This is a genomic window from Pantoea cypripedii, assembly GCF_002095535.1.
Lineage (GTDB): Bacteria > Pseudomonadota > Gammaproteobacteria > Enterobacterales > Enterobacteriaceae > Pantoea > Pantoea cypripedii.
Genome location: NZ_MLJI01000001.1, coordinates 2,936,189 through 3,858,934 on the forward strand (window position 1 = coordinate 2,936,189; position 922,746 = coordinate 3,858,934).

842 protein-coding genes, 15 tRNA genes, 2 rRNA genes, 2 other RNA genes, 15 pseudogenes, 1 riboswitch and 1 other annotated feature (2 of these 878 only partly in view) are annotated in these 922,746 nt (G+C 54.7%); of the genes and pseudogenes, 372 read left to right on the forward strand and 504 right to left on the reverse strand.

The window, feature by feature from the left end; genetic code table 11:
- The 12 genes from nuoL to lrhA all read right to left on the reverse strand — a co-directional run.
- A protein-coding gene (nuoL, locus tag HA50_RS13480) for an NADH-quinone oxidoreductase subunit L (protein WP_084876112.1) crosses the window boundary here: on the reverse strand, positions 1–993 show its 5' portion. The gene continues 843 nt to the left of window position 1, outside the view; only the first 993 of its 1,836 coding nucleotides appear in the window; it begins with the start codon at positions 991–993; its stop codon lies beyond the left edge, outside the window.
- Positions 990–1,292: an NADH-quinone oxidoreductase subunit NuoK gene (gene nuoK / locus HA50_RS13485; protein WP_013509877.1), complete on the reverse strand. Its 303-nt coding sequence runs from the start codon at positions 1,290–1,292 to the stop codon at positions 990–992. The genes nuoL and nuoK overlap by 4 nt, the downstream gene beginning before the upstream one ends.
- Positions 1,289–1,840: an NADH-quinone oxidoreductase subunit J gene (gene nuoJ, locus HA50_RS13490; protein WP_084876113.1), complete on the reverse strand. Its 552-nt coding sequence runs from the start codon at positions 1,838–1,840 to the stop codon at positions 1,289–1,291. Before nuoJ ends, nuoK begins: the two co-directional genes overlap by 4 nt.
- A gap of 10 nt (positions 1,841–1,850) precedes the next feature.
- A complete protein-coding gene (gene nuoI, locus HA50_RS13495) occupies positions 1,851–2,393 on the reverse strand; it encodes an NADH-quinone oxidoreductase subunit NuoI (protein WP_084876114.1) in 543 nt (180 codons plus the stop codon).
- An 11-nt stretch (positions 2,394–2,404) separates the two neighbouring features.
- Positions 2,405–3,379 carry an NADH-quinone oxidoreductase subunit NuoH gene (gene nuoH / locus HA50_RS13500; RefSeq protein ID WP_084876115.1) on the reverse strand — a complete coding sequence of 325 codons (975 nt, stop codon included), beginning with the start codon at positions 3,377–3,379 and terminating at the stop codon, positions 2,405–2,407.
- Positions 3,376–6,099: an NADH-quinone oxidoreductase subunit NuoG gene (nuoG, locus tag HA50_RS13505; RefSeq protein WP_084876116.1), complete on the reverse strand. Its 2,724-nt coding sequence runs from the start codon at positions 6,097–6,099 to the stop codon at positions 3,376–3,378. The genes nuoH and nuoG overlap by 4 nt, the downstream gene beginning before the upstream one ends.
- A 103-nt stretch (positions 6,100–6,202) precedes the next feature.
- On the reverse strand, positions 6,203–7,543 hold the full coding sequence (gene nuoF / locus HA50_RS13510; RefSeq protein ID WP_208617319.1) for an NADH-quinone oxidoreductase subunit NuoF: 1,341 nt from the start codon (positions 7,541–7,543) through the stop codon (positions 6,203–6,205).
- A 2-nt stretch (positions 7,544–7,545) separates the two neighbouring features.
- Positions 7,546–8,061 carry an NADH-quinone oxidoreductase subunit NuoE gene (gene nuoE / locus HA50_RS13515; protein WP_084876118.1) on the reverse strand — a complete coding sequence of 172 codons (516 nt, stop codon included), beginning with the start codon at positions 8,059–8,061 and terminating at the stop codon, positions 7,546–7,548.
- Positions 8,062–8,063: 2 nt separating this feature from the next.
- A complete protein-coding gene (gene nuoC, locus HA50_RS13520) occupies positions 8,064–9,863 on the reverse strand; it encodes an NADH-quinone oxidoreductase subunit C/D (protein WP_084876119.1) in 1,800 nt (599 codons plus the stop codon).
- A 116-nt stretch (positions 9,864–9,979) separates the two neighbouring features.
- Positions 9,980–10,657, reverse strand: coding sequence for a NuoB/complex I 20 kDa subunit family protein (locus tag HA50_RS13525; RefSeq protein ID WP_084876120.1), 678 nt, complete (start codon positions 10,655–10,657; stop codon positions 9,980–9,982).
- A 15-nt stretch (positions 10,658–10,672) separates the two neighbouring features.
- Positions 10,673–11,116 (reverse strand): NADH-quinone oxidoreductase subunit A, encoded by a 444-nt coding sequence (locus HA50_RS13530; protein WP_084876121.1) that lies wholly within the window; start codon positions 11,114–11,116, stop codon positions 10,673–10,675.
- Positions 11,117–11,777: 661 nt separating this feature from the next.
- Positions 11,778–12,701, reverse strand: coding sequence for a transcriptional regulator LrhA (lrhA, locus tag HA50_RS13535; protein WP_007889314.1), 924 nt, complete (start codon positions 12,699–12,701; stop codon positions 11,778–11,780).
- 113 nt (positions 12,702–12,814) lie between these two features.
- Here lrhA and HA50_RS13540 point away from each other — a divergent pair, with 113 nt between their 5' ends.
- The 3 genes from HA50_RS13540 (at position 12,815) to yfbR (ending at position 15,557) form a co-directional block, all read left to right on the forward strand.
- Positions 12,815–13,003 (forward strand): hypothetical protein, encoded by a 189-nt coding sequence (locus HA50_RS13540; protein ID WP_084876122.1) that lies wholly within the window; start codon positions 12,815–12,817, stop codon positions 13,001–13,003.
- Positions 13,004–13,669: 666 nt separating this feature from the next.
- The gene (locus tag HA50_RS13545) at positions 13,670–14,887 is read left to right on the forward strand and encodes a pyridoxal phosphate-dependent aminotransferase (protein WP_084876123.1); all 1,218 of its coding nucleotides are present in this window, start codon (positions 13,670–13,672) and stop codon (positions 14,885–14,887) included.
- Positions 14,888–14,957: 70 nt separating this feature from the next.
- Positions 14,958–15,557, forward strand: coding sequence for a 5'-deoxynucleotidase (yfbR, locus tag HA50_RS13550; RefSeq protein WP_084876124.1), 600 nt, complete (start codon positions 14,958–14,960; stop codon positions 15,555–15,557).
- Between the two features lie 28 nt (positions 15,558–15,585).
- On the opposite strand, the gene HA50_RS13555 is transcribed toward yfbR, so the two are convergent.
- From HA50_RS13555 to yfbV, 3 genes are all read right to left on the reverse strand, one after another.
- Positions 15,586–16,245: a sugar phosphatase gene (locus tag HA50_RS13555; protein WP_084876125.1), complete on the reverse strand. Its 660-nt coding sequence runs from the start codon at positions 16,243–16,245 to the stop codon at positions 15,586–15,588.
- Positions 16,246–16,259: 14 nt separating this feature from the next.
- Positions 16,260–16,754: a YfbU family protein gene (locus HA50_RS13560; RefSeq protein WP_084876126.1), complete on the reverse strand. Its 495-nt coding sequence runs from the start codon at positions 16,752–16,754 to the stop codon at positions 16,260–16,262.
- A 139-nt stretch (positions 16,755–16,893) separates the two neighbouring features.
- The gene (gene yfbV / locus HA50_RS13565; RefSeq protein ID WP_084876127.1) at positions 16,894–17,346 is read right to left on the reverse strand and encodes a terminus macrodomain insulation protein YfbV; all 453 of its coding nucleotides are present in this window, start codon (positions 17,344–17,346) and stop codon (positions 16,894–16,896) included.
- 339 nt (positions 17,347–17,685) lie between these two features.
- On the opposite strand from yfbV, the gene ackA reads away from it, so the two are divergent.
- On the forward strand, positions 17,686–18,888 hold the full coding sequence (ackA, locus tag HA50_RS13570; RefSeq protein ID WP_084876128.1) for an acetate kinase: 1,203 nt from the start codon (positions 17,686–17,688) through the stop codon (positions 18,886–18,888).
- A 70-nt stretch (positions 18,889–18,958) separates the two neighbouring features.
- Complete coding sequence (gene pta, locus HA50_RS13575) at positions 18,959–21,103, forward strand: phosphate acetyltransferase (RefSeq protein WP_208617288.1); 2,145 nt, start codon at positions 18,959–18,961, stop codon at positions 21,101–21,103.
- A gap of 166 nt (positions 21,104–21,269) precedes the next feature.
- Here the strand turns inward: pta and HA50_RS13580 are convergent, their stop codons facing one another.
- Positions 21,270–22,355, reverse strand: coding sequence for an ABC transporter ATP-binding protein (locus tag HA50_RS13580; protein WP_084876130.1), 1,086 nt, complete (start codon positions 22,353–22,355; stop codon positions 21,270–21,272).
- A gap of 275 nt (positions 22,356–22,630) precedes the next feature.
- Entirely contained in the window at positions 22,631–24,127 is a 1,497-nt protein-coding gene (gene pdxR, locus HA50_RS13585; protein ID WP_084876131.1) for a MocR-like pyridoxine biosynthesis transcription factor PdxR, read from the reverse strand.
- 122 nt (positions 24,128–24,249) lie between these two features.
- Between pdxR (HA50_RS13585) and HA50_RS13590 the strand changes: the two genes are divergently transcribed.
- The 4 genes from HA50_RS13590 to HA50_RS13605 all read left to right on the forward strand — a co-directional run bounded on the left by HA50_RS13590 (position 24,250) and on the right by HA50_RS13605 (position 28,889).
- Positions 24,250–25,509 carry a 4-aminobutyrate--2-oxoglutarate transaminase gene (locus HA50_RS13590; RefSeq protein WP_084876132.1) on the forward strand — a complete coding sequence of 420 codons (1,260 nt, stop codon included), beginning with the start codon at positions 24,250–24,252 and terminating at the stop codon, positions 25,507–25,509.
- A gap of 117 nt (positions 25,510–25,626) precedes the next feature.
- Positions 25,627–26,652, forward strand: a complete 1,026-nt coding sequence (locus tag HA50_RS13595) for an ABC transporter substrate-binding protein (RefSeq protein WP_084876133.1) — start codon at positions 25,627–25,629, stop codon at positions 26,650–26,652.
- Positions 26,653–26,781: 129 nt separating this feature from the next.
- Positions 26,782–28,050, forward strand: a complete 1,269-nt coding sequence (locus HA50_RS13600; RefSeq protein ID WP_084876134.1) for an ABC transporter permease — start codon at positions 26,782–26,784, stop codon at positions 28,048–28,050.
- Between the two features lie 11 nt (positions 28,051–28,061).
- Positions 28,062–28,889 (forward strand): ABC transporter permease, encoded by an 828-nt coding sequence (locus HA50_RS13605; RefSeq protein ID WP_084876135.1) that lies wholly within the window; start codon positions 28,062–28,064, stop codon positions 28,887–28,889.
- A gap of 32 nt (positions 28,890–28,921) precedes the next feature.
- Here HA50_RS13605 and yfcD read toward each other — a convergent pair whose 3' ends face one another.
- The gene (yfcD, locus tag HA50_RS13610) at positions 28,922–29,440 is read right to left on the reverse strand and encodes an NUDIX hydrolase YfcD (protein ID WP_084876136.1); all 519 of its coding nucleotides are present in this window, start codon (positions 29,438–29,440) and stop codon (positions 28,922–28,924) included.
- Positions 29,441–29,551: 111 nt separating this feature from the next.
- A complete protein-coding gene (gene yfcF / locus HA50_RS13615) occupies positions 29,552–30,193 on the reverse strand; it encodes a glutathione transferase (protein WP_084876137.1) in 642 nt (213 codons plus the stop codon).
- A gap of 192 nt (positions 30,194–30,385) precedes the next feature.
- Here yfcF and HA50_RS13620 point away from each other — a divergent pair, with 192 nt between their 5' ends.
- On the forward strand, positions 30,386–31,279 hold the full coding sequence (locus HA50_RS13620; RefSeq protein WP_084876138.1) for a TIGR01777 family oxidoreductase: 894 nt from the start codon (positions 30,386–30,388) through the stop codon (positions 31,277–31,279).
- 88 nt (positions 31,280–31,367) lie between these two features.
- Here HA50_RS13620 and hisP read toward each other — a convergent pair whose 3' ends face one another.
- The 16 genes from hisP to HA50_RS13700 all read right to left on the reverse strand — a co-directional run bounded on the left by hisP (position 31,368) and on the right by HA50_RS13700 (position 48,212).
- Positions 31,368–32,141 (reverse strand): histidine ABC transporter ATP-binding protein HisP, encoded by a 774-nt coding sequence (hisP, locus tag HA50_RS13625; protein ID WP_084876139.1) that lies wholly within the window; start codon positions 32,139–32,141, stop codon positions 31,368–31,370.
- A gap of 7 nt (positions 32,142–32,148) precedes the next feature.
- Positions 32,149–32,865, reverse strand: a complete 717-nt coding sequence (locus tag HA50_RS13630; protein ID WP_084876140.1) for an ABC transporter permease — start codon at positions 32,863–32,865, stop codon at positions 32,149–32,151.
- Positions 32,862–33,548, reverse strand: a complete 687-nt coding sequence (locus tag HA50_RS13635; protein WP_084876141.1) for a histidine ABC transporter permease HisQ — start codon at positions 33,546–33,548, stop codon at positions 32,862–32,864. The genes HA50_RS13630 and HA50_RS13635 overlap by 4 nt, the downstream gene beginning before the upstream one ends.
- A gap of 73 nt (positions 33,549–33,621) precedes the next feature.
- Positions 33,622–34,404: a lysine/arginine/ornithine ABC transporter substrate-binding protein ArgT gene (gene argT, locus HA50_RS13640; protein ID WP_084876142.1), complete on the reverse strand. Its 783-nt coding sequence runs from the start codon at positions 34,402–34,404 to the stop codon at positions 33,622–33,624.
- A gap of 275 nt (positions 34,405–34,679) precedes the next feature.
- Positions 34,680–35,249 carry a UbiX family flavin prenyltransferase gene (locus HA50_RS13645; RefSeq protein ID WP_084878532.1) on the reverse strand — a complete coding sequence of 190 codons (570 nt, stop codon included), beginning with the start codon at positions 35,247–35,249 and terminating at the stop codon, positions 34,680–34,682.
- A gap of 138 nt (positions 35,250–35,387) precedes the next feature.
- A complete protein-coding gene (locus tag HA50_RS13650; RefSeq protein ID WP_158087406.1) occupies positions 35,388–37,793 on the reverse strand; it encodes an inverse autotransporter beta domain-containing protein in 2,406 nt (801 codons plus the stop codon).
- Between the two features lie 469 nt (positions 37,794–38,262).
- Entirely contained in the window at positions 38,263–39,780 is a 1,518-nt protein-coding gene (gene purF, locus HA50_RS13655) for an amidophosphoribosyltransferase (RefSeq protein ID WP_084876144.1), read from the reverse strand.
- Between the two features lie 36 nt (positions 39,781–39,816).
- Positions 39,817–40,302, reverse strand: coding sequence for a colicin V production protein (cvpA, locus tag HA50_RS13660; protein ID WP_084876145.1), 486 nt, complete (start codon positions 40,300–40,302; stop codon positions 39,817–39,819).
- 252 nt (positions 40,303–40,554) lie between these two features.
- Positions 40,555–41,289, reverse strand: coding sequence for a cell division protein DedD (gene dedD / locus HA50_RS13665; RefSeq protein WP_084876146.1), 735 nt, complete (start codon positions 41,287–41,289; stop codon positions 40,555–40,557).
- On the reverse strand, positions 41,279–42,547 hold the full coding sequence (gene folC / locus HA50_RS13670) for a bifunctional tetrahydrofolate synthase/dihydrofolate synthase (RefSeq protein ID WP_084876147.1): 1,269 nt from the start codon (positions 42,545–42,547) through the stop codon (positions 41,279–41,281). Before folC ends, dedD begins: the two co-directional genes overlap by 11 nt.
- Positions 42,548–42,613: 66 nt before the next feature.
- Positions 42,614–43,522, reverse strand: a complete 909-nt coding sequence (accD, locus tag HA50_RS13675; RefSeq protein ID WP_084876148.1) for an acetyl-CoA carboxylase, carboxyltransferase subunit beta — start codon at positions 43,520–43,522, stop codon at positions 42,614–42,616.
- Between the two features lie 132 nt (positions 43,523–43,654).
- Complete coding sequence (locus tag HA50_RS13680) at positions 43,655–44,317, reverse strand: DedA family protein (RefSeq protein ID WP_084876149.1); 663 nt, start codon at positions 44,315–44,317, stop codon at positions 43,655–43,657.
- A 36-nt stretch (positions 44,318–44,353) separates the two neighbouring features.
- On the reverse strand, positions 44,354–45,160 hold the full coding sequence (gene truA, locus HA50_RS13685; RefSeq protein ID WP_084876150.1) for a tRNA pseudouridine(38-40) synthase TruA: 807 nt from the start codon (positions 45,158–45,160) through the stop codon (positions 44,354–44,356).
- Positions 45,160–46,170, reverse strand: coding sequence for an aspartate-semialdehyde dehydrogenase (locus tag HA50_RS13690; protein ID WP_084876151.1), 1,011 nt, complete (start codon positions 46,168–46,170; stop codon positions 45,160–45,162). The genes truA and HA50_RS13690 overlap by 1 nt, the downstream gene beginning before the upstream one ends.
- Before the next feature lie 70 nt (positions 46,171–46,240).
- Positions 46,241–47,380 (reverse strand): 4-phosphoerythronate dehydrogenase PdxB, encoded by a 1,140-nt coding sequence (gene pdxB / locus HA50_RS13695; protein ID WP_084876152.1) that lies wholly within the window; start codon positions 47,378–47,380, stop codon positions 46,241–46,243.
- A 52-nt stretch (positions 47,381–47,432) separates the two neighbouring features.
- A complete protein-coding gene (locus HA50_RS13700) occupies positions 47,433–48,212 on the reverse strand; it encodes an AraC family transcriptional regulator (protein WP_084876153.1) in 780 nt (259 codons plus the stop codon).
- Between the two features lie 95 nt (positions 48,213–48,307).
- Here HA50_RS13700 and HA50_RS13705 point away from each other — a divergent pair, with 95 nt between their 5' ends.
- Complete coding sequence (locus tag HA50_RS13705) at positions 48,308–49,213, forward strand: DMT family transporter (protein ID WP_084876154.1); 906 nt, start codon at positions 48,308–48,310, stop codon at positions 49,211–49,213.
- Here the strand turns inward: HA50_RS13705 and HA50_RS13710 are convergent.
- Together HA50_RS13710 and tctD are read right to left on the reverse strand one after the other, a co-directional pair.
- On the reverse strand, positions 49,200–50,579 hold the full coding sequence (locus HA50_RS13710; RefSeq protein ID WP_084876155.1) for a sensor histidine kinase: 1,380 nt from the start codon (positions 50,577–50,579) through the stop codon (positions 49,200–49,202). The two genes, HA50_RS13705 and HA50_RS13710, sit on opposite strands and share 14 nt — an antisense overlap.
- Positions 50,570–51,241, reverse strand: a complete 672-nt coding sequence (gene tctD / locus HA50_RS13715; protein WP_084876156.1) for a transcriptional regulator TctD — start codon at positions 51,239–51,241, stop codon at positions 50,570–50,572. Before tctD ends, HA50_RS13710 begins: the two co-directional genes overlap by 10 nt.
- Before the next feature lie 108 nt (positions 51,242–51,349).
- Here tctD and HA50_RS13720 point away from each other — a divergent pair, with 108 nt between their 5' ends.
- The 4 genes from HA50_RS13720 to flk all read left to right on the forward strand — a co-directional run bounded on the left by HA50_RS13720 (position 51,350) and on the right by flk (position 55,441).
- The gene (locus HA50_RS13720) at positions 51,350–52,339 is read left to right on the forward strand and encodes a Bug family tripartite tricarboxylate transporter substrate binding protein (RefSeq protein WP_084876157.1); all 990 of its coding nucleotides are present in this window, start codon (positions 51,350–51,352) and stop codon (positions 52,337–52,339) included.
- A gap of 11 nt (positions 52,340–52,350) precedes the next feature.
- The gene (locus HA50_RS13725; protein WP_084876158.1) at positions 52,351–52,782 is read left to right on the forward strand and encodes a tripartite tricarboxylate transporter TctB family protein; all 432 of its coding nucleotides are present in this window, start codon (positions 52,351–52,353) and stop codon (positions 52,780–52,782) included.
- Between the two features lie 12 nt (positions 52,783–52,794).
- Positions 52,795–54,303 (forward strand): tripartite tricarboxylate transporter permease, encoded by a 1,509-nt coding sequence (locus HA50_RS13730; protein ID WP_084876159.1) that lies wholly within the window; start codon positions 52,795–52,797, stop codon positions 54,301–54,303.
- A gap of 106 nt (positions 54,304–54,409) precedes the next feature.
- Positions 54,410–55,441 carry a flagella biosynthesis regulator Flk gene (gene flk / locus HA50_RS13735; protein ID WP_084876160.1) on the forward strand — a complete coding sequence of 344 codons (1,032 nt, stop codon included), beginning with the start codon at positions 54,410–54,412 and terminating at the stop codon, positions 55,439–55,441.
- 1 nt (position 55,442) lies between these two features.
- Here the strand turns inward: flk and HA50_RS13740 are convergent, their stop codons facing one another.
- The gene (locus HA50_RS13740) at positions 55,443–55,886 is read right to left on the reverse strand and encodes a rhodanese-like domain-containing protein (RefSeq protein WP_084876161.1); all 444 of its coding nucleotides are present in this window, start codon (positions 55,884–55,886) and stop codon (positions 55,443–55,445) included.
- 267 nt (positions 55,887–56,153) lie between these two features.
- Here HA50_RS13740 and pdxR (HA50_RS13745) point away from each other — a divergent pair, with 267 nt between their 5' ends.
- Entirely contained in the window at positions 56,154–57,593 is a 1,440-nt protein-coding gene (gene pdxR, locus HA50_RS13745) for a MocR-like pyridoxine biosynthesis transcription factor PdxR (RefSeq protein ID WP_084876162.1), read from the forward strand.
- Here pdxR (HA50_RS13745) and HA50_RS13750 read toward each other — a convergent pair.
- On the reverse strand, positions 57,556–58,737 hold the full coding sequence (locus HA50_RS13750) for an MFS transporter (RefSeq protein WP_084876163.1): 1,182 nt from the start codon (positions 58,735–58,737) through the stop codon (positions 57,556–57,558). The genes pdxR (HA50_RS13745) and HA50_RS13750 overlap by 38 nt on opposite strands.
- Positions 58,738–58,946: 209 nt before the next feature.
- The gene (gene fabB / locus HA50_RS13755; RefSeq protein ID WP_084876164.1) at positions 58,947–60,167 is read right to left on the reverse strand and encodes a beta-ketoacyl-ACP synthase I; all 1,221 of its coding nucleotides are present in this window, start codon (positions 60,165–60,167) and stop codon (positions 58,947–58,949) included.
- Between the two features lie 155 nt (positions 60,168–60,322).
- On the opposite strand from fabB, the gene mnmC reads away from it, so the two are divergent.
- Positions 60,323–62,335 (forward strand): bifunctional tRNA (5-methylaminomethyl-2-thiouridine)(34)-methyltransferase MnmC2/FAD-dependent 5-carboxymethylaminomethyl-2-thiouridine(34) oxidoreductase MnmC1, encoded by a 2,013-nt coding sequence (mnmC, locus tag HA50_RS13760; protein WP_084876165.1) that lies wholly within the window; start codon positions 60,323–60,325, stop codon positions 62,333–62,335.
- Positions 62,336–62,355: 20 nt separating this feature from the next.
- Here the strand turns inward: mnmC and HA50_RS13765 are convergent, their stop codons facing one another.
- From HA50_RS13765 to prmB, 6 genes are all read right to left on the reverse strand, one after another.
- A complete protein-coding gene (locus HA50_RS13765) occupies positions 62,356–62,637 on the reverse strand; it encodes a YfcL family protein (protein ID WP_084876166.1) in 282 nt (93 codons plus the stop codon).
- A 22-nt stretch (positions 62,638–62,659) separates the two neighbouring features.
- Positions 62,660–63,205 (reverse strand): elongation factor P hydroxylase, encoded by a 546-nt coding sequence (locus tag HA50_RS13770; protein ID WP_084876167.1) that lies wholly within the window; start codon positions 63,203–63,205, stop codon positions 62,660–62,662.
- Between the two features lie 67 nt (positions 63,206–63,272).
- Entirely contained in the window at positions 63,273–64,070 is a 798-nt protein-coding gene (locus HA50_RS13775) for a sulfite exporter TauE/SafE family protein (RefSeq protein ID WP_084876168.1), read from the reverse strand.
- A gap of 8 nt (positions 64,071–64,078) precedes the next feature.
- Entirely contained in the window at positions 64,079–64,903 is an 825-nt protein-coding gene (gene mepA, locus HA50_RS13780; protein WP_084876169.1) for a penicillin-insensitive murein endopeptidase, read from the reverse strand.
- A 4-nt stretch (positions 64,904–64,907) separates the two neighbouring features.
- Complete coding sequence (aroC, locus tag HA50_RS13785) at positions 64,908–65,993, reverse strand: chorismate synthase (RefSeq protein WP_084876170.1); 1,086 nt, start codon at positions 65,991–65,993, stop codon at positions 64,908–64,910.
- Positions 65,994–66,031: 38 nt separating this feature from the next.
- Positions 66,032–66,964, reverse strand: coding sequence for a 50S ribosomal protein L3 N(5)-glutamine methyltransferase (gene prmB, locus HA50_RS13790; protein WP_084876171.1), 933 nt, complete (start codon positions 66,962–66,964; stop codon positions 66,032–66,034).
- Positions 66,965–67,123: 159 nt separating this feature from the next.
- Here prmB and smrB point away from each other — a divergent pair, with 159 nt between their 5' ends.
- Positions 67,124–67,672, forward strand: a complete 549-nt coding sequence (smrB, locus tag HA50_RS13795) for an endonuclease SmrB (protein WP_084876172.1) — start codon at positions 67,124–67,126, stop codon at positions 67,670–67,672.
- 36 nt (positions 67,673–67,708) lie between these two features.
- Here the strand turns inward: smrB and sixA are convergent, their stop codons facing one another.
- From sixA to HA50_RS13815, 4 genes are all read right to left on the reverse strand, one after another.
- Complete coding sequence (gene sixA, locus HA50_RS13800) at positions 67,709–68,191, reverse strand: phosphohistidine phosphatase SixA (RefSeq protein WP_084876173.1); 483 nt, start codon at positions 68,189–68,191, stop codon at positions 67,709–67,711.
- Between the two features lie 195 nt (positions 68,192–68,386).
- The gene (gene fadJ / locus HA50_RS13805; RefSeq protein WP_084876174.1) at positions 68,387–70,522 is read right to left on the reverse strand and encodes a fatty acid oxidation complex subunit alpha FadJ; all 2,136 of its coding nucleotides are present in this window, start codon (positions 70,520–70,522) and stop codon (positions 68,387–68,389) included.
- On the reverse strand, positions 70,522–71,832 hold the full coding sequence (fadI, locus tag HA50_RS13810) for an acetyl-CoA C-acyltransferase FadI (protein ID WP_084876175.1): 1,311 nt from the start codon (positions 71,830–71,832) through the stop codon (positions 70,522–70,524). The genes fadJ and fadI overlap by 1 nt, the downstream gene beginning before the upstream one ends.
- Before the next feature lie 171 nt (positions 71,833–72,003).
- Positions 72,004–72,300: a YfcZ/YiiS family protein gene (locus HA50_RS13815; protein ID WP_084876176.1), complete on the reverse strand. Its 297-nt coding sequence runs from the start codon at positions 72,298–72,300 to the stop codon at positions 72,004–72,006.
- A 358-nt stretch (positions 72,301–72,658) separates the two neighbouring features.
- Here HA50_RS13815 and fadL point away from each other — a divergent pair, with 358 nt between their 5' ends.
- The gene (gene fadL / locus HA50_RS13820; RefSeq protein WP_084876177.1) at positions 72,659–73,939 is read left to right on the forward strand and encodes a long-chain fatty acid transporter FadL; all 1,281 of its coding nucleotides are present in this window, start codon (positions 72,659–72,661) and stop codon (positions 73,937–73,939) included.
- 81 nt (positions 73,940–74,020) lie between these two features.
- Here the strand turns inward: fadL and mlaA are convergent, their stop codons facing one another.
- The 10 genes from mlaA to ccmA are packed head-to-tail and all read right to left on the reverse strand — an operon-like array spanning position 74,021 to position 81,780.
- Positions 74,021–74,788: a phospholipid-binding lipoprotein MlaA gene (gene mlaA, locus HA50_RS13825; RefSeq protein WP_084876178.1), complete on the reverse strand. Its 768-nt coding sequence runs from the start codon at positions 74,786–74,788 to the stop codon at positions 74,021–74,023.
- 35 nt (positions 74,789–74,823) lie between these two features.
- Positions 74,824–76,038, reverse strand: a complete 1,215-nt coding sequence (gene ccmI / locus HA50_RS13830; protein WP_084876179.1) for a c-type cytochrome biogenesis protein CcmI — start codon at positions 76,036–76,038, stop codon at positions 74,824–74,826.
- Positions 76,038–76,493, reverse strand: coding sequence for a cytochrome c-type biogenesis protein (locus HA50_RS13835; protein WP_084876180.1), 456 nt, complete (start codon positions 76,491–76,493; stop codon positions 76,038–76,040). Before HA50_RS13835 ends, ccmI begins: the two co-directional genes overlap by 1 nt.
- Positions 76,490–77,047 (reverse strand): DsbE family thiol:disulfide interchange protein, encoded by a 558-nt coding sequence (locus HA50_RS13840; RefSeq protein ID WP_084876181.1) that lies wholly within the window; start codon positions 77,045–77,047, stop codon positions 76,490–76,492. Before HA50_RS13840 ends, HA50_RS13835 begins: the two co-directional genes overlap by 4 nt.
- Entirely contained in the window at positions 77,044–79,002 is a 1,959-nt protein-coding gene (locus tag HA50_RS13845; protein WP_084876182.1) for a heme lyase CcmF/NrfE family subunit, read from the reverse strand. Before HA50_RS13845 ends, HA50_RS13840 begins: the two co-directional genes overlap by 4 nt.
- Positions 78,999–79,484, reverse strand: coding sequence for a cytochrome c maturation protein CcmE (gene ccmE / locus HA50_RS13850; RefSeq protein ID WP_084876183.1), 486 nt, complete (start codon positions 79,482–79,484; stop codon positions 78,999–79,001). The genes HA50_RS13845 and ccmE overlap by 4 nt, the downstream gene beginning before the upstream one ends.
- Positions 79,481–79,714 (reverse strand): heme exporter protein CcmD, encoded by a 234-nt coding sequence (ccmD, locus tag HA50_RS13855; RefSeq protein ID WP_084876184.1) that lies wholly within the window; start codon positions 79,712–79,714, stop codon positions 79,481–79,483. Before ccmD ends, ccmE begins: the two co-directional genes overlap by 4 nt.
- Entirely contained in the window at positions 79,711–80,451 is a 741-nt protein-coding gene (locus HA50_RS13860; RefSeq protein ID WP_084878534.1) for a heme ABC transporter permease, read from the reverse strand. Before HA50_RS13860 ends, ccmD begins: the two co-directional genes overlap by 4 nt.
- Before the next feature lie 55 nt (positions 80,452–80,506).
- Positions 80,507–81,166: a heme exporter protein CcmB gene (ccmB, locus tag HA50_RS13865; protein WP_084878536.1), complete on the reverse strand. Its 660-nt coding sequence runs from the start codon at positions 81,164–81,166 to the stop codon at positions 80,507–80,509.
- The gene (gene ccmA / locus HA50_RS13870) at positions 81,166–81,780 is read right to left on the reverse strand and encodes a cytochrome c biogenesis heme-transporting ATPase CcmA (protein ID WP_084876185.1); all 615 of its coding nucleotides are present in this window, start codon (positions 81,778–81,780) and stop codon (positions 81,166–81,168) included. Before ccmA ends, ccmB begins: the two co-directional genes overlap by 1 nt.
- 244 nt (positions 81,781–82,024) lie before the next feature.
- Between ccmA and HA50_RS13875 the strand changes: the two genes are divergently transcribed.
- Positions 82,025–82,927, forward strand: coding sequence for a formate/nitrite transporter family protein (locus tag HA50_RS13875; protein WP_084876186.1), 903 nt, complete (start codon positions 82,025–82,027; stop codon positions 82,925–82,927).
- Between the two features lie 87 nt (positions 82,928–83,014).
- Positions 83,015–83,089 (forward strand) — tRNA-Arg (locus tag HA50_RS13880).
- A gap of 162 nt (positions 83,090–83,251) precedes the next feature.
- Here the strand turns inward: HA50_RS13880 and HA50_RS31705 are convergent.
- Positions 83,252–83,611 (reverse strand): hypothetical protein, encoded by a 360-nt coding sequence (locus HA50_RS31705; protein WP_244193583.1) that lies wholly within the window; start codon positions 83,609–83,611, stop codon positions 83,252–83,254.
- 30 nt (positions 83,612–83,641) lie between these two features.
- Positions 83,642–84,511: a helix-turn-helix domain-containing protein gene (locus HA50_RS13890; RefSeq protein WP_084876188.1), complete on the reverse strand. Its 870-nt coding sequence runs from the start codon at positions 84,509–84,511 to the stop codon at positions 83,642–83,644.
- 180 nt (positions 84,512–84,691) lie between these two features.
- On the opposite strand from HA50_RS13890, the gene HA50_RS13895 reads away from it, so the two are divergent.
- Complete coding sequence (locus HA50_RS13895) at positions 84,692–85,591, forward strand: DMT family transporter (RefSeq protein ID WP_084876189.1); 900 nt, start codon at positions 84,692–84,694, stop codon at positions 85,589–85,591.
- 38 nt (positions 85,592–85,629) lie between these two features.
- Here the strand turns inward: HA50_RS13895 and HA50_RS13900 are convergent, their stop codons facing one another.
- Positions 85,630–85,869 carry a hypothetical protein gene (locus HA50_RS13900; RefSeq protein WP_013509957.1) on the reverse strand — a complete coding sequence of 80 codons (240 nt, stop codon included), beginning with the start codon at positions 85,867–85,869 and terminating at the stop codon, positions 85,630–85,632.
- Between the two features lie 270 nt (positions 85,870–86,139).
- Between HA50_RS13900 and HA50_RS13905 the strand changes: the two genes are divergently transcribed.
- Entirely contained in the window at positions 86,140–87,357 is a 1,218-nt protein-coding gene (locus HA50_RS13905; RefSeq protein WP_084878538.1) for an L-lactate MFS transporter, read from the forward strand.
- Between the two features lie 47 nt (positions 87,358–87,404).
- On the opposite strand, the gene HA50_RS13910 is transcribed toward HA50_RS13905, so the two are convergent.
- Complete coding sequence (locus HA50_RS13910) at positions 87,405–88,283, reverse strand: SMP-30/gluconolactonase/LRE family protein (RefSeq protein WP_084876190.1); 879 nt, start codon at positions 88,281–88,283, stop codon at positions 87,405–87,407.
- 511 nt (positions 88,284–88,794) lie between these two features.
- Complete coding sequence (locus tag HA50_RS13915; RefSeq protein WP_084876191.1) at positions 88,795–89,076, reverse strand: lipoprotein; 282 nt, start codon at positions 89,074–89,076, stop codon at positions 88,795–88,797.
- A 70-nt stretch (positions 89,077–89,146) separates the two neighbouring features.
- Here HA50_RS13915 and HA50_RS32010 point away from each other — a divergent pair, with 70 nt between their 5' ends.
- On the forward strand, positions 89,147–89,281 hold the full coding sequence (locus tag HA50_RS32010; protein WP_276329371.1) for a hypothetical protein: 135 nt from the start codon (positions 89,147–89,149) through the stop codon (positions 89,279–89,281).
- A gap of 46 nt (positions 89,282–89,327) precedes the next feature.
- Here the strand turns inward: HA50_RS32010 and HA50_RS13920 are convergent, their stop codons facing one another.
- The 3 genes from HA50_RS13920 to HA50_RS13930 are packed head-to-tail and all read right to left on the reverse strand — an operon-like array spanning position 89,328 to position 91,386.
- Positions 89,328–90,131 carry a hypothetical protein gene (locus HA50_RS13920; RefSeq protein WP_084876192.1) on the reverse strand — a complete coding sequence of 268 codons (804 nt, stop codon included), beginning with the start codon at positions 90,129–90,131 and terminating at the stop codon, positions 89,328–89,330.
- Positions 90,132–90,141: 10 nt separating this feature from the next.
- On the reverse strand, positions 90,142–90,594 hold the full coding sequence (locus HA50_RS13925) for a universal stress protein (RefSeq protein ID WP_084876193.1): 453 nt from the start codon (positions 90,592–90,594) through the stop codon (positions 90,142–90,144).
- Between the two features lie 6 nt (positions 90,595–90,600).
- On the reverse strand, positions 90,601–91,386 hold the full coding sequence (locus tag HA50_RS13930; RefSeq protein ID WP_084876194.1) for an IclR family transcriptional regulator: 786 nt from the start codon (positions 91,384–91,386) through the stop codon (positions 90,601–90,603).
- 146 nt (positions 91,387–91,532) lie between these two features.
- On the opposite strand from HA50_RS13930, the gene HA50_RS13935 reads away from it, so the two are divergent.
- The 3 genes from HA50_RS13935 (at position 91,533) to ypdK (ending at position 94,441) form a co-directional block, all read left to right on the forward strand.
- The gene (locus HA50_RS13935; protein WP_084878540.1) at positions 91,533–93,134 is read left to right on the forward strand and encodes an MFS transporter; all 1,602 of its coding nucleotides are present in this window, start codon (positions 91,533–91,535) and stop codon (positions 93,132–93,134) included.
- 5 nt (positions 93,135–93,139) lie between these two features.
- Complete coding sequence (locus tag HA50_RS13940) at positions 93,140–94,168, forward strand: HlyD family secretion protein (protein WP_084876195.1); 1,029 nt, start codon at positions 93,140–93,142, stop codon at positions 94,166–94,168.
- A gap of 201 nt (positions 94,169–94,369) precedes the next feature.
- Positions 94,370–94,441 carry a membrane protein YpdK gene (ypdK, locus tag HA50_RS31095; protein WP_128178783.1) on the forward strand — a complete coding sequence of 24 codons (72 nt, stop codon included), beginning with the start codon at positions 94,370–94,372 and terminating at the stop codon, positions 94,439–94,441.
- Between the two features lie 54 nt (positions 94,442–94,495).
- Here the strand turns inward: ypdK and alaC are convergent, their stop codons facing one another.
- Both alaC and HA50_RS13950 read right to left on the reverse strand, forming a co-directional pair.
- The gene (gene alaC, locus HA50_RS13945) at positions 94,496–95,728 is read right to left on the reverse strand and encodes an alanine transaminase (protein ID WP_084876196.1); all 1,233 of its coding nucleotides are present in this window, start codon (positions 95,726–95,728) and stop codon (positions 94,496–94,498) included.
- A gap of 118 nt (positions 95,729–95,846) precedes the next feature.
- Positions 95,847–96,371 carry a GNAT family N-acetyltransferase gene (locus HA50_RS13950; RefSeq protein ID WP_084876197.1) on the reverse strand — a complete coding sequence of 175 codons (525 nt, stop codon included), beginning with the start codon at positions 96,369–96,371 and terminating at the stop codon, positions 95,847–95,849.
- Between the two features lie 256 nt (positions 96,372–96,627).
- Here HA50_RS13950 and HA50_RS13955 point away from each other — a divergent pair, with 256 nt between their 5' ends.
- Complete coding sequence (locus HA50_RS13955; RefSeq protein WP_084876198.1) at positions 96,628–98,316, forward strand: sensor histidine kinase; 1,689 nt, start codon at positions 96,628–96,630, stop codon at positions 98,314–98,316.
- Positions 98,313–99,041, forward strand: coding sequence for a LytR/AlgR family response regulator transcription factor (locus tag HA50_RS13960; RefSeq protein WP_084876199.1), 729 nt, complete (start codon positions 98,313–98,315; stop codon positions 99,039–99,041). The genes HA50_RS13955 and HA50_RS13960 overlap by 4 nt, the downstream gene beginning before the upstream one ends.
- 37 nt (positions 99,042–99,078) lie before the next feature.
- On the opposite strand, the gene glk is transcribed toward HA50_RS13960, so the two are convergent.
- Both glk and HA50_RS13970 read right to left on the reverse strand, forming a co-directional pair.
- Positions 99,079–100,044, reverse strand: coding sequence for a glucokinase (gene glk, locus HA50_RS13965; RefSeq protein WP_084876200.1), 966 nt, complete (start codon positions 100,042–100,044; stop codon positions 99,079–99,081).
- Between the two features lie 162 nt (positions 100,045–100,206).
- Positions 100,207–101,853, reverse strand: a complete 1,647-nt coding sequence (locus tag HA50_RS13970; protein ID WP_084876201.1) for an alpha-keto acid decarboxylase family protein — start codon at positions 101,851–101,853, stop codon at positions 100,207–100,209.
- Between the two features lie 217 nt (positions 101,854–102,070).
- Here HA50_RS13970 and mgrA point away from each other — a divergent pair, with 217 nt between their 5' ends.
- Both mgrA and HA50_RS13980 read left to right on the forward strand, forming a co-directional pair.
- Positions 102,071–103,060: an L-glyceraldehyde 3-phosphate reductase gene (mgrA, locus tag HA50_RS13975; RefSeq protein WP_084876202.1), complete on the forward strand. Its 990-nt coding sequence runs from the start codon at positions 102,071–102,073 to the stop codon at positions 103,058–103,060.
- A gap of 159 nt (positions 103,061–103,219) precedes the next feature.
- Positions 103,220–103,567 (forward strand): DUF2502 domain-containing protein, encoded by a 348-nt coding sequence (locus HA50_RS13980; protein WP_084876203.1) that lies wholly within the window; start codon positions 103,220–103,222, stop codon positions 103,565–103,567.
- Between the two features lie 32 nt (positions 103,568–103,599).
- Here HA50_RS13980 and HA50_RS13985 read toward each other — a convergent pair whose 3' ends face one another.
- Positions 103,600–104,841 (reverse strand): Nramp family divalent metal transporter, encoded by a 1,242-nt coding sequence (locus HA50_RS13985; protein WP_084876204.1) that lies wholly within the window; start codon positions 104,839–104,841, stop codon positions 103,600–103,602.
- A gap of 372 nt (positions 104,842–105,213) precedes the next feature.
- Between HA50_RS13985 and HA50_RS13990 the strand changes: the two genes are divergently transcribed.
- The 5 genes from HA50_RS13990 (at position 105,214) to HA50_RS14010 (ending at position 110,855) form a co-directional block, all read left to right on the forward strand.
- Positions 105,214–106,404, forward strand: coding sequence for a NupC/NupG family nucleoside CNT transporter (locus tag HA50_RS13990; RefSeq protein WP_013509976.1), 1,191 nt, complete (start codon positions 105,214–105,216; stop codon positions 106,402–106,404).
- A 192-nt stretch (positions 106,405–106,596) separates the two neighbouring features.
- A complete protein-coding gene (locus tag HA50_RS13995) occupies positions 106,597–107,685 on the forward strand; it encodes an LLM class flavin-dependent oxidoreductase (RefSeq protein WP_084876205.1) in 1,089 nt (362 codons plus the stop codon).
- Positions 107,685–108,665 (forward strand): ABC transporter substrate-binding protein, encoded by a 981-nt coding sequence (locus HA50_RS14000; protein ID WP_084876206.1) that lies wholly within the window; start codon positions 107,685–107,687, stop codon positions 108,663–108,665. Before HA50_RS13995 ends, HA50_RS14000 begins: the two co-directional genes overlap by 1 nt.
- On the forward strand, positions 108,662–109,252 hold the full coding sequence (locus HA50_RS14005) for a cysteine dioxygenase family protein (protein WP_084876207.1): 591 nt from the start codon (positions 108,662–108,664) through the stop codon (positions 109,250–109,252). The genes HA50_RS14000 and HA50_RS14005 overlap by 4 nt, the downstream gene beginning before the upstream one ends.
- The gene (locus HA50_RS14010) at positions 109,245–110,855 is read left to right on the forward strand and encodes a rhodanese homology domain-containing protein (RefSeq protein ID WP_084876208.1); all 1,611 of its coding nucleotides are present in this window, start codon (positions 109,245–109,247) and stop codon (positions 110,853–110,855) included. Before HA50_RS14005 ends, HA50_RS14010 begins: the two co-directional genes overlap by 8 nt.
- An 88-nt stretch (positions 110,856–110,943) precedes the next feature.
- On the opposite strand, the gene HA50_RS14015 is transcribed toward HA50_RS14010, so the two are convergent.
- The 4 genes from HA50_RS14015 to HA50_RS14030 form a co-directional block, all read right to left on the reverse strand.
- Positions 110,944–111,291: a DUF1493 family protein gene (locus tag HA50_RS14015; protein ID WP_084876209.1), complete on the reverse strand. Its 348-nt coding sequence runs from the start codon at positions 111,289–111,291 to the stop codon at positions 110,944–110,946.
- The gene (locus HA50_RS14020) at positions 111,285–111,728 is read right to left on the reverse strand and encodes an STM2901 family protein (RefSeq protein WP_084876210.1); all 444 of its coding nucleotides are present in this window, start codon (positions 111,726–111,728) and stop codon (positions 111,285–111,287) included. The genes HA50_RS14015 and HA50_RS14020 overlap by 7 nt, the downstream gene beginning before the upstream one ends.
- Before the next feature lie 250 nt (positions 111,729–111,978).
- Positions 111,979–112,054, reverse strand: a tRNA-Ala gene (locus tag HA50_RS14025).
- A gap of 45 nt (positions 112,055–112,099) precedes the next feature.
- Positions 112,100–112,175, reverse strand: a tRNA-Ala gene (locus HA50_RS14030).
- Positions 112,176–112,512: 337 nt separating this feature from the next.
- On the opposite strand from HA50_RS14030, the gene HA50_RS14035 reads away from it, so the two are divergent.
- Together HA50_RS14035 and HA50_RS14040 are read left to right on the forward strand one after the other, a co-directional pair.
- Positions 112,513–113,301: a formate/nitrite transporter family protein gene (locus HA50_RS14035; protein ID WP_084876211.1), complete on the forward strand. Its 789-nt coding sequence runs from the start codon at positions 112,513–112,515 to the stop codon at positions 113,299–113,301.
- Between the two features lie 111 nt (positions 113,302–113,412).
- Entirely contained in the window at positions 113,413–113,766 is a 354-nt protein-coding gene (locus tag HA50_RS14040) for a YfeC-like transcriptional regulator (RefSeq protein ID WP_084876212.1), read from the forward strand.
- 60 nt (positions 113,767–113,826) lie between these two features.
- On the opposite strand, the gene gltX is transcribed toward HA50_RS14040, so the two are convergent.
- Positions 113,827–115,248: a glutamate--tRNA ligase gene (gene gltX / locus HA50_RS14045; RefSeq protein WP_084876213.1), complete on the reverse strand. Its 1,422-nt coding sequence runs from the start codon at positions 115,246–115,248 to the stop codon at positions 113,827–113,829.
- 273 nt (positions 115,249–115,521) lie between these two features.
- Between gltX and HA50_RS14050 the strand changes: the two genes are divergently transcribed.
- The 4 genes from HA50_RS14050 to HA50_RS14065 all read left to right on the forward strand — a co-directional run bounded on the left by HA50_RS14050 (position 115,522) and on the right by HA50_RS14065 (position 116,283).
- A tRNA-Val gene (locus HA50_RS14050) sits at positions 115,522–115,597 on the forward strand.
- A 42-nt stretch (positions 115,598–115,639) separates the two neighbouring features.
- Positions 115,640–115,715: transfer RNA gene (locus tag HA50_RS14055), tRNA-Val, on the forward strand.
- 4 nt (positions 115,716–115,719) lie between these two features.
- Positions 115,720–115,795 (forward strand) — tRNA-Lys (locus HA50_RS14060).
- Positions 115,796–115,932: 137 nt separating this feature from the next.
- Complete coding sequence (locus HA50_RS14065; RefSeq protein ID WP_084876214.1) at positions 115,933–116,283, forward strand: FlxA-like family protein; 351 nt, start codon at positions 115,933–115,935, stop codon at positions 116,281–116,283.
- Here the strand turns inward: HA50_RS14065 and HA50_RS14070 are convergent.
- Positions 116,280–117,200: a LysR family transcriptional regulator gene (locus HA50_RS14070; RefSeq protein ID WP_084876215.1), complete on the reverse strand. Its 921-nt coding sequence runs from the start codon at positions 117,198–117,200 to the stop codon at positions 116,280–116,282. The genes HA50_RS14065 and HA50_RS14070 overlap by 4 nt on opposite strands.
- Before the next feature lie 99 nt (positions 117,201–117,299).
- On the opposite strand from HA50_RS14070, the gene HA50_RS14075 reads away from it, so the two are divergent.
- Entirely contained in the window at positions 117,300–118,304 is a 1,005-nt protein-coding gene (locus HA50_RS14075) for a bile acid:sodium symporter family protein (RefSeq protein ID WP_084876216.1), read from the forward strand.
- 30 nt (positions 118,305–118,334) lie between these two features.
- Here the strand turns inward: HA50_RS14075 and HA50_RS14080 are convergent, their stop codons facing one another.
- The 3 genes from HA50_RS14080 to zipA form a co-directional block, all read right to left on the reverse strand.
- Positions 118,335–118,553 carry a DUF3820 family protein gene (locus HA50_RS14080; RefSeq protein WP_084876217.1) on the reverse strand — a complete coding sequence of 73 codons (219 nt, stop codon included), beginning with the start codon at positions 118,551–118,553 and terminating at the stop codon, positions 118,335–118,337.
- Between the two features lies 1 nt (position 118,554).
- A complete protein-coding gene (gene ligA, locus HA50_RS14085; RefSeq protein WP_084876218.1) occupies positions 118,555–120,573 on the reverse strand; it encodes an NAD-dependent DNA ligase LigA in 2,019 nt (672 codons plus the stop codon).
- A gap of 74 nt (positions 120,574–120,647) precedes the next feature.
- On the reverse strand, positions 120,648–121,628 hold the full coding sequence (zipA, locus tag HA50_RS14090; RefSeq protein ID WP_084876219.1) for a cell division protein ZipA: 981 nt from the start codon (positions 121,626–121,628) through the stop codon (positions 120,648–120,650).
- 228 nt (positions 121,629–121,856) lie between these two features.
- Here zipA and cysZ point away from each other — a divergent pair, with 228 nt between their 5' ends.
- Both cysZ and cysK read left to right on the forward strand, forming a co-directional pair.
- Complete coding sequence (gene cysZ, locus HA50_RS14095) at positions 121,857–122,615, forward strand: sulfate transporter CysZ (protein ID WP_084876220.1); 759 nt, start codon at positions 121,857–121,859, stop codon at positions 122,613–122,615.
- Positions 122,616–122,755: 140 nt separating this feature from the next.
- Positions 122,756–123,727 (forward strand): cysteine synthase A, encoded by a 972-nt coding sequence (gene cysK, locus HA50_RS14100; RefSeq protein ID WP_084876221.1) that lies wholly within the window; start codon positions 122,756–122,758, stop codon positions 123,725–123,727.
- 3 nt (positions 123,728–123,730) lie between these two features.
- Here the strand turns inward: cysK and HA50_RS31400 are convergent, their stop codons facing one another.
- Positions 123,731–124,006 (reverse strand): hypothetical protein, encoded by a 276-nt coding sequence (locus tag HA50_RS31400; protein WP_158087407.1) that lies wholly within the window; start codon positions 124,004–124,006, stop codon positions 123,731–123,733.
- Positions 124,007–124,116: 110 nt separating this feature from the next.
- On the opposite strand from HA50_RS31400, the gene ptsH reads away from it, so the two are divergent.
- The 3 genes from ptsH (at position 124,117) to crr (ending at position 126,806) form a co-directional block, all read left to right on the forward strand.
- On the forward strand, positions 124,117–124,374 hold the full coding sequence (gene ptsH / locus HA50_RS14110; protein WP_007889063.1) for a phosphocarrier protein Hpr: 258 nt from the start codon (positions 124,117–124,119) through the stop codon (positions 124,372–124,374).
- A gap of 158 nt (positions 124,375–124,532) precedes the next feature.
- Complete coding sequence (gene ptsI, locus HA50_RS14115) at positions 124,533–126,260, forward strand: phosphoenolpyruvate-protein phosphotransferase PtsI (protein ID WP_084876223.1); 1,728 nt, start codon at positions 124,533–124,535, stop codon at positions 126,258–126,260.
- A gap of 42 nt (positions 126,261–126,302) precedes the next feature.
- Positions 126,303–126,806: a PTS glucose transporter subunit IIA gene (gene crr, locus HA50_RS14120; RefSeq protein ID WP_084876224.1), complete on the forward strand. Its 504-nt coding sequence runs from the start codon at positions 126,303–126,305 to the stop codon at positions 126,804–126,806.
- Between the two features lie 55 nt (positions 126,807–126,861).
- On the opposite strand, the gene HA50_RS14125 is transcribed toward crr, so the two are convergent.
- From HA50_RS14125 to HA50_RS14175, 11 genes are all read right to left on the reverse strand, one after another.
- On the reverse strand, positions 126,862–128,223 hold the full coding sequence (locus HA50_RS14125; RefSeq protein WP_084876225.1) for an ATP-binding protein: 1,362 nt from the start codon (positions 128,221–128,223) through the stop codon (positions 126,862–126,864).
- Positions 128,220–128,900 (reverse strand): response regulator transcription factor, encoded by a 681-nt coding sequence (locus HA50_RS14130; protein WP_084876226.1) that lies wholly within the window; start codon positions 128,898–128,900, stop codon positions 128,220–128,222. Before HA50_RS14130 ends, HA50_RS14125 begins: the two co-directional genes overlap by 4 nt.
- A gap of 123 nt (positions 128,901–129,023) precedes the next feature.
- On the reverse strand, positions 129,024–129,905 hold the full coding sequence (gene cysM, locus HA50_RS14135; RefSeq protein WP_084876227.1) for a cysteine synthase CysM: 882 nt from the start codon (positions 129,903–129,905) through the stop codon (positions 129,024–129,026).
- A gap of 72 nt (positions 129,906–129,977) precedes the next feature.
- Entirely contained in the window at positions 129,978–131,066 is a 1,089-nt protein-coding gene (gene cysA / locus HA50_RS14140) for a sulfate/thiosulfate ABC transporter ATP-binding protein CysA (protein ID WP_084876228.1), read from the reverse strand.
- Positions 131,056–131,928, reverse strand: coding sequence for a sulfate/thiosulfate ABC transporter permease CysW (cysW, locus tag HA50_RS14145; RefSeq protein WP_084876229.1), 873 nt, complete (start codon positions 131,926–131,928; stop codon positions 131,056–131,058). The genes cysA and cysW overlap by 11 nt, the downstream gene beginning before the upstream one ends.
- On the reverse strand, positions 131,928–132,761 hold the full coding sequence (cysT, locus tag HA50_RS14150) for a sulfate/thiosulfate ABC transporter permease CysT (RefSeq protein ID WP_084876230.1): 834 nt from the start codon (positions 132,759–132,761) through the stop codon (positions 131,928–131,930). The genes cysW and cysT overlap by 1 nt, the downstream gene beginning before the upstream one ends.
- Complete coding sequence (locus HA50_RS14155) at positions 132,761–133,777, reverse strand: sulfate ABC transporter substrate-binding protein (RefSeq protein WP_084876231.1); 1,017 nt, start codon at positions 133,775–133,777, stop codon at positions 132,761–132,763. The genes cysT and HA50_RS14155 overlap by 1 nt, the downstream gene beginning before the upstream one ends.
- 193 nt (positions 133,778–133,970) lie before the next feature.
- A complete protein-coding gene (locus tag HA50_RS14160) occupies positions 133,971–134,867 on the reverse strand; it encodes a Dyp-type peroxidase (protein ID WP_084876232.1) in 897 nt (298 codons plus the stop codon).
- Between the two features lie 101 nt (positions 134,868–134,968).
- Complete coding sequence (locus HA50_RS14165) at positions 134,969–135,583, reverse strand: RpoE-regulated lipoprotein (protein WP_084876233.1); 615 nt, start codon at positions 135,581–135,583, stop codon at positions 134,969–134,971.
- A 64-nt stretch (positions 135,584–135,647) separates the two neighbouring features.
- Positions 135,648–136,109, reverse strand: coding sequence for a DUF2919 domain-containing protein (locus tag HA50_RS14170; protein WP_084876234.1), 462 nt, complete (start codon positions 136,107–136,109; stop codon positions 135,648–135,650).
- Positions 136,110–136,535 carry a GNAT family acetyltransferase gene (locus HA50_RS14175; protein WP_084876235.1) on the reverse strand — a complete coding sequence of 142 codons (426 nt, stop codon included), beginning with the start codon at positions 136,533–136,535 and terminating at the stop codon, positions 136,110–136,112.
- A gap of 210 nt (positions 136,536–136,745) precedes the next feature.
- On the opposite strand from HA50_RS14175, the gene amiA reads away from it, so the two are divergent.
- A complete protein-coding gene (gene amiA / locus HA50_RS14180) occupies positions 136,746–137,606 on the forward strand; it encodes an N-acetylmuramoyl-L-alanine amidase AmiA (protein WP_084876236.1) in 861 nt (286 codons plus the stop codon).
- Positions 137,607–137,641: 35 nt separating this feature from the next.
- Positions 137,642–138,559 (forward strand): oxygen-dependent coproporphyrinogen oxidase, encoded by a 918-nt coding sequence (gene hemF / locus HA50_RS14185; RefSeq protein WP_084876237.1) that lies wholly within the window; start codon positions 137,642–137,644, stop codon positions 138,557–138,559.
- A 100-nt stretch (positions 138,560–138,659) separates the two neighbouring features.
- Here hemF and maeB read toward each other — a convergent pair whose 3' ends face one another.
- On the reverse strand, positions 138,660–140,939 hold the full coding sequence (gene maeB, locus HA50_RS14190) for an NADP-dependent oxaloacetate-decarboxylating malate dehydrogenase (protein WP_084876238.1): 2,280 nt from the start codon (positions 140,937–140,939) through the stop codon (positions 138,660–138,662).
- A 366-nt stretch (positions 140,940–141,305) separates the two neighbouring features.
- On the opposite strand from maeB, the gene tal reads away from it, so the two are divergent.
- From tal to ampH, 3 genes are all read left to right on the forward strand, one after another.
- Positions 141,306–142,256, forward strand: coding sequence for a transaldolase (tal, locus tag HA50_RS14195; protein WP_084876239.1), 951 nt, complete (start codon positions 141,306–141,308; stop codon positions 142,254–142,256).
- A gap of 72 nt (positions 142,257–142,328) precedes the next feature.
- Positions 142,329–144,329, forward strand: coding sequence for a transketolase (tkt, locus tag HA50_RS14200; protein WP_084876240.1), 2,001 nt, complete (start codon positions 142,329–142,331; stop codon positions 144,327–144,329).
- Positions 144,330–144,474: 145 nt separating this feature from the next.
- A complete protein-coding gene (gene ampH / locus HA50_RS14205; protein WP_084876241.1) occupies positions 144,475–145,644 on the forward strand; it encodes a D-alanyl-D-alanine-carboxypeptidase/endopeptidase AmpH in 1,170 nt (389 codons plus the stop codon).
- Here ampH and HA50_RS14210 read toward each other — a convergent pair.
- A pseudogene (locus tag HA50_RS14210) lies at positions 145,641–146,713 on the reverse strand (DUF1176 domain-containing protein). The gene ampH and the pseudogene HA50_RS14210 sit on opposite strands and share 4 nt — an antisense overlap.
- A 459-nt stretch (positions 146,714–147,172) precedes the next feature.
- Between HA50_RS14210 and HA50_RS14215 the strand changes: the two are divergent.
- Complete coding sequence (locus HA50_RS14215; protein ID WP_139810932.1) at positions 147,173–151,873, forward strand: hypothetical protein; 4,701 nt, start codon at positions 147,173–147,175, stop codon at positions 151,871–151,873.
- Positions 151,874–151,923: 50 nt separating this feature from the next.
- On the forward strand, positions 151,924–153,504 hold the full coding sequence (locus HA50_RS14220; RefSeq protein ID WP_084876243.1) for an OTU domain-containing protein: 1,581 nt from the start codon (positions 151,924–151,926) through the stop codon (positions 153,502–153,504).
- Positions 153,505–153,546: 42 nt separating this feature from the next.
- On the opposite strand, the gene nudK is transcribed toward HA50_RS14220, so the two are convergent.
- The 8 genes from nudK to HA50_RS14260 form a co-directional block, all read right to left on the reverse strand.
- Complete coding sequence (nudK, locus tag HA50_RS14225; protein ID WP_084876244.1) at positions 153,547–154,125, reverse strand: GDP-mannose pyrophosphatase NudK; 579 nt, start codon at positions 154,123–154,125, stop codon at positions 153,547–153,549.
- 159 nt (positions 154,126–154,284) lie between these two features.
- Positions 154,285–154,869, reverse strand: a complete 585-nt coding sequence (gene napC / locus HA50_RS14230; RefSeq protein WP_084876245.1) for a cytochrome c-type protein NapC — start codon at positions 154,867–154,869, stop codon at positions 154,285–154,287.
- Positions 154,870–154,877: 8 nt separating this feature from the next.
- Positions 154,878–155,309 (reverse strand): nitrate reductase cytochrome c-type subunit, encoded by a 432-nt coding sequence (gene napB / locus HA50_RS14235; RefSeq protein WP_084876246.1) that lies wholly within the window; start codon positions 155,307–155,309, stop codon positions 154,878–154,880.
- A gap of 11 nt (positions 155,310–155,320) precedes the next feature.
- Entirely contained in the window at positions 155,321–157,807 is a 2,487-nt protein-coding gene (gene napA / locus HA50_RS14240) for a nitrate reductase catalytic subunit NapA (RefSeq protein ID WP_084876247.1), read from the reverse strand.
- On the reverse strand, positions 157,798–158,082 hold the full coding sequence (locus HA50_RS14245; protein WP_084876248.1) for a chaperone NapD: 285 nt from the start codon (positions 158,080–158,082) through the stop codon (positions 157,798–157,800). Before HA50_RS14245 ends, napA begins: the two co-directional genes overlap by 10 nt.
- On the reverse strand, positions 158,069–158,542 hold the full coding sequence (gene napF / locus HA50_RS14250) for a ferredoxin-type protein NapF (RefSeq protein WP_084876249.1): 474 nt from the start codon (positions 158,540–158,542) through the stop codon (positions 158,069–158,071). The genes HA50_RS14245 and napF overlap by 14 nt, the downstream gene beginning before the upstream one ends.
- A gap of 190 nt (positions 158,543–158,732) precedes the next feature.
- Positions 158,733–160,235, reverse strand: coding sequence for an L-asparagine permease (gene ansP, locus HA50_RS14255; RefSeq protein WP_084876250.1), 1,503 nt, complete (start codon positions 160,233–160,235; stop codon positions 158,733–158,735).
- Positions 160,236–160,510: 275 nt separating this feature from the next.
- Entirely contained in the window at positions 160,511–160,783 is a 273-nt protein-coding gene (locus tag HA50_RS14260; protein ID WP_084876251.1) for a YdgH/BhsA/McbA-like domain containing protein, read from the reverse strand.
- A 239-nt stretch (positions 160,784–161,022) separates the two neighbouring features.
- Between HA50_RS14260 and narQ the strand changes: the two genes are divergently transcribed.
- The 3 genes from narQ (at position 161,023) to acrD (ending at position 166,685) form a co-directional block, all read left to right on the forward strand.
- The gene (gene narQ / locus HA50_RS14265; RefSeq protein WP_084876252.1) at positions 161,023–162,708 is read left to right on the forward strand and encodes a nitrate/nitrite two-component system sensor histidine kinase NarQ; all 1,686 of its coding nucleotides are present in this window, start codon (positions 161,023–161,025) and stop codon (positions 162,706–162,708) included.
- Between the two features lie 31 nt (positions 162,709–162,739).
- Positions 162,740–163,372: a response regulator gene (locus tag HA50_RS14270; RefSeq protein WP_084876253.1), complete on the forward strand. Its 633-nt coding sequence runs from the start codon at positions 162,740–162,742 to the stop codon at positions 163,370–163,372.
- Positions 163,373–163,568: 196 nt separating this feature from the next.
- Positions 163,569–166,685 carry a multidrug efflux RND transporter permease AcrD gene (gene acrD / locus HA50_RS14275; RefSeq protein ID WP_084876254.1) on the forward strand — a complete coding sequence of 1,039 codons (3,117 nt, stop codon included), beginning with the start codon at positions 163,569–163,571 and terminating at the stop codon, positions 166,683–166,685.
- 100 nt (positions 166,686–166,785) lie between these two features.
- Here the strand turns inward: acrD and ypfM are convergent, their stop codons facing one another.
- Positions 166,786–166,845: a protein YpfM gene (ypfM, locus tag HA50_RS32140; protein ID WP_139810981.1), complete on the reverse strand. Its 60-nt coding sequence runs from the start codon at positions 166,843–166,845 to the stop codon at positions 166,786–166,788.
- A 369-nt stretch (positions 166,846–167,214) separates the two neighbouring features.
- Positions 167,215–169,380, reverse strand: coding sequence for a catalase/peroxidase HPI (gene katG / locus HA50_RS14280; RefSeq protein WP_084876255.1), 2,166 nt, complete (start codon positions 169,378–169,380; stop codon positions 167,215–167,217).
- Between the two features lie 225 nt (positions 169,381–169,605).
- Here katG and HA50_RS14285 point away from each other — a divergent pair, with 225 nt between their 5' ends.
- From HA50_RS14285 to HA50_RS14295, 3 genes are read left to right on the forward strand one after another with little or no spacing between them, the layout of a single operon-like run.
- A complete protein-coding gene (locus HA50_RS14285) occupies positions 169,606–169,965 on the forward strand; it encodes an ArsC family reductase (RefSeq protein ID WP_084876256.1) in 360 nt (119 codons plus the stop codon).
- A 1-nt stretch (position 169,966) separates the two neighbouring features.
- Positions 169,967–171,094, forward strand: coding sequence for a succinyl-diaminopimelate desuccinylase (dapE, locus tag HA50_RS14290; protein ID WP_084876257.1), 1,128 nt, complete (start codon positions 169,967–169,969; stop codon positions 171,092–171,094).
- Positions 171,095–171,117: 23 nt separating this feature from the next.
- Positions 171,118–171,306, forward strand: a complete 189-nt coding sequence (locus HA50_RS14295) for a YpfN family protein (protein WP_084876258.1) — start codon at positions 171,118–171,120, stop codon at positions 171,304–171,306.
- Positions 171,307–171,423: 117 nt separating this feature from the next.
- Here HA50_RS14295 and ypfH read toward each other — a convergent pair whose 3' ends face one another.
- The 6 genes from ypfH to dapA all read right to left on the reverse strand — a co-directional run bounded on the left by ypfH (position 171,424) and on the right by dapA (position 178,021).
- Entirely contained in the window at positions 171,424–172,122 is a 699-nt protein-coding gene (gene ypfH, locus HA50_RS14300; RefSeq protein ID WP_084876259.1) for an esterase, read from the reverse strand.
- A gap of 73 nt (positions 172,123–172,195) precedes the next feature.
- Positions 172,196–174,175 carry a tRNA(Met) cytidine acetyltransferase TmcA gene (locus HA50_RS14305; RefSeq protein ID WP_084876260.1) on the reverse strand — a complete coding sequence of 660 codons (1,980 nt, stop codon included), beginning with the start codon at positions 174,173–174,175 and terminating at the stop codon, positions 172,196–172,198.
- On the reverse strand, positions 174,172–175,038 hold the full coding sequence (ypfJ, locus tag HA50_RS14310; RefSeq protein WP_084876261.1) for a KPN_02809 family neutral zinc metallopeptidase: 867 nt from the start codon (positions 175,036–175,038) through the stop codon (positions 174,172–174,174). Before ypfJ ends, HA50_RS14305 begins: the two co-directional genes overlap by 4 nt.
- 201 nt (positions 175,039–175,239) lie before the next feature.
- The gene (gene purC / locus HA50_RS14315; RefSeq protein ID WP_013510031.1) at positions 175,240–175,953 is read right to left on the reverse strand and encodes a phosphoribosylaminoimidazolesuccinocarboxamide synthase; all 714 of its coding nucleotides are present in this window, start codon (positions 175,951–175,953) and stop codon (positions 175,240–175,242) included.
- Positions 175,954–176,096: 143 nt separating this feature from the next.
- Positions 176,097–177,128, reverse strand: a complete 1,032-nt coding sequence (gene bamC / locus HA50_RS14320) for an outer membrane protein assembly factor BamC (protein ID WP_084876262.1) — start codon at positions 177,126–177,128, stop codon at positions 176,097–176,099.
- Positions 177,129–177,142: 14 nt separating this feature from the next.
- Positions 177,143–178,021, reverse strand: coding sequence for a 4-hydroxy-tetrahydrodipicolinate synthase (gene dapA / locus HA50_RS14325; protein ID WP_084876263.1), 879 nt, complete (start codon positions 178,019–178,021; stop codon positions 177,143–177,145).
- A 143-nt stretch (positions 178,022–178,164) separates the two neighbouring features.
- On the opposite strand from dapA, the gene HA50_RS14330 reads away from it, so the two are divergent.
- Positions 178,165–178,719 carry a glycine cleavage system transcriptional repressor gene (locus HA50_RS14330; RefSeq protein ID WP_084876264.1) on the forward strand — a complete coding sequence of 185 codons (555 nt, stop codon included), beginning with the start codon at positions 178,165–178,167 and terminating at the stop codon, positions 178,717–178,719.
- A gap of 145 nt (positions 178,720–178,864) precedes the next feature.
- Complete coding sequence (gene bcp, locus HA50_RS14335; RefSeq protein WP_084876265.1) at positions 178,865–179,332, forward strand: thioredoxin-dependent thiol peroxidase; 468 nt, start codon at positions 178,865–178,867, stop codon at positions 179,330–179,332.
- A 33-nt stretch (positions 179,333–179,365) separates the two neighbouring features.
- On the opposite strand, the gene HA50_RS14340 is transcribed toward bcp, so the two are convergent.
- From HA50_RS14340 to HA50_RS14385, 10 genes are all read right to left on the reverse strand, one after another.
- Positions 179,366–180,424, reverse strand: coding sequence for an AI-2E family transporter (locus HA50_RS14340; protein ID WP_084876266.1), 1,059 nt, complete (start codon positions 180,422–180,424; stop codon positions 179,366–179,368).
- Positions 180,425–180,494: 70 nt separating this feature from the next.
- Positions 180,495–182,087, reverse strand: a complete 1,593-nt coding sequence (locus HA50_RS14345; RefSeq protein WP_084876267.1) for a sensor domain-containing diguanylate cyclase — start codon at positions 182,085–182,087, stop codon at positions 180,495–180,497.
- Between the two features lie 168 nt (positions 182,088–182,255).
- Positions 182,256–183,074: a phosphodiesterase gene (locus tag HA50_RS14350; RefSeq protein ID WP_420851472.1), complete on the reverse strand. Its 819-nt coding sequence runs from the start codon at positions 183,072–183,074 to the stop codon at positions 182,256–182,258.
- A 22-nt stretch (positions 183,075–183,096) separates the two neighbouring features.
- A complete protein-coding gene (locus tag HA50_RS14355) occupies positions 183,097–184,086 on the reverse strand; it encodes an ABC transporter ATP-binding protein (RefSeq protein WP_084876269.1) in 990 nt (329 codons plus the stop codon).
- Positions 184,083–184,895 (reverse strand): ABC transporter permease, encoded by an 813-nt coding sequence (locus HA50_RS14360; protein ID WP_084876270.1) that lies wholly within the window; start codon positions 184,893–184,895, stop codon positions 184,083–184,085. Before HA50_RS14360 ends, HA50_RS14355 begins: the two co-directional genes overlap by 4 nt.
- Positions 184,892–185,758 (reverse strand): ABC transporter permease, encoded by an 867-nt coding sequence (locus tag HA50_RS14365; RefSeq protein ID WP_084876271.1) that lies wholly within the window; start codon positions 185,756–185,758, stop codon positions 184,892–184,894. Before HA50_RS14365 ends, HA50_RS14360 begins: the two co-directional genes overlap by 4 nt.
- The gene (locus tag HA50_RS14370) at positions 185,758–186,780 is read right to left on the reverse strand and encodes an ABC transporter substrate-binding protein (protein ID WP_084876272.1); all 1,023 of its coding nucleotides are present in this window, start codon (positions 186,778–186,780) and stop codon (positions 185,758–185,760) included. Before HA50_RS14370 ends, HA50_RS14365 begins: the two co-directional genes overlap by 1 nt.
- The gene (locus HA50_RS14375; protein ID WP_084876273.1) at positions 186,777–187,787 is read right to left on the reverse strand and encodes a LacI family DNA-binding transcriptional regulator; all 1,011 of its coding nucleotides are present in this window, start codon (positions 187,785–187,787) and stop codon (positions 186,777–186,779) included. Before HA50_RS14375 ends, HA50_RS14370 begins: the two co-directional genes overlap by 4 nt.
- 124 nt (positions 187,788–187,911) lie before the next feature.
- The gene (locus HA50_RS14380) at positions 187,912–188,520 is read right to left on the reverse strand and encodes a DsrE family protein (RefSeq protein WP_084876274.1); all 609 of its coding nucleotides are present in this window, start codon (positions 188,518–188,520) and stop codon (positions 187,912–187,914) included.
- Between the two features lie 33 nt (positions 188,521–188,553).
- On the reverse strand, positions 188,554–189,159 hold the full coding sequence (locus HA50_RS14385; protein WP_084876275.1) for a DsrE family protein: 606 nt from the start codon (positions 189,157–189,159) through the stop codon (positions 188,554–188,556).
- Between the two features lie 687 nt (positions 189,160–189,846).
- Between HA50_RS14385 and bepA the strand changes: the two genes are divergently transcribed.
- Both bepA and arsC read left to right on the forward strand, forming a co-directional pair.
- Positions 189,847–191,313, forward strand: coding sequence for a beta-barrel assembly-enhancing protease (gene bepA, locus HA50_RS14390; protein WP_084876276.1), 1,467 nt, complete (start codon positions 189,847–189,849; stop codon positions 191,311–191,313).
- Between the two features lie 2 nt (positions 191,314–191,315).
- Positions 191,316–191,663 carry an arsenate reductase (glutaredoxin) gene (arsC, locus tag HA50_RS14395; RefSeq protein WP_084876277.1) on the forward strand — a complete coding sequence of 116 codons (348 nt, stop codon included), beginning with the start codon at positions 191,316–191,318 and terminating at the stop codon, positions 191,661–191,663.
- Here arsC and hda read toward each other — a convergent pair.
- The 3 genes from hda to upp all read right to left on the reverse strand — a co-directional run bounded on the left by hda (position 191,660) and on the right by upp (position 194,436).
- Positions 191,660–192,367 carry a DnaA inactivator Hda gene (hda, locus tag HA50_RS14400; protein WP_084878542.1) on the reverse strand — a complete coding sequence of 236 codons (708 nt, stop codon included), beginning with the start codon at positions 192,365–192,367 and terminating at the stop codon, positions 191,660–191,662. The two genes, arsC and hda, sit on opposite strands and share 4 nt — an antisense overlap.
- Positions 192,368–192,454: 87 nt before the next feature.
- Positions 192,455–193,738, reverse strand: coding sequence for a uracil permease (gene uraA, locus HA50_RS14405; RefSeq protein ID WP_084876278.1), 1,284 nt, complete (start codon positions 193,736–193,738; stop codon positions 192,455–192,457).
- 71 nt (positions 193,739–193,809) lie between these two features.
- Complete coding sequence (gene upp / locus HA50_RS14410) at positions 193,810–194,436, reverse strand: uracil phosphoribosyltransferase (RefSeq protein ID WP_021184323.1); 627 nt, start codon at positions 194,434–194,436, stop codon at positions 193,810–193,812.
- Positions 194,437–194,677: 241 nt separating this feature from the next.
- Between upp and purM the strand changes: the two genes are divergently transcribed.
- Positions 194,678–195,718, forward strand: a complete 1,041-nt coding sequence (gene purM, locus HA50_RS14420) for a phosphoribosylformylglycinamidine cyclo-ligase (RefSeq protein ID WP_084878544.1) — start codon at positions 194,678–194,680, stop codon at positions 195,716–195,718.
- Positions 195,715–196,353, forward strand: a complete 639-nt coding sequence (purN, locus tag HA50_RS14425; RefSeq protein WP_084876279.1) for a phosphoribosylglycinamide formyltransferase — start codon at positions 195,715–195,717, stop codon at positions 196,351–196,353. Before purM ends, purN begins: the two co-directional genes overlap by 4 nt.
- A gap of 115 nt (positions 196,354–196,468) precedes the next feature.
- Here the strand turns inward: purN and pstB are convergent, their stop codons facing one another.
- Genes pstB through HA50_RS14440 form a run of 3 tightly spaced genes read right to left on the reverse strand, consistent with a single transcriptional unit; the run spans position 196,469 to position 200,925 of the window.
- Positions 196,469–197,236, reverse strand: coding sequence for a phosphate ABC transporter ATP-binding protein PstB (pstB, locus tag HA50_RS14430; protein ID WP_084876280.1), 768 nt, complete (start codon positions 197,234–197,236; stop codon positions 196,469–196,471).
- Between the two features lie 12 nt (positions 197,237–197,248).
- On the reverse strand, positions 197,249–198,847 hold the full coding sequence (gene pstA / locus HA50_RS14435; RefSeq protein ID WP_084876281.1) for a phosphate ABC transporter permease PstA: 1,599 nt from the start codon (positions 198,845–198,847) through the stop codon (positions 197,249–197,251).
- Positions 198,844–200,925: an ABC transporter permease subunit gene (locus HA50_RS14440; RefSeq protein WP_084876282.1), complete on the reverse strand. Its 2,082-nt coding sequence runs from the start codon at positions 200,923–200,925 to the stop codon at positions 198,844–198,846. The genes pstA and HA50_RS14440 overlap by 4 nt, the downstream gene beginning before the upstream one ends.
- 172 nt (positions 200,926–201,097) lie before the next feature.
- Between HA50_RS14440 and ppk1 the strand changes: the two genes are divergently transcribed.
- The 5 genes from ppk1 (at position 201,098) to mgtE (ending at position 207,170) form a co-directional block, all read left to right on the forward strand.
- Positions 201,098–203,158: a polyphosphate kinase 1 gene (ppk1, locus tag HA50_RS14445; protein ID WP_084876283.1), complete on the forward strand. Its 2,061-nt coding sequence runs from the start codon at positions 201,098–201,100 to the stop codon at positions 203,156–203,158.
- Between the two features lie 5 nt (positions 203,159–203,163).
- Entirely contained in the window at positions 203,164–204,687 is a 1,524-nt protein-coding gene (gene ppx, locus HA50_RS14450; protein ID WP_084876284.1) for an exopolyphosphatase, read from the forward strand.
- Between the two features lie 12 nt (positions 204,688–204,699).
- On the forward strand, positions 204,700–205,299 hold the full coding sequence (gene tehB, locus HA50_RS14455) for a tellurite resistance methyltransferase TehB (RefSeq protein WP_084876285.1): 600 nt from the start codon (positions 204,700–204,702) through the stop codon (positions 205,297–205,299).
- Between the two features lie 131 nt (positions 205,300–205,430).
- Positions 205,431–205,616, forward strand: a complete 186-nt coding sequence (locus HA50_RS14460) for a YfgG family protein (protein ID WP_084876286.1) — start codon at positions 205,431–205,433, stop codon at positions 205,614–205,616.
- Between the two features lie 120 nt (positions 205,617–205,736).
- A complete protein-coding gene (gene mgtE / locus HA50_RS14465; protein WP_084876287.1) occupies positions 205,737–207,170 on the forward strand; it encodes a magnesium transporter in 1,434 nt (477 codons plus the stop codon).
- Here mgtE and HA50_RS14470 read toward each other — a convergent pair.
- The 5 genes from HA50_RS14470 to gcvA form a co-directional block, all read right to left on the reverse strand.
- Positions 207,167–207,949 carry a DUF3750 domain-containing protein gene (locus HA50_RS14470; RefSeq protein WP_084876288.1) on the reverse strand — a complete coding sequence of 261 codons (783 nt, stop codon included), beginning with the start codon at positions 207,947–207,949 and terminating at the stop codon, positions 207,167–207,169. The genes mgtE and HA50_RS14470 overlap by 4 nt on opposite strands.
- A gap of 56 nt (positions 207,950–208,005) precedes the next feature.
- On the reverse strand, positions 208,006–208,851 hold the full coding sequence (locus tag HA50_RS14475) for a class I SAM-dependent methyltransferase (protein ID WP_084876289.1): 846 nt from the start codon (positions 208,849–208,851) through the stop codon (positions 208,006–208,008).
- Between the two features lie 21 nt (positions 208,852–208,872).
- Complete coding sequence (locus HA50_RS14480) at positions 208,873–209,799, reverse strand: fatty acid desaturase family protein (protein ID WP_084876290.1); 927 nt, start codon at positions 209,797–209,799, stop codon at positions 208,873–208,875.
- Between the two features lie 11 nt (positions 209,800–209,810).
- On the reverse strand, positions 209,811–210,515 hold the full coding sequence (locus HA50_RS14485) for a class I SAM-dependent methyltransferase (RefSeq protein WP_158087408.1): 705 nt from the start codon (positions 210,513–210,515) through the stop codon (positions 209,811–209,813).
- Positions 210,516–210,677: 162 nt separating this feature from the next.
- Positions 210,678–211,577 carry a transcriptional regulator GcvA gene (gene gcvA, locus HA50_RS14490; protein ID WP_084876292.1) on the reverse strand — a complete coding sequence of 300 codons (900 nt, stop codon included), beginning with the start codon at positions 211,575–211,577 and terminating at the stop codon, positions 210,678–210,680.
- Between the two features lie 124 nt (positions 211,578–211,701).
- Between gcvA and HA50_RS14495 the strand changes: the two genes are divergently transcribed.
- Positions 211,702–212,616 carry a DMT family transporter gene (locus HA50_RS14495; protein ID WP_084876293.1) on the forward strand — a complete coding sequence of 305 codons (915 nt, stop codon included), beginning with the start codon at positions 211,702–211,704 and terminating at the stop codon, positions 212,614–212,616.
- On the opposite strand, the gene HA50_RS14500 is transcribed toward HA50_RS14495, so the two are convergent.
- Positions 212,613–213,182: a TetR/AcrR family transcriptional regulator gene (locus tag HA50_RS14500; protein WP_208617291.1), complete on the reverse strand. Its 570-nt coding sequence runs from the start codon at positions 213,180–213,182 to the stop codon at positions 212,613–212,615. The two genes, HA50_RS14495 and HA50_RS14500, sit on opposite strands and share 4 nt — an antisense overlap.
- Before the next feature lie 113 nt (positions 213,183–213,295).
- Between HA50_RS14500 and HA50_RS14505 the strand changes: the two genes are divergently transcribed.
- Entirely contained in the window at positions 213,296–214,408 is a 1,113-nt protein-coding gene (locus tag HA50_RS14505; RefSeq protein ID WP_084876295.1) for an NADH:flavin oxidoreductase, read from the forward strand.
- A 52-nt stretch (positions 214,409–214,460) separates the two neighbouring features.
- On the opposite strand, the gene guaA is transcribed toward HA50_RS14505, so the two are convergent.
- Positions 214,461–216,041, reverse strand: a complete 1,581-nt coding sequence (guaA, locus tag HA50_RS14510) for a glutamine-hydrolyzing GMP synthase (protein WP_084876296.1) — start codon at positions 216,039–216,041, stop codon at positions 214,461–214,463.
- 71 nt (positions 216,042–216,112) lie between these two features.
- Positions 216,113–217,579, reverse strand: coding sequence for an IMP dehydrogenase (gene guaB / locus HA50_RS14515; RefSeq protein WP_084876297.1), 1,467 nt, complete (start codon positions 217,577–217,579; stop codon positions 216,113–216,115).
- A 170-nt stretch (positions 217,580–217,749) separates the two neighbouring features.
- Between guaB and xseA the strand changes: the two genes are divergently transcribed.
- From xseA to HA50_RS14530, 3 genes are read left to right on the forward strand one after another with little or no spacing between them, the layout of a single operon-like run.
- Entirely contained in the window at positions 217,750–219,123 is a 1,374-nt protein-coding gene (xseA, locus tag HA50_RS14520) for an exodeoxyribonuclease VII large subunit (RefSeq protein WP_084876298.1), read from the forward strand.
- Positions 219,124–219,182: 59 nt separating this feature from the next.
- On the forward strand, positions 219,183–220,196 hold the full coding sequence (locus HA50_RS14525) for a M4 family metallopeptidase (protein WP_084876299.1): 1,014 nt from the start codon (positions 219,183–219,185) through the stop codon (positions 220,194–220,196).
- Positions 220,193–220,528 (forward strand): protealysin inhibitor emfourin, encoded by a 336-nt coding sequence (locus HA50_RS14530; RefSeq protein ID WP_084876300.1) that lies wholly within the window; start codon positions 220,193–220,195, stop codon positions 220,526–220,528. The genes HA50_RS14525 and HA50_RS14530 overlap by 4 nt, the downstream gene beginning before the upstream one ends.
- Before the next feature lie 70 nt (positions 220,529–220,598).
- Here the strand turns inward: HA50_RS14530 and HA50_RS14535 are convergent, their stop codons facing one another.
- The 11 genes from HA50_RS14535 to ndk form a co-directional block, all read right to left on the reverse strand.
- The gene (locus HA50_RS14535; protein WP_084876301.1) at positions 220,599–223,028 is read right to left on the reverse strand and encodes a glucose/quinate/shikimate family membrane-bound PQQ-dependent dehydrogenase; all 2,430 of its coding nucleotides are present in this window, start codon (positions 223,026–223,028) and stop codon (positions 220,599–220,601) included.
- Between the two features lie 397 nt (positions 223,029–223,425).
- Positions 223,426–223,662, reverse strand: a complete 237-nt coding sequence (locus tag HA50_RS14540; RefSeq protein ID WP_084876302.1) for a zinc ribbon domain-containing protein — start codon at positions 223,660–223,662, stop codon at positions 223,426–223,428.
- Between the two features lie 52 nt (positions 223,663–223,714).
- Entirely contained in the window at positions 223,715–225,205 is a 1,491-nt protein-coding gene (gene der, locus HA50_RS14545) for a ribosome biogenesis GTPase Der (protein WP_084876303.1), read from the reverse strand.
- 154 nt (positions 225,206–225,359) lie between these two features.
- On the reverse strand, positions 225,360–226,541 hold the full coding sequence (bamB, locus tag HA50_RS14550) for an outer membrane protein assembly factor BamB (protein ID WP_084876304.1): 1,182 nt from the start codon (positions 226,539–226,541) through the stop codon (positions 225,360–225,362).
- A 19-nt stretch (positions 226,542–226,560) separates the two neighbouring features.
- Positions 226,561–227,178, reverse strand: a complete 618-nt coding sequence (locus HA50_RS14555; RefSeq protein WP_084876305.1) for a YfgM family protein — start codon at positions 227,176–227,178, stop codon at positions 226,561–226,563.
- Between the two features lie 39 nt (positions 227,179–227,217).
- Positions 227,218–228,492 carry a histidine--tRNA ligase gene (gene hisS, locus HA50_RS14560; RefSeq protein ID WP_084876306.1) on the reverse strand — a complete coding sequence of 425 codons (1,275 nt, stop codon included), beginning with the start codon at positions 228,490–228,492 and terminating at the stop codon, positions 227,218–227,220.
- Between the two features lie 106 nt (positions 228,493–228,598).
- Positions 228,599–229,720: a flavodoxin-dependent (E)-4-hydroxy-3-methylbut-2-enyl-diphosphate synthase gene (ispG, locus tag HA50_RS14565; RefSeq protein ID WP_084876307.1), complete on the reverse strand. Its 1,122-nt coding sequence runs from the start codon at positions 229,718–229,720 to the stop codon at positions 228,599–228,601.
- Between the two features lie 38 nt (positions 229,721–229,758).
- Positions 229,759–230,796: a cytoskeleton protein RodZ gene (gene rodZ / locus HA50_RS14570; RefSeq protein WP_084876308.1), complete on the reverse strand. Its 1,038-nt coding sequence runs from the start codon at positions 230,794–230,796 to the stop codon at positions 229,759–229,761.
- Positions 230,786–231,520: a type IV pilus biogenesis/stability protein PilW gene (pilW, locus tag HA50_RS14575; protein ID WP_084876309.1), complete on the reverse strand. Its 735-nt coding sequence runs from the start codon at positions 231,518–231,520 to the stop codon at positions 230,786–230,788. The genes rodZ and pilW overlap by 11 nt, the downstream gene beginning before the upstream one ends.
- 78 nt (positions 231,521–231,598) lie before the next feature.
- Positions 231,599–232,768, reverse strand: coding sequence for a dual-specificity RNA methyltransferase RlmN (rlmN, locus tag HA50_RS14580; RefSeq protein WP_084876310.1), 1,170 nt, complete (start codon positions 232,766–232,768; stop codon positions 231,599–231,601).
- Between the two features lie 169 nt (positions 232,769–232,937).
- Complete coding sequence (gene ndk, locus HA50_RS14585) at positions 232,938–233,369, reverse strand: nucleoside-diphosphate kinase (protein ID WP_007884899.1); 432 nt, start codon at positions 233,367–233,369, stop codon at positions 232,938–232,940.
- 267 nt (positions 233,370–233,636) lie between these two features.
- Here ndk and sseA point away from each other — a divergent pair, with 267 nt between their 5' ends.
- Entirely contained in the window at positions 233,637–234,479 is an 843-nt protein-coding gene (sseA, locus tag HA50_RS14590; RefSeq protein ID WP_084876311.1) for a 3-mercaptopyruvate sulfurtransferase, read from the forward strand.
- 87 nt (positions 234,480–234,566) lie between these two features.
- On the opposite strand, the gene sseB is transcribed toward sseA, so the two are convergent.
- The 5 genes from sseB to trmJ form a co-directional block, all read right to left on the reverse strand.
- Entirely contained in the window at positions 234,567–235,334 is a 768-nt protein-coding gene (sseB, locus tag HA50_RS14595) for an enhanced serine sensitivity protein SseB (RefSeq protein WP_084876312.1), read from the reverse strand.
- A 94-nt stretch (positions 235,335–235,428) separates the two neighbouring features.
- Positions 235,429–236,715: an aminopeptidase PepB gene (pepB, locus tag HA50_RS14600; protein WP_084876313.1), complete on the reverse strand. Its 1,287-nt coding sequence runs from the start codon at positions 236,713–236,715 to the stop codon at positions 235,429–235,431.
- 69 nt (positions 236,716–236,784) lie between these two features.
- Positions 236,785–237,957 carry an IscS subfamily cysteine desulfurase gene (locus HA50_RS14605; protein ID WP_084876314.1) on the reverse strand — a complete coding sequence of 391 codons (1,173 nt, stop codon included), beginning with the start codon at positions 237,955–237,957 and terminating at the stop codon, positions 236,785–236,787.
- An 89-nt stretch (positions 237,958–238,046) separates the two neighbouring features.
- Positions 238,047–238,544 (reverse strand): Fe-S cluster assembly transcriptional regulator IscR, encoded by a 498-nt coding sequence (gene iscR, locus HA50_RS14610; protein WP_084876315.1) that lies wholly within the window; start codon positions 238,542–238,544, stop codon positions 238,047–238,049.
- A gap of 133 nt (positions 238,545–238,677) precedes the next feature.
- Complete coding sequence (gene trmJ, locus HA50_RS14615) at positions 238,678–239,421, reverse strand: tRNA (cytosine(32)/uridine(32)-2'-O)-methyltransferase TrmJ (protein ID WP_084876316.1); 744 nt, start codon at positions 239,419–239,421, stop codon at positions 238,678–238,680.
- A gap of 119 nt (positions 239,422–239,540) precedes the next feature.
- Between trmJ and suhB the strand changes: the two genes are divergently transcribed.
- From suhB to HA50_RS14645, 7 genes and pseudogenes are all read left to right on the forward strand, one after another.
- Positions 239,541–240,344 (forward strand): inositol-1-monophosphatase, encoded by an 804-nt coding sequence (gene suhB / locus HA50_RS14620; protein ID WP_084876317.1) that lies wholly within the window; start codon positions 239,541–239,543, stop codon positions 240,342–240,344.
- A 317-nt stretch (positions 240,345–240,661) separates the two neighbouring features.
- Positions 240,662–244,750: an RHS repeat-associated core domain-containing protein gene (locus HA50_RS14625; protein WP_084876318.1), complete on the forward strand. Its 4,089-nt coding sequence runs from the start codon at positions 240,662–240,664 to the stop codon at positions 244,748–244,750.
- Complete coding sequence (locus tag HA50_RS14630; RefSeq protein WP_084876319.1) at positions 244,751–245,074, forward strand: hypothetical protein; 324 nt, start codon at positions 244,751–244,753, stop codon at positions 245,072–245,074.
- Positions 245,075–245,131: 57 nt separating this feature from the next.
- Positions 245,132–245,911: pseudogene (locus tag HA50_RS14635) on the forward strand (RHS repeat-associated core domain-containing protein); the annotation flags it as partial.
- A 10-nt stretch (positions 245,912–245,921) separates the two neighbouring features.
- Positions 245,922–246,311, forward strand: coding sequence for a hypothetical protein (locus HA50_RS31110; RefSeq protein WP_139810934.1), 390 nt, complete (start codon positions 245,922–245,924; stop codon positions 246,309–246,311).
- Positions 246,312–246,369: 58 nt separating this feature from the next.
- Positions 246,370–246,825 (forward strand): annotated as a pseudogene (locus HA50_RS32275) (RHS repeat-associated core domain-containing protein); the annotation flags it as partial.
- A 332-nt stretch (positions 246,826–247,157) separates the two neighbouring features.
- On the forward strand, positions 247,158–247,454 hold the full coding sequence (locus HA50_RS14645) for a hypothetical protein (protein WP_244193584.1): 297 nt from the start codon (positions 247,158–247,160) through the stop codon (positions 247,452–247,454).
- A 45-nt stretch (positions 247,455–247,499) separates the two neighbouring features.
- Here the strand turns inward: HA50_RS14645 and HA50_RS14650 are convergent, their stop codons facing one another.
- Both HA50_RS14650 and HA50_RS14655 read right to left on the reverse strand, forming a co-directional pair.
- Positions 247,500–248,480 (reverse strand): nickel/cobalt transporter, encoded by a 981-nt coding sequence (locus HA50_RS14650; RefSeq protein ID WP_084876321.1) that lies wholly within the window; start codon positions 248,478–248,480, stop codon positions 247,500–247,502.
- Complete coding sequence (locus HA50_RS14655; protein ID WP_084876322.1) at positions 248,471–249,097, reverse strand: DUF1007 family protein; 627 nt, start codon at positions 249,095–249,097, stop codon at positions 248,471–248,473. Before HA50_RS14655 ends, HA50_RS14650 begins: the two co-directional genes overlap by 10 nt.
- A 157-nt stretch (positions 249,098–249,254) precedes the next feature.
- Here HA50_RS14655 and csiE point away from each other — a divergent pair, with 157 nt between their 5' ends.
- Positions 249,255–250,523 (forward strand): stationary phase inducible protein CsiE, encoded by a 1,269-nt coding sequence (gene csiE / locus HA50_RS14660; RefSeq protein ID WP_084876323.1) that lies wholly within the window; start codon positions 249,255–249,257, stop codon positions 250,521–250,523.
- Here csiE and HA50_RS14665 read toward each other — a convergent pair.
- The 8 genes from HA50_RS14665 to HA50_RS14695 all read right to left on the reverse strand — a co-directional run bounded on the left by HA50_RS14665 (position 250,520) and on the right by HA50_RS14695 (position 257,391).
- Positions 250,520–251,656 (reverse strand): 3-phenylpropionate MFS transporter, encoded by a 1,137-nt coding sequence (locus tag HA50_RS14665; RefSeq protein ID WP_084876324.1) that lies wholly within the window; start codon positions 251,654–251,656, stop codon positions 250,520–250,522. The genes csiE and HA50_RS14665 overlap by 4 nt on opposite strands.
- Before the next feature lie 315 nt (positions 251,657–251,971).
- Positions 251,972–252,562 (reverse strand): hypothetical protein, encoded by a 591-nt coding sequence (locus HA50_RS14670; RefSeq protein ID WP_084876325.1) that lies wholly within the window; start codon positions 252,560–252,562, stop codon positions 251,972–251,974.
- Between the two features lie 317 nt (positions 252,563–252,879).
- Positions 252,880–253,257 carry a helix-turn-helix domain-containing protein gene (locus HA50_RS31715; protein ID WP_244193585.1) on the reverse strand — a complete coding sequence of 126 codons (378 nt, stop codon included), beginning with the start codon at positions 253,255–253,257 and terminating at the stop codon, positions 252,880–252,882.
- Entirely contained in the window at positions 253,196–253,516 is a 321-nt protein-coding gene (locus HA50_RS31720) for an autoinducer binding domain-containing protein (protein ID WP_244193586.1), read from the reverse strand. Before HA50_RS31720 ends, HA50_RS31715 begins: the two co-directional genes overlap by 62 nt.
- 345 nt (positions 253,517–253,861) lie before the next feature.
- Positions 253,862–254,626, reverse strand: a complete 765-nt coding sequence (locus HA50_RS14680; protein WP_084876326.1) for an SDR family NAD(P)-dependent oxidoreductase — start codon at positions 254,624–254,626, stop codon at positions 253,862–253,864.
- On the reverse strand, positions 254,626–255,678 hold the full coding sequence (locus HA50_RS14685; RefSeq protein WP_084876327.1) for a ketopantoate reductase family protein: 1,053 nt from the start codon (positions 255,676–255,678) through the stop codon (positions 254,626–254,628). The genes HA50_RS14680 and HA50_RS14685 overlap by 1 nt, the downstream gene beginning before the upstream one ends.
- Before the next feature lie 35 nt (positions 255,679–255,713).
- Positions 255,714–256,409 (reverse strand): creatininase family protein, encoded by a 696-nt coding sequence (locus tag HA50_RS14690; RefSeq protein WP_084876328.1) that lies wholly within the window; start codon positions 256,407–256,409, stop codon positions 255,714–255,716.
- Positions 256,396–257,391 (reverse strand): GntR family transcriptional regulator, encoded by a 996-nt coding sequence (locus tag HA50_RS14695; protein WP_084876329.1) that lies wholly within the window; start codon positions 257,389–257,391, stop codon positions 256,396–256,398. Before HA50_RS14695 ends, HA50_RS14690 begins: the two co-directional genes overlap by 14 nt.
- Before the next feature lie 298 nt (positions 257,392–257,689).
- Between HA50_RS14695 and HA50_RS14700 the strand changes: the two genes are divergently transcribed.
- From HA50_RS14700 to HA50_RS14720, 5 genes are all read left to right on the forward strand, one after another.
- Positions 257,690–259,282 (forward strand): ABC transporter substrate-binding protein, encoded by a 1,593-nt coding sequence (locus tag HA50_RS14700; RefSeq protein WP_084876330.1) that lies wholly within the window; start codon positions 257,690–257,692, stop codon positions 259,280–259,282.
- A gap of 85 nt (positions 259,283–259,367) precedes the next feature.
- Complete coding sequence (locus tag HA50_RS14705) at positions 259,368–260,306, forward strand: ABC transporter permease (protein WP_084876331.1); 939 nt, start codon at positions 259,368–259,370, stop codon at positions 260,304–260,306.
- Positions 260,303–261,154 carry an ABC transporter permease gene (locus HA50_RS14710; protein ID WP_084876332.1) on the forward strand — a complete coding sequence of 284 codons (852 nt, stop codon included), beginning with the start codon at positions 260,303–260,305 and terminating at the stop codon, positions 261,152–261,154. Before HA50_RS14705 ends, HA50_RS14710 begins: the two co-directional genes overlap by 4 nt.
- 18 nt (positions 261,155–261,172) lie before the next feature.
- Positions 261,173–262,168: an ABC transporter ATP-binding protein gene (locus HA50_RS14715; protein ID WP_084876333.1), complete on the forward strand. Its 996-nt coding sequence runs from the start codon at positions 261,173–261,175 to the stop codon at positions 262,166–262,168.
- Between the two features lies 1 nt (position 262,169).
- A complete protein-coding gene (locus HA50_RS14720; RefSeq protein ID WP_084876334.1) occupies positions 262,170–263,186 on the forward strand; it encodes an ABC transporter ATP-binding protein in 1,017 nt (338 codons plus the stop codon).
- A 50-nt stretch (positions 263,187–263,236) separates the two neighbouring features.
- On the opposite strand, the gene glyA is transcribed toward HA50_RS14720, so the two are convergent.
- The gene (gene glyA, locus HA50_RS14725; RefSeq protein WP_084876335.1) at positions 263,237–264,490 is read right to left on the reverse strand and encodes a serine hydroxymethyltransferase; all 1,254 of its coding nucleotides are present in this window, start codon (positions 264,488–264,490) and stop codon (positions 263,237–263,239) included.
- 338 nt (positions 264,491–264,828) lie between these two features.
- Between glyA and hmpA the strand changes: the two genes are divergently transcribed.
- Entirely contained in the window at positions 264,829–266,013 is a 1,185-nt protein-coding gene (gene hmpA / locus HA50_RS14730; RefSeq protein WP_084876336.1) for an NO-inducible flavohemoprotein, read from the forward strand.
- Positions 266,014–266,137: 124 nt separating this feature from the next.
- Here the strand turns inward: hmpA and glnB are convergent, their stop codons facing one another.
- The 5 genes from glnB to purL all read right to left on the reverse strand — a co-directional run bounded on the left by glnB (position 266,138) and on the right by purL (position 274,543).
- Positions 266,138–266,476, reverse strand: coding sequence for a nitrogen regulatory protein P-II (gene glnB, locus HA50_RS14735; protein WP_007886217.1), 339 nt, complete (start codon positions 266,474–266,476; stop codon positions 266,138–266,140).
- Between the two features lie 164 nt (positions 266,477–266,640).
- Positions 266,641–267,972 carry a two-component system response regulator GlrR gene (gene glrR / locus HA50_RS14740; protein WP_084876337.1) on the reverse strand — a complete coding sequence of 444 codons (1,332 nt, stop codon included), beginning with the start codon at positions 267,970–267,972 and terminating at the stop codon, positions 266,641–266,643.
- Positions 267,972–268,646, reverse strand: coding sequence for a two-component system QseEF-associated lipoprotein QseG (qseG, locus tag HA50_RS14745; RefSeq protein WP_084876338.1), 675 nt, complete (start codon positions 268,644–268,646; stop codon positions 267,972–267,974). Before qseG ends, glrR begins: the two co-directional genes overlap by 1 nt.
- A gap of 3 nt (positions 268,647–268,649) precedes the next feature.
- Complete coding sequence (locus HA50_RS14750) at positions 268,650–270,077, reverse strand: sensor histidine kinase (RefSeq protein ID WP_084876339.1); 1,428 nt, start codon at positions 270,075–270,077, stop codon at positions 268,650–268,652.
- 575 nt (positions 270,078–270,652) lie between these two features.
- On the reverse strand, positions 270,653–274,543 hold the full coding sequence (gene purL, locus HA50_RS14760; RefSeq protein ID WP_084876341.1) for a phosphoribosylformylglycinamidine synthase: 3,891 nt from the start codon (positions 274,541–274,543) through the stop codon (positions 270,653–270,655).
- A 269-nt stretch (positions 274,544–274,812) separates the two neighbouring features.
- Here purL and mltF point away from each other — a divergent pair, with 269 nt between their 5' ends.
- Positions 274,813–276,273, forward strand: coding sequence for a membrane-bound lytic murein transglycosylase MltF (mltF, locus tag HA50_RS14765; protein WP_084876342.1), 1,461 nt, complete (start codon positions 274,813–274,815; stop codon positions 276,271–276,273).
- Here the strand turns inward: mltF and tadA are convergent.
- Entirely contained in the window at positions 276,270–276,767 is a 498-nt protein-coding gene (tadA, locus tag HA50_RS14770) for a tRNA adenosine(34) deaminase TadA (RefSeq protein WP_084876343.1), read from the reverse strand. The two genes, mltF and tadA, sit on opposite strands and share 4 nt — an antisense overlap.
- Before the next feature lie 52 nt (positions 276,768–276,819).
- Complete coding sequence (gene yfhb, locus HA50_RS14775; protein ID WP_084876344.1) at positions 276,820–277,458, reverse strand: phosphatidylglycerophosphatase C; 639 nt, start codon at positions 277,456–277,458, stop codon at positions 276,820–276,822.
- Positions 277,459–277,649: 191 nt separating this feature from the next.
- On the opposite strand from yfhb, the gene HA50_RS14780 reads away from it, so the two are divergent.
- A complete protein-coding gene (locus HA50_RS14780) occupies positions 277,650–278,489 on the forward strand; it encodes a MurR/RpiR family transcriptional regulator (RefSeq protein WP_084876345.1) in 840 nt (279 codons plus the stop codon).
- Positions 278,490–278,620: 131 nt separating this feature from the next.
- Positions 278,621–278,869 (forward strand): YfhL family 4Fe-4S dicluster ferredoxin, encoded by a 249-nt coding sequence (locus HA50_RS14785; RefSeq protein ID WP_084876346.1) that lies wholly within the window; start codon positions 278,621–278,623, stop codon positions 278,867–278,869.
- On the opposite strand, the gene acpS is transcribed toward HA50_RS14785, so the two are convergent.
- From acpS to rpoE, 11 genes are all read right to left on the reverse strand, one after another.
- Complete coding sequence (gene acpS / locus HA50_RS14790; protein ID WP_084876347.1) at positions 278,866–279,246, reverse strand: holo-ACP synthase; 381 nt, start codon at positions 279,244–279,246, stop codon at positions 278,866–278,868. The genes HA50_RS14785 and acpS overlap by 4 nt on opposite strands.
- A complete protein-coding gene (pdxJ, locus tag HA50_RS14795) occupies positions 279,246–279,977 on the reverse strand; it encodes a pyridoxine 5'-phosphate synthase (protein WP_084876348.1) in 732 nt (243 codons plus the stop codon). Before pdxJ ends, acpS begins: the two co-directional genes overlap by 1 nt.
- A 59-nt stretch (positions 279,978–280,036) precedes the next feature.
- Positions 280,037–280,765, reverse strand: coding sequence for a DNA repair protein RecO (gene recO, locus HA50_RS14800; RefSeq protein ID WP_084876349.1), 729 nt, complete (start codon positions 280,763–280,765; stop codon positions 280,037–280,039).
- A gap of 3 nt (positions 280,766–280,768) precedes the next feature.
- The gene (gene era / locus HA50_RS14805) at positions 280,769–281,674 is read right to left on the reverse strand and encodes a GTPase Era (RefSeq protein ID WP_084876350.1); all 906 of its coding nucleotides are present in this window, start codon (positions 281,672–281,674) and stop codon (positions 280,769–280,771) included.
- Positions 281,675–281,719: 45 nt separating this feature from the next.
- Positions 281,720–282,400, reverse strand: coding sequence for a ribonuclease III (gene rnc / locus HA50_RS14810; RefSeq protein WP_084876351.1), 681 nt, complete (start codon positions 282,398–282,400; stop codon positions 281,720–281,722).
- A gap of 130 nt (positions 282,401–282,530) precedes the next feature.
- Positions 282,531–283,502 (reverse strand): signal peptidase I, encoded by a 972-nt coding sequence (lepB, locus tag HA50_RS14815; protein WP_084876352.1) that lies wholly within the window; start codon positions 283,500–283,502, stop codon positions 282,531–282,533.
- A 9-nt stretch (positions 283,503–283,511) separates the two neighbouring features.
- Positions 283,512–285,311, reverse strand: coding sequence for a translation elongation factor 4 (gene lepA, locus HA50_RS14820; protein ID WP_084876353.1), 1,800 nt, complete (start codon positions 285,309–285,311; stop codon positions 283,512–283,514).
- A 217-nt stretch (positions 285,312–285,528) separates the two neighbouring features.
- Entirely contained in the window at positions 285,529–285,993 is a 465-nt protein-coding gene (gene rseC / locus HA50_RS14825) for a SoxR-reducing system protein RseC (RefSeq protein WP_084876354.1), read from the reverse strand.
- Positions 285,990–286,946: a sigma-E factor regulatory protein RseB gene (gene rseB / locus HA50_RS14830; protein WP_084876355.1), complete on the reverse strand. Its 957-nt coding sequence runs from the start codon at positions 286,944–286,946 to the stop codon at positions 285,990–285,992. The genes rseC and rseB overlap by 4 nt, the downstream gene beginning before the upstream one ends.
- The gene (gene rseA, locus HA50_RS14835; RefSeq protein WP_084876356.1) at positions 286,946–287,602 is read right to left on the reverse strand and encodes an anti-sigma-E factor RseA; all 657 of its coding nucleotides are present in this window, start codon (positions 287,600–287,602) and stop codon (positions 286,946–286,948) included. The genes rseB and rseA overlap by 1 nt, the downstream gene beginning before the upstream one ends.
- 27 nt (positions 287,603–287,629) lie before the next feature.
- A complete protein-coding gene (gene rpoE, locus HA50_RS14840; protein WP_010617748.1) occupies positions 287,630–288,208 on the reverse strand; it encodes an RNA polymerase sigma factor RpoE in 579 nt (192 codons plus the stop codon).
- Positions 288,209–288,652: 444 nt separating this feature from the next.
- Between rpoE and nadB the strand changes: the two genes are divergently transcribed.
- The gene (gene nadB / locus HA50_RS14845; protein ID WP_084876357.1) at positions 288,653–290,272 is read left to right on the forward strand and encodes an L-aspartate oxidase; all 1,620 of its coding nucleotides are present in this window, start codon (positions 288,653–288,655) and stop codon (positions 290,270–290,272) included.
- Here the strand turns inward: nadB and trmN are convergent.
- A complete protein-coding gene (trmN, locus tag HA50_RS14850) occupies positions 290,257–291,006 on the reverse strand; it encodes a tRNA(1)(Val) (adenine(37)-N(6))-methyltransferase TrmN (RefSeq protein ID WP_084876358.1) in 750 nt (249 codons plus the stop codon). The genes nadB and trmN overlap by 16 nt on opposite strands.
- Positions 291,007–291,163: 157 nt before the next feature.
- Here trmN and srmB point away from each other — a divergent pair, with 157 nt between their 5' ends.
- The gene (gene srmB / locus HA50_RS14855) at positions 291,164–292,492 is read left to right on the forward strand and encodes an ATP-dependent RNA helicase SrmB (RefSeq protein ID WP_084876359.1); all 1,329 of its coding nucleotides are present in this window, start codon (positions 291,164–291,166) and stop codon (positions 292,490–292,492) included.
- A 195-nt stretch (positions 292,493–292,687) separates the two neighbouring features.
- Here srmB and grcA read toward each other — a convergent pair whose 3' ends face one another.
- Positions 292,688–293,071, reverse strand: coding sequence for an autonomous glycyl radical cofactor GrcA (grcA, locus tag HA50_RS14860; protein ID WP_084876360.1), 384 nt, complete (start codon positions 293,069–293,071; stop codon positions 292,688–292,690).
- A gap of 265 nt (positions 293,072–293,336) precedes the next feature.
- Here grcA and ung point away from each other — a divergent pair, with 265 nt between their 5' ends.
- Positions 293,337–294,014, forward strand: a complete 678-nt coding sequence (gene ung, locus HA50_RS14865) for a uracil-DNA glycosylase (RefSeq protein ID WP_084876361.1) — start codon at positions 293,337–293,339, stop codon at positions 294,012–294,014.
- Positions 294,015–294,060: 46 nt separating this feature from the next.
- Here the strand turns inward: ung and grpE are convergent, their stop codons facing one another.
- Positions 294,061–294,639 carry a nucleotide exchange factor GrpE gene (gene grpE, locus HA50_RS14870; RefSeq protein WP_084878548.1) on the reverse strand — a complete coding sequence of 193 codons (579 nt, stop codon included), beginning with the start codon at positions 294,637–294,639 and terminating at the stop codon, positions 294,061–294,063.
- A gap of 123 nt (positions 294,640–294,762) precedes the next feature.
- Here grpE and nadK point away from each other — a divergent pair, with 123 nt between their 5' ends.
- From nadK to bamE, 3 genes are all read left to right on the forward strand, one after another.
- Entirely contained in the window at positions 294,763–295,641 is an 879-nt protein-coding gene (gene nadK / locus HA50_RS14875) for an NAD(+) kinase (RefSeq protein ID WP_084876362.1), read from the forward strand.
- An 84-nt stretch (positions 295,642–295,725) separates the two neighbouring features.
- Complete coding sequence (gene recN / locus HA50_RS14880; RefSeq protein ID WP_084876363.1) at positions 295,726–297,387, forward strand: DNA repair protein RecN; 1,662 nt, start codon at positions 295,726–295,728, stop codon at positions 297,385–297,387.
- A gap of 188 nt (positions 297,388–297,575) precedes the next feature.
- Positions 297,576–297,923, forward strand: coding sequence for an outer membrane protein assembly factor BamE (gene bamE, locus HA50_RS14885; protein WP_084876364.1), 348 nt, complete (start codon positions 297,576–297,578; stop codon positions 297,921–297,923).
- Positions 297,924–297,977: 54 nt separating this feature from the next.
- On the opposite strand, the gene HA50_RS14890 is transcribed toward bamE, so the two are convergent.
- Both HA50_RS14890 and HA50_RS14895 read right to left on the reverse strand, forming a co-directional pair.
- A complete protein-coding gene (locus HA50_RS14890) occupies positions 297,978–298,268 on the reverse strand; it encodes an RnfH family protein (protein WP_084876365.1) in 291 nt (96 codons plus the stop codon).
- Positions 298,261–298,695: a type II toxin-antitoxin system RatA family toxin gene (locus HA50_RS14895; RefSeq protein ID WP_084876366.1), complete on the reverse strand. Its 435-nt coding sequence runs from the start codon at positions 298,693–298,695 to the stop codon at positions 298,261–298,263. Before HA50_RS14895 ends, HA50_RS14890 begins: the two co-directional genes overlap by 8 nt.
- Positions 298,696–298,854: 159 nt before the next feature.
- On the opposite strand from HA50_RS14895, the gene smpB reads away from it, so the two are divergent.
- The 12 genes from smpB (at position 298,855) to HA50_RS14955 (ending at position 311,353) form a co-directional block, all read left to right on the forward strand.
- Positions 298,855–299,337, forward strand: coding sequence for an SsrA-binding protein SmpB (smpB, locus tag HA50_RS14900; protein ID WP_084876367.1), 483 nt, complete (start codon positions 298,855–298,857; stop codon positions 299,335–299,337).
- A 43-nt stretch (positions 299,338–299,380) separates the two neighbouring features.
- Positions 299,381–299,779: a transfer-messenger RNA gene (gene ssrA / locus HA50_RS14905) on the forward strand.
- An 855-nt stretch (positions 299,780–300,634) separates the two neighbouring features.
- A complete protein-coding gene (locus HA50_RS14910) occupies positions 300,635–302,068 on the forward strand; it encodes a UbiA family prenyltransferase (RefSeq protein ID WP_084876368.1) in 1,434 nt (477 codons plus the stop codon).
- Positions 302,062–303,354 carry an FAD-binding oxidoreductase gene (locus HA50_RS14915; protein WP_084876369.1) on the forward strand — a complete coding sequence of 431 codons (1,293 nt, stop codon included), beginning with the start codon at positions 302,062–302,064 and terminating at the stop codon, positions 303,352–303,354. Before HA50_RS14910 ends, HA50_RS14915 begins: the two co-directional genes overlap by 7 nt.
- Positions 303,355–304,107 carry an SDR family NAD(P)-dependent oxidoreductase gene (locus HA50_RS14920; RefSeq protein ID WP_084876370.1) on the forward strand — a complete coding sequence of 251 codons (753 nt, stop codon included), beginning with the start codon at positions 303,355–303,357 and terminating at the stop codon, positions 304,105–304,107. It abuts the gene before it with no gap.
- Positions 304,107–306,485: a hypothetical protein gene (locus HA50_RS14925; protein ID WP_084876371.1), complete on the forward strand. Its 2,379-nt coding sequence runs from the start codon at positions 304,107–304,109 to the stop codon at positions 306,483–306,485. Before HA50_RS14920 ends, HA50_RS14925 begins: the two co-directional genes overlap by 1 nt.
- 3 nt (positions 306,486–306,488) lie before the next feature.
- Positions 306,489–307,427: an NAD-dependent epimerase/dehydratase family protein gene (locus HA50_RS14930; protein ID WP_084876372.1), complete on the forward strand. Its 939-nt coding sequence runs from the start codon at positions 306,489–306,491 to the stop codon at positions 307,425–307,427.
- 1 nt (position 307,428) lies between these two features.
- Entirely contained in the window at positions 307,429–308,736 is a 1,308-nt protein-coding gene (locus tag HA50_RS14935) for an NAD(P)/FAD-dependent oxidoreductase (RefSeq protein ID WP_084876373.1), read from the forward strand.
- A complete protein-coding gene (locus tag HA50_RS14940) occupies positions 308,736–309,125 on the forward strand; it encodes a GtrA family protein (protein ID WP_084876374.1) in 390 nt (129 codons plus the stop codon). The genes HA50_RS14935 and HA50_RS14940 overlap by 1 nt, the downstream gene beginning before the upstream one ends.
- On the forward strand, positions 309,122–310,126 hold the full coding sequence (locus HA50_RS14945; RefSeq protein WP_084876375.1) for a lysylphosphatidylglycerol synthase transmembrane domain-containing protein: 1,005 nt from the start codon (positions 309,122–309,124) through the stop codon (positions 310,124–310,126). The genes HA50_RS14940 and HA50_RS14945 overlap by 4 nt, the downstream gene beginning before the upstream one ends.
- Positions 310,127–310,219: 93 nt before the next feature.
- A complete protein-coding gene (locus HA50_RS14950; protein WP_084876376.1) occupies positions 310,220–310,576 on the forward strand; it encodes a hypothetical protein in 357 nt (118 codons plus the stop codon).
- Between the two features lie 117 nt (positions 310,577–310,693).
- Positions 310,694–311,353 carry an epoxyqueuosine reductase QueH gene (locus HA50_RS14955; protein ID WP_084876377.1) on the forward strand — a complete coding sequence of 220 codons (660 nt, stop codon included), beginning with the start codon at positions 310,694–310,696 and terminating at the stop codon, positions 311,351–311,353.
- On the opposite strand, the gene HA50_RS14960 is transcribed toward HA50_RS14955, so the two are convergent.
- From HA50_RS14960 to mgtA, 3 genes are all read right to left on the reverse strand, one after another.
- Positions 311,350–311,889 carry a TetR/AcrR family transcriptional regulator gene (locus tag HA50_RS14960; RefSeq protein ID WP_244193587.1) on the reverse strand — a complete coding sequence of 180 codons (540 nt, stop codon included), beginning with the start codon at positions 311,887–311,889 and terminating at the stop codon, positions 311,350–311,352. The two genes, HA50_RS14955 and HA50_RS14960, sit on opposite strands and share 4 nt — an antisense overlap.
- Positions 311,890–311,923: 34 nt before the next feature.
- A complete protein-coding gene (locus tag HA50_RS14965) occupies positions 311,924–312,181 on the reverse strand; it encodes a YdgH/BhsA/McbA family protein (RefSeq protein WP_084876379.1) in 258 nt (85 codons plus the stop codon).
- Positions 312,182–312,584: 403 nt separating this feature from the next.
- Complete coding sequence (gene mgtA / locus HA50_RS14970) at positions 312,585–315,308, reverse strand: magnesium-translocating P-type ATPase (protein WP_084876380.1); 2,724 nt, start codon at positions 315,306–315,308, stop codon at positions 312,585–312,587.
- Between the two features lie 742 nt (positions 315,309–316,050).
- On the opposite strand from mgtA, the gene HA50_RS14975 reads away from it, so the two are divergent.
- Genes HA50_RS14975 through HA50_RS14995 form a run of 5 tightly spaced genes read left to right on the forward strand, consistent with a single transcriptional unit; the run spans position 316,051 to position 321,018 of the window.
- Positions 316,051–317,619, forward strand: coding sequence for an ABC transporter substrate-binding protein (locus HA50_RS14975; protein ID WP_084876381.1), 1,569 nt, complete (start codon positions 316,051–316,053; stop codon positions 317,617–317,619).
- Entirely contained in the window at positions 317,619–318,671 is a 1,053-nt protein-coding gene (locus HA50_RS14980) for an ABC transporter permease (RefSeq protein ID WP_084876382.1), read from the forward strand. Before HA50_RS14975 ends, HA50_RS14980 begins: the two co-directional genes overlap by 1 nt.
- A complete protein-coding gene (locus HA50_RS14985; RefSeq protein WP_084876383.1) occupies positions 318,668–319,525 on the forward strand; it encodes an ABC transporter permease in 858 nt (285 codons plus the stop codon). Before HA50_RS14980 ends, HA50_RS14985 begins: the two co-directional genes overlap by 4 nt.
- Positions 319,515–320,348, forward strand: coding sequence for an ABC transporter ATP-binding protein (locus HA50_RS14990; protein WP_084876384.1), 834 nt, complete (start codon positions 319,515–319,517; stop codon positions 320,346–320,348). The genes HA50_RS14985 and HA50_RS14990 overlap by 11 nt, the downstream gene beginning before the upstream one ends.
- Entirely contained in the window at positions 320,341–321,018 is a 678-nt protein-coding gene (locus tag HA50_RS14995; protein WP_084876385.1) for an ABC transporter ATP-binding protein, read from the forward strand. The genes HA50_RS14990 and HA50_RS14995 overlap by 8 nt, the downstream gene beginning before the upstream one ends.
- Before the next feature lie 70 nt (positions 321,019–321,088).
- Here the strand turns inward: HA50_RS14995 and HA50_RS15000 are convergent, their stop codons facing one another.
- The 3 genes from HA50_RS15000 to HA50_RS15010 are packed head-to-tail and all read right to left on the reverse strand — an operon-like array spanning position 321,089 to position 323,700.
- Positions 321,089–321,874 carry an ABC transporter ATP-binding protein gene (locus tag HA50_RS15000; RefSeq protein WP_084876386.1) on the reverse strand — a complete coding sequence of 262 codons (786 nt, stop codon included), beginning with the start codon at positions 321,872–321,874 and terminating at the stop codon, positions 321,089–321,091.
- Positions 321,874–322,719 (reverse strand): ABC transporter permease, encoded by an 846-nt coding sequence (locus HA50_RS15005; RefSeq protein ID WP_084876387.1) that lies wholly within the window; start codon positions 322,717–322,719, stop codon positions 321,874–321,876. The genes HA50_RS15000 and HA50_RS15005 overlap by 1 nt, the downstream gene beginning before the upstream one ends.
- 21 nt (positions 322,720–322,740) lie before the next feature.
- Positions 322,741–323,700 carry an ABC transporter substrate-binding protein gene (locus HA50_RS15010; protein ID WP_084876388.1) on the reverse strand — a complete coding sequence of 320 codons (960 nt, stop codon included), beginning with the start codon at positions 323,698–323,700 and terminating at the stop codon, positions 322,741–322,743.
- A 216-nt stretch (positions 323,701–323,916) separates the two neighbouring features.
- On the opposite strand from HA50_RS15010, the gene speG reads away from it, so the two are divergent.
- A complete protein-coding gene (gene speG, locus HA50_RS15015) occupies positions 323,917–324,462 on the forward strand; it encodes a spermidine N1-acetyltransferase (RefSeq protein WP_084876389.1) in 546 nt (181 codons plus the stop codon).
- 36 nt (positions 324,463–324,498) lie between these two features.
- Here speG and HA50_RS15020 read toward each other — a convergent pair whose 3' ends face one another.
- The 4 genes from HA50_RS15020 to HA50_RS15035 form a co-directional block, all read right to left on the reverse strand.
- Entirely contained in the window at positions 324,499–324,918 is a 420-nt protein-coding gene (locus HA50_RS15020) for a hypothetical protein (RefSeq protein ID WP_084876390.1), read from the reverse strand.
- 96 nt (positions 324,919–325,014) lie between these two features.
- A complete protein-coding gene (mmuM, locus tag HA50_RS15025) occupies positions 325,015–325,950 on the reverse strand; it encodes a homocysteine S-methyltransferase (RefSeq protein WP_084876391.1) in 936 nt (311 codons plus the stop codon).
- A complete protein-coding gene (gene mmuP / locus HA50_RS15030; protein ID WP_084876392.1) occupies positions 325,940–327,355 on the reverse strand; it encodes an S-methylmethionine permease in 1,416 nt (471 codons plus the stop codon). The genes mmuM and mmuP overlap by 11 nt, the downstream gene beginning before the upstream one ends.
- A 133-nt stretch (positions 327,356–327,488) precedes the next feature.
- Entirely contained in the window at positions 327,489–327,827 is a 339-nt protein-coding gene (locus HA50_RS15035; RefSeq protein ID WP_084876393.1) for a DUF2002 family protein, read from the reverse strand.
- Positions 327,828–327,975: 148 nt separating this feature from the next.
- Here HA50_RS15035 and HA50_RS15040 point away from each other — a divergent pair, with 148 nt between their 5' ends.
- The 12 genes from HA50_RS15040 (at position 327,976) to emrB (ending at position 341,317) form a co-directional block, all read left to right on the forward strand.
- Complete coding sequence (locus tag HA50_RS15040) at positions 327,976–328,290, forward strand: DUF883 family protein (RefSeq protein ID WP_084876394.1); 315 nt, start codon at positions 327,976–327,978, stop codon at positions 328,288–328,290.
- 356 nt (positions 328,291–328,646) lie between these two features.
- The gene (locus tag HA50_RS15045; RefSeq protein WP_084876395.1) at positions 328,647–328,889 is read left to right on the forward strand and encodes a redoxin NrdH; all 243 of its coding nucleotides are present in this window, start codon (positions 328,647–328,649) and stop codon (positions 328,887–328,889) included.
- A 4-nt stretch (positions 328,890–328,893) separates the two neighbouring features.
- Positions 328,894–329,328: a class Ib ribonucleoside-diphosphate reductase assembly flavoprotein NrdI gene (gene nrdI, locus HA50_RS15050; protein WP_084876396.1), complete on the forward strand. Its 435-nt coding sequence runs from the start codon at positions 328,894–328,896 to the stop codon at positions 329,326–329,328.
- A gap of 5 nt (positions 329,329–329,333) precedes the next feature.
- Entirely contained in the window at positions 329,334–331,415 is a 2,082-nt protein-coding gene (gene nrdE / locus HA50_RS15055) for a class 1b ribonucleoside-diphosphate reductase subunit alpha (protein ID WP_244193617.1), read from the forward strand.
- Between the two features lie 8 nt (positions 331,416–331,423).
- On the forward strand, positions 331,424–332,383 hold the full coding sequence (gene nrdF / locus HA50_RS15060; protein ID WP_084878550.1) for a class 1b ribonucleoside-diphosphate reductase subunit beta: 960 nt from the start codon (positions 331,424–331,426) through the stop codon (positions 332,381–332,383).
- 393 nt (positions 332,384–332,776) lie between these two features.
- Positions 332,777–333,964 (forward strand): glycine betaine/L-proline ABC transporter ATP-binding protein ProV, encoded by a 1,188-nt coding sequence (gene proV, locus HA50_RS15065; RefSeq protein ID WP_084876398.1) that lies wholly within the window; start codon positions 332,777–332,779, stop codon positions 333,962–333,964.
- Positions 333,965–333,966: 2 nt separating this feature from the next.
- Complete coding sequence (proW, locus tag HA50_RS15070) at positions 333,967–335,109, forward strand: glycine betaine/L-proline ABC transporter permease ProW (protein ID WP_084876399.1); 1,143 nt, start codon at positions 333,967–333,969, stop codon at positions 335,107–335,109.
- 63 nt (positions 335,110–335,172) lie between these two features.
- Complete coding sequence (gene proX, locus HA50_RS15075) at positions 335,173–336,168, forward strand: glycine betaine/L-proline ABC transporter substrate-binding protein ProX (RefSeq protein ID WP_084876400.1); 996 nt, start codon at positions 335,173–335,175, stop codon at positions 336,166–336,168.
- A gap of 234 nt (positions 336,169–336,402) precedes the next feature.
- Complete coding sequence (locus tag HA50_RS15080) at positions 336,403–337,581, forward strand: MFS transporter (RefSeq protein ID WP_084876401.1); 1,179 nt, start codon at positions 336,403–336,405, stop codon at positions 337,579–337,581.
- Between the two features lie 329 nt (positions 337,582–337,910).
- Complete coding sequence (gene mprA, locus HA50_RS15085; protein ID WP_084876402.1) at positions 337,911–338,441, forward strand: transcriptional repressor MprA; 531 nt, start codon at positions 337,911–337,913, stop codon at positions 338,439–338,441.
- A 150-nt stretch (positions 338,442–338,591) separates the two neighbouring features.
- Positions 338,592–339,764: a multidrug efflux MFS transporter periplasmic adaptor subunit EmrA gene (emrA, locus tag HA50_RS15090; RefSeq protein ID WP_084876403.1), complete on the forward strand. Its 1,173-nt coding sequence runs from the start codon at positions 338,592–338,594 to the stop codon at positions 339,762–339,764.
- A gap of 17 nt (positions 339,765–339,781) precedes the next feature.
- Positions 339,782–341,317 (forward strand): multidrug efflux MFS transporter permease subunit EmrB, encoded by a 1,536-nt coding sequence (gene emrB, locus HA50_RS15095; protein ID WP_084876404.1) that lies wholly within the window; start codon positions 339,782–339,784, stop codon positions 341,315–341,317.
- Between the two features lie 299 nt (positions 341,318–341,616).
- On the opposite strand, the gene HA50_RS15105 is transcribed toward emrB, so the two are convergent.
- Both HA50_RS15105 and HA50_RS15110 read right to left on the reverse strand, forming a co-directional pair.
- Complete coding sequence (locus HA50_RS15105; RefSeq protein WP_084876406.1) at positions 341,617–342,267, reverse strand: hypothetical protein; 651 nt, start codon at positions 342,265–342,267, stop codon at positions 341,617–341,619.
- A 227-nt stretch (positions 342,268–342,494) separates the two neighbouring features.
- Entirely contained in the window at positions 342,495–343,604 is a 1,110-nt protein-coding gene (locus HA50_RS15110) for a tRNA/rRNA methyltransferase (protein ID WP_084878552.1), read from the reverse strand.
- Positions 343,605–343,759: 155 nt separating this feature from the next.
- Here HA50_RS15110 and trxC point away from each other — a divergent pair, with 155 nt between their 5' ends.
- The 4 genes from trxC (at position 343,760) to pssA (ending at position 349,168) form a co-directional block, all read left to right on the forward strand.
- Positions 343,760–344,179 carry a thioredoxin TrxC gene (gene trxC / locus HA50_RS15115; protein WP_084876407.1) on the forward strand — a complete coding sequence of 140 codons (420 nt, stop codon included), beginning with the start codon at positions 343,760–343,762 and terminating at the stop codon, positions 344,177–344,179.
- Between the two features lie 88 nt (positions 344,180–344,267).
- Positions 344,268–344,960, forward strand: a complete 693-nt coding sequence (locus HA50_RS15120) for a tRNA-uridine aminocarboxypropyltransferase (protein ID WP_084876408.1) — start codon at positions 344,268–344,270, stop codon at positions 344,958–344,960.
- 77 nt (positions 344,961–345,037) lie between these two features.
- A complete protein-coding gene (locus HA50_RS15125; protein WP_084876409.1) occupies positions 345,038–347,695 on the forward strand; it encodes a bifunctional acetate--CoA ligase family protein/GNAT family N-acetyltransferase in 2,658 nt (885 codons plus the stop codon).
- Positions 347,696–347,812: 117 nt separating this feature from the next.
- Positions 347,813–349,168, forward strand: coding sequence for a CDP-diacylglycerol--serine O-phosphatidyltransferase (gene pssA / locus HA50_RS15130; protein WP_084876410.1), 1,356 nt, complete (start codon positions 347,813–347,815; stop codon positions 349,166–349,168).
- 34 nt (positions 349,169–349,202) lie between these two features.
- Here pssA and HA50_RS15135 read toward each other — a convergent pair whose 3' ends face one another.
- The 5 genes from HA50_RS15135 to rluD all read right to left on the reverse strand — a co-directional run bounded on the left by HA50_RS15135 (position 349,203) and on the right by rluD (position 355,996).
- Positions 349,203–350,507, reverse strand: coding sequence for an MFS family transporter (locus HA50_RS15135; RefSeq protein ID WP_084876411.1), 1,305 nt, complete (start codon positions 350,505–350,507; stop codon positions 349,203–349,205).
- 181 nt (positions 350,508–350,688) lie between these two features.
- Positions 350,689–350,804: ribosomal RNA gene (gene rrf, locus HA50_RS15140) — 5S ribosomal RNA — on the reverse strand.
- A gap of 787 nt (positions 350,805–351,591) precedes the next feature.
- Complete coding sequence (gene clpB / locus HA50_RS15145; protein ID WP_084876412.1) at positions 351,592–354,165, reverse strand: ATP-dependent chaperone ClpB; 2,574 nt, start codon at positions 354,163–354,165, stop codon at positions 351,592–351,594.
- 125 nt (positions 354,166–354,290) lie between these two features.
- Positions 354,291–355,019, reverse strand: coding sequence for a purine nucleoside phosphorylase YfiH (gene yfiH / locus HA50_RS15150; protein ID WP_084876413.1), 729 nt, complete (start codon positions 355,017–355,019; stop codon positions 354,291–354,293).
- On the reverse strand, positions 355,016–355,996 hold the full coding sequence (rluD, locus tag HA50_RS15155; RefSeq protein WP_084876414.1) for a 23S rRNA pseudouridine(1911/1915/1917) synthase RluD: 981 nt from the start codon (positions 355,994–355,996) through the stop codon (positions 355,016–355,018). The genes yfiH and rluD overlap by 4 nt, the downstream gene beginning before the upstream one ends.
- A gap of 130 nt (positions 355,997–356,126) precedes the next feature.
- Between rluD and bamD the strand changes: the two genes are divergently transcribed.
- The 4 genes from bamD to pheA all read left to right on the forward strand — a co-directional run bounded on the left by bamD (position 356,127) and on the right by pheA (position 358,861).
- A complete protein-coding gene (gene bamD / locus HA50_RS15160) occupies positions 356,127–356,858 on the forward strand; it encodes an outer membrane protein assembly factor BamD (protein ID WP_084876415.1) in 732 nt (243 codons plus the stop codon).
- Between the two features lie 267 nt (positions 356,859–357,125).
- Entirely contained in the window at positions 357,126–357,452 is a 327-nt protein-coding gene (raiA, locus tag HA50_RS15165; protein ID WP_021507319.1) for a ribosome-associated translation inhibitor RaiA, read from the forward strand.
- 98 nt (positions 357,453–357,550) lie between these two features.
- Positions 357,551–357,675, forward strand: a sequence feature (Phe leader region).
- On the forward strand, positions 357,552–357,599 hold the full coding sequence (gene pheL, locus HA50_RS31115) for a pheA operon leader peptide PheL (RefSeq protein ID WP_100703679.1): 48 nt from the start codon (positions 357,552–357,554) through the stop codon (positions 357,597–357,599). It overlaps the preceding feature by 48 nt.
- A 22-nt stretch (positions 357,676–357,697) precedes the next feature.
- Positions 357,698–358,861 (forward strand): bifunctional chorismate mutase/prephenate dehydratase, encoded by a 1,164-nt coding sequence (gene pheA / locus HA50_RS15170; protein WP_084876416.1) that lies wholly within the window; start codon positions 357,698–357,700, stop codon positions 358,859–358,861.
- A 34-nt stretch (positions 358,862–358,895) separates the two neighbouring features.
- On the opposite strand, the gene tyrA is transcribed toward pheA, so the two are convergent.
- On the reverse strand, positions 358,896–360,017 hold the full coding sequence (gene tyrA, locus HA50_RS15175) for a bifunctional chorismate mutase/prephenate dehydrogenase (RefSeq protein ID WP_084876417.1): 1,122 nt from the start codon (positions 360,015–360,017) through the stop codon (positions 358,896–358,898).
- Positions 360,018–360,023: 6 nt separating this feature from the next.
- A complete protein-coding gene (locus HA50_RS15180; protein WP_084876418.1) occupies positions 360,024–361,103 on the reverse strand; it encodes a 3-deoxy-7-phosphoheptulonate synthase in 1,080 nt (359 codons plus the stop codon).
- A gap of 300 nt (positions 361,104–361,403) precedes the next feature.
- On the opposite strand from HA50_RS15180, the gene HA50_RS15185 reads away from it, so the two are divergent.
- Positions 361,404–361,925 (forward strand): GNAT family N-acetyltransferase, encoded by a 522-nt coding sequence (locus HA50_RS15185; RefSeq protein ID WP_084876419.1) that lies wholly within the window; start codon positions 361,404–361,406, stop codon positions 361,923–361,925.
- 162 nt (positions 361,926–362,087) lie between these two features.
- Here HA50_RS15185 and HA50_RS15190 read toward each other — a convergent pair.
- The 3 genes and pseudogenes from HA50_RS15190 to HA50_RS15200 form a co-directional block, all read right to left on the reverse strand.
- Positions 362,088–363,190, reverse strand: a pseudogene (locus tag HA50_RS15190) (phage integrase).
- Between the two features lie 25 nt (positions 363,191–363,215).
- The gene (locus HA50_RS15195) at positions 363,216–363,557 is read right to left on the reverse strand and encodes a DUF2511 domain-containing protein (protein WP_084876420.1); all 342 of its coding nucleotides are present in this window, start codon (positions 363,555–363,557) and stop codon (positions 363,216–363,218) included.
- An 8-nt stretch (positions 363,558–363,565) separates the two neighbouring features.
- Entirely contained in the window at positions 363,566–364,429 is an 864-nt protein-coding gene (locus HA50_RS15200) for a phage repressor protein CI (RefSeq protein ID WP_084876421.1), read from the reverse strand.
- A gap of 122 nt (positions 364,430–364,551) precedes the next feature.
- On the opposite strand from HA50_RS15200, the gene HA50_RS15205 reads away from it, so the two are divergent.
- The 9 genes from HA50_RS15205 to HA50_RS15245 all read left to right on the forward strand — a co-directional run bounded on the left by HA50_RS15205 (position 364,552) and on the right by HA50_RS15245 (position 370,074).
- On the forward strand, positions 364,552–364,929 hold the full coding sequence (locus HA50_RS15205) for a Cro/Cl family transcriptional regulator (RefSeq protein WP_084876422.1): 378 nt from the start codon (positions 364,552–364,554) through the stop codon (positions 364,927–364,929).
- Positions 364,930–364,962: 33 nt separating this feature from the next.
- A complete protein-coding gene (locus tag HA50_RS15210; protein ID WP_084876423.1) occupies positions 364,963–365,472 on the forward strand; it encodes a phage regulatory CII family protein in 510 nt (169 codons plus the stop codon).
- A gap of 11 nt (positions 365,473–365,483) precedes the next feature.
- The gene (locus tag HA50_RS15215) at positions 365,484–365,666 is read left to right on the forward strand and encodes a phage filamentation protein Fil family protein (RefSeq protein ID WP_084876424.1); all 183 of its coding nucleotides are present in this window, start codon (positions 365,484–365,486) and stop codon (positions 365,664–365,666) included.
- Positions 365,667–365,730: 64 nt separating this feature from the next.
- The gene (locus HA50_RS15220; protein ID WP_244193618.1) at positions 365,731–366,048 is read left to right on the forward strand and encodes a hypothetical protein; all 318 of its coding nucleotides are present in this window, start codon (positions 365,731–365,733) and stop codon (positions 366,046–366,048) included.
- Positions 366,049–366,118: 70 nt separating this feature from the next.
- On the forward strand, positions 366,119–366,346 hold the full coding sequence (locus tag HA50_RS15225; protein ID WP_084876426.1) for a DUF2732 domain-containing protein: 228 nt from the start codon (positions 366,119–366,121) through the stop codon (positions 366,344–366,346).
- Complete coding sequence (locus tag HA50_RS15230) at positions 366,346–366,573, forward strand: TraR/DksA family transcriptional regulator (RefSeq protein WP_084876427.1); 228 nt, start codon at positions 366,346–366,348, stop codon at positions 366,571–366,573. The genes HA50_RS15225 and HA50_RS15230 overlap by 1 nt, the downstream gene beginning before the upstream one ends.
- On the forward strand, positions 366,570–367,433 hold the full coding sequence (locus HA50_RS15235; protein ID WP_084876428.1) for a DNA adenine methylase: 864 nt from the start codon (positions 366,570–366,572) through the stop codon (positions 367,431–367,433). Before HA50_RS15230 ends, HA50_RS15235 begins: the two co-directional genes overlap by 4 nt.
- Positions 367,430–369,682: a replication endonuclease gene (locus HA50_RS15240; RefSeq protein WP_084876429.1), complete on the forward strand. Its 2,253-nt coding sequence runs from the start codon at positions 367,430–367,432 to the stop codon at positions 369,680–369,682. The genes HA50_RS15235 and HA50_RS15240 overlap by 4 nt, the downstream gene beginning before the upstream one ends.
- Before the next feature lie 200 nt (positions 369,683–369,882).
- A complete protein-coding gene (locus tag HA50_RS15245) occupies positions 369,883–370,074 on the forward strand; it encodes a hypothetical protein (RefSeq protein WP_084876430.1) in 192 nt (63 codons plus the stop codon).
- Positions 370,075–370,334: 260 nt separating this feature from the next.
- On the opposite strand, the gene HA50_RS15250 is transcribed toward HA50_RS15245, so the two are convergent.
- From HA50_RS15250 to HA50_RS15265, 4 genes are all read right to left on the reverse strand, one after another.
- The gene (locus HA50_RS15250) at positions 370,335–371,426 is read right to left on the reverse strand and encodes a hypothetical protein (RefSeq protein ID WP_084876431.1); all 1,092 of its coding nucleotides are present in this window, start codon (positions 371,424–371,426) and stop codon (positions 370,335–370,337) included.
- Between the two features lie 224 nt (positions 371,427–371,650).
- Positions 371,651–373,105 carry an RNA-binding domain-containing protein gene (locus HA50_RS15255; protein WP_084876432.1) on the reverse strand — a complete coding sequence of 485 codons (1,455 nt, stop codon included), beginning with the start codon at positions 373,103–373,105 and terminating at the stop codon, positions 371,651–371,653.
- A 537-nt stretch (positions 373,106–373,642) separates the two neighbouring features.
- Entirely contained in the window at positions 373,643–374,674 is a 1,032-nt protein-coding gene (locus HA50_RS15260) for a phage portal protein (RefSeq protein WP_084876433.1), read from the reverse strand.
- Entirely contained in the window at positions 374,674–376,437 is a 1,764-nt protein-coding gene (locus tag HA50_RS15265) for a terminase ATPase subunit family protein (RefSeq protein WP_084876434.1), read from the reverse strand. Before HA50_RS15265 ends, HA50_RS15260 begins: the two co-directional genes overlap by 1 nt.
- Positions 376,438–376,582: 145 nt before the next feature.
- Here HA50_RS15265 and HA50_RS15270 point away from each other — a divergent pair, with 145 nt between their 5' ends.
- The 6 genes and pseudogenes from HA50_RS15270 to HA50_RS15295 all read left to right on the forward strand — a co-directional run bounded on the left by HA50_RS15270 (position 376,583) and on the right by HA50_RS15295 (position 379,984).
- Positions 376,583–377,428, forward strand: coding sequence for a GPO family capsid scaffolding protein (locus tag HA50_RS15270; protein ID WP_084876435.1), 846 nt, complete (start codon positions 376,583–376,585; stop codon positions 377,426–377,428).
- A gap of 49 nt (positions 377,429–377,477) precedes the next feature.
- Positions 377,478–377,714 (forward strand): annotated as a pseudogene (locus HA50_RS15275) (P2 family phage major capsid protein); the annotation flags it as partial.
- A gap of 21 nt (positions 377,715–377,735) precedes the next feature.
- Positions 377,736–377,975, forward strand: coding sequence for a hypothetical protein (locus HA50_RS15280; protein WP_084876436.1), 240 nt, complete (start codon positions 377,736–377,738; stop codon positions 377,973–377,975).
- Between the two features lie 3 nt (positions 377,976–377,978).
- A complete protein-coding gene (locus tag HA50_RS15285; RefSeq protein WP_084876437.1) occupies positions 377,979–378,506 on the forward strand; it encodes a phage tail protein in 528 nt (175 codons plus the stop codon).
- Positions 378,503–379,681 (forward strand): phage late control D family protein, encoded by a 1,179-nt coding sequence (locus HA50_RS15290; protein ID WP_084876438.1) that lies wholly within the window; start codon positions 378,503–378,505, stop codon positions 379,679–379,681. The genes HA50_RS15285 and HA50_RS15290 overlap by 4 nt, the downstream gene beginning before the upstream one ends.
- An 84-nt stretch (positions 379,682–379,765) precedes the next feature.
- The gene (locus HA50_RS15295; protein ID WP_084876439.1) at positions 379,766–379,984 is read left to right on the forward strand and encodes an ogr/Delta-like zinc finger family protein; all 219 of its coding nucleotides are present in this window, start codon (positions 379,766–379,768) and stop codon (positions 379,982–379,984) included.
- A gap of 150 nt (positions 379,985–380,134) precedes the next feature.
- Here the strand turns inward: HA50_RS15295 and rplS are convergent, their stop codons facing one another.
- From rplS to ffh, 5 genes are all read right to left on the reverse strand, one after another.
- A complete protein-coding gene (rplS, locus tag HA50_RS15300; RefSeq protein ID WP_084876440.1) occupies positions 380,135–380,482 on the reverse strand; it encodes a 50S ribosomal protein L19 in 348 nt (115 codons plus the stop codon).
- A 42-nt stretch (positions 380,483–380,524) separates the two neighbouring features.
- Positions 380,525–381,289: a tRNA (guanosine(37)-N1)-methyltransferase TrmD gene (gene trmD, locus HA50_RS15305; protein WP_084876441.1), complete on the reverse strand. Its 765-nt coding sequence runs from the start codon at positions 381,287–381,289 to the stop codon at positions 380,525–380,527.
- 35 nt (positions 381,290–381,324) lie between these two features.
- Entirely contained in the window at positions 381,325–381,873 is a 549-nt protein-coding gene (rimM, locus tag HA50_RS15310; RefSeq protein ID WP_084876442.1) for a ribosome maturation factor RimM, read from the reverse strand.
- An 18-nt stretch (positions 381,874–381,891) separates the two neighbouring features.
- The gene (gene rpsP, locus HA50_RS15315) at positions 381,892–382,140 is read right to left on the reverse strand and encodes a 30S ribosomal protein S16 (protein WP_013510204.1); all 249 of its coding nucleotides are present in this window, start codon (positions 382,138–382,140) and stop codon (positions 381,892–381,894) included.
- Between the two features lie 142 nt (positions 382,141–382,282).
- The gene (gene ffh / locus HA50_RS15320) at positions 382,283–383,644 is read right to left on the reverse strand and encodes a signal recognition particle protein (RefSeq protein WP_084876444.1); all 1,362 of its coding nucleotides are present in this window, start codon (positions 383,642–383,644) and stop codon (positions 382,283–382,285) included.
- A 166-nt stretch (positions 383,645–383,810) separates the two neighbouring features.
- On the opposite strand from ffh, the pseudogene HA50_RS15325 reads away from it, so the two are divergent.
- Positions 383,811–384,609: pseudogene (locus HA50_RS15325) on the forward strand (cytochrome C assembly family protein).
- A 13-nt stretch (positions 384,610–384,622) separates the two neighbouring features.
- Positions 384,623–385,908: pseudogene (locus HA50_RS15330) on the forward strand (HlyC/CorC family transporter).
- Positions 385,909–385,968: 60 nt separating this feature from the next.
- Here the strand turns inward: HA50_RS15330 and luxS are convergent.
- From luxS to tam, 15 genes are all read right to left on the reverse strand, one after another.
- Positions 385,969–386,484 carry an S-ribosylhomocysteine lyase gene (gene luxS, locus HA50_RS15335; RefSeq protein WP_084876445.1) on the reverse strand — a complete coding sequence of 172 codons (516 nt, stop codon included), beginning with the start codon at positions 386,482–386,484 and terminating at the stop codon, positions 385,969–385,971.
- A 151-nt stretch (positions 386,485–386,635) separates the two neighbouring features.
- Complete coding sequence (gene gshA, locus HA50_RS15340; RefSeq protein ID WP_084876446.1) at positions 386,636–388,240, reverse strand: glutamate--cysteine ligase; 1,605 nt, start codon at positions 388,238–388,240, stop codon at positions 386,636–386,638.
- Between the two features lie 31 nt (positions 388,241–388,271).
- On the reverse strand, positions 388,272–388,700 hold the full coding sequence (locus HA50_RS15345) for a YqaA family protein (RefSeq protein ID WP_084876447.1): 429 nt from the start codon (positions 388,698–388,700) through the stop codon (positions 388,272–388,274).
- Positions 388,697–389,263: a fructose-1-phosphate/6-phosphogluconate phosphatase gene (gene yqaB, locus HA50_RS15350; protein ID WP_084876448.1), complete on the reverse strand. Its 567-nt coding sequence runs from the start codon at positions 389,261–389,263 to the stop codon at positions 388,697–388,699. Before yqaB ends, HA50_RS15345 begins: the two co-directional genes overlap by 4 nt.
- Before the next feature lie 197 nt (positions 389,264–389,460).
- Positions 389,461–389,537 (reverse strand) — tRNA-Arg (locus HA50_RS15355).
- Positions 389,538–389,595: 58 nt separating this feature from the next.
- A tRNA-Arg gene (locus HA50_RS15360) sits at positions 389,596–389,672 on the reverse strand.
- 58 nt (positions 389,673–389,730) lie between these two features.
- Positions 389,731–389,807 (reverse strand) — tRNA-Arg (locus tag HA50_RS15365).
- An 87-nt stretch (positions 389,808–389,894) separates the two neighbouring features.
- Positions 389,895–389,971: transfer RNA gene (locus HA50_RS15370), tRNA-Arg, on the reverse strand.
- Positions 389,972–389,980: 9 nt separating this feature from the next.
- Positions 389,981–390,073: transfer RNA gene (locus HA50_RS15375), tRNA-Ser, on the reverse strand.
- Between the two features lie 285 nt (positions 390,074–390,358).
- The gene (gene csrA, locus HA50_RS15380; RefSeq protein ID WP_013510212.1) at positions 390,359–390,544 is read right to left on the reverse strand and encodes a carbon storage regulator CsrA; all 186 of its coding nucleotides are present in this window, start codon (positions 390,542–390,544) and stop codon (positions 390,359–390,361) included.
- Between the two features lie 250 nt (positions 390,545–390,794).
- A complete protein-coding gene (gene alaS, locus HA50_RS15385) occupies positions 390,795–393,422 on the reverse strand; it encodes an alanine--tRNA ligase (RefSeq protein WP_084876449.1) in 2,628 nt (875 codons plus the stop codon).
- Between the two features lie 136 nt (positions 393,423–393,558).
- Entirely contained in the window at positions 393,559–394,071 is a 513-nt protein-coding gene (locus tag HA50_RS15390; protein ID WP_208617292.1) for a regulatory protein RecX, read from the reverse strand.
- Positions 394,072–394,177: 106 nt separating this feature from the next.
- Entirely contained in the window at positions 394,178–395,248 is a 1,071-nt protein-coding gene (gene recA, locus HA50_RS15395) for a recombinase RecA (protein WP_084876451.1), read from the reverse strand.
- Positions 395,249–395,344: 96 nt separating this feature from the next.
- The gene (gene pncC, locus HA50_RS15400; protein ID WP_084876452.1) at positions 395,345–395,839 is read right to left on the reverse strand and encodes a nicotinamide-nucleotide amidase; all 495 of its coding nucleotides are present in this window, start codon (positions 395,837–395,839) and stop codon (positions 395,345–395,347) included.
- A gap of 100 nt (positions 395,840–395,939) precedes the next feature.
- Positions 395,940–396,716, reverse strand: coding sequence for a trans-aconitate 2-methyltransferase (gene tam, locus HA50_RS15405; protein WP_084876453.1), 777 nt, complete (start codon positions 396,714–396,716; stop codon positions 395,940–395,942).
- Between the two features lie 165 nt (positions 396,717–396,881).
- On the opposite strand from tam, the gene HA50_RS15410 reads away from it, so the two are divergent.
- Positions 396,882–397,769: a dihydrodipicolinate synthase family protein gene (locus HA50_RS15410; protein WP_084876454.1), complete on the forward strand. Its 888-nt coding sequence runs from the start codon at positions 396,882–396,884 to the stop codon at positions 397,767–397,769.
- Positions 397,770–397,804: 35 nt separating this feature from the next.
- Here the strand turns inward: HA50_RS15410 and HA50_RS15415 are convergent, their stop codons facing one another.
- Together HA50_RS15415 and mltB are read right to left on the reverse strand one after the other, a co-directional pair.
- Positions 397,805–398,143, reverse strand: a complete 339-nt coding sequence (locus HA50_RS15415; RefSeq protein ID WP_084876455.1) for a zinc ribbon domain-containing protein YjdM — start codon at positions 398,141–398,143, stop codon at positions 397,805–397,807.
- 86 nt (positions 398,144–398,229) lie between these two features.
- The gene (gene mltB / locus HA50_RS15420; RefSeq protein ID WP_084876456.1) at positions 398,230–399,312 is read right to left on the reverse strand and encodes a lytic murein transglycosylase B; all 1,083 of its coding nucleotides are present in this window, start codon (positions 399,310–399,312) and stop codon (positions 398,230–398,232) included.
- A gap of 35 nt (positions 399,313–399,347) precedes the next feature.
- Between mltB and HA50_RS15425 the strand changes: the two genes are divergently transcribed.
- Together HA50_RS15425 and mutS are read left to right on the forward strand one after the other, a co-directional pair.
- Entirely contained in the window at positions 399,348–399,557 is a 210-nt protein-coding gene (locus tag HA50_RS15425) for a hypothetical protein (RefSeq protein ID WP_084876457.1), read from the forward strand.
- A 117-nt stretch (positions 399,558–399,674) separates the two neighbouring features.
- Complete coding sequence (gene mutS / locus HA50_RS15430) at positions 399,675–402,218, forward strand: DNA mismatch repair protein MutS (protein ID WP_084876458.1); 2,544 nt, start codon at positions 399,675–399,677, stop codon at positions 402,216–402,218.
- A gap of 95 nt (positions 402,219–402,313) precedes the next feature.
- On the opposite strand, the gene rpoS is transcribed toward mutS, so the two are convergent.
- From rpoS to cysG, 13 genes are all read right to left on the reverse strand, one after another.
- The gene (gene rpoS, locus HA50_RS15435) at positions 402,314–403,306 is read right to left on the reverse strand and encodes an RNA polymerase sigma factor RpoS (RefSeq protein WP_013510222.1); all 993 of its coding nucleotides are present in this window, start codon (positions 403,304–403,306) and stop codon (positions 402,314–402,316) included.
- A 50-nt stretch (positions 403,307–403,356) separates the two neighbouring features.
- Positions 403,357–404,445 (reverse strand): murein hydrolase activator NlpD, encoded by a 1,089-nt coding sequence (nlpD, locus tag HA50_RS15440; protein WP_084876459.1) that lies wholly within the window; start codon positions 404,443–404,445, stop codon positions 403,357–403,359.
- A gap of 161 nt (positions 404,446–404,606) precedes the next feature.
- Positions 404,607–405,233, reverse strand: coding sequence for a protein-L-isoaspartate(D-aspartate) O-methyltransferase (locus HA50_RS15445; protein WP_084876460.1), 627 nt, complete (start codon positions 405,231–405,233; stop codon positions 404,607–404,609).
- Entirely contained in the window at positions 405,227–405,988 is a 762-nt protein-coding gene (gene surE / locus HA50_RS15450) for a 5'/3'-nucleotidase SurE (protein ID WP_084876461.1), read from the reverse strand. Before surE ends, HA50_RS15445 begins: the two co-directional genes overlap by 7 nt.
- The gene (truD, locus tag HA50_RS15455) at positions 405,969–407,012 is read right to left on the reverse strand and encodes a tRNA pseudouridine(13) synthase TruD (RefSeq protein ID WP_084876462.1); all 1,044 of its coding nucleotides are present in this window, start codon (positions 407,010–407,012) and stop codon (positions 405,969–405,971) included. The genes surE and truD overlap by 20 nt, the downstream gene beginning before the upstream one ends.
- Positions 407,009–407,491 carry a 2-C-methyl-D-erythritol 2,4-cyclodiphosphate synthase gene (gene ispF, locus HA50_RS15460; RefSeq protein WP_084878554.1) on the reverse strand — a complete coding sequence of 161 codons (483 nt, stop codon included), beginning with the start codon at positions 407,489–407,491 and terminating at the stop codon, positions 407,009–407,011. Before ispF ends, truD begins: the two co-directional genes overlap by 4 nt.
- On the reverse strand, positions 407,491–408,207 hold the full coding sequence (ispD, locus tag HA50_RS15465; protein ID WP_084876463.1) for a 2-C-methyl-D-erythritol 4-phosphate cytidylyltransferase: 717 nt from the start codon (positions 408,205–408,207) through the stop codon (positions 407,491–407,493). The genes ispF and ispD overlap by 1 nt, the downstream gene beginning before the upstream one ends.
- A 3-nt stretch (positions 408,208–408,210) precedes the next feature.
- Positions 408,211–408,528, reverse strand: coding sequence for a cell division protein FtsB (gene ftsB / locus HA50_RS15470; protein ID WP_013510229.1), 318 nt, complete (start codon positions 408,526–408,528; stop codon positions 408,211–408,213).
- Between the two features lie 172 nt (positions 408,529–408,700).
- Positions 408,701–409,021 carry a DUF3561 family protein gene (locus HA50_RS15475; RefSeq protein WP_084876464.1) on the reverse strand — a complete coding sequence of 107 codons (321 nt, stop codon included), beginning with the start codon at positions 409,019–409,021 and terminating at the stop codon, positions 408,701–408,703.
- 54 nt (positions 409,022–409,075) lie between these two features.
- Positions 409,076–409,681 carry an adenylyl-sulfate kinase gene (cysC, locus tag HA50_RS15480; protein ID WP_084876465.1) on the reverse strand — a complete coding sequence of 202 codons (606 nt, stop codon included), beginning with the start codon at positions 409,679–409,681 and terminating at the stop codon, positions 409,076–409,078.
- Positions 409,681–411,108: a sulfate adenylyltransferase subunit CysN gene (gene cysN, locus HA50_RS15485; RefSeq protein ID WP_084876466.1), complete on the reverse strand. Its 1,428-nt coding sequence runs from the start codon at positions 411,106–411,108 to the stop codon at positions 409,681–409,683. Before cysN ends, cysC begins: the two co-directional genes overlap by 1 nt.
- A gap of 10 nt (positions 411,109–411,118) precedes the next feature.
- Positions 411,119–412,027: a sulfate adenylyltransferase subunit CysD gene (gene cysD, locus HA50_RS15490; protein ID WP_084876467.1), complete on the reverse strand. Its 909-nt coding sequence runs from the start codon at positions 412,025–412,027 to the stop codon at positions 411,119–411,121.
- 9 nt (positions 412,028–412,036) lie between these two features.
- Complete coding sequence (gene cysG, locus HA50_RS15495) at positions 412,037–413,452, reverse strand: siroheme synthase CysG (RefSeq protein ID WP_084876468.1); 1,416 nt, start codon at positions 413,450–413,452, stop codon at positions 412,037–412,039.
- A 246-nt stretch (positions 413,453–413,698) separates the two neighbouring features.
- On the opposite strand from cysG, the gene HA50_RS15500 reads away from it, so the two are divergent.
- Positions 413,699–414,718, forward strand: coding sequence for an aminopeptidase (locus tag HA50_RS15500; protein ID WP_084876469.1), 1,020 nt, complete (start codon positions 413,699–413,701; stop codon positions 414,716–414,718).
- Between the two features lie 9 nt (positions 414,719–414,727).
- Positions 414,728–415,012: a YciI family protein gene (locus HA50_RS15505; RefSeq protein ID WP_084876470.1), complete on the forward strand. Its 285-nt coding sequence runs from the start codon at positions 414,728–414,730 to the stop codon at positions 415,010–415,012.
- 45 nt (positions 415,013–415,057) lie between these two features.
- Here the strand turns inward: HA50_RS15505 and HA50_RS15510 are convergent, their stop codons facing one another.
- The 3 genes from HA50_RS15510 to cysJ are packed head-to-tail and all read right to left on the reverse strand — an operon-like array spanning position 415,058 to position 419,318.
- Positions 415,058–415,792 carry a phosphoadenylyl-sulfate reductase gene (locus tag HA50_RS15510; RefSeq protein WP_084876471.1) on the reverse strand — a complete coding sequence of 245 codons (735 nt, stop codon included), beginning with the start codon at positions 415,790–415,792 and terminating at the stop codon, positions 415,058–415,060.
- The gene (gene cysI / locus HA50_RS15515; protein ID WP_084876472.1) at positions 415,789–417,513 is read right to left on the reverse strand and encodes an assimilatory sulfite reductase (NADPH) hemoprotein subunit; all 1,725 of its coding nucleotides are present in this window, start codon (positions 417,511–417,513) and stop codon (positions 415,789–415,791) included. The genes HA50_RS15510 and cysI overlap by 4 nt, the downstream gene beginning before the upstream one ends.
- On the reverse strand, positions 417,513–419,318 hold the full coding sequence (cysJ, locus tag HA50_RS15520; RefSeq protein ID WP_084876473.1) for an NADPH-dependent assimilatory sulfite reductase flavoprotein subunit: 1,806 nt from the start codon (positions 419,316–419,318) through the stop codon (positions 417,513–417,515). The genes cysI and cysJ overlap by 1 nt, the downstream gene beginning before the upstream one ends.
- Before the next feature lie 295 nt (positions 419,319–419,613).
- Here cysJ and queD point away from each other — a divergent pair, with 295 nt between their 5' ends.
- Complete coding sequence (queD, locus tag HA50_RS15525) at positions 419,614–419,973, forward strand: 6-carboxytetrahydropterin synthase QueD (protein ID WP_084876474.1); 360 nt, start codon at positions 419,614–419,616, stop codon at positions 419,971–419,973.
- Between the two features lie 132 nt (positions 419,974–420,105).
- Positions 420,106–420,705, forward strand: coding sequence for an inorganic diphosphatase (locus HA50_RS15530; RefSeq protein WP_084876475.1), 600 nt, complete (start codon positions 420,106–420,108; stop codon positions 420,703–420,705).
- 91 nt (positions 420,706–420,796) lie between these two features.
- Here HA50_RS15530 and queE read toward each other — a convergent pair whose 3' ends face one another.
- The 6 genes and pseudogenes from queE to rlmD all read right to left on the reverse strand — a co-directional run bounded on the left by queE (position 420,797) and on the right by rlmD (position 429,345).
- Positions 420,797–421,468: a 7-carboxy-7-deazaguanine synthase QueE gene (gene queE / locus HA50_RS15535; protein ID WP_084876476.1), complete on the reverse strand. Its 672-nt coding sequence runs from the start codon at positions 421,466–421,468 to the stop codon at positions 420,797–420,799.
- A 148-nt stretch (positions 421,469–421,616) separates the two neighbouring features.
- Entirely contained in the window at positions 421,617–422,915 is a 1,299-nt protein-coding gene (gene eno / locus HA50_RS15540; protein ID WP_084876477.1) for a phosphopyruvate hydratase, read from the reverse strand.
- A gap of 74 nt (positions 422,916–422,989) precedes the next feature.
- Positions 422,990–424,628 (reverse strand): annotated as a pseudogene (pyrG, locus tag HA50_RS15545) (glutamine hydrolyzing CTP synthase).
- Between the two features lie 253 nt (positions 424,629–424,881).
- Positions 424,882–425,673, reverse strand: coding sequence for a nucleoside triphosphate pyrophosphohydrolase (mazG, locus tag HA50_RS15550; protein WP_084878556.1), 792 nt, complete (start codon positions 425,671–425,673; stop codon positions 424,882–424,884).
- Between the two features lie 88 nt (positions 425,674–425,761).
- On the reverse strand, positions 425,762–427,996 hold the full coding sequence (relA, locus tag HA50_RS15555; RefSeq protein ID WP_084876478.1) for a GTP diphosphokinase: 2,235 nt from the start codon (positions 427,994–427,996) through the stop codon (positions 425,762–425,764).
- Between the two features lie 32 nt (positions 427,997–428,028).
- Positions 428,029–429,345 (reverse strand): 23S rRNA (uracil(1939)-C(5))-methyltransferase RlmD, encoded by a 1,317-nt coding sequence (rlmD, locus tag HA50_RS15560; protein ID WP_084876479.1) that lies wholly within the window; start codon positions 429,343–429,345, stop codon positions 428,029–428,031.
- Positions 429,346–429,425: 80 nt separating this feature from the next.
- On the opposite strand from rlmD, the gene barA reads away from it, so the two are divergent.
- Positions 429,426–432,149, forward strand: a complete 2,724-nt coding sequence (barA, locus tag HA50_RS15565; RefSeq protein WP_084876480.1) for a two-component sensor histidine kinase BarA — start codon at positions 429,426–429,428, stop codon at positions 432,147–432,149.
- 96 nt (positions 432,150–432,245) lie between these two features.
- On the opposite strand, the gene HA50_RS15570 is transcribed toward barA, so the two are convergent.
- The 6 genes from HA50_RS15570 to HA50_RS15595 form a co-directional block, all read right to left on the reverse strand.
- Positions 432,246–433,385, reverse strand: coding sequence for a glycerate kinase (locus HA50_RS15570; RefSeq protein ID WP_084876481.1), 1,140 nt, complete (start codon positions 433,383–433,385; stop codon positions 432,246–432,248).
- Positions 433,386–433,471: 86 nt separating this feature from the next.
- Complete coding sequence (gene garR / locus HA50_RS15575; protein WP_084876482.1) at positions 433,472–434,356, reverse strand: 2-hydroxy-3-oxopropionate reductase; 885 nt, start codon at positions 434,354–434,356, stop codon at positions 433,472–433,474.
- Between the two features lie 20 nt (positions 434,357–434,376).
- Positions 434,377–435,147, reverse strand: coding sequence for a 2-dehydro-3-deoxyglucarate aldolase (gene garL / locus HA50_RS15580; protein WP_084876483.1), 771 nt, complete (start codon positions 435,145–435,147; stop codon positions 434,377–434,379).
- Positions 435,148–435,172: 25 nt separating this feature from the next.
- The gene (gudD, locus tag HA50_RS15585; protein WP_084876484.1) at positions 435,173–436,504 is read right to left on the reverse strand and encodes a glucarate dehydratase; all 1,332 of its coding nucleotides are present in this window, start codon (positions 436,502–436,504) and stop codon (positions 435,173–435,175) included.
- 10 nt (positions 436,505–436,514) lie between these two features.
- Entirely contained in the window at positions 436,515–437,861 is a 1,347-nt protein-coding gene (locus tag HA50_RS15590) for an enolase C-terminal domain-like protein (RefSeq protein WP_084876485.1), read from the reverse strand.
- A gap of 9 nt (positions 437,862–437,870) precedes the next feature.
- Positions 437,871–439,217, reverse strand: coding sequence for an MFS transporter (locus tag HA50_RS15595; protein ID WP_084876486.1), 1,347 nt, complete (start codon positions 439,215–439,217; stop codon positions 437,871–437,873).
- Positions 439,218–439,728: 511 nt separating this feature from the next.
- Between HA50_RS15595 and garD the strand changes: the two genes are divergently transcribed.
- Positions 439,729–441,288: a galactarate dehydratase gene (gene garD / locus HA50_RS15600; RefSeq protein WP_084876487.1), complete on the forward strand. Its 1,560-nt coding sequence runs from the start codon at positions 439,729–439,731 to the stop codon at positions 441,286–441,288.
- A gap of 43 nt (positions 441,289–441,331) precedes the next feature.
- Here the strand turns inward: garD and HA50_RS15605 are convergent, their stop codons facing one another.
- The 4 genes from HA50_RS15605 to syd all read right to left on the reverse strand — a co-directional run bounded on the left by HA50_RS15605 (position 441,332) and on the right by syd (position 444,037).
- Entirely contained in the window at positions 441,332–441,778 is a 447-nt protein-coding gene (locus HA50_RS15605) for a flavodoxin (RefSeq protein WP_084876488.1), read from the reverse strand.
- A gap of 12 nt (positions 441,779–441,790) precedes the next feature.
- Positions 441,791–442,570: a tRNA pseudouridine(65) synthase TruC gene (gene truC, locus HA50_RS15610; RefSeq protein WP_084876489.1), complete on the reverse strand. Its 780-nt coding sequence runs from the start codon at positions 442,568–442,570 to the stop codon at positions 441,791–441,793.
- The gene (locus tag HA50_RS15615) at positions 442,570–442,899 is read right to left on the reverse strand and encodes a YqcC family protein (RefSeq protein ID WP_084876490.1); all 330 of its coding nucleotides are present in this window, start codon (positions 442,897–442,899) and stop codon (positions 442,570–442,572) included. The genes truC and HA50_RS15615 overlap by 1 nt, the downstream gene beginning before the upstream one ends.
- 589 nt (positions 442,900–443,488) lie before the next feature.
- Positions 443,489–444,037 (reverse strand): SecY-interacting protein, encoded by a 549-nt coding sequence (gene syd, locus HA50_RS15620; RefSeq protein ID WP_084876491.1) that lies wholly within the window; start codon positions 444,035–444,037, stop codon positions 443,489–443,491.
- 62 nt (positions 444,038–444,099) lie between these two features.
- On the opposite strand from syd, the gene queF reads away from it, so the two are divergent.
- From queF to xni, 3 genes are all read left to right on the forward strand, one after another.
- On the forward strand, positions 444,100–444,945 hold the full coding sequence (queF, locus tag HA50_RS15625) for an NADPH-dependent 7-cyano-7-deazaguanine reductase QueF (RefSeq protein WP_084876492.1): 846 nt from the start codon (positions 444,100–444,102) through the stop codon (positions 444,943–444,945).
- A 186-nt stretch (positions 444,946–445,131) separates the two neighbouring features.
- Positions 445,132–446,496: a nucleotide 5'-monophosphate nucleosidase PpnN gene (gene ppnN, locus HA50_RS15630; protein ID WP_084876493.1), complete on the forward strand. Its 1,365-nt coding sequence runs from the start codon at positions 445,132–445,134 to the stop codon at positions 446,494–446,496.
- Between the two features lie 35 nt (positions 446,497–446,531).
- Positions 446,532–447,302 carry a flap endonuclease Xni gene (xni, locus tag HA50_RS15635; RefSeq protein ID WP_084876494.1) on the forward strand — a complete coding sequence of 257 codons (771 nt, stop codon included), beginning with the start codon at positions 446,532–446,534 and terminating at the stop codon, positions 447,300–447,302.
- 134 nt (positions 447,303–447,436) lie between these two features.
- Here xni and rlmM read toward each other — a convergent pair whose 3' ends face one another.
- The 4 genes from rlmM to HA50_RS15665 form a co-directional block, all read right to left on the reverse strand.
- On the reverse strand, positions 447,437–448,537 hold the full coding sequence (rlmM, locus tag HA50_RS15645; RefSeq protein WP_084876496.1) for a 23S rRNA (cytidine(2498)-2'-O)-methyltransferase RlmM: 1,101 nt from the start codon (positions 448,535–448,537) through the stop codon (positions 447,437–447,439).
- Positions 448,530–448,925 carry a DUF423 domain-containing protein gene (locus HA50_RS15650; protein WP_084876497.1) on the reverse strand — a complete coding sequence of 132 codons (396 nt, stop codon included), beginning with the start codon at positions 448,923–448,925 and terminating at the stop codon, positions 448,530–448,532. Before HA50_RS15650 ends, rlmM begins: the two co-directional genes overlap by 8 nt.
- 50 nt (positions 448,926–448,975) lie before the next feature.
- Positions 448,976–449,893, reverse strand: coding sequence for a transcriptional regulator GcvA (locus tag HA50_RS15655; RefSeq protein ID WP_084876498.1), 918 nt, complete (start codon positions 449,891–449,893; stop codon positions 448,976–448,978).
- A gap of 336 nt (positions 449,894–450,229) precedes the next feature.
- Positions 450,230–450,454, reverse strand: coding sequence for a YgdI/YgdR family lipoprotein (locus HA50_RS15665; RefSeq protein ID WP_013510266.1), 225 nt, complete (start codon positions 450,452–450,454; stop codon positions 450,230–450,232).
- A 211-nt stretch (positions 450,455–450,665) separates the two neighbouring features.
- Here HA50_RS15665 and csdA point away from each other — a divergent pair, with 211 nt between their 5' ends.
- Positions 450,666–451,871, forward strand: a complete 1,206-nt coding sequence (gene csdA, locus HA50_RS15670; protein WP_084876500.1) for a cysteine desulfurase CsdA — start codon at positions 450,666–450,668, stop codon at positions 451,869–451,871.
- Positions 451,872–451,875: 4 nt separating this feature from the next.
- Entirely contained in the window at positions 451,876–452,322 is a 447-nt protein-coding gene (csdE, locus tag HA50_RS15675) for a cysteine desulfurase sulfur acceptor subunit CsdE (protein ID WP_084878560.1), read from the forward strand.
- Here csdE and tcdA read toward each other — a convergent pair.
- Together tcdA and mltA are read right to left on the reverse strand one after the other, a co-directional pair.
- On the reverse strand, positions 452,319–453,125 hold the full coding sequence (gene tcdA, locus HA50_RS15680) for a tRNA cyclic N6-threonylcarbamoyladenosine(37) synthase TcdA (RefSeq protein ID WP_084878558.1): 807 nt from the start codon (positions 453,123–453,125) through the stop codon (positions 452,319–452,321). The two genes, csdE and tcdA, sit on opposite strands and share 4 nt — an antisense overlap.
- A 44-nt stretch (positions 453,126–453,169) precedes the next feature.
- Positions 453,170–454,318, reverse strand: coding sequence for a murein transglycosylase A (mltA, locus tag HA50_RS15685; RefSeq protein ID WP_084876501.1), 1,149 nt, complete (start codon positions 454,316–454,318; stop codon positions 453,170–453,172).
- A 204-nt stretch (positions 454,319–454,522) separates the two neighbouring features.
- Here mltA and HA50_RS15690 point away from each other — a divergent pair.
- Positions 454,523–454,599: transfer RNA gene (locus tag HA50_RS15690), tRNA-Met, on the forward strand.
- Between the two features lie 55 nt (positions 454,600–454,654).
- Positions 454,655–454,731: transfer RNA gene (locus tag HA50_RS15695), tRNA-Met, on the forward strand.
- Between the two features lie 75 nt (positions 454,732–454,806).
- Here HA50_RS15695 and amiC read toward each other — a convergent pair.
- Positions 454,807–456,051 carry an N-acetylmuramoyl-L-alanine amidase AmiC gene (gene amiC / locus HA50_RS15700; RefSeq protein ID WP_139810937.1) on the reverse strand — a complete coding sequence of 415 codons (1,245 nt, stop codon included), beginning with the start codon at positions 456,049–456,051 and terminating at the stop codon, positions 454,807–454,809.
- 232 nt (positions 456,052–456,283) lie between these two features.
- On the opposite strand from amiC, the gene argA reads away from it, so the two are divergent.
- Complete coding sequence (gene argA / locus HA50_RS15705; RefSeq protein ID WP_084876502.1) at positions 456,284–457,612, forward strand: amino-acid N-acetyltransferase; 1,329 nt, start codon at positions 456,284–456,286, stop codon at positions 457,610–457,612.
- Positions 457,613–457,789: 177 nt separating this feature from the next.
- On the opposite strand, the gene recD is transcribed toward argA, so the two are convergent.
- The 13 genes from recD to HA50_RS31405 form a co-directional block, all read right to left on the reverse strand.
- Positions 457,790–459,619, reverse strand: a complete 1,830-nt coding sequence (recD, locus tag HA50_RS15710) for an exodeoxyribonuclease V subunit alpha (RefSeq protein ID WP_084876503.1) — start codon at positions 459,617–459,619, stop codon at positions 457,790–457,792.
- On the reverse strand, positions 459,616–463,155 hold the full coding sequence (gene recB, locus HA50_RS15715) for an exodeoxyribonuclease V subunit beta (protein WP_084876504.1): 3,540 nt from the start codon (positions 463,153–463,155) through the stop codon (positions 459,616–459,618). Before recB ends, recD begins: the two co-directional genes overlap by 4 nt.
- Entirely contained in the window at positions 463,152–466,049 is a 2,898-nt protein-coding gene (gene ptrA, locus HA50_RS15720) for a pitrilysin (RefSeq protein ID WP_084876505.1), read from the reverse strand. The genes recB and ptrA overlap by 4 nt, the downstream gene beginning before the upstream one ends.
- A 106-nt stretch (positions 466,050–466,155) precedes the next feature.
- On the reverse strand, positions 466,156–469,536 hold the full coding sequence (gene recC, locus HA50_RS15725; RefSeq protein WP_084876506.1) for an exodeoxyribonuclease V subunit gamma: 3,381 nt from the start codon (positions 469,534–469,536) through the stop codon (positions 466,156–466,158).
- Positions 469,537–469,618: 82 nt separating this feature from the next.
- On the reverse strand, positions 469,619–469,882 hold the full coding sequence (locus HA50_RS15730; protein WP_244193588.1) for a prepilin-type N-terminal cleavage/methylation domain-containing protein: 264 nt from the start codon (positions 469,880–469,882) through the stop codon (positions 469,619–469,621).
- Positions 469,809–470,318, reverse strand: a complete 510-nt coding sequence (locus HA50_RS15735; RefSeq protein ID WP_338117365.1) for a DUF2509 family protein — start codon at positions 470,316–470,318, stop codon at positions 469,809–469,811. The genes HA50_RS15730 and HA50_RS15735 overlap by 74 nt, the downstream gene beginning before the upstream one ends.
- Positions 470,315–470,854 (reverse strand): prepilin peptidase-dependent protein, encoded by a 540-nt coding sequence (locus tag HA50_RS15740; protein ID WP_084876508.1) that lies wholly within the window; start codon positions 470,852–470,854, stop codon positions 470,315–470,317. Before HA50_RS15740 ends, HA50_RS15735 begins: the two co-directional genes overlap by 4 nt.
- Entirely contained in the window at positions 470,845–471,315 is a 471-nt protein-coding gene (locus HA50_RS15745) for a prepilin-type N-terminal cleavage/methylation domain-containing protein (protein WP_084876509.1), read from the reverse strand. The genes HA50_RS15740 and HA50_RS15745 overlap by 10 nt, the downstream gene beginning before the upstream one ends.
- 181 nt (positions 471,316–471,496) lie before the next feature.
- On the reverse strand, positions 471,497–472,291 hold the full coding sequence (gene thyA / locus HA50_RS15750) for a thymidylate synthase (RefSeq protein ID WP_084876510.1): 795 nt from the start codon (positions 472,289–472,291) through the stop codon (positions 471,497–471,499).
- Positions 472,288–473,169, reverse strand: coding sequence for a prolipoprotein diacylglyceryl transferase (gene lgt, locus HA50_RS15755; RefSeq protein WP_084876511.1), 882 nt, complete (start codon positions 473,167–473,169; stop codon positions 472,288–472,290). Before lgt ends, thyA begins: the two co-directional genes overlap by 4 nt.
- Positions 473,170–473,280: 111 nt before the next feature.
- The gene (gene ptsP, locus HA50_RS15760) at positions 473,281–475,527 is read right to left on the reverse strand and encodes a phosphoenolpyruvate--protein phosphotransferase (protein ID WP_084876512.1); all 2,247 of its coding nucleotides are present in this window, start codon (positions 475,525–475,527) and stop codon (positions 473,281–473,283) included.
- Positions 475,528–475,539: 12 nt separating this feature from the next.
- Positions 475,540–476,067, reverse strand: coding sequence for an RNA pyrophosphohydrolase (rppH, locus tag HA50_RS15765; RefSeq protein ID WP_084876513.1), 528 nt, complete (start codon positions 476,065–476,067; stop codon positions 475,540–475,542).
- Between the two features lie 512 nt (positions 476,068–476,579).
- Complete coding sequence (locus tag HA50_RS31405) at positions 476,580–476,753, reverse strand: hypothetical protein (RefSeq protein WP_158087409.1); 174 nt, start codon at positions 476,751–476,753, stop codon at positions 476,580–476,582.
- Here HA50_RS31405 and mutH point away from each other — a divergent pair.
- The 4 genes from mutH (at position 476,752) to HA50_RS15790 (ending at position 479,808) form a co-directional block, all read left to right on the forward strand.
- Positions 476,752–477,438 carry a DNA mismatch repair endonuclease MutH gene (gene mutH, locus HA50_RS15775; RefSeq protein ID WP_084878564.1) on the forward strand — a complete coding sequence of 229 codons (687 nt, stop codon included), beginning with the start codon at positions 476,752–476,754 and terminating at the stop codon, positions 477,436–477,438. The genes HA50_RS31405 and mutH overlap by 2 nt on opposite strands.
- A gap of 139 nt (positions 477,439–477,577) precedes the next feature.
- Positions 477,578–478,288: a TerC family protein gene (locus HA50_RS15780; RefSeq protein ID WP_084876515.1), complete on the forward strand. Its 711-nt coding sequence runs from the start codon at positions 477,578–477,580 to the stop codon at positions 478,286–478,288.
- 117 nt (positions 478,289–478,405) lie between these two features.
- On the forward strand, positions 478,406–478,624 hold the full coding sequence (locus HA50_RS15785) for a YgdI/YgdR family lipoprotein (protein ID WP_084876516.1): 219 nt from the start codon (positions 478,406–478,408) through the stop codon (positions 478,622–478,624).
- 143 nt (positions 478,625–478,767) lie between these two features.
- Positions 478,768–479,808, forward strand: coding sequence for an NADP(H)-dependent aldo-keto reductase (locus HA50_RS15790; protein WP_084876517.1), 1,041 nt, complete (start codon positions 478,768–478,770; stop codon positions 479,806–479,808).
- 58 nt (positions 479,809–479,866) lie between these two features.
- Here the strand turns inward: HA50_RS15790 and lplT are convergent, their stop codons facing one another.
- From lplT to HA50_RS15850, 12 genes are all read right to left on the reverse strand, one after another.
- Positions 479,867–481,057, reverse strand: a complete 1,191-nt coding sequence (gene lplT, locus HA50_RS15795; RefSeq protein WP_084876518.1) for a lysophospholipid transporter LplT — start codon at positions 481,055–481,057, stop codon at positions 479,867–479,869.
- The gene (gene aas, locus HA50_RS15800; RefSeq protein ID WP_084876519.1) at positions 481,054–483,204 is read right to left on the reverse strand and encodes a bifunctional acyl-ACP--phospholipid O-acyltransferase/long-chain-fatty-acid--ACP ligase; all 2,151 of its coding nucleotides are present in this window, start codon (positions 483,202–483,204) and stop codon (positions 481,054–481,056) included. The genes lplT and aas overlap by 4 nt, the downstream gene beginning before the upstream one ends.
- An 838-nt stretch (positions 483,205–484,042) precedes the next feature.
- Positions 484,043–485,449: an efflux transporter outer membrane subunit gene (locus HA50_RS15805; RefSeq protein WP_139810938.1), complete on the reverse strand. Its 1,407-nt coding sequence runs from the start codon at positions 485,447–485,449 to the stop codon at positions 484,043–484,045.
- A 3-nt stretch (positions 485,450–485,452) separates the two neighbouring features.
- A complete protein-coding gene (locus tag HA50_RS15810) occupies positions 485,453–488,554 on the reverse strand; it encodes an efflux RND transporter permease subunit (protein WP_084876520.1) in 3,102 nt (1,033 codons plus the stop codon).
- Positions 488,551–491,781, reverse strand: a complete 3,231-nt coding sequence (locus HA50_RS15815; RefSeq protein WP_084876521.1) for an efflux RND transporter permease subunit — start codon at positions 491,779–491,781, stop codon at positions 488,551–488,553. Before HA50_RS15815 ends, HA50_RS15810 begins: the two co-directional genes overlap by 4 nt.
- The gene (locus HA50_RS15820) at positions 491,778–493,031 is read right to left on the reverse strand and encodes an MdtA/MuxA family multidrug efflux RND transporter periplasmic adaptor subunit (protein WP_084876522.1); all 1,254 of its coding nucleotides are present in this window, start codon (positions 493,029–493,031) and stop codon (positions 491,778–491,780) included. Before HA50_RS15820 ends, HA50_RS15815 begins: the two co-directional genes overlap by 4 nt.
- 142 nt (positions 493,032–493,173) lie before the next feature.
- The gene (locus HA50_RS15825) at positions 493,174–494,580 is read right to left on the reverse strand and encodes an efflux transporter outer membrane subunit (protein ID WP_084876523.1); all 1,407 of its coding nucleotides are present in this window, start codon (positions 494,578–494,580) and stop codon (positions 493,174–493,176) included.
- A complete protein-coding gene (locus HA50_RS15830; protein WP_084876524.1) occupies positions 494,570–497,704 on the reverse strand; it encodes an efflux RND transporter permease subunit in 3,135 nt (1,044 codons plus the stop codon). Before HA50_RS15830 ends, HA50_RS15825 begins: the two co-directional genes overlap by 11 nt.
- 9 nt (positions 497,705–497,713) lie before the next feature.
- Positions 497,714–498,850 (reverse strand): efflux RND transporter periplasmic adaptor subunit, encoded by a 1,137-nt coding sequence (locus tag HA50_RS15835; protein WP_084876525.1) that lies wholly within the window; start codon positions 498,848–498,850, stop codon positions 497,714–497,716.
- A gap of 299 nt (positions 498,851–499,149) precedes the next feature.
- Positions 499,150–499,338, reverse strand: coding sequence for a YlcI/YnfO family protein (locus HA50_RS15840; protein ID WP_084876526.1), 189 nt, complete (start codon positions 499,336–499,338; stop codon positions 499,150–499,152).
- Between the two features lie 426 nt (positions 499,339–499,764).
- On the reverse strand, positions 499,765–501,495 hold the full coding sequence (locus tag HA50_RS15845) for a penicillin-binding transpeptidase domain-containing protein (RefSeq protein ID WP_084876527.1): 1,731 nt from the start codon (positions 501,493–501,495) through the stop codon (positions 499,765–499,767).
- Positions 501,496–501,769: 274 nt separating this feature from the next.
- Positions 501,770–504,043, reverse strand: a complete 2,274-nt coding sequence (locus tag HA50_RS15850; protein ID WP_084876528.1) for a molybdopterin-dependent oxidoreductase — start codon at positions 504,041–504,043, stop codon at positions 501,770–501,772.
- A gap of 195 nt (positions 504,044–504,238) precedes the next feature.
- On the opposite strand from HA50_RS15850, the gene galR reads away from it, so the two are divergent.
- Together galR and HA50_RS15860 are read left to right on the forward strand one after the other, a co-directional pair.
- On the forward strand, positions 504,239–505,240 hold the full coding sequence (gene galR, locus HA50_RS15855; RefSeq protein ID WP_084876529.1) for an HTH-type transcriptional regulator GalR: 1,002 nt from the start codon (positions 504,239–504,241) through the stop codon (positions 505,238–505,240).
- A 166-nt stretch (positions 505,241–505,406) separates the two neighbouring features.
- On the forward strand, positions 505,407–506,930 hold the full coding sequence (locus tag HA50_RS15860) for a methyl-accepting chemotaxis protein (protein WP_084876530.1): 1,524 nt from the start codon (positions 505,407–505,409) through the stop codon (positions 506,928–506,930).
- 107 nt (positions 506,931–507,037) lie between these two features.
- Here the strand turns inward: HA50_RS15860 and HA50_RS15865 are convergent, their stop codons facing one another.
- The 5 genes from HA50_RS15865 to HA50_RS15885 all read right to left on the reverse strand — a co-directional run bounded on the left by HA50_RS15865 (position 507,038) and on the right by HA50_RS15885 (position 511,439).
- The gene (locus HA50_RS15865) at positions 507,038–507,487 is read right to left on the reverse strand and encodes a GNAT family N-acetyltransferase (protein ID WP_084876531.1); all 450 of its coding nucleotides are present in this window, start codon (positions 507,485–507,487) and stop codon (positions 507,038–507,040) included.
- Positions 507,487–508,260, reverse strand: a complete 774-nt coding sequence (locus tag HA50_RS15870) for an FCD domain-containing protein (protein ID WP_084878568.1) — start codon at positions 508,258–508,260, stop codon at positions 507,487–507,489. Before HA50_RS15870 ends, HA50_RS15865 begins: the two co-directional genes overlap by 1 nt.
- Positions 508,261–508,339: 79 nt before the next feature.
- Positions 508,340–508,657, reverse strand: a complete 318-nt coding sequence (locus tag HA50_RS15875) for a PTS sugar transporter subunit IIB (RefSeq protein ID WP_084876532.1) — start codon at positions 508,655–508,657, stop codon at positions 508,340–508,342.
- A 10-nt stretch (positions 508,658–508,667) separates the two neighbouring features.
- Complete coding sequence (locus tag HA50_RS15880; RefSeq protein ID WP_084876533.1) at positions 508,668–510,095, reverse strand: glycoside hydrolase family 1 protein; 1,428 nt, start codon at positions 510,093–510,095, stop codon at positions 508,668–508,670.
- Positions 510,096–510,104: 9 nt separating this feature from the next.
- Positions 510,105–511,439 carry a PTS sugar transporter subunit IIC gene (locus HA50_RS15885; RefSeq protein WP_084876534.1) on the reverse strand — a complete coding sequence of 445 codons (1,335 nt, stop codon included), beginning with the start codon at positions 511,437–511,439 and terminating at the stop codon, positions 510,105–510,107.
- 179 nt (positions 511,440–511,618) lie between these two features.
- On the opposite strand from HA50_RS15885, the gene HA50_RS15890 reads away from it, so the two are divergent.
- Positions 511,619–511,924: a PTS lactose/cellobiose transporter subunit IIA gene (locus tag HA50_RS15890; protein WP_084876535.1), complete on the forward strand. Its 306-nt coding sequence runs from the start codon at positions 511,619–511,621 to the stop codon at positions 511,922–511,924.
- Between the two features lie 79 nt (positions 511,925–512,003).
- Here the strand turns inward: HA50_RS15890 and lysA are convergent, their stop codons facing one another.
- Positions 512,004–513,257, reverse strand: coding sequence for a diaminopimelate decarboxylase (gene lysA, locus HA50_RS15895; RefSeq protein ID WP_084876536.1), 1,254 nt, complete (start codon positions 513,255–513,257; stop codon positions 512,004–512,006).
- 110 nt (positions 513,258–513,367) lie between these two features.
- On the opposite strand from lysA, the gene HA50_RS15900 reads away from it, so the two are divergent.
- On the forward strand, positions 513,368–514,288 hold the full coding sequence (locus HA50_RS15900; protein ID WP_084876537.1) for a LysR family transcriptional regulator: 921 nt from the start codon (positions 513,368–513,370) through the stop codon (positions 514,286–514,288).
- On the opposite strand, the gene HA50_RS15905 is transcribed toward HA50_RS15900, so the two are convergent.
- Complete coding sequence (locus tag HA50_RS15905) at positions 514,285–515,448, reverse strand: MFS transporter (RefSeq protein WP_084876538.1); 1,164 nt, start codon at positions 515,446–515,448, stop codon at positions 514,285–514,287. The genes HA50_RS15900 and HA50_RS15905 overlap by 4 nt on opposite strands.
- 384 nt (positions 515,449–515,832) lie before the next feature.
- Here HA50_RS15905 and HA50_RS15910 point away from each other — a divergent pair, with 384 nt between their 5' ends.
- Entirely contained in the window at positions 515,833–516,459 is a 627-nt protein-coding gene (locus HA50_RS15910; protein ID WP_084876539.1) for a hypothetical protein, read from the forward strand.
- 31 nt (positions 516,460–516,490) lie between these two features.
- On the opposite strand, the gene HA50_RS15915 is transcribed toward HA50_RS15910, so the two are convergent.
- From HA50_RS15915 to xerD, 12 genes are all read right to left on the reverse strand, one after another.
- On the reverse strand, positions 516,491–517,162 hold the full coding sequence (locus HA50_RS15915; RefSeq protein WP_084876540.1) for a DUF1989 domain-containing protein: 672 nt from the start codon (positions 517,160–517,162) through the stop codon (positions 516,491–516,493).
- Between the two features lie 13 nt (positions 517,163–517,175).
- Positions 517,176–517,841, reverse strand: coding sequence for an amino acid ABC transporter permease (locus HA50_RS15920; RefSeq protein WP_084876541.1), 666 nt, complete (start codon positions 517,839–517,841; stop codon positions 517,176–517,178).
- Complete coding sequence (locus HA50_RS15925) at positions 517,841–518,491, reverse strand: amino acid ABC transporter permease (protein WP_084876542.1); 651 nt, start codon at positions 518,489–518,491, stop codon at positions 517,841–517,843. Before HA50_RS15925 ends, HA50_RS15920 begins: the two co-directional genes overlap by 1 nt.
- Before the next feature lie 3 nt (positions 518,492–518,494).
- Complete coding sequence (locus HA50_RS15930; RefSeq protein ID WP_084876543.1) at positions 518,495–519,142, reverse strand: urea carboxylase-associated family protein; 648 nt, start codon at positions 519,140–519,142, stop codon at positions 518,495–518,497.
- On the reverse strand, positions 519,126–519,758 hold the full coding sequence (locus HA50_RS15935) for a DUF1989 domain-containing protein (RefSeq protein ID WP_084876544.1): 633 nt from the start codon (positions 519,756–519,758) through the stop codon (positions 519,126–519,128). Before HA50_RS15935 ends, HA50_RS15930 begins: the two co-directional genes overlap by 17 nt.
- A 2-nt stretch (positions 519,759–519,760) precedes the next feature.
- The gene (locus HA50_RS15940; protein WP_084876545.1) at positions 519,761–520,597 is read right to left on the reverse strand and encodes a transporter substrate-binding domain-containing protein; all 837 of its coding nucleotides are present in this window, start codon (positions 520,595–520,597) and stop codon (positions 519,761–519,763) included.
- Positions 520,598–520,849: 252 nt separating this feature from the next.
- On the reverse strand, positions 520,850–521,701 hold the full coding sequence (locus tag HA50_RS15945) for a MurR/RpiR family transcriptional regulator (RefSeq protein WP_084876546.1): 852 nt from the start codon (positions 521,699–521,701) through the stop codon (positions 520,850–520,852).
- Positions 521,702–521,820: 119 nt separating this feature from the next.
- Positions 521,821–523,341 carry a lysine--tRNA ligase gene (gene lysS, locus HA50_RS15950; protein ID WP_084876547.1) on the reverse strand — a complete coding sequence of 507 codons (1,521 nt, stop codon included), beginning with the start codon at positions 523,339–523,341 and terminating at the stop codon, positions 521,821–521,823.
- 9 nt (positions 523,342–523,350) lie between these two features.
- Positions 523,351–524,449 (reverse strand): peptide chain release factor 2 gene (gene prfB / locus HA50_RS15955; RefSeq protein WP_139810939.1). Its coding sequence is split into 2 segments (ribosomal slippage): positions 523,351–524,373 and positions 524,375–524,449, totalling 1,098 coding nucleotides; the frame shifts between segments, so codons are not numbered across the junction.
- 152 nt (positions 524,450–524,601) lie between these two features.
- Positions 524,602–526,332, reverse strand: coding sequence for a single-stranded-DNA-specific exonuclease RecJ (gene recJ / locus HA50_RS15960; protein ID WP_084876548.1), 1,731 nt, complete (start codon positions 526,330–526,332; stop codon positions 524,602–524,604).
- Positions 526,333–526,338: 6 nt separating this feature from the next.
- Complete coding sequence (gene dsbC / locus HA50_RS15965) at positions 526,339–527,052, reverse strand: bifunctional protein-disulfide isomerase/oxidoreductase DsbC (protein WP_084876549.1); 714 nt, start codon at positions 527,050–527,052, stop codon at positions 526,339–526,341.
- Positions 527,053–527,074: 22 nt separating this feature from the next.
- A complete protein-coding gene (xerD, locus tag HA50_RS15970; RefSeq protein WP_084876550.1) occupies positions 527,075–527,968 on the reverse strand; it encodes a site-specific tyrosine recombinase XerD in 894 nt (297 codons plus the stop codon).
- Positions 527,969–528,070: 102 nt separating this feature from the next.
- Between xerD and fldB the strand changes: the two genes are divergently transcribed.
- Positions 528,071–528,589: a flavodoxin FldB gene (gene fldB, locus HA50_RS15975; RefSeq protein WP_084876551.1), complete on the forward strand. Its 519-nt coding sequence runs from the start codon at positions 528,071–528,073 to the stop codon at positions 528,587–528,589.
- Positions 528,590–528,645: 56 nt separating this feature from the next.
- Here the strand turns inward: fldB and HA50_RS15980 are convergent, their stop codons facing one another.
- Both HA50_RS15980 and sdhE read right to left on the reverse strand, forming a co-directional pair.
- Positions 528,646–529,062, reverse strand: a complete 417-nt coding sequence (locus tag HA50_RS15980; protein ID WP_084876552.1) for a protein YgfX — start codon at positions 529,060–529,062, stop codon at positions 528,646–528,648.
- Positions 529,037–529,303: an FAD assembly factor SdhE gene (gene sdhE / locus HA50_RS15985; RefSeq protein WP_084876553.1), complete on the reverse strand. Its 267-nt coding sequence runs from the start codon at positions 529,301–529,303 to the stop codon at positions 529,037–529,039. Before sdhE ends, HA50_RS15980 begins: the two co-directional genes overlap by 26 nt.
- Positions 529,304–529,529: 226 nt before the next feature.
- On the opposite strand from sdhE, the gene ygfZ reads away from it, so the two are divergent.
- Entirely contained in the window at positions 529,530–530,513 is a 984-nt protein-coding gene (ygfZ, locus tag HA50_RS15990) for a tRNA-modifying protein YgfZ (RefSeq protein WP_084876554.1), read from the forward strand.
- 74 nt (positions 530,514–530,587) lie between these two features.
- Here ygfZ and trhA read toward each other — a convergent pair whose 3' ends face one another.
- The 9 genes from trhA to HA50_RS16035 all read right to left on the reverse strand — a co-directional run bounded on the left by trhA (position 530,588) and on the right by HA50_RS16035 (position 541,537).
- Entirely contained in the window at positions 530,588–531,241 is a 654-nt protein-coding gene (gene trhA / locus HA50_RS15995) for a PAQR family membrane homeostasis protein TrhA (protein WP_084876555.1), read from the reverse strand.
- Between the two features lie 210 nt (positions 531,242–531,451).
- Positions 531,452–532,195 (reverse strand): SDR family oxidoreductase, encoded by a 744-nt coding sequence (locus HA50_RS16000; protein ID WP_084876556.1) that lies wholly within the window; start codon positions 532,193–532,195, stop codon positions 531,452–531,454.
- A 60-nt stretch (positions 532,196–532,255) separates the two neighbouring features.
- On the reverse strand, positions 532,256–535,129 hold the full coding sequence (gene gcvP, locus HA50_RS16005; RefSeq protein ID WP_084876557.1) for an aminomethyl-transferring glycine dehydrogenase: 2,874 nt from the start codon (positions 535,127–535,129) through the stop codon (positions 532,256–532,258).
- An 84-nt stretch (positions 535,130–535,213) separates the two neighbouring features.
- Positions 535,214–535,600: a glycine cleavage system protein GcvH gene (gcvH, locus tag HA50_RS16010; protein WP_084876558.1), complete on the reverse strand. Its 387-nt coding sequence runs from the start codon at positions 535,598–535,600 to the stop codon at positions 535,214–535,216.
- Between the two features lie 21 nt (positions 535,601–535,621).
- Positions 535,622–536,719: a glycine cleavage system aminomethyltransferase GcvT gene (gene gcvT / locus HA50_RS16015; protein WP_084876559.1), complete on the reverse strand. Its 1,098-nt coding sequence runs from the start codon at positions 536,717–536,719 to the stop codon at positions 535,622–535,624.
- 464 nt (positions 536,720–537,183) lie between these two features.
- Positions 537,184–538,386, reverse strand: coding sequence for an FAD-dependent 2-octaprenylphenol hydroxylase (ubiI, locus tag HA50_RS16020; RefSeq protein WP_084876560.1), 1,203 nt, complete (start codon positions 538,384–538,386; stop codon positions 537,184–537,186).
- Positions 538,387–538,406: 20 nt separating this feature from the next.
- Positions 538,407–539,585 carry a 2-octaprenyl-6-methoxyphenyl hydroxylase gene (gene ubiH, locus HA50_RS16025; RefSeq protein ID WP_084876561.1) on the reverse strand — a complete coding sequence of 393 codons (1,179 nt, stop codon included), beginning with the start codon at positions 539,583–539,585 and terminating at the stop codon, positions 538,407–538,409.
- Positions 539,582–540,904: a Xaa-Pro aminopeptidase gene (pepP, locus tag HA50_RS16030; protein WP_084876562.1), complete on the reverse strand. Its 1,323-nt coding sequence runs from the start codon at positions 540,902–540,904 to the stop codon at positions 539,582–539,584. The genes ubiH and pepP overlap by 4 nt, the downstream gene beginning before the upstream one ends.
- A 51-nt stretch (positions 540,905–540,955) precedes the next feature.
- Positions 540,956–541,537 carry a YecA/YgfB family protein gene (locus HA50_RS16035; RefSeq protein WP_084876563.1) on the reverse strand — a complete coding sequence of 194 codons (582 nt, stop codon included), beginning with the start codon at positions 541,535–541,537 and terminating at the stop codon, positions 540,956–540,958.
- A 170-nt stretch (positions 541,538–541,707) separates the two neighbouring features.
- Between HA50_RS16035 and zapA the strand changes: the two genes are divergently transcribed.
- The 3 genes from zapA to HA50_RS16050 all read left to right on the forward strand — a co-directional run bounded on the left by zapA (position 541,708) and on the right by HA50_RS16050 (position 542,927).
- Entirely contained in the window at positions 541,708–542,037 is a 330-nt protein-coding gene (zapA, locus tag HA50_RS16040; protein WP_084876564.1) for a cell division protein ZapA, read from the forward strand.
- A 39-nt stretch (positions 542,038–542,076) separates the two neighbouring features.
- A non-coding RNA gene (ssrS, locus tag HA50_RS16045) (6S RNA) lies at positions 542,077–542,260 on the forward strand.
- A gap of 76 nt (positions 542,261–542,336) precedes the next feature.
- Positions 542,337–542,927: a 5-formyltetrahydrofolate cyclo-ligase gene (locus HA50_RS16050; RefSeq protein WP_084876565.1), complete on the forward strand. Its 591-nt coding sequence runs from the start codon at positions 542,337–542,339 to the stop codon at positions 542,925–542,927.
- A gap of 52 nt (positions 542,928–542,979) precedes the next feature.
- Here the strand turns inward: HA50_RS16050 and serA are convergent, their stop codons facing one another.
- Together serA and rpiA are read right to left on the reverse strand one after the other, a co-directional pair.
- A complete protein-coding gene (serA, locus tag HA50_RS16055; RefSeq protein WP_084876566.1) occupies positions 542,980–544,218 on the reverse strand; it encodes a phosphoglycerate dehydrogenase in 1,239 nt (412 codons plus the stop codon).
- A gap of 279 nt (positions 544,219–544,497) precedes the next feature.
- The gene (gene rpiA / locus HA50_RS16060; protein WP_084876567.1) at positions 544,498–545,157 is read right to left on the reverse strand and encodes a ribose-5-phosphate isomerase RpiA; all 660 of its coding nucleotides are present in this window, start codon (positions 545,155–545,157) and stop codon (positions 544,498–544,500) included.
- Between the two features lie 159 nt (positions 545,158–545,316).
- Here rpiA and HA50_RS16065 point away from each other — a divergent pair, with 159 nt between their 5' ends.
- A complete protein-coding gene (locus HA50_RS16065; RefSeq protein ID WP_084876568.1) occupies positions 545,317–546,222 on the forward strand; it encodes a LysR family transcriptional regulator ArgP in 906 nt (301 codons plus the stop codon).
- A 31-nt stretch (positions 546,223–546,253) separates the two neighbouring features.
- On the opposite strand, the gene HA50_RS16070 is transcribed toward HA50_RS16065, so the two are convergent.
- Complete coding sequence (locus HA50_RS16070) at positions 546,254–546,982, reverse strand: oxidative stress defense protein (protein WP_084876569.1); 729 nt, start codon at positions 546,980–546,982, stop codon at positions 546,254–546,256.
- Positions 546,983–547,200: 218 nt separating this feature from the next.
- On the opposite strand from HA50_RS16070, the gene HA50_RS16075 reads away from it, so the two are divergent.
- Entirely contained in the window at positions 547,201–548,508 is a 1,308-nt protein-coding gene (locus tag HA50_RS16075; protein ID WP_084876570.1) for an MFS transporter, read from the forward strand.
- Here the strand turns inward: HA50_RS16075 and HA50_RS16080 are convergent.
- Complete coding sequence (locus HA50_RS16080) at positions 548,495–549,193, reverse strand: IclR family transcriptional regulator (RefSeq protein ID WP_084876571.1); 699 nt, start codon at positions 549,191–549,193, stop codon at positions 548,495–548,497. The genes HA50_RS16075 and HA50_RS16080 overlap by 14 nt on opposite strands.
- Before the next feature lie 59 nt (positions 549,194–549,252).
- Here HA50_RS16080 and HA50_RS16085 point away from each other — a divergent pair, with 59 nt between their 5' ends.
- A complete protein-coding gene (locus HA50_RS16085; RefSeq protein ID WP_084876572.1) occupies positions 549,253–551,529 on the forward strand; it encodes an FAD-dependent oxidoreductase in 2,277 nt (758 codons plus the stop codon).
- Here the strand turns inward: HA50_RS16085 and argO are convergent.
- The 13 genes and pseudogenes from argO to HA50_RS32145 form a co-directional block, all read right to left on the reverse strand.
- Positions 551,508–552,131 (reverse strand): arginine exporter ArgO, encoded by a 624-nt coding sequence (argO, locus tag HA50_RS16090; protein WP_084876573.1) that lies wholly within the window; start codon positions 552,129–552,131, stop codon positions 551,508–551,510. The genes HA50_RS16085 and argO overlap by 22 nt on opposite strands.
- A 116-nt stretch (positions 552,132–552,247) precedes the next feature.
- A complete protein-coding gene (gene mscS / locus HA50_RS16095) occupies positions 552,248–553,123 on the reverse strand; it encodes a small-conductance mechanosensitive channel MscS (RefSeq protein ID WP_084876574.1) in 876 nt (291 codons plus the stop codon).
- 188 nt (positions 553,124–553,311) lie between these two features.
- Positions 553,312–554,391, reverse strand: coding sequence for a class II fructose-bisphosphate aldolase (gene fbaA / locus HA50_RS16100; RefSeq protein ID WP_084876575.1), 1,080 nt, complete (start codon positions 554,389–554,391; stop codon positions 553,312–553,314).
- Between the two features lie 114 nt (positions 554,392–554,505).
- Positions 554,506–555,669, reverse strand: coding sequence for a phosphoglycerate kinase (gene pgk, locus HA50_RS16105; protein WP_084876576.1), 1,164 nt, complete (start codon positions 555,667–555,669; stop codon positions 554,506–554,508).
- 51 nt (positions 555,670–555,720) lie between these two features.
- The gene (epd, locus tag HA50_RS16110; protein WP_084876577.1) at positions 555,721–556,740 is read right to left on the reverse strand and encodes an erythrose-4-phosphate dehydrogenase; all 1,020 of its coding nucleotides are present in this window, start codon (positions 556,738–556,740) and stop codon (positions 555,721–555,723) included.
- 373 nt (positions 556,741–557,113) lie between these two features.
- Complete coding sequence (gene tkt, locus HA50_RS16115; protein ID WP_084876578.1) at positions 557,114–559,105, reverse strand: transketolase; 1,992 nt, start codon at positions 559,103–559,105, stop codon at positions 557,114–557,116.
- A 292-nt stretch (positions 559,106–559,397) separates the two neighbouring features.
- The gene (locus HA50_RS16120) at positions 559,398–559,811 is read right to left on the reverse strand and encodes a YidB family protein (protein ID WP_244193589.1); all 414 of its coding nucleotides are present in this window, start codon (positions 559,809–559,811) and stop codon (positions 559,398–559,400) included.
- A gap of 32 nt (positions 559,812–559,843) precedes the next feature.
- A complete protein-coding gene (gene speB, locus HA50_RS16125; RefSeq protein ID WP_084876580.1) occupies positions 559,844–560,764 on the reverse strand; it encodes an agmatinase in 921 nt (306 codons plus the stop codon).
- Between the two features lie 141 nt (positions 560,765–560,905).
- Entirely contained in the window at positions 560,906–562,126 is a 1,221-nt protein-coding gene (locus HA50_RS16130) for an HlyD family type I secretion periplasmic adaptor subunit (protein ID WP_084876581.1), read from the reverse strand.
- On the reverse strand, positions 562,123–564,303 hold the full coding sequence (locus HA50_RS16135) for a type I secretion system permease/ATPase (protein WP_084876582.1): 2,181 nt from the start codon (positions 564,301–564,303) through the stop codon (positions 562,123–562,125). The genes HA50_RS16130 and HA50_RS16135 overlap by 4 nt, the downstream gene beginning before the upstream one ends.
- Positions 564,300–565,751 (reverse strand): TolC family outer membrane protein, encoded by a 1,452-nt coding sequence (locus HA50_RS16140; RefSeq protein WP_084876583.1) that lies wholly within the window; start codon positions 565,749–565,751, stop codon positions 564,300–564,302. The genes HA50_RS16135 and HA50_RS16140 overlap by 4 nt, the downstream gene beginning before the upstream one ends.
- A 74-nt stretch (positions 565,752–565,825) precedes the next feature.
- Positions 565,826–566,614 carry a type I secretion C-terminal target domain-containing protein gene (locus tag HA50_RS31410; protein ID WP_420872885.1) on the reverse strand — a complete coding sequence of 263 codons (789 nt, stop codon included), beginning with the start codon at positions 566,612–566,614 and terminating at the stop codon, positions 565,826–565,828.
- A pseudogene (locus HA50_RS32145) lies at positions 566,600–566,728 on the reverse strand (Ig-like domain-containing protein); the annotation flags it as partial. The pseudogene HA50_RS32145 and the gene HA50_RS31410, both read right to left, overlap by 15 nt.
- A 1-nt stretch (position 566,729) precedes the next feature.
- Between HA50_RS32145 and rrf (HA50_RS16150) the strand changes: the two are divergent.
- Positions 566,730–566,845 (forward strand): 5S ribosomal RNA (rrf, locus tag HA50_RS16150).
- Positions 566,846–566,943: 98 nt separating this feature from the next.
- Here the strand turns inward: rrf (HA50_RS16150) and HA50_RS31725 are convergent.
- From HA50_RS31725 to HA50_RS31145, 7 genes are all read right to left on the reverse strand, one after another.
- Positions 566,944–569,490 carry an Ig-like domain-containing protein gene (locus HA50_RS31725; RefSeq protein WP_158087411.1) on the reverse strand — a complete coding sequence of 849 codons (2,547 nt, stop codon included), beginning with the start codon at positions 569,488–569,490 and terminating at the stop codon, positions 566,944–566,946.
- Positions 569,475–569,708, reverse strand: a complete 234-nt coding sequence (locus tag HA50_RS31730) for a hypothetical protein (protein ID WP_139810943.1) — start codon at positions 569,706–569,708, stop codon at positions 569,475–569,477. The genes HA50_RS31725 and HA50_RS31730 overlap by 16 nt, the downstream gene beginning before the upstream one ends.
- Before the next feature lie 8 nt (positions 569,709–569,716).
- Entirely contained in the window at positions 569,717–570,007 is a 291-nt protein-coding gene (locus HA50_RS31735) for a hypothetical protein (RefSeq protein WP_139810944.1), read from the reverse strand.
- 58 nt (positions 570,008–570,065) lie between these two features.
- Positions 570,066–581,201, reverse strand: a complete 11,136-nt coding sequence (locus HA50_RS16155; protein WP_139810945.1) for an Ig-like domain-containing protein — start codon at positions 581,199–581,201, stop codon at positions 570,066–570,068.
- 236 nt (positions 581,202–581,437) lie between these two features.
- On the reverse strand, positions 581,438–582,193 hold the full coding sequence (locus HA50_RS16165) for an EAL domain-containing protein (protein ID WP_084876585.1): 756 nt from the start codon (positions 582,191–582,193) through the stop codon (positions 581,438–581,440).
- 721 nt (positions 582,194–582,914) lie between these two features.
- Positions 582,915–584,891, reverse strand: a complete 1,977-nt coding sequence (speA, locus tag HA50_RS16170) for a biosynthetic arginine decarboxylase (protein ID WP_084876586.1) — start codon at positions 584,889–584,891, stop codon at positions 582,915–582,917.
- A gap of 217 nt (positions 584,892–585,108) precedes the next feature.
- Entirely contained in the window at positions 585,109–585,450 is a 342-nt protein-coding gene (locus HA50_RS31145) for a hypothetical protein (protein WP_158087412.1), read from the reverse strand.
- A 319-nt stretch (positions 585,451–585,769) separates the two neighbouring features.
- Here HA50_RS31145 and metK point away from each other — a divergent pair, with 319 nt between their 5' ends.
- The 8 genes from metK to ruvX all read left to right on the forward strand — a co-directional run bounded on the left by metK (position 585,770) and on the right by ruvX (position 593,115).
- A complete protein-coding gene (metK, locus tag HA50_RS16175; protein ID WP_084876587.1) occupies positions 585,770–586,921 on the forward strand; it encodes a methionine adenosyltransferase in 1,152 nt (383 codons plus the stop codon).
- A gap of 524 nt (positions 586,922–587,445) precedes the next feature.
- Positions 587,446–588,840 (forward strand): sugar porter family MFS transporter, encoded by a 1,395-nt coding sequence (locus HA50_RS16180; RefSeq protein ID WP_084878572.1) that lies wholly within the window; start codon positions 587,446–587,448, stop codon positions 588,838–588,840.
- 99 nt (positions 588,841–588,939) lie between these two features.
- Positions 588,940–589,452: a SprT family zinc-dependent metalloprotease gene (locus tag HA50_RS16185; protein ID WP_139810947.1), complete on the forward strand. Its 513-nt coding sequence runs from the start codon at positions 588,940–588,942 to the stop codon at positions 589,450–589,452.
- Positions 589,453–589,529: 77 nt separating this feature from the next.
- Complete coding sequence (endA, locus tag HA50_RS16190) at positions 589,530–590,237, forward strand: deoxyribonuclease I (protein ID WP_084876589.1); 708 nt, start codon at positions 589,530–589,532, stop codon at positions 590,235–590,237.
- A gap of 74 nt (positions 590,238–590,311) precedes the next feature.
- Positions 590,312–591,043 carry a 16S rRNA (uracil(1498)-N(3))-methyltransferase gene (rsmE, locus tag HA50_RS16195; RefSeq protein ID WP_084876590.1) on the forward strand — a complete coding sequence of 244 codons (732 nt, stop codon included), beginning with the start codon at positions 590,312–590,314 and terminating at the stop codon, positions 591,041–591,043.
- Positions 591,044–591,104: 61 nt separating this feature from the next.
- Positions 591,105–592,049, forward strand: coding sequence for a glutathione synthase (gene gshB / locus HA50_RS16200; RefSeq protein WP_084876591.1), 945 nt, complete (start codon positions 591,105–591,107; stop codon positions 592,047–592,049).
- 86 nt (positions 592,050–592,135) lie between these two features.
- On the forward strand, positions 592,136–592,699 hold the full coding sequence (locus HA50_RS16205) for a YqgE/AlgH family protein (protein ID WP_084878574.1): 564 nt from the start codon (positions 592,136–592,138) through the stop codon (positions 592,697–592,699).
- Positions 592,699–593,115 carry a Holliday junction resolvase RuvX gene (ruvX, locus tag HA50_RS16210; protein WP_084876592.1) on the forward strand — a complete coding sequence of 139 codons (417 nt, stop codon included), beginning with the start codon at positions 592,699–592,701 and terminating at the stop codon, positions 593,113–593,115. Before HA50_RS16205 ends, ruvX begins: the two co-directional genes overlap by 1 nt.
- Positions 593,116–593,119: 4 nt before the next feature.
- On the opposite strand, the gene HA50_RS16215 is transcribed toward ruvX, so the two are convergent.
- Positions 593,120–594,112 (reverse strand): type IV pilus twitching motility protein PilT, encoded by a 993-nt coding sequence (locus tag HA50_RS16215; protein WP_084876593.1) that lies wholly within the window; start codon positions 594,110–594,112, stop codon positions 593,120–593,122.
- A 16-nt stretch (positions 594,113–594,128) separates the two neighbouring features.
- Between HA50_RS16215 and HA50_RS16220 the strand changes: the two genes are divergently transcribed.
- The 4 genes from HA50_RS16220 to hemW are packed head-to-tail and all read left to right on the forward strand — an operon-like array spanning position 594,129 to position 597,149.
- On the forward strand, positions 594,129–594,836 hold the full coding sequence (locus HA50_RS16220; RefSeq protein ID WP_084876594.1) for a YggS family pyridoxal phosphate-dependent enzyme: 708 nt from the start codon (positions 594,129–594,131) through the stop codon (positions 594,834–594,836).
- A gap of 12 nt (positions 594,837–594,848) precedes the next feature.
- Positions 594,849–595,403 carry a YggT family protein gene (locus HA50_RS16225; protein WP_021186199.1) on the forward strand — a complete coding sequence of 185 codons (555 nt, stop codon included), beginning with the start codon at positions 594,849–594,851 and terminating at the stop codon, positions 595,401–595,403.
- Between the two features lie 20 nt (positions 595,404–595,423).
- Entirely contained in the window at positions 595,424–596,017 is a 594-nt protein-coding gene (locus tag HA50_RS16230; protein ID WP_084876595.1) for an XTP/dITP diphosphatase, read from the forward strand.
- A complete protein-coding gene (hemW, locus tag HA50_RS16235) occupies positions 596,010–597,149 on the forward strand; it encodes a radical SAM family heme chaperone HemW (protein WP_084876596.1) in 1,140 nt (379 codons plus the stop codon). The genes HA50_RS16230 and hemW overlap by 8 nt, the downstream gene beginning before the upstream one ends.
- A gap of 30 nt (positions 597,150–597,179) precedes the next feature.
- On the opposite strand, the gene HA50_RS16240 is transcribed toward hemW, so the two are convergent.
- Complete coding sequence (locus tag HA50_RS16240) at positions 597,180–597,914, reverse strand: GntR family transcriptional regulator (protein ID WP_084876597.1); 735 nt, start codon at positions 597,912–597,914, stop codon at positions 597,180–597,182.
- 474 nt (positions 597,915–598,388) lie between these two features.
- Here HA50_RS16240 and tkt (HA50_RS16245) point away from each other — a divergent pair, with 474 nt between their 5' ends.
- The 4 genes from tkt (HA50_RS16245) to HA50_RS16260 all read left to right on the forward strand — a co-directional run bounded on the left by tkt (HA50_RS16245) (position 598,389) and on the right by HA50_RS16260 (position 602,673).
- A complete protein-coding gene (gene tkt, locus HA50_RS16245) occupies positions 598,389–600,383 on the forward strand; it encodes a transketolase (RefSeq protein ID WP_084876598.1) in 1,995 nt (664 codons plus the stop codon).
- A 33-nt stretch (positions 600,384–600,416) separates the two neighbouring features.
- Positions 600,417–600,878 carry a PTS sugar transporter subunit IIA gene (locus HA50_RS16250; RefSeq protein WP_084876599.1) on the forward strand — a complete coding sequence of 154 codons (462 nt, stop codon included), beginning with the start codon at positions 600,417–600,419 and terminating at the stop codon, positions 600,876–600,878.
- A gap of 46 nt (positions 600,879–600,924) precedes the next feature.
- Entirely contained in the window at positions 600,925–601,197 is a 273-nt protein-coding gene (locus HA50_RS16255) for a PTS sugar transporter subunit IIB (protein ID WP_084876600.1), read from the forward strand.
- Between the two features lie 99 nt (positions 601,198–601,296).
- On the forward strand, positions 601,297–602,673 hold the full coding sequence (locus tag HA50_RS16260) for a PTS ascorbate transporter subunit IIC (protein ID WP_084876601.1): 1,377 nt from the start codon (positions 601,297–601,299) through the stop codon (positions 602,671–602,673).
- A gap of 34 nt (positions 602,674–602,707) precedes the next feature.
- On the opposite strand, the gene HA50_RS16265 is transcribed toward HA50_RS16260, so the two are convergent.
- The 3 genes from HA50_RS16265 to trmB all read right to left on the reverse strand — a co-directional run bounded on the left by HA50_RS16265 (position 602,708) and on the right by trmB (position 604,592).
- Positions 602,708–603,424 (reverse strand): YggN family protein, encoded by a 717-nt coding sequence (locus tag HA50_RS16265; RefSeq protein WP_084876602.1) that lies wholly within the window; start codon positions 603,422–603,424, stop codon positions 602,708–602,710.
- Positions 603,425–603,546: 122 nt separating this feature from the next.
- Positions 603,547–603,873, reverse strand: a complete 327-nt coding sequence (locus tag HA50_RS16270; RefSeq protein WP_084876603.1) for a YggL family protein — start codon at positions 603,871–603,873, stop codon at positions 603,547–603,549.
- Positions 603,873–604,592 (reverse strand): tRNA (guanosine(46)-N7)-methyltransferase TrmB, encoded by a 720-nt coding sequence (gene trmB / locus HA50_RS16275; RefSeq protein ID WP_084876604.1) that lies wholly within the window; start codon positions 604,590–604,592, stop codon positions 603,873–603,875. The genes HA50_RS16270 and trmB overlap by 1 nt, the downstream gene beginning before the upstream one ends.
- Positions 604,593–604,746: 154 nt before the next feature.
- Between trmB and mutY the strand changes: the two genes are divergently transcribed.
- From mutY to mltC, 3 genes are read left to right on the forward strand one after another with little or no spacing between them, the layout of a single operon-like run.
- Complete coding sequence (gene mutY / locus HA50_RS16280; protein WP_084876605.1) at positions 604,747–605,832, forward strand: A/G-specific adenine glycosylase; 1,086 nt, start codon at positions 604,747–604,749, stop codon at positions 605,830–605,832.
- Entirely contained in the window at positions 605,832–606,104 is a 273-nt protein-coding gene (locus tag HA50_RS16285; RefSeq protein ID WP_084876606.1) for an oxidative damage protection protein, read from the forward strand. The genes mutY and HA50_RS16285 overlap by 1 nt, the downstream gene beginning before the upstream one ends.
- A 51-nt stretch (positions 606,105–606,155) precedes the next feature.
- On the forward strand, positions 606,156–607,235 hold the full coding sequence (gene mltC / locus HA50_RS16290) for a membrane-bound lytic murein transglycosylase MltC (protein ID WP_084876607.1): 1,080 nt from the start codon (positions 606,156–606,158) through the stop codon (positions 607,233–607,235).
- A gap of 116 nt (positions 607,236–607,351) precedes the next feature.
- On the opposite strand, the gene HA50_RS16295 is transcribed toward mltC, so the two are convergent.
- From HA50_RS16295 to HA50_RS16310, 4 genes are all read right to left on the reverse strand, one after another.
- Positions 607,352–609,499, reverse strand: a complete 2,148-nt coding sequence (locus HA50_RS16295) for an ornithine decarboxylase (protein WP_084876608.1) — start codon at positions 609,497–609,499, stop codon at positions 607,352–607,354.
- A 498-nt stretch (positions 609,500–609,997) separates the two neighbouring features.
- Positions 609,998–611,326, reverse strand: coding sequence for an NAD(P)/FAD-dependent oxidoreductase (locus tag HA50_RS16300; RefSeq protein WP_084876609.1), 1,329 nt, complete (start codon positions 611,324–611,326; stop codon positions 609,998–610,000).
- Positions 611,327–611,355: 29 nt separating this feature from the next.
- Positions 611,356–612,060, reverse strand: a complete 705-nt coding sequence (locus tag HA50_RS16305) for an SDR family NAD(P)-dependent oxidoreductase (RefSeq protein WP_084876610.1) — start codon at positions 612,058–612,060, stop codon at positions 611,356–611,358.
- A gap of 54 nt (positions 612,061–612,114) precedes the next feature.
- Positions 612,115–612,915 (reverse strand): IclR family transcriptional regulator, encoded by an 801-nt coding sequence (locus HA50_RS16310; RefSeq protein ID WP_084878576.1) that lies wholly within the window; start codon positions 612,913–612,915, stop codon positions 612,115–612,117.
- A gap of 190 nt (positions 612,916–613,105) precedes the next feature.
- Between HA50_RS16310 and HA50_RS16315 the strand changes: the two genes are divergently transcribed.
- Genes HA50_RS16315 through HA50_RS16335 form a run of 5 tightly spaced genes read left to right on the forward strand, consistent with a single transcriptional unit; the run spans position 613,106 to position 617,545 of the window.
- Positions 613,106–613,930: a transporter substrate-binding domain-containing protein gene (locus HA50_RS16315; protein WP_084876611.1), complete on the forward strand. Its 825-nt coding sequence runs from the start codon at positions 613,106–613,108 to the stop codon at positions 613,928–613,930.
- Between the two features lie 17 nt (positions 613,931–613,947).
- Positions 613,948–614,658, forward strand: coding sequence for an amino acid ABC transporter permease (locus HA50_RS16320; RefSeq protein WP_084876612.1), 711 nt, complete (start codon positions 613,948–613,950; stop codon positions 614,656–614,658).
- Between the two features lie 3 nt (positions 614,659–614,661).
- Positions 614,662–615,471: an amino acid ABC transporter permease gene (locus HA50_RS16325; RefSeq protein WP_084876613.1), complete on the forward strand. Its 810-nt coding sequence runs from the start codon at positions 614,662–614,664 to the stop codon at positions 615,469–615,471.
- Positions 615,468–616,217: an amino acid ABC transporter ATP-binding protein gene (locus HA50_RS16330; RefSeq protein WP_244193590.1), complete on the forward strand. Its 750-nt coding sequence runs from the start codon at positions 615,468–615,470 to the stop codon at positions 616,215–616,217. Before HA50_RS16325 ends, HA50_RS16330 begins: the two co-directional genes overlap by 4 nt.
- A 17-nt stretch (positions 616,218–616,234) precedes the next feature.
- Entirely contained in the window at positions 616,235–617,545 is a 1,311-nt protein-coding gene (locus HA50_RS16335; RefSeq protein ID WP_084876614.1) for an NAD(P)/FAD-dependent oxidoreductase, read from the forward strand.
- Between the two features lie 54 nt (positions 617,546–617,599).
- Here HA50_RS16335 and HA50_RS16340 read toward each other — a convergent pair whose 3' ends face one another.
- Positions 617,600–618,505, reverse strand: a complete 906-nt coding sequence (locus tag HA50_RS16340; RefSeq protein ID WP_084876615.1) for an Rpn family recombination-promoting nuclease/putative transposase — start codon at positions 618,503–618,505, stop codon at positions 617,600–617,602.
- A 300-nt stretch (positions 618,506–618,805) separates the two neighbouring features.
- Here HA50_RS16340 and acuI point away from each other — a divergent pair, with 300 nt between their 5' ends.
- The gene (gene acuI, locus HA50_RS16345) at positions 618,806–619,789 is read left to right on the forward strand and encodes an acrylyl-CoA reductase (NADPH) (protein WP_084876616.1); all 984 of its coding nucleotides are present in this window, start codon (positions 618,806–618,808) and stop codon (positions 619,787–619,789) included.
- Positions 619,790–619,853: 64 nt separating this feature from the next.
- Here the strand turns inward: acuI and HA50_RS16350 are convergent, their stop codons facing one another.
- From HA50_RS16350 to HA50_RS16370, 5 genes are read right to left on the reverse strand one after another with little or no spacing between them, the layout of a single operon-like run.
- On the reverse strand, positions 619,854–620,633 hold the full coding sequence (locus tag HA50_RS16350; protein WP_084876617.1) for a heme ABC transporter ATP-binding protein: 780 nt from the start codon (positions 620,631–620,633) through the stop codon (positions 619,854–619,856).
- Positions 620,626–621,627: a FecCD family ABC transporter permease gene (locus HA50_RS16355; protein ID WP_084876618.1), complete on the reverse strand. Its 1,002-nt coding sequence runs from the start codon at positions 621,625–621,627 to the stop codon at positions 620,626–620,628. The genes HA50_RS16350 and HA50_RS16355 overlap by 8 nt, the downstream gene beginning before the upstream one ends.
- Positions 621,620–622,444, reverse strand: a complete 825-nt coding sequence (locus HA50_RS16360; RefSeq protein WP_084876619.1) for a heme/hemin ABC transporter substrate-binding protein — start codon at positions 622,442–622,444, stop codon at positions 621,620–621,622. Before HA50_RS16360 ends, HA50_RS16355 begins: the two co-directional genes overlap by 8 nt.
- Positions 622,441–623,469, reverse strand: coding sequence for a hemin-degrading factor (locus HA50_RS16365; protein ID WP_084876620.1), 1,029 nt, complete (start codon positions 623,467–623,469; stop codon positions 622,441–622,443). The genes HA50_RS16360 and HA50_RS16365 overlap by 4 nt, the downstream gene beginning before the upstream one ends.
- A gap of 52 nt (positions 623,470–623,521) precedes the next feature.
- Positions 623,522–625,918, reverse strand: coding sequence for a TonB-dependent receptor domain-containing protein (locus HA50_RS16370; RefSeq protein ID WP_084876621.1), 2,397 nt, complete (start codon positions 625,916–625,918; stop codon positions 623,522–623,524).
- Between the two features lie 243 nt (positions 625,919–626,161).
- On the opposite strand from HA50_RS16370, the gene HA50_RS16375 reads away from it, so the two are divergent.
- The gene (locus tag HA50_RS16375) at positions 626,162–626,458 is read left to right on the forward strand and encodes an Rdx family protein (protein WP_084878580.1); all 297 of its coding nucleotides are present in this window, start codon (positions 626,162–626,164) and stop codon (positions 626,456–626,458) included.
- A 2-nt stretch (positions 626,459–626,460) separates the two neighbouring features.
- On the opposite strand, the gene HA50_RS16380 is transcribed toward HA50_RS16375, so the two are convergent.
- The 8 genes from HA50_RS16380 to HA50_RS16415 form a co-directional block, all read right to left on the reverse strand.
- Positions 626,461–627,336, reverse strand: a complete 876-nt coding sequence (locus HA50_RS16380; RefSeq protein WP_084876622.1) for a LysR family transcriptional regulator — start codon at positions 627,334–627,336, stop codon at positions 626,461–626,463.
- Positions 627,337–627,408: 72 nt separating this feature from the next.
- Complete coding sequence (locus HA50_RS16385) at positions 627,409–628,131, reverse strand: DUF554 domain-containing protein (protein ID WP_084876623.1); 723 nt, start codon at positions 628,129–628,131, stop codon at positions 627,409–627,411.
- Positions 628,132–628,141: 10 nt separating this feature from the next.
- Positions 628,142–628,720: a UbiX family flavin prenyltransferase gene (locus HA50_RS16390; protein ID WP_084876624.1), complete on the reverse strand. Its 579-nt coding sequence runs from the start codon at positions 628,718–628,720 to the stop codon at positions 628,142–628,144.
- Between the two features lie 11 nt (positions 628,721–628,731).
- Positions 628,732–630,213 (reverse strand): UbiD family decarboxylase, encoded by a 1,482-nt coding sequence (locus tag HA50_RS16395; RefSeq protein WP_084876625.1) that lies wholly within the window; start codon positions 630,211–630,213, stop codon positions 628,732–628,734.
- Between the two features lie 196 nt (positions 630,214–630,409).
- Positions 630,410–630,949 (reverse strand): PadR family transcriptional regulator, encoded by a 540-nt coding sequence (locus HA50_RS16400; protein WP_084876626.1) that lies wholly within the window; start codon positions 630,947–630,949, stop codon positions 630,410–630,412.
- Positions 630,950–631,039: 90 nt separating this feature from the next.
- Positions 631,040–631,828, reverse strand: coding sequence for a siderophore-interacting protein (locus HA50_RS16405; protein WP_084876627.1), 789 nt, complete (start codon positions 631,826–631,828; stop codon positions 631,040–631,042).
- Positions 631,829–631,846: 18 nt separating this feature from the next.
- On the reverse strand, positions 631,847–632,572 hold the full coding sequence (locus HA50_RS16410; RefSeq protein WP_084876628.1) for an SDR family oxidoreductase: 726 nt from the start codon (positions 632,570–632,572) through the stop codon (positions 631,847–631,849).
- A 10-nt stretch (positions 632,573–632,582) separates the two neighbouring features.
- The gene (locus HA50_RS16415; RefSeq protein ID WP_084876629.1) at positions 632,583–633,026 is read right to left on the reverse strand and encodes a GlcG/HbpS family heme-binding protein; all 444 of its coding nucleotides are present in this window, start codon (positions 633,024–633,026) and stop codon (positions 632,583–632,585) included.
- A gap of 359 nt (positions 633,027–633,385) precedes the next feature.
- On the opposite strand from HA50_RS16415, the gene HA50_RS16420 reads away from it, so the two are divergent.
- The 4 genes from HA50_RS16420 to HA50_RS16435 are packed head-to-tail and all read left to right on the forward strand — an operon-like array spanning position 633,386 to position 636,813.
- Positions 633,386–634,288, forward strand: coding sequence for a metal ABC transporter substrate-binding protein (locus HA50_RS16420; RefSeq protein ID WP_084876630.1), 903 nt, complete (start codon positions 633,386–633,388; stop codon positions 634,286–634,288).
- A 4-nt stretch (positions 634,289–634,292) separates the two neighbouring features.
- The gene (locus tag HA50_RS16425; RefSeq protein ID WP_084876631.1) at positions 634,293–635,114 is read left to right on the forward strand and encodes a manganese/iron ABC transporter ATP-binding protein; all 822 of its coding nucleotides are present in this window, start codon (positions 634,293–634,295) and stop codon (positions 635,112–635,114) included.
- 2 nt (positions 635,115–635,116) lie between these two features.
- Positions 635,117–635,977: an iron/manganese ABC transporter permease subunit SitC gene (gene sitC / locus HA50_RS16430; protein WP_084876632.1), complete on the forward strand. Its 861-nt coding sequence runs from the start codon at positions 635,117–635,119 to the stop codon at positions 635,975–635,977.
- Positions 635,971–636,813 (forward strand): metal ABC transporter permease, encoded by an 843-nt coding sequence (locus tag HA50_RS16435; RefSeq protein ID WP_084876633.1) that lies wholly within the window; start codon positions 635,971–635,973, stop codon positions 636,811–636,813. The genes sitC and HA50_RS16435 overlap by 7 nt, the downstream gene beginning before the upstream one ends.
- Here HA50_RS16435 and HA50_RS16440 read toward each other — a convergent pair.
- From HA50_RS16440 to HA50_RS16460, 5 genes are all read right to left on the reverse strand, one after another.
- Positions 636,810–637,016: a hypothetical protein gene (locus tag HA50_RS16440; RefSeq protein ID WP_084876634.1), complete on the reverse strand. Its 207-nt coding sequence runs from the start codon at positions 637,014–637,016 to the stop codon at positions 636,810–636,812. The genes HA50_RS16435 and HA50_RS16440 overlap by 4 nt on opposite strands.
- A 179-nt stretch (positions 637,017–637,195) precedes the next feature.
- Positions 637,196–638,059, reverse strand: a complete 864-nt coding sequence (locus tag HA50_RS16445; protein WP_084876635.1) for a helix-turn-helix domain-containing protein — start codon at positions 638,057–638,059, stop codon at positions 637,196–637,198.
- 188 nt (positions 638,060–638,247) lie between these two features.
- Positions 638,248–638,394, reverse strand: coding sequence for a DUF2474 domain-containing protein (locus tag HA50_RS16450; protein WP_415860439.1), 147 nt, complete (start codon positions 638,392–638,394; stop codon positions 638,248–638,250).
- Between the two features lie 22 nt (positions 638,395–638,416).
- Positions 638,417–639,421, reverse strand: a complete 1,005-nt coding sequence (gene cydB / locus HA50_RS16455) for a cytochrome d ubiquinol oxidase subunit II (protein ID WP_084876637.1) — start codon at positions 639,419–639,421, stop codon at positions 638,417–638,419.
- Positions 639,418–640,833 carry a cytochrome ubiquinol oxidase subunit I gene (locus tag HA50_RS16460; protein WP_084876638.1) on the reverse strand — a complete coding sequence of 472 codons (1,416 nt, stop codon included), beginning with the start codon at positions 640,831–640,833 and terminating at the stop codon, positions 639,418–639,420. Before HA50_RS16460 ends, cydB begins: the two co-directional genes overlap by 4 nt.
- A gap of 483 nt (positions 640,834–641,316) precedes the next feature.
- Between HA50_RS16460 and yghX the strand changes: the two genes are divergently transcribed.
- Complete coding sequence (gene yghX / locus HA50_RS16465) at positions 641,317–642,207, forward strand: YghX family hydrolase (protein WP_084876639.1); 891 nt, start codon at positions 641,317–641,319, stop codon at positions 642,205–642,207.
- Between the two features lie 27 nt (positions 642,208–642,234).
- Here the strand turns inward: yghX and HA50_RS16470 are convergent, their stop codons facing one another.
- On the reverse strand, positions 642,235–642,606 hold the full coding sequence (locus HA50_RS16470; protein ID WP_084876640.1) for a winged helix-turn-helix transcriptional regulator: 372 nt from the start codon (positions 642,604–642,606) through the stop codon (positions 642,235–642,237).
- 101 nt (positions 642,607–642,707) lie between these two features.
- Here HA50_RS16470 and HA50_RS16475 point away from each other — a divergent pair, with 101 nt between their 5' ends.
- Positions 642,708–643,562, forward strand: a complete 855-nt coding sequence (locus HA50_RS16475) for an SDR family oxidoreductase (protein WP_084878582.1) — start codon at positions 642,708–642,710, stop codon at positions 643,560–643,562.
- A 78-nt stretch (positions 643,563–643,640) separates the two neighbouring features.
- Here HA50_RS16475 and HA50_RS16480 read toward each other — a convergent pair whose 3' ends face one another.
- Positions 643,641–644,507 carry a LysR family transcriptional regulator gene (locus HA50_RS16480; protein ID WP_084876641.1) on the reverse strand — a complete coding sequence of 289 codons (867 nt, stop codon included), beginning with the start codon at positions 644,505–644,507 and terminating at the stop codon, positions 643,641–643,643.
- A gap of 94 nt (positions 644,508–644,601) precedes the next feature.
- Here HA50_RS16480 and HA50_RS16485 point away from each other — a divergent pair, with 94 nt between their 5' ends.
- The 4 genes from HA50_RS16485 to treF all read left to right on the forward strand — a co-directional run bounded on the left by HA50_RS16485 (position 644,602) and on the right by treF (position 649,140).
- Positions 644,602–645,102, forward strand: a complete 501-nt coding sequence (locus HA50_RS16485; protein ID WP_084876642.1) for a lactoylglutathione lyase family protein — start codon at positions 644,602–644,604, stop codon at positions 645,100–645,102.
- Entirely contained in the window at positions 645,095–646,045 is a 951-nt protein-coding gene (locus tag HA50_RS16490) for a zinc-binding dehydrogenase (RefSeq protein WP_084876643.1), read from the forward strand. The genes HA50_RS16485 and HA50_RS16490 overlap by 8 nt, the downstream gene beginning before the upstream one ends.
- A gap of 18 nt (positions 646,046–646,063) precedes the next feature.
- A complete protein-coding gene (locus tag HA50_RS16495) occupies positions 646,064–647,167 on the forward strand; it encodes an NADH:flavin oxidoreductase/NADH oxidase (RefSeq protein WP_084876644.1) in 1,104 nt (367 codons plus the stop codon).
- A 314-nt stretch (positions 647,168–647,481) separates the two neighbouring features.
- Positions 647,482–649,140, forward strand: coding sequence for an alpha,alpha-trehalase TreF (gene treF, locus HA50_RS16505; RefSeq protein WP_084876646.1), 1,659 nt, complete (start codon positions 647,482–647,484; stop codon positions 649,138–649,140).
- A 78-nt stretch (positions 649,141–649,218) separates the two neighbouring features.
- Here treF and HA50_RS16510 read toward each other — a convergent pair whose 3' ends face one another.
- Entirely contained in the window at positions 649,219–650,040 is an 822-nt protein-coding gene (locus tag HA50_RS16510) for an alpha/beta fold hydrolase (protein ID WP_084876647.1), read from the reverse strand.
- Between the two features lie 217 nt (positions 650,041–650,257).
- On the opposite strand from HA50_RS16510, the gene HA50_RS16515 reads away from it, so the two are divergent.
- Positions 650,258–651,844, forward strand: a complete 1,587-nt coding sequence (locus tag HA50_RS16515; protein ID WP_084876648.1) for an MFS transporter — start codon at positions 650,258–650,260, stop codon at positions 651,842–651,844.
- Between the two features lie 2 nt (positions 651,845–651,846).
- On the opposite strand, the gene HA50_RS16520 is transcribed toward HA50_RS16515, so the two are convergent.
- Positions 651,847–652,755 carry a LysR family transcriptional regulator gene (locus HA50_RS16520; RefSeq protein ID WP_084876649.1) on the reverse strand — a complete coding sequence of 303 codons (909 nt, stop codon included), beginning with the start codon at positions 652,753–652,755 and terminating at the stop codon, positions 651,847–651,849.
- Positions 652,756–652,888: 133 nt separating this feature from the next.
- Between HA50_RS16520 and HA50_RS16525 the strand changes: the two genes are divergently transcribed.
- Both HA50_RS16525 and HA50_RS16530 read left to right on the forward strand, forming a co-directional pair.
- A complete protein-coding gene (locus HA50_RS16525; protein WP_084876650.1) occupies positions 652,889–653,449 on the forward strand; it encodes an antibiotic biosynthesis monooxygenase in 561 nt (186 codons plus the stop codon).
- 18 nt (positions 653,450–653,467) lie between these two features.
- Positions 653,468–655,336 (forward strand): amidohydrolase, encoded by a 1,869-nt coding sequence (locus HA50_RS16530; protein ID WP_084876651.1) that lies wholly within the window; start codon positions 653,468–653,470, stop codon positions 655,334–655,336.
- Positions 655,337–655,396: 60 nt separating this feature from the next.
- Here HA50_RS16530 and HA50_RS16535 read toward each other — a convergent pair whose 3' ends face one another.
- On the reverse strand, positions 655,397–657,130 hold the full coding sequence (locus HA50_RS16535; RefSeq protein ID WP_084876652.1) for a hypothetical protein: 1,734 nt from the start codon (positions 657,128–657,130) through the stop codon (positions 655,397–655,399).
- A gap of 217 nt (positions 657,131–657,347) precedes the next feature.
- Positions 657,348–658,295, reverse strand: coding sequence for a sensor domain-containing diguanylate cyclase (locus tag HA50_RS16540; protein ID WP_084876653.1), 948 nt, complete (start codon positions 658,293–658,295; stop codon positions 657,348–657,350).
- A gap of 367 nt (positions 658,296–658,662) precedes the next feature.
- Here HA50_RS16540 and uxuA point away from each other — a divergent pair, with 367 nt between their 5' ends.
- The 3 genes from uxuA (at position 658,663) to HA50_RS16555 (ending at position 662,290) form a co-directional block, all read left to right on the forward strand.
- The gene (gene uxuA, locus HA50_RS16545; protein ID WP_084878585.1) at positions 658,663–659,727 is read left to right on the forward strand and encodes a mannonate dehydratase; all 1,065 of its coding nucleotides are present in this window, start codon (positions 658,663–658,665) and stop codon (positions 659,725–659,727) included.
- A 251-nt stretch (positions 659,728–659,978) separates the two neighbouring features.
- Positions 659,979–661,037, forward strand: coding sequence for a sugar ABC transporter substrate-binding protein (locus HA50_RS16550; RefSeq protein WP_084876654.1), 1,059 nt, complete (start codon positions 659,979–659,981; stop codon positions 661,035–661,037).
- 8 nt (positions 661,038–661,045) lie between these two features.
- Positions 661,046–662,290 (forward strand): LVIVD repeat-containing protein, encoded by a 1,245-nt coding sequence (locus tag HA50_RS16555; RefSeq protein ID WP_084876655.1) that lies wholly within the window; start codon positions 661,046–661,048, stop codon positions 662,288–662,290.
- Between the two features lie 36 nt (positions 662,291–662,326).
- On the opposite strand, the gene HA50_RS16560 is transcribed toward HA50_RS16555, so the two are convergent.
- The 12 genes from HA50_RS16560 to HA50_RS31150 form a co-directional block, all read right to left on the reverse strand.
- Entirely contained in the window at positions 662,327–663,019 is a 693-nt protein-coding gene (locus tag HA50_RS16560; RefSeq protein WP_084876656.1) for an amino acid ABC transporter permease, read from the reverse strand.
- Positions 663,020–663,038: 19 nt separating this feature from the next.
- Complete coding sequence (locus HA50_RS16565) at positions 663,039–663,731, reverse strand: amino acid ABC transporter permease (RefSeq protein WP_208617322.1); 693 nt, start codon at positions 663,729–663,731, stop codon at positions 663,039–663,041.
- 71 nt (positions 663,732–663,802) lie between these two features.
- Positions 663,803–664,621, reverse strand: a complete 819-nt coding sequence (locus tag HA50_RS16570; RefSeq protein WP_084876658.1) for a transporter substrate-binding domain-containing protein — start codon at positions 664,619–664,621, stop codon at positions 663,803–663,805.
- A 20-nt stretch (positions 664,622–664,641) separates the two neighbouring features.
- Positions 664,642–665,379, reverse strand: a complete 738-nt coding sequence (locus HA50_RS16575; protein ID WP_084876659.1) for an amino acid ABC transporter ATP-binding protein — start codon at positions 665,377–665,379, stop codon at positions 664,642–664,644.
- Positions 665,380–665,410: 31 nt separating this feature from the next.
- Positions 665,411–665,977, reverse strand: a complete 567-nt coding sequence (locus HA50_RS16580; RefSeq protein ID WP_084876660.1) for a peroxidase-related enzyme — start codon at positions 665,975–665,977, stop codon at positions 665,411–665,413.
- Positions 665,974–666,456, reverse strand: coding sequence for a CMD domain-containing protein (locus HA50_RS16585; RefSeq protein ID WP_084876661.1), 483 nt, complete (start codon positions 666,454–666,456; stop codon positions 665,974–665,976). The genes HA50_RS16580 and HA50_RS16585 overlap by 4 nt, the downstream gene beginning before the upstream one ends.
- A complete protein-coding gene (locus HA50_RS16590; RefSeq protein WP_084876662.1) occupies positions 666,453–667,913 on the reverse strand; it encodes an NAD(P)-binding domain-containing protein in 1,461 nt (486 codons plus the stop codon). Before HA50_RS16590 ends, HA50_RS16585 begins: the two co-directional genes overlap by 4 nt.
- A 232-nt stretch (positions 667,914–668,145) precedes the next feature.
- Positions 668,146–669,099 carry a LysR family transcriptional regulator gene (locus HA50_RS16595; RefSeq protein ID WP_208617294.1) on the reverse strand — a complete coding sequence of 318 codons (954 nt, stop codon included), beginning with the start codon at positions 669,097–669,099 and terminating at the stop codon, positions 668,146–668,148.
- An 81-nt stretch (positions 669,100–669,180) separates the two neighbouring features.
- On the reverse strand, positions 669,181–669,654 hold the full coding sequence (gene yfiB, locus HA50_RS16600) for an outer membrane lipoprotein YfiB (protein WP_084876664.1): 474 nt from the start codon (positions 669,652–669,654) through the stop codon (positions 669,181–669,183).
- On the reverse strand, positions 669,651–670,859 hold the full coding sequence (gene dgcN, locus HA50_RS16605; protein ID WP_084876665.1) for a diguanylate cyclase DgcN/YfiN: 1,209 nt from the start codon (positions 670,857–670,859) through the stop codon (positions 669,651–669,653). Before dgcN ends, yfiB begins: the two co-directional genes overlap by 4 nt.
- A 6-nt stretch (positions 670,860–670,865) precedes the next feature.
- On the reverse strand, positions 670,866–671,441 hold the full coding sequence (gene yfiR, locus HA50_RS16610; RefSeq protein ID WP_084876666.1) for a regulatory sequestration protein YfiR: 576 nt from the start codon (positions 671,439–671,441) through the stop codon (positions 670,866–670,868).
- Between the two features lie 609 nt (positions 671,442–672,050).
- Positions 672,051–672,257, reverse strand: a complete 207-nt coding sequence (locus HA50_RS31150; RefSeq protein ID WP_139810949.1) for a hypothetical protein — start codon at positions 672,255–672,257, stop codon at positions 672,051–672,053.
- A 147-nt stretch (positions 672,258–672,404) separates the two neighbouring features.
- Here HA50_RS31150 and HA50_RS16615 point away from each other — a divergent pair, with 147 nt between their 5' ends.
- Positions 672,405–675,374: a protein kinase family protein gene (locus tag HA50_RS16615; RefSeq protein ID WP_139810950.1), complete on the forward strand. Its 2,970-nt coding sequence runs from the start codon at positions 672,405–672,407 to the stop codon at positions 675,372–675,374.
- Positions 675,375–675,421: 47 nt separating this feature from the next.
- On the opposite strand, the gene HA50_RS16620 is transcribed toward HA50_RS16615, so the two are convergent.
- From HA50_RS16620 to HA50_RS16640, 5 genes are all read right to left on the reverse strand, one after another.
- The gene (locus HA50_RS16620; RefSeq protein ID WP_084876668.1) at positions 675,422–676,249 is read right to left on the reverse strand and encodes a fumarylacetoacetate hydrolase family protein; all 828 of its coding nucleotides are present in this window, start codon (positions 676,247–676,249) and stop codon (positions 675,422–675,424) included.
- Between the two features lie 34 nt (positions 676,250–676,283).
- On the reverse strand, positions 676,284–676,892 hold the full coding sequence (gene ttdB, locus HA50_RS16625) for a L(+)-tartrate dehydratase subunit beta (protein WP_084876669.1): 609 nt from the start codon (positions 676,890–676,892) through the stop codon (positions 676,284–676,286).
- Entirely contained in the window at positions 676,889–677,788 is a 900-nt protein-coding gene (gene ttdA / locus HA50_RS16630; RefSeq protein ID WP_084876670.1) for a L(+)-tartrate dehydratase subunit alpha, read from the reverse strand. Before ttdA ends, ttdB begins: the two co-directional genes overlap by 4 nt.
- A gap of 18 nt (positions 677,789–677,806) precedes the next feature.
- Positions 677,807–679,102 (reverse strand): MFS transporter, encoded by a 1,296-nt coding sequence (locus HA50_RS16635; protein ID WP_084876671.1) that lies wholly within the window; start codon positions 679,100–679,102, stop codon positions 677,807–677,809.
- A 347-nt stretch (positions 679,103–679,449) separates the two neighbouring features.
- On the reverse strand, positions 679,450–680,358 hold the full coding sequence (locus tag HA50_RS16640; RefSeq protein ID WP_084876672.1) for a LysR family transcriptional regulator: 909 nt from the start codon (positions 680,356–680,358) through the stop codon (positions 679,450–679,452).
- Positions 680,359–680,488: 130 nt separating this feature from the next.
- Here HA50_RS16640 and HA50_RS16645 point away from each other — a divergent pair, with 130 nt between their 5' ends.
- The 6 genes from HA50_RS16645 (at position 680,489) to HA50_RS16670 (ending at position 688,359) form a co-directional block, all read left to right on the forward strand.
- Positions 680,489–681,799, forward strand: a complete 1,311-nt coding sequence (locus tag HA50_RS16645; RefSeq protein WP_084876673.1) for an MFS transporter — start codon at positions 680,489–680,491, stop codon at positions 681,797–681,799.
- Positions 681,800–681,816: 17 nt separating this feature from the next.
- Positions 681,817–682,905 (forward strand): tartrate dehydrogenase, encoded by a 1,089-nt coding sequence (locus HA50_RS16650; protein WP_084876674.1) that lies wholly within the window; start codon positions 681,817–681,819, stop codon positions 682,903–682,905.
- A gap of 2 nt (positions 682,906–682,907) precedes the next feature.
- Positions 682,908–684,167 carry a glycerate kinase type-2 family protein gene (locus HA50_RS16655; RefSeq protein WP_084876675.1) on the forward strand — a complete coding sequence of 420 codons (1,260 nt, stop codon included), beginning with the start codon at positions 682,908–682,910 and terminating at the stop codon, positions 684,165–684,167.
- Positions 684,168–684,570: 403 nt separating this feature from the next.
- Positions 684,571–685,299 (forward strand): gluconate 2-dehydrogenase subunit 3 family protein, encoded by a 729-nt coding sequence (locus HA50_RS16660; RefSeq protein ID WP_084876676.1) that lies wholly within the window; start codon positions 684,571–684,573, stop codon positions 685,297–685,299.
- A 17-nt stretch (positions 685,300–685,316) separates the two neighbouring features.
- Positions 685,317–687,086, forward strand: a complete 1,770-nt coding sequence (locus HA50_RS16665; protein WP_084876677.1) for a GMC family oxidoreductase — start codon at positions 685,317–685,319, stop codon at positions 687,084–687,086.
- Positions 687,087–687,096: 10 nt separating this feature from the next.
- On the forward strand, positions 687,097–688,359 hold the full coding sequence (locus tag HA50_RS16670) for a c-type cytochrome (RefSeq protein ID WP_084876678.1): 1,263 nt from the start codon (positions 687,097–687,099) through the stop codon (positions 688,357–688,359).
- Between the two features lie 44 nt (positions 688,360–688,403).
- Here the strand turns inward: HA50_RS16670 and ydfG are convergent, their stop codons facing one another.
- The 3 genes from ydfG to HA50_RS16685 form a co-directional block, all read right to left on the reverse strand.
- The gene (ydfG, locus tag HA50_RS16675) at positions 688,404–689,153 is read right to left on the reverse strand and encodes a bifunctional NADP-dependent 3-hydroxy acid dehydrogenase/3-hydroxypropionate dehydrogenase YdfG (protein WP_084876679.1); all 750 of its coding nucleotides are present in this window, start codon (positions 689,151–689,153) and stop codon (positions 688,404–688,406) included.
- An 85-nt stretch (positions 689,154–689,238) separates the two neighbouring features.
- Complete coding sequence (locus HA50_RS16680) at positions 689,239–689,787, reverse strand: YbhB/YbcL family Raf kinase inhibitor-like protein (protein WP_084876680.1); 549 nt, start codon at positions 689,785–689,787, stop codon at positions 689,239–689,241.
- A 49-nt stretch (positions 689,788–689,836) separates the two neighbouring features.
- Entirely contained in the window at positions 689,837–690,400 is a 564-nt protein-coding gene (locus HA50_RS16685; protein WP_084876681.1) for a cupin domain-containing protein, read from the reverse strand.
- A 156-nt stretch (positions 690,401–690,556) separates the two neighbouring features.
- Between HA50_RS16685 and HA50_RS16690 the strand changes: the two genes are divergently transcribed.
- Together HA50_RS16690 and HA50_RS16695 are read left to right on the forward strand one after the other, a co-directional pair.
- Positions 690,557–690,889 carry a PadR family transcriptional regulator gene (locus tag HA50_RS16690; protein ID WP_084876682.1) on the forward strand — a complete coding sequence of 111 codons (333 nt, stop codon included), beginning with the start codon at positions 690,557–690,559 and terminating at the stop codon, positions 690,887–690,889.
- Positions 690,890–691,522 (forward strand): DUF1700 domain-containing protein, encoded by a 633-nt coding sequence (locus HA50_RS16695; RefSeq protein ID WP_084876683.1) that lies wholly within the window; start codon positions 690,890–690,892, stop codon positions 691,520–691,522.
- Here the strand turns inward: HA50_RS16695 and HA50_RS16700 are convergent.
- On the reverse strand, positions 691,519–692,355 hold the full coding sequence (locus tag HA50_RS16700; protein ID WP_084876684.1) for an aldo/keto reductase: 837 nt from the start codon (positions 692,353–692,355) through the stop codon (positions 691,519–691,521). The genes HA50_RS16695 and HA50_RS16700 overlap by 4 nt on opposite strands.
- Entirely contained in the window at positions 692,336–693,682 is a 1,347-nt protein-coding gene (locus HA50_RS16705) for an NTP/NDP exchange transporter (RefSeq protein WP_084876685.1), read from the reverse strand. The genes HA50_RS16700 and HA50_RS16705 overlap by 20 nt, the downstream gene beginning before the upstream one ends.
- Positions 693,683–693,947: 265 nt before the next feature.
- Here HA50_RS16705 and HA50_RS16710 point away from each other — a divergent pair, with 265 nt between their 5' ends.
- The 40 genes from HA50_RS16710 (at position 693,948) to HA50_RS31160 (ending at position 731,457) form a co-directional block, all read left to right on the forward strand.
- On the forward strand, positions 693,948–695,234 hold the full coding sequence (locus tag HA50_RS16710; RefSeq protein WP_244193592.1) for a glycoside hydrolase family 28 protein: 1,287 nt from the start codon (positions 693,948–693,950) through the stop codon (positions 695,232–695,234).
- Between the two features lies 1 nt (position 695,235).
- Positions 695,236–696,138, forward strand: a complete 903-nt coding sequence (locus HA50_RS16715; protein WP_084876687.1) for a LysR family transcriptional regulator — start codon at positions 695,236–695,238, stop codon at positions 696,136–696,138.
- A 130-nt stretch (positions 696,139–696,268) separates the two neighbouring features.
- Entirely contained in the window at positions 696,269–697,261 is a 993-nt protein-coding gene (locus tag HA50_RS16720) for a zinc-dependent alcohol dehydrogenase family protein (protein WP_084876688.1), read from the forward strand.
- Positions 697,262–697,273: 12 nt separating this feature from the next.
- Positions 697,274–698,149, forward strand: a complete 876-nt coding sequence (locus HA50_RS16725) for an MBL fold metallo-hydrolase (RefSeq protein ID WP_084878587.1) — start codon at positions 697,274–697,276, stop codon at positions 698,147–698,149.
- 174 nt (positions 698,150–698,323) lie between these two features.
- Positions 698,324–699,208, forward strand: coding sequence for a ParA family protein (locus tag HA50_RS16730; protein WP_084876689.1), 885 nt, complete (start codon positions 698,324–698,326; stop codon positions 699,206–699,208).
- On the forward strand, positions 699,201–700,565 hold the full coding sequence (dnaB-PI, locus tag HA50_RS16735; protein ID WP_084876690.1) for an SPI-7-type island replicative DNA helicase: 1,365 nt from the start codon (positions 699,201–699,203) through the stop codon (positions 700,563–700,565). Before HA50_RS16730 ends, dnaB-PI begins: the two co-directional genes overlap by 8 nt.
- On the forward strand, positions 700,562–702,265 hold the full coding sequence (locus HA50_RS16740) for a ParB family protein (protein ID WP_084876691.1): 1,704 nt from the start codon (positions 700,562–700,564) through the stop codon (positions 702,263–702,265). Before dnaB-PI ends, HA50_RS16740 begins: the two co-directional genes overlap by 4 nt.
- Entirely contained in the window at positions 702,258–702,515 is a 258-nt protein-coding gene (locus HA50_RS16745) for a TraR/DksA C4-type zinc finger protein (protein ID WP_084876692.1), read from the forward strand. The genes HA50_RS16740 and HA50_RS16745 overlap by 8 nt, the downstream gene beginning before the upstream one ends.
- Positions 702,505–703,248 carry a DUF2786 domain-containing protein gene (locus HA50_RS16750; RefSeq protein WP_084876693.1) on the forward strand — a complete coding sequence of 248 codons (744 nt, stop codon included), beginning with the start codon at positions 702,505–702,507 and terminating at the stop codon, positions 703,246–703,248. Before HA50_RS16745 ends, HA50_RS16750 begins: the two co-directional genes overlap by 11 nt.
- 84 nt (positions 703,249–703,332) lie before the next feature.
- Complete coding sequence (locus tag HA50_RS16755; RefSeq protein ID WP_084876694.1) at positions 703,333–703,932, forward strand: DUF2857 domain-containing protein; 600 nt, start codon at positions 703,333–703,335, stop codon at positions 703,930–703,932.
- Positions 703,932–704,162 (forward strand): ParE family toxin-like protein, encoded by a 231-nt coding sequence (locus HA50_RS16760; RefSeq protein WP_084876695.1) that lies wholly within the window; start codon positions 703,932–703,934, stop codon positions 704,160–704,162. Before HA50_RS16755 ends, HA50_RS16760 begins: the two co-directional genes overlap by 1 nt.
- Before the next feature lie 78 nt (positions 704,163–704,240).
- Positions 704,241–705,470, forward strand: a complete 1,230-nt coding sequence (locus HA50_RS16765; protein ID WP_084876696.1) for an STY4528 family pathogenicity island replication protein — start codon at positions 704,241–704,243, stop codon at positions 705,468–705,470.
- 246 nt (positions 705,471–705,716) lie between these two features.
- Positions 705,717–706,436 (forward strand): PFL_4669 family integrating conjugative element protein, encoded by a 720-nt coding sequence (locus tag HA50_RS16770; protein ID WP_084876697.1) that lies wholly within the window; start codon positions 705,717–705,719, stop codon positions 706,434–706,436.
- A 17-nt stretch (positions 706,437–706,453) separates the two neighbouring features.
- The gene (locus HA50_RS16775; RefSeq protein WP_084876698.1) at positions 706,454–708,466 is read left to right on the forward strand and encodes a DNA topoisomerase III; all 2,013 of its coding nucleotides are present in this window, start codon (positions 706,454–706,456) and stop codon (positions 708,464–708,466) included.
- Between the two features lie 624 nt (positions 708,467–709,090).
- The gene (locus HA50_RS16780) at positions 709,091–709,591 is read left to right on the forward strand and encodes an STY4534 family ICE replication protein (protein ID WP_084876699.1); all 501 of its coding nucleotides are present in this window, start codon (positions 709,091–709,093) and stop codon (positions 709,589–709,591) included.
- 75 nt (positions 709,592–709,666) lie between these two features.
- Positions 709,667–710,215 (forward strand): single-stranded DNA-binding protein, encoded by a 549-nt coding sequence (locus HA50_RS16785; protein ID WP_084876700.1) that lies wholly within the window; start codon positions 709,667–709,669, stop codon positions 710,213–710,215.
- A 145-nt stretch (positions 710,216–710,360) separates the two neighbouring features.
- Entirely contained in the window at positions 710,361–710,645 is a 285-nt protein-coding gene (locus tag HA50_RS16790) for a type II toxin-antitoxin system TacA family antitoxin (RefSeq protein WP_084876701.1), read from the forward strand.
- Positions 710,636–711,118 carry a GNAT family N-acetyltransferase gene (locus HA50_RS16795; RefSeq protein WP_084876702.1) on the forward strand — a complete coding sequence of 161 codons (483 nt, stop codon included), beginning with the start codon at positions 710,636–710,638 and terminating at the stop codon, positions 711,116–711,118. Before HA50_RS16790 ends, HA50_RS16795 begins: the two co-directional genes overlap by 10 nt.
- 129 nt (positions 711,119–711,247) lie before the next feature.
- Entirely contained in the window at positions 711,248–711,679 is a 432-nt protein-coding gene (locus tag HA50_RS16800) for a DUF29 domain-containing protein (protein ID WP_084876703.1), read from the forward strand.
- Between the two features lie 231 nt (positions 711,680–711,910).
- Complete coding sequence (gene pilL2, locus HA50_RS16805) at positions 711,911–713,197, forward strand: PFGI-1 class ICE element type IV pilus protein PilL2 (protein WP_084876704.1); 1,287 nt, start codon at positions 711,911–711,913, stop codon at positions 713,195–713,197.
- A gap of 1 nt (position 713,198) precedes the next feature.
- A complete protein-coding gene (gene pilM, locus HA50_RS16810) occupies positions 713,199–713,642 on the forward strand; it encodes a type IV pilus biogenesis protein PilM (protein ID WP_084876705.1) in 444 nt (147 codons plus the stop codon).
- A 19-nt stretch (positions 713,643–713,661) separates the two neighbouring features.
- Positions 713,662–715,335, forward strand: coding sequence for a PilN family type IVB pilus formation outer membrane protein (gene pilN, locus HA50_RS16815; protein ID WP_084876706.1), 1,674 nt, complete (start codon positions 713,662–713,664; stop codon positions 715,333–715,335).
- 2 nt (positions 715,336–715,337) lie between these two features.
- Entirely contained in the window at positions 715,338–716,618 is a 1,281-nt protein-coding gene (gene pilO2 / locus HA50_RS16820) for a type 4b pilus protein PilO2 (RefSeq protein ID WP_084876707.1), read from the forward strand.
- Positions 716,605–717,102, forward strand: coding sequence for a type IV pilus biogenesis protein PilP (gene pilP / locus HA50_RS16825; RefSeq protein WP_084876708.1), 498 nt, complete (start codon positions 716,605–716,607; stop codon positions 717,100–717,102). The genes pilO2 and pilP overlap by 14 nt, the downstream gene beginning before the upstream one ends.
- A gap of 7 nt (positions 717,103–717,109) precedes the next feature.
- Entirely contained in the window at positions 717,110–718,684 is a 1,575-nt protein-coding gene (locus HA50_RS16830; RefSeq protein ID WP_084876709.1) for a GspE/PulE family protein, read from the forward strand.
- Complete coding sequence (locus tag HA50_RS16835; protein WP_084876710.1) at positions 718,674–719,789, forward strand: type II secretion system F family protein; 1,116 nt, start codon at positions 718,674–718,676, stop codon at positions 719,787–719,789. Before HA50_RS16830 ends, HA50_RS16835 begins: the two co-directional genes overlap by 11 nt.
- A gap of 9 nt (positions 719,790–719,798) precedes the next feature.
- Positions 719,799–720,395, forward strand: a complete 597-nt coding sequence (locus tag HA50_RS16840; RefSeq protein ID WP_084876711.1) for a type 4 pilus major pilin — start codon at positions 719,799–719,801, stop codon at positions 720,393–720,395.
- 4 nt (positions 720,396–720,399) lie between these two features.
- Positions 720,400–720,879 carry a lytic transglycosylase domain-containing protein gene (locus HA50_RS16845; protein ID WP_084876712.1) on the forward strand — a complete coding sequence of 160 codons (480 nt, stop codon included), beginning with the start codon at positions 720,400–720,402 and terminating at the stop codon, positions 720,877–720,879.
- Entirely contained in the window at positions 720,876–721,532 is a 657-nt protein-coding gene (locus HA50_RS16850; RefSeq protein ID WP_084876713.1) for a prepilin peptidase, read from the forward strand. The genes HA50_RS16845 and HA50_RS16850 overlap by 4 nt, the downstream gene beginning before the upstream one ends.
- A gap of 5 nt (positions 721,533–721,537) precedes the next feature.
- Positions 721,538–722,755: a shufflon system plasmid conjugative transfer pilus tip adhesin PilV gene (pilV, locus tag HA50_RS16855; RefSeq protein ID WP_244193593.1), complete on the forward strand. Its 1,218-nt coding sequence runs from the start codon at positions 721,538–721,540 to the stop codon at positions 722,753–722,755.
- Between the two features lie 322 nt (positions 722,756–723,077).
- Positions 723,078–724,238, forward strand: coding sequence for a tyrosine-type recombinase/integrase (locus tag HA50_RS16860; protein ID WP_084876714.1), 1,161 nt, complete (start codon positions 723,078–723,080; stop codon positions 724,236–724,238).
- Between the two features lie 243 nt (positions 724,239–724,481).
- Complete coding sequence (locus tag HA50_RS16865; RefSeq protein ID WP_084876715.1) at positions 724,482–725,333, forward strand: plasmid transfer protein; 852 nt, start codon at positions 724,482–724,484, stop codon at positions 725,331–725,333.
- 17 nt (positions 725,334–725,350) lie between these two features.
- Positions 725,351–726,070 (forward strand): TIGR03759 family integrating conjugative element protein, encoded by a 720-nt coding sequence (locus HA50_RS16870; RefSeq protein ID WP_084876716.1) that lies wholly within the window; start codon positions 725,351–725,353, stop codon positions 726,068–726,070.
- Entirely contained in the window at positions 726,049–726,663 is a 615-nt protein-coding gene (locus HA50_RS16875) for a lysozyme family protein (protein ID WP_084876717.1), read from the forward strand. Before HA50_RS16870 ends, HA50_RS16875 begins: the two co-directional genes overlap by 22 nt.
- Positions 726,660–727,187, forward strand: a complete 528-nt coding sequence (locus HA50_RS16880) for an integrating conjugative element protein (protein WP_084876718.1) — start codon at positions 726,660–726,662, stop codon at positions 727,185–727,187. The genes HA50_RS16875 and HA50_RS16880 overlap by 4 nt, the downstream gene beginning before the upstream one ends.
- On the forward strand, positions 727,187–727,840 hold the full coding sequence (locus HA50_RS16885) for a restriction endonuclease (RefSeq protein WP_084876719.1): 654 nt from the start codon (positions 727,187–727,189) through the stop codon (positions 727,838–727,840). The genes HA50_RS16880 and HA50_RS16885 overlap by 1 nt, the downstream gene beginning before the upstream one ends.
- Before the next feature lies 1 nt (position 727,841).
- A complete protein-coding gene (locus HA50_RS16890) occupies positions 727,842–728,216 on the forward strand; it encodes a hypothetical protein (RefSeq protein WP_084876720.1) in 375 nt (124 codons plus the stop codon).
- Between the two features lie 77 nt (positions 728,217–728,293).
- On the forward strand, positions 728,294–730,417 hold the full coding sequence (gene traD, locus HA50_RS16895; protein ID WP_084876721.1) for a type IV conjugative transfer system coupling protein TraD: 2,124 nt from the start codon (positions 728,294–728,296) through the stop codon (positions 730,415–730,417).
- Positions 730,398–731,159, forward strand: coding sequence for a TIGR03747 family integrating conjugative element membrane protein (locus HA50_RS16900; RefSeq protein WP_084876722.1), 762 nt, complete (start codon positions 730,398–730,400; stop codon positions 731,157–731,159). Before traD ends, HA50_RS16900 begins: the two co-directional genes overlap by 20 nt.
- Before the next feature lie 52 nt (positions 731,160–731,211).
- Positions 731,212–731,457 carry a hypothetical protein gene (locus HA50_RS31160; protein WP_139810952.1) on the forward strand — a complete coding sequence of 82 codons (246 nt, stop codon included), beginning with the start codon at positions 731,212–731,214 and terminating at the stop codon, positions 731,455–731,457.
- A gap of 183 nt (positions 731,458–731,640) precedes the next feature.
- On the opposite strand, the gene HA50_RS16905 is transcribed toward HA50_RS31160, so the two are convergent.
- Positions 731,641–731,892: a hypothetical protein gene (locus tag HA50_RS16905; protein ID WP_084876723.1), complete on the reverse strand. Its 252-nt coding sequence runs from the start codon at positions 731,890–731,892 to the stop codon at positions 731,641–731,643.
- A 176-nt stretch (positions 731,893–732,068) separates the two neighbouring features.
- On the opposite strand from HA50_RS16905, the gene HA50_RS16910 reads away from it, so the two are divergent.
- From HA50_RS16910 to HA50_RS16990, 17 genes are all read left to right on the forward strand, one after another.
- Positions 732,069–732,455, forward strand: coding sequence for a type II toxin-antitoxin system RelE/ParE family toxin (locus HA50_RS16910; RefSeq protein ID WP_084876724.1), 387 nt, complete (start codon positions 732,069–732,071; stop codon positions 732,453–732,455).
- A 32-nt stretch (positions 732,456–732,487) separates the two neighbouring features.
- Positions 732,488–732,784, forward strand: coding sequence for a helix-turn-helix domain-containing protein (locus HA50_RS16915; RefSeq protein ID WP_084876725.1), 297 nt, complete (start codon positions 732,488–732,490; stop codon positions 732,782–732,784).
- 238 nt (positions 732,785–733,022) lie between these two features.
- Complete coding sequence (locus HA50_RS16920; protein WP_084876726.1) at positions 733,023–733,340, forward strand: integrative conjugative element protein, RAQPRD family; 318 nt, start codon at positions 733,023–733,025, stop codon at positions 733,338–733,340.
- Entirely contained in the window at positions 733,331–733,576 is a 246-nt protein-coding gene (locus tag HA50_RS16925) for a TIGR03758 family integrating conjugative element protein (RefSeq protein WP_084876727.1), read from the forward strand. Before HA50_RS16920 ends, HA50_RS16925 begins: the two co-directional genes overlap by 10 nt.
- Before the next feature lie 12 nt (positions 733,577–733,588).
- A complete protein-coding gene (locus tag HA50_RS16930; protein WP_084876728.1) occupies positions 733,589–733,954 on the forward strand; it encodes a TIGR03745 family integrating conjugative element membrane protein in 366 nt (121 codons plus the stop codon).
- A gap of 9 nt (positions 733,955–733,963) precedes the next feature.
- The gene (locus HA50_RS16935) at positions 733,964–734,338 is read left to right on the forward strand and encodes a TIGR03750 family conjugal transfer protein (protein WP_084876729.1); all 375 of its coding nucleotides are present in this window, start codon (positions 733,964–733,966) and stop codon (positions 734,336–734,338) included.
- On the forward strand, positions 734,335–734,979 hold the full coding sequence (locus HA50_RS16940; protein WP_084876730.1) for a PFL_4703 family integrating conjugative element protein: 645 nt from the start codon (positions 734,335–734,337) through the stop codon (positions 734,977–734,979). Before HA50_RS16935 ends, HA50_RS16940 begins: the two co-directional genes overlap by 4 nt.
- Positions 734,979–735,887, forward strand: coding sequence for a TIGR03749 family integrating conjugative element protein (locus HA50_RS16945; RefSeq protein WP_084876731.1), 909 nt, complete (start codon positions 734,979–734,981; stop codon positions 735,885–735,887). Before HA50_RS16940 ends, HA50_RS16945 begins: the two co-directional genes overlap by 1 nt.
- Complete coding sequence (locus HA50_RS16950; protein ID WP_084876732.1) at positions 735,884–737,413, forward strand: TIGR03752 family integrating conjugative element protein; 1,530 nt, start codon at positions 735,884–735,886, stop codon at positions 737,411–737,413. Before HA50_RS16945 ends, HA50_RS16950 begins: the two co-directional genes overlap by 4 nt.
- A gap of 11 nt (positions 737,414–737,424) precedes the next feature.
- The gene (locus HA50_RS16955) at positions 737,425–737,685 is read left to right on the forward strand and encodes a DUF7446 family protein (protein WP_084876733.1); all 261 of its coding nucleotides are present in this window, start codon (positions 737,425–737,427) and stop codon (positions 737,683–737,685) included.
- Complete coding sequence (locus HA50_RS16960) at positions 737,672–738,088, forward strand: TIGR03751 family conjugal transfer lipoprotein (protein ID WP_084876734.1); 417 nt, start codon at positions 737,672–737,674, stop codon at positions 738,086–738,088. The genes HA50_RS16955 and HA50_RS16960 overlap by 14 nt, the downstream gene beginning before the upstream one ends.
- A complete protein-coding gene (locus HA50_RS16965) occupies positions 738,088–740,886 on the forward strand; it encodes a conjugative transfer ATPase (RefSeq protein ID WP_084876735.1) in 2,799 nt (932 codons plus the stop codon). The genes HA50_RS16960 and HA50_RS16965 overlap by 1 nt, the downstream gene beginning before the upstream one ends.
- A gap of 11 nt (positions 740,887–740,897) precedes the next feature.
- Positions 740,898–741,302 carry a hypothetical protein gene (locus HA50_RS16970; protein ID WP_084876736.1) on the forward strand — a complete coding sequence of 135 codons (405 nt, stop codon included), beginning with the start codon at positions 740,898–740,900 and terminating at the stop codon, positions 741,300–741,302.
- Positions 741,303–741,562: 260 nt separating this feature from the next.
- A complete protein-coding gene (locus tag HA50_RS16975) occupies positions 741,563–741,913 on the forward strand; it encodes a DUF1304 domain-containing protein (RefSeq protein WP_084876737.1) in 351 nt (116 codons plus the stop codon).
- A gap of 320 nt (positions 741,914–742,233) precedes the next feature.
- A complete protein-coding gene (locus tag HA50_RS16980; protein WP_084878589.1) occupies positions 742,234–743,910 on the forward strand; it encodes a methyl-accepting chemotaxis protein in 1,677 nt (558 codons plus the stop codon).
- A gap of 437 nt (positions 743,911–744,347) precedes the next feature.
- Positions 744,348–746,006, forward strand: coding sequence for a methyl-accepting chemotaxis protein (locus HA50_RS16985; protein WP_084876738.1), 1,659 nt, complete (start codon positions 744,348–744,350; stop codon positions 746,004–746,006).
- Positions 746,007–746,185: 179 nt separating this feature from the next.
- Positions 746,186–746,422, forward strand: a complete 237-nt coding sequence (locus HA50_RS16990) for a hypothetical protein (protein WP_084876739.1) — start codon at positions 746,186–746,188, stop codon at positions 746,420–746,422.
- Between the two features lie 61 nt (positions 746,423–746,483).
- Here the strand turns inward: HA50_RS16990 and HA50_RS16995 are convergent, their stop codons facing one another.
- Positions 746,484–746,717 carry a PerC family transcriptional regulator gene (locus HA50_RS16995; RefSeq protein ID WP_084876740.1) on the reverse strand — a complete coding sequence of 78 codons (234 nt, stop codon included), beginning with the start codon at positions 746,715–746,717 and terminating at the stop codon, positions 746,484–746,486.
- 128 nt (positions 746,718–746,845) lie between these two features.
- Between HA50_RS16995 and HA50_RS17000 the strand changes: the two genes are divergently transcribed.
- The 7 genes from HA50_RS17000 to HA50_RS17030 all read left to right on the forward strand — a co-directional run bounded on the left by HA50_RS17000 (position 746,846) and on the right by HA50_RS17030 (position 755,062).
- Positions 746,846–749,272 carry an ATP-binding protein gene (locus HA50_RS17000; protein ID WP_084876741.1) on the forward strand — a complete coding sequence of 809 codons (2,427 nt, stop codon included), beginning with the start codon at positions 746,846–746,848 and terminating at the stop codon, positions 749,270–749,272.
- A gap of 222 nt (positions 749,273–749,494) precedes the next feature.
- The gene (locus HA50_RS17005; RefSeq protein WP_158087413.1) at positions 749,495–750,265 is read left to right on the forward strand and encodes an alpha/beta hydrolase; all 771 of its coding nucleotides are present in this window, start codon (positions 749,495–749,497) and stop codon (positions 750,263–750,265) included.
- A 93-nt stretch (positions 750,266–750,358) separates the two neighbouring features.
- Positions 750,359–750,766, forward strand: coding sequence for a TIGR03757 family integrating conjugative element protein (locus HA50_RS17010; RefSeq protein ID WP_084876743.1), 408 nt, complete (start codon positions 750,359–750,361; stop codon positions 750,764–750,766).
- The gene (locus tag HA50_RS17015; protein WP_420872866.1) at positions 750,745–751,734 is read left to right on the forward strand and encodes a TIGR03756 family integrating conjugative element protein; all 990 of its coding nucleotides are present in this window, start codon (positions 750,745–750,747) and stop codon (positions 751,732–751,734) included. Before HA50_RS17010 ends, HA50_RS17015 begins: the two co-directional genes overlap by 22 nt.
- Before the next feature lie 11 nt (positions 751,735–751,745).
- Positions 751,746–753,170, forward strand: coding sequence for an integrating conjugative element protein (locus HA50_RS17020; RefSeq protein WP_084876745.1), 1,425 nt, complete (start codon positions 751,746–751,748; stop codon positions 753,168–753,170).
- A gap of 1 nt (position 753,171) precedes the next feature.
- Positions 753,172–753,510 carry a hypothetical protein gene (locus tag HA50_RS17025; protein ID WP_084876746.1) on the forward strand — a complete coding sequence of 113 codons (339 nt, stop codon included), beginning with the start codon at positions 753,172–753,174 and terminating at the stop codon, positions 753,508–753,510.
- A 10-nt stretch (positions 753,511–753,520) separates the two neighbouring features.
- Positions 753,521–755,062 carry a conjugal transfer protein TraG N-terminal domain-containing protein gene (locus HA50_RS17030; protein WP_084876747.1) on the forward strand — a complete coding sequence of 514 codons (1,542 nt, stop codon included), beginning with the start codon at positions 753,521–753,523 and terminating at the stop codon, positions 755,060–755,062.
- Positions 755,063–755,114: 52 nt separating this feature from the next.
- Here HA50_RS17030 and HA50_RS17035 read toward each other — a convergent pair whose 3' ends face one another.
- The 4 genes from HA50_RS17035 to HA50_RS17050 all read right to left on the reverse strand — a co-directional run bounded on the left by HA50_RS17035 (position 755,115) and on the right by HA50_RS17050 (position 756,982).
- Positions 755,115–755,396 (reverse strand): hypothetical protein, encoded by a 282-nt coding sequence (locus tag HA50_RS17035; RefSeq protein WP_084876748.1) that lies wholly within the window; start codon positions 755,394–755,396, stop codon positions 755,115–755,117.
- 31 nt (positions 755,397–755,427) lie between these two features.
- Complete coding sequence (locus tag HA50_RS17040; RefSeq protein ID WP_084876749.1) at positions 755,428–755,754, reverse strand: type II toxin-antitoxin system RelE family toxin; 327 nt, start codon at positions 755,752–755,754, stop codon at positions 755,428–755,430.
- Positions 755,755–756,003, reverse strand: a complete 249-nt coding sequence (locus HA50_RS17045) for a type II toxin-antitoxin system Phd/YefM family antitoxin (RefSeq protein WP_084876750.1) — start codon at positions 756,001–756,003, stop codon at positions 755,755–755,757.
- 187 nt (positions 756,004–756,190) lie between these two features.
- On the reverse strand, positions 756,191–756,982 hold the full coding sequence (locus HA50_RS17050) for a fused MFS/spermidine synthase (RefSeq protein ID WP_084876751.1): 792 nt from the start codon (positions 756,980–756,982) through the stop codon (positions 756,191–756,193).
- A 1,084-nt stretch (positions 756,983–758,066) separates the two neighbouring features.
- On the opposite strand from HA50_RS17050, the gene HA50_RS17060 reads away from it, so the two are divergent.
- From HA50_RS17060 to HA50_RS17135, 16 genes are all read left to right on the forward strand, one after another.
- Positions 758,067–758,966 (forward strand): integrase domain-containing protein, encoded by a 900-nt coding sequence (locus HA50_RS17060; RefSeq protein ID WP_084876753.1) that lies wholly within the window; start codon positions 758,067–758,069, stop codon positions 758,964–758,966.
- A gap of 21 nt (positions 758,967–758,987) precedes the next feature.
- Positions 758,988–759,395: a hypothetical protein gene (locus tag HA50_RS17065; protein WP_139810953.1), complete on the forward strand. Its 408-nt coding sequence runs from the start codon at positions 758,988–758,990 to the stop codon at positions 759,393–759,395.
- Between the two features lie 314 nt (positions 759,396–759,709).
- Positions 759,710–760,129 carry a hypothetical protein gene (locus tag HA50_RS17070; protein ID WP_084876755.1) on the forward strand — a complete coding sequence of 140 codons (420 nt, stop codon included), beginning with the start codon at positions 759,710–759,712 and terminating at the stop codon, positions 760,127–760,129.
- Between the two features lie 75 nt (positions 760,130–760,204).
- The gene (locus HA50_RS17075; RefSeq protein WP_084876756.1) at positions 760,205–760,570 is read left to right on the forward strand and encodes a hypothetical protein; all 366 of its coding nucleotides are present in this window, start codon (positions 760,205–760,207) and stop codon (positions 760,568–760,570) included.
- Between the two features lie 122 nt (positions 760,571–760,692).
- Complete coding sequence (locus tag HA50_RS17080; RefSeq protein WP_084876757.1) at positions 760,693–761,061, forward strand: hypothetical protein; 369 nt, start codon at positions 760,693–760,695, stop codon at positions 761,059–761,061.
- A 77-nt stretch (positions 761,062–761,138) separates the two neighbouring features.
- Complete coding sequence (locus tag HA50_RS17085) at positions 761,139–761,456, forward strand: hypothetical protein (protein ID WP_084876758.1); 318 nt, start codon at positions 761,139–761,141, stop codon at positions 761,454–761,456.
- A gap of 109 nt (positions 761,457–761,565) precedes the next feature.
- Positions 761,566–761,874: a hypothetical protein gene (locus HA50_RS17090; protein WP_084876759.1), complete on the forward strand. Its 309-nt coding sequence runs from the start codon at positions 761,566–761,568 to the stop codon at positions 761,872–761,874.
- Between the two features lie 80 nt (positions 761,875–761,954).
- The gene (locus HA50_RS17095) at positions 761,955–762,566 is read left to right on the forward strand and encodes a hypothetical protein (protein ID WP_084876760.1); all 612 of its coding nucleotides are present in this window, start codon (positions 761,955–761,957) and stop codon (positions 762,564–762,566) included.
- 72 nt (positions 762,567–762,638) lie between these two features.
- Entirely contained in the window at positions 762,639–763,622 is a 984-nt protein-coding gene (locus HA50_RS17100) for an ArdC family protein (RefSeq protein WP_084876761.1), read from the forward strand.
- Positions 763,623–763,717: 95 nt separating this feature from the next.
- A complete protein-coding gene (locus HA50_RS17105) occupies positions 763,718–764,668 on the forward strand; it encodes a DUF1281 domain-containing protein (RefSeq protein WP_084876762.1) in 951 nt (316 codons plus the stop codon).
- A 126-nt stretch (positions 764,669–764,794) separates the two neighbouring features.
- Complete coding sequence (locus HA50_RS17110) at positions 764,795–765,502, forward strand: DNA methyltransferase family protein (protein WP_084876763.1); 708 nt, start codon at positions 764,795–764,797, stop codon at positions 765,500–765,502.
- Between the two features lie 1,083 nt (positions 765,503–766,585).
- Entirely contained in the window at positions 766,586–767,119 is a 534-nt protein-coding gene (locus HA50_RS17115) for an Eco57I restriction-modification methylase domain-containing protein (protein WP_158087414.1), read from the forward strand.
- Positions 767,037–768,260, forward strand: a complete 1,224-nt coding sequence (locus tag HA50_RS17120) for an SAM-dependent methyltransferase (protein ID WP_139810954.1) — start codon at positions 767,037–767,039, stop codon at positions 768,258–768,260. Before HA50_RS17115 ends, HA50_RS17120 begins: the two co-directional genes overlap by 83 nt.
- Positions 768,253–770,562 (forward strand): sensor histidine kinase, encoded by a 2,310-nt coding sequence (locus HA50_RS17125; protein ID WP_084876766.1) that lies wholly within the window; start codon positions 768,253–768,255, stop codon positions 770,560–770,562. Before HA50_RS17120 ends, HA50_RS17125 begins: the two co-directional genes overlap by 8 nt.
- Positions 770,549–771,655 carry a hypothetical protein gene (locus HA50_RS17130; RefSeq protein WP_084876767.1) on the forward strand — a complete coding sequence of 369 codons (1,107 nt, stop codon included), beginning with the start codon at positions 770,549–770,551 and terminating at the stop codon, positions 771,653–771,655. Before HA50_RS17125 ends, HA50_RS17130 begins: the two co-directional genes overlap by 14 nt.
- Complete coding sequence (locus tag HA50_RS17135; RefSeq protein ID WP_084876768.1) at positions 771,652–772,395, forward strand: hypothetical protein; 744 nt, start codon at positions 771,652–771,654, stop codon at positions 772,393–772,395. The genes HA50_RS17130 and HA50_RS17135 overlap by 4 nt, the downstream gene beginning before the upstream one ends.
- A 354-nt stretch (positions 772,396–772,749) precedes the next feature.
- On the opposite strand, the gene HA50_RS17140 is transcribed toward HA50_RS17135, so the two are convergent.
- Genes HA50_RS17140 through HA50_RS17180 form a run of 9 tightly spaced genes read right to left on the reverse strand, consistent with a single transcriptional unit; the run spans position 772,750 to position 789,655 of the window.
- Entirely contained in the window at positions 772,750–773,493 is a 744-nt protein-coding gene (locus HA50_RS17140) for a thioesterase II family protein (protein WP_084876769.1), read from the reverse strand.
- Entirely contained in the window at positions 773,490–774,350 is an 861-nt protein-coding gene (locus tag HA50_RS17145; protein WP_208617295.1) for a carbon-nitrogen hydrolase family protein, read from the reverse strand. Before HA50_RS17145 ends, HA50_RS17140 begins: the two co-directional genes overlap by 4 nt.
- 33 nt (positions 774,351–774,383) lie before the next feature.
- The gene (locus HA50_RS17150) at positions 774,384–775,643 is read right to left on the reverse strand and encodes an MFS transporter (RefSeq protein ID WP_084876771.1); all 1,260 of its coding nucleotides are present in this window, start codon (positions 775,641–775,643) and stop codon (positions 774,384–774,386) included.
- A 27-nt stretch (positions 775,644–775,670) separates the two neighbouring features.
- Positions 775,671–780,809, reverse strand: a complete 5,139-nt coding sequence (locus tag HA50_RS17155) for a non-ribosomal peptide synthetase (RefSeq protein ID WP_158087415.1) — start codon at positions 780,807–780,809, stop codon at positions 775,671–775,673.
- A gap of 19 nt (positions 780,810–780,828) precedes the next feature.
- Complete coding sequence (locus tag HA50_RS17160) at positions 780,829–783,984, reverse strand: amino acid adenylation domain-containing protein (protein WP_084876773.1); 3,156 nt, start codon at positions 783,982–783,984, stop codon at positions 780,829–780,831.
- Between the two features lie 3 nt (positions 783,985–783,987).
- A complete protein-coding gene (locus HA50_RS17165) occupies positions 783,988–785,259 on the reverse strand; it encodes an ATP-grasp domain-containing protein (protein ID WP_084876774.1) in 1,272 nt (423 codons plus the stop codon).
- A gap of 1 nt (position 785,260) precedes the next feature.
- On the reverse strand, positions 785,261–788,083 hold the full coding sequence (locus HA50_RS17170; RefSeq protein WP_158087416.1) for a non-ribosomal peptide synthetase: 2,823 nt from the start codon (positions 788,081–788,083) through the stop codon (positions 785,261–785,263).
- 22 nt (positions 788,084–788,105) lie between these two features.
- On the reverse strand, positions 788,106–788,930 hold the full coding sequence (locus tag HA50_RS17175; protein WP_084876776.1) for an SDR family oxidoreductase: 825 nt from the start codon (positions 788,928–788,930) through the stop codon (positions 788,106–788,108).
- Entirely contained in the window at positions 788,930–789,655 is a 726-nt protein-coding gene (locus HA50_RS17180; RefSeq protein ID WP_158087417.1) for a thioesterase II family protein, read from the reverse strand. The genes HA50_RS17175 and HA50_RS17180 overlap by 1 nt, the downstream gene beginning before the upstream one ends.
- A 121-nt stretch (positions 789,656–789,776) precedes the next feature.
- Between HA50_RS17180 and HA50_RS17185 the strand changes: the two are divergent.
- Positions 789,777–790,037: pseudogene (locus tag HA50_RS17185) on the forward strand (IS1 family transposase).
- A 78-nt stretch (positions 790,038–790,115) separates the two neighbouring features.
- Here HA50_RS17185 and HA50_RS17190 read toward each other — a convergent pair.
- Both HA50_RS17190 and HA50_RS32150 read right to left on the reverse strand, forming a co-directional pair.
- Complete coding sequence (locus HA50_RS17190) at positions 790,116–790,724, reverse strand: TetR/AcrR family transcriptional regulator (RefSeq protein ID WP_084876778.1); 609 nt, start codon at positions 790,722–790,724, stop codon at positions 790,116–790,118.
- Positions 790,725–790,879: 155 nt separating this feature from the next.
- Positions 790,880–791,029: a GMC oxidoreductase gene (locus HA50_RS32150; protein WP_084876779.1), complete on the reverse strand. Its 150-nt coding sequence runs from the start codon at positions 791,027–791,029 to the stop codon at positions 790,880–790,882.
- A gap of 963 nt (positions 791,030–791,992) precedes the next feature.
- Here HA50_RS32150 and hppD point away from each other — a divergent pair.
- A complete protein-coding gene (gene hppD / locus HA50_RS17205) occupies positions 791,993–792,961 on the forward strand; it encodes a 4-hydroxyphenylpyruvate dioxygenase (protein WP_420872868.1) in 969 nt (322 codons plus the stop codon).
- Positions 792,962–793,250: 289 nt separating this feature from the next.
- Here hppD and HA50_RS17210 read toward each other — a convergent pair whose 3' ends face one another.
- Both HA50_RS17210 and HA50_RS31740 read right to left on the reverse strand, forming a co-directional pair.
- A complete protein-coding gene (locus HA50_RS17210; RefSeq protein WP_084876781.1) occupies positions 793,251–794,246 on the reverse strand; it encodes an acyltransferase family protein in 996 nt (331 codons plus the stop codon).
- 1,054 nt (positions 794,247–795,300) lie between these two features.
- Positions 795,301–795,475, reverse strand: a pseudogene (locus HA50_RS31740) (transposase); the annotation flags it as partial.
- Between the two features lie 275 nt (positions 795,476–795,750).
- Here HA50_RS31740 and HA50_RS17225 point away from each other — a divergent pair.
- A complete protein-coding gene (locus HA50_RS17225; protein WP_084876784.1) occupies positions 795,751–796,275 on the forward strand; it encodes a cupin domain-containing protein in 525 nt (174 codons plus the stop codon).
- 407 nt (positions 796,276–796,682) lie between these two features.
- Here the strand turns inward: HA50_RS17225 and HA50_RS31745 are convergent.
- From HA50_RS31745 to HA50_RS17245, 3 genes and pseudogenes are all read right to left on the reverse strand, one after another.
- A pseudogene (locus HA50_RS31745) lies at positions 796,683–796,893 on the reverse strand (IS1 family transposase); the annotation flags it as partial.
- Positions 796,894–796,999: 106 nt separating this feature from the next.
- Entirely contained in the window at positions 797,000–798,394 is a 1,395-nt protein-coding gene (locus HA50_RS17240) for an MFS transporter (protein ID WP_084876786.1), read from the reverse strand.
- Positions 798,387–799,019 carry a TetR/AcrR family transcriptional regulator gene (locus tag HA50_RS17245; protein ID WP_084876787.1) on the reverse strand — a complete coding sequence of 211 codons (633 nt, stop codon included), beginning with the start codon at positions 799,017–799,019 and terminating at the stop codon, positions 798,387–798,389. The genes HA50_RS17240 and HA50_RS17245 overlap by 8 nt, the downstream gene beginning before the upstream one ends.
- A 746-nt stretch (positions 799,020–799,765) precedes the next feature.
- Here HA50_RS17245 and HA50_RS17250 point away from each other — a divergent pair.
- On the forward strand, positions 799,766–800,539 hold the full coding sequence (locus HA50_RS17250) for a helix-turn-helix transcriptional regulator (protein WP_084876788.1): 774 nt from the start codon (positions 799,766–799,768) through the stop codon (positions 800,537–800,539).
- A gap of 341 nt (positions 800,540–800,880) precedes the next feature.
- On the opposite strand, the gene HA50_RS17255 is transcribed toward HA50_RS17250, so the two are convergent.
- Complete coding sequence (locus HA50_RS17255; RefSeq protein WP_084878593.1) at positions 800,881–801,633, reverse strand: SDR family NAD(P)-dependent oxidoreductase; 753 nt, start codon at positions 801,631–801,633, stop codon at positions 800,881–800,883.
- 188 nt (positions 801,634–801,821) lie between these two features.
- Between HA50_RS17255 and HA50_RS32155 the strand changes: the two genes are divergently transcribed.
- Both HA50_RS32155 and HA50_RS32160 read left to right on the forward strand, forming a co-directional pair.
- The gene (locus tag HA50_RS32155) at positions 801,822–802,094 is read left to right on the forward strand and encodes an IS1-like element transposase (protein WP_420851432.1); all 273 of its coding nucleotides are present in this window, start codon (positions 801,822–801,824) and stop codon (positions 802,092–802,094) included.
- Positions 802,095–802,159: 65 nt separating this feature from the next.
- A pseudogene (locus HA50_RS32160) lies at positions 802,160–802,470 on the forward strand (IS1 family transposase).
- Positions 802,471–802,710: 240 nt separating this feature from the next.
- Here HA50_RS32160 and HA50_RS17265 read toward each other — a convergent pair.
- Positions 802,711–803,833 (reverse strand): annotated as a pseudogene (locus tag HA50_RS17265) (IS3 family transposase); the annotation flags it as partial.
- Between the two features lie 124 nt (positions 803,834–803,957).
- A complete protein-coding gene (locus tag HA50_RS17270; RefSeq protein ID WP_084876789.1) occupies positions 803,958–804,518 on the reverse strand; it encodes a hypothetical protein in 561 nt (186 codons plus the stop codon).
- Positions 804,519–804,721: 203 nt separating this feature from the next.
- On the opposite strand from HA50_RS17270, the gene HA50_RS17275 reads away from it, so the two are divergent.
- Entirely contained in the window at positions 804,722–806,317 is a 1,596-nt protein-coding gene (locus HA50_RS17275; RefSeq protein ID WP_084876790.1) for a TraI domain-containing protein, read from the forward strand.
- Between the two features lie 34 nt (positions 806,318–806,351).
- Positions 806,352–807,317 carry a tyrosine-type recombinase/integrase gene (locus HA50_RS17280; RefSeq protein ID WP_084876791.1) on the forward strand — a complete coding sequence of 322 codons (966 nt, stop codon included), beginning with the start codon at positions 806,352–806,354 and terminating at the stop codon, positions 807,315–807,317.
- A 281-nt stretch (positions 807,318–807,598) separates the two neighbouring features.
- Here HA50_RS17280 and HA50_RS17285 read toward each other — a convergent pair.
- A tRNA-Phe gene (locus HA50_RS17285) sits at positions 807,599–807,674 on the reverse strand.
- Between the two features lie 223 nt (positions 807,675–807,897).
- Between HA50_RS17285 and HA50_RS17290 the strand changes: the two genes are divergently transcribed.
- From HA50_RS17290 to HA50_RS17305, 4 genes are read left to right on the forward strand one after another with little or no spacing between them, the layout of a single operon-like run.
- Positions 807,898–809,121 carry a SpoIIE family protein phosphatase gene (locus HA50_RS17290; RefSeq protein ID WP_084876792.1) on the forward strand — a complete coding sequence of 408 codons (1,224 nt, stop codon included), beginning with the start codon at positions 807,898–807,900 and terminating at the stop codon, positions 809,119–809,121.
- A gap of 16 nt (positions 809,122–809,137) precedes the next feature.
- The gene (locus HA50_RS17295; protein WP_084876793.1) at positions 809,138–809,689 is read left to right on the forward strand and encodes a SiaB family protein kinase; all 552 of its coding nucleotides are present in this window, start codon (positions 809,138–809,140) and stop codon (positions 809,687–809,689) included.
- A gap of 7 nt (positions 809,690–809,696) precedes the next feature.
- Positions 809,697–810,083, forward strand: a complete 387-nt coding sequence (locus HA50_RS17300) for a DUF1987 domain-containing protein (protein WP_084876794.1) — start codon at positions 809,697–809,699, stop codon at positions 810,081–810,083.
- Complete coding sequence (locus tag HA50_RS17305) at positions 810,080–810,790, forward strand: GGDEF domain-containing protein (RefSeq protein WP_084876795.1); 711 nt, start codon at positions 810,080–810,082, stop codon at positions 810,788–810,790. The genes HA50_RS17300 and HA50_RS17305 overlap by 4 nt, the downstream gene beginning before the upstream one ends.
- Here the strand turns inward: HA50_RS17305 and mrdA are convergent.
- The 10 genes from mrdA to prfC form a co-directional block, all read right to left on the reverse strand.
- A complete protein-coding gene (gene mrdA / locus HA50_RS17310) occupies positions 810,787–812,679 on the reverse strand; it encodes a penicillin-binding protein 2 (RefSeq protein ID WP_084876796.1) in 1,893 nt (630 codons plus the stop codon). The two genes, HA50_RS17305 and mrdA, sit on opposite strands and share 4 nt — an antisense overlap.
- 158 nt (positions 812,680–812,837) lie before the next feature.
- Positions 812,838–813,551 (reverse strand): purine-nucleoside phosphorylase, encoded by a 714-nt coding sequence (deoD, locus tag HA50_RS31165; RefSeq protein WP_139810955.1) that lies wholly within the window; start codon positions 813,549–813,551, stop codon positions 812,838–812,840.
- Positions 813,552–813,584: 33 nt separating this feature from the next.
- Positions 813,585–814,808, reverse strand: a complete 1,224-nt coding sequence (gene deoB, locus HA50_RS31170; RefSeq protein ID WP_139810956.1) for a phosphopentomutase — start codon at positions 814,806–814,808, stop codon at positions 813,585–813,587.
- Positions 814,809–814,903: 95 nt separating this feature from the next.
- Positions 814,904–816,226 (reverse strand): thymidine phosphorylase, encoded by a 1,323-nt coding sequence (gene deoA, locus HA50_RS17320; protein WP_084878595.1) that lies wholly within the window; start codon positions 816,224–816,226, stop codon positions 814,904–814,906.
- A gap of 64 nt (positions 816,227–816,290) precedes the next feature.
- Positions 816,291–817,070: a deoxyribose-phosphate aldolase gene (gene deoC / locus HA50_RS17325; protein WP_084876797.1), complete on the reverse strand. Its 780-nt coding sequence runs from the start codon at positions 817,068–817,070 to the stop codon at positions 816,291–816,293.
- Between the two features lie 268 nt (positions 817,071–817,338).
- Positions 817,339–818,115 (reverse strand): TatD family hydrolase, encoded by a 777-nt coding sequence (locus HA50_RS17330; protein ID WP_084876798.1) that lies wholly within the window; start codon positions 818,113–818,115, stop codon positions 817,339–817,341.
- Positions 818,112–819,164 (reverse strand): patatin-like phospholipase family protein, encoded by a 1,053-nt coding sequence (locus tag HA50_RS17335; protein WP_084876799.1) that lies wholly within the window; start codon positions 819,162–819,164, stop codon positions 818,112–818,114. Before HA50_RS17335 ends, HA50_RS17330 begins: the two co-directional genes overlap by 4 nt.
- A gap of 132 nt (positions 819,165–819,296) precedes the next feature.
- Positions 819,297–819,458 (reverse strand): DUF1328 domain-containing protein, encoded by a 162-nt coding sequence (locus tag HA50_RS17340; protein ID WP_013510475.1) that lies wholly within the window; start codon positions 819,456–819,458, stop codon positions 819,297–819,299.
- Positions 819,459–819,523: 65 nt separating this feature from the next.
- Positions 819,524–820,138: a molecular chaperone OsmY gene (osmY, locus tag HA50_RS17345; RefSeq protein WP_084876800.1), complete on the reverse strand. Its 615-nt coding sequence runs from the start codon at positions 820,136–820,138 to the stop codon at positions 819,524–819,526.
- Between the two features lie 260 nt (positions 820,139–820,398).
- A complete protein-coding gene (gene prfC, locus HA50_RS17350; RefSeq protein ID WP_084876801.1) occupies positions 820,399–821,988 on the reverse strand; it encodes a peptide chain release factor 3 in 1,590 nt (529 codons plus the stop codon).
- A 283-nt stretch (positions 821,989–822,271) separates the two neighbouring features.
- On the opposite strand from prfC, the gene HA50_RS17355 reads away from it, so the two are divergent.
- From HA50_RS17355 to HA50_RS17365, 3 genes are read left to right on the forward strand one after another with little or no spacing between them, the layout of a single operon-like run.
- Positions 822,272–823,849: a hypothetical protein gene (locus HA50_RS17355; RefSeq protein ID WP_084876802.1), complete on the forward strand. Its 1,578-nt coding sequence runs from the start codon at positions 822,272–822,274 to the stop codon at positions 823,847–823,849.
- Between the two features lie 34 nt (positions 823,850–823,883).
- On the forward strand, positions 823,884–825,467 hold the full coding sequence (locus tag HA50_RS17360; protein ID WP_139810957.1) for a hypothetical protein: 1,584 nt from the start codon (positions 823,884–823,886) through the stop codon (positions 825,465–825,467).
- Positions 825,467–826,969, forward strand: a complete 1,503-nt coding sequence (locus HA50_RS17365; protein WP_084876804.1) for a hypothetical protein — start codon at positions 825,467–825,469, stop codon at positions 826,967–826,969. Before HA50_RS17360 ends, HA50_RS17365 begins: the two co-directional genes overlap by 1 nt.
- A 20-nt stretch (positions 826,970–826,989) precedes the next feature.
- Here HA50_RS17365 and HA50_RS17370 read toward each other — a convergent pair whose 3' ends face one another.
- The 3 genes from HA50_RS17370 to HA50_RS17380 are packed head-to-tail and all read right to left on the reverse strand — an operon-like array spanning position 826,990 to position 829,235.
- The gene (locus HA50_RS17370; RefSeq protein WP_084876805.1) at positions 826,990–828,093 is read right to left on the reverse strand and encodes a M20 peptidase aminoacylase family protein; all 1,104 of its coding nucleotides are present in this window, start codon (positions 828,091–828,093) and stop codon (positions 826,990–826,992) included.
- Positions 828,094–828,103: 10 nt separating this feature from the next.
- Positions 828,104–828,577 (reverse strand): YjiG family protein, encoded by a 474-nt coding sequence (locus HA50_RS17375; protein ID WP_084876806.1) that lies wholly within the window; start codon positions 828,575–828,577, stop codon positions 828,104–828,106.
- Positions 828,567–829,235 carry a nucleoside recognition domain-containing protein gene (locus HA50_RS17380; RefSeq protein ID WP_084876807.1) on the reverse strand — a complete coding sequence of 223 codons (669 nt, stop codon included), beginning with the start codon at positions 829,233–829,235 and terminating at the stop codon, positions 828,567–828,569. Before HA50_RS17380 ends, HA50_RS17375 begins: the two co-directional genes overlap by 11 nt.
- Positions 829,236–829,701: 466 nt before the next feature.
- Between HA50_RS17380 and ftnA the strand changes: the two genes are divergently transcribed.
- The gene (gene ftnA / locus HA50_RS17385; RefSeq protein WP_084876808.1) at positions 829,702–830,208 is read left to right on the forward strand and encodes a non-heme ferritin; all 507 of its coding nucleotides are present in this window, start codon (positions 829,702–829,704) and stop codon (positions 830,206–830,208) included.
- Positions 830,209–830,330: 122 nt separating this feature from the next.
- Here the strand turns inward: ftnA and HA50_RS17390 are convergent, their stop codons facing one another.
- The 13 genes and pseudogenes from HA50_RS17390 to HA50_RS17450 all read right to left on the reverse strand — a co-directional run bounded on the left by HA50_RS17390 (position 830,331) and on the right by HA50_RS17450 (position 845,505).
- Positions 830,331–830,816, reverse strand: a complete 486-nt coding sequence (locus HA50_RS17390) for a type II toxin-antitoxin system YhaV family toxin (RefSeq protein ID WP_084876809.1) — start codon at positions 830,814–830,816, stop codon at positions 830,331–830,333.
- A gap of 11 nt (positions 830,817–830,827) precedes the next feature.
- Positions 830,828–831,166, reverse strand: a complete 339-nt coding sequence (locus HA50_RS17395; protein WP_084876810.1) for a type II toxin-antitoxin system PrlF family antitoxin — start codon at positions 831,164–831,166, stop codon at positions 830,828–830,830.
- A gap of 134 nt (positions 831,167–831,300) precedes the next feature.
- Positions 831,301–834,149, reverse strand: a pseudogene (locus tag HA50_RS17400) (EAL domain-containing protein).
- A gap of 248 nt (positions 834,150–834,397) precedes the next feature.
- Positions 834,398–836,140 (reverse strand): ABC transporter permease, encoded by a 1,743-nt coding sequence (locus HA50_RS17405; RefSeq protein ID WP_084876811.1) that lies wholly within the window; start codon positions 836,138–836,140, stop codon positions 834,398–834,400.
- Between the two features lie 2 nt (positions 836,141–836,142).
- Positions 836,143–837,144 (reverse strand): ABC transporter substrate-binding protein, encoded by a 1,002-nt coding sequence (locus tag HA50_RS17410; protein WP_208617296.1) that lies wholly within the window; start codon positions 837,142–837,144, stop codon positions 836,143–836,145.
- 6 nt (positions 837,145–837,150) lie between these two features.
- Entirely contained in the window at positions 837,151–838,218 is a 1,068-nt protein-coding gene (locus HA50_RS17415) for an ABC transporter ATP-binding protein (protein WP_084876813.1), read from the reverse strand.
- An 80-nt stretch (positions 838,219–838,298) separates the two neighbouring features.
- Entirely contained in the window at positions 838,299–838,721 is a 423-nt protein-coding gene (locus tag HA50_RS17420) for a hypothetical protein (protein WP_084876814.1), read from the reverse strand.
- Positions 838,722–839,049: 328 nt separating this feature from the next.
- Complete coding sequence (gene olsF, locus HA50_RS17425) at positions 839,050–840,771, reverse strand: bifunctional ornithine lipid synthase OlsF (protein ID WP_084876815.1); 1,722 nt, start codon at positions 840,769–840,771, stop codon at positions 839,050–839,052.
- Positions 840,772–840,880: 109 nt separating this feature from the next.
- Complete coding sequence (locus tag HA50_RS17430) at positions 840,881–841,585, reverse strand: proteasome-type protease (protein WP_084876816.1); 705 nt, start codon at positions 841,583–841,585, stop codon at positions 840,881–840,883.
- A 20-nt stretch (positions 841,586–841,605) separates the two neighbouring features.
- Positions 841,606–842,406: a transglutaminase family protein gene (locus HA50_RS17435; protein WP_084876817.1), complete on the reverse strand. Its 801-nt coding sequence runs from the start codon at positions 842,404–842,406 to the stop codon at positions 841,606–841,608.
- Positions 842,403–843,332 (reverse strand): alpha-E domain-containing protein, encoded by a 930-nt coding sequence (locus tag HA50_RS17440; protein ID WP_084876818.1) that lies wholly within the window; start codon positions 843,330–843,332, stop codon positions 842,403–842,405. The genes HA50_RS17435 and HA50_RS17440 overlap by 4 nt, the downstream gene beginning before the upstream one ends.
- On the reverse strand, positions 843,326–844,765 hold the full coding sequence (locus tag HA50_RS17445; protein ID WP_084876819.1) for a circularly permuted type 2 ATP-grasp protein: 1,440 nt from the start codon (positions 844,763–844,765) through the stop codon (positions 843,326–843,328). The genes HA50_RS17440 and HA50_RS17445 overlap by 7 nt, the downstream gene beginning before the upstream one ends.
- Before the next feature lie 125 nt (positions 844,766–844,890).
- Positions 844,891–845,505, reverse strand: a complete 615-nt coding sequence (locus HA50_RS17450; protein ID WP_084876820.1) for a cupin domain-containing protein — start codon at positions 845,503–845,505, stop codon at positions 844,891–844,893.
- 262 nt (positions 845,506–845,767) lie between these two features.
- Here HA50_RS17450 and HA50_RS17455 point away from each other — a divergent pair, with 262 nt between their 5' ends.
- The gene (locus tag HA50_RS17455; protein ID WP_084876821.1) at positions 845,768–846,250 is read left to right on the forward strand and encodes a YlaC family protein; all 483 of its coding nucleotides are present in this window, start codon (positions 845,768–845,770) and stop codon (positions 846,248–846,250) included.
- A 69-nt stretch (positions 846,251–846,319) separates the two neighbouring features.
- On the opposite strand, the gene HA50_RS17460 is transcribed toward HA50_RS17455, so the two are convergent.
- The 3 genes from HA50_RS17460 to HA50_RS17470 form a co-directional block, all read right to left on the reverse strand.
- A complete protein-coding gene (locus tag HA50_RS17460) occupies positions 846,320–847,732 on the reverse strand; it encodes an aminotransferase-like domain-containing protein (RefSeq protein ID WP_084876822.1) in 1,413 nt (470 codons plus the stop codon).
- A 33-nt stretch (positions 847,733–847,765) separates the two neighbouring features.
- On the reverse strand, positions 847,766–849,856 hold the full coding sequence (locus tag HA50_RS17465; protein WP_084876823.1) for a putative bifunctional diguanylate cyclase/phosphodiesterase: 2,091 nt from the start codon (positions 849,854–849,856) through the stop codon (positions 847,766–847,768).
- Positions 849,857–850,011: 155 nt separating this feature from the next.
- Positions 850,012–852,111 (reverse strand): putative bifunctional diguanylate cyclase/phosphodiesterase, encoded by a 2,100-nt coding sequence (locus tag HA50_RS17470; protein WP_084876824.1) that lies wholly within the window; start codon positions 852,109–852,111, stop codon positions 850,012–850,014.
- 533 nt (positions 852,112–852,644) lie between these two features.
- Here HA50_RS17470 and HA50_RS17475 point away from each other — a divergent pair.
- Genes HA50_RS17475 through HA50_RS17495 form a run of 5 tightly spaced genes read left to right on the forward strand, consistent with a single transcriptional unit; the run spans position 852,645 to position 857,874 of the window.
- Complete coding sequence (locus tag HA50_RS17475; RefSeq protein WP_084876825.1) at positions 852,645–853,214, forward strand: spore coat protein U domain-containing protein; 570 nt, start codon at positions 852,645–852,647, stop codon at positions 853,212–853,214.
- Between the two features lie 29 nt (positions 853,215–853,243).
- A complete protein-coding gene (locus HA50_RS17480) occupies positions 853,244–853,753 on the forward strand; it encodes a Csu type fimbrial protein (protein WP_084876826.1) in 510 nt (169 codons plus the stop codon).
- A 25-nt stretch (positions 853,754–853,778) separates the two neighbouring features.
- Positions 853,779–854,468 (forward strand): fimbrial biogenesis chaperone, encoded by a 690-nt coding sequence (locus HA50_RS17485; protein ID WP_084876827.1) that lies wholly within the window; start codon positions 853,779–853,781, stop codon positions 854,466–854,468.
- Positions 854,468–856,900 carry a fimbria/pilus outer membrane usher protein gene (locus HA50_RS17490; protein ID WP_084876828.1) on the forward strand — a complete coding sequence of 811 codons (2,433 nt, stop codon included), beginning with the start codon at positions 854,468–854,470 and terminating at the stop codon, positions 856,898–856,900. Before HA50_RS17485 ends, HA50_RS17490 begins: the two co-directional genes overlap by 1 nt.
- Positions 856,897–857,874: a Csu type fimbrial protein gene (locus HA50_RS17495; RefSeq protein WP_084876829.1), complete on the forward strand. Its 978-nt coding sequence runs from the start codon at positions 856,897–856,899 to the stop codon at positions 857,872–857,874. Before HA50_RS17490 ends, HA50_RS17495 begins: the two co-directional genes overlap by 4 nt.
- Before the next feature lie 80 nt (positions 857,875–857,954).
- Here the strand turns inward: HA50_RS17495 and tcuC are convergent, their stop codons facing one another.
- From tcuC to exbB, 3 genes are all read right to left on the reverse strand, one after another.
- On the reverse strand, positions 857,955–859,271 hold the full coding sequence (gene tcuC / locus HA50_RS17500; protein WP_084876830.1) for an MFS transporter: 1,317 nt from the start codon (positions 859,269–859,271) through the stop codon (positions 857,955–857,957).
- Between the two features lie 242 nt (positions 859,272–859,513).
- Positions 859,514–859,936, reverse strand: coding sequence for a TonB system transport protein ExbD (gene exbD / locus HA50_RS17505; protein WP_084876831.1), 423 nt, complete (start codon positions 859,934–859,936; stop codon positions 859,514–859,516).
- A gap of 5 nt (positions 859,937–859,941) precedes the next feature.
- Complete coding sequence (exbB, locus tag HA50_RS17510) at positions 859,942–860,664, reverse strand: tol-pal system-associated acyl-CoA thioesterase (protein WP_084876832.1); 723 nt, start codon at positions 860,662–860,664, stop codon at positions 859,942–859,944.
- 355 nt (positions 860,665–861,019) lie between these two features.
- Here exbB and HA50_RS17515 point away from each other — a divergent pair, with 355 nt between their 5' ends.
- From HA50_RS17515 to HA50_RS17535, 5 genes are all read left to right on the forward strand, one after another.
- Positions 861,020–861,997 (forward strand): TRAP transporter substrate-binding protein, encoded by a 978-nt coding sequence (locus tag HA50_RS17515; protein ID WP_084876833.1) that lies wholly within the window; start codon positions 861,020–861,022, stop codon positions 861,995–861,997.
- Between the two features lie 48 nt (positions 861,998–862,045).
- Positions 862,046–862,552, forward strand: a complete 507-nt coding sequence (locus HA50_RS17520) for a TRAP transporter small permease (protein ID WP_084876834.1) — start codon at positions 862,046–862,048, stop codon at positions 862,550–862,552.
- 15 nt (positions 862,553–862,567) lie between these two features.
- The gene (locus tag HA50_RS17525; protein ID WP_084876835.1) at positions 862,568–863,854 is read left to right on the forward strand and encodes a TRAP transporter large permease; all 1,287 of its coding nucleotides are present in this window, start codon (positions 862,568–862,570) and stop codon (positions 863,852–863,854) included.
- A gap of 134 nt (positions 863,855–863,988) precedes the next feature.
- Positions 863,989–865,179, forward strand: a complete 1,191-nt coding sequence (gene metC / locus HA50_RS17530) for a cystathionine beta-lyase (RefSeq protein ID WP_084878597.1) — start codon at positions 863,989–863,991, stop codon at positions 865,177–865,179.
- Between the two features lie 105 nt (positions 865,180–865,284).
- Complete coding sequence (locus tag HA50_RS17535) at positions 865,285–865,947, forward strand: DedA family protein (protein WP_084876836.1); 663 nt, start codon at positions 865,285–865,287, stop codon at positions 865,945–865,947.
- Here HA50_RS17535 and HA50_RS17540 read toward each other — a convergent pair.
- Entirely contained in the window at positions 865,942–866,868 is a 927-nt protein-coding gene (locus HA50_RS17540; RefSeq protein WP_084876837.1) for an AraC family transcriptional regulator, read from the reverse strand. The two genes, HA50_RS17535 and HA50_RS17540, sit on opposite strands and share 6 nt — an antisense overlap.
- Before the next feature lie 204 nt (positions 866,869–867,072).
- Between HA50_RS17540 and dkgA the strand changes: the two genes are divergently transcribed.
- The gene (gene dkgA, locus HA50_RS17545) at positions 867,073–867,897 is read left to right on the forward strand and encodes a 2,5-didehydrogluconate reductase DkgA (protein WP_084876838.1); all 825 of its coding nucleotides are present in this window, start codon (positions 867,073–867,075) and stop codon (positions 867,895–867,897) included.
- A 53-nt stretch (positions 867,898–867,950) separates the two neighbouring features.
- Here the strand turns inward: dkgA and ftsP are convergent, their stop codons facing one another.
- The 3 genes from ftsP to parC all read right to left on the reverse strand — a co-directional run bounded on the left by ftsP (position 867,951) and on the right by parC (position 872,559).
- The gene (gene ftsP / locus HA50_RS17550) at positions 867,951–869,378 is read right to left on the reverse strand and encodes a cell division protein FtsP (protein ID WP_084876839.1); all 1,428 of its coding nucleotides are present in this window, start codon (positions 869,376–869,378) and stop codon (positions 867,951–867,953) included.
- Positions 869,379–869,502: 124 nt separating this feature from the next.
- Positions 869,503–870,240 (reverse strand): 1-acylglycerol-3-phosphate O-acyltransferase, encoded by a 738-nt coding sequence (locus HA50_RS17555; RefSeq protein ID WP_084876840.1) that lies wholly within the window; start codon positions 870,238–870,240, stop codon positions 869,503–869,505.
- Positions 870,241–870,288: 48 nt separating this feature from the next.
- Complete coding sequence (gene parC, locus HA50_RS17560) at positions 870,289–872,559, reverse strand: DNA topoisomerase IV subunit A (protein ID WP_084876841.1); 2,271 nt, start codon at positions 872,557–872,559, stop codon at positions 870,289–870,291.
- A gap of 416 nt (positions 872,560–872,975) precedes the next feature.
- On the opposite strand from parC, the gene HA50_RS17565 reads away from it, so the two are divergent.
- From HA50_RS17565 to HA50_RS17590, 6 genes are all read left to right on the forward strand, one after another.
- The gene (locus HA50_RS17565) at positions 872,976–874,535 is read left to right on the forward strand and encodes a BglG family transcription antiterminator (protein WP_084876842.1); all 1,560 of its coding nucleotides are present in this window, start codon (positions 872,976–872,978) and stop codon (positions 874,533–874,535) included.
- 18 nt (positions 874,536–874,553) lie between these two features.
- Positions 874,554–875,024, forward strand: coding sequence for a PTS sugar transporter subunit IIA (locus tag HA50_RS17570; RefSeq protein ID WP_084876843.1), 471 nt, complete (start codon positions 874,554–874,556; stop codon positions 875,022–875,024).
- 22 nt (positions 875,025–875,046) lie between these two features.
- Positions 875,047–875,361, forward strand: a complete 315-nt coding sequence (locus tag HA50_RS17575) for a PTS fructose transporter subunit IIB (protein WP_084876844.1) — start codon at positions 875,047–875,049, stop codon at positions 875,359–875,361.
- Between the two features lie 11 nt (positions 875,362–875,372).
- Positions 875,373–876,464: a PTS fructose transporter subunit IIC gene (locus tag HA50_RS17580; protein WP_084876845.1), complete on the forward strand. Its 1,092-nt coding sequence runs from the start codon at positions 875,373–875,375 to the stop codon at positions 876,462–876,464.
- A gap of 9 nt (positions 876,465–876,473) precedes the next feature.
- Positions 876,474–877,325 (forward strand): class II fructose-bisphosphate aldolase, encoded by an 852-nt coding sequence (locus HA50_RS17585; protein WP_084876846.1) that lies wholly within the window; start codon positions 876,474–876,476, stop codon positions 877,323–877,325.
- Positions 877,326–877,423: 98 nt separating this feature from the next.
- Entirely contained in the window at positions 877,424–878,287 is an 864-nt protein-coding gene (locus tag HA50_RS17590; RefSeq protein WP_084876847.1) for a ketose-bisphosphate aldolase, read from the forward strand.
- Positions 878,288–878,382: 95 nt separating this feature from the next.
- On the opposite strand, the gene HA50_RS17595 is transcribed toward HA50_RS17590, so the two are convergent.
- Entirely contained in the window at positions 878,383–879,150 is a 768-nt protein-coding gene (locus tag HA50_RS17595) for a transporter substrate-binding domain-containing protein (RefSeq protein ID WP_084876848.1), read from the reverse strand.
- Between the two features lie 153 nt (positions 879,151–879,303).
- Here HA50_RS17595 and HA50_RS17600 point away from each other — a divergent pair, with 153 nt between their 5' ends.
- Both HA50_RS17600 and HA50_RS17605 read left to right on the forward strand, forming a co-directional pair.
- Positions 879,304–879,885 carry an NAD(P)H-dependent oxidoreductase gene (locus tag HA50_RS17600; RefSeq protein WP_084876849.1) on the forward strand — a complete coding sequence of 194 codons (582 nt, stop codon included), beginning with the start codon at positions 879,304–879,306 and terminating at the stop codon, positions 879,883–879,885.
- Between the two features lie 32 nt (positions 879,886–879,917).
- Positions 879,918–880,229: a putative quinol monooxygenase gene (locus HA50_RS17605; RefSeq protein ID WP_084876850.1), complete on the forward strand. Its 312-nt coding sequence runs from the start codon at positions 879,918–879,920 to the stop codon at positions 880,227–880,229.
- Between the two features lie 26 nt (positions 880,230–880,255).
- On the opposite strand, the gene HA50_RS17610 is transcribed toward HA50_RS17605, so the two are convergent.
- The 6 genes from HA50_RS17610 to nudF are packed head-to-tail and all read right to left on the reverse strand — an operon-like array spanning position 880,256 to position 885,667.
- On the reverse strand, positions 880,256–881,155 hold the full coding sequence (locus HA50_RS17610; protein WP_084876851.1) for a LysR substrate-binding domain-containing protein: 900 nt from the start codon (positions 881,153–881,155) through the stop codon (positions 880,256–880,258).
- A 55-nt stretch (positions 881,156–881,210) separates the two neighbouring features.
- On the reverse strand, positions 881,211–883,106 hold the full coding sequence (gene parE / locus HA50_RS17615) for a DNA topoisomerase IV subunit B (RefSeq protein ID WP_084876852.1): 1,896 nt from the start codon (positions 883,104–883,106) through the stop codon (positions 881,211–881,213).
- 47 nt (positions 883,107–883,153) lie between these two features.
- A complete protein-coding gene (gene yqiA / locus HA50_RS17620; RefSeq protein ID WP_084876853.1) occupies positions 883,154–883,735 on the reverse strand; it encodes an esterase YqiA in 582 nt (193 codons plus the stop codon).
- A gap of 3 nt (positions 883,736–883,738) precedes the next feature.
- On the reverse strand, positions 883,739–884,566 hold the full coding sequence (cpdA, locus tag HA50_RS17625) for a 3',5'-cyclic-AMP phosphodiesterase (RefSeq protein ID WP_084876854.1): 828 nt from the start codon (positions 884,564–884,566) through the stop codon (positions 883,739–883,741).
- Between the two features lie 43 nt (positions 884,567–884,609).
- Complete coding sequence (locus tag HA50_RS17630; RefSeq protein WP_084876855.1) at positions 884,610–885,035, reverse strand: DUF1249 family protein; 426 nt, start codon at positions 885,033–885,035, stop codon at positions 884,610–884,612.
- The gene (gene nudF, locus HA50_RS17635) at positions 885,032–885,667 is read right to left on the reverse strand and encodes an ADP-ribose diphosphatase (RefSeq protein ID WP_084876856.1); all 636 of its coding nucleotides are present in this window, start codon (positions 885,665–885,667) and stop codon (positions 885,032–885,034) included. The genes HA50_RS17630 and nudF overlap by 4 nt, the downstream gene beginning before the upstream one ends.
- 213 nt (positions 885,668–885,880) lie before the next feature.
- On the opposite strand from nudF, the gene tolC reads away from it, so the two are divergent.
- The 3 genes from tolC (at position 885,881) to HA50_RS17655 (ending at position 889,330) form a co-directional block, all read left to right on the forward strand.
- Positions 885,881–887,356, forward strand: a complete 1,476-nt coding sequence (gene tolC, locus HA50_RS17645) for an outer membrane channel protein TolC (RefSeq protein WP_084876857.1) — start codon at positions 885,881–885,883, stop codon at positions 887,354–887,356.
- A 142-nt stretch (positions 887,357–887,498) separates the two neighbouring features.
- A complete protein-coding gene (locus tag HA50_RS17650) occupies positions 887,499–888,158 on the forward strand; it encodes a DUF1190 family protein (protein ID WP_084876858.1) in 660 nt (219 codons plus the stop codon).
- Positions 888,159–888,166: 8 nt separating this feature from the next.
- Positions 888,167–889,330 (forward strand): glutathionylspermidine synthase family protein, encoded by a 1,164-nt coding sequence (locus HA50_RS17655; protein ID WP_084876859.1) that lies wholly within the window; start codon positions 888,167–888,169, stop codon positions 889,328–889,330.
- A gap of 39 nt (positions 889,331–889,369) precedes the next feature.
- Here HA50_RS17655 and ygiD read toward each other — a convergent pair whose 3' ends face one another.
- Together ygiD and ribB are read right to left on the reverse strand one after the other, a co-directional pair.
- Positions 889,370–890,155 carry a 4,5-DOPA-extradiol-dioxygenase gene (gene ygiD, locus HA50_RS17660; protein WP_084876860.1) on the reverse strand — a complete coding sequence of 262 codons (786 nt, stop codon included), beginning with the start codon at positions 890,153–890,155 and terminating at the stop codon, positions 889,370–889,372.
- Between the two features lie 177 nt (positions 890,156–890,332).
- Positions 890,333–890,989, reverse strand: a complete 657-nt coding sequence (gene ribB, locus HA50_RS17665) for a 3,4-dihydroxy-2-butanone-4-phosphate synthase (RefSeq protein ID WP_084876861.1) — start codon at positions 890,987–890,989, stop codon at positions 890,333–890,335.
- A 107-nt stretch (positions 890,990–891,096) separates the two neighbouring features.
- A riboswitch (FMN riboswitch) is annotated at positions 891,097–891,246 on the reverse strand.
- Between the two features lie 170 nt (positions 891,247–891,416).
- On the opposite strand from ribB, the gene ubiK reads away from it, so the two are divergent.
- Positions 891,417–891,701 (forward strand): ubiquinone biosynthesis accessory factor UbiK, encoded by a 285-nt coding sequence (gene ubiK, locus HA50_RS17670; RefSeq protein ID WP_084876862.1) that lies wholly within the window; start codon positions 891,417–891,419, stop codon positions 891,699–891,701.
- Positions 891,702–891,736: 35 nt separating this feature from the next.
- Here ubiK and hldE read toward each other — a convergent pair whose 3' ends face one another.
- From hldE to HA50_RS17685, 3 genes are read right to left on the reverse strand one after another with little or no spacing between them, the layout of a single operon-like run.
- Positions 891,737–893,161: a bifunctional D-glycero-beta-D-manno-heptose-7-phosphate kinase/D-glycero-beta-D-manno-heptose 1-phosphate adenylyltransferase HldE gene (hldE, locus tag HA50_RS17675; RefSeq protein ID WP_084876863.1), complete on the reverse strand. Its 1,425-nt coding sequence runs from the start codon at positions 893,159–893,161 to the stop codon at positions 891,737–891,739.
- A 54-nt stretch (positions 893,162–893,215) separates the two neighbouring features.
- On the reverse strand, positions 893,216–896,068 hold the full coding sequence (gene glnE, locus HA50_RS17680; protein ID WP_084876864.1) for a bifunctional [glutamate--ammonia ligase]-adenylyl-L-tyrosine phosphorylase/[glutamate--ammonia-ligase] adenylyltransferase: 2,853 nt from the start codon (positions 896,066–896,068) through the stop codon (positions 893,216–893,218).
- Between the two features lie 30 nt (positions 896,069–896,098).
- Entirely contained in the window at positions 896,099–897,409 is a 1,311-nt protein-coding gene (locus tag HA50_RS17685) for a CYTH domain-containing protein (RefSeq protein WP_084876865.1), read from the reverse strand.
- Positions 897,410–897,613: 204 nt separating this feature from the next.
- On the opposite strand from HA50_RS17685, the gene HA50_RS17690 reads away from it, so the two are divergent.
- Both HA50_RS17690 and HA50_RS17695 read left to right on the forward strand, forming a co-directional pair.
- On the forward strand, positions 897,614–898,234 hold the full coding sequence (locus HA50_RS17690; protein WP_084876866.1) for a TIGR04211 family SH3 domain-containing protein: 621 nt from the start codon (positions 897,614–897,616) through the stop codon (positions 898,232–898,234).
- 137 nt (positions 898,235–898,371) lie between these two features.
- Positions 898,372–899,604, forward strand: a complete 1,233-nt coding sequence (locus HA50_RS17695) for a multifunctional CCA addition/repair protein (RefSeq protein WP_084876867.1) — start codon at positions 898,372–898,374, stop codon at positions 899,602–899,604.
- Between the two features lie 16 nt (positions 899,605–899,620).
- Here HA50_RS17695 and bacA read toward each other — a convergent pair whose 3' ends face one another.
- Complete coding sequence (bacA, locus tag HA50_RS17700; RefSeq protein ID WP_084876868.1) at positions 899,621–900,439, reverse strand: undecaprenyl-diphosphate phosphatase; 819 nt, start codon at positions 900,437–900,439, stop codon at positions 899,621–899,623.
- Between the two features lie 189 nt (positions 900,440–900,628).
- The gene (gene folB / locus HA50_RS17705) at positions 900,629–900,988 is read right to left on the reverse strand and encodes a bifunctional dihydroneopterin aldolase/7,8-dihydroneopterin epimerase (protein WP_013510542.1); all 360 of its coding nucleotides are present in this window, start codon (positions 900,986–900,988) and stop codon (positions 900,629–900,631) included.
- Positions 900,989–901,094: 106 nt separating this feature from the next.
- Between folB and plsY the strand changes: the two genes are divergently transcribed.
- Positions 901,095–901,700 (forward strand): glycerol-3-phosphate 1-O-acyltransferase PlsY, encoded by a 606-nt coding sequence (gene plsY, locus HA50_RS17710; protein ID WP_084876869.1) that lies wholly within the window; start codon positions 901,095–901,097, stop codon positions 901,698–901,700.
- A gap of 31 nt (positions 901,701–901,731) precedes the next feature.
- Here plsY and tsaD read toward each other — a convergent pair whose 3' ends face one another.
- Positions 901,732–902,745 carry a tRNA (adenosine(37)-N6)-threonylcarbamoyltransferase complex transferase subunit TsaD gene (gene tsaD / locus HA50_RS17715; protein ID WP_084876870.1) on the reverse strand — a complete coding sequence of 338 codons (1,014 nt, stop codon included), beginning with the start codon at positions 902,743–902,745 and terminating at the stop codon, positions 901,732–901,734.
- A 281-nt stretch (positions 902,746–903,026) separates the two neighbouring features.
- On the opposite strand from tsaD, the gene rpsU reads away from it, so the two are divergent.
- The 3 genes from rpsU (at position 903,027) to rpoD (ending at position 907,196) form a co-directional block, all read left to right on the forward strand.
- Positions 903,027–903,242, forward strand: a complete 216-nt coding sequence (gene rpsU / locus HA50_RS17720) for a 30S ribosomal protein S21 (protein WP_001144069.1) — start codon at positions 903,027–903,029, stop codon at positions 903,240–903,242.
- A gap of 118 nt (positions 903,243–903,360) precedes the next feature.
- On the forward strand, positions 903,361–905,106 hold the full coding sequence (gene dnaG / locus HA50_RS17725; RefSeq protein WP_084876871.1) for a DNA primase: 1,746 nt from the start codon (positions 903,361–903,363) through the stop codon (positions 905,104–905,106).
- A gap of 245 nt (positions 905,107–905,351) precedes the next feature.
- A complete protein-coding gene (gene rpoD / locus HA50_RS17730; RefSeq protein ID WP_084876872.1) occupies positions 905,352–907,196 on the forward strand; it encodes an RNA polymerase sigma factor RpoD in 1,845 nt (614 codons plus the stop codon).
- A gap of 44 nt (positions 907,197–907,240) precedes the next feature.
- Here rpoD and mug read toward each other — a convergent pair whose 3' ends face one another.
- Positions 907,241–907,756, reverse strand: a complete 516-nt coding sequence (gene mug, locus HA50_RS17735) for a G/U mismatch-specific DNA glycosylase (protein WP_084876873.1) — start codon at positions 907,754–907,756, stop codon at positions 907,241–907,243.
- Positions 907,753–908,340, reverse strand: coding sequence for a TetR/AcrR family transcriptional regulator (locus HA50_RS17740; RefSeq protein ID WP_084876874.1), 588 nt, complete (start codon positions 908,338–908,340; stop codon positions 907,753–907,755). Before HA50_RS17740 ends, mug begins: the two co-directional genes overlap by 4 nt.
- Before the next feature lie 135 nt (positions 908,341–908,475).
- Between HA50_RS17740 and HA50_RS17745 the strand changes: the two genes are divergently transcribed.
- Together HA50_RS17745 and HA50_RS17750 are read left to right on the forward strand one after the other, a co-directional pair.
- Positions 908,476–909,261 (forward strand): SDR family NAD(P)-dependent oxidoreductase, encoded by a 786-nt coding sequence (locus HA50_RS17745; protein ID WP_084876875.1) that lies wholly within the window; start codon positions 908,476–908,478, stop codon positions 909,259–909,261.
- A 199-nt stretch (positions 909,262–909,460) separates the two neighbouring features.
- Positions 909,461–909,536, forward strand: a tRNA-Ile gene (locus HA50_RS17750).
- Between the two features lie 167 nt (positions 909,537–909,703).
- Here the strand turns inward: HA50_RS17750 and HA50_RS17755 are convergent.
- The 14 genes from HA50_RS17755 to HA50_RS17820 form a co-directional block, all read right to left on the reverse strand.
- Complete coding sequence (locus HA50_RS17755) at positions 909,704–909,922, reverse strand: ogr/Delta-like zinc finger family protein (RefSeq protein ID WP_084876876.1); 219 nt, start codon at positions 909,920–909,922, stop codon at positions 909,704–909,706.
- 62 nt (positions 909,923–909,984) lie between these two features.
- Positions 909,985–911,154 (reverse strand): phage late control D family protein, encoded by a 1,170-nt coding sequence (locus tag HA50_RS17760; protein WP_084876877.1) that lies wholly within the window; start codon positions 911,152–911,154, stop codon positions 909,985–909,987.
- Positions 911,151–911,678 (reverse strand): phage tail protein, encoded by a 528-nt coding sequence (locus HA50_RS17765; RefSeq protein WP_084876878.1) that lies wholly within the window; start codon positions 911,676–911,678, stop codon positions 911,151–911,153. The genes HA50_RS17760 and HA50_RS17765 overlap by 4 nt, the downstream gene beginning before the upstream one ends.
- A 3-nt stretch (positions 911,679–911,681) precedes the next feature.
- Positions 911,682–914,144: a phage tail tape measure protein gene (locus HA50_RS17770; protein WP_084876879.1), complete on the reverse strand. Its 2,463-nt coding sequence runs from the start codon at positions 914,142–914,144 to the stop codon at positions 911,682–911,684.
- Positions 914,134–914,259, reverse strand: coding sequence for a GpE family phage tail protein (locus tag HA50_RS17775; RefSeq protein WP_084876880.1), 126 nt, complete (start codon positions 914,257–914,259; stop codon positions 914,134–914,136). Before HA50_RS17775 ends, HA50_RS17770 begins: the two co-directional genes overlap by 11 nt.
- Positions 914,260–914,291: 32 nt before the next feature.
- A complete protein-coding gene (locus HA50_RS17780; RefSeq protein ID WP_084876881.1) occupies positions 914,292–914,570 on the reverse strand; it encodes a phage tail assembly protein in 279 nt (92 codons plus the stop codon).
- Positions 914,571–914,629: 59 nt separating this feature from the next.
- The gene (locus HA50_RS17785; RefSeq protein WP_084876882.1) at positions 914,630–915,139 is read right to left on the reverse strand and encodes a phage major tail tube protein; all 510 of its coding nucleotides are present in this window, start codon (positions 915,137–915,139) and stop codon (positions 914,630–914,632) included.
- A gap of 12 nt (positions 915,140–915,151) precedes the next feature.
- On the reverse strand, positions 915,152–916,321 hold the full coding sequence (locus HA50_RS17790) for a phage tail sheath protein (protein WP_084876883.1): 1,170 nt from the start codon (positions 916,319–916,321) through the stop codon (positions 915,152–915,154).
- A gap of 115 nt (positions 916,322–916,436) precedes the next feature.
- The gene (locus HA50_RS17795; RefSeq protein ID WP_084876884.1) at positions 916,437–917,030 is read right to left on the reverse strand and encodes a tail fiber assembly protein; all 594 of its coding nucleotides are present in this window, start codon (positions 917,028–917,030) and stop codon (positions 916,437–916,439) included.
- Positions 917,030–918,112 (reverse strand): phage tail-collar fiber domain-containing protein, encoded by a 1,083-nt coding sequence (locus HA50_RS17800; protein ID WP_084876885.1) that lies wholly within the window; start codon positions 918,110–918,112, stop codon positions 917,030–917,032. Before HA50_RS17800 ends, HA50_RS17795 begins: the two co-directional genes overlap by 1 nt.
- Positions 918,109–918,717 carry a phage tail protein I gene (locus tag HA50_RS17805; protein ID WP_084876886.1) on the reverse strand — a complete coding sequence of 203 codons (609 nt, stop codon included), beginning with the start codon at positions 918,715–918,717 and terminating at the stop codon, positions 918,109–918,111. The genes HA50_RS17800 and HA50_RS17805 overlap by 4 nt, the downstream gene beginning before the upstream one ends.
- Positions 918,710–919,618 carry a baseplate assembly protein gene (locus HA50_RS17810; RefSeq protein ID WP_084876887.1) on the reverse strand — a complete coding sequence of 303 codons (909 nt, stop codon included), beginning with the start codon at positions 919,616–919,618 and terminating at the stop codon, positions 918,710–918,712. The genes HA50_RS17805 and HA50_RS17810 overlap by 8 nt, the downstream gene beginning before the upstream one ends.
- A gap of 4 nt (positions 919,619–919,622) precedes the next feature.
- On the reverse strand, positions 919,623–919,973 hold the full coding sequence (locus HA50_RS17815; RefSeq protein WP_084876888.1) for a GPW/gp25 family protein: 351 nt from the start codon (positions 919,971–919,973) through the stop codon (positions 919,623–919,625).
- Positions 919,970–920,560: a phage baseplate assembly protein V gene (locus tag HA50_RS17820; protein WP_084876889.1), complete on the reverse strand. Its 591-nt coding sequence runs from the start codon at positions 920,558–920,560 to the stop codon at positions 919,970–919,972. Before HA50_RS17820 ends, HA50_RS17815 begins: the two co-directional genes overlap by 4 nt.
- A gap of 88 nt (positions 920,561–920,648) precedes the next feature.
- On the opposite strand from HA50_RS17820, the gene HA50_RS17825 reads away from it, so the two are divergent.
- Positions 920,649–921,713, forward strand: a complete 1,065-nt coding sequence (locus tag HA50_RS17825; RefSeq protein WP_084876890.1) for a hypothetical protein — start codon at positions 920,649–920,651, stop codon at positions 921,711–921,713.
- Here HA50_RS17825 and HA50_RS17830 read toward each other — a convergent pair whose 3' ends face one another.
- The 3 genes in view from HA50_RS17830 to lysC are tightly spaced (each overlapping or abutting the next) and all read right to left on the reverse strand, a layout consistent with a single transcriptional unit that may run on beyond the window.
- Entirely contained in the window at positions 921,714–922,160 is a 447-nt protein-coding gene (locus tag HA50_RS17830; RefSeq protein WP_084876891.1) for a phage virion morphogenesis protein, read from the reverse strand.
- Positions 922,157–922,624 carry a phage tail protein gene (locus HA50_RS17835; RefSeq protein ID WP_084876892.1) on the reverse strand — a complete coding sequence of 156 codons (468 nt, stop codon included), beginning with the start codon at positions 922,622–922,624 and terminating at the stop codon, positions 922,157–922,159. Before HA50_RS17835 ends, HA50_RS17830 begins: the two co-directional genes overlap by 4 nt.
- A protein-coding gene (gene lysC, locus HA50_RS31750; RefSeq protein WP_244193594.1) for an Rz1-like lysis system protein LysC crosses the window boundary here: on the reverse strand, positions 922,557–922,746 show its 3' portion. The gene runs 131 nt beyond the window's last position; only the last 190 of its 321 coding nucleotides appear in the window; its start codon lies beyond the right edge, outside the window; the stop codon is at positions 922,557–922,559. Before lysC ends, HA50_RS17835 begins: the two co-directional genes overlap by 68 nt.

Sequence of the window (922,746 nt, forward strand, 5' to 3'; positions counted from 1 at the left end):
CGCCGCATCCCACGCCTGTACGCCAAGCGCCAGGAACATGTAGCCAATCTGGCTCATGGTCGAGTAGGCCAGTACGCGTTTGATATCGGTCTGCACCAGCGCGGCAAAACCCGCCAGCACCAGGGTGATGGCACCCACGATGCCTACCAGATGCAGCACGTCCGGCGTCAGCAGGAACAGGCCGTGCGTACGGGCGATCAGATAGACACCCGCCGTCACCATGGTTGCGGCGTGGATCAGTGCAGAAACCGGCGTCGGACCGGCCATCGCATCCGCCAGCCACGTCTGCAACGGCAGCTGTGCTGATTTACCCACCGCACCACCCAGTAACAGCAGGGTCGCCCACTGCAACATATGGTTGTCTGCCGCAAAGTGTGCCGGAGCCAGTTCCATCAGTTCGCGGAAGTTCAGCGTACCCAGTTCGTTGTAGAGGATGAACAAGGCTAAAGCCAGGAACACATCACCCACGCGGGTAATGATGAAGGCTTTCATCGCGGCTTTGCCATTTTCCGGGTTGCTGTAGTAGAAACCGATCAGCAGATAGGAACACAGCCCCACCCCTTCCCAGCCGAGATACATCAGCATCAGGTTATCGGCCAGTACCAGAACTACCATGCTGGCGATAAACAGGTTGGTGTACGCGAAGAAGCGTGAGTATCCCTCTTCACCGCGCATGTACCAGGAAGCGAACATGTGGATGAAGAAGCCGACCCCGGTCACCACGGACAACATGGTCAGCGACAGGCCATCCAGCACCAGGTTGACTTTGATGTCGAAGTGCCCGACGTTCATCCAGGTCCAGAGCGCCTGCGTAAACGGCTGCTGCCCCTGGCTGAAGAAATCCATGCCGACAAAAATGGTGGTCAGGGCAGCCAGACCGACTGACCCCATCCCCACAGCGGCAGACAGGTTCTCCGACCAGCGACCACGGGAAAATGCCAACAGCACGAAGCCAATTAGCGGAAATAAAACGGTTAAGTAGAGAAGATTCATCCGCGCATCTCGCTCACAGTATCAATGTTCAGCGTCTGACGACGACGATAGAGCTGGAGCAGCAGCGCCAGACCAATACTGGCTTCCGCCGCTGCGAGGCTGATGGCCAGGATATACATCACCTGGCCGTCCGCTTGTCCCCAGTAGCTGCCTGCCACCACCAGCGCCAGTGCGGCGGCGTTGATCATGATTTCCAGACCAATCAGCATAAACAGCAGGTTACGGCGCAGCACCAGTGAGGTCAGGCCGAGAACAAACAGCACAGCAGCCAGAATCAGGCCGTGTTGTAACGGGATCATGCGTGCTCCTCTTTTTTCGCTTGCGCCTCTGCCGGACGGTTGCTTAACACTTCGCCCTGACGCTCTTCACGTCCGATATGGAAGGCCACAACCAGGCCAGCCAGCAGCAGCATTGACGCCAGCTCCACAGCCAGAACATAAGGACCAAACAGGCTGATACCCACCGCTTTGGCGTCAATAACGGTGCCATCAATACCCTGATCGTGTGCCGTGCTAATGGCATAAATCATCACCACCAGCAGCAGCAAGGAGACGATGCCCGGACCAATCCACAATGACGGCTTCAGCCACTCACGTTCCTGATCCTGCTGGGTTTTGCCAAGGTTCAGCATCATCACCACGAACACGAACAGCACCATAATGGCACCGGCGTAGACGATGATTTCCAGCGCACCGGCAAAGTAAGCGCCCATCGAGAAGAACACACCCGCAATCGACAGCAGCGAAACAATCAGGTACAGCAGCGCATGTACCGGGTTGGTGTGAGTGATGACGCGTAGCGTCGTCAGCACCGCCACCAGTCCACAAAGATAAAACGCAAATTCCATACCTGGCTCCTTAAGGTAACAAGCCTTTGACGTCGATTGGTTTGGCTTCGTTTTCCGCGTCGCCTTTGCCTTTCCCGTCAATCGCCATACCCGCCATGCGGTAGAAGTTGTACTCCGGATATTTACCCGGCCCGGAGATCAACAGATCCTGTTTTTCGTACACCAAATCCTGACGCTTAAACTCACCCAGTTCGAAATCCGGGGTCAGCTGGATAGCCGTAGTCGGACAGGCTTCTTCGCACAGGCCACAGAAGATGCAGCGTGAAAAGTTGATGCGGAAAAATTCCGGATACCAGCGGCCATCCTGCATTTCGGCTTTTTGCAGCGAAATACACCCTACCGGACAAGCTACCGCACACAGGTTACAGGCAACGCAACGCTCCTGGCCGTCCGGGTCGCGCGTCAGCACGATACGGCCACGGTAGCGCGGCGGCAGGTACACCGGCTCTTCCGGGTACATCTGGGTTTCGCGTTTGGCGAAGGCATGCATGCCTATCATCCAGATACTGCGCACTGTCGTGCCGAAGCCAACGACAATATCTTTTAAAGTCATCTCAAAACCCCTTACTGCGCAGACAGAATCACTGCGGCGGTCGCCAGCAGGTTCAACAGCGTCAACGGCAGACACACTTTCCAGCCGAACGACAGCACCTGGTCATAGCGTGGACGCGGAAGCGCAGCACGAATCAGGATAAACATCACCATGAAGAACGCGGTCTTAATGGCAAACCAGATGATCGGCGGCAGGAACGGTCCCTGCCAGCCACCGAAGAACAGCGTCACAATCAGCGCTGACACGGTGGTGATGGCCACGTATTCACCAACAAAGAACAGACCGAACTTCATCCCGGCATATTCGATGTGATAACCATCGGCCAGTTCCTGCTCGGCTTCCGGCTGGTCAAACGGATGACGGTGACACACCGCAACGCCTGCGATACAGAAAGTCAGGAAGCCAAAGAATTGCGGAATGATGTTCCACAGGTGCGCCTGGCTTTCCACGATGGCATTCAGATTGAACGACCCCGCCTGCGCTACCACGCCCATCAGCGACAGACCGAGGAACACTTCGTAGCTCAGGGTCTGCGCGGAAGCACGCATCGCCCCCAGCAGCGAGTATTTGTTGTTACTCGACCAACCCGCAAACAGCACCGCGTACACCGCCAGACCCGCCATCATCAGGAAGAACAGCAGACCGATGTTCAGGTCGGTCACCATCCAGGTCGGCGTGACCGGCACAATCGCGAAGGCCAGCAGCAGCGATACAAACGCAATCACCGGGGCAAGGGTAAAGATGAAGCGGTCGGTAAACGGCGGAACCCAGTCCTCTTTAAAGAACATTTTGATCATGTCCGCTGCCAATTGCAGCGAACCGCCCCAACCTACGCGGTTCGGTCCGTATCGGTTCTGCCATAAGCCGAGCAGACGACGCTCGGCAAAGCTCATAAAGGCACCACAGCCCACCACCACCAGCAGGATGACGATGGCTTTGCCGATGCTAATCAGGATGTCAATAACGTCCGGTGTCAGCCAGCTCATTGCGCGGCCTCCTGCAATTTGTCAATTTGCGCACCCGAGAGGAACGGCGGTACACCCGGCATACCAAGTGGCAGACCGACCTGCCCTGCCTGCAATGACGCGGAGAAACGCACCGGCAGACGCAGCGTTTCACCGGCACACACCAGCTCCACTGCCGCACCGTTGTTCACGCCGAGCTTCTCAGCGTCGGCTGGGTTGATCACCAGCGTGGCGGGAGACATACGTTTCTGGAACACCGGTGAACGCTGGGTCATCTCTTCACTACCGAACAGCTGATAGTAAGGGGCTACACGCCACTGGCTGCCACCGACAAAACTTTCCGGCACGGCACTGAACCACGGCAGTGAACCTTCCGCAGCCTCGAACAGACGCACACCCGGATCGCCATTGCGTAGCTTACCGCCCACTTCAGCCTGGAACTTGTTCCATGCCTGCGGGGAGTTCCAGCCTGGCGCCCAGGCAAACGGAATCTGCGAACGCGCTGCGCCCGGCTGGTTGTTCCCTTCCATTGAGAAGGCAAACATGGTGTCTTTATCCTGTGGCTGACGCGGTTCGTGCACGCTGATATTGGCGCGCGCCGCAGTACGGCCACTGTAACGATGCGGGGAACGCGCCAGTTTCTGACCACGAATACGGAAGCTGGCATCCGGTGCCGCCTCTTTGATGCCTTTCAACTGCGGCAGCGCCGCGACGGCGGCATCAATCACATGGTCGAGCAGCGTCCAGTCAATCTGGCGACTTTCCACGGTACTGTGCAGCGAATGCAGCCAGCGCCAGCTTTCCAGCATCACCACGCTGTTGTCGTAGTAAGCCGGATCGTAAACCTGGAAGAAGCGCTGAGCGCGACCTTCATGGTTGATCGAGGTACCGTCGCTTTCAGCAAAGCTGGCTGTGGAGAACACCAGATTGGCTTTTTCCAGCGTGGCGGTGCGCTGATGATCAACAACAATCACGTTGGCAGCCTGCGCCAGTGCCGCGTCCACCGTCGCCTTCGGCGCGTGGCGATACAGATCGTTTTCCAGCACCACCAGCGTATCGGCTTCGCCGTTGCTCAGTTGCGCCAGGGCGCTATCCAGCGATGCACCGCCCATCAAGCCAAGACCGATGCTGTTAGCCGCTGACGCCAGCAGGGTGATGCCGACATCCGCACCGCGCGCTTTCAGCGCTTTAGCCACGTTGGCGGCCGCTTCAATCATTGCGGTGCTGCCAGAGTGAGTACCGGAGATGATCAGCGGCTTTTTCGCCCCGGTCAGCGCCTGCACCACCACATCCAGCTTACCGTTCAGCGTCTTGTCAAAATCGCCGACCGCTGGCGCGCTTTCATCCAGCGCATGCGCGATGGCAAAACCGAGACGCGCCTGATCTTCCACCGGAGCGCGATAGCTCCACGCGGCGATATCATCCAGACGGGTTTCATCGACGTTGGTCACGAACAACGGGTGTTTAGCGTGTTGTCCGATGTTGAGGATCGCCGCGATTTGCCAGTCAGCCACTTTTTGCGCTGCGGCCATTTCGCGTGCTTTACCCTTCACCGCCTGACGCACGGACAGTGCCACGCGCGCGCCAACCTGAGTCAGATCTTCGCCCAGCACCAGCACCGCATCGTAGCTTTCAATCTCACGCAGTGACGGGGTATAGATACCGCCTTCGCGCAGCACTTTGAGCATCAGCTCAAGACGCGCCTGCTCACCTGCTGGCATACCGGTGGAGAAGTTTTCTGCTCCCACCAGCTCGCGCAGGGCAAAGTTACTTTCGATGCTGGCACGCGGAGAGCCAATCCCGATGACTTTTTTTGCCTGACGCAACACATCTGCCGCTGCGTTCACCGCCTGCTCGGCATTCAGAGTGACCCAGTCATTGCCACGCAGCTGTACCGGATGGCGCGGACGGTCTTTCAGGTTGACGTAACCGTAACCAAAGCGACCACGGTCACACAGGAAGTAATGGTTTACCGTGCCGTTATAACGGTTTTCGATACGACGTAATTCGCCGTAACGCTCACCGGGGCTGGTGTTACAACCGACGCTGCATTGCTGGCAGATGCTCGGAGCAAACTGCATATCCCACTTACGGTTATAACGCTCGGAGTGGGTTTTATCGGTGAAGACCCCGGTCGGACAGATTTCTACCAGGTTACCGGAGAATTCGCTTTCCAGCGTGCCATCTTCCGGACGACCAAAGTAGACGTTGTCATGCGCGCCATACACGCCGAGGTCGGTGCCATCGGCGTAATCTTTGTAGTAACGCACGCAGCGATAACAGGCGATGCAGCGGTTCATTTCATGAGAAATGAACGGGCCGAGGTCCTGATTCTGGTGAGTACGTTTGGTGAAACGATAGCGACGGAAGCTGTGGCCCGTCATTACCGTCATATCCTGCAGATGGCAGTTACCGCCCTCTTCGCACACCGGACAGTCATGCGGGTGGTTGGTCATCAGCCATTCCACCACGCTTTCACGAAACTCTTTCGCTTCGCCATCGTCGATGGAAATAAAGGTGCCGTCCGATGCGGGCGTCATGCATGACATGACAAGGCGACCGCGGGTATCTTCGGCATTCTGGAATTGCTTTACCGCGCACTGGCGACAGGCACCCACGCTTCCCAGCGCCGGATGCCAGCAAAAATAAGGAATATCAAGGCCCAGAGACAGACAAGCCTGTAGCAGGTTGTCCGACCCGTTCACTTCATACTCTTTACCGTCTACATGGATAGTAGCCATAGTGAATATGCTTCCGTAAGGCCCGTCCGGGGACGAGCGTTAAACATCTATTTCTTTCCCCGCACGATGTCATCGCGCCGGGTAATCCGTGTACGGCGGCTGATTACCAGCGCGCTTTCAGCAGGTTCGGCTGGATACCGCCGATGGCGCGGGTATTGCCAAACACCTGCGGCGCAATGCCGGCTTCAAACTCTTCACGGAAATATTTAATGGCACTCTGCAATGGCTCTACCGCGCCAGGCGCATGGGCACAGAAGGTTTTACCTGGGCCAAGCTGACGACAAAGCTGTTGCAGGGTTTCGATATCACCCGGCTGGCCTTGCTTCTGTTCCAGCGCACGCAGGATCTTCACGCTCCACGGCAGTCCATCACGGCATGGCGTACACCAGCCGCAGGATTCACGGGCAAAGAACTCTTCCAGATTACGCACCAGCGACACCATGTTGATCTCATGGTCAACCGCCATCGCCAGCGCGGTACCCAGACGGCTACCGGCTTTACCAATGCTGGCAAATTCCATCGGCAGGTCGAGGTGTTGATCGGTGAGGAAGTCAGTGCCTGCGCCGCCTGGTTGCCAGGCTTTGAACTTCAGACCATCGCGCATGCCACCGGCATAATCTTCCAGGATCTCGCGCGCGGTAATACCGAACGGCAGCTCCCAGACACCAGGGTTTTTCACGCGACCCGAGAAGCCCATCATTTTGGTGCCGGTATCGTCACTTTTAGAGATGTTCTTGTACCACTCCACCCCATTGAGGAAGATGGCCGGTACGTTCGACAGGGTCTCAACGTTGTTAACACAGGTCGGCTTGCCCCAGACACCGGCACTGGCCGGGAACGGTGGCTTGGAACGCGGGTTAGCGCGACGCCCTTCCAGTGAGTTAATTAACGCGGTTTCTTCACCACAAATGTAGCGACCCGCCCCGGTATGCACGATCAGCTCGAAATCAAAACCGGTGCCGAGAATGTTCTTGCCGAGAAAACCGGCTTCGGTGGCTTCGGCGATCGCTTTGCGCAGATGCACCGCTGCCTCGATATATTCACCGCGCAGGAAGATGTAGCCACGGTAGGCTTTCAGTGCAAAGGCGCTGATCAGCATCCCTTCCACCAGTTGGTGCGGCAGTTGCTCCATCAGCAGGCGGTCTTTATAGGTGCCCGGCTCCATCTCATCGGCGTTACACAGCAGGTAACGGATGTTCATGGATTCGTCTTTCGGCATCAGGCTCCATTTCAGGCCGGTGTTAAAGCCTGCACCACCACGACCTTTCAGACCGGAGTCTTTCACCGCCGCGACGATTTCGTCCTGGCTCATGCCTTTCAGCGCTTTTTCCGCGCCAACGTAACCGTTTTTGCTGCGATATTCGTCAATCCATACCGGCTGTTTGTCATCGCGCAGGCGCCAGGTCAGTGGATGCGTTTCCGCAGTACGAATGATCTGTTTAATGGTCATTGATACTGCTCCAGTAAATTGGCAATACCTTCCGGCGTCAGATGAACGTGGGTATCTTCATCCACCATCATGGTCGGGCCTTTGTCGCAGTTACCCAGGCAGCAGGTTGGCAGCAGCGTGAAGCGGCCATCCGGCGTCGTCTGGCCCGGTTTGATGTGCAGGTTTTGTTCTAACGCGGCCTGAATTCCCTGATAACCGGTGATATGGCACACCACGCTGTCGCAGTAGCGAATTACATGACGCCCGACCGGCTGGCGATAGATCTGGCTATAGAATGTCGCCACACCTTCGACGTCACTGGCCGGAATACCCAGCACCTCGGCAATGGCGTTGATCGCGCCGTCAGGCACCCAGCCACGCTGTTTCTGCACGATCTTCAGCGCTTCGATGGAAGCGGCACGCGCATCTTCGTAATGGTGTTTTTCGTGCTCAATCGCGTGGTGTTCTGCCTCGCTCAGCACAAAGACCTCATTAGGGTCGATCGTTTGGATGGCAATTTTTTGATCGTGCATAATTAGCGGTCCACGTCTGACATAACAAAATCGATACTACCGAGGTAAACGATCAGATCGGATACCAGGCTGCCACGGATCACCGAAGGGATCTGTTGCAGATGCGGGAAGCTTGGCGTACGCACGCGGGTGCGGTAGCTCATGGTGCTGCCATCGCTGGTCAGGTAGTAACTGTTGATCCCTTTGGTCGCCTCGATCATCTGGAAGGATTCGTTGGCCGGCATTACCGGACCCCAGGAAACCTGCAGGAAGTGAGTAATCAGGGTTTCGATGTGTTGCAGCGTGCGCTCTTTTGGCGGCGGCGTGGTCAGCGGGTGATCCGCTTTGAACGGCCCTTCCGGCATGTTTTTCAGGCACTGCTCCAGAATACGCAGCGACTGCCACATCTCTTCCATTTTCAGCATCACGCGGGTGTAGGCATCGCTGATCCCGGCACCGACTGGAATTTCGAAATCGAAATTCTCGTAACCTGAATACGGACGCCATTTACGCACGTCAAAATCAAGACCCGTGGCGCGCAGACCGGCACCGGTGGTGCCCCACGCCAGTGCTTCGTCCATGTTGTACGCGGCAACGCCCTGAGAACGGCCCATCAGCACGCGGTTGCGCAGCGCTGCTTTGTCGTACTCTTTCAGACGTTTTGGCATCCAGTCGAGGAATTCACGCAGCAGACGTTCCCAGCCTTTCGGCAGATCGTGCGCCACCCCACCAATACGGAACCATGCCGGGTGCATACGGAAACCGGTGATGGCTTCAACCACGTCATAGATTTTCTGGCGATCGGTAAAGGCGAAGAACACCGGCGTCATCGCACCGACGTCCTGAATAAAGGTAGAGATGTACAGCAGATGGCTGTTGATGCGGAACAATTCCGACAACATCACGCGAATCACATTGACGCGATCCGGTACGGTGATACCCGCCAGTTTTTCCACCGCCAGCACATAAGGCATTTCATTAACGCAACCACCGAGATACTCGATACGGTCGGTATACGGAATATAGCTGTGCCAGGACTGGCGCTCACCCATCTTCTCGGCACCACGGTGGTGATAACCGACATCCGGCACGCAGTCGACGATCTCTTCGCCATCCAGTTGCAGAATGATACGGAACGCACCGTGCGCAGACGGGTGGTTCGGACCGAGGTTCAGGAACATAAAGTCCTCGTTGGCGGTGCTGCGCTTCATACCCCAGTCTTCGGGTTTGAAGGTCAGCGACTCCATTTCGAGGTCTTCTTTTTGTTTGGTCAGCGTGAAGGGATCAAATTCGGTCGCACGCGCCGGATAATCCTTGCGCAGCGGATGCCCTTCCCATGTCTGCGGCATCATGATGCGCGTCAGATGCGGGTGACCATCAAAGGTCATGCCAAACATTTCCCAGGTTTCGCGCTCATACCAGTTGGCATTGGCAAAAATTTTGGTGATGGTCGGCAGACGCATATCGTTTTCAGACAACGCGACCTTGAGCATGATGTCGCGATTGCGTTCAATCGATAGCAGATGATAGAAAACGGAAAAATCCGCGGCAGGCAAGCCCGCGCGGTTGGTACGTAAACGCTCGTCCATACCATGCAAATCATACAGCATGACGTAAGGTTTCGGCAGTTTGCGCAGGAATTCGACAATTTCCAGCAATTGTTCACGCTTCACCCACACGACCGGAATACCGGTACGGGTGGCCTGAACGGTAAAGGCATCCGGCCCAAAACGGTTACGCAGCTCGCCGATCACCGGGTCGTCCAGGTGATCCCGGGTTTGCCATGCAGGCTGAGCGAGATCTTGCGTGGTTAAATCTGTCATACGTTACTCACCATTCCGGCCTGTTATCAGGCACTCAAAAGAAGGCGTCAGGATGGCGGCACACATTAAATTGTGGTGTTCTGCTGTGGCCGTGGCTCCATCCGTGTACGGGTAGCTTAAACTTCGTCGGGTGTTCTCAGGTTGGTGACGGCGATACGGTCACCGCGTTTTCTTTCGCGTTCTGATTGCATATTCGCGCGATAAACGCCCTGATCACCCACCACCCACGAGAGCGGACGACGCTCTTTGCCGATGGATTCGCGTAACAGCAGCAGCGCCTGCATATAAGCTTCCGGACGCGGCGGACAACCTGGGATATACACATCCACTGGCAGGAATTTATCCACACCCTGCACCACTGAATAGATGTCATACATGCCGCCGGAGTTGGCACAGGCACCCATCGAGATGACCCATTTGGGTTCGAGCATCTGGTCATACAGACGCTGAATCACCGGGGCCATTTTGGTAAACGGCGTCCCGGCAATCACCATGAAGTCAGCCTGACGCGGTGAGGCACGCATAACTTCCGCACCGAAACGCGCTACGTCATGCACCGCAGTGAATGACGTGGTCATCTCCACGTAGCAACAGGAAAGGCCGAAGTTGTACGGCCAGAGAGAGTTTTTACGACCCCAGTTCACCATGTCGTGCAGGGCATTTTCGAGTTTGCCCATATAGACGCTGCGGTGAACATGCTGCTCCAGTGGATCGGCGACGATCTCCTGTTTTTGCAGCGGATAGCGATCGTTATCGCCCCCATTCGGGTCTACGCGTGTCAGCGTGTAGTCCATCTTATTGCCTCGCTTTTACTGCTTTTGAGGATTGGTGTGGCTGTGACTGACCGGGCTTGACTTGACCACCACGCGACGACGCGCCGGTGCCCAATCCAGCGCACCGATGCGAACCAGGTAAACCAGGCCTGCCAGTAGCACCAAAATGAAAATTGCGGCTTCGACAAAGCCGACCCAGCCGCTTTCGCGGATGGAAGTCGACCATGCGTATAAAAAGAGGGCTTCGACGTCGAAAATTACGAAGAACATCGCAACCAGATAGAATTTTGCAGAGAGGCGAATATGGGTGTCACCGACCGAGTCGATACCCGATTCAAACGGGGTGTTCTTGTAACGCGCGCGGGCACGACCACCTAACAACCAGCCACCGGTCAACATAAAGGCGCAAAGACCGAACGCGAGAACAATGAAAACAATAAATGCCCAGTGATGAGCGATCACTTCTGTGGTTGTTGACATACTCTTTGCTTACTCATCAAAAGTGGCGATGGCATCCTGCACATTCGCAGCAAACGCACCACATCGATTCAAGGGAAGGATAAAAAACCTTATAAACTTTGCTGTCATTAGCAATTAAGCAGCAATTTTATGGGGTTTTTTACTCCTTTCTATAACCTTTTGTCAACTTTGACAAAAGTATCCAAACATTATTTTACATCCGCAGCATATTATTAACATACAAGGCCCGTTGCGCCAGCTAAATCGCTTCAGTTTGTGAGGTTACTTTCAGTGTAGCGGGTATTCACATGCATGGATCGTGCATTTAACAATCATATTTTGACAGGAATTAACCGGATTTCCTTGTCCTTTTCAGGGCTATTTTCTTGATCCAGGACACATAACAATGCTTTTTGCTGTAAAAAGAGACAATTCTCGCAGGCAGATGCCCAGGGAAAGATGGCACGAAAAAACAAAATCGTTCCACTTCAGATGAAAATGAAACGCATTTCATTTTTTCGGACAGGGGGAAATTTATTGCCAGCTTGTCAGCATCATAAAGGCAGAGATAAAGGACATAAAAAAAGCCTTAGCAGGGAAAAACCATGCTAAGGCTTATTTATCTAAGTTTTAACAATTGCCAGGCATTCTATTTGAGAAAGATTACCCGCGCAGATTGTGCTTACTCTTCGTCGTCCAGCAACAGTGTGCCGTCCGGATTTGCACTCAGATTGTACGGATCGTTAGTTGACTGCATAGCATTGAAGATGGCCAGCGCCAGTTCGTTATCGCTGTCCGGATTACGGCACAGCAGATATTGGGTATCCGGCAGAACAGGCAAGCCTTCAGCAGCACCCATCACACGCAGTTCCGGGCTCATCATTTCCACCGGACGCGCGGTAACGCCAAGACCGGCTTTTACTGCCGCACGGACTGCCGCCAGCGTCGAGGCCACATAGGAAATACGCCACGGAATACCCGCTTCGTTCAGATGGTCAATCGCCATGTCGCGGTACGGGCTTGGTTCATCCAGCAGCACCAGTGGAATCGCTTCACCGCGCTGGAAGATGTAATCAGCCGCGCAATACCACAGGGTCGGCGAGGTACGCAGAACCTGGTGGGTAAAGTTACCCGGACTGGAAGTGGTGACCACCAAATCCACTTCTCCCTGGTTCAGCATTTCCATCATAAATGGATTACGCTTCACGCGAACATCAATCGCCAGCTTCGGATAGACTGAAGTCACGCGGTTGAGCAGGAAAGGCAGAATGGTATCTGAGGTGTCATCAGAAGCGCCAATGGTCAGCACGCCCTGAATATTGCTATACATCAGAGAGGTACAAGCTTCGTCATTGAAACGAAGGATTTTTCTGGCGTAGCCCAGCAGTTGGATGCCATGCTCCGTCAGCAATTTATTACGTCCATGTCTGGCAAACAGCTCTTTACCTACCAATTGTTCCAGACGCTGCATCTGCTGGCTTACTGCTGATTGCGTTCTGCACACGGCCGCAGCCGCAGCCGCAAAGGTGTTCAGGTCAGCAACGGCGACGAAAGTTCTCAGCAGATCGAGGTCGAGATTCAGTATCGGACGATTTGCATTAGTCATGTTTTTTCTTCACTTATAAGATTTTTTACAAACTACTACCCTGGTGTATTACCTTACTTATCATTGGGATAAGAGGTAATGGTGCTTAATGACAGTCCTGTGTGGAGACTGTCATGAAAAAACTGGGTCAGGCGGATTCCAACGATTACGTCACTCTGAAAACAGAGCAGCGGCGTCACAAAGACAGAACAACTTCTCGGGCCGAAAGCGTAAATCGCGCAAATGCAGGAAGCTGTGTAGTTGCCTGGTTTCCCGCCAAAACCGTGCGCGGGTCAAAAAATGATAACTGTATGTTATGGTGATGCGAAGAGGTAAAGTGCATCAAATAATAAATTATACTTAATCATTTTTGCGCCAGAAATGGAAATGTTTTTGTTAGAAAGCTCATAATTTTTGACCTGTCCCCTTTTCCCGCACATCCTGCCACAAAGCTGTTCATTTTTTAAGCCCCCCTGGTTCCGAAACTTCATAGGGAAAGCTTAAGTTTCAGCGCAAATGCTATTTAATACAGACTTCGGACACCGCCCTGCTGCCGATAGTTCTCTGATTCTGTCTCTGAAACTGAATGAGAATTGGGGACAGTTTCTGACGCCAGCGGACAATAAACCGGCAATGACTAATTATTCGACTTCCTACAAGGATTCTTTAACTATTTCATTACGTCGCTAACGATTCGATGCGACAGTTGTGAATAAAAATATGCGCAATCCCCTTCTTTACGTCTGGATTAAGGAGTTTACAGCTCCCCGCCCCTCCATCAGCATTAAATATCACCCCTGGTAACTTTACTGGATAATTCAACCAGATTAATCAGTGTAAAATGCCTTTTCAGCCAGTATCAGCATAAAAAATTGCCAAACTCGCCAAAACCTTTCGTTACCCTTCTTTTGTTCCGGGGAGAGGAGTAAATTGGGCGGGTTTGTTTTTTGAGGCAGGTTAAATGGACTCTGCCCGTTAAGGCGGTAGCGATGAATTTTCAAATTGATAAATCCGGCAAGCTGGATAATGTCTGTTATGACATCCGTGGCCCGGTACTGAAAGAGGCGAAACGTCTCGAAGAAGAAGGCAACAAAGTTCTCAAACTCAACATTGGCAACCCTGCCCCGTTTGGTTTTGAAGCCCCCGATGAAATCCTGGTTGATGTGATCCGCAACCTGCCCAGTGCCCAGGGATATTGTGACTCCAAAGGTCTCTATTCAGCGCGCAAAGCAATCATGCAGCATTATCAGGCGCGCGATATGCGCGATATGACCGTTGAAGACATCTATATTGGTAACGGTGTTTCGGAGCTGATTGTGCAGGCCATGCAGGCGCTGCTGAACAGCGGTGATGAAATGCTGGTACCTGCACCGGATTACCCGTTGTGGACCGCTGCCGTCTCCCTTTCCAGTGGTAAAGCGGTACATTATCTGTGTGATGAATCCGCCGGCTGGTTCCCGGACCTGGATGATATCCGCAGCAAAATCACCCCGCGCACGCGCGGCATCGTGATTATCAACCCGAACAACCCCACCGGTGCGGTGTACAGCAAAGAATTGCTGATGGAAATCGTTGAGATTGCCCGCCAGCATAACCTGATCATCTTTGCCGATGAGATTTACGACAAGATCCTGTATGACGAAGCGCAGCACCATTCTATTGCCGCGCTGGCACCCGATCTGTTGACCGTCACCTTTAACGGCCTGTCAAAAACCTATCGCGTTGCCGGTTTCCGTCAGGGCTGGATGGTGCTGAACGGTCCGAAGAAACACGCCAAAGGCTACATTGAAGGTCTGGAAATGCTGGCCTCGATGCGTCTGTGCGCCAACGTACCCGCACAACACGCGATTCAAACCGCGCTGGGTGGCTATCAGAGCATCAGTGAATTTATCGTGCCGGGTGGCCGCCTTTATGAGCAACGCCAGCGCGCCTGGGAATTGATTAATGACATCCCTGGCGTCAGCTGCGTCAAGCCGCAGGGTGCGCTCTATATGTTCCCGCGCATTGATGCGAAGAAATTCAATCTGTTCGACGATCAGAAAATGGTGCTTGATTTCCTGCTCCAGGAAAAAGTGCTGCTGGTGCAGGGCACCGCGTTCAACTGGCCATGGCCGGACCACGTACGCATCGTTACCCTGCCCCGCGTTGACGATTTGGAAATGGCCATCACCAAGTTTGGTCGCTTCCTGCAAGGGTATCGTCAGTAACGTCACACGCGTATAGTGAGTGTATTTCGGGGAGAGGCCTCTCTCCCCGCCGTCCGATCAGGAACTGCTCATGACCCGTAGCCACTTTTTCGCCCATCTCTCCCGTCTTAAATTGATCAACCGCTGGCCGCTGATGCGTAACGTACGCACCGAGAATGTCTCTGAGCACAGCCTGCAGGTCGCCATGGTCGCCCATGTGCTGGCCGTGATTAAAAACAAAAAATTCAACGGTAATCTGAATGCCGATCGCATTGCCATGCTGGCGCTTTATCATGATGCCAGTGAAGTGCTGACCGGCGATTTACCGACCCCGGTGAAGTATTACAACGCGCAAATTGCCCATGAATACAAAAAGATCGAGAAGATTGCCCAACACAAACTGATTGAAATGCTCCCGGCAGAACTGCAGGAGGATTTTCGTCCGTTGCTGGATGAGCATCTGCATAGCGAAGCGGAACAGGCGGTGGTGAAGCAGGCCGATGCCCTGTGCGCGTATGTAAAATGCCTTGAGGAACTGTCTGCCGGTAACAATGAGTTTTTGCTGGCAAAAGCGCGACTGGAAAAGACGCTGGCGCAACGCCGCTCGCCGGAAATGGATTATTTTGTTGAGGTTTTCATCCCCAGCTTCAGCCTGTCGCTGGATGAAATTTCGCAGGATACGCCGCTGTAACGGCGCGATTTTATCGCGCCGTTACGGATTATGCTTGCAGCGACAGGGTAAAACCACCCTTCCCGTCAGCGGTCACCACCAGTGCTTCCAGCGTGCTCAGCGAAAACGTCACCTCGCCGAGACGCGGGGTGTCTTGCGGCGCATTAACCGCAATCACCGCGCTGCCCGCGTTCAATCCGGCCAGCACACCCGCAGGCGCATCTTCCACCACCACGCACTCGCCAGCCGCCAGACCCAGTTTCTCTGCTCCCAGCAAATAGGCATCCGGTTCCGGCTTGCCGCGTTTTACATTCTCGGCGGTGATAAACACGGCAGGCGCAGGCAGTCCGGCGGCTTTGTGACGCGCATGGGCAACCGGTACTGAACCTGACGTGACAATCGCCCACGGAATTTGCAGCTCGTTGAGTGTCGCCAGCAGTGCCTGTGCACCCGGCAAAGCACACACCCCGGCAGTATCTTCCGCTTCGATACGCTCCAGACGCAAAAATTCCGCCTGAATCGCCTCCTCGCTCTGGCCCGCCATAAAATGGCGCAGCGAGGTAATTGCCTGTTTACCATGAATGAAGCTCAGGATTTCTTCCGCCGCAAAACCATGACGTTCACCCCATTGGGTCCATGCGCGCTCTACAGCAGGCAGTGAATCCACCAGCGTGCCATCTAAATCAAACAGAAAACCCCTGTACTTCACTCGACGCTCCTTCTTCAGGCATTAAGGATTTGCGCGATCTCGTTCGCGCTCAAATGGTACTGACGTGGACAAGTGTGCCACACCGCCAGCATACGTTGGTATTTTTCCCACATCGGCGTTTGGGCATTAAACCCGTGGGTGCCGGAATCAAAGTGGGTGTAGCGCCCCTCGGTATTGACCATAAAACGCACATAGCCGAGGTAGCGTGCTTCGGTGGCGGCGTCAAAACCGAGAAAGGCCAGACGACGTTCCTCAATCAGCGCGGAATCTTTGAGATTGGACCAGGAAACATGCAGCGCGTGGTGCATCTCCATAATATCGATCAGGGTGCGACAGGTGTCTTCGCTCAGCTCGCCGAACTCTTTATCCAGTTCGCGTAACTGCAGGCCATAGCCACGTTCAATGATGGTCTGATAACGGCGGTAACGTTCAGCGTTGTCCGGCTCCAGCATCGCCATCATTTTGTACTGATTCGACAGGATGAGCCGCTGTGCGTGGGTCATTTCCATGGTTGTTCTCCCGGGGCATCAATTTAGGTATAGAGAAATGATTGCACAAGGGAACGGATGCGGGTATGTCCGCACCACTTTTCTTTGATTTGAACCGGGATCAGCGGCGAATTCTGTCCCGGTGGGATACGTTTATCGATCAAAGATCGTCAAGGAAGGTCCGATCCAGCTGTTTAAATGCCCGTTTCAGCACGTCGGCCAGAGCCTGGTAGGTGGGTTTACCTTCGACCGGCGCAATTGCCTGGCCGGCCTCTTCCAGTTTGGCCCGGACCTCATGGAACCATTGCAGTAAAGAAGGTGGCAACGGAGTCATGGAGCGTTTACCCAGCCACCATAAACCCTGCATCGGCAGGCTACAGGCAAATAGCGCGGTGGCTACCGCAGGCCCAAGCTGTCCGCCCATGGCGATCTGCCACGTCAGGGTAAAAATCGCCAGCGGCGGCATAAAGCGAATGGAAAAACGTGTCGCCGTCACCACACGATTTTCAGGGAACACCGGTGCCAGGCGTTTATCGGCTGGCCAGGTCTTCATGTAATGCTGGCCGCGCTGAAATAAGCCGAACCAGCCTGGATTACCTGTATCATTCGCCATGGTAGACCTCAACTATTACTGCAAGATTTAAAATAAACTGACAACCACACAACTTTACGTGACATCCTTCAAAAGTTTTTGTCTTTAAGGGTGACACTGGGTATTCTGACGCCGTTTCAGCAACATTACCGGAAGCTTCTGCTCAATTAAAGCGCAGTTTAGAGCCATGTTTCGCTAAGCTGATTTAAAAAAATCGCGTAAAATTACCAAAATTTTTTTGCGGATCGGTCTCTTTTTGACTACCGCATGATGTTAATCATTAATTTACCAGCTTTCATGAACTACGCTGTTAGTCTGATTGCGTTATTTCTCGCCACTATTTAACCAATAGGTACTTCCATGTCGACGAAGTTAGTTCTGGTTCTGAACTGCGGCAGCTCCTCACTTAAGTTTGCCATCCTCAACCCCGCCAACGGCGACGAATTCCTCTCCGGTTTGGCTGAATGCTTCCACCTGCCTGAAGCGCGTATCAAATGGAAACTTGAGGGTAGCAAACAGGAAGCTCCTCTGGGTGCAGGCGCGGCACACAGCGAAGCCCTCAACTTCATTGTTAAAACTATTCTGGCACAAAAACCAGAGCTTTCGGCACAAATCGCTGCAATCGGCCATCGCATCGTGCATGGCGGCGAACAGCTGACAAAATCTGTCGTGATTGATGAGTCCGTTATCCAGGGTATTAAAGATGCCTCTTCATTTGCTCCGCTGCACAATCCGGCACATCTGATCGGTATTGACGAAGCAATGAAAAATTTCCCGCACCTTTCAGATAAGAATGTGGCGGTTTTTGATACAGCATTCCATCAGACAATGCCTGAAGAATCGTATCTCTACGCTCTGCCGTACAAATTGTATAAAGAACACGGCGTACGTCGCTATGGTGCCCACGGTACCAGCCACTACTACGTGACCCAGGAAGCGGCAAAAATGCTGGGTAAACCGGTAGAAGAACTGAACGTCATCACCTGCCACCTGGGCAACGGCGGTTCTGTTTCCGCGATTCGTAACGGTGTTTGCGTCGATACCTCAATGGGTCTGACGCCACTGGAAGGTCTGGTGATGGGCACCCGCAGCGGTGACATCGATCCGGCCATCGTTTTCTTCCTGCATGACACCCTCGGCATGAGCGTTGATGCGATCAACAAACTGCTGACCAAAGAATCTGGCCTGCTGGGTCTGACCGAAGTGACCAGCGACTGCCGCTATGTGGAAGATAACTACACCACTAAAGAAGATGCCAAACGCGCCATGGACGTGTTCTGCCATCGTCTGGCGAAATACATCGGCGGCTACACCTCGCTGATGGAAGGCCGTCTGGATGCGGTGGTCTTCACCGGCGGTATCGGTGAAAATGCCGCGATGGTGCGTGAGCTGTCTCTGCAAAAACTCGGCCTGCTGGGCTTCGAAGTGGACCACGAACGCAACCTGGCGGCGCGTTTCGGTAAATCCGGCTTCATTAATAAAGAAGGCACCCGCCCGGCGGTGGTGATCCCCACCAACGAAGAGTTGGTCATCGCCCAGGACGCCGCGCGTCTCACCGCGTAAATGCTTCTCTCCGTCAGCTCAGGCTGACGGAGTTGTTTTTGACACCCTGCAACACCTGAGAGGTTATAAAGTGTCACGTACAATTATGCTCATTCCAACCGGCACCAGTGTCGGTCTGACCAGCGTCAGTCTTGGCGTGATCCGTGCGATGGAACGCAAAGGCGTTCGCCTGAGCGTATTCAAACCGATTGCGCAGCCACGCACTGGCGGCGACAAACCGGACCAGACCACCACCATCATCCGTAAGAACTCCTCGATTCCAGCCGCTGAACCGCTGCTGATGTCGCGTGTTGAGTCGCTGCTGGGTTCGAACCAGCAGGACGTGCTGATGGAAGAGATCATCGCCCGCTACCACGAAAACACCAAAGATGCCGAAGTGGTGCTGGTGGAAGGTCTGGTGCCGACGCGCAAACACCAGTTTGCCTCCGCGCTGAACTATGAAATCGCCAAAACCCTGAACGCTGAAATCGTCTTCGTTACCGCACTGGGCAACGATTCTCCGGCCCAGCTGAAAGAACGTATCGAACTGACGCAAAGCAGCTTTGGCGGCAGCAAGAACAAAAACATCACTGGCGTGATCATCAACAAACTGAATGCGCCGGTGGACGAACAGGGACGCACGCGTCCGGATTTGTCAGAGATTTTTGACGATTCTTCCAAAGCCAGCATCGCCAACATCGATCCGAAAACGCTGTTCACCAACAGCCCGCTGCCGGTGCTGGGTTGTGTGCCGTGGAGCTTTGATCTGATCGCCACCCGCGCGATTGATATGTGCCGCCACCTGAACGCCGACATCATCAACGAAGGTGAAATCCAGACGCGTCGGGTGAAATCCGTTACCTTCTGCGCACGTAGCATTCCGCACATGCTGGAGCACTTCCGCCCAGGTTCTCTGCTGGTGACCTCCGCAGACCGTCCTGACGTGTTGCTGGCAGCCTGTCTGGCCGCAATGAATGGCGTGGAAATCGGTGCCATTCTGCTGACCGGTGGCTACGAGATTGATGAGCGTATTGGTCGTCTGTGCGAGCGCGCCTTCCAGACCGGCCTGCCGGTATTTATGGTGAAAACCAACACCTGGCAAACCTCGCTCAGCCTGCAAAGCTTCAACCTCGAAGTCCCGGCTGATGATACCCAGCGTATTGAGAAAGTGCAGGAATACGTTGCCAGCTACATCAATGACGACTGGATCGAATCGCTGACTGCCACCTCCGAGCGCAGCCGTCGTCTGTCACCGCCAGCCTTCCGCTACCAGCTGACCGAGCTGGCACGCAAAGCAGGCAAGCGTATCGTTCTGCCGGAAGGCGACGAGCCGCGTACCGTGAAAGCTGCCGCCATCTGTGCCGAACGCGGAATCGCCACCTGTGTGCTGCTGGGTAACCCGGATGAGATCCAGCGTGTAGCCGCCGCGCAGGGTGTGGAACTAGGCAAAGGCATCGTCATTGTCGATCCGGAAGTGGTGCGCGAGAACTATGTGCCGCGTCTGGTTGAACTGCGTAAGAGCAAAGGCATGACCGAAGTGGTTGCGCAGGAGCAGCTGGAAGACAACGTGGTGCTGGGCACCATGATGCTGGAAAGTGGTGAAGTGGATGGCCTGGTTTCCGGTGCCGTACACACCACCGCCAACACCATTCGTCCGCCGTTGCAGCTGATCAAAACCGCGCCAAACAGCTCACTGGTTTCTTCGGTGTTCTTTATGCTGCTGCCGGAGCAGGTGCTGGTATATGGCGACTGCGCCATCAACCCGGACCCGAACCCGGAACAGCTGGCCGAAATCGCGATTCAGTCTGCCGATTCTGCCAAAGCTTTTGGTATCGATCCGCGCGTCGCGATGATCTCCTACTCAACCGGTAACTCCGGTGCCGGTAGCGACGTTGAGAAAGTCCGTGAAGCCACGCGTATCGCGCAGGAAAAACGCCCTGATCTGGTGATCGACGGTCCGTTGCAGTATGACGCCGCCATCATGGAAGACGTGGCGAAATCCAAAGCGCCGAACTCGCAGGTTGCAGGCCGTGCCACCGTGTTTATCTTCCCGGATCTGAACACCGGTAACACCACCTACAAAGCGGTACAGCGTTCAGCAGACCTGATCTCCATCGGACCGATGTTGCAGGGTATGCGCAAGCCGGTGAACGACCTGTCACGCGGTGCACTGGTGGACGATATCGTCTACACCATCGCCCTGACAGCGATTCAGTCTCAGCAGGCTGAAGGCTAATTCCGGTCGTTAAATGCGGATAAGGCGTCCCGCGGGACGCCTTTTTTACGCGATAAACGCGTGTAATTCCGTAGCGGCGCGATTTATCGCGCAGATTTTATCCCTGCGTTGCTGCCAGAGGCGCGCGATAAATCGCGCCGCTACAGGTCAGGCCCGCTTGTGGGCTTTACTGCAACATCACATCCAGCGCACGCAAATGCTGCGGCTGCCACGACAGGCTTACCTGCGCACCCGGCTGCCAGTTTTTATCCATCTTCGACGGCGACAGCTTCACCATAAAGTTCCCCTGCCCGGCCACACTGGTCAGCATACGCACATGGTCACCCAGGTAAATAAATTGCTGGATCTGCGCCTGCACGATCTGATCGCCCTGCTCCGGCGCATTGACGTTCACACGCTCCGGACGAATGCTGAGCTGGATCTTTTTACCTGGTGAACTGGGGCGCACTTTCAGCGCATCAAGCTGCGTACCATCATCCAGTTTCACCTGATAGAAATCACCGTTCTGCGCCACCTGAGTCGCCAGTAAGCTGTTGTTTTCGCCGATAAACTGCGCGACAAACGCATTCTCAGGCTGCTCGTAAAGTTTATCCGGGCTGTCCATCTGCTGGATCATGCCATCGTTGAATACCGCAACCCGATCGGACATGGTCATTGCTTCGCTCTGATCGTGCGTCACATAGACGATCGTCAGACCCAGCATATCGTGTAACTGTTTGATCTCCATTTGCATATGTTCGCGCAATTGCTTATCCAGCGCCCCGAGCGGCTCATCCATCAGCACCAGCTTTGGTTCAAACACCAACGCCCGCGCCAGGGCCACACGTTGCTGCTGCCCGCCGGACATTTGGGCCGGATAACGATCCGCCAGTGACGTCAGTTTGATCATGTCCAGAATGCGATCGACGCGAGCTTTGATGTCGGCTTTGTTCATGCGGCGAATCGACAGCGGAAAGGCGAGGTTTTCCGCCACCGTCATATGGGGAAACAGCGCATAGTTCTGGAACACCATGCCGATATCGCGCTGGTGCGGTGGCAAGGTATGCAGCGGTTTATCACGCAATAAAATCTCGCCATCGGTCGGCGTTTCAAAGCCCGCCAGCATCATCAGGCTGGTGGTTTTACCTGAACCGGATGGACCAAGCAGCGTGAGAAACTCCCCTTCCTCCACGTCAAGATTGAGGTTACGTACCACCAGCTTATCGCCGTCGTAACTCTTTTTTATGTTCCTGAAACTAACGAAATTTCTCATGACGTTCTCTCGTAAAGCGTGAAGGAAAAGTAATCCGGCACGATTCCTGCATCGACATGTCTGACATGCGCATGCTGGCGGCTCTTTTTTTAGCACTACCACAACGCATTTCAGGAACACAAGAGAAATTTGACAATTTGAATACAAAGTTAGCCTGAATCAAAAATCGCAGGCTATTGATTTCTATTGTCTTTTAAAATTAAACGTTACAGAAATGTTAATAATGCCGCTAATGCACTGATTACGTGCCCTGCACCGGGACAGGGCAGCGTCGGTCACATCGGCACCGGTGTAGTTTTGAGATGGTGTTGCAGGCGTTGCAGAATCGGCGCAAATGCGGCGGCCATCTGCGCTTCGTCAACGCAGGCGTAGCCTAGCAGCAGGCCGCGGCGTAGCGTCCCGCGCTGGTAGTACGAGGAGAGCGGACGCGTCAGCACGCCGTTCTGCTCCAGCTCAGCGCTGAAGGCCACATCGTCGATGCTTTCCGGCAGGCCGAGAATCAGGTGCAGCCCGGCGTTGCTGTGATGCACCACCCAGGATGCGCCGAGGGTGTCGGTAATCAGCGCCACCAGCGCCGCACGCCGACGACTGTAAATCTGCCGCATCCGCCGCACATGCGCCGCGTAATGCCCTTCACGAATAAACTCCGCCAGCGTCAGCTGCACCAGGCCATATCCGCCACGATACAGCTCCGAATGGGCCATTTTCATCCGCGTCGCCAGGGGTTTGGGCACCACCATGTAACTCAGGCGAATCCCCGGATAGAGCGTCTTGCTGAAGGTGCCGAGATAAATTACCGGCGCATCCGGCGACAGTCCCTGCAAAGCCGGAATCGGGCTACCGGCAAAGCGGAACTCACCATCGTAATCATCCTCAACCACCCAGCTACCGGTACTTTTGGCGCGGTTTAATAACTCATGACGGCGTTGCAGGCTCATCACCGCCCCCAGCGGATATTGGTGCGAAGGGGTGACGCAAATCAGGCGCGGCGCAGGACGGTCGCTCTGCTCCGCAGGCAGCACCAGCCCCTGCTCGTCCACTTCGGTGGGGATCAGGTCGATACCATTGACCGCCAGCACGTTGCGGATGCCCCAGTAACCCGGCTCCTCCACCAGCGCACTGTCGCCCGGATCGCACAGCATTTTCGCCAGCAAATCAAGCGACTGATGGGTGCCCGCTGTCACCAGCACCTGCTCCGCCGTGCAGTTGACCGAGCGGATCACCCGCAGATACTCAGCCAGCGCCTGTTGCAGCTCGACGCATCCGCCGTGGTTGGCATAGCTCAGTGATTCCACCGGCAGGCGACGGCTGATGCGCAGCTGGATTTTGCGCCAGATATCGTGCGGCATGTAACTCACATCCGGTACGCCCGGCATAAACGCGCCCCACTGAAACGCCCCGGCACCACTTTGTGACAGCAGACGCGCCCCGCGTCGTGACAGGCGGATAGTATTCATACCACGGGCACGCGGAGCAGGCGTCGGGGCCACTTCCGGGCTTTGTTCCGGTAGCACCAGGCAGACGAAGGTACCACTTCCGGTCCGGGTTTCCAGATAGCCTTCCGATTGCAGTTTTTCGTACGCCGCCAGTACGGTATTACGCGACACCGAAAGCTCGCGCGCCAGGTCACGGCTGGCGGGCAGCCGCACCCCGGTGGCGATGGCACCTTCCTGAATCGCCCCCTGCAAAACGTCGTACAGGCGCTTGGCCAGCGAGCCGCCGGAAAGCTGATTTAAACGCTGAAACAGCAGGTCACCCAGTAGGCTGCGCAAAATTGGTACCTCAAAATAAAAAAAACTGGCTCTGGATTATAAAACCCTGAAAACGCTAAAAAGCAAGCAGGGCAGTTTTCCGGCGTGAAGTCAGCCGGCGAATCACATGATGAGGTTGAGCTATGAGTAACAGCGAATTACAGGCACGTCGTTTAAACGCCACCCCACGCGGTGTCGGTGTGATGTGCGATTTCTATGCCGTGAAAGCGGAAAACGCCACGCTCTGGGATCATCAGGGCCGTGAATACACCGATTTTAGCGCCGGTATTGCGGTGCTGAACACCGGCCACCGTCACCCGAAAGTGATGGCTGCGGTGAAACAGCAGCTGGATTGCTTCACCCACACCGCGTTCCAGGTGATCCCTTACGAGAATTACATCAGCCTGGCCGAGCGCCTGAATGAGCGCGTACCGGTTACCGGTCCGGCCAAAACCACTTTCTTCTCCACCGGTGCCGAAGCGGTGGAAAACGCGGTGAAAATTGCCCGCGCGGCTACTGGTCGTCCCGGCATCATCGCTTTTACCGGCGCGTTTCATGGCCGCACCCATATGACCATGACGCTGACCGGCAAAGTGGTCCCCTACAAGACCGGCTTTGGTCCGTTCGCCAGCTCAGTATTCCATGCCCGCTATCCCAATGCACTGCATGGCCACAGCGTGGCAGCGGCACTGGAAAGTATCGAGTCAATTTTCCGCTGCGATATCAGCCCGCAGCAGGTCGCGGCAATTATTTTCGAGCCGATTCAGGGCGAAGGCGGTTTCAACGTGGCACCCGTGGAATTCGTCACTGCGCTGCGTAAGCTGTGCGACCAGCACGGCATTTTGCTGATTGCTGACGAGATTCAGAGCGGCTTTGCCCGCACCGGTAAGCTGTTTGCCAGCGAATATTATGACGTGAAGCCTGACCTGATCACCATGGCGAAAAGCCTGGCAGGCGGCATGCCGTTGTCAGCGGTGTCCGGACGCGCTGAGGTGATGGATGCACCGCAACCGGGCGGTCTCGGCGGCACTTATGCCGGTAGCCCGCCAGCGATTGCTGCGGCCCACGCCGTGCTCGACGTGATCGACGAAGAACAACTGTGTCAGCGCGCGAACCAGCTCGGCGCAAAATTGAGTGAAACCCTACAGGGTGCCGGGTGCCGTTCACTGGCTGAAGTACGCGGTCGCGGTTCAATGATTGCGGCGGAGTTTAATGACGCCGCAGGTAAACCTTCCGCCGATATCGCCCGCGCCATCCAGCAGCAGGCACTGGCACAGGGGCTGATTCTGCTGACCTGTGGCGTGCACGCTAACGTGATCCGCTTCCTTTACCCGCTCACCATTCCGGACGCGCAGTTCAACAGCGCATTGCAACTGCTGTCCGGCATTCTGGCGCAACACTAAGTCTCTCCCCTGATGCATAGCGCCGTTCCCGCTATGCATCGGTACCTGGCATAAAAGCTGCATTGCAAACACTACGCAGGTTCGCCTGCACATCAATAATAATTCAGGAGTTGTGGGATGGTTAAAAAGTTAGCTGTACTCATTTTCGCTACCATAGCACTGCAAGCACAGGCAGAAACCCTGACTGTGATCTCTTTTGGTGGCACCAACAAGGACGCCCAGGACAAAGCATTCTATAAACCCTTTACCGCCGCCGGGAAAGGCACCATCGATGCTGGCGAATACAACGGAGAGATGGCGCGTATCCGTGCCATGGTGGAGACCAAACAGGTCGGCTGGGATGTGGTTGAGCTGGAAACCCCGGAACTGCTGCGTGGTTGTGATGAAGGGCTGTTCGAGACGCTCGACTGGAGCAAGCTGGGCAACAAAAGTGATTTCATTCCTGGCAGCGTCAGCGAATGTGGTGCCGGGATTTTTGTCTGGTCTACCGTGCTGACCTACGACGCCGACAAACTGAAAGCCGCCCCCACCAGTTGGGCTGATTTCTGGGATGTGAAGAAATTCCCTGGCAAACGCGCGCTGCGTAAGAGCGCCAAATATACCCTCGAAATCGCGCTGATGGCGGATGGCGTCAAGCGTGAGGATGTCTACAAAGTGCTGGCGACGCCAGCCGGTGTCGACCGCGCCTTCAAAAAGCTGGATGAGCTGAAACCGAATATCCAGTGGTGGGAATCCGGCGCACAGCCGCTGCAATGGCTGGTATCGGGTGACGTGGTGATGGCATCGGCGTACAACGGCCGTGTCGGCACCGCGCAAGCGGAAGGTCATAACTTCAAAATCGTCTGGGACGGCGGCCTGTATGACCTGGATAACTGGGCCATCGTCAAGGGCTCGAAACATAAAGCCCTGGCAGAACAGTTTATCGCCTTCGCCAACCAGCCCGAAAACCAGAAAGTCTACGCCGAAAATATTCCTTACGGCCCGACCAATATCAAAGCCGGTTCCCTGCTGGCACCTGACCGCCTGAAGCAGCTGCCCACCTCGCCGGATAACCTGGCGAAATCGGTGCAGGTGGATGCCAATTTCTGGCTGGAACACGGCGAAGAACTGGAACAGCGCTTTAACAGCTGGGCCGCCAAATAATCGCAGGCAATGACGTAGCGGCGCGATTTATCGCGCGGATTTTTCCGGCACAACGCACGGGACTGCGCGATAAATCGCGCCGCTACGGTGTATTCCCCCGATGTTGAAACATCAGTAAGGAGTCCGGCCATGAGCCAAAATCCCGTTTTGGATCCCCCAGCACAATCAGTGCCCAACCCGCGCGTCCCGACGCTGCGTCAGCGTCTGCAACGCAGTGAGTTTGCGAAGACGCGCCGTTCGCTGCTGCTGATTGCACCTCTGCTGGTGTTCGTGGTGGTCTGCTTCCTGTTCCCGATTGGCTCGATCCTGAGCATGAGCGTTAACAACCCGGAGTTGCCGGAGGCATTGCCGCAAACCAGCAAAGCGTTGCAGCAGTGGTCTGGCGAGGCGCTACCGGATGAGCGCGTCTATGCGTTGCTGGCGAAAGAGTTGATCGCCGCCCGCGATCAGGGGCAAATCTCCAGCGTGGCGAAACGCCTCAGCTATGAAGATGCCAGCTACCGTCGCCTGATCCTCGCCGTCCCGCGCATCGCGCCTGCCGACGGTGTGGATGTGAAAAATACCATGATGGCTAAACAGCCGTTGTGGGGCGACCTCACCACCTGGCGCACACTGCAACGCGCCGCAAAACCCTTCACCAGCCTCTATCTGCTGTCGGTGTTTGACCGTAAAGTCGATGCCAAAACCGGTGATATCGTCAGCCAGCCTGCTGACCAGGCGCTGTACGTAAATGTACTGCTGCGCACCTTATGGATGGCGACAGTGGTGACCCTGCTGTGCGTCGGTATCGGTTATCCGTTGGCCTACTGGCTGGCGAAGCAACCTTCTGGCCGCGCCAATCTGCTGATGATTCTGGTGCTGCTGCCGTTCTGGACCTCACTGATTGTGCGCACCGCCAGCTGGATTGTGCTGCTGCAATCGGGTGGCCTGATTAACCGTGCGCTGATGGGAGTCGGTATCATCGACCATCCCCTGACGCTGGTGTTTAACCGCCTGGGCGTCTATATCTCGATGACCCACATTCTATTGCCGTTTATCGTGTTGCCGCTGTACGCCGTGATGAAAGGCATCTCTCCCAGCTATATGCGCGCGGCTATTTCACTCGGTGCGCATCCGTTCCTCGCCTTCTGGCGCGTCTACGTGCCGCAAACTTTCGCAGGCATCACCGCCGGTGCGCTGCTGGTGTTTATGATGGCGATTGGTTACTACGTCACCCCGGCGCTGCTCGGCGGTCCGGATGACCAGATGGTCAGTTACTTCGTCGCCTTCTTTACTAACAGCACCATGAACTGGGGCATGGCCGCCGCGCTGGGTAGCCAGCTGCTGATTATCGTGATGCTGCTGTACATCGTTTATATCCGTGTCACCCGTACCTCCGCAGAAGCGGCGGCGCGCTAAGGAGCGAAGAAATGAGACAACAAGGTTCTACCCTGCTGCGCCTGTGGGGCGCGTTCTTCAACTTCTATGGCGCGGCGGTGCTGCTGTTTTTGATTCTGCCGATTCTGGTGATCGTGCCGCTGTCGTTTAACTCCAGCTCGTTTCTCAGCTATCCGCTGAGTGGCTTTTCGCTGCGCTGGTATCAAACCTTCTTTCACTCACAGGAGTGGCTGGGGGCGCTGGGGAACAGTTTGCTGATTGCGCCGCTGGCGACCCTGCTCGCCACTATTCTTGGCGTTCTGGCATCCATGGGGCTGGTACGCGGCGAATTTCGCGGCAAAGGTATCGTAATGGCGATTATCATCTCGCCGATGGTGGCGCCGGTGGTGATTATTGCGGTAGGGATGTTCTTCTTCTTCGCCCGCTTATCGCTGCTGAATAGCTATCTCGGACTGGTACTGGCGCATACGCTGCTGGGCGTACCCTTTGTGGTGATTACCGTGGTGGCGGTGCTGAAAAGCTATGACACCAACCTGTCACGCGCGGCAGCCAGCCTGGGCGCATCCCCGCTGCTGACCTTTCGCAAAATCACCCTGCCGCTCATCGCTCCGGGCGTGTTTTCTGGTGCGTTGTTTGCCTTTGCCGCCTCGTTCGATGAAGTGGTGGTGACATTGTTCCTTGCCAGCCCAAGCCAGCGCACCCTGCCGATTCAGATGTTCGCCGGGATTCGCGAAAACCTCGATCCCACCATCGCAGCAGCGGCAACGCTGATGATTGCGGCGTCGCTGGTGCTGTTGATTGTGATGGAGATACTGCGGCGACGGGGTGAGCGCATGCGTCAGTCGCATCCTGCCCATTAAAGCAAAAGGCACCGCAAGCGGTGCCTTTACTTTTATGATTCGCTATTGCGACTCAGCCATAACGACAAGGCTTTCAGTGAATCATCAGTGAACTCATCACAGCGGGCGGTGATCTCTTCCGGTGTCATCCAGAAGACTTCATCCACCTCCTCTTCCTGCATCGCAAAAGGACCGTGCGACACGCAGCTGAACAAACCGCCCCAGACGCGGCAATGTTCATCTTCGAAGTAGAATTTTCCATGCTCAGCAAACGGCACCGCGGCGATACCCAGTTCTTCTTCCGCTTCACGACGCGCTGATTCCAGCATGTCTTCACCGCTCTGCACCACACCACCAGCGGTCGCATCGAGCATACCAGGCATGAAGTCTTTGATTTCGGTACGACGCTGCACCAGAATCTTGCCCATGCCGTCATGCACCACGATATAGGTGGCGCGATGACGCAGGCACTGCGCACGCATCTGCGCGCGACTGGCCTGCGCAATCACTTCATTCTCTTCGTTAACGATATCTACCCATTCGATACCGCTATCTGCAGGTTGATCCACCATCCGTAACCCTTTTCTGTTTAGGCGTGCCGGGCACGCGCCTGTTTACTGTTCTTTATTAGAGTGTGCGGTAAGGTAAAGGGTTCTTTTCCCCATCGCAAGACCTCTTCGTGCTCAGCGTTGTTTGCCCGATTCTGTCAGCCACAGCTGGACGGAAGCACGCTGCCACTGGAACTCAGCGTAATGCTGTAGCTTCACCGGTAGCGCATCGCCATGCAGCGCCAGACGATTAATCATCACCGCCAAATCGGTATCTGCAATTGACCATTCGCCAAACAGGTTCTGCTGTCCATCCGGCAGCAGACGCTGCACCGCCGTAATCAGCTTCTGTGCCGCCTGCTCTCCGGCAGCGCTTAGCGGTGCAAAACGTTCACCGGCAAACAACACTTCGGTTGGGCGCTCCTGACGTAGCGGCATCAGGTCGCTGCGCAGCCATGCCTGAATCTCACGGGCATGGGCGCGCTTTTCCCGGTCGCGCGGGTACAAACGTTCGTACTCCGGTGCCGGGAAGCGCTCCTCAAGATATTCGGCAATCGCTGAGGATTCATTAAGAATAAAATCATCAATTTGCAATGTCGGCACCCGGCAGGTGAGCGACAGCGCACGATAATCATCATCCCATTGCGCATCACGCGACAAATCAACACGTTTCAGGGTAAAGGGAATGCCCTTTTCGGTCAGTGCTACGTAGACCGACATGGCATAAGGGCTAAAGAAAGAAGCATCGGACCACAACGTCATGTTCGGGTAATTCATCGGCTGCCTCGGATGTGCATCTGGAGTGCTTCATGTTTACCGATTTTTATTTAGTAAGGCAATGTGGATCTGAACCGGTAAGACCAGCACAGACTACGGTTTTTTCATCGTAAGCGTCGGCGCGGTCACGCCAGCCGTACGCTTCTCTTCTATGCTGAAACTGAGCACATAACAAGCACAAGGAGGCTCAACATGCATCTGCTTATTACCGGCGGCACGGGTTTGATTGGCCGCCATCTGATCCCGCGCCTGTTGCAACTTGGTCAACAGGTGAGCGTGGTGACGCGTGATGTAGCAGCAGCACGCGAGAAGCTGGACCCACGCGTTGCCTGCTGGTCCGGCCTTGCACAGCAGCAGGATCTCAATGGTGTCGATGGGATCATTAATCTCGCCGGTGAACCCATCGCTGACAAACGCTGGACCGCAGAACAGAAACAACTGCTGTGCGAAAGCCGCTGGCAGATCACCGAACGCCTGGTGTCGCTGATCCATGCCAGCAGCCAGCCACCGAAATTTTTGATCTCCGGCTCAGCCACTGGCTTCTATGGTGATACCGGCGATCTGGTGCTGACCGAAGACGATCCCGGCCATGAAGAGTTTACCCATACGCTATGTGCCCGCTGGGAGCAGCTGGCGCTGGCGGCGCAGAGCGAGCGCACCCGGGTGTGCCTGCTACGTACCGGCGTGGTACTGGCGAAGGAAGGCGGTGCGCTGGCAAAAATGAAGTTGCCGTTCAGGCTCGGCGTCGGTGGTCCCATCGGCAGCGGCAAACAATATCTGCCGTGGATTCATATCGACGACCTGGTGAACGCCATCTGGTGGCTGATTGATAATCCGTTACAGGGGCCATTCAATCTGGTGTCACCCTATGCGGTGCGCAACGAACAATTTGCTGCCACACTCGGCCAGGTGATGCATCGCCCAGCCTTTATGCGCACCCCAGCCAGCGCCATCAGGCTGATGATGGGTGAGTCAGCCGTGCTGGTGCTCGGCGGCCAGCATGTGCTGCCAAAACGGCTGGAGGAGTCAGGATTTGGTTTTCGCTGGTATGACTTGCAGGAAGCATTGCAGGATACAGCGGCGTAACGGCGCAGATTTGCTAAAAAACGCGCGATAAATCGCGCCGCTACGGATTCGTGGAGATGTCAGCCAGGGGGAATCTGGCTGACATCGGTTATTTCAGCGAACCTTTCAGGAACTGCTGCAAGCGCGGGCTTTTCGGGTTGTTGAACACTTCATCGGGCGCACCCTGCTCTTCAATTTTCCCCTGATGCAGGAAAATCACATGGCTGGAAACATGGCGGGCAAACTCCATTTCGTGGGTGACCACCACCATGGTTTTCCCTTCTTCAGCCAGCTTCTGCATGATGCGCAGCACTTCACCGACCAGCTCCGGATCGAGCGCCGACGTCGGTTCATCAAATAACAACACTTCCGGCTCCATCGCCAGCGCACGGGCGATGGAAACACGCTGCTGCTGACCACCGGACAGATGCACCGGATATTTGGCACGGGCGCGTTCATCGATGCCGACTTTATCCAGATACTTAATCGCACGTTCGCGCGCTTCGGTTTTGCTCAGACCCAGCACCTGAATCGGGGCTTCCATCACGTTCTCCAGCACCGTCATGTGGCTCCACAGGTTGAAGTGCTGGAACACCATAGTGAGACGGGTACGCAGCGAACGCAGCTGCTCCTTATTCGAGACCTTCAGCTGACCATCGGTGTCGCGCACCAGGTTGATCTGCTCATTGTTGACTGCGATGGTGCCTTCACTCGGTTTTTCGAGGAAGTTAATGCAGCGCAGAAAGGTACTTTTCCCGGAACCGGACGAGCCAATGATACTAATAACGTCACCGGCATCCGCCTGTAATGACACGCCTTTCAGGACTTCATGTTCACCGTAACGCTTGTGCAGTTCGGTAACGCTTAATTTATTTTCAGCCATAGGTTACTCAATGCGATGAAGAAGGTTTCACGTGGGCCAGCCAGCGGCGCTCCGCCATGCGGAACAGGCTAATCAACACGTAAGAGATAATCAGGTACAGCACCGCAGCAATACCAAAAGCGACAAACGGCTGATAGGTAGCGGAGTTGATATCACGCGCCACTTTCAGCAGGTCTGGCACGGTGGCGGTAAACGCCAGTGCGGTGGAGTGCAGCATCAGGATCACTTCATTGCTATAGGCAGGCAGCGCGGTACGCAGCGCCGAAGGCAGAATGATGCAACGATACAATTTAAAGGTTGAGAAGCCGTAGGCGCGTGCCGCTTCAATTTCACCGTGTGGTACGGCGCGAATGGCCCCGGCAAACATTTCGGTGGTATAGGCGCAGGTGTTGAGGGTAAACGCCAGCAGGGTACAGTTAAGTCCGCTGCGGAAGAAGGCGTTCAGCAACTCGGACCCTTTCACCACTTCCAGCGTGTACATGCCGGAGTAGAACACCAGCAGCTGCACATATAACGGTGTACCGCGGAAGATGTAGGTGAACAACCATACCGGGGTGGAGATAAAGCGATTGGGTGACACGCGGGCAATCGACAGCAACACCGCCAGACAGCCGCCAATCGCCACAGAAATAATCAACAGCCACAGGGTGATAGCCACGCCGGTAAAACGGTAACCATCGGTCCAGAGCAGGGATTTCCAATACTCCTGAATTATATCGATCATAGCTCTGCCCTTTTCACACCCACTGAGTAGCGGCGTTCAAGCCACCACAGCACGCCATTCGACAGCGTGGTAAACACCAGATAAATCACCCCGGCAACAATCGCGAAGTAGAACGGCTGCCAGGTACTTTTCCCCGCCAGCTGCGTGGCTTTCACCACATCCTCAAGGCCGAGCAGTGAAACCAGCGCGGTGGCTTTGAGGATTACCTGCCAGTTGTTACCGATGCCCGGCAGCGCAAAGCGCATCATCGCCGGGAACAGAATGCGACGGAAAGTTTGCGAGCCGGTAAAGCCAAACGCGGTTGCCGCTTCAATCTGCCCCTTCGGCACAGCAAGAAACGCGCCACGGAAGGTTTCAGTAAAGTAAGCACCATAGATAAAGCCGAGGGTGATGATACCGGCCACCATCGGGTCGATATCAAACTGCGCTACGCCCAGCGCATCGGTCAGGGAGTTCAGGGCGATCTGCAGACCGTAGAAAATCAGCAGCATCAGCACCAGATCCGGTACGCCGCGAATCAGCGTGGTGTAGCCTTCAAACAGCATCGCCAGCGGGCGATTGCGGGAAAGTTTGGCGCCAGCGCCAATTAAACCAAGCACAACAGCCAGCAACACTGAACTGAGCGCCAGTTCCAGCGTAACCAGGGTGCCTTTTAGAATGACGTCAGAATAGCCATACAACATGAATTTGATCCTGTCGTGGGGAAATTAACGAAGCACTGCCCGCACGTAGCGGGCAGTCTGGTAGACAGGATAATCAGTCACCGTACACATTGAAATCAAAGTATTTCTTCGCAATCTTGTCGTAAGTACCGTCTTTGCGCATGGCATCGAAGGCTTTGTCGATGGCGACTTTCAGGTCCGCATCATCTTTACGCAGACCCATACCGGTGCCGACGCCAAAGATTTTATCATCTTTCACCGCCGGGCCAGCAAAGGCGTAGTTTTTACCTACCGGCTGCTTCAGGAAGCCTTCGCTCGCCTGCACTTCATCCTGGAAAGCGGCATCGATACGGCCAGCATTCAGGTCCTGATACACCAGGTCCTGGTTAGCATACGGCGTAACGGTGACACCCTGCGGACGCCAGTATTGATTGGCGTAGGTTTCCTGGGTAGTGCCCTGCAGCAGACCGATATTCTTGCCTTTCAGTGACTCAATGGTCGGCTGAATGGTGGAACCTTTTGGTGCAACCAGACGGGCGTTTGCTGCGTAGAGTTTTTCAGAGAAGCCAATCTCTTCCTGACGCTTTTCAGTAATGGAGAGTGAAGAAATGATGGCATCGATCTTCTTCGCTTTCAGCGACGGGATCAGCGCATCGAAATCGCTTTCCACATAAGTACATTTAGTCTTGATGCGTTTACAGATCTCGTTAGCCAGATCAATGTCAAAACCCACTAACTGTCCTTGCGCGTTTTTCGATTCAAACGGCGGGTAAGTCGGGTCAGTCCCGATGCGCAGCGTATGCGGTACCGCCGCGAACACGCTCGCGGCGCTGGACATTGCCAGCATCAGAGAAAGAGCCAGAACTCGCTTTTTCATAGGTAACCCTCAAGTGAAGTGCTTTTTGTTATGTGGTGCGTGATGTGTTTGCGCTGTTTAATTTGCATGTTTCATGCCAGTTGTGCAAATTGGCGAAACCCTGTACAGACGCACTAAATACTGCGTCCACCAGGGGCGCAAGCACTTAGTTTGTGAGGAAAATATAACAGTCGGGTGAGCAGGAAAAAGCGACATTGTTAACTTTTGGTGTATGAAATGCACGAAGAGTGATCCTGCGCGCCATTTCGCACCACAATAGTGCAAGCCTGCACCATTTATGCGCCTTGCCAGCGAGTGAACAGATCCTGCGGTAACTCAATATCGAACTGGTCCAGTACGCGATTGACCGTTTGATCCACCAGCTCGGCAATATTTTGCGGGCGATGATAAAACGCGGGCACCGGCGGCATAATCACGGCGCCCAGCTCGGCGGCGGTGGTCATCATGCGCAGATGGCCTACGTGCAGCGGGGTTTCGCGCACACACAGCACCAGTTTACGTTGCTCTTTCAGCACCACATCAGCCGCACGCGTCAGCAAGCTATCGCTGTAGCTGTGCACAATGCCGGACAGGGTTTTCATCGAACAGGGCAGGATCACCATGCCGAGCGTCTTAAATGAACCGGAGGAAATGCTGGCTGCAATATCGCGCACGTCATGCACCACATTGGCCAGTGCCTGCACCTCGCGCAGATTGAAATCGGTTTCCAGCGCCAGTGTCTGGCGCGCTGCCTGGCTCATCACCAGATGGGTTTCCACTTCAGCCAGCGGTTGTAATACCTGCAACAGCCGTACGCCGTAGATAGCGCCGCTGGCGCCGGAAATACCAATGATGAGTCGTTTCATAATTATTTTGCCATGCAGGTAAACCGCAATCATAACCCGCAGGAGAAGAGGAAGACAAACAAGGTATTCTGGCACAGCCATGGAAGGGGAAAAAGCAATCACCGCAGTGATTGCCTGAGAGGTTACGACTCGCCGGAATTACTTTTTAGGAGCAAAAGTGATACTCAGGCTGCGATCGCCAACACGCTGACCATTGATGACCGGGTAGATTTGGTAGGTTGATTTATTCCAGTGGGGGCTGATGATGTTCACCTCTCCACTGATCATGCCATCAGCGTTGGTCTGAGCGTTGTTGAGCGTAATTTTAATCCATTCATCTGAATTAAAACCGTCAACGTCTTCCGCTTTAAAAGTCACGGCCGTATTGACGAGAAGATTGCGGAATTTATCTACCAGTGGGACGCTAAATGTTGCCGGAACAGCGCCTGTCAGCGAACCGGCGGTAAACCATCCTTGATTGACAATTTCTCCTGCCATCCTTGCAGATGCGACATCCGCCACAACTGTGACAGATTGCGCGGGTGACGCCAGATCGCCCACATGACTGGTCACGCTGTAGAGGCCCGCTTTTTCTTTCATCAGCGAGGCGGTGACTTTGCCCTGTTCATCGGTCTTGCCTTCATTGTTGGCGGTGATGGCATTTCCATTGGCATCCTTAAAGCCGACGACGATATCTTTCAGAGGATGACCCTCACTATCGGTAACCGTCGCCGTGAAGGTGAGGGTATTGCCCGCACTTATCTCCGCCTGACCAGCTTGCAGATCGACTTTGGCTGGTGTAACAGATGGCGTCACGTCTTCCACTGCGGTCAACGTCAGTTGCTGCTGACCCAGCACATTTGCACCATGATATAGCACCAGCGTCACCACGCCGGATTCGGCACCCGCTGTCACATCTGCCAGATAACGGCCTGTCGTCCCCTCTTCTTTGATTTCCCCAACAACAACACCTGAACCACTACGCGCACTTTGCAAAGAGGCCTCCAGACGCAGATTGGCAGCCTGCCCACTGACTGGCTTACCCTCTGCATCTTTCAACTCAATGGCGGCCTGTGCATGTCCGCTGCCATCCGCGACCAGTTCATGAATATCAAGATTAAACACGGTCTTTGCGGCATCAGGTTGCTGTGGCTGATCGGGTTGTACCGGCTCTTCCGGCTGTACCGGTTGTTCCGGGTCTGTTGGTTCTTCGGGCAGGATTTGTTGTGCTTTTTCTACCGTGATGGCTACCTGTGCACGCTGCGAACCTTTCCCTTTGGTGTCATACGCCACCGCGCTCAGGATGTAGTGGTTATCGGTACCCTCCTGATACACTGGCAGCACCAGCACAGAATTCGCGCCCTGTCCGACAATTTTGCCCCCCGCTGCGACCAGTAAGGCATCATCCCAGACAATTTTTCCCAACCCATGCTTAGCCCAGATACTGATGCCCAGCGGCTGCGAACTGCCCTCCTCTCCCTGAATGGCGCTCGCCAGTGAGAAGGTAATCACCGTCTGCTCGCGATAATCCATCACGATTTGGTTATTACGCGAAACCAGCTCGTAGTGTGAACCGGCCAGGCTACGCTGTTCCGCCACGGCGGCTGATGACAGGTGCCAGTCAAGTGAGCGGCCAAAGTTCCAGTTCAGATTCAAGCCAACAGAGATATCTTTGCCGCTTTGCATGCTATTGCGCTGCGCGGCCTCCACTGAAACCAATGGAACCGGCGTCCAGTTCAGGCCAACAGTCACGGCAGAAGGATCTTTCTGCAGGGTATTGCGACTGATCAGCGCAACGTTATCACCATAATATTGTTCATATTTCACCTTGCCACCCAGTTGCGGGTAGATCGGCAGCCAACTGGACAATTCAATGTCCCAGCCATTCGCCGGGCGCTCATCATAGTCAGCCATCAGCTTCGACTCATGCCAGCCAGTCAAACCGTAGTAACCATTCGCCGCCAGGCGTAGCGCTTCGGTCCACAATTCAGCCCCGATACCCGCGCGACGGTTATTACCGCTAAAATCATTATCGAAAAAGACGTTATTACCCAGCATCCAGCCATCCGCAAAATAACGGATGCCGAGGCCGATATTGCCGGTGTTGCGATCGTCAACACGACGCGCGCCTATCTGGGTAAACAGCAGAACATTTTGGCGGCTGTCCCACAGGGGGACCAGCACATCGCCGGAATAGTTGTAGTCAGAAAAATTTTTGTCCGAACTGATAGAAATTCGTGAGCTACCACCGAAACCGTTTAACCACTCTTCCGCCTGCTGCCCCGCCAATGAAGAGAGTTGGTTCTGGCCAAACTGACGCGCATCCATATTGCGCGGATTCGATTGACTCCCGGCCTGGCGTACCTGCTCCGGTTGTTTCTGTTGTTGCGCCTGCGGTTGTACAGCTGATTTTTTTACCGGCAGCCAGACAGTCTGACCCGCAGTTGCGGCGAGGAACGTCGCTTTGTCGCTAAACGCGAAGGAATTAATCTCCCACAAGTGTTCGATCGAGACTTTATTTTCACGCGCAATATCCTGGATATTTTCACCCGTTTTTAATTTCACGGATTGAATGGTAGCTTCCTGATTATAAGCGCTCCCATTATATGCACTGGCAGGCAGACTGAGGAATGAAATAGAAAGTGGTGCAAGAATGGCGATCGTAATAGATGAAAGTTTAAATCTCTTCCCAGATGTCATTATAAATTACCCCAACCAATTGAAATGCGAACAAAGGATATAAACCGGGGTGAGTGGAAAATAATTTTCACCTCGATTTTCCTGCGGCATTTTCAAGCGCACTGTACAAAAATGGGTAATGAGATTGTCATGATTTCATTATTACGTAAGGAAGCATGCCAGACTGGAGTGATTCTCAGATCGACTCTGATAAAAATCTGCTACTGAATAAATGGGAAAGTGAGGATTTTATATGAAGGCTGCTGAAGAACAACACGGATTGTGGGCAGTTTTATTTCGGATGGAGGATAATAATAAAATTGCCCGCTTTTAATTAAAAAGCGGGCATTTCAACTTAACCTTCGTTATGTAATTCCAGACCTTCTACTTCAGTCTGACGCGCAATGGCTTTGGCATCGTCATTTCGCAGTGACTGGAGATAGTCAAGATAACGCTGATCAACGTCTTTCGTCACATAGATACCGTTAAATACCGAACACTCAAACTGCACGATATCCGGGTTCTCTTCGCGTACTGCTTCGATCAGATCGTCGAGGTCCTGGAAAATCAACGCATCGGCTTTAATCAGCTGACGAATCTCTTCCACTTCACGGCCATGGGCGATCAGCTCGGTCGCGCTCGGCATATCGATACCGTACACATTCGGGAAACGAATTTCCGGCGCGGCAGAAGCCAGATAGACGCGCTTCGCACCCGCTTCGCGTGCCATCTCGATAATCTGCTCCGAGGTGGTACCACGCACGATGGAGTCATCCACCAGCAGCACGTTCTTATCACGGAACTCAGCACGGTTGGCGTTCAGCTTGCGGCGTACCGCGCTGCGGCGCAGATGCTGGCCCGGCATGATAAAGGTACGGCCAACGTAGCGGTTTTTCACAAATCCCTGACGATAAGGCTTATCGAGGATACGCGCGATTTCCAGCGCCACATCGGTTGAGGTTTCCGGAATCGGGATCACCACATCGATATCAAGATCTTCCCACTCACGCGCAATTTTCGCACCCAGCTTGGTACCCATACGTACGCGCGCGCTGTAGACCGAAATTTTGTCGAGGAAGGAGTCCGGACGTGCGAAGTAGACATACTCGAACAGACATGGATTGCTTTTCGGGTTCTCAGCGCACTGACGCGTTGAGAGCTGGCCCTGCTCGGTGATGTAGACCGCTTCACCCGGTGCCACGTCACGAATGAATTCAAAGCCCAGCGTATCCAGCGCCACGCTTTCAGAGGCAACCATATACTCGATACGGCCATCAGCGATTTGACGTTTACCCAGCACCAGCGGACGGATGCCGTTAGGATCGCGGAAGGCAACCATGCCATGACCGATAATCATCGAAACCACCGCGTAAGCACCACGCACCTGCTGGTGCACGGCAGCCACCGCGGCAAAAATGTTGTCAGCTTCCAGCGGGTAATGCTGAAAACGGTCCAGCTCCTGCGCAAAGATATTGAGCAGGATTTCGGAGTCAGAGGTGGTGTTGACGTGACGGCGACCCACTTCGAACAGCTGCTTACGCAGTTCGTGCGCGTTGGTCAGGTTACCGTTGTGCGCCAGCGTAATGCCGTAAGGGGAGTTCACATAGAAAGGTTGCGCTTCAGAGGCGCTGGAGCTGCCTGCTGTCGGGTAACGTACGTGACCAATCCCGATGTTGCCTTGCAGACGCTGCATGTGGCGTGCTTCGAAGACATCGCTCACCAGCCCATTGGCTTTGCGCAAACGAAAGCAGTTAAGCGCATCGATGGTACAAATGCCGGCGGCATCCTGCCCGCGGTGCTGCAGCACCGTTAACGCGTCATAGATCGACTGGTTTACTGGCATAAAACCGGTGATACCAACAATACCGCACATGTTGTCATTTCCTCATTAGCCGCACTCCCGGTGGCGTCACCGGGGTAAAAAACTCGACGTGCTTTTCAGATAGTCAAAAAACCACCTGATGATGTAACTGAACTGGGGAATGAGTTGGGACTGCTGCCAGTCCGGGCTTTTCGAGAAGCCGGTGAATGTATCAAGGAAGAAGAGAATAGCGGCAACGATTAGCACGCCACGCAACGCCCCGAAACAGACCCCCAACACCCTGTCGGTTCCCGACAGGCCAGTCTTTTCAACCAGCGTGCCGATCACATAGTTCACGATGGCACCCACAATCAGGGTAGCCACGAACAGCACCGCGATAGCGATACCGTTACGAACCAGTTCGTCGTCAAAACCTGTAAACCAGACTGCAAGGTAGGCGTAGTAGTGACTGGCGACAAAAAACGCACATCCCCAGGTAACGAGAGATAAGGCTTCCCGGACAAACCCGCGAACCAGGCTGACCAGAGCCGAAAAACTTACTACCGCAATAATGACGTAATCAATCCAGATCATGAACTCTTCCAGCGCCAGCGCGATTGCACCCCTGCATCCAGTTCGGGGCGCATTCTAACAGAAAAAGAAAACGTTTGCGTAGGGTTTTCCGGTTCCGTATCCATAAAAAGGGCGAAGAAAAAAAATCACCTCGCCCCGACGTATCTCAGCAAGGTAACCAACTGAAATAAAATAATTTTTCTGTCATCAATTTGATGAACAACCTGTGCTATGCCGCGCCTTTTTCTGCTATCGGCGCGGCTTATCAACGGTTTAGCGCGTGCTGTACGGTTTGACGACTCCACCGAGCCCGGAAAGGTTTTTCAGCTCACCCAACGCCGCCTGCATCTTCGCTTTTGACGCATCCGGTCCGACATAAATACGCGTGATCTGGCCCTGCACCGGCGTTGACGGCACCGTAAAGGCACGATACCCCGAGAGACGCAACTGCGCGACAATCTCGTTGACCTTCGCCGCGTTTTTCAAAGCGCCGAGTTGTACCACATAAGCCTGACCCGCTGGTGCTGGCGCTTCTGCTTCACTCTGCTTCGGCGTTTCGACCGGTTTCGGCTGTTCCACCGGCTTAGGCTCAACCGGTTTCGGCCTGGGCTGCTCAATCGGTTTCGGTTTTGGCTGCTCGACAGGTTTGGGTTTCGGCGTCTGCACCGGCACACTCTGATGCACCGGTGGCGGTGTCACCACGCTCGGTTCGCTATTCTGCGCAGGCTGGGTATTGCCACTCTCCGCCGGATTGGTGGTTTTGCTGTTGGGGGCGCTCGGTTCCGTCGTTGTACCCGCGCCTTCCGGCGGCTGAGCAGGCAACGGCTGAGTTACCGGCGGCACCATCTCGCTGTCCTGCTGGTCATCCGGTTTCGGCACCAGCGGAATGGCAGCGAACTCCTCTTTGTAGTGCTTTTTCTTGCCATCCAGCAGGCCGGGCAACACGATGACGCCAACCGCCACCAGAATGACCGTGCCAACCAAACGGTTCTGAAACTTACTTGCCACTGCCGTTCTCCGCTGCCATCGATTCCATTACCTGTGCCACGGTGTGGAAAGAACCACACACCAGAATCACATCCTCGGGACGGGCCTGCAAACGTGCCGCCTGCCAGGCAGCATCCACGCTGGCAAATGCTGTGCCGCTCGCCAGATGGGCAATCAGCTGCTCAGCAGTCGCACCACGCGGCCCCTCAAGGGGTGCGCAGTACCAGCTATCCACCTGAGGTGCCAGCGCCGCCAGCGTTCCCGCGATATCTTTATCGTGCAGCATACCCACCACCGCATGAACCTTACCGGAACGCGGCAGTTCCGCCAGACGTGAAGCCAGATAATAAGCGGCATGGGGATTATGTGCCACATCCAGGATCACGCGCGGCGATTCACTTACCGTCTGGAAACGTCCCGGCAAAATGGCCAGCGGCAGATGCTGACGAATAATTTCTTCGCTGACAGGCAAACCGGAAGCGCGCAGCGCGACAAGCGCGGTGGCGGCATTCGGTAACGGCACCTGCGGAAGTGGCAGGTCGCGCAATTCACCCTGCGCATCCTGCAGCGTCCAGCTATCGCCATGCTGCTGCCATTGCCAGTCGCGGTTGCGCTGCATCAGCAATGCGCCCTTCTCTGCCGCAACGTCCGCGATGGTATGCGGCATATCGGGTTCACCCACCACCGCCGGTTTGCCTGCGCGAAACACGCCCGCTTTTTCGCGGCCAATGCTGTCGCGATCTGGCCCCAGCCAATCGGTGTGGTCCAGCGCGATGCTGGTGACCACTGCTACATCGGCATCAACGATGTTAGTCGCGTCGAGGCGTCCACCCAGACCGACTTCGAGGATCACCACATCCAGCCCCGCTTCACGGAACAGATTTAACGCAGATAAGGTACCGAACTCGAAATAGGTTAGCGAGATGTCGCCGCGCCCGGCTTCAATGGCGGCAAAACTGGCGCTGTGCAGCGCTTCATCCAGCTCCTCGCCCTGAATGCGCACCCGTTCGGTGTAACGTACCAGATGCGGTGAGCTGTAGACCCCGACACGGAAACCGGCGGCCATCAGTAACGTTTCCAGCGTGCGGCAGGTGGTGCCTTTGCCATTGGTTCCGGCAACAGTGAAGACGAAGGGAGCAGGTTTTAGCAGGTTGAGGCGTGCAGCGACGCGTTGAATACGATCCAGACCCAGTTCGATGGTCTGAGAATGCAGATGTTCAAGATAATGAAGCCACGTGGCCAAAGGCGACGTGGCTTGAGGAAGGTGAAGAGTGTCCATGTTTCCCGTTCAGCATGTGTCGCGGCATTAGTAAAAAGGCGCATTGCTGCGCCTTTCCGTTGCCTGTCAGGCCTCGTTGCTTTCCGGCTCAGCCGCAGTCGGCTGATCACCATCCTGCAGCGGCGCTGGCAGGTTCATCATTTTCGCCAGCAGGCTTGCCAGCTTAAAGCGCATTTCCGGACGACGGATGATCATATCGATCGCGCCTTTCTCAATCAGGAACTCACTGCGCTGGAAGCCCGGCGGCAGTTTTTCACGCACGGTTTGCTCGATAACACGCGGGCCGGCAAAGCCGATCAGCGCTTTCGGTTCCGCAACGTTGAGATCGCCCAGCATCGCAAAGCTGGCAGAAACGCCACCCATGGTTGGGTCAGTCAGTACCGAGATATACGGCAGACCGCGTTCCTGCATTTTCGCCAGCGCTGCACTGGTTTTCGCCATCTGCATCAGCGACATCAGCGCTTCCTGCATACGTGCACCGCCACTGGCGGAGAAGCAGATCAGCGGGCAGTTATCTTCCAGCGCCTGCTCAACTGCACGCACAAAGCGAGCACCAACCACCGAGCCCATTGAGCCACCCATAAAGGAGAACTCAAACGCCGCAGCCACTACCGGCATACCGTGCAGCTGGCCTTTCATGACGATCAGGGCATCTTTCTCGTCGGTTTCTTTCTGCGCCGCAGACAGACGATCTTTGTACTTTTTCGAGTCACGGAACTTCAGCAGATCCTTCGGTTCCAGCTCGCTACCTAATTCTACCAGTGTTCCTTCATCCAGCAGGCTATGCAGGCGCTCACGGCCATGCATGCGCATGTGATGGTCGCACTTCGGGCAGACCTCAAGATTACGCTCCAGCTCGGCGCGATACAGCACCTGGCCACAACTGTCGCACTTGGTCCACACCCCTTCCGGGATACTGGCACGGCGCGTCGGCGTAATATTGCTTTTGTTAAGTATGCGTTCAATCCAGCTCATTGATGACCTTTCTGTTTAAAACCGACCTGGTCCAGTCTTCTCATTGCTGCTGAAATCACCTTCAGCAGGCCGTAAATGTCGCTCATTAAACCACAACCGCTTCTCGCTGTGGATAAAAATCTGGTTTCGCGCTTACTGAGATTTCTGCTGACGTGCCTGACGGCGATGACGCCAGACTTCAATTACGCCCGGCAGAATCGACACCACGATAATCGCAACAATCAGCAGTTTCAGGTTCTCCTGCACCACCGGCAGATCCCCAAACAGGTAACCCGCGTAAGAGAACAGCAGCACCCACAGCAGCGCACCCGAGACATTAAAGAGCGCGAAGTGGCGATAAGACATATGTCCCATCCCTGCCACAAAGGGGGCAAAGGTTCGCACGATTGGTACAAAGCGCGCAAGTATAATGGTTTTGCCACCGTGACGCGCATAGAAGGCGTGGGTCTTGTCCAGGTAGCTGCGACGGAAAATCTTCGAATTGGGATTGCTGAAAAGCTTCTCACCAAACAGGCGGCCAATGGTGTAGTTAACCGCATCGCCCAGAATCGCCGCGATCACCATCAATGCCACCATCATATGCACATTGAGGTCGTTGCTGGGCAGCGCCGCCAGCGCACCGGCCACAAATAACAGCGAATCACCTGGCAGGAAAGGTGTCACCACCAGCCCGGTTTCGCAGAACAGAATCAGGAACAGAATAGCGTAAATCCAGATGCCGTACTGCGCCACCAGTTCGGCCAAATGCACATCAATATGCAGGATAAAATCGACGATAAAATGGATGAACTCCATAAAGCCAGGCTCCTTACATCATCCTTCGGGTAACAATTAATCTGCGAGGAACAACGGTCCCAGCGCAGGCTGAGGTAACGCAAAGTGGGATGGATAATCCACCGCCACCAAATACAAACCCTCGGCTCGGGCCGTTGCGGCCGCCAGTGTGCGATCTTTCGCTGCCAGTAACGTCGCCATCCAGTCTTCCGGCTGATTACCACAGCCAATTTCCATCAGGCTACCCACGATATTGCGCACCATATGATGCACAAACGCATTGGCCTTAATATCGACAATCACATATGGCCCCTGGCGCGTGACGTTCAGATGCATCACATTGCGCCATGGCGTACGTGATTGGCACTGCACCGCGCGAAACGACGTGAAATCATTTTCGCCCAGCAGACACTGACCAGCGCGCTGCATCTTTTCGGCATCCAGCGGATGGTAAAAATGCGTCACGCCATTGCCGAGAATCGCCGGACGCAGCCGCTGATTGTAAATCACGTAGCGATAACGGCGCGCCGTCGCGCTGAAGCGGGCATGAAACTCGTCCGGCACTGCTTTAACCCAGCGCACCGCGATATCCGGTGGCAGATTGGCGTTGACGCCCAGCGTCCAGGCACCGTCGGCACGCTGCGAAGTGGTCTCAAAATGCACCACCTGACCGGTACCGTGCACCCCGGCATCGGTGCGCCCGGCGCAGAACACGCTGACCGGATGGTTCGCCACTTGCGATAGCGCTTTTTCCAGCTTTTCCTGCACGCTACGGACTTCCTGCTGCCGCTGCCAGCCGTAGTAACGGCTGCCGTCATACTCAATGCCTAACGCCAGCTTATGCGTGTTACCTTCAGACAACATTAATACAGATACTCCTGCACCAACTTCTCGGCGGTCTTCACTGCCATCAGCGCACCACCGAAACGGATGTTGTCCGCCACCGACCAGAATTGCAGCAGTTCAGGAATACCATAATCATTGCGGACACAACCGATGCTCAGCTCACCGTTACCGGAAGCATCCTGCACCTGGGTTGGGTAGTCACCTTCGTCGCTGAGACGGATATCATCCGCCCGCGCCAGTTCATCCCGCGCTTCTTCGGCAGACAGCGGACGCAGATTTTCCAGGTGGACGATTTGCGCATTGCCGTAGAACACCGGCACCTGCACGCTGCTCACTGCAATCGGTAAGCCTTCGTCCTGCAACACCTTGCGTACCTGATCCACCAGGCGACGTTCGCTTTCCACGCTACCCTGGCTGTCCACCAGCTGTGGCAGCAGGTTGAATGCCAGCTGGCGACCATAATAATGTTCATCCGCCGGGACGCCGTTCAGCAAACGCGCGCTTTCTCCCGCCAGCGCATCCACCGCTTTTTTGCCGTCACTGGAGACGGAAATCAGGTTGGTCACCTGCAAACGTCCCAGACCGGCGGCATCCACCAGCGGTTTGATGGCACTCAGCAGCTGGCTGACCAGGCTATCCGCCACACAGATAATGTTGCGGTTGCGATAATCCGCCAGCACCTGCGGGTTCACATCCGGCACCACCAGCGGCACGTCCGGCTCCAGCGCGAAGACATCGCTGCTGTCAATCACCAGACAACCCTGGCTGGCCGCTTCTTCAGCATAACGCACCGCCGCGGCCGGGCCAGCGGCAAAGAACGCCAGCTGCGCCTGCGACCAGTCAAACTCTGCCGCATCCTGTACCCGCACCGAGCGGCCATCAAAACGCAGCGTTGTTCCGGCGCTGTTTTCGCTCGCCAGCAAATAAATTTCACCAACCGGGAACTGGCGTTCCGCCAGTAGTTCCAGTACAGCGTTCCCTACTGCGCCTGTCGCGCCCAGTAGCGCAATATTCCAGCCGTCAGACATGTTGGTTTACTCCAGACAATGACATAAAAACAGAAGGCGGTGATATTCACCGCCCATTAATTCGGACAAATCAGGCACCTGCCGATTGCAACGTGGCGCGGAACCCGAGTTGATTAAGCATGTCAGCCGCGGCAGCGTCATCGCAGATCACCTGCAACGACGACCATTCACGGCGTTCTTCATATTGCTTGCGCAGACGATCAAATTCGCCTGGCTGCGCCGCCACTTTACGCAGCGGGGCATCATCGCGGCGCACATCATACACCAGGTGCACCAGACGTTTCAGCACCGGCTGATCAAGCTTGCCGTGTAAGGTAATGGTGCCAAATTCCGGGGCGGGCAGCAGGCTTTCCAGCGGCACCTGCTGCGGCTGGCCGAGAAACTCACACCAGGCTTCAAACACCTGGGTAGTGCCGCGCGCCTTGCCTTCGAGGGTGTAACCGGCAATATGCGCAGTGGCAATGTCCACCTTATCCAGCAGCTCCAGCGACAGCTCCGGTTCCGGCTCCCACACATCCAGCACCACGCTGAGATCCTGGCGCATGTTCAGCACTTCCAGCAGCGCCGCGTTATCCACCACCGGCCCGCGACAGGCGTTGATCAGAATGGTATTCGGTCGCAGCGCCATCAGCAGCGCCGCATCCGCCAGATGCCAGCTTTTATACCGGCCATCTTTAAATAACGGCGTATGGAAGGTGAGAATATCGGCCTGCGCCACCAGCTCATCCAGCGAGTGGAAATCTTCCGCATCACCGCGATCGGCGCGAGGTGGATCGCACAGCAGGGTTTTCACGCCCCACGCCTGCAAGCGTTTTTGCAGACGACCACCGACATTGCCCACGCCGACAATCCCTACGGTACGATCGCGCAGGTTAAAACCATCGCGCTCCGCCAGCAGCAGCAGCGAGGAGAAGACATATTCCACCACCGCGATGGCGTTGCAGCCCGGCGCTGCGGAGAAGGCGATGCCCGCCTCAGCCAGCGAGGTCTCATCGATATGGTCGGTGCCCGCGGTGGCAGTGCCGACAAATTTCACCGGCGTACCGGCCAGCAGCGCCGCATTGACTTTGGTTACCGAGCGCACCATCAACCCGCTGGCATCAGCGAGTTCAGCTTCCGGTAAGGGACGTCCCGGCACCGCCAGCACCTCACCGGTGCGGCTAAAGAGTTCACGGGCATACGGCATGTTTTCATCGACGAGAATTTTCACCACGACAGTCCTGTAAATTCGAAAGGCCCATATTCTGGCACAAAGCCATTGATTAACCTAACCGGCTACGATAGCGATCCGGTGTGGTCCCGGCCTGGTGCTGAAACATCACAATCAGCGCCGAGGCAGAGCTGTAGCCCAGCTCAAAAGCAATCGCCTGTACACTCATCCCCTGCTCCAGCAAGGCAATCGCGCGCAAAAAACGCAGGCGTTGTCGCCACTCGCTAAAGGACATATTGAGTTGCTGCTGGCAACGCCGCGCCAGCGTACGCTCGGTGGTAAACACCCGTTTAGCCCATTGTGCCAGTGTGGTGTTATCGCCGGGATGCGCCTGGAGCGCGTACAGAATTGGCGACAGCAATTTGTCATCTGAGGTAGGCAGATAGCTTTTATGCAATGGTGCGAGGCGCAACCTGTCACACAGCACCTCGCACAGCCGCCAGTCTGCTTCAGTGCGCGGCTGCTCCAGGCCGCGCTGGGCAAACTCGTCCATAATGGCATGAACGATGGCATCCGCATTCAGCAGGCAGGCTTGCGGCGGCAAGCCCTGGCAAAGATCGGCGGCAATATTGAAGGTGCGAAACTGCGCCTGACGATGGTTATAGCTACTGTGGCGCTGGTTGGGTGGGATCCAGATCGGCATATCGGCGGGCGTCAGCAGGCGCTCCCCTTCCACCTCCATCTCCAGCACATGGCTTTTGACGAAAATCAGCTGCCCCCAGGCGTGGGCATGGGGCAGATATTCGGTTTTGGCATTGGCCTGTTCGAAGCGGATAAAGTAGCGCAGCTGCGAGGCATCGAGCGGTGGCTGATATTCGACCTGTAAACTCATTCTGTCCGGTCATTAATGATTTTTGTCCGATTTTAGTTATCTGTCTTAAACCGGTCAAATGTAAACTTTTCGCGTTTACTTTCTGGAGCCGTACGATGAATTTTCTCTTTCCGCTGGTGGCGGTGCTGATCTGGTCGATCAACACCATCGTCAGCAAACTCTCCGCCGGGAGCATCGATCCCGCCGCCATCTCCTTTTATCGCTGGATTCTGGCGCTGGTGGTGCTGACGCCGTTTGCCCTGCCGGGTGTCTGGCGTCATCGTCGGCAAATTATCGCCAGCAGCGGACGCCTGCTGATCCTCGGCCTGCTCGGTATGGTGCTGTATCAAAGCCTTGCCTATTACGCGGCACATAGCGTGTCGGCGGTGATGATGGGGATTCTCGGGGCTACCATTCCGCTGCTGACCATTCTGCTTAGCCTGGTGGTGTTACGTCTGGCGCCGACGCGCGGGATTTTAATTGGTGGGTTGCTGTCGTTTGCTGGTCTGGTGTGGCTGGTCAGCGCTGGCAACCCGGCACAGCTGCTGCATCAGCGCCTCGGTAATGGTGAATTGATGATGCTGGCCGCTTCAACCTCATACGCGTTGTACGGCGTGCTGACCAAACGCTGGGCCATCCCGCTGCCGACCTGGCAAAGTTTATATGTGCAGATTTTCTTTGGCGTGCTGTTGCTGCTGCCCGGCTTTCTGCGCACGCCGGATGTGTCGCTCAACGCGCACAATATCCCGCTGGTGCTGTTTGCCGGGCTGTTTGCCTCTATCATCGCCCCGTTCCTGTGGATCCTCGGCGTGCAGCGCCTCGGGGCCAGCACCACCAGCATCTTTATGAATTTTGTTCCGGCCTTTACCGCTGTGATTGCAATTCTGTTCCTGCATGAACAGCTGCATGGTTATCACTGGATTGGTGGCGGCATGACATTGCTGGGGGTGATTCTGGCACAGCGGCTGCGCACGCCATTACGTCGCGCACGCACCATCACACCTCCCATCAGTGGAAGCTGATCGTCACCCGTAGCCCGCCCAGTTGTGGGCTGCGGTCCAGCCTTAACTCTGCGCCATGCCAGGCGCAGATATCTTTTACCAGCGCCAGACCGATACCGGCACCGGGTTGTTGCAGGCCGTTATCCAGCCGCGAAAAAGGTTGCAGCGCCTGTTGCTGCTGGGCATCGTCAATCCCTGGCCCGCTATCCTCAATTTCCATCATCCCGGACGCAATTCGCGCCGTCACTGTGCCGTGCGCCGGGGTGTACTTGATGGCATTATCCAGCAGGTTGCTGCATAACTCCGCCAGCAGCAACGCATCGCCCTGCACCTGACATGGCCCCTCACCTTCATAACCCAGATCGATTTGTTTATGGCGCGCTGCGGCATAGCCGCTGAAACACGCCTGCTGCGCGATGGCCGCCAGATCGACGCGCTCCAGCGGTTTATCTTCACCGTGACGCGCTTTGATCTGTGCCAGCTGCAACAAACGATCGGTGAGATGTACGGTGTCATCCAGGGTATGACGCATCCCTTGCAGGCTCTCATGCCATTGCCGTGGATCGTCGCTGTTCAGCGCCACGCCAACCTGGGTTTTCAGAATGGTAAGCGGCGTGCGCAGTTGGTGGGACACATCGGCGCTAAAACGTTCCTGACGCGCCAGCAAACCACGCAACCGCTCCAGATGGCGGTTGAAGGCGATAATCAGCGGCTGTAGTTCGGACCAGGGCAGCAATGACGGCAAAGGCTGCAGCTCCCCCGGCGCACGGCGCAAAACAATGCGCGATAACCGCCGTAGTGGGCGTAGCACCTTGCGCAGCAGCCAGCCCGCCAGAATCAGGGTAATCAGCACCAGAATGCTTTGGCTAATCAGGGCGGTGCGTAATAATCCCTCGGCAAAGGCGTGGCGTGAATTCAGGGTTTCCGCCACCAGTACCAGCGCCATGCCCTCCACCCCCTCTTCGCTGACCGGTTGCCACAGGGCCACTACCCGAATCGGTTGCTGGCGATAACGGGCATCGTAGAAATGAACCAGCGCCGGAAACAGCGTGGAGAGCGGCGCATTACGCGGCAGCGGCGGTAAATCTTCGTAGCCTGACAACGTCTGTCCTTCCGGCGAGATCACCTGATAGAACAGTTGATCGTTCATATTGCGTTCAAAACTGTCAAGCACCACCCAGGGAACATCCACCTGCAATTGTCGTTTCCGCACCACCAGCCGCTCGGCCACGGTACGCGCTGAAGCCACCAGCGAACGATCATAAGCCTGATTTGCCGCCTGAAGCGCGCTGTAATAATGGGTGTACACCGATAATCCCCACAGCAGTAGCAGCGGTACACCCAGCCATGCCAGCAACTCGCCGCGTAGCGAACGAATCAGGCGCATGGCTGACACTCAAGGCTGTAGCCCAGCCCGCGCAACGTGACAATCGCCACATCACTACCCGCCAGTTTTTTGCGCACCCGATGGACATATAATTCGATGGTTTCAGGGCTGACCTCATCCCGCAGGGAGAAGGTCTGTTCATAAAGATGCTGGCGCGATACCGGATGACCAGGACGCCGCATTAAGGTGGTCAGCACGCTGGCTTCACGCGGAGTGAGATGTAATGGCTGGCAATTCAGCAGGAAACAACCTTCATTGTCCCGCTCCAGCTGGCCGATCACCTGCGATTGCGGCGTTTGCCCGTGGCTGCGGCGCAGCAAGGCACGCAACCGGGCTTCCAGCTCATCCAGCTCGAAGGGTTTGGTCAGATAATCATCCGCCCCGGCATTCAGCCCCTGCACCCGCTGTGCCAGTGCGTTACGCGCAGTCAGCAACAAGACAGGAACGTTCTGCCCACGGCGTCGGAGCCGTGCCAGCACCTCAAGGCCATTCATACGCGGCAGCGTCACGTCCAGCACCACCAACGCATACTCTTCGCTTTGCAGCACATGATCCGCCGCGACACCGTCAGCCACCCAATCCACCGTAAATCCTTTTTGTGTCAGTGCTTTTTGTAACCAGCTCGCCAGCTCAACCGTATCTTCCACCAGTAAGAGACGCATGTCACACCCCGCCATTTTCCCTGAAGAATGAAAGGTAAATGAAAGGTTGCCACATTAACAATTCATTAACCGCGAATGTTCGGCGGTAATCACAAACTGGAATCATCAATGGAGCGACAAATGAAAAACAACATTCGCACCCTCCTCGCCACCACCTTACTGGCTATGTCGGTTTCCACCGCGTTCGCAGCGGCACCAGAACGCACTGAATGTATCGCCCCGGCAAAACCGGGCGGCGGTTTTGACCTCACCTGTAAGTTGTTGCAGCTTTCGATGCAGGAAACCGGACAAATCACCACCCCGATGCGCGTTACCTATATGCCAGGCGGCGTCGGTGCGGTGGCGTACAACGCCATCATTGCGCAACGTCCGGCGGAAGCCGGGACGGTCGTTGCCTATTCCGGCGGGTCATTGCTCAATCTTTCCCAGGGCAAGTTTGGTCGCTATACCGTGGATGATGTGAAGTGGCTGGCTGCCATCGGTACGGATTACGGCATGGTCGCGGTGCGCAATGATGCACCGTGGCAAAACCTCGGCGAGCTGATGGAGGCGATGAAAAAAGATCCCACCAAAGTGGTGGTGGGTGCCGGTGCTTCAATCGGCAGCCAGGACTGGATGAAGACCGCGCTGCTGGCGCGAGAGGGCGGTATCGATCCACGCAAAATGCGTTACGTCGCCTTTGAGGGCGGTGGTGAACCCGTCACTGCCCTGCTCGGGAATCATATCCAGGTTGTCTCGGGAGATATGAGTGAAATGGTGCCTCATCTGCAAAGTGGCAAGTTACGCGTGCTGGCAGTGATGGCCGACCAGCGCCTGCCGGGTGAACTGGCTGCCATCCCCACCGCCAAAGAGCAGGGATTTAATGTTTCCTGGCCAATTATCCGCGGTTACTACCTCGGCCCGAAGGTCAGCGATGCCGATTATCAATGGTGGGAAGCGGCATTTAAAAAGCTGGTCACGACGAAAGAATTCCAGCAGCAGCGCGATATGCGCGGCCTGTTCGAATTCAACATGTTCGGCAGCGAGCTGGATAGCTATGTGAAGAAGCAAGTTGCTGACTACCGCGAGCAGGCGAAATCCTTCGGTCTGGCGAAATAACGGAGGCAATGATGAGCGATCGTATTTTCGCCGCCATCTGGCTGGCGCTCTGTATCGCCGGTTTATTTATCGCCTGGCAAATCCAAAGCGAATACAGCTATGAGCCGGTTGGACCCCGTCCTTTTCCGATGCTGCTGCTGGGGCTGATGGCGGTATGTGCGTTACTGATGTTGCTGCGTAAACCCGATAACGTGCAATGGCCGGTGCCTGCCACGCTGAAGAAGTTACTGATGCTTTGCGTGATGCTGATGCTTTACGGCTGGTTCTTTGAACGTCTTGGCTTTGCTCTGTGCACCACGCTGCTGACCTTCGGCATTGGCCTGCTGTTTGGCGCGCGCTGGTGGGCAGCGGTGATTTCCGGGGGCGTGATGGGGATTGCATTGTTTTACGCCTTTGATCATCTGCTGGATGTCACGCTGCCAGTCGGCAGCTGGTTCAGTTAACGGGAGATTATGATGGATACCTGGTCTTTTCTGATGCAGGGTTTCGCCGTCGCCATGACGCCGGAAAACCTGATGATCGCCCTGATCGGTTGCTTTATTGGCACCATTGTCGGGTTATTGCCCGGTCTTGGACCGATCAACGGCGTAGCGATTTTGATGCCGCTGGCGTTTGCGTTGCATTTACCGGCCGAGTCGGCGCTGATCCTGCTGGCTACCGTCTATATTGGCTGCGAATACGGCGGGCGCATCTCCTCGATTTTGCTCAATGTGCCGGGCGATGCCGGGGCGATTATGACCGCGCTCGACGGCTACCCGATGGCGCAGCAGGGCAAAGCAGGTGTGGCGCTCTCCATTTCCGCCGTCAGCTCCTTCGTCGGTTCCACCATCGCCATCATCGGCATTATTTTGTTCGCGCCGCTGCTGGCTAACTGGTCACTGGCGTTTGGTCCGGCGGAATACTTCGCGCTGATGGTGTTCGCCATCGCCTGTCTCGGCAGCATGATGAGCCACAACCCGCTGAAGTCATTTCTTGCGGCGCTGATAGGGTTGGGAATGGCGACGGTGGGCGTTGATGCCAATACCGGCGTGTATCGCTTTACCTTCGACAGCGTGCATCTCTCCGATGGCATCCAGTTCGTGGTGGTGGTGATTGGGCTGTTCTCGGTGAGCGAGATTCTGCTGATGCTCGAATCCACCAGCAGCGGCCAGAAAATGGTGCGCGCCAGTGGCCGGATGCTGTTCAATATGAAAGAGGCGACGATGTCTACCGGTGCGACGCTGCGCGCGTCCTTTATCGGCTTCTTTGTCGGCGTGCTACCCGGTGCCGGTGCAACCATTGCCAGTGCCATCGCCTATATGGCTGAGAAGAAGATCAGCGGCAGCGATCAGTTCGGTAAAGGGGATATTCGCGGCGTGGCGGCACCGGAAGCGGCGAATAACGCCTCGGCCTGTGGCTCCTTCATTCCAATGCTGACACTGGGGATCCCCGGTTCCGGCACCACGGCGGTGATGGTGGGTGCGCTGACGCTGTACAATATCACCCCCGGCCCGGCGATGTTTACCGAGCAGCCCGATATTGTCTGGGGATTGATTGCCGCGTTGTTGATCGGCAACGTGATGCTGCTGATCATGAACATCCCAATGATCAATATTTTCGCACGTATGCTGACCATCCCACTGTGGTTCCTGGTTCCGGCGATTGCGGCGATCTCTGCGGTGGGCGTTTACGCGGTGCACAGTACCACTTTCGATTTGCTGCTGATGGTGGGGCTGGGCATTTTCGGCTATATCCTGCGCAAGATGGATTTTCCGATGTCGCCGCTGATCCTCGGCTTTGTGCTGGGCGAGATGCTGGAGCAGAACCTGCGCCGTGCCTTGTCAATCAGCAACGGCAACCTGCCGATTCTGTGGGAAAGCCTGATTTGCAAGGTGCTGCTGGTGCTGGCGGTGTCGGTACTGGTGGTGCCACCGTTATGGAAACGCTGGCGACGTAAGCGCCTGAAGCTGGCCGAGGCAAAATAATTTCCTGCTCCCTGCTGCCCCCGTGGATTTCCCGGGGGCTTTTGCTATCATATGGCCTCGTTTTTCCGGCGCACCCGGATCTGACTCGGTTTTCAAGGATTCCGCCATGCAACCTCTCAGCGGTCCCGGTGTGCCCTCGGGCGATCGTTCCCCACTCACTCAGGCAACTGGCCCTGCGCGCCCTGGTGGCCCGGCAGGCGAACAGCCATTATCTCCCGCTCAGCGCACCACGCTGGAACGCCTGATCGTCCGTATTATGTCGCTCAGCACCCTGAAAGCACCGGAATTGTGGGCCGGTGTGCGTCATGAAGTCGGCGTGAAGAACGATGCTGAACTGCAATCGCGTCACTTTCCCGCTGCCGAACAGCATCTCAATAGCCGCTTAACCCAGGTGCAGGACAGCCACGCCACACGTCAGCTGTTGCAGCAACTGCTGGAGAAACTGCCGCTGGGCAATAACCGCCAGGCGGTGAGTGATTTTATCCGCCAGCAGTTTAACCAGACGGTACTGAGCGCGTTATCGCCAGACCAGCTGCGCCAGGTGCTGACCATGTTGCAGAACGGCCAGATGGCGATTCCGCAGCCGCAGCAGACGCGTATCAGCGATCGGTCACTGCTGCCTGCCGAACATCAGGCGCTGAATCAGCAGGTGACGCGCCTCGCCGCCAGCACCGGTGAATCGCCGGTGAAAGTGCTGGGGGATGTGCTGAAGCTGGTTAACCTGAAAAGTGGCGATCCGATTCCATCACGCCATTTCCCATTGTTAACCCAGTATTTGCAGGTGCGTCATACACTGAGCCAGCTGAGTTCGCCAACGTTGCACACGCTGGAAAGCTCGCTGAAGCAGCCGATGAGCGCCGATGAGCAGCGTCTGCTGGAAGATTACAGCCAGCAGCGTTTCCAGGCCACGCCGCAGATGGTGCTGACCCCGGCGCAAACCCAGGATCTGCTCAACCTGCTGTTCAGCCGCCGTGCCGAAAAAAACCTGGAGCAGCCGCTGTCCGCCAGCGAACTACGCCCACAACCGATCTGGGCACCGATCTTCAATCAGTTACCGGCACCTCTGGCGCAACGCCCGGCGCTGACCTTAAGCCTGGCGTTGGTGGTGTTTATTTTCCTGCTGTGGATATTCCTCTGATTCAGCAACCGCATTGTGCAGCCGGGGCAGCGGCGGGCCATTCGCCCACCGCGCTGCCCCACGCCATCGGATGACCGTCACGCTTCCAGAAATCCAGCCCGCCAATCAGTTCCTTGACCTGAAAACCTAATGCCGCCAGCTTCAGTGCCGCTTTAGTCGAACCATTGCAGCCGATGCCGTCACAATAGGTGATGTAAACTTTCTGCCGATCCAGCTGCGCGGTGGTGGCTTCGTTCATGGTGCGATGTGGAAACGAGATCGCACCGCAAATATGACCGGCCTGATATGCCTCCGTGGCGCGTGCATCAAACACCACAATCTGCGTGATGCCCGCCGCCAGATCTTCGGCTAAATCCCAGGCATCGGTGTAATACGCCAGCTTGTGTTGCAGATAAGCCAGACTTTCAGCCGCACTGGCCGGGGGGAAGGATAAAACCGATGACATCGCATTCTCCTGCTGTGAATTTACCCGTAGCGGCGCAATTTATTGCGCGCCCTTTGACCTGGGCACCGCTGTAAATTGCGCGATAAATCGCGCCGCTACGCGTCCGGACGATTAAGACGGTAGCGACAAAACGTCAGGCTGCTGTCGCACTGACCGGGGAGAAGGCTAAAACCGATGACATCGCATTCTCCTGCTGTGAATTTCCCTCAGTGTACGGCAAAGTGGTCTGTATTCTGATACCACTTTAACAGCCTGGATAAGACCACCATGACATCATCTCCCCTGCTGGCCCTGTTCAGTCATCAAAGCCAGGGCGGCCTGCGCGAACGGTTGTGCGGCACGCTGCGCCAGGCGATTGCCAGCGGTCATCTGCGTTACGGACAAAAGGTGCCCTCCAGCCGCCAGCTGGCGCTGGATCTTGACCTCTCCCGCGTCACGGTGGAGGCCGCCTATGCCCAGCTGGAAAGTGAAGGCTATCTGCAACGCCACAGCGGACGCGGCACCTTTGTTGCCATCGCCATGCCAACGCGCGCGCAGCCGGGTAAGCAGCAGAATATCCTGAATTTTTCCACGCGCGGCAGCCAGGTGCTGGCAACGGGAGGATGTCAGGATCCACCGTTCCCGCAGGCATTTGCTGCCGGTTCGCCGGAATTACGTGCGTTTCCACATACAACATGGCGACGCATCAGCGCCAGCGTACAACGTTCACTGGGCAGCAAAGTGATGGGTTATGGCGATCCCTGCGGTTATGCGCCATTACGTCAGGCGGTGGCGGATTATCTGGCATTGTCGCGTGGTCTGCGCTGTGAGGCGGAACAGGTACTGATTCTGACCAGCTCACAACAGGCGTTACAGTTGCTGGCACTGATGTTTCTCGATAGCGGCGACGACGTCTGGCTGGAGGAACCGGGATACCCTGGCGCGCGCAATGCCTTCCTCGCCGCCGGTGCGCACTGCCGGGCGATGCCACTGGATGCAGAGGGCGCAGTCCCGCTCAGCGGCCGCGCAAAATTGGTCTATCTCACCCCTTCACACCATTATCCCACCGGTACGCCAATGAGCCTGGCGCGGCGCTTGCAGTGGCTGGCGTGGGCGCGTCAGCAGGATAGCTGGCTGATTGAGGATGATTACGATAGCGAGTTTCACTATGGTGAACGTCCGCTGCCTGCGCTGCAGGGGCTGGAAGCGCAGAGCCGGGTCATTAGCCTCGGCACCTTTTCCAAAACGCTGTTCCCGTCACTCCGCCTGGCCTGGATGGTGGTGCCCCCGATGCTGGTTGATGCACTGGGCCGCGCACGCAGCGTGCTGGATGGGCACAGCGCGCTGTTGCCACAGGCGATCACCGCCGAATTTATTCAACAGGGACATTTTGCCAGCCATCTGCGTCTGATGCGCCAGCTGTACCACAGCCGTCGTGATGTGCTGCTGCAACAATTGCGCACGCGCTGCGGCGACTGGCTGACACCGCTGCCGGCAGCAGGCGGCCTGCAACTGACGGTGAATTTATCGCAGGGCGATGAAGCGAGGCTGACCGATGAGGCGCGCGCGATCGGTCTGCAACTGCCGCGTCTGTCGCCGCTGTACGCGGGAGAGACGCGGCAGTCTGGCTGGATACTGGGTTTCGCCGCGCTGACGCCCGGCGAAATTGTGGCTGCCTGCGATAAGCTGGTTATGCTGCTGTCGCGTGACGGGCAAAGCGCCAGGTAACCAGCATACCGAGCGCCGCACAGCAGGCGCCCGCGAGATACACTGAACCGTAACCGAACGCCGTCGCCAGCAAACCGGTCAGCGGACCGCTGGCCCCGTAAGCGATATCCTGAAACGCGGAGAAGCCACCCAGCGCGGTACCGCGAATCTGCGGCGAGACGCGTTTGATCACTTCCACACCGAGCGCCGGGAAGATCAGCGAACAACCACAGCCGGTTAGCGCGGCTCCCAGCAGCGCAATCCAGCCTTGTCCGGCCAGCCCCAGTAGCGTCAGACCGGCGGCTTCAACCAGCAACGAAACCATCGCCACCCGCACGCCACCGTGACGATCCGGCAAACCACCGAAGAACACGCGCACCAGTACAAACGCACAGCCAAAAGCGGTCAGCGCGAAACCCGCATTCCCCCACTGCTCAGCAGCAAAATACAACGAGGTAAAGGTACCGATGACGGCAAAGCCAGCCCCCTGTAGCGCCAGCGCCAGGCCGGGTTGAAAAATGGTTTTTATCACGCTGAACAGCGACGGACGTTCCCCACCCACCACCGGCACCGCGGAAATCCAGCTGTTTAACCCCAGCGACAGCAGCGGCAGCAGCAGAGCTACCCCGCCGAGTGCGGCAAATCCACCGTACTGATGGATCAATAAACCGAGGGGGGCACCGGCAGCCAGCGATCCATAAATCGCCATACCGTTCCACGACATCACCAGCCCGGAACGTTTACTGCCCACCAGGCCCATCCCCCAGGTGAGGTTGCCAGTCAGCAGCAGACTTTCCCCGAAACCGAGCAGCAGGCGACCTATCGCCAGCAGGCCGAACTTCGCCCACGGTGACACCGGCAACAGCGCCGCCGCCAGATAGGCTACGCCCACCAGCGCAATCGCCATCATGCCATGCTGAGCGGTGAGTTTAGCGCCGTGCTGATCGGCGCGACGACCGGCGAAACTGCGCGTCAGCAGGGTGGCAAAGAATTGAATCCCCACCGCCAGGCCAACCATGACGTTGTTCATGCCCAGCTCCTGGTGGACATACAACGGGATAACCGGCAGCGCCAGCCCGGCGGTGAGATAAGTCAGAAACACCGCAAATGAGGTGCAGGCTAAAGGGAATACAGATTGCGTCTGCGCGTTTGCAGCCATAGACATATGGACGTAACTCCTTGTTCTGAGACGTGCCATGCAGGCGAAAACCAGACACACGCACGTCTTCTGTGATTAACAGAAACGGGTGCGTTGGTTAACGTGAACGCTTACGTATTACGAGATGAGGGGATTGATTGTGGCAAGCGAAGCGCAGAATGTCAAAACAACGAGGGCCGGATTAACCGGCCCTCGTGGGAACAATAGTCCTGAAATCAGGCGTTATATTTACGCATGGTCAGGGTGGCGTTCGTCCCGCCGAAGCCGAAGCTGTTCGACATCACGGTAGTCAGCGCTTTTTCGGTCGGCTTAGTCACGATGTTCATGCCCTTCGCCGCGTCGTCCAGTTCTTCCACGTTGATGCTCGGGGCAATGAAGCTGTTTTCCAGCATCAACAGGGTATAAATCGCTTCCTGCACGCCCGCCGCCCCCAGTGAGTGGCCGGTCATCGCTTTGGTTGCAGAGATATACGGGGTGTTGTCACCGAATACTTCACGAATCGCACCCAGCTCTTTCACGTCACCAACCGGGGTAGAAGTCCCGTGGGTGTTGAGGTAGTCGATCGGTGCGTCCAGACCCTGCATCGCCATTCTCATGCAGCGTGCTGCGCCTTCACCTGACGGAGCGACCATGTCCGCGCCATCTGAGGTTGCGCCGTAGCCGACGATTTCAGCGTAGATGTGTGCGCCGCGAGCCAGTGCGTGCTCCAGTTCTTCCACCACAACCATACCGCCGCCGCCAGCAATGACGAAGCCGTCACGGTTAGCATCATAGGTACGTGACGCTTTTTCCGGGGTTTCATTGTATTTGGTGGAGAGCGCGCCCATGGCGTCGAACTCACAAGCCATTTCCCAGCTCAGTTCTTCACCGCCGCCAGCAAACACGATGTCCTGTTTGCCCAGCTGGATCTGCTCAACCGCGTTACCGATGCAGTGCGCAGAAGTCGCACAGGCGGAGCTGATGGAGTAGTTCACACCGTGGATTTTGAACGGGGTTGCCAGGCAGGCAGACACGCCAGAAGCCATCGCTTTGGTGACCACATACGGGCCAACCGCTTTCAGACCGCGCGGGCTACGCATAGCATCCGCACCGAACACCTGGAAACGCGGGGAACCGCCGCCGGAACCGGCAATCAGGCCCACACGCGGGTTGTTCTGGTATTGTTCTTCAGTCAGGCCGGAATCTTTAACCGCTTCCGCCATCGACAGGTATGCGTAAATAGAGGCATCGCTCATGAAACGCACGATTTTGCGATCGATAAGCCCGGTGGTATCCAGTTTTACGTTACCCCATACGTGGCTGCGCATCCCGGCTTCTTTCATCTCTTCGGAGAAAGTGATACCAGAACGCCCTTCACGCAGAGATGCCAGCACCTCCTGCTGGTTATTACCAATGCTGGAAACAATACCCAGGCCAGTAATCACTGCACGTTTCATTAAAATAGTCCTCTTCCACTTCTTTTGGATTGACGTGCACTCTAGCTTACACTTGTAAGCCGAACAAGTCCGATCAGCCATTTCCTTTTGTAAATTTGCGTCATGTGACGGCTCTCGCTAAAATCACGCCACTGCCTGAAATATGGACCTTTCCCTTGAAGTTATCCCCGGTCGAACACGCACAGCTAAACTGGAACGAACAGGGTACACCTGTTTCGCAAACCTTCGACGATGTCTACTTCTCCAACGACAATGGTCTGGAGGAGACGCGTTATGTCTTCCTTGATGGTAACCAGATTCCGCAGCGCTTCCCTGATCATGATCGTGATCTGTTTATTGTTGCGGAGAGCGGTTTTGGCACTGGCCTCAACTTTCTCACGCTGTGGCAGGCGTTCGACCGTTACCGTACTCAGCACCCCACAGCCCGCCTGCAGCGCCTGCACTTTATCAGCTGTGAAAAATTCCCACTGACCCACCCGGACCTGGTGGCAGCCCACGCCCACTGGCCGGAACTGCAACCCTGGGCCGAACAACTCCAGCAGCAATGGCCAGCGGCGTTGCCAGGCTGCCAGCGATTGCTGTTTGCTGGCGGTGAGGTCACGCTGGACCTGTGGCTAGGCGATATTAACGCGCTAATTGATACCTTTGATGACAGTCTGCATCGTCAGGTGGACGCCTGGTTTCTCGATGGTTTCGCGCCGGCGAAAAATCCGGAGATGTGGACGCCAGACCTGTTTGCCGCCATGGCACGAATGGCGCGCCCGAGCGGCACGCTGGCGACCTTCACTTCCGCCGGATTTGTTCGCCGTGGTTTGCAGGAAGCAGGTTTTAGCATCACCAAACGCAAAGGCTTCGGGCATAAACGCGAGATGCTGACCGGAGAGTTAACCTCTGCCCCTGCCCTGCCCCAACGTCAGCCGTGGTATGCGCGACCAAAAGCGGACAGCCAGGACGTGGCGCTGATTGGCGGCGGTGTTGCCAGTGCGGTGCTGGCACTGGCGCTATTGCGTCGCGGCTGGCGCGTGACTCTGTATTGCGCCGATACGGCGGCGGCGCTGGGTGCCTCCGGCAATCGCCAGGGCGCGCTCTATCCGCTGCTGAATCAGCACGACCCGGCGCTGGCCCGCTTTTTCCCGGCAGCATTCAGCTTCGCCCGCCGCGTGTACGATGCGCTGCCGGTGAACTTTGAGCACGACTGGAGCGGTGTGCTGCAACTGGGCTGGGACGAGAAAAGCGCCGACAAAATTGCCCAGATGCTGGATATGGGTCTGCCGCAGGCGATCGCCCAGGGTGTCAATAAAGAACAAGCTGAAACGCTGGCCGGTGTCGCGCTGGGTATGGGTGGCATTTACTATCCGCTCGGTGGCTGGTTGTCGCCTTCTGAATTGACCAGCAACCTGCTTGAATTTGCCCAAAGCCAGGGCCTGCGGGTGCACTGGTTACATCGCGTCAGCCAGCTGCAACGTCAGGAGGATGGCTGGACGCTGAGTTTTGTTGATAAGCCCGCGGTGCAGCATCAACAGGTGGTGCTGGCTAATGGCCATGCGCTGCTGGATATCGCTCAAAGTCAGTCGTTACCGGTGTATGCGGTGGCGGGCCAGGTCAGCCATGTGCCCACCAACCCAGCATTAGGGGCGCTGCGCAGCGTGCTGTGCTATGACGGTTATCTCACGCCAGTCAGCCCGAATTATGCCACCCACTGCATTGGGGCCAGCTACCATCGCGGCGCGACTGACACCGCGTATCGCGCCGATGACCAGCAGGAAAATCGCCAGCGCCTGATCAATTGCCTGCCAGATGCCGGGTGGCCAGCTCAGGTTGATGTCAGCGGCAGCGAAGCACGTAATGGCGTGCGCTGCGCCACACGCGACCATTTGCCCATGGCAGGCAGCGTCCCGGATTACGACGCGACCCTGACGCAATACGCCACGCTTGCCGAACAGCGCGCGCAAGGTGCAGCGGTGGCTGACGCCCCACTCTATGCGGGATTATTTGTGCTGGGAGCGCTTGGGTCGCGTGGATTATGCAGTGCGCCTTTGGCTGCTGAAGTGCTGGCCGCACAAATGAGTGGAGAGCCACAACCGCTGGATGCGGCCACGCTGGCGGCGATGAATCCCAATCGCTACTGGGTAAGAAAACTGCTGAAAGGGAAGAAGGCGGGACGGTAGGCTTCCTCCGTCCCGATTCATCAGGCTGACTTGCGCGCCTGGCTAAACAGATTATCCCACATGCCGACCACCAGCGCCTGGTCACGCGGCGACAGTTCACCCGCCGCAATGGCTTTTTGCAGGCTGTGAGTCACCTGAAGCTGCAACGCTTCCGGCGTGTGTTCACCGGTTTGCTCAATCTCCGCCACTGCCAGCGTCAGATGTCCGCGCAGATAACCGCCCGCAAAAAGCTCGTCGTCACTGGCGTGATCCACCATATCGTCAATCAGCGCCAGAATGCGTGACTCAAATTCTACGATCATCTCTCTTTTCCTTCATTAATGGTCACAGATCTTCCGGCCAGGGAAAGTGTGCTGCCGTCAGAGCAGGCGTGCCGTAATAATCGGTTAATGCCTGAATAAAACGCGCCGGACGCGCCGGGATGCCTTGCTCAAGGTAAGTCATCACCTGGGCATGCACCTTACGCTGAAACGCGATGCGATCTGGCTCACAATCTCCTTCGAGATTGTCACAACTTACGTTGAAGGGAAAGCCCGCCGCCACACAAAACAACCACTCCAGCGCCTGCGGCTTAATCTCTACCGATTCAAACTGGCTTTGCGTCTGCGCATCGCGCCCATCCGGGCAATACCAGTAACCAAAATCCACCAGCTTGCGCCGCTCGGCACCCGCGATGCACCAGTGAGAAATTTCATGCAACCCACTGGCGTAAAAGCCATGGGCAAACACCACACGGTGCCACGGCGACGTCTCATCAGCGGGAAGATAGATGGGTTCATCGTCGCCTTTAATTAGACGCGTCTGAAACTCGTCCTGAAAGCAGCTATCGAACACGCTAATCAGCTGCTCGTAATGATGTGTTGTACTCATGATGTCATTGTTCTGTTGAAAACCGGCGTCATTGTCGCATCGGTTGCTGCTATTGACGAGTGTTTGATCACAGGGTGGCCATCCATGCCAGCAGCGCACTACCGTGGCTATCCCATAACAGTTTGGCGCTCATCACCGCTGATACCGTCACCACCATCGGGCGGATCAGTTTCTGTCCACGGCTCAGCACCAGACGCGCGCCGAGTCTGGCACCGCAAAACGCGCCCAGCAGCATGATAAGCCCGGTGCCCCACACCACTTTGCCGCCAAACATAAAGAACAGCAGGCTGCCAAAGTTGGAGGTGAAGTTGAGGATTTTGGCGTGTGCGGTGGCTTTTGCCAGGTTGAAGCCGCATAAGGTGACGAAGGCCAGCGCATAGAACGAGCCAGCACCAGGACCAAAGAAGCCATCGTAAAAACCGACGCAACCACCGCCCACCAACGCATAGGCCAAACCGTGCAGACGCTGCGCGCGATCCTGCTCGCCGATGCGCGGCATCAGCAGGAACCACAGCCCGATACCGATCAGCAGCAGCGGCAGCATTTGGCGCAACACGTCGGCATGCATATGCTGAATCAGCAACGCGCCGCACACCGCGCCGACAAAGGTCATGGCGATATTCAGCCGCTGCGCATGCAGCTTCACTGCGCCACGGCGCACAAAATACAGGCTGGCGGAGAAAGATCCGCCAACCGATTGCAGTTTATTGGTGGCTAACGCCTGAGCGGGAGAAAGTCCTGCCGCCAGCAGCGACGGCAGAGTTAGCAGGCCACCGCCACCGGCGATGGAATCAATAAATGCGGCCAGAACCGACACACCAAACAACACCACCAGCACCAGAGGGCTGGCAACGAACCATTCCATGGATATTCCTACAGAAGATGTTTATAGAGCAACGCCTGGCAAGACGGTGGCAACGGCGGTGGTTCTTTTTTGACCGGTGGCGTGCTGCCCGGTTTTTTCGGCAGGAACCAGCTGTCCAGCTCAGCACCACAGCCATCGCCTGGCGGAGGAGGAGCCTGATCCTGACACTCCAGACTACCTGGCGGGCAACGCAGACGGACATGCATATGCGCGCGATGGGCAAACCACGGACGGACTTTATTCAGCCAGGCACGATCGCTGCCTGCGTCGGCACAAAGCTGCTTTTTAATTGCCGGATTGACGAAGATACGCGTCACTTCATCATCTTTCGCCGCCAGTTTGATCAGGCTGTCAATTTGAGGCTGCCAGTGGCGCGCCACCACCTGTTTGCCGTCGGCGGCCACCAGATCCAGCGGCTGTGGCTTCAGCAGCTGCTGCGCCGTCCAGCGGCTTTGCGGCAGTTGCAGCCAGATATCAACATCCAGTCCGGTTTGATGGCTGGCGTGACCGCTGCTAAAACGGCCACCGGCCGCCATCCCCATATCACCAATCAGCACCTGCCCCAGTTGCAGCTGGTGCACCTGGGTACTGAGACGCTGGATAAAAGCAACCAGGTCCGGATGGCCGTAATAACGACGCTGATCCTGACGCATCACCTGGTAGTTGGGTGAATTCAGCGGTAATTGCGCAGCACCGACGATACAGCCATTGGCAAAGCTGCCAATCGACTGCGGCGCACCGCTAATCGGTTGATAAATTTGCTGCCAGGGCGTGGCGGCCCCGGCAACCGCACTGCACAGCAGCGCGGCGAGAGTCAGCAGCAGGCGACGCATTGATTTACCAGCGCGGAACAGTGGAGTTAACGTCAGCGCACTGCGCACGCTGGCGCAGCAGATGATCCATCAGCACGATCGCCATCATCGCTTCAGCAATCGGCACCGCACGGATACCGACGCAGGGATCGTGACGCCCTTTGGTGATCATCTCCACTTCTTCGCCATCACGGGTGATGGTTTTACCCGGTACGGTGATGCTGGAGGTCGGCTTCATCGCCAGGTTGGCGCTGATGGTCTGACCGCTGCTGATGCCGCCAAGAATGCCGCCCGCATGGTTGCTCTGGAAGCCATTGGCGCGGATTTCATCACGATGCTGGCTGCCGCGCTGGTTAACTACCGCGAAGCCGTCACCGATTTCCACACCCTTCACCGCGTTGATGCTCATCAACGCATGCGCCAGGTCCGCATCCAGACGATCAAATACCGGTTCACCCAGGCCCGGCGGCACGTTTTCCGCCATCACTGTCACTTTGGCACCAATGGAGTCGCCCTCTTTTTTCAGCGCGCGCATCAGTTCATCCAGCGCTTCCAGCTTGTCCGCATCCGGGCAAAAGAACGGGTTTTCTTCGACGATGCTCCAGTCCTTCAGCTCGCAGGCCACGTCGCCAATCTGAGCCAGATAGCCACGCACCAGAATACCGTGCTTCATTTGCAGGTATTTTTTCGCGATGGCACCGGCTGCCACACGCATTGCCGTTTCGCGCGCCGAAGAACGGCCACCGCCACGGTAATCACGCAGGCCATATTTTTGTTCGTAGGTGTAATCCGCATGCCCGGGACGGAACAGGTCTTTAATGGCGCTGTAGTCCTGCGAACGCTGGTCGGTGTTCTCAATCAGCAGGCCGATTGAGGTTCCGGTGGTGACGCCTTCAAACACGCCAGACAAAATTTTCACCTGATCCGGCTCGCGACGCTGCGTGGTGTAGCGCGAGGTACCAGGACGGCGACGATCAAGATCGTGCTGAATATCGGCTTCGGTCAGCGGAATGCCGGGCGGCACGCCATCAACAATGCAGCCCAGCGCAATACCGTGCGACTCGCCAAACGTGGTTACTCGAAAAAATTGTCCGATGCTGTTTCCGGCCATGCTAATTCCTTGTTGCGGGCGTACACTCGCCCTCGTTTTTAGTCTTTGTAGAAAGAGAAGTGATGCTGTGCATCAACGATTTGCTGACGGGTCAGCATAAATACGCCGTCGCCACCGTTGTCGAACTCCAGCCAGGTAAAGGGCACATCGGGATACTGCTCGATCATATGCACCATGCTGTTACCCACTTCACAAATCAATACGCCCTGCTCGCTCAGATAATCCGGTGCACAGGCGAGGATGCGGCGCACCAGCGTCAGGCCATCACTGCCTGCCGCCAGACCCAGCTCCGGCTCGTGGCGATATTCACCCGGCAGATCGTCCATGTCTTCCGCATCCACATACGGCGGGTTGGTGACGATCAGATCGTATTTCACGCCCGGCAGAGCACGGAACAGGTCAGCACGGATCGGCGTTACATGGTTGAGCAAACCGTGTTCTTCAATATTCCGTTCCGCCACCGCCAGCGCGTCAGTGGAGATATCCACCGCGTCCACTTCCGCTTCCGGGAAGGCGTAAGCACAGGCAATGGCGATGCAACCGCTGCCGGTACACATGTCGAGAATATGTGCCGGATTATCGCCGATCAGCCCGGCGAAGCGGTTTTCAATCAATTCACCAATCGGCGAACGCGGCACCAGCACGCGCTCATCGACATAAAATTCGTGACCGCAGAACCAGGCTTTATTGGTGAGATAGGCCACCGGAATGCGCTCGTTCACGCGGCGAATCACGCGTTCCACGATGCGATGGCGCTCGCTGGCCGTCAGGCGCGCATGGCGCATATCTTCCGGGATATCAAGCGGCAGCCAGAGGGTGGGCAGGACCAGTTGCACCGCTTCGTCCCAGGGGTTGTCTGTGCCGTGGCCATACCAGATACCGGCCGCAGAAAAACGGCTGACAGCCCAGCGCAGCATATCCTGAATGGTGTGCAGTTCATTGACTGCCTCATCGACGAAAATTTTGTCCACGTAGCCCTCCAGCAGGCCATAAAATCAATCGGCCGATAGTTTGCCATGAAGCCGGGCAGAATTCAGCGCGGCAAGGTGAAAAAGCTGACATTAGTTAACACTTAAAGGTAAGGTATGGCATCGGGTTCCCCCGCCATTTCTGATGATATCTATTGAGACATGAGTAAGAAGACGCCGCTAAGCCAGGACGATCAGGCGCTGTTTCGCCAGTTAATGAGCGGAACGCGCAAAATGAAACAGGACACCATCGTGCATAAACCGGTGGTGAAAACGCGCGAAGTACCGTTGAAAAGGCTGCTTTCCGAACAGGCCGACAACAGCCATTACTTCTCCGACGAGTTTCAGCCGTTGCTGTCCAGCGACGGTCCGATGCGCTACGTACGCGCTGACGTCAGCCATTATGAGCTGAAAAAACTGCGCCGTGGCGACTATACCCCGGAAATTTTTCTCGATCTGCACGGCTTAACCCAGATGCAGGCCAAACAGGAACTCGGTGCGTTAATTGCCGCCTGTCGTCGTGAGCATTTGTTCTGCGCCAGCGTGATGACCGGCCACGGTAAACATATCCTCAAGCAGCAAACGCCGCTGTGGCTGGCACAACATCCGTGGGTGATGGCATTTCATCAGGCACCGAAAATGTTTGGCGGCGACGCCGCGTTGCTGGTGCTGATTGAAGTAGAAGAGTGGCAACCGCCAGTGCTGCCTTAAAAAATCAGGGCCGCTCAGGAGCGGCCCACGGCGGGATTACATCGCTTTAGCCAGTTTGGATGGACTGACCTGCCATTCCAGCTTGCCTTCGCAGGCTGCCGGGTCAAAATTGACGCAGGCAATCGCCGAGGTGGCAAACATCGGTGGCGTTTCCTGCGGGCAGAGTTCAGAAACCAGATATCCCACCAGCGGCAGGTGCGAAATCACCAGCACCGATTTCACGCCTTCGTTCGCCAGTGCCTGTAAATAACAGGCCACCAGCCCCGGATCGCCCCCTGGCGTCAGCTCTGGCAACACGTCCTGCTCTTCCGGCAGAGTCAGAGCTTCACGTACCGTTGCAAGGGTTTGCCCGGCACGCAGATAAGGGCTGACCAGCACCCGTTCGATATCCAGCGCCTGGCCGTTAAGCCAGCTCGCCATCTGGCGCGATTCATCGCATCCACAAATCGTGAGTGGTCTGACTGAATCACTTGCTGCTTCCAGAGCCGCATCGCCATGACGCATGATAAAAACTTGCATAAAGCACCGCTGTTGTTTGTCGATATCGTCCGGTACCACAGCACCAGACGCTTCATTCTGCGAATGAACGCTGTGTTTTACCGCAATGGCTTCAGTATAGTCAACCGGTTGTTTATTAAATAAGCATATCTCGGAATGCTACCGCGTAAGCCATTTCTTAGCAGGCTATCTAACCCGCTGAATCTGTAAGCCTATTCAGATTTGTGCAGAAATGTAAAATTTCGTTTGTTGTTGTAGCGCCGTCATCAGGGCGTCACAAGGGGCGAAACGATCGCCATGGCGCTGCATTAAAGCGTTTAATGTATTGACCATCTCCCCCGCCCCACGTTGATCCATATAATGGAAAGGCCCGCCGAGAAAGGGGGGAAAACCAATACCAAATACGGCGGCAATATCGCCATCGCGTGCGCTACGAATCACGCCTTCATCCAGACAACGTGCGGCCTCGTTCAGCATCATCATCACGCAACGCGTAGCAATTTGTAACTCACTCTGCTGCGCCTGCGGTTTAATCCCCAGCAGACTGTAAATCGAAGCATCGGCTTTGCCTTTGCGTTTCGTCGGCCAGCGGCTGCGCGCATATAAATAGAAGCCTTTGCCATTCTTCCGCCCTTTACGATCGTCGGCGAGGATCTTTCCGACCGCCTCCGGCGCGCTGAAGCGTTCACCATATGCCTGTTGCAGAATCGGGCTGATTTTACTGCCGACGTCGATACCGACCTCATCCAGCAGTTGCAACGGCCCGACCGGAAAACCAAACTTCACCAGCGCCCGATCGATATGTTCAATCGGTTCACCTTCCAGCAGGCAGCGCATCGCTTCATTTATATAGGGTGCGAGAATGCGATTGACGTAAAACCCCGGTCTGTCCGCCACCACCACTGCGGTTTTACCCAGCTCACGCGCCAGTTGCACCGTGGTCGCCAGCGTCTCCACCGAGGTACCACTGTGCGGAATCACCTCCACCAGCGGCATTTTATCCACCGGGCTGAAGAAATGCAGGCCGATAACGTTTTCCGGGCGCTGCGCGTGGGCCGCAATGTCGCCAATCGGCAGCGATGAGGTGTTGGAAGCAAAAATGGTATGTGGCTGACTATGAGACTCAATTTCTGCCACCATTTGCTGCTTCAGCGCCAAATCTTCAAATACCGCCTCAATCACCAGATCGCGCCGGGCGAAGCCCTGATAATCCTGGCTGCCGCTGATCAACGCCATCTGTTGCTGACGCTGCGCAGCATTGATCTGGCGGCGCTTCAGGCGTTGAGTCAGTCGATCCCAGCTGTACTGCAACGCATGGTTGATGCCGCTGAGATTGATATCGCGGATGCGTACTGGCAACCCCGCATTCAGCGCCGTTACGCTGGCAATGCCCCCGCCCATCAGACCGCCGCCTAATACGCCGATCTGCGTTAACGTACGCGGTGTAGCGTCAGCAAAAGCTTCTTTCTTCATCGCGGTGGAGGCAAAGAACAGGCTGCGTAGCGCGGCGGACTCGCGGGTCATCGCCAGCTGACCAAAAGCACGCGCTTCGGCTTCATGGCCGGCACTGCTGCCCTGCTCCAGCCCGGTACGCACCACCTGCAAAATACGATCGGCAGCCGGATAGTTGCCGTGGGTTTTGCTGTCGGTTTGACGTTTTGCCAGCGCGAACAACAAATGTCTGGCAATCGGCCCCTGCATCAGCCGGTCGCGGCACGGCAGCGTCCGCAGCGTCTTTTTACCCTGCAGTACCCGCGCAACGGCCGTTTCCAGCAGAATGGATTGCGGCACCACATCATCCACCATCCCCAGCTTCAATGCCTGTTTTGCCCGCAGCTGTTTGCCGGTCAGGATCAACGGCAGCGCGTGCTGCACGCCAATCAGCCGTGGCAGCCGTTGCGTGCCTCCGGAGCCTGGCAATAAGCCCAGCTGGACTTCAGGCAGACCAAGACGGGTTTTGTCATCCAGCGAACAGATACGCGCATCGCATGCCAGCGCCAGTTCGAGACCACCGCCGAGACAGGCACCGTGAATCGCCGCCACCACCGGAAAAGGCAACGCAGCGATGGTCGCCATCACCTCCTGCCCCTGGCGTGCCAGGGCTTCAGCTTCTTCGGCGGTAGTGCAGCGGTCAATCATGCTGATATCCGCCCCGGCGATAAAGTTATCGCGCTTGCCGGAAATCAACACCAGCCCGGCCAGCTGTGGATCGCGGCGAGCTTCAGCCAGCACCGCCATAATCTGCGGCACAAACTCCGCCTTCAGGGTGTTCATTTTTTCACCCGGCACATCAATGGTGATTACGCCGATATGGTCGAGGCGCATGTGCAGATGGAATGCGGAATCACTCATTATTCGGCCTCCAGTACCATAGCGGTCCCTAATCCACCCGCTGCGCAGGCGGTCACCAGACCCAGCCCGCCACCGCGCCGCCGCAGTTCCTGCAAGGTTTGGGTGATCATGCGCGCACCGGTAGCGGCAAAAGGATGTCCATAAGCAATCGATCCGCCCAGCACATTAAATCGTTCTTCATTCACTTCGCCGAGGGCATGTGGGCGGTTCAACACCTCGCGCGCAAAACGCTCATCATTGAACATTTTCAGATTTGCCAGTGTCTGTGCCGCAAAAGCTTCGTGCATATCAATTAAGGTCAGGTCATTCAGGCTCACGCCTGCACGCTCCAGCGCCAGCGGCGAGGCATAAGCCGGCCCCAGCAGCATATCCTGCCAGACATCAATAGCGCTGAAGGCATAGCTGCGCAGGTAGCCAAGCGGCGTAATGCCCAACTCGCGGGCGCGGCCTTCACGCATCAGGATCACCGCCGCCGCACCATCGGTTAATGGCGTGCTGTTGGCTGCGGTCACCGTACCGTGGCGACGATCGAAGGCCGGACGTAACCGGGCATAATCCGCCGCACTGGCGTTGAAACGCACGTTGTTGTCCTGCTCGACCGGTGCTTTCCACGGTGGCACAAAGGCGGGCATCACTTCCTGCGCCAGCACTCCCGATTCCCAGGCGCGCGCGGCACGCTGGTGTGAACGCAGCGCTAACGCATCCTGCTGTTCACGGGTGATGCCATGGGTTTTTGCCATCTGTTCTGCGGTATCCCCCATGCGCAGGCCTGTGGAATACTCCGCGACGGCGGGTGGCACCGGCAGCAGGTCACGCGGACGCAGACGGCGCAAAATCTGTAATTTCTGGCTGAAGCGGCGCGCTTTGTTGAGATCGACCAGCGCCCGCGCCAGGGTTTTGCTGACGCCAATCGGCAACACGGATGAGGAATCAGCCCCGCCCGCGATCCCGGCATCGATGCTGCCTGCCATCAGGCTTTCCGCCACATTCGCCACCGCCTGGAAGCTGGTAGCACAAGCACGGCTGACGCTGTAAGCATCGGTGCGCACGCTCAGGCCGCTGCTCAGCACGATTTCACGGGCAATGTTCGGTGCCTCTGGCATCTGCACCACCTGGCCAAACACCAGTTGATCGATAACGTCCACCGGCAGTTCGCTGCGCGCCATGAGTTCACTCACCACCATCCTTCCCAGTTCCAGCGCCGGAATGCCATGAAAATCACTCGCCTGGCGGGCAAAAGGAGTACGAAGTCCGTGGGTTATGGCGATGCGTTCGCCCTGACGCGTCAGCAGCGGCTGCGCTTTGCTCATCGACTGTCACCTGTGATATTTGACCGGGGCATCATTGCCTAAAGAGGTCTGACCTGATCATCAGTGTTAACCAGGAGCGCGTAAGTCGCCAATATGCAGAGAGAAAAAGTGCGAGGAGCAACACGAAATTGAAAAACGCTGCCGGAGCGGGGTCCGGCAGACGAGGGAGGATTATCGCAGGCCGAGCTGGAAGATCAGCGCTTCTGCCTGGCAGGCAAAAGTGAAATCGATATTCAGACGCACACCGGCGGCTTCTTCATCAAAGCGTGAGCGGATATCACAGGGTTCGGATTCAACCTGGCGCGCCCGGTCAGTTAAATGTTTGAGCATGGCTTCAGCCGCGTGGCGGTCAGCAAACAACCCAGACCAGCTGGCAGCGCAGTCGGTGTTATCCATGACGGTGCCAACATCCACACAGCAGCAGGCTGCTGTTTCGTTCGCACTACAGTTTTTAATGGCATCAGTCATCGTCTTCTCCTGATGATAAAACAGACAAAAAGGGATTATTTCTGCCTCAAAGTGTACGCCTGATACCCCACCATCGCCACGCACAGCCTGCTAAGTGACGAATATCACACTATAAATTGATCCAGAACAAATTTGACTCGCTATGCTGAAAGCTGATGGCAAAGATTTTGTTAAGCAGATCTGATTTTATCGATCAAACTGGAAATATTTTAAAAACATTATTGCAACAATGACACAGGTCCGACCTATACTCGTCGCACTGGTCTGATATGTGTCTCTGTCGTCAGTCCCTACAATCCGCCGTCCCTTGTTACGCGATGTAACAACGTTCAATAATAATTTATATGAGGTTGTGGTCATGAACCATAAGAACCTGTTTGCAAAGTCGGCTGTGGCAGCTGCAGTAGCGCTCGTCTCTTCTCATGTTTATGCAGCGGGCTTTCAACTTAACGAATTTTCAGCAATTGGTTTAGGTCGTGCATATTCTGGTGAAGGAGCAATGGGGGATACCGCCGCCTCCGCCAGCCGTAACCCGGCAACCATGGCATTGATGGATCGTCCTGAATTTTCCATCGGCGCGGTTTATATTGATCCTGACGTCAATATCAGCGGCACCAGTCCTACGGGTCGCAGCCTTGATGCTAAAAATATCGCGCCTAATCAGTGGATCCCTAATATCCACTACGTACACCCTATTAATGATCAATGGTGGGTGGGTGCTTCCGTTACTTCTAACTACGGACTGGCGACCGAATTTAATAACGGTTATACCGCAGGCGGTTACGGCGGTACGACCGATCTGACGACCGGCAACTTTAATATCAGTACGGCGTATCGCCTGAATGAACACTTCAGCTTCGGTGTCGGTTTTGATGCGGTCTATGCCAAAGCGAAAATCGAACGTTACGCCGGTGAATCGGGCGCTGCGCTCGGTATTCCTGCCGATACACAAATCGCCCGCCTGAAAGGCAACGAATGGGGCTATGGCTGGAATGCCGGTATTTTGTACGAAGTGGATAAAAATAACCGCTTTGGCTTTACCTATCGCTCAGAAGTGAAAATCGACTTCGACGGCGAATATAAAAGTAACCTGCCGACATACGTCAACCCGATCAACCAGGCAATGGGTTTAGGCCTGCCGTATGCCACCGGTGGTTCGACTATTCCGGGTTCTCTGACACTGAATCTGCCAGAAATGTGGGAAGTGTCTGGCTGGCATAAAGTGGCACCGCAATGGGCGGTTCACTATAGCCTGACCTACACCAGCTGGAGCCAGTTCCAGGAGCTGAAAGCCACCAACAATGGCCAGACCCTGTTCTACAAAGACGAAGGCTTCCACGATGCCTACCGCATCGCGCTGGGTACCACTTACTTCTACGATGATAACTGGACCTTCCGTGGCGGTATCGCCTTTGATGACAGCCCGGTGCCAGCAGATAAACGCTCTATCTCCATTCCCGACCAGGATCGCCTGTGGCTGAGCGCCGGTGCGTCTTACGCCTTCAATAAGGATGCGTCAGTGGATGTCGGTGTTTCCTATATGCATGGCCAGAATGTGACCATCAAAGAAGGCAATTACACCTTTAGATCTGAAGGTAAAGCGATGCTGTATGCGGCGGGCTTTAACTATAAGTTCTAATTGCGATATTTAAGGACAAAAGCGCGCGATAAATCGCGCCGCTACAAATAAAAAAGCGGCTATTGCAGCCGCTTTTCTTATTTATTGCGCATCGATCTCGTTGAGATCACCCTGAATCGCTTTCGCGTTCGGGTTTTCTTCCGGCTTCAGCTTACCGCCACTGGCGAGAAAATCGTGGCGCTGGAAGTAAGCGTTACGCACAAAGGCATAAGGGTCCTTCTGCTGGCGCAGGATGGCGTCGGAATCGAGCAACTGGGCACGGGTTTCCACCCCTTCCAGCGTCCATTTACCAATCGACATCGGCCAGGTAAGCCAGCTCAGCACCGGATAGAGCGTATCGGCAAAATCCCCCCCGTCTTCACGGATGGTAAAGCTACCATAAGCCGGCAATTCCACATACGGACCATAGCCCACACCATAACGACCCAGCGTACTACCAAAGCGGTGCGGTTCTTCACGCGCCAGCTCCGGGTTCGCTTTGCCTGCCACGTCGATAAAACCACCCAGACCTAACGTGGTGTTCAGGAAGAAACGCGTAAAGTGGATCATCGCCCGACGCGGCTCACCGGTCAGGAAGGCGTTGACCATACTTGCCGGTTCGTCGAGGTTGCCGAGGAAATTACTCAACCCGGTACGCGCAGGCACTGGCACGTAATCGCGCCAGGCCACCGCTACCGGACGCACCACATAAGGATCCAGCACGTTGTAGTTAAAGTTAAACATCGTGCGGTTAAAGCCTTCAAGCGGGTCACTGCGCTGCGCAGGTACGTCGTTGTCGGCCGGTTTGGAACTGGCACATCCCACCAGCAATACGCTGGCCAGCGCCAGACCGGTCAGGCGGTAATTCATTCTTATCTCCCTGTGCGTGAAAATGGTGTATCGCTTCAGGGCTGCTGCTGATTAATTTCCACAGCAAGTTGCTGATGACCATCCCAGGGGGTAACCGCGCTTAAACCAAACCAATCGCCAGACTGAGGATTGGCGCTACCATCGCGCGAAATACGAACCCGGATCTGCACCTGATGCTGCGCCGACAATAAACGGTCAGGCATCATAGCGTTACTGTCATCCAGCGTGAGCGATAACGGGAAATGGCTGAGCGGAAAACGCTTCACAGCCACAGGCACCGGTGATACACCGTCAGTAACAGAAATATACATCACTCCGCCCTGCGGCAACATTTTTTCTGCCTGCGGATTTAAACTCACCGTCAATGCCAGATGCGTATTTTGCTGTCCCGCGTCAGTTTTCGCTTGTTCAATACTGCGCTCGATCATCGCGATACGCTTATCCCCGGCCGGTAACAGTTTCAGCATCATCTGCCAGGCACCAATCGCCTCGTCATATTGCTGCTGTTCGAAGGCGTTAAATGCCAGCAAACTCAGGGTACGCACGTTGCTGTGATCGCGTTTCAGCAGGTCACGCAGCAACACGCTGGCCTGACGATTATCCTGCGGATCGCTGGAGCGCGTCAGCACCTCGGCGTAATCCTGCTGCAGTTCCAGATTATTCGGAGCCAGCTGCAACGCCCGTTCGAACGCCTGGCTGGCATCGCTGGCATTGTTCAGCACCATGCCGAGGCGGCCCAGCATGGTCCAGTCATTCAGGTTTTGCGGGTCGGATTGCAGTGAAGTACGTAGCCCCAGTTGCAGTCGCGCCAGTTCTTCCATGGTCAACGGCTTGGCCTGCGGGTCCATCACGCGCGCGCGCAGCGCCGGATATTCCTCCTGCACTGACGTCCAACCCGCCAGCTGCGCCAGCCCGCCGGTTTTCAGATACATTCCCAGCGACACCACCACCAGTAATCCGACGCCCGGCAACAGAATCCAGCGGCTGCTTTGCTGGTTGCGCGCGGCTTCACCCGGTTGCGGAACATCGGTCAGCAAGGTTTGTTGCAGCTCGCGTACCATTTCCGGACGCTCCGCTACCACACCTTCCTCTTCATCCCGCTCCAGTTCACGCAGGCGCTGCTGATAAAAGTCAGTATTCAGACGATCGCGATCGCCATTGCTGGCCACGCGCTGACGCCAGCCCGCGCTGAGAAACAACGCACAAGCCGCAGCCAGTAAAATAATCAGGGTAATCCAGAATCCACTCATTACGACTTCCCGTCACGCTTCAAAATCGCCGCAAGGCGCTGTTGTTCGTTTTCATCCAGTTCGCTGCGCGTTTTACGCTGGCGACTGCGCAGGATAATGATCAGGCCACCCAGCACCACAAACAGCGCCGGGCCAACCCACAAAATCAGGGTAGATGGCGTGACCGGAGGTTCATAGGTCACGAAGTTGCCATAGCGCGCCACCATGTAATTGATGATTTGCTGTCGGCTCTGCCCCTGCTTCATCAATTCATACACTTTCAGGCGCATATCCGCCGCAATCATGGCGTTGGAATCGGCAATGCTGTTGTTCTGGCATTTCGGGCAGCGCAGCGAACCGGTCAGGTCGCGGTACTGCTCCTCCTGCTGTACCGAATCGAACTGGTAAGTATCGATCGCTGCCCACAGGCTGGTGCTCAGCAGCACCCCCGCGAGCAAAAGAAGCAGCCGTTTCACGCGCCTGCCTCCTTGCTGTATTTATCCCACAGCGGTTTCACTTCCTGCTGCCAGACGCGCTCGTTCATGTCGCCCGCGTGGCGATAGCGAATAATGCCTTTACCATCAATCAGGAAGGTTTCTGGCGCGCCATAAACACCCAAATCGAGACCCAGCATGCCATCACCGTCATACAGGCTGAGTGCGTAAGGATTGCCCAGCGTATTCAACCAGGTCACGGCTTTGGTGCGGTCGTCTTTATAATTAAGACCGACCACGCGAATGCCTTTTTCCGCCAGCGTGTTGAGATATTCATGCTCGGCGCGACAAGTAGGACACCAGGTGGCCCAGACGTTAAGCAGAATCGGCTTGCCATCGGTCAGAACCTGCTGGCTGTAGATTTTGCCCGGTTTGTCGAGGGCTTCCAGCTTAAATACCGGCACCGGTTTACCGATCAACGCAGATTCCAGCAACGTCGGGTCGTCACCGTTGGCGTTGCGCGACAACTGCCACAGCAGCGCCGCCGCCAGCAGCAGAAACAATACCAGCGGAATAAAAAGGATCTTCTTGTTCATGCCTGCTCCTCCCGTGGCGTTTTTTTGCGCGAACGATAACGCGGATCGAGCAGACACAGCAGGCCACCCACCGCCATAAACACGCCGCCGAACCAAATCCAGCGCACGAACGGTTTGTAATAAATACGCACCGCCCAGGAGCCATCATCCAGCTCTTCTCCTAACGCGGCGTAGAGATCGCGGGTAAAGCCACCGCTGATCGCGGCTTCGGTCATCATGGTACGCGCCGCCGTATAGAAGCGTTTTTCCGCATGCAGCACCGCTTCCGGTTTGCCATCACGGGTCACGTCGATGATCGCCACGCCACCGCTGTAGTTCGGACCTTGCAGGTTGTGAACATCGCGGAAAATAAAGTGATAATTATGGATATCAACATTATCGCCAGACTTCATGCGCACATCGCGTTCCACGCTGTATTGCGTACTGAAGGCGATACCAATCACCGTCACCGCAACGCCGAGATGACCGAGCACCATGCCCCAGTGGCTGCGCGTCAGATGACGCAGACCGGAAAAGAAAGTGTGACGATGGGTGGCGCGTTCATGCAGCTCCATCAGCGTCAGGAGGATCACCCAAATCGACATCAGCAGCCCGATCACCGTCATCGCTTCAATGCGATCCTGCAACAACCACGGCAGAGCGATAGAGAGGATCAGCGTAACTAGCAGCGCGATCCCCAGACGCTTCCACAGCTTCTGCGGTTCGTCACGACGCCAGCGCACCAGCGGCCCAATGCCCAGCATCAGCGCGAACGGCGCCATCAGCCAGGTGAACATGGTATTAAAGAAGGGTTCACCGACGGAAATGCTGCCCAGGCCCAGCTGCTTATGCACCAGCGGCAACAGGGTTCCCAGCAGCACCACCAGCATGGCGGCAATCAACAGGACGTTATTGCCGAGCAGGAAAGATTCACGCGACCAGGCTTCATTTTGCACCCGGCTACGTACCTGGCCCCCTTTAATCGCGTACAGCAACAGCGAGCTGCCAATCACGATCACCAGGAAGGCGAGGATAAACATGCCGCGCGCCGGGTCGGACGCAAACGAGTGTACCGACACCAGCACGCCAGAACGTACGAGGAAAGTCCCCAGCAGACTGAGCGAGAACGCGGTGATCGCCAGCAGCACTGTCCAGGATTTGAAACTGCCGCGTTTTTCCGTCACCGCCAGCGAGTGCATCAGCGCCGTACCGGCCAGCCACGGCATAAAGGACGCGTTTTCTACCGGATCCCAGAACCACCAGCCACCCCAGCCCAGCTCGTAATAAGCCCAGGCCGAGCCAAGCACGATGCCGATAGTCAGGAATACCCAGGCGGCGGTGGTCCACGGACGTGACCAGCGCGCCCAGGCGGTATCCAGTCGGCCCGCCATCAGCGAAGCAATGGCAAAGGCAAACGCGACTGAGAAACCGACATAGCCCATATACAGCAACGGCGGATGGAAAATCAGGCCGATATCCTGCAACATCGGGTTAAGATCGCTGCCATCAATCGGGAAGTTCGGTAAGGTGCGGGTAAAGGGGTTCGATGTCAGGGTGATAAACAGCAGGAAGCCGAGGTTAATCATCCCCATCACCGACAGTACGCGCGCCAGCGCATCCTGCGGCATGCCGCGACTGAAAATCGCCACCGCCAGCGTCCAGGTGCTGAGCAGCAGCACCCATAACAGCAACGAACCTTCATGTGCACCCCAGGTCGCCGCTATGCGGTAATACACCGGCAGCAGCGTATTGGAGTTGGTCGCGACATAGGCCACGGTGAAGTCGTTGACGATAAATGCGTGCACCAGCACCAGAAACGCGCCTGCAATACAGGCAAACATTCCCCAGGTAAGCGGTCGTGCCAGCGCCATCAAACGCGCATCCTGGCGCACCGCGCCCCATAATGGATAAACACTTAACAGTAGCGCCAGTCCCAGCGCCAGGCAGAGCAGAAAGCTGCCAATTTCTGGCATCATGATTGGGCACCCGCCTGCTGGTATGTTGCCGCAGGTCCTTTGTGGTTTTTCTTCATCGCGTCCTGAATTTCCGGTGGCGTATATTTTTCATCGTGCTTCGCCAGCACTTCTTTGGCGTTCACCAGGTTGCCGTCTTCCAGCACGCCCTGCGCCACAATACCCTGCCCTTCACGGAACAGGTCCGGCAGGATACCTTCGTAGCTGACACTCACCACGCCGTTGGCGTCATACAGTTTGAACGACACAGCAAGGGTTTTCGGATCACGTTTAACGCTGCCCGGCATCACCATGCCACCCACGCGCAGACGCTGGCCTGGCTCAGGTTTCTGATGGTTCTCGCCCTTGCCGTACAAGATTTCACTCGGGGTGTAGAACAGGTCGATGTTGGAACGCAGCGCGTACATCACCAATGCGGTGGCCAGGCCTAAGCCCACCAATACCGCCACCACCACATACAGGCGGTTACGACGACGGATATTCACACGGATTCTCCTGCCGCTTCACTGGCGGCTTTCTTCGATTTGGCCGCACGGATGCGACGCTCCCTGGATTGACGCTGGCGAATTTCCGCCAGTAACCGGCGGCGAAACAGCACGGTGTGCAGCACCAGACCAATCAGCGGAATCAGCGTTAAGACGACGGCGAGCCAGACATAAAAGGCATAACCGCCCATGGCAAAGAAATCCTGCCAGGAAGAGAAAGCTGGCGTCATGATTTGCGCCCTCCCTGTGCTACCTCAATCGCCCAGGGGCGATGACGTTCGGTAAACAAAATCATGTTGCGCAGGCGCATCAACGTCAGCGAGATGAAGACCAGCAAATAACCGAGAATGGCCCAGCGCAGCGGAGTACGCATGCTTGGCGCAATATCCTGTTGCAGGATGCCAGACGAGCCCTGATGCAGGGTATTCCACCATTGCACCGAGAAGTGGATGATTGGCAGGTTAATCACACCGACCAGAATCAGAATCCCGGCGGCACGACCCGCAGTACGGCGGTCGTCAAAGGCGTGATACAGCGCAATCACTCCCATATAAAGGAACAGCAGTACCAGTTCGGAGGTCAGACGCGCATCCCAAATCCACCAGGTACCCCACATGGGTTTACCCCAGGCAGAACCGGTGATCAGCGCGATAAAGGTGAACACCGCCCCAACCGGTGCCATCGCCGCCGATACCAGGTCAGCCATCTTCATCTGCCACACCAGGCCGATAAACGCCGCAATCGCCATCGACGCATACACGCCCATTGACCACATCGCCGCAGGCACATGGATGTACATGATGCGGAAGCTGTCACCCTGCTGATAATCGGCGGGCGCAAAACCAAAACCCCACGCCCACCCCAGCAACAAGGTGGCAACCCCCAGTACCGCGAACCAGGGAATTAAGCGGCCACAAAGCTGATACAGCTTTTCAGGCTTTGCCCACTGGTTTAACCATTTCCACATTTGCATAGCTCACAATATAAGAAGAGAGATTACTGCATCTCTGTGGATGCACGATTTAATGCAGGCTGATACGCAGCGCCGCCGCCGTTGCAAACGGGGAGAGCGTAGCGCTGCCTGCCAGCATGGCGCCAAGAATCGCCAGATAGCCACCAATCGGCAGTCCCTGTCCGGCGGCATCAATCGCCGCACTGGCAAAAATTAAAACCGGTATCGCCAGCGGCAATACCAGCAAACTCAGTAACACGCCGCCGCGCCGCAGCCCGACGGTTAATCCGGTGCCAATCGCGCCAAGAAAACTCAGGGTTGGCGTACCCAGTAGCAGGGTCAACGCCATGGCACGCCAGCTGGCAAAATCCAGCGAGAGCAACAGAGCCGCCAGTGGCGACAATAAAATCAGCGGTAATCCGGTAATCAGCCAGTGAGCGATCACTTTGCCCAGAACCGTTACCGGTAGCGGAGTTGGCAACAGCAAAAGCTGTTCCAGCGAACCATCCAGAAAGTCATCGCGAAACAGGCGCTCCAGCGCCAGCAGTGACGCCAGTAAAGCAGCGACCCAGGCAATACCGGGCGCAATACGTGCTAACTGCTGTGGATCCGGACCAATACCCAGCGGAAACAGCGTGATGACAATCAGGAAAAACCACAGCGGGTTAATCACTTCTGCACCGCTGCGGAAAGCAATTTTCAGCTCGCGCTGAATAACACGCCCCAGCATCATGCCCACTCCGACGTCAGGCGGATTTTGCGCACGCGCTGCGCGCTATCCGGTAAATCCTGATGCGTGGTCAGCACCACTGCCCCACCGTTATCGGCATGCCAGGCAAAACGCGCCATGAGTTTTTCCACTCCGGCTTTATCGATTGCCGTTAACGGTTCATCCAGAATCCACAACGTTGCCGGACTGAGCCACAATCGAGCCAGCGCCACGCGCCGTTGTTGTCCGGCCGAAAGCTGCGCCACCGGCACCTCTTCATAACCCAGCAGATCCACCTGCTCCAGTGCTGCAAAAATCGCCTCACCGTGGCTGTCGCCATGCCAGAAATGCAGATTCTCCAGCGGGGAGAGTACCGATTTCACCCCCGGATGATGGCCGAGATAAAGCAGGTTTTGATGCCATGTTTCCCGTTGCTGCCGTATCGGCTGCCCCTGCCACTGCACCTCGCCCTCTTCCTCCCGGCTCAGTCCCGCCAGTAAACGTAACAGCGACGTTTTGCCTGCGCCATTCGGCCCTTCTATTTGCACAATGTCACCTGCTTCAACACGAAAACTCAGCCCATTGAACAGGGTACGCTCATCGCGAACGCAAGAGAGATTAATGACTTCGAGCATAGAAGGGAGAATCACAGCAATGAAATTAGGCCAGGATAATACCACAATGAATCTGTGGGCCGTAGTCTGTGAACTGGCTCACACCTCCCCCGAACGGGGTAAACGGGCGCACGAAATCAATAAACTGTTCAAAAAATCGCCCCAGTTAAAATCTTGTTACTCTTAAATTGATTTCACGTAACAAATTAGTGTCGCGTAAAACGGCTACGCTTATTGCTTACCGGCATTATCACCGGAGGAAAATATGAAATCGTCATCATCAGTTCCACAAGGTCCAAATGATGTAGAAAGCGACGAAAAAGATCAGGGTAAGGAAATTGAAGTCGATGAGGATGCTCTGCCCTCCCGTGCCGCAGCCATTCATGAAGAGATTCGCCAGGACGGGGAAAAAGAGCTGGAGCGCGATGGCATGGCCCTGTTGTGGTCGGCAATTGCTGCCGGTCTTTCTATGGGGGCATCCCTGATGGCCAAGGGGATTTTCCAGGTGCACCTTGCAGGCGTACCCGGCGCATTTTTGCTGGAAAATCTGGGCTATACCTTCGGATTTGTCATTGTGATCATGGCGCGCCAGCAGCTGTTCACCGAAAACACTGTTACCGCGGTATTACCCGTGATGCACAAACCCACCTCGGGTAATTTTCTGTTGCTGTTGCGCTTATGGGGCGTGGTACTGGCAGGTAACCTGATCGGTACGGCGCTGGGCGCGCTGGCGTTTAATCATATGCCAATTTTCGACGATGCCACTCGTCAGGCATTCACCGTCATTAGTGAAAAAGTGATGGAGAATACTCCGGGGGAGATGTTCGCCAATGCGGTGATTTCCGGCTGGATCATCGCCACCATGGTGTGGATGTTTCCCTATGCCGGGGCTGCGAAAATCGTGGTGATTGTGATGATGACCTGGCTGGTCGCGCTGGGCGATTTGGCGCATATCGTGGTGGGTTCGGTGGAAGTGCTGTATCTGGTGTTTGCCGGCAACATCGCGTGGCATGAATTTTTCTGGCCCTTTGCCCTGCCAACGCTGCTCGGTAACATTACGGGCGGCACACTGATTTTTGCCTTAATCAGCCACGCTCAGATTCGGAATGACATGAGTGAAGCGGCAAAAGCCAAAGCGCGCGCGGAGCAAAAACGGAAGGAAAGGTGAGAAATCCCTCTGATTTGTTGAGATATTGAGCAAACGGTGGCCACACGGTTAAATTCGTGTCGGTGGTACGCTATACTGCGCGCCGACGTTCCCTTAGTTAAATGGATATAACGAGCCCCTCCTAAGGGCTAGTTGCAGGTTCGATCCCTGCAGGGAACGCCATGAGTCGCCTTTCCTTCCTGTTAATCCCACCTGAATAACATCTATGTCACCAACGAAATGTGTTGCTAAAGTGAGTTGTGCCGATCGGCAGATTTAATGACATCAGGGATGGGGACTTACAGGTAAATTAAAGGGCTGGTTGCAGCCCTTTTAAAGCCAAATTCAAAATAACCAGCGCGCCAGTGCCAGAGAAAGCCCGGCTGTCGTCACCATACTCGCCATCAGCCATTTTGTTTGTTTGCCAATTTCTTCATGAAGATCGCTACGAGTCATGTAATTTGACTTGATTACCGCCAAATCAATTTTCATCGCGGCAAGATCCACGTCCTGCTTTGACGTCCGTATCTCCATATTTGATCTCCTCATGTTAGCTGTCATTGTAAATTCCGTGATAATTTCTGGAGTTATCGTTTGCCATGCTAACGACATCCGCAGAAAAATCACCAAAAAAACGCAGCAAAAACGTGAAATGCAAAGAGGCTCGCAGAACAAATCCCGCGTTTCATCACGTTGCAGAGTCAATTCCTTCCTGGAGGGTATCGCGAGACGATCTCACCCCTGCTGCCGCCGCCATAACGAAGGCGTCAGGCCATGCCGCTGACGGAAACGGTTACTGAAGTGGCTGGAGGAGTGAAAACCACAGCGCAACGCAATGTCCGTGAGGGGCAGCGCGGTATGCTTCAGCAGCGTCAGGGCTTCATCCATACGACGACGCATCACATATTGATGCGGGGCGATACCTGCGCTGGTACGGAACATGCGAGCGAAATGGAACTCGCTCAATGCCGCCTCACTCGCCAGCTGCGCCAGGGTTAATGGTTGATCCAGATGTTCATCGATATACGCCAGAATGCGCCGTAACACTACCGGGGCCAGCCCACCGCGTACCTGTGGCGCCTGCCACTGGACATCACTGTAGTGCTGTAACAGGTGCGTCATCAGTAAGGTTGATGCGCTGCTGAGCATCAGTTGGTTAGCGGGCTGTTGCCAGTCGGTGCTGAGCAGGAAATGACGATACAGCTGGGTGATACGATCGTCATCAGAGAACACTTTCTCATGCAGATTCAGGCGAGCCGCGTCGCGGTCCCAAATCTGTTCCGCCATCTGGCGCAGGTGCTGGTCGGTGCAATAAAGATGCACAAACGATAAGTCAGCGCGGATGTCCCAGACCGATTCGGTGCCGGACGGCATCAGGCAGAAACGATCCGGCCCGCCGCCATTGCGCCAGCCATGCTGCGTTTTATGCCAGGTATCGTAGCCATCTGCGGTGTACAGGCTAAGCGTATGGTGATCGCTGAGGTTAGTAACGCGATCGCCACTGTTAAACCAGGCCGCCAGCTTGATGCCACTATTCAGCTGCACGCTGTCACGCAGCTGTGCTTTATGTCGCTGTAGCATGTTAAAAGTCTGGTAGTCGGGCATAGTCAGGATCGCTCTTTATTTGATAACCCGCATTTTACGGATTCATCGGGACAGAGAACAGGCCACATTGGGACGCATGCGGAAAAAGCGCAAGATTTTGCAATTCGTTCGCAAGGGGATGCAAGCCAGCCGGGAATCAGCACGGCACACTCAACACAAATTTGTTGTGGAGTAGGCAAAATGAACCTGATGTTGTATCTGGCGGTGGTGATGATTTGGGGGACGACCTGGATCGCCATTTTTTTACAGCAGGAAGCGGCCAATACGCCGGTCTTTGTGGCGGTGTTCTGGCGTTTTTTACTGGCATCGCTGGTAATGCTGGTGATCCTGAAACTGGTTCGCCGCCTGAAAAAGCTGGATGCGCAGGATCATCTGTTCTGCCTGTTGCAGGGTTGCTGCGTGTTCGGCTTCAATTTTGTCTGTTTCTATCATGCTGCCGCCTGGATCAGCAGCGGGCTGGAATCGGTTATTTTCTCGATGGCGGTGCTGTATAACGCTTTAAACAGCTGGATTTTCTTCCGTCAGCGCCCCTCATTTCGCCTGTTGCCCGCCGCCATGCTGGGATTGGGTGGTATTGTTGCGCTGTTCTGGGGTGATATCCGCGCCGCGCATCCGGCACCGCAATTATTGTGGGGTGTCGGGCTGAGCGCCCTCGGCACGCTGGGTTTCTCCTTTGGCAACATGATTTCGACGCGCCACCAGCGCCGTCAGCGTGATGTACTCACCACCAACAGTTACGCCATGTTGTATGGTGCGCTGATCATGGCGGTCCTCGCGGTATTGAACGGTGATTCGCTGGCACCGGCGTTCAATCTGCAATGGCTGGGTGCGATGAGTTATCTGGCGATTTTTGGCTCGGTGCTGGGATTTGGCGCGTACTTCACCCTGGTGGGTCGCATTGGTGCCAGTCAGGCAGCCTACAGTACCTTGCTGTTCCCGCTGGTGGCACTGACCTTATCGACGCTATATGAAGGTTATCAATGGCATAGCAATGCGATTGTTGGTCTGGTGATGATTCTGGCGGGAAATATGGTGATGTTTGCACGCTGGCCCGCAGCCAAACGTCTGCGTCTGGCGTAATACACGAGAGCGGGCATTGCGCCCGCTCTCTCGTCCTCTTAGCGCCAGCCCTGCACGCCGATATTGAGCTGGTGAGGTTGATTGATCGCTTTTCTGGCGATCCAGTAAAGCAGTATGCGTTCATCGTCTCTGTCGCGGTCGGCCATTGCCAGTAGTTTCAACGACAGCGTGGATTTATTCACCGGTTGATGCTCATCGCTTAACTCGATCACCGCCTGACCGATGATGCAGCAAACTTCATCCTCACTGGACGCGGATTCATATGCTCGGTCTTTCATATTTCCTCCTGTTAAGTGAATTTTAATCCTGGCAAAACTTCACCATTTTGCAGCTAAAGCGCCGCCATGGACGTATCTGGTTACATTTTTTCACGCAGAGCAATAGCTTCACATGTGATGACAAGGCACGACTGTCCGCAATGTCATTCATACCCGTTTCGCTGCATTTCATTCCGCCCTCACAGCCTTTCACGCCCTTTCCCCACACGCGTACGCGAGGGGGGCTTATCATCGCCTCAGTTTCCGAATTCCCGGATGGGAGAGAAAAAAATGAAAAGCACAACACCGAGTTATCAACGTACCCGCTGGCTAACTCTTGCCGGCACCATTTTGACCCAATTTGCCCTGGGTTCGGTCTACACCTGGAGTCTGTTTAACGGTCAGCTGGCGCAGAAGCTCGATGCACCCGTCAGCCAGGTGGCTTTCTCTTTTGGTTTACTGAGCCTTGGCCTGGCCATTGCTTCCTCACTGGCGGGCAAATTGCAGGAACGCTTTGGCGTACGCAATGTCACCATCGGTGCTGGCGTACTGATGGCGCTGGGCTTCTGGTTAACCGCCCATGCCGATAACCTGATGATGCTGTACCTCAGCGCTGGCGTGCTGGTCGGCCTGGCTGATGGTGCGGGTTATCTGATGACCTTATCCAACTGCGTAAAATGGTTCCCGGAACGTAAAGGGGTGATTTCCGCCTGTGCGATTGGTGCCTACGGCCTGGGTAGTCTGGGTTTTAAATTTATCTGTGGCGCGTTACTCAGCACTCAGGGACTGGCAAACACCTTTATCATCTGGGGCGTTATGGCGATGGTGATGATTGTGATTGGTGCGTTGCTGATGCGTGATGCCCCGGTACAACAGAGCAACAATGCTTCCGTACAGCAGGCGAAAGATTACACCCTGGCGCAGTCCGTACGCTTACCGCAATACTGGATGCTGGCACTGATGTTCCTGACTGCCTGCATGAGTGGTTTGTATGTGATTGGCGTGGCGAAAGATATCGGCGAAGGTCTGGTACATCTCAGTACCGCCACCGCCGCCAACGCCGTAACCGTGATTGCCATCGCCAATCTGAGTGGTCGCCTGGTTCTGGGTGTGCTGTCCGATAAAATGGCACGCATTCGGGTGATTTCGCTGGCACAGGTGGTTTCACTGCTGGGCATGAGTATCCTGCTGTTCACCCATATGAATGAATCCACCTTCTTTATCTCTCTGGCCTGTGTGGCATTCAGCTTCGGCGGCACCATCACCGTGTTCCCGTCACTGGTGAGCGATTTCTTCGGCCTGAATAACCTGACCAAAAACTATGGCCTGATTTATCTTGGCTTTGGTATCGGTAGCGTGCTGGGTTCACTGGTAGCGTCGGTGTTTGGTGGCTTTACCATCACTTTCAGCCTGATTATGACCCTGCTGGTGATTTCACTGTTCCTCTCCATCAGCATCCGCCTGCCACAACGTCACGATGTGCAGGAACCGGTGTTACATCGCAGCTAAGCTAAGTCTCCTCTGATGCCGTGCCCCAAAGCACGGCATCCTGCTGTTTAGCCTTTGAATAACGGCTCAGCAACTCCCGCTACCGCAACGTCCACCGCAAAAATATCGCCCGATTGTGGATAACGTGCCAGCTCCTCAGCAGTGCGATGCTCACGCGATGAAGTGATGTACAGCGTCTTCAGATCTACGCCGCCAAATGCCACCATGGTTGGCCAGCGTACCGGCAAAGCAATCTCATCAACAATCTCTGCCGTCAGCGGATCAATGCGCACCACACGCCCCCCATCAAACAGGGCTGACCAGTAATATCCCGCGCTATCCACCGCGGCACCATCCGGTAATCCCCCTTTGGCGTCAAACTGCCGGAAACGCTGACGTGCACCCGGTTCCCCGCTCTGCGCATCAAGCGGGTAGCGATACAGCACCTCATTCGGCGTATCGCTGTGATACATCCATTGACGGTCCGGCGAGAATGCCAACCCGTTGGAGATTTTGACATCCTGCGCCATCACCCGCAGCGCGCCATCGGGGGTGACGCGACACAACAGGCCACCGTTTTTATCCTGCGGTTCCCATAAGCTGCCACACCAGAAATTCCCCCAGGGATCCACGCGGCCATCGTTAAAACGGCTTTTGGCCGCGATACCCGGATTGTCGGCCAGCTTGCGCTGTGGTTTGCCTTCATCATCCAGCAGCCAGACACCACTGCGCAAAGCCGCAATCAGGCCGCCCTGCTCGCGCAGTCCGATACATCCCACCTCTTCCTGTTGTGGGAAGGTACGTAACTCACCGCTGGCTGGATCGAAGCGGTGAATGGCGGGGGCCAGAATATCGACGCACCACAGCAGCTGTTCCCGGGTTGACCATAGCGGGCATTCCGCCAGTTCCGCCTGCAATGCCAGTACATTTCTTACTTCGCGCGCCATGATGTTCTCCTTATTTAAACTGCTCTGACTTTAGCGGGTATCCCACAATTCTGCACGATGTGCGTTAATTGAGAACGGATATTATTCAGGCTTGCTTTTCAGAGTAATCGCGTTATTATCATCCTGTATTCAGCTTATTCCGATTGGTTTATATTCCTCTCCGCAAACGCATCCATCGATTTGAAATATTCAGAAATAGATCCAGAAATAACTCTACATTGGCTGCATCTTCGCTCCACTTTTCCGTTGTAATCTGGCCTCATTGGAAAAGAGGAGGACTCTCCATGAAAAAATTAATAAAAGTCGCGTCTGTTGTCGCTGTTATGGTCATGCTGAGTGGTTGTATTATTGACCCAGGGCATGGGTATAGACATGACCGCGGGCCGGGCTGGGGACCGCCACACGGCGGCTGGCACCACGGCGGCCCAGGTTATGGCCGGTGGTAATTGGGCAAAGCACACACAGCAAATAATAAAAAAGAAAAGGGCGGGGAAATACCCCGCCCTGTTTTTTAGCTTTTCACCGCGTAATTACATTGATACCAGGCTTTCTTTAGTCCTGGTATATGACTATCTTCCGCCGGTAACGATTCCACTTTATCAAATCCACGCTTGCTGCAATATTCTGCCAAATCTATTTCCATGGCATCGCGATTAAATTTCTGCGGATCGTAGCGATACTGAACGGTATTTGAACTGGGATCTTCATCGACACGCTCAAATCCACCTGGCTGGCTGACACTACAACCGGTCAGCATTAAAAGCGCCATGGCGCCTAATAACCACTTTTTCATTATGATGTCCTCATTCGATGCCGCAGTGTAAATGGCGGCACAGCGCCTTTCCATAGGAATAAGGCGCGAAATGTCTGCACAAAACCAAGCTTTTACCAATCAAATTGATAAAACCAAACGGTTATTCATATCAGCACAGCAGTGCCATGATGTGTTCAGACAAAATGAAGTCGGCACCACACCAGGTGAAGAAATAAGAGACTGACTGATTGTGACCTTATGCCCGTGCTGAGCGGGCTTTTTTTTGCCCGCTATCCGGTAAGGCTGACCATTTTACGCAAGAGATTGGCGGCTTGTTTGGCAGGCAATGCCAGAATGCCGCTATACAGGTCAATCGACATCGCACACATCGCAGAACGATCCACCGTGGTATCCGCTGGCATATTCAGCTGTTGCAGGCGATCACCCCATTTGCCGTACAGGGTTCCCACCACTTTTTGCAAATCACGTTGTGCCGCCTGGTTATCCACCACCTGATCATCACCGGTGCTCTGCGCCAGCAACTCATCCAGCGCCTGAGCATCACGCTGATTCAGCGCGGGTGATAGCACGCGTTGCAAATTAATGCCGCCAATCACCTGCGGATAGAGGAAGCGGAAACAGGTTTGTGCATCCTGCTGTTGCAGCGCCTTCATCTCCTCAACCGACACGGAAATATAATTGATGATAGCGGCATCACTGGCGCGCATCAGGCGCTGGTTGACCAGGTCGAGCAGCCAGCCACGCATTTCGCCCAGCGCTTCATCCGGCGGCACCCCGGCCAGGCGTTTGTGCAACAGTTCATGGTTCAGCAGCTGCCACAACGCCGGTTCCTGCGTTTTCAGCAAGCGATACCCCTGTGCCTCGCTGAGCTGGCTGGCGACTTCGGCTGCCAGCGCCTGCCGCTGCTGGCGTGGATGCAGCCAGCTAAACCACAGCAGATTCGCCAGCAACACCGGTAACAGGAACAACACCACCCCCTGCCAGAGACGGAGCGAAGTGGTACGTATCAGCAAAATAATAATCACCGCCAGCAGCACAAAGGCGGCCAGCGTAATAGGGAAAAGCGAGAGCATGGAGCGGTTATTAATCCTTGCGAACGTCAATCAGAACCGGACAGCTGGCACGTTCAATCACGGCTGCACTGACCGAGCCTTTCAGCAGGCGGTTAAACGGCGAAAGATGACGGCGTCCCATGATGATCATGCTGGCCTGCACCGCCGCCGACTGCGCAACAATGGTTTCCGCCGCCTCACCGGCCAGAATCATCCCTTTGGCCACCACTCCTGCCCGCAGAATGGGGGCGAGCGCATGGCGTACCACCATTTCCGCGGTATTCTGCTCATCCTTTGCCACCAGAAAATCATCCGGATCTTCACCGGCATCGATCTCGATCGGTTGGTTGCAGGATGAATAAGCGGGATCGACGCAGCACAGCACCACGACCTGCGCCTGGTGCGCCAGGGCCTGATCAATGGTAAGGGCGATCACTTTTTCCGCCACCGGAGAGTTATCTATGGCCATCAGCAAGGTTTTCATTTGTGGTTATCCTTCAACAGCGGTCATTTTGCCAATTTCGCGGGTTAGCGCTTCTTTACACTTCAGGATTTCCTCACAATAACGCGTTTCATGTTTACGGAAACGCGCTGTCGGCACCAGTAGTGAGATAGAAAAACGTCCAAATAAAGTATCGATCGCCACCGCCATGGTGGAGATGCCTTCCAGCGTCTCGCCACGATCGTAGGAGAAGCCGGTTTTACGGACTTCGCCAATCAACTCCAGCAATTGCGGCAGCGTTTTTATCGTCATTTCGGTCAGCTCTTTATACGCTTCACCGACAATAACCCGTACATCATCATCGCTCTCCAGCGCCAGCAGAGCACGTCCACCCGAGGTGCTGTAAAGCGGCAGGTTCAGTCCCATGCGCGGCACCACGCGCAGTTCGCGCGAAGCCACCACATAATGGACGATCGCCAACTGCGTCCCGCTGGCACGCGCCAGCGAAACGGTTTCATTCGTCGCAGCAGAAAGTTGTTCAAGGAAGGGACGTACCACTTCAACCACGTCGCTGTGCACACTGGAGATCAGTTTCAGCAACGCTGGCCCCAGACGTAAGCCACCCGCGCCGCTGCTGCGCACCAGTTGGGCGTTATCCAGCGCGGCGATAATGCGTTGCACCGTTGAGCGCGGCAAATCCACCGCCTGAGCGATCTCCCCCAGGCTCATACCGCCGGGATGCTCACCCAAAGCATTTAAAATTTTTGCCGCGCGGGCAATGACCTGAATGCCGCCCGCTTTTTCATCCTCACGGCAGGAGGGGAGTTCAACCATATTTCGTTCCTTTGTGGCCTGGCCTACTGTAGCGCGATTACCGCACTTTTACACCCTGTATCACATTGCAATACAACATACCGGGATGTAATATGCGAGCTGTATCACATCGCAATACACTGCATCAACATAACGAGATTCCTGCTATGAACGCCCAACCTGCAGCGGCGCCGGCACCTCATCCTTTTACCCTGCGCCTTGCGCTCGGTCTGGTGGGGGTACTGATTGCCGCACTCACCTCCGGTTTAAACGATCGTGTCACCGATATTGCGCTGGCAGATATTCGTGCCGCCATCGGCATCAGTTACGATCAGGGTAGCTGGATTATTTCCGCCTATCAGGCCGCCGAAGTGGCCGCGATGATGATCGCCCCCTGGTTTGCCGTGACTTTCTCGTTACGTCGTTTTGCGCTGACGGTGTCAGCAGGCTTTATGCTTACCGGCCTTCTGTTACCACTGCTGCCCAATGCCACGCTGTTTATCACCCTGCGTGTCATTCAGGGATTATTCGGCGGCGCGCTGCCCCCGTTACTGATGACGGTAGCGCTGCGTTTTTTACCTCCGCCGATCAAACTTTACGGCCTCGGCGCTTATGCGCTGACCGCCACCTTCGGCCCCAATCTCGCTGCCACCCTTGCTGCCTTCTGGACCGATGATGTCAGCTGGATGTTTGTGTTCTGGCAGATTGTCCCCACCATGCTGATCGCCATGCTGCTGATCGGCTGGGGCCTGCCGCAGGATCCCCTGCGCTTCGAGCGTTTCCAGCAGATGGATCTGTTTGGCATGCTCACCGGTTGCAGCGGCATTGCCATGCTGGTACTGGCACTGACCCAGGGCGAACGGCTGGACTGGCTCAGTTCACCGTTAATCGTCGCGCTATTATTCAGCGCAGCGGCATTGCTGATTGTGTTCTTTATTAATGAATGGTTTCATCCGCTACCCATCTTTAAGTTGCAGATGCTCCAGCGCCGCAATCTGGCGCACGGTTTGCTGGCGCTGGTGGGGGTACTGATTCTGTCGCTGTCCGGTTCCGCCCTGCCCTCCGCTTACTTTGGCCAGATTGAAGGTTTCCGCACCCTGCAATTCGCACCGCTGGCGCTGACGGTGGGTTTACCGCAGTTACTGATCGCACCCTTGATTGCTGCCTTGCTGAATATCCGCTGGATTGACTGCCGCTGGATGTTGACGGCTGGCGTGGCGCTGCTGGTTATCTCCTGCCTGCTGGGCATGCAGATCACCACCGACTGGGGACGGCAGAATTTCTGGTTGATACAAATTTTGCAGGCGTTTGGTCAACCGATGGTGATTTTGCCGGTGCTGATGAGCGCCACCAGCGTGGTGGCACCGCCGGAAGGTCCGTTTGCCTCGGCAATGTTCAACACCGTACGTGGCTTCTCCAGTGTCGCTGCCAGTACGCTGGTGGAGTGGTTTATCAGCCATCGCGAACAGTTTCATTCCAATATCCTGGTGGGCAATGCCGCCAGCCGTTCCTGGCTGATGACCGCACCAACCAGCGCCCAGGCCAGCAGCAGTTTTCCACTCCTCCCCGATGGCAGCGCCAGCAGCAGTGAAAACCTGAGTGGTTTCGCCAGCCTGCTCAAGCATCAGGCGATGGTGCTGAGCCTGAGCGATAGCTATCTGATGCTGATCGGTTTCGCCGCACTGATGCTGCTGCTTACCGTCTGGCTGCCAAAACGCGTCTGGCCGCCACAAACCCTGATTCAACCTGTTACAAACACGTCGAGATAAATAATATGCGTGCTTTTGCTTTGAAGAGAACGGTGCTGCTGAGCGCCTTACTGCTGCTGTTACTGGTGATGGCCTTTTTTGTCTGGTCGGCCATGACCCGCAACGATCATCAAACCGATGATGCTTACGTCAATGCCGATTACACGCTGGTGGCACCGAAGGTCTCCGGTTATATCGCCAGCGTCAACGTGCAGGATAACCAGCGCGTCAAAGCCGGGGAATTACTGGCCACGCTGGACGATCGTGATTACCGCGTCGCACTGGAAACCGCCAAAGCCAATCTGGAGGTGAGCGAAGCCAAGCGTCTGAGCAGCCAGGCACAGCTTGATCAGCAGCAATCCACCATCGACCAGGCCAAAGCCACGCTGGCAGCCAGCCAGGCTTCTGCGCAGTATGCCGGGCAGAGTGCCGCACGTTACGACAGCCTGTATAAAAGCGGCACCATTGCGGCCGATGAGCAGCAAAAAGCGACGTCAACCCAGCGTTCAGCCGCTGCCACGGTACGCCAGAGCGAAGCGGCTCTCGCCGCAGCGGTAAAGGAAGTGGGCGTGTTGCAGGCGGCATTGCGTCAGGCTGAAGCGGATGTCAGCGCAGCGCAGGCCAGTGTCGATCAGGCGCAGTTAAACCTGTCTTACACGCGGATTGTCGCACCGGTTGATGGTATGGTCGGGCAGCGTTCGGTCCGTCTCGGGGCCTATGTTACGGCGGGTACCCGTTTGCTGGCGGTGGTACCCTTGCAGCAAACCTATATCACCGCCAATTTTCTGGAAACTCAGTTGACAGATGTTCGCCAGGGTCAGAAGGTGACAGTGCGGGTGGATGCCCTGCCAGGCAAAACGTTTTCTGGTCACGTTGACAGCATTGCCCCGGCCACAGGCGCGACCTTTTCTGCCATTTCGCCGGATAACGCGACAGGCAACTATACTAAGGTGATTCAGCGTCTGCCGGTAAAAATCGTGCTGGATCCGAACCAATCCGATCTGGCGCAATTACGGGTAGGTATGTCGGCGATCCCGCAAATTGAGGTGCAGTAAAAGCGTGATAAATATCTCAGATCCGATCACTTTCTTTTCGGAAAGATTACGCGTAAATTAGCGTTCGATCCTGTTCTGAGTTTGCTCTGGACGACCTGAGAGAAAAGCGTGCGGCGGTTATGAACTTCACCTTTCTCTTATTCTGTCGCGTTACGCTGGCCTGGGATCGCCATCGTCGTAACCGCTCAGAGGAGTTGTTGTGTGAAATACGCTTTGATGGGAATCTCTTTTTTCCTGTTAATCTGGGTCGGCACCTTCGTGCTGATGCTATAGAGCCACCAGAAAGTCAGAAAGGGCGACAACACTGTCGCCCTTTACTCAAAAATTCTACTCTTCTTCTGTTGCCTTCAGCGTTCCCGGCAAAATACCATCCGCACGAAACATCGCTTTAATGCCCCGCACCGCCTGACGAATACGGTCACTGTTTTCGATCAGCGCGAAACGTACGTGAGTATCGCCGTAATCGCCAAAGCCGACACCCGGTGATACGCACACTTTGGCTTCCTGTAGCAGCAGTTTGGCAAATTCCAGCGAACCGAGATGGGCATAATGATCGGGGATTTTCGCCCAGACATACATTGACGCTTTCGGCATCTCCACCATCCAGCCCGCTTCATGCAGCCCTTTCACCAGCACATCACGCCGACGTTTGTATTGTTCAGCGATATCGCGAACGCATTGCTGATCGCCTTCCAGCGCAGCAATCGCCGCCACCTGCAACGGCGTAAAGGTGCCGTAATCGTGGTAACTCTTGATACGCGCCAGCGCGGCGACCAGCTCTTTGTTGCCGACCATAAAGCCGATACGCCAGCCCGCCATGTTGTAGCTTTTTGACAGGGTGAAAAACTCCACCGCCACATCGCGTGCACCCGGCACCTGCATGATGGACGGCGCTTTCCAGCCATCGTAAACAATGTCGGCATAGGCCAGGTCGTGGATAACCAGCACGTTGTACTGTTTCGCCAGCGCAATCACCCGCTCGAAGAAATCCAGCTCGACGCACTGCGCGGTCGGATTCGACGGGAAGCCGAGGATCATCATCTTCGGTTTCGGGTAGCTTTCGCGGATCGCGCGTTCCAGCTCGTTAAAGAAATCGACGCCCGCCACCAGCGGCACAGAACGGACCTGTGCACCGGCAATCACCGCGCCGTAGATATGAATGGGATAACTGGGATTCGGTACCAGCACGGTGTCGCCGTGGTCGAGTGTTGCCAGCATCAGATGCGCCAGCCCCTCTTTCGAACCGATGGTGACAATGGCTTCGGACTCCGGATCGATATCCACCTGATAACGGTCCGCATACCAGCGCGAAATAGCGCGACGCAGACGCGGAATACCTTTCGAGGTGGAGTAACCATGGGTGTCGTCGCGCTGTGCCACCTGGCACAATTTTTCCACGATATGCGGTGGCGTAGGGCCATCCGGGTTCCCCATCGAAAAATCGATGATGTCTTCGCCGCGCCGACGCGCAGCCATCTTCAATTCAGCGGTGATGTTAAAAACGTAAGGGGGAAGGCGTTCAATACGGGAAAAACGACGGGGTGTGCTGTTATCAGCCATGATGTCCTCTGGAGTACGTTAGCGCCCGGACCGTCCGAGCGACGTGGGTCACTGCTGTGACCGAACCAAGAACATAACGCGGCGATAACCGCATTGTCGAGCGCCGAAGATAATTTTTTTATTTTTGCGGATTCAGGCGGCCAAGCACCCAATCGTTTACCCATTGGCCATTTAGCAGATAATTATCCCGCAAAATCCCCTCCAGGGCGAAATCATTCTTCTCCAGAATGCGTCGTGACGGCCAATTCCCCTCCACCACCAGCGCTTTGAGTTTATGAAATTCCGCCTGGAACAAAAACGTGCACAGCGCGCTCAACGCCTCACTGCCATAACCCTGTCCGGTGAAGCGATGCAGCATCATGTAACCCACTTCAGCCTGCCGATTTGGCTCCCATTCGGGGTTACAACCAAACAGGCCGATGGCCTCTCCGCTGTCACGCAGACGGGCCACCAGACACAGCATATGAAAACTGGTGACCAGCCAGGGCGCAAGGCGTTCGGTAAAACGCTGGCGGATATCCTCTTCATCAGGGATTTCACTCACCCAGGTCATGGTGGCTGTATCTTCGTGGACCGCTTTAAAAATTTGCCAGTCTTCCGGTTGTAACCGGCTGAGGGTCAAACGGGCAGTAACTAATTGCATGGCTGCACTCCGAAAAAGGCTTAGGCCAACATAGCAAATCGGACCAGTGACAGGAAGTCGCCACTAGCGGGAAAAGATAATCCTCTTTTTACCACTCAACTTTTCCCCTTTTTGGATTTTGGTAAGTAAAAATTGATCCTGGCCATAAGAAGTGCCCACAGCCTGCCAGGGCGCTGGCAGATCTCGATCACATTTTTTATCATAGCCCTAACCCTTTTTCGTTAGCGACGAGATGCCTGTGCCCTCTCACTTTGACATGCTGCTGGCGGTTTTTGACCGCGCCGCACTGATGCTGATTTGCCTGTTTTTCCTCACCCGCACCCGGGTGTTTCGCCAGTTGTTGCAGAAGGATGAGCACTCGCGCCAGGAAAAAGTGGTAGTAACGGCGATCTTCTCGCTGTTTGCGCTGTTCAGCACCTGGTCAGGTATTGATGTCGATGGTTCACTGCTTAACGTACGCGTGATTGCAGTGATGTCCGGTGGCATTTTGTTTGGCCCCTGGGTCGGTATCGCCACAGGCGTCATTGCCGGACTACACCGTTTTCTGATTGATATTCATGGCATTACCTCGATTCCCTGCCTGATCACCAGCATCATTGCCGGTATCGCTTCAGGCGTGATTAATCGCCGGGTCAGCAAGGAGCAGCGCTGGCGCGCCGGTATTCTCGGCGGCATGTTATGTGAAACCCTGACCATGCTACTGATTGTGCTGTGGGCCAGACCGATGTCGCTCGGCCTCGATATCGTCTCCGAGATTGCGTTGCCGATGATCCTGGGCGCATCCAGCATCGGGTTAATTGTGTTGCTGGTGCAGAGCGTTGAAGGGGAAAAAGAAGCGATTGCGGCGCGCCAGGCCAAGCTGGCGCTGGAGATTGCGAACAAAACGCTGCCACTGTTTCGCCAGGTCAACAGCGATTCATTGCACCAGATTTGCGACATCATTCGCAGCGAAATTCATGCGGATGCGGTGGCGATCACCAATACCAAACAGATTCTTGCCTACGTCGGCTACGGCGAAGAGAACTACCACGATGGTGATGATGGCCTCAGCCCCACCACCGCCCAGGCGATCACCAGCCGAAAAATTATCATTAAAAATAATGACGAGGCGCACCGTACCAAAGATATCCACTCGATGCTGGTTATTCCCCTTTGGGAAAAAGGGGAAGTTACCGGGACGCTAAAAATCTATTATCGCCGTGCGCATCGCATCACCGGTTCGCTGAAAGAGATGGCGGTTGGGCTGTCGCAAATCATCTCCACCCAGTTGGAAGTGTCGCGCGCCGAGCAGTTGCGTGAGATGGCAAACAAAGCGGAGCTGCGTGCGTTACAAAGCAAGATCAACCCGCATTTCCTGTTTAACGCGCTGAACGCGATCTCCGCCTCGATTCGCCTCAATCCCGATACCGCCCGCCAGCTGGTGATCAATTTGTCACGTTATCTGCGCTACAACCTGGAACTGAATGACGACGAACCTATCGATATCAAGAAAGAGCTGTGGCAGGTGAAGGATTATATTGCGATTGAGCAAGCGCGCTTCGGTGACAAACTGTCGATGATTTACGATGTTGATGAAGACCTGCATTTCACCCTGCCCAGCCTGCTGATCCAGCCACTGGTGGAGAATGCCATTGTGCATGGCATCCAGCCCTGCCGGGGTAAAGGCGTGGTCACGCTCAGCGTGAAAGATCTGGGCGACCAGGTGCGGGTGTCGGTGCGCGATACCGGTGCCGGTATTAGCGATGACGTGATGGCGCGCGTGGCGCGAGACGAAATGCCAGGGAATAAAATCGGCCTGCTTAATGTACATCATCGGGTGAAACTGCTTTCCGGCCAGGGATTAACCATTGTGCGTCATCAGCCCGGCACCGAAATTTCCTTTACCCTTAGCAAAAATGGCCACCGGTTGCCCACACCGCTTGTCAGCCAGGAAACCTCAGCGTGAAAGCCATCATTGTCGAAGATGAGTTCCTGGCACAGCAGGAACTGAGCTGGATGATTCAGCATCATAGCCAGATCAGTATCGAAGCCTGTTTTGATGACGGGCTGGAAGTGCTGAAATATCTGCAAAACCACCGTGTCGATGTGATTTTCCTCGACATCAATATCCCGTCCCTGGATGGCATGCTGCTGGCACAAAATATTAATCAGTTCGCGCACAAGCCGTTGATCGTGTTTATCACCGCGTGGAAAGAACATGCGGTGGAAGCCTTTGAGCTGGAAGCCTTTGACTACATCCTGAAGCCGTATCATGAGTCGCGCATTATCACCATGCTCAACAAACTGGAAGCCAGCTGGCAACAGCAGCAATCACCCGCCAGCAATCCGCAATCCACGGTGCCGCAGACCGTGAATCTGGTGAAAGATGAGCGCATCATCGTGACCGACATCAACGATATTTATTATGTCGAAGCGCACGAGAAGCTGACGTTCGTGTATACCCGGCGTGAAGCCTATGTGATGTCGATGACCATCAGTGAGTTTTGCAGCCGTCTGCCCGAATCGGCCTTCTTTCGTTGCCACCGTTCGTACTGCGTCAACCTGAGTAAAATTCGCGAAATCGAACCCTGGTTCAACAATACCTATCTGGTGAAATTACGTGATTTGGACGCGCAGGTCCCGGTGAGTCGCAGCAAAGTGAAAGCCTTCCGGCAATTGATGCGTTTGTAAGGCGAACGGCGTACAAAGACCGTTCGCCTGAGAGGGATTACAGCACGCGACCCAATGTCTGGCGCAGGTGAGCACCGGCACCGAGCAGACCCGGTTGATCGTGGGTGATCATATAGACTGGAATATCCACCAGGTAATCGCGGAAACGGCCTTTATCTTCAAACGCCGCACGGAAACCCGAGGCTTTAAAGAAGTCGAGGAAACGCGGCACGATGCCACCAGCAATATAAACACCGCCAAAAGTGCCCAGGTTGAGCGCCAGGTTGCCGCCGAAACGTCCCATAATGACGCAGAACAGCGACAGGGCACGACGGCAATCAATGCAGCTGTCTTTCAGTGCGCGTTCGGTAACATCTTTCGGCTTCAGGTTTTCGGGTTCACGCTGATCCGATTTAACGATGGCGCGGTACAGGTTGACCAACCCGGAACCAGACAGCACGCGCTCCGCCGAGACATGGCCCAGCTCCGCACGCAGCACTTCCAGAATCTCGGCTTCTTCTTCGCTGTTAGGCGCGAAATCAACGTGACCGCCCTCACCCGGCAGGCTCACCCAGCGCTTATCTACGTGCACCAGATGGCTAACGCCCAGCCCGGTGCCTGCACCGTAGATGGCGATCGGTTTGTCCTGCACCGGCGCTTTGCCGCCGAACTGAATCACATCGTTTTCTGCCAGCATCGGCACCGCCATCGAGATCGCGGTGAAATCATTGATGATTTCCAGGTGAGCAAAACCGAGGCTTTCTTTCATCTGCTTGGTGGAGAAAGCCCAGTCATGGTTGGTCATTTCGACCCAGTCGCCGGTAATCGGGCAGGCGATGGCGATGCAACCATCTTTGATATCCTGTTTTTGCTCATCCAGATAGTGACGGATGACCGCTTCAAGGTTGTCATAGTCTGATGTTGAGAATGTTTTGGCCTGGGAGATGGCACCGGTCTCCACCTCACACAGGGCGAGACGGGCATTGGTGCCGCCCACATCGCCGACCAGGGCGTATTTTGTCATTCTTCTGCTGCTCCGCTTGGGTCATAAATAATTGCAGGACACTATAAAAGCCTGCCAATAAAACAACAACGCCCATCAGTGCGTCGGATGGGCGTATTCACTCAGGTGCGGCCACATACTGGCACGCACCTGGCTAACTGCACAGAGGCAACTGTCCGAAACTCAGCCGCCATTGCGCTGATGGAGCGAGGCAGTCACCTTGCGTAGCAACGGCGGGAGGTCGTCTTTATCCAGCACCACTTCCACCAGCGACAAATGCTCGTTGCGCGCCAGTAACGCCATCACGCCTTCCAGCTGCACCGTTTCGCTCACGCGCCAGCTCTGCGCGGCACCCTCCAGACTGAGTGCCTGCGGCAACGCGGTCCAGTTCCACTGGGCGATATCGTTATAACGCTGATGCGCACCGTGTATCGCCCGCTCGACGGTATAGCCCTCATTATTCAGAAGAAAAATAATCGGTTGCTGACCGTCACGCTGCATCGATCCCAGTTCCTGAATGGTTAACTGCGCCGATCCATCGCCGATAATTAAAATCACGCGGCGATCCGGTTGCGCGGTTTGCGCGCCAAAGGCCGCCGGTAAAGTATAGCCAATCGATCCCCACAGGGGCTGTACCAGCAACTGTGCATCCTGCGGTAGCCGCAGCGCCACGGCACCAAAGGCGGCAGTGCCTTGATCGGCCAGGATAATATCACCGGGCTGCAAAAACTGCTGCATCGCCTGCCAGAAAGCATGTTGCGTGATGAGCGCGTCATTAACCGGTTGGCTTGTGCTGGCCGGAGTATGTCCCAGCGCCCACTGCGCGCCATATCGCTGGAAGATGGGTTCCAGCACGCTGAGCGCTTGTGCCATGGTCAGCGGAGCAAAGGTTTCCCCCGCCACCACCGCATGGAAAGGTTGCAGATCGATCAGCCTGGCAGCAGGCAGATGCTGAGTAAAACCGGCGGTTAAGGTGTCGGTAAAGCGCACCCCGACACAGATCGTGACATCCGTATCCTCAATCGCCGATTGCACCTGCGGCGTGCTGCCCTCAGCGGCATAGGTGCCGACAAAACCAGGCTGCTGTTCATCCAGCACCCCTTTGCCCATTAATAAGGTGGCGGCGGGAATGGCGCGTATCTGGCGTAGCGCCGCCAGCTGAGCCTGCAATTGCCAGCGTGATGCCAGGAAATCGGCCAGCAGCGCCACGCGCTGTGCGGAAGCCAGTAATCGTTCCGCAGCCCCTGCAAACGCCTCTGCCGCCGAAGCCGACGTGCTGACCGGGGATGACAGCTGCGGCAATTGCACCTCGGCCTGCTCCACATCCACCGCCATCAACAGGTAACCAGGCCGGTGTTGATGAAGCGCCTCACTGATCACACGGTCGATTTCCTGAACCGCATTCTCCGCCGTCAGCACCGCACTCGCCGCACTGACTTCCTCCGCCATCCGGCTGAAGTGGCGGAAATCCCCATCGCCGAGCGAATGATGGACGCAATCACCCTGTCGTTGTGCCTCGCTGGCTGGCGCGCCAACGATATGGATAACCGGAACATATTCCGCGTAACTCCCGGCGATACCGTTAATCGCGCTCAGCTCACCGACGCCAAAAGTGGTCAGCAACGCGGCCGCACCGTTGCAGCGGCCATAGCCATCCGCAGCATAAGCCGCATTCAGCTCATTGGCACAGCCCACCCAGGTCACCTCCGGATGGTCAATCACGCTATCCAGGAACTGTAAATTGTAATCGCCCGGCACCCCGAATAAGTGCCGGATGCCCGCCTGCTGTAAACGCAACAACAAGTATTCGCCAACTTTAAACGTTTTCATGCGCAGCTACTCCTTTGTGGGTTATATCAGGAGTATTACCGATGAGGCTGAATTGGTTGGATTTTAACCGAAGTTACTCAGAAAGATCTGGCAAGCGATCGTTACGAAAAGGGAAAAATCTGTAAGTTGCGATCCCCCGCGCGTTTGCCATTAGTGTAAACGCATACACTGCTATGCTAATGACACTTTCTCCTTCCCTTTGCGACAGGAACGCTGCATGACTGCTTTTCCCCATCCCGAACGCTATCAACAAATGCAATACCGCCGCAGTGGACGTAGCGGCCTGAAATTGCCCGCCATTTCTCTCGGCCTGTGGCACAACTTTGGTGATAGTACCAGGGTTGATAACAGCCGCACGCTGCTGCGTCATGCCTTCGACCGTGGCATCACGCATTTCGACCTTGCGAATAACTACGGGCCACCGCCGGGTTCCGCAGAAGAGAATTTTGGCCGTATTCTGCGGGAAGATTTTCGTGGCTATCGCGATGAACTGGTGATTTCCACCAAAGCCGGTTACACCATGTGGGACGGCCCTTACGGCGACTGGGGTTCACGCAAATATCTGATTTCCAGTCTCGATCAAAGCCTGAAACGGATGGGGCTGGAGTACGTCGATATCTTTTATCATCACCGTCCGGACCCCGAAACGCCGCTGGAGGAAACCATGCGCGCGCTGGATCAGGTGGTACGTCAGGGCAAAGCGCTGTATGCCGCGATATCAAACTATCCGGCAGAGAAAGCCGCCGAAGCGATTGCCATCCTGCGTGACCTGGGCACTCCCTGCCTGATTCATCAGCCACGTTATTCGATGTTTGAACGCGCGCCGGAACAGGGCTTGCTGGATGTGCTGGGTGAGAATGGTGTGGGTTGTATCGCGTTCTCACCGCTGGCTGGCGGCGTGCTGACTGACCGCTATTTGCAGGGCATTCCCGAAGATTCGCGTGTTGCCAGCGGCAGCAAGTTCCTGCGTGAAGATCAGCTGACGCAGGAAAAAATGGTGAAAGTTCACGCCTTGCACGCCATCGCCCAGCAACGTGGGCAGAAGCTGGCGCAGATGGCGCTGAGCTGGGTGCTGCGTGACGCGCGTATCACTTCGGTATTAATTGGTGCCAGCAAAACCGCGCAAATTGATGACGCCGTTGACATGCTGAGCCAGCCGGAGCTGAGCCAGGAAGAACTTCAGGCTATCACGGCAATTTTGATGTAACCGCTTTCCCGCCCGGCCAACGCCGGGCGCCTTCCGTAGCAGAAAACTCTTATTTCAGATTTTCCTCAGCGCTTTCGGACTGCTTCTTAAAGCTTTACTGGTCCGATATGGCAAACTAGCGCAACGGCAGCAACCGATAAGCTGCCGCAAAGGAGAATTATGAAACGTGGAATTTTGTTTGCCGCTTTGCTGGCAACGCTGTCACCCCTGGCCCTACACACAGCCCATGCCAGTGGCGCCACCATTAACCTGGCACCCGGCATCACCCTGCAATTAGGCGATCGCGATAATCGTGGTTATTACTGGGACGGTGGTCGCTGGCGCGAACCGCGCTGGTGGAACGATCGTTATCGCTACCAGGACCATCGCTGGTGGCGTCATGAAGAGTGGCGTCGTCATCAGGCGTGGGAGCGTGAACGTGAACGTCGTCGCCATGAACGCTGGCGTTATGAACATCGTCATGACCATCATGATCGCGGTCGTGGCCATGATCACGACCGTTGGTGATTCATAAAGGGTGCGCTTGATGCGCACCTTTTTTATAACCCCAGCGCCTGCCCGACCAGCAGATAGATATTCAGCGTCACCACCAGCACCACGATCACCCAGCCAATGGTTTGCATCACTCGTGAGTTGACCATTTCCTCACCCATCAGCTCACGATTGCCGGTGAAAAACAGCAGCGGTACCAGCGCCAGTGCGATACCAAAACTCAGTAACACCTGGCTGAGTATCAGAATCCGTGTCGGATCCCAGCCTGCCCAGATAACAATAAAGGAAGGCAACATGGTAATGGTGCGACGCAGCCACAGCGGGATATGAAAACGGATAAACCCCTGCATCACCACCTGCCCGGCCAGCGTACCGACCACGGTGGAAGAAAGACCGGCTGCCACCAGACTCAGACCAAATACCGTCGCCGCCGCGTGGCTTAACAGCGGTTGCAGCGTCAGATAGGCCTGATCAAGATCGGCAATCCCGCTATGGCCACTAAAGTGAAAGGCTGCCGCAGCGGTTGCCATCATCGCCAGGTTAACAAATCCGGCAATGGTCATGGCGATAGCCACATCCAGTTTGGTGGAGGAGTAACGCTGCCCTTTGGTGCCCTGATTACCATATTGGGTCAACGCCGAATGCAGATAAATCACATGCGGCATGATGGTTGCCCCCAGCACACCGGCCGCGAGGAACACCGCATCAGAAGTCGGCAACGATGGCAGCGCCATGCCGGTGATGAGTTCACTGACCTTCGGCTGTGAGAAGAACAACTCAACAATATAAGCCGCCGCGACAAACATCAGCAGGCCGCCAATCACCAGTTCCAGTGGCTTTTGCCCGCGATTTTGCAGCATCAGAATCAGGTAAGTGGCAATGCCTGTCAGCACCGCCCCCTGCAATAGGGAGATACCCAGTAACAACTTAAAGCCGAGTGCCGCCCCAATAAATTCCGCTAAATCGGTGGCCATGGCGATGATTTCGGCCTGAACCCAGTAAAACCACACTGCCGGACGCGGAAAGCGATCACGGATGTGTTCCGCGAGATTTTTGCCGGTGGCGATACCCAGCTTGGCCGACATGAGTTGGATCAGCGCAGCCATAATGTTTGCCCAGACCACCACCCACAGCAATTTGTAGCCGTAGGCAGCCCCCGCCTGGATATTGGTAGCAAAGTTACCAGGATCGATATAACCGATGGCCGCGATGAAGGCCGGTCCCAGCAACGCGAGTTTAACCTTTCTGGCTCCGCGAGCGGCGCGCTCTGCGGTGCGGCTTTCTGACATAGTTTTTGACCCTGTCTTAACGCTTGTTTACCCGCACAGGTTACGGGGCATTCAAGGCAAGTGAAATATGGTTATAGTTATCGCTTTAATAGATAGTGCTATAAAGTATAGCCTTTGCTATACCTTGCGGTAAAGCCAGGTTTTGCCAAAATTTACACAACAGGATTCAATCTACCCTCGGCTTATTTTATAGACAATCCCTTTGTGGTTATTTTTCTTGTAAAGGAGGTGTGAAGAACTTGTGATGGCTGAGACTTATCCGAGAAATATGTCGATACCGAATACTTATAATGTGGTTTAGATCTCGTTTTTAAGTAACGCGTTACATAGAATACGCAGCAAAATACAACCCTCCTCAAATTTGGAGCCGACATGTCCCATATTTTGCACTTTCTTTTAGCATTGGTGGTGGTAGCCGTGCTGGCCTTGCTGGTCAGTCACGATCGTAAAAGCATCCGTATTCGCTATATCGTTCAGCTTCTGGTGATTGAAGTTCTGCTTGCCTGGTTCTTCCTTAACTCTGAAGCGGGCCTCGGCTTCGTAAAAGGGTTTGCCGGTCTGTTTGACCATCTGCTGAAGTACGCGGCAGAAGGCACCAACTTCGTGTTCGGCAATATGAATGAAAAAGGCCTCGCCTTCTTCTTCCTTAATGTTCTGTGCCCGATCGTCTTTATCTCCGCCCTGATCGGTATTTTGCAACACTTCCGCATCCTGCCATGGGTGATTCGTGGCATCGGTACCGTGCTGTCAAAAATCAATGGCATGGGCAAGCTGGAATCCTTTAACGCCGTCAGCTCTCTGATTCTGGGACAGTCAGAAAACTTTATCGCTTATAAGGATATCCTCGGCAAAATGTCACAGCGCCGCATGTACACCATGGCCGCCACCGCGATGTCAACGGTGTCGATGTCAATCGTTGGTGCTTACATGACCATGCTGCAACCGAAATATGTGGTCGCCGCGCTGGTGCTGAATATGTTCAGTACCTTTATCGTGCTGTCGCTGATCAACCCGTACCGCGTTGATAGTGAAGAAGATCTGCAATTGCAGGACCTGCATAAAGGCCAGAGCTTCTTCGAAATGCTGGGTGAATACATCCTGGCTGGTTTCCGCGTTGCCATCATCGTCGCAGCAATGCTGATCGGCTTTATCGCCCTGATTTCCGGCCTGAATGCGTTGTTTGATGTGATCTTCGGCATCAGCTTCCAGGGCGTGCTGGGTTATGTCTTCTACCCGTTTGCCTGGGTGATGGGTGTACCATCTAACGAAGCGTTGCAGGTTGGCAGCATCATGGCAACCAAACTGGTTTCTAACGAATTCGTTGCGATGATGGATCTGCAGAAAATTGCCGGTCAGCTCTCTCCGCATGCGGAAGGCATCCTGTCAGTGTTCCTCGTTTCCTTCGCCAACTTCTCTTCTATCGGCATTGTTGCGGGTGCGATTAAAGGCCTGAATGAAGAACAAGGCAATGTGGTTTCCCGCTTTGGCCTGAAACTGCTGTACGGCTCTACCCTGGTGAGCGTGCTTTCTGCCGCGATTGCCGGTCTGGTGCTGGCATTCTGATGCACGGGGCGAGCTGCGGCTCGCCCTTCCCTTCTTAATTATACCTATCCGTTATATCTCATTTTTTCACGCCTCTCGCCGCGCCCGCTCCTGCTTCACCACTTCACGCAAAACCTTTGCACAATATTGAATTTCCGTTGCCACCGCCTGCGCCCGTAGCTTTTCTCCCTGACGTCACATCAGGAGAACAGCATGAGCATTCAATTCCTTGGCATGATTGGCCACCGTCTCGCCTCCGAGATTATCCCGGCCAGCGGCTCGTTATTTGATAAAGATTACATCGCCCGTTTTGCCCGCGCCCATGAAGACGCCGGGTTTGACCGTATTCTGGTCGGTTACTGGTCCGATCAACCCGATGGGTTCCTGGTGACCGCCCACGCGGCAGCCCATACCAGCAAACTGAAATTCCTTCTGGCGCATCGACCAGGCTTTGTCGCACCCACGCTGGCCGCACGTAAACTGGCTTCGCTCGATCATCTTACCGATGGCCGCCTGGCGGTGCATATCATCAGTGGTGGCAGCGATAGCGAACAACGTCGCGACGGCGATTTCCGCAATAAAACCGAACGCTATGCACGAACCGATGAGTTTTTGACGGTGCTGAAGCAGAGTCTGGAATCGACGCAGCCCTATGACCACCAGGGAACCTGGTATCAGGCCGAACAGGCCTTTTCCGCTATCAAACCGTTGCAGAAAAAGCTGCCGATCTACTTTGGTGGTTCGTCAGCGGAAGCCATTGACGTTGCCGCGCGTCATGCGGATGTGTTTGCGTTGTGGGGCGAGCCGCTTAACGGGGCGGAAGAAACGGTTCGCAACGTGCGTGCCGCTGCGGCGCAACAGGGAAGGAACATCGATTTTAATATTTCCTTCCGTCCGATTCTCGGCAAAACCGAAAAAGAAGCCTGGGAGCGCGCCGAGTATATCCGCGCCACCGCCGAAAAGCAGCTGGAGGAAACCGGTTATACCTTCGGTCTGCCAAAACCTCAGAGCGTCGGTGCGCAACGCCTGCTGGCTGCCGCTAACCAAGGCGATCGACTGGATAAAGTGCTGTGGACCGGCGTCGCCAAACTGGTGAAGGGGGGCTACAACTCGACAGCGTTGGTGGGAACCCCAGAACAGGTGTCGGATGCGCTACTCGATTACTATCGCCTCGGCATTCACAGCGTGTTGATTCGCGGCTTCGATCCGCTCAATGACGTGGTGGAATATGGCCGCGAGCTGCTGCCGCTGACGCGGGAAAAAGTGGCTGCCCTCGATAGCAAACAAAAAAGGAGTGCCTGATGCGCCTGGCTGCTTTATTTGTTGGTCTGACTCTGGCGTTATCCCTTAATCCGCTGTTTGCGGCGGAAAAAGTCACCCTGCGGCTGGGCGATGTCAAAGGTGATCGCTTTGCCGCGCTGAAAGCCTCGGGTGAACTCAACAACCTGCCATACGATCTTAAACTGACGGCGTTTGATTCGGGTGCGCCGGTGCAGGAGGCCCTGAACGCAGGCGCGCTGGATGTCGGTTTCACTGGCGATCTGCCGTTCCTGTTTGTCTATGCCGCAGGTGCGCCGGTTAAAGCCGTGGGGGCGTGGCAAAACAATCCCGATAGCATTGCCCTGCTCACCCGTCCCAATGCCGGGGTGCACAGCCTGCAGGATCTGAAAGGCAAACAAATTGCGGTGAATCGCGGTGGATGGGGCCATTACCTGATCCTTGGTCTGCTGGAACGTGCGGGCCTGAAACCTGATGACGTCACGCTGCGTTTTCTCGGCCCGGTTGATGGCCGTGCCGCGTTAACTTCCGGCGCGGTTGCCGCCTGGGCTCCGTGGGAACCGTACATTGCCACCTCCACTGCCGTGGATGGCACGGTACGTGTACCGCAGGGAGGCGGCAAGGGGATTATGTCTGGTTACTCTTACGCACTGGCGCGCGATGAAGCGCTGAGCAATCCGGAAAAACGCAAAGCCATTGCCGATTTGCTGGTGCGTTTAGCTAAAGCCCAGGTCTGGGCGCAGCATCATCCCGAAGAGTTCGCCCGTGTGCTGGGTAAAACCCTCAACATGCCAACGAACATCACTGCCAGCTGGATTGCGGATGCCCGTATCCGTCCTTTGGTGTTTGACGCCAGCCTGATTGGCACCCTGCAAAAATCAGCGGATTTCTTCCACCGCTACCAGGTGCTGCCAAAACAGGTCGATGTCAGCAAAGCCTTTGATTTCAGTCTGGCGGCGGGAGCCAACCAGGTGGCGAAAAGTGCCCAGGGGGATAAATCGTGAGTGAGCTTCAGCATCATCGTTTACGAACCTTTGTCGGTAATCTGGCGCAACTGCTCGATAGCCAGCCCGATGAACAAACCATTTTGCAACGTGGCAGTAACTGGCTGAGCGAGTTAATTCGTCATGATGACTGGCTGGATGATGCCTTTAGCCAGCCACATGCGCAGCATTATCAACAATATTTACTCTACGCCGATGCACAGCAACGCTTCTCGGTAGTGAGTTTTGTCTGGGGGCCGGGCCAGCAAACACCAATTCACGACCATCGCGTCTGGGGTTTGATTGGCATGTTACGCGGGGCGGAAATTTCGCAGTCCTGGCAAGCGGGACCGCAGGGATTGCAACCGGAAGGCCCGCCAGTACGGCTGGAGCCAGGCAGCGTTGAGGCGGTGTCACCCACCGTGGGTGATATTCATCGCGTCAGCAATGCCTTTGACGACCGCGTCTCCATCAGTATCCACGTTTATGGCGCGAATATTGGCGCGGTTAAGCGTGCGGTGTATCGCGAGGACGGCAGCGAAAAGGTGTTTATCTCCGGTTATAGCAACCGTTATTTACCCAACATCTGGGATCTTTCAAATGACTAAACCGATTTTCCCGTTGCGCCAGGTGGCCGACATTGTGGCAGCGCTGCGTCAGCAGCAGGAAGTGGCACTGGTGGATGTACGCGACGAAGCGCTGTATGCCACTGGTCATCCGTTGTTTGCCGTGAACATTCCCTTATCCAAACTGGAGCTGGAGTGGCTGGATCGTATTCCCCGGCGCGAGACGGTCATCACCTTGTACGATAATGGCGAAGGTCTGGCACAAACGGCGGCGGAACGTATATCCGCGCTGGGTTATCACAACGTCGCGCTGCTGGCTGGCGATTTGCAGGGCTGGCAGGATGCGGGTGGCGAGCTGTTTATTGATGTTAATTCCCCCAGCAAGGCCTTTGGTGAACTGGTGGAACATCATAATCAGACGCCATCGCTGGCGGCTGATGAGGTACATGCGTTGCTGGCAAGCGGCAACGATGTGGTGGTACTGGATGCGCGTCGTTTTGATGAATTCCAGACCATGAGTATTCCCGGTGCGACCAGCGTGCCGGGTGGTGAACTGGTGCTGCGGGTGCGCGACCTGGCCCCTTCACCGAATACTACGGTGATCGTGAACTGTGCGGGCCGTACCCGCAGCATTATCGGCACGCAATCGCTGGTGAATGCCGGTATCCGCAACCCGGTTTATGCGCTGCGCAACGGCACTATCGGCTGGACGCTGGCCGGGCATCCGCTCGAAACAGGACAGACGCGCCGTTACGAAACCACCAGCGAAACCGCCCAACGACAGGCAGCAGCTAAGGCGCGTCAGTTGGCTGACCAGGCAGGCGTGGCGCGTATTCACCTCTCTGCCCTGGCCGATCTTCAGCAGGAAAACCGCACCAGCTATCTATTCGATGTGCGTGATGCACAGGAGTATGCAGCAGGCCATCTGCCTGGCAGTCGCCATGTACCCGGCGGGCAACTGGTGCAGGAGACCGATCATTACGCCAGCGTTCGTGGTGCGAGGATTGTGCTGATCGATGATGACAACGTACGCGCCAATATGACGGCATCCTGGCTGGCGCAGCTTGGCTGGCAGGTATCAGTGCTGGATGGATTACAACCCAGTGACTTTAGCGCTAGCGGGCCATGGCAGGCACAGGTCCCCCCCGTCGCCCATCCCGAGTTTGTCTCACCAGAGCAACTCGCCAGCTGGCTGGATGAGGGGCAAACTCAGGTGCTGGATTTCACTACGCGCGCCAATCATCTCAATAGCCATATCCCCGGTGCCGCCTGGCTGCTGCGCTCAACTCTGCAACAACAGGGAAAAGCGTTGCTTCCCGAGGCGCGGCGTTATGTGCTGACCTGCGGCAGCAGCTTGCTGGCGGGTTATGCTGTGGAACAGGTCGCCGAACTGACCGGGAAGCCGGTCTATGTCCTGGCGGGAGGCAACGCCGCCTGGCGTGCCGCGGGTCTGCCGACTGAGCAGGGAGCACAACAATTGCTGTCACCATCGATAGATCGTTATCGCCGCCCGTATGAGGGCACCGATATCGCACCCGCGGTGATGCAGGCGTATCTCGACTGGGAATATGGCCTGGTGGCACAGCTGGATCGCGACGGGACGCATGGGTTCCGCGTACTGAAACCGCTAGCTCAGGGCCAGTAACTGCATGTACTGATAGCGGCGTGATTTTTCGGCATTGTGCACGGAATTGCGCGATAAATCGCGCCGCTACAGTTATGCAGGCTTTTGATTAATCAAACAGCCAGCGCCCGGCTTTGGCGGAATCGATCAGCATATGAATGGTGAGTGATTTAGGCTCAACCTGAGTGATTTTTTGCGACTTTGGGCGAAAAAAATTAGGCAGCATTCCTTTCTCATAAGGCCAGTATGCAAGGAAGTTGAAGTTACTACTGTCAACATTAAAACGTTGGAAGTAATCCTTCATGATTTCGTCGCCTGCCTCCCTCGCCCAAGGATATTTTCCCATATTCAGACTCGTTTCAGGCGTCAATACAGGTTTAGCTTTGGCAAAGAGAGGTTTACTGTTGTAGGTTGCTTCATACCATTCAGTAACCGCGTTTTCGATATCTTTCACCATATGCGATCACCCTCTCTGGCAATTTGATTATAGGTATTGAGAGTGTTAAACCCTATCCGCGCAACATCATTCATCACAAAGGCAATGCCCAAAATCGGTATCCAGCGACCGGCAAAAGCACCCAGGTTAGTGACATAGCTGAAACGTAGGTGCCGGATGCTTTCGTTTGTCAGGGTAGGCCATCGGTTAACACGAAACTTTAACCAGCGTCGAAGGTTTTCACTGAGAATCGATGTCCCTGGCGTTGCACCAGCAGGCTTTCCTCTGGTGCTTTGAGTTGGCTGCCCTAAGATGATAAGAGCCAGAGCTACCACATCCCCCGCACCAAGCTGCTTTTGAGCTTCCTCCAGAAAGACAAAAAAGAACAACTCGCCAGCGGTAAGATTGGTTAATCCCTTGTAGAAGCATGTCCCATTCAGCTGTTCCGTAGTATCCATATATGAAACTCCCTTTCATTAAGAATTTCTTATACTACAGACCATTTTTCGACCAGTCCAGTTTGACCAAAGGCAGGCGTTCGACAGGATCGATTGTTTACCTGAAGGAACGAGCCGTATTTTTATGACCAAAAAAGCGATGAAACCGGCTATAGCAGCGCAGGCCCGCCAACGAATATGCGTGCAAAAGTTTAGCAACTTAAAGGTATGGATGATTTTTAACAGATTGATTGCAATGAATCAGGATGAATGGTGGAGATAAGCGGGATCGAACCGCTGACCTCTTGCATGCCATGCAAGCGCTCTCCCAGCTGAGCTATACCCCCACATCTGGAATCGTTTTTTCAGTGCCAAACCCCTGGGAAGAAGTTTGGTGGAGCTAAGCGGGATCGAACCGCTGACCTCTTGCATGCCATGCAAGCGCTCTCCCAGCTGAGCTATAGCCCCGAACCGAAAAAACCGCCGAGTCACCTCGACGGACGGCATAATATGAAACCCATTCCTGGGTGTCAACGTCAAATTTCGGTTCTGTGTTCAATCGCTGAAAAAGGCGGCAAACCCGCGCCGCACTGGCTTTTTTTTCATCATCGCCAGGCTTTTGCCGGACATCCCCCTTCCCCGTTAATAACCCACAAGGTTAACCACGCGTTAATCATGTTAGGAGAAATCTTGTTTTCGTTAAAAGGGAGTGTAAACTTAGCACGCTAATTAACCGGTCACCGACCAGGGTTTAACCTTTTGCCGGTTAGCACCTTCCCTTTGCCAATAAAAGAAAAGTGAGTTTATGTCGCTGCATACACCAAAAGAGATCGCCCAGCTGGCGATTCAGTCTGGCGTGGTCAAAAGCCAGGCATCCGTTTCAACTTTATTGATTCTCGGCTTTATGGCCGGTGCATTCATTGCTACCGGCTTCCTGCTCGATCTCCATGTGATTAACCAACTCCCTGCCGACTGGGGTTCCTTTGGCGGATTTCTCGGTGCGGCAGTGTTCCCCGTCGGGCTGATTCTGACCGTGCTCGCCGGTGGTGAACTGCTGACCGGTAATATGATGACCATGCCAATTGCCTGGTTCGCGCGCCGCATCAGCGGCTTTAGCGTGCTGCGTAACTGGTTCTGGGTCACCATTGCTAACTTCCTCGGCAGTATCGCCGTGGCCTGGTTCTTCGGCCATATGCTCGGCATGACCGAAGGCGATTACCTGAAGAAAACCGTCGCTATTGCCACGGCCAAAGTGAATGCCGATTTCATGCATGCCTTTATCTCCGGCATCGGCTGTAACTGGCTGGTGTGTCTTGCCGTCTGGCTGGCCTTCGCCAGTAAAGATGTGGTGGGCAAAATTTTCGGCATGTGGTTCCCGGTGATGGCATTCGTCGCCATTGGCTTCCAGCACGTAGTGGCAAACATGTTCATCGTTCCTGCCGCGATTTTTGCCGGACAGCTCAGCTGGGCTGAGTACCTGCCGAATTTCGTTGCGGTGTTCCTGGGTAACGGTGTTGGTGGCGCAATTTTTGTCGCTCTGACCTACTTCGTCGCCTTCCGTCCGGCGCAGGCGGCAGCAACCGAAGCCTCTTAATCGATTTATGCCTTTTGCCGGATGGCAGGAGGCATTTTCCTTCGTGATTACTTTTTCCTGTAACGTTTTGTTGTAATATGTAGAGCTAATGTATTTAACAGGGAAAGCGTCGTGAAAAAGGAATGGCTAACACCCGAAGAACTCGCGCTGGAAACGGGCTACAGTCGGCAGACTGTTAACAAATGGATTAAACGCGAAAACTGGACAACCACGCCCAAGCCCGGTGTACAGGGCGGTAAGGCTCGATTGATCCATATCGATGAACGCGTGAAAAGCTTTATCCAATCCACCCGCCATGCGAACGAACCGGCAGCTCATTACGGTGCACAGCAAAATACGTTACCTGCGTTATTAATAAATTCTGTCCAGCAAATGACAGCAGCCGAACAGGAACAACTGGTGGCTCTTCTGCTACGGGAAGGGATCAGAGGCGTGTTACAACGGCTGGGAATTCAGGAAAAATAAAAAAGCCGGGAGCAGATGCTTCCGGCTTTTTTTATGCCTGTCAGAGGTCAGCGCAGAACATTATGCCTGGGCTTCACGCTCGGCAATAAAGGCCAGCGCTTTTTCGATACGTGCCACGCTACGGCTGCGGCCAATGGCCTGCACAGTCACATCCAGCGCCGGAGACTGACCCGCACCGGTCACGGCAACGCGCAACGGCATACCGACTTTGCCCATCCCCAGCTCCAGTTCGTCTGCTGCGCCCTGAATGGCGTGATGCACATTCTCTGCGGTCCAGTCGTTGTCACTGATGGCAGCCAATTTGTCACGTACCACTTCCAGCGGCTGACGCGCAACCGGACGCAGATGCTTCTTCGCAGCGTCAGCATCAAAGGCATCGAACTCTTCATAGAAGTAACGGCAGGATGCCGCAATCTCTACCAGCGTCTTACAACGCTCGCCCAGCAGGGTAACCAGCTTCGCCAGTTCCGGACCGGTACGGGTATCGATGTTCTGCTGTTCAATATGCCACTGCAGATGCGTCGCCACATATTCCGGCGGCAGGGTATTAATGTAGTGATGGTTCAGCCACTGCAATTTTTCAGTATTGAAGGCACTGGCCGATTTGCTCACCGCATCGAGGGTAAACAGTTCGGTCATTTCCGCCACGCTGAAGATTTCCTGATCGCCATGTGACCAACCCAGGCGCACCAGATAGTTGAGCAGCGCTTCCGGCAGGTAACCATCATCACGATACTGCATCACCCCCACCGCGCCATGACGTTTGGACAGCTTCTTCCCGTCATCACCGAGGATCATGGATACGTGCGCGTACACAGGGACTTCGGCACCAATCGCTTTCAGGATGTTGATCTGACGCGGCGTGTTGTTGATATGGTCTTCGCCACGGATAACGTGGGTGATACCCATATCCCAATCGTCCACCACCACACAGAAGTTATAGGTCGGCGAACCATCGGTACGACGAATGATCAGGTCATCCAGTTCCTGGTTGCTGAACTCAATCGGACCACGAATCTGATCATCAAAAATGACAGAGCCTTCCTGCGGATTGCGGAAACGCACCACACAAGGTTCGTCGGCAGCGTGATGTTCATGGCTGTCGCGGCAACGGCCGTCGTAACGCGGCTTTTCACCCTTCGCCATCTGTTCTTCACGCAACGCTTCCAGGCGCTCTTTGGAGCAGTAACATTTATAAGCAGTGCCAGCCACCAGCATCTCATCGATCACCGCGTTGTAGCGATCAAAGCGTTTGGTCTGGTAGTACGGACCTTCGTTCCAGTCGAGGCTCAGCCAGTTCATGCCATCCATAATGGCTTCGATGGCTTCCGGTGTGGATCGCTCCAGATCGGTATCTTCGATACGCAGAACAAATTCGCCCTTGTTATGACGAGCATAAAGCCAGGAGTAAAGAGCAGTACGAGCACCGCCCACATGCAGATAGCCAGTGGGGCTGGGTGCGAAGCGAGTTTTGATTTTCATTCAGCATTGCCTTAAATGCGCGGAGGTTCGTTGTCTGGATGACAAAAAACAGGTTAACGCGAAAAAACAGTGGGCATATTCTAGCAGCTGACCGTGATTCCTCAATGATTGTCGCCGCAGGCACCGTCAGAGAGAGTCAGTTTTCTGCTAATAAAACCAGCATATTGGCTAAATGGCCTGCAGGATGTTTAATTTTAAAGCGAACGCACATTTATGTTTTAAAAAGCGTTGACTCACTTCGAAGGATCCCTATAATGCGACTCCACACAGCGGGGGTGATTAGCTCAGTTGGTAGAGCATCTCCCTTACAAGGAGGGGGTCGGCGGTTCGAGCCCGTCATCACCCACCACATCTTAGTCAGATGACGCTCTTGTTAAGCAGTACCGAAGTGGGGTGATTAGCTCAGTTGGTAGAGCATCTCCCTTACAAGGAGGGGGTCGGCGGTTCGAGCCCGTCATCACCCACCACTTCGGGTCGTTAGCTCAGTTGGTAGAGCAGTTGACTTTTAATCAATTGGTCGCAGGTTCGAATCCTGCACGACCCACCAATGTAGAAAGGCGCCCTAAAGGCGCCTTTTTGCTATGTGCGCTTTCCCCACCCTTTTCACAACCTTAACACTTTGTGCCCTCATGTAATTTTATCCCCTTGCCGATAACGACTGTGAACTATTGCAAGGAGAAAACCATGAGTACCATTTCAAGTGTGTCCAGCAGTGTCAGTAGTAGTAGCAGTAGCGGCAATACCTCACAAATTGCCAGTCTGAATAAGCAAATCCAGAGTCTCACCAAAGAACTCAAAGATCTGTCCAGTGATGACACCCTGACTGATGAGCAAAAATCAGCGCAGGAGCAAATGATTCAGTCGCAGATTCAGATGATTGAGGCGCAGATCACGCAAATCGAGCAGCAGGCGACACAAAAAGCCCAGCAGCAGCAGGAACAGCAACAAAAGCAGGATACCTCCTCCTCCACCAGCACCAAGGCTGATGGCATTAACCGTCCTACCGATACCAATCAAATCAACGTTTACGTTTAAAACGCCGGTTTGAGGGAACGTTGTTGCGTCAGCAGCTCAGCCTGCTGACGCACTTCCTGCCAGATGGCCTCTGCCGCGGGTGTCAGCGAGCGGTTTCTGCGCTTAATCAACATCAGGCTGCGATTGATTTCAGGATACAGCCGCCGCACCGTCAGTTTTCGTCCGGAAGGCAAGGGTAACGCCAGCGCCGGTAAGATACTGATGCCAATTCCTGCCTCAACCATCGGATACAGCGTCGCCGGGTGACCAATCTCCTGTACCACATTCACCGCAATCGACTGCTGCTGCAACGCGGCATCAATCAGCGCACGGCTGCCGGAAGCATAATCCTGTAACACCATAGTACGACCGTCCAGCATCGCCCACTGCGGCTGAGCTTCCTGCGCCAGCACATCATCTTCCCGGCACAGCAATAAAAATGGCTCATTCATGATGGTTTGATAATCAAAATCGCTATCGCTGATCGGCCCAATAATCAGGCCGAAATCGACTTCCGCATTACGTACGCTTTGCAGCACCCACTGCTGGGCGCGATCATGCAAAATCACGCGAATATCCGGATAGTGTTGCTGACAGCTGGCGAGGCATTGTGGCATCAGATGGGCAGACGGCGTCTGGCTGGCAGCGACCCGCACCGTCCCACTGCGCTGTTCACCATAGCTGCGCACATCCTGCACCGTAGTGTTTAGCTCCTCCAGCAGCCGCTCAAGCCGCGTTGCCAGTTGCTGCCCGGCCTCGGTCAGTTGCACTTCACGGGTGGTACGATCCAGTAACCGTACTCCCATCTCCGCCTCCAGCTCTTTAATGCTGTGGCTGACCGCCGACTGGCTAAGGCCAATCACCTGCCCCGCCTGACTAAAGCTGCCGTACTTCGCAACGGCGACAAAGGTGCGCAACTGGCGTAACGTGTAATTCATCGATAGCGCTCATAGATTGATGCAATAAATCAATTTTATTTCTAAACCCAGCTAGCGCACAATCAGCAACATCATTTTTTGCTTAACCGGATTGTAACAATGGGATTTTTACGACTCGACCCGATGATGGTCAAACTCATCATCACCGTGCTGCTGGCCAGCTTCTTACCGGCCAAAGGCGGGTTTGTCGATTTCTTCGAATGGCTGACCACCGCCGCCATCGCCCTGCTGTTCTTTATGCATGGCGCTAAGCTGTCACGGGAAAAAATCATCGCCGGTAGCAGCCACTGGCGGCTGCATTTATGGATTATGTGCAGCACCTTTGTGCTGTTCCCGATCCTTGGTCTGCTGCTGGTGTGGTGGCATCCGGTTGATGTGGGTACCGATATCTATACCGGTTTTATTTATCTCTGCATTTTGCCTGCCACCGTGCAGTCGGCGATTGCCTTTACCTCGATGGCGGGCGGTAACGTCGCCGCAGCGGTATGCAGCGCTTCCGCTTCCAGTCTGCTCGGTGTTTTTGTTTCACCGTTGCTGGTTAACCTGGTAATGAATGTGCACAGCGATGCGCCGAGCAACGGCCTGGAGCAGATTGGTAAAATCATGCTGCAATTGCTGGTGCCTTTTGTGCTGGGTCACATCTCACGCCGCTGGATTGGTGGCTGGGTAGAAAAACATCGCAGCCTGATTGGCAAAACTGACCAGACTTCGATTCTGCTGGTGGTTTATTCCGCCTTTAGTGAAGCGGTGGTTAACGGCATCTGGAATCGTGTCGGCGTGGATACCCTGCTGTGGATCCTGGCGGGCAGCCTGCTGCTGCTGGTAGTGGTACTGCTGATTAACCTCGGGGCTTCACGTCTGTTCGGCTTCAAACGTGCTGATGAGATTACGGTATTGTTCTGCGGCTCGAAAAAGAGCCTGGCAAACGGCGTGCCGATGGCCAATATCCTGTTCCCGGCCAGCAGCGTGGGGATTATCGTGCTGCCGCTGATGATCTTCCACCAGGTACAGTTGATGGTCTGTTCATTCATCGCACAACGCTATAAAGCCAGCAACGAAAAACATCTGGCGCAACAGCAACAGGCTGAAGCACAAAAATCCTGATAACAAGGCCCGCATGCGGGCCTTGTTCTTTTATTCACTGCGCTTCAGCGGCTTCACCAGACCTTCCAGTCCTTCGATCTTGATCGCCAGCGTTATCTGCATCAGCTCACCGAGTTTACCGGCGGGAAATTCACCGCCACGGGCAAACCACAGCAGATAAGGCTCTGGCAGGTCAATCAGCATTCTGCCTTTGTATTTGCCAAATGGCATCGGCGTGTTGGCGATCTCAATCAGCTGCTGCTTTTCCATATCAGGCTCCGAGCAGGCGAATCATCTCTGCTTCGTCAATCACCGCAATGCCCAGTTCCTGGGCCTTCGCCAGCTTAGAACCTGCGGCTTCACCGGCAATCAACAAGTCGGTTTTCTTCGATACGCTACCGCTGACTTTAGCACCCAGCGCCGTCAAACGCGCTTTCGCATCATCACGGTTCATCTGCGACAGCGAACCGGTCAATACCACGGTTTTACCGGCGAACGGGCTATCAATCTCTTCAGCATTGACCACCTCAACCTGCGGCCAGTGCACGCCCATCTGTTCCGTCAGCTCGCGGATAACTTCCCGGTTACTCTCTTCATCCATAAAATTACGTACGTGGCTGGCCACCACTTTGCCGACATCCTGTACCGCAATCAGCGCATCCAGATCAGCATCCATCACCTTTTCCAGCTCGCCGAAATGGTTTGCCAGGTTAGCGGCGGTGGCTTCGCCGACTTCACGGATGCCGAGCGCGTAGAGGAAACGTGGCAGCGTAGTGAATTTGGCTTTCTCCAGCGCATCGACCACATTCTGCGCCGACTTCGGCCCCATACGGTCCAGCCCGGTGAGTTTACCCGCCGTCAGACGGAACAGGTCGGCAGGGGTTTTGACGTATTCTTTTTCCACCAGTTGGTCGATGATTTTGTCACCCATGCCATCAACATCCAGCGCACGGCGCGACACAAAGTGCTTCAACGCTTCTTTGCGCTGGGCACCGCAAATCAACCCGCCGGTACAGCGCGTTACGGCTTCGCCTTCCACACGCTCAACATCAGAACCACATACCGGACAGTGGCTGGGGAACACGATTTCACGCGTATCGTCCGGACGTTCGGATTCCACCACATTCACCACCTGCGGGATGACATCGCCTGCGCGACGAATGACGACTTTGTCGCCAATACGCAGCCCGAGTCGGGCGATTTCATCGGCGTTATGCAACGTCGCATTACTGACGATCACCCCAGCGACCTGCACCGGCTCCAGACGCGCCACCGGCGTGATGGCCCCGGTACGCCCTACCTGAAACTCAACATCGCGTACGAAGGTCAGCTGCTCCTGGGCGGGAAACTTGAACGCCACAGCCCAGCGCGGTGCCCGCGCAACAAAGCCCAGCTGTTCCTGCAATGCCAGCGAATCGACCTTGATAACCACACCATCAATATCGAAACCCAGCGTGGGGCGATCCTGTTCAATCTGACGATAAAATTCCAGCACCTCGTCCGCATTGTTTGCCAGACGGATGCGGTTGCTCACCGGTAATCCCCAGGCCTTAAATTGCTCCAGACGCCCAAGATGGCTGGCGGGCATTTCGCCTCCTTCCAGCAGGCCAAGGCCGTAGCAGAAAAAGGTCAGCGGACGCTTAGCGGTGATGCGCGGATCGAGCTGACGCAGTGAACCTGCGGCCGCATTACGCGGGTTAGCAAAAACCTTGCCTCCGGTGCGGCGCGCTTCCTCATTAAGTTTTTCGAAACCGCTTTCCGTCATAAAGACTTCACCACGGACTTCAACGCGTGCCGGAATGTTGTCACCACGCAGGCGTAGCGGAATCGCATGAATGGTGCGAACGTTAACGGTGATGTTTTCCCCGGTGGTGCCGTCACCACGGGTCGCAGCACGCACCAGTACGCCATCTTCGTAGAGCAGGCTTACCGCCAGGCCATCCAGCTTGAGTTCGCAGCAGTAGACCAGGTCATCGCTGCTTTTCAGACGATCCTGAACGCGTTTGTTAAAGGCAAGGAAGCCAGCCTCATCGAAAGTATTATCCAGCGACAGCATAGGCACTTCATGGCGTACCTGGTCGAAAGCCGCCAGTGGCTCAGCACCTACGCGTTGCGTCGGCGAATCCGGCGTGACCAGATCGGGATGCGCCCCCTCCAGCTCACGCAGCTGCGCCATTAATCGGTCATACTCTGCATCCGGGACTTCCGGCGTATCCATCACATGGTAGAGATATTCGTGGTGACGTAACGTGGTGCGCAGCGCGGTGATCTGCTCCTGAACCGATTTCATAGTGCCTCATCCGATAAAAAACCCCCGACAGGCGGGGGTTATAAGTAGAGATTTTTTGACGTCTGTGCAGGTTATCAGCCGATAACCTCACGAATACGCGCTTTGTAGGTTTCCAGCTTTTGCGGCGTCATCATACGACGCTCATCATCCAGCACCACGCCACCCACGTCATCCGCGATGCGTTGCGCGGATTGCAGCATCAGTTTGAAGTTCTGGTTCGCATCCCCGTAAGACGGCACCATCATAAAGATAGACACGCCAGGGGTGCTGAAATCGCCCATCTCATCCGGGTTGAACGAGCCAGGCTTCACCATATTGGCCAGGCTAAACAGCACCGGGCCGCTACCTGCCGGGCTGAGGTGGCGATGGAAAATATTCATTTCGCCGAACTGGAAGCCTGCCTGCAGAATCCCCTGCAACAACGCTTCACCATTCAGTACGCCACCCGCATGGGCAGCAACATGCAGTACCAGCACGGCTTCTTTCTTACTGCCAGCAGCAGCAGGCTGCGGCTGTTTTTCTTCATGGACAACCGGCGCAGCCACATGCGGCTCGGGTTGTTCTGCGGCCTGGAATTCAGGTGCTGGTTGTGTGGCGGCGAGCGGTTCCTGATCCAGCAACGGATCGGCCTGAATCGGCTGAGGCTGCGGTGCCGGTCTTGCCACTGGCGCTACCGGCGGCTCAGGTTGCTGGCGCACTTCAGGCTCCGCATCAAACAGCGGATCACGCGCGACTGGCGGTTCCTGGCGCGGTGCAGGCTGACGAACAGGTTCCGGCGCACGCGGCGCGCTGGCAGGCTTCTTCTCCGGATAACCGCCAAACTCTGGTTCATCGTGCGTGTCATGATCGCGACGAACACGAACTTCGCCGACGCCTTCATCATCGTCGCTCAGCAGATCATCATCCGCTTCTTCGCGTTGTTTCAGACGTTTGTGCGGGCGATCGCGAAACACAGAAGAGCGCTCTTTACGGCTGGACCACAGTCCGTGAAGTAGCAGCGCTATTATGGCGATCGCGCCAACAACGATTAATATCAGACGCAAATCCTGCATCATTGTATTCTCTGTTGTTCCAATACCTTGCCACCACGGCAAACTTTACCCTCTAACTGTATTTGCCCAGCTACACAAGTGCAAGTCTGTGCAGTATTTTCTGACAAATAAGATAGCTCCCCCACGCTTTTTTGCTGTTTTTTCGCGCAAAGCGACCCGGTTGCCGATAAAAAGACAGGAAAAGCCAGGTTATGATGTTTGCGCCCGCACACCTATGGAGAAAGGCCCGTTATGCCCGCTGAGAATTCGGTCTCATCATTTAATGGTATTCATTACTTCGCCGAAGGATGGAAACTGGTGCGTCTGCCCGGCATTCGCCGATACGTCATCATCCCCCTGCTGGTCAATATTTTGCTACTGGGCGGTGCCTTTATCTGGCTGTTTCAGCGCCTTGGGCAGTGGATCCCGCAATTAATGGCGCACATTCCCGACTGGCTGCAGTGGCTCAGCTATCTGCTGTGGCCGCTGACGGTGATTTCGATTGTGCTGATATTCAGCTATTTCTTCTCCACCATTGCCAACCTGATTGCTGCGCCCTTTTGCGGCCTGCTGGCGGAACAACTGGAAGGGCGTTTAACCGGAAATCCACTGCCGGATAGCGGCTGGGTCGCGATGCTGAAAGACGTCCCGCGCATCATGAAACGTGAAATGCAGAAGCTGGGTTACTATTTGCCACGCGCATTCGGCCTGCTGTTGCTCCATTTTATCCCCGGCTTTGGTCAAACCGTGGCACCGCTTTTATGGTTCCTGTTCAGCGCCTGGATGTTGTCAGTGCAATACTGCGATTATCCCTTTGATAACCACAAAGTGAGTTTTGCCCGCATGCGCAATGCGTTACGCCAGCATAAAACCGCCAATATGCAGTTTGGTGCGCTGGTGAGCCTGTTCACCATGATCCCAATAGTCAATCTGGCCATCATGCCGGTCGCGGTTTGTGGTGCCACGGCAATGTGGGTGGATCGTTATCGCCTGCAACATCAGCGTCATTAATCCATCAAAGAGCCTTATGCTTTTTTGCATGGGGCTTATGGTTGTGGGCTATATAGATATACGATTTCTTTCCTTCCGCACTCAGGCAGAAAAGGTATGCTCTGAGGGTTCCCAATATTTCATACAGTTAAGGACGAGCTATGAGTAAGATCTATGAAGACAACTCGCTGACAATTGGTCATACGCCGCTGGTTCGACTGAACCGCATCGGTAACGGCCGCATTCTGGCGAAGGTCGAGTCCCGTAACCCGAGCTTCAGCGTCAAATGCCGTATCGGTGCCAATATGATTTGGGACGCAGAAAAACGCGGCATCCTGAAACCTGGCGTAGAACTGGTTGAACCCACCAGCGGTAACACCGGTATTGCCCTGGCCTATGTGGCGGCGGCGCGTGGTTACAAGCTGACGCTGACCATGCCGGAAACCATGTCGATCGAACGTCGTAAGCTTTTGAAAGCGCTGGGTGCCAATCTGGTATTGACCGAAGGTGCGAAAGGCATGAAAGGTGCCATCGCTAAAGCGGAAGAGATTGTTGCCAGCGATCCGGACAAATTTGTCCTGCTGCAGCAGTTCAGCAACCCGGCTAACCCGGAAATTCATGAAAAAACCACTGGCCCGGAGATCTGGGAAGATACCGATGGTGCCGTGGACGTGTTTATCGCCGGTGTCGGTACGGGCGGCACGCTGACCGGTGTCAGCCGTTACATCAAAAACACCAAAGGGAAGAAAGATCTGATTTCAGTGGCGGTCGAACCTACTGATTCCCCGGTGATCGCTCAGGCGCTGGCTGGTGAAGAGATCAAACCCGGCCCGCACAAAATTCAGGGTATCGGTGCTGGCTTCATCCCAGGCAACCTTGACCTGAAACTGATTGACCGCGTCGTTGCCATCACCAATGACGAAGCGATCAGCACCGCACGTCGTCTGATGGAAGAAGAAGGCATCCTCGCCGGTATCTCCTCAGGGGCAGCCGTCGCCGCCGCGCTGAAGCTGCAGGAAGACGAAGCATTCGCCAACAAAAACATTGTGGTGATCCTGCCCTCCTCTGGCGAGCGTTACCTGAGCACTGCGCTTTTTGCTGATCTGTTCACCGAAAAAGAGCTGCAACAGTGACGGTCAAAGTCTGAAAATGGCGAAAAAAGCACCCGAATGGGTGCTTTTTTGTGGCTTAGATCTCACTTTTACCACCTGGCAGATTGCTTTCAGTGACGAGGGTCTGGTATTTAAGCAGCCAATTATTTCGATGCCTGAAATTAATCGGGCTTTGAAGTGGATCAAGCTGAATCGATTTACTGATTTGGCGATACGGCGAATCACGGCATAATGAGCAGATGGAGCGATCATCTCTGCTTTTGATCCTTCACCTGGAATGACGCTCTCATTCATGCGCATTTTTTGGTCATCCGTGATGCCTGACCCGCGCACCTACACAGGCTAAAGTTACGGCTCCAGGCTAGACTTTAGATCCATAACACCAAACCTGATAAAGTTGGGGAAATAGAATGTTCCAGCAAGAAGTTACCATTACCGCACCGAACGGCCTCCACACTCGTCCTGCAGCTCAGTTCGTTAAAGAAGCCAAGGCTTTCCAGTCAGAAATCACCGTGACTTCCAATGGCAAATCTGCCAGCGCGAAAAGCTTGTTCAAACTGCAGACACTGGGTCTGACTCAGGGTACGGTTGTTACGCTGTCTGCCGAAGGTGAAGATGAGCAGCAAGCGGTTGAACACCTGGTAAAACTGATGGCTGAGCTGGAGTAATCCGCTCAGTTTGTAACTAAACCGACTCCTTTGCCCCATTGAGTGCAAACATCTTGATCGCGGACAACCTGTCCGCGTTATTGCTTCCGTAGATTGACTTATCCGCGACAATGGCAATGCATCGGGTCAACGAGCCATCGTGATTAAAAGGTAGAGTTATGATTTCAGGTATTTTAGCGTCACCGGGTATCGCTTTCGGCAAAGCACTGCTGCTGAAGGAAGATGAGATCGTCATCAACCGTAAAAAAATTTCTGACGATCAGGTTGAGCAGGAAGTACAGCGCTTCCTTGATGGGCGCAGCAAAGCTGCTTCTCAGCTCGAAGCCATCAAAGTCAAAGCCGGTGAAACCTTCGGTGAAGAGAAAGCGGCGATCTTTGAAGGTCACATCATGCTGCTGGAAGACGAAGAGCTGGAGCAGGAAATCATCGACCTGATCAAGAAAGATCGCGCGACTGCTGATGCTGCTGCCCACTCCGTCATTGAAGGCCAGGCGAAAGCGCTGGAAGAACTGGATGACGAATATCTGAAAGAACGTGCGGCTGACGTGCGTGATATCGGTAAACGCCTGCTGCAAAACATCCTTGGCCTGCATATCGTTGACCTGAGCGCCATCGAAGAAGAATCCATTCTGGTGGCGAAAGATCTGACTCCATCAGAAACTGCGCAGCTGAACCTGAAAAAGGTGCTGGGCTTTATCACCGATCTCGGTGGCCGTACCTCACACACCTCCATCATGGCGCGCTCTCTCGAACTGCCAGCGATTGTCGGCACCGGTAACGTGACCGCCACGGTGAACAATGGTGATTTTCTGATTCTGGATGGCGTAAACAACAAAGTTTACATCAACCCGACTGCAGACGTACTGGAAGAGCTGAAAGCCATCCAGACGCAATATTTGTCTGAAAAACATGAACTGGCGAAACTGAAAGATCTGCCGGCGATCACGCTCGATGGTCATCAGGTTGAAGTGTGCGCCAACATCGGTACTGTACGTGATGTGGCGGGTGCCGAGCGTAACGGTGCCGAAGGCGTGGGCCTGTATCGTACCGAGTTCCTGTTTATGGACCGCGATTCACTGCCGACTGAAGAAGAACAGTTCCAGGCTTACAAAGCCGTGGCTGAAGCCATGGGCTCACAGGCCGTCATCGTCCGTACCATGGATATCGGTGGCGACAAAGACCTGCCCTATATGGACCTGCCGAAAGAAGAAAACCCGTTCCTCGGCTGGCGTGCGATTCGTATCGCCATGGACCGCAAAGAGATTCTGCACGCCCAGCTGCGCGCGATCCTGCGTGCCTCTTCGTTTGGCAAACTGCGCATCATGTTCCCGATGATCATTTCCGTGGAAGAAGTTCGCTTCCTGAAAGCCGAACTGGAGATGCTGAAAGCGCAGCTGCGTGAAGAAGGTAAAGCCTTTGATGAAACCATTGAGATGGGCATCATGGTCGAAACACCGGCTTCCGCAGTGATTGCCCGCCATCTGGCGAAAGAAGTCGATTTCTTCAGTATTGGGACAAACGACCTGACGCAGTATACTCTGGCGGTCGATCGTGGTAATGATTTGATTTCTCACCTCTATAACCCAATGTCGCCTTCCGTTCTGGGCCTCATCAAGCAAGTGATCGATGCATCACATGCCGAAGGGAAATGGACCGGCATGTGTGGTGAGCTGGCTGGTGATGAACGTGCTACACTACTGTTACTGGGAATGGGGCTGGACGAATTCAGCATGAGTGCCATTTCAATCCCGAGCATCAAGAAAATTATTCGTAATACCAATTTTGAAGATGCGAAGGCATTGGCGGAGCAGGCTCTGGCTCAACCCACAGCAGATGATTTGATGAACCTGGTGAACAAGTTCATCAAAGAAAAAACACTCTGCTGATCCGCGAGACGCTGGCCCCAAATTACTGCTTAGGAGAAGATCATGGGTTTGTTTTCTAAACTTTTTGGCGACAAAACAGAAAGCGCTTCCGGAACTATTGAAATCGTAGCGCCTCTGTCAGGCGAAATCGTGAATATTGAAGACGTACCAGATGTGGTATTCGCGGAGAAAATTGTCGGTGACGGTATCGCCATCAAACCTTCAGGCAACAAAATGGTTGCCCCGGTTGATGGGACTATCGGCAAAATTTTCGAAACCAACCACGCCTTTTCAATCGAGTCTGACAACGGCATCGAGCTGTTTGTCCACTTCGGTATCGACACGGTTGAACTGAAAGGTGAAGGCTTCAAACGTATCGCTGAAGAAGGCCAGAAAGTGAAAAAAGGCGACGTGGTGATCGAATTTGATCTGCCGCTGCTGGAAGAGAAAGCAAAGTCCACGCTGACGCCGGTTGTGATCTCTAACATGGATGAGATCAAAGACCTGATCAAACTCTCTGGTCCGGTTACCGTGGGTGAAACCCCGGTGATTCGTATCAAGAAATAATTCGCAGTCTGGATAGTAAAACGGCACCCAATGGGTGCCGTTTTTGTTTCAGTGTTTAATTCTGCTTCCAGCGCGGCAACTTCAGCGTCAGTTCCAGGCCCCCTTCCGGGCGATTAACCGCCTGCACTTCACCGTGATGCGCCAGGATCACCTTACGAACGATGGACAGCCCCAGGCCGTAACCTTTGCCCATCAGCGGTGAATTCACCCGCACGAAGGGGTCGAAAATACTGGAAAGCTTCTCATCATCGACACCCGGCCCCTGATCGCGTACGCGAATCGCCAGCCACTGGTTCTCCGCCTGCAAACGCACCTGAATATGCTGGCCACGATGGGAGAAACGCAGCGCGTTACGCAGCACATTCTCCACCCCACGGCGAATCAGCTCCGCATTGCCGTGCACGGTATAGTCGGCATTTTCATCAACCTGAAAATCGACTTTTACGCCCGGAATCTGCGCCTCATAACGGACATCGGTCACTACCGCATGCAGCAGGCCGGTGAGGTCAAAATACTGCTCCCCCGGCATGCTTTCGTGCTCGGCACGCGACAACGTCAGCAACTCGCCAATCATCTTATCGAGGCGACGCGCTTCCTCATCGATACGGTTCAGCGAAGTTTCCACGCTTTCCGGCGTCTGGCGCGCGAGACCGGTTGCCAGTTGCAGACGTGCCAGCGGCGAACGCAATTCGTGAGAGATGTCATGCAGCAACTCCTCACGCGCTTTCACCAGCGTATCCAGCCGCTCCACCATAGCGTCAAAGTCCTGCGCCACGCTGGACAACTCATCATGGCGCTTACGCATCACCGGGTAGAGACGCACGCTCAAATCACCGCTGCTGACACGGGCAAAACCTTCACGCAGCTGTCGCATCGGGCGCGTCAGGTTCCACGCCAGCAGCAGGCTAAACAGCAACCCCAGCGCGCCAGCGAAGGTAAACATCGGTTCAGGAATATTCAGAATACGCCGCGGGCCGCCCACGCCCATTGAACTATCCTCACGCAGGCCTTTCACGTCGTAGCGTAACTCGTACTCTTTGCCGTCAGCCCCTTTAACCCAGCGCACAATCACCTCCGGGAAAGGACCGTGGAAGGGTTCATTAAACCCTTCCGGTGGCGCGTTCTGGGTTGAGACCGGTTTGTTGTGCTGAATCACCGAAAAGAACTGTCGATCATTCGGTTCCCAGTCAGCCATCATATCGTCGAGTGAACTGGGCCCACCGCGTTCCAGCACCGACACCGCCGACGCCATCTGCAAATTAACAATACGCCGAATCGCCACGATCTCAGGGGGCTCATGGTGATTACCAGAGAGGGAAAAACCGAGCCACAGCAACTGACTGATAATCACAAACACGATCCAGAAGCCCAGCAGGATCTTCCAGAACATCCGGCCACGATAGCTGTGCTGCTTCATCGAATGCGATAACCAATACTGCGCACGGTTTCAATGTTGACGTTGTCAGCGGTTAACGCCGCCAGCTTTTGACGAATATTGCTGATATGCACATCGACGCTACGGTCGTAAGCTTCACGCGGACGGCCCAGCCCTTTCTCGGACAGCTCATCTTTCGATACCACACGATCCGGAGCACGCATCAGCAGGTCGAGCAGATTGAATTCTGAAGCGGTCAGGTCAAAGGCTTTGCCCTGCCATTCGGTGATACGGGTAGCGGGATTGAGGCTCAAATCGCCCCAGCGCAGCACTTCTTTTTTATCGGGCAACGGCGTCTGATCTTCAAAGCGACGCAGCACCGCACGCAGACGCGCCACCAGTTCACGCGGGTAGCAGGGTTTCGGTACATAATCGTCCGCACCCATCTCCAGACCAATGACGCGATCGATATTGTCGCCTTTGGCCGTCAGCATGATCACCGGCAGACGGCTGTTCTGACGCACCTGGCGCAGCACATCAATTCCACTCATATCCGGCAGCATAATATCGAGAATCATGGCGGTGTAATTGCCTGAAAGCGCACCTTCAACTCCGGCACTTCCGGTTAAAACCAGTTGTGCATCAAAGCCTTCCGCAATCAGGTATTGGCTCAGCATAGTACCAAGCTCTAAATCGTCATCAACAAGCAGAATTTTCATCTTTATCTCTCGTACAAAATTGCCGCTATTTTGTCCTGAGTTCGTCCCGAACGCAGCCGGTTTTACTCGATCCTTACGTAGCGGCGCGATTTATCGCGCAACGAATTTGTGCAAGGGAATAGTTTAGTGGAAAACACCGGTGGAGAGATAACGGTCGCCGCGATCGCAAATAATGGCGACTACCACGCTGCCCGGCTGAGCTGCCGCAATGCGCAATGCCCCGGCTACCGCACCGCCAGAACTGACACCACAGAAAATACCTTCACGCCGCGCCAGCGCACGCATGGTCTCTTCCGCTTCCTGTTGCGTCATATCCATCACTTCATCCACCAGTTCCGGGCGGAAAATACCGGGCAAATAGGCACTCGGCCAGCGACGAATACCGGGAATGCTGCTGCCTTCCTGCGGTTGCAAACCAATAATCTTCACTGCTGGCGCATGCTCGCGCAGATAGCGTCCCACGCCAGTGATGGTGCCGGTCGTCCCCATACTGGAGACGAAATGGGTCATGCGTTGCTGGCTCTGCTGCCAGATTTCCGGGCCGGTAGTGAGATAGTGGCCGAGGGGATTATCGGGGTTATTGAACTGATCCAGCACCCTGCCCTCTCCGCGCGCGGCCATCTCCTGCGCCAAATCACGCGCCCCTTCCATTCCCTGTTCGCGTGTGACCAGCACCAGCTCCGCACCGTAGGCACGCATCGCGTCCTGACGCTCCTGGCTCATGTTATCCGGCATCAACAGGCGCAGACGATAGCCTTTCATTGCCGCAATCATCGCCAGCGCGATACCGGTGTTACCACTGGTGGCTTCAATCAGCGTATCGCCCGGTTTGATCTCACCGCGCAGTTCCGCCTGATGAATCATCGACCAGGCTGCCCGATCCTTGACCGAACCCGCAGGATTATTACCTTCCAGTTTTAGCCAGATCTCGCTGCCGTTATCAGGCGTCAGGCGCTGCAACTTAATCAACGGCGTATTACCGATGGTATTTTCCAGTGTGGTCACGGTCAGATTCCCGGCAAAAGAGGGGCAAAGAAATCGGGCGGGAAAGTCCCGCCCGAAGGAGTGTCAAAAATATCAGGCGCTCTCGGCAAAGGCAACCGCGCGTAACGGTGTGGTGCCCTGGTAAAGCCGGGCTTGTTGCAGACCGACAAACAAACGCTCACCGCGAATCGGCGCGCTCAGTTCACCGTCAAATACCAGGGTAAAGGGTTCGCTCTGCCAGCCAGCCGGTTGTACCACCAACTGCCAGAAATGTCCGCGTGGGCTGACTTCCAGCACCTGCACTGGCAGCGGAGTTTCCAGGCTGCTCTGGCGCGATACGTCAATCTCCCACGGACGCAGGAACAACTCTACCGGGCCCTGGTGCGCCGGGGTATAGCCCAGCGGCCAGCGATGGGCAGCGACATGGAATTGCGAGCCATGCACTTCACCATCAAAACGGTTAACTTCGCCGAGGAACTCAAGCACGAAGCGGGTAGCCGGATCGCGCCACACTTCATCCGGTGTGCCGACCTGCTCAATATTGCCCTGGCTCATCACCACCACGCTGTTAGCGACTTCCATCGCTTCTTCCTGATCGTGGGTGACGAACACGCTGGTGAATTTCAGTTCTTCATGCAGCTGACGCAGCCAGCGACGCAGCTCTTTACGCACCTGAGCGTCGAGCGCACCGAAGGGTTCATCCAGCAATAAAATTTGCGGCTCCACAGCCAGCGCACGCGCCAGTGCGACGCGCTGTTTCTGGCCGCCCGACAGCTGTGCCGGGAAGCGGTTAGCGAGATGACTCAACTGCACCATCTCCAGCAGACGGGTTACGCGCTGTTTGATTTCGGCACTGGAGGGACGCTCGCGGCGTGGCAGCACCGTCAGACCAAACGCGATGTTGTCAAACACCGTCATATGGCGAAACAGCGCGTAATGCTGGAAGACAAACCCCACCTGGCGATCGCGCGCATGCAGGCGGCTGACGTCTTTACCGTGGAACTGGATTTGACCGCTGTTCTGATGCTCCAGACCGGCGATGATACGCAGCAGCGTGGTTTTACCCGAACCGGATGGACCCAGCAGCGCCACCATCTGGCCGGAAGGAATATCCAGAGAGATATCGTTCAACACCGGTGTACGGCCAAACGATTTGTTAATTTGTTTAATCTCAATGCTCATGATTTTCCTCCTGTTGGCGTTTCCGCTGATGCTCTAAACGCCACTGCACCACGCTTTTCAGAAACAGTGTCACTATCGCCATCAGGGTCAGCAGCGCGGCGGCGGTAAATGCGCCAACGGTGTTGTAGTCCTGATGGAGTAATTCAACCTGAAGCGGCAAGGTATAGGTTTCGCCGCGAATCGATCCCGATACCACCGAGACCGCACCAAATTCGCCGATGGTACGGGCATTGGTCAGCACCACGCCGTACAACAACGCCCAGCGGATATTCGGCAGCGTGACGCGGCGGAACATCTGCCAGCCGGATGCGCCAAGCAGCACCGCGGCTTCATCTTCGTTACTGCCCTGGCTGAGCATTACCGGCACCAGTTCCCGCACCACAAACGGACAGGTCACGAAAATGGTCGCCAGCACCATGCCCGGCCAGGCAAACATAATCTGGATATTGTGCGCATCCAGCCAGCCACCCGCCGGACCATTGATACCCCAGAACAGCAGGTACATCAGGCCAGCGACCACCGGGGAGACGGCAAAAGGAATATCGAACAGCGTCAGCAACAGCTGGCGGCCTGGGAAGTTAAAACGCGTCACCAGCCACGCCAGCAACGTACCGAACACCAGGTTAACCGGCACGGTGATCAACGCCACCATCACCGTCAGCCAGATGGCATGCAGCATATCGCCGTCTTTCAGGTTACCGATGGCGGCACCCAGCCCCTGATTGAGCGCTTCCCAGAAGATGGAGACCATCGGCACCACCAGCAACATGATGGAAACCAGTGCGCCAATGCCAATCAGCAGCCATTTGCCCCAGTTAATCGGTGAACGATCAACCCGATTGATTTGCGAAATCTCTGCCATCAGTGACCTCCTAAACGACGGCCAAAGCGGCTTTGCAGGGTGTTGATGGCGAACAGCAGCAGCAACGAGGCGGCAAGAATCACCGAGGCGATGGCGCTGGCGGCCGGATAATCAAACTCCTGCAAACGCACAAAAATCATCAGCGAAGTCACTTCGGTTTTCCACGCGATGTTACCGGCGATAAAGATCACCGCACCAAATTCACCGAGGCTGCGGGTAAATGACAGCGCGGTCCCGGCCAGCAACGCCGGAGCCACTTCCGGCAACACCACGCGGCGGAAGCTCTGCCACGGCGTCGCACCGAGGGTTTCGGCGGCTTCTTCGTATTCCGGTCCTAACTCTTCCAGCACCGGTTGCACGGTACGCACTACAAACGGAATGCTGGTGAAGGCCATCGCCACCGCGATGCCGAGCCAGGTGTAAGAAACTTTGATATCGAACTGGGCCAGCCACTGACCATACCAGCCATTAACCGAGAACAAACCCGCCAGCGTCAGGCCAGCCACTGCCGTGGGCAGGGCGAAGGGTAAATCCATCAAACCATCGAGCAGGGTACGGCCGGGGAAGCGATAGCGGGTCAGAATCCACGCCATCAACATGCCAAACACCGCATTGAAGATCGAGGCCACGCCGGCAGACAGCAGCGTCACTTTATACGCCGCTACCAGCTGTGGATTGGTGATCACTTCCCAATACTGCGCCAGCGTCATTTTCGACAGCTGCATCAGCAACGCGCTGATCGGCAGCAGCAGAATCAGACAGGTAAACAGCAGGCTGGTGCCAAGGCTGATACCAAATCCGGGCAGTACCCGTTTTTGCGTTGAGGCAAACATTAACCGCGCCCCGCTGCCAGCAATTTGTCCAGCTCAGCGCCACTGGCAAAATGGGTTTTCATCACGTTATCCCAGCCACCAAATGCCTCATCGACATTGAACAGGCGGGTCTGCGGGAAGCGATCCTGCTGGGCTGCCATCAGCTCAGGGTTGTTCACACGATAGTAAAAGCTGGTGATAATTTTCTGTGCTTCCGGTGTGTAGAGATAATTCAGGTAAGCTTTCGCCGCGTCCGTCGTGCCATTGTGCTCGACGTTTTTATCCACCCAGGCAACCGGGAATTCGGCGAGGATGTTGGTCTTCGGCACAATCACTTCGTAGCCATCTTTAGCGTACTGGTTACGGATGTTATTCACTTCGGACTCGAAGCTAATCAGCACGTCACCCAGGCCGCGCTCGGCGAAGGTGGTGGTAGCACCACGGCCACCGGTATCAAACACTTCGACGTTTTTCAGGAATTGCGTCATAAAGGCTTCGGTTTTGGCTTTGTCTTTGCCATCTGCCTGATCCGCAGCACCCCAGGCGGCCAGATAGGTGTAGCGGCCATTACCGGAGGTTTTAGGATTCGGGAAAATCAGTTTCACATCAGTCCGTGCCAGATCGGCCCAGTCATGAATATTCTTCGGGTTACCCTTACGCACCAGGAACGCCATGGTGGAGTAGAACGGCGAGCTGTTATTCGGCAGGCGGCTTTGCCAGTCGGCCGGGATCAGCTGGCCTTTATCGTGCAGCACCTGCACATCCGTCACCTGGTTATAGGTCACCACATCGGCACGCAAACCCTGCAGGATCGCCAGCGCCTGTTTTGATGACCCGGCATGCGATTGTTTAATCGTCAGCTTGTCACCCGGATGGCTGGCATCCCACTGCTGCTCAAAAGGTGCATTAAGGGCGACAAACAGCTCGCGCGAGACGTCATAGGAGCTGTTGAGCAGCTCTGTCGCCTGCACAGCACCCGCCATTGCCAGCGAAAGCGCGATACCGCCAACCAACTTTTTAAAAACGGGAAGTGTCATGCTGCACCTGGAAATGTGGAGTTACGGCTGATGCCATTAGATGTTGTCAGTGTATTTATAACTCGGGGCAAACCAGTAACGGTTTTATATATCGTTTGCTGATTTCAAAGTCTAAAAAGGCATAAGACGACGGGGAAGTTTATGCAGCTGGCGGGATAACGAACGGACGGCATCGCAGCCGTCCGGGAGGGCATTACAGCGCCTGCAACACGTCAAGCGACGGAGCAAAAAAGTAGCTGCCGGTGACCGGTTTGGTAAACCGCAGCATGGCGTCCATCTTGCCATCACGCTCGCCAAACATGCTCAACAGCTGCTGTTCAATATTATGCAGGCGATTGCAGTAGGCGATAAAGAACAGGCCATGGGTGCCGCTGGCGGTGCCGTAGGGCAGGCTCTGGCGCAAAATCTTCAGTCCTTTGCCCTCTTCTTTCAAATCGACGCGGCTGAGATGCGAGGTAGCCGGGCGCTCATCGCCGGGAATCTCTTCATTCTCCACCTTAGTGCGACCCATTACCGCCTCCTGCTTGTCTACCGCCATGCGGTTCCACAGCTTAAGGTTATGCTCCCAGCGCTGGGTGAAGACATAGCTGCCACCTGCATCCGGGCCAGCGGCGATAATCGCTACCTGCTCACGCTGTTCGCCTTGCGGATTCTCGGTGCCATCGACGAAACCGGAGAGATCGCGTTCTTCTACCCAGCGAAAACCGTGGGTTTCTTCTTCGATGTCGACAGCAGCAGCAAACGCCACCAGCGCGGCCTGCGCCAGGGAGAAGTTCACGTCATGGCGCAGCGACTGGATATGGATCAACAAATCACGCTGCGTAGCTGGCGCAATGCCTTTGCCCAGCGTGCTAAAGGCTTTCAGTTCTGGTGCAGAATCTGCGCCCTGCAAATCGCGCCATAATGTGTCACCGAAAGCGATCACCGCGCCCAGACCGGCATCAGCGAATTTTTGTTGCAGTGCATCGAGGTGTTGCAGGAAGGTTTTGCTGCCCAGGCGCAGCGCATCGAGATCGCCCGTGACGCGGGCTTCCAGCCAAATGGCGAAACGGCGGTGTTCCAGCAGAATCCCGCTCTGAAATTGAGACATCGACATGCTCTCCGGCAATGGGGGTTAAACGGCGTTTTTTTCGTCCGTATCATACCGGAAAGTGGCGGCGATAGCCCGTATCACCGCACTTTTTTGAGGGATTAGCGTTGCCAGACGATCTTGCTGATTTTCCAGTTCTTCAGCGTATCATCCGACGGCATCAACCCTTCTGGGCCGTGCCATTCGCCGCTGTAGACATAAGCGATATGCTGGCTATTCGGCGCACGGCACTCCACATCACGGCTGTCGAAACCCGGCACCATTTTGCAGTTATCAAATGCCTTAGTGAATTTGGCACTGAACGGGTCACCGATTTTGCTGCCGTCGGCACTTTTCGCGCTCGGGTCCAGTACCTCGATACGTTCAACGCTGCTTTGCCCGTTGATTACCAGTTTGACCTTGTCACCATCCAATGCCTGCCAGAACTCCACCACCTGGCCATTCTGGGTACGCATGCCCTGGCGCAGCTTGTAATCGCCGTTCAGCGCTTTATCGATGGCGGTTTGCGTCATGGCGGTGCTGCTGGATAGCCCGGCGACACCCTGCTCGCTTACCGTCAGCGAACCACCGAACCAGCTAAGCGGATTAAGCGCCGACCAATGGTAACTCAGGGGGTTATACCAGTGGCTTTCATCAGCCGAACCCGAAGACGCAGAACTGGCACAACCTGCCAGCACCAGAGCCGTCGCCAGCAGCGCGGGACGAACAACTTTCATGAAAACTCCTTGATCTTGTTTGCCGGTTTGGCGTGCCTGTTGGAGTCGCAAAGCGACAAAAAGTTTATTCGTGATGCTGATGTTCGGGCAAAAAGCAGTCACACAGGCGTCGATGGGTTTGCAGCCAGTACAGCGCCAGCAGGTCGAACAGCGTCAGCAGCAGCGGGAATGGCGAATCGGGCATCGCGCCCTGCAACAGGTTATCCCCCTGCCACAGCAGGTTAATCAGCAAGGACAGGCTCAGTACCACGCGCCAGCTTTGCCACAGGCGCGGCCAGCGCTGACGATAGCCGGTGAGCAACAGGCCGATGGCTGCCGGAATGCCGAGCGCCAGGCCCAGCCAGAAACTTTGTCGATCGGGATAGAACAGCGCCAGCAGATCATTCCCCTGCTGTCGGGAAGCTCCGGCCATCACCAGAATCAGCCAGGTGCGCGCCTGGAGCAGCAGGATCAGCCAGAAAAGAAACGGCAGCCGCAGCTGCCCTTTTGCATCGTATTCTTCTGGCGGGTATTTCAGCACAACCATTTAATACTCACGGTCTTCAATCAGGCGCTTGCCCAGCAGCAGTGAGTCCACTGGCTCGTAATCGAGTTTTTCATAGAAGGCCACCACCTGGTCGTTCTCTTCACGCACCATCAGATGGATTTTCGGGCAGCCGCGCGCTATCAGTTTCTTTTCCAGACGATTCATCAGCGCGTTGGCAAAACCACGCCCCTGATAATCAGGATGCACCGCCAGATAATAAGCCGCACCACGATGACCATCGTAGCCGCCCATCAGCGTACCCACCACCTCGCCACCGACTTCGGCCACCAGAAACAGCTCCGGGTCATGGTTCATTTTGCGTTCAATGTCCAGCTCAGGGTCATTCCACGGGCGTAACAGATCGCAACGCTCCCAGAGCGTGATCACTTCTTCAAAATCTTCCTGGCGGAATGAGCGGATTTCCATCGGCGTTACCCTGCAGTTAGGCACAATTCGCTGATTATCACGTATTCTTTAGCGGGCGCAACCCTCGCACCGTTCAGCGGCGGAAAAAAGCGACGAAATTCCTGTTCGCGACCTGAAATACAAAGTAAAGCCCTGAAATAGTTGCGAGGTCGCACCCGTCAGGATGTTACGATATAACACTTTTCAGGTTTACCTGTCAGGGATTCATTGATGAAAAAGATTTCACTGCTCAAACGCTTAACTAATCGCCGTCAGCTGCTGCTGTCCGGGCTGGCGCTGGCGGTGCTATCGCCGCGTCTGGTGCAGGCCAAAGAAGAGAGTGCCGATTTGCACCTGCTGCCGCGCCATAGCAAACCCACGCCGCCAGCTAAAAACGGCAAACGTATTGTGATGATCGACCCAGGCCACGGTGGGATTGATTCCGGTGCGGTTGGCGAACAAGGTTCCGAAGAAAAACACATCGTGCTGGATATCGCCAATAACGTGCGCCAGCTGTTGCAGGATCATCCCAAAGTAGAAGTGCGTCTGACGCGTGACACTGACTACTTTATCCCCCTGTATCAGCGGGTGGAGATTGCTCATCAGCACGGTGCCAATCTGTTTATGTCGATTCACGCCGATGGTTACACCAGCCCGGACGCCAATGGCGCTTCGGTGTTTGCCCTGTCGAATCGCGGAGCCAGCAGCGCCATGGCGCGCTATATGTCGCAGAAAGAGAACGATGCTGACAAAGTGGCCGGGGTAGAAGTGGCGCAGAAAGATCAGTATCTGAACCAAATCCTGTTCGATCTGGTGCAGACCGACACCATCCGCAACAGCCTCACGCTCGGCAAGCATGTGCTGGATCAGATCCGCCCGGTGCATCATTTGCACAGCCAGCATACTGAGCAGGCGGCATTTGCTGTGCTGAAATCGCCTTCGATTCCGTCGGTGCTGGTGGAAACCTCGTTTATTACCAACCCGCATGAGGAGCAACTGCTCGGCACCACGGCGTTTCGCCACAAAATTGCCAGCGCCATCGCGGATGGCATCGTCAATTATTTTGATGAGTACGATCGGCGTCAGGCTTAGGTATAATCGCGGCAAATTTCCGGAACGAGTGACTCATGAGCAATCCCGATATTTCCCGCGTCAAAGCCTTTCTGCTGGCGCTCCAGGATAACATCTGCGCCCAGCTGGCGGCGGAAGATGGTGCCGCCGATTTTGCCGAAGACAGCTGGCAGCGCCCCGGCGGCGGCGGCGGACGCAGCCGCGTATTACGCAACGGCGCGGTGTTTGAGCAGGCTGGCGTTAACTTCTCCCACGTCCATGGCGATCAAATGCCTGCTTCAGCCACCGCGCACCGTCCGGAGCTGGCAGGCCGCAGTTTTGAGGCGATGGGCGTCTCGCTGGTGATCCACCCGGAAAACCCGTATGTCCCGACCAGCCACGCCAATGTGCGTTTTTTTATCGCCGAAAAACCGGGTGCCGATCCGGTGTGGTGGTTCGGTGGCGGTTTCGATCTCACCCCTTTCTACGGCTTCGAAGAAGATGCGTTGCACTGGCATCAAACCGCGTTTGATCTGTGCCAGCCGTTCGGTGCGGATGTCTACCCGCGTTATAAAAAGTGGTGCGACGACTACTTCTGGCTGAAGCATCGTGACGAGCAGCGCGGCATTGGCGGCCTGTTCTTTGACGATCTCAACACCCCTGATTTTGACCATTGCTTTGCCTTTACCCAGGCGGTGGGCAATGGCTTCCTGCAAGCCTATCGTCCGATAGTGGCCAAGCGCAAAGCGCTGCCGTGGGGCGAGCGCGAGCGCCAGTTCCAGCTGTATCGTCGTGGGCGTTATGTGGAGTTTAATCTGGTGTGGGATCGCGGCACGCTGTTTGGCCTGCAAACCGGCGGACGCACCGAATCGATCCTGATGTCGATGCCACCGCTGGTGCGCTGGGAATATGATTACCAGCCGGAAGCAGATTCACCGGAAGCTGCGTTGTACCGCGATTTTCTGCCGGTGAAGGATTGGCTGAAGAAACCATAAAAACCCGCGTGATAAATCACGCCGCTACGGATCGCACAATGTTTGTAGCGGCGCGATTTATCGCGCAATTTTGTGCACGGTGCCAGTAAACCCCGCGCTGCTACAACGGCTCGGTCTGCGCCTCCACCACCGCCAGCGCCACCATATTGACGATGCGTCGCACTGACGCGATGCGCGTCAGTACATGCACCGGTTTGCTGATACCCATCAGCACCGGCCCGACTGTTACCCCTTCCGAACAGGAAACGCGCAGCAGGTTGTAGCTGATACGCGCCGCTTCGACATTGGGCATAATCAACAGATTAGCCGTGCCTTTGAGTGGGCTGTCCGGCATCAACTCGCGGCGGATGTTTTCCACCAGTGCCGCATCGCCGTGCATCTCGCCGTCAATCTCCAGATCCGGTGCGCGTTGCTGAATCAGCGCCAGCGCGTCACGCATCTTGCGCGCCCCCGGCGCATTGGAGGTGCCAAAGCTGGAGTGCGACAGCAACGCCACGCGCGGTTCGATACCAAAACGCCGCACCGTTTCCGCCGCCATCAGGGTGATATCCGCCAGCTGTTCCGGTGTCGGGTCTTCATTGACGTAGGTATCGGTAATAAAGGTGTTGCCGCTCGGCAGCAACAGCGCATTCATCGCCCCGGCCACCCGCACATCGGGACGGAAGCCAAACACCTTCTCGATCACCTCATAATGTTCATGATAATCGCCCACCGTGCCGCAAATCATCGCATCGGCTTCACCACGATGGACCATGATGGCACCAATCAGCGTTGGATTGCCGATCACCGCGCGCTGCGCCATCTCTGGCGTCACGCCACGCCGTTTCATGATCTGATAATATTCACTCCAGTACGCTTTAAAACGCGGATCGGATTCGTTATTCACCACCTCAAAATCTTTGCCCGCCTCGATCTTCAGCCCCTGCTTTTGTAAACGCATGGCGATGACATTCGGGCGTCCAATCAGGATCGGTTTCGCCAGCCCGAGCGACACCAGCTCCTGGGTGGCATGCAGCACCCGCACCTCCTCCCCCTCTGCCATCACCACACGCTTCGGATCTTTACGCGCCTGCGAGAAAATAGGCTTCATAAACAGGTTAGTTTTGTAGACAAACTCGGTGAGTTTCTCGCGGTAGGCGTCAAAGTCCGCAATCGGGCGCGTCGCCACGCCGGAGTCCATCGCCGCTTTGGCGACGGCTGGCGCGATTTGCACAATCAGGCGCGGATCAAAGGGTTTGGGGATCAGATATTCCGGGCCAAAACTCAGATCCTGATCGTCATAGGCCGAAGCCACCACATCGCTCTGTTCCGCCTGCGCCAGCGCCGCAATGGCGTGCACCGCTGCCAGTTTCATCTCCTCATTGATGGCGGTGGCACCGACATCCAGTGCACCACGGAAGATAAAAGGAAAGCACAGCACATTATTCACCTGATTGGGGAAATCAGAACGCCCGGTACAGATAATCGCGTCTGGCCGTACCGCCTTCGCCAGCGGTGGCATGATTTCCGGTTCCGGGTTGGCCAGCGCCAGAATCAGCGGATCTTTCGCCATCTGCTGCACCATCTGCGGCGTCAGCACTTGCGGCCCAGAGCAGCCGAGGAAAATGTCCGCACCGGCAATCACCTCCTCCAGCGTGCGCTTGCCGTTATCTTCAACGGCATAGGCTGCTTTGGTTTCCGCCATCTCGCTGTCACGTCCGCGCCAGATCACCCCCTTCGAGTCGCACGCGATGATGTTATGACGTTGCATCCCCAGCGCCACCAGCAGATTCAGACAGGCAATCGCCGAAGCCCCCGCCCCTGACACCACCAGTCGCACATCGGAGATGGCTTTTTTGACGATTTGCAAACCATTGAGTACCGCTGCGGTACAGATAATCGCGGTGCCGTGCTGATCGTCATGGAACACCGGGATCTTCATCCGTTCGCGCAGTTTCTGCTCGATATAGAAACATTCCGGCGCTTTGATATCTTCCAGGTTGATGCCGCCAAAAGTCGGCTCCAGTGCGGCAATCACCTCAATCAACTTGTCCGGGTCCCGTTCGTCGATTTCGATATCAAACACATCAATACCGGCGAATTTCTTAAACAGCACCCCTTTACCCTCCATCACCGGCTTACCGGCCAGCGCGCCGATATTACCCAGCCCCAGCACCGCGGTGCCGTTGGAGATCACCGCCACCAGGTTGCCACGCGCGGTGTATTTGTGTGCCGCCAGTGGGTCTGCGGCAATTTCCAGACAGGGTGCGGCCACGCCGGGGGAATAGGCCAGTGCCAGATCGCGTTGCGTCGCCAGCGGTTTGGTGGGTGACACCTGAATTTTTCCGGGAGTGGGATACTGGTGAAAATCGAGAGCGCTTTGCTTCAGTTGTTCGTCCATTGGGCATCCTGTTGCGCGGAGAGATAAGCGTTCAGTATAGAAATCAACGGCACAAAAGAGGGTGAAGGCGCTCAAAGAATGCACGGCTGGCAAGGGCACAGATTGCCACAGCGGGATCAACGGGTCTGCCACAGGCTGCTATGCTTAAGAGTGGTAAAACGCGCAGCTGACACCTTTCAGGCAGGCCCTCAATCACAACCGCGCGCAGTGGGCATCCCGGCGTCACAATCAGAGAAAACGCATTTTCTTCACCTGGCGTCTGTAGCAATGTGTTGGACCGGTACCCACCTGGAAATGGCGCAACAAAGCCATGGCTGCCTGAGGTTTTTTATTTGACCTAATGATTGCTAATCAAGGAGTTAAGCGATGAACCAGCTAGATGCATTAAAACAGTTCACCACCGTGGTGGCGGACAGTGGCGATATTGAATCCATTCGTCACTACCACCCGGAAGATGCCACCACCAATCCCTCGTTAATCCTCAAAGCCGCCGGACTCGACGCCTACAAGCACCTGATTGATGATGCCATCGACTACGCGAAAAAACAGGGCGGCAGCAAAGAAACCCAAATCATCAACGCCAGCGATAAAGTGGCAATCAACCTTGGTATGGAAATTCTGAAAAGCGTACCAGGCCGTGTCTCGACCGAAGTGGATGCTCGCCTCTCCTTCGATCGTGGCATGTGTGTGACCAAAGCGGAAAAACTGATTCGCCTGTATGAAGAGAACGGTATCGATCGCTCACGCATTCTGATCAAACTGGCCTCGACCTGGGAAGGGATCCGCGCCGCTGAAGAACTGCAAAAGAACGGCATCAATTGTAACCTGACGCTGCTGTTCTCTTTCGCCCAGGCCCGTGCCTGTGCCGAAGCCGGAGTGTTCCTGATTTCGCCGTTCGTCGGTCGTATTTATGACTGGTACAACAGCCGTAAACCGCTCGATCCATATGTGGTCGATGAGGATCCGGGGGTGAAATCGGTACGCCGTATCTACGATTACTACAAAAAGCATCGCTACAACACCGTCATCATGGGTGCCAGCTTCCGTAAAGTGGAGCAAATCCTGGCACTGGCGGGCTGTGACCGTCTGACCATCTCCCCGAACCTGCTGGAGGAGCTGGCAAACAGCGATGCACCGCTGGAGCGTAAACTGGAGCCATCAACCGAAGGCTTCCATCAGCCTGCCCCGCTGTCTGAAGCGGAGTTCCGCTGGGAACATAATCAGGATCCGATGGCAGTAGAAAAACTGTCTGATGGTATCCGTCAGTTTGCTGTAGACCAGCAAAAACTGGAGGACGTGCTGGCCGCGCGCCTCTAGACCTCATCCTCATCTCATGCCGGACGGGCGTCTGCCCGTCCTTATTATTGCCAAATCACAAGGGAGAACCCTATGTCTTCACGCAGAGAGTTGGCTAACGCGATTCGTGCTCTGAGCATGGATGCAGTACAAAAAGCAAATTCAGGCCATCCCGGTGCCCCGATGGGCATGGCGGATATCGCCGAAGTCCTGTGGCGCGATTTCCTGAAACATAACCCGACCAATCCCGCCTGGGCGGACCGTGACCGCTTTATCCTCTCCAATGGTCATGCTTCGATGCTGCTCTACAGCCTGCTGCACCTTACCGGTTATGATCTGCCGATGGAAGAGTTGAAAAACTTCCGCCAGCTGCATTCGAAAACGCCGGGGCACCCGGAGCTGGGGTACACCCCTGGCGTCGAAACCACCACCGGGCCGCTCGGTCAGGGGCTGGCGAATGCGGTGGGGATGGCGATTTCCGAACGTACGCTGGCTGCGCAGTTTAATCAGCCGGGACACGACATCGTTGACCATTACACCTACGTATTTATGGGTGACGGTTGTCTGATGGAAGGGATTTCGCATGAAGTCAGCTCGCTGGCGGGCACCCTTGGGCTTGGCAAACTGATCGGCTTCTACGATCACAACGGCATTTCGATTGATGGTGAAACCGAAGGCTGGTTCACCGACGATACCCACAAACGCTTTGAAGCCTATAACTGGCATGTGATTGGCGATATTGACGGACACGATCCGGCCGCCGTCGCCAGTGCCATCAAAGAGGCGCAGAGCGTCACCGACAAACCCTCTCTGATCATCTGTCGCACCATCATCGGTTTTGGCTCGCCAAATAAAGCCGGCAAAGAAGAGTCGCACGGTGCTGCGCTCGGTGAAGCAGAAGTGGCGCTGGCGCGTAAACAACTCGGCTGGAATTACCCGCCGTTTGAAATCCCGAAAGAAATCTATCAGCAGTGGGATGCCAAAGAAGCCGGTGCCGCTCGCGAGAAAGCCTGGGATGACAAAATGGCGGCTTATCAGGCTGCCCATCCTGAGCTGGCAAAAGAATTTAAACGCCGCATGAGCGGTGCAATGCCCGACAACTGGGAAAACGATGTGCAGGCATTTGTTGAACAGTTGCAGGCCAATCCGCAGAAAATCGCCAGCCGTAAGGCCTCGCAAAATACCCTCGAAGTGTTTGGCAAACTGCTGCCAGAGTTCCTCGGTGGCTCCGCTGACCTTGCGCCGAGCAACCTGACAATCTGGTCCGGTTCGAAATCGATCAAGGAAGACATTGCCGGGAACTACATTCATTACGGGGTGCGTGAGTTCGGGATGACGGCGATTGGTAACGGCATCGCCCATCACGGTGGTTTTCTGCCCTACACCGCCACCTTCCTGATGTTTGTCGAATACGCCCGCAACGCCGCGCGTATGGCGGCGCTGATGAAGGCACGCCAGGTACTGGTCTATACCCATGATTCGATTGGTCTGGGGGAAGATGGCCCAACACACCAGCCAGTAGAACAGCTCGCCAGCCTGCGCCTGACGCCCAATATGAGCGTATGGCGTCCGTGTGACCAGGTGGAAACCACGGTGGCGTGGAAAGCCGCGGTGGAGCGTCATCACGGCCCGACCGCGTTGATCCTGTCGCGTCAGAATCTGCTGCAACCGGAACGCAGCCAACAACAGGTCGCCAATATCGCCCGTGGCGGTTATGTGTTGCAGGATTGCGCTGGCACGCCGGAAGCGATCATTATCGCCACTGGTTCGGAAATCGAGATTGCCCTGGGAGCAGCGGACAAACTCACCGCCAACGGGCATAAAATCCGCGTGGTTTCCCTGCCCTCCACCGACGTGTTTGATAAACAGGATGCGGCGTACCGAGAATCGGTGCTCCCCTCTGGCGTGAAAGCGCGCGTCGCCGTCGAGGCAGGGATTGCCGATTACTGGTTCAAATATGTCGGTCTGGATGGGGCAATCGTTGGTATGACGACCTTTGGTGAGTCTGCGCCTGCCGGAAAACTGTTCCCGGAATTTGGCTTCACGGTGGAAAATATCGTCAGCCATACCGAAGCCTTACTCAAGCCACACTAATCGATCCGGCCCTGCGTCTCACGGCGTCAGGGCCATTTTTGATCACAGCCTGATACAGAAAAAAACCTGCTCTGCCCCCTTCCCGCCTCGTCCAAACTGATTACTATAAGACTTTTCTCCGCTTCTTCTGCCGGACGTCTTACCGTTGAAAAAACATACACCCTGGTTTTTGACATTAATGGTTTCACTGCTTCCTTTAAAAAGCATGGCGCAGGTCGCCCCGGATCCGCTGCTGGCTTCGCAAATCGTTGATCGTTATGCCGAACACATCTTTTACGGCAGTGGTGCCGTGGGGATGGCGCTGGTGGCCATTGATGGCAATCAACGGGTTTTCGCCAGCTTTGGTGAAACCCGCCCGGGCAGCAACGTGCGGCCACAGCAGGATTCGCTGATCCGTATTGCCTCGCTGAGTAAGCTGATGACCAGCGAAGTGATGGTGAAAATGGCTGAACGCGGCCAGATTCGCCTCGACGATCCGTTAAGCAAATACGCTCCCGCAGGAATGCGTGTACCGAGCTACAACGGCCAACCAATTCGCCTGATTAACCTGTCCACCCATACCAGCGGCCTGCCACGCGAACAACCGGGCGGCAAACCACATCGTCCGGTGTTCAACTGGCCGACGCGTAGCGACCGCTGGCAGTGGTTATCACGCGCCTCGCTCAAAGTGGCCCCCGGAGTGGATGCGTCTTATTCGAACCTCGGCTATGACCTTCTGAGCGATGCCCTGGCGCAGGCGGCGGGTAAACCCTACCCGGCGTTGTTCCAGCAGTTGATCACGCGTCCGCTGGGGATGAAGGACACCACCTTTACCCCATCGCCGGATCAGTGCCAACGTCTGATGATTGCCGAAAAAGGCACCAGCCCGTGTAATAACACCCTGGCGGCGACGGGTAGCGGTGGCGTGTATTCGACCCCCGATGATATGGGACGCTGGATGCAGCAGTTCCTCAACTCCGCCGTGAATAAGCGCACCGCGCAGATCGACCGGCTGCAAACGCTGATTTATCGCCGTGACCAACTGAATAAAGTGGAAGGGATGGATGTACCCGGCCGGGCCGATGCGCTGGGCATGGGTTGGGTGTATATGGGACCGAAAAACGGCCATCCAGGCATCATTCAGAAAACCGGCGGCGGCGGCGGTTTCATCACCTATATGGCGATGGTGCCGCAACATAACATTGGGGTGTTCGTGGTGGTGACGCGTTCGCCGCTGACGCGCTTCACGCCGATGAGCGATGGCGTCAACGATATGCTGGCCGAACTGGTGGGTAACCAGAGCGGTTCACCGATGATGGTGCAGGCGATTCGTTAACGCGATTGTGGGCCATTTTGCGGCTGGCTGACCCACAGGGTTGGCCAGTCGTCACTGCTGTGCCAGGCATCGCAGGTTTTTTCTTCCGCATACTCCGCCAGCATAAATTCGCTGCCATCAAACTGCCAGCGTGTCGCCGTTCCGCAATCCCCCAGACCACGACCTTTACTGAAGGTGTACAGGAAGCCGCTGCTGGCATCGTACTCGGCATTGACCAAATCCAGCTGATTATCGCTACGCGATGGTGGAGTAAACGGCAGGGTTAACGTCAGGCCGCGCGCCACATACGGCTGGCTGCGCGTCACTTCAAACGCCAGGTCGATAACATTGTACGCGCCGGTTTCGCAGCTGATCAGCAGCAGCGCTTTGCTATCCGTCAACGGCGCGACGCTCACTTCTCGTCGCATTGGATCAAGTGAACAGCTGTCGGTGTTGATACGCCAGGTACCGTAATCAATCAACCCACTGGTTTCCTCGCGGGTCAATGCCACAGGCTGGGGTAAGGGGCGGGTAAACGGGGTAACGGCGGCTGCGGCGGCACATCCCATACGACGCGATCACCGCGCTTAACCCAGGCACTTAAACCATTCACCCTGCCCTGCACATCATCCATCAGCAGTAGCGCGGCTTTCATGCCGTGCAGCGAGATGGATGCTTTGGCTTGCCAGGTGAGCTGGAGAGTATCGGCATCCAGCGTTTGCGCCAGAAACTCGTCAATGGCGATGGCGTTGCTGGTGGAAAGATGGTGGGGTTCTACGCTCCAGTGTTTGAGATCGGGTTTCATCCGCTGCTGATCCAGCAACAAATTGTCCTGCAACGCCGCGCCCGGTAATTCGCCGCTGTAAGCGCTGCCATAGTCAATACGCAACAACGGGCGATCGTCCACGCCAGCATGCCGCGATATCGTCATGACCAATCCATTATCACCCGGAAAACTGCGAGCTACACAAAAAGCCGCATTGTTGCAGGTCAGCTGCCAGTCAGAAAATGACTTTTGCAGTGGATCCGCCTGCACTCCCGCAGCAAAAAGAAAAAGCAATAAAAGCAGCGATTTCATCCAATACGACATCTAAAAAACCGATCCCCAAATTCTTAGAAAGAAGATGATAACGCAATGACAACGCTGACACCGGACCTAATCTGTGAGCTGGCCCGAAAAGCGGTGCTAACTGCCGAAAAAGACGTCGCTTTGAGCGATCTGTGCGGATAAGACTGAGCTGTCATCATCCTTGCCGAATGAATTCCGCTCAATCGGATTTGTCGCACAATTACCCAGGGTGATGAAGAAGATCCCCGTTTTCGCCACGCTGATTATTTAGAATATCTGCCGTCGTCACAAAATCGTCATAAATTGATATGTTACGATAAACAGGTTTAGCTCAGATGCCGTATTAACTTCACTCCATTTCCCGCTGGCACGGGTACAATCGAATATTGTGATAAAGGGATGGCAGAATTCCTTCTTTTAATTATTTGGCAGGGAAGTCTCGCCAGAGTAACAATCTATCATCAGGGATCAGGATGAAATATGCTAAGCAGCAGCGCAATTAATGCCATGGTAAATAAACCACCTGTCACTCAACCAATATGCAGAAAGGAAATCACCAGGCATATACAAACAATTAATAATATATCTACTCCACGAAATCTGATTGACCGGCCTATGTCATCCTTAGGTGTGTCTTCAGCACAAGCCAACACCCTACGGCCTGCTCGTTTAGAATTATCAACCCGGCCAAAGAAAGCGATATATCATCCTCAATCCAGCAGATGCGCAGATGTTCCTGCCCGGCAGGTTGTTCAACAGTTTCGTGATAATGAGCGATTGATCGAGCAGTTACCCACAGTCACCGAGCAGCTGAGCGAGTCAAAATCTTATCACATCAGAAGATTTTCCAGCCAGTGTGACGATATTTTCAATAAGAAAGAAGGATTGAGAAAAAAGATACGACAGAAGGCGAAAAACGCCTGGGAAAGAAATAAAACAATCATCAATAAAAAGTTAGAAAAAACAGACAATGAAAAATTAAAAATACTCTTTAATACTGTCTCCGCAGTTTGCGCCGATCGACAAACCCATCACTTAGATGTGTTTTGGCATGATGTCTTATCGCTATCCACAACATGTCAGCAAAGGAAAAACTACCGCAGATTATGGGAGTTTATCGTGAATAATCCTCACCTGGAAACTTTCCTCACTCAGTTTGACCTGTGGACAGGCATTGAAGATGAAATCAGGGAGATGCTATCCAATAACAACAATAAATTCTTCATGGTCATCAATGATACACAAAAAGACTTACTGGATAAATTACAGCTGCTTTGCGCCCCCATTGAGACCCAATACTATCATCAATTATGCGAAATTGACTATAACGGTAAAACCACCAGTGAGGTAATCGAATCACTTATCAATAACACAGGTTTGCAGGAAGTATTGAGTGAAACCACCAGTGGCAGAGAATTATGGCGCGAATTAAACAGCTTGCCGACGGTGTTTAAGCTCGATGTATTAAAAAATGAAATCGACGATCTACTGACTGAATATAAAGAGAACAGTGCAGAACTGAAGAGGCTGAAACAGGGAACGCTTGTTAAGCGTATCAGTGAGAGCTTCAATATATTGTATCGAATACCCAGAGTTCTCGGTGATTTAAAAAAGCGCATTGAAAACAAAGTCGAATTTGGTGAAGTACATATCCTGTATCAGGATCTATTTTTCAATGCCCTGGATCGGTTACAAAATGCCGGTGTGGACGCAACCCTTAAATCATTGCTGACCCGAGATACTGATTTTCAGGATATGGTGGTTGATGACATCGATCTTGAAGAGATAGCGAAGCAGGTATCACCGAATTTGTTGTATGACCCGACAGAATGCTATGAGTTTATTTGTATGGCTTCGATGCTGGATGCCAGCCAGGTGATTGCCGAAAACATCGGAGATACAAGGCAATTATATCATTTGCTGAGGAGCTATTATCCTGCACCACGGGAAGTTGATGCATTTTTCGCCGCACACCAGGAAAACATGGGCAGTGGTTATGATCGGGGAATTATGCTGGCAATCAGTCACCTTCTGCCTCCCGCCCTGAACTGGAAGATGCGGGAAAGGCTATTACTGGCAGTAACCGGGACCAGCGCTTACGACATCCCTCCCCTCAATGAATTCCTGCTGAACATTGAAGAAAGCATCATCAGTGCGCTAAATCCCGCCAGATTAGAACAGCGTTATCAGCAAGGTTTGCATCTCGACCCGTACCTGGTCGATAAGCTGAAAATCTCAGGGGAGCAGCAAGCACACATTAAGGAAATCGTCATGGATTTCCTGCTGTCACGTAACAGGTATGCCGATGCAGACAGTAAACTGCCTCAATTCAAAGTCGATATCGCGACAATCCTTAAGTTGTTACCCGAAAAATTATCTTTTGACCTTGCAACTCACTCACTGCGCCCGTCCCATTTTTTTAAGTATCATGCGATAACAAGTAATACCCTGCTGACGGAAACACTGGTCAAAGAAATTGATCACTTATATATTCTGCATAAATTTCTCGATAAAATGCTGGATGAGACATTTGCAGCACACTCACAAATCACTCGATTGAATGAAATAGTCGCTAATACGAATATTAACTACGACATTGCGATCTATTCAAATATCGCCCTGGCATTGGTGGAAAACAATCCATTCTCTCCTGAGTCTGAGCTGGAGATTCACCGGGCCATCAAAGATCTGTTTTCCAGTGATGAAATGGTGGCACTTATCAGCGATGAAACCACACCATTAGCGCAGGAACTGGCAGAGATCCGGCAATCTCTGTCAATATATCCGACAATTGCGGCCAGTAATTTCTTCGCTAAAGCTGCGGGAATGGGTATCTGGGTGGATTCTGACGGCCAGAAAAACAGCATTAAACTGCTGGGTGATTCCATTACTGCTGATATCACCAATGAGGAGCGGAGCTGCCAGATTCTTTCTTATATCCTGAGAAGGTCCTTCGCAGCTGCCGATGTTCTGGAATTAGCCGCAGATACCGGCACCGGTCAGCCTCATCATTTTCTTAACACCCTGACCAACGGATTAATTACCCAGATAAATAGTTTAATCGCCACTGAACTGGACACGGCACTTGCCGCTTTCGATCCTGGCGCTAAAGAGGGTGACCGTTATACCAATACAGCCTGTAAGCTTATAGAAGGTGCATCTCCGCGTCTTGTTTTAAAAGATCTTTGTAAAACCGGCAACGACAAAGATGACAAAGCCATTGGTCAAACATTTACCGAAGATCAATTCGCGCATATCAGAAAAGAATTATTAACACTACTGGCTAAAGGCGGGGAGGATCATCGTAAAGATATCAGTCAAATATTCGGCGATCTGCGGAAAACCATAGCGAGCGATGAAAACAACCATATCAATTACTTACTCAAGTGCCTTAACCTGTTCAGAGAGCTACAAAGCCAGGAGAGCAGCTTATCATCTGGTGAAATTTATCAGAAAATCATTGATAGAGTTTATGAAAGAGGAATTCCTTCACGTATTGCCAAAACAGGACAAAAACTTACTGAAGCCGATTTACTGGAATATTTTATTCTGGAGAACGAAAGAGGGATCCATACTGAAAGCGCTAAAAAATTTATCCAGTCCATCAATCAAAAACACCGATTATCTGACTCCCTGCTCTATTCCATTACCTTGCTTGAACCTTTCCTGGCTGATGCATTAACCTGGCGACAGGATGAAATTGATGCTGAGAATAAAAAAATCATTGCCGAACAAGAGCTGGAACTGGCGCTTCTGGCTTATGCTACCGCCACTCAGGCGGAGTGTGATATGGCCGAATATCGGGCCGACCGTGAAGCCCGCGATGCGGAAAATGACTATGAAAAAGCCATCGATTCAGACAATAAGTATGAACACTATGAGAAACTTACTGAGGAATGGAAATGGCTTTTCTATCTCGGGACGCAGTTTTCCAATTACTGGATAGAAATGCACCGATCGGTTTTTGTTTATATCAATACTAACGTCACAGAAACCCGCACAACCAATATTTCCTATGCCACAGGCGAAGAGACTGAAACGCAAAACATTCAGTCATCGAATCCTGGCATGACGATGATCAGGTTTAAACTCTGCGATATCCTCGATAAGAATGGGCATATTGACTATAAAAAGATTAATGAAACCATTCAGGATAAATATAACTCCACATTTCAGATACAACATATTCAGTTCACTCCATTCCTTGATATACAACCACTCACCATACCCAATGAAGGTTCTGGAGATGCCAGGGTTGCGACAATCACCGAACGCTATGATGTTGAAGTTATTTCGGCGATGGATATCCAAAAAGGCAGCTATATGCATAATCTTCCGAGCAGACCACCTGAGTTTCCGTTCTGTAATGCCCCACCAGGGCCTGTTAGCCTGAGAAATTATTCTGAAGTGATTCGGGAACCTGCCAGAACGAAAGAAGTTAGCGCTAAGGTATCCTCCGCTATTCAGGCAATGAAAAAGATCCATCACCCGCGTGGGGGGTTCAACCCTGACGCACAAGCGCGGAGCTTAGCAACACCTCAGGGGGCACTGATACGGCAACGGGCGAATAATGCCTGGTGTACGCGGGTAGAGGATTCACTGCGCCTGCTCACACAGCATCGCCCGGAAAACTTGTATCATGCCAGGCCTGCGGTACAACCGTTGCAAAGCGCAATCCTGAGCGCAGCCTCCGCTTCAACGGGTAAAAAAATTATTGTTATAGATGACAAGGATCGTGGTCATTTATATAAGCCAGGCAAAGGGGCCGAACGTTCTGGTCAGCCACTGGTGCCTCAACCCGGTAATATGGCAAACCAGGGAAACATTGCACAAATAATACCCTCAGCAATGCTGAAAGATGCCTCCGCAGGGAAAACCTTAGTATTACAGCAGGATGGTGCAGGAAGATTTAATTCCGTACGGATTCAGCCACTGGATGCTTCCACATATAAATCTAGCGTCATGCCAATGGAAACCGACATTCGCACAGCCATAGATCATCCCGCCGTCAGACAATTACCCCCGGCGATATTAAGTGAGGCTGATAATGTGCTAAACGCTATCACCACTTCCTATTATATGACTGCGGAGGACCAATCTGAACCGTCGGCTCAACACTCTAACTTTCCAATTCGCACAAAAATCCTGTTGGATCTCAATCTGACTGATAATGAGGGTTAAGGTTTTATATTCTTAAAAAAACAAGCGAACTATTAAATAAGGAGATTGATATGTTAACGACCAGTATAGAATCTTACCGCAAAAGTGCAATATCTAAGCTGCACCAACACAATAAAGAAATAACGAAAAAACTCCCCACGCTCACCCATGTCTCCAACCGTGGCTTACACGCGGGTGATCGGCATATTACGACATTATTATCGAATCGTTCATCCGAGTTAGGTTCTAAACATCAACGCTCAAGAATTAAAGTGCCTGATTTCCAGTCGCTGCGTCATGAGCAAGGCTCATCATACAAGCCAGAAGATGCCAGTAAACGCCCCATGCCTAAGCTGTTTTTTGAAGTCTTCAATGAACCAGCCAAAAAAGTCAAAAACACCACTGAACATGCCGGAGATACAACGGTTAGTAGCATACTAAAAAATACCGCAAGAAAATCTATTGTAAAAAAATCAATAGCATCACATAGCAAAAATATTGGTTCCCCTTCTCAAGGTCTGACACCTGATCATATCAAGAAAATAACACTACAAAACATACGCACCGATGGTTACTGGAATAACAACGCCGCAGATTTAGCGGTTTATGGTGTTGCTGGTTCCCTGGATACCCGGCTGTATATTGAGGACCATACCTGTCGGGGTGGAGAAGTTCAATATTGCTCCATTAGTCAAACACCCAATCCGCAAAGTATGATTCACCTGCGCAGAGTCTGGCAGGATGGTCTCGAACATTACCAGTATATTGATAACAACAATCAAGCCCATAACGTTACCAATGATGGGAATTGTCTTTTCCGTGCGATTGCCCTTGCCAGAAACAATGATGAAAGTCATTATTCAGAATTCAGAGAAAGAGCAGCCAATTATATTGATGAAAACTGGGAAAATTACAAAGACACCGCTATTGTCGACGATAAAGACATCATGTCAGCCACCCAGAGTTCAGACTATTACGATAAAAACAAAAGATTCATTTCATTATGGGAATCAATAAAAACAGTTGCTGAAAAGAAAAACATGGACTGGAGCAAGCTACATAATAGTGAAAACAATTTAATCCGCATTCTCACTGGCGGCATTGCCGATCCTGAGAAAATCTTAACGAGTCTGAATAACAGAGACTTACAAAACCTGAGTTATGCCTCCAGTGGCCTGAACAAGGTGACTGAAAATTTCATCACCAGAAAACAGAAGCCTGAAGATAATGATTTAAGAACACTCAATCACATTCCCTGTCAGGCAAAAGATGGCTCCATAGTCAGGATGGATTTAGAGCTATTGAATAGATTTGATGAGAGAGTGTCCTTTATCGATAGCGAAGAGCTTGAAGGCCCCGGAGAACTTATCTATTTTAATAAACATGCAGATACCTGGTATGCCATGGTCCATGAAGCGCAGAAGATCATGATGGGGCAGGGAAATTACCTGCCACGACAATTAACCAGTAAACTTCATACTGACTATCCCATTAATCCACGAGACTTGTTTATTACTAACTTTCCGCTGGATAACTTATATGATCTGGCTGATGAGGAGTCAGGAGACGCTCATCGGGATTGGTATAATACTGTCCTGCAACAGAATTTAGCGTATTTTAAATTCTTAGATGAACATTATCCTGGACAGTGACCAACATAAAAGCAGGGAGTCATCCCTGCTTTTATTTTCCCATCAGGCTTTGAGCCAGCCCGCTATCTGCGCATGTTGCAGCAACATAATGGTTTTGCCGTCACAAATACGACCATTCTTCACCATCGCCATCGCCTCCGGAAAAGGCAGCTCCAGTACCGCGATCTCTTCGTCCTCTACGCCGCCGCCATTATTCGTGCGTTGCGCCTCGCTATATTCCGCCGCGAAAAAGTGCACAATTTCAGTGACGCCACCGGGTGACATGTAAGCCTGCCAAAGTTTTTCAACTTTGCCTACCTGATAACCGGTCTCCTCGATCGCCTCTTTGCGGATGCAATCCTCTGGGGTGTCGTCATCCAGCAACCCGGCACAGGCCTCGATCAGCTCACCGCTCTCGTTACCATTAAGGTAAGTGGCGATACGGAACTGACGTATCAGCACCACGCTGTTTTTTTCACGGTTATACAGCAGGATAGTGGCACCGTTGCCGCGATCGTAGACTTCACGTTTGTGACGCAGCACTTCGCCATTGTTGCGGGTGATTTCGTAGGTAAAGTTGCGCAGTACGAACCAATTTTCTGACAGCAACTTCTCTTTGATGATGTTGATCTTTAACGGCATGACCACTCCACAGCAAATTTCGAGGGAGCCTGGCATGATAGGCCGAAGCCAGTGGGAAAACTATCTTAATTGTATTAACCGTCAAAACGCGCAATAAATTGCGTCGCTACCGAACAGTAAAGCAACGCAAGTTATCAGCCGGTTAAAAAAGAACATGCATCAGAACCCGTTCTTTTCCTCTTTCATATCCGGTAAATGGTGGGCGATACCTTTGTGGCAATCGATACAGGTTTTTCCTTCCTCCACCGCTTTGGTATGCATCTTCGCCGCCACGGTCTTCTGCGCGGTAAAATCCATATATTCAAAGTTGTGGCAGTTGCGGCAGGCCTGCGAATTGTTGTTCTTCATCCTGCGCCATTCGTTTTGCGCCAGTTCGAGACGTTTTTCTTCAAACTTCTCGGGCGTATCCACAATGCCGAACACCTTGGCGTAAACCTCTTTACTGGCCTGGAGCTTACGCCACATCTTCGGTCCCCACTCGTGCGGCACATGGCAATCCGGACAGGTGGCACGCACCCCGCTACGGTTGTTGTAATGCACCGTCTGCATATATTCCTGGTAGACGTTATTGCGCATTTCATGGCAACCAATACAGAACTGCTCGCGGTTAGTCATCTCCAGCCCGGTATTAAAACCACCCCAGAAAATGATGCCACCGGCAAAACCAATCAGCAGCAGCGTGCCAATTGCCAGACGGCTGGGTCGACGCCACCAGCGCCAGATTCGGATAATCATCTGTTTCATCGCTGACCTCACTGCCCAAAGCCTTCAGCCGGGCGGAAGGTATTTTCTACCACCGGTTTGGCATCGGTTTGCGGTACATGGCATTGCAGACAAAAGTAGCGGCGCGGTGATACCGAACTGCTGACTAACCCGTCACGGTCAGTAAAGTGTGTCGGGCTAACGCGTGGCGCACCGGTGGTGAGATAGCTCTGCGTACCGTGACATTGCAGGCAGCGGTTGATGTTTTTTGTCACCTGATAGCCATCCACGCTGTGCGGGATCACCGGCGGCTGATTGACATAATTCAGCGGCTTGCGGCTCTGCTCTTTGGGCTGATGGATGGTGCCCTGCTGCGTCGCCGTCACCTCGGGTGACTGATTCAGGTCTACGCCATTCGCGGCCCAGACCGTGCCGCCCAGCATCAGGGCGGCCAATGAGAGAAATGTGATAAGAGGTTTCATTGCATCCTGCCTTAAATTTTCACCAGCTTAACGGCGCATTTTTTGTAATCGGTTTGCTTTGACAGTGGATCGGTGGCGTCCAGCGTGATGTTGTTCACCAGCACCCCGGCATCGAAGAAAGGCGTAAACACCAGCCCCTGCGGTGGCTGATTGCGCCCACGGGTTTCGACGGTGGCGAGGGCTTCACCACGACGTGATACCACGCGCACTTTCTCGCCACGACGCAAACCGCGCGCTTTGGCATCCAGCGGATGGAGATACAGCAGCGCCTGTGGCACGGCGCGGTGCAGCTCCGGCACACGACGCGTCATGGTGCCGGTGTGCCAGTGCTCCAGCACACGACCGGTACAGAACCACAGATCGTATTCGGCATCCGGCGATTCAGCAGGCGGCTCATACGGCAGGGCGAAAATGGTGGCTTTACCGTCCGGCTTACCGTAGAAACGGACGCCCTCCCCGGCTTTGACGTAACTGTCATGGCCTTCGCGATAACGCCAGCGTGTCTCTTTGCCATCGACCACCGGCCAGCGCAGACCACGCGCCTGGTGATAGGTATCGAACGGAGCCAGATCGTGGCCGTGACCCCGACCAAAACTGGCGTACTCTTCGAACAGCCCTTTTTGCAGATAGAAACCAAAAGTGCGTGCATCATCGTTCAGTTGATCGTCCGCCACTTCACTCAGCGGGAACTGATCAACCTGGCCGTTGGCGTACAACACGTCGTACAGGGTTTTGTCCCGCAGCTCCGGTTGCCGGGCGATCAATTCTTCCGGCCACACTTCCGCCACGCGGAAACGTTTAGAGAAATTGACGAGCTGCCACAGGTCGGATTTCGCCTCACCTGGCGCTTTAACCTGTTGATGCCAGAACTGCGTGCGGCGCTCGGCGTTACCATAGGCACCTTCCTTCTCTACCCACATGGCGGTCGGCAGAATCAGATCGGCGGAGAGTGCACTGACAGTCGGATAAGGATCGGATACCACAATGAAATTGCGTTCATCACGCCAGCCCGGCATACGTTCCTGAGTCAGGTTCGGCCCGGCCTGCATGTTGTTGTTGCACATGGACCAGTAGGCATTGATCTTGCCATCTTTCAGCGCTCGATCCTGCTCTACGGCGTGATAACCCACTTTCGCCGGAATGGTACCCGCTGGCAGCTTCCACAGTTTTTCTGCCAGTGCACGATGTTTGTCGTTGGTGACCACCATGTCGGCAGGCAGACGGTGGGAAAAGGTGCCGACTTCACGCGCAGTACCGCAGGCTGATGGCTGCCCGGTCAGCGAGAACGGTCCGGTGCCCGGACGTGAGATTTTGCCCGTCAGCAAGTGCAGGTTGTAGCACAGGTTATTCGCCCACACGCCGCGCGTATGCTGGTTGAAACCCATGGTCCAGTAAGACACCACCTTGACCTTAGGATCGGCATACAACTCAGCCAGCATCACCAGCTGATCTTTCTCCACCCCGCTCATTTCACTGGTTTTTTCCAGCGTGTATTCAGCGACGAATTTCGCGTATTCATCAAAACTGATCGGGGTTGAGTCACCGCTGTTTGGGTTTTTCGCCTTCGCCTGACGGGGATCGGTCGGACGCAGGCCATAACCGATGTCGGTCGCCCCCCGGTGCAAATTCACATGGTTTTGCAGGAAGGTTTTATCCACCTTGCCGTTCTGGATGATGTAGTTGGCAATAAAGTTGAGGATCACCAGATCGGTTTGCGGCGTGAATACCATGCCGTTGTCGGCCAGCTCAAAGCTGCGGTGACGATAGGTAGAAAGCACGGCAACTTTGACGTTTTCATTGCTCAGGCGACGCGCCGTCACACGCGACCAAAGGATCGGGTGCATCTCGGCCATGTTCGATCCCCACAGCACGAAGGCGTCGGCCTGCTCGATATCGTCGTAGCAGCCCATCGGTTCATCCATACCGAAAGTACGCATAAAGCCCACCACCGCCGACGCCATACAGTGGCGTGCGTTCGGATCGAGGTTATTGCTGCGGAAGCCAGCTTTCATTAATTTCGAGGCGGCATAACCTTCCCACAATGTCCACTGGCCGGATCCGAACATTCCGATCGATTCCGGCCCGTTCGCTTTCAGCGCTGCCTTGAATTTCTCTTCCATGATGTCGAACGCCTGATCCCAGCTGACCGGCGTGAATTCACCATTTTTATCGAAACGGCCATCGGTCATGCGCAGCAGTGGCTGGGTCAGACGATCTTTGCCGTACATGATTTTTGGCAGGAAGTAACCCTTGATACAGTTAAGTCCGCGGTTCACTTCCGCCTGCGGATCGCCCTGAGAGGCAACCACCCGGCCATCCTGGGTGCCCACCAGCACACCGCAGCCGGTGCCGCAAAAACGACAAGGCGCTTTTTCCCAGCGAATCGGGGCGGCGAGCGCAGTGGCCGCTTTGGTTACGGTGGGAATCACTAATCCAGCAGCAGTCGCGGCAGCCGCCGCCGCGTTGGCCTTCATAAAATCACGACGACTTAGTTGCATAATGCTTCCTTTGCGGGTTGTTCAAATTCATCCTGCTGGTGATACACCAGAGACACCGCCAGCACGCCGGGAATGTTGCGGGTGGCTTCAATATTGCGCAGCAGCGTCGCGCTGTCGGCGGCACCAAGGGTGACGGCTAATGTGCCGCGTGCCGCGTCTTGTGCGGCGATCTCGCTGTCGGCATACGTCAGCAGCGTCTGGCTGACCTCAGCAACCACCGTTGGGCGTGCCTGAATCACCAGGCCACAGACGTGCCAGCTGTTATTTGTGTTCATGATCTAATCCTGTGGCTGACACCGGGCAAGGTGCGATACATGCGCCGCAGCCAGTGCAATGCTGCGGCACGATTTCCGGTTGGGCGATGCCATTGGCGGTAAGACGAAAGCGGATCGCCTGCTGTTCACAACTTTCCTGGCAACTACGGCAGTTAACGCCCTGAAAGGTGATACAAGCGCGACTGATATGGATGCGCTGCTGCCACGGCTGATGGTCGCGTGGATGAAACAACGCTTGCGGGCAAGCATCTGCGCAAGCACCGCAGAAGGTGCATTCGCCATGCTGAAAATTGAGTTGCGGCAGCGCGCCAGTGGTCAATTGCACAATTTGCGTTGTACAGGCAGCCACACAGTGGCCACATCCATCACAGCCCACCTGATGACGCCACCACGGCAACGCGATCGCCCCCGTGACAGCTTTGCGCTGTCCGGTAAAGAATTCGCGTCGTGACAGCACCATCGGAACACCTATTTCGGAGTAAAAAGTAAGATGCGTAAAATAACCTGACACTAATGAGGGCTATATCACTCGAAAGGTGTAATTCCCGATGCGGGATCAAGTCACCGCACGATTGATGGCGCGGCGGAGAAATGAGCAAAAAAAAGGCCGTCCCACTGGACGGCCCTTCGCACTATCACATCAAAAAAACTTAGCGTGGAGAGTCTTCTGCTAAGGTACGCGAAACCTCTTCTTCACCCTCATGATGGTGATCATGCTCTTTCAGCGCTTCTTCATTGACGCGCTTACGCACGCCAAACCAGCCCAGAACCAGTATCACCGCGATCAACGGGATAGAGGCGATGGTGTAGGTACCGTTCGGATAGTCAAACGCCATCAACACCAGCACGCTGACCAGGAACAGCAGCGTCAGCCAGGAGGTGACCGGTGCCCACGGCAATTTGAAGCTGACATCTTCCGCTTTGCCTTCTTTGATGGCTTTGCGCAGACGCATCTGGCAAACCACAATGAAGCCCCACGAAGAGATGATGCCCAGCGATGCCACGTTCAGCACGATCTCAAACACCTGCGACGGAACATAGTAGTTCAGCACCACACCGACGACGTAAACGGCGATGGTGACCAGAATCCCCGCGAAGGGTACCTGCTGGTTGCTCATCTTCGACATAAACTTCGGTGCCGAGCCACCCATCGACATCGAGCGCAGAATACGGCCGGTGGAGTACAGACCTGAGTTCAGGCTGGAGAGCGCAGCACTCAGCACCACGATGTTCATCACGCTACCGATATAGGGCACGCCGAGTTTGGAGAAGAAGGTCACAAACGGGCTTTGCCCCGCCTGATATGCATTCCACGGCAGCAGCAGCACCAGCAGCACGACTGAACCGACGTAGAACAGACCGATACGCCAGATCACGCTGTTGATGGCTTTCGGCAGCATGGTTTTCGGGTCTTTACACTCACCGGCAGCGGTGCCGACCAGCTCGATCGAGGCGAAAGCAAACACCACCCCTTGCACCAGCACCAGCGCAGGCAGCAGGCCATGCGGGAACAGGCCGCCATTATCGGTGATCAGATGGAAGCCGGTCGTGTTGCCATCCAGCGGCTTACCGCTGCCAAGGAACACCACGCCAACGATCAGGAAGACCACAATCGCCAGTACCTTGATCAGCGCAAACCAGAACTCCATCTCGGCGAACCACTTCACGCCGATCATGTTCATGGTGCCGACAATCGCCAGCGCCCCCAAGGCGAACACCCACTGCGGGACGTCGCCAAACGCGCCCCAGTAATGCATATACAGTGCGACAGCCGTGATATCCACGATACCGGTCATCGCCCAGTTAACAAAGTACATCCAGCCCGCCACATAAGACGCTTTTTCACCAAGGAATTCACGCGCATAGGAGACGAAACTGCCGCTGGAAGGACGATGTAATACCAGTTCGCCCAACGCTCGGAGGATGAAGAAAGAGAAGATACCGCACACCAGGTACACCAGCGCCAGTGCCGGACCCGCCATTTGCAGGCGCGCACCTGCGCCCAAAAACAGACCGGTACCGATAGCGCCACCAATGGCGATCATTTGAACCTGACGATTACCCATCGCTTTGTGGTAACCGGTGTCGTGGGAATTAAGCCAGCGTCGTTTCGCAGCGCGCTGTTCGGCTGCGGTTTTTTTAGTAGGTTTCATAGCTTTCCTGTTTGTCCTGACCATCAATCACCGCTTACCAAACGTTTGCGTAGTGCGGTGCGAAATGGGGTAACCCCCGGAAGCCGGTGGCAGAACGATGCCACACAACCAGCCGGGAAATTACGGCGATGAATCCTACCCGTTCTGCATGAATGAAGCAAAATATACCGCTAGCCTGCACGGGATGATTTGCAATTATCCGTTGCCGTGCACAAAAAAACCGGCCAAAGGATCTGGCCGGTCAGGGTTGCTACAGGGCGAAAACCTGAGGGAAATTAACGGTAAATCTCGGCAGTACCACTCCACATGCTGGAGTCGCCAGGATTTTGCACGCCGATAACGCGGTAATGGCTGGCACCCATCTCTGCGGCTTTCTGCGACAGCTGACGGGTGGCATCGTCGAGCGAACCACTCACGCCACTGACGGAAACGCTGCCCATACTTTGCATATTTTGCGCCTGCTCCGCGTTCAATGCGGTGGCGGCCAGGCTACTGAAACTTAAGGTGGCTAGCAGTGCACCAGCCAGAACGGCATATCGTGTCTTCATGGGGATGCTCCTGGGTTTTTCTGGGAAAATGACTACCCCTAAAGTATTAACCCGCGAACGCAAACCAGATTGCGCCAGCGGTAAATTTGTTCAATATTTCGCCCGTCATCTCAGATTCATCCAGGGAAAGGTAAAGAATGGTTACTTTTTGTACGAATGGTAACCGGGTATGGCGAGATATCGTCGCCGATCTGACTGCGCTGTTTTATAATTCCGCGTTCTGACCAGGGTTTTTAATCGTGATAGTGAAACGTCCCGTAACACGTACCATTGCTCGCGCACTCAGCGCGATTGTACTGCTTTCGCTTCTCACCTCCGGGCTGGCGCTGATGACCCTTTCCAGCAGTCTGCGCGATGCCGAGACGGTCAATGCAGCGGGCTCACTGCGTATGCAGGTTTATCGCCTGGCCTGGGACAGCGCACGCGATCCACAGCAGCTGGCGCATCATATCCAGCTCTATCAACAGACGCTGGAATCACCGGCGTTAAGCGGCCTGGATCGCCCCTGGGTTCCCACTGAAGTCACCAATCGTTATCACTATCTGCGCGACAGCTGGCCGGAGTTGCAGCAGCGCTTACAGCCGCAACACTTGCAGGTTTATCAGCAACAGGTCGCGAGCTATGTAGATGAAATCAATCGTTTTGTGCTGGCGGTGCAACATTATGCCGAGCTGAAAATGAATCTGGTGGTCGCCAGCAGTTTGTTTGGTTTCCTGGCGATTGTCGGCCTGGCGCTGTGGACCATCCGTTTTATTCGCCGCAATGTGGTTGGTCCGCTGGATTCGCTGGTTACCGCCAGCCAGTATGTTGAGCAAACCCGGTTTAGCTTTCCGCCATTACCCCTGGATCAACCCAATGAGCTCGGTGTGCTGGCGCAGGCTTTTACGGCAATGGCATCGCGTTTGCAGTCACATTATCGTCTGCTGGAAGACGCAGTTCAGGAGAAAACCGAAGGCCTGACGCAGGCTAACCGGATGCTGTCGCTGCTGTATGAAAGTTCCCAGATCCTTACCAGTAGCGCGCTCGACCCGGATGTTTTTCACGGCTTGCTCCAGCAACTTAAATTACGCGAAGGTTTCCGCGTGGTGGTGCTGGAGAGTGAAAACCTGACCTTTCAGGCCGGGAGCAGTGATGAAGCGCTGGTATGGCAGCATCTGGCATTGCAGCAGGATGAGCAGTTACTCGGCGAGTTGCGCTGGCAATCCGCTAAGCCCGCGTCTGATGAATTAATGCAAAGTCTCGCCAACATGCTGGCGCGCGCCCTGTGGATCTGGCAAACGCAGAAGCAATATCAGCAAATGCTGCTGATTGAAGAACGTGCCACTATCGCGCGCGAACTTCACGATTCGCTGGCGCAGTCACTCTCCTTTCTGCGAATCCAGCTTACTCTGCTGCGACGCACGGTTGATGGCAGCCAGCCACAGGCGCAAAGTATCATCAGCGAATTTGATCGCGCGCTGGCGGATGCCTATCAGCAACTGCGCGAGCTGTTGACCACCTTCCGCCTGACCATCGAGCAGGCCGATCTGGTGGCCGCGATGCAGGCCATGATCGTGCCCCTGCAGGAGCAATCTCAGGCGGAAATCCAGTTTGATTATCAACCCGGATTGCAGAGCCTGGATGCACAGCAGCAGGTGCATGTGTTACAGATTGCCCGCGAAGCACTGCTCAATGCGATCCGCCATGCGGGGGCACAGCAGATTACCATTCGCTATCAGCGTGTTGCCGATGAGGATCATCTGTTAACCATTGAAGACGATGGCAAAGGGATACGCAGTACGGAAGAACCGCCAGGCCACTATGGCCTGACAATTATGGCAGAACGCGCCGCGCGCCTGTCTGGCACGCTGCTGATTACCCCGCAGGAGCACGGCACACGGGTGACATTACGTTTCCCGCCACGCCCGATGCACCTGCTGGAATAACAGGCTACATGGACCGTTTATTGGAGAGAATATGGAACTGCAAACTCTGACAATTATGATCGTTGATGACCACCCGCTGATGCGCCGTGGCATTCGCCAGTTGCTGGCTCTGGAACCGCAGTTACAGGTGGTCGCCGAGGCCAATAATGGCACCGAGGCGCTGGCCGAGGCCCGTCGCCTGGCACCTGACGTCATTCTGCTCGATCTCAATATGAAAGGGATGTCGGGGCTGGATACGCTGAAGGCACTGCGTAATGAGGAAATCTCATCACGCATCCTGGTACTCACCGTCTCGGACGCCCGTAATGATATCTACGCCATGGTTGATGCCGGTGCCGACGGTTACTTATTGAAGGACAGCGAACCTGAGCAGTTGCTGCAGCAAATTATGCGCGGCGCACAAGGTGAAAATGTGTTCAGCGAGGTGGTCGTTGAATATCTGGAGAACCGCCCCCACAGTTCTAACCCCTTCCGCCTGTTAACCGAACGCGAATTGGATGTGCTACAGGAAGTCGCGCGCGGATTGTCAAATAAAGAGATTGCTAACACCCTGCATATTTCGGAAGAGACGGTGAAGGTGCACATCCGTAATATGCTGCGCAAGCTCGACGTGCGCTCGCGCGTGGCTGCCACCGTCCTTTGGCTGGAAAGCCGCAATGTTTAGCACATCACCAAAACCCGTCGGGAGATTTACACTTTCTCCATAATTTCTCCACGATTCTCTAATTTGCGCCGCGTAGAGTAAGCTGCGGCAGGAGATGTCCCAGGATAGCGCTTCCACTCCGCCAGCGTGAACCCAGCCAGGGTTCACGCTTCTGATAATAAAAGTAAAAAATACGCAGCTGAGGAGTGTCGGTTCCATGTCGAATTTTTTTATCGACCGCCCCATTTTTGCCTGGGTTCTGGCGATTTTACTTTGCTTATGCGGCACACTGGCGATCATCTCGCTGCCGGTTGAGCAATATCCCGACCTCGCGCCGCCTAACGTGCGCATCACCGCCAACTATCCCGGTGCCTCAGCAGAAACGCTGGAGAACACCGTCACTCAGGTTATCGAGCAGAACATGACCGGCATCGATCACCTGATGTACATGTCCTCGAACAGCAGCAACATCGGTCAGGCACAAATCACCCTCACCTTTACTGCCGGTACCGACCCCGACGAAGCCCGTCAGCAGGTGCAAAACCAGCTACAATCCGCCTTGCGTAAACTGCCTGCGGCGGTGCAATCGCAGGGGGTGACGGTCAATAAAACCGGCGACAGCAATATCCTGATGATTGCTTTTGTTTCTACCGACGGAAGTATGGACAAACAGGATATTTCAGATTATGTCGCCAGTAACATTCAGGATCCGCTCAGCCGTATCGATGGCGTTGGCGAGGTTGATGCCTATGGTTCGCAATATTCGATGCGTATCTGGCTCGATCCGAACAAGCTGATAGCCTATGCGCTGACCACCGATGATGTGGTGAGTGCGATTGAATCACAGAACAATCAGGTGGCGGTGGGCCAGGTTGGAGGATTGCCGTCAGTGGCGAAGCAGGCGCTTAACGCCACGGTCAATGCCCAGTCGATGCTGCAAACCCCGGAGCAATTCAAAGCCATTACCCTGAAAACCAATCCTGATGGTTCGGTGGTCACGCTGGGCGATGTGGCCGATGTCGCTCTGGGTGCCGAAAAATATGATTATCTCAGCCGCTACAACGGGCAGCCCGCTTCCGGCCTCGGTATTAAACTGGCGTCCGGTGCCAATGAGATGAATACCGATAAGCTGGTACGCGCCCGCGTTGCCGAGCTGTCGCAGTATTTCCCGCACGGACTGGAGGCGAAGATCGCCTACGAAACCACGCCGTTCGTCAAAGCTTCTATCACCGATGTGGTGAAAACCCTGCTGGAAGCCATCCTGCTGGTATTCCTGGTGATGTACCTGTTCCTGCAAAACTTCCGCGCCACGCTGATCCCGACCATTGCAGTGCCGGTGGTCTTGCTGGGTACCTTCGCGGTGCTCTACGCCTGTGGTTACAGTATCAATACCCTCACCATGTTCGCGACGGTGCTGGCCATCGGGCTGCTGGTGGATGATGCCATCGTCGTCGTCGAAAACGTCGAGCGCATCATGAGCGAGGAAGGATTATCGCCACGGGCTGCGACACGCAAATCGATGGGGCAGATTCAGGGGGCGCTGGTCGGCATTGCGCTGGTGTTATCAGCGGTGTTTGTGCCGATGGCCTTTTTTGGCGGTACCGTCGGCGCAATTTACCGCCAGTTCTCCATTACCATCGTCTCGGCGATGGTGCTGTCAGTGCTGGTGGCGCTGATCCTCACCCCGGCGCTGTGCTCCACCCTGCTGAAGCCGCTGACTCAGGGTCAGCATCATGGTCGCCGTGGCTTTTTTGGCTGGTTTAACCGCGTGTTCAACAGCAATGCCGAACGCTATGAGCGCGGCGTGGCGCGCATTCTGGTGAAAAGCGGCCGCTGGATGTTGATCTATCTGGTGATCATCGGCCTGATGGCCTTTCTGTTTATCCGCCTGCCCACTTCGTTCCTGCCACAGGAAGACCGTGGGGTATTTCTGACCCAGGTGCAATTGCCGCCGGGAGCCACGCTGGAGCAAACCTCCAACGTGGTGGCGAAGGTGGAAAATTATTATATGACCGCCGAGAAAGATAACGTGCTGTCCGTCTTCTCCACCATCGGTGCTGGCCCTGGCGGTAACGGCCAGAACGTGGCGCGTCTGTTTATCCGCCTCAAGGATTGGGAGGAACGCCCAGGTTCCGATCGCACCTCCTTTGCCATCATCGATCGTGCCACCAAAGCCTTCCACAAGATCCGGGAAGCCAGGGTTATCGCCAGCAGCCCACCGGCGATTACGGGCCTCGGCAGCTCTTCCGGCTTCGATTTAGAATTGCAGGACCACGGCGGTATCGGGCACACGGCGCTGATGGCCATGCGCGATAAGTTGCTGGAGCTGGCAGCCAGCAACCCGCAGCTATCGCGTGTGCGTCACAACGGCCTCGACGACAGCCCGCAGTTGCAGATTGATGTTGACCAGCGCAAGGCACAGGCGCTGGGGGTATCAGTAGATATCATCAACGATACCCTGACCACTGCCTGGGGTTCGACCTACGTTAATGATTTTATTGACCGTGGCCGTGTCAAAAAGGTTTACGTCCAGGCAGCCCCGGAATTCCGCATGCTGCCGGATGACATCAATAAATGGTATGTCCGTAACAGCAGCGGCACCATGGTGCCCTTCTCTGCCTTCGCCACCAGCCGCTGGGAAGTGGGTTCACCACGTCTGGAGCGTTATAACGGTTATTCATCGCTGGAGATTGTCGGTGAAGCCGCCAACGGCGTCAGTAGCGGTACGGCGATGGACGTGATGGAGAAGCTGGTGAGTCAGTTGCCGCTGGGCGTGGGCTTCCAGTGGACTGGCGCGTCTTATCAGGAACGCCTCTCCGGTTCGCAGGCCCCGGCGCTGTATGCCATTTCGTTACTGGTGGTGTTCCTGTGTCTGGCGGCGCTGTATGAAAGTTGGTCGATTCCGTTCTCGGTGATGCTGGTAGTGCCACTCGGCGTGGTGGGGGCATTAATCGCCACCTGGCTACGCGGGCTGGAAAACGATGTCTATTTCCAGGTCGGACTGCTGACGGTGATTGGGTTGTCGGCGAAGAACGCCATTCTGATTGTGGAATTCGCTAACGAGATCAACAGCAAAGGACGTGAGTTAATCGAAGCCACACTGGAAGCCTCACGTCAGCGTCTGCGTCCGATCCTGATGACCTCGCTGGCATTTATCTTTGGTGTGCTGCCTATGGCGATCAGCGCGGGTGCCGGTTCCGGCAGCCAGCACGCGGTGGGAACAGGGGTGATGGGTGGGATGATTTCCGCGACCGTGCTGGCGATCTTCTTTGTGCCGCTGTTCTTTGTGCTGGTGCGCCGCCGCTTCCCGTTGAAAGACAAGCCGCATGATTAAGCGATAAAAAATTAAGGCAGCCTGATTATCGGCTGCCTTATTTTTTGTTTGGTAAGAATTACAGCAAGTTGGGGATGTGCCCTGCTTTTCTCTTCGCGGATTACTTACGTAACATCGCGTCAATAAATTCTTTCCAGTTCCCCAGTTCAGTGTCAACCATAATACCCTCTCTTATTGTGCCGCCGAGTGTACGCCGTTTTTTTCTACAGGTGAATACGCTTCCACCTGTTATCTGTATCGGCAAAAGCTGGCAAAAGCTGTAATTTGCTCAAATTGTGTACTGACGCACATTTCAGCAAACCCCTAACGTAGTGGAAGAAAATTCCTGGTGACAACGCGTAGCACAATTTTTTGATTAGGAAGATTCTGATCAGGCTTATGGTGCGGCGGGCAATTATTCACGGGGCTAATGAAAGCGGTTACTGGTACTAAACGGCAGGAGTTTTGGCAGAATCCGTAACGGCGCGATTTATCGCGCAATATCAGGAAAAAGACTTCCGGGATCGCTCCCGGAAGCCCGATTTACAACTTAGAAACGATCAAGATTCATCACTTTGGTCCAGGCCGCCACGAAGTCATGGACCAACTTCTCACCGCCATCACTGCTGGCGTACACTTCCGCCAGCGCGCGCAGAATGGCGTTAGAACCGAACACCAGATCGGCACGGGTGGCGCTGAATTTAACCACACCGCTGCTGCGCTCACGACCTTCATACAGTCCTTTCGCCTGATCAACCGATTTCCACTCATTGCCCATATCCAGCAGATTGACAAAGAAATCGTTGCTCAGCACACCCTTACGGCTGGTAAACACGCCGTGATCGCTACCATCGAAGTTGGCACCCAGTACGCGCAAACCACCGACCAGCGCCGTCAGCTCTGGTGGGGTTAACGTCAGTTGCTGTGCTTTATCGATCAGCTGCGTTTCAGCTTCCTGAGTGGTGCCTGCACGCTGGTAATTGCGGAAACCATCATAGCCCGGTTCCAGCAGCGCGAAGGCTTCCACATCAGTTTGCTCCTGAGTGGCATCCACGCGACCCGAGGTGAACGGCACTTTCACCGCCACATTGGCCGCCTGCGCTGCCTGCTCTACGCCGACCACGCCCGCCAGCACAATCACATCGGCCAGCGAAGCTTTACCGGATGCCTGTTGCACAGCGATCAATTTGTTCAACGCAGGCTGAATGCTGGCATTGACTTCCCAGCTGTTCTGCGGCGCTAACGCCACACGGGCACCGTTGGCACCACCGCGTTTATCACCACCACGGAAGGTTGAGGCTGAAGCCCAGGCAACAGAGACCAGCTCACCCACCGACAATCCGGTATCGGCAATCGCCGCTTTCAGGTTATCGATGTCAGCGGGCGTCGGGTTATGCGACGGCGTCGGCAGCGGATCCTGCCAGATCAACGCTTCTTTTGGCACTTCCGGGCCTAAGTAACGTGCAATCGGCCCCATATCGCGGTGGGTCAGTTTAAACCAGGCACGGGCGAAGGCTTCATTAAACGCCTGCGGGTTATTCAGGAAACGACGTGAGATTTTCTCGAATTCAGGATCAAAACGCAGCGTCAGGTCGGTCACCAGCATGGTCGGCTTACGTTTTTTCGCCGGGTCAAACGGGTCTGGAATGATTTCCGGTGCGTCAACCGCTTCATACTGGATTGCGCCTGCCGGGCTGTGCGTTTTAACCCACTCGTATTTGAACAGATTCTCGAAGAAGTAGTTGCTCCACTGCGTCGGGGTTTGCGTCCATACCACTTCCAGGCCGGAAGTGATGGCATCCGCACCGACACCGCTGTTGTAGCTGCTTTGCCAGCCGAAGCCCTGTGATTCCAGCGGGGCGGCTTCCGGTTCTGCACCCACATGGCTGGCTGCACCGGCACCGTGGGTTTTACCCAGCGTATGACCACCGGCAATCAGCGCCACGGTTTCTTCATCGTCCATGCCCATATTGCCGAAGGTGGCACGGATGGCCGGGGCGGCAGAAGCCGGATCGCCGCTGGCGTTCGGACCTTCCGGGTTAACGTAAATCAGGCCCATTTCTGTCGCGGAGAGCGGATTTTTCGCCAGCGCTTCAGGATGACGATGGCTCAACCAGGTTTTCTCATCACCCCAGTTCACATCCTGATCCGGTTCCCAGACATCCTCACGTCCGGCACCGAAACCAAAGGTGCGGAAACCAGCGTTTTCCAGCGCCACGTTCCCCGCCAGGATATAGAGGTCGGCCCAGGAAATTTTCTGACCATATTTTTGTTTCACCGGCCACAGCAGGCGGCGCGCTTTATCCAGGCTGACGTTATCCGGCCAGGAGTTCAGAGGCGAAAAGCGCTGCTGACCGCGACCGGAACCGCCGCGACCATCGGTCATACGGTAGGTCCCTGCGCTATGCCAGGCCATGCGAATAAACAGACCGGCATAGTTACCCCAGTCGGCAGGCCACCAGGGTTGAGAGTCGGTGAGCAGTGCTTTCAGGTCGGCTTTCAGGGCAAAGTAATCGAGCTGGCTAAAGGCTTCGCGATAGTTGAAGTTTTCACCGAGGGGATTCGAACGATTGGAATGCTGATTCAGTAAATCGACACGCAACTGCTTAGGCCACCAGTCACGGTTGTTGGTTCCGCCACCCGCAGCAGGCAAATCGGCGCCCTGGTGGAAAGGGCATTTGGCTGCTGACGGGGTTGTTTCGTTGGAATTGCTCATGTTGCTCTCCGCTTTTTTAATTTGCGACTAGATTAAAACACCTCAATTGATAGGTAATACTCGTTTATATCAAACGATTTGATAGTTATTATCTTCATACAGCGACAGACCAGCGCTTTATTGCCCGGGGGGATGAGAGATCGCTGTTATCCCCTCTGGCAACCTTGTTACAATCCCTGGCCGACCACGCAATTAATCTTCACGCTAAAAGAGTAGTCAAATACTATGTTCCAGCTCTACGGCATTAAAAATTGTGACACCATTAAAAAAGCTCGCCGATATTTAGAGGCTTCTGGCATCGATTATCGTTTCCATGATTACCGCGTTGATGGCGTGGACGATGCCCTGTTGCAGTCGTTTATTGATCAGCTTGGCTATGAGCCGCTGCTTAACACCCGTGGCACCACCTGGCGCAAACTGCCGGAAGCGGAACGCGCAGCGGTGCAGGATGCTGACAGCGCCAAAGCCATCATGCTGGCACAGCCCGCGGTAATCAAACGTCCGGTACTGGCGGCTGCCAATGGTGACTTGCTGGTCGGCTTCAATGAATCCCTTTATCACGCGTTTATCCAGGAGAAGTCATAACATGTTCTGTCCGGTTATTGAGCTGGCTCAGCAGCTGATTCGCCGTCCTTCCCTCAGCCCGGACGATGCGGGTTGTCAGGCGCTGCTGATTGCCCGACTGGAAGCCATTGGCTTCACCGTGGAACCGATGCACATTGACGATACCCTGAATTTCTGGGCAACGCGTGGTCAGGGAGAAACCCTGGCGTTTGCCGGTCACACCGACGTGGTGCCTCCGGGCGACGCCAACCGCTGGATCAATCCCCCATTCGAACCCACCATCCGCGATGGCATGCTGTTTGGCCGTGGTGCTGCGGATATGAAAGGCTCGCTGGCCGCGATGGTGGTTGCCGCAGAACGTTTCGTCGCCGCGCACCCGAATCACAAGGGCCGCCTCGCCTTTCTGATTACCTCAGACGAAGAAGCCAGCGCCGCTAACGGCACGGTAAAAGTGGTTGAGCGTCTGATGGCGCGTCATGAGCGGATGGATTACTGCCTGGTGGGTGAACCTTCCAGCACCGAAGTGGTGGGTGATGTGGTGAAAAATGGCCGTCGTGGCTCGATCACCGCCAACCTGACCATTCACGGTGTGCAAGGCCACGTAGCTTATCCACATCTGGCGGATAACCCGGTGCATCGCGCCATGCCCGCGTTAAATGAACTGGTCGCTACCGAGTGGGATCAGGGTAACGAATTCTTCCCGCCAACCAGCATGCAAATTGCTAACGTGCAGGCGGGTACCGGCAGCAACAACGTGATCCCCGGCGAGTTTTTCGTACAATTCAATTTCCGTTTCAGCACCGAACTGACCGATCAAATGATCCGCGATCGCGTTGCCGCCCTGCTCGATCGCTACCAGTTGCACTACACGCTGGAGTGGAAACTTTCCGGCCAGCCGTTCCTGACGTCGCGCGGTAAACTGGTGGATGCCGTAGTGAACGCTGTGGCGCACTATAATGAAATCAGGCCGCAGCTGTTAACGACCGGCGGCACCTCTGACGGACGTTTCATCGCCCGTATGGGAGCACAGGTGGTAGAACTCGGTCCGGTGAATGCCACCATTCATAAAATCAATGAGTGCGTGAAGGCGTCAGATTTGCAGATGTTGAGCCGCATGTATCAGCGCATCATGGAACAGCTGATCGCCTGAGGACACGCATAAGGAGCGGGCAAATGGAATGGTTGAAAGAGTATTGGTGGATCCTGGTGATCCTGCTGATGGTCGGTATTTTGATGAACGTTTATAAAGACCTGAAACGTATCGATCATAAAAAATTCATGGATAACAAACCGGATCTGCCGCCGCATCGCGATTTCAACGACAAGTGGGACGATGATGACGACTGGCCGAAGAAAAAATAAACACTGGCAATAAATCACACCCCATTGTAGCGGCGCGATTTATCGCGCATTTCTTACCGTATACCGGCTAAAAGATGCGCGATAAATCGCGCCGCTACGACACAGGCAAATTTTTGCTTATACCATCATCACCACATCGTCATCGCCAGGTTTGGCACCGCTCAGCGCCTCGTCAAAATAACGCTTTGGCACGGTATAGCGCAGATGGTTCAGCGCCAGTTCCATGCTGCGATGGTCAATGGCATGTGGCAAATCTTCAACAATATCCAGCGTCACATCGCCACCCAGCGCGGTTAAGCGCTGTGCTGCTTCTTCTGCATGCTGCATCGGGATCTGATCATCATAGTCGCCATGAATCAGATGGATGGTGGTACGGGTACTGGCACGCTCCGGCAGCGTGGCATAACGTCCGCTGAATGCCACCACGCGCCCGGCCAGATCAGGCTGCGCTTTCACCCCTTCCAGCACCATGGTGCTACCCTGCGAGAAGCCAATCAGCGCCGTCGCTTCAGGCCGCACGCCACTCTGCTGTTGCCAGTGACGCACCGACTCAACAAACTCCGGCATCGCCGCGTTGACGCCCTGTTGCTCCGAACGATCGTGCGCCGGAATTTCGGCAAACCATTTACGCCCCTGGGGAACGCTGCCGGGCAAAGGCGCGCCAACCGCCACCACCTGCGCTTCCGGGAAAGCACGGGCAAACCAGCTGCCAATTTGCGCCATTGATTCCGGGTTATCGTTCACGCCGTGGTACAGCAGAAACAGCTGGGCGGGATCGGTGCTCGGTTGCTGAACAATTACATAATGTAGTGCCATAACATCCTCCTGACATCACTATACGCCACTGCCTGGCGAGTGATATTGGGAAAATTTGAACGAGATAATGGATTTATTGCAACGAAGCAAGCCGCTGTTGCCAGCTTACGTCCATGCTGGCGTCCCGCTGTTGCAGCGCCTGAGCCACCTCGGCACGTAGCTTTATCATCAATGCTTTGCGCCCGCTGATCCCGGCCTGACGAGCCACCTCACTCAGCGCTTGTTTTTGCATAAGTATGGCGTGTAACAGCGGCAGATGCAGCGGGGTCTGGCGTATCAGACGCTGTAACGCGGCATAGCTGGCCTCCCACGGACGTTGCGCCCAGGCAAAACCGGCAAGCAGCGCGAGGTCATCTTCATCAACTTGCTGCGCATCATGCGCCACCAGCGGTAAATCCAGCCCGATTAACTGTTGCAGCCAGCGCCAGTCACGCGCCAGACGCCGTGCCGCCTGCTGCTGTAACGCCTGCGCGGCTGGCGTCAGCGCCAGCATTGCCATCGCGGCATAGCAGCCGCTGCTGGCTTCGCGCTGGGAACCGATGCGCACCAGAGTGAAACCACAGCGCTGCCAGAAGCGCCACAAGGTTTCCGTATAACCAAAACTGACCGAGAGATAATCGCAGCCCTGTGCCTGCTGACGCGCAGCCGCCACCAGCGCGCTACCGATGCCGCGTTGCCGCACGGCGGCCATCACCGCGATACGGCTGATACGCTGTGAACGCAGCGTGGCAGCCTCAGGAAAGCCCGCATGGGCCGCCAGCGACTGAGCCACCAGGTTGCCGCGCGGACGGCGCACCCCAGCCCATACCGCCCAGGCCAGTGAAGCATCCAGTCCTCCCTCTTCCACCAGCCACAGCGCTCCCTGCACGTTGTCGGGTGTCCCGGCCAGCCAGAAACGCATCCCCGGCGCATCCAGCATGCGCCGTAAATCGAGCGGCGTGGTGCGATAGTGCGCACTGGAAAGCAGACGATAACCCGCCGCCAATGCTTCAGGATGAAGCTCCGGCGTCGCTGGAAACAGCGTCATCTCAGCTGGGGCCTCGCTCTCCTGCGCATCCTCAAATAACAACGCGTGACTCAACCAGGCTTCCAGCGGATCCTCGGGAGACCAGCGTAGCGGCTCATCCAGCGTGAAATAACACACATCCGGCAATGAGGCACAGAAGCGCAGCATAAACCCGCGCCCGGTGCCTTCGTAACCCTGCACGGTGGTGGTCAGTAATACCCGTGGGAAACGCGCCACCAGCTGCGACAACAGCGGTGCGGGGATGGCAGCGGCTTCGTCGATAATCAGCCATGAGGCATCTGGCGGGGGTTCCTGCGCCAGCAACGCATCCGGGGCGATAAAGTGAAAATGTTCCCCGGCGAACTGCGCCAGCACATCGGTAGAGACTTTGGCGGGAGCGGTGACGAGGCAATGACCATTTTGCTGCGCCAGCATCCCGGCCAGCGCCGACTTCCCACGCCCGCGCGCGGCGGTGATAACGGCCACGCCCGCAGGCATGGTGAGCAATTGTTGCAGGATGCGCTGCTGTTGCTGCGGGGCCTGGCAATGCCAGTCAGGAAAAACGGTCGTAGCCGGTTCCCGCACCGGAAGCCCTTCACGCAGCAGCATAATTTGCGCATCCGCCAGCATCTGTTGTTGCAGCTGACGGGTGAAATGCGGCGTGGCAATCGGCTGGCTGACGTCCGCCCAACGCAGGCTGTCGGCATCAGGCCGGGTGGCCCATTCCTGCCAGGGTGGCGTCAGTAGCAGCAGCCAGCTTCCGGCGGTCAGCGTACCCGCCAGTGCGGCAAAGGCTTCCGCATGGAAACCGTGGCGAGCATCGAAAATGGCGTGATGAAATTCGCGACCCAGCAGGGTGCGCAGTGCTGCTGGCGGGTGAGAAGCGACATCAGGTACGTTTAACTCGCTGATGGTCAGCCAGTCACCGGGTAACGCCGCCCGCCAGACACTGGCCTTCTGCTGCGTCCAGTCGCTGCTGCCGCTTATCACGCATAAACGGCGAATGCCTGCCCGCTGCATCGCCGTGCTGATGTCAGGCAAATTCATCCGTTAGTGGCGAAGGTGTTGCATTGCCCGGGATTACCGCTGTCGAAACCGCGTTTAAACCAGGTATAACGCTGCTGCGAGGTGCCGTGGGTAAAGCTGTCCGGCACCACCCGCCCCTGGCTTTTTTGTTGCAGGCGGTCATCACCAATCGCCTCGGCGGCATTCAGGGCTTCCTGCAAATCACCCACTTCGAGGATATTCTGCTGCTGCATATAATGGCCCCAGACACCGGCAAAGCAGTCTGCCTGTAGCTCCATTTTCACCGAGAGCTGATTGACCTGCGTCTGGCTGGCACCCTGCTGCATCTGGCGCACTTTCGGTTCGATACCCAGCAGTTTCTGTACGTGATGGCCGACTTCGTGGGCGATCACATAGCCCTGGGCAAAGTCCCCCCCCGCGCCGAGTTTGGTTTTCATCTCATCGTAAAATGACAGGTCGATATAAACGGTTTGATCCGTTGGGCAGTAGAACGGTCCCATCACTGACTGACCGGTGCCACAACCGGTGCGGGTGGCACCACGATACATCACCAGTTTGGGCGGCACGTACTGCTTGCCCATCTGCTGGAACAGCTTGCTCCAGGTATCTTCGGTGGTGGCCAGAATCACCGAGGTGAATTTTGCCGCTTCATCCTGCGCCGGGTTGGCGCGTTGATGTTGCTGAGTGGTGGGAGTGAGGTTGCCGCCACCTTCGAACAGCGCCGTCAGGTCATAGCCGTAATAACCGGCCACTGCGACGATGATTAATAAGATGATACCGCCTTTACCACGCGGCAGACGTATTTGTCGCCCCTCGTAACCACCTGGCGACTGGTCACGTCGGTCTTCCACATTGTCGCTTTCGCGACGTCCCTGCCAGCGCATGGCGTGCTCCTTTGTTCATCAAATTAACTTTGCATGATTTTAGATGGCAGCAGCAGGAAGCACCAGCCCGTAGCGGCGCGATTTATCGCGCAATTCCTTTGCGATTTATCGCGCAATCCCTTTGCGATTTTAAACGCGGCACATAAAAAAACAGCGCGATAAATCGCGCCGTTACGGTATTTGCCGGTCTCTGACCAACAATTAATCCAGTTTCACACCCAGGCGGTGCGCCACTTCTTCATAGGCTTCGATCAGGCCACCGAGGCTCTGACGGAAACGGTCTTTGTCCATTTTGTCCATGGTTTCTTTGTCCCACAGACGCGCGCCGTCTGGCGAGAACTCATCGCCCAGCACCACTTCGCCTTTGAACAGACCAAACTCCAGCTTGAAGTCCACCAGGATCAGACCGGCGTCATCAAACATTTTGCTCAGCACGTCGTTGGCTTTGTAGGTCAGCTCACGCATACGCGCCAGATTCTCTTTACTCACCCAGCCGAAGGTTTCGCAGTAAGATTCGTTCACCATCGGGTCGTGTTTGGCGTCATCTTTCAGGAAGAGATCAAACAGCGGTGGATTGAGCAACATGCCCTCTTCCACACCCAGACGTTTTACCAGCGATCCTGCCGCACGGTTGCGCACCACGCACTCCACCGGCACCATCTCCAGCTTTTTCACCAGCGCTTCGTTATCCGACAGCAGCGCTTCCATCTGGGTCGGAATGCCCGCTTCCTGCAATTTGGTCATGATGAAATGGTTGAACTTGTTATTCACCATCCCTTTGCGATCAAACTGCTCGATTCGTGCACCGTCTCCTGCTGACGTATCGTTGCGGAATTCAAGTACCAGCAGATCCGGATTGTCGGTGCTGTATACGGTTTTCGCTTTACCGCGATACAACTCAGCTCGCTTTTGCATCTTGTTAACTCCAAACATGAAAGAACCCGTGTTCAGCAATGGTTACCCACTGCACGGCGGCAATACGCAATCGTTTACCTCGCCGGGCGCTATTATGCCAAAATCTCAAAAAAAAGGCCGGATATTCTCCGGCCTGAGGCAATTTATTTGTTGATTGCGCCCTGCATCACCGCCACCAGCGCATCATTCTGCGACTGAGTCAGCACGTGACCTTTAGGATCGATGAACTGCAGACTGCTGCGGTTATCGAGATCGCCGACCTGCAATTTGTAATCGCCGTTCGGTAAGCCCGGATCTTTGGCACCGATATCATCCCACGCGCCGCTACCCGGCTGTTTGTAGGTGACGTTCAGGCTACCCTGCGAGCGGTTGCTGTCGGTCACTTCCATACCTGCGCGTTTCAGCGCCGCTGGCAGACGCTGCCAGGTGAGGTTGAACGGTGAACGCAGAATCAACAGCGGCAGACCGGTGTCATCGGCACCGCTCTGGACGGCAATCTGTCCAACACCACGACCGGCTGCGGCATCCTGGCTGGCAGTATCGATCTTATCCATACCGGTGCTGATGTCGTTCAGCATCTGCGCGGTGTAGCGCTGGATTTGTACCGGTGCAGTCACGGTCTTGCCTGACTGTTGCAGTTCCAGCAGACGCACCGTCAGCACCTGCTGATAGCTCTGGTTCTGCACGCTGACCTGGTAACGACCACGATACTGATTGTCTTCATCCGCACGGTTCCACTGCACCCAATCGGTGGTCAGCTGTTGTCCGGCATCATCACGCTGGGCAATCGGGAATTTGTACGATTGCACCACGTTGACCACCTGCGGCCAGATGGAACCACGGCTGCTTTCCACCGCCAGCACACCGGTATTGCCGGTGAACTGGGCACGTGTACCGTTCATCAGTGCCAGCGGCTGGGCAGGCGGACGAATATCCAGCTCTTTACCCACTGCGCCTTTGGCGACCGCGTGCGGCACGTCGTAATCACCATTCTGCAGAGGCAGAATCATCCCCGCCGGGGCTTTTAAATCATGCAGTTCAGGCGCCTGCAGGTAAGATTCATCACCGCTGACCTGGCGCTTATAACGCTGATCGCTGGAACAAGCTGACAGCAGCATCAGGGTGGAAAGACCCACCACCGTTGCCAGCGTCGAGCGCTTAACTGAATAACTCATTGATTCTCCCTAAATTATCGCAGACCCGCTTTGATCAATGCCTGCGCCGTTTTGGCCTGACCGGCTTCGGTCAGCGGCGTCATTGGCAAACGCAGCGTGTCATCCGCGATTAATCCTAGTTGTTTCGCGGCCCATTTCACCGGGATAGGATTGGGTTCACAGAAAAGCGTCTGGTGCAGGTGCATCAGACGCTGATTCAGGCGACGCGCTTCGGCAAAGTTGCCCTGCTGCGCCAGCGCGCACAGTTCAACCATTTCACGTGCCGCAATGTTGGCCGTGACCGAAATAACGCCTTTGCCGCCCAGTTGCATGAAGTCCAGTGCAGTGCCGTCATCGCCACTCACCAGAATGAATTCATCATCAACCAGCTCTTGGATCTGACTAACCCGCGATAAGTTCCCGGTTGCCTCTTTGATTCCGATAATATTTTTGATTTCGGCCAGACGAGCAACCGTCTCCGGCAGCATGTCGCAACCGGTACGGGAAGGGACGTTGTACAGCATCTGCGGCAGATCAGTACTTTCGGCAATCGCTTTGAAATGCTGGAACAGGCCTTCCTGGGTCGGACGGTTATAGTAAGGCGTCACCGTCAGGCAGCCTACCACACCGGTGCCGGTGAAGCGTTTGGTGAGGGAAATCCCCTCGGCGGTGGCATTCGCGCCGGTTCCGGCAATCACCGGGATGCGGCCATCGGCCAGTTCGAGGGTCATCATCACCACTTCGCCATGTTCTTCATGGCTGAGGGTGGCAGATTCGCCGGTGGTGCCAACAGAAACAATCGCCGCGGTGCCGCTGGCGACATGATAATCAATCAGTTTTTTCAAACTCGCGCGGCAGACATTACCTTTGTCATTCATTGGCGTAACGAGCGCAACAATACTTCCGGTGAACATGGGCGATCCCCTCGACATACAAGTGCCTCATGGTACGTTTTACGCCGAGGGAAAAGCAAGCGAGCCACGCCATTCAAGCGCTTGTCAGCAGTTTTTTTTATGTTTACCTTATGGTTATTAGCGAACACACAGGAAATGTCATTTTGTCGCAGCCACAGCCTCACCACCTGGTGATCACCGCGTTGGGCGTTGATCGTCCCGGTATCGTGAATACCATCACCCGCCATGTCAGCAGCTGCGGCTGCAATATCGAAGACAGTCGTCTGGCGATGCTCGGTGATGAATTCACCTTTATTATGCTGCTCTCCGGAAGCTGGAATGCCATCACCCTGATTGAATCCACTCTGCCGATGAAAGGCGCGGAGCTGGAATTGCTGATTGTGATGAAGCGCACCAATGCGCGCATCACCCCGCCGATGCCCGCCACCGTCTGGGTGCAGGTAGAAGTACCGGATTCACCGCATATCATTGAGCGCTTCACCGATTTGTTTGATAAGCATCAGATGAATATCGCCGAGCTGGTTTCGCGTATTCAACCCGCGCAGGATGGCGTGCCACCCACGCTGTATATTCAGATGACCGCGCACAGCGTTGAAGGTGCCAGCATCGAACCGGCGTTTAATCAACTCTGTCAGGAACTGCACGCCCAGGGTACGATTCGTCTGTACAGCGCTGCCAGCACCCCTGCCGGGCACTGATCAGGCCTCCGGGTTATTTCGTCACACACTCTGCCCAAACGGGTAAACAGTGTGCGGAAATAACCCTGACGGTAAACTCCACCTGGCACTTTTGGTCCTGATGGTGTATTACCCACAGCATGAAAGAAAAAAATGGAGAGTTGTGATGAATCCACTGAAAGCCGGTGATACCGCACCGAAATTTAGCTTGCCCGATCAGGATGGCGAACAAGTAAATTTGGCCGACTTCCAGGGACAGCGCGTTCTGGTCTATTTCTATCCGAAAGCCATGACCCCAGGTTGCACCGTGCAGGCCTGTGGTCTGCGCGACAACATGGATGATCTGAAAAAAGTCGGCGTAGAAGTGCTGGGCATCAGCACTGACAAACCAGAAAAGCTGTCACGTTTTGCCGAAAAAGAGATGCTGAACTTCACGCTGCTGTCTGATGAAGATCATCAGGTGTGCGAGCAGTTTGGCGTCTGGGGAGAGAAATCCTTTATGGGGAAAACCTATGACGGCATTCACCGCATCAGCTTCCTGATCGCTGGTGATGGCAAGGTGGAGAAGGTGTTTGACGACTTCAAAACGTCGAACCACCACGACATCGTGCTGGATTACCTGCAGTCAGCCTGATACTCACGGGTGCGCCATGCGCACCCGTTTTATTTAGCTTACGATCGTCTCTTCCGGCCAGGCGCGCACCACGGCTTTGATTAATGTCGCCAGTGGGATGGCAAAGAACACGCCCCAGAAGCCCCACAACCCACCGAAAATCACCACCGATAAAATGATCACCAGCGGATGCAGGTTGACCGCCTCGGAGAACAGAATCGGGACCAGTATGTTGCCATCCAGCCCCTGAACCACCAGATACACCACAAACATGGTCCAGAAATCGCTGCCCAGTCCCCACTGGAACAGGCCGACGCCAATCACCGGAATGGTCACCAGCATCGCCCCGATATAGGGGATCAATACGGAAATCCCCACCAGCACGGCCAGCAGCAACGCGTAATTAAGGCCGAGCAACACAAATGCCAGCCAGCTCACCACGCCCACCGCCAGCATTTCCAGCACTTTGCCGCGAATGTAGTTGGTGATTTGCTGATTCATCTCCTGCCACACGATGCCCGCCAGACCACGATTACGTGGTAATACGCGACGTACCGCATTGAGCATCTGCTCTTTGTCTTTCAGCAGGAAAAACACCATCAGCGGCACCAGCACCAGATAAATCATCAGCGTCATCAACCCGACCAGCGACGCCAGCGAATATTTCACCAGCGAATCACCCAGCCCGGTAAGGCGACTGCGCAGGTTCTCGACCACGATATCGATGATGCCGGCATCCACCAGCGCCGGGTAACGTTTCGGCAGCCCGGCGGCAAACTGGTAGAGTTTGTTCAGCATGTTGGGGAGGTCGTGGGTCAGGTTGATACTTTGCTGCCACGCCACGGGCACGACAATCAATCCCATCACCAGCACGATGCTACCGAACAGCACCAGCACAATGCTGGTAGCCCAGGTGCGGCTACAGCCGACCCGTTGCAGGCGCACAGTGGGCCACTCCAGCAGGTAAGCCAGTACCACGGCCACCAGCAGCGGGGCCAGCAGGCCACTGAAGAAGAACAGGATGCAGAACGCCGCCAGCAGAATCACCACCAGGCCAATCGCCTCGGGATCACTGAAACGACGTCTGTACCATTGAATAAGCAGAGCCAGCATAACTTTCGTTGCCTGAGGTCAAACGGGATGACGATTGTACTGAAATTCCGGCTGATGAACAGGCTACTGTTTAACGAGTGATACTGCTGACCAGCGCGTCCTGTCCGGCAATCATAACGCAGTTACGTCCGGCGTTCTTCGCCTGATATAAAGCCGCATCGGCCTGTTTCAGGCTCTGCTCCTGGGTGCCATTTTCCGGCTGCCACAGGGCAATGCCGACAGAAATGGTGATGTTGCCGACCGTTTCGATCCTGCTGTCAGCAATATTGTTGCGTAACCGCTCGGCAATAATCCGCGCTTCTTCGGCCGTGGTGCCGGGCAGCAACATCAGAAACTCTTCGCCGCCGTTGCGGCACACCACGTCAGTGGCGCGCGCACTGTGGCTCAGGGCCTGGGCGATTTTTTTGATCACTTCATCGCCCACATCATGACCAAAGTTATCATTCACGCGTTTGAAATGGTCGATATCCAGTGCCAGCACCGCAAACGGCTGGCGCATGGCATTGAAATAATCCAGCACCGCGCTCAGGCCACGCCGGTTCAGCAGGTTGGTCAGCGGATCGGTCTGCACTTCAGACTTCAGCCGACCAATTTTGTCCTGCACCAGATTGATACCGGTCAGCATCGCGCGTTTGACCTGCGCGGCTTCAAAGTACCAGGCACGAATGCCGCCAATCTCACCCGACACGCTTTGGGCATCCATCTGGCTGGCCTTACGCGCCAGCTGCCACAATGGCAGCGCGATCAGACGCGCCAGAATCACCGCCACCAGCAGCGTTAACAAGGCAAAGGGCACCGAGTTTTTCAACACTTTCAACAGCAATCCTGAGAGCGGAGCCAGGGTGACATCGGTAGGTTTCAGCGCCACTACCATCCAGCCAGTGGTCGGCACAATCGCGTAACCGGCCAGTTTCGCCGTTCCTTCCTCAGTCAGTTGCAGTGAACCATTGGTTTGCTCCTGACGCTGACTGTCGCTGATGATGCCCGGCACGCTTTTACCAATCAGCTGGTTGTTCTGGTGATACAGCACCTGGTTATTGCGATCCAGCACGTAAACATGGGTGCCATCACGATAATATTGCTCGCCCAGCAGCTCGTTCAGAATGCTTTTCTTCTTCAGATAAATAGTGCCGCCGACATAACCCAGGTAGCGACCTTCTTTGCTCCAGATCGGCCAGGAGACAAACACCAGCAGGTTATTGGCGGCAGAAAGGGTCGGTTTGCTGACCATCGGCTGGCGCTTTGCCAGCGCTTCGCGTGAGGCCTGGCTGGTGAGCTTCATGCCTTTCAGCATCAGCGATTCCGGCGAGATGGCTATCACCACGCCATCGGTGTTCACCACCGCCACTGAGTTGAAGCTGCTGGTCTGTTCGCGCAGGCGATTCACTTCCTGCTGCGCCAGTTCGGTATTGTCGAAATCTTTGCCCAGTTGGGTCGCGCTGTAGTGCAGCTGAGATTGTGCCAGCTGAAAGAAAACTTCGGTGGTGGCGGCCAGTTTGGTGGCATAAGCGCGGTTGGCTTCGAGGGTACTCTCGATCAGGACCATGCGTTGCACACGCCATGTTGCGTATAGGGCGTTAGCCAGCGTGATAACAATACTGGTGATCGCCAGCAGCGTGATCAGCGTGCGCAGATCGGTTTTTGGCCGGATGCGCATTAACATGGTGGTTCCACCATGATGAGTCTGTTCATAATTCGAGTGCCTGACAGTATTGTTATTGTTGGTGGTACATACCCTGGTGAGGTAACAGAGGATTGTACACCCGCAACTCAATTTGAGCACGAAGCATCCTGTCGGCACACGATTTCTTTTGCTTATATCTGGCGCTAATTAGTCGATTAAGCCGTTAATATCGTAAAACGGAAAAGGCCCTGGATAATCACCAATGGCACACAGATGCGTCGTCATTCCCTGCTGTGGATGCCAGCGATGCAGTAGAAAACCCGGCGGTTCCAGCACAAAGTTGGCCGGGCCATCTGCGGACAAATCAAACGCCACCTGATGCGATACCCCCGGAGCCGTGCAGGCCAGGGTACCCGCGAAACGCGCCTGAATCGATCGGTGCAGATGGCCGCTGAGCACGCGTTCTACCTGCGGATGCTGGCGAATCACTGCCGCCAGTGCGTCAGGGTTGCGCAGTGGTTGTTTATCCATATGGCCGATGCCGGTAATAAAAGGCGGATGATGCAGCATCACCAGGGTTGGCGTGTCGGGTGCGTTTTTCAACTGCTCGTCCAGCCATAGCAGCTGCGCTTCATCAACATACCCCCACGGCTGCTGCGGCACGCTGGAATCCAGCGCCAGCAGTTGCACACCGTTAACACGGGTTTGCCAGTTGAGGGTTTCCCCACGTTGCAGATACCTGTGTTCCGGGAAGGCCGCGCGTAATGCCTGGCGGTCATCATGATTGCCCGGCATCAGAAGGTAAGGCAGTTGCAGCCCTTGCAGCGCCTGACGCAGAGTTTGATACTCTTCCGGCAAGCCAAAATCGACCAAATCGCCGGTAATCACCACCACATCCGGGCGTGGGCGCAGCTGATTCAGCGTATCAATCACCCGCAACAATGCCGCCTGGGTATCCACTTTTTTATACGACAGGCGACCCTGCGCCTTGATATGTAAATCGCTGATTTGCGCAATCAGCGTCATGACTTCAGACAATCTTTATTCCTCAGGAAGCAGAAAATTGGAGGGCGGCGTCCTGCGCCAGCGACCAGCTCACCGGTTGCCCGGCATGCCAGGCTTCGCGTGCATGACGATCAACCTGAATCGGTGCGGCCAGACCAATATCGATCACCAGCCGCTGTGACGCGCCAAGGAAGGTACTGGCGACGACAAAACCCTGGCGCGTATAACGGTTATCACTCGCCAGCAGCACATCTTCCGGGCGGCAAAAACGCTGGGGATTACCACGCGCATCCACATCAACGCAGTTAATCGCCCCGACAAAATCAGCCACGAACTTCGAAGCCGGATGCTGATAAATGCGCTGCGGCGTATCGATTTGCACCAGCCGCCCGTGTTCCATCACCGCAATCCGATCGCCAAGCGCCATCGCTTCCTGCTGATCGTGGGTGACGTACACCGCGGTGATCGCCAGCTGCTTCAGCAGCGCCCCGATCTCCAGACGCAGACGGTCACGCAGACGGGCATCCAGCGCCGCCAGCGGCTCGTCAAACAGCAAGACTTTCGGGCGAGCCGCCAGCGCACGGGCCAACGCCACGCGTTGCTTCTGCCCGCCAGAGAGTTTGTCGATACTGCGCTGTGCCAGCGCGCTGAGGTCCACCAGCGCCAGCATCTCTTTCACCCGCGCCTCCCGCTCCGCACGCGGCACGCCCTGCACTTTCAGGCCGTAAGCCACGTTGTCGGCCACGTTCAGATTGGGAAACAGCGCGTAGTTCTGGAACACCATGCCGACATTGCGTTTTTCAATCGGCAAATCGGTGACGTTGCGCCCGTCAAACCACACTTCGCCACCGGCATCGCAGCTCTCCAGCCCGCTGATAATGCGCAGCGTGGTGGTTTTACCGCAGCCCGAAGGGCCAAGCAGCACCAGGGTTTCTCCGGCATTCACCGTCAGATCGAGAGGATGCAGCGCCAGGTGGTGGTGAAAGCGACGCGAGCAGTTCCGCAGCGTCACGGTTACGGCAGCGTTGTTCATGCCGGTTCCTTATGTTGGCGCGCAACTGCGCGGTTAAGCCATTGATTGAGCGCATTCAGCAGCAGCAACAACGGCAGAATCATCAGAATAAAAATCAGGGTATAGGCCGAACCCACTTCCAGCCGCATTGAGGCATAGCTATCGGCCAGGCCCACTGGCAAGGTTTTGGTCAGCGGCGTGTGCAACATCCAGGTGATGTTGAACTCCCCCACCGATAAAGTGATGACCATAAACGCCCCGGCAAGAATGCCGTTGCGGCAATTGGGTACCACCACGGTGAAGAAGCGCTGCCAGAACCCGGCACCGAGGCTGGCGGAGGCTTCTTCCAGGCGCGGCATATCCACCGCCTGCATCACCGCCAGCACCGGGCGCATCATAAATGGCAGCGTAAAGAGTACGTGACCGATCAGGATAAACAGCCAGCTGTCGCGCAGGCTGGAAAACTGACCATATAACAGGATGATACCGAGCGCAGTGGCTAAGCCCGGCAGCGCCACCGGCAGCATCAGGCATTCTTCAATGCGTGCCGCCCAGCGGCCCGGTGCTTTCAGCAATCCCCAGGCGGCAGGCACACCGATCACCAGCGTGACCAGCAGACAGCACAGCGCAATCAGTAACGACAGCCAGAAGGTGTCGGCGTACATCTGCCACACCTGCTCCACCCACTTCAGCGTCAGTCCGCTGCGCAGGCCAATAAAATAGTTGTTGGTCACCCCGGCCAGCATCGACAGCACCACCGGCACCAGCATAAACAGCGCGGTGAGCGTGGTGATCAGCAGTTGCAGGGTAAAGAGTCCACGACGATTCATACCGCCTCCTTCGTCGAACGATGCGCCAGACGACGTGCCAGCATCAGTGCCAGCCAGGCAACGCCCCCCATCACCACCGACAACGCTGCGGCGGTGGCAAAGTTGGCGTAGTTAGTGAATTCGCCATAAATGGTCAGCGGCAACACCGCTAAATCGGTACCGAGCGTAAAGGCGGTACCAAACGCCCCCATACTGGTGGCAAAGCACAGCGCGCCAGTGGAGAGCAGCGCTGGTTGCAGTCCGGGGACGATCACATCCCAGGTGATGCGCCATTGACTGGCACCGAGCGAACGCGCGGCTTCTTCCAGCGAACGATCGAGTTTTTCACTGGCCGCCACCAGCGTGACGATGGCGCGTGGCAGTGAAAAGTAGAGATAACCGATAAACAATCCGACCAGCGAATAGGCCAGCGTCCAGCGCTCATGCACCAGGCTCATACTGATCTGTGCCAGCAACCCCTGGCGGCCCGCCAGCATCACCACCAGAAAGCCCACCACCACACCGGGAAACGCCAGCGGGAAGGTCAGTAACGCCAGCAGGATGCCGCGACCGGCAAAGCGCTGACGCGCCAGAAAGCAACCAACACTGGCGGCGATTAACAACGTCACCAGCGTCACCGCCAGCGACAACAGCACGGTATTCAGCAGGCTGACTAAATATTGCGGCTGGCTGATTACCGTCCAGTAACCGCTGTGCTGAGTGGTGCGGTCAGCCTGCATGCCGATTTGCAGCAAGCGGGCAAACGGCAGCAGCCAGAACGCACAGAAGAACAACAGCGCGGGCAGCGTCAGCCACAGCCAGCGGCTGCCCGGCCATTTACGCGTCTGGCGGCACGAGGCCGCCAGGATGTCGGACTGCGACATTAATGGATCTCACTCAGATAACGGGCAGAGAAGGCTTTCTGCGCATCGGCCATCTGCTGGTAATCAACCGTTTTGGCACGCGCGTAATCGCTGTCCGGCAGGAAGTATTTCTTCGCTTCAGGCGACATGGCAGAAGTACGTACCGGGCGCAGGAAAGCGTTGGCCCAGATGGCCTGCCCTTTGTCCGACAGCACGTAATCGATCACTTTCTTGCCGTTAGCTTCATGCGGCGCGTTCTTCACCAGGCTGATGACATACGGCACGGTGACGGTGCCCTCTTTCGGGATCACAAAGGCCACATTGGCATGGTCTTTATATTTGGCGCGATAGGCGTTGAAGTCGTAATCGAGCAGAATCGGGATCTCGCCGGAGAGCAGACGCGCATAGGCGGTTTGTTTCGGCACAATCGGCTGATTCGCCTGCAATTTTTTGAACCAGTCCAGACCCGGCGTAAAGTCGTGCATGTTGCCGCCCAGTGCCTGGTTTACCGCCACTGCCGCTACATAGCCAACAAAGGCGCTGGCCGGATCGAGGTAGCCGATCATGCCTTTGTATTCCGGCTTCAGCAGGTCATTCCAGGATTGCGGGATCGGCGCGCCACCCAGTGCATCCACGTTGACCATAAAGCCCATGGTGCCCGAATGCAGCGCGACCCATTTACCGTTAGGATCTTTCATGCCCGCCGGGATCTCATCCCAGTGTTTGGGTTTATAGCTGGCGATGACACCGGCGCTGTCTGCCTGGATACCAAAGCTGACACCGTAATACACCACATCCGCCACCGGGTTAGCCTGTTCAGCCACCATCTGTGCCAGCGCCTGGCCGGAGTTTTTGTTGTCCTGCGGCACCTGAATGCCGGTGTCTTTGGCGATAGCTTTGAGCTGCGTGCCCCAGTCAGCCCATTCCGGTGGGCAGTTGTAGCAAATGGCGGTTTCTGCCGCCTGCGTCTGCGCGCTGAGTAGCGAACCGAGCGTCAGGGCCAGCGCCCCGGCAATGATTTTGACTTTTTTATGCAATTTCATGATGGTTCCCTGGTGTTGGCAATAAAGGAAAAAACCGGTGCCGCCACGCTTTCACCTGGCCGCAGTCGATGTGCCAGTACGCGTGTGCCGCGGCTGGCCTGTTGTAAAAGCATCTCAATGGCGCAGGAACCCAGCCGATCGCCAGGCTGCGCCACGCTTGCCAGTGAGGGGGCAATTTGTTCACCGATATCGATGCCATCAAATCCCATCACTGAAAGTTGTTGTGGAATGCGTACTCCGGCGCGCTGGGCGTCACCAATCAGGCTGATCGCCAGCAGATCATTGGTGCAAATTACCGCCGTCAGCGCCGACTCGCCCTGCAACCAGGGTTGCAGCAGCGCGAAATCGGAATGGGTGTGGCTGGGCATTTCAATCACCGGCAGGGCCGCCTGCTGCATGGCGTCGCAATAGCCCTGATAACGCAGACGGGCGCGATCGGATTGCAGCATCGGTCCGGCAATCATGCCGATATGCCGGTGCCCGAGTTGCAGCAGATGATCGGTGGCTTCACGCATCGCCTGGCGGTTATCAACGCAAACCGCAGGCCAGTCGCTGTGCTGCGGCACGTTATGCGCCAGCACAAACGGCATTTGCGCCTCATGCAGGGTATGCAGCACCGCGCTGTTGTCTGCATCGGCCACGGTTAACACCAGTCCCGCCACCCGCTGGCGCAGCATATGTTCAACAATCGCCGCTTCGCGTTCGGGCTGATAATCACTGGTCGCCACCAGCAGGCCAAACCCGGCCTGACGCGCTTCACGCTCCATCGCCTGCAACTGTTGCGAGAAAATCGGGTTAAGCAGAGAAGGCAGCAGCACCCCGAGGGTCGTCGAGTTTTGTGTGCGTAACTGGCGGGCGATGTGGTTGGGGCGAAAACCCAGTTGCTCCGATGCCGCCAGCACCTTATTTAAGGTATCCGGCCGCAGCAGATGGGGATCAGAGAAGGCACGAGCTGCTGTTGCGCGCGAGACGCCAGCCAGCTTTGCCACACTCAGTAAATCGGACATATTCGCCTCGTTAGTCACCAATGAGATCGATCTCATTGGCGCTTAACTTAATGGCGAACTGTGACAGCCACATCACGCGGAGATGACAGCAAGATGACAGCAGCGAAGACTGCTGTCAGAGGGATTACAACATCAGGAAGGCATATCCTTCGTTTTGCAGCGTGGCGACGGTGGTGCCACTGGACAGCGTGTGCGTGACCATCGGGTCAATCCATTCACGTTCCAGCTGATGGAAAGCCACCGACTGATCGCAAATCGACACCTTCACCCCGGCTTTTTCCAGTTCGTTGATCAACTTCAGGTTGGGATTGTCCACACCATAGGCTTTACGGAACTGTTCGTTGTTCAGCGCGGCTGGCACTGCATCGCTGTTAATCGATACCACAAAGTTCAGCTGGTTCAGCGGCACACCTGCGGCGTAATAAAGGTTGGTGACGCGTGCCACACGTTCCAGACCGAGGTTCGGCTGGCGGATATCCCCGTCGTTACGGTTAATCTGGAAGACAATTTTGTTGCTCAGGCCTGGCGTATTGCCGGGGTTAAACGCAGGCGTGTTCACAAAATGAATCTTGCCATAACCGTCGATGGCGGGTGTGCTCCAGAAATCGGCCGGTTCGGTTTTTTTATCCGCAAACTTGTCGCTGACTTTATCAACAAGGTCGGGAAGCTGAAGCACATTTCCGCCGATAAAACCGGCCAGTGCTGCCACTACAATGTATGTCGCTGGACGCATTTCACTTCTCCTCAACCATTATCAAAAAGCCCGTTACATTTGTAGCCATGCATAGCCCTGATTTTGCAGCGTCGACACTGTGGTCGGGCTGGAGAGCGCATGGATCACCGATCTGTCGATCCAGTCATTGGGGTAGTGATGAAACGCCACCGACTGATCGCATACCGACACCTTCACCCCTTGCTTAGTCAGCTCTGCAATCAGCGGCAGATTGGGGTTATCGGTGCCATAAAATTGTTTGAAATGCGTGTTATCCAGCATCGCCGGGGTCGCATCACCGGTGACTGACACCACAAAGTGCAGTTGCTCCGCCGGGACGCCCGAGGCGATATACAGATTCACCACCCTGGCCACACGTTCCAGCCCGAGATTTGGCCGGGCGATATCTCCTTCGTTTTTAGTGAGTTGGAAAACAATTTTGTTGCTCAGTCCCGCCACCGGTTTAAAGGCCGCATCGGGTTCGTAATGGATCTTGCCGTAGCCATTGATGCCCGGCGTGCTCCAGAACCCTTCCGGGTCGGTCGGTGGCGAAGAAAAGTGGTTCACGACGCGCTGATAGAGGTCATCGCTTTTACTGGCAACGGCACCAACAAAACCACCGACGATCGCAATCAGGGCATAGGAGACAACAGAACGCATAGACACTCTCCGGCAGGCAGGCGCAGTCCGTTTGAACAACGTGCTTTATCTATACCACACCAGGACAACGCCTAAAGCCGCCGGTTTTCGCGGCTGTACGCGGTTTCATTGCAGGAAAAATAATTAGCGCGGCTCATTGAATAGCAACGCTGATGAAGGAAAGTTGACGAGTTGAAGAATGGCTGGACGGGAGTTTTACCGGGGAATCCGATTGTCATGACTATCAATGAGGGGAAATATGACCATCCTTTTATGCAGTCCCCTGCTTAACCTTTTGCGTCATGATTAATATTGTCGATGGATAAATCAGGCCATCCGCGCATTCTCAGCGCTACTTTTCAGAGTAACCCTGGAAAGATTCATGCCAGATTCAATAATTTTGAGTAATTTTACCTGAATTTACGCTTATCCAGGCGCAACATCCCAGCAAATGGCGCATTTGTCTTATTCAAATTTTTGCTACTTTTTTCGCCATTCGTCAGCAACATTTTGCATTTATCTCATTTCGTGCGTGCGCTTGCTTGTACGATAAGTCTGGTTAAGATAAAAATCCTGTCCGTAGCGGCGCGATTTATCGCGCGTCTTTTCAAAAACAGCGCGATAAATCGCGCCGCTACGGAACAGCATCGCAGAACATTTGCACCACTTACCTGTCCAATTTCAGGTCACTCATTACAGGATCAAGGCATGTTTAACCGGTTGAAGAAATCAGTGCTGGCGGCCCTTATTCCTGCGCTGCTGCTCACACCCGCGCTGAGCGCCCGCGCCGATGTGAGCGATTCTCTGCCCGATATGGGCACCACGGCAGGTGCAACGCTGTCGATTAATCAGGAATTGCAGATTGGCGATTTCTATGTGCGTCAGCTGCGTGCCAGCGCCCCGCTGATCAACGATCCCTTGCTGAATCAATATATCAACCAACTCGGACAGCGGCTGGTCGCGCATGCCAACTCGGTTCGCACCCCGTTTCATTTTTATCTGATCCAGAATGATGAGCTGAACGCCTTCGCCTTCTTTGGCGGCAACGTGGTGCTGCACTCGGCGCTGTTTCGCTTCACCGATAACGAAAGCCAGCTGGCATCGGTGATGGCGCACGAAATCTCGCACGTCACCCAGCGCCATCTGGCACGCGCGATGGAAGAACAGAAGAAGAATGCGCCGCTGACCTGGGTCGGTGCGCTCGGTTCGATTTTGCTGGCGATAGCCAACCCGCAGGCGGGGATGGCCGGGCTGATGGGCACCCTCGCCGGGACGCAACAGGGGATGATCAGCTTTACCCAAAGCAATGAACAGGAAGCGGACCGCATCGGTATTCAGGTGCTGCAACGCGCCGGGTTTGATCCCCAGGCGATGCCCGCTTTCCTGCAAAAGCTGGCAGATCAAAGCCGCTTCTCGTCAAAACCACCGGAAATTCTGCTGACGCACCCCCTGCCCGACAGCCGTCTGGCGGATGCGCGCAACCGCGCGAACCAGATGCGTCCGGTAGTGGTGCAGTCCTCACAGGATTTCTACATGGCGAAAGTTCGTTCCCTCGGCATGTATTCCACCGGCCAGAATCAGCTGACCGATGAGCTGCTGAATCAATACGCCAAAGGCAACAGTCGCGAGCAGCAGGCTTCACAGTACGGCAAAGCGGTACAGTTTTTGCAGGCCAAAAGCTTTGAAAACGCGAAGAAAATCATTTCGCCGATGCTGGCTAAACAGCCGGATAACGTGTGGTTTCTCGATATCATGTCGGATATTGATATCGGCCTGAATCAACCGCAGCAGGCTATCAACATGCTCAGCAGCGCCAAAGGCAGCAACAACAACGCGGTGATTCAGCTCAACCTGGCGAACGCCTACGTTGAAGCCAAACAACCCGCCAATGCCAGCCGCATCCTCAATCGTTATACCTGGTCGCACCCGGACGATCCTAATGGCTGGGATCTGCTGGCCCAGGCTTCAGCAGCCCAGGGGTTGCAGGATGAGGAACTCTCGGCGCGTGCCGAAGGCCTGGCGCTGAATGGTCAGATGGATCAGGCTATCCGGGCACTCAGCCGCGCCAGCGCCCAGGTGCCGCTCGGCAGCCTGAAACAGGCGCGTTATGATGCGCGCATCGACCAATTTCGTGAGCTGCAAAAACGCTTCCGTCAGTATCAAAAAGGATCTTAATCATGGTGACCATTTATCATAATCCGCGTTGCAGCAAGAGCCGCGAAACCCTCGCGCTGCTGCAACAGCAGGGAGTGCAGCCGGAAGTGGTGCTGTATCTGGAGACCCCGCCAGACGTAGCCACGCTGAAAACCTTGCTGAAACAACTCGGGATGAACAGCGCGCGTGAACTGATGCGCCGCAAAGAAGATTTGTATAAATCGCTGGCATTAGCCAACCCGGATCTGAGCGAAGATCAGCTGCTTCAGGCGCTGGCGGATAACCCGAAACTGATCGAAAGGCCGATTGTGATTAACGGTGAGCAGGCGCGTCTCGGTCGCCCGCCGGAAGCGGTGCTGGAGATTGTTTAAAGCCCCAGCGCTTCTTTAACAAAGGGAATGGTGAGTTTGCGTTGTGCGCTGATCGAGGCACGATCCAGCCGGTCAAGTGTGTCGAACAGGGTGCGCATTTCACGGTCGAGGCGTTTCAGCAGGAAGCGCCCGACGTCCTCCGGCAATTCAAATCCGCGAATCCCGGCACGCAGCTGCATCGCCTGCAATTTGTCGTCATCCGACAGCGGTTGCAAGCGGTAGATTTGGCCCCAGTCGAGGCGTGATGCCAGATCCGGCAACCCGAGGTTAAGCTGACGTGGCGGACGATCGCCGGTGATCAACAGGCGGGTTTTGCCGATTTCCAGAATGCGGTTGTAGAGATCAAAGATCGCCATTTCCCACTCAGCGTCTCCGGCGATACATTCGATATTGTCGATGCACACCAGCGCCAGATGCTCCATGCCTTCCAGCACGTCGGGAACAAACCAGGTGCGCTTATCCAGCGGGACGTAACCCACCGCTTCGCCACGCGCCGACATTTCCGCGCAGGCCGCATGCAGCAGATGGCTGCGGCCACCGCCTTCGCGTGACCAGAAATAGAGATAGCTGCCGTGTTGCTGCCCCAGCGCGCCCTGTAGCGCAGCAAGGAGGGACGGATTTTCCCCCGGCCAGAAGCTGGCAAAGGTTTCGTCATCAGGTAAGTAAAGTGGCAGTGAAAGCTGTGCCGGCGTGTTCAGAAGCACCTCAGGGTATGAACGGGCAGAAAACCGGGCAAGTTTATCATGATCCTTGCCAGAGATGAACCGGGCTTCCCTGCCCGGCAAAGACGCTTAGGATTCGCGTTGATCTTCAGCGTCCAGCACCACTTCTTCCGGGCGTAACAGGCTGATTACGCGGAAAATCAGGCTGAGTGCCACACCGACGATGGTCGCCAGCGCCATGCCTTTCAGCTCGGCAGCACCGATATGCACTTTCGCGCCACTGACGCCGATGATCAGGATCACCGAGGTGAGGATCAGGTTCTGCGCTTTGTTGTAATCCACTTTGGATTCAATCAGCACACGGATACCGGAGGCACCGATCACCCCGTACAGCAGCAAAGAGACGCCGCCCATCACCGGCACCGGGATCGCCTGAATCGCCGCCGCCAGTTTGCCGACGCAGGACAGCAGGATCGCCAAAATCGCCGCGCCGCCGATCACCCAGGTGCTGTAGACACGGGTAATCGCCATCACGCCAATGTTTTCACCGTAGGTGGTGTTAGGCGTCGAACCGAAGAAACCGGAGATCATGGTGGAGAGACCGTTGGCAAACATCGAACGATGCAGGCCGGGATCGCGGATCAGATCTTTTTTGACGATATTCGCCGTCACCACCAGGTGACCGACGTGCTCGGCAATCACCACCAGCGCCGCAGGCAGAATGGTCAGCATCGCTGCCCACTCGAAGCGTGGCGTGTAGAAGGTTGGCAGCGCGAACCAGGGCGCATTCACCACCGAAGCCCAGTTGACGATCCCCATAAAGGAAGAGAGCGCGTAGCCCACCAGCACACCGATCAGAATCGGGATGATGGCGAAGAAACCCCGGAACAGCACCGAACCGAAAACGGTCACACCGAGCGTAACCATCGAGATAAACACGGTGGTGCCATCCGGTGAGGTGCCCTCAGCGGGCAGCAGTCCGGCCATATTAGCTGCCACACCCGCCAGTTCCAGGCCGATAACCGCGACAATGGCGCCCATCGCTGCAGGCGGGAACATCACATCCAGCCAGCCGGTACCGGCTTTTTTCACAATCAGCGCCACCACACAGAACAGGAAGCCGCAGAGGATAAAGCCCCCCAGCGCCACTTCATAGCCCAGCGGCAGCAGCAGCAACACCGGCGAAATAAAAGCAAAGCTGGAGCCGAGATAGGCCGGAATTTTACCTTTACAGATAAACAGGTACAGCAGCGTACCGACACCGTTAAACAGCAACACCGTGGCCGGGTTGATGTGGAACAGAATCGGCACCAGCACCGTTGCACCAAACATGGCAAACAGATGTTGCAGGCTGAGTGGAATGGTTTTGAGTAGCGGCGGTCGTTCGTTAACGCCGATGGCGCGACGAGTCATTCAGTTATCCCCTTGAGTTGTGTGGTGCTTTTTTGCCAAAAAAAAGCCGACTCTCTGGCCGGCTGCTTTATTTATTTGGTTCCGAAAATCTTGTCACCGGCATCGCCGAGACCAGGAATAATGTAGCCCTTCTCGTTCAGGCCTTTATCAATAGACGCGGTGTACAGCTCCACATCCGGGTGCGCTTTTTCCAGTGCGGCAATCCCTTCCGGTGCCGCCACCAGCACCAGTACCTTGATGCTGTTACAACCGGCTTTTTTCAGCAGGTCGATGGTGGCGATCATTGATCCACCGGTTGCCAGCATCGGGTCAACCACCAGCGCCATGCGTTCTTCGATGTTGGAAACCAGTTTCTGGAAGTAAGGTACCGGCTCAAGGGTTTCTTCATCACGATAAACACCCACTACGCTGATACGTGCGCTCGGTACGTGCTCCAGCACCCCTTCCATCATGCCCAGGCCAGCACGCAGAATCGGCACCACTGTAATTTTTTTGCCTTTGATTTGTTCGATTTCTACCGGGCCATTCCAGCCTTCGATGGTAACGCGCTCGGTTGCCAGGTCGGCAGTGGCTTCATAAGTCAACAGGCTGCCTACTTCCGAGGCCAGTTCGCGGAATCGCTTGGTGCTGACATCATGCTCACGCATCAGGCCCAGTTTATGTTTGACCAGCGGGTGTTTGACTTCCACGATCTTCATGAGTGTTCTCCCGGAATTGTGTTGAGCGAAAAAAAAATCGCCGGATTATACCGCCTTTTTTCCGCGACGCCATATGTCATTGGTCAATACAACGCCCTGCTCCCTCCGGGATTAAGGATTAGCGAAAAAGCGGTACTGTGCAAAGGCAGCGTGAGATGGGACTCGCAAACGTTTGCCTGCGCTGGTAGAATTACGCCGCTTTATTTTAACCACCAACCGCAACTCGCGTGGGGATTCCGCAGTGACCGACAAGACCTCTCTCAGCTACAAAGACGCCGGTGTAGATATTGACGCTGGTAACGCTCTGGTTGACCGTATCAAAGGCGTAGTGAAAAAGACCCGCCGCCCGGAAGTGATGGGTGGACTGGGTGGCTTTGGCGCGCTTTGTGCGCTGCCGCAGAAATACCGCGAGCCAGTGCTGGTTTCCGGCACCGACGGCGTCGGCACCAAGCTGCGTCTGGCGATGGATCTGAAACGCCATGACAGCATCGGTATCGATCTGGTGGCGATGTGCGTGAATGACCTGGTGGTTCAAGGCGCTGAGCCGCTGTTCTTCCTCGACTACTATGCGACCGGCAAGCTGGATGTGGATACCGCTTCATCGGTGATCACCGGGATCGCCGAAGGTTGTCTGCAATCGGGTTGTGCGCTGGTTGGCGGTGAAACCGCTGAAATGCCAGGCATGTACCACGGCGAAGATTACGACGTGGCAGGTTTCTGCGTTGGCGTGGTGGAAAAATCAGAAATCATCGACGGCTCGAAAGTGCAGGATGGTGATGTGCTGATTGCGCTGGGCTCCAGCGGTCCGCACTCCAACGGTTATTCGCTGGTGCGTAAAATCCTCCAGGTGAGCCAGACCGATCCGGAAAGCAAACAGCTGGAAGGTAAATCGCTGGCCGATCATCTGCTGGCTCCGACCCGCATCTACGTGAAAAATATCCTCAGCCTGATCGAACAGGTTGATGTGCACGCGATTGCGCACCTCACCGGTGGCGGCTTCTGGGAAAACATTCCGCGCGTATTGCCGGACAACACCCAGGCGGTGCTGGAAGAGAGCAGCTGGCAGTGGCCGGCGGTGTTCAGCTGGCTGCAACAGGCCGGTAACGTCAGCCGTCATGAAATGTACCGCACCTTTAACTGCGGCGTGGGTATGGTGATTGCGCTGAGCGCGGCAGAAGCCGACAAAGCGATTCAGCTGATGACCGACGCAGGCGAGCAGGCGTGGAAAATCGGTGTGATCAAAGCTTCTGATGCCGAAGAGCGTGTGGTTATCAACCCATGAAGAAACTGGTTGTACTGATTTCCGGTAACGGGAGCAATCTTCAGTCCATCCTCGACGCCTGCGCAAGCGGGCGGATTAACGGCAGCGTGGCTGCCGTTTTCAGTAATAAAGCCTCGGCAATGGGTTTAACGCGCGCGCAGGAAGCGGGTGTCGCGACCCATACGCTGGCCGCCAGTGAGTTTGCCGACCGTGACGCCTTCGATCGCCAGCTGATGCAGGAGATTGATGCTTACGCCCCGGATCTGGTGGTGCTGGCCGGTTATATGCGCATTCTCAGCCAGGCGTTTGTGGCGCATTATCACGATCGTCTGGTCAACATCCATCCCTCCCTGCTGCCCAAGTATCCTGGCCTGCACACCCATCGTCAGGCGCTGGAGAATGGCGACGAGGAACACGGCACCTCAGTGCATTTCGTCACTGACGAGCTGGATGGCGGGCCGGTTATTTTGCAGGCACGCGTACCGGTGTTTGCGGACGATACGGAAGATGAAATCACCGCCCGCGTACAGCATCAGGAACATGCGATTTATCCGCTGGTGATTAGCTGGTTTGTCGATGGACGTTTGCAGATGCGTGAAGGTGCCGCCTGGCTGGATGGCCAACCGTTGCCACCGCAGGGTTATGCCCACGATTGATTCCATTCCTGAGACCCACTTCGCGCGATAAATCGCGCCGCTACAAAGGATTGCACATACCGTAGCGGCGCGATTTATCGCGCAAGGTTTTAGGTTTTAGGTTTTAGGTTTTGCCTTACCCAAACCGTCCCGTAATGTAATCTTCGGTGCGCCGCGTTTTCGGTGCGGTGAAGATGCGGTCGGTTTCATCAAACTCCACCAGTTGGCCGTTGTGCATAAACGCGGTGTAATCCGACACGCGCGCCGCCTGCTGCATATTGTGCGTCACCAGCACCAGCGTGAAATGCTGCTTCAGCGTAGTCATTAATTCTTCAATCACCAGCGTAGAGATCGGGTCCAGCGCCGAGGTCGGCTCGTCCAGCAACAGGACTTCCGGCTCGATGGCAATGGCACGCGCAATCACCAGCCGCTGCTGCTGTCCGGTGGAGAGGGTTAAGGCACTTTGCCCCAATTGATCCTTCACCTCACCCCACAGTGCCGCCGCACGCAGAGCATTTTCGCAGGCTTCATTCAGCACCCGACGATCGCGTACGCCCTGTAAACGCAGACCATAAACCACGTTTTCATAAATTGATTTAGGGAACGGGTTCGGACGCTGAAACACCATGCCAACGCGTCGCCGCAGCGCGGCCAGATCCTGCTCTGGCTGCATAATGGCATGCTGACCCAACAGGATCTCACCTTCCACCCGGCAGCGATCGATCACATCATTCATGCGATTAAAGCAGCGCAGCAGCGTCGATTTGCCGCAACCGGAGGGGCCAATCAGCGCCGTGATGTGATTCTTCGGCAGTTGCAGGGCAATGTTGTTCAGCGCCTGGCGCTCGCCATACCATAGCGAAAGCTGATTAACCTCAAGAGCGATGTCGTAATCGGGCGTCATGTGTAAAACCTTTTAATGCGTCATAAGCCGGTAACGCTCGCGCAGACGGTGGCGTAGCGCCATCGCCAGCAAATTGAGCGACAGGATGATCACCACCAGCAACAGGGCGGTGGCGTAAACCAGGGGGCGATCAGCGTCGATATTCGGGCTTTGAAAAGCCAGATCGTAAATCTGAAAACCGAGGTGCATAAATTTGCGGTCAAGGTGCAGGTAAGGAAACACTGCGTCGACTGGCAGTTCCGGTACCATCTTCACCACCCCGACCAGCATCAGCGGAGCGGTTTCCCCGGCCGCACGCGCCACCGCGAGAATCAACCCCGTCAACATCGCCGGAACCGCCAGCGGCAGCACCACACGCCACAGCGTTTCGGCCTGCGTCGCCCCCAGCGCCAGCGAACCTTGTCTCAGGCTATCCGGGATACGGGACAGACCTTCTTCCGTGGCGACAATCACCACCGGCAGGGTCAGCAGCGCCAGTGTCAACGCCGCCCACAGCAGACCGGGGGTACCAAATGTCGGGTTGGGCAAGGCGCGCGCGTAAAATATCTGGTCAATGGTGCCGCCAATCAGCCAGACAAAAAAGCCCAGACCAAACACGCCATAAACAATCGAGGGAACCCCCGCCAGATTCACCACCGCAATCCGCACCAGTCGGGTTAGCGCGTTGCGCCCGGCGTATTCATGCAGCCAGACTGCCGCCACCACGCCAAGTGGCATGACGATAACCGACATCAGCAACACCATCAGCACCGTACCAAAAATCGCCGGGAATGCGCCGCTTTCGCTCTCGCCTGCCGCCGGATTATCGCTGACAAATTGCCATAGCTGGCTGAGAAAATGCTGCATTTTCTGGCCGAGGCTCATGTTATTCGGATACCAGGTCGCGACAATCTGCGCCAGCGGGATCGGGTGGTCCTGTCCCTGCACATCACGCAATATCAACACATCCCGGTGGCTGGCGCTTTGCAACTGCGCCAGCTGGTTGCCCAGCGCCGCGAAGTTCCGTTGCAAAGCGGCGCTGTTGGCATCGTATTGAGACTGGCGCTGCGCGCTAAACTCCCCTTTGCGCTGCTGTGCCTCAGCCTGGCGTTGCAGATTTTCCAGCTGCGCATTGAGGCGCGCCATCTCGATACGGCGAATATGGCTGGCCTGGCGCAGCTGTTCATGGACCTGTTGCAGACGCTGATGCAACAGCCCATCCCGATCGCGTGCCGTCAGCACTTCATTATCTTCACGCAGCTCAATAAACCAGCCGTAGGCGTTCCCGCCGCTGCGACGTTGCAGCACCATCACATCCGCAGGCCTGCGGGTTTTCGCCCGGCTCTGGCTGTCAATCACGCGAAAATCAGGGGGCGCAAAATCACGATTCCCGGTTTTCACCGTATAGCGCCAGCCGTTGTCATGCCGCTGACGTTGCAGGGTTTCCCCCAGCACCATCACCGGTTCGCCCTCGGGTGGCTGGAACAGATATTGATCGACCGGCTGCGGCCAAAAGGCACGCATCCCCTGCCACGCCAGTAAGCCAATCAGCAGAGTAAAAGCCAGTAAACACACGGCCACCGCACCGGCAGTCAGCCAGCGCCAGCGATCATTTTGGCGCATTACCTTCATCCCTGTCCCTCATGCTGGCTGTAGCGCTGTCGCAGGCGCTGACGGATCACTTCCGCCACCGTGTTAATGATTAAGGTAAATATCAGCAGAATCAGCGCACTGAGAAACAGAATGCGGTAATGGGCACTGCCCGCTGCCGCTTCCGGCATTTCAATGGCGATATTGGCGGACAGCGCACGTAATCCGGCAAATAACCCGCCTTCACTCACCGGGGTGTTGCCGGTCGCCATCAGTACGATCATGGTTTCCCCCAGGGCACGGCCAAAGCCAATCATCAGTGCGGCAAAAATCCCGGCCGAAGCACCGGGCAACACCACGCGCGTCAGGGTCTGCCACGGCGTGGCCCCCAGTGCCAGCGAGCCTTGCCCCAGCGAGACCGGCACGCTAAACAGCGCGTCTTCCGATAAGGTAAAAATCAGCGGCACCAGCGCAAATGCCATCGCCAGCGCCGCCACCAGCAGGTTGCGCTGCTCATAATGGGCCAGCCGTTCCCCCATCGCGGGCCAGAAATGGGTTGGCAGCCAGAGCGTCAACAGCGTCACCGCCAGCAGGATCGGCAGCAGCAACAGCACCTCATAACCTGGCTGACGCCAGCGCGCGGGCAGGCGTGGGCTGAGCATCCCGCATAACAACAACGTAGCCGCCAGCATTAGCGGCAGCAGCAACACGCCAATCAACGCATTGCTGATATGCGGTGCCAGCCACACTCCGGCAATCAACCCGATGACCACGCTCGGCAGCGCACCCATCATCTCAATGCCTGGTTTCACCCAACGGCGCAGGCCCGGTGTCATAAACCAGGCGGTGTACATCGCCGCAGCCAGCGCCAGTGGGGTGGCAAACAACAGCGCCAGGCTGGCGGCCTTCAGAGTGCCAATGATCATTGGTATCAGGCTGAATTTGGCCTGGTAGCTGTCCCCCGCCGCCGTGGATTGCCATACCCAATCGGGCTGCGGATAGTTTTCATACCAGATTTTCTGCCACAGGTTGCGCCAGCTAAAGTCAGGCCAGGGATCGTCAAGGCGCAGACGCTGCCATTGCCCTGCCCGTTCCACCACCAGCGTATCGCCGCGCGGTGAAAAAGCGGCAGCCACGATACCCGGATCCAGCTTGCGGGTGACTGTCGCCCCCTGTTGCTTACTGGCGAACAGGCTGACGTCGCCCTCAGGCGTCAGCGTGGCGAAGACGCGACGCTGCGGTTCGGTCACAATCATTGCCGTAGCCGAACTGCCGTCAAAAGTATGGATTTCCTGTAAACGTGGCCCCTGTGGACCGGTAATCGCGAACCACTGGCTGATGCCGCGTTGATCCTGAATCAGCAAGGTGCGGCCACCGGCCAGCAGCTGCAGGCTACGCGGACGCTGCACCAGCGTTTGTGTTTCACGCAGTTGCGCACCGTCGGCATTGATTTGCCAGACACGCAGCAGACGGCCCTCGCTGGTATACAGCAGGTTGCCGTCCGGGGAGAACAGCAGATGATCGGCCTGCTGTTGAGACAGGACAATCTGGTTGACGTGGGTTGATTTATCCAGCGTCAGCACGATGATGCCGGTGGCGGTTTGCGCAGCGATGCGCCATTGATCAGCCCCGAGGCTAGCCAGCGCCATCTGCGCTACGCCCCCCTGCGGCAGATGCATCGGACGATCGCCCAGCGGAAAACGCCATTCGCCATTAACCGGTTGCATCAACATCAGGTCACCCTGCATATTCAACAGCAGGCTGTTATGGTCGGCGCTTTGCACCACCGCATCCGGTTTACCCTGCAGTGCCAGCGCAGGCCCGGCAGGTTGACCATCAAGCGGAATAAAGCGCGCTTCATCGCGGCTGATGCGCCATCCCAGTTTCCCATCGTTGCCTAATGCCAGCACCGGAGCCTTGTCCCACAGCTGCTGACTGGCGACGATCTGCATCCCTGGCGGATTAAAAAGTGGCATGACGACCCAGATCAACCAGAAAAATAGCAGTAACATCAAAGCCAGAATCCCCACGCCGCAGGCGGTGACAACACGCTTTACCCACCGGTCGATGGCTCGACGGCGGCTATCACTAAAGTGGACGGGAATTCTTGTTATGCTCATGCAGACCAGGGTTACGCTCGTAGACAAGCCGCTATGTTGCCCGTAGCTGATTGATAAGACAACTGTTGGCGTTGGACAAGCCTGCCATACTCTCGCCATAATGGTGACGGACACTGAGCGAAAGCCCCTTTTCGCCGGACACCCCGTCCAGCAACAGCATCACGGAGTCAGAATGGGTCAGGAAAAGCTGTATATAGAAAAAGAATTAAGCTGGTTATCATTTAATGAACGCGTGTTACAGGAAGCAGCGGATAAAAGTAACCCGCTGATTGAACGTATGCGTTTCCTCGGGATCTATTCGAACAACCTTGATGAGTTTTATAAAGTCCGCTTCGCTGATTTGAAACGTCGCATTCTGATCGGTGAAGAACAAGGATCGCCCAGCACCCCACGTCATCTGCTGAAGAAGATCCAGCAACGGGTCCTGAAATCCGACCAGGAATTTGACGCGCTGTATAACGAATTGCTGCTGGAGATGGCGCGTAATCAGATCTTCCTGATTAATGAACGTCAGCTGTCGCCCAATCAACAGGTCTGGCTGCGGTATTACTTCAAGCACCAGCTGCGTCAGCACATCACCCCGATTCTGCTTAACCACGACACCGATTTAATCGAATTCCTCAAGGACGATTACACCTATCTGGCGGTGGAAATCATTCGTGGTGAAGACAAACGCTATGCCCTGCTGGAAATTCCGTCCGATAAAGTGCCGCGTTTCGTTAACCTGCCGGCCGAGTCACCGCGTCGCCGTAAACCGATGATCCTGCTGGACAACATTCTGCGCTATTGCCTTGATGAAATTTTCAAAGGCTTTTTCGATTATGATTCGCTGAATGCCTACTCCATGAAGATGACGCGCGATGCCGAGTACGATCTGGTCACTGAGATGGAATCCAGCCTGCTGGAACTGATGTCCTCCAGCCTGAAACAGCGCCTCAACGCCGAGCCGGTGCGTTTCGTTTATCAGCGTGATATGCCGGATGAAATGGTGGAGATGCTGCGTCATAAGCTCTCCATCTCCAACTATGATTCGGTGGTGCCGGGCGGCCGTTACCATAACTTCAAAGATTTCATCAGCTTCCCAAATGAAGGTAAAAGCAATCTGGAGAATCGCCCGTTACCGCAGATTCGTCATATTGGCTTTGATGGCTTCCGCAACGGCTTTGACGCCATTCGCAACCGCGATGTGCTGCTCTACTATCCGTACCATACTTTCGAGCATGTGCTTGAACTGCTGCGCCAGGCCTCCTTCGACCCCAGCGTACTGGCGATTAAAATCAACATCTACCGTGTGGCGAAAAACTCGCGCATCATGGATGCGATGATCCACGCAGCCTACAATGGCAAGAAAGTGACGGTGGTGGTGGAGTTGCAGGCGCGCTTTGATGAGGAAGCCAACATCCGCTGGGCGAAGCGTCTGACCGAAGCGGGCGTCCATGTGATTTTCTCTGCGCCGGGTCTGAAAATTCACGCCAAACTGTTCCTGATCTCGCGTCGCGAAGGGGAAGAGATTGTGCGCTACGCACATATCGGCACCGGTAACTTCAACGAAAAAACCGCACGCATTTATACTGACTATTCTTTGTTAACTGCGGATGCGCGTATCACCAATGAAGTGCGTCGGGTGTTTAACTTTATTGAAAACCCGTATCGTCCGGTGAGTTTCGACCATCTGATGGTGTCGCCGCAAAATTCGCGCAATATGCTTTATCAATTGATTGATAACGAAATTGCCAACGTGCAGCAGGGCATTCCAGCGGGCATTACGCTGAAAATTAATAACCTGGTGGATAACGGTCTGGTGGATCGGCTGTATGCTGCGTCATCTGCCGGGGTAAAAGTTAATCTGCTGGTACGCGGTATGTGCTCGCTGATCCCGGATTTACCCGGCATTAGCGAAAATATTCGCGTGATTAGCATCGTTGACCGCTACCTGGAGCACGACCGCGTCTATATTTTCGAAAACGGTGGCGATAAAAAAGTGTATCTCTCCTCTGCGGACTGGATGACACGCAATATCGATTATCGTATTGAAGTGGCGGTGTCGATCCTGGACCCTCGTCTGAAAGAGCGCGTACTGGATATCATTGCCATCCTGTTTAGCGATACAGTAAAAGCCCGTATCGTCGACAAAGAACTGAGTAACCGTTATGTGCCGCGCGGCAACCGCCGGAAGGTGCGTTCGCAGCTGGCAATTTACGATTACATCAAGAAACTGGAACAACCTGAATAATTCCTATGCCAATTTCCCATAAGAGTACGCCGAAGCCACAGGAGTTTGCGGCCATTGACCTCGGCTCCAACAGTTTTCATATGGTGATTGCCCGTGTGGTGGATGGTGCCATGCAGGTGCTGGGACGACTTAAGCAGCGTGTGCATCTGGCCGATGGTCTGGATGCACAGAATCGCCTGAGCGAAGAGGCGATCCAGCGCGGTCTGAGCTGTCTGGCGCTGTTTGCCGAGCGCCTGCAAGGGTTCAGCCCGGCTAACGTCACCATCGTGGGGACGCATACGCTGCGTCAGGCGATTAACGCTGAAGAGTTTCTGCAACGGGCGGCCGACGTCATCCCCTACCCGATTGAAGTGATTTCCGGCAATGAAGAAGCACGTCTGATCTTTATGGGCGTGGAGCATACGCAGCCGGAGAAAGGCCGCAAGCTGGTGATCGATATCGGCGGTGGCTCGACCGAGCTGGTGATTGGCGAAGATTTCGAACCGCAGCTGGTGGAAAGCCGCCGTATGGGTTGCGTCAGTTTTGCCCAGCTGTATTTCCCCAAAGGGGAAATCTCGCCGGAAAACTTCCGTCGCGCCCGTCTGGCGGCGGCGCAAAAGTTGGAAACCCTGGCCTGGCAATATCGTCTGCATGGCTGGCAGTACGCGCTGGGCGCGTCTGGCACCATCAAAGCCGCCTGCGAAGTGCTGCTGGCGATGGGCGAGAAAGAGAAACTGATTACCCCGGAGCGGCTGGACCAGCTGTATAACGAGGTGATCAAGCACAAATCTTTTGCGGCGCTTAGCCTGCCGGGCCTGTCCGAAGAACGTAAGGCGGTGTTTGTGCCTGGGCTGGCGATTCTGTGTGGCGTCTTTGATGCGCTGGCGATTCGTGAGCTGCGTCTGTCCGATGGCGCATTGCGCGAAGGCGTGCTGTATGAAATGGAAGGCCGCTTCCGCCACCAGGATATCCGCAGCCGTACCGCCCAAAGTCTGGCAAATCATTACGCCATCGATAACGAGCAGGCGCGTCGCGTGCTGGAAACTACCGAGCAGCTGTATCTGCAATGGCTCGACCAGAACCCAAAACTGGCGAATCCGCAACTGGCGGCGCTGCTGAAATGGGCGGCGACCTTGCATGAAGTCGGGCTGACCATTAACCACAGTGGCATGCAGCGTCACTCGGCCTACATCCTGCAATACACCAACATGCCAGGTTTTAATCAGGATCAACAGATGCTGCTGGCGATGCTGGTACGCTTCCACCGTAAAGCGGTGAAGGTGGATGAAATGCCACGCTTCACCTTGTTTAAGAAGAAGCAGTTTCTGCCGCTGGTTTTCCTGCTGCGTCTCGGCACCCTGCTGAATAATCAGCGCCAGGCCACCACGCGCCCGGATACGCTGAAGCTGAATACCGATGACGGACACTGGACGCTCACTTTCCCGGCGGGCTACTTCAGCCAGAACACGCTGGTGCAGCTGGATCTGGAGCGCGAGCAAAGCTACTGGAATGAAGTGACCGGCTGGAACCTGATTCTGCAAGAGGAGTAAACGCGGGTTATTATGACCATTCGTCCTGACAACTATTTCGCGGAAAAGTATGGCCTGACGCCACCGCATTCGGAAGTGCTGGAAGCGCTGCCCAAATTAACGCCCGGTAAGGTGCTGGATTTGGGCTGCGGCCAGGGCCGCAACAGCCTGTTTCTCAATCAACAGGGATTTGATGTGACGGGCTGGGATAGCAATCCGCAAAGCCTGGCGCGGCTGCAACAAATTATCCACGATGAGCAGCTGCAACATATCCGGGCTGAAGCCTGTGACCTGAACCAGGTCCGCTTCAACGGCGATTACCAGCTGGTGCTCTCTACCGTGGTGATGATGTTTCTGCAACCGGAAACCATTCCGCAGCTGATTGCCGATATGCAGGCCAGCACGGTGAAATATGGCTACAACCTGATTGTCGCAGCCATGGATACTGACGATTATCCCAATCCGCTCAACTTCCCGTTCACCTTTAAGTCCGGTGAACTCAGTGACTACTACCGCAGCTGGCATATCGTGAAATATAACGAGCATGTCGGTGAGCTGCATCGGCGTGATGAAAACGGCCAGCGCATCCGCTGCCGCTTCGCTACGCTGCTGGCGCAAAAAGCCAGTTACTGATCGGTGGCGGTGCAGATGCGCCGCCATTTTTAACCTTTTCTGCTCATTTTTCACACAGCGATTGCTTTACCGATCTAAGTATGACTAAATGTTGCTATCGCCCAAATGGGTATCGACAGGAATCACCCCGCGTGAATAACGCTTTCCCCGCACGAAGACGTCCCAAAACCGGTTCGATGACACGAATTGTTTTGCTGATCAGTTTTTTTATTTTGGTTGGCCGTCTGATTTTCACCATCCCTGGTGCCATTGAGCATCATCAGCAGAAGAAAGCCACACCCGACCCGGTGACGCAAAGCAGCACCGACACGCGTTAAAGGAATTTGCGAGTCACTGCACCTTCACATTGCCCTGTGCGACAATGCAACCTGTTATGTCCTGTTTACCCGTAACGCACTACACTTCGACCTGACAATTACAGACACAAAGGACGCGTTATGTCTGCTTCGCCCGCGCAACAACTGACTGAAACCCGCCATCGCATTCTCAACCTGCTGCTGACTCAACACGATTTAGTCGATGTTCTGCTGGATAAATCGGTGGATTTATCTGCCAGTGAGCTGAAAGAGATCAACGGCTGGCGTCAGCAGCTGGAAAGTGATTTGCAGATGATGCACGCCGCGGATTTGGCCGACATTCTTGAAGCGCTGCCGCATGTTGAGCGTCAGGCACTGTGGCGCTTAGTTCCGTGCGAACAACGTGGCCGGGTATTGGTTGAAGCTTCCGATACCGTCTGGGCCAGCCTGACCGAAAGCATGACCGACCGCGAGATCCTGCGCGCCATCGAGCCGCTGGATCTTGACGACCAGGCTTATCTGGCACGCTATCTGCCGCGCGATCTGACCGGACGTCTGCTGACCACGCTGGATCCCAGCCAGCGTGCGCATGTGCTCAGCGTGGAGGAGTTCGACCGTGACCGGGTGGCGCGTATCATGGATTTCAACATCCTGACAGTGCGCGCGGATGTCACGCTCGCCACCGTACAGCGTTTTTTGCGCCGCCATAAAACCATGCCGGATGGTACCGATAAGCTATTTATCACCGATAAAAGCAACCAATTGCTGGGCGAATTGCCGCTCACCACCATCCTGCTTAATCCGCCCGGCACGCGGGTTGAAAGCGTGATGAACGCTAAACCGACCACCTTCCAGCTTAACGATAAAGCAGAAGACGCGGCGAGCGCATTTGAACGTTATAACCTGATTTCCGCCGCCGTCACCGATGCCAGGGGCAAGCTGATCGGCCGCGTCATCGTTGAAGACGTGATTGACCTCGTCAACGAAGAGAACGAAAGCAACATCCGTAAAATGGGTGGCATCAGCCAGGAAGAGGATGTGTTCGCACCGGTGCGTAAAGCGGTCAGTAAACGCTGGGCGTGGCTGGCGATTAACCTGTGTACCGCGTTCGTCGCCTCGCGCGTGATCGGTTTGTTTGAAGCCACCATCTCGCAACTGGTGGCGCTGGCAACCCTGATGCCGATCGTGGCCGGGATTGGCGGCAATACCGGCAATCAAACCATCACCATGATTGTGCGCGCGCTGGCGTTGCATCAGGTGGAACCGGGAAACTTTTCGTTTCTGATCCTGCGTGAGCTTGGTGTGGCGTTGCTAAACGGCGTGTTCTGGGGCGGCATTATGGGCGGGGTCACCTGGATGATGTACGACAATATGGCGCTGGGAGGCGTCATGATGCTGGCAATGGTGCTCAACCTGCTGCTGGCGGCGCTGATGGGGGTGCTCATCCCACTGATCATGACCAAACTGAAACGCGACCCGGCAGTCGGCTCCAGCGTGCTGATCACCGCCATCACCGATACCGGGGGCTTTTTTATTTTCCTCGGGCTGGCTACGCTGTTTTTACTGCACCATTAACCCGGCGGGTTATCCTGCTGAACATTATCACCGCCGATGCCGCCAATAAACGGCAGGCGCAGGCGGAACGGGCTGAAATCCAGCCCCATATTCAGGCCCAGCACATTCAGTTCAAACCCTTCTTCAGCGCCGACCGTCACCCCAGCCAGACCCAGCACGGATACCTGAATGCCTCGTCCCGATGGCGGTAATCCCACGGGATTCCACAGTGGCCGGTAATCCTTTCCTACCGCGTTGGCCGGTAAATCCAGTTCCAGTGCCGGAACTTCACGGCCAATATGGGCAAGAAACGTATTGCTGTTCGGACCCGGCCAGGCGTGATAAGTCTGGGGCCACGGATAGGATTTGATGGCGGCTTCAATCTGCGGAATCATCGCCTGCGCCGCCGCACCGCGATGCTCCACCAATAGCCTTGGCCGTGCGCCATACCAGTAACCATCGGGAATATTGGCGTTGTGGCGCACTTTGTCATCGCTACCCCAGCTGATTACCTCATAGCGGTTGTACTGCGTTTCACCGGCACGCTTGAAGATGATCCACGGATGTACCGCCACCGCCCCCTTCCAGCCATAGGTCGGAGCCGCATAAACCTGCACAATGGCTTCCGACGCATGGCTGCGCGGATCGGGGGCGATACCGGCTGAATCACGTCGTGCTGACCACCAGCCATCACGCTCGCTGGTGTGTCCAACCCCATGCGTGGCACGCGCGAGGCTGGCAAACAGCGACAACAGGATGATCATAACAACACAAAGTGAAAACGCTTTGAAGGTCAGCATAGTGGCGTCCAGCGGGAAATCGGCAAGGCAGCATAGCCTGTCTGATATTTACCCGCTTAACGCGGTGTGGCAGATGACTTTTTCGGTGTCAGTTGCAAAAAGCGCATCATGCAGGGCCGACGTTCAGAGGTAAACAGCAGACGATTGTCATCCGTCATATCTCTTAATTCCGGCAGATGACTGGTGGTGCGATCAATACGCTCAACCATTTCAATGTCAAAGAAGAGATGGGCATTACGCAACAGCTGCGTATATTTGGCGAGGAAATCCTCTACCCAGTTATGCACTTCGATGATGATGGTGCAGGATTGGAGTTTCGCTAAAAAGGCCGGATTCAGCAGCTCGAACTCAAAACCTTCGATATCAATTAATACCAGCGCCCGTTGCAATTCTTCTGGTAACAACGAGGCCAGACTCTGCTCATTGGCTTCGCCGAAGATCTTCAGCTTTCCCGGTGAGTGATTACGTTGCCAGTTCGCCAGAATCGTTTGCTGGCCTTTTTCTGACTGTTCAAAACAAATGCAATTGCGGATTTTTTGCGAAACCAGCATGCCAATGGCGTAATAACCATCCGCAGCACCAATATCAATAAAATGAGAGAATTGATCGTCAGGCAAGGCCGCAATAAAATCGAGCAGCTCTTTTTCATATAGGCCAAGGCACTGAGAACCTAAATCGAGTTTACCCCACCAGGTCTCACGGTTTAATTGCAGACCTTTAAATGGTCCGTATTTAACCCTGCCCTCAACAGAATCAAAAACCTCCAGCGAAATCCTTTCCTGCCTTTCGCGCACCGTCTCTTTTTGCCATGACGCACGTTGTTCGGCTGTGGCTTTTTCTGCTCTGGCAATCATTGGCGCGAAATAGTCTTCTTCCGCAGCAATGAGTTCTTCAATATTCATTTCACTCTCCATATATGCTGTCTACAGCGCGAGCGCCTGCTGTTTATGCCTCACTTCCTGCCAGAAGGTGGTAAAGAGATAATCTGCGCCAACCTCTTCAAAGGTCACACCGGCTGCTTTTAAGCGCTGATTCAGCTCAGGCAAATGATAATAAGGAATTGACGGCATAATATGATGTTCGCAATGGTAATTCATATTGGCATAGAGAAATGCCAGCCACACCGGCAACGTGATGGTACGGGAATGACCTAATGGCCCATTATCTTTCTGCTCCTCCAGCCCCAAATGTTGTGCCTGGGCCAGCATGCGATTGGGCAACTGACAGGAGAACTGAGCAACAAAATAAGCCAGTACCACCCACCCACTTTGGGTGGCAAGATACACAGCCAGATAGATCAACCCATTAATAATCAAAACTTCAGCAGCTGCTCGCTGGATATTGACTTTAATGGCCGAAAACGAGGCGGGAATAATACCGCAGGCGTTTTTAATGGTGTAAGTCACCTTGCGCCACATAAAGGTATAATCGAACAGGGTGTAACGAATAATGTTCGCGATACTCCAGTTCTGGAAACTGTGCCCTTCATCGTCATCATCACTGAAGGTTTTGCTGTGATGACGCATATGACTCGCTTCAAAAAATGCCCGATTATTAAATGTCACGGCAGCCGAAAAACGAAACAGCAGCTGATTCGCCCATTTCGCTGAAAATACACGCTTATGGAAAAGTTCATGCGCGTAACCCGCATAACCCCAGAAGCTGTGCACAAAACCGAGCAGCAAAATGGTTAAAACCAGCAGCAAAATATGATGCTGCGTTTTGTACAACATAAAAATCAGCAATAACTCGATCCCCAGACGCAGAGCAAGATGCAACGAGGCGACCCGGTTATTGGTTGCTGATAATTTTCTTAAAACACTTTTGTCGATTACCTCAGTAATGCGCATTTTGCCCCCGGTCAAAAGCCAGCAAAGGCAAAGGCACACAACGAATTTTTCACGTGAAATATTTTCAGGTCATCACGGGAATTCAGATATTGCGTCACGTCGCTGTGAATACCTGAAGCATAATCATGCCAAATCACCACGCCTTTGCGCACCGCCTGCAAAGCGTTTTCGGTATCGCTTTTAATAATGTCATAGGCATGTCCTCCATCGACAAACACATAATCCAGCTCACCAAATGCCTGTTGAAAATTAACCTGGGTCGAATCCTTTTTAATCAGATTAACTCGTGCCCGTTGTTCTGCGGTTAAGTTTTTCAGATACACCGCCCCTTCAATGGATTGGGTGTGGCGCAGGAAATCATCATTCACATCACCATCGGTGAGGATTTTATCGCTATCAAACTGCGTTTCCAGGCAGGCGTCAGTGGGTAAATCGAGAGAGAATATTTTGGCATCACTGTTCAGCGCCAGCAGCGTGGTGGAATAACCAAGATAAGTGCCGACTTCGAGCACGCTTTTAGGCTGGGTGATTTTCAGCAGACTCAGCAGGACAATCTGATCAACCAGCGTAATGCTGCCAATTTCCACTGGCGGGAACAGGGTGGAAATTTGCTCATCAGCTGAGCAGATATTTTTCAGGGTGAGAAGGTCTTTTAACTTTATTTCATTGATTCCATTACCATAGCCGGACAAAAAATCAATAACTGAACTGTTCACACCCTTCTCCTCGTACCTTACCCATCGTTTTGTTCTGAACCACAGCAGACAGGCACGGGCGCAGAAACACATTTTCGTTATCTTAACGTTTCGCTCTGCTGCGCCGTGGGGGAAATAACAAGCTGTTTTGCGGATAATTCTACGGATTGGGATGAAGGGGGTTCAGGCTGGATATTCGTTTTTGTCTGCCGCTGCCGCAGCCACCAGCCAGTCACGGAAGCGACGGCTCATCCGTTGCAGCACGGCAGACTCGTCGTACACAAGGTAGTAAGCGATAGGAGATTCCACCTCGACCTGGAGTGGATTAACCAGCGTGCCCTGCTCAAGCTCCTCCCTGACCAGTGAACGCCGGACCAGTGCTATCCCTTTCCCCGCCAGTGCCGCTTCGATCACGCCATTTGAATCGACAAACACGGGCCCTTTATGGGTTTCGGCATCGTTGATACCCACGGCACGGAACCAGAGTCCCCAGTCCATACGGTGCTCATCATGCAACAACGTATAACGGGTGATATCCAGCGGGGTCAGCAGGGCTTCCCCCACGGCAAGCAGGCGCGGACTGCATACCGGACGCAACCGGTCATTGAGCAAACATTGCGACTCCAGCCCCGGATAGACACCCGTACCATGCCGCACAGCAAAATCAATGCCCTCGGCAAGTAAATCGACTTTACGGTTGGTGGTGCTGATCTGAACCTCAACCCCTGGATTATCCTTTTCAAACGCCGGTAATCGCGGCAGCAGCCACTGGATAGCAAAACCACTGGTGCAGCTGACGGTAATTTTATTGGGTTTGCCTTCATCCATTAGCCGCTGGGTCGCTTCCGCAATCTGGCTGAAGGCAGGCCGTATGGCACGCAGATAGATACGCCCTTCGGTGGTTAATTCGAGCTGACGTGGACTGCGGATAAAAAGCCGGATGTTAACCGTCTCTTCAAGTTTGGTAATCTGCTGGCTAACGGCACTGGGTGTGACGCATAACTCTGCGGCAGCGTGTTTCATGCTGAGATGCCTGGCGGCAGACTCAAAACACATCAGCGCATGGAGCGGCGGAAGTTTCATCGATGCCTCATGACCATAAGTTAGAAAAACTTAATCTGAGAAGAAATTATGGTTTGAACAATACGTCATTCAGGCTCAAAGTTATTTTGACGATTAAGTTTAGCTAACCACAGGAAATTTTGATATGCGCCTCGCAGATTATGTCAGACTGATCGTTCTCGCGGCGATTTGGGGAGCCAGCTTCCTGTTTATACGCATCGCTGCCCCACAGTTCGGTGCCATTAACACCGCGTTTCTGCGCGTCTTTTTCGGTTTTGTCGGGCTGGCGGCAATACTTTTCGTGACAGGTTCCTCGTGGCAATTCGCGGGAAAATTTCGCGCATCGCTGGTTCTCGGCATCATTAACTCCGGCCTGCCATTTTTTATGTACTGCCTGGCAGCGAAATGGTTGCCGGCTGGCTATTCCGCCATCCTCAATGCCACCACGCCGCTGATGGGGGCTATCATTGGCTTTGCCTTCTTCAGTGAAAAACTGACACCGCGCAAATGGGGCGGCGTAGTGCTGGGACTGGCAGGGATTGTGGTCATCACCGCGATGGGGGAAACCCATTCCGCCAGCAGCACGCTGGCGGGTGTGGTTGCCTGCCTGGTGGCGACCGGTTGTTACGGCGTTGCCGGATTCCTGACACGTCGCTGGATCTCCAATCGGGGCGGCCTCGATCCGAAAATCGTGGCATTTGGCAGCCAAATTGGTGCCAGCCTGTTTCTGCTGCCGTTTTTTGCTTTCTCCGTGGCCAGCGGGCCGCAGGTAAACTGGCATCAGCCCACTGTCTGGGCCAGCGTCATCGCGGTCGGGCTGATTTGTACGGCGCTCGCTTATATCCTCTACTTCAGGTTAATCGCCGATATCGGCCCGTTGCGCTCCCTCACTGTCACTTTCCTGATCCCACCCTTTGGCGTGCTATGGGGCTATCTGGTGTTGGATGAGACGCTTTCTGGTGGGTTTGTTATCGGCGCGGTGATTGTGTGTCTGGCGGTGTGGATGATTGTGACGCCAGGAAAGGTGGCTGCTGACGTCGCAAAAAGGGTACGCCCCTAAATCCCTAGCAACTTTACCAGCAACGCGGAAGCCCAGCTGAAGTCAGGAAGCGTCTGCGAAAAGAGAATACGGTAAACAATGGGCGCAATCAGCTCATCCATCACCCGTTCCGTCTCAGGTGGCGTTTCGCCACGTTGTATTGCACGCTGGCGGATCGCCTCGATTTGTTCGACGTGCCGCCGCTGGCAACGCACCCGGTATTCATCACTCTCCGCCGCCGCAATTTCGCTAAGTAATTTACGCCCGGTTTCTGTCGCCAGCTCATCAACATACTCTTCCAGCCAGCGACTGAAATCTTCGTGCATATTGCCAGTATCTTCCGGTTCGGAATCCGGTAATAACTTTTGCAGCGCAATATCCGAGAGCAGTTGGCTCAACGATCCCCAGCGCCGGTAAATGGTGGTGGGGTTCACAGCAGCCTCCTGCGCGATGGCATGCACGCTCAAACCCTCAGCCCCCTTCTCTGCCCGCAGGCGTGCTACCGCAGCGTAGACTGCTGCCTGAATACGCGCCGCACGCCCACCCGGACGCGATGCCGGGCGTGTATTAACTTCATTCTCACTCATCTTGCTTCCTGTCATCACTGTTGCTGTCACTATAAAAGCAAAAAAGTTGCTTTTATGCGAGAGGAGATCTATAAAAGCAACAAAATTGCTTTTATCATTTCACGGAGAAGATCATGCATTCCACCAGCCTTATGTTTTCCCCTTATCAGCTGAAAAACCTGCTTCTGCCCAACCGGGTGGTGATGGCCCCCATGACCCGTTCCTTTTCTCCAGGTGGCATCCCCACACCGGAGATGGCGGCTTATTATCGACGCCGTGCCGCCGCCGGTGTCGGGTTAATCATCACAGAAGCAACGGGTATTAACCGCCCGGCGTCCGTTAATGAACCCGATGTGCCTATTTTCCACGGCGAAGCCGCTTTGGCAGGCTGGAAAAAAGTGGTTGATGAGGTGCATGCGGCAGGCGGAAAAATCATGCCTCAGCTTTGGCATGTCGGAACCAAGCGTTCCATTTTCCATGCAGACTGGCAAGCGGGTGCCCCCTTTGAAGGCCCTTCGGGTTTATCGATCGCGGGAGAATCTGTCGGCAACCCAATGAGTGATGCCGATATTGCCGACACGATTGATGCCTTTGCTGACGCCGCTGTAAACGCCGAGCGGCTGGGCTTTGACGGCATAGAACTGCATGGCGGCCATAGCTATCTCATCAACCAGTTTTTCTTCGGCCACCTTAATTTACGTCAGGATCGCTGGGGCGGAGAGTCGCTGCTGGCGCGATCACGCTTCGCGATTGAAGTCCTGAAGGCGATCCGTCAGCGGGTCAGCGCCGATTTTCCGGTACTGTTTCGCTTTTCGCAGTGGAAAGCTCAGGCGTTTGATTCCCGCATCGCCGAAACACCCGATATTTTGGCGGACTGGCTGAATGCGTTGGCCAATGCCGGTGTGGATGCCTTTGACTGTTCTCAGCGCCACTACTGGGATGCAGCATTCCCTGAGGTTGATAAGACGCTGAATATGGCTGGCTGGGTCAAAAAACTCACCGGGGTCACCAGCATCGCCGTAGGCGCCGCCGGGTTGAGTGGCGATGTCTTTTCCTCGCTGGCGGGCAAATGCTTTGCCACAGCACCGCTCGACCCGCTGCTGGAAAGGCTGGAAAATGGCGAATTCGATTTGATGATGGTGGGCCGCCCGTTGTTGCAGGATCCACAATGGCTGGAAAAAATTCGTTTGGGGCGGTTGGATCAGCTGGCGGGGTTTACTACCGAGGCGTTGAAGACATTGTATTAAAAAAAAGCCCGCAATGACGCGGGCTTCACTTTTGCTACTACCGGGGTGGGAATTATTCCCACTCGATCGTCGCTGGCGGCTTACCAGAAATATCGTAAACCACACGGGAGATACCGTTCACTTCATTGATGATGCGGTTGGAGACGCGGCCAAGGAAGTCATACGGCAGGTGCGCCCAGTGAGCAGTCATAAAGTCGATGGTTTCCACTGCGCGCAGTGACACCACCCAATCATATTTACGACCATCACCCATCACACCGACAGAACGCACCGGCAGGAACACGGTGAATGCCTGGCTGACTTTGTTGTAGAGGTCAGCTTTGTGCAGTTCTTCGATAAAGATGGCATCAGCACGACGCAGCAGGTCGCAATACTCTTTCTTCACTTCGCCCAGCACACGCACGCCAAGACCCGGCCCCGGGAACGGGTGACGGTACAGCATGGCGTACGGCAGGCCGAGTTCCAGACCGATTTTGCGCACTTCGTCTTTGAACAACTCTTTTAGCGGCTCAACCAGACCCAGCTTCATCTCTTTCGGCAGACCGCCCACGTTGTGGTGCGATTTGATTACGTGCGCTTTGCCGGTGGCAGAAGCCGCAGATTCGATCACGTCCGGGTAGATGGTGCCCTGTGCCAGCCATTTCACGTCGGTCAGTTTGCTGGCTTCTTCGTCGAAGACTTCCACAAACACACGACCGATGATCTTACGTTTGGCTTCCGGATCGTTCTCACCCGCCAGCGCGTCGAGGAAACGAGCCTCAGCGGCAACGTGGACAATGTTCAGACCGAAGTGGTCACCAAACATCTCCAGCACCTGGTCCGCTTCGTTCAGACGCAGCAGGCCGTTATCGACGAATACGCAGGTCAGACGGTCGCCAATCGCACGATGCAGCAGCATCGCGGTAACCGATGAATCGACACCACCAGACAGGCCGAGGATAACTTTGTCTTGGCCTACCTGCTCACGAATACGCTCAACCGCGTCTTCGATGATTTTGGCCGCGGTCCACAGTGCTTCGCAGCCGCAGATATCGCGTACAAAGCGCTCCAGCATGCGCAGACCCTGACGGGTATGAGTCACTTCCGGGTGGAACTGCACGCCGTAAAAACGCTTCTCTTCGTTCGCCATAATGGCAAACGGACAGGTTTCGGTGCTGGCTACGGTCACGAAATCCGCCGGGATCGCCGTCACTTTATCGCCGTGGCTCATCCAGACATCCAGCAGCGGTTTACCTGCGTCGCTGATGGCATCTTCGATATCACGAACCAGCGCGCTTGAAGTGGTCACTTCAACCTGTGCGTAACCAAATTCACGCTCAGTGGAGCCTTCAACCTTGCCACCCAGCTGCATTGCCATGGTCTGCATGCCGTAGCACACGCCCAGGACCGGCACGCCAGCGTTAAAGACATATTCCGGCGCACGCGGGCTGTTCAGCTCGGTGGTGCTTTCCGGGCCACCAGAAAGAATGATGCCGTTCGGGTTGAACTGACGAATTTGCTCTTCGGTGACATCCCACGCCCAGAGTTCGCAGTAGACGCCCAGCTCACGCACACGGCGCGCGACCAGTTGCGTATACTGAGAACCAAAATCGAGGATCAAAATGCGATGTTTATGAATATTTTCAGTCGTCATTGCGGCGTTTCCATGGGATGGACTTAATAATAAATTCGCCCGGCTGGAGCCGGGCGGTAAATCTTACGGGATTATGAACCCATGCGGTAGTTCGGCGACTCTTTGGTGATGGTCACGTCGTGCACGTGGCTTTCGGAGATGCCCGCGCCGCTGATGCGAACAAACTCTGCTTTGGTGCGCAGATCGTCAATGGTCGGGCAACCGGTCAGACCCATACAGGAGCGCAGGCCACCCATCTGCTGGTGCACGATCTCTTTCAGGCGACCTTTGTAAGCAACGCGACCTTCGATACCTTCCGGCACCAGTTTGTCAGCAGCGTTATCGCTCTGGAAGTAGCGGTCGGAAGAACCTTTGGACATTGCGCCCAGTGAACCCATACCACGGTAAGATTTGAATGAACGGCCCTGATACAGCTCGATTTCACCCGGAGATTCTTCAGTACCGGCCAGCATAGAACCGACCATCACCGCTGCCGCACCGGCGGCGATAGCTTTGGCGATGTCACCAGAGAAGCGGATACCGCCGTCGGCGATAACCGGAATGCCCGTGCCTTCCAGCGCTTCTACTGCGTCAGAAACGGCAGTGATCTGCGGCACACCCACGCCAGTCACGATACGGGTAGTACAGATGGAGCCAGGGCCGATACCCACTTTCACCGCGCTCACACCGGCTTGCGCCAGCGCCAGTGCGCCTGCACCGGTCGCTACGTTGCCACCGATGATTTCGAGGTCCGGGTATTTCGCACGGGTTTCACGGATACGCTGCAACACGCCTTCAGAGTGGCCGTGTGAGGAGTCGATCAGCAGAACGTCAACACCCGCCGCGACCAGCGCATCAACACGCTCTTCGTTGCCTGCGCCTGCGCCAACCGCAGCACCCACACGCAGACGACCCTGCGCATCTTTACAGGCATTCGGTTTACGTTCGGCTTTCTGGAAATCTTTTACGGTGATCATGCCCAGCAGATGGAAGCTGTCGTCCACCACCAGCGCTTTCTCAACACGTTTTTCGTGCATTTTCTGCAGTACGATGTCGCGGGCTTCACCCTCTTTCACCGTGACCAGACGCTCTTTCGGCGTCATCACCGCAGAAACCGGCAGGCTCAGATCGGTCACGAAACGCACGTCACGGCCGGTAATGATACCCACCAGCTCGTTGTCGGCATTGACCACCGGGTAACCGGCAAAGCCGTTACGCTCGGTCAGCGCTTTCACGTCCGCCAGGGCGGTAGTTGGCAGCACGGTTTGCGGTTCAGTCACCACGCCACTTTCATGTTTTTTCACCTTGCGAACTTCATCCGCCTGGCGCTCAATTGACATGTTTTTGTGGATAAAGCCCAGGCCACCTTCCTGTGCCAGCGCAATAGCCAGACCTGCTTCGGTCACGGTGTCCATTGCAGCGGAGAGCATAGGGATGTTCAGACGAATGTTTTTCGTCAGTTGGGTGCTGAGATCGGCCGTGTTAGGCAGAACGGTAGAATGAGCAGGAACGAGCAGAACGTCGTCAAATGTGAGTGCTTCTTTAGCGATTCGTAGCATGGCAATATCTCAACCTGGGGGTGAATGAGAACAGATAAAATATTGCCGCGGCATTATACAGGCCGAAATCGGTTGCCTCCAGTGTTTTTTCAGAAAAACTCTTGATCCTCTGTACCAGCCATGTAGTATCGGTTAATTAACCCTCTGATTTACTATTTGATCTCCATCACATGTCGCTACCGCCAACCGCCAATATTTTTACCGTTAGCCGCCTGAATACCACGGTGCGTCAACTGCTGGAAAATGAAATGGGTCTGGTGTGGCTCAGCGCAGAGATCTCCAATTTTACCCAACCCGCCTCCGGTCACTGGTACTTCACCCTGAAGGATGATGGTGCCCAGGTGCGTTGCGCCATGTTCCGTAACAGCAATCGCCGGGTGGCGTTTCGTCCGCAGCATGGTCAGCAGGTGCTGGTGCGTGCCAGCATCACGTTGTATGAACCGCGCGGCGATTATCAGCTGATTATTGAAAGCATGCACCCGGCAGGTGAAGGCTTGCTGCAACAGCAGTTTGAGCAGCTTAAAACCCGGCTGGCGGCGGAAGGTTTATTTGATCAGCAATTCAAGCAACCGCTGCCGGATCCGGCGCGTCAGGTCGGGGTGATCACCTCCGCCACCGGTGCCGCGCTACATGATGTGCTGCGCGTGCTGCATCGTCGCGATCCCTCCCTGCCGGTGGTGATTTATCCCACGGCGGTACAGGGTGTGGATGCTCCGGCAGCGATTGTGCGTGCTATCGAGCTGGCGAACCTGCGTGATGAGTGTGATGTGCTGATCGTCGGCCGTGGTGGCGGTTCACTGGAAGATTTGTGGAGTTTTAACGACGAACGCGTAGCACGGGCGATCTTCGCCAGTCGCCTGCCGATTGTCAGCGCTGTCGGGCATGAAACCGATGTCACGATTGCTGACTTTGTTGCCGACCTGCGCGCACCGACGCCGTCCGCGGCCGCCGAACTGGTCAGCCGTAATCAGCTGGAATTAGTTCGTCGCCTGCAATCGCAGCAGCAGCGGCTGGAAATGGCGATGGATTACTACCTGGCGCAGCAACAGCGTCGCTTTACCCGTATGCAGCATCGGTTGCAGCAACAGCATCCCCAGCTACGCCTGGCTCGCCAGAGCACCGCCCTGCTGCAACTGAAACAGCGGTTGACTGAGGCGATGGACCTGCGCCTGCGCAGCGCCAGCCGCCAGCAGGATCGCCTGGTGCAGCGTCTGAACACCCAGCAACCGCAGCCCCGCATCCTGCGCGCCCAGCAACAGCTGCAGCAGTGGCATTACCGTTTGCAGCAGGGGATGGAGCGACAGCTCAACCATAATCGTCAGCGCTTTGGCACCCTGGCAGCGCAGCTGGAGGCGGTAAGCCCGCTGGCAACGCTGGCACGCGGTTTTAGCGTGACCACCGATACCCAGGGCCATGTGGTGAAGAAAATGCAGCAACTGAGCAAAGGCGACTTGCTACGTACCCGGCTGGATGATGGCTGGGTGGAAAGCGAAGTCACCGCATTGACCCCGCAAAAATCCACCGGACGTAAATCCCGTACCTGAATCGCCCCGCGACATTCGATCTATACTTTCTGGCACATTCATCTGCCAGGGAGCCTGGTATGCCCTACAGTGTGATTCCACCCTATATTCTGCGCAATATTATTGCTCACGGCTCTGGCCCGCAGCAGGATTACGCGCGCCGCACCCTCACCCATGTTCAGCATCTGATGGCGGCGCACCCGCACAGTACAACGCCTTCCAGCAGCGCGACGCCCGGCCAGGTGGTACGCGCCATTTACGACGCCGAACAGACTCAGACTCTGCCCGGTACGCTGATTCGTCAGGAAGGTCAGCCCGGCAATGGCGATGTCGCCGCCGAGGAAGCCTGGGAGTATCTCGGCGTCACTTACGATTTTTACTGGCGCATCTACAAGCGTAACTCATTGGATAACAAGGGGTTGAAGCTGGATGGTACCGTTCATTACGGTAAGGAATACCAGAACGCCTTCTGGAACGGTCAGCAGATGGTGTTTGGCGACGGTGACGGTGAGATTTTCAATCGCTTCACCATCGCCATTGACGTGGTCGCGCACGAACTGACCCACGGAGTGACAGAAAGCGAAGCCGGGTTGGTTTATTTTGCGCAGTCCGGGGCGCTCAATGAATCGATGTCGGATGTGTTTGGTTCGCTGGTGAAACAATTTCATCAGCAGCAAACCGCCGACCAGGCTGACTGGATCATTGGTGAAGGGTTACTGGCTAAAGGGATCAACGGACGCGGCTTGCGTTCTATGTCGGCTCCTGGCACCGCTTATGACGATCCGATGCTGGGTAAAGATCCGCAACCGGCCGATATGGCGCATTACATCGACACCCGTGACGACAACGGTGGCGTACACCTGAATTCCGGCATTCCTAACCGCGCATTTTATCTCGCGGCAACGTCGCTGGGTGGCTTCGCCTGGGAGCTGGCAGGTCAGGCCTGGTATGACACCTTATGTGATAAAAGCCTGCCTCAGAATGCAGATTTCAGTACCTTTGCCCGCTTTACCGTACAGCACGCCGCCAAACGTTTTAACCGTTCCGTCGCGGATGCGATTCAGAGCGCGTGGCAGCAGGTAGGTGTAACGTGAATATCCCTGAACTCACCGATGACGCGATTATCGAGCTGGCTCGTGAAGGCGGGCTGGCCTTTATCCCACGTCTGCGCACCGAACGACGTTTTGCGCTGGCGCAATTGCCCACGCCGCAGAAACAACGGGTATGTGCGGTGCTGGAACAGGCAATGCCGCTGGGCGAGCCGGAAGATCAGGCTGCCAACATCGGGCGTGGTGATCAACGCTATTTTCGCATCCAGATCAGCTACGCCACCCATCAGCAAAGCGGAACAGTGGTGATTTTGATTCCGGAACAGGTCGCGCCACCCGAGCTCGAAGCGCTGTGGCGTGATGGTGAGCAGGCATAAAAAAAGGACCGACAATGTCGGTCCTGTTTCTTAGCATCCGGCCAGCAGAGACTGGCCGGGAGCGTCATCGTTACGGCAAGGCGTAGGCGATAACGTAATCACCACGGTCCGGAGACTGACGAGCACCACCTGCGGAGATCAGGATGTACTGTTTGCCCGTTTTCGGCGACACGTAGCTGATCGGGCCACCCTGGCTACCTACTGGCAGACGGGCTTTCCAGACTTCTTTACCGGTTGAGCTGTCGAACGCACGCAGGTAGTAATCCTGAGTACCGGCGAAGAATACCAGGCCACCCTGCGTTGCCAGAGAGCCACCCAGTGTCGGCATACCGATTGGCATCTGCGCGTGCATTTTAATACCGAACGGACCGGTATCCTGCACCGTACCTACCGGCACCTGCCAGACAATCTTACGGGTCTTCATATCAATCGCGGACATAGTACCGAACGGCGGAGCCTGGCACGGGATACCCAGCGGAGACATAAAGCGGTTTTTGTTAACAGCGTACGGCGTGCCTTTCAGCGGAACTGCACCCATACCGGCGTTGACAGACTCACCACCATTGCTGGCTGACGCTTTGCTGGTGTCCTGCGGAACCATCTGCACCCACAGGCCCAGACGCATATCGTTGACGAACATGTACTGGTTGTTCGGGTCAAACGAGATGCTGCCCCAGTTCATACCACCCAGTGAACCCGGGAAGCTGAGCGAGACGTCGGTATCCGGCACAGTGAACAGGCCGTTGTAACGCATGGATTTGAAGCTGATACGACAGATCAGTTGGTCGAACGGTGTTGCACCCCACATATCAGACTCTTTCAGGGTCTGGTTACCGATGCTCGGCATTTCTACCGAATGCGGCTGGGTTTTGGTGTACTGCTCGTTCGGGATGTGACCCTGCGGCATCGGCAGCTCTTCAACCTTGGTCAAAGGCTTACCGGTCAGGCGATCCAGCACCCAAATCATGCCGGTTTTCGCACCGATAACCACAGCAGGTTTAGTGGTGCCATCCTTCATCGGGAAGTCAACCAGGCTCGGCTGCATCGGCAGGTCGAAGTCCCACAGATCGTTATGCACGGTCTGGTAAACCCATTTCTGTTTACCGGTGGTTGCATCCAGCGCCAGGATTGATGCGCCGTAGGTGTGATCCAGTTTGGTACGGTTCGCACCCCACAGGTCAACAGACGGGCTACCCATCGGCAGGAACACGGTGTTCATCGCCGGATCGTAGGACATCGGTGCCCAGGAGTTCGGGGTACTACGGGTGTAGTCTTTGCCCGGCATCAGCACCGCATTCGGGTCCACGTTGCCTGGGTCAAACGCCCAGCGCATCTGGCCAGTGATCACGTCGAAGCCACGCAGCACGCCGCCAGGCATATCAGTTTTCACGTTATCAGCAACACGACCACCGACCACTACCGTGGTTCCCGCCAGTGCAGGTGCAGAAGTCAGCTGATAAAGCGGATCTGGCGCATCGCCCAGGCCTTTTTTCAGGTCAACCGAACCGTGATCACCGAAGTCTTCACAGTATTCACCGTTGTCGGCGTTGATAGCGATCAGGCGTGCATCGATGGTGTTCATCAGAATACGACGCTGACAGGTATCACCGGCAGCCAGAGTCACCGGCGTGACCGGGGTTGAGCCAGGCTGAGTCGGCTGAGTCAGCGGCTTGGTCGCATCAAAGTACGCCAGGCCACGGCAGCGGTTCCACACCTGAGACTGGGCGTTAACTTCACGTTTCCAGATCTGCTTACCAGTGTCAGCCGCAACCGCGATCACGTTGTTGTGCGGAGTACACAGGAACAGGGTGTTGCCAACCTGCAACGGCGTTTCCTGATCTTCAGCACCGTTTCCGCCAGGGCTGATGGGGGTATCACCGGTGTGGAACGTCCAGGCCACTTGCAGGTCTTTCACGTTGTCACGGGTGATCTGGTCCAGCGCCACGAAGCGGTCACCGCCCGGGGTGTTGCCGTAGTTTTCCCAGTTCTTCTGCTGTTTCGCTTTATCCACCGGAATCAGCGGCAGCTGTGTGCCTTCAAAAGCGACAGTCGGGTGCGGCTGGAACATCTGAACAAAGGTTGCCACCATACCAACGACAATCACCGCAGACAGCGTGTACGAGACTTTTGCCAGTGAGCTTTTGCCCTCAGCCTTACGCAGTGCAGGCCAGGTCAGGAATGCCAGCAGCATCAGACCCGCAGGCACCATCAGGCGTGAAACCAGCGGCCAGAACACCCAGCCCGCATCCACCAGCGCCCAAATCAGCGTACCGGCGAAGACCAGAATGAACAGCGTGACTGCTGAAGATTTACGACGGAAGAATTGAATCGCCGACAGTAACATAACGATACCGGCGATCAGGAAGTACCAGCTACCGCCGAGGGAGACCAGCTTGCCACCGCCGATGGCGAAGAACAGCCCGACGGCCAACAGGACCAGCCCTAATAACACAGACCAGATGCTCAACCCTTTACAGGGGCGAGCGGAATTTTCTGCCATAACACAAACTCTCCTGAAAAAATAAAGCGCTGGCGCCGGACATAGCATATTGCCCGGTCACAGATACCCTGCCGTGCCTGTTGCAGGAATCGTTCCGTTAACGTCTTTATTTTAGAACTATTGGTACGGGTGCGACGCCCGTGATGCAGTGCTTGTGAGGAAGGACACAGCGAAACGCTATTGAGACTTACCACAAGGCGGCAAGATTGTACCACCTGGTACATTAAGAAGTGAATATCCATAACGCAGGAGTTACTGCGCAATAGCATTTTTGCTACAAATCCAGTCGTAACTTATTAAAATTTATGACGCAGGGAGGGTGAGATTTTTGTCGCGGCGCGATTCAGAAGCGTATGGATGGCACGAAAACATCAACCCCGAGCGATAAATCGCGCCGCTACAATTCAGAATTGTTGGTAATATCCGGAATAAATTCCACGCGCTTTTTCGAAATCAGCCCGTCGCCGTGCTGGCAAAAGTAATCCACCGCACCACAGGCTTTCAGCACCTGTAATGGCTGATGGCAATCCGGGCAGATGGCGATCTGATCGAAATGGCTGCCACAATGTGGGCAATCAAAACCGTCTGTTACGTGAGTCAGCGCTTGCTGGCAGTTTGGACAATGTGCGTTCATTTTCTTCTCCAGACACGCAAAAAAAATGAGGGCCACTCTGGCCCTCATCATCTTATTTCTTGTTCTTTTTCAGGTGCGCCAGCAGACGCTTGCGTTTACGCTGCTGAGTTGGCGTCAGCAGATTACGTTTACCTGCGTACGGGTTATCACCCTCTTTGAACTGAATACGAATCGGCGTACCCATCACGTTCAGCGAACGACGGAAGTAGTTCATCAGATAACGTTTGTAGGAATCCGGCAGGTCTTTCACCTGATTACCGTGAATCACCACAATCGGTGGGTTGTAACCACCAGCATGCGCATACTTCAGCTTCACGCGACGACCACGCACCAGCGGTGGCTGATGGTCTTCGGCTGCCATGTTCATGATGCGCGTCAGCATCGAGGTGTTCACACGTTTGGTGGAACAATCGTAGGCTTCGGTGACCGATTCAAACAGGTTACCAACGCCGCTACCGTGCAGTGCCGAAATAAAGTGAACGCGAGCAAAATCAATAAAGCCGAGACGGAAATCCAGCGTCTCTTTCACTTCATCTTTCACTTCCTGCGACAGGCCATCCCACTTGTTAACCACAATCACCAGTGAGCGCCCACTATTCAGGATAAAGCCCAGCAGCGACAGGTCCTGATCGGAAATGCCTTCACGCGCGTCGATCACCAGCATCACGACGTTGGCGTCTTCAATTGCCTGCAGCGTTTTGATCACCGAGAACTTCTCAACGGTATCCGTGATCTTGCCACGCTTACGCACACCGGCGGTGTCGATCAGAATATATTCACGATCGTCACGCTCCATCGGGATGTAAATGCTGTCACGCGTGGTGCCCGGCATGTCGTAAACCACGACGCGGTCTTCACCGAGAATACGGTTAGTAAGCGTTGACTTACCGACGTTAGGACGTCCGACAATCGCCAGTTTGATAGGTAAAGTGGTCGGATCGAAATCGTCCTCTTCCTCTTCTGCCAGCTCCTCGCCGTTCTCTTCTGCCGCTAACGCTGCCCAGTAGGCTTCGTTTTCGTCTTCTTCGCTGACTTCCAGCGGCGCAACGACATCCATCCACGGCAGCAACGCAGTTTCCAGCAGCGAGGTCACGCCACGGCCATGCGAAGCGGCGATAGCGTGGATCTCACCCAGCCCCAGGGCGTAGAAATCCAGCACTGCGGCTTCCGGATCGAGACCGTCGGTTTTGTTCGCCACCAGGAAGGTCGCTTTTTGACGTGAACGCAGGTGATTGGCGATCTGCTGGTCAGCTGGCATCACACCCGCACGGGCATCCACCAGAAACAGCACCACATCGGCCTCTTCAATCGCCAGCAGTGACTGCTCTGCCATGCGATTTTCTACACCTTCTTCAGTGCCATCAATACCACCGGTATCGATAACAATAAATTCGCGCCCTTCCACTTCGGCGCGACCATATTTGCGATCGCGAGTCAGTCCAGGAAAATCCGCCACCAGCGCATCACGGGTGCGCGTCAAACGGTTAAACAGCGTGGATTTCCCCACATTGGGACGCCCAACCAGCGCGACCACAGGTACCATAACACTTGCCTCAGTTTAAAAATGAATCGCCCGAATGGCGTGAGTATAACGACATTTACCGTAAGGTTCAGGCTGAAGGCGCTAAGAATACCATAAAAACGAAACGGCCCCTGAACAATCAGGAGCCGTCGCAACCTACAGCCAGGCTTCGCCCTTAACGGGTAATGGCGTAAACCTCACCGTCTTTCGACTGAATCAGCAGCTTGTCACCCGCCACCACTGGTTCGGTCTGGAAGCCGGAGCTGTCAAGTTTCTGCTGTGCCACAAAGCGGCCATCCAGCGTATTGATCCAGTGAACATAACCTTCGCTGTCGCCCACCACCAGGTAGCCATTGAACAGCACCGGTGAAGTCAGATTACGGTGCAGCAGCTCGCTCTGACGCCAGATGGCCACGCCACCGTCGGCGTTCAGCGCATCGACACGGTCATTCTGATCCACCAGGTAGATACGACCCGCATCAACGATCAGATCTTTCACGCCGCCAATTTCACGTTTCCACAGGATCTGACCAGAACGCAGATCCAGCGCCGTCAGGTTGCCGTTGTAAGCCAGTGCATAAACCACACCATTAACGATAACCGGCGTAGTATCGACGTCGTTCAGACGGTCGATCTCAGTGGCACCGCTCGGCTGCGAAATACGCTGCTGCCAAATCAGTTGGCCCTGGTTCATGATCACCGCGCTGACGCGACCGTTGTCGCCGCCAACAATGGCACCACCAAAGGCAACCGCCGGAGCTGATTCACCGCGCAGTGACAACGCTGGCATATCAAGGTTGACGCTCCACTTGATGGCACCGCTCGCCTGATCCAGACCCTGCAACTGACCGTTGCTGGTATGAATCAGTACCAGACCATCGCTCACGACCGGACGCGATAACGCCTCACCCGCCACTTTGGTCTGCCAGGCAATGCTGCCATCGCTGGTGTTCAGTGCAAACACCTGACCACGCTCACTGCCGATGTAGATACGGTCACCGTTTACGGTCACGCCACCCGACAGCAGTGCTGAAATATTTTTCGAGAAGAAGCCGGTCTTCTCAGAGAGGTTCACTTTCCATTTTTCTTTGCCGTTGCTGGCATCGAGGGCTTTCACCACGCCAAAGCGGTCAGCGGCGTAGACAGTGCCATCCTGCCAGGCCGGATGCAGGTTAGAGTAGAAATCGCCGACACCATCACCCACGGAGGTGCTCCACGCAGTCTGCGGCGTAAACTGATTTTCTACTTTCGGCAGCGGGGCCATTTTCACTACATCTTCTTCGCCGCTGAACAGCGAGCAACCGCTGAGCAGAGTGACTGAAATCAGCCCTGGCAGCAGGTATTTACGTAATTCCATGTGCGCTCTCTTGACTGGCTTAACTTAAGTTATTCATCTTCATCTGCAGCATTTGCTTCAGGGCCGGAGAAGCTTGTGACTCCGCACCTTTGCTCCAGGCATCACGCGCGCCCTGCTTGTCGCCTTTGCTCAGCAGTGCTTCACCACGAATGTCCGCTACGATAGCTGTCCAGCCATCACCCTTAACATTGTTGAGGGTAGAAAGTGCGGCATCGGCCTGATTTTGTTGCAGTTGAATGCGTGCCAGACGCAGGTTAATCACCGCCTGCAGGTTGGCATCTTTGGTATCTTTCAGCCCGCTCTGCAGCAGAGCGATAGCTTTGTCCAGCTGATTGGTTTCAACATACTGCTTAGCCAGATCCAGCGACGCCAGCGCACCATAGGTGTTGTTGTTTTCACTGGCAAAACTGGCAACGGCTTCCAGCGTTTGCGGCTTGTCAGCCTGCATGGCGCTGGTCAGTTGCTGATACTGCGCTGAGGCGGCTTTGTCGGCACCGGCCTGATGGCTGGCCCAAAAACGCCAGCCGCCCAGTGCGGCGATACCGATGACAACGCCTACCGCCAGTGCTTTGCCATTGTTGGCAAAAAAGCGGCGCAGCACATCAACCTGTTCGTTTTCGTTGCTGTAAACTTCCACGCAATCCCTCTCTTAAAAATGGCTGTTGCGATGCTACGCTTACGGCAACAACGTGCGCAACGTAGCACTGGCTTCACTCTGGGCCAGCGTCTGCTGATCGCCGGTACGCAGGTCTTTAATCACCACCTGGCCGGTTTTCACTTCATCTTCGCCCAGCACCAGCGCAATGCGCGCGCCCCACTTGTCTGCACGGGCAAACTGCTTCTTGAAGTTACCACCACCGAAGTTAGTCATCAGCTTCAGTTGTGGGTTTGCATCACGCAGTTTTTCCGCCAGTTGCATCGCGGCGGACTGAACGCCCTGCCCCGAAGCGATAACATAGACATCAACAATGCGCGTCGGTTCAAATTCCGGGTTAACTGCCTGCACCAGCAGCACCAGACGTTCCATACCCATGGCAAAACCGACAGCCGGCGTCGGACGTCCACCCAGTTGTTCAACCAGACCATCGTAACGGCCACCACCACACACGGTGCCCTGGGAGCCAAGCGCACTGGTCACCCACTCAAACACGGTACGGTTGTAATAGTCGAGGCCACGCACCAGACGTTGGTTAATGGTGTAGCTGATACCGGCATCGTCCAGCAGAGCACACAGGCCGCTGAAGTGCGCGCGGGAATCTTCATCAAGGAAGTCACCCAGCGTCGGTGCATCATTCAACAGCTTTTGAATATCCGGGTTTTTACTATCGAGTACGCGTAGCGGATTGGTGTACATGCGACGTTTGCAGTCTTCGTCCAGCACCTCTTTATGCTGTTCGAGGAAAGCCACCAGGGCGTCACGGTAGTTGGCACGCGCGTCGAGTGAACCGATAGAGTTCAGTTCCAGCTGGACGTGCTCGGCAATACCCAGCGCTTTCCACCAGCGTGCGGTCATCATGATCAGCTCGGCGTCAACATCCGGTCCCTGCAGGCCGAAGACTTCCGCGCCCATCTGATGGAACTGACGATAACGGCCTTTCTGCGGACGTTCGTAGCGGAACATCGGCCCCATGTACCACAGGCGCTGCTCCTGGTTGTAGAGCAAACCGTGCTCGATACCGGCACGCACGCAGCCTGCCGTCCCTTCCGGACGCAGCGTCAGGCTTTCACCATTGCGATCCTCGAAGGAGTACATCTCTTTTTCAACCACGTCGGTGACTTCACCAATTGCGCGGCTGAACAGCGGGGTCTGCTCAACGATCGGCAGGCGGATTTCACTGTAACCATAGCTGGCCAGCACCTGCTTAAGCGTGCCTTCGATACGTTGCCAAACTGCGGTATCCGCAGGCAGGTAATCGTTCATCCCGCGAATCGCTTGAATATTCTTCGCCACGTTAAAATCTCTTAAGACAAAAAAACCTGTCCGGCATCATACCTTATGAGGATGAAACCGCACAGGTTCAATCACAAACTGGCACGCGGCAGGCGCGCACCTTCCCTTATTTTTCCAGCTGCTGCACGTTGATGCGGCGGCTTTCGTCCAGCATTGATGCCTTAGCGCGGATACGTGCTTCCAGCTGGTCGATCATGTCCTGGTTATCGAGACGGTCACGCTGGCGCACGCCATCTTCGTAGAAACCACTCTTTTTGTTGCCACCGGTGACGCCCAGCGTCGAAACCGTGGCTTCGCCTGGTCCATTGACCACGCAGCCAATGATCGAGACATCCATCGGCGTGATGATGTCTTCGAGGCGTTCTTCCAGTGCGTTTACCGTGCCAATCACGTCGAACTCCTGACGTGAACAGGTCGGACAGGCAATAAAGTTGATACCACGGGAACGAATGCGCAGGGATTTGAGGATGTCATAACCGACTTTAACCTCCTCCACCGGATCGGCGGCCAGCGAGATACGCAGCGTATCGCCAATCCCCTCTGACAGCAGCAAGCCTAAACCAATGGCGGATTTCACTGCACCCGCGCGCGCGCCACCCGCCTCGGTGATGCCGAGATGCAGAGGCTGATCAATGGCTTTCGCCAGTAAACGATAGGATTCAACCGCAAGGAAGACATCGGAGGCTTTAACACTGACTTTGAACTGATCAAAGTTGAGACGATCGAGGTGATCCACATGGCGCATAGCGGATTCGAGCAGCGCCTGCGGCGTTGGCTCACCGTACTTTTCCTGCAGATCTTTTTCCAGCGAACCGGCATTCACACCGATACGGATCGGAATATTGTAGTGACGCGCGCAATCCACCACCTGACGGATACGCTCGTTATTGCCGATGTTGCCTGGGTTGATTCGCAGACAATCTACGCCATATTCGGCGACTTTCAGCGCGATGCGATAGTCAAAGTGAATATCCGCTACCAGCGGCACATTAACCTGCTGCTTAATCAGTTTGAAAGCTTCAGCCGCGTCCATGGTCGGCACTGAGACGCGGACGATATCGACGCCGACGCGCTCCAGCGCTTTGATCTGATTGACCGTGGCGGCAACATCCGTGGTACGGGTGTTGGTCATCGACTGAACGGCAATAGGCGCACCGTCGCCGACTGGCACCTTGCCGACGTAAATCCGCGTTGATTTGCGACGGATAATGGGTGCTTCGTTATGCATATTCTCTCTCCACAATTGCCCGGCAAGCGCGATGCGCGTTATTGCGCACCGACTGTCAGACGGGCAACCTGGTTATTACGGATAAAACGGCTTAAATCAACGGGCTGATTCTGATATTGCACCTGAACAGCGGCTGGCGCGCCAATTTTCAGACGATACGGAGCCTGACCTGACAGACTCAGCTTACCGCCGCTACGTTGCAGGCCGCTGAACAGCTTTTTACCGGTGGCGTCGGTGACTTCCAGCCAGCAATCCGCATTGAAGTTCATCACCAGCGCATTAGGATCGGCTGACGTCTGGCTGACGCCCGCGCTACCGGTCGGCAGCTGACCTGCGACGCTATTCGCCGGAGCAGGAGACGTTGCCGGAGGCGGCGTGGTATCGACCGGTGCCTGGCTTGGCGCGACCACGGCATTGTCGCTGCTCTGCGCAGCGGGTGCAGTGGTCGTTGCAGGCGGATTGCTGGTCGCAGCAGGCGCGCTGGTGTTGGTATTCGGGGTAGCTACCGCACCGGCACCGTTATCGATAGGGGTGCCTGCGGCGTTGGTGTCGGCATCAGTGGGTGCGTCGTTGCTGCTGTTATCACCCAGCGGAATCGACTGGCTGTTGTCACCGCTGTTGCTGCCGTTTTGGTCAGCCATCGACACCAAATCTTCCTGTGAGGCTTTATGATTCTGCCACCACCAGGCACCGGTCAGACCGATCACCACGAAGATCACCAGCCAGGTGAAGATCATCAGCCAGCCATCACGTTTCTTGCGTCGTTTACCCAACGAGAAGCTCTGCATCGGCTCGATTTTGGCCGCACGAACCGGTGCCTGTTTCGCCATCATCGGCAACAGGTCATCTTCCGGTACATGAACCAGACGGGCATAGGAGCGAATATAACCGCGCAGGAAAGTCGAAGCTAAATCAGCAGGCGATTTGTCCTCTTCAATGTCGCGTACGGTTGAAAGTTTCAGGCACAGGCGTTCAGCGACGTTTTGCTGGGTCAGCCCCATCTGCTCACGGGCCAGACGCAGGCGTTCACCTGTGGAATGTACTGCAGATTTCTCTTGAGTGGCTTCAGTATTCATTAGCTAAATAACGCTGGTACTGTATCGATTGTGGAAAACTTCGCGCCAACCGGTCGCCATAACGTGTAACGTCAGCAGCGTTTCCCTGTTGCGCGGCGAAACGTATCTGTAACCCTAAGCTGTCGGCACTGGCGGGCAGCTTAAGGTGGTAAATCTCTAAGAGCAGTGAAACCTTGTCCCACGCTTGCTGTTCAGATTGCCTTTCCGCCTCCGTCAGCAGTTGATTACCCAGCTGCGGTGCTGCATCCAGTGCGTGAGTTAATTGCTTCCGTGCAGCGGCATAATCGCCTGCCTGCAGGTAACAATAGCCCGAAAACAGCAAAGCATCCTGACGAGCATCGGGTTCCTGCGCATCAGCTGCCAGCTTAAACTGTTGATGCGATTCGTCATACTGCCTCAAACCGCAGAGAAACGCACCGTAATTGTTAGCCACATAACCATTGGCCGGGGCCAGTTGTTGCGCACGCTGGTAGTACCAACGTGTTTGCGCGATATTCTGCTGCGCCTGAGCCACGCGCGCAAGCGCCAGCGATACACGATAATCCTGCGGCGCAGCCTGTTGTGCTCGCAGCAAATTACGCTGCGCTGCCGAAAAATCTTTCACCGCCAGATAGTGCAATCCAAGTTGCAGCCGAATATCTGCCGCTCCCTGACGCGTGGGTTCACTGACACACCCGGTTACAACAAAGCCAGCCAACACCACTGCGGGTAATCCCTTACTCATCGTCCGTTCTCCCTGAATCATTCAGGCGGGAGAGACTGACATGAGTTGCGCCCGGTGAACATCACCAGGCGCTGACTTTCAGAGCGCCTTCACAGAGATGGCTTCACCGGCCATCTTTTTGCGCATCGTACGCTTGGTACGGTCGATCACATCACCGGCCAGCTGACCACAGGCTGCATCGATATCATCACCACGGGTTTTACGCACGATGGTGGTGAAACCGTATTCCATCAATACCTTAGAGAAGCGATCGACACGGCTGTTGGAGCTACGGCCATAAGGCGCGCCCGGGAAGGGGTTCCACGGAATCAGGTTGATTTTGCACGGCGTATCTTTCAGCAGCTCGGCCAGTTGATGGGCATCATCCGTGCTGTCATTAACATGATCCAGCATCACGTACTCAATCGTGACGCGTCCCTGGTTGGCATTGGATTTCTCCAGGTAACGTTTCACCGCACCGAGGAAGGTTTCGATGTTGTATTTCTTGTTAATCGGCACGATATCGTCACGCAGCGTGTCGTTTGGCGCATGCAGCGAGATAGCCAGCGCGACGTCAATCATATCGCCCAGCTTATCGAGGGCCGGAACCACGCCTGAGGTCGACAGCGTGACGCGACGCTTAGACAAGCCAAAGCCGAAGTCATCCAGCATGATTTCCATGGCCGGAACCACGTTGTTGAGGTTAAGCAACGGTTCACCCATGCCCATCATCACCACGTTGGTGATCGGACGCTGACCCGTCACTTTGGCCGCACCGATAATTTTCGCCGCGCGCCACACCTGGCCAATGATTTCCGAAACGCGCAGGTTACGGTTAAAACCCTGCTGCGCCGTCGAACAGAATTTGCATTCCAGCGCACATCCTACCTGCGAAGAGACGCACAGTGTGGCGCGGTCATCTTCCGGGATATACACAGTTTCGACCAATTGGTCGCCGACGCGAATCGCCCATTTGATGGTGCCATCACTGGAACGTTTCTCTTCCGCCACTTCCGGTGCGCGAATCTCAGTGAGCTGCATCAACTTGCCACGCAACACTTTGTTGATGTCTGTCATCTGCTCGAAATCATCGCAGCAGTAGTGATACATCCACTTCATCACCTGATCGGCGCGGAAGGGCTTTTCACCCAGCGAAACAAAGAATTCGCGCATCTGCTGACGGTTAAGATCCAGCAGGTTAATTTTTTCGTTTTTCGGGGAAACAACCACGGGGGAAGCGGACGACGGCGTCACAATCTGTTCGGACATAATGTTCTCTGGCCTCGTTGTTACACGTTATGGCTCTGGTTAAGAATAGGAAAAAAACTACGCCCTTGCTGAGTGAGCTCAACAAGGGCGCATAATTGTACTACATCTGTGGCATGATGCCAGGGGGAACGGTTTACGCCAGGTTAAAAGGTGTAAACCTTTCGTCACCTTAGCGAGTGCGCGGGCAGACTTCGTTCTCAGCGAAGAAGTAAGCGATTTCACGGGCAGCTGATTCTGCAGAATCAGAACCGTGGGTCGCGTTCTCGGTGAAGCTATCAGCGTAGTCAGCACGCAGAGTACCAGCCAGCGCGTTGTCCGGGTTGGTTGCACCCATCAGATCACGGTGACGCTGAACGGCGTTTTCGCCTTCCAGAACAGAAACCACAACCGGACCAGAAGTCATGAATTCAACCAGACCATCAAAGAACGGACGGCCTTTGTGCTCAGCGTAGAAGCCTTCAGCCTGCTCTTTGGTCAGGTGCAGCATTTTTGCGCCAACGATTTTGAAGCCCGCGCTTTCAAAACGGTTGTAGATAGCACCAATCACGTTCTTAGCGACGGCGTTTGGTTTAACGATTGAGAAAGTACGTTCGATTGCCATGTTGACCTCTGTTTTTACGGCATAGCCATTCTGAAGAAACCGGGAACCTGCCCGGTAAGAAAACGGGGCGATTATAGGGACATCGCCGGGCGTTGCCTATTGCCGATCGTAGGAATTATTGAAAATAATTGATTTCTGTCGGGGCAGACCGTTTAAAAATGTGCCATATCCTGATGACCATCTTCAACTTTCGCCTTATCAGCCCTTGAGATAGCCTGCACATTCCCGGACACTGAGGGCTTTCCTGATTGATGAGAAGAGGTTGCTATGACAGCTCCCCTGTTTGTATCCGCTGACTGGTTAAATGAACATTACACCGAGGAAACCCTCCAGGTGCTGGATGCCCGTATGCTGCCACCTGGCCAGGAAGCCGTGCGTGATATTCAGGCCGAGTATCTGGCAGGCCATCTGCCTGATGCCCCCTTCTTTAATATTGAAGCCCTTTCCGATCACACCAGCCCCTACCCGCATATGATGCCGCGTGCCGAAGCCTTTGCCGTCGCGATGCGCGAGTTGGGTGTCAGCCAGGATAAGCACCTGGTGGTGTACGACGAAGGTAACCTGTTCTCCGCACCCCGGGCATGGTGGATGCTGCGTGCCTTTGGCTGCCTTAATGTGTCGATTCTGGCGGGAGGCTTGGCGGGCTGGAAAGCGGCGGGCTTTACCATTGCCAATGGTCCGGCTTCGCTGGCGGAAGGGGAATTTGAAGCGAAGTACGACGCCAGCCAGGTGAAACGTCTGACCGATGTACTGCTGGTAAGCCATGAAGGGGGAGCGCAGATTGTCGATGCCCGTGCGGCCAATCGCTTTAACGCTGAAGTGGATGAACCCCGCCCCGGCCTGCTTCGTGGGCATATCCCCAACAGCCTCAACGTGCCGTGGAATAATCTGGTGGCTAACGGCGCACTCAAGCCTGCGGCTGAACTGCGCAGCGAGTTTGATAAAGCGGGCGTGAAACTGGATCAACCGGTGATTGCCAGCTGCGGTTCGGGGGTGACGGCGGTGGTGGTGATTCTGGCGCTGACGTCGCTCGGCGTGCGGAATGTCGCCTTGTATGACGGCTCCTGGGGCGAATGGGGCAGCCGCGACGATTTACCGATCGAAAAATAATAATCATCGTCGTGTTTTATCCGGGTCGGCATCAATGCCGACCCGACAATCGTAGGGTGCACATTTGTGTGCACCTGCTGCGCTTACTCAGATAATCCGCTGGCTGCCTTTGAAATCGCGCAGGAAACTGCCCCAGCGACGTTCATAAAAAGGCGTGATATGGGCGGTAAAGAAATGGCTCACGCCATGCTCGCCGCTCACCACTTCACAGAGATCAATCGGTGCGTCATCCGTCAGTGTATCGGTCGCCACGCTGCCTGCCGCCTGAATAATCTGCTCAATATCGCTATCCGCTTCAATGCCAATCAGCAGATTCGGCGCGTCGCCCGCCTGTTCACGAATGCTGGCAATATACGCGCGGCGTACCTGTTTATATTTAGCGAACAACTGCGTCAGCGAGTCGATCATCTGAGCGGGTGGTTCAGCCACTTCAGATAGCAGCAAAGCATGGCCGCCTTCCAGCACCGTTTGCTGACTAAGCGCACTGCCCTCTTCACCCAGCAGATGGGCAATCTCACCGGCTGAAAACTCTTTCCCTACCGGCAACTTCGGGTTGAGAAACAGGGTTTCGCCCAGCGTCATTTCGAACAACGTCCGCGCTGGCAAGCGCAGGTAAGCCTGTTCATCCTTGATCGCTTCACTCATCGCCTGTTCAGACGTGAAAAACGGAATGACGCTACCGCCCTCTTCCTTTTCCCAGTGCTGCAAATCAATCGGTGTGGTGGCATCGAACTGCTGCGCGCTGCTTTCACCCGGCACCCAGACATCAGCTTCCAGCAACAGCTGAAAAAATTCCGGACGGTGCGCAGGCTCAGTGGCCGCCAGCTTCAGCACCTCTTCAAGACGGTTACTCATGGTTTTTTTCCAAAAATACGTGTCTCACTGCTTCGATTTATCGCGCGTCATGTTCAAACCCGCGCGATAAATCGCGCCGCTACGTAACTGAACGTTATTTCAGCAACAGATTCGCGATGGTACGCACACCGAGGCCGGTTGCGCCAGCTGACCACTGTTCCACCGCGCTTTTGCGATAGGTCGCTGAGCAGTCGATATGCAGCCAGCCCTGCTGATATTTGCTGACGAAATGCGACAGGAACGCCGCGGCACTGCTGGCACCGGCGGAATGTGCCGGGCTGGCGATATTGTTCAGATCGGCAAAGTTTGACGGCAGATGGCTGCGATGGAATTCCGCCAGCGGCAGACGCCAGAACGCTTCGTTTTCACCGGCGGCACTGCCCAGCAGCGACTGAGCCAGCACGTCATCAAAAGTGAACAGCGCATGGTAATCATTGCCGAGCGCGGTTTTCGCCGCACCGGTCAGTGTCGCTGCATCAATCAGCAACTCAGGATTTTGTGCGCTGGCGTCGATCAGGCCATCTGCCAGTACCAGACGTCCTTCCGCATCGGTGTTCATCACTTCAACGGTTTTGCCATTGCGGTAATGAATGATGTCGCCCAGACGGAAGGCATTGCCGCTGACCATGTTGTCGGCGCAGCACAGATACAACTTCACGCGTTTGTTCAGACCACGGGAAATGGCCAGCGCCAGTGCACCCGTAACGGTAGCGGCACCGCCCATGTCGGACTTCATCGAGTCCATAAAGCTGCTCTGCTTCAGGCTGTAACCACCGGTATCAAAGGTGATGCCTTTACCCACCAGGCAGGCATACACCGGGGTATTTTCATCACCGCCGGGATTGTAATCCAGTGCCAGCAGCACCGGAGGGCGGGTTGAACCACGACCCACGGTATGGATACCCAGGTAGCCCTGCTCGCGCAGATCTTCACCTTTGGTAATGCGGTAGCTTACGGCATTGCCACCCACATCAGAGATCAGGTCAATGGCGCCGTGTGCCAGCTGTTCCGGGCTGAGGTCTTCTGCCGGTAAGTTGATGGTGTTGCGCACCCAGTCAACAATCTTCAGGCGGCGATCAAATTCGCTCTGCTCATGCTCGCCCAGTGCTGGCCATTCCACCTGACGCGTGCCTTTCGGACCACGGTAGCCCTGCCAGAATGCCCAGCATTTTTCCAGGTCCCAGCCTTCGCCGCTTAAGGCGACATGGCGAATGCCCTGGCCATCGAGTTTGCGCGCCGCGCGCTGAATGCTCAGCAGCACATCGGTGCCGGTGAGGTGAAGGGTCATGCCACTGTCATTGCTGCTCAGCAACGCTTTTTCACCCCAGCGCGCATCGGCGGCCTGGGAGCTGAGCGTAATTGTCATCGGTTGTGTTGTCATCGCGTGGCTCCGTATGCGTGAGTTATCACCTTCCGCCAGACCAGCGGAATGATGCTGTTTAACAGATAGTTAGCGGGTATTGGCCGCAGGCATCAACGCCCGCAGACGGGTTACCGCTTTGTTGACCAGCTCGATGGCGTAATCAATTTCCTCTTCGGTGGTAAAGCGTCCGAGCGAAAAACGCAGCGAGCTGTGTGCCAGCTCCTGCTCAACGCCCATGGCGCGCAGCACATAAGAGGGTTCGAGGCTGGCCGAGGTACAGGCAGAACCGGACGAAAGCGCCAGATCTTTCAGCGCCATAATCAGCGATTCACCTTCAACGTGGGCAAAACTGATATTGAGGATATTGGGTGCGCCCTGCTGCAGGGAACCGTTCAGCGTCACATCGCTGAGTGCGCTGATGCCCTGCCACAAACGCTGGCGTAACGTCGCCAGGCGTGCAACTTCCGTGCTCATCTCTTCCCGCGCGATACGATAGGCCTCGCCCATGCCGACAATCTGATGTACCGGCAAGGTACCAGATCGCATGCCGCGCTCGTGACCACCGCCATGCATCTGCGCATCAATCAGCAGACGCGGTTTACGGCGTACCCAAAGCGCGCCGATGCCTTTCGGACCGTAAATTTTGTGCGCGGAGAAAGACATCAAATCCACCGGCAGCGTGCTGACATCAATCGGCAGTTTGCCGACGCTTTGCGTCGCATCAACGTGAAACAGAATGTCGTGCTCACGGCACAAGGCACCGAGTGCAGCGATATCCTGAATTACACCGGTTTCATTGTTAACATGCATCAGCGAGACCAGAACGGTGTCAGCACGCAACGCCGCAGCCAGCATCTCAGGCGTGACGATGCCATCGTGACCGGGTTGCAGATAGGTGACCTCAAAGCCTTCGCGCTCCAACTGATGACAGCTATCGAGCACCGCTTTATGTTCGGTCTGACTGGTGATGATATGTTTGCCGCGTGCCTGATGCGACAGAGCGGCACCTTTGATCGCAAGGTTGTCAGCTTCAGTGGCACCGGAGGTAAAAACGATTTCACGCGGATCGGCATTAACCAGCTCGGCAACCTGGTTGCGAGCAACATCGACAGCTTCTTCAGCCTGCCAGCCAAAACGGTGAGAACGGGAAGCGGGGTTACCGAACGTGCCATCCAGGGTGAGGAACTGCATCATTCTGGTGGCAACACGCGGATCCGCTGGCGTGGTGGCCGCGTAATCCAGGTAGATCGGTAATTTCATTGCGCTAAAGCTCCGTATAAAAAATCATACGACTTTATAGCATGATTCAGCCTTCCCTGCGTTAGCAGGAAAGGCCGAAGGAGGCAGGATCAGGCACGCAGATTAACGTTGATGGTTTCCTGCACGCGGTGATTCTGGAAGCGACGATTGTCGATCGCATTCTGACGATCGGCCACATCAAGAATTTCCTGATTGTTAACCAATTCCGCCAGCGTGATGTTGTTGAGGAATTCGCTGATGCGTTCACTCAGGTCACGCCACAGCACGTGAGTCAGGCAACGTTCACCGCCCTGGCAACCTTCTTTACCCTGGCATTTAGTGGCATCAACGGATTCGTCAACCGCAGTGATCACCGCGCCAACGGCAATCGCGCCAGCATCTTTACCTAACAGATAACCGCCGCCCGGACCACGCACGCTGGCAACCAGACCATGTTTACGCAGACGCGAGAATAACTGTTCCAGATAGGACAACGAAATGCCCTGACGCTCAGAAATATCAGCCAGCGGCACCGGCCCCTCGTGCGAGTGCAGGGCAACGTCCAGCATAGCGGTAACGGCATAACGTCCTTTGGATGTCAGTCTCATAGCATACAACCTCGTAAGCGTCCGTCGGTTATCGGCGGGTATCTGATGAATGGCCGCTAGTCTGACATTCCCGAGTAAATTGGTCAACTATTTAACCGAGTAATTTGCTCAACTATTTAACTGAGCAATTTACTCAACTATTACCCTCACTACCTTTACGTTTTTCGAACGACGCCAGCATGCCGCGCAGAATATTCAGTTCATCACGCTCCGGGCGTGCACGGGTATAAAGACGACGCAGCTTGCTCATCACCTGGCCGGGATTGCCTTCACGGATAAAGCCGCTGTTCAGCATCATCTGTTCCATGTGCTGGTAGAAGCGTTCCAGATCATCCACCAGTGGATAAGGGGATTCTTCAAACTGCGGCTTCGGTGTGGCCTTCTCCTGCTCTTCCAGCCAGGCCATGCGCACTTCATAGGCAATGATCTGCACCGCCATCGCCAAATTCAGCGAGCTGTATTCCGGGTTAGCCTGAATCGCCACGTGATAATGACACTTTTGCAGTTCTTCGTTGGTCAGCCCAACGCGCTCACGCCCAAACACCAGCGCAACCGGTGCCTGCTGGCCCTCTTCGACGCTTTTGATGCCGCATTCACGCGAATCCAGCATTGGCCACGGCAGCGAACGTGAACGTGCGCTGGTGCCAACCACCAAGCTACAACCTGCGATGGCTTCATCCAGCGTATCGACAATTTGCGCATTGCCAATCACGTCGCTGGCACCCGCAGCCAGTGAGATCGCCTGAGAATCAGGCTTCACCAGCGGGTTGACCAGGTAAAGGTTACTCAGGCCCATGGTTTTCATGGCACGGGCCACCGAGCCCATGTTGCCGGTGTGGGAGGTTTCAACCAGTACAATTCGGATATTTTGCAGCATAATAGGAGCAGGTAAGAAAATGATGGCGCGATCCTAACATAAAAGCAGGACATTTACCGAATGCACTGCTATACTCCGCGCCGTTTTCCCTGTTCTTTAACATCCAGCGAGAGATACCGATGCATCCGATGCTCAACATCGCCGTGCGCGCTGCGCGCAAGGCCGGAAATTTAATTGCAAAAAATTATGAAACCCCGGACGCTGTCGAAGCCAGCCAGAAAGGCAGCAACGATTTCGTCACCAATGTTGACCGCGACGCAGAACGTCTGATTGTCGAAGTGATTCGCAAGTCATACCCGCAACACACCATCATCACCGAAGAAAGCGGTGAACTGGCGGGCGACGATCAGGACATTCAATGGGTAATCGATCCTCTGGATGGCACCACCAACTTTATCAAACGCCTCCCCCACTTCTCAGTTTCTATCGCTGTGCGCATCAAAGGCCGCACCGAAGTTGCTGTGGTTTACGATCCAATGCGCAACGAACTGTTCACCGCCGTACGTGGTCAGGGCGCGCAGCTGAACGGTTACCGCCTGCGCGGCAGCACCGCTCGCGATCTGGATGGCACCATTCTGGCGACGGGTTTCCCGTTCAAACTGAAACAGCATGCCCAAACCTACATCAATCTGGTGGGTAAACTGTTCACCCAGTGCGCTGACTTCCGTCGTACCGGTTCTGCCGCACTGGACCTGGCTTACGTAGCCGCAGGCCGTGTTGATGGCTACTTCGAAATTGGCCTGAAGCCGTGGGATTTCGCTGCCGGTGAACTGCTGGTACGTGAAGCGGGCGGTCTGGTGACTGACTTCACTGGCGGCCATGGCTATCTGATGTCCGGTAACATCGTGGCCGGTAACCCGCGCGTCGTGAAAGCACTGCTTTCCAACATGCGTGAAGAACTGAGCGAAGCCCTCAAGCGCTAACTATCAAAAGGCGGATGATCTGCAAATGGTCCGCCAGTCCTGCAAAACTCCGTAATCTCTCCGGGATTACGGAGTTTTTTTATGTCCATTAGCCAGTCAGCTGACCTTTAGTTCAGTTTAAATTGTATTCAATGCCGCCTGCATATGAGAGACTCCCTTATGTTTTAAGCATAGTGAAAGCGCTTAATTTCTTTACGATAAAGAGTGCTGCTGTTCACCATGACTTCGATGGATGTACTGAGCGATACGGACACGTCGCGTTTTGCCTCCCTGCTCAGGAGCTTCCGTTTTCACGCTTAACGATAAGGAATGTTGTTATGTTTGAAGCTGCACGCGTCGGGGACGACATCGGGCATTCTCATGCCCTTGCGGGCATGATTGGCGGCACGCTGATTGGCGGATTGATTGCGGCGGTCGGGGGGATTGCCTCGGGCGCACTGATGATTGCCGGGCTGGGCGCAGCCTGTCTCGGCGTGGGTGTTCTGCTGATCGGTGCCAGCGTGGCGGTCGGCTGGATCACGGGGGAACTGGCGACGGCAGCCCGCGATGGCATTGCCGAAGCCGGTGCCGCCAGCATGTCGAAAGAAGGCACCATCACCACCGGCTCCGCCGATGTTTTTATCAATGGTCAGCCTGCGGCGGTCGCCACTTACAGCGAAGTGGACTGTTCTGACGACGGTTCGGAGCAGATGGCGGAAGGATCGTCCAGCGTCTTTATCAACGGCATGCCTGCCGCCCGCCTCGGGGACCATACCACCTGCGATGCAAAGGTGATGACCGGCTCCGCCAACGTGTTTATCGGTGGTGCTGCACAGCAGACCCTGCCAATCGAACCTGAAGTCCCTGCATGGTTATATAAATTCTCAGATCTGACGCTGCTGTTTGCCGGATTCGCCGGCGGCTGGGGCGGCGTGGCCGGGAAGACCGGCGCGCTGAGCAAATTACTGAGCAGGCTGCCGGGCATCAACAAACTGGCGCGTATTGCCTGCCGGGCCGGGGTGCTGATGACCGGCGCGGCGGCGGCAGGGATTATTGCCCGCCCGGTGGATATCGTCAGCGGCCAGAAGTTTCTCAGCGGCGATGACGAGCTGGACTTTGTGCTGCCTTCCCGCCTGCCGGTGCGCTGGCAGCGCTACTGGCGCAGCGGTAATCCCGGCGACAGCGTACTGGGCCGGGGCTGGAATCTGTTCTGGGAAACCCGGCTGCAGCGTTATCAGGATGGCCTGGTATGGCGTGCCCCCTCCGGCGACTTCATTTCTTTTCCCCGGGTACCCCGGGGCCATCGCACCTGGTGTGCCGATGAAAAACAGTGGCTGGAACATCACCAGGATGACAGCTGGTCAGTTTATGACATCAGCGGCGAGCGCTGGCACTTCCCGCCACTGACCGATGATGCCCCTTCCCTGCCGCTGCGCCTGAGTGATCGCGGTGGCAATGACATCCTGTTCACCTGGAACGCCGATCGCACCCTGCACGCCTTAACGGACAGCGCCGGGCAAACCGTGGTCTGTCGTTATGACGCGGGCCGCCTGACGGGCGCCTGGCTGGATGACGACGTGTGCCTGGTCAGTTACGCTTACGATGATCAGCACCAGCTTGTTTGCGTAACCGGCCGGGGCGGTAGCGTGCGCCGTCGTTTTCAGTGGCGTGACGGGCTGATGATCGCCCATGAGGATGCCAGCGGCCTGCTGAGTGAATATCGCTGGCAGGAAATTGACGACCTGCCGCGGGTGGTCGCCTTCCGCCACAACGGCGGCGAACAGCTCGCATTCAGCTACGATTTCGCCGCAGGCACGCGGCGGGCGCTGCGTGACGATGGCGCGCAGGCGCACTGGCTGATTGACGACGACGATAACGTTGCCCGTTTCACCGATTTTGATGGCCGCCAGACCACCCTGATCTATGCCGACGGTGAGCTGTGCGATGTCATCCTGCCGGGCGGCGCGATGCGTCGCAGCCGCTGGGATAAATACGGCCGCATGACTGCAGAGACCGATCCGGCCGGACGTCATACGGAATATCACTGGCATCGCCAGACCGACCTTATCACCCGCATCCGCCATCCCGACCAGACCAGCACGCAGAGCATTTACGATGCGGCCGGACGCCTGCTGTCGGAAACCGACGCCTCCGGCCACGCCACGGTTTATCACTACCCGGACGGGGAAGAAACGCTGCCAGAAAGCGTGACCGATGCGGCTGGCGGCGTGGTGCGGCTGACGTGGAACCGTCAGGGGCTGCTGACGCAGCGCACCGACTGCTCCGGCAGCGTCACCCGCTTCAGCTATGACCGTTTCGGCCAGCTTATCCGCAGCGAAGACGCGGAAGGCAACGTGACGCAGCGCGAGTGGAACAGCGCCGGGCAGCTGTGCACCCTGATTCATCCCGACGGCAGCCGTGAAACGCTGATATGGAACCCGCGCGGTCAGCTGAGTGCCTGGCGCGACACGCTGGACAGTGAAATCCGCTGGGCTTACAACGTCGCGGGTCTGCCCGTCAGCCAGACCGATCGGCTCGGACGCACGCGGCGCTGGCATTATGATCCGCGCGGCAACCTGCTGCGGCTGGAGAACGGCAACGGGGGCGAATACCGTTTTGACTATGACGCCGCCGGTCGTCCGTTACGCGAAGTGCGCCCGGATGAAACCGAACGGCTGTGGCAGTGGGACGAGCGCGGCCTGCTCAGCGCGATGCGGGAAGACGGCATGCCCGGCCCGGATGGCGGACTGCCGCGTCGTATTCAGCAGTTTCACTATGACGACAGCGGCCTGCTGACCGGACGCAGCCACCGCCATGCCGGATATCGTTACCGGCATGACCGTGCCGGTCAGCTGGTCAGCGTGACGCGCACGCCCACAGCAGAAGGCAGTGAGCTGGGTATCGAAGCGGATGAAATCCTGTTCCGGCGCGATGCGTCAGGCCGTCTGCTGAGTGAATCAGGCCGCAGCGGCACGCTGGATTATCAGTGGGATGAGCTGAACAACCTCACCGGCCTGACGCTGCCGGACGGGCAGCAGCTGAGCTGGCTGCATTACGGCTCCGGCCACGTCAGCGCCATACGTTTTAACCGGCAGCAGGTGAGTGAATTTACCCGTGACCGGCTGCACCGGGAAACCCGGCGCAGCCAGGGGGCACGCTGGCAGAACCGGGAGTACGACAGCCTCGGCCGCCGCACCCGGCAGCAGAGCGCGGTGACAGACGGGGGGGCGCTGCCGGAAAAAGATATCCTGTCGCGCGCCTTCCGCTACTGCGCGCGGGGTGAGCTGGCGGGTATTCACGACACGCTGCGCGGCCAGGTGGACTACGGCTATGACGCCGAAGGCCGCCTGCTGAAGCATTACGAAGCCCGGCAGGGCCACGCCAGCCGCTGGTTCCGCTACGATGCTGCCGACAACCTGGTGGATGAGGAGCAGGCTTCCGTCGCGGTGAGGGATAACCGTCTGCGGCAGTGGCAGCAGCTGTTGATGAAATACGACGCGTGGGGCAACCTCATCCGTCGCCGCAGCGGCCAGTATGAGCAGCATTTTACTTACGACGCGGAAAACCGGCTGATAACCGCCAGCGGCAGCGGCCCGCAGGGTCAGTTTACCGCGCATTATCATTACGATGCGCTGGGCAGACGTACGCGCAAGGTGGTGAACAGCGGACAGGCTGAGCAGGAAACCGGCTTTCTGTGGCAGGGCTATCGCCTGTTACAGGAGCAGCAGGCGAACGGCAGCCGCCAGACCTATGTTTATGATCCGGCAGAAACCTGGAGCCCGCTGGCGCGTATCGACCATCAGCAGGATGCCGTGCAGGGAGAGATATTCTGGTTCAGCACGGACCTGAACGGTGCGCCGCTGGAAGTGACAGATGCCGGGGGCGCGGTGCGCTGGAGCGGGCAGTACGGCAGCTTTGGCGAGGTCAGCAGGCAGACGGAAGGCTTCTACCGCCTGTCCGGGCTGACGTCGCTGCATCATCAGCCGCTGCGCTACGCCGGACAATACGCCGACCGGGAAACCGGACTGCACTATAATCTGTTCCGGTATTATGACCCGCAGGTGGGACGGTTTACGGTCCAGGACCCGATAGGGCTGGCGGGGGGCTGGAATCTTTATCAGTATGCGCCGAATCCACTGGGGTGGGTGGATCCTTTCGGATTGAGTTTTATAGATATAATAGGGGATGCAGCACAAAAAACAGGAAAAAAATATCAGGGGGCTGAGATTTACAGGATTTCCGCCAAAGTTAAAGTTGAAGATATTACCTTTAAAAATGGAGATTATTTCTATATGGATAATCTACATAAAGATCATTATGAGACATTTTCTTCACTGGATAAGTCTAAGGGCGTTTTTAATCTAGATGGATCTTATAATGAGAAGAAATCTGCTAAAGCAACCAAGAGAAAAGGCCCGGGGTGTTAGATGAATAGTGCTCTTAAAGAAGAAATACTCAAAAATAGGGACGATCTTATTGAGGGGACTTTTTGTTACTCATTATTTGAGGACTCATTGTTCGAAAGTTCTTTATTAGAAGAATTAATTGAAAATTGCATGCTATTTAAAAAAGAAAATGGGTGTGATAACGAATTAAAAGATTTTTTATCCTGGATGATTAATTGTATTAATCAATGCTTTTCATCACACAAAGATGAAAGTGACCTTTACATTATCAGAAACTACTCGCCAGAACTGGAAAGGCAATGGATAAATGTATGGAAACCAAAAATTAGTGAGATGAATAATTAGTTATTTTTTAGACGTGAGGTACATCCGGTCGGTGTTGTAATTTAAGGAAGCCATCATCGCCAGACCTATGTTTATGACCCGGCAGAAACCTGGAGCCCGCTGGCGCGTATCGACCATCAGCAGGATGCCGTGCAGGGAGAGATATTCTGGTTCAGCACGGACCTGAACGGTGCGCCGCTGGAAGTGACAGATGCCGGGGGCGCGGTGCGCTGGAGCGGGCAGTACGGCAGCTTTGGCGAGGTCAGCAGGCAGACGGAAGGCTTCTACCGCCTGTCCGGGCTGACGTCGCTGCATCATCAGCCGCTGCGCTACGCCGGACAATACGCCGACCGGGAAACCGGACTGCATTATAATCTGTTCCGGTATTATGACCCGCAGGTGGGACGGTTTACGGTCCAGGACCCGATAGGGCTGGCGGGGGGCTGGAATCTTTATCAGTATGCGCCGAATCCTCTGGGGTGGGTGGATCCCTGGGGCCTTAATGCATGCGGTCCAAATAAGAAGACTACATTTGAAGGTGTAAGCCGCCGTGATGCATTCAGACAGGCTAAGCGTGATGCTGGAATACCGAATAGCCAACATCCTGTAGATATATCTAAACCTGAATTGTTAGATGGGAATGGAAAAGTCATCATGGGAGAAAATGGCCAGATTGTTAAAACAAGACAGTATGAATTTAACAATAATAATGGTGATCGCGTATTTATACAGGAGCATAGCTTGGGCCATTTCAAAGCAACTAAGGGGCATGGTTTAGAGCCACACTTCAACATTAGGCCATCTGATAACTTGAAAACCGGGGACTTCCCGGGTACACATGGCCATTATAATTTCTGAGTGAGGACTTATGAATATTTTAGATTTAGTTGAAAGCAATCCCTTTTTAAAATCCCTATACCCTAATGGAATTACAGGTGACCTATTAATTGGTGATGTTACTTTTGGTTCTGGTGGTCATATAGGGTTGACAATACACACTAAGGAAAAACCATGCGTTGAAACAAAAAAATGGGGTGTGTGGGGAAAGGATTACAACGTTGTCAGCATAAAGCTTAATGCATGTAACCCAGGTGATGTGGTTGTTTCTAATTGGTATTGTGCTGATTTTATGCCTGCGTCTATAGAAAAGGGTGAGGAATCGTTGTTTGTCTTTTCTCAGGAATCAGGAAGTTTTTCGTTTAAGTTAAATGTTGAATTCTTTAGTTTTCAGGGGTGTTCCGCTTATCTTATTGGTTAGTATAAATACCACCTATTGAGGTTACATTTCATACTGCTATTGATTCATGCTTTGAAGACGTTTAAACGCCAGGCAGCAGGCGAACGGCAGCCGCCAGACCTATGTTTATGACCCGGCAGAAACCTGGAGCCCGCTGGCGCGAATCGACCATCAGCAGGATGCCGCGCAGGGAGAGATATTCTGGTTCAGCACGGACCTGAACGGTGCGCCGCTGGAGGTGACGGATGCAGAGGGCGCGGTGCGCTGGAGCGGGCAGTACGGCAGCTTTGGCGAGGTCAGCAGGCAGACGGAAGGCTTTTACCGCCTGTCCGGGCTGACGTCGCTGCATCATCAGCCGCTGCGCTACGCCGGACAGTACGCCGACCGGGAAACCGGACTGCACTATAATCTGTTCCGGTATTATGACCCGCAGGTGGGACGGTTTACGGTCCAGGACCCGATAGGGCTGGCGGGGGGCTGGAATCTTTATCAGTATGCGCCGAATCCGTTCAGCTGGATCGATCCGCTGGGGTTGCAAAGGAAATGTTCACAAGAAGATGAGCCTAATTGGACTCCTCATGGGTATAAGCATGTAGCACCAAAAAACTCGACCTGGAGAGATGTTATTAAGTCGACAAAATCCGGCCCCGCAAAATACAAACCAGGTACTGATATTGAATCACTTGAACGTTCTGTCTATAAAAATGGACAGTCCGTGACTAATGGAAAATCATGGAAAGTTAAAGAAATGGATGAGGTTATTGGTGCTAGTGAAGGTAAGGAAAGTCGATGGCTAAGGGTTGAGAAAAGCGGAGGAACAATCCATGGTCATCCTATTTCATTGAATGAGTTTTCGAGGTTAATTAAGTGATTAATATTGATTTATCTTCTAAGGATGGCAAAGTTACGTTTGATGACTTTCATATTGATGAAAGGAAATCCTTAGATAACTATATTGATGATTTAAAAGAAGATATGCTTCAGGTTGAATTCCCAGGTGGTTTTATTTTGGATGTGGGGTGGAGACCATCGTTTGATATTAATGGGAAGTTTTTTGTGTCATTGATAAAAAATTATGATTGGGAATGTCCCGCCTACAATAGTTCAGCAAAAAATATTGAAATGCTAAAGGTAAAAATATCCGAAGCAATAGAGTTGTTATAAAACAAGCCGGAAGCGATCTTAACGATCCTTCCGGCTTTTTTCGTCCTAAAATGGCCGCAGGCCACTGCTCATCATCGGCTGTGCGCTTTGCCACAGCACCGCACCCGCCATCAGCAAAATCACACTGCCAAACAATGCCAGCATTGGCATCAGGACTTTCGCCTGTCGCCCTGCCGGGCTGGCGCTGCCCAGTTTTTCCGCCAGTTTACGCGAACGCTGCACCAGTAAACCCATCGCCGACACCGTCACTGCGGTGCCCATCGCCATGGCGATAGCCGATGCCACACCCCAGACATAAACGTTAATCACTTTGGCAAACAACAGCATCATAATGGCACCGGAACAGGGTCGTAACCCCATCGAGAACACCACCAGCGCCTGCGTTTTACCGCTCACCGCCTGCTCCATCTGCGCGGGAGAAGGCAGATGTGCGTGGCCGCAACCACAATGTTCATCATGCTGATGATGTGGCCGGATGGCATGAATCTGCATACGGGGCGCAGGCTTTAATGCTGCCCACAGCGCCCGTAGCGCCCGCCAGCCAACCCACATGCCCAGCGCTATCACCAGCAGGTAACTGCCCTTCTCCAGCCAGTAGCTACCGAGATGCAGCTGACGCGAGGATGTCTGGAGCACCACCAGCATCACCGTCACCAGCCCGATCGCCACGCCCCCCTGCAACAGCGCCGCCAGTAACGTCAGCTTCATGCTGGTTTTTAAGCGTGCCGGATGAGTGGCGAGGAAGGTGCTGATCACCACCTTGCCGTGTCCCGGCCCCAACGCATGCAGCACACCGTAAGCCAGGCTGAATAACATCAGGGTAAAACCGGCCTGATGCGGCTGTTCAGCCACCTGCTGTAGCAGTTGCGTCATTTCGCGGTTCAGCACTTTTTGCCAGATAACACTTTGCAGCAAAATCTGCGGCCAGAATTGCCACAGCAATCCCCCTGCCAGCAGCAAAACCAGCGCCAGCAGCCACAATGGCCATAAATGACGTGAGCGGGAAGGCAGTGAAATCAATGACATGTCAGCGTCACCGTCTGTGCGAACTGCTGCCCGAGATCCATATCCTCGGGGGGAGCATCGGCTTTATCGAGCGACAGCGCATATTGTTTCAGCGAGTCGTCAGGTTTTGGCGTATGCAGATCCAGCTGGCAGCGCGATTTCAGCGCATCCGGCATGGTCAGCGCCTGGGCGTTGTCGTAGTACATGTCAACGAAATAGCTTGGGTCAAAGGTGAGGATACGATACTGGCTCGCGCTCAGGGATTGTGGCTCCCCCAACGGCAGAATGAACTCCAGCACCGCTTTATTACCGTTGCGCGACAGCTGGTATTCCTTCGGCAAATTGAGGAATTTCACCCGCTTTTTCCCCTGCCACACTTCGGTGAAATAGTGCTGACCCAGCACGTTAGCCATCACCTGCGCTGCAAGTTTTTTCCACACCACGCTACCCGGCTCGGCTTTACCGGCATCGTATAGCAGATCGGCGGAGGTGATTTCGTCCATCGTCCAGACCATTTTGAATCCGGTCAGATGATCATTTTCGGTGATCAGCTCAGTTTTCATATCAATAAAGCTATGCGGATGTGACCAGGCTACGCCACTAAACAGCAGCATCAGGGTAAAAAGCGCGATTTTCATAACGTTATAAAGTAACAATTAAAAGGTGCAGATTCCAGTGGTCCAGAAAAACTGTGACCCGCTTTAAAGCTCTGAATAAAAGTCACGACAAAGTGCAGGGTTACCGCGCGGAGTTGACTATTCTTAGCTCAAAAATGACCTGCTGGAATGACCATTGATGAGTTCTGCGTCCTCTTCTGCACCACTCTTCAGCCGTTCCCAACGTCGTTGCCATCTGCTACTGCTGCTATTTCTGCCCGCTCCCGCGCTGACGCTTGAAAAGCTCTGCCAGTTAAATGGCGTGGACCCTGTTGTCGCCCGACAGGATATCGCGGATGTCAGTGACGAGATACAGCGTTATCATCAACTGGAGCTACACCAGATGGTTGATGGCAGCTTTCGCGTACATGGAACGGAACTGGACAGGCGCTTATGCCTGCTTCATTGGCTGCGACGCGCATTGCGCCTGTCGCAGGATTTTGTTTGTGAACACTTTGCCCCGGTGCTGCGTCAGCGCCTGAAAGTGCTGAAGATTGAAAAAGCGTTGTGGGATGAGACCAACTTGCAGGCGCTGATTCAGCATTGCAGCCTGCGGCTTAATCGCAACTTCAGTCAGCGCGATCGGCTGTTTCTGCAAATCTTTATGAAGTATGCCCTGTGCCAGCGCCAGAATGCGTTGTTTAACCCGGCGCAGCGCGCCTGGCTGGCGGAGAAAGCGGAGCGGGAAGCTGCGGACGATGTGATCCACCACTGGCAAAAACGTTGCCATCTGGTGCCGGATGCCAGCGAGGCCGATTTCTGGACATTGCTGTTTAGCCTGATCCACGCACCGGACGGCAACCAGTTGCAGCACCCGCAGGCGCAAATCCTGATGCAGGCAATTGAAGCGCTGATCAGCCGTTTTGAACAACTGGCACAGACACGTATCAATCATCCGGAAGAGTTAAAACAACAGCTTTTTACCCATCTGGCGCAGGCGCTGGACCGCAGCCATTTTGCCATCGGTATTGATAACAGCGTGGCGCTGGATGTCGCACGGCTCTATCCACGCCTGCTGCGTACCACGGAACAGGCGCTGGATGACTTCGCGCAGCAATTTGCTACCCGCTTCAGCGCCGAAGAGGTGAGCCTGGTGGCGGTATTGTTCGGTGCCTGGCTGATGCAGGAGAACGCATTACAGGAGAAGCAGGTCCTGATGCTGACTGGCGAAGATGCCAGCCTGGAACAATTGCTGGAGCAGCACATTCGCGAACTGACGCTGCTGCCAATCAACATCACTTATCAGGACATGCAGCAGTTTCAGCAGCACGGCGCACCGCGTGATATCGCGCTGGTGATCTCTCCGTACGCGACCTCGTTACCGTTGTTTTCACCAACCTTAATTCATGCGGAGCTGCCGCTGAGCGAGTACCAGCAGCGCCGCATCCGTCAGTTGCTGGAGTCTTAAGCCGCGCGTGGACGCAAAAACAGCGCCGGCAGTGCCACCAGCGCCATCACCCAGAACAGATGTCCCTGCAGGTGAGTAAACAGCACGCCACAAATCATGGTCATCACCGCGATACCGCCGCCCATCGCCAGCGCCGAGTAAAGCGATTGCAGGCGGATGACTTCGGCACCTTTACGTGCAGCGATAAAGCGCATCGCCGCCAGATGACAGATGGTAAAACTGCCGCAATGCAGAATCTGCGCCACGATCAACAGTGGCAGTGCGGTGCTGGAACCGAGTAGCGTCCAGCGCACCAGCGCGCAAACGCAGGAGAGCAGCAGCAGGTCGCGCGCGGTCCAGCGGCGGAACAGGCGATTGCTGAGCGCGAACACCACAATTTCGGCCACCACCCCCAGTGACCACAGATAGCCGACGATGGCGGCGGAATAGCCTGCCTCCTGCCACCAGATGGCGCTGAAGCTGTAATAAGCCGCGTGCGCTCCCTGCATCAGGGTGACGCACAACATAAAACGCCAGACGGCATTTTCCCGCAGCAAATCACGCCAGGCAGACCAGCCACCACCCGCGCCATGGCGGGCATCGCCCTGTGGACGGGTGTGCGGTGGCAGCATCATACCGGCCAGCATCGACAGCACGCCGACAGATAACAGCAACAGAATCGCCTGCGATGAGAAGGCGCTGACCAGCATCCCCGTCAGTGCGGAGCTGATGACAAACGCCAGTGAACCCCATAAGCGTACCGGGCCATAGGCCAGGCCAATTTGTTGCGTCCAGGTGGCGGCCAGCGCATCGCTTAACGGCACCAGCGGAGAAAAGAACAGGTTAAAACCGATCATCACCAGCAGCAGCCACAGCCACTGGCCACCGAGCCAGAAGCCCAGCGCAAACAGGCAGGTCATCAGCGCCAGCAGGCGCAGTGCACGAATCAAATGGGAAGGTGTTTTCACCTGCGAGGCAATGAGCAAACTGCCGACAAAACGCGCCACCATGCCGCAACCGATCATCAGACCGATTTTCTCAGCATCCAGTCCGATGCCTTTGAGCCACACGCTCCAGAATGGCAGATAGATGCCGTAACAGAAAAAATAGGTGAAGTAGCTGAGTCCCAGCCACTTTGCCGATCCGAGGGTCATATTGGCTCCGCAGGGTAATCGATACCGATCTAATAATTTTGTGCGGTACTTTGTCAGAGCGAATAGAAAAAGGGAATAAAAAAATGAGTGTTTAGTGTGAACACCAAACTGTGCCACATTACCTGCGACATTTATCTGTTGCTAAATGTCGCAGAGGTAATTAAACAAGGCAATAGAAATAATGTGTTGATTAAGATGAAAAAATACAGTTCTAATTAAAAGAACAAGACATTGTCTGATTGGTAAAATGGGAGGTACTCATATTCATTTTTTCCATATATTACTAAAAAAAGACTATGCCACTTTGCGGGAAATTTATTGAGGTTCACGCCACACGGGAAAAAGTTCAGGAAAACCCTCAATACTCAATTGAAAACCAGCATCACGATAGTGCCATCGCCGGAGAAGTGTTCGAGTACTAAATTTTGTACATTCAGCATAGCAGGGAAATTTCTCTCTATCGGCAATAACATGCAGTGAATTGAAGAGATCGTTCACTACACTGCTGCCACGTGAAGCGCGTTGTACGGCAAGAAGAAGAATATAGTAGTGGTAAGGCTTGCGGGGATGAAAATGCTCAAGACCGCGTGTATATGCTGCAACTTTTTCATAGTGTGAGCCACTCACTTCTCGTATTTTATTTTCCATAACAGCATAATCTTCATCATTAATTTCCATAGCACCGGGCCGAAGATAAACCAACGCCCCCTGATTGTTTTCGGCGAGCAACGTCCCACCATATTTACTGGCAAGATCAATATAAATTCGGAAGTAATTGCGCAGAAAATCAATACGTCCTTCCGGATCAGAAAACACAACTTTGTGTACGGGATCGTTATTAAATTCCATAGCCAGAAGGTCACATACACCGTCCAGCTCTGAAGTCCTCGCGTGCCTACATTTCATGATAAAATCCTTTTAGTAATCACAGGATAAATATTAATCTAATCAAATAGCTGCATTGATAATAAAAGCTAACAGACGTGATGCGTCCAAAAGTCACAATATTTAGATTGGGATATAGCCAGGGAACAATTTAACGTGCGAATCCAATTGATATGAAAGTACCTCCTGGTACTGAGAGAAGCAACTTGCATTATCATTGATACAACCTCAGTGTTACACCATATTTTATTTTCATATCAATAAATTATACATCCATATCATTAAATATTATTTTAAAAAAATCAGCAAAAATTCAGGTCAATGATAACCACTCGCCATCATTTCAATGATGGAGGGGAAATAATATTGAGTTCATTCCCTAAGCTAATAGCATGTTTTGCATTTTTTACACCCATTTTTTTGACCACCTTTCCCATATGGAATTTAATTGTACTAACGGAAACACCTAAAGCATTGGACACTTCAGCATAAGTCATTCCTTTACTGCACCAATAAAGTACTTCTGCTTCACGAGAAGAGAGTACATTACTATTAACTTCATTCTCTCCCTCATAGACATTGAGCAACATTTTATGGATATAAATCAACACTCCCTGAAGCTCATCATTATATTCCTCAATGAATTCATTGAAGTCAGCATCTAAAAACTTGTCTATAATAAAAAAACAGCATTGCCAGATTATTTTTATGGTCATGAAGAACAAAAGCATGCCCGCGGATAATATTATGAGTTTTTATTTTTTCAAAAACTCTCCTGACTGTCCAAATGGAGTTTATTTTCGCATCTTCATCCCAGGAAAAGGGTGAGAATCCACTTAATGCATTAACAATAAGAGGATCGATGTTCTGAAATTTGTTTTCAAGATAATTATCCACCACCTCATTAGGGAAATCACTAATAATGATCATTTCATCGAGATTTTTCTTGTTCAAAACTGAATATGCATAAGTCACCTTGCCATATTTATCCAGGCGCTTTTCTAAACACTCTTTTATATACTTATTTTTTTCGACATTTGAAAAAAAAACCTTTGCTCATTTTTAAGGCCCTCAATCGTTAATATCCAGGATAATTTCAAATATTAACCTATTAAACATATAGCACTTTTTGTTAAATCATCAAGACAGAACTAAAGACCAGTTACTATACCCAAGATCAGAACATTGTGAGAATGAGGAAATTTTCTGATTAGTTAGAAATTTCTGATAGCAACCCCAGAAACAAGATTATCTGGGGTTAAATCTTTGATAGGGAAATAAACGAGATGAAAAAGCTGTAATAAGGAATAGAAAGGCGGATTATCTGCCGCCATCAACGCTGAGGATTTGACCTGTGACCCAGTTCGCCCAGTCCGAGGCGAAATAAAGCACCGCGTGAGCAATATCGTCTGCCACACCCAGCCTTTTCAGGGCGATATTGTCGATCAACTGCTGCTGACCTGCACTGCCCAGCGCATCCCATTGCTTTTCCGTCGTCGGGTTGCTGCGAATGAAACCCGGCGCAACGTTGTTGACGGTGATGTTCCACGCGCCCAACTCGTGGGCCAGCTGACGCGTCAGACCAATTTGTCCGGCTTTGGCGCTGGCATAAGCCTGAATGCCGGTCAGGCTGACATCCAGTCCGGCGCGGCTGGAAATATTAATGATGCGGCCAAAACGGCGGGCTTTCATGCCGGTTACCGCCGCCTGTGACATCAAAAAGGCCGCATTCAGGTTGACTGCCACAATCGCCTGCCACTGGGCAAAGGTCACCGTTTCCAGCGGCTGCCCCACCTGGCCGACAACACCACCGGCATTGTTAACCAGCGTATCGACATCAATCTGCTGTGCTGCGAGCGAGCTGAACAGCGCGCTAATTGCCTCTGGCGAACTCAGGTCCACCACGCAGGCCAGCGCGTCGTTACCACATAACGCCGCCGTCTCTTCGACCGGCTCTTTCTGGATATCGCAGGCAATCACCCGTGCGCCGCGCGCGGCAAAGGCCAGACAAATAGCCCGACCAAATCCGTGTGCCGCACCGGTCACCAACACCTGGCGTTGCGAAAAATCAAAAGGGTTTTGCATCAGGCGGTTCCCGTTTGGTTAATTTCCAGCAACGCCAGCGTCGCGAGACTTTGCGGCAGCTCGCCGCGCTCAATCCGATGAATCAGCCGTACCAGCTGCGTAGTGAGGGGCATCGGCAGATCAAATCCACGACCAATATCAATAGCCGGGGCAATCTGCGCGTCAATTTCAGTCTGACGTTTCCGCACCGCCAAATCGCGCCAAATACCGGAGTGGGATTTGGCCGAGCGCCGGTTGTGCGCCACCATGTCCTCAAAAGATTGCCGGGTGTGTTCCGGGCTGGCATCGGGTAAAAATGCCGAAGGGTCAAAACCATCAAACCCTTCCAGTACGATATTCTGCGCGTGCGCCACGCTGCCAATTTCTCGCGCCAGCGCCGTCAGCACCGGACGAAAGCGCGGCATCGCCAGCACATCGGCAATGCTGTCGTCGGACAACGCAGTGGCAAACAGCAACGCGCCGTAAATCATTTTCGCCCACAGGAATCCCCAGATATTCGGGGTCAGGATCGCCGCAGCATCAAACTGCTGCAACAGCGCGTAGAGCGTTGCGGTCCGCGGTCGCGTCACGCCGTCCAACTCCCCTATCACCACCGCCCCGCGCCCACCGTGATGAATCACACCGGGTTCAAGGAAGTCTGCACCAAAGTTAAGGAAAGCCCCCACGGTGCGTTCGACGCCAATCACTTCGGCGATAACCCGTTCGTTGAGGCCATTTTGCATCGAGACCACAAAGCCGTCGGAGGCTAAATGTGGCGCAATCTGGCGGATGGCCGCCGCAGTGTGATGTGATTTCACCGCCAGCAGCACGCAGTGAAAACTGCCTTCGAGTTGTTCAGGGAGAAATGCCTGCGCCTGCACCACGTTGTCGCCGAGGGGGCCGGTGATGCGCAAGCCGTGCTGGTTGATGGCCGCCACATGTTCCGCGACGTTATCGACAAAAATCACCGGCTGTCCGGCGTCGATAAATGAAGCGCCTATTGCGCCGCCAATCGCGCCCGCCCCCCAAATAACCAGCGGAGCAGGTGTTTGCGGCTGAGTGACAACTGACATCGGTTTTTCCTCCGGGAAAGTTGCGCCTCAGCACGCTAAAGCGCGTCAATAATCTCGCGAATTTCCGCCAGCGCGGTTTGCCAGATCGCGAGCATTTCCTCATCAGCGCGCTGATAATAGCCACCGTAGTTGCCGTCGCCGAGGTAGGCTTTGGCGCGTGTCGGGTCCATTTTGCGCAGCGTCACCAGATCAACCAGCGGTTTCTGCTGTTCAGGCTGCGTCACCCCTGGCAAGCGCGTCCACGGAAAATTCTCCATCCACGACGCATGCGACGCTATCGGGTCAATGGACATCACTTTTTCCCAGGTTTTCGGCGCATTCCACCAGTTGTGTAATTGCACCGTCACCCCCGGGTTGTTCACCATCCATTCGCTGAAAATGTTTTGTGCCGGTGAGTTACCGCCGTGACCATTGATAAACAAAATGCGCCGAAATCCCTGACGTTTCAGGTTGTTCAGAATGTCATTCAGCAGGCAGATATAGGTTTGCATGCTGAGGCTGATGGTGCCGGGATAATCACTAAACGCGGGTGTCATGCCGAAAGGCATCACGGGAAAGACAGGAATGCCATAAGGCTCTGCGGCCTCGGTTGCCACTCTTTCTGCCAGAATCGAATCTACTGACAGGCTTAACAGCGCATGCTGCTCGGTACTGCCGAGCGGCACAATCACCCTATCGTCAGTGGTCAGATAGTGTGCTAATTGCTGCCAGTTCATTTCACTGATCTTCATTACGGTCCCCGGTGTTGGACGCGTGTAAAATTTCCTGCTGCAGCAACGGGACAACAACCCGCTGGATTTCCCCTGCATCAGGTACGTGCCTGTATTCAAAAGAAGATTGTTTTTCTCCCAGCTGGGCGGTGAGTTCCTGAACGCCGGTGGCATACACCAGGGCGTCGGTCTCTTTTAATAATTCGCCAAGCCGGGGGTCATCGCTGTGAACCACCGTGACCTGAGTGACGTGTGGAGCAAAGCGCGCCACGCCATGCGTCATCAGCGCGGTAAATTCTGGAAAAATCGATACCACCAGCGTACGGGTCAGCGGTTCGAGCGAAGCCAGCGCGCGGCGCGTGGCTTCGGACGGAATAAAGCTGATGTTCAGCAAAGGCTGCCCCGGAAATATCTGGCTGACTTCACGCCGACGATGGGCAAAAGTCAGTAGCAAATCGGCGCTGGTCACGCGCTGGCGCAGTACCTCATCCTGTTTCAGGTCAGTAAGGGTCGTCGCTTCTACCACCGCGATGTCTCCCAGCGTTTCCGCGATGCAATCGGCGTAGTCCCGTGCCGCATCAATAAAATTGCCAATGAAAAAGACGGTTTTCTTCCTGAGCTGACGCTGCTTTTCGCCATAACGGCTGCTGACCAGCGTCCCGAGATCGGCGGCACTCAATCCCATCAACATGCCGCAACTGATAAAGGCATCCAGGTGCTGATGCAACTCATTGACATCATGCTCTGAAGACCCGAGCAACAACGATGCATCAGCGATAAAAGTTCCGGCACCTGGCTTGCTGTACACCAGTTCCGCCGCCCTTAACTCACGATAGACCTGCGCCACGGTCATCGGCGCGACGCCGACTAAATCGGCCATTTCGCGCACCGAAGGCAGCTGCTCGCCGGGCTTTAACGCACCAAAGGTGATGGCGTATTCAATGATGCCGCGTAACTGCGCCCCCAGCGGGATCGAAGATTCTCGGTCGAGGTGGAATTCCATTACCTACCCTGAAAGTGTACTGGTCTGTTAATACAATTATGCTGTTTTTTGCATCAACGCAAGTCGTTAACGCAAAAAATAATCATAAAATAACTTTTTGTTATAACCACATTGAATTTTTTTGCATTTTTTTTGCGCTAATCATTGACAGTTTGTGAGCAATTCTTCAATTATCGTACCAGTTAACTAGAACACAATCATCACCGCCATTTTTTGCAGGTTCCGTCTCCCTTCTTTTCAGGGTGACAAACCGGTGCCTGACAAGCATTTTTTTCTGACTCAACAGAGGGGCAAGGTAATGAAAGTTATGCCTAAATTAACGTTAATCGCCTTACTGGCAGCAAGTGCCTTCAACGCCCTGGCCGCACAGGCAGCAGAGGTAGTACAGCGCGGCGGAACCCTGACTTATGGTCGCTACGCTGACAGTAATTTCCTCGAACCGGTCCTGAACGAAAGCAATAACGATATCTGGATCCTCTCCAACCTGTATGACACCCTGCTGCTGCCAACCAACGATGGCAAGGGCATCAGACCTGGTCTGGCAACAGCGTGGAAGCTGGCAGCAGACGGTAAAAGCGTCACGCTTACCCTGCGCCCTGATACTAAATTCTCTGACGGCTCGCCCATCACCGCCGAAGACGTTAAATGGTCACTTGAACGTGCTGCCAAACCAGGTAACGGCGTATGGCAATTTCTGGTCAGCGCAATCGATAACGTCACCATCAGCGATCCTCATACCGTGGTGATCCACCTGTCGCATACCGATCCTGCCATCCTTACCGCGCTGACGGTGTTCAACACCGCGATCATGCCGGAGAAACAGTTCGAAGCGGAACCGGGTGCCACCGATCACGACAAAGCAGCGGCATTCGCCGAGCATCCGATTGGATCCGGCCCTTTTATGCTGAAGTCGTGGCAACATAACGCCACCATGACGCTGGTGCGTAACCCGTACTACTGGGAAAAAGGCGCGGATGGCAAAGCCCTGCCCTACCTTGACGGCATCAAGTTTGAAATCATTCCTGACGATGCTACCCGCATCCTGAAGTTGCAGTCCGGCGAGCTGGACGGTGCGGAGTTTATCCCTTACTCACGAGTTAAAGAGTTGCAGGGTAACCCGGCACTGAATATGGCACTGTTCCCGTCAACCCGCGTCGAAGTCGCCAGCGTCAACGCGCGGCCAGAGATCGACGGCAAGCCGAACCCACTGGCGAACCCGAAAGTGCGCGCCGCACTAAACTACGCCACGGATAAAGACGGCATCATCCAGCTGGTGACATTCGGACTGGGTAAACCGATGACTTCGTTTATGTCGACCTCGACCCCGCTGAACTCCGGCACCAAACCGCTCTGGCCGGTGGATGTGGAGAAAGCGCAGTCGCTGATGAAAGAAGCGGGCTATCCCAACGGCTTCAGTACCAGCATGAATATTCTGGCGGGTAATGAAGACAGCCTGAGCATCGCCACCGGCCTGCAACAGATGTGGGCGCAGATTGGCGTGAAGTTAACCATCAATCAAATGGATAACGCCACGCTGAACGCCAACTTCCGCAAGGGGAATTTCAGCACCCGCATTGGGCCGTGGACCGACGACATCGCCGATCCGAACGAAATCACCTCGTACTACGCCTATTCGAAGAACATTCAGGCGCTGCACTCAGGATGGAAAAGCGACGAGCTGGATAAGTTGTTTGAAGCCTCACAGCAGGAAACCAATCCGGCGAAACGCGCAGAGCAGTACAAACAAATCCAGGACATCTACAACAGCACCGGTCCGACGATTCCGCTTTATGAAAGTTCTTATCCGGTCGCGCTGAAGAAAAATGTCGAAGGATTCGTCCAGATCCCACTGGGTAATAACATCTTCACCGAAACCTGGCTGAAGAAGTAATTCGCCATTCATTACACCGAGTGAAATCCAGCCATCTGGCGCTGTAGCGACTACAGCGCCATTACGCTGGATTTGGGAGCACGCGTTGACTGAGCTGAGTTATATTTTAAAACGCATTCTGCTGATCATCCCGACGCTGCTGGTGATTCTGGTGGTGACTTTCACCATCGTGCGTCTGCTACCTGGCGATCCCGCCAGTGCGATGATCGGCGATCGCGCCACCGACACTGATGTCACCCGTATCAATCAACAGCTGGGGCTGGATCAGTCACTGCCTGTGCAGTTTGTCGGGTTTGTGCGCCAGGTCGCCAGTGGCAATCTGGGCAATTCCTATGCGATGCATGCCCCGGTGACGGCGGTTATCGCCGAACGTTTGCCCGTCACCCTGCTGCTGACCGGCATGGCCGCGTTGTTTTCACTGCTGATGGCGATCCCGCTGGCCTTTATTTCGGCGCTCAAACGCAACAGCGCCACCGACATCACCATTCGTGGCGCATCGCAGGTCACACTGTCGATGCCCTCCTTCTATATCGGCCTGGTGCTGCTGACCGTTTTTGCCGCGCAACTGCACTGGTTCCCGGTCGGCGGCTATGGCGATAGCTGGGGACAGCGCGTCTATCATCTGTTTCTTCCGGCGATGACGCTTGCCGTGAGCATCACCTCGGTGCTGATTGGCAGCCTGCGTAACTCGATCATCGCGGTGCTCGATGCGGAATATATCACCTTCGCCCGCGCCAAAGGGCTGAGCAGCCGGGTAGTGTTGCTGCGCCATGTGCTGCGCAACTCGCTGATCCCGATGCTGAGCCTGTTTGCCCTCAATATCGGCACCACCATCGGCAGCGCGGTAATCACCGAAACGGTGTTCGCCGTCCCCGGCATCGCCCGCCTGATGGTGGATAGCATTTTCAGCCGCGACTATCCGATGATTCAGGGGCTGGTGATCGTGCTGTCCGTGCTGGTGTCGCTGATTTTCCTCATCACCGACATCGTGCAGGTGATGATTGACCCAAGGAGGGCACGATGAGTGAATTAATTATCCAGCGATCCCTCACCCGCAAGTGGCGCAAATACCTGCCCTGGTCGTCGCTGTTGGGCTGCATCATTCTGGTGCTCAGCCTGCTGATGGCGTTCTTTCCGCACCTGGTTGCTACTGCCGACCCGCTGAAGTTTGACTATCGCGCCATCCTCAAGGGGCCGAGTCCGCAACACTTTTTTGGCACCGATAACTTTGGCCGCGATATCTTCTCGCGCGTGGTGTATGCCTACCAGATTGATTTGCAAATCGCCTTCTTCACCACGTTGTTCCCGATGGTGTTTGGCACGCTGGTGGGTCTGCTGGTCGGCTATTTCGGCGGCGTGGCCGAGATGCTGTTCCAGAGGATCGTCGATGCGGTAGTCACCTTCCCGTTGCTGGTGCTGGTCATCGCTATCGTCGCCATTCTTGGTCCGGGCCTGAATAGCATGTATATCGCCGTCGGCATTATTTATTGGGTGTTCTACGCCAAATTAATTGCCGGTGAAGTGAGCATTCAGAAACGGCTGGAGTACGTCGCGGCAGGCAAAGTCATGGGCTACAGCACCCCGCGCATTATCTTCCGTCACGTATTGCCGAACGTCATCACCACCACACTGGTGTACTGGATGACCGACATGGCGCTGGCGATCCTGCTGGGTTCCAGCCTCGGTTATCTCGGCCTCGGTGCACAGCCACCTGCCGCCGAATGGGGGGTGCTGATCGCCTCCGGTAAAAACTTCATGGATACCGCATGGTGGATAACGATTTTCCCCGGTATTGCCATCGTATTAACCGGCCTGGGATTCAGCCTGTTTGGCGATCTGCTGGCAGACTGGCTGCGTCCTGGAAGCCGTTAGTGAACATGAGAGCGAATTATGCCCAGCCAGATATCCCCTTTGCTTGAGGTGCAGCAGCTCAACACCCAAATTCATACTTCGCGCGGCAGCCTGCGGGCGATTCAGGACGTGAGCTTCAGCCTCAATCCGGGAGAAATTCTCGGGCTGGTGGGTGAATCCGGCTCGGGAAAAAGCGTCACCCTGCGTTCTCTGCTGCGCCTGATGCCCGCCAGCGCCGAGGTTTCGGGTTCGGTCAAATGGCAGGGCCGCGAGATTAGCAGCATGAAACCCGCCGAGCTGCGCAGCATTCGTGGCGGTGAAATCGCGATGATTTTTCAGGAACCGATGATCGCGCTTAATCCGGTGTTAACCGTCTGGCGGCAAATTGAGGAAAGCCTGGCTGCTCACACCGATTTAACGCGCAAACAACGCCGCCAGCGTGCCATTGAATTACTGAATCAGGTGGGGATTCCCGCGCCGGAACTGCGTCTCGACGATTATCCGCACCAGTTTTCCGGTGGGATGCGCCAGCGTGTGATGATTGCCATCGCGCTGGCAGGTAATCCCCGGCTGCTGCTGGCTGACGAACCCACAACCGCGCTGGATGTCACCATTCAGGAACAGATCCTCAAGCTACTGTTCAACCTGCGTGACCAGCTGGCGATGGGGATTATTTTTGTCACCCACGATCTCGGCGTGGTCGCCCAGCTGTGCGATCGCGTGGCGGTGATGTATGCCGGACGTATCGTGGAAAGCGCGCCGGTGCGCGAAATTTTCAGCCAGCCGCGTCATCCCTACACCCAGGGGTTGATCGCTTCGGTGCCACAAAACGGCGGCGAGCGAAAACCATTGCAGTCGATTGAGGGCACACCGCCATCGCTGCTTAATCTGCCGCAGGGGTGCAGTTTTAGCCCGCGCTGTCGTTATAAAACCGACATCTGCCTCAGGGAGGTGCCGCCCCCTGAAGCGCTGAATAGCGAGCATCAGGTTGCCTGTCATCATCACGCTAACCTTAACGTCATGGAGGGCATCTGAGATGGGTGAAACTCTGCCACACAGCAACCTGCCGATTGTCAGCGTCGAGGAAGCGATAGTCCACTTCCCGGTGGCGCAGACCATCCTCGAAAAGATTCAGGGGAAACCCCGCAAGTTTGTGCAGGCGCTGAACGGCGTCAGGCTGGAACTGATGCAAGGCGAGACGCTTGGCGTGGTTGGCGAGTCCGGCTGTGGTAAATCCACGCTGGCGCGCACCATGGTTGGTCTGCTGCAAACTAACGAAGGCAAAATCTACTTCAATGGCAAAGACATCGCGACGCTGCGTGGCAAAGAACGCCGCAGCTTTAACCGCCAGGTGCAGATGATTTTCCAGGATCCCTACAGTTCACTTAACCCGCGCATGACCGTCGGCCAGGTGCTGACCGAAGCGCTGTCGGTGCACGGCATGTGCGCGAAAAAAGATATTCCGGCGCGTATCCGTGAGCTGATGGAATTGGTGCGTCTGCCTGCCGACGCCATCGATAAACTGCCACATGAGTTTTCTGGTGGGCAGCGCCAGCGTATTGGCATCAGTCGCGCGCTGGCCGTGGAGCCACAGGTGTTGATCGCCGATGAACTGGTTTCGGCGCTGGATGTGTCAGTGCAGGCACAGGTGGTAAACCTGCTGCTGGATTTGCAGCAGAAACTCAATCTTACGGTGCTGTTCGTCGCCCACGATCTGCGGCTGGTCAGACATATTTCGCATCGTGTGGCGGTGATGTACCTTGGCGAAGTGGTGGAAGTGGCGGATACCGAAACGCTGTTTATCAAGCCATTGCATCCCTATACCCAGGCCTTATTACGCGCGGCGCCGAGTATGGACCCTGACGATCGCGGGAAAAATGTCAGCCTGACCGGCGAACTCCCCAGCCCGCTTGCCCCCCCGTCCGGCTGTCGCTTTCATACCCGCTGCCCGTTTGTGACCGACCGCTGCCGTACTGAGCGGCCGGTGCTGGCACTGAAATCCGGTGGTCAACGCGTGGCCTGTCACCTGGTTCCCTTTGAATCCGGGGCATAAAAAAAGGATGGCTTCCGCCATCCTTTCTATCGCAACGCGCTTATGCGAAATCAGGCATAAACCGGCAGACGTGCACAGATATCCAGCACTTTCTGCTTGGTACGTTCGATGGTGGCTTCGTCGTTGATGTTGTCCAGCACATCCGCAATCCAGCCTGCCAGTTCACGTACTTCCGCTTCTTTGAAGCCACGACGGGTGACTGCCGGGGTACCGATACGCACACCAGACGTCACGAACGGGCTCTTCGGATCGTTCGGTACGCTGTTTTTGTTGACGGTGATGTTAGCACGACCCAGCGCGGCATCCGCTTCTTTACCGGTCAGGTTTTTGCTCACCAGATCAATCAGGAACAGGTGGTTATAGGTACCACCTGATACGATGTTGTAGCCGCGTTCAATCAGCACTTCCACCATCGCTTTAGCGTTTTTAGCCACCTGCTGCTGGTAAGTTTTGAACTCAGGCTCCATCGCTTCTTTGAACGCGACAGCTTTACCGGCGATCACGTGCATCAGCGGGCCGCCCTGGCCGCCAGGGAACACCGCAGAGTTCAGTTTTTTGTACAGCTCTTCATCACCGTTTTTCGCCAGGATCAGGCCGCCACGCGGACCTGCCAGGGTTTTGTGGGTGGTTGAAGTGACGATATGCGCATGCGGCACCGGGTTCGGATAGACGTCAGCCGCGATCAGGCCAGCGACGTGCGCCATGTCAACGAACAGGTACGCGCCAACGCTGTCAGCGATTTCACGCATTTTGGCCCAGTCAACCACGCCAGAGTAAGCAGAGAAACCACCGACGATCATTTTCGGCTTATGGGTTTTCGCCAGTTCTGCCAGCTCGTTGTAGTCAATTTTGCCAGTTTCATCGATGCCGTAAGGCACCACGTTATACAGTTTACCGGACAGGTTAACCGGTGAACCGTGCGTCAGGTGACCACCGTGTGCCAGGTTCATACCCAGAATGGTGTCGCCCGGCTGCAGCAGCGCGGTGTAGACCGCGAAGTTTGCCTGAGAACCAGAGTGCGGCTGCACGTTGGCGTAGTCTGCGCCGAACAGCGCTTTCGCGCGGTCAATCGCCAGCTGCTCAACGATATCAACGTATTCACATCCGCCGTAGTAGCGTTTGCCCGGATACCCTTCCGCGTATTTATTGGTGAGCTGTGAACCTTGCGCCTGCATAACGCGCGGGCTGGTGTAGTTTTCAGAAGCAATCAGTTCAATGTGCTCTTCCTGGCGCACTTTCTCTTGCTCCATCGCCTGCCACAACTCGGCATCATAATCGGCAATGTTCATATCACGCTTTAACATCCGCATCTCCTGACTCAGCTAACTTTTTAACGGCAATTTAAGCCCCGCTAAGGGGCGAAGGCCAACAGTGTAAACCGTTTTGACAGGTGACGGTAGCAGCAATCCCCTCTTTTTACGCAAACGATTGGCAAGGCGCTGGAACGGGTTTTTTACGCATTTTTGCAAGCCAGAGAATCACGATATTTCCTCAGAATGAAGCGGAAAAAATTTCAGGTTTGTGGCAGAGATTCCAGGAAATCTGATTTATCCCTGAGCATTCAGGGGGATTTACAACCACCCGTTGGCGATTATAAGATGCATTTAAAATACAACTTTTAAAATGCTATGAGGATTCACCCATGCTTAACGCGCAAGACATCGCTATCATCAAATCCACCCTGCCCGCGATTGCCGAATTAGGCCCCCAACTCACCGGTCACTTTTATCAGCGTATGCTGACGCAGCACCCGGAACTGAAAGATGTGTTCAACATGAACAATCAGCGCAGCGGCAACCAGCGTGAAGCGCTGTTCAACGCCATCTGTGCCTACGGCAGTAATCTGGAAAACCTCGAAGTGCTGCTGCCCGCGGTGGAAAAAATCGCCCAGAAACATACCAGCCTGAATATTCAGCCCGAGCAGTACGCCATCGTCGGTGAAAATCTGCTGGCGACCATTCAGGAACTGTTGAATCCGGGCGACGAGGTGTTACAGGCGTGGGGCAAGGCGTATGGCGTGCTGGCTGAGGTGTTTATCCAGCGTGAAGAAGCGATTTACCGCGCGTCCGCAGCGAAAACCGGTGGCTGGCGTGGTGCGCGTGAGTTCCGTATTCGTGCCATTCAGCCGCAAAGCAGCGTGATTAAAAGTTTCGAGCTGGAGCCGGTGGATGGTGCAGCAGTGGCGGATTTCCTGCCGGGTCAGTATCTGGCCATCACCCTGCGCCCGGACAGCCAGGGCAATCTGCAACATCGTCAATACTCACTCACCCACCAGCCAAATGGTCAGTTCTATCGTATTGCGGTGAAACGTGAAGATCAGGGCGCGGTATCTAACTGGCTGCATGACGAAGCGCAGGTCGGGGATGTGGTGCAATGCGCGGCACCGGCGGGTGATTTCTTCCTCCAGGCAGAGCCTGCGACGCCAGTTACCCTGATCTCAGCGGGTGTTGGCCAGACTCCGATGCTGGCGATGCTCGCCAGCCTGGCAGAACAACAGCATCCGGCAGCAGTCACTTGGTTGCATGCCACAGAAGACGGCCAGCAACATGCCTTCGCCGCGGAAGTCCAGGCACTGGGTAGCCGCCTGCCGAACTTCAGCAGCCATGTCTGGTATCGCCAGCCTGCCGCAGCAGACGCCGGTCGTTACGATGCGCAGGGATTGATGGATTTAGCGGGCGTTTCTGCTGAACTCGGTCAGCCCGATCGCCAGTTCTGGCTCTGTGGCCCGCTGGCGTTTATGCAGTTTGTCGCACGCCAGTTGCTGGATGCGGGTGTCACCGCCGACCGTATTCATTACGAAGTGTTTGGTCCGCATAAGGTGCTGTAAGTTCGGGGACCCTACCCGGTATGAGGGAAATATTGCGCCGCACCGGGTTGTAGCGGCGCAATTTATTGCGCAGTGATGAAAAAAGCGCGATAAATCGCGCCGCTACATCAATTTGCTGCTGCGATTAGATCGCCTCTTCGTCTTCTTCACCGGTACGGATACGCACGACACGTGCCACGTCAAAGACAAAGATTTTACCGTCGCCGATTTTACCGGTTTGCGCAGTTTTCATGATGGTCTCAACGCAGGTATCAACGATATCGTCGCCCACCACCATTTCGATTTTTACTTTCGGCAGAAAATCGACCATATACTCGGCACCACGATACAGTTCAGTGTGACCTTTCTGGCGACCAAATCCTTTCACTTCGCTCACCGTCATCCCGGTGATGCCGACTTCCGCTAACGCTTCGCGTACATCATCGAGTTTAAATGGTTTGATAATTGCATCGATCTTTTTCATCACAGATCCTTTTTTCACTCCCTCCGTGGCCGGACGGGTAACAGATAGTATAAATGTTCCTGCCGCAGCCGCTGGCTCAGAGCCGTCTGTGGCGTCAAAACAGGACTTTCTCCTGCTTTCTGTCCGAATGCTGGGGCAACAGGCCGAATCGCAGCGGCAGAAAGCTACTCTTTAAAATCACTGGCGTCCAGTTCATGGCGCGACAGCAGCTTATAAAACTCGGTGCGGTTACGTCCAGCCAGACGCGCAGCATTGGTCACATTTCCTTTGGTCATTTGCAGCAGCTTACGCAGATAGTTCAGTTCAAACTGATTGCGCGCTTCGACAAATGTCGGCAGCGCGGTGTTCTCACCTGCCAGCGCCTGTTCAACCAGCGCATCGCCAATCACCGGTGACGTACTCAGCGCTACGCACTGCTCGATCACGTTCACCAGTTGACGCACATTACCCGGCCAGCTGGCTCCCACCAATCGTTTCATGGCGTCCACGGAAAAACTGCGCACAAAGGGTTTATGACGATCGGCAGACTGGCGCAGCAAATGATTCGCCAGCAGGGGAATATCTTCGGCACGTTCATGCAACGCCGGGATCTTCAGATTCACCACGTTGAGGCGATAGTAGAGATCTTCGCGAAAGCTTTTCTTTTCCATCGCTTTGGGCAAATCACGATGGGTGGCGGAGATAATGCGTACATTGATACTGACATCATGATTACTGCCGAGCGGACGTACCTTGCGCTCCTGGAGTACGCGCAGCAGCTTCACCTGCAACGCCTGCGGCATATCGCCAATCTCATCGAGGAATAACGTGCCACCCTCAGCCGCCTGAAAAAGCCCCTCGCGGGCGCTGACTGCGCCGGTAAAGGCTCCTTTGGCGTGACCGAACAGCTCAGACTCCAGCAACTGTTCCGGTAATGCGCCACAGTTGATGGCGATAAAAGGTTTACTGGCACGCGGACTGGCGGCATGAATCGCCTGCGCAAGTACCTCTTTACCAGTGCCACTCTGGCCGTTAATCAACACACTGACATCGGATTGCGCCACCATATGCGCCTGCTCCAGCAGCCGCAGCATCAGCGGGTTACGCGTGACGATAGACTCACGCCAGCCATCATCGGTCTCAGGCGCACGCAGGGCCAGTGCCTCATCAATCGCTTTGTATAACGCATCGCGATCCACCGGTTTGGTGAGAAAGCTAAATACGCCCTGTTGGGTGGCTGAAACCGCTTCCGGGATCGATCCATGCGCAGTCAGGATGATCACCGGCAGGCCCGCGTGGCGCTTCTGGATTTCGCCAAACAACGCCAGACCGTCCATCTCATCCATCCGCAGGTCGCTGACCACCAAATCGACCTTCTCTTTTTGCAGATGACGTAAGGCTTCCGGCCCACTGGCCGCTGTTGCGACCTGATAGCCTTCACTGCTGAGACGCATTCCCAGCAACTTCAGCAAGCCCGGATCATCATCCACCAGCAATAATCGTGCGGCCTGTTTCATTATGGCTGCTCCTCATTCGCCGTACCGCTGGCACTGTGCGACGTATCGCTGCTGTCGGGCGCTTTACGCGAGGACAGCTGACGCTCGATATCCGTCAGGCGTTCCAGCTTATGCTGCGTATCCGCCAGCGAGGTACGTAGCGTGCGTTGCTGCTGGCGCAGGCTATCCAGCTCGGCATCGGTGCTTTGCTGTAGCCGCGCATAGCGGCCACGCGCGTCACTCAGTTCCAGCTGAGCGGCCTGATTACTGCGCCACAGCTGAATCAGCGGACGAACTGCCGCCGGAAACGTCGTACTGTAGCCATCCAGCGTATCAACATAATCGCGGCGTTCCTGTGGCGTTACGTTGCCGTTAGCCAGCAATATGCCCTGCTTAAAGGCGCGGGACCAGCCCTGCACCGGCCAGCGGCGTGCTTCCGCCCGGGCTTCAGCCGGTGACAGACGCTCGGCACAATCAATGGCACGCTGCCAATACAAGGGGTTGCTCATGGCAGACGGGTACTCAATTTGCCAGACATTGCCGCAGTCCGTCGCCAGATAGTCCGGCAGACGCACCTGTGGCTCCGGCTGAATGCTGTCGTCCCTGAGGGCGCTGTCTGCGGAAGGTGCATGGCAGCCTGCAAGGCTGAACACCAGCAGGCTACCGGCAAATATTTTTTTGAGGGATAAATTCATTGATCAGGCATTCCCGGCGGTGGTAGTCAAAATGATACGAAAACAGACATCCGCGTCCTTGTGTGTCACCAACTGCAAATCGCCCTGCATCCTGCGCAGGCAATCTTTGGCGATGCTTAAACCCAGTCCGCTGCCTTTAACCGGCCCTTTGCGTTGTTGGCTGCCCTGATAAAAAGGCTCAAAGATCATCGCCTGTTCTTCAGCCGGAATCGGTGTGCCGGTGTTTGCCACCTCAATCCACACCTCATTGCCCTTCTGCTGACTGTGCAGCCAGATGTTACCGGATTCGCTACCGTAGTTCACGGCGTTCGAATAAAGGTTATCGATCACCCGTTGCAGCAAGGTGGCTTCAGCCAGGCAGTGGTTCACCTGCAAATCCACATGGGTGCTCATCTGGCGCGCATGGGCCGGCAATGAGTGCGATTTCACCACCGTATCGACAATGGTATCCAGCGCCACCACATCCAGTGCCATCGGACCATCGGCCAGTTTGCGGTTGTAATCCAGCAACTGCTCGATCAAACGTTGCAAATGACGGCTGCTGGTATCCAGAATCGCCACCACTTCCTGCTGTTCGCTATTCAGTGGACCGGCCACCTGATCGGCTAACAATTCCGTGCCTTCGCGCAGGCTGGCAAGGGGCGTTTTCAGTTCATGGGAAAGATGGCGTAAAAATTCGTGGCGTTGCGCTTCCAGCCAGCTCAGGCGTTCACTCAGCCAGACAATACGCTTACCGAGCGAGCGAATTTCACGCGGACCACGGAAGCTGATACTGTCGCCCAGCGCCTTGCCTTCGCCCAGCCGGTTGATCATCCGCTCCACCCGCTTCACCGGCCCGATGATCATGCCGGTAAACAACAGCACCAGCGCCAGGCTGATCAGGAACAATATCAGAGCCTGCCAGCCAAAAAACTGGCCTCGATCGGCAATTTCACGCTGCAATTGCAAACCCCGCGAAAACACCACTTCGCGTGTTTCCTGCACCATTTGCGCATTGGTATCGGAAAAGTGCTCAAGGGCAGTCGATGCAGGTGCGGAGGGATTGCCGCTGGCACATTGCAGCGTTTCCAGCTGCGGCAGCGTGGCGGCTAACAGTTTGAACGAGGGCAAATCCGGCAGGCTGGCAGCGTGGGTGGTGAGCATCTGACTGTAGTGCGCACGTTGTGACTGATAGAGCCGCGCCAGACTGTCATCACCCAACACACAATATTGACGATAGCTGCGCTCCAGCTCGATGGCAGTCCGCGCCATGGCTTCGCTGCGGCGTACGTCCGTAAAGGTGTTGCGATTGGTGTCTGCCGCCTGATTACTCAGCGCCGACAGGCTTTCCCATGCCTGCCACGCCAGTACCAGCAGCGGCAGCAGCACCAGCAGGAACGCCATCAGTACTAGCTGACGCAGCGAACGGGGAAATAAACGCCATCTCTTCACAACCGGATTTCCTTAAAATTTTACTGCAGGAATGCTAGCGGAGTCTGAAAGCGGAAGAAAGCACAGATAAGAAAACGGCAGGCGCTATGGCCTGCCGTTGAGCGTGACGCCGAACGCCTCACGCGGGAATAAGGTGGTGCCTAACTCAACGTTACGTCCGATGCTTGATAACGTTGCAAAGCAAGCGATTATCGGTTGGGTGGACGGCAGGCACCGTTTGGTGCGTCATTCAGTTTTTATGAGCTCAACCGCAATGCGGGGCAATCATAAGCAGGAGAATGAGCAACGTAATGAGTATAGCAAACATCGTGCCAAAAATAAAATAGCGTTAATTATCAGATAAATGCTTTCTCAGAGTGAGACCCGGCGCAAAAAATTTACCGTCCGGTCCGAAAAAACTGTCGCTGATTAGCAACGCGTTTCTGAAGGAAAAATTACACCCATTAATATCAATAAGTTAAATGTCACCTTTTGGCGACAGGCTAACCGTATCGGTGTCGCTATTTTCCGACACCAAAAAAAAGGTGCCCTCACGGACACCCTTCCTTACGCAATAAATTGCGTCGTTACTGCGCTTAACCCAATTGCTTACGTGCGTTGCGGAAAATACGCATCCACGGGCTGTCCTCGCCCCACTCTGCCGGGTGCCAGGAGTTGCTCACAGTACGGAACACGCGCTCCGGGTGCGGCATCATAATGGTCACGCGGCCGCTTTCGTTGGTCACCGCAGTGATACCGTTCGGAGAACCGTTCGGGTTGGCCGGGTAGGTCTCGGTCACCTTACCGAAGTTATCCACAAAGCGCAGCGCCACCAGGCCTTTGCTTTCCAGCGCCGCCAGATGCGCGCCATCACGCACTTCAACAAAACCTTCGCCGTGTGATACCGCAATCGGCATATGCGAACCGGCCATGCCGTCCAGCAGCAGTGACGGGCTGGCGGCCACTTCCACCAGGCTGAAACGCGCTTCAAAGCGTTCTGACTGGTTACGCACGAAGCGCGGCCACAATTCACTGCCCGGTACCAGCTCACGCAGGTTGGACATCATCTGGCAGCCGTTACAAACGCCCAGCGCCAGCGTCTGCGGACGATGGAAGAAGTTTTCGAACTCATCACGCACGCGGCTGTTGAACAGGATGGATTTCGCCCAGCCTTCACCCGCACCCAGTACGTCACCGTAGGAGAAGCCACCACAGGCCACCAGCGCATGGAACTCTTCCAGACCGCGACGGCCCGCCAGCAGGTCGCTCATATGCACATCGACGGCGGTAAAGCCTGCACGATGGAAGGCAGCCGCCATTTCAACGTGGGAGTTGACACCCTGCTCACGCAGCACCGCCACACGCGGACGCGCACCGGTGGCAATCATCGGCGCGGCAACGTCTTCTTCCGGTTTGAAGGTCAGGTGGACATTCAGACCAGGATCGTTGTCGTTTTTCTTCGCTTCATGTTCCTGATCGGCACAGGCCGGGTTGTCACGCAGACGCTGCATCTGCCAGGTGGTTTCTGCCCACCAGGTACGCAGCGTGGTACGGCTTTCGCTGTACACCGCATGTTCGCCAGAACGAATCACAAAACGATCGCCCGGCAGCGCCTGACCAATCACATGGACGTTGGTCATCAGGCCATGATCGGCGAAGGTCTTCAGCACCGCATCACGGTCAGCAGCGTTGATTTGCACCACCGCACCCAGTTCTTCGGTGAACAACGCCGCCAGCGCATCACTACCCAGCGCGGCGATGTCGGCTTCGATACCGCAATGGCCGGTAAACGCCATCTCAGCCAGTGTCACCAGCAGGCCGCCGTCGGAACGGTCGTGGTAGGCCAGCAGTTTCTGTTCCGCCACCAGCGCCTGAATAGCGTTAAAGAAACCCGCCAGCTGTGCGGCGTCACGCACGTCAGCCGGTTTATCACCCAGTTGACGATAGACCTGTGACAGCGCCGTCGCACCCAGGGTGTTTGCACCATTGCCCAGATCCACCAGCAGCAGCAGGTTGTCTTTATCAGCCTGCAATTGCGGCGTTACGGTACGGCGTACGTCTTCGACACGGGCAAAAGCGGTGATAACCAGCGACAACGGTGACGTCATTTCACGCTGCTCATTGCCCTGCTGCCAGCGGGTTTTCATCGACATGGAATCTTTGCCCACCGGGATGGTGATTCCCAGCGCCGGGCAAAGTTCTTCGCCGACCGCTTTCACGGCTTCATACAGGCCCGCATCTTCACCAGGGTGACCGGCTGCCGCCATCCAGTTCGCTGACAACTTCACGCGTGTCAGTGAACCAATTGCTGTTGCGGCCAGGTTAGTCAGCGCTTCACCCACCGCCAGACGGCCTGACGCAGCGAAGTCGAGCAGTGCGACCGGCGCGCGCTCGCCCAGCGAGAAGGCTTCACCGTAGTAGCTATCGAGGCTGGCAGTGGTTACGGCGCAGTTGGCCACCGGAATCTGCCACGGACCCACCATCTGATCGCGTGCCACCATACCGGTTACGGTACGGTCACCAATGGTGACAAGGAAGGTTTTCTCTGCCACGGTCGGCAGATGCAGCACACGGTTGACCGCGTCAGCCACGGTGATGCCGTCGCGCTGCAACGCTTCACCTTTCGCCTGCTGACTGACCACATCACGCGTCATCTTCGGCGTTTTGCCCAGCAGCACATCCAGCGGCATATCGATCGGTTTGTTGTCGAAATGCGTATCCGCCAGACTCAGATGTTGTTCTTCGGTGGCTTCACCAATTACCGCGTAAGGGGCACGCTCGCGCTGGCACAGCTCATCAAACAGCGCCAGTTTGTCCGGCGCGACCGCCAGCACATAACGTTCCTGCGATTCGTTACACCACACTTCCAGCGGGCTCATGCCTGGCTCATCGCTCAGCACGTCACGCAGATTGAAGCGGCCACCACGACCACCGTCGCTGACCAGCTCCGGCATGGCGTTAGACAAGCCGCCTGCACCCACGTCATGGATAAACAGAATCGGGTTAGCTTCGCCCAGCTGCCAGCAGCGGTCGATCACTTCCTGGCAACGACGTTCCATTTCCGGGTTGTCACGCTGTACGGAAGCAAAATCGAGGTCGGCATCAGACTGGCCAGAAGCCATTGATGAGGCAGCACCGCCGCCGAGGCCGATATTCATTGCCGGGCCACCCAACACGATCAGCTTCGCACCCACCACAATTTCGCCTTTCTGCACGTGGTCGGCACGGATGTTACCGATGCCGCCCGCCAGCATGATTGGCTTGTGGTAACCACGCAGTTCTTCACCGTTGTGGCTGTTTACGCGCTCTTCATAGGTACGGAAGTAGCCGTTCAGTGCCGGACGACCAAATTCGTTGTTGAACGCCGCGCCACCCAGTGGGCCTTCGGTCATGATATCCAGCGCGGTGACGATACGATCCGGCTTACCGAAGTCCTCTTCCCACGGCTGTTCAAAGCCAGGAATACGCAGGTTAGAAACCGAGAAGCCCACCAGACCCGCTTTGGGTTTGGCACCACGTCCGGTTGCGCCTTCGTCACGGATTTCACCACCGGAACCGGTCGCTGCACCTGGCCACGGAGAAATTGCCGTTGGGTGGTTATGCGTTTCCACTTTCATCAGGATATGCGCGGCTTCCTGATGGAAATCGTATTCGCCGTTTTCGGCATCGGCGTAGTAACGGCCAACTTCGGAACCTTCCATCACCGCCGCGTTGTCTTTATAGGCAGACAGCACGTAGTCGGGCGTTTGTTCGAAGGTGTTTTTGATCATTTTAAACAGCGACTTAGGCTGTTTTTCGCCGTCGATAATCCAGTCGGCGTTGAAAATTTTGTGACGGCAATGCTCGGAGTTCGCCTGGGCAAACATATAGAGTTCAATGTCGTTCGGGTTGCGACCAAGCCCAGTGAAGGCGTTCAGCAGGTAGTCGATTTCGTCATCGGCCAGTGCCAGACCCAGCGTGGTGTTAGCCAGTTCCAGTGCCTGACGGCCCCCACCCAGCACATCAACACTTTTCAGTGGCTGCGGCTCATGGTGAGCAAACAGTTGCTGCGCATCATTGAGATCGCCGTATACCGTTTCCATCATGCGGTCATGCAGCAGGCTGGCAAGCGTCTGCCACTGCGCTTCTGTCAGTTGTGGTGCCTGAACATAGAACGCCATACCGCGTTCCAGACGACGCACCTGCGGCAGGTCGCAGTTGTGGGCGATGTCGGTCGCTTTGGAGGACCAGGGTGAAATGGTGCCTGGGCGCGGCGTCACCAGCAACAGACGCCCTTGTGGCGCATGTTCGGCGAGAGACGGACCGTATTTCAGCAGGCGTTGCAGGCGGGCTTTTTCGTCCGCACTCAGCGGCGCACTGACATCGGCAAAATGGACGTACTCGGCGTAAATATCACTCACCGGCAGATGAGCGTCCTGAAAGCGGGTCAGCAGTTTGTTTACACGAAATGCCGACAGGGCGGGCGAACCACGCAGAATTTCCATCATTAAAGATCTCTCGTCTTCGAAGCGCCGGGCGACGCTTCATTGGGCGCAACAGGGAAAACGGGGCGTATTATAGAGAAACAGCACCGGTTACGAAACCGTTTGCGCAGAATTTATGGTCTACAGGATTTGCCTGAATTTTGCGCAAATCCTGCTATATAAGTTGCTCCGGCTCGCTTTGTTGCGCAAAATGCCCTTCGCTCTGGGAGTTCATACAAGATCAATACTGCCTTTTAAAGACAGAGGCCTTAGAGCCAGCGAGAGACAACTATTTGAAACGCCTGAAATTAAACTATCTGCTCATCGGTCTGATCACCGTGCTACTTGCGCTGGCACTGTGGCCGTCGATCCCCTGGTATGGGGGCGGCAAAGACGCGATATCGCAGATCAAATCACGGGGAGTACTGCGCATCAGTACCGTGAACTCCCCGCTGACGTACTACACCATCAATAATGCACCAGCCGGTATGGATTACGAGCTGGCAAAGCGCTTCGCCGATTATCTTGGCGTCAAACTCCAGGTAACGGTGCGCCCGAACCTCGGTGACCTGTTTGACGATCTTGATGATGGTAAGGCAGATTTGCTGGCTGCGGGCCTGATCTACAACAACGATCGCATTGCCCGTTATCAGACCGGACCGAGTTATTACTCGGTATCGCAACAGCTGGTGTATCGCATTGATAAGCCGCGGCCCAAAAACCTCGGTGATCTGAAAGGCCGCCTGATTGTGCAGTCCGGTTCCGCGTACCTGTCAACTTTACGTTCCGCCAAAGCCGATCACTATCCGGATCTTGACTGGTCAATCGCCACCGATCAGGGGCAAAAAGCGCTGCTGGAAGCGGTGGCGGATGGCAAACTGGACTACACCGTGGGGGATTCTGTCACCATTGGTCTGCTGCAACGCATCCATCCGCAGCTGGCAGTGGCCTTTGATATCACCGATGAAGAACCCGTTACCTGGTATCTGCCACATGATGAAGAAGATGACAGCCTGAATGCGGCGATGCTCGACTTCTATAGCCAGATGAGCGAAGAAGGCACCATCGCGCGGCTGGAGGAGAAGTATCTCGGCCATGTCGGCACCTTTGATTATGTCGATACCCGCACCTTCCTGCGCGCTATCGACAATACGCTGCCGGATATCAAGCCGTTATTCGAGAAGTATGCCGCCAGCATCGACTGGCGGCTGCTGGCGGCGATTTCTTACCAGGAGTCGCACTGGAATCCGCAGGCAACCTCACCCACCGGCGTGCGCGGTATGATGATGCTGACGCGTAATACCGCTGACAGCCTTGACGTGGCCGATCGTCTCGATCCAGAGCAAAGTATTCGTGGTGGCAGTGAATACCTGCAACGCATGGTGGACAAAGTCCCCGCGACCATTCCGGAAGATGAACGTATCTGGTTTGCACTGGCGGCCTATAACATGGGTTATGCCCACATGCTGGACGCCCGTAAGCTGACGGCCAAACAAGGCGGCAACCCCGATAGCTGGGCCGATGTGAAGCTACGTTTACCCATGCTGAGCCAGAAGCGTTACTACGCGCAGACCACTTACGGCTATGCTCGCGGTCATGAGGCGTATAACTACGTGGAAAACATCCGTAAGTATCAGATTAGTTTGGTGGGATATTTACAGGAGCAGGACAAACGGCTGGCGCAGCAGTCAGCCATGGAAGCGGAACTGGGCGCGGGCTATCCTGCTGTCGAACCGAAGATTGCGATGAATTAACCGGCGTCACGTTGCGCCTGGCGCAGCGCTTTTTTCTGCTCACGCCGCATACGAAAAAAATCACTCAGCATCGCGGCGCATTCTTCCGCCAGCACGCCGGATGCGATCTGGATTTGGTGGTTCATACCGGGATGACCAATCACATCCAGCAGTGAACCCACTGCACCGGTTTTTTCATCTTTTGCGCCATACACCAGCCGGGTAATCCGGCTATGCACCATCGCCCCGGCACACATCACACAGGGTTCGAGCGTCACGTATAACGTGGTGTCCAGCAGACGATAATTTTCCAGCACTTTACCGCCCTGGCGCAGCGCCATAATTTCCGCATGCGCGGTAGGATCATGCTGACCGATCGGACGGTTCCAGCCTTCGCCAATCACCTTGTCGCCCTGCACCAACACCGCACCGACTGGCACTTCCCCCTGCTCCCACGCCAAACGTGCGAGGCGTAAAGCGTGACGCATCCAGTATTCATCAGTCTGTGGGTTCACCGGGTAACTCCTGCGGGTAACAAAGGCGGCGCATTATAGCGAAATAGCGAGGTTATTCCAGCTGCTGCAACTCACCACGCGGGGTGACGCGCCAGCGATGCTGGCAAAAGAACAGCAGCGGGTTATCCTGCTTGCTGTCGCTATAGCCACTGTACAGCTGCAACGGCGTGCCGATTTTCTCCTCCAGCTGCGCCACTTTTTCATGCCCGAGACAGCGCATCGTCAGTACACGCCCACCCCGTCCTGGCTTCATCTGGCTGGCAATGAGTTGTACACGCGGCAGAAATGCTGAATCGAAATAGACCTGCTCCACCAGCGACTGCGGCGAACCGGTGATTAACCAGACATCGGCATCATCGCTGCTGAGGTAATCCGTCAGCCGCTGCTGTACCACCGGAAAAGCGGTGACGCGCTGACGGAACCAGCCGGCGAATTCAGCTTCGCGCTGCAACAGGCGTTTTTCACTGTGACCGAAGGTGATGGCCCACAGCAACAAACTCATCGGCCAGCGCGCAGCGCGGCCTTTAAACAGCAACCCCGCACCAATCACCGGTAACAATGGCACGACCAGCAATACATTCAGCGGCTGATGTTTCAGCAGATAGCGCATAAAGGTGCCGAACATATCCTGTTGGTGTAGCGTGCCGTCGAGATCAAAAAACACCACGCGTCGTTGCGTACCCTTTGTCAAACCCCTCTCCTTTCATTCTGCTTTATCATGCCTGCTCTTGAGTGTAGCCAGGGGAACACGGTCATTTTTAATTCCAATGACTACAATGCCCGCTGAATAGTTTATTCTTATTGGCGGCAGGCTGCTATGTGACATTCCTCGCCACATTTATCAGGCTAAATAAGCATTACGTTCTGAATTAAGGATCGGAGATGAGTTCATTGCTGCGGATTCGTCAGCTTTATCCGCGTCTGGCGCTTAACGAGCGACGTCTGGCGGATTTTTTGTTGTCACAACCGGACCGGGCGCGGCATTTGAGTTCGCAAAAACTGGCGGAAGAATCCGGCGTCAGCCAGTCCAGCGTGGTCAAGTTTGCCCAGAAGCTGGGTTATAAAGGGTTCCCGGCATTGAAGTTAGCACTCAGCGAATCACTGGCCGACCGTGATGCCATCACCGTTCATAACCATATTCTTAGCGATGACCCGCTGAAAGTGGTGGGTGAAAAACTGCTGGCTGAGAAGATCTCGGCGATTCGCGCCACGCTGGATATCAACAGCGAAGAGATGTTGATGGAAACGTTACGGCTGCTGAAAAATGCCAACCGTATCCTGCTGGTCGGTATTGGCGCATCGGGCCTGGTCGCAAAAGATTTTTCCTGGAAACTGATGAAGATTGGCATCAACGCAGTCGCCGAGCAGGATATGCATGCGTTGCTCGCCAGCGTACAGGCGATGACAGCGGGCGATGTGCTGCTGGCTATTTCCTATACCGGCGAACGACGTGAAATCAATCTTGCCGCCCAGGAGGCCGCGCAGACCGGAGCCGATGTGCTGGCGTTTACCGGGTTCACCCCCAATACGTTGCAGCAGTGCGCCACGCATTGTCTTTATACCGTTGCCGAGGAGCAAAGCACCCGCAGTGCCGCGATCTCCTCAACCAGTGCCCAGCTGGCCCTGACAGACCTGTTGTTTATGGCGCTGGTGCAGAATGACCCTGAGCGCGCCTCCAGCCATATCCGCCACAGTGAAGCGCTGGTAAGAAAACTGGTGTAACACGCGTCGCAGGCTATTTTGCGCTGGCGCAAATGAAAGGGAGAAAACCAGCACGCCAGATTGGGGGGAAGGACGGATTATGCTAAGGTGCGCGCCTTTACTGAATCTTTTACACCAGATAGTAACTCACCATGGCTTTACTGATTACCCAGCGCTGTATCAACTGCGACATGTGCGAACCGGAGTGCCCGAACCAGGCGATCAGCCTCGGTGACGCCATCTACCAGATCGACAGCGCTCGCTGCACCGAATGCGTCGGCCATTATGATGTGCCGACCTGCCTGAGTGTCTGCCCCATCGATAACACCATCATTCCTGACCCACAGCACCCCGAAAGTCGCGAGGCGCTGTGGGAGAAATTTGTGGTGCTGCATCACTAGCTTTCGATGATCACCGTGGCACAGGCGTAATGACGTTCATCGGCCAGGGTGACATGCACATGCTGCACGCCAAGCTGCCGCGCTATTTCCGCCGCATGCTGGAAGAAACGTAAACCCGGTTTACCCAGCGCGTCGTTGTACACTTCAAACTGATTAAACGCCAGACCGCCGCGAATGCCGGTGCCAAAGGCTTTCGCCGCCGCTTCCTTCACCGCAAAACGCTTAGCCAGAAAACGCACCGGCTGCTGGTGCGTCTGATATTGCTGCCACTCGGCTTCGCTCAGCACTCGACGCGCCAGACGATCCCCGGAGCGCCCAATGACATCGGCGATGCGCTCAATCTCAACGATATCGCTGCCCAGCCCGAGGATGGCCATTAACGGCGCGCTTCCCGCATCAACTGTTTCATCTCTTTCACTGCGTCAGCCAGACCACTCATCACCGCGCGACCAATAATCGCATGGCCGATATTCAGTTCATGCATTTCCGGTAACGCCGCAATCGGCAGCACGTTGTGGTAGGTCAGTCCGTGGCCCGCATTCACTTTCAGGCCAAGGCTGGCGGCAAAAGTGGCAGCGATACGAATTCGCTCCAGCTCAGCATCACGTGCCAGCCCTTCAGGCGCTTCCGCATAGGCACCGGTGTGGATTTCAATATAAGGCGCACCACTGGCGACTGCCGCTTCAATCTGACGGTGGTCGGCATCAATAAACAACGAAACCAGAATGCCCGCCTCGCTCAGTTGCCTTACCGCCGCGTTGATTTTGTCTTGCTGTCCCGCCACGTCGAGGCCGCCTTCGGTGGTCACTTCCTGACGTTTTTCCGGCACCAGGCAGCAGAAATGCGGTTTGATGTCGCAGGCAATGCCGACCATTTCATCGGTGACGGCCATTTCCAGGTTCATACGTGTCTGGATGGTGTCACGCAGAATACGCACATCGCGGTCGGTAATATGACGGCGGTCTTCACGCAGGTGCACGGTAATGCCATCCGCCCCAGCCTGTTCGGAGATAAATGCGGCCTGCACCGGATCGGGATAATTAGTGCCACGCGCGTTACGTACGGTGGCGATGTGGTCAATGTTGACCCCTAACAGCAACTCAGCCATGACAATCCTTAGATATGTTTAGTGTGTTGAGAGTGTACCGCGCGACATCAGCCCTGGCATCATTCGCTCGCCGCATCCGGCTTCTTTTTCGGCACAAACTGACGAAAGAGTTCCTGGCTCTTGAGCGGTTTACCGCCCAGGTATGGTTTCAGTGCCATACGGGTAAAACGTTTGGCTGCGCGCAGGCTATCCGCATCCGGGAAATCTCGTTCCCACAGCGCCCGCAGTTGGCGACCGGTAAAGCTGCGCTGGTTCACCACCAGGCTGGCAATAAACCCTTTTTCTTCGCGATAGCTGTAGGTCATACCGTCATCTACTTCTTCGCCACTGCCTGCGCAGTGCAGGAAATCGACACCGTATCCCAGGTGGCCCAGCAGCGCCAGCTCAAAGCGACGCAATGACGGTTCCGGCGTGCCGCTGGCCGCCGCCAGTGACTGGATGCAATTCAGGTAATCGAAGAATAACTCAGAGAAGGGAATTTCCTGCTCCAGTACGCGTGACAAGAGTTCGTTCACGTACAGGCCACAGTAGAGTGTGATACCGCTGAGCGGCAGCGCCAGCGATACCGCTTCGGCACTGCGCAGCGTTTTTACTTCGCCACGCCCGCCCCAGCGCACCAGCAGCGGAGTGAAAGGTTGCAAAGCACCTTTGAGTTGCGAACGGCGCGACCGCGCGCCTTTGGCGAGGACACGTACGCGCCCTTCGCTTTCGCTAAAGAGATCGAGCAGCAGGCTGGTTTCGCTATAGGGGCGACTATGCAGCACAAAGGCGCGTTGCCAGCCTTCCATCGATTAGAGGTCGTCTACATAACCCAGACTGCGCAGCGCACGTTCGTCGTCTGCCCAGCCAGATTTGACCTTCACCCACAGTTCGAGATGCACTTTGGCCTCGAACATCTCTTCCATATCTTTACGCGCTTCAATACCAATGGTTTTGATTTTGGCCCCTTTGTTGCCAATCACCATTTTCTTCTGACCATCGCGCTCAACCAGAATCAGGCCGCTGATATCATAGCCGCCACGTTCGTTGGTTTCGAACTTCTCAATCTCAACGGTAACGGAATAAGGCAGCTCAGCACCGAGGAAACGCATCAGTTTTTCACGGATGATTTCAGACGCCATAAAGCGCTGAGAGCGGTCAGTGATGTACTCTTCCGGGAAGTGATGTTCCGCCTGCGGCAGACGCTTGCGCACGATCGCCGCAATGGTATCCACGTTCTTGCCAAATTCCGCCGAGATCGGCACGATTTCAGCGAAGTTCATCTGCTGGCTAAGGAATTGCAGGTGTGGCAGCAGGATGCTTTTATCCTGGATGTTATCGACTTTGTTAACCGCCAGCACTACCGGCACTTTGCCATCGCGCAGCTTGTTCAGCACCATTTCGTCATCCGGCGTCCAGCGGGTGCCATCGACCACGAAAATGACCAATTCAACATCACCGATGGAGCTGCTGGCAGCACGGTTCATCAGGCGGTTGATCGCCCGCTTCTCTTCCATATGCAGCCCGGGGGTGTCCACGTAGATGGCCTGATACGGCCCTTCGGTATGAATCCCCATGATGCGGTGACGCGTGGTTTGCGGCTTGCGTGAAGTGATCGACACCTTCTGCCCCAGCAACTGGTTCAGTAAGGTGGATTTGCCGACGTTCGGTCGGCCAACAATCGCGACAAAGCCGCAATAAGTTTCGTGTTCGCTCATTCGAGTCCTGACTTAATCAGCACCGGTCAGGGTGCTGCGATATGACTATTCGAGGCCGAGTTTAATCAGCGCTTGTTCGGCAGCAGCCTGTTCCGCTTTACGGCGGCTGGAGCCTACGCCCACCACCGGTTCTGCCATGCCACTCACCTGACAGTGAATGGTAAATTCCTGATCGTGGGCTTCACCACGCACCTGCACTACCAGGTAAGACGGTAAGGGCAGATGACGTCCCTGCAAATATTCCTGCAGGCGTGTTTTCGGATCTTTTTGTTTATCGCCCGGACTGATTTGTTCCAGTCGCGTTTGATACCAGTCGAGAATCAGTTTTTCGACGTTCTGAATCGTGCTGTCGAGGAAGATGCCACCAATCAGCGCTTCCACGGTATCAGCCAGAATCGATTCGCGACGGAAACCGCCGCTTTTCAACTCACCCGGACCGAGGCGTAAACACTCGCCGAGATCAAACTCCCGTGCCATTTCAGCCAGCGTGTTACCACGTACCAGCGTGGCGCGCATGCGGCTCATATCGCCTTCATCAACACGCGGAAAACGTTGATAAAGTGCGTTAGCAATCACATAGCTGAGAATTGAATCGCCAAGAAATTCAAGACGCTCATTATGTTTACTGCTGGCACTGCGGTGAGTCAGCGCCTGTTGCAGTAGTTCCGGATGAGTAAAAGTGTAGCCCAGTTTGCGCTGTAGCTTGTTAATGAGGATGGGGTTCATGCGATTCCAGTTCTTCTGTGCGTCTGTCACTCTGCATACGAAACAGGGCTGAGGTTCCAACACATTCCGTTTCGTGTGCACTGGCTCCCCGCAGAGAGCCAACCGTTTTGCCCGCTATGCGGGCCTGTTATCAGTGAATACCGCCGATGCGACTCAGTCGCACGCCGGTTGGCCACTGTCCTTCCTGTTTCTCAAAGCTCATCCAGATAGCGACCGCTTTACCGACCAGATTGCGCTCGGGTACAAAGCCCCAGTAGCGGCTATCGGCGCTGTTATCACGGTTATCGCCCATCATGAAGTATTGCCCCTGCGGCACAATCCACGTGGACTGTGGCTCGCCTGGCTGCTGATAGTACATGCTCGCCTGACTCTGCGCTTCGTTAACCAGCAGAATGTCGTGCGTCACGTTGCCCAGCGTCTCTTTACGTGTACCAAGACGCAGGCCACCACGCATGGTTTCGCCTGGCGGTACCTGGAAGAAGCCGTTACCGGTTTCATTACCATCGAAGCCGCTGAAAGTCTGAATAAAGCTACTCGGTTCGATATTGGTGTAGGTAATCGGCAACGCGGTGTCACATTTGCTCCCCGCACAGCCCGGGTTAACGGTCAACGTTTTGCTATAAGGATCGTAGACCACTTTGTCGCCCGGTAAACCGATAACGCGTTTGATGTAATCCATGCTTGGATCTTTCGGGTATTTAAATACCGCGACATCACCGCGTTGCGGATGGCCGGTTGGGATCAGCGTGGTTTGCGTGATCGGATCTTTCAGCCCATAGGCAAACTTCTCAACGAGGATGAAGTCACCAATTAACAGGGTTGGCATCATCGAACCAGATGGGATCTGGAACGGCTCATACACGAAAGAACGAACAATAAACACCACCGCCAGCACCGGGAAAACCGATGCTGCCGTTTCCACCCAGCCAGGCTGCGCGGAGACTTTCGCCAGCGTTTTGCTATCCAGCGTGTTGCCAGCTTGCGCCTGTGCAGCAGCCTGCTTAGCACGACGCGCCGGTGCCCATTTAAAACGATCAATACACCAGATAACACCCGTTACCAGGGTGGCGATCGCCAGAATCAGGGCGAACATATTAGCCATTGAGGTTCCTTATTTGCTGTCTTTACCGACATGCAGAATGGCAAGGAATGCTTCCTGCGGCAGCTCAACGTTACCGACCTGCTTCATTCGCTTCTTACCGTCCTTCTGCTTCTGCAACAGTTTTTTCTTACGGCTGACGTCACCGCCATAGCATTTCGCCAGAACGTTTTTACGCAGCTGTTTGACTGTTGAGCGAGCGATAATGTGGTTGCCAATTGCTGCCTGAATCGCGATATCGAACTGCTGTCGTGGGATCAGTTCTTTCATCTTCTCCACCAGATCACGGCCACGATATTGCGAGTTATCACGGTGAGTAATCAGCGCCAGCGCATCGACACGTTCTGAGTTGATCAGCACGTCGACACGCACCATGTCAGAGGCCTGGAAACGTTTGAAGTTATAATCCAGTGAAGCATAGCCGCGTGACGTCGATTTAAGACGGTCGAAGAAGTCGAGGACCACTTCCGCCATCGGAATTTCGTAAGTCAGCGCAACCTGGTTGCCGTGGTAAACCATATTTGTCTGAACACCACGCTTCTCGATGCACAGCGTAATGACGTTGCCCAGATATTCCTGTGGCAGCAGCATATGACACTCGGCGATCGGTTCGCGCAGTTCTTCAATATTATTCAGCGGCGGTAGCTTCGACGGGCTGTCGACATACACCACTTCGCCATCTGTGGTTTCCACTTCGTACACCACGGTCGGTGCGGTGGTGATCAGATCGAGATCGTATTCACGCTCCAGACGTTCCTGGATGATCTCCATATGCAGCAGGCCAAGGAAGCCACAGCGGAAGCCGAAGCCCAGCGCAGTGGAGCTTTCCGGCTCGTAAAACAGCGAGGCATCGTTCAGGCTCAGTTTGCCCAGCGCATCGCGGAAGGCTTCGTAATCGTCAGAGCTGACCGGGAACAGACCGGCGTAGACCTGTGGCTTCACTTTTTTGAAGCCCGGCAGCGCTTTATCCGCAGGGTTACGTTGCAGCGTCAGGGTATCGCCCACCGGCGCACCGAGGATGTCTTTAATGGCGCAGACCAGCCAACCTACCTCACCGCATTTCAGCTCGGTGCGATCGACTTGTTTCGGCGTGAAAATCCCCAGGCGCTCAGCGTTGTACACCTGACCGGTGCTGATCACTTTAACTTTGTCGCCTTTACGCAGCGTACCGTTCTTGATACGAATCAGCGACACCACGCCAAGATAGTTATCGAACCATGAGTCGATGATCAGCGCTTGCAGCGGAGCATCCGGATCGCCCTGCGGCGGCGGAATGTCACGCACCAGACGTTCCAGCACTTCCGGCACACCGACGCCAGTTTTCGCTGAACAGCGCACGGCATCCGTCGCATCGATACCGACGATATCTTCAATCTCTTCCGCCACACGCTCCGGGTCGGCCGCAGGCAGGTCGATCTTGTTCAGTACCGGTACCACTTCCAGATCCATTTCCATTGCGGTGTAGCAGTTCGCCAGCGTCTGTGCTTCAACGCCCTGACCTGCATCGACCACCAGCAACGCCCCTTCACAGGCCGCCAGAGAGCGCGATACTTCATAGGAGAAGTCAACGTGTCCGGGGGTATCGATAAAATTGAGCTGGTAAGTTTCACCGTTCAGCGCTTTGTAATCGAGCGTTACGCTCTGCGCTTTAATGGTAATGCCGCGCTCACGTTCCAAATCCATTGAATCCAGAACCTGCGCTGCCATCTCACGATCGCTCAGGCCACCACAAATTTGGATCAAACGGTCGGAGAGCGTCGATTTGCCGTGGTCGATATGAGCGATGATGGAGAAATTTCTTATGTGCTTCATTTATATGAATATCTTCACGTAGAACAGCAGTTGAATACTTGAGCACAGACACATTCAGGAAACGGTATTTTACCTGGAACCCTGTCAGCCTCATTAATGACGACGCATATTACACTGTTAACGCCTTGCGTTAAAGAATGGAACAGCGGGGAATCGCAACAGAATTAAGCGGCTAAGCGCGCATAAAAAGGCCGCGATCGACGCGGCCCGGCAAGAATCAGATTTCAGTTTCAACCCGCATGGCATCTGGCGGCAAAGCAACATTCAGGATCACTGGCTGAAAAGCCTCACGTTCGCCAACTAATGTCGAGACCCCTTTTGCCACAATAAAGCCGCCGACGCCACCCAGCAGCGCACCGCAGGCAGACGCCAGATCGCTATGGAACAGCATCTGAAACAAGCCAGCAACCAGAAACAGGCCAAACAGCGGTGTCATGTAAACCAGCAACGCAGAGCCCAGCAGACTACTCTCACGGATACCCAGCTCAATACGCTGACCAGGTTGTAGCGGTTCCGGGCTGGCGATTTGCATCACATGGGCATTTTTCGGCCCCAGCTTATTCAGCATGTGGCTGCCGCAGCCTTTACGTGCTGAGCAACTGTTACAGGAGGTCTTCGCTTCGGTATGTAACGTCGCGACGCCCTCTTTCCATGCCACCACGGTGGCCCATTCTCTCATCATTTTGCTGGTCCCGAATCAATGCTGTCCGCAATACGTTTTGCTGTGGCGGGAGGAATCTCACCCACCACGGTAATCTCGCTATTATTGCGCACTTCGGTCTGCACCGTACGACGCCCAGTGCGCAATGTCTGCGCAACGCTGTTTTTATCAGCTGGCGTTACGTTAATGGCGAAACTGAACAAACCATCGCTGTAGAGACGGGATTCCACCGTTTTGTTCAGCGCCGGGATATCACGACGGCTCTGCGAAATCAGCGTCATCCCCGCCGGTAGCCATGTCGGCTGCCAGTTGAGCTGAACTTTATCGCCCACGGGTAAGGATAAGGTGGGTGGAAGATTGGCTTTCTCCAGCCCCTGCATCAGATTACGCACGCCTTCATCGACAGCAAAACTGATAACGCGGAACTGTTCGAGCGTCTCGCCATCGCGATCCAGCAGATCAATACGTAACGGCAGCCTGGTATCGACATCCAGCCACACCACATAGCTATAGCGTGAGCCGTCACGGGAAACGATGCGCACCACTTCACACAACTGATCGGCAATACGTGAACGACCAACCGGAATGAAATCGTAGGCGCTACTCAGGCGAGAGAAGTCGGCAAACATTAACGGCGGCAGTGCATCGACGATATGGTTGCCGGGCAGTGTGAACGGATCGAGACCAGCTTCGAAATAGCTGATGTCATTACCGCGCTGAATCACTTCACGTCGCGGACCGTCCATCTGCAAAAGCTGGGCGAAAACACGGTTGTTGATAACCGCGTGGCGATAACGCAGAGATTCAATGCCGAGACGCGAGACATTGATATAAGCGAATTCGTAATTGAGGGACTGGCTTGCCTGCTCCATCTGCTGTAACAACGCCCCGGACGCAGAGGTCTGCGCCGGGGCGGTAGATGTGTAAAGCAGGCTGCCTGCCAGCAGGCTAACGGCACACCAAAGCTGCTTCATTACTGCTGCTGAATTCCTAACGACTGATTACCGGGAACATTAGCCTGAGCCTGTTGCGGATCGTTCTTTTCAAACTGAACCTGATCGGCATGCAGACGACGTTGCAGCTCATAATCCTGCAGCATCGCGTTGATACGACGACGCTGTTCCTGCACCTGCTGATTCGAACTGTTGGTATCGAACGCGTCAGAAGGAACCCCCAGACTGACCGGAGAGGCCTTGCCCATCATCGGCAGCGTGTTGAACACTGGAGAATCGGACGATTGCGTTGCGTTGCTACCCGCAGGCTGATTGTAGTGCTGAACACCGACAATCACCGCCAGCGATACACAGGCGGCTAAACCGACCTGCGCCAGTTGCGCTGTCCAGGAGCCAGACTTACGCCAGAACGGCATTTTCTTCCAGCTCGCCGGTTCAGGCTGCGCTTCCGGAATCAGCGACGTCACTTTACGTACCGGTTCATTTTCGATGGCTGCCGCTACACGCGCGGAGATATCAAAATGCAGCACTTCACCCACATCGCCCCGCAGGGTGTCGCGGATCAGATGGTAGCTTTCCCAGCTTTTTTGCAGATTTACATCCCTGGATAACGACGCCAGCAGCTCGTTATCTAAAGTCTCACCATCCATTAAAGCGGAAAGTTTTTCTTTCTGCATGCTTTGGTACCCTTCCAGTAGCCGTTATCACTGACGTTGGATAAGCGGTTGAACTTTATTATCAATAGCCTCTCGTGCACGGAAGATACGCGAACGTACCGTACCGACCGGACAATCCATGATGGCGGCAATTTCTTCGTAGCTTAATCCGTCCAGCTCTCTGAGGGTAATGGCCATACGTAAATCCTCAGGAAGCGCCTCAATGGTACGAAAGACGATCTGTTTCAGTTCGTCAGACAACATTAAGTTCTCAGGGTTCGAAATTTCTTTTAACGCACCCGCACTTTCGAAATTTTCCGCGTCGATCGCGTCAACATCGCTGGATGGCGGGCGGCGTCCCTGAGCCACCAGATAATTTTTTGCTGTGTTCACCGCAATGCGGTACAGCCATGTGTAAAACGCGCTGTCGCCACGGAATGATTCCAGTGCGCGATACGCTTTAATGAAAGACTCCTGTACCACATCCGGCACATCGCCCGATGGGACATAACGTGAAACCAGGCTCGCCACTTTATGCTGGTATCGTATCACCAGTAAATTAAAGGACTTTTGATCTCCCTTCTGAACCCGTTCAACAAGAACCTGATCCGTTAACTGCTCGCTCATCCGAGGTAATGTCTCCCCAAACTCTTTAAATACGCGTAAATGAACTGCCAGCACATCTCATTAGTTCTGAGCAAGCATGCGCTTAGAGTCATATTCTGGCCTGAAGTTCATTACGACCTGATAATTTTCCGTATCGGCACCAAGACGCCTTTGTTGTTGATTGTCTTACAGTGTAGCGACTTGCCGCGCGGGCGACCTTTGGTCGGCACCGATAATCGCTGGCAGAGTAACCCATGACGCAACGATTTTCATCTTTATTACCTGAATTTTCAGTATGTTTGGTATAAAAAACGCGTAAAGACTATTTTCAGACATAACTTACTGAAATCGCGTTGTTATCACGGAAAAGCGTCTCATTTCTCCGCGACATTTGTTCAAAATACTTCACAGCGCGAGCATCCGGGCTTATGCTCAGGGGACCTTTTGTTTAGTAAATTAAACATCATGACCTCATTCTCCGATTATCAGTGTGATGTACTTATTGTCGGCAGTGGCGCTGCTGGCCTGTCACTGGCGCTGCGTCTGGCACCGCATTTTCAGGTCACGGTGCTGAGTAAAGCCCAGGTAAATGAAGGTTCGACGCTCTACGCCCAGGGTGGTATCGCCGCCGTGTTTGATGAAACCGACAGCATTGAATCACACGTAGAAGACACCCTGATTGCGGGTGCCGGTTTATGTGATCGCGCGACGGTCAGCTTTATCGCCAGCAACGCACGCGACTGCGTACAGTGGCTAATTGATAACGGCGTAGCCTTCGATAAAGAGCCGCAGGGAGAGGGCGAAGCGCGCTACCACCTGACGCGAGAAGGCGGCCACAGCCATCGCCGCATTCTGCACAGTGCTGATGCGACCGGGCGTGCCGTGGAAACCACGCTGGTCAGCCAGGCCCTGAGTCATCCCAATATTCGTATTCTTGAACGCACCAATGCGGTAGACCTGATCTTATCCGATAAAATTGGCCAGCCAGGCCCACGTCGTGTGGTCGGTGCCTGGATCTGGAACCGTAATCGCGAACAGGTCGAAACCTGCCGGGCGCGTGCAGTGATTCTGGCTACCGGCGGTGCCGCTAAAGTTTATCAATACACCACCAATCCGGACGTCGCTTCCGGTGACGGCATCGCCATGGCATGGCGCGCAGGCTGCCGGGTCGCGAATCTGGAATTCAATCAGTTCCACCCCACCTGCCTGTTCCATCCTCAGGCGCAAAACTTCCTGCTTACCGAAGCCCTGCGTGGTGAAGGAGCATGGTTACTGCGCCCGGACGGTACGCGCTTTATGCCTGATTTTGATGAGCGCGCCGAGCTGGCGCCACGCGATATCGTGGCACGCGCTATTGACCATGAGATGAAGCGTCTTGGCGTGGATTGCATGTACCTCGACATCAGCCATCAGCCCGCCAGTTTTGTTCGCGCCCATTTCCCGATGATTTATGAAAAGCTGCTGACCTTTGGCCTGGATCTGACCAAAGATCCAATACCCATTGTCCCCGCCGCCCATTACACCTGCGGCGGTGTGATGGTAAACCAACAGGGGCGTACCGATGTCGATGGCCTGTATGCCATAGGTGAAGTCAGCTATACCGGCCTGCATGGCGCGAACCGTATGGCGTCAAACTCCCTGCTGGAGTGCCTGGTGTATGGCTGGTCGGCAGCGGAAGATTTGATCCGTCGTTTGCCAGACATTGAGCAAGTTGGACATCTGCCCGCCTGGGATGAAAGCCGTGTCGATGATGCTGATGAACGCGTGGTGATTCAGCATAACTGGCACGAACTGCGGCTGTTTATGTGGGATTACATGGGCATCGTGCGCACCACCAAGCGACTGGAACGGGCGCTGCACCGTATCAACCTGCTACAGCAGGAAATTGATGAGTATTACGCGCATTTCCGCCTGTCTAACAATTTGCTGGAACTGCGCAACCTGGTTCAGGTGGCGGAGCTGATGGTACGCTGTGCGCTGGAACGTAAGGAGAGTCGCGGCCTGCATTACACGCCGGACTATCCTTTCCTGTTACCCGAAGCACAGCCTACGGTGCTGGCTCCAGCCCATTACATGAACAGATAGAAATCGCGCGTCAGGCTGCACCAGTCTTCTGAGTATTGCGTGTTCTCATCACGTATCGCCAGCCGCTCCATCAAGTGTTCCCCTGCACTGGGCGAGAACCCAAGCAGCACGCGATGGGGTGGTCGCTGCGCGTATTCTGCCACGTCATAACGAAAACGCAGATGCCAGCCATCCTGCTGTGCCTGATCAATCATGCCCTGCCCCAGTGATTCGGGCAGCACTACGCAAAAGAACCCCTCTTCTTCTATTAACTGCGCCGCACAACGCAGCAAAGTCTGGTGATCAAGACTGTCGGTGGACCGCGCGGCGGCACGTTGCGGGGTCGCACAGGCCACGCCAGGTGCGAAATAAGGGGGATTACTGACGATCAGCGAGTAACGTTGCTCGCAGTCCTCTGCCCAATCGGTGATATCCGCATGATGCACCGTCACTCTTGATGGCCAGGGGGACGCCTGCACATTCTCCTGCGCCTGCCCGGCGGCATCAGCGTCCAGTTCTACCGCATCAATATGCACCTCATCTGGCGTGCGCTGGGCAATCATCAGGGCAATCAGCCCGCTGCCGCTACCGATATCCAGCACCCGCCGCACACCAGCAACCGGTGCCCACGCGCCCAGCAAAATCCCGTCGGTGCCAACTTTCATTGCACAGCGATCGTGGGCAATAAAAAACCGCTTAAAGGTAAAACCATTCTTTTGTAACTGAGGCCGCGGATGCGGCGTCGTTTCTGTCATTCTCTGCAACCACTCAACAAATCCTGCCCAATGGCAGAGCTTCAGTGTAACGTGGCTCGGCAGGGAAAACATCTCCTGGCCGAACGACATCGGCACACAAACAGATGAAGATTATGTTTGTTCTGTCTATAATCAGCGCCCCAAACTGAGGTAGACCATGACCGTAACCACATTCTCCGAACTCGAACTCGACGAAAGCCTGCTGGATGCCCTGCAGGAAAAAGGCTTCACGCGCCCAACAGCCATCCAGGCTGAGGCCATCCCTGCCGCACTGGAGGGCCGTGACGTACTGGGTTCAGCACCGACCGGAACGGGGAAAACCGCAGCTTATCTGCTGCCGGCTTTGCAGCACCTGATCGATTTTCCACGTAAAAAATCAGGCCCGCCGCGCATTTTAATTTTAACGCCCACGCGCGAACTGGCGATGCAGGTTGCTGATCACGCGCGTGAACTGGCAAAACATACGCATCTGGATATCGCCACCATCACTGGCGGCGTTGCCTACATGAACCACGCTGAAGTCTTCAGCGAAAATCAGGATATCGTGGTGGCGACCACGGGCCGCTTGCTGCAATACATCAAAGAAGAAAACTTTGACTGCCGCGCCGTTGAAACGCTGATTCTCGATGAAGCCGACCGCATGCTGGACATGGGTTTTGCCCAGGACATCGAAACCATCGCGGGCGAAACCCGCTGGCGTAAGCAAACGCTGCTGTTCTCCGCCACGCTGGAAGGCGACAACATCAAAGACTTTGCCGAGCGCCTGCTGAATGACCCGGTGTCGGTGAGTTCTGACCCCAGCCAGCGTGAGCGTAAGAAAATTCAGCAATGGTATTACCGTGCCGACGACCTTGAGCACAAGACCAAACTGCTGGTGCATCTGCTGAAGCAACCTGAAGTCACCCGCTCGATTGTGTTTGTGCGCAAGCGCGAGCGTCTGCATGAACTGGTGACCTGGCTGCACGAAGCCGGTATTCGCTGCAGCTATCTCGAAGGTGAGATGGTGCAAGCCAAACGCAACGAGGCGCTGAAACGTCTGAATGACGGTCGCGTCAACGTACTGGTGGCCACCGACGTCGCTGCACGCGGTATCGACATCGAAGATGTCAGCCATGTATTCAACTTTGATATGCCACGCACCGCGGATACCTATCTGCACCGCATTGGCCGCACCGCGCGTGCTGGCCGCAAAGGCACGGCGCTGTCGCTGGTTGAAGCACATGACCACGTGCTGCTGGGCAAGATCAGCCGTTACATTGATGAAACGCTAAAACCACGCACCATTGATGAGTTGCGTCCGGAAAGCCGCGCCCCCAGCGCGAAAGTGACCGGAAAACCGTCGAAAAAGGTGCTTGCGAAGCGTAAAGAGCAGAAAGAGAAAGAAGCCGAAAAACCGCGGGTGAAAAAACGTCACCGCGATGCCAAAAATATCGGTAAACGCCGCAAGCCAAGCGGTTCCGGCACACCGGATCAAAGTGTGGAATAAATCAGCACACTTACCAAAAAATCGCCTCCTGTGAGGCGATTTTTTATGTTTAACTGCCAAAAATCCCCATTTCGCTGCCCTTTTCACTCTGGTGTTACGAAGCTAAAAGATTAAATACAAAAAGGCCGCACCGGTAAGCACCGGTACGGCCTGGATTGCTGTGTGTCTTTTCGTCAGTTATGCAAAAAGCCGCAGTTACAGGCTTTCAGTGAAAGTACGGGTGATAACATCACGCTGTTGTTCCGGCGTCAGCGCATTAAAACGTACTGCATAACCTGATACGCGGATGGTCAACTGCGGATATTTTTCTGGGTGTTTCACCGCATCTTCCAGCGTTTCACGACGCAGAACGTTAACGTTCAGATGCTGGCCGCCCTCGATACGTACCTGTGGTTTCTGCTCCACTGGAATTTCGCGGTAAGCAATTTCACCCAGATCGCTGATGGCAACCACCTGATCTTCAGCAAAATCACCTTTTGCACACAGGCAACGTGCTTCAGATTTTTCATCGTCCAGCAGCCAGAAAGAATTCAGCAGCTGCGGATTATTGGTTTTAGTAATTTGAATACCGGTAATCATACATGGCCTCCAGGTCCAGGCGCTGCCACGGTTGAACAGCGCGGTTTTCGAAAATCTTTGATGCTCAGGTATATCACTGGCAGAAATGAGCTGTTTTGACCTGCATCAATTTCAACCAGGCGGCCTGGAGCCAGCAAAAACTAAAAACTTGTTTTATAACAGGTTTACGCTTTAAATTTTTTGTAAATTATCAAATTATTTTTGACCTTCTGCTCCCCGCCCGGACGCGTTAAGCTAGGCGCAATTTTTTGGCAGGGAGTCCATGATGACCGAGAAGCTGACCTGGCACGATGTGCTGGCTGAAGAGAAAGAGAAACCTTATTTTGTGGAGACCCTGAAGGCGGTCGCCAGTGAGCGCGCTGCGGGTAAAACGGTCTATCCGCCGCAAAAAGATGTGTTCAATGCCTTTCGCCTGACCGAGTTAGGGGACATCAAGGTCGTGATTTTGGGCCAGGACCCGTATCACGGCCCCAATCAGGCTCACGGACTGGCTTTTTCCGTACTACCGGGCGTAGCCATCCCCCCCTCGCTGCTAAATATGTATAAAGAGCTGGAGCAGGATATTCCGGGATTTGTACGCCCGCAGCATGGTTTTCTGGAGAGCTGGGCAAAACAAGGTGTGATGTTGCTGAACACGGTGCTGACAGTGGAAGCCGGCCAGGCACATTCCCATGCGCGCTTTGGCTGGGAAACCTTTACTGACAACGTGATCAGCGCGATTAACCAGCATCGCGAAGGGGTGATTTTTCTGCTGTGGGGTTCGCATGCGCAGAAGAAAGGCAGCATTATCGATCGCCAGCGTCATCATGTTCTGAAAGCGCCGCATCCTTCACCGTTGTCCGCCCATCGGGGCTTTTTTGGCAGCCGTCATTTTTCGCAGGCTAATGCCTTGTTGAATCAGGCAGGAAAACCGGACATTGACTGGACACCGGTGTTGCCCTGAAACGCAAACGGCCGCATCAGGCGGCCGTTTGTGATCAAGCAGCAAATCAGCTTTTCGCTTTTGCTACCGCAACCATCGCCGGACGCAGCAAGCGACCGTTGAGCGTATAACCACGCTGCATCACCATCATGACGTGATTAGGTGCCACTTCTTCGGATTCCATCATCGACATCGCCTGATGCACATCCGGGTTGAAAGGCACATTGGTCTCACCAACCACTTCCACGCCGAATTTACGCACCGCACCCAGCAGTGATTTCAGCGTCAGCTCGATGCCTTCAATCATTGATGCCAGTTCAGAATTCTCTTTATCCGCCACTTCCAGCGCACGCTCCAGGCTATCGATGACCGGCAGCAGCTCGTTGGCAAATTTTTCCAGCGCAAATTTGTGCGCTTTTTCCACGTCCATTTCAGTACGACGACGGATGTTCTCGATTTCCGCCTGCGCACGCAGTTGTGCTTCACGCACACCGGACTGCGACTGAGCTAATTCAGCTTCCAGTTGCGCGATGCGTTCATCACGCGGATCCACCTCAGCTGCCGTCTCTGCGTCCAAGTGCTGTTGATCCTGTTGAATTTCGTCTGAGACTTGCTCGTTTGGGGTGTTCTGTTCTTTACTACTCATGAATTTCTCCGCGTTTTGCACATTCATCTCGCTGGTTCGCTTATTATGGGGATCAGTTTGACGGTTTCAAGGGAACCCATCACATTGCCTGGCCGTTTTGGCTTATGAGGAACACGAGCGCAAATGAACAAACACTTTAACTGCATTGGGATCGTTGGTCATCCACGCCATCCTACTGCGTTAACCACCCATGAAATGCTGTGGCGCTGGCTGACAGCAAAAGGCTATGAGGTGATTGTTGAGCAGCAAATTGCGCGCGAACTGGCACTGAAAAATGTGCAAACCGGCACGCTGGCGGAAATTGGCCAGCAGGCCGATCTGGCTGTCGTGGTCGGTGGCGACGGCAACATGCTCGGAGCCGCGCGCGTGCTGGCCCGTTACGATATCAAAGTGATTGGTATTAACCGTGGCAATCTGGGTTTTCTGACCGATCTCGATCCAGATAATGCCCAGCAACAGCTGGATGATGTGTTGCAGGGCGACTATTTCGTCGAAAGTCGTTTTTTACTGGAAGCGCAGGTGTGCAAAGAAGATTGCTCACCGCGTATTGGCAGCGCCATTAATGAAGTGGTTCTGCATCCGGGTAAAGTGGCTCATATGATTGAATTTGAAGTCTATATCGATGAGGTTTTTGCTTTCTCGCAACGTTCCGATGGTCTGATTATCTCCACCCCGACGGGTTCAACCGCTTATTCACTCTCGGCAGGTGGCCCGATTCTGACGCCTTCGCTGGAAGCCATCGTGCTGGTACCGATGTTCCCGCATACCTTGTCGGCGCGCCCGCTGGTGATCAACAGTAACAGTACCATTCGCCTGCGTTTCTCCTCGCGGCGTAACGATCTGGAGATCAGCTGCGATAGCCAGATTGCGTTGCCGATTCAGGAGGGTGAAGATGTGTTGATTCGCCGTAGCACCCATCACCTCAATCTCATCCACCCTAAAAATTACAATTATTTTAATACGTTAAGCTCAAAACTTGGCTGGTCAAAAAAATTGTTCTGAAAATCACCTGAACCACTTTACTGGATAAAAAACCAGTTTATACTGTATGAAAAACCATATCTGTTTTTCTATACAGGTGAATTTATGCTGGCACAACTGACCATCAGTAATTTTGCTATCGTTCGTGAACTGGAAATCGATTTTCACCGTGGCATGACAGCGATCACAGGTGAAACCGGCGCAGGGAAATCCATCGCTATCGATGCGCTCGGCTTGTGCCTCGGTGGTCGTGCCGAAGCAGATATGGTGCGCCAGGGAGCGAATCGTGCGGATATTTGTGCGCGCTTTCAGCTGAAAGCCTCGCCGTCTGCCCAACGCTGGCTGGTAGAAAATCAACTGGATGACGGCAATGAATGCCTGTTACGCCGCGTGATCAGTGCCGATGGCCGGTCACGCGGTTTTATCAACGGCACGTCAGTTCCACTTTCCCAACTACGTGAACTGGGTCAGTTGTTGATTCAGATTCACGGTCAGCATGCTCACCAGCTGTTGCTCAAACCCGAACATCAAAAACATCTGCTTGATGCTTACGCCGCACACGATGCTCTGCTGGTCCAGATGCGTACCCACTATCAACGCTGGCATCAAAGCTGCCGTGCGCTGGCTCAGCATCAGCAACTCTCCCAGGAGCGGGAAGCACGTCGCGAGCTGTTGCAGTATCAGTTGAAAGAGTTGAATGAGTTTGCACCGCAACCCGGTGAGTTTGAGCAAATCGACGAAGAATATAAACGTCTTGCCAACAGTGGTCAGTTGCTCTCGACCAGCCAGCAGGCCTTGCAGATTCTGGCCGACAGCGAAGACACCAATATGCAAAGTCTGCTGTATAGCGCGCGTCAGATGCTGAGCGAGCTGGTCACACTGGATGATAAAGTCAGCGGCGTATTTAATTTGCTGGAAGAAGCGGCAATCCAGGTAAGTGAGGCCAGTGATGAATTGCGTCACTATTGCGATCGCCTCGATCTCGATCCCAATCGTCTGCATGAACTGGAGCAACGCCTGTCGCGCCAGATCGCACTGGCACGCAAGCATCATGTCACCCCCGAAGCGCTGCCCGTGTTGTATCAGCAACTGCTGGATGAAGCCGAACAACTCTCTCAGCAGGAGAGCGATCAGGAGACATTACAGACTGCTGTCGCTGCGCATCATCAGGAAGCACTGGCGAGCGCCACGCTGCTGCATCAGCAGCGTGAAGTTGCAGCACAGGAACTGACCCGGTTAATCACCCAAAGCATGCGCATGCTGGCAATGCCGCACGGTGAATTCGCGATTGTGCTGGAATTCAACCCGGAGCAGCTGACGGCCGAAGGAGCCAGCCGCATTGATTTTCGCGTGACGACTAACCCTGGCCAGCCATTGCAGCCGCTCGGGAAAGTGGCATCAGGGGGTGAGTTGTCGCGTATCGCATTGGCCATTCAGGTCATTACCGCGCAGAAAATGGAGACTCCGGCAATGATCTTTGATGAAGTGGATGTTGGTATCAGTGGTCCGACAGCTGCCGTTGTCGGTCAGATGTTGCGTCAGTTGGGTGAATCAACCCAGGTGATGTGCGTGACGCATCTGCCGCAGGTTGCCGGTTGTGGTCATCAACATTTCTTCGTCAGCAAAGAAACGGATGGTGCAATGACAGAAACGCACATGCAGCCGCTAGATAAACGTGCCCGCCTGCAGGAACTGGCGCGTCTGCTGGGTGGTAGTGAGGTGACACGCAACACGCTGGCGAACGCGAAAGAACTTTTAGCAGCCTGATACCGCACTTTTTTCCGGCCCGATGGTCATATGCTTGCTCTGTAGAGGTTTCCAATAGCGAAAAGGTTTATTATCATCGGCACTTATGTCGCCAGAGTAATAAAGCCTGCCGCAGGCAGAGTTCAGAATTTGATGGCAAAAAAACAGCCTGATAAAAAGGCGTTTGGCCCCAGAAAAGGAATGTAGAGATGCGCTGTAAAATGCTGACTGCCGCGGCAGTGGTAATGTTGATGATGACCGCCGGATGTTCCACCCTTGAGCGTGTTGTATACCGTCCTGATATCAATCAGGGGAACTACCTGGTCGCCAACGATGTGGCTAAAATCCACACTGGCATGACGCAGCAGCAGGTCGCGTATACCCTTGGTACCCCGATGATGCGCGATCCCTTTGGCAGCAATGTCTGGTACTACGTATTCCGCGAACAACCAGGCCATGAAAGCGTGAAACAGCAGACGCTGACGCTGACTTTCGACAGCAATGGCGTGCTGACTAACATCGATAACAAACCGCGTCTCACTGGCAGCGAAGGCTAAGTAAGATGCAATAAAAAAGGCGCCTGGAGCGCCTTTTTTGTTTCTGCCGTTTCGCTATTTTTTCTCTGCTGAGCGCTCCGCTCGCTGGCGTCTCATCTCTTTCGGGTCGGCAATCAGCGGACGATAGATTTCCACGCGATCGCCATCCTGCAATGTATCATCCAGCTTTACCGGGCGACTGAACACACCGACTTTATTAGTTTTCAGATCGATATCTTTGCGCAGAGATAACAGCCCTGAAGCCTTAATTGCCTCTTCAACTGTCGCACCCTCTTCCAGCGTTACGGTGCGCAGGTACTGTTTTTCCGGCAGTGCATAAACAACTTCTATCGTGATATCAGGCACGATAAACCTCTTTGGCGCGTTTAGTAAAGGCCATCACCATGTTGTTAGCCAGCTCTTTAAACACCCGACCGAACGCCATTTCTACCAGCATATTGGTGAACTCAAAATCCAGACTCAACTCGACCTTGCAGGCATCGTCACCCAGTGAAGTAAAGTGCCAGCCCCCCGTCAGCTTGCGGAACGGACCGTCAACCAGTTGCATATGAATGCTTTGATTGCTGGTCAATGTGTTACGCGTAGTAAAAGTCTTACTGATGCCTGCTTTGGAGACATCGACAGCAGCTGTCATTTGATTACCGCTGTTTTCCAGCACCCGACTGCCGGTGCAACCCGGAAGAAATTCAGGATAAGCATCAACATCATTCACGAGCTGGTACATCTGCTCAGCGCTGTAGGGGACCAGCGCTGAACGACTTATCTGGGCCATAATGGTTCCTGTTCATCACAAAACCGTTAAATAATACCATTTTCAGCCATTAAACAAAAATTCACGGCTTTGCCAGCTGTGCTAAAATAGCTCGTTTTTTACCGCCCCGCAGGACAGGGGATGCGTCCACAGACTGAGTGATGTAGACTACGCCGCACTATGACAAAGAAAAAAGCTAACAAACCCGGTTCAGCCACTATTGCCCTCAACAAACGCGCTCGCCATGAATACTTCATTGAAGAAGAGTTCGAAGCGGGTATGTCGTTGCAAGGATGGGAAGTCAAATCTCTCCGCGCCGGTAAAGCCAACATCAGCGACAGCTATATTCTGCTGCGCGATGGCGAAGCCTATCTGTTTGGGTCGACTTTTCAACCGCTGGCGGTGGCCTCTTCGCATGTGGTGTGCGACCCAACCCGCAACCGCAAACTACTGCTGAAGCAGCGTGAACTTGATTCACTCTATGGACGCGTCAACCGCGAAGGTTACACGGTCGTCGCCTTGTCGATTTACTGGAAAAATGCCTGGGCCAAACTAAAGATCGGTGTGGCACGCGGTAAGAAAGAGCACGACAAACGCGCAGATATCAAAGAACGCGAATGGAAGATGGATAAAGCGCGTATTATGAAAAATTCCAACCGCTAAGGGATGGAATCTGCAGTTTTTTTTGCTATAATTAAAAGTTCCTGGGGCTGATTCTGGATTCGACGGGATTGTGAACCCTTAGGTGCATGCCGAGGTGCGGTAGGCCTCGATAAAAAACCGCAAAAAAATAGTTGCAAAAATCAACTTAAATATGGACGCAGCTAACAGCGATAACTTCGCTTTAGCCGCTTAATCAGCCTAAGAAACTGAGTCCTTCCTCTCTCCCTAGCCTCCGCTCTTAGGACGGGGATCAAGAGAGGTCAAACCCAAAAGAGATCGCGTGGATGCCCTGCCTGGGGTTGAAGCGTTAAATCCAATCAGGCTAGTTTGTTAGTGGCGTGTCCATCCGCAGCTGGCAGGCGAATGTAAAGACTGGACTAAGCATGTAGTGCCGACGGTGTAGTAATTTCGGACGCGGGTTCAACTCCCGCCAGCTCCACCAAAATTCTTTCGCGGCGATACCAGAATTGTCCGCTGAAGTCCTGAAAGCCCGCATGGCGTAAGCCCTGCGGGCTTTTTTGTGTCTGTCGTTGTCCTGATGATCGAAGAGCGCGCCAACATGGTAGTCAAACATCTGACACTGCATGATGGAAACAGCTTTTTTTGATTGTTAAGACCACTGATAAAAAATCTGGTGCTTGCGCTATCAACGTCCAGCGACGTAACAACAAACCATGATTGCCCTTGTGTCAACGATGGTTTAAACGTGAATCTGGCGCAACTTTGGTGGTAAAAAAAACCTCAAAAATTCCACAATTGTTCGTGACATCATCATCTACCCGAAAAGAAAAAAATTACTTCAGGAGGTGGAGTTAACAGGTCACCCCATTTATTACCGGCGAGTAATGCTGCAACTGCAAATCAGCATTGAGCAAAGCACATGTTAAATCGATAAATTTCTGGCTGATGTATTGCACTTGCGAAACCACGAACAAGCACGACTAAAAATACCAGGCACCTGACTCTTACATAGTTAAAATTTGAGTTAGGATAATATTATATAAAACATGACATTGCCGTCGCTGGTACGGGTCAGCCAGCGTAATGAAACCCTTAAAGCCTACGTAGAGTCAATTTTACGGTTTGCGTCTGTCGTTTCACGGATAGCCTGAGAAAAGCCTGAGTAATTTGGGATGGATTCGAAACACAAATAATAAATACCTAAAAAGAGGTGTAATTGTTGATGTGACTCAGCTTTAGATGCATGCATAAATGATGACGTTACCCTCCCCATTGCTTTAGAATAAAGAGCTTATAGAGCCGCACTGTATTTAAGATTAGATCTGGGAGAGTCGTTTTGAGCGAGAAACCACTTGTAGTGGATTTGGATGGTACGTTAATCCATTCAGATATGCTGCACGAATCTGCATTAAGGGTGTTCAGGGATAGTCCGTTTGAAACGCTTCGTATTCCATTTCTTCTAAAAAAGGGCAAGGCTTGTTTGAAGCAACACCTTGCCTCACAAACCGAATTTGATCCTAAGACACTCCCCTATAACGAAGAATTGCTTGAATGGCTCAGGCAACAGCGTGCTGAAGGCCGCTATCTGGTCTTATGCACGGCATCGGATAAATCAATTGCAGATCGCATTGCCGGGCATCTGAATATTTTCGATGAAGTCATCGCCAGCGATGGTATTTCGAATATTGAGGGCAAACACAAAGCCGCCGCGTTGGTACAACGCTTCCAGCAGCATGGTTACGATTATGCAGGTAACTCCTCTGCTGATTTAGCAGTCTGGTCTCAAGCGCACAAGGCTATCGTTGTTAATGGTTCAGACGATCTGATTAAAAAGGCCCGGGATATTTCTACCGTTGACCGGGTATTCCCTAAAAGAGAAATCGGCTTTTCCGCATGGCGCCGGGTTCTGCGTATCCATCAGTGGCTAAAAAATCTTCTCCTTTTAGTTCCCTTGTTTGCCGCTCATGATGTCAGCAATGGCGCAGCCTGGGTATCTCTGATGTTTGCTTTTATCGCATTCAGCCTTTGCGCGTCTACGGTATACATAGCCAATGACTTGCTCGATCTTGACAGTGACCGCCTGCATCCACGAAAGCGAAATCGGCCCTTTGCCTCAGGACTTGTCCCTGCCTGGAAGGGCGTTCTGCTTGCGCCACTGCTGCTGATTATCAGTTTGACCGTAGCGGTGTTGGTGGGGAAACAGTTTCTTTGCTGGCTCCTGTTCTACTTTGCCCTGACGTGTGCCTACTCATGGGTGCTCAAACGGTTGATGTTAATTGATTGCCTCACCCTGGCGATGCTTTATACCTTACGCATCGTTGCAGGCGCGGCAGCGGTTGGTCATGAACTGTCCTTCTGGCTGCTGGCTTTTTCAGTATTTCTCTTTCTTTCTCTTGCGTTCGTCAAACGCTACGCAGAATTGGAAGTTCAATTACTCAGTGGAAAAGAGAAAATTCATGGACGTGGATACCACACTCCCGATGCGCCGTTGATTCAGACCATGGGGATTGTGGCTGGCTACGCATCTGTTTTGGTTCTGGCACTGTATCTGAACAGCGATGCGGTACTGAAGTTGTACGCTGCGCCTGAGCTGATTTGGGGAGCCGTACCTGTCATGCTGTTTTGGGTAAGCTGGATGTGGATGCAAGCACACCGGGGAAAAATGCACGATGACCCGCTGGTATTTGCCGTCAAAGATCGAGCTAGTCTCAGCGCTGGTATTATATTTGCCGCCATTTTGGTTGCCGGCACAGTGGGGATTTCATGGTAACGATAAACTCATGGGGCCGCCTGTCTCGTGAAGAACACAAGGTGGTGGCACTCAGTGATCGTGGTCAGATTCAGGCTTCTCTGACCACTCCGGGCCTGGCTCATGGCATGGGACGCAGCTACGGTGACGTATGCCTTAATCCGCAAGGCGAGCTCTGGGTAACGACCGGACTTGACCACTTCATCGCCTTTGATGAAAGTACGGGTCGTTTGGTATGCGAAGCTGGAGTCCTGCTGCAGGACATTCAGAGGCTGATGATTCCACGTGGCTGGATTCTGCCCGTTACCCCAGGAACTCAGCTGGTAACCGTTGGCGGTGCCATCGCCAATGATGTGCATGGCAAAAACCACCACGTTGTGGGTTCATTCGGGGATCACATCAAAAGCCTGACTCTTATCCGGACGGATGGCGAAACGATTCATTGTGGCCCGGATGAGCGACCAGATTGGTTCGCCGCCACAGTGGGTGGCGTTGGCCTCACCGGCGTAATCGCTTCAGCCGAGATCCAGCTTCGTCCCGTTGCAGGCCCTTGGGTCGATACTGAGACCATTGCCTTTGACAACCTTGATGAGTTTTTCCGACTGTCGGATACGTCAGAAGCGGAGTGGGAACACACCGTTTCCTGGATCGACTGTATCTCAAAAGGCGGCGGGCGTGGTTTGTTCATGCGCGGCAATCCTGCTGATATAAAAGACCGGAAAGCACCCAAGGCTGGCAAACTCACCATGCCCATCGTGCCACCCGTCTCAATGGTTAACCGCCTGACACTTCGCCCCTTCAATATGACCTACTACCATCTCAAAAAGTGGCAGGCAGGAAGGGCAATCGCTCATTACGAGCCCTTTTTCTACCCCCTGGACAACGTGCTGCACTGGAACCGGATGTACGGTCCTAAAGGCTTTTATCAGTACCAGAGTGTGGTGCCACGCGAAGTGGGGCAAGATGCCGTTCAGGCGATGTTGAAAGAGATCGCCCGCTCGGGCGACGGCTCCTTCCTCGCAGTACTCAAAACCTTTGGCAACCGACAGCCCCTGGGGATGCTGAGTTTTCCGCAACCAGGCGTCACACTGGCGTTGGATTTCCCGAATCATGGAGATCGCACGCACAAACTCTTTGAACGACTGGATGCCATCGTGCGTGAAGCGAAAGGCCGAATCTACCTGGCCAAGGATGCACGTATGCCTAAAGAATTGTTCGAAGCTGGCTATCCGCGTCTGGCCGAATTTATCCAATACCGGGACCCGGGCATCAGCTCTGGCCTCTCACGCCGCCTAATGGGAATTTGAATGAAGCTTAAGAAAAAAATCGTCATCATTGGTGCTACCTCGGCGATGGCTGAACAATGTGCACGACTGTGGGCGAAAGAAAACCCATCTGAGATTGTTTTGGTCAGCAGGAATCTGGAAAAAGCCGAACGTATTGCTTCAGATCTCAAGGTGCGCACCCCGGATACGGTAATTACCAACCTTCAAGTGGATTTTCTCGATGCGAGCCAGATTCAGGAGTTGATTAATCACATCTACCAATCTGGCAATGTAGATGTAGCACTCATTGCGCATGGTTCTCTGCCTGACCAGGAAGCGTGTCAAAACGATCTCGTCCTTTGTCGGGAAGCCCTGGATGTCAATGGTATATCGCCAGTGCTGTTTGCCGAGGCTTTTGCCATGAACATGCAAAAGGCCGACAGCGGAACACTCGCCATCATCGGTTCCGTGGCGGGTGACAGGGGCAGAAAATCTAACTATACCTACGGCGCAGCAAAAGGGCTGGTTGCAGGGTATGTACAAGGTCTGCAACACCGCTTTGCCAATACGAATGTAAAGGTGGTTTTAATTAAACCAGGACCAACCGATACGCCAATGACCGCCCATCTCAAACAATCCGGCGCCAAACTCGCCCCCGTTGACCGCGTGGCAGCAGAGGTCGTGCGTGGCATTGAAAGTGGGCAACGGGTTATATACACTCCGAAAATTTGGTCGGTAATCATGATGGTTATTCGCCATATTCCGAATTTCGTATTTAAAAGGCTGGATATTTAATGTCAGGATTGAAATCGAATACAGCTTCAGGAAGGAGCGCTGGTCTGATTAACAACCGTGCGATAAAAGACACAATCTTTTTACTGGCACTCTTGCTGGTAGCGATTGTGGTTATTGTTCCTCTCTCGCCAAGAATGCCATGGTCAGGCCTCGACCCATCATGGATGTATGGGATGAATGAGGCGACGGCTCAGGGAATGTCTTTCGGCAAAGACATCATTTTTACATTCGGGCCCTATTCCTCAATTTATACAAGAAGCTACGATCCAGCGACCGATCAATTGATGATCTGGGGATCGCTCTTTCTGGCAGTATCGTTTGCCGTTGCTGTCTGGCTTAACTTCAGGACAGCGGGACGGAGTTTAAAAATTGCATTGCTGGTTGCCCTGGCCGCACTAACCTATAGCCGTGATGCGTTGTTTTTCTTTTATACCATGCTGGTGGGCATTCAGGTTTATCACTGGGCAATGGCATTCGATGCAAAACAAGCTACCGAGCCCAAGGGCTTCGCTCTCAACGCCGCTTTATTTGTGCCTTTTGGTTTATTGCCACTGATTAAAGGCTCAACGCTGGCTGCATGTCTGGGAATTACTTTTCTTGCCTTTGCTTTGCTGGCAAAAAGAAGGCAATGGAAACTGTGCCTGCTGATTGGCGCAACAATTTTAGTTTCGATGGTGTTTTTTTGGGCGCTGTCCGGACAGCCGCTAACCGGGCTTGCTAATTATTTTATCGGGCTGACACCCATTGTTAGCGGCTACACCGAAGCGATGGCAATAGATGGGCCCAAGCGCGAGTACATTATGTATTTGGTAGCGACAGTTGCCCTTGTCGGCTGCCTGCTACGTGATACACGAGGTTCTTTTTACGACAAATCGGTGGTTGCATTTGTTTTTTTAGGCATCCTCTTTTTGGCTTTAAAAGCGGGTTTCGTCCGACATGACAGCCATGCGAACATTTCTGGAGCGATGCTTCTGCTGGGAGCATTGTTGGCAGGAACGCTGCTCTCTACCCGCAGCGCGATCCCCCTTCTGGTAGTCTGTTTGCTGGTATGGGGTTACATCGACTTTTCCTATACGAAAAACCCTGTTGGAAGCATTGTAACCAATGCCAAAAATACCTTCTCCGGCGCATGGAATGGACTAAAACAGCGTATATTTTCACCTCAGGCACTTACAGACGATTTTAACGATCGCATAAATCAATTGAAGAAGCTCGGAGCCATTCCAAAGCTGGAAGGAACAGTTGATATTTACTCATACGATCAATCTTATCTGCTCGCATCAGGAAATAAATGGAACCCACGCCCTGTTTTGCAAAGCTATTCGGTCTACACCCCTAAACTGGCCGAATTGAATAAGATGCACCTTCTTGGCGACAATCGACCAGATAATGTGATATTCGGCGTTCAGCCGATTGATCGCAGGTTACCTTCGCTTGAGGATGGTGCAAGCTGGCCTGTCCTGCTGTCCAGTTATGAGCCAACTACCTTTACGGGTGACTACCTGTATCTTAAGCACAGAAGCACGCCTACTCCATCAAACGAACCACTAAAGCCCATCGGTGGAGGCGTTTACTCGTTTGGTGAGCAGATCACTTTACCTGAATCTGACAGGCCGCTATTTGCGAAGTTAGATATTCGCAAAAGCTTTGCGGGTTCTATCATGAACACGCTATTCAAGCCAGGCCAGCTTGAGATGAAACTGACGATGCAAAATGGCATCACCCGCAGCTACAGAATCATCTCGGGAATGACGGAGTCTGGCTTTATTATTTCACCGCTGATTGAAACCACAGAAGAGTTTGGATTACTTTCTGCTGATTTAAATTCACTCAATGATAAGCGAGTGAAATCGATTGAGATTTCTGCAACCAGCCTGCCTTTCCTTTGGAAGCCGTCATTTAATATCGAGTTTTATCCACTCAATTACCCGTCTTCACGTGATTTCATAGGAAAAATGGGTTTTGCTGAACCCCTGGCAAAAACCTTTAACACCACTACAGTCGTTCAACAATGTAACGGGAGTATTGACTCTGCCAACGGTGTTTCTCCATCATCTGGCGCCATCAAAGCTTCATCCTTACTCAATTCTCAAGGTTGGCTGGCGGCTTCCGTTTCCCCTGCTGAAGTCCCGGATAAGGTTTATCTGGTACTATCTGGTAACGAAGGAAAACGGTATTTTTTTGATACCGAGCGTAAGACGCGTCCAGATGTGGGAGATTACTTCAAACAGCCGTTATTGAACTCTTCCGGTTACGAAACGACCGCTGATGTGTCCAATTTAAATGGGGATTACCAGTTGGGACTTGCATACTCAAGAGGCAACGATCTCTTTGTATGCCCCCAATTCAATGTCCCGGTCAAGATATCTCAGGAGTAAATTTTGTTGCAGAAAAAGATAATACTTTCTGGCGGGGCTGGTCTGGTTGGCCAAAATTTAGTGGCCCGACTCAAGGCAAAGGGCTATGCAAATATTGTTGTTCTCGACAAGCATCGTAACAATCTTGAGGTGCTGAAACGGGTGCAACCCGACATCACGGTCGAGTATGCAGACCTTGCTGAACCCGGTCAGTGGCAACAACACTTCGTGGGTGCGGATGTCGTGGTGATGTTACAGGCCCAGATTGGGGGTAACGATTATCAGGAGTTCGTTAGAAACAATATTGATTCGACCCGGCTGCTTCTGGATACCATCAAGGCGAACAACGTGCCTTATATGGTGCAGATTAGCTCCTCGGTTGTGGAATCAGTGGCAGATGACTTCTATACCAACACCAAAAAGGAACAAGAAAAAATGGTGCTGGAATATGGCATACCCTGCCCCATTTTACGTCCTACGTTAATGTTTGGCTGGTTCGATCGCAAACACCTGGGCTGGTTATCCCGCTTCATGAAGAAAGTTCCGGTGTTCCCTATCCCAGGGGATGGCCGCTATATGCGACAACCGCTGTATGTCGGTGATTTTGCCAATATCATTATCAGCTGTATCGAGAATGGTATTCGCGATGGCGTGTACAACATTTCAGGCCATGAAAAAATCGACTACATCGACATGATTCGCGAGATCAAACGTGCGATTAAGTCCAGAACGATTATTTTACGCATTCCGTATTCTCTTTTTTATGCTCTCTTGTCTGTCTGGGGCCTGTTTGATAAAAATCCGCCCTTTACCACCCAGCAGCTGGCGGCTTTAACTGCGAAGGATGAGTTTGAGGTGATCGATTGGCCCGGCATTTTTGGTGTTCCTTACACCCCTTTCAGGGATGCCGTGGAAGAAACCTTTAACGATCCACGCTATAGCGGCGTAGAGCTGGAGTTTTAAGATGGGACAACGAATTGCGGTATTGGGCGCAGGTCCAATGGGTTTGGCTGTGGCTTACCAGTTGGCACTTGATGGGCATAAACCGGTACTTTTTGAGGCCGATGACCGTGTCGGCGGTATGACTGCGACTTTTGATTTTGGTGGCCTGGAAATTGAGCGCTACTACCATTTTCATTGCATTTCCGATCATGCTTTTCTGCAAATGCTTGATGAATTAGGCCTTGCCGATCAGATGCAGTGGACGGAAACCAAAATGGGCTACTGGTATCAGGGACGTTTGCAGCCCTGGGGTAATCCGGTTGCTCTGCTCAAATTCCGTGGCCTGAGCCTGATGGCGAAATTCCGCTATGGCCTGCATGCTTTCCTGTCGACGAAACGCGATGACTGGCGTCCTCTGGATAATGTCGAAGCGAGTGGTTGGATCAAGCGCTGGGTAGGCGCTGAGGCCTGGGAAGTATTGTGGCGTCGGCTTTTTGACTACAAGTTCTATGACTATGCTCATGGCTTGTCTGCTGCCTGGATATGGAGTCGTATACGTCGTATTGGGCGTTCTCGCTACAGCTTGTTCCGCGAGAAACTGGGTTACCTTGAAGGCGGCTCTGCCACGCTGTTAACCGCACTGAAAGCAGCGATCGAAGCGCATGGTGGCGAAGTAAGACTGAAGTCTCCCATCGAGAAAGTCGTCATCAATGACGGCAAGGTAGCTGGCGTGCAGGTTGCGGGTCAGCTTGAATCATTCGATAAGGTGATCAGCACCATTCCGCTGCCATACGTACCTAAACTCATGCCGGATTTGCCTGCGGACATTATGGCCAAATTCAGCACCACCAAAAATATTGCGGTAGTGTGTGTCATTGCCAAACTCAGGAAGGCCGTCACTGAGAACTTCTGGTTAAACACCAATGACCCGGATATGGATATACCTGGTCTGGTGGAGTACACCAACCTGCGTCCGCTCGACCAACATGTGGTGTATGTGCCATTTTACGTCCCGGGAGAGCACCCTCTTTATGCGGAACCCGATGAGGCTTTCCTGACAAAAGTGCGGAATTATCTCAAGAAGATTAATCCGTCACTGACTGATGAAGATTTTGTCGAAATGCGCGCCAGCCGTTATCGCTACGCACAACCAATCTGTGATCCTGGATACCTGGACAAGCTTCCTCCGGTTGCATTACCGGTGAAGGGACTGTGGGTAGCTGATACCTCCTACTACTACCCGGAAGATCGCGGCATTTCGGAAAGTATCGGATTTGGCCGACAAATGGCGAAAATGGCCACCACTGACAGCAGGGAGCTTTCCCAGTAATGATTTCGCCACAATTCCTTCGATTTTTGGTCGCGGGAGGAATCGCTGCCAGTGCTAACTTTGGCTCACGATTTGTCTTTAGCATGTTCGTTGGCTACGGCTTCGCGGTTTTTTTTGCTTACCTGGTCGGCATGCTGGTGGCATTTCTACTGATGCGCGGGCATGTTTTTAATGCGAGTCAGGGGACACTTGCGCCGCAAGTGTACAAGTTTGTGGCGGTAAACATTCTTGCCGTTCTTCAGACGTTAGCGATCAGTCTGTTGCTGGCGCGCTGGTTGTTACCCTCATTTGGCATCGTGGATCACGCCGAAGCAATCGGCCATCTGGTGGGCGTGCTGGTACCGGTGGTGACCAGTTATTTCGGCCATAAGTTGTTAACCTTTCGATGAGCAAGTTTTTCACTCGACTTCAGGGTGCGCTGCGTGAGCGGCGCATCATTCGGGCCATTGTCTGGTTTGTCACTATCGGCGTGCTGCTTAATCTGACCGCTGTTTTCTGGTCAGGCTGGCATGAGACAGTCGCGGCATTCGCCGCGTTAGGGCTTCAGACGCTGGTGATCAGTGCCGTGGTGTCGAGTAGCTCTTATCTGTGGCGTTTTGGCCGCTGGGAATATTCTCTCCACTGCCTTGAAAATGTCGTGCCCAGATTCACCCATTTCGCCGTTTACCTGTCCGGGCTAGCCTTAACGGCAACACCCGGAAAATCCGGAGAAACGTTCCGTTCTGCATTATTAGTCCCGCATGGCGTAAAAGTTCCCGATAGCCTCGCCGCCTTCCTTGTTGACAGGGGATCCGATGTTTTAGGGATGGTTTTGCTGGGTGCGCTGGCCGCTCTCCTGGCGGAGCATCACCTTGCATGGGTGTGGCTGCTGTCGTTTGCTGCCCTGCTGCTGGCAAGCTGTGTCTTCTCATACGTTCTGTCACACCCCAGGGTCAGCAATAGCTGGAGTCGGCTGGATCGTGCGATGACATGGTTACCCATTAAGGGAGGACAAGCCATGCTCGAAGCCTGGTCCAGGGTGTGGAAACTACCAAGAGTCTCAGCCTTTTCGGGTGTCGCGATGGTTGCCTATGGCACACAGGCTCTGGTATTTGCCTGGTTCTGCCACATTTTAGGCACGGGAGTTTCAGGTGCTGACTGCGTGTTAATCTTCGTGCAAGCAACGTTGTTCGGCGCAGCAAGTATGATACCAGCCGGGCTAGGCGTCATGGAGGCAGCGCTGGTTTTTCAACTGGTTGCGCATGGCGTTAACGACGGTACGGCGATGTCGTTGGCGATCTCCATTCGTCTGGTGACACTGTGGTTTGGCATGTCTCTGGGTGCCTTGTCTCTGCTACTGTTGTCTGGTCGAAAACTGGGTATACAGCAAGACCCCACCAGAACACGATGATTCATTTACAGTTTATTCCTAAAGCCAGATGTGACTGAGCGTGCCATTGTTAACTACGGTCAGAACATTAATGACTTTGATGAGGGAATATTCATGAAAAAGACAATTATCGCTTTATCAGCATTTCTGCTGGCTTCGTCGGCTTTTGCCGCCACCACACACGCAACCGATGAAACCGTCGCCAATGCACAGGCAGGCGCGAATACCGCAAAAGAGAAACTGCATCAGGCTCAGGATGAAGGGTCTGAACTGAAGCTCAAGTCTAAACATGCTGCTGAAGGTAAAAGCGATAGCCTGAGTAGTAAGGCAAGCGAAGGTACGCAAAAGGCCTGGCATAGCACCAAAGAAGGGACTGAAAAAGGTTGGGATGCAACCAAAGAAGGTGCTCAGAAAGGCTGGAACAAAACCAAAGAAGGTGCCAGCGACGTGAAGAAAAAAGTCACCGAATAAGTTAACTCAGAGGCCGCAAATGCGGCCTTTTCTTTATTTTAACCAACCCCATTCTTTGCTTCCTGCCTTCATAGACCTTACACTGCTTTTTTCCTTCAAAAACCATTAAACACGCTTATGTCTGACACCTTCATCCGCCAGCCGCTTCCCCTGCCAAACGGTCACAACAAAGTGCTGCTGCATTCATGCTGCGCGCCCTGCTCCGGTGAAGTGATGGAAGCGATGCTGGCTTCCGGTATCGATTACACCATTTTCTTTTACAACCCAAACATTCATCCACTGAAAGAATACGAACTGCGGAAGGAAGAAAATATCCGTTTTGCCGAGCAGTTTGGTGTCCCTTTTGTCGATGCCGATTATGACAAAGACAACTGGTTCGAACGCGCTCGTGGTATGGAGTGGGAGCCGGAACGCGGTGTGCGTTGCACCATGTGTTTTGATATGCGCTTCGAACGCACTGCATTATATGCCCACGAACATGGCTTTCCGGTCATCACCAGCTCACTGGGTATTTCGCGCTGGAAGAATATGCAGCAAATCAACGATTGCGGTGTGCGTGCCGCCGCACGTTATCCGGATATGCTGTATTGGGAATTTAACTGGCGCAAAGGTGGGGGGTCCGCACGCATGATCGAAATCAGTAAGCGCGAGCGTTTCTATCAGCAGGAATATTGTGGTTGCATCTATTCATTACGCGACAGTAACCGCCATCGCGTCGCCAGCGGTCGGGAACGCATCGAGATTGGCGTGCAGTATTATCAACCTGATGAAGATTAGCTCTGCAGGATGCTGGTGAAAAAACGCTGAACCATGGTCGCATCCGGCTGCCTGCCTTCCTGGATAATGGAACGCAGCAGCCAGGCATCAGTGAACGCTACCGCAGCTTCCGCCTGCTGCGAAGTCAACGCCAGTTGCTGTTGCAGTATTTGCTGATGACTGGTAATCCATGCCGCTGCTGCCTGCCGCAGACGAGGGCGTGAAACCGCAGCAACAAACAATTCGTACTCACAAATCAATCTGGCCCGCGCATCCAGCGTCCAGAACAAGAACCGGGTTAGCTGCCGTGCGATGTCCGTTTCGGCTTCCCCGAGAAACCACTCTTGTGTTTGCCGGGTAAAATTCTCCACCGCCCGTTCGATGACCGCCGCATGCAGCTCATCGAGATTTTTAAAATGATAAGTGACGGTTCCTGGCGAGATAGCACAATCGGTCGCCACTGCGCGATGGGTACAGGCATGTAATCCGTCACGACGAATAATCGCCGCCGCGCAGTGCAGAATACTGTCACGCATCTGCTCACCACCAGCGCGCATCGCTCTCTTCCCGACACTCATCATCTGGTCCTTATTATTTCAACAGCTGTGCACTGCCAGAAAAGGTGTTTTTGCCGTTGGCAGAAGTGATATGAAACGCCGGGGCACCTGCACGGTCGGCTTTTTGGGCGAGCGCTGCAACCAGATCGTCAAGATTGCTGGCACCGCTGGCACTGATATGCCCGATCACCTGCTGCGTACCCGGAGACGCAATTTCAGTGGCGGCCAGCGCCGAAGCACTCAGGGAGACCAGCGCACCGGCCATCATCAGTTTTACAAGGATAGTTTTCATATTTGCTCCAATAGGGGGGAATGTTGGAGCGCATGGTAGAGCGATGGTCAGATAAACATAACCCTGTCACCCTGACAGACTTATTCATTAAAATTGAATAAGTTCACTCCATTAAAATACCGTACAACGTACAAAATAAGAAACTATCATCTATAAAATAACGACACATTGATTAAACATGCCAAAAACAGGCATTCATCGTACCAGCGTACGATAAATCCATGTCAAGCCTTGCGTATTCTGGTCAAAAAAAAGCAGCGTTTCCTGGAAAACGCTGCTGTTATAACCGCCCAAATCGTTAAATCCGTTAACGCACCACCACCGTTAACAGCACGATCACTGCCATGATGATTAGCAGATGGCACACCACTTTATCCAGTTTGCGCATATCGCCTCCCTGGTTTTAGAACCACTGACCAAAACGTTTGATGTAGAGCGTTTTCATGCCCTGCGCCACCACGCAGTAACCCAGCAGAATCGCGACCAGCCACGGGAAGTAGGCCCACGGCAGCGGTACCAGACCCACCATCGCGCCGAGTGGTGAGAACGGTAGCAAAATCCCCGCCACCATTACGCAGGCGGTAGCGAGCAACACCGGCAACGCCGCGCGGCTCTGGATAAACGGAATCTTTTGTGTGCGCAGCATATGCACCACCAACGTCTGTGACAGCAACCCTTCTACAAACCAGCCAGACTGGAACAGCGACTGTACTGCCGGAGTATTGGCAGCGAACACATACCACATGACAGCAAAGGTTGTGATATCAAAGATGGAAGATGTCGGCCCAATCCACAGCATGAAACGTTTGATATTACGCGCATCCCATTTACGCGGTTTACGCAGGAATTCACGGTCCATTTTGTCCCACGGCAATGCCAGCTGGGAAACGTCATACATCAGGTTCTGAATCAGCAGATGTATCGCCAGCATTGGCAGGAACGGTATAAAGGCGCTCGCTACCAGCACGGAAAAAACGTTGCCGAAGTTAGAGCTGGCGGTCATATTCAGGTACTTAATGATGTTACCGAAGGTTTCCCGCCCCTTCATCACACCCGCCTCCAGCACCATCAGATCTTTTTCCAGCAGGATAATGTCAGATGATTCTTTCGCGATATCCGCGGCACTATCGACAGAGATCCCTACATCCGCATCGCGCAGGGCTGGTGCATCGTTGATACCGTCCCCCAGGAAGCCAACGGTATGATCCTGCTGTTGCAGCGCACGCAGGATGCGTGATTTCTGCAATGGCGTCAGTTTGGCAAATACCGCACTCTGCGCGGCCACTGTCGCCAGTTGTTCATCACTCATCGCCGCAATATCATCACCGGTGACGATGGTGCCACAGTCAATACCGACCTGCTGGCAGATACGCGCCGTCACGACCGGGTTATCACCGGTCAGCACTTTGACGCTGACACCGTTTTCCTGCAGCGCTGTAATGGCTTTCGCGGCACTCTCTTTCGGCGGATCGAGGAAGGTGAGCAACCCTTCAATCGTCAATCCCTGCTCATCTGCCACGCTCAGCGCATGCTGTAAGCCAGGTTCCGGCAAAACACGGCTTGCCACCAGCAGCACGCGAAAGCCCTGTTCATTATACTGATGCGCCAGCGCCAGCAGCTCCGCACGACGGCTCGCATCCAATGGCTGGGTAAGCTTACCTTCACGTTCCGCAGTGGCAATGCTCAGCATCTCTTCCACCGCGCCTTTGCAGATCAGCAGCTGCTGGCCAAGACGACGGTCTGCCACCACCACCGATACCCGGCGGCGAACAAAATCAAACGGCAGCTCATCCACTTTGCTGTAGTAATCCGCGACGGCACTGCTGACGCGACCTTCACCGTAGCGCAAAATTGCGCGATCCATCAGATTGGGCGTGCTGCTTTGATAGTGGCTGTTCAGCCAGCTCAGCATCAGTACGCGTGAGTTTTCCACACCCGCACAATCAAGATGGTGCTCCAGAATAATGTTGTCCTGGGTTAGCGTGCCGGTTTTATCGGTACACAGGATATCCATCGCGCCAAGGTTCTGAATCGCGTTCAGTCGTTTCACGATCACTTTGCGGCGAGACATGGCGATCGCACCTTTCGCCAGGTTGGAGCTGACAATCATCGGCAACATCTCCGGTGTCAGACCCACCGCCACCGCCAGGGCAAACAACGCCGCATCCAGCCAGTCACCTTTGGTCAGGCCGTTAATCAGCAAAACCACCGGCACCATCACCAGCATAAAACGGATCAGCAGCCAGCTGACGCTGTTAACCCCACGGTCAAACGAGGTTTGCGTACGGTTGCCGACGATGGATTTCGCCAGGCTGCCAAAATAGGTTTCCTCACCGGTCGCCACCACCACGGCTTTCGCGGTACCGCTGGAAACGTTAGTTCCCATCAGGCACACGCTACCCAGTTCCAGCAGAGAAGTCCCCTGCTCGCTGGAAGCACTGCTTTTGCTGGCGAGATTGCCGGTGACGTCATATTTCTCCACCGGCAGCGATTCACCCGTCAGGATCGCCTGGCTGATAAACAGATCGCGTGAATCAAGCAGGCGCACATCGGCAGGCACCAGATCCCCGGCAGAGAGATAAATGATGTCACCCGGCACCAGGGTGGCAATGTCCACTTCCTGTTTACGCGCCGGTTGCTGCGCCGATTCACGACGCAGTACCGTCGCGGTGGTACGCACCATCGATTTGAGTGCCTGAGCCGCTTTATTGGTACGGAATTCCTGCCAGAAGCGCAGCAAACCGCTGAGCGTTACCATCGTCACAATGATGATGACACCGGTCAGATCGGTCTCCTCGCCATGACGTGCTGGCATCCAGTAATCAGTGAAGAAACTGACGCCAGCCAGCACCATCAGGACATAGATAAAGGGATTGTTGAACGCCACTAACAGCTGCACCAGCGCCGATGGGGCTTTGTCATGTGCCACCTGGTTGTGACCAAATACCGCCAGGCGCGCTTCTGCTTCGCTGGCACTCAGCCCCTGCGCATCGCTATGCACCCGAGCCAGGGTCTCACTGGCGGTGAAAGCCGCTTCTTCTTCAATCAGATAGCGCGGGGTTTTCTGACGCGGCTGACGTGCGATGTTCAGCGCTCTTTTTTCTTTATTGAGTTTCATGTCAGTCATCGTGACACTCCTCTTTTTTACGGCAATAAATATCCCTGCATGTCAGGCATGCATTATTGGGAAATAAACTAACGGCAAAGCGTTATTAAAATAAAAACGACACACAGGAAATATCCATGCCTGTATACGGAAAGAAGAAATAAATCATCCCGCTTACTGAGGCAGCAATTAATGAATATTCAACGATGTCGATGCCCGCGTTCTGTCGCCAGATGCGCAGGAAGAAACAGCACACTGAAAATCAGTGTGCGCACCGAGGTGGAGGGAAAAGTGCGTGTAAAATCATATGCATGACGTTATACCCCAAGCGTTCGCTCGTACTACATTCAAAGCATGGGAACAATCGTCAGAAAAGAGAGAGGATTGCTACCCGCCGGTTCCGGCAAGCAGCAACAAAAGAATTCGTGCGTCAGCTTGCCTTGTGTTGTGATAAATAAGGGTGACTGTCCAACTGAATTCTCCTGTTTGAAGTTGCGGCCATTATATTCCTGGAGCATGTATTGTAAAGTTAATTATTCAGCCATCGGTTTCCGTTTAAATTCTGTTGTAAATCCCCTGACTTCAACCGATCCAGACCTGAGCTAATGTTAAGGTTCCGTAAATCTGTTTACCCCATGTTTACCGGCTTATAACCATAAGGTTAGCCTTAGAACTTTAAGGCATATCTATATCTGATAATTGACTATTATTCATTACAACGCTTTCGTAAACTCGCGTTACTTTTTTAAGGCAAGGAATTCTCATGAAAAAAATAATCCCCTCCCTGCTGGCGTTATCGATGGTAGCCGCATTCTCTGTTGATGCCGCGACGCCGAAAGATACGCTGGTGATTGCCCAATCCACCGACGATGCCGACAGCTTTGACCCGGCCCAGGGCTTTGAGCTGACCACGGTGCAGGCGTTCACCAACATTTATCAACGCCTGGTCCAGTCCGATCCGCAAAATCCGACCGACCTGAAACCCACCCTGGCAACCTCCTGGCAGCCGGGCAGTGACAACCGCAGCCTGACGTTTGAACTGCGTAAAGATGCCAAATTCGCCAGCGGCAACCCGCTGCGACCGGAAGATGTGATCTTCTCACTGGGCCGTGTGGTAAAGCTAAACCTCGATCCTTCCTTTATCCTTACTCAGCTTGGCTGGAATAAAGACAACGTCGACAGCTTCCTGAAAAAAGTTGACGACAACCATGTCCAAATCAGCTGGAGCGCCAACGTGAGTCCGGCCTATGTGCTGAGCCTGCTGTCTGCGCCCGTCTCCTCCATCGTTGATGAGAAAACCGCACAGGCGAACGCAACCAATGGCGATTTTGGTCACGCCTGGCTTGGCACCCATTCAGCAGGCAGCGGCCCTTATCAGATCCGCAAAGTGGTGTTACACGAAGTGGTGTTGCTGACGGCTAACCCCACCTCTCCGGCTGGCGCACCGAAACTGAAAAACGTCCTGATCAAAAACGTACCGGAGCCAGCGGCACGTCGTCTGCTGCTGGAACAGGGTGATGTGGATATCGCGCGTAACCTCGGTGCCGACCAAATCGCCGCGCTGAAAGGTAAAGCGGGCGTGAAAACTGAAGCCATCCCGATGGCCTCGCTTTACTACATTCAGTTCAACGTGGGTGCCAATCCGGTGCTGAAAAACCCGGCATTGTGGGAAGCGGCGCGTTACCTGTTCGACTATAAAGGTATCGCCAACGACCTGCTGAAAGGCCAGTTCGAAGTGCATCAGACCTTCCTGCCCAAAGGTTTCCTCGGTGCCCTGAACGATACCCCGTACAGCTACGATCCGGAAAAAGCCAAAGCGATTCTGAAGAAGGCCGGTTTGACCAACGTCAGCTTTACCCTCTCCACCAGCAATCAGCCGCCGTATCTCGACATCGCACAGGCGCTGCAGGGTAGCTTTGCCAAAGGTGGCGTGAAGGTTGAAGTGCAGCCGGGACTCAGTTCTGAAGTGTCTACCAAGGTTAAAGCGCACCAGTATCAGGCGACGCTGAATGCCTGGGGTGCTGACTACTTCGATCCCAACACTAACGCCGCCTCCTTTGCTTACAACCCGGAAGATGGCAGCAAAACCATCGCTTACCGTTCTGACTGGCACATCCCGGAGCTGAGCAAACAAACGCTGGCAGCCACCGCCGAGAGCGACAGCAACAAGCGTGTGGAAATGTATCAGGCGATGCAGCGTGAAGTGTTGAAGAACTCACCTTATGTGATTGGCCTGCAGGCGCGTAACCTGATTGCGCTGCGCGATAACCTGCAAGGCTACGTTCAGGGCATCAACCCGGATATGGTGTATTACTCACAGGTTACCAAGTAATGGCGGCATCAGCCCCACAGGCCGGGTTCGCCCGGCCACTCTGGCAACGCACCAGCCGAATCGTCACCAGCCTGCTGTCGCTGCTGGTGACGCTGCTCGGCCTGCTGGCCTTTACCTTTATGCTGTCGCACCTGTCACCGGTCGATCCAGTGCAGCAGATCGCGGGCGATCACGCCAGTGAGGCCACCTATGCGCAGGTGCGTCACGATCTCGGTCTCGATCAACCGGTGCTGGTGCAATTCTGGCGTTATATCAGCCATCTGGCCCACGGCGATCTCGGCCTGTCCCATCTGACCAATCAACCGGTGAGCGCCGACCTGATGCGCACCTTCCCGGCGACCATTGAGCTGGCGACTTGTTCGATCATTTTTGCGGCGGTATTCGGTGTGGCGCTGGCGCTGCTGGCGGCCTGGAAACCAGGCAGCATCATCGATAACGTGGCGCGTTTTATTTCGCTGCTCGGTTATTCCGTGCCGGTGTTCTGGCTGGGTCTGCTCGGCCTGCTGTTGTTTTACGCCGTGCTGCACTGGTCCGCCGGACCGGGTCAGCTGGATGATATCTGGATTTATACGCTGGAGCCGAAAACCGGTTTTGTGCTGATTGATAGCTGGCTGTCCGGGGATCCTGAGATGTTCCGCAATGCGATCGCCCATATCTGGCTGCCGGTGGTGATTCTCGGCATGCTGGCGATGGCCGGGATTACCCGCCTGCTGCGTGCCGCGTTGCTGGAGGAGAGCAGCAAAGAGTATGTGATTCTGGCGCGCGCCAAAGGTGCTGGCCGCACGCGCATTCTGCTGCGTCATATCTTTCCCAACGTGCTCGGCACCCTGATTACCGTTATCGCCCTCTCCTGGGCCACCCTGCTGGAAGGTTCGGTGCTAACGGAAACCGTTTTTGCCTGGCCCGGCGTGGGTCGCTACATGACTAACGCGCTGTTCTCCGCCGATGTTCCGGCGATTCTCGGCGCGACCCTGCTGATTGGCAGCTGCTTTATTCTGCTTAACGCGGTGGCCGACGCCCTGACCTGGTTAACCGATCCGAGAACCCGATGACTCAACAACTCTCCGAACTGGAAACGCTGCGCCCGCGTCGCAGCCGTCGCCGCATCACCTCCCTCAGCATCGGTTTAACCCTGGTGGTGATTTTGCTGGTGATGGCGGTGTTTGCACCGCTGCTGTCCCCCTTTGATCCGAATGTGCAAACCATCAGCATGCGCCTGCTGCCGCCTTCGGCAACCCACTGGTTTGGCACCGATGGTTTTGGTCGTGATCTGCTGTCTCGCGTGATTTATGGCACCCGTCCGACGCTGCTGCTAGTGGCGCTGATTCTGGTACTGACCATCCCGGTAGGTCTGCTGGTCGGCATCACCGCCGGTTATGTTGGCGGCTGGACCGAGCGCGTGCTGATGCGCATTACCGACATTTTTCTCTCGCTGCCCAATCTGGTTATCGCCCTGGCGTTCGTTGCCATGCTCGGCCCAGGCCTGATGAACGGCGCGCTGGCGCTGGCACTCACCAGCTGGCCACCGTTCGCCCGTCAGGCGCGTGCCGAGACGCTGGCGCTGCGCCGTAGTGATTACCTCGCCGCAGCGCGGATGCAGGGCATCACCGGCCTGCGTCTGATGTTCGGCCATATTCTGCCGCTTTGCCTGCCTACCGCGGTGGTGCGTGCGGCGCTGAGTCTCGGCGGAATTATTCTTTCCGCTGCCGGCCTCGGCTTTCTCGGCATGGGCGTGCAACCGCCGACCGCAGAATGGGGATCGATGGTGGCCGAAGGCAGCAAAGTGATTTTCGACCAATGGTGGGTGGCTGCGGCCCCCGGTGCTGCCATTTTGTTCGCCAGCCTGGCGTTTAACCTGGCAGGCGACGGCCTGCGTGACCAACTGGATACCCGCCATGCCAAATGATCTGTTAATTGATGCCCAGGGGCTGGTGATTCGCAGCGACGACGCGCTGCTGGTTGATGACATCCACTTTCAGCTCGGGCGCGAACGCATGGCGCTGGTGGGTGAGTCAGGTTCAGGTAAATCCCTCACCGCCCGTACCCTGATGGGGCTGTTGTCACCGTCACTGCAATTGCACGCAGATCGCCTGCAAGTGGTGGGCCAGGATGCATTGCAGATGCGCGAACGCGACTGGAGCCGCCTGCGCGGCAGCAAGGTGGCAATGGTGATGCAGGACCCGAAATACGCCCTCAACCCCACGCGTACCATTGGCTGGCAGGTGGAGGAACCGCTGGTGCTGCACCATCGCCTGAGCCGCGCCGAGCGCAAAGAGAAAGTATGCGACATGCTCGATGCCGTCGGCCTGCCGGATCCCCGTCAGCTGATGAAACGTTATCCGCATCAGCTCTCCGGGGGAATGGGCCAGCGTGTGATGCTGGCGATTGCCTTGATCACCGATCCCGAGCTGCTGATCGCCGATGAACCGACCTCAGCGCTCGATCATGCAATGCGTGATCAGGTGCTGGCGCTGATTCGTCGTCTGGTTGAACAACGCAACATGGGACTGCTGCTGATCAGCCACGATCTGCAACAGGTGTCGGAGCATTGCGAGCGGGTGATGGTGATGTATAAAGGTCGTCTGCTGGATACCTTGCCTGCTGCGGAGTTGTCCAACGCCAGCCATCCGTATACCCGCACGCTGTGGGCCTGCCGTCCGAGCAAAGCCACCCATGGCGCAGCACTACCGGTGCTGGATCGTGCCGCCCTGGAGCAGAACCATGATTGAGTTATCCAACCTGAGCGTATCCCATAAGCAGGGCTACGAACTGCGCACCGTGGTCCATGACGTCAACCTCAATGTGAAGGCAGGCGAGTGTTTTGGCCTGGTTGGTCCCTCTGGCTGCGGTAAATCGTCGCTGCTGTGGGTGATGGCCGGACTCAACCCGCACTGGTCCGGTAGCATGGCACTGGCGGGCACCACCGTGAAACCGGGTAAACCCTTTACTGGCCAGTTGCGCCGTGATGTGCAGATGGTATTTCAGGATCCCTACGCTTCGCTGCATCCGCGCCATCGCCTGCGTCGTACCCTGGCAGAGCCGTTAAAGATGCTGAAACAGGACCATATCGACGATCGCATCAACGATGGATTTCGCCATGTGGGCCTTGATCCGGCGCTGGCAGATCGCTATCCGCATCAGCTTTCCGGCGGTCAGCGTCAGCGCGTCGCCATTGTGCGCGCCCTGCTGCTCCAGCCGAAGATCCTGCTGCTGGATGAGCCAACCTCGGCGCTGGATATGTCCGTGCAGGCGGAGATCCTCAACCTGCTGAACGATCTGAAGCGTGATGATGGGTTAACCATGGTGCTGGTAAGCCACGATCCTGACGTGATCGATCATATGTGCGATCGCGCCGTTCGCATGGCACAGGGCAGGATTGTTGAGCAGTTAAGTGCTTAAAACCGCGCGATAAATCGCGCCGCTACGATCAGACAGATTTTTGTAGCGGCGCGATTCATCGCGCAATCCGTTAATGCGCCATCGTTTGCAAGGTTTCGCTGCGGATCGACTCGGTAATCTCCGCCTTCAGCGTCATAAACTCCGGTGAAGTTTTAATGGTGTAATCACGGCCACTGTTAAAGTTCACCGCCACTTCCTGTTTGATGCGACCCGGCCGGGCGCTGAAGATCGCCACCTTATTTGCCATAAAGATCGCCTCATCGATGTCGTGCGTAACGAAGAGCACCGTCTTGCGCGATTGCTCCCACACTGACAGCAACAACTCCTGCATCATCACCCGCGTCTGATTATCAAGCGCACCAAAGGGTTCATCCATCAGCAGCACTTTCGGGTCATTCGCCAGCGCACGCGCAATGGCGGTACGCTGCTGCATGCCGCCAGACAACTGGCGGGGATAGTGCTGGGCAAAGCCACGCAGCCCCACCTGTTGGATATAATAATCGCTACGCTCCTTTTGCTGTGCGGCACTCAGGCCACGTTCACGCAGACCAAAGCGGATGTTCTCTTCCACCGTCAGCCACGGGAACAGCGTGTAGCTCTGAAACACCATGCCACGGTCGGCACCGGGGCCATCGACCGGCTGCCCATCAAGCCAGATCTCGCCACGCGTCGGGGTGTCCAGCCCGGCAATGATGCGCAGCAGCGTCGATTTACCACAGCCGGAGGGGCCGAGAATGGTGATGAAATCATTCTCCTCCACCTGATAATGAATCGGCTGCAACGCCAGCGTTTGTTCGCCTTTCGGCCCGGTAAATACGCGTTCCACCCCGCGCACGTTCAGCTTGCTGTGTTTCATCACAGGTTACTCCATGCAAACAAGCGCCGGTTGGCGACTTTGAACAGATAATCAGACACCAAGCCGATACAGCCAATCACGATGATGCCAAAGATAATTTGCCCGGTATTCAGCAGCGCCTGGCTGTCGACAATCATATGGCCGATACCGCTTTCCGAACCGATCAGCTCAGCAACGATCACATAGGTCCATGCCCAGCCGAGTACCAGCCGCAGCAGCTCGGCAATGCCGGGAGCGGCACCGGGGATCAATACCCGACGCACGATGGAACGATTGCTACAGCCCAGCGTATAGGCTGCCTCCACCAGATCGCGTCGCGCGCTGCTGACGGTCACTGCCACCATCAATACGATCTGGAAAAAGGAGCCGATAAAGATGACGAGGATTTTCTGCATTTCACCAATACCGGCCCACAGGATCAGCAGCGGCACAAAGGCCGATGCCGGCAGATAACGACAGAAGGAGACGAAGGGTTCGAGAAAGGCTTCCCACATTTTGTACGAGCCCATCATGATGCCAAGCGGCACCCCGATCAGGGCCGCCAGCAGGAATCCGGCCAGCACGCGCATCACCGTCATACCGATATCCAGCGAAAAGTTATATTCGGTGAATAGCGACACGCCCTGTTGCAACATGGTTATCGGATCGGCAAGGAAAGTTGGCGATACCATGCCACTGAAGGTCACCAGCGCCCATACCGCGACAAACAGCACAAAGAAAGCCACGCCAAGGCCGATACGCAACCGGGTTGAGATCGCTTTTAACGGCACCATCAACGGATTATGCCAGCGGCGTGGTGCATCCGGCAGCGCCGCGGGCGGCGTTACGGGTTGGCTTTTACTCATCTCCATCTCCTGTCTCCCTGATTACTGCACGAAGCTGGCGTCGTACAGGCTCTTCACGTCAGGCATTTTTTTAATCACGCCCGCGCGCAGCAGCAGTTTGCCCGCTTCATCACTAAAGGTTTCGATTTCACCGCTAAAGAATTTTTTGTTCTCTTCAGGACCGGCCCAGCGCAGGTAGCTGGCGGATTCGGCAAACTCTTTGCCGGTGGATTTCACCGCTGCACCCATGATTTCGTTGGATTTATCCGGCTGCTGTTTGATCATCTCCAGCGCATCGTAGTAGCTGGCCACCAGCGCTTTCGCCGCCTGTGGATGCTCTTTCAGGAAGGTGGGAGTACAACCGAGCGTATCCATCACCATCGGGTAATCCAGCGTGGTGGCGAGGATTTTGCCCGCTTTCGGCTGGTTACGAATCACTGACAGGTAAGGTTCGTAGGTCATGGCCGCATCGTTTTGTCCGGCAACAAACGACTGTGCCGCCGCCTGCGGGGCCATGGTCGCCAGCTTGACATCTTTCATCGTCAAACCGTTTTTATCCAGCATCCAGGCCAGCGCAAAGTACGGCGAAGTTCCCGGCGCATCCACGGCGATGGTTTTGCCTTTAAGATCTTTGATGCTGGTGATATCGCTACGGGTTGCCAGGCCATCAGCACCGTAGGATTTATCCAGCTGGACGATTTGCTTGATCGGCACACCGGCCGCATTCCATGAAATATAGGTTTCGACCGTGGTGGCCGCACATTGAATGGTGCCGGAAGCCACCGCCAGATGACGGCTGCTTTGCGGGATCATTTTTACATCGACATCAAGGCCATGCTTTTTGAAGATACCGGCTTTATCTGCCAGCGTCAGCGGAGCAAATCCGGTCCAGCCGGAAATACCGATCGCCACTTTAGTCTCCGCAGCCTGCGCGCCGAGCGCAGACCCCAACATAACGGCTACGGTTAACGCACGAACTGCATGTTGCACTGGCTTACCCATCTTCCACTCCTGTCAAAAGGTGATGAAAAACTACAGTTGTATAGGCTTATCTATACAAGCAAAGCAATGGCTGTGCCAGAAAGCAGATCGAGACTGTGCGGCAGCGCACGCGATGATCGGAAAATGCGTTGCACCGTCGCAGAGCAAGCCAGGGAGCGCATTAACCACTTTGGTGCGGTTATACTCAGCGCATCTTAGTTGAAGAAGGAATGCCGTATGACGGTCAAATTACGTCCGCTGGAGCGGGAAGATCTGCACTTTGTGCATCAGTTAGATAACAACGCCAGCGTGATGCGTTATTGGTTCGAGGAGCCGTATGAAGCCTTCGTCGAGCTGTCGGACCTGTACAACAAACATATTCACGACCAGACCGAACGTCGTTTCGTGGTCGAGCATGATGGACAGAAAACCGGGCTGGTGGAGCTGGTCGAGATTAATCACGTACATCGCCGCGCCGAGTTTCAGATCATTATCGATCCGGCTCATCAGGGGAAAGGACTGGCAACCCAGGCGGCGAAGTTAGCGATGGACTATGGCTTTTCGGTGCTGAATCTCTACAAGCTCTATCTGATTGTCGATCAGGAGAATGAGAAGGCTATCCACATCTACACCAAGCTGGGCTTTGAAGTGGAGGGCGTGTTGAAACACGAGTTTTTCATTAACGGTGCGTACCGTAACACCATCCGCATGTGTATCTTTCAGCATCAATATCTGGCGCAGCATAAAACGCCTGGGGCGATGGTGAAGCCCACCGCGCAATAAGCACGTTGAGGCGCGATTTATCGCGCCTCTGGCTATTTACCCGCGTGCGCCCACCCGGTTAAGAAATGCTTTGGGGTGCTCGGGCTTCAGGTCATACATGCCGCCGTTGAACGGATCGATCAGCAGCCAACCGGGGAAACCGAGCAACGGAATGTTCCCCAGCAAATACCACAGGTTGGCGCTGCCTTCGATCGGCATCGTCACCGGGACATAACCCGGATTCTCCAGCATCACCAGATAGTGTTTCTTACCGAAATAGCTGCCAGTAGATTTTGCCAGCTCGACAGTCTGCGGCGTCACGCCCTGCGCCACGGCATGGCCGGTCTCATCCTGCACGGTGAAATGCGCACCCTGTGGCACGGAGTCAATTCTTACCGATTGCGTTTGGGTGCCAACAATGGTCGCACAGCCGCTTAACAGCAGCGCGCAGGCAGGAAGGAGATGTCGCAGGTTCATAGCAGGTCCGCTTCAGGGTCAGAAGGTACAGTCTAAACTGCCCTTCCGCCCTTTTCACTCGCCTCAATCGCCCTATCAGTGGCGCTTTTCTGCGTGTTATTGCGGTTGACAACAGGCGGCAATCGCCGCGATATCCTGCGGCGTGGTGCGACAGCAGCCGCCAATCAGGCGGGCACCGGCCTGCTGCCACTCCGGGAATTTGTCACGCAGCGTGCAGCCCGAGGGTGCCGAGTGCCAGGTTTTACTGCTGGCATCGTACTGTTCGCCCGAGTTCGGATAGACCAGCAGCGGCTTATCACACAGCGCCTGCAAGGTACGCAGCGCCGGGGTGACGCTCTCCAGTGCTACACAGTTGATTCCCAGCGCCACCACCTGCGGGGCCGCATTGAGCAGCGCCGCGACTTCACTCAGCGGTGTACCATCGCTGATATGCTGTGCATCGCGTAGCGTGAAGGAGAACCAGGCGCTGCTGTCCGGGAACTCCGCCAGCAGGCTGACCAGCGCCTCGGCTTCCGCGAAGGACGGCAACGTTTCGCAGGCCAGCAAATCCACGCCCGCCTCCAGCAAGGCCGCGATGCGTGGACGATGGAACGCCTTCATCTCGTCTGCAGGCAACGCGTAGTCGCCACGATATTCCGCCCCATTGGCGAGAAACGCGCCATACGGCCCCACCGACCCGGCCACCAGCAGTGGTGCGCTGCTACCTGATGCGGCGCGATAGTCATCCCGCGCACGTTTTGCCAGCGTGGCACTCTGGCGGATCAGCGCCAGCGCCTGAGTCTCATCCAATCCACGCTGGGCAAAGCCCTGTGGCGTCGCCTGGTAGCTGGCGGTAATGGCGCAATGGGCACCGGCAGCAAAATAATCGTAATGGACCTGATAGATCAGTTCAGGATTTTCCATCAGCACCTTCGCCGACCATAACGCATCGGCCAGATTGCAGCCGCGTGCTTCCAGTTCGGTTGCCAGCGCACCATCAAGGATCAGAGTGTCGGTTTGAGATAGCGCCTGCGCTATCGGGTTACGCCACATCGTTGGCCTCCTCAGCCTGCAAAGATGATTTACGTCGTTGCGTGACATGGTATGCGGCATAACAGAAGAGAACAAACGGAATCCCGCACCACAGCGCAATCCGTTGCGACGGATCGAAAGCCAGCCCGACACAGGCAAGCAGACACAGCAGGAAACCGAGGATCGGCGTCAGCGGATAGAGTGGCGCACGGTACACCAGATCCTTTAAGGTTCCCCCCTGCTGAAGATGGCGGCGGCGGAACATATAATGTGCAGCGCAGATGCTGAGCCAGACCGCCACCACGGCAAAACCGGAGATAGCGGACAGCGCGACAAATACCGTATCCGGGGCGATCACGCTGGAGAATAGCGCCAGCAGGCCGCCGATCATACTGATGGTAAGCGCCAGTACCGGGATGCCGCGACGATTCACCCGGGCAAAACAGCGCGGCAGAGTGTTCTCATTAGCCAGCGACCACAGCATCCGCCCCGACGCATACAACCCGGAGTTCGCCGCCGACAGGATCGCCGTAAGAATCACGAAGTTGAAGATATCAGCCGCCCAGGGAATGCCGATCTTCTCAAACACCAGCACAAACGGACTTTTCACGATCCCGGCCTGATCCATCGGGATCAGCGCCGCCAGCACCAGCACCGTGCCGATAAAGAAGATGATCAGACGCGCCACTGTGGTACGGATCGCCAGCGGCAGGGCTTTTTGCGGCTGCTCGGTTTCCCCGGCAGCGATGCCTATCAATTCCGTGCCCGAGAAGGCGAAGTTGACTGCCACCATCGTCATCAGAATCGGCAGAGTGCCGTGCGGCAGCCAGCCCGATGCGGTGAGATTATGCAGGCCGGGCGCAGCACTGCCGTCCTTCATCGGGATAAAGCCAAACATCGCCCCTGCGCCGAGAATAATAAAGGCGACAATGGTGATCACCTTGATAATCGAGAACCAGAATTCCCCTTCGGCAAAGAAGCGGGTCGAGACGATATTCAGCAAATAGATGGCGATACAGAACACCAGACACCACACCCAAACCGGGATGGTCGGGAACCAGTACTGCATGCAAAATCCGGCGGCGGTCAGACTGGAACCCAGCGCTACCGTCCAGGTCAGCCAGTAGAGCCAGGCGACGGTATAACCGGTAGCCGGGCTGAGGTAACGCGCAGCATAGACATGGAAAGCCCCGGTTTCCGGCATCGCCACCGCCAGCTCACCGAGACACACCATCACCAGCCACACCACCAGCGCACCAATCAGATAGGCCAGCAGCGTACCGGCGGCACCGGTGGTTGAGATGATGTAGCCGGTATTAAAGAACAGGCCAGTGCCGATAACGCCCCCCAGTGACAGCATCACCAGATGCCGCACTTTCATGGTGCGTTTAAAGTTTTCCTGCGGAGGATTTTGCTCGGATTGCATTATTTTTATCCATATGGACGTCTAAACATCTACATGGAGACAGGGTTATACGCGCCAGCGCAGGGAAATGCAACGTGGCAAAAGGTAAGGATTTTATCGGGTGGGTGCGGCCCCGCACAGGCGGGGCACTGCGTTAGCCGCCGAATACGCCCTGCAAATAGCGCTCCAGCGCGATGCGTGAGCTAAAGCCGTGGGGAATACCGTAATGTTCCTGAGTATCGCCCGCCAGATAGAGAGGAAATTGCGTGTAATGATCGCAGGTTTTCATTTCCGATGCCGGTTCAGCAAAGTTCAGGCTTTTCTCTTTCAGCGTGGGGTGAATAATCAGTGCCGTGCGCCCCATGCGCGCCTCACGGTTGACGTAAACATAGTTGTCGCCACGACGATAGCCATAGATTTTCGGCGTCAGGGTATCCATTTCGAACCCTGCTTTCTCCAGTACGCGCGCAACCTCATCCGGTCGTAAATACATGCTTGCTCCTCTCTGCTCTAGCCTCGCAACCTTACAACAGCCGTGTGGCACAAGGCTTTCGGAATTTTCCATAAAGCCAGGCGAAAACCAGCGTTTGATGATGACTCGTCTACACTAAGTATTACTTTTAAATCAAAGGGAGCGAAAAATGTTTAATCGAACCAGTAAAAACGATGACATTGATATCAATCAGGATGTGAACGAGCTGGCTGATTCGCTGGAAGCGTTACTGAGATCTTACGGCAGTGAAGCCAAAGACGAGGTGGAAAGCGCACGCAGCAAAGCACAGTCGCTGCTGAAACAAACTCGTGCAAAACTGAATGGCAACAACCGGGTTTCGCAGGCTGCACGCGATGCGAGCTATCAGGTTGATGCCTATGTTCATGATAAACCCTGGCACGGTGTCGGCATCGGTGCCGCCGTTGGCCTGGTGATTGGGGCGTTGCTGGTATCACGCCGCTAACCCTCACATCCCTGCAGAGAGCCTCGCACCCTGCGGGGCTTTTTTGTGTCCAGCGATCCCGCCCTGGCTCCCCATGGATTGTTCAATTTCCCGCCTGAATTTGCCTTAAATGCCGTGCTCTGCCCTTTTACAAAATTATTTTTGGGCCGGGAAAGCGCATGATCCCTGGCCTTAGGCGAAATCTGAGGTTCGAAATCACAAAACCCTATATCTGGTGGGCTTGACCGCCACAAACACTACATCTAGTATTTACCTCATCAACTCGCTACCAGATGTCAGCAAGGATGAGGCTCGCAGCAGAAGGATTTTTGCTTCGTATCTCGCATCCTGACCACAACCAGAGGGAAATACGAATCATGCGCATTATTATTTACACTAAGAACAACTGTGTCCAGTGCAACGCCACAAAAAATGCCATGGACCGTAATGGCATCGATTACCAGCTGATTAACCTCGACTCACAACCTGAAGCCATCGACAGCCTGAAATCCCTGGGCTATCGCCAGGTGCCGGTGGTCATGACTCAGGATGATCACTGGAGTGGTTTCCGTCCCGATAAAATCGCCAGCCTGCGCCAGCTCGCTGCTGTCGGGGGATAAGGCGATGTTTCCACTGGTGTATTTTTCCAGCCAGTCGGAGAACACGCACCGATTCATCACCCGTCTGGGCCTGCCTGCACAGCGCATCCCCGTTGATAGCACGCAGCAACTGCATATTGACCAACCCTATATCCTGGTGGTGCCGAGCTACGGCGGCGGCAGCGCGCGGGGTGCGGTGCCCAGACAAGTGATCCAGTTCCTCAATGATGAAGCTAACCGACGCGGTATCCGCGGGGTGATTGCTGCCGGTAACCGCAACTTTGGTGCAGGGTTCTGCCTGGCAGGCGACATCATTGCGCAGAAATGTCAGGTTCCCTATCTCTACCGCTTTGAGTTGATGGGAACCCCCGACGATATCGCTAATGTAAAAGCGGGAGTAACCCAATTTTGGCAACGACAGACACCCTCAACGGCACCGGGCTTGATTACCACGCCCTGAACGCGATGCTGAACCTGTATGACGCTGATGGCCGCATCCAGTTCGATAAAGATCACCAAGCCACACAGCAATTTTTCCTGCAACACGTTCAGCCGAATACCGTGCCCTTCGCCTCAGCGGCGGAGCGTCTGCGCTATCTGGTGGCCGAAGGCTACTACGAAGCGGCAGTGCTGAATCAGTACGATTTCACCTTCCTGTGCCAGCTGCACGATGAAGCCGATGCCTGGGGTTTCCGTTTTCATACCTTTCTCGGCGCGTGGAAGTTCTATACCAGCTACACGCTGAAAACCTTCGACGGCAAACGTTATCTGGAGACCTTTGAACAGCGCGCCTGCATGGTGGCGCTGACGCTGGCTCGTGGCAACGAGCAGCTGGCGCGTGAACTGCTGGCAGAGATGCTGAGCGGCCGCTTCCAGCCCGCCACCCCCACCTTCCTTAACTGCGGTAAACAGCAGCGCGGTGAGCTGGTCTCCTGCTTCCTGCTGCGTATCGAAGACAATATGGAATCGATTGGTCGCGCGGTGAACTCGGCGTTGCAGCTTTCCAAGCGTGGCGGCGGTGTGGCCTTCCTGCTGTCAAACCTGCGTGAATCCGGTGCGCCGATTAAGCGCATCGAAAACCAGTCTTCCGGGGTGATCCCGGTGATGAAAATGCTGGAAGATGCGTTTTCTTACGCGAATCAGCTGGGTGCACGTCAGGGGGCGGGAGCGGTATGGCTGAACGCCCATCACCCGGATATCCTGCGTTTCCTCGATACCAAACGCGAAAACGCCGACGAGAAGATCCGTATCAAAACGCTGTCGCTCGGCGTGGTGATCCCCGATATCACTTTCCGTCTGGCGAAAGAGAACCGCGAGATGGCGCTGTTTTCACCCTATGACGTGGAACGCATCTACGGCAAGGCATTCGGCGATATCAGCATCAGCGAGCATTACGATGAAATGCTGGCCGATGACCGTATCCGCAAAACCTTTATTCAGCCGCGTGATTTCTTCCAGACGCTGGCGGAGATTCAGTTCGAATCCGGCTATCCCTACATCATGTATGAGGACAGCGTAAACCGCAGTAACCCGATTGCCGGTCGCATCAATATGAGCAACCTGTGTTCGGAGATTTTGCAGGTCAACAGCGCCAGCGAGTACCACGACGATCTCAGCTATCGCCGCGTTGGCAAAGATATTTCCTGTAACCTCGGCTCACTTAACATCGCCCACGCCATGGATTCACGCAATCTGGCGCAAACCGTGGAAGTGGCGGTACGTGCGCTGACCGCCGTATCCGATATGAGCGAGATAAATTCAGTGCCGTCAGTGGCGGAAGGTAACCGTCGTTCACACGCGGTCGGTCTTGGTCAGATGAACCTGCATGGCTATCTGGCGCGTGAAGGGATGGCCTATGGCTCGGAAGAGGCGCTGGACTTCACCAATCTCTATTTTTACTGCGTCACTTATCACGCGGTACGTACTTCCAACCTGCTGGCGCAGGAGCGTAAACAAAGTTTCGATGGTTTTGCGCAGTCAACCTATGCCAGCGGCCATTATTTCGACAAATACACTGAACGCGCCTGGCAGCCGCGTACTGCACGCGTGGCGCAGCTGTTTGCCGATGCCGGTATCGCGTTGCCGACCCAGGCCGACTGGCAGGCTCTGCGTGCTGCCGTGATGACGCATGGCTTGTATAACCAGAACCTGCAGGCGATCCCGCCAACCGGTTCCATCTCTTATATCAACCACGCCACCTCAAGCATTCACCCGATTGTGTCGCGTATTGAGATCCGCAAAGAAGGCAAAACCGGCCGCGTTTATTATCCGGCACCGTTTATGACCAACGACAATCTGGATTTCTATCAGGATGCGTACCAGATCGGCCCGGAAGCGATTATCGATACCTACGCTGAAGCCACGCAGCATGTGGATCAGGGACTGTCGCTGACGCTGTTTTTCCGCGATGACGTCACCACGCGCGATATCAACAAAGCGCAGATTTATGCGTGGAAGAAAGGCATTAAAACGCTTTATTACATTCGACTGCGCCAGATGGCGCTTCAAGGCACAGAGGTGCAGGGCTGTGTTTCCTGCGCCCTGTGATGAAAACTATGCGATTAAATCAAATTCAAGCGATTAACTGGAACCGCATTCAGGACGAGAAAGACCTTGAGGTGTGGAACCGCCTGACCAGCAACTTCTGGCTACCGGAAAAAGTGCCGTTATCTAACGATCTGCCCGCGTGGCAGACGCTGGATAAACAACAGCAGCAGCTGACCATTCGCGTGTTTACCGGCCTGACATTGCTCGACACCATTCAGAATGTGATCGGTGCGCCAGGGCTAATGGAAGATGCGCTGACGCCTCATGAAGAGGCGGTGCTGTCCAACGTCAGCTTTATGGAAGCGGTGCATGCCCGCTCCTACAGCTCGATTTTCTCCACCCTGTGCAACACGGCGGATGTGGATGCCGCCTACCGCTGGAGTGAAGAGAACGAAGCGCTGCAAAACAAAGCGAAAATTGTGCTGGAGCATTATCGCGCTGACGATCCGCTGAAAAAGAAAATTGCCAGCGTGTTTCTCGAATCGTTCCTGTTCTACTCCGGCTTCTGGCTACCAATGTACTGGTCAAGCCGCGGTAAGCTGACCAACACCGCCGACCTGATTCGTCTGATCATCCGCGACGAAGCGGTGCACGGTTATTACATCGGTTATAAGTATCAGAAAGCACTGGAAAATGTGGATGATGCGCGCCGTGAAGAATTGCAGCAATTCGCCATCGAGCTGCTGCTGGCCCTGTACGAAAACGAGGTGGTGTATACTGAAGCGCTGTATGCCGATGTGGGCTGGGCGGAAGAGGTGAAAACCTTCCTGCATTACAACGCCAATAAGGCGCTGATGAACCTCGGTTATGAAGCGTTATTCCCGGCGGAGCTGACCACGGTTAACCCGGCGATTCTGTCTGCGCTGTCACCCAATGCCGATGAAAACCACGATTTCTTCTCGGGTTCTGGCTCCTCCTACGTGATGGGTAAAGCAGTCGAAACCGAAGACGAAGACTGGAACTTTTAATCCTTTCATATCGGGCTGGCCTCAGCCCGATATTTCCCCTTGCGGCTGTTGGTTATTCCCCCGTTATTTACCCTTTATAACTTCATTCTATTGTCATTTTTTCGTCATTCAAATGGTCCATATATCGCCAGCTAAAGCGTGATTTATCGCCTTTCAGCCAATTATTTCCGTCCAGATGGCATAAATTCGGCAAAAAATTCCGAAAAAATTGATCCTCCCTCATCCCTTGTGAGCACTGGAATTGCGCGCCATTTCATCCGGCAGCGCGCGCCGAATATCGGCCGCAAGGGTTGTCAGATATTCTCATTATGTTACGGTATAGGCCGCTTAATTTTAATCAGGGCCACAACAAGAAATAGCGAAACATCAATTAACCAGGAATTTAATTACTGCATGGCAATTAAACTCGAAGTAAAGAATTTATATAAGATATTTGGTGATCACCCGGAAAGGGCATTTAAACATATTGATAACGGTGAGGGTAAAGAGGCAATTCTGGCGAAAACCGGACTCTCTCTCGGCGTTAAGAATGCCAGTCTGGCCATTGAAGAAGGCGAGATCTTCGTCATCATGGGGCTTTCAGGTTCAGGTAAGTCCACCATGGTTCGCCTTCTCAATCGTCTGATCGAGCCGACACGCGGCCAGGTGATTATTGACGGTGTCGATATTGCACAAATATCGGAAGCTGAACTGCGCGAAGTGCGTAGAAATAAGATCAGCATGGTATTTCAGTCATTTGCCCTGATGCCACATATGACGGTATTAAATAATACCGCCTTTGGCATGGAATTAGCGGGCGTCGCATTGCAGGAACGGCAGGAAAAAGCGCTGGAAGCATTGCGTCAGGTGGGACTGGAAAATTATGCCCATGCGTACCCGGATGAACTTTCCGGTGGTATGCGTCAGCGTGTTGGATTAGCTCGCGCGCTGGCAATCAATCCCGATATATTGTTGATGGATGAAGCCTTCTCCGCACTCGATCCGCTTATTCGTACCGAGATGCAGGATGAGCTGGTGAAATTGCAGGCAAAACATCAGCGTACCATTGTATTTATTTCCCACGATCTCGATGAAGCGATGCGTATTGGCGATCGTATTGCCATTATGCAGGGCGGCGAAGTGGTGCAGGTCGGTACACCGGATGAAATCCTTAATAATCCAGCCAACGATTATGTCCGTACCTTCTTCCGTGGTGTCGATATCAGCCATGTATTTAGTGCCAAAGATATTGCGCGTCGTACTGCCGGGGCACTGATCCGTAAAGCGGCCGGTCTTGGTCCACGCTCAGCCATTAAGCTGTTGCAGGATGAAGATCGCGATTTTGGTTATGTGCTGGAAAAACAGAAATTTATTGGCGTGGTTTCAACTGATTCGCTGAAAGCGGCGTTAGCAGCTGGCGATGGGCTGGACAGCGCACTGCTGGACATTCCGGCTGTTCCTGCGGACACCTCACTGAATGATTTGCTCTCCCATGTGGCTCAGGCACCTTGTGCCGTGCCGGTGGTGGGTGAAGAAAATCAATACGTTGGTGTTATTTCGAAAAGCACGCTGCTGCGCGCTTTAGACCGTGAAGGAGCCTGAGAATGAGTGAACAAAACAGCAATCCGTGGGATAGCGCCAGCCAGGCAGCCACCCCTGATAACAGCGCGGCGGCCAGCAGCAGCGATCCCTGGTCAACCGGTGCCAGCAGCACGCCCGCCGATAGCGGTGCTGCCGCTGCCAGTAGCGGCGGTCATGACGCGGCCAGCAGTGCAGCAAGCAGCAGCGACTGGCTGAGCAGTGCGCCTGCGCCGCAGCCCGAACATTTTAATATCATGGACCCGTTCCATAAGACCATGATCCCGCTCGACAGCTGGGTGACCGAGGGCATCGACTGGGTGGTTAACCACTTCCGTCCGGTGTTCCAGGGCATCCGCGTGCCAGTGGATTACATCCTCAGCGCCTTCCAGCAATTACTGCTGGGGATGCCGGCGCCGGTGGCGATTATCGTGTTTGCGCTGATTGCCTGGCAGATCGCCAGCCCGGCGATGGGTATCGCCACCCTGATTTCGCTGGTGCTGATTGGTGCGATTGGAGCCTGGTCGCAGGCAATGGTGACGCTGGCGCTGGTGCTCACCGCCCTGCTGTTCTGCATCATTATTGGTTTGCCACTCGGCATCTGGCTGGCACGCAGCGAACGCGCTGCCCGTATCATCCGCCCGCTGCTTGATGCGATGCAAACCACCCCGGCCTTCGTCTATCTGGTGCCGATTGTGATGCTGTTCGGTATTGGTAACGTGCCTGGCGTGGTGGTGACCATTATCTTTGCGCTGCCGCCGATTGTGCGTCTGACCATTCTGGGGATCAAACAAGTCCCGGCTGATCTGATTGAAGCCAGTGAATCCTTTGGTGCCAGCCCGCGTCAGATGCTGTTCAAAGTGCAGCTGCCGCTGGCGATGCCTACCATTATGGCCGGGGTTAACCAGACGCTGATGCTGGCGCTGTCGATGGTGGTGATCGCCTCGATGATTGCCGTCGGCGGCCTTGGCCAGATGGTATTACGCGGGATTGGTCGTCTTGATATGGGCCTCGCCACTGTCGGCGGCGTCGGTATCGTGATCCTCGCCATTATTCTCGACCGTCTGACCCAGTCAGTCGGGCGTGACAGCCGCAGCCGTGGCAATCGCCACTGGTACAGCACCGGCCCGGTCGGCCTGCTGATGCGCCCTTTCAGTAAAAACAAGTAATCCATTTGGGCGGCACCTTGTGGCCGCCCGTCTCCGACGCAACACGTAAAATAAGGAATGACTATGCGCAAGACAGCTCTATTCGCTGCCGTCCTGACGACGTTCGCCGTGACGCACGTGTCCGCCGCCGACCTGCCGGGTAAAGGCATTACCGTTAAGCCGGTGCAGAGCACCATCTCAGAAGAAACCTTTCAGACGCTGCTGGTGAGCCGCGCGCTGGAAAAGCTGGGCTACACCGTAGATAAGCCAAGCGAGGTCGATTACAACGTTGGCTATACCACGATTGCCGAAGGTGATGCCACCTTCACCGCCGTCAACTGGCAGCCGCTGCACGATGATATGTACAAAGCCGCCGGTGGCGACCAAAAGTTCTACCGTGAAGGCACCTACGTGACTGGCGCGGCACAGGGCTATCTGATCGACAAAAAGACCGCTGAAAAATACCACATCAACAATTTTGCCCAGTTAAAAGATCCGAAAATTGCGAAATTGTTCGATACCAATGGTGATGGCAAAGCTGACCTGACCGGATGTACGCCGGGCTGGGGCTGCGAAGCGGTGATTAATCACCAGATCAACGCCTATGGCCTGAGCAATACCGTGGAGCATAACCAGGGTAACTACTCCGCGATGATCGCCGATACCATCACCCGCTTTAAGCAAGGTAAACCGATTCTGTACTACACCTGGACGCCGTACTGGGTGAGCGACGTACTGAAGCCGGGTAAAGATGTGGTATGGCTGCAGGTACCGTTCTCATCACTGCCGGGTGAGCAGAAGAATGTCGATACCAAACTGGCCAACGGTGCCAACTATGGCTTCCCGGTGAACACCATGCACATCGTTGCTAACAAAGCCTGGGCTGAGAAAAACCCGGCAGCGGCGAAACTGTTTGCTGAGATGAAACTGCCGATCTCCGATATCAATGCCGAAAACGCCGCCATGCATAGCGGGCAGTCTTCGGAAGATGATATCAACCGCCACGTTGATGGCTGGATCAAAGGCCATCAGGCTGAGTTCGATAAGTGGGTGCAGGACGCCCTGGCCGCCGCGAAATAAATGTTGCAGGCCGTAGCGGCGCGATTCATCGCGCAATTCCTCGCTCGCTGCCGGAAAAACCCGCGCGATAAATCGCGCCGCTACACGGGAGCCGAATCACCCTATTGGTGATTCGGCTCCCCAATCGATTCGGACGCTATAACGTACTGGTACGTCCTGTTAATTAACACAACAATGAAATAGTTTTTTGGGTTACTATTACCCTATTATGATTATTTGCCTGCTCATCCCGCTATGAATGCTTCCCATCAGGGCCTCAATTCTGCCCTGGTCGCACTGATGTCGGTTGCGACTGGCCTTGCCGTCGCCAGTAACTATTATGTCCAGCCGCTGCTGGATACCATCGCCCACCAGTTTAATCTCTCCGTCAGCCTCGCCGGTTTTATCGTCACCACAGCCCAGCTGGGTTATGCCTGTGGCCTGCTATTGCTGGTGCCATTGGGGGATATGCTGGAGCGCCGTAGCCTGATTGCGTCGATGAGCCTGCTGGCCGCCGGTGGCATGATGATCACCGCGCTCTCCCCTTCTCTGCCCTTTATGCTGCTGGGCACCGTTGTCACCGGGTTATTTTCCGTGGTGGCGCAGATGCTGGTGCCCCTCGCCGCCACCCTGGCTGCGCCCGAAAAACGCGGCAAGGTGGTCGGGACGGTGATGAGTGGTTTGCTGCTGGGTATCCTGCTGGCACGTACCGCCGCAGGGGCACTGGCACAGCTTGGCGGCTGGCGCTGCGTCTATTGGACAGCCAGCGTATTGATGATCCTGATGGCGCTGGCACTGTGGCGCTTTCTGCCGCGCTATAAACAGCATGTGCCGCTGAATTATCCGCAGCTGCTGCGATCCATCTTTAGCCTGTATGCCGGTAATCGGGTGATCCGTACCCGCGCATTAACTGGCTGCCTCAGCTTTGCCAACTTCAGCATGCTTTGGACTTCAATGGCGTTTCTGCTCTCTGCCCAGCCCTATGGCTTTAATGAAGGTGAAATTGGCCTGTTGGGGCTGGTGGGTGCGGCGGGCGCGCTGGCGGCACGTCAGGCGGGTGGCCTCGCCGATAAGGGCAAAGCCAAACTCACCACCAGCGCCGGATTGCTGATTATGCTGGTGGCCTGGCTGGTGACTGCACTGGGCGCACAGCATTTGCTGGCGCTGATTATCGGTATCCTGCTGCTCGATTTAGCTGTGCAGGCGGTGCATATCACCAACCAAAGTGTCATTTATCGCCACAAACCCGAGGCACGTAATCGCCTCAATGCCGGTTATATGACCAGTTATTTTATTGGCGGCGCACTGGGCTCCATCATCTCAGCGAACGCATTTCATCATGCGGGCTGGTATGGCGTTTGTGGGGCGGGTGTGCTGTTCACCGTAATTAACCTATTGATTTGGTGGCGCAATGCGCGTTTCGAAAGTGTTTAGAAAACGTAAAGACCGGACCAAATCAATGAGCAATACTGTTCATCAATGATTGGGTTTGTTATGGTTAGCCAGAGAGTTATTCATCAGGGTTATTTTTTCTCGCGAAATTATTCAACAGTAAAAAGATTTCGCGAGGCGAATTGATAGCATCCCTTGTCTGCGTATCTGTAGCCATCGGATCGGGCCATGTGCCCGGGGTCAGGGAGCGGCCTCGAATCGCCTGGTGTTGACAGTGTGATCCTGCTAACAATCACTCGCGGGAATTATGACTACGCTTAATCTGTCACCATCATTACTATACCAGTTGCAACTAGTGAGGTTTTTTTAGAATGGAAAGTTCGTTTACTCCCATTGAGCAGATGCTAAACATCCGTGCTACTCGCCACAAAGATTTTCCACTGCAGGAAATCATCCTGACGCGTCTGTGCATGCATATGCAGGGCAAACTGCTGGATAATCGCAACAAAATGTTGAAGGCGCAGGGAATTAACGAAACCTTATTCATGGCGCTGATTACCCTGGACGCCCAGGAAAACCAGAGCATCCAGCCATCAGAACTGAGTTCCGCACTGGGTTCTTCCCGTACCAACGCCACACGTATTGCTGACGAACTGGAAAAACGCGGCTGGATTGAGCGTCGTGAAAGCGATAACGATCGCCGTTGCCTGCATCTGCACCTGACAGAAAAAGGTAACGAATTCTTACGTCAGCTGCTGCCACCGCAGCACCAGAGCCTGCAATATCTCTGGTCCTCCCTCTCCTCAGACGAGCAGGGCCAGTTGGAAGCCATTACCCGTAAGCTGCTTAACCGCCTCGACAAAATGGACGAAGACCAACTCATCGCCTCTCTGTCGCGCTAATAGCAAGAAGTGCGACACAATCACCTGTCGAAACCGATATTTTAATCCCCTTTTATCCGGCCAGCGTGTTAAACGCTGGCTTTTTTCGACTCGGGACCCCGTGTTGATGGATCAGCACATCCCGACAAAATGGAAAACGTGGAGAATCAAATGAGTGCGACAGCGGAAGCCCAAAGCCCGCAACAGCCAGCGAATAAAAAGAAGAAGCGTAAAGGTGCGCTGATCCTGCTGGCAATCGTGTTTGTATTAATTGGCGTGGCATATCTGGCTTACTGGTGGGTGGTACTACGGCATTTCCAGGAAACCGATGATGCTTATGTCTCCGGTAACCAGGTGCAGGTGATGGCGCAGGTTTCCGGTAGCGTCAATAAAGTCTGGTTCGATGACACTGACTTCGTCAAAAAAGGGGATGTGCTGGTATCGCTCGATAAAACCGATGCCGAACAGGCATTCGAGAAAGCCCAGACAGCGCTGGCCACCAGCGTTCGTCAGACGCATCAGTTAATGATCACCGGCAAGCAGGACCAGGCCAGCATTAAGTTGCAGCAAACCGCGCTGGAACAGGCTGAAGCAGATCTGAAACGCCGTGAGCCGCTGGGTGCGGCTAACCTGATCGGTCGTGAAGAGTTGCAGCACGCACGCGATGCCGTGGCAACCGCCAAAGCACAGCTCGACGTGGCCGTGCAGCAGTTCAACGCTAATCAGGCGATGATCCTCAACACCTCGCTGGAAAACCAGCCGGCTGTCAAACAAGCCTCTGCTGAACTGCGTGATGCCTGGCTGGCACTGCAACGTACCGATATTCGCAGCCCGATGGATGGCTATGTCTCGCGTCGTAGCGTTCAGGTGGGTTCGCAAATCTCCACCAGCACGCCGTTGCTGGCAGTGGTTCCAGCCACCAATTTGTGGGTAGACGCCAACTTCAAAGAGACCCAGCTGGCAGACGTTCGTATTGGACAGCCTGCGACAGTGGTCAGTGATATCTACGGTGATGATGTGGTGTATCAGGGTAAAGTGGTCGGCCTTGATATGGGCACCGGTAGCGCCTTCTCGCTGCTGCCAGCCCAGAACGCCACCGGTAACTGGATCAAAGTGGTTCAGCGTCTGCCGGTGCGTATCGAACTGGATGCCAAAGAAGTGGCGGATCATCCACTGCGTATCGGTCTGTCCACCCTGGTGAAAGTGGATACCTCGAATAAAGAGGGGGCAACCCTGGCCAGCAGCGTACGTGCTCAGGCCGCTTATGAAAGTAATGCGCTGGCAATCGATTTGACACCGGTTAACCAGATGATCACTGACATCGTTCGTGCCAACGCCGGCTGATAACGCGGGAGGCTGTTATGGCACAAAAACCGCTTGAAGGCGCGCCGTTAGTCCTGATGACCATCGCCCTGTCGCTGGCGACGTTCATGCAGGTACTCGACTCGACTATCGCCAACGTGGCGATTCCGACCATCGCCGGTAATCTCGGTGCCTCGAACTCGCAGGGCACCTGGGTGATCACTTCCTTCGGGGTGGCAAACGCCATCTCGATCCCGATCACCGGTTGGCTGGCGAAACGTGTTGGTGAAGTGAAGCTGTTTACCTGGGCGACCATTTTGTTCGCCCTCGCCTCTTTCGCCTGTGGTGTCTCCGAAAGTCTATCGATGCTGATTTTCTTTCGTGTTATCCAGGGCGTAGTGGCCGGTCCGTTGATTCCTCTATCACAGAGTCTGCTGCTGAATAACTATCCCCCCGCGAAACGCAGTGTAGCGTTATCGCTATGGGCGATGACAGTGATCGTAGCGCCGATCTGTGGGCCAATTCTTGGTGGCTGGATCAGTGATAACTATCACTGGGGCTGGATCTTCTTCATCAACGTGCCGATTGGCGTGGTGGTGGTGATGCTGACGCTGCAAACCCTGCGGGGCCGCGAAACACAAACGGCAAGCCGCCCGATTGATATGGTCGGTCTGGTGTTGCTGGTGGTGGGTATTGGCTGTCTGCAGGTGATGCTGGACCGCGGTAGAGAGCTGGACTGGTTCAGCTCGACGGAGATTATCGTGCTGACAGTCGTCGCCGTGGTCTCCCTTTTGGTGCTACTGGTGTGGGAACTGACCGATGACCATCCGATAGTCGATCTTTCGCTATTTAAATCGCGTAATTTCACCATCGGGTGTTTGTCGATCAGCCTCGCTTACATGCTCTACTTCGGCTCGATCGTGTTGTTGCCGCAGTTATTGCAGGAAGTGTACGGCTACACCGCCACTTGGGCTGGGCTGGCCTCGGCTCCGGTCGGGGTGATTCCGGTGATCCTGTCGCCGATTATCGGGCGCTTTGCACATAAGCTGGATATGCGCCGTCTGGTGACCTTCAGCTTTATTATGTATGCCGTCTGTTTCTACTGGCGCGCGTATACCTTTGAGCCGGGGATGGATTTTGGTGCGTCGGCGTGGCCGCAGTTTATTCAGGGCTTCGCAGTGGCCTGTTTCTTTATGCCACTGACCACCATCACGTTGTCGGGCTTACCGCCGGAACGTATGGCGGCAGCGTCCAGTCTGTCCAACTTCGTGCGTACGCTGGCGGGTTCCATCGGTACCTCGATCACCACCACCATGTGGACCGATCGCGAATCGATGCATCACAGCTATTTGTCGGAGTCGGTCAATGCGTACAACGCCAATTCGCAGCAGATGTACGATCAGCTGGAAAGTCTCGGTATGACCCAGCAGCAGGCCTCTGCGTATATTGCGCAGCAGATCACCAACCAGGGACTGATCATCTCAGCCAACGAGATTTTCTGGGCCTCAGCCGGGGTGTTTATCATTCTGCTGGTGTTGATTTGGTTCGCGCGTCCGCCTTTTGGGGCGGGCGGTGGCGGCGGTGGTGCACACTAAGCCAGAAAGCAAAACGCCTGATGAAGTTCATCAGGCGTTTATTGCGGCAACATGGATATCACGACTTATTTCTTACCTGACAGCTTCACCCTGGTTATTGATTTGGTCTTTCTGGCATGATCTTAGCAATGAGGTAAACAACGAATACCGATAAACCTATCGCAATAAATCGCTCATGCCATGTTTCATAATGAAAAAACCAGTAGCAACACACTAAAATCAATAGCCCTCCGATAATCGAACCAGAAGCTTCTATTAGCGTGTACATAACTCGCTTTCCAGGGCTTAATTTAGGGGGTTTATCGTCTCGCATGAATCTCACTCTTAACCATATCAAGAATTTTTTCAAATACCGTCTGCCCCTGTGTTCTTCTGATATTAAGCGCTTCGATAAATGGATTTAACGCAGGTTCAAGAAGAAAATAAAGCAGGTCGAAATCCCGGTATCGCAAAGCATGATAAATATCAGGATTGCTCTGCAGGAGTCGTTCTGAAGTGTAGATGCAACGCTCAACCATGCCACCTAATAACAAGGTGTTACCTATAAGGCCACCTCGAATGGTAATCAGAAAAGAACTACGCTGAGCGATCACTGTAGCAAGTCTTCCAGCAATCAGCGAGTTGGTTAGCGTTCTTCCTGCTACTGAAGCCATTGTTTTACTATATATGGCGTTCTGCTTCGATTCTGGCACACTCTTGTTGAAACGGCTTAGAACAATTTCAATAGTCTTAATAAAATTATGATTTTCCAGAATTCCGTGGCGAATGGCCTTCAGCATCCTTATTTTTTCAGTTCCTCGCTGATAGCGACTTTCAGTATCAATAAAACCAAAAGCCAGATATCCAATATCAGTTGGTACCGAAAGAACGCCGCTAACAAAACCTATGGCTGATTCTGGTGATAGTATGATTTTTGCTATGCGTCTTGCGATTTCCGAATAACTGCGCATAAGAGATTCCTTTCAATTTTCATCAAATAGAGTGGTTTCGAGTCCTGTAATAAAATTTGATGTGGAAGAATCAAGTCGCAAGTAAAAATCAATAAAGAGTTAAGTATGTATCTGTATCACTGCTGAAAACAGGCATCGCATTATGAACTTACTTTAAGAACATCCAGTAGAACATAACCTGCAATGCCTGTCTTGTTATTATGAAGAACAATCAGACCATTATGGCCTTATGCGTTCTGTCGCCACCATTCGGCGAGCAGGATACCGGTAGCTACCGACACGTTAAGGCTTTCCACGTTGCCGGTGCCGCCAATCGACAGGCTCATGTCGCCCTGCTGGAATGCGCTGTCGGACAGACCTTCACGCTCCTGACCCAGCACCAGCACCATTTTGGCCGGTAATTCAGCCTTCGCCAGCGGCGTACCTTCATGGCTTGAAGTGGTCACAATGGTGTAACCCGCTTTACGGAACGCTTCCAGACCCTCGGAGAAGTTCTCACCACTGATCGCCTGGACATGCTCGGCACCGCCTTCTGCGGTACGTACCGCTGCACCTGATTCCAGCAGCGATGCGTCATTGACCAGCAGACCCTTCACGCCAAAGTGCGCGCAGCTACGCATGATGCCGCCGAGGTTATGCGGGTTGCTGACATCTTCCAGCGCCAGCACGCAATCTTTGGCTTCGGCCTGGCTTAACCATTCAGAAACCGCCATGCCCATGCGTTTTTTGATAATGAAGCAAACGCCGCCATGGTGTTCAGTGCCTGAGGCTTTCGCCAGTTCGGCATCTTCAACCACGTGATAGGCTTTACGATTGGCCGCCAGCCAGCGCAAGGTTTCGCGGAAGCGCGGCGTCACGCTCTGCACAAACCAGGCACGTACGATGCTTTCAGGACGACTCTGGAACAATGCCTGACAGGCATTTTCACCGTAAACGCGCGTCTCTTCCTGACGCTGACGGCGAATCTGCTCCGGATCGATGGCTGGCTTGCTGCTACCCGCCTCATCAGACAGGCTTTCTTCGCTAACCGGTGGACGCGAAACAGTGCGCCACGGAGAATCTTCATAGCCACGCGAGGATTCACGGTCGTTACGACGACCGGCGCTGCGGCCACCTTCTTCATTACGTCCGCCACGAGGACCGGCGTTACGGCCGCCCTCTTCATTATTACGTCCGCTGCGAGGCCCGGAACGACGATTATCTTCCTGGCGCGCAGCAGTACGGCCGCCTTTGCCGGTACGGGGGTTTGGCGCACGCGAGCCTTTCTGGCCCTCATCCTCACCACGTACATACATCACTTTTACCTTGCCGCTTTTGCCTTTAAATTCGTCGTTCATCTGTTCCTCCAGCATTGAGAGCGCGAAGATTACCTGATGTGTAGGCGCTTAGCTATCAACTATTGAACCTATTGGGCAATCCAGATTGAGCATAGCACTCAACCCTTTCATAATGCTCGGCAATCGTAAGTTTTACAGGTCCGGTTGAGGTAACTATGAATACGGTATGCGCCTCCTGTCAGGCAACCAATCGCGTGCCCGATGCACGCATTGCCGATGGAGCCAAGTGTGGCCGCTGCGGCGGTGAGTTGTTCAACGGTGAAGTGGTCAGCGCGACGGCCGCGACGCTGGATAAATATTTACAGGATGATCTGCCGGTCGTGGTCGATTTCTGGGCCCCCTGGTGTGGTCCTTGTGTGAACTTCGCACCGGTGTTCAAAGATGTCGCTGATGAGCGTCGTGGCAAAGTGCGTTTTGTGAAGGTTAATACCGAAGCAGAACCCGCACTCAGCTCGCGTTTTCGCATTCGCAGCATTCCCACCATCATGCTGTTTAAGAACGGTGAAATGGTCGATATGCTCAATGGTGCCATGCCCAAAGCCCCCTTTAATGAATGGCTCGACGAATCGCTGTGATCCTGCCCCTGGCCAGCCTTGCGCTGGCCATATTACCTTTCTGCGGCAATTCCATTACAATTGCGTTTTTTCTGCCCGCCTGAGTGTTATGTCTGAAAATGCTGTCCTGCGTTTGCGTTCGCAACGCCTTGCCCGCGCCACGCGCCCCTTTCTGGCACGAGGAAATCGTGTTATCCGCTGTCAGGGCTGTCTTCTGCCGCATAAACATTGCGTCTGTGCCAGCTTACAACCGCAAACCGCGCGTAGCCGTTTCTGTCTGGTGATGTTTGATACCGAACCGATGAAACCGAGCAACACCGGACGCCTTATCGCCGACATCCTGCCAGATACGCTGGCATTTGGCTGGTCACGTACTGAGCCGGATACCGCATTATTACAGGCGGTGCAGATGAGTGAATACCAGCCTCTGGTGGTTTTCCCCGCTTCCTATGCCGATCCTGGCCGTGCGGTATTGACCGAACCGCCCACCACCGGCAAGCCACCGCTGTTTATTATGCTCGACGGCACCTGGACTGAAGCCCGCAAAATGTTCCGCAAAAGCCCATGGCTGGACGCATTTCCGGTGATGTCACTGAATGTCACCACGCCTTCGCGTTACACGTTGCGTGAAGCACATGGTGAAGGCCAGCATTGCACTGCTGAAGTCGCCGCCGCCCTGCTGGAGCAGGCGGGGGATGCAGCGGCGGCCAGCGCTTTGCAACAGCATTTCGAACAGTTCCGTCAGGCGTACCTGGCCGGAAAGCCACATCATCCTGTACACGCGCTGGACGAAGCCCTGTAGCAGACTGCGATCGGTGAATCGGCAAACGGCGTCAAAAGCGTTTACAATCATGCAAATCCCCATGTCAGGAGTGCATGATGAGCCAACGCGGACTGGAAGCGCTGTTACGACCTAAATCCATTGCGGTAATTGGTGCCTCGGTGAAACCCGGTCGTGCGGGTTACTTTATGATGCGTAACCTGCTGGCGGGGGGCTTTAGCGGCCCGGTATTACCGGTGACGCCAAAATATAAAGCCGTGAGCGGGGTATTGGCCTGGCCGGACATCGCCAGTCTGCCCTTCGCCCCGGATCTTGCTGTCATCTGCACCCATGCCCGACGCAACCTCGAACTGCTGCAACAACTGGGCGAAAAAGGCTGTAAAGCCTGCATTATCCTCTCGGCACCGGCCAGCCAGATGGAAGAACTGAAAGCCTGCGCCAGCCAGTGGCAGATCCGCCTGCTCGGCCCCAACAGCCTCGGCTTGCTTGCGCCCTGGCAAGGTCTGAATGCCAGCTTTTCCCCGGTGCCGATCGCAAAAGGCCGCATCGCCTTTATTTCACAATCGGCGGCGGTGTCGAACACCATCCTCGACTGGGCGCAGCAGCGCAACCTGGGGTTCTCCTGGTTTATTGCCCTCGGTGACAGTCTTGATATTGATGTTGATGACCTGCTCGATTTTCTTGCGCGCGACGGCAAAACCAGCGCCATTCTGCTGTACCTGGAACATCTCAGTGATGCGCGCCGCTTTGTTTCTGCATCACGTAGCGCCTCGCGTAATAAACCTATTCTGGTGATCAAAAGTGGCCGCAGCCATCAAGCCCAGGCGATGATTGGCACCCATAGCGGGCTGGATGCCGCCTGGGATGCGGCCATTCAGCGTGCCGGTCTGCTGCGCGTGCAGGATACCCATGAACTGTTTTCTGCCGTTGAATCACTCAGCCATATGCGTCCGCTACGCGGCGATCGTCTGATGATCATCAGCAATGGTGCCGCCCCGGCAGCCCTGGCGCTGGATGAGCTTTACGCGCGCAATGGCAAACTGGCGACGCTGAGCGAAGAGACCTTGCAGGCGCTGGCGGCACTGCTGCCGGAGGGAGTGGGACGCGGCAATCCTCTGGACCTGAAAGATGATGCCACCCCGGAGCGCTATGTCGCCTGCATCGAGAAGCTGCTTGATAGCCACGAGCTGGATGCGCTGATGATCATCCACGCGCCGAGCGCAGTGTCCCCTGCAAGCGAAACTGCCGCGCAAATCATCGAGGCAATTGCCCGCCATCCGCGTGGCAAACAGGTGACTTTGCTGACTAACTGGTGCGGTGAGTTCTCCTCGCAGGACGCACGGCGAGCCTTCACCAGGGCGGGCATCCCCACCTGGCGCACCCCGGAGGGGACCGTCACCGCGTTTATGCATCAGGTGGAGTATCGTCGCAACCAGAAGCAACTGCGAGAAACGCCCGCGCTACCACCGGGGCTAACGCAGAATAGCGCGCAGGCGCACCAGCTGATTCAGCAGGCGCTCGATCAAGGCATCACCACGCTGGATACCCACGAAGTGCAGCCCGTGCTGGAAGCCTATGGTCTGGCAACTTTGCCAACCTGGATTGCGGCTGACAGTGCTGCGGCAGCCAGTATTGCCAGCCAGATTGGCTATCCCGTGGCACTCAAACTTCGTTCGCCGGATATCCCGCATAAATCCGAGGTGCAGGGGGTGATGCTTTATCTGCGCAGTGCCGCAGAAGTGGAGCAGGCTGCTGAAGCCATTTTTGACCGCGTGCGTCAGACCCATCCGCACGCGCGCATTGATGGCCTGCTGGTACAGAGCATGGCGAATCGCGCCGGTGCACAAGAGCTGCGCGTGGTGGTCGAACAGGATCCGCTGTTTGGCCCGATTATTCTGCTGGGAGAAGGCGGCGTTGAATGGCAGCCGGATAAACAGGCCGCCGTTGCCCTGCCGCCACTCAATATGACGCTGGCGCGTTATCTGGTTATTCAGGCGATGAAGAGTGGCAAAGTGCGTAGTCGCAGCGCCCTGCGGCCGTTAAACATTCCGGCGCTTAGCCAGTTACTGGTGCAGGTTTCTAACCTGGTGGTGGATTGCCCGGAGATTCAGCGACTGGATATTCATCCGCTACTGGCCGCTGGTAATGAATTTACGCTGCTGGATGTTACGCTCCAGTTGGCTCCTTTCCACGGCGATAACGAAGCCCGGCTGGCGATTCGTCCCTATCCTCATCACCTTGAGGAGCAGTTCGCGCTGAAGGATGGTCAGCATTGCCTATTCCGTCCCATCCTGCCTGAAGATGAACCGCTGCTGCGTGACTTTATTGCGCAGGTGACCAAAGAAGATCTCTACTACCGCTATTTCAGTGAGATCAACGAGTTCACGCATGAGGATCTGGCCAATATGACGCAGATCGATTATGACCGCGAAATGGCGATTGTGGCGGTGCGTCAGCAGGCAAATCAGCAAGAGATTATTGGGGTGACGCGTGCCATTTCTGATGCCGATAACATTGATGCTGAGTTTTCCGTCCTGGTGCGTTCAGATCTCAAAGGGCTGGGCATGGGCAGACGCCTGCTGGAGAAGATGATTCGCTATACCCGCGATCACGGTCTGCAACAATTGAACGGTATCACCATGCCACACAATACCGGCATGATTACGCTGGCACGAAAACTTAACTTTCGTGTGAATATTCAACTGGATGACGGAATTGTCAGCCTCAATTTACCCTTAAATGATGGCATCGACTAACCTTGTAGAGAAAGGTAAAAATCCCCCCGGACCCGCCGGTTGATGTTATTATCGCGCGTTAGGATCATGATTTGATGGCAAAAGGCCATGCAATGAACAGAGAAGAAGTGCACCGTGATGTTGTCTAAATTCAAACGCAATAAACACCAACAACACCTCGCACAGCTGCCTAAACTGTCACAATCCGTGTCGGATGTGACCACGCTTTACTCGCCTGCTGAATTTCGCGAAACCCTGCTGACGAAAATTGCCGCTGCAGAAAAACGTATCTGCATCGCTGCGCTTTACCTGGAAAATGATGACGGTGGACGTGGCATTATGCAGGCACTGTATGCTGCGCGTCAGGCGCGTCCTGAACTGGATATCAGTATTCTGGTGGACTGGCATCGTGCGCAACGGGGCCGCATCGGCGCAGCACGAGGTTTCACCAATGCTGACTGGTATTGCGAGATGGCGACGCAGCATCCGGATAGCGCCATTCCGGTTTACGGTATTCCGGTGAATACCCGTGAAGCGCTGGGCGTACTGCATTTGAAAGGCTTTATCATTGACGACACGCTGCTGTATAGCGGTGCCAGCCTCAACGATGTCTATCTGCATCAGCATGATAAATACCGTTATGACCGCTATCAGCTCATCCGCAACCCGCAGCTGGCCGATACCATGTATCAGTGGATCTGTGAGAATCTGAAGCAATCAGATGCGGTGCACCGTCTTGATCAGTCCGAACGCCCTTCCAGCCCGGAAATCAAAAATGAAACCCGCCAGTTCCGTCAGGATCTGCGTGGCTTCAACTATCAGTTTACCGGTAATGCGGGCAACGAAACGCTGACAGTCACACCATTGGTAGGCCTGGGCAAACGTAGCCTGCTGAATAAAACCATCTTCCATTTAATGCCCTGTGCCGAGCGTAAACTCACCCTGTGTACGCCTTATTTCAATCTGCCCGCTATCCTGGTGCGTAACCTGATCCATTTACTGCGTCAGGGAAAAGAGGTTGAGATCATCATCGGGGACAAAACGGCCAACGACTTTTATATTCCACCAGAGCAGCCCTTTAAGATTATCGGTGCGTTGCCTTATCTCTACGAGATTAACCTGCGCCGTTTCCTCAGCCGCCTGCAGTATTACGTCAACAATGGCCAGCTGACGGTGCGCCTGTGGAAAGATGGTGAAAATAGCTACCATCTGAAAGGTATCTGGGTTGACGATGAATGGATGATGATCACCGGCAATAACCTCAATCCACGCGCCTGGCGGCTCGATCTGGAAAATGCGGTGTTGATCCATGACCCGCTAAATCAGCTGGCTGAACAACGCGAGCGGGAACTGGCATTGATCCGTACCCATACCACGGTGGTGCAGCATTTCCGTGAACTGGAGAGCATTGCCGACTATCCGGCAAAAGTGCGCAAGTTGATTCGCCGTCTGCGGCGGATCCGTATCGATCGTCTGATCAGTCGTCTGTTGTAAGATCCCGGCCGCTCTCTGAGGAGCGGCCAGCATTTTATAACTTAATCCCCTTCCCTTTGCGATGCAGCATCAGTGACACCAGAAACGCTAATGCGCCCATTGCTGACACATACCAGAAGAAACTGGTTTCCACGCCTTCTTTTTTCAGCAGCAGCGCAACGTACTCCGCAGAACCACCAAAAATAGCATTTGCCACCGCATAAGATAAGCCGACACCCAGTGCCCGCACCTCTGGCGGGAACATCTCTGCTTTAAGTATGCCGCTGATAGCGGTATAGAAGCTGGTGATGATCAACGCTACCATCACCAGAAGAAATGCCAGCCAGTCACTCTGCACATTTTGTAGCAGCGTCAGAATCGGTACGGTACAAATCGCTGCACCCGCACCAAAAATTATCATGGAAGCACGCCGGCCGATTTTATCGGATAACGCGCCGATAATCGGCTGAATCAACATAAATACCAGCAACGCCCCGGTCATTAATCCACTCGCGCTGCGTGCATCCATCCCTGCGGTATTGACCAGGTATTTTTGCATATAGGTAGTAAAGGTATAAAAACTGAGTGAACCACCGGCAGTGAAACCCAGCACCATCAGAAAAGCACGCGAGTGATTGCGCAGCAGGCCCGTAATGCTGCCAGCATCACGATGCTCACGGTTTTCTTTCTCTGAAGTTTCATTGAGCGAGCGACGCAGCCAGAGTGCGACAACTGCCAGAATAGCGCCCAGGAAGAATGGGATGCGCCATCCCCAGCTATGTAGTTGTTCATCAGTGAGAATTTGTTGCAGCACCACCACGGTAAGTACGGCCAGTAACTGCCCACCAATTAAGGTCACGTACTGGAATGAGGCGTAGAACCCTTTGCGTCCTTCCAGCGCCACTTCACTCATATAGGTGGCGCTGGTGCCATATTCTCCACCTACGGACAGCCCCTGAAACATACGCGCCAACAGCAGAATCGTGGGAGCGGCAATACCAATTTCCCCATATCCGGGCAGACAGGCAATCACCAGTGAGCCGAGACACATCATACAGACTGAGATCAGCATGGAATTTTTGCGTCCGTGGCGATCGGCGATATAACCAAATAGCCAGCCACCGATAGGACGCATCAAAAATCCTGCGGCGAATACACCTGCGGTTTGCAGTAATTGCGTGGTGGTATCGCCCGATGGGAAAAAGATATGGGCGAAATAGAGTGAGAAGAAGGAATAAACATAGAAATCGAACCACTCCACCAGGTTGCCTGATGAAGCACCAACTATCGCCCAGATGCGTTTTTTGCTAATGGCCGTCGTGTCGTGTGGTACCACTTTTTGTTGTAGAGAGTCTGTCATGCTTTCCTCTTTTCCTTGCGGATAATAAACGCCAAAGCATTGAGTAAAGCATTTGTTGGCCCGTCAGGTGAAGCGGGCAAATATCCGAATGACAAAATGTGACCGGTAAGAGGTTTGTGGGGCGATTTACAGACGTAAAAAAGCCCTGAACTTTCGTTCAGGGCTTCTTCACTTGATTGATGCCTGGCAGTTCCCTACTCTCGCATGGGGAGACCCCACACTACCATCGGCGCTACGGCGTTTCACTTCTGAGTTCGGCATGGGGTCAGGTGGGACCACCGCGCTACAGCCGCCAGGCAAATTCTTTGTGCTCTGTCCTGTGTCTTTTGCACTGCTGCTGCGTTGGCTGCATTCGCGTAAGTCAGTCACATACTCATGTATGCTCCTTCCTTCCGTCTCTTTTGCCGCCTGGCTTCAGCGCAAAATCCTTCGGACTTGACTCCGCAGGACACAACTGTATCCGGTAAACAATGCTGAAAATTCTTCTCTTGGTCTCTCACAACCAAAACGCCTCTGGCGTTGTAAGGTTAAGCCTCACGCTAGCTAGCTAGAGCAAGCTCCTCTGTGCTACCGTTCGACTTGCATGTGTTAGGCCTGCCGCCAGCGTTCAATCTGAGCCATGATCAAACTCTTCAATTTAAGTTTGATGCTCAAAGAATTAAACTTCGTAATGAATTACGTGTTCACTCTTGAGACTTGATATTTTTTAAGTCCGTGGACTTTTGATATCAATCCTGCGAGTGCCCACACAGATTGTCTGATAAATTGTTAAAGAGCAGTGCGAGCAGCGGGTTAACCGCCTGTCGCGAGGTGGCGTATATTACGCTTTCCTCCTTCAGAGTCAATCACTTTTTTCAGCGATTTTCTCCGGCGGGATGAATCACTTCGTCCCTCGCTGACCGTCTGCGTTGCCGCTTTGCCGTGTCAGTGGAGGCGCATTATAGGGAGATAATTCTGAGTGACAAGCGCTAATTTAAACTTTTTGCGCGACCGCTCACTTTCCAGGCGAAGCGTTGCAAAATCCAGCAAAAACCTGTGTGAAAGGCATAAAAAACGGGCCCGCAGGCCCGTTAATGGTTATTTCTTACTGATGTGCGACTATCACATCATCTTTCACATCCATCTCGATGGTTTTACCCGGCACTAACGCCCCAGAGAGAATCTGTTGCGCCAGCGGGTTTTCAATTTGCTGCTGGATAGCACGTTTCAGTGGCCGCGCGCCGTAAACCGGATCGTAACCGTTCTCACCCAGCAAGCGGATGGCTGCGTCCGAAATGTGCAACTGGTAGCCGCGCTCTTCAAGACGTTTATACAACCGCTGCAGCTGAATCTGCGCAATAGAAGCAATGTGTTTTTCACCCAGAGGATGGAACACCACCACTTCATCGATACGGTTAATAAACTCCGGACGGAAATGGTGCCCGACAACCGACATCACCATTTCTTTCATCTCAGGATAATCCAGCGCACCAAACCGCTCCTGAATCAAATCCGAGCCGAGGTTAGAGGTCATGATCACCACCGTGTTACGGAAATCGACCGTACGCCCCTGCCCATCGGTTAAGCGACCATCATCCAGCACCTGCAACAGAATGTTGAAAACATCCGGATGGGCTTTCTCTACCTCATCGAGCAAAATCACCGAATAAGGACGACGACGAACGGCCTCGGTCAGATAGCCCCCCTCTTCATAACCGACATATCCTGGAGGCGCACCCACCAGACGCGATACCGAGTGTTTCTCCATAAACTCAGACATATCGATACGCACCATGGCGTCGTCACTGTCGAACAGGAAGTTTGCCAGCGCCTTACACAACTCGGTTTTACCCACGCCTGTTGGTCCCAGGAACAGGAAAGAACCAATTGGCCGGTTTGGATCAGACAATCCGGCACGGCTACGACGAATCGCATTCGATACGGCTTCTACCGCTTCATCCTGACCAATCACGCGCGAATGCAGCTCCTGCTCCATCCGCAACAACTTATCACGCTCCCCTTCCATCATGCGGGCGACCGGAATACCAGTCCAGCGCGCCAGGACATCAGCAATTTCCACATCGGTGACGCGGTTGCGCAGCAGCTTCATGGTCTTGCCTTCAGACTGAGTCGCCGCAGCCAATTGTTTCTCCAGCGCCGGAATTTTGCCGTACTGCAGTTCGGACATCTGCCCCAGATCGCCAACACGGCGTGCCTGCTCCAGAGACAAACGCGCCTGCTCCAGTTCAGCCTTGATGTTCTGTGTGCCGGTCAGAGACGCTTTTTCTGCTTTCCACTCTTCTTCCAGCTCGGCGTATTCACGCTCTTTCTGGTCAAGTTCGCTCTCCAGCATTTCCAGACGTTTGACACTGGCATCATCCGACTCTTTCTTCAGTGCCTGCTGTTCCAGCTTGAGCTGGATAATGCGGCGGTCGAGACGATCAAGTGGCTCCGGCTTCGAGTCAATTTGCAGACGAATACTGGAAGCCGCTTCATCGATCAGGTCGATAGCTTTATCCGGTAACTGGCGATCGGCGATATAACGATGTGAAAGCGTTGCCGCAGCAACTATCGCCGGATCGGTAATTTGCACATGGTGGTGCAACTCATAGCGTTCTTTCAGGCCACGCAAAATCGCGATGGTATCTTCAACACTCGGTTCCGCCACAAACACTTTCTGGAAACGACGTTCCAGCGCAGCATCTTTTTCAATGTACTGACGATACTCATCCAGCGTAGTGGCACCGACGCAGTGCAACTCACCGCGTGCCAGAGCTGGCTTAAGCATGTTACCGGCATCCATTGCGCCGTCAGCTTTACCGGCCCCGACCATGGTATGCAGTTCGTCGATAAAGAGGATGACGTTGCCTTCCTGTTTCGCCAGATCGTTCAGGACCCCTTTCAGGCGTTCTTCAAACTCACCACGATATTTCGCACCCGCCACCAGCGCTCCCATATCCAGCGCCAATACCCGACGGCCTTTCAGGCCTTCAGGCACTTCGCCATTGATGATGCGCTGAGCCAAACCTTCAACGATAGCGGTTTTACCGACACCGGGTTCACCAATCAGTACCGGGTTGTTTTTGGTACGACGTTGCAGAACCTGAATAGTGCGACGAATTTCCTCGTCACGCCCAATCACCGGGTCAAGTTTGCCCAGTTCGGCGCGTTCCGTCAGATCGATAGTGTATTTCTTTAATGCCTGACGCTGATCTTCAGCCCCTTGATCGTTCACGTTCTCTCCCCCTCGCAATTGCTCGATAGCCTTAGCGAGTTTTTCCGACGTTGCACCAGCCGATTTAAGTAAATCAGCCAGCGAGCCACGTGAATCCAGGGCCGCCAAAGCAAATAATTCAGATGAAATAAAATTGTCGCCGCGCTTTTGCGCCAGCTTGTCGCACAGGTTAAGCACACGGACTAAATCCGCCGACGGCTGGACATCGCCGTCAGTGCCTTCAACTTGTGGTAATCGATTAATAGCCTGTTCAATGCTGGTGCGGAGCCCAGCGACATCGGCACCCGCTGCGCTGAGCAACGGACGCACCGATCCGCCTTCCTGATTGAGCAACGCGCTCATCGCATGAAGGGGTTCTATGAATTGGTTATCGTGTCCCAGAGCAAGGGACTGTGCATCGGCCAGGGCCAACTGGAATTTGTTGGTAAGACGATCCAGACGCATGTTTCCTCCCATTACAGGTCAAAATGCTACTGGAGATTAAATGAGGTCATCCCTCAAATTTTCAAGGTTAATGACCTGAGTTGTGAGCAAAAAATACGCTAACTGGATCGTCTTGTGGCGTAAGGTTATCTCAGCCAAATCAAAGTTGCCATACGCCCGGTGATACGATCGCGTCGGAAGGAGAAAAAATCGGCGCTTTCATGCCAGGTACAGCGTTGTTCGCCGCTGATTGAACGCACACCAGCAGCCTGCAAGCGCTGACGCGCCAGCAACCAGATATCAGCAAAATATTTTTCGCCGACGGGACGAAATGCCTGATCGGCACGCTCGTCATGCGCCATAAACGCCGAACGCACCTCCGCACCCACTTCGAAAGCCTGCGGACCAATGGCGGGTCCCAGCCAGGCATGAATCTCATGCACTGGACAGTGAAACTGTGCCAGCGTCTGCTCCAGCACCCCCTGGCATAAGCCACGCCAGCCAGCATGGGCTGCCGCGACTTCGCTACCGTCACTGGCGCAAAAGAGCACCGGCAGACAATCTGCCGTCATCACGGCACAGACCACGCCCGTTTCACGCGTAATCGCGGCATCCGCCTCAGGCAGCGCTGCGCTAGCAGGTAAACGCACCACCTCCTGACCGTGAACCTGATTGAGCCATTGGGGCATCGCCGGCAACTGTGCCAGAGCGGCCAAACGCTGGCGATTCAGGAGCACATGTTCCTGATTGTCACCAACGTGGCTGCCAAGGTTGAGGGCGTTCCAGGGAGCCAGGCTGAAGCCACCGTGACGTGTGGTTGAACATGCCCGAACGCGTGCCGGTACTGGCCAGTCCGGGATGATCAACTCATTCATAGCCAGTCCATCTGATCACGGAACATATCGGTGTCAGCTTTCAGGGCATCAATCAAATCGACCATGTCCTGCGGTAGCGGCGCATGCCACTCCATTTCAATCCCGGTGATCGGATGGTAGAGACGCAACATGGTTGCGTGCAATGCCTGACGATCAAATCCACGCAGGGTTGCGATAAATTCATCAGATGCCCCTTTTGGTGGACGTGGACGACCACCGTAAAGCGGATCACCCACCAGCGGATGGTTAATATGGGCCATATGAACACGAATCTGATGTGTACGACCGGTTTCCAGACGCAAGCGCAGGCGGGTATGCGCACGGAAATGTTCCATGATGCGATAATGGGTCACCGCAGGTTTCCCCATCGGGTGCACCGCCATATGGGTACGTTTGGTGGAATGACGTGCCATGGGCTCATTAACCGTACCGCCCGCAGTCATGGTACCAATCGCTACTGCTTCGTATTCACGGGTGATTTCACGCAGCTGCAGCGTTTCCACCAGATGCGTTTGTGCAGGCACGGTTTTAGCCACCACCATCAGGCCGGTGGTGTCTTTGTCCAGACGATGGACAATCCCCGCACGCGGGACATCCGCAATCGCCGGGTAATGATAAAGCAATGCGTTAAGCACAGTCCCGTCCGGATTACCGGCTCCCGGATGCACCACTAAACCACGCGGTTTGTTGATAACGAGAATATCGTCGTCTTCATACACAATATTCAATGGGATGTTTTGCGCTTCCCAGCGTTGCTCTTCTTCGATTTCAGCGCTGATCGACACCTGCTCGCCGCCCAGAACCTTCTCTTTCGGTTTGTCGATGACGGTGCCATTGACGCTGACGCGACGCTCAAGGATCCATTCTTTTATGCGAGAACGTGAATAATCAGGGAACAATTCCGCCAAAGTCTGATCTAAGCGTTGTCCAAGTTGTGCTTCGGACACCGTTGCGGTGAGTTGAACTTGTTGTGCCATATACAGCTTCTTCGTTAACGTTGGGTTTTCACGGCGATGCCGTTTAATATAATGTGCTATCGTACCTGGTCATTACCGGGAGCTACACGGACAGCTTCCGCCATAACACTTTGAGGATAATCATTTCGTCATGACGCGTATGAAACATCTGGTGGCTGCTGCCACACTGAGCCTGGCACTAGTGGGTTGTTCCAGCTCAAAGGACACAGTACCGGACAGCCCGCCGTCTGAGATTTACGCCACAGCTCAGCAAAAACTGCAGGACGGTAACTTTAAAGCGGCGATTAAGCAACTGGAAGCGCTGGATAACCGTTACCCGTTCGGTCCATATTCTCAGCAGGTACAGCTGGATTTGATCTACGCGTATTACAAAAATGCCGATCTGCCGCTGGCGCAAGCCGCTATCGCTCGCTTTATGCGTCTGAATCCGACCCATCCGAACATCGACTATGTCATTTACATGAAAGGTCTGACGGATATGGCACTGGATGATTCAGCACTACAGGGCTTCTTCGGTATCGACCGTTCTGACCGCGATCCGACTCATGCCCGTGACGCGTTCCGCGACTTTTCTCAGCTGCTGCGCGGTTACCCGAACAGCCAGTATGCCGCCGACGCCCAGAAACGCCTGGTCTTCCTGAAAGAACGCCTGGCGAAGTATGAACTTTCAGTGGCGCAATTCTATACCAAGCGCGGTGCTTATGTCGCTGTTGTTAACCGTGTAGAAGGCATGATGAAGGATTACCCGGATGCAGAAGCGACTCATGAAGCGCTGCCGCTGATGGAAAATGCCTATCGCCAGCTGCAACTGACTGCTGAAGCGGACAAAGTGGCAAAAATTATTGCCGCCAATAACTCCTGATCAATGGCAAATAAAAAAGCAGCCTTCACTGGCTGCTTTTTTTTGGTGAAAATTCAGACTAAAAACAAAATTTCTCACCCGGTTAACTCGTCAATCTTGCCCCCTTCCCCCTCCGCTTCAAGCTTTTTCCGCCACTTTCCCGGCCTTTCTCACAATTTGCTGGTATTGACAAAAAGTGACATTTTTACGTGATCTTTATCACACATTTTCCCGGTTTCCGCGGTATGCTGGACCTACCCAGACGGAAATGACAGAGAGGTTTGAATGATGATTCTGAACATTACCAGTAAACAAATGGAAATCACTGCGGCTATCCGCAACCATGTCGAAGACCGTCTCGCCAAGCTGGAAAAATGGCAAACTCACCTGATAAACCCGCACATCGTGTTATCGAAAGAGCCGAAAGAATTTGTGGCCGACGCCACGATTAACACGCCAAATGGCACGCTGGTCGCCAGCGCGAAACATGATGATATGTACACCGCAATCAACGATCTGATTGCGAAGCTGGAACGACAGCTCAACAAAGCGCAACACAAACCCGAAGCGCGTCGTGCCACCAGCAGTGTGAAAGATTTTACGCCTGCGGGATAAACACCCATTTTCTCAGCAACGCGCCTCCGGGCGCGTTTTTTATTGACAGCCTCAAATCAGTGCGGTTAATCTCGGGTCACTTTACTTTCGGAAACCACCATGAAACATCTGCCGTTCTTCTTCGCATTCTTTTTTACCTTCCCCTGATTGGGAGGCGATTCGTCATGTGAAAATGAATGCGAAGACGAACAACAAAGCCTCCCAACCGGGAGGCTTTTTTATTGGACAGCTTACAGGTGAGCCCTATGACCCCCGATAACCCACTGCTGGCATTACGTGACAAAATCAGCGCCGTTGATGAGAAGCTGCTGACACTGCTGGCCGAGCGCCGCGCGCTGGCCATTGACGTTGCCCAGGCAAAACTGGCAACCCATCGCCCGATCCGTGATGTTGAGCGCGAGCGCGCCCTGCTGGAAAATTTGATTACGCTGGGGAAAAAACACCAGCTTGATGCGCATTACATCACGCGCCTGTTCCAGCTGGTGATTGAAGATTCGGTCCTGACGCAGCAGGCCTTGCTGCAAAAGAACCTTAATCATCCCCATGCGCTGGCGCCACGTATTGCTTTCCTTGGTCCGAAAGGTTCCTATTCGCACCTTGCTGCACGCAAATATGCGGCACGACATTTTGATTCGATGGTGGAAATGGGTTGTCTCAAATTCCACGACATCATCCAGCAAGTGGAGAGCGGCCAGGCTGACTATGCGGTGATGCCGATTGAGAATACCAGCTCTGGCTCCATCAATGACGTTTACGACCTGCTCCAGCAAACGTCATTGTCGATCGTTGGCGAGCTGACCATTCCCATCGAACATTGTGTACTGGTGAGCGGCAATACCGATTTGCAGCAGATTGAAACCGTCTACAGCCATCCGCAACCGTTCCAGCAGTGCAGCCAGTTCATCAACCGTTTCCCACAATGGAAAATCGAATACACCGAAAGCACCGCTGCGGCGATGGAAAAAGTGGCGGCGATGAACTCACCAAAAGTGGCGGCCCTTGGCAGCGAGGCCGGCGGTGAGCTGTATCAATTGCAGGTACTGGAGCGTGACCTGGCCAACCAACAGCAAAACCACACACGCTTTATTGTACTGGCACGCAAGTCCATTGATGTCTCCGACCAGGTTCCCGCCAAAACGACGCTGATTATGGCCACCGGGCAGCAGGCAGGTGCGCTGGTTGAAGCGCTGCTGGTATTGCGTCAGCACAACCTGATCATGAGCAAACTGGAATCACGTCCGATTAACGGTAATCCGTGGGAAGAGATGTTTTACATTGATGTGCAGGGCAATCTGCAATCTGACAGCATGCAACGCGCACTGGAAGAGCTGCGTGGGTTAACCCGCTCACTCAAGGTACTCGGCTGTTATCCGGGCGAGAATGTGGTGCCGGTGGAGCCGCGCATCTAAGCAAAAGGGCATCCGGATGGATGCCCTATTCTTTTTATTGTCGGCTGTCGTTAGCCGAACGTAGCATGCTACGGCTTTCAACCAGGAAGCGTTTCGCATAGTCACCAAACCAATGTTCTACGCGTTCAAAGCTTTCGATGAAGGCCTGCTTGTCTCCATGTTCCAGCAAGGTTATCGCCTCACCAAAACGCTGGTAATAACGTTTAATCAGCGCGATGTTGCTTTCCGAGGACATAATGATATCCGCGTACAGCTGTGGGTCCTGCGCGAACAATCTGCCGACCATCGCCAGTTCCAGCCGGTAGATCGGTGACGACAACGCCAGTAACTGGTCCAGGTTGACGTTCTCCTCAGCCAGATGGAGACCATAAGCAAAGGTTGCAAAGTGACGCAACGCCTGGATAAACGCCATATTCTGGTCATGCTCAACGGCACTGATACGATGCAACCGCGCGCCCCAGACCTGAATCTGTTCCAGGAACCACTGATAAGCTTCCGGCTGACGCCCATCGCACCACACCACCACCTGTTTCGCCAGGCTGCCACTATCCGGGCCGAACATCGGGTGCAGACCAAGTACCGGTCCATTATGCGCAGCCAGCATCGCCTGCAGGGGACGGTTCTTCACCGAGGCCAAATCAACCAGGATACAATCTTCCGGCAGCGTTGGCAGCTGCGCGATAATTTGCTCGGTAAGATGGATCGGTACGCTGATGATCACCATACCGGCATCTTTCAATAACTCGTCAGCCTGTTCCCAGTCACCTTTGTCGAGCAGACGTACCTGATAGCCCGACAGGGTGAGCATTTTTTCAAACAGACGTCCCATCTGACCACGGCCACCGACGATCACCACCGGACGCAGCGTCGGACACAGGGTTTTAAAGCCTTTGTCGTTTTCACTGGTATAGGATTCACGCATCAGACGACGCAGTACATCTTCAATCAAATCCGGCGGTACACCGAGCGCCTCAGCTTCCTGACGACGCGAAGCCAGCATGCTCGCTTCGCGCTCAGGTACATAAATCGGCAAGCCATAACGGCTTTTCACTTCACCTACTTCTGCTACCAGCTCAAGCCGCTTAGCCAGCAACCCGAGCAGTGCTTTATCTACTTCATCTATTTGATCGCGTAGCGCGGTCAGTTCAGCCACCATGACTCATTACACCTCGTGTGACAGACGCGCCGACAGCACTCCCTGCAAATCCTGATGGATTTCACGCAGCAAGGTTTCAGTGGTGTCCCAGTTGATGCAGGCATCAGTGACGGACACACCGTATTTCATCTCACTACGCGGCTGCTCAGAAGACTGGTTGCCTTCGTGGATGTGGCTTTCCAGCATCAGGCCGATAATGGAACGGTTGCCATCTTTAATCTGGGCAATAGCCGATTCGGCTACACCAGGCTGGCGGCGATAGTCTTTGTTAGAATTGCCATGGCTGCAATCTATCATTAAGGCCGGACGCAGTCCCGCTTTCAGCATCTCTTTTTCGCACTGCGCGACATCTTCAGGGCCGTAGTTCGGCGCTTTGCCACCGCGCAGGATCACATGACCATCCGGGTTACCCTGGGTCTGTAACAGACAAACCTGCCCTGCCTGGTTGATGCCCACGAAGCGATGTGGCATGGCAGCAGCGCGCATAGCATTGATCGCAGTGCCAAGGCTGCCGTCGGTGCCATTTTTGAATCCAACCGGCATGGAAAGACCTGATGCCATTTCACGGTGAGTCTGCGACTCGGTGGTACGTGCACCAATCGCTGACCAGCTGAACAGGTCACCAAGGTATTGCGGGCTGTTAGGATCGAGCGCCTCAGTGGCCAGCGGCAGTCCCATTTCTACCAGGTTCACCAGCAGCTGACGCGCAATGTGCAGCCCGGCTTCCATATCAAACGAGTTGTCCATGTAAGGATCGTTGATTAACCCTTTCCAGCCGACGGTGGTACGGGGTTTCTCAAAATAGACACGCATAACGATGTACAGCTGATCCTTCAACTGTTCAGAAAGAGTTTTCAAAAGATGGGCGTATTCAAGTGCAGCTTCGGTATCGTGGATTGAACAGGGACCACACACCACCAACAGACGCGGATCGCGGCCCGCGATGATGTCGGAGATAGTCTGACGGGAAGTCGCGATTTGCGCCTCCTGAGCAGCACTGAGCGGAAATTTCGCTTTCAACTCTCCCGGGGTGATTAAAATTTGTTCATCGGCGATATGCACATTGTTCAGCGCGTCTTTTTGCATGATTGCGATCCTTTTTACTCGTTTATGCGTGTTGGGATCCTCACTGAGGATGGCGTTCACTTTACCATAAGTCGTAAATCATGCAATCCACAGATGTACACTTTTATTACCACATATAAAAACCTACAAAGAAATTTTAAATAAAGTTATTTAATTTCATTAAGTTGAAAAGAAAAATACACATAACAAAACCACAGCAATGTGTAAATAATTAATTACACCTATTGCGGAAATTTAATACCGCTATTGGCATCATCTGGGCTAACATTCTGTTAAATAGACTTTTTCGGGATCGATCTTATGGCAATTCCTCATGTACATCTCCGCCCCTACAATTTGCAGGATGCTGAGGCCTTTACCGAGGCGGTGAATGCATCACTTCCCAGCCTTAGCCCGTGGATGGAGTGGGCACATGATGACTATCGTAATGATGAAGCCGTCAGTTGGATCAATTTCACCCATCTTCAGCGGGCCAGAGGTGAAGCCGAAGAGTTCGCCATTGTCGATGGTAATGATCAATTGCTTGGCGGGGCTGGGATCCGTTTTGCCCGCCAACCCGGAGAATTCTGTGCTCTGGGATATTGGGTACGCTCATCCGCCCAGCGCCAGGGCGTCGCGACACGGGCTGTGGCGCAGCTGATTGAATTAGGCTTTCAATCACCCGAGGTGAAGTTACTGGAGATTCTCGCCGCTGCTGATAACCTGGCCAGCCGTGCGGTGGCAGAACGCAGCGGGTTTAGTTTCATTGATTATCGCTACGGGTTAATCGTGCTGGAAAGCGGCCCGGTGAATACCGCCATTTATCATTTAGAACGCAGATAAAAAAGGGGCTGGCAGATGCCAACCCCTTGTTTGCTATTAACTTTGAGATGTCGCTTACGCGAGCTCTTAGTTAAGACGCTTTTATTGACACCCTTTTAACATCATCGTCTTACCATAAAAAACAACTAGTTAAACCAATTTCTAATGCAGTGAATTGCAGTATTATGAAACCTCTGCCGCCACTTTGCTGCCATCTTCATTTTCATCAGCAGTGCTGGCCCCTTCTTCGCCTTCTTCTTTATTAACACCTAAATTAGCGACAGGATTTAGCTGAGCTGCTTCTTCTAAATGGTCTGGTGCGAAATGTGCGTATCTCATGGTTTCGCGGATATTGGCATGCCCGAGGATGCGCTGTAACACCAAAATATTGCCACCGTTCATCATGAAATGGCTGGCAAAAGTATGACGTAACACATGGGTTTTCTGACCTTCACTCAAAATGATGTTGGTTAATGCGAGCATCTTCTTGAATTCCTGATAGCACGGTTTGAACATCGGCCCTTCTAGCTCTTTCAACTCGTTATAGAGCCAGATGGGGATCGGAACCGTTCTGTTTTTACCACCCTTCGTTTTTGTGAAAGTGATCTTGTGCTTCGAGAGTTGAGAGCGGGTTAGCCTCTCTGCTTCGCTCCAGCGTGCACCAGTTGCAAGGCAGACTTTCACTATTCGGGTAAGGAAATTTTCCCATATTCATCGCAGGCTTCTAACAGCTGATCGATCTGCTTTTCCGTCAGCCAGGACATTTCTTTTTCTTTCTCTTTGAAGATACGGACACCTTCAATAGGGTTAGGTAGTTTCCATTCACCTAACCGACGTAGTTCATTAAAAACTGCATCGAGATACTGTTGTTCACGGTTAACCGTTATTGGCTTAGCTTTCCATTTCTCTCGGTCAGCATGATAACCGTTATCAATTTCGCCTCGTAATCGTTGATCACGGTAATGCGCCCAATCTTTGGGTGTAATTTTGGAAGCAACAGGATTACCCATACCCCTACAAACGATTTTGAGTTTTGCAAGCCGTGACTTGCTCGCGACTAATGACTGGCCATGCAACTTGTCCCACAAATCAACCAACTCAGAGAGCCGCCTGCGATCCTCTTTTTCGCCGAGCCAAGGCTTATCTTCAGCTTCTTCTCTTTTATACTTCTCGAAAGCCTCGGCCTCGCCTTTAGTGTTGAACTGTCTGCGGATACGCTTCCCTTCTCTTCCGTTCGGGAAGATTTGAGCCAGCCATTTGCCATTTTTTTGTTTGCTTACAGTCATGAATGAAACCGAGGTAAGAAGTTAATTAGCGATCACACAGGGAAAAACCTTTATCCAGCACAGGGCCAATATTTATTCGTTGGCTGCTATCTTCAGGTGACTTTCTCCAAACAGCATTCAAATCCCCACCTTCCAGTTTTCCTGATTTAACGGCATTTTTCGCAGTGCCATTAACCGGGTATCGTTCATCAGTGGCTGTGTTATACACAAAGACATACAGCCGATTTACACAAGACACCTTTGCAGTATCAAAGGTCAGCGGCCATGCATCACCATAAGCCTTTCCATCAATCTCTTTCGTTTTCTCTGCCGCAAGGGCGTTTGCAGAGAGAGAAAGCAAAAAAAGAGCAATCGCTGTATGTTTCATGCCGGTCCTTATATATTTTTTTCCAGAGTAAAAATAACCGCTCCATGCGGCTTAACATCATTTACTGCACACTCAAAACTAACGCTGTCATTAGATAGCTTGATTTTTCCACCGGGCAAACGAACAACATCAAACACGTCGAAAGAATCATCAATATTGATGACCCAGCGGCCATTACCGATATTGTGAGATGCAGTATTTACAAGCCATGAATGGCTTATGCCTTCAATGAAATTTAATAGTGAAGGCTCTACAGAAGATAAGGACGCATCTAATAGCCAGTGTCCCGCGCTTAATAACTTGCCTGATTCCATTCTGTATTTATCTATCTTCAACGTCTCATTGCTGGCTTGTGTTCCTTCTGTTGACTGGAACATTTCCCCCTGCCCTGTGGCTAACCACTGTAAAGAAACGCCGGTATCTAAAGCACATGCAACTACCACATCTCCAGGGAAAAAGTCTCGCTTAATCCATGTGCTAATGGTGCCTTCTGAAATACCCATCAACATGCTCAACTGTTTTTGCTGAGTAAAACCATATGTATCAAGCACACGTCTCAACAATGGCTTACCACCATTTGACAAAATTTCTTTGTAAAGTGACTTGCCGTGAAGAGAAGGTTTTAAAAAATTCGAATTTGCAAACTGACCAGTCATCAACCAGTGAACATCCGCCCCGGTATCAATACAACAACGAACCAGAGTGTTTCCCGGCACCGCATCACGCTGCACCCATCCAGTAACGCTATGCTTTTCAATCCCCAGCACACCGGCTAAATCCGCCTGCGTTTTCACGCCATATGCAGACATGAGGCGCTCCAAAACGCCATCATTAGCATTGATTTTCCAGCCACTGCCCTGTTTGTCAGACATAAAAAAGCACCACCAACTAGTTTAAAATTATTTACAGGTAATTTTTAACGATCTATAGTGACGCTCATCGACCAAGATGCACGACACTGCACCATATTTCACACAACCAGAGATAATGCGATATGAATGATCTAAAAGCAACTTCCACGCTTGAGAGTGTGAGTTCACAAAAACAAACTGACTTACTCAACGACCCGCAAGTTAGCGCCATTGTTTCGGCTTTACTGCCAAGCCTTCAGATGATGATCGGCTCTGCTATGTCGGATGCGATGAGCGTAAAACAATTTGCAGCTATGCGCGGCGTCAGTACGCGCCTTGTCTGGCAATGGATTGATGAAGGCATATTGCTTAAAGCTCCCACCAAAGATTTCAGCAACAAAGAGGACATGGAAAAACGCTCTAAAGTCCTCATCAACGTCAAAGCATGGCGCGACAAACTCACTCAGCAGGCTGTCGATTGTCATTATATCGATGCCCGCATCTCACAATCTCTTAACTGAGTTTGATTATTTAAATTGTGCGAGTGAAAAGCCATGTTTGATTTTAAGGTTTCCACCCAACAACACTTTGATGATGCCTGCCGCAAATTTGCGCTTACTCATAACATGACCGAGCTTGCGCTGCGGGCTGATATGAAAGTGCAGACCCTGCGCAACAAGTTGAATCCTGAGCAGGTTCATCAACTAACCGTTTCAGAAATGCTGCTCTTAACTGATTTAACCGAAGATGCAACGCTGGTCGATGGCGCATTGGCACAACTGCAATGCCTGCCATGTGTGCCAGTTAACGAAGTGGCAAAGGATAAGTACCCGGCCTATGTGCTTAAAGCTACTGCCGAGGTTGGACTACTGGCCGCAAATGTCGCCGACCCTGAGAAAATTACAGCAACCTGCCGTCGTGGAATCGTCGAAGCTGCCAATACTGGTATTCGTTGCATGATGCTGGCCGCTCTGGCTGTACAGACCCGTATTCAGTCAAACCCGACTTTAGCCTCAACCGTTGATGCAATTAGCGGGTTGGGTGCTTCAATCGGTATTAACTGAGGCTGACAGCAATGATCTCATTAGCAGCACGCCTGAAGAAGCAAAGCCCGTCAATGTCATATGGCAATGGCTGGATTATGGGAGAGAACGGCAAGCGCTGGCATCCGTGTGACAGTCAGCAGGCATTGCTCAAAGGTCTTTCAGCTAAGCGCATCGGTTTTGCTCTACGCCTGCGCCGTGTATTCGGTGGTTAATATGCAAGTTTTATGGGAAGTACCGAAACAACACGAACCCGCCAGTTTTTCCAAAATTCATTTGATGGGCGCTCGTGTTGATAAGCTTCAGCCAATGACGTTTGATGAATTTCGTAAAAAGTGGCGTCAAATGCGAGACAACAACGCTAACCCCGCATTGCGTTATTTCAATCATCAGAATGATGAATTCAAATTCTGTGTTCTGACATTGGCTAATCGTGAGAACCCGAAAACTTTTAAGCCGGAGGAGATTGGTAAACCTTTTCAATATTTTGAAGAGCATCGACGAGAGTTGATTATTATTGCCATGAATAAAATGGCGCGCTGGGGGCGGATATTACCGCGTCAGTTTTCAACGGCAGACTGTTTTTTAGCTGAGTAAATAACACTCAATAAATTAAATGGCGTAAACCCGACGGGATTTTTTTTGCCCAAATTCTGGAAAAAGATAAATGCGAAATATCGAAATACATAAGTTTGATGCCGACACTGAAGCGCTGGCAGCAATCATCACTAAAGCGCGAGTTGAGGAACGCAAAGACCGTGCGCTGGCGGTTTCTGAGCGCCTCGTTGAGCTGGCAGTACATGTGCATCAAAAAGGTTTAAGCGGCATTGAAGCTGCCGATCTGATACGCCGGGAAGCAGAGCGTTATCAGAATGAATCGCAGGAGCTGCACTAATGGCAGACTCAATGGACCTGGTTCAACAGCGCGTACAGGAAGAACTGGCGCGCAATCTTGCAAATGCAACTCACCGTCCGTCAGGGGCGAGTGAGTTTTTCTGTCTTTCATGCGGTGAAGAAATTCCCGAATTGCGTCGCCGTGTTTTGCCAGGCGTAGAACTTTGCGTGACCTGCAAAGAAATCAGTGAGCTGAAAACCACGCATTACAAAGGGGAGACGTTATGAGCACCATTCTTAAATGGGCGGGTAATAAATCCCGTGTCATGCCTGAGTTGCTGGCGCACCTGCCAGTAGGTAATCGCCTGGTTGAACCATTCGCGGGTTCCTGTGCAGTGATGATGAATACTGATTACCGGGAATATCTGATAGCCGATATTAATCACGACCTGATTAATCTTTACCGTCAGGTAAAAGAGCACACTACCGAATTTATTATGGTGACTCTGTCTCTTTTCACTAAAAACAAGACAGAGGAAAATTATTACCAGGTCCGAGAGAAATTCAACAGAAACGCCTCAATGCCACTGCTTGAGCGTGCCGCATATTTTCTCTATCTGAATCGCCACGGATACAGGGGCGTTTGCCGTTATAATCGCAAGGGCGAATTCAATATCCCATACGGTAATTATGCCGCCCCATATTTCCCCCTGGCGGAAATCCAGACGTTTGCAGAGAAGGCGCGACGGGCAACATTCATTTGTGCTGACTACCGCAAAACGCTGGATATGGTGAAATCTGGTGATGTTGTTTATTGCGATCCGCCATATCACGGCACGTTCACCGATTACCATACGGGCGGTTTTAATGATGATGACCAGCATTCACTGGCTTGCTATCTACTGGGTATTTCCGATAGTAATCATGTCGTTGTTTCCAACAGTGACACACTGTTTACCCGAAGCATTTTCCGCGCTTTCGACATCACAAAAATCACTGTAGCCCGCTCGGTTGGTCTTGCTGCCGGTAAAGGTAAGCGTGCATCAGAAATCATCGCTGTACGGAAACCACAGTCAAACTATGGGGTAATTGGCTTGGATATGGCATCCGGGCCAGATTGCTCAGTTGAGCTGGCGGTGTGTAAGTGACCCAGGAATACGCCTACCCGTGGAATGCCCCACGGGAGGCCATCGCCAGCCCGTACCCCACGTACGAGGAAGCCCGCAGCCGCAGTCAGATGATTGCGGCTTTAGTGCATGCACAGGATTTACTCGAAAAGCAGCCCACTCTGGTGCAGCTCGACGTTAAACGCCGTATCAGTGATCTTGAAAAAACACAGGGCACAGCCCGTGCCAATGCGTACTTTACGAAAACTTTCGTAGAGCGCACATTGCCACGCGTTGAAGTCGTTAACGCGCAGTATCGTCTCGGTGAAATGAAAGCTGGCACATTTAATCTGCTGACTGAGAACGCCATCAGAAAAACAGGTGCGGCCAGTGCTGGCGGTGCACTGTGGGAATTAATGAAGCGCTTTAACCGTCTGCCTGATATGGCTCGTTCTGACGTTGATCTCCTGTCAGGTGATATCGCTAATTTCATCATGGCCGAACTGGCGCAGGTGCACGAACAGGTCAGCACTGAGTCAGATTATCGGTATACGCATCGCGTTTATATGACCGCAGCCACTATTACCCGTGAGTTTAATCAGACCCCGCCGCTATGGGAAAAAGTCACATCCCGTCTGTTTGATCCTGAAGAAGTAACGCCAGCTATCATGCGCATGAAAACGGAAAAATGGTGGAAAAGCCGCCTGCGCCGTGTTGCAGCAGCATGGCGTGAGCATCTGCATATTGCACTCGCTAATGTCAGCAAGAAGCATACGCCTTATGCCAGCAATATGACCGTAGCAGAATGGCGCGAGCAGAAGCGCCGCACGCGTGAATTTCTTAAAGGGCTTGAGCTGGAGAACGAGGAGACTGGCGAGCGAATCAGTTTGATCGATAAGTTCGACGGGAGCGTTTCAAATCCGGCTATCAAGCGCTGTGAGTTAATGAACCGTATCCGTGGGTTTGAAAATATCTGCAATGAGATGGGGTTTGTTGGTGAGTTTTATACGCTGACTGCCCCGGCGCACTATCACGCCACAATCAAGACCGGCCATCGTAACCGTAAGTGGAACGGTGCAAGCCCGGCGGACACGCAGCGCTATCTCTGCAATGTCTGGCAAAAAATACGCGCCAAACTTCACCGTGAAGAAATCCGCATCTTTGGGATCCGTGTTGCGGAACCTCATCACGATGCGACCCCACACTGGCACATGCTGATGTTCATGCTTCCTGAAAATGTTGATCGCGTGCGTGAAGTCATGCGCGATTATGCCTGGCAGGAAGACAGCAGCGAACTGACAACCGATAAGGCCCGTAAAGCGCGTTTTCACGCTGAAGCCATCGACCCGGAGAAAGGCAGCGCCACCGGATACATAGCGAAGTACATCTCTAAAAACATTGATGGCTATGCGCTCGACGGCGAGCTGGACGACGAAAGCGGCAAAGAGCTGAAAGCGACTGCGCCAGCGGTTTCAGCCTGGGCGGCACGCTGGCACATTCGCCAGTTCCAGTTTGTCGGCGGTGCACCGGTCACGGTTTATCGTGAACTCCGCCGCATGGCTGACAGTGAAACCGCGCATGGCCTGAGTATTGAATTTGCAGCTGCGCACGATGCTGCGGACGCTGGTGATTGGGCTGCTTATGTTAATGCACAGGGCGGGCCGTTTGTACGCCGCGATGATCTGGCCGTTCGCACCTGGTATCAGCCCAGCGAAGACATTAACGAATATGGTGAAGAAATTGTCCGTATTAAGGGGGTTTATGCAACGGAGGTTGGCGCAGATACGCCAATTTTAACCCGCCTGGCACAGTGGAGGATTGTTCCAAAAAGTGCCCTTGATTTGGCCGTTGATCTTAAGGGCGCGTCCGCGCCCTCTTGGAGTTCTGTCAATAACTGTACGGGAGGTTTGAGATCAGATGATTCGAACCAGCCTGACAGTTTTGAAAAAATCGACTTCGGAGGCATGGGTCGCGAAGAGCGGCGGCAGTTTTTGACCCGAATAAGAGCGCAAGAGCCTCAAAAACGGCATCTGAAACTGAGACGGTCAGACAAAATTGAATCGGCTTGCGATAACGTGATTAGTCAGGTTAGAGATTTATGCGGCGAAACTATCAGTCGCGGGTTGGCCGTGCGTTTGATTAGTGGCACTCAGACCGAAATAGCCGGGCGAATGTTCCGCAGTTCGGTCTATGGCGACCTATTCCGCCCAAAAGTTAAGCCTGAGAAGGTAAGCATATTAGCCAGATTTAACGGACTAGCAGACACTATGCGTATGAAAGGTGCCCAGTGATCGCTATTCTTTCTCTAAAGGGTTTACGATTGATAGGAAAAAATATCCTGTTATGGAATTTCAATTGGTCATATGGATTGATGAAAAATGCTCGTCTTATCATGCAGATGAAAATTTGTTTCGTCTGAAACATTTTTCTTCCGATCTTTCTGATTGCTATGATACTGTATGCATGTACAGCTATTTGAAGGGGAGGGCGCGTGGATAACGATTTACAAGAGCGGGTAATGCTTGAGCGTGTTGAGCTGATAGCTCGGCTCACTACCGAGGGAATCTGTAAGGAACGGGACAGGGAAATAGCGCTAGGTTTAATTGCAGAGATCGCAAGTAGCGCCGCTCTGTCCAACAAACAATTTTCAGTCTTTTTTTCGGCTGTGCCAATTGAAAAGTAATCGCGATATATTATTTTTTAAGGCTTTTGTGAATGTTAAAGATTACGATTGGCTCACCTTTTTGAGGTGCTTCAAATTATATCTATTAAAAATAAATTATGGGTGTTTTTGTTTGCTTAGATAGTCTTGTATCCTTGTGATTGAACTTTAATCGCCATATGTGCATTGTGCGATGCTGAAATAAAGTGTCGCAGTCTCAATCAATGATTGTTAGTACTTTTATTCATAGTTAACAGAGCCATGTAGACTCTGTTTCATTATTATTCGTCGTATTTTTTAAGATCAGAGGCGAACTTTAAGATGCTGCATTTATAGCCTTGAAATGCATGCGTTGGAGTCGTTGGATATGCCAGTTTGAGAATGCCATCTTTCACTAAAGGATTTAGATAATCTCGTCTTAATGAGTTTGGATTTCTCCCCAGTAGTTCACTAAAGTCTCTCACAGTAAGATAGCCCCTAATGGACAATACCATGATTTCTTTCATTATTACTGATTTTTTTACTCCTCGCTTCTTTCCATTTCTAATGGGGGCAGAGAGAGCCAATAACTCAGCCCATATGACTTCTTGATAGACCTTTAAGAATTCAAGGTATGTTTTTATTTCTTTTTCTGGGTTGTCTATTTCACAAGAAAATAACTCTCCAGTTATCATTTGATAGAATGTTTTAGGGTTTTTGTTTTCATCACATATATGTTCTTCATAATATTTTTCACTTTCTTTAATCTGATCAACCAAATCTTTTATTTCTGCTTCAATTTCTCCCTTATTCATGCTGAGCAAATCTTTGTTCTTACTATCTATAGCTACTTCTCTAGCAGAGGAAGCCAAATCTTTGCTATCAACGTTGCTTCTGGTTTCATGATCTGTACTCAGCCCACCTTGTTGCTCAGTACCTAGCTCCTGCTGCTTAGTACTTAGCTCCTGTTGCTTAGTACTTAGCTCCTGCTGCTTAGTACTTAGCTCCTGCTGCTGCTTAGTACTTAGCTCCTGCTGCTGCTTGGTACTTAGCTCCTGCTGCTGCTTGGTACTTAGCTCCTGCTGCTGCTTAGTACTTAGCTCCTGCTGCTGCTTAGTACTTAGCTCCTGCTGCTGCTTAGTACTTAGCTCCTGCTGCTGCTCAGTACTTAGCTCCTGCTGCTGCTTAGTACTTAGCTCCTGCCGCTGCTCAGTACTTAGCTCCTGCTGCTGCTTATTACGATTCTCAATACCTAAGTTTATGGTTGATCCCTCGTCATCAATTAAGGTGATATGGGAATTATTATAATTTACTTCAAAAATCGCTTTTGCTTGTTCAAGCCGAGACGAAAAGGATTCCAGTATTTGTTGGTAAGATTCTTCTAAAAAGCTCATTTTTCTTACAAACTCATAACACTCTTGCTTAGTGTACGGCTCGTCAAATTCTTCATCAAAAGGGGAATCCGTCGAAGTGTCAGCATTTAAATTATTGGGGATGTAATCTTTAGGAGGGTGAATGAAACCAATTTGTAGTAGTTTATGGCCGCGTGCATTAGTTGGCGTGACAGGTGTATGATTTGAAAGGTAGTAGCGCTTGCTCTTCTGGATTCCATCAGATTTTAAAAAGAAAGTCTAACTAGTTTGGAAAGCGATAATGTGATCTTACGTGTGTCGTATGAAGTTATTTCTCTTATTTCTTCATGGCTGACAATATCATTTTGTGCAGCAGTTGCTAATATTACTCTATCAAGTTCATTTAAGGATTTGAACTTACTACCACATATTTCCTTCAGCTTTTCGATGGTTTCTTTAGGGATGAATCCTTCAGTGCTAAGTTCTAGCCTTGTATTGTTGCTTTCGAAATTTTCGATTAATTTTGGCTCTGACCAGTGCTGGGATTTCCATCCGCTAAATATTTTTGGCAATCCAGAGCCCGCTCTTTCACCAAGTCCAATCATTAAAAACATCTGATGAAGATATTTGTTTCTGCAATCGCTTTCACCTCCATTTTTCGCAATTACGAAAGGAACTCGCATAGTGCCTGGATTTCTAAAGGTGAATATTCCATTTTGTTTTACAATTTTTATTGGCGAATGACCATTATAATCAGCATGTACGAGTGTATTTACTAATGCTTCTCTAAGAGCTACATGTACTGGGCTATCAGATGTCCTGACTCCACCAGAGATACTAAAAGGAATCTTTAAGTCCTCTGTTAATTTTCGGTATACTTTTCTATAAAAATCAAAGAGGTTTCCAGACCATGAGCCATCAGGGATCAACCTGTCATTCCAGCGAGTATTATCATCAATTGTTTGATTATCTGTGATGTCTTGATATTCTATAAAATATTGAGGGAGGGCGTCTTGTATTGATTGCCATTTTCCAAACATTAGCAGTCCAGCCAATGTTAAACCCTCGACTCCAGTATTTCGATCTTTTCTCCAGCCTTTCAGTGATTTAATGAATTCGAAATCATCAAGCTCAAGCCAAACATGGTCTGGTTTAGAACTGGATAATAAGTTCCTATATATTTGTATGCTTGATTTATCTAAGTCATCAATAGTGAATTTGTTGAATATTCTGTCGTCCAAAGTGTCGGTCAATTGCTCGGCAAGCATTGCCTTAACCTGTTCTGATGAACATTTTCGGTCTCCTTCATGGAGGCGAAGGTAAGTTCCTGTTAAAGGGTTACTATTGACATAAACTGGTCTCTGCTTTCTATTTGCCTGAGGTACTTCGACGATTATTATATTTTTGTCGTCAATTAGTTTGGTGTGAACTTTTGAGTCGTCCACTAAGCAGATACTAATTTTTTGTGGGTTATTTATTGTATTGAAGAAATCTTTTTTTACCCTTTCTATATCATTAATTCCTGCAACTGAAAATACTCCTTTTTTTTCACGTACCCCAAGTAAAATTAATCCACCGTTTGTATTAGCCATAGCACTGTAAGTTGACCACATATCATCAGGCACGGCACCATTCCCATCTTTACCATTAGCTAGCTTGCATTCGATTTCATGGCTTTCTATTAAGCCCTTTAATGAAAAGTTCCTCTTTAAATCAATCATTTAATATCCTTTCGTTTTGTTTCTTGTGAAGCGATAGAAAAAATAGAAGCTGTAGATTTTGCGCTGCTTTACTAAAGTAAGAGAGTTTTTTGCATACCAATTGTATGACTGGTTGAACTTGCATTTTACTGCATGATATTGCATGTGCTTCCAAAATAAAACTTCCTCATGCGAAGCCAGACAACTTAAGCTTTTCCTCACTTTATGCGTTGCATGAAAAACGACAAGTAAAGCGGGCAGGCGTGGCGGGGATAGCATTGCGCGCGAGGGGCGCAAACATGTATGCGGAGGCTGCGCCAGCCGCACGGAGGCGGGCGCACGTCATCGCGGCGAACACGAGGAGCGAAACGGAAAAACCCCGCAAAACGCGCCTGAGCGCGCCTGGCGAGGTCTAATGGACGGGGCAAAATCAGGGGCGTACAGGTGGGGGTAGCATTTTCCCTTTTGGGGCGGTCTGCAAGCAAGGCTGATAGCCGGGCCAGCCTCTGCGATACCTTTCGCATCCAGCGCAGCGGCATCGTTTTTTCATATCACCACCTAATCAACAGTCAGGACGTAAGGGGAGAATTGAATTACCTCCTGACCGATCCAGTTATTGATCTCCTTCAGGCGTTCCTGCAACGGCGTCAGCTCATTGCGAACAAATACCTGCGACGCCTTCACCGCGTCACCAAACCCGCCCGTATTATCCGGGATAATCCCCATCATCTGCGGCGGTACACGATGCGCGCTTAAAAGGTCGTCGCGGCTGGCTTTCTTGATGTTGAAAAAGTCGTCTTTCGTTGCCACCTCACTGAGCGGCAGAATCTTGATCCCGTCGGGTTTACCGTTTGGTGCGTACATAAACAGATTGCGGAAGTTCCCCAGCCCTTTCGTGTCGCGCATCGCCTGGCGCATCCGATCGATATCACTGCTGCTCTGTGCCGCGTCGGTCATATACAGGATGTAACCGGCGTGTGCGCCGTTCTGGTAGTACTTGCGGCGAAACAGAGTCGCCGACTCATTCAGCCAGGCGGAGTTAAGCGCGCTGAGATATTCCGGCAGGCCGTACAGCTCCTGATTAATATCAGGCTCGATAAGGTGAAACACCTGCCCGGCCTCAAACTGGTGCGCATCCTTCCATTCGTTCACAAACCAGTACGCGCCATCCTCGACTCCGCGCCGCGTGTATTTGGCCGGTGAGGTTTCCAGGCGCAGCGGCTGGCCGAGTGCGTTGCGGCGCCGCTCGGCAAATGCATTGCCAAACACTAGATAATCAAGCGCAAATTTGCTGAATTCCTGCTGACTGAGCAGCGGATGCGGGATAAAGGTAGAAGCCAGGATGTTGCGCTTAACGTAAATCGGCGAACTGTGGTGAACGGCCGAGCGCAGGCTTTTCGCCAGGCCGTGAAAGCTGACCGGCGGCTCATACCAGCGGCCGTTATGGATGCACTCGGCATAATCCAGAATGTCGCGCTTATCCATCACCGGCGTGGGATCGCCAAAGGTGAACGCCTCCACCGGCTGCGATGCCACCGGCGCGGGCCGGACAGGTGCGGTAAATGCCTTGCGGCCTTTGCGTTTGCTCATCAGTAGAATTCCATGAAAGAAGGATTTGCGCCGCCGCTGGCTGCGGTAAGCGGTTCGTTTAGCAGTGCGTGCATGATTGCCCAGGCGACGTCGGCGTGGCTGGCGTCTTCGCTGCGGCTCGCCTCATAGGTGGAGCGGTTGCCGCTGGCGGTCATGGTTTTGCGGATAGCCATAAAGGATTGGGTGATGTCGGTCTGGCCTGCGTCGTATTCAAGTCGGCCGCTGCTGATGGTGTCTTTCGCCTTCAGCACCATCGCGGTTTTCACTTCCGGCGTGTAACGGATTTCCCGCGCGGCCGGGTAGAACTGGCGGACCAGCTGAAACACACCCTGGCCGATGCCGGTCGCATCAATGCCGATGTATTCAACGGCGTATTTCTCCGTCAGTTCTTTAATCGACTGCGCCTGCGCCGCAAAGTCCATGCCGCGCCACTGGTGGCGCTCCAGCACGCGGAATTTGCCACCGGCAACCAGCGGTGGCGCGATAACGGCACAGCCTGCGCTGTCGCCGGTGTGCGAGGGATCGTAACCAATCCACACCGGGCGGTAGTCGAACGGGCGCAGCGCATACGGGTTAAAGTCGGTCCACTCCTCCAGGCTGTCCACCATGCAGCCCTGCAACTCGGCGAACGGAAATACGCTTGCCTCGTCATCAACAAACTCACACATCAGCAGGTTCTGATACTCAGCCGGGCTGTACTCAAGCTGCAACTGGTCAATATCAAACAGGTTGCAGCCGCCCGTCAGCGCATCTTCAACGGTGACAATCTGCCGCCACTGACCGTCACCGCACAGCGCGCCTTTTGCCAGGTGTGTATGTGACAGGTCAATCTCAATGCGGTCATCTTTGTTGCGACGCCCCTTATTAAACAGCTCGCCGGACCAGAACGGATAAGCACTGTGCGACAGGCTCGACGGCGTGGAGAAATACGTCGTGCGCCATTTCTTATGCAGCGACATGCCGCTGGCAACTTTTCGCAGCTCCTGGAATTTCGGTATCCAGAAATATTCATCCAGGTACAGATTGCCGGTGTAGCTCTGTGCGGTGCGCACGTTGGTGCCGAGAAAAATCAGGCGTGCGCCGTTCGGCAACACAATCGGATCCCCCTTCAGATCAACATCCACCGACCGGGCAAAATCAATGATGTAGTTTTTGAAGACGTGCGCCTGCGCCTTGCTGGCAGACAGAAAAATCTGGTTGCGGCCGGTAGTCAGCGCATCAAGCAATGCCTCGCGGGCAAAATAGAATGTCGCACCAATCTGACGGGATTTGAGAATGTTGCGAATACGGTGCGCCAGCCCGGCTTTATGCCAGCTGAGCTGGTACTCAAAGCAGCAATCCATAAACAGGTCAGTCAGCTTTCCGGTTTGCTCATCACTGAAAACGTTCTTGATAACCGGCTGACGCTCGCCACGGTTGCGGTTGCGCACGTTCGGATTGAGATCCACCTCGTTGCCGCTGCTGCGATAGCGTTCGACGCGGGCCAGCCGCTCAATCTGTCGGCCGAGCAGGTCGATTTCTTTGTAATCCCTTCCCTCCTTCACGTCTTTGAGGATGAGCTGAGTCAGCCGCGCCTCAAGACTGAATTCCACGCGGCTGATGGGCGCAACGTTCTCCCATTCATCGCGGAGTTTCCAGCTCTGCACGGTTGGCGTTTTCTGTCCGAGCGTCTCCGCTATCTGGCGCACGGAATATCCCTGCCAGTAAAGCAGTGCGGCCTGACGGCGCGGATCGCTGATGGTGGTGCCGGGTGTCATATTCATGCCGCTAAGGCTACCGGCGGCAAAAATGGCGCGCCTGTCCTCGCTGTCTGCTGGTCGGTGAGCGGGCGGGCATTCGTTGAGGGATTGCGCCACGGCGGGGAAACTGGCCCCGAACCGAACCCCTCAACAGACCGGAGCCTGATTAATGGCAACTAAAGCAAAGCGTTTTCGCATCGCAACGGAAGGCGCAACGACCGACGGGCGCGTGATTTCCCGCGAGTGGATCACGCAGATGGCAAAAAACTATGACCCGGCCGTGTACGGTGCCCGCGTCAACATGGAACACATCAAGGGTTATGCCGCTGACAGTACATTTCGCCGCTTTGGCGATGTGACGAAAGTCGAGGCGGAGGAAATCACCGACGGCGCGCTGAAAGGCAAGCTGGCCCTGTATGGCTATATCGATCCCACTCCTGATCTGGTTGACCTGACCAAAGCCCGGCAGAAGATTTACACCTCAATCGAGGTCAACCCAAAATTTGCCGACACCGGCGAGGCTTATCTGGTTGGTCTGGCCGTGACCGATGACCCGGCGAGCCTCGGCACGGAATACCTGAGCTTCAGCGCCAGCGCCAAAGCGAATCCGCTGGCGTCCCGCAAGCAGGACAAAGACAACCTGTTTACCGCCGCCGAGGAAACCCTGATCGAGTTCTACGAAGAAGCCGACCCCGGCCCGTCACTGCTGACCCGCGTAAAAGAGCTGTTTTCCCGCAAAGAGAAAACGGATGGCGAGCGCTTCAGCGACGTAAGCGCGGCCGTTACGGCGGTGGCCGAGCAGGTCCAGCAGAACAGTGAAACCGCATCACAGCAGCTGGTAACGCTGGAGAAAACTTTCTCTGACCGCCTTGAGGTGCTGGAGAAACAGACCGGCGAAGACCGCGAGGCCATGAGCGCGCTACAGGACAAACTCAAGAAAACCGACGGCAGCTTTTCCCGCCGCCCGCCGTCAACCGGTGGCGACGGCAAGAGCAGCGCACAGACCGACTGCTGATAGCGTCCAGTCTGAGAACACCCCCGAATACTGATAAACAGGAATGCTAATGCGCCAGAACACCCGCTTTAAATTTAACGCTTACATGTCCCGCCTGGCCGAGCTGAACGGCGTCGAAACCGGCGACATGAACAAGAAATTCACCGTCGAGCCGTCGGTATCGCAGACCCTGATGAACCGTGTGCAGGAGTCATCTGAGTTTCTGACCCGCATCAACATCGTGCCGGTGACGGAGATGAAGGGCGAGAAAATCGGGATCGGCGTGTCCGGTTCGATTGCCAGCACCTAGCTAGCTAGCGGCGCAGGCGTGGACACTGGCGGCTTGCAGTACAGTCTCGCCACCGGCGGTGCACCTTACCGGCCGGTATCGTCGCCGTCTGCCGCTGGCGGCTACACCGACCGCAGCCAGAACACGTATCAGTATGAAATCAACATGCATGAAGGCATGAGCAAAGACGATGCGCTGGCGCTGATGGCGCAGCACCAGGCGAAACAGGAGCGCAGCCGCCAGGCACAGAACCGCAGCAAAATGGGCTGGGAGGATTAACCGATGATGATGATTTACGGCATGATGCCGTTTATGCGCCAGACGCTGCCTTACGGCGAGCTTCAGCAGAATATTGATTACCGCTGGCCGACTAACAGCCGCATTGGCCTGCGCCCGGCGGCGCAGTTTATCGGGCCGGGTGATGAAAAAATCACGCTGTCGGGGGAGCTGCGACCGGAAATAACGGGCGGTGCGGTTTCCCTGCTGACGCTGCGCATTCTGGCCGATCAGGGGATGGCGTGGCCGCTGATTGGCGGTAACGGCGTGATTTACGGCATGTACGTGATCGAGAGCATTTCTAACACGCACAGCGAGTTTTTCAGCAACGGCACGGCCAGCAAGATTATGTTTACCCTGAGCATGAAGCGCGTGGATGAGTCCCTGACGTCAATGTTTGGCGACCTGAAACAGCAGGCCGACGGATTAATCAGCGGCGTCAGCAATCTGCCCGGCCAGGTGACATCGGCCATCAGCAGCGTTAAATCGGCGGCGGGCAGTCTTATCTCACAGGCGGGAGGCTTATCAGGATGACGGGGATAAGCAGTCTGCCAATGCAGGCCGGTGCGCGCCTGACGCCTGACTTTATGCTGACGGTCAATTCTAAAGATGTGACCGCCAATATCCGCGACCGCCTGATTTCGCTCACACTGACCGACAACCGCGGCTTTGAGGCTGACCAGCTCGACATCGAACTGGACGACGCCGACGGGCAGCTGGCGATGCCAGTACGCGGGGCCGTGGTGACGCTGTTTCTCGGCTGGAAAGGCCAGGCGCTTATCGGTAAGGGCAGTTTTACCGTTGATGAGGTGGAGCACCACGGCGCGCCGGACACGATGACCATCCGCGCCCGCAGCGCTGATTTCCGTGGTTCACTCAATTCCCGTCGTGAGGTGTCTTATCACGACACCACCCTGGGCGATATCGTCACGCAGGTGGCCGGGCGCAATAGCCTGAAACCCATGCTGGCCGATGGCTTTGCCGGGATCGCCGTGGCACATATCGACCAGACGCAGGAGACTGATGCCAAGTTTCTGACGCGCCTCGCCTCGCTTTACGGCGCAGTGGCAGCGGTGAAAGCCGGGCGGCTGCTGTTTATCCGGCCGGGGAACGGCGTCACCCTCAGCGGCAAACCTATCCCGCAGATGACCCTCACCCGAAAGGACGGCGACCGGCACAGCTTCAGCATTGCCGACCGTGGAGCCTATACCGGCGTATCGGCCAGCTGGCTGCATACCAGAGACCCGAAGCCGAAGAAGGTGAAACTCCAGCGCAAACCCAGAGAGAAGCACCTGCGAGCGCTTGAGCATCCGGCCGCAAAAAAGACCACGGCCAAAACCACGAAAACACCGGAGGCGAAAGAGGGGGATTATCTGGCGGGCAGTGAAGACAACGTGTTCACGCTGACGACAGTCTACTCCAGCAAAGCCACGGCCATGCGTGCCGCTAAAGCAAAATGGGAGAAGCTGCAACGCGGTGTCGCCGAATTCTCTGTCACGCTGGCAATGGGCCGGGCCGACCTTTACCCGGAAACGCCGGTAGCCGTGAGCGGGTTTAAATCAGTGATTGATGCACAGCCGTGGCTCATCAGTAAGGTAACTCACAGTCTGAGCAGCAGCGGTTACACCACACAGCTTGATTTTGAGGTACTGCTGTCTGATGTTGAATACACAGCGGAAAGTGATGAAGAGTCAGGGGTTGACGATTGAATAATTTAAATTTGCAAATTAAAGTTTGATTATTCAAAATACAAACATTCCTCCTCGCCTCGCCAGTCAAAAGGATTATTCAACATGATGCACTGCCCCGAATGCCAGACTGCTGCACACGCCAAAAGCAGCCGCTATGTTTCGAAGGAAACCAAAGAGCGTTACCACCAATGCACTAACATCAATTGCAGCTGCACATTTAAAACGATGGAAAGTGTGGTTTGCCGCATAGTCACACCAGGCGTCATTAATAGAGTGCCGCTTCATGTTAACCACGAACAGCAGCCCCTTCAGCTGCACTGAGCAAAGCCCGCGAAAGCGGTTTTTTTTATGTCTGCTGCCATTAGCCTTAACCGCTGCTGCCAATTTGCTGCCAACACAAATAAAAAAGGGGTTAGCTTCACGCTAACCCCTTGTTTGCTATTAACTTTGAGATGTCGCTTACGCGAGCTCTTAGTTAAGACGCTCTTTAATACGAGCAGACTTACCAGTACGCTCACGCAGGTAGTACAGTTTGGCTTGACGCACAGCACCACGACGTTTAACAGCGATGCTGTCAATTACCGGAGAGTGAGTCTGGAAGACACGCTCAACGCCTTCGCCGTTAGAAATCTTGCGAACAGTGAATGCAGAGTGCAGACCGCGGTTACGAATAGCGATAACCACGCCCTCGAATGCCTGCAGACGTTTCTTAGAACCTTCAACGACCCATACTTTCACTTCCACGGTATCACCCGGACGGAAGGAAGGTACGTCCTGTTTCATCTGCTCTTGTTCAATTTGCTTGATAATGTTGCTCATAATTAAATCTCTTATCCTGGGTAAACTGATAGTCAGGGAAGATTACTCTTCCGCATCATCGTTTTGTTGCTGCTGATGTTCCCGCTGGAATTCAGTAAGCAACCTTGCTTGCTCTACAGTCAGAGCCAGGTTTTCCAGAAGTTCAGGTCTTCTCAGCCAGGTACGGCCTAGCGACTGTTTCAGACGCCAGCGGCGAATATCGGCATGGTTCCCCGACAGTAACACTGCCGGTACATCCATCCCTTCTAACACTTCAGGTCGGGTATAGTGCGGGCAATCCAGCAAACCGTCCGAGAACGAATCCTCATCGGCTGACGCCTGTTTCCCCAGAACGCCGGGTATAAACCGGGCGACGGAGTCAATCAACGTCATGGCTGGCAGCTCACCGCCACTGAGTACGTAATCACCGATTGACCATTCTTCATCAATTTCGGTTTGAATAACGCGCTCATCAATCCCTTCATAGCGACCACAAACCAGAATCAACTTCTGATGTGTCGCCAGTTCGCAAACGCCCTGTTGGTCAAGTTTGCGCCCCTGAGGTGAAAGATAAATCACCCTGGCCCCTTCTCCCGCCGCCGCTTTCGCTGCGGAGATGGCGTCCCGTAAAGGTTGCACCATCATCAGCATTCCCGGTCCGCCGCCGTAAGGACGATCGTCCACGGTACGGTGCCGGTCGTGCGTGAAGTCACGCGGACTCCAGCTCTCAATGCTGAGCAGGCCATTTTTTACTGCCCGGCCAGTTACCCCGAAATCGGTAATAGCGCGAAACATCTCTGGAAACAGGCTAATAACACCAATCCACATCGCGTTCGCCGTTACGTTACCGGTTGGTCCGGAGGTCAAAAACCAGGATCCCAATCTACTTCAATAGTGCCAGTAGAGAGATCGACTTTCTTGATAACCTGTTCATCAAGAAACGGTATTAACCGCTCCTGTGCACCGAATGCATCTTTCAGGTTTGCCTTTACGACGAGAACGTCGTTCGAACCGGTTTCCATCAAATCAATGACTTTACCCATTTCGTAGCCTTCGAGGTTTACTACTTTGCAACCCATCAGGTCTTTCCAGTAGTAATCACCTGCTTCCAGCGCTGGCAGTTGCGCGGAGTCAACCGTAATTTCGCAATTGGTTAACTGTGCCGCTGCATCCCGATCGTCAATGCCTTTGACTTTGATGATCAGATCCTGATTGTGGTGCTTCCAGCCTTCCAGTTCGACCAGCTGCCATTGACCGGCGTGCTGAATAAACCAGGGCTGATAGTCAAAGATACTTTCGGCTTCTTCGGTGGAAGAAAACACTTTGAGCCAGCCCCGAATGCCGTAAGCGGCACCCATCTTCCCCAATACAATTGGGTTAGCGGGAGGCTGTGCTGCAGGTTTTCTGCTCATGCTCACCACCGTGACAGATTAAGCTGCTTTTTTTGCTTCTTTGATCAGCGCGTTAACGCGATCAGAAAGCGTTGCGCCCTGGCCAACCCAGTGCTCAATACGGTCCAGATCCAGACGCAGACCTTCAGCCTGACCAGCAGCGATCGGGTTGAAGAAACCTACGCGCTCGATGAAGCGACCGTTACGAGCATTGCGGCTGTCAGTAACGACGACCTGATAGAACGGACGCTTTTTCGCGCCGTGACGTGCCAAACGAATAGTTACCATAACATCCTCATTAGTTAATAAAACAACCGGGCCCCATCGAGGAACGGGGCCCGGGTGCAATATATAAAGCCCGAAAATTCTACTCATTTTGGCGCAAAAAGCAACCTGAGCATCTCACTTTTCCGGCATTTAACCGGTCGCCTTAGCGGCCGGGGAATCCTGGTGGCATCATACCTTTCATGCTGCGCATCATTTTCGCCATGCCGCCCTTCTTCATTTTCTTCATCATGCGCTGCATATCATCGAACTGCTTCAGCAGTCGGTTAACATCCTGCACCTGCATGCCTGAACCCAGGGCGATACGGCGTTTGCGTGAGCCTTTGATGATTTCCGGCTTCTCACGCTCTTTGCGTGTCATCGAGTTGATGATGGCTTCCATACGCACCAGAAGTTTATCGTCCATCTGCGATTTCACATTATCCGGCAGCTGACCCATGCCAGGCAGCTTGCCCATCAGGTTGGCCATGCCACCCATGTTGCGCATCTGCTTGAGCTGATCAAGGAAATCGTTAAGGTCAAAGCCATCGCCGGTTTTCAGTTTCTTCGCCAGCTTTTCCGCTTGCTCGCGGTCAACCTTGCTTTCGATATCTTCGATCAGCGACAGCACATCACCCATACCCAGGATGCGCGATGCAATACGATCCGGATAGAACGGCTCCAGGGCTTCGGTTTTCTCACCGACACCCATGAATTTGATCGGCTTGCCGGTAATATGGCGAATCGACAACGCCGCACCACCGCGTGCATCACCATCGACTTTGGTCAGAATCACACCGGTCAGCGGCAGTGCTTCATTAAATGCCTTCGCGGTATTGGCAGCATCCTGACCCGTCATGGCATCGACAACAAACAGGGTTTCTACCGGATCAATCGCGGCATGCACCTGCTTGATTTCGTCCATCATCGCTTCATCAACGTGCAGACGGCCCGCGGTATCCACGATCAGAACGTCGTAGAATTGCAGACGAGCTTCTTTCAGCGCGTTGTTCACGATATCAACAGGCTTCTGGCTCAGGTCAGACGGGCAGAAATCCACGCCAACTTGCTGCGCCAGCGTTTCCAGCTGTCTGATCGCCGCCGGGCGATAGACGTCAGCAGAGACGACCAGTACTTTTTTCTTGTGCTTCTCACGCAGGAATTTACCCAGCTTGGCAACGCTGGTGGTTTTACCCGCACCCTGCAGACCCGCCATCAAGACAACGGCCGGTGGCTGAGCGGCCAGGTTGAGTGCATTATTTTCTGCACCCATCGCCTCGACCAGCTCATTACGAACAATTTTGATGAATTCCTGACCTGGGGTCAGGCTCTTGTTCACATCATGACCAACCGCGCGCTCTTTCACGCGGTTGATAAATTCACGCACGACTGGCAGCGCAACATCCGCTTCCAGTAGCGCCATACGCACTTCGCGCAGCGTGTCTTTAATGTTGTCTTCGGTCAGCCTTCCGCGGCCGCTAATATTGCGCAGGGTTTGCGACAAACGATCGGTTAAATTATCAAACATGCTCTCTCACTTAAAAACATAGCGAGGCCGCCAGGGCGACACAATGCGGCGGATTATAACACGAAGCCAAGACGATCTCTGCAATTGCCCTTCAGATCGTTTGGAGCCTGATGCGGCAAACGTTATACTGCTTTTTTCCTTATCTGACCGACACCTGAAAGGATCTATGTTCGTTTCTGCGATCGTGGCGCTGTTCGCCTACTCTATCAGCCTTGCTCTGATCATACCCAGCCTGTTGAAACGCAACGGTGGCTGGCGACGCCTTGCGGTACTTTCCGCCTGTGTGGCGCTGATCGCCCATGCCATCGCGTTGCAACAACGTATTTTGCCGTCGATAACGGCCAAAATCTCAGCCTGTTGAACATCGGTTCGCTGGTGAGCCTGCTGATCTGTTCGATTATGACCATAGTGGCGTCACGCAATCGTGGCTGGCTGCTGCTGCCTATCGTTTACAGCTTTGCGTTGATTAATCTGGCCTTTGCCACGTTCGTGCCCAACGCGTTTATTACCCATCTGGAAACCACGCCGGGCATGATGATTCACATCGGCCTATCGCTGTTTGCCTATGCCACCCTGATCATTGCTGCCCTTTATGCGTTGCAGCTGGCGTGGATTGACTATCAGTTAAAAATAAAAAGCTGGCGTTCACCCAGGATATGCCACCGCTGCTCACCATTGAGCGCAAGATGTTCCACATCACTCAGGTTGGTGTGGTGCTGCTGACGCTGGTGCTGTGCACCGGCCTGTTCTATATGCACAATCTGTTCAGCGCCGAGAATGTGGACAAAGCGGTACTCTCAATCATTGCCTGGTTCGTCTATATCGTTCTGCTCTGGGGACACTACCACGAAGGCTGGCGCGGTCGCCGCGTCGTCTGGTTCAATTGCAGCGGTGCGATTCTGCTGACCATGGCTTACTTCGGCAGCCGTGTGCTGCAGCACCTGCTTACTCAATCGTCTCACTAAAGGAATTTTTGCGTTGGAACATGTTTCAACCACCACGCTGATCATCACCCTGGTCATCATGGTGCTGGTCTCGGCCTATTTCTCCGGTTCAGAGACCGGCATGATGACGCTCAACCGATACAAACTGCGCCATCAGGCTAAAAACGGGCATCGCAGCGCGCGCCGCGTCGAAAACTTGCTGCGTCGCCCGGATCGACTGATAAGCCTGGTGCTAATCGGCAACAACCTGGTCAATATCCTGGCTTCAGCGTTAGGCACTATTGTTGGCATGCGTTTATACGGTGACGCTGGCGTCGCGATAGCAACCGGCGTGCTGACTTTCGTGGTGCTGGTCTTCGCTGAAGTGCTACCCAAAACCATCGCGGCGCTCTATCCAGAGAAGGTCGCTTATCCCAGCAGTTTTCTGCTTGCTCCGCTGCAATATGTGATGCTGCCGCTGGTATGGCTGCTCAACACCATCACTCGCATTCTGATGCGGATGGTTGGCATTAAAACAGATGGCTCAATCAGCTCGGCATTAAGTAAAGAAGAGTTGCGCACCATCGTGTATGAGTCACGCAACCTGATGTCACGGCGTAATCAGGATATGTTGCTGTCAGTGCTCGACCTGGAAAAAGTCGGCGTCGAAGACATCATGGTGCCGCGCAACGAGATTGTTGGCATCAATATTAATGACGACTGGAAATCGATTGTTCGTCAGCTCAGTCATTCACCGCATGGTCGCATCGTGTTATTCCGTGATTCACTGGATGATTGCGTTGCCATGCTACGGGTACGCGAAGCCTGGCGCATGATGACCGAGAAAAAAGAATTCAACAAAGAAACGCTGCTACGCGCAGCCGATGAAATCTACTACGTGCCGGAAGGTACCCCGCTTAACGTGCAGCTGGTTAAATTCCAGCGCAATAAAAGAAAGTGGGTTTAGTCGTGGATGAGTATGGTGATATCAAAGGCCTGGTGACCATCGAAGATATTCTTGAGGACATCGTAGGCGATTTTACCACCTCCATGTCCCCGACACTGGCCGAAGAGGTGATGCCGCAGAACGACGGTTCAGTTCTGATTGAAGGCAGTGCGAACATTCGTGAAATTAACAAGGCTTTTAACTGGTCTTTACCGGAAGAAGAAGCCCGCACCATTAACGGCATGCTGCTGGAAGTGTTGGAAGAAATCCCTGAGGTCGGCACCCAGGTACTCATTGGTAAGTACGATATCGATATTCTCGATGTGCAGGACAACATGGTGAAGCAGGTGCGCATTACGCCCCATACGCCGCTTAAATCTTCCATCGGCTCCTGAAATAGAACATAAAAAAATGCCGCGACTATCGCGGCATTTTTCTTTCTGCATCAGCTGCAACTAGATATGCAGTTCCTGCAGTTTTTCTTTTGGCAGCTTCAGATCTTCGTTGTAGTTAACACCGATCTCACTTGCCAGCACGTTGCGCGCAATTTGCTGCGCTTCATCCAGCGAATGCAGCTTGTAGCTACCACACTGATACTCGTTCAATTCCGGGATCTGGTTCTGCTCTTTGACTTTCAGAACGTCTTCCATCGCCCCTTTCCACGCTTTTGCCACACGCTGCTCATCCGGCGTGCCAATCAGGCTCATATAAAAACCGGTACGGCAGCCCATCGGCGAAATATCGACGATTTCCACGCCTTCACCATTCAGGTGGTTACGCATAAATCCAGCGAAGAGGTGCTCCAGTGTATGGATGCCGCGCTCGGTCAGGATTTCCTTGTTCGGCCGGCAGAAACGCAGGTCAAAAACGGTGATGGTATCGCCATGAGGAGTTTTCATGGTTTTTGCTACGCGTACTGCGGGCGCCGCCATGATGGTGTGATCTACAGTAAAACTATCCAGCAGTGGCATATTGTCACCTCCTGTTTTGAGAATTTTTTTTAAAACGATGAAACTTTTCGGTTCGCCCAACGTCTGAATATATGAAAGACGCGCATTTGTTATCATCATCCCTGACAACAGAGATGTTAATTCGGCCACATTGATTGTGGCCTTTTCTTTTTTACCCTTCCCGGCTGGCGAGGTAGCTGGCAAAATCCAGCGTATCGCTCTGTTCCAGCTTCTCTTGCGCGAGCACTGAATCCTGCGCCTGGCGAGTAAAGTCATCCTCACTCAGAACCTGCAACGGTTCTTCGCATAACAGATGACGATATTGTTCAGCCAACGCCACTCCGGTCCCGGTCAAACCATTTTCCTTCATTGCATGAAGGATACGCGCCGAATAGGTTAGCTCAGGATCGTCAAACGATGCCACCAGTTGATCGCAAACCTGTTGATATTGCGTGCTGCCGTGGTTGCTGTCGAGAACTTCTGCCACACGACTCAAATCTGCAAACAGGGCCTTACCCACCTCAACCAGCGTATGCTGCGCTTCGCTGCAACCCACGGCAATCATCTGCCCCGGCTTACGGCCTTCCAGCACCACACGATTCCAGTTTTTACGGCTGCACAGCAACTCATCGGCACTCATTTCCGGTGCATCAGCCAGCGTACACCAAATCAGGAACAAATCGAGGAAACGCACCTGGGTAGCATCAACGCCAATCGCTGAGAACGGGTTGATATCCAACGAGCGGACTTCAATATATTCAATGCCGCCACGTTGCAGCGCATCGGACGGTGCTTCGCCGGAACGTGTCACACGCTTCGGTCGAATCGGTGCATACAACTCGTTCTCAATCTGCAGCACATTGGTATTCAGCTGCAGCCAGTTACCATCGGCATCTTTAGTACCCATGGCCGCATACTCTTCCGACGGCGTTTTGATCGCGGCTTTTAGCGCTGCAACATAACCATCCAGCGAGTTAAAGGTGATACCCAAACCACTTTGCGATTTATTGGTGTATCCCAGGTCGCTCAGGCGCAAGGAAGTTGCATACGGCAACCACAACGTCCCTTTATCGTTGGTTTCAAACGGCAGATTCGTTTCGCGGCCTTGCAGGAAGCTCGAACAAATGGCTGGCGAGGCTCCAAACAGATAGGGGATGACCCAGCCGAAGCGATAATAGTTACGAATCAGGCGCAGATAGCCCGCAGAAATGGTCTCTTTACCACTTTCCGCGTCTTTGACATCCGCCCACTCCTGCCAGAACGACAGCGGCAGCGAGAAGTTATAATGGATACCTGAGATCGTCTGCATCAACGCGCCATAGCGATTTTTCAGCCCCTGGCGATACAGCGTCTTCATTTGGCCAATGTTAGAACTACCGTATTGCGCCAGTTCGATGTTATCGGCATCGTCAATAATGCACGGCATGCTAAAAGGCCACATGCGCTCCTGCCCCAGTTCACGCGCCACGTGGCGGTGAATATCGCGCAGGAAACTGAGCATGTGATCGATGTTCTGATCAACAGGCGTGATGAACTCCAGCAGCGTTTCGGCAAAATCGGTAGTAATCCAATCATGCTTCAGCGCTGAACCCAGAGACTCTGGGTGCCCGGTCGTTGCCAGATGACCATCCGGGTTGACACGCAACGTTTCGCGTTCAATACCACGGCCGATACCCTTTAACGCGTCGGGATGCGCTTCCAGCCAGGACAGCGCTTTTGATACGTCCGGGATCACATTAACCTCCCGCTGTGCGAATAATTTATTTTTGTTCAGCATAATGTTAACCGTAGCCTCGAATCTGTGCGAATCAATGCCACCATTGCAAACCTTGTAAGGTGACCATCGCGATAACGATGTAACGCAGTGTTTTACCGATGGCGAGAAACAACAACGCCGGAAGCCAGGCAACGCGCAACCAGCCTGCGAAGACGCAGAGCAGATCGCCCACCACTGGCAGCCAGCTAAATAGCAGGGCTGCAGGTCCCAATCGGTGTAACCACGTCATTGCTGTGTTATGCCATCGCCCCTGTCCTTTCGGCGGCACCAGGCGACCAAGAAGAATGTTAGTCAGGCCACCCAGTGTGTTTCCCACTGATGCAGCCAATAGTAACCCATAGACCGATCCCTTTTGGGCGATCAACAGGGCTACCAGCACCGCCTCTGAGCTTCCCGGAAGGAGGGTTGCACTCAGAAAGCTACTGCCGAATAACGAGCCATAGGTCAGAAATTCATTCACAGTAAACGGACATCAACCACATCCATGCCTGCTGCTTTTGCTGCCTGAACACCAAAGTCAGCATCTTCAAATACCACACAGCGCGTGGGCGCGACGCCCATTAACTCGGCGCAACGTAAAAAGGTATCAGGTTGCGGTTTATGGCGCTGTACGTCATCAGCGCCAACGACGGCGTTAAAAAGATGATAAACACCTAATTGTGTGAGCAGCGCTTTAGCCAGACTATGTTCACTGCCCGTGCCAACCGCCATCGGGCGACGTCCGTGATAAGCTTTCACCACTTCCATCAGCGGCAGAGGACGCACGCTATCCAGCAGCATTGCTTTAAAGGCCACGGTCTTTTCCGCCGCCAGCAAATGGGGATCGTGCGTAGCCTGGTTTTGCTCAATGATGAATTGCGCCAGTTGCCAGGTGGGCGCACCGTTAAAGCTCACCATTTTTTCCTCGTCCATGGTGAAACCATAGCGGCTAAGTACCTGATGCCAGGCTTTTCGATGTGTCGGCTCAGAATCGAGGATCGTGCCGTCCATATCGAAAATCAGGGCGTCATATTGGTCGTACATTGTCACTCCGGGCGTCCAGCAAACGAGCCATTACTTTAACGTAATGCGTTCAGGTTGTCGCCAGGTGCGCTTAACAGCAAATGCTTTGAAAGCATTAGTATTTTTGGTTTTAAGATAAAGGTGAGAAAGTGGTACCGCAGATAAATGACGGTTAAAACAGGGCTTTTTTAACAGCGAAGTGAAAAATCCGGGGGAGATGGTGCATCCAGGAGGATTCGAACCTCCGACCGCTCGGTTCGTAGCCGAGTACTCTATCCAGCTGAGCTATGGATGCATTGGAAAAACTTTGTTGCGATGGAAGAACTGACACAATCGGGTGATGAGACAAAGAATGGTGCATCCAGGAGGATTCGAACCTCCGACCGCTCGGTTCGTAGCCGAGTACTCTATCCAGCTGAGCTATGGATGCATTGAGATATTTTCTTACGATGGACTAACTGAAATCAACCTGGGAATGATACGAAGAATGGTGCATCCAGGAGGATTCGAACCTCCGACCGCTCGGTTCGTAGCCGAGTACTCTATCCAGCTGAGCTATGGATGCATTTCTGAAAATTCTTGTACAACGCAGGGTGCTAACAACTCACCTCGAAAGGAACTGCTCGTTCACTCTTTACGACATCTTTTTCGATGGTGCATCCAGGAGGATTCGAACCTCCGACCGCTCGGTTCGTAGCCGAGTACTCTATCCAGCTGAGCTATGGATGCATCGAAAAATGGCGGTGAGGCGGGGATTCGAACCCCGGATGCAGCTTTTGACCGCATACTCCCTTAGCAGGGGAGCGCCTTCAGCCTCTCGGCCACCTCACCTTACGCGTTCTTCCGAACCGTGCTTCTGAACTTTGTTTCCGCTCATCGGCACTGCGTGGCGCACATATTACTTTCCCGCATTTATAAGTCAAACAATTTTTCCCACTACAGGTTCGTTTGCACAAATGACAGACAATCCGCGCATTTTGCCGACAAAAAGAGTGATTAATCAACAGTAAAAGGGGGATACAGATAACAAAATGGGAAAGAAAAAAATGGGAGGGGAAGAAGTTGCGGGCAGGAGAAATCGGTAGCGCCTCGCAGCAAGGCGAGGCGCTGAATCCGTTAGTAACTCGTAGGCTGAGCTTTTTCTGCCTGAATGCGCTGATAGATCTCTTCGCGATGCACCGAAACTTCTTTAGGTGCATTGACGCCAATACGGACCTGGTTACCTTTAACTCCCAGCACCGTTACAGTCACCTCATCGCCAATCATGAGGGTTTCACCAACTCGACGAGTTAGAATAAGCATTCTTTGCTCCTTGAAAGATTAAAAGAGTCGGGCCTGTTCGGGTTCCCGGCCATATCCATCATATAACGCTGAACAATGTCTATGACAAATACACCATTGTGGTTTGTCACGCCAATACATTCTGCTGATAGTTAGTTTAGCCGAAATACACTGCCTCAACCTGACTTTGTCATTACCTGGTGCACATCGCGTTAAAAAGCGCCGGAACATTCCGTTCCTGGCGCTCTCCACGATGCTTAGTTTTATTTCGTTACAGTCGATTGCTGACCCAGTCCTGCACGCCCGCCAGCGCGCCAGCCAGCGCCTGTGGGTTCGTACCGCCCGCCTGAGCCATATCCGGGCGGCCACCGCCTTTGCCGCCCACCTGAGCAGCCAGTTCACCCACCAGCTCGCCCGCTTTCACGCGATCGGTCAGGTCTTTGGTCACACCCGCGATTAGCGACACTTTACCTTCTGCTACGGTCGCCAGCACGACAACAGCGGAACCAAGCTGATTTTTCAGGTCGTCCATCATGGTACGCAACATCTTAGGTTCTACATTGCTAAGTTCACTCACCAGCAGTTTAGTCCCTTTAACATCCACGGCCTTGCTGCTGAGTGAGGCACTTTCCTGCGCTGCCTGCTGATCACGCAGTTGCTGCAATTCTTTTTCCAGGGCGCGAACGTGGTCCACCAGTCCGCGAACTTTCTCATTCAGGTTACTGCTGTTGGCTTTCACCAGTTGCGCGATGTCCTGCAACTGGTGGCTTTGTGCATTAACCTGCGCCAGAGCGCCTTCGCCAGTCACCGCTTCGATACGACGTACACCCGCAGCAGTACCCGATTCAGACAAAATACGGAACAGACCAATATCACCGGTGCGGGCAGCATGCGTACCGCCACACAGCTCGGTTGAGAAATCCCCCATGCTCAGCACACGAACACGTTGATCGTATTTCTCGCCAAACAGTGCCATGGCACCCTTGGCTTTGGCAGCCTCAAGATCCATGATATTGGTTTCAACGGCCAGGTTACGACGGATCTGCGCGTTGACGATATCCTCAACCTGACGAATTTCCTGCGGCTTCATCGCTTCAAAATGAGAGAAGTCGAAACGCAGGTATTTATCATTGACCAGCGAGCCTTTCTGCGCGACATGCTCACCTAAAACCTGGCGCAATGCGGCATGCAGCAGGTGTGTCGCTGAATGGTTCAGACGGATGCGGGCGCGGCGTTCTTCATCAACCTGAGCACTCAGGCGATCGCCGACACGCAGCTGGCCGGTAGTCAGCTTACCGATATGACCAATGGCCTGACTATACTTCTGTGTGTCCTGCACGCTAAATTCAGCATTATTCCCAGCCAGTACGCCGGTATCACCTACCTGGCCACCAGACTCGCCGTAGAACGGGGTCTCATCAAGCACCACCACCGCGTCCTGGCCTGCGCTCACCTGCTCAACCGCTTGCCCATCGACAAACAGTGCCTGCACGGTGGAGGTCAGTGCCAGCTGGTCATAACCTTTAAAGGCCGATGCAGAATCAATACGAATCACATTGTTGTAATCCGCACCAAATCCACTGGCTTCGCGTGCACGCTGGCGCTGTTGCTCCATCGCTACTTCAAACCCAGCTTCGTCGATCTTCAGATTGCGCTCACGGCACACATCCGCCGTCAGGTCTACCGGGAAGCCGAAAGTATCGTAAAGGCGGAATACAGTTTCGCCATCCAGCGTATCGCCTTGCAGCTTCGCCAGTTCTTCATCCAGCAGCGCCAGACCACGCTCCAGCGTTTTCGCAAACTGTTCTTCTTCCGCTTTCAGGACGTTCTCAACCTGAACCTGCTGGCGTTGCAGGTCTTCACCCGCCGAACCCATCACCGCAATCAGAGGCGCAACCAGCTTATAGAAGAAGGCATCTTTCGCGCCAAGCATATTACCGTGACGGACCGCGCGACGAATGATACGACGCAGCACATAGCCACGGTTCTCGTTCGAAGGAATCACGCCATCAGCGACCAGGAAAGCACAGGAACGGATATGGTCAGCGATCACACGCAGTGATTTGTTGCTGAGATCAGTGGCACCCGTAACTTCAGCCACAGACTTAATCAGTTTGGCGAAAAGGTCGATTTCGTAGTTGGAGTTAACGTGTTGCAGAACCGCGGCAATACGCTCCAGCCCCATACCGGTATCCACTGAAGGTTTCGGCAATGGCTGCATGGTACCGTCTGCCTGACGGTTGAACTGCATGAAGACGATATTCCAGATTTCAATATAGCGGTCACCATCTTCTTCCGGGCTGCCCGGCGGGCCACCCCAGATATGATCGCCATGATCGAAGAAGATCTCGCTGCACGGACCACATGGACCGGTATCGCCCATCTGCCAGAAGTTGTCTGATGCGTAAGCGCTGCCTTTATTGTCCCCGATACGAATAATACGTTCGTGCGGAATACCAATATCTTTGGCCCAGATGTCATAGGCTTCATCGTCAGTTTCATAGACGGTGACCCAAAGGCGTTCTTTTGGCAGCTTAAACCACTGCTCGCCCGTCAGCAGTTCCCAGGCATAGGCAATCGCGTCTTTTTTGAAATAGTCGCCAAAACTGAAGTTGCCCAACATTTCAAAGAAGGTGTGATGACGCGCGGTGTAACCCACGTTTTCGAGGTCATTGTGTTTACCACCTGCACGAACGCAGCGCTGCGCCGTGGTCGCACGTGAGTAATCGCGCTTATCCTGACCGAGGAAAACGTCTTTAAACTGGTTCATCCCGGCGTTGGTAAACAGCAGCGTCGGGTCGTTGTTCGGTACGAGGGAGCTGCTGGCTACAACCTGATGTCCCTTGCTATGAAAAAAGTCGAGAAACGCTTGACGGATCTCAGCAGTGCTCTTGCTCATAAATTTCCTGGAATCACGCTAACGAACGTTACCTCTCGTCTGGCAAGCCGCATGCGCCCGGCCCACCGCTGACTGAGGAACAAAAAGTGGGAATAAGATAAATTTTCTTCAGTGGGAAGTAAAATCCCATTGCCTTTCAGTCGTCAAAATTTCTGAAAATTGCCTGAATATCTTCCATCAGAAAGCCTTTTGTCATCAGAAATCGCTGGACTTTGCTTTTCCCGGCCCAGTCTTGTGGCAACGGATCGCCAAACTTACGTTTCGCCAGCCCGGCTGCACACGCGATCCAGTTGACCTCGGTATCAAACAGCGCCTGGTCAATTTCATCGCGCGCAATGCCTTTTTGTTGCAGCTCCATGCGAATACGTTGCGGGCCATACCCTCTGCCGCTGCGACTGAGGATAAATCGCTCGGTAAAACGCTGATCGTTTAACCAACCATTCTGCTGGCACCAGTCGGCAACCTGCTCCAGCAACTCATCAGGAATGGGTTCGGCTTTTTCCTGTTGCTGCATCCAGGCAGCCCGCTGGCTGGAAAGTTGTAGCTTGCGCTTCAGTTCTTCACGGCTATGGTCACGTTGTGACAGGATGCGCATGGCGCGGTCCAGCAAGCGCGAAAAAGTTGGCGCGGGTGTCGGAGATGATGACATATGACTTACCTTTTTCAGACCGTAGCGCAGGGTAAAGCAAGAAATTAAAGAGGGAAAGTGCTGGCGGGGAAAAACAAAACGGGAGCAGAGCGCTCCCGTTGTGGTATCAGAAATCTTCGTTCGTTTCGCTGGCTTCTTCGTAATCGTCAGCGGAAACCTCCGCAGCACCGGCACTGGCCGTTGCACCGGTCAGCAGCATGTCACGCAGCTTCTGATCGATTTCATTAGCAATCGCCGGGTTTTCCTTCAGGAAATTGGTCGAGTTTGCTTTACCCTGGCCGATTTTGTCACCGTTGTAGCTGTACCAGGCACCGGCTTTCTCAACCAGCTTGTGCTTCACGCCCAGGTCAACCAGTTCACCGAAGGTGTTGATGCCTTCGCCGTACATAATCTGGAATTCAGCCTGTTTGAACGGTGCAGCAATTTTGTTCTTCACCACTTTCACGCGGGTTTCGCTGCCCACCACTTCGTCACCCTCTTTAATGGCACCGATGCGGCGAATATCGAGACGTACGGAAGCGTAGAATTTCAGTGCGTTACCACCGGTGGTGGTTTCCGGGTTACCGAACATCACACCAATCTTCATACGAATCTGGTTGATGAAAATCAGCAGCGTATTGGATTGCTTCAGGTTACCGGCCAACTTACGCATCGCCTGGCTCATCATACGAGCGGCCAGCCCCATGTGGGAATCACCGATCTCGCCTTCAATTTCCGCTTTCGGCGTCAGTGCGGCGACGGAGTCAACGATGATGACGTCAACAGCACCGGAACGCGCCAGTGCATCACAAATTTCCAGCGCCTGCTCACCGGTATCCGGCTGCGAACACAGCAGGTTATCAATATCGACGCCCAGCTTCTTCGCGTAGACCGGGTCAAGCGCATGCTCGGCATCAATAAAGGCACAGGTTTTACCTTTACGCTGTGCAGCAGCAATGACCTGCAAGGTCAGCGTGGTTTTACCAGAGGATTCCGGACCATAAATCTCAACGATACGGCCCATCGGCAGGCCACCCGCGCCCAGCGCGATATCCAGTGAAAGTGAACCGGTGGAGATGGTTTCAACATCCATCGAGCGGTCTTCACCCAGGCGCATGATGGAGCCTTTACCAAACTGTTTCTCGATCTGGCCCAGCGCGGCAGCTAAAGCCTTCTGTTTGTTCTCGTCAATCGCCATTTCCACTCCTAATCATGCCGGGTAAGCGGACATCTCTGTATGTCTGCTCGCGTTCTGTTGCCGATAATTATACTGTACAGTCATACAGTATCAAGTTTAATTTGTCAGAAATTCATCATGCAGCGTTTGCAGTGCCCAGGCGACGGACTGACGACGCACCGCATCACGGTCGCCAGCAAAGTGCTGACACTGCGCCATCAGTTGCCCATCCGGCCCGGCAAAGCCAAACCAGACAGTACCGACGGGCTTATCCGCCGTGCCGCCATCCGGTCCCGCAATACCACTGACAGCAATGGCATACTGCGCCCCCGCCTCTTTGCAGGCCCCCGCAGCCATTTCGCGTACGGTCTGCTCGCTCACGGCACCAAACCGGGCCAGCGTACCGGCCTGCACACCCACCATTTGTTGCTTGGCGTCGTTGCTATAGGTCACGAAACTGCGCTCAAACCAGGCGGAACTGCCGCTGATATCGGTAAATACTTTTGCAATCCAGCCACCGGTACAGGACTCAGCCGCCGTAATGGTTGCCTTGCGCATTTTCAGCTGTTCGCCAATACGACGACTCAACTGTTGTAACTGTTCATCGTTCATCGTCTTCTCCGTGTCTGGCGCTCACGTTAACAGTAAATGGTGCAGCGGAGGACCCTTTTCAACCCCGATGTACCGTTTTGCGCGTGCGCTTCCAGAAGCTTCAGCGTGTTTTCATTGCCACCATAAAAAGACGCGGGAAAGCCAGCAAAACCTTACCATCAGCGCGAGCCGGATAAGCGGTAATCAGCGCCTGATGATATTCCGCTAAAAACGCCTGTTGCTGGTTTTCATCCAGCCCGGCAAGGAAAGGACGCAAGCCAGTGGCTCGCAGCCAGGTAATAATCGCCTGTGCATCCGCCATGATGTGATAGTAGGTGGTACGCCAGATATCCACCTCACAACCCGCATCGCTCAGCAAATCATAATATTGTGCAGTGGTCAGTAAGCGCTTACGTTCAGCTGCCTGCTGGGAGATATGTGGCAGCCAGCGCTCACCCGCAGCCACCTCGCGCATCAGGCGATGCGAAGGTTCCTCAAGGTTATCCGGCATCTGAATTGCCAGTGAGCCGCCGATAGCGAGCTGGCTTACCAGGTGCGGCAGCAGCGAAGAATGTTCACCCAGCCATTGCAAAGATGCATTGGCGTAAATCACCTGCTGGGGTTGTTCGGCCTGCCAGGAACGAATATCGGCCAGCTCAAAGAGGCAATCCGGAAGGCGTTCACGCGCCTGCACCAGCATCGCTTCCGAGCTATCAATGCCACAGATGACGGCCTCCGGCCAGGCCTGCGCCAGTAGCTCGGTACTGTTGCCCGGTCCGCAACCTAAATCCGTTGCGAAACGCACTTCAGGAGTGGTGACCCGCGCCAGCAACTCATAGGCCGGTCGGGTTCTCTCTGATTCAAACTGACGATATAGCTGTGGATTCCAGTCTTGCATTGTCACGCTCCAGTTTTATCCCAGGAACTCAACACTACTCGTTTTTGCCATCCCCCCGAAAAGAAAAGTGCGATAGCTCACTTTTTGCGTGCTGTTATCTGGTTAGTTTAGCCAATGGCGATTAAGTTAAAACAGTGTTTCATTTTTCACGATAAGGAGTTTGCTATGGTTGCACAACCCGCACTGGCTGGCGTCTGGTGTCCGTCAGTAACCCCCTTTGATAACAACGGGAACGTCGATATTGATGCCCTGGGCCGCCACTTCGCCCGGCTCAATCATTCAGGCATTGATACCCTTCTGTTAATGGGCAGCATTGGTGAGTTTGCTTCGCTCACGCAACAGGAACGACTACATCTGATTCGCGAAGCGCGTCAGCTATCCCCACTCACGATGGTCGCTAACGTTTCCAGCACCTGCGTGCCTGATATGCTGCAACTGGCTGAGGCCGCGTGGCAGCATGGGTTTGACGCGGTGATGGTGCTACCTCCTTATTACTATGGTCAGACGCAAAAACAGCTGCTGAGTTATTTCAAAGCTCTGGACCAGCAATTAGGTGGGAAATGGTTTGCCTACAATTTTCCGGCGCGTACCGGTTGTGATTTAACCCCCGCGCTGGTAGCGGAACTGGCGGCAGAACTGCCGAATTTTATTGGTATCAAAGACACGGTGGATTGCCTGTCGCACAACCGTGCGTTGATTGAAGAAACAAGAAAAGTGCGCAGCGATTTTGCGGTGCTATCCGGCTATGACGAATATCTGTTACCCAACCTGCTGGCAGGCGGTGCAGGGGTGATTTCCGGGCTGAATAATATCGTACCGGAGCTATTTGCCGGGGCGATGCAGGCGTGGCGGGCGGGCGATTTACGCCAGTTAACCACCATTCAGCAACGCATTGGGCAGCTGATGGCGATTTATACCCTGGGAGATGATTTTGTCACAACGATCAAAACCGCCGTCGCGCGTCGTTATGAATCGATGACCACCCGCTCCCGCAACTATGGCGGAGAGCTGAGTGCCGCCCAGTGCGCAGCGATAGATCGGTTGCTGGAATAATAGAACAACGCGGACGGCACAGCGCCGTCCGGAACTCAGTTCTTTTTCACGAACTCAGATTTGAGTTTCATCGGGCCAAAACCATCGATCTTGCAATCGATATTGTGGTCGCCTTCAACCAGACGAATGCTTTTCACTTTTGTGCCGATTTTCAACGTTGAGGAGCTGCCCTTAACCTTCAGATCCTTGACGACGGTGACGCTGTCGCCATCCGCCAGCAGGTTACCATTTGCATCACGCACAACCAGACCATCAGCAGCCATATCATCCGCCGCCAGCGACCAGATATGTCCACATGACGGGCAGTTCAGCTTCTCGCCATCCTGCCATGTATAGTCGGCCTGGCATTCAGGACAGGCGGGTAAGGTATTCATAAGCGCTCCTCAGAGAAAAGGTCGCGGCGAAGGTGGTGCCGCAAAAGGGGCGACATCTTATCTCCTTACTGTTAGTAAGGACAGCATTAAAATATCGCACCCTGTCGCGCTTTGCTGACCGCTTCGCCCAACTGCCACACCGCCATTGCATAATGCGTGCTGTGATTGTAGCGAGTTATCACGTAGAAATTGGGTAGCCCGTACCAGTATTGATAACTGGTGCCCAGATCAAGACGTAACAAACTGGCCTGATTGTTGCCGTCCAGCGATCCCTGCGGTGTCAGGCCACTTGCCATCAGGGTGCTGACCGGATACAGGGTTTTGAAACCATTCTCCAGTGCCGGAGCCTGCCCGCTGGCCGGGACAGCAACGGCTTCACCCGGACGCCAGCCATGTTCTTTGAAATAATTAGCCACGCTGCCGATAGCATCAACCGGGTCCCACAAGTTGATGTGTCCATCCCCGTTAAAATCCACCGCATATTGTTTATACGACGATGGCATAAACTGCCCGTAGCCCATCGCACCAGCGAAAGAACCGCGCAGATCAAGCGGATCATCCTGCTCGGTACGTGCCATCAACAGGAACGTTTCCAGCTCGCTGCTGAAGTAAGCCGCCCGGCGTGGATAGTTGAACGAAAGCGTTGCCAGCGCATCCAGTAAGCGGGTTTTCCCCATCACCCTGCCCCAGCGTGTCTCAACGCCAATAATGCCGACAATAATTTCCGGTGGCACGCCATAGACCTGCTGGGCGCGTTGCAGTGCATCCTGGTATTGATTCCAGAACGCAACACCGTTTTGTACGTTATCAGGGGTAATGAATTTATTGCGGTAGCGAATCCAGGCACCATTTGGGCCGGTTGGCGGAGTGTAGCTCGGTGCCTGTTGGTCCATCAGGCGCAGCACGTAATCCAGCCGTTTCGCCTGGCCGATCACCGCATGCAATTGCTGGCGATCAAAACCGTGCTTCGCCACCATCTGGTCAATAAATTGTTCAGCCGCGGGATTTTCCGCGAAATCACCAAACATTGGCTGGATAGCGTGTGATTGATCCAGTAGGAAACCACCCTGAGGTGCAGAAACGACGGCGGGCTGCTGGGTTGTTTGAGGCTTGCTGCTACAGGCGGCAAGCAGGGTAATGAGCGGGAGAAGGGCAACCTTAAAACGCATTGGATTTCCATAAGCCAGATGAAACCGGAGTCCACATGTTAATCGTTCAGGTTAATGACTTACAGGGCAATATCTTAAATTTACGTCAGTTATCTCTGTCAGGGCGCTGCGCAACAAAATTTGCGACCCGCTTCCACACTTTACCATTTACAGCGCTTTTTCCTTTTTTCCTGACGCCGCAATTTGCTATGGTCGGCAACCGAAAGGCCAGCAGGCAGATGAAGGAGATGCTGCAAAAATGGTAACATCGCCTCTTTCGTTATCGCGCCAGCGTGATAACGCACCTTTCCTGTAGCGATAACCTATTACGGGCACTCAAAAAGTAAATGCAAATCGAGAAAGAGATGAAAGGAGCAGAGCAAATGGACTTCACCGCCCATACGCCCATGATGCAGCAGTACCTGCGTCTGAAGGCCGATCATCCTGATATCCTGCTGTTCTATCGCATGGGTGATTTTTATGAGCTGTTTTACGATGACGCAAAGCGCGCTTCACAGCTGCTGGAAATCTCACTCACCAAACGCGGTGCGTCCGCAGGCGAACCCATTCCCATGGCTGGCGTTCCCTATCACGCGGTTGAGGGCTATCTGGCGAAACTGGTCCAGTTAGGTGAGTCGGTGGCGATTTGTGAGCAAATTGGTGATCCCGCGCTGAGCAAAGGCCCGGTAGAACGCAAAGTGGTGCGTATTGTCACCCCCGGCACCATCAGCGATGAGGCATTGTTGCAGGAGCGCCAGGATAACCTGCTGGCAGCCATTTTTCAGAGCCAGCGCGGGTTTGGCTTTGCCACGCTGGATATCAGTTCCGGGCGGTTCCGGTTAAGCGAACCCGGCGATCTGGAAACCATGGCCGCCGAATTGCAACGCACCAATCCGGCTGAATTGCTCTACCCCGAAGATTTTCAGGCGATGCCGCTCATTGATCAGCGCCGTGGTCTGCGCCGCCGTCCGCTCTGGGAATATGAAATCGATACCGCGCGCCAGCAGTTGAATCTGCAATTTGGCACGCGCGATCTCAATGGGTTTGGCGTCGAACAGGCGCATCTGGCACTGCGCGCGGCAGGTTGTCTGCTGCAATATGTCAAAGACACCCAGCGCACCTCCCTGCCCCATATCCGCTCGCTCAGCATGGAGCGTCAGCAGGATAGCGTGATAATGGATGCTGCCACGCGCCGCAACCTCGAAATCACACAGAATCTGGCCGGAGGGACAGAAAACACCCTCGCTGCGGTTCTGGATAAAACCGTTACTCCGATGGGCAGCCGCATGCTGAAACGCTGGCTGCATATGCCATTGCGTGATGTCGCAACCATTGCACGTCGTCAGCAATCCATTGCGGAATTACAGGCGCACAGCGAAGAGTTACAACCCGTGTTACGCCAGGTTGGCGATCTGGAACGTATCCTCGCCCGTCTGGCGCTGCGCACCGCCCGCCCACGCGATCTGGCCCGTATGCGCCACGCTTTTCAGCAGTTGCCGGAACTGAATGCCTTACTGGAACAGGCCGAGGCTCCTCAACTGATTCAGCTGCGTACGCAGATGGGGGATTTCAGTGAACTGCGCGAACTGCTGGAGCAGGCAATTATTGAGTCTCCGCCGGTATTAGTCCGTGACGGAGGTGTGATTGCACCCGGTTATAACGCGGAACTCGACGAGTGGCGCGCACTGGCGGATGGGGCCACCGATTATCTCGATCGTCTTGAAATCCGCGAACGGGAAAAACTCGGGCTGGATACCCTTAAAGTCGGCTTTAACGCCATTCATGGCTATTACATCCAGGTCAGTCGTGGTCAGAGCCATCTGGTACCCATCCACTACGTGCGCCGTCAGACGCTGAAGAATGCTGAACGCTACATCATTCCAGAACTGAAAGAGTATGAAGACAAGGTCCTGACCTCAAAAGGTAAAGCGCTGACGCTGGAGAAAGGCCTTTACGACGAGCTGTTCGATCGCCTGCTGCCGCACCTGGAAGCGCTGCAATTAAGTGCTGCCGCACTGGCCGAGCTTGATGTGCTGGCTAACCTGGCGGAACGTGCCTGGACGCTCAATTATTGCCGTCCGGTGCTCCAGGATAAAGCCGGTATCCGCATCACCGGCGGTCGTCACCCGGTTGTTGAGCAGGTGCTGAAAGAACCCTTTATCGCGAATCCATTATCGCTCTCCACCCAGCGTCGCATGCTGATTATCACCGGCCCGAATATGGGGGGTAAAAGCACTTATATGCGCCAGGCGGCATTGATCGCGCTGATGGCGTGGATCGGCAGCTTTGTTCCGGCTGAGGAAACGGTGATTGGCCCCATTGATCGCATTTTTACTCGCGTAGGTGCGGCTGACGATTTGGCCTCAGGACGTTCCACCTTTATGGTGGAAATGACCGAAACCGCCAATATCCTGCACAACGCCACCGAGAACAGCCTGGTGCTGATGGATGAGATTGGCCGCGGCACCTCAACCTATGATGGCCTGTCGCTGGCCTGGGCCTGCGCCGAAAGCCTGGCCAACCGCATTAAAGCGATGACGTTGTTCGCTACCCACTATTTCGAGCTGACCACGCTGCCAGAAAAAATGGAAGGTGTGGTTAACGTGCATCTCGATGCCGTGGAACATGGTGACACCATCGCCTTTATGCACAGCGTCCAGGATGGTGCAGCCAGTAAAAGTTACGGTCTTGCTGTGGCGGCGTTGGCCGGTGTACCGAAAGAAGTTATCAAACGTGCACGCCATAAATTGAAGGAACTGGAAGCCCTTTCAGGCAGCTCAGCAGCCTCGACGGTGGAGGGTGCGCAGCTGCCGCTCCTGGTAGCAGACACGTCACCGGCAGTTGAGGCACTGGAAGCGCTCGATCCCGATACCCTGACACCACGTCAGGCGCTGGAGTGGATCTATCGTCTGAAAACGCTGGTGTAGAAGCAGCAGGATGGTGGCAGCTCGTCACCATCCTGAATGACAGGCATAAAAAAACGGTGACCAGATGGTCACCGTTTTTATGTAGCGATTACGGTTTATTCACGAAACAGTGCTTCGATATTCAGGCCCTGAGTTTGCAGGATTTCACGCAAACGACGTAGACCTTCAACCTGAATCTGACGGACACGCTCACGGGTCAAACCGATTTCGCGGCCAACATCTTCCAGCGTTGCCGCTTCATAGCCCAACAGGCCGAAACGACGCGCCAGCACTTCACGCTGCTTGGCATTGAGTTCAAACAACCACTTAACGATGCTTTGTTTCATATCATCGTCCTGCGTGGTGTCTTCCGGGCCGTTATCTTTTTCATCGGCCAGGATGTCCAGCAACGCTTTTTCGGAATCACCACCGAGTGGCGTATCAACCGAGGTAATGCGCTCGTTGAGACGCAGCATACGGCTTACATCATCAACCGGTTTATCCAGCTGCTCGGCGATCTCTTCAGCACTCGGCTCATGATCGAGCTTGTGAGAAAGTTCACGCGCAGTACGCAGATAAACATTCAACTCTTTAACAATGTGGATAGGCAGACGAATGGTACGGGTTTGGTTCATGATCGCCCGTTCAATGGTCTGACGAATCCACCAGGTGGCGTAAGTCGAGAAGCGGAACCCACGTTCCGGGTCAAACTTCTCTACTGCGCGAATCAGGCCGAGATTCCCCTCTTCAATCAGGTCAAGCAGAGCCAGACCACGATTGCTATACCGACGGGCAATCTTGACCACCAGGCGCAGGTTACTTTCAATCATGCGGCGGCGAGAAGGAATGTCGCCTCGTAATGCGCGGCGGGCAAAGAACACCTCTTCTTCCGCCGTTAATAATGGAGAATAACCAATTTCTCCGAGGTAGAGCTGCGTCGCATCCAAAACGCGTTGCGTCGCACCCTGTGACAACAACTCTTCTTCCGCTACATCGTTATCACCAGGTTCGTTCTCAACGAGAGCCTTCTCATCAAAAACCTCAGCTCCGTTCTCCTCGAATTCCGCATCTTCGTGTAACTCGTTAACTTTCAGCGTATTCTGGCTCATAAGCGGCTCCTACCCGTGATCCAAGGGCAGAACACCTGGGTTCTGCCGGATTATCGTTGCGGTAAGTAACGCAACGGATTTACGGATTTCCCCTTGTAACGAATTTCAAAATGCAATCTTACTGAACTGGTTCCGGTGCTACCCATGGTAGCGATTTTTTGCCCAGCTTTAACTTCCTGTTGTTCCCGGACCAGCATAGTGTCGTTATGGGCGTACGCACTCAGGTAGTCATCATTGTGTTTGATGATGATTAAATTACCGTACCCACGGAGCGCGTTGCCTGCGTATACCACCCTACCCGAAGCAGTGGCGACAACAGGTTGTCCACGCGAACCGGCGATATCGATCCCTTTGTTTCCGCCTTCCGCAGCGGAGAAGTTATCGATGATCTTCCCATCAGTCGGCCAACGCCAGCTTCCCACTGGGGTTGTGCTATCCGTTGTGCTGCTGACTGTGGGCGGTGCGATAACCGGAGCTGTGGTCGTTGCCACATTATTTGCCCCTTTCGACGGCAACAATTTGCTGCCTGAAGAATTACCCGAATCATCAGAATACGTAATAACAGGTTGCTGTGCAACCGGGGTCGATTTAATTTGCGAAGAACCCGGTGTAACGGGTACGCCGCCCTGAGTTGCATCGGCCGCAGTGATAGCGTTACCACCGGTAATTGACTGTCCGGATCCATTACCAACCTGCAACGTTTGCCCGGCGCTCAGGCTATACGGGGCGGCGATGTTGTTGCGTTGGGCCAAATCGCGAAAATCGTTGCCGGTAATCCAGGCGATATAGAACAGGGTATCGCCACGCTTAACGGTGTAAGTCTCACCGCCATAACTACCTTTAGGAATATTCCCATAATTGCGGTTGTATACAATGTGACCATTTTGCGTCGTCACATTATCATTACCACTAATCATTCCGCCCGACGCGGGCGCAGAAGGTACACCACCACTTAACATTCCGCCACGAGGCATGGCCGGTACACCGCCGCCTGAAGCGTCGCTCATACCACCGTTTCCACCAATCTGACTAATGGGTGCCTGTGTGTTATCGCTGGAGCTACAGCCTGCCAGCCAGAAACCGACCACTGTCAGTGCCGCCAGACGGCGTAATTGAAATATTGTGCTTCCCGTGCTCATTGATCCCCCGTGATGGCAATCCTGGATATAACTGTGACTGCGTTAGCCGCATTTTACACTGCGTAATGCGTCCGAAACGGCCTTTCGCTTTGATTAACAAGGATAGTAGCAAGATCAACTGCGCCATGCTATGTAACAGTTGTGAACAAGTACGAAGCGCTTTAGGCCAGATCGCCCTGAACTAAAGGCACAAAGCGGACGGGTTCGATGATCTCTTCAATCATCTCATCCCCCTGGCGACGCAGACGTTTCAACACTTGCTGATCTTCTCCAACCGGCAGCACCATTCTGCCGCCATCGCGCAATTGCGCTATCAGCGCAGTCGGAATTTCAGGTGGTGCTGCGGTGACGATAATGGCATCGAACGGACCGCGTGCCGCCCATCCCTGCCAGCCATCACCGTGGCGAGTGGAAACATTATGGAGATCGAGCTGCTTCAGGCGGCGTTTCGCCTGCCACTGCAACCCTTTGATGCGTTCAACGGAATAAACGTGGTTAACAAGATGGGCCAGAATAGCAGTCTGATAGCCGGAGCCGGTGCCGATTTCCAGCACACACGCATCAGCATTTAACTCAAGCAGCGCTGTCATCCGCGCCACCATATAAGGCTGTGAAATGGTTTGCCCGCTGCCAATCGGCAGTGCGACATTGTCCCAGGCTTTGTGTTCGAAGGCTTCGTCGATAAAACGCTCACGCGGCACATCAGCGATGGCTTTCAGCAGATGTTCATCATGGATGCCCTGCGCGCGCAGTTGCGCCAGCAGGGTTTCGACGCGCCGACTCACCATGCCAAATCCACCTCCGCCTGGGTCAGCCATTCGCTTAACACCAACTGCGCCGCTGGAGCGGTCAGGTCAACATGCAATGCGGTGATGGAAACGTAACCGGCATCAACTGCCGCAAAATCGGTATCCGGACCCGCATCCAGCTTTTCGCCCGGCGGCCCGATCCAGTACAGGGTGTTACCACGCGGATCCTGCTGACGAATCACCTGATCGGCCGGATGTCGGCTGCCACAACGCGTCACGCGGAAGCCTTTCACTTCTGACAGGGGTAAATCAGGTACGTTGATATTCAGGATGCGGCCGGTACGCAGCGGCTCACGCGTCAGGGCGCGCAGCAACGCGCAGGTCACTGCAGCTGCGGTGGCGTAATGCTGATGACCATTAAGGGAGACGGCCAGTGCCGGTAACCCGAGATGGCGTCCCTCCATGGCAGCGGCGACGGTGCCAGAATAAATCACGTCATCACCGAGGTTTGGCCCGGCATTGATACCGGAAACCACGATATCCGGGCGCGGTTGCATCAGGGCATTTACCCCGAGAAACACGCAGTCAGTCGGTGTGCCCATCTGTACGGCGATATCGCCGTTTTCATGGGTAAAGGTACGAAGCGGTGTTTCAAGGGTCAGCGAGTTTGAGGCACCGCTCCGATTACGATCGGGTGCCACCACCTGCACTTCAGCAAACTGACGCAGTGCGCGCGCCAGTGTCTGAATGCCTGGAGCATGAATTCCGTCATCATTACTCAGCAATATCCGCATCGTTACCTTCTTGTTGGAGAAGCTCACGCACCACGCTGGTGGCATAGCTGCCCGCAGGCAGCCAGAACTCCATCTCCAGCGTCACATCATCCCACCAGTTCCAGCGCAACGCTTTCGGCACCACGCGCATTGCACGTCGTGCCGCATCAACACGTTCACGCTCAAGCAGTGTAATCAATTCTGCCGCACCTGCCAGGCTCTGCTGTTCAAATTCAAGCGCTTCCGCCTGGGTGCCCCAGCCACCTCGTCCGGCTAATGGGGCAGTGATGCGCAGTTCATCCTGGTCCACGCGCTGTTGCAGCTCAGCCAGTTCTTCGGCCTGCGCCACAAACCAGCTACCACGCCCGGTCAGCTGTAATGCATCACCGCTGATGACTGCGTCCAGGCAATTGTCACGCTGTAAGCGGGCGCTGGTCACCTGATTAAACAGATGGCTGCGCGTCGCCGAAAGCAGCAGGCCTTTTTTGTTACGATCGCGTGGGCGAAAGCTATCCTGCGCCCACTGCCGGGCCTGCGTCAGATTATTACCCTCGCGCCCGAAACGCTGCTCGCCAAAATAATTCGGCACACCGCTTTTCTGAATTTTCTGTAAACGCTGTTCCACCTCAGTGCGATCCGAAATTTGACGGATCACCAGGCGAAACGCATTTCCCGCCAGCGCACCGGTACGTAGTTTACGCTTGTGGCGCACCACCTGCAGGATTTCCACGCCTTCAAGCTGAAATTCAGACAGATCAGGCATAGCGTTACCCGGTAGACGGAAACAAAGCGTCTGTTCCGTCACCGCATGGCGGTCCTTCATCCCGGCGTAGCTGAGATCGCGCACGTGCACACCTAAAAATTTCGCCAGCGCTTCCGCGACGAAACGGGTGTTGCACCCGATTTTACGGATACGCACCAATAGCTGCTCACCTTCACCATCATAGGGATAACCGAGATCCTCAATCACGACAAAATCTTCCGGATTGGCTTTGATCACCCCGGTCGCGCGTGGTTCGCCATGCAGGTACAGCAATTCACTCATGCCGTTTCTGCCTTAACCAGTAGCGCAACCGCTTCACAGGCAATGCCTTCGCCGCGCCCGGTAAAACCCAGTTTTTCTGTCGTCGTGGCTTTGACGTTGACCTGATCCATATGGCAACCAAGATCTTCGGCGATATTCACGCGCATTTGCGGGACGTGCGGCAGCATCTTCGGTGCCTGGGCAATGATGGTGACATCCACATTACCAATCTGGTAACCCTTCTGCTGGATACGACGCCAGGCTTCACGCAGCAGGCCACGGCTGTCCGCGCCTTTATAAGCAGGATCGGTATCAGGAAACAATTTGCCGATATCGCCCATCGCCACCGCCCCCAGCAGGGCGTCAGTCAGCGCATGTAACGCCACATCACCATCAGAATGCGCAATAAAACCCTGTTCGAAGGGAACTCGCACCCCGCCAATCACCAGAGGCCCCTCGCCTCCGAAGGCGTGCACGTCAAAACCGTGGCCGATACGCATCATGCGCTCTCCTGTAACTGAATCTGGGTAAGATAGAAGGCCGCCAGCGCCAGGTCTTCTGGCCGCGTCACCTTGATGTTATCACTGCGACCGCTCACCAGTTCGGGATGGTAGCCGCAGTATTCCAGTGCCGATGCCTCATCGGTAATGGTCGCCCCTTCATTAAGGGCGCGCGTCAGGCAGGCCATCAGCAATGCATGAGGGAAGAATTGCGGCGTCAGCGCATGCCATAAATTTTCACGCTCGACGGTATGCGCAATGGCCGCTTTGCCCGGTTCGGCACGCTTCATGGTGTCACGCACCGGTGCCGCCAGAATCGCCCCCACTTTACTGTGCTGACGCACGGCCAGCAGGCGTGCTAAATCATCGGGATGCAGGCACGGACGCGCCGCGTCATGCACCAGCACCCACTCCCCCTGCTTCACTGCCTGCAACCCCGCCAGCACGGACTCAGCGCGCGTATCGCCGCCGGTGACACGCAGCACGCGGGCATCCTGCGCCAGCGGCAAGGTGTCAAACCAGCCGTCATCGGGGCCGATGGCGACCACCACCTGTTTTACGGCAGGATGCGCCAGCAACCGCGCGACGCTGTGTTCAAGAAGGGTGAATTGACCGATGGTCAGATACTGTTTCGGGCAGGCCGCCTGCATGCGGCTGCCAATACCGGCAGCGGGCACTACGGCGATCACATCCGCAGAGGAAGAAAGGTTGTTCATGGTTTATCGTTGTTGATTTTGCGCAGCTTGTTGCGCGTTACGTTTGTTCTGGTCCGGCACCAGACGATAGAAGGTTTCACCGGGCTTGATCATGCCCAGTTCATTGCGTGCGCGTTCCTCGATAGCCTCAGAACCACCGTTGAGATCGTCAATTTCGGCGAACAGCTGATCGTTACGCGCTTTGAGTTTGGCGTTATTCGCCTGTTGTGACGCGACGTCATCATTAACGCGCGTATAGTCATGAATCCCGTTCTTACCCAGCCACAACGAATATTGAAGCCAGCCGAGCAGTACGAGTAGCAATAACGTCAGTTTTCCCATCCCCGCCCCCTGAAAAACGGCTCAATCATCCCATAACTTCGCGCCGGACTCCACTCCAGCAGCGAAAATGCCGTTCACAGGCGTTTGTCCGTACAAATAATGACGCAGATGATGAGAACATCGGCAGGTAAAGTTTTGTAACCAGCCGACGCGTTTGCACATCAGGCACAGCTTACCAGCCGGAGAGAAATGAGAAGAGTAGCCAAAACAGGCACACCACCACGATTGCCGTGACCACCCCACTCCAGAACAAATGACCACGCAGCATCAGGCTGAAGACAATACCAATCAGCACCGAAACCGGCAGCAAGGCGAGGAAGAATGGCCAGGTATAGAGGAAGAAGAACAGCGTATTGGAGCCGTAGAGCAGAAACGGAATTGCCAGAGCGCACCAGTACGAGAGAAAACCAATCACACCACCCGGTAACGACGAGCGCGGCTCATCCTGGGGGAGTTCATCTTTGCGTGCCAGCATAGGGGTAACGTTCTGCATAGAGTTCCTGTTGACGCGAAGCGCGGCAAACCGTAATGATTTGCCGCTGTCTATTCAGGATCTGATGATATCGCGGTGGCGCAGCAGGTCTAACAATTGGGCGGTCAGTTTTGTAACCAATTGTTCACCATCCAGGTGGATTGCAGGCGATTCCGGTGCCTCATAAACGCTGTCGATGCCGGTGAAATTGCGCAGTTCTCCGGCACGGGCTTTTTTATACAATCCTTTCGGATCGCGTGCTTCACACACCGCCAGCGGCGTATCGACAAACACTTCAACAAACTGGCCCTCGGCCAGCAGGTCGCGCACCATCTGGCGCTCAGCACGATGCGGGGAAATAAAGGCGGTCAGCACCACCAGCCCCGCATCCACCATCAGTTTTGCCACTTCACCGACGCGACGAATATTTTCTTTACGATCGTCATCGCTGAAGCCGAGGTCACGGCATAAGCCGTGACGCACATTGTCACCATCCAGCAGATAGGTACTGACGCCCAGACGATGCAACGCCTGCTCCACTGCACCTGCCACCGTGGATTTTCCCGAGCCGGACAGACCGGTAAACCACAGCACCACGCCCTGATGACCATGCTGCTGCTCACGCTCAGCGCGCGTCACCGGATGGTCATGCCACACCACGTTTTCATCGTGTTGCGCCATTACTGACCACCCAGCAAGTCGCGTGCATTCCAGTGTGGGAAATGACGACGAACCAACGCATTCAGTTCCAGCTCAAAGTCACTGTACTGACCAACCTCAGCGCGGCTGGCGCTTTGCGGTTCTTCAATCATGCCCGCGCCAACGGTGACGTTGCTCAGACGATCAATAAAAATCATGCCGCCAGTGACCGGGTTCTGGCGATACTGATCCAGCACCATCGGTTCATCGAAGGTCACTTCCACCAGCCCGATACCGTTCAGCGGCAGGCTGTCAGCGCTGCGTTTTTCCAGCGTGTTGATCTCAACCTGATGAATCACTTTTTCCACGCGGCCACGGGCTTTCTTACCGGCAATCTTCACATCGTAGCTCTGGCCTGGTTGCAACGGCTGCTCAGCCATCCACACCACGTTGACGGTGGCGGATTGCACCGATTTCAGCTCCGCATCAGCGTCTACCAGCAGGTCGCCGCGACTGATGTCGATCTCATCTTTCAGCACCAGGGTGATAGCTTCGCCAGCGCCGGCCTCCGGCAAATCACCGTCAAAAGTGACGATGCGCGCGATAGTCGATTCCACACCCGACGGCAGCACTTTCACGCGCTGGCCCACTTTCACCACGCCTGACGCCAGCGTTCCGGCATAGCCGCGGAAATCGAGGTTCGGGCGGTTAACGTATTGCACCGGGAAGCGCATCGGCTGATGATCAACCACGCGGTTCAGCTCCACGGTTTCCAGCACATCCAGCAGCGTCGGGCCGCTATACCAAGGCATGCTCTCGCTCTGCGAGGCCACGTTATCCCCTTCCAGCGCCGACATCGGCACAAAGCGGATATCGAGGTCTTCCGGCAGCTGCGCTGCGAAATCGAGGTAATCCTGTTTGATCTGCTCAAACCTGTCCTGATTGAATGCCACCAGGTCCATCTTGTTGATCGCCACCACCAGATGCTTAATGCCCAGCAGCGTCGAGATAAAGCTGTGACGACGGGTCTGATCCAGCACGCCTTTACGGGCATCAATCAGCAGAATCGCCAGATCGCAGGTTGAGGCACCGGTCGCCATGTTGCGCGTGTACTGCTCGTGTCCGGGGGTGTCCGCGATAATGAATTTGCGCTTCTCGGTGGAGAAGTAACGGTAAGCCACGTCAATGGTGATGCCCTGCTCACGCTCGGCCTGCAAACCATCAACCAGCAGTGCCAGATCCAGTTTCTCGCCCTGCGTACCATGGCGTTTGCTGTCATTGTGCAGCGAAGAAAGCTGATCTTCATAGATCTGACGGGTATCGTGCAGCAAACGGCCAATCAGCGTACTTTTGCCGTCGTCCACGCTACCACAGGTGAGGAAACGCAGCAGGCTTTTGTGTTGTTGCGCGGTCAGCCAGGCTTCCACGCCACCCTGATCGGCAATCTGTTGTGCAATAACGGTATTCATCTGCGTCTCCTTAGAAATAACCCTGACGTTTCTTCAGTTCCATCGAACCGGCCTGGTCGCGGTCAATCACGCGGCCCTGGCGTTCGCTGGTAGTGGAGACCAGCATCTCTTCAATAATTTCCGGCAGCGTTCGTGCTTCGGATTCCACCGCACCGGTCAGCGGCCAGCAGCCGAGGGTACGGAAACGTACCATACGCTGTTTGATCACTTCACCCGGTTGCAGGTCGATACGGTCGTCATCCACCATCATCAGCATGCCATCACGCTCCAGCACCGGACGCGGTGCGGCGAGATACAGCGGCACAATCTCGATGTTTTCCAGGAAGATGTATTGCCAGATATCCAGTTCGGTCCAGTTGGAGAGCGGGAACACACGGATGCTCTCACCTTTGTTAATCTGGCCGTTGTAGTTGTGCCACAGCTCCGGGCGCTGGTTTTTCGGGTCCCAGCGGTGGAAGCGGTCACGGAATGAATAGATACGTTCCTTGGCGCGCGATTTCTCTTCATCACGGCGTGCGCCACCAAACGCGGCATCAAAGCCGTATTTGTTCAGCGCCTGCTTCAGCCCTTCGGTTTTCATGATGTCGGTATGCTTGGCGCTACCGTGTACAAACGGGTTGATGCCCATCGCCACGCCTTCCGGGTTGCGGTGCACCAGCAACTCAGCACCCATCGCTTTGACGGTGCGATCGCGGAATTCGTACATTTCACGGAATTTCCAGCCGGTATCAACGTGCAGCAGCGGAAATGGCAGCGTGCCCGGATAGAAGGCTTTGCGCGCCAGATGTAGCATCACCGAGGAGTCCTTGCCGATGGAGTACATCATCACCGGATTACTGAACTCGGCCGCCACCTCGCGGATGATATGGATACTCTCTGCCTCCAGCTGGCGCAGATGAGTGAGTCGGTTTTGGTCCATAATTTTTCCTCAAGCCAAATTGACAACGGCGGACTCGCGAGTCCCCTGCTGTGCCGAATGTTGAAACCAGGCCAGTTGCCCGTGCAAATTCACAACTTCGCCAATCACCAGCAATGCTGGCGTCGGCGCGGAGGCGGCCAGCGCCTCCAGTTGGGCTAAGGTGCCAGTCAGCACCTGCTGATCCTGACGCGTGCCGCGGCCAATCACCGCAACAGGCGTCGCTGGATCGCGCCCGTGTTCAATCAGTCCGGCGGCAATCTCTGCCGCCTTCACCGTGCCCATATAGATCGCCAGCGTCTGACGCGCGCGCGCCAGCGACGGCCAGTCAATGCCGTTGCTGTCTGCCCGGCAGTGGCCGGTGATAAACAACACGCTTTGCGCATGGTCACGGTGGGTTAAAGGGATACCGGCATAGGCGGTTGCGCCCGCTGCCGCAGTGATACCCGGCACCACCTGAAACGGGATACCGGCAGCTTTGGCGGCCTGCAACTCTTCACCGCCACGGCCAAAAATAAAGGGATCGCCGCCTTTCAGTCGCACCACGCGTTTACCTTCCAGCGCCAGTTTCACCAGCAGCTGATTGGTCTCTTCCTGTGACACGGAATGAGCACCGGCACGTTTACCCACGCAGATACGATCGGCATCGCGTCGTACCAGCTCCAGCACCTCATCACTGACCAGGTGGTCATACAGCACCACATCCGCCAGCTGCATCACCTGCAAACCACGCAGCGTCAATAATCCGGCATCACCGGGACCGGCACCGACCAGGGTGATTTCACCCTGATTATCGCTGTCGTTCTCCAGCTCACGATCCAATGTACGACGCGCTTCATTAACATTGCCCGCCGCCATCTGGCTGGCGAACAAGCCGTTGAAAGCGCGCTCCCAGAAACGACGGCGTTCTGACATCTGGCGATAACGTTGTTTCACTTTGTCGCGCCACTGCCCGGCAACGGTAGCCATTTGTCCGAGATTCGCGGGCAGCAGGGCTTCAATTTTTTCCCGCAGCAAGCGCGCCAGTACCGGTGCGGTGCCACTGGAGGAGATCGCCACCACCAGCGGGGAACGATCAACAATCGATGGGAAGATAAAGCTGCATTTCGGCTGGTCATCCACCACATTCACCAGCTTGTGGCGCGCGTTAGCTGCGTCGAAAACCTGGCTGTTAAGCGCGTTGTTATCCGTGGCGGCGATAACGAGGAATACGCCTTCCAGCTGTTCCGCATCGAAGGTTTGTGCTATCCACTCAATGGCCGCAATCTCATGCAGTGCCTGCAACTCATGGCCCAACTCACGCGCCGTCACCCGCACATGTGCACCGGCACGCCGCAGCAGTTCAATTTTGCGCGCAGCGATGTCGCCACCGCCGACAACCAGCACCGGACGGTTTTTGAGATCGGCAAAGAGAGGCAGATAATCCACGTTAACCTTGTTAGTTTTACAATAAGTTAACGCGACTATACGTCCCCGCCTTCTGGCAGATGAAATTACGAATTGGAATGAGTAGTTACCGAATGGAATAACGACACGGGATTGCTGAGAACATTTTGTGCTTAGCAAATGATATTGCTGGTGTTTCGGAGCAAATCAAATTGTGTAATAGCGGTCACAGTTTCATACTGAAGCAGAATTTTTTTCGCACGACGGGATGTCAGAAAAGGACACACTATGTTTGCCACCCTCCGCCGCCTCCTGCTGACAGCAGCGATAGCGGGCGGTTTTCCTCTCCTTGCTCAGGCTGCCGGGAACGTACCCGGACAATTTGCCGAACAACAATTGCGTCATATCGCAACCTATTATCCGGGCCGCATGAGCGGTAGCCCGGCAGAGCTGATGACCGCAGATTATCTGCGCCAGCAATTCACCCAACTGGGTTATCAGAGCAATACCCGCCAATTCAATACCGGCTATAACTGGCGCGAAAAGCAGGGCCAGATGCGCTGGCATAAAGTGACCGCCACCTCGGTGATTGCCGCCCGCGCGGGTAGCGCACCGCAGGAGATCCTGATTGTGGCGCATCTCGATACCTGGACACCGCTCAGCAGCCGTGAAACCGACAACAATATCGGCGGTCTGCGTTTGCAGGGCGTGGATGATAACGCTTCCGGCCTGGGTGTGATGCTGGAGTTAGCCCAGCAGCTCAGCAAAATGCCTTTACATTATGGCGTACGCTTTGTGGCGCTGAGTGCCGGTGAAACCGGTCTGCATGGCATGGATGATTATCTGTCACGCATGAGCGCCAAAGAGAAGAAAGACACCCTGCTGGTGATCGATCTGAATAGCCTGATCGTCGGCGATCATCTCTACTTCAACAGCGGCATGAATACGCCATCGGCGGTGCGCAAGCAAACCAGCGCCCGCGCCGTGCAGCTGGCGCACCGCTTCGGCATCTCTGCTGCTACCCATACGCTGGTGGCACGTGATTTTCCCGGTGAGAATCCGTTTGATAAGGCGGGTATGCCGCTGCTGGATGTCACCGCCAGCAACTGGGCGCTGGGCAATAAAGATGGGCAGCAGCAGCGCGCGCGCAGCTCCCACTTCCCGGATGGCAGCGTCCGTCATCAGACCGAGCGCGATAACCTGGACTATCTCGACCACTGGCTACCAGGCCGCATTACCCAACGCACCCATGAGAGCGTGAGAATCCTGTTGCCATTGCTCACCGAGCTGGCGAACCCGACAACATGAGGAACTGATATGTACGTGGTTTATCTGAACTATTTCCGTCCGGTGGAAGAAGTGGAAGCCCTGCTCGCACCCCATATCGCATGGCTGGATCGTTATTTTGCCAGCGGTGCGTTTATTGCGGCCGGACGTAAAGATCCACGCACTGGTGGAATGGTGATGGTGAAAGAGATGCCACGGGATGAGCTGGATGCGATTCTGGCGGAAGATCCCTTCGTGGCGGTGGCGAATTATGACGTCACAAAGGTGAATGTGACGCGTGCCAGTGAAGCGTTTGCCGGGTTAACCGGGATTTAAAGATCCGTAACGGCGCGATTTATCGCGCCGTTAGGGGTGGAAAGATTAACCTTCGTGCAGGCCGCACTCACGCTTCAGACCGAAGAAACGCGTTTCTTCTTCCGCCATGCCGGGTTCCCATTTCTTCGTGGTATGCGTATCCCCCACTGACAGGTAACCCTCATCCCACAGCGGATGGTATTTCAGGCCATGCTGTTTCAGGTACTGATGCACCTGGCGGTTATCCCAGTCGATAATCGGCAGAACTTTAAAAACGCCACGCTGAATCGCCAGCACCGGCAGATGCGCCCGGCTGCCGGACTGATCGCGGCGCAGGCCAGCAAACCAGGTTTGCGCCCCCAGCGTTTCCAGTGCGCGGTTCATCGGTTCCACTTTATTGATCTGGTTGTATTTCTCGATCCCTTCGACACCCTGCTCCCACAGTTTGCCGAAGCGTGCTTCCTGCCAGGCAGGTGAGGCTTCAGCACGGAATACCTGCAAATTCAGGTTGAGCTGCTCAGTCAGCTCATCGATAAAGCGATAGGTTTCCGGGAACAGATAACCGGTATCGGTCAGAATCACCGGAATCTCCGGTTTCAGCCGGGTGACCATATGCAGCAACACCGCCGCCTGAATCCCAAAGCTGGACGAAAGCACAAACGCACCAGGCAGTTGCTCCAGCGCCCAGTTCAGACGCTCTTCTGCCGATTGTTTTTCCAGCCGGGCGTTGGTTTCTGCCAGCGCCATTACGCGATCGATTTTCGGTAAATCATTCAGTGCGGAAAGATCGAGTACCGTCATACTGCCTCCGGGTCCCAAAAATCACGGGCAGGATCAACCACCGGCTTCACGATGCCCGCGCGAATCACGAAGTCGCCAAAACCTTCTTCACTTTTGCGTTCTTTGGCCCAGCGTCCCACCAGCTCATCAATGCTGGCGAGGATCTCACCTTCCGTGATGTTTTCACGATACATGCGCGGAATACGGGTACCGATACGGTTGCCGCCAATATGCAGGTTGTAACGACCTGGCGCTTTGCCCACCAGACCGATTTCGGCCAGCATGGCACGGCCACAGCCGTTAGGACAACCGGTAACGCGTAGCACTATGTGCTCCTCACCAACGCCATGACCATGCATGATTTCTTCCACTTTGGTCACGAACGACGGCAGGAAGCGCTCGGCTTCAGCCATCGCCAGCGGGCAAGTCGGGAAAGAGACACAGGCCATCGAGTTTTCACGCTGCGGCGTTACCTGTTCCATCAAACCGTGTTCACGGGCGATGGCTTCGATCTGCGCTTTTTGCTTCTCCGGCACACCCGCCACAATCAGGTTCTGGTTGGCAGTCAGACGGAAATCACCCTGATGCACTTTGGCAATTTCGGCGATACCGCGCTTCAGCGGACGGCCCGGATAATCCAGCAAACGACCGTTTTCAATAAACAGCGTCAGATGCCATTTCTTATCGACACCCTTGATCCAGCCAATGCGGTCGCCACGGGTAGTAAATTCGTACGGACGCGTCGGGCCGAAGGTAAGTCCGGCACGTTTTTCCACTTCCGCTTTAAAGGTTTCCACGCCCACGCGTTCCAGTGTGTATTTGGTTTTGGCGTTTTTACGATCGGTACGGTTGCCCCAGTCGCGCTGCGTGGTCACCACGGCAGCCGCAACGTCGAGGATCTTCTCCACCGGCAGGAAACCGAACTCACTGGCGGTACGCGCGTAGGTCGCTTTGTTGCCGTGATCGATCGACAACCCACCGCCTACCAGCAGGTTAAAGCCCACCAGTTTGCCTTTCTCAGCGATAGCGATGAAGTTGAGATCGTTAGCGTGCAGATCCACGTCGTTATGCGGCGGGATCACCACCGTGGTTTTAAACTTACGCGGCAGGTAAGTTTCACCAAGGATCGGCTCCTCATCGGTGGTGGCCACTTTTTCCTGATCCCACCAGATCTCCGCATAGGCACGGGTTTTCGGCAGCAGGTGCTCCGACAACTTTTTCGCCCATTCGTAGGCTTCCTGATGCAGCTCAGATTCCACCGGGTTCGAGGTACACAACACGTTACGGTTGACGTCGTTGGCGGTTGCCAGCGCATCAAGACCGACTTCGTGCAGCATCTGGTGGCTCGGCTTGACGTTCTTCTTCAGAATGCCGTGAAACTGGAACGTCTGGCGGTTGGTCAGACGGATACTGCCGTAAATGGTTTTGTCGGTGGCGAATTTATCAATCGCCAGCCACTGGGTCGGCGTGATGATGCCGCCCGGCAGACGGCAACGCAGCATCATGGCATGACGCGGTTCGAGTTTCTGCGCCGCACGCTCGGCACGGATATCGCGGTCATCCTGCTGGTACATACCGTGGAAACGGATCAGCAGGAAGTTATCGCCGTTGAAGCCGCCGGTCAGACCATCATCGAGATCCTCAAGGATGGTGCCACGCAGATAATTGCTTTGCTTTTTCAGACGCTCGGCATCAACAAGTTTGCCTTCAACGACCAGCGGTCCAGGGTGTTTTTCACTCATTAGTAAACGTCTCGCTGATAACGGCGCTCAATGCGCAGCTCACTTAAAAACTCGTCAGCCGTTTCACGATCCATTCCACCGTGCTCGGCCACCACATCCAGTAATGCCTGCTCAACATCTTTCGCCATGCGATTGGCGTCGCCGCAGACGTAAAGGTGCGCGCCTTCTTCAATCCAGCGCCACACTTCCGCACCTTTGGCACGGATTTTATCTTGTACGTAAATCTTCTCTGCCTGGTCGCGTGACCACGCCAGATCGATATGAGTCAGCAGACCGTCTTTAACATACTTCTGCCACTCAACCTGATACAGGAAATCGTCGGTGAAGTGCGGGTTGCCAAAGAACAGCCAGTTTTTGCCGCCTGCACCCTCGTTATCACGCTGCTGCATAAAGGCGCGGAACGGGGCGATGCCGGTACCGGGTCCGATCATGATCACCGGCGTTTCCGGGTTGGCAGGCAGACGGAAGTTGTCGTTATGCTCGATAAACACGCGAATCTCGCTGTCTTCCTCCAGCCGGTCTGCCAGCCAGGTCGAGGCACCACCGCCACGTACCCGTTCATCGATGTCGTAGCGCACCGCACCCACGGTGATGTGCACTTCGGTTTCGTTCTCAGCCTGTGAGGACGCGATGGAATACAGACGCGGCGTCAGCGGGCGCAGCAGTCCGGTTAGCTGCTCAGCGTTCAGTTCGGTCGGAGCCTGACGCACCATATCGACAATCGGCAGGCTCTGCGCGTAATGCTGCAGCTTCGGCTTGTCACCCACCAGTGCCAGCAGCGCATCGTTGCGAGCCAGCGCGGCATAGTGTTCAACGATCTGCGGCGTGTTCACCGTCAGCTCGAAATGACGTTGCAGGGCATCAGACAGCGCCAGGGTTTCACCGTGAATAGTCACCGGCTCGTCACCTTTCAGCCACAGCAGTTCCAGCAGTTCTGATACCAGCGCCGGATCGTTTTCATACCAGACACCGAGAGCATCGCCCGGCTGGTAACGCAGACCGGAATCGCCGAGGTCAATTTCGATATGACGCACGTCTTTATCGGAATCACGCCCGGTGATTTTCTGATTCACGGCAAAGCTGGCTGTCAGCGGTGCTTCTTTGCTGTAGGGGCTGCTGTGCACTTCGTTAACGCTGCCCGCGGCAGTGATGGCAGCGATGGCCGGTGCTTCCGTCGGCACCCGCGCTTTCAGGATGTCGGTGATTTGCTGACGCCAGGCAATGGCCTGGGCTGCGTAATCCACATCCGCATCCACGCGATCCAGCAGACGCTCGGCCCCCAGCTCGGCCAGGCGACTGTCGAAGTCTTTACCGGCTTTGCTGAAGAATTCGTAGGAAGTATCACCGAGACCAAATACGGCAAAGGCCGCGCCCTTCAACTGCGGGGCTTTTTTCGACATCAGGAATTTATGCAGCGCCACCGCTTCTTCCGGCGGCTCGCCTTCGCCCTGGGTGGAGGTCACCACCACCAGCAGCTTTTCCTGACCAATTTGTTTGAATTTGTAGTCACCGGCGTTGACCAGATTAACGCTCAGTTTCGCGGCCAGCAGGTCATCACGCAGTTGTTCCGCCAGACGACGCGCATTGCCGGTTTGCGATGCGGAGATCAACAGGATGGTCGGCACGTCGGCCTGCACCGGCGCAGGAACAGCCACGGCTCCTGGCGTCTGGTTGACCATGCCCCAGAAATAACCCGAAAGCCATGCCATTTGGGTGGTAGAGAAATCGGTAGTCGCCGCCTGTAAGCGCGCGAGTTGCTCCGGGGTTAGCGGCAGCAGTGAACCTGGGGGTGCCTGAGTCGTCATCGCGTTAAAAATTCCAGTATCAGAAGTCCGGACCGTAAAATGGCGGAAGAGTGAGTAGGTTACCGGCCCGTATATTAACGATTAAATAAACCTTCGACATAATAAATAACCAAAACGACTAAGTGGTTTTTCGGGTAATGCTAACCAGCAAAAGTGGTAAATAAAGCCATGACTATTCAATAAGTTAATTTTCAGCCTGATTGGGTTAAGTGCGTAAAATGCCCTGTTCATCGGTAACGGATGCTAAAAATCTGCATTTCAGGTAGACTTCAGCGGTTTTTATGTTGAGGCCATTATGTCTACCACGTTGTTTAAAGAGTTCCAGTTTGAAGCGGCGCACCGCTTACCCCACGTGCCTGAAGGGCACAAATGCGGTCGTCTGCACGGCCATTCCTTTCTGGTGCGGCTGGAAATTACCGGTGAAGTGGATGCTTATACCGGTTGGGTTATGGATTTTGCAGAACTGAAAGCGGCGTTTGCGCCGATTTACGATCGTCTCGATCATCACTATCTGAATGACATCCCAGGTCTATCCAATCCCACCAGCGAAGTGCTGGCAAAATGGATTTGGGACGAGATGAAGCCGATCCTGCCAGAACTCAGTGCGGTGATGATCAAAGAAACCTGCACCGCAGGCTGCGTCTACCGCGGATAGTTGTTGTGTTCCCGGGCTGCTCCCGTGCAGCCTGAGTTTCCTCCCCTACGCTTCTTTACACTCAGGTCATCTGGCTGTCATCAACGCCCCCTACGTTGTTGTCTCCTTCATTAAAGATCAAGAGAATCAACAATGAACCTGGTGAAACGCCTTTCCCTGATTGCTGTTTTTATTTCCGCCTCTGCCGCCGTTCAGGCGCAAAACGTGCTTGATTTCCCGCAGCCGAAAAACGTGCCGGATGAGTTTTATGCCGTCACGGAAATCCCGGCGGGTGGCAATATCAAGTATGAAACCGACGCAAAAACCGGCTTTATCGTCGCCGACCGTTTTCAGTCGATGCCGGTGGCTTATCCGGCCAACTACGGTTCGCTGACTCAATCGTTGGGTGGCGATGGTGATCCGCTGGATGTGATTTTCTACAGCCGAGCCCCGCTGCAACCGGGTACGTTGATCAAACTGCGTCCGATTGGCGTGCTGAAGATGATCGATGGTGGCGAAGTGGACGATAAGATCGTCGCGGTGCCCGCCAGCAAAATCGATCCCACCTATGACGATATCAAGACGATGAACGATCTGCCGAAGATCGAGCAGGAACGTTTGCAGGCGTTTTTCCGCGTCTACAAACAACTGCCGGATGGCCGTAAGAAAGTGGAGCTGAATGGTTTCCAGGATGCGGCGGCAGCGAAAGCAGAAATTAAGCAGGCTTTTGACGCGTATCAGGCAAAACAGTAATCGAAACCGTAGCGGCGCGATTTATCGCGCATCTTGCACAGAATTGCGCGATAAATCGCGCCGCTACGGGTCTCTGCAGGTGTTGGCAATATCAGGCGATATTGAGATATTTGTGCGTCTGCATCGACAAGCGCCAGTTGCGGGCAATGCAGGTTTCGATGCACAGTTTGGTCGCCGCATCACCACGGCTGATCGGCTGTAGCGCAATGATGCGCTTTTTCTCGTCGTGCAATCCTGCCAGCAACGCATCCAGCGCTTCAACATCACGCTCGCGCGCTACCGGATGTTTGATCTCATCCGCCCGCACTAACGCCTGCGGCAGCACATCGTAACCACCGCGCATATTCACTTTCGGTGAAACCGTCACCCAGGTGGTGTCAGTACAGCGAATTTCATGGGTGCCGCTGGTTTCAATCTGGCACTGAAAACCCGCCGCTTCCAGTGCGCTGGTCAGAGGGCGTAAATCGTAAATGGCCGGTTCACCACCGGTGATCACTACATGGCGCGCAGTCCAGCCCTGACGCTGAATGCTCTCAATCAGCATCGCAGCATCGGCGTTGCCCCAGGCATCGCTTTCAACAGTTTTGACCAGAATGTCACCGAGCGAGGTCTCCCGATCTGCCAGCTTTTCCCAGGTATGTTTGGTATCACACCAGCTACAACCCACCGGACATCCCTGCAAGCGGATGAACAGTGCCGGAACGCCCGTGTAAAAACCTTCGCCCTGCAGTGTCTGGAACATTTCGTTAATCGGGTAGAACATTTTTTACTCACTTCATCATTTCAAGGCGCAGATTATGGCAGATCTGTCACCGGTAACAACAGCGGCTTTACGCCAAAAATGCAAAAGCCCCGCACGAGGCGGGGCTTCATATCAGGCGATACCGCCTTCAGGCGGCATCAGCAGGCGATTAAGCCTGGCCTTTCACTTCTTTCAGACCGTTGAAAGGTGCTTTCGCGCCCAGTGCTTCTTCGATACGAATCAGCTGGTTGTACTTAGCAACGCGGTCAGAACGGCTCATAGAACCGGTTTTGATCTGGCCAGCCGCAGTACCTACCGCCAGGTCAGCGATGGTCGCATCTTCGGTTTCACCTGAACGGTGTGAGATCACCGCGGTGTAGCCAGCGTCTTTCGCCATCTTGATAGCAGCCAGGGTTTCGGTCAGTGAACCGATCTGGTTGAATTTGATCAGGATGGAGTTAGCGATGCCTTTATCGATACCTTCTCTCAGGATCTTGGTGTTGGTTACGAACAGATCGTCACCTACCAGCTGGATTTTGTCGCCCAGCACTTTGGTCTGGTAAGCGAAGCCCGCCCAGTCAGACTCGTCCAGACCGTCTTCGATAGACACGATCGGGTACTGTTTGGTCAGATCTTCCAGGAAGTGGGTGAATTCTTCAGAAGTGAATGCTTTACCGCCTTCACCCGCCAGCACGTATTTGCCGTCTTTGTAGAATTCAGATGCTGCGCAGTCCATCGCCAGGGTGATGTCTTTGCCCAGTTCGTAGCCTGCTGCTTTTACCGCTTCAGCGATAACAGCCAGTGCTTCGGCGTTAGAACCCAGGTTCGGCGCGTAGCCACCTTCGTCACCTACCGCAGTGTTCATGCCTTTGCTTTTCAGCACTTTTGCCAGGTGATGGAAAACTTCAGAACCCATACGGATGGCTTCTTTAACAGTTTTCGCGCCAACCGGCTGAATCATGAATTCCTGGATGTCGACGTTGTTGTCAGCGTGCTCACCACCGTTGATGATGTTCATCATTGGCAGCGGCATAGAATATTTGCCCGGGGTGCCGTTCAGTTCAGCGATGTGCTCATACAGCGGCTGACCTTTAGAAGCAGCAGCAGCTTTCGCCGCAGCCAGAGAAACGGCCAGAATGGCGTTTGCACCGAAGTTGGATTTGTTCTCAGTACCGTCCAGCTCGATCATGATCTTATCGATGTTCGCCTGGTCTTTGGCATCTTTGCCTTTTACCGCGTCAGCGATCGGACCGTTAACCGCCGCAACCGCTTTGGTTACGCCTTTGCCCAGGAAACGAGATTTGTCACCGTCACGCAGCTCCAGAGCTTCGCGAGAACCGGTTGACGCACCTGACGGCGCAGCAGCCAGACCAACGAAACCACCTTCCAGATGCACTTCTGCTTCTACAGTCGGGTTGCCACGGGAGTCGATAATTTCGCGACCGATGACTTTTACGATTTTGGACATTCGATTTTCCTCAGTACAAGTTAGTCAATCCTAAGACAAACAACGCGCGAAACTTCGCGCGCTGCTCGTGAAACTTACTTCGCTAACCGCTTCTGGTACTCCTGCGCCGCTTTAACAAAGCCAGCGAACAACGGATGACCATCGCGCGGGGTCGACGTGAATTCCGGGTGGAACTGACAGGCCACAAACCACGGATGGTTTGGAATCTCAATGATTTCGACCAGTTGATCGTCACCGGAACGGCCTGCAATGCGCAGACCCGCCGCTTCAATCTGCTTCAACAGCATATTGTTTACTTCATAACGGTGGCGGTGACGTTCAGTGATCACGTCTGAGCCGTACATCTGGCGTACTTTGCTTTCCGGCGTAAGCTGGCACTGCTGGCTACCCAGACGCATGGTGCCGCCCAGATCGCTCTGCTCGCTACGCACTTCGACGTTGCCTTCTTCGTCACGCCATTCGGTGATCAGCGCAACCACCGGGTACTTACAGTCTGGCACAAATTCAGTTGAGTTGGCGCCAGCCATTCCCGCCACGTTGCGGGCAAATTCCATCAGTGCAACCTGCATTCCCAGGCAGATGCCGAGGTAAGGCACGTTGTTTTCACGCGCGTATTGCGCGGTCATCAGTTTGCCTTCCACGCCACGGTAGCCAAAGCCACCCGGAATCAGAATAGCATCCAGATCTTTCAGTAATTCGACACCACGGGTTTCAACATCCTGCGAATCGATCAGCTTGATGTTGACGGTGACACGGTTTTTTCAGACCACCGTGTTTCAGGGCTTCAATCACTGATTTGTACGCATCCGGCAGCTCGACATATTTGCCGACCATACCGATGGTCACTTCACCGCCCGGATTCGCTTCTTCATAAATCACCTGTTCCCACTCGGCCAGGTTGGCTTCCGGGGCATTCAGGTTGAAGCGTTTACAGATGTAGTCATCCAGACCCTGCGATTTCAGCAGGCCCGGGATCTTGTAGATGGAATCAACATCTTTCAGGGAAATAACCGCTTTTTCCGGAACGTTACAGAACAGCGCAATTTTAGCGCGTTCGTTGGCCGGTACAGCGCGGTCAGAACGGCAGATCAGCACATCGGGTTGAATCCCGATGGACAGCAGTTCTTTTACCGAGTGTTGCGTTGGCTTGGTTTTCACTTCGCCTGCGGCAGCCATGTACGGAACCAGCGTCAGGTGCATATACATGGTGTGTTCACGGCCCACATCGACCGCCATCTGGCGAATCGCTTCGAGGAACGGCAGGGATTCGATATCCCCCACGGTGCCGCCGATTTCCACCAGAACCACATCGTGGCCTTCGCCACCTTCAATGATGCGCTCTTTGATGGCGTTGGTGATGTGCGGAATAACCTGAATGGTCGCACCCAGATAGTCGCCACGACGCTCTTTGCGCAGCACTTCTGAGTAGATACGGCCGGTAGTAAAGTTGTTGCGGCGCGTCATTTTGGTACGGATGAAGCGCTCGTAGTGACCTAAATCCAGATCGGTTTCGGCCCCGTCGTCGGTGACGAAAACTTCACCGTGCTGAGTAGGGCTCATGGTACCCGGATCGACGTTGATGTACGGATCGAGTTTCATGATGGTCACATTCAGACCACGTGCTTCAAGGATGGCTGCGAGGGAGGCTGCGGCAATGCCTTTCCCCAGAGAGGAAACGACCCCGCCGGTCACAAAAATATAGTTCGTTGTCATGCTGAACCTGAGAGTTTAGGTTTAAAGACGATGGAATAACCAGGACGGGAAAACAGTATACCTGAAGTCGTCACCTGCCACAATTGATCAATCACCACCCTCTCCTCCTGCGCAGTGCAGCGAATAACATAGCGGATAGCCAGGGTTGAAATGTTGACGCACGTCACAAAGTTACCGCTCAGCTGAATCGAGTAAGCTTAAGCGGTGATTTTATGCGCAGCGCTGGAATAATCAACAAATCGCCCGCGCTACGTTACTGCTTGTTCTCACTGACTTTAACCTGCTGCCAGGCTTCTTCCATCTGCTCAAGGGTGGCATCGCTCATCACCAGCCCCTGCGCGGCAATCAGCCCTTCCACCTGGCGAAAACGGCGTTCAAATTTGTCATTCGCCTTTTGCAACGCGACTTCGGCTTTGCTGCCGAGATGACGTGAAAGATTAACCGTGGCGAACAGTAAATCGCCGATTTCCTCTTCCAGCTTGTCGTGATCGATCACCGCCTGCTGCGCTTCGTGCATCACCTCATCAATTTCTTCATGCACTTTATCCAGCACCGGGCCGAGGCTATTCCAGTCGAAGCCGACATTGCTGCAACGTTTCTGGATTTTGTGTGCGCGCATTAACGCAGGCAACGCTTTGGGGATGTCATCCAGTGCCGAATGTTGCGCTTTTTCCGCCCGCTCATTTTGTTTGATGGCTTCCCAGTTTTTAATCACCTGCTGTGCATCATCGACCTGCGTATCGCCGAAGATATGCGGGTGGCGGCGTTCAAGTTTGTCGCTGATGCCGTTGCAGATGTCATCGAAGTTGAAACGCTGCTGCTCATTGGCCATCTGCGCGTAAAACACCACCTGGAACAGCAGGTCACCCAGCTCGCCGCGCAGATCGTCAAAATCTTCGCGCTGGATGGCATCAATCACTTCATACGTCTCTTCCAGCGTATAAGGGGCGATGGAGGCGAAAGTTTGCTGCCGATCCCACGGGCAACCGCGCTGTGGATCGCGCAGGGTTTGCATGATGGTGAGCAGACGTTGAAGGGCATTCATGGACGGGTCCTTTGGTAAAAAGGAGCGCATACATGCGCTCCTTACGAATGTAGGGTCGGTATTGATGCCGACCCGATAAAGATGGGGATCAATGCAAACGGCGTGCGTCGATAATATCGGGCACCTGATTCAGTCGGGCAAGCACGCGGCCCAGCACCTGCTGGTTGTAAATCTCGATATCCATATCGATGGTGGCCAGCTGTTTACGGGTATCGCTGCGGCTGGAGACACCGAGGACGTTGACCTTCTCATTCGCCAGGATGGTGGTGATATCGCGCAGCAGGCCGCTACGATCGTTAGCCGTCACACGTACCACCAGCGAATAACCGCTGGAGTAGCTCTCCCCCCACACTGCATCAACAATACGTTCCGGCGCATGGGAAATCAGCTCCGCCAGTTGGTCACAATCGGCGCGGTGAATCGAAATGCCGCGCCCCTGGGTGATAAAGCCGACGATATCGTCACCCGGAATCGGCTGGCAACAGCGGGCGATATGATGCAGCAGGTTGCCGACCCCTTCCACCACCACACGGCCACTCTCTTTGCGTGCCGACGATGGCGTGTGCGATTTTTGCGTCAGCTGACGCAGCGCTTCGCGGTCTTCCTCTTCGGCACTCGGTTTGTTGAGCTTGCTTTGCAGGAAGTTGACCATCTGGTTGAGGCGAATATCACCGCCGCCAATCGCCGCCAGCAGTTCATCCAGCGACGTGACGTTATAGCGCGGCAACAGCAGCTTCTCCGCCTCACGCAGGCTAATATCCAGCTGAGTCAGCTCGGTATCCAGAATCTGGCGACCGGCGATAATATTCTTGTCGCGATCCTGTTTACGGAACCAGTTATGGATCTTCGAACGACCACGGCTGGTGGTGATATAGCCGAGGTTCGGGTTCAGCCAGTCACGGCTCGGGTTCGGCTGTTTCTGGGTGATGACCTCAACCTGGTCGCCCATCTGCAACTGATAGGTGAACGGGACGATACGGCCACCAATTTTGGCCCCGATGCAGCGGTGACCAATATCGCTGTGGATATGGTAAGCAAAATCGAGCGGCGTTGAACCGGCGGGCAAATCGACCACGTCGCCCTTCGGGGTAAACACGTAAACCCGGTCGTCAAACACCTGGCTACGCACCTCTTCCAGCATTTCGCCAGAATCCGACATCTCTTCCTGCCAGGTGATCAGCTTACGCAGCCAGGCAATACGTTCTTCATGGCCTGCCGCACCACGCGCGTTGCTGCTGGTGGGGCCTTCTTTGTATTTCCAGTGCGCCGCCACGCCCAGCTCAGCGTCTTCATGCATCTGGCGGGTACGAATCTGGATTTCAACCGTTTTGCCCTGTGGCCCCAGCACCACGGTATGGATGGACTGATAACCGTTAGGTTTCGGGTTGGCAACGTAATCGTCGAACTCACTCGGCAGGTGGCGATACAGGGTATGCACCGTACCCAGCGCGCCATAGCAATCCTGCAAGCGTTCCGCCACGATGCGCACCGCACGCACATCGAACAACTCATCGAAGGCCAGCGATTTTTTCTGCATCTTGCGCCAGATGCTGTAGATATGCTTCGGGCGGCCATACACTTCGGCACGCACGCCCTCTTTCTGCATCTCTTTGCGCAGGTTATCGACGAAGTTTTCGATGTATTGTTCGCGATCGATACGCCGCTCATGCAGCAGCTTGGCGATACGTTTGTATTCATCCGGATGGAGATAGCGGAAGCAGTAATCTTCCAGTTCCCATTTGAGCTGGCCGATACCGAGACGGTTGGCGAGCGGCGCGTAGATGTTGGTGCTCTCTTTGGCCGCCAGCACGCGTTCGTCTTCAGGGGCATCCTTCATTTCACGCAGATGCGCGATACGTTCCGCCAGTTTGATGACTACGCAGCGGAAATCTTCCACCATCGCCAGCAACATGCGGCGCACGTTATCGACCTGCTCGGAAGCCATCGAATCGTTGTGGATCGCTTTCAGCTGACGAATCGCATCCATATCGCGCACGCCATGCACCAGCGAGACGATACCTTTACCGACGGTCTGCTCCAGCTCCTCTTCGCTGACCACATCCGCATTGGCGAGCGGGAAGATCAGCGCGGCGCGCAGGCTGTCGATATCCATACTGAGCATGGTGAGGATTTCTACCATCTCAATACCGCGCCACAGCAGCAGAGCCTGTTCAGGATGGTCGTGCGTTTCGGCTTCACAGTAGCGCCAGGTGTCAGCCAGGCGCTGACAGGATTGCGGGTTAGCAATACCTAAACTGGCAATCCACTGGTCGAGGGCAAATTCCCCCGCCGTATTCAAATGCGCACTTCTAACCGCAACCATATCCTCTCCTGCCACAGCGACATGAATGTCGCTTATGTTTTGCTGAACAGCACCATGGATTCGAGATGACTGGTATGAGGAAACATATCCAGCATCGCGACCCTTTCCAAATGGTAGCCTGCTGACAGTAATGTCTGACTGTCGCGGGCAAGTGTCGTTGGGTTACAGGAAACATAGACCACGCGTTCCGGCGCAAGTTTAACAATGTGCGACATCACAGCTGCCGCCCCGGCTCGCGCCGGATCCAGTAACACCTTATTAAATCCCTGCGCAGCCCATGCCTGGCGCGCAACATCTTCCTCCAGGTTGTGCTGGAAAAAGCGGACATTTTTCAGATTATTCAGGTCTGCATTATACGCTGCCTGCCGTACTAATGCTGCAACGCCCTCCACACCGACGGCATTTTCTACGAACTTTCCTACAGGAAGCGTAAAGTTACCCATACCACAAAACAGATCCAGCACCCGGTCATGCGGCTGTAAATCGAGCCAGTCGATGGCTTTCGCCACCATTTGCTGATTCACCGCATCATTAACCTGAATGAAATCCTGCGGGCTGAAGGTCAGCTTCAGGTTGAACGACTGATAATACGGCTCGCTGGTGCTCAGGGCCGTCAGATCATCGCTGCCATCGGCGAGAAACAGCATCAAATCATGTTCATGCGAAAAACGTTCCAGTTTTGCACGATCGGCAGCGGACAATGCATCAAGATGGCGCAGCACCATCATCGGGCCATTATCCGCCAGCACCAGCTCAACATGGCCCAGCCGCTTCACCGCATTTAATGTGCTCAGACAACAGTGCAACGGTGTCAGCAACGCTTCAAGGTCGGGCGCCAGAATGGGGCACTGAGTTAACTCCACCAGGTCGTTACTGGCGGCTTTGCGGAACCCCATCTGCAAACGTTGTTGCTTCGGCTGCCACTGCAATCCCAGGCGGGCACGGCGGCGATACCCCCATTCGGGGCCGCTGATGATCTCATCGACCGATACCGGCAAAGGCGCATCGCGGCTCAGCATGCGTCCCAGTGCTTTGGCTTTGCTCTGTTCCTGTAGCGCCACCGAGACGTGCTGCTGCTGACACCCGCCACAAACGCCGAAGTGCGGGCAGCGCGGCGTCACGCGTTCCGCACTGGGTTGGCTGATACGTGTCGCTTTCGCCCTGGCGAACTGACGTTTATCTTCCAGTACCGTGACTTCTGCCTGCTCACCCGGCAGCGCACCGCTGACAAACATCGCTTTACCATTATGGCGCGCCACACCTTGTCCAAAAGGATCAAGGTCTTCAATGGTGACGGTAATGCGTTGCTTTGTCGTCACCCGCTGTTTTGCGGAGTAAAATTGCGCCATAGTGTTGTAAATTCTCTATTCTGATTGGGTTGTGCAGTTTGCACAGGGATAAACTTGCCAGGAGCCGCCAGGCCTTAATTATGACCAAATACAGCCTGCGGGCGCGAATGATGATTTTGATACTGGCACCTACGCTGATGATCGGCCTGTTGCTCAGTACTTTTTTTGTGGTTCATCGTTATAACGAGTTACAGCATCAGGTGCGCGACGCGGGGGCGAATATTATCGAGCCGCTGGCGGTTTCCGCCGAATACGGCATGACCTGGCACAACCGCGATGCGATTCGCGAACTGGTCAGCCTGCTGCATCGGCGACATTCCGATATTGTCCGTGCGATTACGGTTTTCGACAACAACAATCACATCTACGTCACCTCGAATAACAATCAAAACCTCAGCCTGTTGCAGAAGGAGGATATCTCCACGCTGGAGGATGGGGTCTCGGTGGAACGCCGTGGCAATCTGATGGTGCTACGCACTCCTATCGTCGCGGAACGTTATTCGGTGGATGAATTGCCGGGAGAAGATGCCAAACCTGCCGGGAACCCGCTGGGTTATGTGGCGATTGAGCTGGATCTGCAATCGGTGCGCCTTGAGCAGTACAAAGAGGTGTTTGTTGCCACCCTGCTGCTGCTGTTTTGCCTGTGCATCGCGATGCTGTTTGCCTATCGTCTGATGCGCGACGTCACCGGCCCAATTCGTAATATGGTCACCACCGTTGACCGTATCCGCCGTGGCCAGCTCGACAGCCGCGTCGAAGGCTACATGTTGGGTGAACTGAGTATTCTGAAGAATGGTATCAACGCCATGGCCATGTCGCTGACCGCCTACCATGAAGAGATGCAGCAGAATATCGATCAGGCCACCTACGATCTGCGTGAAACGCTGGAACAGCTGGAGATTCAGAACGTAGAACTGGATCTGGCGAAGAAACGCGCCCAGGAGGCGGCACGCATCAAATCCGAGTTCCTCGCCAATATGTCGCACGAGCTGCGTACGCCGCTGAACGGGGTGATTGGCTTTACCCGCCAGATGCTGAAAACCGGTCTGAGCACCAACCAACGCGATTATATGAGCACCATCGAGCGCTCGGCCGCGAACCTGCTGAGCATCATTAATGACGTGCTCGACTTCTCCAAACTGGAAGCGGGAAAACTGGTGCTGGAATCCATCCCCTTCCCGCTGCGCGCCACGCTGGATGAAACCCTGGTGCTGCTGGCTCCCTCGGCACACGAGAAGGGGCTGGAAATCACCGTCTGCCTGGAAAAACAGGTGCCGGACAACGTGATTGGCGACCCGCTGCGCCTGCAACAGATTCTGATCAACCTGATCGGCAACGCCATCAAGTTTACCGAGCAGGGCCATATTGACCTGCGTGTTGAGCTACGCAACGCCAATGCCACCCGCGTTGCGCTGGAAATTCAGGTGCACGATACCGGCATTGGTATCTCCGGGGAGCAGCAGACGCAACTGTTCCAGGCGTTCCGCCAGGCCGATGCCAGCATTTCGCGCCGCCATGGCGGCACCGGACTGGGTCTGGTGATCACCCAGAAACTGGTGCACGAGATGGGGGGCGAAATTGCCTTCCATAGCCGCCAGGGTCAGGGGTCCACCTTTTGGGTGCATATTCAACTCGATCTCAATCCCAACGCCCCTTCCCTGCCGCGCGCGCTGGAGGATTTGCGCCCATCACAGTTAGCCTATGTGGAACCGCACCCGGCGGTGGCGAAAGCGGTGCTGGAGATGCTGAGCGGCACACCGTTGCAGGTCCATCACGTCGAAAGCCTTGAGGCACTGGGGAATGAGCACTTCCCGCTGCTGCTGATGGGTCTGCCGGTATCGGCTAAAACCACGCCCGTGATGCCCGATGAGATGATTAACCATTTGCTGACCCGCGCTGATTCGGTGCTGCTGGCGTTGCCCAGCGAAATGATGCTGCATGCTGACGAGCTGCGTAAACGTGGTATCGCGGGTTGCCTGACCAAACCGGTGTCACTGACCCGGTTGTTGCCGATGTTGCTCGATTTTCATAGCCGTCAGCGCGAAGCGGTGCCGCGTCGCAGCCGTCAGCCGCTGACGGTAATGGCGGTGGATGACAACCCGGCCAACCTGAAGCTGATCGGCGCGCTGCTTGAGGAGCAGGTTGAACACATTATTTTGTGCGATAACGCCGAGCAGGCCATCCGCCAGGCGCGTAGCCACGCGCTGGATGTGATTCTGATGGATATTCAGATGCCGGAGATTGACGGTATCCGCGCCAGTGAAATTATCCGCAGCCTGCCGCTGCACGCATCAACACCGATCGTGGCAGTCACCGCCCATGCGCTGGATGGTGAACGCGAGCAGTTGATCAATGCCGGTATGAACGATTATCTGGCGAAGCCAATCGATGAAGACAAGCTTAGCCAACTGCTGCGGCGTTATACCCCGCAAAGCGTGCCCGTTACCCCGGCTCCTGCGCTGGCCCCGTCGCTGGATTGGGCGCTGGCATTACGCCAGGCAGCGAACAAGGAAGACCTGGCGCGCGATTTGTTGCAGATGCTGCTGGATTTCCTGCCGGACGTGGCTAAACGCGTGGAAGGTTGCATGGAAAACAATGACGTGACCGGCCTGCGGGAAATTATTCACAAGTTACACGGCAGCGCCAGTTACAGCGGCGTACCGCGCCTGAAGGCGCTGTGCCAGCAACTGGAAAAGAGCCTGCATCAGGAGAGTGATATCGCCGCACTGGAACCGGAACTGCTGGAACTGAGCGACGAAATGGAGAATGTAGCCCGCGAGGCAAGGAAGTTACTGCAACACTAACAATTTTGTTCGGGCCGTAGCGGCGCGATTTATCGCGCAATCCTCTGCGCGATGCAGGAAAATTCCGCGCGATAAATCGCGCCGCTACGGGGATGTTTACAGACTTTTTCCTGCCTTAAGGGTGGCCGCCACATTACGTGCCGTCATGCGTACGTTTTGTGCGGCGTTTGCCAGCGCTTCCTCCAGCGTGCAGATACCAAACAGCACGCTAAACACCGCATCCAGCCCGTGTTCATGCACCACACCAACATCAGCCGTCAGGCTGCCCGCAATGCCAATCACCGGCTTGTTAAACTGTTTCGCCACCTGTGCGACACCGATGGGCACCTTACCGTTGATGGTCTGGCTGTCGATACGTCCTTCCCCGGTAATCACCAGGCTGGCATCCTGCACCTGTTCGGCTAAGCCCAGCGCTTCGGTGACGATTTCGATACCGCGCCGCAACTCGGCCTGGCAAAACGCATGCAGCGCTGCACCCATCCCTCCCGCCGCGCCGCCACCCGCGATATGCAGCACATCAATATCCAGATCACGATGGATTATGTCGGCATAGTGCGCCAGCGCCTGATCCAGTTGCTCAACCAGCTCCGGCGTCGCCCCCTTCTGCGGGCCAAAAATCGCCGAGGCACCTTTTTCGCCGGTCAGCGGGTTGGTGACATCACAGGCCACTTCAAAACGACACTGCCGGATACGCGCATCTAAATGATCGATTTCGATTCGCGCCAGCTGCGGCAACGCTCCCCCACCGTAGGCAATTTCGTGGCCCTGATTATCCAGCAGACGAGCGCCTAGCGCCTGCATCATGCCGGATCCACCGTCGTTGGTGGCGCTGCCGCCAATACCAATGATGATGTGACCCACCCCTCTGTCCAGCGCGTTTTTAATCAGTTCTCCGGTACCAAATGAGGTGGTGATCAGCGGGTCGCGGCGTGACGCAGGAACCAGCTCCAGGCCACTGGCGGCAGCCATCTCAATAAACGCGGTACGCGTGTCGCCAGATAAACCGTAGAACGCATCAACAGGCTCTCCCAGCGGTCCGGTGACCGTCAGCCTGACAATGCTTCCCTGCGTTGCCGCCACCATCGCTTCTACCGTGCCTTCTCCACCGTCGGCGACCGGTATTTTTACGTAGTCAGCTTCAGGGAAGATGTCGCGGAATCCCGCTTCAATCGCTGAAGCCACTTCCAGGGCGGATAAACTCTCTTTATATGAATCCGGTGCGATTACGATTTTCATAGGCAATCCGAGCGCGGTTGATGACGGAAATCCGTCCTGCTAAGGCAACCAGGCCGTCCGGTATCAGCTGATACCGGACGTGCGAGTTACCGGGTGATCTCAACTTTCGCTAATTTTTCATAATAGCAGGCCAGCGCGCTGTGGTCGGCCGTACCCAAACCATCGACTTTCAGCGCCTGCATCATCTCCATCACCGCAGCGGTGAGCGGCAGATGTGCACCAATACCATGCGAAGTATCCAGCGCATTAGCCAGATCCTTGATATGCAGATCGATACGGAAGCCGGGCTTGAAGTTACGATCCAGCACCATCGGCGCTTTGGCATCCAGCACCGTGCTGCCTGCCAGCCCGCCACGAATCGCCTGATACACCAGCTCCGGGTCCACGCCCGCTTTGGTTGCCAGCGACAACGCTTCAGACATCGCAGCAATATTCAGCGCCACAATCACCTGATTCGCCAGCTTGGTCACGTTGCCCGCGCCAATCTCACCGGTATGCACCACTGAACCCGCCATCGCTTTCATGATGTCGTAGCATTGGTCAAACACCGCTTTATCACCGCCCACCATCACTGACAACGTACCTTCAATGGCTTTCGGCTCGCCGCCGCTGACGGGCGCATCCAGCATTTTGATGCCTTTCTCTGCCAGCGCAGCGTGCACTTCACGGCTGGCCAGCGGCGCGATAGAACTCATGTCGATGACGATCAGGCCCGGTTTCGCACCATCGATGATGCCATTTTCGCCCAGGCACACTTCTTTCACCTGCGGCGAGTTCGGCACCATGGTGATCACCACATCAACCTGCTGCGCCACTTCTTTTGCCGTCTTCGCGCTGGTTGCGCCCAGCTCAATCAGTTCAGCTTCGCTGGTCGCGTTGTTGTCACGTACCACCAGCGAATAACCCGCTTTCAGCAGGTTTTTACTCATCGGTTTGCCCATGATGCCGAGGCCGATAAATCCAATTTTCATGACGTTTGCCCTTTAGTCAGTTACTTCTTAAATTTGTCGCACAGCGCCTGTGTGGCGTTGCGGAAAACACCCAGATCGCTGCCGACAGCAACAAAGCTGGCTCCCCATTCCAGATAACGACGCGCGTCGGCTTCAACCGGAGCCAGAATGCCGCTCGGTTTACCGGCTGCTTTGGCGCGCTCAAAAATGTATTTGATGACTTTCAGTACTTCCGGGTGGGCAGGCTGGCCGAGATAACCCAGCGCGGCTGAGAGATCGCCCGGGCCGACAAAGATGCCGTCCACGCCGTCAACGGCGGCGATGGCATCAATGTTGTCTACCGCTTGCTGGGATTCGATCTGCACCAGCACCGTGATGTTGTCGTTGATGGTGGCGTTATAGTCCGGCAGCGTGCCGTACATGTTGCTACGATGCGAAACCGAGACACCGCGAATACCGGCAGCCGGGTAGCGGGTTGAGGCCACGGCACGCGTCGCCTCTTCGGCGGTTTCCACGAACGGAATCAGGAAGTTGTAAAAACCAATATCCAGCAGGCGCTTGATGATGATCGGCTCGTTGCATGGCGGACGGACCACTGGCGCACTGTGGCTGCCCTTCAGCGCCATCAGTTGCGGAATGAAGGTGGTGATATCGTTCGGCGCGTGTTCACCGTCCAGTACCAGCCAGTCAAATCCTGCCAGGCCCAGCACTTCGGTGGTGATCGGGTTGGCCAGCGCGCACCAGCTACCAATCAGGGTTTCTCCTGCCAGCAAGCGGCGACGAAAAGCATTCGGCCAGGCTGTATTACTCATTATCTTGACTCCTGTAACGGAAAAATTAGCGCACCAGACATGGACGTTTGTTATCAAAGGTCCAGTTGGGCACAAGGAATTGCATCGCCTGGGCGTCATCACGCGCACCCAGACCGTGTTTCTGATACAGCGCATTGGCCTGCATCACCTGATCCATATCCAGCTCTACGCCGAGACCCGGTTTCTGCGGTACCTGCACCATGCCGCCTTTGATTTGCAACGGTTCTTTGGTCAGGCGCTGATTGCCTTCCTGCCAGATCCAGTGGGTATCGATGGCGGTAATCGCGCCCGGCGCAGCGGCGGCCACATGGGTGAACATCGCCAGTGATACGTCAAAGTGGTTGTTGGAGTGCGAACCCCAGGTCAGGCCGAAGTCATGGCACATCTGCGCCACGCGCACTGAACCCTGCATGGTCCAGAAATGCGGATCGGCCAGCGGGATATCGACGGATTGCAGCGACAGGGTATGCCCCATCTGACGCCAGTCGGTGGCGATCATATTAGTGGCGGTCGGCAGGCCAGTGGCGCGACGGAACTCCGCCATCACTTCGCGGCCTGAGTAGCCCTGTTCGGCACCGCACGGATCTTCTGCATAAGCCAGTATCCCGTTCAGCTGTTTACCCAGCAGAATCGCCTCATTGAGCGACCAGGCACCATTGGGGTCGAGCGTAATACGCGCCTGCGGGAAGCGTTTCGCCAGCGCGGTGACCGCCTCGGCCTCTTCACCGCCACGCAGCACGCCGCCTTTTAGTTTGAAATCATTGAAGCCGTATTTTTCATAGGCGGCCTCCGCCAGACGTACCACCGTATCCGGCGTTAACGCCTCTTCATGACGCAGGCGATACCAGTCACATTTATCGTTTTCCTGGCTCTGATACGGCAGCGAGGTTTTCCGGCGGTCGCCGATGTAGAACAGATAACCGAGCATTTCGACGCGGTCACGCTGTTGGCCTTCTCCCAGCAGCGACGCCACATTGACGCCGAGATGCTGGCCCAGCAGATCGAGCAGCGCCGCTTCGATGCCGGTCACCACATGGATGGTGGTGCGCAGGTCAAAAGTCTGGGAGCCACGCCCGCTGGAATCGCGGTCGGCAAAGGTGCTGCGCACCAGATTGAGAATGTTTTTGTATTCACCAATATTCTTCTGCATCACCAGCGCTGCTGCATCTTCCAGCGTCTGACGAATCTTTTCGCCGCCCGGAATCTCCCCAACCCCGGTATGGCCCGCATTGTCTTTGATGATGACGATATTACGGGTGAAGAAAGGCGCATGCGCACCGCTCAGGTTGAGCAGCATGCTGTCGTAACCGGCCACCGGGATGACCTGCATGGATGTGATTTTCGGTGTCTGACTCATTTCCTGCTCCTTATGCTTTGCTGCGACCGAAGGCCGGACGCTTACGGTCGAACGACCAACCGGGAACCAGATATTGCATCGCCGTGGCGTCATTACGCGCGCCTGCCGGCAGAGATTTGTACAAGGCGTTAGCCTGTTGCAGACGATCCCAGTCCAGCTCAATGCCGAGGCCGGGCTTATCCGGTACGGCGATTTTGCCGTTGCGGATTTGCAGCGGTTCTTTGGTCAGGCGCTGGTCGCCCTCCTGCCAGATCCAGTGGGTATCAATGGCAGTCGGTTTACCCGGTGCCGCTGCGCCCACATGGGTGAACATCGCCAGTGAAATATCGAAGTGGTTATTGGAGTGGCAACCCCAGGTCAGGCCCCAGTCGTCACATAATTGCGCCACGCGTACCGCGCCGCTCAGCGTCCAGAAATGCGGATCGGCCAGCGGGATATCGACGGAATTGAGCATCACCGCGTGGTTCATCTCACGCCAGTTGGTGGCGATCATATTGGTGGCGACCGGCAAACCGGTGGCGCGGCGGAACTCCGCCATCACTTCGCGACCGGAGTAGCCCTGCTCAGCACCACAGGGGTCTTCCGCATAGGTCAGCACATCGCCCATGCCTTTACACAGGGCAATCGCCTCATCAAGCAGCCAGGCTCCGTTAGGATCGACGGTGATACGCGCGTCCGGGAAACGTTTTTTCAATGCCGCCGCCGAGGCAATTTCCTGCTCGCCCGGCAGCACGCCGCCCTTCAGCTTGAAATCTTTAAAGCCGTATTTATCCTGCGCCGCTTCAGCCAGACGTACCACCGCTTCGGGGGTCAGCGCCTCCTGATGCCGCAGGTGATACCAGTCATGACTGGCCCCTGCGCCGCTCAGGTAAGGCAGATCGGTTTTACGCCGATCGCCGATATAAAACAGGTAACCCAGCACCGTCACTTCATCACGCTGCTGGCCGGGACCGAGCAATTCCGCCACCGGGACGCCGAGGCATTGCCCCAGCAAATCAAGCAGCGCGGCTTCCAGCGCGGCCACCGCATTGACGCGCAGTTCAAAGGTCCACGCGCCTTTGCCAAAGGTATCAAAATCAGCGGTCTGATTACCTTTGTGCACCTGCTGCACCAGCCGGTTCATACGTGCCACCTGCTGGCCTTTCACCTGCGGAATGGCCTCAACCAACGTCTGATAAATGGTTTCGCCGCCTGGCGCTTCACCGACGCCGGTATGCCCGGCGCTGTCCGTCAGCACCACGATGTTGCGGGTGAAACAGGCGCTGTGCGCGCCACCGATGTTAAGCAACATGCTGTCGTAACCGGCAACCGGAATCACCTGCATATCAGTAATCACCGGCGTACTTTGCGTATTCATGCTCTGTCCTTATGCCCGATGTTTCAGTTCGATACGTTTGATATCCCCGGTAATCACCAGGAAACTGAACGCGGCAACAAAGGCGTGGATACCGACATAAATCAGCGCCCATTCGAACGAACCGCTGGTGGCAATGATGTAGCCAATGGCAATCGGCGTCACAATCCCGGAGAAGTTACCGAACATGTTGAACAGACCGCCGCTCAGGCCACTGATCTCTTTCGGTGCGGTATCCGCCATCACCGCCCAGCCCAGTGCCCCGATGCCTTTACCAAAGAAGGCCAGCGCCATCACAAATACCACCACCCATTCGGTATCGACGTAGTTACACATCACCATGCTGATCGACATCAACATACCGACCACAATCGGTGTCTTACGGGCAATATTCAGGGAGCCGGTTTTGCGCATCAGGTAATCCGAGATTACCCCACCGAGTACGCCGCCGAGGAAACCACATATCGCCGGAATCGATGCGATAATCCCCGCTTTGAGAATTGACATGCCGCGCGCCTGCACCAGATAAACCGGGAACCAGGTAATAAAGAAGTAGGTCAGCGCGTTGACGCAGTACTGGCCGAGGTAGATACCCAGCATCATACGGGAGGTCAGTAGTTGTTTGATTTGATAGAACTTCTCGCTCCAGCTGACCTTATGCTCGGACTTTTTCGCGTCCATGTTGATCAGCGCACCGCCTTGCTCCATATATTCCAGCTCGGCTTTGTTCACGCCAGGATGATCGTTAGGATCGTGAATCACTTTCAGCCAGATAAAGCTGAGGATGATGCCCAGCCCACCCATGAACCAGAACACATGCGCCCAGCCCACTTCGGAGGTCAGCCAGCCCATAATCGGCGCGAAAATCACCGTGGCGAAGTATTGGGCGGAGTTAAAGATAGCCACCGCGGTGCCACGCTCCTGCGCCGGAAACCACGCCGCCACGATGCGGCTGTTGCCAGGGAAGGAAGGCGCTTCCGCCAGCCCCACCAGGAAACGCAGCATAAACAGCGAAGCGATAATGCCGAAGCCGCTGAACAGATCAACGAAGCCTTGCAGGAAGGTAAACAGCGACCAGGTAAAGATGCTCCAGAAATAAACGCGTTTCGAACCAAAGCGGTCGAGCAACCAGCCGCCAGGGATTTGGCCGATAACATAAGCCCATGAGAACGCGGAGAAGATATACCCCAGACCCACCGAGTCGAGGCCAATATCTTTGGACATAGCAGAACCGGCAATCGAGATGGTTGCACGGTCGCCGTAGTTGAATGAGGTGACGATAAATAACATCACCACAATCCAGTAACGGGCATTGGTGCGCTTTTGCACCGCTTCCGCTGTCTGGCTAAAACTATTCATGATGCACTCCTGAAATATAGCAGACGCTACATTCACTCTGACTGCATACACATCGCGTTGGGTATCAGAATGATGTTGGGTTAAACACGGCGATTTTTTTATAGGCAATACGATGATGCGTCGTGACTCATAACCTAACGTTGGATAACGAGAATCAGTATAGGAACAGCGGGATGGCGAAACACTGGAAGAAAGCCTGATGATTTAACGACATGTGGACATATTTTATGGCGTTTGCACATAACGCTGCGGCGTGGCTCACGGAACTGTCAAATTCCACCCCATGGCGGTTAATTAATGCACAGCTTAGTCATGCTTTGTGAGTCCCTTCACTTGTGTTTGGTTAAACGACTCAAATTGAGGCAATAAAATTGCTGAAAGCCAGTCAGTTGCACAATGTATCGCGCAATACCCCTGCATATACTAAGGCTGGCAAAAAAACGATGAAGTGACGGAAGCAATCAATGACACCGCGCTGCCACGCACAGCGCGATTGAACGGAAGGTGAGTAATGAACCGACCAGTGAGCGAGAAACCGCTTTATATCAAAGTACACGATAGCGACAACGTCGCCATTGTGGTCAATAACCAGGGGCTGCCGGCTGGCACCCGCTTTGCAGATGGCCTGCAACTGATTGAGCATGTGCCCCAGGGCCATAAAGTGGCGCTGGTGGCTATACCTGAGCAGGGCGAGATTGTGCGTTACGGTGAAGTCATCGGCTATGCCTTGCGCGCCATTGCCCAAGGCAGCTGGATCGACGAATCCCTGGTGGCGCTGCCGGAAGCGCCACCGCTTGCCAGCCTGCCGCTGGCAAACAATGTCCCGGCGAATTTACCCCCACTGGAAGGTTATACCTTCGAAGGTTATCGCAATGCCGATGGCAGCGTGGGGACGCGTAACTTACTTGGCATTACCACCAGCGTGCACTGCGTTGCCGGGGTGGTGGATTATGTGGTGCAGATTATCGAACGTGACCTGCTGCCCCGTTATCCCAATGTCGATGGTGTAGTGGCGCTCAACCACCTTTATGGCTGCGGCGTGGCGATTAACGCTCCGGCAGCCATGGTGCCGATTCGCACTATTCATAACCTGGCGCTGAACCCCAATTTTGGCGGTGAAGTGATGATCGTCAGCCTCGGTTGCGAGAAACTCCAGCCAGAACGTCTGCTGACCGGCACGCCCGATGTTCAGGCCATCTCACTGGATGACAACGATATTGTGCGTTTGCAGGATGAACGGCTGGTGGGCTTTGGCGCGATGGTGGATGAGATTTTGCAGGTTGCCGAACGCCATCTGAAGCGGCTTAATCAGCGCCAGCGCGAAACCTGCCCGGCATCGGAGCTGGTAATAGGTACGCAGTGTGGCGGCAGTGATGCGTTTTCCGGCGTCACCGCCAATCCATCAGTTGGGTTTGCTTCTGACCTGCTGGTGCGTTGTGGTGCGACAGTGATGTTTTCGGAAGTCACCGAAGTGCGCGATGCCATCCATCTGCTGACGCCACGCGTCGTCGATGAAGCGGTAGGTAAGCGACTGCTGGAAGAGATGGCCTGGTATGACAACTATCTGAGCATGGGACAAACCGACCGTAGCGCCAATCCTTCACCCGGTAACAAAAAAGGTGGGCTGGCCAATGTGGTGGAAAAAGCGCTGGGTTCGATTGCGAAATCCGGCCGCAGCCCGATTGTTGAGGTGTTGTCACCCGGTCAGCGTCCGACTAAACGCGGTTTGATCTATGCCGCGACGCCAGCCAGCGACTTTGTCTGTGGTACGCAGCAAATGGCCTCGGGCATTACCTTGCAGGTGTTCACCACCGGCCGCGGCACCCCTTATGGCCTGGCGGCGATTCCGGTCATCAAGATGGCGACGCGCAACGCACTGGCTGAGCGCTGGCATGACCTGATGGATATTAATGCGGGCACCATTGCTACCGGCGAGGAAAGTATTGAGCAGGTGGGCTGGCGACTGTTTGAATTGATTCTGGATATTGCCAGCGGACGCAAGCAAACATGGTCAGACCGCTGGGGGATCCGCAATCAGCTGGCGGTGTTTAATCCAGCCCCGGTGACGTGATGTAGCAAGCGCAAAAGGTCGCCAATATTGGCGACCTTTTTTATTACAGCAACTTACCCCAGTTTTCCACCCACGGCGTAGTGACGGATTCCGGCTCCGGGTCTTCTGTCGCATCCACCGTTAAGACGTCGCCGATGCGTTTGGCACTCTGCTCCTGCAACAGGGCATCAAAGGTCTTACCTGCACCGCAGAAGTTATCGTAGCTACTGTCACCCAGCGCAATCACGCCATAACGCAGCTCCGGCTGATAGCCGAGCTGATCTTTTACCGCGTGATACAACCCGGCGATGCTGTCAGGGAAATCACCCTGCCCGGTGGTCGAAGTGATGATCAGCACCACGTCCTGTTGGTAATCCTGCCACTGCGCCAGCGAGGGATCTTCAAAGACTTTGACCTCATGGCCCTGCGCCTGCAACACCGGCTCTGCTTCTTCCGCCACCAGCAACGCATTGCCGTATACCGTACCTACAAAAATGCCAATCTTTGCCATTGTGCTGCTCCTTTATTCTGTTGGCTTATCCTGGACTGCCTCGTCGGCAAACTCAACCCTGGGAACATCAGGCATCTGCTCCTGCCAGCCAAACTGCTGCAACATCTGCTGCCAGACCGTATCCAGCCCGGCGCGGATCACCAGCGGCTCACCCGTTACCGGATGATTAAGGCTGAGTGCGCTGGCATGCAGCATCAGACGATCCAGTCCAAAATGCGTTGCTGCGCCTCGATTCTGGCGCAAATCACCGTGGGTGGTGTCGCCAATGATGGGATGACGCAGGTGCGCCATATGGCGACGAAGCTGATGTTTACGTCCGGTGCGCGGCTGCATTTCCACCAGGCTATAGCGCGAGGTGGCGTAACGGCTAATCGCCACCGGCATCTCGACATGCGTCAGCAGCTGATAATCCGTCACGGCCGGTTGCGGCCCGCGTGGTTCTGTGGCGAATTTATCGGCAATTTTATCCAGTTCTTCCACCAGCGGATAATCCAGCGTACCGCTTTCGCTCAGCCAGCCTCGTAGCACCGCATGGTAGGTTTTGCGGATTTGGTGCTGCTCAAATTGCTGCGATAGCAACCGACCCACCTCACTCGACAGTCCCATCAGCAATACGCCGGAAGTGGGACGATCCAGCCGGTGGGCGGTAAAGACATGCTGACCAATCTGGTCGCGCACCGTCTGCATCACCACCACTTTTTCTTTGCGATCGAGCCAGCTGCGGTGCACCAGCCATCCCGCCGGTTTATTGACAGCCACCAGCCACTCATCCTGGTAAATAATTTCCAGCATCAGGCAGAAGGTCCCGTAAATAAGGCGTCGAGCTGACTTAGCGTCAGCAATAGCATGGGATGGCCCGGCGTGGTGGGAGGCAGCGCCATTTCAAAATAATGTGCGACAGCGAAGTTTTGCGGCAACGGTGCATCAGCCACAATTAATGCCTGCATACGGGGGATCAGTACCCATTGCAGCCACTCAAGCGGTGCCATCGTATCCAGACAGAAAGGTTGCGTGCTGTCAAAAGCTGCCACATCAGGGGATTGCGTCTGCCAGTGGTCGTGCTCGCGCATCACCGCTTCGACCTGCTGCAGCCGCTGCAAAATAAGTTGTTGCGACGACATGCGCCACCTCCAGAGAAAAATCGGGCGGCAAGCATATCACTTGTCGGGCCATGCTCAAAAAACGCATAAAAAAAGGGAGCACTGTGACTACAGTGCTCCCGGTTCGTTTGCAGCATTCCCGCCACCGCTGTGCTCCCTGCTCATCCATGACAACTTTTCCCGTGCTATCCATCGCTTGTCATCATGACATTGGTCCCTGGCATCCTGGCCCGCCACATCCCGCGTGGCTCTCATTCTCCATCCTGGAGGTGTCCCTTACTCAATCCTGAGTGTCCTGCTTCGTCCTGAAGCCTTCCTTGTGACGCAAACTCCGTTACGTTCCTGCCTTCCTGGCTGATGCTCTCCTGAACATCCCTTAATCCATGGCTTCCTGCCAGTGGTGACTATTCTGGCAGAAACTATCGCGTTAACAAGGTACTAAGGACCGTTACCTCAGCCCGTTATCTTTTTATTTTAGGACAGTTGCCATAAACTCATGATTCACAATATTTTTACAAGCCTGCCGTCAGGAAGTCTTCAGTAAAATTTGCCGATCTCTCACACGCCATGTAAGAGATCTCTCACAAAATGGCAGGTCGAAGTCTGCAAATCAGTCGCTAACCGGTTGTAATTCATTAAGAAACATCTGAATTTCAGGGGACAGTATCTGCCGTTTTTTACTGCCAGGATGCTCCAGAATAACTTCACCGGTAAGATTACACAGTGAAATGACATCCTGCTCAGAATCGGTGGTGGCGATAAATAATGTCGGACTTTGCTTCAGGCGACGTTTCATCACCAGATGACCAATTAAATTCTCCTGCAGCCGTGTGAAATCCTCTTCACTCCACACCTGTAACAAGGTAATGGATTGCTGCTGAAAACGCGCAGTCATATCACCGGCAAACTGCGTGGTGTAAAAAGCGGTAATCGCAGGCTGAAGTTCGATATCCAGCGCGCGCTCAACGGCGGCAAGTGTAGCCGGTAAGGTAAACGGCTGTGGTTGCCACAATACCCGATCATCCAGCGTGGTCTGGATGCAGGGGGATGGAACACCCAACAATTCGCTGCTCGCAGGTAAATGTCCGGTGTTCTGACGCCATTGCGCACAATAACGGTCGGTAAAATCGCGCAAAGCATCCGCGGTTTGCTGCATCATTCATCTTCTCGCTTCTGATAGGTTACACTTAACCCCTTTGATGGATTTTAGTGGTAACCGTTATGTCTACTGAACAACAGGATCAGGTATTAAGTGGCCTGACCTTGGGTAAACCCACAGCGTATGTCGATCATTACGACAATTCACTGCTGCAGGCGGTGCCGCGCAGCCTGAATCGCGAGCCGCTGGGGCTGTTTCCCGATAATCTGCCGTTTCACGGTGCAGATATCTGGACGCTGTACGAACTTTCCTGGCTTAACAGCAAAGGTGTACCGCAGGTGGCGGTGGGTGAGGTGGTCCTCAACGCCGCGAGCCGCAACCTTATCGAATCAAAGAGCTTTAAACTCTATCTTAACAGTTTTAATCAGACGGTTTTTGCCGACTGGGGTGACGTCCGCCAAACACTGGAGCGCGATCTCAGCGCCTGTGCCGAAGGCGAGGTGAGCGTAGCGTTGTTCCGCATCAGTGAAATCGAAGGTCAGCCCATCGGCCATTTTAACGGTGAGGTCATCGACGAACAGGATATTGAAATCCGCGATTACGCGTTTAATGCTGAATACCTTGCCCAGGCCGCAGGCAACGACATCATCGAAGAAACGCTGGTCAGCCATGTTCTGAAATCGAACTGCCTGATCACCCATCAACCCGACTGGGGTTCGGTGATGATTCGCTATAAAGGGCCACGCATCGATCGTGAGGCCCTGCTGCGCTATCTGGTTTCGTTCCGCCAGCACAACGAGTTTCACGAGCAGTGTGTCGAGCGTATTTTCAATGATATTCAACGCTTTTGCCAGCCAGAAGCCTTAACCGTCTACGCGCGCTACACACGCCGCGGGGGTCTGGATATCAATCCGTGGCGCAGCAACGTTCCCTTCTCCCCGGGCTATTCCCGTCTGGTACGCCAGTAACAGATTGCGAGACGCCTCGCAGGCCGCAGCACGGATGCGCGGTTCCACTTGAGCATTCACCGCGGACAAGGCTACTCTGTCGAAGGCGCGGGCAATAAAGCATACGCGACCAGGGATAATCGTCACTGTGCCCAGCGAGTCAGGCATAGCGTCATCAGTCACGCACTTGCGTGTAAAGGAGTTCTCTTGATTACTCATATTAGCCCTCTTGGCTCCATGGATCTGCTTTCCCAGCTGGAAGTCGATATGCTGAAGCGCACCGCCAGCAGCGACCTGTACCAGCTGTTTCGCAACTGTTCACTCGCGGTGCTCAATTCTGGTAGTCAGACCGACAGTAGTCATGAACTGCTTTCCCGCTTCGAAAGCTTTGATATCAACGTATTGCGCCGCGAGCGTGGCGTTAAACTCGAACTGATCAACCCACCCGAAGACGCATTTGTCGATGGTCGAATCATCCGCTCATTACAGGCCAACCTGTTTGCCGTATTGCGCGACATCCTGTTTGTAAACGGGCAACTTTCTGCGGCAGAGCGTTTCCAGAACCTGGATGCAGACGATTCAGCCCACATCACCAACCTGGTCTTTTCTATCCTGCGCAACGCCCGCGCGCTGCATGTGGGTGAATACCCGAATACTGTGGTGTGCTGGGGTGGTCACTCCATTAACGCGGTGGAATACCAGTATTGCCGTAACGTGGGGACGCAACTGGGTTTGCGTGAGCTGAACATCTGTACCGGCTGTGGACCGGGCGTAATGGAAGCGCCGATGAAGGGTGCCGCCGTCGGCCATGCCCAACAGCGCTACCGTGACAGCCGTTTTATTGGCCTGACCGAACCGTCGATCATTGCCGCTGAACCACCGAATCCGCTGGTCAATGAACTGATCATCATGCCGGATATCGAAAAACGCCTCGAAGCTTTTGTGCGTATCGCACACGGCATCGTGATTTTCCCGGGTGGTGTCGGTACCGCAGAAGAGTTGTTGTATCTGCTGGGCATTCTGATGAATCCGCAAAACAACGATCAGGTGCTGCCGCTGATCCTGACCGGTCCGCAGGAAAGCGCCGATTATTTCCGCGTTCTGGATGATTTTATTGTCAGCACGCTGGGCGAGACCGCGCGTAAACATTACAAAATCATCATTGATGATGCCGCCGAAGTGGCGCGTCTGATGAAAAAAGCCATGCCGCAGGTGAAGGAGTATCGTCGTGAAACCGGCGATGCTTATAGCTTTAACTGGTCCATTCGTATCGTGCCGGACCTGCAACTGCCGTTCCTGCCAACCCACGAAAACATGGCTAACCTGAATCTGTATACCAACCAACCCGCAGAAAAACTGGCAGCGGACCTGCGTCGGGCTTTCTCGGGTATTGTCGCCGGTAACGTGAAAGAAGTGGGCATTCGCGAAATCCGCGAAAAAGGGCCGTATAAACTGCACGGCGATCCGGACATCATGCATCGTATGGATGAACTGCTGCAGGGCTTCGTCGCCCAGCACCGCATGAAGCTGCCGGGCACCGCTTACATCCCCTGCTACGAAATCATCAAATAACTCAGGAAGGCAGCCTGCGGGCTGCCGCTATCATCATGTCTTTACACCTTCTTATTGTTGATGCCCTGAATCTGATCCGTCGTTTGCATGCTGTTCAGGGTTCGCCATGCCGCGATGCCTGCGTGGCTGCGTTACATCAGTTACTGGGCCATACCCAGCCTACCCACGTCGTGGCGGTGTTTGACAGTGCGGAGCGTCAGCCTGGCTGGCGTCATACGTTGCTTCCGGACTATAAAGCCGGTCGCCCGCCGATGCCGGAAGATTTACAGCGAGAAATGCCCGCTATTCAGCAGGCATTTCAGGCGGCGGGCGTCAGTTGCTGGATTGCCGATCAGGATGAAGCTGATGATCTGGCCGCCACACTGGCGGTGAAGATGGCGGACGCGGGGCATCAGGCCACCATCGTCTCGACTGACAAAGGTTATTGCCAGCTACTGGCCCCCAACATCCGTATCCGTGATTACTTCCAGAAACGCTGGCTGGATGTGCCTTTTATTGAACAGGAATTTGGCGTAGCGCCTGCGCAATTGGTGGATTACTGGGGTTTGTGCGGTATCAGCAGCAGCAAAATTCCAGGCGTAGCGGGAATCGGACCAAAGAGCGCACGCGAATTGCTGTTGCAGTTTGGCTCGCTGGAAGCGATTTATCAGCAGTGGGATCAGGTGCCGTCGAAGTGGCAGGGAAAATTGCAGGCACACCGTGAAATGGCAGAGATTTGCCGCCAGGTCGCCACCCTGAAGCGCGACCTCATTTTGCAAGGCAATCTGAACACCCTGCGTTATCAGGCGCAATCCTGCAAAGGATGAAGAAACACATCCTCCAAAATAATTTGCGCTGCAGGAAGGCGGCAAGTGTGCGAATCCCCAGGAGCTTACACAAGTAAGTGACTGGGGTGAGCACGCGCAGCCAACGCACCTGCAGTGCAAAGTATGAAGGAGGATTAGCGTTCGTCGCGACGTCCACCTGCCGCCGCCCAAATCCGGCGCACATGTACCGTGACTTCTTCACGATCGTGATACAGCTGGCGCGCCTGAATCTGGGCGTTGATGCCTTGTTCTTTCAGGGTGGCATCAATCATCGCCAGATTCTGCGTCACTTCCTCATAGCGTTTTTTCATCGGCAGCTTGAGGTTAAAAATGGCTTCACGGCACCAGCCATTGACCAGCCACTCGCTCATCAGGCTGGCAACGCGCACCGGTTTTTCCACCATATCGCACACCAGCCAGCTGATGTTGGTACGCGGCGGGCGGAAGCGGAAGCCATCTTCACGGCAGTGCGTCACCTGTCCGGTATCCATCAGGCTGGGCGCCATCGGGCCGTTATCCACCGCGTAGACCATCATGCTGCGCTGGACCAGCTGATAGGTCCATCCGCCTGGACAAGCTCCCAGGTCCACCGCCCACATGCCGCTGGCCAGACGTTCATCCCATTCGTCTGCCGGGATAAAGACGTGAAACGCCTCTTCCAGTTTCAGAGTGGAGCGGCTGGGCGCATCTGACGGGAACTTAAGACGCGGTATACCCATATAAAATGGGGAGTTATTTTGCGGTAATGAATAGCCAACATAGCAGGTGCCCGGCGCAATAAAGAACACATGGACCACCGGACGTTTCGGGCTTTCATAATTGAGCAAAATACGATTTTCACGCAGGCTGGCACGCAGCGGTACGGTGAATTTGCGGCAGAATTTGGTCAGCTCTTTCGCTTCGTTGGTGTCCGGTACTTCCACCCGCAGCTCACCGCCCTTTTCTACTACGCCCATCAACATCCCGACAATCGGGGAAATACGATCATCCGGAGGCAGGTCACGCAGCAGTTCACCGACCACCACCATTTGACGGGCAAAAATCAGTTCCGCAAAAGGCAGCTGACTGATCAGTTTTTCCGCATCTTCCTGCTGATAGCACTCAAACAACACGTAACCCGCATCGTCTTTTACCCGCGGGAAACCATAGATTTCGCGCTCCGCAGCCTTAGCACTGATTTCTGCCGCACACTCTTTCTCAAAACCGGGACGGCAATAGAGTAAAACTTTATTCATGGCGTTCTGCCTTTCGTTTCAGACGCAGTGCGCCAATCAACATCAAAAACCAACCAATCAGAAAGCCGAGGCCACCAATTGGCGTTATAAATACCCAAAACTTCAGGTGCGACAGCGCCAGACAATAGAGGCTGCCGCTGAATAAAACGGTACCGAGCGCCAGTGCGGCGCTGCTCCAGTAAAACCAGATATTGGCACGACGCAGCATCGCCGAGGCCAGACCAATAATCGCCAGCGTATGATACGCCTGATACTCAAGGCCGGTATGAATCCACGCCATCTCGGCCGGGCCGAGGGATTTGCTCAACACATGGGCGCCAAAAGCACCAAAGGCCACCAGCGTGAAGCCGCTGATGGCTGCAAAAATAAACATGGCACGACTGGACATCTAACAATCCTCAGAGTGTATACGCACGTCACTGTGCAACAATCAACGCGTTAGTGATCGTAACGAAAACGAAACTTCTCTTGTTCGGTTGCGGCTTTGGCCAGGATCCACTGTCGAAAGGCGGCTATTTTACCCAGTTCTGCCTGGCTGTCATGACAAACCAGATAAAAAGCATTTTTACTGACCAGTACGTCATTAAAAGGACAGACCAGACGACCGGCCTCGATTTCACTTTGCGCCATCACATTATTGGCCAGTGCGACGCCCTGGCCGTGAATGGCAGCCTGTAGCACCATCGCGCTGTGGCTGAAAATCGGCCCCTGCTGCACATTAATGTGCTGCAAGCCTAGCTGACGCGTATAGGATTGCCAGTCACGTCGTGAAGCATCATGCAGCAGCGTAAAATGCGCTAAATCAGCCGGTGATTTCAATGGATGGTCACCTGTCAGCAGCAATGGCGAGCAAACCGGCAACAAATATTCGGCGTAAAGTTTTTCCACCCGCAACCCTGGCCAGTTACCGCGACCATAGAAAATCGCCACATCCACATCGTCCGCCAGTTTCTCTTCATCACGGTCGACGGCCTGGATGCGCACATCGATGCCCGGATAAGCTGTATTAAAGCTGGAAAGACGTGGTACCAGCCACTGAATCGCGAAGCTCGGCAGCAGGCTCACGGTCAATGCGCCTTTGGCGCTGCGCGCCTGAAGTTTACGCGTCGCATCGTTCAGCGCAGAGAAAATCTCCTTAATATCCAGATAGTAGCTTTGTCCTTCTTCTGTCAGCAAAAGCGAACGATTCCTCCGGCGAAACAGCTTAAGACCGAGGAAATCTTCCAGAGATTTAATCTGATGGCTGACAGCCGCCTGGGTAACAAACAACTCTTCAGCAGCTTTAGTGAAGCTCAAATGACGTGCCGCCGCATCGAAGACGCGTAAAGCATTGAGCGGGGGAAGGCGTTTTGACATGGTTTTCCGTATCCGGGTCAACAGAGTAATACAGCAACTTATGACAAGTCGTCAGGTATTAGTTTTATTAATCCGAGACATTATAAATTGTCCGTTGAGGAAGCTCCAGCAAATACCTATAGTTGCCGCACTTCCTGAGCCGGAACGAAAAGATTTCTGGAAACGTGCGTTAGTTCGCAGACTTTCGGAGAGCTTTTGGCTTGTGGTCGTGATGTTGTGTTTGCATTTTGATCTGACGATTGCAGATCAAACTTTTAATTCCTGTAGATTTACCCTGTCTGTCCATAGTGATTTTACATAGCACCGCAAATTGCGGTGCTTTTTTTTATCTGTCACTTACTGGCCCATCTCAACCATCTCTTTGACATCTGAGCGGTTAATCTGCTGCTGGTTGCCATTGGCATCTTTATAGCTGATCATACCGGTATCATCGTCAACTTTGGGTTTGCCTGAAGCAACAATGGTGCGACCATCATTGGTATGCATCACGTAATTGCTTGAACAGGCGGCCAGGGTAAAGGCCATGGTACATACGGCCAGCACTGCGGCGAGTTTTTTCATTTTCTATCTCCTTGCAGATTGATTGCATCAAACCACCCGCGGGACGCTGAACAGAGGCAGCTTAAAAAAGTGAAATCGACTGGTTAAGGTCGATTCTAAATGCGGGTTTTGGTTTAAACCTTGCAATAATTAGCATAACGCACTTTTCCAGCTTTGCCAGGTAACAGACCGACTTTCAGTCTGGTCCTAAATTCATCACAACAGGCCGGATATGACTATTTTCACACCTTCCGCTTTTCGTCAGCAGTTTCCAGCGCTGGCCGATGCTGGAGTCTATCTCGACAGTGCCGCCACCGCCCTGAAGCCACAGGCGGTGATTGAGGCCACTCAGCAGTTCTACTCCCTGAGCGCCGGAACCGTGCATCGCAGCCAGTTTGCAGCCGCACGCGCCCTGACCGAGCAATACGAGCAGGCGCGAGGTCTCGTCGCCCGCTGGCTGAATGCCGCAGACGATCGCCAAATTATCTGGACGCGCGGCACCACCGAAGCCATCAATCTGGTGGCAAACAGCTGGCTGGCTCCGCGCCTGCAACCCGGCGATGAAATCGTTGTCAGCGAAGCGGAACATCACGCCAATCTGGTGCCGTGGCTGATGGTGGCAGAGGCAAAAGGTGCCAAAGTGGTGAAATGGCCGCTGGGCACGGATCGTCTGCCCGATATACAGCAGCTGCCCGGATTATTGAATGCCCGCACCCGGTTGCTGGCGATAGGTCAGATGTCGAATGTCACCGGCGGTTGCCCGGATCTGGCGCAGGCAATTCGGCTGGCGCATAGCGTGGGTGCCAAAGTGATGGTGGATGGTGCCCAGGGCGTGGTGCATTGCGCACCTGATGTGCAGGCAATGGATATCGATTTTTACGCCTTCTCGGGTCATAAGCTCTACGGTCCGATGGGCATCGGCGTGCTGTATGGCAAGACAGAACTGCTGGAAGCGATGTCGCCGTGGCAGGGCGGCGGCAAAATGCTGACACAGGTGGATTTTAACGGTTTCACGCCACAACCGGTGCCGTGGCGCTTTGAAGCCGGCACACCCAACGTCGCCGGGGTGATCGGTTTAAGCGCTGCCCTGCGCTGGCTTAGCCAGCACAACGCGGAAAAGATGGAAATGTGGAGCCAGCAGCTGGCAAGCCTGGCGGAAGAACAGCTGAGCGCCCTGCCCGGTTTTCGCAGTTTCCGCTGTGGCAGCAGCAGCCTGCTGTCATTTGATATCGCGGGCATCCACCACAGCGATATCGTTACGCTGTTGGCAGAACACGGCATCGCCCTGCGCGCGGGTCAGCACTGCGCTCAGCCGCTGATGGCGGCGTTGGGGGTCAGCGGCACACTGCGCGTCTCATTCGCCCCCTATAATAATTTACAGGACGTGGACGCGCTGGTGCGCGCCATGCACAGCGCTGTGGAATTACTGAGTGAATAACCTGATGAGTACATCCCTGCTCGCCCCGCACCCGTTTGGCGATCTGATTACGGAAGCCAGCCTGACGGAGAAATTCACCCATTTTCACCAATGGGAGGATCGCTATCGCCAGCTGATTCAGTTGAGCCGTCAGCTCCCGGCGTTAGCGGAAGAGTTGAAAACACCCGAAATTGAACTGAGTGGTTGCGAGAATCGTGTCTGGCTCAGCAGCCAGCTGCAAAGTAATGGCACGCTGCATTTTTATGGCGACAGTGAAGGACGTATCGTGCGCGGCCTGCTGGCCGTGCTGCTGACCGCCGTAGAAGGAAAAACGCCAGTTGCCCTGTTACAACAGGATCCACTGGCGTTGTTTGATACCCTCGGGCTGCGTGCGCAGCTCAGCGCTTCACGCAGCAGCGGTTTGCAGGCGCTGGCCGAAGCCGTACAACGTGCCGCGCGCCAGTACGCTTAATGCCCCTGGCGTGCCGCGCGAGCGAGGAATTTCTTCAGCGCGTGCGAAACCGCGATAAAACCAAAGGTGGCGGTCACCATGGTGGCTGCGCCAAAGCCCGCCGCGCAATCCATGCGTTTCGGGCCTTCCGCCGTGCTACGTGATGCACAGACGCTGCCATCCGGTTGCGGATAAACCAGCGCTTCGGTGGAAAACACGCAATCGATGCCCAGCTTACCTTTGCTGTTTTTCTTCACGCCGAAATCGCTTTTCAGTCGCTCACGCAATTTCGCCGCCAGCGGATCCTGAATCGTCTTCGCCAGATCGCTGACCTGGATCTGTGTCGGATCGATCTGCCCGCCTGCCCCACCGGTGGTAATCAGCGGGATCTTGTTGCGGCGACACCAGGCAATCAGCGCCGCTTTTGGCCGCACGCTGTCGATGGCATCAATCACATAATCAAAGCCGACGGGCAGAAGCTCGGCGGTATTATCCGGGGTGATGAAATCATCGATGCAGATCACCTCACATTCCGGGTTGATCGCGCGGATACGATCCGCCATCACCTCGGTTTTTGCCTGGCCGACTTTGCCCTGCAACGCGTGGATCTGCCGATTGGTGTTGGTAATACAGACATCATCCATATCGATCAGGGTGATTTTGCCGATCCCGGTGCGCGCCAGCGCTTCTGCTGCCCAGGAACCTACGCCACCAATACCAATCACACAAAAATGAGCATCGGCAAAACGCTGCAACGCGTCCTGCCCATACAAACGCGCCGTGCCGCCAAAGCGTTGCCGCCAGGCGTCGCTAACCACTGTCATAACCAACCTTTTGTTCATGCGGGCCTGCTTGCCCGCAGAGAAAATTAATTCGAACCTAACAACATCGAACCATTATTACCGTTTTGCGGATTACTGAACAGCGGCTGACCCGCCCCCGGTGCCGTTTTCAGCACCCAGACACGACCATAATGGTTATAGAAACCGGCCAGATGGGCGGCATCCGGGCCAACGCCCTGGTAGATGTCGAAATGCTGGCCCTTGATCGCGCCGCCGACATCCAGCGCCACCATCAGACGCATTTCATATTTACCGTTGAACTTGCCCTTCTCATTTAACTGCGGCACTTCCGCCAGCAGCGCTGTCCCGGCCGGGATCAGTGAGCGGTCCGATGCGACAGAGGCTTTGGCAATCAGTGGCACGGCGCTGGCACCGCGCACCGGTACATACTCTTCCGGTTTGAAGAACACGAAGGATTGGTTGGTTTCCAGCAGCGCACGCACTTCTTCTGGCGAATGGTCCTGCGCCCACTGACGAATGGCCTGCATCGACATGTCTTCGCGTTTCACTTCTCCACGATCGATCAGTTCTTTACCGATGCTGTGGTAGGCCCAGCCGTTTTTACCGCCGTAGCCGAAGAAACGCAGTGGCCGACCATCACCGAAATCGACATAGCCGCTACCCTGCACATCCATCATAAAGTTATCGATGAGCGAGTTACTCCAGGCAATCACGTAGCGATCGTCGAGACCACCGCTATAGATAGACGCCCGGCTTGGTAATTTTTGCCCGCTTCTGCGTGGCGGCATACGGTAAATCGGGTACTGGAATTCGCCCTGACGGGCATAACGCGCCTCCACAACCGGCGTGTAGTAACCGGTGAACTGAACGTTACCGTAGTTATCGGTGCCTTCCATCTGATAGGCATTAAGACCGAACTGACGCAGCTGGCGGGTATCGCCGCCGGACATCAGCCAATTCTCAATCGCGCTGTAGGTGCCGGTGTTACGACCATACAACCCGGTAGACGCAGACTGGATCTGACGAACCTGATCGCCAAAGTCTCTGCCATTAACCGGACGCCCTTTGGCATTGGGCTGATTCACCAGCGCCAGCGGCTCATCCAGCTTACCATCAATATATTGCTGACCACGGTCCGTAGGTTTGGAGCTACAACCCGCCAGCAGCGCGAGAAATGCGCCAGTAAGTGCCAGCTTCACACGATTTGCTTTCATGACCTTCTCTTTTTATCGGTTGTTTGCACCGCGACGATAGCAAAGGGGCAGACAGAATGAAATCGGCCACCGGGTATCGCGTCCACAGCTGTATAGTTAATAACCTAACGGCGAATTTATTCACCAACTAACTGGAAATTTTGTGCTTTCTGTCAAAAAGGGGTTGCATCATAGCGAACCCGGAGTATAGTGCGCATCCACGGACGCGGGGTGGAGCAGCCTGGTAGCTCGTCGGGCTCATAACCCGAAGGTCGTCGGTTCAAATCCGGCCCCCGCAACCAACTCTTCTTAGTWATGAAGAGAGAAAATGTGAAAAGTCGCACAGCGACAGACGGACGCGGGGTGGAGCAGCCTGGTAGCTCGTCGGGCTCATAACCCGAAGGTCGTCGGTTCAAATCCGGCCCCCGCAACCAATACAACCAGACACCTTAACGGGTGTTTTTTTGTTTCTGGCGTCCGGTAAATTGTGGCCTCCCTGCCACAATCCTTTAGCGATGCGCCAGCACCGCCCCTTTCTCAAAATACGCTTTGATACCATGCAGGATGGCTTCTGCCACCTGATGCTGATAACGCGCGGTGCGCAGTTTCCTCTCCTCTTCCACATTACTGATAAACGCGGTTTCCACCAGAATTGACGGGATATCCGGCGCTTTCAGCACCGCAAATCCGGCCTGATCCACCGTGCGTTTATGCAGGTGATTGATATGCCCCATCCGCGACAACACTTCTTTGCCGAATTTCAGGCTGTCGTGGATGGTCTGACGCTGCACCATATCGAACATGGTGTGGTCGAGGTAGCGATCGCCGCTCATGCTGACGCCGCCAATCAGATCCGATTCATTCTGGGTTTGCGCCAGAAAACGGGCGGCGGCAGAGGTCGCCCCGCTGGTCGAAAGCGCAAACACGGACGAACCGCGTGCCGCCCGGCTGGTAAAGGCATCAGCATGAATCGACACAAACAGATCGGCACGCTGCTTACGTGCTTTCGCCACCCGCACCCGCAGCGGAATAAACACATCCTCGTTGCGCGTCATATAGGCTTTCATATTGGGTTGTTTGTCGATTAACGCCTTCAGATAACGCCCCATCTTCAGCACGATATCTTTTTCCCGTGTTTTGAGTTTGCCATGCGCGCCAGGATCTTCCCCACCGTGTCCCGGATCGATCATGATAATAATCGGCCGATCGCGTCCGGCTTTACCCGGCAGCGGTGCCTGGGCAGGTTGATCGCGTTCCAGATCGCCCTGGTTGTAATCCTGCAGTAACGCCAGTAAGGGATCCTCTTCCGGCTGCTGCTGACTGGGATAGAGATCCACCACCAGCCGATGCTTTATCCCGGCCACCGGTGCTAAGGTGAAGGTACGCGGTGCCACGCTGCGCTTCAGTTCCAGCACAATGCGTACCGTATTCGGGTCGAACTGACCCACGCGTGCGGTCCGGATATAGGGATCATCAACGCGCACCAGTTTATCGACCCCTTTCAGTACCGGATTGATATGCAGATTGTCGATGTCGATAACCAGACGATCGGGATTGCTGAGGGTGAACTGCTTGTATTGCAGAGGAACGTTCGATTCCAGCGTAACGCGTGAGTAAGTCGATGAAGGCCAGATACGCACAGCAACGATATGCTGGCTGGCCGCCAGACCACTGCGGCTGACGCTGAGCAGCCATAATGCTCCCGCGCCCTGTAATAATCGTCGTCGTGAAAAAAAGGGATTTACTCCGGACATGACGCTCCAGCTACTGTGTAATGTCTAAAATATCGCCAGTTAAGTAAAAGAAGATGAAAACTTTATCCCGTCCATGGAGCCTTTTCACTTCGGAAAAGCCAGATAATGCAGGCTGTTAGCGCAGGTTGCATCAGGAAAATCGTAAAGTAACGTCAGGTCTGGCGCTTGCATTACGTCGCGATAAAGCATAAAAATACAAAAATTTCGAATAATCATTCACAGAGGGTTTGCCGTGAAGGAACGTAGTACCGAACTGGTTCAGGGTTTTCGCCACACCGTTCCCTATATAAATGCCCACCGTGGCAAGACCTTTGTCATCATGTTGGGTGGCGAAGCCATCGAACATGAAAACTTCTCCAGCATCGTTAACGATATCGGCCTGCTGCATAGCCTGGGCATTCGTCTGGTGGTGGTGTACGGCGCCCGCCCGCAGATTGATTCCAGCATGGCGCAGCAGCAACTGGAACCGATTTATCACAAATACACGCGCGTGACCGATGCTCAATCGCTGGAGCTGGTGAAGCAGGCGGCGGGCCGTTTGCAGCTGGATATCACCGCACGGCTGTCCATGAGCCTCAACAACACGCCGTTGCAGGGCGCGCATATTAATGTGGTCAGCGGCAACTTCATTATTGCCCAGCCGCTTGGTGTGGATGACGGTGTGGATTACTGCCACAGCGGACGCATTCGTCGTATCGATGAAGAAGCGATTCATCGCCAGCTGGATAACGGTGCCATTGTGTTGCTCGGTCCGGTTGCGGTTTCCGTGACGGGTGAAAGCTTTAACCTGACCTCGGAAGAAGTCGCCACGCAGCTGGCGATCAAACTCAAAGCGGAAAAAATGATTGGTTTCTGTGCCGAACAGGGCGTGACCAACCGCGATGGCGATATTATTTCTGAGCTGTTCCCTAACGATGCCCAGGCGCGTATCGATGAAATGGAAAGCGACGGCGATTTTCTCTCCGCAGCGGTGCGTTTCCTGCGCGGTGCGGTGAAGGCCTGCCGAAGCGGCGTGCGTCGCAGCCATTTGATCAGCTATCAGGAAGACGGGGCGCTGTTGCAGGAGTTGTTCTCACGCGACGGTATCGGTACGCAGATCGTGATGGAGTCCGCCGAACAGATTCGCCGCGCCACCATTAATGATATCGGTGGCATTCTTGAACTGATTCGCCCGCTGGAGCAGCAGGGAATTCTGGTACGCCGTTCACGCGAGCAGCTGGAAATGGAGATCGACAAGTTCACCATCATTGAACGCGACAACCTGACCATTGCCTGCGCGGCACTGTATCCCTTCCCGGACGAGCAGATTGGTGAAATGGCCTGCGTGGCAGTGCATCCGGATTATCGCAGTTCTTCGCGCGGTGAAGCGCTGCTGCAACGTGTGGCTTTACAGGCACGTCAGATGGGCCTGAAAAAGCTGTTCGTGCTCACCACCCGCAGCATTCACTGGTTCCAGGAACGCGGCTTTACCCCGGTGGATATTGAGTCGCTGCCGGAAAGTAAGAAGAAGATGTACAACTATCAGCGCCGTTCTAAGGTGCTGATGGCCGATTTGCGTTAGTCGGGCCGATTACCGCAATCAAGGTAGCCACCGTCCTGATCGTCAATCCCTGGTCGGCATCAATGCCGACCAGGTCAATAACCGCACTGATCCGTAGCGGCGCGATTTATCGCGCAGTGTTCAGCGATACCCAGGTCAAAAAACGCGCAATAAATTGCGCCGCTACGACCGGGTGCGTTACAGCCTCTCCAGCAAGCCACTCCTGCGCTGGGTGCGTAGCTGCACCGCACGTCGGAACACACCGTCATCGCTGTACAACGTCAGCTGCTGGCGCGCACGGGTAATGGCGGTATAAATCAGCTCACGCGTCAACACCGGTAGAAATTGCGCCGGCATCACCAGCGCAGTGTGATCAAATTCTGAACCCTGTGATTTATGCACCGTCATCGCCCAGGCGGTATCATGTGCCGGTAATCGGCTGGGTTGCACCGCTTTAATGGTGCCATCCGGTAACGGAAAGAACACCTTCAGCACCCCTTCCTCGTCGGGTAACGTGATACCGATGTCGCCATTAAACAAACCCAGCGCGCTGTCGTTGCGCGTTATCATCACCGGTCTGCCCTGATACCAACGGCTGCCGCCCGTCGGGCGACGGATCAACTGCAACTGAATCAGCTTTTGCTCAATACGCTGGTTAAGTCCCTGCACGCCAAACGGCCCCTCACGTAATGCGCAGAGCAGCTGATAACGGCCAAAAGCATGGATAATATCGGCGGGATCAGCCCGCCCGGCCACCAGCTGCAGATAAGGTCGATAGCCCTCCGCAACCTGAGTTAGCATGGCCTGATAAGCCTGCGCATCGCTCAACGGCTGACGGGTAATATCGCTAAAACCTGCGCCAAACACGCGCTCAACTTCCGCCACATCGCCCTGGTTCACCGCCGCCGCCAGCTTGCCAATGCCTGATTGAGCATCAAAGCGATAGCTTTTGCGCAGCAGACAGATGGCGTCCCGCACCAGCGGCGCTTCCGCGTCTTCCCTGCCCGGCACGTCGCAGCCGGTGAGCTGGCTGAGCTGAGTTGCCCGTTCCAGGCTGTAACCGGCTTCGGCACAGCGACAGATATCCCCCAGCACCGCCCCCGCTTCGACCGACGCCAGCTGATCGCGATCGCCGAGAAAGATCACCCGCGCTTGCGGCGGCAAGGCCGCGATCAGATTCGCCATCATGCCGAGATCGACCATTGAAGCTTCATCCACCACCAGCACATCCAGATGCAACGGATTACCCGCATGATAGCGCAGGCGTTGCGTCTCCGGCTGGGCACCCAGCAGGCGATGCAGGGTGGTGGCTTCAGCCGGAAAAGCCTGCCGCTCCGTATCGCTAACCGGAAGTTGTCGCAGCGCTTTGCCCAATGACTCCGTCAGACGCGCGGCCGCTTTCCCGGTCGGCGCGGCCAGCTGAATACGCAGCGTACCGTCACTCAGACGAATCAGCGCTGCCAGCAGTTTCGCTACCGTCGTGGTTTTGCCGGTGCCGGGACCACCGGAAATCACCGCAGTTTTTTGTGTCAGCGCCACCGCAGCGGCAATCTTTTGCCAGTCCTCTGGCTGTATGCCAAACAGCTGGTCCAGCACCTGGCGTATTGCCTCGGCAGCAAAGTGCTGCGGCGCGGCATCTGCACGGAAAAAGCGTGCCACCTGGCCTTCGTTTTGCCACAACCGATGCAGATAAAGCCGCTGCTGCGCCAGCACGACAGGGGTGGCTTGCGCGCTATCGCTTAGCGCGGACCAGCCCTGGAAGACCGCCAGCCAGTCCTGCGGCTCACCGGCCGCCAGCCAGATGGCCTGCGCCAGCTCAGGATGGCGACCATTAAATAATTCATCACGCGTCAGTTGCGTCAGCGGCAGACAGACGTGCCCTTCTCCCGCTTCGGCACTGAGGCATGCCGCGGCCAGCAGACGCGCAGGCTGGCTGTCATCAGCCACCAGACAAGCAAACTGGATATCAAGCGGACGCAGTAAACGCAGTTCCATCGCCTGAGTCAGCAAGGCGGTCATGCTACTCATGATGTCACTCCCTGCCCGCTGAACAGGCTATCCAGCTGTGTAATAAACTCGCCGGATGGCCGGGTGTGAAACACACCATTGTCAGGCGAGCTGCCATCCATACCGCGTAAAAACAGATAGAACACCCCACCAAAATGCTGCTCATAATCGTAATCAGCCAGCCGATGGCGCAGATAACGGTGCAGCGCCAGGCTATACAACTGGTACTGTAAATCGTAGCGGTGGTCGATCATCGCCTGAGCCATCGCCTGCGGCGTATAGGCGGTATGGCTATCGCCCAGCCAGTTGGATTTGTAATCCAGCAGATAATATTTACCCTGCCAGCGGAACACCAAATCGATAAAGCCCTTCAGCATGCCCTGCACCTGACGAAAATCGAGGACCGGGGCATGCTGCGATAACCCATCATGGCTGCGCACCAGCGCATCCATTTCTTCAGCGCGCAGCAGGCCATTAATCGGCAGATAAAACGCCATCTCGACCAGGCGATGTTGTGGTTCAATGCCCGCCAGATGAATTCCCTCAGCATTAAGTGGGGTACTTACTACCCTGGCAATCCAGTCACTGAGCATTGGCTGCCAGTGCGGTGGATAACCATTTTGTTGCAGATGCTGCAACAGCAGCTCTTCGCTGGGTGGCTGGGTAAAATCCAGCGACTCAAACAGTTCATGCAGGAAAGTACCGGGCGCCGCACCGCGCGGGAAATGATGTGGCGTCAGTGCAGAAGGTTGTGGCTCGCCCGGCTCGTCTGCCGCTGCGTCCACATCAAACCCCGGCATCACTTCCAGCAAACGGCTGCTGCCGTGCTGTTGTAAACCGGAGTAGCTGGTAACACGCCAGGGATCGGCCAGCGCACGTGTCACTTCACGCGCATTTAACGTCGTCTCACTGACGGCCTGAGATTGCCAGCGCGTCGCATCAGCATCACCGGCAGGCACCACCTCGGTTGCTGCATCATTCATTGCTGCCAGCAGTGCAGCCAGTTGCTCCGCCGTCGTAGCCTCACCGCGTTGCAGCAGAAAACCGAGTGCGCTTTTATGCAGATCGCTTGCGCCCTCTTTCTTACGGGTGCCGCGAAACAGCGGTGCCACGCCAACGCTACAGTGATAAACCGAACGCGTCAGCGCCACATACAACAGACGCAAATCTTCCGCCAGACGCTCCTGCTCGGCTAATTCCAGGCTGGCCTCATCGTTTTGTAAATCCAGCACCGCACCAAAGCTTTCCCGGTCGTGATACAACGCGGTATCGGCTTCACGGAAACCGGCGGCAAAGGGCAGCCATACCAGCGGATACTGTAAGCCTTTCGATTTATGGATAGTGACGATCTGTACCAGATGACGATCGCTTTCCAGACGCAGCTGCTGGCTGGCCGCCTGGCTATCAGGACGGGCAATCTGCTGCGCCAGATGGCGTACCAGCGCATGCGGGCTGTCGAGCTGAGATGCCGCCTCCTGCAACAACTCGCCCAGATGCAACAAATCGGTCAGATGGCGCTCACCGTTTTCCGAAGCCAGCAAATTTTCCGCCAGCTGCCGCTCCTGCATCATCTCGCGCAGCATCGGCAGCACACCACGTTGCTGCCACACCAGTTGCCAGCGGGCAAAGGTGTCAACCAGCTGATCCCAGCCGCGCGCATCCTGATCGAGTGCATCCAGTTGCGCCGCATCAAAAGCAAACAGTGACGTTGCCAGCGCAGTACGCAGCATCCGCTCCTGCTCCGGTGCCAGCACCGCCTGCAACAACCACAGCAACTCGCGCGCTTCCGGGGTGGTATAGACACTGTCGCGATTCGACAGGTACACCGATGGAATCGCCAGTTGGTTCAGCGCTTCGCGAATCAGGTTCGCCTCGTTGCGGCTGCGCACCAGCACGGTGATGTCCGAAGCCTGTACCGGGCGCAGTGCCGGTGCTTTCCCCAGCAACGCACGCTGTTCATGACCCGCCTGCAACCAGTGGCTGATATCAGCCGCACACTGCTGCGCCATCAGTTGCTGGTAATCGCCCACGCTGCATCCCTCACCGGGTTGTAGCCAGAAGCGTAATGCGGCCTGCGGTTGCTGATCGAGATTCAGCGTCAATGCCTGATTTGGCTCAGCAAAGTGCACCGGCAAAAACGGAATATCGGCGAATAAAAAAGGCGCATCAAGGCGGCTAAAAAGCCGGTTGACGCTTTCAACCATCGGCGGTGATGAGCGCCAGTTGGTATCGAGGGTATAGTGGGCGCTCACATCATTACGGGCGCGGATATAGGTAAAAATATCCGCACCACGGAACGCGTAAATCGCCTGTTTGGGATCGCCAATCAGCAACAACGCATGCTCTGGCTGGTTAACGTAGAGCGTGCTGAAAATGCGATATTGCAAGGGATCGGTGTCCTGAAACTCATCAATCAGCGCCACCGGAAAGCGCTGACGAATCGCCTGAGCCAGCTGCGGGCCTGCGGGCTGTTGCAGTGCTTCATCCAGTCGGCTCAGCAGGTCATCAAAACCCAGCAGCGCATGCAGCCGTTTTTCTTTCCGCACCGCACTGCGTACTTCGGTCAGCGCCCGGGCAATCACCAGATCGCGCAGAGAAATCGGCTGCGCCAGAAACTGGTCAATCGCAACAAATAACGCATGCTCAGGGGCTTCACCTTTTTTGGTCTTCTCAATCAATACCTGCTGACCAAAACGTGCCAGTTCCGCTGGCACCTGATAATCATGGGTTGCGCTTTGCGCCCACAGCGAAACTTTGCTGACCCAAAGCGGCAGGTTTTTGCTGCTGTAACTGCGCTTATCGACCCCGGAGCCGCTAATCAGGTTACCGATGTCTTCACCCACTGCCGCCCAACGTGCTTTGATGTCAGAAATACGTGCCAGGTTTTGCGCATGGCGTGCCGCCAGCGTTTCGTCAGGTGCGGGGGGAGACTGCAATGTCGGGGTCTCGCCCTGTAGCCAGGGGCGTAAGGTTGTCAGCAGCTGCTCCGGGCCGCTCCATTCCGCCACGATGGCACGCGCCACATCCAGCGTCAGCGGATAGCAGTGGCGTCGCCAGAAATCCGCCGTCGCCTGTTTCAGCAACAGCTGTTCATCCTCGATCAGCTGCTGTTCAAACAACATGCCGGATTCAAACGCATTCAGGTTGAGCATGCGCTGGCAAAAGCCGTGGATGGTGAAAATCGCCGCCTCGTCCATTTGCCGCTCTGCCGCCAGCAGCAAAGAAGCCGCTTCCGCCGGTTGTGGCATTTCCTGTAGCAATTGCGCCAGCATCGGATTGTTGCTGTGCCCGCGAATGCAAGCCAGCCGCAATTCGTGGATATTTGCCCGGATACGACCACGCAGCTCAGCAGTAGCGGCTTCGGTGAAGGTAACTACCAGAATCTCTTCAACTGAGAGCGGGCGGGTATAAGCCCGCTCGCCCCCCAATCCAAGCAGCAAGCGCAGGTAAAGCAAGCCGATGGTAAAGGTTTTGCCGGTCCCTGCTGAGGCTTCAATCAGCCGCTCACCACGCAATGGCAGCGTCAGCGGATTGAGCGATTCAGGCAGTAAACTCATTTGTCGTCACTCTTCACCGGCAGCGACTGCTGCAACTGCGAAACTTCCTGCCAGGTGGTCCAGCCAGGCAACTGGGCATAATCGTCTTTCACCGTGCCATCATGGCTGCCGCCAATCTGCGAAATCATCGCCATGCCCTGCTGTGCCAGCACTGCCTGATGGAAGAAATCTGCCAGGCCGGCAGGGGTCAGCTGTTTGATCTGGGCAACCACGTTTTCACGGGTATCAAAGGCAAAGTTCTGGCGATTGAAATCACGGTTGTAGCGATTGGCTTCTTCATCCAGCGTCTGCGGACGCTGTTGCAGATCGTTGATCATTGCCTGCTGATACTGGGCGAACTCTTCCGGTTTCATATCACGCAGGCGTTGTTCGGCCTGTGGATAGAAGGCCTGGAAGCGCTGCAACAGGTAAGCCGGTTGCTTGCTGTTGCTTTGCAGCAGGAAACCGATACCCCACTGGCGTCCCACCGGCATCTGGAAGGCAAACACCGCATAACCCAGCTGCTCCACCGTACGCAGTTGGTTATAGAACCACGGCTGCACAATCTGGCTGAGCATAGAGCTGCTCGCCATGCTCTGGTATTCGCTGTAACCGAGCGGCACATAGAGCGCAGCCAGTGCCGAATCGGTGCTGCTGCCCGCTTTTTGCATGTTGGCTTTGATCGGCTTATCAATCGCCACATAGTTGCTGTGCCAGTAAGTGTGGCCGTCACTCTGCAATTGCTGCTTCAGATCTTCGCCCAGCTGTTTGACCCGATCCGCAGAGAGATTACCGACCACGATCATTTCTGGTGTGGCGTGGTGAATCAGCGCATCGCGATAGTCGGTGACCTGCTGCAGGGTGATATCTTTCACCAGCTTACGACGCTCCTCACGCTGGGTATAAGGTAGCTGCGACAGCATCTGCATCGGCTGAATCGCCAGTTCAAACGCTTTGCCTTTATCCGCCGATTCCAGCTGATCAAGATACCAGGATTTCGCCTGTTCCAGTTGCTGCTGGGTTGGCGTGAAGGTGGCGTAACCTTCCACCAGCTTTTTCAGCAGTTCCGGCAGACGCTGGGTAAAGCCGCTGGCGTTAAACTCCAGACCATCATTTTCCCCGGTAGAGAAGCTGATACCCCCGACTGATGCCTGCGAGTTCAGCTGATCCAGCGCCAGGCTGGAGAGATAATCATTCAGGCCAAATAACACCTGATGCTGTGCATCACTGATCGCCGCTTTATTTCGCAGCGCCAGGGTGATCGCCGCTTTCGGTTCACTGGCGTAATACTGACTTGGCATCCAGAAAATACGCATGCTGTCGCCCGTGGTCAGTGCAACGGGATGGGTGTAGGTTTTGCCATCGGACGGCATGATGGAGAAGTCCGACGGGATATAAGGGTTCAGGGTGGGTAATGACAGCTGAATCGCACTGGCGCGCTGCTGCCAGTCACTGAACTGGGCATCGCTGATTTTATCGACCTGGTAAGGCGCATTAACAAAGTAGGCTTCTTTGTTATGCGGCTCCTGTGGGCTGATATACCAGATACGTGCATTCTGCGGCGTCATCTCCGCCAGACGCGCCTTGATGGCGGCGGGATCATAGTCATCGGCCAAATACGGGGCGTCCAGCGCATGCTCAATCGGCACCCGCAGCATGGTATCAACCAGCCATTCGATGTAATCCATGTCGCGGGTGATGGAGGGATAACGGAAATCCAGCGCCAGCACATGGGAAACTTCATCAAAATAGCCTTTATCGATGCCTTTGCTACGCAGCATATCGAGATAGCTAAATATTGCTGCCACCACCTCATCACGCTGTGCCAGACCTTTGTCGGTCAGCGAGACGGTAATGGCAAACACGCCGCTGGTGCGTTCGGTCATCGGGTCAGCACCGGCATTGACACCGTCCGCCAGCCCCTGACGTTGCAGCCAGTCATTCAGGGTGTTTTTGCTGCGATTCCCCAGCACGTAGCTGATCAGCGTGTCGGTCTTACTGCGGAAACGGTCGCTGTTGTTAGCAATGCGGAACTCCACTTTCAGCTGCTTGCGTGGCTGGGCGGGCACGTAATGAATGATGATACCTTTCTGCGCATCGGTCACCACCGGCACGCTGATATCCGGCACGCTGGCCTGGTGATTCGCTACACGACCAAAGGTTTTAGCGGCGATATCCGCCATCTCCGGCAGCGGTTTGTTGCTGTAAATCACCGCTTTCATCAGGTTAGCTGAGTAGTGGCTATGGTAGAAATCAAGCAACGCCTGATGCAGCTGGCTACCCGGTTTGTCCTTCAGCGTATCAAGATTGCCGCCGGAAAAACGCGCGCCGGGATGCGCCGGGTTGAGGGTTTCTGCGCCCACCTGCGCCATACGCAGGCCATCGCGCGAGCGTGCCATCGTCAGCTCGGCATTGACCGCGTGACGTTCACGATCGGCATTGACCGGATCGAGTAACGGCTCAGCAATAGCATCCGCCAGACGATCTACCGCCGGTTGCAGCGCATCATTCTCCACTTCGAGATAGAACGCCGTGCGATAGGACGCGGTACTGGCGTTATGGCTGCCACCGTGTTTTTTCAGGAATTCTGCGAGGTTATCCGGCTGGGGATAGAGCTTCGATCCCATCAGCACCATATGTTCGAGATAGTGCGCCAGGCCCAGTTGCTGATTAGGATCGTCCAGCGATCCAATCGGCAATGTCAATGCTGCCAGTGACTTAGGTGCGGCGGGATCGGAGACCAGCAGGACGGTCATGCCGTTTGTCAGCGTTATCGCCTGATAGGCGCGTGGATCGTGATCGCTTTTACGAATGGTTTCATTGACTGGCTGCCAGCCGCGCTGCTCATCAGCCACGGCAGTTAAAGCCGTGATGCTAAGCAGCAGCGCCGCTATCCAGCGTGCGTAAATCCGCATTTAAACCCCTTACTTTACCCTATACCGCTGGCTGTGCACCCGGCGGCCAAAAAAATGACTTTTTATTATGGTGAGGACGACATCCTGTAACATCGTCACCCAATTGCTATTCATCATCGTGATGCGCGAGCCGCACCGGTAAATACCAGCGCCGGGCAGCATCAGTGATTGCCTGAAGTGCCGTGTCATCAAGCACACGACTCAGGCGCTGCAGGTAAGGATCACTGCCCTCACCTTCCAGCTGAAAACCACCCTGCCAGGCCTGTATTAGCCGGCTACGCGCTTTTTTCTGCGTGACCTCATCATCCAATAGCTGACGGGTTTTCGCGTCAAAACTCGCTTCCAGCCAGGCACCACCAGATTTGTTCAGCAGCATAAGCGGCTGTGCCAATCCGGCCTGATACCCGGCCATGTACTCCTGCAACAGGCTCAGCGCCTGTTCTCTGCCAATCGCACTGAAACGCCAGTGACTTTGCTTGCGACCATACATACGGCTTTCGCCGCTGCCCCCCAGGGCGCAATACACCAGATGTTCCAGCCACAGCAGTAAACCATCATTCATATTGAGCACACCGGGACGCCAGCGCAGCAGTCCATCAGCTTGCACCTGAGTTAGCCAGCCGGTCAACTGCACATCGCCCAACGGCAGATCTACCTCCCAGCTTTCCGCTGCCTGGCGCTGTCCACTGACTTCAGCTGCCACTTCCTGCATCTCTTCGGTCTGGCTTTGCCAGAAAAGTTCCCCAAATGCGCCATAAGGAAGATTTCCTGCTGCGCGGTGGCGGGCATACAGCTGCGCTGGATCCTCACCTGCCACCAGGGTATTCAGCAACTGCGCGTTGATCTGATAGCGTTCAAGGCTGTCGGGAGAGAAGGGTTCGCTATCAGGCAATTCACTCTCTTCCATCCAGAAAGCCACGCCCAGCCGCTGTTGAAACCAGGCGCGTACCGGATGACGCCAGAAACGCAGCAACTGTTCCAGCGACACCGTGGTCAACGGCATCGCAGCCAGCGGCTGGACGAAGTCAGGCTGCGCCTCACCCCGCCCGGCTGCGGCAGGCAACCACTCGGCGGCAAAACTTTGCCCATAGCTGCCCGGCTGGAAATTTTCTGCGGCAAACGGCATACGACTATGCAGCGTTTGTAAATGTTCACGTACCCGCTGCTCGCTGATATCCGGTTCAGCCCCTTCATCCCCCGGTAGACAGAAACTCTGACCAAGATAATCAACCAGTTCCGTCACCAGCACCGATGGATAACGTTCGGTATTGTCCTGAATAGCGCGTCCGATGTAGCTGATATATAACTGTTCCTGGGCGGAAATCAGTGCTTCGAGGAACAGATAGCGGTCATCATCCCGTCGGCTGCGATCGCCTTTACGCATTTGTTGCTGCATCAGGTCAAAGCCCAGTGGTGCCAAAGTGCGCGGATAGACACCGTCATTCATGCCCAGCAGGCAGACGACTTTGAAGGGTATTGAACGCATGGGCATTAGCGTACAGAAATTAACCGGCCCGGCAAGGAAACGCTGGCTGATGCGCTGCTGATCGAGACGTGAACGCAGTTCATCGCGCAGCAACGTGACCGGAATCGGCTGGGCATAAGCCGCCTGCATGCCTTGCTCAATAATCTGCTTCCACTGGTTTTCCACCAGCATCAAAGCCGCTTCGCTTTCGCTATCGCCGCTAAAGAAGCTATCCATCAATTCACGGCATAACGGCAGCCAGTCGTTAAGGGGTCGTTCCTGTGCCAGCCGTGCGCGCCAGGCCTCCAGCCGTGAAAGCAACTCCGCCAGATGGCCTGCCAGTTCGGCAATCAATCCGGTGGATTCGTCATAAGGCAGAATTCCCTGCCAGTCACCGTTCTGGCTTTCCAGCGCGTAACCCAGCAGCATGCGTTGCAAACCAAAGCGCCAGGTGTGCTGACCGGTGACCGGCAGCGCCAGTGCCTCGACGCTGGCATCATCCAGCCCCCAGCGAATCCCGGACTCCATCACCCAGCGACGCAGCAGGCGTAAACCGCTTTCATCCACCGAGAAACGCTGCGCCAGCGCCGGGACTTCCAGCAACGCCAGCACCTCTTCCGAAGCAAAACGGCTTTCCGGTAACGACAACAAGCTCAACAACGCCAGAATGGCCGGATGTGCCTGACTGGCCCTGCGGTCAGAGATGGCAAACGGCAGATAACGGGATGAGGGGGCGCTGGCGAACGCCGCCTGGATAAAGGGCGCGTAACTGTCGATATCTGCCACCATCACGATGATATCGCGCGGTTTCAGTTGCGGATCGGCCTCCATCAAGGCTAATAAATGATCCTGTAGCACTTCGACTTCGCGCTGCGCGCTGTGGCAAACCTGAATCGTCAGCGAACGATCCTGTGGATCCAGCAAACGCTTGCTGTGGCTGCCCGCCAGCTCTCCGGCACTTACACCAATCACCGCATTATCTTCCAGGTTGAGTAAATCAGCCTGCAACGCATGCAGCAGATTGTCGGGAGGGATATCAACAAAGGCATCGATATCGTTGGCGGCAGATTCCATCTGGCTGAGCAGAAACAGGTTATCGCGCCCCAGCTTGCCCCACGATGCCAACAGCGGATTGGTTAACTGTTGCTCACCAGATTCATTAAATAGCGCGGAGGCTGCCGCAGGATCACGAAACAGGGGTTGCTGTTCATCGGAATGAATGCGGCGACGCTTGCGGCTTTGGAGTTTAGCCAGAAACGCATAATCCTGAATATCCCCCCAGTAATCACGGCAGGGATTAGTGAACAGCAGATGAATATCGATATGGCGACCCAGCGCTTCCAGAGCCTGGAGATAGACCGGGGGCAGCGCGGAGATGCCGCAGATAAACACCCGCTGCGGCAGGCCTGGCGGTGGGCTGCTGGCCTGTTCCAGCGTCTGGATAAAGCGGGCATATAAATTGGCACGATGCCACAGCGGCTGGCCAAGGCTTTCCGTAAAACTGACCAGATCACACCATAACGCCGCCTGCCACTGCTGCGACTCCCCTAAGCCCTCGATCAACTCACCACGCTCCCAGCTGTTAAGCCAGTCAGCGCGATACACCAGATATTGGTCAAACAGGTCGGCGACACGGGCGCTGAGTTGATACAGCTTGCGCTTATCCGCATCGTCATGCAGGTAATGGCGCAGCGACTGAAAAGCATCCTGCTCCAGCAACGTGGGCAGACGATGCATCAATTTCCAGCTCATGCTGGCTTTGGTAAAGGCGCTTTCTTTGGGAATATCCGGCAGCACCTGCACAAACATGTTCCAGATAAAGGTCGCGGGCAGCGGGAAATCGATGTTCGCCGCAATGCCAAAACTGTGCGCCAGTTCCATCTGTAACCATTGCGCCATACCGGGGCTTTGTACCAGCACCTGCTCCGCAGCAAGTGGGTCGGTAAGCGGTTGGTTTTCAATCAGAATTCCAGCCAGATTTTTAAGCAGGTCAAGCTGATTGGAGTGGTAAACCCGGAACATGAAGTCTCCCGTATAAAAGTAAAACTGCGCAGCCTGGTCACTCTACCCTGTATCGCCTGGGATGCCTACCGCAAGGACGCAATCAGGGAGAAGGACAATTCAGCCGCGCCAGTGAAGCCTCGCGCTGTTGCGGGCTGCTGACGGTCACCCGTTCCAGTATGCAGCTGCCTGGCTGAGGTTGCTGCTGGCGTTGAATTCGCCAGCCTGCAACATCGCGACCAAGCAACGCCTGGCCTGCAACCTGCCATGCCTGACGCTGCTGCCATTGCTGGCTAAAACCCAGCGCCAGCGCCCGGTGATAATGCAGCAGCGCGCTGATGCTCATCGCCAGCAGCAGCATCGCCACCAGGGTTTCTGCCAGGCTGAATCCTTGCTGCTGCCTGACACAACGCGGCGTCCGCCAGCGGGCAGTAATCAATCCAGCCATGCGCCCGAAACCTGATTTGATTACCCTGTAACGAGACCCAATGCCAGAGCGCCAGCTCTCGCCCGGTACCACTTCCCTGTAATAACCCACGGTCGTCCTCCATGCGGAGCAGACAGCTGCGCCACTGCTCCGTCACCCACCACTGGCATTGCCAACCCGGCGTCTGCGGCCAATGCTGTACTTTGCCCCATTGCAATGCGCCTGCCGCCAGCCAGAAATCCTGGTGATGCTGCTGTTCATCAGCGACCAGAACCATGTCCTGCGCCAGTCGGGTACGGGTGGCATGTAAGGTCAGGCCGCCCATCAATAGCACCATCAGCACCATACCCAGGGTGCTATTACCCGCCTGTTTCACAGGTTATCTCCCATCAGCCAGCTCTCCAGCTCAACCGATTGCCGACCCGCTTTGCCCGTCAGTTGCACGATCAGACGCTCTGCCTGGCGCTCGACTCTGAAGTGGGTAACGGTCAGAAAGTCAGGATCGGTTAAGCGTTCCCAGCCCGCGCTGTTGCACTCATCGACGCCACGCTGCATCTCGACCTGGCCACTGCGTAAGCGATAGCCATAGAAATCGCTATCGCTATGGCCGACACCTTCCCAGCGGCCGTTGCTGTTTTCATCCCAGCGCAGCAGGATGCAGCTGCCATTTTCACTCAGCGTCAGCGCCGGACCGCTGCACTCACCGTTACAGTAACCCGCGCGGCGCAACGCTTTTTGCAGCGTTTGCGTGATTTGCTGTAGCTCCAGCTGCAACTGGACCCGCTGTTGTAAACCCAGATTTTCCGCCAGCAGCAGCGGCAAAAACCGCCCCACGCTGAGCATCAGCACGGCCCCAACCGCCATCGCAATCAGCATTTCCAGCAGGCTGAACCCCGCCTGCCTTATTCGCATCCTTTCTCTCCCGCCGGACAGGCACGAATGCGCGCGCGGGCTGAGATAATCACCCGCCAGCGCCCGGCGCTGCTTTCAATATCCATGCTGCCCGCCCTGGCGACATCACGGCGGCCATAAAAGCCCGGTTCGCCCGTGATACTGACGAGGCGCACGCCCGCATGGGGTGGTGTAAAGATCCAGCGTGATGCTGACAGGCATCCGTCCACCGGGCGCGTTCCACTGCCGATACAGCCGGGATCGCCGGATTGCAGCCACAGGCTGGCATCCGTGTTATGCCAGCTGGCATAGGCGCGCAGCCGCAGTAAAAAGCCCTGGAGTTGCAATACGCTTTCCCGTAACTGCTGATGCTGTTGCCAGCGTTGCCAGCCCTGCAAAGTTCCGAGGCTGAGCACACTGGCGATCACCATCACCAGTAATAACTCCGGCAGGGTAAAGCCGTTTTCATCGTTTCTGTTCATGACTATCAGGCTGCGCTGAAGCCTTTAATGGCTCAAGCAGAGAAGCCGCATTCTGGAAAAGCGGGCGCAGGAAAAGAGAGGGAGATGACAGAGAAATACAGGATTTTGCGAGGCGCATTCCGGGGGATGAAACAAAAAAGCCCTGCGCTCAGGCAGGGCTTTGGGGCACACATTCTCAGGTTTAAATCGCGACGGGCGCTTTGATCGCCGGATGCGGATCGTAACCTTCAATTTCGAAATCTTCGAACTGATAATCAAAGATCGAGGCGGGCTTACGCTTGATAACCAGCTTCGGCAGCGGACGCGGTTCGCGGGTCAGCTGCAAACGCGCCTGTTCCAGGTGGTTGCTGTACAGATGGGTATCGCCACCGGTCCAGACAAAATCGCCCACCTCAAGGTCACACTGCTGCGCCACCATATGCACCAGCAATGCGTAGCTGGCGATATTGAATGGCAAACCGAGGAAGATGTCGCATGAGCGCTGATACAGCTGGCATGAAAGCTTGCCATTCGCCACGTAGAACTGGAAGAACGCGTGGCAAGGTGCCAGCGCCATCTGATCCAGTTCACCCACATTCCACGCCGAAACGATGATGCGGCGCGAATCCGGGTCGCGTTTCAGTTGCTCAATCACGCGGGAAATCTGGTCAATCTCTTCACCGCTGGCGCTGCCCCAGCTACGCCATTGCTTGCCGTATACCGGGCCAAGATCGCCGTTTTCATCCGCCCATTCATCCCAGATGGTGACGTTGTTGTCTTTCAGGTAACCAATGTTGGTTTCACCTTTCAGGAACCACAACAATTCATGAATGATGGAGCGCAGGTGGCATTTCTTAGTGGTCACCAACGGAAAACCATCCTGCAAATTGAAACGCATCTGGTGGCCAAAAATGGAGAGCGTGCCGGTGCCGGTACGGTCGGCCTTTTCTGCGCCTTCATTCAGCACATGTTGCATCAGATCAAGATACTGTTTCATTTTACCTCTCGCGGTTGTTGCTGTGGGTGACGACGATACGCCCAAATCATCATAATCACGCCAGCCAGAATCATTGGAGTCGAGAGAATCTGCCCCATACTGATACCGCCGTCGAACAGACCCAGCTGCGCGTCCGGCTGACGGAAGAATTCAACAATAATACGGAATGCACCGTAGCCAATCAGGAACAGTCCTGACACACTGCCCATCGGGCGTGGCTTGCGAATAAACAGGTTGAGGATGATGAACAGCACCACCCCTTCCAGCATCAGTTCATACAGCTGCGACGGATGACGCGGCAGTACGCCGTAGGTATTCAGCAGGGATTGATACTGCGGGTTAGTGGCCGCCAGCGCCACGTCTTCACTGCGTGAACCTGGAAACAGCATGGCGAATTTAAAATCAGGTGCCACGCGGCCCCACAGTTCACCATTGATAAAGTTACCGAGACGACCCGCACCGAGGCCAAATGGGATCAGCGGTGCAATAAAATCAGAGACCTGGAAGAAAGTCCGTTTGGTACGACGGGCAAAGATCAGCATAACCACGATCACGCCCATCAGGCCGCCGTGGAACGACATCCCACCATCCCAGACTTTGAACAGATACAGCGGATTCTCAAGGAACAACGGCAGGTTGTAGAACAACACATAACCGATGCGGCCACCGAGGAATACGCCGAGGAAACCCGCATACAACAGGTTTTCCACTTCCTCTTTTTTCCAGCCGCTGCCTGGCTTGTTGGCTCGACGCACCGCCAGCCACATAGCGAATATAAAGCCCACCAGATACATCAAACCGTACCAGTGGAGCGAAATCGGCCCGACGGAGAAAATCACCGGGTCAAATTGGGGAAAAGCGATATAGCCGTTAGTCATCTTTCACCATGGAATTTTCTGCCCTGAAAACGGTGTGGCCAGGGGCAATGCAATAAAGGCTGCGCATAATAGCACAGCGGTGTTTTCATAAATGTCGCAGAAATGTAAACCTTAGCGACCACCGCGAATCAATCCACCCAGGCCGCGTCGCTCCATAAAAGCGGAAACCTGATGGCGGACTTCCGAAGCGGTGTGAGCCGCCACGACCTGCTCGCTCAGCTTCTGCGTTTCTTCTTTGTCGAGATGACGCAGCAGATACTTCACGCGCGGGATATTTTTACCGTTCATACTGAGGTGGTGATAGCCCAGCCCCACCAGCAGCGCGACACACATCGGATCGCCAGCCATTTCACCACACAGCCCCAGCTCCAGCTTGGCCTTGTGGGCTTCCTGCGCAATGGTCTGCAACGCGCGCAACATCGCCGGATGCAGCGGATCGTAAAGATTCGCCACGCGCGTATTGTTGCGATCCACCGCCAGCAGATACTGGGTCAGATCGTTGGTGCCAACCGAGACAAAATCGACACGATCCGCCAGATGCGGGATCAGAAACAGCATTGACGGCACTTCGATCATCACGCCAATGCGCGGCTTCGGGATGATGTAACCAAGCATCTCTTCCACTTCCCGCCCGGCACGATCAATCAGACGCCGCGCGTCCTCGATCTCATCAATATGGCTGATCATCGGCAGCAAAATGCTGAGATTGCCCGAGGCCGCATTGGCGCGCAGCATGGCGCGCACCTGCACCAGAAAGATTTCCGGCTGGTCGAGGGTTAAGCGGATACCGCGCCAGCCGAGGCAGGGATTCTCCTCGCTAATTGGCATATATGGCAATTGCTTATCCGCGCCGACATCCAGGGTACGCAACGTCACCGGCTTGTTGTGGAACAGTTGCAGCATGCCCTGATACTGCGCCACCTGCTCCTCTTCCGACGGGAAGCCGTTTTGCAGCATAAAAGGAATTTCGGTGCGATACAGGCCAATGCCATCGACCCAGCTGTCGAGCGCGCGCTCATGTTCCGGACTGAGACCAGCATTGAGCATCACCTGCACGCGTTCGCCGCTTTTCAGCTCGCCCGGTTGCTCAACCACATCTTCGGCCATTTTGCTCAGCGCGTTTTCTTCGCTGATCAGCCTCTGATATTCCTGCACCAGCACCGGCTCAGGATCGATCAGCAACTCGCCGCGATAACCATCGACAATCAGCAGGCGTTTGTTGAGTTGGGCAGGCAGGATATCTGCCCCCATCACCGTCGGGATACCCATGGCTCGCGTCAGGATCGCTGCATGAGAGTTGGCTGCGCCATCGCGCACCACCACCCCTGCCAGCCGCTCGTGAGGCAGTTCGGCCAGCGTGGTTGCGGTGAGCTCATCAGCAACCAGCACAAAACGTTCCGGCCAGGCATTGGTGCCCACCAGGGAATCATCGAGGTGGAACAGCAGACGCTGGCCCAGCACGCGCAGATCCCCGGCCCGCTCGCGCAGATATTGATCCTGCAAGCTGGCAAACTGGGCGGCAAACTTCTCGATCACCGTTTTGACCGCCCATTCCGCGACGGATCCGCGTTCGATCTCGGCAAACAGATCTTTTTTCAGGCGCGCGTCAGTCAGCAGGTGCGAATACAAATCGAAGATCGCTGCACTTTCTTTCTGCACGCTGGCGGTGAAACGTTTACTGAAGCGGCGGAATTCATTGGCGGCCTCGCTCATGGCGACGGCCAGACGGTCGCGTTCACGCTGCACATCCAGCGTTGAAGCAGCGGAAACCTGATCAAGCAGAGGTTGGGTCTCATCCACCCAGCCTGGCGCTACCGCCACGCCCGGCGAAGCAGCAATGGCTTTTACCCGTGACTGACGGAATTGACCAAACAGCTGACCCAGCTGCGATTGCGACAGCAGTGCCGCCATCTGGGTGGCCAGCGTGACCAGAAAAGATTCTTCGCTTTCGTCGAACTGACGATGCTCACGCTGCTGCACCACCAACACGCCCAGCAGCTGACGGCGGCTGATAATGGGCACGCCGAGGAAGGAGCGATAGCGCTCCTCTTTCACTGAAGGGATGTATTTGAAGCTGGGGTGGCTCTGCGCATCAGCGAGGTTGATCGGTTCGGCCAGGCGGCCAACCAGACCCACAATACCTTCGTCAAATGCCAGCGTTACCGTGCGGCCACGCGGTTTTTTCAGCCCGCGTGTTGCCATCAGGTAATAGCAGCGACGATCGTGATCAGCGAGATAGACCGAGCAAACCTCGGTCTCCATCGCAAGGCAAATCTCATTTACCAAAAGGTCGAGTGCTTCATTCAGACGCGGCGCACTCGCCACTTTTTCTACTATTTCGCGCAACTGAGTGAGCATAAAGGGCGTGGCCTATCCTCTCTTACGTCGATGGGCTGCGACATTGCGCGGCCCCGCACTCTCCTGCATAGTCATCACCACGCCAGCGAATTCCTTCATTACGCGGCGGTAGACGTCACGTTTGAAGGAGACAACCTGACGCACCGGATACCAGAAGCTGACCCAGCGCCAGCCGTCAAACTCTGGCGTGCTGCTGTGTTGCACATTGATATCCGCGTCACTACTCATCAACTGCAGAAGAAACCACTTTTGTTTCTGGCCGATACACACCGGCTTTGTGTCCCAACGCACCAAACGTTTTGGCAATTTGTAACGTAACCAGTTACGGGTTGAAGCAAGTATTCGAACATCTTTGCGGTGCAAACCCACTTCTTCAAACAGTTCGCGATACATCGCCTGTTCTGCGGTTTCACCGGGATTGATGCCTCCCTGGGGAAATTGCCAGGAGTGCTGTCCAAAGCGCCTGGCCCATAACACTTGTCCTTGCCTGTTACAGATTACGATACCAACATTCGGGCGGTAGCCATCATCATCGATCACTGGACTACCTCAAAGCTAAATTTGAATAGCTTGATTGTTTCACACTCCTTACAGGCGGTAAACCACTGGATATCTGGGGTGATGACGGAATAATTACAGGATAACTCACAGAGTTTAGCCAGGTTATGAACAGGGGAGTCGATTTCAGGGCGATTTTATTCACCTTTTCTGTGGATAGCTTTGTGCAGAACACGGGAATTAATTGAATAACCGCTTCGGAAAAGTCTTATCATAACAGGACCAGACAATAATAAAATCCAATGTTTTCTTATGGATAAAAGATAAAACCTGATATTTACAGGCGAAAAAAACCGGGGCGCATAACCGCCCGCTGGCGAACTGGTCAAAGATCGACCTTCGTCGTTTTTATCCACAGAGAATGTCCTAAACCTGGTCAGAAATGGGAAAAAAAGCCAACAAATCGCTAAAGTCAAGGCTGTAAATGGAAACAGGGGTTGGTTAAAGCCGGGGTTATCCCATCTTTCTGTGGATAACTGGGCTTAAGATCCTGTTTATTGTCGATAACAAACCGGGATAACCTGCCGCGCCCTTGCCAGCCGTGGAATGGCAGCAAATAAAAAAGCATGCTGAATCATGCTATTATCAGCAAAATAAATGGCTGCATTTTGTGGACAACCTGCGCAGGCCATTACTGCCTGGATTTTAATCAACATGAGTAAAACCATGAGTTCCCCTGCTTTACTGCCTGAGCCACCAAAAAATGAAGCGGAATTGCTGCAACGCGCCCGGCAGCTGGCGGGGCAAAGCTTTGCCGCTCTGGCTGCGCAGCTGGGCCTGCCGATGCCTGCCAATCTGAAGCGGGATAAAGGCTGGGTGGGGATGCTGCTGGAGATGCACCTCGGTGCCAGCGCGGGCAGTAAAGCGGAGCAGGATTTTGCTCATCTCGGTATCGAGCTGAAAACCATCCCGGTGGATGCGCTGGGGAAACCACTGGAGACCACCTTTGTCTGTGTCGCCCCGCTCACGGGCAACAGCGGCGTCACCTGGGAAACCAGCCATGTGCGCCATAAGCTGGCACGCGTATTGTGGATTCCGGTGGAAGGCGATCGTGCATTGCCGCTGGCGGAGCGTCACGTTGGATCGCCGCTGCTGTGGCATCCCAGTGCCGAAGAAGAGGAGCAACTACGCCATGACTGGGAGGAACTGATGGATATGATTGTGCTCGGCCAGGTGGAACGTATCACCGCCCGTCACGGTGCCTGGCTGCAACTTCGCCCGAAAGCCGCCAACAGCAAAGCGCTGACTGAAGCCATCGGCGAGCATGGCGAACCTATAATGACGCTACCTCGCGGCTTTTATCTCAAGAAGAGTTTCACCGGACCACTGCTGGCACGCCATTTTTTATTGTGAGCATGTAGATACACGAAATCATTCGAGGTGCAGCAAGGCGGCAAGTGACTGAGGTGAGCACACGCAGCTAACGCAGCTGCAACTTGAATGATGAAGTGTATAATCGCCGTTTACTTTTCGTTTAGGATTGAATGTACACATGTTTGACTGGATTGCTGATCCCAATGCCTGGCTGGCGCTGGGGACATTAACCATTCTGGAAGTGGTTCTGGGCATCGATAACATTATTTTCCTTTCTCTGGTGGTGGCGAAGCTCCCCAAACATCAACAAAATCGCGCACGCCGTCTCGGTTTGATGGGTGCCATGCTGATGCGCCTCGGGCTACTGGCCTCGATAGCCTGGGTGGTCCGACTGACCAATCCGCTGTTCTCGCTGATGGACCATGCCTTCTCGGCGCGTGATTTGATTCTGCTGTTTGGTGGCCTGTTTCTGCTATGGAAATCCAGTATGGAGATCCACGAAACCATTGAAGGTGGCGAAGAAGAGCATAAAACCAACGTACATTCGTTCTTTGGTGCCATCGTGCAGATCATGCTGCTGGATATTATTTTCAGCCTCGATTCAGTGATCACTGCCGTGGGTCTGTCGGACCATCTGATTATTATGATGATGGCGGTGGTGATTGCCGTACTGATGATGATGTTCGCGGCGCGGACCATCGGCGAGTTTGTTGACCGTCACCCGTCAGTGAAAATGCTGGCGCTGGCTTTTCTGATTCTGGTCGGCTTTACCCTGATTCTGGAGAGTTTTGGCGTCCATGTACCAAAAGGTTACATTTATTTTGCCATGTTCTTCTCGATGGCAGTGGAATGCCTGAATCTGATGCGCAGCAGGAAAGGCGCGGCCTGAGAAAGTCAAGGGCGAGTCCTGCTCGCCCGTTGCTTTTCGGAATGATGTGATTACCCCCAACGCCAAAACCATTTATTACTACACTTTTGCTGTTGAAGTTGTGTAAGGGAGTCGCGAATGAAAGGGTTGGTAAGTGCAATGGGGCTGGTGCTGGCGGCAGTAGTATTGAGTGGCTGCAGCAGTGATTACGTAATGGCGACCAAAGATGGCCGCATGATTATGACGGAAGGCAAACCCGCGATTGATAAAGACACGGGCCTGGTGCAGTACAAAGACGAACAGGGCCATGAAATGCAAATCAATGGTGATGAGGTCTCCACCATCATTGAGCGTTAAGTGCCAAATTTCATCGCCTGCGGTATTTTTCCAGCTGTGCAGGCGATTTCCCGAACTTTCCCCCCTTCCTTCCGCGCCGTTTCACGCGCTATAGTCCCACAGGACACAACATTCCATTCCATAATGAAAAAAGGAAGCCGGCAATGCACTATCACCGTATCCCCCATAGCACGCTGGAAGTGAGTCAGCTGGGGTTAGGAACCATGACGTTTGGTGAGCAGAACAGCGAAGCCGACGCTCATGCGCAACTGGATTATGCTATCAGCCAGGGGATCAACCTGATTGATACTGCTGAAATGTATCCGGTGCCGCCGCGCCCGGAAACCCAGGGTTTAACTGAACAATATATTGGCAGCTGGCTGAAGCAGCGTGGCAGCCGTGACAAGATTATCCTGGCAAGTAAAGTCGCTGGCCCGGTACGCGGCGCTGATGCGTCAATTCGTCCTAACCAGGCACTGGACCGTAAAAACATCCGTGAAGCGCTGGACGCCAGCCTGAAGCGCCTGAACACCGACTATCTCGACCTTTATCAGCTGCACTGGCCGCAACGTCAGACCAACTTCTTTGGCAAGCTGGGTTATCAGTACACCGAATCCACCGTGCCGGTCACGCTGCTGGAAACGCTGGAAGCGCTGACCGAGCAGGTCCGCGCGGGCAAGATTCGCTATATCGGCGTGTCGAACGAAACGGCCTGGGGCGTGATGCGCTATCTGCAACTGGCAGAGAAGCATGAGCTGCCGCGCATCGTGACGATTCAGAACCCGTATAGCCTGCTGAACCGCAGCTTTGAGGTAGGTCTGGCGGAGATCAGCCAGCATGAAGGCGTTGAACTGCTGGCCTACTCCAGCCTGGCGTTCGGCACCTTAAGCGGCAAGTATCTCAACGGGGCAAAACCGGCCGGGGCGCGTAATACCCTGTTCAGTCGTTTTACCCGCTACAGCAGCGAGCAGTCGCAGCAGGCAGTAGCCGCTTATGTGGAACTGGCGAAGAAGCACAATCTCGACCCGTCGCAGATGGCGCTGGCCTACGTGCGTCAACAGCCGTTTGTTGCCAGCACCCTGCTGGGTGCGACCACGCTGGAACAGCTGAAGACGGATGTGGAGAGTTTTAATCTGACGCTGAATGCGGATGTGCTGGAAGGCATTGAGGCGATTCATCGTCAATTTACTTACCCGGCACCTTAACCAGCTGCCAGCCAAAATGCGCGATAAATCGCGCCGCTACAATTCGTACCAGGCGCGGCTAACGCCGCGCTTTCCACCACAATACGATGATCGCCACGGCGAAAATCGCGCCAAACCCGATACCGGTCGCCACCGCCGGTGCCCCCAGCTTAATCGCCACGGTATACAGACCCAGCATCAGTAGCATCGCGGTGTTTTCACCGAGGTTCTGCACGGCAATCGCATTGCCCGCGCCGACGCTGGCCTTACCGCGTTCCTGCAATAACGCATTCAGCGGCACGACAAAGAACCCGCCCAGTGCGCCAATCAGCATCAAAATCAGATAAGCAGGCAGCAAACTGTGCTGCATTGAGAACACCACCACCATCACACCGATCAGCACCCCGGCAGGCATACAGCGGCGTACCGTTTGTAGCGTCACCAGTTTCGCTGCCGCTGCCGCGCCAATCACGATACCGATCGCCACCATGGCATTCAGCGTGGTCGGCGTTTTGTTATCGCTGATACCCAGCGCCACCGGCACCCACAGCACCAGCAGAAAACGCAACGTCACCCCGGCACCCCAGAACAGGCTGGTACCCAGCAGTGAGAAGCGGGTTTCGCCGTTGCGCCATAACAGCAGCGTGGCATCAATGAAACTGCGCAGCATCACGCCAAAATGCCAGCTCTGGCCGGGGCGTGCCGCCACGAGACGTGGGATAAACAGGTTTGCCACCACGGCCAGCCCGTAAGTGAGCGCACACACTGCCAGTGCCGCCAGCAGATGCCAGTCAGCAAGAATGCCACCCGCCACCGAGCCCAGCAGAATCGCGGCGATGGTCGATCCTTCCATCAATCCGTTAGCTTTCACTAACTTCTCACCACGGGTGATTTCACCGAGGATGCCATACTTCGCCGGGGAATAAGCCGCCGCCCCTACCCCCACCAGCGTGTAGCCGAGGAACGGGTTGAAGCCAAAGCAGATAATCAGCGCTCCCAGCAGCTTCAGGCTGTTGGCGAACATCATCACCCGGCCTTTGGCAAAGCTGTCCGCCATCTGTCCGACAAAGGGCGCGAGCAGAATGTAAGTGGCGACAAACAACATTTGCAGTATCGGCTGGCTCCAGTCGGGATAGAACTGATTTTTCAGCACCGCCAGCGTGGCGAACAGCAGCGCGTTATCGCCAAACGCCGAGAGAAACTGCGCCACAATCACTGCTGTCATGCTACGTGACATCAGGGGTGCATCCGGGTTTACCGCCTGGCTCATGCCTGCTCCTCTTCGGCCAGTTTTTTCAGGCTGACATAGTCAGGTTTACCGCTGCCCAGCATCGGCAATTGTTTCATTACGCGGATATCACGCGGTAACGCCAGCTCCGGTGCGCCGAGTTCACGCAGCGCCTGGTGCAAATTGTCGCGGTTTAGCTCGCTGTCGGTGGTGAACAGCACCAGCGCTTCACCGCGGCTGCCATCGGGACGCAGTGACGCCGCATGTTGTTTCTCCGGCGAGGCTTTCAGGGCGATCTGCTCGACGCTCTCCAGCGAGACCATCTCACCGGCGATTTTGGCGAAGCGTTTCGCCCGTCCCTGAATCTGGCAGAAACCGCCCTCATCAAAGCTGACGATATCGCCGGTGTCGTACCAGCCCGCTTCCAGTTCACCTTCGCCGTTATCGGCTACCGGCAGCTCCAGCACGCCTGGGTTCTCCACGCGCAGATAGCCGTTCATCACGTTGGGGCCGCGCAATTGCAGGCGACCGCCCTGCTCAATGCCTGGCACCGAAATCAGACGCGAATCCATCCCCGGCAGGATACGGCCCACGGTGTGCGATTTCGCCGCCATCGGTACGTTAATCGCCACCACCGGCGCACACTCGGTCACACCGTAGCCTTCAAGAATACGGATGCCATATTTTTCCATGTAGATCTGGCGCGTTCCTTCCTGCAATTTTTCCGCACCAGCCACCACATAACGCAGACGGGCAAAATCATAAGGGCTGGCGAACCGCGCATAGTTACCGAGGAAGGTTGAGGTACCAAACAGCACGCTACAGTTGCGGTCATACACCAGCTCGGGCACCACGCGGTAATGCAGCGGGCTGGGATAGAGGAACACCTCTGCCCCGGTCAGCAATGGCGTGAACAGGCCCACGGTCAGACCAAAGGCGTGAAACAGCGGCAGCGCCGACATAAAGCGGTCACGCGGGGTGAAATCCGCCACAGTACGAATCTGCTCGACGTTAGCCAGCAGGCTTTTGTGGGAATGCACCACCCCTTTAGGATTGCCTTCCGACCCCGAGGTAAACAGCACCATCGCGGCATCTTCCGGCTGCTGCACGACCTGTGCGCGACGCGGCATCAGCAGATGAGTCAGGATCCACAATTTGTCTTTGGTGGTGACGGTATCGCGCAGATCTTCAAGGTAAATCCACTTCACCTCACTCAGCCCCTCAGGCAGATGCCACAGGTTGCCTTTATCGAGGAACTGACGCGAGGTGAACACGGTTTTCACCTGTGACGCAGTCAGCGCCGCGCGCATACCGTTGACCCCGGCGGTGTAGTTGAGCATCGCCGGAACGCGTCCACGCAATGACGCTCCGAGAATCGCCGCCGCCGTTACCGTGGCATTGGGCAGCAGCAGGCCAACATACTCCCCCTGTTGGCTGTAGCGTTCGAGGATACGCCCAACACCGAGGGCTTTTTTCAGCAGACCGGTGTAGCTGTCGGTTTTGAAGTTGATGTCTTCGATACAGGGCTTAAACAGGCCGTAGCGGGTGCGCGCGTTAAGGAACGCAGTAAATAACGTTTCACGCGGACGCACCGCCATACGCGCTTCCATCATCACATGATGTAAGTGCTCGCCAGCCAGCAGACGACGGTCACGCGCGCGTGGCGCTTCTGGCATCGGGATCACGGTGGACGGTAACAAAGTCAGGGTGATGCGGGGAAACAGGCGACGCTTAAACACCCCGGCGAGACGACCAAAGGGGGTATATTCCGCGCCTTCGATACGCATTGGCACCACATTGGCACCCGATTTTGCCGCCACAAAACCGGCACCGCTGTAGATCTTCATCAGCGAACCGGTAACGGTGATACGGCCTTCCGGGAAAATCACCACCGGACGGCCTTCGTTAATCAGGCGGACCAGATGCTTTATCGACATCGGTTTGGTGGGGTCGAGCGGCACGAAGTCGATCAACGGCTTCAGGATACGCATAAACCATTGATCGCTGATCGAGGAATAGACAGCAAACACCGGTTTAATTGGCAGGAATAAGGCTACCAGCACGCCATCAAGAAATGACATGTGGTTGGGGGTGATCAGCACTTTAGATTTGTGCAGTGCGGCCAGATCACCGCGCAGCTCGACGCGCCATAACAGGCGGCAGAGGAAACGCAGGCAGGTGAATAACATGCCAGCTCCTTAGCAGTCGTGAAAAATGGTCCCTACGATGCAGGATTCGCGCATTTTCGACAAGTAGCAGGCGCGGCAATACGTAATAAATTACGGTTCCGCCCGCTGGCAGCGGTTTGGCCCTGAGAAGGTTCCACCCGCCAGCAGCGGTTGTGCTCTGAGAAGGTTCCGCCCGCCAGGCTTTAGGCAGTTTCAGCACCTATGTGCAGGCGGACGGGCAAAGGTGCGATGGCGCGCACCTTTGCAATCCGCGCCCTGCGGCGTCCTCGCGCAGCGCTTCGCGCTGTCCCCTCGCTTATCACTCAGGCCTGACGGACCGCGCGGATTCGCCCTCCGTGGCTCATGCCGCGCTCTCGCCGCATCCTTGCGGCTCGTCCTGGCCTTCCCTCTGCACTCGGCGCTGCGAATGCCGCCCGCCCCCCCGTCTGCAAGACCGCAGAAAAAACAAACAACAAACAACAAACAACAAACAACAAACAACAAAGGAAAAACCCCAGAAAGTCATCGATGGTGCAGCGGGGGTGTGAGCGCCATCCGGACTCGCTGAGCGCGGGAGCGATTCCAGGATGAGCCGCATGGATGCGGCGAAAGGCGGCGTTGAGCAGGAGCGAATCGACGCCGGTCCGTCGGAAGCGTGAGTAAGCGAAGGGACCGCGAAGCGGCGAGGGAGGCGGCGCAAGGCCCGGGAATGCAAAGGGGGCGGCCAGGCCCACTTTGCTCGGTCGCCGCACCGGCGAGCTGAAACTGCCGGTGCCCGAGGCGAACGAAACCTTCTCTGAAGCAAACGAAACCTGCTCTGGAGCAAACGAAACCTGCTCGGAAGCGAACAACGCTAGCGCTAAGGCGTCCCTTCCCCCTCCCATCCACCGCCCAGCGCAGCGATCAACTCCACGCTACTCACCCACTGCGTACTCTGCAACGACAGCAAACTCTGCTGCTCGCTCAGGCTGGTATTCTCCGTCGTGGCAACGTCGAGATAATCAATCATCCCCGCCTCATACTGATTACGCGTGACGCGCGCTGATTCCTGCGCTGCGGTGGTCGCCAGCTGCTGCGAAACAATTTCGCCCTTCAGCGTGTTCAGCTCCACCAGGTAATCCTCCACTTCCTGCATCCCTTCCAGCACCGACTGGCGATAGCTGGCCACGCTGGCATCGTAGGAAGCGCGCGCCTGTTCCACTTTCGCCGAGGTCGCGCCAAAGTCGAGCAAGGTGCCGCTCAGCTCCGGTCCCAGCGACCAGACACGATTGGGCAGCGAGAACAGGTTGCTGAAGGTGGAAGAACTGACACCGCCGCTGGCGCTTAAGGTCAGGTCCGGGTAGTAACCGGCAATCGCTACGCCCACCGCAGCGTTCGCTGCCGCCACGTTACGTTCGGCATAGGCGATATCCGGACGGCGCTGCAACAGCTGCGACGGCACGCTGTGCGGGATATCCGGCAAAGTGGCATCCAGCTTCGCCACCGGCAGGGAGAAATCGGCAGGCGCACGGCCCAGCAGCAGCGCGATGGCGTGCTCCAGCTGCGCGCGCTGCCACTGATAATCCTGCGCTGAGGCGCGAGCGCTTTCCAGCTGCATCTGCGCCTGCGCCAGGGTGGCGCGCGATTCGCTGCCCGCCTGATATTTGTTTTGAATCACCGTCAGATAGCGTTGATAAGCATCGACGCTGCGCTGATAGAGGGCGATTTTCTCGTCCATAATGCGCAGCTGGAAATAGTCCTGCGCCAGCTCAGACTGGGCGCTGAGGGTGATATTCGCCAGCTCGGCGGCACTGGCCTGCGCGCTGGCTTTGTTCTCTTCCAGCGTGCGACGCAGTTTGCCCCACAGATCCAGCTCCCAGCTGGCGCTCAGTTCGGCCTGATGGCTGTTGCTGACGCTACGCTGGCCGGTGGTGCTGGCGCGGCTACCACTGCGCGTACTGGTGGCATCGTAGCTCACCGACGGGAACAGTTCAGCGCGTGACTGCGACGCCAGCGCCTGGGCTTCACGGTACTGGGCGGCATAGTTCGCCACGTTCTGGTTAGAAATGCTGACCTGACGCAACAGGCCATCGAGGGTGGCATCGTGGTACACCGCCCACCATTCGCCTTTGCTCTGATCATCCTGCGGCGTGGCTTCGGTCCAGCCTTGCGCCTCTTTAAAATGGGTCGGCATTGCCATCGTCGGACGCTGATAATCAGGACCAACGGTACAGCCTGCCAGCAGCAGCGCCATAAAGATCGGGGTAATTCGTAACGACATTTTCATGGATCAGGATTCCGCATGACGCAACCGCCGCCACTGACGTTGGGTGGCGCGGCTCAGACTATCGAGCCAGAGATAAACAACCGGCGTGGTAAACAAAGTAAGCAACTGGCTGAGCGCCAGGCCACCGGCAATTGCCAGACCAAGCGGGCTGCGCAGGTCAGCATCACCGCCGCTGCCCAGCGCCAGCGGCAGTGCGCCGAAGAAGGCCGCCAGCGTGGTCATCATGATCGGACGGAAGCGCATCAGGCAGGCCTGAGTAATCGCCTGACGCGGCGTCATGCCCTGACGGCGCTCAGCGTCGATGGCAAAGTCGATCATCATAATGGCGTTCTTTTTCACGATACCAATCAACAGGATAATGCCGATCAGCGCGATCACCGTCAGCTGCGTATTAGTCAGCAGCAACAGCAGCAAGGCACCCACGCCCGCCGACGGCAGCGTGGAAAGAATGGTGATCGGATGGATATAGCTTTCGTACAGCACGCCGAGCACGATATACACCGCCGCCAGCGCCGCCAGAATCAGCCACGGCATGGTGGCGGTCAGCTGAGAAAACGCGGCGGCGGTGCCGGCAAAACCGGCCTGAACATTGGAAGGCAGCCCGATCTTCGCCATCGCCTGCTTGATAAGCTGCTGCGCCTGTTCCAGCGAGACGCCGTCATTCAGGTTAAAGGCGATGGTGCTGGTAGCGGACTGCCCCTGATGCGCCACCGAAAGCGGTGCATTGCCACCGACAAAGGTGGCAAAGGCCGAGAGCGGCACGCGGTCGCCACTGTCGTTCACCACAAACAGTTCTTTCAGGATATTCGGGTCACGGGTGTAGCTGTCCTGCAACGACATCACCACATGGTACTGATTAAGCGTGTGGTACAGCGTGGCGATCTGCCGCTGGCTGAAGGAGTTGTTCAGCATGGTATCGATCATCTGCACGTTAACCCCGAGCATCTTCGCCCGATCGCGATCGATATTGATCACCACTTCCTGGCCACCGGTTTGCGAGTCGGAATCGACGCTGTTCAGCTGCGGGATCGCCGCCAGCGCCGCCTGCACTTTCGGCGTCCAGGTGCGCAGCACATCCAGATCGTCGGCCTGCAAACTGTATTGATAAGTGGCGTTGGCGCTGCGGCCACCAATATGCAGATCCTGCGCCGCCATCAGGAACATCTGTCCCCCGGCGATATGGCTGGTCTTCATACTCAGGCGGTTAGCCACTTCGGTGGCGGTCGCGGTTCGCTTGTCAAAATCCTTCAGCCGCACAAAGAAGTTGGCGCTGTTACGCGACCCAAACATGCCGCTGCCCATCGACGACATCACGCTTTCGACTGCCGGGTCCGACTCGATGATTTTGGTGAACTGCAACATCTTCGGCTTCATCGCCTGGAACGAGATGTTCTGATCGGCGCGCAACGCTCCCATCAGCAGCCCGGTGTCCTGATTGGGGAAGAAGCCTTTCTGCACCACCGAATATAAAAACAGGTTGAGCACCACGGTGAGCAGCAAACTGAACATGGTGATTTTCTGGTGCGCCAGCACCCAGGCCAGACCACGCGAGTAGGCAGCCAGCAGCGCATTCAGCTGGTTTTCAATAAACTGGTACAGCGGATGCGGGCGTTTGCTGACCTTCGGCTTGGGTTTCAGCAAGCGCGCGCACAACATCGGCGTCAGGCTGAGCGAGACAAACATCGAAATCAGCAGCGAGATGGAAAGCGTCACGGCAAATTCGCGGAACAGACGCCCGACGATGCTGCCCATCAGCAGGATCGGGATAAAGACCGCAATCAATGACATGGTCATCGACAGCACGGTAAAGCTCACTTCCTGCGCCCCACGCAGCGCGGCGCGCAGCGGACTTAACCCTTCTTCGATATGGCGGGTGATGTTTTCCAGCACCACAATCGCATCATCGACCACAAAACCGGTGGAGATGATCAACGCCATCAGCGACAGGTTATCGAGGCTATAACCCAGCAGATACATCACCGCACAGGTGCCAATCAACGACACCGGCAGCGCCAGCGCCGGGATCACCACCGCCTGCACATTGCGCAGGAAGACAAACACCACCGCAATCACCAGCATCACGGCGATCAGCAGCGTCTCTTCGGTGTCATACAACGACTGACGCACCGTCGGGGAACGGTCCACCACCAGTTTCAGTTGGGTATCGGCGGGCAGATCTTTTTCCAGGTTCGGCAGCTGCGCTTTGATGGCATCGATGGTATCCAGCATGTTAGCCCCGGCCTGACGGGTGATCCCGATCATCACCGACGGCGTAGCATTGAGGAAACCGGCCTGGTATTTATCTTCGACGGAGTCATAAACGGTGGCGATATCATGCAAGCGCACCGCTTTGCCGTCACTATAGCTGACGATCAGATTGCGGTACTGCGCCGCTTTATCCAGCTGTCCGTTGCTGTCCACCAGCCACGACTGGCTGCTGCCCTGTAAAATCCCTTTCGGCAGGTTGGTGGTACTGTCGGCAATGGCGCTGCGCACCGTATCCAGTGAAATACCGTATTGCGTTAGCTTCTGCGGTTGCAGGTCGATGCGCACCGCAGGCAGCGCACTGCCCATCAGCGACACTTCACCCACGCCCTGCACCTGGCTCATCGCCTGTTCAATTTTACTTTCCGCCAGATCGTAGAGCTCACCCGGTGTGCGGGTGGCGGAGACCAGCGCCAGCATCACAATCGGCGCATCGGACGGGTTGGCTTTACGGTAGGTCGGCAGCGATTCCATCGAGCTTGGCAGCAAACTGCGCGCCGCGTTAATCGCCGCCTGCACATCACGCGCCGCGCCGTTGATGTCGCGATCCAGTTCAAACTGCAAAATGATGGTGCTGGAACCCTGCGAACTGCTCGATGTCATCTCGGTGATGCCCGCGATCTGCCCGAGCGAACGTTCCAGCGGTGTCGCCACCGTGGCCGCCATGGTTTCCGGGCTAGCCCCGGCAAGGCTGGCGCTGACCATAATGGTGGGGAAATCCACCTGCGGCAGCGGAGCCACCGGCAGCAGCCGGTAGCCCAACAGGCCAAGCAGCATGATCGACAGCGTCAGCAGCAGAGTCGTCACCGGGCGGAAGATAAACAGCCGCGTCAGATTCATTGCTCGCCTCGCGCCTGCTGCTGTTTACGCTGCACAAAACGCTTACCACGTTGTGCCCAGCCATCAAACCACAGGTAAATCACCGGGGTGGAGAACAGCGTCAACACCTGGCTGACGATCAACCCACCGACGATCACCAGGCCAAGCGGCTGGCGCAACTCAGCGCCAGAACCGGAGGCCAGCATCAGCGGCAATGCCCCCAGCAGTGCCGCCATGGTGGTCATCATAATCGGGCGGAAACGCAGCAGACACGCCTGATGAATCGCATCGCGTGGGCTCATCCCCTGCTTGTTTTCCGCTTCCAGCGCGAAGTCGATCATCATAATGGCGTTCTTCTTCACGATGCCGATCAACAGGATCACCCCGATCAGCGCAATCAGGCTGAACTCGCTACCGGCCAGCAGCAGCGTCAGCAGCGCACCCACCGCCGCCGACGGCAGCGTGGAGAGAATGGTGACCGGATGAATAAAGCTTTCATACAGAATGCCCAGCACCACATACATGGTGATCAGCGCCGCGAGAATGAGCCACAGCGTGTTGCCAGTCGCTGACTGGAACGCCGAGGTTTCCCCCTGATAACGCAGGGTGATACTCGATGGCAGATTCAGCTGCTGGGTCACCTCGGTAATCGCCTGCTGCGCATCTTCCAGTGAATAACCGCTGCTGAGGTTAAACGACACCATCACCGCCGGGAACTGGTTGAGGCGCATATGCATCAGGGAACCGGTGCGCTCATGAATGGTGGCGATCGAGGTCAGTTTCACCATGCCAGTGGTGCTGCTGGTGCTGGATGAGGTCGTACTGCTGGAGCTGTCCGATGAGCTGGAACTGGAGCTGGCGCTACTGCTGCTGGACGAGCTGCTGCTGGTGGTGGAGCTGCTGCTGTCACTGCTGCTGGTCGACGGTTGCAGATAGACATCATCGAACGATGCCGGAGACTGCTGATAAGTCGGAGCCACTTCCAGCACCACGCGATACTGGTTCGCCTGGGTAAAGATGGTAGACACCAGACGCTGACCAAAGCTGTTGTACAACGCGGTATCAACATCCGAGGCGGTAATGCCGTAGCGTGCCGCTTTATCGCGGTTCAGTTCCACATAAGCCACGCGGCCCTGATCCTGTAAGTTGCTCACCACGCCGTTAAATTCCGGGCGTTTCTGCAAGGCGGCAATCAGCTGCGGCGTCCATTTCACCAGGTTTTCACTGTCGGCGTCGTCCAGGGTGAACTGATACTGGTTTGGTGTGACCTGGTCGTTAACCGTTAAATCCTGCGCCGGTTGCAAATAAAGCTGGATACCCGTCACCTGGGTCGCCGCCTGTTGCAGCTGTTTAATCACCACATCGGCTTTGTCATCACGCTCACCAAACGGCTTGAGGTTGATCTGCATACTGCCGCTGTTGAGGCTGGTATTGGTGCCGTCGATGCCGATGGTGGAGGACAGGCTCTCCACCGAGGGGTTTTGCAGAATCACTTTTGCCAGTGCCTGCTGCCGTTGCGACATTTCACTAAAGGACACATCCTGCGAGGCAATGGTGACGCCCTGAATCAGGCCGGTATCCTGGGTCGGGAAGAAGCCTTTTGGAATCACCAGATACAGCACCGCCGTCAGCGCGAAGGTCGCCAGCGCCACCAGCAACGTCAGCTTTTGGTGATTCAGCACGATAGTCAGCATGCGGTCATAGCCGCGCACCAGCTTGTCAAAAAATTCACCGCCCTTGCGTGAGAAGCGGGACTGTTTTTCCGGCGGGATATGCTGCAACAAGTAAGCGCACAGCATCGGGGTCAGCGTCAGCGACACCAGCATCGAGACAAGGATCGACACCGCCAGGGTGATGGCAAATTCACGGAACAAACGCCCGACCACATCGCCCATAAACAGCAGCGGGATCAGCACCGCAATCAGCGAGAAGGTCAGCGAGATAATGGTGAAGCCAATCTGCTGAGAACCTTTCAGCGCCGCCTGCATCGGCGTTTCGCCCTCTTCCAGCCGTCGCGAAATATTCTCCACCACCACGATCGCATCGTCGATCACGAAGCCGGTGGCGATGGTCAGCGCCATCAGCGACAGGTTGTTCAGGCTGAAGTCCGCCAGGTACATCACGCCGAAGGTACCAATCAGCGACAGCGGCACTGCGACGCTGGGGATCAATGTCGCCGCGATATTGCGCAGGAACAGGAAGGTGACCATCACCACCAGCGCCACCGACAGCATCAGCTCGAACTGCACGTCACTGATCGAAGCGCGAATGGTTTGCGTACGGTCGGAGAGGATGGTCATCTTCACGCCATCCGGTAACGCCGCCTGCAAGGTGGGCAGTTTGGCTTTGATGGCATCCACCACCTGAATCACGTTTGCCCCTGGCTGGCGCTGTACGCTAATCACAATCGCCGGGCTGTTATTGGCCCATGCCGACTGGAAGCTGTTTTCCGGCCCCTGCTCAATATGAGCAATATCTTTCAGGCGCAGTGCGGCACCGTTCTGATAGGTGATAATCAGGTTGCCGTACTCTTCCGCAGTGCGCAGCTGGTCGTTAGCGTCGATGGTGACCGAATGGTATTTGCCATCGAAGCCACCTTTTGAGCCGTTCACGTTGCTGTTGCCAATCAGGGTGTTGACGTCTTCCAGCGTCAGGTTATGCGCCGCCAGCGCTTTCGGGTCCATCTGGACACGGATCGCCGGTTGATGTCCGCCCGCCAGCGTCACCATACCGACGCCGGAAATCTGCGACAGCTTCAGCGCCACGCGGGTGTTGACCAGATCCTGCACCTGGGTCAGCGGCAGCGTCTCCGAACTGGCCGCCAGGGTGATCACCGCGGTATCTGCCGGGTTGACCTTTTTATACGTCGGCGGATTAGGCAGATCGCTCGGCAGCAGGTTGTTCGCGGCGTTGATCGCCGCCTGCACTTCCTGCTCTGCCACATCCAGCGACAAATCAAGGCTGAACTTCAGGGTAATGATCGAGGAACCGCCGGAACTGGTGGAGGTCATCTGGCTTAAGCCCGCCATCTGCCCCAGTTGGCGCTCCAGCGGCGAAGTGATCGATGAAGCCATCACGTCCGGGCTGGCACCCGGATACAGCGTGGTGACCTGAATGGTCGGATAGTCCACCTGCGGCAGCGCCGAGGTGGAGAGAAATTTATAAGCGAAGATCCCGGCGATCAGCACGCCCACCATCAACAGGATGGTGGCGACCGGACGCTGGATAAACAGGCGTGACGGATTCATTTGGCCTCGGTGGTCGCAGTCGGTTTGCTCTCATCGGCCAGCGTCACTTTACTGCCGTTGGTCAGACGATCGATGCCTTCCGTCACCAGACGTTCGCCCGGCTCTACCCCTTTCAGGATCGCCTGGAAATCTTCACCAAAGGTCGGACCGGTGGTGACCGCTTTACGCGTCACGGTGTTGTCTTTATTGATGACAAACACAAAGCTGCCATCGCTGCTCAGTTGCAACGCCTGGGCCGGGATCACCGTGGCATTTTTCAGGATTTCGGTTTGCAGGCGCAGGTTGACGAACTGGTTAGCAAACAGCGACTCGTCCTGGTTGGCGAAACTGGCTTTCAGCTCGATGGTGCCGGTGCTGGTGTCGATTTGGTTGCTGATATATCTCACTTCACCCTGCGCCAGCACCGTGGTGTTGTCCTGATCAAACGCCGTTGCTGGCAGGCTTTGATCGTTGTGCAGCGCTTTGGTCAGCTGCGGAATGTTGCTTTGCGGCACGCTGAAGGTCACCGCTGCCGGTTGCATCTGCGTGACCACCACAATCCCGGTGGTGTCTGAGGTCTGGATCATATTGCCCGGATCCACCAGACGCAGGCCGACACGACCGCTGACCGGTGAGGTGATGCGCGCGTATTCAATATCCAGTTTTGCACTGGCAATCTGCGCTTCATCCGCCGCCACCGCACCACGATACTGGCCCACGGTCGCCATCTGGGTATCGAGGTCCTGGCGCGCCAGTGAATCCTGCGCGTAGAGTTTTTTGTAACGTGCCAGCGTCAGTTCGGCACTTTTCAGCAGCGCCTGGTTCTGATTGAGATCGCCCTGATACTGCGCCAGCGTCGCCTGGTAGCTGCGCGGATCGATCTGCGCCAGCAGCTGACCCGCCTGCACTTTCTGTCCTTCGGTGAAGTACACCTTATCCAGCTGACCCGCCACCCGACTGGTCACCGTCACGCTGGCATTGGGTACGACCGTCCCCAGCGCATTCAGATACACCGGCACATCGGCAGTGGTGGCAACGCCACTGTGCACCAGCGTCGCGCCCCCCATCATCATCGCCATACCCGGTGGACCACCAGCGGGACGGTGACCACCGCGCCCACCCTGTGCCCCACCCGGCGCGCCGCCAGGCGGCATCGCCCCGCGTCCACCGACTACGCGCCAGATCACGCCAGCCACAATTAACAGCACAACTAACAGGAGCAGCCATTTCAGCCAGCGAGAGAAAGCAGAGCGGGAAGCGTTGGTCTTCATTGAGTTCTTCAGGTCATCTGATAAATGGAAAATCCCCTGGAAAACAGGGGATTATTTCAAAGGTAAATCATTACTGGGCGTATTATCGGCTGAAAAACATATTTTATTCCATGCTCAAACCGTAAGGGTTTCGTTAAGATCCTCAGGATTTCCAGCCACCGCCAAGCGCCTTGTACAAGGTGATTTTCTGGCTTAACTGGCCCAGATGCGCGCTAATCAGCGTTTGTTGTGCGCTGTAAAGAGAACGTTGAGCCACTAACACATTGAGATAATTATCAACGCCCTGCTTATAACGCAATTCAGAATAGTCGTAGTCACGCTGATTCGCACCTACCTCTTTTTGCAGGGCCGTCATTTGATCCTGCCAGGTGTCCTGACCGGCCAGCGCATCGTTCACCTCTTTAAACGCGGTCTGGATCGCTTTCTCATAGTTGGCGATCTCAATGCGTTTTTCGATATGGGCGATGTTCAGGTTGGCCTCGTTTTTACCGCCGTCAAAAATCGGCAGGTTGATCGAGGGGACAAACGACCAGGCACCGGTGCCGCCGCCCAGCAAACTGCCGAGCGAGCTACTGGTGGAGCCACCGGATGCCGTCAACGTAATGCTCGGGAAGAAGGCCGCGCGTGCCGCGCCAATATTGGCATTGGCGGCTTTCAGCGTATGTTCGGCGGCCATCACATCCGGACGGCGCGTCAGCAAATCGGACGGCAATCCGGCTGGCGTGGCCGGGAACTGCCAGTTGGCATCCAGCGTCGCCTGGGACAGCAGCGACACCGGCAAATCGGTGCCCACCAGCAGACGCAGCGCATCCACATCCTGACGTACCTGACGGGTGTAGCTGGCAACATCCGCCTCGGCGGCGCGCACCGTACTCTCTGCTTCGGCCAGATCCTGGTCGCTGCTGACGCCACCGTCATAGCTCATTTTGGTCAGCCGGTACGAATCCTGCTGGCTCTGGGCGGTGTGCTGCGCCAGATGCAGCAGATCGTTATCCGAACACAGGGTCAGCCAGGCAGTGGCCACTTCCGAAATCAGCGAAATGCGGGTGGCGCGCTCGGTTGCTGCGGTCGAGAGATACGTTTCCTGCGCCTGATCGCGCAGACTGCGTAGCCGACCAAAGAAATCCAGCTCCCATGAGGTGACGCCCAGACCGGCGTTCAACTCATGGTAAGTCACCGGACCGCTGGTTTGGGTGTTGTACAGATTGCCCGGCTCATGGGCTGAGGTCTGGCTGGCGGTGGCGTCAATCGACGGCATCAGCGCCGCGCGCTGCACCGTGACATCGTTACGCGCCTCTTCGACATTCAGGGCCGCGACGCGCAGGTCGCGGTTGTTAGCAAGAGAAAGCTGGATCAGGTTACGCATCGTGGCATCGGTGAAAAAATTCTGCCACGGCAGATCCGCCACATTGCCGACCGCCGTGGGCTGGTCGTAACGGGCATCCACCGGCATTGAGGGCCGCTGATAATGCGGCTCCATGGTACAACCGGTTAAGCCGAGGGCGGCAGCCAGCGGCAGCAGCGCCCAGTTAAAGGTTTTAGTTATCATGCTGCACCCCCTCTGCGGATGCTTTTTTCTTACGCGAGAAGAACTGCGACACCACCACGTAGAACATCGGCACAAAGAAGATGGCGAGGAAGGTAGCGGTAATCATCCCGCCAGCCACCGCCGTACCGATGGAGTGCTGGCTACCCGCGCCCGCACCGTTAGAGATGGTGAGCGGCAGCACGCCGAGGATAAAGGCCATAGACGTCATGATGATCGGACGGATACGCAGTCTGGCTGCCTCCACTGCCGCTTCCACCAGGCTCTTACCTTCCCGCTCGTGCAGTTCCTTAGCAAATTCAACAATCAGGATGGCGTTCTTCGCCGCTAGCCCGACGGTGGTTAATAGCCCTACCTGGAAGAACACATCGTTCTGCAAGCCGCGCAACAACACCGCCGAAATGGTACCCAGCACGCCAAGTGGCACCACCAGAATCACCGAGAACGGAATCGACCAGCTTTCGTACAGCGCCGCCAGGCACAGGAATACCACCAGAATCGAGATGGCATACAGCTGCGTGGTCTGGTTACCGGATGCCTGCTCCTCATAAGAGATGCCGTACCACTGCACGCGGAAACCGCTCGGCAGCTGCTTCGCCAGCTCCTCAACCGCTTTCATCGCTTCACCGGTACTTTTACCCGGTGCCGGGGAGCCGAGGATCTCTTCCGCCGTCAGGCCGTTAAAGCGTTCGAAGTGCGGCGAGCCATACACCCATTTACCGGAGGCGAAGGCGGAGAACGGAACCATGGTGCCGCTGGTGTTGCGGAAGTACCATTTATTGAGGTCAGACGGCGTCACGCGGGAATCCGCTTTCCCCATCAGGTACACCTCTTTGACACGGCCGTTGTACATAAACTGGTCGATATAGCTGGAACCCCAGGCCACCGACAGGGTGTTGTTGATGTCGGTCATGCTCAGGCCGAGCGCGCTGGCTTTCTCGTCATTAATCTCCAGTTGATACTGCGGCTCATCTTCCAGGCCATTCATGCGTACCTGAGCCAGACGCGGGTCTTTGTTCGCCAGGGCAATCAGCTGATGCGTGGCATCCATCATCTGCTGATGGGTGTGCGCGCCGGTATCCTGCAAATAGAGGTCAAAGCCGGTGGCATTACCCAGCTCCATCACCGCAGGCGGCACCATGGCAAAGATTTTGGCGTTTTTGTAATTGGCAAAATGCGCCATTACCCGGTTAGCCAAATCCTGTACGCTCTGGCCGCTATGGGTTCGTTCCCCCCAGTCTTTCAGACGCACAAACGCCATGGCGTTACTCTGGCCGCGACCGGCAAAGTTAAAGCCCGCCACGCCAAAGGTGGTGGTGACCACTGAGGCTTCATTCTTTTGCAGGTAATCATTCAGGTCGTTGATCACCTGCTGGGTACGCTGCGACGAGGCGTTTACCGGCAGAGTCATCTGCACCATCATCAGGCCCTGGTCTTCATTGGGCAGGAAGGTGGTGGGTACGCGGGTAAACAGGAAGCCCGTCACCCCGACAATCACCAGATACACCACCATAAACAGCCCACGCCGCGAGATGACTTTGCTCACGCCACGGGTGTAGTGCATCGCACCGCTATCAAACTTGCGGTTAAACCAACCGGCAAACCCGGTGGTTTTGTGCTCGGCCGAACTGGCTTTCAATAAGGTGGCGCACAGCGCCGGGGTGAAGATCAACGCCATAATCACCGACAGCGCCATTGCCGACACAATGGTGATCGAGAACTGACGATAGATAACCCCGGTTGATCCGGCGAAGAACGCCATCGGCAGCAGCACCGCCGACAGCACCAGCGCGATACCGAACAACGCCCCCTGGATTTGCTGCATCGATTTGATGGTGGAGGTTTTCGGATCGAGCCGTTCTTCGTGCATCACGCGCTCGACGTTTTCCACCACCACGATGGCATCATCCACCAATAGCCCTATCGCCAGCACCATCCCGAACATCGTCAGGGTGTTGATGCTGTAGCCGAAGGCCGCAAGGATACCGAAAGTACCCAGCAGAACCACCGGCACCACCAGCGTGGTGATCATGGTCGCGCGCAGGTTTTGCAGGAAGATCAGCATCACGAAGAACACCAGCACCACGGCTTCGATCAGCGTTTTCACCACTTCTTCAATTGACGCGCTCACCACTGGCGAGGTGTCGTAGGGATAGGTGACTTCCACGTTATCCGGCAGCGATTCTTTCAAATCGGCAATCGTCTGACGGACCGCTTTCGCGGTGTTCAGCTCGTTGGCACCGGTTGCCAGACGCAGCGCGATACCCGCCGCCGGTTTGCCGTTGAGCGTGGCGTCAATGCCGTAGCTTTGTGGCCCCAGTGCTACCGACGCCACATCTTTCAGGCGCACCTGCGAACCATCGCTGTTCACTTTCAGCAGCACGTTCTCAAACTGTTTCACCGTGGTGAAACGGGTTTTGCCGAGTACCGTTGCCTGGGTTTTCGCGCCCTGAATGGTCGGCAGACCGCCCAGTGAACCGGAAGACACCTGCACGTTCTGATTATCAATCGCGGTGCTGACATCGCTCGGCATCAGGTTGTATTTGTACAATTTGGCGGGATCGAGCCAGATACGCATCGCGTATTCGGAACCCAGCACCATAAAGTCACCGACGCCTGGGGTACGGGAAATCGGGTCTTCCAGTTTGGAGACCAGCATATCCGCGAGGTCACCGTTGGTCAGCTTGCCGTCTTTCGAAATCAGGCCAACCACCATCATGAAGTTTTTCTGGTACTTACGGATGCGGATACCCTGCTGGGTCACATCGGTCGGTAACTGCGACTCCGCCAGAGAAACGCGGTCCTGCACCTGTACCTGGGCAATATCCGGGTTAATCCCCTGGTTGAAGGTGGCGATGATCTGCGCACTACCGTCGGAGGCACTGCTGGATTCGAGGTAACGCAGACCGTCCAGGCCGTTAAGTTGCTGTTCAATTACCTGCACCACGGTGTTTTGCGTGGTTTCGGCACTGGCACCGGGATAGGTAACGGAAATCGACACCGCCGGAGGTGAGATATCGGGGTATTGGTTTACCGGCAGTTTGAGCGTTGCAATCGCCCCCACCAGCATCACAATGATCGCGATCACCCACGCAAATATCGGGCGTTCAATAAAAAACTTAGACATTACGCCCCCTTATTGTGCCGCAGCATCAGTCATGGAGAGGCTGACGGCATTGGCGGATGGCGTGTCATTGGTATTGGCCGCTGTGGTGGTCACTTTGACGCCGCTGCGTACACTTTGCAGATTGTTCACCACCACGTTCTCGCCCTCTTTCAGGCCGCCAGTCACCAGCCATTCCCCTTTGATCATCTCGCCGGTGCTGATGCTGCGCTGCTCAATGGTGTTATCGCTTTTCACCACGTAGACGTAAGGCTGGCCTTTGGTGTCATGCATGATGGATTCCTGCGGCACCAGGATGCCCTGCTGCTGAACGCCCTGCGGGAAGCTGGCGTGGACATACATGCCCGGCAGCAACTCGTCTTTCGGGTTCGGGAACACCGCGCGCAGCACCACGGTGCCGGTGGCGGTATCCACATTCACTTCCGAGAAGGCCAGCTTGCCCTGCGCGCCATACTGGCTGCCATCTTCCAGCGTGAGACCCACGGCGGCGGTGTTATCGTCGATCTTCGCGATCTTGCCGTCAGCCAGCGCGCGGCGCAGGTGCAGCAAATCGGTTGACGACTGATTCACATCGACATAGATGGGATCAAGCTGGGTAATGGTGGCGAGATAGTCGGTTTGCCCGTCAGTGACCAGCGCACCGGCGGTGTAAATCGAACGGCTGATATGACCGGAGATCGGTGCTTTCACCAGGGTGTAGTCGAGATTCACTTTGGCGGTTTCCACATCGGCTTTCGCTTCGCGCTCAGCCGCCACCGCATCATCGTAGGTTTGCTGGCTGATGGCGTGGGCGGCCGCCAGTGGCTGATAGCGTTTCGCCAGCATGGCATCGTTTTGCCAGGTCGCCATGGCTTTGTCATAAGCCGCTTTATACGTGGCCGGGTCGATTTGATACAACGGCTGACCCTCTTTCACTTCTCCCCCTTCGGTGAAAAGTATTTTTTGGATCACACCGCTGACCTGCGGACGCACCTGAGCGGTTCTTACCGCCGTGGTGCGGCCAGGCAGTTGTGTCACCAGCGTGACAGGCTCGGTTTTCAGGGTGACAACGCCGACTTGCGGCGTCGCAGACGCGGCGGGTGTCGCTCCGCCCTGATCACAGGCTGCCAGTAAAAACACGACGCTGGCAGAAAGAAGTTTCAGGCGCATAGTTTTTCTCAACAAGATGGGTAAAAGTAATGAGAATGATTACTCTCAAGGAAAGTCATTGTAGGCAGGGTGCAACTACACAGCTGTTAAGGTTGCGTAAAACATATTTTCGAAACGAAAATGGTAAACCTTTCGTGCGATAAATCGCTGTGTTTTTTAGCTTTTTGCGGGTTTTCATCCCGCTGAAGTTGGCTTAGCGCGATAAATCGCGTCGCTACGGTAACGGCGTTGGTTAGCGCCACTGCTAAACTTTGCACCCCACATGTAGCGACGCGATGTATCGCGCCTTGCTCAGCCGGTTATCCCTTCGGCTCAATCCCGCGACGGCGCAGCTCACGCCGTGCCAGATCTTTCAGCCAGCAGGAAAGCGTCACGTTGTCATCATCGGTCAGCGCACGAAGCTGATCATGCAATTCCGGATGGATACGCAGCTGGAATGCCGCCGAGCGGCCCTCACCTTTCGGCGTTCGGTCTTTGAGTTTTGGCATAGGGTTTCGACTCAACGGATGGCAAAAAATACGCCCCTTACCTGCGCTACCAACACAGTAAGGGGCTGGCGGACCTTGATGGAATGCGACATCGCAGTGCGTTGTGGCATACGTTACACGACGAGATATTTTTTTGTTGGCGGGGGAACGTTAAGGGATAGATAAGAGGTGTGAGCGATTTAGCATTGCCTGGACACCATGATTTGGCTCTGACTCACAGGCAAAAAAAAACCCACGCATCTGCGTGGGTCGGTGCAACAGAACAGGGTGAGCAGCATATGCTGCCGTTCTTCGCACCCATCAATACCTCTGGGACTTTCATCCTCGCATCAACGGTGTGCTGACGACAGCGGGAAAACGCAACGGAATTCGGGGAAATGCAACGAGGTGTGAAAACTTCACCACCTCGTTTACATCATGATTTCGTTAAGATTTATCGGGTGCTGGTTTGCTGTAGATGGCGTCGGGCGCGATGTTCATATGTTTCAGTACCGGTCCCATAATGTTGCCGAAGACCGGAGCCGCCACCGAACCACCAAAGTGGTCACCGGCGGTCGGATGGTTGATCATCACCACCAGCGCCACTTCCGGATGGCTGGCAGGCGCGATGCCTGCGGTGTAGTTGACGTAACCGCCATCATACTTGCCGCTGGTGCCCATCTTCTCTGCGGTACCGGTTTTGGTTGCCAGCCGGTAGCCCGGCACGGCGGCTTTCACCCCGGTTCCCCCTGGCAATACGTCGCTCTCCAGCATATGCACCACGGTTTGCACGATTTGCGGATCGGCCACCTGTTTACCCATTACCGGCGGCGTCACCTTGGTGATCGACAGCGGACGATAGATGCCATACGACCCCAGCGTGGCGTATTCACGCGCGATTTGCAGCGGCGTGACGCGCAGGCCGTAACCGAAAGCAAAGGTGGCGCGTTCGATATCCGCCCAGCGCTCACGATGCAGCGGGAAGTAACCGACGCTCTCGCCGGTCAGCCCTAACCCGGTGGGTTTGCCGAGACCAAAGGCCTGATAGGTATTCACCAGCGCCTCAGCAGGCATCGCCAGCGCAATATGGGAGACCCCGATGTCGCTCGACTTCTGCAAAATGCCGGTCATGGTCAGGCGCGGCCAGTGGCCGACGTCACGGATCAGGTGGCCGTTAACCGAGTAAGGCGTGGTATCGATCACTGAATCCGGTCGCACCAGATGGCGCTCCAGCCCTTCCATCACCACCAGTGGTTTCACCGTGGAGCCGGGTTCGTAGCTGTCGTTTATCGCCGTGTTGCGCATTTGCGCGGGCGTCGCACCATCGTAGTTGTTCGGGTTGAACGACGGGTAAGACGCCATCGCCAGAATTTCGCCGGTATCGATTTTCACCAGTACCGCCGCGCCGGAGTCGGCTTTGTTCAGCAGCACGCCGTCACGCAGTTTGCTGTATAGCGTGTACTGGTCAAATTTGTCGATGCTGAGCTGCACGGTGGGTGGCTGCTGCGGCGGCTGGTAATCAATCATCGAGATGATGTTGCCATTTTTGTCCTGGCGATAAACCTCTTTACCCTCTTCGCCCTGCAACAAGCGGTCAAAACCTTTTTCCAGGCCATTCAGCCCGTTGTTATCCGCACCGACGATACCAATCAGTGGCGCAGCAGCTTCACTCATCGGATAGAAACGGCTGTCGTCATACACCGAGCTGATGCCTTTCAGGCGCAGCGCCGCGATATCTTTGGCGATGCTTAACTCAATTTTACGCCCGAGGTACAGGAAGCGTTTTTTCGGGTTAGCGACAATCTGCTGCGCCAGCTGATCCGGCCGCATATTCAGCGCGTTAGCCAGATAGGCCCACTTGGCGCTGGTAAAATCGGGGTTACTTTCCAGTACCCGCATCGGGTCGGCAATGATATCGCGGGACGGGACGCTGAGCGCCAGCGCTTCGCCGTCACGGTCCAGCAGAGTACCGCGGTTAGTTGGCAACGTGACGGTACGCAGCGAACGCTGATCCGCTTCGTGTTCCAGCATCGGATGATTTATCAGCTGCAAATCAGCGACGCGTGCCAGTAGCAGACCCATACAACCGAGCACACCTAAACAAATCAGGCGAAAACGAAACGGATTGAATGGGGCCTGGATCTGGTCTTTTCCCAGAAGTTTTTTTATTCGGGCCATGGTATTACCACTGCAATTAAAAAGTAAAACGGGGCTATCGCAGCAGTTATAAAGAAAGGCGAGGCGGGATAACAGGAAAACTGTGTTTCAGTTCGTTAGCGTGGGACGCAGACAAAAAAAACCTGCGCATCTGCGCAGGTCGGTGTAATCAAGAAAACTTTTTGATGTTCACCCATCAATACCTCTGGGACCCTGACTGTAGCAAGGCGCAGAGACGGGATTCCATCTCTCAAACGCAACAGTTACCCGCAAAATGTAACCAGCGATGAGATTCTTACTGGATTGTGCAAACCTCATGTTTTTTGATTTCCACCAGGCAACTCATGGCGTTCGGCCCCTGAGTTAACGACGAGGTGCCGATATCCAGCGTCAACACATTGGGGTTGCCTGCGCGGTCCCACGGCTGCCAGGCGCGGCCAAAACCCGGGTCAAACCAGGCGCCGGTGGAGATGATCACCACACCCGGCGTCAGGCCATCGGTAAGGCGCACCCCGGCCAGCATCCGGCCACGCGCGTTGTTCACTTCGATCTCATCGCCATCGACAATTTTACGCGCCGCCGCGTCCTGCGGGTGCATATACAGCGTTTCACGCCCGGCAGTTTTGTTGCCCTGCACCGTGGCGGTGGCATCCAGCTGGCTATGCAGACGATCGGATGGCTGGATTGAGATCATATGCAGCGGGAACTGCTCACTGAGCGCCGCCCCCAGCCACTCCTGCGGCTCGCGCCATTCCGGGTGACCGGCAAAATCATCCAGTTGATAATCGGCGATGGTCTGGCAGAACAGTTCGATTTTGCCGCTGGCGGTTTGAATCGGATGGGTAACCGGGTTGGCGCGGAATTCGTCCATAAACACGTAAGGTGCGCCCCCTTCGGGGATCTCCACGAAACCGCGCTGCCAGAATTCACCGAACTCCGGGAAGGGGATCCCTTTGCGCGCATGGGCCACCGCGCATTGCTGATACAGATGCTCGATCCACTGCATCTCGTTGCGTCCTTCGGTGAACACATCACGATAACCAAGGCGGTCAGCGAGATCGGCAAAGATATCGAAGTCATTACGCGCCTGATGCTGCGGTTTAATCGCCTGATGCATCGCCAGCACAAAACGGTCACGCGAGGAGCCGCCAATATCATTGCGTTCCAGCGTGGTGGTGGCAGGCAACACGATATCCGCCATCTGCGCCGCAGGCGTCCAGACGATATCCTGCACCACCACGGTATCCGGGCGCTGCCAGCCTTCGACCAGGCGATTCAATTGCTGATGGTGATGGAACGGGTTGCCACCGGCCCAGTGCACCAGATGGATATCCGGATAATGCAGCGTCTCGCCCTGGAAGGTGTAAGGCTGACCCGGATTGAGCAGCATATCGCTGATACGCGCCACCGGAATCGACAGACCAGACGGATTGGGGCCGGTGCTCATCAGCGGTGCCGGACCTTCCTGACGCGGATTGCCAACGCTGTTCATCGAGCCATGACCGAATGAGAAGCCGCCACCTGGCAAACCGGGCTGGCCCAGCATCGACGACAAGGCAATCATCATCCAGTACGGTTGCTCGCCACGATGGGCGCGCTGTACCGAATAGGAACAGGTAATAAAGCTGCGTTTGCCGATCAGCTGTTGCGCCAATAGCGCGATGCGCGCCGCCGGGATGCCGGTAATCTGGCTGGCCCACTCCGGGGTTTTCGCCACGCCGTCGCTTTCGCCTAGCAGATAGGCGCGCAGCTGCGGCCAGCCGGTACAGTGGCTGGCAAGAAAAGCCTCATCCACCGCCTGACGCCGGGTGATTTCAAATCCGAGTGCCAGCATCAGCGCCACATCGGTATTGGGCCGAATCGGAATCCACTCCGCGTTGACGAACGCCGGACAGTCATCACGCATCGGGCTGATGTTAATGATCGGCGTACCTTTAGCGGTCAGCTGCTCCAGCGCCGGTTTCAGGCTGTGCTGCCCGGCCCCGCCGGAGGCCACCTGGGCATTTTTCAGCGCCAGCCCGCCAAAGGCGACAAAGATCTCCGCATGTTCCACCACGTCCGGCCAGTCGGTGACGCGACCGGTCAGCGGCATATAGGTACCAATCACATAAGGTAAAAAGAACTGCGCTGCGCCCCAGCTGTAGTTGCCCTGCTGGTCAACCCCGCCGCCGCCCTGAAAATAGAAGCGACGAATCAGGGTACGCGCATGGTTTACCCGCCCGGCCGATGACCAGCCATAAGAACCGTTAAATATGCCGGAGGCACCGTAACGTTCGCGCACCCGGCGATTTTCTTCCGCCACCAGGTCCAGCGCGGTATCCCAGTCCACCGCGACAAAATCTTCACGGCCACGCAGGGTACGATCGCTGTTCTCGCGTGATTTCAGCCACGAACGGCGCACCATCGGCTGGCGAATACGTTTATCCGAATAAACCAGCTCGGGAATGGTATTCAGCATCGGCGAAGGATCGGCATCCGCGAAGAAAGGTTCGCAGCCAGTCAGGCGATCATGCTCCGTTACGGCGGTAAAAGCGCCCCAGTGCGCCAGGTGTGGCACGCGTGTTTTCATGGTTATGGTCCGGCAGGCAGGTGTTGTTAGTTCTGGCAGCATAACATGCGGGCCGTATCGGGCTAAAGCCTGGCCGCGAGCGTCTGATTTTCCGCACTTTTGCGACAGCGCTGGCATTCTGCCGGGTTGCGACGCTGGGTGATTTCCGTAACACTGGGGGCATGTGTAAACGTTTTCCCGGAAGCAGGTTAACGAATGGCTACCATTAAGGATGTTGCCAGAATGGCTGGGGTCTCGGTCGCGACCGTATCCCGCGTGATTAATAATTCCCCCAAGGCCAGCGAGAACTCACGCCTCGCCGTCACCATGGCAATGGAGCAGTTGCAGTATCACCCGAACGCCAACGCACGCGCGCTGGCGCAGCAATCCACCGAAACCCTCGGCCTGGTGGTCGGCGATGTTTCTGACCCGTTTTTCGGCGCGATGGTGAAAGCGGTGGATGAAGTGGCGGGTCAGACCGGTAACTTTTTGCTGATTGGTAACGGTTACCATAATGAGCAAAAAGAGCGTCAGGCGATTGAGCAACTGATGCGCCATCGTTGCGATGCGCTGGTGGTGCATGCCAAAAAAATCCCGGACGCGGATCTGGAAGTGCTGATGAAGCAGGTGCCGGGGATGGTGCTGCTTAACCGGCTGCTGAAAGGGTTTGAATCACGCTGCATCGCGCTGGACGACCGCTACGGAGCCTGGCTGGCGACACGCCATCTGATCCAGCAAGGCCACACGCAAATCGCCTTTATCTGTTCCACCCACACCATTTCGGATGCCGAAGATCGCCTGCAAGGCTATTACGATGCGCTGAAGGAACACGGCCTGCCGAGCAATGACCGGCTGGTTGCCTGGGGCGAACCGGATGAAGTGGGCGGGGAGCAGGCGATGACCGAGTTGCTTGGCCGTGGCAAACAATTCACCGCAGTAGCCTGTTATAACGATTCCATGGCCGCAGGCGCACTGGCGGTGCTGAGCGACAACGGCATCCGCGTACCGGAAGAGATGTCGCTGATTGGTTTCGATGATGTGCTGGTGTCGCGCTACGTCCGTCCGCGTCTGACCACGGTACGCTACCCAATTGTCACTATGGCGCAGCAGGCGGCGCAGCTGGCCTTAGCGCTGGCCAATGATACGCCGATGCCGGAAGTCACCAACATGTTCAGCCCGACGCTGGTACGTCGCCATTCCGTCAGTGGACCCGGTTAAATTTTGTCGTTATCCGTAAGGGCGATGCAAATCGCCCTGGGTATTCGTCACAAATTTGGAACACAGAAGTAAAAAAACATTAAACCTCTTTAACGTCTCTGCCGATACCTGCCGGACACTCTTCTGGCCATGCCAGCAAGGATCGACTGAACATCAAGGAGGACCTATGAGTATTTCCCGACGTCTGCTTCTGGCATTAGCGTTTATCACTGCCGTAATCGTGGCGCAGGGAACCCTGGCGATTGCTTTTATCAGCGGCTTTCAGGACCGCTTCGAAAACGTGCAAAGCCGCGCTATTCCCTCGATCAAACTCCTTAGCGAACTCACCGATCACAGCCAGCAGCTGTATCTGACCTTGTATCAATATCAAAACAGCAAAAGCGCCGCCGCTGAAGCGCAGATAACGCAACAAATCGCGCAGATTCGCGACCAGCAAAATGCCTATCAAAACGACCATATCGCCAGTGATAAAGACGCTGGAATGGCGCAGCAGGCGAGCGACACCCTCAAGGTGATCAGCGACCGTCTGCCCGCATTTCTGGCCGCAGTGAAAGCCAATGACCCGAGCCAGCTGGATAACGCGGGCGGGATGGGTAGCGCGATTCAAACGCTGATTGCCGATTATCGCCAGCAAATGGCGCTTAACATGACGATTGGCGACCAACTGCGGGCCACCAACCGCACCATTTTTCATTTTGTCAGTTGGGCAACCGTGGCAGGGATCACCGTCGCGGTGTTGATGATTGTGGTGTTCGCGCTGCTGACCATTAAGCACATCCGCCGCAGCCTGAACAATATCTCGACGATTATGGCGCAGGCGACTGAGCATCTCGATCTCACGGTGGCGGCTGACGAAAGCCGCAACGATGAAGTGAGCAGAATGGCCGGTTACTTCAATAAGCTGATGCGCCATATTTCAAAATCGCTGACAGCGGTAAATACCGCAGCCGGGTCGGTGAGCAGCGCTTCAACGCAAATCGCTGCCGGTAATGAAGATCTCTCGGCACGTACCGAGCAACAGGCCGCCTCGCTGGAGCAGACCGCCGCCAGCATGACCGAGCTGAGTGAAACCGTGCGCCAGACCGCCGACCACACGCGCGATGCGACGCGACTGGCGGACAATGCCAGTACGCTGTCGCGCCAGAGCACCGCATCGCTGGACACCATGCTCAGCACCATGAACGACATTCATTTAAGTGCGTTAAAAGTTAAAGATATTACCGGCCTGATTGAAGGTATTGCGTTTCAAACCAATATTCTGGCGTTGAATGCCGCTGTCGAAGCGGCGCGTGCCGGGGAGCATGGTAAAGGTTTTGCCGTGGTGGCCGGGGAAGTTCGCAACCTTTCCCATCGTTCCACCACCGCTGCGCGGGAAATTAAAACGTTGATTGAAGCTTCAACCAATCTGATTGAGTCTGGCGCGCAGCAGGCGGCGCAGGTGGGCGACAGCATTCAGTCGGTCAATGAGGTGATTACGCAGGTCAATAGCCTGGTGAGTGAAATCGCCACCGCCGCCGCAGAGCAAAGCCAGGGGATTAACCAGGTGCATCGGGCGATCGATCAGATGGATGATGTGACGCAGCAGAATGCGGCGCTGGTGGAGCAGGCGTCGGCGGCGTCTCAGTCGTTGCAGGAACAGGCGGAGCATGTTTCACGGCTGGTCGGCGCATTTCGTTTGCATCGCGCCTGAGCCCCGTAACGGCCCAATTTATTGCGCATTTTTTCCAGCATCGAGCAGCCATTGCACGATAAATCGTGCCGCTACAATGTTGTGCGATTTGTAGCGGCGCAATTTAGTTAAAGTGCCTGCTGATACACCCGTACCACGGTATCCGGGTACTCCAGCGCTTCCTCTTTAAACTGCCAGCCAAAACGCTCGTAATATCCGGCGAAGGTGGACCACAACCACAGCTGGTCATAGCCACGCTTACGCGCATAGTCGATAACATGCTGTTGCAGTGCCTGGCTGACGCCCTGCCCACGCGCATCTTCTTCGATAAATAACGCCGCCAGCCACGGATAGAGATCCTGGCGGCTAATCAAATCGCAGCGCCAGAATCCCACCGTTCCCAGCGGCCTGCTCCCATCCAGCGCCACAAAGGTCACCGGAAAATCAGCCCCTTTCAGGCTGCTTTTTACAATGCTGGCATAAAACTCACGCGGGGTACCTTCACCAAATTCCCGCCATAACCAATCGGTAATCTGTGAGGCGAAATGAGGCACTTCCTGAAGTGGCAGAATCTGCATTACATTAATTTCCCCTGAAAAATCGGCACTGATTCAAACAGATAACCGTCAAAATCCGGCGCATCCGCATCAGAGAGTTCCAGCAGGGTATTTTTCACATTTTCCAGATGTTGCCACATCGCCTGCCAGGCCCCCATCACGTCACGGCGGCGCAGTGCGGCCAGGATGGTTTGATGGTCGCCCAACCACTTCAGGCGATAGGCGCGGGTTTCAAACTGCGGGCGCAGCTGCTGCCACAGCGGACTGGCTTCATGATGACGCCAGACGCTGGTGACGGTATCCAGCAGCATCTGATTCTGTGTCGCCCCCGCCAGCAGCAGATGAAACAGCTTATCGTTATCCTGACTGCTGTCGTTAAGGGCGATGGCGCGTTGCTCCTGCTCCAGGGTACGGCGCAGGTTTTCAATATCGGCTTTGGTGGCCATTTTGGCCGCGAAGGCGGCAATATTGCTCTCCAGCAACTGGCGAGCCTGAAGCATTTCGAAAGGGCCAACATCGCTGCGGAAAAAGGCTTCTTCCGCATCATCACTGTCCGAAGGGATACGCATCACGTAAACGCCCGAGCCTTGACGAATATCCACCGTCCCTTCCAGCTCCAGCATCAGCAAGGCTTCACGCACGATAGTACGACTCACGCCCCAGGTTTCCGCCAGCTGACGCTCCGGCGGCAGGCGCGAGCCCACCGGGTAATGCCCGTCAATAATTTGTTGGCGCAGATGCTGCCCAATTTCCTGATACTGCTTTTTCTCTTGTGGCGCTTCGGCTTTTTCCACGCTGTCACCCTTTTGCATCATGGCGCACAAGGTTCCAGCCGCTTCCATTGCGCGCCGGAACCTGTCTGCTATCTGGGCGCTAGTGTACCAAAGCCAGCGCCTGATCGAGTACCTTTGCACCATTCAGCGTGCCGTAAGCCAGGGTATCGATCACCGCAATCGGCAGCTGATAACTGTCGGTGAGCTTTTTGTTTTCCTCCAGCTTAAAACGCACCTGCGGCCCCAGCAGCACCACTGCCACCTCGTGGCCGTAGTTTTGTAACTCTTCGCGCAGGTTTTGCTCCGGGATGGCGTAGATCTGGTACTCCAGACCGCGCGCCGCCGCCTCTTTTTCCATCCGGGTAACCACCATTGAGGTAGACATGCCTGCCGCGCAGGCCAGTACGATTCGTTTCATGTGGGCATCCTTATTTCACTTCATCATTAATATCCAGCGTCAGTTGCTGGCTATCACGCAGCTGACGAAACCAATGCGCCGACTTTTTCATCCGCCGCTGACGATGGTTATCCAGGTCGATCTCAATCAATCCATAGCGGTTTTTGAAGGCATTCATCGGCGAGACGTTATCGGTGAAGGCCCACAGCATGTAGCCCTGGCAATGGCAGCCTGCCGCCTGCGCGCGCAGCGCCTGATGCAGATGTTCGGCAATAAAATTGATGCGGTAATCGTCCTGAATCACCCCCTGCGCATCCTTAAAACGCGCTTCGTTTTCAATGCCCATGCCGCTTTCCGCCACGAACCACGGCAGGTTGCCGTATTCCTGTTTCATGCGTTGCGCCATGTCGTAGATGATGCGCGGCTGAATTTCCCAGCCCCGCGAGGTATTCATACGTCGGCCTGGCAGGTCGAAATGTTCGTAGTAGTACGCCGGATGAAACGGTGTCTCCGGGTGCCATGCGCGGGACGGGGCTTTTACCCGATGCGGGTAGTAAAGATTCAGCCCCACTTCATCGACGGTGTTGGCCGCGATAATCGCCAGTTCTTCCGCCGTCACCTCCCACCTGATCTGATGCTTTTCCAGCAGTTGCAGCAGTTCGGCGGGATATTCCCCTTTGATTGCCGGGTCGAGAAACACCCGGTTATAGAACAGGTCATACATGCTGGCCGCTTGCACATCATGCGCGGCGGTTGAGCGGGGATACGTGACTTCCGGATTAAGAATGGTGCCCACCGTACCGGCATAGCCCTGCTGACGAAACAGCTGCACCACCTTTGCCGTTGCCAGATTTTTATGATGATTCCACTGCATCCACTTATGGGTGTTCTGCTCATAAGGCCAGCGTAGCGCATCCAGATAGACGCGCGTCTGCACCACAATCGGCTCGTTGAAAACAAACCAGCGCGTCACTTTCCCGGCATAGCGGGCAAAAACCTGTTCGACATAACGGATGAACAGCTCCACCACATGCTTCGATTGCCAGCCGCCATATTGTTCCAGCAATTGTGCTGGCAACTCGTAATGTTCGAGGCACAGCATCAGCTCAATGCCGTTGCGGTGCAGCTCATCAATCAACTGGTCGTAATAGGCCGCGTACTCCTCATCCACTACTGCGTTTTCGTAATCGGTGAGAAAGCGCGACCAATTGATTGAAGTGCGATAGTGCGTCAGGCCCGATGCTTTCATCAGCGCCACATCTTCGCGGAAACGGTTAATAAAATCCGTCGCCACCGCCGGGCCGTAGCCGTTGTGCCACACATCACGGTCGTTGTTATACCAGGCATCCAGATACGAATCCTGCCCCGGTTTTTTGCCGCTCCAGCCTTCAGTTTGCCAGGCCGATGCCGCCGCGCCGAGAATAAAGCCGTCCGGCAGCGGGATATGATGGGTACTCATGCTTGCTCCTTAGTTTTGCGCCAGTTCCGGTTGCAGGTTTTTCGCTTCTGCCGCTTCGGCACGACGCGCCGCCACTTTGACGAACGGCAGGTAGATCAATACCGACACGCCGATGCAGATGATTTGAGTCACCACCGCGCCCATGGAACCGGCCGTGGACAACCAGGCGTTGATAATCGGCGGCGTGGTCCAGGGCACCATCACCACTGCTTTTCCGGCAAAACCCATCACCGTGGCGAAGTAGCCAATCGAACCGGTCACCAGCGGGGTGATGATGAAGGGAATGGCAAGGATCGGGTTGAGCATGATCGGCATACCAAAAATCACCGGCTCATTGATGTTAAACAGGCCGGGGCCGAGGGATAACTTGGCAATCTCGCGCATCTCTTTACGTTTGGTTGCCAGCATCACCGCGGTCAGCAGGCCGATGGTCAGCCCGGAGCCGCCAATGCTCATATACACATCCCAGAACGGCATGGTGATGATATTCGGCACCTCTTTGCCCTGCTCGAAGGCGTTCATATTCACCAGAATCGCCCCCAGCAGCAGCGGCTCGCGAATCGGTTTCACCATCTGATTGCCATGAATGCCAATCACCCAGAACAGCTGGGCAACAAACATCAGCAGCAGAATGCCCCACAGGCTCTGCACCACCGATTCCAGCGGCTGCTGCACCACTTTGTAGACCGCGTCATACAGATACATGCCGGTCATCTGATGGAAGATAAAGCCAAAGGTGGCGACCAGCGTCACGGTGATGATCGACGGGATCAGCGCCGAGAAGGAGGCGGAGACGTTAGGCGGCACGGTGTCCGGCATTTTGATTTTCAGCCGATCGACATTTTCCAGCCGGCAGTAAATCTCCACCGAAAGGATGGCGATAAACATGCCGAGAAACAGGCTTTTGGTATCGGAGAACTGCTTCGCCAGCACATCGGTAACCAGATGCATCTGACCATCGACCAGCATCTGCAAGGTGGTCGGCGTAACGGAGATAAAGCAGATAATCGCCAGCAGGCCGGGAAACAGCGTTTTTATGCCGTTGATTCGTCCGAGCTCGATCCCAATCAGAAACACCGCGCCAATGTTGAGAAAACTCAGCGTGGCGTAGTTGATGCTGCTGGTAATCGGTTTCAGATCGGCGAGAAACGCCAGCATCGGAAAGCTGGCGAGACCATTTTTCGCATCGAGCACCATATTGGAGATCAACACCGAAAATGCGCCAACGATGATCACCGGCATCAGCGTAATGAAGGAGGCTTTAATCGCCATGATGTAGCGGTAGCTATTGAAGCGCGTGGCAAAGCTACCCAGAGAATCGATAAGACGGTCCTGTAGAGACATGGGTCAACCCTCGGTGGTTTGGATGAAGCATTCCTGTGTTGTGCGTCAGCTTCCGTGTTGTGGCATACCAAAATGACGATCATTGCTGTTTCTTTCTGTGATCATGCTCGCGGAAACTCTTTTTGGTATTCCGGTAGCATCAAAAACGTGAATTTGGCATACCAATAAACGAGGCGAGTATGGATTTTGAGCAAACGATGATGGAACTGCTGATTAATGCAGGTGAAGCGCGGTCGCAGGCGATGATGGCGATCCAGCAGTCGCGCAAAAAAGACTGGGACGGTGCAGAGGCGGCATTACGCGCATCGGACGAAGCGGCCAGGGCCGCGCATAAGATCCAGACCGCGCTGATTGGGGCCGATGAAGGTTGCGGCAAAGTGCCGGTGACCCTGATCCTGGTGCACGCCCAGGATCATTTGATGACCGCAATGCTGTGCCGCGATCTGGCGGAGGAAATGGTGTTATTACGTAAAGAATTACACTGAACGTAGCGGCGCGATTTATCGCGCAGGTTTTTCCCACATCGCGCACGGGTTCGCGCGATAAATCGCGCCGCTACACAGGCTACAGCTCCAGTGCCAGCAGCTCCTGGATGGTCTGCGCGCGGCGAATTTCACGCGCGCTGCCGTTTTCAAACAACACTTCCGGGATCAGCGGGCGGCTATTGTAGTTGGATGACATCGATGCGCCATAAGCGCCGGTATCGTGGAATACCAGATAATCACCGACCTCGGCTGCCGGTAAGTCGCGGGTTTCCACCTTGCCGCCTTCCAGCTGGGTAAAGACATCGCCGGATTCACACAGCGGACCGGCCACCACGCTCGCCACCGTCTGGCTTTCATCCACCGCGCGGCCATCAGCAGGCAGCAGGGAGATATGGTGATAGCTGCCGTACATCGCCGGACGCATCAGATCACTGAAGCCCGCATCCACCAGCACGAAATGACGGCTACCCATCTGTTTCACCGCACGGACCTGTGACACCAGCACGCCGGATTCTGCCACCAGGAAACGGCCCGGTTCGATTTCCAGTTGCACCGCATGCCCCAGGTGCGCCGCGATACGTTCACGCGCGCCGTTCCACAGGCCGTAGTAGTGATCGGTATCGATCGCTTCTTCACCAAAGCGGTAAGGGATCGACAAGCCGCCACCGGCAGAGATCGCCTCCAGATCCTGACCAAAGGCCACCACCTGATCGACCATCGCGTCGCACACCTGTTGCAGGTGACCGTAATCGACGCCGGAACCGATATGCATGTGCAGACCCACCAGACGCAGGCCATGCTGCTGGATCGCTGCCAGCGCCTGCGGCAGATCGCTGTGCCAGATACCGTGCTTGCTGTTCTCGCCGCCGGTGTTGGTTTTCTGGCTGTGGCCATGACCAAAGCCGGGGTTGATGCGCAGCCACACCGCATGGCCCTCTGATACCGCCCCGAGTTGATGCAGCATATCCACTGAACCGGCGTTCACCGGCACTTTCAGCTCGGCAATGCGCGCCAGCGTGGGTTGATCGAACACATCCGCAGTGAACACGATATCTTCGCCACCCGGCTGATAACCAGCAGCCAGCGCACGCTCAATTTCCCCCAGCGAGACGGAATCCACCTTCACGCCCGCCGCGCGCATCAGGCGCAGAATATGAATATTCGAGCAGGCTTTCTGGGCAAAACGCACCACGTCGAACTGGCTCAGCTGCGCAATGCGCTGCTGGATGACGCTGGCATCATAAGCCCAGAACGGGCCAGCATAGCGCTGCGTCAGTGGCAGCAGATTGGCGGCAGTCAGTGCCGTGACGGTGTTATTCAATGGACGTGGCATAACAATTCTCCTGTGACGTTAACGTTATTTAGCCACAGCCCATCCATGCAGAAAAATATCTTTTTTACTGGCAGCTATGCAAATATGATATGGATTGCGACGGAGGTTGTATGGCAAAAATTAACTGGCGACATATCGAAATTTTTCACGCGGTGATGACCAGCGGCAACCTGACCCAGGCGGCCACTCTGCTGCATACCTCACAGCCTACCGTCAGCCGCGAACTGGCACGGCTGGAACAGCAGCTCGGGCTGCAACTGTTTGAACGGGTACGTGGCCGCTTACAACCCACGGTGCAGGGGCTGCGCCTGTTCGAAGAAGTGCAGCGCTCGTGGTACGGGCTGGATCGCATCATGGATGCCGCCGAAGGTTTACGTCAGTTCCGCCAGGGCGAACTCTCCATCGCCTGCCTGCCGGTGTTTTCTCAATCGCTGCTGCCGCCGCTGTGTCAGCCATTTTTGCAGCGTTATCCGCAGGTCAGCATGAACATCATTCCGCAGGAGTCACCGCTGCTGGAGGAGTGGCTGTCGGCGCAGCGTTACGATCTGGGGCTGACGGAAACCCAGCATGCCCCGGCAGGCACCGAACGTGTCGCGCTGCTGACCTGCGATGAAGTTTGTGTGCTGCCGCCCCAGCATCCGCTGTGCCAGCGTGCGGTGCTGACGCCGCAGGATTTCCACGGGCAAAACTACGTCAGCCTGTCGCGCAGTGACAGCTATCGTCAGTTACTGGATACGTTGTTTCATGAACAAGGGGTGGAACGACGGCTGGTGCTGGAGACGCACAGTGCCGCATCGGTGTGCGCGATGGTGCGCGCCGGGGTGGGGGTGTCGATCGTGAACCCGCTGACGGCGCTGGATTACGCCGACAGCGGTGTGGTGATGCGCCGGTTTAGCATTGCGGTGCCGTTTACCATCAGCCTGGTACGCCCGCAACACCGTCCGGCGTCTGCGCTGGTGGATCACTTCTGCGACCATCTGCAACAGCAGGTCGCCGCGTTCCCCCAGCGCATTGCCGAGCGGCTGGCTTAAGCGCGCACCGCCTCGCCCTGCCCGCCTGATTTACGGAAGGTAATCAGGCAGACCACCAGGCCCACCACCGCCAGCGCCGCAGCGGCCACCGGCACCGAGGTCAGCCCGTAGCCTCTGTCGATCACCGCGCCACCGACCCAGGCACCCAGCGCATTGCCGACGTTAAACGCGGAAATGTTCAGGGTTGAGACCAGGTTTGGCGCGTCTTTACCATGGCGTACCACGTTGATTTGCAGCCCCGGTACGGTTGCGAAGGTCGCCATCGCCCACAGGAACAGGGTGATCTCCGCCAGCCACAGCGCATGGCTGGTCCAGCTGAACAGCAGCGATAACACCGCAATCAGTGAGAAGCTGAGGATCAGGCTGAAGGAGACTTTCCAGTCAGCCAGTTTGCCGCCCAGGATGTTACCCACCGTCAGGCCCGCGCCAATCAGGAACAACGTCCAGCTGACGCCGCGATCGGTGATACCGGTGACCTGCAACAGCAGCGGCGCGATATAGCTGAACAATGCAAACATTGCCGCAGCAAAAAACACCGTCATCAGCAGCGACAGCCATAGCTTGCCGTTCGCCAGCGCGCTGACTTCGCTCGCCAGATGCACCGGCTTTTCGTCTTTGTTGGTGGGCAGGCTGACGATCAACGCGATAAAGGCGAAGATACCGATAATCGCCACACCCCAGAAGGTGGCGCGCCAGCCAAACATCTGACCAAACCAGGTGCCCAACGGCACGCCGAGCACGTTAGCCAGCGTCAGGCCGGTGAACATCAAGGCCACTGCCGACGCCTGACGACTCGGGGCTACCAGACTGGCCGCCACCACGGAACCGATACCGAAAAACGCACCGTGACACAGCGCGGTAACAATGCGTGCCAGCATCAGCAGATTGTAGCTGTAGGCCAGCGCACACAAGACATTGCCGACGATGAAGATACACATCAGCAGAACCAGGGTACGTTTACGCGGCAGTTTTGCTGTCAGCAGCGCCATAATCGGGGCACCGATGGCGACGCCCAACGCATAGCCACTGATCAACCATCCCGCAGAAGGAATCGACACTTGCAGATCACCCGCCACTTCCGGCAGTAATCCCATAATGACAAATTCCGTGGTGCCGATGGCGAACGCACTCAGCGCCAGCGCCAGTAATGCAACAGGCATAACACACTCTCCCAATAACGATAATTTATGCAGGCAGGCCGTTCCACGAACGCGGAACGGTGATAGCAGACGCTTATTAATTTTTGATCTGCGTCACAACGCGTATTAAAGCATAGCCACTTTCCGCCATACACCCCGCATGCCGCAAGGTTATTTTGCCGCTACCGCAATAATCGTTCACCGCTCACGCAGAGAGCGGATCTGTACCCCTTCGGTGTTTTCTCATTCCTGAAACAGAACGATTTTTTCACGCTACTCTTGAAGACGGGTTGTGATCACTGTCGCATTTCGACGGGGAATCAATCCTTAAAGGAAATTTCCGCGTTGCCGATACCCCAATGGATTGCCTGGTAATGTCTCGTCATTCTTCAAAGGGGAGAGCGTATGCGATGGCTCATAGCCGTAACGATTGGCTGTCTGAGTGGCTGCTCGGTCGGGCACTACGAGTACAGTAAAGAGGCGCAAAAGCGCGTCGATATGACCTTCACCGGCATTCCTACTGTGCTGGGTGTCGGTGCACTCGGTTCAGTGATTCCCCTGACCCCCGAGTACAGCCTGACAGCCGCGCATGTGGCGAAATACTCGATGTATCGGGTGAAGGCCTGGCACCCCGAATGTGACCTTGCCGTGGTGTACCACAAAAACAGCGAGGCGGATTTGCCACCGCATTTTCGCAATGGCCGGATTGGTGACAACATCAATCTGTATGGCTACAGCTTTATCAGCGCGATGCCGGTGGCCTCCACCGGTCAGAATCTGATCAACACCACGCTGGCGAATGACTGGAACAAAGCCAGTTGTGTGGTGGTGGCCGCCAATGCGGGCGTGGTGAAGGGCATGTCCGGTGGGGCGGTGTATAACGCCGACGACAACACCTTAGCCGGGGTGATCGTCGGTTACAGCAGCCGGATTAACGATAACCACAGCGGTAAAACCCTGTACAAGGATGTGGCGCTGTATATCCCTTACGCGCGCTTCCAGAAGTGGCTGGATGGGGTGATGAAATCGTAAGGTGCGCATGACTGCGCACCTGAAAAACAAATCAGGCCGGAACCCACGGCCCCTGTAATGTCACCTGCGGGAACCCGTCGGTGAGAATACGCAGCTCAGCGTCGCGCGGGGTGTTATCGCCCTGCCCCTGGATGCTGACGATATCCTGCGGACAGGCCGAGAAGGCCACAAAGCAATCCATCTCGGCACGCAGCACGATGTAATCACCCGGTTTGGTCACCACCGGCAGCGTCTTCAGCGTGATACCATCCGCCTGCACCTGGATGTTCATAAAAATATTGAACGAGGCCAGGTTGCCGTGCGGCAGCTGCACACCCAGCTCAGCCAGCCCTTCATGCAGGTTGTCGTGGCAGTTGCGGTGCGGCTCGGTGCAGCCCAGCAGTTCATAGCGACGAGCATCACAGGCCGCCATAAAAGTATCGTGCACGCCAGGCGAGGTATCCGCCACCAGCGTCAGGATCGGGTGGCGCTGGCTGGTAATAAAACTGTCGCCCACCTTTGGATTGAGGCGCTGGTTCCAGACGCGTGTCGCCTCCATACACATATATTCACTGACGTCATCCGCGTTGTAGGCCCAGCAATCCACCACCTGGGTACCGTGCAGGTTAATCACCTGCACCGCTTCGCCCTTATTAAGACGCACCGCTTTACCGTAGCGCGCCGGAATGGTCATGGTTGCACGATGCTGATATTCAGCCGACATGTTGTTCTCCAGATTAATGCTGCATGCCGCGACGATAGCGCGTCATGCGGGATTCAAGACAGCGCGCCAGCCAGTCGATCAGGCTGTTCAGCAGCCAGTAGCAGAGCGCTACTGTCAGGTAGATCTCCAGCGGCGCGTAAGTATCAGAAATTGCCTGTTTGGCGGCGTACATAAACTCCTGCACCGAAACCACCGACAACAGCGCAGAGTCTTTAATCAAACCAATGGTTAACCCGACCAGCGGTGACAGCATTTGCGGCAGCGTCTGCGGCAACACCACATCGCGCAGTTGCTCGCTGCGGCTCAGCCCCAGCACCCGACACGCCTCCCATTGCCCTTTCGGCAGCGCGGCAATCGCCGCACGGATCACCTGCGCGATATAAGGTGCGTAGTAGAGCGTCAGCGCCAGCACGCCGACCACCGGCGAAGACAGGGTGATGTCGTACTCCGGCAACACAAAATAGAGCAGATAAATCACCACCAGCAACGGCAGCGCCAGGGTTAACCCGCTGTAAATATTGAGCAATCGCTGCCAGAACGGGGAAGCACGCATCAGCATGGCGGCCATCAGCGCCCCCCACAGCAGCGAACACAGCGCCGCCACTGCACACAATTGCAGGGTTGCCACCAGGCCATCCCCCAACGATGGCAGCGAGGTCATAATTGCCTGCCAATCCACTATGCCAGCCTCCGTTTTGCTTCCAGTCGCCGTGCGGCACTGATCAACGGCAGCGCAATCAGCAGATAACCGGCCGCCACCAGCAGCAGCACCTGCGTGGCATCATAGGTGCGGGCGATAACAATCTGACCGGCATAGGTCAGTTCTGTCAGCGCCACCACCGAGGCCAGCGGGGTGGTTTTCAGTAAAATGGTGAACTCATTCACCAGCATCGGCAGGCTGGCGCGCATCACCTGAGGATTGATGACATACCACCAGGTAAGCGCGCGGTTTAACCCCAGCGTCCGGGCGGCTTCCAGTTGCCCGCGCGTCACCAGATTGCGGTTGACGCGCAGAATTTCCGCCACGTAAGCCCCACTGTTCAGCCCGATCGCCACCACCGCTGCAAGCATCGGCTGACCACCCAACCCCAGACGCGGCAAGGTAAAAAACACCACAAACAGCTGCACAATGGCCGGGGTGCCGCGCATCAGGCTAACGTAGAGACGACCAATGGCGCGCCAGATCCAGGCCCGGCGCAGTTGCAGGAAGCAGCCGAGCTGCCCCATCACTACGCTCACCAATGATGCCAGCACCGTCAGTACTAACGTCATCAGCAGACCGTGCCCCAGTTCCGGCAGCGCGGCCACTACCTGTTGATCCAGCCCCATCGCTTACTCCGCGTTAAAGTCCGTCAGGTTCTCCGCCACCGCCAGTCGCAACGGCGCGGGTTTGTCGTTGCCCTCAATGCCGGTGTTGCAGGCGGAGACGATAAAGCGCGTATCCATCACCACACGACAGGTAATACTGTCACCAGCCTGAGTCAGGTTGGTTTCTGGCAGGATGTCACCGTCACGCGTCAGTTTAACGTGCATAAACAGATTGATCGGGTCCGGCAGCTTCGGCACCACCATGCCGAGACGCGCCAGCTCGCGGCTTACCCCTTCAATGCAACCCTCGCCGCCGTAGCCACGCTGGGCCAGAAACGATGTGGTGGAACCCGGCAGCAGCAGGTCATGGCGTTTAACGCTGTCTTTACCCAGCACCATCATCGGACGACGACGGTTGTTGACCAAACGCATACCGGAGCCGAGCAGATAACTGTTGCTGAAGACGCGAGTATGGTGCACCGACAGCCATACCGCCGGATCCTGCAAACTAAAACCAAACAGCGAGGCTACCGCCCCCTCCCCCAGCGCGGTGATACGCAGCAGCTGACCACGCAGCACGCGAATCGATGCCACGCTACCCGCAGCTACCTCAACCGGTGCCGCCAGGGTGCGCTCCGCGCTCTCTTCATAACTTTCACGCATCAGCAGCATGCGGCATCTCCCCGGTGTGGTAGTGATCGCTGACGCGAATATCGATCGGTGTCACCTGTAAGCCGTTACCCGGAATGATGTCCTGCGGGCAGGACGATACCGAGCAAATCAGGTCGCACAGCGCTTCAAAGGTGATGCTGTCGCCCGCCTTGCTGTGGGGATCGGTGACTTCCATCCGGCCATCGGCGGTGACCGGGCCGTTCTGGAACAGGTTGAACGGTTCCGGCAGGGTGAAATAGGTCACGCCAAAGGCTTTCATCCCTTCCAGCAGGTTATCAACGCAGTTGCGATGCCCCTCAACGCCAAAATCAACGCTGAAACGCGTGCGATCACAGGCGGGGACGTTCGCGTCGTGAATACCGATGGTATCCGCGACAATGCGCAGCAGCGGGCGGTTTTCACTCGACCACAGCGCATCGCCAGGTTTAAAGAACAGCGAACGCAGATGCTGGCGGGTGTGCACCGGCGACAGCTTTTCGTTCAGGTCGTCGGCATTGACCGCGACAAAATCCGCGGCCTGCTGCCCTTCACTATCAATGACGGTAATAAACTGGCCTTTGCGCACACGGAAGGTTTTACCAAAGCCCGCCGGAACCGTCAGGGTTGACTGACACATACTTACTCCTGGGGAATGAAATCGCTGGCCGGCACGGTAAAAGTGGTGCCGAGGTATTGCTGTTGCAGTTTGGTCAGCTCGCCATCTTTCTGCATCGCCAGGATATGGTCGCTCAGGGCTTTGTTCAGGCTGCCGTCTTCTTTACGTGTTGCCCAGCCCATCCACTGTGACGGGCCGACCTCGCCCACCTGCGCCACTTTGCTCGGGTACTTCTTCACCACCGGTGCCAGCACCGAGATATCGTCGTAAACGAAATCGGCGCGTTTGGTCATCAGGGTGCTGACAGTCTGATCAAGAGAATCGACGCTGATGATGGTGATCGGTTTTTTACCGGCTTTTTTCAGCTGCTCGTTAAACCCTTTCAGCAACTGCTCCGGCACGCTGGCGGTTTTCACCGCACCGCGCAGACCAGACAGGCTTTCCGGGCTGAGGGTTTTGCCACTAAAGGTTTTGGCTTCATCTTCGCGCACCAGCACCCCGTTAACGGTTTTGCTGTATGGCACGGTGAACAGCACTTTCTTCGCGCGCTCGGCGGTGACGTTCAGGGACGAGCCTTCAGCGTTAAACGAGCCGGAAATCAGGCCCGGCAAAATGCCGCTGAACGCGGTTTTCTGAAACTCAAGTTTCACACCGAGGTCTTTGGCGAAAGACTGCATGATCGCCACGCTGTAGCCGGTGATCGCACCACTGTCGTCGGTGTATTCATATGGAGGAAATGTCGGGTCGATACCGACGGTGATTTTGCCGCTACTTTTGATGTCGGCCAGCGTGTCGGCTTGCGCCTGCGCCAGCGTACCAACAGACAAAAGTGCGGCGATCAGCATTGCTGTTTTTTTCATTATGGTGTTTCCCTGGTGTTGGTGAAATGTCTTTTTCTACTGAGCATATTTTGTGCCAGATTTTTCACCCACCGATCGCACCAGGGGACGCAACCATCACTTTTCCCTGTACAATCATTGAGAAACAATTGTTTCTTTATTTTTATTTTAAGTTTCTATGGTTTCACAGAGGGTGGCACGACGGGAAAATGGGCAAGCGCGATTGCACCATTTTGGGGCACAAGCTGGCGCAAAATGCGCCAGTACGGGGCGTTATTCGAGTTCGTCGAGGGATTGGTGCAGCGCTTCAACCTGCGCGAGGTAATCATTGCTGGCTTTGCCCATCTGGCGTGCCACCAGTGAACACAGCAGATTGCAGATGCCGGAGAGTGCGGCGGTGCTGTCGAAAATCAGGCTGCTGTCAGTGTGGCAACGTACCACCCATTGGGCGTGGCGTGCCGGTTTGCCGGACAACACATCGGCCAGATACAACATCGGCACCTGGCGCTCCGCCAGCGCATTCATCGCGGCGTCGAGCACCGGCATACGACGGCGCAGGCCGACACAGATCGCCACATCCTGCTCCCCCAGCGAGGCGAGATGTTCCGCCAGCGAATCGCCGGGACGTGGCAGCAAACGCACATCGGGGTGGACATGAATCAGGTCCCGATAAATCAGCTGCGCGATAGTCTGACTGTGACGCCAGCCCATCACCACCACGCGCCGCGCACGGGCGATAGCAGCAACTGCCTCCTGCAGCTGGGCGCTTTCCAGCGTGCGGTAGCTGTTGACCAGATTAGCGATCTCTTTTTCCAGATGCTGCTGCATGATGCTATCGAGCGGTGAGGCGCTGGGGGCAACCTGCAAATACAGCGGCGATCCGCTGCTTTGCATATCGCGCGCCTGACGGCGTGCCGCTTCGTAGCTTTCATAACCGAGATGACGGAAGAAACGGGTGGTAGTGGCTTTGGAGACCCCGGCGCTGTGCGCCAGTTCCGTCGCCGTGTTCATGGCAAGCTGACCGGGCGCAGCCAGCAATACATCAGCCAGCCGCTGTTCGTGGCTGGAGAGTTGATCCCAGTGCTGACGAATCCGGCCTTCTAACGATGCCGCTTTTGCACTCATGGTGATTCCCTGCAAATAAAAAAACCATCCTGCACAGAGCGTGCCGGGTTGTCATCAGGATTTTTATGTCAAAAAAAAGGCCGCCCTGAAGGCGACCCTTGTTTGCTATGGCAATGCGATTATTTGCCTGACGGGCGCAGAGCCGGGAACAGGATCACGTCGCGGATGGTGTGGCTGTTGGTAAACAACATCACCATACGGTCGATACCGATACCCAGACCCGCGGTCGGCGGCAGGCCGTGTTCCAGCGCAGTAACGTAATCTTCGTCGTAGAACATCGCTTCGTCATCGCCTGCATCTTTGGCATTCACCTGTTGCAGGAAACGCTCCGCCTGGTCTTCTGCATCGTTCAGCTCAGAGAAGCCGTTACCGATTTCACGGCCGCCGATGAAGAATTCGAAGCGGTCAGTGATTTCCGGGTTCTCGTCATTACGACGCGCCAGCGGTGACACTTCAGCCGGATATTCGGTAATGAAGGTCGGCTGGATCAGGTGAGCTTCGGCGGTTTCTTCGAAGATCTCGGTCACCACACGGCCCAGACCCCAGCTTTTCTCCACTTTGATGTGCAGAGAGTGGGCAATCGCCACGGCTTTGTCGAAGTTATCCAGATCGGCCAGATCGGTTTCCGGACGGTATTTTTTGATCGCTTCACGCATGGTGAGTTTTTCGAACGGCTTACCGAAATCGAAGCTGTGTTCACCGTACGGCACTTCCGTGGTGCCGAGCACGTCCTGCGCCAGGGTGCGGAACAGGCTTTCGGTCAGCTCGATCAGATCTTTGTAATCCGCATACGCCATGTAGAGTTCCATCATGGTGAACTCTGGGTTATGACGCGGTGAGATCCCTTCGTTACGGAAGTTACGGTTGATCTCGAATACGCGATCAAAACCACCGACCACCAGACGCTTCAGATACAGTTCCGGCGCAATACGCAGGTACATATCGATGTCCAGCGCGTTGTGATGGGTGATAAACGGACGCGCCGAAGCACCACCCGGAATCACCTGCATCATCGGGGTTTCCACTTCCATAAAGTCGCGACCGACCATGAACTGGCGGATACCGGCCATGATTTTGGAGCGAACCTGGAAGGTGTGGCGTGATTCGTCGTTGGCGATCAGGTCGAGATAACGCTGACGGTAACGGGTTTCCTGATCGGCCAGGCCGTGGAATTTGTCCGGCAGCGGACGCAGCGCTTTAGTCAGCAGACGCAGTTCAGAACAGTGGATCGACAGCTCACCGGTTTTGGTTTTGAACAGCTTACCGCGCGCGCCGAGGATATCGCCGAGATCCCACTTCTTGAACTGTTCGTTGTAGATGCCTTCTGCCAGGTCATCACGCGCCACATACAGCTGAATGCGGCCACCGACGTCCTGTAAGGTGACAAACGAGGCTTTGCCCATAATACGGCGGGTCATCATTCGACCGGCTACACTCACCTCAATGCCGAGATCTTCCAACTCTTCGTTGCTTTTCTCATCATAGCTGGCGTGCAGCTTATCGGAGGTGGTGTCACGGCGGAAATCGTTAGGAAACGCCACGCCGGTTTCACGCAGCGCGCTGAGTTTTTCGCGACGCGTTTTCAGTTCGTTGTTTAACTCAAGTGCGGCATCAGCGCTCTGCGGTTGTTGTTCAGACATGTCGGTTCCTTATAGCCCTGCTTTTAAACTTGCTTCAATAAAACGATCGAGGTCGCCGTCCAGCACCGCCTGGGTGTTACGGGTTTCGACGCCAGTACGCAGATCTTTGATGCGTGAATCGTCCAGCACGTAAGAACGAATCTGGCTGCCCCAGCCGATGTCAGATTTGTTATCTTCTGCCGCCTGTTTCTCAGCATTTTTCTTCTGCATCTCAAGCTCGTACAGCTTGGCTTTCATCTGCTTCATTGCCTGATCTTTGTTCTTATGCTGCGAACGATCGTTCTGGCATTGAGTCACGGTGCCGGTCGGAATATGGGTAATACGTACCGCGGATTCCGTACGGTTAACGTGCTGACCACCCGCGCCCGAAGCACGGTAAACGTCAATACGCAGATCTGCCGGGTTGATTTCGATATCAATATCGTCATCCACTTCCGGGTAGATAAAGGCCGAACTGAAGGAGGTATGACGACGGCCGCCGGAGTCAAACGGACTCTTACGTACCAGGCGATGAACGCCGGTTTCCGTACGCAGCCAGCCGAAGGCATAGTCACCAGAAACGCGAATGGTGGCGGATTTCAGACCGGCCACTTCACCTTCTGACTCTTCAATAATTTCGGTTTTGAAGCCCTTGGCTTCTGCCCAGCGCAGATACATACGCATCAGCATGCTGGCCCAGTCCTGCGCTTCGGTGCCGCCGGAACCGGCCTGCAAATCGATATAGCAATCGGCGCTGTCATATTCGCCGGAGAACATACGACGGAACTCCAGCTCACCCAGCTTGACTTCGAGTCCATCCAGCTCGGCAATGGTGTCGTTAAAAGTCTCTTCGTCGTCGGCTTCAACCGCCAGATCCAGCAGACCCTGCACATCTTCCAGCCCCTGATACATTTGGTCCAGGGTGCCGACGATGATTTCTAACGACGAACGCTCTTTACCCAGCGCCTGCGCGCGCTCAGGTTCGTTCCAGACGTCAGGTTGTTCCAGCTCGGCGTTTACTTCTTCGAGGCGTTCTTTCTTGGCATCGTAGTCAAAGATACCCCCTAAGAACGTCGCTGCGCTCGGTGAGGTCCTGAATACGGTTTTTGACCGGGTTGATTTCAAACATGGCTTTTCAGTCTTTTTTGACGATTCGGTGAGAGGAGAAAATACTAACGCGCTAGTTTAACCGAAAGCGCGTTTATTTTGTATCCCCGTCATACTTCGTGTCGCAGGCGCGTTGGCTGCAACCCGAATTATTCAGGGGATAATGGTAGCCGCTTATGCCAGCGGCCACAGATGGTCGATAATCAGCTGTACTGAGCGGTTGCCGCGATACTCGTTGATGTCCAGCTTGTAGGCCAGTTCGACCTGGCGCACGCTGCTGTCCGGCCACAAAGTCGTATCGACGTTAAACGCAATACCATCCAGCAACGGACCGCCGCCGACCGGCTCCACCATCACTTTCAGATGACGTTCGCCCACCAGTTTTTGTTGCAGCACTTTAAAGCGCCCATCAAATACCGGTTCAGGGAATGCCTGGCCCCAGGGACCCGCTTCGCGCAGCAACTCAGCGGTTTGCAGCGAAAACTCCTGCGCACGCAACTCGCCATCGGACCAGATCACTCCCTGCAACGCTTCACCTGCCAGCCATTCGTCGATTAGCGCAGCAAAGCGCTGGCGAAACTCATCAAAACGCGCTTCCTCCAGCGACAAACCCGCCGCCATCGCATGGCCGCCGAACTTGATCATCAGGCCGGGGAATAACGTATCGAGGCGCTCCAGCGCATCGCGCAGATGCAGACCGGCAATCGAACGGCCAGAGCCTTTCAGCGTGCCATCCCCTGCCGGAGCAAACGCAATCACCGGACGGTGAAAACGCTCCTTCAGGCGGGAGGCGAGAATGCCCACCACTCCCTGATGCCATTCGGGATGGAAAAACGCCAGCCCCAGCGGTAAATCGGTATTCTGCCGCTCCAGCGCATCACACAACGCCAGCGCTTCGCTTTTCATGCCCTGTTCAATCTCTTTACGTGTCTGATTGAGGGCATCCAGCTCGTTCGCCAGCATACGTGCTTCGGTGATGTCCTCGGTCAGCAGCAACGCCACCCCCACCGACATATCATCCAGCCGCCCGGCAGCGTTGAGGCGCGGGCCGATGGCGAAACCAAGGTCGCTGGCGACCAGCTGGCGCGCATCACGATTGGCGATTTCCAGCAAGGCACGAATACCCACGCGGCATTTCCCGGCACGAATACGGCTCAGGCCCTGCCATACCAGGATACGGTTATTGGCATCGAGTGGCACCACGTCCGCCACGGTGCCGAGCGCCACCAAATCAAGCCATTCCGCCAGATTGGGTTCGCTGCGCCCGTCGCTAAACCAGTTTTGCGTACGCAGATGGGCGCGCAATGCCAGCATCAGGTAAAAGGCGACGCCGACCCCGGCCAGCGCCCGTGAGGGGAAATCGCTGTCGTTCAGATTGGGGTTAACAATGGCTTCAGCGGCTGGCAGCGTTTCGCCAGGCAGGTGGTGGTCAGTGACCAGCACCGGGATACCGTGCTGATGCGCAGTATCGACGCCCGCATGGGACGAGATCCCGTTATCCACCGTGAGGATCATTTCGGCACCGCGTGCGCGTGCCTGCTCCACCACTTCCGGGCTGAGGCCATAACCATCTTCGAACCGGTTGGGTACCAGATAATCGATATTGCCACCGAGGCTGCGCAGCGCCAGCACCGTCAGCGCTGTACTGGTCGCCCCGTCGGCATCAAAATCGCCGACCACCACAATGCGGCGACCGTCGCGCAGCATCTGATGCAGCAAAGTCACGGCGGCTTCAATGCCGCCTAACGTTTGCCACGGCAGCAGATGTTTCGCGCCGCGCTCCAGTTCTGCGGCATCGCGTACGCCACGTTGCAGGTAGAGCCGACGCAGCAGCGGCGGCAAATCGGCAGGTAAAGCATCGTCGGCATGGATTTCACGCCGACGCAGTTCAACAGAATGGATCACTGTGGATTAACCGCCACTTTTCTGGCCATCGAGCACCTGCTTCAGCTCCTGCGGTCCCTGATAGCCAGGGATCATCATGCCGCTGTCGGTAAGAATGGCGGGAGTGCCCTGAATACCAAACAGAATACCGAGTTTGTAGTGCTGATCGAGGTCGATTTTGCAGGTGGCTGGCGCATCCATCTGTGGCGCGTTGCCTTTCATCGCTTCATCAAAGGCTTTGTTACGATCGGCGCTGCACCAGATCGCTTTCATCGCTTTTTCCACCTGACCATGCAGACCTTCACGCGGGAACGCCAGATAGCGCACGGTGATGCCCAGCGCGTTGTAGTCCGCCATCTGCTCATGCAGCTTACGGCAGTAACCGCAGGTAATATCGGTGAACACGGTGATAACGTGTTGTTCTTTCGGCGCTTTGTACACGATCATTTGCGGTTCCAGCGCGGTAACTTTTTTCTCCAGCAGCTGGTTAGTGACGTTGACCGGCTGAGCACCGCTGACATCGTACAGCGGCCCCTGAATCATGTGCTTACCATCTTCGGTAACGTACAGCACGCCGCTTTCCGTCAGCACGGTTTTGATGCCAGGCAACGGTGACGGCTGAATTTCCGTCTGTTGCAGGCCGAGTTTTTTCAGCGCCTGCTGGATGGCGTTGTCATCGGCATGAACCAGCCCGGAAAAAGTGCTGACCAGCAGAGCCAGCATCGTTAACTGTTTTTTCATCTCATTTCCTTGTTGCCGCGCGTCAGGCACGCGGATGATGCTGTTGATGTAACTGTCGCAGGCGCTCAGTGGCGACATGCGTATAAATCTGGGTGGTTGAGAGGTCGCTATGCCCCAGCAACATCTGTACGACGCGCAAATCGGCCCCGTGGTTCAGTAAATGTGTGGCAAACGCGTGACGCAGCACATGCGGCGACAATTTTTCACTGTCGATCCCGGCCAGGATGGCGTAATGCTTGATGCGATGCCAGAACGTCTGGCGCGTCATTTGTTGCGCACGGTTACTGGGAAACATCACATCCAGCGTCTGACCGTTCAGCAACCACGGACGACCATGCTCCATATAATGCTCCAGCCAGTAAATCGCTTCTTCACCCAATGGCACAAGGCGCTCTTTGTTGCCTTTACCGATCACCCTCACCACGCCCTGACGCAGACTGATATCGCTCAGGGTTAAACCCACCAGCTCGGAGACGCGCAGGCCAGTGGCATAGAGCAACTCCAGCATCGCTTTGTCGCGCAGTTCGAGCGGGATCTCAATCGACGGTGCCTGCAACAGGCTTTCCACCTGCTTTTCGCTGAGATCCTTCGGCAGACGCTGCGGCAGCTTCGGGGCGGAAAGCAATGCGCTGGGATCGTCACTGCGCAGCTTTTCACGATACAGATATTGAAACAACCGACGGATGGCGCTCAGGGTACGCGCAGAACTGGTGGCTTTATAGCCGCCTTCCACGCGTTCTGCCAGAAACTGCTGCAAATCGAGCGCCTCCAGCGTCAGCAGGGTGCGCTCATGATGGTGCAGCCAGCCGGTGAGGGTTTGCAGATCCTGCCGATACGATGCGAGGGTATTCTGTGCCAGATTGCGCTCAATCCACAGCGTATCCAGAAACTGTTCGATCAGATCACTGTCTTCCACTCTCTCCCTCCAGCTCGTGTGAAATCGTGCTCATTATGCCTGAAAAGCGCCTGCTTCTGGTACAATTGCGCCAAAGTCAGTTTCAGCCAGAGCATTAATTGCATGAATATCGGCCTGTTTTACGGTTCAAGTACCTGCTACACCGAGATGACTGCGGAGAAGATCCGCGACTTTATTGGTGGAGAATTAGTCACCCTGCATAATCTGAAAGATGACGATCCCACGCTGATGGAGCAGTACGATTTGCTGATCCTCGGTATTCCCACCTGGGATTTCGGTGAATTGCAGGAAGACTGGGAAGCGATTTGGCCACAAATCCCGGCACTGAATCTGCGCGGGAAAATTGTCGCGCTCTATGGCATGGGCGACATGATTGGCTACAGCGAATGGTTTCTTGATGCGCTGGGTATGCTGCATGAGTTGCTGCAACCGATGGGCGTGCAGTTTGTCGGCTACTGGCCGCTGGAAGGCTATGAATTTACCAGCCCGAAACCCCTCACCGCTGACGGTAAACAATTTGTCGGCCTGGCGCTCGACGATGTTAACCAGTTCGAACTGAGTGATGAACGTATCGAACAGTGGTGTGAACAGATTCTGACGGAAACCGCTGAACTGCTTTAAGGCATCATCCGCAGGCATCGACGGGGTTGCTAAGAGATGCGCGATAAATCGCGCCGCTACGGCTCCGGGCTGGTATGCATAAAGCAGTGGGCTCGCAACGCACGCCAGTAACCAGATGGCATGTTGTCATACATCAGCCACAGCCGTCTGCACTGCCCCTGTTGATTACGCAACACCAGCAACACACCAATCGGCAACCAACCCGGTGCGCGCACATTGCGCCAGTTGCTGTTATCCCACTCCCAGTGACCTTGTTGATCCAGTGCCAGCCGTCCACGGCGTTGCTGAAGCAACCTGTGGTTGCGCCAGCCTTCCATCAGCAATAATAACAGCAGCGGAACTTTGCCCCAGCGCCACATCTCCGGCCAGGGCAGAGCCACAACCAGCACACAACAGCAACCAAGCATCAGCGCCTGCAACGCACGCGCGCTGCGCGACGGATGCAGATTACATTGCCACCGGACCGCGTTCACGATTGCGCTGCTGAATCAGTTTCACCATGCGTTTGAACTCGGGGTCAGCAGGCTCACCGTGGTTCATCATCCAGTTAAACAAATCAGGGTCGTCGCTTTTCAGCAAGGCAATAAATACCTGCTTGTCGGCGTCAGTCAGAGAATCATATTCATATTTGAAAAACGGCATGATGGCGATGTCCAGTTCCAGCATGCCACGACGGCACGCCCATTGGACGCGGGATTTGTCATGAATATCCATGTGTCTTTTTCCACAGCGGCAAACAATGGCGCTCAGTGTACCTGCTTTTTTTCATGGCTGCAGGCGTGGCTTAGATTGCTGTGCATCAACGCGCAAAACCCTTTTACACAAAGCAGGGTTATCACGCGATTTGTGCGTCGGATTCCGCAAACAGGTTGCAATGCCGCGCGGCTCTTTTAACATGGAATCATTATCTACGGATGAACCCAATAATCAGGAATAGCCCATGCCTATTTATACCCTTCCGCCACGCCAGCCTGCGGCATCTTCTCGTCTGCCATTAACCCTGATGTCTCTTGATGAGTGGGCGTTGGTTTCGGTGCAAGGCAAAGACAGCACCTCCTATCTGCAAGGCCAGCTGACGCTGGACGTGGCGGCTCTGGATGCTACCCAGCATCGCCCGGCGGCGCATTGTGATGCCAAAGGGAAAATGTGGACCAGCCTGCGCCTGTTCCATCGCGGCGAAGGTTATGGCTATCTGGTTCGCCGCAATCTGCGCGATACCCAACTGACCGAGCTGAAAAAGTATGCGGTGTTCGCCAAAGTAACCATTGCTGCTGATGACGATGCCGTGCTGCTGGGTGTGGCCGGTTTCCAGGCGCGCACCGCGCTGGCAGGTCAGTTCCCGGTTCTGCCGGATGCCACTACGCCCGTGGTACAACAGGACGACACCACTCTGCTGTGGTTTGAACAACCGGCGGAGCGCTTCCTGCTGGTGACCACCCTGGCACAGGCTGAAGCCCTGAAAGATAAGCTGAAAGGTGATGCGCAGCTCAATGACAGCACCCAGTGGCTGGCACTGGATATTGAAGCGGGTATTCCGGTGATCGATAACGCCACCAGCGCGCAGCTGATTCCACAGGCCACTAACCTTCAGGCGCTCGACGCCATCAGCTTTAAAAAAGGTTGTTACACCGGGCAGGAGATGGTGGCACGCGCCAAATTCCGTGGTGCCAACAAACGCGCCCTGTACTGGCTGGCGGGTAATGCCAGCCATCTGCCGCAGGTCGATGGTTCACTGGAATTGCAGATGGGTGATAAATGGCGTCGTACCGGCACTGTTCTCACCGCGGTTCAATTGGATGACGGTGAAGTATGGGTGCAGGTGGTGATGAATAACGACCTGGAGCCGGATAGCGTGTTACGCGTGGAAGGTGACGAAGGCGGCAAACTGACTATTCAGCCACTGCCTTATTCACTGGAAGATTAATATGGCCGTAGCGGCGCAACTGCCTAAAATCGCGCAATAAATTGCGCCGCTACGAATTTGTGCAGACTGATTTCTCACATCACATAGAAGTAAATCGCGCAGAAGTGGCAAATGCTGCCCCCCAGCACAAAGGCGTGCCAGATGGCGTGATTGTAGGGAATACGCCGCGCGACATAAAAAATCACGCCGAGCGAATAGACAATGCCCCCCGCCGCCAGTAACCAGACACCACCCGCCGACAATTTGGTCGCCAGCTGATAAATCACCACCAGCGATAACCATCCCATGCTGAGATAGGTCACCAGTGACAATACTTTGAAGCGATGGGCAATGGTCAGTTTAAAGATGATGCCCGCCAGCGCCAGGCTCCAGATGACAATCATCAACCCCCTGGCAAACGACGATTTCAACCCTACCAACAGGAATGGCGTATAAGTACCGGCGATCAGCAGATAGATGGCGCAGTGGTCGAATTTTTTCAGCCAGTATTTGGCTTTCTGATGGGGAATCGCGTGATAGAGCGTGGAAGCCAGGAACAGCAAAATCATGCTGCCACCATACAGGCTGTAGCTGGTAATGGCGGTTGCATCAGCTTGCATTTCAACAGCTTGTGTCAATAACAAGACCAGACCCACAATGCCAAACAGGCAGCCTAAACCGTGGCTGATGCTGTTAGCAATCTCTTCTGCCAGCGAATAGCCCTGAGCGATAAGACGGTTCTGTACCATGCGAATGTGTCCCGAAAAACGAAGAAACTGACTGTGCTTTTTCTGTGCATCAGAGTAACCAGGAATAATTTCAGTGTACACATGTACGCTAAAATTAAACTGTGTATCGGTGTTTCAACCTGAGTAATCAGACAGCGGGAAAGTGTCAGGAAGATGACAGGAACGCGATGATGAAAAACCGCTACGGATCGGAGAATGTTTGGGCGCTGATTAACGCCCACCCGCTGCATCAATGATGGTGCCGGTGATGTAGGACGCGGCATCGCTTGCCAGCCAGACGATTGCGGCGGCGATTTCCTGCGGCTGGCCGCCGCGCCCCATCGGGATACCACTCGCGACCCGATCAACCCGGCCAGGCTCTCCACCGTCGGCATGCATTTCGGTGTAGATCGGTCCCGGACGCACGCCATTCACGCGAATTCCCTGCAAAGCGACTTCCAGCGACAGGCCTTTGGTCAGGGTGTCCATCGCACCTTTGGACGCAGCGTAATCCACATATTCGTTTGGTGAACCGAGTCTGGCTGCGGCAGAGGACACGTTGATGATGGATCCCCCGCTGCCGCCGTGATGCGTCCCCATGCGTTTAACCGCTTCGCGGCAGCAAAGAAAAGTGCCGGTCACATTGGTGGCAAACACGCGCTGGATACGCTCCACAGCCAGATCTTCGACCCGGCACTGCTGAAACAGGATACCGGCGTTGTTCACCAGCACTTTCAGCTCAGCATCATGATCATCGAGTTGCTGAAACATTTTCAGCACCTGCGCTTCGTCAGCGATATCGGCCTGAACCGTAAACGCACGGCCCCCCTGTGACGCGATCTCCGCAACCACCTGCTGCGCTTCAGCTTCACGCTGACGATAATTTACCGCCACGCAGTAGCCTGCTTTTGCCAGTAATAACGCGGTCGCGCGACCAATCCCACGACTCGCTCCGGTGACCAATGCCAGTTCCATATTGCCTCCATAAAAAAAGGCCGGTTGCCCGGCCTTTGCTGTGATGGGAAAGAGTGTAGCTTACGCGTACTCACTCATCGGGACACAGCTACAGAAAAGATTGCGGTCGCCAAAGACATCATCCAGACGTTTTACCGTCGGCCAGTATTTATTGGCGCTGCCTGCCGGGAACACGGCCAGCTCGCGGGTGTACGGATGCGCCCACTCACCAACAATTTCCATCTGGGTATGCGGCGCATTGACCAGCGGGTTGTCTTCGAGCGGCCATTCGCCATCAGCCACGCGATCGATCTCCATACGAATCGCCAGCATGGCGTCGATAAAGCGATCCAGTTCGATTTTGCTCTCCGATTCCGTCGGCTCGACCATCAGCGTACCGGCAACCGGGAACGACATGGTTGGCGCATGGAAACCGTAGTCAATCAGGCGCTTGGCAATGTCCAGTTCACTGATGCCGGTTTGCTCTTTCAGCGGACGAATATCCAGAATACATTCATGCGCTACGCGGCCATCGCGACCGGTATACAGAATCGGGTAGGCCGACTGCAGGCGGCTGGCGATGTAGTTAGCATTGAGAATTGCCACTGAACTGGCCTGTTTCAGACCTTCAGCACCCATCATACGGATGTACATCCAGCTAATCGGCAGAATCGAAGCGCTGCCGAACGGCGCTGCGGACACCGCGCCCTGCTGGGTCAGTACGCCATCAATTTGCACCACGCTGTGGCCCGGAACGAAGGGGGCCAGATGCGCTTTGACGCCGATCGGTCCCATACCTGGGCCGCCACCGCCGTGCGGAATGCAGAAGGTTTTGTGCAGGTTAAGGTGAGAAACATCCGCACCGATGTAGCCTGGTGTGGTGATGCCCACCTGCGCGTTCATGTTGGCGCCATCGAGATAAACCTGGCCGCCGTACTGATGCACAATCTGGCACACTTCACGGATTGTTTCTTCGTACACGCCATGGGTAGACGGATACGTCACCATGATGCAGGAAAGCTTATCGCCTGACTGCGCTGCTTTCTCACGCAGGTCGCCGAGGTCGATGTTGCCCTGTTTGTCACAGGCGACGACCACCACTGACATGCCCGCCATCTGTGCCGACGCCGGGTTGGTACCGTGTGCGGAGCTGGGGATCAGGCAGATATGACGGTCACCTTCATTGCGGCTTTCGTGATAACGGCGAATCGCCAGCAGACCGGCATATTCTCCCTGTGCGCCCGAGTTCGGCTGCATACACAGCGCGTCATAACCGGTCAGCTGCACCAGCCACTGCGACAGCTGGCCGATCATTTGCAGATAACCCGCTGCCTGCTCTGCCGGGCAGAACGGATGCATTTCAGCAAATTCCGGCCAGGTGATCGGAATCATTTCGGCTGCGGCATTGAGTTTCATGGTGCAGGAACCCAGCGGGATCATCGCCTGGTTCAGCGCCAGATCCTTTTTCTCCAGGCTGTGCATGTAACGCATCATCTCAGTTTCGCTGTGATGACGGTTGAACACCGGATGTTCCAGAATGGCGCTTTGACGCTGCTGGCCCGCCGGAATCGCGCTGTTTTCAGCGGCAACGGCGCTATCCAGCGCATCAATATCCTGGCCGTGGGCATCGCCGAGCAGAATAGCGAATAACGCCTGCACATCTTCACGACGGGTGGTTTCATCCAGGGTGATACCCACTGCGTTATGGATATCGCTGCGCAGGTTGACACCAAAGCCCAACGCACGGTTGAGTACCGCCGCTTTATCAGCCACGTCGACCGTCAGAGTATCGAACCAGCTGTTATGGCGCAGTTTCAGGCCACCGTTTTTCAGCCCGGCAGCCAGAATGCTGGTCAGACGGTGAATACGTGAAGCGATACGCTTCAGGCCAGCAGGCCCGTGATAGACGGCGTAGAAACCGGCGATATTCGCCAGCAGCACCTGAGAAGTACAGATGTTGGAGTTGGCTTTTTCACGACGGATATGTTGTTCACGGGTCTGCATCGCCATACGCAGCGCAGTGTTGCCCGCTGCATCGCGTGAGACACCGATGATACGGCCCGGCATTGAGCGTTTATGTTCGTCGCGGCTGGCAAAGAAGGCCGCATGCGGACCACCGTAGCCCATCGGCACGCCAAAGCGCTGCGCAGAGCCAAACACGATGTCTGCGCCCTGCTTGCCAGGGGCTTCCAGCTGCACCAGCGCCATAAAATCAGCGGCGACGCTCACCACCACTTTGCGGCTTTTCAGCTCGGTCATCAGTGCGCGGTAATCATGCACTTCGCCAGTGGTGCCTGCCTGTTGCAGCAGCACGCCAAACAGGTCGTCATGATCGAGCGCTTTTTCCGCGCTGTCGATAATCAGTTCAAAACCAAAGGTTTCAGCACGGGTACGCACCACATCCAGCGTCTGCGGATGGATATCGTCGGCGATAAAGAATTTGTTGGCAGTTTTCAGCTTGCTGACGCGTTTTGCCATCGCCATCGCTTCCGCAGCGGCAGTGGCTTCGTCCAGCAGTGACGCCGATGCGATGTCGAGACCGGTAAGATCCAGCGTCAGGGTCTGGAAGTTAAGCAGCGCTTCAAGACGCCCCTGTGAGACTTCCGGCTGGTACGGCGTGTAAGCGGTGTACCAGCCCGGATTTTCCAGCATGTTACGCAGGATCACCGGCGGGGTGATTACCGCGGTGTAACCCATACCAATCCAGGATTTGTAACGCTGGTTCTGACTGGCAATGGCTTTCAACTCCGCCAGCGCCTGCTGCTCGGTGGCTGCATCACCCACCGCGGGCGGACCCGGCAACTGGATATCGGCAGGCACGATGGAACCGATCAACGCTTCCAGCGAGCTGGCACCAATCGCTTCCAGCATGGTGGCCTGTTGCTGCGGCGTAGGACCGATATGGCGCTCAATGAACGCACCGTTATGTTCAAGCTGGTTGAGAGTCTGAGTCATTAGCAGTAAATCCTGAATCGGGCTGGGTATTAATACAGACAAAAAACGAAGGTGCCGCCAGGCGACACCTTCTGTTAGTCATACTTATTCGTCGATGGAGGCTTTGTACGCATCGGCATCCAGCATTGAGTGAAGTTCTGACTCATCGCTGGCTTTGATTTTGAACAACCAGCCATCGCTGTACGGATCGCTGTTGATCAGTTCCGGCGAACCTTCCAGTTCTTCGTTAATCTCAATGATTTCGCCGCTCAGCGGAGCATAGATGTCAGAAGCGGCTTTTACTGATTCTGCTACTGCACAATCTTCACCAGCTGCAACAACACGTCCCACTTCTGGCAGGTCAACAAACACCATGTCACCTAACAGTTCCTGGGCATGCTCGGTAATCCCGACGGTGAAAGTACCGTCGGCTTCTTTACGCACCCACTCGTGGCTATCTTTGTACTTCAATTCTTTTGGTACATTGCTCATCGCCAAATCTCCTGAAAAAAGTTACTGAGCGACCGGTTTACCGGCGCGAACAAAAATCGGTTTGGTGACCTTCACCGGCATTTCACGATTGCGGATTTCCACAATCGCCTGCTCGCCAATTCCCGCTGGCACGCGTGCCAGCGCAATGCTGTAACCCAGCGTTGGAGAGAAGGAACCACTGGTAATAATACCCTGCTGCGGCTGACCCTGTTCATCGGTGAAACGTACCGGCAAGCCGTTACGCAGCACCCCTTTTTCGGTCATGACCAGACCCACCAGTTTTTCTGTCCCTGCGGCACGCTGAGCTTCCAGCGCGGCACGGCCAATAAAATCACGGTCGGTCGGTTCCCAGACGATGGTCCAGCCCATGTTGGCCGCCAGCGGTGAGACGCCTTCATCCATCTCCTGGCCATACAAGTTCATCCCCGCTTCCAGACGCAACGTATCACGTGCACCCAGACCCGCCGGTTTGACACCTGCCGCCAGCAAACGCTGCCAGAAATCCGCAGCAGCGCCAGCAGGCAAGGCAATCTCGTAGCCCGCTTCGCCGGTATAACCGGTGGTAGCAATAAACAAATCTTCCGCCTGAACGCCGAAGAAGGGCTTCATGCCCGCCACAGCCTCGCGTTGTGCCGCGCTAAACAACGACTGTGCTTTTTGCTGGGCATTGGGTCCCTGTACCGCAATCAGCGCCAGATCGTCACGCTCGGTCAACGTCACCCCGTATTTCTTCGCGTGTTCACCAATCCATTGCAGATCTTTTTCACGCGTCGCGGAGTTCACCACCAGACGGAAAAAGTCCTCGGTCATAAAGTAAACAATCAAATCATCAATGACGCCACCGGAAGCGTTCAGCATGCCGGTGTAAAGCGCTTTGCCTGGCTGGGTCAGTTTGGCGACATCATTTGCCAGCAGATAACGCAGGAATTCGCGGGTGCTCGCCCCGCGCAGATCGACGATGGTCATGTGGGAAACGTCAAACATGCCGGCATCAGTACGTACCGCGTGGTGCTCATCCATTTGTGAGCCGTAATGCAGAGGCATCATCCAGCCGTGAAAGTCCACCATGCGGGCGCCGCTGGCCTGATGCTGTTCGAATAGAGGCGTTTGCTGAGTCATAACCATCCTGTAGAAAACAAGTGAGCGTGACGCGCCTGCGCAGCCGTGATGGCTGACGCAAACGTTCTCTTTGCGCTGACGTTACCACCGAACGCCCGAATTAACCATAAGGAAAACGAGGGCGAAACAAAGTCTGTCGTCTGCGAAGCGCCGCACAGAATGCAGGATAATCCACTGGCTTTATGTGATTAAACACGCACAAAATACAACAACATAACTTTTATGTAGCAAAATAATGGAATCCAACGCCATGAGCGGGCAAATAGCCCCAGCAAAAAACCTCTTTGACATGAGAAAATATAATGCGAATTCCAGCGTAAAATTAGAATAAATCAAACGAGGCGCAAAAAGAGGGCGCGCCTGCATCATGATGGTGCAAGCGGGGATTAATGGTGTCATTGAGCAGTGATCGTAACGGCGCGATAAAGCGCGCCGTTACGGAATTTGTGCAGATTTATAGAAGGTTAGCGCAGCCAGCCGGGGATATCATTCAGCCCCATAGCCTGCTTCAGCATCATCGGTTTGACCCCTGGCAGGGTATCCGCCAGTTTCAGGCCGACGTCACGCAGGAATTTTTTCGCTGGATTACTTCCGGCAAAAAGTTCACGGAAACCCTGCATACCCGCCAGCATCAACGCCGCGCTATGTTTGCGGCTGCGTTCATAACGTCGCAGATACAGGTGCTGCCCAATATCCTTGCCCTCGCTGTGCAGGCGGCGGATTTCACCGATCAGTTCGGCGGCATCCATAAAGCCGAGGTTAACCCCCTGCCCGGCCAGCGGATGGATGGTATGGGCCGCATCGCCCACCAGCGCCAGCCGATGTGCCGCAAAATTACGCGCATAGCGAGCCATCAGTGGGAAAGTTTTGCGCTCGCTCTCCACCTGGCACAAACCAAGGCGCATATCGAAAGCCACAGAAAGCTGCTGATTGAACAGCGCTTCCGGCATATCCTGCAAACGCGTGGCTTCCTGAGGAGACAGCGACCAGACAATCGAACTCAGATGCGGGTCCTGCATCGGCAAAAATGCCAGAATGCCGTCACCGTGGAACACCTGGCGCGCCACCGCATCGTGCGGCAGATCAGTGCGGATATTCGCCACCAGCGCGTGATGATCGTAATCCCAGAAAGTGATCGGGATATCGGCTTTGTCACGCAGCCAGGAGTTGGCACCATCGGCAGCAATCAACAGACGGGCGCTCATCATGCTGCCATCCTGCAGGGTGATAAAGGCTTCGTTGTCGCCAAAAGCCACCTGCTGCAACTGCGCCGGAGCCAGCAACGTAATATCGCTGCACTGGCTGGCGCGCTGCCACAATGCGCTATGAATCACTGGATTTTCAATGATATGGCCGAGGTGGGCTAAGCCCTGCTGCTCATCATCAAAACTGATGCTGCCAAAACTGTCCTGATCCCACACTTCCATGCCGTGATAAGCGCTGGCGCGCAATGCCAGAATCGTTGACCAGACATCGAGCTTTTGCAGCAAGCGTTCACTGGCTGCATTGATCGCCGATACGCGGATCGATGGCGCAGCTTGCGGATCAAATCGCGGCTCTGCCGCCTTCTCCAGCACCGCAACGCGCAATCCACTGCCTTGCAGCCCGCAGGCAACGGCCAGTCCGACCATGCCACCGCCAGCGATAGCCACATCAAAAGTTTGCATTGCTGCCCCTTAATTCATGCTTAACGTTTTACCCAGCCGAGCGTCCGCGCGGCAAGGGGGTTTCGCAGCCACGGCAGATGGTCCATTGCCACCAGCCCAAGATTTCGTCCTGCCACCAGCGTGGCATAACGGTTAGCAAATAATCGTACCAGACCATCGGTCACGCCAATGGTCGCCGCACGATCCGGTTGGCGTCGGGCGGCAAAATGATGGAGTACCGCATAACTGCCGGGATCCTGCTGGTGACGCCAGGCACTCGCCAGCGTTTCCGCCAGCGACATCACATCACGCAAGCCGAGGTTAAAACCCTGACCGGCAATCGGATGCAGCGTCTGCGCCGCATTGCCCACCAGCGCCAGCCGGTGCGCCACCTGCCGCTCGGCGGTTTGTAACGCCAGCGGGTAAATTTCGCGCTGGCCGGTGTGGGTGAAGCGCCCCAGCCGCCAGCCGAACGCCTGTTGCAGCTCGCGCAGAAAAGTCGCGTCATCCCACTGCGCCAGCTTGTCTTTCTCGTCCAGCGGATGACACCACACCAGCGACATGCGGTTACCCGACATCGGTAACAGCGCCAGCGGACCGTGTTCGGTAAAGCGCTCGAAAGCGCGTCCCTGATGCGGCAACTGCGTGGTGACATTGGCTATCACCGCCAGTTGCTGATAATCCTCCCGCTGCCAGCTGATGCCGCAGGAGGCCGCCAGCGGTGAACGGGAACCGTCTGCCGCCACCAGCAGCGCACCATCCAGCTGTTCGCCACTGTCCAGCGTGACCTGCACGCTATCAGCACTGCGTGACACCGCCGTGACATGCGCCGGGCAACGTAGCGTCACGCCCGGTGCGCTTTTCAGCCGCTGGAACAGGCGTTGCCCGACATCGAACAGCTCCACCACCTGGCCCAGTGCCGGTAACTGGTAATCCGCCGCCTGCATCGAAACAAAGCCGGTATGACCACGGTCAGAAACATGGACGCGGGTGATCGGCGTGGCGCAATCCTGCAACGAACGCCACAGATCAATCTCCGCCAGTTGCTGGCAGGTCCCTGCCGCCAGCGCAATGGCGCGTCCGTCATATCCGGGATGAGCACGGCTGTCCGGTTCGCTGCGTTCAATCAGCGTCACCGGCAGTTTTCCCTGCGTCAGATGGGATATGGCCAGTGCCAGCGTGGCGCCGGTCATGCCGCCGCCTGCAATCAGAATAGTCATGCCTGACGCGCCGCCGCCATTAAGGCTTCAATTGCGTCGGCATCTTTCACCACGCTATCGGTGAGATTCTCGTTGCCTTCGGCAGTGATCACGATGTCATCCTCAATACGAATGCCGATACCGCGATACTGTGCCGGGACTTTGGCATCCGGCGCGATATACAGACCGGGTTCGATGGTCAGCACCATGCCAGGTTCCAGGATGCGGTCGCGGCTTGGGGTGCCATAATGGCCGACGTCGTGCACATCCAGCCCCAGCCAGTGGCTCAGCCCGTGCATAAAGAACTGGCGATGCGCCTGTTCCGCAATCAGTGCGTCCACTTCGCCTTCCATCACACCCAGTTCAACCAGGCCAGTCACCATAATGCGTACCACTTCCTCGTTCACATCATGGATGCTGATGCCTGGGCGGAACAGCGTCAGCGCTTTGTACAACGAGGCCAGCACGATGTCGTAAATGGCACGCTGTGGCTCGCTGAATTTACCGTTCACCGGGAAAGTACGGGTGATGTCACCGGCATAACCGTGAAATTCACAACCTGCATCGATCAGCACCAAATCGCCATCACGCATCTCACACTCGTTTTCGGTGTAATGCAGGATGCAGCCGTTTTCGCCGGAACCGACGATGGTGTTGTAGGAAGGAAAACGTGCGCCATGGCGATTGAATTCGTGGTGGATTTCGCCTTCCAGCTGATATTCAAACATCCCCGGACGGCAAGCCTGCATCGCACGGGTATGCGCCAGTGCGCTGATTTCACCGGCGCGGCGCAGGATGGCAATCTCTTCCGGCCCTTTAAACAGGCGCATCTCATGTACCCACGGACGCCAGTCAGTGACGGTAGCCGGGGCGCTCAGGTTCTGACGGAAGCCGCGACGCAGTTTCTCCAGCGCACCGAATACCAGCGTGTCAGCTTCGGCATACAGCCCCTGCGCGTGGTATACCACATCAAGACCATTCAGCAGTTGATACAGCTGTTCACCGATGTCATCCCACGGCAATGCGCGATCGACACCGAGTTTCGCCGGTGCCGCTTCCTGCCCAAGGCGACGGCCAAACCAGATTTCTGCGGTGAGGTCGCGTACGCGGTTGAACAGCACGCTGTGATTGTGGGTGTCGTCGCTTTTGATCAGCACCAGCAACGCCTGCGGCTCGTTAAAGCCGGTGAAATACCAGAAATCGCTGTTCTGGCGGAAGGAATACTCGCTATCGTTGCTGCGCGTCACTTCAGGCGCGGCAAAAATTAATGCGGCACTACCGGGCGCCATACGGGCAATCAGCGCCTGACGACGTTGCTGGAAGGTTTCCAGTGTAATCATGTTTGCACTCCCTGTTGAAAAGCGGGCACGGTAGTACCCGGAATGACGCGCTTAGTGTAGCGTTGGCTTCTTCACTTCAGGTGCAGTGGGTGGCTGCGGCTGGTTGAAGGTGTCGTGGCACAGCAATGCGGCAACACGCACGTATTCAATCACCTCTTCCAGTGATTGTTCGAGTTCTTCCTGATCTTCATCTTCGTCATAGCCCAGTTGAGCGATGGTGCGCAGGTCATCAATCGCTTCACCGGTTTCGCCCGTGACTTTGTCCAGTTTCGGTTGCGTCACACCCAGGCCGAGCAGGAAATGGTTTACCCATCCTGCCAGTGCATCGGCACGATCGAACACCGTAATGTCATCATCGTCAGGCAGCATCAGCTGAAACAGGAAGCCTTCTTCATCCAGCGTACTGGTCAGGCTTTCATGTAACGCCTGTAACGGCTGTGACAGGCTTTGCGAAAAAGCCATGCCTTCGTTGGTGAGATCGTGCACCAGCGTCTTCCAGCTGTTATCCTGGTTGCCGCCACAAAGGATGCCGCAAATCAGGCCGTGCATTTCGGCCGGGGTCATTCCCACGCCCTGCTGGGAAAGCGCTGTAGCCAGCGCGTTGTAAGTGGGCGTTGCGTTCTGTAAAGACATAAGCTTTCGTCGTCGTTGGCAGAATAAGTTCGTGTTATGCTACCACCAGGTGCCTCAGGGTTTCCAGAAAAGGGGTTGTAACTTATCACGCGGGTCTATATAGTTGCGCACCTCCCAAGCCATTGACTGCTAAGGGAGATGCGGGCGAAGTAATCAGTCAGGAAGGTGGCATGTCTGCACAACCGGTAGATATTCAGATTTTTGGTCGTTCATTGAGAGTGAATTGTCCGCCTGAACAGCAAGATGCGCTGAATCTGGCAGCTGAGGACCTCAATCAACGGTTGCAAGATTTAAAAGTTCGCACTAGAGTCACAAATACAGAGCAGCTGGTGTTCATCGCCGCGTTAAACATTTGCCACGAGCTGGCACAAGAGAAAGGTAAAACGCGCGACTACGCAGCCAATATGGAACAACGTATCCGTATGCTGCAGCAGACCATTGAACAAGCATTAGTTGAGCAAGGTCGCATAACTGATCGCCAGGGCACAAAGTTTGAATAACACTTCATGGTTATCGTGATACAGTAACGGTGAAGTAAATTTTCTCTGAGATGTTTGCATGTGGGCCAGTCCCCTGAGCCGATATTTCATTACCACAGAATGTGGCGCTCCGTAACTTGTGAGCATGCTCGGTCCGTCCGAGAAGCCTGATAGTTGCGACGGCACATTCACCTTGAACCAAGGGTTCAAGGGTTACAGCCTACGGCGGCATCTCGGAGATCTCCACTTAGTTCCACATCTGTAATCCCCCGGTACGCGTGATATAGTGGCTGGCAACAGCCGACATTGCCGGGGATATCATGTCTGAACCCTCACTACGCGACCGACAAGACATTCGTCAACACGTCCGCCATTTGCGTCGTAATCTCACGGCAGAACAGCAGGAACAGGCAGCTGATTTGCTGGCTGAACACGCCATCAATTTTGCCCCGATTGCCAATGCCGAACGCATCGCAGTGTTCCTTTCCGTGGATGGCGAACTGAATACCCGTCCGCTCATCGCGAAACTCTGGCAACAGAAAAAACAGGTGTATCTGCCGGTGCTGCACCCCTTTGCCCCCGGTAATCTGATCTTCCTGCGTTATACGCCAGACACCCCGCTTAGCCCGAATAAATTGCGTATCCCCGAGCCACCGCTGGATATCACCCGCATGGCAACGCTCGATCAACTGGACGTGATTATGGTGCCGTTAGTGGCGTTCGACCATAACGGTCAGCGTCTGGGTATGGGGGGAGGATTTTACGATCGTACCCTGCAAAACTGGCAGCAGCATCGAGTTTTGCCCATCGGGATAGCGCATGATTGCCAGCGCGTGGAAGCGTTGCCGGTAGCGGCATGGGATGTGCCTTTGCCTGCGGTGATTACACCGTCAAAGCTGTGGCAGTGGTGATTTGCGCGATAAATCGCGCCGCTACAAATACATGCCGCGGCGCGATGTTAAATCAGTACAGCAGACGTGCGCGGATGGTGCCCGGAATCGCCTTCATCAGTTGCAGCGCTTTGTCCGCTACATCCTGCTCTGCGTCGATATCGATAACCACATAACCCATCAGTGGAGACGTTTGCAGATACTGGGCGGCAATGTTGATGCCCTGCTCAGCAAAAATCTGGTTGATAGCGGTCAGCACGCCCGGACGGTTTTCGTGGATGTGCAGCAGACGACTGGCGCTGGCAGCATGCATCGGCAGTGAGACTTCCGGGAAATTCACCGCAGACAGCGTAGAACCGTTGTCCGAATACTTCGCCAGCTTGCCAGACACTTCCAGGCCGATGTTTTCCTGCGCTTCCTGAGTCGAACCACCGATATGCGGCGTCAGAATCACGTTATCAAATTCACACAGCGGTGAGTTGAACGGATCGCTGTTGGTCGCTGGTTCAGTCGGGAACACGTCAATTGCCGCGCCCGCCAGGTGTTTGTTCGACAAGGCTTCGCACAATGCCGGAATATCAATCACCGTACCACGTGCGGCGTTAATCAGCAGCGCACCCGGCTTCATCATTGCCAGCTCAGCAGCGCTAATCATATTCTGTGTGGACGGGGTTTCTGGCACATGCAGGCTGACCACATCGCTCATGTTGAGCAGGTCAGACAGATGGCGCACCTGGGTCGCATTGCCCAGCGGCAGCTTGCTCTCGATATCGTAGAAGAACACGTGCATGCCGAGGCTCTCAGCCAGCACGCCCAGCTGCATGCCGATGTGGCCATAGCCAATGATGCCCAGCTTTTTGCCACGCGCTTCGTAAGAACCCGACGCAATTTTATTCCAGATACCGCGATGTGCTTTGGCGTTCGCTTCCGGGATGCCACGCAGCATCAGCAGCATTTCGCCAATCACCAGCTCCGCCACCGAACGGGTGTTGGAGAACGGAGCGTTGAACACCGGCACGCCACGTTTCGCCGCCGCATTCAGGTTGACCTGATTGGTGCCGATACAGAAGCAGCCTACCGCGACCAGTTTCTCAGCCGCAGCAAAAATCTCTTCGGTCAGTTGGGTACGGGAACGGATACCAATGAAGTGCGCATCGCGGATGGAGGACTTCAGCGTCTCCGCATCCAGTGCACCTTTGTGGAATTCGATGTTGGTGTAACCTGCCGCACGCAGATTATCCAGCGCGCTCTGATGGACACCTTCCACCAGCAGGAACTTAATCTTGTCTTTTTCCAGTGATAACTCTGCCATTTCCCGACCCTATTCAGAATTCAACGAGGGCTGCCATAAGCCAGCCTTCTGTCAAAATATCAAAAAATTCGATTGCAGCAAGACAATCGATTGCCTCCGCCCCAGCACGCGTCAGTGCTGGGGCAGCACAATTCCGTACAAAATCGGGATATGCGCCCGGAGCGAAGAATGAACCTGCTGTTGATGACTGTTTTGTGACATAAGTCACCGAATTTCAGCATACGAAGAAAAGATGTTTTGCGTACGGAAATAAGCGGCGCGATGAGAGCGCCGGACAGATCATTTTTTGATGGTTTTTACGCCATCGGCAGTGCCGATCAGGGCGATATCCGCACCACGCGCCGCAAATAACCCGACGGTCACCACGCCAGGCAGCGCGTTGATGGCTTTTTCCAGCGCGATCGGGTCGAGAATGCGAAGATTATGCACGTCGAGAATAATGTTGCCGTTATCAGTCAGCACGTTCTGGCGGTATTCCGGCAAGCCGCCGAGCTTCACCAGTTCACGCGCCACATAAGAACGCGCCATAGGAATCACTTCGACCGGCAGCGGGAAGTGGCCCAGCACATCCACTTCTTTCGACGCATCCGCAATGCAGATAAATTTCTCGGCCACCGCCGAGACAATTTTCTCACGCGTCAGCGCGGCACCGCCGCCTTTGATCATTTGCATCTGTGGATTGATCTCATCAGCGCCATCAACGTAAACCGACAGCGAGTCCACTTCATTCAGATCAAATACGTGAATGCCAAGGGATTTCAGCTTCTGCGTGGAGGCCTCCGAGCTGGAAACCGCACCCTCGATTTGATGCTTAATCGAGCCTAAAGCATCAATAAAGTGGGCGGCGGTTGAACCGGTGCCAACGCCAACAATGGTGCCCGGCTGCACATATTGCAGTGCTGCCCAACCTACCGCTTTTTTCAGTTCATCCTGGGTCATGGTATGTTTAAAACCTGTGCGACAACGAGGTGCGCGTAGTATAAAACAAGGCGGCATAAAAAAGCGCGGTCGTTAAAAGCTTTGTAACTCAGTCCACAAAAACCATCTTTTGTGTTTTTGTGGCATAGTAACCTCCACCCTGAACGAGAGAGAACAATAATGAAACGCCCGGATTATCGAACGCTTCAGGCGCTGGATGCTGTGATTCGTGAGCGCGGCTTTGAGCGCGCCGCGCAGAAACTTTGCATTACGCAATCGGCGGTATCGCAGCGTATTAAACAGCTGGAGAATTTATTCGGCCAGCCGCTGCTGGTACGAACCGTGCCGCCGCGTCCGACTGAGCAGGGGCAGAAGCTGCTGGCGTTATTACATCAGGTGGAGCTGCTGGAAGAAGAATGGCTGGGTGATGAAAATGGTGGCACTACGCCGCTGCTGTTATCGCTGGCGGTGAACGCCGACAGTCTGGCAACCTGGTTGCTGCCCGCGCTGAAGGATGTGCTGGCGGATTCGCCAGTGCGCCTGAATATCCAGGTTGAGGATGAAACCCGCACCCAGGAGCGTTTACGTCGCGGCGAAGTGGTAGGCGCAGTGAGTATTCAGCCGCAGCCGTTGCCGAGCTGCCTGGTTGATCAGTTGGGCGCGCTTGATTATCTGTTCGTGGCCTCACCTGAATTTGCTGACCGCTACTTTCCCAATGGCGTGACCCGCTCCGCGTTGCTGAAAGCACCGGCTATCGCCTTTGACCATCTGGATGATATGCATCAGGCTTTTTTGCAGCAGAATTTCGATCTGTCGCCGGGCAGCGTGCCCTGCCATATCGTTAACTCATCCGAAGCCTTCGTGCAGCTGGCACGCCAGGGTTCGACCTGCTGTATGATCCCGCATCTGCAAATTGAGCGCGAGCTGGCGAGCGGGGATTTGGTTGATTTGACGCCCGGTCTGTACCAGCGCCGGATGCTGTACTGGCACCGTTTCGCGCCGGAAAGCCGTCTGATGCGTCGCGTGACTGACGCGCTGATTGCGCACGGACATCGCGTACTGCGCCAGGACGACCTGGCCGCATAAGCTAACAGGGGCGCCGCAGCGCCCCTTCTTCTTACTGTGCGTTCGGTTTGATATCGAACACCACATCCACCTGATCGTCAAAGTGAATGCTCTGCTGCTCATAGGTCTGCTGGGCTGAGGTATCCGCTTCGGCGGCTGAGGCTTTAAACATGCGCGCCATTGGCATCGGCTGGTAGTTAGCAACGTGATAACGGATGCTATACACCGGACCCAGTTTGGCGTTAAAGCCTTCTGCCAGCGCCGCCGCCTGCTGCGTCGCATTGGCGATTGCCGCTTTACGCGCCTGATCTTTATAGGTTTCCGGGTGGGCCACACCGAGGTCCACGGCACGGATTTCGTTCAGGCCGGATTTCAGCGCGCCATCCAGCAATTCATTTAGCTTCTCCAGCTGACGCAACGTCACCTGCACCTGACGCACCGCGCGATAGCCTTTCAGCACCGATTTACCCTCTTTGGTGTAATCGTACTCTGGCTGGGTGCTGAGATTAGCGGCATCAATATCTTTCTTCTCGATGCCATTTTTTTGCAGGAAATCAAAATATTGCGCGACACGGCTGTCGGCTTGTTTTTTCGCATCTGCCGCATCTTTCGATGAAACATTCACCACAATCGAAAGGGTAGCGATATCCGGACGGGCCTCCACGCTGGCCTGTCCTGAGGTGACCACATGCGGTCCGTTCGGCAATTCACCTGCCAGAACCATACCAGGCAATGCGCCTGCGCTCATTACGGCGGCCAGCGCCAGTGCTTTCAGTTTCACGGAAGTCCTCCTTGAAGGGTCAGTTCTAAGGCCGCCACTATGGCGAAGCCCGCTACACATTACCATGCGTGATGGTCTGAGTTTTGATTCTGCTAAAAGTTCGGGCACTCTGCTGTTTTATCGTCTCCGCGATCACAAAATAACCGATGTTTATTCGCTGAATTTCTGCACAAGTGTTTCTATTAAAGAAACACTCTGACCTCCAGGAGAGTTTCACGATGACAGAGCAGCCAATAGCCCAGACGACCGCAGGCATCCGCGCCGGACGCACCCGCTTTCTGATGCTGGGTCTGGTGTTTATCAACATCATCATCAATTACATGGATCGCACCAATTTGTCCGTCGCCGCCACTGCGATAGTGGGCGAACTGCATTTCACTCCGCTGGAAATGGGGCTGATCTTCTCTGCCTTTGGCTGGATTTACGCCGCATTGCAGATCCCCGGCGGTTTTCTGATTGATCGTCTCGGCGCACGGCTGGTATACGGCGTCGGGCTATTTCTCTGGTCACTGGTGACAACGCTACATGCCTTTGCCGGAGGCTTCCTCGCGCTGTTTGGTTTGCGTCTTGGCGTCGGTGCGTTTGAAGCGCCAGTGATGCCTGCCAATAACCGGGTGATTTCCAGCTGGTTCCCGGAACAGGAACGCGCCACCGCCATTGGTATTTATTCCTCGGCGCAGTTTGTCGGCCTCGCCTGTATGACGCCACTGTTGTTCCATGTGCAGGATGCGTTTGGCTGGCGCGGATTGTTTCTGATAACCGGCGTGGCAGGCATGATCTGGGCGCTGGTGTGGTATCTGCTTTATCGTGAACCGACGGAACATAAAGGCGTCTCGGATGCCGAATTGAATTATCTGCGCAGCAATGGCGCGCTGCTGGAAAGCCGTCAAAATGCCAGCCAGCCGCGCGCCCGCTGGCAGGATCTGGCGCAAATGTTTCGCAGCCGCAAACTGGTGGGTATTTATATCGGCCAGTTCACCATCTCCGCCACCTTCTGGTTCTTTCTTACCTGGTTCCCGACCTACCTGGTGGAATATCGCCATATGGGATTTATTAAGAGCGGCTACGTGGCGGCGGTGCCCTACTTTGCGGCCTTTTGCGGCGTGTTGCTGGCGGGATTCGCCTCCGACCGCATGATGCGGCGCGGCGTTTCTGCCAGCGTGGCGCGTAAACTGCCGGTGATCCTCGGGCTGTTTCTGACGCTGTTTATCCTTGGGGCCAATTACACCGACAACGCGAGCCTGATCATACTGTTTATGTCCGTCGCCTTCTTTGGCAATGGCCTGGCCACCATCACCTGGGTGTTTGTCACCGCGTTAGCCCCCCGTCATTTGATTGGCCTCGCCGGAGGGGTATTCAACTTTACCGGTGCGCTTTCCTCGATTGTGGTGCCAATTGCCATTGGCGCGTTAATTGATGGCGATAATTTTGCCCCGGCGCTGGCCTTTATCGCCGTGCTGGCTGCCATCGGTATCGCCAGCTATCTGTTTATCGTCGGGAAAATTGACCATGTCAGCGCGCACTGATCATACGCTGGGCCAGCGCCTGCAACTGCGCCAGCCGCTGGCTGAGATGCGCTTCATCCGTCTGCCAGATTTTGGCAAAAGCCAGTGCCGCACGGTTGTTGTTAATCGGCTGCGCCATGCTCACTTCGCCATCATCACGATGCCAGATAAGGTAATCCTGCGACCGTTTACGTGCCAGCAACGGGGCCAGCTGCGTCCATTGCTCATCACTGAAACGCGGTCGCAGCGCTTCGTCGCTTTCCGCCGCCAGCAGCGAGACACCAATCACCGACTGCCAGGCAGGCAGCATATGGAATCCCGCCAGCGCCTGGCTGGTGCTGGTGCGCTCGCCAGGCTCCGAGTGCCAGATATAGATCACCTGGTCCTCCCACAGCACGCCCAATGCCACCACGATGTCACGCGGTGCGTGCGCTTCCAGCTGCGGCAGCGCCTGGGCAAACAACGACGAACCCCGAATCGCCTGCGCCGCCAGTGCGTGAACACCCGGTCCGGGCAAATAGCGACGATGTTCGTCCTGCATCGTCAGGCCGATGGCGGCCATGGTCATCAGCAGGCGGTTTACCCGCGTGCTGTTCATCCCCATCTGGCGCGCCAACTCGCGACAGCCAACGGCTTTGCCACTGGAGACCAGATATTGCAGACAGCGAATACCGTCAATCAGGCTTTGATTGGGTTGAGAAGACATAAGTCACCCTGTGGCGGTCAAAAATTTAATCTTAGCTTCAGAGCTACAGGAATGAAATGATGCAAATCTTCTCTTCTCAGCCTGCCCGTGCGTTCCCACAGCAGACATTGCAAGCCGATGTATTGATTGCTGGCGGCGGCCTGGCAGGCGTTTGCGCAGCGCTGGCTGCTGCGCGTGATGGCTTGCAGGTGGTGTTGATCCAGGATCGCCCGGTGCTGGGCGGCAATGCCTCCAGTGAGGTTCGCCTGTGGGCCAATGGTGCGACCTCGCACATGGGTAACAACAATCGCTGGGCGCGGGAAGGCGGCATAATGGGCGAGATCATGGAGGAGAATCTGTGGCGTAATAAAGAAGGCAACCCGGTGCTGTTCGATATGGTGCTGCTGGATTTGGTGCAGGCACAACCCGGCCTGACCTTGTTGCTCAACACCACGGTCAGCGAGATCGAAAAGTCAGGACGGCAAATTGAGGCGGTGCACGCCTTCAACGCCATCAACCAGACGCGCTATTTTGTCAGCGCCCGGCAGTTTATCGATGCCAGCGGTGACGGTGTACTCGGCTATCTGGCCGGGGCGGCGCATCGCGTCGGGGCCGAATCGGTGGAAGAATTCGGTGAGAAGATGGCTCCCGGCGAACATTTCGGCCATAAACTCGGTCACTCGATTTACTTCTACACCAAACGCACCACACAGCCGGTGCGCTTTGTTGCCCCCAGCTTCGCCTTGCAGGATATCCAGGCGATTCCGCGCTACAAACGCCTGACCTCGGAACTGAATGGCTGCGATCTGTGGTGGCTGGAATGGGGTGGGCGGCTTGATACGGTACATGAGAGTGAAACCATCAAATGGGAACTGTGGAAAATCGTCTGGGGGGTGTGGGACTACATCAAAAACTCCGGTGAATTTCCCGATGCCGATACCATGACCATTGAGTGGGTCGGCTTAATCCCGGGTAAACGGGAGAGCCGCCGCTTTCTCGGAGAGGCCTTGCTATGCCAGCAGGATATTGTCGAACAGCGGGATCATTATGATGCGGTGGCCTATGGCGGCTGGTCGATTGATTTGCACCCCGCTGATGGCGTCTACAGCGAACATGAGGGCTGCCGTCAGTTCCACAGTAAAGGCACCTACACCATCCCGTTCCGTGCGCTTTATAGCCAGTCACTGGATAATTTGCTGCTGACTGGCCGCCTGATCTCCGCCACCCATGTGGCGTTCGGCAGCGCCCGCGTAATGTGTACCTGCGGTGTGCTCGGGGAAGTAGTAGGACATGCGGCGGCGCTTTGCCAGCAGCAGCAACTCACCCCGGCCCAGTTGGCCGCGCCTGAGCGTATCGGCCAGTTGCAGCAACAATTGCTGCGTCAGGGGGCGTATATTCCACGCCAGCAGTTGCTCAGCCCGGCAGGCGCGGCAAAAATCGCGGTCAGCAGCACCCTCCAGCTCACTACCCTGCCCGCTGACGGCGGGTGGCATGCATTGAAATCACGCTGTGCGCTGCTGCTGCCGCTGAAGGCCGGTGAGCGCTTGCCAGCGCTGAGGGTACATTTACGTGCAGCACAAAAACAGTCGTTACAGGTGTCGTTGCTGACCAGTGAAAACCCGGCCAATACCTGCGGCGATCGGCAACTGGTCAGCCAGACCCTGTTGGTTAACGATCAGGGCGAGTATCGGCTGGATTTTGCTTACCGCGCCGATTGCGATCGTTATCTGATGATTGCCTTCGCAGAAAACCCGGCGATTGAGGTTGCCCTGACGCGTGTGCAGTTGCCGGGGGTGATGATGGTGTTCAACAGCCTGAACCCGCGCGTGGCGAAGCGGACGCGTCAGGTTAATGATGGCGATTATGGTGTTGATGAGTTTGATTTCTGGCTGCCGCGCCGCGCGCCGCAGCAGATACTTTTCGCCTTTAGCCTTGAGGCACCGCTGCAACTGTGGCATCGCGACTATCTGCTGAATGGCAAGCTGCGACCGGAAAGCCACACCAACGGCTGGGTTCCGGCGCTGGACGATGCCGCGCCTGCGGTTAGCTGGCAATGGGATCAACCCCAGCAAGCCAGCCAGCTCACGCTGCTGTTTGATAACGATTTTGACCACGCGATGGAGACGGTACAGATGGGCCACGCGCAGGCGGTAACACCGCACTGCACCACCCATTATCGTCTGTGGCTGGATGAGATGTTGCTGGCAGAGGTCAGGGACAACCATCATTCCCTCTGCCATCACGCGCTACCGCCGGGGGTAAGTTTCCGGCAGATACGCCTTGAGCTGCTTGCCAGTGCCGGTGCGGTACCCGCACTCTACGGTTTGCATCTGCATCACCAGTTGGCAATGCCCTGACGCGCCAGTTGGAAGGCAATCACCCACATCACCGATCCCACCAGCAGATTGATGATGCGCTGCGCCCGCACGGTGCGCAGCCGCGGGGAGAGCCAGGCCGCCAGCAGTGCCAGGCCAAAAAACCAGATAACCGAGGCACTGACGCTGCCCAGCGCAAACCAGCGCCGCGCTTCTGCGGACGGTAGCTGTCCACCCAGGCTGCCCAGCACCACAAACGTATCGATATAAACATGCGGATTGAGCCAGGTGACCGCCAGCATGGTGGCGATAATGCGCCAGCGTCCCTGTTTCATGACTTCTGTCGATGCCAGCGACACATCACCCTGCCAGGCATTGCGCAGCGCACCCCAGCCATACCAGGTCAGAAAAGCGACTCCGGCCCAGGTGATCAGCATCAGTAATAAAGGCGACTGGTTGAGCAAGGCGCTGCCACCAAAAATCCCGCCGCAAATCAGCGCGATATCACTCAGGGTACAGAGGGCCGCCGTCATCAGATGATAATGACGCTTAATGCCCTGATTCATCACAAATGCGTTTTGCGGGCCTAACGGCAGAATAAGCGACGCCCCAAGAGCAAGCCCTTGTAAATAAACAGATAACACGTAATTTTTCCCATCAACAGTGGCGATGACGTGAAGTATAGAGAGAGGTGAGTATTAGAGGAAATGGAAAGATTTAATAGGTCATTAGCAAAACTGCTAATGACCTGGCAGGACGATTATTCCGCGCGCTCGGCTACCGCAGCGTCACTTTTCACCTGATGGAAATGCACATCCATCTGCGGATAAGGGATGCCGATACCATGCGCATCAAGCGTGCGTTTGTAGTTTTTCAGCAGATCCCAGTAGACGTTTTGCAGGTCGCTGCTTTTGCTCCAGCAACGCACCACAAAGTTGAGCGAGGAAGCCGCCAGCTCGTTCAGGCCGATCTGAATCCCCATATCCTTCAGCACGCGCTCGTCGGCTTCGGTCACTTCTTTCAGCAGCGCAATCACCTGGTCCACATCGGCATCGTAAGCCACGCCGATAATAAACTCGTTACGGCGAATGGGTTCACGGGAATAGTTGACGATGTTACCGGCAATGATCTTACCGTTGGGCACCACGACGATTTTGCCATCGGCGCTTTTCATGGTGGTGGAGAAGATCTGCACGTTCTGTACCGTCCCCGTCACACCGCCGAGATCGACAAATTCACCAGTACGGAACGGACGGAAGGTCACCAGCAGAACGCCAGCGGCGAGGTTAGACAGCGACCCCTGTAACGCCAGACCTACGGCCAAACCGGCGGCACCCAGTACGGCGATAACCGAAGCCGTCTGCACACCCACGCGCCCCAGCGCGGCGATAATGGTGAAAGCGATGATGCCGTAGCGCACCAGCGCCGAAAGGAAGTCAGCCACGGTGGCATCGATATGGCGCGCCACCAGCACCCGGTTGATGGTGTTAGAAATCACGCGCGCCACAATCATCCCGATGATGATGATGGCAATCGCCGCGACAATATTGACGACATAGCTCAGGATCAGCTCCTGATTACGTACCAGCCATCCGCTCGCGTTGTTAATGCCGTCAACGACATTTAAATCTTCCATTTGTTAGCCCTGTTGTTGAGTTTCCCGCAGGAAAGAACAAAAACTGCCAGAATGAATCCGACACTCCCGTGTACAAGGGTAAACAATAATGGGGATGAGCGCCAAAGGTGGTCTGAATTTACTGAATATTCCGAAAATAATGCGTAAAAAAAGGCCCTTTCGGGCCTTTTTTGTACTGTAAGTAAAAATTACAGCACGTCGATAGCGTTCAGTTCTTTGAAAGCCTGTTCCAGACGAACCACCATGGACGCCTGAGCAGAGCGCAGCCATACACGCGGATCGTAGTATTTCTTGTTCGGGCTATCTACGCCGTTCGGGTTACCCAGCTGGCCTTGCAGATAGTCTTCGTTCTTTTTGTAGTACTGCAGAATACCGTCCCAGGTTGCCCATTGGGTGTCGGTATCGATGTTCATCTTGATCACGCCGTAGCTGATAGATTCTTCGATTTCCGCAGCAGAAGAACCTGAACCACCGTGGAACACGAAATCCAGCGCGTTATGCGGCAGACCGTGTTTTTCGCTGACGTATTTCTGAGAATCACGCAGGATGGTCGGGGTCAGTTTCACGTTACCCGGCTTGTACACGCCGTGTACGTTACCGAAGGAGGCAGCGATGGTGAAACGCGGGCTGATTTTGCTCAGCTCGGTGTACGCGTAATCTACGTCCTGCGGCTGGGTGTACAGGGCAGAAGCGTCCATGTGGCTGTTGTCCACACCATCTTCTTCGCCGCCGGTGCAGCCCAGTTCGATTTCCAGGGTCATACCCAGTTTCGCCATGCGAGTCAGGTATTTGCTGGAGATCTCGATGTTTTCTTCCAGTGACTCTTCAGACAGGTCGATCATGTGAGAAGAGAACAGCGGTTTACCGGTTTTGGCGAAGTGTGCTTCACCCGCGTCCAGCAGACCGTCGATCCACGGCAGCAGTTTTTTCGCGCAGTGGTCAGTGTGCAGGATAACCGGCACGCCATACAGTTCAGCCATCAGATGCACGTGATGCGCACCGGCGATAGCACCGGCAATTGCCGCGCCCTGCGGTTTGTCGGTTTTGTAACCTTTACCGGCGATGAAGGCAGCACCACCATTGGAGAACTGAACGATGACCGGCGATTTCACTTTCGCTGCCGCTTCCAGTACCGCGTTGATGGAATCCGTGCCGACGCAGTTCACTGCTGGCAGGGCGAATTTGTTCTCTTTCGCCACTTTGAAGATTTTCTGAACGTCGTCACCAGTGACAACGCCGGGTTTTACGAAATCAAAAATTTTAGACATGGTTGTGTCCTGTTTCGTTTACCGTTCATCCCCGAATCGAGGGGGACTGGATTTTATGCCCCATAAGCGTCAGGGCAAGCCTTCAGGCGACGCCAGAGCGTCGCCCCCAAATGATTACTGCTTCGCGCGCTCTTCCAGCATGGCAACAGCAGGCAGTTTTTTGCCTTCCACGAATTCGAGGAATGCACCGCCACCGGTAGAGATATAGGAGATCTTGTCTTCGATACCGAACAGATCAATCGCTGCCAGGGTGTCACCACCGCCTGCTACGGAGAACGCTTCGCTATCAGCGATAGCGTTAGCAATGATTTCGGTGCCTTTGCGGAAGTTCGGGAATTCGAACACGCCAACCGGGCCGTTCCACAGAATGGTTTTGGCGTCTTTCAGCAGTTTCGCCATGGCCAGTGCGGTTTCGTCACCGAAGTCCATAATTTCTTCGTTATCCGCTACTTCGGAAACCTTTTTCACGGTTGCCGGAGCAGTTTCAGAGAATTCCGTGCCGACACGGGAATCTACCGGAACCGGGATACCGTACTGATCGCGCAGATCTTTGGCTGCTGCCACAAAATCCGGCTCGTACAGGGATTTACCCACGTTGTTGTCGATAGCCACGAAGGTGTTGGCGATACCGCCACCGACGATCACGGTGTCAGCGATTTTGACCAGTGACTGCAACACGTCGAATTTGGTGGAAACTTTAGAACCCCCCACCACCGCTACCAGCGGACGCTGCGGGTTGCTCATCACTTTGCCCAGCGCTTCCAGCTCAGCAGACAGCAGCGGACCGGCACAGGCGATCGGTGCGAATTTGCCCACGCCGTGGGTTGAAGCTTGTGCGCGGTGCGCAGTACCAAAAGCGTCCATCACAAAGACGTCGCACAGCGCAGCGTATTTTTTCGACAGCGCTTCGTCGTCTTTCTTCTCGCCTTTGTTAAAACGCACGTTTTCCAGCACCACCAGCTCACCCGCAGCGATTTCAACGCCGTCGAGGTAATCTTTTGCCAGGGTAACATTGGTGCCGTTCAGTTTGTCTTTCAGATAGTTAACAACCGGTAACAGGGAGAACTCTTCGTTGTATTCACCTTCGGTCGGACGACCCAGGTGAGAGGTAACCATCACTTTCGCGCCCTGTTTCAACGCCGCTTCGATGGTGGGCAGAGAAGCACGGATACGTGCATCAGACGTCACTTTCCCTTCCTTCACTGGTACGTTGAGATCGGCACGGATCAGAACACGTTTTCCAGCAAGATCCAGATCGGTCATCTTAATTACAGACATGGTGAACCCTCTCGTTGATTCTCATAAGTTTTGCCAGACGCAGACCGCGTCTTACCTGAAACCGCTTGCGGCCATTGCTAACGTTGTGTCGAGCATGCGGTTAGCAAAGCCCCATTCGTTGTCACACCAAACCAGGGTTTTGATCAGGTGGTGACCACTGACCCGCGTTTGGGTGCCGTCCACAATGGCACTGTGCGGATCATGGTTAAAATCGACTGAGACTAACGGTAATTCCGTATAGTCAACTATACCACGAAATGCCCCTTCTGATGCGTTTTGCAGCAAGGTGTTGACCTCACAAGCCTTCACCGCCTGACGTACCGAAACGCTTAAATCAATGGCCGTCACGTTGATGGTTGGCACACGCACCGCGATAGCTTCGAAGCGATCGTTAAATTTCGGAAAAATGCGCGTAATGCCCGCCGCCAGACGCGTGTCCACCGGAATGATCGATTGGCTGGCAGCACGGGTACGCCGCAGATCGCTGTGATAGGCGTCAATCACCTGCTGATCGTGCATCGCCGAATGGATGGTGGTGACGGTGCCCGACTCAATGCCAAAGGCGTCATCCAGCAACTTTATCACCGGAATAATACAGTTGGTGGTGCAGGATGCGTTGGAGACAATGCGGTCAGTTTGTTTAAGAGCCTGTTCGTTCACGCCGAACACTACCGTCGCATCCAGATCGTTGCCGCCCGGATGTGAGAACAACACCTTCTTCGCGCCCGCCTGCAAATGGGCTTCGCCATCGGCACGGCTGCCAAAAACGCCGGTGCAGTCCAGCACGATATCGACATTCAGTTCCTGCCACGGCAAGGTAGCGATATCGGCCTGATGCAGGATGCGGATGGTATCGTCACCGACAAACATCAGGTCGCGCTCCTGGCGTACGTCAAAGGCAAAACGGCCATGGCTGGTGTCATACTTCAGCAGATGCGCCATGCCGACGGCTTCAGCCAGTTCATTGATCGCCACCACGGTGATTTCCGCCCTGCGGCCCGTTTCATACAGCGCACGCAGTACATTACGCCCGATACGACCAAAACCATTTATAGCTATGCGAACGGTCATCTCTACCTTCAACAACACCTGAAAAAACGTGCCGTTAGCCTGAGCGTTTCAACCTGTTTTGTACAGGGAATTCTTGCTGGCCTGGACAGGGGGAAAACGGTCACATCGCGACAACTGAAACGGTTCAGCCAGAATAAAGCATGGAAGGAATAACAGGAATGATTGCGATCAAGTGCGCTGCTGATTATTGGATCTGCGTCACAAAATCAGCCAATTTAAGATTATTACTGGAGGAATAATTGGGTGTTATTTGCACGAATTCGTAGCGGCGCGATTTATCGCGCAATTCCGCAGGTGTTACTGGAAAAACCCGCGCGATAAATCGCGCCGCTACGGGAACGCAAACGGGCGGCACTCAGGCCGCCCGTGGGTCTTACAGAATAGATTTCGCGGTCGCAACCACATTCTCAACGGTGAAGCCGAACTCTTTGAACAGCAGTTCTGCCGGAGCCGACTCACCGAAGGTGGTCATGCCGACGATAGCGCCGTTCAGGCCGGTGTACTTGAACCAGTAATCCGCGATACCCGCTTCGATTGCCACACGCGCAGCCACGGCTTTCGGCAGCACGGATTCGCGGTAGGCCGCATCCTGCTTGTCGAACGCATCGGTAGACGGCATGGACACCACGCGTACTTTGCGGCCTTCGGTGGTCAGCTGGTCGTAAGCGGCTACCGCCAGTTCCACTTCTGAACCGGTGGCGATCAGGATCAGTTCCGGCTGACCGGCACAGTCCTTCAGCACATAACCACCGCGCGCCACGTTCGCCAGCTGCTCAGCGGTACGATCCTGCTGCGCCAGGTTCTGACGGGAGAAAATCAGTGCGCTCGGGCCATCCTGACGCTCGATAGCGTATTTCCACGCCACCGCAGATTCCACCTGGTCACACGGACGCCACAGGCTCATGTTCGGGGTGGTGCGCAGGCTCGCCATCTGCTCAACCGGCTGATGCGTCGGACCGTCTTCGCCCAGACCGATGGAGTCGTGGGTGTAGACCATCACCTGACGGATCTTCATCAGCGCCGCCATACGTGCCGCGTTACGCGCATATTCCACAAACATCAGGAAGGTGGCGGTGTACGGCAGGAAGCCACCGTGCAGCGCGATACCGTTGGCGATAGCGGTCATACCGAATTCGCGCACGCCGTAATGGATGTAGTTACCGGCCGGGTCTTCGTTGATCGGCTTAGAGCCGGACCACATGGTCAGGTTGCTCGGAGCCAGGTCAGCTGAACCGCCGAGGTATTCCGGCAGGATTTTACCGAAGGCTTCGATGGCATTCTGCGACGCTTTACGGCTGGCGATTTTCGCCGGATTCGCCTGCAGCTGTTCGATAAATTTCTGTGACTCTTCTGCCCAGTTCGCCGGCAGTTCGTTGTTCATACGACGTTTGAATTCAGCCGCCAGCTCCGGGTGAGCAGCCGCGTAAGCTGCGAATTTCGCATCCCATGCCGCTTCTTTCGCCTGACCGGCTTCTTTCGCATCCCACTGCGCGTAAATTTCTGACGGGATTTCAAACGGTGCGTAGTCCCAGCCCAGCTGTTTGCGGGTCAGCGCCACTTCCGCGTCGCCCAGCGGTGCGCCGTGGGAATCGTGGGTACCGGCTTTGTTCGGAGAACCGAAACCGATAATGGTTTTGCACATCAGCAGAGAAGGCTTGTCGCTGACCGCTTTGGCTTCTTCCACCGCTTTTTTGATGGCGTCAGCGTCGTGACCGTCCACGCCGCGCACCACGTGCCAGCCGTAGGCTTCAAAGCGTTTTGCGGTGTCGTCGGTGAACCAGCCATCCACGTGACCGTCGATAGAGATGCCGTTGTCATCGTAGAAAGCAACCAGTTTGCCGAGTTTCAGCGTACCGGCGATGGAGCAGACCTCGTGCGAGATACCTTCCATCATGCAGCCGTCGCCCATAAACACGTAAGTGTTGTGATCGACGATGTCGTGGCCCGGACGGTTGAACTGCGCTGCCAGGGTGCGTTCAGCGATAGCGAAGCCGACGGCATTGGCGATGCCCTGGCCCAGCGGGCCGGTGGTGGTTTCAACACCGACGGTGTAGCCGTATTCCGGGTGACCTGGAGTTTTGGAATGCAGCTGACGGAAGTTCTGCAGCTCGCTCATCGGCAGATCGTAACCGGTAAGATGCAGCAGGCTGTAAATCAGCATTGAGCCGTGGCCGTTAGACAGTACAAAGCGGTCGCGTGCGGCCCACTGCGGGTTCGTCGGGTTATGGTTCAGAAAATCACGCCACAGAACTTCGGCGATATCTGCCATACCCATCGGGGCACCCGGGTGTCCCGATTTGGCTTTCTGTACTGCATCCATACTTAACGCGCGAATGGCGTTGGCAAGCTCTTTACGAGAGGGCATTTTCTACTCCAGGTCGGATTAATACTTCGCCACTCCTAACTTATTGTAATTAATCAGCTATCAGGCGAAGCAAGGGAAAAGTTGCACATCAATGTACATGAAAATCGGGGCAAAAGTACATGCTACGGGGTGCTAAATTAGGTGGCCTGCGGTTGCAATTTAGCTGCCGTCTGCTAGCCCGCAGAGATAATCGCAGCGAGGGAATGTGACAGGTGGTTGTTTTGACGTAAATAAAAGGTGAAGACAAATGCGAATTGTAGCGACACGATTTATCGTGCCGCTACGGGGTATATCACCGCTTAAACAGCTGATCCACCATCGAACCTAAATCCAGCTGGTTGTCATGCAAACTCTGCTCATCCAGCTGTCCCTGCGGTGACATCTTATCGATCAGTTGCGGCAACAGCAGCGCCAGTGTCCCGGAGGCGCCCGGCACATCAGTACCGAGCTTATCCGCCAGCGACTGCAAATCTGCCTGACCAAACGCTGACTGCATATCGCCACTGTCTACCGGCTGATTAGTGCCGGTGCCAATCCACGAACCCAGTACATCGCCCAGCCCGCCCTGCTGGAATTTATGCAGCAGCACTTCAACGCCACCCTGCTCCTGCACCCAGTGCCAGATAGCCTGCAACTGACCCAACTGATTGCCCGGCCCAGGGCTACCTTCCAACGATCCGACTAAATCATCCAGTAAGCCCATCATGACCTCCGAAGATTAATTGACCGTCAGTAAGTTTAGCCCTTATTGGCCGCCTGCACGTGAAGCATGTCCAGCGCCAGCGTTGCTGCGGCCAGCGAGGTCAGATCGGCGTGATCGTAACCCGGAGCCACTTCCACCAGATCCATCCCGACAATATTCATGCCCTGCAAACCACGAATCAGCTTGGTGGCTTTATCGGTAGTCAGGCCGCCAATCACTGGCGTACCGGTGCCCGGTGCGTGGGCCGGATCGAGGCAGTCGATATCAAAAGTCAGATACACCGGCAGATCACCTACCGTGCGTTTTACTTCCGCCAGGATGTCATCCACGCTGCGGTCGTTCACCTGCGCCGCGTCCAGCACGTTAAAACCGAGGCTCTTATCAAACTCGGTACGGATACCGATCTGCACCGAATGGTTCGGATCGATCAGCCCTTCTTTCGGCGCGGTGAAAAACATGGTGCCGTGGTCAAAGGTCGGGCCGTTGGAGTAGGTATCGGTGTGCGCATCGAAATGGACCAGCGCCATTTTGCCGAAGTGCTTCGCATGGGCGCGCAGCAGCGGCAGCGTGACATAGTGGTCACCGCCGAAGGTCAGCATGCGCTTGCCATTCGCCAGCAACTTTTCGGCGTGCGCCTGCAATTTGTCAGACAGATCCTGCGAATCGCCGAAGGCATATACCAGGTCGCCACAATCCACCACCTTGAGACGCTGGCGCAGATCAAAATCCCACGGCCAGCGGCAGCCTTCCCACGCAAGGTTGGTGGAGATCTGACGGATCGCACCCGGCCCTAAACGGCTGCCCGGACGGCCCGATGTCGCCGCATCGAAAGGTACGCCGGTGATCACCCATTCGGCATCGCTGTCGTAGGGCTGGAAGTTAACCGGAAAACGCATGAAACCAAAGGCGTTCGAAACCAGGGAGTTATCGTATTGATTACCCAAGGTGTTATACATAAATCGTCCTCTTTAGATCCTGAATCAGCGTATTAAGTTATAGGTGAAATATGACCAAAAAAAATCCCTTCCGCGTCGTTAAACCCGACGAGGAAGGGATTTGATGGCGCTGATTATCGCGAAGATTGGCTCCGCCTGCAATTAACGTTCGCGCAAGGCTTCTTTGGCGCGGTTAAACGGTTTAATCAGATAATCCATCACCGTCTTCTCGCCGGTTTTAATATCCACCGTCGCCACCATACCAGGGCTGATCGAGAAACGTTTACCGGCCTTGTTCTGCACAAAATCATGGTCGGTGCGAATATAGACGCGGTAGTAATAAATCTCCGGTTTTACCTCATCCTGGATGGTATCCGGCGAGATGCTCTCCACCACGCCATCAAGGCCGCCATAAATGGAATAGTCATAGGCGGAGATCTTCACCAGCGCTTTCTGATCCGGGTGAATAAATGCGATATCGCGCGGGGAAAGGCGCGCTTCAATCAGCAGATGATCGTCCATCGGCACGATATTCATCAACTCGCCATTCGGCGGGATAACGCCGCCTACCGTGGTGACCTTGATATCTTTCACCACGCCGCGCATCGGTGCACGAATCGTCAGGCGACTCACGGTATCTTCGCGCCCTCTGACCGTCTGCAACAGGCTATCGGCTTCCGCCGTAGCTTTCGCCAGATCCTCACGCGCCTGCACATAATATTGTGAGCGCACATCCGTCATCTTCAGTTCAAGGTCCGACTTATCACGCTGCAAACGCAGCACCTCGACGCTACTGGCAGCACCAGTTTTCGCCAGACGCTGGGTAATCGCCAGTTCACGGTTCGCCAGATTGAGCGATTGCTGGATCTGTGAGGTTGAATCCCTTAACTGCGCACGACGGGTGTTGTACAGCCGGGTTTCGGAGGCGATCAGATCAGGAAATTTATTCAGCGCGGCGGGAAACGTCAGCGGCAGGTCGTTAACCTCGGCATTGAGGCGCGCACTGGCCGCCAGCGCGGCACGGTAACGGGCCGCACTCTCCCCTACGCTGGATTCCGAGCGAATCGGATCCAGTTTCGCCACGATCTGTCCGGCCTCAACATGGCTGCCCTCGTGCACAAAAATATCATCGAGGATGCCCCCTTCCAGCGATTGCAGCACCTGATCATGAGAACTGGGGATCACTTTGCCGGTGCCGGTAGAGACTTCATCCAGCACGCCAAACCAGGCCCAGACGCAGGTGGCAAGCAATAAAAAAAAGCTGATGATAATCAGACGCACCGCGCCCGAATAGTGGGTTTCCGATTGCAGATCGCCCGCCAGGTCGTCAGAGCTGTCGCCTTCCGCCGCCACCAGCCGCAGTTTTGCCGGTAAGTGTTTCATGAGTTGGCCTCCGGGCGAGGATTCGACGCGCGCGGTGGCGGTAACGCATGCTCTTTCGGGCTGTCCATCACCAGTTGTCCTTCTTTTAATACCAGGATGCGATCCACCAGCGCCAGAATGGCCGCCCGGTGGGTAGCGACGATCAGGGTGCGGCCATTCAGCCACTGCCCGAGCCGCTCGATAAACTCTTTTTCGGTGTGATCATCCAGCGATGCGGTAGGTTCATCCAGCAGCACGATATTGGGATCGCGCAGCAGCATGCGCGCCAGCAGTACCGACTGGCGCTGCCCGCCCGACAGCCCGACACCGCCTTCCATCACCGGATGATCAAGGCCAAGTGGCAAACGATGGATAAAATCAGCCCCGCCACTCACCACCAGCGCGGCAAAGATGGCGTCATCGGTGGCGTGTGCCGCGCCCATCGTCAGGTTTTCCCGCAATGTGCCGTGGAACAGACGCGCGTTTTGCGTCATCAGCCCCACGTTGCGCCGCACATCCGCCAGATCGATATGCGGCAGGCTGAGGTTATCCAGCAGCAACTCCCCGCCGATCAGCTCTACGCCGCCAATCATCGCCTGTAACATGGTCGATTTACCGGCCCCGTTACGCCCCAGAACCGCAATGCGTTCGCCCTGTTTGATCGTCAGGCGGTTGATGCGCAGCGCCACGGTCAGGGTGTCGCTGTAATAACGGAACATCGCATCGTTAAATTGATAGTTGCCAAACAGCACCGGACAATGAATGCGGGTTTCGTCGGTGCTGTTCTCCACCGGCAACGCCATCAGGCCATCGAGGCTGGTTTTCGCCGCTTTGACCTGTTGCCAGCGTGCCAGCACGCCGCACAGCGTCGCCATTGGCGCGATCATGCGTGATGACAACAACGAGGCCGCCACGATGGCACCGGTGGTGATATCGCCGTTGATCACCATCGGCGCACCAATCACAATCACCGTGGCATAAACCATGCCCTGAATGGTGACGCCCCAACTCATCAGCGCATGCATCGCTTTACGCGTCTCCACGCCCGACTGCGCGGTGATGCGAATATAGCTGTTCCACTGTTGCAGAAAGCGGTCTTCCGCCTGCATCAGCTTGATATCCTCCAGCCCCTGCACGCTCTCCACCAGCACCGCATTGCGCAAGGTCGATTCCTTCAGCGCCTGCTGCGCCAGCTTCGCCAGTTTTTTCTGCATAAACACACCTGGCAGCACCATCAGAATCACCGCCACCGGCGCGACCCACGCCAGCTGCGGTGCGATGATCGCCATCACCAGTAAAAACAGCAGGAAAAACGGCATATCGACAATCGCGGTCACGGTGGTAGAGGTGACCATCTCGCGGATTGCCTCCAGCTCGCGCAGCTGCGAGATAAAGGTACCGGTGGAACGCGGCACCGCGCTGTTGCGCAGGCGCAGCGCATGACCAAATACCCGGTCGGAGACGCGCATATCCGCCCGCTTGCCGAGCAGATCGGTGACATGATCGCGCCCGACGCGCAGGATATAGGTGAAGATCACCGAGATAATTACCCCGATATACAGCACATACAGCGTGGGATAGGATTGCGCCGGGATCACCCGGTCGTAGACCTGCATCGAGAAGATGATCCCCACCAGCGCCAGCAGGTTGATCAGAAACGATCCCAGCATCACATAACCGTAAGGACGCAGATCTTTCAGTACCAGACGGCGTAGCCAGTCCGGCTTCATGGCTTCGAGGTAGCGATCAACCCGACTGTCTTTCGCCGGTGCCAGCGGGCGCAGCGCGGCGGCAAAACAGATATCCGGCAGCAGCGCCAGCAGCGAAACCGGCGTCGGCTGCTCATCACCGGCAAAGTGCACACGCACTTCGTCTTCGCCATCGAAAGCGGTGATTACCCCCACCTGGCCATCCACCAGCTCAACAGCCAGCGGCAAACGCCAGTGAGTCAGCTGCCATTTGTCGTCCTCGTAAAGCTGTAACGATAAACCGGCCTGACGCGCCAGATGGCGTAACGCCTTATCGCGCGTCTGTTTGCCCTGCCATTCACTGGAGGCAAGGATCATGCCCGGCGAACAGGGTAAGCGATAATGTGTGGCGATCAGGATAATCGCCGTAGCCCATCCGTGTAAGGGAACGCCTCCTTCAGCCTGATCGGGTTTTCCGCCAGGGGCGTCGGGGATTTGCAGTTGCGTCATGGCTGGATCTCCACGGACTGGATCCGCTGATTATTCAAAGCAAACGCCGACCGCATATGCCCGGTGCTATAGAGGCAATCGAGCTGCAGCGAGCGTAACTGGCTGATGGTTTGCTGAAGCGTGAAACGGGTCTGGTACACCTCCTGCTCGGCGTTCAACACATCCAGCAGAGGACGGGTGCCCAGTTGCAGATATTGGTCCTGGTAGAGTTGCTGAGTTTTCTCAGTCAGCTGTTGTTGTCGTCCCAGAATGTTGAGACTGAGGGCAAGGCTTTGTGACTCATTTTGCGATTCACTCAGCTGCTGCCGCGCCTTTAAACGCGCCGAATTGACCGCTGCATTGGCTGAACTGAGTGCATTGGCGGCCGCATCACGACTGGCGGTCATCCCACCGCCCTGATAAATCGGCATCTCCACTTTGACCCACGCGGAATACTGGGTGCGATCCAGCGTTTCGCTGCTGGCATAGTGGTCGTTGAGATAATGGGTAACTTCCGGTTCGAGTGAGATGGTCGGCAGCATTTGCGCGTTAGCGTTATCCAGCTTGGCCTGCGCCTGATTGGCCGCCGCCCAGGCGGCGAGCACCGCCGGAATCAGCCGGTCTTCCGCCTGGGATGACTGGCAGGATCGCATCAGCTTTGCCGGAAAATCATCACTGACGTTATTCACCGTGGGCCAGCCGAGATAGGTTGCCAGCGTAGCGCGCCAGCGATCCAGATTGGCCTGATATTGCGTCAGGGTGGTACGCGCCCCTTCGATGCGCGCATCGGTTTGCGTGGCATCGGAGAGGGACGCCGCCCCTTCGTCGTTACGCTGGCGGGCCAAATCACCAATTTTACTCAGCGCTGCCAGCTGTTGTCGGGCAATCACCACCAGCTGCTGATAGCCCTGCACTTCAATCAATGCCGCCGCCGTGTCATGCGCCACGGTGTCGATGCTGACCAGTACGTTGGCCTGCTCCTGCGCCACGCCCGCTTCGGCGGATCGCACTGAGCTGCTGACCTTGCCAAAGTCATACAACATTTGTGATATCGAGAGGACAAACGAGGGGCTGTAGCCCTTTTCCGTGTAGCTATTGGAGTAGCCGTTGTTCATCCCGGCGCTGATTTGTGGATAGTATTTGGCTTTCGCCACATCAACCTGATCGGCCTGCTCCAGCAGCTTTCCCACCGCTTCGGCAATATCCGGGTGCCAGTGTACCGCCCGCTGCACCGCCTGATTGAGCGTCAGGGTATCAGGGACGTGGTTGAGTGCGGGTTCCGCCACTTCACCGGCTAATGAGGGCAAATCCTGCGGTTGCGACAGACCCTGAGTGGTAATGCGACCGGCCCTGGTCAGGGCAGTATCAGCCGCGTTTGCTTGTGAATGAGAGAGAAAGGCAATGCCAGCACAGAAAACGCTGAGCTTCCAGGAACGGCGAGATAGTGCGCTTGATTGCATCAGGTCCATCGATAGTCCACCCGTGATTGATAGAAACAGGCACATCCTTGTGCCCCGGTTCATCCCTGCCTGCCCCACAGCGCTTACGCCGTGTGGGTTTGATGCGGTTGTTGCAGCAACTCCTCCAGTGATGCGTTAGTGCCTTCCAGCGTCACCAGTTGGGTACTGCTGTACGCCGTACCGGTGCCATCACGGTCAATCGAGAGCACAGTGCTGCCGTCAGCGGTATGATCCACTTTCACAAAATCATTAATGTTACTTGTGTCGTCATTCCAGCCGATCAGCAGGTTACTGACGTCGATCTTGTCGCCATTTGTGACCGAGAAATCAGTCCAGGTATCGTGCCCGTTGCCGCCGGTGGCATCGGCGCTGTTCAGCAGGTGGTAAACCAGCGTGTCTGTTCCGGCACCCGAGGTGATGGTGTCGTCATAGGCGCTGCTGGTCAGCGAATCTGCCGCCGCCGTGCCGGTGATGGTGGGATGCAACTCAATGGTGAACGAGTTGCTGATCAGGGTGCCGTCCGTTGACGCCAGGGTGTAGCTGAACACTTCCTTATGCGTAATGCTCTGCGCGTTAATCTCAGCACTCAGCGCATAGGTGTAGCTACCATCGGCAGCAATGCTCAGGCTGCCATAGTCCCCCGCCACTATCGTGTTGCCACTGCTTTGCACCGTGGTGCTATCACCGTGTTCATTGGTGATCGTCAGCGTACCGGTGTGGCTGGTACTGCTGTCGGCCCAGATGCTGCCACTGACCGAATGGTCGCTGTCAGTGGTGGTGGTCGCCTCCGCGAACAGGCTGTTGACTGACAGCAACGACGCCGTCGTTGTGCCATGTACCAAATCAATCGTCAGTGTCGCGGTGGTCACCACCCCCTGGGCATCCGTCACCGAATAGCTGAAGGTGTCGGCGACTGGTAACGTACCCGCATCCAGACCAGCCTTCAGCGTATAGGTATAGTTACCGTGAGAGTCGATGGTTAGCGTGCCTGGCGGCTGTAGCGCGGTGGTCCCACCTGACCCCATGCCGAACTCAGAAGTGAAACGCCGTAGCGCCGATGGTAGTGTGGGGTCTCCCCATGCGAGAGTAGGGAACTGCCATGCATCAATCAAGTGAAGAAGCCCTGAACGAAAGTTCAGGGCTTTTTTACGTCCACAGATCAGCATCTGAGCAGTGAAAAACACGAAAACATCCTAGCTAGCTAGGTGCTATCACCGTGTTCATTGGTGATCGTCAGCGTACCGGTGTGGCTGGTACTGCTGTCGGCCCAGATGCTGCCACTGACCGAATGGTCGCTGTCAGTGGTGGTGGTCGCCTCCGCGAACAGGCTGTTGACTGACAGCAACGACGCCGTCGTTGTGCCATGTACCAAATCAATCGTCAGTGTCGCGGTGGTCACCACCCCCTGGGCATCCGTCACCGAATAGCTGAAGGTGTCGGCGACTGGTAACGTACCCGCATCCAGACCAGCCTTCAGCGTATAGGTATAGTTACCGTGAGAGTCGATGGTTAGCGTGCCGTAGGCGGTACTGAACGAGGTACTGGTTCCCACCGTATGACCCGAGACCGATGTGACTGCCGTGCCCGTCGGCACCGTACCTGCCACTGAACTGGTGTCGTTAGTCAGCAGGTTGCCGGTGACAGTAGCCGCAACAGTCGCTGCGATGGTGGTGATATCCGACACCGTGGTAACACTGGTGGAGGGCAGCACACTGATCCCACTACTGGCCCCCAATACCACCGCGTAATTCCCAGTCCCAAGATTGCTATAGGTAATGTTGGAGCCTGTTTGCGTCAGCAACGACAGAAGCGTTGTGGAGATATAGTTAGTCGTGGTGGAAATAACCTTCCAGGTCCCATCTGTCTGCTGCTGGTAAAGATACAGCGAGTAGCTACCTATCAGTGATATCAGGCTGGTCTCAGACGCGTGCAACGTCACGGTTCGCGTATCACCTGTGCCTACGTTAAACATGTAAGCATTAGAGCTGCTCAACACACCGACACCAAGCACGCTACCCAGGTTGACACTCAACAACGCTGTACCCGTATTTGTGGTACCCGTGGTGTTGGTGATCGTTCCTGAAGTGGTGCTGTAATCCAGTTCGTTGAGGTCATTAACGGCGACGATTTTGATGGCACCCAGTACCGTGGAGGTCGGTGAGGTATTACCCGCCGCATCAGTCAGGGAAACGGATAGTGTCGCCCCGGTGGTTTGCGCGGTCGTCAGCGTGACCGAGAAGCTGCCGGTGACGCCAACGGTGCCAGTACCGATGGTGTTACCTCCGGCATCTTTCACCGTCACCGTGGTACCCGCTTCACCGGTACCGGTCAGGGTGGTCCCCGCCGTGTTAACTGCCAGCGCGGTGGCGGCGGTCGGTGCCACGGTATCCACATTCACCGTTGACGAGGTGATACCGCTGACGTTGCCTGCGGCATCGGTTACCGTCACGCTTAACGGATGTGAGCCGTTGGCGAGTACCGCCGTGGTGAAGCTCCATGTCCCACCCGCCCCAACGGTGACTGATCCGAGGATCGTCGCACCATCGTAAATGGTGACGCGACTGCCTACCTCTGCTGTACCCGTCAACACCGGGGTGGTGTCTCGGGTATAGCCGCCACTTGGCACCGTGACGTTTGGCGTCACCGAGTCATTGGTAACGGTCAGCGTCGAGTTGGTCGGTGCGACACTGTCTACGGTCAGCGTGACCGACGCATTTGGGCTGACGTTGCCCGCCGCATCGGTGGCGGTGACGTTCAGGGTATGGGTGCCTTCAGTCAGGGTGCTGGTGGTGAAGCTCCACGCCCCGCTACTGGCCGCCGTGGTGGTGCCGAGTAACGTCGCCCCATCGTAGATGGAGATTTTCGCCCCGGCTTCCGCCGTACCACTGAGCAGCGGCGTGTTGTCGTTGGTGGTGCCATTGTTGGGAATGGCCACCGCCGAACCGCCGTTGTTGTTGCTGGCTGCCAGGCCGGTTACCGCCGCTGGCGCTACGGTATCGATGATTACGCTGGCGGAGGTGGTGCCACTGACGTTACCCGCCAAATCCGTCACCGTGACGCTCAGCGGATGGGTACCGTTGCTCAGCGTGGCGGTGGTAAAGCTCCAGGTGCCGCTTCCCCCTACGGTTAACGTACCCAGCACTGTGCTGCCATCCAGAATGGTGACTTTGCTGCCGATTTCTGCCGTACCGCTCAGCGTAGGTGTCGTGTCGTTGGTTGAGCCGCCACTTGGTACCGTCACATTTGGCGTGACGTTATCAGCGGTGATGGTCAACGTAGACGCCGTCGGCGCGACGGTATCGACAATCACCGTCGCTGCCGTAGCCGGGCTGACGTTACCCGCCGCATCTTTCACCGTGACGCTCAGCGGATGAGTACCATTACTCAGCGCGCTGGTGGTGAAACTCCATGCGCCGCCCGCGCCTGCCGTCACGGAACCCAGCACCGTAGAACCATCCGAGATGGTCACCACCGCACCCGCTTCCGCCGTACCGCTCAGGGTTGGCGTGTTGTCATTGGTGTAGCCGCCGCTCGGTATCGTCACGTTTGGCGTAACGTTATCAGCGGTGACCGTCAGCGTGGAAGCGGTTGGTACACCGGTGTCTACCGTCAGCGTGACCGACGCATTCGGGCTGACGTTGCCCGCCGCATCAGTGGCGGTGACGTTCAGGGTATGGGTGCCGTCAGCCAGGGTGCTGGTGGTAAAGCTCCACGCGCCGTTGCTGCCCGCCGTCACCGTACCCAGCAAGGCCGCACCATCGTAAATGGAGACTTTGCTCGCCCGCTTCCGCCGTGCCGTTCGAGGGCCGGGGTGTTGTCATTGGTGCTGCCGTTATTGGCGATCGCCACCGGCGTGCTGCCGTTGTTGTTGCTGGCCGCCAGGCCGGTCACCGCCGTCGGTGCCACCGTATCAATGATCACGCTGGCCGAGGTGGTGCCGCTGACGTTACCCGCCAGATCCGTCACCGTGACGCTCAGCGGATGGGTACCATCGAGCGAGGGTGGCGGTGGTGAAGCTCCAGGTCGCCGCCCGCACCGACCGTCACCGTACCCAGCACCGTGCTGCCATCCGAGATGGTGACTTTGCTGCCGACTTCCGCCGTGCCGCTCAGCACTGGCGTGCTGTCGTTGGTGGAGCCACCACTCGGCACCACCACACCCGCGGCATCGTTGGTAATCACCAGCGTTGAGGCCGTCGGTGCCACGGTATCGACAATCACCGTCGCTGCTGTGGCCGGGCTGACGTTACCCGCCGCATCTTTCACCGTCACGCTCAGCGGATGAGTACCATTACTCAGCGCGCTGGTGGTGAAACTCCACTAGCTAGCTAGCTGCCGTCACGGAACCCAGCACCGTAGAACCATCAGAGATGGTCACCACCGCACCCGCTTCCGCCGTACCGCTCAGGGTTGGCGTGTTGTCGTTGGTGTAGCCGCCGCTCGGTATAGTCACGTTTGGCGTAACGTTATCGGCGGTGACCGTCAGCGTGGAAGCGGTTGGTACACCGGTGTCTACCGTCAGCGTGACCGACGCATTCGGGCTGACGTTGCCCGCCGCATCGGTGGCGGTGACGTTCAGGGTATGCGCACCATCAGCCAGCGTCGGGGTGGTGAAACTCCATGCCCCGTTGCTGCCTGCGGTCACGGTACCCAGCACCGTAGCGCCATCCGAGATGGTGATTTTGCTGCCTGCTTCCGCCGTGCCGTTCAGGGCCGGGGTGTTGTCGTTGGTGGTGCCGTTGTTGGCAATCGCCACCGGCGTGCTGCCATTGTTGTTGCTGGCCGCGAGGCCGGTCACCGCCGTCGGTGCTACCGTATCAATAATCACGCTGGCAGAGGTGGTGCCGCTGACGTTACCCGCCAGATCCGTCACCGTGACGCTCAGCGGATGGGTACCATCGAGCAGAGTAGCCGTGGTGAAGCTCCAGGTGCCGCCCGCGCCGACCGTCACCGTACCCAGCACCGTGCTGCCATCCGAGATGGTGACTTTGCTGCCGACCTCCGCCGTGCCGCTCAGCACTGGTGTGCTGTCGTTGGTGGTCCCACCGCTCGGCACCACCACACCCGCCGCATCGTTGGTAATCACCAGGGTAGAGGCCGCCGGTGCCACGGTATCGACAATCACCGTCGCTGACGTGGCCGGGCTGACGTTACCCGCAGCATCTTTCACCGTGACGCTCAGCGGATGGCTGCCGTTACTCAGTGCGCTGGTGGTAAAGCTCCATGCGCCGCCCGCGCCTGCCGTCACGGAACCCAGCACCGTGCTGCCATCGGTGATGGTCACCACTGCGCCCGCTTCCGCCGTACCGCTCAGGGTTGGCGTGTTGTCGTTAGTGGAGCCCCCGCTCGGCACCGTCACGTTTGGCGTAACGTTATCGGCGGTGATTGTCAGCGTTGAAGCCGTCGGCACGCCGGTGTCTACCGTCAGCGTCACCGACGCATTCGGGCTGACGTTGCCTGCTGTATCGGTGGCGGTGACGTTCAGGGTATGGGTGCCATCAGCCAGCGTGGAGGTGGTGAAACTCCACGCGCCGTTGCTGCCTGCGGTCACCGTACCCAACACGGTAGTACCATCCGAGATGGTGATTTTGCTGCCTGCCTCCGCTGTACCATTCAACAACGGTGTGTTGTCGTTGGTGGTACCGTTATTGGCAATCGGTATCGCCGTGCTGCCGTTGTTGTTGCTGGCTGCCAGGGTCACCGCGCCCGGTGCCACGGTATCAATCACCACCGTTGCGGTGCTGGATGCCACACTGACGTTACCTGCCGCATCGGTCGCCTTGACGCTCAGCGCATGGCTGCCCTCGGCAAGGGTGGCGGTAGTGAAACTCCAGATGCCGCCCGCACTCGTCGTAGCAGAACCTAACACCGTGGTGCCATCGTAGATAGTGACCACGCTGTTCGCTTCCGCCGTACCACTCAGGGTTGGCGTGCTGTCGTTGGTGGAACCGCCATTCGGCACTACCGTGCTGGTGACATCGTTGGTCACCACCAGCGTTGCGGCAGCCGGTGCGTGCGTATCCACGGTGAACGTCACCGCTGCGGAGTTGCCGCTGGCATTCCCCGCGGCATCCGTCGCCGTTACGCTCAGAGTATGCGAACCGTTGCTCAGGGTCGGGGTGTTGTAGCTCCAGATACCCGAAGCATTCGCGGTGGTGGAACCCACCACGTTGGTGCCATCGTAAATGGTGATCACCGCATTGGCTTCTGCGGTGCCGGTGAGCAGCGGCGTGCTGTCGTTGGTGGAACTGCCGTCCGCAATCGCCACTGGCGTTCCGCTGCTGTCGTTGCTAACCACCAAATCAGCCACGGTAGCCGGTGCAGCGGTATCGACGGTGATATTGATGGTAGCGGAGGTCGCACCAGGGTTACCGAGGCCATCCACCGTGGTGATGAACAACGCATGCGCACCATCAGCCAGCACCGGTGAAGGTGTGAAGGTCCACTGCCCGCTGGCATCCACCAGCACTGAACCCAGAACCGTCGCCCCATCGTGGATGGTGATGACATCGTCCTCTGCCGCCACACCGCTCAGAACCGGCGTATTGTCTTTGGTATCAGCGCCATTGGACAATTGAACCAGGGTACTGCCGCTATCATCGGTAATCTCCAGCGTACTGGTGGCTGGTGGCTGTCCGGCGCTGATGACGAGATCAAACGCTGGCGATGAGGGCGCACTGACGTTCCCTGCCGCATCCGTTACGGTGACGGTGAAGCTATGGTTGCCATTACTCAGGGCCGCTGGCGTGAAGCTCCAGGCCCCTGCCGCTGCCGTAACGGTGCCCAGCAACGTAGTGCCATCGTAGATGGAAATCACATCACCGGTCGCCGCGCTACCGCTCAGCGTCGGGGTGTTGTCATCCGTGGTGTCGCCACTGGCCAGCTCGCCGGTCTGCGCCCCGGCATCATCCGTCACCACCAGATCGTTGACAGCATCCGGCGCGACAGTATCGATGGTCACGGTGTAGTCGGCAGACAATGCACTGGTGTTACCCGCCGCATCGGTCACTGAGACCGTGTAAGTATAAGGGCCGTCAGTCAGCGCGGAGGTTTCAAAGCGCCAGGTGCCGTTATCCGCCACCGTCGTGGTACCGATTAAGGTGCCATCCTGGAAGATATTGATGGTATCCCCGGCCGCTGCATTACCACGCAGTACCGGCGTGTCATCGTCGGTCGAGCCATTATTCGCCACCAGCACCGGCGTGGTGCCAGCGTTGTCATAGATGGCGAAGTTGCTGACCGGATCAGGCACCACGTTGTTGACCGTGACGGTGACGGAAGCGGTCGAACTGACGTTGCCGGCCTCGTCGGTGACGGTGACATTTAACGTATGGGTGGCATTCGACAAGGTCGAGGTGGTGTAGTTCCAGTTGCCGGAACCGTCTGCCGCCACCGATCCCAGCAGCGTCGTACCATCATAGACCGTGACGATGCTGTTCGCTTCCGCCGTACCACTCAGCTCAGGGGTGTTGTCGTTGGTACTGCCGCCATCGGCGATGGTGACCGCAGGCGTGCTGTTGTTGTTTTGCAGCAACAAATCGCCCACCGGTTCCGGCGCGGTCGCATCTACCGCCACCGTAATGGTGGTGGAAGCGGTACTGACGTTACCGAGCGTATCGGTGACCGTGGCACTCAGGGTATGGGTGCCGTCCGTGAGCATCGGTGAGCTAAAGCTCCAGTTACCAGAGCCGTCGGCGGCAACCGAACCAATCACCGCCGTGCCATCATAGATGGTGATGATGCTGCTGGCTTCTGCCGTACCGGTCAGCAACGGCGTGTTGTCGTTGGTGGTAGCACCATCCGCCAACGGAACCGGCGTGGTGCCGTTGTCATCGCTGACCACCAGGCTGGTGGGATCAGGCTGGGCGGTATCCACCGTAAAGGTGATCGGCGTCGATGCCGCGCTGGTGTTGCCCGCCGCATCGGTGACGGTGACGCTCAGGCTGTGGGAAGCATCGCTCAGCGTCGGGGTGTTAAAACTCCACTGCCCGTTGCTGTCCACCAGCACAGTACCCAGCACCGCCGTACCATCCAGAATGGTCACAGTGCTGCCCGCCTCTGCCGTACCGGCCAGCAGTGGCGTGCTATCACCGGTGGTGCTGCCGTCGGCAATGGCGGTTGGCGTGGTGCTGTTATCGTTACTGAGCGTAATGCCCGTCGCCGCATCTGGCGCGGTGGCATCCACCACCAGGCTGATGGTGGTCGGAACACTGGCATTTCCGGCAGCATCGGTTGCCGTCACGCTCAGGGTATGGGAACCATCTGCCAGCGCGGTGGTCGTGAAGCTCCAGGTACCGGCGTCCCCGACGGTAACCGAACCCAATACCCCATTCTCATCAGAGATAACGATGATGCTGCCCGCGTCTGCCGACCCACTCAGCACTGGCGTGCTGTCGTTGGTCAGCCCGCCATTCGGGATGTCCACCGGATCGGTGCCTGCATCATTGGTCAGCACCAGATTCGCTGCCGCAGACGGTGCCACGGTATCCACGGTCAGCGCGATTGGTGTAGTCGGATCGCTGACGTTACCCGCCACATCCGCAACCGTGACGCTCAGGCTATGCGCGCCATCGTTCAGTATTGGTGTGGTGAAGCTCCAGTTACCATCAGCATCGGTGATGGCGGTGCCCAGCACGTTGCTGCCATCCGACACGGTCACGATACTGTTCGCTTCCGCCGTGCCGCTCAGCACTGGCGTGTTGTCGTTAGTGGAACCGCCTGCCGCGATGGTTGTACCGCTTTGGTCATTGGTCAGCAGCAGATTATCCGCTGCCGCAGGTGCTTCACTGTCAACGGTGAAATCGACCGTTGCCGAGTTGGCGCTGGTGTTACCCGCTGCATCGCTGACGGTGACACTCAGGCTGTGCGGTCCCTGGCTCAGGTCAGACGTGGTGAAGCTCCAGCTGCCATCCGCTCCGGCGGATGTGGTGCCGAGTAGCGTGGTGCCATCATAAACGCTGACAATGCTGCCCGCTTCTGCGGTACCGGTCAGTTCCGGTGTCGCATCGTTGGTGAGATTGCCATCGGTGATTGGCACCAGCGTACTGCCCTCGTTGTTGTTCACAACCAGGTCAGTCACCGGATCCGGCGCAGCAGTGTCGATGTCGAAGTTGAGCGCCGCCGAGGATGGGCCGATGTTGCCTGCCGCATCGGTCACGGTGATGCTCAGTGCGTGGCTGCCATCCGGCAATGGCGTGGTGATGAAACTCCAGTTGCCGCTGCCATCGGTCGTCACGCTGCCAATCGCATCGGTACCATCGTAAATGGTAATCAGGCTATTCGGCTCGGTAGTACCACTTAATACCGGTGAGTTGTCATTGGTGATGCCGCCATTGGCAATCGGAACTTCCGTGCTGCCATTGTTATTGTTGAGCGCAAAGTCCGCGACGTCCGGTACCGTGGTATCCACCGTCAGCGCCACCATGTTGCTCGGTGCGCTGATGTTACCGGCCGGATCGGTCTCGGTGACCATCAGATTGTGGTCGCCATCGGTCAATGTCTGAAGCGTTAAGCTCCAGTCGCCGGTAGTCGCATCCGCCTGAACCGTACCGATCAGCGCCATGTTGTCATAAATGCTGATGATACTGCCCGGCTCTGCCGTACCGCTCAGCGTTGGGGTGTTGTCATTGGTCAGACCGTTCAGCGTATCGCCAGCGTCATTGGTCGCCGTCAGATTGGTGACCGGATCCGGCGCGGTGGTATCGACAGTGACCAGGATCGGATCGGAAGCATCACCGGTATTCCCCGCCGGATCGGTCACGGTAGTGGTCAGGCTGTGATCGCCCGGATCCAACGCCGGTGAGGTAAAGCTCCAGTTGCCGTCGGTATCGACGATGGCGGTGCCCAGCACGGTAGTGCCATCGGAAACCGTCACCGTGCTGCCCGCTTCAGCGGTACCACTCAATACCGGGGTGGTATCGTTGGTGGCACCCGTGGTGATCGGTACCAGCGCTCCGCTGTTGTCGTTGCTGAGTTGCAGATTATCGGCGGCTGCCGGGGCGGTGGTATCAATGGTGACGGCGATCGGATCCGAGGCCGGACCCGCGTTACCCGCTGCATCGGTCACGGTGGCGGTCAGGCTGTGGTCGCCCTCATCCAGGGCTGGCGTGGTGAAGCTCCAGTTACCATCGCCATCCACCGCTGCCGTACCCAGCACGTTAGTGCCATCGGAAACCGTGACGGTGCTGCCCGGCTCTGCCGTACCACTCAGCACCGGCGTGGTGTCGTTAGTCGCACCACCCGCGGCAATCGGTACCGCTGTGCCGCTGGAATCATTACTGAGTTGCAGACCCGCTGCCGCCGCAGGAGGTTGGGTATCCACCGTCAACGCCAGCAGATCGGAAGCAGCGCTGGTGTTACCGGCCGGATCGGTCACGGTGGTGGTCAGGCTGTGATCGCCCTCGCTCAATTCCGGCGTAGTGAAGCTCCAGTTGCCGTCGTTATCCACGGTTGCCGTACCCAGCACCACGCTGCCGTCCAGGACAGTGACAGTGCTGCCCGCCTCGGCAGTACCACTCAACACTGGCGTGATGTCGTTAGTCGCCCCTGAAATGATCGGCACCGATGTGCCGCTGGAATCATTGCTCAGCAGCAGATCGCCTGCTGCTGCCGGGGCGGTGGTATCAATGGTGACCGCAATCGGATCCGATGCCGCACCGGTGTTACCCGCCGCATCGGTCACGGTGGCCGTCAGGCTGTGATCGCCCTCATCCAGTGCCGGGGTAGTGAAGCTCCAGTTACCATCGCCATCCACCGTTGCCGTACCCAGCACATTCGTACCATCGGAAATGGTGACGGTGCTGCCCGGTTCAGCGCTGCCACTCAACACTGGCGTGGTGTCATTGGTGGTGCCGCCTGCGGTGATCGGCACCTGGGTACCGCTTTCATCATTGCTCAGCTGTAGCCCCGTCGCCGCATCGGGTGCGGTGGTATCGACGGTGAAATCAATGGCCGTTGATGGCGGGCTGGTGTTGCCTGCCGGATCGGTCACGGTAGCCGTCAGGCTGTGCGCGCCCTCACCCAGTTCCGGCGTGGTGAAGCTCCAGTTACCGTCGTTATCAACCGCAACCGTGCCCAACACCGTACCATTATCAGAAACGGTTACCGTGCTGCCTACATCGGCGGTGCCGCTGAGTACCGGCGTGGTGTCGTTGGTCGCCCCCCCGGTGGTAATCGGTGCTGACGGCGTCGTTTCGTCATTACTGAGCAGCACATCACCCGGGACCGCCGGAGCGGTGGTATCAATAGACACGGCGACCGGATCCGAAGCGGCACTGGTGTTGCCTGCCGGATCGGTGACGGTGGCGGTCAGGCTGTGATCCCCTTCCCCCAGCGGCGTGGTGGTAAAGCTCCAGTTGCCGTCGCTGCCAACCGTTGCCGTACCCAGCACGGTGCTGCCGTCAGAGACGGTGACGGTGCTGCCCGGCTCTGCCGTGCCACTCAATACCGGCGTGGTGTCGTTAGTGACGCCACCATCCGCAATCGGCACTGGGGTGCCCGTCAAATCATTACTCAGTTGCAGCCCGGTAGCGGCATCCGGCGCGGTGGTATCCACGTTCACGGCGATCGGGCTGGAGGCTGGTCCGGTGTTACCCGCTGGATCGGTGACAGTGGTAGTCAGGCTATGGTCGCCTTCATCCAGCGGCGGGGTGGTGAAGCTCCAGTTGCCGTCGCTGTCTACCGTGGTGGTGCCCAGCACCGTGTCGCCATCTGAGACGGTGACCGTCGTGCCTGGCTCTGCCGTACCACTCAACACCGGAGTGGTATCGTTGGTGGCGCCAGAGGTGATGGGTACGGATGTACCGCTTGAATCATTGCTCAGTTGGACATTGTCAGCCGCCGCTGGCGGGGTGGTATCCACGGTGAACAAGAAGGGACTGGATGGATCGCTGGTATTACCCGCCTGGTCGGTCACCGTGGTGGTCAGGCTATGATCGCCCTCAGTCAGAGTGGGTAACGTGAAGCTCCAGTTACCATCGGTATCTGTGGTGGTGGTGCCCAGTAAAGTATCACCATCGAGGATCGAGATGATGGCGTTCGGTTCGGCACTTCCGCTCAGTACCGGGGTGTTATCATTGGTGGCGCTGCCCGGTTCGATCGGAACCAGCGTACCACTTTCGTCATTGCTGAGCTGCAACCCACCTGTGGCACCCGTTGCCACCGTATCAATGGTGATATTGATGATGTCGGAAGTGGTCACATTGCCATTGATATCGGTGATGCTGGCCTGGAACGCATGGGCACCATCAGCCAGTGCGGTTGGCGTGAACACCCATTGACCATTAGCGTCTGCGGTTACGCTGCCTAACAGCGTGGTGCCGTCATACAGGGTGATGAGGTTATTCGCGCCTGCCAGACCGCTCAGCACCGGTGTGCTGTCGTGGGTAAAGTCACCGTCACTCAGCTGTACCAGCGTGTTGCCCGTGTCATCCGTTACCTGCAACGTACTGGTGGCAGGCGGCAGATCGGCATTGATGGTCACGTTGAACGGGGTAGTCGCCGGGCTGACATTTCCTGCCGCATCGGTCACGGTGGCCGTCAGGCTGTGGCTGCCGTTGGTCAGCGCCTCTGGCGTGAAGCTCCAGCTGCCGTCACTGCCCGCCGTTACGGTACCCAGCAGGGTATCGCCATCATAAACGCTGACAATGCTATTCGCCTCGGCCTGACCACTCAGGGTTGGCGTGTTGTCATCACTGAAGCCACCAGAAACCAGCGCTCCCTGGCTGTCGCCAACGTTATCCGTCACCACCAGACCACTGACGGCGGCAGGTGGCGTGGTATCCACGCTAAAGGCGATCGGTGCGGAAGCCGGGCTGGTATTGCCCGCCGCATCGGTCACGGTGGTGGTCAGGCTGTGGTTGCCATCGCTCAATTGAGGCGTGGTGTAACTCCAGCTGCCATCCGGGTTGACCGTTACGGTACCCAGTACCGTGTTGCCATCGGAAATGGTCACAGTGGTACCGGGTTCCGCCGTGCCGCTCAGCAGCGGTGAACTGTCATTGGTTGGGCTGCCCGCCGTAATCGGCACGACAGTGCTGCCGTCGTTGTTGCTGAGCTGCAAGTCAGCCGCTGCCGCCGGAGCCTGAGTATCAATGGTGATATTGATGGTGGCAGAATCGGTAAGATTACTGTTGCTATCGGTGATAGTGGCGTGGAAGGCGTGTGTACCATCAGCCAGGGTGTCCGGCGTAAAACTCCACTGTCCGTTACTGCCTGCCACGACGCTGCCAAGCAACGTATCGCCGTCATACAGCGTGATCAGATTGTTGGCACCTGCCAGGCCGCTCAGTACGGGCGTGCTGTCCTTAGTACTGGCACCATCGGCCAATGAAATCAGGGTATTGCCGCTATCGTCGGTCACCTGCAACGAGGTCGTGGCTGGGGGTAAGTCTGCCGCGATCACCGCATCAAACGCAGGGGTCGCTGCACTGACATTACCGGCAGTATCCGTCACCGTCACCGTCAGACTGTGGCTACCATTGGTCAGGGCTGGGGTGGTAAAGCTCCAGTTACCGTTGACATCGGTGGTCGTATTGCCCAACAGCGTGGTGCCGTCATAAATGCTGATCAGGCTGTTCGGTTCCGCCTGGCCGCTCAGAGTTGGCGTGTTGTCATCAGTGGAAACACCCGAACTAATCGGCCCCTGGCTATCACCCACGTTATCCGTTAGCGTCAGTCCGCTGGCCGCCGCCGGAGGTGTCGTATCGACGGTGAAGTTGATGGGATCGGACGCCGGGCTGGTATTGCCTGCCGGATCGGTGACCGTGGTGGTCAGGCTGTGCTGGCCCTCACCCAGGGTTGGGGTAGTGAAACTCCAGTTACCGTCACTGCCAACCACCGTCGTACCCAGTACCGTGGTGCCATCCGAAATGGTGACGGTACTGCCTGGTTCAGCGGTACCGGTCAGCACCGGAGTGGTATCGTTGGTTGAACTGCCCGCAGGCACCGGAATTACCGTGCTGCCATCGTTGTTGCTGAGATTCAAATCACCGGCTGCTTCCGGTGCCACCGTATCAATGGTGATATGGATGATGTTGGAGTCAGTCTGATTACCGAGAGTATCGGTGATAGTGGCGTGGAAGGTATGCGTGCCATCAGCCAGGGCGGTCGGGGTAAACACCCACTGACCGTCACTGCCCGCCACGACGCTGCCTAACAACGTATCACCGTCATACAGGGTGATGACGGCATTCGCCGTCGCCAGACCACTCAGCACTGGCGTGGTATCACGGGTACTGGAGCCATCGAGCAATTGCACCAGGGTGTTGCCGCTATCATCCGTCACCTGCAATGAGGTGGTGGCTGGCGGGAAGCCCGCAGCAATAGTCACATCAAACGCTGGCGTTGCCGGGCTGACGTTACCCGCAGCATCCGTTACAGTCACTGTCAGGCTGTGGTTACCGTTACTCAGTGCCGGGGTAGTGAAACTCCAGCTGCCGTTAGCCCCTGCCACGACACTGCCCAGCAGCGTTGTGCCATCGTAGACTTTGACAATGCTATTGGCTTCCGCCTGACCGCTCAGGGTCGGCGTGTTGTCATCGGTTGTTGCGCCAGCGGTCAATGGTCCCTGGCTACCGCCGACGTCATCGGTCACCACCACAGCACTTGCTGCCACCGGTGCCACGGTATCGACGGTGAAGTCAATCGGATCCGACGCCGCGCTGGTGTTACCTGCGGGGTCAGTCACGGTGGTGGTCAGGCTGTGTGAACCATCCGCCAGCGTGGGCGTAGTGTAGCTCCAGGTGCCGTCAGCGCCGACCGTCACGGTGCCCAACAGGGTGCTGCCGTCATAAATGCTGACCGTGCTGCCCGCTTCCGCAGTACCGGTTAAGGTTGGCGTGGTGTCATCGGTGCTCGATCCGCTGGTAATCGCCCCCTGAATGGAGCCTGCGGTATCTGTCAGAACCAGGTTAGTGGCAACACCTGGGGCTGTGGTATCACCACCGCCACCGCCGTTGTTACCGCCACCACCGTTATTCCCCCCACCGCCATTGTCACCGCCGCCGCCGTTATCGCCGCCGCCAGCATTGCTGCCACCGCCGCCACCGCCGCTGCTGGAACCGGCAAACATCGCGGCAATACCCGCCAGAGCAGCACCACCCAGACCAAAGGCAGCAATGGCGCCATCATGTGTGGTGTTTTCCGCCAGCAGCCCCTCGGTGCTGTCGATATTCAAATACTGGAAGCCAGACTCCCCTGGATGCTCAACCCACCACAATGCCCCATTGTGGTCTTCCAACACCAAATCGCTCTCGCCATTTGGGCCATAAAAATTATGAATAACAAGAACATCACCCGATTTTGTGGTGACAATAAGATCATTACCGTTGCGTGTGTAGGATTTAATATCTGACTTTTCAAGTTTGAGCTGAACCACACTCGGAGAGGTCAACGTGATATTGTTGCCATTCAGCACCGAAGAGAGGGTGCCTCCTTTAGGCGTGACTGAGATATTATTCATTTCTCTATATTCCACCGAAGGTTATCAGAATCCATAAAAACGCCCGAAATCCGCAGATTCCGGTCTCACCAGTGAATACGCTTTTGGTTATTCACTTCTCTCTTTGACGACCTCAATCATGCTGATGATGAAATCGTACTGAGCCTTGTTAAGCCGCCATCCTGGTAATGGGGACGTTTTATTTCTTAAAATGACAACGGGGAAAATGTCTTTTTTATTGATTGGCAGAACGCGAACTACATGAAACTCCTTAAACTCTTTTTTTGGCATATCTGTTTTCCAGAAAGGTTTGCCGAGCCAGAACCTCTCCATGACTTATCAATAAAATCATTAAGATAAGCACCAGGCCAGAGGTATCCCTGCATGCCATAGATGGCTTTATTTTCCAGCAGTTCAACATGGCGTTGGGTTTCAACCCCCTCAACAATGACGCCACTGCATAAATCGTTGAGATGGCCTAACAGAATGTCAAATATGTGATTTTCGCCATATTTCCAAAAAAAGGCTTTATCGATCTTGACGCATTCAAATATTCCGCTACTCATCATGGTCAGATTGGAATATCCCGGACCAAAATCATCGAGCCATAAAGGGGCGATTTTTGCTAAACCTTTTAAAATTAACAAATCTGCACGCGTATACCGGGCAATGAAAAATGCCGATATTTCGAAGCGAAAAAAAGGCAACAGCTCCAGTTTTTGCTGGACTTTCTCGTCCGTAAAGATGCGGGTAACAATATCTCTGTTAATGTTTACGCTAATGACCTGCTGGAAATCTGTACGATAAAGTTGTTCCAGATGTTCAACCTGCAACAGGAATATCTGCCATTTTTCTTCCGTCGATAAGTGGCTGAAAAAACCAGAATCTCTGGCGGAATTACGCTCGTGGTTAATATCAGCATCGTCGGCAAAACGCGTCAGTAATTCCCAGGCAATGAGCTTGCCTGATAAACCGTATACCGGTTCTAATATGAAGACGTATTGCTGTTGCATGCCCGCTAACGCTCCCTTTCACCACGATCCGACAGGACCTAAATGTCAGAACCCCTCATGTAAACAGCAAGGAAAACATCGCCAAAACTTAACTCCTTTACTGAAGGTTAACGTATAACTTACAGTTTGAGAAATAGGCAAGGCCTAATCATCCGCTTCGTTTAATAGAAATCTCAAATTGATTTACTTTCGGTACTGTTTATCCATTGACCAAAGTTTCAGATAAGTCTTAGAATTAGATACCCACACAGATCTTCATGACAAATAAATCAATAGATAAGGTAATGAATTTAAACTAAAAATAAAAATTAATCATAAATAAATTCATCTGACGTCAAAAAAGCGCTATCAAACCAGAAAACATGAGTTTCCTGAAGGTTCCAGAAAATAAATAGTCACTCAGTGCAATTATTTTGTGACCAATGATCAAATTTTTATTATGCGTAAAAAACAAAACATAACAGCAAAGCTGCTTAGTAACGGCAGGTTGCCATGCGCAGCGCGGTGATTGGTGTACCGGCCAATCAGGTAACGGCTTCGCTTTTTTAAATAAATGAATAAGATAGCTATTCAACCGTGGATTCATTCCTGTCTGCCTGTCATCAGGTTAATTAACAGGGTGACCACGATCGCAGATTTAATAAGAGGGAGAACTGCGGAGATAATAACGGAGCGAAAAACAGACCGAGCCACGGGTGTGGCTCGGTAAAGAGATGATTACTTATTCGTCTTCAAGGTAGGTATAGCCATACAAGCCGCTCTCGAATTCTTCAAGGAACTGCGCACGCAGTTCTTCGTCGATATCGGTCTGCTTAACCTGATTACGGAACAACGTCATCAGCTCAGCCGGGTTCAGCTGTACATACTGCAGCATATCAGCGACGGTATCGCCTTCATCTGACAACTGCACTTCGACACTGCCATCCGGGAAGGCAAACACATCCACGGCCTCAGTATCACCAAACAGGTTATGCATGTTGCCAAGGATTTCCTGATAGGCACCCACCATAAAGAAGCCCAGCATCGGTGGGTTGTCGACATCGTATTCCGGCATCGGCATGGTGGTGGCGATACCATCACCGTCCACGTAGTGGTCGATGGTGCCATCGGAGTCACAGGTGATATCGAGCAGCACCGCGCGACGCTGCGGCATTTTGTTCAGCCCTTCCAGCGGCAGTACCGGGAACAGCTGATCGATACCCCAGGCATCCGGCATCGACTGGAACAGTGAGAAGTTGACGTAAATCTTGTCCGCCATACGCTCCTGCAGCTCATCGATAATCGGGCGATGCGCACGATTGCTCGGATCGAGATGCTGCTGAATATAATGACAGATGCTGAGATACAACTGCTCGGCCCAGGCGCGCTGGCGCAGATCATAAGTACCCGACGAATAACCGGTATGGATGTCGAACAGGTCCATCTGGCTGTCGTGCAGCCACTCACGCAGCGAACGACGCACGTTAGGTTCGTGCATCTCCTGCCAGGTATCCCACAGACTCTGAATTGGACGCGGCGCATCGACATCCGGCGCGACTGGCGTGCTGAATTCGTTACGTTCGACCCCGATAATGTTGGAAACCAGTACCGTATGATGCGCAGTCACCGCACGACCGGATTCGGTAATCACCGTCGGATGCTCCAGACCATTCTCTTCACAGGCATCACCAATCGCCCAGATGACATTATTGGCGTATTCATTCAGGCCATAGTTAACCGAGCAATCCGACTGCGAGCGCGTGCCTTCATAGTCCACCCCAAGACCGCCGCCCACATCAAAGCATTTAATGTTGACGCCCAGTTTCGCCAGCTCCACATAGAAGCGTGCCGATTCGCGCACGCCGGTGGCGATATCGCGAATGTTGGCCATCTGTGAACCGAGGTGGAAATGCAGCAGTTGCAGGCTGTCGATTCGACCGGCCTTGCGCATGATCTCAACCAGCTGCAATACCTGCGTGGCCGACAGACCAAACTTAGATTTCTCGCCACCGCTCGACTGCCATTTACCGGAGCCCTGTGACGCCAGGCGCGCACGGATACCCAGACGCGGTACCACGTTGAGACGTTCGGCTTCTTCCAGCACCAGTCGCACCTCGGTCATCTTTTCGATTACCAGGTACACTTTGTGACCGAGCTTCTCACCAATCAGCGCCAGGCGAATATATTCGCGATCTTTATAGCCGTTACAGACGATCACCGTACGCGTCTTACCAGCGTGTGCCAGCACCGCCATCAGTTCCGCTTTGGAACCGGCTTCCAGACCCAGCGGCTCGCCGGAGTTGACCAGCGATTCGATCACGCGTTTGTGCTGGTTAACCTTAATCGGATAAACCAGGAAGTAATCACCTTTATAGCCATAAGATTCACGCGCGCGTTTAAAGGCACCGTTAATCGAGCGCAGGCGATGTTGCAGAATCTGCGGGAAGCAGAACAGCGCAGGCAGGCGCTGGCCATCGGCTTCACGCTCTTTCACCAGCTTAGCGAGATCGACGCGAACTTCCGGCATGTCCGGGTCCGGGCACACGCTAATGTGGCCCAATTCGTTCACGTCGTAATAGTTATTGCCCCACCAGGCAATATTGTAGGTGCGCAGCATTCTGCTCGCTTCCTGGTCGTTCATCGCCACCTCCTGCATGGAGCGGAGTACACCCTGTTCGCCTGCTGACGAACCCTTGATATTCTTCATGTCGTCAGACATCGCGAACCTCAATTTTCCGTTGGAATAAGAAATAGTTGCCGATTTTTGTCGTTGTTACGTCGGGAAAAAAATGCCCCATCCTGCGCAGACTCCCTTATCAGGTGCTCTTGGTAAGTGTAAAACACCGGGCCGGGATGCGTGCAACCGGGCCAGAAATAGCCTGATATTTCCAGCGCTCCAGGCGCGTGAAAAACATCGACAGAATTGTGGGGACAGATTAGCCGGCGCTCGTGTCGGGATAATTACCGCAACGAACAAAACTTCGACTGGAGAGTAAAACAGAAATGGAAACGGGAAGGATGGCCAGCGCGCACGCTGAACGCAGTGAACCGTATAAAGAGAAAGATGGGTTCATTACTTTTATCACCTCCAACGCATGGGGAAACATGCGGTAAACGGCCTGGGTGAAAGCCAGATATAGGCATATCTGACGAGCGCGACGCACAGCGGCGTCATCCTTTTGGGCTGTGGTCGACAGCAGCGGCGATTTATACAGCCTGACGCATAAAATTGCAAAAGCTTTCATGTAACCGGCCGATACCCTGAGAATGGCGGCCATCCGTGTCAGGAAAATTTGCCAGTTCCGCTGTTACGTAAAATGCGGAAACAGAAAAAGGGCTGGTAATTCGCTCAGTGAGTGACCTAGAATAGCCATCCAGATGCTCATCCATCTATACACAAAATAATTCGAGTTGCAGGAAGGCGGCAAGGGAATGAGTCCCTGGGAGCTTGCTGAAGCAAGTGACCCGGGTGAATGAGTGCAGCCAACGCACCTGCAACTTGAAGTATGACGGGTATAAACTGGTTAATTAACTTCCAGGCTGGCCTTGCTTACGCTACGCAGTCGAATTCAAACCATTTGTAAGGTAAAGAACAGAATGGCTAAACACCTTTTTACGTCTGAGTCCGTATCAGAAGGACATCCTGATAAAATCGCTGACCAAATTTCTGACGCCGTGCTGGACGCCATCCTTGAACAGGATCCGAAAGCACGCGTGGCCTGCGAAACATACGTGAAAACCGGTATGGTGCTGGTTGGCGGTGAAATCACCACCAGCGCATGGGTTGATATCGAAGAGATCACCCGTAATACCGTTCGTGAAATCGGCTATGTTCATTCCGATATGGGCTTTGATGCCAATTCCTGTGCGGTACTGAGCGCCATCGGTAAACAGTCTCCCGACATCAACCAGGGCGTTGATCGTACCGATCCGCTGGAGCAGGGAGCCGGTGACCAGGGCCTGATGTTTGGCTACGCCACCAACGAAACTGATGTGCTGATGCCTGCGCCGGTCACCTACGCGCACCGTCTGGTACAGCGTCAGGCTGAAGTGCGTAAAAATGGCACCCTGCCGTGGCTGCGTCCGGACGCGAAGAGCCAGATCACTTTCCAGTACGATGGCGGCAAGATTGTCGGTATCGACGCTGTCGTCCTGTCAACTCAGCATGCTGAAGACATTTCTCAGGCTGACCTGCGTGAAGCCGTGATGGAAGAGATCATCAAGCCGGTTCTGCCGACTGAGTGGATCAACGCCAGCACCAAATACCATATCAACCCGACTGGCCGTTTCGTTATCGGTGGCCCGATGGGCGACTGCGGTCTGACCGGTCGTAAAATCATCGTTGATACCTACGGCGGCATGGCTCGTCACGGTGGCGGTGCATTCTCCGGTAAAGATCCATCAAAAGTTGACCGTTCTGCGGCTTACGCGGCGCGTTATGTGGCGAAAAACATCGTTGCGGCCGGTCTGGCTGACCGTTGTGAGATCCAGGTTTCCTACGCAATTGGCGTGGCTGAACCGACCTCCATCATGGTGGAAACCTTCGGCACCGAGAAAGTGGCAACCGAACAGCTGACCCTGCTGGTACGCGAGTTCTTCGACCTGCGTCCTTACGGCCTGATTCAGATGATGGATCTGCTCCAGCCAATCTACAAAGAGACTGCTGCTTACGGTCACTTTGGTCGCGAACACTTCCCGTGGGAAAAAACCGACAAAGCTGCACAGCTGCGTGAAGCTGCCGGCCTGTAAGTTTTAGCCCATCAGTGACACATCAGGGAGGCCTTTGGCCTCCCTGATTCATTTCCGTCGCGGCGCGATTTATCGCGCGTCTTTTAACGTGCCAGAAGCCAAATCTGCACGATAAATCATGTAAACCCTTGCTCGCTTCAGCTCAAACCCGCGCGATAAATCGCGCCGCTACAATCCGTGTCTTTTTTTGATGTCTATGCTTAACACATTGTGTTTACAACAAAGTGTTAACGATTACATTTTGAAACGCTTTAAATATCTGTGATTTAGGAATTTTGCAGCGTAGTCATTCCAGTAAAAATGCGTTATTTTCAGCGTCGTCTGATAGCCGATATTTAGAATGATGTCAGAAACTTAACAGGTACGATACCTTACTGGTTACTGAACCATTTTGGGCGAAAAATGCTGAATTACAGGGTTTCAGTGTGTGTAACCGATTACATTCATGTGATCGCCCTCACTTTTTCCCGGAAGCAGGTTCCTTAACATTGATAAAAACAACGATGGATAAATTTGGAGGCAATATGCCTGGCAATACTCACAAAAGCAGGACCTCAAATAAGGCGATGACCTTGTTTGTCTGCTTTCTCGCGGCGCTGGCCGGCCTGCTGTTCGGTCTCGATATCGGTGTCATCGCGGGTGCCCTGCCCTTTATCGCAAAAGATTTTAACGTCACTGCTCACCAACAGGAGTGGATCGTCAGCTCCATGATGTTTGGTGCGGCAGTCGGTGCCATTGGTAGTGGCTGGATGTCTTCGCAACTGGGTCGTAAAAAGAGCCTGATGGCCGGTGCCATCCTGTTCGTTATCGGCTCGCTGTGGTCATCTATGGCACCTAACCCGGAAATGCTGATTGCCGCCCGTGTGGTTCTCGGTCTGGCGGTGGGTGTAGCGTCTTACACTGCGCCGTTGTATCTGTCTGAAATCGCACCGGAAAAAATCCGTGGCAGCATGATTTCACTGTATCAGCTGATGATCACCATCGGTATTCTGGCGGCGTATCTGTCCGATACCGCGTTCAGTGATGCTGGCGCATGGCGCTGGATGCTGGGTGTGATCACCATTCCGGCGATCCTGCTGCTGGTCGGTGTGGTGTTCCTGCCAAATAGCCCACGCTGGCTGGCGGCAAAAGGCAACTTCCGCGATGCACAGCGCGTACTGGATCGTCTGCGTGACACCAGCGAGCAGGCAAAACGTGAGCTGGATGAAATCCGTGAAAGCCTGAAGATCAAACAGTCAGGCTGGCAGCTGTTCCAGAGCAATAGCAACTTCCGTCGCGCAGTGTTCCTCGGCGTGCTGTTGCAGGTGATGCAGCAGTTCACCGGCATGAACGTCATCATGTACTACGCGCCGAAAATCTTTGAAATCGCTGGCTTTGCCAATACCACGCAGCAAATGTGGGGCACGGTGATTGTCGGTCTGGTGAACGTACTGGCAACCTTTATCGCTATCGGCCTGGTGGATCGCTGGGGTCGTAAACCGACGCTGGTACTGGGCTTCCTGGTGATGGCGGCAGGTATGGGCATCCTCGGTTCCATGTTGCATATCGGTATTCACTCCGAAGGTGCGCAATACTTTGCGGTTGCTATGCTGCTGATGTTTATCGTTGGTTTTGCCATGAGTGCCGGCCCGCTGATTTGGGTACTGTGCTCTGAAATCCAGCCGCTGAAAGGTCGTGACTTTGGTATCACCGTCTCAACCGCCACCAACTGGATTGCCAACATGATTGTCGGCGCAACCTTCCTGACGATGCTGAACTCGCTGGGCAACGCACCGACCTTCTGGGTTTACGCGGGACTGAACGTGTTCTTTATCCTGCTGACGCTGGTGCTGATTCCGGAGACCAAAAACGTCTCCCTGGAGCACATCGAACGCAACCTGCTGTCGGGCAAAAAACTGCGCGAAATCGGTCAGCAGTGATCGAGATATAACGCACAAGGGCTGCCAGCTGGCAGCCCTTTTTTATTGCCCGTCCCGCAACGGTTGAGTTCCCTGGCGCAACATCTTATGCTGGCCGACATGAAAACACCCCGCCTGCCTATCGCTATCCAACAAGCCGTCATGCGCTCACTGCGCCAGTTCCTGCAACTGGCTAACGAGCGGCTGGAACGCAGCTATCCCGAACCCAAATTGATCTATCAGCAACGCGGCACCGCGGCGGGAACTGCGTGGCTGGAAAAGTGGGAAATTCGCCTCAACCCGGTATTGCTGCTGGAAAATCAGCAGGCGTTTATCGATGAAGTGGTGCCACACGAACTGGCGCATCTGCTGGTATGGAAAACCTTCGGTCGCGTTGCTCCACATGGCAAAGAGTGGAAATGGATGATGGAAAACGTGCTGGGCGTTGCGGCACGTCGCACCCACCAGTTTGAAATCGACTCCGTACGCAGCCAGACGTTCCCCTACCGCTGCGGTTGCCAGCAACATCAGCTAACCGTGCGTCGCCACAATCGTGTGCTGCGCGGCGAAAGTGAATATCGCTGCGTCCATTGCGGTACTTTGCTGCAACCCGGTGAATTTACAGCAAGTTAGTCCGATTATCCCATTTCACCCCCGCCAGCATTCTGCTAACCTGCCGCCTTTTTTCGCACCAGGTTAATTTTTGGAATATGTCTCGCAAAATTATTATCGCCCTGACCTTGTTAGTCGCGCCGCTTAGCGCGTATAGCCTTAACCTCAACAATTATCATCAGAACAACTTCCAGCAAGCCAAAGAATACGCGGCCTATATCAATGCCGATGCTCCCGGCAGTTTCTACTGCGGCTGTAAAATTAACTGGCACGGCAAAAAAGGCGTACCGGATCTGAGTAGCTGCGGTTACAGCGTGCGTAAAAGTGCCAATCGTGCAGACCGCATTGAATGGGAACATGTGATGCCAGCGTGGGAGTTCGGTCATCAGCGTCAATGCTGGCAGAACGGTGGTCGTAAGAATTGCAGCAAAGATGCCGACTATCGCCGGATTGAAAGCGATCTGCACAACCTGCAACCGGCGATTGGCGAAGTGAACGGCGACCGCGGCAACTTTCAGTACAGCCAGTGGAACGGCGGCGATCAGCCTTACGGCCAGTGCAGCATGAAGATTGATTTCAAACAGAAGCTGGCGCAGCCGCCGGAACGCGCCCGTGGCGCGATTGCCCGCACCTACTTCTATATGCGCGATCAATATCACCTGAGTCTGTCACGCCAGCAAACTCAGCTGTTTACCGCCTGGGATAAGCAATATCCGGTGACGCCGTGGGAGTGCGAACGCGATAACCGCATTGCCAAAGTCCAGGGCAATCATAATCCTTATGTGCTTCAGGCTTGCCAGCGCTAAAAGCGCTACCCTAAACTAGCGGTTTTCCGATTGGGCCGTGCCTGAGGCACGGCATTAACGCTGGCAGGAACCCGATGCGTATACCTCGCATTTTTCACCCCGAATCACTGGCTGTAGACAGTGAGATTTTCCTCGACGAAGACGCCGCCAACCACGTCGGGCGCGTGCTGCGCATGAGCACCGGCCAGCGCCTTGAGTTGTTTGATGGCAGTAATCTGACTTTTGCCGCCGAAATCACCCAGGCCGATAAAAAGCGTGTACAAGTAAGAGTCCTTGCAAGCCTTCTGGATGACCGTGAATCACCGCTGCATCTGCATCTCGGCCAGGTGATGTCGCGTGGTGAAAAGATGGAATTCACTATCCAGAAATCGATCGAGCTTGGCGTCAACGTCATTACGCCCTTGTTTTCTGAACGCTGCGGCGTAAAGCTGGATGCGGAACGTCTGGCGAAGAAAATTCAGCAATGGCAAAAAATCGCAATTGCCGCCTGTGAGCAGTGCGGCCGTAATCGTGTGCCGGAAATTCGGGCAGCGATGACGCTGGAGGCGTGGTGCGCTGAAGCGGATGACGGTCTAAAACTTAATTTGCACCCGCGCGCCAGCCACAGTATCAACACGCTGCCGCTGCCGGTGGAACGCATCCGTCTGCTGATTGGCCCGGAAGGCGGCCTGTCATCAGACGAAATTAGCATGACGTCGCAGCATGGTTTTACCGATATTCTGCTGGGACCACGCGTGCTGCGCACCGAAACCACCGCTCTCACCGCCATTACGGCACTTCAGGTGAGGTTTGGTGACCTCGGTTAAGGGATACTTGCGGGTTACAGACTAGGCAGGGGTAGCTGATTCCCCCTTTGAGGAGAGAATAATGATTAAGCTTGGCATCGTTATGGACCCGATTTCGTCCATCAACATTAAAAAAGACACCAGCTTCGCCATGTTGCTGGAAGCACAGCGCCGTGGTTACGAAATTCACTACATGGAGATGAGCGATCTCTCCCTGCGCGGCGGCGTCACTTATGCGCGCACGCGTCTGCTCAGCGTGGAACAAAACTACGACAAATGGTACGAATTTGGCAGCGAGCAGGAGATCAAACTGGCCGATCTCAACGTGGTGCTGATGCGCAAAGATCCGCCGTTTGATACCGAGTTCATTTACGCCACCTATCTGCTGGAACGCGCGGAAGAACAAGGCACGCTGATCGTGAACAAACCGCAGAGCCTGCGCGATTGTAACGAAAAACTGTACACCGCCTGGTTTGCTGATTTAACCCCGGACACCCTGGTCACCCGCAGCAAAGAGAAACTGCGCGCGTTCTGGCAGGAACACGGTGATGTGATCCTGAAACCGCTGGACGGCATGGGCGGCGCATCGATCTTCCGCGTGAAGCAGGATGATCCTAACTTTGGCGTGATCACCGAAACCCTGACCAACCACGGCCAGAACTTCTGCATGGCACAAAATTACCTGCCAGCGATTAAAGACGGTGATAAACGTGTACTGGTCGTGGATGGTGAACCCGTCCCGTACTGCCTGGCGCGTATCCCGCAGGGTGGCGAAACCCGTGGTAACCTCGCCGCAGGTGGACGTGGCGAAGCACGCCCGCTGAGCGACAGCGACTGGGAAATTGCCCGCCGTGTTGGCCCGACGCTGAAAGCAAAAGGGTTGATTTTTGTCGGTCTCGATATCATCGGTGATAAACTGACTGAAGTGAACGTAACCAGCCCGACCTGCGTGCGTGAAATTGAAGCCGCTTTCCCAATCTCCATCACCGGTATGCTGATGGATGCGATTGAGAAACGTCTGGGCTAAGGATGCCGCCGGAGCCTGTGCTCCATGAACCACCCAATACCGGTATTGCTGCGGCAATGCCGGTTATTTTTGGTATACGAGTGAGAATGAATTTACAGCATCATTTTTTGATTGCGATGCCATCCCTACAGGATCCCTTCTTCAAACGCTCGGTGGTCTACATTTGCGAGCATAACGAAGACGGTGCCATGGGCTTAATCATCAACAAGCCAATGGATAATCTGACGGTTGAAGGCATCCTTAAAAAGCTCAAAATCAGCCCATCAGATCGCGATCCGGCCATCAGGCTGGATAAACCGGTATTCGCTGGCGGCCCGCTGGCGGAGGACCGCGGCTTTATTCTGCACTCTGCTCAGCGCATCTATTCATCCAGCATCCGCATCTCCGACACCACCGTGATTACCACTTCACGAGATGTGCTCGAAGCCATTGGCAGCACCTCCCAGCCGGAGAACGTGCTGGTGGCGTTGGGTTACTGTGCCTGGGAGAAGGATCAGCTGGAAAATGAATTGCTGGAAAATGCGTGGCTGACGACGCCAGCGTCCACCAATATCCTGTTCCAGACACCGATCGCAGAGCGCTGGCGTGAAGCTGCAAAATGCCTGGGCGTGGATATCCATAATATGACCAACGATGCAGGGCACGCCTGATGGCCAGTGAAACACTGCTGGGCTTTGATTTCGGCACCAAAAGCATTGGTGTAGCCGTCGGCCAACAGCTGACGGGCACCGCACGCGCGCTGACCGCGTTAAAAGCACAGGACGGCACGCCAGACTGGAACCAGATCGAGCGTCTGCTGAAAGAGTGGCAGCCCGATTACGTGGTGGTTGGGCTGCCGTTAAATATGGATGGCACCGAACAGGAACTGACGGCGCGCGCCCGTAAATTTGCCAATCGTCTGCATGGCCGGTTTGGCGTGCGTGTCGAGTTGCAGGATGAACGCCTCAGCACCGTTGAAGCGCGCGCCGGTTTGTTCGAGCGTGGCGGCTACCGCGCCCTGCAAAAAGGACGGGTTGATGCGCAATCGGCGGTGATCATCCTTGAGGATTGGTTCGACAATCACTGATCCGTCAGATTACCCCCTGCTGTCGCCGTGCCTGCTCGCTCTGGGCAAAGGTTTGCATCCCGGCCTGAGCGCCGGTTTGCAGCACGCCCGGCAGCTGATGCATTTTGCCCTCACGAATCAGGTTAGCCACTGCCGGGGTTGCTACCAGCACTTCAAATAAGCCAATCCGCCCGCCGTTTTTCGCCGCGACCAGCCGTTGCGCCAGCACCGCCTTCAGGCTGCCCGCCAGCTGGCTGCGTACCAGGTTCTTCTCCTCGGCGGGAAACACATCCACCAGCCGGTCCACCGCCTGGGTCGCCCCACGCGTGTGCAGTGTCGCCAGCACCAGATGGCCGGTTTCGGCGGCCGTTAATGCCAGCCGAATGGTTTCGCTATCGCGCAGCTCCCCCAGCAGAATCACATCCGGGTCTTCACGCAGCGCCGCTTTCAGTCCCTGACGAAACGAGGCGCAGTGCGCCCCCACCTCCCGCTGTTGAATCAGCGAACGCTGGCTGTGGTGGACAAACTCGATAGGATCTTCCAGCGTGAGAATGTGGCGCGCCTGATGATGATTCAGGCTATCCACCAGCGCCGCCAGAGTGGTGGATTTACCGCTGCCGGTGGCACCGGTAATTAATATCAACCCCTCGTCCAGCTGCAACAGCTGTTCCACCACCGGCGGTAAATGCAGGCTGGCAAGCGCGGGAACCTGGCTGGCAATCAGACGCAGCGCCAGCGACAACCCCTGCCGTTGCAGGAACAAATTAGCGCGCAGCCGTACCCCACCTGCCAGCGTGATGGCGAAATCCACATGGCCTTCCGCATTAAGCAGCTCCTGCTGCGTGGTATCCAGCCACTGGGTGATAAAGGTTTCCAGCCATGCCGGATCCAGCACAGCCTGTTCGGGGATGGGTTCCAGTACGCCCTGCCGCCGCCAGTGTGGCAAATGTCCGCTGCAAAGGTGCAGATCGGCGGCGTTATGCTTTACACTAAGGGCCACAACTTTATCCAAATCCATAGAAATTCTCCTGACTATGACTTCCATTGAGCACAACTTACAGCAAGTGCGCGAGCGTATCGCCGCTGCCGCTGCGCGTTGCGGACGCGCGCCAGAAGAAATCACGCTGCTTGCAGTGAGTAAAACCAAACCTGTGAGCGCCGTTGCAGAAGCGATAGCGGCTGGACAACGAGCATTCGGCGAAAATTACGTGCAGGAAGGGGTTGAAAAAGTCACCGCGCTGGCCGCACATCCTGATCTGCAATGGCACTTCATCGGGCCGTTGCAGTCGAATAAGAGCCGCCTGGTGGCGGAGCATTTTGCCTGGTGTCACACCGTGGACAGGCTGCGTATCGCGCAGCGTCTGAATGACCAGCGCCCGGCACATCTGCCGCCGCTTAATGTGTTAATTCAGGTAAATATCAGTGACGAGAACAGCAAATCTGGCATCATGCTGGATGCGCTGCCGACGCTGGCGCAGGAGATCGCAGCTTTACCGCAGCTGCGTTTACGCGGTCTGATGGCGATTCCGGCCCCCGAGCAGGATTACGATCGCCAACTGGCAGTATGTCAGCAGATGGCTGCTGCGTTTCGTGCCTTGCAACAGGATTACCCTGGCGTCGATACGCTTTCTCTGGGAATGAGCGACGACATGGAAGCGGCTATCGCCGCAGGCAGTACCATGGTGCGCATCGGCACCGCCGTTTTTGGCGCGCGGGATTATGCGCGCACTTCACAACAATAATTGAGGAACCTCATGTTAACAATGACGTTTTTAGTCAAAACGCTGATCGACCTGTACGTGATGGTATTGCTGCTGCGTATCTGGATGCAGTGGTCACGCTGTGACTTCTATAATCCGCTGTCGCAGTTTGTCGTGAAGATTACCCAGCCGATCATCAAACCGCTGCGTCGCGTGCTGCCCGCACTGGGGCCGATTGATACCGCGTCGCTGCTGCTGGCGTTTGTGCTGACCACCCTGAAATACCCGATTCTGCTGTTAATTCAGGTCGGCGTGTTCTCAGTCGATCCCACCAACTTATTGGTTGGATTGCTGTCGCTGCTGAAGTCTGCCGGTTATCTGGTGTTCTGGGTGATCATCATCCGTTCGCTGATGAGCTGGATCAGCCAGGGCCGTGGTCCGATTGATTATGTATTGATTCAACTGACCGAACCGCTGATGGCACCGATTCGTCGCATTCTGCCAGCGATGGGCGGCATCGATTTTTCTGCCATGATTGTGATTCTGGTGCTGTATGCGCTGAATTTCCTCGGCATGGACCTGTTCCCAGGTCTCTGGTACTTGCTGTAATTCGTTAATCTGGAACTGTTATGCAAAAAGTTGTTCTCGCCACCGGTAATCCGGGCAAAGTTCGTGAACTGGCCGACCTGCTGTCGGCCTTTGGCCTCGATATCGTGGCACAAACCGAGCTGGGCGTGGAGTCAGCGGAAGAAACCGGTCTGACTTTTATCGAAAACGCTATCCTGAAAGCGCGTCATGCTGCCCAAATCACCGGTCTGCCCGCGATTGCGGATGACTCCGGTTTGGCGGTTGATGCCCTCGGCGGTGCTCCGGGCATCTACTCCGCGCGCTACGCGGGCCTGGAAGCCAGCGATCAGCAGAATCTTGAGAAGCTGCTGGTCGCACTGGAAAACGTCGCGGATGACGAGCGTCAGGCCCAGTTCCATTGCGTGCTGGTGTATGTACGCCATGCCGCTGACCCTACGCCGCTGGTGTTTCACGGCAGCTGGGCGGGCGAGATCACCCGTGCCGCAGCAGGCCAGGGTGGTTTTGGCTACGATCCGATTTTCTATGTCCCTGAACTGGGCAAAACGGCTGCGGAGCTGAGTAAAGATGAAAAGCGCGCCGTTTCTCACCGTGGCAAAGCATTGACGCTGTTACTGGATGCGATGCGCAATGCCTGATTTACCGCCGTTAAGCCTTTACATCCACATTCCGTGGTGTGTGCAGAAGTGCCCCTACTGTGATTTCAACTCCCACGCATTGAAAGGCGAGGTGCCGCACATCGAATATGTGCAGCACCTGCTGAACGATCTGGAGCAGGATTTGCCGCTCACCAGCGGACGCGAAGTTCGCACCATTTTTATTGGTGGCGGTACCCCCAGCCTGCTAAGCAGCAATGCCATGCAGATGCTGATGGATGGCGTGCGCGCGCGGCTGCCGCTGGCAGCAGACGCAGAAATCACCATGGAAGCCAATCCCGGCACGGTAGAAGCCGATCGTTTCAGCGGCTACCAGCGGGCTGGAATCAACCGTATTTCGATTGGGGTGCAGAGTTTCAGCCCGCAGAAGCTGGAACGTCTGGGACGTATTCATGGCCCGGAAGAAGCGAAACGCGCCGCCCATCTCGCCGCCGGGCTTGGCCTGCGCAGCTTTAACCTCGATTTGATGCACGGCCTGCCCGACCAATCGCTGGAGGAAGCGCTCGACGATTTACGTCAGGCAATTGCGCTGAATCCGCCGCATCTGTCGTGGTATCAGCTGACCATCGAGCCAAATACGCTGTTTGGTTCGCGTCCCCCGGTACTGCCGGATGATGACGCGCTGTGGGATATCTTCGAACAAGGCCATCAGTTGCTGACGGCGGCCGGTTATCAGCAATATGAAACCTCCGCCTATGCGAAACCTGGCTACCGTTGCGAGCACAACCTCAATTACTGGCGCTTTGGTGATTACCTCGGCATTGGTTGTGGCGCTCACGGCAAGCTGACGCAGCCGGATGGCAGTATCCTGCGTACGGTGAAAACCCGCCATCCGCGTGGCTTTATGAAGGGCAATTATCTGGATAAGCAGCATCAGGTTGCGGATGCGGATAAACCTTTCGAATTCTTTATGAACCGTTTTCGTCTGCTGGAAGCGGCACCGCGCGCTGATTTCCGCCGCTATACCGGGCTGGATGAGGCGATTATCCGTCCGCAGATTGATGCCGCCATTGCGGCCGGATACGTGGTTGAAACGGAGCAACAATGGCAGATTACGGAAAAAGGCAAGTTGTTCCTTAATTCGCTGCTGGAGTTGTTCTTAGCCGAAGAATAAAAATGGCCCGGATAATTCCGGGCCATTTTATTAATTCCGCTCAGTATTCTGTCTTAATTGCAGCAGATGCGTATTGATTAACGCAATATTCACTTCACAGGGTGAACCATCATCCAGATAGACGGTTTCCGCTATCTCCAGCACCGCATCATTTTCTTTTAATTTCAGCAGATTAATCTGCTCCGGATTGGTCAGGTTAATGGCATTTAAATGCTGATCCCTGCGCTGAACTTTCTTGCCCGTAATTTGCTCAATATACGAGTATTTAGATATTTCCAGCTTGCTGAACTCCATGCTGCTAAACATACTTACCGGCAGGTGGCACTGTTCCAGTGCGACAGGAATATCATCAAAACACATCAGACGAACAATTTTGTACACCTGGTCGCTGTTTTTAATGCGCAATGCCTGCGCCATATCCGCTGACGGCACTTTGATGATGCTGGCGGTAATGACTTTTCTGACCCCTTTATAGCCCTTTTTCTGCGCCTGATAATCAAAAGGTGACAGGGCGTGAAAGCGGCCAGAATGATTACTTTTCCCAATAGACCCCACGAAAAGGCCAGACCCTTTCACCCGGTAAATACGCTGCTGCTCAATCAGAATACGGGTTGCTTCCCGCACAGTCGCGCGGGTAATGCCGATGTTTTTCGCGATCGCAATTTCGGTATCGAGTTTATCGCCAGGCAGAAGCCCCTCGTCTTTGATCTTTTGGAGGATGTAATCGACAACCTCTTTCTGCTTCTCAGTAATGCCATCGACCATCAACGTTGTTCCCGATAAGAGTAGGCTCCGGCTCCGTGAGCCATGAGTGCACATGTATGCCTGAGTTTATTTTCTAAGTGCCAGTCTGACCGCATCAGGATGTGATCAAGTTAACGAATTTGCACTCAATCTCAGGGTGTCCAGCCAGATTTCAATCTTACATATTGTATCTATACACGTCCATGTGCATTATCAAGATGACTAGACACATTAAACATGTCTATACCTGATTACCAACACCGACATGTTGATGAAAAATTCCAGAATAAAATATAAATACATAATTAATATCATTTTTATTAAAAATAGTTCTACACCAACAAAAACAGAAAAGATTACGCGCACAACACCAGGTGCAGTAACCATCAGGTTTCAGGGATAAATGACTGGACATCTTTTGCCACAGAAGCGTTAACGGCCAACAGTAAAGAGTCCGGGTTACTGCATAAAACAGAGCTAAAGCGAGATCAGTTCATGGTAAATAGAGAGTTAGCAAACGCGATTCGATTTCTTAGCATTGATGCGATCCAGAAGGCCAATTCAGGACATCCTGGCGCACCAATGGGGATGGCGGATATTGCCGAAGTTGTCTGGCGTCATCATTTACGCCACAACCCCAAAAATCCTCAGTGGTTCAATCGCGACCGTTATGTTCAGTCCAACGGACATGGCTCGATGCTGCTTTATTCCCTGCTACATCTGACTGGCTACGATCTCTCGATTGAAGACCTCCGCCAGTTTCGCCAGCTGCATTCCCGCACCCCAGGGCATCCTGAATATGGTTATACCCCAGGGGTAGAGACCACCACCGGGCCACTGGGCCAGGGCGTGGCGAATGCGGTCGGCATGGCAATTGCCGAGAAAGCGTTGGCGGCGCAGTTCAACAAACCTGATTTTTCCGTGGTCGATCATTACACCTGGCTGTTTTTAGGTGACGGTTGCCTGATGGAAGGGATTTCCCATGAGGCCTGTGGCCTGGCGGGCACCTTGCAACTCGGCAAACTGATCGCCATCTGGGATGACAACGGCATTTCCATTGATGGGCATGTAGAAGGCTGGTTCTCCGAAGATACCGCCGCGCGCTTCCGCGCTTATGGCTGGCATGTGATTGAAGGCGTCGATGGGCATAATGCCGCTGCTGTCGATGCGGCGGTACGCGAGGCCAAAACAGTCACGGACAAACCCAGCCTGTTATGTTGCAAAACCATCATCGGCTTTGGTTCACCGAACAAAGCCAACAGCCACGATTGTCATGGATCCGCCCTCGGTGCCGATGAAGTCGCACTGGTGCGTGAAGCGCTGAACTGGCCTTACGCACCGTTTGAAATTCCTGATGCGATTTACCAGGCCTGGGATGCCCGCGAACAGGGAGCAAAAAATCAGCAGGAATGGGACCAGCTATTTGCCGCTTATCAGCAGCAATGGCCGCAGCTCGCAGCTGAGTTTACCCGTCGTATGCAGGGCGATCTGCCGGCCAACTGGGCGGAAGATATGGATAGCTATATCGCGGCATTACAGGCAGCACCAGCCAGCCTGGCAACCCGTCAGGTCAGCCAGAAATGCCTGAATCATTTCGCCGATTTACTGCCGGAAATGCTCGGCGGTTCGGCAGACCTGTCACCGTCGAATCTGACCAGGCAGCAGCAATCCGTCGATTTCAGCGCTGAAAATCCGGCGGGCAATTACATTTCCTACGGCGTGCGCGAGTTCGGCATGTCCGCCATGATGAATGGCCTGGCCCTGCATGGCGGCTTCATCCCCTACGGCGGCACCTTCCTGATGTTTATGGAGTACGCCCGCAATGCGGTGCGTATGGCGGCACTCATGAAGATCCGCTCGGTATTCGTGTATAGCCATGACACCATCGGCCTCGGCGAAGATGGCCCCACCCATCAACCGGTTGAACAGTTAGCCTCGCTGCGACTGACACCCAATATGGAAACCTGGCGCGGTTGCGATCAGGTCGAAGTGGCGGTGGCATGGCGTCAGGCGATTGAACGTAAAAACGGACCCAGCGCGTTGATTCTGACCCGGCAACCGCTTGAGCAGCAACCGCGTTCTGCGGCACAACTGGCCGATATTTCGCGTGGCGGATATGTGTTGCTTGATTGCGAGGGCAAACCCGAGCTGTTGCTGATTTCATCGGGTTCAGAAATCGAGCTGGTGGTTGCTGCCGCAAAAGTTCTGTTACAGGAAGGTCGCAAGGTACGGGTGGTTTCGATCCCCTGCACCGAACGTTTTGATCAGCAGGATGCGCAATATAAAGAATCAGTGCTGCCGCACGACGTGCGCAAACGCCTGGCAGTTGAAGCCAGCATTGAGGGATTCTGGCAGCGCTACACCGGTCTGGATGGCAAAGTGATCGGTATGAAATCATTCGGTGAGTCCGCTCCGGCAAACGTACTTTTCAAACATTTCGGCTTTACGGTAGAAAACGTACTTGAATCCGCCCGTAGCTTACTGAAGTAATCACTGAACACGTATTTAATGCAGGAAAACGATATGTCGAATCTGTCAAAGTGGCTGAATGATGAAAAGATCCAGTACCTGGAAAATGTCTCTGACTGGAAAGAGGCCATTCAGGTAGCAGGACGTCCGCTGCTGGAGGAAGGTGCCATTTCTCAGCAATACATTGATGTCATCATTCAGCAAAAAGAGGACATTGGCCCCTACTTTGTTATCGCTCCGCGCATAGCCATGCCGCATGCTCGTCCGGAACAGGGAGCAAATAAACTCGGGTTATCCATCGTCAAACTGGCGACGCCCGTCAAATTTGATGCTGATGAAAACGATCCGGTTGATGCGATTTTTATGTTCTCAGCCGCGGATAGTAATAGCCATATTGAAATGATTTCAGAGCTGGCAGAAGTCCTTTCAGATGAAGACAAGATGAATCAATTCTTCAACTCCCGCAGTAAAGAAGAATTGCGTGCGGTGTTGCTGACAGACAACGTTGTTAATTAAACAAGCATGACGAATATATTTCAGAATAGAAACCAAGAGGTGTGACATGAAAATTATGGCGGTTTGCGGTTCAGGGCTGGGAAGCAGCTTTATGATGGAGATGAACATTAAAAAGGTTCTTAAGACCATCGACATCACTGCGGAAGTTGAACACTCCGATCTGGGTTCAGTAACCCCTGACGTTGCGGATGTTTTTGTCATGGGTAAAGACATTGCCTACAGTGCCAATCTTCCTGAAGGCAAGGTTATTATCATCAACAACATCATTGATATCAAAGAGCTTGAGCAGAAAATTCGCGAATATTTTAATAAATCCTGACTCAAACTTTTCTACCCTAAATCATTCAGGTTGCAGCCAGGGAATATGCAACCTGAATGATCACGACTATAAAACAGAACGCTTACCGCTGAGGTTATTATGTTTATCCAAAACCTTTTATTGGTCGTTGTTGACGTGCTGAAAGTGCCCTCAATCCTGGTAGGATTAGTGGCATTATTTGGTCTCGTCGCGCAAAGAAAACCGTTCCCGGATGTAATTAAAGGTACGGTAAAAACTATTCTGGGCTTTTTAGTGCTGGCAGGTGGTGCGTCGGTGCTGGTCGGTTCACTGACTCCGCTGGGTGACATCTTCAAGCAGGCCTTTGATGTACAGGGCATTATTCCTAACAACGAGGCCATGGTCTCGATTGCGCTGGAAAAATACGGTGCACCGACCACGCTGATCATGGCTTTTGGCATGGTGGCGAATATTGTGGTTGCCCGTTTTACCCGCCTGAAATATATCTACCTTTCCGGCCATGTCACTTTTTATATGGCCTGTATGGTGGCGATTATTCTGTCAGTTGCTGGTTTTGAGGGTGTGCAGCTTATTTACACCGGTTCTCTCGCCCTCGGAATGCTGATGGCGTTTTTCCCGGCGCTGGCCCAGCCGCATATGCGTAAAATTGTCGGTCATGATCAGGTCGCCCTGGCGCATACCGGTACGGTTGGTTATGTGCTGTCAGGCTGGATTGGTTCGCTGGTCGGTAAAGGATCAAAATCCACCGAAGAGATGAACATGCCGAAAAACCTGAGTTTTTTGCGTGACAGTACCATCTCGATTTCTCTGACCATGATGATTATCTACTTTATTCTGTCGGCTTCTGCGGGCAAAGACTATGTGGAAAGTCATTTCAGCCATGGTCAGAACTACCTGGTCTATTCATTCGTACAAGCGATTACCTTCGCCGCCGGTGTATTTATTATTCTGCAGGGCGTGCGGTTAATTCTGGCGGAAATTGTACCGGCATTCACCGGATTTTCGGAAAAGCTGGTGCCCAATGCCCGCCCGGCACTTGATTGCCCGATTGTTTTTCCCTATGCACCGAATGCCGTGCTGGTGGGTTTTATCTCCAGCTTTGTCGGTGGCCTGGTCGGATTATTTATCCTCGGCCAGCTGAAATGGGTATTAATTCTGCCGGGCGTTGTACCGCACTTTTTCTGCGGGGCGACTGCCGGGGTATTTGGTAACGCCACAGGCGGCAAACGTGGTGCGATGCTGGGTGCATTTGCCCACGGCGTGCTGATTACCTTCCTGCCGGTTGCGTTATTACCGGTGCTGGGTGCACTGGGCTTAACCAATACCACTTTCTCAGATACGGATTTTGGTGTGACGGGGATTCTCCTCGGTAATATGGCCAGATATATGGACAAAGGCACCATTACCATGATTATTACCGGGATTTTTGCTTTGCTGGTTATTTATAACTTTGCCGCCAGCAATAAGACGGTGGCTAAAGAAGCGAACAACGAATAAAAATAATCAGGGGCTGAAATTCAGCCCCTTTATTTTAACCCTTAATTCCCTGCACCAGGCCTTTCCGCTGCCCTTCCAGGTCGGTCACGCGATTACACACCTCATGACCAAAATTCTGAAAATCCTTCTCCTGCTTGTTCCATTCGGTTTGAATCGACTGCTGTAAGCCGCCGAGATTACCGACTAAAGCCTGCAACGGGTTATTGCCGCTGCCTGCCTGCTGGCTGCCCATCTCATTCAGGCTGTCCTGCAGGATGCCACCCATGGTGCTCTGCACTAATTTTTCGCCGTCAGCGCGCACCTGATCAATCGCCTGATGATGGAAAGTCAGACCATCGCTGCGATGTTCGATAATACGATTCATCTGCTGCTTCAGCTGGCCATCAAGGGTGGTGAGGCGGTTACGCACGTTGCTGTTCGGGCCGAGTTTTTCGACGATAACCTGGTCCAGCGCCACCCGGCTTCTTTCCAGACGTGAGCTGGCACCCTGGTCAATCCACGGCAAATCGCGACGCAGTGCGTTCTGATAGTTGATGGCTTTCTGGCGCGTTGCGTTGTCAACGTTAACCCGCTGACCATTGAACTGCACATCACCCTGTGGGGAGATTTCGAGGTTGCCATTCTCACCCACCACCTGCACGCTCTGCGGCTTAATAATCACATCATCCTGTGGCTTAACGCTGCATTCATAAGCAGCCTGGGCCTGCGTCGCCGCCAGAAGCAGCGCGGCAAGAAGAACGTTACGAACCATGAAATCTCCTGATTATGTCTTCCATCGGGAACTGCGGCCATTAACACGGTCGGCATAAATGCCGACCCTACAGGGATGTAGGGTGGCCATTTATGGCCACCGTTTAACCGCCGACTGTGATCTTAGTCCCACCAGACATCAAAGAGTTCAGTCACCTGGATATCTGCCAGCTGGCGATCCTGTAACCATTTGCGTACCAGCTCACGGTGTTCATCGGTGCATTTGCCGGTCTGTTGCAGGCATACCAGCCCTTCCCATACCAGGTAGCCGCTGCCATCGTAGGCCAGACCATTTGGGTCGATCGCTTCGTTGATAAACGCATCGAGCGTGCTATCAATCTGCTCCTCGCTGGTGCCTTCAGCAAAACGCCAGGCGACGGAGAAACCCAATTCCTGAAACTCATCAATATGCAACTTCTTACGTAAACGACGGCTGCGCTGTGTGGCCATTATTTCACCCTCTCAAACATCAGATCCCAAACGCCATGGCCCAGTCGCTGCCCGCGTTGCTCAAATTTAGTTAACGGACGCGTTTCCGGACGCGGCACGTAATCATGGCTGGCTGACTGGTTGTGATAACCATCAATGCTGCTCATCACTTCCAGCATGTGCTGTGCATAGGCTTCCCAGTCGGTTGCCATATGGAAAACGCCCCCCAGCTTCAGCTTACGCATCACCAGCTCAGCAAATGGAACCTGAACGATACGGCGCTTGTTGTGACGCACTTTATGCCAGGGGTCCGGGAAGAACAGCTGCACCATGCGCAGCGAATTATCCGGGATCATCTTCTCCAGCACTTCCACCGCGTCGTGACACATCACGCGCAGGTTTTCCACGCCCGCTTCTTTCGCTGAACCCAGACAGGCACCGACACCCGGCGCATGCACTTCAATACCGAGAAAGTTCTGGTGTGGGTTATTTTTCGCCATCGTCACTAACGATGCCCCCATACCAAAACCAATCTCCAGCACCAGCGGTGCATCGCGTCCAAAAAGTGTGGTCAAATCCAGCGGCACCTGCTGAAACTCGACGCCCATCTCCGGCCAGTATTGATCGAGCGCCAGCTGCTGTCCTTTGGTTAAGCGCCCCTGGCGGCGCACAAAACTGCGGATACGGCGTAATGGCCGTCCGTTCTCATCAAATTCTGGGGTGATGACGTCATTAATCATGTCAAAGCCTGCTGATTAGCCTGTTCAGGGAAACGCGCATTATGCAAAGTTCAATAGCAGAAGCAAGCCTTTGCAATCTTCCGGTTTACACCCTGATCTCTCTGTGCTGGAATTCCTGCCTGATTGTAGAGTAACCATGGAAAATTGCCTTCTTATGATGCAAGCGCCGCAATTCGCGCAACAGGTGCTGGATTGGTATCAGCGCTTTGGCCGCAAAACCCTGCCCTGGCAGCAGGAGAAAACGCCTTATAAAGTCTGGCTCTCTGAAGTGATGCTTCAGCAGACTCAGGTTGCCACCGTTATTCCTTATTTTGAACGCTTTATGGCGCGTTTTCCCACCGTAACCGATTTGGCGGCCGCACCGCTGGATGAGGTGCTGCACCTGTGGACCGGCCTTGGCTACTATGCACGCGCGCGCAATCTGCATAAAGCGGCAAAACAAGTGGTGGATAAGCATGGTGGCGAATTCCCGCGTAATTTTGATGACGTAGCAGCGTTGCCTGGCGTCGGGCGTTCAACCGCGGGTGCCATCTTGTCTTTATCGCTCGGCCAGCATTTCCCGATCCTCGATGGCAACGTAAAACGCGTGCTGGCACGCTGTTACGCCGTCGCGGGCTGGCCCGGCAAAAAAGATGTCGAGAAGCGCCTGTGGCAGCTGAGTGAAGAGGTTACCCCTGCGCAGGGCGTCAGCCAGTTTAATCAGGCAATGATGGATCTTGGCGCGTTAGTCTGTACCCGCTCGCGTCCCAAATGTGAAATCTGCCCGTTAAATAGCGGTTGCGTCGCTTATGCTAACAACAGCTGGGCCAGCTATCCTGGTAAAAAGCCAAAACAGACGCTGCCAGAGCGCACTGGCTGGTTTCTGATGATGCAGGACGGTGACGATGTCTGGCTTGAGCAGCGTCCGCCGGTGGGACTGTGGGGGGGATTGTTCTGCTTCCCGCAATTCACCACAGAGCAGGCGATGATCGACTGGCTGGCAGAGCGTGGCATCCACGCCAGGCCACAGCAGCTCACCGCGTTTCGTCACACCTTCAGCCATTTCCATTTAGATATTGTGCCTATGTGGCTGGCATGGCCTTCGTCCGGGTCGCTGATGGATGAAGCAGGCGGTCTCTGGTATAACTTAGCGCAACCACCGTCAGTGGGTCTGGCTGCGCCGGTCGAGCGCCTGTTGCATGAACTGCGACACCCCCAGCAACTGGCACTGCATACGCGAGTGACCGAAGAGGAAGAGTAATGAGCCGCACCATTTTTTGTACTTATCTGCAACGCGACGCTGAAGGTCAGGACTTTCAGCTTTATCCTGGCGAGCTGGGTAAGCGCATCTACAACGAGATCTCGAAAGAAGCCTGGCAGCAATGGATGTCGAAGCAAACCATGCTGATCAACGAGAAAAAGCTCAACATGATGAACCCGGGCGATCGCAAAGTGCTGGAACTGGAAATGGTGAATTTCCTGTTTGAAGGCAAAGATGTGCACATTGAAGGTTACACACCGCCGGAAAAATAAACTTTCAGGGCCTCACCTTGAGGCCCTTTTCAGGTCAGGCTCGCATTAACAATGAATAAAAAATTGATCGCCATGCTGGCAATCGCACCACTGTTGGTTTCCTGCGCCGGACACAAACAAGGGCAATATCACGAAGAGTGGGTTAAGGACACCAACGGTTTCGACATCCTGATGGGGCAGTTCGCCCACAACATCGAAAATATCTGGGGAATCAATGAGGTTCTGATCGCCGGACCGAAAGATTACGTCAAATATAGCGATAATTATTACACCCGCAGCCACATCAACTTTGATAGCGGTAGCATCACCATTGAAACCATTTCCGGCACCGATCCGATGGCGAGCCTGCGTCAGGCGATCATCACCACGCTGCTGATTGGCGAGGATCCGGGTAATGTCGATCTCTATTCAGATGCCAACGATATTCAGATCAGTAAAGAACCGCTGCTTTATGGCCAGGTGCTGGACAACACCGGCCAGCCAATTCGCTGGCAGGGCCGTGCCGCTAACTTTGCTGACTACCTGATTCAGAACAAGCTGCAGAAACGCACGTCTGGCCTGCATGTCATCTGGTCTGTGACCATTCCGATGGTGCCGAACCACCTCGACAAACGTGCGCATAAATACCTGCCAATGGTGCGTAAAGCCGCTGAGCAGTATGGCGTCGATGCCTCACTGATTCTGGCGATTATGCAGATTGAATCGAGCTTCAACCCCTATGCGGTCAGTAACTCGGATGCGCTGGGGCTGATGCAGGTGGTTCAGCATACGGCGGGTGTCGATGTCTATCGTATGAAGGGGAAATGGGGCCAGCCGAGCCGGAGCTATCTGCTGGATCCGGAAAACAACATTGATGCGGGCACCGCCTATTTGTCGCTGTTGCAGAACACCTATCTGGGTGGGATTCAGGACCCGGTATCACGACGTTATGCGGTGATTACCGCCTATAACGGCGGTGCTGGCAGCGTGCTGCGCGTGTTCTCCAGTGATAAAGATCGCGCGTTTGCCACCATTAACAGCATGTCGCCGAGCCAGGTATATCAGACGCTGACTAACGACCATCCTTCCGCAGAATCACGCCGTTATCTGTACAAGGTGAACAACGCCCAGCGCAGTTATCATCGGTATTAAAGCACTGTAGTGGCGCGATTTATCGCGCAATTCCGGGCACCATGCCAGAAAAATCCGCGCGATAAATCGCGCCGCTACACAGAACGACAGAAGCGGCCATCAGGCCGCTTCTGGCTTTATACCATCATATTCGCTACCAGGTGCTTACGCCCGCTGTCATCTTCTTCGGTGTAAACGCCCTGTAGTTCTGGCGAAAAGCCTGGCAGCAGATTAATGCCCTCTTCCAGCGCGAGGAAATAACGCTGTACCGCGCCGCCCCACACCTCGCCAGGCACCACACACAGCACGCCCGGTGGATATGGCAATGCGCCTTCAGCCGCGATACGCCCTTCTGCCTGCGCAATCGCCACCAGCTCCACATCACCACGAATATATGCCTGATGCGCATCCTGCGGATTGACCACCACCTGCGGGAAGCAGGCTTCGCGGAACATCGCCTTCTGCAAATCTTTCACATCATAGCTGACGTACAAGTCATGCATTTCCTGGCACAGACGACGCAGGGTATAACCCTGATAACGCGCCATATTTTTGCGATACACACTCGGCAGCACCTCCGCCAGCAGCGCATCTTCCTTCACATGCTGTTCGAACTGTTCCAGCATCGCCACCAGGTGTGCCATCTTCTCAGCACTCTCCGCCGGGGTCAGCAGGAACAGAATTGAATTGAGGTCGCATTTTTCCGGCACGATACCGTTTTCACGCAGGTAGTTCGCAAGGATGGTCGCCGGAATGCCGAATGCCGTGTACGCCCCGCTGGCGGCATCAATACCCGGCGTGGTCAGCAGCAGCTTGCAGGGGTCCACCAGATATTGCTCACTGGCATAACCGGCAAAACCGTGCCATTTCGCTCCCGGTTCGAAGCTGAAATACGCCGGATCGGCGGCGATAGTTGCCGTTTCTGCCGACTGCCAGGGCTTACCGTGTACCTGCTCCGGCAGGAAGGGTTGAATCATTTCACAGCGTTGCAGAATCGCTTTACGCGCATCAATGCCCAGCGTGACGCACTCGTGCCACATGCTGCGACCCGCTTCGCCCTGATGCATGCGCGCATTGATATCCAGCGCAGCAAACAGCGGGTAGAACGGGCTGGTGGAAGCATGCAGCATAAAGGCGTTATTCAGGCGCTTATGCGGACAGAAACGTTTCTGACCACGAATATGGTTATCTTTCTTGTGAATCTGCGATGTCTGCGAGAAGCCAGCCAGCTGCTTATGCACCGACTGGGTGACAAAGATACCAGGATCGTTTTCATTCAGATCCAGCGTCAGCGGCGAGCAACCTTCCATCAGCGGGATAAATTGCTCGTAGCCCAGCCATGCGGAATCAAACAGGATGTAATCACACAGATGGCCGATGCGATCCACCACCTGACGCGCGTTGTACACCGTACCGTCGTAGGTGCCGAGCTGGATAATCGCCAGACGGAACGGACGCTGATCTTTCGCCCGCTGCGGTGCCACTTTCTTCACGCGTTCACGCAAATACGCTTCGTCAAAGCAGTGCGCATCAATGCCGCCAATAAAACCAAACGGGTTACGTGCCGCTTCCAGATAAACCGGCGTCGCACCAGCCTGAATCAGCGCACCATGATGGTTGGATTTATGGTTGTTGCGGTCAAACAGCACCAGGTCGCCACGCGTCAGCAGCGCGTTGGTCACCACTTTGTTAGCGCTGGAGGTGCCGTTCAGCACGAAATAGGTTTTATCCGCGTTGAACACTTTCGCCGCGTACTTCTGCGCGTGTTTGGCGGAACCTTCGTGGATCAGCAAATCGCCCAGCTTAACGTCCGCGTTGCACATATCGGAGCGGAAGACGTTTTCGCCATAGAATTCATAGAACTGCCGACCCGCCGGATGCTTTTTAAAGAACGCACCGCCCTGATGTCCGGGGCAGGCAAAGGTGCTGTTCTGCATATCAACGTAGCGCATCAGGGTGTCAAAGAACGGCGGCAGCAGTTTGGATTCATACTCCTGCGCGGCTTCTTCCAGCCGCTCCCACTCTTCCGGCGCGCCGTTGATTTCGCCGGTCACACCCGGCAGTTGCAGCACCTCTTCATCAAAGGCGTTGGCAACAAACACCGGCAGATTGAAGCCGGTATGGCGCAACAGCGCCAGCACGCCACTCCGCGTATCCGCCAGAGAGACGACAACAGCCGCCACATCGGTAAAGTCAGTATTGTCCAGCGTCACCACGTCGCGCATGGTGTTCAGGCTCAGGTTTGGCGCTACAGCAGCGCTGGCAGCAATTTTCAGTGGTGTCATAACACAAATCCCCAGAGGTCAAGGATGAGTGGGTGCCAGTGGCACAGCAATGAGGAAGATTCCCCGGCGAATAACGTCAGACGGATGGGTGCAAAGGTGGATTACAGCCGCAACCGATAGACATCAGTAAAGCCAGATCGCGTCTGTCTTTACTCATGTCCAACAGCGAGCGTTAAGCTGGCCTCACCGCATGGTGAGCGAGAAATGCGAACAACAGATGACGGAGGAACGCTTTCGGCGAAGCGAACGGGAACAAGTGCAAATCTGCATTGTACCGGGCATGGCAGCGTCCTCAGTGTTAAAGGGAATGGATAAACTGGCGCAATAATGTCATCTTTTTTTTGCCGGAACAACCCGCCAGCGGCAATTTCTACGCATGAAAGCATTGAGATAACACATTGATAATAAAAATATTTTATCAGATGATAAAATCAAAAACGCTTAAATATCCGCACCTTATGCAAAATTATGCAAGGTGCGGATATTAATAACAAAGCGTTACAGCCAGTGCTGGGCGCGGATCTTTTCGCCATCGCTAAAGCGACTGAAGCGGAACGGCTGCGCATCCACCGATGGCGTGCTGTTCAGCACCAGATCCGCCATCAGCTGACCGGCTCCGGGGGCAATACCAAAACCGTGGCCGGAAAAACCGGTTGCCAGATACAGCCCGGCCACCTGATCAATGCCGGAGATCACCGGGATTGCATCGGGCATGGTGTCGATCAATCCCCCCCAGCACTGCGCCACCGGCAGATCGCGCAACGGCGGCATCAGTTCTGCCAGACTATGACGCATACGCTGCACAATCGCTGGATCGATCAGGGGATCGAGTACGCGCAACACCTCATAAATCGATCGTTTATCGGCCTGACCGGGCTTCCAGCGCAGCGCTTCATCGACAAAGCATTTGCCAAGACGCAGCTGGAGCGACTTACGCTCCACCCAAAATGCGGGCATAAAGCGCGGGCTGAAACGCAGTGAATCCAGCGTGATATCGGCGGTGTTGGTGGCTGAACTGGCGACGGTCAGCCCGCCGTCCAGCCGCTTCCGCAGCGCCACGCTGCCAAAACTGGCGCAGACGCCAGGATCGAACTCAACCGGACGAGTACGCAGCACGGTTGACAGCACTTTCAGCTGCGGCAGCGTCACTCCCAGCCCCTGCAACAACAGGCGCGACCAGGCCCCACCCGCCACCACCACCTGCTGACAACGGATCGCACCATGCTCAGTCACCACTTCGCTGACGCGACCATTGGTACGTTCGATGGTCCGTACCGCGCAATGCTGTTGCAAATTCAGCCCCAACTCCATCGCCGCCGCGACCATCGCCGGAGCCGCCTTTTGCGGTTCTGCCCGTCCATCCAGCGCCGTATACAACCCGCCGGGATAGCTGGCCTGCAACTGCGGCAGATGCTGGCGCAGCTGTTGCGGCGTCAGCATTTCGCTGTCAATCCCGTAGTGGCGGGCCTCATTCACCCAGCGCTGATGGCGCTCACGTTGTTGCTCAGTGCGGGAGGCGTAAACGATGCCGTTGCGACGAAATCCGGTTTCGCGGTTCAGGCGCATATTCATCCCTTCCCACAGCTGCATACTGAGATTAATCAGCGGCAGCTCGCGCAGATCGCGCCCGGTGCGACGACACCAGCCCCAGTTGCGGCTCGACTGCTCTGCCGCCACCGTGCCTTTCTCCAGCAGCACGGTACGTACCCCGCGCTGCACCAGCGACAAGGCGGTCGCTACGCCGATAATCCCGCCGCCAATAACCACCACGTCGGCGCTGGTCGGAAACTGCGCCGAAGAGGGAACTGCATCAACGCTGGGGCCCATGGTTTATTTCCTCGTCAGGTAAAAGGGCATCAATAGTTATCTTCCACCGTCCAGTTCACCGGAATTTCGGCGATGCTGGTGGTGGTGGGTAATTCCAGCACCGTGCGAATCAGGTGCGCGAGATCTTCCGGCTGGGTCATTTTCTCCGCCGGGACTTCCGTCAACGCCGTCCCCATATCGGTGGCGACAAATCCGGGGCAAATGGCGGTGCAGCGAATGCCATCGGCATCACCGATTTTGCGTAAGCCATGTGCCAGCGCCAGTGCGGCATACTTGCTCATGGCGTACAGGCTGGAGCGCTCGGCTTTAACGCGTTTGCCGGAGAGTGACACCAGCATCACGATGCGCCCGGCTCCGCTGGCCTGCAAATGCGGCCACGTCAAACGGCTGAGACGCATCGGTGATTTGACGTTGACGTCAAAGGTACGATCGAACTCGTCGTCAGTGGCTTCCAGGATCGACAGCGGCAGCATCATGCCTGCGTTATGTACTACCGCATCAATGCGGCCGAATTTTTCGATAGTCGCCGCGACCCACGCCTCTTCGGTGGCGGCATCGAAAGCATCGAAACGGCACACCAGCTGATTGTCGCTATCACTGAGGATGACATCTTGCGGCGAACGACAGCCGAGACTCACCGCCCAGCCGTTCGCCAGCAGATTGGCAGCAATCGCCGCCCCGATACCGCGACTGGCTCCACTGATTAACGCGACCTTTCGTGTTGATTTGCTCATGGGTCTCCCCCGGTTGAATGATTGGAATGATTTTCGTTTCCGCGACAGGCCGATTTACAACGATGCTCGCAGCCGCGTATCCAGCGGGCTAATCAGCGGCGCAATCGCAGCCACTTCCTCCTTCAGCAACGCGACATAATGTTGCTGCACCTCGGGATTCAGCCGTGGTGAGAGGAACGTCAGCCCAAGCGATCCCACCACGCCCGCGCCAGATACCTCGATCGGTACGGCGATCCCGGCGATCCCCGGAATGAGTTCTCCCGGATCGATGGCAAAGCCCTGTTGCCTCGTCTGATCCAGTTTCAGTTGCAGATTTTCCGCCGTCAGTTGCGGCCAGCTGTCGAGCCGTGCCCGGTTACGCGCCAGAATCGCCTGTTGCTGTTCCGCCTCAAGAAACGCGAGGATTGCCAGGCTACCCGGTCCAAGGCCCAGTGGCACAGCGCCCCCGACCGAACCGGTCAGCGTCTGCATCTGGTATTCGCTGTCGTAGCGATCGATACAGACCGAGTCATCCCGATCGCGCGCCATCAGCATCGCCGTCTCGCCAGTCTGCTGGCGTAACCGCTCCAGCGCAGGCTGGAACTGGCGACGCAGACCCGGCCCGCGTGCCGCTTTGGCACCAAACACCAGCAGCTTTGTGCCCAGCCGGTAACACTTGTCGCTCTGCACCTTTTGCAGCAGCTGATGCTCCACCAGCGAATTCAGAATGCGGTGGCAGGTCACTTTGTTCAGGCCAGACAGTTCACACAGCGCTTTCAGCGTTGCCCCTTCACTTCCCGCATCTGACACCAGATCGAGCAACATCACTGCACGATCGAGTAACTGGACGCCATTTTTCCCCGAATTTTCGTTCATCGCCTCACCGCTAATGTTCCACATTATGAAACTTTAAATCATAAGATTTCAGTATATGGTTTTTTGTTGACTAATTTTCTAGCAGATTTCATATTCGGTTGACAAGTGAGCAACGCGATTCAACAAAAAAAGTGGCTCACAGCACAAAATTTACAACACCTGCAGATTCATCCCGACAGAGGAAATATCTATGAAAAACCATCGCATGCGTATTCTGGCTGCTTCGATGTTGCTGTTGGCCGCCCCGGTTATCACCCACGCGGACACGCTGTCCGACATCAAAGCCCGCGGCGTATTAACCGTCGGGGTGAAGAACGACTATCCGCCTTACGGCTACATGGATAACAACGGCAACACCGTCGGCTTTGAGATCAGCCTGGCGCGTTACATCGCCAATGAACTGCTCGGTTCGCCGGACAAGATCAAGCTGGTGCCGGTGAACGCCTCCAACCGTATGCAATTCCTCAATTCCGGGCAGATCGACATGATCATGGCCACCCTTGGCGTGACGCCGGATCGTGCCAAACAGATCGACTTTACCGATGAATATGTTTCCGCTGCTGGCCCGTCGATCCTGGCGCGCAAAGAAGTGAAATTTACCCAGTGGGAACAGCTGAAAGGCCAGAAAATTTGCGGGATTCAGGGTTCCTACTTCAACAAAACCGTGACGCAGAACTACGGCCTGCAACTGGTGAACTTCACCGCGCTGCCGGAAGCCTACCGTGCATTGCAGGATAACCGTTGCGTGGCGATGGTGTTTGATGACATGTCGCTGCAAAACAAGCTGAAAGAACCCGGCTGGAGCGATTACAAAATTGCGGTGAAGCCGTATGAATACCTGCCGATGGCCGGTGGTCTGCGCAAAGGGGATGACGCTTTCCGGGCAGCGGTCGATAAGGCCATCGTCAAAGCCGAAGGCGAAAACAAGCTGATTGGCTGGGAAAAAGAGTTCGATATGCCCGCCTCGCCGTACATTGCCAAACGTGCTGAAGCCGCGCGCGCTGCGGCTAAGTAAGCCGTCAGGAGCGTAACATGTTCGGACTCGATTTCTCCTGGCTGCTCGACCCGACGTACCAGCAATGGCTGCTACAGGGTGTGCTGCAAACGCTGGAACTGGCGGCGCTTTCTTCGCTGTTCGCCATTCTTATCGGCCTGCTGGGCGCTTTTGGCCTGACGTTCCGACTCGCGTGGCTGGATGCCAGTATCGAGTTGTTCGTCGAGCTGTTTCGCAACACGCCACCGCTGCTGCAAATGTTGTTCTTCTACTTCACGCTGACGCAGATTGGCTTTACCAGCGAAGACCCGGTGACCGGGTTGCAGGTGCCGCTGATTAGCGCCTTTATGTCGGCCACCGTGTCGCTCAGCCTGTTTGGCGGCGCGCTGTGCATCGAAGCTTTCCGTTCCGGCTTCGATGCGGTGCCGAAAGCGACGCTGGAAGCGGCGCGCTCCCTGGGTTACACGCGCTGGGGGTTATTCCGCCATGTGCAGATGCCGATTGCCGCGCGCATCTGCCTGCCGCCGCTGACCAACGTCCTGACCAATCTGTTCAAAACCACTTCGCAGGCGTCGGTGATCACCGTCCCGGAACTGATGTATGCCGCCGGACAGATCTATAACGACACCTTTCGCACCCTCGAAGTGATGCTGCTGATTCTGGTGATCTACGTGGTGCTGGTGAGCGCAGTGGTGTGGCTGATTGGCTGGGTGCAGCGCGCGCTGGCCTATCCCGGTTATGGAGCCTGAGTGATGAGCGACATTCTCTATCTGAAACGCAAAAAACAAACGCGCCACGCCTTTCTGTTTATTGGTCTGTTGCTGCTGTTGTTCAGCATGGTCACCGATCGCGGTGGCGAGTGGCACCAGGTGTGGGAAAGGCTGCCTCTGCTGCTCACCGGTTCGATGCACGGCTGGCCGCTGAACGGTGGCTTCATTCTTAACATCTTTATTGGTATCGCCAGCATGGCGATTGCCACGGTGCTCGGGTTGTTTCTCGGCCTGCTGATGTTGGCGAAACGCCGCTGGCTCAGTATCCCGGCGCGCGCGGTGATGAACTTTCTGCGCAACGCCCCCTGGCTGGTGCTGCTGTTTTCCATGCTGTATCTGCTGCCGTATCGCGTGGAGTTGCTGGGTTTTCAGTTCACGTTGTCACCGCTGTTTAAGGCGATTGTCGGTCTGAGTCTGCCCACTGCGGCTAACTTTGCCGAGGTGATCCGTGGTGCAGTGAACTCGGTGCACAGCGGCCAGTGGGAATCCGCCCGCTCACTCGGTTACAGCCCGTGGCAGATCTATCGCATCGTGATCCTGCCGCAGGCGCTGCGCCGCATTATTCCCGGCTGGATGAACCTGTACGCGTTGCTGGCCATCTCCACCGCACTGGCTACCGTTACCGGAGTGCAGGAAGTGGTGACGTTGCTGCGCACCACGCTGGCAACCGAAAGCGAAGGCTCGCTGGTGTATTTCTACGTCACCGTGCTGCTGATGTTCTTCTGTTATTGCTATCCGATTGCCCTGCTGGCGCGTCGGCTGGAAAACCATACCAAAGGGGATGCCATATGATCGATCGCACTCCGTCCCTGATCGAGCTGGACAATATTCACAAATCCTTCGGTAACACCGAGGTGCTGAAAGGCATTTCGCTGGACGTCACCAAAGGCGAAGCGGTGTGTATTATCGGGCCTTCCGGCTCGGGTAAATCCACCATTCTGCGTTGTATTAACGGCCTGCTGCCGATCGACGACGGCTTTATCCGCGTCGGCAATCACCGCGTCCATGAGATCGAGAGCGAAAAAGCGATGCGTCCGCTACGCCATCAGGTGGCGATGGTATTTCAGCAATACAACCTGTTTCCGCATCGCACCGTGCTCGACAACGTGATGATGGCCCCGATGCAGGTGCTGAAACATGAACGCGACGCGGTACACGAGCGGGCGCTGCGCCTGCTGAAAAAGGTGCGGCTGGAAGGGAAAGAGGGGCGCTACCCCGGAGAGCTTTCTGGCGGCCAGCAGCAGCGCGTCGCCATTGCCCGTGCGCTGGCGATGCAGCCGGAAATCATCCTGTTTGATGAAGTCACCGCTGCGCTGGATCCGGAAACGGTGAAGGAAGTGCTGAACACCATTCGTGAACTGGTGGATGACGGCCTGACCTGCCTGCTGGTAACGCATGAAATGCGCTTCGCGCGTGAGGTGTCGCACCGGGTGTGCTTTACCGATAAAGGCAAAATTGTGGAGATGGCGCCCCCGGCGCAGCTCTTTGACGATCCGCAGGATGCGCGCACGCGCGAGTTCCTCGGCCAGGTGTTGTAACGGAGTTGAGAGACATCATGTCTGATCAGGCAATTTTTACTGAAGATTTCAAAACCACCCCTTACTGGTGGGACGCCGCACCGCCGGAAACCTGTCGCGATCCGTTACCGGCTGAAACCGAGGTGGTGATTGTGGGTTCCGGTTTTGCCGGACTTAACGCCGCGATTGAGCTGGCACGCCACGGCAAAAAAGTGGTGGTGCTGGAGGCAAACGAACTGGGCAGCGGCGGCAGCACCCGTACCGGCGGCATGATCAGCAGCGGGCAGAAACTGGTGGTGGGCGGCGCCATTAAAGGCATCGCTCCGGAACTGTTCCAGCGCATGATCGCCGACTCCATCGCCTCCTTTGCCTTTATTCAGGATCTGGTCCGTGAGGAACAACTGGACGCCGATCTGTTTATCGGTGGGCGCTATTTTGGCGCGCATACTCAGAAGCAGCTGGCAGGTTTATATCAGATGGGCGATATCCTGCATCGCGTCACCGGCGTTACGGTGCATAAGATCGATCGCGCCACCCAGGCACCGATCATCGGCTCCGATTTTTATCACGGCGGCATCCTGGTGGATGAATATGGCGGCGTGCATCCGGGTAAATACAACCGCGCGCTGCGCGATCTGGCGCGAAAATTTGGTGCGCAGCTGTTCTCCCATGCGCGCGTCACCGGAGTGGAAAACGAAGGTGGCAGCAAGGTGGTATATACCGAGCGCGGCACGCTGCGCGCGCGTCAGGTGATTTTCCTCACCAACGGTTACACCGATGCCCAGGCGTCGCCTGAGCTGGCAAAACGCATTGTCCCGGTGAAAAGCTACCAGATCGCCACCGAACCACTGCCGCCTGAACTGATGGCGAAGCTGATCCCTGGCGGCCGAATGATCACCGACAGCCGCCGCGATCTGATCTATACCCGCCCCTCCCCCGATGGCACGCGTCTGCTGTTTGGATCGCGTCCCGGCATTATGGATTGCGATGATAAAACCGCGGCGATCCGTATTCGTCAGCGCATGCTGGCGATTTGGCCAGAGCTGGCCCCGTATCGTATCAGCCATGCGTGGAGCGGCCATGTCGGCATGACATGGGATAAGACCGCCTATGCCGGAGAGATGGATAACGCGCGTTTTGCTGTGGGCTGCAATGGCAACGGTGTCGCGCTGATGAGCTGGCTTGGTTATCGCGCGGCGCAGAAGTTACTCGGCACCGAAGCGCGCCCGCTGTCATTTGAACGCAATACCTTTAAACCGATCCCGCTGTACGGCGGCAAACCGTGGTTTTTACCGCTGGTGACCGGCTGGTATCGTTTCCGCGATGCGGTGGATAAAGCACGCGATTGATGTGATATCCGGTAGCGGCATGATTTATCGCGCCGCTGCCGTGAAGTTTGCTATTCAGGCACACAGTTGTTGTAACTCACCTTCGCTGAGGCCTGTCAGCTCGATAATGGTTTCCAGGTCCAGCTTTTTCGCCAGCATACGACGCGCCATTTCCTGCGTTAATCTTTGGCGTTCTTCCTGCCGACCTTCCTGACGACCTTCCTGACGACCTTCCTGACGCCACTGTTGTTCCACAGTCATAATCTGTTCCTTTAGTTGAGGTTTGGCTTGTATCAGTATCTCAACGAGTTTTTCCCGATCATCCGTATCCCCATGTTGCATCAGATAGTAGACCACGTCGACAGAGAGATCATCATTGTAATCCACCGACAGTAACGTTGCCATCGGGTCGATATTTTCCAGTATGTCGCGAAGACGTATGATCTTATGCGCCATTTCCAGCCGTGCTACCGCACGATGCGTCATGATCTCCTCATCCGGGATTACCGTGACGTCAATCAGTGGGAAGGGATGGCAATAAATCTGTTCAGCCAGATGCTGGTTGTGGAATGAAGCCAGCCAGTTCATGGAGTAAGGATAGGGGCTGGTTTTTCCCTGATAAAAAAGTATCGGTACGACAATCGGTAATTCAGCATGACCTTCATCCAGGTGGCGTTGCATGGCAGCAATCGCGTAGCGCATCATGCGTAAGGTCATATGTTTATCCGGTGAGCTTTGATGCTCAATCAGCGCATAAATATACCCTTCACCACTGTCGGTCTTCATCGCCAGCAGAACATCGGAATATAACGCGCGCAGATCCCTTTCAATAAATGTGGTCGTAACCAGTTGCAGAGTGTCCAGATCGCAGTGCTGGCGTATTGATGACGGCAGGTGAATCTCCAGGAACTGCCTGGCAATCAGGGGATGGCTAAGAAACCTTTTGAACAGCGCATCATGCGGAGCCGGGATGACACTCATAAACGTTACACCTGCCAATACGATAGAAGTGCCCGGACGCTACCACCATGAATAACCATATGAAATACAATGAATAAAAACATCACAGAGATTTAAGGGAATCAGAATGGCTTCAGGTAATAATCAGGAATATCACTGGCGAAAATCGTCCATTTTCGACCTTAACTTCATCAATTTGTCACCGTGCCCTGGTGTTCAGGGCGGTAACGGAGAATGAAATACACTTGATTTGGTTCACTGGTCGCATCCTGATTTGGGGAGTACCATTACCCCCAATTTCCTCAACCAGCCGGAGGCTGCATGTTCAAGGCACTGGTCATTGATAATGACGAACAGGGATATCGTACATCCCTGAAAAATCTGGAAGAAAAACAACTACCCGATCAGGATGTCACCCTCGCAGTTAGCTACTCCACCCTTAATTACAAAGACGCACTCGCCATCTGCAACAAAGGCCCGATTGTGCGTCAGTTCCCGATGGTGCCTGGTATTGATTTTGTTGGTCGTGTGATCAGCAGTCGTCACCCGCAATGGCAGCAGGATGATGTGGCGCTGCTGACCGGCTGGGGCGTGGGCGAGAAGTACTGGGGTGGCCTGGCGCAGAAGGCCAGTGTCTCCGGTGACTGGCTGGTGAAAGTGCCTGCGGCGCTGAGTCCGCTACAAACTATGGCGATTGGTACCGCAGGCTTCACCGCCATGCTGTGCGTGATGGCGCTGGAAAAACAGGGCATCACGCCGCAGCACGGTCCGGTGCTGGTGACCGGTGCCAGCGGTGGCGTCGGCAGCTTTAGTGTCAGCCTGCTGGCGCGTCTTGGCTATGAAGTTGTGGCCTCCAGCGGCCGCTCCAGCGACAGCGACTATTTGATCAATACCCTTGGCGCAGCTTCAGTGATCGATCGCAACGAGCTGAGCCAACCCGGTAAACCGCTGGCGAAAGAACGTTGGGCCGCCGCCATTGATAGCGTTGGCAGCCATACCTTAAGCAACGTATTGGCTGGCATGAAGCGGGATGGCGTGGTCGCCGCCTGCGGCATGGCGCAGGGGCTGGATCTGCCCGCCAGCGTCGCTCCCTTTATTTTACGCGGCGTGATTCTGGCCGGTGTGGATAGCGTGATGTGCCCGCTGCCGCTGCGTCAACAGGCATGGCAGCGCCTGGCTGAACTGGTGGAAGCGAATCAGCTGGAAAAACTCACCCGCGTGATCCCGCTCAGTGAAGCGCGTGAAGGTGCGGAACAGCTGCTGGCTGGGAAAGTTCGCGGTCGTTTGATCGTTGATTGCCGGTAACAGCAGGCCGGTACGCAACTGAAATCTGTAGGGTCGCCATTTATGGCGACCTCATGATATGCAATCAGGCCCGCAGTTGAATCTGCGGCCTGCCCTGCTCCGCCTGATGCACCACATCCAGATCGGCCTGATACCAGCGCGTCAGCGTCTGCTCCGTCATCACTTCATGCGGTGCGCCCTCGGCCACCAGTTTTCCCTGATGTAACAACAAAATACGATCCGACCACAGCGATGCCAGATTCAGATCGTGCAACACGGTGCACACGCTGAAGCGGCCATTGCGCGTTAAACGATGCAGTAAACGCAGGCTGTGCTGCTGCCAAAACAAATCCAGTGCCGAGGTGGGTTCATCCAGAAACAGCCAGCCACGCGGCCCATCTTCATGCCACAGCTGCGCCAGTACCCGCGCCAGCTGGACGCGTTGTTGTTCACCGCCAGACAGCGAACGATAATCACGCCGCGCCAGTTCGAGGCTACCGGTGATGTGCATCACTTCCTCAATCACCGCTTTCCCGCCCGCTGTGGGCCAGGGCGCACGTCCCATCGCCACCACCTCTTCCGCTGGCATGGGAAAGGTCAGGGTATTTTGCTGGCGCATCACCGCACGGCGCTGCGCCAGCGGTTCACGCGGCCATTCCGCCAGCGGCTGTTCTCCCAGCCAGCAGTCACCGGCATCCGGGGTGAGAAAACCGGTCAGCAGGCGCAGCAAGGTTGATTTACCGGCACCGTTCGGACCGATCAGCGCCACCATTTCGCCCGGTTCCAGCGTGACGGAGACGTTATCAATCAACGCCCGCGTGCCGTGGCTAAAGCGCAGACCTCGCGCCTGCATACGATCACTCATTTATCCCCCTTTGCTGGCGCAGAATCAGCCAGAGAAACCACGGACCGCCAAGCAGGCTGGTCAGCAGACCTACCGGCATTTCTGCCGGGATCACCACGGTGCGCGCCAGGGTGTCCGCCAGCAGCAATAAGATCGCTCCGGCCAGCGCCGATCCTGGCAACATCCAGCGGTGATCGCTGCCGAGGCAGAAGCGCATCACATGCGGCACCACCAGCCCGACAAACCCAATAATGCCGCTGACCGACACCGCAGTCCCCACCAGCAACGCGCTCAGCACCAGCAACTGCCGCTGGGTACGCTTCACATCGATCCCCATGTAATGCGCATCTTCCTCACCGAGTTGCAGCAGGTTGAGGCGACGCGCCCGGGTCTGGATGGCGATCAGCGCAGGCAGGATCAGCACGGCACATACCGTCAGGCTCGGCCACTGCGCCGAACTCAGGCTGCCCATGCCCCAAAGCGCCAGCTGGCGCAGCTGTTGATCGTTGCTGATCCAGGACAGCACCCCCACCGCCGCGCCGCACAGCGCATTGATGGCAATCCCCACCAGCAGCAGCCGCGACAGGTTCCCCATCGCCAGCCGACTGAAGCTGAAGATCAATAAAGTGACCACCAGGCTACCGATAAACGCGGCCAGCATCGGCAGCCATAACGCAAGGATCGGCGGCAGCGCCACCGGCACGATGATCGCCAGCGCCACCGCCAGACCGGCCCCACTGCTGATACCCAACAGGCCCGGATCGGCCAGCGGGTTGCGGAACAGCCCCTGCATCACCGCACCGGAGACCGCCAGCGCCATGCCCAGCAGCACCGCCAGCAGCACGCGCGGCAGACGGATATTCAGCCAGATCTGCCACACCATATCGCTAACAGGCGCGTGCCACAGCGTGCGCATCGATAGCGGCATCGCGCCAAAATTGGCTGCCATCAGCATGCAAACCAGCATGCTGACCGCCATCAGGCTCAGCCAGCGCAGCATCGCCACGTTAGTCATGTTTCGCCGCTTCAGCCGCACGACGCAGCTTGACGATGGCATCCGGCGTGTCGAGACCAAAGCTCAGCAGCGCCATCTCATCCACCACCAGCAACGCATGATGCTGACCCGCAGGCGTCAGTGCCAGACCGGGCAGTGACCACACCTTTTCTTCACCACCGAGGGTACGCAGGCCATCCTGCCCCACCACCACCAGATCCGGTGCAGCCGCTACCACGCCTTCCTGCGACAGCGGCTGATAATGCGGCACCGCCCCCATGGCATTCACCAGACCGGCGCTGCGAATGGCACCATCAGCGCCGGTTTGCGCACCCGCCGCAAGAGTGTTCATGCCGCTGTGCGCCATGATAAACAGCACCTTCACCGGCAGTGGCTGACTCGGCAGTTGCGCCAGTTGCTTCTGCACTTTTTCCGTCAGCGCTTTAGCTTCCGCCTCACGATGCAGGGCTTTACCAATGGTGGCGATCTTCTCCGGGATAGCGTCAACGCTGTTTTTGCCGGTGACTTCCACCACTTTCACCCCCGCCTGCTCCACCTGTTGCAGCACCAGCGAAGGTTTCGCCAGCTCGCTGCTCAGTACCAGCGTCGGTTTCAGCGCCAGAATGCCTTCAGCATTGAGCTGTCGCATATAACCGATGTTCGGCAACTTATTCGCCTGCGCCGGTTGCTGGCTGGTACTGTCGCGCGCGACCAGATCCTGCTGCGCATCCAGTGCATAGACGATTTGCGTGACATCACCACCAATAGATACCACGCGTTCTGCTGCCAGGGCTGGCAGCGCCAGCGCGGTCAGCAGCAACAGGGTCAGACGTTTCATGCGGCCGCTCCTGGGGTAGTCAGCAACGCCAGTTGTTCACGCCAGCGTGTTTGCTCCGGCGTACCTTCACTGCGCTGACCATAAAGCTGGGCAATCTGCGTGCCATCAGCGGCGAACAGTTCCAGACTGGTGACAAAACCATCACCGCTCTGCTTACGCGTCACCCAGCTTTCGCTGATGTGATCCGCCATCAGATGCAGCGTGAAATTAGGGTTGAAGATATTGATCCAGTTGTCCATCGGCATCAGTTTTTCCACCGCGCCAGTGAAGATTTGGGTACAGCCACGGTTGCCGATAAAAATCATGATTTCGTTGCCGTCCTGCTGCGCCTGGTTCAGCAGCTGCGCCAGCGAATCATTGCTGACCTGCCAGGCGAGATCGTCAGCCACCGCGCGGAACGCCTGCTGGCGTGAAATATTGTGGCGCTTCAGCAGACCGAAGAACTGATGTACATCAGTCATGGCTCGCCATTCGGCTTCTACCGTCGTGGCGTCAAGGGTCTCGCTATGCTGCGGGCCGCTGGCCGGCGTCAGTTCCAGCGAGGTGGCATCCGTGGTGAACTGCGCAATCAACGCATCCCAGGCCGCGATGTCGGTGTTTTCGGTAGTATAGATTTTCAGCACCGCGTCGCCGTGGCGATCAAAAATCTGGATGCTTTGACGCTCACCGCGCGCGGTCATGTCACGCAGGAAGAACGCACTGTGCCACTGCTGCGGGAACAGACGCTGATCCAGCGCGCGTGGGTTGAGAATCAGCCCGGCGTGTTCGCCAAGGTGCAGGTTTTCATACTTGCCTACCTGCTCATGCACTGCGTATTCATTACGGGTGATGCTTTTGGTTTCGCCCACGGCTTCCAGTGCCGCCAGCAGTGCCGGGAAATCGGTTTTCAACGCCTGAGCATCGTGGCCGACGCGCGCTTCACACAGCTGCGCTTCGCCAATGCCCATCAGCGCGGCCAGGTCGCGGGCGTATTTTTTTGGATGTTCGCCTTTCAGGGCCAGATAGTGTTCATAACGTTGGTTCATTGCGCTTGCTCCCATGAAAATGCCCTGCGTCACCGCAGGGCGAAGTTGATTATCAGAAATCGACGTTAACACCCAGTTGGAAGGTGCGGCCCGGCATCACAGCAAGCTGTGAATCATAGTAGTTCTGATCGGTCTTGCTGGTGGTGGATTCCAGATCGCGGCTGCTGAGGTAATCCCAGTATTTACGGTCAGTCAGGTTGTAGATCCCGCCACTGATTTTGACGTTTTTGGTGACACGATAGTAAGCCGTCAGGTCCACCAGCGCGTAACCTGGGATGTTCTGGTAGTAAGTATTGTTGGTGGTACCAATCGCGCTACCGGTGTTGTTATAGCTCTGACGCTGGGTGTAGGTGGCACGCTTACCGTGGTTAAAGGTGGCGGTCACTGCGGCACCGTAGCGCTGATCCGGATCATCGTAAGCCACGCCGGTGATCAGACGCATCGGCGGCACGCTCTCCAGCGGCACATATTTGTCACCCAGGTAGCTGGATTTCGACGCGCCCTGCGCATAACCAAACGCCAGGCGTGCAGTCAGGCCATCAACTTCAGGCACCCATGTCCCGATGTTGAACTTGCTGCCGAACTCTGCCCCATAGATATAAGCTTTATCACGGTTTTCTGCGCGGTAAGCGATACCGATGTTATCCGGAATGTTAGTGAAGACTTCCGGATTCGCGCTACGGCTGTAACGGGTGTAGTCGATAAAGTTTTTGTAACTGTTGTAGAAGGTCGCCGCCGAGAAGGTGATCCCTTCGACAGCTTCACCTTTCAGACCGAACTCAAAGTTGTTGCTGGTTTCGGTTTTCAAGTCAGTGTTACCCAGCAGAGCATACTGATTGCTACCACCGTAATTAGACGACAGGTTCCATGAGCCATACATTTGGCTGGCGTTCGGGAACTGCGCACCGCGCTTGTATTGCAGATACGCCATCATCTTCGGCGTCAGATTGTACTGGAAGGCGAGCGACGGCAGGATCTGCCCGTCACTGAATCCCTTGCCATAAAGCGTTTCCACATCACCGGTAGACAGATCCGCATCACCGCCTGCCAGGCTGGAAAGATTTTGCGGCTTGGTATTCTGGTAAGCGTAACGCACCCCAGGAATGATCGAGAAGGTGTGACCATTCAGATCCCAGCTCATCGTATCTTCAGCATAGACGCCTAAACTCCAGGTACGGCTATCCGCTTCAGGTCGGGTGATGTTGTTGTACGAGGTCTGTGCCGGATCCAGCCAGTACGGACGTTCGGTTTTGGCAATGCTGCCGTTCAGGCCGTAGCGGAAGTTGTTAAACAACCAGCTTTTTTCCCCTTTGGTTTCAAAGCCAAAGGTTTTGGTGTTGTAGTTTGAATAGATATTGTGGGCTTCAACCGTACCGGCCGCTGGCGCAGCGGTATCATCATGTGCTTCGGTTTGCTGGTAATAGATGCTGCTTTCGAGGCTGTCCACCAGCAGGTTGTTATCTGGCGTCCAGAGATCTTTCAGCATGCCGCTCCAGCGACGCGTCTGGCTGCTCTGATCGGCTCGGCCATAAATAGTCGTGGTGCTGCTGCCCCAGTAATCGAAGTTGGTGTGGTTGGTTTTGTGATAGTAATCCAGGGTGGCGCTGAACTGGTGTTCGCTGTTTGGCTGCCAGATACCGGTCGCGGCAATGGCGTCAGAGTGCCAGTTCGCCGGATACGCATCAATGGTTCCGCTGTTATTGCGGGTTTCCTGGCCGTCACGACGGCTGATCACCACAATACCACGCAGGGTTTCATCGCCTGCCGCGGCAGTGATGCCGTTGTGCCAGCTGCGGTTGGAAGAGTCGTAGTCACTCTGGTAACCGAAGTAGGTTTGTTTGGTGGGTGACAAATAGTCATCCGGGGATTTTGGCCGGAATGAAACCGATCCGCCAAGCGCCAGGTTCTTGTTGGAAACATCGGTAGCGCCTTCGACGATACCCACGGATCCATACATATAAGGATCGATATAGTCGCGACCAATCCCGAAGGTGCCTGAACCGGCACGGCCCACTGAGCTGCGGCCGGTGGCTAAAGGCTGTTCAATGCCGTCTACGTCAATGGAAACGCGGTTATCTTCCAGGCCACGAATGTTATAACCGGTATAACCGCCACGGTCCCCGGTATAGCCACTCTTGCCGGTGTTGCTGCCGCCAGCGGCACCCGGCGCGGTGACCAGCGGCTGATAGCGCATAATGGAGCCAAAATCATTACCACCCTGTTTCTGCAACTCGTCGGCAGAAAGCGTGGTACGGCTACCGGCAACCAGCGGTTGTTTCGGCGCAGTGACCGTCATCACCGGTTCATTTGTGGTGGTTTTTTTGCCTGAAATCGCCAGATCCTGATTGTCGCTGGTGGCTGCGTAGCCGCAGGCTGCATGGATGGCGGATGCCAGCACCGCTGTTTTAAACAGACGCTGTGAGGTGAACCCCTGAAAAATTGGAGACATAGACGCGAAATACCTTGTTAATTGTTAGTATTCGCTCACGTGCTTGCTGCCAGAAAACCACAGTTTTGTATAAAAACCGTAAAAAGTTACAGACTTTTTTTATGTTATAAATGATTTCGTCAGAAATGTAATGCAAGTGGTAATCATTATCAATACCATTTACACTAAGATGTATCTTAGACAGCACATTTTGTTAACCGCAGTTAACTTATTACTAATCAATCAATTAAGATGAGCGATGAAATGACACACAAACCGGCGGTGAATATTCATTACTGTACGCAATGCAACTGGCTGCTGCGCTCAGCGTGGATGGCACAGGAGCTGCTGCATACTTTTGCTGACGATTTAGCCTCTGTCACCTTGCAGCCCGGCACCGGCGGCGTGTTTGAGATAACCATTGATGGCAAGGTGATTTGGGAGCGTAAACAGGAAGGCGGTTTTCCCGACGCCGCCGCATTAAAGCAGCGGGTGCGTGATTATTGTTTCCCGGATCGCGAGCTGGGGCATGTGGATAAGAAGAAACCGACCGGGAATTGAGGTCAGGCGACCTCATGCTCCTGCGGCCATAACAGCCGGTCCTGCGCGGTACTTAAGGTGACGATCGCCGGATGATAAATCGCGAAAGGTTCCGCCAGCGGGCACACCATATATTTGCCCAGTGCGCTGGGGATAAATTCGGAGCGCGGTAAAAATGCCGCGCCATCAAAACCCTGCTCCATCATTTCCAATACCAGACGCGGTTCTGAAACCTTAATGGTGATATTCACCTGATCGAGGCTACTGAACAGTTTGCTGCGCATCACTTCATAGGTCCCTTCCCCGCCGATACGGTGCAGCAACATCAGCGGAATGCCGCTCAGGTCACTGAACTGCAAGGCTTTCCCGGCCAGCATTGGGCTGTAGTGGGAAGAAATCACCGCGATAGTATCAATCGGTTCCAGCTCACGGATAAACCAGGGCTGGCGATCGCCAGGAACTTGCATCAGCGCAATATCCACGGTGTTATCCAGCAGCATCGCTTCCAGATGGCTGGAATCAGACACAATCACGTTGATGTCCCAGTCGGGGCGGTTGCGGTAGTAATCCATCAGGATGCTGTTGAAATAACGCAGATAAAGGTAGGAAATACCGATATTTACCCGGCGCTGTTTGCGCGTGGCGATGGTGATGGTCTGGCGCTTGAGTTGATTGACCCGGCTTAAGATGTCGCAGGCCTGGCGATAGAGAAAGGTTCCGGCTTCGGTCAACACCATACGACGTGGTGTGCGGGTAAACAGCGGTGAACCAATTTCCTCTTCCAGCTCCTGCAGGCGCTTACCCAGCGGCGGTTGTGCGATGTTCAATAGCTTCGCGGCTTTACTGATGGAGCCTTGTTCCGCTATCGAGCAAAAGTAATGCAATCGTTTGAGATCCATGATGACTCCGCGCGTTTTTCCGCGCTTATTTTAGCATGGCTAACCACGATCCAACCGCGGCTGACGTGTTGCTTAGTGGATATACATCGACCACAGATAACTGACCGGCATCACCAGTATCAACGCGGGCAGCATATTGGCGACCGGGAAAGATTTAATCCCCGCGATACGGAAACCGGCTGCCAGCATGATAAATCCACCCGCTGCGGTGAAGTCACTCATCATGGTCGGCGAGGTGTGCGGCATAATCAGCACCGCCGCTGAAGCCAGCACCAGCTGAATAATCAGCTGCGGCACGGCGATTACCGCCACTGCGTAACCCAGCAAGGTAGCAAAAATCGCAGCGGTAAAGATATCCATGATTGATTTCACAAACAGGATATTGGGATCGTGCGTCATCCCTTCGGTCATTGCCCCGATAATGCCGGTGCCGCTGGCACAGAACAGCACCAGAATCGCCACATACTTCTCAGTAAAGGCAGCACCCGACAGACCGGTTTCGGTTTGTTCGCTCTGGAAACGTCCAACCAGCCCTTTTGCCAGATTACCCAGCCGGCCAATTTTCTCTTCCAGAAACACCAGTTCACCGATGGCGGCACCGATAATCAGCGCCAGAATCACTGCCGGTAAACTGTGAATTTTACCAATCAACACAATCCCGAGGCCCATCGACGACAGGCCGAAGGTCATTGGCAGAGCTACGCGCAGCCGTTCCGGTACTTTCGTGCCGAGAAACGCGCCCGCCAGTCCGCCAATCAGTACGGCACTGCCGTTGACAAAGGGTCCCACTACCATAATTTACTCCTTACGCTTCATGATGTTTTTCACCCCAGCGTTTCAGGTTGCCAACATCGAGGTCAAACAGGTCGAGGGCGCGCGCTACGCTGTGATGTACCATTTCATCCACGGATTGTGGCTTCTGGTAAAAAGCCGGAACCGGCGGATAAACAATGCCGCCCATTTCGGTAACTGCCGCCATGTTGCGAATGTGCACCAGATTGAGCGGCGTCTCACGGACCATTAACACCAGCCGACGCCGCTCTTTCAGGATCACATCTGCTGCACGGGTCAGCAGATTGCCGGTCAGTCCATGGGCAATGGACGCCAGCGAGTTCATTGAGCAGGGCGCAATCAACATGCCGAGGGTCTTAAACGAGCCGCTGGAGATCGACGCGCCGAGGTTACTGATGCTATGCACCTCATCGGCTAAATCGGTAATCTCCTGCCGCTGCCAATCGGTTTCCATTGAACGCGTCACTTCCGCGCCTTTGGTCACCACCAGGTGGACCTCAACATCCTGATCGCGCAGCAATTGCAGCGCCTTCATACCGTACTGGAAACCAGACGCGCCGCTAATGCCGACGATAATGCGCCTTCTGCTCACTACAACCTCACTTACTCAAAATCGGGAAGGAAACGTTTTACATCCACTTTTTTGAACTTCGAACGTTCAAAGTGGGCTTTCAAATGCCACGGCACGGTGCAGTCAAAGATGGTTTTGGTGGTCATACCTTGTTGCGTGATGCTGGTGCTGTAGGCCGGGTCCTGCGACGGATCGAGCGGATGGCAACGCACACCGGCGATGGTGGCGATATCGACATCGCCCTGGAAGCGGGTTTGCATCGCCCACAGGATGTCATCGGTGTCGAACACATCCACATCCTCATCCACCAGGATCACATGCTTCAGTTCAGAGAAAGCCGCGAAGGCAATCAGAGCGGCCTGACGCTGGCGACCTTCATCCACCGGGGAAGATTTTCTAAACTGAATCACCGCCAGCAGCTTGCCGCCACCTGAAGTGTGAGCATTCACATTCACTACACGGCCCGGCATAGCGCGTTCCAGCATATCGAGAATACTGGCTTCGGTCGGGATACCAGCCATGCTGACGTGTTCGCCGCTTGGGCCAAGAGTGGTTTGCAGAATCGGGTGTTTGCGGTGGGTAACGGCTTTCACTTTGATCACCGGCAGTTGTGCTTTGGCTTCGCCGGTATAACCGGGGAATTCCGGCATCGCTTTACCGGTGTTGGTGTTCTGGTCTTCACGCACCCGCACATTCGGCAGCAGTTCGCCTTCAATCACGATTTCAGCGTGGGCGATGGCTTTTTCGTTGATGCTGACGCACGGTGCCAGTTCTACCGGCTTACCACGCAATGCCCCGGCAATGCTCAGTTCGTTAAAGCCCAGCGGTGTTGTCGGCGGTTCAAAGCAGGCAGCAATTTCAATCGCCGGGTCAACGCCAATGCTGATGGAGATCGGCAGCGGCTGACCGGCTTTTTCCGCTTTTTCACGGAAAGCATCAATATGACGGCCTGGGGTCAACCACATCGACAGTTCATCGCGGCTTTGAATGCACAGACGGTGGATGGTGATATCTGACTCGTGCGTTTCCGGGTCGGACGCGTAGCACATCCCCATGGTGAAGTAAGGACCGGCATCCTCTTCGGTGTTGGTTGGTGCGGGTAATAAGGTACGCAGGTCAAAATTCGGATCTTCCGCGTAGTGCACCACTTCCTGGCATAGCGGTTTTTCACTGATCACCACCGGCGCAACCGCATGATGTACCGAGTCTTTCAGCAGAAAACCCAGTTTTTCTGGCGCGCAATCCAGCAGGTGGCCGACACGCTCGCGAGTTGACATCAGGCCAGTCACCACGCGCACATCAGGAAAACCTTTCACCTTGTTGAACATCATCGCCGGGCCTTTGCGCGTTGGACGCTCGCAGGTACCACCGGCACCGACATAGCGATACACGCCGGAGAGTTCCGCATGGGGGTCGACTTCAGTATCGGTGCTGACGAATTCGCCTTTCAGGCTTTGTAGCAATGAGATGGCCGAACGCAGATCATGCACCGGCTGTTTTTTGGTTTCAGACATATTCTTTTCCCTTAACGCTTCGGAATGAATGCGATGCGGAAAAAGTAGCGCTGAATAATGGTGAGAAAAACTACCGTTTATATTTACCAGCCAAACCTTTTTGGTTTAGCTGTAATTATTGCTACAACTTTGTTTTTATTTACTTAATTTAATTAAACAATGTTGCAACAATTTTAGGGGTTAAAAATGATGTAGATCAACTCTTTGCGATTTTCCCTGCGGCTTCATTTAACGCTGTGATCACGACCTCAAGTGTTTCAGCGGAAATATTTTCCTGCGCCAGACGATGATTTAACGTGAATTTAATATTGTGAATCGCCTGTTCAACTTCAGGAATGCTGCGGTTATTGACCAGAATAGCCAGAGAGGTGAGACGCTGAATAATAGTCGCGACATTTTCACGGTTTTCCGCCAGCAACGCACGGCCACCATCATTAAGCGTGTATGCCTTGCGTGACTCCTGAGCGTCCACCACACGAATGGCGTCCATCTCTTCCAGCAGCGTCAGATTGGGGTAGATAATACCGGGACTGGGGGAGTATTCCCCTTTGGAGAGTTCTTCAACCGATTTGATCAGCTCATAACCGTGCGCATTGCTTTGCGCCAGAAAGTGCAGCATTAACAGACGGATATCACTGGCATCCAGCATTCGTTCACGGCGCTTTTTACGCGCCCCCGCACAAAAGCCACGCTGTGCCTGGTCGCCGTGCCATGCAAAATCCCGATGCTGTTTCATTGCCTGCCTGAGGATGGGTTAAGGGAGGTTGATAGTAGTCTGCCGCCTGGCAAAATTCAACACAGGCGGCAATGGGCGGGCAAGAGTCGGTTATTTCTGATGCCAGTAGGCTACGGCACGCACAAAATCAGTATCGGCACCACGACGCTGGGTAAAGTAATCGCTCAGCAGTTTCACCGCCTCGCCTTCACCGGTCAGCCAGATAAAGTATTCTTCGGTCGGCAGTGAGATCCGGTCCAGCTTCGCAATCAGCGCACCCAGGTTATCACTCTGCATGGTGCCGCTGCCAAGCCAGCTGACATTGACGCCAGCCAGTTCGCCGAGATAATCACGGCCAGTGGCTTCGTCAACAAAGGCCAGCAGATGCACGTCCTGGGCGTCAATTTCCGCCAGACGACGTTTGATAGCGGGCAGGCCGGTTTCGTCACAGACATAGATCTGGCTGGCATAATCAGCAGGAATGATCAGCGAACCACGCGGACCGCCCATCGCCAGCTGGTCGCCCGGCTGCGCATCATTAGCCCAGTTGCTGGCCACACCGCCATCGTGAATAAAGAAATCGATGGTCAGCGAATCCACGCCGTTAAACGCCAGCGGCGTGTAATCACGCGCTGCCGGACGCATGCCCGCAGGCCACACCACGCCTTCGTCGGTCATCTGTGGCAACGCCAGCACCCCGCCCGCTTCCGGGAAGAAAACTTTGATATGGTCGTCATAGGAAGGCGAGTTGAAACCCGCCAGATCGCTGCCGGTAAAGACAATGCGCCAGAATTCTCCGGCAACACGGGTTTTGCTTGCCACGGTGATGTGGCGGAAACGCAGTTCATTGCGCACACGTTGCGGCGCGCGTGGGTTACCTGTCGGGGTCTGTTTTCTCAAGTCATCTCTCCTGCGGGATCAGCCAAGCATAATGCCGCCGTCCACCGCGATTTGTTGTCCGGTAATAAAATCGTTTTGCATTAAGAACAGATAAGCGCTGGCAAGCTCGTCAATTTCCGCCGTACGGCCCAGCGGAATGATCCCGGCGAAATGCTGGCGGGTTTGCTCCACCTGCTCCGCGGCTTGCTGCCGCCAGAACGGTGTCACCGTCCAGGTGGGGGCGACGCAGTTGACGCGCGCTTTCGGTGCCAGCTCCACAGCCAGCCCCTGCGCCAGCGACACAATGCCCTGATTGCCAACATAGCTGGCACAGGCATGCTGGGCGCGGCCACCGGTGCCCGCAGTAAAGGTCAGCGAACCCCCTGAGCGCACTTTTTCTGCCGCCAGTTTGCCAATCAGCACATTGGTGAGGAATTTCGAGTAAATCACCTTTTCAATCAGCGCCATATCGGCGGTAAGGAAGCCACCGCCCATGGCATCGCCCACCATCGATACCAGATGATCAAAGGCATCAAGCTGGCTAAAAGCCGCGCGCAACGCATCGTGATCGTGGGCATCTACCGCGAGGGTCGCCACCTGTGCGCCCTGCTCCGCTAACGCGTTCTGCGCCTGCGCCAGCCGTTCGGTATTGCGACCGAGCAGCGTCAGACTGGCCCCTGCGGCTGCCGCCTGCTGCCCAACCTGAAAACCGATGCCGGAACTGCCGCCAATCACCACCAGATGTTTGTTCTGTAAGGCTGCCATCGTCTGTTCCTTAGAATGAGGCCAGCGCTTCAGCAGCCTGTTCAGCCACCAGTGAATCGTTAGCGCCGTGCGCTCCGCTCACGCCGACCGCACCGATCACTTCGCCGTGTAACCACAGCGGAATGCCGCCTTCGAGTGGCGTCACCCCCGGAGTAGCGAGGAAGCTGGGGCTGCCGCTATTGATAAAGCTTTCGAACTCTTTCGAGGGGGCGCGTAACAACGCGGCGGTGCGCGCTTTACCCTGCGCCACGCTCGGGCTGATGCCGATCGCCGCATCGCTGCGATCCAGGCTGACCAGCTCGCCAGCGCGATCCACTACCGCGACGCTGATATGCCAGCCATGTTGGGCTGCGGTTTGCAGAGCCGCAGTGATAACGGTGCGTGCCGCCGCCAGCGAAATCGAGTGGTAAGTCTGGGCCAGCACAACGCTGGTCGATTCAGGTTTTTTTTCCATTATTTTGCCTCGCGTCGGGCGTCAGAAGCCCGCGCATGAATCAAATATGAAAGCGAAACTCATTCTCATCTGACGCCGTCAGAATAGTTATGATATATCTTAAGCGCAATGCCGAAAAATGCTATTGCGTACAACATCAATCGTTCATCCCCCCTTCAGATAAAACCTGCGCGATAAATCGCGCCGCTACGCCAGATGCGTGATATTTGCGCCGTGACCCAATATCGCACTGGGTTATTGCGCAAAGCATCCACATACACAGCTTTACACACCTGAACTTGGCGATCGTATTAGCAACTGCTATAAAGTATAGCAATTGCTATATCAGGTCGTTTTTTAATCATGCCGAGGATGGATGTATGAAAATGATAAGAGGAATATTGCTGTGCACGCTGCTGAGTACCGTGGTGATTCCCGGTGCTTTCGCCAGCGAGAAATTCAGGGTGGTGACCACCTTCACGGTCATCGCCGATATGGCGAAAAACGTGGCCGGAGAGGCGGCGGACGTCAGCTCGATCACCAAACCGGGTGCCGAAATCCATGAATATCAGCCCACGCCGGGCGACATCAAACGCGCTCAGGGGGCGCAGCTGATTCTTACCAACGGCATGAACCTTGAACTGTGGTTCCGGCGTTTTTATCAGCACTTAAAAGATGTGCCCGAAGTTATCGTTACACGCGGCGTGACGCCGATGGGCATCAGCGAAGGCCCGTACAATGGCAAACCCAATCCCCATGCCTGGATGTCCCCCGACAATGCCTTGATTTATGTCGACAACATCCGCGATGCGCTGATGCATTACGATCCGGCCAATGCCGCGATATATCAGCGCAATGCCGAGACTTACAAACAGAAAATCACCGCGACGCTGCTCCCGCTGCGCCAGCAAGTGGCACAAATCCCGGAAAATAAACGCTGGCTGGTTTCGAGTGAAGGCGCATTTTCCTATCTGGCGCGCGATTTGGGGCTGAAAGAACTTTATCTGTGGCCAATCAATGCCGACCAGCAAGGCACGCCGCAACAGGTACGCCGGGTGATTGATCGCGTCCGGCAGGAAAACATTCCTGCGGTTTTCAGTGAAAGCACGGTATCCGACAAAGCGGCACGCCAGGTGGCACGCGAAACCGGTGCGCACTACGGCGGCGTGTTGTATGTCGATTCGCTCAGCCAGGCCGATGGCCCGGTCCCCACTTATCTCGACTTACTCAACGTCACCACCCGTACGCTGGTGCAAGGCATCAAAGACGGCATGAAGGAGTAAAGTTATGACCCAGGTCGCAGGCATTGCCGCATCCGGAGTGAGCGTTACCTACCGCAACGGGCACACCGCCCTGCGGGAGGCCAGTTTCAGCGTACCGGGCGGCTCCATCGCCGCGCTGGTTGGAGTTAACGGCTCCGGTAAATCGACGCTGTTTAAGGCAGTGATGGGGTTTGTGCGACTGGCGCAGGGGGAAATTCGCATCCTCGGCATGCCAACGCGTCAGGCGCTGCGGCGCAACCTGGTTGCCTACGTGCCCCAGGCGGAAGAGGTTGACTGGTCTTTTCCGGTGCTGGTGGAAGATGTGGTGATGATGGGCCGTTACGGCCATATGGGGATGCTGCGTATTGCCAAACAGCATGACCATGACATGGTCAACGCTGCGCTGGATCGCGTCGATATGCTGGCCCTGCGTCATCGTCAGATTGGTGAACTTTCCGGCGGCCAGAAAAAACGCGTGTTTCTGGCGCGCGCCATCGCACAACAGGGCGAAGTGATCCTGCTCGATGAACCATTTACCGGGGTGGATGTGCAGACCGAAGCCAAAATCATCAGCCTGCTGCGGGAACTGCGCGATGAAGGGAAAACCCTGCTGGTTTCAACGCATAATCTCGGCTCGGTCACTGAGTTCTGTGATTACACGGTGATGGTGAAAGGCACGGTGCTGGCAAGCGGTCCGACGGCGACCACTTTCACCCAGCAAAATCTGGAACGCGCGTTTAGCGGCGTGCTGCGCCATGTGGTGCTGAACGGTTCAGAAGATCGCATCATCACCGATGATGAACGGCCGTTCGTCGCCCATCTGCCCCACGGCAAACAGAGGGTCTGACGATGCAGCTGCTACTGGAACCCTTTAGCTACCAATATATGCTGAACGCCATGTGGGTCTCGGCGCTGGTCGGTGGCCTGTGCGCCTTTCTCTCCTGCTATCTGATGCTGAAAGGCTGGTCACTGATTGGCGATGCGCTGTCGCATTCCATCGTACCCGGCGTGGCGGGCGCGTATATGCTCGGTTTGCCGTTTGCCCTCGGGGCCTTTCTCTCCGGCGGGCTGGCGGCGGGCAGCATGCTGTTCCTTAACCAGCGGACCCGGTTAAAAGAGGACGCGATCATCGGCCTGATCTTCACCTCATTTTTCGGCCTCGGCCTGTTTATGGTGTCGCTTAACCCGACGGCGGTGAACATTCAGACCATCGTGCTGGGCAATATTCTCGCCATCGCCCCCGCCGATATCCTGCAACTGACGCTGATTGGCGCGGTCTCCATCTGCGTGTTGTTTTTCAAATGGAAAGATTTGCTGGTGACGTTTTTTGACGAGAACCACGCCCGCGCCATCGGCCTGCACCCAGGCCGCCTCAAATTGTTGTTCTTCACCCTGCTGGCGCTATCTACCGTCGCCGCGCTGCAAACGGTGGGGGCGTTTCTGGTGATTTGTCTGGTGGTAACGCCGGGTGCCACCGCCTGGCTGCTGACCGACCGCTTTCCGCGCCTGTTAGCCATCGCCGTCGGTATTGGCAGCGTCACCAGCTTCCTCGGTGCCTGGGCCAGTTATTATCTGGATGGTGCCACCGGCGGCATTATCGTGGTGGCGCAAACGCTGTTGTTTTTGCTGGCGTTTGTCTTCGCCCCGCAACAGGGATTGCTGGCGCAGCGGCGGCGCGCCAGAACATCTTTGGAGGATGCCCAATGCTGAGCCTGCTGACCGAACCTCTCCAGTTTGAATTTATGCACCACGCGCTGTTGATTGCCGTGGTGGTCGCCGTTCCCTGTGCTCTGCTGTCGGTGTTTCTGGTGCTGAAAGGTTGGGCGCTGATGGGGGATGCCATGAGCCATGCGGTATTTCCCGGCATCGTACTGGCCTGGATGCTGGGTCTGCCGCTGGCGGTCGGTGCCTTTACTGCCGGGGTGTTTTGCGCCGTTGCCAGCGGTTTCCTGAAGGACAACAGCCGCATCAAGCAGGATACGGTGATGGGCATTGTTTTCTCCGGAATGTTCGCAGTCGGGCTGATTCTGTATATCGCCAGCAAACCGGAGGTCCATCTCGATCACATCCTGTTCGGCGACATGCTGGGCATCACCGTGGCGGATATGGTGCAAACCGGGATCATCGCGGCAGCGATCATGCTGATTATGGCGTTAAAATGGCGGGATTTTTTATTGTTCTGCTTCGATCAACAACAGGCGCAGGCCAGCGGATTACCCACTCGCCTGTTGCATTATGGTCTGCTGTGCATGGTCGCGCTGACCATCGTGGCAACAATGAAAGCGGTCGGGATCATTCTGTCGGTTTCTTTGCTGATTGCACCAGGGGCGATTGCCCTGTTGCTGACGCGACGTTTTTCACACGCGCTAATCACGGCGGTGGTGGTGGCCGTCATGGTGTCGCTGGGTGGGGTGTATGGGTCGTTTTATCTGGATAGCGCCCCTGCTCCCACCATTGTGGTGCTGTTTGCGCTGGTGTTTATCGTCGCGTTTATTCGTGCCAGCCTGCTGGCGCGTCGGTCAGAGCGGCAGACGCTGCAAACTTAGTTTTGCAGCGAATCGCGATGACCACACTCCATCATCCCGCCATTGTTTTGCGGTAACGGGTTATCGCCCGAAATTTCATGCTGCTGGCAGGTCTGATGCGGATGCAGACCGGCTGGCGGTGAGAACGGTTCGGAGAGCTGAGCGCTGGCAATAGCCGAAAACGCGGTCAGCGCTGTCACAAGGAACAACGGTAAAAGTCGCATTAGTTTTCTTCTCTTATGGGTCCGGGATGGACCTGGAATGCAGGTGATTATTCAGCCTGATTCGGGGGCGTTAGGGTTTTACGCGGGGGATCAGGTTTCGATGGAGAATTTTACGCCGGTCAGGCGGATTATTTTATATAATCGTGCGGTTTATCACAGACAACCGCACGATTTATGCATTATCCGGCAGTAACAGGAATGAAGAAGGTGCCGTACAGCCGATCGGGCGTGCTGTTTTGCAGATCAAGACGCAGCAAATCTTTACCCTGACGGCGTGCAACACCCAGCGCAGGCAGATGGATGTAATACATGTCGGAGGTAAAGGCGTTGATTTGCTCGGGCGTGCCCTGCCAGTCAACTTCCGCGTACAAGCCACTTTCGCCGGTCCAGTTCACCGCATTGCGCGGCAGCACATCACCATGCTGGCTTTCCAGCGCCTCGAACAGGCTGATATGTTGCTGATCGGCCCCCTCTCCCGGACTGAACTGAAAACCCAGCCAGCCTTTATTGGCATGCTGTCCGGCAAAGGCGACGAAGTCACGCGCGTGCTGCGCCACCACATCACCGTGGTCATGAATGAATTCGCCGAAACGGCATTCCCACTCGATAACCTCCCCGCTCAGTTGCAGCTCCGGCTTCTCTGCCAGTCGCACGTCAACCCAGCGATGGCGGCTGGTAATACGGCTGTGGAAATCTTTCAGCTGCAACTCAGGATTGCGGCGAAACGCGCCGGGCGTCAGCGAAAAATGGTTTTTGAACACCCTGGTAAAATTCTGTTGGTTATCAAAACCAAAGCGCACGGCGATATCAATCAGCGGCATACGCGTCAGACGCAGCGCCATCGCCGACATGGTCAGGCGACGTTTGCGCGTGTAGGACGCCAGCGTTTGTCCGGTCATTTCTTTGAACATGCGTTGCATGTGCCATTTGGAATAACCGGATTTCAGGCTAATCAGATCGATGTTGAGGTCGTCGGTCAGGTTCGCTTCAATCCAGTCCACCAAATCGTCGATGTACTGTTGTTTCAGATTCAGGCTGAGCATTTCTGTGATGATCGAAAGGAAGTGGGTGACGCAGAATTTGCGTTATCGGTCACATAAATATAACAAAAACGTATTACCAATGTAAGGAAGAGTAAAGAAAGCGTAACGGGAAAAGCATTAATTGCTTAGGCAACTAATGTTTACGCAGGCAATGGTCGCGGCGCGATTGATCGCGCCGCAGCACAAAATTAATGCGATCGCATCCCCGCAGCCGTCATCATCATCCGAAACAGCGTTGCCACCACACCCAGTGCCAGCACGCTTGCGCCGTAGATAATCACCAGCCACATCATACGTTTCCAGAATGGCGCTTTCACTGCATCGTGGTTATGCATGTTGCTGACCCCGCTTCGCATCTCAATGGTATCCTTCGTCGGCTTTAACTTTTCCGCGAAACACGTAGTAACTCCAGAAGGTGTACATCAGAATCACCGGGATAATCAGCAGACCACCCACCAGCATAAACGCCTGGCTGATAGCCGGTGATGCGGCCTGCCAGATGGTGATGGAAGGCGGAATGATGTACGGCCACACGCTAATCCCCAGGCCAGAGAAGCCGAGGAAAATAAGCAGCAAAGTGAGCAGGAACGGGCTGTAATGTGCTTCGCGTTTGACGCCGCGCACGATGCCCCACGCACACACCAGCACCAGTACCGGAACCGGCAGGAACCAGAACAAGTTGGGACGGGTGAACCAGCGCTGGGCAATGGCCTCATGGCTGAACGGCGTCCACAGGCTGATCAGGCCGACAATCACCAGCAGCGCAATCACCAGCGGCGTTGCCAGCGCGGACATTTTACGATGCAGTCCGTGCTCGGTTTTCATAATCAGCCAGGTACAGCCGAGCAGCGCATAAGCCACCAGCAGGCCGATACCGCAGAACAGCGGGAACGGTGCCAGCCAGTCCATATAGCCCCCGGCGAAAGTACGACCACTGACCGGAAAACCATTGATGATGGCTCCCACCGAAACGCCCTGACTGAAGGTTGCCAGCACCGAGCCCCAGATAAAGGCTTTGTCCCAGAACGGGCGGTGTGATTCCGTCGCTTTAAAGCGGAACTCAAAGGCGACGCCACGGAAAATCAGCCCCACCAGCATCGCCGTCAGCGGAATGGTCAGGGCATCCACAATCACCGAGTAAGCCAGCGGGAAGGCACCGTACATCCCGGCACCGCCCAGCACCAGCCAGGTTTCGTTACCGTCCCACACCGGGGCGACGGTGTTGACCATCATGTCGCGCTCAACCGGGTTTTTGTTGAAGGGAAACAGCAGGCCGATACCGAGATCAAAACCGTCCATCACGATATACATCAGGATGGCGAACACGATGATCGCGAACCAGATAATTGAAAAATCGATCATTTGTGGCTTCCCTCCTGATGAGTAGCGGCAGACAGCGGACGCGCAGGCGTGTTGCTTTGACCCGGACCACCCGGCGTCACATCGTGACCTTCACCCACCTGCGGCCCCTGTTTAATCAGACGCATCATGTAGCCATACCCCACACCGAACACCGAGCAGTACACCACAATGAACGCCAGCAGACTGATGCTCATATGCAGATCACCATGCGCGGAAACCGCATCAATGGTGCGCTGAACGCCGTAAACCACCCACGGCTGACGGCCAATTTCCGTGGTAAACCAGCCCGCCAGAATCGCCAGCAGACCCGATGGCCCCATCAGCAGCGCGAACCACAGGAACGGTCGCGACTGATATAAACGCCCTTTAAAACGCAGCCACAGGCTGACCACGCCCAGGGTGATCATCAGCAGCCCCAGCGCCACCATCACGCGGAACGACCAGAAAATCACGGTGGAATCCGGGCGATCTTCTTTCGGGAACGATTTCAAAGCCGGGACTTGTTTGTCGAGGCTGTGGGTCAGAATCAGGCTACCGAGGTAAGGGATTTCCAGTGCGTATTTGGTACGCTCCTGCTCCATATCCGGAATCCCGAACAGGATCAGCGGCGTCGCTTCACCCGGCGGGTTTTCCCAGTGACCTTCAATCGCCGCAATTTTCGCAGGCTGATGTTCGAGGGTATTCAGACCGTGCGCGTCACCGATCATCGCCTGAATCGGCGACACGATCAGCGCCATCCACAGCGCCATCGAGAACATCTTACGAATGGCCGGATTGTCATTACCTTTCAGCAGATGCCAGGCCGCCGAAGAACCGACAAAGAAGGCACTGGCGAGGAAGGCCCCGGTTGACATATGCAGCAAACGGTACGGGAACGACGGGTTAAAGATGATTTTCAGCCAGTCCTGTGGCACCACCACGCCGTTCTGAATGATGTACCCCTGTGGGGTGTGCATCCAGCTGTTGGAAGCCAGAATCCAGAATGTCGAGATAATCGTCCCGAGCGCCACCATGCAGGTGGCAAAAAAGTGCAGACCGGGACCAACACGGTTCCAGCCAAACAGCATGACACCGAGGAAGCCCGCTTCGAGGAAGAAGGCGGTTAAGACTTCATAGGTCAGCAGCGGACCGGTGATGCTGCCGGCAAACTGTGAAAAACCACTCCAGTTCGTTCCGAACTGGTAGGCCATCACCAGGCCAGAGACCACGCCCATGCCGAAATTCACGGCAAAGACTTTGGACCAGAAATGATAGAGATCGCGATAGGTTTCGTTACGGGTTTTCAGCCACATACCTTCGAGCACGGCCAGGAAGCTGGCGAGACCGATGGTGATGGCTGGAAAGATAATATGAAAGGAGACAGTAAATGCGAACTGTATCCTTGCCAGGTGAAAGGCATCTAATCCAAACATTGCTTACCTCTTTGCCAAATAGAACACCAGTTTTTACTTATAATTAACAATTGAACGGCAACGAATTTATTTTCCTGCGAGTCGAAGAAAGAGAGCGTGACTGTAAAAGGAAGTGGTGTTTTTAAAAATAAACAGTGAGGATCAACAAAACTATAACAGTGTCTTTTGCAAAAATTTAACTGTCACTAATTCATGTAAAATCAATGGAATGGATTTAACTTATTATTTATTACGTCCGACAAGTAGCTTAATTCCCCAGCCTGATTAGGCTGCTGTAAATTATAGTCAGCCCGTTAAAAATATCCAATTCGTTAACGCAACAATAATAAATCAGAAACAAATGTCGGGTTTTATGGTGCTTACCGCGAACCAAATGGGCGCAGAAAAATCCTTAACCCTTTGCGTCATGCCATTTGTCACCTGCTCCTGACTGTGCTTTGTTAGAGCAGCAATACCATCTGGTTAATCAGCGAAGGAGAGATTATGACACGTCTTACCGCACAGGATTTTCCGCAGGAACTGCTTGAGCTTTATGACTATTACGCCCACGGCAAAATCAGCAAACGCGAGTTCATCACACTGGCGGCAAAGTTCACCATCGCCGGGATGACCGGTGCCACGTTGTTAAGTGCCATGAGTCCGAACTATGCGCTGGCGCAGCAGGTGGAATTCACCGATCCCGCTATCAACCCGGAGTACATTCACTACCCATCGCCGCAGGGACACGGTGAGGTACGCGGTTATCTGGTGCGCCCGGCAAAAGCCAGCGGCAAAGTCCCTGCCGTGGTGGTGGTGCATGAGAATCGCGGGTTGAATCCGTATATCGAAGACGTGGCCCGCCGCGTAGCAAAAGCCGGTTATATTGCGCTGGCACCGGATGGGCTGAGTTCGGTCGGGGGCTATCCGGGTAATGATGAAGAAGGCCGCGCCATGCAGGCAAAGATTGATCCGGTCAAACTGATGAACGACTTTTTCGCCGCCGTGGATTTCCTGATGCACCACGAGGCGGGCACCGGCAAAGTCGGCATTACCGGTTTCTGTTATGGCGGCGGTGTCGCCAATGCGGCAGCGGTGGCTTTTCCCGAACTGGCCTGCGCGGTGCCGTTTTATGGCCGCCAGCCGAAAGCAGAAGATGTGCCGCGTATTCAGGCACCGCTGCTGCTGCATTATGCGGCGCTGGATAAAGGCATCAATGAAGGCTGGCCAGCCTATGAAGCGGCACTGAAAGCCAACCATAAGGTTTACGAGGCGTATATTTATCCCGGCGTGAATCACGGCTTCCATAATGATTCGACACCGCGTTACGACAAAGCGGCGGCAGAGCTGGCGTGGAGCCGTACCTTAGGATGGTTTGAGAAGTATTTGCACGCCTGATCCGCAGCGGCGCGATCTATCGCGCCGTCACGCCGATTCGCGCACTTCCAGAATGCGATGCAGGTTACTCTCAAGCCAGTCCGCAAGGCCGATAACCTGCCCTTCGACTTCACGTCCCAGCGGGGTGAGATGGTATTCCACATGCGGCGGCACCACGTCATAAGCGATGCGCGCGACAAAACCATCTTCTTCCATATAACGCAGCGTCTGCGCCAGCATGCGTTCGCTGACGCCACCAATTCTGCGACGCAGCTCGCTGAAGCGCAGCGTTTCCTCGCGCAGGGCCAGCAACACCAGCACGCTCCAGCGGCTGGTAATACGTTTCAGCACTTCGCGCGAGGGGCAATTGACGTTCAGCAACTCACCGCGGCTAAATTTATCACTCAGGTTTTCAGACATTTAGGTTTTTCCCGCCAAACTAACAATTCTGTAAGTACTTACTAAAAGTTAGTTTATACGCCAGGATGATGACATACCAGTTCAAACTGAAGGAGAACATCATGATTGCGATTACAGGTGCAACCGGCCAATTGGGTCGTCTGGTCATCAACGAATTACTGAAGAAAGTCCCGGCAAGCGAAGTGATTGCGGCGGTGCGTTCACCGGAAAAAGCCGCAGACCTGGCCGCGCTGGGCGTGACGCTGCGTGCCGCTGATTATAGCCAGCCGGAAACGCTGAAAAGCGCCTTTGCGGGGGTGGATAAACTGCTGCTGATTTCCTCCAGCGAAGTCGGACAGCGTGAAGCACAGCATAAAGCGGTGATTGAAGCCGCCAAAGCGGCGGGTGTGGGTTTTATCGCTTATACCAGCCTGCTGCATGCCGACACCTCACCGCTCGGCCTGGGTGTGGAGCACCGCGCCACCGAAGCACAGCTGAAGGCTTCCGGCATTCCGTTTGCGCTGCTGCGTAACGGCTGGTACACCGAAAACTATGCAGCGAGCATCCCGCCAGCGCTGGCACATCATGTGTTTATCGGCGCGGTTGGCGAAGGTCGTATCTCATCTGCTGCGCGTGCCGATTATGCGGCCGCCGCCGCCGAAGTGATCAGCCGTGACGACCAGGCGGGCAAAATCTATGAACTGGCCGGTGACGAGAGCTATTCACTGGCAGAATTCGCCGCTGAGATTGCGCAGCAATCTGGTGAGAAAGTGGATTATATCAATCTGCCGCAGGCGGAATTCGCGGCGGCACTGAAAGGTGCGGGTTTGCCCGATGGTCTGGCAGAGATGCTGGCGGACTCCGATGCCGGAGCCGAACAGGGCGGGCTGTTTGATAACAGCAAAACCCTGAGCAAGCTGATTGGCCGCGCAACAACACCTTATGCCGATGTGATCAAAGCTGCGCTGGCGAAATAAGCGCACGATCAGTAGCGGCGCAATTTATTGCGCAATTCCGCACAAGATGCTGAAAAACCTGCGCGATAAATCGCGCCGCTACACTTTACCCTCCAGCCAGCAAAGTGCCTGTTGAGCACGGCCTGACAATGGCCACTCGGCACGGTGGATCAGCCAGATGGTATCCACCAGCGACACGCCGCAGCTTTCCACCTGGATCGCTTCCGGCTGCGCAAACGCCAGCCGCGCCGATTGCGGGATCACCGCAAATCCCAGACCACGCGCCACCGGTTCAAGGATCAAACTGATCTGATTACTGAACCCACGTTGCGGCAAATTACGCACCCCCGGATTCCCCGGAAAACGGCGGCTCAGCAAACGCGTCGCCATCGCCTGACCATCCGGATGATCGATATAACCCAGCGTTTCCAGATCCGCCCAGCCGTGCACCTTCACGCCCGCTGGCACCACCAGCTCCAGCGGTTCCTCAGCAAATTTCTCCGCCACCAGCCGTTTATCGTCCGGCTTCTGCGTGACCAGACCCATCTCGTAGCGATTATGTAGCACCGCATCCATCACCTCGCTATCCGGGGCAAAGCGATGTCGGATGCTGAGATCCGGGTACTGCTGTTGTAACGCCAGCAGCAACGGATAGAGACGCAGACCGATGCTGCCCGGTGAAATCAGGCTCACTTCGCCACAGGTCACATCCTCTTCGCTCAGCCGTAGCGTCAGATGGCGCTGGGCGCGATCCACCTCCTGGCAATAATCCAGCAGCGCCAGCCCGGCGGGCGTCAGCTCCAGCGGACGCTTGCTGCGCAGGATCAACGGCCCCAGTTGCTGCTCCAGATGCCGGATATGCTGGCTGACGGCCGCCTGGGTGATCCCCAGGCGATCGGCGCTTTCCGTGAAGCTACCCAGCTCCGCCAGCATGGCGAAGGATTTTAACCATTGTGGATTGAACATAATGAAATTTTATAAAACCCATAACCGAATCACTGTTTTCATTATACCCGTTGCGCAGTAGCCTGTAGATCTTTTCGACACATGGAGAACGCAGATGACTGCTCCTTATCCTCGTACCTTTTCTCATATTGGCCTGTCCGTGACCGATCTCGACGCGGCCGTGAAGTTCTATACCGAAGTGCTGGGCTGGTATCTGATTATGCCGCCCACTGAAATCCAGGAAGATGACTCCGCTATCGGCGTGATGTGCAGCGACGTATTTGGCGGCGGCTGGGAGAAATTCCGCATTGCCCATCTCTCCACCGGCGACCGTGTCGGCGTGGAAATCTTTGAATTCAAAGCGGCGGAAAAGCCAGAAAACAACTTTGAATACTGGAAAACCGGCGTGTTTCACTTCTGCGTGCAGGATCCGGATGTTGAAGGTCTGGCGGAAAAAATCGTCGCGGCTGGCGGCAAACAACGTATGCCGGTGCGCGAATATTTCCCCGGTGAGAAGCCTTATCGCATGGTGTATATGGAAGATCCGTTCGGCAATATCATTGAGATCTACAGCCACAGCTATGAACTGACCTACTCTGCGGGTGCCTATGTTTAACGTGCCGAACGACTGGCGCGGCTGGGTCTGGCAGGGCGGCAAATCGCCGCACGATCTCCAGGATCGTTATCTGACTGCGGATCCTTTGCAGTCCGGCGAGGTGCTGGTGCAGAACGCGGCGATCGGTCTGAATCCGGTGGACTGGAAAGTGCTCGACAGCCAAATCGGCAAAGTACCGGGTGTGGATGGCGCAGGCACCGTGGTAGCCATTGGAGCGGATGTTGATCAACGCTGGCTCGGCACCCGCGTGGCTTATCATCAGAGCCTGCAACGTCCCGGCAGCTTTGCCGAATTTACCCCCATTGCCGCCCAGGTACTGATGCGCCTGCCGGATGCTATCGATTTTGCTACGGCAGCGGCCTTCCCCTGCCCGGCATTAACCGCCTGGCAGGCCATCGAAAAAGTTCCCACCCAGCCGGGCGCGTCATTGCTGATTGCCGGTGCCGGGGGATCGGTCGGTCACTTCCTGGTACAGCTGGCGCAGGCGCGTGGTTTCACGGTGACGACACTCAGCAGCGAGCGCCATTTTTCCCGCCTGCAAGCACTCGGTGCGAAGTACACCTTAAGCGATCCGCTGCACAATGCCTCGCGCTTCTATGCAGTGATTGATGCCGCCAGCCCGGAACACGCGACCAGCCTGGCCGATAACTTGCTGGCGAATGGCCATCTGGTGTGCATTCAGGGCCGGGTAGAACAGTGGCCCTGCACGCCGTTTGGCCGTGCGTTATCGCTACATGAAGTGGCGCTCGGCGCACTGCATCTTCATGGTGACGCACAGCAATGGCACGCACTGACCCAGCAAGGTGAACGCATGCTGGCGCAAATCGCGCAGGGCACCTTACACAGCGAACTGCTGCTGCATTTTCCTTACGATCAGCTGCCCACGCAGTTACAGGCGTTGCAGCATCGTAACTTCAGCGGCAAACAAATTATATTGCTTTAACCATATTAAGGGGTTGTTATGTCAGGGTTATTTTCGCCGTTCACACTGAAAGATGTGACGCTGCGTAACCGTATCGCCATTCCGCCAATGTGCCAGTACAGCGCGGTCGATGGTCTGAGCAACGAATGGCACTACGTGCACTACAGCAGCCAGGCACGCGGCGGCGCGGGGCTGGTGATTGTGGAAGCCACCGGGGTGTCGCCGGAAGGTCGTATCACCCCCGGTTGTCTGGGTTTGTGGAACGATGCACAGGCCGAAAAACTGGCCCGTATCGCGCGGGAAATCAAAGCAGCAGGCGCGGTGCCGGGCATCCAGATTGGTCATGCCGGACGTAAAGCCAGCGCCAATAAGCCGTGGGAAGGCGACGATCATATCAGCGAGAACGATGCACGCGGCTGGGACACCCTCTCCCCTTCCGCCATCGCTTTCGGCAATAACCTGCCGCGCGTGCCCAAAGCGATGACGCTGGACGATATCAAACGCGTGCGTGATGACTTTGTCAGCGCCGCAAAACGCGCCCGTGACGCCGGTTTCGAGTGGCTGGAACTGCACTTTGCGCACGGCTACCTGGCGCAGAGTTTCTTCTCGGTCCACGCCAACCAGCGTACCGATGAATACGGCGGTGATGCCTTCGGACGCAGCCGTTTCCTGCGCGAAACCTTTGATGCAGTGCGTGCCGTGTGGCCGGAAAACCTGCCGCTGACCGCGCGCTTTGGCGTGCTGGAATTTGATGGTCGCGACGAAGAGACGATGCAGGAAGCGATCACCCTGACAAAATACTGGCGCGCCAACGGCATGGACCTGCTGAGCGTCAGCATGGGCTTTTCCACCCCGGACGCCAATATTCCGTGGGGTAGCCCGTTTATGGCCCCGATCGCCGAGCGCGTGCGGCGTGAAGCCGATATCCCGGTGGCCTCGGCCTGGGGCATCGATACGCCGCAGGTGGCGAACGCCACCATTGAACAAGGCCAGCTGGACCTGGTGATGATTGGCCGTGCACACCTGAAAAACCCGCACTGGCCTTATCATGCCGCGCTGGCGCTGGGTAAAAGCGAACCTTCATGGGTGCTGCCCGCCCCGTACGCCCACTGGCTGGAGCGCTATCGGGTCAGCGAAGACTAAGCGAGTGCGCCCCCGTCGGGGCGCATTTTTCCGCGTTGCGTTTGCCATCAAATGATCAATATTTTCCGCATTTTTTCTCCATCACCTGGCGATTTTCTTATTTACAGATAATTCTGTCCGATTATTTATAGCTTCATTTCAGATACCGTTTTCATTTCCTGAAATATAGCGCCTTGTAATCACTCAAAAATCACCAAAATAACCGATCCATCGACATGATTTATTACGTTCATAGATATTTCGCATTGTTGCCCTGAGGGATGAGGGATATATAATTTGTATTTTAAGCAACCGGGACTTTTCAGGAGGCTGCTATTAATACTAACCACCAGCAAAATAATGTTTTCGAAGAGCATCGTGGCGATGCGGAACTGAAGTATCAACAGGATCCTCATGAGTTAATCCTTGAGGGGATGCAGGATTCTGAGCCGGAGCCGGAGCTGATTGAAGGTCTGCCCGCCCCGGATGCGCTCACGCCCGCCGATCGATACATGGAGCTTTTTGAGCACGTGCAAATGTCGCGGATATTTGCCGATAGCAAAACGTTCCCGGATTGTGCACCAAAATATGATCCGCTGGATATTTTAATCCGCTATCGCCGCCGCAAACGTTCGGCTGATTTTGATCTCGGCAAATTTGTGCATGACCATTTTTATCTGCCGCAGAGCAATGAAAGTTTTTATGTTTCTAATCCGGATAAAACCCTGACAGAACATATTGATGAGCTGTGGCCGGTGCTGACTAAAATGCCGCAGCAACATATGCCGCATTCGTCGCTGCTGCCGCTACCGAAACCCTATGTGGTGCCAGGCGGACGTTTCGGTGAAACCTACTACTGGGACTCCTACTTCACTATGCTGGGCCTGGCGGAGAGTGGTCGTGACGATCTGCTGCGCGATATGGCCGACAACTTTGCCTGGCTGATCGATAACTACGGTCATGTGCCGAATGGCAATCGGACCTATTATCTCAGCCGTTCGCAGCCGCCGGTGTTTGCGCTGATGGTGGAACTATTTGAGGAAGATGGCATTCGCGGCGCGAAACGCTATCTCGACCATCTGATGAAGGAGTACCAGTTCTGGATGGACGGTGCCGGTTCGCTGATGCCTGACCAGGCCTACCGCCATGTGGTACGCATGCCCGATGGTTCGCTGTTGAATCGCTACTGGGATGACCGCGATACACCGCGCGATGAATCCTGGATTGAAGATGTGGAAACCGCCAGCAAATCGCGTCGCCCGGCGAATGAGGTGTATCGCGATCTGCGTGCCGGTGCCGCTTCCGGCTGGGATTACTCCTCACGCTGGTTGCGCGATCCACATCGTCTGGCAAGCATTCGCACCACGCAGTTCATTCCGGTTGACCTGAATGCGTTTCTCTACAAACTGGAGCTGATGATTTCCACCCTGTCGCACGCCAAAGGTGAGGAACTGACGGCGCTGGCATGGCAGAAAAAAGCCGATGTGCGCAAACGCGCCATTCATCGCTACCTGTGGGATCAAACCGCCGGGGTGTATCGCGATTACGACTGGCGACGCCAGCGTTTTGGTGCCTTTACCGCCGCTGCCGTGGTGCCGTTGTTCCTCGGCTTAGCCACACCGGAGCAGGCGCATTTACAGGCAGTGGCGCTGCGCCAGCTGTTGCTGACGCAGGGTGGCCTGGTCACCTCGATGGTGGAAAGCGGCGAGCAGTGGGACAAGCCGAATGGCTGGGCACCGCTGCAATGGATGGCGATTGTCGGGCTGAATCACTACGGTGAAGAGACGCTGGCAACGGAGATTGCGGTTAACTGGCTGACCACGGTGAAAAACTTCTATTCGCTGCATCATAAGCTGGTGGAGAAGTATGACATCAGTGGCGAGCGCGCCCGTCCGGGTGGCGGGGGTGAGTATCCGTTGCAGGATGGCTTTGGCTGGACCAACGGTGTGACACGTCGGTTAATGGCGATGTACGGGCATTTGCTGGCGGATTGATATCCATTACAGCGTGATAAATCACGCCGCTACGATGGGTGCAGAATCCCGTAGCGGCGCGATTTATCGCGCGGGTTTTTAATTACCTTGCAAAAATGCCAGCAGGTCGGCGTTCAGTTGATCCTGATGCGTCACCGCAAAACCGTGCGGGCCATTCTCATACACTTTCAGCTCCGATCCCGGAATCATCTCGTGCACCAGTTTACCGGTGGCTTCGAACGGTACGATCTGGTCGTTGCTGCCGTGAATCACCAGCGTCGGCACATCCACTTTAGCGATATCCGCCCGGAAATCGGTCTCGGAAAACGCTGTCACACAATCCAGCGTACCTTTCAGCGAGGCCAGCAGCGCGATATTCAGCGTCTGGGTCATCACGCCGTCCGATACCGTCTGTCCGGCATTGGTACCATAGAAAGGCACCGCGAAGTCTTTGATAAACTGCGCGCGGTCCTGACGTAATCCCGCTTTAATGCCGTCAAATACCGCGGTCTCCACCCCTTCCGGATGATCGCTGGTTTTACCAAAAATCGGCGTCACCGCCCCCAGCAGCACCAGCCCTTTCACCTTCGCCGTGCCGTAACGGCCAATGTAGCGTGACACATCGCCGCCGCCCATGGAGAAGCCCACCAGGGTGACATCGTCCAGTTGCAGGTGTTCAATCAGGCCATGAATATCATCCGCGAAGGTGTCGTAGTCGTAACCTTCCCACGGTTGTTCAGAGCGACCAAAACCACGGCGGTCAAATGCAATAACCCGGTAGCCACGTTCGGCGAGGAAATTCATCTGGCTATCCCACATGTCGGCATCCAGCGGCCAGCCGTGGCTGAACAGTACCGGTTGGCCTTTGCCCCAGTCTTTGTAATACAGGTTAACGCCGTCTTTAGTTTTGAAAGTGCTCATAATTTTTCTCCGTCAGGTGAGTAATGTTGTGTCTCGCTAATCAAACTACCCGTGGTCGACGGAAAAACCTAAAGCAGAGTTTTTGACGACTTGTTCAAACTTTTTTGCGTTCGGCGCCTGTCAAAAAAGCCTGGACAAGTTGGCCGATTTTTTCCGCTATCAACCATCAGCCAGGCTTCGTAATGTGCAGTCATCGCAACCTTATCGGAGATTGACCATGAGCCAACCACCTGTAACCGCACGCAGCAGTGCCTTTTCCCCCTTCGCCTACGGGCTATTTGCCCTGATCTGGACCGCTTCAGTCTTAGGCAACACCGGCAGCTTTATCCGCGATGTCGCCAGCGCCTGGCTGGTCACCGGATTGTCTGATAACCCGGCCGCCGTGGCATTGATGCAAACCGCCGCCACCCTGCCGGTGTTCCTGCTGGCGCTGCCTGCGGGCGTGCTGTCCGATATCGTTGACCGTCGCCGTTTACTGATTGCCGTGCAGATATTAATGGCCAGCGTCAGCGGCACTTTGCTGGTGCTGTCGCATAACAACTGGCTGACCACCGAATGGTTAATCGGCCTGACCTTTGTCGGCGGCATCGGTGCCGCACTGTTTGGCCCGGCGTGGCAGGCGATTGTGCCGGAGCTGGTGCCGCGTCATGAACTGAAAAACGCCGTAGCGCTGAATTCACTCGGTATTAATATCGCGCGCGCTATCGGCCCTGCCACCGGTGGCCTGTTGCTGGCCAGTTTCGGCGCGATGGCAGCTTACGGCGCGGATGTCGCCAGTTACTTCTTCGTGGTTGCCGCGCTGCTGTACTGGAAGCGTCCGGCCAAAGCCAAAACTGAGTTGAATGAACACTTCTTTGGTGCCTTCCGCGCCGGACTGCGCTATGTCCGCGCCAGCCGTGATTTGCACCGTGTGTTGCTGCGCGCCGCGTGTTACTTCGCCTTCGCCAGTGCCATCTGGGCGCTGCTGCCGCTGGTAGCGCGTAATATGCTGCACGGTACTGCCGGGTTTTACGGCCTGCTGCTGGGTGCAGTCGGTGCCGGTGCGATTGCCGGTGCGCTGTTGTTGCCCCGTTTTCGTCTGCGTATGGGCAACGATGGCCTGCTACTGCTCTCGGCGCTGCTCAGTGCGGTGGTGATGCTGGCACTGGCACTCAGCCCACCGCAGTGGCTGGCGTTGCTGCTGATGGTGATTCTGGGTGTTGGCTGGATTATCGCTCTGACCACCCTGAACGGCGTGGCACAGGCGGTGCTGCCGGATTGGGTGCGTGGACGGGGTCTGGCGGTGTATCTGATGGTATTTAACGGCACGCTGGCGGGTGGCAGCCTGGTCTGGGGGTTAGTTGCCCAGCATATCGGGCTGGCGAATACCCTGCTGCTGGCGGGTGTGACCTTACTGATCAGCGCCCTGCTGCTGAAACGCCTGGTGTTGCCTGCCGGGGAAGCCGATCTGCAACCCGCACAGCGCTGGGCCGAACCGGTGGTGAGCGATGAGGTGGATGTGCGTCGTGGTCCGGTGATGATTCAGGTGCGTTATCAGGTGCCGCAGTCCGATCGTGCAGACTTCAAACGGGAGATGCGCAAACTGGCCGCCGCGCGCCGCCGTGACGGAGCCTATGCCTGGGGATTGATGGAGCAGAGCGACGACCCCACCGCTCTGCTGGAATGGTTCCTGGTGGAATCGTGGCAGGAACACCTGCGCCAGCATCAGCGCGTGTCCCACGCCGATGTGGAGCTGCAACAGGCGGTGCTGCAATATCATCAGGGTAACGAACCGCCGCGAGTCAGCCACCACATTTCGATTTAACTTCAGGCTGGCAAATAGATGTCATGCAGACCTGGCAGCGTGAGTAAGCGCTCACGCCACCAGGTCGCTGCATTACCGTTTGCGCTTTCATTCCACGCCAGGTACGCCATATCGCGGCGACATTCACTATCCAGTTGACGTTCCACCAACGCGCCACTGCGTAAATGCGGCTCTGCCAGATAGCGAGGCAGATAACCGCAGCCCAGACCGGCAAGCTGAGCCTGCAATTTGGACGGGAAATCATGCACGCTCAGCGTCTTCTGCTCATCCAGCACGCGTAAATCAATACCCGCACTGTGGCGTGAAGAATCATGCACCGTCACCGCCCGATACTGACGAATTTGTTCACGCAGCAGCGGCTCAGGGGCCGCAGCCAGCGGATGCTCCGGCGCGACGGCAAACACATACTCCAGCCAGCCGAGCGGCTGACAGCCAATCTCTTTACGCGTCGCCGGTTCCTGCACTGCGCCAAACACGATGTCTGCCTCGCCGTAATGCAGGGCTTCCCAGCAACCGGCCAGCACATCATGGCGGAACTGGAGCTGAGTATGCGAATGCTGCTGATAGAATTCATCAATCAGCGGGGTCAACAGGCTAAAGGGTACGGAGGCATCGACGCTGATCACCAGTTGGCTCTCCCAGCCGCTTTCCACGTAGCGCGCCTGCTGCTCCAGCTCGTTCACCGCACGTAATAACGTGCGGCCTTTTTCCAGCATCAGACGACCGGTCGGCGTAAAAGTCGCGCGATGGCCGGAGCGATCCAGCAGCGTGATTTTCAGATCGCTTTCCATTTTCTGCACGGTATAACTCAGCGCTGACGCGGTTTTAAACAACCTGGCCGCCGCTGCGGCAAAGGTGCCGTGACGATCGAGCGCATCCAGAATCAGCAGCGCTTCGAGGTTCAAACGCATTCCTTACCCCCTCCCCAAAATTTGTTGAACAACAACCCAAAAACAATCCGTTATCAATAAACGCTCTCATTTCGTATTTTTTTCCTCAACGACGCAAGCACTTTCACCCGCGAGACGCACCGAGGAACAGACCATGAAATATTCACAACAGGCTCATCATGTCACGCTGGTGATCACCCACAGCATCCAGCCAGAGAAGCAGGCCGACTACGAAAAGTGGCTTGAAACCATCATGCCGCAGGCGGCCAGCTTTCCAGGACACCTTGGGGTGAACGTGTTGCGCCCGGTACACGGCGACAACGCCTACACCGTGCTAATTCGCTTTGTTGGCATGGATGAGTTGTATGCCTGGCTGAAATCCCCGGCCCGTCAGGAACTGGTGAAAGAGCTGCCAGCCATCCTTGCCCAGCCGGAACATATTGAAGTTCGCCCTGGCGCTGCGTTCTGGTTTACCCCGACGCAAAAAGGCCAGGTCAAACCCGCCAAATGGAAACAATACTTACTGACGCTGGGGGTGATTTTTCCCTCAGCCAACCTGGTCCCCTGGTTCTGGAATACGGTGTTGCCTGTCAGCCACGGCACGCTGTGGGGGAATTTTCTCGACAATGCCAGCGTCGTGGCGCTAGTGGTTTTCCTGTGGATGCCACTGCTGACCCGCGTGTTGAAACAATGGCTGATTGGCAGCAAAGCATAATCTGACAGGAGAAGACACATGACCACCGCTTCACTGATTTTGACCAACGGCAAATTCCATACTGTTGACCGCGCCAATCCGCTGGCAACCGCCGTCGCGATTAAAGATGGCAAATTTCTCTCCGTGGGGAGCGAAGCGGAAGTGATGCGCTTTGCCGGAAGCCACACGCAAATTATCGATGCCAAAGGCCACACCGGCATTCCCGGCCTTAACGATTCACACCTGCACCTGATTCGTGGCGGCCTGAACTACAACCTGGAACTGCGCTGGGAAGGCGTGCCGTCGCTGGCGGATGCATTACGTATGCTGCGCGAGCAGGCCCTGCGTACGCCATCACCGCAGTGGGTACGTGTGGTCGGGGGCTGGACCGAATTCCAGTTTGCCGAACGTCGCATGCCAACGCTGGACGAAATCAACGCGGCCGCGCCGGACACACCGGTGTTTATCCTGCATCTGTATGACCGTGCCCTGCTCAACCGTGCCGCGCTGAAAGTGGTGGGTTACACCAAAGACACGCCGAACCCGCCGGGTGGCGAGATTCAGCGCGACAGCAACGGCAATCCAACCGGGATGCTGATCGCCCGTCCCAACGCCATGCTGCTGTATGCCACGCTGGCAAAAGGTCCGAAGCTGCCGCTGGAGCAACAGGTGAATTCCACCCGCCAGTTTATGCGCGAGCTGAATCGCCTCGGACTGACCAGCGCTATCGATGCCGGTGGCGGTTTCCAGAACTATCCCGATGATTACGATGTTATTTCTGAGCTGCATGCCAAAAAGCAGCTGACAGTGCGCATCGCCTACAACCTGTTTACCCAGCGTCCCGGCCATGAGCTGGAAGATTTCGAAAAATGGACCGATATGCTGAAGCCGGGCCAGGGCACCAACTTCCTGCGTCACAACGGCGCGGGAGAAATGCTGGTGTTCTCAGCGGCTGATTTTGAGGACTTCCTCGAACCGCGCCCAGATTTGGCTCCGGGTATGGAAGATGAACTGGAGCGCGTGGTGCGCCATCTGGTAGAGCACCGCTGGCCGTTCCGCCTGCATGCCACCTATAACGAATCCATCAGCCGTATGCTGGATGTATTCGAGAAAGTAAACCGCGACATTCCGTTTAACGGCTTGCACTGGTTCTTCGATCATGCGGAAACCATCACCGAAGCCAATATCGAACGCGTCAAAGCACTGGGCGGCGGTATCGCGGTGCAGCATCGCATGGCGTTCCAGGGCGAATATTTTGTTGATCGCTACGGCAAACAGGCGGCGAAACAGACGCCACCGGTCGCGCGCATGCTGGATGCTGAGGTGCCGGTCGGTCTGGGTACCGATGCCACCCGTGTCGCCAGCTATAACCCGTGGACGGCGCTGTACTGGCTGGTTTCCGGCCGCACCGTTGGCGGTATGCAGCTGTATGATGATAACGCCCGTATCGACCGCGAAACCGCGCTGATGCTGTGGACCAAAGGCAGCGCCTGGTTCTCCAGCGAGCAAAGCGCCAAAGGTGAGATCAAGGTCGGACAACTGGCGGATCTGGTGCTGCTGTCGAAAGATTTCTTCAGCGTGCCGGAAGAGGAGATCAAAGGGATTGAATCGGTGCTGACCCTGGTTGATGGTGATGTGGTGTACGCCGCAGGCAGCTTTACCCCGCTGGCACCGCCACCGGTGCCAGTGTTGCCGGAGTGGTCACCAGTGGTGACGGTGCCGGGCCATTATCGCAGCGCACCGCCGCAGGCAGCGGGACGCGCCGCAATGATGCCGAAGGTGCACCAGTGCAGCGGCCCATGCGGCGTGCACAGCCATGCCCATGATGTAGCGCGTCAGTCATCGGTACCGGTCTCCGATAACAATGCCTTCTGGGGCGCGCTGGGCTGTTCCTGTTTCGCGTTTTGATGTTTTACTACCCGTGGGAATGATACAGGAGGCATTAATGCCTCCTGCTGCCACTCTGCATCAGAATACCGGGATATGTTGGTGAATTAACCCGGCGATCACCGCGTCGTTATCACTGATAAACTGCAGTGAGTTAATCAGTAATAACGCAGCAACCGTGCGATTTTCATTAATATGTGAAATCACGGTATCGACCCCATCAGCCAGCGTCGCATTTGGGGCGTAATCATAAGCATCAATCAGAAATTGTTTCGCGAAATCAAGAAACCAGCTGTGACTGGCACTGTCAGTACTGCAAAATGTGGGAGAAAACAGGTTGGCAAATACACGCGTCAGTAAAATAGCGGCGGCAAATTTTTGCTGTTGCGGTACAAGCCCACTGCTTGCCAGGTTCAGATGATGGCAAACCTGTTCAATTAACTCGGCTCTTTTATTACGGGCATCACCAGATTCATCGGTTATATCGTTCATCAACGGCGTGAATAATTGTTTTAGCAGATAAACATTACCAATATCATCGAGATTGAGTTTTCCGTGGGCGTCCTTCGTTAATTGAGCCAACACCAGACTCCCGAGGCGGAGCAAATCATTCCGGCGTGCTTCCATATGTGCAGGAACGCCAAACAATGGAGAAAGAACCTCTGCCAGTTTCCTTCCACGACCACTCCATAGTGATTCAAGTGCCGGGGTGTTCTGTAGCAGCGTTTGCCGTTTCTTATCGGTCAATGGCGTAATCATGACTCCCCCATTATCACAGGTTAACAGGCGCGCATTTTCCGGTGCCGTCTCACCCGCTATAAGATTGTCGAATTCATGGGCGAAAATATAGATAGCCTGTTCTGACTGCGGGAAATAAAAAATTACGCCCTCTTTTGGCGACTTATCAAACTTCCGGGCACATTCCATAAATGCTTTTAACGTGGGATATTTATTCATAGTCTGGCGCACATCCGGTAGCTGGTTAACCAGAAACTGATGTTCGAGCAGTTTTTCTGGTTCCATTTTACTGAGGACAAGTGCCAGATTGGTCTTTTCATCATTTTTTATCAATGAGTGAGCGTGATACTTGATAAGTTTATCTTCCAGAAAGCCTGTTATCACCTCTGACTTTTCAGGCGTTTTTAGCAAATGGGCCAACATCGATTGGCGCAGTGCATCGGAATGTGCCAGTGCATAATCCAGCTCCGGCATATCGCGAAACAACGCCACTATCTGCTGTTTAAAGTCACGATGCAATGTTGTATTAATTATGCTTTCTATCGATTTGAACAACATCGCAGGCTCGCAGGAATAATTATCATCACACAGGTTATCGAAAGTTTTTTGCAGATCGGAAAAATGCTGCCGACTTAATTTAATTGCCCCTTCTTCATAACTACCAAATCTTGCCTCGCGTAAATTAGCCGGACCGGAAAAATACAGACTCTCAATCCCCCCCACATTGATAAAGCTTGTGCCCTCAGTAAATTTAACATATGCCATTTCAATGTTGTTCGCCTTTATGCCATTGAAATTGCACCCCCTGATTTCTAATGGTTTACCTCGCTCCCCCAGAAAGGCCACATCGGTAAATATATTGCCACTGAAGTCAGCGTCAATCAGTACGCTATTGTTAATACCGGGTAACACCTGGCCGTGAAAAACCTCGTTGGCAAATACGCTCTTTTCTGTGGTCGCATTTGAAAGCAGTGTTTCGGTGCTATTTGTCACTCTAATCGGTGTTGCGGGTACTGCATTATCTGTTTGCCCGGCAGTTGCGTTGACGACAGGCGTGCCGATAGTCATATCTGACATATTATTTCTCCATTAATATTCGTGCGTTATTTTCTTTTATCCACAAAGAGGACCATCACAAGTCGGGGGAGAAAAGATAAAAAGTGCGCAACACTAAATCATAATGATGTCATGAGTGATATATATGAAAGATGATAATATGAGTTTCCGGCCCCGATTTTCTGAGTGAAATATGAAATCAGAGAAATCAGTCATTTTGACTTTTTCTGTCGGGCAGTTACGGAATTAAACCAAACCCCTGCTTGCCATTTTTCTTGATGCTGTACATGGCTTCATCAGCACGCGTCAGCGCCGCGGTGAAATCATCATTATCCTGCACCTGGGCAATACCGATTGAGGCGCCAATCTGCGCCATACCGTTATCCAGCTCAAATGGCGTAAGTGCCGCATCCAGCACCCCCTGCGCCATGATGCGCACTTTGGGGTAGTCGATCAGAAACGGCATCAGCAACACAAATTCATCCCCGCCAATACGACCAATCACCACGTTCGGCGGTACGGCGTCGCGCATGCGCTGGCTGAGCTGAATCAGCACTTCATCGCCGCTGCGGTGTCCCAGGGTGTCATTGACGTGTTTGAAGTTATCCAGGTCGATATAAGCCACACATAGCGGACCCTGCTTTTTTATCTGGCTAAAGTGGGTTAACAGCGCGTGGCGATTGGTGAGACCGGTAAGCGGATCGTGATTGGCCAGCGTCGACAGCTGCGCCTCGTAATTCTTCTCTTTGGTCATATCGATATGGGTGCCCGTCACCTTCATCGGGTTACCCTGTTCATCCCATTCGGTGACACGCCCGCGATCCAGTACCCAGGTAATTTTGCCATTTTTGGCGATCATACGATGCAGGGCTTCATAATAAGGCGCGCGACCTTCGATATGATCGTAAAACGCCTTTAGCACCTCATCTGCGTCCTCGGGATGCAGGTGTTCACGCCAGACTTCAAACTTCGCGCTCAGCTCTTTCGGCTGGAAACCCAACATCGCCCCCCAGCGCCGGTTAAAAATAACCAGTTTGCCGCTGGGAATATCCAACTGCCACAAACACAGCCCGGTGCCATCAAGCGCAGCGCTGAGCTTATTGCGGGCATCATGCGCGATACGTTTTAGTCGCGAATTATGCTTTTTCAGGTTTTGAATCTGCTGGAGCAGCGCTTCTTCGGACATGATTCACGGAAGGAGAGAAATAAGGTTTATTGTGCCTGCCAGGAATATTCTGTAAATGATCCCAGTAAAAAGCCGATCAGCAGCGGTAAACCGCCGAAAAAGGAGAGGTTAACCCTTGATAGCTGACTAATCGTAGTTAACCACGCTGTTTTTAACAATTTATGGTAGTCGATCAGACATTTCTAAGTCCTGATTAGGATTGAATTCTCGCCCACATGGGTTTAGCTGTGCGCACACTTTCCCTCGCGCAGGATAAATGCGGTTCTGTGACGACGATCATGGGTTGATCGCTGCGAGGCGCTGTCATCATGAATACTAGAATGGTAGTTTATCAGTTATCACAGACACGATGATGGTGGATGACATTATGCAGCTGACAATGCGTTGGTTTGGTCCGAAAGAAGATAAGGTTTCGCTGGAATATATTCGCCAGGTTCCGGGTGTCCGGGGTATCGTCGGCGCGCTGTACGATGTGCCAGTGGGTGAAACCTGGCCGAAGGATAAGATTAAAGCGCTGGTGGATCAGGCACAGGCTGCCAGTCTGACAGTGGAAGTGATCGAAAGCGTCAATATTCATGACGACATTAAGATCGGCCTGCCAAGCCGCGATGGCTATATCGAGAATTATAAGCAAAGCATCCGCAACCTGGCCGAAGTCGGCGTGAAGGTGATTTGCTATAACTTCATGCCGGTGTTCGACTGGATGAAGACCGAGATGAACTACGTGCTGCCAGACGGCTCCATCACCATGGCGTTCGAGAAGAAAGGCATCGATAAAAGCCTCGATGACGTGGTGCAGGAGGTGCTGGGCAGCTCTAACGGTTTTGCCCTGCCGGGTTGGGAACCGGAGCGTCTGGCGAAAGTGCAGGATCTGTTTGCCCAGTACGAAGGGGTGGATGATGCGAAGCTGCGTGAAAACCTGGCGTATTTCCTCAAAGCAGTGATCCCGGTATGCGAAGAGGTGGGCGTGAAGATGGCGATTCACCCGGATGATCCGCCGTACTCCATTTTCGGCCTGCCGCGTGTGGTGAAGAATCGTGACGATCTCGACTGGATCTGTAACGTGGTCGATTCCCCCGCCAACTGCATTACCCTGTGTACCGGGTCGATTGCCGAAGATCCGCAGAATGATGTGTATGCGATTCTGGCCGAATTCTCACGCCGCAAACGCATTCCGTTCGCCCATGTGCGCAATATCAAAATCATTCAGGACAAAGATTTCTACGAGTGTGCCCATCCCACCGAGTACGGCTCACTAGATATGTACCAGGTACTGAAGTCGATGTACGACAACGGTTTTGACGGCTATATCCGTTCCGATCATGGCCGCTTTATCTGGGGTGAGACCGGTCGTCCGGGCTATGGACTCTATGACCGCGCGCTCGGCACCACCTATCTGCTGGGTCTGTGGGAAGCACTGAGTAAACGTTAAGATTTTCGCCCCCCATATGCGCGATAAATCGCGCCGCTACGAATATGTGCAGATTCAGTAGCGGCGCGATTTATCGCGCGTCTTTGCCTTTACCTCCCCGCAAACCTAATGATTTATCTGGCATTACTTATGCCTTTTCCTTGATTGCCAACCTCGCGCAGAGGATGAAAAATCCGCTCAGAACGCCCGCCACCACAATAAAAACCGGCGGTGCGCAATGACGTCTCATCCATCTTATTCGGGGAAATTGCATGAAATCTTTGGCCGTACCCTTTTTGACGCTGAGCCTGCTCAGCTCTGCCGTCAGCGCCGCGCAGGCACCGCTTCCCGCACCACTGGCGCATCATCAGGGACCGATTCGGGTGGCGGTGATTCGCAACCTCGGTTCGGACGATAACACCACCCAGTTTGTCGCCGGAGCCATTCAGCAGGGCAAAAAGCTGGGCTTTAAAGTCAGCACCTTTTTGAGCCAGGGTGACGATGCGCGTTTCCAGGATTTCGTGAACCAGGCCATTAGTCAGAAATATGACGGCATTATCCTGTCACAGGGCCGTGCGCCCTACTCCACCGATTTGGTCAAACGTATTCACGCCAGCGGCATCGCGCTGTCGGTGTTCGATACCGCAGTGGATAACGTGCCCGCAGGCGTCACAGTCACGCAGCAGGATGATGCTTCGCTGACGGAGCAATCGCTGCAACCGTTGATCAAAGATTTCAACGGCAAAGCCAATATCATCAAATTGTGGGTCGCGGGTTTCCCGCCGATGGAACGCCGTCAGGCAGCCTGGGAGCAGATCCAGAAGGCCAATCCGGGGATTCATGAACTGGAGTCGGTGGGAGCCGTTTCTGCCGATGTGCAGGGCGATACCGCCAACAAAGTCGGCGCACTGCTGGCGAAATATCCAAAGGGGAAAATCGACGCTATCTGGGGCACCTGGGATGCGTTTAGCCAGGGCGCGTACAAGGCATTGCAGGAGAATGGCCGCACCGAAATCAAACTCTACAGCATCGACATCTCCAACGGCGATTTGCAGCTGATGCGCGAAAAAAACAGCCCGTGGAAGGTTAGCGTGGCGGTCGATCCGAAGCTGATTGGTGCCATCAATATGCGCCTGATTGCCCTGAAGCTGGCGGGAGAAACCACCCCGGCCAGTTACGACTTTAAAGCCGCCGTCATTCCACAGGCACTGGTGACCGGTCAACCCGGAGCCGCCAACGTTGCCGCACTGCAAAAGGTGATTCCCGGCTGGGGTCAGAGCAATGATTTCGTCGCGCCGTGGTTCGCCACTCTTGCCGCTAACGCGCAGTGAGGCCGAACATGACTTCCTCGCTCCCCACCCCGGAATACAGCCGCAATATGCGGCTGATTGGTCACAACGACCAGGGCGGCCGCCCGGACGGCGTTCAGGTGATGGTGCATCGCGGCTTTGCTTATGTCGGCCATATGGTCTCACAAGGCTTTAGCGTGATTGACGTACGCGATGCGCGTCAGCCTAAAACCGTGAATTTTGTCGCGGCACCGCCCGGTACCTGGAACGTGCATTTGCAGGTGCACGACGATTTACTGCTGGTGATCAACGCCCGCGATCTGTTTGCCGATGCTCGCTTCGCCGATGAAAAAGTCTATTACACCCGCGCAGTGGGCCAGACCACGGCAGATATTCAGGAAAAAAGCTGGCAATCCGGGCTGCGGATTTTTGATATCTCTTCCCCGGCGCAACCGCGTGAAATCGCCTTTCTCGCGCTCGACGGTATCGGGATTCACCGTATCTGGTATGTCGGCGGACGCTGGGCTTATGTCTCTGCGTTGATTGAAGGGTTCAGCGATTACATTTTGCTGACCATCGATTTAGCCGATCCACAACGCCCTGCGGTGGCCGGACGCTGGTGGTTACCGGGGATGCACACCGCCGGGGGCGAGACACCAGACTGGCCGGAAGGTAAACGTTATGCCTTGCATCACGCCATTATCAGCGGTGATACCGCCTATGGCTGCTGGCGCGACGGCGGATTAACGTTGCTGGATGTCAGCGATCGCACGGCACCGCAGTTAATCAGCCATCGCAACTGGAGTCCGCCGTTTGGCGGTGGCACCCATACCGCATTGCCGCTACCAACACGCAATCTGCTGGTGGTGCTGGACGAAGCGGTGCTGGATAACCAGCAGGATGGCGAGAAGCTGATTTGGCTGTTTGATATTCGCGAACCCGCCAACCCGGTGAGCATCGCTACCTTTCCCCAGCCGGATGAGCGCGATTACGTGGCAAAGGGTGCCCATTTTGGCCCGCATAATCTGCATGAAAATCGGCCCGGTAGCTTTGTCAGCGACACGCTGATTTTCGCCACTTATCAAAATGCTGGCGTGCGCGCCTATGACATCTCCAATCCTTATCAGCCGAAAGAGACCGGTGCGCTGGTGCCTGCGGCTCCGGCACGCATGATGGATACCCGGCCGGATCGTCCGCAGGTGATTCAGAGCTGTGATGTGTTTGTCGATGCCGGAGGGATTATCTACAGCACCGATTACAACGGTGGACTGTCGATTATTGAATATCTGGGGTGATAAACCGCGCCGAACAAACGGCGCGGTTTTTCCGGGTTAGCTGCGTATCCGCAACTTCGCCTCGATGATATCGGCGATCTTGGTGACCAGATAGGCAATCACCATGTAGAACACCACCGCAATCAGGAAGGCTTCCAGATAGTAGAAGTTCAGCGCAGCAGTGAGCTGTGCCTGAGCGAAGATATCCACCACTTCGATAGCAAAGGCCAGCGACAGCGCTTTCATGATCACCATAAAGGCGTTCGCCAGATCCGGGATTGCCGCCACGATAATTTGTGGGAACATCACCCGACGGAAGAGCTGGCCGCCGGTATAACCCAGCGACTGCGCCGCATCCGATTGCCCGCTATCAAACGAGTTCAGTGCCCCTTTCCACACTTCAGCCTGGAACGCCGCCACGCAGGCACTCAGAGCCACGATGATGATCACCCAGTTCGGCAGCGAGTGGGCATTCACTTCAACGCCAAACAGCGTGGCAATGAAATGCAGCGCCGGTGGCAGGCCGTAATAAGCCAGGAAAATCACCACCACCATCGGCACGCCTTTGAAAGCGATTTTGTATGCCAGCACCAGTTGGCGCAGCACCGGCAGGCGCTTATGTTCCACAAAAGCAAACAAGCCGCCAAGCAGCGTGGAACAGATAAAAACGGTGATGGCCATCGCCAGCGTAACCGGCACCGCATCCAGAATGCTCCAGAAGTCCGGCAGCAAAACCTCAATATCAAACATAATCGGTGTTCTCTCTCTGTCAGACGCTGGCGGTGAACTTCACCGGGCTGGCCGCCGTTTTCGAGTTGTATTTGGCATGACGTTGCTCGAAGAAACGGACGATCAGCCAGGCACCCAGGCAGAGCAGTGAATAAAGCACCGCCAGCACCAGATAAGTGCCGAACTGATACTGGTTGTAATCACGCTCCATGATCAGATGCGCGGTTGCCATCACATCGGCCGCGCCGATATACATCACCAGCGCCACGTTGTGGATCAGGTAGATGATGGCATTGCCGTAGCCGGGTAGCCCGATATGCAGCGCCTGCGGTCCGACGATGCGCCACATTTTCTGCCGGAAGCTGTAGCCCATGCTGTCAGCGGCATCATGCTGGCCGCGCTCCACGGCCAGAAATGCCGGACGCATCACTTCGGAGAGATAGCCGCCGTGGTAGAGGCTCAGGCCCACCATCGACGCCACCGTGGCCGACATAAAATCGCCCACGCCGAACGATTCCAGCACCAGCGGCAGGCCATAAAATGCCACAAACAATTGCAGCACTACCGGAACACTGCGCGCGTAGGAGACGTAGAGATCAGCCAGCTGGCTTACCACCGCGATACGACGCACACGGAAGGTCGTCGCGATCAGTGCCAGCACAAAGCCGACAATAATCGCGACCAACATAATGGCGAGCGTTAACGGCAAAGCCGACAGCAGCTCGGGAATCATGGTCGAAAGATTCACTGTGAAACACTCCTGAAAAAAATGTCAGCTTTGCACCAGGGTTTCAGGTGAACCGGTTATTTCATGTACTTGACGATATCTTCGCCGAACCACTTCTGTGACAACTTATCGAGCGTGCCGTCCGCTTTCAGCTCTTTCAGCGCCTCGTTCACATCGTCATTCAGCTTTTTGTTCTCGTCAGAGCGGTGAATCAGGACGTAGGTGTTGTTAATAGAAACCGGCTCACTGGCTTTGATCGCCAGCTTCTGGTTGTCGATAACGGTTTGTTCACCAAGGTTGGAAGGCAGGATCAGTGCATCATATTTGCCGTTCTGTACTTCTTTCAGGCGGTCCGGATAAGGGACACCGGCGCTGGAGGCTTTGATGTCAATCTTGTCGCTCGGGTTTTCCTGCTGCCACTGCATAACAAACTTGTAGACGCCACCACCGGCAGTGACCGGAACAATATTCTTACCCACCAGATCCTTCATACCGTTGATATTGCTGTCTTTACGGCTGTAGATCTTCATCAGGCTGGCACCGATCGGATTATCGGGGATCAGGAACTGTTTGCTGCGCGCCGGAGCCTTGTAGTAGCCGCCGGTCGCCATATCATATTTGCCGGTTGCCAGGCCGGTTTCCTGGGCGATATCCGCCGCACCTTCCATAACAAATTTGTACTGCGGCAGTTTCGCGTTGATGGCTTTCAGCACATCCGGCTCATAACCCTGCGGTTCAACGCCGATAGCGCCCCACGACAGCGGTTTGGATTCTGCTGCGGTGGCGATTTTGATGGTGCGCACCGATTCCGCATAGCTGGTGGCAGCACTGAGTAACGCGATGGTCATGATACCCGGCATTGCCAGGCGACGTAATGTTGTTTTGATTGCAGGCATGTCTTTGATTCCTGTAATTATTAGAGTACGTGTTCTGAATTGAGGAACTGTGCAAGGCGTGGCAGGCTCGGGTTATCAAAAATCTCTGTCGGGCTACCCTGTGCCGCGACAACACCCTGATCCATAAACACAATGCGGTTGGAGATACTTTTGGCAAACTGCATTTCATGCGTCACCAGCAGCGATGTAATGCCGGAAGACGTCACGTCTTTAATCACCTTCAGCACTTCTCCCACCAGCTCAGGATCGAGCGAGGAAGTGGGTTCATCGAACAACATCACATCCGGGCGCAGCGCCAGCGCACGCGCAATACCGGTACGTTGCAGCTGACCACCGGAAAGCTGAGAGGGATAGTGATCCTGTTTGCCACCCAGCCCAACCCGATCCAGCTCCTGCACAGCGATGGCGCGCGCTTCCTGCTTCGATTTACGCTGCACGGCGATCAGCGGGTCCATTACGTTTTCAATCACCGTCATGTTTTTGAACACGTTGAACTGCTGGAAAACCATCGCGGTACGCAGACGAATGGCCTGAATCGCGGCTTTGTCCGGCGACTGATAATCCATCGCAATCTGGTCAAAGGTGATGCTGCCTGACGTCGGTTTTGCCAGGTAGTTAATGCAGCGCAGCAGCGTGGTTTTACCGGTGCCACTTGGGCCGATAATCGATACCACGTCACCACGCTTTACCGAGAGATCGACCCCTTTCAGAATCGGCGTGCTCCCGTAAGACAGCTTAATATCTTTGAGTTCAAGCATTTGTATTCATGTCCTTGCGGGTGAAAGACGGTTATTTCTCAATGCTGGCGTGGCCGAGCACATGCATCAAACGGTTGGCCCAGCCAAAGATGGCGATGGCGTGGATCAGGTCGATAATTTCGTGGTCGTCCATCCCCTGTTCACGCAGCGCAGCCACATCTTCTGGCGTCGCTTCTGATGGCGTGACCGACAAACGACGGGCAAAACGATAGATAGCCGCATCACGCGGGCCGAGGGTGTCAGCTTTGTCGAAATACAGCGCGCTGACCAGCGCATCGCTTTTGGTCAGCTGCGCATGGCGACGGGCATGGACCACGGCGCAATATTTGCAGCCGTTTACAATGGAAGCGCCTAACGCGCCCAGTTCACGATCGGCCCGATCCAGCCCGCCATCGACATACATAATGGCGTTAAACAGGACGGTCCGCGCGGTGTAACTCTCCGGGTCGTGCGCCAGGGTGCGCACATAATCGGAGATCTTCTTATTCGAAGGCGTCACCTTCATCGCGTCGAGCTGCTCCGGCGTGGCCTCAGCGACATCAACCGGCGTGATATAAGGATGCCAGTGCAACGGTTTGAGGCTGACTAACGGAATCATACGGACCTCATCAAACGTAAGCCGGACACCACACGCGTCTGGAAATTAACGAAGGCGATCAGTTCAGACAACGCCACAATTTGCGGATTGTTCAGCCCGGCCTGCTCCAGCAGACGGATATGGCTGGCCTCGGCGGCAAACGGGGTGTTGGTGACCAGGTCAGCGTGGCGGGCGATGGTCGCCAGCGGCTCAGCCAAATCCGTCTCACCGTTTGCCAGCGCCAGCAGCGCAGCCGAAGGAGACAGCTGTGCCAGTTGGGCGGCGTAGTCAGCCAGCAGATGCGCATCACCGTTCAGTGCGGCCATACGATGTGCCAGCGCCACACGCAGATCGGCTGCCAGTCCCTGATCCTGCTGTGGCGCCAATACCGACTGGCGGCACTGCTCGGCACCATCAACAAACTCCGGGCGAAAACGGCGGGCACGATACAGTTCATCCTCTGGTGTCAGCCCGGCGGACTGATCAATGGCGTCGATCACAACGCATTCTCCTGTTTGAGTAAGGGTGTGGAATCCACCCATTCATCGCCCTGCAATTCAGGGGTGTCAAAAGCCATCAGGCTGTCGAAATGCTGCTCAACATCCTCGGCGAACAGCGAAGCCGCAATGCCGCGTACCAGGCGGTCGGCACCGGCGCTCACCGCCGGAATATCGCCAGACACTTTGCCGTGCGTCAGCATCGCCGCATCGTTGAAACAATGGATATGCGCCAGCAGTGGGCAACTGCCCGGCTCACGCTCGCGAAACTCAAAGGCTGGCCCCAGATCTGGCGCTTCCAGCATGCTACTGCGCGCTGTGCCCATCTCCGCCTGATAACGGCCATCGGCCCAGCTGCGGATATAAGGTGCGATGGCAGCAAACTCCGGACGACCGTTAAAATCGTTAGTAAAGCCGGTCGCCGCAATCAAATAGTCGTAATTCAACGCGCCCTGGGTGGTTTCAATCACCAGCCCATCGGCATGCTGCTTAACCGCGTTGATGCCGCAATCGAGGAAGAAACGCGCATTGGCATGGTGTGAGACGCGTAGCGTGGAGGAACGTGGCGGCGGCGTTTGCGTCGAGGCGGTGTAATCAACAAATTTCCACTTCCACGCGTCCGGTAACTGATGCATCCCGTGCACCACGCCCTGGCTGCCGATGCCGGTCATCTTGTTGATACGCGGCATCTGCTGGCGACGAATCAGCAAATCCACCGCGCCCGCACCGTTTTCCAGCGCCGTCGCGGCGTTGTCCATGGAGGAGGCACCAGCCCCAATCACCGCCACCCGCTTGCCCTGCAATGCGGAAAAATCGATGTCATCCGCCGAATGCGCCCAGAATTTGCGATCGATACCCTGCAAAAAGTCCGGTACAGCAAAACCGCCAAGCCCCGAACGCCCGGTTGCCAGCACCAGACGGCGCGTATAAACGCGACCGGTTTCGGCACCGGTGAGATCCAGCGCAATCAGGTCACCTTCAGCGGCGATGGCTGTCATGCGCACGTTGTTACGCACCGGCAGATTCAGCACTTTGCGATACCAGATCAGGTAATCCATCCACTGATCTTTGGGGATTTTGTCCAGCGCCTGCCAGGCCTCAGCGCCCCACTGCGCGGTAAACCAGGCACGGAAGGTCAGCTGCGGCAGGCCGAGCGATGGACCATGCAGGCTTTTGGGCGAGCGCAGGGTCTCCATGCGGGCAAAAGTCACCCACGGCCCTTCCAGCCCGGCCGGAGCGGCATCATAAGCCACCACGTTGGTGATGCCGGTCAGCAGCAATTTTGCCGTCGCGGCCAGCCCGCACATCCCTCCGCCAATCACCACAACATCGCGTACCGGTGCGCCCTGGTGAGTGCGCGCAGGCACCCAGGCTTTGGCCGGTAGTTCGAGGAATTCGAGATCCTGCTGAAGCTGGGCTTCAAGCGCGGTAAGACCGCTGGGCTGTGCTGCTGTCGTCATGGTGTTGTTCCCTGCTGCGGGTATAAACCTGCAAACGCAGGTTTAAAAGACGCAATCAATCATCCACAAAACGCATAGTTAATGATTAATAATCAATAATACGCATAGTAAGAACTAAGGTTTCGCATAATCCCTCTGGCCCCGAAAGGAGTCAAGCAGGATGCTCACTTCGTAACCAATGGATTTCTTATATCTAAAGCAGAAAATGTTCTAAGAAGGGAGCGTATTGAATTTAATCCTGATTAATCAGGCGCATAATGCGCGGGTGTTCGCTGGCGGGTAAACGCTGGAAACCGGGCAGCAACGTCTGCGCAGCCTGTTCCAGCGCCTCCACCAGTGCCTGCGCGGCGCTGGTAATCTGTCGTCCTTGCGGGGTGATCACCCCAAAGAAATAGGGGATCTCTTCTTCCAGCGGACGAATCACCACACCTTCCAACGGCATGCCCCAGGCGGTCACAGGTTCGAGGATCGCCACGCCTAAACCGGCGCGAACACAGGCCAGAATATTGGCCGAAGAGTTGGTTTCGATGGTTTCGTGTGGCGGCACTTTGAGTTTTTTCAACGCCTTATCATAGCGGCCGCGTAACCGTTGCGGGCTCCAGGGCGCAATCAGTCGGCGTCCGGCGAGGCAGGCCAGCGTCAACTGCGGCTGTGCTGCCAGCGGATCATCCTGTGGCAACGCCACCACACAACGCGACTGCCCGATCCAGTGCAGGTCCACCGCATGATGCTCCAGCGGCAGGCTACTCAGACCGAGATCCGCCTCAGCAGTGATCACCGCATGGGCCGTCTGTTCAGCGGACTCACTGATAATCTGCACCTTGTTCTGCAAATTCAGGCTGGCAAGCGCCTGCGGCAACAAGCCAGCGGCCAGCGCAGGCGTGGCGGCGATACTCAGTGGACGATGTTGCTGCTGAGCAATTTCCTGCGCACGCAGACGGATTTGCTGCAATGACAGCAGCGCTTTTTGCACATACTGGTGCAGCTGTAGTGCTTCTTCTGAGGGATGGATGCGGGGTCCGTTGCGAATAAACAGCGGATAGCCCAGCGACTGCTCCAGTTCCTGAATCAGGCGTGACACGGCGGGCTGCGAGCGATTCAGCGCTTTTGCCGCTGCCGTGACGCTGCCAGCGGAAATCACTGCCGCAAAGGCTTCCAGCTGACGTAAATCCAGATCGTGTAACATGCGGACATTCCCTAAGACATTGATCACCCGCGACAATCGCAGGGGCAAACATCACATCATAGAGAGAGTCGGCGCAATACGCTATGGCGCGGTAATCACCACCGCCACACGCCGGTTCTGTGCGCGCCCCTGAGCGCTGTTGTTGCTGGTCACCGGATATTTCATTCCCAGTCCGCGCGTCTCAATATTACTGCGCGGTAACAATGCCCCTGTCGCCCATTGCGCCGCGACTGCGTCGGCGCGTTTCAGCGACAGCTGCTCGTTATAACTGGCGGTGCCGTAATTATCGGTATGACCATCGATGCGCAGATGCTCAATCCCGGTGACGGCGAGATTGGTCGCCATACGGTTGATGGTGGTTTTACTTTCCGGGGTCAGTTCTGATTCGTTAATCCCGAAAAGAATTTTATCCGACATCCCCAGTCCCCAGCCTTCCGCATTCGGGCTAAATCCCTCTTTACGCATGGCGGCGATTTGCTCGTCGGTGAAGGTCCTTTTTGACTGACACCCGGCACAAGCGATGATGCCCAGGAGTAGCAATGCTTTAAGTTTCATCCTGATACCTTTGTGATGCCCTTATGTTTGTACATATTCATATCTGCACGCTCAAGAATTGAGGTGACAGAATCACCATGCTGCGACCAGGCATAACCAATGGTCACCGAGGTGGAGATATTAACGCCCGCAGAGATGGCAATCTTTTGCGCAATGGTGCTTTCAATCTCGCTGGTCAGCTGTTGCAGCGCGTCTTCCGTGGTGTGGCTGGTGATCAGCATGGCGAACTCATCGCCTCCCAGCCTTGCCACCAGATCGTTTTTTGTCACCAGGCCAGACAACCTGGCCGCGATGCTTTGCAGCACTTCATCACCCGCCGCATGTCCCCAGGTATCGTTGATGCTTTTAAAGCGATCGCCATCGAGAAACAGCAGCACAAAACGCTCGTGCGCCAGCTGTTGATCGAGTAACTGGTTAAGTCGGTTGATAAAGGCCGCACGGTTCGCCAGCCCGGTCAGCGGATCTTTGAGCGCTTTGGCAGCGAGGGATTTATTGTCCCGCAGCAGCGACGCTTTTAAGGTCTGCATTTCCGCCAGCAGTGAATTTAAATCCTCGGAGAACACCTGAAATTCTTTGGTGGAGCTACCGGAGATACGCGGCGAAAAATCACCGGAGCGAATCACATTGTGGATGGTGCTGGTGATATTTCTGAAGGAGGCAAGAATGCCACGGTGCAATAACTCGCTGACCAGAAACGAGATAATAAACACGAAAATCATGCTACAGGATAAAATAATGATCGAGTATTCAATGAAGTCCGCCACGTTGGTGACTGTACCCGACAGCGTCAGCGCCCCCACTTTAGCATCTTCGTGGGTCACATTAACGGTAAGCGGTTTGGCGTAAATCCAGTTACGCAGCAGATGCTGAAAACGACTTTCGTTTTCCACATTATCCTGCCAGTCAACTAACACCGTCTGTTCGGACGTCTCCAGTTTTGCCGCAGAAAACATGCCCTGCTCAGCCAGCAGCATGACTTTTTTCTTCGCATCGTAGCTATCTTCAAATACGGTGGCCGCCGTCAGGCTGGTGCTGAGCGTATTGGCAATCAGTTCAAGATTTCTTTTTTCATAGCTTTTAATAAACAACATGGAAGTGGAAAACAGTAATAACCAACACAGCAGCAAAATAACCGCCGCATTGATGGTACTGATTTTACGTAACTGATTTCGTATAGATGATTTTTCGGTTTTATTTTTTCGAATTTCATCTTACTGGCTTCCTTTGCGGGACAGTAATAACACGTCTGGACTGACTTTCACGCCGCTTCTTGCCAGCGAGTCAAGATTCACAGAGAACACCGTCTTATCCTGATGAAAAATGAGGCAAAAGGATGCACCGATGGTACATTCCGGGTTGTTTTCAGCGAGGGACAGCACTGGCCGGTTGCTGAGCTGTTCCAGCAAGGCCACCTGCTGCTGAGGCGACTGCTCACCAAAATAAACCGCATCACATTGCTGGCCAGGCAAAGCCTCCTCGCTGGCGAGCCACACCACGTTAAACCCCTGTTCACTGCCCTGCAGCAAAGAGAGATGATTAACTGGCGGCAGCACGCAAAGTTGCGGCGGATGTTTTAAATCCGGCCAATGGGTAAAACTGATGATGCCACTCACAATACGATTGGCCGCACCATCGTTTAATCGTGTGTTATCTGCCGCGTTGACGGGACCGGCAATAAACAACAGAACGAGGGGAAAAACACCGGCAAACAATCTGGCAATGGCGATAAGGGAGAAAAAAGCGATTATGCCTCTGACGAAACAGCATTTTTCTTCTTTGCGAGACATAGATTCCATCCCTGAACATTAAGACCAAAATATTATCATTGCTTTGGGAAAAACTGTAGCGGTGCGATTAATCGTTCCGCTACAAAAGATTTTTCATAATTAAAAATGGATCTAAAAATTAATTAATAACTATTTTCTATCAATAAATTAAGTATGTTAATTAGTACCAATGAAAAGTTTCAATCCTCACCAGAAAGAAAGTTGCCTGCCTTCCAGCCCCTGGAGCTGATATGCCGCCCCGAGCACCGTATTGATAAAAAGATGACAAAACACCAAAAAATCAGCACATCGCAAGTTTATGAGCGAGTTATGAAATCAGAGATTACAAAGGGATTATTCTGTTTCTTCAATTTTATATTGAATTAACATCTTCATTTTTGCCCTTCACGTTATCAACTCCTTTTTACAGAGAATTATTGTATGTACATACCACCATCGTCTGCAGCGCAGGCGGCAAATGACGTCAATATAAATGCTGATCCTATTGAACCGGCCATCAGGGTAAATAATGTCGTTAATGCTATGGCTAGCCCGCAATCACATTTCCATGCCACAACCGCTGTTGCCGCACCAGACTCTGCTCAACCCGCACAGCCCACCATCGGCTGGTCACGGCAAACGGCGTTTGCCTGCCTGCTGGGCCAGCAAACCGGTTTTGCGTTGGAAGCTAAGGATCTGACGATTGCGGAAAACCTCACCCGCAGCGCCAGCATCGGCCACGGAAAACTGCAATGTTATGACGTAAAAATTATCGCTACCGGCCAGCTGTTTGAAATTTCCACTTATCCTGCCAGCGCTATTATCGCCAGCGGGCATGAAGATCGCTTACCGGCGATTGCCAGCTGTGTGAATAACGAACGTTCCAAAGTCGGGATGGTTACGCTACCCAGCGAGAGTGGCGATGGCGAGGAAAATTTTGTCACGGTATCGTTTAACCGCCAGGGGCTGATTTCATGTGCTGAGTTGATCACTCAACTCAATCATCAACAGAAAGAGTGTGTTTCAGTAGAAGATATTGTCAGCAACTATATGTCCCGACTGAATATTGCTCGCGCGATGGTGGCAAGATATGAGAATTTTCATAATAAAATCGCGGTATTTGGTGATTCAGCTGGCATAAAAGCGCATGGATATCTAAATCCGTCGGCTATTTTTCTTTCCGATAAGTTAAGTCCTCAAAGTGATAATTTCGAGGTGGATTTTGAACCCTCCACGTTTTTCTACCGTTTTCTGCAACAGGCCGAAATTAAATCTCTGACAAAAACAAGTAGCATAAACTGCAACCAATATATGTCACGCGAAGTCATTTGGAGGGAGAACTATACCAGCAAAGCTGACAGTTATAGTTTCGGTGCTATTTTTATGGATTTATTCAATATTAGTTATAGCATTACACAACTTGATGATATAGCTATTTATCCCGTGATTGAAGGGCTGGTAGAAAGTCGTCCCAGGTATCGCACCGGAGTTGAAGAGATACTTAACCTGCTCAAACCTCGTTACACCTTAGCCAGTCTGGGAAAAGAATATCTCAATAGTAACGTCATCGATAAAAACGATGCGGTACTCCCCCCGGAAGAACTAGCGGCGATGGCCCAGTCACAGATTAATTATATTTCTGCACTTTGCCATCACCTCGCGGCCAGCGGGGACGAAACACATAGATTCCTGGTTGATGCGCTGATTGGCTTTATGCTAACCAAAAACGTTTCCCTGGCGGGTATGCAGAATTACTTTACCCATTCCCAGGAAATTTCAAACCTGAAATTTACCGGTGAAGACGCCACGTTACTCAATTGCGTACAGGAAATGCTGCAAAATAAATGTTTTGACGCCTGCGCCCTGTTATTTCTTCCTGCAATTGAGGATGCCAGCCAGATCGAAAACTGTACGTTTTCCGACTGCTATCTGGATAATCTTATTGGTACAAAAGAAATCGTATCCACGCTAACAGGCAGCCATATTAAACATTCACCAGAGTCGCAGCATAACAAACCCACCCGCGTCTGGCTGAAAGATTTCAATATGAAATGGCTCACCTTAACGGGCACCGAACAAACGCCGGTGAAATGGTTAGTACAGTCGCTGGGTCAGACCACCGCACCAGGCAATCACTGGGAAAATGTTGAACTTTATTTAAATCAATGTGGCAAAGACCCCATCAGTGAAATTAATTTCAGCCACTCGCAGTTTACCAATGTCGTGATGTCATCGTGCCCGGCTAACATTCGTCACGGGCAGCCTCATTCTTACCCGCAGCGGGACATTCTCCAGAGTAACTTCTCGGACGTGGCGGCAAAAAATCTCACCTGGACAGGTCTGGCGTTTCGCCAGGGGTGCAACTTTTCCGGGTTCAGTGCCAAAAACTTAACCGTCAGCAATACCACGCTGAATGACGCCATTTTTGGCGATTACCAAAAAGAGCAAATCACCCTGGCAGCAGAAATGTTTAATAACGCCCAGATACGCTCGCGGCTGGAACCCGGCACCGGTGCAGAGGGTAACGCCGATTTTCTGGTGTTTCTCGCAAGTATTGCCGACAAGGGAGTTCAGCAGGATTTTGCGCAACAGATGTGCAGACACATCCTCGCGGGTGGCGGTGAATTACTCAGCCACTCCGCACTTTACCTCTTACTCAACCATATCGCGCAACAGGGTTATGAGATTTCCGCTGATATCGAGCGTTGTTGCGTATGGGCATTGAGTAAGCTCTATCGCTCGCTGCGCACAAAACCGTTTGACCAGCAGATCGGTCAGGACGAGCAAGCCTATATCCTGAACCGTTATTTACCGCTGCTCAAAGGCCTGAATCTGCTGTCTTATCAGGTCTGGGTTAACCAAAAATATAATCAGCTGCTACCAGAAGTGAAGGCGGCTTATCTCGCCATCCCGGAAGTGAAAGCAGCACGCGAGGCATTACTTTGTGGTCTATTGGGCGCAGAAACTGATGATGGCAGCCGTGCACCGATTTATTTTATGCCTTACAAAGATATCCCCGAGCAGGGATTCCATCTGAGTCCAGATCATCTGGATGCTATCCTGAAAAAACGCAGCGATATATTGGTGAGCCCGGAACCCTTTGATGTTACTCCACAGGGCGCTGATGTCACGGTGAGTTTTATCGGCCAACATGCCAACCGGGTGAATGAAATCTTTCTCCTCAATCCCTGGCTGGTGACCGCACAGCAATCGATCGTCAAACCCGATTTTAAACTGTTTCAACCCACCACCGACCTCTCCTCGCGTGAGGCAACACGGCTGGCGCAAATTGACGATCACTTCCGGCGTTGTGCAGAACAGACCGCGCGCTGGGGATTAAAACTGCATAGCATGGATGATTATCTGTTATTGATGAAGGTACTGGCCCCTTATTTTACCGGGGGGAGTTCTGCAACCCATCAACGTGATATGTTATCGGCAAATCTTCTGCTTATCCTGCGCTCACGCATGATGGACACCAATGGTCTGGGTGGTCTGGAAGAGGCGAAACAGGCTTATCTTAAATTCTCTCGCTTAAGCCCCAACCTGCAACTTGCCGTCGCCGCGCTGAGTCTGGCGGAATTATTTACCCGCTTATCCTCAGTGGATCTGAGCGGCAGTGAAGATAATTCTCCACCCGCCATTCGTAAATTAGCCAGGTACTTTATGCTTGATGTTGAACGGCTTTGGCCGCAACTGGCAGAGTCTTTTGGCGATGCTCATCACACATACAGCACCGCTCACTACGACGAGCAACAAAAGAAACTGGTGTATGAAAAGTCTGAACAGATAGTCTCCACGCTGGCCCACTGGCAGGATACGTTATATCCGCCTGTCGGGGTGCACGCTGGTGTGGCCGGTTGCACAGCAATCTTAACCGATGAAATAAAGATAAGAGTCGAAAGTTGTAGTGCAATCGATAATACCCTGTGGGAGATGATGCGTTTGTTTTAATCAGCGTACTTATGCATTGCGGCGCGATTTATTGCGCCGCAACATTTCTATTGCGTTACGGTATTCACCAGCCGACCAATGCCGCTGATTTCCACCTCAATGCGATCGCCAGCTTTCATAAATAACGGCGGTGTACGCTTTTTACCTACGCCCCCTGGCGAGCCGGTGATAATCACATCCCCTGCCTGTAACGGACTAAAGCGGGAAATATAGGCAATCAGTTCTGCCACCGATCGCACCATATTATGCGTGGAGTCATGCTGTACCCGCTGCCCGTTAAGCCAGGTGTTAATTGACAGCGCCTGAGGGTTATCGATTTCATCACAGGTCACCATCCACGGGCCAAATGCCCCGGTCTTCTGCCAGTTTTTCCCCGAGGTAAACCAGGTGTACTGCATATCCCGCACCGATCCATCCATAAAACAGCTATAGCCCGCCACATGCTGCAACGCTTCTTCACAGCTGACATTACTGGTCGGCTTGCCAATAATCACCGCCAGTTCCCCCTCATAATCAAATTCATCACTGCTGTCCGGTTTACACAAGGCCGCGCTGTGTGCCGTCAGAGAGTCGGGAAAACGGACAAATAAAGTCGGGGCATCGATGGTTTGTTCAAACTCGATACGCTTGTCCTGATAATTCATACCGACACAGAAGATTTTTCCGGGATTATCAATCACCGGTAAAAAAGTTATTTCATCAACATCAAACACCGCTGACGATTGAGCCGGAGTGGCAATATCGCTCAACACATTGGTCATTAACGCGGATTTTAAATCCGGGCAGCAGCTGCCCAGATCATACACCTTATCACCCTGATGATAGCCCCAGGTCTTATTACCGGTGGCTGGATTAATAAAACTCAGTAGTTTCATAAAAAACCCTTAGCTGACAGATACAAACATCAGGCTATTTAATAAATTTTATTTGCTGGTTAATTTCATCAATCACAGGCAATTTACGCTGGTTATACACCGCTTTATTCCCTTCGATCAGGTTGTTGCCTTCAGTATCGATTGAAATAATCAGCGGGCCGAACTCTTTTACCCGGCAAACCCACAATGTTTCCGGCATGCCTAAATCGCACCATTGGGCATCTTCAATTTCTTCCACACAGGTGGCAGCCAGCACCGCACAACCGCCGGGGAAAATCGCGTGCACCGCTTTATGCTGACGGCATCCCTCCTCGGTATTCGGTCCCATGCCGCCTTTACCGACAATCAGCTTCACCCCGGTTTTCTCGATAAACTCTTTTTCAAACTTCTCCATGCGCATACTGGTGGTAGGGCCGATGGAGATCATCTGGAAGTCGTTTTCCCCCTTTTCCACCACAATCGGACCGGCATGGAAAATGGCTAAACCGCGCAGATCCACTGGCAGCTCACGCCCCAGCTCAATCAGACGCCGGTGCGCCACATCACGACAGGTCACCAGCGTGCCGGTCAGGTAGACCACTTCACCCGGCTGTAACGACAGCAAATCCTCATCTTTAATCGGTGTTGTCAGGATCTTTTTCACAGCACGGCCCCCTCGTGAGACAAAATTTCATAAGACAAATCAGCAGAAAAACGGATAGCGCCACGGCGATGCGCCCAGCAGCCGGTGGATACCGCCACCCCGATGGTGGAGGGATGGCGCGCCGAGGATTCAATGTTGACGCCCATCACTGACGCATTGCCCCCCAGCCCCTGCGGCCCCAGTCCAACCTGATTGAGACCCGATGCCAGCAGTTGCTCCATCTTCGCCGCATCATCATTGGGATGACGCGAATCAACCGGACGCAGAATCGCCTTTTTCGACAGGCGGGCCGCCGTTTCAACCGAGGTCGAGACACCCACGCCGACCAGCAGCGGCGGGCAGGCATTAACGCCATACGAGGTAATCACATCAAACACGAACTGGTTAACGCCTTCATAGCCCTGCCCCGGCATCAGCACCTTTGCGGCACCGGGTAACGAGCAGCCGCCACCGGCCATATACACCTCAATGGTGCAGCCATCGTCATCCGGGATAATTTCCCAGTCGAGCCACGGCACGCGCGAACCGGTATTGGTGCCGGTGTTCTTTTCGACAAAGGTTTCCACCGCGTTATGACGCAACGGCGCTTTGCGTGTCGCTTCCAGCGTGGCGTTACGCAATACCTCCTCCAGCTGGCCGAGGTAAGGAAAACGCGCGCCCGCAGTGATGAAGTACTGAATCACGCCGGTGTCCTGGCAGGAGGGGCGATCCAGCTCATCGGCGCGTTTCTGGTTTTCAAACATCGAATCGTAAACGGCACAGGCTAACGGCGCGGTTTCCTTAGCGCGCAATTCCGTCAGTTTTTTCATCACGTCTGTTGGCAGACGTTTGCCGACATAGCCGGTAAATCGCGTCATGATGTCGGTCAGGTTTTCTACATCAGTTAAAGTGCTCACAATATGCTCCAGCAATAATCAGGCGAGGGAATTGTTCACCGCTTCCCGTTTGCGGTTGATTTGAATCGAAAGCGTCAGGATGGCGGAGAGCAGCAGCATGCCCGCTACGCAGTACATGGCGAGGGAGAAGCTGCCGGTGGTTTCCTTGAGCCAGCCGATAATCGCCGGACCGGCAAAGCCACCGAGGTTGCCAATCGAGTTGATGGCTGCCAGCCCGGCCGCTGCCGCAGGCCCCTGCAAAAACAGTGACGGAATGCTCCACAGCGGTGGTTTACAGGAAGAGATACCAACGCTGGCCAGCACCAGCGCCACCACCGCCAGCCCTAAGGAATGTACTGACCCGGCCAGAATGAACCCGGCACAGGCCAGCAGACAGGCGGACACCACATGCCATGTGCGTTCGCGGGTTTTATCCGAGTGTTTCGCCCAGCTAATCATGGCGATAATCGATAGCGCGGCAGGCAGCGCGTTAATAAAGCCAGTTTGTAAGGTGGTCAGGCCGAATGATTTCAGAAACTGTGGCGACCAGATATTCAGGGAATACAGTCCGGCTGAAGTGCCAAAATAAACAATCGCCAGCGTCAGGACGCGAATATCGGAAAGCCCTTTCCACAGGCTGGTTTTGGCTCCCTGCGCTTTGTTCTGGCTTTCCTGTTGCAGGGTATGGATTAACCACGAGGTTTCCTGTTGATTCAGCCAGCGGTTTTTTTCCGGACGATCGTTGAGATAGAAAAAGGTAAAAATACCCAGCACGATGGCGGCAATCGCATCCAGCATAAACATCAGTTGCCAGCCTTTCATGCCCAGCGCACCGTGCATGCTGAGGATAGTGGCGGCCAGCGGTGAGCCCAGCATGGCGGAGATAGGTGCGGCAGCCATAAAAAAGGCAATCACCTGCGCCCGGCGTTTAATCGGGAACCAGGTACTGAGATAGAGAATAATGCCGGAGAAGAAACCCGCTTCCGCTACGCCGAGCAGGAAACGTAAAATATAGAATCCGCTGGCACTTTTAATAAACATCATGCAGGCGGCAATGATGCCCCAGCTTATCATAATGCGTGCCAGCCAGATACGCGGCCCGACCTTTTGTAAAATCACATTCGAGGGAATATCGGTAATAAAATAACCGACAAAAAACAATCCGGCGCCCAGACCAAACACCGAAGAGGAAAAACCCAGATCCTCATTCATGGTCAGCGCAGCAAAGCCAATATTAATTCGATCGAAGAACGCAATAAAATAGGCAAACATCACAAAGGGGACAATTCGCCACGTTATTTTCTTTAACGTGACACGTTCAAGTTCATCACTCATAGTTTCCAGCCTTTTAAGTATTAGTTAGGGTACGCTTCAGGACTGATGGTTTTCTTCGCGCTGGAAAAACTATAATGAATTAAATTCAGCCAATCATTGCGACTGGGTTATATAAATAATTCACACAATCGGTGGGATTTTTCTCCAGGCCGATTTGATTGACCTGGATCACTTAAATACGGCTATTATCGGTGTTTTTTACATGCGGACAAAAATAATTACACGATTGAGAAACAATTAAGCGGCAATAAACTTGTCAGAAATGTGATCTAATTCAAATCACAAGCGGGAGCGTGATGGCCCACCATGCCGCGATGTTATGCATGATGGTCATCCGGCTCAGGGCATCACAACTTATCCGTCAGCTCTTTTTTATTATCATTAAGTAACTTCAGCATATCCTTTAAGTAATCATCCTCATTGCCTTTTTGCCACGCGATACTTAACGGCAGGCCTTTGATATTTTCATTTAATTCCAGATTGATGTAGACCACATTTTCGCTGTTCATATTACGGTAGGAGGAAGGCACCACCGCCAACCCAAGCCCTGGCGCGACCAGGCTCAAAATCGTTTGTTTTTCCTCAGCAAACTGGGCAATAAGTGGGCTGAGTCCCGCCTGTTTAAACATGCTCATGGTCAGATCGTGACTATGTGGGCGGGTACGTCTTTCCGGAATAATCATCGCCTCGTGTTTAAAATCTTCTAACGCAACCCGTTCCCGCCCGGCCAAAGGATGATTTGCCGGAACCGCCAGCACACAACTTTCGCGCGTAATGAAACGAACCGAAATCGCCGCATCAATAATCTGCGGGGCACGAAAAAAGATCATATCCAGCCAGCCGGATTTTAATTTAGGCAGCAGGTTGATGGTTTTATCTTCAATAATATGAATGTCGGTATTGGGATGGGCCGGAACAAACAAATTGAGTAAGGCGGGAACTAATCCTCTGGCTGCACTATCAATGGCACCAATGCGTAACGTGCGGCGTTCATCTTTTACCCCGACTTTAAATCGCAGTGCCAGCGCATCAAACTGATCGATAATTTTGTTAGCTTCATCAAAAAAAATCGCGCCCTCTGCGGTGAGGGAAACATTACGCGTGGAACGGTTTAACAACCGCACCCCGAGGTCTTCTTCCAGTAATCGAATGAAGCGAGAAAGTGACGCAGGCATCATTTCCATTCTTTGAGCTGCCCGCCCAAAATGTAACTCTTTGCCCACGGCGACAAAACAACGCAATTGATTTATATCCACATTTTCCTCGCCAAAACATTATTCAAATACTTTATATAATCGGGCATTAATGATCTGCCAATCCAAACCTGCATACTGAACTCGATTACAAAAAAATAACACACCCCTACACAAACTGGAGCACTTTAATATGAACAATCACCTCGAAAAAAGGGTGATGCGTAAAGTGACGTTGCGCATTGTCCCTTTCATCATGCTGCTCTACTTCATCGCATTTCTTGATCGCGTCAACATTGGTTTTGCTGCATTAACCATGAATCAGGATTTAGGTTTTTCGCCGACGGTATTTGGTTTGGGTGCCGGTATCTTTTTTCTCGGCTATTTTCTTTTTGAAGTTCCTTCCAACCTGATCCTGCACAAAGTCGGCGCACGCATCTGGATCGCCCGCGTGATGATTAGCTGGGGCCTGGTCTCCGGTTGCATGGCCTTTGTACAGGGCACCACCAGCTTCTACACGCTGCGTTTTCTGCTCGGCGTGGCGGAAGCAGGCTTCTTCCCCGGCATCATTCTCTATCTCAGCTACTGGTTCCCGGCGGCGAAACGCGCGCAGGTGACGGCCATCTTTATGGCGGCCGCCCCGCTCTCCACCGCGCTCGGTTCGCCGATTTCCGCCGCGCTGCTGGAGATGCACGGCCTGCTGGGATACGCCGGCTGGCAATGGATGTTCGTGCTGGAAGCCATTCCGGCGCTGGTGTTCGGTGTGGTGGTGCTGTTTTACCTCACCGACCGTCCGGCAAAAGCCAAATGGCTGACTGACGAAGAACGCGAATGGTTGCAAAACACCATGCTGGCGGAGGAACAGGCACGCGCCGCGAAGCAGAGCCACAGCAGCGCCTGGCGCGGCCTGGCGGATAAGCGGGTACTGGCGCTGGCGCTGGTTTACTTCGGCACCTCGGCCGGTCTCTACACCCTTGGGATCTGGTCACCGCAAATCATCCATAGCTTTGGTGCCTCATCGCTGGAGATCGGTTTCCTCAATGCCTTCCCGGCGGTGATTGGCGTGATCGGCATGATTCTGTGGGCACGACATTCCGACCGCAAAAACGAGCGCAGCTGGCATGTGATTGGTGCCTGTGTACTGGCCGCCGCCGGGCTGATTTATGCCGGTAATGCCAGCACGCTGCTGGCGGTGATCATCGCCCTGATGCTGGTGACCGTGGGCATCAGCGCCTCCAAACCGCCGCTGTGGAGTATGCCCACGCTGTTCCTTAGCGGCCCGGCCGCCGCCGCGGGTATCGCCACCATTAACTCGATCGGCAACCTCGGTGGTTTTGTCGGCCCGATGGTGATCGGTGTGATTCGCCAGCAGACCGGCAGCTACACCTGGGGCCTCTATTTTGTCGCGGGCCTGCTGATGCTCTCGGCCCTGATTGTCCTGATTCTGTCTGCGCGAGCGAACAAAACGCAGACGGCTGAACTTCCTCATCCTCATACACATTGATTTAACTGGAGAATATTATGCGCAACTATGCAATCGCCGCGATTCCTGCCGACGGTATCGGTCCTGAAGTGATTTCTGCTGGCGTGGAAGTGCTGCACGCTCTGGAACGTCAGAACCCGCAACTGAAATTTGCCATCGAAACCTTTGACTGGGGTTCGGATTACTACAAAAAACATGGCGTGATGATGCCGGAAGACGGCCTGCAAACGCTGAAGAAATTCGATGCCATTTACTTTGGTGCGGTCGGTGCGCCAGATGTGCCGGATCACATCACCCTGTGGGGCCTGCGTCTGCCGATTTGCCAGGGTTTTGACCAGTACGCCAACGTGCGTCCCACCAAAATTCTGCCGGGCATCACCCCGCCGCTGCGCAACTGTGGCCCTGGCGATCTGGATTGGGTCATCGTGCGTGAAAACTCTGAAGGCGAATATTCCGGTAACGGTGGCCGCGCGCACCGTGGTCTGCCGGAAGAAGTCGGTACCGAGGTGGCGATTTTCACCCGCGTCGGCGTGACACGCATCATGCGTTATGCCTTCAAACTGGCGCAGTCACGTCCGCGTAAGCTGCTGACCGTGGTGACCAAATCCAATGCGCAGCGCCACGGTATGGTGATGTGGGATGAAATCGCCGCTGAAGTGGCGCTCGAATTCCCGGATGTGCAGTGGGACAAAATGCTGGTTGATGCGATGACCCACCGCATGACGCTGCATCCGCAGAGCCTCGATACCATCGTCGCCACCAACCTGCACGCGGATATTCTGTCCGATCTGGCTGGCGCGCTGGCCGGTAGCCTGGGTGTGGCCCCCACCGCCAACATCGATCCGCAACGTCGCTTCCCGTCCATGTTCGAACCGATTCACGGCTCAGCGTTCGACATTACCGGCAAAGGCGTCGCTAACCCGGTCGCCAGTTTCTGGACCGCGGTACAGATGCTGGAGCACCTTGGTGAGCCTGAAGCAGCAGCGCTGGTGATGGAAGGCATTGAGTACGCTTGCGCACAAGGCGTGCTGACGCCGGATGTCGGCGGTACGGCCAAAACCGTGGATGTCACCAAAGCAGTAGTGGAATTCATCACCTCTAAAGCCCCTGTTGCCGAGACCGCGTAAAGATGAGAAATGAACAGGCCGCAGCCATTTTGCAGGACATCTTCCAGCAAGCCGTTGACAGCGCCCGCCCAGGGCCTGTCATTCCTCCGGCGCTGCCGGAAAAGCCCCGTGGGCGTTGTGTGGTAATTGGCGCAGGCAAAGCCTCTGCTGCAATGGCAGCAGCGGTTGATGCGGCCTGGCCGGATGTTGATGTCAGTGGTGTGGTGGTGACGCGCTATGGTCACGCCGTACCGGCCGGGCGGATTCGTATCCTCGAAGCCGCCCACCCGGTTTCCGATGCCATGAGTGAAACCGCCGCGATGCTGATCGTTGAATCGCTACGTGGATTGACTCAGGACGACCTGGTGCTGGCATTGATTTCCGGCGGCGGTTCGGCGCTGATGGCGCTGCCCGCTCCCGGCCTGACGCTGACCGACAAACAGGCGATCACCCGTGCCCTGCTGCACAGCGGTGCCAATATCAAAGAGATGAATCTGGTGCGCCGTCATCTCTCGGCAGTGAAAGGTGGCAAGCTGGCCGCGCTGGCACAGCCCGCCCGCGTTGTCTCACTGATTATCAGCGATGTGCCGGGTGATAATCCCACCGATGTGGCGTCTGGCCCAACGGTGGCGGATAACAGCACCCCAGGCGAGGCATTGAAAGTGCTGGAGCGCTACGGCATTCCTGTTGCCGAGCCGGTGCGTTATGTACTGAGTTTGCCCGCCAGCCCGCCTCCGCCTGCCATCAACAGTGAAACCCGGCTGGTTGCCACCCCGGCGCTGGCGCTGGAGGCTGCGGCTCAGGCGGTGCGACGACAGGGTTTCACGCCGCTGATCCTCGGTGACGCTATCGAAGGGGAAAGCCGTCAGGCGGCTATCGTGATGGCGGGTATCGCTAAATCGGTGAAGCAATACGGCCATCCGGTGAGCGGGCCTGCGGTGCTGCTGTCCGGTGGCGAGACCACCGTGACTGTCGCCAATGGCAAAGCCGGGAAAGGGGGGCGTAATACCGAGTTCCTGCTCAGCCTGGCCTGTGCCTTACAGGGAGAAGCGGGCATCTGGGCGATTGCCGGTGACAGCGACGGCATTGATGGCACCGAAGATGCCGCGGGTGCGATGATTTATCCCGATACGCTGGCGCGCGGCAAGCTCAATGGGCTATCCGCCGCACGCTATCTGGATGAACATGACAGCTACAGCTTTTTCCATTCCATCGACGATCTGGTCATCACCGGCCCCACCCTGACCAATGTGAACGATATTCGCGCCATTCTGATTAAATAAGTCACTCTCGCAAATCCCTGGTGCGAATGAATTCGCACCCTACAACCGTAAGGTCGGCATTTATGCCGACCTGTATAAATTTCCCGCACTTGTTAAAAACATCAATGCCATTAATGATCATATTTCCAGCAAAACTATGTCCAAAACCCGACAAGATATAAGGAAATGTAACAGCACAAAATGATAAAGAGGATAACCATCTGAATATAAATGATTTTTACCAGAAGTGATTATTTAAATAATTTATATAAACCACAGGTAATTATTATCCCGCACCGTTGCGCTTAGTATGCGCCGTTACAAAACAATAACATTAACCGCGAGGTTAATTGTCTAATTGTTTAAATAAAGACACCAGGCAAGATCGATATCTTCAACATTATAATGAGAAGCTGGCAGTAAAATGGCAAATGAATCATGTGGTATTGGCAGGCGGCCTTTTATCATAGGCTCCTTAATTGGTATTGCATCATTGGGCGTTAAAGGTGGCGTTAGCAGCGTTTTTGCCGCAGTCCCCACCGCCGCAGAAGAACTGAATAACTACCAACCGGTATTTTTCAACGCGGAAGAATGGAAATTCATTCTGGCCGCCTGCGATCGCCTGATCCCGTCCGACAAAGAAGGCCCAGGAGCACTGGACACCCATGTTCCGGTGTTTCTCGATAAACAAATGCTGACGCCGTACGCCAAAGGCGAAGAATGGTATATGGATGGCCCCTTTGACAGCCATGCCAGCCTGCTGTTTGGTTATCAGATGCCCTTCCCGTTGCAGGTGCTGTATCGCAAAGGCATTGCCCTCACCAATCACTATACCCGTATTAAATACAATCAAAGTTTCAGCGAACTTCCCGGAAGAATTAAAGACGCGGTATTAACCGATCTGCAAAAAAATAACGTGGATTTTTCCCAGTTTGGCGAAGCGGACCTGAATGCCGGTTATTTCTTCACCCGACTGCTGGAAAATACCAAAGAAGGTTATCTTGCCGATCCGCAATACGGCGGAAATAAAAACATGGCGGCGTGGAAAATGATTAATTTCCCCGGAGCACGCGCCAGTTTCCCGCAATGGATAAAAATACATAACGTCAAATATCCCCTTGGCCCCGTCTCACTGAGTGGCGAGCAGGCCTGATTCTTCCTGGAAAGCAAATGAAAAAGACCAATGACGCCGTCGATGTCATCATCGTCGGCCTGGGCTGGGCCGGTTCAATTATGGGTATTGAACTGGCGCAGGCCGGATTAAAAGTGCGCGCACTGGAGCGTGGTGAAGATCGTCTCAACAGCGATTATGCCTATCCGAAACCGGCTGATGAGCTGGCTTTCACCAAACGCCATAAGATTATGCAAAGCCCCCATGATGCGGCTTTCACCATTCGCCATAACGCCTCCGAGACCGCGCTGCCGATGCGCGAGCTGGGTGCGTTTCGCCTCGGTGATGGTGTCGGCGGTGCCGGGCTGCACTGGACCGGGATGATTACCCGTCCGACGCCGGTCGATCTGAAAATGAAAACCTGGGCCGACGAACATTTCAAACGTGGCGAACTGGATGAGGAACTGCGCCTGCAGGATTTCCCGGTTAGCTGGGAAGAGATTGAACCGCATATGGATTTTTTCGATAAAGTCTGTGGTTCTTCGGGCGAAACCGGCAACCTGCGCGGCGTGATCCAGGCCGCTGGCGACCCGTTTGAAGGAGCACGCTCTAACCCGTTCCCCAACCCACCGCTGGCAGACAGCCTCAACAGTACCCTGTTCCGCAAAGCGGCACAGGAGATGGGTTATCACCCCTACTCGATGCCGTCAGCGGCGGTGTCGGTGCCCTATACCAACCCCTATGGTCAGCAAATCGCCCCCTGTAACTATTGCGGCTTTTGCCAGTTTTATTCGTGCCTGAACTACTCCAAAGCCTCGCCGCAGACGGCAATCCTCGATCGTCTGAAGCAGATGGCAAACTTCGATTATAAAACCCGCGCCAACGTGATTCGTGTCGAGAAACATGCCGATGGTAAAACCGCCACAGGTGTGACCTATATCGATGAAAACGGCGACGAAGTTTTCCAGCCAGCCAGCATCGTTATCCTGTCGACCTTTGGTCTGAATAACGTGCGCCTGCTGCTGAATTCCTCTATCGGCAAACCCTACAACCCGATCACCGAAGAAGGGGCGATTGGCCGTAACTACACCCACCAGTACGGCGGTGGCTTTACGTTGTTCTTCGATAACCTGGAATTCAACCCGTTTGCCACTGCGGGACCGACCGGCACGGTGATCAGCAACTTCGGCACCGGTAATGTTGATACCGCAGCGCTCGGCTTTATCGGCGGTGCCAAAATCTACAGCTCGCAGCCCACCGGTACGCCGATGGCGGCGGCGGTGAAAAAAGGTGTGCCTTCCTGGGGAAGCGGCTGGAAAAAAGGGCTGAAAGAGAGCTACGGCCATTCGATGGGCGTGAAGCTGGAAGGCAGCAATATGGCGACCCGTGGCAACTATCTCGACCTCGACCCGGTGTATAAAGATCGCTTCGGCATGCCGCTGCTGCGCGTCACTTATGACTACGTGCAGAACGATCTGCGCATGCTGCAATTTATGAAGGAGAAGATGGAAGCCATCACCAAACATCTGAATCCGACGCAGTATTCCCACAATATTCTGAAGATGGACAGCCACTTCGCCAGTTCGCCCAACTACGTCAATACCCACAATGCGGGCGGCGCGATTATGGGTGAAGATCCGCGCACCTCGGCGCTCAATCGCTATCTGCAAAGCTGGGATGTGCACAACGTGTTTGTGATGGGAGCCAATGCCTTCCCGCAGAACTTCTACGCCAACCCCTCGGCAATGGTGGCAGGCCTGGCTTACTGGTCAGCCAAAGCCATTCGCGAGCAGTATCTTAGCAACCCCGGCCCGCTGGTTCAGGCATAAGGAGATAACCATGAAATCGACGCTGCGTTATCTGCTTATCGCTGGCCTGATGGGCATCGCCCAGCAAAATGCCCAGGCCGCCGATACCACGGATGCCTCACTGATCGCCAAAGGGGAGTACCTGGCGCGTGCCGGTGACTGCACTGCCTGCCATTCCATCGCGGGCGGCAAAGAATTTGGTGGCGGACTGGCAATCGCCAGCCCGATGGGAGTGATCTACTCCACCAATATTTCCCCCGATCCGGATGCTGGCATTGGTCGCTACAGCGAACAGGAATTTGCTGATGCGGTGCGTAAAGGCGTTCGCCGTGATGGCAAACATCTTTACCCGGCGATGCCCTACCCGGACTATCGCGGTATCACCGATGCCGATATCCACGCGCTGTATGTTTACTTTATGCAGGGGGTAAAACCGGTGGCAGAGAAAGCGCCGGAAACCGCACTCAGCTTCCCGTTTAACCAGCGCTGGGGCATGTGGTTCTGGAACCTTGCCTTTACCGACGATAAGTCATTCGAGCCGCGTCATTCGGTGCCCGATGATATCAATCGCGGTAAATATCTGGTGGAAACCCTCGGTCACTGCGGCAGTTGCCATACCCCGCGTGGTATCGGTATGCAGGAAAAAGCGCTCAATGAATCCAGCAGCCATTATCTTGCCGGTGGCGAGTTGAATGACTGGCCGGTGCCTTCCCTGCGCGGTATGCCCACCTGGACAGTGCAGAATATTACCGATTACCTGGCAACCGGTCGCAATGATTTTGCTTCGGTCGGCGGTGAGATGACAGGGGTGGTGGAACACAGTATGCAGCACATGACCGACAGTGACCTGAACGCCATCGCGGTGTATCTGAAGTCGCTGCCTGCGGATACGCCGGTCAAAAATCGCCGGGGAAATGCCGATGCGGCCACGAAGCAGACCGCCGACCTGCTCACCCAGGGACATAACCTTGGTGCCGGTCAGATGTTATATATGAACAACTGCGAAGCCTGCCACTGGACTGACGGCAACGGCGCGAAAGGGATCTTCCCCCGGCTGAATGGTGGCGATGTGGTGATTGCGGATAACCCCACCGGGCTTATCAATATCATCCTGCAAGGTGCGCAAACCCCTTCCACGCCGAAAGCTCCGTCGATCATGACGATGCCCGGTTTTGCTGCGCGTCTGACTGATGAGCAGGTGGCCGAGCTTGCCACCTTCGTGCGCAGTGGCTGGAGCAACGATGCTCCGGCGGTGACGGCCAAAGAGGTGCAGAAGGTACGTGAAGGCAAATAACGCCTGACTACAGCGACCACCCCGGATGAGGTGGTCGCTTTTTTTTAGCCTTGCTTCGCCACACGCAGCCCGCCATAGGACTGACAAACCGGCATCATCTCAAGGGTGTTGATGTTGACGTGGGCAGGCAGATTGCTGACCCACCAAATGGCTTCCGTGATATCCGCAGGCGTCAGCGGTTGGGTGTCAGCATAGGTTTGCTCCACCCGGTTTTCGTCGCCTTTGAAACGCACGCTGGAGAATTCAGTTCCTCCCACCAGCCCCGGCTCAATATTGGTCACCCGCACCGCCGTGCCGAACAGATCGGTACGCAGATTGAGACTGAACTGGCGTACAAAAGCTTTGGATGCGCCATACACATTGCCGCCCGCATAAGGCCAGCTCCCTGCGGTTGAACCGAGGTTAATGATATGACCGCGATTGCGTTCCACCATACCCGGCAGCAGCACACGGGTGACGTGTACCAGGCCTTTGATGTTCACATCAATCATGGTGTTCCAGTCATCGATACTGGCTTTCTGCGCCGGTTCCAGACCGAGGGCCAGACCGGCGTTATTGATCAGCACATCAATGTCACGCCAGGCCAGCGGCAATTGCTCCAGTAATCCCTCCACCGCAAGGTGATCGCTGACATCCAGCGCGAGGGTAAAAATATTTTCGCCCCCGGCGGCCTTCAGTTGATCCAGCTTGTCCTGACGACGTCCGGTGGCAATCACCCGATGGCCGTGTTGCGCATAACGCAGCGCCAGATCCCAGCCGAATCCGGCCGTGGCACCTGTAATAAAAATCAGCATGATATTTTCCTGGTAAAAACGACAGATTCTGAAAACAGCGCGATAAATCGCGCCGTTACGACTCAGTGCAGCTATGCCGAAACGTTTATTTCTGCGGCAGAATAAATTGCCCCACCAGCCCGGCAGAGGCCAGCACATGCCCTTTTAATTGCGCCAGCAGTGCGTCTCTGGTTAATCCCTTAGTGAGTGCATCCGGGGTGAAGTCCGTGGCAATTAAGGTGAAGTTGTAATTGTGGATATCCCCATTCAACGGCGGGCACGGGCCGGAATAACCCTGAACGTTTTTACCGTTGCTGCCGGGGGTATAACCGGTCACCCGGGTTAAATCCCCTTTGGCGAACTGATGACGGCTGCTGTCGATGCCATAGCCGAGGAAATGGGTCATGCCCAGACCATTCATCCCCTGCGGATCTTCAATCAGCAGCACATAACTTTTGGTATTGGCCGGGGCATCACGCCAGCTTAGCTGTGGCGAAATGTTCTGCCCCGGACATTGCCCGCCACCGCCCATCGACAGCGGCAGATGACCGGCATTACGGAAATCCGTGGAGTGCAACGTAAAGGGAGCGGCCAGCGCCCCGGCAGAACACAACATCAATCCGGCCAGTAACCCGGCATGTGCTCGTAATAACATCCGATATCTCCTTATTTATCGCTATTCTCTCGTCGGTCTGAAATAACCATCAAATCACCGCGCCGCTCTGCTGAAAGAAACGTCGGGTGCGATGATTGAGCTGGGTCGCTTGTTGCAGGGTTTGCGGATTAATGGCGGAGCGGCACACATCCCAGGCGTTGCCATTGGGATAGCAGGCGATCACGCTGAAATCATCCTGGCTGCGCAGCAGGCGCTGCCCGCTTCCGGCCGGTAAGAAAATCACATCCCCCGCTTTGGCCTGCATCACCACACCGTTATCGCCGCCCAGCTGCCACTCGCCGCGCCCATTGGCTACCACGAAGATGGCATGGCTGCGGCTATGGAAATGCTGATAAGAAAAAGGTGCCGCCTGCCACTGCGGCGTCCATCCCGCCTGGCGCAGAGCGGACATCAGGTCCGCCTGCCCGGCCTGGGTGCGAAAATGCAGGATTGGCAACGCAGGATTATTGGGCACCCAACCATCCGTCGCCATACGCCATTGATTGACCAATTGCAGGGTTGCCACAGCGGTGGCTTTGGCGGCCAGCGAGGGCAACAGGAAAGCCAGTAGTGCCGAGTGCTGGAGAAAATTGCGTCGGGTGAATTGAGCCATATCCATTCCTGAAAGTTCAGTGACCTGCTGAAGCCGGTTGCAAAAATGCCCATCTGGCTTCATTATCATGCCTAGATAAACTAGGTATCAGACATAACGAAGTCAAGCTAAGATAGCGGCGAAGTTTGTATCTTTCTTTGTATGCGGGTGATGACGATGAGAAGCAGTGCTGACGACAATCTTAAGAGCCATATCGAAATGGTCATCCTGGCCGCACTGGAACGCGGCCCCAGCCATGGTTACGCGCTGATTGAGCTGATTCATCAACTTACCGATGGCGTGCTGTCGTTTCAGGAAGGGACGGTGTACCCGTTGCTGCATCGTATGGAACAGCGCGGCCTGATCCAGGCTGAATGGGAAATCGCCCCGTCGAAACGCAAACGTCGCGTCTACAATCTGACCCGCGAAGGTCAGCAGGAATTAGTCAAAAAACGCGAAGCCTGGGATAGCTACTCCGTCGCCGTCTCCTCTTTATTGCAGAGGTCGTAAATGGACCCGCTGACTGAACTACCAGAACCCGCCCGGCGCTATTTGCAGGCGTTGCAGTATGAACTGCGTTTTGAGCAGAAATACGCCGAGGATATCTGTCTGGAGATCAGCGAACATTTTTATGAAGCCGTTGAATGCAGCAGTGAAGCCCCGGAGCAGGCAGCGCAACGGTTAACACAACGCTTTGGCTCGCCGCAAAATCTGGCCGCTGAGTTTGCCGTGGTGCTTATCACCCGCAAACTGCGCAACACCCTGTTTATCAACCTCGCCATTATCGTGGCCATTCTGCTCGCCGTACTGACCTGCCTGACCGATCGCCACGGCGGCCCGGCGGTGATCACCGCAGTATTAAGCGGCTGCGTCACCTGGGCCGGATTACTGGCGATTCAGCGTAATGAGCTGGAAGGCATTCGCTTATATCACTGGCTATGCACGCCGATTATTGCCTGCCAGACCACCTCCTGCGCGCTGCTGCTGGCCCTGCTGTGGAACCTGTTTAATTCGCCCGGCAGCACCCTCTACTATCACGCCTTTGCCGCCGTCGCCGCGCTGCTGCTCGCGCTGCGCATGGTTCACCTGAAATTACGCAGCCGCAGCATGTGCGCGCTGTGGAAGCGCGCAGCACATCACTAACGCGTTTCCAGCGGCATTTTGCGGGTGGGCGGCGGAAAGGCCTCATCCATCACGCGCAAATCCGCAGGCTGTAGCTGCACGCTGAGGGCGGCAGCATTCTCTTTGATATGCGCCGCCTCGCCCGATTCCGGGATGGCGATCATATTGCCGTTGCGAATCACCCAGGCGAGCAGCACCGTCGAGGGTCCGGTCTGATATTTGGCGGCCAGTTGGGTGATGAGCGGGTGGCGCAGCAGCGATGCCCCTTCGCCCCCCAGCGGGGAATAGGCCATCATCGGCATATGATGCTGGTTACACCATGGGATCAGGTCAAACTCAATGCCACGACTCGCCGGATTGTAAAAAACCTGATTGGTGACGCAGCGATCGCCCTGTTCGACGGCAAACAAATCTTCCATGTCATCGACATCAAAATTGGACACTCCCCAGGCCTTAATTTTTCCCTGCTGCTTCAGCTTTTCAAAACCGGAGACCGCTTCCGATAACACGCTGCTAAAACGCCAGTGCAGCAGGTAAAGATCGAGGCAGTCGGTGTTGAGGCGCTTCAGGCTGGCATTGCAACTGCGTTCCATCAACAGGCGATTGGCGTGATACGGGTAGATTTTGGAGACGAGGTAAACCCGATCGCGCAGGCCATCAATCGCCTTACCAATCAGCGATTCTGAACGCCCGTCACCGTACATCTCAGCGGTATCGATCACCCGCAAGCCGCTGTCGATACCGGCGCGTAATGCATTGATCTCGGCAGCTTCGCTATGTCTGCCCTGACCGAGGTGCCAGCTTCCCATGCCAATAGCAGCAACCGACTGACCATTAAGAGTGACTGTTTTCATGCAATTTCTCGTTGAGAGGAGGAAAGGTTTTCGCTTCCAGCTGTACCTGTCTGCGGCCCAGCCACTGGCTGTTAACCAGCCAGATCAATGACAGCGGCAGCGCCAGCCAGATCAGCATGCCGCCACTCAGCCCGGCCGCCCCCATCGCCGCCCAGCTCCAGGCTCCGACCTGGTCACCGGCACGATAGACGGCGGTATCGATGACGTTCTTGGCTTTGTATTTATCTTCCCGTTGCAGCACCGTGAACAGCACCTCACGCGCGGGCCGGGCAAAGGCGAAATTAGCCCCGCGGCGTAACACCGAGAACACCACAATCGACGCGGCCACCGGCCACAGGGACATGCTGGCAAAACCCAGCAGGGTGATCAGCGGCAGCAACCCTAACACCAGCTTTGTGCCGTAACGGGACATCAGGCGGCTGGTGACAAACAGCTGGGTTACCAGGGTCAGCACATTGACCACCAAATCGAGGGTGGCAAAGAACGCCGTACGATCGCTGTCATGCTGGAACAGATGGTGCACCAGCTCAGCCTGGCGGAAATAGATCAGGGTCGAGGTGACGGAATACAGCAACATATACAGGCAGATATTCAGCAAATAGGGAGACTGGAAAATACGCGCAATGCCGGAAAAGACGCCGCCGCCAAGGGGCTGTGTCTGCTGTGCGGCTGCATCTCCTTCCGCAAGATGGGTAAAGGTACTCAGGCGCTTCACGCAGGCCACCGCGCACTCCAGCAGCAGCGCGGCCAATACAAACAGCCCAACGGTATTGAGACGGTGCACCAGCAGCGCGGTAATCGCCGATCCGAGGATAGCGCCCAGCGTGGCTCCGGCGGCCATCATGGCAAACAGGCGGCTGGCACGTTCGCGCGAGAAGATATCGGCCACCAGCGACCAGAACACCGAAACAACGTAGAGGTTGAACACCGAGAGCCAGACAAAAAATACCCGCCCCAGCCAGACCTGCATCGACGATGGCAGGGCAAACTTCAGCACGGCAAAGATGATGAGCTGGCTGATAAAAAACCGATACACCAGCGGGATAAAGCGCTTGCGTGGCAACGCACGCGATAACGCCGCAAAGGGAAGATTGAGGGCCAGGATAGCAATCAGCGTGGCGCTAAACAGCCACTGCAAATTATGCAGGCCCCCATCGATACCGAAGGTGTCGCGAATCGGGCGCAGAACGTAATAGGCTGACAGCACACAAAAAATGTAGATCATGCACCAGATTAACGCCTGCACCTCTTCCGGCCTGACGGGGGTAAGACGGAGCCAGAAAGGCACCGCTGGCTGATGCTGAGGGTCCGTCTGTTGACTGCCCATAAATGCTCCCGATGTTTTAATCGTTCCGTGACGGCAAATGCCGACAACTTACCTAGACAATCTAGGTAAGTAGAATTGCGCTGTCAAGATGATGTGATCGACTTCACATTCGAAGGTAGAGAGAGCAAAGCGGGATAAAAAGGTGATCTGAACATTTATTTGCTAAGAATAACTTTTTGAAAATATTCAACGTTCTATTTTATTTCCTTCCTGATATTTCCCTGACTCACTCAATAGCGTAGCCATGAAAATAAAATTATCCGTTATGCCCGTATGTTTAAGCATTCTCTTCTCATTCGGCACCGAGGCTGCGGTGCGACTCTGCCAGCCCCAGCATGCTGAGAACGCCACCCAGGCCATTCAGCAGGCGATTGATCATTGTTCGCAGGCAGGCGGGGGCAAAGTGGTGCTTTCTGCCGGGGTATGGCACAGCGGCCCGTTATTACTGAAGGATAATGTGGAGTTATATCTGGCCGCAGGCAGCCGGTTAGCCGCCAGTTATCAGGGCAATCTGTTCAGACCGGGTTTTATTTCGCAACCCGCACACGATGGCGAAGCCTTTATTCTGGCGAAGGATGCCCACAACGTCGCCATTACCGGGCCTGGCGTGGTTGACGGCCAGGGAGAGCAACAATGGTCACTGGCGACCACCGCACGCAACCATCTGAAACAAGGGGATACGGCGTGGTTTACCCAACACTATCCGGGCATTCCCCCAGCCAATGGTATGCCCCGCCCGTGGCTGATTGAATTCTCCCATGTGACACAGGGCCGCATCGCCAACCTTGGTATTGAAAACTCACCGATGTGGAATCTGGTGATACGTGACAGTAAAAATATCGATGTCGCCAATAGCACCATCACCAATCCGCCCGATTCACCCAATACCGACGGCGTCGATGTTATTTCCTCGCACGCGGTCAGGCTGCATCAGCTGAATATCTCCACCGGTGACGACGATATCTCGATTAAATCCGGGCTGGCAAAACGCACCGATAATGCAGCCAGCAGCGATATCACCATTGACCATATTCAGTCTGAAGATGGACACGGCATCTCAATTGGCAGTGAAACCATCAACGGTATTGGCAAAGTCACCCTGCATGATCTGAACTTCAACGGCACCGAAAATGGCGTGCGCATTAAATCCGGACGCGATCGTGGCGCGAATATTGGCCCGATTCTGATGCGCGATGTCACCATGCAACAGGTCAAAACCCCGCTGGTGATTACCGACAGCTATGGTGGCAACGGCGGTTACCCGGCTGACAGCATCAGCCCGATTGCCACGCAGCCACTGACGGCGACCACGCCGAGAATTCACGATGTGACGATTGAGAATCTGCAAGCCAGCGGTGCGCACAATGCCGGGATCATCAGTGGATTACCGGAAGCGCCGCTGAAAAATATCCACCTGACCTCAATCCATATCGCCGCAGTAACCGGTCTGCAAAGCCGTTACGTGTCAGGCACGCAAAAGCAGGTGGACATCCATGCCACGCACGGTCAATCTCAGTTATCCGGACCGGACACTCAGTGGGTAACCAGGTAACATGCGTGCGAATATGTTTGAGTATATGGATATCTTCATCCAGGTGGTTGAACAAGGCAGCTTCACCAAAGCGGCCGATGTGCTCCAGCTGCATCGCCCGGCAGTCAGCAAGGCGATTCAGCAGCTGGAGGACGAACTGGGTACCAAACTCATTCATCGCACCACGCGCAAACTGAGCGTAACCGCCGAAGGGGAGGCGTTCTACCAGCGCGCCCGGCAATTAATGGCCGAAGTGGGCGATATGATGGCCAGCTTCTCGCCCACCCTGCCGCCGCGCGGTCGTTTATTGCTGGATGTACCGCTGTCACTGGCACACTGCCTGCTGATCCCCAACCTCGCCGCATTCCGGGCGCTCTACCCGGAGATTGAAGTAGTGCTGCTGTCGTCCGATAAAAAGACCGATCTGATCGCCGAAGGGGTGGATTGCCTGGTCAGGATCGGTCATTTAGCGGATTCCAGCTTTATCTCACGCCGCTTAGGCGACATACGTATGGTCACCTGCGCCGCGCCTGCCTATATCGAAAAACACGGCATCCCCGCAACACCAGATGACCTGCAAAATCATCAGGCGGTGAACTTTTTCAGTGAACATAGCCGCGAAGTGATGGACTGGAAGTTTTATGTGGATGGCGTGATGATCTCGCGCCGGGCAGGCAGCAGCGTGCTGGTGGATAACTCAGATATTTTGCTGTCCTGCGGGCTGGCGGGTCTCGGTATTATTCAGGCGACCCGGAACGCCCTGGCGCCGCATATCCAGGCCGGGCGTCTGGTAGAGGTGTTAACCGATTATCCTCCGGTCGCCAAACCGGTGTCAGTGCTCTACCCGGACCGGCGCTATCTTGCCCCTAAGGTGCGCGTGTTTATTGACTGGTTCAGTGAGGTTTTTAGCCAGCACCCGCATTAAATGCGCCACCATTGTTACTGCATCAGTAACACTGAAGTTCCCCGGCGTTTATTTTTCGCCCGACGTGAACAACGTAGTCTGTAAACAGATGAATCAGGCATCTCGCCTGATTACCCAAAGAGATCTGCACATGACTAAAGTTGTTGTTTTCAACCGCACTGGCGGCCCGGAAGTGCTGGAAATTATTGATGTTAACGTCGCGGCTCCGGCCGCAGGCGAAGTTCAGATTCAGGTGCAGGCCATCGGTCTGAACCGCGCCGAAATCATGTATCGCACCGGCCAGTACGTGATTGAGCCTGAGTTTCCGGCACGCCTTGGCTATGAAGCCGCGGGCATCGTGGCGGCGGTGGGTAGCGACGTGACGGATTTCGCGCCGGGCGATAAAGTCAGCGTCATCCCCTCCTTTATGTTTAACCAGTACGCCATGTATGGCGAGGTGGTGAACGCGCCGGTTCACGCCGTGGTTAAACATCCCGAGAACCTTTCATTCAACGCAGCGGCGGCAAGCTGGATGATGTATGTCACCGCGTTTGGCGCGCTGATCGAATATGGCAACCTCAAAGCCGGTGAGCATGTGGTGATCCGCGCCGCCTCCAGCAGCGTAGGATTGGCCGCCATTCAGATCGCCAATATGGTGGGAGCGATCCCCATCGCCCAGACTCGCACCAGCGAAAAACGGGAGCTACTGATGCAGGCGGGAGCCGCCGCCGTCATCGCCACCGACGAACAGGATATGGAAGAAGCGATTCATCACGCCAGCGCTCATCAGGGCATCAATATTGTGTTCGACCCAGTGGGCGGGCCTGATGTTGCCAGGCTGACGCGTGTGATGGCGAAAAATGGACTCTATTTCCAGTATGGCGCGCTGGATAGCCGCAATTTGCAGGTGCCGGTATTTGATATTCTCGGCAAGCATTTGACCCTGCGCGGCTACGAACTCTTCGAAATCACCACCGATGCAGAAAAAATGGCGCGGGCTAAAGCCTTCGTGACAGCGGGGCTGCGCTCCGGCCAGCTGCATCCGGTTATTGATAAAACCTTCCCGCTCGACCAGATTGCCGACGCGCAGCGTTATATGGAATCCAATGGTCAGGTGGGCAAAATTGTCGTCACGATAGCGTAAATGGAGCAGCATATGACTTTTCAACCCGGCTGGCAGGCACCCGCCATCAATCGTAAAAAAATCGGTGACATGATCGTCACCATGCTGAGCGATGGCTTTCTGGATGTTTCCTTTGAGTTGCTGTCAGGCATCGACGGTTCGCGCGCCGAAGCCTTGTTGCAGCGCCGTGGCGCGCCGATCGCCCCACGGATTAACATTAACGTTTACGTGGTCCAGACAGCGGATCGCACCATTCTGATCGACAGCGGTGCTGGAGGGATTAAAGGCTGGGGTGGACGGTTACCGGTGGCACTGGCGGCGGCAGGCATTGACCCGTTGCAGATTGACACCATTTTGCTGACCCACTGCCACCCCGATCATATCGGCGGGCTGGCCGGTCCGTTGCAGACTCCGCTGTTCCGCAACGTGCAGCAGCTTTTTATTCATGAGAAGGAGCTGGCATTCTGGCGCGATGAAACCATTGCGGCCAGCGCACCCGATAGCTTCCGTCCCTACTTTGAACTGGCGAAAAACGCCTTTAACGCGTATGGCCAGCAGCTGGTACCCTTCCGTGAAGAAGCCATTCTGCCAGGTATCCAGGCGGTGCCGTTGTTTGGTCATACCCCCGGTCATACCGGCTATCTGCTGGGTGACGAGCATGACTCGCTGCTAATCTGGGGTGACATCGTGCATTTCCCGCATATCCAGGTCACACAGCCGGAAGTGACCATCGCCTTCGACAGCGACCCGGTAGCAGCGGCGCAAATCCGCGGCAAACTGCTGGATCGCGCGGCCAGCGATAATCTTGCCGTCAGCGGCATGCACTTCAATCTGCCAACCACCGGGAAGGTGGTTCGGGAAGGGAATGGTTTTGCGCTGAATTACGATTTGTGGTCGCCGGTGCTGTGAAACGGCGCTATGCGCCCCAAACGCAAAAACCCAGCCATAAGGCTGGGTTTTCTGAATTTTGGTGCCCGAACCCGGAATCGAACCAGGGACACGGGGATTTTCAATCCCCGAGCTTTTGGAAAGCAGTGAAGTGAGCAAACGTTCTCATCTGAATAATGTTATTCAGGTGACGAAATGCATTCAAAAACGAAAGTTGTTCCTGTAGTTTCTACCAAAGGTGGCGAGGGGAAATCAACCCAGGCCGCTAATCTCGGTGGCTTTCTCGCCGATGCAGGCATAAAAACCCTCATTATTGACGGCGACCACGCCCAGCCTACGGCCAGCAGTATCTATCCCTTAGCATACGAAGCACCCTGTGGCCTCTACGAACTGCTCATGCAGACCGTGGATCTCTCACGGGCCGAAAACATTATTTCCCACACCGAGATCGATAATCTTGACGTCATCGTCTCCAACGATCCGCGAAACCTTTTACCTACCTACATGCTCAATGTTGCTGACGGACGCGTACGCCTTCGCAACGCACTGTCAAATCCGGTGTTTAGCCAGTATGACGTCATCCTGATTGATTCTCAGGGATCACGCTCAGTGATGTCGGAACTGATTATTCTGGCCGCGACAGGCGAAATGATTGGAATGGTCAAACCTGTACTGCCTGACGTGCGTGAGTTCATGCGCGGCACCGTTGCTCTGATGGAAGAGCTGCTTCCGTACATGGCTTTTGGCATCAATCTTCCACGCATTCGCATGTTGGTTAACTGCATGGATTACACGCTTCTGGCTAAGACGACCGTTGAACAGGCCGAGAGCATCATCATGAGCGGTGATTACAGTCAGCATGCGGATAAGATCGCTATCGATATGCTTCAGACCCGCATTTATGACCTGGACGTTTACAAGCAGGGACATGCAACCGGTCTGCCCGTGCACCGCCTTGAGAAGAAAACCAGTCGTAAAAGCGATTCTGCATTTGAGTCCATGCACAGCCTTGCCTGCGAGCTGTTTCCTGAATGGGTGAACCTTTTCGATGCGTTGGCAAAGGGAGGTGAGCATGTTTGACGACCGCAAAAATATTCCGGGGATTTATTCACCTGATGCTGAACAGTCTGTCATCGGGGGTCTGATGCTGGATAATGATCGCTGGGATGAAGTTGCACTTCGTCTGAGCGCTGATGACTTTTTCCACAGAATTCATAAGTCCCTCTTTCAGGAAATGACCCGTCTGGTTGCGGCCGGAAAACCACTTGACCTGATTACCCTTGCCGAAAGTATTGAGAGTCGCGGTAAAGATGCTCTTGATCAACTGGGTGGTTTTGCCTACCTGGCTGAGCTCAGTAAAAACACGCCAAGCGCGGCCAACATCGTTGCTTACTGTGAAATTGTGGTCAAAAACAGCCGGGCGAGACAGCTGGCTTCAATTGGTGCTGAAATAACCGAATCAGTCAGGACGCCCGGCACTGATATTGACAAGGTGATGGAGACAGCCGAACAGAAAATTACCCGACTGGCAGAGCGTGGTGAGCCGGAACAAGGGGTGACTCTGCTTGCAGGGATGGAAAGACTGTTGCCAGAGCTGGAGCGGCGCTGCAGTGTCCCTGACGGTATCACCGGCACGCCTACCGGTTTTGATGAGTTTGACGCCATGACCAGTGGCCTGCAGGCAGGTGACCTGGTCCTTATTGCTGCCCGCCCTTCGATGGGAAAAACGGCGTTTCTCATCAGCCTGCTAATGAATTCATTGCTGAAAAAACCAGGTTTAAAGGGACAATTTTACAGTCTGGAACAGCCCACAGATCAGATTCTGATGCGTATGCTCGCTTCGCTCGGCAGCATAGACCTCACCCATCTCAAAAGTGGTCTGATGGATGATGAGGACTGGGCTCGCACCTCAAACGCAGCAGCATTGCTGATGGGAGAACTCAACGACAGTCTCATCATAGATGATACCGGCTCCCTGACACCGGCGATGCTGCGTATCCGCGCCCGGCGCAATGCCCGCCGCTATGGCCACCCGTCGATCATCGGGCTTGATTACCTGCAACTGATGCGCTGCCCGGATCAGGAGAACCGCACTCAGGAGATATCTGAAATCTCACGGTCACTCAAAGCGCTGGCCAAAGAGATGGGGTGTCCGGTGGTGGCACTGTCACAGCTGAACCGCCAGCTGGAAAGCCGTGCTGACAAACGTCCGAACAATGGTGATCTGCGTGATTCCGGTGCGCTGGAGCAGGATGCCGACGTTATCGTCTTTATTTATCGCGATGAGGTCTATCACGAAAACACTGAGGATAAGGGTATTGCTGAAATCATCATCAGCAAACAGCGGCAGGGACCCACGGGGACGATCCGCCTGCAGTATGAAGGCCGCCACACCCGTTTTTCTGACCTCACGGGGCGGTCAGGGAGGTACGCATGAGCAACGTTCGTAATCTTAATCTCGGCGCGGCCATGCTGCAGCGCGGTAAGTCGCCGGTACAGACGGCGGAGACCCCGGCGGCGCCACTGCCGGCCAGCGAGATGGCAATGATGCTCACGCTCGATCAGTTGCGACCCAACCCGGATAACCCGCGTAAAGGTCGTAATCCGCGTTATGAAGAGATCAAAGCATCCGTTCGCGCACGCGGACTGGATTCCATTCCAAAGGTGACACGCGATCCGGACGGCGAAGACGTTTATATCTTCAGTGACGGAGGCAATACCCGGTATCAGATCCTCTGCGAATTGTGGCAGGAAACCGGTGATGAGCGTTTCTATCGCGTTCACACCATTTTTAAACCGTGGCCCGGGCGGTTGAAATGTCTTGTAGGGCACCTGGCAGAAAATGAGGTACGTGGAGAGCTTACCTATATAGATAAAGCGTTTGGTGTACACAGTGCCAGAGCTATTCAGGAAGAGCTGATGGGACGTCCTGTGACACTGAGAGAGCTGTCAGAATTATTGAATAATGAAGGTTATCCGATTGATAACTCAACCATCAGCAGGATGGAGGATACATTAAAATATCTCTGGCCCTGCTTCCCGACCTTGCTCAACAGTGGTCTGGCACGTTTGCAGGTGCTGTCACTGCTGCGCATCCGTTCCCAGGCAGTAAAGGTCTGGTCGCAGTTCGCGCATGAGTCCTCCCCGCAGTGTTCGTTCGATCAGGTCTTTGAGGCGAGTTGCCGGGGGTTTGACGATCCTGATAGTTATGCGTATGAATCATTTCGTGATGAGTTCATCGGCCAGTTGGTTAAGGCGCTACCGCATTCCAGTCTGAACTATGACCGCTGGCTGATTGAACTGGACCCACGCGAGCAGAAACGCCGTGAGCAGTTTGGCGATCCGCCTCCGCTGCCGGTACTGACGCCACCACCGGAAAGAGCGGCAGGTCGTGAACCCCCGGAGCCTCAGGTCACTGTCCTGCCCCCGGATACTGCATCCGAAACGCCGGTCACGGGGCTGCGCAGCGGCACGCTGACCACGCCCGATCGCCCTGAGCCGGCGCCGGAACTGCCTGCTGGCGCTGAACTGCCGGTGAGCGCACTGGTGACCGCCGGCAGTGAACTGCGTCGCGAAGTACAGAATGACCTTTTTGGCGGACGGGCGGTCATTTCCGGCGAAACGGCTGACACTGACAGCATCTCCCTCCCTGATTTCAGTCCTGGCACACTGATGTCAGCATTTGCCGAGGAGAATGAGTCCCTGGCTGCGTCAGTCAGTTCGGTCGCATTTGCGGCCACCGGCCTTGAGCCCGTCAGTGACATCTGGCACATCTCCGCATTACAGGATGATGTGGAACATCTGCAGGATATGGCCTACCGGCTTGTCTTCGAAATCGCTGAGGCGATAGGCTGCGCGGACAATGTGCGTGAAGATAAACACCCTCAGTCAGCAGGCTTTACTGTTTCCGAAACCGGCAGCGAATTGGTCCTCTTTCTCGCGGGCCTGTCCGGCTCGCTGCCCAACAGACAGTTCAACATGTTTATGTTCTGTCTGAATTTCTTCGGCTCTCCGTCACCGGCTGATACGGCCGTATTCGACGATATTACGGTGGTGAAAACCCTGCGTCTTATCCGCGTTATCCGCCGTCTGCGTGAGCTGCAGCGACAGTCTGCGAAAGGAGGGGACCATGTCTGATGACCTGAACGATGAAATGGCGCAGGCCAGTACGGCCCTGTTCACCCAGCGCGGCATCGATGCCATCCGGGCGCAGGTGCACTCTGTCAAACCGTCAAAAGCGTTCTGCGAATGCTGCGGAGCGGATATTCCGGTTGCACGACAGCTGGCCGTCCCGGGCGTGGAACTCTGTGCCGGCTGTCAGGACGTAAAAGAGCAGCAGGACCGACACCGGGCTACCGGTGGAAGGGGGATGCGCTATGTCGGATAACGCAAAAATCACTGCCCGTATCCGTCGCCTGATGGCGCTGGGCACCCGCAACAGCAACCCGCATGAAGCCGCACGCGCAGTGGCGCTGGCTCAGCGTCTGATGCAGCGTCACGGGCTGACGCCAGACATGCTTTCTCTCAGTGAAGTCACTGAATCAGTCTGTCTCAGCCTGACCAGTGATGCAGAAAAAGTGCCGGCCTGGCTGAGCTCGCTGGCAACCGTGGTCTGTATGGCGACGGGCTGCCGATGCTGGTTTGGCTGGCACGTTCATGTCAGTACACATGGAGTGAGCAGCGTGCGCCGTTCACTGCACTTTTATGGTTTCAGCGAACGACCGGAGGTGGCGCTCTACATCTTTACCGTCCTCCAGCGACAGCTGCGCGTCGATGCTGACGCGCACATGGCCGGATATCGTACCCGCCGCATTCTTCTGCGCACGCGCCGTCGCCGGGCAGACCAGTTCCGCGAAGGCTGGGTATCCGGCGTCTGGCAGGTACTGCAGTCATTTTCGCCCACAGAGGAGGAGAACGCCGTACTGAAGCGCTGGCTGTCTCAGCGCCATGCCGGAGAAGCTCTGGCCGGTCTGACTGTCAGGGAAGCGGGCAACTGTCGGGGTGACAGAGCTGCCCGGGCGGCCGGTTTTCTTACTGGCCGCGATACCGACCTCCATCATGGCCTCAGTGGCGCACAGGCTTCCCGGCAGATTACCGCGGGAGGGCACGCACATGACTGACGTTCTTTTATGGAGTGCCTGCCTGTCGGGCTGGCTTTTTGATGTTCTGCTCATCGCTGACCGGGCGATATCAGGAGGTGGCCTGTGAGCCAGCATAATCTTTCTCAGGCCACCACGGCCATTCTGTCCTCACTGCTGATGGACGTCAAAAACGGCAATATCCGCCGCTGTGAGTCACTGGGTATGTCGGTCGAGGAAATTCGCGCGCTGAGTCATCTCAGTCTTGATGAACTGCACTACCTCAGCCAGTCACACGTTTCTGTGCTTGATGTCACCCTGAACCATGAAAACTTCTGGCTGATGCTTAATCAGGCCCGCAATGAGCAGAAGCGCTTCATGATGATTGACCGCGCACTGGAGCTCGGCGGTTCGATGGAGCTGATTGACAGATACTTTGGTCTGTCTCCTTCGGAGGTGAGTGCCCGCCGCCGTCTGATGGGCATTGAATCGCGGCAGGGGCGAACTCAGGCCCTGACAGAGCCACAGGACGCCGCACTCTGGGCTGAGTGGAAAGCGGCCGGTTTGTTATCACCTGACTCCCATCAGGCTCTGGAAGCGATGATGCTGGCGGCTGAGCAACTGGGTCTCTCCCTGACAGCCGTATGGAGCCGGGTCTGCCAGTGGTGTCGCGAGGCTAATGCTGCAGGCCGCCGGGCTGAAACACCTGTACGCAAGGAGGCGTGATGGAGATGGGTGATTTTTCTCCCCGACAGCAGGTGTCACCGGCAGTACGCCGCCGGGCTCAGCGGCTGTTCCGCGCTGCCTGCGGTGGACAGAAGGTGTTCCGCCGGCTGACGATGAACGGCTACCTCAAGATAGACGTGGGGCCGTTCTGGCGCATTCTCAGTAAGGATGGTGGCCGGCAGTGGTGGCTGATGGATCATGAGACCTACAACCGTGAAATACGCCGGTAACGGATTGCCGCTGATGACCACACAGTGCCGGGTTTATCCCGGCACTGTGCTGTCTCAGGCTGAAGAGGAGAGCATAAAATGACCATTCCCGCCGACAGCATCGTGGCGCACACGCTGGCCAGAATGCAGCAGAATCTTGAGCGGCGCGCCGATACCGGCGATGTAAGCCAGGAGCGTAGCGGGTTGCTGTTCATGGGCAATGTGCACGATGCGGTGCCGCGCAGGCTGTTTCTCGATACACGGCTTTCACCCCTGGATAAAACCGCCTGGGTGATGATAAGGCTCTACGCGCAGCAGAACGAAGGGGCCATCTTCCCGACCTACGATGAGTTGCAGGTTCAGCTTGCATCGGCGCATTCAGAGAAAGCCTCCCGGGACACTGTGAGCCGCGTTCTGCTGATGCTGCGCCTGACCGGCTGGCTCAGCCTGTGTAAGAGGGTACGAGATGACCGCGGGCGCGTCCGCGGCAACATCTACGCGCAGCATGATGAGCCGCTGGGTTACCGTGATGCTGAAACCTTTGACCCCGGCTGGCTGAGTCTGGTGGAAGAGAGCTGCATGAACCGTAATAAAGCTGTCCGCATGACCGCGCTGGCCGTGGTGAATGACATACTTAAGGACCCGGGGATGCGTCATCGTCACAGTCGTATGGCCCTTATCGAAAGTCGCCTTAGCGCGCCGTCCACGCCTGAGCAGATGGTCCAACATCGCCAGGCTGTGACCCGCAGTCCGGATTCCGGACTCAGTCAGAAAAGCACAAAAAACACCCCGGATTTACTGAGTCCGGAAAACGGACTCAGTAATCCTTTACCCGATAAAACACAGAGTCCGGAATCAGGACTCAGTCTAAAATCAATGGGTTACACCGGAGTCCGAAATCCGGACTGTAACGTACGTTCTTTCACACAGAGTGTGAATAAAAAAACGTACGTACCGGGTGGAGAACATTTTCTGCCTGACGATTTTGTGAACGGACTGAACAGCGAGGACCGACAGATGCTGACCACACAGATGGCCTCACTGCCTGAAGCGGTGGCGAAGACGCTGGCTGACATGCTGCGTGAGCAACTGCGGCTTGGCAGACTCAATAACCCGGTGGGCTGGCTGTTCACGATGCTGCGACGTGCCCGCAGCGGTGAGCTGAACCTGCCGGAAGCAGCAGCTGCCGGTTCCGGCAGCAACAATCCCCGGACAACCGATACGCGTGCTTTACCGGCAGCAACCCCGCCTGTTCAGCCTGCGAGCCGGCCTTCTGCGGAGGAGGTCAGGGCGTTGATCGAGAGCATACGACAGAATGTTGGCAGATAAACTCGTGGTTGAAAATTGAACTTGCTGCCAGTGGCAGCAAGTGTGTTTTTTGAGCAGTACAGATCTGACATGTTAAAAGAGTTGTTTAGAGTTGATTAAAAAATAGCCTTGCTGCCACTGGCAGCAAGATTAAAAAACGTACAATGGATAATTTCCTGTCGTTAATTATGAGTTTCACATTGTTGGTCATGCGTGTGATTCAGGACTATGCCAGCTCTTCTTAACTGAATACAGGTGACGACAACGATGGCAGAAAAGCAAAAACGGGCCGGGGCGCTCCAGTCTGAACTCCATATCGAACTGCATACCAACTACGCGATCGGTTTATGGGAGGGGCGCAAACGGGAGAGCCGGGAAGATGGTAAAAAAGGAAAGCAGCCGATTATGGGTATGCCTCAGTTCCTGTACCGCGCCACGCTCATTAACAAAGACTCAATTCAGAACGTTCCCTGGGCAGATATGGCTATGCTGGCTCTGGAGGAAAAAATTGAGTATGCCGGCAGGCAAATGAACTCTCTGATTGCCAGCCTGGACAAACAAATGAGCTTTATCCCGGCGGGAGTGACTATCAGCGATGCTCAGGCGACTGAACCTCTGGATCTTACCGTATTCAGCGGTACTCCGCTGGGGTATCGATGCGTATTTCTGCTGATGGGGTTCGATCAATTTGCCAAAAAAGTCCTCCAGGCGGCGCATTATGGTGTCATTTCACGGACGCAGCGCTATGAACTGCTGGGTGATGGCAGCCGGCTTCTGCGTGAAATTTACGGATGTGTGCTGCGTTATCGCAAAACCGGCGCAACACGTCTGGATGCGGTGGAGAATAATGAAGTCTGGCAGAAAGCCTGTCAGGAAGTGGGTGAGCCCGATCGTGCCGTTCTGCTCGGAGAAAAACGCTCAGCATTTTCCCCCCCTGTTAATGAAGCGAGCGTGAACCTGCTGCGCCTGCGTTATCAGGCCGTCTGAGTCGCAGGAGGCAGGTTATGCGTCTTTATATCTGTGAAAAACCCTCTCAGGGGCGCGATCTGGCAGGTGTTCTCGGTGCCACCCGACGCGGTGACGGCTTTCTGGCTGGCGGTGGCGTCACCGTCACATGGGCGGTGGGGCACCTGCTCGAAACCGCCCCGCCGGAGGCTTACGGTCAGCAGTACGGTAAACCCTGGTCATTGTCTGTATTACCCATTCTGCCCGCCCCCTGGCAGGTCGTGGTCAAAAAAGAGACGCAGGATCAGTTCAAAGTCATCGAGCGGCTGCTGCGCCAGGTTGACGACGTTGTCATTGCCACTGATGCGGACCGTGAGGGTGAGGTCATTGCGCGCGAGTTGCTGGATTACTGCCGCTGGGAAGGCCCGGTGCAGCGACTCTGGCTGTCTGCACTGGATGAACTCAGCATCCGGGCGGCGCTTCAGGATTTGCGTCCCGGTCAGGCGACGCTCGGGATGTATCACGCCGGACTGGGGCGCGCCCGGGCCGACTGGCTGATAGGCATGAATCTCTCGCGACTTTATACCCTGCGTGCTGCGGAGGCGGGTTTTGATGGCGTGGTTTCGGTCGGCCGGGTGCAGACGCCGACGCTGGCACTGGTTGTCCGGCGGGACCGGGAAATTGCGTCCTTCGTGCCGAAACCTTACTGGCAGGTTAAAGCTATCATTTCCGCCGGTGGCCTCACCTTTCCGGCGCAGTGGGTGCCAGCAAAGTTGTATACCGACGAGGAAAAGCGCTGTATTCACCAGAACATTGCGCAGCAGGTGGTGCAACTCTGCCGGCAGACAGGTCACGCAGTGGTGACAGAATGCGACACAAAGCGGGAAAAAGCTGCCGCGCCGCTGGCTTTTTCTCTCGGCTCCCTGCAGCAGGCCTGTGGCAGGCTGTGGGATATGTCCCCGCAGCAGGTGCTGGATACTGCCCAGAGCCTGTATGAAAAGCACAAGGCTACGACCTATCCCCGCACCGACTGCGGTTATCTGCCGGAATCCATGCGGGAGGAGATTTCAGGTGTGCTCGATGCCATCGGCCGCACCGATCCGGAATGTGCTCCGGTGCTGGCACGCCTCGACAAAGCATTTGTCTCGCGCATCTGGAACGACAAAAAAATCACGGCACACCACGGTATTATCCCCACCCGCAACGCATTTCAGCTGTCCGCGCTGACGGAAGCCGAGCGTAACGTGTATCTGCTTATCCGCCGTAACTATCTGGCCCAGTTCCTCCCCCTGCATGAGTCCGATATCACCCGCCTGCAGTTCGACATTGGCGGACAGCTGTTCCGCACCAGCGGACGGACAGAGGTAATAAGGGGCTGGAAGGTCCTGTTTGAGAAAGGCGGTGACGACGAGGTTCAGGAAGACGATGAGGCAGACGTTGCCCTGCCGCCGCTTGCTCAGAATGACCGCTGCCCGGTAACCAGTGCTGACGTCACTCAGCTTATGACCCGCCCTCCGTCGCACTATACGTTTGCCACCCTGATTGGTGCCATGATGAACGCGGCGGCATTTGTCACCGACATTGCGCTGCGCAAGGTTTTAAAAGACAACGCAGGACTGGGTACAGAAGCGACCCGCGCGGGTATTGTTGAGCAACTGCTGAACCGTCGCTTTATCGTGCGTAAAGGCAGCAAAATCATGGCGACCGAACTGGGCGCGGATGTGATTGATGCCCTGCCGCCCCAGTTGACCGAACCAGGCATGACAGCGCTGTGGGAACAGGCGCTGGATGAGGTTGCTGCCGGGCGTATGTCACTTGATGACTTCCTGCAGCGACAGGCCGGATGGACGCGCAATCTGGTAGGCCAGGGAGCACAGCAGCAGGTACGCATCCGCGTTCCCCCAACGCCTGCCTGCCCGCTTTGCGGCGGGAAAACGCGCCTGCGTAAGGGAGAAAAAGGGGAATTCTGGAGCTGCCAGCGCTATCCGGCATGCAAAGGTGTCATCAACATCGGCAGCACCAAAAAGAAACGTCCGCGCAGGGCTAAGTCTCCTGAATCAAAGAAGAATTAATCCACCGACTCCGATTGCGGGGCGTTATGGCCTCTGCTATTGTGACCCCGGCTCTGAAGCCGCACCCCGTGACTGCGGGTTCAGGCAGCATCTAATGCATGTGCTGCCTGAATACAGTCTGACCGGACCCGCCTGAACGGGAGTCGGTAAGGCACAAAAACTCCGTGAAACCCGTGCCGGGCCCTTTCAGCCTGCGGAGCCACTGCGTTACGCAGATTAACCTCAGGTCGATGGTGCAGACCTCAGAAGGCGGTGCCCCAGGGCGCCGCTTTTTTATTTTCTGGTTCTGATGAATTTTTGCGCGCTGCGGCGTTGACATCTGTGGCGTCTGAATGAATGATAAAGAGGCTAATCGTTGTCGTTCCGACAACTGCCAATGTTCCGGTGATTTGAGAGGAACGCCTTCGGGTAATCACATGCCAATGCCACATTAACCTGAGAGTGGCGCCTTCGGGTGGTTCAAACCTGTTAACCTTTGTAAACAGGGACCTGATAACCAGGTTAAGGTCCATTTCACCAATTCAGCCAGTCGGCAACCCTTGCTGACCTCCCTGCGGGAAACACTTCCCGTACGGGACAGATGTTTCTCCGCAACCTGTTCTGTTTTACTCCGGAGAAACCATCATGACTGCAAACACAACTACCCCTACCCCTGTTTCAAACGGCTCTGGTTCTGGTACTCAGCAGAAAAAAGAGTATTTCAACCTAAACGTCAGTGGTATCGGTTATCTCAACTCGATACGCCGTGTTCAGAATGGTAATGGCGAATTCACCTGCGCTGTTATTAATGCCCTGACCGGTCCGACGGACAATGCGTCTTATACCCGCTTCGATGTCACCATCGCGGGTGCAGACAACACCAAACTTATCAACCGCTGTCAGAAAGCCGTTGATGAAGAAGAAAAAGTGCTGATTGGCTTCGTGCTGAGCGGACTGAAAGCCGATGTGTTTACCCTGCAGACGGGTGATCATGCCGGTGAAAGCCGCCCTTCCCTGAAGGCCCGCCTGATTAAGGTGGAGTTCATCAGGAAAGGTCAGGAAGTCGTTTATCAGGCACCCAATGCTTCCCAGACGCCGGAATCCGGTTCATCTGCTCCGAAAGAGTACGATCCGAATTCATTCTAAGCGTTACGGACACACCACCGGAACACATCCCGGTGGGTGTGTTCCTCTCAACTCCATTCTTAAGAGGAAATCATTATGTCCGCACGCGGCGTCAACAAAGTCATTCTTGTCGGTAACTTAGGTCAGGATCCCGAAGTACGATATACTCCAAATGGTAAAGCTGTGACCGGATTAAGTCTGGCCACATCAGAATCATGGCGTGATAAACAGACCGGTGAAAACCGTGAAAATATCGAATGGCATCGTGTCGTGCTGTTTGGCAAGCTGGCCGAAGTTGCCGGTGAATACCTGCGCAAGGGTTCACAGGTGTATATCGAAGGTCAGTTGCGCACCCGAAAATGGACGGATAACAGCGGCACCGACCGCTGGACAACCGAAGTCGTTGTAGGGGTTAACGGAACGATGCAGATGCTGGGCGGTGGTCGTAACAACAGCACCAACACCAGTGGAAACAATGCGCAGTCAGGTCAGCAGAGCGGCTGGGGCCAGCCTCAGCAACCTCAGCAGACACCGTCAGCGCCACGAAATCCGCAGAATGAGCCGCCGATGGATTTTGACGATGACATACCGTTCCTTGGGCACGGTTATGGAATCTGCCGGAAAGCCATTTACGCAATTTCGTAACGGATTCATATAATTATACCCTCTCATGCGCCAGTTCAGTCTGGCGCTTTCTTTTTCAGCTTCAGCTGAAAAAACTATGTATAGCAATTTGCTACCATTCAGGCTACCATGCGTGTATAGCAATTTGTTACCAACAGGAGTAATTATGCAAACTACTATTCGTAAGTCCGTGCGTGATAAGCAAATCAATATCCGTGCAACGGATGAAGAACGCGCAGTGATTGATTATGCTGCGAGTCTGGTTAACAAAAACCGTACTGATTTCATCATTGAAAGGGCTGTGCATGAGGCCCAGAACATTATTCTGGACCAGCGCGTGTTCGTTCTTGATGATGCCCGTTACCAGGAATTCATCAGGCAGCTCGAAGCCCCTGTGCAGAATGTTGAAGGTCGTCAGCGGCTGATGGATGTAAAACCTGAATGGAAATAAATGTCACTGCGCCTGCTTTACTGACAGAAGAGCATGTCCTTCACTCGTTCGATTGCGGGAATGAGGTACTTGATGACTGGCTTCGCCGGCGTGCGATGAAGAATCAGCATCTCAATGCTTCCCGTACATTCGTCATCTGTCCTGAAGGTACTGCGCGCGTGGTGGGGTATTATTCCATTGCGACGGGCTCAGTGAGTCATGTCGATTTGAGCCGTAGCCTGCGACAGAATATGCCCGATCCCGTACCGGTTGTTTTGCTGGGCCGCCTTGCAGTCGATGTATCTACTCAGGGCAATAACTTCGGGAAATGGTTGCTGAATGATGCCGTGGTACGCGTTTCGAATCTGGCGGATCAGGTCGGCATCAAGGCTATCATGGTACATGCAATTGATGGGCAGGCTAAAGCGTTCTACGAATACTTTGGCTTTGTGCAGTCACCGGTTGCGACTAACACGTTATTCTACAAAATATGATGGTTTCATGCTGGTAGTCATCTGTTGAACACCCGGAGCTGAAATCACATTAAACGCCGGTTTTCCGGCGTTTTTCTTATCTTTCTTCTATCACAACGTATTAATCAGGAATGTCACTGGAGATCAACCATGAACACACGATATGAAGCTGACATTGTTGCCTGGGCTCAGGAGCAGGCGGCTTTACTCCGTGCCGGTCGGTTCTCTGAGATTGATATAGCTAATATCGCCGAGGAGATCGAGGACGTGGGTAAAAGCGAAAAGCGCGAATTCGCCTGTCGCATAGCCGTTCTGCTGGCGCATCTTCTCAAATGGAAGTTCCAGCCGGGGCGTCGTGGCTCCAGCTGGCAGCGAACCATTAAGGAACAAAGAAAAGCACTGGCACTTCATATAAAAGGAACACCCAGTCTTAAAACTGCGCTTTCTGATACTGACTGGATTGCGGCAGTCTGGGCTGATGCGGTGTCTTCTGCCGCGCAGGAAACACAGCTCGATGTTTTTCCTGAAGATTGCATCTGGGATATGGTACAGATTTTGTCGCAGGAATTTTACCCGGAATGATCTGTCAGCATTTCTGACCACAAAGCGCCTGAGGGCGTTTTTTTATGGGGATTTTAAATACCCATCGGTTTTGCCGAGCCTCCGGCAGCCCGTAAAACCTGCTCTGACAGCCTGACGGGCCCGGAGTCCCGGCTTTTTTCTTTATTTGGCAGTCAGAGTTTCACGTTGTCCGTTTTTTCTTCACCGCCAGAATAGCACTCCTGACTAAGACTAATCCTGGGGTGAATCCTGATGGCAGTACCTTCCAGACGTGTGACAACGGGCGCAGCCCTCCTCGCCTGTTCAGTTATCCAGGCTGGCTGCAGCAGCGCCGTTTCTGATCCCGCGCCCTTTGCAACCGGCCGCTATCAGCAGCCCGCCCGCTTCGATGATATTTACCGCAACCGTGCCCCCGACGTGGTGAGGTACGATCGCTATACGCTGGTCAGCACGCGCCCGGACGATGCGCAGCGCGATCCGCTCAATCAGATTGTCGATATCACAATGCCGGCGCAGCTGGTCAACACGGTCGGTGAAGGCTTTCGCTATCTGCTGCTGGAGTCAGGTTATTCACTGTGCTCAGCCAAAACGTCCGCATTTTCAGAACTTCTGAGCCGTCCACTTCCGGCCGTTCAGCGGGATATCGGTCCGGTCCGGCTAAGTGAAGCCCTGCAGATTGTGGCCGGCCCCGCCTGGCGACTGAAGGTGGATGAAGTTAACCGCGAAATCTGCTTTGAACTGCGGGACCAGTATCGCAGCTTCGCTGCACCGTTACCGGTTCCGGTCTCACTTGCGCCACAGCATGCATCAGTCAGTCTCCCGCCTGTCATACAGCCAGCTCAGACTGCGGGGGCAGCCAGCACAGTCAATGCCGTGTCGCGTAATCCCTTTACCGGTGATACGCGCATCAACATCACCCAGGGCTCCGGGCAAAAACCTGTACTTAAGCCGCAGAGTCTGGCCGTCCCGTCACCGGTACTGACAGCGGCGAAGGTACCGGTAGCTCAGAAGTCTGCTGCGCTGTCGCCAGTCGGAAGCCCGCCGGTGTCACCACCTGCAGCTGCGCCGAAAGCAACCTCATCTCAGAAAACGCCTGTGACTGCAGTTCATCCGGCTACTGTACAGCCGACTACAGTGAACGCTGCCCGGCAGACTGTGCCAGTCCGTCCCGTCACCTCACTGCCGCCGGCCCCGCCTGTCTCCAGTCAGACAGCCAGTTCATATATACCGGGTACGCCGGTTACCCCCCTGCCAGTCGGCCAGACGTGGCGCGCTGAGCCGGGCTCCACACTGAAAGAGACCCTGACCGGCTGGGCATCAAAGGCGACGTGCAGCAATGGCGGGAACTGGGTGGTCATCTGGCCGGTATCACTGGATTACCGCATTGATGCGCCTCTGGTGTTTCACGGCAACTTCGAATCCATCCTGGTACAGGTCTTTGACCTCTACCGAAAAGCGGAAAAACCTCTGTTTGCCGAAGCCAACCGCATTCAGTGCCTGATTTCGGTGAGCGATACACCCGCGGGCGGAGGGCACTGATATGGGCTATGCGCTGCCCATATTTGCTTTCTGTCTGATCATTGCGCTGATGGCCGGTGATGCGCAGCGTCACTCAGCTGAACACGTCCGGCTGTCGCTGCAGCAGGCTCTGCCTGACCAGCTTGCCACCGACATGCTGCGCACCGCAGATGCGGTGAACAACTGGCGCCACGGCCGGACGGTGGCTGACGGCGGGGTGTCACCTGCACAGGCCGGCATCATCCCCGTGCCTGACAGCCGTATTCAGACCGTGATTCAGGGGGGACGCCTCTGGGTCTGGGTGCCCGCCACCGATGGCGTGTTTGCGGCACTGCTTACGCAGTCCGTGACCTCGGCGCTGGCGCTGACTGTAAGCGGCGGGCGGCTGCGGATGGCGGATGGCACTGATATGAACCTGCCCCTGCCGTCCGGCGTGACGGAGGGCAGCATTGTTTACCTCAACTAACCTCATCAGGGAGCTGCGGATGCCGCGTTTACCTTTCTGCCTGACAGCGCTGGCCGCCGCGCTTGTGCTGTCATCATGTTCGCTGAATGAAATCAGCAAAATGGATAAGGAGGCCACGGGGCAGGCCGATACCGCTCAGCGGGTGCTGCAGAGTCGCCAGACCCTGACTCAGCCCACCGTTGTCTGGTCCGATAAACCCTGGGTGAACCTGCAGCCTGTCACGCCGGTCATCTCCACGCCGGATGAGAAGAACCTGCCCGCCTGCCAGATAACCATTAACCGGCCGGAGGGTATTTCGCTGCCTGAGCTGGGGCAGCGTATCACTGCACTCTGCGGCGTACGTGTCTCCATCACACCGGATGCCTTTGCCGCTCTGAGCAGCGTTTCCACCGGCAGCGTGGTGACTTCACAGATGAGCGGTAATCTGCCGGCACCGGATGATAACGGACGCGTGCCCCTGTCACAGATGGGCACCACAGCTGCGCAGGCGGTCTCCTATCAGCAGGCCCCCTCGCTTATCCGGGGCCTGAAATATCAAGGCGATATCCGCGGGCTGCTGGATATGGCAGCGAGTGGTCTGGGACTGTCATGGCGCAGCGACAGCAGCGGCGTGTATTTCTACCAGCAGGATACGCGTACTTTTCAGCTCGTCATCCTTAATACGAAGGTGAACAGCAGTGCCTCCATCAACTCCGGCTCCGGTAACCAGCTCGGCAGCGGTGGCGGTACGTCCGGGGGGACAACCGGCGACATCAGCTCGAACCAGAAGACCGACTATGGCATGAACAGCGACCTGTACGATGACATCAAAAAAACGGTTGAGCAGATGGTGACGCCAAAATCCGGCCGGTTCTGGCTGTCGTCTGCCACCGGTACGCTCAGCGTAACGGATACACCCGATGTTCTGAATCGTATCGGTCGCTATATCGAATACCAGAACAAGGTTCTGAGCCGACAGGTCCAGCTTAATATCCAGATTGTCAGCGTCAACCAGACGCGTAACGAGCAGATGGGGCTGGACTGGGGGCTGGTCTATAAATCGCTGCAGAACGTGGGTGCCAGCCTGACCGGATCAATGGCGAACGCCTCCTCATCCGCCGCCAGCGCTGGTATCTCCATTCTTGATACGGCCAGCGGCAATGCCGCTAAATTCTCCGGCTCCAGCCTGCTGATTCATGCCCTGTCTGAGCAGGGTAACGTCAGCATGGCGCTGAACCAGACCGACCCGACCGCCAACCTGACGCCGGTGGCCTATCAGCTCTCCAAATCCACAGGGATGCTGACCAGCTCCAGTTCGACGGCCACCGCCAACGTGGGGGTGACGTCAACGATGACCACGACCAACGTCACCACCGGTCTGTTCATGACCATGTTGCCCTTCATTCAGGAAAACGGTGATGTGCAGCTGCAGTTTGCCTTCAGTTATACCAGCCCGCCGGATATCAAAAGCTTTATCAGCCGGGATGGTAATACCCGCAATGATACAGCAGACACCTCTACCGAAGGGCTCGCCCGTAAGGTCAACCTGCGTTCCGGCCAGACGCTGGTGCTGACCGGTTCTGAACAGCAGAACGTCTCGGCGGATAAGCAGGGGACGTTCACGCCGGGCAACTTTATTCTGGGCGGCGGTCAGACAGGCACGCGCGGCCGTACCACGCTCGTCATCATGATCACCCCTGTTCTGCTGAGGTAACTATGTCATCACAGAAAAAAACAGCGCGCCGCACCGGTATTCGTATCACTCACCACCGGCGGGACTGGATGGCCGGTCTTCACTGGGTGCCGCAGCGGAGCACATTCATGGTCCGTCTGCGGAGCAAGGCCTCGCCGGACACCCACTGCGTGACGGCCGGCAGAGGAAACGCATCAATGGCGGGCGTAGTCTCTCCGGGACGTGTGCGCCACCGCCTTTATGCCCTTGCCGTGGCCTTTCAGCTGTCCGAGGGCGGTAATGCCTGGGGCATTTACCGTCTGAGCCGGGATGAAGACCTGTGGGTGTTCTTTGCCGCCAGTGGTGGTCAGCTCTCCGTGATGGGTGATGTGACCGGCTCACGGGCATTCATTGAGTCTGCAGCACAGAACTTTCTGCGCTTTAACGATGCAGATGCTTCGGGCCTGCGCTGTGCAGCCACGGCAGAGGATGGCCGCGATGCCACCACACTCACGGACAGGCTGAGTGGTGCACAGCTGAAGCGCTGCCGCCTGCGAAAACGCCTTACGCCGTTGTCCCTCATCCTGCCGGCTGTCGTGATGACCTTCGCAGTAGCCTCAGGGACTTACTGGTACGACGTCGCTTCACAGAAAGCGGAACAGGCGGCTGCAGCTGCGGCGTTTCGTGCCCGCATGGCAATGACGCCGGAAAACAAGGTGGCCCCGGCCCGCGCACCGCACCCGTGGGCCTCACAGCCTCCGGTGTCAGTGCTGCTCAGCAACTGCTGGCTGACGCGTGAGCCGCTATATGCATCTGTAGCCGGATGGCGTTTTACTGACGGTGAATGTCTTCCTGAAGGTTTGCGTGAGCGCTTCATCGCCACGCCGGGCGCAACTGTCGAAGACTTCGCCCGGCGTGTCAAAGAGTTGTTTGGCCTTTCAGCCGTATTTAACCTCAGTGAAGGGGGTAAAAACGGTGACATCTTCATCCCCTTTCGTAAATACCGCGCAGGCGAGTACACCGATGAAGTGCTGCCCGGTGCGGATGCGCAGCTGATGCGTTTTATTTCGCACCTGCAGCGCCGCAATCTGGACGTGAAGTTCACAGAGGTGAAGCCGCCTGCTGTTGCGCCGGGCCAGGAAAAAACCACGCCTGTACAGGACTGGCGGGAATTTACCTTCTCCGTCAGCTCTCGTCTGCAGCCTGAGCTTCTGATGCAGGATTTTGATGCGACGGGGCTACGCCTGACCAGCGTGTCCATCACCATGAGCCCGAAGGGGCAGTACGCTTACACCATCAAGGGGAGCATTTATGCGCAGAATTAATTCAGCGGGCTGGCTTCTCATGCTGTTCGCACTTCTTCTGGGAGATGCCCGGGCCACAACTGTAAGCGATACGTTACCAACCAATGTCACACAGGGCGAACTTGAAACTGCACAGGCGCGCATTCTGATTCTGGAGCAAAAAGTCCAGACAGCCCGCCTGGAACAGCAGCTGCGTGAAAGCCAGTCCGGTCAGAGTACCGACCGTAATTATCTGGCGACATCCCTGCAACCCTCAGCACCGCTCATGACACAACCGGCCCCGTCACAACCGGCCGCGACGTCTGTCACGGAGAAGCGTGCCGGCAGTGTACGCCTGCAGGAGATTTATGGTCGCGGCACACAGCTGCGCGCCCGCATTGTGCTGCCGGACGGTGGCGTAACCGAGGTGGTAAAAGGCGACCAGATCCCCGGCACTTCAAAACGGGTCACGGAGGTCACGTCCACGCTCGTGCGCCTCAGTGACGATTCTGAACTCTCCTTCTGAGGCCACGATGACGCCCGATAAAGATATTATGGATTTTGTGTTTGCCGAACAGCATCCGTCCGGCGGCGTGACGCTGCTTATCGACGGCAACCGGCGAAAAGAACCGGCCATACAGCGCTGGGTGATGGATGTCACCCGCGAGTATCCGACGGCAAAAACCGAGTTTGTGGCGCTGAGCGAGCTGAACCGCCGGCGTGAAGTGGCAGAGCGTCAGGGGCTGGCCCTGTCTCAGAGCGTCAATGAGGCTGACCTTAACAGCCGTGATATCAGCGTGTCGCAGGATAAAGTCATCAGCTATATGAGACTGGGGAACGAGTTCAGTGCGTCTGATATCCATATTGAAATCAGCGCCGACCGTAAGCTCAGTATCGTCCAGCTGCGCATTCACGGCGAACTGGAAGTGGTGGATGAAGTGAAAGATGTGGAGGGAATGACGCTGGCCTCCACCTCCTATCTTTCCATGTGCGACGTACGCGAGCAGTCATTTTTTGCTGGCCGCGAGCAGTCAGGGCGCATCGATGCGAAGTTTGCCCGCCGTGCCGGTCTGTATGGCGCCCGCTATGAACACCGCCCCACGCCCGACGGGCTTATTGTGGTCATGCGACTCATTCCTGATGACGGCGATAACATTCCCGGGCTGCCGCAGCTGGGTTTTCTGCCGGAGCAGATAAAGCTCATTATGCAGATCCTGCGCCTGCCGGAAGGCATGGTACTGCTGACCGGGCCTACCGGTTCCGGCAAAAGCGCCACGCTGCGTGTGTTCAGCGATATATGGCTGAAACTGACCGGGGGAAAAAAGCGCCTGCTGACGCTGGAAAACCCGCCGGAGGGACGTATCCCCGGCGCCATCCAGACCCCCGTCACGCCAGCTGACAACTCGCCGGAGGCCATCAGCCGCGCCTGGAGTAACGCCAACGCCTCCGCGCTGCGTCTCGATCCGGATGCCATCCTGAACGGCGAAATGCGTGACCTTTATTCCCTGATCGCCGCCATTTACGCCAGTGAAACCGGCCATGCGCTGTTCTCGACCCTTCATACCCAGAGCCCCATCGGTTCCCTGCGCCGTATGGAGCACTTCGGCATTGACCGCCACCTTCTGGCGGATGCCGCACTCATTACCGGCCTGATAGGCCAGCGTCTGGTGCCGCTGCTGTGTGAAAAATGCCGTATTCCCTGGCAGGTGAAAGCGCCTGAGCTTGACGGCGAAACCCGCGCGCGCCTGGAAAAATACTGCACCGTGGAGGGGGTGTGCGACACAAGCAAACTTTTCTTCCGTAATCATGAGGGCTGTCCTCACTGCCAGAAAACGGTGCCGCTGACCGGCCGCATCGTCAGCCGCGGCGTAACCGGTCGCACGGCCATTGCCGAGGTGGTCCGGACGGATGCCCGACTGATGCAGCTCTGGTTGTCTCACGGCCCGGCCGTTGCCCGTCAGTACTGGGTAAACCAGGGGGGTATCACCCGCCGTATGCATCTGCTGCGTTATCTCGCGGAGGGGCGCGTTGACCCGGTGGAAGGCGATCTTATCTGTCCGCTGGACGAGGACGACATCATGCAGTGTGAGGTGCCCTATGTCGGTTAAGACCCGTTTTTCGCCTGAGCGTGATATGTCGCTGGCGGAAATGCTGCGGTATCGCCTGGTCAGAGCAACGTTTACCGGTCAGTATCGCCAGCCGTTTTACGAAACCCTGCGCTTCCTGCTGGAAAACCGCAAACCGCTGAAAGAGGCGCTGACCATGATAGGCGAGGTGCATACCGACTTTGGTCAGCGATGGCACCCCTATCATGAGCTGGTACAAGACTGCCTGGAAGGGGTTAAGGACAACCGTGAGGGGCGCTCCCTGCAGGATGTACTTGCTGCCTGGGCACCTTATGAAGAGGCAGCGCTTATCAGCGCGGGGATGGAAACCGGCAATATTCCCGGCGCGCTGATGCAGGCTGACAAGCTGATTGTCGCCCGCCGGCGCATCCTCGGTCAGGTGGTTTTTGCCTCGGTCTTTCCGTCAGCGCTGGCCCTGCTGAGCACGGGGCTGCTGCTGGCCAACAACATGGCACTGGTGCCCACCTTAAGCAAAATGTCTGACCCGGCACGCTGGACCGGTGCGCTCGGGCTGATGAACGGCGTGGCACAGTGGACGGATAAGTGGGGGGTGACCACAGCGGGTGCCGCTGTCGGGGGAGTCATTCTGGCGTTCTGGTCGCTACCGCGCTGGCGGGGAAAACTGCGTCGTCTGGCCGACTATCTGCTGCCCTGGTCGGTTTATAAAGATCTGCAGGGGGCGGTGTTCCTGATGAATATCGGGGCCCTGCTGGGTGCCGGCGTGCAGGAGCTCAAGGCGCTGCAGATCCTGAACGAGTTCGCTCCGCCCTGGCTGCAGGAGCGTATCGAAGGGGCAATGGAGTGTATGAGCGACGGTAACTCTCTGGGTATGGCGCTGCGCCAGAGCGGTTACGACTTCCCAAGCCGCGAGGCGGTGAACTACCTCTCTCTGCTGGATAAAGGCAACAGTGCTGCGTCACTCATCACTAACTATGCCGACCGCTGGCTCGAACAGGCGCTGACGCGTGTGGCCCGGCGGGCAAACGTTACCAAACTCTTTTCTCTCGTTCTGATTATGAGTTTCTTCTTACTCATCCTGCTGATGGTGATGCAGATTCAGGACATGAACACCTTCAACATACATTAAGGAACGACTATGTCATCTCAGACATCACATTATTATCAGCGCCAGCCAGACCGGGGCTGGGGCATCCTTGAGCACGGCAGCATTGCCCTGTTTACGGTTATCGTCATCTGCATTGTCGGGGCACTTGTCTGGAGTCTCTCAGGCAAAAAGTCTGTTGCGGTGGAAACTTCAAATATCCAGACCGTTGTGACCAATGCCCAGCAGCTCAAGCAAACCCAGGGTGGGTATAACTTTACCAGTGGCACCTCCATGACCGGTACGCTTATCCAGCAGGGGGGCGCGCCGAAGGCTGGATGGACTATTCAGGGGACGGCCAGTTCCGGCACGGCGACGATGTGGAATAGCTATGGCGGCCAGGTTGTCATGGCACCGGTGGCATCAAATGGATTCAATAATGGTTTCTCCGTCACGACGCAGAAAGTGCCGCAGGCCGACTGTATTTCCATTGCCACTCAGCTCGGCTCCGGTGGCGCATTCAGTGCCATCAACATCAACAGCACCGACTACAGCGACGGCCTGGTCAGCGCCGAAGATGCCGGCAAAGCCTGTACCTCTGACACAGGCATGACGGGTAACAACACCCTGGTCTTCACGCACAACGGCTGATGACATGCTGCGCCTGACTGCACTCCTGCTGTTTATCCTGCTTAGCCCCCGCGCGGGGGCATTCTGCTTTGACGCAGCAGGGGCAAAGTACCACATCGATCCGCTGCTGATTCAGGCCATTGCCACCGGCGAAAGCAGTCTGCGTCCGGGGATTACGAATGTTAACCGCGATAAAAAGACCGGGCGTGCGCTCAGCACTGATTACGGGCTGATGCAGGTCAATTCCTCACACATCCCGGGGCTGATAGCGCAGGGGGTTATCAGCAGTCCACAGGATCTGCTGACCCGTCCCTGTCTCAATGTGCAGATTGGTTCATGGATTCTGGCGAAACATTTTCAGGTATGCGGCATCAGCTGGAACTGTCTGGGTTCTTACAACGCTGGTTTTCGTCAGGATCGCCACGAAACGCGCGAATCTTACGCCAACCGGATTTATGCCATTTACCGGCGCCTTTTACTGAAAGAACGGGGGATCAGACTGTGACGCTGCTGACGCTGAGTATGCCGTGGCCAACGCTTGGCATCATTTTTCCACTGAGCCTCGTTTTGTTTAATTTTATGGCGAGCCTCGTCAGTATTAACCTGGTGACATCGGGTAACTGGAACGGGCGCAGTTCTCCTGTGCCTCCGGCGATAGTCTGGCTATATGCCGCTGCTGTCAGTGTCATGCTGCTGGCACCCGCACCGGCGATGACGCGCCTGCTGTCATTTTTCATCAGCCTGTTTCTTTTCAGAATGACGCTTACCGATGCGCTGACGGGACTGCTGCCCCGCGAAATGACGGTGAGCTGTCTGACTGCAGGGCTTGCTGCCGCACTTCTGCAACCGGGGTTTACGGAACATCTCCTTTCTGCGGTCATCGCGATGTTGATTTTCGGCAGCTGGCGATATGCCTCAACGAAGATTCATGGTCGCGAGTGTCTTGGGCTGGGCGATGTGTGGCTGGCCGGCGCCATTGCCGCATGGCTCGGTGGAACCGTTGGGCTATATGCCCTGCTGACCGGTGTTATGTTTTTTGTCCTGTGGCAGTTATCCGTCCGTCGCATAAGCGAGGGCGGGCCGATGGGCCCCTGGCTGTGTGCCGGTGCGATGTCAGTGACACTGCTTGAACTTTATCAGCCGCTTATTACATGGTGATGCCAGTGAACTCAATAAAAACAACCGATCGTGGCTGGGCTATTCTCAGCACGGGTGCGGCTTTAGTGATTCTGCTGCTGGTCAGCGTATGGGGATATTCGCTTATCAGCGACTGGATGCAGAAACGGACCTGGATGAATACCTCCGCGCAGGTGTCCCGCTTCACGCAGGCCGTAAAAAGTTATACCGGGCGTTATTACGATACGCTGCTCGCCAGCGCCACTACCACCGCGCCGGTCATTGTGACACCCACTATGCTGAAAAATACTGGTTTTCTGGAGCAGGGCTTCAGTGAGACCACCATTGACGGTCAGGCTTATTCCGCTGCGGTGATACGCAATGCTACCAACACCGACCAGCTGCAGGCGATGGTCTACACGCATGATGGATCTGCACTTCCGTTTCTTGCGCTGCGCCAGATATCAATGGATATATCCACCGGCATGGGTGGTTATGTCTGGACATCGGGTATTGCGACAGGAGCAATGGGAAGCTGGACCGTTCCTCTCGCACAGTTTGGTGTCAGCAGCACACAGGGGCATATCGCCACTCTGCTGACCGCTGACGAACTGGGCGTCTCACGCGGTGAAAGTGACCGGCTTTACCGATTTTCGGTCACCGGCAAGCCCGATCTCAATACCATGCATACCAGTATCGATATGGGCGGCAATAACCTGAACAATACCGGTACAGTTAATGCCGTAACGGGCGCTTTTAGCGGCAACGTAACGGCCAGTGGAAATATCACCGCAAACGGTACGGTGACGGGGCAGAACGTGACTGCTGGTTCAAATGTCACTGCCGGTAATGCCATTACAGCCAATAACGATATTCGTTCTAATAATGGCTGGTTCATTACGCGGGACGGTAAAGGCTGGCTCGATGAGACCCACGGTGGTGGTTTTTACATGTCAGATAATGACTGGGTCCGGGCCGTCAATGACAAAAATATTTATACCGGTGGTCAGGTGCGTGGCGGGAGTGTGCGTGCCGACGGACGACTGTCCACGGGTGAGGTTCTGCAGCTTGATGGAGTCAACACGGCAGGCGCCGGTTGTTCACCAAACGGGCTGGTAAGCCGTGATGCAACTGGTGCCATACTTTCCTGTCAATCCGGTGTGTGGACCAGTAATTCAGTGAATGAGAAGAATATCATTGCGGCCTCAGCAAATATGACCCGCTTCGCAGGTGTCACAGCAACATGTCCGGCCCCCAAAAACTGACCGGTGGTGGTGGAAATTGTGTCAGTCCAAGTGGGCAGGGTTCGGTGTGGTTAGTAACCTCTGTTCCGACAAGTGACTCATCCTGGTATGTCTATTGCGATTCAACCAAAGAACAGACGATTCAGGTCACAAGTTATGCGGTTTGTGAGTGAAACTAGCTAGCTAGGACCAGAACCTCATCACCATTGCAGTCAACGGTTACCGTCTTGGGTGCGGAAGCACTGCGGATCTGTGTCTCAGTGGATGACCGTTTCCACACACCGGATTGACAGTGATGTCTGGCAGCAATGTGATATCTTTCCCGATTTTTCAGGGGAATACGATGGCGGTCAGGAACCGGATCAAAAAAATGCCGCTGGCTACCGCGCTGGATAAATATTTCACCAGCGTATCGGTGCACAAGCGGGGGCAGTTGCAGGAGTTTTACCGTATTAATGTCATCAAGCGCTCTGCGCTGGCGCTGAAATACATGGATGAGGTCACGTCCGTTGATATTGCTGACTATCGCGATACGCGGCTGAACATGGTCAGTTCCCGTACCGGGCGGAATGTCAGTCCCAATACGGTCAGACTGGAAATGGCCCTGCTGTCAGCCCTCTATAATCTCGCGCGTATTGAATGGGGCACCTGTTCACACAACCCCGTCGAACACGTCCGTAAACCCCCTCCGGGACCGGGTCGCACGCGCCGCCTGACGTCATCTGAAGAGCGCCGTATCGTCCGCGCGCTCCGGGCGAAAAACCCGCAGCTTCTCGCCATCGTTCAGCTGGCGCTGGAAACGGCCATGCGCCAGGGGGAGATCCTGTCCCTGCGCTGGGAATATGTGGATCTGCATCTGGGCATCGCCCACCTGCCGCTCACCAAAAATGGCTCGGCCCGCGATGTACCGTTGTCCTGGAAAGCGCGGCAGGTGTTAAACGCGTTTGCAGGGCCGGTGTCAGGATCGGTTTTTGCCTACACCTCCAATGGGTTTAAAAGCGCCTGGCGGGTGCTGCTGGCAGAGCTGGAGATTGACGATCTTCATTTTCACGACCTTCGCCACGAGGCCGTCAGCCGTCTGTTTGAGCTGGGCACCCTCAACGTCATGGAGGTGGCCGCTATCTCCGGTCATAAAAGTATGAATATGCTGAAGCGCTATACGCACCTGCGGGCCACCCAGTTAGTGAGTAAGCTCGATGCGCGGCGCCGTCAGGCGCAGAAGCTCGCCACGCTGTTTGTACCCTATCCGGCGGAGATAACGCACTCCGGAGGGGGCTTCACTGTGCGGTTGACTGACCTGGAGCATACCGCGGTCAGCGCGGAGAATCGTGAGGATGCCCTGAGAATGGCGGCTTCTGACCTCCTGCGCATCCAGGCGCTGGCGGCGCGTGCCGGCAAAAGGCTGCCGCCGCCCGGGGAGATTAGCGTGCGCGATCCGCATCGCGTGCTGATCAATCCGTTTATGACGGGGGATCCGCTGGCGGACAGCACCAGCCCGGCTTGACCGCAGGCGGAAATGTGTGGATTCTATAAGCGGTCCATATTGCAACGAACCTCTAATGACATTTTGATGCCGCACCCGGGGATACCGGGTGCGGTTTTTTTGTCGTTGACTCCTGGCGAGGGACAACCTCTTGCCGGTGCTTCCGAAAATCTTCATAAACGGCTGATGAGTTAATCATCGTCATCCGCCGCACATTTTTGCACCTTATGGCCGTTCTGCCGTGCAGCCATAAGGAATCTCTGTATGTCACTCAGTCACGCTTCGCCCGACGGGCTGCTTCCGGAAACGCCTGAATCTCAGGGGCGCGTGCCGGAAGTCCCAGCCGTCGCGGCGGATATGCCGCGTCAGCGGTTTCCCTTCAATGCCCGGAAAATCCTCCGCACCGGCGGTATCGTTCTGCTCACCCTGAGCCTCACCGGCGCCCTGACTGCGTTGGTCGTGATGGGCCGGGCGATGTCGGACCTGACCATCCGCGTCAACACGCTCGATGCCGCCTTCCGCAGCGGCCAGATTGGTCAGCTCACAACGAATGTGTCCGTTATGGAAGAGAGCCTTAAGGTGCTCGAACGGCAGGTCGCCACGCTCGGCTCACTGCCTGCGGCCGTCCGGTCTGCTGCTGATGAGCAGGCCAGCCTGAAAAGCAGCGTTCAGCAGATGCAGATGACAGACAGTGAAACCCGCCAGTCTGAGGCACTGCTGCAGACGCGCATCAGCGCGCTGGAACACGACGTTCAGCAGTCCTCGGCCGCGCTGGATGAAATCCGGCGGCAGCTGGCGCAGAAAGCCGCTGAGCCGGAAAAAAACCGTGCCGCCCCGGAGCCGGTAAAACCGCGGCCGGCGGTTGCCGCAAAAAAGACTGACCGGTCAGCCCGGCGGGTGCCGATGCCGGCTGCACCGTTTGTGCTGACCGGCATTGAGCGCCGCGGTGGTCAGACCTTTGCCGTCGTCATTCCCCGGGGGGCCTCGCAGATTTCGGCGATGCGCCTGCTTTCCCCGGGGGACGGGTTCATGGGCTGGACGCTGCGGTCAGTGGAGGGCAGCCGTGCGGCCTTCTTTACAGTGAACGGCCGCGAACACCGGCTGCAGGCTGAATAAACGGAGAAAAATCTGTGATGAAACATACCTTAATGGCCTCAATGGTCGTGCTGCTGGTTCCGCTCACATCTTTCGCGGTCACGGTACAGACGCCGTCTGCGCAGAGCAGCGTGTCAGGGGTGAAGGAGTCCGTCACCGGCGTGCTGAATGCGCAGCAGCAGGCACAGCAGTGGGGCCTTTCCGACAGCGACTGGAGCCAGTATCAGACGCTGAAGAAGGGGGAGCGCGGCATTATGTCACCGGGCCTCGATCCGCTGACGGCGCTGGGTGTTGAGACCGGCAGCAGCGCGGAGCGCAGACGCCTCGCTGAACTCTGGGTGAAGCATGAGTATGCCCGTGCAGAGAAGGAAATGGCGTTCCAGCGTGAAATCAATGCCGCCTGGCTGCGCCTGTATCCGGAAACGCTCGCCGTCAACATGGGCGGCAATGTGGCCGGTATCGCACACGACACGCAGGGGCGGCTGGCCCTGTTTGTGAAGGAGATCTGTTCCCGCTGCGATGCGCGCCTGGCGGCCGTGCTGGCCGACGACCGGCCGGTAGATATTTATCTGGTCGGCGACAGCAGCGATGCGGCCATCCGCTCGTGGGCCATCCGGCACAACATCCCGGTGGATAAGGTGCGCAGCCGGCAGATAACGCTCAACCACGACGGCGGCCTCTGGCTGCGTTACGGGCAGGGTCAGATGCCGGTCATTCTGCAGCAGGGGGAAAACGGATGGCAGCTCGCCGCGTTCTGATGCTGCTGACGGCCGGACTCCTGTTCACGGGCAGCCCGGCTCAGGCCGCAGACCTGCAGGTTATTCCTGCTGCTTACCGGCAGATTGCCGCCGCTGAGCGGGTGCCGGCCGAGTCGCTCTATTCGTTGGCGATGGCGGAAAGCACGCGCCGGACCGCCTGGGGGGCAAAGCCGTGGCCCTGGACGATTAACGTGGCCGGAAAGGGGTATCACTTTGAAACGCGCGAGGCGGCCTTTACCGCGCTGCTCGGGTTTATGCAGCGCTGGCCGCTGAAGAACATCGATGTCGGCGTGGCGCAGGTGAACCTGGGCTGGAACGGGCAGTTTTTCCCGACGTACCGCGAGGCGTTTGATCCGTACACCAATCTTCGCGCGGCGGCCCGTATCCTGCGGGACTGCTACGACGCCCGGCCCGGCAGCTGGCTGCGGGCGGCTGGCTGCTACCACCATCCGGCAGGCGGCGCGCACGCGGCAACCTATATGGCCATTGTGCGCCGCAAGCTGAGCCAGATAGCCATAACCGACACGCCGGCGGCCGGCGGCCAGCCCTTGGTGCTGGCCCGTAATTCTCTCACCTGGATTGAACCGCAATGAAAAACACGCTCCGTTATACCCTTGTTTTCACGCTTTTTTCAGGTCTGCTGACCGGTGCAGTGAGCGCCGGTGCCGCACTGACCGTGGTGGGTGACCTCGGCGGCGAGTCCACCGCGCCGCTGTTTGAGGCCGTCAACGCCGGTCCGGGTCAGACGTCGGAGGGGCCCCTGCTCCCGCCGCCGCCGGCATCCCTTTCCCTGTCGGATATGCTACCGGTCAGCACGCCCGAAATGTCTCCGGGCCCCGTCGCCGCACGGCCGCTGAACCTGCCCGGGATGCCGCCGGTGTTCGTGCTGGGTGACGATCCGGCCTCCCGCCAGTGGCTGCAGCAGCATGCCGCCGGCCTCCGACGACTGCAGGCGACCGGCATGATTATCAGCGTCCGGGATGACAGCGGACTGAATGCGCTGCGACAGCTGGCGCCCGGGGTGGCGATGGTGCCCGTGAATGGCGGCGATCTGGCCCGCCGGCTGGCGCTCGCACACTACCCGGTCCTGATCACCGCGACGGGGATATCACAGTGATGCCGGTTTCGCTTATCGCTGAACTGGTCAGCCCTCACCGCGGGGCGTTCGCGCTGATGGTGGCGGGCATGGTGGTGCTGTTCCTGCTGCCTTTCACCCGTCGTTCCGTCAGTCAGCGACGGCATCGCCGTTATCAGAAACAGGCCGCACGGGCGCTGCTCCGTCTGCCGCAGCTGCGTGACGATGCAGCCCGGATGGTCTGGCTGCGTAAGATGAACCCGTACGTGTTTGAGGAGATGCGGCTGACGGCGCTGTCCCGGCAGGGTCTGCGTATACAGCGTAATGCACGCTACAGCGGTGACGGGGGGGCAGACGGACAGGTCTGGGTAAACGGCCGCCGCTGGCTGATTCAGGCCAAACGGTACAGTGCCACCATCAGCGCCACGCACGTTTCCGCATTCGGACTGCTGACGGAGCGTGAGGGTTGCCCGGGGCTGTTTGTTCACACCGGCCGGACCGGGGAAGTGAGCCGTGAAGCTTTCCGCCGCTATGACAGCATCAGGCTCATCAGCGGCCAGAACCTGCTTTGGCTGCTTTCAGGCGATCGTCGCTGGATGGGCAGGCTGAGCGAAGCGTCACAACATCAGACATCCCCCTGCGACATGCCGGCCCCGCCATTTTCCCCATCAGCCTGTCCCGGAAAGGAAATATGATATGCGAAAAACCCATGCTTCTTTACCCGAACTTATCGGTGACATGGTGACCTCTGAGAGCGTACGTAAAGCCTTCAGGGTTGTTTGTGTCCTGGTGCACTGTGCGCTCAGAATGCTTATTCTGCGCCCGCTGATTCTGTTGTGCTTCATACTCATTGCGCTCATGGCCGTGGTGCCGCTCGCGGTCTTTGTCAGCGCGTCTTATACACCAGATGCGCTGGCTGCGGGTCTGTTACGGACTTTGCATCTCCTGCCGTATGCCTACACACCGCTGTGTCTTGCCGGCCTGCTCCTGGAGCTGGTTTATGCCATCCGGAGACTCATCCTGATGCCGGATTACTTCTCAGACAATGCCGGCAACAGAAGGGGGAGATAAAATATGGGTGACTTTCTGAACAAAACAGACGCCAGCCCGCCACCGTGTTATCAGGGACTGACCTGCAGGGGGGGGACATGAGCGATCGCTATGTCATGGAGTCCCTGCTGCGTCCGGCCGTGGAGCTGTATTCTGCCACCGTGGCCGCCAGCGCGACCTGCATCTGCCTGACGGCCCCGTGGGCGGTGGCACTGGCTCCTTCCGTGAGCTGGGTGACGGCCGCGGGCTTTGGTGTGCTTGCCCTGAAGCGCACCCGTGAGGGCCTGAAAATCCTGCGCTACCGCCGCAACATCCGCCGTCTGTCCCGTTACCTGCTGACCAGTGAGCAGATCCCGGTCAGCCGGCGTCATCTGTTTCTCGGCCGGGGGTTTCAGTGGTCTGCGCGCCACACCCAGCGGCTGATGGAAGCCCGCCGCCCGGAATGCGAGGTGTATGTGCAACCCTCCGTACATTACCGACTGGCGCGCGAGATGGAGAAAAAGATGGAGCACAGCCTTCCCTGGCTGTGCCGGCTGACCCGCACGGATTCGGTGCTTAACCCTTTCCGTCCGCTGCCCCCGGTCGGCGGCAGTCCTGTGTTCCACGGCGTGGAGCCCGATGAAACCACCGTGACCTTTGATCTCGGCGAACGCGTCGGACACATGCTGGTCATCGGCACCACCCGCGTGGGCAAGACCCGCCTGGCAGAGCTGCTCATCACCCAGGACATCCGCCGCAAAAACGCCGCCGGCGAACATGAGGTGGTTATCGTGTTTGACCCGAAGGGGGATGCTGACCTGCTCCGCCGCATGTACGCCGAGGCGCACCGTGCCGGGCGTCAGGATAACTTCCGGGTGTTTCACCTCGGCTGGCCCGATATCAGCGCGCGCTACAACGCCGTCGGACGGTTCAGCCGTATTTCGGAGGTGGCGTCCCGCATCGCCGGTCAGCTCTCGGGCGAAGGCAACTCCGCGGCCTTCCGCGAGTTTGCCTGGCGGTTCGTCAACATCATCACGCGCGCGCTGGTTGCCCTCGGGCAGCGCCCGGACTACGGCCTCATCCTGCGCTACGTCACCAACATCGGTGAACTGTATGAGACCTACGTGGATAACCTGCTGAGCGAAAAAGCCCCGCAGCTGCTGGAGATGGCAGAGGCCATGATGCAGAGCGGGATCGGGGCCAGCGATAAGGACCTGCCGCGTCACCTGCAGGGCCGGCCCAACGGCGCGAAAATATGGGTATCGGAGCAGGTGCTCGGCAGTCCGGAGGGGAAAAAGCTCTGGGACCCGGTGCTTGACGGCCTGCGCAGCGCCGTCCAGTACGACCGCACCTACTTCGATAAAATCGTCGCCTCGCTGCTGCCGCTGCTGGAAAAGCTCACCACCGGCAAAACGGCCGCGCTGCTCGCCCCCGACTACACCGACCTGGACGATCCGCGTCCGATTCTGGACTGGCACAACATCATCAAGTCACGCGGCGTGGTGTATGTCGGCCTCGATGCGCTCTCCGACCCGGTGGTCGCCGCCGCTGTCGGGAACAGCATGTTTGCGGACCTGGTGTCCGAGGGCGGTCATATCTACAAGTTCGGCCTCGGTGATGAGGGGGACGAGAAATCCGCAAAGGTGTCCATCAACCTGCACTGCGATGAGTTTAACGAGCTGATGGGCGATGAGTTCATCCCGCTCATCAACAAAGGGGGCGGTGCCGGTTTTCAGGTCACCGCCTATACCCAGACACTGTCAGACATTGAGGCGCGCATCGGCAGCACGGCGAAAGCGAATCAGGTGGTGGGGAACTTCAACACCCTGGTGATGCTGCGCGTGCGCGAGAAGAATACCGCCATGCTGCTCACCGATCAGCTGCCGGAGGTGGACGTGTACCAGAAAACGCTGACCTCCGGCGTCACCGACGTCTCGCGGCCCGGCGAGGGCACGGACTTCAACAGCAACGTCAACGACCAGGTCAGTCTGGTGAAGGTGCCGATGATAAGCCCCGCCGACGTCATTAACCTGCCGAAAGGCCAGGCCTTTGCGCTGCTGGAGGGCGGACGGCTGTGGAAGATCCGCATGCCGCTGCCGGCGGATAATGACGATCCGCATATGCCGGCCAGCCTGAAGCATCTGGCTGACAGCATGGAGAAAAACTACCACACCGGTGAAACCTGGTGGACGGGCGGTGACATGACGTATGCAGGAGGGTCGGATGTTGCAGCAGGACAGTGAAAGCGGGCAGCGCAGTGCACCTGCGCGTCAGCGGCAGTCCGGTCCGATCGGCCTGCTGCTCTGGGATTTTCCGGTGAGCCTTCTCGGGATTCTGCTGGGGTCACTGCTGGTCAGCCTGCTGATCGAGTATGGCTGTATCGCACTGCTGTGGCCGGATGAAGGGGCCGCCCACAGTTACCGGGTGATGGTGGCCGAAAGTCACTGGCTGTCAGAGGAGTATACCCGCAGCCTGCTGATGAACGCACCGGTGGAGACGGCCAGCCGCTGGGTCAACGCGGCCTGGCAGTGGCTGTTTGTGGACAGCGGATTCAGCGGCTGGCTGCAGTCATTCAGGGGGCTGAGTGAGAAAGGCACCGGGCTTGTGCCGGCGCTGAACGGACTGGGAGCCTCCCTCGTTAACTGGCTGGGTGTGTACCTTCAGGCCACGGTCTGGGTCACGCTGATTTTTTTCATCCGGGTGATGATCCTGTTTCTCAGCCTGCCGCTGTTTATGCTGGTTGTCATCACGGGTGTGGTTGACGGGCTCGTCAGGCGGGACCTGAGACGTTACGGCGCGGGATATGAATCGAGCTTTGTGTATCACCATGCCAAACGTTTTATTAAACCCGCGCTGTATGGCCCCTGCATGCTCTATCTGGCATGGCCCACGGCGGTGTGGCCGGAGCTGCTGTTGCTGCCGTCCGCATTACTGGTGGGTGGCGTGCTGGCCACTGTGACGGGGTCATTTAAAAAATATTTATAGCGCCTTCATGTTTTACGGAGGCTGTATCAGGGAATTTCTGCGGGGACATACGATGGAGAAGTATAATTCTGTCAATCAGTCTGAACCGAATAAGGCCAGGTCAGTGGCCGCCATCAGACCCTCGCCAGAGATGCAGGAGATGCACTTTGTTCTGCAGGATAATTGTCTCACGGTGCTGATGCCGCTGGAAACGCTACTGCGGTGCCTGCGTGACGCGGAGAAACAGGGAGAGGTGCCTGTCATCCCGGAAGAATTGTGGTCACTGCTGAAGTATAAATACCCTGAAATCAGTTACTGAGCAGACGCTGCTGTTCGGGGAGCAGTTCTGTGTTACAGAGCTTTCGGTGCCGGTATGCTTGAACGTGTCCGGGAAGTCATTCCATTTAAAATAATTACGCCTGGGCGTAATATCAGGCTGCGTGGCCGAAGCTCGCTATGTTAACAGGCCGGAGAGAAACTCTCTGGCCCGCCATCTTTGTGTTTACTTGTTAAACAGCTTATCCAGGTAAGTGTTGAGGTCATCACGTTTGAAAGGCGCTTTGCCGGGATATGCCTCGAGTTTATCGGTGACAATATCCCTGTTTTCATTGGAAATCTGGTAATTGCGGCTTTGGAGGTAGTGATCGATAAAGTACTCAACCTCATATTCTTCTGTCATTGACACATAAATGCGGTCAATTTTACCAACGTACTTTTTGTTGTCATGTTCTGACCAGTCACCCAGCGTTGTCATAGTTATAACCTTAAGTAAAGATGATGTGTTATGGGGGCAAAGTGCATTTTTATAATGAAAGGGGAGAGATCAAAAGTCAACCTTTAAGTTGACTTTTGAGGCGAGAACAGTATGCTTTATCAGCATGAACAGGTGATGTATGACGTATATTCAGGAAGGATGATGGCGGTCTGGACATGGTGAATAATAAGAAAAAGAAAGCGCATCCTGTAAAACTGATGGATGAGGCCCGTGCAGAATTGTTCAGTCTTGACGCAGTCAACAGGGCGGAGTTTATCTCGGCAATCGATGATTTTGAACTGTATGGCCCAGCCCATGCGATGGTTGATACCGAAAAAATTGAAGGTGAACTCTACGAACTGAAAACGCAGTCGCCGACTCACTGGTTAAGAGGGTTTTATTTTCATTTGCAGGACGGCCTTTATGTGATCACCCACATCTTTGCAAAAAAAACCAACAAAACCCCAAAGGCTAACAAAGAAATTGGTCTTACCCGATATAAAGCCTTTAAAGAAGCGATGACGCGGGCGGCAATTGTTAAAAGCAAAAAATCCGGGAAATAAATGTATTTACCGAAATATCAATAGGTAACCATATGACAATGAACCTGCACAACTGGGACGATGTCCGGAATGAATTACTCCGTGATGAGGCCACTTCAGAAGCACTGGAAGTGGTACTGATGCGAAAAAAGCTGATTGCTGCCATGGCGCAAAGGCGAAGGCTGAGCAAAATTACGCAGGCAAAGATCGCAGTACAAATCGGAGTGAGTAAACAAGCGATTAGCAAATTCGAAAGCGGTAGCAGTTCCCCCACTCTTGACGTTGTTTTTCGTTATGCAGAAGCGCTGGGTATTGATTTGTTCAGTAAAATCAAACACGCATTCGCCTGAACCGGGCCTTCGTGTAAACGGGTCTCGTCGAGCCCCTGAAAAATAATGAGCCAGTAGCCCGCTAAACAAAGCGGGCTTTTTTATTATTATACGTTCCATCAGCCCGGACTCCTGTTGTGCACTACCCGCCCGCAGACATGCATGCATTTATTTTCGCTGCCACATAAAGAATTTCCTGCTGTAACCCCCGCCGCTTTACGTCACTCTCCCGACGACCCGTTAACCGGAGAGCCCCATAATGCGTCAGTACAGATTCCTCACAGCACTGCTGATGGCAGCCCTGCCTGTGCTGCAGTGCCACGCGTCAGAGAAAGACGAACTTGCTCTGGTGATGCGCCAGCTCGATCAGGTGCAGGCCGGGCTGGACCGGGCCCGCGTGGTGGCAAACCAGACGCAGGATGCCCGCTTTTATTTCGATTACCAGCAGGCTACGCACGATATCACCACCATGAAGCAGGGCATCTCGGCCTATCTGGAGCCCTCCCGCGCACAGCCCGCGTCACCCTCGTCCTCTGTTACCGGACAGTACCGTGCTGAGGCGCCGGCATGGCGATGAACGGGGCACAGCTCAACGGCTGGAGCGCCGGCACCGGCAGCAGCCTTACGCCCTCGCAGCTGAACACGCTCATTCTCGGCACCCTCGCGGTCGTCATTCTTCTGTTCAGCGCCTGGTCGCTGGTTCAGGCCTACCGCGGGCTGTCCTCAAAAGCGGTGACGTTCCGCCAGTTCAGTGAGCTGGCCGTGCGGCTGATTGTGCTTTATCTGGCAACGCTGTTTCTGTTTTTCCACTGAAAGGACCATGCTATGACATCCACGTTACTCCGACTTTACCGGGCCATCCGGACCCGCGCAGAACGCCTGCTTCTGACAGGGCTGTTCTTTGCCGGCAATGCCCTGGCCGACCTGCCCCCCATCGAGCAGCCCACAACCGGCGGGGGCGGCGGAACCTATAACACCATGATGGGCTACGCCAAAATGGGCGGGCTTGCCATCGGCCTGCTCGCAAGCGTTGGCGCCTTTCTCGCCGTTGCGCACGCCGTCATCACCTCCTTTCACGACATCCGCAAGGGCAAAGGCACCTGGACCGAATTCATCATGTATGCGGTCGTCGGCATCATCCTGATTCTGGTGGTGATTTATCTCGCGACCAAAGCCTCAGACATTCTTTAAGGGGAGCACATGGCCGTCATCGACTTTCTTCCCGACCGACTGAACAACCCGCCCGTGGTGTGGAAAGGGTTCACCTCCGGTGAGTTTCTGCTGGCGGCCATCACCGGCGTCATTGCCGGTATTCCGCTGGCGGTGCCGCTGGCGCTGGTGCCGTTTATCGGCTGGCTGGCCTTTCCCTCCAGCATGCTGCTGATGCCGCTGGCCGTCGTTTTCTTCGGCGGCGGCTGGATTGCCGGGTACAAGCGCGGCAAGCCGGAGAACTACATCTGGCAACGTCTGGAGGAAATCCGCTGCCGCACCGGCCTCTCCCGAACCATGATCCTCAACAGCCGGGCGTGGGAGATGAAACGTACCACAGCGATAAAACGCGGAGGTCAGTCATGAGTCGCTTTCGCAACGGTATGACCGCGCGTGATAACCACATATTCTCCCTGCGCATTGTCTGTGCGCTGCTGTTTGCCGGCATGCTGATGGCCGGTATCGGCTGGATGCGCGCACCCTCTGAACTGACCATCCATAATCCGCCGGACCTGCGTTCCGGCAGCACGCGTAAATGGTGGGAGGTGCCACCGTCAACCGTTTACAGTTTTGCCTTCTACATTTTTCAGCAGCTTAATTCCTGGCCCAAAAATGGCGAGGTGGACTACCCGGCGAAAATTGCGCAGATGAGTCCTTACCTGACGCCCTCCTGTCAGGACTTTCTCAACAAAGACGCGGAGATGCGTAAAAACAGCGACGAACTCCGGGACCGCGTGCGCGTGGTGTATGAGATCCCAAGAAGGGGTTACAGCAGTCGCAGCGTCACCATTCTCGATCAGGATCACTGGGTTGCGCAGCTCGATCTGGTGGCAGATGAGTATTACCACACTGAGCCGGTAAAACGTGCGCTGGTTCGTTATCCCCTCAGGGTGGTGCGCTGGGAAGGTGACCCCGAGCGCAATCCCTTCGGACTTGCTCTGGATTGTTATGCGGCCACGCCGCAACGGCTGGAAGCCGTTACGATGCCTGAGCCGGAGAAAAAGTGATGAAGATTCACTTAAAAAAATGCTGTCTGGTCCTGCTCGCCGGACTGGCCCTGTCGGGGGCGGCTGACGCTGTTGAGCTGATGAAGTGGGAGCGTATCCCGCTGCAGGTTCCTCTGACCGTCGGACAGGAGCGCATCGTCTTCGTGGATAAAAACGTGCGCGTGGGTTTTCCGCCCACGCTGAACAGCAAACTGCGCATACAGAGCACGGGTGGCGTGGTGTATCTCGATGCCAGCGAAGCGTTTCCGGTGACGCGGCTTGAGCTGCAGAATAAGGAGAACGGCGAGATTATCCTGCTGGATGTATCAGCCGCACCGGGTAAAACCCCGCGTGATCCGGTCAAAATTGTCTATGACGGCGAGGTGGTCACAGCCACCGCCAGCGATAAACAGTCCGTCAGCAGCGACGGTGACAGCACCGGCCGTGAGACAAAACAGGCAGATACCGGGAGCGGAACACCTGATCGCAGACCAGCAAAACTGAATGCCCCCCTGCCTGTCGTGCTCACCCGTTATGCAGCACAGAACATGTACGGCCCGCTGCGCACGGTTGAACCGGTGCCGGGTATCAGCCCGGTGTCACTGAAGCTGCCTGCCGTCATCACCACGCTGATGCCGGGTGAACCGGTTACCGTCACGCCGATGGCAGCCTGGAGCCTGCAGGGCAGTAGCGTCGTCGCGCTGCAGGTTCGTAACCGTTCTGCAGGCAAGGTCATTCTTGATCCCCGGGTGCTGGAAGGCCAGTTCGTCACGGCAACGTTTCAGCATCGCTGGCTGGGGCGCGCGGGCACACCCGAGGATACAACCGTCCTCTATCTGGTGACGGCCGGTCGCCCGGAGGGGGCCTTCATTGCAGAGCCACCCTCGCTGCAGCCCGCTGACGGACGTAAACGGAGAGCGAAAAAATGAAGGCGCCATCCTCCAATCTTCTCGTGAAAGTCGCCGTGCCGGTGGTGCTGGCTGTCACCGTCGTGGTGGGCGTGAAATCCTGCTCCGGAGGCGGGCAACAGACAGGCGCTTCGCATACCGCCACGAACGCCACGCTGAAAGACCTGTCCCCGGATGACCTCAAAGCACTGGGTATTGAAGGCGACACGCCGCAGGACACGCTGCGCACGGTGGTGGGCAATTTCCGCAGAGTGCAGGGCCGTCTCGACGCGCTCGCAGATGACAACAAAAAGCTCAGTGACGAAAATAAAGCCCTGAAAACAACCAACAGCAATGTGGACACGCAGATTAATCAGGCCGTCAGCAATGCACGCGCCGGTGAGTCAGAAAAGCGCCAGCAGCTGAGCGCACAGGTGACCGACCTCAGCACGCAGGTGAAACAGCTGATGGCTCAGCTGCAGAGCGGCGGCAGTTCCGGTGCGGCTCCCGGACACAGCAGCGCAGGTCCCGGCAGCGATATTCCGATCGGTCTGGGCTATGACAGCGGACTGAACGCCGGTGCCACCCCCGGTGCATCCTCCCCCGATGGCCTGCAGTGGATTGAGCCAAAAGACGGTATTGCCGTGGATGCCAGCGGCCGGGCCGTGACCGACAGCAATAAGAATAACGCCACTGGATTTTCCTTTGCCACGTCCTTCAGCGAAGCGGGTGAGACAGGTAAACAGGTTGCAGGGAAAACTGCCTCAGCGGTGCAGACTCCGCTCACGGATGCACAGAAGGCGACTGACCCGGTGTACACCCTGCCTGAGAACGCCACGCTTGTCGGGAGCCGTGCCATGACCGCGCTGCTGGGGCGTATCCCCATTGATGGCAAAGTGACTGACCCCTATCCCTTCAAGGTAATGATTGGCAAAGACAACCTGACGGCAAACGGCATCGAGCTGCCCGACGTGCAAGGCGCGATTGTCTCCGGCACGGCGACGGGGGACTGGACGCTGTCATGTGTGCGGGGCTCCATTACCAGCATCACCTTTGTCTTTAGCGACGGCACTGTCAGGACTCTGCCTTCGCCTGACGGACAGGGGCAGAACGGAAACAGTAGTAATCAGAACAGTCAGGGCGCTAATAACAGCAGCATCGGCTGGATCTCAGACGATAACGGTATTCCCTGTATATCCGGGACGCGCAAAAGCAATGCCTCGACCTATCTGCCCACCATCGCGGGACTGGCTGCTGCCGGTGCCGCTGGCGATGCCTTTGCACAGAACCAGAATACCACCCAGACCAACGGTTATGGTGGCGTGACCTCGTCGCTGACCGGTGATGCCGGTCAGGCAGTGCTGGGTAAGGCACTCTCCGGCGGCATGCGGGAGACCATTGACTGGGTGAAAGCCCGCTATGGCCAGACGTTTGACGCCATCTATGTCCCGCCGGGTCAGACGGTGGCGCTGCATATCACGCGCCAGCTGGCCATCGATTACGAAGAAAAAGGCCGCAGGGTTAAATACGACTTCAGCCTGGCCGGCAGCGGCACGGGTATGGACTGACGGGGAACACGATGCAAAACACGAATCTGGAGTACCGGGTGGGTGATATCCCGCTCAGCGGACGGCTGTACGCCGGCTTTGTCCGCAAAGACAGCGGAAAGTGGGAGGGGACGGCCCGTGACGTCACGGACCAGGCACTGGCTGCCGTCGGGCAGAAACTCGTGCGGGAAGGCCGTCACCGGCTGATACCCCTGCCGGACGGGCGTATGCTGCGCCTGTCAGCCGAAATGACTGACCCGGACGTGACGGAGGGCGCAGATGCGCAGCATTAAATCTCTCTCATTACTCTTTTCAGCGGGTGTGCTGACGCTGCTGCTGACCGGCTGCAGCACGTCGAAAGATGAGATGCTGCCGCCCGGGGACAGCACCATGCTGGAGCTGTGGAATGATGGTGCATCGGCAACCCATGCAACCGGTGAGAGCCGGACCACCCTGCGCCGCCCGGTCACGGACAGTGAGCGTGTTATTTCACAGCAGACCCGGGACAGCTACAGCCGCACCCAGGAGAACGAAATCCAGCAGACGTTTCCGCGTCTGCCCAATCCGGACCTGGTGATGTACGTCTTCCCGCATCTGGCCGACGGCAACACGCCGGTGCCCGGCTACAGCACGGTCTTCCCCTTTTACAGCCAGGTGCAGTTCGCGTTGCCCGGCGAGCGCACGGAGGATTTGTAATGGCTTTTTCACTTTTCCGCCGCAGGGCTGACACTCAGGAAGCACACCAGTGCGGAGACGGGCCGTTTTCCGTTAACGGTCATGAGCCCCTGACGCGCGAGGGGCGCCTGACCCGCCGCGATGAAGCGACGCTGTATGAGACGGCCCCCTCCATTATCGATCATATTCCGTGGGGAGAATATCTGGCGGAACATCAGTGCATTCTGCTGGATGACGGCGTGTCCGTCGGGGCGGTGTATGAAATCATTCCGGTCGGCACCGAGGGACGTCCGGACTCACGCCTGGAGGAAATCCGTGACGTGGTGGAAAACGCCCTGCAGGACAGCCTGCCGGAGCTGGACGCCCATCAGTGGGTGGTGCAGTTTTACTGTCAGGATGACTCTGATTTGTCTGCGTATATGGACAGTATCAGGACCTACGTGAAGCCCCGTGCGCAGGGAACGCCGTTTACGGCGGCCTGGCTTAACGAACAGTCGCGCCACCTGCAGAACGTGGCCGCCGAAAAAGGGCTGTTCCTTGATGACGCCGTCACCGGCGCACCGTGGCGCGGCCAGATCCGCCGCACACGCATGGTGATTTACCGCTGGGTGGAGTCACCGTACCGTGACCCGATGGCCCCCGAAGTCCTGCTGAAGCAGGTCTGCGATCGCCTCACCGCCGCGATGAGCGGTGCCGGTATTCATTGCCGGCGGCAGAACGGTGAGCAGATCCACAGCTGGCTGCTGCGCTGGTTCAACCCGGAGCCGGCGTGGGTGGATAAGGCCACGCTGTACCGCTGCGCCCGGCACGCCGACGATGCGCCCGGGGAGCTGCCGCTGCTGAATGATTTCAGCGAAAGCCTGTGGTTTACCCGGCCGCGCAGCGATGCGGAGAAAGGCGTGTGGTGGTTTGATGATGTGGCGCACAAGGCGGTGCCGGTGGCCCGCCTGCGCAGCGTGCCCGCCACGGGGCATCTGACCGGCGAGGTGCGGCGCGGCGATAATATCAATGCCATCATGGACCTGTTGCCGGAAGGCACCGTGCTCACGCTGACGCTGGTTATCCATCCGCAGGATAAGCTGGAGGAAAACTTTGCCCGTCTGAGCCGCGACTCGATGGGCGAAAACGTGGATTCGCTCCGTGCCCGCGAGGACGCGGCCACCGCGCGAACCTACCTCGGCAACAGGCACAAACTTTACCGGGCGGCCATCACCCTGCTGATTAAGGCCAGGGATTTGCCGTCACTGGATAAGCGCTATCTCGATCTCAGCAGCAAGCTGCTGAACTGCGGGCTGGAGCCGGTCAACCCGGAGCATGATATCGGGCCACTCAGCACCTATATGCGCGCTTTGCCGATGTGCTTTAACCCGGCGCAGGACAGACACCAGTGGTACACGCGGCTGATGTTCGTGCAGCATTTTGCCTGCCTGGCACCGGTGTACGGCCGTGATACCGGCACCGGCAACCCGGGTTTTACGTTCTTTAACCGCGGCGGTGGCCCGCTGTCTGTTGATCCCCTCAATAAAACTGACCGGACGCAGAACGCGCACAAACTGCTGTTTGGTCCCACCGGCGCCGGTAAGTCAGCCACAGCACTCTGCGAGCTGGCGCAGATGATGGCCATCTACCGGCCACGTATTTTTCTGCTCGAAGCCGGTAACAGCTTCGGGCTGTTCGGAGATTACTGCAGCTCGCTCGGGCTGACTGTGCATCGCGTCAGCATCAAACCCGGCAAGGCCATCTCGCTGGCGCCGTTTGGCGATGCGCATCTGCTGATGCAGGCAAAACCGGATGCGCTCATCATCAGTGAAGATGCGCTTCCCGATATTGATGACGATGAGGATAAAGATGAAGAGCGTGACGTGCTGGGTGAGATGGAGATTGCGGCACGCCTGATGATAACAGGCGGCGAACCGGCTGAAGAACAGAGGATGACGCGCGCCGATCGCGGGATGATACGCGAGGCCATCATGATTGCTGCCCGTACCGCTTTTGAAGCTGACCGACAGATGCTGCCGGAGGACCTGATGTATGCGCTGCAGAACATCGCCCGGGATATCAGCCAGGGTGAGGATGGCCGCGAAAAACGCACCCCCGCCCGCCGGGCCCGTGCGGAGGAGATGTCGGAAGCGTTGCGGATGTTCACTGAGGGTTTTGAAGGTGATCTCTTTAACCGGCCTGGTACGCCGTGGCCGGAGGCTGACGTGACCATCGTTGATCTCGGCACACTGGCCCGTGAAGGCTATGAAGCACAGATGGCGGTTGCCGTGATTTCGCTGCTTAACACCATTAATAATATCGCCGAGCGGGAACAGTACAGCGATCGGGATATTATCGTGCCGATTGATGAGGCGCATATCGTGACCGCAAACCCCCTGCTGGGTCCTTATGCGACCAAAATCGTGAAGATGTGGCGTAAGCTCGGTGCGTGGCTCTGGCTGTTCACCCAGAACCTTGCCGACTTCCCGGACACGGCCAAAAAGATGCTCAACATGGCGGAGTGGTGGATTTGTCTGGTCATGCCCCCGGACGAGGTGGAACAGATTGCGCGCTTCAAAACGCTGACGGATGAGCAGAAGACGATGCTGATGTCTGCCACTAAACTTCCTAAAAAATATACAGAAGGTGTGATTCTGTCGCGTAAGGTCCAGGCCCTGTTTCGCGCGGTGCCTCCGAGCCTGTATCTCGCCCTGGGTATGACCGAAAAAGAAGAAAAAGCGGAAAGACGGCGGATTATGGATGAATTACAGTGCAGTGAACTTGAGGCTGCGTTTCATGTTGCGCGCCGGCTTGATGAAAGCCGCGGACTGAGTATCTGACAGGGGAATCCATGAAAAAACTGACTATGGCACCGCCAGTGGTCGTACCGGACAAGGCACTGATTGCCTCTGTCATATTTACCGTACCGCCGCAGGGTACAGCATCTATCGGCCAGTCTGACAGTGTATCACTGGAGATACTGCAGCGCGAAATTGTGAAACGCCTTGAGAAGCCGGTGTTATTTTCTGTCTACCCGCATCGCATCGGACGGCGCAGTTGCGTGGCGGTTCACCTGACAGATGTGAATGAAAAGATGCTTGATATTCTGATCACCGTCACAGGCAACACGCTGTGGCCAGGTGAGGCGGAGTTCAGAACCGGACTGCGCTGGAATATCTGCGTACCGGATGCCACCGACCTGCTGTGGGTGCTGAAGGAGATAGATCGGGTAACAGGCGGACAGGTGTGTAATTAAACCGGCCCTCCGTGTCGGTCAGACAGCGGTGTTCAGCTGTCCGACCGACACGGAGGCTGCGGGTGCGGGCGGCAAAGAGCCCGTACGTCGTGCCTGTCCTGAGCTACTTCCCGGATTGACCCTGTATTTATTTCCAGTCTCATGTACGATAAATCAGCCGGATAAATTGACCGGTCTCAAAGGGGCTTGCAGTGGCAGGGTTTGGCTGGCCATCATACCCTGAACTCCATTTCACCAGTTCTCCTTCAGGAAGGTCTCCTGTGTTAGCCAAAATCCTTGTCGCTGTTGTTGCCGTCATACATCTTTATATCATTGTTCTTGAAATGTTTTTGTGGGATACCCGTATAGGTCGGAAGGCATTTAATCTTACTCCTGATTTTTCGCACGAGACTCGGGTACTGGCAGCAAATCAGGGGTTATATAATGGCTTTCTGGCGGCGGGCTTATTCTGGGGATTATGGCTGGGAGAAAGCGGAACTCATGTTACCTTCTTTTTCCTGATATGCGTGTTGATTGCAGGCGTTTTCGGTGCAGTAACAGCCAGCCGGAAGATACTTTATGTTCAGGCGTTTCCGGCTCTCGCCGCATTGACTGCACTGCTGTTCAGTTAACTGTTGAAGGAGTGAGCTGATTATCTTCTTCCTCCCCCGCGAACGTAAAACCGTCATCTGACAGCAGTCCTGAAAACTGAAATGACTGACTTTCAAGGTTCCTGAAGAAATGCCGGGACCGCTGCTTTCTCTCACATTACTGAGTTAATGCTTAAGACTAAACTCCCGATTACACGCGGGGAGGCCGGAACTGCGGGCGGCGGTATCACCGATGGTTACACAATACGATACCTTCTGAAGATAAAAAATATGCATTACACTTAACTTATCCGGGGTTATACCGATAACAGCATAACATCATGCAATCACCGGATAACCTCATGAACAACATCGAATTTCATCCTGAAAAAAACGGAAAATCAGTTCGTAATCTCAGGCTTATACCGCTCTTCTGTGCTCTTCTTGGCATTATCTTTCTTATCTTTGCTGCCTGCGCCGGACTTTCCGCTGTCCTGATGCATAAAAGCAGCGGACATATCGATAACCTCGACAGAGAGGTGCAGGTCCGCATTGGCCTGTCCAACAGCACCAACCACCTGCGCCTTGCGCGCCTGAGCGCTCTGCGTGCTGCGCTGGCGAAAGACGCCGGAGACCCGGCGCAGTCTGAAGCACAGCTTGCCGAAGCCAGAAAGCGGGTCGCCGCCGCGCGAAAAAGTCTGGCGGATTATATCAGCCGGCCCGTGAAAGGTCCGGAAGATGCCGCCCTTGACGCGCCGCTCAGGGCGCGCTTTGAAACCTATATTGCCAGCGTGGAACAGGGCATTGCACTCGCTCAGGACGGAAAAACACAGCAGGTGATTGCTCATGAATACCAGAGTATCGCCCCTCTTGATGACCGCTACAACCAGGTTCTGCTCAAGGATGCGGCCCTGAGTACGGCGCGGGCAGACAGCATCAACCGTGAATCAGATGCCCTGTTTGACCGGGGGTATGTTGCAATGGGGGTCAGCCTGGCGCTGGCGGCCATCGTGATAGGGCTGAGCCTCATACTTCTGTTGCGGGTAGTGATTGCGCCACTGAAAAACATCCTGGTACGCGTAACCAACATTGCGCAGTGCAGGCTGACTGACGCCCCGCAGGCCTGGGGGCGCAGTGAGATTGGCGAGCTGGGCAATAACGTGCAGATTATGCAGCAGGCGCTCATCAAAACCGTGGGGTCCGTCCGCGACGGCGCGCAGGCCATTTACCAGGGAACCAGTGAGATTTCTGCCGGCAGCATCGACCTGTCGGCCCGCACCGAAGAGCAGGCCTCAGCCCTGCAACAGACCGCCGCCAGTATGGAAGAGCTCACCACCACGGTGAAGCAGAATGCCGATAACGCTCACCATGCGAGGGACCTGGCGCATCAGGCCAGCCGGCAGGCAACCGAAGGCGGCCGCGTCATGGAGAGCGTGGTGCAGACCATGGAACGGATTTCGGGCAGTTCCGGCCGTATCGCGGACATCACCGCCACCATTAACAGCATCGCTTTCCAGACCAATATACTGGCGCTGAACGCGGCGGTGGAAGCTGCCCGCGCAGGCGAGCAGGGGCGCGGATTTGCCGTTGTGGCCAGTGAAGTCAGGAATCTGGCGCAGCGCAGCGCCCAGGCCGCAAAGGAAATAGAGACACTGATAGCGGAGTCGCAGAAGCAGATAGGGGAAGGTTCCCTGGAAACCCGGAAAGCCGGGGAGTCAATGTCTGCCATTATGGCGTCGGTAAAAAGCGTCACTGGCCTGATGGGGGAGATTGCGATTGCGTCTAACGAGCAAAGCAAGGGCATAGACCAGGTGAGGGAAGCGGTCGTGCAGATGGACAGCGTCACGCAGCAGAACGCCGCGCTGGTTGAGCAGGCTTCCGCCGCCGCTTCGTCGCTGTCTGACCAGGCGGGAGTGCTGACGGGCTCGGTCGGCGTGTTCATTCTTGATGAACCAGTCGGCATGATAAAAACGTCGCCCGGACTTCTGCCTGTTTCACGCAGAACCACAGGGGATAAGACTGACTGGACAACGTTCTGACGTTATCCCTTCAGAATGAGTGGCCAGCGCATCATAAAATCATCCGGCAGCCGGAACTTTGTTCTGGCTGCAGGTGAAAGCCCGATGCAGTTGTCCGAATGTGCGCTGCATATCGGCGTACATAGCAGACGACTCTTCCCGACCAGATAAGCAGCGCTACAAATGCTCTCAATCCGCCTGAAATACGCGCGGCGGTGGTTTTTTTACTGTTTATTCGGAAAGCGTAGAGCGTGAGCCGTATTGACAGGTTCATCTTATGATCATTCCCCCGGAACAAAACAGCGTGCCAAGCCAGTCACTTACCGACGCTAAACATTCTGTGCTTTTAATGTCATTAAAATATAATTTTTTCATTTTTTAGGCCGATACCGTTTCACCGGTTTATTGAATGATCCCGGCATTTGGCATTCTGTTTTCAACATCAGGTGAAAATACATATGAATATCTCTCAGAGGTTGATGCTAATCTGTTCCCTGTTCTCCGCATCACTTATTACCCTGGTTATTGTCGCGCTCGTCGTTGTTTCGGGTTTTCAGTCACGCTTTCAGAACGTTCAGGCGAACGCCATCCCCTCAATTATTGACCTGGGTAAACTGGTCAATGGCAGTAACGAACTCATTATCTGGATGTACCGGCATCAGAGTGCGACTGACCCAGGTCGGCAGGCAGAAGTTGAGAAAGAAATTAATAAACTGATAAACAAGCTGTCTTCCCTGAATCAGCATTACCTGGACAATGACATCGCCAGCGATGAGGACCGCCGTATGACCGAGGCCGCCTTTGTCAATATCAAAGCATTCAGGAACAAACTGCCCGCCTTTCTGGAAGGTTCACGCGCCCAGAATGATGCTGTAGCGCTGGGGGCACTCCAGGGCAGTAACGGAGTCGGTCAGGTCGCCCGCGACCTTATCGCAGGATATCAGAAGCAGCTGAAACTGAATGTGGATATCAGTAACGGACTCAGGACAGTAAATGACCGGATTTATCACCTCACTTTCTGGAGCATGCTTGCAGGCTCCGCGCTGGTCATAATTCTGCTGGGTACCCTGGCGATGATAACGATACGCGGGATTCGCCGGAATCTTAACGGCATGCGTTCAGTGATGGAAAAGGCCAGTGAGAGCCTTGACCTGACGCTCAGGGCTGATGCCTCCCGCCGGGACGAAATCGGTCTGACGGCAAAAGCCTTCAATCACCTTGTCGATACGGTTGCGGACTCTCTGTCATCTGTCAGCGCGTCCTCTCACTCAGTCAGTACCGCATCGGCCCAGATTTCTGCCGGTAATGAAGACCTTTCCTCCCGGACTGAAGAACAGGCCGCCTCGCTGGAACAGACCGCAGCCAGCATGTCCGAGCTGAGTGAAACCGTGCGCCAGACCGCGGAGAATACCCGGCTGGCCAGCCAGCTTTCACACAATACCCGTCAGATTTCAGAAGACAGCACAGAAAAAGTCCGGGGTATGCTGCATACCATGTCTGACATCCGCAGCAGCTCGGCGAAAATTACCGACATTATCTCCATTATTGAAGGCATCGCTTTTCAGACCAATATTCTGGCGCTCAATGCGGCAGTGGAAGCGGCGCGGGCCGGTGAACAGGGGCGCGGGTTTGCGGTGGTCGCCGGTGAGGTCCGAAACCTTGCTCAGCGTTCGTCCACGTCGGCCCGTGAAATCAGGGGGCTGATTGAGTCCTCAATGCAGTTTGTGGAAGCCGGTGCGGCTCAGGCTGAAGATGTCGGGGACAATATGACCCGCATGGATGATGCCATACGTCAGGTCAATGACCTGGTCAATGAGATTGCGGCGGCGGCGCAGGAGCAGACGCTGGGTATCGGACAGGTTCATCAGGCGGTCAGCCAGATGGATGACGTGACGCAGCAGAATGCGGCCCTGGTGGAGGAGGCGTCGGCAGCATCCCATTCTCTGATGGAGCAGGCCTCGGCCCTGAATACCCTGGTCGCGACGTTCATCCTTCGTACCCCGTCGCAGCCATCTTCGTTAAAGACTGAGGTGCAGCGTCCATCAGCGCCAGCCCGGCAGCCTGCCGCCCGCCATCCGCAGCATACGGATGCTGAGAGCAACTGGCAGAGCTTCTGACAAACAGTGCAGACCGGTCAATTCACCACCGGGCTGATTAAATACAATCCTTAGTTCAGCCGGGAAGACATGTGACTACGGATAAAAATTCATATCCTGATAAATATCAGGAACTCATACTTATCAGTGAACATACTGACGCACTGCTGTCGCAGATGAGGAGCCAGAGATATGCTGACATGGCGATTTTTCTGAATAACCTTAATCACATGGAACGGTATCAGGGTTTTATTTCCGTGTTGCATCACGACACAGAATTCTGGCGCTCGCTGAAAGTCCGGGATACTGACCTTTATATCCGGATTGAAGCAATACAGCTTTCTTTCGGCATACTCAGTAATCTGGTTGAGAATCTGCGTCATGCTTTCGTCCCGCTTCAGCAGCAGGCAAAAAATGCTGCGGATAAACCCGGCTGAGCTGAAGAGTAAACCTCTCTTATTTTCAGAAGGCCTTTTACGGCTATCTGAAAATAAGTTGTCAGTACCCCTCATTATACCGGCTCTGAGTTTTATACAGGCGCCGCGTTTCAGTACGTCGCCCGTCCGGGGGGATATTCGCCCCCATGTCAATACAGTGCTCCCGCCGCCGGGCAATCGCTTCGCGCTCGGTTTCATTGGCTGAATGGTCCATCACCGTCAGCCACCGGCGGGCGGCGCGGCGCCACTGCCCCCGGCTTTCCAGTAATTCAGCAATACCGTCTTTCAGTTCCATATCTCTCCACCGGCCTGGCAGCCTGAACATTGCCGGTTATTTTTCCACAGACGCAATCACAGTTCTCAGTTTAACCCTAAGCGCACTTCCGGAAAATGACACCTGAACCCACATTACGGAGTCTTCTGATGCGCTATCCCTTTGAACTTGACCCGCAGATTATCCATCACATCATTTACAGCCAGGCCGGCTCCATCGGCAAAGCCGTGATTGAACTCATTATGAACAGCGTCGATGCCGGCGCCGGCGCCGTGATGATCAACCTCTCCCCGGAGGGCTTCTCCTGCCGGGATGATGGCCGGGGTTTTGCATCCTACGACGATGTTAAGCGCTACTTTGGCCGGTTCGGCACACCGCACCAGGAGGGCGATGCCACCTACGGCCGTTTCCGACTTGGACGTGGGCAGATTATGGCCCATGCCCGGACGCTGTGGCGTTCGCAGCGATGGCAGATGTCCGTTGATACGCGCGAAATGGGGTATCACTATGACCTGGAAGAACTGGCGCTGGCGGAGCCAGGTTGCGTCATTAGTGGGGAGTGGTATGAACCGCTGAGCAGTCAGGAGCGCATGTCCTGCCTGCAGGAAATCCGTGACCTGGTGCGCTATACGCCCGTCACGGTGCATCTCAACGGCACCATTATTACCCGTCATCCGGCTCTGGAAAAATGGGATGCCGAAGACGATTCGGCCTGGTATCGCCTTCGGGAGGAAGGGGCCGTATCGGTTTACAACCAGGGCGTACTGGTGCGTCACGACCCCGGCCATCTCTGGGGCGTGGGGGGAATGATTGTCAGTAAAAAGCCCCTGGCGCTCAACGTTTCCCGTACCGAAATCCTGCGCAAGACCTGCCCGGTCTGGAAAACCGTGGCCGACCGGTTTGGTGAGCTTGCCGCCGGCTTCTCTGACCATCAGGGGCAGCATCGTAAAACGGAAGCCAGGCGGGAGAAAACGGCCCGTGCACTGCTCTCCGGAGAGGGCGACCTGCAGAAACTGATGTACGATGAAGAGGTGATCACGCTGCTGCCGGGAAAGCGCCACGTCACGCTTGAGCACTTCATCCGTAAGTGCCGCTATTACCCGGCGGCAACAGACAAAAACTGTTTCACCCTCGCGCGTTATGCACGCGATGTTCCGCGCGGGGAAATCATTGCCCGGGCCGGTATTGCGCCGGTGGTACATCCCGTCACCCTTGCCCGCTTCGGCTGTTTCGAGCCGGATGAGTTTATAGAGTGTCTGAGTCGCATACGCGCAAACCTGCAGGCTTACTGTGAACAATCACCCCTGCATCACCGGTGGTGCGCTGGCTGGCAAACAGATCTTGCGCTGGTTGACTTTGAAACCCTGAGCGCAAACTTTATCGATCGCACGCAGATGGTCAGCGAGAAAATGCTGGATAAGGAAACGCGTCGGGCGTGGACGGCGCTGCGCTGGTGCCTGGCCCAGTATGCTGCCGTCTGTTCGGGTGGCGAGGCGGGTTATCAGTCACGTTCTTATGGGGGTAAACGCTTTCAGATCCTGCTGGGTGAGTCCACGTCCGCCGATGCCTGGACGGACGGAGAAACCTACATTGCCTATAACATCGATATCGTGCGCCGGCTGAAGTCTGATGCGCTGCAGACGGCCAGCCTGCTGTTCAGCATGACGGAGCACGAGGTGGCGCATGAGGGTGACAGCATGGATTGTGGCCATGACGAGGCTTTTTACCAGCGATTTCATGATATCAGCATCCTGTGCGCACCCGATCGCCAGCGTTACATGCACGTCTGGCTGATGAAGTACACCACGAGCCTGGAAGCTGAGGGTAAACGCGCTAGCGGCACGGCATGGCGGGAACGTTACCTTACCGAGCGTGCCAGCACCGGGCGGGAGAAAAAAGGGCTTCCCGGCGTTATCAGTGATGCGGGGATGGCAGAAGCCGTCAGCGCACAACCCGATCCTGAGGATTCGTCACGGCTGAACTTCCTCAACCAGCAGCTGAACGGTACGGGTATGGCAGCGCCTGCAGAAACTGACTGGAACAGCTTTGTTGCCGCCGGTATTGAGCAGACGCGTGAAAATAAGGTCGCGCGGCTACGTGAGCAGCAGGCCCTGGAGGAATGGTACGCTTCAGATAAAGATGCGACCGATATCCTGACGGATGAGCAACTGGCAGATGAAGCCGAAGAGCAGATGTGGCTGGAGTCCCGTAAATTGCATTACCTGTCTGTTTTACCCGGGGCGACTGAGGAAAATCTGAATGACAGGGTTGTGGAGTTTCTTGTTTATATGACCGTTTCAGAAGAGGAGGAACTGGCCGCCTGGGCCATGCGGGCCTGGGAAAACAGTGACCAGTGGTATGCCAGAAATACCCCGTCGTACAGTGAGGTTGATGACCTGCATGAACAGGATTTTGATCAGCCACTTGAGGAAAATGTCCCGGTAGACTGGCTTCCGTTTATGCAGGAGGGCGAAACACGATGGAGCATAGAGCGTAACACGGCAGCGGCCGGGTTTATCCGGGAAATGGATTATCTGGAGTGGCGTCGCGACAGCGCCATCGATGACACTCCCTGACTGTGCATAATACAGGGTTTGTCAATCGGCCGGATGGTGCAGATTTTGCCTTCTGTCAACCAGCCAGACCGGATAATAAATTTTACACGTGAACCGGAGTATCTGAAATGGCGTTCATCAGTTTTCGGGGGGCGCATCGTAGCGCAGAAAAAGTTACTCCACTGTCATAACGGGGGTGTAAAACAGAAACCAGTTATATCAACGGAAAAACAGGAGGGTCCAATGTCTGCCGCCGAAGTTGATTTCTTTCAGGGTGTCAATCAGACCATGGCCGTTCACCGTTTTTTACCTGCCCGCCCGCGGTATCTCTTACTGGTGATACACGGGTACGGGGATACGGTGGGAGAGTATGCGGCCATGGCGGAAGCATTTACCGCCCACGGCGCATATGTTTTTGGTCCGGATCTGCCTGGACACGGCCTGTCACCCGGTGACAGCCGACTGATAACGGACCTTGATCGGGTGGTGGATAACCTCCATGTGTTGGCGGAGGAATTGCACTGGTTTTATTCAGACCTGCCACTGTTTGTCCTTGGGCATTCCATGGGAGGGCTGATTGCCACGCGATATGCCCAGCGTTACCGTCACGGGCTCTGCGGGCTGATTCTGGCCGCCCCCCTGCTGGGAGAAACCACGCGTATTACCCGCCTGCTGCGTGATGAACAGCCGGATGAAATGCATACACTGGCCACAGCAGAAGCGGGCCGTCAATGGGTGGGGCCGTTCCGGAAGAGAACACTTGAGGCAATCAAAGACATGCTGGCGCTGACATACGCCGGCCCGGGCTTCGGCTCCCTTCCGCTGCTGTGGTTGCATGGTACCGAAGATAATCTGGTTCTGGCGGAAGAAACTGCGGTAACCCTTGAACGACTCCGGGGAAGCGGTTACCGGACCGTAAATATTGAAGGGGCCGGGCACAATCTGTTCAGCGGGGGAGCCTGGTACCGGACCGTCTCAGCCATAAAAACGTTTATTGATAACCAGCTTGCCTGAATTAAATTTTATCACCGGATTCTGAATTGTCTGCTGACGATAACGGTCTGTGAACGCACCCTGAGCGGGTTACTCACTCAGGGAGTGTTCTCCATGAAATTACCTGTCTGCTGCCTCGCAGCACTTTTCCTTACCGCCGGCGTCCGTGCCGGCACCGCCATCTATACCGACAGTACCCACCCGGTCACGGGCAACCCCGGTCCTGACGTGACCGTCGTTTTGCTCGATGCGCCTGACCGGCTGCAGGCGCAACTGTTCGGGCCGCTGCCGGCAGACCCGTCGCAGGCTGAACAGCAGGCGCGCGCAGTTATCAGTTCACCCGATTTTCAGCGGCGCCAGCAGGACCTTGCCGGGGCCTATGCCGGCCTCACACGCGCCTGGTCGCTGGGCCTTGAGAAATACCCCGCGGTAGTGTTTGACGATAAGTGGGTGGTTTACGGCACCTCTGACGTCGGCGTGGCCACACAGAAGCTGAACGTATGGAAGGAGAAAGCACAGTGAAAATATCTTTCTCCCGCCCGCGTCGGCTGGCGCTGGCCACGTTAATGGCCTGCACGGGCACGATGGCCAGTGTCAATACCGCCAGCCTGCTCTCCAGTGCCGCCAGTCCGGACTGTATCAGCTGGCGCATCAGCGGTATCTGTTACTGGCTGTTCTGCACGCCGTTCGGCTGCTCGGTGAAAACTTCAGTGAAGGTCACGCATTTTATTCCTGAAGCCGTGGTCTCGGCCTACCTCAGCCCGGGTGCCAATCCGTGGACCGAGATGTCGGCTGTCAGCAGCCTAGCCGACGGCACCGAAAGTACGCTGCTCGGTGGCGCTGCAGGTGTGTCCACCGGCGGTGGTCGTCAGGAGATGAAAGCTCCGGGTGAACGCAAGCAGAACCTGCACTTTTACTATGGTGATGCATATGGCCATCCGGCCACCAGACTCATCGGCGGGATGGTACCGGGCTATTCGTGCGACAGTGCCGCCACGCCATTTATGCCTTACTTCACAAGCGCTCTCGATGCGCTGGCCTGGCGCACCGGCGTGCCGGAATCACTCTACCCGGAGGCGCTTATCCCCGGTCAGCGTGAGATCGGCAGTACGACCGGCGGCGATATGTGGGGCAACGTCTACCCCCGCAGCGGCTTTGTCACCCAGACCGACAGCTACAAATCGGCAGCTGTCGTGGTACAGCGCGTGGCTGACATTATCACCCGTGAAGGGCAGTTACACGTCTACAACCCGCTTACCGGCCAGCGTTCGCCCGGTTACTGGCCCCCCGAACCCGTGCAGGAAAACACCGGTACGAAAAATCATAAGTGGCAGCGTCTTTCTCCGCAGCTGTCGCAGAGCTGCGCAGTATTCCCCGACACCGGCGGACAGACGGCCGAAGACGGCAACTACGCCTGGGCACTCTGGCAGCCCTACAGTTGCTGCAAGCGACGTGGCCAGACCTTCCTTTATAGCACCGATTTCTCCTGAGGATTTTTCTGATGAAACAGCAGCATCTGCGGCGACTGCGCCGCCCCCTGGCGGCGTTCGCGCTTCTCTCTGTTATCTCCCTGCCGGCTCTGGCCGTCGATACGTCGCTCTCGTCAGATGGTGCCTCGGTGAGCGGTGCCATCAATGACGGTCTTTTTTACTCCATTGGTGGCGGTTCGGTGATTTCCCCGCCGCCAAGTCGCAGCAACATGTCGCGTTTAGGGCTGAACGGCGGCTGGAGCAGTGACCTCATGTGCGGCAACTTCGACCTGAAAACCACCGTAGGCAACCAGCTTAACGGTATCACCAGCGGCTTTAAGGACCTGATGGGCAACGTGATTCAGGGCGCGACCGGCGCGGTCATGAGCATGCCGGCAATGGCCATACAGCGTGCTAACCCGGGGCTGTATGAAATGCTCACCAACGGGGTGCTGCAGGCGGGGCTCAGCTACGACAAAGCGCTGCTCAATTGCCAGAATATGTCAAAAAAACTGGCCGATTACACGCTGGGCAGCAAGTGGCAGCAGGCTGCTGTCTCCGAGGAGTACAAGGATATTGTGGCCTCCAGCGGCGGGGATGCGGTCTCCAGTGACCAGCAGCTGCAGAAGGCCACCGGTGAAGATGGTGTGACCTGGGTCGGCGGCCAGAAGCGTGGTGGCAAGGGGCAGCAGGCCATCCAGCCCACCCGTGACCTGGCGAAAGCCGGTTATAACATGATGAACAGCCTGCCGGTGACCAGCAACAGCAGCGTGAGTTCCGCCAGCTGCAACGGCACCGTCTGTCAGCGCTGGCCGTCGTCCGATGATGCGGCCGCTGCGGTGGTAAAAGTGCTGGGTGACCGCTCCATCCGTACCTGCCGTGAGACCAGTGAATGCACCAGTGGTGGCACGGACAATCAGCCCGGCAGCACCGTTGCCGGCACCGGTTTCTCACCGGTGCTGGAAGATGCAACGAAAACCAACCTGGAACAGCTGGATAAGCTGGTCGGCGGCCAGCTCCAGCCCACCGCGGATAATCTTGGGGCGCTCAAAACCGGCAGCCTGGTGGTGACACGCGGCGTCATTCAGTCGCTGCGCGATGACCCCGATAAAGCCGCTCTGGTGCAGCGTCTGGCCGGTGAGCTGGCGATGGCCGACACCGTCGAGACCGCGCTCACCATGCGCCGCATGCTGACCACCGGTGAGTCTGAACCGAATGCCGCCGAGCAGCCTGAAGCGATTGCCGAGGGTGACCGCCGCATCGATGCCCTGGACCGTGAGATCAGCGCCCTGCGTAACGAGATGGAGCTGCGTAAGGCCATCAGCAACAACAGCCTGCTCACCACGCTGGAACGTCAGGGTGCCCGTAACCAGGATAACCAGCTGCAGCAGAAATCCGGCAACCAGGACCAGGGGTTCAGCCAGATGAATCAGACGCAATCCTCCGGAGCACAGTGATATGAAACGCTCTTTTCTCCGCGGTCGTACGGGCCGCATTGTCCTGATGGTTACCGCCTTACTGCTTATAACCGTGGCCATGTTCGCACTGGCCTCTGTGTTTATGGCATACGACCCGGACGGCCACCTGACCAGACGTTGGCTGCATGACAGCCGATGGGCACTGTTTGCCTGGCGGCTGCTCATGTATGCCGGCATCGCGGTAGCCTGGTGGATGAAGGTCCGCCCGCAGATGCTGGCGCGCTGGCCGGAAGTCCGGAGCCGCCTGCCGCGCACGGAGCTGCTCGGTGTGCTGTTCATTGCGGCCACGGAGTGCGTGGCCTGGGCAGGCGTAGTGTGAGGAGAGGACAATGACTGCGAACAGTTTTCTGGAGTATTTTCTCATCCTGTTCGGCTGGGTGATGAACAACGCCATGTGGACCATCCTCGGCAATACGGGGCTTTTTGCCCTGCCTCTGGTCTTTAAGGTGATGGGGGTGTGGCTGAAAGTTCGGGAGGAAGGGGCGGACGAAGGTAATAAAGGACTGCTGGCACTGCCCCGCATCGAGCATGCCATCTACGTCTCGTTTGTCGTGATGTTGTTCTGCTGCATTCCGCTGCTGCCAGTGGATATTAGTACCATCAAATTTGACAGTTCACGGGCAAAACAGTGCGGGGTCAGTGTTCCCACACCGCAGAACTCCGGTTACAGCGGACTGGTGAACGACTTTGACGGTCGCACGGCCGAGGTGCCCATCTGGTGGTATCTGCTGCACATGATGTCGAAGGGCACCACTCAGGCGATGATTGCGTCCATCCCCTGCGGCACGCAGCTGCGCCAGATGCGGTTTGACGTGCAGAACACGAAGCTGCGTGACCCGGTACTGCTACAGGAAGTGCAGGACTTTGCCGATCAGTGTTACTCCCGGGCGTACTTCCGTCTCAAAAACAGCAACAGCCAGCTCAGCGATGCAACCATCAACTCGGTGGGCTGGATAGGCAGCGACTATTTTCTGAATACGTCCGGCTATTACGATTATTACACCGCCACCACACCGAGGAGCCAGTGGCCGTATGACAGTACGCGTGACAGTGGCTACCCGAATACCGGTCAGGGAGGCTATCCCACCTGTAAAACGTGGTGGTCAGATGGCTCATCCGGGCTGCGCAAACGGGTGCTGGCCAGCTTTGGTGACAACACGCGTAAGGAGATGCAGCGATCATTTCCGGGGACGCAATGGGAAGAGGTAGCCCTGCGCTGGCTGGTCAGCCCCCGAAATGCCGGCCTCTCCGGAGACGGAACGACTTATGCTGTGGGAAGTTCTGATAATGTGACCGGCGTTGTCGGTAATGTGACACGACTGACATCCACCATCGGGCTTGGCCTCAAGCAGGCAGAAGCGCTGCCGGGCTTTGATGCGCTGAAACAGGCCCTGCCGATGATTCAGGCGCTGCTGCAGATGATGATTATTACGGTGATCCCCGTGCTGATGATGTTCAGTGCCTATGAGCCGAAAACGGTGGTGACCATATCGTTTGCGCTGTTTGCCCTGCAGTTCATCACCTTCTGGTGGGAACTGGCCGGGTGGCTCGATGACCGCCTGATCACCATCCTCTACGACAATATGGCACAGCAAGGGCTTACCAGCAGTTCTGTGCCGTTCGCGAGTTTCATCAGTTCAACCAATGACGGCTGGATCATGAACCTGGTGCTGGGAATGATGTACTTGGTATTCCCAACGTTCTGGGTTGGGATGCTGAGTTGGGTTGGGATAAATTTAGGAACTATTGTCCAAACAGGGTTGGAAAAGGCAGGGTCTCCACCTCAAGATGCTGGAGCTAAAGCGGGCCGAGACGCACAAGGATTTGTTACAGATAAAATACAAGGCGGTATTAAAGGTGGCTTAAAGTAACCCTACATGATGATTCTAAACTGCATGAACTTTGAATATTCATGCAGTTTTATTATTTATAGTAATAATATGAATTGTACCTATCTTCTTCTTCCTTTCTTTTTAGCTCTGCCCATTCATCATTACGTTTTTTTTGCTGAGGGGTTTCAGTCAGGATAGTTGCCACTCCTTTAAGGACAGCAGAGCCACAATCGTGCGTCGCACTGGAGAATACAACAGGTTCTGGCGCTTTACGTTTCAGCTTTGCTTCGTCATAAACGATGTCACGACGTTTCCCGGCGAACCGGGCTAGGGTGACGCTCAGGTCGTCAGCATCGAAGCCACTGTTACTCATGGTAAAAGCTCCTTTCACTTGGGTTAGCGGGTTAGTCCTTCACTAATTTTGACTTTAACGCCTCGTAAACGTCTTCCCGACGGTCAACAGTGATGACGGTGATAACCACATCAACCTCTCCATCGTCACTTTCCAGCACCTGATAGACAAGCCTGAAACCATCCATACGCAGCTTAATTTTGTAGCATTTTTCGACACCAGACAACTTATGTTTTATCGGGGTCAGCGCTGCCAGCGATTCAGCCCGTTTTTTTAATTTCTTCCGAAAGGCCTCTCTGATTTTGCTGTCCAGAGAATTCCATTCCTTTAGCGCTGATTTCTTAAATTTCAGTCGCGTTTTTAAGGCAGTGCCGGACAATCAGAGGTTCTCCCAACTGACATCTACTTCATCTTCATCCTGGCGGCTACGGACAATATTAGCCAGCTCACGATCTTCAATAGCATCAAGCATTGCTGCATAAAGCTCCGCAGGAATGCAGTAGAACGAAGGTTTACTGTGGTTCAGGATGGCCACTGGTCGCCCCCCTGCAGACATCACTGTCGCCGTCGGATTTTTTTTGAGCTCACTGATGGTGGCTGAGCGATTAGCAAGGATTGCAGTTGTCATATAAGACCTCAATTAAGACCTATTTTTAGTCCTAATGATAGTGAGAAAAGCTTGTGAAAGCAATCACGAATAGTGCGTTTTTGAGCGCGACCCGGTTGTTATCGTGCGTGTAAAACATAAGTCCAGAACAGCATTTATATAATGTCTAATCGTATTCCACGTTGTCAGGAGTCACGTTGAGAATATATTAAAATGGTTTTGGCCAGAATGATAACCTTCGGGACAATGTATCAAAGTCACAGCTAAACATCTTACCGACAGAATTACCCTGCTCCTGGTATTTTGACAAGGGAGTTTGATGATCTGTTTTACAGGCATAAATAATCACGTTACCACTGGGCGTTATGCAGTGAAGAACGCTTTTAAAAAGCGAGTGTAATAAATATGAGAATGGAGAGGAAACGTCAGGTGGAATATGATAATTAATGACCAGCCAGCCGTTGTCGTTAAGACGGTCAGCACATGAATGTAAAAAACTCCGTTTTGCCTGCAGGGGAGTCATGGCGTCGTCTGAATAAAGATCTGAAAATATAATGTCATACCGGTCCTTTTTTTTGCGATTCATAAAATCATTCGCATCCTGAATATAGTAATGAGTTTGGGTATTGTCAGGTAGTGACAAATAGTCTTTTGCAACACACATTACCGCTTCGCGAAGCTCTACAACATCAAGGACCGTTTCATTATTAAAGGCATTAATTGCACGAACCAGACAACCTCCTCCGAGTCCTAATACAAGTACTTTTTCAACAGTGGTAAAACTGAGGGACATTAACATCGCTCTGATGTATTGGTGAACCGGCACCAGCGGTGAAGCCTTAAGTATTTTGCTTTGTTCATAAATCATATCAAAGGTTAAAATGAGATGGTTGCGACTTTCAATAACGATAACATTTCCGTACTCATCCTCCAGTTGAACCAGCCTTTTCCCGGAGATACGGAAAGGCGAATTTAATTTAACGGGATCTGAAATAGACATTAATTTTGTTCCAAAACGTTAAAGATAATGGTCTGAGAGTCCGGCAGGATTATTACGTGAAGGTGCGACTGGTTTATGCAGTATGTAAATGTTGATAATACGTCCTTCGTTAACTTTCCACTGTGCAGAGATTAAATCTCGTCTTTTCCACTTTAACATGTTGGGTCTTTTTTCTCATCTGAAAAACAGCCTTAAACCAGGGGGAGTTTCCGGTTTTGATTAACCACTTGAAAAGTGATCCCGACACGATCTACTATCTGCATCGTTGTAACGTTGCGTAAAGCAACATGCCAATGTCCCGGCAATCTGAGAGGGGCGCCTTTGGGTGATTGCATGCCAAAACCGTCATGACCTGAGAGACGGTGCCTTCGGGCGGTAAACCCGTTAGCCTTTGAAAATGGGGATCGCCGTAATAGCGATAAAGGATATTCCTTCACTAAATAACTGTCTCTGACAGTCTTCCTGCAGACTTTCTGGTCTGTTTTCTTCGTTTCGTCTCGATTCTTTGACGACTGCATCCGTTGCAAACTTTGCGGCGTGGGTATGACCATTTGGAACATTTGGGCATCTTCCACGACTGCATTGAGAGCAGAGGAGCGCGGCGTCACTTGCGTTCGAGTGAAACGAGTACCAAGTGACGCGCGCGAAAACACGTCCTCAACGCGCATTTTCCGTACCTTTTCTTCATTCACTACAACGTGAAACGAAGTGAGAAGACGAACACAATTTTATCAACCAAGTGAGAAACGCAAAATGAAAACGTTTTATCACATTGTTAATTAAGGAATAGTTATGTAATGAGATACCGAATCGGCGATGTCATCGGCGGATGATATCGGGGGCGACCTGGAAACAGGTACAGCGAAAGCTGCGGTCAGTGTAGAACACTGATTTGACACCTCTCAAAACCTCAACACTTTGCACTTCCCTGGTGCTCAGGTACTCATTACGGCGCAGGATGCGCGAACCCAAACCGTGTCGCCAGGGTAATGCGGGTGTCGTTTTTTGCCGTTTTCACGGAACGGCAGAAAACGACATCTGCCCGTATTGATGTTTTACGTGTAAAACTGTTAAGGAGGTACAGATGTCCAGGCGTGAAAAACTGCTAAAACAGGAGCTCGTCGCCGAAATCCGTAAAAGCGGAGGAAGCTTCAAAAAGCAGGATGACTATTCCAGAATTATGCACCGGTTTGCTGAGCGTCTGGCTGCACTTAATATTCAGATAAGCTCGGTGTCACAACTGAAGGTCCGGCATATTGAGATGTATATGAACAGTCGCTCATCTGATGAAGTCTCCAGGCGAACACGGCAAAATGAAATGTCAGCGATAAGAGTCATGCTCCGTAATGCCGGCAAACATAAAATGGCCGACCCCACTCATGACCGTTTAAATAATAAAAGTCTGGGTATTTCCGACACGAGCCGCAGGGGCACCAAAAAATCCATTCCGGAAGAACGCTACCTTCAGATAATGGACAGCATTGAAAAAAAGAATGAGGGCGTTGCCGTTGCGGTGTGCCTGTCGCGTTATATTGGCCTGAGAAATGAAGAAGTTATTCAGTCAGCGAAATCTTTAAAGACCTGGCAGGCGGCATTAATGCGAGGTGATAAAACGCTGAAAGTGATTTTCGGCACTAAAGGGGGGCGCGCAAGAATGACCACAATTGTGGACAGAGAAAAAGTTCTTGGGGCGGTCAGTCGTGCCATAAAATACGCCGTAAACAATAACGGTAAAATTATTGATAAACCTGATTTAAAATCCGCGATGGATTTTTACAGAAATACGCTCCGCACAGAAATGACCGGCGGAAATGAGACGCCGCACAGTTTACGTTACAGTTTTGCGGAAGATGCTTTTCGATATCATCTTGCTCAAGGGTATTCGAAAGAAGAATCACTGGCACTGACTTCAATGGATCTCGGTCATGGTGATGGTCGTGGGACCTACATCAGAAATGTTTACTGTCAGTCACTGATGGACTGACTATTAATTATGAGGTTAACTGTGAAAATTTTACCCGTTATAAATTTCAGTATCTTATCCGTTAAGTATATTCGCGAAATCAGCCTGCCTGAGACACCACCTTCAGAAATCGTAATTACGTTTAAATGCTTTTCGCCTGTTAATGAGATAGATACTTTTGCAACAATTAACCGGCATTTTGATGACGGTATGGATTTCAGTTACGAGACCGCCATTTCAAAGGAAGGGTTTATATTTACGGGTTCATTACTGATGTGTGATCCCGACAGCATTGAAAACATCAGGGCGGGCGAATTTATCGTTCCTCTATCAGTGACTTTAGCAACGTTGCTTAAAAACGGAACCTACTCTCAGCAGTGTGATCCCGATTCCATCATGGCAGAAGCCTGGTTCGGCGAACGTTGCGAGACGGTGAAAGTGTTGTGGTAGGCATCTTCATAAAATTCACTGTAACGTTGTTGATTTGGAATGTGCGCTGGAGTACATTTTCTCTGCTAACCGTTGTCATCATGACAACTGCCAATGCCTGAGTGATTTGAGACAGGCGCCTTCGGGTAATCACATGCCAATGCCATCATAACCTGAGAGATGGCGCTTTCGGGCGGTTCAAACCTGTTAACCTTTGCAAACAGGGATCTGGTAACCAGATTAAGGTCCATTCAACTCATCTTCTGAATTTTCATCCCACGGGAAAACGCTTCCCGTACAGGGTGGTTGTTTTCCTGAATCCCGGAGAAGCAACCATGCATTTACTCGATATTATTCATTCTTTTTCCATCGTTGCTGAACGCACACTGCGTTCATGCGCACCCCGCTCGCGACTGTCAGAGTGGTTTTTCTGGTTCAGAGCTGACGCAGAAGCGTTGTGCCTTATTGCTGATCAGCTGAAGCATGCCAGAGCCTTTATGCTGCTCGAAAATGAAGCGGAAGCAAAAATGTTCACTGAGTGCAGCGTTTACGATGCCGCTTATTTCTTCGGAGACCGTCAGTACCACGGTATGAAGAAACGCTGGCCCCGTGTATTACTCACGTATTTAACCAAAACCGGACTGGAGCTTGATGCCACCCGGTGGCAGGAAGGATGCCATAACGGTTTCCTGGAAGCCCGACAGTCTCAGGCTGGTACGTTTGTACCCTGCTCATCAACCTTTGATTACGTCTGACCGGGTCAGGCATTCATCTCACCCGACGGGGGACCTGCTCCCCCCGGGGCGGGTTTCCTTCACAGGAACCCGATCATGCACTTATCACACCCGTTGTCTGATTATCACGAATCTCACCATGCCAGCGAGCAGATCGCTCACAAAATCACGCTGGCAAAAGCGGAAGGCGAACTGCTGAGTATTGCAGCGCGTCGCCGCCTTGACCTTAATACAGGGACAGATGAAGACGGCTTTCCGTTTTACGTCTGGGATATGGCTGCTGTTGCACAAGACCTTGCTACGTTGTCTGTACGCAATCTTATCCCTGAAACCTGGCAGTCTTTCTTTGAAGGCCTCTGCAATATGGCCAGAGAGATTGATGAAGCCGCCTGGACGTATTTTTTCGTGCGCGCAGTCACAGACGAAGAGAGTCTGGTTAACGAAGAGCGCTGGATGGACTGACAGGTGTCTTTCAGTTCGACTTAAACCTGTTTGCGCAAGACTGATACGAAATTTGTTTTTCACCCTCACGGGAACTCAGTTCCCGCCGGGGATGGGTTCCGTCATTCTCAAAGGGATCCACCATGAAAGACGCATATACCCGGGAAGAACTGTTCCACATTTTGGCAAACGAGCGTACTTCTCATCGCATCGAACTGGCCAGAGCTGAAGGTGCCCTCATGATGATCGATGCCCTTCAGCGTCTTGGCCTTGTTGACGAACCGGACGATGACAGTTTCCGTAGCATAGACTGGAAACTGGGCGATGTGGCAGCGCAGCTCGCAGAGCTGTCGGTGCGCGGCGAGGTTCCGCCTTCATGGCAGGAGATGTTTGACCGTCTCTGTGAGAAGGGACGGAAACTGAACGAAGCCGTCTGGACGTATTTTTACGACCGGGCCGTTGAAAACGAAGAGTGGTTGATCGCGATGGAAAACAGCGAAGCTGATTTCTGACGTGATGTACTTCACCCGTATGGGGATTTTCTCCATACGGAGACAAATCCTCTTATTTTACTGAAGAGGATTTACCTGTGAATACACTGACATTTGATTCTTTATTACTTGTTAAACATAACAGCAACGAATGGCACCGGATGTGGAGCAAACTGGCAAAGCATAAGTCAAACCGTTCACTTCAGGACCCTACTGTTGCTGATAATGATGGTGAAGTCTGGCAGTACATGGAGACAGTGGAAAAACGCGTTCTGTGGTTTGGAAAACGCTACATCCATCGTTTCCGCCATCGTTATCACCCAGCCTGCGGTTGCGCCATGAGAATTAACATTCCTGCCAGCCGTACCTTTAACCCGGACGATCCGGATAACGCTTTTTATCATCACTTTGGTTAGTCATTAACCAAACGCTGGCGTCACTCATGACAAAGGCTTAAACCCATGCGGGGACAACCTCCCTGCATCTGCGGTGACGGTTTTCTCCGCATTTATTCAGGAGAAAACCATGAACAGTATAATGCTGTTACTTATCACCCATACCACCCGCCTGCTCAGTTGCCTTTCAGAGGCAATGCGGCAGCGACAGGCTGAATGGTTCACCAACCGCAGCGGCCACAGCAGTTTCCGTGCGGAGGTCGTCCAGTCTGATGGCGGTTTTACCGCCATCATTTCGCGCAGAACGGGTTACAGTTCACGCGACTGGCAGTATCAGCAACTGGCCAGCGCCGGTCAGTTTGCCACCGCCCGTAAGGCTTTACGGGCCGGACGGCAGATGGCACAGCAAATGGCCGGGCTGCGTTACCGCTTCGACTGAATCATCGTTTACTGATTAACACTTCCCGGAGGGGCCTTCCCTCCCGGGGAGGCTTCCTCCTTCTTTTCCCCGGAGGAAATATGATCCGCTTTACTTCTGATGAACTTCGTCCTCTGTTTACACAGAACCTGGGTATGCAGCGCCCGCTGATACTTGAAAAGAAACTGGGAATTTATCTTCGCGTACCGGATGACAGATGTCCGGGGGAGTGGCTGAAAGCCTGGGCTGCAGGCTGCAATCCGTCAAAAGATGCAGACTGGTTCACACTGGTCGACACGCTCATACCCGAACATGAGTTTTCCTTTCAGACCTTTATGGCACAGAGCATGTTTGATGCCGTGCTGAACGATCATCACGACCTGCTCATGAAGCCTGTTATCAGTAAGCTGAATAACGCGCTGACGCTTCACAAGGAAACGAGACCACCCATGAAGGTGTATGTGCCTGTGGGCGAATATCGTTACCGGATACAGTGGCTTTATGAGCAGTCATTACGTCACTTCCATGCCTGTGTGGGGGATGCTGAACGTCTCAGCTGGCGTTCGCAGGCATTGCATGTGCTGGACCAGGTGATACGCCTGGACTCGAAACGGGCAAAACCCGCCGACCGGGAGAGGTTTGACCGGGCGGTCGAGAGCGTACGTGACCGTATCCATTCGGTGATGTCCGACGGCTCCTTACGTTATTACTGATTTTTCCACTCACCGGTGGCGCATCGTCCGCCAGTGGGCAGGGATGCGCCCCGCACTCAGAGGCAGCATCCCATGAAGACAACCACCGGCCGGCGTAAAGCGGCGGCAGTGCATACTCCCGACCTGTATCAGCAGGTCACTGACAAAATCATTCTGGCGCTCGAAAACGGCGTACCGCCCTGGCGGCGCCCGTGGCGTGCTGCTCAGAATGTGCACGGCAGCAGCCTGCCGGTCAATGCCGTCACCGGCCGCGCCTACAGCGGTATTAACGTTCCGCTGCTGTGGATGGCCGCAGAAGAACACGGGTACACGTCCGACCGCTGGCTGACCTTCCGGCAGGCGAAAGCCGCAGGCGGTTACGTCAGGAAGAATGAGACCAGCGCGCTGGCCATCATCTACAAACCGTTTGAGAAACAGGCCAGGGACAGCAGCGATAATCTGCTGTTCCGTGACGGCGAACCGGTTATGGAGCAACTGGCTATGCTGAAGCAATTGCAGTTGTTCAACGTTGCCCAGTGCGATGGCCTGTCCGAATCTGTGCAGGGCGAACTGCCTGACACAGTGGAGGCAGAGCCGGCCTCTGAACTCAGCGCAGAGCAGCTGCAGCGAGTGCAGCAGCTACTCAGCGCCACCGGCGTCGGTTGCGACCATCGCCGGCAGGACCGCGCGTTTTACCGGACGGGCGCCGACCGCATCGTGATGCCGACGGTATCGCAGTTTCGGACAGAAGCAGACTACTGGTCCACGTTGCTGCACGAACTGGTACATGCCACCGGTCACGGCAGTCGTCTGAACCGGGAAGGTATCACCTCTTCATCACGGCAGTTTGGTGACCCGGTGTATGCATTCGAAGAACTGATAGCGGAAACCGGCAGTGCTTTTCTCTGTGCGCAACTCGGCATCATCGGTGACGTGCAGCACGAAAGCTATCTTGCTGGCTGGCTGAGAGTTCTTCGTGAAGACAAAAGAGCGATTTTCCGTGCCTGCCGGTTCGCTCGGGAAGCCTCGGAATATTTACTTGCGCCCCTGAACCGGCATACGGAACAGGCGGCCTAACCTGACCCGGCGGCTGTGGCCGCCATCATCCCCCTGAGGGCATCTTCCTCAGGGAGATGCCCTCTTTTCGTTTCAACTGAAAGAGGAGTTACACAATGTTTTCATGGTGCCATAACCGTCTGGAAATCACCGGTAAATCCGTCTGCCTCGATGTGATGCAGCCCTGGATTGCCGGCACGGAAAAACCGCTTTACCGGCACGCCATCCGGCAGGCGATAAAGCTGTTCCTCGCCGGCTGTGCCGGCATACTGAAGCCCGTCAGGGCGGTGGAATATGCCCCGTATCCGATGCTGACCGCATCCGGTACGGGCGCGCAGACCTCGCCCAACCAGGCGTTCCAGCACTTTATCGAGCTGCTGGAGCAGGATGCATGGCTTGACACCAAAACGGTCTCACGTATGGAGAAAATCTGGCTGCAGTCCGGCATCGATGCGCTGAAATGGGAAGCTATTCCCTTTTCTGCGCGGCAGATAATGGCGCAGCTGATGGCCGTACATTATGCCGACTGGTTTGGCGTTGCCGGCGCTGGCGGTCCGTTTGACCCGCAGGAGCGCTGGGAATGGCTCAGTATCATGCCTGAGGCAACCTGCCCGTGTGACATGCTGATGGTGATGCCGTCACGTCTGGCCACCGAGCTTAACGGCGAAAACGGCCTGTTCACCGGACTCTGTACGACATCCGAACTCTATATGCAGCTCTTTGGCATGGAGTTTCCGGCAGGCCATCAGGCCAGCTGGAGCCGCGATGAAGTGGGTTCACTTACGCTGAGCTTTGCGTCTCCCTGGTATCCGCCATCCGGTGAGGTCATGGGCGAGATGTCTCAGCTGTTTGACTGTGAAATCCGGCACTACTGGATTTCACCGGATGCCGGCACGTCAGGCTACAACTGCTTTGACCGTGGCGACCACGTTGACAGCGGTCCGTACCCGGCAGAGGAACTGCTGCAGTCAGTACCCGGCGACGGGGCCCGTATGTACCTGGTGACGCCGGAAACGACCGTGGTGCCCGCAGCAACAACAGCGCACTACGGCAGTATCCGCGCATAACACAGACCAACGCCGGTTTATCCGGCTTCACTGACCGGCCATCGCGAAAGCGGTGGCCGTTTTTTCACCCTGAAGGGAACACCGTTTCCCTCCGGGTGCGTGTTCCCTTTGCCAGAGGAAGCACGCATGAAAAAAATCATAAATCACGAAAAGGCATTTCTTTCACTTTTCAGCCAGACGGCACGTTACCACCGCCGGCACCAGGTGTTTGAAGATTTCATCAGTTGCAGCGTCATCGCACTGGAAAATCGTCTGCAGTTCTGCGAAAAGCGCGAGCAAAAGTATTTGCGCATCGTGTCCCGGTATGAAAAGCCTGACGTGGAGAACATGGCGCATCTGCTGGCGCATGTGGTCAACGGACTTGAGGAAGACCCGGGAGATTTTCTGGGACGGGTCTTTATGCAGCTGGAGATGGGAGATAAATACCGCGGTCAGTTTTTCACGCCCTGGAGTATCGGTGTGATGATGGCCAGAATGCAGCTTGGCAAAATCGAAGAAAATTTCAGAGACAAGCCGTTTATCACACTTTCCGAGCCTGCCTGTGGCGCCGGTTGTATGGCGCTGGCGTTTGCTTCTGTTTTGCGTGATGCAGGCTACTCCCCTCATCGATATTTATGGGTATCTGCAACCGACACCGATCCGCTGGCAGCAGGGATGGCGTACATTCAGCTGTCACTGTTTGGGGTTGCTGGCGAAGTAGTAATCGGAAACGCTCTGAGCGACGAGCGCCGCCGGGTACTCAGAACGCCTACCCATTACTGGGCAGGGTGGTCATGGAGGCTGCAACACCGTATTCAGGCTGAAAAAATAAACCATGTTCCTGCAACCTGTTAGCACTACCAAACAGACCCTTTCAGGGTCTGTTTTTATATGAAACTCAAACTTAGAAAGTTTTATTTCATTATACAGACATAACATGTTCACTGTTATATTCTGTTGATTGTATGAGGATGATGCATATTATGCTGCATGAAATACTAAAGCGGCTCTATGCCCAATTTTTATCCTTATCCAGACTCTCCGCTTGGTGATCGCTGCGTCTCTCTCTTCTTTGAGTCCAATGAAACTAGTATCATTCTCCGACAAAATAGATACCCAGCAGTGATTAGTTGACATTTATTGATGTTATTTGGCTCTCGCCTGAGCATAATAGATACCCTTTGTGGTTTAGGTGTTGCTTATTAACACAATAAATGCAATCACAACATTAATTTCATAAAAGTTACTTAATCGCACCGAGAGTTATTATTTTAGATTGAAGTTTTCATAATGAAATATTATAGGTGGTATAATTTAAAATCCTATCGTTTATGCACCACAATAACATACATCCTTAAGATAGAACTCGTTAACTCACACTTTAAACCTTAAGAGATTAGCGCTATCCTAAATATCATTAAATTAGCAAGGTGGTTGACTTGGAGAATAAATAATCATATTTTTTTAAAATCAACCCCTAATTTTATTAGGGGAATGGTTAAGCGACGTTCTTTCATAATTAAAATTCATATATAAAATAACAACACAAGAATCCTTTGATTGAAAAGAATGTCAACCTAGAGGTGATATTATTAATTTTAATAACTTCAAGTAAAGCTATAATTAATGTAAATAAAATTAGTTGATAAAATTCAAGATTCCGTAAGGAGAATGAATTACAAACAAATAGAAAAAAGAACATTTTTCATGTTAAGCTACTATCTTGGGTAAAACAGGAGGCATAGCCTTCTGCGGTAGCCTGCGCACTTCCAGACGCATTGAAAGAAATGCCCTTTATTATCAATGCATTAAATCAAGATGTTTGGATGGAGTGAAACGATGTCTAAAACGGATAAGATTAAAACTTTAAGCCTCATCACATAGGCAGAACTAAGTGGCAGTATTTAAAAATGATAAAATTGGGGTATGTGTAAAAATATGAATGCTCATAGCTTAGAGATGCGAAAAGAGTTAGGCGCATACTATACTCCAAGTGCTCTTAGCCAAGTGATGTCAGATTGGGCGATCAGAAAACCAACAGACAAAATACTTGAACCTAGCTTTGGGGGCTGTGGCTTTTTAGAAAGTTGTGAAAAAAGTCTCATAGAGATGGGCTGTATAAACCCAATAGATAATTTATTTGGAGTGGATGTAGACATTAAAGCGTTTGATACTCTCCAAAAAAAATATGGGCATTTATTACAAGAGAAACAATTTTTATTAAGAGATTTCATTAACGTATCTACGCATGATTTTGGAATAGAAAGTTTTGACGTCGTTATTGGAAACCCTCCTTATATTTCTATGCATAATATGAGTTATGAGCAAAGGAAATCATGCGAAACAGTTTTTTCTACTTCTCCGTTCAGGACTAAAACATTAGGGCGTAATGCAAGCCTATGGGGGTTTTTTCTTATTGCATGCTTTGAGCTTTGTAAGAGAGAGCGGCAGAATTGCATGGGTATTACCTAGTAGTTTTTTGAATGCTTATTACGCTAAAGAACTAATAAATATTTACAAAGCACATTTTAAACACCTAAAGATAATTAAAATAAATGAACGATTATTCAAAAATGAAGGTGCCGACGAAATGTCTGTGCTTTTTTTATGCGATGATTTTCACAAGGCACCCACTAATACTGGTTACGTTTCAGTAGGATTTGCTGAAACATTAAGTGAACTAAAAAAAATAATAACCGGGACAAACCAAAGCCAATTAAATAGTTCGGATAATTATAAGTATAACATCTTAGACAAAGATACATTGAATGTCATATCATCCATAACTAATCATAATTTTAGTTTAAAAATAAAAGACGTTGCTGATATAAAGATTGGAATGGTAACTGGTATGAATGATTTCTTTATATTAAGTCAAAATCAAATTTCAGATTATAAGTTAGACAGCAAACATTTCAGACCCGTAGTTTCAAGATTTTCACATTTGAAAGGCGTCAGGCACACAGCAAAAAGGCATTCAAAAATACTTTCCGAAAATAAGAAAGGGCTTCTTTTACATATCAGCCCTGATGAGTTGTATGAAAAACGCACTTCGCTAAGAAAATATTTATCGCATGTTGGTAAAAAAGAAAGAATTAAAAATCGCACATTTAAAAAGAGAAAGAATTGGTTCCAACCTGATGATGGCATCTACCCTGATGCATTTTTTTCATATATGGTCCATGAATTTCCCAGGATGATATTAAATCATGGTAAGATTAATTGCACCAATTCTATACATCGCATATTTTTTAAAAATAGTGTATCGTATAAATTGAAGAAAGCATGTTGCATATCTTTGTTATCAACGTTTTCACAACTTTCTGCCGAACTTGAAGGCAGGTCATATGGTTCAGGTGTATTAAAAATAGAGCCAACTGCAGGGAAGAATATATCATTCCTAATTAAAGATGATCTAGTCATTGAGTTAAGCGATTTAACAAAACAAATAGATTTGTTATTGTTAAATAATGATACCTGCAAAGCAACCTCTTTAGTTGATATGTTTTTTGTTGATAAAGGGCTTATCAACTTAGATGAATTAAAATGCCTTCAAAAGGGATTGCGCAGATTAAGAAAAGATCGATATAAAGTGGTGGTAAATCATGAATGAAGATATAGATTTTCTTAAAGACAAGATGAAAGACCTCTTGAATAGTGAAGCTGTAGATTATGATAAAATATTAGAAACCGCAGTAAAAATAACAGAAAAAGACGATGATAATATTAGATTTTCTGTTGATGCGAACTTAGTAAAAAGGTTAGGTGAGCAATTAGTAGCAAAAAAAACCACGGCAGTTAGCGAAATAGTAAAAAATGCTTATGATGCCGATTCAACCTTAGTAAATGTATATTTCGAGCTGAACGAGAAACTTCCAAGAATCATCATATCAGATGACGGAACTGGTATGTCTAAGGAAGACATCATTAATGGTTTCATGCGAATAAGCTCAAGTGAAAAAGAAGATAATTCTGTTTCAGAACTATACAAAAGACTTAGAGCGGGTAGAAAGGGCATTGGGCGGTTTTCAACACAAAGATTAGGAAATAGCTTAAAAATTATAACCAAACAAGAAAATGAAGAATTAGGATATATAATAAAAATTAACTGGCTGCAATTCTCAAAGAAAAAAAATATTTCATTTATAGCCAACACTATTTCTAAGATTGATGTCGATTTTAGCCACGGTACAAAAATAATAATAGAAGATTTAAATGACAAAGACTGGACTGATAGCAATATAAGAACAGCCTATAAGTACATAAAGAGCATTATAAATATTACTCCAAGTGATACTGATCCTGGTTTTCAGGTAAAGTTTTACTGCAAGAAAACCGATGCTTATGAATTGGTTGCAGATGAAAAAACTGAAATTTTCTCTGATAGTGATGCACATATTACAGCGACCCTTGAAAAGGGTATTGCTATAGTCACAGTTAACAGTAAAACTCTTAATATAAAAAATGAAACTATTGATGTGTGGTATGATGAAAAAAACAACATCCGACAATTCTCCCATATAAATTCACCAGTCGTTCTCGATGCCTATTATTTCTCATTAGCCACAGTTAACTCCAGAAAACAACAGGCATATTTACGAGAAAATGGTGGGATTAAACTTTATCGAAATGGTTTCAAGGTATCTCCTTATGGCGAGCAGTATGATGACTGGACGGCTCTTGATGACTCAGTTCGAAGAAGAAAAATACTACCTCCACATGGTAATCAAAACTTCTTTGGACACGTAAAAGTTGAAGACCTGAATGGGGTAGACTTTGAAGAAACATCTTCAAGAGAAGGCCTTATTCATACCGATGCCTTTCAAGAACTACGTCTCTTTGTGTATAAGGCATTGACTGCTGCAGTGATTAGGATAAGTGAATATAGAAATATAAAAATAAATCCAAACGATCGAAGCTACATAAAAGAACCAAAACCAACCACTACGGTAAAAGAAAAACTAAATAGTGTATCTGAAACGATAAACTCGGTAAGTAAACTGGTATATGAAGTTAAATCTTTTAACGAGGCATCGACAGATGAGGTTATAAATAATATTGAAAATAACAGCGCAAGAGATAAAATCATTGAAAATCTTCATGAAGCTGCCGATGAACTAAAACAAGCAAGCGTTATATCTCAATCATTAATCGATGAAATTGAGCTGCTCAGAGTGCTCGGTGCAATGGGGCTTGCAATTGGTGAATTTACACATGAGATAAATCTATCAATAACAAGTTTAAGTATTAATGTACAAAATCTTAAGCAGTCTAATTTATTGAATGAAGATAGAGAGCTAGCTTTAAATAGTCTTGAGAATAACATTGGAACTTTAAAGTCTTTCACTAAATTTTTTGACAGTACAATACGTGAAAATGTAAATAGAAATAAAAAAGTCATCGAGATAAGAGACTCGATTGAACCTTTCTATGAATCAATGAAGCCGATAATAGAGCGCAAAGGAATTCAGTTTGATATAAAATACGAAGGCTATGAACTTTTCACGAAGCCAATTCATGTTTCTGAGCTTTACTCTGTTTTTATCAATCTGTTTACAAATGCTTATAAAGCAATACTTCGCTCTGGAACAAACCCTCGAAAAATGTCTTTAAGTGCAAAAAAGGATAGTGAAGATATTGTCATCAGATTTGAAGATAGCGGTGATGGAATTGAAACTGCTAATAGAGAAAGAGTTTTTGAGCCTTTTTATACAACAAGTACTCCGTCAGGACCTTTTGAAAATGATGATTTATCATTAAAAGGTATGGGATTGGGATTATCAATCGTACGTGATCTCGTTGAATCCATGTCTGCAGAAATATCTATTGTTGATGCTTCCTCTGGTTTTACAACGTGCTTTGAGCTGAGAATCCCAAAAGCTGATGATAAGGAAATACCAGATGACATCTATTAATCTAATTTATATCGATGATGATCAACCTCAGCAAGTTAAAGGTTTAATTGATGCAATAATTAACAAGTCAACTTTTGAGTTACATATTACTCATAGACCTCCCACTAGAATGAGCGAAATAGCTACAGAGTTAAGACAAGGTTATGATGGCATAATTATAGATCAAAAACTTGATAGCTTTGTTGAGGGGGTTGAACCTGTTGATTATTTTGGTGCGGCATTGGCACAAAACTTAAGAACATTTATGGCCGGTAAATCTGATAACATACCATATAAGCCAATAATTTTACTCTCTCTCGAAAGTTTATTAGTTGAATATTACAACCCTGATTCGAGCTCACATGACTTGTTTGATTTGGTTTTAAGCAAAAGCACATTAGAAGAACCAGATGTATTAGAAAAAAAAGTTCGATTAATAGGCTCAATTGTAAATGCTTACAAACGTGCACACTCTGAAGATTCATTATATCGATTACTCTCACTTAGTAGTGACTATGCATTGCTTGATAAAAGATTTGAGACATATCTCTCTCAATATAAGATAGACATACATAAACTCGTTACTTCAATTCATTCAACACTCCTTAGAAGTAGTGGTATGTTAGTTTCTGAGATAACTTTAGCAACAAGGTTGGGAGTTGATATTTCTAATTCACCGGATTGGCATAAGATCATTGGTCACCTTGAGGATTTTAAATATAACGGGATATTCTCTGACTATTATGAGAGGTGGTGGTGGGCAGATATTGAATTGTGGATAAATAGCAAACTAAACTGCCCAATAATTAAAGGATTAACCTCTGAGAAAAGAGTTGATATAATAAAAGAAGTACTTAACATTAATTCATTGAATCCAATTCAACCTAAACACCCTGGCCAGAGCACCAAATTCTGGGTTAATTGCATCATCAGCAAAGAACCACTTGATACAATAGATGCTCTTCGTGCTTCATCTATGGAATTGAAACCCTGGGAAGATGATAGATATCTTTCTATTGAAACGGTCTTGAATAGACAGACAGGAAAACTCAAGATACATCCAGAAGATAGAACAAAAAAGGATCGTATCCAGGCGAGGTTTAAATTACAATGAACACTAATGAAAACTTATTAGACGACATGTGCAGACTCAGGGATTTTTTATTAAATAGTAAAATATGTCCTGATATTGGACCTCTAAGTCGTTTAATCAGTAAACTTCAAGCAAATATCAACTCTGGTGCTGAAGAAAACTTCGAATACTCTTTAGATGATTTAGTATTTAATCTTTGTGAGAAATGTGGAACGATTTGCCCAACGCAAATTACACCCAAAGAAAGTCCCATTGAAATTCATTTAGAATTAATATTAAAGAGTGAAGGGCCATACGAGTTCTCTAAGATAAAAGAACTTTCAGGGCAATTACGTCTTAAAGCAGAGTGGCTCAATGATAGAACACCTGATGCAGAATTAAAAACATCGCATAGTGCATGGCATTTTGATTACCATGTATCTAAAAAAGGTGACGGTGCTAATTTATTTTCTCACCCTCAATTTCATTTGCAAAATGGGGGGAATAAGCTCACTGATAATTTAAATGATTATGGCGAGCTAATGATCTTGGATGCCCCTAGATTACCGTTGCCTCCTATGGATGTGATTTTAGCCATTGATTTTATTATTTCAAATTTTTTCGGTCTCACTTGGCAGAAAGCATTATGTGATTCTGAATACATTGATGTAGTTAAAAGAGCACAGGAAGCATGGTGGAAACCTTATTATGAAGGAATAAGCCAACATTGGTCCGGTAACGGCTCAGGTATATCCAATGCTCTAATTCCAAGCCTGTTATAAAATACAAAATTAAATCTAATAAATTATATACAAACAGGGGCTGGCGCTAAGAAGCAACACACCTGAAGCGCCCCCTTGTTTTTCTCCTTCTTTCCGAAAGAGAAAACTGCAAATTAACATTTTATAAAACACTCTATGCCTCTCCCGAAAGTATCATAATGGGAGCAAGATTTCATAGTTTTTTCCGTTGCGATTAGATGTGCAGTGTTATTCTAGTATCTGATGGGGTTATTTTTATTTTAGTAAAACAATAGCCAAGACATCTCTCTCCCACTCGGAAACCACATGAATTCACATTGCTAATCGGCGTGCAGGTCAGCGAACAGGAGAATCTGCAGGACGGATTTGACCGCATTATAGACTTAGCGCCCCGGTAATATTATCCGCCAAGTTTGTAAGATTATCTTCCAAATAAAAATGCCCCCCAGGGAAAAAAGATAACTGAAACTTCCCTCTGCACTGTTTTTCCCACCGTTCAAGTTTGTGTTGATCGATATAAGGATCGACATCACCAGCTATGACGTACAAATTACCATGGAAGATTTTGTGTTCGCGGCAAATATAACGTTCAGCCATCATCAGATCGGCTCGCAAAATGGGGAACACCAACTCGCGGAATTCCTGTTGTTCGAACAAAGCAATACCCGGGCCGCCCATTTCCCTCACTGCATGCAATAGCGTCTCATCCGTCGAGACATAAAGCTGATCGGCACAGGGGCTATCCTGCCACTCATGGCCTGAAAGAAATAATGTCGGGATATTGAACCCCGACGCATCCAGCAAAAGCGCCGTTTCGAAGGCAATCAACGCCCCTAAGCTGTGGCCGAAGAACGCAAGGTTACCCGCATCTACTTCGGCAATCAGCGGTGCCAGCACCCTGGCGCAAGTTTCCACATCCGTGATGAACGGTTCCTGATAACGCTCCAGCCGCCCCGGGTACTGCACGCCGATGGTAGCAATCCCCCGCACATGTAGCGCATCCGCCAGCCCGCGAAATGCCAGTGCCGAACCACCTGCGTGAGGGAAACAAATAACCGTTTTCCCGCTTGGCCCGGAGGGCTGTAAACGGCGAAACCAGGGTGACGAAAATGGCGTCATAACTGTTCGCCCTCGGAACGGATAACGACTGTCTGGTACTCCATTCTTCTGTCGTTCAACGCGATATTATCCGCGAGCATATTTTCCGTTTTTCTGGCTTCGGTGATGGTATCGATATCCAGGACAACAGAAATAATCCCTTCATGAACGGCGTCGGCTTCCGTCAGCAAATAGCCTAATGGATCCCAGATGGCACTGCCGCCGCAGGTGTCCCATCCCCCGGTAATACCACAGTGGTTTGCCATCAGCACATAGACAGTGTTATCGAGCGCTCTGGCTGGGAACCAAGTCCGCGATTCGTGGTAACCCACACTTCGGCTAAACAGCGCACTGACGAGATAAGCATGACACCCCTGAACCGCAAGTTTCTGCGCATGATCGGGAAAACCGCTGTCGTAGCAAATCCCTAACCCAAGAAGCCAGGGCCCCATCTGCAGAATGTAATTTTGCTCACCGACGGTATAAATGCTTTTTTCAGAATGAAACAAGCGCTGCTTATGATAACGCCCCAGCTCTTCACCGTTACTGCCAAAAATAATGGAACTAATATACAGTGCCCCGTTATTCGTTGTCGCTGCACCCACGATCGCCGTAATATTCCATTCGCGGCAGGCCGCAGAAATAATATTTAAACGCGGATCACCAGGTTTTATAGCATATAGTTCCGGATTGGCAGAAATTAAATCCGGCTCATATCCACTCAGGAATTTCTCCGGGAAAATTAAAATGTTGATGCCTTTTTCCGCTGCCTCTTTCAACATAATCACCACTTTATTGATGTTATGTTGAATATCGCCACACACCGGATTCGCTTGCGCACAACCTATTTTTAATTTCTCGTCAAATGTACTATTCACCCTATCGCCCTCTGATGTTTGTCTCATCGAATATTACTGATTTGCAACCTGCTCTTGTTGCGAATCCGTTGCCCGGCAAACGAAAAGCAAGATGCCAAGCATGGCAAAATAAACCAGCATAAAAAACGTGATGACGGCAGTAAAGTTACCATTAAAGAGATCGAGACAATAGCCTGCCAGCAGAATACAGATGCTGCCAGCACAGTAGCCGAAACCATACGAGATGCTGAAAATCGCCCCCAACTCTCCCTGCGGGGTGTAATTGAAAATCCCGGTATAGCCAAACATCCAGACAATTTGATAAACAAAACCCATTAATGCCAGCATCAGCAGGCAAAACAGCGGTTCTGTGCTATTTGTCCCCGCTAGATAGAACACGGCGCTGCACAATGACAATAGCAGTACAAGACGCCGCACCCGGCGATGACCGTGCCTGAACAGCCCCATTCGTCGGTTCAGCCACGGGAAAATTGTCGAGCCGATGACCACTGCCGCCGTGATCACTACATATGCAATGGCGATTGATCCGGTGCCAAGCCCCAGAACCTTTAGCGGAAAGACCGGCACAAACACCTCCCAGCTTCCCTGAAAAAAGGCCGAGGAGAGCGGCGGAAGCACTGCGCTGAACATCAATTTTTTATCATGTGCCAGCAGCCTGCGGTAATTTCTGAAACGTGACACAATACTGGAAACCGTCGCCGTCCCGGCTTCGCTCCCGGCCGGGTTGACACTTTTGACAAACAGCAGCAATACATAAGCCAGCAGGAAACTAAAGATGTCGATAATCACCGCATCATGCAAAGAGACTTTAGATCCAATTAATACTCCGGTAACGGCGGCAATACCGATCCCCAAATTAAATCCGGCCTGTAAAACAGCTGCATATTTATCCACTGTTGCGGCGGTAAAAATATAACGCGCAGTAATAGTTCGCATCACCCGCACGGTATTATCAACAATGCCGCGAAAAAATAACAAAATAAAAACAACTACATAATCGATCGGTTGAATAAATAGCAATAACGGCAGCGTTAATAATGCAGCCAGAAGTTCCAGCTGCATCCATTTTTTCAGGGGGGAGTGCCCCCCCTCCCAATTACCTTTAAAGATCAACACCAGCAACGCCGGCATATATTGCAGTGCGACGAACAACGCAGTAATCGCCCCGGAATGCGTGGTGTGGAAAACCGTGATCGCCAAGATGATATGCATGAAAACCGACCCGGCAGAGGAGATCGCATACGCTAGCGTACTCAGGACTAAATTACTTTTTTGCGTAAAACCTGTATCCATTTTTGACCCCAGAACCCGGTTAGCGACTCAGACAACAGACGTGATATCACGGTGAACAACGGCCTCTACCCGCTCCGCAGCGTCATCCGGGCAGGTGCTAGCAAAAAAGTGCCCTCCAGTGTTCAACACGCTTAGCTCCACTGTTACCAGCAGTTGTTCCCACGCCTTGTAGTGCTCCTGATAACCTGATGTACACCAGTCGTCGTCAGCGATGACCACCGATGCAGGAACCGTCATACGGGGGATTGCGGTCTGCGCTTTGCGCTCCAACAAGTAGTGGTTCGTTTCCAGCGAATCATGCCTGAAGCTCGCCACCAGTTGATCCTCATAGCGTTTGCCCAGATTTTGAAGAGATGCACTACCATTCCACCGCTCAAAGAAATCCTGAATCTGCTCAAAGTGTAGTTGCTGTGCGTCCCTGATGTTCTCATGTAGCCGCTCATCCGTATCCAGCAGCCGCGCTGCAAGAAACAGATGCATGACCGGAATATCCCGCGCCTGCAACAGCCTTGCGACCTCCAGCGCCATAGCACTGCCAACACAATGCCCCCACAGCATGACCGGCCCGGAGATCGACGCCATTATGTCGTCAGTAATCAGTCTTGCGGTGTCAGAGAAATGCCTGAGCTGGCTGGCCTCGTCGCGTAAATCATGACCGGGAAGCTCAACGCCGTAGACATTCAGTGCCGGAAGGCGTGTTTTGACGGCCTGCGCAAACGGGGCAAAATGAATCGCGTTGCCGCCCGCATAAGGTAAACAGACCAGGCTGGCCTGCGGTTGGTCACGTTGCGTACCCAGCGGTACCAGCAGGCCGGGTTTGTCAGGTGAAGGAGCAACCGCCGAGGCGCGCTGAGACAGAAGTTCCGCCTGTTCGGATAACCGCGAGTTTTGCATAAATTCACGCAGACTGATACGTGAGTCCAGCAGCAATACCGCACGCAGTGCGCCCAGTGAACTGCCGCCGATATCAAAGAAATCGGTGTTAATGGTCAGGCCGGATGCTGGTGTGTTCAACACCTCGGCCCAGACGGCAACCACTTTATCGAGGCTACCCTGATGCAGAGAATCAGAAGCGGCGAGCGGGGCCTCACTGGCACGTTCGCGCAGCACTTCGCTTTCGCGCCGTATCTCAAGGGTACCGTCCGCCAGCCAGCGTCCCGCCTGCCCCTGCACGTCGGGATCTTCACTGTGAATGCTCCCCCAGCTACCGATTGGCAGCAGATTGCCGTGGTGATCCACCACCCTCGTTGCTGAACCGTAGCGCTGGCTAAGCTGCACCAGCGCTGTTGCCTCTGCCTCTCCCAGCAGCGATGCCGCCGTGTGGCTGGCTTGCGGGTTAAGTACCATTTTCTGCAACGCCAGAATCAGATATCCCCCGATGCGCGCAATCTGTTCCGCACTAAACTGCGCAGATTGATACTGCAGGATGAGTTCCACATCATCGGTATAGAAATGCCTTGAAAATTCAACGCGTAATGCAAACTCAGTGATCGCTCCCGCCTGCACATGCTGGAGCGAAAAAGCCGGAAGGTCTTTGAGTTTCTTCAGCGTATAGAAATGGACAAAATTAAAGACCGTTTCAAACAGCGTATCGGTCGTTTTCAGATCCTGTTTAATCTGTGCCAGCGGGTAGCGGCGGTAAGGTAACAGAGTAATTTCAGTCTCATAAGTCTGGCGAATGAGATCGCTCCAGCTCCCGGTGTTCACCTGTACGCGCAGCGGCATGCTATTCGTAAAGATGCCTAACGCCCTGTCAGCGCCGCTCAGCTCAGGGCGACCAGAATGCTCGTAGCCGGTGAGGATATCGTCGGAGTTACCTATCACCGAAAGCAGTTTGAGATGCGCCGCCAGCAGCACATTTTTGACCGGAACATTTAATTGATCGGCCAGTTGAATGATGCCGTCCGACAATTCACGGGAGATATCAAATGAGGCGAAAGAAACATCCTGGTCGTCACCCGAAGCCGAAAATGGTATGCGGGGAACCACCGTCGGCGTGCTGTTTTTTAATGTCTCGCTCCAGAACGATTTGATGGCAGTGGAGCGCAACGTGTCCTGCTCAATACCGATATAGTTACGAAAGTGATCCACGACTGCGGGCAGCAACACTTCCTCGCCCGCTAATAACCGGTTATAGAGCGTAAAAAGCGCGGTATGTACTTCCATTTTGCTCCAGCCGTCCAGCGAGGAGTTATGCTGGCTGATACTGTAACGGTAGAGATCGTCAGACAAGAGGTGAATATGCAGGCGGACAAAACCGGGCTTCTGCCAGTCAAACTGGAACGACTGTTCCTGATTGAACCAGCCTTCATACCAGCGCTGATGTTCATCCTCTGAGTTAAGGTGGCGCAGATCCTCCACAAACAGCGGCACGTTATCCACTGTCCGGTGCACCATCTGCAGATAATCGCTGTAATCTTTTAAATTATAACTGGTGCGAAATGCAGGTTGTTGTTCGATATAAAGAGCAAACGCCTTACGAAAAAGAGCAATATCCAGCCGCCCGGCAATCGTATAACTGACAATATCGTGATAGGCATTGTCAATTTCCATCAGAGCATTTTGATACAGCATCCCGGACTGCATTCTTGACAGTGGATACGCATCGACAATATCGGGCGGCAAATTACACCGATCCTGCGCAGAAATAAGTTCGAACGCAGCATATTCCCGCTGCACCACCTCTTCGGCTGGCGAGTTATCTGTATTCGCCAGCAGCTGTGCAATGGTGGGATATTTAAATAAGTGCTGATAGGTGAACGAGAATCCCTGTTTTCGCGACTTCGCCAGCACTTCAACAAAATGAATTGAGTTTCCCCCAAGCGAAAAGAAGTTCTCATTAATACCAACCGTCTTGAGGCCAAGCACCGTTTCCCAGATTGCCGCCATGTGTTTTTCTGCCGCTGTGTGCGGCGCAACAGGCTGTTGCCTCTGGGTTTCCGGTTCCGGTAACGCGGCGCGGTTTAACTTTCCGTTCGGCGACAGTGGGAAAGAATCCAGCGCGATAAGCGCATCCGGGATCATATACGTCGGCAGCATAGTTTTCAGCGATGCGATAATATCCGTACTTTCCCCACCGGGGTGGCAGATAACATAGGCAATGAGATGGACTTTGTTATCACTGAGCGTTTTCAGGACAACCCGTGCATCACTGACGCTGCTATGCCGGTTCAGCGCGTGTTCGATTTCATCAAGTTCAATACGGTAACCACGCAGCTTCACCTGGTTGTCATTGCGGCCAAAGTATTCGATGGCGCCGGAGGGCAACTGACGGGCAAGATCGCCGGTGCGGTACAGTCGCGTTTCGCTGACACTTGCACCACTGATAAAACGCGCAGCCGTTAACTCAGGTTTATTAAGATAGCCGCGCGCCAAGCCTGCGCCCGCAATGAATAACTCACCCACGACGCCCAGAGGGCAAAGCAGGTTGTGTTTATCCAGCACATACAGCCGGGTGTTATCGATAGGCAGGCCGATGGGGATGAACGTATCCGTTGGCACGGTAACATAATGCGTCACATCGACGGTCGCTTCCGTCGGCCCATACAGATTAATCAACCGGGCGTGCGGCAATAGTTGATAAAAATGTTGCACCTGATGTGCACTTAACGCTTCACCGCTGGCAAACACGGTTTTAATGCCGTGCAGCTCGCCCGCGCTGTCGGTGGCCGACACATAATCAAGAAATGCGCCGAGCATCGTTGGCACGAAATGTAGGGTGGTAATGTTGCGTTGCGCAAGGGTTTGCAGCAGTTTTTCCGGCTCTCTTTCTGCGCCGGGCGCCAACAGACAGACCGATTTTCCCTCAAGAAACCACCAGAACAGCTCCCATACCGAGACATCAAACGACACCGGCGTTTTCTGTAAAATAATGTCGCCCGACACCAGCGGATACGCTTTTTGCATCCACTTCAGCCGGTTAACCACACTGTGATGTTCCACCATCACGCCTTTCGGCTTGCCGGTGGAGCCGGAGGTATAAATCACATACGCCAGCGCATCGGCAGGTACTTTCCGCCCCAGCCATAGCGCCTGGCAACGCAATACATCATGGCTGTCAACCGCCTCTGTCGTTGCCGGTAACAGGTGTTTTTGCACCTCATCGACTATTACGCATTGCGCACCGCTGTCATGCAGCATGTAGTGGATGCGTTCGGCTGGCAGTGCCGTATCAATCGGTAAATAGGCCGCGCCGGTTTTCAGTACGCCGATAATCGCGGCCAACATTCTGAATGAACGCTCAACCATCACCGCAACAATGGTTTCTGCGCCACAGCCCTTTTTCGACAGGTTTGCCGCGACATTGTCCGAAGCAGCACCCAGCTCAGCATAGGTGTACTCACCTTCCTCGGTGATCACTGCAATGCCATCAGGGACGGCAACAACGGTGCTTTCAAACAACGTGCATAAACTGGTATATGGATAGTCAGCTTGGGTTGCGTTTGTCGCCGCAACAAGATCAGCATCGACCACCGTTAATAACTGTATTTCCGCCAGCAGGCTATCTGGCTCAGCCAGCGCCCGCTCAAGCAGGCAAAAAAAATGACGCACGATATTCGAGATCTGCTGCGGCGAATGACTGCCTTGCCGGGCGTAAACCGTTAGCGCCAGCGCGCCGGGTTCGCCAGTCAATAAGAATGCCAGCGCGTATTTGCCGGACAGCGCCAGATCCTTAAGTTCTTCTGGCGCAACAATGATTGTCGGCTGAGTCTCTTTTGATTCCGGCAGACAGTGCAGATGCGGCATCGCGGCCTGAATAGTCGCCCGCACATCACTGAGGACCTGACGAAATGTGCTGGTCGCCTGAAAATCCACCCGCAGCGGTAATGCAATCTCTTCATGCTGCGTCCCATGAATACCATGCCCCAGCATCAGCGATTCATCGCCGTAGTAGTGATGCAACAGCGCCGCCAGCGAGGCGGTCAGGATCATATCAACGGCCTGTCGGTTGCCTTTCGCCACGCTCAACAGCTTAACCGCAAGTAGCGGATCGAGCGTTTGTTGGCACAGCATGGTCAATGCGACTGCCGATTCACTCCCGCTAATGTCACCTTTAAAATTCACAGGCAACGCGCCTTCCAGCGCCGCCTTCCAGTAAAGTACGGATTCAGGATGTTGTGATGCGATAATTTTTTTCTGCCCGGCCGTCTGTTTAAAAAAGCTCACGTTATTCTCCTGACTCGTTTTAAAGATCGAATTCGATATCTTGCATAACCCGCATTTCCGGCGTAGCAGAGCGTTCTGACACAGGTAATGCGGTAACAGGCATGTCGGGGTGGCGTAATACGTTATCGATGATGCCGATAAACACATCCCGCAAATATTCGACAGTTTCTCGTTTAAACAGCGAGGCGTTGAACTCCCACTCGGCAGAAATATCCGTCGGCCATTCAGACAACTGCAGGTTTAAATCGAACATCGCCTGCCCCGGATGGATCGCATTAATCGTTCCCTGACTCCCGGCCAGCGAATAGTGCAACATTGCCTGGCTGTGGAAGGCGAACATGGTTGCCATCGCCAGATTGAATCGCTCCTCGTCGTAGCGATCCGTCGCATTCAGTTGTTGCGCTGGCGAAATGTCGCCATGTGCGAGACCGTTACGCAGCGACTCGCGCGTTGTGCGGATCAGTGTGTCGAAGGCGGATGCCGGGGGGATCGTTACGCTCATCACTACAGAATTCACGAACATGCCAACCACCTGTTCAAACTCAGGACGAGGCCGGATGCCGGAAGGCACCACAAAATGTACCTCCTGCGATGCCGTAACGGTGGACAAGAACACGCCATAAAGAGTGCTGAGCAACTCAAAGAGCGTACATTCGGTTCTTTGCGCCAGTTGCTTAAGCTGGAGATAACGTTCTGTTTCCAGACGAAAAGGCACCACATCGCTGGATAACGGTAGTTCCGCATCGCGCACAGAGTCATAAGGCAACGCGAGCGCACGCAGGCCATCCGGCCGTTGCTCCTGCCAGTAACGGCGATATTCTTGTTGCTGCTGGCGGGCTTGCACCGACTGCGTCCAGTCAATATAGTCACTGTACTGTCGTGCAGGCGGTAAGGTTTGTCCGGCGTAGTATTGATCCAGTTCCTGCAGCAGAATGGCGACCGACTGCCCATCAATCAGCAAATGGTGAATATCGAGGAAAAAGTGCCACTGCTGGTCGCTGTAGCACAACGCCGCCCGCCACAGTGGGCCGCTCTCCAGCGCAAAAGGCTTGATCAGTTCATTGCGCTGAAATGTGCGGTATCTTGGCAGCGCCGTCGGCGGTATTTTTTTAATTTTTTGATGTAGAGCTTCGGATAGTGGCATGACGAAATGGAACACCTGGTGGCGTTCAACTACCGACCACCAGGCTTGCTCAAATCTGCTGATGTCAATTGACGGAGGTAATGCCAGCAGTAAAGGAATGTTGTACTGCGTCGATGCAGAGCCCGCTTTCAGCCCGGCCTGGTAGACCGCAAGCTGCTGCCAGGTTAATGGCCAGGCTTCACCGTCAGAAAAAACGCTGGTATGTGGCTCACGGATGGAGACAGCAGCCTTGTTGTCGGTAGATTCAATCAGCGCAACAATCTTCGCCACCGTAGGATTGGCCAGCAGATCGGTGACGCTCAGCTGGCATCCCTGTTGGGCATTTACCGACGATGCCAGGTTGACTGCGACAAGGGAGTCCACGCCCAACTGGAACAGGGAGTCATGAATCCCCAAGTTCTGATAGCCAATGATGGTGCGCCATAACCCAGTGATCGCCTTTTCTCGTTCTGTCACTGGTTCGACATGTTCGGTATATAAATCGGGTTGTTGCAGCGGATCGGGCAATATCGCCCGGTCGATTTTACCGTTTGAGGCAACCGGAAAGGCCTCGATAAAAATCAGGAACCCCGGCATCATGTACGCTGGTAGATTTGCTTTCAGATAATCACGCAGCGTAAATTCATCCAGTGCCGGTTCAGCCTCTACCCAGGCGACCAGATATTTATCATCATGGTTGCGAGTAAAGAATTTAACCACCGTATCCTTGACCTGCGGGTGATTACGCAAGCACCACTCAATTTCATCAAGCTCTATGCGATAGCCGCGGATTTTTACCTGATTATCGCGTCGGCCAAAAAATTCCACAGTACCGTCGGGACGCATCGAGGCAATATCCCCGGTCTTGTACATACCGCCGCCGGGGATAAAGGGATCGGCAGTAAACACTTTTGCACTTAACTCGTCCTTGCCTAAATACCCTAATGCCACACCATCGCCACCGACATATAACTCCCCCTGCTCTCCCCAAGGCAGCGGCTGCTTCTCTTCATCCAGAATATAGGCCGTGGAGTTGGATATTGGTCGGCCGATAGGGATCCTCCCCTGTGTATCGGCTAATGTGATGGTATGTACAGTCGAGTAAGAGCCGTTTTCGGTCGGGCCGTAACCATTTTTAATCACCAGTCCCGGACAGTGTTTCATCACATCGGCAACACGATCGGGCACTACGATGTCGCCGCCGAAAATCAGCGTCTTCAGAGTACTGAAAGTTTGCGGCGCATGACCTGCCAGCAGGTTGAATAACGGCGTAGTTAAAAAAAGCGTATTCACCGCATACTGAACCAATGCGGCTTTCAGACGCACAGGATCGGTGAGCGTCTCCTGCGGCACAATAATGATCGTGCCGCCGTTCAGCAGGCATCCCCACCACTCAAACGCGGATGCATCAAAAATAACAGATGCGGTCTGTAACATGCGCGTGGAGGGGGAAAAATCTGTAATGCCCGCGTTAATGGCCAGCCGGACAACATTACGGTGCGTGACACGAACCCCTTTCGGGCGCCCGGTACTGCCGGAGGTATACATTAGATAGGCAAGGGCATCCCAACGAACGACTTCCGGCAGTTGGCAATCCTCCTGCGGCGAAACATCGTAGCAGAGCGTATTGTGTGTATCCCCCTGCCAGTCCGGTGCGACTATTTTCAATAGCGGATTGGCATCCGCAATGATATACGCCGCACGTTCATCGGTAGCCTCCGGATCCAGCGGTAAATAGGCGGCGCCGGCGCGAATAATGGCCAGAATAGCGATGAAAAACGCCGTACTGCGGGGCAGATTCACCGCTACAATATCACCGGGTCTGACGCCCTTGTTGCACAGCGTTTTGGCTAAATTACCCGAGCGCCGTTCAATTTCTGCAAAGGTCAGAGAGCCTTCTTCATGGTCAATTAGCGCAATATGCTGCGGTACGGAACGACATTTTTGCTCAAACAACCCCGCCAGTGAACTATCGCGAGGGTATTCGACGAAGGTATCAAAACAGACACTTAATCCGTGGTATGGCTTGTCCGTGGTCTTATTTGTTGGCATGATTCACTGCCTCGCGTCATCAAGCATAAATTCCGCATTACATAAATTACGTACCTCATTGACCGTATTCATCACGTCGCGATGATTGGGCGATGAGCCGTAAACAATCGCCATCAGGCTTTGCGTTCCTGTGCGCCAGTCCACGTGTTCTCCGCGACGAACTCGCTGTTCGACATGCACCACACCGGGCAGTCTGGCGATATGGTCAACACCGGCTAAATGCATAAACTCGCCGCATACTCCCGCTTGCGGGGTGATAAAAAACTGATAGGTGACACGCTCTCTGTTGACCGGATTCACGCGCGGGAAGGTTCCGACTGACAAATCCAGCGCAGCCAGAACAAGATTGGTGCCACTATTTCGCTTAATAATTTCGGGAAGGAATCCGCCTAATCGACCGTTAATCTCGATGATTTTCGGGCCGTCCTGCGTCAGTTTTATTTCGGTGTGGGTAATTCCCTGCTCTATTCCCAGCGCGTTTATTGCCGCCCGCTCCAGCGTGAAAATGGACTCTTCAAGCGAAGGCGACAATGTATGCGGTATTACCATACCGGTTTCGCGAAACGCGCTCACCAGTGGGAATTTCCCGGTAATACAGACCTGCTGAGTGTGGCCCGGCAAATGGAGTGATTCAACAGAGACATAATCGCCCCAGCCTTCTCCTGCGGCATCCGGGTTCCCCTGCAGATACGCTTCCAGCACGTACTCCCCGCTGGCATGCAACTGCTGCACTTTTTCGCTCAGCTCTTCCACAGAGTGGACCAGGTAAGTATGTAAACTCCCGGCACCATTACGGGGTTTAAGCACGGCTGGTAAACCTGTTTGTGCCGCCACCTGTTGCGGTGAATCCCCCACAATGACGCTTTTGGTCGACGGAACCCCTGCAAGCGCAAGCGCCTGACGCTGTTGATATTTATCCGTCAGTTTTTCAATCACTCCGGCACTGTGCCCGGATAGAGCGAGTGCCTCTGCATAGCGGGAAACCTGCGCCAGACGATATTCGCTGAAAGTCACGATCCCATCTGGCGCGAGTTCGCGTAGTACCTGCGTGATGTCGCTTTCAGTGTGTCCGGTAGTATCCAGAGTGGGGGCAAATTGCGCAATGCTGCTGAAAGTCTCCTTGACATATTTCAGCGCGCAGTCGCAGAGAAACAGCAGATCGTAAACCCGCGCTGCTGCCGCGCAAATCGTCGCGGCGGACGCGGAACCCACATCATACACAATCACGACCAACTTAAACCCGTGCCGTCTTTTCAATAATGATGGTTGCATCATCTTATTGTTTCTCCGGTTTATTCAACATCGCCTCCAGCGCAGGCAAGGATGCGTTCATATAAAAATCGCGCAGAGAAAGCTGACCAAGACCTTGCTTGCGTATTTCGCCGATAAAGCGCACGGCAGAGAGGGAGTTGCCACCGGATTCAAAGAAATCGACATCGGGATGAGCGGCCTCACCCAAAATCTGCCTCCAGATCGCTTGTAACGCCCCCACATCGCCGGTGGACGGTTCCACGCTCGCCACCGCAGCGCTGAGATCCGCCACAGCATGTTTGCGCAGCGCATTGACATCGATTTTGCCATTGCTGGTCAGGGGGAAGGATTCGACTAAGGTGAAATAGGCCGGGATCATATAGTCCGGCAGCTGACGGGAAAGCGCCCCCCGCAACGTGTGTAAATTCAGTGCACCATGGGCAATTAACCATGCGCCGATGCGGATCTCCTCCTGCGTGCTTCCACTGTCGAGAAGTACCACGGCGGAATCCACACCTTCACACTGCTGCAAAACATTGCGAATTTCGTCCAGTTCAATCCTGAACCCACGAACTTTGACCTGGCTGTCCAGCCGCCCCAAGTGCTCCAGCTTACCGTCCGGGCGCATTCTGCCCAGATCGCCGCTACGATAGACGCGCTGCCCCGTAAGTGCGTCGGTAATAAAGCGTTTTACGGTCAGTTCTGGCAGGCGCAAATAATGGCTCGCCAGCGCCTGGCCACCCACCCAGATCTCTCCTGCAACGCCAAATGGCTGAAGATGACCTTCGCTGTTGCGCACAGAGATTGTCCAGCCCGGCAACGCTCGCCCCACCGATGCGGATTTCGACAGTACATGTTCGACCGTCAAATATTCATAAGTGACATGCACGGTGGTTTCCGTAATCCCGTACATATTCACCAGCGTACAACTCGCCGGAGGATGATCGTGGAACCAGCCTTCCAGAGCCTGCATGTTTAACTTTTCGCCACCGAAGATAATCAGCCGCAGCGAGAGCGTTAACCGCTGATCGGCATCAATTCGTTGCAGGCTGTAGAACGCGGATGGGGTCTGGTTCAAAACGGTTACTTTTTTGTCCGCCAGTAATGCATAAAACTCTGCGGTATCGCGAGTCGTCCAGTATGGCACTACCACCAGATGCCCACCGCTCAGTAAACATCCCCAAATTTCCCATACCGAAAAGTCAAACGCGCAGGAGTGAAAGAGCGTCCACACGTCCCCGTTCCCGAGGCCAAACTCGTTGCGTGTCGCTTCCAGCAACACTTGGACATTGCGATGTGGTATCGCAACGCCCTTCGGTCTGCCAGTCGTGCCTGAGGTGTAAATCACATACGCATCCTCGCGGTTATCGTGGCGCGAGGGGATGAAGTTTTCCCTGTCCACCAGGCTCAGCAACTGGCCGGGGGAATAGACGCGGCACCCTTCCGTCGGCGGAAACGCCGCAATATCACTTACCACCACTGCCACCCCCGCATCGCGGGTGATAAATTCGAGGCGATCGGCGGGATAGGAGGTATCCATCGGCACGTAGGTTCCACCCGCTTTGAGTACGGCCAGCAGGCTACAAACCAGCGCGTGACTGCGCTCCATGCAAATTCCTACCAGCGCCCCCGGTTTTACTCCCACTTTCTGCAGACCTGCCGCAAGGTGTTCAGATTGCGCTTTCAACTCTGCATAGGTTAACTGTGTCTTTTCATCAGAAACAGCAATGGCACCGGGATAACGGCTGGCCATCACATCGAACAATTGATCGATGCACAGCCCGGTCACGCCGCTAAGCGCTGACCCCTGCCCAAGCGCTAACATCTGCTGCTGTTGTGCGTCAGTGAGTAACGGCACATCCTGCCAGCGACAATAAACCCCCAGTTGATTCAACCCGGCGATGATGAATTCAAGTTGGTGGGCAAGATCCTCTGCGGTGGCGGCACTGATTTTTTCTGCCCGGCACACCACCTCGCCGGAAACATGCCCTAGGCCGTCATAATGCAGCATAAAGGTCAGATTAAAGGGCGGAGCCGAGATCGCTTTGTAGGCCTCAAAATCGAGCACTTCAGACAAAATCAAACCAATATCAATCGGTTCATCCCTTACCGCCAAGGCACTGGCATTCACAATACAGCGGTCCTGCTCTTGGCTATCGCCGGTAATACAGGCCAGGGTTTCGTTACCCAGAGGATCGATGTTCAGTGCTGCAAAGGCGACATTTTCTTCCCCGCACCCCTTCAGCAAAGTGTAAATCGCTTTATGAATTACATCCCGATAATAATCAGGCGGGACTTTTATTTTCGCTAACGGGAAGTGGGTGTAAGGGGTAGAATAGCGGTTTTCAGCGCCACCCCATTCGAATAATGATTTTTCCGGCGTTCTTGCATCATCAAATAAATACGTTGCCAGCCCATCTTTCGCCGTTGCATCGTCAAACTGGACAATAGAGGCAAGCCTAAGCAGTTCATAGCTATCTATATATTCGCGATGTGCCGTAATAATGACGCCGATAATATCCTGCGGATAACGGGTAATAATGACTCGGCCATCATGTTGCGTCGCGTCGATGGGCCTTGCAATTTCACGAGCTCTGAAATCCCGCGCCTGTTCAGCGGTAAATTCACACTGGCTGGGTTCTTCCCAGAGCGAAAAAATAATCGTGTTGTTATATTTTTCAATTTCCCTGACAAGCCTGCCAAGAATGTCGTCGTAACAATATCCATCCAATCGCAGGCTGACCCCATGCGTTGTCGCATCAGGAAAAAAACGGCCCTGTCTGGCAAAAAGCTGTGACGAACTTGTGAGTATCTGAAGGCCTGCGGCTAATTCGTTTTCTGATTCCATAGCATTAATTCCCTGAGGATGATTATCGCGCTGTGAAACCTGCATCGATCGTCATAACACTGCCTGTCGTATGCTTCGATTCATGACTAATAAGCCACGACATAGCAGAGGCCACGTCCGCAGGATCAACGACGGATGTCATTGGCACGGAGTTTAAATCCACGGAGACTTGTTCTTCATAATTGATTCCCAACGCATCGGCCACGACCCGAGTCATATAACCATCAAAGGCGGGATTATCGTTTACCGGGCCAGGACAAATACAATTGACGCGAATATTGGCGGAGGCATAATCCAGCGCCGCAGATTTACTTAATCCGATCAGCCCGTGTTTAGAGGCGACATACGCCGCAAAATATTTGTAGCCAACTAATCCGGCGGTCGACGAAATATTGACAATGCTGCCGCAGTTTCTTTTTATCATCGCCGGTGCGACCGCCGCAATCATTCGCCACGGGCCGGACAAATTCACATCAAGCATTAACTGCCACTGTTCTTCACTGTAACCATGAACAGGCATACCGGCCGGGGAACCAATCCCTGCGTTATTGACCAGAGCGTCAATTTTCCCGAAGCGCGTTAACGCGGCTTTCACTACGCGCTGCGCATCATCCATCGACCTGACATCGGCCTCAAGCGCCAATACGGAAGCGCCATTGCTCCGGCAGCGCAGGGCCGTTTCTTCCAGCTGGCAGGATTTGCCCAGAGTATAAGGCACCCCGTCGATATGACCATCCACATCCGTGATGACCAGCTCTGCCCCCTCTTCTGCTGCTTTTAATGCACAGGCGCGACCGATGCCTCGCGCAGCACCGGTGATCACTACAACCATCCCTTGTAGACGCATTATTTTCTGCCCTCTTGAGTGGTTAAAATGGCCGCAATGGTATTCAACAACGGCACAGGATCTTGCGCCAGATACATATGGTTGCCATCAAGTTCCATAATTTCAAAATCACCAACACAATGTTCACGCCATTTCTCGATGTCATTTAACGAAACAGAAGTATCCCTATTTGCAAAGAATGCTGTGGTTGGTAACTCTATTGAATAATTTTCAATCGGTGAATATGATTCATCCATTTCAAAATCAGCCCGTAGTGCCGGAACTATCAGGTCTAGCATTTCAGGAATGTCATATGCTGGATGAGAATACCCAGTTATCTTCTTTACTAGAACAATGAAGTCCTTATCAGCTAATTCTTTAACACCATAATATTTTCTAATAGAAGGGGCTCTGGAGGCACTAATAAAAAGGTGAGATGGAGGTCTGCCTGCAGCAATGAGACGACGAGATGTTTCCCATGCTATAACCGATCCTAAAAAACAATGGCCGAACAATGCAAATGGTTTACTTAAATCCTCTGTAATGATTTGGCCGTATGCATAATCCACAGCATGATTAAGATCCGTGAAAGGTAATTCAGCAATAAGTCTTTCGCGCCCAGGAAACGCAATTGGTCTTATTTTAAAAAAATCAAAACCCAATGATGTCCAGGAACTATAAAAACTCGGACCTGCGCCAGCAAATGGGAAGCAAAATAATTTAGTGCCATCAGTATTAACCATCATAATCCCTACCATAAGATAAAAAATGGTGACCTTGACATAAACTGGTTCAGTTTTAGAATTAACTAAAATCGTAGATGATTAGAATAATCCACCGGCCAATGCCTATAATTACTTGAATATAATGTATAATTTTTCTTTTGATGTTAACTCATGGCTCGACAAAACCTGCCGTGAATTACTGGCACTGCTCACATCTATTAACATAGAAATGCTGACCACGGATGACTGGGTCAGTAATGCCAGAGCGCTTCTGAAAGAGAAGTATCTGACCGGTAAAATTTTTTACTCAGCGCATTGAGCGCAACAATCTGACGCTCAGAACCGAATCAAGCGGTTGGCCCGCAAAACGATCTGCCTTTCACGCTCTGTTGAGTTTCATTAAAAAGTCATCGGAGCCTTTATCGAAAAATACATTTTCTACTAATTGGAAGCGTCACCGATAATTAGTTATTTTAAAAAATCAATAGAGAACACCTAATATAAGTTCAACCATCTTGTCATTATCGCCACAACTGTCATCGACCTTTCCCAATACTCTCATACCTTCTATCTGGTTAACTAACAAACGTGCCAACTGATGAGCATTCTTCTCATTATTAATCTCTCCGGAAAGTTGCCCTCGAATGATAGTATCTGCATATAATTTTTGTAGTCGTTCAAAGATACTTCTAACACGGCAAGCAATTTCATCATCCTTACTGCTCATTTCCATTGCTGTAGCAACCAAAAAACACCCCAAACGACCAGAGTCTCCTTGTGAAAGCTTGAGTGCACGCAATAATGAAGATCTAATGCTATCAATAACTAAGCCCTGACCATTTAACGCTAACTCAGTTTCCTGTAATCCTCTTTCGGCATACTGATCAAGCGATTTAAGGAATAACGATTTCTTATCCCCAAACGCTTTGTATAAACTACCACGTGTAATATCCATACCTTCCAAAAGGTCAAGAAGAGAAGTTCCGTCATATCCTTTTTCCCAAAAAACTAACATCGCATCCTCTACAGCTGTATCAACATTAAATTCTCTAGGTCGACCAGCTCTTAGCACTTGATTCTTGACACTCATATCTTGAGATATCCATAAAAACTTAAACCGGAAAAGGAACTGACTGGTACCTTATAATGCTTGAATTATCTTTTGCAAGAAAAATCTCAAAAAAATATGGTGAACTTCACCCAATATTTAGCGAAGGTGAAAAACGTCTATGATGTGAGGCTGGCTCACCACAGATAACTAAAGGCAATGACCGGCGCGTTGGTGTTACCGCTTGAAATATTCTGGAACATTGATGTGTCGGCGTTACGTAGGCCACCAGTGCCGTAAACCCGCAGGAAAAAGTCTACCACAGAGGTCGACGGAGCTGCCTCCATCGGCAGGCACCTATCGGATGGCAGCAAGACTTGGGTGTCCGGCCTCGTCCGATCCTGGTCCCTTGGGTATGGGGCAGCTCCACCGGTGTGACCCACGGGTTTGTCGTGTCCTGTACCTCGTATTCGGAGAGGGGGGGCACGATTTCGGCAGGGGGCTGCGTTGCCAGTGATGAAGATCCATTGATCACAAGGCACATGGCATGAAACATAAAATTCATTTCTTTAATTTTAATAAAAATGTTCTTGAATAATTTAAGACCGAATGGTACACAATGGTTAAGAAAACATCACGAAAACTATTGAATTGTTACAGGAAGCCTCTTTTTATGATCATAAGGAAAAGGGGATGATTATTACTTGCTGAAATTATTCGATAAGTTAATCGGTGCTTTTCGCATAGGACTGAAAGCATATGACTTTTTGGAATCATATAGCCCATATTTTCAGCATCATGCTGTTGTGAGGAGGTAGCATGAGTAGGATCTGTAATATGGTTTTCGTATTAGTTTTAATGATTAAACTAGGCCTTGTGTGGGCCAGGCCGCATACTCCAACCATTATTCCTGCTGATGACGGTGAATATCTTGTCAGGGTATGGGATTCCCCAGTATTGATAAGTGTGGCTCCTGTAACCACAGAGACTCACTCAATCCTCATCGGCACCGACATACCGAAAAGGATGTTGGCAATGAATCTAGAAACCTCACATCGGGAGGGATGGCCTATGCACCACCTGATACCTGGATGAGCTTCAAGTACCATTCAACGCGACTTGCCACTGATTTCCTCAACGAATATGTCCGGACCACTTCAGTGAAGCAGGGGCAAGCTGTTAAAGCTTATAAGTGCGGAAAAATTAAGTTTTATCAAAAAAATATGCCAAGTATATTGAGCTTGAGACTCCGGGAACAAGTGCATAACCCTCTTATTTGAAATGATGTTGGAAAATGGGAGTAAATTATTATGTATACGAATGATTCAAATCCACTCGGTTTGGCAGGTTTTGCTTTCATCGAATTTGTCGGTAATGATGAAACCCATTATGAAAAACTATTTTCTGATCTTGGTTTTACACATATAGCAACCAACAAAGACGGCCTGATCGATCTGTTTCGTCAGGGTGAGATAAATTTCATAATTAATAGAAAAAACACCGAATTTCCAAATACGTTCTTCCGTGAACATGGCGTTGGGGCCTGCGGTGTGGGTTTTTATGTTGAAGATGCGGCTCAGGCTTATGAGAATGCAATTTTATCCGGTGCTAAACCTGGAAAAATAGAATATCTCCCTGGGGAGATTGTTGTTCCCTCTATTGAAGGAGTTGGGGGAACTAAAATCTACTTCGTCGAAAAGCGCCCTGATACAGATACTTTTTTTGAAATCAATTTCAAGAAAAAAGAGGGCGTGAGTAAAGAGCATGTCGGGTATGGGCTGCATACAATTGATCACCTGACAAATAACCTCTATCGGGGCAGAATGGATTATTGGGAAAAGTTCTACGGTGATATCTTTAATTTTCGTCAGATGAGATCTTTCGATATTGCCGGTGAATATTCAGGCCTTCACTCTAAAGCCTTGATAGCCCCGGACGGAAAAATAAAAATACCATTAAATGAAGAGGCTGATGGTAGTAAAGGGCAAATACAGGAATTTCTGGAACAATTCAATGGGGAAGGCATTCAGCATATTGCTTTGGTAACTGACGACATTATATTGACAGTTGACAAACTCAGAAATGCAGGGGTTCCAATGATGACTGCACCTCCTGAAAAATATTACTCTCTGATTGAATCAAGGTTACCCGATAACGGAAGAGATGTCACGGAACTCAAAGCGAGGGGAATTCTTATTGATGGCAGTACTGATAGGGGTAATCGAAAGTTGTTGCTTCAGATATTTTCACAAACTTTGGTCGGTCCGCTATTTTTTTGAGTTTATTGAAAGAGATGGGGATGATGGTTTTGGAGAGGGTAATTTCAAGGCTCTCTTTGAGTCGATGGAAAGAGATCAATTGGCACGTGGCAGCATAAAAAATTAAGTCACAGTCCAAGAAAGTTCAATAGCCTGGCCGATAAAGGATGTTGTCTGGCCGGGCACGACAGGGGGCGGATTCAGTTCATCACTAATCCGCCACTTGCTGCCTGCCTTGTTACGTCCTCAAAAAATCTCAGTGACTTGCATTTTAACAATTCTTATTGGGATAGGTTCTAATGAATACCGCCTAATAGATTTCCTTCAAGCTCTGACGAATCCTCTGACGTGAGGGTTTCTCAATATATTGATATGTTAACCCAGCAAAAACCATCACCAAGATGCCAAAACTAAAAATAGTTAGATACGCAATGGTATGTGTTATAATCCCATTCTGATAAAAATAATCGAGGCAATGGTTTATAAAGTAAATCATTGAGTAATGTATCATGTAAATAGAAAAAGAAATCTTACCTAGATAGTATATAGGTTGTATGGATAATACTTTTGAGATATAACTTCCCTCATGGTAGATCATAGCAATGAGAAAAGGAAATAAATAAACAATCAATACATCAGAAGATTTAAAAAACATTAGTATAACAATAGATAAAGTTACGGCTATAGTCATAAATTCTCTAACAGTACTTGTTTTAAAAAAAAGTAAAGTATTAAACCGAAACGCAACCATCCCGAAAACAAACCCAATGAAACATCTCAAAACAGGATAAGCGGTTTGGTAACTCCAAATATCGAGAATACCTGCGCGTCTTGGCTCATCTATAAGGGAAGGAGACATAGTCATGAGCGGCAAAGCCGCAACAAAGATAAGGACAACAATTAGGGTAATTTTTTTTGAACAGTGTAAACAAAAGTGAACTAACAGTGGAAAAAAAAGATAAACTATCCATTCAGCACTTATCGACCACCCAGGGCCATTGAGTGTACTAATCAAGAGCAAAGACTGAAGCATAGTCAAATTCAACACGGTCTTGACAAAAAGACTAGGGCCGGGCCAAAGATCCATCCAACCCTTAACAACAAAAATAGCAGCTATGATGGTCATTAAAGCATAAATTGGATAAATTCGTGCAATTCGTCTACCCAAAAATTCAAAGTAGTTTCGAAACGAGTTTTCTCCAGTAAAGTAATGGCCATATGTCATAGCCATAACGAAGCCTGACAAAACAAAAAAAMCATCAACCATTAAATACCCATGCTCWAAAAAAAACTCTCTCTGGCCCATTTAGAAATCTAAAAAAATGGTAGTGATAGAACATGACACTTATTGCAGCAAGTCCACGCAGTCCTGTCAGCGAACGGATTTCATTTTTCATAAATGACCTCTACATTTGAAATAAATTATTGTTTATGACATCTTTTACTCGTAAGTGGGATCTATGTATAAAATTATTTAAATTTTTAATTAACTAGTACAACCAAAAATTTCTACGTCAGAGAACCAAGGATACTGGGCTGAATTGTTAATTCATTACTCAGTGTACCTATGGGCTGCCATAGCGTCAGATAGTTCAGAATGGAATGTGTCTTCTCCTTATTGTAGTGCTGGCGCTAACCTTCAATGAGAGCATGAGTTAAAAGCCTGTTGCAGAACCATTCCATCGACAGGGATTCATCCCAGAATTTTCTATTAAAGCTTATACTGGTGTCATACTGTCAGGGTTTACCAAGTTTAATCAGCTTGTTTTCCTGTGTCTCGCCGCAGACCATTGCAGCAGTTGGAGGCTGACGAATTCTGGACTTTAACTCTGCGTAGATATTGAAGCGAACAGTGTAGGCTGACCAGAAATAGATATACAGGTCAGACTGGTGGCACATTGTCAGGATTATAAAGTTATCTTTCATCTGCCATCCTTACGCGTAGTACAAACTGATACGAGAGGCATCCATCAGAGCACAAGCTCTGCATTTACATACTACATACGACACGGAAAAGTTGTGCCATGCGTGAGTCAAGAAGGGACCTATTTCGCCTGGCGTATTTATGTTTATCTCTTTCATGACCGCAATCTTAGGCTTGCTATCCACTAAACCCTCCGCTACCTGACGTTATCAACCTCAGCCATTTTATTTCGTTCATTCACATATTAATGCGTAGCGAGTAACCGCGATCTCAACATTCCTCTTGACGATTACGGCCATGGTGTCTTTATTACTTTCACAGTAGTTTGATACAACTAATGCATCGTTGTATCGTGTTTTCATCATATGATTTCCCCCAATTTGTGATATTACTGAAAGCCTCGGTGTACAGAAGTCGACGAACAGAGTCCCGTCTAAGTCAATGTATTCCACTGGCATCCAGTACGAAGCACAAAAAAATGACATCCATAGCATCCCGGTCATCCGCACGTTTTCGGTGCCTTCCCTGTGGGTGGTGAGTTTTATGTCCGCGAATAAGCGGAGCTATCTTTCCCAGAACTCATAACTAATCCTCCACTTGCTGTAAGCAATGCTACATGACTTGAATTCTAACAATTCCTATTGGGATAGGTTCTTTAGAGACAAAAGTAGTTCGGATATAGCTGAACAAGCTCATCTTCATCATATAATAGAAATAGATTTAGTTGTGTCCATAGTTCTAATGACATACATTCAAAAGTATAGGCGCTATTCTGTATAAATAAAAAACCAATGAAGGAGCCCTTGATTTAATAGAAGATAAGATCCTTAATTAAAAACACCATCATTTCAACAGTGTTATGACTTAATTAAATGAAGGACGTGCCATGTCAAATATCACATTGAAAAAGCCCACCCCCAAAATATTAACACCAAATGAAGGAGAGCAATTAACAAGACGTTGGGGATATCCATTAACAATCAAAATCGATCCTGTTACAACAGGAACGCCAACATTTTCTATCGGGACAGAGGACATATCACCGGGCAAACAAATCCCGCCACATTGGCATCCTACAAGTGAAGAAGTAGTCATTGTTTTATCTGGAACTCTTTACGGTTTTCTGGATGGTAAATATGCTGAGCTTGGACCCGGTAGTATGGTATATGCTCCGATAAACACCGTGATGGGTTTTGAAAATAGAACAAATGAAATAGCAACTATTGTTTGGATTTTTTCTAAACCGGGTTTTGAACAGTATGTACGAGCTACTTCGGTTCCAGCTGGCCAAGAAGTAGTACCAATGACAAAAGAAGAGCTTGATGCCGTTAGGGTTAAATATAAAGACTACATTGAGCTTGATGGTGGTGATTTGTTACAATACCCAGAAAACATTGCATCGACCGACTAATAAGTTCATTACTAGATCATTATCTTTTACTTACTGAACTGCCTCCAATTAAACAATGATAAATTTGTTTTTTTAGAGGCGGTTATATGTAGAATTCTTTACTGAGGCATTAAACACTAAAAATAAACACATTGAAATAAGTATAATTTATTGATATTTTAAATTTATAGATAAAGTTTTTTCGATGAAAATTCTGATGGTTTTCTCATGAAACTCTACAGAGAGTAAAAAAAGATGGTTTTATAATTTAACCTGTTTTAGTTCCATATTATTTTTGAGCTTTCAGACTTTATCCATATTACAGGCTGGTAACAGTTCTGATGTCAGATTATTCATGCTTCATGATACCGCTCGTTGTTGTATTTCCTCAGCCAGTATTTCCGGTTAAACCGGGTAATGATTCCAACTTACTGATAATTATTTATCTTTAGGTAATACCTGATAACCTTATCATACATTTCCGTCGATTTCGAAAACAACAGCGACTTCCTGCCTAGTCTTGCCAAGAACCGTCTCAGATTCAGATTATTGCCGCTCTAAACGCTTAGTGTGACGCTTGCTGATAACGTGCAGTTTCCTCCTCCGGCGTGATTCATATAGCAGCCACTCATCCGCTATTCATACCACGCCTTCAGACTCTGAACAGGAAGGGCAGCAGAGGGAAATGGAAGCCACAAGAGCATCTCAAAGCATTATCATGAATTAAATCAATGAGTTGATAGCGTTACCAACTTTTGCGTAATAGATGATTTCTTTTTGAAATTGAACCTGAAATAATCAACAGAATAGCTATTAGAATCAATTCTATTGCAAAAGCATCTCTTATTTTATCGCTGGTATTACTGGACGAAATCCAAAAGAACACCCCTCCAACAACAGCAACAGATAGTGCCCCACTTATTTGAAGTGTTGAATTAACAAGGCCTGCAGCTAGACCAGCATATTTAACATCTACTTGCTCAACGGTTAACTTTACTATAGCTGGCAATGCAAGTCCCTGGCCAAAACCTAAGGTAAAAAGAGGAATGAAAAATAAATAATGAAATCCTGTGCATACAATAATAGATATTGTTATTAGCGACAAACCCTCTATATAGGTTCCTAAAGTAAATGTATTATTTCCAAAGTAGCGGCTAATTCCAGGGTTTAAAAATGGGCCTATCAGACATCCAATTCCCAAAGGTAAAATTCCAATACTGTTATCCATAGGTCCAAAGCCTAATACAGATTGTTGATATATTGAAAATGTGAGAAAAAATGGCATGATGCTAAAAAATAAGCAAGTAGATAACAAGCATCTACAAAGGCCTTTATTTTTAAAAATTGAAGGGACCACTAATGATGAACTTCCTTTTTTTCTAGTATCTTTTTCATACTTCCAGAATATCCACAATATTAAGAAGCTCAATAAAAATAGAAAAATACACCAAAGAGGAAAACCTTGTTCACGCCCTTCTATTAATGGTATAATCAGTGCTGTCAATCCTGTAATCAAAATGAAAGCTCCTTTCATATCTATGCCATGAGTATTTAATTGTTTATTTTCATCAATAAAAAACAAAGCAGCTGGTAAAGCAATGATTATGATTGGTATATTAATGATAAATATACTTCTCCAGCCAAGATCCAATAAATTAATATCTATAAGAACTCCACCAAGAGCTTGCCCTATAGCAGAAGCCAAGCCCACAGTAGCCCCATAAATAACCATAGCTCTCGTCCTATCCTTATCATGGAAAATAATTCGTATTATGGCTAGAGATTGGGGAGCCATTATTGCCGCAAATATACCTTGCAACAATCGACCAAAAACTAATGTAAAAGAGTTTATAGCAAATCCACTTATCGCAGACGCTAAACCAAAACCAATCAATCCCACAATGAAAATTAATTTTCGCCCATAAATATCACCAAGTCGCCCACCGAATACTAATGTTACTGCATAAGAAATAGCATATATAGATACTATTAATTGTGTCACAGCTGATGAAGTATCTAACCCTTTTTGAATTTCGGGAATAGCAATATTAACGATAAAAAAGTCTAAAGGTGGAAGAAGTGTTCCTGTTAAAAGGATGATGAGAGTCAACCATTTATTGGATTCCTTTTTATCAATCATTTGCTTGCCTTGATTTTTCTGTTTTATAATAATCAAACAATCTGATCAAATCTTTAATTGAATCCATAATATTATGTGCTGGTACCCCATCTCTAGCTTGCGTCGTAACTCCGGTTAAAAAGGTATGGAACACAAGTGATAGAGCATTTTCATCAGTGTTTATTTTAAACTCTTTGTTTGCTATTCCTCTTCTGATACAGAGTAAGGAGCTCCTTCTGTTGGCATCGCGGATAGTACTAAGTAAGTTACGAACATCTAAATTGACCTGAGAACAGGTATTTGCAGATAGCACCAATAAACACCCCTTGGGATGTTCCTGATCTGTTTGCATTTTTGCAGATGCATATAATATTTCTTCTATAGATTTGCTCGATGACAATGATTCATCGTTCAGATAATTAGTTTTCCTAGAATATAATGTCATATATCTAGAAATAATCTCTCTAAATAAGTATTCCTTTGATTTAAAAGCAGCATAAAAACTTGGAGCGCTAATGCCACCACCTATCTGTGATGTTAATAGATTAAGTGTTGTTGAATCATATCCATACTGCCAAAATAGGTACATTGAGTCTGTAACTGCTTGTTCGCGATCAAAAGAACATGGTCTGCCAGTCTTAGCCATAGTTGTCGCCTTTTAATATTTATAATACTTTAATAATACACGCTACAGAAGTACTTGACTATATATTTCCATTATATAATGTATTAGTATATACGTATGATACATCAAGTTGCAGGTGTGTTAGCTTTCCTTGCCCGAAGCTATCGGGATTTATCATGTCGCCACCTTCCTGCAACTCTAATTATTTAGGATATATGATGTGAGAATCTTTTCTGATTTCCATTTCCAGGAGCTATTGATTTTTCTTATAGTTAAACCAGCGGATTTCATTTTGCCTAATTTGACAATGTCTTCTTATCATATACTTATTAGGAACTTGTTGGAATATAACCCTTTTAATTTTCTTTTTTGATATGTCTATTTTTTCCCAGTTTGTAAAAGTGAAAGTTTTTTTAGAATTGAATAAAACATCTATTTATATTCCCCCTCGGTATAAGTTTGTTTGTAACGCCCTATGATTTCACTCTGTTACAAAAAATATATCTTTTTTTCTATTAATTACCACTAAAATAACTTATAGCAAACTATACTTTATGGAATCCAGAAGGTTTTTTATTCCTTTTTTCTTTGCCATCTTAAACTAATTTATTTTTTTGGTTCAAAGTGCCGTGTTAACCAGAACAAGAAATCGTTTTAAATTGCAGAGTTGATTGCTCCATATCATTTTATCATTAAATAATCTGGGTTAATTATCAATCAGCAATTAACGTGTGTAATAAAACTTTATTATTGCTTAAGGAGAAGTCATGATTTCCAAGAAAATAAAAAATCTAATATTACCTCCAAGTTCATGTGGGGTTCTGTTTCAAAGAGAATTAAATACCCATTTTGGCGAAACGCTTTTAACCTTGGCTAAACAATTTGAAAATGTAGAGGAGATTTTTGGATTTATTATATCTGATGGAAAAATAAATCCTCTGGTTTTGTCCAGTATACGCGATGATTCCTTTCAAAGAGTTTCGATATATCTGGATAAATATTCAGAGCATGACCAAGCCATAACTGATATTTTTTTGGTAAGAAATAATTCTGGCTATATTAAGATAGTCCCATCACAATCTATACTTGATAAGGAATATAGATTATCATGTTTTGATTCCTGTGGGTTTACGGATAAGATTACTTGTTTATGGCGAGGTGATGAAACATTCCTTGTTCTAAATTTTTACCGTAGTGGTATTAATTCTTTATACAACTTAAAAGATGAATTCATCACATTTTGTCAAATTTCCTTATCCGCTTTATGGTTTAAATCTAATACTCTTGATTCATTTGTCGATAATTTTGATAACAACTCACCTTGCAATCTTATTAAGAAAAGATTAAAAGATAAATTTCCAAAATTAAGCCAAAGAGAAAGAGAGGTGATAACTTTAACACTCCTCGGTGATAAGGCAGATAAAATTTCACTAAAGTTGAATATCAGCAGATCCACCGTTCTCACTTATAGAAATCGTGCTTATCAACGGTATAATTTTACAACAGCAAATGACTTTCTACGTTTTATTATTTATTCATAGTTTTATGAATTCGATTATACTTTAATTTTTATCATTACTGGTAAGCTGCACTAATGTTGAGGTATAAAGAAATATTATTTCATTATGATAATGATTACCCTAGCCTGAGGCACACTAACAGAATGTTCCACTTTGAGTGGCTGCTATCATTCGAAATATTACTCTATTGGTATCGATCTTGGCAGCTACTCCTTCTACATTCATTGTTAAGACAAATCGGGAAGAGAGCTTTTACATTAAGATTTCATGAATATAAGGCTAATGAACTCTTTAGAAAGATGTCCATTGGCCACTGTACTTCGGAATCCAAACTGCCCAACTTCTAAATAGCATTTGGCCCTTCAACGTCCCCCTGTAACAGGGATCACCGCTCCGGTAACGTAAGTGGCCTGTGGTGATAATAGCCAAGCGACAACATCTGCAACTTCATCTGGTGAGCCTACTCGCCCCAAGGGAACCGATTTTTTTGCTATCTCGAATGCTTCAGGAGAAGCCATCCGGGTATCAATAATTCCTGGAGCAATAGCGTTGACCCGTATACCTTCACGACCAACTTCATTAGCAAGGCCACGAGTAAAGCTATCTACTGCACCTTTACTTGCTGCATATGAGGCTAAACCAGGCAGGCCACCTAAACGAGCAGCTGCAGAAGAGGTAAATACAATACATCCGCCTAAACCTCCGTGGAGTGTAGATAAACGGCGAACTGCTTCACCAGCGCAAAGCATCAGTCCTATCACATTTATGGAAAAAAGATGTTCAAGATTATGTGCTGTTTGTTCATCGGTTCTCACGAAATCTCCTTGTATACCCGCATTACCAACAAAAGCGGTTAATTTACCGAGTTTTTTCTCGATATCAGAAAATAATCGTGGGATTTCTTTATATATACCTATATCTGCCTTGAAAGACATAGCATGCCCCCCAGCCAATGATATTTCCTTTAAGATGGATTCAGCTTCATCACCGCTATTTGCATAGTTAATCGCTACGTTAAATCCTTGTTTTGACAACTTAATACTTATAGCTCGCCCAATACCCCTTGTACCACCGGTGACAAGTACAGTTCCCTTGTTAGGACCAATTTTACTCATGAAAATCTCCAAATAAATCATCAGGAATCGTATATAAGGCCGGTTCAATGAATATTGAACCGCTTTATCCAGACAGCTTTTGTATCTAAAATAACGTTGCCCGCTGGCGGTGGTATTCTTTCGGCGAGAGGGATCACGCTAATAATTAGTTGAATGTAATGTATAACGCTTGCTTTTGAAGTTCACTCATGGCCAACGTTACCGTTTCTTGCCCCCGGTGTCAGTCCGCTCTGGTTTATCGTCATGGGCTGAACCCGAAAAGGCACGGCAGGTCCCGCTGCCGTAACTGTCACCATGTCTTTCAGCTCACTTACGCTTATGAAGCCCGCAAACCCGGAGCTAAAGAGCAGATCACCGAAATGGCTTTCAACGGTACCAGGGTTCGCGATACCACCAGAACACTGAAAGTCGGTATCAGCACCACCCCCCGGACTTTAAATAGCTCTCCCCACGACAGGTAACGTCATTTCCGGTAGCCCATGCGGATGTAGCGCTTATCTGTGAACTCGACGAACAATGGAGCTTTATCGGCAGCAAGACCCGCCAGCACTGGCTTGGTTTGCGTACACACGAAAACGGGTGGCGTGCTGGCTGACACTTTTTGGCCACGTACCGAAAAACCTGTCGTCAATTATTGGCACTGCTCACACCTTTTAACATTGGAATGCTGACCATGGATGACTGGGCAGCTATGTCAGAGCGCTTCCGAAGGAGAAGCATCTGACCGGTAAGATTTTTACTCTGCGCATTGAGCGCAACAATCTGACGCTCAGAACCCGAATCAAGCGACTGGCCCGTAAAACCATCTACTTTTCACGCTTTGTTGAGCTTCATTAAAAAATCATCGAAGCCTTCGTCGGAAAACACAGGTGCTACTTTTTTGAGTCCATTTGGAACTGATTAGTACCTTATATTGAGAACGGCAGTCTTTGCAAGCACTATGTGGTAAAAATATCAACTGTGGCTTGTGGTTCCCCCTGAATCGCCAGGCAACTGATATCACTTAAATAAGAGCCAATAGTGGACAGACCCCTAAGTGAGTAAACGCCCCCAACCAGAGGTGACTTGGATTGGCTCCTATATTTCCAGACACCTTTTATCACTTAACCCATTACTGGTACGCCTCCACACGGTTCTTTGCTGCCGTTAACCCGTCTGGTTTGGGCATGATACTGATGTGGTCACGCTTCATCGGTTTGACGAAGCTCTCTGCTATTCCGTTACTCTCAGGTTTTCGCACCCCCGTGTTTTTCGGTTCAAGTCCCACCATCCGGGTGAACTGCCGTGTTTCATGCGCCCGGTAGCAGGAACCGTTACCCGTCAGCCACTCCACCGGCGACGCCGGAAGGCCGCTGCCGAAGTGAAGCTCCACTGCTCACAGCATGACGTCCTTCACCTTTTCGCTGTCGAAGCCGCCCGTGCTGGCTGCCTAGTGCAGCGCTTCACGATCGCAGCAATCCAGCACGAACGTGACACGAAGTTTTTCGCTGTTATCACAGAGGAACTCGACCCCGTCAGAGCACCACCGCTGGTTGCTTTCCCTCACGGCCACTCTGCCGGTATGCGCCCGTTTCGATGGTAGTAAGGCGGGTTTACGCTTAAGAAGTAGTGCATTTGGCGTCTGATCTGGTAAACACGTTTGGCGTTGTTCGCTGCCACTCCATCAAGTTCGGTCTGTCTGCAAAGTAGAGCCCACACCCGGCGATAACCATATGTGGGCAGCTTTCCTATTGCATGGTATATACGGGCAAGCACATCCATATCATCATTGCGACGGCTGCGGCGGCCATCCTTACAGTCATCGGTTCGTCTGAGAATGACGCGACACCCGGAGGCAACGGCTGGCGAAGCTTACTCCCCATCCCGGGCAATAAGGGCGCATGCGCTATCCACTTTTTTGCACGTCCATATTCGACTGCATCTTTAAGGTGTTCGTTCTCCATCGTTTTCTTGCCGAGCAGGCGCCGGGGTTCTTTATTTTCATCATGGCGGCAGCAAGTTCAGAGGCCGGAACAATCTGTTCGCCAGAGACAACGGCTGTCAGGCTGCCTTCCTGATACTGCTTGCGCCAGAGGAACAACTGGCTGGCCGCAACACCATGCTGGCGGGCAACCATTGATACACTCATTCCGGGTTCAAAGCTTTGCTGAACAATGGCGATTTTTCCTTGTGCTGTACGTCTTCTACGGCTCTCAAGCCCTTAAACATAGCTCTATGCCTATGTCTTACCGGTGAAGTGTCCGGTTTAAATAGGGGCTATTACACAGATCGAATACATCCATGTATCCAATGTGAAATGCCGCCGAAGCAGTTGACAGGGGAAATTATTTTTCCAGTTCGGAATATTTACGCTGGATGACCAGTACGGGCCAGTTTCTACGGAAGTTAGTGCGCCAGCGCCACTGCCGGAAGAGTATTTCCAGCTGCATCAGGGCTCTCTTTGCATGAGTGAAGCGGATGCGGTAAGTGCGGCTCTGGATAGTGAGCCCATTTTCTTCGATAGACGCCAGCAGCCGGCGTGCTCGAATATCGGTCAGAAGGTGTGAGGAGATGATAACGGTGCGATGTTTTTCCAGTGCCTGCCGAGTTGATGCGTTCACGCTCTTCCAGAACTGATGGACCCGCTCCGTAGTCAGGTCTGTGGTGGGCTGCCAGGGGGCAAGATGCACCCATGCCCTTTTGCGACGATAGAGGATCAGCGTCATCGCTGGCCTGAACTGCCGCTCTGCCCATGCGAGAGGGCGAAGGAAGAAAGGAAGAATGAACAGCAACGCCCAGACCAGATAAAACCCGGTGCGGGTGCCGTCGAGGGTAAAAGTCAGGCTCATCGCGCCGGAAAGGGTCATCCAGAGCATAAAAAAGGAGAAAACAAAGGATTGCTGCATGCGAAAACTCACGATACCGGTGTAAACAGAGGCTTGCAGGAGAGCACCACGTTGTCACCACGGCACCCTGAAAATCTGAAACCACTTCTGAATATTTTCACAAGCAGGATTTCTGTCATGGGCAGTTCAGGGTTTTCGGTTGCAATTATCAGGGGGGCTTTTAGCGTAGCGTCATTTTCAGCAGGCATATTCCGGCGGAGGTGATGGTGCGTGGACTTAACTGGTTAACAGGCAGAGGCAGACAGGAAAAACGGCCCGGAGAGAGGCCGTCGCCGGATGTCACACCGCCCCGGACTGTTGCTGATGATGGCTGGCGCCCTGCTCAGACGGGCAGATCACTGCTGCAGGCAAACGAACACCGTCGTCTTATACGGGTGCTGACAGAAAACAGCCCGCTTTCACAGCAGGTCACGGAAGCCTGGTGGCTCAGGCCATTGGAAGAGATGGTGGGACGGGTGCAGGCATGCCCGGCAGCCTGGTCCGGTCCGTTCTCCGGGCCGGGAGGGTTTAATGAACTCAGTCTGAACGTGGCCACGCGCTCGGTGAGGCTGGTACGCGGCATGATGTTGCCACAGGGTGCCACGCCAGAAGAGCAGGCAGAGCAGACGCCCGGCTGGGTCTGTGCAGCATACTGGGCCGGGCTGTTCCATCACCTGCCCTGGTTGATGCAGGTGGAGGGGGCGCTGAAAAGTGGGCGTGTCTGGTATCCGGGGCTGAGTGTGCCAGGAGAACCGTGGCGGGTCAGAGCGGCCAGTGAACCATCGGGTGAGATGGGCAGTGTATATGTGGCTTTGAGACTCCTGCCGGAGGCCGCTCTGCTGTGGCTTCAGCGCTGGCCAGCGCTGTCCGATGCCTTGCTGCTGTATCTCTCCGGACGCCGCACGGAAGCCGGGATTCTGAACAGCATTGTGAACGATGCGCTGCACAGCTGTGGTCTTTCTGATGCGGCCATTATGTCCGGACAGGCACCTCACCAGGTCTCTCTGGAGGCTGCAGCACTTGTCACTGACCATACCCCCCCGAAATTATATGAAACTGATGTTGTGCCATTGTCCAGTCACGATCATTCTCCGGATGCTTCAGTGCCAATTAAAACCGGAGATTTGTCCTACAGTTTCAGTCAGGACAGGGAGAAAACGCCTGTTAATACCGTCCCGTCAGCACCATTACTGGTACTGGAATCCGCACTTGCCGCAGATGAACCGCTGCTTTCTGCAGAAAACGACATCAGTACGGGCGGAGAAGGTGAGCCGCAGGTGTCCACGGAGAACCTCCTGTCATTACTTGATCTGATGGCAGAAGGGAAAACTCCTGAGGCAACAGAAGCAACGGAAAATGTACCTGCGGATTCTGCAGATAACCATCCGGCCACGCCGATTCCGCCCGATATGCTGCCTTCCCATGAAGAGGGGATGAACAAGGAAGAACAGGGCGGTGCGTTATTTCTGGAGTGGGTTAGGGACAGCGTTGAGGATGGCACGCTCAGCGTCAATGAAAAAGACAGTCTTCTGCATGTTCTGGTGCAGTTTGTATTCCTGGTGTCACCAACCTGTTTTTACCGTTACTCCTCAACAGTGGGAGATGGCGGTGCAGACAAGGACAGGCTGCAGAAAAGTTTTGAAGCACTGAACGTACACCACTCACGAAATGGTAAGGGGTTATTCCATTACCATCAATACGACACGCCGGATAAAAGCGGTCGTTTTACCAAAGTGTCAGGCTACATGATTAACTCTGACATTATTTTTAAAAAAGGGAGCTGTCCTGCGGACAGTATCTGGCTTTCAGCGAAGAAATAATTCGCTGAGGTTAAGTTAATATTACGAGGTCATTATGGCAGACATTATGACGTTTGAAAAAATTCTCGATGACTATTTTTTCAATAAAGTTCTTCGTCGTGCAACTGAATGGAGTTACAGAAAGGTAGTGAGAACTTTCCTGGAGTTTTACGGAGAAGATATTCTTCCAGAAAATGTGACGCGAATGGATGTTCTGAAATGGAGAAGGTATGTTCTGAATGAACAGATGTCCAGTAAGCGGACATGGAATAACAAGGTTGCCCACATGCGGGCAGTATTTAATCATGCCATCACGAATAAACTTATTTCAGCCAGAGAGAATCCTTTTAACCAGGTGATTGTTAAACCCGATATTAAACGAAAAAAAACACTCTCCGGGGAACAGATGAAGAAAATTGATTTAATCATGGAAAGGAAGATTGAGCTGGAGCAGATGGGCGTTCACGATCCGCGGCCAAATGCCCTTGAACCCGCCTGGTTCTGGATGACGGTCATTGAGACACTGAAGTTCACCGGTATGCGCCAGAATCAGCTGCTACATATACGACTCTGTGATGTGGATCTGAAACTGGGCATCATTGAATTACAGGCTGAAGGTTCTAAAAACCACCGGGAGCATCGAGTGCCGATCACCGCGCGGCTGAGACCGCGCCTTGAGCAACTGTATCTTATGTCTGTACAGAAGGGAGCCAAAAAAGGGGAGCAGTTATTCAACATCAACCGGTTTACACCCAAAAAGAAAAGAATTATACGGGCCAAAAACATGGATCACCTCCCTATGAGGGCCTTTTTCAGAAGACTGTCCAGAGAATGTCAGTGTGATATCAGCCCACACCGATTCAGGCATACGATAGCCACAGACCTGATGAAACGCCCTGAGAGAAGCCTGAATGATGTCCAGATGCTGCTCGGCCATTCCAGCGTAGCGGTGACGCTGGAATATGTGGAAGCAAACATGGATAACCTGAGGCGCAACCTTGAAGCCGCGTATGCAGCTTAGGAGTAATCCTAAGTCAAATTTATAAGAGTTTGATATCTAAACGGGAAAAAATCGCGGGTTTTCCTTTACAGATCGTTGACAGAGCAGCGATGAGAAGGTAAATACCTGTAACTGAAATTGTTGGGATGTGAGAAATCCGGATGATGCGCTAACATCATCCGGATTCTTAATCCCTAAACCCTCAGATGCAGAACGACTAGCCTCATCCTGCATGACGACGGTCAGGGACATTGTCATGCCCGTTAAGGATCTCATCTCTTAACGGGCAGGCTCTGAAGAAGTGGTGCCCGAACCCGGAATCGAACCAGGGACACGGGGATTTTCAATCCCCTGCTCTACCGACTGAGCTATTCGGGCAACGGGGCGCATTAAACCCTAACCAGCCCGCACCGTCAAACGCTTTTCGGTGAAATGCGACTGACTGCCGTCTTTTACAGCAATCGGGTAAAAAATCGCGCATTTTCGGCATTTCAGGCGATAAATTTACTGCGTCAAACCCACCCTGCCATCGCGCTGACATAAAAGTGTCACAGCGCTCGCGTACCCTAAGATTAATCTTAATTCACGCCAGACTCCCGCTATGCAGCTGCCCGATTTACGCGCAGGCCTTGCCGCACTGTCGAGCCGTTACCGTGCACGTTCGCTTTGCATTGCGGTGCCATTTGTCACCCCTGCCAGCGATAACCTCGCCGTGATGACGCTGTTCACCGAACACAAAGATCTGATTGGCCTGCCGGTGGTCGAAGAGGGTCGTCCCTTCGGCATGATCAACCGCCACATCTTCCTGTCGCAAATGACGCGCCCCTTCTTCCGCGAGCTGTATGATCGCAAAAGTTGTATCGCCTTTATGGATAAACATCCATTGGTGATCGAAGCCGATACCCCGCTCGATCAGGTGGCACAGCAGGTGGTCGCGAGTGGTGATAAGTCGGTGACTGATGGTTTTATCCTCACCGAAGCGGGCAACTATATCGGCATTGGTCTCGGCATTGATTTAATTCGCACCGTGTCGGATTTACAGGCACAGCAGCATCAGCAGATCCTACAAAGCATCGATTACGCGCGCGTGATTCAGGATGCCATGCTCGAACACTCCACCCAGCAAATGGCTTTACAGCTGGATGACTGGTGCCTGCACTGGCAACCGCGCGATGGCGTCGGTGGCGACTATTACGCTTTTCATCAGGATGAGCAGGGCTGGCTGGCACTGATAGCTGATTGCACCGGCCACGGCATTCCTGGCGCCTTTATGACGGTGATTGTGCAATCGGCGCTGGAAAATGCCCTGCAACAAAACCGTCGTTCACCGTCAGCGCTGTTACAGGCGTTAAACCGGCATATCAAGCAGACCCTGGGTCAGCTCAACGCCTTACAGCAAACGTCTCATTCGAATGACGGCTGCGATGCCATCGCACTGCGGCTGGATACGCAGCAGCATCAACTCAGCTGGGCCAGCGCGCGTATGCATGCCTTATTGCAACCCGCCACCGAGGCTGCCGAAACCCTGGCCGCCGACCGCACCGGCGTGGGCTATACCGATACACCGCTGGATTATGTCTGGACAGAACATCAGCGCGCGCTAACGCAAGGCGACATGCTGCTGGTGATGACCGATGGCGTCACCGACCAGCCCGGCGGTGAACGGCAGATTATGTTTGGCAAAAAACGCATTCAGGCCCTGGTGAGCCGCTATCAGGCTCTGCCGATGAGCGAACTTTCTTTGGCATTTCAGCAGGATTTTCTCCACTGGCAAGGCAACCAGCCACGGCGCGATGACGTCACCTGGTTTGGCTTCCGTTATTAACCGAGTCGTAAACATCATGAATCACGAGTTGCACGCCAGCGTCGCATCGCCGGACCAGGTGGCACTGCATTACACCGGTTTTTTTTCGCCACAGAACATCACGGCGATGGGCGAGGTGATTAAAGTCTTTCTCGAAAACCAGCAGGCCCCGGTGAAGGTGCGTCGTCGCCTGTTTTCCAGCTTTGTCGAGATTGTGCAGAACATTTTGCGTTATTCACAGGACAGTCGCGCCCTGAGCCACGAAGAACAGGATTTCCGCTTTGGCACCGTTTGTCTGCGCGTAGATGGCGACAACTACGTGCTGGAGAGCAGCAACCTGGTCGATCAGGCCGCCTGCGACCAGTTGCGTTACTGGCTCGATATGCTGCGCACCATGAGTGACGAAGAGATCAAACAGGCGTATCGGGTGGGTCTGCGCAGTGAAAGCCCTGCCACCAGCAAAGGGGCAAATATTGGTTTACTGACGTTGGCACGCGATGTCAGCGAACCGCTGGAGTATGAATTGCGTCCGCTGGAGACCAGCGATTTCGCGACGTTTTGGCTGAAAGCTACCATTCACCAGGATTGATGTTGTTATGCAAAACCTTGTTATCGCTGCGACAGACAGCACCCCCGACGTTGACTTCAATTTTGCCGATCGCCTGTTTTCCCTGCGCGGTGAATCCTGGCCGGAAAATGCCGCCGCCTTTTATCGCCCGCTGCTGGATGCACTGGAAAGCTGGACCCCGGAGAGCCAGGGCCAGCTTAGGGTGAATATCGCCCTGCGCTACTTCAACAGCTCCAGCACCAAGATGCTGTTCAGCCTGTTCGATTTGTTCAACCAGTTGGCGCAGGATGGGCAGACGGTGCAACTGAACTGGTTCTATGATGCGGAAGATGATGTTTCTGAGGAGTTTGGTCAGGAACTGGCGCTGGACTTCACCGATCTGCAAGTGCAATTGCAGGCGGAAATGCCCTCATGATGGACCTCAATGAGCTGTTCCGCGAAGAGAGCGAAGTGCTTAATCGCTCACAGGATGTGGCGGCTCAGACCTCACTCAGCGCCGAGGATTATCGCGATGCGCTGCTGAGGCTTAATCGCCATTATCAACGTCTGATGCGCGATACCTATCGGTTGATTTCGCGCAGTGACCGTGCAGAACGCGAACTGAACCGCGTCAATGAACAGCTCCACCGGCTGGCGCAGGAGCTGGAATATAAAGCCACCCATGACCCGCTGACGGCGGTGTGGAACCGCAGCGCCATTATTCAACGCATTACCCATACGCTGACCAGTGGCCCGGCAGCGCTGATCATTCTCGATATCGACCACTTCAAGAAGATCAACGATGAGTTCGGCCATCCGATGGGCGACAAAGTGATTTGCGAGCTGGTGTCGCGGGTGCAGGCGCACTGCCCGGCGGAAGCCAGCATTGGCCGTATCGGCGGCGAAGAGTTCACCGTGCTGCTGCCCTTTTTCCGGCTGTCAGATGCGGTGATTGTGGCGGGTGCGATTCACGCCTCGCTCAACGCCTCGCCGCTGGCCATTCTGCCCGGCCAGTTGGTGACCGCCAGCCTCGGCGTCAGCTATGGCAAGCCGGGTTCCGATTTCGAAACCCTCTACAACAACGCCGACGCCGCCCTGTATGACGCTAAACACCACGGCCGTAACCGGGTGTTTTTTCGTTAGTGCGCCGCTGAGGCGTTCGCGGTACTGACTGTCTCCAGTGGTACGGCTGGTGGCGGCAGGAAGATATGGTCGAGAATGTTGCGCATCACTGGCGCAGCGGTAATCCCTTCATTGCCCCCGTTTTCCAGAATCAACGCCACCGCCACTTTAGGGTCGTTAAACGGCGCGAAGGCGGTATAGAAGATATGATCGCGCAGACGGATTGGAATCATCTTCGCGTTGTAAGTCTGGTTCTGCTTCAGGCTAAACACCTGTGAGGTACCACTTTTCGCCGCAATGCCGTACGGTGCGGTGTGGAAGTATTTGTAGCCGGTGCCGTTTGGCGCATTCGCCATGCCAAACATCGCATGACGTACCAGCGACCAGTACGGTGATTTCGGATCGCCAATTTGCGGCTGCGGCTCTTTGGGTTGATACGGTTGCTGCATCGTGCCGAGCTGCACCTTCTCCAGCAGATGCGGATTGATGACCCGACCATTGTTGATCAGCGCCACCAGCGCTTTCACCATCTGAATCGGCGTGGCAATCCAGTAGCCCTGACCAATGCCCACCGAGACGGTATCGCCCTGATACCAGCCCTTTTTATGCACCTTCTGTTTCCATTCGCGGCTGGGCAGTAATCCGGCGTACTCTTCGTTCAAATCGATGCCGGTGGGCTTGCCGTAGCCAAACTGGCTGAGCATATGATGGATACGGTCAATGCCCATCATAAACGCCACCTGATAGAAGAAGGTGTCGGCGGATTCCTCAATCGCGCGTGTTACATCCAGCATGCCGTGACCACTTTTTTTCCAGTCACGGTATTTGCGGTCGGTACCGGGCAGCGTCCAGGTCGGTGCGCCAAAGAAGGTAGTTTGCGGCGTGATCACCCCGGTCAGCAGCGCCGACATCGCCATATAAGGTTTCACCGTTGAGGCAGGCGGATACAGCCCCTGGGTCACGCGGTTAATCAGCGGCAGGTTCTTATCCTGCAACAGGGTTTTATACGCCTGGTAGCTGATGCCTTTTACAAACGGGTTAGGATCATAGCTGGGGCTGGAAACCATCGCCAGCACGCTACCGTCATGCGGATCTTCAATCAGTACCGCCGCGCGCTGGCCCACCAGCTGACTTTCCACGTACTGTTGCAGATGCAGATCGAGGGTCAGATAGATATTCTTTCCGGCCACCGGCGGCACTTCTTTCAAGACCCGCACAATGCGGCCATGGTTATCGACTTCCACTTCCTGATAACCGGTTTTGCCGTGCAGCACCGATTCGTAATACCCCTCGATGCCCTGCTTACCGATATTGTGGTCAGCTGCGTAGTTCTCGCCCACGCCCTCTTCATTCAGCCGTTTGTAGTCGTTGTCGTTGATTTTCGACACGTAACCCACCACGTGCGCCAGATCGGCCCCATAGGGGTACTCACGATCCTGATAGGTATCAATGCTGACGCCGGTGAATTTGAACTGGTTAACCGAGAAGCGGGCGACCTGCTCATCGGTGAGCTCTTCCTTCAGCACCACCGGTTTATAGCGGCTGTTTTGCTTGAGGTTCTTCCAGAAGGTGTCGATCTCTTCCGGCGTTAAATCAACGATCGGCGTCAGTTCGGCGATGGTCGCCTTCATATCGGTGATTTTGTACGGTGTCAGCAGGATGTCGTACCAGGTGACATTGCGCACCAGCGGAATACCGTTGCGATCGTAGATCAGGCCACGCGTCGGCGCGATGGGGATCATTTTGATATCGTTTTCGTTGGATCGCGTCTGGTAATAGCTATGCTGCTCAACCTGGATACGGTAGAGGTTAACGCCAAGAATAGTGAAACAAATCACCACCAGGGTAAAAGCCACGATCGCGCGGCGAATAAACAGTTTCTCTTCGGCTTCGAAATTACGGAAATTCATCAGGGGGCTTAGTCTCTTCGTTATCCCGCTAATGATAGGGAGAGATAGCGTCAGAGCCAGCAGGAAGATGCACAAGCCTGGGTAAAAGTGTGTCAGATGTTTTCCGTAACGGCGCGAAAAATCACGCCGTTACGGTATAAGCGATGTTCAGCGGGAAATTAATCCCCCAGCAGCACCGATTCCAGCGCGATCTTGATCATGTCGTTGAAGGTGGTCTGACGCTCAGCGGCGGTGGTCTGCTCGTGAGTACGGATATGATCCGATACGGTACAGATCGCCAGCGCTTTGGCACCAAACTCCGCTGCCACGCCGTAGATACCTGCGGCTTCCATCTCAACACCGAGGATGCCGTATTTTTCCATCACGTCGAACATTTGCGGGTCCGGCGTGTAGAACAGGTCAGCAGAGAAGATGTTACCCACGCGCGCGTCCACACCCAGCGCTTTAGCTGCATCGACCGCGTTACGCACCATATCGAAATCCGCAATCGCCGCGAAATCGTGATCTTTGAAACGCATACGGTTCACTTTGGAATCGGTGCAGGCACCCATACCAATCACCACATCACGCAGTTTCACGTCAGCACGCACCGCACCGCAGGAGCCAACACGGATGATTTTCTTCACGCCAAAATCGGTGATCAGTTCTTTGGTGTAGATCGAGCAGGAAGGGATACCCATACCGTGGCCCATCACCGAAATTTTGCGACCTTTGTAGGTTCCGGTGTAGCCCAGCATGCCGCGTACGTTGTTCACTTCAACCGCATTTTCGAGGAAGGTTTCTGCAATGTGCTTCGCACGCAGCGGATCGCCCGGCATCAGAACCACGTCCGCGAAATCACCCATTTCTGCATTAATATGAGGCGTTGCCATCGTTATTTTCCTTATTAAAAATTGGTCGCTGTTTTACAGCATGCTTTTGCCGTAGTCCATGCTGGACAGGCCGAAATAATGCGCGATTGTCTGGCCGATATCGGCAAAGGTGTCGCGATAGCCAAGGGAGCCAGGTTTCACCTTCGGTCCGTAAATCAGCACCGGAATGTGCTCACGCGTATGTTCGGTGCCCTGCCAGCTTGGGTCACAGCCGTGGTCGGCGGTGAGGATCAGAATATCATCCTCTTTCACCTGCGCCATCAGCTCCGGCAAACGGCGGTCGAACAACTCCAGCCCACCGGCGTAACCGGCGATATCACGACGATGGCCCCAGGTCGAGTCAAAATCGACGAAGTTGGTGAACACAATCGACTGATCAGGCGCTTTTTTCATCTGCTCGATGGTGGCATCAAACAGCGCATCCAGCCCGGTAGCTTTCACTTTTTGCGTGATGCCCTGCTGTGCGTAGATATCCGCGATTTTACCGACGGAAATCACTTCACCGCCCTTCTCGTCCACCAGCTTTTTCAGCATCGTTGCTGATGGCGGCTCCACGGCGAGATCGTGACGGTTACCGGTACGCTCGAAGTGACCGGCTTTGTCGCCCACAAACGGACGCGCAATCACACGGCCAATGTTGTAGCCACCTTCGGTCAGTTCTTCACGGGCGATTTCACACAACGCGTACAGACGTTCGAGGCCGAAAGTCTCTTCATGGCAGGCAATCTGGAACACCGAATCCGCCGAAGTATAGAAAATCGGCTTGCCGGTTTTCATATGCTCCTCGCCGAGCTGGTCAAGGATCACCGTGCCGGACGAGTGGCAGTTGCCGAGGTAACCCGGCAGGTCAGCACGCTGCACCAGTTTATCCAGCAATTCCTGCGGGAAGCTGTTCTCTTTATCGGTGAAGTAACCCCAGTCAAATAACACCGGCACACCGGCAATTTCCCAGTGGCCTGACGGCGTATCTTTACCGGATGAGAGTTCGCTGGCGTAGGCATAAGCCCCAATGATTTTCGCGTTGGCGTCCAGCCCCGGCGGGAAACGCCCGGTTGAGAGTTCAGCAGCTTTGCCCAACCCAAGAGCAGTGAGGTTTGGTAAGTGTAGCGGCCCTGTGCGGCCTTCATTGGCCCGGCCTTCGAAGCACGCTTCGGCGATATGGCCGAGCGTATCCGATCCTTCATCGCCGAACTTAGCGGCGTCTTTGCTGGAGCCGATCCCGAAGGAGTCGAGAACCATAATAAAAGCACGTTTCATGCAAGTCTCCTGCGCAACTGCGCGATGACAAGTCAAAAAAAAGCGATCAGATCAGTATACCCGAACGGCTCTGGCCAGGCACGCACTGTGCGTCACTATTCGCTGATACGGCGATACACCACCGGTGTTTCCGGCGGAGCGGTATCGCTCAGGGTGATGGCCGTTTTCACTGCCTGCGCCGCCTGCTGCCACTGCGCTTCCGAAGCGGCATGGATCACCGCCAGCGGACGCTGTGCATCAACATACGTACCCAGAGTGACCATCTCGCTCAGGCCGACGCTGTAATCAATGCTGTCACTGGCACGCTGGCGACCGCCGCCAAGCGCCACCACCGCCATACCGAGGCAGCGGGTGTCCATGGCGCTGACAATCCCCGGACGATCGGCATACACCGCTTTGCTCAGCATCGCCGCAGGCAGATAGCTATCCATGCGGGCGATAAAATCGGTCGGGCCTTTCTGTGCCGCCACCATACGACCAAAGACCTCTGCCGCCTGGCCGTTATCCAGTACCCGCAGCAACTGTTGCCGGGCTTCAGCCTCGTTAGCCGCCAACCCACCGGAGATCAACATGTCGCTGCATAACGCCAGTGTCACTTCCAGCAGACGTGGATTACGCGCTTCACCGGTGAGGAATTGCACCGCCTCGCGCACTTCCAGCGCATTACCGGCCGTGGAAGCCAGTACCTGATTCATGTCAGTCAGCAGCGCGGTGGTTTTGCAGCCCGCGCCATTGGCGACGCCGACAATCGCCTGCGCCAGTTTTTCTGAGGCTTCGAAGGTTGGCATAAAGGCCCCGCTGCCGACTTTGACGTCCATCACCAGAGCATCCAGCCCTTCCGCCAGCTTTTTCGCCAGGATCGAGGCAGTGATCAGCGGGATCGAATCGACAGTCGCGGTAATATCGCGCGTGGCGTAAAAACGCTTATCCGCCGGTGCCAGCGAGTTGGTCTGGCCGATGATCGCTACACCGTTTTGTTTGATGATCTCGCGAAAACGATCGTCGCTCGGGAAGATGTCAAAACCGGGGATCGCTTCCAGTTTATCCAGCGTGCCGCCGGTATGACCGAGGCCGCGCCCGGAGATCATCGGCACGTAACCGCCACAGGCGGCAATCATCGGGCCAAGCATCAGCGAGGTGACATCACCCACGCCACCGGTGGAGTGCTTATCAACAATCGGTCCGTTCAGGTTAAGCGTCTGCCAGTTCAGCACCGTACCGGAATCACGCATCGCCATGGTCAGCGCGACACGTTCGGCCAGCGTCATGTCGTGGAACCAGATGGTCATCGCCAGCGCGGCGATTTGCCCTTCTGAAACGCTGTTATCGCGCACCCCGTTGATAAAGAAGCGGATCTCCGCCTCACTCAGCTCGTGGCCGTCGCGTTTTTTGCGAATAATTTCTTGTGGCAGGAACAAGGTCGCCTCCCCGGCAGAAAAACGCGCGATAAATCGCGCCGCTACGAATCGCAGAAATGAATAATCAGTACCCGGCTTTACCCGCCGTGGTGGCATGGCCAAGGGTGTTGAGCAGGCTCGCCAGCAGGCTGGACGCACCAAAGCGGAAATGGCGCGCATCTGCCCAACCCTGACCGAGAATATCGTCGGCCAGTTGCAGATAATGTGCTGCGTCTTCAGCGCTACGCACCCCGCCCGCCGGTTTGAAGCCGACCTGCTGCTGCACGCCTTTATCGCGGATCACGCTCAGCATGATTGCCGCCGTTTCTGGCGTGGCATTAACGGGCACCTTGCCGGTGGACGTTTTGATAAAGTCGGCTCCGGCATCGATAGCGATTTCTGACGCGGTACGAATCAGCGCCGGATCTTTCAGCTCGCCGCTCTCGATGATCACTTTCAGCAACACGCCCGCTTCATCGCAGGCATCTTTGCACGCTTTCACCAGATCGAAACCGATCTGACGGTTACCCGCCATCAGCGCGCGATACGGGAACACCACGTCCACCTCATCCGCCCCGTAAGCGATGGCGGCACGGGTTTCCGCCAGGGCGATTGCCAGATCGTCGTTGCCATGCGGGAAGTTGGTCACGGTGGCGATACGGATCTCCGGCGTGCCCTGCTCACGCAGCGCTTTGCGCGCCAGCGGGATAAAACGGGGATAGATACAGATCGCCGCAGTGTTACCCGCGGGCGATTTCGCCTGGCGACACAGGGCAATCACTTTCTCGTCGGTGTCGTCATCATTCAGCGTGGTCAAATCCATCAGTTGCAGCGCGCGCTGCGCCGCAGCGGTGATATCAGTCATGGTACTCTCCAATGATCAGCCTGACGGAATACCCCCGCCAGAGAATGTGATAATTCTAACAACTCATGTGATAGCGAATTCGATCCTGCGTCACATGAAAAAAGAAAACTGTGAAGATAATACATTTATTTAGTGACAAAAATCACAAAATAACCGGCACTCAACGCAAAACTGCGCAGAGATGGTGTTGTGACTATTATCACATTTATTCGCAAAAATGTGTCAGTGTCGCCCTATTAATGTAGTCAATTCAGACCAGCACGCAGGCTCAGGCAGGAAGGTTAAACACGCGCAGGCTGTTTTGCCACAGCGCGCTGGCAATGACATCAGCAGGTTCAGAACGCAGCTGGCACAGCACCTCAAATACCAGGCGCGCACGTTCAGGGCGATTGGGTTCTCCCTGATAACCATTGAGCGGCATATCGGGCGCATCGGTTTCCAGCAGCAGGGAATCGAGTGGCAGTTCGGCGATAGTGTTACGGGTTTTGCTGGCGCGTTCGTAGGTAATGGTGCCACCCACGCCGATGGCGTAACCCAGCTGAATAAAACGCTGTGCCTGTTGCAGGCTACCGGCAAAACCATGCACCACCCCACGGCGGGGCAGATCGTGGCGACGCAGATGAAGTGCCAACTGATCGTGGGTGCGACGCGAATGCAGGATCACCGGCAGATCATACTGTTTTGCCAGCTTCAGTTGCCCATCCAGCAATCGGGTTTGTTTATCGAACTGCGGATCGTCCATATAAAGATCGAGACCGATCTCCCCCAGCGCCACGCGTTTTGTATCCGGCTGGCGCAAATGCTCAGCCAGTTGATCAATATGCATTTCCTGATGCACGGCTATCTGGATCGGATGCAGCCCCAGCGCGGCATACAGCGCCGGATGCTGCTGCGCCAGCTGGCTGACGAGGGCAAACCGGCTGGCATCGACGCTCGGCACAATGATCCGCTCTACCCCTGCCTGTGCAGCACGCTGGATGCTCGCCTGCGCATCATCCACGAACGGTGGGAAGTCAAAATGACAGTGGGTATCGATAAATCTCATGCCAGAGAACCTGCATCATAATCCGCATCATTACCGGCCAGCGGAGGCGTGCTGACCTCGCGGTTATCCGGCGCATTCGCCACCGCAGCAGGGGGCGTCACGGTAGTATGCCGCACAAATGGCTCGGCATCACTCAGCCACTGGCCGAGCGTGGCAAGGAAATAGCGGCCACAACGCCGTCCCAGATGATAATCCTGATTCAGCGACGCAATCCGGCTCCCCAACGCATTACTTGCCAGTGGTTTCGGAGGAAAGATTTCAATGATGCGCAAATCGCCCGGTGGCTGCTCGATAAACTGCTGGATGTCGTGATAACTCTCTTCATGCTGATGCAGGATATTGATCATCGGTTGCAGCGAACTGTCACTGAGCCAGCGCTCCATACGCTTGAACCATTTTGGCGTGTACGACATCTGAGACGGCACAGTGCGGATCACCACCACGGTATCGGCCCCTCGCCTGGCGGCTTCACGCACCGGGATCGCATCGCTGATCCCGCCATCGAGATAGCTGATCCCGCCCATTTCCACCCCGCTACGGTAAAAACCCGGAATGGCGCTGGAAGCTTTGATGATATCGAGCCAGTTGGAACGGGTGGGATTAAAATAATGTGCGCTGTAGTCGTCGCTGCGGCAGGCACACATATAAAATTCGCTGCCTTTGGCGAACAATCCCTCAGCGGTGTTCATCGCCAGCGGAAACTCCTGACTGGTGATATCCACCAGCCAATCGAGATCGATCAAATGTCCGCCGCGCACAAAACGCACCGGATCGAAGAACAGTTTGCTGGTGGTGTAACGGGTGATCACCCGCCGCGCATAGCCCGGCTGCGCGCAGACAAACGCCGATAAATTTTGCGCACCGGCAGAGGTGCCCAGCATCAGATGAAAAGGATTGAAGTTGGCGCGCTGAAACTCATCCAGCACACCGGCGGTAAAGATACCGCGTTGTCCGCCGCCTTCGCAGACCAGCGCAATTTTGTTTGCTTTGAAAGGCGTGAGCGCCAATGGCTCGATGGTTCCCAACGTGACAGGGATGCGTATACCCAAGATGTGTCCCTCAGCGGTTCTTTCTCTGAGGGGTGCTGCCACCGCCAGCAACCCGGAGAACCAGTCATTATTATGCCCTGACTGGCCTCCGCTTCAGACTATTGCCGGAAGAGCGAAAGTTGACACTAAGTGTCAGGGTCGTTTACGCCCGGTAAACAGGCTGATGAGGAACAGAATAATACCGACAATAAAGACAATTTTAGCTGCCCATGCTGCCGTACCCGCCAGACCGCCAAATCCTAATGCCGCAGCAATCAGAGCGATCACCAGAAAGATAATACCCCAACGAAACATAAGCCTCTCCTTACCATAGTGAAAATCGAACTGCTTATACCTTCATACTTCCAGCTGCAGGCGCGTTAAGATTTGACTGTCAGGTCATTCTTCACACTTTTCACGCCTTCAATGGCTTTCGCGATTTTCTCTGCACGATCTGACTGTGCCTGGTTCGCGACAGTACCGGACAACTGCACCACCCCATCGGTGGTTTCCACTTTCACGTTGCGTGATGGCACGATGTCATCCGCTAAAAGTTTAGCTTTGATTTCACTGGTGGTTGCCGCATCACCGGCATAACCTTTCAGCGAAGCGGTTTTGCTGTCTTTAACGTGCAGCTTGTCACTGACGGATTTAACCCCTTCAACTTTCTGCACCACGGCCACGGCTTTTTCCGCCTGGTCCTGCGAAGTGACAAAACCGCTGAGCGTCACTACCCCCTGATGCGTTTTAACTGAGATATCCGTGCTTTTTATTGCTTCATCGTCCACCAGTGCCGCTTTCGCTTTGGCGGTGATGCCGCTGTCATCCATAAACCCACCGACTTTTTTCATAGAACTATCGATTTTCGCACCTGTGCTATCGGCCGTTGCCTGCGCTTTCTGCGACAGGGATTCATCAGCCAGCGCTGCACCGCTCATCAGGGCAGAACCCGCCAGCGCAGCAATCAGGGTTTTGGCAATCTTAGTCTTAATCATCGATATCATCCTTCTATCAGTTAACCCATCCGCAACCGCGAATGCGCCAGCAACAAACGGCGTTGCTGCGTTGATGGACGTAATGAAACCTGGAGGTCTCTTTTCTCGTCCGACAGGATAATCATAGACGGGATTGGGGGTTTTGCCGGTTTTTGTGGTTGATATCTCGCCAAAAAGCGATAAAAGCAGCGTTTTTAAGAGGAGTCTGGAAGGGAAAAACAGGGCCAGTGAAATTCACAGGCCCTGATGAAAAACGACGATTAATGCTCGCGCGTTTTGCGGAAGGTCACGTCAGGATAGCGTTCCTGAGTGATATTGAGGTTAACCATGGTCGGGGCGATATAGGTGAGGTTGTCACCGCCATCCAGCGCGAGGTTGATCTCGTTTTTGCGTTGAAATTCATCGAATTTCTTCACATCGTTACACTCAACCCAACGTGCGGTCGACACGTTGACCGATTCGTAAATCGCTTCAACGTTGTATTCGCTTTTCAGGCGCGCCACCACCACGTCAAACTGCAGCACACCCACAGCACCGACGATCAGATCGTTGTTATGTACCGGTCGGAATACCTGCACCGCACCCTCTTCTGACAGCTGTACCAGGCCTTTCAGCAACTGTTTCTGTTTCAGCGGATCGCGCAGACGAATACGACGGAACAGTTCCGGGGCGAAGTTCGGAATACCGGTGAACTTCATGTTCTCGCCCTGGGTGAAGGTGTCGCCAATCTGGATGGTGCCGTGGTTATGCAAACCGATGATATCGCCAGGGTAGGCTTCTTCCACGTGTGAACGGTCGCCTGCCATAAAGGTCAGCGCATCGGAGATCACCACATCTTTACCGATACGTACCTGACGCAGCTTCATGCCCTTTTCATACTTGCCGGACACCACACGCATAAAGGCCACGCGGTCGCGATGTTTCGGGTCCATATTGGCCTGAATTTTAAATACAAAGCCGCTGAACTTCTCTTCTTTGGCTTCTACGATACGGGTATCGGTCTGACGCGGCATCGGGGCGGGTGCCCAGGAAACCAGGCCATCAAGCATATGGTCAACGCCAAAGTTACCCAGCGCAGTACCGAAGAACACCGGGGTGATTTCGCCAGCCAGGAACAACTCTTTGTCAAATTCGTTGGATGCGCCCTGCACCAGCTCCAGCTCGTCACGCAGCTGTTGCGCCAGGTCTTCACCCACCGCTTTGTCGAGATCCGGGTTGTCCAGCCCTTTAACGATGCGCACTTCCTGAATGGTATGCCCCTGACCGGTCTGATACAGGTAGGTTTCATCGTTGTAGAGATGATAAACGCCTTTGAACAGTTTGCCGCAGCCGATAGGCCAGGTGATCGGCGCACAGGCGATCTTCAACTCATTCTCGACTTCATCCAGCAGCTCCATCGGATCGCGGATATCACGGTCAAGTTTGTTCATAAAGGTGATGATCGGCGTATCGCGCAGACGGGTGACTTCCATCAGCTTACGGGTACGATCTTCAACCCCTTTGGCGGCATCGATCACCATCAGACAGCAGTCCACCGCCGTCAGGGTACGGTAGGTATCTTCCGAGAAGTCTTCGTGCCCTGGGGTGTCCAGCAGGTTGACCAGGCTTTCGCGATAAGGGAACTGCATCACCGAGGTGGTGATGGAGATACCACGTTGTTTTTCCATCTCCATCCAGTCGGATTTAGCGTGCTGATTGGAGCCACGGCCTTTTACCGTACCTGCGGTCTGGATCGCCTGTCCGAATAACAGAACTTTTTCGGTGATAGTGGTTTTACCGGCGTCCGGGTGCGAAATGATCGCGAAGGTACGGCGGCGCGCCACCTCTTGTAAAAAGGGAGCATTAGACATGAATGAAATCTTCTCAAAGGGCAACGCGCTCATCACGCGCTGCGAATAAATCAGGGTGGCCGGTAGCTACTCCGGCGGATAAACGGAACCCGCGGTGACGCAAGGGCATCCCATCGCGGCAGGATACGCACGTTTTACATTGGCGGCAGTTCCGGTTATCTCGTCAGCATTAAGGCGGCATAGCATACAATATTTCGGCGGAGTGGGGAAACTGAGCGCTATCCGCAGCGAAACGAAGCGGGGTTCTATAATGATGGGTTTATCCCCCTGCGACGGAACCCTCATGCTAATTACCGCCACGACATCGCCATTCAGTACCGGAATCGCTGAAACATCGGATCAAACAGCGCTGAGCGCCCCCCTCTCCGGGGTGAAACAGAGCCATCAGCGTCTGTTTATGTCTCAGTTGCGAACACGGGCAAAGATTCACGGCAACGCCTGCCTGGAGGCGTTGAAAACCCGGTTTGCGGTTTACTGGGCAAACGTCCCCGAGCAAGGCAGCATCGTCAGTCGGGTGGAGACCTTGTTGTTTCAGTTTGAACAACAGGATCTGCTGGGAATTACCGCGCGCGAGCTGCGGGAGGTGTTGCTGGAAAATAATCTCAGGATAAACACCACCACCGCCAGCAGCGCGCTGGCCACGGCCAGAGTAGAGGTTCCAGCCCAGGAACAGCAGTGGATTGACGCCCACTGGGAAAACGCCAGCCACAAACCCGGCTCCCAGGCCTGGCTACAAAGTCTGTTGCAGCTGGAAGGATGCCCGGATCTGAAACCGTCCGTGATGCGGCGCGCACTGTTAAACGTTGGCGTGAGCATCTCGACCAGTATGCTGAGTGATATTGCCGTGGCGACCAAAGTGCAAGTTCCCGCCCGGCACGAAACCCTGATTAAGGCCTGGTGGGACAGCTTTGCTGAAGAAGACTGTCTGATGAGCAAGCTGGTGATGCTGCTACGTCTGCCTGCGTATCAGCAGCTGGCGGTAACTGTCAGGCAGCTACAAGTCGCCCTGGCAAAAATTGGCGTAAAAGTCAGCCGCGAAATGATGATCAGCGCCAGAGCCGCCTTCAGAAGCAAAATATCCCTGCAACAGCAGGCGTGGTTTGATGCCAACCGTGCGATGTTTGCTGGTTACACCCTGGGGGACAAAATAGAAAACCTGCTGCGCCATGGCAAACCCCCTCTGATGATGCCAGCGCAGCTATGGAACATGCTGCGCAATGCCGGTGAGCAGGTCAGTTTCGCCATGGTGCGCCAGGCGATGAGGGGGGTCAAAGCCGCCGCCAATGTGATTGTGACCGCGGATCAGGAGCGGGTGATTATCGCCGCCTGGCATAAGCTGTGCCAAAGCAATATCAGCCTGGTGAAGCTGCTGGGCACCATCCTCATCCAGCATGGGCATCTGGGGATTACCTCGGTGCATCTGAAACAGGCGCTGAACAAAGCCGATATCTCCGTCAGCAATGTGGCGCTGGGGCTGGCACTGGCCGCCGTCAAAGCCGCCCCCACAGCCGAGGAACTCAGCTGGATCAGGCCAGCCTGGGCCAATATCAACCATGAAAAAATGATGGAGTTTCGCATCCGTGATTTGCTGACGCAGAGCGGCTTAGTGCAAGAGATAACCCCGGCCAAACTCCAACGCATCATGTGGGAAGCGGGTGAAGATATCTGCATCAAAACCTGTATCAACGCCCTCAATGGCTTCGGCTTTAGCCGATCTCTTGCGTCCCAGCCTGAGCCCCTGCTGACGGATGAAGATCAGGAGTTAGATGACATCCTTAATATGTCGTTAGAAATGAACGACGCTCTGACCAGCAACCAGCCTGTCGCCTCTAACGATAGCCGCTGGATCGGCGTTCTATAATTCGCTTACCCCAACCCCCTCCAGCGGAGCGCCTATGCATATCACATCAACGACCACCGCGAACGCATCAGCATCAACCCCTGCCGTGACCAGATCGAGTCAACTGACAGCAAGGACCGCCCAGGTACAACAAAGCGCCCTGCGTCCTTCCCTGTCCCGGGTGAGAAAACACTACCCGCGCAACGGCAACGCTGACCTGAAAGCCCTCCAGGCCCAGATTCAGGCCCACTGGCCCACGCTACCGCGTAAAGGCAGCAAGGTGAGCCAAATGGAGAAGCTGCTGTTTCGCCTGGTCGATCTGCAGGTGCTGGACATTCAAACTATCACCGCTAAGCAACTGATTTCCGTCCTGCATGCATGCAAAATAAATATCAAAATCACTACCGTCATCACTGCCCTGTCCACCCTCAGGGCGGAGGTTTCACCGCAGAATCAGCAATGGTTCAATGCTCACTGGCAAAAGGTCTCGCACAAAATCGGTAAGACCAAACTGGCGCTGGCCCAGTTGGTGGAGGTACTGCGCGAGGAAGGATGCCCGGAGATGACACCGTCAGAAATGCGGCGCGCTTTGCTGAATATCGGTGAGGACATTTGTATTGCCACGCTGTGCCATGCCCTGGCGCTGCTGCATACCTCAGTGACGGCAGAACAGGTGGAGAGGGTCAAAACGCTCTGGCAACAGGTCGCTGACGGTAATAGCCACAAAATGGACCAGCTGATCACCCTGATCCTGCTGCTCGATTATCAGCGCAGGCCGATGACATCGGTCGAGCTAAAGATGGCGCTGGCACGGGCAGAAATTGCCATCAGTGACGATATGATTCGTAACGCCCAGGCCATCGCCAGGACCCAGGTCACGCCGCAACAACAGGCATGGTTTGATACCCACTGGTCAACAACCTTTGGCGATACCTGGGGAGATATCCTGGAAAATCTGCTGCACAGACAGGGGCGTCCGGTGCTGACGCCGCCGCAGCTGTGGCTGCTGCTGGTGAATGCCAAAGTTAAAGTGAGTTTTTCGGCCGTGCGCCATGCCATGTCAGCTGACCGGGCGGTCCACAATGCAACACTCACCGCGCAACAGATACAGTCGATCCTCGACCGCTGGCAGGCGCTTGCCGCCACCGGTAGCATGACCCAGGTCAGACGGCTGGGCACGCTATTACTTGAGGGGATTGCACCGGGGGAGCTAAAACTGGCCCTGCGCAGTGCAGGAATATCGGCAAGCCATGTGGCGATGGGGCTGGCTATGGCGGCAGTCAATACGACGATAACCCCCGATCTGGTCACCTGGTTTAAAACCCGCTGGGCAACGCTTTCCCATCCACCTCAGGTTAGCGTGCAGGGACGGCTGATCATGCTGCTGCGCCAGCCGGAATGCCCGCCCGATCTCACGCAATCAAAGCTGCAACGTTTACTGTGGGAGGTGGATGTTGACGTCTGTATTTCGACCCTGACTCATATCCTGCGCGCCGCTGGCAGGCATCCCGCTGGCGGTATGCTGGCTGCGTCCATTGAACCGGGAAAGGATACGCAGTTAGAAGCGGTACTGGAAATGGCATTAGATATGGCCCAGGACTATCTGCCCGCTTCTGAACGCCAGCAGGAGACAGACTGATGGCGCTTGCTCCGAATCGGGTGACTATCACCAGCGTTCCCCCGCAGGCTACCTTCAGCGCTGCACCGCAAAAGCCACTGGCAGCAAAGATAACCAGCGTCAAACAAAGCCATCAGCGTCCCACCCTGCATCGCAGCAGAAAGAAAAAGTCACCCAAACCCGCAAATCGCTGCTTAACTGCCTTGCAGGCCGAGTTTGCCGCCTGGTGGGACAAGGTGCCAAAGACTGGCAGCATGGTCGCACAGGTGGAGATGTTGCTATTGCTGTTCCCCCCACCCGACATTGAAGGCTTCACCATCAAACAGCTGCATACCATCCTGCGCAGCAACCAGGTGAATATCGGCATGTCCACCGTTGAGAATGCCTTAACCACCGCCAGAACACCGGTGCCAGCCACCAAACAGGCGTTGATCAAAACGCTGTGGCAACAGCCCCCCTTGCAGTCTGATGCTTGTGCACGGGTGCAACGGCTGCTGCCGCTGGAATTGTCGCCGTCGCAGCTCCGACGCGCCTTGTGGAATATCGGTGAGGATGTGGATATCACGCTGATTAACCAGGCCCAGCTCGCGCTAAAGGAGCAGGCTATGGCGCAGGAAACGGCGTGGATTGCCGCGAATCTGCATCACATCAGCGATTATGACAGCGTGATGGCAATGCTGGTCAGGCTTCAGGAACTCCCCGGCTATCAGCACAAAACCCCAATCATTCTGCGCAATGCCCTGAAGAATGCTGGCATTCCCGCCAGTATCCAGACGGTGCGTCAGGCACGGGCCTTGTTCAATACGCAGCCTTCGCAGAGGCAGAAGGATTGGTTTGCCGCCAACTGGCCTGAGGTCTGTAAGCTGATGAACACCAGAGGCCAGTGGCTGGAGATGCTGCTGAACCGGCCTGGACGCCCACCGATGACGACCCCTGAATTGTGGCGATTGCTGCATGACGCACACGTCAATGTCGGCATATCAATGGTGCGTAAGGCGCTAATGCTGGTAATCGCTCAGCCAACGGCACAGCGGGAACGGGTAGCGCAGCATTGGCAACAGATTGGCACTGAGGGTCGAATCACGCTGGTAAAACGTCTGTGGCTACTGCTGTGCCAGCTGGATAATAGCGACATCACCTGGACACAAATTCATCTTGCCTTAAAAGAGGCGGGCGAAGAGGTCAGTGACGCGACCATGGATCACGCGCTGGCGGCCTTCAGAACGCAGATCAAAGCGGATGAGCTGGCATGGATCAGGGCTGTCCATCACCGGATCCCCGAGCAAGAGACAGAGCGCAATAAAATCATCGCCCTGCTGCGCCATGAAGGATGTCCGAAGCCGATAACCGCCTCAAAACTGCTGCGTCTGTTGTGGACTGTCGGCAGGGATGTTTCTGTCGGCACCATCCTCACCGCCCTGCGTATTGTCAGGCAACAACCCGAGGCTGACATACCCGATGATGACAACAGGATCGTTGAGATGGTGCTGGATATGGAAGAGCAACGTCCCGCCTCTCCTTAAAAGAGGCGGGTACGTCCTGGTTAGCCCAGTACGCGGGTGACTGCTGCTTTGAAAATCTTCACGCCGATTTCCAGCGAGCTCAGTTCAAACCGCATCTCCGGGTGATGCAGTCCCGGAACCAGGTTGGTGCCCAGTCCCCAAAAACCAGCTTTCACCGTCGGGCATTTCACCGGGTAATAGAAGAAATCTTCACTCCCCGGCGTGGTTTTCGCGTCCAGCAAGCCCTCTTCGCCCAGCACATCGACAATCGCCGCGCGGATGATGTCAGTCGCTTCCTCGTGAATCTCCGCCGCGGGCATCTCTTTCAACACCACAACGCTTGCCGTCGCGCCCAGAGCCGCCACGCTGTTGATGACTGCCCGCGTGACTTTCTCTTTCAGAATATCCATCGGTGCGTTCTCCTGCGAACGCAGATCCCAGACGACGCGCGCTTCATCCGGCACCGAGTTGGTGACACCGGCATCACACAGGAAACGCGTCGCTTTCACGCTCCAGTTCAATCCCGGTGACAGGTGGATGCTGTTCACCGCCTGCACCGCCTGTACTGCGGCATCCAGTGCGTTCACACCGAGATGCGGACGCGCCGCGTGAGCGGGCACACCTTTGATGGTTGCTTCCAGCGTGCTACAGGCGGAATAGATCACCGCAGGCGTCGCCTGGCCGACCTGGCACTCCTCCAGCGGACGGACGTGGAAGCCGAGGATCATCTCCACATCATCCATCGCTCCGCCTTCAATCATCGACAGCGCGCCCGCCCCCAGTTCTTCGGCAGGCTGGAACAGGATCTTCAGACGCCCTTTTTTAATCGCCCCTTCCTGCAACAGTTCCTGCACCGCCGTCAGCACCACTGAGGAGTGGCCGTCGTGGCCGCAGGTATGACGTGCACAAGCCACGCCATCGATCACATGTCCGAGCGCATCCATATCGGCACGCAATGCCAGCACCGGCCCCGGTACACCGCTATCGATTTCCGCCACGATACCGGTGGTATTGTTGATGCCCCGCGTGACCTTGATACCGGCCTGTTCCAGCTGTTCAGCAATGTAGGCCGAGGTTTTGAATTCCTGAAAACCCAGTTCCGGGATTTCATGCAGAAAATGGTAATGCTCTAAGACCCTGGACACTTGTTAGCTCCTAAACAAAAAAACGCATCACAATCATAGCGATCACTGCATTGATAATGCTGGTCAGCATCAGCAGCGGCCAGTATTTTTTCGGTACGTCGGCCACCCCCAGCAAACGCCCCATGTACTGCAACTGCGCCCCCATCAGGAAGATGGCCGGGGCGAGGATAGAAATATCGGTACCGCTTAACAGGCCTTTGGTCAGCAGGCTGACCGCCACCCCGACGCCCGCCGAAGAGGACAACCAGGCGGTCAGCAACACGGTAATCGCTTCGCCTGGCAGGCCGAACAGCCCCATCACCGGCGCGAAAACATGTCCGAGAAATTGCATGATGCCGAGCAGATTCAGCACTTCCGCCAGCACATAAGCCATCACCACATTGGGCATCAGGTTGTGAATGGCAATATGAAAACCTTTGCGTGCGCCAACAATAAAAACATCGAACGGATTATTATTGACCTTCGCCTGCACGTTATTTGACATCAGCAAAATCCTTTTTGTAAATACTATTTAACATGAAACGGACAAAGGCCGCACCGACGAATTTGAGAACAAACATTAATACCAGCGGAATAATGATCGGCACCGTCATGGAAGCAAACAAGGCAGAGCCGATGGCAAAATAGTTATTGATCAAACCCGCACCGGAATATTGCCAGGCGCTCATCACCACCACATCTTTTTTGCTGACCTGTTGCTGGTCATACATTTCTTTGGTTAACGCCGCGCCGGCATCGGTGCTTTGCAGATCGGTAATTAACGCCAGACCACAACGCCCCGGCAGCCCCATCAGCGGCTTAAGCAGCGGCGTCAGCAGCTTGTGTGCCGCGCGAATCGCGCCGTAATGAGTGAAGATTTCCAGTACTCCTAACGCCAGCATCACCGTCGGAGCCAGCGACAGCGCGAACAGGAAGCCTGCTTTGGCGCTCAGGCCACCCGAGCCGAGGAAGGTATTGCTGGACTCCTTCATAGTGCCAAAACTGCCGCCCAGTGTGGTGAAATCAAATGCACCCAGCCAGCTAAAACCGTCCACCTTATAAAACAGACCGGAGAAAAACAGAATGGCCAGCACCAGCGCAATATAACTGCCGATACCTGCCGTCACGCGGTCAGGTGCGGCGATGATTTTTTCTTCTGACATAAAACCCTCCTGCTGGCATTATTTTCGACCAGGCAAGTTGCAATATATGGAACTGAGTTCTAAGCAGGATTTATGCCAGCTGGCATTTTCTTTAATTGCGAAAGCATCAATTATGTTCAGTAACAATGAAACTGGCGGAATATCAATCCTTCCGCAGTTATAAAATAATCGCCATGTTATGTATTTACGCCGATTAATATTTTCTGCTGGAAAGCAGATTGCTGAAAATAAAATCAATCACAACGCGACTGCACAACCATAAGGCAAGGTTATTGCACCAATGCAGTGCAAAACATCCTGCTGGAAGGAAGACAAAAATGATAATCGGTCGCATTCAAAAACCTGAATAATTCCATTTATAATCAATAAGATAAATTCAATTTTTTTGTCAAAATCACTTCACAAAAAAGTGAACATTGATGCATAATTCACCGCACTCACCTAAAAATTTAAAAAGGAATCAGCCATGTTAACCGCTGAAATGACCGCACGTCTGAACGACCAACTGAATCTGGAATTCTTCTCTGCCAACCTGTATCTGCAAATGAGCGCCTGGTGCAGCGACAAAGGTTACGAAGGTGCAGCGTCCTTCCTGAAAATGCATTCACGCGAAGAGATGGAACATATGCAGCGCCTGTTCGATTACCTGAGCGATACCGGTGCACTGCCGGTGCTGGGCAGCATCGCGGCACCGCCGATCAGCTGGAACTCACTGGCTGAAATGTTCGAAGAAACCCTGAATCATGAAAAACTGATCACCAGCAAAATTAATGAGCTGGCGCATGCCGCAATGACCACCCAGGATTACTCCACTTTCAACTTCCTGCAGTGGTACGTGGCCGAGCAGCATGAAGAAGAGAAACTGTTCAAAACCGTGCTGGATAAACTGGCGCTGGTAGGCAACAAAGGCGAAGGCCTGTTCCTGATCGACAAAGATCTGGGACGAATGAACACCGAAAGCCACGGTGCATAAGTTTGCAGCGGGTGTTTGACTTAAACCTGGCAGAGAGATTGGGTTGTGCATCTTTTTATTAAGCTATATTGATGCTCAACAAACAAAACCCCCCGCATTTGCGGGGGTTTTGTTGCAATGGACTATTTCGGAAACGTATCGCTGGCCATTGTCTGAGTGGCTGTCTGGGACTGTTTAAACAACACATCCCAGTCATCAGGCGGCTCACCAGATTTCAACATGCGCTCAAATACCATATAAGCATCTGTTTTTGAGCCATAAGCGCGAAGGGTATCAAAATCATTTACCCAGCCAACAATGATTGTTTTATGTTTCTCACTAAAGCGGAAGAATAAGCGGAATTGCTGCTTAAATTTAACGCGATACCAGTGCCTGTAATCCGGACCTAATGTATCGCCCTGGCGGAATTGCGCGTCAAGCGGATTGGCCGGTATCACTTGTGTGATGATGTGCTCAATTGCCGCAAGCAACTTAGTCTCTTTCTTTCCCTTATACTCATCTGGCTTCTTTTGTTTCAGCGCGCTGACTGCTTTTGCAAGATCTGTCAACTGTGACAGAAAACAAGAGTGAAAATAGATTTTCCAGCCATTAATCTCCAGATATTCCATGCAACTCCCTACTAATCATCAGTCAGCGGCGCGTCTAAATCGACCTCTACTCCAGCAGTGAGTTCTTGTATCCCCGCCCAAAATGCCACTGGCACCGGATGGATATGATGCGGATTTTTCTTCATGTCATTTTCGAGAAAAGCCAGAAACTGAGATACCACGGGGTCTTCTTGTTCTTCTTCCTGTCGGGACATAATGACTTTGCCGCCTGGCAACAGAGAATATTCAATGAATTCTCCTGGTTTCAGGTGCAACGCATCGCGAATCGCTGCGGGAATCGTGGTCTGACTGCGCTCGGTAAGTCGGGACTCAGCACGCAGGGACACGTCCGCAAGGTTTAAATTAATCATTTCTTTCTCCTCGACTCCTCCCCACTAGCGGGTCGCGGGTTATCAATCCGCCAGGAGTCTGCCTACAAGCCTTAGACGATTTTAATGCAAATGCATTGTGCAATGCAAATGCATTCAAGCGCATTTTTTAACCTTTAATCCAGCGTCTTCAGACGTAGCTCCGAAGGTTGCGGGCGGCCGAAAAAATACCCCTGGAACAAAGTACAACCTTCTTCGCGCAATTTGGCGAACTGCTCGCTGCTCTCCACCCCTTCGGCGGTGATCTGAATATCCAGACTCCGGCTCATCCCGGTGATGGCGCGGATAATCGCCAGCGCTTCCCGGCTGTCTCCCATATCGTTGATAAACGACTTGTCGATTTTGATCTTATCGAACGGGAAGGATCGCAGATAGCTGAGCGACGAATAGCCGGTGCCGAAGTCATCCAGCGCAATCTGCACACCCAGTGCTTTCAGGTTTTGCAGGGTACGGATATTGCCGAGCGTGTCATCCAGCAATACCGATTCGGTAATCTCGACTTCAAGACGATGCGGTGCCAGTCCTGACTCACGTAACGCCCCCTCTACCACCGACACCAGCGAGCTGTTCTTAAACTGCAACGGCGACAGATTAACCGACACCGACTGCTCACCTTCCCAGCTCGCCGCTTCGCGACAGGCTTCATATAACGCATAGGCTCCCAGCAAATGGATCAACCCGGTCTCTTCGGCGATCGGAATAAAATCATTCGGCATGATCAATCCTTTGATCGGGTGATGCCAGCGCATCAGCGCTTCATAGCCAATGATCCCTTTCTCATCACCATCGGTGATCGGTTGATAGTACAGCCTCATCTGACGGCCACTGATCGCTTCACGCAGATCGTTCTCGATCACCCGACGGCTGCGCGCCAGATCGTCCATCTCCAGCGTAAAGTGTTCACAGCGGTTGCGGCCATTGCGCTTGGCTTCGTACAGCGCCATATCGGCACAACGCAGCAACTGTTCCGGCGTGTTGATGGCCGGTGAACTCAGCGCGATACCCACGCTCAGGCCCACCGACAGGTTATGTCCTTCCAGATTCACCGGGGGACGGATGGCTTCAATCAATCGCTGCGCCACCACCGCCGCTTCATCAGCGTTACGCACGCTGGGCAGCACGATGGCAAATTCATCACCACCGATACGCGCCAGTGTGTCCTGGTCACGCAGCACATTACGCAGACGTTTCGCCACCGTTCGCAGCAGATCGTCACCAATCTGGTGTCCCAGCGCATCATTAACGTTTTTGAAGTTATCCAGATCGAGACACAGGGTGGCGATGGCATTGCCACTTTGGTGATCGGCGCGCAATGCCTCGCTGAGCTTCTGCCGGAACAGAATACGGTTAGGTAGGCTGGTCAGGTTATCGTGATGCGCCATATGGTGGATGCGGGCATCGGCTTCACGCTGATCGGTCACGTCCTCCACAATCAGCATGACAAAATTCTGACGTAAATCTTTGCCAGCAATGGTGGCGGCGCGGGTATGCAGAATACGCTCCCCGCTCGCTGTCAGCAGCAGCTGTTCACGGGTATGCATGCCTTCGCTGCGTAACGCAATATCCGCCAGGCTGTTGAAGTAATCACTCAGCTCCGCCGACATACATTCATGCGGTCGCTTATGCATGATCAGCATCTTATTGATGCCAAACAGCTGCTCGGCTTTATCATTCACCATCAGGATCTCGCGACTGATGGCATCTTCGACAATCACGCAGGACGGAATATTGCTAATGATGTTATCGAGGAATTTTGATATCTCAGAGGCTTTAGTGCTTTGCGCTTCTGCCAGATCCCGCGCGCGCAGCAGTTGCTGCTCGTGTTCACGTCGCTCGGTAATATCACGGGTAATTTTAGCGAAGCCAATCAGCCGTCCTTCTTCATTGTGGATGGCATCAATGATCACATGCGCCCAGAATGCCGAGCCGTCTTTACGGTAACGCCAGCCTTCGTCTTCAAAGCGACCGGTTTTCAGCGCGATGCCCAGATTGGCATCAGGCGCTTTCGACTGACGCTCCTGAGCGCCGTAGAACACCGAAAAATGCTGGCCGACAATCTCTTCCGAGCGATAGCCTTTGGCCCGTTGCGCACCCGCATTCCAGTTCACCACCATCCCATGCACATCCAGCATATAAATGGCGTAATCCCGCACCCCTTCCACCAGCAGACGGAAGGTTTTTCCTGTTCGCGCTGGGCGCGCAGCAGCACCTGCTGTTCAGTACAGTCGCGGGTAATTTTGGCGTAACCAATCAGCTTCCCGGCGTCATCACGTATCGCATCAATAATGACGTGCGCCCAAAAGGCGCTGCCGTCTTTGCGATAACGCCAGCCTTCGTCCTCAAAACGACCGGTTTTGAAGGCAATACCAAGGTTCTTTTCCGGGATATGATTGAGACGATCCTGGGCGCTGTAGAAACGGGAAAAATTCTGGCCGACGATCTCTTCAGCGACATAGCCCTTGGCACGTTGCGCCCCGGCATTCCAGTTTTCGACGTTACCATCCAGATCCAGCATATAGATGGCGTAATCGGTGACGCCCTCCACCAGCAGGCGGAAGCGTTCTTCCTGCTCACGCTGTTTGCGCTGTAATGTCTGTTGCCGGGTGCAATCCCGGGTAATTTTGGCAAAACCGAGCAGCTCACCGTATTCATCACGGATGGCATCAATAATCACATGCGCCCAGAAAGCGCTGCCGTCTTTGCGGTAGCGCCAGCCTTCAGTTTCAAAACGTCCGGTGGTGGTGGCGGTGGATAAAGCGCGATGCGGTGCGCCATTTTTGCGGTCATCTTCGCTGTAAAATAACGCGAAATTCTTACCAATGATTTCTTCAGCGGTGTAGTTTTTGGCGCGTTGCGCACCCGCGTTCCAGCTCGCCACCGTACCGTCCGGCTTGAGCATAAAAATTGCGTAATCGAGCACGCTCTGCACTAGCAGCCGATACATGCCGTCAGAATTATTATCCATTGTTATTTGCCTATTGCTGGCCTTGTGTCACCTGGCATCCCAGGAAAATTCTCAATTGCTCTGCAGACTTAATAGCAAATACGCAGCGTTGACAAGCGCTATCAGCGAACAGGCACAAGTTGGTAGTTTGGTTATCGGCTGTGGCGAGAAAACGTTCAGTGGGATACTTAACTAATTATGCTGCGTTGACGATGTTCAACAGGAAAGCGCCAGGTATCGGTATTTGATGGCAGTGAGATCTGTCGCCGTTACGCTTGCCACGGTAATACCCCCTGCGGCAGACGCCGCGTCAGCCGGGTCGCCAGCGCCATCAGCAGGCAAACCACCACAATCATCAGGCAGCCGACCGCCGCCGCCAGCGAGGCAGAGCCTCCTTCGTCAAGAAAGACGATGGTTGGGCCGATGGTTTGCGTCCGGGACGTGACCAGCAGTACCGATACCTGAATTTCATTCAGCGCGGTGAGGAACACCAGCACCGTTCCCGCCAGTGCCGAAGGGGCCGCCAGCGGCAACAAAATGTCGCGCATCCGGCGCAGAAAACCGGCACCGCACAGCCGTGCCGCTTCATCCAGCGCCGGTTCCAGCTGAGCGAAACCGGCCAGCGTCGGACGCAGCACCAGAGCAAGGAAGTTAGCCAGATAGGCGGCGAGGATGATCCACACCGTGCCATACAGCGACACATTGACCAGCGGCAGTGGACGCAGGAAGAACAACAATGCCGCCACGCCGGTGACAATGCCCGGCAAGGCATAGGTGAGTTCGCTCGCCAGCCACAGGCCGCGCACCAGACGCGTGCGCCGCCAGCTGAGGAAATAAGCCAGAAACAGCGCAGTCAGCGTCAGGATAACGGCGGCCAGCGTAGTCAGACCGAGGCTGGTCACAAACGCATCCCGCACCGCCGGATAACCCCACAAGGCAGCGCGGAAGTTTTCCAGCGTCAGCGTTTGCCAGGTCAATGCCTGGCCGTAGCCGTGGGTCAGCGCAGTGATCAGCAACGCACTGACCGGAAGCAGCAACGTCAGTACCATCCACAGCCAGGCCAGCGCCGCCACCAGCGCGCGCGCCCGGCCCAGGGATTGATGCCACAGACGCGGTGCACCGCTGACCCGCACATCATGACGGCCACCAAGCCAGGCGCTGGCCCCCATTCCCGCCAGGGTGATCACGGCGATCAGCAATGCATACACCGCGGTATTGGGCAGCGCAGTGGGACCGATGCCGTTCAGCTGCTGGTACACCAGGGTAATCAGGGTGGGCACACGGGCCGGAATTCCCAGCATCGCCTGGATGCCGAAGTTACCTGCGGCCGCCACAAAGGTGAGCGCCGCTCCGGCAAAAATCGCCGGGCGCGCTAACGGCAGAATAATGGTGAACAGCACCCGCCAGCGCGATGCCCCGCTGACCTGTGCCGCTTCAACCAAATCAGCAGGCAGACGGCGCAACCCGGCGCGTACGGTAAGAAACACCAGCGGCGCATTGTGCATACCCAGCAGCAGCACAATGCCCGTCATGGAATAGAGCGGCTGTTCGCCGGGTGCAAACCACGGCAACCCCAGCCCGGCAAACAATAACGCCAGCGGGCTGGAAGGCGCTAACGCCTGCAACCACGCCAGCGCCGTGACCTGCGGTGGGATCATCAGTGGCAGGATAAAAGCAAACACCCAGGCGGTTTTCGCCCGCAAATCGGTGAGTGCCACCAGCCAGGCGGCAAGCGTGCCGAGCAACAGGGAAATGGCGGTTGAGCTGAGGGCAATCAGCAGGGTGTTACCCGTGGCGATCAATACGCGTTCACTGGCGAGCAAACGCCACAGTCGCGCCATATCCGGCACCCCCTGCGGCGCAATGGCGGTCCACACCAGGCGCAGCAGCGGAGCCACCGACAATGATGCAATCAGCAGCACCATCAGTGCCAGAATCACCCCTTCGCTACGCAGCCGCCAGCGCTGGCCGCTGCGCACACGGCTGTGCCATTCGTTGCTCAGCACGCTCATCATCAGCCGCCGAATAACTGGGTGAACTGGTCGCGCACCGCAGCATCTTCGTTAATGGCTTTCGCCACGTCTGGCGTCAGCAGCTTGATCTGGCTGATCGGCGTGAAGCCTGCCGGGGCCGACACACGATCGTCAACCGGGCGGTTCCCCTGCTCAACCACTAACTTCTGCCCCTGCTCTGACAGGATAAAGTTCACAAACGCTTTGGCGGCGGGCAGGTTGTGCACCGTCTTCATGATCGCTACCGGTTCGGTGACGTAAGAAACGCCCTCTTTCGGATAGACCAGATCAACCGGCGATCCTTTTTTCTTCGCCAGGATCACGTCGGCATCGGTGATCACCCCATATTTATCCAGCCCGCTGGCGACGGCTTTCAATGCCGGGCCATTGCCACCCTGCGGTGCAACGCCCATCGCTGCCAGTTTTTTGTAGAAGTTCCAGCCGATATCCGGCGTGTTGATGTCGGTATGCAGCTTATACAGCGCCGCTCCGGAATAAAGCGGGCTGGGCATGGCAATCTGGCCTTTATTGGCTTCCACCGCCAGCGCATTCCAGCTGTCGATCGGTTTGGCATGCTGGGTGTTATAGGCGATCACCGTGGAGATAATTTTGGTGCCAAAGAAGGTTTTGTCTTTGTCGTAGAACGAAGGATTGATATGGCTGACCGGCGCATCCTGGTAGCTGTAAAGCTGGTTCTCTTTTTTCAGCGCACCGAGGTTGATGGCATCGGCGATCAGCAGCACATCCGGCTTCGCCTCGCCGCTCATCATTTCCGTGCGCAGCACATTCATCAGTTGCGTGGTGCCGTTACGTGTCCACTCCACCTCAATGTTGGGATAAGCCGCTTTGAAGGCATCGATAGTTTGTTGCGCGATTTCCGGCGCTTGTGAGGTATACACCACCAGCTTGCCCGACGGCGTTGCATCGGCATGGCTGACGGCGGAAAGCAGTAATCCACTGGATAACAGCAAAACATTCAACGAAGTGCGCATAGCCTTTTCCATGAGTTGTTATGAAGGAAGAATCCAGCCGTCGCGCAATGCCACGCCGATCGTGGCATCAGCAACGGGTACAGGGCCATCCGCCAGCATCAGCGTCAGGCTGCTCTCGGGCATAGCCAGAGGCATCAGGTTGAGCTGATGGTGGCCGCCACGATAAATCACACGCTGCACGCGTGCGGCAAACTGTGGTTCGCCCGGCTGGGCAAGGCGAAAATCCGCAGCATGAAAACTGGCTTTGCCCTGTGGACACGGTGGCTGCTGAGGTGCGCAACGCAGCGACACGCGCTGGCCGCACAGCGTGGCGAACGCCCGCCCGTCACCAAGCGGCTCGATGTCGCTTACCGGCAGCACTTTGCCATCGTCAATAAAGGTGGCGACCATCTCATTGGCCGGCTCACGCCACAGGGTTTGCGGGGTGGCGTACTGCATCACCCGACCGCCATCCATCACCACGATGCGATCGGCCAGCGCCATCGCTTCATGTTGATCGTGGGTGATGTAAAGCAGGGTGGCATGGCTGTGACGATGGAAGCGGCGAAACTCCTCTTCCATGGTGGCGCGCAGATGAACATCGAGATTGGCGAGCGGTTCATCCAGCAGCACCAGGGTGGGCTGCGCCACCAAACAGCGCGCCAGCGCCACCCGCTGCCGCTGACCACCGGAGAGATCGGCAGGACGGCGTTCAGCAAAGGGTTGCAAGCCAACCAGCGCCAGTGCCTGGCGGGTACGCTGTTCGCGTTCCGTTCGCGCCACACCGTTGACTTTCAGGCTGTAGGCCACGTTCTCCGCCACCGTCATATGCGGCCATAGCGCGTAGCTCTGGAATACCACGCCCAGCTGACGCTCCTCGGGTGGCAGATGCAGACCGGGTGCCGCAAAGCAACGATCGCCCACATGAATCTCACCCGCATCCGCAGTTTCAAAGCCCGCCAGCAAACGTAATAAGGTGGTTTTGCCGCAGCCGGAGGGGCCAAGCACGGCAATGAATTCTCCCTGCGCAATATGCAGGGAGATATCTTGCAGGACAGGCTGTGCCGCAAAGGATTTGCACAGCCCGCGAAGGGTTATAGCCGCCATCAATTCTGGCCTTTCTCTGACAATACGCCGTAGACCCTACGACAATCAGATGACAGGCCCGTGACATCAGGACATGAACGTTAGAAAGTTTTAACAACCTGCACGGTTACGCTTGCAGGATGTGAGAGCAGCCCAACCGTAATAACTTCATTTGGATTCTTCCCGCGCCAGCAAACGGCGTTGATATCACAGCTATCTTGCCGCTGATATTGATTCGCTATCAAATACGCATCAATTTTTCTTGTATCCTGAATATCATAAAAATGCACTGCGTACACATGCGATGCCGGACCAGTAATATTCGCGAAATTAAAATCATAGCGGCTGGTGATGCGTGGCATTTTTTTCAGTATATCGGGGGTATAAAATTCATAAGCTCTCTCATCTTGTTGGGTATATTGTGCGCTGCCAGCAAACTCTAACTTTATTGTTGGCCAGCAGATAACAAGGACCAGTGCCAAAACAGCTAAGCTTCCGCAAAGGAACTGCACTTTTTTTTTCATAACTCTGAATTTCCACTCTTCGCTGCATCACTCAAAACCGCCTGACATAAACCTGCTGGCGAAAGAAAACACGTCCGTTTCTATAATTAGCAGCTAAGAAATGACTTAATTTATGCGTACTTGCATTAATTTGTAGCGGCGCGATTTATCGCGCGTTTTCTTCGACAAAGCATGCGGGATTGCGCGATAAATCGCGCCGCTACGGATTGTGCCGTGATAGAAATATCCATTCCCGGTCAAATAACAACCAGCTCAGACGCATATTAGGGCTGCCACAAGGCAAGCGCCAGCCCAATCGCATCAACCTGATAACGACGTCACACCCGCCTTACGTTTCTGTGCCAGCCTCCGCCAGATGCATGGCGATATAGCGCTCATAGCGCGCGGCCTTGACGCGGGTCAGATCGACCAGCACCAGACCATCAATACAGTTGTTGAAATCGGGATCGCTACCAAAATCAATAAACTGCACCCCGCCCGGTTCGCACAGTTCGGAATATTGTTTGTACAGCGTCGGAATGGCCGTACCGAGGTTGGCGAGCAGATGCTTCAGGCGGCGTAAATCTTCCTGATAATTATCGCCAGTGAACTGCGCCAGCACTTCTGGCAGCGAGGCCGGGTAGGGACGGCGTGAGGTTGCCAGCGGCAGCTCGGTGGGGAAATAGAGACGATAAAACGCCACCAGCAGATCACGTGCCGCCAGCGGCATACCGCCGGAGATCGATACCGGGCCAAACAGATAACGGGTTTCCGGGTAACGGGCGATATAGGCGCCAATGCCCATCCACAAATAATCCAACCCGCGTTTGCCCCAGTAAGCTGGCTGAATAAAACTGCGTCCCAGCTCCAGCCCCTGGCGGATAATCGGCAGCATCCGTTCGTCATAATGGAACAGGCTGTCGCTGTAGATCCCTTCCAGACCGCGTCGTTCCAGCTGTTCCGCACCCGGAATAAAGCGGTACGCGCCCACAATTTCCAGCTGCGCGTCATCCCACAGAATCAGGTGATAATAATCATCATCGTACTTATCCAGATCGCGGCGTCTGCCGCTGCCTTCGCCCACGGCACGGAAGGCAATCTCACGCAGACGCCCCAGCTCACGCAGCAGCGGCACCCAGCTGGCACCGTTACGTCGCCACAGGTAGATCTGCTTACCATCCGGCAGGGTGCCCAGCCGTTCACTCTCCAGCAGCGCTTTTTTCAGTTCGGCACGATCTTCCGGACGCGCAATCGCCGCTTCGGTCTGGAACAGACCAGGCCGCCCCTGACCAACACGATACAGATGTTTACAGAGCCGTTTCGCCAGCTCTTTGCCGGGTGTGTGGCCATCATGCCAGTGGGCAAAGGGGATCTGCTCACCAATATGCAGTTTGATACGCGAACCACGCTGGCGAAACATTTCACGCACCAGCATCAGCAACGCAAGAGCCGGGGAGAGATGAGAGGCGGTATAGAAAGTGAGGCTGTTACGTCCCACCACATGCACCGGCACCAGAGGGGCACGCGCACGCGCAGCAAGACGCAGGAAGCTGTGATGCCAGACACGATCACGCACACCACGGCTGGTGAGGCGGGAAACTTCCCCCGCCGGAAAGATAATTAATGCGCCCTGATTATCGAGATGCCGTTGCATCTGGGTCAGCTGTTCACGGTTGGTTCGGTTGCCCATATTATCCACTGGCAACATCAGGCTATTGAGCGGCTCCAGCATCATCAGCATACGGTTGGCAACGATTTTCACATCGCGCCGCACCTGTGAGACCGCCGCCAGCAGGGCGAGACCATCCAGCGCGCCGAGCGGATGGTTGGCCATGATCACCACCGGCCCAGTGCTCGGGATCTGTTCCAGATCGCGTTCACTTAATTCACAACGAACGTCAAGATACTCCAGCACCTGCTCCACCATATCCACCCCTTGCAGGTGGCGGTAGCGTGCTGCGAATTGCTGAAACTCCCCTTCACGCAGTACCCATTTCAGCAGGCTTTTTTGCCAGCCTGCCGGTTGATGTCCTGGCCAGTAAGTATTGAGAACCTGATCAACAGAAAACATTGTTCACCTTCTTATAACGAGCAATTATCGCTCAGAAGTTAAAACGGCTTGCTTTCAGATTTATGACCGTGGCGGCATGCTTTAATAATAGGCGCAATAAATTGCGCCGTTACAGTTTCAACGGGGGTAATTGCGAGAAGACACTCAGCAACCCTTTGCTCCACAGCTGACGGATCTGCGAGAAATAGGGATGCTGGTCGGTGATATGGTACTGCTCGTTATCGCTAAAACTGTCGCTGTGATAAATCATCACATCCAGCGGCAGTCCTACTGAGATATTACTCGCCAGCGTAGAATCCATCGAGATCAGCGCACATTGCATCGCCTGGTTGAGCGGGGTTTCGTAGCGCAACACGCGGTCGATAATCGGTTTGCCATATTTGCTTTCGCCAATCTGGAAATACGGTGTATCGACGCTGGCCTCAATAAAATTGCCCTGCGGATAGATCTGGAACAACCGCGGCTCCTCACCGCGGATCTGGCCACCAAGCAGCAGCGTGCCGCCAAACTCTTCACCATCGCGCTTGATCACTTCGCGCAGCATTTCCCCCACCAGCAGCGCAATGTCATACAGCGATTTCCCATTCAGCAAATTGGGCTGATCGTGGTCATCACAACCGCGTCGTAGCAGGCTCATCACGCTTTGCGTGGTGGCGAGGTTGCCAGCACTTTGCAGCACCAGCGTGCGTTCATCATCCACCTGGAACACATGTAACTTACGAAACGACGAAATATGGTCAACACCCGCATTGGTGCGAGAGTCGGAAACAAAAATCATCCCTGATGATAAACGCATTGCCACACAATAAGTCATAGTCACGCCTGCAAAGAAAATTACTGCTGCGAGTGCACCTGTTGCACCGCGGCCACCGCCAGCATATCTTCACCCCCACCACCCAGCCGCATACCGCGTACCGGACAGGCATCGAGATAATCCACGCCCACCGCCAGCCGCAAATGCTGCCGCGTACTGCGGGTATTGTTGGTGATATCAAAGCTGTGCCAACTGCCATCCAGCCAGGCCTCAACCCAGGCATGGGTGGCAACGTGTTCGACATTGTCAGTATAGAGATAACCGCTGACATAACGCGCCGGAATCCCCAGACTGCGACAGCAGGCAAGAAACACGTGGCTGTGATCCTGGCAAACGCCAGAGCCGGCGGCAAATACTTTCGCGGCGGTATCAGTCACCTGGGTGCTGCCGGGGCGGTAAGGCATTTTCAGCAGCAGTTCGCCCATCAGTTTTTCCAGGCTGGCAAGTGGTGCTTCCGGTCGCCAGTAACGCAGGGCAAAATCGCGGATCGCGCTGTCTGGCTGAGTCAGCGGCGTACCGCGCAGGAAAATCAGCGGCGACAGGGTGGAATCGGGATCGGCGGCCATCTCACCATCATCAAGAATATCCACCACGCCACGGGCGGTAATCTCCAGCATCTGATGTGGCGTATCCAGCGTCAGGACATGCATCACGTTGCCGTAAGCATCAACGGTGCGCGTAGCTTCGCACGGTAGCGCCAGCTCCCATGACAGAATTTGTTGATGCACCGAATTTTGCGGCGTCAGGCGCAGATACTGGGTGCTGAGTTTGACCTGATGCTCCCAGGCATACCAGGTTTTGTGCTCGATGTTCAGTCTCATTTCGCCTCCAGATAGGTGTGATTAATGCTATCGGCCAATTGATTAATGTCTTCCAGGAAGTGATTCAGCCAGTTGTTGAGTCCCGCACGCGTCAGGCTTTCCCAGGTACTGAAGCGCATCTCGGCCAGCAGCACGGTGGCGAGGTAACGCGGACGATCTTCTCCGCTGCTGCCGATCTGCTCCAGTTGGTTGGCGATCTCTTCGATGCAGGAATGCAACGATCGCGGACTTTCGCTGCGCAGGATCAGCATCTCGTTGACCAGATCCGGCATCAGCTGTTGTTTGAAGATCGCGTTGTAGGCCTCGCGCGCGGACACCGCGCGCAGCAGGGTGTCGAGGCAGTAATATTCGCGCACCGAATCGGGGTGCTGCTCCAGCAATTGCTGATTCACGCTCAGCAAACGGGCGCTGCCATCGGCGCGTTCCATCAGGGTGCCAAGGCGGATAAAACTCATGGCATCGCCGCGCAGCAGGGTGCCAAACATCGCGCCGCGAAACAGGTGGCAACGCTCCTTCACCCAGTCGAAAAAGCTGTCGGCATTGGCGCTGGTGATGCCGCGACGGCGCATTTTGCGCATCTCGATCCAGGTGGAGTTGATGCTCTCCCACACTTCCGAAGAGAGGCTGCCGCGTACCGCGTGAGCGTTGTTCCACGCCGATTGCCAGCAGCTGAAAATGCTGCTGGGATTGCGATCATCGAGGGCAAAGAAGTTGAACAACTGGGGCATGGTGAAACGCCCGTTCAGGGTTTCAAACAATTGACGCGTGCCGGTGAGGTTGAGCGGCAACAGCAGCTCATCACCGTGGCTGTTGCGTACCGGCATCAGCGATAGCCGGTTGGTCACATCCAGCACCCGGGCAAGTTGTTCTGCGCGCTCCAGATAGCGCGCCATCCAATAGAGGCCACTGGCCGTGCGGCTTAGCATGATTCATCATCCTCCAGAACCCAGGTGTCCTTAGTACCGCCGCCCTGCGACGAGTTCACCACCAGCGAGCCTTCTGTCAACGCTACGCGGGTCAGGCCGCCCGGCACCAGACGGATATCCGCTCCGCACAGGGCAAACGGACGCAGGTCGATATGACGCGGCGCGAGACCGTTGTCGATAAACGTCGGACAGGTGGAGAGCGACAGGGTGTCTTGCGCGATGTAGTTATCGGGCCGCGCCTGTAAGCGCGCGCGGAAATCGCTCAGTTCCTGCTGGCTGGCCACCGGGCCAATCAGCATGCCGTAGCCCCCCGCACCGTGCACTTCCTTCACCACCATCTTGTCGAGGTTCGCCAGCACGTAGGTGAGATCTTTCGGGTTGCGGCACTGCCAGGTAGGAACGTTGTTGAGGATCGGATCTTCGTCGAGGTAAAAGCGGATCATATCCGGCACATACGGGTAGATCGATTTGTCATCGGCTACCCCGGTGCCGATCGCATTCGCCAGCACCACATTCCCGGCACGATACACCGACAGCAATCCCGGGACGCCGAGCATCGAATCCGGACGGAACGCCAGCGGATCGAGGAAGGCATCATCGACGCGACGATAGATCACATCCACCTTGCAGGGTCCGGCGGTGGTACGCATCATCACCGCGCCATCTTTAACAAACAGGTCAGCGCTTTCCACCAGCTCCACACCCATTTGCTGCGCGAGGAAACTGTGTTCGAAATAGGCGCTGTTGAAGCGGCCTGGCGTCAGTACCACCACCACCGGATCGTTGACCGGCGAGCTTTCACGCAGCGTCTGCAACAGGTGCGACGGATAACGTTCCACCGGGGCCACATGTTGCTCGGCAAACAACTCCGGGTAGAGGCGCATCATCATCTTGCGGTTCTCCAGCATATAGGAGACGCCAGACGGGGTGCGCAGGTTATCCTCCAGCACGTAATACTCACCATCATTGTTACGCACCATATCCACGCCAACGATATGCGCATAGATATTGCGATGCAGATCAACGCCCTGCATACAGGGTTGGTATTGATCGTTGACCAGCACCTGCTCGGCCGGAATGATGCCCGCTTTCAGGATGTGCTGCTGGTGGTAGATATCATGCAGGAAGGCATTGAGGGCTTGTACCCGTTGTCGGATACCGCGATCGAGCATCGCCCATTCGCTGGCAGGAATAATGCGCGGCACGCTATCGAACGGAATCAGGCGCTCTGCGCCGCCGTCTTCGCCATAGACGTTGAAGGTGATGCCAACGCGATGAAACAAAAGTTCCGCTTCTTCGCGTTTACGCGCCACTGCCTCTTTGTCCGCCGCTTGCAACCATTCCCAGTAGTGCTGATAGTGAGCGCGGTGTTGGCCGTCGCTCAGCAACATCTCATCATAGAAGTGTGATGCTATCTGGTAGCTTTCTTTCATGATTTACCCGGCGCTTATCAGAGGACCTGATTCCACTGCTGCATAAACTGTGCCAGGCGCGTGTGCGCTGTGACGCACACGCTACCCACCAGTGGGCCGACGCCGGGTTGTTACAAAATTGCACCTTAGCGGTGCACAAGCTGCTGCGTGACTGGTAGCCAGATTTCAGTCATTGCCCCCTCCCCGCCGGTGAAAGGATCGCGCTGCGGCATAGGTACGCGCTGAATCTGCTGCTGAGAGGTTCTCAGAAAGCGGGGTTCATCGCGCAGCGTTTCCGGCGACATACCTTCAGGATAGGCGCCAACCACCATAAAATCCTCACTGGCGTGGACCTGTTTATGGCCGACACCTGCCGGAACCAGTACCGCATCGCCTTCGCGCAGCGTCACCATACGGCCACTGTCTCCGCCAAATAACACTTCCGCCCAACCCGCCGCGACACCCAGCACTTCATGGGTGTTCGGGTGGTAATGGGTATAAGGGAAGATCGGATAACGCCAGGCTGCGGGCCAGCCGTTATCGGTAAAGGTTTTTTCAAACCAGGCGGCGGTATCCTGGTTTTCATCGTCGTCGTCATCAGGTGCGACGCCCGGCCAGATAATCAGCGGCAGCGGGTTGTTCGGCACACCGCCGGACGGGATCGATAACATAAGATGCTGCGGGTTACTGGAAGCCCCTGCGGAAAAGGTGCCAGCGGCGAAAGACATCAGTAACAGCAGGCTGGATGGGTAGACAGTCATACTCTTTCTCCGGTTAGCCACATGCTAATAGTGTGGCAAAATCGCATGACAATACAATGTGCTCAGGTCCGCAAAATTCACATAAAAGCATGATTTTGCTAACTAAAGCCAAATTAATGATTAACCTCTTTAACATTTCGAGCGCAACACCCGGCGCAGGGCGATTTACCGCGCAACTGTTATAAAAAATCTGCACTGATCTGTGTCTGCAACTCTTCACTGTTACATGCTTTACTGGCAGGCAGTGAAAGAGAGGTGAACAATGGACGCCATTAAACAAATCCTGATTGATGAAATCGCTACCCTGAACCGTGAAGAACGCCGCGATAATCGGCCGCGTTTTAGCTTTTCGTTTCTGAAAACCCATCCGGGGCTGTGGGGAGTGATGTACCTGTGTTACGCGCTGTGCGTCGCACTGATTTTTTCCACCGAGATGCTTGGCTGGCCCGCATTCTGGTTCGCCACCGCGTTTGTGCTGGTGATGAGCTTTCTGATGCTGCTGGATATCAATCCAAAGTATCGTTTCGAGGATATTGATGCGCTGGATCTGCGCGTTTGCTACAACGGCGAGTGGTATTACATTCAGCCGGTATCGCAGCAGGGTATCTCGAAGATTCTGGATAACCCCGGCACGCCGGATCGGGTGCGCAGCGGCATTCATCGCCTGATGCAGCAGAAAGGTGAGGTGGATTTTTACGACGTGTATTACCTGACCTGGGGCCACCAGCAAGCCTCGCAGGTGTAAAAAAACACCCCCGTAGCGGCGCGATTTATCGCGCGCCCTGGACCTTAAAAACGCGCGATAATCGCGCCGCTACGGGTGCAATTGTTTGATTAACTGCCCTAATTTCTCCACCGCCGCTTCGGCGCGCGCATCCCACGGCCAGGCGGTATTGAAGCGGAAGCAGTGGCGAAAATCTTCGCTGCTGGAAAACAACTGCCCCGGCGCGATGCTAATCCCTTCTTTTAACGCCAGATGATACAGCTGCGTAGTATTGATACCGGCGGGTAAGGCTACCCATAAAAAGTAACCCCCAGGGGTATCGCTGATGCTGGTCTCGGCAGGCAGCACCTGCTGTAGCGCCGCGCGCGCCAGCTGTTTGCGTTTCGCCAGCGTCTGACGCAGTCGCTTCAGATGGCTGTCGTAACTGCGGGTGGAGAGGAAATCCGCTAGTGCCAGCTGCATCGGTGCGCTGGTGGAAAGCGTACTCATCAGTTGGATACGCTGGACGCGCTGGGCATGTCTACCCGCTGCCACCCAGCCAATACGAAACCCCGCCACCAGATTTTTGGAGAAGCTGCCGCAATGCATCACGTCGCCGTTACGATCAAAGGCTTTCGCCGGGAGCGGCTTTTCGTCACCAATCCACAGTTCGCTGTACACATCATCTTCAATCAGCGCCACGCCGTAGCGCGCCAGCAGCGCAACCAGCTGCTCCTTGCGCGCATGGCTTAAGGTGAAGCCGAGCGGGTTTTGCCGGTTGGTCATCAGCCAGCAGGCTTTTACCGGCCAGCGCTGTAACGCCTGTTCCAGTTCACCAAAATCAATCCCCTGCTCCACGTCGCTGGCGACGGCAATCGCATTCAGTTTCAGGCGCTCAATCGCCTGCAACGCGCCATAGAAAGAGGGATTCTCAATTACCACCCAGTCGCCCGGTTCGGTCACCGCCTGTAAGCTCAGGTTAAGCGCTTCCATCGCACCGTTAGTGATCACGATGTCATCCGGCGAGATGGTTATGCCCTGCTGCGCATAGCGCTGGGCAAGGATTTTGCGCAAATCAGCGTTACCCGGCGGCAGGTTGTTGAGCGCATCGGTCGGTTTCAGGTTATGTGAGACTTTCACCAGCGAACGCATCAGCTGGCGTTGCGGAAACAGCTCGGGATCGGGAAAGGCGGAGCCAAACGGCATAATGGCCGGATCGCGCGTGGCTTGCAGCACATCAAATACGAAACTGTTGGTGTCGGTCTGTTCCGGGCGGGCCACGGTTTGCGTTGGCAGGCGCGGGCGCGGAGCCGCCGCACGGGGCGCGATATAGTAGCCGGACTGCGGTTTCGACAGAATCCAGCCCTGGCTCTCCAGCACTTCGTAAGCATGCATCACCGTCATCAGGCTGAGGCCGGATTGATCGGCCTGCTGACGCAGCGACGGCAGTTTTTCCCCTGGCTGCCAGATGTTGGCTTCAATTTGTTCCCGCAGTTGATCAACCAGCTGCTGATATTTCGCCACCTGAATCTCCGTCGCTACCTATTCATAAAAGGCTTACTTCGCGGTAACTTCCAGTTCCGCTGCCGGGGTCACAAACTCCGGTAGTTCGCCAATGCGTTCTGGTGGTACCGGCTTGCCCAGCAGATATCCCTGTAGCGTATTACAACCCAGCCCGGTCAGAAACGCCTGTTGCCCCTCGGTTTCTACCCCTTCGGCCACCACTTTCAAATCCAGCGACTGTGCCAGCGCCACGATTGCCGAGACGATGGTAGCATCTTCTGATTTTGCCTGTAGCTCATTAACGAAGGCGCGGTCGATTTTCAGCTCACTGGCCGGTAACCGCTTGAGATATAACAGGCTGGAATAGCCGGTGCCGAAATCATCAATCGAGGCTTTCACCCCCATATTGGTCAGCTCGGTCAGGATACGGACGCTCTCCTCCGGGTCACGCATCGCGGTGGTTTCGGTGACCTCCAGCGTCAGTAGCTCAGCCGGAATCTGATGCTGCGACAAGGCCTGCGTGACGGTTTCCACCAGATTGCTCTGCTCAAACTGCAACGCCGACAGGTTGACCGCCACTGACCAGTGCGGATGTCCCTGCAAATGCCAGCTGTGCAGCTGACGGCAGGCTTCATTGATCACCCAGTTACCGATATTGATGATCATCCCGGTCTTCTCCGCCATCGGCAGGAATTTGTCCGGTGTCAGCAAGCCGCGCGTCGGGTGCTGCCAGCGCAACAACGCCTCAAAACCAATAATTGGCCCGCTCGGTGCGCAATATTTGGGTTGATAGAACAACCGCAGCTCGTTGTTATCCATCGCCTGCCACAGGTCGTTGTTCAACTGGAGCTGACTCTGCGCCAGGGTATTCATTGAAGGCTGGAAGAAGTTGTAGCCGTTGCGCCCGTTGTTTTTGGTGTGATACATCGCGGCGTCGGCGTTAAACATCAGTTCGCGTTCATCGACACCATCGCCGGGATACACGGCGATGCCGATGCTCAGCGACACCATTAACTCATAACGTGAGATGCTAAACGGCTTTTCAATCGCCTTCACCAGCGCATCTGCCGCGGCGGCGGCATCGTTCGGATCGTCGATTTCAATCAGCAACACGAACTCATCGCCGCCCATGCGCGCCAGCGTGTAGTGGCCTTTCATCTGCCCGGTCATGCGTTCGGTGACTGCGATCAGCAGATTGTCACCGACATGGTGGCCAAAGGCATCGTTAACCGCTTTGAAGCCATCAAGATCCATAAACATCAGCGCAAAATGCGAGTGTTCGCGGTCCGCTTTATTGATGGCCTGGTCGAGACGATCTTCCAGCAAAATACGGTTCGGCAGGCGTGTCAGGTTGTCATGCAACGCCAGCTGCGCCAGTTCACGGTTGGCCTCGGCCAGCGAACGCGCGAGGATTGATGTACGTGCCTGCATCCGTGCATCCAGCATCGATACCAGCAGGGTAATGCCCAGAATCGATAGCGTTACCACCGTCACCAGCATCGCCAGCCAGTTACTGTTAACACCCATATGTGTCGCGTGGCTTTGCATCGGAAAATCCGCCGCTGCCATGCCGGTATAGTGCATACCGGCGATGGCGCAGCCCATCACCACCGAGGCCCCCAGGCGCAGCAGGGTGACGCGACCATTTCCTTCACGCAGGTTGAACGCCAGCCACAGCGCTGCCCCGGAGGCGACCAGCGCGATCACCACAGACGCAGCGACCCAGTACCAGTTCCAGACAATGCCAGGTGCAAACATCAACGCGGCCATACCGGTGTAATGCATCGCCACCACGCCCGTGCCGAGCACCACCGCGCCGCCGCACAGGCGCGGCCAGGGCAGATCGCCAGAGCAAACCAGCCACAGGGCAAAGATCGATGCCAGTACGGCAATCACCATCGATATGGCCGTCAGCAAAGGGTTGTAGCTCATCACCATATCAAGACTCATCGACAGCATGCCGATGAAGTGCATCGCCCAGATGCCAATGCCCATCGCAAAGCCGCCGCCAAGCAGCCACACCAGGGCCGTCTTGCCAGTGGAGGTGGCCACCCGTCCCGCCATATCCAGCGCGGTAAAGGAGGCCAGCATCGCCACCAGAATGGAGACGATGACGGTATACCAATCGTACGAAGTCACTAACATAGTGAGCTCCCAAGTCAGAGCTGGCTTAGCAGCTGTGGTGTTGTTAACAAAAAGTAAAATACATTAATATTATTGTATAAATCATCGACAGTCGTGCTGCCGTTAGAGATCTTTGAACGATGAAAGATTGCGATTCAGAAAATCAAAATTACTCGTCAGGCACCCGCCAGCGGTGCGATGCTATCGGGGATGGTCAGTGGCGCAGTTGCCGCCACGGTGAATTCACTGATGCGTTCTGCCGGAGTGGGTTTCCCCAGCAAATAGCCCTGCAACATGTCAAAACCCAGTCCGGTCAATAAGCGCTGCTGTTCTTCCGTTTCCACTCCTTCGGCCACCATGCGCAGATTCAGGCTCTGCGCCAGGGTGATCATGGCACTGACTACCGTGGCATCTTCACTGTCGGCGCGCAGGCTATTGATGAAGCTGCGATCAATCTTCAACTCGGTCGCCTCCAGATGTTTCAGATGCAGCAAGTTAGCATAACCGATACCAAAATTGTCGATTGCCACCCGGACACCCAACTGATGCAACTCAGCAATACGCTGCTGGCTGAACTGCGGGTCGCGCATGGCAATGGTTTCGGTGATTTCCAGCATCAGCATCCCTTCCGGCAAACCATGCTGTTGCAGAATCTCCCTCAGGCTGTCGATCAGATCGCGCTGATGAAATTGCAGCGATGACAGGTTAACCGAGACGCTCCAGCTGCTGTTTCCTTCGTCATGCCACTGCCGCAGCTGGCGACAGGCTTCGTTAATCACCCAATGACCCAACGCGATAATCTGTCCGGTTTTCTCGGCTCGCGGCAGAAACATATCCGGCATGAGCAATCCGCGGCGCGGATGTTGCCAGCGCAGCAGCGCTTCAAAACCCATCAGCATCGTGCCACCCGCGCGGAACTTCGGTTGATAGAACAGGCGCATTTCCTGATGCTCCAGCGCACTCCACAGATCATTGGCCAGCGCCAGTTGGTATTGCGCCACCGCACTCATGGCCGGTTCGTACAGGCACCAGCCGTTACGTCCGCTATGTTTGGTGTGATACATCGCCGAATCCGCGTTGAACATCATTTCCTGCTTACTGCGGCCATGCAGCGGGAAAATGACGATGCCCACACTGAGCGAGACACGCAGCGAGTAGCGCTCCAGTTCGAAGGGGGCGTCAATGGCGTTCACCAGGCGCTGTGCCTGCGCGGCGGCTTGCAGGCCATCACAGCCTGGGCTTAACAGCACGAATTCATCGCCCCCCAGACGCGCCAGCATCGCATCTTTACGCAGTTGGTTGCGCAGGCGCGTGGCAACAGCAATAAGTAAGCGGTCACCAACATGATGTCCCCAGGTATCGTTAACCGCCTTAAAGCCGTCGAGATCCATAAACATCAACGCAAAGGTTTGATCGTTGAGGGTCGCGTGTTTGACGGCGGCATCGAGTTGCTGCTCCAGCAGCACCCGGTTCGGTAAGGTGGTGAGCGTATCGTGCATCGCTAACTGATGTAGCTCGTTATTGGCGCTTTTTAATTTGGCTGCCAGCCGCGCGGCGCGTAGCTGAGCATCCAGCATGGAAATCAACAAGGTGACGCCAAGGATACTCAGCGTGATGATGGTGACCCACACCGCCAACCCCTGATCGCTGACGCCATGTTCCATCATGCTGCTGGTGTTGTTGAACTGTGCCGCCGCCATACCGACGTAGTGCATACCGGCAATGGCGACGCCCATCACCAGGGCTGCGTAAGCGCGCATGATCAGCAGGCCATCCCCCTGACGCAGATGAAACGCCAGCCACAGCGCGACCCCCGCTGCGCTATAAGCAATCAGCACTGACAGGATGACCAGGTCTTTATTCCACTGAATGGCAGGTTCGATCATCAGCGAGTTCATACCGAGATAGTGCATCACCACTACCCCACTGCCGAGAATCAGGGTGCCACGTACCAGGCGGCGGAACGTCAGATGGCTACCGCGTACCACCTGCGCGAAGGAAAAGATGGAGGCTAATATGGCAACCGCCAGCGACAGCGAGGTGAGCGTCACATCGTAGCGCATGGTCATCGGCAGCATCATCGCCAGCATACCGATAAAGTGCATGGCCCAGACGCCAATACCCATCGCCGTGCCCCCTGCGACCAGCCACAAACGGGCAAGATAACCGCGCGACACGGCGACACGTCCGGCAGTATCCAGCGCCGTAAATGAGGCGATAAAAGCAACGATTAAGGAAATCGCCACCAGAACGCTATCCCAGGTAACCAGCAACATGAGCGCTCCTCACTAACCCGCTAGCGAGCAGGTGCTGAATCGTCGAATCGGAACAAAGATTAAAAAGCATGCATAAAAGGTCTGTTAACTCTTCAAAAGCGATTTCAGCCGCTCATCGTGCCAGCCTGGCTGGGGACTCGCGCACCGGGATTTTTTATTCGCTGAGAGGAGAATCGTTATTATGTCTGATTAATGTATGAACATAACACTGAACCCTGCGCCGCGGTAGTAGCTGGAATAACTCCGCGTTTAGTTTTTTTAATCTGCCTGAATCCCTTGCTATCACTGAATTATCGGCTATCGGGACAAATTGATTAGGGAAAAATTCCTGGTGGACCTGACAGGCTTCGCTTTGCTGAACTATAGTTAAGAAAACTGATATAAATCATTCCCCTGTCTTATAAGAACTTTCTTAGTCGTCAGGGATTTTTACTGTGCAGCCAAATCTGGCTCCTTGTTATTTTTCGATTGATTTCATAAATACATCATCAGGTGAAAAAGCACTGACCCTGGATAATCAGTAAGGAATGATTATGAAACTCAAGCTTTTTCTTTTGGCTGCCAGCCTGAGCGTCTCACTTCCGTACTCCGTTGTTTTCGCTGCGACCACAACGGGAACCATTAATGCCACATTAACCCTGACCACCGGCTGTCTGGTGAACGGCCAGTCGGCCACGACCGGAGTTAATTTTGGTACCTTAAATTTCGGTAGCAGTGCGGCAACCTTCGATACGCTAAATGCCACCCTGGTAGGGGCTTCCGGCAACGGTATCTACGTGCGCTGCACCACCGGCCAGACGTTTAACGTGCAGGTCACCAGCAGTAATGCTGCGCCAGCCACCATTTACGGCACCGTCAGCGGGCAGCCGCGTTACCTGATCCTCGGCTCCAACAATACGCAGGGCATCGCTTACACCCTTTACAGCGATGCAGCCTTCACCACGGCCATCGCCAATAACACCAATATCGCCCCCAGCGGCACCACCGACCCGACACTGGGTACCAACTACGCCATTTATGGTCGTGTGGTCGGCGGCGGCTTCAACCCATTAATTCCGGCAGGGACCTACACCGATACCATTAATGTTGCGGTGAATTACTAAGGCGCGCGTTTCGGTTAAACAGGGTGAGAGTGGTAAATGGGTGGACGCGCATATACGGCGGTCTGGCCCTGCTGATAGGGAGTGTCAATGCCTGGGGGTTGCCAACCGCAACCTTCCAGGTCTCTGCCTCAGTAGTGGCTGGCTGCGTGGTCTCCGGTTCCAATCCCGGAGCGTTTGGCACGCTCGATTTTGGCACTCAGTCCGGTGTCGCCAGCAGCAGCGTCAGTGCCAGTTTTGTCCAGAGTTCCACTATCAGCCTGGCCTGCACGCCTGGCACCACCGTCAGTATGTCGATCAACGGTGGCAGCAACTACACCACCACCCGCAACCTGAAACTGGCCAGTTTCACCAACACTGTGGCCTACAGCCTGTATAGCAACGCCAGCCACACCGCCGCGATTGGGGTGAACTCACCCATTACGCTCAGCTATAGCAACGCGAACAACATCACGCTGCCAATTTATGGCTTGTTGCAGCTACCCGGCCCGACGCGCGCCGGGGTTTATACCGATACCCTAACCGTCACCCTGAGCTGGTGAGGGCACAAACAAGAAGGAATGGTAGATGAAAAACCTGCTGCTGCTCTGGCTGCTCACATGCAGCGCTCTCAGCCATGCTGCCAACTCGCTGATGATCTGGCCGATTGATCCCGCCATCAATCCCGACGATAAAGCCAGTGAGCTGTGGCTGGAGAATCGTGGCAACGCCACCACGCTGATGCAGGTGCGCATCTTCACCTGGCAGCAGGTCAACCAGCGCGAGCAGTATCAGACCCAGCAGCAGGTGCTCGCCAGCCCACCGCTGGTGCGCATTGAACCGGGGCAGAAGCAGCTGGTGCGCTTAATTAAGCAAGTGCCACCCGACGCGGGCAAGGAGATGGCCTACCGCGTGGTACTGGATGAGATCCCCACCCCGCGCACCCCAGGTACCAATCAGGCCGGGTTGACCTTTCAAATGCGCTACTCCGTGCCGCTGTTTGTTTATGGCAGTGGCTTAACGGCCGACAGCGCCAAACCCAATCTCAGTTGGCGGGTGGAAAACAGCGAGGGCAAACGCTGGCTGCTGCTGACCAATAACGGCAGCGGCCATGCGCGCCTGAGCAATGTCACCATTGGCGGACGCCCCATCGGCAACGGCCTGTTTGGCTACGTGCTGGCAAACAGCAGCAACCGCTGGCTACTGAATAGCAATGTCAGTGGGGAGCTGGAGGCTGAGATGAATAAAGGCCACTGGCAAAGCGCAGCCGTGCGTTGATGCGCATTTCGCCCCACCCTTGTGCGCTGGCCGTGACCAGCGTCGTTTGCTGTTTACCGCTGATCAGTAGCGCCGAGACCTTCTCCGAGCTGCCGCCGCCCCCTGCGCTGCAAAACAATGCCGCGGGGCAGCAATACATGCTGGAGCTGATCATCAATCAGGGGGAGCAGGGTAACATCGTGCCGGTCGAACAGAAGAACGGCGATTTCTGGCTGCGACGCGGCGATCTGGAACGCGCCGGGATCCCGGCGGACAAATTGCAGGGACAGCAGATTAACGTCAACCAGCTAAGCGGCGTCAAAGTAGACTATGACAATCAACGCCAACGCCTGCTGCTGACAGTCCCTCCTGCCTGGCTTCCGGGCCAGGTGATCGGCCAGGCACATAATGGGCCACGCTACCCAGGGCGGGCCAGCACCGGGGCACTGCTTAACTATGATTTCTACGCCACCCGTACCGATCATACCGGCTCGCGGCTCGCCACCTGGAATGAGTTACGGGTATTTGGTGCCGCCGGACAATTCTCCAGCAACGGCGTCTGGCAGCAGCAACTGGAGGGCGATGCTCCCCAGCAGCCCAATGGTTATATCCGCTACGATACCTGGTGGAGCAACGAGGACGAGAACGCGGTACTAAGCTGGCGCGCCGGAGATTTAGTTACCGATGCGCTCTCCTGGACCAACAGCGTGCGCCTCGGCGGGGTGCAGATTGGCCGTGATTTCAGTATCCGTCCAGACCTGATCACCTATCCGCTGCCACAGTTTTCCGGCCAGGCCGCCGTACCTTCCACGGTGGATTTGTTTATTAACGGCTATCGCTCCAGCCAGGCCAACGTTCAGCCGGGTCCGTGGTCGCTGACTAACGTCCCTTTCGTTAATGGCGCAGGGGATGCGGTCATCACCACCACCGATGCGGTCGGCCGCCAGATCACCACCACCCTGCCCTTTTATGTTTCCAGCAGCTTGCTGAAGCAAGGTTTGTCTGACTACTCCTTCTCTGGCGGGGCAATGCGTGAAAACTACGGCATCAGAAATTTCGACTATGGTGCAGCCGCGGCCAGCGGCTCGTATCGCTATGGTGTGACCAACTGGCTGACGCTGGAAACCCACGCCGAAGGCAGTGATGAGGTGGCGATGGGCGGCGCGGGTGGCCTGCTGAAACTCGGCAGTTGGGGCGTTCTCAACGGTGCGCTGGCGCAAAGCCAGATGAGCGGAAAACCCGGCACGCAATACAGCTGGGGATATCAGTACAACAACAGCTGGCTGAGCTTCGGCACGCAGCATACCTTACGCACGGCAGATTTTGGCAATCTGGCGCTGGTCGGCAATCGCAGTGACTCGGACGAGTCCTCATATTCGCTGGCCCGCCGCAGTGCGCAGTACACCGCCAGCGTGTCGATGAACCAATACGGCAGTCTCGGGCTGGCGTATCTCGATATCAACAGCGGCGATGGCGAACGCACCAGGCTGTGGAATCTGTCGTGGAGTAAAAACATTTGGGGCAACAGCAGCCTGTATATCTCCGCCAGCCGCGACCAGCAACAGGGGGAATGGAGCGGCGCGATTTCGCTGGTGATCCCGTTCGGCGAACAGGGCAGCGCCTCGGTCAGCATGGAACGCGATCAGCAGGGAGAAAACAACCAGCGGGTATATCTGTCACGCGCCATGCCGAGTGATGGCGGCTACTCCTGGGATGCCTCGTGGGCCAATCAGGGCGGCAATAGCGGCGATTATCGTCAGGGCAGCCTGCGTTATCGCAACAATAAAGTGGATACCTCAGCCGGTTTTTATGGCGACGACGATAACACCACCCAGTGGGCCGATTTCAGTGGTGCGCTGGTGCTGATGGATAACCGTTTGTTCGTTGCCAATCAGATCAACGATGCCTTTGTACTGGTGAAAACCAATTATCCCGACGTGAATATCCGCTACGAAAACCAGTCGATGGGGCGTACCGATAACCAGGGTTATCTGCTGGTGCCCTCAATCAGCAGCTATTACGCGGCGAAATACGATATTGATACGCTGGACCTGCCTGCCGATATGACCTCACCCCGGGTAGAACAACGCTTTGCGGTGAAACGCCAGAGCGGTTATCTGCTGAATTTCCCGGTGGAAAAGCTGCGTTCGGCCAGCGTGATTCTGCATGACAGCAACGGTCAGCCGCTGCCGGTCTCCAGCCAGGTTCTGCGCGCCGGGCAGGCAACCGAGTATGTCGGCTGGGACGGTATTACCTGGATGGAAAACCTCGACGCCAGCAACCCGATCCAGGTCACCACACCGGATGGTCGCACCTGTCGCACCGAACTCAATATTGCCAACGGGCCACAGGCGCTGAAGACCTATGGACCGCTCACCTGCGCGTTACCCGCGCCACCACCCGGTGCCGCGCAGCCGAATACAGAAAACTCAACTTCAGGCATCACTCCATGAAAAGAATTCTGCTAGTGCTGACATTGTTGCTGCTACCGGGCCTGACATATGCCGCCTGTGGCCTGCCTGCATCAACCGCCAGCTTTGGCTCGGTCACTACCTTTGTGGCCAATTCAACTATCAGCTCCACCTCGACCACCGCTAACGTCAACTGTGGCGCGGGATCAGCGCTGACGTTATTAGGTACTAATACCATCACCTTTCAGCTGGCCAGCGCCTCAAACGTGAATGGCACGCGGGGTACCCTGAAGCGCAGCGGCGATACCGGCAGCGATAATATTCCGGTGCGCCTGTGCATGGACAGTGCCTGCGCTACCGAGCTGACCGTGGGAGGATCAACCTATACCTTTTCCCAGGCGGTGCTGGCGAATCTTGCTGGTCTGTTTGGTAGTCTGAACTTTGCTTTGCCGGTATATCTGAAAACCGTCACCGGGCAAACCGTTGCCGCAGGAACCTATACGGTGACGCTCAATTTATATGTCACCTACAATATCTGCACCAGTCTTGGCGTCGGAGGCCTTTGTCTGACACCGCAGACCGGCACCGGTACCATTCCGATTACGGTAACGGTAGTGATCTCAAATGATTGCACCACCATCACCGCGCCAAACGTCAGTTTTGGCAGCGCGCCATTGGTCAGCAGTTTTTCCACAGTGCAGCAGTCCATTAGCGTGGTGTGCAGCAAAGGCAGCACCTACACGGTGGGATTGAGTAACGGCAGCTACGCGGCGAATGGCGTGCGCAATATGGCGAGCGGTACCAACCGGTTAAGTTATGACATCTACCAGGGCACCACCACCACCACGCGCTGGGGGCCGACCGGCACGGACCGCTGGAGCAGCAGCGCCTCAACCACCGTCAGTGCCGATGGTCTGACGCGCGGCTATACCTACACCGCGCAGATTCTGACGACGCAGAACACCCCGGCGGCAGGGAATTACACCGATAACGTGGTGGTGGATTTGTCGTTTTGAAACAGCGGCGAGAGTGATTGCGCGATAAATCGCGCCGCAACAGGGATGTGCGATCTGTAGCGGCGCAATTTATGAAATGATCAGGCATTCACGGTGGTCGCGCGGTGCCGCGTTCGATACTGCTTCACCATGCGGCCAATCAGCAGCGTACCAATCAAGCCGCATACCGCCGCGAATGACAGCCAAACGCCGGGCATCGCTTTGTCGCCGGTCGCGTGAATTAGATAACTGGACACCGCCGGAGTGAAGCCGCCAAATAACGCCGTCGCCAGGCTGTAAGCCAGCGAGAAGCCTGAAGCACGCACTTCGGCAGGCATAATTTCGGCCAGATACACCACCATCGCGCCGTTATAGCTGGCGTAAAGGAAGGAGAGCCACAGCTCCGCCATCACCAGATGGGAGAAGGTTGGCGCAGCCACCAGCCATTTCAGCACCGGCCAGGCGGTGAGGATCATCAGGATGGTGAAGAAAATCAGCAGCGGACGACGCCCCACCCGGTCTGACAACGAGCCCATCACCGGCAGCCAGAACAGGTTGGAAAGACCGACAAACAGCGTCACCAGGAAGCTCTCTTTCTCCGTCATCAGCAACACCGTTTTGCCGAAGGTGGGAGTAAAAGCGGTGATCATATAGAACATCACCGTGGTAGTGACCACCATCAGCATACCGGCTAATACCAGCGCCCAATTCTGCCCTACTGAACGCATAATCTGGCGCATGGTCGGATGATGTTTGCGCTGGCTGAAGGCTTCAGTTTCCTCCAGCATGCGACGAATCCAGAACAGGAACGGCACAATCAGACAGCCGATAACAAACGGAATACGCCAGCCCCACTCAGTGACCGCGTCTTTTTCCAGCAGATGATTCAGCCCCAGCCCCAGCAGTGCAGCGAAAATCACCGCCACCTGTTGGCTACCGGATTGCCAGCTGACGTAAAAACCCTTACGTCCCTTCGGCGCAACCTCGGCCAGATAAACCGACACGCCACCCAGTTCGACACCGGCAGAAAAGCCCTGCAACAGACGGCCAATCAGAATCAATATCGGCGCAGCCGCGCCCAGCGTGGCGTAACCCGGCACCACGGCGATAGTCAGGGTGCCGAGCGCCATAATGCCGAGCGTCACCAGCAGACCTTTACGGCGACCATGATGGTCAATATAGGCACCAAGGATGATCGCCCCCAGCGGACGCATCAGAAAGCCAGCGCCAAAGGTCATCAGCGTCAGCATCAGCGACGCAAACGGGTCATCTCCGGGGAAAAAGGTTTTCGCAATCGCGGTCGCGTAGTAACCAAAGACCATGAAATCATACATTTCAAGGAAATTGCCGCTGGTTACGCTAAAGATGGTTTTGGCACCGCCCTGCGATGATTTTTGTAAAGACGAAGGTGAACTCATAGGTTTTCCAGGTTTCTTCCATGCATAAGGCTTTCTTTTAGCGTGGCCGTTAGCGGATGAATGTGATCACCTTCACCATTGCACTTTACAAAACCAGGGTTATAGGTAACAAAGCATTAACAAAACCGATCCACAGAATAATTGCCCATTTATGGCACTGATTCGTGATTTCCTGTTTTGCTCAGCAAGCACCCATAACAAAAAGGGCGTCCATCTGGACGCCCTCATAACCCTGGGTGAAATTACTTTTTCACCGTTTCCATACCCATCAGGCCGATTTTCAGATATCCGGCCTCACGCAGCTGATCCATCACTGACATCAGGGTTTCATAACTCACCGACTTATCTGCCTGGAAGAAGATAGTGGTGTCTTTGTTACCTTCGGTCTGCGCGGTTAACGCATTGACCAGCGTCTCTTTCGTTACCTGATCATTGCCGATATAGACCTGATTATCTTCTTTAATCGACAGATAGACCGGTTTTTCCGGACGCGGCTGCGGCGCACTGGTGGAAGCAGGCAGGTTAACGCGAACATCCACCGTTGCCAGCGGTGCGGCCACCATGAAGATGATCAGCAGAACCAGCATGACGTCGATAAATGGCGTCACGTTGATTTCATGCATTTCGCCATCGCTTTCCAGGTCGTCGTTTAAACGCATCGCCATAGCAATTACCCTACGCGCAGTTTCTGTGCGGCAGACGGACGAGCCACTTCGTTATTCACTTTTCCCAGGTCCAAATCACGGCTCTGCAACAGCAGCACCTGTGCCGCGACGTCGCCCAGCGAGGCTTTATAACCGGCAATCATACGGGCAAACACGTTGTAGATGACCACAGCCGGGATAGCCGCCACCAGACCAATCGCGGTCGCCAGCAGCGCTTCGGCGATACCAGGTGCAACAACGGCGAGGTTAGTGGTTTGGGTTTGGGCGATACCGATAAAGCTGTTCATGATGCCCCAGACGGTGCCGAACAGGCCGATAAACGGCGCAACCGAACCGATGGTGGCGAGGAAACCATTGCCACGACCCGCGTGACGGCTAAAGGCCCCGACACGACGCTCAAGGCGGAAACTGGTACGTTCTTTAATGCCGTCGGTGTCTTCTGTACCGGCTGAGAGTTCCAGCTCGTTCTGCGCATCATTCAGCAGCACGGCGCTGTGGCTATGGCCTTTGAAGCTGGCAGCAGTGCGTGAAGCTTCGTCCAGGGAACGCGCTTCGCTCAATGCGATATGTTCGCGTTTCAGGCGACGTTTTGCTGAACTCAGCTCGGCAAACTTACCGAAGAAAAGTGCCCAGGTCACCACGGAGGCCAGTAACAGGCCAATCATTACCACCTTTACCACGATATCGGCATGATGATACATGCCCCAAACGGAGAGATCCGTCTGCATCAAATCACTGGCTACCACGCTGCGTCTCCAACTTCAATTGCACAGTTCACGATCGAGCGCGGATCATAACAAATTACCGGGTCGAATTGATAGTAGTTCTCATTACTATTTACAAACGAAAGGTGCGCTTTTTCTCCACAGTTTCTGTTGAATGTGTATCCGGATGCGCGCCGGTTTTATAAATGTGATGTAGCATGTAAAATTATTAAAACAACGTTTCAAAATGTGATGCAATTCATTCAATCAACATCTGCCCAGTTTTTCGCCACCTGTTTTTCACTATTCTGAGCCAGCCCTGCCCATTCGTGGTGTTTTTGCACCGCGCGATTTCGATACCTCAATGCTGGAGTAAAAAATGACGCTGAAAAAACGACTACTCGCAGTTTCGTTGTCCTCCATATTCGCCCTGCTGGCCTTTAACGCCCAGGCCAAAGTGCTCAAGGTGGCGGAAGTGCAACCCGCCGGTTATCCCACGGTGGTGGCATTGGAGCATATGGGTGAAAAACTCAAACAAGCCACCGATGGCCGTCTGGAGATGAAAGTGTATGCCGGTGGCGTGCTGGGCGATGAAGATCAGACCCTGCAACAGGTACAGCTGGGCGCGATCGATATGATCCGCGTGTCGCTGGCACCGGTTACCACCATCGCACCGGAAACCAGCGTACTCACCCTGCCGTTTATCTTCCGCGATGAAGATCATATGCACAAAGTGCTGGATGGCAGCGTTGGCGAGCAGATCGTCACTAAATTCAATCAGGACCCCAACACCCGCATGGTGTTCCTCGGCTGGACCGATGCCGGTACACGCAACATGATCACCAAAAAACCGCTCGCCAAACCTGAAGATTTACAGGGCATGAAGATTCGCGTGCAAAACAGCGCCATTTCCCTTGCCACGCTGAAAGCAATGGGGGCCAACCCGGTGGCGATGGGGGTGAGTGAGGTGTTCAGTGCGATGCAAACTGGCGTGGTTGACGGCACGGAAAACAATCCACCGACTTTTGTCGCCCACAACTATTTGCCAGTGGCGAAGTATTACACCCTGACCGGCCACTTTATTCAGCCGGAAATGATCCTGTTTTCCAAAACGGCCTGGGATCGTCTCTCTGCAGAGGATCAGACGCTGCTGAAAAAACTGGGTAAAGAAGCCCAGGATGAAGAACGTCAGCTATGGGCAACCTATACCCAGCAATCGATCGAGAAGATGAAAGCTGGCGGCGTCACCTTCCAGCAGATTGATCGTGACTACTTCGTCAAAGCCACGCAACCGGTACGCGATCAATTTGGCGGCAAATATCAGGATCTGATGACACAGATCGCCGAAGTGAAATAACCCTTTTGCGCCATGCAGCCGCGTGGCGTTTCACTCAGGATGCGAACAATGAACGCATATTCCCGCTGGATGGATGGGCTGTACCTGTTGTGCATGTGGGTTGCCGCTGTGGCACTGATGATCATGGTTACGGTCATTCCGATTGGTATTTTTGCGCGCTACGTGATGAACAGCGCGCTCTCGTGGCCGGAACCGGTGGCGATTATCTGCATGATCATCTTCACCTTCATTGGCGCACCGGTGGGGCTGCGTGCAGGCACCCATATTTGCGTGTCGATGGTGACCGATCGCCTGTCGCCAGCCGGGCAAAAATGGGCGCTGCTGCTGTGCAATCTGCTGTTGATCGCCCTGTGTCTGATCCTGTTGCGTGCCAGCTACAACCTGTGCGAAGCGATGTGGATTCAGCCGCTGGCTGCGCTGCCCAATGTCACCTACGGCGAAATGTATTTACCGATCCCCATCGGCACTGCTTTTACTCTGCTGTTTGCCCTGGAGCGCCTGTTAAACGGTGACCAGAGCCAGCGCCCAATCGTCACCCTTGGCGGCACACACTAACTTCGGAGCATCGTGATGGACGCATTCATCCTGATTGGCAGTCTGATCCTGTTGCTGTTGGTCGGCTTTCCCGTGGCCTTCGCCGTCGGGTTTAGCGCCTTTATCGGTGCCTGGTGGATCGACCTGCCGCTGGAAGCGGTGGTGATTCAGATCACCAACGGTATCAACAAATTTTCGTTACTCACCATCCCATTTTTTATTCTGGCCGGGGCAATTATGGCTGAGGGCGGCATTGCGCGACGGCTGGTGAACTTTGCCTACATCTTTGTCGGTTTTATTCGTGGCGGGTTGTCGCTGGTGAATATTGTCGCGTCTACTTTTTTCGGCGCGATTTCCGGGTCTTCAGTGGCGGATACCGCCTCGATTGGTTCGGTGATGATCCCGCAGATGGAGGAGAAAGGTTATCCACGTGATTTCGCTGCTGCGGTGACCGCCAGCGGTTCGGTGCAGGCGGTGCTGACGCCCCCCAGCCATAACTCGGTGATCTACTCGCTGGCAACCGGTGGCGTGGTCACCATTTCCTCGCTGTTTGTCGCCGGTATTCTCCCCGGTCTGATGCTAGGCGGCTGCCTGATGGTAATGTGCCTCGGCTTTGCACGTAAACGCGGCTATCCCAAGGGCGAAGCGATCCCATTTCGCCAGGCACTGAAGATCTTCTTTGATGCCTTCTGGGGGCTGTTTACCATCGTCATCATTCTGGGCGGCATCCTGTCGGGGATTTTTACCGCGTCAGAATCCGCCGCCATCGCCTGCCTGTGGGCGTTCTTCGTCACCATGTTTATCTACCGTGACTTTAAGTGGAACCAACTGCACATTCTGCTGTTCCGTACCATCAAAACCGTCACCATTGTGATGGTGCTGATCGCCTTCGCCGCCGGTTTTGGTGCGGTGATGACCTTTATGCTGTTGCCCACCGCCATTACCGCAGCCTTTACCAGTCTGTCGGATAATAAGTATGTGATCCTGATGTGCATCAACGTGCTGCTGCTGGTGATCGGCACGCTGATGGATATGGCCCCAATCATCCTGATTCTGACGCCGGTACTGTTGCCGGTGGCAACCTCGCTGGGTGTCGATCCGGTGCATTTCGGCATGATCATGATGACCAACCTCGGTATCGGGCTGATCACCCCGCCGGTAGGCACGGTGTTGTTTGTCGCCAGTGCGGTGAGTAAGCAGAAAATCGAGCAGGTGGTGGGCGCAATGTTGCCGTTCTACTGCATGTTGTTTCTGGTACTGATGCTTATCACCTATATTCCGGCGCTGTCACTGTGGCTGCCGCATATCATGGGGGTGATGTAACGCCGGCCGCAGGGACGCGGCAAAGCGATCCATTATTGCAGGGCGACAGTCTGATATTCCGCAATCAGGGTCAACGCGCAGGCGAGATTCGTGGTAACGTGGTTCCTTTGTGGAATGCGGCAGAAAAGGCAGTGATGGCAACGAAAAAAATAGACACCACGCTGGTAAGCGCGGGACGCAACAAACGTTACACTCAGGGCTCAGTAAACAGCGTTATTCAGCGCGCCTCATCGCTGGTTTTCGACACCGTGGCCGATAAAAAACGCGCCACCGCCGGACGAGCGAAGGGCGAGCTGTTTTATGGCCGTCGCGGCACGCTGACACACTTCTCTCTTCAGGACGCAATGACGGAACTGGAAGGCGGTGCCGGTTGCGTGCTTTATCCCTGTGGAGCCGCTGCGGTTGCCAACGCTATCCTGTCTTTCGTCGAGGCGGGCGATCATGTGCTGATGAGCGGCGCGGTGTACGAACCGACCCAGGATTTTTGTACCAAAATCCTCAGCAAACTCCAGGTCACCACCACCTTCTTCGATCACTGCATCGGCAGCGAAATCAGCGCGCTGGTGCAGCCGAATACCCGCGTGGTGTTTCTTGAGTCACCAGCCTCCATCACCATGGAAGTGCAGGACATTCCAGCCATCGTCGCTGCAGTACGCGCGAAAGCGCCTGACGCCATCATTATGCTCGATAATACCTGGGCGGCGGGTGTGTTGTTTAACGCTCTGGAGCATGGCGTCGATATTTCTATTCAGGCGGGCACCAAATATCTGATTGGCCACAGCGATGCCATGATCGGCACCGCCGTGGCTAACGCGCGCTGCTGGGATCAGCTGCGTGAAAATTCCTACCTGATGGGACAGATGGTTGATGCCGATACCGCTTATATGGCGAGCCGTGGTCTGCGCACGCTGGGCACCCGCCTGCGTCAGCATGAAGAAAGCGGCTTGCAGGTAGCGGAATGGCTGGCTGCACGACCGGAAGTAGCGCGCGTCAATCATCCGGCGCTGGCGCAGTGCAAAGGCCATCAATTCTGGCAACGCGATTTTACCGGCAGCAGCGGCCTGTTCTCGTTCATTCTGCACGAGAAACTGAGCAGCGAGCAGTTGGCGGGGTATCTCGACGGTTTCCACCACTTCAGCATGGCGTATTCCTGGGGTGGCTATGAGTCGCTGATTCTGGCGAATCAGCCGGAAGAACTGGCGGCGATTCGCCCGGCAGGCGGTGTCGATTTTACCGGGACACTGGTGCGGGTGCACATTGGTCTGGAACACGTTGCTGACCTGATTGAAGACCTGCAAGCCGGGTTTGACCGCCTGAAGCGCTAAAATCTTCAACAGAAGCTCAACAGGCCGGATTCGCGTGGCAAAGATCAACGTTTGCTGCTACGCGGGCCGTTAAAATACTATCCTTGTGACTTGATGGAATAGCAGATGGGTGTTTTACATGAGATTGTCCACGCACTCTGGCATCAGGATTTTGCCGCGTTGGCCAATCCGGATGTGGTGTGGATTGTCTACGGCGTAATGTTTGTAACGCTGTTTCTGGAAAACGGTTTGTTACCGGCCTCCTTTCTGCCGGGCGATAGCCTGTTGCTGCTGGCCGGTGCCATGGTCGCCAAAGGTGTGATGGATTTTGTCCCGACCATGGTGATTCTGACCACCGCCGCCAGTCTCGGCTGCTGGCTGAGTTATTTGCAGGGGCGCTGGCTGGGCAATACCAAAATGGTGAAAAGCTGGCTGATGCACTTACCGGCGCAATATCATCAGCGAGCCTGGCAGCTGTTTAATCGCCACGGATTGATGGCACTGCTGGTCGGTCGTTTCCTGGCATTTGTCCGTACCCTGCTGCCAACCATGGCGGGTATTTCTGGTTTGCAGAATGGTCGTTTTCAGCTGTTTAACTGGCTGAGCGGGCTGCTGTGGGTGTGCATCGTGGTGGCATTCGGTTACGGCATCAGCCAGGTGCCCTTCATCAAACGCCATGAAGATCAGGTGATGGCGGTGCTGATGCTGCTGCCCGTGGTGCTGCTGTTTGTCGGCCTGGCTGGCAGCATTCTGATTATCTGGAAAAAAAGACGCCCTAAGGCGTCATAACAGCTGCGCGGCGTCAGCGGGTGATTCAAATATCGTCTGACGCACGCGGCTCACCTCCTCCCCCGGCGTCACGCCAAAATAGCGTTTAAACTCGCGGGAAAACTGCGAGGGGCTTTCATAACCGACGCGCACCGCTGCGACGCTGGCCCGCATGCCATCCTGGAGCATCATCAGACGTGCCTGATGCAGGCGAAAACGTTTCAGATACTGTAACGGCGAGGTTTGCGTCACCGCTTTAAAGTTGTGATGAAAGGCCGATACGCTCATGTTCACCTCCGCCGCCAGCGTTTCCACGCTGAGGTTTTCACTGAAATGACTTTCGATACGGCGTAGCGCGCGGGCAATCTGGCTGAACTGCGTCTGGCGGCTGATCATCGACAGCAGCGCGCCCCCGCACGGCCCGACCAGCACATAGTAGATAATTTCCCGGACGATTTGCGGCCCCAGCACGCGCGCGTCACGCGGCTTACGCAGCACATCCAGCAGTCGTTCGGCGGCGCATAACATCTCTTCACTGAGAAAAGCAGAATGGATGCCCGAAGTTTGCGGCTGCGGCTGAAAATCTTCATCGTCGCCAATCTCCATCAGCAGATCCTGCAAGCTGGCATTGTCCACGGTGAGGCAGATCCCCGCCAGCGGCTCCTCCGGCGTGGCCTCAGTTTCACACTCCACCGGCAACGGCACGGTGAGCATCAGATACTTGGTGGCATCGTAATGAAATACCGTGCTGCCGAGATAGCCGGTTTTACGTCCCTGGAACAGGATGACGATGCCAGGTTGATACATCATCGGCGTACGCGGCAGCGGTTCATCGGCATAGATTAAGCGTACGTTTTCCAGCTGACAAAAGGGTTGGCTGCCAGGCTTCATTAACGCAATGACCTGCTGGGCCAGCTGGCGGCAAAGGGTGTCATGGGGCATGGCAGATTCTCTCGCAGCAAAAAGGTCAGTTTGCCGCAGCGCAGGCGAAAGCTCCAGCCAGCTGGAGAATCAGGCAAGAATCCAGCAGAAACAGACAGCACAAAAGCGCCGCAGAATTGCCACAATGATCCCGGCGCTAAGGTTTGTTGACTAGAATTAACCTCAGTGTTTCCGGTGAGTCACTGCGACAAATAAGGAGCAACTATGGCAGACCAACCACTAATTAAACTGCACGACGGCAATATGATGCCGCAGCTCGGGCTGGGTGTCTGGCAGGCGAGTATTGAAGATGCACGCAAAGCGGTATTAAAAGCGCTGGAGGTCGGCTATCGCTCCATCGATACTGCTGCCGCCTATAAGAATGAGGAAGCGATTGGTCAGGCGCTACAGGAAACTGACGTGGCGCGCGACAGCATTTTTGTCACCACCAAGCTGTGGAATGACGATCAGAAAAACGCCCAGCAGGCACTGGAAACCAGCCTGGAAAAACTCAAACTGGATCAGGTCGATCTCTATCTGATGCACTGGCCTTGCCCGGCAAAAGATCTGTATGTCGGCGCCTGGCAACAGATGATTGAATTGCAAAAACAGGGTCTGACCAAAAGCATCGGCGTGTGTAATTTCAATGAAGCGCATCTGAAACGTCTGATGGATGAAACCGGGGTGTCGCCGGTGGTGAACCAGATTGAACTGCATCCGATGCTACAGCAGCGTACTCTGCACGCCTGGAATGCGCTGCATCAGATCCAGACTGAATCCTGGAGCCCACTGGCACAGGGCGGTAAAGGGGTGTTCGATCAGGAAGTGATCAAAGAACTGGCGAAGAAATATGGCAAAACCCCGGCGCAGATCGTGATTCGCTGGCACCTGGACAGCGGCCTGGTGGTGATTCCGAAGTCAGTGACCCCGGCGCGCATTGAGGAAAACATTAAGGTGTTTGATTTCCGGCTGGAGAAAACCGAGATCAGCGATATTACCGCGCTGGATATCGGCAACCGACTGGGACCGGACCCGGAGAGTTTTAATTAACAACCTTATTTGTCACGGCGCGATAAATCGCGCCGTTATCAATTGCAGAAATATCAGCTGGTTGGATTCACCAGCAACTGGCCAGCGGTACCGCGATCGGCCAGTTCCAGCGTCTGGCTGTAATACACAAACGGGAAATGCTCCGACGAACTTTGCGGGAAACTCACCAGCAACTCGACATCGCCATCCACCCACACCGTATCTTTCCAGCCGCGATCTTCACCCATCGGCTGTGCACCGTTGACACTTTTAATCAGGAACATTACGCCCTGAATATGCAGCGCCTGCGGGCGGTCGGCATGCAGGATCCAGCGTTCAAAGGTGCCCTGCTGTACCGTGGTATCAATGCGTCCCATATTCCACATCGCGCCATTAATGCCTGGCATACCGTCGCCAATGCGGAATTCGCGGGTGCGTACCGCCACACCATCGAGGATCTGATCCGCCAGCAAGCGCATCGGCAGATTGTCCGTGACCAGCGGCAGCAAGCCGGTTGGACGCAGCGACAACACCAGCGTGTTGGCAAGGATCGATGACGGCTCAAACAGGCCGCGCAGTCGATCCATCAATCCCGCAGCAGTTCCCGCGGTGATCGACACTTCATCACCCTGCGACATATCCACCAGCACTTCACGCCGTTCGCCCGGTGCCAGCGACAAACGCTGTACCGCGACCGGGGCCGGTAAGAAGCCCTGATCGCTGGCGATCACCGTAAAGGGGCGATTATCGGAGAAAGCCAGATCGTAACGGCGTGAGTTAGAGGCGTTCAGCAGGCGCAGGCGGACCCAGCCACGTGAAACATCCACATACGGGTTCTGCACACCGTTGACCAGCAACGTATCACCCAGGAAGCCGCCATCCTGCGGCGGGTCATAAACCGGTGTGGCAAAGTTATCGAGACGCTTGTCCTGAATCACCAGCGGAAAATCATCCACGCCATAGTGTTTCGGTAGCGGCAGCGCTTTGCTGACGTCATCCTCAATCAACCACATCCCCGCCAGGCCGTTGTAAACATGGGGTGCCATGCGATTGGGCGTATTAGCGTGATACCACAAGGTTGCCGCGCCCTGACGAATCGGCAATACCGGTGCCCAGTCAACGCCCGCCGACATCAATCGCGGTGCGCCACCCATCAGCGCGCCCGGCACTTGCAGGCCACTCACGGTCATGGCGACGGGTTCATTCAGCCGATTGCTGTAAATCAGCTTCACATCGTCGCCGCTGTAGACGCGCACGGTCGGGCCAAGGTACAAGCCGTTAATGCCCCACACCGGCACTTTGTTGCTGTTGCCGCTGAATGACCAGTGACTGCGCTGGAGCGTAAGAAATAGCGGCTGGCCGCGGCGTGATTCAATCAACGGCGGTACGGGAAGCGGCGTATCGCCGACAGGCGCGGAAGCGGCACGCGCAGTGCTGGTTACGCTGGTGGCAAGTGCGACACCGGCAGAAAGCTGAATAAACTGACGTCTGCTGCAAGACATAAAACTTCAGACCTTTTGAGCGTGGCGTGAGGACGCCGTCCATTTTTTTCTAATTGCTATTGCTGTGCTGCACCCGGAGAGGGTCTGGTGCGTACGGGGCAGATTGCCTGCCCCGTGGGGCCGGTCAGATTTTACCGTTTTTTTCGCGCTCGGCGACTTCAGCGTTTAATTCTTCCAGCTTAGCCGACATTAATTCACGGCAATGGGTCGCCAGCTTACGCACCGAACTGTTAGCAAACTCGCTGGTATCCACTGGCGGCAGCATCTCGACAATCACCAGACCGTTTTTGAGGCGGTTGAGTTTGATTTTGTCATGCGTGTTGGACACCACCACCGGGATAATCGGCACACCCGCGGCCATCGCAGCATGAAATGCGCCGGTTTTAAACGGCAGCAGGCCACGTCCGCGGCTGCGCGTTCCTTCCGGGAACATCCAGAACGAGATACGCTTCTTTTTAAACTGATCGATCAGCTTACCAATGGTGCTATGTGCTTTGGCACGATTGTCACGATCAATCAGCAAATTCCCCGCCAGCCAGTACAGCAGACCAAAAAACGGTACCCACAGCAGGCTTTTTTTGCCCACGGTCACCGTGGTGGGCTGCACAATCTTGGCGGCGGTGATCATATCGTAGTTATTCTGGTGGTTTGCGATGTAGATAGCATTGCCATAACTTTCCGCATCCGCCGGTTTACGCAGTTCCACCTTGACGCCAAACACCGTCGATAAGCGACCAAACATGTGACCGAACGTGGCGACATGACGTGGATTGCGTGGTGAAAACAGGCACCAGATACAGCCAAACACACAGACCAGAATCGAGTAAATAACAACAAAAATAGTCCGTAAAATTAGTAACATAGTTTCCTCAGTAGTGGCATACCCTTGCCTGCTTTATTCTTTGCAGGGTTACTCTTCACTCTCGCCGCCCTGGCGCGTTGGGGCATCCAGCTCGACGCGGTCGATACGTTGCAGACCACGCGGCAGCAAGGTACCACGACGACCACGGTCAGCGCGGAACTTCTGCAACTCTTCGCTACGCAGCACCATCTTACGCTTGCCGACATGCAGAGTGATGGCACTGCCCGATGGCAGGATCAGCAACCACGCCAGTTTATCTGCCCCTGCCGCAGCCTCAGCGGAAGGAATCGAGATGATCTTGTTACCCTTGCCTTTCGACATTTGCGGCAGTTCACCGACCGGGAACATCAGCATACGCCCGGCCTGAGTAATCGCCAGCAGCATGTCATCTTCATGATTGACCGCCATCGGCGTCATCACTTTGGCGTTTTCCGGCAAGGTCAGCAGCGCTTTACCTGAACGGTTACGCGATACCAGGTCAGCAAAGGTACAGATAAAGCCGTAACCGGCGTCAGAAGCCATCAGCAGTTTCTGCTCATCCGGCTCCATCAGCACCTGTTCCATCACCGCGCCTGGCGGTGGCGTCAGCTTACCGGTCAGCGGTTCGCCCTGACCACGCGCCGACGGCAGCGAGGTTGGGTCGAGAGTATAGCTGCGCCCGGTGGAGTCGATAAAGGCCACCGGCTGGTTGCTCTTACCGCGTGCGGCAGCCAGATAGTTGTCCCCTGCCTTATAGCTAAGGCCGGAAGGATCAATGTCGTGCCCCTTGGCGCTACGTACCCAGCCCATCTGTGACAGCACGATGGTGACCGGCTCGGCGCTCACCAGATCATTCTCGCTCAGCGCTTTGGCTTCTTCGCGCTCACGCAACGGTGAACGGCGATCGTCACCATAGGTCTGGCTATCCGCCTGCAATTCTTTCTTCAGCAGGTTGCTCATCTTGCGCTCGGAGGCAAGAATCGCCTGCAACTGGTCACGCTCTTTTTCCAGCTCGGCCTGCTCACCGCGAATCTTCATCTCTTCGAGTTTAGCGAGGTGACGCAGTTTTAATTCCAGAATCGCTTCAGCCTGGGTCTCGCTGATGTCAAAACGCGACATCAGCACCGCTTTCGGCTCATCCTCGCTACGGATGATGTGAATCACTTCATCAATATTGAGGAACGCTACCAGCAAACCTTCGAGGATATGCAGGCGACGCAGTACGCGATCCAGACGGTAATTCAGACGACGCGTCACGGTATCGCGGCGATACACCAGCCATTCGGAGATAATCTCCAGCAGGTTTTTCACCGCCGGACGGTTATCCAGACCGATCATGTTGAGGTTAACGCGGTAACTTTTTTCCAGGTCGGTGGTGGCAAACAGATGATTCATCACCTGATCCAGATCGACACGGTTCGAACGCGGCACAATCACCAGACGGGTGGGGTTTTCGTGATCGGATTCATCACGCAAGTCCTCCACCATCGGCAGCTTTTTATTGCGCATCTGCGCGGCGATCTGTTCCAGCACACGAGCACCGGATACCTGATGCGGCAGCGCGGTGATCACTGCTTCACCGTCTTCTTTTTTCCAGATCGCGCGCTGGCGGATAGAACCGCGACCGTTCTGGTAAATCTTACGGATCTCATCACGCGGGGTGATGATCTCCGCTTCGGTCGGGAAATCCGGCCCGTGCACGATATCCAGCAGTTCATCCAGCGTGGTGTTCGGCTTTTCGATCAGGGTGATCGCCGCCTGCGCCACTTCACGCACGTTGTGCGGAGGAATATCGGTCGCCATACCCACGGCGATGCCGGTGGTGCCGTTCAGCAGGATATTCGGCAGACGCGCCGGTAACATTTTCGGTTCCTGCAACGTGCCGTCAAAGTTGGGGGTGTAATCCACCGTTCCCTGACCCAGCTCGCTGAGCAGAATTTCGGCATACTTCGACAGGCGCGACTCGGTATAACGCATCGCCGCAAAGGATTTCGGATCATCCGGTGCACCCCAGTTGCCCTGACCATCCACCAGCGGGTAGCGGTAAGAGAACGGCTGCGCCATCAGCACCATCGCTTCATAACAGGCGCTGTCGCCATGCGGATGGTATTTACCCAGCACGTCACCCACGGTACGCGCCGATTTCTTAAATTTGGCGCTGGCATTCAGGCCCAGCTCGGACATCGCATAGACGATGCGGCGCTGTACTGGCTTGAGGCCATCACCGATATACGGCAGCGCGCGGTCCATAATCACGTACATCGAGTAATTCAGGTACGCGTTTTCTGTAAATTTGTGCAGGGCAAGACGCTCTGCACCATCCTGCGTCAATTCGCTCATTAAGCTCGCATCCTCACTTCGTGGCCCACAGCGGCGGGACATCCGGCGGTCATTTGGCGAGGATAGTACCTTATTCGCGTGGCTTAGTCACAGGGGGTAAGCCCTCTCTGGCCGCAGGAATCTTTATCAGGAAATTAATGTGAAGCCGGTTATAAAAATAAAATAGAATGAGATCATGATCACAATGAATATTCCCGGCATTCTGTGAGCATGATCTCAATTAATTTCCATCCATCGCTTTTCGTATTAATCCTGTCCGCGCAAGAGGACAACATTTAGTATTGTTGCTTTTCTCTTCCTTTCCTAAATTCATACTCCATAAGACAGATATTTTTTGCGTTCCTGATTTCTGGCATCTGGAAAATATAAAAAACACCATAGCAGAACACGGTTTTGCCAAAATAAAGGGTGACCGAATGCAAATACTGACTTCGCGACAACACCGATTAGTAAAACTGCTGCTGCAACAGGCCGCACCTCAGCCGTTAAAGCAACTGGCGCAGCAGCTCGGCGTATCAGAAAAAACCATCTACCGCGACCTGCAATGGCTGGAAGCCTGGCTCAGTAACTGGACCATGGTGCTGGAGAAAACCCCAGGGCGCGGCGTGCGGTTGCGGGTTGATGATATCCAGCAGCGCCTGCAACTGGAGCAGCAACTGAACGGGGATGACAACAGCGATGCCCTGAGTCACAACAGCCGCCGGGTAAAAATTGCTTCTCAGTTGCTGAGTGACGCACCGCGTGAAACCTCGATCAGCAAGCTGTCAGAGCGTTACTTTATCAGCCACGCCTCGATCGTGAATGACCTGAAAGTGATTGAAGAGTGGCTGCAACCGCTGGGATTAACACTGGCGCGCGGCCCCGGCGGCACGCACATTGAAGGCAATGAACAGACGCTGCGCCAGGCGATGGTGTCGCTGATTAATGATGTGATGCAGCAAAACGTGGCGGGCACACCGCTACTGCCCCGGCTCGATCCCGGTAGCCAGCAGGCGCTGGTGCATTACTTCGGTGACGAGGATGTGGCTTTTGTGCAGGCGCTGCTGTTACAGATGGAGCAGCAGCTGAGTTATCCGCTGGGTGATGCCTGGTATCTCAATCTGTGCACTCACATCTTAATCATGATGCATCGCATGGCGCAGGGTAACGCGCTGGCCTTACAGACCACGCTTGCCGCGCAGGACCTGGATAAACGCATCCTGACCATTGCGCAGCAGATGGTCAGCCAGATTGAAGCACGCATCGGCTGTGCGCTTCCGGCGGATGAGGTGGGATTTATTTATCAATATATTGTCTCGTCCGGCATTGTGGTGGAAGAACGCGGTGATCATGCGCCGCTGCATAATCAATTTTCCACTGCGGAATCGGTCAAAATAACCTGTGAATTAATCGATCGTTTCTCGGCATTAATTCAGCAGGATTTATCTCAGGACCGCTTATTATTCGACGGATTACTGGTGCATATTAAGCCGTTATTAAATCGCCTTAAATATCACATCCATATTCGTAATCCGCTGCTGGAAGATATTCAGCAGGAGATGAAAGAAATATTTTTCCTGACGCAACAGGCGATGCAATTGACGGCGAACGCTTACGATCTTTCACCAGTAGCAGATGATGAAATTGGTTACCTTTGCGTCCATTTTCAGGCGGCGCTGGAGCGGCAGATTGCCCACAAACGCATTCTGGTGGTGTGCTCCAGCGGCGTCGGCACCTCACATCTGCTGAAAAGTCGGATTCTGCGCGCCTTCCCGGATTGGGAAATCGCCGGGGTGGTATCGGCGAGTAATCACGCCGCCTTTTGCCAGCGTGAAGCGGTGGACCTGGTGATTACCACCATTCACCTCGCCGCCGGAGCCATTCCCAGCGTGTATGTCAGTGCATTTTTTAACGATGACGATATCCGGCGGGTGACTGACGCCATGATTGGCAGCCAGCTGCCGCACCGGGCGAATGACGCCCTGGCTGAACATTAATTGAATGAGGACTGATTGATGGATATTTCCCGCATTCTGACGCCGCGCCGCGTCAATCTGGCCCTGACTTCCACCAGCAAAGAAGCAGTGATTAACGAACTCACCGAGTTGCTTTATCAGGACGGTGCCATCAGCGATCGCGAAGCCTTTATCGCCGATGTCTGGCTGCGTGAAGCGGAAGGCTCCACCGGCTTTGAAAACCATATCGCCATTCCCCACGGCAAATCAGCGGCCGTGCGGCAAACCACGTTAGCCATTGGGCGTACCCAGCAGGATATCCCCTGGGAAACGCTGGATGGCAGCCAGGTGCGCTGCATCATCCTGTTCGCAGTGCGACTGGAAGATCAGAACACCACCCACATTCGCCTGTTGTCGCAGGTGGCCAGCGCGCTGGCCGATGATGAGGTGATTGCCCAACTGCTGGTGGAAAACGACCCCGGCAATATCATCCGGCTGTTTAGTCAGTACGCCGAAACCGACCTCTGTTAACCCTACTCTTCTGAGGTGACACATGAACATCGTCTGTGTAGCGGCCTGCACGGCAGGCATCGCGCATACCTACATCGCGCGGGAAAAACTGATAAAGGGTGCCCATGCACTGGGCCACACCATCCACGTCGAAACGCAGGGCACCATCGGCACCGAAACGGAACTCACCAGCGAAGCGATCGCCGCTGCGGATGTGGTGATCCTCGCGGTTGACGTGAAGATCAAAGGTGAAGAGCGTTTCCAGGGCAAACCTATCGTGAGGGTGAAAACCGAAGTGGTGATCAAGTCACCGGTGAAATTCCTCGAAAAAGTGGCGGATTCACTGGCGCGCGCCTGAGGAGATCCATCATGAATGACAACAAACGCCAGTATGGCCAGGAGATCAAAGGGCATCTGCTCACCGGTATCTCCTGGATGATTCCGCTGATCGTCGCCGCCGGGATCTGCATCGCCTTAGGCCAGGTGATTGGTGGGCCGGATGTCGGTAAACACACCGGCACCCTTGCCTGGATGCTCAACCAGATCGGCGGCTGGGGCATGGGACTGATCGTCCCGTTGATCAGCGCGGCGATCGCTTACTCGATCGCCGATCGCCCCGGCTTTGCCCCAGGTTTGATCGTCGGTTTTATCTGCGGCCAAATTGGCACCGGCTTTATCGGCGGCATCCTCGGCGGTTTTCTGGTTGGCTACACCGTGTTGCTGCTGCGCCGCACCATTAAATTGCCGCAGTCGATGCAAGGCCTGATGCCGATCATGGTGCTGCCGCTGCTCAGTACCATCATCGCCGGGCTACTGATGATGACCTTTATCGGCCAGCCGATTGTCTGGTTGCAGCAGACGCTGATTCATCTGCTGGAATCGATGCAGGGCGGCTCGAAGTTTGTGATGGGCGCGATTCTCGGTGCCATGGCCACCTTCGACTTTGGCGGTCCCATCAATAAAACCATGTCGCTGTTTGCCGATGGCATGCTGGTCGATGGTATTTACGGGCCGGAGGCGGTGAAGTTTGTCGGCTCGATGATTCCGCCTTTCGGCATCACCCTCTCCTTCCTGCTGACGCGTCACAAGTACACCAAAGCCGAAAAAGAGGCGCTGAAAGCCGCCTTCCCGATGGGGATCTGCATGATCACCGAAGGCGTGATTCCGATAGCCGCGCGTGACCTGCTGCGCGTGGTCGCCAGCTGCGTTGTGGCCTCGGCGATTGCCGGTGGGCTGATCATGGTGTGGGGCGTGGAAGCACCCGTACCGCATGGCGGCATGTTTGTGGTGCCGTTGTTCACCAAACCCTGGCTGTTCTGTCTGGCGCTTGGCATCGGCACCGTGGTGTGCGGTGTGATGCTGTCGCTAATGAAGAAAACCGTTACCCAGGCGGATGAAGAGTTCGACGATGTGGAGGCCCCTGGCGTCCGCGATGAAGAGATCAAATTCACTCTGGAATAAGGAGCCACCATGTTTGCCATGATGAATGACCTGATTCGGGCAGCAGCGCAGCAGCGGTACGCAGTGCTGGCGATCAACTGCTTTAACCTTGAGACCACGCGCGCCGCCATTCAGGCCGCCGAACAGCAGCGCGCTCCGTTGATCCTCAATGTTTATCAGGGGCATAGCGCACATTTCCCTCCCCCCGTGGCGGTGCCGCTGGTACAGGCGCTGGCAGCAGATGCCACGGTGCCGGTAGCACTGGCCCTCGACCACGGCAAAGCCTTTCCGCTGATTGGTCAGGCATTTCGCGCCGGGTTTACCGGCCTGATGATCGATGCGTCATCCGAGCCGCTGGCGGAGAACATTCGTCAAACCGCCCAGGTGGTGAAAATGGCGCATACCGCTGGCGTGTGCGTCGAGGGCGAGCTGGGCCATATCGCCGATGCCCCGACCTACCAACTGGCCGATGCCGCCGTGAAGATGACGCAGGTAGCGGATGTGCTGCCGTTCGTGGAGCAAACGCACATCGACCTGCTGGCGGTGTCGGTGGGGACCGCACATGGGCTGTATCCGGCTGGCGTGCAGCCGAAAATTGATTTCCAGCGTTTGCAGGAACTGCATGCCGTCTCACCACTCCCGCTGGCGCTGCATGGTGGCTCGGGAACACCCGCCGAGGATTTACGCCGCGTCAGCCAGTTTGGCGTCGCCAAGATTAACGTCGGTGCTGCGGTGTTTGATGCCGGTAAGCACGCGTTGCAACAGGCGATGAAGCAGCATCCCCACGCCGAGCTGGCGGATTTACTCGGGCTGATGGAATCCGCCTGCCGCGAAGTGGTGGCCGAGTACCTGAGCTGGTCGGGTTCGGCGGGCAAAGCCTGACACCCGCGCGATAAATCACAGATTTTCCCAATTTTATTCATCATCGGGTCGGCGTTGCCGTCGGCCCTGACTAAACATCACCTGAAGGAAAACATAACATGTTGATTTCTATGAAAGAGATGTTGGCACCTACCCGTGAACACCGTTTTGCCATCGGCGCTTTTAACGTCGCGGATAGCTGCTTTATTCGCGCCGTGGTGGAGGAAGCTGAGGCGACAAACACGCCAGCCATCATCTCGATCCACCCCAGTGAACTGGAGTTTGTCACCGATGAGTTCTTTGGCTACGTGCGGGAACGTACGCTGAAAAGCAAAGTGCCTTTCACCATTCATCTTGATCACGGTGCTTCCATCGCTCAGGTGCTGCGCGCCATCCAGTGCGGCTTTACCTCGGTCATGATTGATGGTTCGCTGCTGCCCTATGAAGAGAACGTCGCACTGACCAAAGAAGTGGTGAAGCTGGCCCATGCGGTGGGCGTGTCGGTCGAAGGTGAATTGGGTACCATCGGCGATACCGGCACCACGGTGGAAGGCGGCGTCAGCAAGGTGATTTACACCGAACCGGCGCAGGCAGAGGATTTTATCCAGCGCACCGGCGTGGATACTCTGGCGGTGGCGATTGGCACCGCGCACGGTATCTATCCGAAAAATATGAAGCCAGAATTGCAGATGCATATTCTTAAGGACATTTCGCAGCGTGTGACCATTCCTTTGGTGTTACATGGCGGCTCCGCTAACCCGGATGCCGAGATTGCCGAGGCGGTGACGTTGGGGGTGGGGAAAATTAATATCTCCAGCGATATGAAGTTCGCCTACTTCCAGAAAGTGCGCGAGATTCTGGCGCGGGAAACCTGGTGGGATCCGAACGTCATCTACCCGGAGGCCATCGCGGCGGCGAAAGGGGTGATTCGCTACAAAATGAACCTGTTTGGCGGATTGGGCAAAGCCAGCTTGTATCGTTAATTGCGGGATGCCGTTCGGCGTAGCGGCGCGATTTATCGCACTGGTTTTAAGGGCCAGGGCGCGCGATGAATCGCGCCGCTACGGGTGCAATCGGGTTATTTGATCACACCCAGCCACTGCTCAGCGATGCGAGCATAATCACCGGTGGCGGTGCTGAGATGCAGCCACTGATCGACATATTGCTTCCAGCTCATATCATCGCGCGGGATCATATAGGCCTTCTCACCGTACTGCATCGGTTGCTCCGGATTGAGCGCACACAGCTGTGGATAGTGCTTCTGCTGGAACAACGCTTCTGATGCGTCGGTAATCATCACATCCGCTTTTTTATCCACCAGCTGCTGGAAAATGGTGACGTTATCGTGGAACAACGTCAGCGAGGCATTGGGCAGATGGCTGTGCACAAAGGCTTCGTTGGTGCCGCCCGCCGGTTCAATCACGCGTACCTGCGGCTGATTAATTTGGTCGATAGTTTGATACTTCGCTTTGTCGGCACAGCGTACCAGCGGGATTTTGCCATCGACACCCAGCGGCTGCGCGAACCAGGCAATTTGCTGGCGTTTCAGCGTGACCGACACGCCACCCAGCGCGATGTCACAATTCCGCGCGACAAAATCTTCACTCAGGGTTTTCCAGGTGGTGGGCACCCACTGCACTTTGGCACCCAGGCTTTCCGCCAGCGATTCTGCCATGCTGATGTCCAGCCCTTCATACTGCCCGTCACTGCGCAGATAGCTGTAGGGCTTGTAATCCCCGGTGGTGCAGACTTTAAGGGTTTTGCTTTCACGTACCTGATCGAGATGGGATTGCGCCTGGGCGACGCCGCTGACCAGAAGTAACGCGCTGAATAACATGGTTTTCATTTTTCTTCTCTGTGTAGTGTTTGCTGGCAGATTGTTTCACACGCTGCCGCATTATTGCGTTAAAAGCAAAAGTCTTGTGATCCAAAACACATTTTTCCCTGTCGGGCGCGCGCGTAGAGTGAGCGTAAATTTCTCACACGGAGCGCATGTAGCATGAGCAAAATTTTAATTATTGATGGTGGTAAAACCTTCGCCCATTCGAAAGGCGAGCTGAACCATACGCTAACCGAGGTGGCAGCCAGCCTGCTGCGCGATTTGGGCCATGACGTTAGCGTCACCGTGGCGGACAGCGACTATGTGGTTGCCGACGAAGTGCAAAAATATCTCGCCAGCGACGTGGTGATTTATCAGATGCCGGGCTGGTGGATGGGCGAACCCTGGACAGTGAAAAAGTATATCGATGACGTGTTTACTGAAGGCCATGGCTCACTCTATGCCAGCGACGGTCGTAGCCGCGCCGACGCCAGCAAAAAATACGGTTCTGGTGGCCTGATTCAGGGCAAAAAATATATGCTGTCGCTGACCTGGAATGCGCCGCTGGAGGCCTTCACCGATCCGGAGCAATTCTTTGAAGGTGTGGGTGTTGACGGCCTGTATCTGCATTTCCACAAAGCCAACCAATTCCTCGGTATGACCGGGTTGCCGACCTTTATTTGTAATGATGTGATTAAGCAACCGGACGTGCCGCGTGATATCGAACGTTATCGGACTCATCTCAGCCAAATTTTTGCTTAACTGTAAGCACAACGGTAAAAAAAGGACATCTCATGCTGACTGTGGTTGCTGAAATCTGTATCAAACCGGGACGCCGTGCAGCGGTACTGGAAGCGATTAACCGCCTGATCCCCACCGTGTTGCAGGAAGAAGGTTGCCATCAATACGATGCGCTGGTGGACCACCAGGCGCAGGTGCCGTGGAAGCACAATTCCCCGGACTCGATTTTTATGCTGGAGCAATGGGAATCGCTGCGCCATCTGGAGCAGCATCAGCAGATGCCGCATATGGATGCACACCGCGCCATCATTAAAGATGATGTGGTGGATGTGAAGATTCTGGTGCTGGAAGCGGCGGCACATTAAGTTAGCGGTCGCGATAAATCGCGACCCTACAACAATCCCTTCTCCTCAATCTGTTCCCGCAAAAAATCCAGAAAACAGCGAATACGTGAAGCCAGTGATTGATTGCGGTAATAGACGGCGTGAATCGGCAAACGTAGCTCGCGAGTTTCTGCTGTCAGAATCTGTACCAGCCTGCCACTGGCGCGATCCTCGCGGCTGACAAAATCCGACAGGCGCACAATGCCCTGACCCGCCAGCGCCAGCTGACGCAGGGTTTCGCCACTCGATGCCGCCAGCGTTGGCCTGACCCGCAAAAACACCCCTTCCTGTTGCCAGACCGGCCAGACGTTGTGAGCCTCAAGCTGGCTAAACCCCAGCAGTTGATGATCCTGCAAACTGGCTACCGTCTCCGGCTCGCCATGCTTTGCCAGATAAGCCGGGCTGGCCAGCAGCCGGATAGCGCTACTGCCCAGCACCCTGGCACGCAGCGAGGAATCACGCAGCTCACCCACGCGGATAGCAATGTCGGTTTGCTGCTCCAGCAGATCAATCACGATATCGTCGGTGTTCAGCTCCAGTTGGATTTGCGGGAAACGCTGACGGAATTCGTCCACCAGCGGCACAATCACATGCAGCATAAAGGGAGCCGCGGCGTTGACGCGTAAACGTCCGGCAGGAATATCACGTCGCTGGATAATCTGTTCTTCTGCCAGCTCCACCGATGCCAGAATCTGACGGGCGTGTTCGAGAAAGATCTGTCCTTCCTCTGTCAGTGCCAGGCGGCGTGTGGTGCGATGCAGCAAGGTGGTAGCGAGTTTGCTCTCAAGACGGCTGAGCGCCCGGCTGATGCCGGAACTGGTTTGTTCCAGCTGCTCGGCGGCGCTGGTGATCGAACCGGTATCCACCACTGTGACCCAGGCGCGTAGTTCTTCCAGCGTGATCTTCACTGTTTGCTTCCTTTAGCGGTGCCGATAAAAAAGGGCGCCGCAGCGCCCTGATTTCTTAAACTTCGATGTCGGCTAAATCGCCTTTTTCCTGCAACCAGTTACGGCGGTCTTCGGATCGTTTCTTCGCCAGCAACATATCCATCACGCGCAGGGTCTGCTCCACATCGTCATCGCTGACGGTGAGCTGCACCAGGCGGCGGGTGTTGGGATCGAGTGTGGTTTCACGCAGCTGGAGCGGGTTCATTTCACCCAAACCTTTGAAGCGCTGCACGTTCGGCTTGCCTTTTTTACGCTTCAGCTGCTCCAGCACGCCTTCTTTCTCGTCTTCATCCAGGGCGTAATACACTTCTTTGCCGAGATCGATACGATAAAGCGGCGGCATCGCCACATAAACGTGGCCATTTTTCACCAGCGAGCGGAAATGCTTCACAAACAACGCGCACAGCAGCGTGGCAATATGCAGACCATCGGAGTCCGCATCCGCCAGGATACAGATCTTGCCGTAACGCAGCTGGCTGAGATCGTCGCTGTCAGGATCGATACCGATCGCAACCGAAATATCATGCACTTCCTGCGAAGCCAGCACTTCATCCGAGGAGACTTCCCAGGTATTCAGGATCTTACCCTTCAGCGGCATGATCGCCTGATATTCACGATCGCGCGCCTGCTTGGCCGATCCGCCTGCGGAGTCACCCTCCACAAGGAACAGTTCGGTTTTATTCAGATCCTGCGCGGTGCAGTCCGCCAGTTTACCCGGCAGTGCCGGTCCGCTGGTGAGTTTTTTACGCACCACTTTTTTCGCCGCACGCATACGACGCTGTGCGCTGGAGATCGCCAGTTCCGCCAGTTGTTCTGCGGCCTGCACGTTCTGATTCAGCCACAGGCTGAAGGCATCTTTCACCACTGCCGAAACAAAGGCAGCACACTGACGTGATGACAGGCGCTCTTTGGTCTGTCCGGCGAATTGTGGATCCTGCATTTTCACCGACAGCACATACGCGCAACGATCCCAGATATCTTCCGCCGAGAGTTTCACCCCACGCGGCAGGATATTGCGGAATTCGCAGAATTCGCGCATCGCATCCAGCAGACCCTGACGTAAGCCGTTGACGTGCGTACCGCCCTGCATAGTCGGGATCAGGTTGACGTAGCTTTCCGTCAGCAGTTCGCCGCCTTCCGGCAGCCACAGCAGCGCCCAGTCAACCGCTTCCACTTCACCGGCAAAGCTGCCAACAAAGGGTTTTTCCGGCAGCGTCGGCAGCCCGTTAACCGCCTCGCACAGATAGTCAGTCAGACCGTCCAGGTAACACCAGCTCTGCTCGGTATTGTTGACCTGGTCTTTAAAGACGATTTCCACCCCCGGACACAGCACTGCTTTGGCTTTCAGCAGGTGGCTCAGGCGGGAAACGGAAAAGCGTGGGCTGTCGAAGAAACTCTCATCCGGCCAGAAATGTACGCTGGTCCCGGTGTTGCGCTTCGCCACCGTACCGGTAACGTGCAAATCCTGCACTTTATCGCCGTTCTCAAACGCGATGTTGTAGACCTCGCCATTACGGCGCACCGTGACTTCAACACGTTTCGACAGGGCGTTGACCACCGAGATGCCCACGCCGTGCAAGCCGCCGGAGAACTGGTAGTTTTTGTTCGAGAATTTACCGCCCGCATGCAGACGGCAAAGGATCAGCTCAACCGCCGGCACCCCTTCTTCCGGGTGGATATCCACCGGCATGCCACGGCCGTCATCAATGACTTCCAGTGACTGGTCGGCGTGCAGAATCACTTCAACCCGTTTGGCGTGACCGGCCAGCGCTTCATCGACGCTGTTATCGATCACTTCCTGACCCAAATGGTTAGGGCGTGTGGTGTCGGTGTACATGCCAGGACGACGACGTACAGGTTCAAGGCCGGTCAGGACCTCAATGGCATCGGCATTATAACTTGATTGGCTCATCGTAACTGTCTGATTAGCAATATGAAAATTGGCACACTACACAGTTGTCAGGGGTGGTTCAACCCGAGAAAATCAACAATCTGCGTAAAATGGCGTTCGAATCCGGTAAAAGCATGATTGCCGCCCTCTTCGACCGTCTGACGACATGCGCTGTAATAATCCAGCGCCTGACGGTAGTCGAGAACTTCATCGCCAGTCTGTTGCAACAGCCAGATTAGATCGGGTGCTTCCAGGGGGTCAATCTGCATTACTTTCAGATCGTAAATGTGGCGTGACTCTAACACATATTGCTGACCGGTGTAGGGATTCTGGTTCTCACCGAGATAATCCACCAGCAGTTCAAAGGGCCGTACGGCGGGATTCACCACTACCGCAGGCAGCATAAAACATTGTGACAGCCAGGTCGCCAGATAGCCGCCAAGCGACGATCCCACTAACCCCAGCGTTTCACCTGCATGCTGTAGTACCAGGTCTTCCAGCACCATGGCCGCATCGGCAGGAAACGGGGGCAGTTGCGGCACAATCACCTGGATTGCCGGATATTGTTGCTGCATCCACTGCTGCAACTGCGTGGCTTTTGCCGATTGCGGTGAGCTGTTGAATCCATGCAGATAAATCAGCGCCGCCATCGTTTAATAACCCTCGGAGTCAAGATCAGGTCGGAATGCGTCAGTTTGCAGACGATCCACTTCAGTTTGCAACAGGCCATCTGGCTTGAGTGTAAACCAGCGCCAGCCCGGTGCTACCGTATCAATGGTGAAATTGGTGCAGTGCGGTTTGAACTGCACACAGGTTGATGGCGTCGCCAACACGCGGCGGCCATGCCAGTCGAGATCCAGTTCCTGATGGATATGACCACACACCAGATTACGCGCACGCGGGAAGTTTTGTAGCACCGCTTCCAGCTGATGCGGATTGCGCAGACTGTGCTGATCCAGCCAGGTACAGCCGGACGCCAGCGGATGATGATGCAGCAACACCAGCGTGTGGCGCTCCGGGAATTTAGCCAGTGTTTTTTCCAGCCACTCCAGCTGATATTCACTCAGCATCCCGTGTGGGACACCAAAGACCTGACTATCAAGCAGCACCAGCTGCCAGTGCTCTCCCAGCAACACATGCTTATCTGCCGCAATCCCCGCCTCGGCCAGCGTATTGACCATCGCGGGCTGAAAATCATGGTTGCCGGGCAACCAGACGCAGGGTTTAGGCAGGCGTGCAATACCGGTGACGAAATGCTGATAAGCTTCGACCGAATGGTCCTGAGCAAGATCGCCTGTGGCGATAATCAGGTCGTAATCGCGCTGCTGCGCCTCAATGGCGTCCAGCACTGCATCAAAACTCGACCAGGTATTCACCCCAAGCAGCGATTGGTGTTTTCCTGCGAAAAGATGGGTATCCGTGATTTGTAAAATCCTGATATCGGCCCCACTCGCCGCAGGAAGAGTTAGCAGGCTATCCAAAGCGTTTCCTTAATCTCCACGCTATTGCGCACATTATACGCTATCAGCAGACGGGCAATGCCACGGCACCGTGCGCCAGGCAATAGCGTAACCAATCCGCAAGGAACTGGTTTATCTGATGTTTTTCATCGCGCTGATGCAATTTTTTATTAGGATAATCATAGCGCGCTTTAAAACGATAGATCTGCTGTGTGGAACACACTTCAGCGACCATCGCATCATGATAGAGCCGCACCGACATCGACGGCAGGCTCCAGTAGCTCACCGCGGGAGCGACCTGGCGGATTTCCACCAGCGTAGTGTAACGCGTTGATTCCTCGATGGTCAGCTGATAACTGGCGCCATTCACCTGATAGGTCACCGAAGCACCTGCTTCGTCGCCCTTAGGCAGCAGGCGGCGTAGCTGGGCGAAATTGGTTTCGCACAGGCGCATCATTTCGGGAAAGTCAGGGGTATAGCGCTGTCTCATGTTGGCTTCCACTCTTCTCTTAGTTTCTCATGGTGCAACGCCAGCCATTGCAAGGCGATGACAGACGCTGCGTTATCGATTATCCCCTCTTCCACCCAGCGATAGGCCTGTTCGCGGCTCACCACATGGACAAGAATATCCTCATTCTCTTCCTCCAGCCCGTGATTTCCCTCTGCCTGGCTGGCATCCACTTCCCCGACCAGAATCGACAGGCGTTCTGAGGTGCCGCCTGGACTGGCAAGGTAACTCACTATCGGTTTGGTGCGTCCAACCTTGAGGCCCGCTTCTTCCACCGCTTCGCGCCGCGCCACCTGTTCGATGGTCTCACCGGGCTCAATGATCCCCGCCACCATTTCCAGCAACCAGGGCGTGGCACTGGAATCAAGCGCCGGGATGCGGATCTGTTCGATCAGCACAACTTCATCACGCAGGGGATCATAGGGTAGCAGGACAGCAGCATGGCCGCGCTCAAAAACTTCGCGCTGCACTTCACCGCTCATTTCACCATTAAAAAGACGGTGGCGAAAACGATAACGAACAATAGAAAAAAAACCGTCGTAAAGTGTTTCGCGTGCAATAATTTCTACATCGTTTTTTGTGAAAGTCACAGGGGATTTTTTTTCATCAGCCATCTTCTGGCTCCTTATGCAGATTGGGATGGAGCGAAGAAAAGCCAACCCTTGTGCTCCATCCGAGTGGTTCTTTCTGAATTATTTACGTAAATTAGAGGAAGAAGGCACGTTCAGCCAACTTATCTGTCGCGCCGTCTCTGCTAGAATCGGCGATTATTTTTTGGCTTACCTGCAGCGCTACCAGTGCAATTTGCTGCAACAAAAGGAATGCAAATGAAAAAACTGCTCCCACTTTTTATTGGATTGAGCCTGGGCGGTTTCAGCCTTGCCAGCCAGGCAGAGAACTTGCTGCAGGTGTATCAACAGGCGCGTTTAAGCAACCCGACGTTGCGCGCTTCTGCTGCTGACCGCGATGCCGCTTTTGAGAAAATTAATGAAGCACGCAGTCCATTACTGCCGCAGTTAGGCCTTGGTGCAGATTATACCTATAACAACGGCTACCGCGACAGCAGCGGCCTTCATTCCAACACGACCAGCGCATCACTGCAATTAACCCAAACGATTTTCGATATGTCGAAATGGCGTGCGCTGACGTTGCAGGAAAAAACTGCCGGTATCCAGGATGTTACCTATCAGGTTGCCCAGCAGGACCTGATCCTGAACACCGCGACCGCTTACTTCAATGTGCTGAACGCCATTGATACGCTTTCTTATACCGAAGCACAGAAACAGTCGATCTACCGCGAACTGGATCAAACCACACAGCGCTTCAACGTAGGCCTGGTGGCGATCACTGACGTGCAGAACGCCCGTGCTCAATACGACAGCGTGCTGGCCAGTGAAGTGACCGCGCGTAATAACCTCGACAACATGGTTGAGGCACTGCGCCAAATCACCGGCATGGATTACCTCTCCCTGGCGGAACTGAATATTGATCGTTTTAAAACGACCCGTCCGGATGCCGTTAATTCACTGCTGAAAGAAGCTGAGAGCCGCAACCTGAGCCTGTTGTCAGCACGTCTGAGCCAGGATTTGGCACGTGAGCAGATTCGCTCCGCAGAAACTGGCCATATGCCAACACTGGATTTAACCGCCTCCACAGGTTTGTCTAACAGCAAATACGGTGGTAGCCGTGCTAACCAGAGTTCCAGCACCTCTGACTCCATCACCGGTTCTAACCAGGTGGGTCTGAGCTTCTCACTGCCGCTGTACAGCGGTGGCTCAGTGACGTCACAGGTTAAACAGGCGCAGTACAGCTTTGTCAGCGCCAGTGAACAGTTGGAAAGTGCCCATCGCAGCGCGATTCAGACCGTACGTTCTTCCTTTAACAACGTGAACGCCTCAATCAGCAGCATCGATGCTTACAAACAGGCTGTGGTCTCATCGCAAAGCTCCCTGGATGCGATGGAAGCCGGTTATCAGGTCGGTACCCGTACCATCGTTGATGTGCTGGATGCCACCACCACCCTGTATAACGCTAAACAGCAACTGGCTGATGCACGTTATAACTACATGATTAACCAGCTCAACATCAAATATGCGCTGGGTACGTTGAATGAACAGGATCTGCAGCTGTTGAATGCGCAGCTGGGTAAAGAGACATCCACGTCTCCGGAAGCCGTTGCGCCGGAAAACACGCAGCAGGCTTCGCGTGTGGATAACGGTCCGAAAGCGTCTTCAGCAGCGCCAGCCGCCGCAAAAGCACGCCCGGCAGCAGCACGCACCAGCAGTAACCCTTTCAGTAACTAAGCGAATTTGGGGCCGTTTACGGCCCCTTTCTCATTCAAACGTATAGCTACGTAAAGATCCCCTCACCATCCGGCCTGTCGCTTTAATTTCAACCACTCACCCCTTATCCTATGCGTTACCTTTGGGCACAGGATGAAATGAAATGAAACGGACTAAAAATATTCGACATGCCGCTTTCCGTAAAAGCTGGCAGGCACGCCACTTAACGCCAGTGGCACTCGCGGTGACCGCAGTGTTTATGCTGGCTGGCTGCGAACAGAGTGATGAAACCGTCTCGCTTTATCAGAATGCAGACGACTGCGCGAAGGCCAATCCGAGCCAGAGCGCGCAATGCACCACCGCGTATAACAACGCGAAGAAAGAAGCGGAACGTACCGCACCGAAATACGCGACGCGCGAAGATTGTGTGGCGGAATTTGGTGAAAACCAATGTCAGCAGGCCCCTGCGCAGGCAGGCACCAATGCCGAAGCACAGCAGAGTGGCAGCTTCTGGATGCCGCTGATGGCCGGTTATATGATGGGCCGTATGATGGGCGGTGGCGCAGGTTTTGCGCAGCAGCCGTTGTTCTCACCTAAAACCCCCAACAGCCCGGCGAATGGCCAGTTTGTTGATGCATCCGGTAAGAACTACGGAACGGCAACCTCTGGCCGTACCATGAACGTGCCGAAAACCGCCATGGCACCTAAACCCGCAACCACTTCAACCATCACCCGCGGCGGTTTTGGTGAAACGGTCGCGAAGCAAAATACCATGCAGCGCAGCAGTGCCTCTGGCACCAGCTCCCGCTCGCTGGGAGGCTAAGCAGCATCATGCAACGTATTGCCATCACCGAGCGCCCGGACTGGCGCGAAAAGGCCACCGAGTATGGTTTTCAGTTTCACACCATGCATGGCGAACCTTACTGGAGTGAAGAGGCGTATTACCAGTTCACGCTGGCGCAAATTGAGCAGTTGGAAGACACCACTGCGGAGCTGCATCAGATGTGCCTCCAGGTGGTGGATAAAGTGGTGAACAGTGAAGCGCTGCTCACCCGCTTCTGCATTCCAAAGCACACCTGGGATTTTGTGCGTGACTCGTGGAAATCACGCCAGCCCTCGCTCTATTCGCGTCTCGATTTGGCCTGGGACGGCAAGGGCGATATCAAACTGCTGGAGAATAATGCCGATACGCCAACTTCACTGTATGAGGCGGCATTTTTCCAATGGATTTGGCTGGAAGATCAACAGAATGCAGGCAACCTGCCGCAGGGCAGCGACCAGTTTAATAGCCTGCAGGAGAAGCTGATTGCCCGCTTCGCTGAGTTACATCAGCAGCATGGCTTTAACTGGCTGCATTTCGCCTGTTGTCGGGATACTGAAGAAGATCGCGGCACAGTGCAATATTTGCAGGATTGCGCCACCGAAGCCGGGCTACCGAGTGAATTTCTGTATATCGACGAAATCGGTTTAGGTGAAAAAGGCCAGTTTACGGATCCCAATGATCAGATAATCAGTAACCTGTTCAAGCTTTACCCGTGGGAATTTATGCTGCGCGAGGTGTTCTCTACCAAGCTGGCAGATGCCGGGGTACGCTGGCTGGAACCGGCATGGAAGAGCATCATTTCCAACAAAGCCTTGCTGCCATTGCTGTGGGAAATGTTCCCAAATCATCCCAACCTGTTGCCCGCTTACTTTGCCGATGCGGCGAATGTGCCACCGATGGACAAATACGTGGTGAAACCGCTGTTTTCGCGTGAAGGTGCCAATATCCGCATTATCGAACACGGTCAGGAAATTGCGCGTGTCGATGGGCCATATGGTGAAGAAGGGATGATTGTGCAGGAGTTCTATCCACTGCCGAAATTTGGCGATAGCTACACGCTGATTGGTAGCTGGCTGATTGACGATCAACCTGCCGGGATCGGGATACGTGAAGATCGTGCACTGATCACCCAGGATCTGTCCCGCTTCTATCCGCACACCTTTATCGAGTGATCAGCTGCCGCCCGCCATTGTCGCGGGCGGCTTTCACTGTTAACCGACCTGAACCGAAAGCATGCTGATAGCCCCCATCTCCATCCCTTCCACCGGGATTGACACGGGTTCATCTGCACCACGCGCACCCAGCACGTACAGCAACGGCAGGTAATGGTCAGGGGTAGGGTTAGACAATTTCGCCCCTTCGTGTTGCAGGTAATTCACCAGCGGATTGCTCTCAATATCGCCCTGATAATTCAGATTATCCAGCACATACTGGTTGAAGCTTTCCGCCCAAGGATAGGCTTCGGTTGCCCCTTCCCAACGTAACATGCGCAGGTTATGCACCACATTGCCGCTGGCAACAATCATCACGCCGCTATCACGCAAAGCCGCGAGTTTACGTCCCAGCTCAAAGTGCCAGGCAGCGGGTTTCGTACCATCGACGCTCAGCTGCACCACCGGGATATCGGCATCAGGATACATTTTTACCAGCACGCCCCATGAGCCGTGGTCAAATCCCCATTCCTGATCGAGATGCACCGCTATCGGTGCCAGCAAATCCGCCACCTCCTGAGCCAGTTCCGGCGAACCTGGAGCCGGATAACGCACATCAAACAACGCCTGCGGAAAACCGCCGAAGTCGTGGATGGTGCGTGGATTGTTCATCGCCGTCACCGCCGTGCCGCGCGTGTACCAGTGCGCCGAGACCGCCAGAATCGCGCGTGGACGCGGTAGTGTTGCGCCTAAATGTTGCCAGGCCTGGGTATAGCGGTTGTCTTCCAGCACGTTCATCGGGCTACCGTGGCCGAGAAACAGAGCGGGCATGCGGGTGTTGCTCATGATTAATCCTCTGACGAAGTGTCGTTTTCTTAAGCTTAAGATACGCCGATTCGTTGCCGGATTAACGCTGATAACCATGATGATCTTTATCAGGGAATTTGAATAAGATTGAGGGGACAGGTAAGAAGGATAAAAAAGGCCGGATGATGATCCGGCCTTACGGGATGCTGTGTCGGCTTAGCTTGCCTGACGGGTTTCGCGCTGACGGCGATACGCCACCAGGTCTTCAATCGTCACGACCGGCATATCATGCTGCTTAGCAAACACAATCGCTTCCGGAGCATGCGCCATGCTGCCGTCATCGTTGGTCAGTTCACACAGCACACCAGCGGGTTTGAAGCCGGCCAGCGTCACCAGATCGATGGTGGCTTCGGTATGACCACCACGTGCCAGCACGCCGCCTTCACGGGCGCGCAGCGGGAACACATGGCCTGGGCGGTTCAGATCGCTTGGTTTAGCGCCATCAGCGACAGCGGTACGGATGGTGGTGATACGATCTTTGGCAGAAACGCCAGTGGTCACACCCTGTGCGGCTTCGATAGTCACGGTAAAACCGGTGCCGAAGGAACTGGTGTTGTTCTCCACCATCATCGGCAGATCGAGCTGCTGACGGCGTTCTTCAGTCAGGCACAGGCAAACAATGCCGCTGCCGTGGCGGATGGTCAGTGCCATCTGCTCAACGGTCATGGTTTCGGCGGCAAAGATCATGTCGCCTTCGTTTTCACGATTTTCATCGTCCAGCACCATCACACCGCGACCATTACGCAGTGCATCGATGGCGCGTTCTACACGCTGTTCGGACGTGCCAAATTCAGAAAGTAGCGTCTGATTCATGGTAAAAAACCTTTATTTAAAATATGAGTTACCAGAATCAGGGCGAGCTTAGGAGTGCGTAAAAAACACATGGCAATAACGTGACACGGGCATAGCCCGTTTGATGTCGTTACCCTCTCCCATCCGGACTTTAACCGTCGGCCCCGGAATTACACCGGATCTGCTGACCTTCCACTTTGCAGTGGAAGCGCTCGCGGGCTTTCAGCCGAAGCTGATTTACCGCCGGTGGGGAATTTCGCCCCGCCCTGAGAATAAGCAAAATCACTATAGCGCCAATCATCTGGTCGGGCAATCAACAAAAGCGCAAATGCTTTTGCATTTCCTGCGGTGCAGATTTCAGGTTTAACCTTTTCGTTTCTGGCATTACACTTAAGGCTTATAAAGACCGAACACGCGCTGTCATCGGCCCCGTAACCAGGAAATTATCATGATCGACACGAAAAAAATTGAACAACTGGCTCGCCAGGTGCACGAAGCCATGCCGAAAGGAATTCGCGAATTTGGCGACGATGTCGAAAAGAAAATTCGTCAGGTTTTGCAGGCGCAATTAACCCGTATGGACCTGGTTAACCGTGAAGAGTTTGATGTGCAGACCCAGGTACTGCTGCGTACCCGCGAGAAACTGGCCGCGCTGGAACAGCGTCTGGCTCAGCTGGAAAGCCGCAGCGTGCCCCCCGCCGCTGACGTGGTGAAGGCTGAAGAAAGCAAATAAAAAATGGGAGCCTCAGGCTCCCATTTTTATGCCGCTTAATGGCTGCGAATGGTTTTGATGATATTGGTGGTAGAAATACCGTCTTCAAAGTTGAGCACCCGCACGTCACCGCCGTTGGCCCACACCTCTTTACTCCCTGCGATATCTTCCGGTTTGTAGTCACCGCCTTTCACCAGCAGATCCGGCAGCACTTCGGCTATCAGGCGCTGCGGCGTATCCTCTTCGAATGACACCACCCAATCCACCGCCTCCAGTGCACCCAGCACAATCATGCGGTTTTCCAGCGGATTGACCGGACGCGTCTCACCTTTCAGGCGTTTGGTCGACGCATCACTGTTGACCGCCACAATCAGACGATCGCCCAACTTGCGCGCATTCGCCAGGTAGGAAACATGTCCCGCATGGAGGATGTCGAACACGCCATTGGTCATCACCACTTTTTCGCCGCGCTGACGAGCCATCGCCACCGCTGCTTTCAACTGTTCTTCGTCCATAACGCCAAAACCGCTGTCCGGGCGGGCGTGAATCGCATTTTCCAGTTCGACCGGGCTGACCGTTGACGTACCCAGTTTGCCAACCACCACACCAGCCGCCGCATTCGCGAGGAAACACGCTTCTTCAAGGCTTTCACCGGCAGCCAGTACCGCAGCCAGCACACCAATCACCGTGTCACCGGCACCCGTCACGTCATACACTTCCTGCGCCTGGGTGGGCAGATGCAGCGGTGCTTTACCCGGTTGCAGCAAGGTCATCCCATTCTCTGACCGGGTCACCAGCAACGCAGAAAGATCATAATCGGCCATCAGTTGCACGCCACGGCTGACAATCTCGTCTTCGTTTTTGCATTTGCCAACTACCGCTTCAAACTCCGACAGGTTCGGCGTGAGTAACGTAGCACCGCGATAGCGGGCGAAATCGGTGCCTTTCGGGTCGATCAATACCGGCACTTTGGCTTCGCGCGCCAGCTGGATCATGGTCTGCACGCTATTCAGCGCCCCTTTGGCATAGTCAGACAGCACCAGCGCGCCCGCCTGGGCCAGCGACTGACGCAGACGCTGATGGATCGGCTCAGGATCGACCTGCTCAAACCCTTCTTCAAAATCGAGACGAATCAGCTGCTGATTACGCGACAGTACGCGCAATTTGGTAATGGTCGGATGGCTTTTTACCGCCACGAAATCGCAGTCCACCTTCACCTGCTGCAATGTGCTGCTCAGCACACGCGCCGCATCATCTTCGCCGGTCAGGCCAATCAGACGTGAAGCCGCCCCCAGCGCTGCAATGTTCATCGCCACGTTGGCCGCGCCGCCAGGACGCTCCTCCACGGTATCCACTTTCACCACCGGCACCGGGGCTTCAGGAGAGATACGGCTGGTAGGGCCATACCAGTAGCGGTCTAACATCACATCACCGACAACCAGCACAGCGGCCTGGTTAAATGCGGGCAGTGTTACTTTCATTCCAGAGACTCCAGACTGCGATAAAAATAGTGCGCGGATAATAGCACAGAATGCTTAGTGTTCCGCGCTGTCAGATTCGGCCAGCCAGCGTTGCCAGCTGGCATTAACCGTGGCGCGTTCTGCCGCAAAGGCTTCCGGCTCCACATGGCCAGGCAGCTCCTGCAAAGCCAGATGATGCAGCGCATCGCGCAGCGTGACATAAGCATGCGTCAGCGCTCGCGCTTCCTCATCCGGCATAATGTCGTGCTGCGCCATCAGCTCGAAGATGCGCACATTATCGGACCAGCGCGTCAGAGCGGGTTGCCGGGCGGCGTAGCCTAAGACAAGATATTGCGCGATGAATTCAATATCGGTAATGCCACCTGCATCGGTTTTGATTTCCCAGCGCCCTTTATGTTTATTGCTCAGGTGCGCCCGCATCTTTTCCCGCATTTCACGCACATCTTTGCGCAGCGTATCTTCATCCCGTGGCAGGCAGAGAATGCCGCGCCGGATCTGATTAAATTGCTCACACAGCGCCGCTTCGCCAAACACAATGCGCGCACGCACCAGCGCCTGATGTTCCCAGGTCCAGGCCTCGTTACGCTGATAATCATCAAACGCGGCAAACGTGCTGACCAGCATCCCGGCCGCACCGGACGGGCGCAGGCGTGCATCCACTTCATACAAAATGCCGGAGGAGGTACGCGTGCTGAACAGATGCATCACGCGCTGTGCCAGACGCAGATAGAACTGGCGGCCATCAATGGCGCGTTCGCCGTCAGTCACCGCGTCATCCGGGCAATCGTGCAGGAAAACCAGGTCGAGGTCGGAGCTATAGCCCAGTTCCCAGCCACCGAGCTTGCCATAACCCACCACGGCAAAACCCCGTTCGCCGTCATGAGTCAGATGGGACGGACGCCCATAACGCTGCACCATCATGTTCCACGCCTGCTGCACCACTGATTCGATAATCGCTTCGGCCAGCCAGGTTAAGTGATCACTCACTTTCATCACCGGCAGCGTTTCGGCTATGTCGGCTGCCGCGATGCGCAGATGCTGCGCCTGCTTAAACTGGCGTAATGCCTCCAGTTGCTGCTCTTCATCATCCGTGGGAATACGCATCAGGTACTGGCGCAGTTCATCACGATAGGCATCCGTGGCGGTGGGTTGATACAGCGTCGCCGGGTCAAGCAACTCATCCAGCAGCAAGGGATAACGTGCCAGCTGGCTGGCAATCATCGGTGAGGCGGCGCACAGACGAATCAGATGACGTAACGCGCCGTGGTATTCGGTTAACAGCTCCAGATAGGTACTACGCGTCAGGACACCCAACAGCAGCGGTGTCAGGCGACTAAGGATCACCGCTGCATCGGGACGTGGGCAGACTTCACTCAGCAGACGCGGCATCAGTTGATCGAGCGCCTGGCGACCGCGTGGCCCAATGGTGCGACGTCCGACATCGAGACGAAAGGCGTTCAGCGCTTCATACAACGCGCGTTGCTGCGCTTCATCCAGCTGCGGCACCAGCGCCGCCAGTTCGCTCTCTTCGAGCGTGTCCTGCCACAGCACCGCAAACTCGGCCAGCTCACGCTGGTCATCGATATCTGGCGTATCGTCGCCAATCAGCTCATCGAAAATGGCGCGCACACCCGCCATATGCTGTTCAAGGGAGGCAATCAGCGTTGACCAGTCAACCGCCCCCATGCCCCAGGCCAGGCGCTGACGGTCAAGATCGTTTTCCGGTAACGTCTGGGTTTGTTCGTCATTCAGGCTTTGCAGCAGGTTTTCCAGACGACGTAAAAACAGATACGCCTCGCGCAGATGCTCTACCTGCTGCGCTGTCAGTAAACCCAGTTCGCCAATCGCTGCAAGCGTGGGTAACAAGGAGCGCAGCTGAAGTGAACGCTCACGTCCACCGCGTATCAGCTGAAACACCTGCACGATAAATTCGGTCTCGCGGATACCGCCCGCACCCAGTTTGATGTTGTCTTTCAGGCCACGGCGGCGAACTTCACGGGCAATCATGCCCTTCATGTTACGCAGCGATTGGATGACGCTGAAATCGATGTAGCGGCGATAGACAAAAGGCCGCAACATTTGCTGCAATTCCTGGCTCCAGCGTCCCTGGTCATCGCCCATCAGACGCGCTTTGACCATGGCATAGCGCTCCCAGTCGCGCCCCTGCTCCTGATAATAATCTTCCAGCGCGGCAAAACTCAGCACCAGCGGACCACTATCGCCAAACGGACGCAGACGCATATCCACCCGGTAGACAAAGCCATCCACCGTCGGTTGATCGAGCACTTTTATCAGACGCTGGCCCATACGGGTAAAGAACTGGGCATTATCGAGTTCACGCCGACCACCGCGCGTCACACCGTTTTCTGGCCAGGCAAAAATCAGGTCGATATCCGAGGAGAAATTAAGCTCGTTGCCGCCCAGTTTGCCCATGCCAAGAATCAGCATCGGCTGGGGTTCACCGGCTTCATTGCAGGGAGTGCCAAAATCGCGACAGCAATCCTGCCATACCCAGTCACGCGCGGCTGCAATCAGAGTTTCGGCCAGCACGCTGAGTTGTTGCAAACTCTGCGTGGTGCTGGCCTGATGCAGACACTGCATCCAGGCGATACGCACCAGCATATGGCGGCGGAACAGACGCAGCTCACGCATCAGGCTGGCTTCGCCATCCACATTTTGCAGCGTCTGATTCAGCCAGCTGGCATACGACTGCCACTCATCAGGCTCAGGGGGTTGTTGTTGTAGCTGCTGCCACCACTCCGGGTGCTGCTGCAGGTTGTCGACAATAAAGTCACTGAAGGCGAGCGCACCCGCCTGCTCAGGCGTCAGTGCGTCGGGCGACACATTGAGCTTTTCTGCCGCGCTGGTCAGTTGCGCCTGCATCAGCGCCGATAACGGTAACAACATCTTCCCTCCCTGATTCTGTTTTGTGTGGCGTTAGCGTGGTGTCCCGCTATTAAGCCAGAATGGGGCCTGCTTCACCGCCTGATTCACCAGCGTATTCAGGCCTCGCTCCTGCTGGATGGCAATGGCATGCTGCAATGTCTGCCAGCCCGACAGCCAGTTATTCACCTCTTCAGCCGGATACGCCCCTGCCAGCAGATGCACCGCCAGCAGCTGGCGATTCAGACGCGTGGCTTTATCCTGGAACTCATTAAACAGCTGCACATCAGCAAAGGTGTCTTTCAAATCAGCGTTAATACGGCTCAGCATGATGTCGCTAAAGCGTTTGAAGGAACCCTGCAATTTACTTTTGCTCTTATCATCCAGCCAGTTTTGCCATTGCGTCTCAACCAGCCAGTGAGTAAGCGCTAACTGAGCATCGACAGAGCTGAGTGAAAAACTGAGTGCCGTGGCATCCTGCTGGTTATCCGCCAGCAACTCTTCTATATGGGTCAGCTTCTGACGCAAATCACTGCTGGCTTTACGCGGCACCAGCGCACCAAATAACGAGAATGCCTGACGCAGGGTTTCTAATGCCTCCAGCACCGACGCTTGCGCTGCCGAATTACCACGCAACCACACTTCTTCATGGTATTGCCAGTGATTCAGCCCCGCAGACAACGCGTTGATCATGCCCTGCTCTACCGTCGCCTTTGCCGGGATTTTCAGTAGCGGCAGGTTGCGCAATGGGCGTGGTGTATTGCCCTGTGCCAGCTGATAACCACGGGCGGCTTTACTCAGGCTACCGAGGCGCAAACCGCCCATAGCGATAAGCTGTTGGGCAAATTGCAGCAGATCTTTACGCTGCCCCTGCTTCAGCTCCAGCTCCACCTCGTATAAAGGTTCGCTGAATTCACCAGCGGCTACCGCTCCGCGATCAAACGCCACCTCAATTTCGCTATCGGCAAACTGCACCAGCCACATCTCGCGCTGGAAATGGGTGCTGAACAGGGGCTCCAGCCGTTGCTGCAATGCGGCCACATCTGTTCCCTGCGGCCAGATTTCGGCGGGTAACAAGGCGATGTCCAGATCCGGCGTATTGATATCGACGTTATATTCCGGTCGCTGATGCAACCCACCCACGCTTTTTCCTGCCGCTTTTAGCGTCATTTCATAGCGCTGGTCGATGCCGCGAATGCGCAGTCCCATATCCCAGCGCCGCAGCTGGTTGTCATCGGTTTCAAAATAGATGTTGGTCAGCTCACGCGCTGATACATGTTGATGAGGCCATGCTGCAAGAGTTGTAGCCAGTTTTTCGGCCGCTTCCGGCGTGGCAATGAACTTTAATTCGATTTCGATGGTCATAATTTTTTATTGAATACGCTGCTGGCACTTAAGAAGTTAATCTGGCGAAGAGTAATGCACAGAATGCATGCTGTCTCGGCTTTCTTTTGCTTTTACGACCCTTTTCACTCCAGATTGAGACCAGGATAGTTCTCATTCAGATTTATGGGAAGCCTCTCCAGACTGTGCCGGTAATTTTACGCCATGACGAAAAATTGATATCGAATGAAAAAAATCACACTTGCAGCTCTTTCATTGCTGGCTTTCAGCGCCATCACTCCAGCTCATGCAGACGAAAAACGTTACATCTCCGATGAATTATCCACCTGGGTGCGCAGCGGCCCTGGCGATCAATTTCGCCTGGTTGGCAAGCTGAATGCCGGGGAAGAAGTACAGTTGTTGCAAACCAACAACGATACGCAGTACGGCCAGATTAAAGATTCGCAGGGTCGCACCACCTGGATTCCTCTCTCCCAGTTGAGTGCCGATCCCAGTCTGCGTACCCGCGTGCCACAGCTGGAACAGCAGGTGAAGGACCTCACCGATAAACTGCAAAACATCGACAACAGCTGGAATCAGCGTACGTCCGATATGCAGAACAAGGTAGCCAACAGCGATAGCACCATCAACGGCCTGAAAGACGAAAATCAGAAGCTGAAAAACGAGCTGATTGTCGCGCAGAAAAAAGTCAGTGCCGCTAACGTTCAGCTGGATGACAAACAGCGCACCATCATCATGCAATGGTTTATGTATGGCGGTGGCGTGCTGGGCGTGGGTCTGTTACTGGGTCTGTTGTTGCCGCATATGGTGCCGCGTCGCAAAAAGAACGATCGCTGGATGAATTAAGCCGATCATTGTTCTTTTTTTGGGAGGGGATCGTAAGATGCCCCTTTAGGCATGCCCGAATTTTGGCCAAACTGTGCAACAATTAGAGATTGATGCGTGCCCGACACGCAAAGGTAGATGGCCTCTGGAGTAGTTGAGTGAAGACGTTTCTGGTCGGTGGCGCAGTGCGTGATGCGTTGTTGCGTTTACCGGTAAAAGATAAAGATTGGGTCGTGGTAGGCACCACACCTGATGCGATGCTGGCGCAGGGCTTTCAGCAAGTTGGCCGGGATTTTCCGGTTTTTTTGCATCCACAAAGCCGCGAAGAGTATGCGCTGGCGCGTACTGAGCGCAAAAGCGGTAACGGATATACCGGGTTTGTGACCTGGTTTGCGCCGGATGTCACGCTGGAGCAGGATTTGCTGCGACGCGACCTGACCATCAATGCCATCGCGCAGGCGGATAGTGGTGAGTTAATCGATCCCTATTCCGGACAGCGCGATCTGGCCGATCGTATCCTGCGCCATGTTTCCGCCGCTTTTAATGAAGATCCCCTGCGCGTCTTACGCGTGGCGCGGTTTGCTGCCCGTTTTGCCCACCTGAACTTCCGTATCGCTGATGAAACTCAGGCGTTGATGCGTGATATGGTCGCCAGTGGCGAGCTGGCGCATCTCACGCCCGAACGCGTCTGGAAAGAGACAGAAAAGGCACTGCTGACGCGTAATCCACAAGTTTATTTCCAGGTACTGCGTGATTGTGGCGCGTTGCAAGTGCTGTTCCCGGAACTCGATAACCTGTATGGCATCCCCGCCCCCATCAAATGGCACCCGGAGATTGATAGCGGTATCCATTCACTGATGACGCTGACGATGGCAGCTGCGCTGTCCGACCAGCTGGATGTGCGCTTTGCCACGCTGTTCCACGACGCAGGGAAAGCCCTCACGCCGCCGGAGAAGTGGCCGAGCCATCATGGTCATGGTCTGGCCGGCGTGCCGATTGTGGCAGCCTTATGTGAGCGGTTGCGCGTCCCCAACTCGGTGCGCGATCTGGCACTGTTGGTTACCGAATTTCACGATATGGTTCACACCATCGAACGCCAGCCAGCCGCAGCGCTGATTGCGCTGTTTGATCGCATTGATGCCTGGCGCAAGCCGCAGCGTGTGGAGCAAATGGCGCTGACCAGCGAAGCCGATGCACGCGGCCGTGCCGGGCTGGAAAACAATGCCTATCCGCAGGGTGATTATCTGCGCACAGCATTCTCGCTGGCACAGGCCGTTCCCACCAAAGCCGTGGTGGACGCTGGATTCAAAGGAGCAGAAGTTCGGGAAGAGTTAACACGGCGGCGAATTGAAGTACTGCAGGAAAGGCTGATTAACGCGCGGCCAGCGTAACTGGCCGCGCATTGCATCACATGAACAGCATGTAAACCACGCCCGCAATGATAAAGCGGTAGATGGCAAATGAGACAAAGGAGATGCGTTTAATCAGTTCAAGGAAGGCTTTGATGGCAACCAATGCCACCACGAAGGCGGTGACAAAGCCAACGGCGAACATCGGCAGATCCTGCATCGTCAGGAAGCCAATGCTTTTGTACAGATCCAGCACTGTCGCACCCATCATCATCGGTACTGCGAGGATGAAGGAGAACTCCGATGCAGCATAGCGGCTCACGCCCATCAGCATACCGCCAGAGATGGTGGCACCCGAACGTGAGAAGCCCGGCCACAGCGCCAGACACTGGAAGCAGCCAATCATAAACGCCTGACGATAGGTAATATCGTCAATCCCCACCGCTTTCGGCTGCTTTGGTTTAAGGTATTCCGCCACCAGCAGCAGCACGCCACCCACCACCAACGCATACATCACGTTAATCGGGTTGAACAGCGATTTGATTTTATCGTGCAGCAGCAAACCAATGACCACCGCAGGCACCATACCCAGCAGGATATGAATCAGGGTCAGATGACCTTTGCCGGTACCTTCATGTTTCACTTCACCAAAATGAATACCGATTAAGCCAAAGAGTCGACGCCAGAACATCACCACGACAGCAAGAATAGAACCGAGCTGAATCACCACTTCAAAGGTATCGGCGGTGTCGCCTTCGAAACCTAACAAGTGGCCAACAATAATCATGTGGCCAGTGGACGAGACCGGTAAAAATTCGGTCAGACCTTCCACTATCCCCAGGATTGCAGCTACCCACAGCTGATGAATATCTGCCATCAAATTTTCCTCTATCCGTTTTAAACAGTAAAAAGGCGGTCGCATCTGCCTACCGCCTTAAATTATGCCTGCGCCAGTCTGAAGGAAACCTTAAGGTTTCCGGTAACTAAGCCGCACTAAACGCAACGGCTCGCGCTGAGACACACCATAATTTGGTTTGGTTTCATTGTGATGGCAATCACGTCAGATTTATTTAGGAATAGTCCCGCGCTCAATTCGTACGCCAACCGTGGCTGCCTGCGCTACAGCCCCCGGTTTTCCTACGCGGATGCGCACGCCGGGCGTTTTGAAACGATTCATCAACAGATCCGCAATTTCTTCCGCTACCCGTTCAACCAGAGCAAAACGCTGCCCGTTAAGATGGTTTAAAATTGCCTCGGTGACATCGGCATAACTGAGGCAATCATCAACATCGTCGCTGGCAGCCGCCTGGCGGTTATCCCACGCCATTTCGACATCGAGCACCAGCTTCTGCTGCATCCCCTGCTCCCAGTCGTAAACGCCAATAGTGGTGAACACGGTGAGTTGCTCAATAAATACGATATCCATGATGTAGTCTCTGTTTTTGGCTAAGCCGGATACCACTTCCGGCGGATTATGCGTATTATCCACACTTACCGAGAACAAAACGACCCTACAGGAACGGTATGGAACTATGAGTGCTATCGCGCTTGGTATGATTATTTTCGCGTATCTTTGCGGCTCCATTTCCAGCGCGATACTGGTGTGCAAACTCGCTGGTCTGCCGGATCCACGCACCCAGGGCTCAGGTAACCCCGGTGCGACGAATGTGTTACGTATCGGGGGGAAAGCACCCGCCGCCGCGGTACTGATCTTTGATATCGCCAAAGGGATGTTGCCGGTGTGGATCGCTTATCTGCTGCATATTCCGCCGTTGTATCTTGGCCTGACGGCGATTGCCGCCTGCCTCGGCCACATCTATCCCGTTTTCTTTCGTTTTCGCGGCGGCAAAGGCGTGGCGACCGCGTTTGGTGCCATTGCGCCGATTGGCTGGGATTTGACCGGGTTAATGACCGGTACCTGGCTGCTGACGGTGCTACTGAGCGGCTACTCGTCGCTGGGCGCGATTGTCAGCGCGTTAATCGCCCCTTTTTATGTCTGGTGGTTTAAGCCGCAATTCACCTTTCCGGTGTCGATGCTTTCGTGCCTGATTTTGCTACGTCATCACAACAACATTCAGCGCCTGTGGCGTGGCCAGGAAAATAAAATCTGGAAGCGGAAAAAGAAGCCGCAGAAATAAAAAAACCGGCGCGCAGGCCGATTTTTTTATGTCAGATGGCAGGCAGTTCAGCCAGCGGCCAGCGAGGTCGGACACTGACGCCCAGTTCACCCCGTGTTCCGCCTTTCAGTCGCACCATCCCCGCATAAGCAATCATGGCACCGTTATCGGTACAGAATTCCGGGCGGGCGTAAAATACTTCACCACCACGCGCTTTCATCATCTCCGCCATGCGCTCGCGTAACGTGCGGTTGGCGCTGACGCCGCCGGCGATCACCAGACGTTTGAACCCCGTCTGCTCCAGTGCACGCTTACATTTAATCATCAGCGTATCCACCACCGCGTCTTCGAAAGCACGGGCGATATCGGCGCGCGCCTGCTCATCACCTGCATGTTGGCGGATGGTATTGGCAGCGAAGGTTTTCAGGCCGGAGAAGCTGAAATCAAGGCCGGGGCGATCGGTCATCGGGCGCGGGAAAGTGAAACGACCCGGCGTGCCCTGCTGTGCCATGCGCGAGAGCATCGGGCCACCCGGATAGTCGAGGCCCAGCAGTTTGGCGGTTTTATCAAAAGCTTCACCTGCCGCATCGTCAATGGATTCGCCCAGCAGGGTATATTCACCTATGCCGGTGACGCTAATCAGCTGGGTGTGACCACCCGAAACCAGCAGCGCCACAAACGGGAATTCCGGCGGATTGTCTTCCAGCATGGGTGCCAGCAGATGGCCTTCCATATGATGGACTGGCACCGCAGGAACATTCCAGGCGAATGCCAGCGCACGACCAATGGTGGCACCGACCAGCAGCGCACCGACCAAACCTGGTCCGGCGGTATAGGCCACGGCATCAATCTGCTGCGGCTGCAATCCAGCCTGTTTCAACGCCGCCTGAATCAGCGGCACGGTTTTACGCACGTGATCGCGCGATGCCAGTTCTGGCACCACACCGCCGTAATCGGCATGCAATTTTACCTGGCTATATAATTGATTTGCCAGCAGACCGGACGCATCGTCATAAATCGCGATGCCGGTTTCATCGCAGGACGTTTCAATACCCAGAACTCGCATAGCTTTTCGTACCCTCTTCTTGCGGCGCGCAGTGTACCACAGGGAGATCACCGGCCGGGCAACTTTGACCGCGAAAAAGTGTTTTTCCGTCGCACAAAGAGTGCGCTATACTCCACGGCCTGAAAAAACCGGCAGCCGCAAGGCACAAGCCCCTGTTGGTTTCAATTTGTTCCTGGTGCTTTACAAGCCAACCCCGGTTGGAGTAGAATTATGCACCATTTTGAAATGTGCTGGCGCCGCAGTCAGCAGCAAAAACCGAATTTTATCGAGGTGAGAGTTACATGCCGGTAATTAAAGTACGTGAAAACGAGCCGTTCGACGTAGCACTGCGTCGCTTCAAGCGTTCCTGCGAAAAAGCAGGCGTTCTGGCTGAAGTTCGTCGTCGTGAGTTCTATGAAAAACCGACTACCGAACGTAAGCGCGCTAAAGCGTCTGCAGTTAAGCGTCATGCCAAGAAACTGGCTCGCGAAAACGCACGCCGCACTCGTCTGTACTAATTTCTTTCGGAGGTTCGCCTCCGCCGCGTGATAAACGCAGACAGAGTCAAGTAAGAGGCCGTGCTTTCCGAAAGGAAGCGCGGCTTGTTGCCGTTTATGAGCTGAAAAATCGGGGCTTATGGCTGGACGAATTCCACGCGTATTTATCAATGACTTACTTGCCCGCACGGACATCGTGGATCTTATCGATGCCCGCGTTAAGCTGAAAAAGCAGGGTAAGAACTATCATGCGTGCTGCCCATTCCATAACGAGAAAACCCCCTCTTTCACCGTAAACGGTGATAAGCAGTTTTATCACTGCTTCGGCTGTGGTGCCCACGGCAATGCCATCGACTTCCTGATGAATTTCGATCGTCTGGAGTTTGTCGAGAGCATTGAGGAACTGGCCACCCAGCACGGCCTTGAAGTGCCTTATGAAGCGGGCAACGGCCCCAGCCAGATGGAACGCCATCAGCGCCAAAGCCTTTATCAGCTGCTGGAAGGTCTGAACACCTTTTATCAGCAGAGTCTGCGTCAACCGCAGGCCCAGCCCGCTCAGCAATATCTCGCCACGCGTGGCCTTAGCCAACAAGTGATTGATCACTTTGCCATTGGCTATGCACCGCCCGGCTGGGATAACGCGCTGAAGCGTTTTGGTCAGCAGAAAGAAGATCGTGAGTCGCTGATGGAAGCGGGCATGCTGGTCAGCAATGACAAAGGCCGCACTTACGATCGTTTTCGCGACCGGATCATGTTTCCGATTCGCGATAAACGCGGCCGGGTGATTGGTTTTGGTGGCCGTGTACTGGGCAACGATACGCCGAAATACCTGAACTCGCCGGAAACACCGATTTTCCATAAAGGTCGTCAGTTGTATGGCCTGTATGAAGCGCTGAAAAATCATCCGCAACCGGCTCGTCTGCTGGTGGTGGAAGGGTATATGGATGTGGTGGCGCTGGCGCAGTTCGGCATTGATTATGCCGTTGCCTCGCTGGGAACCTCGACCACCGCGGAACATATTCAGCTGCTGTTTCGCTCGACGGAAAACGTCATTTGCTGTTACGACGGTGACCGTGCCGGCCGCGAAGCCGCCTGGCGCGCACTCGAAACCGCATTGCCTTACATGAATGACGGACGTCAGCTACGCTTTATGTTTTTGCCTGATGGCGAGGACCCGGACACGCTGGTGCGCAAAGAAGGCAAAGCCGCGTTTGAATCAAGGATGGAGCAGGCTATGCCGCTCTCCACGTTTCTGTTCGACAGCCTGCTGCCGCAGGTTGATCTGAGTACGCGCGACGGTAAAGCACGCCTGAGTACGCTGGCGTTACCGTTGATCAGGCAGATCCCCGGTGAAACCCTGCGTATTTATATGCGTCAGGAATTAGGTAATAAACTCGGCATTCTTGACGATAACCAGTTAGAGAAGTTATTGCCGAAGCAGGCAGAGAGTGGAGCCGCACCCACTGCACCACCGCTGAAGCGCACAACCATGCGCGTGCTGGTGGCGTTACTGGTGCAGAACCCGCAATTTGCCGCCATGGTGCCTGCTCTTGAAGGTCTGGAGCAGTCAAAAATGGCGGGTTTGCCGCTGTTTGTGGAGTTAGTCAGCCGTTGTTGTGAGAATCCTGGCCTGACGACCGGACAGCTACTAGAGTTATATCGCGGGACAAATTTTAGTCAGACCCTTGAAACACTGGCCACCTGGAACCACATGATAGTGGATGAAGAGGCGGAAACCGTGTTCCAGGACTCTCTGGCGAGCCTTTACGATTCCGCGCTGGAACAGCGTCTTGAAGCGCTCATTGCCCGCGATCGTACCGAAGGTTTAAGTGCTGCCGAACGCCGCGAATTCTGGGCACTGAGCCAGGCACTGGCAAAGAAATAACCGTTTTAGACGCTCTGGTTGCCGATACCGTTAAAATGGCAGGGAACCGGGGCGATAAGCATTAGCGGAACCAGGCGAGAAGCCTGGCCCGAAAAAAGCATCCAAGCGGCTTAAGTGCCGAATATCAGAGGGCAAATGCCCTGGCCGCGACGAAGGCAGCGGCAAAAACACAACGCCTTCACTGTTATTGTTGGCTCGCTGCCGACCGACACCAATCTAATTAACAGAAGTGTGGATACCGTCTTATGGAGCAAAACCCGCAGTCACAGCTTAAGCTACTTGTCACCCGTGGTAAGGAGCAGGGCTATCTGACCTATGCTGAGGTCAATGACCATCTGCCGGAAGATATCGTCGACTCCGATCAGATCGAAGACATCATCCAGATGATTAACGATATGGGTATTCAGGTGGTGGAAGAAGCCCCTGATGCCGATGATCTGATGCTGAATGAAAACAGTGCCGATACTGACGAAGATGCTGCGGAAGCCGCCGCTCAGGTGTTATCCAGCGTTGAATCTGAAATTGGCCGTACCACCGACCCGGTGCGCATGTACATGCGCGAAATGGGTACTGTTGAACTGCTGACGCGCGAAGGCGAAATTGACATCGCTAAACGCATCGAAGACGGCATCAACCAGGTTCAGTGCTCCGTTGCAGAATATCCGGAAGCAATCACCTATCTGCTCGATCAGTACGATCGTGTTGAAGCAGGCGAATCACGTCTGTCCGACCTGATCACCGGTTTTGTCGATCCGAACGCTGAAGAAGATCTGGCCCCTACCGCCACTCACGTGGGTTCTGAGCTGTCTGAAGAAGACCGCGATGATGACGAAGATGAAGACGAAGAGAGCGATGACGACAGTTCTGATGACGATAACTCTATCGATCCGGAACTGGCGCGCGAGAAATTCGTTGAGCTGCGTACCCAGTACGAAACTACCCGTACGGTGATCAAGGCCAAAGGCCGCAGCCACGCTGATGCGGTTGCCGAAATTCAGAATCTTTCTGAAGTGTTTAAACAGTTCCGCCTGGTACCGAAGCAGTTCGACTACCTGGTTAACAACATGCGTGAAATGATGGAGCGTGTGCGTACTCAGGAACGCATCATCATGAAATTTTGTGTTGAACTGTGCAAAATGCCGAAGAAAAACTTCATCACCCTGTTCACCGGTAATGAAACCAGTGAAAGCTGGTTTAAAGCCGCACTGGCGATGAACAAGCCGTGGTCGGAAAAACTGCTGGAAGTGCAGGATGACGTCATGCGTTGCCTGCAGAAACTGTCGCAGATTGAAGAAGAAACCGGCCTGACCATCGAGCAGGTGAAGGATATCAACCGTCGTATGTCTATCGGCGAAGCCAAAGCGCGTCGTGCGAAGAAAGAGATGGTGGAAGCTAACCTGCGTCTGGTGATTTCAATCGCCAAGAAATACACCAACCGTGGTCTGCAATTCCTCGACCTGATTCAGGAAGGTAACATCGGTCTGATGAAGGCGGTTGATAAGTTTGAATACCGTCGTGGTTATAAGTTCTCAACTTATGCCACCTGGTGGATCCGTCAGGCTATCACCCGTTCTATCGCCGACCAGGCGCGTACCATCCGTATTCCGGTGCATATGATTGAGACCATCAACAAGCTCAACCGTATTTCGCGCCAGATGTTGCAGGAGATGGGCCGCGAGCCGACGCCGGAAGAACTGGCTGAGCGTATGCTGATGCCGGAAGATAAAATCCGCAAAGTGCTGAAAATTGCCAAAGAGCCAATCTCTATGGAGACGCCGATTGGTGATGATGAAGATTCGCATCTGGGCGATTTTATCGAAGACACCACGCTGGAGCTGCCGCTGGATTCTGCAACTTCTGAGAGCCTGCGTTCTGCTACCCACGACGTGTTGGCTGGCCTGACCGCGCGTGAAGCGAAGGTACTGCGTATGCGTTTCGGTATCGATATGAATACCGACCACACGCTGGAAGAGGTAGGCAAGCAGTTTGACGTAACGCGTGAGCGTATCCGTCAGATTGAAGCCAAGGCGCTGCGTAAACTGCGTCATCCAAGCCGTTCCGAAGTGCTGCGTAGCTTCCTTGACGACTAATCGGTCTGAGATAAAAAAACCCCGGCTTGCCGGGGTTTTTTATTTCACTCGCTTTTCTGCAACCATAGATAAAGTTGTCGATAAGCGTCGGCCATCTCCTCCAGCGAAGCACGATTCAGGCCACTCGGATTGGGCAGCACCCACAGCCGGGTATTGCCGAGAGTTTGTGGCTGCTCACCCCACTCCACTTTGCGCTGACGAAATGCGCGTTGAAACGCATCTTTTCCCAACACCGCCAACGCACGCGGCTGATAGTTCAGCACTTTCTCCTGCAATCGGCTGCCACCATCACGCAACTCATCCCCCGCCAGTTCCGTCGCCTGCACGGTCGGTCTTTCCACCAGCATAGTAATGCCGCAGCCGGTCTCCAGCAGTCGCTGCTCCTGTTCCGGTTTCAGCTGCTCATGGGTGAATCCGGCCAGATGAATCACCTTCCAGAAGCGATTGCCCGGATGGGCAAAATGAAAGCCAGTATGCGCCGAGGAATGGCCCGGATTGATGCCGCAGAACAGCACCTGTAAATGTGGTGCGATGATGTCGCGAATATTGTGTTCACTCATACCAGCTCCAGCCCTGCGCGCTGTTTTACGGACTGACGACTGGCAGCCAGAATCTGACTCGCCTCAGTATCATCCGGGCAGGCACGTGCCAGCGCCATCGCACCAACCATTTCAGCCAGGATGCTGGCGGCAAGCCTATCCGCCTGCGGATTGCCGAGTTCCTGCAATGGCTTAGCCAGTCTCTGACGCACCACTTCGCGCCGCTGTGAAAATAGCGTACGAGCCTCAAGTGGCAAATGCGCCATCTCGCTGGCAAGTGCGGGGAGTGGACAGCCCTCACCCGGCGTGACGCGATGCACATCGGAGAGATAATTATCGATCAATTGATTCAGACGCTGTGCCGGATCCTCAATCTGCACGATCGCTGCTAATCGTTGTGCGGAATCAGCAAACATCTGAGCAATCACCGCTTCAACCAACACATCACGTGAGGCAAAGTGAGCATAGAAACCGCCATGTGTTAATCCAACACGCTTCATCAACGATGCAACACCAATGCTCTCCGTGCCGCATTCACGCATCACTTTGGCCGCCTCATCCAGAATGCGCTGACGCGTGCGCGCTTTGTGACTCAGCTTTTCCATCCTCTGCTCTCCGGTTCATCAGTTACGACAATCATAGTAATTATTACGATCATCATATTCCAGCTTGACGATAAATATTATGATCGTCATATTTATCACGTCAAATATGATAACCATCATTTAGAGGAAACGACCATGTCATCATCTCAACTGGCTTTAATCACCGGCGCATCGAGCGGTATTGGTGCTACCTACGCAAAACAACTGGCCGCTCGCGGCTACAACCTGATTCTGGTGGCACGCGATGTCGCTCGTCTGAATGCACTGGCGCAGAGCCTACGTGAATCGGCTGGCGTGGAAGTCAGTGTCTTACCTGCGGATCTCACCAAAACGCAGGATTTGCAGCGTATCGAACAGGAGCTACGTGAAAACCACCACATCACGTTGCTGCTGAATAACGCGGGTATGAGCGTCGAAGGGGAATTTATCGATGCTGACCTGGAACGTATTCAAACCATGCTGGCGTTGAATATCGTGGCCCCGACGCAACTGGCTCATACTGCCGCGCAGGTGTTTCGTGCGCGTGCTCACGGCACCATCATCAATATCGCTTCCGTGCTGTCACTGATACATGAACACTTCAACGGTGCCTACAATGCGACCAAATCCTTTGTACTCACGCTGACACGCGCCCTGCAGCGCGAGCTGGCTGATAGCGGTGTGCATGTGCAGGCTGTTCTCCCCGGAGCTACCCGCACTGAGATTTTTGATCGTTCAGGCACCCCGATTACGTCATTCCCGGCAGAGATGTTGATGGAGGTTGAGGATCTGGTCAGTGCCGCCCTGCGCGGACTCGACGCTGGTGAACTGGTGACCATCCCATCGCTGGAGAATACCGACCTGTGGCATGACTTCGACAACGCGCGTGTGGCGCTCCAGCCATACTTATCCCGGAATAAACCAGCATCACGTTATCAGTAAGCACGATGGTAATGAGAGACAGGGCTTTCCCGCCCCGTCTCAGAATCATCTGCAGATTAGGTTATTTTTGCGACAACAGACGTGGGATCTGCGAATTTTCTCATTGATATCAAAGAGTCAGAGGTTGGTTTAATTTTCAGCAACCAGCTATCAATGGCTGGATCGCCCTGGCGAGATACTTTATAATCCCCGCTCCGCTGGCCCCTTAGCTCAGTGGTTAGAGCAGGCGACTCATAATCGCTTGGTCGCTGGTTCAAACCCAGCAGGGGCCACCAAATTTAGTGAACAAATTCATAAAGTTAAGCCACCTTTCACGGTGGCTTTTTTGTTTTCATACACTCAAGTGTCGCAAAAGTGTCGCATCACTTTTTTTGGATATCTCGTTTATGTGCTCTGCATACCAAACAATGGGCGAAAAAAAACCCGCTTTCGCGGGCCGTGCTCAGTGCAACTGTAAAGGCTGCTGATCGTGACTTGTATGAAGCGGTACTCTATTAACGGTGCCTGGCGTGGCGATGCGGCAAACCACAGTTTCCATAGTTTTAAATGTACAACTGCAATTTATGTTCTGGCACTGGTGATATCTCTCTTTCGTTTCCTTAGAAATATAACGACTGCTTTTAGCATGGGCGGCGGTCTGACAAAGTGGGCAATGCATCATGGGCGACTCTCCTAATTAGCTCCCACCTTATTAGACTAAAGCGAGAAAAATAACAACAAAAATTAGCTAAAAGCTACATCATCATTCAGTTCATATTCAACATCAGACAGCAGCACCTCAAAATCAAGCTGTGTGGTGTAACCGTTACTGCTCAGGCTATGCGTCACCTTACTGATGAGCCACGGCTGTGCATCGATCACCGATTTAAACCCGCTCACCGCAACCGGCGTTTCCGGGTAAAGGTCGGCCCGGCCCATTGCCAGCGTAATCGAGAACTCGGCAACACCGCGTTGCAGCTTCTCCCATTTTGCTTTAGCGGCACGCATGGCCGTGGCTTTGCTGGAGTAGACTGTCGTCAGCGTGAACACGTTGTCTTCACTGCCCGCCAGATAATCCCCCTCATTCGCTTCCGGTGTTTTCGTGGTTTTGGCTGTGGTCTTTTTTGCGGCCGGATGCTCAAGCGCGCGCAGGTGCTTCTCTCTGGGTTTGCGCTGGAGTTTCACCTTCTTCGGCTTCGGGTCTCTGGTATGCAGCCAGCTCGCCGATACGCCGGTATAGGCTCCACGGTCGGCAATACTGAAGCTGTGCCGGTCGCCGTCCCGGCGCGTGATGGTCATCTGCGGGATAGGTTTGCCGCTGAGGGTGACGCCGTTCCCCGGCCGGATAAACAGCAGCCGCCCGGCCTTCACCGCTGCCACTGCGCCGTAAAGCGTGGCGAGCCGCGTCAGGAACTTCGCATCAGTCTCCTGCGTCTGGTCGATATGTGCCACAGCGATCCCGGCAAAGCCATCGGCCAGCATGGGTTTCAGGCTATTGCGCCCGGCCACCTGCGTGACGATATCGCCCAGGGTGGTGTCGTGATAAGACACCTCGCGGCGGGAATTGAGTGAGCCACGGAAATCAGCGCTGCGGGCGCGGATGGTCATCGTATCCGGTGCGCCGTGGTGCTCCACCTCATCAACGGTAAAACTCCCTTTACCGATAAGCGCCTGGCCTTTCCAGCCAAGAAACAGCGTCACCACGGCCCCGCGTACCGGCATCGCCAGCTTCCCGTCGGCGTCGTCCAGTTCGATGTCGAGCTGGTCAGCCTCAAAGCCGCGATTGTCGGACAATGTGAGTGAAATCAGCCGGTCACGAATATTGGCGGTCACATCTTTAGAATTTACCGTCAGCATAAAGTCAGGCGTCAGGCGCGCCCCGGCCTGCATTGGCAGGCTGCTTATCCCCGTCATCCGAGTAAGCCTCCCGCCTGGGAAATAAGACTTTCCGCCGCCGATTTCACGCTGCTGATGGCCGATGTCACCTGCCCGGGCAGATTGCTGACGCCGCTGATTAATCCGTCGGCCTGCTGTTTCAGGTCGCCAAACATTGACGTCAGGGACTCATCCACGCGCTTCAGGCTCAGGGTAAACATAATCTTGCTGGCCGTGCCGTTGCTGAAAAACTCGCTGTGCGTGTTGGAAATGTTCTCGATCACGTACATGCCGTAAATCACGCCGTTACCGCCAATCAGCGGCCACGCCATCCCCTGATCGGCCAGAATGCGCAGCGTCATCAGGGAAACCGCACCGCCCGTTATTTCCGGTCGCAGCTCCCCCGACAGCGTGATTTTTTCATCACCCGGCCCGATAAACTGCGCTGCCGGGCGCAGGCCAACGCGGCTGTTGGTCGGCCAGCGGTAATCGATATTCTGCTGAAGCTCACCGTAAGGCAGCGTCTGGCGCATAAACGGCATCATGCCGTAAATCATCATCATCGGTTAATCCTCCCAGCCCATTTTGCTGCGGTTCTGTGCCTGGCGGCTGCGCTCCTGTTTCGCCTGGTGCTGCGCCATCAGCGCCAGCGCATCGTCTTTGCTCATGCCTTCATGCATGTTGATTTCATACTGATACGTATTCTGGCTGCGGTCGGTGTAGCCGCCAGCTGTGGACGGTGACGACACCGGCCGGTAAGGTGCGCCGCCGGTGGCAAGGCTGTACTGCAACCCGTCGGTGTCCACGCCTGCGCCGCCGGTTGCCACCGGGTCGGGGGAAGGCACCTTGTCTTTCAGGCCGTCTGATTTGGTGTCGATAATGCCGAGCTTTTCCAGCACCCAGTCGATACCGCTGCGCAGCTGGTCAAGCGCATGGGTGGGAATTTTCAGCGCCCCGGCCAGCATGTTGCCGAATTTCTTACCCATATCACCGGCAGAAGCGAGTTCCGCCTGAGTGGATTTCACCGGCTCCAGCAGCTTGCCGAACCAGTCCCACAGCTCTTTGATTTTGCCGCCGAGCCACTCAAAAGGCGGCTTCAGCGTGCCGAATGACTCACCAATTGGCCCCATTGCGGCGGTAAAGCCTTCGGCGACACCGGTGATAAAAGCGCTGATGGGTTCCCAGTATTTGCGGATGAGCAGCGCACCGGCAACAATGGCCGCGCCCACGGCAATAACCGGCAGAGAAATCGCGCCGATTGCGGCCACAATCGCGCCTCCTGCAACACTGAATACCGTTCCCAGCAGTCCGGCCCCGGCAATCAGCAGGTTTACCCCGGCGATAACCGGCCAGGCAACCAGCCCGATGGCACCAATCGCGCCGACCAGAATCAGCCCCGCCGTGGCGGCCTTGGCAATGCCGGATGAAAGCGCAGGGTTTTTCTGAATCCAGTTATCCACCTGCAACAGAAATTTTGTGGTGTCCTGAGTCAGCGTGCGCAGGCTGGTGTCCAGCTGGTCATAAAGATCGGTGCCGATGGCCTCATACGCTGATTGCAGTTCTTTGAAGTCGCCGCCGAGGTTGTCCTGCTGCACGTTAACCAGTTTTGCCGTGCTGCCGTCCGACTGCTGAAAGGTTTTCGTCAGCTTATCCAGTTCACCACTGGAGGCAGCTTTCATCAGCGTCACCGCTGACGACGCGGCCTCTTCGCCAAAGATGGTTTTCAGGTACTCGGCCTGCTGCGCCGTGCCGAGTTTGTTTTTCTCAAAGGATTTCTGCATCTCTTTGAGTACAGTGAAAAACGGCCGCATGTTGCCTTTGTTGTCCGCCGCTTTGACGCCCAGCTCCTGAATAGCTTTAAACGCGGCCCCGGTCGGTGCCTGCACGCGTAACAGCATGGCGCGCACGCCGGTCCCGGCCATGCTGCCGGTGGTGCCGCTCTGCGCCAGCGCGCCGATCATCGCCGTGGTCTGCTCAACGCTGACGCCTGCGTTTTTCGCCACCGGCGCGATGTAGGTCAGTGCATCGTTCAGCCCGTCAAAGTCGGCAGCGGTTTTGTTGAGCGTCGCGGAAATCACATCGCCCAGGTGGGCGACTTCACTGTTAGCCATACCAAAGGCGTTTTTGGTACTCATCAGCAGCTGCGCGCTTTCTTCCATCGTGCGGTTGTTCGCCAGCGACATATTCAGCGTCACCGGGGTGGCGGCTTTTATATCGTCTACGCTGCCGCCCGCTTTGGCGATGATAATCTGCGCCTGCGCGGCGTCGTTGGCTGAGGCGGCGGTGTTGTCGCCGATGCTGCGCGACTGGGTTTTCAGTGACTGAAATTCAGGCGAGTTCTTATCAAGGCCGAGCGTTGCCTGTAGCGTGGAGTTTGCCAGGGCAAAGTCATAGCCCGGACGCAGCACAGAGGACGCGGCCACCGCGCCGACCGTGGCGGCACCGATACCGGCCGCACCGGCGTTGCGTACCTTCGCTGACAGCTCCTGCCCTTTACGGTAGCGCTCACTGGTCTGGTTCAGCCGTTCCTGCTGTGCATTCAGGCGCTGAAGCTCCTGTTTCTGGCGGCTCAGGCTGACGGTAACCTGTGCTGAGGCGGTTTTGAGGCGCTGCTGTTCTGTGCTGAGACTGCGGGTTGAAATCCCTGCGGCCGTCAGCGCCTCGCGCTGCTGCTGTACCGAGAGGCGCAGCGAGTTCGATTTGGTCTGTAGCTCTGCCGCTGCCTGCCGGGCCTTCTCCAGCGCGCGGGCCTGCTGCGTGGTCGGTCGTTCGGTGTTTTTAAATGTCACGGCCAGCGCGGCCGCTTCGGCTTTGGCGTCTTTGAGTTTCTGCTGCGTGACGGCCAGCTGCGCGCTGGTTTTGCGGAAACCGTCGATTTTAGCCGCCTGCGCATCCAGCTCTTTAATGCTGGTCTGCGTCCGGCGGATTTCTTCCGACAGCCCTTTGGTGGCATTCAGCACGGTTTTGAACGGGCGGGTGGCTTTGTCTACCGCATTCAGCAGCACCTGTATTTTGAGGTTATTGCTCATCCGGGTTTGCTCCGCTGCGGATAAAGGCTTTATGCCGCCAGTCCATCAGCTCGGCCAGCGGCAGGTTGTACATCTCGGAGGGGGGCCAGTGGAATATCGTCGCAACGTCGGCCATCAGGTCGTTAACCGTCAGGCCGCGCGGCCAGTCTACTCGTCCGACTTCGAGGACAAAAAACCGATCACCTTACCGGCCAGCGTAATCAGGTCGGCCGGGTCAAGATTGTTGCAGTCTGCTTTAGTCAGCGCCGGAACGGTGATGCGGGGTAATACGGTCATCAGCGAATCCACATCCGAGCCTGCAAGGTCGGACAGGCGCACGCCGCGCAGCGCACCGGCGTTGGGTTTAATCAGCTCAACCCTGCTGATGGTGGTTTCACCGCGCTGAATGGGGTATTCCAGTTCAACGGTATTTTCGTTCTGTTCCATATTGGTTATCTCTGTTTGCTGTGATCAGGGAATGCCAGCGCCGGGCGCTGGCGTCAGGGTTATACCAGGCCGATATTTTTGCGGCGCTGTTCCAGGCGGTCGGTGCCGTTGACCTTCTCCACCATGTTGACGGTGTCGATCTCAATCAGCTCTTTGCCGTTAAACGTCAGCTTGTAATACGTGTTTTTGCTGGTGATTTTGGTTTCGGTGTCCTCGGCCGGTTTGGCCTCCCCAAAATCAAACGTCTGGTGCTTACCGCGCACCTCGATTTCAACCGCGATTTCCTCGCCGGTGTCATCGCGCTGGTAAGAGCCGGTGAAGCGCAGCGGCACATCGGATGCACCCCACTGCGACAGCACCAGCTCATCAATGCCGCCGATGGTCCATTCAATATCGAGCGCGTCATCTTCCAGACCGTTGTCGATATGCGCGGCGCCGTTCATGCCGCCTGCGCGGTACGGGTCCAGCTTGCGCGCCAGCTTCGGCAGGGTGACGGCCGTCACCACGCCCTGATAGCTGTTCGAATCGTTGAAAAGGTTCATCGCCTTAAGTTTGCGTGGCAGTGCCATTTATCCGGCTCCTTAACTGTTAACGGATGCGGCGAAGGTCGCCAGATAGGTATCGGTGATGCGCTGGCGGAAGGTCAGGTCTTCCAGCGGCGGCACCGGCGTGTAGTCGTAATCGATAAAGAGCTTGCCCGCCTTCAGGCTGTCCTTATCGTTGGCGCTTTCGTCATACCAGGCAGACGCGCCCAGCAGATAACCGGCATTGGTCATTTCGCGGAATTTGGCGTTGATGCCCGCGATGATTTCTTTCACCAGTACCGGCGTGAGTGGTTTGTCCACCGCCCACATGTGCGCCTCAGCGATGGTGTCGGCCAGCACCTGCGCGGTGCGGGTGTAGTTCTCAAACTGGAACAGCGGGTCATCGCTGCATGTACGGTTGCCCCAGAAGCGGAAGCCGTCTTTACGAATCAGCGTCGTAACGTTCGCCTCGTTGAGCAGGTCCGCATCGGTTCCCACCTGTTGCAGATCCCAGAATACCGAGGCGGAAATGCCGGTCACGCCGTTAACGCCGACGTTCGACAGGGTTTTATGCCAGCCGGTGTCGTTGTCGATTTTCGCGCGCAGGCCCAGCGCGCGGGCGGTGGCGTAGGCCACGTCTGAGGCGCTGGTCGTGGTGTTCCAGGCGAGGAAATCCGGCCAGATAACCATGATTTCACGCTGGCTGAAATTCTGCTGATAGAGGCGGGCTTCTGAAATGGTTTTGCAGTTCCACGCCGACACGTAGGCGAAGGCGCGCAGCTGCTGCGCAATGCTGGCGAGCGCGGTGGATACTTCCAGCGTGTCGAGGCCCGGCACGCCGAGAATGCGCGGCTTAACATCGAGTTGAGACTGTGCGGCCAGCAGGGCTTTCATGCCGGTGTACTGGCCGTTTTCATCGGTGCCGCCGATGATGTTGGACGTGGTTTCGGCCTCGCTTTCACCTTCGGCCACGCGCACCACGACGGTGACGGGTTTCGACTGGTCGGCAATGGCCTGCAACGCTACGGCCAGCGTGCCTTTGACGCCCGCCTTGCCGACTGCGCCCTGCACGTTGGTGACAAGCACCGGCTTATTGAGCGGGAAGGTCGCCGCATCCGCATCGTCAGCGGTGCAGACCATGCCGACGATTGCGGTTGATACGGTGGAGATGGTGCGCGTGCCGTCGTTCACTTCGACGACGCGGACACCGTGATGATAATCTGCCATCTGTTGCACTCCTGGTTAAAGGTGTGCTCAGGGTGGCAGCTCAGGCGGGCGAATGCATTTGACAGCGGCCCGCTGAAAGACCAGCGGACAGAAGAAAGGCCCTTGCGGGCCTCAGTCATACGGCGGGCTTATCCGGCCAGACAATATCCGGGGCGGCGGCAGTATTCACGGCCTGCACATCCTGGATGTATTTCATCCATTCGGTGAGTTTTTCTTTATCCGCATCGGTAATGATGCCGAGCATCAGCTGCGTCTGCCATGCCTGCGTCGTGGTATTGGCGCTGCTGATGAGCGTGCTCTTTTGCTTATCGGCCTCTGCCACATCGGCCAGCTTCTGCGCGTCAGCATCCGTTACCCACTTTTCCCCGTCCCACTTATCAAAACCGGTTGCGGGCTTTAACGTCGTGGTATCCGCCGGGTAATCCCCGGTTTCCGTTATCACACGGGCAGAGCCGTCAGCCGTTGAATACACCGTCTCGCCACGGTGATCGCCGACGGCCTGCCAGGCATCATCACGCCAGATAGCAATGCTGCCTGCCGCAACATTGGGCGGCGCGGTTGTGGTTGAGTTCGCGGGCAGGCCCAGCCCCTGCAAAAGATACTCGTCAGAGGCTCCGGTGAATCCCCCGCTGACGGCGTCATAGCTGTACACGGTCAGGGTGCCGGACGCCTTCGCCAGCCCGTTTTTATCAAAGGTCACTTTCGGCATTATGCAGCCCTCACGATGTAGTTAAATGCGACGTTTCGCGGGCGGGTTTCCGCCGCATAATTGCCGACCGGGCCGTTACTCTGTGACGTCCACTGCCCGCCGCTGGAGCCGTTACCAACGGCTGAATCCCCGTTGGTTTGAGAATTATTAACATCGTCCAGCGGTGCCCATACGGTCCCGGCCAGTGCACCCTGCGTGTACATATAATGGGTATGCAGCTGAAGGGCATGATCCTGCAAGCTCAGTAACGCGCGCCCGCTGTCCACGCCGCGCCCGTCATCCCAGCCACGCAGAAATTCCCCGCGCAGGTCGGGCAGTTTCAGCGCGGGATACGCTTTCGCCAGCTCGGGGTAAGTAGCAGCGCTGAAGGATGCCCCGTTGCACTTTATCCAGCCCGTGGGGGCGGTTGCTGTCGGCCACGGCACCGGGACGCCGACCGGCATGGCAGAACCTGCACCGAGGATAGTCAGCCCGAGATTGTCCAGTGCCTCAGCGGCTTTGCCCGCATCCTTTATTTCCTTCAGGGCGTTTGTCGTCTGAAGGTACTGGCTGTGCGGGTTCGCTGCTGCAACGTGCTTTGCCAGCAGGTCATCGGCATACGCTTTCACCTCAATCACGGCGTTATCGACATACTGGCGTGTCGCCAGCACCACGGCGGGGTCGATTTTCAGCGTCACCGCGCTGGTGCTGTTCACAATCAGGATCAGGCGCACGGTCTGCGTGCGGCCGCTGCCCTCGGCCAGCTGCGGTTTATACGTTTCGGCGCAGTTGGCAATGGCAATCATCACGCCGTCAGCATCAAACAGGCCAATCTCGCGTATCCAGAAACCGCCTTCGCTTTCGGGGATCACCTGCTCGGCGATAATCTGGCTGCTGTTGGCCGCATCGATACTCAGCGAGTTCACCGCCGACCGGCGTTTCTCGCCTATGAGCGCGGTCTGCGCCGGGTCAGGAGTTGGCAGCGTGCCGCCGCCGTCCCCGACCGCCATCTGGGTAATCTGGAGTTTCGTACCGAGCGCGGCGGCATTCGCCAGCCTGGCCGCGCCCTGATTCGTCAGCAGGGCAAAATATTTTGTCGTCATGCGCGCACTTCCGTCAGGTCGATAAGATGCACCGCCACGCCGGAGTAACCCGCGCCGCCGGTGCTGATAAGTTCAGGGGTGTAGGGGTAAACGGTCAGCTCATCGCCGCTGTAGCAGGCGGCAGCAACCGGGATGTCGCCGTTTGCATCAAGGTTGATGGAAAGGCCAATCAGATGACGGCTGAGGGGCTTCGCATCCGCTATCAGCCGCTCCAGCTCGTTATACATTTCTTCGGTGATGCCGGTATCCAGCACGCCCACGTCAAGGCGGAACGTGCCCGGCACATCGCCGGTCTTCCACCACTCATTCACGCGGATCAGATAGCCGAGCGGCTCCACCACGCGCCGGACCGCACCAATGGTGCCTTTGTGCCGGTGCACGAACTGAGACGCCGCGACCACGCCGCGTTTGGTTGATTCGCTCCAGCTGCTGTCCCAGCGGTCCACCGACCACGCCCACGCCAGATAAGGCAGCAGCGCCACCGGGCAGGTGTACGGGTTCCACAGTTGGCGCAGCGGGACATTCAGATCGGTCAGAGAGGAAAGAGCTTCTGCTGCTGCGACCTCCAGCACCGACGAACCGGTGGGAACCAGGCGGTTACTCATCCGATCCCCCGACGGTCAGCGTATAGCCGGTGCAGTACGCCGCCTGCGTTTTATCGAGCACCACATCGGCGACCGGCTGAATCAGGTTAACGCGCTGTACGCCCTCAACGTGCATGGCGGCATACAGGGCAGACAGACGGATATCACGTCCGAGTCGCTTCTGCGCGGTGACATAGGCCGCGAGCTTTGCCTCAGAGGCGGCGCGAATGGGTTCGGCCTCCGGCCCCGGATAGAGATACAGCTCGGCTTCAATCGCATAGTCCACGATTTCAGCCGACTGCACGCTGACGCGGTCAGCCACCGGCCGCACATCCTCATCGTTCAGTGCCGCATCCACCACGGCCAGCAGGTCATCAGCTGCTGCACCGTTGCCCTCACGGCCAAGGATGGTCACGGTCACCACGGCAGGCGACGGACTGATGGCAGAGGCATCGGCCACCCGCCCGTCGGCACTTTTGGCGTGATACTCATAGGCACCGGTCGGCCCGGCCACGCTCAGCCCCTCAAAGGCGGCGGCGATACGGGCGCGGAAATCGTCGTTGCTCTCCATCACTGTCGCCGTCGGCGGGATAGTGGTGTCATCGGCCGGGGTGATGGTCAGGCGGGTGACGCCGTTGTTTGCGCCGAGCTGGTCAAGATCGCCATCCAGTGCGTAAGCCACCATAACCGCCGTTGCCGCTTCGTTGATGCGCTGACGCAGGATCAACTCGCGATAGGCATTTTCCTCCAGAATCTTCACGATGGGTTCAGACTCCAGCGCCAGCGTGTTCGCGACGGCCTCCTGCTGGTCTTCCGGGTAGAGCGAAATCAGCGTGGCTTTACGTTCGGCCAGCAGGGTTTCATAGTCCAGCGTTTCCACCACGTCAGGCGCGGGCAGCTGGCTCAGGTCGATGGTTGCCATGTTCTCAGCTCACAGGAACGGTTAAGGAAAAAGTCTGCGCGGTGTCGGTACGGTTGCCGGTCAGTTCAACCACCATGCCGCCGTTAAAATCAAACTCGTAGCTGATGCCAGTCAGCTTTACGCGTGGCTCCCACTGAATGATCGCCACATAGCAGGCCGACATAATCTGGAGACGCAGCGCGGCATTTTGTGGCTGGTCAATCAGCGCCGACAGCAGTGAACCGTATTTGCGGCGCATCACCCTGGAGCCAATCGGCGTCACCAGTATGTCGCGTATGGACTGCTGTATGTGTTCGAGGCCGGTCAGGGCTTTGCCGGTTTCGCGGTTCATGCCGATGTATTTTTCGGTTGTCACTCGGTGCCCTCCGTCATGGAGCCGCCGGTCTGCACTTTGCCGTGTTTATGGTCATGCACGATTACGTTGTTAGAGCTGAAATCGCCGCCGCTGTGCGTCACGTCGCCTTTCATCGTGCCGCCTTTTGTCACTTCCAGCGTGGCGGTTTTCAGCAGGGTTGTGCACTCCACCTCTGGCGATTCAAACAGGATTTTAACGGCCGCTTTAATGGTGGCGGTCTGGATGCCGGTTGCAGTAAGCGCGCCTGTTTCCGGCTCATACTCGATCACCGCGCCGTCGGGAAAGGACCAGTGCAGCGCATCGGCAGAGGCAGAAGGGGCCGGGTTGTCATCGGAGAAAATACCAGGTAGCACAAAACCGGTGTCGAGTTCGCCACCGATACAGAAGATCAGCACCTGTTCACCCACTGACGGCGCATTCCACGAACGGGTTTTACCCGCACGTGCACTCAGCCAGTAGAGCCAGTCAGTGGTGTTATTTCCTGTATCGACGCGGCATTGCCCGCTGTCCAGATTTACGGCGGATACGGTGCCAATGCGGATCAGGTTGCGCAGCAGGCGCAGGATTTCAGAGAGTTGTTCGTTCATGCATTAATGATATTGTATTGATTACTATCTTAAGAGAACTACTCATCCGTTCGTGTCTAAACAAACAGAAAGAAAGGAGAACACAATTATGGATTACTTCACGTCTGGTGCTATTAAAGGAAGGATTGGGGATTATTTGATAAGACTTAAAAATGACCAATTTATTGATGAGATAGCAACTGTAAAAGCTGATGTTCTCCAGCCCATAATTGAAAGTTTTTATAATGCACCTGAAATCTGGGATTCAACTACTCATTTTAATATAGCAAGCATATCAGAAACTTTCTTTAATGAGTTAGCGTCTAAGCCATCAAATGAAGATGAAATGGACATGGTAATTAGTTCAGCCTTTAGGTTTTGCATCGAAAGACAATTGAAATCCTCAGGGGACTTGCCGGGTGAAATAAGAAGATTTAAAGAGTTCTGTATAGAAAGAAAAGAGTCTTTTTCAAAACTGTGTCAGGAGCAAATAGATTACGCCTTACATGATATGCCCGTGGCTGTCATTAGCTCTATTTTGAATAGTGATGAGATGAAACACTTTAAGGAAATCCCTAGCCTGTTAGCCGAGGCAGAAAAAATAACTAAAGAGTGGTCAGAAGAATTAGACATCAAGACGAAAAAAGTAGATGAGCTACAAAGCAAGTTAGAAAAACAAAAAACTGCCTTTAATTTCGTTGGCTTGTATGAAGGGTTTGACAATCTAAGCAGCATCAAAAATAGTGAGTTAATGTGGGCGAAATTGATTCTCTTCGGCCTGGGTCTTGCTATTGTAGTCCCGATAATTTATGAAATCTATTCACTTGCAGCAATTCCTACTGAAGCTTTTATAAATACCAACCAATTAATTAAGTTTGTACCCGTAGCCTCCCTCACCATAATTCTGATTTATTACTTTAGAGTATCCCTTTCAAACTTTCAGTCAATTCGTTCTCAAATTGTACAGATTGAACTACGAAAAACTCTTTGTGCATTCATACAGTCATACGTTGAGTACGCCAAAGAAATTAAAGCAGGAGATTCCGAAATTTTAAAAAAATTTGAAGATGTTGTGTTTACAAACATAATGACAACAGAAGAAAAGGTCCCATCAACATTTGATGGTCTCGAGCAAGTCGCTGGTATGATATCAGCATTAAAAGGTGGAAAATAATTAAAGTAAGGAATTAATTATTTCATCCATAATCATTCCCAAGTCGCGCTCATTTATTCCAAATAATGGGCGCGCCACATATTGCACCTCGTTGCCTTTTCGTGATGGACGGTCGCGCAGTCCGTAATGATGCACACGGGCCATGCGCTGCACGCGGCCGGTAAAGCTGACTACGGCCTCATCGGAATCTGCCTGGGCTTTCATGTATTTTGCGGTGCGCAGCTTTGCGAACATCTCGCGTTTTACCCGGCCTTTCTTACGGCGAACCGGCTGCGTTTTGCGGGGTTTAAAGGGGGTTCCGTCCGGTGCCTGCTGGCGTTTGATATTATCCTGCTGGCTGGCCCGCAGCTTTCTGGCGATGTTTCGCGCCATCTCTTTGCGTGCCGGGGCTGACAGGTTATTAATCAGTGCGTTCAGCCGGTCCTCAACCACTTTTAACTCACTCATGACTGCCACTCGCTGATTAACTCACCCCGCAGATACAGCTGCATCGGGCGCGTATCATTCTCCGGCAGCGGGTTCTCGCCAACATGGTTTACGTGCAGCTCATCACCTTCCTGTTTCACGATCACCCGTTCAGTCAGCTGAATATCAATACTGATATCACTGGCCGTATCGCTGATGACGTCCGCTTTAAAGGTAAAACCGGTCTGCTGCTTCTCCTTCGTCGCCATCACGTCGGGCTGGTTTACCCGCAGCCAGGCCAGCATCGGCACAATCAGCAGATCAATGTTGTCGGTGTAATCGGTGATCACCATGTTCAGCTGGTACTGATATTCAAACGACAGGGACGTGGCGAGCGTCGAGACAATGCGCCCGTTGTCGATAAACACATTCAGGCAGTCAGGGTTTCTTTGCAGCATCGGGACGCTGGTTGTCAGCGCCTCGCGCAGTTGTTTCGGTTTCAGCATCATGTTGTTCCTGGCAGTCTTTAATGGTTTCCACCTGCAACCCGCAGGAAACGAGCGCCGACTCTAAACGGCGGTTATCCGCCGCCAGATCGCCCGCCGTTTTCAGGCTGTTGCCCGGTATC

Coding starts and splice junctions, on each gene's coding strand:
- nuoK (WP_013509877.1), bottom strand. CDS start 1,292: ATGATCCCGTTACAACACGGCCTGATTCTGGCTGCTGTGCTGTTTGTT.
- nuoJ (WP_084876113.1), bottom strand. CDS start 1,840: ATGGAATTTGCGTTTTATCTTTGTGGACTGGTGGCGGTGCTGACGACG.
- nuoI (WP_084876114.1), bottom strand. CDS start 2,393: ATGACTTTAAAAGATATTGTCGTTGGCTTCGGCACGACAGTGCGCAGT.
- nuoH (WP_084876115.1), bottom strand. CDS start 3,379: ATGAGCTGGCTGACACCGGACGTTATTGACATCCTGATTAGCATCGGC.
- nuoG (WP_084876116.1), bottom strand. CDS start 6,099: ATGGCTACTATCCATGTAGACGGTAAAGAGTATGAAGTGAACGGGTCG.
- nuoE (WP_084876118.1), bottom strand. CDS start 8,061: ATGCACGATCAAAAAATTGCCATCCAAACGATCGACCCTAATGAGGTC.
- nuoC (WP_084876119.1), bottom strand. CDS start 9,863: ATGACAGATTTAACCACGCAAGATCTCGCTCAGCCTGCATGGCAAACC.
- HA50_RS13525 (WP_084876120.1), bottom strand. CDS start 10,657: ATGGACTACACGCTGACACGCGTAGACCCGAATGGGGGCGATAACGAT.
- HA50_RS13530 (WP_084876121.1), bottom strand. CDS start 11,116: ATGTCAACAACCACAGAAGTGATCGCTCATCACTGGGCATTTATTGTT.
- lrhA (WP_007889314.1), bottom strand. CDS start 12,701: ATGACTAATGCAAATCGTCCGATACTGAATCTCGACCTCGATCTGCTG.
- HA50_RS13540 (WP_084876122.1), top strand. CDS start 12,815: ATGAAAAAACTGGGTCAGGCGGATTCCAACGATTACGTCACTCTGAAA.
- HA50_RS13545 (WP_084876123.1), top strand. CDS start 13,670: ATGAATTTTCAAATTGATAAATCCGGCAAGCTGGATAATGTCTGTTAT.
- yfbR (WP_084876124.1), top strand. CDS start 14,958: ATGACCCGTAGCCACTTTTTCGCCCATCTCTCCCGTCTTAAATTGATC.
- HA50_RS13560 (WP_084876126.1), bottom strand. CDS start 16,754: ATGGAAATGACCCACGCACAGCGGCTCATCCTGTCGAATCAGTACAAA.
- yfbV (WP_084876127.1), bottom strand. CDS start 17,346: ATGGCGAATGATACAGGTAATCCAGGCTGGTTCGGCTTATTTCAGCGC.
- ackA (WP_084876128.1), top strand. CDS start 17,686: ATGTCGACGAAGTTAGTTCTGGTTCTGAACTGCGGCAGCTCCTCACTT.
- HA50_RS13580 (WP_084876130.1), bottom strand. CDS start 22,355: ATGAGAAATTTCGTTAGTTTCAGGAACATAAAAAAGAGTTACGACGGC.
- HA50_RS13590 (WP_084876132.1), top strand. CDS start 24,250: ATGAGTAACAGCGAATTACAGGCACGTCGTTTAAACGCCACCCCACGC.
- HA50_RS13595 (WP_084876133.1), top strand. CDS start 25,627: ATGGTTAAAAAGTTAGCTGTACTCATTTTCGCTACCATAGCACTGCAA.
- HA50_RS13600 (WP_084876134.1), top strand. CDS start 26,782: ATGAGCCAAAATCCCGTTTTGGATCCCCCAGCACAATCAGTGCCCAAC.
- HA50_RS13605 (WP_084876135.1), top strand. CDS start 28,062: ATGAGACAACAAGGTTCTACCCTGCTGCGCCTGTGGGGCGCGTTCTTC.
- yfcD (WP_084876136.1), bottom strand. CDS start 29,440: ATGGTGGATCAACCTGCAGATAGCGGTATCGAATGGGTAGATATCGTT.
- yfcF (WP_084876137.1), bottom strand. CDS start 30,193: ATGAATTACCCGAACATGACGTTGTGGTCCGATGCTTCTTTCTTTAGC.
- HA50_RS13620 (WP_084876138.1), top strand. CDS start 30,386: ATGCATCTGCTTATTACCGGCGGCACGGGTTTGATTGGCCGCCATCTG.
- hisP (WP_084876139.1), bottom strand. CDS start 32,141: ATGGCTGAAAATAAATTAAGCGTTACCGAACTGCACAAGCGTTACGGT.
- HA50_RS13630 (WP_084876140.1), bottom strand. CDS start 32,865: ATGATCGATATAATTCAGGAGTATTGGAAATCCCTGCTCTGGACCGAT.
- HA50_RS13635 (WP_084876141.1), bottom strand. CDS start 33,548: ATGTTGTATGGCTATTCTGACGTCATTCTAAAAGGCACCCTGGTTACG.
- argT (WP_084876142.1), bottom strand. CDS start 34,404: ATGAAAAAGCGAGTTCTGGCTCTTTCTCTGATGCTGGCAATGTCCAGC.
- HA50_RS13645 (WP_084878532.1), bottom strand. CDS start 35,249: ATGAAACGACTCATCATTGGTATTTCCGGCGCCAGCGGCGCTATCTAC.
- purF (WP_084876144.1), bottom strand. CDS start 39,780: ATGTGCGGTATTGTTGGTATCACCGGTTTTATGCCAGTAAACCAGTCG.
- cvpA (WP_084876145.1), bottom strand. CDS start 40,302: ATGATCTGGATTGATTACGTCATTATTGCGGTAGTAAGTTTTTCGGCT.
- folC (WP_084876147.1), bottom strand. CDS start 42,547: ATGGACACTCTTCACCTTCCTCAAGCCACGTCGCCTTTGGCCACGTGG.
- accD (WP_084876148.1), bottom strand. CDS start 43,522: ATGAGCTGGATTGAACGCATACTTAACAAAAGCAATATTACGCCGACG.
- HA50_RS13680 (WP_084876149.1), bottom strand. CDS start 44,317: ATGGAGTTCATCCATTTTATCGTCGATTTTATCCTGCATATTGATGTG.
- truA (WP_084876150.1), bottom strand. CDS start 45,160: ATGTTGTCTGAAGGTAACACGCATAAGCTGGCGTTAGGCATTGAGTAT.
- HA50_RS13690 (WP_084876151.1), bottom strand. CDS start 46,170: ATGTCTGACGGCTGGAATATTGCGCTACTGGGCGCGACAGGCGCAGTA.
- HA50_RS13700 (WP_084876153.1), bottom strand. CDS start 48,212: ATGAGTTTACAGGTCGAATATCAGCCACCGCTCGATGCCTCGCAGCTG.
- HA50_RS13705 (WP_084876154.1), top strand. CDS start 48,308: ATGAATTTTCTCTTTCCGCTGGTGGCGGTGCTGATCTGGTCGATCAAC.
- HA50_RS13710 (WP_084876155.1), bottom strand. CDS start 50,579: ATGCGCCTGATTCGTTCGCTACGCGGCGAGTTGCTGGCATGGCTGGGT.
- tctD (WP_084876156.1), bottom strand. CDS start 51,241: ATGCGTCTCTTACTGGTGGAAGATACGGTTGAGCTGGCGAGCTGGTTA.
- HA50_RS13720 (WP_084876157.1), top strand. CDS start 51,350: ATGGAGCGACAAATGAAAAACAACATTCGCACCCTCCTCGCCACCACC.
- HA50_RS13725 (WP_084876158.1), top strand. CDS start 52,351: ATGAGCGATCGTATTTTCGCCGCCATCTGGCTGGCGCTCTGTATCGCC.
- HA50_RS13730 (WP_084876159.1), top strand. CDS start 52,795: ATGGATACCTGGTCTTTTCTGATGCAGGGTTTCGCCGTCGCCATGACG.
- flk (WP_084876160.1), top strand. CDS start 54,410: ATGCAACCTCTCAGCGGTCCCGGTGTGCCCTCGGGCGATCGTTCCCCA.
- HA50_RS13740 (WP_084876161.1), bottom strand. CDS start 55,886: ATGTCATCGGTTTTATCCTTCCCCCCGGCCAGTGCGGCTGAAAGTCTG.
- pdxR (WP_084876162.1), top strand. CDS start 56,154: ATGACATCATCTCCCCTGCTGGCCCTGTTCAGTCATCAAAGCCAGGGC.
- HA50_RS13750 (WP_084876163.1), bottom strand. CDS start 58,737: ATGTCTATGGCTGCAAACGCGCAGACGCAATCTGTATTCCCTTTAGCC.
- fabB (WP_084876164.1), bottom strand. CDS start 60,167: ATGAAACGTGCAGTGATTACTGGCCTGGGTATTGTTTCCAGCATTGGT.
- HA50_RS13765 (WP_084876166.1), bottom strand. CDS start 62,637: ATGATCGTAGAATTTGAGTCACGCATTCTGGCGCTGATTGACGATATG.
- HA50_RS13770 (WP_084876167.1), bottom strand. CDS start 63,205: ATGAGTACAACACATCATTACGAGCAGCTGATTAGCGTGTTCGATAGC.
- HA50_RS13775 (WP_084876168.1), bottom strand. CDS start 64,070: ATGGAATGGTTCGTTGCCAGCCCTCTGGTGCTGGTGGTGTTGTTTGGT.
- mepA (WP_084876169.1), bottom strand. CDS start 64,903: ATGCGTCGCCTGCTGCTGACTCTCGCCGCGCTGCTGTGCAGTGCGGTT.
- aroC (WP_084876170.1), bottom strand. CDS start 65,993: ATGGCCGGAAACAGCATCGGACAATTTTTTCGAGTAACCACGTTTGGC.
- smrB (WP_084876172.1), top strand. CDS start 67,124: ATGAGTAAGAAGACGCCGCTAAGCCAGGACGATCAGGCGCTGTTTCGC.
- sixA (WP_084876173.1), bottom strand. CDS start 68,191: ATGCAAGTTTTTATCATGCGTCATGGCGATGCGGCTCTGGAAGCAGCA.
- fadJ (WP_084876174.1), bottom strand. CDS start 70,522: ATGAGTGATTCCGCATTCCATCTGCACATGCGCCTCGACCATATCGGC.
- fadI (WP_084876175.1), bottom strand. CDS start 71,832: ATGAGCAAAGCGCAGCCGCTGCTGACGCGTCAGGGCGAACGCATCGCC.
- HA50_RS13815 (WP_084876176.1), bottom strand. CDS start 72,300: ATGACTGATGCCATTAAAAACTGTAGTGCGAACGAAACAGCAGCCTGC.
- fadL (WP_084876177.1), top strand. CDS start 72,659: ATGAACCATAAGAACCTGTTTGCAAAGTCGGCTGTGGCAGCTGCAGTA.
- mlaA (WP_084876178.1), bottom strand. CDS start 74,788: ATGAATTACCGCCTGACCGGTCTGGCGCTGGCCAGCGTATTGCTGGTG.
- ccmI (WP_084876179.1), bottom strand. CDS start 76,038: ATGAGTGGATTCTGGATTACCCTGATTATTTTACTGGCTGCGGCTTGT.
- HA50_RS13840 (WP_084876181.1), bottom strand. CDS start 77,047: ATGAACAAGAAGATCCTTTTTATTCCGCTGGTATTGTTTCTGCTGCTG.
- HA50_RS13845 (WP_084876182.1), bottom strand. CDS start 79,002: ATGATGCCAGAAATTGGCAGCTTTCTGCTCTGCCTGGCGCTGGGACTG.
- ccmD (WP_084876184.1), bottom strand. CDS start 79,714: ATGACGCCAGCTTTCTCTTCCTGGCAGGATTTCTTTGCCATGGGCGGT.
- HA50_RS13860 (WP_084878534.1), bottom strand. CDS start 80,451: ATGTGGAAATGGTTAAACCAGTGGGCAAAGCCTGAAAAGCTGTATCAG.
- ccmB (WP_084878536.1), bottom strand. CDS start 81,166: ATGCTGGGGCGTGTTATTCAGCGCGAGCTGAAAATTGCTTTCCGCAGC.
- ccmA (WP_084876185.1), bottom strand. CDS start 81,780: ATGCTCGAAGTCATTAATCTCTCTTGCGTTCGCGATGAGCGTACCCTG.
- HA50_RS13875 (WP_084876186.1), top strand. CDS start 82,025: ATGAAATCGTCATCATCAGTTCCACAAGGTCCAAATGATGTAGAAAGC.
- HA50_RS13890 (WP_084876188.1), bottom strand. CDS start 84,511: ATGCCCGACTACCAGACTTTTAACATGCTACAGCGACATAAAGCACAG.
- HA50_RS13895 (WP_084876189.1), top strand. CDS start 84,692: ATGAACCTGATGTTGTATCTGGCGGTGGTGATGATTTGGGGGACGACC.
- HA50_RS13900 (WP_013509957.1), bottom strand. CDS start 85,869: ATGAAAGACCGAGCATATGAATCCGCGTCCAGTGAGGATGAAGTTTGC.
- HA50_RS13905 (WP_084878538.1), top strand. CDS start 86,140: ATGAAAAGCACAACACCGAGTTATCAACGTACCCGCTGGCTAACTCTT.
- HA50_RS13910 (WP_084876190.1), bottom strand. CDS start 88,283: ATGGCGCGCGAAGTAAGAAATGTACTGGCATTGCAGGCGGAACTGGCG.
- HA50_RS13915 (WP_084876191.1), bottom strand. CDS start 89,076: ATGAAAAAGTGGTTATTAGGCGCCATGGCGCTTTTAATGCTGACCGGT.
- HA50_RS32010 (WP_276329371.1), top strand. CDS start 89,147: ATGTCTGCACAAAACCAAGCTTTTACCAATCAAATTGATAAAACCAAA.
- HA50_RS13920 (WP_084876192.1), bottom strand. CDS start 90,131: ATGCTCTCGCTTTTCCCTATTACGCTGGCCGCCTTTGTGCTGCTGGCG.
- HA50_RS13925 (WP_084876193.1), bottom strand. CDS start 90,594: ATGAAAACCTTGCTGATGGCCATAGATAACTCTCCGGTGGCGGAAAAA.
- HA50_RS13930 (WP_084876194.1), bottom strand. CDS start 91,386: ATGGTTGAACTCCCCTCCTGCCGTGAGGATGAAAAAGCGGGCGGCATT.
- HA50_RS13935 (WP_084878540.1), top strand. CDS start 91,533: ATGAACGCCCAACCTGCAGCGGCGCCGGCACCTCATCCTTTTACCCTG.
- HA50_RS13940 (WP_084876195.1), top strand. CDS start 93,140: ATGCGTGCTTTTGCTTTGAAGAGAACGGTGCTGCTGAGCGCCTTACTG.
- alaC (WP_084876196.1), bottom strand. CDS start 95,728: ATGGCTGATAACAGCACACCCCGTCGTTTTTCCCGTATTGAACGCCTT.
- HA50_RS13950 (WP_084876197.1), bottom strand. CDS start 96,371: ATGCAATTAGTTACTGCCCGTTTGACCCTCAGCCGGTTACAACCGGAA.
- HA50_RS13955 (WP_084876198.1), top strand. CDS start 96,628: ATGCTGCTGGCGGTTTTTGACCGCGCCGCACTGATGCTGATTTGCCTG.
- glk (WP_084876200.1), bottom strand. CDS start 100,044: ATGACAAAATACGCCCTGGTCGGCGATGTGGGCGGCACCAATGCCCGT.
- HA50_RS13970 (WP_084876201.1), bottom strand. CDS start 101,853: ATGAAAACGTTTAAAGTTGGCGAATACTTGTTGTTGCGTTTACAGCAG.
- mgrA (WP_084876202.1), top strand. CDS start 102,071: ATGACTGCTTTTCCCCATCCCGAACGCTATCAACAAATGCAATACCGC.
- HA50_RS13980 (WP_084876203.1), top strand. CDS start 103,220: ATGAAACGTGGAATTTTGTTTGCCGCTTTGCTGGCAACGCTGTCACCC.
- HA50_RS13985 (WP_084876204.1), bottom strand. CDS start 104,841: ATGTCAGAAAGCCGCACCGCAGAGCGCGCCGCTCGCGGAGCCAGAAAG.
- HA50_RS13990 (WP_013509976.1), top strand. CDS start 105,214: ATGTCCCATATTTTGCACTTTCTTTTAGCATTGGTGGTGGTAGCCGTG.
- HA50_RS13995 (WP_084876205.1), top strand. CDS start 106,597: ATGAGCATTCAATTCCTTGGCATGATTGGCCACCGTCTCGCCTCCGAG.
- HA50_RS14000 (WP_084876206.1), top strand. CDS start 107,685: ATGCGCCTGGCTGCTTTATTTGTTGGTCTGACTCTGGCGTTATCCCTT.
- HA50_RS14010 (WP_084876208.1), top strand. CDS start 109,245: ATGACTAAACCGATTTTCCCGTTGCGCCAGGTGGCCGACATTGTGGCA.
- HA50_RS14015 (WP_084876209.1), bottom strand. CDS start 111,291: ATGGTGAAAGATATCGAAAACGCGGTTACTGAATGGTATGAAGCAACC.
- HA50_RS14020 (WP_084876210.1), bottom strand. CDS start 111,728: ATGGATACTACGGAACAGCTGAATGGGACATGCTTCTACAAGGGATTA.
- HA50_RS14035 (WP_084876211.1), top strand. CDS start 112,513: ATGTCGCTGCATACACCAAAAGAGATCGCCCAGCTGGCGATTCAGTCT.
- gltX (WP_084876213.1), bottom strand. CDS start 115,248: ATGAAAATCAAAACTCGCTTCGCACCCAGCCCCACTGGCTATCTGCAT.
- HA50_RS14065 (WP_084876214.1), top strand. CDS start 115,933: ATGAGTACCATTTCAAGTGTGTCCAGCAGTGTCAGTAGTAGTAGCAGT.
- HA50_RS14070 (WP_084876215.1), bottom strand. CDS start 117,200: ATGAATTACACGTTACGCCAGTTGCGCACCTTTGTCGCCGTTGCGAAG.
- HA50_RS14075 (WP_084876216.1), top strand. CDS start 117,300: ATGGGATTTTTACGACTCGACCCGATGATGGTCAAACTCATCATCACC.
- HA50_RS14080 (WP_084876217.1), bottom strand. CDS start 118,553: ATGGAAAAGCAGCAGCTGATTGAGATCGCCAACACGCCGATGCCATTT.
- ligA (WP_084876218.1), bottom strand. CDS start 120,573: ATGAAATCGGTTCAGGAGCAGATCACCGCGCTGCGCACCACGTTACGT.
- zipA (WP_084876219.1), bottom strand. CDS start 121,628: ATGATGCAGGATTTGCGTCTGATATTAATCGTTGTTGGCGCGATCGCC.
- cysZ (WP_084876220.1), top strand. CDS start 121,857: ATGCCCGCTGAGAATTCGGTCTCATCATTTAATGGTATTCATTACTTC.
- cysK (WP_084876221.1), top strand. CDS start 122,756: ATGAGTAAGATCTATGAAGACAACTCGCTGACAATTGGTCATACGCCG.
- HA50_RS31400 (WP_158087407.1), bottom strand. CDS start 124,006: ATGCGCATGAATGAGAGCGTCATTCCAGGTGAAGGATCAAAAGCAGAG.
- ptsH (WP_007889063.1), top strand. CDS start 124,117: ATGTTCCAGCAAGAAGTTACCATTACCGCACCGAACGGCCTCCACACT.
- ptsI (WP_084876223.1), top strand. CDS start 124,533: ATGATTTCAGGTATTTTAGCGTCACCGGGTATCGCTTTCGGCAAAGCA.
- crr (WP_084876224.1), top strand. CDS start 126,303: ATGGGTTTGTTTTCTAAACTTTTTGGCGACAAAACAGAAAGCGCTTCC.
- HA50_RS14125 (WP_084876225.1), bottom strand. CDS start 128,223: ATGAAGCAGCACAGCTATCGTGGCCGGATGTTCTGGAAGATCCTGCTG.
- HA50_RS14130 (WP_084876226.1), bottom strand. CDS start 128,900: ATGAAAATTCTGCTTGTTGATGACGATTTAGAGCTTGGTACTATGCTG.
- cysA (WP_084876228.1), bottom strand. CDS start 131,066: ATGAGCATTGAGATTAAACAAATTAACAAATCGTTTGGCCGTACACCG.
- cysW (WP_084876229.1), bottom strand. CDS start 131,928: ATGGCAGAGATTTCGCAAATCAATCGGGTTGATCGTTCACCGATTAAC.
- cysT (WP_084876230.1), bottom strand. CDS start 132,761: ATGTTTGCCTCAACGCAAAAACGGGTACTGCCCGGATTTGGTATCAGC.
- HA50_RS14155 (WP_084876231.1), bottom strand. CDS start 133,777: ATGACACTTCCCGTTTTTAAAAAGTTGGTTGGCGGTATCGCGCTTTCG.
- HA50_RS14160 (WP_084876232.1), bottom strand. CDS start 134,867: ATGTCTCAATTTCAGAGCGGGATTCTGCTGGAACACCGCCGTTTCGCC.
- HA50_RS14165 (WP_084876233.1), bottom strand. CDS start 135,583: ATGAAAGTTGTTCGTCCCGCGCTGCTGGCGACGGCTCTGGTGCTGGCA.
- HA50_RS14170 (WP_084876234.1), bottom strand. CDS start 136,109: ATGGTTGTGCTGAAATACCCGCCAGAAGAATACGATGCAAAAGGGCAG.
- HA50_RS14175 (WP_084876235.1), bottom strand. CDS start 136,535: ATGGAAATCCGCTCATTCCGCCAGGAAGATTTTGAAGAAGTGATCACG.
- amiA (WP_084876236.1), top strand. CDS start 136,746: ATGAAAAAGATTTCACTGCTCAAACGCTTAACTAATCGCCGTCAGCTG.
- hemF (WP_084876237.1), top strand. CDS start 137,642: ATGAGCAATCCCGATATTTCCCGCGTCAAAGCCTTTCTGCTGGCGCTC.
- maeB (WP_084876238.1), bottom strand. CDS start 140,939: ATGGACGAACAACTGAAGCAAAGCGCTCTCGATTTTCACCAGTATCCC.
- tal (WP_084876239.1), top strand. CDS start 141,306: ATGAACCAGCTAGATGCATTAAAACAGTTCACCACCGTGGTGGCGGAC.
- tkt (WP_084876240.1), top strand. CDS start 142,329: ATGTCTTCACGCAGAGAGTTGGCTAACGCGATTCGTGCTCTGAGCATG.
- HA50_RS14215 (WP_139810932.1), top strand. CDS start 147,173: ATGCTAAGCAGCAGCGCAATTAATGCCATGGTAAATAAACCACCTGTC.
- HA50_RS14220 (WP_084876243.1), top strand. CDS start 151,924: ATGTTAACGACCAGTATAGAATCTTACCGCAAAAGTGCAATATCTAAG.
- nudK (WP_084876244.1), bottom strand. CDS start 154,125: ATGCCGTTAAAGATCAACATCATCAAAGAGAAGTTGCTGTCAGAAAAT.
- napC (WP_084876245.1), bottom strand. CDS start 154,869: ATGAAACAGATGATTATCCGAATCTGGCGCTGGTGGCGTCGACCCAGC.
- napB (WP_084876246.1), bottom strand. CDS start 155,309: ATGAAACCTCTTATCACATTTCTCTCATTGGCCGCCCTGATGCTGGGC.
- napA (WP_084876247.1), bottom strand. CDS start 157,807: ATGCAACTAAGTCGTCGTGATTTTATGAAGGCCAACGCGGCGGCGGCT.
- HA50_RS14245 (WP_084876248.1), bottom strand. CDS start 158,082: ATGAACACAAATAACAGCTGGCACGTCTGTGGCCTGGTGATTCAGGCA.
- napF (WP_084876249.1), bottom strand. CDS start 158,542: ATGGTGCTGTCACGACGCGAATTCTTTACCGGACAGCGCAAAGCTGTC.
- ansP (WP_084876250.1), bottom strand. CDS start 160,235: ATGAAACCTACTAAAAAAACCGCAGCCGAACAGCGCGCTGCGAAACGA.
- HA50_RS14260 (WP_084876251.1), bottom strand. CDS start 160,783: ATGAAGACACGATATGCCGTTCTGGCTGGTGCACTGCTAGCCACCTTA.
- HA50_RS14270 (WP_084876253.1), top strand. CDS start 162,740: ATGGAACTGCAAACTCTGACAATTATGATCGTTGATGACCACCCGCTG.
- acrD (WP_084876254.1), top strand. CDS start 163,569: ATGTCGAATTTTTTTATCGACCGCCCCATTTTTGCCTGGGTTCTGGCG.
- katG (WP_084876255.1), bottom strand. CDS start 169,380: ATGAGCAATTCCAACGAAACAACCCCGTCAGCAGCCAAATGCCCTTTC.
- HA50_RS14285 (WP_084876256.1), top strand. CDS start 169,606: ATGTTCCAGCTCTACGGCATTAAAAATTGTGACACCATTAAAAAAGCT.
- dapE (WP_084876257.1), top strand. CDS start 169,967: ATGTTCTGTCCGGTTATTGAGCTGGCTCAGCAGCTGATTCGCCGTCCT.
- HA50_RS14295 (WP_084876258.1), top strand. CDS start 171,118: ATGGAATGGTTGAAAGAGTATTGGTGGATCCTGGTGATCCTGCTGATG.
- ypfH (WP_084876259.1), bottom strand. CDS start 172,122: ATGGCACTACATTATGTAATTGTTCAGCAACCGAGCACCGATCCCGCC.
- HA50_RS14305 (WP_084876260.1), bottom strand. CDS start 174,175: ATGAATTTGCCTGACATCAGCACGGCGATGCAGCGGGCAGGCATTCGC.
- ypfJ (WP_084876261.1), bottom strand. CDS start 175,038: ATGCGCTGGCAGGGACGTCGCGAAAGCGACAATGTGGAAGACCGACGT.
- purC (WP_013510031.1), bottom strand. CDS start 175,953: ATGCAAAAGCGAGCTGAGTTGTATCGCGGTAAAGCGAAAACCGTATAC.
- bamC (WP_084876262.1), bottom strand. CDS start 177,128: ATGAGTTATTCAGTTAAGCGCTCGACGCTGGCAACGGTGGTGGGTCTT.
- dapA (WP_084876263.1), bottom strand. CDS start 178,021: ATGTTCACCGGAAGTATTGTTGCGCTCGTTACGCCAATGAATGACAAA.
- bcp (WP_084876265.1), top strand. CDS start 178,865: ATGAATCCACTGAAAGCCGGTGATACCGCACCGAAATTTAGCTTGCCC.
- HA50_RS14340 (WP_084876266.1), bottom strand. CDS start 180,424: ATGCTGGCTCTGCTTATTCAATGGTACAGACGTCGTTTCAGTGATCCC.
- HA50_RS14345 (WP_084876267.1), bottom strand. CDS start 182,087: ATGTTAATGCGCATCCGGCCAAAAACCGATCTGCGCACGCTGATCACG.
- HA50_RS14350 (WP_420851472.1), bottom strand. CDS start 183,074: ATGACGCTGATTGCGCAAATCAGCGATTTACATATCAAGGCGCAGGGT.
- HA50_RS14355 (WP_084876269.1), bottom strand. CDS start 184,086: ATGAACAACGCTGCCGTAACCGTGACGCTGCGGAACTGCTCGCGTCGC.
- HA50_RS14360 (WP_084876270.1), bottom strand. CDS start 184,895: ATGAATCGTCGTGGACTCTTTACCCTGCAACTGCTGATCACCACGCTC.
- HA50_RS14365 (WP_084876271.1), bottom strand. CDS start 185,758: ATGTCGCAGTCCGACATCCTGGCGGCCTCGTGCCGCCAGACGCGTAAA.
- HA50_RS14370 (WP_084876272.1), bottom strand. CDS start 186,780: ATGAAATTGCATAAAAAAGTCAAAATCATTGCCGGGGCGCTGGCCCTG.
- HA50_RS14375 (WP_084876273.1), bottom strand. CDS start 187,787: ATGTCCGATTTACTGAGTGTGGCAAAGCTGGCTGGCGTCTCGCGCGCA.
- HA50_RS14380 (WP_084876274.1), bottom strand. CDS start 188,520: ATGCGTCCAGCGACATACATTGTAGTGGCAGCACTGGCCGGTTTTATC.
- HA50_RS14385 (WP_084876275.1), bottom strand. CDS start 189,159: ATGCGTTCTGTTGTCTCCTATGCCCTGATTGCGATCGTCGGTGGTTTT.
- bepA (WP_084876276.1), top strand. CDS start 189,847: ATGTTTAACCGGTTGAAGAAATCAGTGCTGGCGGCCCTTATTCCTGCG.
- arsC (WP_084876277.1), top strand. CDS start 191,316: ATGGTGACCATTTATCATAATCCGCGTTGCAGCAAGAGCCGCGAAACC.
- uraA (WP_084876278.1), bottom strand. CDS start 193,738: ATGACTCGTCGCGCCATCGGCGTTAACGAACGACCGCCGCTACTCAAA.
- upp (WP_021184323.1), bottom strand. CDS start 194,436: ATGAAGATCGTGGAAGTCAAACACCCGCTGGTCAAACATAAACTGGGC.
- purN (WP_084876279.1), top strand. CDS start 195,715: ATGAAGAAACTGGTTGTACTGATTTCCGGTAACGGGAGCAATCTTCAG.
- pstB (WP_084876280.1), bottom strand. CDS start 197,236: ATGACGCCCGATTACGACATCGCTCTTGAGGTTAATCAGCTTTCGCTA.
- pstA (WP_084876281.1), bottom strand. CDS start 198,847: ATGAAGGTAATGCGCCAAAATGATCGCTGGCGCTGGCTGACTGCCGGT.
- HA50_RS14440 (WP_084876282.1), bottom strand. CDS start 200,925: ATGAGCATAACAAGAATTCCCGTCCACTTTAGTGATAGCCGCCGTCGA.
- ppk1 (WP_084876283.1), top strand. CDS start 201,098: ATGGGTCAGGAAAAGCTGTATATAGAAAAAGAATTAAGCTGGTTATCA.
- ppx (WP_084876284.1), top strand. CDS start 203,164: ATGCCAATTTCCCATAAGAGTACGCCGAAGCCACAGGAGTTTGCGGCC.
- tehB (WP_084876285.1), top strand. CDS start 204,700: ATGACCATTCGTCCTGACAACTATTTCGCGGAAAAGTATGGCCTGACG.
- mgtE (WP_084876287.1), top strand. CDS start 205,737: ATGTCTGCTTCGCCCGCGCAACAACTGACTGAAACCCGCCATCGCATT.
- HA50_RS14470 (WP_084876288.1), bottom strand. CDS start 207,949: ATGCTGACCTTCAAAGCGTTTTCACTTTGTGTTGTTATGATCATCCTG.
- HA50_RS14475 (WP_084876289.1), bottom strand. CDS start 208,851: ATGAATATTGAAGAACTCATTGCTGCGGAAGAAGACTATTTCGCGCCA.
- HA50_RS14480 (WP_084876290.1), bottom strand. CDS start 209,799: ATGCGCATTACTGAGGTAATCGACAAAAGTGTTTTAAGAAAATTATCA.
- gcvA (WP_084876292.1), bottom strand. CDS start 211,577: ATGAAACTTCCGCCGCTCCATGCGCTGATGTGTTTTGAGTCTGCCGCC.
- HA50_RS14495 (WP_084876293.1), top strand. CDS start 211,702: ATGCGCCTCGCAGATTATGTCAGACTGATCGTTCTCGCGGCGATTTGG.
- HA50_RS14500 (WP_208617291.1), bottom strand. CDS start 213,182: ATGAGTGAGAATGAAGTTAATACACGCCCGGCATCGCGTCCGGGTGGG.
- HA50_RS14505 (WP_084876295.1), top strand. CDS start 213,296: ATGCATTCCACCAGCCTTATGTTTTCCCCTTATCAGCTGAAAAACCTG.
- guaA (WP_084876296.1), bottom strand. CDS start 216,041: ATGACGACTGAAAATATTCATAAACATCGCATTTTGATCCTCGATTTT.
- guaB (WP_084876297.1), bottom strand. CDS start 217,579: ATGCTACGAATCGCTAAAGAAGCACTCACATTTGACGACGTTCTGCTC.
- xseA (WP_084876298.1), top strand. CDS start 217,750: ATGTCGCTACCGCCAACCGCCAATATTTTTACCGTTAGCCGCCTGAAT.
- HA50_RS14525 (WP_084876299.1), top strand. CDS start 219,183: ATGCCCTACAGTGTGATTCCACCCTATATTCTGCGCAATATTATTGCT.
- HA50_RS14535 (WP_084876301.1), bottom strand. CDS start 223,028: ATGGCAGAAAATTCCGCTCGCCCCTGTAAAGGGTTGAGCATCTGGTCT.
- HA50_RS14540 (WP_084876302.1), bottom strand. CDS start 223,662: ATGAACGCACATTGTCCAAACTGCCAGCAAGCGCTGACTCACGTAACA.
- der (WP_084876303.1), bottom strand. CDS start 225,205: ATGGTACCTGTGGTCGCGCTGGTTGGGCGTCCCAATGTGGGGAAATCC.
- bamB (WP_084876304.1), bottom strand. CDS start 226,541: ATGGAATTACGTAAATACCTGCTGCCAGGGCTGATTTCAGTCACTCTG.
- ispG (WP_084876307.1), bottom strand. CDS start 229,720: ATGCATAACGAAGCACCCATTATCCGTCGCAAATCAACGCGGATTTAC.
- rodZ (WP_084876308.1), bottom strand. CDS start 230,796: ATGAATACTGAAGCCACTCAAGAGAAATCTGCAGTACATTCCACAGGT.
- pilW (WP_084876309.1), bottom strand. CDS start 231,520: ATGAGTAAGGGATTACCCGCAGTGGTGTTGGCTGGCTTTGTTGTAACC.
- rlmN (WP_084876310.1), bottom strand. CDS start 232,768: ATGTCCGAACAGATTGTGACGCCGTCGTCCGCTTCCCCCGTGGTTGTT.
- ndk (WP_007884899.1), bottom strand. CDS start 233,369: ATGGCAATCGAACGTACTTTCTCAATCGTTAAACCAAACGCCGTCGCT.
- sseA (WP_084876311.1), top strand. CDS start 233,637: ATGACAGCTCCCCTGTTTGTATCCGCTGACTGGTTAAATGAACATTAC.
- sseB (WP_084876312.1), bottom strand. CDS start 235,334: ATGAGTAACCGTCTTGAAGAGGTGCTGAAGCTGGCGGCCACTGAGCCT.
- pepB (WP_084876313.1), bottom strand. CDS start 236,715: ATGACAACACAACCGATGACAATTACGCTCAGCTCCCAGGCCGCCGAT.
- HA50_RS14605 (WP_084876314.1), bottom strand. CDS start 237,957: ATGAAATTACCGATCTACCTGGATTACGCGGCCACCACGCCAGCGGAT.
- iscR (WP_084876315.1), bottom strand. CDS start 238,544: ATGAGACTGACATCCAAAGGACGTTATGCCGTTACCGCTATGCTGGAC.
- trmJ (WP_084876316.1), bottom strand. CDS start 239,421: ATGCTGCAAAATATCCGAATTGTACTGGTTGAAACCTCCCACACCGGC.
- suhB (WP_084876317.1), top strand. CDS start 239,541: ATGCATCCGATGCTCAACATCGCCGTGCGCGCTGCGCGCAAGGCCGGA.
- HA50_RS14625 (WP_084876318.1), top strand. CDS start 240,662: ATGTTTGAAGCTGCACGCGTCGGGGACGACATCGGGCATTCTCATGCC.
- HA50_RS14630 (WP_084876319.1), top strand. CDS start 244,751: ATGAATAGTGCTCTTAAAGAAGAAATACTCAAAAATAGGGACGATCTT.
- HA50_RS31110 (WP_139810934.1), top strand. CDS start 245,922: ATGAATATTTTAGATTTAGTTGAAAGCAATCCCTTTTTAAAATCCCTA.
- HA50_RS14650 (WP_084876321.1), bottom strand. CDS start 248,480: ATGTCATTGATTTCACTGCCTTCCCGCTCACGTCATTTATGGCCATTG.
- HA50_RS14655 (WP_084876322.1), bottom strand. CDS start 249,097: ATGAAAATCGCGCTTTTTACCCTGATGCTGCTGTTTAGTGGCGTAGCC.
- csiE (WP_084876323.1), top strand. CDS start 249,255: ATGAGTTCTGCGTCCTCTTCTGCACCACTCTTCAGCCGTTCCCAACGT.
- HA50_RS14665 (WP_084876324.1), bottom strand. CDS start 251,656: ATGACCCTCGGATCGGCAAAGTGGCTGGGACTCAGCTACTTCACCTAT.
- HA50_RS14670 (WP_084876325.1), bottom strand. CDS start 252,562: ATGAAATGTAGGCACGCGAGGACTTCAGAGCTGGACGGTGTATGTGAC.
- HA50_RS31715 (WP_244193585.1), bottom strand. CDS start 253,257: ATGACCATAAAAATAATCTGGCAATGCTGTTTTTTTATTATAGACAAG.
- HA50_RS14680 (WP_084876326.1), bottom strand. CDS start 254,626: ATGCAAAACCCTTTTGATTTTTCGCAACGCCAGGTGTTGGTGACCGGT.
- HA50_RS14685 (WP_084876327.1), bottom strand. CDS start 255,678: ATGTCAGTTGTCACTCAGCCGCAAACACCTGCTCCGCTGGTTATTTGG.
- HA50_RS14690 (WP_084876328.1), bottom strand. CDS start 256,409: ATGAAGATCAGTGAAATGAACTGGCAGCAATTAGCACACTATCTGACC.
- HA50_RS14695 (WP_084876329.1), bottom strand. CDS start 257,391: ATGGAATTCCACCTCGACCGAGAATCTTCGATCCCGCTGGGGGCGCAG.
- HA50_RS14700 (WP_084876330.1), top strand. CDS start 257,690: ATGAAAGTTATGCCTAAATTAACGTTAATCGCCTTACTGGCAGCAAGT.
- HA50_RS14710 (WP_084876332.1), top strand. CDS start 260,303: ATGAGTGAATTAATTATCCAGCGATCCCTCACCCGCAAGTGGCGCAAA.
- HA50_RS14715 (WP_084876333.1), top strand. CDS start 261,173: ATGCCCAGCCAGATATCCCCTTTGCTTGAGGTGCAGCAGCTCAACACC.
- HA50_RS14720 (WP_084876334.1), top strand. CDS start 262,170: ATGGGTGAAACTCTGCCACACAGCAACCTGCCGATTGTCAGCGTCGAG.
- glyA (WP_084876335.1), bottom strand. CDS start 264,490: ATGTTAAAGCGTGATATGAACATTGCCGATTATGATGCCGAGTTGTGG.
- hmpA (WP_084876336.1), top strand. CDS start 264,829: ATGCTTAACGCGCAAGACATCGCTATCATCAAATCCACCCTGCCCGCG.
- glnB (WP_007886217.1), bottom strand. CDS start 266,476: ATGAAAAAGATCGATGCAATTATCAAACCATTTAAACTCGATGATGTA.
- glrR (WP_084876337.1), bottom strand. CDS start 267,972: ATGAAACAGGCCGCACGATTATTGCTGGTGGATGATGATCCGGGCTTG.
- qseG (WP_084876338.1), bottom strand. CDS start 268,646: ATGAATTTATCCCTCAAAAAAATATTTGCCGGTAGCCTGCTGGTGTTC.
- purL (WP_084876341.1), bottom strand. CDS start 274,543: ATGATGGAAATTCTGCGTGGTTCGCCCGCCCTGTCGGCATTTCGTGTA.
- HA50_RS14780 (WP_084876345.1), top strand. CDS start 277,650: ATGAGTTCATTGCTGCGGATTCGTCAGCTTTATCCGCGTCTGGCGCTT.
- HA50_RS14785 (WP_084876346.1), top strand. CDS start 278,621: ATGGCTTTACTGATTACCCAGCGCTGTATCAACTGCGACATGTGCGAA.
- acpS (WP_084876347.1), bottom strand. CDS start 279,246: ATGGCCATCCTCGGGCTGGGCAGCGATATCGTTGAGATTGAGCGCATC.
- pdxJ (WP_084876348.1), bottom strand. CDS start 279,977: ATGGCTGAGTTGCTGTTAGGGGTCAACATTGACCACATCGCCACCGTA.
- recO (WP_084876349.1), bottom strand. CDS start 280,765: ATGGAAGGCTGGCAACGCGCCTTTGTGCTGCATAGTCGCCCCTATAGC.
- era (WP_084876350.1), bottom strand. CDS start 281,674: ATGAGCGAACACGAAACTTATTGCGGCTTTGTCGCGATTGTTGGCCGA.
- rnc (WP_084876351.1), bottom strand. CDS start 282,400: ATGAACCCCATCCTCATTAACAAGCTACAGCGCAAACTGGGCTACACT.
- lepB (WP_084876352.1), bottom strand. CDS start 283,502: ATGGCTAATATGTTCGCCCTGATTCTGGCGATCGCCACCCTGGTAACG.
- lepA (WP_084876353.1), bottom strand. CDS start 285,311: ATGAAGCACATAAGAAATTTCTCCATCATCGCTCATATCGACCACGGC.
- rseC (WP_084876354.1), bottom strand. CDS start 285,993: ATGATGAGAGAATGGGCCACCGTGGTGGCATGGAAAGAGGGCGTCGCG.
- rseB (WP_084876355.1), bottom strand. CDS start 286,946: ATGAAGCAGCTTTGGTGTGCCGTTAGCCTGCTGGCAGGCAGCCTGCTT.
- rseA (WP_084876356.1), bottom strand. CDS start 287,602: ATGCAGAAAGAAAAACTTTCCGCTTTAATGGATGGTGAGACTTTAGAT.
- rpoE (WP_010617748.1), bottom strand. CDS start 288,208: ATGAGCGAGCAGTTAACGGATCAGGTTCTTGTTGAACGGGTTCAGAAG.
- nadB (WP_084876357.1), top strand. CDS start 288,653: ATGACCTCATTCTCCGATTATCAGTGTGATGTACTTATTGTCGGCAGT.
- trmN (WP_084876358.1), bottom strand. CDS start 291,006: ATGACAGAAACGACGCCGCATCCGCGGCCTCAGTTACAAAAGAATGGT.
- srmB (WP_084876359.1), top strand. CDS start 291,164: ATGACCGTAACCACATTCTCCGAACTCGAACTCGACGAAAGCCTGCTG.
- grcA (WP_084876360.1), bottom strand. CDS start 293,071: ATGATTACCGGTATTCAAATTACTAAAACCAATAATCCGCAGCTGCTG.
- ung (WP_084876361.1), top strand. CDS start 293,337: ATGACCGAGAAGCTGACCTGGCACGATGTGCTGGCTGAAGAGAAAGAG.
- grpE (WP_084878548.1), bottom strand. CDS start 294,639: ATGAGTAGTAAAGAACAGAACACCCCAAACGAGCAAGTCTCAGACGAA.
- nadK (WP_084876362.1), top strand. CDS start 294,763: ATGAACAAACACTTTAACTGCATTGGGATCGTTGGTCATCCACGCCAT.
- recN (WP_084876363.1), top strand. CDS start 295,726: ATGCTGGCACAACTGACCATCAGTAATTTTGCTATCGTTCGTGAACTG.
- bamE (WP_084876364.1), top strand. CDS start 297,576: ATGCGCTGTAAAATGCTGACTGCCGCGGCAGTGGTAATGTTGATGATG.
- HA50_RS14895 (WP_084876366.1), bottom strand. CDS start 298,695: ATGGCCCAGATAAGTCGTTCAGCGCTGGTCCCCTACAGCGCTGAGCAG.
- smpB (WP_084876367.1), top strand. CDS start 298,855: ATGACAAAGAAAAAAGCTAACAAACCCGGTTCAGCCACTATTGCCCTC.
- HA50_RS14915 (WP_084876369.1), top strand. CDS start 302,062: ATGGTAACGATAAACTCATGGGGCCGCCTGTCTCGTGAAGAACACAAG.
- HA50_RS14920 (WP_084876370.1), top strand. CDS start 303,355: ATGAAGCTTAAGAAAAAAATCGTCATCATTGGTGCTACCTCGGCGATG.
- HA50_RS14925 (WP_084876371.1), top strand. CDS start 304,107: ATGTCAGGATTGAAATCGAATACAGCTTCAGGAAGGAGCGCTGGTCTG.
- HA50_RS14935 (WP_084876373.1), top strand. CDS start 307,429: ATGGGACAACGAATTGCGGTATTGGGCGCAGGTCCAATGGGTTTGGCT.
- HA50_RS14940 (WP_084876374.1), top strand. CDS start 308,736: ATGATTTCGCCACAATTCCTTCGATTTTTGGTCGCGGGAGGAATCGCT.
- HA50_RS14945 (WP_084876375.1), top strand. CDS start 309,122: ATGAGCAAGTTTTTCACTCGACTTCAGGGTGCGCTGCGTGAGCGGCGC.
- HA50_RS14950 (WP_084876376.1), top strand. CDS start 310,220: ATGAAAAAGACAATTATCGCTTTATCAGCATTTCTGCTGGCTTCGTCG.
- HA50_RS14955 (WP_084876377.1), top strand. CDS start 310,694: ATGTCTGACACCTTCATCCGCCAGCCGCTTCCCCTGCCAAACGGTCAC.
- HA50_RS14960 (WP_244193587.1), bottom strand. CDS start 311,889: ATGCGCGCTGGTGGTGAGCAGATGCGTGACAGTATTCTGCACTGCGCG.
- HA50_RS14965 (WP_084876379.1), bottom strand. CDS start 312,181: ATGAAAACTATCCTTGTAAAACTGATGATGGCCGGTGCGCTGGTCTCC.
- mgtA (WP_084876380.1), bottom strand. CDS start 315,308: ATGACTGACATGAAACTCAATAAAGAAAAAAGAGCGCTGAACATCGCA.
- HA50_RS14975 (WP_084876381.1), top strand. CDS start 316,051: ATGAAAAAAATAATCCCCTCCCTGCTGGCGTTATCGATGGTAGCCGCA.
- HA50_RS14980 (WP_084876382.1), top strand. CDS start 317,619: ATGGCGGCATCAGCCCCACAGGCCGGGTTCGCCCGGCCACTCTGGCAA.
- HA50_RS14985 (WP_084876383.1), top strand. CDS start 318,668: ATGACTCAACAACTCTCCGAACTGGAAACGCTGCGCCCGCGTCGCAGC.
- HA50_RS14990 (WP_084876384.1), top strand. CDS start 319,515: ATGCCAAATGATCTGTTAATTGATGCCCAGGGGCTGGTGATTCGCAGC.
- HA50_RS14995 (WP_084876385.1), top strand. CDS start 320,341: ATGATTGAGTTATCCAACCTGAGCGTATCCCATAAGCAGGGCTACGAA.
- HA50_RS15000 (WP_084876386.1), bottom strand. CDS start 321,874: ATGAAACACAGCAAGCTGAACGTGCGCGGGGTGGAACGCGTATTTACC.
- HA50_RS15005 (WP_084876387.1), bottom strand. CDS start 322,719: ATGAGTAAAAGCCAACCCGTAACGCCGCCCGCGGCGCTGCCGGATGCA.
- HA50_RS15010 (WP_084876388.1), bottom strand. CDS start 323,700: ATGGGTAAGCCAGTGCAACATGCAGTTCGTGCGTTAACCGTAGCCGTT.
- speG (WP_084876389.1), top strand. CDS start 323,917: ATGACGGTCAAATTACGTCCGCTGGAGCGGGAAGATCTGCACTTTGTG.
- HA50_RS15020 (WP_084876390.1), bottom strand. CDS start 324,918: ATGAACCTGCGACATCTCCTTCCTGCCTGCGCGCTGCTGTTAAGCGGC.
- mmuM (WP_084876391.1), bottom strand. CDS start 325,950: ATGTGGCGTAACCCGATAGCGCAGGCGCTATCTCAAACCGACACTCTG.
- mmuP (WP_084876392.1), bottom strand. CDS start 327,355: ATGCAATCCGAGCAAAATCCTCCGCAGGAAAACTTTAAACGCACCATG.
- HA50_RS15035 (WP_084876393.1), bottom strand. CDS start 327,827: ATGTATTTACGACCGGATGAGGTTGCGCGCGTACTGGAGAAAGCAGGG.
- HA50_RS15040 (WP_084876394.1), top strand. CDS start 327,976: ATGTTTAATCGAACCAGTAAAAACGATGACATTGATATCAATCAGGAT.
- HA50_RS15045 (WP_084876395.1), top strand. CDS start 328,647: ATGCGCATTATTATTTACACTAAGAACAACTGTGTCCAGTGCAACGCC.
- nrdI (WP_084876396.1), top strand. CDS start 328,894: ATGTTTCCACTGGTGTATTTTTCCAGCCAGTCGGAGAACACGCACCGA.
- nrdE (WP_244193617.1), top strand. CDS start 329,334: ATGCTGAACCTGTATGACGCTGATGGCCGCATCCAGTTCGATAAAGAT.
- nrdF (WP_084878550.1), top strand. CDS start 331,424: ATGCGATTAAATCAAATTCAAGCGATTAACTGGAACCGCATTCAGGAC.
- proV (WP_084876398.1), top strand. CDS start 332,777: ATGGCAATTAAACTCGAAGTAAAGAATTTATATAAGATATTTGGTGAT.
- proW (WP_084876399.1), top strand. CDS start 333,967: ATGAGTGAACAAAACAGCAATCCGTGGGATAGCGCCAGCCAGGCAGCC.
- proX (WP_084876400.1), top strand. CDS start 335,173: ATGCGCAAGACAGCTCTATTCGCTGCCGTCCTGACGACGTTCGCCGTG.
- HA50_RS15080 (WP_084876401.1), top strand. CDS start 336,403: ATGAATGCTTCCCATCAGGGCCTCAATTCTGCCCTGGTCGCACTGATG.
- mprA (WP_084876402.1), top strand. CDS start 337,911: ATGGAAAGTTCGTTTACTCCCATTGAGCAGATGCTAAACATCCGTGCT.
- emrA (WP_084876403.1), top strand. CDS start 338,592: ATGAGTGCGACAGCGGAAGCCCAAAGCCCGCAACAGCCAGCGAATAAA.
- emrB (WP_084876404.1), top strand. CDS start 339,782: ATGGCACAAAAACCGCTTGAAGGCGCGCCGTTAGTCCTGATGACCATC.
- HA50_RS15105 (WP_084876406.1), bottom strand. CDS start 342,267: ATGCGCAGTTATTCGGAAATCGCAAGACGCATAGCAAAAATCATACTA.
- HA50_RS15110 (WP_084878552.1), bottom strand. CDS start 343,604: ATGAACGACGAATTTAAAGGCAAAAGCGGCAAGGTAAAAGTGATGTAT.
- trxC (WP_084876407.1), top strand. CDS start 343,760: ATGAATACGGTATGCGCCTCCTGTCAGGCAACCAATCGCGTGCCCGAT.
- HA50_RS15120 (WP_084876408.1), top strand. CDS start 344,268: ATGTCTGAAAATGCTGTCCTGCGTTTGCGTTCGCAACGCCTTGCCCGC.
- HA50_RS15125 (WP_084876409.1), top strand. CDS start 345,038: ATGAGCCAACGCGGACTGGAAGCGCTGTTACGACCTAAATCCATTGCG.
- pssA (WP_084876410.1), top strand. CDS start 347,813: ATGTTGTCTAAATTCAAACGCAATAAACACCAACAACACCTCGCACAG.
- HA50_RS15135 (WP_084876411.1), bottom strand. CDS start 350,507: ATGACAGACTCTCTACAACAAAAAGTGGTACCACACGACACGACGGCC.
- clpB (WP_084876412.1), bottom strand. CDS start 354,165: ATGCGTCTGGATCGTCTTACCAACAAATTCCAGTTGGCCCTGGCCGAT.
- yfiH (WP_084876413.1), bottom strand. CDS start 355,019: ATGAATGAGTTGATCATCCCGGACTGGCCAGTACCGGCACGCGTTCGG.
- rluD (WP_084876414.1), bottom strand. CDS start 355,996: ATGGCACAACAAGTTCAACTCACCGCAACGGTGTCCGAAGCACAACTT.
- bamD (WP_084876415.1), top strand. CDS start 356,127: ATGACGCGTATGAAACATCTGGTGGCTGCTGCCACACTGAGCCTGGCA.
- raiA (WP_021507319.1), top strand. CDS start 357,126: ATGATTCTGAACATTACCAGTAAACAAATGGAAATCACTGCGGCTATC.
- pheA (WP_084876416.1), top strand. CDS start 357,698: ATGACCCCCGATAACCCACTGCTGGCATTACGTGACAAAATCAGCGCC.
- tyrA (WP_084876417.1), bottom strand. CDS start 360,017: ATGGTGGCTGAACTGACCGCGCTACGCGATCAAATAGATGAAGTAGAT.
- HA50_RS15180 (WP_084876418.1), bottom strand. CDS start 361,103: ATGCAAAAAGACGCGCTGAACAATGTGCATATCGCCGATGAACAAATT.
- HA50_RS15185 (WP_084876419.1), top strand. CDS start 361,404: ATGGCAATTCCTCATGTACATCTCCGCCCCTACAATTTGCAGGATGCT.
- HA50_RS15195 (WP_084876420.1), bottom strand. CDS start 363,557: ATGAAACATACAGCGATTGCTCTTTTTTTGCTTTCTCTCTCTGCAAAC.
- HA50_RS15200 (WP_084876421.1), bottom strand. CDS start 364,429: ATGTCTGACAAACAGGGCAGTGGCTGGAAAATCAATGCTAATGATGGC.
- HA50_RS15205 (WP_084876422.1), top strand. CDS start 364,552: ATGAATGATCTAAAAGCAACTTCCACGCTTGAGAGTGTGAGTTCACAA.
- HA50_RS15210 (WP_084876423.1), top strand. CDS start 364,963: ATGTTTGATTTTAAGGTTTCCACCCAACAACACTTTGATGATGCCTGC.
- HA50_RS15215 (WP_084876424.1), top strand. CDS start 365,484: ATGATCTCATTAGCAGCACGCCTGAAGAAGCAAAGCCCGTCAATGTCA.
- HA50_RS15220 (WP_244193618.1), top strand. CDS start 365,731: ATGGGCGCTCGTGTTGATAAGCTTCAGCCAATGACGTTTGATGAATTT.
- HA50_RS15225 (WP_084876426.1), top strand. CDS start 366,119: ATGCGAAATATCGAAATACATAAGTTTGATGCCGACACTGAAGCGCTG.
- HA50_RS15230 (WP_084876427.1), top strand. CDS start 366,346: ATGGCAGACTCAATGGACCTGGTTCAACAGCGCGTACAGGAAGAACTG.
- HA50_RS15235 (WP_084876428.1), top strand. CDS start 366,570: ATGAGCACCATTCTTAAATGGGCGGGTAATAAATCCCGTGTCATGCCT.
- HA50_RS15250 (WP_084876431.1), bottom strand. CDS start 371,426: ATGAGCTTTTTAGAAGAATCTTACCAACAAATACTGGAATCCTTTTCG.
- HA50_RS15255 (WP_084876432.1), bottom strand. CDS start 373,105: ATGATTGATTTAAAGAGGAACTTTTCATTAAAGGGCTTAATAGAAAGC.
- HA50_RS15260 (WP_084876433.1), bottom strand. CDS start 374,674: ATGAGCAAACGCAAAGGCCGCAAGGCATTTACCGCACCTGTCCGGCCC.
- HA50_RS15265 (WP_084876434.1), bottom strand. CDS start 376,437: ATGAATATGACACCCGGCACCACCATCAGCGATCCGCGCCGTCAGGCC.
- HA50_RS15270 (WP_084876435.1), top strand. CDS start 376,583: ATGGCAACTAAAGCAAAGCGTTTTCGCATCGCAACGGAAGGCGCAACG.
- HA50_RS15285 (WP_084876437.1), top strand. CDS start 377,979: ATGATGATGATTTACGGCATGATGCCGTTTATGCGCCAGACGCTGCCT.
- HA50_RS15290 (WP_084876438.1), top strand. CDS start 378,503: ATGACGGGGATAAGCAGTCTGCCAATGCAGGCCGGTGCGCGCCTGACG.
- HA50_RS15295 (WP_084876439.1), top strand. CDS start 379,766: ATGATGCACTGCCCCGAATGCCAGACTGCTGCACACGCCAAAAGCAGC.
- rplS (WP_084876440.1), bottom strand. CDS start 380,482: ATGAGCAACATTATCAAGCAAATTGAACAAGAGCAGATGAAACAGGAC.
- trmD (WP_084876441.1), bottom strand. CDS start 381,289: ATGTGGATTGGTGTTATTAGCCTGTTTCCAGAGATGTTTCGCGCTATT.
- rimM (WP_084876442.1), bottom strand. CDS start 381,873: ATGAGCAGAAAACCTGCAGCACAGCCTCCCGCTAACCCAATTGTATTG.
- rpsP (WP_013510204.1), bottom strand. CDS start 382,140: ATGGTAACTATTCGTTTGGCACGTCACGGCGCGAAAAAGCGTCCGTTC.
- ffh (WP_084876444.1), bottom strand. CDS start 383,644: ATGTTTGATAATTTAACCGATCGTTTGTCGCAAACCCTGCGCAATATT.
- luxS (WP_084876445.1), bottom strand. CDS start 386,484: ATGCCACTGCTGGATAGTTTTACTGTAGATCACACCATCATGGCGGCG.
- gshA (WP_084876446.1), bottom strand. CDS start 388,240: ATGCTGAACAAAAATAAATTATTCGCACAGCGGGAGGTTAATGTGATC.
- yqaB (WP_084876448.1), bottom strand. CDS start 389,263: ATGTACGACCAATATGACGCCCTGATTTTCGATATGGACGGCACGATC.
- csrA (WP_013510212.1), bottom strand. CDS start 390,544: ATGCTTATTCTAACTCGTCGAGTTGGTGAAACCCTCATGATTGGCGAT.
- alaS (WP_084876449.1), bottom strand. CDS start 393,422: ATGAGCAAGAGCACTGCTGAGATCCGTCAAGCGTTTCTCGACTTTTTT.
- HA50_RS15390 (WP_208617292.1), bottom strand. CDS start 394,071: ATGTCATCATCTCCGACACCCGCGCCAACTTTTTCGCGCTTGCTGGAC.
- recA (WP_084876451.1), bottom strand. CDS start 395,248: ATGGCGATTGACGAGAACAAACAGAAGGCTTTAGCTGCCGCGCTGGGC.
- pncC (WP_084876452.1), bottom strand. CDS start 395,839: ATGAACGATGAACAGTTACAACAGTTGAGTCGTCGTATTGGCGAACAG.
- tam (WP_084876453.1), bottom strand. CDS start 396,716: ATGCAAGACTGGAATCCACAGCTATATCGTCAGTTTGAATCAGAGAGA.
- HA50_RS15410 (WP_084876454.1), top strand. CDS start 396,882: ATGGTTGCACAACCCGCACTGGCTGGCGTCTGGTGTCCGTCAGTAACC.
- HA50_RS15415 (WP_084876455.1), bottom strand. CDS start 398,143: ATGAATACCTTACCCGCCTGTCCTGAATGCCAGGCCGACTATACATGG.
- mltB (WP_084876456.1), bottom strand. CDS start 399,312: ATGCGTTTTAAGGTTGCCCTTCTCCCGCTCATTACCCTGCTTGCCGCC.
- HA50_RS15425 (WP_084876457.1), top strand. CDS start 399,348: ATGTTAATCGTTCAGGTTAATGACTTACAGGGCAATATCTTAAATTTA.
- mutS (WP_084876458.1), top strand. CDS start 399,675: ATGGACTTCACCGCCCATACGCCCATGATGCAGCAGTACCTGCGTCTG.
- rpoS (WP_013510222.1), bottom strand. CDS start 403,306: ATGAGCCAGAATACGCTGAAAGTTAACGAGTTACACGAAGATGCGGAA.
- nlpD (WP_084876459.1), bottom strand. CDS start 404,445: ATGAGCACGGGAAGCACAATATTTCAATTACGCCGTCTGGCGGCACTG.
- HA50_RS15445 (WP_084876460.1), bottom strand. CDS start 405,233: ATGGTGAGTCGGCGCGTCGAAACCCTGCTGGCGCAACTGCGCGCGCAG.
- surE (WP_084876461.1), bottom strand. CDS start 405,988: ATGCGGATATTGCTGAGTAATGATGACGGAATTCATGCTCCAGGCATT.
- truD (WP_084876462.1), bottom strand. CDS start 407,012: ATGAGTGAATTGCTGTACCTGCATGGCGAACCACGCGCGACCGGGGTG.
- ispF (WP_084878554.1), bottom strand. CDS start 407,491: ATGCGTATCGGCCACGGTTTTGACGTGCACGCCTTCGGAGGCGAGGGG.
- ispD (WP_084876463.1), bottom strand. CDS start 408,207: ATGAACAACCTTTCTTCCTCTGCGGATGTGATCGCCGTAGTGCCCGCT.
- ftsB (WP_013510229.1), bottom strand. CDS start 408,528: ATGGGAAAACTGACGTTATTGCTACTCGTACTGCTCGGCTGGCTTCAA.
- HA50_RS15475 (WP_084876464.1), bottom strand. CDS start 409,021: ATGCAGAACGTTACCCCTATGCTGGCACGCAAAGATGAACTCCCCCAG.
- cysC (WP_084876465.1), bottom strand. CDS start 409,681: ATGGCGCAACACGATGAAAACGTGGTGTGGCATGACCATCCGGTGACG.
- cysN (WP_084876466.1), bottom strand. CDS start 411,108: ATGAATACCGTTATTGCACAACAGATTGCCGATCAGGGTGGCGTGGAA.
- cysD (WP_084876467.1), bottom strand. CDS start 412,027: ATGGACCAAAACCGACTCACTCATCTGCGCCAGCTGGAGGCAGAGAGT.
- HA50_RS15500 (WP_084876469.1), top strand. CDS start 413,699: ATGTTTGCCACCCTCCGCCGCCTCCTGCTGACAGCAGCGATAGCGGGC.
- HA50_RS15505 (WP_084876470.1), top strand. CDS start 414,728: ATGTACGTGGTTTATCTGAACTATTTCCGTCCGGTGGAAGAAGTGGAA.
- HA50_RS15510 (WP_084876471.1), bottom strand. CDS start 415,792: ATGACGGTACTCGATCTTTCCGCACTGAATGATTTACCGAAAATCGAT.
- cysI (WP_084876472.1), bottom strand. CDS start 417,513: ATGAGTGAAAAACACCCTGGACCGCTGGTCGTTGAAGGCAAACTTGTT.
- cysJ (WP_084876473.1), bottom strand. CDS start 419,318: ATGACGACTCAGGCACCCCCAGGTTCACTGCTGCCGCTAACCCCGGAG.
- queD (WP_084876474.1), top strand. CDS start 419,614: ATGTCTACCACGTTGTTTAAAGAGTTCCAGTTTGAAGCGGCGCACCGC.
- HA50_RS15530 (WP_084876475.1), top strand. CDS start 420,106: ATGAACCTGGTGAAACGCCTTTCCCTGATTGCTGTTTTTATTTCCGCC.
- queE (WP_084876476.1), bottom strand. CDS start 421,468: ATGTTCTACCCGATTAACGAAATGTTCCAGACACTGCAGGGCGAAGGT.
- eno (WP_084876477.1), bottom strand. CDS start 422,915: ATGTCCAAAATCGTAAAAGTCATCGGTCGCGAAATTATCGACTCCCGT.
- mazG (WP_084878556.1), bottom strand. CDS start 425,673: ATGAATGCCCTTCAACGTCTGCTCACCATCATGCAAACCCTGCGCGAT.
- relA (WP_084876478.1), bottom strand. CDS start 427,996: ATGGTTGCGGTTAGAAGTGCGCATTTGAATACGGCGGGGGAATTTGCC.
- rlmD (WP_084876479.1), bottom strand. CDS start 429,345: ATGGCGCAATTTTACTCCGCAAAACAGCGGGTGACGACAAAGCAACGC.
- barA (WP_084876480.1), top strand. CDS start 429,426: ATGACCAAATACAGCCTGCGGGCGCGAATGATGATTTTGATACTGGCA.
- HA50_RS15570 (WP_084876481.1), bottom strand. CDS start 433,385: ATGAAAATCGTAATCGCACCGGATTCATATAAAGAGAGTTTATCCGCC.
- garR (WP_084876482.1), bottom strand. CDS start 434,356: ATGAAAATTGGATTTATCGGCCTCGGCATCATGGGCAAACCGATGAGT.
- garL (WP_084876483.1), bottom strand. CDS start 435,147: ATGAGTAATACAGCCTGGCCGAATGCTTTTCGTCGCCGCTTGCTGGCA.
- gudD (WP_084876484.1), bottom strand. CDS start 436,504: ATGAGTCAGACACCGAAAATCACATCCATGCAGGTCATCCCGGTGGCC.
- HA50_RS15590 (WP_084876485.1), bottom strand. CDS start 437,861: ATGAATACGCAAAGTACGCCGGTGATTACTGATATGCAGGTGATTCCG.
- HA50_RS15595 (WP_084876486.1), bottom strand. CDS start 439,217: ATGAATAGTTTTAGCCAGACAGCGGAAGCGGTGCAAAAGCGCACCAAT.
- garD (WP_084876487.1), top strand. CDS start 439,729: ATGAACCGACCAGTGAGCGAGAAACCGCTTTATATCAAAGTACACGAT.
- HA50_RS15605 (WP_084876488.1), bottom strand. CDS start 441,778: ATGGCAAAGATTGGCATTTTTGTAGGTACGGTATACGGCAATGCGTTG.
- truC (WP_084876489.1), bottom strand. CDS start 442,570: ATGCTGGAAATTATTTACCAGGATGAGTGGCTGGTGGCTGTCAATAAA.
- HA50_RS15615 (WP_084876490.1), bottom strand. CDS start 442,899: ATGTCGTCGCAACAACTTATTTTGCAGCGGCTGCAGCAGGTCGAAGCG.
- syd (WP_084876491.1), bottom strand. CDS start 444,037: ATGATGCAGCAAACCGCGGATGCTTTGCGCGATTTTACCGACCGTTAT.
- queF (WP_084876492.1), top strand. CDS start 444,100: ATGTCTACTGAACAACAGGATCAGGTATTAAGTGGCCTGACCTTGGGT.
- xni (WP_084876494.1), top strand. CDS start 446,532: ATGTCTTTACACCTTCTTATTGTTGATGCCCTGAATCTGATCCGTCGT.
- rlmM (WP_084876496.1), bottom strand. CDS start 448,537: ATGAATAAAGTTTTACTCTATTGCCGTCCCGGTTTTGAGAAAGAGTGT.
- HA50_RS15650 (WP_084876497.1), bottom strand. CDS start 448,925: ATGTCCAGTCGTGCCATGTTTATTTTTGCAGCCATCAGCGGCTTCACG.
- HA50_RS15655 (WP_084876498.1), bottom strand. CDS start 449,893: ATGTCAAAACGCCTTCCCCCGCTCAATGCTTTACGCGTCTTCGATGCG.
- HA50_RS15665 (WP_013510266.1), bottom strand. CDS start 450,454: ATGAAAAAACTCGCCGCAGTGCTGGCCGTATGTACCATGGCCTTTACC.
- csdA (WP_084876500.1), top strand. CDS start 450,666: ATGACTATTTTCACACCTTCCGCTTTTCGTCAGCAGTTTCCAGCGCTG.
- csdE (WP_084878560.1), top strand. CDS start 451,876: ATGAGTACATCCCTGCTCGCCCCGCACCCGTTTGGCGATCTGATTACG.
- tcdA (WP_084878558.1), bottom strand. CDS start 453,125: ATGACAGTGGTTAGCGACGCCTGGCGGCAACGCTTTGGCGGCACGGCG.
- mltA (WP_084876501.1), bottom strand. CDS start 454,318: ATGAAAGCAAATCGTGTGAAGCTGGCACTTACTGGCGCATTTCTCGCG.
- amiC (WP_139810937.1), bottom strand. CDS start 456,051: ATGTCCGGAGTAAATCCCTTTTTTTCACGACGACGATTATTACAGGGC.
- recD (WP_084876503.1), bottom strand. CDS start 459,619: ATGAGTAGCATGACCGCCTTGCTGACTCAGGCGATGGAACTGCGTTTA.
- recB (WP_084876504.1), bottom strand. CDS start 463,155: ATGAGTTTACTGCCTGAATCGCTCAATCCGCTGACGCTGCCATTGCGT.
- ptrA (WP_084876505.1), bottom strand. CDS start 466,049: ATGCGGATTTACGCACGCTGGATAGCGGCGCTGCTGCTTAGCATCACG.
- recC (WP_084876506.1), bottom strand. CDS start 469,536: ATGTTCCGGGTTTACCACTCCAATCAGCTTGACCTGCTTAAAAATCTG.
- HA50_RS15740 (WP_084876508.1), bottom strand. CDS start 470,854: ATGCGAATAAGGCAGGCGGGGTTCAGCCTGCTGGAAATGCTGATTGCG.
- HA50_RS15745 (WP_084876509.1), bottom strand. CDS start 471,315: ATGAACAGAAACGATGAAAACGGCTTTACCCTGCCGGAGTTATTACTG.
- thyA (WP_084876510.1), bottom strand. CDS start 472,291: ATGAAACAGTATCTTGATCTGATGCAACATGTGCTGAATGAAGGCGCA.
- lgt (WP_084876511.1), bottom strand. CDS start 473,169: ATGACTAACGGCTATATCGCTTTTCCCCAATTTGACCCGGTGATTTTC.
- ptsP (WP_084876512.1), bottom strand. CDS start 475,527: ATGCTCACTCAGTTGCGCGAAATAGTAGAAAAAGTGGCGAGTGCGCCG.
- mutH (WP_084878564.1), top strand. CDS start 476,752: ATGAGTTCCCCTGCTTTACTGCCTGAGCCACCAAAAAATGAAGCGGAA.
- HA50_RS31405 (WP_158087409.1), bottom strand. CDS start 476,753: ATGGTTTTACTCATGTTGATTAAAATCCAGGCAGTAATGGCCTGCGCA.
- HA50_RS15780 (WP_084876515.1), top strand. CDS start 477,578: ATGTTTGACTGGATTGCTGATCCCAATGCCTGGCTGGCGCTGGGGACA.
- HA50_RS15785 (WP_084876516.1), top strand. CDS start 478,406: ATGAAAGGGTTGGTAAGTGCAATGGGGCTGGTGCTGGCGGCAGTAGTA.
- HA50_RS15790 (WP_084876517.1), top strand. CDS start 478,768: ATGCACTATCACCGTATCCCCCATAGCACGCTGGAAGTGAGTCAGCTG.
- lplT (WP_084876518.1), bottom strand. CDS start 481,057: ATGAGCCAGGCGGTAAACCCGGATGCACCCCTGATGTCACGTAGCATG.
- aas (WP_084876519.1), bottom strand. CDS start 483,204: ATGTTATTCACCTGCCTGCGTTTCCTCTGCCGCCTGTTATGGCGCGTC.
- HA50_RS15805 (WP_139810938.1), bottom strand. CDS start 485,449: ATGAAAATGTCGTTACGAATTACCCCGATCTTTATGGCGCTGCTGCTG.
- HA50_RS15810 (WP_084876520.1), bottom strand. CDS start 488,554: ATGAATCTGACGCGGCTGTTTATCTTCCGCCCGGTGACGACTCTGCTG.
- HA50_RS15815 (WP_084876521.1), bottom strand. CDS start 491,781: ATGAATCCGTCACGCCTGTTTATCCAGCGTCCGGTCGCCACCATCCTG.
- HA50_RS15820 (WP_084876522.1), bottom strand. CDS start 493,031: ATGAAGACCAACGCTTCCCGCTCTGCTTTCTCTCGCTGGCTGAAATGG.
- HA50_RS15825 (WP_084876523.1), bottom strand. CDS start 494,580: ATGATAACTAAAACCTTTAACTGGGCGCTGCTGCCGCTGGCTGCCGCC.
- HA50_RS15830 (WP_084876524.1), bottom strand. CDS start 497,704: ATGTCTAAGTTTTTTATTGAACGCCCGATATTTGCGTGGGTGATCGCG.
- HA50_RS15835 (WP_084876525.1), bottom strand. CDS start 498,850: ATGCGCCTGAAACTTCTTTCTGCCAGCGTCGTGTTTTTACTGGCAGCC.
- HA50_RS15840 (WP_084876526.1), bottom strand. CDS start 499,338: ATGCCAAAACTCAAAGACCGAACGCCGAAAGGTGAGGGCCGCTCGGCG.
- HA50_RS15845 (WP_084876527.1), bottom strand. CDS start 501,495: ATGGCCCGAATAAAAAAACTTCTGGGAAAAGACCAGATCCAGGCCCCA.
- HA50_RS15850 (WP_084876528.1), bottom strand. CDS start 504,043: ATGAAAACACGCGTGCCACACCTGGCGCACTGGGGCGCTTTTACCGCC.
- galR (WP_084876529.1), top strand. CDS start 504,239: ATGGCTACCATTAAGGATGTTGCCAGAATGGCTGGGGTCTCGGTCGCG.
- HA50_RS15860 (WP_084876530.1), top strand. CDS start 505,407: ATGAGTATTTCCCGACGTCTGCTTCTGGCATTAGCGTTTATCACTGCC.
- HA50_RS15865 (WP_084876531.1), bottom strand. CDS start 507,487: ATGCAGATTCTGCCACTTCAGGAAGTGCCTCATTTCGCCTCACAGATT.
- HA50_RS15875 (WP_084876532.1), bottom strand. CDS start 508,657: ATGAAACGAATCGTACTGGCCTGCGCGGCAGGCATGTCTACCTCAATG.
- HA50_RS15880 (WP_084876533.1), bottom strand. CDS start 510,095: ATGAGTACCCATCATATCCCGCTGCCGGACGGCTTTATTCTCGGCGCG.
- HA50_RS15885 (WP_084876534.1), bottom strand. CDS start 511,439: ATGTCTCTACAGGACCGTCTTATCGATTCTCTGGGTAGCTTTGCCACG.
- HA50_RS15890 (WP_084876535.1), top strand. CDS start 511,619: ATGGATTTTGAGCAAACGATGATGGAACTGCTGATTAATGCAGGTGAA.
- lysA (WP_084876536.1), bottom strand. CDS start 513,257: ATGCCACGTCCATTGAATAACACCGTCACGGCACTGACTGCCGCCAAT.
- HA50_RS15900 (WP_084876537.1), top strand. CDS start 513,368: ATGGCAAAAATTAACTGGCGACATATCGAAATTTTTCACGCGGTGATG.
- HA50_RS15905 (WP_084876538.1), bottom strand. CDS start 515,448: ATGCCTGTTGCATTACTGGCGCTGGCGCTGAGTGCGTTCGCCATCGGC.
- HA50_RS15910 (WP_084876539.1), top strand. CDS start 515,833: ATGCGATGGCTCATAGCCGTAACGATTGGCTGTCTGAGTGGCTGCTCG.
- HA50_RS15915 (WP_084876540.1), bottom strand. CDS start 517,162: ATGTCGGCTGAATATCAGCATCGTGCAACCATGACCATTCCGGCGCGC.
- HA50_RS15925 (WP_084876542.1), bottom strand. CDS start 518,491: ATGGGGCTGGATCAACAGGTAGTGGCCGCGCTGCCGGAACTGGGGCAC.
- HA50_RS15930 (WP_084876543.1), bottom strand. CDS start 519,142: ATGCTGCTGATGCGTGAAAGTTATGAAGAGAGCGCGGAGCGCACCCTG.
- HA50_RS15935 (WP_084876544.1), bottom strand. CDS start 519,758: ATGTGTCAGTCAACCCTGACGGTTCCGGCGGGCTTTGGTAAAACCTTC.
- HA50_RS15940 (WP_084876545.1), bottom strand. CDS start 520,597: ATGAAAAAAACAGCAATGCTGATCGCCGCACTTTTGTCTGTTGGTACG.
- HA50_RS15945 (WP_084876546.1), bottom strand. CDS start 521,701: ATGAGTGCAAAAGCGGCATCGTTAGAAGGCCGGATTCGTCAGCACTGG.
- lysS (WP_084876547.1), bottom strand. CDS start 523,341: ATGTCTGAACAACAACCGCAGAGCGCTGATGCCGCACTTGAGTTAAAC.
- dsbC (WP_084876549.1), bottom strand. CDS start 527,052: ATGAAAAAACAGTTAACGATGCTGGCTCTGCTGGTCAGCACTTTTTCC.
- fldB (WP_084876551.1), top strand. CDS start 528,071: ATGAATATCGGCCTGTTTTACGGTTCAAGTACCTGCTACACCGAGATG.
- sdhE (WP_084876553.1), bottom strand. CDS start 529,303: ATGGATATTCATGACAAATCCCGCGTCCAATGGGCGTGCCGTCGTGGC.
- ygfZ (WP_084876554.1), top strand. CDS start 529,530: ATGCCTATTTATACCCTTCCGCCACGCCAGCCTGCGGCATCTTCTCGT.
- trhA (WP_084876555.1), bottom strand. CDS start 531,241: ATGGTACAGAACCGTCTTATCGCTCAGGGCTATTCGCTGGCAGAAGAG.
- HA50_RS16000 (WP_084876556.1), bottom strand. CDS start 532,195: ATGGAACTGGCATTGGTCACCGGAGCGAGTCGTGGGATTGGTCGCGCG.
- gcvP (WP_084876557.1), bottom strand. CDS start 535,129: ATGACTCAGACTCTCAACCAGCTTGAACATAACGGTGCGTTCATTGAG.
- gcvH (WP_084876558.1), bottom strand. CDS start 535,600: ATGAGCAATGTACCAAAAGAATTGAAGTACAAAGATAGCCACGAGTGG.
- gcvT (WP_084876559.1), bottom strand. CDS start 536,719: ATGACTCAGCAAACGCCTCTATTCGAACAGCATCAGGCCAGCGGCGCC.
- ubiI (WP_084876560.1), bottom strand. CDS start 538,386: ATGCAAACTTTTGATGTGGCTATCGCTGGCGGTGGCATGGTCGGACTG.
- ubiH (WP_084876561.1), bottom strand. CDS start 539,585: ATGACTATTCTGATTGCAGGCGGCGGCATGACCGGCGCCACGCTGGCA.
- pepP (WP_084876562.1), bottom strand. CDS start 540,904: ATGATTACACTGGAAACCTTCCAGCAACGTCGTCAGGCGCTGATTGCC.
- HA50_RS16035 (WP_084876563.1), bottom strand. CDS start 541,537: ATGTCTTTACAGAACGCAACGCCCACTTACAACGCGCTGGCTACAGCG.
- zapA (WP_084876564.1), top strand. CDS start 541,708: ATGTCTGCACAACCGGTAGATATTCAGATTTTTGGTCGTTCATTGAGA.
- HA50_RS16050 (WP_084876565.1), top strand. CDS start 542,337: ATGTCTGAACCCTCACTACGCGACCGACAAGACATTCGTCAACACGTC.
- serA (WP_084876566.1), bottom strand. CDS start 544,218: ATGGCAGAGTTATCACTGGAAAAAGACAAGATTAAGTTCCTGCTGGTG.
- rpiA (WP_084876567.1), bottom strand. CDS start 545,157: ATGACCCAGGATGAACTGAAAAAAGCGGTAGGTTGGGCAGCACTGCAA.
- HA50_RS16065 (WP_084876568.1), top strand. CDS start 545,317: ATGAAACGCCCGGATTATCGAACGCTTCAGGCGCTGGATGCTGTGATT.
- HA50_RS16075 (WP_084876570.1), top strand. CDS start 547,201: ATGACAGAGCAGCCAATAGCCCAGACGACCGCAGGCATCCGCGCCGGA.
- HA50_RS16080 (WP_084876571.1), bottom strand. CDS start 549,193: ATGTCTTCTCAACCCAATCAAAGCCTGATTGACGGTATTCGCTGTCTG.
- HA50_RS16085 (WP_084876572.1), top strand. CDS start 549,253: ATGCAAATCTTCTCTTCTCAGCCTGCCCGTGCGTTCCCACAGCAGACA.
- mscS (WP_084876574.1), bottom strand. CDS start 553,123: ATGGAAGATTTAAATGTCGTTGACGGCATTAACAACGCGAGCGGATGG.
- fbaA (WP_084876575.1), bottom strand. CDS start 554,391: ATGTCTAAAATTTTTGATTTCGTAAAACCCGGCGTTGTCACTGGTGAC.
- pgk (WP_084876576.1), bottom strand. CDS start 555,669: ATGTCTGTAATTAAGATGACCGATCTGGATCTTGCTGGAAAACGTGTT.
- epd (WP_084876577.1), bottom strand. CDS start 556,740: ATGACCGTTCGCATAGCTATAAATGGTTTTGGTCGTATCGGGCGTAAT.
- tkt (WP_084876578.1), bottom strand. CDS start 559,105: ATGCCCTCTCGTAAAGAGCTTGCCAACGCCATTCGCGCGTTAAGTATG.
- HA50_RS16120 (WP_244193589.1), bottom strand. CDS start 559,811: ATGATGGGCTTACTGGATGATTTAGTCGGATCGTTGGAAGGTAGCCCT.
- speB (WP_084876580.1), bottom strand. CDS start 560,764: ATGTATAACACCTTGGGTAATCAATACGATAACTCCCTGGTTTCGAAC.
- HA50_RS16130 (WP_084876581.1), bottom strand. CDS start 562,126: ATGAAACACTTACCGGCAAAACTGCGGCTGGTGGCGGCGGAAGGCGAC.
- HA50_RS16135 (WP_084876582.1), bottom strand. CDS start 564,303: ATGACGCAACTGCAAATCCCCGACGCCCCTGGCGGAAAACCCGATCAG.
- HA50_RS16140 (WP_084876583.1), bottom strand. CDS start 565,751: ATGGACCTGATGCAATCAAGCGCACTATCTCGCCGTTCCTGGAAGCTC.
- HA50_RS16155 (WP_139810945.1), bottom strand. CDS start 581,201: ATGAATAATATCTCAGTCACGCCTAAAGGAGGCACCCTCTCTTCGGTG.
- HA50_RS16165 (WP_084876585.1), bottom strand. CDS start 582,193: ATGCAACAGCAATACGTCTTCATATTAGAACCGGTATACGGTTTATCA.
- speA (WP_084876586.1), bottom strand. CDS start 584,891: ATGTCTGACGACATGAAGAATATCAAGGGTTCGTCAGCAGGCGAACAG.
- HA50_RS31145 (WP_158087412.1), bottom strand. CDS start 585,450: ATGGCCGCCATTCTCAGGGTATCGGCCGGTTACATGAAAGCTTTTGCA.
- metK (WP_084876587.1), top strand. CDS start 585,770: ATGGCTAAACACCTTTTTACGTCTGAGTCCGTATCAGAAGGACATCCT.
- HA50_RS16180 (WP_084878572.1), top strand. CDS start 587,446: ATGCCTGGCAATACTCACAAAAGCAGGACCTCAAATAAGGCGATGACC.
- HA50_RS16185 (WP_139810947.1), top strand. CDS start 588,940: ATGAAAACACCCCGCCTGCCTATCGCTATCCAACAAGCCGTCATGCGC.
- endA (WP_084876589.1), top strand. CDS start 589,530: ATGTCTCGCAAAATTATTATCGCCCTGACCTTGTTAGTCGCGCCGCTT.
- rsmE (WP_084876590.1), top strand. CDS start 590,312: ATGCGTATACCTCGCATTTTTCACCCCGAATCACTGGCTGTAGACAGT.
- gshB (WP_084876591.1), top strand. CDS start 591,105: ATGATTAAGCTTGGCATCGTTATGGACCCGATTTCGTCCATCAACATT.
- HA50_RS16205 (WP_084878574.1), top strand. CDS start 592,136: ATGAATTTACAGCATCATTTTTTGATTGCGATGCCATCCCTACAGGAT.
- ruvX (WP_084876592.1), top strand. CDS start 592,699: ATGGCCAGTGAAACACTGCTGGGCTTTGATTTCGGCACCAAAAGCATT.
- HA50_RS16215 (WP_084876593.1), bottom strand. CDS start 594,112: ATGGATTTGGATAAAGTTGTGGCCCTTAGTGTAAAGCATAACGCCGCC.
- HA50_RS16220 (WP_084876594.1), top strand. CDS start 594,129: ATGACTTCCATTGAGCACAACTTACAGCAAGTGCGCGAGCGTATCGCC.
- HA50_RS16225 (WP_021186199.1), top strand. CDS start 594,849: ATGTTAACAATGACGTTTTTAGTCAAAACGCTGATCGACCTGTACGTG.
- HA50_RS16230 (WP_084876595.1), top strand. CDS start 595,424: ATGCAAAAAGTTGTTCTCGCCACCGGTAATCCGGGCAAAGTTCGTGAA.
- hemW (WP_084876596.1), top strand. CDS start 596,010: ATGCCTGATTTACCGCCGTTAAGCCTTTACATCCACATTCCGTGGTGT.
- HA50_RS16240 (WP_084876597.1), bottom strand. CDS start 597,914: ATGGTCGATGGCATTACTGAGAAGCAGAAAGAGGTTGTCGATTACATC.
- tkt (WP_084876598.1), top strand. CDS start 598,389: ATGGTAAATAGAGAGTTAGCAAACGCGATTCGATTTCTTAGCATTGAT.
- HA50_RS16250 (WP_084876599.1), top strand. CDS start 600,417: ATGTCGAATCTGTCAAAGTGGCTGAATGATGAAAAGATCCAGTACCTG.
- HA50_RS16255 (WP_084876600.1), top strand. CDS start 600,925: ATGAAAATTATGGCGGTTTGCGGTTCAGGGCTGGGAAGCAGCTTTATG.
- HA50_RS16260 (WP_084876601.1), top strand. CDS start 601,297: ATGTTTATCCAAAACCTTTTATTGGTCGTTGTTGACGTGCTGAAAGTG.
- HA50_RS16265 (WP_084876602.1), bottom strand. CDS start 603,424: ATGGTTCGTAACGTTCTTCTTGCCGCGCTGCTTCTGGCGGCGACGCAG.
- HA50_RS16270 (WP_084876603.1), bottom strand. CDS start 603,873: ATGGCCACACAGCGCAGCCGTCGTTTACGTAAGAAGTTGCATATTGAT.
- trmB (WP_084876604.1), bottom strand. CDS start 604,592: ATGATTAATGACGTCATCACCCCAGAATTTGATGAGAACGGACGGCCA.
- mutY (WP_084876605.1), top strand. CDS start 604,747: ATGATGCAAGCGCCGCAATTCGCGCAACAGGTGCTGGATTGGTATCAG.
- HA50_RS16285 (WP_084876606.1), top strand. CDS start 605,832: ATGAGCCGCACCATTTTTTGTACTTATCTGCAACGCGACGCTGAAGGT.
- mltC (WP_084876607.1), top strand. CDS start 606,156: ATGAATAAAAAATTGATCGCCATGCTGGCAATCGCACCACTGTTGGTT.
- HA50_RS16295 (WP_084876608.1), bottom strand. CDS start 609,499: ATGACACCACTGAAAATTGCTGCCAGCGCTGCTGTAGCGCCAAACCTG.
- HA50_RS16300 (WP_084876609.1), bottom strand. CDS start 611,326: ATGGGCCCCAGCGTTGATGCAGTTCCCTCTTCGGCGCAGTTTCCGACC.
- HA50_RS16305 (WP_084876610.1), bottom strand. CDS start 612,060: ATGAGCAAATCAACACGAAAGGTCGCGTTAATCAGTGGAGCCAGTCGC.
- HA50_RS16310 (WP_084878576.1), bottom strand. CDS start 612,915: ATGAACGAAAATTCGGGGAAAAATGGCGTCCAGTTACTCGATCGTGCA.
- HA50_RS16315 (WP_084876611.1), top strand. CDS start 613,106: ATGAAAAACCATCGCATGCGTATTCTGGCTGCTTCGATGTTGCTGTTG.
- HA50_RS16320 (WP_084876612.1), top strand. CDS start 613,948: ATGTTCGGACTCGATTTCTCCTGGCTGCTCGACCCGACGTACCAGCAA.
- HA50_RS16325 (WP_084876613.1), top strand. CDS start 614,662: ATGAGCGACATTCTCTATCTGAAACGCAAAAAACAAACGCGCCACGCC.
- HA50_RS16330 (WP_244193590.1), top strand. CDS start 615,468: ATGATCGATCGCACTCCGTCCCTGATCGAGCTGGACAATATTCACAAA.
- HA50_RS16335 (WP_084876614.1), top strand. CDS start 616,235: ATGTCTGATCAGGCAATTTTTACTGAAGATTTCAAAACCACCCCTTAC.
- HA50_RS16340 (WP_084876615.1), bottom strand. CDS start 618,505: ATGAGTGTCATCCCGGCTCCGCATGATGCGCTGTTCAAAAGGTTTCTT.
- acuI (WP_084876616.1), top strand. CDS start 618,806: ATGTTCAAGGCACTGGTCATTGATAATGACGAACAGGGATATCGTACA.
- HA50_RS16350 (WP_084876617.1), bottom strand. CDS start 620,633: ATGAGTGATCGTATGCAGGCGCGAGGTCTGCGCTTTAGCCACGGCACG.
- HA50_RS16355 (WP_084876618.1), bottom strand. CDS start 621,627: ATGACTAACGTGGCGATGCTGCGCTGGCTGAGCCTGATGGCGGTCAGC.
- HA50_RS16360 (WP_084876619.1), bottom strand. CDS start 622,444: ATGAAACGTCTGACCCTGTTGCTGCTGACCGCGCTGGCGCTGCCAGCC.
- HA50_RS16365 (WP_084876620.1), bottom strand. CDS start 623,469: ATGAACCAACGTTATGAACACTATCTGGCCCTGAAAGGCGAACATCCA.
- HA50_RS16370 (WP_084876621.1), bottom strand. CDS start 625,918: ATGTCTCCAATTTTTCAGGGGTTCACCTCACAGCGTCTGTTTAAAACA.
- HA50_RS16375 (WP_084878580.1), top strand. CDS start 626,162: ATGACACACAAACCGGCGGTGAATATTCATTACTGTACGCAATGCAAC.
- HA50_RS16380 (WP_084876622.1), bottom strand. CDS start 627,336: ATGGATCTCAAACGATTGCATTACTTTTGCTCGATAGCGGAACAAGGC.
- HA50_RS16385 (WP_084876623.1), bottom strand. CDS start 628,131: ATGGTAGTGGGACCCTTTGTCAACGGCAGTGCCGTACTGATTGGCGGA.
- HA50_RS16395 (WP_084876625.1), bottom strand. CDS start 630,213: ATGTCTGAAACCAAAAAACAGCCGGTGCATGATCTGCGTTCGGCCATC.
- HA50_RS16400 (WP_084876626.1), bottom strand. CDS start 630,949: ATGAAACAGCATCGGGATTTTGCATGGCACGGCGACCAGGCACAGCGT.
- HA50_RS16410 (WP_084876628.1), bottom strand. CDS start 632,572: ATGGCAGCCTTACAGAACAAACATCTGGTGGTGATTGGCGGCAGTTCC.
- HA50_RS16415 (WP_084876629.1), bottom strand. CDS start 633,026: ATGGAAAAAAAACCTGAATCGACCAGCGTTGTGCTGGCCCAGACTTAC.
- HA50_RS16420 (WP_084876630.1), top strand. CDS start 633,386: ATGAAAATGATAAGAGGAATATTGCTGTGCACGCTGCTGAGTACCGTG.
- HA50_RS16425 (WP_084876631.1), top strand. CDS start 634,293: ATGACCCAGGTCGCAGGCATTGCCGCATCCGGAGTGAGCGTTACCTAC.
- sitC (WP_084876632.1), top strand. CDS start 635,117: ATGCAGCTGCTACTGGAACCCTTTAGCTACCAATATATGCTGAACGCC.
- HA50_RS16435 (WP_084876633.1), top strand. CDS start 635,971: ATGCTGAGCCTGCTGACCGAACCTCTCCAGTTTGAATTTATGCACCAC.
- HA50_RS16440 (WP_084876634.1), bottom strand. CDS start 637,016: ATGCGACTTTTACCGTTGTTCCTTGTGACAGCGCTGACCGCGTTTTCG.
- HA50_RS16445 (WP_084876635.1), bottom strand. CDS start 638,059: ATGCTCAGCCTGAATCTGAAACAACAGTACATCGACGATTTGGTGGAC.
- HA50_RS16450 (WP_415860439.1), bottom strand. CDS start 638,394: ATGCATAACCACGATGCAGTGAAAGCGCCATTCTGGAAACGTATGATG.
- cydB (WP_084876637.1), bottom strand. CDS start 639,421: ATGATCGATTTTTCAATTATCTGGTTCGCGATCATCGTGTTCGCCATC.
- HA50_RS16460 (WP_084876638.1), bottom strand. CDS start 640,833: ATGTTTGGATTAGATGCCTTTCACCTGGCAAGGATACAGTTCGCATTT.
- yghX (WP_084876639.1), top strand. CDS start 641,317: ATGACACGTCTTACCGCACAGGATTTTCCGCAGGAACTGCTTGAGCTT.
- HA50_RS16470 (WP_084876640.1), bottom strand. CDS start 642,606: ATGTCTGAAAACCTGAGTGATAAATTTAGCCGCGGTGAGTTGCTGAAC.
- HA50_RS16475 (WP_084878582.1), top strand. CDS start 642,708: ATGATTGCGATTACAGGTGCAACCGGCCAATTGGGTCGTCTGGTCATC.
- HA50_RS16480 (WP_084876641.1), bottom strand. CDS start 644,507: ATGTTCAATCCACAATGGTTAAAATCCTTCGCCATGCTGGCGGAGCTG.
- HA50_RS16485 (WP_084876642.1), top strand. CDS start 644,602: ATGACTGCTCCTTATCCTCGTACCTTTTCTCATATTGGCCTGTCCGTG.
- HA50_RS16490 (WP_084876643.1), top strand. CDS start 645,095: ATGTTTAACGTGCCGAACGACTGGCGCGGCTGGGTCTGGCAGGGCGGC.
- HA50_RS16495 (WP_084876644.1), top strand. CDS start 646,064: ATGTCAGGGTTATTTTCGCCGTTCACACTGAAAGATGTGACGCTGCGT.
- HA50_RS16510 (WP_084876647.1), bottom strand. CDS start 650,040: ATGAGCACTTTCAAAACTAAAGACGGCGTTAACCTGTATTACAAAGAC.
- HA50_RS16515 (WP_084876648.1), top strand. CDS start 650,258: ATGAGCCAACCACCTGTAACCGCACGCAGCAGTGCCTTTTCCCCCTTC.
- HA50_RS16520 (WP_084876649.1), bottom strand. CDS start 652,755: ATGCGTTTGAACCTCGAAGCGCTGCTGATTCTGGATGCGCTCGATCGT.
- HA50_RS16525 (WP_084876650.1), top strand. CDS start 652,889: ATGAAATATTCACAACAGGCTCATCATGTCACGCTGGTGATCACCCAC.
- HA50_RS16530 (WP_084876651.1), top strand. CDS start 653,468: ATGACCACCGCTTCACTGATTTTGACCAACGGCAAATTCCATACTGTT.
- HA50_RS16535 (WP_084876652.1), bottom strand. CDS start 657,130: ATGTCAGATATGACTATCGGCACGCCTGTCGTCAACGCAACTGCCGGG.
- HA50_RS16540 (WP_084876653.1), bottom strand. CDS start 658,295: ATGTCCGAAGAAGCGCTGCTCCAGCAGATTCAAAACCTGAAAAAGCAT.
- uxuA (WP_084878585.1), top strand. CDS start 658,663: ATGCAGCTGACAATGCGTTGGTTTGGTCCGAAAGAAGATAAGGTTTCG.
- HA50_RS16550 (WP_084876654.1), top strand. CDS start 659,979: ATGAAATCTTTGGCCGTACCCTTTTTGACGCTGAGCCTGCTCAGCTCT.
- HA50_RS16555 (WP_084876655.1), top strand. CDS start 661,046: ATGACTTCCTCGCTCCCCACCCCGGAATACAGCCGCAATATGCGGCTG.
- HA50_RS16560 (WP_084876656.1), bottom strand. CDS start 663,019: ATGTTTGATATTGAGGTTTTGCTGCCGGACTTCTGGAGCATTCTGGAT.
- HA50_RS16565 (WP_208617322.1), bottom strand. CDS start 663,731: ATGATTCCCGAGCTGCTGTCGGCTTTGCCGTTAACGCTCGCCATTATG.
- HA50_RS16570 (WP_084876658.1), bottom strand. CDS start 664,621: ATGCCTGCAATCAAAACAACATTACGTCGCCTGGCAATGCCGGGTATC.
- HA50_RS16575 (WP_084876659.1), bottom strand. CDS start 665,379: ATGCTTGAACTCAAAGATATTAAGCTGTCTTACGGGAGCACGCCGATT.
- HA50_RS16580 (WP_084876660.1), bottom strand. CDS start 665,977: ATGATTCCGTTAGTCAGCCTCAAACCGTTGCACTGGCATCCTTATATC.
- HA50_RS16590 (WP_084876662.1), bottom strand. CDS start 667,913: ATGACGACAGCAGCACAGCCCAGCGGTCTTACCGCGCTTGAAGCCCAG.
- HA50_RS16595 (WP_208617294.1), bottom strand. CDS start 669,099: ATGTTACACGATCTGGATTTACGTCAGCTGGAAGCCTTTGCGGCAGTG.
- yfiB (WP_084876664.1), bottom strand. CDS start 669,654: ATGAAACTTAAAGCATTGCTACTCCTGGGCATCATCGCTTGTGCCGGG.
- yfiR (WP_084876666.1), bottom strand. CDS start 671,441: ATGTCTCGCAAAGAAGAAAAATGCTGTTTCGTCAGAGGCATAATCGCT.
- HA50_RS31150 (WP_139810949.1), bottom strand. CDS start 672,257: ATGCCCGCTGGCGATAATAGCGCTGGCAGGATAAGTGGAAATTTCAAA.
- HA50_RS16620 (WP_084876668.1), bottom strand. CDS start 676,249: ATGAAACTACTGAGTTTTATTAATCCAGCCACCGGTAATAAGACCTGG.
- HA50_RS16635 (WP_084876671.1), bottom strand. CDS start 679,102: ATGAGTGATGAACTTGAACGTGTCACGTTAAAGAAAATAACGTGGCGA.
- HA50_RS16645 (WP_084876673.1), top strand. CDS start 680,489: ATGAACAATCACCTCGAAAAAAGGGTGATGCGTAAAGTGACGTTGCGC.
- HA50_RS16650 (WP_084876674.1), top strand. CDS start 681,817: ATGCGCAACTATGCAATCGCCGCGATTCCTGCCGACGGTATCGGTCCT.
- HA50_RS16655 (WP_084876675.1), top strand. CDS start 682,908: ATGAGAAATGAACAGGCCGCAGCCATTTTGCAGGACATCTTCCAGCAA.
- HA50_RS16660 (WP_084876676.1), top strand. CDS start 684,571: ATGGCAAATGAATCATGTGGTATTGGCAGGCGGCCTTTTATCATAGGC.
- HA50_RS16665 (WP_084876677.1), top strand. CDS start 685,317: ATGAAAAAGACCAATGACGCCGTCGATGTCATCATCGTCGGCCTGGGC.
- HA50_RS16670 (WP_084876678.1), top strand. CDS start 687,097: ATGAAATCGACGCTGCGTTATCTGCTTATCGCTGGCCTGATGGGCATC.
- ydfG (WP_084876679.1), bottom strand. CDS start 689,153: ATGCTGATTTTTATTACAGGTGCCACGGCCGGATTCGGCTGGGATCTG.
- HA50_RS16680 (WP_084876680.1), bottom strand. CDS start 689,787: ATGTTATTACGAGCACATGCCGGGTTACTGGCCGGATTGATGTTGTGT.
- HA50_RS16685 (WP_084876681.1), bottom strand. CDS start 690,400: ATGGCTCAATTCACCCGACGCAATTTTCTCCAGCACTCGGCACTACTG.
- HA50_RS16690 (WP_084876682.1), top strand. CDS start 690,557: ATGAGAAGCAGTGCTGACGACAATCTTAAGAGCCATATCGAAATGGTC.
- HA50_RS16695 (WP_084876683.1), top strand. CDS start 690,890: ATGGACCCGCTGACTGAACTACCAGAACCCGCCCGGCGCTATTTGCAG.
- HA50_RS16700 (WP_084876684.1), bottom strand. CDS start 692,355: ATGAAAACAGTCACTCTTAATGGTCAGTCGGTTGCTGCTATTGGCATG.
- HA50_RS16705 (WP_084876685.1), bottom strand. CDS start 693,682: ATGGGCAGTCAACAGACGGACCCTCAGCATCAGCCAGCGGTGCCTTTC.
- HA50_RS16710 (WP_244193592.1), top strand. CDS start 693,948: ATGCCCGTATGTTTAAGCATTCTCTTCTCATTCGGCACCGAGGCTGCG.
- HA50_RS16715 (WP_084876687.1), top strand. CDS start 695,236: ATGCGTGCGAATATGTTTGAGTATATGGATATCTTCATCCAGGTGGTT.
- HA50_RS16720 (WP_084876688.1), top strand. CDS start 696,269: ATGACTAAAGTTGTTGTTTTCAACCGCACTGGCGGCCCGGAAGTGCTG.
- HA50_RS16725 (WP_084878587.1), top strand. CDS start 697,274: ATGACTTTTCAACCCGGCTGGCAGGCACCCGCCATCAATCGTAAAAAA.
- HA50_RS16730 (WP_084876689.1), top strand. CDS start 698,324: ATGCATTCAAAAACGAAAGTTGTTCCTGTAGTTTCTACCAAAGGTGGC.
- dnaB-PI (WP_084876690.1), top strand. CDS start 699,201: ATGTTTGACGACCGCAAAAATATTCCGGGGATTTATTCACCTGATGCT.
- HA50_RS16740 (WP_084876691.1), top strand. CDS start 700,562: ATGAGCAACGTTCGTAATCTTAATCTCGGCGCGGCCATGCTGCAGCGC.
- HA50_RS16745 (WP_084876692.1), top strand. CDS start 702,258: ATGTCTGATGACCTGAACGATGAAATGGCGCAGGCCAGTACGGCCCTG.
- HA50_RS16750 (WP_084876693.1), top strand. CDS start 702,505: ATGTCGGATAACGCAAAAATCACTGCCCGTATCCGTCGCCTGATGGCG.
- HA50_RS16760 (WP_084876695.1), top strand. CDS start 703,932: ATGGAGATGGGTGATTTTTCTCCCCGACAGCAGGTGTCACCGGCAGTA.
- HA50_RS16765 (WP_084876696.1), top strand. CDS start 704,241: ATGACCATTCCCGCCGACAGCATCGTGGCGCACACGCTGGCCAGAATG.
- HA50_RS16770 (WP_084876697.1), top strand. CDS start 705,717: ATGGCAGAAAAGCAAAAACGGGCCGGGGCGCTCCAGTCTGAACTCCAT.
- HA50_RS16775 (WP_084876698.1), top strand. CDS start 706,454: ATGCGTCTTTATATCTGTGAAAAACCCTCTCAGGGGCGCGATCTGGCA.
- HA50_RS16780 (WP_084876699.1), top strand. CDS start 709,091: ATGACTGCAAACACAACTACCCCTACCCCTGTTTCAAACGGCTCTGGT.
- HA50_RS16785 (WP_084876700.1), top strand. CDS start 709,667: ATGTCCGCACGCGGCGTCAACAAAGTCATTCTTGTCGGTAACTTAGGT.
- HA50_RS16790 (WP_084876701.1), top strand. CDS start 710,361: ATGCAAACTACTATTCGTAAGTCCGTGCGTGATAAGCAAATCAATATC.
- HA50_RS16795 (WP_084876702.1), top strand. CDS start 710,636: ATGGAAATAAATGTCACTGCGCCTGCTTTACTGACAGAAGAGCATGTC.
- HA50_RS16800 (WP_084876703.1), top strand. CDS start 711,248: ATGAACACACGATATGAAGCTGACATTGTTGCCTGGGCTCAGGAGCAG.
- pilL2 (WP_084876704.1), top strand. CDS start 711,911: ATGGCAGTACCTTCCAGACGTGTGACAACGGGCGCAGCCCTCCTCGCC.
- pilM (WP_084876705.1), top strand. CDS start 713,199: ATGGGCTATGCGCTGCCCATATTTGCTTTCTGTCTGATCATTGCGCTG.
- pilN (WP_084876706.1), top strand. CDS start 713,662: ATGCCGCGTTTACCTTTCTGCCTGACAGCGCTGGCCGCCGCGCTTGTG.
- pilO2 (WP_084876707.1), top strand. CDS start 715,338: ATGTCATCACAGAAAAAAACAGCGCGCCGCACCGGTATTCGTATCACT.
- pilP (WP_084876708.1), top strand. CDS start 716,605: ATGCGCAGAATTAATTCAGCGGGCTGGCTTCTCATGCTGTTCGCACTT.
- HA50_RS16830 (WP_084876709.1), top strand. CDS start 717,110: ATGACGCCCGATAAAGATATTATGGATTTTGTGTTTGCCGAACAGCAT.
- HA50_RS16835 (WP_084876710.1), top strand. CDS start 718,674: ATGTCGGTTAAGACCCGTTTTTCGCCTGAGCGTGATATGTCGCTGGCG.
- HA50_RS16840 (WP_084876711.1), top strand. CDS start 719,799: ATGTCATCTCAGACATCACATTATTATCAGCGCCAGCCAGACCGGGGC.
- HA50_RS16845 (WP_084876712.1), top strand. CDS start 720,400: ATGCTGCGCCTGACTGCACTCCTGCTGTTTATCCTGCTTAGCCCCCGC.
- HA50_RS16860 (WP_084876714.1), top strand. CDS start 723,078: ATGGCGGTCAGGAACCGGATCAAAAAAATGCCGCTGGCTACCGCGCTG.
- HA50_RS16865 (WP_084876715.1), top strand. CDS start 724,482: ATGTCACTCAGTCACGCTTCGCCCGACGGGCTGCTTCCGGAAACGCCT.
- HA50_RS16870 (WP_084876716.1), top strand. CDS start 725,351: ATGAAACATACCTTAATGGCCTCAATGGTCGTGCTGCTGGTTCCGCTC.
- HA50_RS16875 (WP_084876717.1), top strand. CDS start 726,049: ATGGCAGCTCGCCGCGTTCTGATGCTGCTGACGGCCGGACTCCTGTTC.
- HA50_RS16880 (WP_084876718.1), top strand. CDS start 726,660: ATGAAAAACACGCTCCGTTATACCCTTGTTTTCACGCTTTTTTCAGGT.
- HA50_RS16885 (WP_084876719.1), top strand. CDS start 727,187: ATGCCGGTTTCGCTTATCGCTGAACTGGTCAGCCCTCACCGCGGGGCG.
- HA50_RS16890 (WP_084876720.1), top strand. CDS start 727,842: ATGCGAAAAACCCATGCTTCTTTACCCGAACTTATCGGTGACATGGTG.
- traD (WP_084876721.1), top strand. CDS start 728,294: ATGAGCGATCGCTATGTCATGGAGTCCCTGCTGCGTCCGGCCGTGGAG.
- HA50_RS16900 (WP_084876722.1), top strand. CDS start 730,398: ATGTTGCAGCAGGACAGTGAAAGCGGGCAGCGCAGTGCACCTGCGCGT.
- HA50_RS31160 (WP_139810952.1), top strand. CDS start 731,212: ATGGAGAAGTATAATTCTGTCAATCAGTCTGAACCGAATAAGGCCAGG.
- HA50_RS16905 (WP_084876723.1), bottom strand. CDS start 731,892: ATGACAACGCTGGGTGACTGGTCAGAACATGACAACAAAAAGTACGTT.
- HA50_RS16910 (WP_084876724.1), top strand. CDS start 732,069: ATGGTGAATAATAAGAAAAAGAAAGCGCATCCTGTAAAACTGATGGAT.
- HA50_RS16915 (WP_084876725.1), top strand. CDS start 732,488: ATGACAATGAACCTGCACAACTGGGACGATGTCCGGAATGAATTACTC.
- HA50_RS16920 (WP_084876726.1), top strand. CDS start 733,023: ATGCGTCAGTACAGATTCCTCACAGCACTGCTGATGGCAGCCCTGCCT.
- HA50_RS16925 (WP_084876727.1), top strand. CDS start 733,331: ATGGCGATGAACGGGGCACAGCTCAACGGCTGGAGCGCCGGCACCGGC.
- HA50_RS16930 (WP_084876728.1), top strand. CDS start 733,589: ATGACATCCACGTTACTCCGACTTTACCGGGCCATCCGGACCCGCGCA.
- HA50_RS16935 (WP_084876729.1), top strand. CDS start 733,964: ATGGCCGTCATCGACTTTCTTCCCGACCGACTGAACAACCCGCCCGTG.
- HA50_RS16940 (WP_084876730.1), top strand. CDS start 734,335: ATGAGTCGCTTTCGCAACGGTATGACCGCGCGTGATAACCACATATTC.
- HA50_RS16945 (WP_084876731.1), top strand. CDS start 734,979: ATGAAGATTCACTTAAAAAAATGCTGTCTGGTCCTGCTCGCCGGACTG.
- HA50_RS16950 (WP_084876732.1), top strand. CDS start 735,884: ATGAAGGCGCCATCCTCCAATCTTCTCGTGAAAGTCGCCGTGCCGGTG.
- HA50_RS16955 (WP_084876733.1), top strand. CDS start 737,425: ATGCAAAACACGAATCTGGAGTACCGGGTGGGTGATATCCCGCTCAGC.
- HA50_RS16960 (WP_084876734.1), top strand. CDS start 737,672: ATGCGCAGCATTAAATCTCTCTCATTACTCTTTTCAGCGGGTGTGCTG.
- HA50_RS16965 (WP_084876735.1), top strand. CDS start 738,088: ATGGCTTTTTCACTTTTCCGCCGCAGGGCTGACACTCAGGAAGCACAC.
- HA50_RS16970 (WP_084876736.1), top strand. CDS start 740,898: ATGAAAAAACTGACTATGGCACCGCCAGTGGTCGTACCGGACAAGGCA.
- HA50_RS16980 (WP_084878589.1), top strand. CDS start 742,234: ATGAACAACATCGAATTTCATCCTGAAAAAAACGGAAAATCAGTTCGT.
- HA50_RS16985 (WP_084876738.1), top strand. CDS start 744,348: ATGAATATCTCTCAGAGGTTGATGCTAATCTGTTCCCTGTTCTCCGCA.
- HA50_RS16990 (WP_084876739.1), top strand. CDS start 746,186: ATGGCGATTTTTCTGAATAACCTTAATCACATGGAACGGTATCAGGGT.
- HA50_RS16995 (WP_084876740.1), bottom strand. CDS start 746,717: ATGGAACTGAAAGACGGTATTGCTGAATTACTGGAAAGCCGGGGGCAG.
- HA50_RS17000 (WP_084876741.1), top strand. CDS start 746,846: ATGCGCTATCCCTTTGAACTTGACCCGCAGATTATCCATCACATCATT.
- HA50_RS17005 (WP_158087413.1), top strand. CDS start 749,495: ATGTCTGCCGCCGAAGTTGATTTCTTTCAGGGTGTCAATCAGACCATG.
- HA50_RS17010 (WP_084876743.1), top strand. CDS start 750,359: ATGAAATTACCTGTCTGCTGCCTCGCAGCACTTTTCCTTACCGCCGGC.
- HA50_RS17015 (WP_420872866.1), top strand. CDS start 750,745: ATGGAAGGAGAAAGCACAGTGAAAATATCTTTCTCCCGCCCGCGTCGG.
- HA50_RS17020 (WP_084876745.1), top strand. CDS start 751,746: ATGAAACAGCAGCATCTGCGGCGACTGCGCCGCCCCCTGGCGGCGTTC.
- HA50_RS17025 (WP_084876746.1), top strand. CDS start 753,172: ATGAAACGCTCTTTTCTCCGCGGTCGTACGGGCCGCATTGTCCTGATG.
- HA50_RS17030 (WP_084876747.1), top strand. CDS start 753,521: ATGACTGCGAACAGTTTTCTGGAGTATTTTCTCATCCTGTTCGGCTGG.
- HA50_RS17035 (WP_084876748.1), bottom strand. CDS start 755,396: ATGAGTAACAGTGGCTTCGATGCTGACGACCTGAGCGTCACCCTAGCC.
- HA50_RS17045 (WP_084876750.1), bottom strand. CDS start 756,003: ATGACAACTGCAATCCTTGCTAATCGCTCAGCCACCATCAGTGAGCTC.
- HA50_RS17050 (WP_084876751.1), bottom strand. CDS start 756,982: ATGTCTATTTCAGATCCCGTTAAATTAAATTCGCCTTTCCGTATCTCC.
- HA50_RS17060 (WP_084876753.1), top strand. CDS start 758,067: ATGTCCAGGCGTGAAAAACTGCTAAAACAGGAGCTCGTCGCCGAAATC.
- HA50_RS17070 (WP_084876755.1), top strand. CDS start 759,710: ATGCATTTACTCGATATTATTCATTCTTTTTCCATCGTTGCTGAACGC.
- HA50_RS17075 (WP_084876756.1), top strand. CDS start 760,205: ATGCACTTATCACACCCGTTGTCTGATTATCACGAATCTCACCATGCC.
- HA50_RS17080 (WP_084876757.1), top strand. CDS start 760,693: ATGAAAGACGCATATACCCGGGAAGAACTGTTCCACATTTTGGCAAAC.
- HA50_RS17090 (WP_084876759.1), top strand. CDS start 761,566: ATGAACAGTATAATGCTGTTACTTATCACCCATACCACCCGCCTGCTC.
- HA50_RS17095 (WP_084876760.1), top strand. CDS start 761,955: ATGATCCGCTTTACTTCTGATGAACTTCGTCCTCTGTTTACACAGAAC.
- HA50_RS17100 (WP_084876761.1), top strand. CDS start 762,639: ATGAAGACAACCACCGGCCGGCGTAAAGCGGCGGCAGTGCATACTCCC.
- HA50_RS17105 (WP_084876762.1), top strand. CDS start 763,718: ATGTTTTCATGGTGCCATAACCGTCTGGAAATCACCGGTAAATCCGTC.
- HA50_RS17110 (WP_084876763.1), top strand. CDS start 764,795: ATGAAAAAAATCATAAATCACGAAAAGGCATTTCTTTCACTTTTCAGC.
- HA50_RS17115 (WP_158087414.1), top strand. CDS start 766,586: ATGAATGCTCATAGCTTAGAGATGCGAAAAGAGTTAGGCGCATACTAT.
- HA50_RS17120 (WP_139810954.1), top strand. CDS start 767,037: ATGCAAGCCTATGGGGGTTTTTTCTTATTGCATGCTTTGAGCTTTGTA.
- HA50_RS17125 (WP_084876766.1), top strand. CDS start 768,253: ATGAATGAAGATATAGATTTTCTTAAAGACAAGATGAAAGACCTCTTG.
- HA50_RS17130 (WP_084876767.1), top strand. CDS start 770,549: ATGACATCTATTAATCTAATTTATATCGATGATGATCAACCTCAGCAA.
- HA50_RS17135 (WP_084876768.1), top strand. CDS start 771,652: ATGAACACTAATGAAAACTTATTAGACGACATGTGCAGACTCAGGGAT.
- HA50_RS17140 (WP_084876769.1), bottom strand. CDS start 773,493: ATGACGCCATTTTCGTCACCCTGGTTTCGCCGTTTACAGCCCTCCGGG.
- HA50_RS17150 (WP_084876771.1), bottom strand. CDS start 775,643: ATGGATACAGGTTTTACGCAAAAAAGTAATTTAGTCCTGAGTACGCTA.
- HA50_RS17160 (WP_084876773.1), bottom strand. CDS start 783,984: ATGCCAACAAATAAGACCACGGACAAGCCATACCACGGATTAAGTGTC.
- HA50_RS17165 (WP_084876774.1), bottom strand. CDS start 785,259: ATGATGCAACCATCATTATTGAAAAGACGGCACGGGTTTAAGTTGGTC.
- HA50_RS17170 (WP_158087416.1), bottom strand. CDS start 788,083: ATGGAATCAGAAAACGAATTAGCCGCAGGCCTTCAGATACTCACAAGT.
- HA50_RS17175 (WP_084876776.1), bottom strand. CDS start 788,930: ATGCGTCTACAAGGGATGGTTGTAGTGATCACCGGTGCTGCGCGAGGC.
- HA50_RS17180 (WP_158087417.1), bottom strand. CDS start 789,655: ATGATGGTTAATACTGATGGCACTAAATTATTTTGCTTCCCATTTGCT.
- HA50_RS17190 (WP_084876778.1), bottom strand. CDS start 790,724: ATGAGTGTCAAGAATCAAGTGCTAAGAGCTGGTCGACCTAGAGAATTT.
- HA50_RS32150 (WP_084876779.1), bottom strand. CDS start 791,029: ATGGAGGCAGCTCCGTCGACCTCTGTGGTAGACTTTTTCCTGCGGGTT.
- hppD (WP_420872868.1), top strand. CDS start 791,993: ATGTATACGAATGATTCAAATCCACTCGGTTTGGCAGGTTTTGCTTTC.
- HA50_RS17225 (WP_084876784.1), top strand. CDS start 795,751: ATGTCAAATATCACATTGAAAAAGCCCACCCCCAAAATATTAACACCA.
- HA50_RS17240 (WP_084876786.1), bottom strand. CDS start 798,394: ATGATTGATAAAAAGGAATCCAATAAATGGTTGACTCTCATCATCCTT.
- HA50_RS17245 (WP_084876787.1), bottom strand. CDS start 799,019: ATGGCTAAGACTGGCAGACCATGTTCTTTTGATCGCGAACAAGCAGTT.
- HA50_RS17250 (WP_084876788.1), top strand. CDS start 799,766: ATGATTTCCAAGAAAATAAAAAATCTAATATTACCTCCAAGTTCATGT.
- HA50_RS17255 (WP_084878593.1), bottom strand. CDS start 801,633: ATGAGTAAAATTGGTCCTAACAAGGGAACTGTACTTGTCACCGGTGGT.
- HA50_RS32155 (WP_420851432.1), top strand. CDS start 801,822: ATGGCCAACGTTACCGTTTCTTGCCCCCGGTGTCAGTCCGCTCTGGTT.
- HA50_RS17270 (WP_084876789.1), bottom strand. CDS start 804,518: ATGCAGCAATCCTTTGTTTTCTCCTTTTTTATGCTCTGGATGACCCTT.
- HA50_RS17275 (WP_084876790.1), top strand. CDS start 804,722: ATGGTGCGTGGACTTAACTGGTTAACAGGCAGAGGCAGACAGGAAAAA.
- HA50_RS17280 (WP_084876791.1), top strand. CDS start 806,352: ATGGCAGACATTATGACGTTTGAAAAAATTCTCGATGACTATTTTTTC.
- HA50_RS17290 (WP_084876792.1), top strand. CDS start 807,898: ATGCAGCTGCCCGATTTACGCGCAGGCCTTGCCGCACTGTCGAGCCGT.
- HA50_RS17295 (WP_084876793.1), top strand. CDS start 809,138: ATGAATCACGAGTTGCACGCCAGCGTCGCATCGCCGGACCAGGTGGCA.
- HA50_RS17300 (WP_084876794.1), top strand. CDS start 809,697: ATGCAAAACCTTGTTATCGCTGCGACAGACAGCACCCCCGACGTTGAC.
- HA50_RS17305 (WP_084876795.1), top strand. CDS start 810,080: ATGATGGACCTCAATGAGCTGTTCCGCGAAGAGAGCGAAGTGCTTAAT.
- mrdA (WP_084876796.1), bottom strand. CDS start 812,679: ATGAATTTCCGTAATTTCGAAGCCGAAGAGAAACTGTTTATTCGCCGC.
- deoD (WP_139810955.1), bottom strand. CDS start 813,551: ATGGCAACGCCTCATATTAATGCAGAAATGGGTGATTTCGCGGACGTG.
- deoB (WP_139810956.1), bottom strand. CDS start 814,808: ATGAAACGTGCTTTTATTATGGTTCTCGACTCCTTCGGGATCGGCTCC.
- deoC (WP_084876797.1), bottom strand. CDS start 817,070: ATGACTGATATCACCGCTGCGGCGCAGCGCGCGCTGCAACTGATGGAT.
- HA50_RS17330 (WP_084876798.1), bottom strand. CDS start 818,115: ATGAGATTTATCGATACCCACTGTCATTTTGACTTCCCACCGTTCGTG.
- HA50_RS17340 (WP_013510475.1), bottom strand. CDS start 819,458: ATGTTTCGTTGGGGTATTATCTTTCTGGTGATCGCTCTGATTGCTGCG.
- osmY (WP_084876800.1), bottom strand. CDS start 820,138: ATGATTAAGACTAAGATTGCCAAAACCCTGATTGCTGCGCTGGCGGGT.
- prfC (WP_084876801.1), bottom strand. CDS start 821,988: ATGTCTAATGCTCCCTTTTTACAAGAGGTGGCGCGCCGCCGTACCTTC.
- HA50_RS17355 (WP_084876802.1), top strand. CDS start 822,272: ATGCTAATTACCGCCACGACATCGCCATTCAGTACCGGAATCGCTGAA.
- HA50_RS17360 (WP_139810957.1), top strand. CDS start 823,884: ATGCATATCACATCAACGACCACCGCGAACGCATCAGCATCAACCCCT.
- HA50_RS17365 (WP_084876804.1), top strand. CDS start 825,467: ATGGCGCTTGCTCCGAATCGGGTGACTATCACCAGCGTTCCCCCGCAG.
- HA50_RS17375 (WP_084876806.1), bottom strand. CDS start 828,577: ATGTCAAATAACGTGCAGGCGAAGGTCAATAATAATCCGTTCGATGTT.
- HA50_RS17380 (WP_084876807.1), bottom strand. CDS start 829,235: ATGTCAGAAGAAAAAATCATCGCCGCACCTGACCGCGTGACGGCAGGT.
- ftnA (WP_084876808.1), top strand. CDS start 829,702: ATGTTAACCGCTGAAATGACCGCACGTCTGAACGACCAACTGAATCTG.
- HA50_RS17390 (WP_084876809.1), bottom strand. CDS start 830,816: ATGGAATATCTGGAGATTAATGGCTGGAAAATCTATTTTCACTCTTGT.
- HA50_RS17395 (WP_084876810.1), bottom strand. CDS start 831,166: ATGATTAATTTAAACCTTGCGGACGTGTCCCTGCGTGCTGAGTCCCGA.
- HA50_RS17405 (WP_084876811.1), bottom strand. CDS start 836,140: ATGAGCGTGCTGAGCAACGAATGGCACAGCCGTGTGCGCAGCGGCCAG.
- HA50_RS17410 (WP_208617296.1), bottom strand. CDS start 837,144: ATGGAAAAGGCTATGCGCACTTCGTTGAATGTTTTGCTGTTATCCAGT.
- HA50_RS17415 (WP_084876813.1), bottom strand. CDS start 838,218: ATGGCGGCTATAACCCTTCGCGGGCTGTGCAAATCCTTTGCGGCACAG.
- HA50_RS17420 (WP_084876814.1), bottom strand. CDS start 838,721: ATGAAAAAAAAAGTGCAGTTCCTTTGCGGAAGCTTAGCTGTTTTGGCA.
- olsF (WP_084876815.1), bottom strand. CDS start 840,771: ATGTTTTCTGTTGATCAGGTTCTCAATACTTACTGGCCAGGACATCAA.
- HA50_RS17430 (WP_084876816.1), bottom strand. CDS start 841,585: ATGACTTATTGTGTGGCAATGCGTTTATCATCAGGGATGATTTTTGTT.
- HA50_RS17435 (WP_084876817.1), bottom strand. CDS start 842,406: ATGAGACTGAACATCGAGCACAAAACCTGGTATGCCTGGGAGCATCAG.
- HA50_RS17440 (WP_084876818.1), bottom strand. CDS start 843,332: ATGCTAAGCCGCACGGCCAGTGGCCTCTATTGGATGGCGCGCTATCTG.
- HA50_RS17445 (WP_084876819.1), bottom strand. CDS start 844,765: ATGAAAGAAAGCTACCAGATAGCATCACACTTCTATGATGAGATGTTG.
- HA50_RS17450 (WP_084876820.1), bottom strand. CDS start 845,505: ATGACTGTCTACCCATCCAGCCTGCTGTTACTGATGTCTTTCGCCGCT.
- HA50_RS17455 (WP_084876821.1), top strand. CDS start 845,768: ATGGACGCCATTAAACAAATCCTGATTGATGAAATCGCTACCCTGAAC.
- HA50_RS17465 (WP_084876823.1), bottom strand. CDS start 849,856: ATGTTAGTGACTTCGTACGATTGGTATACCGTCATCGTCTCCATTCTG.
- HA50_RS17470 (WP_084876824.1), bottom strand. CDS start 852,111: ATGTTGCTGGTTACCTGGGATAGCGTTCTGGTGGCGATTTCCTTAATC.
- HA50_RS17475 (WP_084876825.1), top strand. CDS start 852,645: ATGAAACTCAAGCTTTTTCTTTTGGCTGCCAGCCTGAGCGTCTCACTT.
- HA50_RS17485 (WP_084876827.1), top strand. CDS start 853,779: ATGAAAAACCTGCTGCTGCTCTGGCTGCTCACATGCAGCGCTCTCAGC.
- HA50_RS17490 (WP_084876828.1), top strand. CDS start 854,468: ATGCGCATTTCGCCCCACCCTTGTGCGCTGGCCGTGACCAGCGTCGTT.
- HA50_RS17495 (WP_084876829.1), top strand. CDS start 856,897: ATGAAAAGAATTCTGCTAGTGCTGACATTGTTGCTGCTACCGGGCCTG.
- tcuC (WP_084876830.1), bottom strand. CDS start 859,271: ATGAGTTCACCTTCGTCTTTACAAAAATCATCGCAGGGCGGTGCCAAA.
- exbD (WP_084876831.1), bottom strand. CDS start 859,936: ATGGCGATGCGTTTAAACGACGACCTGGAAAGCGATGGCGAAATGCAT.
- exbB (WP_084876832.1), bottom strand. CDS start 860,664: ATGCAGACGGATCTCTCCGTTTGGGGCATGTATCATCATGCCGATATC.
- HA50_RS17515 (WP_084876833.1), top strand. CDS start 861,020: ATGACGCTGAAAAAACGACTACTCGCAGTTTCGTTGTCCTCCATATTC.
- HA50_RS17520 (WP_084876834.1), top strand. CDS start 862,046: ATGAACGCATATTCCCGCTGGATGGATGGGCTGTACCTGTTGTGCATG.
- HA50_RS17525 (WP_084876835.1), top strand. CDS start 862,568: ATGGACGCATTCATCCTGATTGGCAGTCTGATCCTGTTGCTGTTGGTC.
- metC (WP_084878597.1), top strand. CDS start 863,989: ATGGCAACGAAAAAAATAGACACCACGCTGGTAAGCGCGGGACGCAAC.
- HA50_RS17535 (WP_084876836.1), top strand. CDS start 865,285: ATGGGTGTTTTACATGAGATTGTCCACGCACTCTGGCATCAGGATTTT.
- HA50_RS17540 (WP_084876837.1), bottom strand. CDS start 866,868: ATGCCCCATGACACCCTTTGCCGCCAGCTGGCCCAGCAGGTCATTGCG.
- dkgA (WP_084876838.1), top strand. CDS start 867,073: ATGGCAGACCAACCACTAATTAAACTGCACGACGGCAATATGATGCCG.
- ftsP (WP_084876839.1), bottom strand. CDS start 869,378: ATGTCTTGCAGCAGACGTCAGTTTATTCAGCTTTCTGCCGGTGTCGCA.
- HA50_RS17555 (WP_084876840.1), bottom strand. CDS start 870,240: ATGTTACTAATTTTACGGACTATTTTTGTTGTTATTTACTCGATTCTG.
- parC (WP_084876841.1), bottom strand. CDS start 872,559: ATGAGCGAATTGACGCAGGATGGTGCAGAGCGTCTTGCCCTGCACAAA.
- HA50_RS17565 (WP_084876842.1), top strand. CDS start 872,976: ATGCAAATACTGACTTCGCGACAACACCGATTAGTAAAACTGCTGCTG.
- HA50_RS17570 (WP_084876843.1), top strand. CDS start 874,554: ATGGATATTTCCCGCATTCTGACGCCGCGCCGCGTCAATCTGGCCCTG.
- HA50_RS17575 (WP_084876844.1), top strand. CDS start 875,047: ATGAACATCGTCTGTGTAGCGGCCTGCACGGCAGGCATCGCGCATACC.
- HA50_RS17580 (WP_084876845.1), top strand. CDS start 875,373: ATGAATGACAACAAACGCCAGTATGGCCAGGAGATCAAAGGGCATCTG.
- HA50_RS17585 (WP_084876846.1), top strand. CDS start 876,474: ATGTTTGCCATGATGAATGACCTGATTCGGGCAGCAGCGCAGCAGCGG.
- HA50_RS17590 (WP_084876847.1), top strand. CDS start 877,424: ATGTTGATTTCTATGAAAGAGATGTTGGCACCTACCCGTGAACACCGT.
- HA50_RS17595 (WP_084876848.1), bottom strand. CDS start 879,150: ATGAAAACCATGTTATTCAGCGCGTTACTTCTGGTCAGCGGCGTCGCC.
- HA50_RS17600 (WP_084876849.1), top strand. CDS start 879,304: ATGAGCAAAATTTTAATTATTGATGGTGGTAAAACCTTCGCCCATTCG.
- HA50_RS17605 (WP_084876850.1), top strand. CDS start 879,918: ATGCTGACTGTGGTTGCTGAAATCTGTATCAAACCGGGACGCCGTGCA.
- parE (WP_084876852.1), bottom strand. CDS start 883,106: ATGAGCCAATCAAGTTATAATGCCGATGCCATTGAGGTCCTGACCGGC.
- yqiA (WP_084876853.1), bottom strand. CDS start 883,735: ATGGCGGCGCTGATTTATCTGCATGGATTCAACAGCTCACCGCAATCG.
- HA50_RS17630 (WP_084876855.1), bottom strand. CDS start 885,035: ATGAGACAGCGCTATACCCCTGACTTTCCCGAAATGATGCGCCTGTGC.
- nudF (WP_084876856.1), bottom strand. CDS start 885,667: ATGGCTGATGAAAAAAAATCCCCTGTGACTTTCACAAAAAACGATGTA.
- tolC (WP_084876857.1), top strand. CDS start 885,881: ATGAAAAAACTGCTCCCACTTTTTATTGGATTGAGCCTGGGCGGTTTC.
- HA50_RS17650 (WP_084876858.1), top strand. CDS start 887,499: ATGAAACGGACTAAAAATATTCGACATGCCGCTTTCCGTAAAAGCTGG.
- HA50_RS17655 (WP_084876859.1), top strand. CDS start 888,167: ATGCAACGTATTGCCATCACCGAGCGCCCGGACTGGCGCGAAAAGGCC.
- ygiD (WP_084876860.1), bottom strand. CDS start 890,155: ATGAGCAACACCCGCATGCCCGCTCTGTTTCTCGGCCACGGTAGCCCG.
- ribB (WP_084876861.1), bottom strand. CDS start 890,989: ATGAATCAGACGCTACTTTCTGAATTTGGCACGTCCGAACAGCGTGTA.
- ubiK (WP_084876862.1), top strand. CDS start 891,417: ATGATCGACACGAAAAAAATTGAACAACTGGCTCGCCAGGTGCACGAA.
- hldE (WP_084876863.1), bottom strand. CDS start 893,161: ATGAAAGTAACACTGCCCGCATTTAACCAGGCCGCTGTGCTGGTTGTC.
- glnE (WP_084876864.1), bottom strand. CDS start 896,068: ATGTTGTTACCGTTATCGGCGCTGATGCAGGCGCAACTGACCAGCGCG.
- HA50_RS17685 (WP_084876865.1), bottom strand. CDS start 897,409: ATGACCATCGAAATCGAATTAAAGTTCATTGCCACGCCGGAAGCGGCC.
- HA50_RS17690 (WP_084876866.1), top strand. CDS start 897,614: ATGAAAAAAATCACACTTGCAGCTCTTTCATTGCTGGCTTTCAGCGCC.
- bacA (WP_084876868.1), bottom strand. CDS start 900,439: ATGGCAGATATTCATCAGCTGTGGGTAGCTGCAATCCTGGGGATAGTG.
- folB (WP_013510542.1), bottom strand. CDS start 900,988: ATGGATATCGTATTTATTGAGCAACTCACCGTGTTCACCACTATTGGC.
- plsY (WP_084876869.1), top strand. CDS start 901,095: ATGAGTGCTATCGCGCTTGGTATGATTATTTTCGCGTATCTTTGCGGC.
- tsaD (WP_084876870.1), bottom strand. CDS start 902,745: ATGCGAGTTCTGGGTATTGAAACGTCCTGCGATGAAACCGGCATCGCG.
- rpsU (WP_001144069.1), top strand. CDS start 903,027: ATGCCGGTAATTAAAGTACGTGAAAACGAGCCGTTCGACGTAGCACTG.
- dnaG (WP_084876871.1), top strand. CDS start 903,361: ATGGCTGGACGAATTCCACGCGTATTTATCAATGACTTACTTGCCCGC.
- rpoD (WP_084876872.1), top strand. CDS start 905,352: ATGGAGCAAAACCCGCAGTCACAGCTTAAGCTACTTGTCACCCGTGGT.
- mug (WP_084876873.1), bottom strand. CDS start 907,756: ATGAGTGAACACAATATTCGCGACATCATCGCACCACATTTACAGGTG.
- HA50_RS17740 (WP_084876874.1), bottom strand. CDS start 908,340: ATGGAAAAGCTGAGTCACAAAGCGCGCACGCGTCAGCGCATTCTGGAT.
- HA50_RS17745 (WP_084876875.1), top strand. CDS start 908,476: ATGTCATCATCTCAACTGGCTTTAATCACCGGCGCATCGAGCGGTATT.
- HA50_RS17755 (WP_084876876.1), bottom strand. CDS start 909,922: ATGATGCATTGCCCACTTTGTCAGACCGCCGCCCATGCTAAAAGCAGT.
- HA50_RS17760 (WP_084876877.1), bottom strand. CDS start 911,154: ATGACGGGGATAAGCAGCCTGCCAATGCAGGCCGGGGCGCGCCTGACG.
- HA50_RS17765 (WP_084876878.1), bottom strand. CDS start 911,678: ATGATGATGATTTACGGCATGATGCCGTTTATGCGCCAGACGCTGCCT.
- HA50_RS17770 (WP_084876879.1), bottom strand. CDS start 914,144: ATGAGCAATAACCTCAAAATACAGGTGCTGCTGAATGCGGTAGACAAA.
- HA50_RS17775 (WP_084876880.1), bottom strand. CDS start 914,259: ATGGCCGACGTTGCGACGATATTCCACTGGCCCCCCTCCGAGATGTAC.
- HA50_RS17780 (WP_084876881.1), bottom strand. CDS start 914,570: ATGGAACAGAACGAAAATACCGTTGAACTGGAATACCCCATTCAGCGC.
- HA50_RS17785 (WP_084876882.1), bottom strand. CDS start 915,139: ATGGCACTGCCACGCAAACTTAAGGCGATGAACCTTTTCAACGATTCG.
- HA50_RS17790 (WP_084876883.1), bottom strand. CDS start 916,321: ATGGCAGATTATCATCACGGTGTCCGCGTCGTCGAAGTGAACGACGGC.
- HA50_RS17795 (WP_084876884.1), bottom strand. CDS start 917,030: ATGCCGAAAGTGACCTTTGATAAAAACGGGCTGGCGAAGGCGTCCGGC.
- HA50_RS17800 (WP_084876885.1), bottom strand. CDS start 918,112: ATGACGACAAAATATTTTGCCCTGCTGACGAATCAGGGCGCGGCCAGG.
- HA50_RS17805 (WP_084876886.1), bottom strand. CDS start 918,717: ATGAGTAACCGCCTGGTTCCCACCGGTTCGTCGGTGCTGGAGGTCGCA.
- HA50_RS17810 (WP_084876887.1), bottom strand. CDS start 919,618: ATGGCAACCATCGACCTGAGCCAGCTGCCCGCGCCTGACGTGGTGGAA.
- HA50_RS17820 (WP_084876889.1), bottom strand. CDS start 920,560: ATGAACGAACAACTCTCTGAAATCCTGCGCCTGCTGCGCAACCTGATC.
- HA50_RS17825 (WP_084876890.1), top strand. CDS start 920,649: ATGGATTACTTCACGTCTGGTGCTATTAAAGGAAGGATTGGGGATTAT.
- HA50_RS17830 (WP_084876891.1), bottom strand. CDS start 922,160: ATGAGTGAGTTAAAAGTGGTTGAGGACCGGCTGAACGCACTGATTAAT.
- HA50_RS17835 (WP_084876892.1), bottom strand. CDS start 922,624: ATGCTGAAACCGAAACAACTGCGCGAGGCGCTGACAACCAGCGTCCCG.